Below are 922,746 nucleotides of genomic sequence, written 5' to 3' on the forward strand. Positions count from 1 at the left end.
AACCATCGATTTATATGGCTCGATTGTCCATTCATCTTATTTATTCATCCTATTTATTCATATGAACAACCGAACGAATACTTTTCCCTTCGTGCATTAAATCAAAGGCGTGATTGACTTCATCTAAGCCCATGGTATGCGTAATAAACTCTTGCAAACCAAATTCACCAGCCATGTAGCGCTCAACAATTTCTGGTAACTCAGTGCGCCCTTTCACGCCGCCGAATGCCGTGCCACGCCATACGCGGCCAGTCACTAACTGGAACGGGCGAGTAGAGATTTCTTGACCAGCACCCGCCACACCAATAATCACTGACTCACCCCAGCCTTTGTGACAACACTCTAACGCTTGGCGCATCACGTTAACGTTACCGATGCATTCAAATGAATAATCAACGCCGCCATCCGTCATTTCAATAATTACTTCTTGAATTGGCTTATCAAACTCTTGCGGGTTAATCACATCAGTAGCGCCCAATTGTTTTGCCAGCTCAAATTTACTGTCGTTAATATCGACGCCAATAATGCGGCTTGCGCCCGCCATACGTGCACCAATAATCGCTGACAAACCAATACCACCTAAACCAAATATGGCCACCGTATCACCTTGTTCTACTTTAGCAGTATTCAGCACAGCGCCCATGCCAGTAGTAACACCACAGCCAAGTAAACATACTTCTTCCAGTGGTGCATGTTTATTCACTTTCGCCAATGAAATTTCAGGTAATACCGTGTATTCAGAAAAGGTTGAGCACCCCATGTAGTGATAAATTGGCTCACCATCTATGTAAAAACGTGTGGTGCCATCTGGCATTAAGCCTTTACCTTGAGTTTCACGCACCGCCTGACACAAGTTAGTTTTACCTGATTTACAGAACTTACATTCACGACATTCTGCGGTATACAGTGGAATAACGTGATCGCCAACGGCTACGCTAGTGACCCCTTCACCGACCATTTCCACAATACCGCCACCTTCGTGACCTAAAATTGACGGAAAAATACCTTCCGGGTCTTCACCTGATAACGTAAAGGCATCGGTATGGCAAACACCCGTGGCGACAATGCGCACTAACACTTCGCCCGCTTTTGGCAACTGCACATCCACCTCTTCCATTTTTAGCGGTTCGCCTGCCGCCCAAGCGACTGCAGCTTTAGATTTAATAAATTCTTGTCCAGGTTTGATATCAAGTGCCATAAGGGTTTCCTTTAATATTCTGTTTACGCTATGTGCGAGCTAACATGCTTTGCTAACTAAAGCTCAGTCTATATTGCATAGTATAGCTGTTTCTTATTTACTGATAATCCATCCATTTCACAATTTATTTTTACGTATTTGCAATAATCAGTTAAGCTTTTGCTAAATACACACTGAGTGAAATCATTGATATGGCAAATTGGGAGGGAGTAAGTGAGTTTGTTGCAGTGGCAGAAACAGCTAGCTTTACCTTGGCAGCCAATAAACTTTCAACCTCAGTCGCACAGGTGAGTCGACGAGTATCTGCTTTAGAAGAGCGATTAGCGGTAAAATTGCTACACAGAACCACGCGAAAAGTCACACTAAGTGAAGCTGGGCAAGTTTATTTTCAGCAGTGTAAACACTTAGTGGAAGGGCTAGAAGTGGCAGAACTGGCGGTCACGCAAATGCAAACCACGCCCAAAGGCTTGGTCAAAGTGACCGCTCCTGTCACTTATGGTGAGCAACACTTAGCATCATTGCTTAACCAGTTTTTAGCCCGTTATCCGCAAGTCAATATTGATCTTAACTTAACCAATCAACAATTAGATTTGCTGGAAGCGGGGATAGATATAGCAATACGTTTAGGTCGGCTAACTGATTCCACTATGATTGCCAAACGCCTCGCCTCTCGCCAGCTTTATGTTTGTGCCAGTAAAAAATACCTTGAGCGCCATGGTGAACCCCATAGTTTATCCGAACTGGCACATCACCAGTGTTTAGTTGGCTCCATTGAGCATTGGCGCTTTCAGGAAAAAGGTAGGGAAAAATCGATTCGCGTTGCGGGCCGACTAAAATGTAATAGTGGCAACGCCCTGCTTGATGCGGCTAAGCAAGGACTTGGGTTAGTGCAACTGCCAGACTACTACATAAAAGACGCATTACAATCTGGTGAATTAATTGAAGTGCTGCATCAGTATCGTGACGATAAAGAAGGCATCTGGGCACTGTATCCCAAAAACCGAAATTTATCGCCCAAAGTCAGGTTGCTGATTGACTTTCTTGCCGAGCACATTGGAAAACCGGCAACCCAAAAATAGGATACTAGTCCTAAGCTTGATGCGTTTCATAAATAGTAATTATCCCCTCAAGATAAGGCACGGCTTTACCTGAGATAATAACTCGCTCACCTGTTAGCTTATTCGTTGCTAACTGGCATTTTAATATACCGCCACGTTTCGATGCTTGATAAGCAATAAGTTCCGTTTTACCCAACTGTTCCGCCCAAAAAGGTGCCAATGCCGTATGAATTGAGCCCGTGACAGGATCTTCGTCACCGCCATTGGCAGGCCAAAAATATCGTGAGACAAAATCGTAGTCAGGTAGGTTATCGTCAATTAGGTTATTGGCACTGGGCGCTGTGACTACCACATCATAAGGCGCGAGTTGTTTAATCAACTGGCTGTCTTGCCTAACCGCTTTAACCTCTGCTTCCGTCTTATAAACTGCGATATAAGCTTGTTGATTCTTTAATACTTTTTCTGGCGCAAGCGATAGGCCATTAAGTAGTGCATCAGGTACTTCACTAACAGGCGTTGGTATGCGATTTGGAAAGTCCATATCAATATAACCGTCTGCACCTTGCCTAATCAACATAGCACCAACGGCAGGCGCAGAAATTGAACATTCGGTAAATTCTGGATTTTTGGAGAAGATCACCCAAGCGGATGCTAAGGTGGCATGTCCGCAAAAATCGATTTCCATCAGTGGTGAAAACCAACGAATGGCATAATGATTTTGCTTGCCCGAGTTTTCGCCTTCTGGCACTAAAAAGGCAGTTTCTGAGAGATTATTTTCCGTGGCAATCGACTGCATTAGTTCTTCTGACAACCAGCTATCAGTAATGATCACTGCCGCTGAATTACCGCCAAACTGATGATCGGCAAAGGCATCGACAACATTGATAGTAAGTTTCACGAATAACTTCTCCTAAAACCTTTTTTAGTTTTTATTACACTTGCACTTTGTAGGTAAGATCTTGCACTTCATCACCTGTCATACCGCGAAAGCCCCATTGGTAAGGCGCTTGTTCTTTAATGGTAATTTCAATATCGATTGGCGCAATATTTAGCTTAGTTTCCAACATGTAAAACAGCGTCTTGATTAATCGTTTTTGTGTCTCTGGCTGGCGCCCTGACATCATATTAATCTCAATAACAGTGTAAGCATCGCTGCGGCCAGCAGGATAGTAATAATCTTCTTTTGCTAATGGAATAAAACGTTGTGCGCGTTTATCTTCCGGCATACCCAGCACACTTTGCATACATTGATGCACAATGTCTGAAAGCTCAGCCTTGATCGGATTCAACCGTTCTTTAATGCCATAAATAACAATCATGCCCTGTACCGATTAAAAATAGTCATGCTTTTGAATAATTACGGTGGATAAAATTTGGCGCGATTTCGACGCTAGCTAGGCTAAAAAGCGTTTAATTTTATCAGCAATTTTAGTTAGCTCTTGCTGATCGCCCATTTCTACCGCATGTCCTTTAATGCCTGTCGCATTTAAAATTGAGCCCGGCAAAATATGAAAGTGGAAATGAGGCACTGTTTGCCCTACTTCCGCGCCGTTTAATTGGAACAAGGTAAAGCCAGTTACGCCCATTGCTTGCTCTACTGCCTTACCCACTTTTTGCACTGTTTTCATGCAGGCTAGTGATGCATCATCGGATAATTCATGCACTGTCACTGCCGCTTCTTTGGGAATGACCAAGGTATGGCCTGGCATTTGCGGCATAATATCCATAAATGCCAGTGTTTTATCGTCTTCATACACCTTGATGCACGGCGCTTCATCACGAAGAATTTTGGCGAAAATATTATTGTTGTCGTAGCTCATTGAAAATTTCTCTACTTGTTTGAATTAATGAGGTTATATTTTATCGCTTAAAAGGGCTTGTAAGGATTGCCACGTTAGCGTCGGCTCTTATCTGTGCCGCCTTATCTGCGCCACACTTATCTGCGCAGCTATTGTCCGCGCCAGAGTGCTGGAATCAGATGTTTTGCAAACGCTAGCTGACTAGCCAGATATCCTTGGTATTTAGGTAATGCGTCATCAATATCTGCGACGCGTTTATCATAAAAAATATGCAAAGATGGCGCTGGCACTATGCTTTGATCAGCAATACGCCTCGTTGGTACAAAAATCGTTTTAGGAATGGGAAAAAGCTGCAAGTATTCAATCGATAACTGCTGACACGCATGGCAGTATCCACGCTGCAAAATGGGCGGGAATTTCACTGAGCGATAATCCACTGTCCCTTCTGCCGGTTGCGTCACATCATGCACTCGAAAAAGCACTATATCAGAATAAGCGGCTTTGTTCGCTGCTTGGCAAATTGAACAATGGCAAATTGCCCGCAGCAAAGGTTTACCAGTTACCTGATAGCTAACCTCACCACATTGGCACCCGCATTGGCATCCGTATTGGTAGCCTATTTGATTTTCAGTTTGCATTTAACACTTCCATGATACATCGCTTTACTTACCCTACGTTTGTTACCCTATTTTTGGGGCTTGTCGAAATGGCTATCACTTTTGCTAATAGTTTGAGTACGTTAGCAATATTAAAAGTGGCTGACAATAGTTCTAGTGCAATGACTAGTCTCGGAAAACAAGCCATGCAAATTGCCAAGATAAGCATTTCCAAACGAAAAATGGTAAGGTGCAGATAATTATTAATGTAGCGTCAAACGCTAGCCGATTTAAGTCAGTTTAACTTTCACTTAAGCTTCACTTAAATTACGGAAAAGAATAAAGATACAACAATACCGTGATTAAACAAAACTCAGCTACTCGAATCTCAACTATTCAAAAATCAACTATTCAAAACGGCTCACCGATTTCTACTTCATTAACTTTTCGCACAAATTACAGTGCAGGTATTTTTTCTGCCTTAGCGCTGACTTTAGGGAGTTTATCGTTTACTGCTAGTGCTGCAAATTTACCCAGCCTGCCAGAGCCTATTGCCAATAATGCCGTAACTAAAATAACCGCTAAAGGCCATGACTATTTTCTCTCGTTTAATGGGCTAACCTCTGGTAAAGACTATCAAGCGGTCACCAATAAAGCCTTTATGCTTAAAGTTGGCGATAACAACTGGCAAACCATTAAGCCTGTGCCAATTGAAACGCCGGTGAATGGCTTAGTTGGTCGGTTAGCATCGGTCGCGACCAGTATTAACGGTAAAGCTTACGTGTTCGGTGGTTATACGGTGGCAAAAGATCACAGTGAAGTGTCGGTCCCTGATGTTTATGCATTCAATCCGTTAAGTAAATCCTATCGTCAATTAGCCCCCATGCCAGTACCCGTTGATGATAGCGTTGCACTGCCCTATCAAGATCGTTACATCTATTTAGTTAGTGGTTGGCATAACGACGGCAACGTTAATTTAGTGCAAGTTTATGATGTTAAAAACGACACATGGCAACAAGCGAGCCCGTATCCTGGCCGTCCGGTATTTGGTCAAGCAGGTGCAATTGCCAATGATCAGATGATTGTTTGTGATGGTGTGCGAGTTGACGTCCATCTTGATAAACGCCGTTCATATGCTGCCGAGCCAGCGTGTTATCTAGGCAAAATTAGTGACAAATCCCCTTATAAAATTGACTGGCGTAAAGTGGAGCACCCGACAGGGACTGCTCGCTACCGTATGGCAGCCATTGGTGATGATGCCACGAACTCGGCATATTTTGTCGGTGGCAGTGACAATCCGTACAATTATTCAGGTATCGGCTATAACGGCGTACCAAGTGAGCCAGATGGAAAAGTTTGGCAGTTTAAGTTTAGCGATAAACAATGGCAGCTTAGCAATGCGAAAACCGCGACCATGGACCATCGCATGCTAATCAAACATCAAGGCCAATTGCTATCGGTTGGCGGTATGCTTAAAGGCCAAGAAGTGACCGATAAGGTGATTGTGCAAGCTGACTTAAGCAAATAATGTTTAACTGAGTATTAGAAAAGTAAAACAACAACGGCTTAAACATCACAGGTTAAACAATAGCCTCAACAATCACTTGCCCAAGCTCTAGCCTGCGCAAACATAAATCACAGAAATGCCGATAAATCTGATTATCGGCATTTTTTTTCCTTGTTTGCCCTGCTAGAATAACGCCACTTTTTTTACCCTCGCTTTTCGGAAAAATTTTCAATGCGTACCAGTCAATATTTAGTTTCTACACTAAAAGAAACCCCAGCCAGCGCTGAGGTGGTCAGTCATCAATTAATGTTACGAGCGGGTTTAGTCAGAAACGTTGCTTCTGGCTTATACACTTGGCTGCCGACCGGTTTAAAGGTATTGCGCAAAGTCGAAAATATCGTCCGTGAAGAAATGGAACGTGCTGGCGCAATTGAAACCTTAATGCCTATGGTACAGCCAGCAGATCTATGGGAAGAATCTGGCCGTTGGGACGACTATGGCCCAGAGCTACTGCGTCTGAACGACCGTCATCAACGTCCATTCGTATTGGGCCCAACGCACGAAGAAGTAATCACTAAGCTTATCAGCAACGAGATTGCCTCTTACAAGCAATTACCACTGAACTTATTCCAAATTCAAACTAAGTTCCGTGATGAAATTCGCCCTCGTTTTGGTGTTATGCGTGGCCGCGAATTCTTAATGAAAGACGCTTACTCATTCCACACCACAGATGAATGTTTAAAAGCAACGTACCAAGTAATGTTTGACGCTTACTGCCGTATTTTCGAGCGCTTAGGCTTAGAATTCCGTCCGGTAATTGCCGACAACGGTTCCATTGGTGGTGAAGGCTCACATGAGTTCCACGTGCTAGCTGATAGCGGTGAAGACGATATTGCGTTCAGTGATGCTAGCGACTTTGCAGCCAATATTGAAAAAGCAGAAGCTTTAGCACCAGCTGGTGAACGCCCAGCAGCAAACGCAGAATTAACTAAGGTAGAAACACCTGATGCAAAAACTATTGCAGCAGTAGCGGAATTCTTAAAGGTTCCTGCAACATCAACGGTTAAAACCTTATTGGTACTTGGCACAGCTGAAGATGGCGAACAAGCACCGGTTATCGCACTCGTATTGCGTGGTGATCACGAGCTTAACGAAGTTAAAGCAGAAAACTTACCGCAAATTTCTGCACCTTTCACGTTTGCCACAGACGAGCAGATTTTAGCGGCAGCAGGCTGTAGCGCTGGTTCAATTGGCCCAGTTAACCTTGATATTCCAGTGATTGTTGATCGCAGTGCGGCTCACTTAGCTGACTTTGTTTGTGGTGCCAATGAAGACGGATACCACTTTACCGGCGCTAACTGGGATCGCGACGCAACCAACTACACAGTTGAAGATATTCGCAATGTCGTTGAAGGCGACCCTAGCCCTTGTGGTCAAGGTAACATAGTGATCAAACGCGGTATTGAAGTCGGTCATATCTTCCAGCTTGGTAAGAAGTATGCTGATGCAATGAACTGTGGCGTGCTGACTGAAAATGGCAAGCACGAAACATTAACCATGGGTTGTTACGGTATTGGCGTTTCACGTATTGTCGCCGCTGCTATTGAGCAAAACCACGACAAATACGGTATCAAATGGCCAGCAGCGATTGCACCTTTCCAAGCGGCAATCGTTCCGATGAATATGCACAAATCAGCACGCGTGCAGGAAACTGCTGAGCAGCTTTATAGCCAATTGCAACAAGCAGGTATTGAAGTGCTATTTGACGATCGTAAAGAGCGCCCAGGCGTTATGTTTGCTGATCATGAATTAATGGGCACACCACTATTATTAGTCATTGGTGAGCGCAACTTAGACAATCAAGAAATCGAAGTGAAAAACCGTATTACCGGTGAAAAAACAATGGTTGCGATTGCAGATGTGATGTCCTTATTTGCATAGTTAGTTTGCGTAGTGAGTTTGCATAGCTAGCTTGCATAGTGAGTATTTCTGACTAATTCAAACTAGCAAAGCGAACACGCTAGGCAAACAAGCAAAACAAAGCCAGCATAAGCCTTACTCTTTTTGATAAGGCATAGTGCTGGCTTTTTAATGCCTTCAATTTTTCTTTAAATTAGAAACCTTTAACGCCAGTGATATTGGTATAGGCTTAAGGTTTTTAGTCGGCTATCGATATGTATCAACATTTGCTGATAGTTACTAGAGCTTACTCCTTGGTATTCTTTGCTAAAACCTTGTTCGTCCAGCCCTTCAGCTAAGCCTTGAATGGTTGGTAACAGCTCTTCATCGCCCACCTTAGCTAAAACCGTCTGTAACTGCTGAGCTTGAGCCTCTGAATAAGTGGCCATCATTGCTAAACGTGTACCAGCTCGGTCAGCCATTAAATCAGCAAAACTAAAACCACTGCCGCCTTGATTGGTATCCAAAAACTCTTTGAACTCACCTAGTGCATCACTTGCTTGATCGTTGCTTAATAATTGCAGTGCTACCGAATAAATAAAGTGCTGCTGTAAATCGCCCCGACCCGCTAAGGTAATCACTTGGCGATGGCGCGCCTGCCTAACGCGTTGTCGCCAATCAAGCTGAGCAATATCACCTACTAGCAAGGCCATTCGATCATCACCGAAATACAGCACCAATGCCACTAACAGCGCTTTGTTTTGCTCAATATATGATGCCGGCAACGCTAGCTGATTTTGCGCGTTGGCGTAGTTAAAAATATGATTGATATATTGATGAACTTTGCCATTAATGGGTTGATGATTGGCGAATGTCAGAAGCTCTTGATAGTACATGGTGATCATTGCTTTATCGCCAAATAGCGCTAACTCATCACGCACCTTGGCAAGTAAAGATGCATCTTGACGCAGCGCAAGCACTTCTTTATCGACATTTAAACCAACCACCAACTGATTGGGTGATATGGCAACTTGTGTAACGGTATTTAGAAGCTTATTTGTAGCTCCCTTGCCAACGTAATAATCAACTAGCCAGCGCGTTAAGCGAATGGTGTTAGTGCCACTTAGCGACAACCCACCAACCTGAACACCTGCCAGCTCAAGCCCTGTTTCCGATGGCAACAACGTCGCGCTAATATTAACAAACTGTTGATTTAGCGGCTTAGGTAAACCGACGGAACCAAGCAGCACTGCGCCGTGTTCAGACAATGTAATATTAAGCGCTGAATTTGGCACCGCACGGTGAAAAAGCGCTGTTAGGCCATTGATTTCGGCTTGCGTTAATACCAGCTTGGTTTGTTGCTCGCCATTACGCCAGGTATCAGCTATGCGCTTAGCAAGGCGCTTACTGTTATCAGCATGGCTAGCAGAAATTTGGTGTTGCTGGTAAATCAAAGGTTCGCTATCAACTAACAGCAGCGCCAAGGAAAAGATGCCGACTAGCAATAGTAAAGGTAGCAAGAGAATAAATTTTACGAGTTGCTTCAAGAAGGGAATAACCGATTTACAAAATTTTTTAATGCTAAGTTTATAGCGGTTGTTGGGCTTGGAGTACAGAGGTATCAGTGTATTTAGTTACGAAAAATCATTGGTGTTAGTTAAAAGCGGTTTATAAGAGCTAGCAGTTGGCAAAGCTAACTATCACAACAAGCATAAATCCCAATACACTTGCTTATTGTGGCGCTTAGCGAGCCGCTTGTTGAGTTCTCTAAACGTGGTTAGTGGCTCACTATTAGGCTCAATACACTGCCAAATAAACTGGTGGCAGTTGTTTTCGATTAAATGATAGTCGCGATATTGGTAAATTTGTTCAATTGCTCGCTGCGCCGCAAGCTCGCTAACAAGTGGCATTGCAGTAGAGTCGCACGCAATAAAAATTCGTTTACCAGAGCGCTCCTTTGTAAACCGCGCAGGTGAGACAGGTTTAATTAAACCATTTCCGCCAAGTTCGATAATCGTATCATCGCCTACCCATATACCGGTGTGGTCTAACACCCCACCTATACCGCAACACACTATTGCACCGATCGCAGGCTTAGCAACTTGGTCAGTATTAAATAGCTCAGATGGGTAGATTGCAACAGCAGAAGACTTTTCGCCGCGCTCGTCGTATTCGTCAAGTCGTTTAGCACGAGGAGACTGCCTGCGCTTTAGCTGCTGCTTTTTCCTATCGTCGCTCACTAGCTCTTTTACCGCTAACGCGGACACCGCCGCCGCACCTAACCAGAAAAAAGGAATTGGCATAACACCTCCACTGATACCGCTAACAAAAACATTTAATACCAATCGCCCTTTGTTGTCTAAACTTGTTCTCGTTAAACACTAATTCGTTAAATTAATCACTAACCTTTGGCTCAAGTATAGCCAAGCACACACCTGAGCTATCAAGTCGCTTAGCGCTTATACACAATGTGATTGAAACCCTGTTAAAAAGCGATAAAAAAGTTGCAAGTAACTGTTTCAAAAACCACAAATACTGTTACATTAACTGCCTTACCCATTTTTCTATCAACATTAATTATTCGGTGGCAGTAATCATGAAAACAGTGACTAAATCCTCAAAGCTCAACAATGTCAGTTATGAGATCAGAGGACAAATCGCCGCCGAAGCCAAGCGTTTAGAAGATGAAGGTTATAAAATTCTCAAGCTCAACATTGGTAACCCTGCCCCGTTTGGCTTTGAGGCGCCTGATGATATTTTAAAAGATGTGATCCACAACCTTCCAACCGCACAAGGGTACAGTGACTCAAAAGGTATTTATTCTGCGCGCGTTGCCGTAATGCAGTACTTCCAGCAACAAGGCATTTTAGGCGTTAACGTAGACGATATATTTATCGGCAATGGCGTTAGCGAACTTATTGTGATGGCAATGCAAGCATTGTTAGAAGATGGCGATCAAGTATTGATCCCAGCACCTGACTACCCGCTTTGGACAGCGGCGGTATCGCTATCTGGCGGTAAAGCTGTGCATTACAAATGTGATGAAGAGAACCATTGGTTTCCCAATCTTGAAGATATGGAAAGCAAAATCACCAAAAAAACGCGTGCCATTGTCTTAATCAACCCGAATAATCCAACGGGTGCAGTGTATTCAGAAGAAGTTTTGCAAGGCATTTTAGCGCTGGCGCGCAAACATGGCCTGATTGTTTTTAGCGACGAGATTTACGATAAAATTCTATACGATGGTGCCGTTCACACACCGACTGCCTGTTTAGCGGAAGATGTGCTGATTATGACCATGGGCGGCCTTTCAAAAAACTATCGCATTGCCGGATTTCGCGCTGGTTGGATGGTGATTTCCGGCCCTAAGCTACTCGCAGAAGATTACATTGAAGGTTTGAATATGCTGTCTAGTATGCGTTTGTGTGCAAACGTACCTTGTCAGCATGCGATTCAAACCGCATTAGGTGGTTATCAAAGCATTAACGAGCTAATTAACGGTGATGGTCGTTTACTTAAACAGCGTAATACTGCCTACGAGATGATCAATGCCATTGACGGATTGTCCTGCCAGCCAGCCATGGGCGCTCTGTATCTCTTTGTGAAAGTAGATATGGAAAAGTTCAATATCAAAGACGATGAAAAAATGGTGCTAGATTTACTCAAGCAAGAGAAAATTTTGCTCGTGCATGGTCGTGCATTCAACATTGAAGAAAGTAATTATTTCCGCTTAGTGTTTTTGCCACATGTTGACGAACTTGTGCCGGCAATTGAGCGTATGGGGCATTTTTTCAATACTTATCGCCAGGATTAGTAATATAAGTTTCAATTCCTGAAAAAAGAGAACTGATGATAAAAAGTACTTTTTTAGCTTGGATTTTACGTATGCCGCTGATAAAGCGATGGGCATTAATGCATTCAGTGAAGAAAGAAAATATCGCTGAACATTCTCATCAAGTGGCGGTTATTGCCCATTTACTAGCGGTGATCCGCAATCAATACTTTAACGGTACGCTCAGCCCAGAGCGTGCCGCCACAATTGCGCTCTACCACGAAGTTTCAGAAACAAAGCTGCAAGACATTAATCATGTCACGAAATACCATAACCCAGCCTTAACCAAAGAATTCAAAAAGCTAGAAGAGTTGGCAGAGTTTGAGTGTTTACATAGCTTACCTGAGCCACTGCGCGAAACCTTTAGGCCGCTGCTGGTGCAATCTCAAGTAGACAGCGACTATAAAAAGTTAGTGAAAGCCGCTGATTTGATTTCCGCATATCTTAAAGCCAATGATGAAATTTCTTATGGCAACAAAGAGTTTAGTCATGTTAAAACGCGGTTGCTGGGCATGCTCGAACAATACAAGCAAGAATTGCCAGAAGTTGCGTTTTTCTTAGATACCTTTGAAGAGCACTGCTTTGTGAGTGTTGATAAGTTAGCACAAGACGATCACTAGCCCTCCGTTCCACAATTATTGTTAACGCTAACGACAACATTTTTAATTAACACTTTCATTAAACACATATTTTCCTCACATTCTGACGCTACCCTAGTGTTATCAATTTTATCTGACCTATTTTTGTTGCTGGTGCTTGCACTAATTCTGCTAAAGATTCCGTGGCTCAGATAACTGTATTTAAAGCTTTCGTAAATAGAGGGACTTATGTTGTCGATATTTAACTGTTTAATGCCAAGTAAAGTGTTATTTGCTCCTTTGCTTATCTTGGCATTTGTCTCTACCCTTTTTTCTTTGAACGCTAATGCCAGCTTAATCATTTACTCCGACCAAGAGGTGTTTGAGTCAGCAGTGAGTTCACCACTTGCCTTTGAGGGCTTTAACGATAATGCCTTAGAGCTTGTTGACGTGGAATCTGGCTATATTCGTTATAGAACAAACAGCAGTTTAGTCTCTGAAGGTGATCGCGCCCTAACACTAAGAGAAAGAAATTCGGTGACGTTTCACTTCAATCACGAAGTTTTTGCTTTTGGGTTATTTGTCAACGAGCTCAATTCAACCAACTTAACCTATACCGACAGCCTTGGTAATGAGTTAGCTGACGCCTTAACAGTTACCGATATTTGGAATGCCAGTACCTTCTTTGGCGTCACGAGTGACGTTGCCTTAACTTCATTTACCTTAACCGGCTTTACCACCTCATCAAATGCAAATGCCGTATTTGGAATTGATGCCTTGCAATTTACGGCACCAGCAAACGACATCCCTGAGCCCAAAACTGCTTTGATTTTCCTATTGGCACTACTTGCTCTTCTAACGAAAACCTATAAAAGCCAATTGAATTTCAAAACCATTAACAGCACCGATTACCGATAAAATATCCCGCTACCCTACCCAACAAGCCTACCGAACAAGCTCAGCGACAATTGCCTCCCAAAAGCTGAACTTTTGCCTTTGTTAATGCCTGGTAGTTTAAGCTAAAACAGTTTCTTTACTGTCAGAGACGGTCACTGTCGCTATTAATTGGCGATAGACTTTTTCCAATTAACAGTCAACTAGCTAACTCATTGAATAACTAGCTTTTTATTTAATCTCCTGTGATTGGTGGGCGTTTGAGAACAATTCTTCCAATTGACAAATCACTAATACCAACTAAAATAACCTCATTCGAACGCCATTCGAATACAAGTCTAAAAGGAATCAAGAAGAGTATGATTAACGATTCTCGTGGTGTTCTCGTTTATTTTGAGCCGTTAAAACTGAGCTCAACACATGATTAATTTCGACGGCAAAGCTAATTTGATAGCTTGCTAACATTTAAGGAATTTTATGGCGCCAGCACCTAAATATAGCCCGCAAGAGCAAGAAGAATTAATTCTCAATGCGGCGGCAAATTGTATTGCCGAAACGTCAGTTTTAGATTTTACCATGTCGGCAATTTCCAAAGCTGCCGGACTTTCAATGGGCTCCATCTACAAGCATGTACAATGCAAAGAGGACATTATCTTTGCCCTCGCTACTCGCGTATTTGAGCACTGGAGCAACCTGTTCGAACAGGTATTCGAACTGCCTTTGACAACACCCGAGAAAATTGTCGCGATTGGTTTATTCGACCCAGTAAAAGTGCAAGTTTACCCATTTGATACTGACCTTGATGGCTTCGCTGCAAATGAAGTCGTTATTAGCCGCGCTTCCCCACTTTGGACTGAGCGCATGCTACGTAAGCATGAGCGATGTGAGGCTATTTTTAATAAATGTATGCACAAAGCGGCATTTAGTGGCGAACTAAAGCTTAATGGCAACACAGATCAAATGATTGAAGAAATCAATTTAAGCTGTTGGGCGCTAATGGAGGGCCACAAATACGTGCAACGTGTTACACAAACTCGCCTTATTTCGGAAGGTACCGACACCTTGCGCGAACCCACCCCAACCGACTCACTTATTGTTAAAAGTGTTGCTCGTTTACTGAATAGCTATGAATGGCAAACCCCGCTGACGCCTGAAGGCATTGAGAAAGCCAGCGCCTTATTAGTCGAACTTGGCTTGAGATAGTAAACACAAAGTTTTTAGGAAGAGACAAAATGCATATTAAATCTTGGCTAACCGCCCTGCTGATTATCGTTATTACCATAGGCGGGCTTGGCTTTTTCAAATTCCAACAAATTCAAGCGGCAATGGCGATGGCTGAAGCTTTCCCTGAGCCATCGGCGGCAGTAAAAACCCATATCACCCAGTCGCGCGAGTATGTGCCAAGCTATCAAGTTAATGGTCAAATCGTTGCTAAGCAGATCGTGCAATTGCAAAATGAGCTACCGGGTATTATTTACCAAGTGAACTTTGCTGGTGGCGATAAAGTAAATAAAGGCGATTTATTACTGTCACTAAATACCAGCGAAGAGCAAGCACAGCTTGCCTCTGCTAAAGCGACGTTAAAATTGCGTAAAAGCAATTTTGCGCGTATGGCAACTTTAGTGAAGCAAAATAAGGTGAGCCAGCAAGAGTTCGATTTAGCCGAAGCAGAAATGGATATCGCCAAATCCAACATAGAAAACTTGCAAAGTATTATCGCGAAAAAGCAAATTGTCGCGCCGTTTAGCGGTGTGGTTGGCCTAGACACCTACCAAGTTGGCCAGTTTTTACCGAGCAACTCGGCCATTACCACGATCGTCGGTGACGATGCCAATATTTGGGTAGATTTTCAAGTACCACAAACCAAACGCCGCTTAAATGTAAATGAAACCGTCGTGGTCACCGCCATTGGCCAAAACCGCGAAGCACAGCGTTTTGCAGCCAAAATCGTTGGCCAAAATGCCCAAATGCAAGCGAGTTCGCGTCATATGATTTACCGCGCAGAGATCAACGATGGTGCTACCCATTTTCGCCACAATGAGCTAGTGAAAATCACGATTAATGCAAAGGCTCAGCAACTCGTCGTTGTGCCAAATTCCGCCGTTGTTCGCAATCAACTGGAATCGTTTGTCTATCAATTAGTAAAAGATGACAACAAGGCATACCGTGCACAAAAACTAGTGGTTAGCTTAGGTGAACGTTTGGGTGATGAACAAGTAATTCTTTCAGGTTTGGAGATAGGCACCTTAATCGCTACTGAAGGCTCATTTAAGCTGCGCCCAGGTTTATTAGTATATCCAGAAATGACTGATGATAGCTCACTCAGTGCCGCTCTAATGCCAATGCCAAGAAACACTGTGGAGCTAAACTAATGAGCGCTCTGCATGAGAACAAACCATCACTAATGGATATTTTCGTTAGCCGCCCAGCGCTCGCTATTGTGCTATCGCTGCTGATTGTTTTGGCTGGCCTTCATTCTGCGCATAAAATCTCAGTGCAGCAATTTCCGCGCATTGAAAGCGCTTCGCTGGAAATTAATACCACCTACACAGGCGCTTCTGCCGAAGTAGTTAAAGGCTATGTCACCGAACCGATTGAGCGTGTTGCTTCGACCGTGCCCGGTGTAGATTATGTTGACTCGCAAACCTTAGCTGGCAGCAGTAAAGTCACTGCGTGGCTGCAACTCAATCACGATACCACAGATGCCCTTGCTGAACTGACCACCCGCCTTGGTCAAATCAGCTTTGAATTACCAGCTGGTGCTGAAGATCCTGCCGTTTCCGTGCGCCGTGCTGATAGCCCATACGCAATTTTCTACCTTAACGTGCATGCCGAAGGTAAAGCCCGTAGCCAAGTCACTGACTATTTAAGCCGTAATATCACGCCAGTATTAAGCGATATACCCGGCGTGCAAAAAGTCACCCTTGAAGGTGGCAGGAACCCAGCTATGCGCGTTTGGATAGATGCCGACAAGCTTGCGGTTTTTAACCTAAACGCCAACGACGTGCAACGAGCACTGCAAGGTAACAATACCATTGCCACTTTAGGTTACAGTGAAAATAGTCGCCAACGTATTGATTTACTCGCCAACACTACCTTGCAAACGGTTGAAGATTTCGAGCAGTTAGTAATCAAAGAAATGGATGGTGCCACCATTCGGCTGCGTGATATCGCCGATGTTGAATTAGGCGAAGAAGAAGGCTTTGTCACCGCGCGTTTAGATCACCAAAACACGATTTTCTTAGCAGTTTGGCCACTTCCGGGCGCCAATGAAATTTCTATTGGCGATGCCCTTTATCAAAAGCTAGAGCGCGTAAATGCCACTTTACCTGATGGTATGAGCATCGATATTGGTTACGATGGCACGCTGTATATGCGTGATGCCATTAAAGAGATTTTCACGACATTGATCGAAACCGTATTACTGGTTGGTATTGTTGTTATCGCCATGATGGGGTCATTTAGAACTGCGCTGGTACCGCTGATCACTATTCCTATTTCAATTTTGGGTGCGATTGCGGTTATGTCGCTGATGGGCTTTTCACTCAACTTACTAACCATTTTAGCGATTGTGCTTTCTGTCGGGTTAGTGGTCGATGACGCCATTGTCGTGGTCGAAAATGTCGCTCGCCATATGCGAGAAGGTAAATCACGATTTAACGCTGCATTAATTAGCTCGCGCCAGTTATTAGTACCAGTAATTGCCATGACACTTACGCTTGCCGCGGTTTACGCACCAATTGGTTTCTTATCTGGTTTAATTGGCTATCTGTTTCGCGAATTCGCCTTTACCCTAGCAGTTGCCGTGTTAATTTCTGGCCTAGTAGCGATTACTCTGTCCCCTGTGATGAGTGCCTATGTATCGCCAGAAGGTGGTAAAGAAGGACGTTTAACGAAGAAAGTTAATGGTGGTTTTGAGCGCTTACAAGCTAAGTACCTAAAACTACTGGACAGCATTTTTACCTTCAAAGCGCCGATCATCTTTGTCGCCATTGTTTTTAGTTTATTAGTGGTGCCATTTTACCTGTTTTCTCAAAAAGAATTAGCGCCAGTGGAAGATCAAAACAGCATCAACGTGGTGGTGGAAGCGCCGCCAGAAGCGTCAATGAGTTACACCACTAACAATATGAACCAAGTGGTTGATACCTTAAAGGCAACTGACGGTGGTAAGTTTGTTTGGCAAATCCTTACTAAAAATGCCGGTTTTGGTGGTATTGAGCTAGCAAGCTTTGAGCAACGTGAGCAAAGCGTGCATGAAAGTTTGCCAGCACTGTATGGCCAGCTCGGTCAAATTTCAGAGCTAAATTTATTGCCGGTATTACCAGCGGCGTTGCCAACGGCTGGCCAGTTTGATGTAGAAGTGGTGATCCGCACTAACGACGATTACGGCACAATGCGTAACTACGCCGAGCAAATTATTGCTCAAGCTTATCAATCGGGTAACTTTATGTTTGTTGATACCGATTTAAAAATCGATTTGCCACAATCTGAGTTAGTTATTGATAAAACCTTAGTGGCAGATCTCGGTTTAAACCTCTCGGATGTAAACGATCAGCTTAGCGTGTTAATGAGCAATAACTATGTTAATCGTTTTAACAACGAAGGTAAGGCGTACCGCGTTATCCCGGTAGTTGGCAATCAGCAGAAATTTAACCCAGAAGATGTGTTAGATATGCAGATCGCGACTGCCGATGGCACACTTGTCCCTGTTGCTAGCTTTGCCAGTATTCGCGCTATTACTGCGCCGCGTGTTTTAGGTTCCTTTAACCAACAAAAATCATTCCGTATTTTTGCTGGTATTTTACCGCATGTAACCAAAGAGCAAGGACTAGCGAGCATTGAACAAATTGCTACTAATATCGTACCAAAGAATTACTCGGTAGATTATGCGGGCGAGTCTCGTCAACTGCGCAAAGAAGGCAATACTATGGTTGGTGTACTGCTGATTTCCATGGTGGTAGTGTACTTTGTCTTAACGATTCAATTTAATAGCTTTAGAGACCCATTAGTAGTGTTGCTTGGTTGTGCCCCGCTAGCGCTTTCAGGTGCGTTAATGTTGGCCTTTGTCGGCCTAACTTCAGTGAATATTTACTCGCAGATTGGCCTAATCACCTTAATCGGTTTGATCGCCAAAAACGGCATATTAATTGTTGAGTTTGCCAACCATATGCAGTTGCAAGGAGCAAACAAACTGAATGCTGTAAAATCAGCCGCCAGCACCCGCTTACGCCCTATCTTAATGACGACAGCGGCAACGGTACTTGGTCATTTCCCACTAGTGTTAGTGACTGGCGCAGGTGCAGAAGCGCGTAATAGCATCGGGATTATTCTGGTGGCAGGTATGCTGATTGGTACTTTCTTTACCTTGATTGTGCTGCCCATTTTATATCACTGGTTGGCAAAAGATCATCGCGGTGAAACTGAAATTGATGAAATGACTGAAGCACCCATGCAATTAAAAGTGGTGAATGCTGACTAGTATCCCCCAAGCCAAATACAAAAAAGGCAATATGAGCTGATCATATTGCCTTTTCTTTTAGCTCAGCTTTGAGCGTATCTACGCTATGGCTTTATCGACTATTAGTAACATACCTTGGCTTACTCTGTTTCTGGAAATTGCTGACGAATTGCGGCGAATTCTTCAAAATTAGCAAACAGAATATCTACCAACCTAGGTTCAAATTGAAGGCCACGCTGTGCTGCAATGTGATCTTTAATTTCATCCATTTGCCACTTTCTACTGTAACAACGATCATTGCCTAAGGTATCAAAAACGTTAGCAATTGCGGCAATACGTGCCTCTACTGGAATTTCTTCCCCTTGCAAGCCTTCAGGGTAGCCTGAGCCGTCCCAGTTTTCGTGCTGATAGTGTGCTATACGAGCGCCAAGCTGGGAAATACTTGCTTTCGAACGCGCTAATATTTCACTACCCAACGTGGCATGCGTTTTCATTACCCGCCACTCTTCCTCAGTCAGCTTATCTGGCTTGTTTAAGATATGATCGGGAATGGCAACCTTACCAATATCATGTAGTGGTGCAGCAATTTTAATAGCGCTCACAAAGCGCTCGGATAAGCCAAGCTTCTGTGCAAACAAAGCACTCAGCAAGCTAACCCGTTGGGCATGGCTACCAATATGGTGGTTGCGGGTTTCAATTGCTTCACCAACCAAATACAACATTTCAGTTTGAGTTCGTTCTATTTCGTGACGCTGCGTTAAACCTTCGAGAATCAGGGCCACATTTGTAACGTAGAGCTCAGCAAGATTGGTTTTAAAATGTTCGGCATCTTGTTCAAACTCGATGTAAAGCACACTGGCGGCACTGTTGCCCGACTCGCCTGTTTCGTAATAGCCAATAAAACACTGATCATCACTATAATGCGCTTTCCTCGCGAAGGTTTCACTAATTAAGGCTTTAATAGGCTCATCAATTGCCGAACTTTCCAAACTGTCAGACTCGCTGATGTACTTACCCGTACAAGCGATAATCATATTGGATGCCGATTGATCAAAGTCGATATGATTTCGGGCAATATAAAGTGCTGAACTTTCAACATTCATAAGCGATAGCAAATGTTGCAAGGCAGCGGAGCCAAATGAGCGAATTTGGTTAATTTTGAGTAAGTCGTGAGTGGCAGTAATCAATTGTTTAAAACCATCCAAACTGCGTTGAATGGTCATAATGTCGCGGTAGGCGCGAATACCAGCATAAACGCTAGTGATCATTTTACCTGAGGTAAAATCGGTTTTTTCTTTGTAATCGTTAATATCAAAGTCTTTAATAACTTTGGCCTCTGGTGCACTACCCGCTTGGCCAGTGCGCAAAATAAGGCGTATAGCCTGATTTTTCAGTTCGTCGCGAATCCATTCCACCAATTCAAGCCCTGCATGGTCTGTTTCCATTACAACATCAACAAAGGCTAAGGCAAAACTATCATCGCCTTTGAGCAGTTTTCGTGCTTGTTCACTGGAATAAGCGGAGACAAGTTGTAACTTACGCCCTTCAATTTCTGCATCTGCAAGGACGAGACTAGTGACCTGATGCACCGACTCATCGTCATCAACAATAAGGATGCGCCAATATTTATCAGCCTTTGCCGTTGTTAATCCCTTATTTTCTTCCGGTTCATCCTTAAATATAAACTTATCCATAACTTGAATTTGGTACTTCTATTTATCGTTCTTATGTTCTATACACTGGCATATTTTTGCCAAAAACTTAAGGAAAATTCGCCCTGTTATTTATGTTTTCGACACTTTTATTGCGCTTTTCTCAACAATTTTAACTATTTCATCAATCATTCTAGTGACATAAAAAAAGCGCCTTAGTTGGCGCTTTTGTATCTTTTGTATCTTTTGTATAGTACTAGGACAACACAGACTTAAACATATCAAGCCTGCGTAATTGCTAACAGCATTCGTTAATTGAAGTTGGCGACGACTTCGTCTACAACCGTTTTGATTGTTGCCATTGAATCGTCATTATCAGCGCGTGTCATACGTTTTACTGCCCAGCCATGCCAAGTAGGCTGCTTTGTTTTGACGTCAAATACATCAATCGCTAATTTACCTTCAGTGTAGTTTCGTACATGCGTATCGGTGCCAACCACAACACTGCCATGGTAACCACCATAGTAGCCGCGCCCCCAGCCCCATCCAGCTCGATAAGCAGTTGGGAAGCTGTCAACGCGCACTTTGTCTCGACTACCAACGGTATAAGAAACAGTAAAATCAGCATTTTGAGCTGATTCAACCATAGTGTAACCTTTGGCGATAAATGCTCGTTCAATAGCTTCATCAACGCGCACTTTCATTACGGGGTTGATATCGGCAGGTGCAGCTAAAATTTTTGACTCTTTCAGCCATGCGAAAGTTTTATAGTCTGCCGTGCTCACTTGTTCATTTTTGTCAAAATTGACCTTTGCTTTGTATGTACTGGCGCAGCCCGCTAAACCTGCTACTAGTGCGACTAACATCACTTGTTTAACTATTTTCATAACTTGCATCCTATTTACGACAAGAACCCACATTAAACTAGACCTTAGACAACCAATAGTGCTTTCTAGTTTCGTGTGTCTATATTATCTTTGGCTCATCTACTCACTGGTATGAAGCTAATTTACCACTAAAAATCATTACCTTAAACTCACCTATTAAAATTAACTAGAACGTTAATAGGTGAGGCTTTCATCACCAAGAGTTTAATCACTGTTATTTATAGTGGTTATTACGCAGAAAACCCTTGTCAAGAGCTCAACAATGAGCAGTTTTTAATAATTCGAGATTATTGTAATTAATGGTTGACAAAGCACCGTGAACCCCTTAAAAATGGTGGCAACTTAATCAGCTATGCAACTTTTTGTTAACGTGAAATCAGCATTTATCCTCATCGTGCGTCTCGTGGTCGTCGTGGTTGTCAAGCCACAGCGGGGCTGGTGCTATTCGTAGGAAAGACATAGTTTAAACACCAAAAAACCCCCGCTCTGCACAGACCGGGGGTTTTTTATTAATTCAGAACATATTAAGGGCGAGACAATGACGAAGGAGCTATATACCGGCGCTGAAATGGTGGTCAAGGCACTATCAGCACTTAAGGTCAAATACATTTTTGGCTATCCGGGTGGTTCAGTACTTGATATTTATGACGCAATTTTCAATCAGGATGATGTTGAGCATATTCTGGTACGACACGAACAAGCCGCCACTCACATGGCAGACGGTTACACCCGAGCTACTGGTGAAGTTGGCGTGGTTCTAGCCACTTCAGGCCCTGGCGCAACAAACTGTGTGACAGGTATCGCAACAGCCTACATGGATTCAATTCCAATGGTGGTATTAGCTGGTCAAGTAGCCACCAGCCTAATTGGTGATGATGCCTTCCAAGAAACCGATATTGTTGGTTGTTCCCGCCCAATTGTGAAACACAGCTTTAACTGTCGTAAATTAGAAGATATTCCAAACATTATTGCTAAGGCTTTTTATATTGCCAACTCAGGTCGCCCAGGCCCAGTTGTGGTTGAGCTACCAAAAGACATGCTGATCCCACAAAATAAGGGCGAGTTCCATATCGATACTGATGTAAAATTACGCTCTTACAGCCCAACCGTAAAAGGCCACCCTAAGCAAATTAAGAAAGCGGTGAAAACCATTGCTAATGCAGAGCGCTTAGTGGTTTACACAGGTGGTGGTATTGTTTTAGCCGATGCATCTGAGCAATTAACAACCTTGGTTGAGCGATTAAATGCTCCGATCACCAATACCTTAATGGGACTTGGCGGCATTTCCGGTATTCACCCTAACTTCTTGGGTATGCTTGGCATGCACGGTAGTTTGGAAGCCAACAAAGCAATGGCAAACGCTGATGTTATTTTAGCGCTTGGTGCCCGCTTTGATGATCGCGTGACAAATAACGTCCAAAAGTTCTGCCCTAACGCAACAATTATCCATGTTGATGTTGATCCAACGTCAATCTCAAAAACCATCAATGCCCATATCCCAGTGGTTGGCTTAGTTGACAATGTAATGACTCAACTGATGGAAGAAATGGATGCCATTGGTTATGAGCGCAATGAAGCGGCACTAGCAAGCTGGTGGAAGCAAATCGAAGAGTGGCGCAGTGTTAACAGCTTTAGTTACCAAGCTCCTGCTGATGGCGACAAAATTAAACCACAACAAGTGGTTGAAGCCATGTACGAGATTACCAAAGGTGAAGCTTACGTTTGTTCTGATGTTGGTCAGCACCAAATGTTTGCCGCGCAGTACTATCCGTTTGCCAAACCTAGACAATGGATTAATTCAGGTGGCCTAGGCACTATGGGCTTTGGTTTGCCTGCAGCAATGGGCGCTAAATTGGCCTTCCCAGACAGCCATGTAATCTGTATTACTGGTGATGGCTCAGTGCAAATGAACATTCAAGAATTATCGACGTGTTTACAGTACAACTTACCTGTGGTGATTGTGTCATTAAATAACCGTTCACTGGGTATGGTGCGACAGTGGCAAGATATGATTTACGGTGGTCGCCATTCGTCTTCATACATGGAGTCGCTACCTGATTTTGTGAAATTAGCAGAATCTTATGGTCATGTTGGTATTCAAATTAACCACTTAAGCGAATTAAACGAAAAATTAACAGAAGCGTTTGAAACTCGTAATCGCCTAGTGTTCGTTGATGTACTTGTTGACGAAAAAGAACATGTTTATCCAATGCAGGTGCGTCACGGCGCAGTTGATGAAATGTGGATCAAAAAAGGAGAGAAAGCATAATGCGTCGTATTTTAGCCATTTTACTTGAGAACGAACCTGGCAGCTTGTCGCGCATTGTTGGCCTTTTCTCACAACGTGCATTTAACATTGAAAGCTTGACCGTAGCACCAACAGAAGACGAAAGTTTATCGCGCATTACCATTGCCACTTCTGGCGATGATCGTGTTTTAGAGCAAATCGTTAAGCAGGTAAACAAGCTCATCGACGTGATCAAGATCACTGACTTAACAGAGCGCAGCCATGTTGAGCGTGAATTACTGCTCATTAAGTTATTAGCAATGAATGACAAAACACGTACTGAAATCAAACGTATTGCGGATATTTTCCGAGGTAATATCGTTGATATCGGCAAGCAAGTATACACAGTGCAAGTCACTGGTGATGCTGAAAAGCTTGATGCCTTTATTAGTGCGGTGTCGAACGAAACCGAAGTTATCGAATCAGTTCGCTCAGGTTGCGTTGGCATTGGCCGCGGTGAGAAAGCATTGCGCGTATAAACCTACAGCAAATCAACTGATACCAAAGGCAGACGACTAAAGTCTGCCTTTTTTATATCTCCTGCCATAATTATTTGTACACGCCCTAGCTTGATACAAAATTATGGACATCAGCAGCGAAACACATCGAGTTATCGACGAATGGCACACTCGCGTAGTACGAGTGCAGAATGCACACTATGACTCTGGTAATCTTTATGAGAGGCGATTTTTACAGCTTGGTATTCCAGTTATTGTGCTCTCAGCGTTGATAGGTAGCGCAGAGGTGATCGTGCCTATTGAAGCAATATCTAAAGTGTTATCACAAGAAGTTGCCAAGAGTATCTCTGGAGTTTTAAGTTTATTGGTGGCTATATTGGCAGGGTTGCAAACCTTTCTTAAACTAAGCCAGCGAGCTGAGCGCCATCGTATGGCGGGTGCAAGATATGGCGATGTCAGACGGTCTCTAGAAACCATCAACATAACATGTGAAGAGTCTATGGCAGCGGCCAAAGAGTCATTAAATAAAATTAAAGACAAAATGGACTCTCTCGCATTAGAATCACCCGAAATACCGCAAGCGGTACTTAATAAATATCGAGCCATTCAGGAGGATTAATTGCTGATCTACACCCATGAAAACCCAGTTGTCGTTGTTAATATTCAAAACTTACTGACCATGGCTGGCATCGAAGTTATCTTAAAGAATGAATTTGCCAGTGGCGGTGTTGGTGAATTAGCTGCTGTAGATGCGTGGCCAGAATTATGGCTGGTAAATGATAGCCAGCTCAGCAAAGCACAAACGTTAATTGCTGATGCTAAACGCCAAGGTCAACGCGAAGACTGGTTTTGTCCTAATTGCAAAGAGCAAAATGGCGCTGCATTTGAAATATGCTGGCAATGTGAAACGCCATTTCCAACCTAAACCCTTTGTACAAGCTGTTTAATAGTCAAACACAATGAGATTTAACGGAAACCCACTAAAGTTTGACGATGGCGACGAGCGCTAAGTTCTCTAGCCTATAAGTCACTACAAAGCCAATGCACAGCCCCTTAACACATTCCACAACTGCCATAGAATGCAAGACAACCACATAAGTTTTAGCGCTGACGCGAATAAAAATGATGTTAAACGCTTTTACCGCAACCAAAACTACAGCGCGAAATTTAAAGGATACGACCAAGCATTTGTTGCCAGCGAATACAATTCTATTGCACCACTTGTCCACCAAGACAATAACTTGTCTAAAAATATTATTGGCGGCGTGATCATCAGCCAATTAAGGCAAGGCAACAAACAAGCATTGCTGCATGGACTCGTTGTAAGCCAAAGCTATCGCGGTTTGGGGTTGGGTAAAAAGCTTACCAAGCATGCACTGAAACATTGCAGCTTAGAGGTTGATCATATTGTTTGCTTTGCTGAGCCTCATTTAGCGCAATTTTATGGCAGTTGCGGCTTTTCACTGGTCGACAAGAACTCAATAACAGCCGACTTATCGCCTGAACTCGCTGCGCGATTTACAAGCTATCAAAAGTACCGAGCTAACTTGGCAATCTTTATTAGCGAGCGGCGATAACTAATTTTTTAAATGCGCCTAAGCCATACCTGACAATAAGTTTGGCTAGCAAGATAAATGTATTTATATTTCCAGCAACTGCTCTTTGAGCGATGCTAAGCCTTGACTCGCTGTCTCAGCAATTACCACTAAATTAGTTAATTGCTGCACCGCCTCATTAATCGCGGGTTTAGGATCGATGTAATAAATGGGCGTATCAACGGGCGCGAAGTTTGCTAGACTTGCCGCGGGGTATACCTGCATAGACGTTCCAATAATCACTAATACATCAGCCTGAGCAACAAGTTTGGCGGCGGGTTCAAGCATAGGCACCATTTCACCGAACCAGACAATATTAGGTCTTAACTGGCTGCCACGCTCACAGGTTTGCCCAAGTTCGATATCTTGGTGACAAGGATAGATAAGGTCATCATCTATGCTGCTCTTTGACTCCAATAATTGTCCATGTAGATGAATTACCTTTTGGCTACCTGCCCTTTCGTGCAAATCATCAACGTTTTGGGTAACAATTGAAACTTCAAAATGCTGCTCTAGATCAGCTAATAATTGATGTCCAATATTGGGTTGCGCAGCAAGTAATTGGCGACGGCGTTGATTGTAAAAATCCAATACTAACGCAGGATTTTGCTGCCAGCCTTCAATACTTGCCACTTCCATCACATCGTGACCTTCCCACAAGCCATCAGCATCGCGGAAGGTTTTTAAACCGCTTTCTGCGCTCATCCCTGCGCCAGACAATACCACCAACTTCTTCATAACACTTTCCGCTTACTCTTTTAACCGTTGCATAAGATATGGCGTTACAGCCTTTAATCTCCAAAGATTTAAACAGTAAATCACGCGAACTTGTCAGTGTATAGCGGTTTTAGCTTAAGGTTTGTCGGTTTAATGCGATTAACCCTATTGGTTAACCGCAGCCACTTGCGTTAATGCCTCATCGCGGCGTACTTTTTGTCCTGCCTGCAAGCGCTCGCCACCACGAATAATAACTTCGTCACCCGCCTTTACATTACCGGTGACAGAAATCCATTGACCAATTCCTTGACCAACTAATACGCTGATTTTTTGTGCTGTGTCTTGACCGTCAATTTTCATAATAAAGGTTTCTTGCTCACGTAAAACCAAAGCATCACGAGGTACAAGCGTTGCCTGCTTGCTTGCCGCTTTAGGCAGAGATACGGTTACAGCACTGCCTGCCATCATCTCACTACCGTCTGCTTGCAAGCGCACATCGAATGTTCGAGAAGCTTGATCACCCGCTAAGCTCCACGTTCTGACCGGTAGTTCTAACAGTTCACCTTGCCATTTAACCAAGACCTTATCGTTTGCCTTAATGTGTGGCGCGATGGTGATAGGCGCAGCAATCTTTACATCAAGGTGATGAGTATCAACAAGTTGCAACACTGGGCTACCACTCATCACTAATACCCCTTCATCAACAAAGCGTTGGCTGATACTGCCACTAAACGGTGCTTTAATTTCTGATTTTTCAATCGCCAGCTTCGTTTGCTCCATTGCCAGTTTTGTCGCATCAACTTCGTTAATCGCCACCGCTAAGTCTTTAACTGTGCGTTCTAATTCACTTAGTGCGGTATGGTTGGTTTGGTTTAGCGTAGATAACCGCTGTTGCTGTTTTTTTAAATACACAACATCCGCTTGATATTGTTTGAGTTCAGCTTGTTGCTGTGCCAAACGTAGTGTTAAATGGCGGTTGTCTTGACGCGCTATCACTTGCCCTGCACTTACTTGAGTGCCAACTTCTTCAATCCATAGTAGCTGCCCAGTTTGCTCAGCCGACAACGGCGAGTTACGTCGACTGATAACATTAGCTGGTAGCCACATGGTCGGGTTTACTTGCTCGGTTTTTGCAAAATCGATACTCACTAGTGCCGCTTTTTCCGCTTCCGCTGCCAAACTCGTTATTGATGCCACCGGCAGGCTGGCAAAGCCCACGATGATAGCCGCGCTCGACATTGGCTTTGAGAATGTTTGAGTGATAACCGCTAACAGTGACTTTTTCATGATCTTTTCCTGTACGTATAATTTAGTATTCTGTTTTATTCGTTGTGTAACCCATAGGCGCATTACTTACTGCTCAGCGCTGCACCTATGTTTGAGAGTCTGGCTTTACCACAACTAGTTGGGCTTGTTCTGGTTTTCCAATAATTTTATTAGTGCCCAAGAGAGCGGCGTTAATAGCAATATCTCGGCCAGTGATACGCAATAAACAAGGCAATAAAATAATGGTAAAAATGGTACTTACTGCTAAGCCACCGACAATTACCGAGGCTAAGCCGCGATAAATCACACTGCCCGTACCTGGCATAAGCAGTAATGGCAACATGCCGAAAAAGCTGGTCGCTGTACTCATAAAAATTGGACGCAAGCGCAACATTAGCGCTTGTTCAACTGCGTCATCGCGCGACATACCAACTAGCTCGGCTTGGCGAGTTTGATGGACTAATAAAATGGCATTGTTAACCACTAAGCCAAGCAAGATGACAAAGCCAATCATGGTCAATAAATCTAATGGCTGGAATACCACAAGGTTGAGTGTTTGCAGCGCTAAAATACCGCCTACAGTGGCTAGCGGAATGGTGATAATAACCAGTATGCTGTCTTTAACCGAGCGGAATAAGGCAGCCATCAGTAGAAATAGAATCACCAATGCGAATGCAAAGTTTTCACTCATTACACCAATGGCTTTTTCCAATTGATCGGCGCTTCCGCCATAATGGATGCTGCCATCTTCCGGCATCACTTGTACAAGTTTCGGCTCTACTTGGCTTTTTAGCGCATCGATGGTCTCTTCTAATGACCAGCCCTGAGGCGGATTTATATTTAACGTAATGGTTCGCTTGCCATCAACGCGGGTTAGCCTTGTCGGCCCAACGGTACGGTCGATGCTAACGAGTTCAGACAATTGGGTAATGTTGCCGTTGCCAGTTACCACAGGTACATCGCCTAAATTGTCAGGGTTTTCCCAACCATCAGCGCGTAAAATCATGTTGATACGTTTAGTACCATTGAAGTACTCGCCAACATATAAACCGTCACCTAATGTTCGAACGACACTGCCCAGTGCACGGCGGTCCCAGCCTTGCTCTAAAATGGCGCGATCATTAGGTGTCAGTCTCAGCTCTGGCTCAGCCATCTCAACGCCTGGTCTTGCTTGAACACTCACTTCAGGAATGGCCTGTTTAACAAATTCTAAACCTTGCTTAGCCGCTTCTTGCAACGCGCGGTTATCTTTTGATTGCAAGCGCATTTGTACTTGTCTGCCACCACCGAAACCGCCGAAAAGATTGCCTTGAAAGGCGAAAGCATTGGTGTCTGGTAAATCAACTAACACTTCATTGCGCACGATATCTAACAGTTCATCAACACGCGATTGATCTTTAACACGTACGCCAACATTACCGCCGAATGGCCCAGTGAAAAGGTAGTAATTTTTTAGCGCAGGTTCTTTTTCGCCGTCCATATAAGGCTGTAAACGCTCCACGATTTTCGCCACCACTTCACGCTCTAGCGTGTCAACATTAGAGCCCGGTGGAAATTGTAACCGTGCATCAACCGCATCACGCTTAACTGGTGGTAAATAGTCTAGTTTGGGCATCGCAATGTAAGTGACCGCAATTGGCAGAGCCAACATGACAAAGGCAATGGTCAAGCGGCGGCGCTTAGTGCTCGTTGCCTGCATCACTTTGTTGGTAATGGATTGCCAGACTCGTTGATTTGGATCGACCACTTGCTGTTGGCGAAGAAAATACTTGGCTAACACAGGCAGCAGCACAGTTGCCACCAGCAAAGATACAGATACTGCGATAGCGATGGTTAGCGCTAAATCGCCAAAAAGTTGCCCCTCTATATCTTTAAGGAAAAACACAGGTAGAAAAATAGCAACAGTCGTTGCGGTAGATGCCAGTAACGCACCCCACACTTGTTTTGCGCCAAGCTCTGACGCTTCATGCTGATCTTTACCTTGGTCGCGCAAGCGCAGAATGTTTTCTAGCACCACTATCGCGGCATCTAACACCATCCCGACGGCAAAGGCTAATCCCGCCAGTGAAATCACATTTAGACTACGGCCAGTAATATGCAGCACAATAAAGGTGGTGAATAAACTGATCGGAATAGCCGTTGCGATGATCAAGGTGGCACGCATACGGCGGACAAACAGCCAAAGTACGGATAGTGACAGCACCACACCGGCAAATAAATTGTTACGCACTAGATTGATAGCTCGGTAAATAAACACAGAGGCATCAAATGATTGCACCATCACTAACTGCTTCGGTGCCAGCAACTCTTCATTAATTAAGGTGATTTCGTTTTTAACACGGTTTAATGTTTCCAATACATTGGCACCATTAGCGCGATCAATTCGCATAGAAAACGCTGGGTTGCCGTTTTGGATGGCGGTTTCAGACTTGTCAGGTCGACGCACTTCTACTGTTGCAATATCGCCAAGGCGAATATTGCGACCATTACGCGACTCCAGTATTAGGTTTGCTAGGTCTGAAGCATCGTATTTGCCGCTAAATCGCAATGTGTACTGCCGACGACCGACATCAACAAAGCCACCAGTCACATCATTCGTTGCAGTCACCAGTGAGACTAATTGGGGGATTTGAATGCCATATTCCGCCACTTTGATTGGATCAAAGCGAATTTGTAGCTCTTCACGATTGCGATCAGCAAATAATTGCACGCCCGCGACCCCTTGTACCGCCTCAATTCGTGGTTTCACCACTTCGCTGGCGTAATCAATGTAATTATCAATGGGCTCTGGATTATCGGGCAAGGCTTGCAAGAAAAAGAAGGTCAATGCGGGCGTACCACCACCAAAGCCACCGAGCATAACCCTTGGCGGGCGCGCATCTCGTGGTTGGTTTTGAACACGCGTCATGCGGCTGATTACCTCAATAAGCGTTTGATCCATGTCGGTTTCGACGCCAAACTCCAAATTAATAAAAGCATTGCCGCGATTGGCAAATGCGTTCATTGAATGTAAGCCAGGAATGCCCCTTAGCACGCGCTCTTGCGGCTCTATAATTTCTGACTCAATTTCTTGCGGCGAAGCGGCACGCCAAAATGTTTGAATGGCGATACGAGGTCGTTCAATATCTGGAAACAATTGGATTGGCAGTTTAACTAGGCTCAGTAAACCAACAAGCAAGATAAACGCAACAGCTACTGATACAGCAGCCGGACTTTTCAGCGCGGTGGAGGTAAGTTTCATTTCAGTACTATTCCCTTTAACTCCCCCGCATTTACAGTCTCGCTGTACTGTTTTGCACTACCTTAATTATTGATTATCAATTGGCAGTTGCATCAAGCCGTTGCTGTAAAGGGGTTAGTCAATATCAATAAATCATGACTAAAAGCTAACAACTCAATTGTTTATCGCTAGTAGGGATAGGATGAAATTCAACTTTAATACGATAAATGACGTACGAGAAACGCTTGGTAATCACTCGACATACTTAGACATATTTACCGACATATTTAGCAACATTGCCAAAGTAGGCAGCGACACCACTTAATATTAAATAAGTGTTTGATATTTATCAGAGTTGTTTAAAGTAGAGGTTTACAGCGGTGATGGTTGAGGTGGATATGAGATTACCGTTAATAAACAAATTACCTTTAATAAACAAGAGGACAACTTATAAGCTACCTAACACGCTTATTACGAGTAATAGGCGTGTTAGGTAGAATAAAGTCTATTGGCTAGCCATTAAACTGAGCAACTAAACTCTTTTGATCGTTTAATCTATCAAGCAGGTTTTCACTTAAACTCACGGCTTCCCTGCCGTGTTGTTCACTTTCACTCGACATTTGCGAGATAGTAGACACGTTTTGGTTAATTTGCTCAGCAACTACAGATTGTTCTTCAACAGCCGTTGCTATTTGCGCGCTGATGTTGGCCAATTCAGTAACTTCGGTATTGAGCTGAGCTAGCGCGCTACCGGTGTCATTGGCAAGGTCGACACAGTTTGCTGACAAGTCATTGCCTTTGACCATAGCATTGGTCGCAGCATCTGATTCTTCCCTAAGCTGTGCCAACAACTTAGCAATCTCGTCAGTAGACTGCTGCGAGCGCATTGCCAAAGCGCGAACTTCTTCAGCAACTACCGCAAAACCGCGACCTTGTTCACCGGCGCGAGCAGCTTCGATAGCAGCGTTTAGTGCCAATAAATTCGTTTGATCAGCAATACTACTGATCTCGCTTAACACGGTTTCAATGGTTCGACTGCCAGTGATTAAACGGCTAATGGCGCTATCAACATTACCTAGCTGCGCAGATAGCTCGCTAATTGCTGCCACCATGTTAGTTACAACTTGTTGACCTTGATCGTTGATGACTAAGCCTTGTTGAGCAACATTGGCACCGTTGGCAACGACCTCTGCAATTTCTTGCACGGTACACGACATTTGGTGAATAGCCGTGGCCACTTGTTCTGTCTCTGATTTTTGACTCGACAGTATTTGTGCAATACCACTGCCTCGTTCAGCAGATTCAACTGCGCTTTCTGCTATTTTTCCAGAGTCATCCGCAACTCGACCAACAACCGCCCTTAATTCAGCTTTTTGCATTCTCAGTGCTAAATCAACACAGCTTAAGTCACTATTAATGCCTGAATAAACGAGGTTCATTAACGGGTTATCAAACGTTTGCTTCGCGCGATTAACCACAGTTTTATAGCGCTTTCGCCATAAACCAAATAAAAAGCAGCCGGACGTTGCCAAAATACTCATGATCCAGGCAAGTACGCTAGTAGGCTCTAAAACTAGTGACGTAATAGACAACACACTCATTAATGCTGCAATGATTTGAAAAACGAGTGTCGCATCAAGCTGCGCTGTTAACTGAACTGGTGATTTACCTTCGTTAAGTTGCTGGTAAAGCTTTTCAGCACGGGCAACAGCATCACGATCGGGTGCGGTACGCACTGACTGGTACTCGTAGACTTCACCTTTTTCGTTTTTAATCGGCGTAACATAGGCGTTAACCCAATAATAATCGCCATTTTTACAGCGATTCTTAACGAGCCCCATCCAAGGTTTGCCATCTTTAATATATGACCACAAATTCTTAAATGCAGCTTTTGGCATATCAGGGTGACGCACCATATTGTGCGGCTGACCGATCATTTCATCTAATTCATACCCCGCAATGTTACAAAAACTATCATTAGCATACTTGATATGACTGTTTAGGTCGGTGGTTGAAAGCAAGATATCTTGCTCAGAAAAACGTTGTTCTTTACTCATTACTCATTCACACCTCTTGATTGAATGAAAAACTGAATGAAATACAAAACTGGCCTGCTCGGCCAAAATTCTTAAATTATGTTGCTAGTGATTGTTATTTATAGACTTTTATTGGTTTGTGCTAGCATTATAAAACGGCTTATTAAAGCCTATTTTTTTTTCAAAAAATACGCGCAAATTGTATTAATTCAGTGAACTTTGATCTGGATCAACTAAATTTGGCTTTGGTTTATTCACATACAAAATGTAAGACATTGGCCATATCAATTGTAAGCTCATAAACAGTTGCGATGTAAGACCCAGTGGAGTTGTTAAATATTGCAATAAAAATTTATTTTTGCTGTTTACGTCATTTTGGGAAAAATGCTGACTACGCTGGTTTGGAAGAATAGCGAGGCGGTACTAACGCAGAGTAAGGTCTAAAATCACTAGCATAAGCTAGCTATGAATAATGAATAAGTTGGGTATAAAAAAGCCCCAAAATGCAGGGGCTAAACCATAGCGGTTTGAAGTGTGAGTTTTACTTACGCATATGCGATAGCAACTAGCTATCGCGCTTTCTCACAAGAAACAGTAACGGCAGTAACATTAATGCCGCGCTTGCTGGTACAGGCACTTGAGCGCTGCTAACTGCGAAACTTGCGCCGCGCAAATCAAGTGATGCAGGGGCAAAAACACCCGACGTGCCAAACCCATCAGTCAAGCTTACATTGGCCAGCGAAAAATCCACAGTACCTGCACTGGTTAACTCGAATTGAACTGACGCTAATACAAACGAAGACACTAGGTTTTGCTCAAAAAACAAATCAAAAGGACTTTCAAGCGATACTTCGTCAATGGCTAATGAATCTCCGTTATTAACATCTGACTGACTAGAACCAAAAACGCCTAGATCGAGTAAATTACCAAATGTCACTTGAGCATTTGTAACCTCAGTGCTGTCAAACAAAAAGTCTAAACTAAAAGAGGCAACTTCCACCGGGCTACCAGCCAATTGTTCAATATCGGAAATCACAATGTCAGCCGTAACCAAGTCACCCACTTGGTATGCTTGGTCGGCAACTTCAACAGTTAGTATGGTCGCTAAACTCGCATGCGACGTAATCGCTAACACAGCAGTTAGCAAGGTTTTTGAGATAACCTTTGTAAAATTTTTCATGGTTTTTCCTTATTCTGCTTATTTTTATATAATTTGCTTTGTTCTTATTCGTTTTATCCGCGCGGCGCTTTTATTGGTATTAAATAAGGGCCGCGCGTAAACATAAGTTCTACTGACTTATTCCGCTCGGCAACGAGCACGTGTGCATAACCCGTACATGGCGCGTACATCAGTGAAATTAACAACACCATCTTGGTTAATGTCTTGCGTTGCTAAATCAATATTGTTAGCGCGAATGGCTGCCAAAAGCGCACGAATATCATTGATGTCAACGTCATTGTCGCCATCAAAATCGCCTAACACGCCATCTACTTGTGTACCCAAGCGCACAGTAACAATCACCGGATCGTGATCTGAAGCGCGAAATGCAGTAGGTGCATAGAAAGCGGCTTGCTGCTCTGCCGATTTAAACTCTTCGTTGTAATCAAACGCTCTTGGCTCATCTGCATTGATGTGCCACGCTTGCACTTGCTGCACTTGTGGAGTTAATGAAGCTGATGCTAAGGCGTGATCGAGGTAGCCAATTTCACCGCCAAAGCTATAGGTGTAGGCGCTTGGACCAACCTTGGTTGACAACAAGTTGCTGTAGCCTGCATTGGTTATTGCCGTGATTGGGTCTTCTTTACCGTAAGAGTTTAAATCACCAACAATCAACACGTCTTCATCGGCAATACCCGTTGGATTAGTCGCTAACCAAGCAAGTAAGCCATTAGCAGCTTGGGTGCGGAGTAAATTCCAACAACCTTGACCATCATTTTGATCTTGGTTAGCACCCGATGCACTGCCACAGCCACCTTTAGATTTAAAGTGATTAACAACGAAAGTGAAACTCTCCTGTGCATCACCATTGACATTGGATGCAAATGTTTGCGCAAGCGGTTGACGGTTACCAAAATCAAATGGTGTGGTAGTAATGGTGGCCGCACTGCCAACAGGTGTCACTGCACTCGGCTTGTAAATAATACCGACAGCGATTGCATCAGAGCCAATACCGTCGCCGTCTAGAGCAACGTAGTCATAAGTACTCGCGCCAACTTGGTTGTTAAGTTCTCGAACCAATTGTGCGATTGCTGAATTATCGCCAAAGCCATCATTTTCAATTTCCATTAAGCCAAATATGTCAGCGTCAATTTGCGCAAGCGCTGCCACTATTTTGGTTTGCTGGCGTTCAAATTCTTCGGCACTATCAGCCCCACGAGGGGTTGGGAAGCCTGTGCCGTCACCATTACCATTGAAGTAGTTAAGCACGTTAAAGCTGGCGATTTTAAGCTCATCTGACGCACTAGCAATAACCTCATTACTTCGCGCGTTAGCTGGTGAAAATACCGGTGCTGCTGTCGGTTGTATTTGGTAGTTACCGAAGCTAAAGTCTAATGTGCCTTGCAAGCCAGATACTTTGTCACCCAAGCGAACAGGCGTGTTGTAACTTAACGAAGGGCTTGGATAAGGCACAACAGCAGGATTTTGCTGTGAGTTTTTGTCGTCAACCAACAGTTTGTTGCGACTATTTCTCTCTGCTAAGGCTTGTGCTTCTGGGCTACTTGGCGCGTAGACATTGGTCGGAATAAACAAACGTCCATTTGATACGGCAAATTGGCCAAAGCGCGTCAAATTAAAGGTATCAGTAACCGACAATGACTGCGGTAAACTAACCAGCATATTTTCTAACGCTTCAAACGCTGCGCTATCAGCTACAGGTAAGGTAACGGCTTTTGGCTCAATGGTTTCACCTTGACCACAATCTAAGTGTTCTTCTGTCAGTGATAATTGCGTGCGATTGAAAAACTCGCTGACATTACCCTGAACGCGAACTTTATTGCCTAAGGTTGGCAAGTTTGAGCGGCCATTTAAGAAGACAAATAGTGCTTCAGAGCTGGTTTCGTCACCATCGTTATCAGCTTGCTCTTCTTGTACGATAAAGCCCTGTAAATTGGGTAATACATTCGTAACCACGGCTTCAACAATATTAGTTTGGTTAACTAATGTTGATGCATCTCCGCTACCTTGTATTGTACTAATCAAAGTTGTCTGGTCGCCACATTGGCCAAAATCAGCAGGTGCAGGTGGTTCTGAACCGCCACCGTCACCACCGCTGCCGTCGTCATCACTGTTATGACTACCTAAAAACGTAAACGTGTCACTATCGTATTCTAGCCATTGCTGATCTGGATCAAATGCATCATCAACAATGTTATCCCCCTGCACCACCTCAGGTTTGCGCACGAGCGTTTTATTCGCCCCCCATGATTCGCGCACGCCACGTTGACCAAACGAATCAATCACCTGATCTTGCTTAACCAGCTCAAAATAGTCATCACCGTTGAAATTCACCGCACTTTCTTGCACGTCAACATAGCCAAGTAGTTCACTATCATCGCGAATTTGCGAACTGCCGATAACAAGCACGTCACCAGGTAGTATTTCGCCGCTTAAGTTAGCGACCGAAGTTGGCTGCGCACTACCATTTGAATAAAGCTTGAATTGATAATCGGCTAACGAAATAGTCGCATCGGTTGGGTTGTAAATTTCAACAGCTTTATTAAAGCTGCTGCCTTCTACGTACTCAGAAAAGAATAAATCTTGGCTAACCGGTGTTGGCGTCGGCTCTGGCTCTTCACCACCACCACTTTGCTCACCAGCCACAACACGTACATCGTCAAGACGGGTGTATTCTGAGCCTGAGCTATTAGCCATAACGACTTTGAGCTGTAACGAATTTGCATTCGGTAAAGCAACTGACACGGTAACCGAACCAAAGTCGTCAATTAGCGTATGACTGGCATTGCCCTTGTCTTGCCAGTTTTCCACACGAACAAAATCACCACCATCAAGTGCATAAAAAATATCGACAAAATCTGATGTTTCATGGGTGCCCGATTCGCTCACTAACATTGAGAACGACACATCGGTCATACCTGAGATAGCAATAGTTTCTGACATCCAAGCGGCATCACCACCTATGTCTCGACCTTCAAATTGTTGATTGGTCACTTTGAACCAATCAAATTCATTTTCTAATCCGGCATTTCCAACATCAATTGACCACTTGGTTACATTATCCATGTCAATGGTGTTAAAAATCGCACCTTTATTATCAATTGCTACATCATTAAAGTCTTCTAACCAAACTTCTTGCTGTTCGGCTAGTGAAGTAGCAGCGACAGTGAGAGGAAATACAGCGAGCAAAACCTTTTTAAGCGCACTAAATTCTGCGCGTTTAGAGAACTTCTTATCATTATTATGTTTCATAATTGTCTCGGACATTTTGGGACGTTGATAGCTTGTTTAAGTAAAATTATATGTCTAATCTTTGCCTAACCGGAGTTTTAAGCAGCCAAATTTTGACCCATAAATGTTAAAATAATGTTACACAAAAATGAAATGAAAAATATTTAACCATATGGTTACATTTTTAACGACCAAATAATCATCAATTCACGAACAACAAATAATCGACAAAACACCACTTAGTCAAAACCTAACATTTAGTACGCTGTTTTTATTGAATTAATTTTCCAAAACCTAGAGGTAACTAGAAATTCTTCTCATACCTCAAACACACTAACAATTGAAAAAAACGCAGAGCATAAGTTAGAAAAACTTATCCGTATAAAAGATAAGGTTTAATTGACCTTGCTCAAAAAGCGCCGTTGCGAAAAATGTCAAAGTAGCTGAAACGTGGTTGCACATAGCAATTAGCTGCAGTGTGCCGCCACGCGATTTAATTTGAACCAGAGATTAGGTTCATAGAATTTTGGCGGGTAGAACGACGACCTCTTGTAATTCGCCAACAATAAAAAGTTAAACCTGATATTTATTGAGGCGAAACATGACAATAGACTTTAGCAAAATAGCTTACTTTCAAAATTTAACGGCGGAAGATATTCCAGAAACGCCTTTGGCTTGGCTACAGTCTCTAGATTCACCCAGCATTATTGATTTCGTTAACAACGAAAACCATCCATGGCGAGTCATTACCACGCTTTTGCAAGGCAACTCGCCATCAGGCTTTTATGCCGTGCATCAATTAATCAAAGCAAGCGCGTTCAAAAAACTAAAAATAAACGTTCGTGTTATTGTTGCCTCTGTTGAAGCCGCTCGCCATGAACCAGCGTTTAGTCATGTTGCATTGCCTGAAGGTAAAAACCTTGACCGTTGTTTTGGTTCAACAAGTCTTAGCCAATATTTTTTGCGTGCCCAAATGCTTGCAGCAAGCATTCGCCAAGTAAAGCCTATTGCAGTGCTCGATCTTCAAAATAGTCAGGGGTCTAGTCCAGCTTATGCGATGGGTTTAAGACAGAGCCATGATCACTTAGCACTGGCTTCGCTATTTTGTAGAACACTCGTCGTGTCAGATTTAAGGCTTGGCGCTCTTTTCGAGCAGAATTTTGATTGTCCTGTCGTAAGTGTTCAATGTGGCAACCCTGAATTTACTGAAAATAATCATCTCACAGAAACTGCGCTAATCGACTTTATCGAACAGAAAGACTTGAGCCTAAGAGAGCTACCAAGTGATCTCGCCGTAATTCACGACGCAAAACTGATCAAGCTAAGTGCCAATAAAAGCGTTGCCTATGGGACTGAACCAAGTGACGCCGATATCACCCTCAAAGACATGTTAAAACAGTGCAACTTTACTAAACTTGATGGAAAAACGCATATCGGCTGGACAGCCGAACCTGTATCGGAGTTGCTTGAGAGCGAATCGCGAAATGAACAAGCGTTAGAGGAATTTCTGGCAATTGAAGACGGCTATATATACTGCCAACCAGGAACGTTTTTATTTTCCATCAATCCACTGTTGCCTCAGCATGCCAGCGATAGGCTCTTTTTTGTCGCTAAAGAAGAACTAAAACTCAATAAAAAATAATCGATAGCTTAGGGCGTGTTGTCAGTAAAAGGTTAAAGCTACACAGCTAGAAAATACTCGATTAGGTGTAGCTTTAACCCTTTCCGGGAATTACCAGAAGTTAGTTTAACGTGGCTTGCCACTGGCCTTTTAGTTTATTGACTGCCTCAAGAGACGACCCGGTAAAGTGGTGGTCGTTTAAAATATTAAAGCCTTGTTCAGCAAGCGCTTGATGTTCATCTTGAAACAAATGATCACGCTTCATTGCCAATAACACTTTGAGCATGCTGATCGCTATTTTACTATTTTGCGGCGAAAGTTCTAACGCTTGCATAAGTGATGTAAGGGCTGGTTCTAAACGTTTCTTTTGGTAATGTTCAACCGCCATTTCGTGCAGCTGGCGTGCGGTAAAAAATATCTCCTGCCGCTCTTTCATTTCCTGTTCAACGTATTTGCTAACCACTTGGCTTGTTAAGTTCTCGCCAGCAATTTGATTGCTAATCGCTTGCAAAATGGTGATAGCTTCTTCACGCATACCGAGCTCGTGAAATACTTTAACTTTATCTAAATTGTCTTCGATATCCGTGCTAGTACGCAACGATAAATGAGTTTCAACTAAACGCTCTGCCAGTTCATTCTGCTTACGAACATTAAGAATACGAGCTTGTGCAACCAAAAGCTGTTCTTTGAATTCACCGAACTCTTGGTGTTCCTGCAAGCGTTTAATATAACGCTCTGACTCTTGTAGCACTTTTTCACTGCTGCTATCAGCTAAGGTACAGGCTAAATCAATGCCGGCACGAATCACATTCAGCAATAGTCGCGGCGAGTCATGCACTGAATTTTTAGCATAAGTTGCTATCGATTTTGTCGCTTGGTATTGACCTAAGTGATCATGATTTAAACGGGCAAGATCCCAATATTTTTTGTTGCGCTCAATATTGCGCGGTGCAAGTTCACGCGCCAGTTTTATTTCGTCATATGCCTGCGCGTAATTTTCTTGCTCAATGTAATACTGTGCAAGCATATCATGGGTAGCAAAACGGGTATCAGGCTTGCCAGTTAGCTCAGCCAGCAACTGTTGAATCTCATCAATTCGCCCTTGTTTTAGCAATGCTTTAACATAGCCCAAGTACACCCATGAATATTGGTAGGTATTCAAAAGCTCCTTAAAAAAGCGTTCTGCTTCTGAAAATTCTCGAAGCTGTAAGAAAGAATCGCCCTTCATTCGTAAAATACTAGGGAAATATTTTTCTAAACTAGCGTCCAGTAAATAACGGTCAGCGTAATAAATAGCCTTTGAACTGTTTTTATTATCAACGGCTTGATAGATATTAAATAGCTTGCGCTTAATTTGCAGTGCGTAGGTTAAACGTTTTTTAACATTGCTAGCCGACAAGGGTTTCACCCAGAAATCATCTGGTTGTAACTCAACTATAGAATTAACAAGGGTTTCGCTGGTTTCAGCGCTCAGGAATATTAATACCGTGCTTTTCTTTACAAAACCGCGAAACTTTAGTTCTTCTAACAGATGAAAACCGTCTTTATCGCTTTGCACATTGAATGAACAAATCACAATATGAAAATGCATTTCTTCACACAAACGCAAGCCATAATAGGCGTTTTGCGCGCAGCGAATTTCTTTTATGCCTAGCTCGTATAGAGCGTCAGTGAGTAAGCCATGAACCAGTGTATTATCTTCTATGATAAGTACATTTAGCTGGTCAAAGTGCTCCAATGCGTTTTTTAACTCTTTATCCAAAATTACGGCTCGTTTGAATGACTGTTTTGTTCAGGGGAAATTTTTATAGCGACACTATAGTAACAAACTCGCTAACTACTTGCTGATTAACATCAAATTTATATTGCATTTAACACTTAACCTACATAGAATTCACGCCCTTTTTACAATCGTCTATTATTCACACTAACAACATTAAGTTCAGTTAGTAGCAGTGATTGCCCAGTGAAGGGCATAATAAAAATACTGGAATCACTCTAATCGTGGGGATTCTATGAATAACATAAATAAACTATTTAGCTAACTCGTTGTAGCTTTATTTATCGAAAGCATTGTATTGGGCTTTGTATACCAGTCATTTCTTTCTGCCTTTTTAATTGGCTTACCAGCGATGTTAGTTCCACTGTACTTTTTAAACAGCGCGCCTAATTCAGCATTAACAAGGCATGTTTGTGCTATGGCAGTTATGATTTTTGCCGCGCTACACATCCACCAAACTTATGGCTTGATTGAAGTCCACTTTGAAATCTTTATTTTGATGGCTTTCCTGATCGCGTTCCAAGATTGGCGTATTTTTATTACGGCTATTAGTTGTGTAGCTATTCATCATTTTGCGTTTTACTTTATGCAGTCAAGCAATGCTGGTGTGTATATTTTTGACGAAGACAGGCTTGCCTTTACAACCGTCTTGATTCATGCGGTTTATGCCATAACCGAAGCTTTCATTGCAGGTTATATGGCAAAATCAATGGCCAAAGAAAGTGCCACAGGCCATGAACTTTGCGACGTAACGGAAAAGCTGACAGCAGATGAGCAAGCGATTGATTTATCAATGCACACCAGTGGTAATAACAAAACACTGGCAAGCTTTAATGGCTTATTAAAAGTGATATCTGAACTTATCAGCCACGCACAAATGCAAGTGATGGAGCTAACTCAGAATGCCAGTAATTTAGTGAGCGCAAAGAAAGAATTGGAACAATCGTCACGCCAACGCCAACAAGAAACTGAGATGATCGCCACTGCTGCAGAAGAAATGGCTGTTACCGTGCAATCAATTGCTCAAGAGAGCAACCAGCTAAGCGATCAAATGCAGTCTGCTAACGCTAGTACGCAATCCACTAACGACGATATTTCTGGTATCAACCAACAAACTGAAGCATTAACCACTGCTCTGCAACAAACCAATGATCACGTTGTTGAATTGGCAAACTCAACAGAAGCGATTGCAACGGTGTTGTCAGAAATCACGGGGATTGCTGATCAAACCAACCTGCTAGCACTTAACGCAGCGATTGAAGCGGCACGTGCCGGTGAACAAGGTCGCGGCTTCGCAGTAGTTGCTGATGAAGTGCGTGCCTTAGCTAATCGCACCAAAGAAAGTACCGACAAAATCAGTGAAACACTTAACTTGCTCAAAGGCTATTCACAGTCAACCACTGACGCGATGGCTTCAAGTATAGATATCGTCCAATCAGTCATTGATAAAACTCATACTGCGCGCGACCAAATCGCGGAAGTTGCCAACATGGTTGAGCAAGCCAGTGCGATATCAATGAGTGTTGCTGCAGCCGTGGAAGAGCAATCATCAACAACTGATGGTATTGCGCAAAGTGCTGAAACCCTGCGTGCAACCGCACAACAAGATCAGGAAAAAATTCTGCTACTAGCGAACGAAGCGCTATCTGTTGACCATGTGGCTAAGTCACTGGCTGACTGCATCACGCGCTTTAAGTAAACGCTGGTGTTAACAAAGGCTCAGTGCAGGTCAAGTGATTAGGTTTGCAAACAAGGCTTTTAGCAAAAAGTGACCATTAAAAAACGTCAGATAATCATAGTGATAAGCTGGGTGCTTATCACTATGATCAGCTTCGCGTACTTGATCAACCAGCGAGTGGTAGAGTTTGACCCAAATCGTTCCTTAGTCGCCCTATCCCATCAAGAAGTGTTAGCTAACTGGCAGAAAGCACCTGAGTTTAATGCAAGTGAACGTGCCATCGTTCACTTCAAGCAAGAGGGCTGTCACTGCAATGCGGTTAGCGAACGGCACATTAATGCCATTAACAAACAAGCGCTAAGTGACAACTTTGCCATTGAGCAGCTAACACTTAAAGGGCAACTTCAAGCCCTTGTACCATCAACACCCGCAGTAGCAATTATTGATAAAGGACAGTTGGTGTACTTTGGGCCTTATGGCGAAGGTATCGCATGTTCGCAAACCAATGGCTTTGCCCAAACGGTGTTGAGCAATCTACAAAAAGGCTATGCCGCGAATCTAGTTGTCAGTGATGCTAAAGGCTGTTATTGCCAAACCTAAACGCAAGCTCGGCATCATAGCTAAAGTATTGGCTTTTAATTGTTTGAGAAGTGCATCGCTGAATTAAAGCAAATACAGGTTCCAAATCTTCATAAGGCTCAGGCAGCCAGCACTTTGCTTTAAAGTCATCATATACTTGGCGAAATGGTGTTAGCGATAGCTCGCTTTCATCGACCATAATTTGTGAAAAGTCTTCTGATTTAATCACAATATAGAGCAAGTCTACCTTGTCACTTTGCTCAACAAAAACAGAGTCCCAAAAGTAGCCTTTTTGTGACATTTCATCACGAGGGTGCTTAATATTTTCTCGCATATAAGCCACTAACCTATCTAAATCTGCTTTCGATCCCGCTTTCAGCTTTATTTTTAATAGCTTAGATTCCACCGCTCTTGCTCAATATTTTGCGAACTAACTTAGACACATAAAACGCAACCGTAACGCCGATAAAGAAATACAGGGCAACGAGGTAAGTGTGATAGCTTGCCACATAGATCTCTTGATTAGCTAATAGACACTGCCCTGTTTCATAACTAAAGGCACCGCCTTTATTCAAACAATCATCTACGATTGTAAAATTAACGAGGAGAGCGATCACGATCACGCTGGCGATCACGCCAATAAAATGGGGAATAGTGTTTTTATTCATAAAGTCGAAAATTACTGGTTTACTTAAACGAAGGTACTACAATTTTTACTTGAGCTAAACAGTGATGATTAATCGATGGTAGCGTTTTTATCAGCAATATCGCGACCCTGTAATACAAGATAATAGAAAGCGAAATAACCTAACCAAGAAGCAACAAACGCTGATAAAAACCATATTAATTTATCTGCGCCTCGCGCTCTTTTGGACATCAACGCCAGCACCCAAGGAGCAACTGTTAACAAGAGCAACAGAACAAAAATGATAATTGGCGAAATAATTAATTCACCCAAGATAAATTCCTTTTTACTTAGGGCGTGTTGATCTTTCGAGATTGAATTTTGTTCAATCTAAACGCTTTCTGATCGCGGTGCTCGCTTTGTCGCATAGTCGTTCTCGGCTTTATCTCCTGAGTCGCTCTACCTCCTGCATCCATGCAGTCGTATGTAAAATGCGAGCAACAATGAGCAGGAAGCGTTTAGATGAACACCATCTATTAAAACAAAAGGGCAGCGTCTGTTTGAATTTTCTACTGTGTTGGCACTTATTTATGGAGAATGACTACACTGCACAAGTGCCGCCTTGTATAAAACCCAAACAGACTGCTGCAAAAACAACCCTGAAAGATCAACACGCCCTAATTTTTAATTCATTTTATATTTCACCTAATAGCTGTAAAGCACACAGATGAATAGTGTCCCAGCATATCGCCCACTAGGCTGACTGTAAACCGTATTTGCTTACCAAGGTTTCCTGTTTACTTGGCAAAATATTGATCTCCTCTAATTTTTGCCCTGTGATGGCAACCAAGCGTTTATCCATCACCTTAAACCACAGCCACGGAATAAAAGCGACAATATACATACCAAAATAACCGTTGGGCAGTGAGGGTAAATCTTCAAAATGTCTTAGTGACTGATAGCTGCGCGCGGCATTGGCATGATGGTCTGAATGCCTCTGTAAATGAAACAACGCCCAGTTTGAAAAAATATGATTACTGTTCCAACTGTGTTTCGGTTGCGGCTTTTCATAACGACCCGAAGCCAACTTTTTACGTTTAAGACCATAGTGCTCAATATAATTTGCCGTTGTTAATTGCCACATTGACCAAAATGCAGCGATTAACAAATAAGGGATGACTGAAACACCTAGCCAAACCGCCATCGCCAAATAACAGCTGATGGTCATCAGCATGGTTTGAATAAACTCATTTTTCAGCGTCCAAGGTGATAGCCCTTTTTTAATCAACCGCTCATGCTCAACACGATAAGCACGTAAAAAGCCACCTGGTAATTCTCTAAGTGCAAACCGATAAATACTCTCGCCCATTTTTGCCGAAGCTGGATCTTCAGGCGTCGCCACGTGTTTGTGATGACCGCGATTATGCTCAATAAAAAAATGACCATACGCCGCCGGCGCCAACACGATTTTCGACATCCACCGATCGAACTTGTAACGCTTGTGCCCTAATTCGTGGCCTATGTTTAAGCCATGACCGCCAATATAGCCAGAGAGCAAAGCCGCTGCTAAATAGCCGGAGGGTGATAGCTCATGATGCGCAACAAACCAACCTAAAAAAATAAAGGTGGCGATAACGAGTGGCACGTGCAGCAAGGTGATAATGCGATAATAATTATCAGCTTCAAGCTTGGGTATTACTGACTCTGGAGGGTTACTGGTATCTTCTCCCATGAGAAAATCCATTAATGGAAAAGCAAGATACCAAATAGGCAAGAAAACCCATAAATACCACTCACTTTCATAGCGCAAAAATAGCAAGGGACCAACCACCGCAATAAGCGGTGTTAGCAAGGAAAGTAACCACATATAGCGTTTTTTATCGATATACACTTCGCCGTTATCGGCAACAAAAGTGTGTCTAAGGTTCATACCCTACTCTCTTATCGAGTTATTTTTATCATTGCACTATAAAACACCATTTCTGCTCACAAAATAACCGTTGAAATTCACGCGTAATCGTCATATTTTGTCAATTTGATGACAAATAATACGAAATTATCAAAGCATTCATGCTGTCGAAAAAGCAAATAAGGAGCTTGGGTAATGACAAGCGATATCAATAAACTAGACAGTGAAAATTGGTGGCTACAGCCATCAATACACCCAAGCTATGCCAGAATTTTATGCGCCTACATTAAAAATAATGGCTTTGCTATCGATCGCTTGTTTCTCGGCAGTACCCTCAACTGGCAGACATTGCTAGAACAGCAACGCTTTATCAGTTTTGAGCAGTTTAGGCGTATTGTGTTAAATGCGCTGGCCATCATGAAAAAGCCTTGGCTTGGCCTTGAAGTGGCGCGTTTGCTGCCAATTTCAGTGCATGGGTCATTAGGTTATGGTGCAGTTACTGCGCCAACAGTAAAAAGTGCCTTTAAACTCATTGAACAAGCAATGGCAACACGTATTACTTTGTATAATTTTGAGTATCAACACACAGATTTTGGCGCACGATTCACCATACGTGAATCGTCACCATTGCAAGAACTTACGCAAGTGATGTATCCCATGTTGCTCGGCTCATTCTGCGACATAGTTGAAAAAACGACAGGTAAAAAAGCAGCAAATATTCCAGTGTCCTTGCCATATGTAGAACCCGAGTGGTCAGCGAAATATTATGAGCTCTTTCCCGAATTTAATTACACATTTAGCAGCGAGCATTTTTTTGTCGAAATACCCCAACAATTGCTAAATACCCACTCACTTACCGCAGATGACTACGCCTATCGCAACGCACTACGTGAATGCCATCAGTTAATTGCGATACGTGAGCAAGGGGGTGACTTTTCTGAGCGCATTAAAAACCATTTATTTAGCGTTAGCCCGCTTTACAGCTCACAAGCACAAGCCGCTAAAGCGATGGGGGTATCAGTGAGTACTTTGATCAGAAAGCTAAAAAGTGAACATACCAGCTTTCAAGCGCTGCTCAACGAAGTAAGAGCAGAGCTGGCTTGCTGGCAATTGCAAAATAGTGAAACGTCAATTGAATCCATCGCCGAAGCCGTTGGGTTTATCGATACTTCCAACTTTGCGCGAGTATTTAAAGGTTGGATGGGTTGTACGCCATCACAATTTCGGCGACAGCATGTCAATTAGTGTATTGCTGGTATTAAGCTGCGCCAGCCATTTTATAGAGAAAGAAGAAAAAACCACCAAAGAACATAATCGCCAATATCACTATAATCGTTAATGTTTTTGACTGTGCCATAGATTCAAACAAACCAACCTCTGTCTGCATTCTTATTAAGTCCATTGGATCGTTAGACTCTTTCAACTTTGGTTTATTCTCAGTTTTGTGATTTGTTTTATTCGATTGATTGCTCACTTTACTCTCCATTGCCCATAAAAATTGCTCATAAGAATTGCTCATAAGATAAAAGTCGATAGCTATGATTTCCATATTCATTTCTTATTATGCGTTAAGTGATTAATTTTCAAAGCCTAAGTTTCATTAAAAAATGAGTAAGTCCACAAAGTACAATTATCGCTTGAAGAACTTGAAACTTTACAAAGGTTGTAAAACCTAATTTACAGATGAAAATACAGGCTAAACTTCACCCACTTCCACTTAGTAACAATTGTTACTAGTATCAAAGCACAACTTTATTTTGCGTTATTCTCGTCAATGCAACCGCTAGATTTAACTGACTTCTTTCCTTATCAATTATCAATTTTACAAAGCCACGTCAGTGATCACGTCGGCGCTTACTATCGAAAAGCATTTGGCATGAGTCGCAACGAATGGCGAATACTGGCGGTATTGGCAATGCACAGTAGCGAAGATAACAAGTCAAAAGTTTCGGCAAAAGACATTTGTGCTTTTACCCAATTAGCAAAAATGCCTGTAAGCCGTGCGCTAAAACAATTAGAAGCAGCCAAGCTTGTTACACGTCGGCAAAGTACCAGCGATATGCGTTTTACCCACTTTACCCTGACAGGTAAAGGCCTTGAACGTTATCAAGCTATCGTGCCTGAGGTCCGATATGCCCAGCAGCAAATTTTGCAACTGCTTACTGAACAAGAGCAAAAACAGTTAACAACGCTCACTAAAAAGCTTTTGGCAAAAATGCAAACAGAGCTAACCGCTCTATAGCGACAAAAACAAAACTACAAACAAAATCGAAAACAAAAACAACAAATCGCTGATTCATCAAAAAAGTAATAAATAAGCTAGCAGTTAAACAGACTGCTAGCTGCGGGGAACTAGATGGAAACAACAATGAACAAGTCAAAACAGGAGCATAAGGAGCTGACTTATCTATGCGGCTTTGGCAACGAACATGAAACCGAGGCTTTGCCTGGTGCATTACCCAAAGGACAGTTTAGTCCGCAAAAGGTCAAATACGGTTTGTATGCGGAGCAATTTAACAGCACGGCGTTTACTGCGCCGCGCGATAAAAACCGCCGCACATGGACCTATCGCATTCGCCCTTCTATCGCCATGGGCGATTTTACGCCCATTGACAATGGCTTGATTCGCACCGCGCCAATCACTGAAGTGGCAGCCCCACCCAATGTGATGCGCTGGGATGCGCTACCAATGCCCAGTGAACCAACGGATTTTATTGATGGCTTAACGACGATTGCCGCCAATGGCGATGCTAATACGCAAACAGGTATTGGTATTCATGTGTATTGCGCGAACGCCAATATGGACAAGCGCTTTTTCTACAATGCTGATGGTGAGCTTCTAATTGTTCCCCAGCAAGGGCAATTGCTGGCTTATACCGAGCTAGGCAAGTTGCTAGTCAAACCCGGTGAAATCCTCGTTATTCCGCGCGGTATTAAATTTAAAATCACACTTCCAGAGGGTAATGCCCGCGGCTATATTTGTGAAAATTACGGTGCGCCGCTTGAGCTTCCTGAGCGCGGTCCTGTGGGGGCTAACGGTTACGCCAACGAGCGAGACTTTGAGTACCCCATAGCTTGGTTTGAAGATATTGACGATAACTTTGAGTTAGTGGCGAAGTTTGCAGGTAACTTATTTAGTGCCAACCTCGATCATTCCCCGCTAGACGTTGTCGCTTGGGTGGGTAATTCAGCTCCCTACAAATACGACTTAGCCAAGTTTAATACCATCAATACCGTTAGCTATGATCATCCTGATCCGTCGATATTTACCGTGTTAACTTCACCGTCTGGCACCGCCGGCACGGCTAATGTTGATTTTGTTATCTTTCCGCCGCGCTGGATGGTAGCTGAGGATACCTTCCGACCGCCCTACTATCACCGCAATATTATGAGCGAGTTTATGGGGCTAATTGAAGGTGTTTACGACGCCAAAGAAAAAGGCTTTGAGCCTGGCGGCATGAGTTTACACAATTGCATGACACCCCACGGCCCAGAGGCAGATGTTTTCGAGGCTGCATCTAACGCCAAACTTGAACCCAAACGTTATGAAAACACCTTGGCTTTTATGTTTGAGTCGCGCTATGTCATTACACCGACTAAATTTGCGTTGGCAACGCCTGCCAAACAAAACGATTACTTAGACTGCTGGCAAGGACTGAAAAAGTTCTACACAGGCCAAGCTTAATCTTGATTTATAGATAAACAAATACAAATTAATCATCAGAGCACACTGAGAACAAACAGAGCAGAAAATGAACCAATTAAACGAAACACATGATATTGCGTTAACCAGTTGGGTTGAAGCCGCGAATAGCGACGGTACCGACTTTCCAATTCAAAACTTACCATTTGCCAGTTTTAGAACATCAGGTACAGACCAAGCCTATCGCGGAGGCGTTGCCATTGGTGATCAGATTGTTGACCTTGCGGCATTAGCAGAGCTGGATATCTTCTCTGGGCTTGCTCAACAGTCACTAGTTGCTGCGGCGAAACCGCAACTTAACGAGTTTATGGAGATGGGCAAAACCGCTTGGAGCGCGTTGCGTTTAGCACTTTCAAAAGCCCTACGCTCGGGTGCCAGCGAGCAAAGCCAAGTGGAAGCCTGTTTAGTCGCTCAGCAAGATGCTCAGTACCAGCTGCCTTGTCATATTCACGACTACACCGATTTCTACTCGTCTATTCACCATGCAACCGCGGTTGGCTCGTTATTTAGACCAGATAACCCATTGCTGCCAAACTATAAATGGGTGCCTATTGGTTATCACGGCCGTGCATCAAGCATTGATGTAAGTGGCCAAACCTTCCCTCGCCCGTGTGGACAAACCAAAGCCCCTGATGCCACAGAGCCAAGCTTCGGCCCTTGTAGACGCCTAGATTACGAAGTGGAAATGGGGATTTTTATCGGCCAAGGTAATCAGCTTGGCGAGCGCATAAGCATCAACAACGCCGAAGATCATGTATTTGGCCTTTGTTTGTTTAACGATTGGTCAGCACGCGACATTCAAGCATGGGAATACCAGCCACTAGGACCATTTTTAGCGAAAAGCTTTGCATCAACTATTTCACCATGGATTGTAACCACAGAAGCATTAGCACCGTTTCGTGAAGCATTCACTAGAAACGAAGCAGATCCGCAGCCAATGGAGTATTTAACCTCTGTGCAAAACTCAGCGGCAGGCCAATTTAATGTCACACTTGATTGTCTATTAAAAACGTCAAATTCAGCCGAAGAAAACCATGTGTCGACGTCTAATTTTAAACATTCTTATTGGACAGTAGCGCAGATGGTAGCGCACCACAGCGTCAACGGTTGTAACCTGCAAGCCGGCGACTTGTTAGGTACTGGTACCCAATCTGGCCCTGAAAAAGCAGAAGCTGGCTCATTACTGGAATTAACGCATGGTGGCAAACAACCAATCACCTTAGCCAATGGCGAGTCTCGCACTTTCTTGGAAGATGGCGATACCGTCATTATGCGTGGTTACTGTGTAAAAACTGGCGCGAAGCGCATTGGTTTTGGTGAAGTAAGCAGTACGATACTTCCTGCAAGAACGCCAGCAAAAGTGCCTGCATAAGCGCCAGCAAAACGTTAACTTTTTGTCAGCACATAGCGAAGGATGTTCCCATGGAGCTTTATTCTTATTTTCGTTCATCGGCAGCGTATCGACTGCGAATTGCACTCAATGTTAAAGGCATTAGCTATCAACAAGTGCCAGTTAACTTGCTAAAAGGCGAGCACAAATCAGCAGACTACTTGGCACTGAATCCGCAAGGGCTAGTGCCTAGCCTAAAAACCGATAATGACGAAATGCTCAGCCAGTCGCCAGCGATTCTGGAGTGGTTAGAAGAAACCTTTCCTGGCACACCACTATTGCCCATTAGTGCACTGGAGCGCGCAACTGTGCGCAGTTGGTGTAACCAAATCGCTTGCGATATTCACCCAATTTGCAACTTGCGTGTACTTAACTATGTTGCTGACGAGCTCGGTGGTGGCAGCGAAGGAAAATTGGCTTGGCTGCACCACTGGATAACCACGGGCTTTAGTGCGTTAGAACCCCAGCTTGTAGATAACCAGAACAAGCACAAAGGTAACTTTTGTTTTGGTGAACAGCTCACTCTAGCTGATATCTATTTGATACCACAGGTATTTAATGCGCTTCGATTTGACGTCGATATGACTGCGTTTCCACGTATTATGGCGATTTACCAGCATTGTAATACGTTACCTGCGTTTATTGATGCGCAACCAGCCAATCAGCCTGATGCAGGCTAGGATTATTGAAAGGTATAGCGCTGGCAAAACTGTATAAAGTTTGTCAGCGCGGTTTGACTATCATTCACATCACTCAAATTTTGGTCTTCAAAGCCTTTATTTTTAAAAACACTGTCTTTAAACACACAATGAACACTTGAGCGCATGCTGTTATCAGGCAGGTTAAGTGCGATCAGTTCACCCTTTGCAAGTTCTTTGGCAGCCGACACTTTGCTTAGCGCAGCAATGCCCATATTTAATGCCACACATGCTTTTATCGTTTCGATGCTGACAAACTCACTGACGGCCGAGGTATTATAAGCGCCAGCACTAATCAACAGCCGTTCGAATTGATTGCGGTAACAACAACCTTTTTCTGTCAGTAATAAATGTTGCTTGGCAAGTTCATGTACCTCGACGTTTGCTTTTGCTGCTAAGGGGTGACTGTTAGCACAAACCAACACGATTTCTTCCTGCTGAAACGTATGCACAGCCAAGCCTTGACGCTGAAAAGGCGCTTCTAGAATAAAAGCGACATCTAAATTTTGTGTTAGTAGTTCGTTTTTCAACTTCGCTGGGGGTGTTGGCTGAATAGCGAAACGCGCATTAGGGTTTTCTAGGCTGTATTCTTTTAACAGCTTAGGAAGGTAGTAGGTAATAACCGTTTCATGCCCACCAATTTTAATCGGCTCTGCTAACGGCACATTTTGCACGGCAGCTCTTGCCTCATCGCGAAGTGAAAATAATTTTTGCGTATAATCAAACAGTTGAAGTCCCGATTGACTAAGCGCCACACCTCTGCCGTTACGTACGAATAACTGAACATTAAGCTCACTTTCAAGTGCTTTGATTTGATTAGTCACCGCTGATTGCACATAACCGAGTTGCTCTGCCGCTTCACTAAAATTCAGGGTGCGCGCTGCACATTGGAAGGTTCTTAGCTTCTTAAAATCCATCGTTTTTTAAATCCATAGCTTTTTAAAGGCACAGTTTTTTACAGACCTAGTTCATAAAGATAACAAATTCATAATTTTTGATATCTAAATTCATTAACTATCATTTTACATGAACACATGAACTAGCCAAAATTCACTCGCATCTGAATTAACTGCTTATCATTTTTTAGAAATTACGAGAGAAACTCTGTGCCTATACCCCATAAATACTTACCCAATACTTCATACTTACCTTACTTGGCGATTGCGCTGGTTGGGCTGGTTTGGGGCAGTAATTTTATTTTTATGAAACTTGCTGCCAGTCATATCAACCCAATGCAAATTGTCTTGGTTAGAGTACTGTTTGGTTTTCTCCCTATTGCCCTGTTTGCAGCTAGCCAAAAAGTGCTGAAATTTTCAGATCTTAAACACGTGCCACACTTTATTGTCATGGGTTTGCTGGCAACAGTTATCTACTATTTTGGCTTTGCCAAAGGTACATCGTTATTGAGCTCAGGCATCGCTGGGGCTATTAGTGGTGCTATTCCTTTATTTACCCTTTGCACAGCGTTGTTTGCCCTGAAAGAAGAAAAAGTCACTCTTGGCAAGCTGTGTGGTGCAATGCTCGGCTTTATTGGCGTTGTCGTGCTCGCGCGACCTTTTAACGCTCAACTTGCTTCGGCAACAGGCGCTATTTATATGGTATTAGGTTCAATCAGTGTGGGAGTGTCATTTGTTTATGCCAAACGCTTTATCACTCCTTTAAAGCTATCGGCACTTGCGCTAACCACTTATCAGCTAGGGGCTGGTTTAATTATCTTATGCTTCACTACTGATTTTGAGGGAATCGGCAACATAGCTAACGATACCAACGTTTTACTCACCACCTTTATTGGATTAGGTTTATTTGGCACAGGTATCGCCTACCTTTGCTACTACTTTATTATTGAAAAATTAGGGGCGTTGGTAGCATCCTCTGTCACTTACATTCCTCCTGTTGTGGCACTGGCTATCGGTGCTGTAATTGTTGGAGAAAATATTGAAGTGAGAGACTATGCTGCCACTGGATTAATCTTGTTAGCCGTTACTATTATTAGCATTTCGAATAAACGAGAGGCTGCCCGTTAGCCTCTTAGAATCTGCTGATATCTTTCATTAAAATGATCGGCAATCCAATTCATTAACGCTTGTACTCGGGTAAGTTGGTGCCTAATTGGTGGGCATACCAGTGAAATATCAGTTTGCTCTGACCACTCTGGCAACACTTCCACTAAACGCCCTTGTTCGATATCTGCTTGACAGTAAACATCAGCTAAACGCGTAATACCTAAACCACTAATGGCGGCATTATGCATTACCCGGCCACTAACTATTTTTATCCCTTTATCAATATGAATAACACTTTGCTGATCGCCACGTTTCATTACCCAGTTATCGACAGAGCCATAAATTAAAGGCAATTTCTGTAAATCTTCTGGGTTACTAATTTCAGGGTATTGCGCTAAGAATTCAGGGCTTGCGATGTATCGTGTGGTGAGTGCGCAAATTTTACGTGCTATTAAGGTTGAATCTGGCAGTGAGCCCATACGCAAAACTAAATCATAGTGGTCTTCAATCAGGCCGACTCTAACACTAGAAAAATCTAAATTTACTTGCACTTCAGGGTGCGCCTGCTGAAAGCTCAACACTAACGGGGCGATTAACTCTTCGCCTAACAAACCACCAACTGAGTTCATGCGAATTTTACCTTTGAGCTCATCTGTTGATTGCGACGCCCACTCTGCAGCACCATCAAGCTCACTCATCGCCCGCTTACAACGTTGATAGTAGCCTTCGCCTACTTCCGTTAGCCTTAACTGCCTAGTGGTGCGATGCAATAGTTGCACACTTAAGCTACGCTCTAATTCAGTTACCAACTGGCTCAAATTCGCTTTTGAAAAGCCAGAGACTTCCGCCGCTGTTGTAAAGCTGCCATGTTCCGCAACGAATAAAAATGCACGAATGCCTCGCCAAGAAATATTGTTCATCTAATCCTAACAATGTTTTCAAATTACCTATATTTATCATTATAAAGGGAAAGGCTATATTTCTCACACTGTTGTCGAGTTGTGAAATACAACAAACCTTTTTTGACCGTGTTGAGGAAAAAATTATGACGAAATCACTTATCGTAATTACAGGCGCAAGTTCGGGTATTGGTGCTGCAATGGCAAAGCGCTTTTCAGCTGCAGGACACTCATTGTTATTGGTTGCGCGTCGTATTGAAAAAATTGAAGCTCTTGGACTACCCAATGCGATGTGTCGACAAGTTGATGTTACGGACGCTGAAGCCTTCAAGGCCGCAATCAAAGAGGCCGAAGCAAAATTTGGCGCGGTTGATTGCCTAATTAACAACGCTGGCCTAATGATGCTAGGCCAAATTGATACTCAAGACCCTAGCGAATGGCAACGTATGTACGATGTTAACGTAATGGCGCTGTTAAATGGTATGCAAGCTGTACTAGCCGATATGAAGGCTCGTAATCACGGTACCATTATGAATATCAGTTCAATTGCGGGTAAGAAATCATTCCCAAATCACGCAGCCTACGTGGGTACTAAATTCGCAGTTTCAGCGATTACTGAAAATGTTAGAGAAGAAGTCGCGGATACGGGTGTTCGTGTTATGGCAATTTGCCCTGGCGCAGTTGAAACAGAGCTTCTAGGTCACACCAGTGATCAAGAAATTATCGACGGTTACCAAGCTTGGAAAGACGCAATGGGTGGCGTATTGCACGCTGACGATATCGCTCGTACTGCTGAATTTATGTATGCTCAGCCACAAGGCGTTAATATTCGCGACGTTGTGATCACCGCAACACGTCAGCAGCCTTAATCTGTAACCATAGTCAGAAGCCTTTATCAGAAACCACTGTAGGCTTAAACAATAGGCTTAAAACAATACCTCAAAAAAGCCTGTCGCATGCATTGCTTGCGACAGGCTTATTGCTATTTGATGCTGTACACCAACTCGCTCATCTGGCTTATTTTGGCACTAGCACCAATTGATAGCGATAGTTTGAGTCAGCTAATAAGTACTCAGAATGCACGCTTGGGCTCCACGAATCATCGCCACCAATGCCCATATGCTGATGATCGATGTAAACGTGTACCGCATTACTTTTAACCAGCTCATGCGTATGTTTTGCCGCCGTTAAGTTTTCTTGACTGTATTGGCTGACCGCGAAGTGGAAATTCCCTTCGACAGTAAGCTTATCAAGCGTTAACGACTGACAGTCAGTGCGCAAACCATTATCGGTAGGGAAAATATAGTTCGTATGTAGCTCATCAAGCGTTGCTTGATAGTGGCCAATACGCGCAGCCGTATTGCGGTCGGGGTAGTTTTCAAATGGCCCTTTGCCAAACCATTCTATACGCTTATTCTCAGCTAACTCGTCATTGTATAGAGCAAGTCCTAGTTCAACACCAACACGCGGCAATAGCGGTAATGCTTCGCTTAGTTGTACATCAACATCTACTATCAACTTACCTTTTGGCGTCACTTTACCTTGCCATTTGGTTTGTGCAACAAGTGTATCGCCATGGGTAAATTGGTAAAGCGCGGTCACTAATACACTGTTACCCGAATGTTTTGCATTCAAATGCACACAGTTTTGCTGCCACTGCCCTAACCCCGCTTTTTTCCAGCGCTCTGCCCAAGCATTAGGATCAATATTATCCACTTCACTAACGCCAATATCGTTATCCAGCGGCGCCCGATAAAAATTATCCCGCAGCGGGGTCGCTAACAACGCCTGCTCGCCGACATGCCATTGACTTAGCAGGCCACTAGCTTTTGACCAACTAAAAACAAAGCTATCTGTATTGTCAGCGGTGCCAGTGCCTGTAACTGAAATCGTCTCATCGTCTTCGTTAATGGTTAACGATTGAGTTTCTGATTCTGCTGGCTCGCTCGCTTTAAACGGCACTTTAAAAGGCGCTTTAAATGGTACTAGGGATTGATGATTTTTCAGCGCAAACTGTTCGGTTGCCAATACATGGCCAGCAGGTGCAAAGCTTGAATCAGCGATTTGCACGACATCAAGGTTCAGATGGTATTTAGCGCCCGCCTTGCGGGTAAATTCAGGTTGAATAACTAGCGCTAAAGATTGCTCTGCTGCAGTTAATAGCGGTAGTTGCCCGCTTTCAATCACCTTACCATCTTCTAAAATTTGCCAAACAAGCTGTTCGTTATCAGTTGCTCTGAACAAGAATTCACTGGTAATGGTTAATTCAAACTCTTGGCTAGTGGCCGAATTTGATTCCTCACTTAAGCTAAATTGGAAGAACTGCTGACAATATTTTGCTTCATAAATACTTGGGTGAACACTTCTATCAGGGAAAAGTAGGCCATTAATACAAAATTGGCGATCGTTAAGCTCGTCGCCAAAATCACCACCGTAAGCCCAGTACTTCTCACCACTTTTTGTGGTTTTGGTGAGTCCTTGATCAACCCAATCCCAAATAAAGCCACCTTGTAATTTCGGATAAGCGCGAAACGCTTGCCAATAATCAGCAAAGCTACCCAAGCTGTTGCCCATCGCATGGGCGTATTCACATAAAATCAGTGGACGGGTTTCATTGGGCAATGACAACCATTTTTTAATCGACCATTTGGGTACTGCTTCAAACGGCTGATCGCTATCAACGCGCGCATACATCGGGCAAATAATATCAGTCGCTTTTGTATTAGCCCCCCCACCTTCGTATTGCACAGGACGTGATGGGTCGTAATCTTTTGACCATGCGTACATGGCATCGTGCGTCGCACCGTGGCCTGATTCATTGCCTAACGACCAAATAATAATCGATGCATGGTTTTTATCGCGTTCAACCATTTGCGTGTAGCGATTTAAAAATGCTGCGCTCCACTGAGGGTCAGACGCCAAACGCCCCATCGGAAACATACCATGCGTTTCAATGTTGGCTTCATCGCAAACGTATAAACCGTATTCATCACACAGCTCATACCAACGCGGGTGGTTTGGATAATGCGCAGTGCGCACCGCATTAAAGTTATGTTGTTTCATTAACTTAATGTCGTGGATCATATCCGCTTCCGTGACCACATGACCTAGCTCTGGGTGATGTTCATGACGATTAACGCCGCGAATAAGCAGCGGTTTACCGTTCAAACACAACTGCCCATCAAGCATTTCAACTTTGCGAAAACCCACGTTATAGGCTTCAACATCCACCACTTGCTGCTGTTCATCCAGTAGCGCAATAATACAGCGGTATAGATTTGGCTGCTCTGCACTCCACTGCTTGGGTGCTTTAACCTGAAGTTCGCTAAAACTAACATCTTGCCAAGCGCCCTTTTCATCAATCACTTTTTCATTAAAGCCTGATACCACAGGCTCAGTTACGGCAGTTTTTCCATCAAACAACTGAACTTGCACTTGATAGCTTTCAGGCGCACTGACTCGCGTTTGAATGGCTAAGCTGCCATCGCGGTAACAAGCGTCTAAATCAGGGGTGATAAACACGTCTTTAATTTGCTGCTTAGGTTTTGCCAGCAAAGTAACATCACGGAAAATACCACTAAGCCACCACATATCTTGATCTTCAAGGTAGCTGCCATCACTCCAACGCAATACCATCACCGAAAGGTAGTTTGACCCTGCTTTTAAGAACGGCGTTAAATCAAATTCACTAGGCAAACGACTATCTTGCGAGTAACCAACCCAGTGGCCATTGCACCACAAGTAAAATGCTGAATTTACGCCATCGAAAATGACAGAATGTTGTTTAACGAGTTGTGCCTCGGTCATCTCAAATGTTGTGCGATAACAACCTGTTGGGTTATCAGCAGGCACAAAAGGTGGGGTGACTTCGAATGGGTATTTAACGTTGCAGTAGATTGGCTTATCAACACCATGTAATTGCCAATTCGCAGGTACAGGCAATGTTGACCAATCTTGGCTAGCGATTAATGCTTCGCTAAATACTTTGTCATCCGATTCAACGAAACCGTTTTCAACCTGCTCTGGCGCATCATACAGACGAAACCACCAATCACCATTTAGCGATCGTCTTTGTGCATGCTGATTAGATAGCGCATCTTCGACCGTGCTAAAACCGTTTAACGGACTATGCGCGCGTATTTGATTAACTTGAAAAGACGACTGATTTTCCCAGTCGCGACGTTGAATTACTTGCTGAAAACTTGTCATGGCAATGCCTTAAAAGCTGTTTTATATGTTGTTGTGCGCGATTATTGCTTGTTGGACGTTGCCTTTTAAGTGCACAACAAACCTATTTGTATGACTAATACGATAATTCGAATTGTATCGCCACCAAAACCAGAAAGCTATGGTAAGTTGGCGTGAATCATCACTTATAATAATGACTAGGGCGTGTTGATCTTTCGAGATTGAATTTTGTTCAATCTAAACGCTTTCTGATCGCGGCGCTCGCTTTGTCGCATAGTCGTTCTCGGCTTTGTCTCCTGAGTCGCTCTACCTACTGCATCCATGCAGTCGTATGTAAAAAGCGAGCAACAATGAACAGGAAGCGTTTAGATAACCCCCTCAACACAAAATAAAGGGGCAGCGTCTGTTTGAATTTTCTACTGTGTTGGCACTTATTTATGGAGAATGACTACACTACACAAGTGCCGCCTTGTATAAAACCCAAACAGACTGCTGCAAAAACAACCCTGAAAGATCAACACGCCCTAGAGTTTAGTGCCTTAGTTTCGCATGATAACTGCTAGAAAGAGTTGATGAATGCGTTATTTCGCGGTGGGCTTTAACTCTTGAATAAAGACGGCGCCCGATTCATTGCCATTAGCGGCATGATAAGGAGTAGTAATGACGGCAACTCCATCAGATAAATCTAAATTCCAGCCAAATCTATCGCCTGCCATACTGTGCTTAGCCATAATTTTGTTCGCGTAGCCCCAACCATTTTGGCCTTTTTTGTAGACATAGGCGGCGCCAGTGTCTGTACCATTAGCATCGTGATTCATCGCGCTGATAATTGCCGTATCGCCACTAAGGGCAACACCACGGCCAAATCTATCGTCAGCATAACCATCTGGCGATGTGAGTTTAACCTGTTCTGTCCAAGTCTTACCCTCTCGAACAAAAATATAGGCAGAACCAGCATCTACTCCTAAGCTGTCAATATCGTCTCGCCGTGCCGAAATTAATGCCGTATCGCCAGAAATAGCGACCCTAACGCCAAAAATGTCAGTCTTCCCGCCATCGGATGCCATTAATTTTGCTTCTTGCTGCCACTGATTGTCGTCGAACCGATACACATATACGGCACCTGCGTTTTCTGCTTTTGCGTCGTGTAAATCAGCGCCAACAAGCATAGTATTGCCATCAATTGCCACGCTAATACCAAATAAATCGCCAGCGACACCATCATTTGCCTTAATCTTAGCTTGATAGCGCCAAGTATTGTGCTCTCGAAGGAATATATAAGCTGCGCCTGAATCCTTCCCCAAGGCATCATTACGCGGCGCGCCGATAACTAAGTACTTGTCGGTAAGTGCGATGCTTTGACCAAAGGCATCCCCTGGCTTTGCATCAGGTGCGGTAATAATCTGCGTTTGTCGCCAATTGCTCAATGTACGTTCAAATGAAACAACAGCGCCAGCGTCTTTCCCTTTATCATCGCGTCGCATCACGCCTAGCATGGCAATATCACCATTTAATGCGACTTTGCCACCTAAAGTGTCTTCTGCAAAAGCTGGCTCCGCTACCAGTTTAGCCTGTTGATGCCAGCCATTTTGATACTGACCTTTACCGCCTTCTACAAAAACGTAAGCCGCTCCAGCATCTGTTGTATTGTCGATATCGGCTTTAAATGCACCAACCAGTATTGTGGTGCCATCAATTGCTGCGCTATAGCCAAATGAATCACCAGCTTTGCCATCTTTAGCCAAAATGATCGTTTGGTTAGTTAGGTTACTTGTCTTAGTGGGTAAGGGTTCGCCTAGAACATGGCTGTTTGCAAAGGCAACTCCACAATAAAATATGGCGCAAAGCTTAATTATTCTTGTCATTGTCAGTGAATAAATCTGGTTGGAATTGTGTGCTTTACGACATATAAGCGTATCTACGTCGCCTGTGCAACAAACTATTCCTGCTACCAACATTTGGTTACATAATATTCAAGCGGTAAAAGTACTTAGCGCCAAATAATCCGCTATTTTGTTGCTCAAATAGCATAGTTACCAAAGGCGTTTGACAAAGAGAACTAGCGCATTTAATGCGCTAGCAAAGGACGAGTTAATCTGAAGTATCTACTACCGAACCATCTGATTCTGATGTATCTGTTTCAGCTTGCTCAGCAAGCTTAGCGCGCTCTGCTTTCGAGATATATTTGGGCTTATTGCTTTTGTGCAGCTTAGCATTGGCTTTCTTTTGCTTCGCCAACAAGGTCGATTTAATTTTCTTTTTACGGTTCATAAACGATTGTGCTTATCATTGCACTTATCAAAAGTAAGAAATAATGTGACTATTGTAAGCGATTTACCCAACCAGCTGAAACTTAGCTAGTACAAAATTAGCTGGTAAAAATTAGCTGCTATAAACTGAGCAGATAAAAACTAAGCGGCTAATAGCTAGGCCGCAGAAGCACCCACGCTTGCCATTAAATCACCGGAAAGATAAGGCGAAATATATTCACTAAAACGAGCAAAGTCGATATTGCCGCCAGAAAGCACAACCCCAACACGCTTACCTTTCATCTTTCCTTTCATATTGGCCTGTTCAGCAATCAAGCCCGCGAGCGAGACTGCACCAGCTCCCTCACTTAGGTTGTGCGTCGTTTTAAAGTACAAATACATGGCCTGCGTGATTTGTTGTTCGGTCACCGTTATCACGCGACTGGCACCACCTTTAATAATCTCAAACGCCTCAGGAAGCGGTGTGCGTGTGGCAACACCGTCAGCCAAGGTATTTACTTCCTGGCCAGGAATGATTTTGCCAGCGTTGAATGATTCAGCAAAAGCAGGTGCACCCTCTGCTACCACGCCAACAATTTCTGTTTTTATACCCAATAAATCTCGAGTTTTGATTAAACCACAAATACCTGAACCCATGCCGATTGGCACATAAACAACATCTAAATCTTTTACTGCTTGCAAGAATTCAAGCGCGTAGGTCGCAACCCCGATTACCAACTCAGGAGCAAATGGCGCTACAGGCTGATAGCCAGTGCTTTCCACCAGAGAGGCACTGTGTTGCCTAGCCGCTTCAAAGTCTTTGCCATGCACGACTAAATTGGCACCAAAACCTTTAATCGCTGCATTTTGATCCTCACTGTTGCCCTCTGGAACAACTATAGTGACTGGCATTCCCGTTTTTTGACCTGCAAACGACAAACTTTGTCCGTGATTCCCACGTGTTGCCGACAAAATACCTGCAGGCCTGTCAGCGCTTTGCATCAACTGATCCAGTAAATAAATGCCGCCGCGCACTTTAAAGGCAGTCGTTGGCGTGTGGTTTTCATGTTTTACCCAAACATCACAGCCCAATTGCTTTGATAATTGCGGCCAGTTGTATTGTGGTGTTGGCGGCATAATTTGATAAATAACATCGGCTGCGTGGTTAATATCTGACAGGTTGAACATAACGCCCTCGTTGATCTGGCTCGGCTAAAAACTTGACAAAAAGCATAGAAGCCTTAATTGTATGGTTCAAGAATTATATTGTATGGCGGACAATAAAATCTGGGCACCTAATCTTAACGAAGCACTTGCAGCGAGCAATTCGAAAAAACCACTTTACCTGCAAATTGTTGATGCGATGGCGCAAGATATCGCCAGCGGTAAGCTTGCGATTGGCGAAAAACTACCACCGCAACGTCAACTTGCATGGCACTTAGATATTAACCTGAGTACGGTAACTAAAGCGTTTCGCCAAGCAGCAAAACAACAGTTAATTTCAGGTGAAGTTGGGCGCGGTACTTATGTTCTTGGCCAAAGCGCTGAGGCTGAACTGTTTTTATTAAAACAATCGGCTGAACAAACCGTGATCGATTTAAGTACCCACCAACCAGCAAAATTACTCGACAAGCACGGTCAAGATAATGCGCTTGAGCTAGCAATAGCCAAACTCAGTGAACAAGCTGGTGGGCTTAGCGAATACCTAGATTACCAGTCACCAAGCTTTGTTGCAGAGCTGAAATTAGCAGGGGCAAAGTGGCTATCAGAGTTAGGTTACCCGATCAGCGCTCAGCACTGTTTGATCACCAATACCGCACAAAATGCGCTAATGATCAGCCTAATGGCGTGTTGTCAAAAAGACGAGGTGGTATTAGTAAACGAGCTCACATTTCCCGGAATGAAAGCGCTCGCCAAACAAATGGGCATCAAGCTTTATGGTGTAAAAAGCGATCATTTAGGGCTAGTGCCTGAAGCCTTGGCACTTGCCATTCGCACCACGGGCGCGAAAGTACTGGTTTCAGATCCGCTTTATCAAAACCCCACGGCTGCGTCGATGAACGACAAACGCATCAAGGATATTAAAGCAATTATTAGCCGTGAGAAGATCTTGTTTATCGAAGAGTATGTCATTGGAGCGCTATCTGGCAGACCGCCTATTTCTGCTGATATTCAATCGCAATCGATTGTCATTTCGAGCTTTGCCAAAGCGATATCGCCAGGTATTCGTTTTGCGGTAATTGCCGGTAAACACCCTGTGCTGACTCAAATTAGCCAACAAAGCCATGCCACAAGCTGGCAACTTAGCCCACTCACTGCCGCGATTGCAAAACTATGGATTGACGATGGCACAGCGCATGCTCGAACTAAAGCACAGCAGCAAGAGATAGCAGCGCGATTTAAGTTATTTGCAACGATCTTCCCTAGCAAAGTAACTACAGCGAATGAGTTTACTGACGATAAAGTCAGAGGTAATACTCAAAACACAGAAGCTGACAACAAAAAGCAAGCAAATCCGCTTTGCTCTCATGTTTGGTTACCGGTGAAGCAAGACGCAGATCTGGTCGCTGAGCAGTTGGAAACTCAAGGCGTGCGAGTTGTTCCGGCTCGTGTTTTTGCGGTCAGCCACCACTTCCCAAACGCGATCCGAGTGAGCTTAACTGCAGCAAAAAGTCATAAAGTACTGGTAAAAGCGCTTAACATAATCAAGCAATCGGGTTTTATTGAGAGTATTTAAAGGTTTCGAAAAGTCATGAACTTAATAGCTTTTTTTGCCAATTCGATATTCACCTTTTGCAGCTAGATGCACAGACCAAACAACACCACTAATGGCAAGCCACACCAAACACAAGGCAAAGAAAATAATCAGCCCATGGTTAAAATTGCCGCTTTTGCCGTAGTCCATGAAATGCAGCATGAAGGCAATATCGGCTAAGCGTTTGTGCTGATCGCTATGCCCTATAACTCGTCCCGTCGCGGATTCAATATAAACACTTGTCGCCAGCTCATCAGCAAAATTGACCTGCCAACTTGGGTTTTCCTGACTGGGAAATTCCGGTAGGTTTGACTCATAAAAGCTCACGTTTGCTATATCGCCTTGCCCTGAGTAGCTTGCCTTGGCTATTTGGCGGATATGGCTTTCGGTCAAGCTAAATGGCTCGCCAGTATAGGCGTGGAATAGGCTGTATTGATTGACAAAATGGCGATACAAGCCTTTTTTATGACGAACAATGTAAATCGGCTCACCAAGCAATTGCGTGAGTTGAATATCGGTTGCTGGTGTCGTTTTGCCAAGAATAACACTGGGCGCTATCAACTGACGCATATCAATATCCGATTGTTGATGCGCCGCTAGCACTGCGCTGCTGCTAGCACGATAGGTGTTACCCCGTGCCTTTTGGCTATCCATGACATTAAAATATAAGCCGGAGAGTAGCCAAAGTAATACTTGCAGAGCTAATAGCAAAGATAGCCATTTGTGCGTTGTTCTAATCCATCGCATGAGACTCTCCTTGCTGGGCGCTAGATGAGTACACAGAGTCAGTATTTGGCTGGTGGTCTTGTCGAAGATTTGGCTTTAAATCGAGCAATTCCTTGCGAGATTTGATACGAGGTGTCATACGGGATTTCATGCGAGATTTCATGCAAAAGTACAGTAATACCGTACCGCTAAACACCGCCAGCAAGCTTGCGATTATTGTCCAGAACAACAATTGGTTGTCAGCTTCACCGTCTTGATAATCCATTAAATGAAAACGAAAGAAGTAATCAAAAATACGCCAGTAGTTGTGGCGTTTGGTAACCACTTGCCCCGTTAACACTGATACATAAATACTGGCACCATCTAGCCCTTGATAATCAATGCGCCAAACAGGTAAATGCCTTGCACTTAACTCAAATGGCGCATTTTCTGTAATTAACTCGACGCTCGTTACCTCACCTTCGCCCGTATATTCATAGCTAGCTACGGCGAGTGCTGATGCTTTTGAAAGCGGCGATAACTGCTCACCCGTTTGGGCGTCAACGAGTAGTGTTTGATTACTATTAATTGTGTGCGAGCCATCGCCATGTTTTTCGCTTGATTCCATTGTTAATTGATAAACAGGTTTATCAATTAACATGGCAATAGTGAAAGATTGAATATTCGGATAACGCCTAGCAAGTTCTTTAATGGGTAGCCTAATATCGCTTGGCGTTATTGTCGTTTGATGGTTGTAAACCAGTGAGTCGCCGTGAATATAGTGAATATTAATTGTCACCATATAAAGGCCGGTGATTGCCCAAATCAAAAATGGCACACCTAACACCACCATTAGCCATTTATGCCAAATCCGGCTTTGTTGTTGCCAGCTTGTCTTTCGCTTGCTTTGTTTGTATTTATTTTGCACGGATAATGATGGTTAATGAGTTCATTTTTTTATATTGGGCTTAGTCGCAACTAACTATTTTTGCTAATTTTTTCTTATGCCTTTACTTCGCCAAAGATAATATACAACAGGTAATACCAGCAAGGTTAACACTAGTGCCGAGAGCATACCACCCACCATGGGTGCGGCAATTCGTCGCATCACCTCAGCGCCTGTGCCGCTGCCATATAAAATCGGCAATAAACCAATGATAATGGTGGCGACCGTCATCACCACAGGACGAACTCGCATCCCCGCCCCTTGCAAAATCGCTTCAATAAGCATGGTATTAGTCATTAACTGGCCGCGTTGCTGGCATTCCTCATACACTGCTTGATAAGCTTGATTAAGATAAACCAGCATAATTACACCAATTTCCACGGCTACGCCTGCCAAGGCAATAAAACCAACGCCCACAGCAACAGAAAAATTAAACGACTCTAGGTAAATCAGCCAAATACCGCCAATCATTGCCAGTGGCAGTGTTGCCAAGATAATCGCCACTTCGGTAAGTTGACGGAAATTTAAATACAGCAAAATCACGATAATCGCTATCGTCAAGGGCAATACATAAGTCAATTTTTCCTGTGCTCTGGCCATGTATTCATATTGTCCTGCCCAAGCGAGCGAATAGCCTGCTGGCAACGGTAATTCTTCAGCAAGCTTAGCTTTTGCGCTGGTCACATAGCTGGCAATGTCAACATCAGAGTCGACATCAACAAAGACAATACCATTTAAGCGTGCATTCTCACTTTTAATGGCTGGTGGCCCTAATTTGATACCAATATTGGCAACATCACCTAGCGCTATATGTAAGCCACTACTCGTCACTAGCGGCAAGCGAGCAAGCTGCTCTGGCGAATTACGGAAATCTTGCGGGTAGCGCAAGTTGATCGGATAGCGCGCGAGTCCTTCTACCGTTTGCCCGATGTTCATACCACCGACAGCAGTTGCCACCACTTGCTGAACCTCGACGATACTTAATCCATAATGCGACGCTTTAATGCGATCAATGTCAATATCAATATAGCGCCCACCCGCAACACGTTCGGCATAAACAGAGGCTGTACCTTTATGTTCACTTAGCACTTGCTCGATTTGTTGGCCAATTTGCTCGATAACCGCTAAATCACTACCCGCGATTTTAATGCCAACAGGCGTTTTAATCCCCGTAGCAAGCATATCGATACGGGTTTTAATCGGCATCACCCAAGCGTTGGTTAATCCGGGGAATTTCACCAATTGATCCAGCTCAGCGATTAAATCATCGTTGGTTATTCCCGCTCGCCACTTGCTTTGCGGTTTAAGCTGAATAAAAGTTTCAATCATGGTCAGCGGCGCCGGATCTGTTGCGGTTTCAGCACGGCCGATTTTGCCAAACACGTTTTGCACTTCGGGAATGGTACGAATCAACTTGTCGGTTTGTTGGAGTAGCTCTCGGGCTTTACCAATAGACAGCCCCGGATACGTGGTTGGCATATACATTAAATCCCCTTCATCCAGCGAAGGCATAAACTCACTACCAATTTGATTCACCGGCATAAAGCCAATGTAAGTCACCACCAAGGCCGCTAATACGGTCGATTTTGGAAATCTAAGCACAGCGTTTAACACCGGCAGGTAAATGGCAATCAACAAACGATTAATTGGATTTTTGCGTTCAGACACTACCTTGCCACGAATAAAATAGCCCATCAGCACAGGAATTAGTGTGATTGCTAAACCCGCTGCAGCGGCCATTGCATAAGTTTTGGTGTAAGCGAGTGGCGAGAACATTCGCCCTTCTTGCGCTTCTAGTATAAATACAGGTAAAAAGCTTACGGTAATAATCAATAAGCTAAAGAATAATGCAGGCCCAACTTCGGCAGCAGATTTCGCCACTAACTGCCAGCGCGCTTGATTATCTATTGCGCCATTCGAGGAAGCTTTTTCCAGATGCTTGTGCATATTTTCAATCATCACAATAGCGCCGTCTGTCATCGCGCCAATTGCAATCGCAATACCGCCTAACGACATAATATTGGCGTTTATGCCTTGCCAATGCATTATGATAAAGGCCACTAAAATCCCGATAGGTAGGCTGATAACCGCAACCACCGCAGAGCGCAGGTGAAACAAAAATACCGCGCAAACCAGCGCGACTATCGCCAACTCTTCCAGCAGCTTTGACCATAGGTTTTCAACAGCACGTTCTATTAAATTAGCGCGATCGTAAACAGTGACAATTTCAACACCGTCTGGCAGCCCTTGCTTTAACTCTTCAAGCTTTGCTTTAACGCCAGCGATGGTTTGCTCGGCGTTTTCACCAAAACGCATCACTACCACACCACCAACAGTTTCACCTTCGCCGTTAAGCTCAGCAATACCACGGCGCATTTGCGGGCCAAGCTGAATATCCGCAATATCGCCTAAGAGTAATGGTTTACCTTGATTGTTTTTGTCGGCAGGAAGACCTAAGGGAATAGCCGCTAGGTCTTGCTTTGATTGAATATAGCCACTGGTGGTAACCATATATTCCGCTTCCGCCATTTCAATGACGGATGCACCTATTTCTTGGTTACCCTGCTGTATCGCCATTTGAATATGACTGAGCGGAATATTGAAGGCGCGCAGCTTATTGGGATTCACCACCACTTGGTATTGGTTCACCATACCGCCAACGGCTGCCACTTCCGATACGCCAGCAACCGCTTGCAGTTCGTATTTTAAAAACCAGTCTTGGATACTGCGAAGCTGGCTAATATCGTGCTGACCGGTTTTGTCTTGCAGCGCGTAAACATAAATCCAACCAACACCGGTTGCATCTGGCCCTAATTGTGGTTTTGCAGCAGCAGGCAAACTCGGTGTAACTTGTGACAAATACTCTAACACCCGCGAACGTGCCCAGTACAAGTCGGTATCATCATCGAAAATAATATAAACGTAAGAATCGCCAAAAAACGAATAGCCACGCACCGTTTTTGCACCCGGCACCGATAACATTGCCGTGGTTAACGGGTAAGTCACTTGATCTTCAACCACTTGTGGCGCTTGACCCGGATATGAAGTTTTGACGATCACTTGCACGTCAGACAAATCCGGAATTGCATCCACAGGCGTTTCTTTTAACGCAAACAAACCGCCAGCAACAAGCATCAAGGTTAAAAGTAAAACCAATAACCGATTGTGAATAGACCAGTAAATTATACGCGCGATCATTGGCTAGCCTCGCTAGTACCGATAGCGGTTATCTCTGTAACAACAAAATCACCAGCACGTATCTCAAAAGTAAAGCGCACCTTATCACCGCTCTTTACTGCTGATAAATCCAAGTTTTCGCCAGCAATAAAATCCATCGTAGTGGCTGGTCGTTGCCATTTTTCAATCGCTTCACGGGAAATATTGATAATGCGTTGTGCATTTCCCTCTTCTGCATGAACGTCTGCATCATCGTCTGCATGGGCGATGGCATTAACAATACCGTTAACTGTCGCGGTGGCAGCTGTATCACCGGCCATCGACGACATACGCATAAAATCAGATGAAACACTCGATTCTGAATCAATTAAAAACTGAGCGGAAATAACCACTTCATCGCCAGCTTCTAGGCCAGCTTCTAGACCATCGAGAATGGCAACTTGCTCGCCACTCACTTGCCCTAGCCTAACTGCAACTGACTTAAACTGCCCGTCACCTAACGCCAATACCACACGATCTTGCAGCCCAGTGCGAATAACTGCTGATAACGGTACATTTACGGTCGGCTCACTTGGCGTTGCATCAATCGTAACCTGAGCATACATATTCGGCTTTAACTGCTCATTAGGGTTAGCAAATTTAAGGCGAGCGCGCAGCGTGCGGTTATCAGCACGTAAGGTCGGATAAATATAATCAACTTTACCTTGCCATATTTGACCCGCTAAAAAATCGAGCGACATGCTGACGTTATTGCCTGTCGCAATATAACTCGCATCACTTTCTAGCACTTGTGCTTCAACCCACACAGACGTTAAATCACCAATGCTCATCAAGGTATTACCCGGCTCAACATAAAAGCCTTCACGAATTTTTAGATTGTTGATCACCCCTGACTTGGGCGCGTAAAAAGTAACGTTTTGCTGTACTTGACGCGACTTGGTTAAGCGTTCAATAAAAGATTCACTCAAGTGCAGCGCGCTTAAACGAGCTTTAGCCGCTTTTACTAAACTGTTATTTGGAAAGTTTTTGGAGGCTTGCGCATTAGCCGTGCTAGCAACATTGGCACGGTTAAGCGCGATTAAAAACTCTTCTTGTGCATTAACTAATTCAGGGGAATACAAGGTATAAAGAGGCTGCTCTGCCTTAATTTGATCGCCCGCAGCTTTAACAAAAAGTTGTTCTACCCAACCAGCAACTCGCGGGTGAATGTGGACGATAGAGTCTTGATCGTATTGCACCACACCCAGTGTGTTTATTTGATGCACAAGTGGTGATTTTTTGGCGATAGCGGTACGAACGCCAAGATTGTTAATCACATGTGGGGCAACGCTTACCGCACCTTCACCGTAATCTTTACCACGACCTTGCGAGCTTATTTCGTCTTCATAAACAGGCACAAGATCCATGCCCATGGGCGATTTACCGGGTTGGTCGCGGCGATACTTAGCGTCCATTGGAGCGACCCAATACAATGGTTTTTTCTCTTTTTCGCTTGTGCTTTCGGCTGTCTCACCTTGAGTAGTTTCACCTCGCTTAGCAGCCCCCGACGGGAACAACAAATAGCCGCCAAGCACACCTATAGCTATGCCAAAGATTAACAATGCAACTGGCTTATTCACTATTTTTTTTAATTTTGTATTCATAAAATTTCCTAACAACAACCTTATTTGCTTGCCGTATTTTCGGTCGTTGTGGTGAAGTAATAATTTAAGCGACTGACCGCTTTGAGCAGCTCTACATCTATGGTCAATGCCGTTACTTTGGCATTAAGCTCAGCGATGCGTGCTCTCACCACATCGGTAAAGTTACCATTAGCATTGGTATATGCCGTTAGCGTTGCTTTTGATTGCTGCTGAGTTTGTTCAAGAATTTGCGATTGATATAAGGTTTGGCGTTTCTTTAAGCCCGCAACATTTGCCAGCTCTTTCTCTGTTTCACCAAGCATTTTTTGCAGTAGCAAACGTTGTTCTGTTTTTACCGCTTCACTTTCTGCCGTTGCCGCTAACAACCAATTGTCTTGGCGCTTTTCAGTAAACAGTGGCACTTCAACACTTACCCCAACGGAGAAAAAGTCAGCGCGCTCGCCATCATTGCGTTCATTGATAAAGCGGTTGTCAGCATCGTCACGATAACCATAGCTCGCATTGAACTGCCATTTAGGCTGATACTGAGTTTTGGCAAGTTTAACGCTTTGCTGCGCAACTTTTTCATCCATGCCTTGCGCGCGAATTTTAGGGTGAGATAAAAAACGTTGCACGAGATTCGCCTGACTATGGCTTTTGTTGCGACCGTTAAATTCAACCAAAGGTAGGCAGCTAGGTAGGAGGCTAGGTAACTGGATTGATAAATATTCTGATCCAGCTGCATCGCTCGGCAGGTACTCAAACAGGGCACCTAGTGCAGCTAAATACTTTTGCTGCTCGGCGACTAACTTATCATCGAGCTGTAATAACTCGAGCTGCGCCGCAATAATGTCTTGCTGTTTCACCTTGCCGCTAACACTGCCATAACTGGCCTTTGAGCTATCGACTAGTTTTTCAAACAAAGCGCGATCGGCTTCAATAAATTGCATCACCTGCTGTGCACGAAATGCTTCTAACCACAATAAAGAAACTTGGCGTTTAAGCTGAGCGCTTCTGTCTAACCTCAGCAGAGGTTGCTTGCCTGCCGTTAAATCAAACTGGGACTTTCGTATCGCTCGCTCACCCTTTCTTGGTAATGGCTGACTGATACCTAACCTTAGCTGTGTCATATTTTCTTGGTTAAAACTCCATGTATCGGTAGACAGGTTTTGCACCCCAAGCGAAATTACAGGGTCTGAAAAGCTCATCGCGGCTTCGCCTTTGGCAAGGCTAGCCTGTTCTTGATACTGGCTTTGACCAAGCCAAGGATCTTCACTCACAGCGAGGTTAATAGCCTTTTCCAAGGTTAAAATGGAGGGCACCTTAGTCGCGCTGGAAACAGTGTTAGCATTTCCAGCAGGTAAATAAGCACTAGCAATGGTAATGACCAGCGACAAAGCTGCGTTATAAAGCCTACCGCCGTGGTGAACTTGATGATAAAAATTAACGATACTTGTAACGAAAACCATAGCGACACTCCCGTGCCTAGCCCTAGCTTCTATGTATACACACAACCTTTAAAACCATCAGGGATAAAACCACAACCGGAATAAAGGAAGTAATGCCAACTTGTAGCTAAAAAGCTTTAACAACATGCACTGATCGCTAGTCAAAAACTAACTAAAAGCGCAAAAACAATAATAAAAGGTGAGTTTGGGGCGCAATAAGCCCTTATTTTGGGCGCAATAACGCCAGAGCTATAAATCGTGTATTGGAGGTTTGAATAAAGAAGAGAATATACCGCGCAAAGCGACTTGCGTAAGGCCAAAAACCTTATCTGAATTAAACGCTAATGCGAGTGAAGAATTGTCATTAAAAGCTGTAACACTTGAACAGCTCGCCGTTGGGCATGAGCAGTCAGCACCGCAGCAATCCATATCACTCATGTTGGCGGTATCACTCATGCTAGCGCTATCACTTTCACTAACAGCTCCATTCATACTAGCCATATGCATAGCATGTCCTGAGTGCAAGTTCCCCTTAGATTCGTTTAGAGTTTGAACTTCTTGTTGGTAACTAGTTTGATTGTGGTGGGCATGAGCGTTTTGTTCAGTGACCTCAGTGCTGGAAGCGTGGCTCATATTGCAGTTATGCATAGCAAATGCCGATGTCTGAGCAGACACCACCGTCACCATTAACAACCACAAAATAACTTTAGAGAGAAACGCTTGCATAACAAAAGAATAGATCACAATTGGCGCAAAGGATAAAGCCAGCGTCATTAAAAGTAAATGAGTATCAAAGAGTTCGTGCTAATACTCGAGCCCTAAGCTCACAACCTATGTAGTTAAGGCTCACCATTTCTGTAGATTTACATATCGGCTGTCATACACTTACTATTGACCCGTCTATTACTTTATAGTTTAGAGTAGCTAACAAGATTTAAGTGAGCATCCGCATGTACCGTATCTCTGAGCTAGCAAACCAAGTGGGGCTTTCAAGAACAGCCCTGCTCTACTATGAAAAACTAGGGCTTATCAAAGGCCACCGACAAGCGAATGGCTATCGGCTGTATTCAGCATTAGATGTGGAGCAAGTAAAATTTATTCAACAACTTCAGCTTGGTGGCTTGTCGTTAAAAGAATGTAAAGCTTGTTTGGCACACCAAATTGATAAAGACATGCTTAAACAACGGCTTGCCAAACTAGACGAAGAGATATTACAGAAACAACAAGCCCGAGAAATGCTTGCAGCCATGGCTGGCTTAACTACAGAGCTTAAATCGAGTGATACTGACTCTAGTGGTCATAACACTGAGTTTAGCGAACAAAGCTGGCACCAAAAAGCAATTCACGACACACCAGAAGCGCATTTTAATTGGCTTTTAACACAAGGCTTTAGCGAGAAAGAAGCCTTTCGACTGAAATGGTTATCAAAAAACATGACACAACACGATCAATATATGAATGACTTTATGCATATTTTTAATGGGCTAGAAAGGTGGGGGCCAGGCGATGAAAGCGAAACACTGCACGCCCTTTCGCTACTAACAAGCAAGCCCGAAAAGGTGCTCGAAATTGGCTGTGGTAAGGGCTTAGCAACCAAAGTACTTGCGCAGCACTTACAAGCTGAAATTACTGCAGTGGACAACGAAGAATCTGCACTCGTCAGTGTCAAACAAATGCTTCAAAGCAAGCCTAAAACAAACTTAAAAAGCTCGGTTAACACTCTTTGCTCGAGTATGACCGACTTGCCATTTAAACCTAATAGCTTTGATATTATTTGGGCAGAATCATCTGCCTATATTATGGGCGTAGAAAACGCACTGGCTGCTTGGAAACCGTTACTTACTGATAAAGGTATACTGGTGTTTAGCGATCTCGTTTTGCTGACAGATAAGCCAAGCAAAGATGTAGTAGAACATTGGCAAAAAGACTACCCAGATATACAAACTATTGATACCAGAAGACAACAAATTGCCAAAGCAGGTTACGAGCTAATTACTGATTTTACTTATCAGCAAGCCTCTTGGGATAACTATTATCTGCCCTTAAAACAGCGAATTAACAATTTATCTAATTGCATGAAAGGCTCAAAAGCACTGGCTGATTTATCGCGCGAAGTTGAGTTTTATCTGAATTATCAAAAAGAATATGGATATCAGATGTTTGTTTTAACGCCATCCTAGGCTCAATTGCTACATTTCGACTATTAAAAATTAAAAATTGAAAATTGAAACTAAAGGTTAGTTAAACAATTAAAGTGAGATCATAGATCGAACTCTTCAAATAAATCGTCATCAACACTTGCTTCGGAGTGATTCAGTGGGTAAGACGACGACTCAAGTTCTCCTACATACATACGTGGTGAAGGCTGGCGTTGACTATCCAAAAAACCTACAGGTATTGCAACACATCGATTAAACTTCAGAGCATCTATAATTTCAGATTCATCTTGGCAAAGATAAACATTCCTTTCACAGACTTCACAATGCCTTACAGTATCATCATCTGTAATGCTCATACTGTCCCAATCTTCAGGGCATTTAAATTTAAACTCACAATTTCTAAATTCCATTGAAGTCAAAGTTCCTTTTATATTTCCGTGTTAATGCCTGATTCAACCTAACTCGGATATATTTAGTAATGATTTAAATCAGGTAAAATTTTTTTGATGGCGGTGACGGAGAGATCTTCCGCCACAAAACACAAAGTCACATAACTTTTTGAATGTATTAACTATCCTACCATCCATAAAAATTATGTGACAGAGCTTTGTGACTAAGTTTATTAACTTATGATTTCATACTCTTTACTAACTTACTGATTTGTTCCAATCCGTCATACGAAGAAGGTAACTTAGCTTCTTCTGAGACGATTCCAGAAAATATTATATTTTCAAATTTAGACAATGATTCAGAATCTTGCTTTTTAATATCCGCTGAATAACCAGAGTAGCTTTGAATGAATCTGCATAGAGTTTTTCTTAAATCTATTTGCAACAGCTGAGATTTAACAGACTTATAATTTATCAACAATATTCTAAAATAGTATGTGCAAATAGCGATAAATGATATTGTCGGCACTAATGAAACTAAAAGTCCTTCTTTAATAGCACTGATATTGCCAACATTATCTAAAATCACATATAGCTCTATTAAAATAGGCAAGAGAATTACCACTGAGAGGATTCTCAACCAACATAGCAAAGAATTTTTTTCATTCGTTTTTTCGGTAGCTAAATCGTCAAATCCCTGATACAAACCAACAAAATTAAACCCATTTTCATACTCGTCCAAAGAAGCTTTTAATTGGTTCACTCGTTTTTCTTTTTCAGATATTTCTTTTTCCCATTCACCTTTTAGTTTTTCTGCTTTATGTTGATTTGAATTAAAATCTTTAATACTTGAGATAGCATCACTGTTGATAATATTCTTAATTATATTGACGGGCATATCTCTTAGAGCATATTCAATTTGTCCTTTGGAGTCTTCTTCAAAGTTATCTACATTGGTAACAACAAAACGTCTCGCACGTTCAAATTCAATTGCTAAGTCATTTTTTATAGAAAGATATAATTCGAATAAAAAACGAAAACAGTCAGTGCATACTCCATCTAATCTATCTTTATCTAAAACACGTTCATTATTAGACAAACGATCAATAAATGACTGCCCTATCCAACTTATATTCACTTGACAATTTTTATCCCACTGTTCTGCGTTATTCTCCATAGCACTTAAAACTAAGGTTATTACATTATTCCTGCCATTTTCAAAATCAGTTCCCTCTTCAATGGCTTCCACTCGAACTCTAAATGACTGTAAAGCAGATTTTGATCTTGGTGTATCAAATAACTTTTCCATTTTTGCCCTTATATTAAATTCAAATTTTCAATCTATACTTCAAAGATAACTTTTTACGATTGAAATTAATATCTGAACTTTTTTCTATAAACTTAGGATATTCAGTAAGTTCATTAACTTTTAACCCCCAGTAATATCCTATTTCACTTTTATAGCAATGGGAGTAAACAAAGAACAAAGCATCGTAAAACTGGTAGCCTAAAATCAAATAATCACTAAGCTTATAGCCTTTTATTTCTTCTATATCTTTACTGGGGTTAAGCTTAGTTTGTAGCTTTCGAAATTTAGCTTTTTCTTTATCAAAAATAAATTTAGATATTACAGCAGCCAATGGTAGCGGAGGGCATTGATTGTTTATAGATTCAATCAATTCTCTACCGTAATCTTGAAGTAAAAAACCAAGCTCATTAATTAGCTCAACAGGTAAAAGGCTATTAGTTAGCAAAAGTTTATGTTCAACCGCCCATACAACCCTAGTTGGAGCTTCATATTTATCTGATAACCAATGACACTGTTCATTGATAATTGTTTGTTCTATCTCTCTTACGAGTTGATTTTGTATATGTAATTGTAGTTTTAACATTGGAGCCTCCTTGCTCTTTTCTTTATGGTTTGATTAGGCAAATTGTTTTCGGCTCCGCCGGAAACAATCTCTATGTCAGCGCTATTTTTTGCATTTATTTCAGCCTTATTCTCATTAAAGTAAAACGGGCTATACCGCTTTGTGCGCTGAGTTTCAGGAACATAATTCAGACAATTAATGTTGCTATATTTGAGCACCGCAGCATTAAAGCTTTTTTTTAATAGCTTTAATGCTCCTTTCCTTTGTATCTCACGTTTCACTTCACCATTAATAACTTTATTAACAACTAAATTAATATGCTGGTTCTTTTGGTCGTGTAAATTGATAAAGCTACTTTTTAATAGCTGTTCTTTGTCTACCAGTAGATAATCAGATAGATCGCTAAAAATATGCTTAGAGACTTGATACCACTGCAAATCACTGAGCTTAATATCTGGTGGTAATGTAAATACGAAACTTTGGGCGTAGCTCGTTATATTTCTGCCACCCTTTTTTGATTTTGCTCGTTTAAGATTTCGCTGTGTTACTTCTGAGATACAGTTATTTATATATCGTTCAACACTATTATGAATAGGTATTATGCGAGTTATACCACGGTGGTTTTTATGATTTTTCGCAGTTAAATAATTCAAATAAGAGCAGATACCCGAATGTTCATCCCGAACAGGTTCTGCGATTACAGTCCAATTTTTCATTCCATTCTCGTTTGTTCTTATTTCAATAAAACATAAAAATGAGAATTGTAAATATCTGGTGTTAATTAATTTTGGTAATGAGTCACAAACTACCCCAAAATTATTTAACTTCCAGATAGGCAAACCATACAAAAACAAGTTTTCAGGTTTACTTCTGGTTTTTGCATAGCAAAAATTTGACAAAAGAAAAATTGATGGTAAATCAATTAGTAATGGGTGTACTTTTTAAAGTACGGTAAAAATTATTCCTGTTATAAATCTCATTATTTAGTTGCTAATCATTATTTGTTTTTGCCTTTACTGTTCTTGGGTTGCCAGGAGTGTGGGATAGTAAAGCCAAGGTCTACAAGGGGGTCGCAAGGACCAACCCGCAGCGGGCGGTGACTTCACTAACACTATTTCTAAAGTAAAAGTCTTGGTATACGGGCAAACCAACCAACTCCAAGTAAAAAAAGTAGGGCTAAAAATAGTAAGTTATGAATGTTCTCGGCTAAGTGGAGGGTGCGAATGCAGCTTTGTGTTTTTAGCTGGGTAAGTCCACTTTGTGAAATTGTTTAACACAGAACAAGAGTAGCCACGGCAAAAAGAAGATAATTTATTATGATTGAACTTTGCCAGTTAGCGTCTAATGGTCTTAATCGACTAGGGCAGACGTTTGCTGGCAAAAAGGGCAAAGCCCTTATTGTCAATCATTAATGGTTAAGCGAACTAACCTCTACATAAGTGACCCAATTGGTGTTCAAGGTCATTAATTATCCATTCAACCTTTGAATCATCTAACTTAATATCATAATCAATTTGACGCCTTATGAATGATAATTGAGATAATTCCTGAAAAAGTAAATCCAAGTTTTCTTGTGATACTTTTGAATCAAAATTTTCACTTTTAGTGCTCAATGCTGGTGTACCAAAGGATTGAGAATTAGGATAAAAAAGTGACTCTAAGTTAAAAAGCTCCCCTACTGCAAGTAGCTTATCTTCTGACGTTACAATGTATGAAGTATTAACCTCAGGTAACCTCGATGGTTCTAACAGCATCTCAGGCAACCTCAAAAGTAGCATATCCCAAGCCGTTGCTCTTAGGTTCTTTGCTGCTTTTTTGTATGACATATTCGGCTGTATATTCAAGAACCTACCAGCTAAATTAGAAAAATAGTAAATTGCGAGTGAGAACTCTCTCATAAGCATAATATCTAAATCTTCTACCAAAAATTTTATAAATTGGTGAGTTTTATCTATTATATTTTTTTCAGATACTTCTGGATTTAAAAAGTGAATTAACACCATTTTCAATAAGCAAGCATAAGTAAGTCTTGTGTGCTTTTTATACATATCAAAAGCATTCACATTTATTAAAGATTCAGCCCACCTTAAAGCGCACTCTTCAATACTCGAAGCATCATATTTTTCAAAATAATAATCAATGGCTTCTTGTTTTAGGGATATTTCACCAGATCTTAAAAATACTTCTTCGTCCATAGCGTGTAACGTAAGCAACGAAGTTAGCTTTTCAGAGGTAGTTTTTAAGTACACTTCTTCGGGAGATTTAGCCCAGTTTTCAACCATATAAAAAACGGGGTTGTAATCGCACTTTATCTGAGAAACGTGGTTCAGAAACTGCGTAACCACAAATTTTGAATCTTCATCCTGCTTTCCCTTACCCGAAACGAATCTATGCAATGCGTCAACTATATGGGAATCCATAATAAGGGTATGTACAAATCCTAATTGTAATTCCTTTCTTAGGACTGCAAAATCATAGTTAAGAACAACAGGTCTCTTACCTTGAAATTGATCCACTAAACCTATTGTCTTATTACCTTTTTCAAACCTGAGAGAATCCGCATAGATCAAAGCTTCATATGGTGAATTGGTAAATTCATAAATAACAGCATCCCGCATTTCGGGGTTTTCGAATAGATTTCCCATTTTAACTTCCTTTAATAATCAATCTCTTCAACTAACTCTTTCAATGCGTCCATATGTGTAGAGGTATTTTTACCATAACGCTCAAATGTTACGTTATCAGACTTCATATGGCCGACCACTTGTTTAACCATATACCCGTCACAGCCTTTAAACTTCAAACGAGAAATAAACGTTGTTCTAAAACTGTGAAAGTCGATCATTATTCCTTGTTGTGCTTCTTGATCTTTATCGACTCCCATATTTCTAAGAGCGGTTCTATTAAACCAACGAGAAATAGGTTCAGCCCAGCCATCTCGTTTTTTCTCAGTCTTCCCTACTCTTATCTGAGAGAAAACTATTTCCTCACCTTTATTTCTCTTTTCCTCTACAAACTTGATTAACCCCAGTTCTATTAATTTTGAATGAACAGGAACAACTCTTCGAGACGACTCTGTTTTTAATTTCTTATCAGTTAAATTAATAAAATGAATGCCTTTTACTATTTGAAAGTCGTCAACTGTTAAAGCAGCTATCTCATTAAGTCGCATTCCGGTGTATAACGCCACCTTAGGAAACCAATATATATCATCACGAATTGTTTTAGCTTCCGACTTTTTAAGCGGCTCGTAAGCCATAATTTTATTGATTTCACTTTGCGTATAAGAACGTCTGGAAGCTGTGTTTTTATCCGTTTCTTTAATACTTAGCTTCGTAAACTGATTGCCTTGATTAATTTTTTTATGTTGATAGCACCAATTAAAAAACGCACCATAATTTGATAAATATTTATTGAGTGTGGCTACCGATATAGTTTCTTGTTTTCTACCTTTTTCACCATTGGCGTATTTGGAAAGTAAACTTTTTTTAATCTCTACTGCCTGTTCTCTACCAAAATTAAGAATATTGCAGTCTTCACCAATCAAGGAATAGAGATACTCAAATGCTATTTCATACTGTCTAACCGTGTCAGCTTGTGCGGACTTAGCTTTTTCCACCATAAAAAACTTAGCCATTTCTGATAACCGAACGGCTTCTTCGGCTTCTTTTTTAGCCATTTGTTCTTCCTTAAAATCTTTAATAGTGGATAATGTTTCTTGTAGCGTTGCGAACATTTCGCTAAACGATTGCATATGAGTTGGCGACAAAGACTCACGGTCAAATGCTTCTTCGCTAAAACAATCAAAGCTTTGCTTGTATTCTTTGAGCTGTTTAGCCAAGGATTGCTTAAAGCTGAACTCTAAATTCAAATGACGAGCGACAAACCGAGCAAGCGCTTCACCGTCTGGTTCGTCTGTATAAACTTCAAGAGGAAAGGCTTTTACATAACTTTCTCCATACCCAAATTCAGAAAATAATTTTTCCGCTGCTGTTGCCTGAGTTAAGGATAATTGACTATCAGAAGGCTGTTTTGCACGCCTAAATTCATTTGTTCGAGTAAAGGCTGCGTAATCATCTAAAAACGATAATAAATAGCCTTTTTGAGCCAATAACTCAGTATTGCCATTAAAGCCTTGTGGTGAAATGTTACTTTGTAAATACTCTTGGAATGTTGATATATCTTTGGGGTTAATCTCTGGTAACTCGTCTAACGACTCAGTTACAGACATTTCAGCAGCGATAGCTTGTTTACCCCAAGATAAATACTGCTTAAACCGCTCTTTTAGGTAATTGCGAAAATCCCACTTCTCGCCCTGCATATCTTCCTTCGCTTGCGCTTCTCTTATTTCACGCACCATATCCATAGCTTCTGAATAGTCCCACATACTGCTCTCCCTAAATAACAACGGTTTAATTAACAGTGCTAACCGTTGAGCTACATTTAAATCAGACGTATTGAGACTACCAATAAAAAACTGATTTTCAAGAGAAAAAAGCTTGATTATTTGATTTGGAATGCGAACTCTGAAATAAAAATTTTTCGAGTGAGGATATTTGTATAAATAGTGACTTAGTCTTTTCATAACTTGCCTATTGTGACTAAGTTATGTGACAGACCTTAAAAATCGTAAAAAAACACTTTTATAACTATATGTTTTTAATGATTTATTTAAATTTATGGCGGTGACGGAGAGATTCGAACTCTCGATACGTTGCCGTATACACACTTTCCAGGCGTGCTCCTTCAGCCACTCGGACACGTCACCTTATTTTGAATAGATTGTCTTGCTAAGTAACTTAGGATCAGTACTTCATTAGCTAGACAGTGCTTTAAAAAAGCTGCGCTATGTTAGAAAAAAAGCCTTGTTTTAGCAAGGCTTTCTTTATTATTTGCAGGTAACTGCTCAGTCGTTAATCAGTTCGTCTGATTTCAGCAACAAATATTGCTGGATTGCTTACAGTTTAGCGCTTTAACGAAGCAGAGAATTCCAACATGCGGTTGGTTGAACGCAGTGCACCTTCGCGTAGTTCCATGTCGACGAAGATTTCTTTACCTGATGGGTCAATTAGCGCTTCTTCAATCGCTTTTAGGCCATTCATTGCCATCCACGGGCAATGTGCACAGCTGCGACATGCCGCCCCTTGACCTGCGGTTGGCGCTTCGAAGAATTCTTTTTCTGGGCATAACTGCTGCATTTTGTAGAAAATGCCACGGTCGGTCGCAACAATAAACTTCTTGTTCGGTAACTCTTGTGCAGCTTTAATCAATTGGCTAGTTGAACCCACCGCATCCGCTAGTTCGACAATTTCCGCTGGCGATTCAGGGTGCACTAAAACGGCTGCATCAGGGTGCAGACCTTTCATGTCTTTTAACGCTTTGGTTTTGAACTCGTCGTGAACGATACAAGCACCCTGCCACATCAGCATGTCAGCACCTGTTTGCTTTTCGATATAGTTACCCAAGTGGCGATCTGGACCCCAAAGGATTTTTTCGCCTTGTTCGTCTAAATGTTCAACGATTTCAAGTGCACAAGAAGAGGTAACAATCCAGTCTGCGCGTGCTTTTACCGCAGTAGAAGTATTAGCGTAAACCACTACCGTACGATCTGGGTGCTCGTTACAAAACGCATCGAACTTGTCGATTGGGCAGCCTAAATCTAGTGAACAAGTGGCTTCAAGTGTTGGCATAACCACTGTTTTTTCTGGCGTAAGTACTTTGGCGGTTTCCCCCATAAAACGTACACCAGCAACAATTAAGGTGTCAGCTTCGTGCTGGTTACCAAAACGAGCCATTTCTAACGAGTCAGCAACACAGCCGCCGGTTTCTTCGGCTAATGCTTGGATTTCTGGGTCTGTGTAGTAATGCGCGATAAGTACTGCATTTTTTTCTTTTAACAGCTTTTTGATACTTTCTTTGTACTGCGCTTTTTGCTCAGCAGTAAGAGGCTGAGGTTTGGCAGGAAATTGAAAATCAATATCAACTGCTAAGTTCGATTGTGACATTACCTTTCTCTAAACTAATTTCTTGACGGGAACAAAATCGGGTGACGATTATACGCCAAAGCCATTAGAAAGTGTACCTAAGGTCATGGCGTTGTCATATATCCTAGTTAAAATCCGAATAACGGTGATTACTTTCTTGAAAGGCTATAAACAGGTCAATACTCGCTTGGGCTTATTTGACTGTTCTACCGCTGAAATAGCGAATTTAACTCTAAAGGTTTGAGAATAAAGCGTTGGTTTTAAAGAAATTTGGCTTTTGATTGAGGTACAACAGTTAAAAGCCTTGGCTTTAATATCTATTTTATTTGAGATTTGAGAGTAAAGTGCTCGGTGGTGAAGGGTTTTGATCTGCGACATTTAATTTAGGTAAAAAACGTTAAAAGCCTTGGCTTTGATTTTTTCAGTAAATTAGGATTCCTAAGTAAGGTGGTCGATGGCGAATTATTTGAGCCTGCGACACGTAATTTGGGTAAGAACGTTAAAAGCCTTGGCTTTGATTTTTTCAGTAAATTAGGATTCCTAAGTAAGGTGGTCGATGGCGAATTATTTGAGCCTGCGACACGTAATTTAGGTAAAAACGTTAAAAGCCTTGGCTTTGATTTTTTACGGTAAATTAGGATTCGTAAGTAAGGTGGTCGTTCGTAAAAGATTAGAACCTTCGACACTTAATTTAGGTAAAAACGTTAAAAGCCTTGGCTTTGATTTTTTAGGTAAATTAGGATTTGAAAGTAAGGTGGTCGGTCGTGAAGGATTTGAACCTTTGACACATAATTTGGGTAAAAACGTTAAAAGCCTTGGCTTTGATTTTTTCGGTAAATTAGGGCTTGAAAGTAAGGTGGTCGGTCGTAAAAGATTAGAACCTTCGACACTTAATTTAGGTAAAAACGTTAAAAGCCTTGGCTTTGATTTTTTCGGTAAATTAGGGCTTGAAAGTAAGGTGGTCGGTCGTGAAGGATTTGAACCTTTGACACATAATTTGGGTAATAACGTTAAAAGCCTTGGCTTTGGGTATCACTGTAAACTTTAGATTTGAAAGCAAGGTGGTCGGTCGTGAAGGATTTGAACCTTCGACAAATTGGTTAAAAGCCAACTGCTCTACCAACTGAGCTAACGACCGATATAGATTTGATATTTTGTCACCACTCTAACAAGGTTAGAAAGGTTGTAGGCCGTAAAAGATTTAAACCTTCGACCATTCTTTGGGTTCAAGTGTTAAAAGCCTTGGCTTTTCTCTCTACTTAAACTCATTCACCTGAAAAAGGTGGTCGGTCGTGAAGGATTTGAACCTTCGACAAATTGGTTAAAAGCCAACTGCTCTACCAACTGAGCTAACGACCGATATAGATTTGATTTTTTGTCACCACTCTAACAAGGTTAGAAAGGTGGTCGGTCGTGAAGGATTTGAACCTTCGACAAATTGGTTAAAAGCCAACTGCTCTACCAACTGAGCTAACGACCGATATCAGATTTTTATTTCTGTTACTTACTTAACTGTTACTTACTTAACTGTTACTTACTTAACTGTTAATTACTTAACAAGGTTAAGAAAGTGGTCGGTCGTGAAGGATTTGAACCTTCGACAAATTGGTTAAAAGCCAACTGCTCTACCAACTGAGCTAACGACCGATATCAGAAATTTTACGTCAATTTACATCACTACTTATTTGGTATTCGCATTGCTGCGAAAAGAGTGGTCGGTCGTGAAGGATTTGAACCTTCGACAAATTGGTTAAAAGCCAACTGCTCTACCAACTGAGCTAACGACCGATATAAATTGTTGTCACAAATGAGTTACCTCACACTTCCCCTTGGTAAGAAAAGTGGTCGGTCGTGAAGGATTTGAACCTTCGACAAATTGGTTAAAAGCCAACTGCTCTACCAACTGAGCTAACGACCGACATTTGTTGTTGCGTTGCCCTCTCGTTCAACGCGCCGCATATGATACTTATAATTTTTGTCAGTGCAACAACATTTTTGATGTTTTTTAGTAATTCAGGTTTGTTTGCCCAAATAGCAAACAAATAGAATAAGTTACCGACAAATTTACTGTAAACTTTGCAATCTAGGCTGGGCTAATTGTGCTGCAGTCGAGTCTGGGTACTGCGCAATCAATTGCTGATACATAGCAACCGCTTTAGCGTTTTGACCTTGCTTTTGTGCAACCATGCCTAGTTTTAGCATAGCATCAGGGCGTTTATTTGAAGTGGTGTGACGCTGAACGACAATATCGAACTCAGCGGCAGCTTGCGCTAACTCACCTTTGTTGAATAACAACTGACCTAGCCAGTAATGAGCATTAGGTGCGTAGGAAGAATTAGGAAAGTTTTTATTGAACGCTTGAAACTCAGGAATCGCTTTATCGTACTGCTTTTCTTTAAGCACCATATTAACTGCACGATCATACGCTTGATTTTCAGTTAAATTGCTACTGTAGTTAGTTGCAGGAGCTGAACCTTGCGGTGCGGCAAGTGCAGCAGGCACTTGGGCAGGCGTTTTAAGCGCTTCAGAAACACGGCGTTCAATTTCTTGATACAGCTCGCGTTGACGTTCAAGCACTTGCGTGAGTTGGTGGCTATGTAACTCAGTTACACCGCGCAATTCACTCATCTCTGTTTGTAATTCATCAAGCTGACGTTGAATATTTACTTGTGCTCGATTACGTGCGCTTAATTGACGCTCTAAATTCGCGATACGATCTGACAACGAACCAGAGCCAGCATTTACTTCTAACACCGGTGCCGGTTGCTGAGCTAGCACTACAGGAGTGCTAGCTGCAACAAAAAGCCCGAATAAAACTTTATTGAGTTTCATTACCGTCCTATTTACCTAGTTACTTGTAATTAGTTACGAATTAGTAAACTAATACAGCACGACGGTTTTTAGCAAAAGCCGCTTCAGTGCGATCTTTTACCATTGGCTTTTCTTCACCGTAGCTTACAACGCTAAGTTGTGACGGAGAAACGCCCATGTTTTCTAAGTAAGTAACAACCGCTTTTGCACGACGCTCGCCAAGTGCAATGTTGTATTCTGGCGTACCACGCTCATCTGCGTGGCCTTCAATTAGTACTTTAACACCTGAGTTGTTGTTCAAGTATTTAGCATGTGCATCAAGCATTGCTGAGTATGAGCCTGATAATGATGAAGTATCGAAGTCGAAGTACACAATGTGCTCAGAGCGAAGTTGCTCTAATTCACGACGCTTTTGCTCTTCAATTTCAGCTGCGCGTTGTGCCGCTGTTACTTGTACGTTGTCTGACGTTTGAGTTTGTGAAGCTGTTTGACTTGCGTTGGTGTCAACTTGGCTTTGACCGTCAGTATCTGAGCTTGAGCTACAAGCTCCTAATGCAAGCATAGGTAATGCAATTGCTACACTCTTCATTACTTTATTCAAGCGCATTTTATTTTCCTTATTCATGTAAATAGAATTAACTAATAATTATTATAAAAATGGTGACCAAGCTGGCGATTTTACTTGTCCATTCAATGCCGGTAAGCGAGCTTTGAAGCGGCCATCAACAGACACTAAACTCAACACTTGGCGACTTCTGTGCATAGTGCTATAGATTATCATGCCACCATTTGGTGATACACTCGGCGACTCATCTAAGCGAGTTTTTGTTAATACTTGGAATACACCAGTATCTAACTCTTGTTTCGCTAAATGGTACTGACCGCGCGTTCGGTTAACCATAATTAATTGACGACCATCAGGAGTTAAACTACCACCTAAGTTCATTTCGCCGTCAAATGTTAAGCGTCTTACTTTACCATCGACTAAATTTACGCGATAAAGCTGTGGTTTTCCACCCCGTTCTGAACTAAAAATCAATGAATTACCGTCAGGACTCCAACTTGGTTCAGTGTCGATCGCACGATGGCGAGTCACTCGACGTAACTTATTAGAAGCGATGTCTAACGTATAAATTTCAGGGTTACCATCTTTTGACAGCACTAATGCCAGTTTTTTGCCATCTGGTGAGAAACGCGGTGCACCATTGATACCAGAGAATGAACTAATTAAACGGCGCTTTCCTGTGTAGATATCAATAATATGAACTTGCGCTTGGCGGTTTTCAAACGTTACATATGCTAACTGCTCAGCACTTGGGTGCCATGCTGGCGACATTAAAGGTTCCTTTGACTTTAATAGCACTTGCTCGTTGTGACCGTCATAATCAGCAAAAACCAATTGGTAAGGAAAATCACCATTGTCACGCACAATGACGTAAGCAATTTTCGTTAAGAATGCACCGCGCTCGCCGGTTAGTTTTTCATAAACAGCATTACTAATTTGGTGAGCAAAGCGACGAAATTGACTCGCACCAATTTGTGCGCCGCTGTCTAACATTAAGTGTGCAGAGTCTGCAACCAAACGACCGCCACTTAACATTTGAGATTTACCACCTGTGATTTGGCCGCGAATTACGTCAATTAACTGGTAATTTACTTGATAGCGCCCAATACCCGCTTCACTTACGCTGCCCACTACGATTGCTTCAACGCCTTCTGCTGCCCACGCTGCATAGTCTACATCTTTATCTGTGTAAACTTGCTGTGGATAGCGACTTGCCGCAATTGGGCTAAACTTGCCGCTTCGCAATAAGTCATCACTTACGACTTTGCTGATATTTTCAGGCATAGGGCCTGCGCCTTGCCATTGAAATGGCAAAACAGCGATTGGGCGTGCGCTATCAACACCTTCTGTGATGACAATTTCTAACGTTGCCGAGGCGTGGCTCGACATCATTAATAGTGCAAATGACAATACCAGCTTTAGCGACTGGCGTATGGCGTTAAATTGTTGAAACATATATTTTTGCTTTACTCGTTGTGGCTCTGTTAATAATTTTTATCGTGCATAGTGACCAATTTAGAACTCTGGTACTACGGTTAAGCTAATTCTTCGCATTTGGGCGAACACTTCTGGATCTTTTGATACCGGTAAAGTTGCCGCTTTATAAACCGCATTTTTAGCTGCGTTACAAACAACCGCACTGCCCTGGCCAGTTTGCACATTAGTCACAAATCCAGATGGTGCTAGAGTTATGGTCAATTTACAAGACTTTCCTTCCATCGTAGAGCGGTCGGTGATCAAGTGTCGCTTTATCGTTTGGGTAATAAGTGCGGTGTAGCGGCTGATTTCAGACTGCATTTGCTGACCACGCGCACGTTGTCTTGCCGCCATTTCTTGCGCCATTTGCTCAGCGAGCAATTGTTCTTGCCTTGCTCGCTCTTTCGCTTCTTGTGCTTTACGTTTGCGCTCTGCTTCAGCTTTGCGCTTGCGTTCTTGCTCTTTCTTTTTGCGAATAGCTTCTTCACGTTCACGTTTCTTTTTCGCTTCAGCGGCTGCTTTTTCTTTGCGCTTACGCTCTTGCTCTTTTTTCTTACGCGCTTTTTCTGCAGCTATTGCTTTTTGTTTGGCTTGGCGGGCTTTTTCTTCGGCAATGCGCTTATTTTTTTCCTTTTGCTTGCGCTGCTGTTCAAGCTTTTTAATACGCGCTTGCTCTTTTGCTTTGCGGCGTTTAGCTGCTTCGGCTTTTTCCTTTTGCTCACGAATGCGTTTTTGCTTGGCCGCTTCTGCTCTTGCTTTTTCTTCACGTAGCTTTTTCGCGTGATTTTCAATCGCAGAATTGTCAACAACTATCGCTTGAATAGGGTTTAAGTTAACTTGCATTGGCGCCGGCTTAGGAGGGTGCGAAGTAAAATTACCAAAAAGCAGCACCATGCCCAGCGCAAAGTGTAAACTTAGACTTAAACCAACAGGTGAGGTTAACTTGCTAAGTAGCACTTTCGAAGAAGTCAGTTTACTTGGCACGCCTTATTTCTCCGGCGTGTCAGTCATCAAGCCAACCGAAGGCACACCCGCTTTTTGCAGTAGTACCATCAATTGAATAACCGCGTCATAAGAAACCGCGCCATCACCGTTAACAACTACGGGCTTTTTCGGGTCTTTCTGCAGCTGAGCGGCAATTTCAATTTCCAACTCTTCTGCGCTAACGCGTTTATTCTTGCCTGCGCCTTCTGCAATATAATAATTACCTTGCGCATCAACTGACGCAACAATAGGCGTTTTGCTGTCTTTATCCAGCGGCTCTGAATCAGCTTTTGGTAAATCGACTTTAACCCCTTGGGTGATAAGCGGCGCAGTAACCATAAAGATGATCAGCAACACCAACATGACATCGATGTAGGGAACTACATTGATTTCCGCAACTTTTCTTCGTCTAACACGGTTATACATAATGTACTCCGCCTCTTAGTGCTCAATCGCAGATTGACGATGTAAAATAGAAGAGAACTCTTCCATAAAGTTGCCATAGCTATTTTCAAGTTTTTCAACTTTATGACTAAAGCGGTTAAACGCCATTACCGCAGGAATTGCCGCAAACAAACCCATAGCGGTTGCCACAAGTGCTTCGGCAATACCTGGCGCGACCATAGCTAACGTTGCTTGTTGCACTGCACCTAGAGCAATAAAAGAATTCATGATCCCCCAAACGGTACCGAATAAACCGATATACGGGCTAATTGAACCTACAGTCGCCATAAAAGGTAAGTGGGTTTCTAAACTATCGACTTCGCGTGACAGCGCAACACGCATTGCGCGATGAGTACCGTCGACTATTGCTTGCGGCGATTGAATATTACTTTTGCGTAAACGTGCAAATTCTTTGAATCCTGCAACAAATAGGCTTTCAATACCTTGTACGTGCTGGCGAGATGAGATTTCGTTATAAAGCTTAGTTAAGTCAGCCCCACTCCAAAATCTATCTTCAAATTGTTTTAGTTGATTTGCAGCCTGATCTAGCGCCTTTTTACGCTGAAAAATCATCGCCCAACAGGCAATTGAGAATGCTAACAAGATCAGCATTACCGATTTAACTAATAAACTAGCTTGAAGAAATAAATCAAAAATTGATAATTCAGCTGACACTTTGCAATGCTCCTAGGATAAATGCTGGTATTGGGCAGGGTTTATTTTTCGAAAAATCTACGCAAGCCACGGTAACTTCCACTCGGCAAAGTACCTTGCCGTTTTCATGGGTTATAGACTGTGAAAACATCACACTGGCTTTTTTCAGTCGCGTTATCTCGGAGTGAACCTTAATAAGATCGTCCAATCGGGCGGGTGCAATGTTGTCCATTTCAACTCGTCTGACAACAAAACCCAATGAATGTTCGAGAAAATCTGACTGAGCAATGCCTAGTGCTCTTAACCACTCCGTGCGCGCGCGTTCAAAAAATTTTAAATAATTTGCGTAATAGACAATACCACCCGCATCCGTGTCTTCATAAAACACGCGGATAGGTAATTGAAACGAAGGAGAGGTCATTAATTATTGAGTAATAGAGTTACACTAGTTGTTATGGCGATTATCTTAATAACAAAGCCCTACGCCGACAAGGGCTTGAAGCGCTTAATTCGTCATTAAATTGTAAAAAAGCGGTATCTCGAATAAAAACCTAACATTTTCCTTACTTAATTTAACCTAATCGTAATATTCATATTTCGCGAATAAAAATTCACAAAACAATGAATAACACGCCATAACTATTCATTAGGCAGTGCATACTAATAACACGCACTCATTTCGGATTAGTTTTTCTAATGCTTAAATAAAATTTTATTAGTTTGCCAACACGCTTAGCCCTGCCTAAAATACCCTTGTTTTCTGAGCTAGCGCAGTGAGATCTTCTCACAAGCACAGATACCTTGAAAAGGTGGTGATACACCATCTTCTCTCTGACATGTTTCCTGGAATTTTTTAACTTCCTTCTATCAACTTTATTAAGTTGGCCCGCTTCAAATAAGCGGGCTTTTTTTTGCCTGTAATTTGCTTATTTTTCAAATTGATGATGAGTATTTTTTGCCAAGTGTTTGTAATCATTACTCGTTAGTGATATTTGTAAATGTACTAACCGCTTCGTAATTCAATTGAACTTGGACATGGACTTGGCTTAAACCTGTTAGTTAAACCTGATTAAAACACTGAGTATATAGCCACTTAATTAAGGTTTTTTGCTGGCTAAATAGGTTTTTGCAGTGTACTTTTGATAGAAGTTGTTAGCGTTATAATCGGATCACACGCATCATGAGAGGGAAAATATGGCAAACTCAACAAGAATAACCTCAGCAAGCAGTACTAATAAGCGTTTATCAACATTAATCGCTGGCTATGTAGCTGCCATGTTACTCATACCTACCACATTTACTCAGCCTGCCAATGCGAATCAATTGGAAGCGTGCAACACTGAAGAGTGTGCTTCTTATTTCAAAAAGTTTAAGCGCGCAGCGCGTAAAGGATATGTTTCAGCACAGTACAATACGGCTAAGTTTTATTACTACGGTTACGGCACCGAAGCAGACAAAGCACTTGCTTTAAAGTACTACAGAAAAACAGCTGTCAACGGTTCGAAAGAAGCACAATATATGACAGGCCTAATTTACGTGTCGGAGCCTGACTTGCAAGATCACGAGCAAGGTATTTACTGGCTAGAGCGAGCCGCAGCTAATGGTCACATCCACGCGGCATTTTTACTGGGCAAAGCGCATGCGCAAGGCGACACGATTAATGGTGGTGTACCAAACTATCAAGCATCAGATATATGGCTTACCAAATCTTTTGATAAACGCTACAACAAGTTACCAGCACTCGTTGAAGAGTTAAATGCGAAAAAGGTGTTTAATGAAACTAACTACCCTTCCCTTTACAACAAGTTAGTTGAGCACAATATGTGGCTAGCAAGAAACAGCGATGGCGAAGTTGCCTTGAGTAACTGGGATGGTAAAACTTATGAGCGCATAACCGTCACGGGCTACAGCCAAACAGAAGCGTTCGATAATTTACTGGCTACTTTCCGTGGCAGAAACAACTCCACAGGCAGCCGATTAGGTAGCGACTGTCAGCTAACCGGAGCTTGCGCACGTAAATCGTTAAATGAAATGAAAGACAGTCAGTGGGTATCACAGCAATAGGAACGCTCATCACCTGAAAGCGGATTTTTCCAATCTTCCAACAGTATTACCCGCACATATATGCGGGCTTATTTTTGCTAAAACTTAATAGTTTCAATTACTAACGCTGTTCGCTGATACGATAGATTTGTAATGATTACGCTTTAGTGGTAATTGTATGTTTACTAATCACTTCATAAAATCACTAAACTTGAGCAGTAGCGCTACGCTACTACACTAAAGTTAAGCTAGTTGTATAGGCTAAACTTAGTTAATGTAATAACTACGTAAGTCAATAATTATGCAAGCCAATAATTACGTAAATCGTTATTGTTGTACACGGATCAAACACGTCAAGAGAGGGACTATATGACAAACCAAGTAAATACAAATTCCAAACGCGCTTCTTTTAAGCGAATTTCGACACTAGTTGCGGCTAGTGCACTAGTGTTCGCATCTGTAACCTACACAGGCGCGGCAAATGCTGCACAAATAACCGCATGTGACACAGCAGAGTGTGTCTCTTATTTTAAGAAGTTCAAACGTGCAGCACGTAAAGGTTACATTTCAGCTGAATACAACACCGCTAAATTTTATTACTATGGCTACGGCACTGAAGTCGACAAAACGCTTGCTCTAAAATACTACCGAAAATCGGCAGTTAACGGTTCTAAAGAAGCACAATATATGACGGGACTAATTTTTGTCTCTGAGCCTGGATTGCAAGATCATAAACAAGGTGTTTATTGGCTAGAGCGCGCGGCGGCTAATGGTCATATCCACGCCTTGTTTTTATTAGGCAAAGCGCATGCGCAAGGTGATATTCAAAATAGTGGTGCACCAAATTATCAGGCCTCAGACAAGTGGCTAAGCAGAGCATTTGATAAACGCTACAGCAAATTACCTAAGTTTGTTGAAGAGCTAAACAACCAAAAAGTGTTTAATGAAACTAATTACCCTTCCCTTTACAATAAGCTGGTTGAGCACAACATGTGGTTGGCAAAAACTGATGCTGGTAGCGTTGATTTGACTAACTGGGAAGGTAAAACATACGAACGTATAACAGTTACAGGCTCTACGCTGAAACAAGGCTTTGACATGTTGCTCGCCAACTTTCGCAGTAGAAATGACTCTACAGGCAGTAGACTTGGTGGCGACTGCCAATTAAAAGCGGCTTGTCAGCGCAAGTCACTGAATGAAATGAAAGACAGTATGTGGGTGTCGCAAAAATAACTTGCAGTGAGAGTGTGGTTTTATTTCTCTTAACGCTATTGTTCTCAGCTCACAAGCTAAAAAGGATTAACTAGATCGTTAATCCTTTTTATTATTTTAATTTCTACCGTTCTCGTACCTGTTACTGCGGATACGTTGCTGCTGATACTAAGCGGGTTTAGTTAGCCCAAAATGCTGATAAGTGCGTTCTGTAACAATTCGGCCTCTTGGTGTACGTTGTAAAAAGCCTTGCTGAATTAAAAACGGTTCAAGCACATCTTCAATGGTTTCACGCTCTTCGCCAATGGCCGCTGCTAGATTATCAAGCCCTACTGGCCCGCCCATAAACTTATCGATTATGGCTTGCAATAGCTTTCTGTCCATAATGTCGAAGCCTTCGTTATCAACTTCAAGCATATCAAGCGCACTAGCAGCACTTTCTTTGTTAACGATACCGCCAGTTTTAATATCTGCGTAGTCACGCACTCGGCGCAATAAACGGTTGGCAATGCGCGGTGTACCGCGCGAGCGGCGAGCTACTTCAAATGCACCTTCTTGATCAATCGTCAGATTAAGGAAATGAGCGGACCGTGAAACGATATCCGTTAAATCTTTAGCTGAGTAAAACTCTAAGCGTTGAACAATGCCAAAACGATCTCTAAGCGGAGAGGTTAATGCACCGGCTCTAGTAGTCGCGCCAATCAGGGTAAAAGGCGGTAAATCGAGTTTAATCGAGCGAGCAGCTGGCCCTTCACCAATCATAATATCCAGTTGATAGTCTTCCATCGCTGGATACAAGACTTCTTCTACCATAGGACTTAAGCGATGAATTTCATCAATAAAGAGAACGTCGTTCTCTTCTAAATTGGTCAGCAGTGCCGCTAAGTCCCCTGCTTTTTCCAATACTGGCCCAGACGTAGTGCGAATACTTACGCCCATTTCGTTAGCAACAATATTAGCAAGTGTGGTTTTACCTAATCCCGGTGGGCCAAAAATGAGTAGATGATCAAGCGGTTCATTGCGCTTTTTTGCCGCAGGGATAAAGATTTCCATTTGCGCTTTTACGTGATCTTGCCCTGTGTAATCCGCCAGCATTTTAGGGCGAATCGCGCGATCTACCCCTTCATCTTCTATCGTTGCTGCCGGCTGGATTAGTCGATCTGCTTCTATCATCTATATTCTTCTATTTCTGACTTGTTCTGTGTCTTATTTACGTTTTAAGCGTAATTTTTTGCCAACTACAGCATGGCTTTGAGCGCATCTTTGATCAGCTGCTCGCTAGATTTGTTAGCATCATACACAGCTTTAATTGCTTTATCAGCTTGTGCTTGTGTATAGCCAAGCGAAACCAGTGCGTTAATCGCATCGCCTTTGGCATCGCTGATTGTAAGTGCATTATCAGCGGCTAATTCAAATGGCGCAGCATCGGTTGCAGGCGTCGCTAAGTCTGTTTGCCAATCTTTAATGCGATCGCGCATTTCAATTAATAAGCGCTCAGCGGTTTTCTTACCAATACCGGGAATTTTCACTATGGTTGTAACGTCGTCATGGGCGACACAACTCACAAACTGCTCTGCCGACATGCCAGACAAAATCGCGAGTGCTAGTTTTGGCCCAACACCACTGGCTTTAATTAACAAACGAAACAGTTTGCGATCCACTTGATTGGCAAAACCATACAGTAGCTGTGCATCTTCTCGCACAACGAAGTGGGTATAAAGCGTGGTTTCTTGGTTTAATTCAGGTAATGCATAAAGCGTGGTCATTGGCACTTGCACTTCATAACCAACGCCGTTGCAGTCAATGATAATATCAGGTGGCTGTTTTACTAATAATTTGCCACGTAATTGTCCTATCACGGCACATCCTCTTTTCGGCTGCTAGCTCAACAACTTCTCGCTCAGCCAACTTCAGTGTTCTAACTTATTTAATAAAGTGAGCTTAACACTAGATATTTATACAGTAAACCGATTTAAATGCTTAGATGCCCATACTATTTCAAAATGTGTGTTTCAGTTGGAATTAAAAGCGGTTTAGGCAAGGTATTGATTACAGAGAATGGTTGTTCCCTTGTCAAAAGCAATAACTCAGCATAAATCGCTTTTAAACCAACCCATTTTTAAAGCAGTGAGGGCGCTTCACAGGAAACTTATTATCATCATTTCACAGCTCATAGAAAGCGAGTACCATTCCAGCGAGTTGCACCTTGATATTGCCCCCTGTGAAAGCGCTGAAATCAAGCATCTTGAAGTAGTATGGGTATAATTATTTTCGTAGGCGGCCTCGTACCGTTTTACTCGCCTGCCCCGCCATTTTTACAATCGAATCGTGACTATGTGCATGACAAAGCGCCACCGCAAGCGCATCGGCGGCGTCTGCTTGTGGTGTACCCGGCAGTTTAAGAATGGATTTGACCATATGTTGCACTTGGGTTTTATCAGCAGCACCTGTGCCAACCACAGATTGCTTGATTTGGCGAGCTGAATACTCAGCAATCGACATACCCGCATTGGTTGCAGCGACAATGGCTGCCCCTCGTGCTTGCCCGAGTTTTAGCGCTGAATCAGGGTTAGTTGCCATAAACACTTGTTCGATGGCGAACATATCTGGCTTAAACTGGATGATCAGCTCTGACACACCCGCAAAGATGGTTTGTAAACGTGTACCTAAATCTTCCCCTGCCGCAATCGCTTTGATACAACCACTCCCTAGATAGGTAAATTTTCGCCCGTGCTGCTCTATCACGCCATAACCGGTGAACCTTGAACCTGGGTCGATACCTAAAATAATTGCCAATGAGTTACCCTAATAATTCGTTAAAAAATTCCATAAAAAAACGCGCTGGCTCAATGCATTAATGCTAATTGATATCCTAGCGCGTTTTACCACTTTACAAAATTAGATTAAGGAAACAACTTAACTCGTTGCGTCCTATCACTACTATTCTTGTTCAGCTTTTTCTTCTTGCTTGGCAATCGTGGCAATGCTTAACTCTGCTAATTGCGCAGGGTTAGCTTGACCCGGTGCATTGGTTAATGGACATGCCGCTGTTGTTGTTTTCGGGAATGCCATTACGTCACGAATAGAGCTTGCCCCTGTCATTAGCATCACTAGACGGTCAAGACCAAACGCTAAACCAGCATGAGGTGGCGCACCGTACTGTAGTGCTTCTAATAAGAAGCCAAACTTCTCTTGTGCTTCTTCATCGCTGATACCTAGAATTCTAAATACCGCGGCTTGCATTGCTTGGTCGTGGATACGCACTGAACCACCACCTAACTCACAACCATTTAGTACCATATCGTAAGCGTTTGAAAGCGCGCCAATTGGGTTTGCTTCAAGCTCTTCTGGTGTCATATTGCTTGGTGCAGTAAATGGGTGGTGAAGCGCGTGTAAGTGACCGTCAACTTCTTCAAACATTGGGAAGTCTACAACCCACAATGGTTTCCACTCGTCTGTAGTCAAGCCTAAGTCTTCACCCAGTTTTAAACGCAGCGCGCCTAATGATTCAGTTACCAAGTTGTAGCTGTCTGAACCGAAGAAAATAATGTCGCCTGTATCTGCGCCTGTACGTTCAAGTAGCGCGTTCACTGCTGTTTCATCTAAGAATTTAAGAATTGGCGATTGGATACCTTCCATGCCAGCGGCTTTGTCGTTCACTTTCAGCCACGGCATACCTTTAGCGCCGTAAATGCCAACAAATTTTGTTAGGTCATCAATATTCTTACGAGAGAACTGCGCTGCGCCTTGTGGTACGCGAATAACCGCAACGCGGCCTTTTTCATCATTCGCGGGGCCTGAGAATACTTTGAATTCAACATCTTTTAGGATGTCTGCCACGTCAACAATTTCAAGCGGGTTACGCAAGTCTGGCTTGTCTGAGCCAAAACGTGTCATCGCTTCTGAATATGGCATACGTGGGAAATCACCTAGGTCAACATCAAGTAATTTAAGGAATAAATCACGGATCATTTTTTCCGTCACTTCCATTACTTGATCAGCCGTCATAAATGACGTTTCAATATCAATTTGGGTGAATTCTGGTTGGCGATCAGCACGTAAGTCTTCATCGCGGAAACACTTAACGATTTGGTAGTAACGCTCCATGCCCGACATCATCAGCAATTGCTTAAATAACTGCGGCGATTGTGGCAATGCGAAGAAGCTACCTTTGTGCGTACGACTTGGTACTAAGTAATCACGCGCACCTTCTGGTGTCGCCGCGGTAAGAATTGGCGTTTCGATATCCATAAAGTCTTGCGACTCTAACGATTCACGAACGGCCGCAGTTACTTTCGCACGAAAACGTAAACGCTCTGTCATTTCTGGGCGACGTAAATCTAAGTAGCGATACTTTAAGCGTTGCTCTTCTGAGTTGTCTTGATTGAAGTCTAACGGTAATGGCGCAGCGCGGTTTAAGATGTTTAGCTCTAAACCTAATACTTCAATGGCACCTGTTGCCATATCTTTATTCACTTGGCTTTCAGGGCGTGCGCGCACTTTACCTTTAACCTGTACACAGAACTCGTTGCGCAGTGTGTTAGCCGTTTCAAGTACTTCGGGTAAATCTGGGTCAAATACCACTTGTACAATGCCTTCGCGATCACGCAAATCTAAAAAGATCACAGCGCCTAAGTCGCGACGACGATTAACCCAACCACATAAAGTGACTTCTTGCCCAACGTGAGATTCGTTAACCTCACCACAATAAAGAGTACGCATCTAGAAATATCCTGACATGAAAAACCCGCCATCATTAGCGGGGAATACATAAAATTGCGGATATTATATAGAAAAGCGCGCTAATGTCACCCGATGGAACCAGCTTGATTTCGCTAATTTTTAGATATCGGGTAATTACCCTAAAAGCAGTGCTTACAGATAACTATAATTGTTCTTGCCTGATGATTTAACGCGATACATTAAGTTATCCGCCATTTTAAATAAATCGGCTGCGCTGTCTGAATCATCGGGGAATACTGAAATACCAATACTGGCCCCTAACGTCGCTTTAATTTGATTGCCAATAAATGGTTTAGCAATCAAGTTAATAATTTTTTCAGCGATAAATGCAGCTTCTTCTTTATTGTTTAAACTGGTTAGCAACACCACGAATTCATCACCACCAAAACGACAAACGGTATCAGATTTTCGAACACAGCTGGTTAATCGCTCTGCCACTTGTTGCAGCACAACATCGCCAAAGTCATGGCCGTATTTGTCATTAACGGCTTTAAAACCATCAAGATCAACAAACATTACCGCAAGTTTCAACCCTTGGCGCTGATGCAGTGCAATTGCCGACTCCATTTGCGTTTTAATCAGTGTTCGATTGGCTAGTCCTGTCAATTCATCATGTGTGGCCATGTGTTTCATTTGCATTTCGAGTGCCTTACGGCGCCCCACTTCTTTATGCAGTCTGCGGTTCCAAAGCACAACAAACAGGATAATTGCGAAAATCACAAAACCGACTTGGGTAGCGATCCGAGTTACTAATCGTTTATCCCAACCCGAGTGAATATTGATATCAAACCAACGGTTAAAAATTTCTTGCCGCTTTTTGTCATCAATCGTCGACAAACCTTGGTTTAAAATACTTTGCAGTACATGGTTACCTTTGTGAATACCGATGCGGCTATCTTGCGATGGAAATTCCGGTACTACAGCAACTTCTAAAGGAACTATGCTCTCTTGTTTCGCGAGCTTAGATGCAACAGGCAAACCTTCAACAAAGCCATCAACAAAACCTTGTTGCACCGCTAACACCCCTTCTGTGGTTGAATTGACCAAAACTACATCTATCTCAGGGTAATTCGCTTTCACCCAGTTAGTTAATTGGTAACCTTTGACAATAGCGAGTGTTTTACCGTTTAAATCAGTCAAACTATTTATTCGCCCAAGAATACGGCGGTAAATGATACTCCACGGCATTTGCCAATAGCTGTCGGTAAAGTCGAAGTCAGGGGCGCGGCTATTATCGCTCGACACACCCAGAATTAAATCAATCTCATTATCACGAAATCCAGCAACTAGCGCCGCCCAATTATCATAGGCTAAAAATTCAAGTTCAAAGCCAGCACTTTGCGTTACAGATTCAATAACATCGCGATTAATACCCAGTGGTTGACCGTTTTCACCAATAAACTCTAATGGTTCCCAGTCTTTGGTGATGCCTACTTTCAACACAGGATTTTCTTGCACCCAATGCTGTTGTTGCGCCGTGAGTGGAATTTTCGGTTCAAGTAACGAAAAATGAGAATTGGCATGCTCTTTTAACCAAATAGATTCAAGCATGTGCAGATCTTTGCGCGGAATGCTAGCAAATCCTTGCTCAATATCACGCATTAATTGAGTATCACCTTTGGCAACTACCGCAAAAATATCGATAGGAAAAGCTGGCTGATCAAGTAAGTAGAACAGCCCCTGCAAATTGGCATTAACCAGTTTGACTTGCATGGTTTCTACTTCAGAAATGGCAGCATCAATTTCGCCACGCTCAGCGGCGGCAATCATCTCCGCTAATTCTGAAAACATTCGGTAGTTAATCTCAGGGTACTGCTTAGTTACGCTGTCAACATAAGGCGCTGCTTTAAAAACACCAACAACTTTACCGTTAAGCTGTTCAAGCGAGGTAATATTAGGCAATCGATTTGAGACAAAAACTTGTGAACTAAGTGAATATACCTTAGCTGACTTTTGCAAGCCGCTGTTCTCGTCAAAGACACTGGTATAAGCAATATGTGCATCAAGGCTACCACGCACTAGCTGGGTGAAAGAGCGATTTAACGAATCGCCAACGAAGTTGACCTGATGACCTGTGTGTTTGGCCCAAAGTCGCCACATATCGATAAACAAGCCTTGTGGCTGGCCAGACGCTGAATACCCCATATAGGGCGGCAAATTACCTGCAAATCCAAGGTTTAGCACATCGCCTTCTGGCGCCATATTCAAAAACTTTTTCTCGATATCAACACGCTCCGCTAAGGTTATTTTTGCTAAACCTTGGTTGATATAATTAAGTAATTCAACATTATCGTTTGCGACTGCTGCACTATAGTCTCCGGTAAAATAATTTAAGCGCTTATATTTGGGGAAGATCGCGCCTAACTCTTTAATTCGTGGGTAACTATTGTCTAACTCTCCTTGCTCAACAAACGCGAGTAGCTCTCCGTTAAGTACCGCGTCATAAAGCTCTGGGCGAGACTGAAAAAGCTGAACACTGATATTATTGTTGGCGGTAAGGATTTCAAGGTTAACTAGCCCGTTAACCGCGCCAACTTTGTATGGCGCAATTTGACTGAGCGTAATCGCATCCTGCACTTTGCTATCTATATAAACGAAGCTATCGTGAGGATACAAGCCGTTAGACATCAATAACTGATGTTTACGTGTATCACTGGGTAATAACCCAGCATGAAAGTCCACTTGCTGGTTAGCAACAGCTGCAAGTCCCTCAGCCCATGAGTACCCATGAAATGAAATATCTACACCTTGCTTTTCAGCCCATAGACGCCAAAAATCAATGAAAATACCTGAAGGTTGCCCTGTAGAATTGAGATATTGATAAGGATAATTCTGCTGATAAATCGCTATTTTAAAGCTTTGTTGACTAACGCTTTCAGTAGGTGACTCTGTTTGATTATTTGCTAAAACATGCCCAGAAAATATAGTGATAAGCCAAAGCACTCCTGCGATGAATGTGCTTACCTTTTTGAAATCCATTAATTACCAACCCTAAAACTACATCACATCAACCATGCAATATTATCTTATCAAGATCAATCCATTCGGGTAAAATAGCCGCCATTTTCCAGATAATGACTGCGTTATATGCAAAAAAACGACACCGACTTAATCTATTCAAACCCACATAGCCAAGTCAAAGATTTCACCTTTGATGCGCAAGTGGTTGAAGTTTTTCCTGATATGATCAGTCGATCAGTGCCCGGCTACAATACCATCATTGACACGATTGGGCGTCTTAGTCAGAAATATGTGCAAGACAACTCAACGGTTTACGACCTAGGTTGCTCGCTAGGCGCAGCTACCTTAGCGATGCGCAGAGCCATTACTGCCAGTGACGCGAAAATCATCGGCATTGATAATTCTCAGGCGATGGTTGAGCGCTGCCAAATGCATGTCGCGGCGTTTAAAGGCAACACACCTGTCGAAATATTTAATGACAACATTGAAAACGTAGATATTAAAAACGCTTCAATGGTGGTACTTAATTTCACGTTACAGTTTATCGAAAACGAAAAACGCCAAGCCCTGATCGATAAGATTTACCAAGGCTTAAAACCGGGTGGTTTATTAGTATTGTCTGAAAAGATTGCCCACCAAAATGATCAAACCAATGAGTTATTGATTGATTTGCATCACGACTTTAAACGCGCCAATGGTTACAGCGAATTAGAAATTGCACAAAAGCGCACAGCCCTTGAAAACGTGATGCGTCCAGACTCATTAGAAGATCATTTCGAGCGCTTATCTCAAGCAGGCTTTATAAATGTTAGCCAATGGTTTCAGTGTTTTAATTTCTTATCCGTCGTGGCTTTTAAAGGTGCTTAATAAAAGGTGAAAAAATAAATGAGCCAATACAACTCTTTCTACCAAGCGATCGCCGGTAATCGATTAAGCCATTGGTTAGATACCTTACCTGCTCAACTGACAGACTGGCAAAAAAATCATTTGCACGGTGAATATGCCCAATGGCAAAAAGTTATTGAACAACTGCCCGTTACGGAAACTGACCACCTTGATATTAAAAACAGTGTCACAGTTGGTTTGGCAGAAGAAATTGAACCAGGCCAACTTAAACGCCTAGAACATATGCTGAAAAAGCTAAAACCTTGGCGTAAAGGGCCCTATCATATTCATGGCCTACACATTGATACTGAATGGCGCTCGGATTTCAAATGGGATCGCCTAGCACCCCATATTAGCGACCTGAGTAACCGTTATGTACTCGATATTGGCTGTGGTAGTGGTTATCACTTATGGCGAATGCGCGGCGCTGGCGCGAAATTTGTTGTTGGCGTTGATCCAACCCAGCTATTCGTCACCCAATTCAATGCTATTCAACACTTTATCAAAGATAACGGTGTTCACCTGCTGCCATTAGGCGTTGAGCAACTACCAGAACTAAATGCCTTTGATACAGTTTTTGCCATGGGTGTGCTTTATCATCGCCGCTCACCTATCGATTTTATTTATCAACTTAAATCGCAGCTAGTTAAAGGTGGCGAGCTAGTGCTCGAAACCTTGATTGTTGATGGTGATGAAAATACTGTATTAGTGCCCGGCGAGCGTTACGCCAAAATGCGCAATGTATGGTTCTTACCCAGTGGCGAAGCCATGTGTGCTTGGCTTGAACGTTGTGGCTTTAGCAATGTTCGCATGGTTAATACCGATGTTACCGACCTTGCCGAGCAGCGCAAAACAGATTGGATTGATACTGAGTCATTAAAAGATTTTCTCGACCCGAACGACCCAAGCAAGACGATTGAAGGCTACCCTGCCCCTAAACGCGCGATATTTATCGCCAATAAATAGTTTATTGCTGAAAAGCCATCGACTAAGCCCAAACAGTACAAATACTTTGTCCACTTTATCGGCAATAGTATTTGCACTGTTTGCGTTGCTACCAAGGTTTGGCAGTTTCAACTTCAGTTCAACTGTCTATTCTCTTTTTCACCGTTTCTATATTTTACCGTTGCTATAACTGTTCAATCTGCTTTAAGCCTTTCTGTGTATTGCATTTTACTGTCAAAATAAGTCAAGCTAGCAAAATATTAACTTCGATTTCGACAGGAAAAGGAAGGCTATGAACTCAGATTGGTTAGCACGTCGCTCAACAAGCACTAAAAAACGCCAGCAAGATCACCGTAGTCCATTTCAAAGAGACAGAGCCAGAATTCTGCACTCTGCTGCGTTTCGCCGTCTGCAATCTAAAACACAAGTGATCAGCTCTGGGCAAAGCGATTTTTACCGCACCCGACTAACCCACTCACTTGAAGCCGCGCAAATTGGCTCCGGCATTACTGCACAGCTTAGGTCGAAATATCCCGATTTAGCAGCGCAATTATTTCCCGACGATGACACCTTAATTGAAGCACTTTGTTTGGCACATGATATTGGCCACCCGCCATTTGGTCACGGTGGTGAAGTGGCACTGCATTATATGATGCGCAAGCACGGTGGCTTTGAAGGCAATGGGCAAACATTGCGTATTGTGGCGCGCCTAGAGCCATTTAGCGAGTGTCACGGTATGAATTTATCGCGTCGCACACTACTGGGTTTAATCAAGTATCCGCAACTCATCGACAACTTGGTGCACAAAGTTCCCAATCAAGCACCTGTTAGTTATCGTCAGTTGCAAGCGCGTCATTGGCACCCGCCTAAAGGGTTATATCAAGATGACAGTGACATTATTGACTGGATACTCGCGCCACTTTCATCCAATGATAGAGACTTATTCCAAACCATAGTGACACGTGACAACATGCATAGCAGAACCTGCTATAAATCGTTGGACTGTTCAATTATGGAACTCGCTGACGATATTGCCTATGGAATTCATGATCTAGAAGATGCCATCGTAACTGGGGTTGTTAACCGCAACGATTTTGACGAACACGTAATTAAACCTTTGCTCGATATTGGCGAAGGCTGGCTGACCAACTATTGCGATGGGCTAACCGATAAACTCTTTTCTGAGCATCATTATTTGCAAAAGGACGCTATCGGGGGGCTCGTCAACTACTTAATCACGGCTATCGAGTTACTTCCAGTCAACACAAATGCGCAAGAGTTTGCTGAGCCGCTGTTAAGATACAATGCTAAATTGCCAGCAGAGCAGGCAAATGTGCTCGATATTTTTAAAAACTTCGTTTTAACTTTTGTTGTTAGGCTGCCAGCTATTCAACGTATCGAATATCGAGGTCAGCAAGTGGTGATGGAGTTATTCGAAGCACTTTCGTCTGACCCAGAGCGTTTACTGCCAACAAGCACAGCTAAGCGTTGGCGAGCCGCGAGCGACAATGATGAAAATGCCTATCGCGTTATCGCTGATTATGTTGCCGGCATGACTGACGGTTACGCAACGCGCCTGTATCAAACGTTATTTTTACCGATTAGCACAGGTGATAATTACGACGCGCACAGCTAAGACAGCTTAACAAGAATAGGTTAGCGTGCAGAGTTAGCTACAAATACAAGAACCTTCACCGCGTACGCTAATTTGCACCTTATCACCTATCTGCTGCGGGTCTTGAACCTCTATTGCCTCAAATTGAGCTGCTGATAGGTGAAAAGTGCAATTACCTTGTTGACATTGCTTGGTCGAACAAAGCTGCTGACCGTTACTCATAAAATGATTTAACGCTTTTCGATAGGCTTTCCACTTTCCGGAAGCCCGACCCGTTCCGTTACTTTGAACTGTTCCGCCGCACGCTGCCATAACTATTCTCGCTTAGTCTATTTCCCTCTATAGGTATAGCAGGTAAACATCAAATCTCAACGCATCGAATTTAACTGCGACTCTACGCATCAGGCTTGGTGACAACAGTTACGCACAACTCAATTACTATTGATATTCAACATAAGGTGTTGAGTATTTGGCAATAAAAAATGGCCTAATGTTTTCACATTAGGCCGTTTTGAGTCACATTTTTCGTTACTTAACGTTTTTCGTTGACTAGAACTCTTTTGAGTAGCTCAAGTTGAAGTAACGACCTCGGTTCGAGTGTAAGGCACCAAAGTAACCGTGGGCAAGCTCATCCGCTAGCGGTGGCTCTTGGTCTGAAATGTTACGAACGGTGAAGCGTATTTTACTGCCATCTAATAAGCTGTCACTGCCCTCAATACGGTAGTCAACATACACGTTGGTTGTGGTCATGCTATCAACTGGTAATTCAATCACTTCGCCATCGACAGTCGCTGTCGTTGAGGTATCAATCACAGAGCCTACATAGTTAGAGTTAATACCTGCACCCCATTGCTCATAGCGCCAGTTAATTGAAGCTCGACCACGCCATTCTGGGCGACCATTTTGTTTAAGCAAGTCACCAGCGCCTTGAATAATAATCGGTTGCGGGAACCCACCAGCTTCATTAAAGGCAATTAACTCGCTATCAATATCACTTGGTTCTTGGTCAAACTTCTTCAAGTGTGCAGCGTTAACGGTAAACTCAAAGTCACCAAAGTCCGTTTCAAAGTCGTAAATCACACTGAAATCAATACCTGATATTTCACGCTTACCTAAGTTCAAATATTCATTATTAATACGAATTACGTCACCACTTACCGGATCACGCTCTACCGCTGAGTTGGTTGAGCCTTGCGAGCGTCGCACGAAATCTAACGCTAGGTGAGAAGCTCCAGGTAAAATACCCACTAAGTCTTCTTGCTCTATTTTCCACCAGTCCGCCGTAATGGTTAAGCTTTCAGTTGGCTCAAGCACGATACCGAATGATGTGTTTTCGTCATCTTCCGGCTCTAGGTCTGTTGTACCACTACGTACATCGACAACTGAGTAACTTCTGTCTTGAACTGGGTCATAAATTGTATTGGCTCTTGGTACACCTTCAGCCGTTACTTGCGGTAGACCTGGCGCTCTAAAGCCTTCAGCATATGATGCACGTAAGCTAATCCAATCTGCTGGTACCCAAAATAACGCCACTTTAGGTTTTAGGCCGCTGCCACCAACATCAGAAAAGTCCTCGTATCGTGCAGCTAACTGCATTTCTAGGTATTGAGAGTCACTATCAATTAGCGGTGCAATAAATTCAACAAAAGCTGATGCGACATTGCGGCTACCTTTAGAGTCCGGTGTTGGGCTACTACCTAAAACGCTACTCGCGTCTTGACGTGTTGCACCTGTAACTAGGTTAGTAAACGGGCTGCTACCATCAAGTAGTGGATCGCGGTCGTCTTCAAAGCCTTCATGTCTAAACTCTAACCCAAGTGCCACACCCACATCACCTGTCGGCAGGCTGAAAAGGGCTTCATTACTGGCTTTGAAATCGATTGAAGCAAGTTCAGTTTCAGAGTCACGACGCACTGTGGTAATAAATGAATCGATAACACTTTGTGGATTAAGCGTCGAATCACCTTCATTAGGGTTGTTAACGTCACCACCAGTAAAGATGTTATAGGCAGTAGAAGGGTCAGTACTGTTCACCGCTTCTTGGAACAAAATAGCATTTACGCGATTGGCTTTATCATTAGTTTCCGCCGCTGTATAGAAAGCTGCTGTTTCCCAATACCAATCACCCCACTCACCTTTCAAGCCAAGTAATGCGCGATAGCTTGTATCATCAACTTCGATATTACGAGGACCAGCATCTAGTGGACGATAGCTGCGCACTAGCACTTCTTCGCCAAACGGGTTAAATGCCGCATCTGCTGCTACCGTAAAACGCTGAGAGGTTAAGTTTGGTGTTTGTTCACGAGTTCGCTCGGCATTGGCTTCGTAATAAATAGCCTCAGCAAATAACTCCATATCATTGCCCAAATCATGAGTGATATAGGTGTAGAAATTAAAACGATCAACATCTGACACTAACGAACGAGTTGTACCGCGGTCAAAACGCAAATCACGAGGGAAACTGCCACTATCGGCACAAACACCACCTGCTAAGTCAACCACACAGTCGCCAGGTGCCATATCCGCTGGCTGCAAGTGGAAACGACCAAGTGAATCTGACACAAAATCACCCCATGGAGTTGCAGTGGTTCTATTGTCGAGTTGAGTATCACCAATAAACTCTTCAGGCAACGTTGGGAAGTTTCTGAGATCATGGCTACGTGAATATCTGCGCTCGCTTGCCATCATACCGTCACGGCTGTAGTAAGCGACAGAGGCTGTAACATGAGTTTTATCGCCAACATCAAAGCCTGTTAAGTAGCTAAATGTCAGTTCATCTAACGGTGTGCCTTCAGACTGGCCGTAAGAAAGGCTCAATTTATTGCCTTCATAATCATCTTGTAGTGCGTAGTTCACAACACCAGCAACGGCATCCGAACCATAAATCGCTGCCGCACCATCACGTAATATTTCTAGTGAACGAAGGCCTGAAACAGGCAAGGTATTCGAGTTAACTGTAGAAACAGGAACAAAGTTCTCTGACTGTGTACCTGGGTGAGTAACCAAACGGCGGCCATTTAACAAGGTTAGCGTGTTACCTGTGCCAACACCGCGTAAGTTAATCGATGAAACATCACCACGCGCATCATTTACACCACCATTACCGGTTGAAGCACCAAAGTTCACTTCACCAATTTGTGGGATTGAACGCAATAGTTCATCACCCGTTATAGCTGCGGTATTTTCAATGTCTTGCTCTGTCATCGCTGTGACGGGCAAAGCACCAATGTCAGAAGCTCGCTTAATATTCGAACCAACAATCGAGATACGTTCAATCTCTTCTTCTTGAGGAGCTTCTTGTGCGTAACTTACCGTAGTTGCCATACCGTAACTGGCGATTGCCAACAATAAAGATTCTGAGACTTTCTTTAACTTAAACATGTGATACTTTCCCACTATTTGTTCGCTCTAACAGAGTTCTTAGTTATTAATTTTCAACGCAGTGCAATAAGTAGATTGCTTTATTTTTATTCGCTTATTTAAAATTAGATGACAAGCAACTTCTTTACTAATAAGAATAATTTATCAATCCATACCCTTAGGTTATACGGCTTCTTAATAATTTGAATAAACCATGCTTACAAGTCATTAACAACGGTAACAAAAAGTATATACGGCAAAGCTAATCAATCAACTTGAGCCTTGCTCATAAAGTGCACAAGCAGCACCTGCTGGATCTTTAATGACCACAAATCTGTCATTACCCATGGTTTTAATTTGCGTGCACAAAACGCCACCCAGTGCTTTTACATCAGCCGCAGCTTGTTCGACATTTTTAACTAAAAAGTAAGGCAACCACATTGCGGGTAAGTCGGCGTTCGTACCTCGCGCATGACAAATACCAGCGACAGGCTCACCTATTTTTGTTGGCGCCATGGCGTAATCTTGATAACCATCCATATCAACGGATTGAGCATGCCAGCCAACAACTTGTTGATAGAAGTCTCGTGTTTGCTGAGCGTTTTCAACCGTTAGATCAAGCCAAGCAATAGCGCCTAAGTTCTCATCACTCACTGTTGTACTCCTTGTTGCATTATTGAAGCTGCCAAAATCAGCTAGCGTAATTTGGGATTTTTTGGATAAAACTTATCTGGCAACTGACTAATATGTTCAAAAAACCGCGTATCTTTATAGGGTAGCTTCATAAAGCCAGATATGCCTAAGCCACTAATATTTGGTAACAGTTTTAGAATATTATGAAGGTGTTTAGTGAATTCCGCTTGTTTTTCATGATTCAGTAGCATCAGGTAGCTATGAATTTTAAGGTGAGTTGGTAATACTTCGAAAATAATACAGCCGGTATGATGAATTAGGTTCATTTTGGCAAGCTCTGCCATGATTTCATCAGGTAGGCGCAAGTATTCATCTGGGTCTTTACCGTCTTCAAAATAGGAGTGAAGCCTAGTTTCATCATCAAGTTCTGGTACGACACTGACATCAAAAGGAATGGTCATTTTCTCATTGGCGATAAACGGCTCTTGTTCGTTTTCTCGCTCAATGTGCAAGGTAGTACGGGCATTGAATAAACAGCTTTTAAACATACCGATGCGAAATATGCCTTGCGCTAAATAAATCATGTTATTGACGGCGCTTTGAAAAGACTTTTTCAGTGATGGATCAAACAGCGTTAAATTGGAATCGATATAAACACCTTCTTTTTGCCAGCGCACTGCTAAACCACCAACAACCGGAAAATTACCCAGCCGACTAACTGCAGCAACAAAGGCTTTTTCGTTATCTCCCATACCGCTCAGATAGTTTTTATAATATTTTTCTAACTGGGCATCATCGACATCCGTTAAAGAGTCATCATCACTTTGCTCGCGTAAAAAAGATTTTCGCGAGCCATAAACAACCGTATCGATTAGCGCTTCACTATTTCTCACCCAAACCGGAATTAATGGTTCAATTAATGGTTCTGTGGGCTTTTCTGCGAGTACTAATTTCTTAAAAAAGCCTATTTGCTTTAGAAAGTAATCGCCCGCTTGCTGCCTTGTTTTCATATCTTCACTCAACATACCGTCGAGCACTTGCGCCAGCGGCTTAGGCAAGCCTAAACTGCTGGCGGGGATCACTTGTTTGCCATAACGGCTAGATTGGCCTGACGCAAGCGCATATAAAGTAGCAGCGGCTCCTTGCTCGTCAAAACGAGGGCTGGAAAGCTCCCCATTGATTTGCTCTGGCCCGATAAAATAAATATCACCTAAGCGAGCATTGGTATGCTGCAAATCACCACTCATTAAATCCATGACATTATTCGCAGTAGTCTGCCCCTGCGCGTCTATCTGTGCGTAAACAGCTGAGCCCCAGTCCACTAAGTGCAGTTGCCCTGTATGCTCATCGAACACTAAATTAGACGGCTTAATATCGCCGTGCACAATTGGCTTAGCCTCACCATTTTGTTTAGCGCCACGCAAATACGTTAATAGCTCAATCAGCTGAATCGCGAACTGTACTATTTGTTCGGGAGGGAGTGGCCCGTGCTGATGGGAGTATTGTTCGAGGTTAATTCCCGGTGCCCTTGTCATTTGCACCACAGATTGACGCTTTATTTTTCGATATTCGATAACCTTTGGCACTTGCGGATGACAAATTTGGCGCTGCATATGCGCTTCTTCTTCGAACCTGTCTTGTACATGTTGGGGTAAGGTCAATCGAGAAAACTTAAACACAAAGTCTTGTAACTGATGGCTAGCTTGTTGCTCGTGTTTGTCTTGCTGTTTTTGATGTTCTGGGTTTTGATGATCTGGCAAGGCTTCTCCTTGACCCGAAAACACAAAACCATAGGCTCCTTTACCTATCAATTCGATATTGCTGTAACCCAACAGATTTAACTGCTGCTGGCACAATTCAACCCAAGTCTTTAACTTGGTCGCATCTTTATGACTTAGCAAATAGATGGATTGCTCTTCGGCAATATAAAAGTGTTGTAGTTTTTTTCTTGTCACATTCGCCAATCGTTATCGAAATCTATTAGACAAAGACTATGCTTAGTCTTCAATAAATTAAGCGCGTTTAAGCACACTTCTTGGTTTGCACTATATAATTATTAGGTAATTGTTAGGTAACTATTAGACAACTAGATTGTTCATTAGCATGCTTTTTGTCAACGCTATTAACTCTAAGCTGAGCAGCCGAGCATCGCAAAAGCGCATCTGGTAATAACAGAGTGTCACAACAACTTCATTTCCATCGTCACATAACTGTCATAAAGCCAAGCTAACATATGCCCCGTTGGATAAGTTACTGCTGGCCAATATTCTGACTCAGTATTGCTATCCAACATTGTTATCCAATAATAAAGAGTAAGGTAACCAAACTTATTGTTTAATTGTTGTTCTTTTATTCTTTATTGGATTCTTTCTGGACATTAATCCCAGCGCACTTTTCTATGCGATAGCTTCCTTGTAATCGCTGCGAAAAGCTCGCCTTTAGCTCTGCTAAGCACTACTTAGCAGAGCTTTTTTTGCCTAGTTTTTTTTGCTAGCCTTTTTTTTGCAAATAATGCACGCTAGCGAAGATTTACTAGCATTTGGTTTGGATTTTCGAGAAGCGCTTTCCATGCATTAGTAAACCGTGCAATCGTGCCGCCATCGATTACGCGGTGATCACCAGACCAACTAATTTGCATAATTTCGCGCGCTTCCACTTCCCCATTTTCATTGAAACGCGGTAACTTTTGCACTTTACCCAAAGCGACAATTGCGACTTCTGGTTTATTAATAATTGGAGTTGCGACAGTGCCACCTATCGCACCAATGTTGGAAATAGAGATAGTTCCGCCGGTCAAATCTTTTAGGCTAACGCGCCCTGCCCGCGCCTGCTCAGTTAACCTAGCAATATCTGACGCCAACTCTAAAATAGATTTTGTTTGTGCTTGTTTTACATTTGGCACTAACAAGCCGACTTTCGAATCTACTGCCATGCCGATATTGTGATCTTCAAAATAGGTGATCTCACTGCAATCATCGTTAACTTGAGTATTCATCAGTGGAAACTCAGTAAGTGCCATAGACATCGCCTTCATAAAAAATGGCATCAAAGTCAGTTTGACATCTTGTTTAGCGTATTGTGTTTTTAGTTGCTGACGTAGCGCGATTAACTCTGTCAAATCTAGCTCTTCACAATAGGTAAAGTGAGGAATGCTAGTAACGGAATCAACCATGGCTTTCGCCATCGCCGCTTTAACACCGCGAATTGCCTCAACACGCTTACCACCAACAGTAGTTGACTTACTGCTAATAGATTCTGGCTGACCAGTTTGCACAGGAATAGCATGCGCCTGCTCCGCTTTTGCCTCGCTAAAACGAATAACGTCTTCCTTATATACCCGACCTTTTTTACCAGAACCCGGCACTTGATGAATATTAATGTCTAGTTCTCGAGCAACACGTCTAACCGCAGGGCTAGCCAGAGCTTTTTTACCATTTTTCGCAATATCAGTACTGGCAATTTGTGCGGAGCTTTTTCCTGCGAAAGTGGCACTCTCTTGGTTTTTACTTTGTTGTTTTTGACTTTTTTGATTGGTAATTGCTGGCTGAATACCTGCCTGATGATTTTCGTTAGCGGTTTCAGGTAGCTTATCTTTTTCCTTTTTGTTGTCATCATCATGGCTAACAACATTGCCACTTGGCGCAATAGCAAAAAGTGGCGCATGAACTTTGGCAATATCACCTTTGGCATAATAAAGCTTAACGACAGTGCCAGCACAAATTGCCGGGATCTGCACAAGTGCCTTATCTGTCATCACATCAGCAACAGGTTGATCTTCCTCAATCACATCACCTTCAGCCACTAACCATTCAACAATTTCACACTCAACAATGCCTTCACCAATATCAGGTAAAATAAAGTCTTCTGAGATGCCCGCAGATTGCGGTTCATTGGCAGCAATCATATTCGCTGAATCTAACGGTTCATCTATCTGCTGTTCGTCGCTTGCGACTTCATCAGAAACCAAAGACTCTAATAGGTTTAAGCCAGCATCCAATAATTGCGAGCCTTTAACACCCTCATTTGTTTTTTGCTTGGCGAGCGAGGTTGCTTGATGAGTTTCAGGCATTGCGCCAACGCCATTTGAATCATTGTCAGCACTTGTTGTATTACCATCTAAAGGTGTCATGGCAACCGGCGTCATTGCAAACAAAGGCTCATGTACTTTGGCAATATCGCCTTGCTGATAATATAGTTTGTCGACCACGCCAGCATGCATGGCGGGAATTTGCACTAAAGCTTTATCTGTCATCACATCGGCAATGGGTTGATCTTCTTCAATCTTCTCACCCTCTGCGACCAACCATTCCACTAATTCGCATTCGACAATGCCTTCGCCAATGTCCGGTAAAATAAAATCTATGCTCATTTGCTACCCTACCTCTAGTACTGCACGCTGCGTTTAATGGCTTCAAAAATCTTGAGATGATCTGCCATATGTTCTTTTTCAAGCGATAGTGGATACGGCGTATCAACACCGCAAACTCGTGCTATTGGTGACTCTAAATGCAAAAAACACTCATGTTGAATAGTCGCCGCCACTTCGCCAGCAAAGCCACCCGTAATTGGTGCTTCATGGCTAATTAACAATCGCCCCGTTTTCATCACAGATTGAGCGACGGTTTCCACATCCCAAGGCAGAATAGAACGCAAGTCGATTAGTTCACACGAAATCCTCTCATTAGCAGCCAACTCCGCTGCTTTTTCAATAACTTCCATTTGTGCCCCCCAACCAAGTAGGGTGATATCACTTCCTTGGCTGATCACTTCGGCTTTACCGATAGGCAACTGGTAATCGTCTTCTGGTACCTCTCCTACTGAGGCACGGTACAAACGTTTAGGTTCAAAGAAAATCACTGGGTTGTCATCGCGAATTGACGCCAACAACAGTCCCTTTGCTTGATACGGGTTGCGCGGTACAACAATTTTTAAACCGGGCGTGTGAGCAAAATATGCCTCTGGCGATTGACTGTGATACAAGCCGCCGGCAATACCACCACCATAGGGGGTGCGGATGGTAAGCCGACCGACATTGAATTCATTACCACTGCGGTAACGAAACTTGGCAGATTCATTCACAATTTGATCAAACGCGGGGAAGATATAGTCAGCAAATTGTATTTCCGCGACCGGACGACTGCCTTGCGCAGCTAAACCATTGGCAAAACCAACAATCCCCTGCTCCGCAAGTGGCGTATTAAAACAGCGCGCTTTGCCATATTTCTCTTGCAAGCCAGAAGTTGCTCGAAAAACGCCACCAAAGTGACCAACGTCTTCACCAAAGCACAAAGTGCTATCGTCTTCGGCCATGGCGATATCAAGCGCGTTATTGACCGCTTGCAATAAATTCATTTGCGCCATGGTTAAAATCTCCCTGCGGTAAACGGATAGGCTTCTGGATATTTGTTAATGTGTTCTTTCAGCTCGGCTAATTGTTTTTCGAGGTGTTTCGGCACTTGGTCATACACATCGGTGACTAAGTCTTCAACTGGTGGTTTTGCGATTTTTTCTGCGACTTTTACCGCCGCTAGAATTTCTTCGCGCAAAGATTCATATAACGCTTTGTCACGTGCTTCATCCCACCACTTTTGGTTTATTAACCAAGTTTTAAAACGCGCAATGGGATCGTGCGCTTGCCATTTCGCTTCTTCTTCTTTGCTGCGATAGCCCGATGGATCATCTGATGTTGAATGGGCGCCCAAGCGATAAGACATCGCCTCGATAAGCACAGGTGCTTGGTGCTCTAGCGCGTAACTGCGTGCCAACTGCATGGCTTTCATTACCGCCAAAACGTCATTACCGTCTATGCGGATCGTTTTCATGCCATAACCGACACCACGCGAGGCAATACCATTACCCACATATTGCTCATCAGATGGTGTTGAAATGGCGTAGCCATTGTTTCGACAAAAGAAAATAACGGGGGCTTGATGAACGGCTGCCATATTCAGGCCAGCATGAAAATCACCTTCTGATGCCGCACCTTCACCAAACATACACAAGGTTACGGCGTCTTTTCCTTGCAGTTTTTGGCCATAAGCATAACCGGCCGCTTGTGGAATTTGTGTGCCTAGCGGTGATGATATCGTCATGTAGTTTAATTCATTAGAGCCGTAATGAATCGGCATTTGACGACCTTTACCTAGATCTTTTTCGTTTGAAAACATTTGATTCATAAAGTCTTCTAAGGAAAAACCGCGGTAAATTAAACAGCCTTGCTCGCGATACTGCGCCATAATCATATCTTGCGGTTCTAACGCCGCTGCGCCGCCAACTGTCGTTGCTTCCTCCCCTAAGGCGGTCATGTAAAAACTAATGCGCCCCTGACGCTGGGCGGCAATCATGCGCTCGTCAAGCACACGATGAAAGGCAAATGCACGGTAAACCTTTTCAGCTTTTGCTTGATCAAGCTCAGGTAAATCGGCACTCGGGTAAAGCGAGCCGTCTTCTTTTAGGATCTTTAAAATAGGAATAGCAACTGAATGGCCATCGATAAAGGCCGGACTATGAACCTCAGCACCGCTTGGGTACTTTTCAGGCATATGTGTTCTAGCGTTCATATTGTTCTCTTGTTTAGGCAGGCCATAACCGCCAATTTGGGGTTATGTCCTGCATTTCACTACAGAGCCGCCGCACTCATCACTAGGCTTATACCCAGCGTAGTAATAAGTATAGTTAACTCAATGAAACTTCAGCTAATTGCCAGAAATATCACGAGCTAAGGCCAAGCCTGTCATTATTATTTTGCTAGGCCTTTGATGTTTCTAACTACACCTAAATACGCTGTATAGCGGCCGCACTTTAGTTCTTAATGACTTTAGGGTGCAGACGCTTATTCAGTGAGTTAACGAGTTATATTTTTGAATGTGTTAACTGCCTGATTCCTCGTTCGTTATAGCCTTATTTTTTAATTATGTGGCTGACGAATACGAGTGCATTGGCTGCTCTGTAGTATCGCTTGTTGTAACGGCTAAAAATTTACCTTTACGTAAACTTACATTCAAGAGAGTGGCGAGAGTGAGATGTTTGTGAGCAGAAAATTTGAACAGAAATGTTTACACTTAAGTAAGTTAAGTCAGTTTATATATCGCTGTGAAAGAATGAAAAAAGCCCCGGAAAATGGGGCTTTAAACGCTGTTGAAAGGCTGATAATATGCTACGCAATGGTCGTTGGTTTTACCGTCAGTAATGCGCGTTGGCCAAGTGCCACATTCGCATTTGGGAAGATGATAGCTTCCCCTTGTGTGCGTACTTTATGTTCAATATCGCCATCGGTGGCAAGCACATAGCCAACTGGAAAATCAGTAAAGTTTTCCGCGTCATCTGCAAAGTTTAAGACAAAATCTTTCGTTTGTTTGTTGATGGTTTGATCAATTTCAAAAATATCAAATGTGCTTTCGTCATACTCCGCTAGCTCAAGCGGCTGACCTGAAACAAATTTCGTTAATGTCTCTTTCACTTTGGTGAATTTAGCCATATCGTTTTGACCAAATGGCATAACTTTGCCCAGCTCTACAGTAAATGCATCGGCGCCAAAGTTATTTGAAGAAAAATAGCTAAACGTGGTTGTCGGAGAATGAGACAATAAAATAGTTGAAACATCACATGCTTGTAAGAAGCAAAGTTGCGACTTCTTCCAAGGCTTACCGTGTCTAAACGGATAAACCGCAAACTTATCGTTTTTTGAGCCGCGAATGGCGGTGTGCAAGTCATAGTGGTAACGCTCGCGTTCACCATCTTCGCAAAGGTTGTGCTCTGCTAATTGGGTAAAGAAGTTAGTTACCGCTTGCTCGAGTGCTTTTGCGCGATCGCGCTCTTTATTTCGAACATCACCTTCGCTATGTGCACCCGAAAACAGTCGATTAAGGTTCTCTTCAACAAAACGCTCAGCAATATTCATCGCCGCAGGGTTACCAAATAAAAATAATACACGCTCAGCTAACGCCAATTCACCTTTGATTAACTGCCCAATGATGTCAGCGCATATTTCGATTGGCGCTGTTTCATTGCCATGAACGGCGCTCGATAAAACAATGTCTTTTTTAGTTTTTCTGTCGATAGGCTCAAAAGTAATGATGCCTGTATCAAGCACAGAGACAAGTGACTTAGTGTTTGAAGCTTGATGGGTTACTTCGAAACTAAAAGGTGCAGGAATTGACCATTCATGGTTGCGTGTTAGTGATAAAAAGTCACCGCTTTGTTGTAATTGCTGTTTCATAGACTCAGAGATAGGTTGCGTTACGTTAGATGATGGGCTCACGATTGCTCTTCTGTGTAGTAATTTTGACATCAATGGCTAGTTGATACTACTAACCACGTTGGGAGAATAATTGCAGCCTTATTGTATTCGATAGCATAGCGCTGCGAAAGGATAGTTAGCGTAATGGAAGAGCCGGCGCGCGGAGAGCTTGAACGGAATTGTTTACGTTTTTGCTTTTTTTGCTGTTTTGCTGTTTTGCTGTTTTCTGCACTAAGCCTGGCACTAGTGAGTAAAGAAATAGCTTTCCATCATTGACTGTGCTTGCTCAATGTCCAAGCTGACAATTGCTACGCGCTCTTTGCGATGAATGTCCCCAGCTTTATTGCCATAAGCGACTTCTACTTGCTCTGGTTCGATATCCGGCAGTAAAAACACGATTTTCTTATCAAGTGACGGAGCATCTATGGTAATCGCATCCGCTGCCATGCCTTGTTGGCGAAGTGTCTTATCAATAATGCCCATTAACGTATCCAAGCGCTGATGTTTTGCCATCAGCGCATCGTTTGCTTTGGCAATCACCTCAGCAAAGGCAGAAAGTTTGGGAGACATTAGATCCCTGCCTTGGCAAAAATATTGCTGACCATTACTTGCGCATCAGCAATAATTTGCTGCAAATGATCCTCATCAATAAAGCTTTCAGCGTAGATTTTATAGATTTCTTCTGTCCCTGATGGGCGCGCTGCAAACCAACCATTGGCGGTTTCTACCTTAAGGCCACCAATTGCTGCATTGTTACCCGGTGCATGACTGAGTTTACTTACGATAGGCTCGCCTGCAAGCTCAGTGGCGGTAATTGATTCAGGCTGTAATTGGGTTAACACAGCTTTTTGCTTGGCATTAGCAACCGCCTCAACGCGGCCATAACTTGGTGTTCCGAGTTTTTCGGCAAGCGCAAGGAAATGCTGATAAGGATCTTTGCCCGTTACCGCTAAAATTTCTGCCGCTAATAATGCCATAATGAAGCCGTCTTTATCCGTTGTCCAACAGCTACCGTCGCGGGCTATAAAAGATGCACCAGCACTTTCTTCACCACCAAAGGCATAACTTGCTTGATGCAAACCATCAACAAACCATTTAAAGCCTACTGGCACTTCTGATAATTGCTTACCTAAGTCTTTAGCAACTCGGTCAATTAAAGAGCTTGAAACAAGGGTTTTGCCTATTTTGGCACTTTCTGGCCAGTCTCGGTGTGTCATTAAATAATGAATTGAAACCGCTAAATAGTGATTTGGATTCATTAAACCACCAGACTTAGTGACAATGCCATGACGATCAAAGTCAGGATCATTGCCCACGGCAACGTCAAATTCATCTTTTAGCGAAATTAAGCCCGCCATCGCATAAGGTGAAGAACAGTCCATGCGGATTTTGCCATCTTTATCAAGTGGCATAAACGCAAAGCTTGGATCAACAGCTTTGTTTACGACCTCAATATTGATGCCATAGCGTTTAGCAATTGCTGGCCAGTAATCAATACCTGAGCCACCTAGTGGGTCAACACCAATAGTAACACCGGCTTTTGCAATCGCTTGCATATCGAGCACTTGGTCTAGTTGTTCAATATATTCCGTGACAAAATCACGTTTGATTAAACGTTCAGAAGCCATTGCCTCGCTAAGTGGTAAATCAAGTACATCTTCTAAATCGGCAGCCAGAATTTCGTTGGCGCGAGCTTCTATTTGCTTGGTAATTTCACCCTCAGCTGGCCCGCCATGTGGTGGGTTGTACTTAATACCACCGTCTTGAGGTGGATTATGTGATGGAGTAATAATCAAGCCATCAGCAACTGTGTCTTGTGTTTTGTTGTGGCTAATAATTAAACGAGAAATCACTGGCGTTGGAGTAAAGCCTAAATCTTGCTGAACAACAACATCTACATCATTAGCGATAAGTACACTGAGTGCGGAATTAAAAGCAGGTTCAGATAGCGCATGCGTGTCTTTACCAAGATACAGTGGCCCAGTAAAACCTTGAGCCTTGCGGTACTCCACGACAGCCTGACATATGGCTAAAATATGGTACTCATTAAAACTTGCTTTTAATGAGCTACCGCGATGACCAGAAGTACCAAAACTCACCTTTTGTGCAGCGATACTACTATCAGGTTGCGTGAAAAAGTAATCCGAAACTACTTTTGCGATGTTAATTCGGTCTTCTGGTAAAGATACTTGGCCTGCTCGTTCATGTACCGTCATGTTGTTCCCTTAATTCTTCCCTTCACTTTCCCCTAGCAGGGACTCAAGTGTTCGTGCTTAATTTTTGGTGACTAACTCTTGGTCACTAACTCTTAGTGACCAACTCTTAGCAAATAGCGTTTAGCACTTAATTCTTTATGTTAGAGAAATAAGTTAGTTTTGGTGTTTGAATACTATCGTCTTTCAATACATTAAATAATGATTGGCAACCTGACACGGGTTATTTATGTGTTGCTTATCTCTAGCCACTTTACCCGTTCACTTTGCCTATTTGCCTTAGTCTTACACCTTACTCATACACTTTACGAAAGCAATTCGCGAATTCGTTCAGCATCTTTATCTGAGTAACCTAGAGCAACAGCTACCTCAGTTAGCATCATTTTCTTTCGTGTCGTATTTGAGTTAGTAATAACCCAGTATGGACTTTCTGGTATTTGACGAGGCTTAGTACTGCTGCCACTTTCGGCCAATGCATTCTCGCTGTCAGCAAAATAAAGACGATCACGGCCACGAATATCGCTTACCACATTAAATTCGTCTTGATGAACACGGTATAGGGCTTGGAGAATCAACAAAAAGCGACCAACCGCACCACGTTGTGTTGCTAATTCTTCTTTATTGATATGATCGAAAACTGTTCCTTTTGGCTTCTTAGCCGGTGCCTCAACTGCTTTAGTTTCTGGCTCTGAGTTAACGGAATTTAAGTCAACCGAGTTTGACTGAGATTTTGGCTGCGGTGAGGTCTGCACAGCAGTGTCAATGGCAAGCAGACGACGTAAAATAGAAGAGGCACTTTCGCCAATAAATTGAGTTTGACTGGCAATATATTGATATAGCTCTTCGTCTATTTCGATGTTCTTCATTCATGATCCGTATATTTTTTTCAAGCGCCCCGATTATACTCACGAAGAAAAAATCTCACCAGCGCTAAATCGGCTTTAATGTTGTTTTATCTGATCCTTTCGCTCGATATTTAAGCAAAAAGATCTAACTGACAAACTATGCTTGCAAGCGCACTAGGATTTACGCGAAAATTTGTTCTCTGGTGCGCATAATGAAGCACAGTAAGCTCACATAGTTAATCTCGTGTAGATAAGTGTGAAACTAGCGTCAACCTCTACATAAACAAATAGCAACATAATCAAAAGAAAGCCTATGTCATTGTTAAATTTTCAGATCCGCGGCGAAGGCCAACCGTTAGTATTAATCCATGGACTGTTCGGTAGTCTCGACAACTTGGGAATGGTTGCAAAGCCTATGGCTGAAGATTATCAGGTCATCAGCATTGATGTGTGTAACCACGGTAGCTCATTTCATCGCAACGACATGAACTACCCAACACTTGCCCAAGACGTTATTTCGGTACTCGATCACCTGAATGTTAAACAGGCAGATTTTCTTGGGCACTCTATGGGCGGTAAAATTGCGATGCAAATCGCCTTGTCGTTTAGTCATTATGTTAAAAGCTTGATTGTCGCCGACATTGCGCCAATTGCCTACCCTGCGCACCACCAAGAAATCATCAACGGCTTGCAGCAAGTAGAGCTTCAGATCGTGAATCAACAAATAACATCGCGTAAGCAAGCCGACGAATTACTTAGTCACTATGTTGAAACGCCAAGTGTACGTCAGTTCTTACTGCGCAATCTAACCACTACCGATGGCCAATTGCACTTTAAGTGCCATTTACAAAACATCGCCAACTGTTACCCGCAAATTATGCAAGCGCTTGATCCAAATCAATCTTTTAGTGGAGACACCTTGTTTATTAAAGGTGGTGCCTCTAATTATATAACCGCTGAACATAGTGAGGTGATTAAACCCATGTTCCCCAACAGCCGCGCCAAAATTATTGCGGGTGCTGGCCACTGGCTTCACGCCGAAAAAACGGTTGCGTTTAATAAGATTGTTAAAGATTTTTTAAACAGATAAGTGATTGGCCTATTGGGTTGTGATATAGTGCCGCCAGATTTTTTGGGGTAGTAAGATGTTAGCAGAGCATTTCGAATTAATAGAGACGATTGGTCTCAATTTATTTTTTGCTTTTATATTTATTTTCATAGGCTTATCGATAAACGATGTTATGAAAAAAAATGATGTCCCCAAAATGGGACAATTCGTTGTCTATTTCGTATTGTTTTTAGGTTGTGCTGGTTTTATTGCCAAAGGCATTATTCAATTTGTCTGGGAAAGTCAGGGCGTTGGCTAACCATGGCAAAAGAAGCAGCAGATTTAACCACTATTGATTTATTTAGTGATGAGAAGCGTCCGGGGCGACCAAAAACGAACCCTCATCCGCGCAGCGTACAAATAAAAATCAACAAGCGAAATCAGGTCAAACGAGATAAAAATAAAGGTTTAAAACGGGTTGAATTTAAAATTCATCAAAGTTTATTCGACCAGTTAGATGCGCTAGCGAAAGATCAAGGGATCAGTCGTAGCGAGCTGATTGAAAGCATGCTCGTTGACTCGCTAGCCAAGCAAAGTTAAACGAAAGTTAATTAAAAGGTTATAAGTAAATGGCAATTGTAGGTTTATTTTTCGGCAGCGATACAGGTAACACTGAAGCCGTTAGTAAAATGATCCAGAAAAAACTGGGTAAGAAAATGGTCGAAGTCAAAGACATCGCCAAAAGTACCAAAGAAGAAATCGCTGAGTTTGATTTGCTTATTCTAGGTATTCCTACTTGGTACTACGGTGAAAACCAATGTGACTGGGACGATTTCCTACCTGACTTAGAAGAAGTTGATTTCAACGACAAGCTAGTGGCAATTTTCGGTTTAGGTGACCAAGAAGATTACGCAGAATACTTCTGTGACGCGATGTTACCATTAAAAGAAATTGCTGAATCTAAAGGTGCTATTTTAGTGGGTCAATGGCCAACTGAAGGTTATGAATTTGAAGCATCTAAAGCGCTTGTTGACGACAATAACTTTATCGGTTTATGTATCGATGAAGACCGCCAACCAGAGCTAACTGAAGAGCGTGTTGATAAGTGGGTTAACCAAATCTACGACGAAATGTGCTTAGCAGAACTTGCTGACTAACAGCGTGTTATTAAGTTTTCGAAAACCGGCCTACGCCGGTTTTTTTATGTCTGTTCTAAGGTGCTTCTCCCTTCAACAGAAAAAGTTCAAAGCTACTGAGACACAAATGTGTAAACCTGTGGTTAACAAAATGAAACTATAGGTTAACCCTCTAATTTCTTTACTGTTACCCAGATTCTCTTGACCTAGATCAACAAGGAAAAACAAACCCTTTGCTATAAGATTGCGCTTACCTTTACGCGTGACAAAGGAGTACAATCGTGAATCAGCAAAAAATGGTTACAGCAGAAGATATCGTTCAAAGAGATGTACTAACCTGCCCGCCATCGGCAACGCTTAATCAAGCTGCATCACTTATTCGTCAGCACAAAACCAGCTCTATTTTGGTTAAAAGTGAGCAAAATAACATTGTCGGTATTTGGACAGAAGCTGATTGCACCAAACTCGACTTCACGCGCCCTGCCATGTTTGAACAATCGATATCGCGTTTTATGAGTTCGCCAGTGATATCGGTACAAACTGATACGCCTTTGCAAGAGATCATTCTTGAATTTCATCGCCATAAGATAAGACATATTATGGTGACTGATAGCAGTAACAAAATGGTTGGCATTATCAGCCAATCGGATGTCATTAAACGCCAGCGTATTGAGCACTACCTTGAACTGAGAAAAGTCGAGCAAAGCTACAACCCGCGTATCAAGCTGCTGACTGAGCACGACTCGTTAAACGATGTTGTACAAATTATGGCGAATAAAAAGCATTCGTCAGTGATTATTCAGCACAGCCAAACAGGCGAGTACGGCATCATTACCGAACGCGACTTACTTAAAGTGTTAGCTAAGGGAGACAACAAAAAGCCAGTTTGGGAAATAGCGGCATCACCACTTATCTCAATTGGTATTGATCAATCACTGCTTGAGGGTTACCTGACGCTGCAGCGCTATCGCATTCGCCATTTAGGTGTGCTTGATAAGCATGGCAAAATTTTAGGTGTATTGTCTCAACAAAATATTTTGTCAGACATTGAGCACTCTTATTTTCAGCAGCTTAAAGAAATCATCAATGAGCGAGATCATGCCTTAAGCGCCTCGCAACGTCACCTATTCTTAGCGCAAAAGGTCATTGAATCATCACTTGATGCGATAATGATCAGCGACAAAAATGGCGTTATTTTATCGATTAACCCTGCCTTTACCTCAGTGACTGGCTATAAGCCAAGAGAGGCCATTGGTAAGAACGCGAGTCTGCTAAATTCAGGTCGACACGATCAAGAATTTTATAACGCGATGTGGGAAAAACTGACTGCGGAAGGTAAGTGGCAAGGTGAAATTTGGAATAAGCGCAAAAATGGCGAGATTTACCCTGAATGGCTCACCATCGTAAAAATTGATGATGAAATGACCGGAGAAACTCATTACACCGGCATATTCTCAGATATTACCGAACGCAAAAAACACGAAGCTCGTATCAAGGCACTCGCTTTTTACGATGAGCTGACCGAGCTTCCGAACCGACGACTGTTTGCTGACCGACTTGATGTCGCGATTTCAACCGCGCACCGCAACAAGCAGTTAGCAGCCCTATTGTTTATTGACTTAGATCGCTTTAAACAAATTAACGACAGTTTAGGTCACAAAGTGGGCGACGAATTGCTCGTTTCTGTATCTAAGCGTATTGCGAGCTCGGTAAAAGAAGGAGACACGGTATCGCGCTTTGGTGGTGATGAGTTTGTTATTTTGCTGACAGAAATGAACTGCATGGAAGATATTGAAGGGGTGATAAACCGAATCTACCGCCAATTCAATGAGCCCTTCTATCTTGACGGCAAGGAAACCTACGCGACGTGTTCTATCGGTGCCTCAATTTACCCTTTCAATGGCACAACGGCCGATGAACTGCTTAAACAAGCCGATATCGCGATGTACCAAACCAAACAGCACGGGCGTAATGGCTACACGTTTTACCAACGCCAAATGCACGAAAACTTGGATAACAAGCTCACCCTGCAAAACAAATTGCGAAATGCACTAAAAGACAATGAATTCCACCTGAGTTACCAACCACAAATTAATAGCGATTCCGAAAAAATTGTCGGTATTGAAACGTTATTGCGTTGGCAGCAAAAGGAACTAGGCAATATCCCCCCTTCAGTGTTTATTCCACTTGCCGAAGAGTTAGGCGTTATCGTTGATATTGAGCGCTGGGTGCTAACCGAGTCTTGTAAACAACGTAAAGCATGGTTAGATAGCGGGCACGATGTCGGCCGCATCGCGATTAACATTTCCGCGATTCACTTTAACAATAATTTGCTCAGTTCAATTATCGCGGCGCTAGAAGCATCAGAATTGCCAGCTAAATACTTGGAAATTGAAGTGACTGAGTCTTGCTTCATTGAAAACATCGAAGAAGCGAAGAAAAAGCTACAAGAAATCAAAGCACATGGTATTACCATTGCGCTTGATGATTTTGGTACAGGCTACTCTTCTCTCAGTTATTTAACCAAACTTTCAATAGACACATTGAAAATAGATGCTAGCTTTATTCAAAAGACACCGGAAAACCCTAAAGATTGTCAGCTAGTTAAAACCATCATTAATATGGCTGAAAGCCTTTCCATTAATATCGTGGCTGAAGGTGTGGAAAATAAGGCCCAGCAAGGCTTTTTATCGAATAACCATTGTAATACGCATCAAGGTTTTTATTACTACAAACCCGTTGATGCAGAGAGTTTGTTCTCACAAATGAGTCCAGCCTCAAACTCAAACAAACTAAAAATTGTGGAAAATAAATAGGTATATATGCAACTTACTATCGCCCAAAAGATTTATGCCGCGATCATCTTAACCAGTGTGACTTTGCTGGCCACGACAATCGCCTTTTTCTATCACGATGAAAAAGCCCTGGCAGAAGAGTTAATTGAACAGAACTTGGCAAGTACCGCACAAAACTATTTCGACTCAGTGAACACTATGATGCTGACCGGCACCACCGCCAACAGGCAAATAGTGCAAAACAAGTTGAAAGAGCAAGACGGTATTATTGAAGCGCGGATTATTCGCGCGCCCAAGGTTGTCCAAGTTTATGGTGCAGGCTTTGCCGACCAACAGGTTGAATCTGACATAGATCGCCAAGGTTTAGCTGGCGAGCAAATCACACAGATTTCGCAAAAAGACGGCCGTCATGTGATGGAATACGTCATGCCGATCAGCGCCAGCGAGAATTATCGCGGTACCAATTGTTTAGGCTGTCACCAAGCACAAGAAGGTGAAATTTTAGGTGCGGTTAAAATTAGCTATGACTTAACCAAACTCGATAAGAAAATTAAAAGTTCACTTTATCGCGCTTCATTTATTCAAGTACTTATTTCCGTTGTCGGCTTCGGCGCGCTGGGTTGGGTTGTCTACAAACTAGTGATTTTCCGTTTACGACGCCTGCGCAACAACATCAATAACGTGGCTGACAACTTAGACTTAAGTAACACCATTAAAGTGCATCATGACGATGAATTAGGTGCCGTAAGTAGTGCACTTAACCACCTCGTAATCAACTTTAGAAGCAGTTTTGAAACGGTTTCTAGCGCGACGGAAAAAATGATTTCTTCAGCTAAAGAAGTTGATGATATTTCAGATATCAGTAAATCGGCTGTATTGTCACAGAAACGTGCAACAGAATCGGTTGCCACCGCGATTAATGAGTTAGACGTTTCTGCTTCAGAAATTGAAAATAACGCGACCCAAACCGCGCACAAATCTGTTGAAACCAAAGACATTTCAGAGCAAGGTCACAACCTAGCGCAACAAGCTAACGCCGGTATTAACCAACTCAAAAATGAAATTGCTGATAATGCGCAAATGATTGAGCAGCTAAACGCACAAACCAAAGAGGTTAATGTAGTTTTAGACATGATCACAGGTATTGCTGAGCAAACCAACCTACTGGCACTTAACGCTGCGATTGAAGCGGCGCGAGCCGGTGAGCAAGGCAGAGGTTTTGCCGTAGTTGCCGAGGAAGTCCGTTCGTTGGCAATGCGCACGCAAGACGCGATTGGTCAAATTCAAGAGACCATTACCAGCTTACAATCAAATGCCGCGCAAGCTGTCGATTCAATGACTAAAACTAGTGAGCAAGCACAATTGAAAGCGGAAGATGTTGATAATGTGTCGCAATTACTTGTCCAGATAACCGAGCATATTCATGCTCTTGATGACATGAATTGCCAAATCGACAATGCTGCGAAGCAGCAAAACTTAGCGGCTGAAGAAATTAACCAACACATCGTCAACATTAAAGATATTGCCGAGCAATCAAGTGAAGATGTGATCCGCGGTAAATCAGTCAGTGTGCACTTGCTTGAACTTGCTTACGAATTAGAAGAACAAGTGAAACGCTTTAAGCTAAATTAGCGTCTAATCAAGGTATTCCAGGCGCTAGCCCAAGCGCAAATGAGCTTAAAACTGTTTTATGGTTCAGTTGGTGCGGTTTAAAACATTAAAAAGGGGGACTTATTGTCCCCCTTTTTAATGCGCTAGTAAAAATGTTAATGCGCGATCAAAAGCTTTATTGTGTTAGCAAGCGTTACTTCTCGAAATAGCGCTAGTCATTGCGAAATCGTTTTTTACGACGAATATACAAAGTGCGATTAACCTTAGCGACAACGTCACCTGCTTCATCTTTAATATAAGTGACCACCTCAGGCAAATACTTATCACCATTAGCTGTGTGTTTTTCGATATCTTCAAGCAATTGATCAGTAATGATAAATTCAGCATATACGCGTCCTTTTCCTGACTTGATAAAATCTATATCTGCACATTTATCCCAAATCAAATACTGCTGACGCATTCTTGCCATTAACATCAACATGTAAAATGGGTCTGTCATCGAAAACAGCGCACCACCAAATAAAGTACCGACACCATTGCGATTCCAGGCAGATAATTTCATTGAGACACGCGCCTCGCGAAAGTCATCACTCATATATTCGAGCTTAATTCGGGCAAAAAACAGCGGCGGCCAGATATTAATCAGTAATTTAAATAGCCAAGGTCGAGAATACATTAAATTCATTTACTACTTCCGAAGATTGTGATTAAAAACTCATCGTACCAGTAGATTATCTCAGCTAATTGTTGAAAAAAGCAAAGAAAATTACCTGAGTAGTTAACTAGGGCTTTTATCTCGACTAAGAAACTTCTATAATTTTTGAGAATTATATTTGATAGAAAATATGTATGTCAGAACAAAACGAAGAGCTAAAACGTGCAGGGCTAAAGATTACCTTACCTCGTGTAAAAATCTTAACCATACTGCAAGATCCAAACAATCAGCATATTAGTGCCGAAGACGTGTACAAAATATTGCTGGAACAACAAGAAGAAATTGGCTTAGCTACAGTTTACCGCGTACTTAACCAATTCGATGACGCTGGTATTGTTACTCGCCATCATTTCGAAGGTGGTAAATCAGTATTCGAATTATCACATAAGAAACACCATGACCACTTAGTGTGCTTAAAGTGTGGCAAAGTGATTGAGTTTGAAGACGATACTATCGAACAACGCCAACTAGATATCGCTAAAGAAAACAAAATTAAGCTGACTAACCATAGCTTATATTTATACGGTGAATGTGAAGACGAAACTGCTTGTGAAGCATATCGTAAATCACAACACTAGTTTTCATACATATAGATAATATTAAAAAGGCAACCATAGTGGTTGCCTTTTTGTTACTAAGCCGAATAATTGAGTATTTATTGAAATTGGTATTAAGCCAATTGAGAAAATTACTCAATCATTAGCCAAATTCTCAATGCTGGTTTTACGCTCTGCAAAGGTTGGGTGCGTGCTCGCCCAATGAAAAGTTTCTAGATCTTTTTGCTCATAAAGAATGTCAAGCGCTTCAATCATCGCTTCATTACTGCCATAGAGCTCTTCAAGCTTCTGAGCTGCGTATGCATCCGCTTCTTTCTCAAAATCTCTGGAATAAGATAAATTGAGGCCTAAAGTAGAACCCTCGATTAGCAAATCACTAACAACACCAACGTCACCAAACATGAGTGACATGGTTATGTAAAACAGCGATACACGAATAGTGTTTTCCATCAGATGATTATGCTGCACATGCCCTACTTCATGTAATAAAACAGCCATCAACTGTTGCTCAGTTTCTAATTTAGCAACGAGTGAATCAGTAACAATAATAGAGCCATCCATGAGCGCAAAGGCATTCATTTGATCGTCCCAATAGCGAAAATGGAGTGGATAATCTTCTATCGACAGCGACAAATTTTTCAGTAATTCCTGATAGCTTGTACGCACGCTTTCTTGTTGCTCTGCGGCTAGCTTACTTGGTAAGAACTCTGATTCGTCAAAACTCTCCAACGACGATTCACCAATGGTTTGATAAACCGACTCAGGTATTTTTTCGGCAATGTAAGTGGAGGCGGCAGGCAATAACGCGGTATAGGCACGATAACCGACGACTGACAAACCCAGTAAAACTGCAATAGCAATAAATAGCCATTGTTGCTGCTTTTCACTTAGCTTCATGGTTGTTCGCTGGTTAGTTCACTAAGGGTGTTTCGCATTACCCCGTTATTATATTTTTGCACAATCGATTGGCTTCTAAATAACTGCGGTAATTCAATAACAATCACTAATATAAATAGCACCCAACCGCCGAATTCAAAAAATATAATACCAAGTAACATTGCCAGTAAGTTCAGTGCACCAAACAGGTTTTTACCCAAGTAAAAATGATGCAAACCAGCAAGGAAGAAATAATTTAGTACGGCATAAGTATCGGGGTCTTTAATCCGCTGCTCTTCTGTGCGGAAGTATAATTTCTTTAGTTCTGTTGGCAAGGCTGCAATTTCTTTGCGCAGCTCGTCTTCTTCTAATTTTAATTGTTCCATGCTCATGTTTATCACCTTCTCGGGCACTGGGTCGTGAATTTTATTAATGCAATCAGGATCATTACATCGCCTAATTCTCATTAGTCCCAGTTTGATTCCAGTATATGTGCCATGTTTTGATATTGCTTGATGGGTATATTCGGAGCAACTAGGTTTAAAATTACATTCAAGATTAAAGTGTTGCTTGGCGCCACCTTTAGATTGGTAACGCCGAATAGCAGCCAGAATAGCGCGTTTTATCACGCACTACCGACCAAGTGTTACGATCACAGCCTCACGTGACCAGAATAACCAAAAACGTTTATTTTCGATAACTTGAAAAACCACCTGCCAGCCATCTGCAGCTTCTTTGTTTAAGGTAGATTCAAGTTTTTTAAGAGGCAAGCCACTGGCGCCTAAGAAGAGTGTTCCACAGCCACCCTCAACGACATGGATGACTTTATATTCATTGTATTTGCTCATTTTTCTTCCTTTAAAAATATATTACGCTGGGCAGCTAACTAATTGATAATAATAACGCTTTCCCTAGCCAATGAAAAAGTAACGCATTTTCAGATGAAGATCAATATAGTAAGACTTTTACCTAATTCATAGAGTATTCTGTTGCCAATAAGCCAAAGCATTTCAAATCGTGAAACTGCCCTTTCCAGTAACCACTTTCTCTACGTATACCTTCCAGTTTAAAGCCTAGCTTTTCAAGTAATGCTTCAGACGCGGAATTACCCGGTACTGTATCTGCTTGAATGCGATGAATTGCGCCACACGCGAGCTCGCCTAAAAATGCCGCTTTCATAATCGCTTGCACCGCTTCGAAAGCTAACCCTTGTCGCCAGAACTTAGGGTGTAAGTCGTAACCTATTACCCCGTTTTTCATCGCGGGACTCCATGAATTAAAGCCGCAAGTACCAATAAGTTGGTTTGACTGTTTTAACCTGATCCCCCAGCGAATACCGGTAGCGTCAGTAAAACGTTTGTGGAAAAAATGAATAAGATCGGTCGCTTGTGAAATTTCAGTGAATAAAGGGCGTGTTGAACTTTCGAGATTGAATTTTGTTTAATCTAAACGCTTTCTGATCGCGGCGCTCGCTTTGTCGCATAGTCGTTCTCGGCTTTGTCTCCTGAGTCGCTCTACCTCCTGCATCCATGCAGTCGTATGTAAAAAGCGAGCAACAATGAGCAGGAAGCGTATAGATGAACCCGCAGGGCAGCGTCTGTTTGAATTTTCTACTGTGTTGGCACTTATTTATGGAGAATGGCTACACTGCACAAGTGCCGCCTTGTATAAAACCCAAACAGACTGCTGTAAAAACAACTCTGAAAGATCAACACGCCCTAAATAAATCATAATATTCAATAACCTGCGGGTTAGAGAATAGTTCCAATATGCCAGCAGCGTCATCTTGAGTCAATTGCGTTAACATTAGGCGCTCAGTTGCTAATTGTGGAAAGTTCATGGTTTACCTTTCTAACGTTTGTGAAGTAATAACGGCTTTTCGACCAACGAGGGGCTATTTATTTAGAAGTTTTAATTAAGAGATTGAAAGAATTTTTATCGGTTAAGAATTAGTATTGGCTAAGAAATAGTCCTGCCATAAACAACCTCATGGTAGAAACGCTGATTTTTATAAACTGCTTTGGGAAAGTAGCCTTGTTGCGTAAAACCACATTTTTCTAGCACTTTGGCTGAGCCTTGATTCCCTTCAAAGACGCTAGCCTGCAATCTCACGAGCGGAGTTGCCTGCTGAAGCTCTTTAATTAATAAACACAGCGCATTGGTTGCATAGCCTTTGCCCCAAAATTTCTCGGCTAACCAATAGCCTACTTCACCGCTATATTGATACTCGTGTTGACCTGGCTCAGCGCCAATACAACCTGCAAGCTCGCCATCAACGGTAATCGCTCGAATTAAACCGTTGCGGCTGCCTGTAGTAATCCACCATTTTGCATCTTCAGCAGTGTAAGGATTAGGAATGCGTGATGACAGGTAATGAATAACTTGAGGGTCGTTTAAGTAGTCAACTAAAAGTAATTCATCTTGCGCTTCAAAAAAACGAAGCTTTAGCTTGGTGGCTGGTAAAACATCCATGTGGCAATCAACGGGCTAGATTTTTCTTTAAGCTAACAATACTTAATCGGCATATCAACTATAAAGGTCGTTAATTATCAATTAATTGGCATAAAAAAAGAGGAACCATGTTCCTCTTTTCTTTAAGCTAATTGAGCACATTATCGGTGGGCGTTATTAGTCGCCAATCTTAGCCCAAGTATCTCTTAGGCCAACAGTGCGGTTAAACACCAATTTACCTTCTTTAGCTTCCTTGTTGTCTAGGCAGAAATAGCCTTGACGTTCAAACTGAAACGCTTTTTCTGGCTGCGCCTGTGCGAGTGAAGGTTCAACTTTTGCTGTGTTAATTGTTACCAACGACTCAGTATTTAATACCGTATGAAAATCTTCAGCGGCACCAGGGTTTGGTACAGTAAATAAACGATCGTATAAACGAACTTCAGCATCAAGTGCCTGTGCAGCGCTCACCCAGTGAATAACACCTTTTGGCTTAGTGCCATCTTCAGGATTTTTACCTAGGGTATTTGGATCGTAAGTACAGTAAACCGTGGTAATGTTACCTTCATCATCCTTTTCACAACGAGTTGCGGTTACCACGTAAGCACCGCGTAAACGCACTGCTTTGCCAAGTACTAAACGCTTGTACTTTTTGTTCGCTTCTTCACGGAAGTCTTCCGCTTCAATAAGGATTTCTTTTGAAAACGGTACAATGCGATCGCCTTGGCTTTCATCGCTTGGGTGGTTTTTCACCGTTAGCTCTTCAACCTTGCCTTCTTCGTAGTTCTCAATCACCAATTTAATTGGGTCAAGTACCGCCATCGCACGAGGTGCGTTGTCGTTTAAGTCTTCACGAATACAAGCTTCTAGCACACCCATTTCAACAGTGTTATCCATTTTGGTGACACCGATGCGCTTAGCAAACTCGCGAATTGACGCTGGCGTATAACCACGGCGACGAAAACCTGCAATCGTTGGCATACGTGGGTCGTCCCAACCAGACACCAAGTTTTCTTCGACCAGCGTATTGAGTTTACGCTTACTCATTACCGTGTATTCAAGGTTTAAGCGCGAGAATTCATATTGACGAGGCTGTGTTTCAATCGAAACATTATCAATAACCCAGTCGTATAGACGTCGGTTATCTTGGAATTCAAGTGTACAAAGTGAGTGCGTAATACCTTCGATAGCATCCGACAAACAATGAGTAAAGTCGTACATTGGGTAAATGCACCACTTATCACCCGTTTGGTGGTGATGAGCAAATTTAACACGGTAAATCACAGGATCGCGCATACACATAAAGCTTGAGCTCATGTCGATTTTTGCACGTAGTGAACATTCACCTTCTTTGAATTCACCGTTTTTCATTTTATCGAATAAGGCTAAATTCTCTTCAACTGAAGTGTCACGGTGAGGGCTGTTTTTACCAGGCGCCTTTAGTGTACCGCGATATTCGCGCATTTCTTCACCATTTAAGAAACACACATAAGCTAAGCCTTTTTCAATTAGTTCAACTGCATAGCCATGTAAGCGATCAAAATAGTCTGACGAGTAACGAATATCGCCAGCCCACTCAAAGCCTAACCACTTCACATCTTCTTGGATAGAATTAACGTAGTCGATGTCTTCTTTTTCAGGGTTAGTATCATCGAAACGCAGGTTACAAAGGCCCTGGTAGTCCTGAGCAATACCAAAGTTCAAACAAATAGACTTGGCATGACCAATATGCAAGTAGCCATTTGGCTCAGGCGGAAAACGAGTTTGCACATGATCGTGCTTACCAGCACTTAAATCAGCATCAATAATTTGACGAATAAAGTTAGTTGGACGGTGTTCAGTATCCGACATCCAAAGGGCCTCTAAACTAAAAGAAAATAACAAGATAATAGCTCGGCATTATATACCTAAGCCGAGCTAAGATGCGAGTTTCCAATGACAGAAAATCGGAAGAATTACGGTTAACAATATTTACTTTTCAATGAGCGCAAAAGTGATTATTCAAAAAGCGCCTTCATCCGCTCGTTAAGCGTTTGTTCGTCAACATCCTCAATATGTGTAGCGATCGTCCAAACGTGACCATAGGGGTCTTGCAGGGTGCCCGCTCTATCACCATAAAACTGATCGACAACTGGGCGCAATTCTTTAGCGCCAGCCGTCAAAGCTTGGGCAAACAATGCGTCCACATCTTGGTGATAAATCATTAGACTAACCCCTGCTCCACCCAATGTTTCGGGGCTAATGAACCCCATTTCTGGATGTTCATCTGCTAACATAAAGTGAGAATCGCCTATTTTAAGCTCAGCATGAGCAATACCACCGTCTGGGGTATTAAGCTCCAACACATGCTCAGCACTAAAGGCTTGTTGGTAGAAAGCTAGTGCTGCTTTGGCATTCTTTGCCACTAGATAAGGCGTAATGGCGTGATAACCATCTGGAATTGCAGAAACAGACATATTCGCTCCTGATAACGTTTTTTAACGAGTATTATTGTAGTTGATAAATTATAATTCAGCCTATGCAGCAAAATGGCTTTACCCTAAAATTAAACAACACTCGCTTAACCATATTGGCGAGTGTTTTATGCGTTTTGATTACGCTCATATTTTCACATCGCGCCTACTCAAAAACTTACGCACAAACTAATACACAAACTAATACACAAACTAATACACAAGCCAAGGCACAAACCATCACACTTGCTGTCGGTCACGATCATCAAAGCATGCTTGAAAATCGTTATGATATCTACAAAGCCAATTGGGACGCATTAAAGATGGGCTTGGAAGATATGGGACATAAGCTAAAAGCGAGTGCCGCTCCTTGGGCGCGAGCAAAAGCTTATGTTCAATCAGGCAAATTAGACGGTTTATTTATTGCTGCTCGACTGCCAAAGCGCGATAAGTGGGCGGAATTTACCGATACAATTGGTTATGAAATTTATGGTTTTTTTGAACGCCAAAACTTTGTACCGCCCGCCCAAATCTATGCGGGTATTCGTTTAGGCGGCGAAGACCGGGTGTTGTCTTATATTCCACCTGAAAAACTGCTTTATGTGCCAACGGCTCAGCGCGGCCTAGAATTGCTAAACCAGGGTAAAGTAGATCGCTTTGCGATGTCGTATGGCTATGGCGAGTACTTGCTAAAGACTGAACTTAAAGATTTTAAATCGAATATCAAGTTTAATCCAAGCGAGAGTGAAACTCGAAGCCTGCATATTGCTGTGTCAAAACGCCACCCAAATAAAACGCAAGTATTAAATATACTTAACAAAGCCATTGCCCATAGTATTGCCAAAGGTTACTACCAAGCAGCAATGGAGAAAAATAAAGTGCCTAAACGTATGTGGGTACATTCTGTAGCAAGCATTAATTAACACACCGTTTCATCTACAAATTCACCTACTAAGTTTGCTCCAGCTGACTTTTACGTGCTAACTTTTTCGTACATCGCTTTTACTTGCAGGTCGCCGAAGCCATAGATGCCCATTTGCTCAGAAAATTTTCTAAAAACTGCGCCAAAATCTGCTGTTTGATTATCACTCGACGCCGACAGTTCACTGATAATCTCTCGTAAAACGCGCTCTGGCTTGCCCAAGCCTTTACTGTCAGGTGTTCGTGCTAACTCAGCGTTAACGGCAGCTTGCACAAATGAAAAACGCTCGCCAAGCGCGTTAGCAAATTGAGTCATGTCAGCATAGTTTTTTACCGCATAGGCAAGCCACAGTTGGTCAAAATATTGAACTTCATCAACCGTCAATTTAACAGCCTTATCCAAGGCGCCCGTTAGTTCATTATCAGACATGTTGGCAAAACTGTATTCATTCCCTTGATTAGGCGTCACCAAATAAATGTCTTTAGCCGATGTTGTGGCGAGAAAATTCAGACAAAACCATAAGTTACATTGGCAAAAAAGATCATGTTCAAACCAGCAATAAATTTTATCGCATGAAGTCACACTCGCTAATTTTGTAAACGTTGGTACCACATAGCTAAAATAATCAGGAAAGGTATTTTCTACCGCATATTGCTTCAAATATTCGGCTCGTTGCTGAAAGAGCTTTTCGCCAACCTTGGCTGTTGAAGGGCCATCAATCAAACACTCTCGCATCACTAATTGCTCGCCATTAATAGTGGCAGGAAAGCGCTGTTTTAACGCATCACCATTTAGTAAATGAATAACTAAGCTGTTGGGTTCTGACATATTGATTCCTTTCGGTTGTGTTACTGTGCTTTACGTTATTTGCATCAAGCTAACTTCTTCAAGTAAATGCCATTACTTTCACTGACTGTATAGCGAGTATAGAGCACCTTATTTATGTACCCTACCCTTTATCTAGGCTAGTGCTAAATGAATAAACCATTTTCAAAAAAGGTTAAAAACCTGCACCCTCGCAATACCGCCAAGTCAACAATTTAGGACTATAATTATAATCGGTTTAGGTAACCAAATTATGCCAGCAAGTTACGCCAGTATGGTATCGCATATTACTGTTGCTTATCGATAAGCGTACCTTCACAACAATTACGTGATGTTGCATAAAACATCACGTTAGCTTTCAAGTTAAAACATAGTGATAGAGCTTAACGATATACATTGGTAACAAACGACCATAACTTGCAATAAGGTTACCGCGTTCACTTGTGGAGGTGACTATGACTATTTCTACAAAATTAATGGATTATTTGGCAGATCAGAGAATTGACTACCAAACCATCAAACATAGCCATTCAAATAGTTCGCTTGGCAGCGCTATGAGCGCACAAATACCGCTGCAAAATTTAGCCAAGGCCGTGCTATTAAAAAATCATGAAGATCGCATTGTAATGGCAGTGTTACCAGCCAACCGCAAAATTAGCATTTCGGCGATTAATGATCAGCTAATGGGCAGTTATCGACTATTAAAAGAACAGGAGGTTTATCAATTATTCAGTGATTGCGAACACGGTGCAATTCCGCCAGTTGCTGAAGCATTTAATATGACCAGTGTGTGTGATAACGAGCTTGATCTGCTCGACTTTGTTTACTTAGAGGCAGGCGATCACGAACACCTACTTAAAATATCACACGATGACTTTGAAAAATTGGTCAGTCGCTGTATGCACTTAACCTTTAGCCATGAGGTGTTTCACTAACGCTCTGCTCGCTACGAAATAACGCTCTTAGCACACAAAAAAAACGGCAGCTTTTTAGCTGCCGTTTTCTATTCGCCAATTTATGCGTTAATTAATTCGACAAGCAAAATACGTTTTATTTAGCCCAGTAAGCTTGTTCTAGGCTATCTTCTCGCTCTGGTAATCCACGAGATAAACGAGGCGAGTGCTGAACAAGTACTTCATAACTTGCGCGGTTAGCGTATTTACTCATTTGCGACAATGACGAATAAGTTAACGCTGATTGAATATGCTTGCTTGAGTTTTCAACATTGCGTTTGTGGTAAACATTCGCACTTAAATCATGCAAAATTGCCGCTAAAGCGGCATCGCCAGCGCCATTGGTATTCTTAATCGAGTCTGGGCCACCCATGTAAGGCGCAGTGTGCGTGTAAATGCGAATTGGTTGTTCGCAATCGCTTAAGCGCATTGGTCGAGAATATTCATAGCGATTGAAATCTGGCACATGACCCGGCATTAGCGGGTATTCAGTTTCGCGTTTGAATTTATCATCTACATAGCCTGCCATGTATAAACCTTCAGGGCCAGCAGTACAGATAACTAAATCAACCCAATCTAAACAACAATCAGCTGCTTGCAGTGGATCGCTATATCCCGTAATCGCAAGTGCTTCTTCTTCATTCATGGTAAGTACATTTACGTGCTTTTGCACAAATTCTCGCCAAAACTCTGGTTCTTTCTCGATCAGGTGTTTAGTGCCTAGTGTTAATACAACTGGAACATTAGCTGCATTAGCACATTCGACCGCTTTTATTGCAGCCTCGGTCATGGTATCGCCAGGTTGGGTGCGCATTAAATATGAACTAATCACTAAAGCCGATGCATTAGCGATCAACTCTTCATTAATGGATTCTGGACGCAAATGGTTAATTAAACCGGCATTAATACCAAATGTACGCTCGCCCGAGTCATCAATGAGTGTGAAGCAACGACCGATTGGCCCATCTACGGGTTGCAAATGATTCAAATCTACACGAGAAGATGTATTGCTTAAAAAGCGGTAGGCGTAATCACCTACTTTAATATTGTTTGACATCACGCCCAATAACACAGAGCGATCATCTGCTAGTACAGAGTAATTATGGATAGTGTTGGCAATCGTACCGCCAGCAAATTCATAATTCACTAAGGCTTCATCTTTTAAGCGGCTATATAAGCGCTCGGTTACATCATCAGAAATCACTTGCGACATACCGCGCTGAAGACCAAATTCATCTAAAAACGCTTGATCTACTTTTGCTTCAATATCGACTAGGGTTTGATCAATACCGACAATGTAGTTTCTGACTAATTGCGAGGCATGATTAACTTGGTTGGTTAATGGGTTTTTATTGTCGACAGGAAAATAATGCTTGTGCTGTCGGCGACCGGGAAACTTCATGAAGCGTAAACTAGATGGATAATCAGGGGCGCGATTATAACGTAATTGCTTTTCAATTTCCTAGCCATTTCATGGTGATTTACGCGTGCTAATGACTTTATCGGCATACTTACCTAACGCACGTACTCGGCGTAGAGCACATAAATGATTATTTTATCGTTATTTTTGTTTGTTATATCCACCTGAGGGAAGTAAACAAGCGTATGAAAAAGAAAAGCACCAGCCAAATCAATGACAGGTGCTTTATGTGCTTTCAGCTTTTATATGGCGTTATGTAAAATTCATAACTTTGCCAACCGAATACTAGCGGCGACTTACCAAGATAACGTCACTCGCTTTGTCTTCTAATGACTTCACTTCAATGAGTTGTCGTTTCGGAAAATATGTTACCGTTGCCAATGCATCACGTTTCGTTTCGAATGTTTGATTAGCTAGCTGATTAAAAAATTCAGCGTTATCACTGTTTTGAGCAATTGTTGCAGCAACACAAGCTTGGTCTGCTGCTAACGTGGCATTATCAACACAATTCCAAATTTTGTCGTTACCAGCAATTGCTGACTGACCCACTGCGACTGTGGTAACTACTGCAAGAATATGTTTGATCATAATCGACCTCCGTTAACCATCTATGGAGTCATATTATCAAACAGACTATAAAACCACCTAGCATATTTTTATGACAACTATATTACAATGAAAATTAATTTATTAATTCTTGATATGATTTTTATAACACTATGTTAATTAATGGTTTTTAAATTTTAAAATCAAAAAGCATCGAACTGTGTTGTTAATCTTGTGCTTTAGATTTACGCCTAAATTGACGAAATTAACGTTTTATTTCGCTAGTCGTACTGTCTATAAATTCATGTTTAATATCTATATGTTAGTGTTATTGACCAAAAAGCTGAGTAATCCACCGTTCAAAGTGTTGCACTTTAGTAAATGAAAAATGATGACTAGGAGCGACTAAATACAAAGCGTGCTCCGTTTCAAAACGATAATCTAGCAATTCAACTAATGTGCCATCAGCTAAAAAGTTGCTGACTAAAGCGCGGCTTACAAAAGCCATTCCTTTGCCCGCTAGCGCGTATTGTATTAAAGGCAACGAATCACTTGTTCGTAAGCTTATGTTAAGTTGCTCACGGTTTATTTTGCACTTAGTCAAAAACTGTACGATTGCCTTTTGATATTCATCACTGGTGTCTTCTAGCAGTGGAATCGATAATAACTGCTCGACCTTTGGTGGTTGCTCACCAATTAGCGTGCTGCTTGCAACAAGCACAATATCATCATCAACGAGCTTTCTACTTTCTAGGCCAACGTAGTTACCTTTACCTCGCCTGATCGCAATATCTAAATTCTGACTCGCAAGATCATCCAATTTATTATTGGGTGAAAACTGAATATGAATTTCCGGATGAGCTGTATTAAATTGATCAATATTAGGGATTAAGATAAGCGAAGTCAGTGAATGAAAGGTTGTTAATCTCAGTTCATTCGGATTGCTCGATTGGCTAAGACTAGCTATGCCCTGCTCGAATTGATTGAACCCTTGCACAATATAAGGCAGTAACAACTCACCTTGCGTGGTTAATAGGGTTTTACCTCCGTGACGATCAAATAACTGACAACCAATACTATCCTCCAACAACCTAATTTGCTGACTTACTGCCGCTTGCGTTACGAATAAAGACTCTGCCGCTGCTTTAAAGCTACCTTGTTGTGCAGCCAACATAAAAAAACGAAGTGCTTTAAGCGGAATATGCATGCTTACCCTCTTTTATTTTTCCTAACCTGCTCGTCATCTAGCTTTTGAGCTAGCTTTTCATCCAACTTTTAATCTGGCTTTTCAGCCGACTTGTCGTGCGACGATACGTTCAAAAAGTCTTTCTTTCAGTTACAGCACACAGCAGCCAGGACTTAAGATTTACTTAACTCAAGTTAACTTATTATCGTTTGTTTTGCCACACTCAACAGGCCAAACTTTGACCGTCGCAAATTAGTTAGCGCTAGCAATAAACTCACAAAGTTGACGCTTTTCAGTAAATAAAAAAGTGAACTGCTAACTCATTTAAATTCATTCACTTAAGCAACAACATTTAGGAGCTAAATATGAAATATTTTACACTACTAATACTGTTATCAATCACTACTGGCCTTCTAGCTGCACCTAATGATAGTAAATTAGAGAAGGTTTATAGTCATCAGGGCTATCCCTACAAACAACTGATTAGTCGCGCCAATGAAGTTAAGCTTAGCTTTACTGAAACTGAATCAAATAGCACAGTGACTTGTCGCGTACTGGTTCAGTTGAATAATCAATTGTTCGAATCGGCGCAAGTGTCTGTCACTCAACAAGCCTTTGCTGAAAAGCCATTGGCTAGCTGTTTAGATCGCCAGCAAGCGAAAAAGCTCTTGGCTGCCTCATTTGAGTGATTGGCTTGATTGCTTTGCTTAGTTGGCTTAATTGTTTAGCTGTCTTGATTAATTGGTTTGGCTGGCTCACTTAATTGTAATAACCGAAACGTAAGAAGAATACTTAGAATAGCTAAGACGAAAACATGTTTATGTTACCGTCTTAGTTTTTTTAGCTGCTAAAGCTGGCTGAACTGTCTAGTTCAGGACTGATAAAAATAGAAAGGATAGTTTTCTAGTCGCTTATTGACCTTGTTTAAAGGCTTGTTTTGCTTTTTCCATCGCCTCAACATCTAATCCCAATTCTTCAACCGCTTCTTTAATTAAGCCAGGGTTGGTCATCACTTGCATCATTACTGGTTGTAACTGTTCTTGTGGGATCCCAAGGCCGGCAATGGTATTCATCGCCATTAGAGGATTGGTTGTTAATTCCGCAAAAATTTCTTTGATTTGATCTTCAGCAATGTTATTCGTTTGTAAAACTTGGATAATTGGGTTCATTAATATAACTCTTTGTATCAGAAAAAACTTAACCATTATAACGGTTGTAATTTTATGATTCGAGCAGCAACTATATGTACTTATTTTAGGTATGAAAAAACGTATTCAAGCCGTCAAAAGTTACACTGTATAGTGAGTGGTAACTAAACCCTTGCAATGCAATATTTGGTGCTATAGTTGAATAAGTCGTTGTGTATTGACCAAAAATAAAAGGGAATAGAATAATGCGAATATTAGTCGTTGATGATATGGACTCAATGCGTCATGTAATGATTCGTATGCTTAAAAGTATCGGTTATGAACAAGTCGAAGAAGCGGTTAACGGCATCCAAGCGTTAGATTTACTCAAAGCTCGACAATATGATGTCATCATAACCGATTATCATATGCCCAAATTAGACGGTTTCGGATTACTTCAGCGTATACGAGGTAACGAGTCGTTAGCGCACATACCTGTACTTTTAGTGACTTGTGAAGATAAGCGCAGTGAAGTTGAGCTATTTATTAAAGCTGGTGTTAACGGCGTAATGTTTAAACCTTTCACCGCCAACACATTAATTAAACAGCTTAATTGGATTAAAGAGTCGCTGGTGACCAAGCAAACAGCGTCTGCTGGCTAAATTTATACTAATTAAAACCAGCATCGCGCTAAGCGATGCTTGACTGAAGGGCTGAGCCACTAAAAGACCGTTAGCAGTCAGCTAAAAACAACAACTTATTAAGCGCCAACAAGCTGTACTGCTTTGCCAATCGCTAAGCTTTATCTCAGCGCTGCTCAGCTGTATTTCTCACGGAATATATCAATTAGCGCTTTCACTTTCCGTGGCAAGTATGACGAGGAAGGATAAATCAGCGTTAAATGCTGCTCTGGGTAACTCATCCCCGTTAACACTTCCACCAAAACACCCTGGTCTATCGGTACTCTCGTGTTAACTTTCGGTAAAAACGCTATGCCAGTGCCTGATGTTGCCATATTCAAAAGCACATAAAGGTCATCAGATTTTAGTGCAATATTTAGGTGTGGGGCTAACAAGTCGGCATTGTATCGATTAGTTAAAATTCGGTGCTCTTTTAAATCAAGCGGTGACGATATTTTATTGTGGCGAGCCAAATAATCTGGTGATGCAACAAGGTGACAACGGTATGGCAATACACTAAATTGAACATAACTGTTGTCAGCCACTTTAACCACACTAGGCAGCACTTGAATATCGAACGACTGGCGCTTTAAATCAACACCCTCTTGGTGATTCTCAACTTCAATATTAATGTCTGGATACGTTTCAATGTACTCCGTTAAGATATTGTTGAATAAGTTAGTACTCATTAGCGCCGAAGGTATTGCAATTCGCAATTTCCCTGACAACTCTTCTAAGTCACCTGTCAGCGCATTCACACCATCGATTATTTGCTCAAGTGGCTGCTTTGTTAAGGCAAACAACTCCTTACCTTGAGTTGTTAATTCAATGTTACGAGTTGTACGAATTAGTAACTCTGTGCCCAATGCTTCTTCGAGCATTCGCAATCGACGACTGACCTTCGAGCGCTGCAAACCGTTGGCATGTGCCGCCGCGCTTATGCCTTCGTGCAGTACGGTTTGAGAAAATAAGTAAATATCGTCTAGATTAGCTTTCATTGTCCTATTTTTAGCACTTATGTGTGTTATCTATCATTCTACTGCACAACCGAGAATATATATATAATTCGCGGGATTTTGGTAACTGAGGTAACAGTTTTGTCTGCTGAAAAAACGTTTAAGCGCTGGATGGGGTCATTAATTGTCCTATTTATTTTACTATTTGCATATATTGTTGTTGCAGATCGTCATGCGCCATTAACAAGTGAAGGTCGTGTACAAAGCTATGTAGTTCAGCTATCACCTGAAATCACAGGTAATGTCGTTGACGTGCATGTTCACAACAACCAGCAGGTCAAAAAAGGCGACGTTATTATCTCAATTGATCGCCGTAAATTTGAAATTGCCTTGGATAAAGCCAAGCTATCTTTACAGTCGGCCATTGATCAAGAGAACACCCTTTACTCGCAACGCGAAGCAGCACAAGCGCGAATCGCACGTGCTAAAGCTACCTACAATAACGCTGAGCTTGAACATACCCGTATTGAAAAATTATTTGACCAAGCATTAATTTCAAAAGCGCAATTAGACGACGCGCTTGCCGCGTTGCAAGTCGCTTCAGCAAACCTAAGAGCAGAGCAAGAAAGCCTTAATGTCGTTGAGAGCCAATTAGGTGAAGCACGCGGTCAAAGTACCCCAGTTAAAATTGCACGTAATAGCATAGAACAGGCAGAGCTTGACTTGCAGTACACGCAAATTATCGCACCAAACGATGGTATTGTTACTAACTTGCAGGTACAAAAAGGTACTATCGCAAGAGCCAACCAGCCAATATTAACCTTTGTCCCAACTGAAACTATGTGGGTAACGGCTGACTTTCGTGAAAAGTCGTTGGCCAACACCGCACAGGGCAACAGTGCTTTTGTTACCTTTGACGCTTTTCCCGGCAAAATTTATCGCTTTAGCTTAGCAAGCCGAGATTTTGGTATCTCAGCCGTGCAACAAGCGCCTGATGGCACTCTAGCAAAAGTTGAAGTGAACAACCGCTGGGTACGAGATGCGCAGCGTATTCGCGTGAACTTTGACAGTGAAGATGAACTACCTTCAGGCTTATTCGTTGGCTCACGTGCAACGGTGACCATCTACCCAAGTGATAGCGATTTCTGGTCAATGATGGCAAAGGCACAAATTAAATTAGTGAGCTGGTATCACTACATTTACTAACGCGTATTGACGGAGCTATTGGCATGAAAGCAATGCGTATTTGGTTTGTCAGCTCACTTGGGTTGGCACTGAGCATGATTTTTGACTGGAACTACGGGTTCTTGGCCGTACTCATTCCAGCCTTTGTGCTTAACTTAGAAAAAGGTTTTGGCCTGCCATTCATTGTCATGCTGGTGTTTTCCATCATTTTTGGCTCAGCCGAGGCAACCATTATTCTCGAGTTATTCCAAGCGCACCCGTTATTACTCACCGGCGCAGTTGCCATCTTTATGCTTATCAAATGTATTGCCATGATGCACCAAATTACTTACTTATTTGGTTTTATGGGGATCTTTATTGGCTCTATGGTGTTTAACTACGCCAGCTATGACTACTTTGATATTACCGATTTTAATATCAACATGTGGATTATCGCACTCATTAGTGTCTTCAACTATTTACTTGCGCACTGGCTGTTTCCTGATCCCAAGGGCACTGAACCTGTGCCAGAAGAAGACCCTTTTGCCGCTAAAACGGAAGCGGAAAAAATTGCACAAGTTGCAATGGGCTGGATAGTTGCCATGAGCTTGTTCTTTGTTTTCCAAACTATGGATCTGATTGATTCACTACCAGTACTTGTCTCAGTGGTTATCATGCTGTCGCCGCTGAGTCTGCAAGGTGGTATTGGCGTTGGCAAAGTGCGTGTTATTGGCACGGCATTAGGTTGTATTATGGGGCTTATCCTGCATGTAATGCTAGGCAAATGGATAAATAACCCACTGCTATTCTGGCTTGGTTTCACTATTTTGATGGGCGTGATTAGCCTGCTATTTAACAAAGGCATGATCCCATCAGCGATAGGCTTTTCAGCAACATCGGCATTTTCTGTTCCGTTGACAACTGCATTTATTCCAGGTCAGCAAGATGCGACCTTCTCAATACTCTATCGCTTTAGCTCTATCTTTGTTGGTGTTGTCGTTTTGGTCATGGTGATGACCATTGCCCACCAAAGCATTAACAAGTTTATTATTGGCCCTAAGCAAAAGCGTGCAGCGCGCAAGCTTGGCGATAACAAGCCAGCTTAGCAAATGCTCTGAAAAACGAGTTATAAAACACTTAATATCATTAGGGCGTGTTGCTCTTTCGAGATTGAATTTTGTTCAATCTAAACGCTTTCTGATCGCGGCGCTCGCTTTGTCGCATAGTCGTTCTATGTAAAAATCGAGCAACAATGAGCAGGAAGCGTTTAGATAAACCCGCAGGGCAGTGTCTGTTTGAGTTTTCTACTATGTTGGCACTTATTTATGGAGAATGACTACACTGCACAAGTGCCGCCTTGTATAAAGCCCAAACAGACTGCTGCAAAAACACCCCTGAAAGGTCAACACGCCCTAATTTAAAGGTAAAAAAGCGAACTTAATTGTTCGCCTTTTTTGTACTACCTAAGTTAAAACGGACTAACTTAAACGGCTTGTGCATCAAGCTCTTTGTTGCTACACGCATTGTCATTAAAAACAGGGTAATCGGTATAACCAACATCAGTACCACCGTACATCGTTGTTGGGTCAACAGGGTTTAATGGCCAATTATTAGCGATGCGTGCTGGTAAATCGGGGTTAGCAATAAAACCTCGACCAAAGCCAAAAATATCACCCAGATTTTTCGCTAACATTTGCTCCGCTCGTTTCGCGGTATATTTGCCAGCATACATCACCAAGCCGTCAAAGTTATCTCGAACACCTTGGTAAAACGCGTCTGGTAAACCTGAAGCCTCATCCCAGTCAGCTTCAGCGAGTGATACATAAGCTATACCAATGTTGTTAACTGTTTTCACTGCCTCGATATAAGTCTGCTGAGGATCACTTTCGACTAACCCAAGGTACACCCTATCTTCAGTGGTGCTTTCAAACAATGGCGCAAAGCGAACGCCGACTTTATCAGGCCCCATGACATCAGCAACCGCTTGAGTGATTTCTTTCAAGAAGCACAATCGATTTTCCAAACTACCACCGTATTTATCGGTGCGCTGATTGGTATGCTCAGAAATAAATTGGTTGACGAGGTAACCATTGGCACAATGCAATTCAACACCGTCAAAACCCGCCTCTTTCGCGTTTATCGCTGCTTGTTTGTACAGGCCAACAAGTTCTTCTACTTCGCTGGTCGATAGTGCTCTTGGCTGGCTTGGTTCAGCTAATGCGCCTTGACCTGGGGCAGTTTCAATGAAAACGCTTACTGCATCTGCGCGAATTGCAGACGGTGCGACAGGCGCATCACCATTTGGCTGAAGCGATGTATGCGAAACACGGCCAACGTGCCAAAGCTGCGCGAATATTGTACCGCCAGCTTGGTGCACGGCATCCGTCACTAAGCGCCAACCAGCAACTTGGGCTTCACTATAAATACCAGGTGTCCAAGCATAGCCTTGACCACGAGGTTCAATCTGAGTTCCTTCGGTAACCATAAAGCCGGCGCCAGCACGTTGAGTGTAATATTCCGCCATAAGCTGGTTGGGAATATCACCCGGTTGTGAGCTGCGAGAACGGGTTAATGGAGGCAGTACAATACGGTTGCGTAATGAGTATGGCCCTAAATTAACAGAGCTAAATAATGAGGAATGCTGCATTTTATTTCCTGTAGCGAATTTTGTATGGAATTTTAGATTCGCCAAGATACAATTAAAAACAACTATTAACTGTTAGTGATACAAGTGAATCTTTTATCTAAAATCGATATTCGACAATTGCAAGTGCTCAAAGCACTACTGGAAAAGCGCAACCTGTCAAAAGTAGCAGACCAACTTGGCATCAGTCAGCAAGCGGTAAGCGAACAACTAAAGAAGCTTCGCCACAATTTTGATGATCGCTTATTTATACGCACCAGTAATGGTGTTGTGCCAACGCCTTTCGCGCAATCACTGCAAGTAAAAGTGACTAGAGCACTGGCGAGCATTGAAGATCTTTTGGTCGCAGAAGAGTTCGACCCAAAAACCATTAGTACAACATTTACGATCTGCTCTACTGATCTTGAGCAAACCGTCATACTGCCAAAATTTCTTACCCTATTGCGCAAACATGCGCCCAAGGTGAAGCTGGCAGTAAAAACATTAAGCCTGGATGATATCGACTCTAGTTTGCTTACCGGCAAGGTGGATTTGGTAATAACTAACCCGATGTTTGCACCGAATAACTACCCGAGCACAACGCTTTATCAAGAGCAATATTTATGTGTTGCCTCGAAAGATAACCAAGATATAGCTGTTCAGTCGAGTATTAGTGATGTCGCAAAAATCCCTCAACTGGTAGTGTCACCATCAAGAGGAGAGTTTAGTGGCGCAGCCAATAAATGGTTTGCCGATCAAGGTCACCCGAGAAATGTCGTACTTTCTGTACCAACCTTTACCGCAGCTAAGGCATGTATTGCGCATAGTGATTTATGTGGATTTATACCTGCTCGCTTACTACCCGATCCAACGTTGAAAATTATTAGTTTAGACAAACAAGTCCCGGGATTTGATGTCATTGCCGTATGGCATCAACGTTCAAGCCAAGACAAACTGCATACGTATATTCGCGAACTACTAATGCAAGCTGCGAGTGAATAGACTAATTGGTGCAGTGTGCATCAAAGAAAACAGCATACTCGTCATTACTGTTTGTAGTTTCGTTAACAGGCATTAATTTCCATGCACTGCCAGTTCACACGAATTTCTGCTAGGCCTCGGTTAGCAAAGACTTTTCTAGGAAGGTTTCGGTAAGCTGCTGAGCGGTTAGCGGTCGATGCAAATAGTAGCCTTGAACAAAGTCACAGCCGTGTTTGCTGAGAAAATCTAGCTGTGCTTGGTTCTCTACACATTCAGCGACCAGTTTTAACTTCAAACTATGGGCAAGCAAGATCGTAGAACAGGCGATCCCACGACTTGACTCGTTTTCCTCTAAGTCATTCACAAACATACCATCGAGCTTTAAGGTATCAACGGGCAGGTTTTTCAAATACTGTAGCGAAGAATAGCCAGTACCAAAGTCGTCTATGGCAATGCGAATACCTAGCGCTTGTAATCGCTTTAGCTGAATGATGGTTGTGGTTGAATGGTCTAAAAACACGTCTTCAGTAATTTCTAGCTCTAGCTGATGATAACCAATCCCAGCTCGGCTCACTTGTGCTTGGATAAAGTGATATAAGTCAGGCGCAAGTAGGTGGCTAGAAGAAATGTTTATGCCGACCACTAAGTCGGTAACGTCTTGTTCACGCCATTTTTTAAGCTGTTGGCAAACACTCGCGATGACCCATTTGCCAAGTTCATTAATATAACCAATCTCTTCCGCGACAGGGATAAAGTCAGCAGGGCTCACTCTGCCAAGTTGAGGATTGTGCCAGCGCAACAAGGCTTCTGCTTTTCGATAGCCACCATTACTCAGGGATACCTGAGGCTGATACACGAGATAAAATTCATTGTTCGCTACCGCACTGCGAAGATTATTTTCAAGCTCAAGCCGCTTGTACGACAATACATTCATGTCCTTGTTATACAAACTATAGTTGCCAGGGCCTTTCGCTTTAGCGAAGTACATGCTGGCATCAGCATTTTTCAGCAGTGTTGTGCTATCTTCGCCATGTTCGGGGTAAATACCCACACCAACACTTGTGCTAACGTGCAACTCCCTGTCTTGCAGTTTAACTGGCTGAGCAAACAGTTCATTGATCAAGTGAGCAATATTCGTTGCCTCTGCTTCATGGGGCAACTGCTCAATTAAATAAACAAACTCATCACCACCAAGTCGTGCCACCACATCAGAGCTTCTGCAAGTTTGCTGGCTTAGTCGAGACAAGCGACTGGCTATTTTCTGCAATAGTTGATCGCCGACGTTATGCCCTAAGCTATCGTTGATGATTTTAAAGCGATCAATATCCATAAATAGCACGGCAAGCTGATGGCCGTTACTTTTTGCCCTTGAAATCGCGTCATCTAGTCGTGCCATCAACAAATGGCGATTAGGCAACTGAGTCAGCGAGTCAAAATTGGCCTGCGTATACAATTGCTTGGTGCGCTCATCGACTAATTTTTGTAGATTGTCACTGTGTTGCGTTAGCTTGTCTTCGCGCTCTTGCACGACATCAAGCATATGATTAAAACCATTGGCTAGGGTTGAAAACTCATCTTGGCTCGTTAAGCTAAGTCGCCCTTGATAATCTTTTTTCTCACCTATTTGTTCTACGTGCTCTACCATCGATGCCAACGGTACAGTAATAATCCGCTGTAACAGCCGTGCAAGCACGTAGGTCAAAAGTAAACTCAATAGCAAAACGCTCAGAATAACCTTTTGATAATACGCTCGTTTATCGTTAATTTTGTCAACATTGGCGCGAATATACACATGCCCAAGCAATTCACCTTCAAGTGTTACTGGCTCAACCACATCAAAGTAGTTTGCCATCATCATCGGGCTATTGTTGAGGTTTAGTGTCGCCGGCTTTAGCTGGGTATTTTTATCAGATTCGGCAAACAAAGTATTGTCAGCAAGCAATACTGCGACGTATTCAATACCGTTCTTATTGTTGATTAACCGCAGGGTATCGCGCACGGTTGGCTGATCGTTAAAGGCAAGTGCAGACTCAATCGTAGCGCTTATCAAAGATGCCTGTATTTGCACAGTACTAATTTCTGACGCTTCTATCTGCTTAATTTCGTGACGGTAAATAAACAATGTTGAGCTGGTTAGCACAATCATGCTAATGAGCATCATCATAAGGCTCAACTTATAGCGAATGGATAAACGTCGAATTTTGTTTAGCACTGCTGACAACACAATCTCGTTCCTTTATCGTCCAGTAATTTTCGCTAGTTTTAACAGTTGAGAGCTCATTGCGAGCCCTTGCTGCTTCACTTTGGCTAAATTAATCTCAAATTTTAGCCTGCTTTGTGCCAAATAGAAGTTCACCATTCCACCCGCATCGATAAAGTCTTCATGTTGGCCGACAAGCAATACTCGCTGTTGTGTGGCCAGATATTCAGCACTTGGCAAACCACTAAAAAAAGCAAGGTGGCATCGTTCAAGGCTCTCGCCTTGTGAAATACGATGAATTTGTATACTAGTTGATGCGCCTTTTGCCACTTTCGCGGCAAGTACCTGATCAATAAAGCCACCAAACATATCGTCACCGACTAAGCACAAGTGAATTTCACTAGAGTTATCTGTCCACTGCACATAGCTAGGTAATTGCAATAAGAAGCCAGCCATTACCTGATATTTTGTGCTAATTTCATCATTAGCACTTGAGTGCGTCAGCGGTGCTAGCGCTAAAATTAACGCGAATATTGCTAACCTAACGTTTTGAAAGCGTTGAGTAATTAACTGAAACATGAAATAGCGAGCGTTGTGCCGTATAAAATTAGTGATAATTAGAACTCAGTTTGCCAACGCACTGCCGCATTGCCTTTTTCTTTGGTTTGAACACCGTTTAGCGATTGATAAACTGGCAAGCTATATTCCAAAGAAATTGTATGATCTGCTAACGTAAACTCTACGCCAGCCGCCGTATTCACTTGGCGACCACCATAGTTATTCGGATTCGTAATATTGGCGGGATAAGGGAAAGGACCTGGTACCGTTATTTCATCATCACGGCCATTAATGCTGCCCCAATCGTGATAACTAACTTTGGCAAACGGCTGAACGCTATCGTTGATTGCTAAGCGTGCCCAAGTAGATAACGCAAATCGATTACCTAAACGGTAATCGCGATCGTTCTTACCTGTTCTTAGTTTTACAAATAAGTCAGCACCCAAGCGCCAATCTCCAAGCGTGTGCTGATAGCCTAAGCCACCGACAAAGTCCCAAGTACCCGAGCCAAGCTGCATCGTATAAGGCAGCTGTTGGTCACCAGCAGCCCTTGGGGTATCCCCTTTTTGATCAATCGATCCGGTTGGCAATGAAACACCAACTGAATAGGTAATTTGACGCGCTAAATCACGGAATAACACTGCTTTATAATCAATTGCCAAATCACCTAACCCCTGTGAATCAATGGTAAATTCAGGGTAGCTGGGCACAATGCTGATATGATCTGTACTTTGGCGGATCAGTGGAATGGATAAACCAATCGATTGATTTTCATCGATGCGATAAGCCAGCTGTGAGATCACTGCTTCTTGCGTAATCACGGTTGGTAATATCGGGTAGTTACTGTCAGTGCGAACTTCTACAGGACGAAATAACACCTCTTCATTGCTCAAGTCGGTGCTACCAGTCATGTAACCATCTAAACGCATTTGTTTATATAACACGCTTGCTTGCCAACGTTTATTTAACGTAGCTGCATCTTCAATGGTCAGCGAAAGTAACTGCTGCAAACTCATGTCAGCCATTTCTGACGGGGTATTTGCATGCAGTTGAAAAGAAGTTACTGACGATGCCAATAACAAAGGAACAACAACTTTTAAAGTAGAACTACAAGGATAATCCATTATATATCCATCACACTTTTTAAATGACGACAGTCCAGTACTTAATTGCCATTGAGCACACTAGCACTTGAACACGAGTTGCAAATTATAAATTTTTTGAGTATTTATTCAAATCATACCTGTTAGCGCTTTCAATGCGTCTTCAAAACACTAATTCATATCGTTTTTTCCGCATAGATTTGTTTCACACATACATAAAAGTGGAACAGTAGACAGGCGATATCGCTTAATAATTTCGCCACTAATGCAATTCACAGATAAAAGTGCTCACAAGTCACACAATCTTACAGATTCAATCGTTGAATTGCATATAATAAGAGGCTGTCACGACATCTCGAACCAAAATGCGAATACTGCATTTGCGCAAGGCAAAGCTCGCAGCCTAACGCTGTTGGTTTAGTCACACAAATCAGATACTAAAATTGAACATTAACCTAAAACATACGATCGATGGAATATAACCTAGTAACCTTATTATTAATTAACCTAGTGGTATTCTTTGGCAGCTTACTGCAAGGACTTATAGGCTATGGCGTCGGAATGTTCTGTGCTCCTTTACTGTTTTTAATCAGCCCAACACTGGTGCCCGCACCGCTGATTTTAATTTCTACCGTACTCACCCTTATGATGATGGTAAGAGACAAAAGTCATTTACAGTTTGATCAAGTGTCTTGGGCAATGAAAGGTGGCTTTGTCGGCACAGTTCTGGCGGGGTTAGTATTGAAAATTGCCACGAAAGATCAGTTTGAATTGTTCTTTGGGCTGTTGATCTTAACAGCAGTACTAATTTCACTGCTCGGCTTTAAGCCTAAGGTTAATAAACGCAACAATGTTATTGCTGGCTTTACCTCAGGCTTTATGGGCACATTAACGGCTGTGGGCGGCCCGCCAATCGCCCTGCTTTACCAGCATGGCGCGATTAAAAATATTATCGCCAACTTAACCGCATTTTTCTTGTTTTTAAATTTCGTTGCGATTATTACGCTTGCCAGTATTGGTGAAATAACCTTTGAAACACTAAAAATCGTTGCTATTGCGACACCCGGTGTTGCTCTAGGTTTATATACTTCCACTAAATTCCAAGGCATTGTCAAAGCGCATTTAGCGCAGCGCTGGATACTGGTGTTAAGCGCAATTACTGCCGTGATTGCAATTGTTAGGTCTTTTTATTAGCTTTGAAGGTAAACTTATCGCTTAATAAATTAGGGAAATAGTAGAGTAGCGAATACTTTAGGCAGTTTCTCGGTCTAGTGAATCAAATCTTAATGACTTTATATTACTCGGCGACTCGTTAATGGCTTGCGCATAGCCCAATGAAATTAACTTAGCTAAAGTGAAATTACCTAGAGTGATATAAAGTAAAGTGCTAATTTATCTAGTTCAAAAGCGAATTTTCAAAGTTACCCTATGCTGTTATCACTTTTCCAAACTAAACCCTATCTAGACGACTCAACCACACTATGGATTCTCGATACTTACCATTGGGCACTCACCCATTTTGACGCCCAAGAGTTTAGAAACAATAGCCAGCTGATATTGCCAACCAGCGATTTTTATCCGGGTAAAGTATCCAGCATTGAGGAAATGGCAGCGTCAGTATTTGAGAAAACGCTCGCCTATGCAGGTATGAAAAATTGGCCAATCAAGTTAATTTCACCAATGGCCTATCAGCAAAACCCGCAGTATCAACAAATGCCCAAATTGCACTTTGGTGAGGCCATTCGCGGTGACAAAGTACAGGTATTCACCAAAGACTTCAGCCAAAGCGCAAGTCAAAATGTGAATAACAATATCTATGTCAGCTACAACCCAAATCAAATTAATCAGCCACAAGATTTGGTGGCTTCATATGCCCAAGCTTTTGCCGCCATCTTAATCGCTCAAAAAGGTATTACCCCGCCCGGTGGAGAAAAGTTTCTGCCACAAGCGATAGATTTAGTCGCAAGCTTTTTAGGATTTGGAGTGATGTTTGCCAACACAGCCTATCAATTTAAAGGCGGCTGCGGCAGTTGCTACAACAAGTACGCTAATCGTGAAGTGGCATTGCCCGAAAATGAAATGGTGTATTGTTTGGCCATGTTTGCGGTGTTAAAAGATATTCCGGTAAAACAGGTAACCTTGCATTTAAAATCTCACTTACGTGGCGAATTTAAAAAAGCGGTAAAAGAGTTAACCACGAAAAGTAAAACGCCGGAATTCAAGCAATTGACTTCAGCATAGCAGAGCTTATCTGCAAAGTTAGCAAGAGGCTTGTTGGCCGTGCTGCGGGCTTAACTTGTAAACAATACTAGTCGTCTAAACTTATCTACTGATTAACGTATTCTCGTTGCAGAGTAACTGGAATATCGGCATATTTGACCGATAGCTTTGGCCTTTTTAGGTTCAAGTAAAATAGCTAGAGCGAAACAGCCAAAGCAAACAATAAAAACGATTGGAGTGACAACATGGTTAACAAGCTAGGCAAAATTGCCATTGCCTTATCTTTGGTAGCTTCCCCTGCGGTGATGGCAGCTAACACCTTTACGGCAGAAGATATCTTTTCATTGGAATACGCCAGCAATATACAAGTATCACCTGATGGTGAGCAACTGGTCTATATTCGAAATTCAAACGATATTATGACCGACGGCAAAAACAGAAATTTGTGGTTGGTTGATATTGATAGCAAAACTCAAGTCCCGCTGTTTTCTGATCACAAACAGTACTCTTCACCCCTTTGGTCGCCAGATGGCAAACGCATTGCCTTTATCAGCAATTTAACCGGTTCTAGTCAAATACATGTGCACTATCTTGAAGAGAATCGCACCGCTTTAGTTAGCCAAATTCAGGGCAATATCAGTAATTTAACTTGGTCGCCTGACGGCCAATGGTTCGCTTACCATCACAAGGTGAAAGACAAACGCACTTCGCTTGTCAAAATGCCGAAAAAACCAAAAGGTGCGAAATGGTCAAAACCTGTCACGGTTATCGACCAAGCCTATTACCAAGCTGACGGCCGAGGACTCGTCGAGCCTGGTTACCAGCATATTTTTGTGATCCCCGCTGATGGCGGCACGCCTCGCCAACTAACCAGTGGTAACTATCATCACAGCGGCAAGCTTGAATGGAGCCAAGATGGTAAGCAAATTCTTTTCTCCGCCAACCGAAGTAAAGATTGGGAATATAAACGCCTAGAAAGCGATTTATATGCGGTCAATGTTACTGACGGTGAACTTAGCCAACTAACGAATGTACCCGGTCGTGAATTCAATCCTGAGTTTTCAGATAACGGTAAGAGCCTCGCCTATTTATCCACCTCAAATGCGCTTAACCCATATCGAAATGCCAAATTAAATGTGATGGATTGGGCGAATAAATCGAGCAAACTTATCGCTGAAGATTTCGACCGTTCCATTCAAAACCCTAAATGGTTATCTGCATCGCAATTAGCCTTTAGTTATGATGACTTTGGTAAGCGAAAAGTTGCAACTATTACTACCAAAGGCAAAATAAAAGACCTCACAGATACGGTTACAGGTACCACTTTAGGTCGCCCTTATATCAGCGGCGAATTTGATGCCAACAGCTCAGGTACTATTGCATTTACACACGGTAATGCGCTGCGTCCAGCCGATGTTGCGGTGGTTTCGAAAAAAGGGAAAGTTAGCCAAATCACGCAATTAAATGAAGATTTACTAGCACATAAAACCTTAGGTGAAGTGCATGAAATTAACTATAAATCGTCATTTGATGGTGAGCCGATTCAAGGCTGGTACATTACCCCACCAAATTTTGACCCCAATAAAAAATATCCATTAATCGTAGAAATACACGGTGGCCCTCACCTTGCCTATGGCCCTCATTTCTCTGCAGAACTGCAACGTTTTGCTGAACAAGGCTATGTCGTGTTTTATGATAATCATCGTGGCAGTAGCTCTTACGGTGAGCGCTTTGCCATGTTGCTCAAATACAAATACAGTTCAAAAGAAGACTTTGCCGATCACAACTCAGGTGTTGATGCCATGATTGATTTAGGCTTTGTTGATGACCAAAACTTGTTTATCGCCGGTGGTTCAGCAGGCGGTATTGCCGCAGCTTACGCGATTGGTTTAACCGACCGATTTAATGCTGCCCTAGTCGCTAAACCAGTGATTAACTGGCTTAGTAAAGTGCTAACCGCTGACAGTGGTCTACTGCAAATTCCAACCCAATTCCCTGGTATGCCGTGGGAGCACGTAGAGCACTACTGGCAACGCTCGCCAATGTCGTTGGTTGGTAATGTTACCACCCCAACCATGTTGATCACCGGCGAAGAAGATCTACGCACACCAATGGCAGAAACTGAACAATTCTATCAAGCATTAAAACTGCGTAAGGTAGATACCGTTTTGGTGAAAGTGCCAGGTTCACCGCACGGTATTGCTGGTAAGCCATCGCGCATGATCGCTAAAATTGAGCATACATTGGCGTGGTTTGAGAAATACAAGAAAGACACGCAAGAGGCGCAAGAGGTGATGATTAAAAAACTCAAAGCTGCTAAGTAGTAAACCAGATATAAGGTTAGCGCTAAGCCTGCAATGCGCTGTGCTTTTAGTGCAGCGCTACAGAGCTCAACATAATCATCAAAGAGACATAAAAAGGGAAGCATTGGCTTCCCTTTCTTTTTTCTTCTTTGAACTATGACACTACTCGCCTTAACCGCTAATCATCGATAAATTAACGTGATTGATAATTTATTCCGAGTTTTCTCAATTACCCAGCGCCATAGAGCTTTTTAAAGCTCTTAAGGTTCCACCCTATCATCACCTCATTACCAATTTTGAGCACAGGGACAGAGCGCGCGCCAATTGCATCTAACTCTTTTCTACCCCGCTGCATTTTCGCATTGGTTAATCGGTATTTAATGCCGTTATCGTCTAAGTATTTTTGTGCTTCACGACAATGTGGGCATTTGTCTGAAATATAAAGAACAACGCGCTTCATAGCTGGCCTTTTAAGGATCTTAATTGGCTGCTATTTTACTTGATTGCTCTCACAAAAACAGCAAAGCCTAGTATGTAAAGCAAGGTAGAAAGCCTATCAAGATAAAAACACCTGCAACCCGCGCCGAACTCCCAAACAATCAACAACTAAATTGCCAATATCAGCAAAACAAATAAATATTCTTGAATAGGTTTTTTGAATTTTAAGGTCTAGGATTAAGTAACTACATTTTAAAGGAATTCTTATGCGTAAACTTGTATCAGTAATACCCGTATTATTTGCTTTGTTGTTAACTGCTTGTGCAACTGTACCGTCAACACCAGTGCTAACTCTTGAAGGGGCAGCTATTGGTGGTTACGACGTTGTTGCTTATCACACCGAAGAAAAAGCGGTAAAAGGTAACGAGCAATTTACTTCACTTTACAACGAATCAGTATGGCGTTTTGCGTCTGCTGAAAATAAAGCGAAATTTGACGCTGACCCAGTAAAATACGCGCCACAATACGGCGGATACTGTGCATACGGCTTATCAAATGGTTTTATCATTGATTCAGACCCAGAAGCCTTTAGCCTAGTTGACGGTAAGTTATACCTGAACAACACGCCAAAAGTTCGTGATATCTGGTTAGAAGACACGGCATACTACATTGAAAACGCCGATGTAAGCTGGGAAAAAGCGAAAGCTAAAGCCGCAGAAAAGTAAGCAATCTATCTACCTCTCTGATGAATAATTAAGAATCCGCAGCTTCAACCAACTGCGGATTTTTTATATGCTCCGCAAACCAACGCCCTTAATTCTTATCTAACGTTATTTACTTCTTTTACTGAATTCTGTTTTTTGAATGAAGTGATTAACCGTTATAATAGCCTTAGTTTTTATCAATTAGTCACTTTCATGAGCGAACAGTCAATTTACGAAAATAACCCATTACATGGTTTAAAACTCGAAACATTATTAGAAGAGTTAATATCTCACTACGGGTGGGAAATATTGGCCGAATATACGCGAATTAACTGTTTTAAAAACAACCCAAGTATGGAGTCCAGTGTTAAGTTTTTCAAAAAGACCGAATGGGCACGAGAAAAAATAGAACGTTTCTATTTATACGAATTTAAAAACCTACCCAAAGCCCCAGATGATCAATTTGAAATCCCGCCTAGAGACAGAATAATCCCTGCTCATCAAAAGCCAAAAGCGCCTAAAATGTTGATTGCAGGCCAAGCGCCGGTGCCTAGACTAACGCCAAAGGATAAAGGTAGCTTCAACGATAAGAAAAAGTCGCATAAGCAAAGAACTAAAGTTGATAAAGGGCATACTCCACCCAAAAACCCATGGGAGAATTCTCCTCAGTAATACCTAGCGCTATTTCTTGAGCTAGTGCATATAAGCAGTAAGAATAATTAAACTCTCAGATTCTATTGCGGCGTTAGCCGCTGCAAGAAGGAGGGAAAAACCGATTGTTTCCCTCCTTCAAATTCAGGCAACTGCTCTCTGAGTTGCTCCTTTAGTAATTGGAGATCGCAGCTGAATTAATATCATTGGAAACCAGACACTTCTAATAAGATGCCGCCCCATTTATTGCTCTTTTATTGCTCACTTATTACTAATTTATCGTTCTATCAAGGTAGCATTCGTAACAAGAAACAAAGCTAAATCGGGACGAAAGGCAGTTAAGCATTACTGATTTGAAGTTGACCTAATTTAGTTCGTCTTATCACCAAAAAACGATGAAGCTGTAAACAATCGTCTAACTAAACTGTTGACTTATCGATGTTATCGCTTGAGTATGAAATTCGCGCCAAATAATGATAATAACCACCTGAAGAGGGAACAATGACGCAAACGAACACTCAGCATCTGGGCGCAAAAGCGCCGACCAAAGAAGTGAGCTACGCCACTAAAGGACAAAAATATTACGCATTAGGCCTACTCACTATCGTTTACAGTTTTAACTTTATTGACCGACAATTACTGTCTATTTTGCAAGAAGGCGTAAAAGCCGATCTTGGTCTCTCTGATACGCAACTAGGATTACTAACAGGCTTCTCGTTTGCACTTTTTTACGTACTCGCTGGCATTCCAATTGCCAAGTGGGCCGATAGCGGCAATCGCCGTAATATTATTTCACTGGCCACATTTGTCTGGAGTCTAATGACCGCAGTTAGTGGATTTGTTCAAAACTTTGTTCACCTGCTACTCGCCCGTATCGGTGTGGGCGTTGGTGAAGCGGGCTGTAGTCCTCCCTCACATTCGATTATCTCAGATATTTTTCCACCGAATGCCAGAGCGGGCGCATTAGGTTTTTATGCAACAGGCGCCAATATTGGTGTGTTATTTGGCTTTTTGCTTGGCGGCTGGCTTAACGAATTGTACGGTTGGCGCGTTGCTTTTATTGTGGTTGGCGCGCCGGGTATTTTACTTGCCATCATAGTGCGTATGACCCTAAAAGAACCCATTAGAGGTTTGAGCGAAAACCGCACATCAACCGAACAAGCGCCCACCTTTAAGCAAGTGATCAGCTTGCTGTTTAGCCGTTTGTCATTTCGACATATTGCGCTAGCGTCAGCCCTTACCGCATTTGTCAGTTACGGTTTAGCAAGTTGGTCGGCGTCACTACTGATCAGAAATTACAATATGCAAACCACTGAACTTGGCATTTGGCTGGCGCTAATTATCGGCGTTGGTGGTGCTATTGGGGTCTTTAGTGGTGGCGTACTAGCAGATAAACTCGCCAAGAAAGATCAACGTTGGTATGCCTGGTTACCGGGTTTAGCCTCGTTAACAGCATTGCCATTTTTAATTTCATTTTGTATCGCTACCGATAAAAATGTTGCACTGTTAAGTCTAATTTTACCCGCTTTTGTCGGTAACATTTACTTAGGTGTTGTTGTCGCAACCATTCACAGTCTAGTTGGTTTGCGAATGCGCGCGGTGTCATCGGCAATATTTTTCTTAATTATCAATATTATCGGCCTTGGTCTTGGGCCATCATCAATTGGCTTCTTAAGTGATATTTTATCAGCAACACACGGTGACAAATCACTTGGCTTAGCCATGTTATATCTCTTACCAATTATCAGCTTTTGGTCTATTTGCCACTTCTATTTTGCTTCGAGAAACTTACGCCAAGATCTCGCTAACGCTCCAGAATAAAGGCGACATTCCCCCTTAACTCAATATTGAGTTAAGGGGTATCCCCAACAAACTATAATTTTAACTTTAACAAAATGTATTTTTTTCAGTAAATTGGAGTAAATTCTTAGCCGGTATCAGCTAATAAACGAACCGTTCCAACACCAGCCCGTTTAAGTGCTTTAGTTGTAATTAGATCTTCACGCCCATTTAATTGTTTAAACCGATCGTGGAAGTACTTTCTCGTCAGCAATTACTTTCTAGTAAATTGTCGGGGTGCCGTCGAGTACCCTCGACAATTGAATTCAAAAACTATATTTAGATCGAAAAGTATTTTTCTAGATAAATACTCTATAACTTGATTGTTAATTCTGACTCTATTGTCGCGGTGACGACGACACGTCAGAGGGAAATAACACCGTTTCCCTCTAACAACTCCCTCGGTGCCCAGCGAAGCGGAATCCTTTGATCACCTGCCAGTGCTTATTTGCGATACCTGATAATGGTGCGTCCATGCACCAACATCAGTACTCTGCTTCCTGCCTCGTATCGCAAAACGCTTTACTTGCAGATAATCAAACCGCTTCAATGGGAAATGGCGTTGAATTAGAGACCCATTTTATTTTCAACAATGGCTAGTAAATAAAACGTCATACCGCACTTAAACAACCAGATTCATCACTAAACCTAAACTAAGCATTACTCTGCTTAACAAACGCCTGAAATAAATAAATCGATTCATGTATTGCCTGCATGGATGCAGGCAAAAGCTGTTAGCACATGAATGTGCTTTACAGCTGTTACATCGAATATCGGATTATTTATGAAAGATTAGTGTTTGGCAGCAGCTCCATGGGGTTCCAAGGGGACAGTGGCGTTAACGTCCCCTTGGGTGCCGTCGCCACCGCGACAATTAAATTGGATATACTTACCAAAGCCTTTAAGTATTTCAACAAATCAATGACTCTGATGTTTAGATTCACTCGTGTTAATTCGGATCTGACCCCATTTGTTCAAGAGGAAAAAAGCGCTTGTTTGCCTCTTTGTTATTTCGGCAACTTCTCCCTGCGTTACCCTGCAAGCGACATTAATCACCAAGATAGAACGAACCGTTAGTCTGCTTGGCAAAATGTCTGGATGATAAATAAATTTCAGCTATTGCTGGCAGGACGCCAGTAAAGCTATGTAGAGCATGGATGCTCGTTCATAGCGCTAGCTCAACAAATTTATTAATCAGGAAGAATAAACATTTTGTAGCAGCGCCATGGGGTTCCAAGGGGACTGCGGCGCGAGCGTCTCCTTGGGTGCTGTCGCCACCGCGACAATTAAATTGGAGAGATTTACCAAAACCAGAAAGTATTTTGCTTGGCGACATTAATACTAGGTTCAGCTTACTTAACAAATAATCGAGCGAGTAATTACCTACATCAATTAAAGTTAACAGTCTGATTTGGTAAATTAAAATTTCAACAAAATACTGAGATAAAAACGAATATGAAAGGCCAGTGGCTAGGTGAATACACCAGCATAAATAAATCAATTTACTCAGATGGCGATGTCATTGTAAATATAGATGAGTTGGATAAAAACTATCGTGGAATTATAAATATTGTTCCTAAAAATATAATGAGCTTACCTATTTCTGTGGGCTATTTTGAAACTCCAGACAAAGCTTATGAGCAGTCCATTACAATAAGAGCGAATCCTGTCGACCCATATTCTTTATATGAAACACACTGGACAAAAATAAAAAACATTTACCCTTCGGGTACGTTTTTCTCTGAATCAATACAAGCTAACTTCAAGTGTAAGAACAATACATTAACTATTACTGCGAGCACTAAAGAAGGAATTCAAGTTGAGACTGAGCTATTACAACCAAACTATACAGAGACGTCACGGATTACTGGTTCCGAAATGTCTTGGACAGACTTTAAAAGCTACGTATCTAGTTTAAGCAAGAATAAATTTTTATTCAGAGGGCAAATGAAACCTTGGAAACTACAAACTTCTTTTCATAGAAGGAATAGGTACTGTCTCGATAGTTTTTTAAACAATGATGTTCAAATACTACACAAAAGGTTGAGTTCCCTAACGGAACACTTCTTCGATTTGAATAAAGCAGAACAAAACGGTGCATTTATAAACCTTCTTCAACATCATGGGTATCCAACACCACTGCTCGATTGGTCACATTCACCATATGTTTCTGCGTTTTTTGCATTTAGGGATTGGCCAATTGGCTACAGCGGAACGGAAAAAATTAGAGTTTATATTTTTGATAGTACAAAGTGGCAAGATGTATTGAGACAATTTCAAATACTTAATCCTCCGTTTCCCCATCTATCTGTAATGGACTTTATTTCGATTAACAATCCCAGACTGGTGCCACAGCAAGCGATTACTACGGTAAGTAATATTAGTGATATTGAACATTACCTTTTAACTAAAGGGAAAGATTATGGTATCGACTTTATTAAAGCTATAGATATTCCAGCTAATCAACGAGAGGAGGCAATGTCAGACCTACGATATATGGGAATTACCGCAGGCTCTATGTTTCCTGGGATAGATGGTGCATGTGAAGAACTTAAAGAGAATTATTTCAATCAATAACAAAAAACCCGCCATTCGGCGGGTTTTTCAAATTACTTTCAAAAAGAAAGGTCGATTACCAACCAGTCTTCTCTTTAAGCGCTGTACCAATATCAGCTAATGAACGAACAGTTTTAACACCAGCCGCTTCAAGAGCCTTAAATTTATCGTCAGCTGTACCTTTACCACCGGCGATAATCGCGCCAGCGTGACCCATACGCTTACCAGCAGGTGCAGTAACACCAGCGATGTAAGATACTACAGGCTTAGTAACGTTTGCTTTGATGTACTCAGCAGCTTCTTCTTCAGCTGTACCACCAATTTCACCAATCATTACGATTGCTTCAGTTTGTGGGTCGTTTTCGAACATTTCTAGCACGTCAATGAAGTTAGTACCTGGGATTGGGTCACCACCGATACCAACACATGAAGACTGACCGAAACCAGCATCAGTTGTTTGCTTAACGGCTTCGTAAGTTAATGTACCTGAACGAGATACGATACCTACTTTACCTGGCTTGTGGATGTGACCTGGCATGATACCGATCTTAGATTCGCCCGGCGTGATAACACCTGGACAGTTAGGACCAATCATGCGAACGCCAGTTTCTTCAAGCTTAACTTTAACGTCAAGCATGTCTAACGTTGGGATACCTTCAGTAATCGTAACGATTAGCTCGATACCTGCATCAATAGCTTCTAAGATTGCATCTTTACAGAATGGTGCTGGTACGTAGATAACTGTTGCTGTTGCGCCAGTTGCTTCTACTGCTTCACGTACTGTGTTGAATACTGGAAGACCTAAGTGCTCTTGGCCGCCTTTACCTGGTGATACACCACCAACCATTTGCGTACCGTATGCGATAGCTTGCTCTGAGTGGAAAGTACCTTGACCACCAGTGAAACCTTGACAGATAACTTTAGTATCTTTGTTAATTAATACAGACATTATTTGCCCTCCGCAGCAGCTACTACTTTCTCAGCAGCGTCTTTTAGTGATTCAGCAGCGATTACATCAACGTCTGAGTTAGCTAGTACTTCACGACCAGCTTCAGCGTTAGTACCTTCTAAACGAACAACAACAGGAACGTTTACGCCCACTTCTTTAACAGCACCGATGATACCTTCAGCGATCATGTCACAACGAACGATACCACCGAAGATGTTTACTAGTACTGCAGATACGTTGTCATCTGAAAGGATGATTTTGAATGCTTCTGCTACACGTTCTTTAGTCGCGCCGCCACCAACATCTAGGAAGTTAGCTGGCTTACCACCGTGAAGGTTTACGATGTCCATTGTACCCATTGCAAGGCCAGCACCGTTAACCATACAACCAACGTTACCGTCTAGTGCAACGTAGTTAAGTTCCCACTGTGCCGCGTGTGCTTCACGCTCATCTTCTTGTGAAGGATCGTGCATTTCACGGATTTTTGGCTGACGGTATAAAGCGTTTGAGTCAACGCCGATTTTGCCGTCTAGACAATGAAGGTTACCAGCTTCAGTGATTACAAGCGGGTTGATTTCTAATAAGTCGAAATCGTGATCAGTAAACATGTTACCTAAGCCCATGAAGATCTTAACGAATTGCTTCATTTGAGTTGGGTTTAAGCCAAGTTTGAAACCTAATTCACGTGCTTGGTAAGCTTGAGGACCTACTAATGGGTCGATCGCTGCTTTGTGAATTAAGTGTGGAGTTTCTTCAGCAACTGTTTCGATGTCTACACCGCCTTCAGTTGATGCCATGAATACAACACGGCGAGAACCACGGTCTACAACAGCGCCAAGGTATAATTCGTTAGCGATGTCTGTGCAGCTTTCTACTAAGATTTTAGCAACTGGCTGACCGTTTGCGTCTGTTTGGTAAGTAACTAAGTTTTTACCTAACCAGTGTTGTGCGAATTCTTTAATTTCTTCTTTGGTTTTTACTAGCTTAACACCGCCAGCTTTACCACGGCCACCAGCGTGAACTTGTGCCTTAACAACCCACATATCGCCGCCAATTTTGTCAGCAGCTTCGGCAGCTTCTTGAGGTGTATCGCAAGCGAAACCTTCAGAAACTGGTAAACCATATTCAGCGAATAGTTGTTTCGCTTGATACTCATGCAAATTCATGGTGTTTTTCCAATTACTATTTGAGTGGAGATTAGTACGTTTGCTAAAAAATACGACATTGAGCAAATGCACTAAACGATTATAATTGTGTCGTGATTATATAGATAAAACTAAAGGGATTAAACCCCCCTTTTCATTTGAGTTTACGGTCAAATCTGCCGCCTAATAGCGATACAATTTACTCACCTAAATTGCTGCTAAATTCAGCCGCTAAAATCACTCAAATAAGGTCACTATTGCTGATAAACCGACCGACACATTTCAAGCAGTGCTTATAACTCTAGCCTATTTTTTCTATGCTGCTTGGTTTTTAAAAAAGCACTTTAAAATACTCTGCGCGTTGTCTCTGTATCTTAAAACTACAGCCTAGCAGCAGATCCCAAACACATTGCCTGAATACATAAGCGGTATAACAAAATCAATAACGCCATAAATTACGACGGCTAAAAAACGGGCACAAAAAAGCCGCTAAAAAGCGGCTTTTATATTCCTTACTAGTTTTACGATTGAACAGCTCGGTTCAATCGCATCGTTAGCTATCTAAAGCTTTAATACCTAAAAATTAGATATCTAGTAATAGGCGCGTTGGATCTTCTAGTAATTCTTTAATGGTTACTAGGAAACCTACAGACTCTTTACCATCGATTAAACGGTGGTCGTAAGAAAGTGCTAAGTACATCATAGGTAAGATTTCAACTTTACCGTCAACCGCCATTGGGCGATCTTGGATTTTGTGCATACCTAAGATAGCTGTTTGCGGTAGGTTGATAATTGGCGTTGAAAGTAGTGAACCAAATACACCACCGTTAGTGATAGTGAAGTTACCACCTTGCATATCGTCCATCGTTAACTTACCGTCACGACCTTTGATTGCTAAGTCTTTAATGCCTTTTTCAATACCCGCCATGCTTAATTGATCAGCATCGCGAAGTACTGGCGTTACTAGACCACGTGGCGTAGATACGGCAATCGAGATATCGAAGAAGTTGTGGTAAACAATGTCGTCACCGTCGATTGACGCATTAACCGCAGGGAAGCGTTTTAATGCTTCAGTTACAGCTTTCACGTAGAACGACATAAAGCCTAAGCGCGTATCGTGAGTTTTCTCGAATACGTCTTTGTACTGCTTACGCAAGTCCATAATTGGCTTCATGTTAACTTCGTTAAACGTAGTTAACATTGCTGTTGAGTTCTTCGCTTCAAGAAGGCGATTAGCGATAGTTTTACGTAAACGCGTCATTGGCACACGTTTTTGGCTACGCTCACCTAATGCTGCTGCCGCGCCAGCTGTTGCTGTCGCCGTTGCCGCACTTGCTGCTGGAGCTGCTGCAGGCTTGTTAGCCGCTGCTTCAACATCTTCTTTCGTGATACGACCGCCTTTGCCAGTGCCTTTCACGTCGCTCGCAGATAAGCCTTTTTCCGTCATTAATCGACGTACTGATGGTGACGCAATTTCATCACCTGATGTTTGCTCTTCTTGTGCTGGCGCCGCCGCTGGTGCTGCTGATGCCGTTGCACCTGCATTTAGTTCACCAATTTTTTGCTGACCTAATACTGTGTCGCCTTCAGCGTTGATGATTTTACCAATCACACCGTCTTCTTGAGCAACCACTTCTAAGACAACTTTGTCCGTTTCAATATCAACTAATTGCTGGTCACGTGATACCGCCTCACCCTCAGCCACATGCCAAGTTGCTACAGTTGCATCAGCAACTGACTCAGGTAGTACAGGTACTACGATGTCAATTACTTTGCCTGAAGCAGCAGGAGCTGCTTGTGCTGGCGCTGCGTCTGCTGCTGGAGCTGCCGCTGCTGCACCAGCTGCCAAGATAGCAATTACCTGTTCACCTAAAACCGTTGCGCCCTCAACTTCTTTAATTTCAGTGATCACACCGTCAGAAGTTGCTGGTACTTCAAGTACTACTTTATCTGTTTCAATATCAACCAGTACTTGATCACGAGTGACACTGTCACCTACTTGTACGTGCCAAGTTGCAACTGTTGCGTCGGCAACTGATTCTGGTAAAACGGGAACCTTAATTTCGGTTGTCATTAATTTATTCCTTACACACTCTTTAATATTCTCTTTAAAAAAAGAGGGTCTATTCTACATTTAGCGCATCGGTTACTAGCGCTTGTTGTTCTTTTACATGGACAGACATGTAACCTACCGCAGGCGCTGCAGACGCTTTACGACCGGCATAAGTCAAATATGTACCTTCAGGAATTGTGGCACGGAAATGGTGCTGCGAGCAGTACCAAGCACCTTGGTTTTGCGGCTCTTCCTGACACCAGACAAATTGCTTAACGTGGCTGTATTGTTCCAATTCAGCAGCAAGCTCTTTTTCTGGGAATGGGTATAATTGTTCAACACGAATAATTGCAACATTGGTTTGTTCGTTCTTACGACGTTGCTCAAGCAATTCGTAGTAAACTTTACCGCTACAGAATACAACGCGCTCAACATTTTCTGGCTTGATGTTGTCATCAATCTCACCAATCACATTTTTGTATTCGCCAGTCGCTAATTCTTCTAACGAAGAAACGGCTAACGGGTGGCGAAGTAGTGATTTAGGTGACATGACCACCAATGGACGACGCATTGGACGTACCACTTGGCGACGTAACATGTTAAATACTTGTGCTGGTGTTGATGGCACACATACTTGCATGTTGTGGTCTGCACAAAGCTGCAAGTAACGCTCTAAACGAGCTGATGAATGCTCAGGGCCTTGACCTTCATAGCCATGAGGTAACAACATGGTTAAGCCACATAAACGGCCCCATTTTTGTTCACCAGATGAAATAAATTGGTCAAATACCACTTGTGCACAGTTAGCAAAATCACCAAATTGCGCTTCCCAAATGGTTAAACCATTTGGCTCTGCCGTTGTGTAACCGTATTCAAAGGCAAGTACTGACACTTCGGAAAGTACTGAGTCATGAACATCAAATTCACCTTGGCCTTCACGTACATTTTGTAATGGCAAATAGGTGCTTGCATCGTTTTGATTGTGCAATACCGCATGGCGGTGGAAGAAAGTACCACGACCAGCATCTTGGCCTGTAATACGAACGCGATCACCGCCATCAACGATAGCAGCGTAAGCTAAGCTTTCTGCAAAGCCCCAATCAAGAAGCTTCTCACCGGCCGCCATTTTCTGGCGATCGTCATACACTTTCTTAACGCGAGAGTGTACTGGGTGATCTTCTGGGTAGCTTGAAATTGCTGTTGCTAGCTCTTTTAGCTTTTCAACCGGAATTTCATGGTCATATTCGTCATCCCAGTCGTGGCCTAAGAATGGGCTCCAGTCAACTGAGTGCTCAGTCATTGGGCGCCATTGTTCTACAGTACATTGACCTTCGTCTAATAGCTTACGGTAGTACGCTGTTAGCTCTTCAGACTTAGCTGCAGGAATAGAACCATCAGTGTTTAGCTTGTCTGCGTAAATTTGACGTGGCGTTGGATGTTTCTTAATTTTTTGATACATCAACGGTTGCGTTGCATTTGGCTCGTCAGCTTCGTTATGACCGTGGCGGCGGTAACAAACTAAGTCAATTACCACATCACGCTTGAACTTGTTACGGAAGTCTAATGCGATTTGCGTTGCTAGGATAACCGCTTCTGGATCATCAGAGTTAACGTGAAGAATTGGCGCCTGTACCATTTTTGCGATTTCAGTACAGTATTCACCACTGCGTGTATCTTCTGGCTTAGACGTTGTGAAACCTACTTGGTTATTCACGACAATGCGAATGCTACCACCAACCGTGAAAGCACGCGCTTGCGACATGTTAAAGGTTTCTTGAACAACACCTTGACCCGCAATAGCAGAGTCGCCGTGAATAGTAATTGGAAGTACTGAGTCACCGTCGTTGCCTTCGCGGCGATCTTGACGAGCACGTACAGAGCCCATCACTACAGGGTTAACAATTTCTAAGTGCGAAGGGTTAAACGCTAGTGCCAAGTGAACATTGCCACCAGGCGTAACAAAATCTGATGAGTAACCCATGTGATATTTCACATCACCTGAGCCTACTAAATCATCGTGCTTACCGGCAAACTCGTCAAATAGTTTGTTCGGGTTTTTGCCCATTACGTTTACTAAAACGTTTAAGCGACCACGGTGAGCCATACCCATGACAACTTCTTTGGTGCCATGAGTACCTGCACGAGTGATTAATTCCTTCAACATAGGAATTAACGCGTCACCACCTTCAAGTGAGAAGCGCTTTGCACCTGGGAATTTTGCGCCCAAGTATTTTTCTAAACCGTCAGCAGCAATTAATCCCTTAAGGATTTCTTCTTTTTGCTCAGCTGTGAATTGACCTTGTGACTGCACAGACTCTAGTCTGTCTTGAATCCAACGTTTTTCTTCCGTTGAGGTCATGTGCATGTATTCTGCACCAATGCTGCCACAGTAGGTTTTACGTAATGCCTTGTATAAATCGCCTAGCTTCATGGTCTCTTGACCAATGGCGAATGAGCCGACATTGAATTCTTTATCAAAGTCGTTTTCAGATAAATCGTGGTGTGATAATTGAAGATCTCTTACCTTATCACGTTGCCATAAACCGAGCGGATCGATATTGGCGTTTTGATGGCCTCGGAAGCGATAGGCATTGATAAGTTGCAAAACTTTTACTTGTCTTGCGTCAGAACCACCAGAAACAATGACATTGCGAGCAGGCTGTTTTGCTAGTTCTTTAAATTCGTCACGGACGGCTGAATGTTTGTATTCAACATTCGAACCTTCAATCTTAGGGAGAGAATCAAATACATCGCGCCATTCGGCCGATACAGATTGTGAATTTTCTAAATATAATTCGTACAATTCTTCAATATAAGTAGCGTTAGCACCACTTAAATGGGAAGACTCTAACCAAGCCTTCATTACACCTTCGGGCATTAGCTGTTCCTTTACCAGGGGAAAAAGCAACCAATAAATTGTTTAATCTGGGTGAGGCGCAAGCGCCCCACCCTAGCTGATTAAACGGCTCTTTGTAAAAGCATTGACTTGATATGGCCAATAGCTTTGGTTGGGTTTAATCCTTTCGGACAAACGTCAACACAGTTCATGATGCCGTGACAGCGGAATACGCTGTAAGCATCCTGTAATCCGTCCAAACGCTCTTCTGTCGCAGTATCACGGCTATCAATTAAGAAGCGGTATGCATGTAGAAGACCTGCAGGGCCGATAAACTTGTCTGGGTTCCACCAGAATGATGGACAAGACGTTGAACAACATGCACATAAAATACACTCGTATAAACCATCTAAGTGCTCACGCTCTTCGATAGATTGTAAGTGTTCACGCGCTGGTTGCTCTTTACCATCGTTAATTAGGTACGGCTTAATTTTTTCATATTGACTGTAGAACTGCGTCATATCAATAACTAAGTCGCGTACAACTGGTAAACCTGGCAGTGGGCGTAATACGATTTTGTTTGCTTTAACTGCAGACAATGGCGTAATACACGCCAAACCATTTTTACCATTCATGTTTAAACCGTCTGAGCCACAAACACCTTCACGACATGAACGACGGAAAGATAATGTTGAATCTTGCTCTTTCAACAAGATTAACGCATCTAACACCATCATATCTGAGCCTTCTGGAATTTCCAGCTCGTATTCTTTCATGTATGGTGCGTTGTCAACATCAGGATTGTAACGGTAAATCGAAAAAATTTGTTTCATCGTTATGCTCCTTAGTAGGTACGAACTTTCGGTGGGAATGCTTCGCGGTGAACAGGTTTCATATTCACATCACGCTTAGACATGTCTTCAGTCTCTGGCGTGTAAATAGTGTGACATAACCAGTTTTCATCATCACGGTCTAAGAAATCTTCACGTGAGTGAGCGCCGCGCGATTCGGTACGGTAGTTTGCAGCTTTTGCCGTACAGTATGCTGTTTCCATTAGGTTATCAAGCTCTAAACATTCGATACGATCAGTATTGAACTCACGAGACTTGTCAGCTAGGTGGGCATTTTTCAGACGTTCACGGATTTCCGTTAGTTCTTTCATACCTTCCGCCATTGCTTCACCTTCGCGGAATACAGAGAAGTTCATCTGCATACATTGTTGTAAATCTTTGCGGATTTGAACTGGGTCTTCACCGCTAGTAGAAGATTCCCAACGGTTATACCTTGCTAAAGAAGTTTCAAGATCACTTTCTGTCGCTTCTTTTGCCGTTTGAGTACCAGCTAGGTATTCACCTAGGAAGTTACCCGCTGCACGACCAAATACAACCAAATCAAGCAGTGAGTTACCACCTAAGCGGTTTGCACCGTGAACAGATACGTTAGCAATTTCACCAACAGCGAATAAACCTTCAATGATAGTGTCTTCGCCAGTTTCTGGGTTGAAGTGAATTGCTTGACCATTAACGTTACAAGGTACACCACCCATTTGGTAGTGACACGTTGGAATAACAGGAATAGGCTCATCAGCAGGGTGAACGTGAGCAAACGTTTCTGAAAGTTCACATACACCAGGTAAGCGTTGCATAAGCGTTTCACGACCTAAATGGTCTAGCTTAAGCTTGATGTGTGGACCGTATTGAGGGTGGTCACAACCACGACCTTCACGGATTTCAGTCATCATTGAACGAGCAACAACGTCACGACCCGCTAAATCTTTAGCGTTAGGTGCATAACGTTCCATAAAACGCTCGCCGTCTTTGTTTAGAAGGTAACCACCTTCACCACGACAACCTTCAGTTACTAGCGTACCAGCACCTGCAATACCTGTTGGATGGAATTGCCACATTTCCATGTCTTGCATTTGAACGCCAGCACGAAGTGACATACCAACACCATCACCTGTGTTGATGTGCGCATTAGTCGTTGATGCGAAGATACGGCCTGCACCACCCGTAGCGAGTACAGTTGCGCGAGCTTTGAAGTAACATACTTCGCCAGATTCGATATCGATAGCGGTAGCACCTACAACGGTACCTTCACTGTTCTTAACGATATCTAATGCGTACCACTCTGAAAAAACGTTTGTTTTGTTTTTAACGTTTTGTTGGTACAAGCAGTGAAGAAGTGCGTGACCTGTACGGTCAGCCGCCGCTGCAGTACGAGCAGCTTGTTCACCACCAAAATTCTTAGATTGACCACCGAATGGACGTTGGTAAACCTTACCATTTTCAAAACGAGAGAAAGGTAAACCCATGTTCTCCATTTCAATAATGGCTTCTGGGCCGGTTTTACACATGTATTCGATTGCGTCTTGGTCACCAATGTAATCTGAACCTTTAACGGTGTCATACATGTGGAATTCCCAGTTGTCCTCGTGTGCGTTGCCCAACGCTACAGTAATACCACCTTGTGCAGATACTGTGTGAGAACGAGTAGGAAAAACTTTAGAAATCAAAGCACAGCTTTGACCTGATTCAGAAATGGCTAATGCGGCACGCATACCAGCACCGCCAGCGCCAATTACAATGGCGTCAAATTCACGAACTGAAATGCTCACTTACACACCCCATACAATTAAGAAACCTGCTACGAAGTAAGTTAGCAAGGTTACAGAGAAAACAAATTGCAATACACCACGTAGGAAAGTTGCTTTGATGTAGTCAGACAAAACTTGCCAAATACCAATCCAAGCGTGAATAAGTAGTGCAAATAATGACACTAAGGTAAATACTTTCATCGCTAGGTTAGCGAATAAGCCATGCCAGATTTCAAACGTTATTTCAGGAGTGAATGCAAAAAAGCCAGCAATAAATAGTACAAAAGCTGCTAATACAACAGCGCTAGCTCTTAGAAGAATAAAGTCATGTACGCCGCTACGGCCTACAGTTGCTACATTATTTACCATAACCAAACTCCCACTACTGCGGTTAGTACTACCCATAGCGCAATGATAAATTTAGCACTAGTGTTGCCAGACACTTTCTCTTCAAAGTGGCCCATGTCCATCAATAAGTGGCGGATACCACCTAGTAAGTGATAGATGATTGCAGCGGCAATGCCTAACATAATTAATTTAAAGAACACGCCATCAAGCATAGCTTTAACTTGCGTAAATTCTTCAGCGGAAGATAAGGATAATGATAGTGTCCACAACAAGATACCAATAGCAAAGATCATCGCCACACCAGAAATACGGTGCAGAATTGACGCTTTCGCTGCTGGGTGCATCTTAATTGTAGTCAGGTCAAGGTTTACAGGACGTTCTTTTTTCACGATTGATGCCTAAAGTGCTCTTGGAGCCTTCAACTTTTTTATTGTTACTCATGAAATTCTGTTTATGAGCAACCCCCCAGTGATCTACATCCGTTTACAGATGCATACGAATGCATCTCCAAACAGATGAAGATCAGACTGATTATATAGTTGAACTTTGGGAATTACAATTTCCGTTCGATTTTAACGAGTTGCGTATACTTTTTAAGCGAATGAGCTATTTATCTATCAATTTCGTAAATTCAAACACACATTTGAATTGACTTTATGGGGTGACTTTGCAGTAGAATACCCGCAGTTTTATATTCAGAAAAACTGACTAACTAGTCATAGTTATGCAGTAAGTAAAAAAATATAGGGGATAAAACATATGGCTGATATTAAAGCCTCTCTTAGTATTGATGGTAAAGAAGTTGCTGAACTACCAGTGGTATCTGGCACGGCAGGCAACGACGTAATCGACATCCGCACTCTAGGTGCTTCTGGCTACTTCACCTATGACCCTGGTTTCTTAGCAACTGCTTCTTGTGAATCAGCGATTACTTTTATCGACGGTGGCAAAGGTGTATTACAACACCGCGGTTACCCAATTGACGCATTAGCAAAAGAAGCAGACTACTTAGAAGTTTGCTACATCTTGTTAAATGGTCAAGCACCTACGGCTGAACAGTATGATGAATTCAAAAACATCATTACAAACCACACTATGGTGCACGAGAAACTAGCTCACTTCTTCCAAGGCTTCTTGCCTGACGCTCACCCAATGGCAATGCTATGTGGTGTGGTTGGTGCAATGTCGTCTTTCTACCACAGTGATTTAGACATTACTGATCACGAACAACGCATGCGTTGTTCACATCGCTTAATTGCTAAAATGCCTACAATTGCTGCGATGGCTTACAAGTACAGCATTGGTCAACCGTTCGTTTACCCACGTAACGACTTAACTTTTGCTGAGAACTTCTTACACATGATGTTCTCTGTGCCTGCAGAAGAGTACAAGGTTAGCCCAACGCTTGCTAAAGCAATGGACCGTATCTTTACCCTTCACGCTGACCATGAGCAAAACGCTTCAACATCAACTGTACGTTTAGCAGGTTCTTCTGGTGCTAACCCTTACGCATGTATTGCTGCTGGTGTTGCATCTTTATGGGGCCCTGCACACGGTGGTGCTAACGAAGCATGTTTGAACATGTTAGAAGAAATTGGCGATGTATCTCGTGTGGACGAGTTTGTTGCAAAAGCAAAAGACAAAGAAGACCCGTTCCGCTTAATGGGCTTCGGTCACCGCGTATACAAAAACTTCGACCCACGTGCAACAGTAATGCGTGAAACATGTCACGAAGTGTTAGAAGAGCTTGGTGTTAATGATCCGCTTCTTGACGTTGCAATGGCACTAGAAAAAGTAGCATTAGAAGACCCATACTTCATCGAGAAGAAGCTATACCCGAATGTAGACTTCTACTCAGGTATCATTCTTAAAGCGATTGGTATCCCAACAAGTATGTTCACAGTAATCTTCGCGATGTCTCGTACTGTCGGTTGGTGTGCACATTGGGATGAGATGCTATCTCAACCAGGTCAAAAAATCGGTCGTCCTCGTCAAAAATACACTGGCGAAATCAACCGTGAATTTACACCACTTAAAAACAGATAATCTCTGCTTTATATAGTGTTGATTAAAAAGCAGCCTTTACGGGCTGCTTTTTTAGTTTTAGCCTTACCGAATACAAGCCATCTAAGCCCGCCATCTATACAAATGAACGGTTCTTTTATATTCTTGATATTACGGGTGTTTACTTTATGGTCACGCAAACTTGAAGCACGTACTAATAATTGATGACAGCAGACTTGCCAGAGAAGCCATTGCCAAAATATTAATTGGTTGCAACTTTGATAGGTCAGCAATTGCGTTTGTTGAAAATGGCCAAGATGCACTTGAATTGATGACCATGCAGCCGGTTGATTTGCTGATCATTGGAGACAACTTAGCTGATTTCACGCCAGTTAGGTTACTGGAAGAAATTCAAGTTTTGGAAAATGCTCAAGGTACTATTCATTCAGAGCAATCTAGCCAACCTGTGCGGACAACTAAAGCGCCACGTCTAGTGCTATATCGAGAGCCTGCTACCAAAATAGCGTTAGAGCAACGACCAGATCTTGATGCGACAACTCTCGCCAAACCGTTTGATCGACATAACCTATGCACCACGCTACATCAGCTAACAAATTCAGCATGTTTTGAGCATCATCAGCAACAAGACATCCGCCTAACATCCGAAGAGAAAGCCGAAACAGGTGGCTCAGTGCTGATTGTTGACGACGAATCAAGCAATATTGAAGTTGCTGCGGGTATCCTCAAAAACAGGTATCGCGTTGTTGCCGCGAAAAATGGCAAGCAAGCATTAAATATTCTCGCCAAACAACGCGGGAAAATTGACCTTGTTTTACTTGATATCATGATGCCCGAAATGGATGGCTACCAAGTTTGTAGTGCGATTAAAAATGATTCAGAAACAGCCCATATCCCAGTTATTTTCTTAACAGCGAAATCCCAAGTGGAAGACATTACCAAAGGTTTTGCGGCTGGCGCGGTAGATTACATTACCAAACCTCTACAAGGTGAAATCTTGCTAGCACGTGTCAATACACATATTACGTTGAAACATAATCAGGAAAAGCTCGCTCGACAGGTCAATCAATTAGAAGAAACCGCGCAATTACGCGAAGATATTGAAAAAATCACCCAGCACGACTTGAAGGCACCGCTCGCCAGCATTCTATTCCACGCAGGAAAAATAACCGATAAGCCATTGGCAAGCGCAATAAAATCTACAGTTAATAACGTGATAGGAATGATTAACCTCTCGTTGGAGCTGTATAAAATAGAACAAGGTATCTATCAATTTTCACCTGTTGCGACTTCTATTGAACCTTTGATTCAAGATGCTATTTCAGGCTGCCAATTAGAGGCTGAAAATAAGCAAATCAAACTGGTTTTCAACAACCACAGTAAACGTCAGGCGAGTATTGAGCCACTGCTATGCCTGTCTGTTTTTAGCAACTTGATTAAAAATGCCGTAGAAGCTGCTCCCGTCGGCTCTGAAATTTCGATTGAACTAACCGATGACAACGACACCTTGGTTTTCTCTTGTAAAAACCTTGGCGTAATACCAGAATCATTGCGCAACAACCTATTTGATAAATATGTGTCAGGTAATATCAAACAAGGCTCAGGGCTTGGTGCGTACTCAGCAAAGTTAATGACCGAAGCCCAAGGCGGTCAAATTCAATACGAAATTGAACAAGAGCTATACACTAGGTTTATCGTAACGCTACCTGCCCAAAACCAATAGCCTAAGACTTTTAATCCAGATCTGAGTTAACCCAAATTAAGTTAACCCAAATTAAGTTAAGCCAGATTAGCAACAATAAGTAGCCACGTTGTGCAAAGCAATTGCAATTTAGCCGATAGTTCTTGCTATAATACGCGCCTTTTTACTTTGGGTTAATTTAGTTGTATGTCAGATTATCAGCTTAGGTTTGGCGGAATTGAGCGACTGTATGGGGTTCAAGGCGCAGCAGTGATTAAGAATGCCTCGGTTTGTGTTATTGGTATCGGCGGCGTAGGTTCATGGATTGCTGAAGCACTTGCTCGTTCTGGCTTTGGTCATATCACCTTAATTGACCTAGATGATATCTGCGTAACCAACATTAACCGTCAGATCCATGCATTAACTGACACCGTGGGTGAAAGCAAAGTTGAAACGATGGCTGGGCGCATCAAACAAATCAACCCAGACTGCAACGTCACCGAAGTCGAAGACTTTATCACACTAGAGAATACTAGAGAGCTTATCACCTCAGGTTTTGATTATGTATTCGACGCTATTGATTCTGTGCAAGTAAAAGCCTCACTTATCGCGCATTGTAAGCGTCAAAAAATTCCTATGATTACGGTTGGTGGCGCTGGCGGTCAAACTGACCCGACACATATTGCGATTGCCGATCTAAGTCAAACCTATCAAGATCCGCTGCTTGCTAAGGTGCGAAACTTATTACGCCGCGATTATAACTTTTCGCGAAACACTAAACGTAAATTCAGCATTGACGCTGTTTTTTCAACCCAGCAACTGGTTTACCCTGATGCCGATGGCAATGTTTGCCATGCCAAACAAAGCCAAGACGGAGCCATGCGTTTAGACTGCAGTGGCGGTTTTGGCGCGGCTACTCATGTTACTGCTAGCTTCGGTTTTTTTGCGGTAGGCAAGGCGATCGATAAACTACTTAAACGAAAGCTTAACCTTAAATAAGCCAGCCCACTTATTTGATGACTATCAACTGAGCCTATCAAATGGGTTCAGTTGATTATTCAATCGACCATATTAAATACATTAAACAGAAAAAGCTCAGCCTGCTAATAGCTAAGTCAATTTTCGCTCACTAGCGTTTTAATACGCTCAACGATTGCCCTTAGCCCGTTCCCGCGTGATGGGCTTAAGTGTTGAATCAGGCCAAGTTCGTCAAAGTATGATTCAACATCAATTGTCGCGATTTTCTCACTGTGTTGATGATTGAAAATAGCCAACACAATGACCAGCAAACCGCGAATAACTTTCGCGTCACAGTCAGTTTGGAATTGCCATATTCCGCTATCGTCTTTGTTGGCTTTAAGCCAAACATCGCTCTCGCAACCTTGCACTAGGAAATCGCTATTACGTTCATCTTTAGGTAAACGTTCGAGTTGTTTGCTGAGTAACATGATTTCACGATGTCGACCGTCCCAGCCTTTCGCGTTAGCAAACTGCTTAGCTATTTTATCAAAAGGGTTATTAAGAGTAGCCGACTGATCTTCAATAATTTTCTTCTGAATACTTATTTGCTCTTCACCATCTGATAGGAAGCGTTTTAGCGCTAGTACTAAGCTATCTACTTCACTTTTTAGGTTATAGGGAGCAAGAGATACGCGTAGACACCCTGTTTGACCTAGGTATTCCATCAATGGCATCGCGCAGTGGTGACCTGCTCGTATAGCAATGTTTTGCGTATCTAGGTAGGCAGCTACATCGTGATTATGCTCTCCTTCAATGACAAAAGAGAAAATTGGAATATCTGGTTTCTCATCAAATAAAAACTTTATTTGAGGTATCGTTTTTAACTGGCTATGGGTGTAGTCAATTAGCTGTTGCTCATAGATAGCCATTGATGCTTGATATTGTTTAGTAAACGTTAGCGCTTTTGCTAAGCCAAGCACGCCCGCAATATTTGGCGTGCCTGTTTCGAACTTAAAAGGTAAGTCAGCAAAGCTAGTGCCGTTGAAACTAACTTTTTTGATCATCTCACCACCAAACTGATACGGTGGCATTGCCGTCAGTAGTTGCTCTTTGCCATACAACACACCCGCTCCCGTCGGCCCAAACACTTTATGAGCTGAAAAGGCAAAAAAGTCACAATCAAGCTGCTGTATATCAATGCGTTCATGGGCTATCGCTTGCGCGCCATCGATAAGCACTTTCGCACCTACTGCTTTCGCTTTGGCTATTATCCTTTCTATCGCATTTCGCTTGCCAGTGACGTTTGAAATCATGTTAATAGCAATAAGCTTAGTGTTGCTGTTGATAACACTATCAAGGCTCGATAAATCGATGCGGCCGCAAGACGTTAGCGGCAATACGTTAAGCTTAGCGCCCGTGTGCTCTGCTACTTGCTGCCAAGGCACAATATTGGCGTGATGTTCAGCATAACTCACAACAATTTCGTCATGTTTGGTTAGCAGAGGTCTAGCGTAGCACTGTGCAACAATATTGATCGCTTCTGTAGTGCCCTTAGTCCACACAATTTCTTTTTCGTTTTTTGCCCCTATAAACTGCGTTACGACTGCCCTAGCCTTTTCAAACTTAGCAGTAGCCTTCGCGCTTAATTGATGCGATGAACGATGCACATTGGCATTTGACGTTTGATAGTAATCACCAATTTCGTCAATCACTGCAAGCGGCTTTTGCGTGGTTGCGGCATTGTCAAAGTAAATCATTGACGAATTTAACGGGGTTGATGAAAACAGTGGGAATTGTTTACGAAATTGTTTGGGAGAGAATTCAGCCATCAAGAATTTGACATTTTACCTACATAAAACTTCCACAATTATACCTTAGTATCTGTATTCGACAGAGCAATTATTCGGTTCATTCGTTGTCAATTACACAATTTGTAGTCTATACCTATTAGACAATAAAAGAAGGATAATAAATATGACGCTCTACTCTTGGTTTAGAGATTCGGTAGAACAGAATAAAATAACATGGGGTAAATCAGAAAATATTCAATTAAACCAGTCAATGTGGCCTGTAGCAGAAGTAAGAGACGGTCTGCTTGCTTCAACTAAAAAGCCCACTACCACGAATAAAGATACGACTAGAACGATTAAATATAATCAAGCTATCGAAAACACAGAATCTCTAACATTAAAAAGAAGTTAGCCAGCGCTAATCTTGTTATTAGTAAAATCGCTGGCAGATAAAAGCGACACCATCTGTTCATTCACATTCATATTTGGTGTTAATGTCTAGCCTTGTTTAACCAGCTCAGCGCTTCCTTACCCTTTTTTGCTCGATACATCGCAACGCCAAAATTATAGTGATAACTTGGCATTTTAAACCTACTCAGATTTTGGCCAAGCAAATGAACATATAATGGTGGTAAAGGGTAATCATGATTATTCATCATGGTATTGCGCTGTAAGGGCTTCAACGCAGTAACGCTTTTACTCTCCATACAAGTATCTGCAACAAAGACGCCCACACCTTCAGGAGTTAATGCCTGATTCACAGGAATCTTGGTTAGGTTGGTTTGCTTGGCCTGATTAGCTTGATTAGCACTAATCGTTGGCGCAATTTGTGTGTACCAAGGCAATTTTTCTAATTGCTGCAATGAAACATAACCTTCAGATACAGTATTAGTGCTTACCGTCGCGATATTCCAACTTAATTCGCTATTAGTTGATTGACATACTGGATGTGTTTGCTTGAGTTTGTACTCATCTACAAACCCCAGCAAGTGTGCAACTTCATGCGTAAAGATTTTGCCATCATCTGCTCTATCCAAATACAATATTCCCATGTGAACATTAGCGCCGCCTTTAGGGAGCATCAGTGCAATGTAATCACTTGGTACATGTGCCAGTGATGTTAATTCGCTAGCTAACCTTGCTTCATTACAGCGAATCGGTGTTTTTGTTTCTAGCTCACAGGCATCAGTAAATGGCTTTACGTATCGAACATCAGCAATGCACAAGAATTGGTTTAGGTTTGACTTTTGGTACTCTTTAGCAAGCTGTTGCCAGCGCCTTAAGTCACCTAGCTGATTTGCCAATAAGGTAATAGATAATGGGCATTTACTTGGATCAAGATCAGCGTTGAAACGCGGCAACGGCTCAGCCTGCGATATAACCTTGAACTCTACCAGCTCATAATACAAAGGCAGTAAATGAGTTTGAGCTCTGAACTTAGCAGCGAGTAGCGTCAGCTTGGCTTGCTCGCCTGTTGCCATTAGGCCATTTACTTTGGCGGCTGCTATATCGAGATCCCAATTAGCAATAACACCCACATCAAGCTCATTAATTTTGCTATGCTCTTCATTTTCCTGCCATAGCGCTAAGAGCTTACCGGTCGCTTCATCTATTCCTTGCAGATGGCCTTGCATTAAATATCTTTCTGCTTGCGTGAAGTGCCCTTGAGCCAAATGCCAGCTGCCAATATCGGTGCTGATCATTGGGTCATTCCTAGCTAAACGCACGCCACTATTTAACCAACTAACACTGCCTTCATCACTATTAGCAAAGTTAAAAAAATGTGCCTTTGAGTGGTTTTGTTTCAAGGCAAAAGTCTGCAGCGTAATATCAGGCTCTTGGTTTAGCGTAAGTCGATCAAAATAGTCATAAAATGAAAAAGAGCTTGATGGCACAATTGCCATCAAGCTCATGATTATTAATATTTTAAAATACGACATAATACGACACAAAGAAACAGTCAGTAGTAAGTCATTTAACGGCTAAAACTGCTCGCCTTGTCTCACAAGATCAAGCTCTAGTTTGGCATACCTGTGCTCAACAAATTCATAGACATTAGTGCTTAATGCCAACTTGAAAAAGTTTAAAGCAACTTTGCTTTGACCGTTAAATTGTGCGTGTTTGCCAAGATAAAAGTACGCTTCACATAACCTATCAGTTAGTGCTTTATTTGAAGACACATTCTGCGTTAATTGCCCAATAAACTGACGCTGTGAAAGTTCACCTAGATAAAGCTGAATAATTTGTTTGGCCCAAACTTGATCGCCAACTCGCTGGGCGCGTTCGCGTAAGTTAATTTCGGCTTGTTCTGGTGAATATGCGCGCTCGGCTATGTATAACCAAAGAATGCGGTAAGGATCGTTTGATTGTTTGCTCAAAAATACTTGTAAATCGTCTGCTGCCAGCTCTGCGCGGCCACCGTAATATAGCGCAATACCACGGTTTAAAAATGCGTATTCATGCTCCGGCGCCAAATCAATGGCGGAGTCAAATTGATCATAGGCTTGGTTAAATTCCTGCATTTGGGTGAAATGAATACCAAGGAAGTTGTAGGCATCAACCAGATCTGGTTTCAGTCGCAAAGCGCGATTAAAGTCTAAACGTGCTAGGTTCCTTAAGCCTACACTGTCGTATATTACGCCGCGGTCGTAATAAAGCTGAGCGCGTTCAGCATCACTGATTTCTGCACGTTGAATGACTTCGCTTAAGCGTGCAAGTGCAATCTCGCTTTTGAAGTTAACTGGTAAAGGCTCTGCAATAACAAGGTTATTAACGGCTGATGTTGATTGCGAAGTTGAAGCACAACCCTGAATAAACAGAAAGCTGGTGGTTAACGCAAGAATAGCTAATTTTTTCACTCAGAAAGATACCTACTGTTAACTTATCACTAACCTAGATTGCAAAATCTTGTTTATACATTTCATACCAGAGAAAATAAAACAGCTGCTATTTTAATAGGCAAATGACCCATCAAGTTCGCAAGTACATGACATTTATACGGCAAAGAATCTAGATTTTTTGTAAGAGTAATTAATAACTTTTTGAGTATATAAAAAAGGGAGCTTGATAGCTCCCTTTTTCTTAGCCAAATTAGCTAGCCAACTTATTGGTTTGCTAATGTTTAGCTTTTAGTAATAAAGGTGAAGATTAAGCTTCTTCGTTTGGCGCGTCAGTTGCTTCTTCAGCAGCAGGCTTAGCTGCAGCTTCTTTCATGCTTAAACGCACGCGACCTTGACGGTCAACTTCAAGTACTTTAACTGTCACTTCTTGGCCTTCAGTTAACACGTCAGCTACTGCATTTACGCGCTCTTCTGAAATTTGAGAAATGTGAACTAAGCCGTCTTTACCTGGTAAAACGTTAACGAACGCACCGAAATCTACGATACGAACAACTTTACCTGTGTAGATTTCACCTACTTCGATTTCAGCTGTTAGCGCTTTAATGCGGCTAATTGCATCTTCTGCTTGGCCGGCATCAGTCGCTGCAATCTTAACGGTACCGTCATCTTCGATTTCAATCGTAGTGCCGGTTTCTTCAGTAAGCTGACGAATCGTTGCGCCACCTTTACCGATAACTTCGCGGATCTTGTCAGCACTGATTTTCATCGTGTGAATACGTGGTGCGAAATCAGAGATATCGTCACGTGCTGAATCTATCGCTTGGTCCATTACGCTTAAGATATGAATACGCGCTGCTTTTGCTTGGTTAAGCGCAGTTTGCATAATATCTTGAGTGATACCTTCGATCTTGATGTCCATTTGAAGTGCAGTGATACCTTCAGAAGTACCTGCTACTTTAAAGTCCATATCACCTAAGTGATCTTCATCACCAAGAATGTCAGAAAGTACAACGTGGTTGTCACCTTCTTTCACAAGACCCATTGCGATACCAGCAACAGAAGCCTTAATTGGAACACCAGCGTCCATAAGTGCTAATGAAGTACCACATACAGAAGCCATTGATGATGAACCATTTGACTCAGTAATTTCTGATACCACGCGAACTGCGTACGGGAATTCTTCAACCGTTGGCATAACCGCTAACACACCGCGCTTAGCTAGTCGACCGTGACCAATTTCACGACGCTTAGGAGAGCCGATAAAACCAGTTTCACCTACTGAGTACGGAGGGAAGTTGTAGTGCAACATGAAGTTATCAGTTTTTTCGCCAAGAATGGTTTCAACTTTCTGTGCATCGCGTTGTGTACCAAGTGTTGCTGTCACTAGTGCTTGAGTTTCACCACGTGTGAATACGGCACTACCGTGAGTACGCGGTAATACGCCAGTCATTACATCTAGGGCACGGATCATTTCTGGATCACGACCATCAATACGTGGGTGACCTTGCGTGATACGACCACGTACGACATTTTTCTCTAAGTCGTGGAATAAATCTTTTGCTTCTTGAACGTTTAGTGCTTCATCTTCAGCAAGTAGATTTTCAACTACTTCGTTGCGAATTTCAGCAACACGCTCGTAACGCTTAGCTTTTTCAGTAATTTGGTAAGCTTCGTTTACTTGGGCAGATGCTAGCTCGTCGATTTTTGCGATAAGCTCTGCATTTTTCACTGGTGCTTCCCAGTTCCAAGATGGCGTATTTACTTCGGCAGCAAACTCTTTGATTGCTTCGATAGCTTTTTGTGATTGTTCGTGACCGTATACAACAGCGCCTAACATCACCTCTTCAGAAAGAATTTCAGCTTCTGATTCAACCATTAATACGGCAGAGTCGGTACCTGCTACCACTAAGTCTAATTGGCTTTCTGTCAATTCAGATTGAAGTGGATTTAATAAATATTGGCCATCTTTATAACCAACACGCGCAGCACCTACAGGACCATTAAAAGGTGTACCTGTAATAGCTAATGCGGCAGATGTACCTAGTAATGAAATAATGTCAGGTGAAATTTCTGGGTTAGCAGAAACAACAGTAATAATTACCTGTACTTCGTTCGTGAAGCCTTCCGGGAATAACGGACGAATTGGACGGTCAATCAAACGTGCAATCAATGTTTCTTCTTCAGAAGGACGACCTTCACGTTTAAAGAAACCACCAGGGATTTTACCCGCAGCGTAAGTTTTTTCTTGATAATTTACCGTCAAAGGGAAGAAGTCTTGACCTTCTACTGCCTCTTTTTTAGCAACAACAGATACTAATACTGACGTATCATCCATTGAAGCCATTACTGCTGCTGTTGCTTGACGAGCAATAACACCCGTTTCTAATGTTACGGTATGTTGACCGTACTCAAATGTTTTAGTTACCGGAGTAAACATTTACAGATTCCTTAGTTTAAGACACCAACTTACCTATTTAAGTCAGCTCTGTTTTCTTTCGTTTAATTTGCCCGCTAATTATAGCGATAACAATCGCTATTACTAGCGCTTAAATCAATTAAAACCAGATTGTCACATTTACATCGTCAATAGCGTTTATTAAAGAGAATTTAGGCGCTATTTTACGTTGGCAGAGCAGTCAAAAAGTGGGTGTTTGGGATTGTTGAATGATGGCAGAGGTTCGATGAGCAAATAATAAAGATCAAAAAAGGCGCCGAAGCGCCTTTCTTTTACCAAACTCATTTGAATTTGATGGGCAAATAAGCCGTCGATTAACGACGTAAACCTAATTTACCGATAAGCGCAGTGTAACGCTCAACATCTTTACGCTTTAAGTAGTCTAAAAGCTTACGACGTTGGCTAACCATGCGTAATAAACCACGACGTGAGTGGTGATCATGGATGTGCGCTTTGAAGTGACCTTGTAGGTGGTTGATTTGTGTTGTTAACAAAGCAACTTGTACTTCTGGAGAACCAGTGTCACCTTCTTTAACTGCGTATTCAGCAACGATAGCTGCTTTTTGCTCAGTTGATAAAGACATAATAAATACCTTATATAGTTTAGTGTTAAAAATCGCGTCAAGCCGAACACTAAATCAGCAAGACGTTCAAAAGAGCGCGTATTCTAGCACCCTCGCCTATTTTTGCAACCAGGCGTTTAACTGCCATAGCGAAGCCGACACAGATAAATCGCCTTAGCTAAACCGGAATAGTTAAATCACTTCGCTACAAAAGTTATCAGCTTATTCTTCTGCCGCTGGCACAATTATGCGTTTAGGTGCGACTAAGCCATCATCATTGATGTAACCAACACCCAAGAATTCACCTTGCTCGGTAAATACTTGTACCAAGCCATCTAGCGGCGCACCCGATGCTTGCACAGGGTTACCGTGGCGAAGGTAAACCACAGAGGCGTCGTCAACTTCAACTTTAGGCATACCTTCAAGTGCGGTTTCCATTGGTAACAACAACTCATCTAAATAAGTTGATGGCGCAACACCCTCAGTTTTAGCTTGCTGAAGCTTTTCTTCTAACTGCTCAATGGTCACCATTTTATCCCGTGGGTAGCTGCCTACACTGACGCGGCGCAACATTGAGACATGCGCGCCACAGCCAAGTAATTCGCCTAAGTCATCAACGATGGTACGAATATACGTGCCTTTTGATACATGCAGCTCCATATCAATTTCATCGCCATCTATGCGAAGCACTTCTAAACGAAATACTTCGATATCACGTGCTTCACGTGGCACTTCAATACCTTCACGGGCATATTTATAAAGTGGTTGGCCTTGATATTTCAGTGCCGAGTACATTGACGGAATTTGCTTTGACTTACCGCGAAACTTGTCAACCGCAATCAAAATATCCGCATCAGTCACGTCAACAGGCTTAGTGCTCACCACTTCGCCGTCCGCATCACTGGTGGTGGTGCGCACACCAAGCTTGGCAGTAACAATGTAGGTTTTGTCAGTATCTAATAAAAACTGAGAAAACTTAGTCCCTTCCCCCAAACAAATAGGCAGCATGCCTGTTGCTAATGGGTCAAGCGCACCGGTATGACCTGCTTTTTGTGCGAAGTAAATCCCTCTAACTTGTTGCAACGCCTTGTTTGATGAGATCTCCAATGGCTTGTCTAACAGTACAATGCCGTTAACTGCACGACCTTTTCTGCGTTTCGCCATGGGTTATGCTTCCCCACCTTCATCTGAGCTTTGCTCGTCAGTAGCATCTTCACCAGCGCGGCGTTGATCTTCAGCAACCGCTTGGTTAACCAAGTTAGTCATGCGCACACCTTCAACCAGTGATGCATCATATTCAAAACGAAGCTCTGGCATAATGCGCGCTTTAATTCGCTTGGCAAGCAAGGTGCGAATAAAGCTAGCCGCTTCATTTAAAATTTTGACCGATACTTCTTCGTCTTGCCCTTCAAGGGTGAAGAAGGTGACAAACACTTTGGCGTAGGCTAAATCGCGCGTTACTTCAACGGCATTCACCGTCACCATACCTAAACGTGGATCTTTGACTTCACGCTGGATAATGGTGGCTACTTCTTTTTGAATTTGTTGAGCAACGCGATCGGTACGAGAAAAATCTCTGCTCATAAAAACTCCTAGTTAATTCTCAACTCTCTATTCACAACTGTCTATTCACAAATCTGTTGCCAAAACGGCAGTTATTGAAACCGCTATAAAAACAGAATAGCTGAGATAAAAAACGGGGGCAAAGCCCCCATTTAACAATATGATTTAGCTAAGTGACGCTATTATAGCGTACGCTTAACTTCAACGGTTTCAAATACTTCGATTTGGTCACCGACTTTAACGTCATTGTAGTTCTTAACACCGATACCACACTCAGTACCGTTACGAACTTCTTGTACGTCATCTTTAAAGCGGCGTAGTGACTCAAGTTCACCTTCGTAGATAACCACGTTTTCACGTAGTACACGAATTGGCGCGCTGCGCTTAATGATACCTTCCGTTACCATACAACCAGCGATTGCACCCAACTTCGGTGACTTGAACACGTCACGTACTTCAGCAAGACCAATGATTTCTTGCTTGAATTCTGGCGCAAGTAAACCACTCATCGCTTGTTTCACTTCGTCGATTAAGTCGTAGATAACGCTGTAGTAACGTAAATCCACGCCTTCTGCTTCAATCACTTTACGCGCAGATGCATCGGCACGAACGTTGAAACCAACCACGATAGCATTTGATGCTGCAGCAAGTGATGCGTCAGTTTCTGTGATACCACCCACACCAGAACCGATGATTTTCACTTTAACTTCGTCAGTTGATAACTTCACAAGCGCATCAGAAATCGCTTCAAGTGAACCTTGAACGTCAGATTTAAGTACCACGTTAACTTCAGAAACATCGCCTTCTGCCATGTCTGAGAACATGTTCTCAAGTTTAGCTTTTTGCTGACGAGCAAGTTTCACGTCACGGAATTTACCTTGGCGGTAAAGCGCAACTTCACGTGCTTTCTTCTCATCTTTAACAACCGTTGCTTCGTCGCCTGATTGCGGAACGCCAGAAAGACCTAAAATCTCTACTGGAATTGAAGGACCAGCCGATTTGATTTGACGACCTAATTCATCGCGCATCGCACGAACACGACCATACTCTAAACCACAAAGTACGATATCACCTTGCTTCAAGGTACCTTCTTGAACAAGTACAGTAGCTACTGGGCCACGGCCTTTATCAAGCTTAGATTCAACAACAACACCATTTGCCATTTTATCAACAACAGCCGTTAGCTCTAATACTTCAGCTTGAAGCAATACAGCATCCAATAGCTCGTCGATACCAAGACCAGTTTTCGCTGAAACGTGAACGAACTGCACATCACCACCCCAATCTTCTGGGATAATGTCGTGTTGAGAAAGCTCAGTTTTAACGCGATCTGGATCAGCAGTTTCTTTATCCATTTTGTTAACAGCGATAACAATTGGCGCTTCTGCTGCTTTCGCGTGCTGAATAGCTTCAATCGTTTGTGGCATTACACCGTCATCGGCAGCTACAACAATGATTACGATATCAGTAGCTTTTGCACCACGAGAACGCATTGCCGTAAACGCGGCGTGACCCGGAGTATCTAGGAAAGTGACCATACCTTGATCAGTATCTACGTGGTAAGCACCAATATGTTGCGTAATACCACCGGCTTCGCCTGCTGCAACTTTTGCTTCACGGATGTAGTCAAGTAGTGATGTTTTACCATGGTCAACGTGACCCATGATAGTCACAACTGGTGCACGTTTTTCAGCTTCACCCGCGTCACCGCGATCAGATAATACCGCTTCTTCTAAGGCATTCTCTTTCACTAAAACCACGTTGCGACCCATTTCTTCAGCAACAAGCGCGGCTGTTTCTTGGTCAATCACTTGGTTAATGGTCGCCATAGCGCCCATTTTGAACATGACTTTAACAACTTCAGCGCCTTTTACCGACATTTTGTTGGCAAGGTCAGCAACTGAAATCGTTTCACCGATGCGAACATCTTGTAGCTTCGTTTCAGCTGGTTTTTGGAAGCCATGTTTTAAGCTTTGTGGTGCAGATAAGGTTTTCTTCTTACCTTTGCCCGCTCTTACAGGTCTATCTTGTGGCTTCTTCTTCTTGCGACGACGACCGCCTTCGTCTTCAGCATCAACTTTATCTTCTGCTTCTTGCGCGTAAACTGAAGATGTTACGTGAACCACGTCATTTTCGTGTTTCTTGCGCTCTTCTTCTTCCGCTTTCCAGCGCGCTTCATTTTCTTCAGCAAGCTTACGTGCCGCTTCTGCCGCCGCTTTCGCTTCTTCTTCCGCTTTTGCTTTTGCTTCAGCTTCTTGTTGCTTACGAATACGTTCAGCTTCATCAGCTTCTGCTTGTTGCTCAGGCGTTAACGCTTTTGCCGCTTCAATTTCTTGTGCTTTCGCTTGTGCCGCTTCTTTTGCTTTAGCGTCCGCTTCCGCTTTCGCCTTAGCTTTCTCTTCCGCTTCTACTTTAGCTTTCGCTTCAGCATCTGCCTTAGCCTTTGCTTCTGCCTCAGCAGCTGCTTTAGCTTCCGCTTCTGCTTGTGCCTTTGCTTCTTCAGCAGCTTTAGCTTCCGCTTCAGCTTGTTGCTGCTCTTCTAAGTCACTGCGCTTCACGTAAGTGCGTGTTTTACGCACTTCTACTTGCACTTGTTTAGCTTTTGAGCCGCTACCTACAGAAAGTGTTGTTTTCTTTTTGCGGCTAAGCGTCATTTTGCTTGGCTGAGCGTCGCTGTCGTCACCGTGTTGCTTGCGCAGGTGAGTTAATAACGCTTCTTTTTCTTGCTCGGTTACTGTGTCGTTTGACGTTTTGGTAACACCTGTTTCAGCAAATTGACTGATTAGTGTATCAACCGGCGTACCGACTTCGCTGGCAAGTTCGGATATGGTTACTTCTGCCATTTAAATAATTCCCCCGGCGTTCTATTCTTCGTTAAACCAACAGATGTTGCGAGCAGCCATGATTAGCTCACCTGCTTTGGTTTCATCAAGTTCTTCAATTTCAACTAAATCATCAACACCTTGCTCTGCAAGATCTTCAAGTGTTGCTACACCCTTGCTTGCAAGTACAAATGCTAAGTGACGATCTAAACCTTCAAGTGCTAATAAGTCTTCTGCTGGCTCAGCACCTTCTAATGATTCTTCGCTTGCTAGTGCTTGAGTGGTTAATGCACCTTTGGCACGCTCACGTAATTCGTTAACGATATCTTCGTCCATACCATCAATTTCTAATAGCTCATTGACAGGTACGTAGGCAATTTCTTCTAACGATGTGAAACCTTCATCCACTAATACACCAGCGAACTCATCATCGATATCTAGTTTTTCAGTGAATAGGTTTAATACTTTGTCATTTTCCGCTTGGTGCTTGGCATTCATGTCGTCAACTGTCATCACGTTTAGTTCCCAACCTGTTAGTTGGCTAGCTAAACGAATGTTTTGACCGTTACGACCAATTGCCATTGCAAGGTTGCCCTCTTCAACAGCGATATCCATAGTGCCTTTGTCTTCATCAACGATGATTGATGCAACTTCTGCTGGCGCCATAGCATTGATAACAAACTGTGCTGGGTTGTCGTCGAACAACACGATGTCAACACGCTCACCACCAAGTTCACCAGATACAGCTTGTACACGAGAACCACGCATACCAACACAAGCACCTACTGGGTCGATACGCTTGTCATTGCTTTTTACTGCAATTTTAGCGCGTGAGCCTGGATCGCGTGCTGCACCTTTGATTTCCAACATTTCTTCGCCAATTTCTGGCACTTCAACGCGGAATAGTTCAATCAACATTTCTGGCTTAGTGCGACTTACAAATAATTGTGCACCACGAGCTTCAGGTTTGATTGCGTATAACAAACCACGAACACGGTCACCTGGACGGAAGACTTCACGTGGTAACATGTCATCACGGTATACAATCGCTTCAGCATTGTTACCTAAGTCTAGAATAACGCTATCGCGGTTTGCTTTTTTAACAACACCGGTAATTAGCTCACCCACTTGCTCTTGGTATGCATCAACAATTAACGCGCGCTCTGCTTCACGTACTTTTTGTACAATAACTTGCTTAGCAGTTTGCGTGGTAATACGGTCAAACTTTACTGATTCAATTTGCTCTTCAACGTAGTCGCCAACATTCAATTCTGGGTTTTCAAATTGAGCAGCAGCTAAGCTGATTTCAGCAAATGGGTTTTCCATTTCTTGTTCAGCATCATTGATAATTAACCAACGACGGAAGGTGTCAAAATCACCAGTTTTGCGATCGATGCAAACACGTACTTCAATATCGCCTTCGTATTTTTTCTTAGTAGCAGTTTCTAGCGCAGTTTCCATCGCCTGGAAAATGCTCTCGCGAGGTACCGCTTTTTCGTTCGATACGGCATCTACGACCAGTAAAACTTCCTTACTCATGTTCTTTAGCCTTCTACTTACTCAATAATTAAAACTGTGGGACTAGGTTTGCTTTATCTACACTGCTAAATGGCAGTTCAAAAGCTTCGCCATCAACAACGACAACAAGTGTCTCGGCTTCAACGGCTTCCAGTACCCCTTTAAACTTGCGACGACCATTTAACGGTAAGCCAAGTTTGACATCGACAGTTTCACCAACAACGGCTTCAAAGTGCGCCAAATCAAATAACGGTCGGTCTAAGCCTGGAGACGATACTTCTAGGTTGTACTCTGTGCTAATTGGATCTTCAACATCCAAAATTGCACTCACCTGACGACTAACCTCTGCGCAATCATCAACGTTAATACCGTTTTCATGATCAATAAATAATCGTAAAATTGAGTGCTTACCCGCACTAATAAATTCAACACCTAAAAGCTCTTTACCAAGCTGCTCTACAGCTGGGCGTAGCATGTCTGTTAGCTTATGCTCGAATTTTGCCAATCCTAAATCTCCAGATATAAAAAAAGGGCATAAAGCCCAGCGAAATAAAGCTGTTGTTTGCCGGCGACCGAATAGTAACAACGCAACAAACAAAAAAGGCCCGACAAAAGGGGCCTTAATTTCACTGAGCCCATTGTATTCAATGATGCACCAGCTTTGTAATAAAGCAGCATCAATGAAAAGCTTCATGATCAAAGTAAACGCAGACGTAAACTTCTCAGTGCAATCATGTCGCTCAATTAGATGGGCGGAATTATATAGTTAGCCCACTATATAAGCAAGTTAAAATCGGGAAAAGAGATGTTTTATTTGTTTGCCGTAAACAACGGGGAATTGTCGGGTTTTTTAACACTTATAACTAAATAACATGATTATTTACAACAAGTTAGTTTTATATCGATATTCATGTTATAAAATAAGGGTAAAGAGCGTCAATTCTCAACAGGATCCATAGCAAAGTCATGTACACATTTTCTCAATTATTAGCGAGAAATATATTGTTGGGCGTTGTATTTGTTATCGTAAGTACAGCACTCTCAGTGTTTTTTTTGGCCGAATACACAACGCAAAAGCACGAGCAGCACCAAGCTGCAATTAGTGCTTTCGCCCAGCAATTGGGCAAAAGTAAAGAGCTAGCGAATGTACTCAGAAAAAGTGAAGACTACAGCCAATTAACCATCAACAGCTACGACGGCGAAAAAATCTACAGTTACAGCAACCCAAGTCCTGGCTTCACCTTTCCAATGACCCAACCGCCAGCACATAAGGTTTCGTTAAGCACCGTCGACTTGATGATTAACTACCAATTAAATACGTCAAAAGATTCGTTATTTGTACTTAAAATAATCTTTTCACTCACTGGCCTGATTATTTTATTGGTCGTTGTTGCCGCACAAATGAGTGTTCGCAAGAATGGCAAGTTCATGTCGGCGATTAGTCACCAAATTAAAAAAGATTTATCACTTATTTCCTCTAATGACACTGAAGTTTATGACGACTTAATTGAAATACCGGAACTAAAAACCGGCATAGCCGAAATTAAACAATTAATAGAAAAGCAAGTATCAACCTCATCGGTGTTAGAGCAACACGCCTACACTGACCACTTAACTGGCCTAGATAACCGAAACCGATTTGTACAATATTATGAATCGCTGAGAGAGCCAGAAAGCGCCACTAAGTTTGGGGTATTAGTCATTAGTCGTTGTAGTGAATTGCAAACCGTTAACCAGATTCACGGTTACCATGAAGGTGATAATTATATTAAAAACGTCGCTAGCTTAATTCAAAGCGCTGTTACTGCTTATCGCTCCGGCCGACTGTTTAAGCTGAGCAGCTCAGACTTTGCTACCATTTTGCCAAACATCACGCTAAAAGAGGCGGAAAACTTTGCTAACGATTTAACTCAGCGCTTTAATGAATTCCAACAAAGTGCAGATCTTGATTCTGTTGCTTACACTGGCCTAGTTTATTTTGACCAAACTAAGCCGCTAGGTGAATTGCTTGCCCTAGTCGATACAGGCATCAGTATTGCCCAAACCCAACACATTAATGCTTGGTATATTCAGAAAGACTCTGAAGCACTTAAAAATACTGACTTCAATCAAGGCAATCAAAATTGGCGCCAAGAAATTGATAACGTGATAGACAACCAACGTATCAGTTTATTGGTTCAACCGATTCAGCCTACAACGCGCAACAGTAAAGTGTACGGGGAAGTACTGGCTCGCTTCTTAAATTCAAATGATGAGATGCTACCAACCGCATCTTTTATCGCGATGGCCGAAAAGCTCGATAAGATCACGGCCGTAGATAAATTAATCATTGAAACCGCGATTAATGAGATCATCTCTAAGAATATCGTCGACCAAAGCTTTGGTATTAACGTGAGTGCGCGCTCGATAAGTGATGAGCACTTCTTGATCTGGTTAGAGCGTAAACTGTTGCGAGAAGCGAGTATCGCACCTCGTATTATTTTTGAGATCACAGAATTCGGTCTGCAACAAAACATCAAAACCAGTAAGCGTTTTATTGATTTGGTTCATCGTGCAGGTTCACGTGTCACAGTTGAGCGATTTGGTGTTGGTTTAACTTCGTTTAAGTTCTTCCGTGACTTAAAGCCAGACTTTATCAAAATGGACAGCACCTATACCCGCGATATTGATGATGATAAAAACAACCAGTATTTTCTGCGCGTAATGGTTGATCTTGCCCACCGGCTCAGTATTACAGTGCTTGCCGAAAGTGTTGAAAGCCAAGAAGAGAAACACACGTTGGAGCGCTTATTTATCGATGGTTGCCAAGGCTTTTACATCGGCAAACCCAAACCTATCTAAATTTCGTCATATCCCACTCATGTGGCAAAAAAGGGTTTTTCCTTGAGCTTTTCAGAAGCAAAAAGTGAAAAACCCTACCATCCATAAGTTGTTAATTTGACGATAAACACGGATAATATGGCGAATTTATCCGATAACTTTTTCCTATATGACTGATTACCTGCTGTTGCTGATCGGCACAGTATTAGTGAACAATTTCGTATTAGTTCAGTTTTTGGGCTTGTGTCCTTTTATGGGAGTTTCTTCAAAAACAGAAACTGCCATCGGCATGTCGTTTGCGACTACATTCGTAATGACCTTGGCCTCTATGCTGAGTTACCTCGTACACACTTATATTCTGGCACCACTAGGGTTAGAGTTCCTAGAAACCATGGCCTTTATTTTGGTGATAGCTGTTGTCGTACAATTTACCGAAATGGTGGTGCATAAAACCAGTGCTAACTTGTACCGTTTGTTAGGTATTTTCCTGCCACTGATCACCACTAACTGCGCGGTGTTGGGTGTTGCCCTGTTAAACATTAAAGAACAACACAACTTTTTGTCATCGATTGTCTATGGTTTTGGCGCCGCAGCTGGTTTTTCACTGGTGCTAATTATGTTTTCTGCGATGCGCGAAAAACTCGCTGATGCTGATGTGCCAACGCCATTTAAAGGCTCTGCAATCGCAATGATAACCGCTGGACTAATGTCGTTAGCTTTTATGGGCTTTACTGGTTTGGTGAAATTTTAATGACAGCAATTATTGCAATATTAGTACTTGGCGTTATCGCTGCGGCATTTGGCGCATTGCTTGGCTTCGCCTCAGTAAAGTTTAAGGTAGAAGGCGATCCCTTAGTTGAACAACTAGACGCCTTGCTGCCTCAAACTCAGTGCGGACAGTGCGGTTACCCAGGCTGTAAGCCATACGCAGAAGCCGTTGCCAATGGCGAAGCGATCAATAAATGTGCGCCTGGCGGTGATGATACCATCAAAAAAATCGCTGACTTAATGGGCGTAGAGCCTGAGCCATTAGATGCCAGCCACGAGCAAGACAATACACCTAAAGTAGCTTTCATTATTGAAGAAGACTGTATTGGCTGTACCAAGTGTATTCAAGCATGTCCGGTTGACGCTATTATCGGGGCGGCCAAGCAGATGCATACCATTATCAGCGACGAATGTACGGGCTGCGATCTCTGTGTTGCACCTTGTCCGGTTGACTGTATCGAAATGCGCCCTATCGCCCAAACCACACGCAACTGGCAATGGGATCTAAACGCTATTCCCGTCGTAGAATTAAAGTCATAGAGCTTGATTAGGTATTTCTGTGCAAAACATTATTAATCGAATCCAAAATAATCAGTTCTGGAAGTTTCACGGTGGTGTTCACCCACCCGAGCAAAAGTTCCTGACGGCCGATAAGCCGATCAAACCGTTGCAATTGCCAGAGCTGTTAATTATTCCAGTGCAGCAACACATTGGTGTGCCTGGCGATATTCAAGTAAAAGTAGGCGATCACGTACTTAAAGGTGAGCCACTCACCTCACCAAGTTCGCCAATGGCGGTGCCTATTCATGCGCCTACCAGTGGTACCATCGAAAAAATTGCCTTACATGTCATCGCCCACCCTTCGGGACTAAGCGAGCTTTGTATTTTCTTAAAGCCAGATAACCTTGATAGCTGGCGAGAGCGTCGTGTTTGTGAAGATTTCACCTCATTATCACGCACTGATATTATCCAGAAAATTGCTAATGCGGGTATTAGCGGTATGGGCGGCGCTGGCTTCCCAACGCATATCAAAGTAGACAGCAAACCTAATATTGATTTTTTAATCGTCAATGCAGCCGAGTGCGAGCCCTACATTACGGCTGACGATTTATTAATGCGTGAACAAACGGCAACCATCGTCGATGGTATTAATATCTTAAAGCACTTGTTAATCCCGCGTATGGTGCTAATTGGCATTGAAGATAACAAACCGCAAGCAATTGAAGCACTGCGTAATGCAACAGCAGAGCTTGATAACGTTAAAGTGTGTGTATTGCCAACCATCTACCCTACCGGCGGTGAAAAGCAATTAATCAAAGCGCTCACAGGTCAAGAGGTCGCCAGCGGTAGTTTACCTATTCACCAAGGCATCGTGATGCAAAACGTTGCCAGTTGTTTTGCCATTGCCGAAGCTGTGATTCACGACACACCATTAATCAAACGCGTTGTTACGGTTTCTGGCCAAGGACTTGAGAAGCCACAAAACGTTTGGGCGGCTATTGGCACACCAGTAAAAGACTTAATTACCCAATGCCTGCCGGCAAAAGTGAACGGCTCACAACAAGCCGTAATTATGGGCGGGCCAATGATGGGCTTCACGCTACCTACCGATATGGTACCTGTAGTGAAAACATCTAACTGTGTGTTAGTGCCCGCCAGCCATGAACTTAACTTAAACAACAAAGAAGTTGAATGTATTCGCTGTGGTCAATGTGCGGAAGTTTGCCCAAGTAAACTGCTACCACAAGAGTTGCAATGGTCGGCAAAAGCCAAAGATCACAGCAAGCTTAAAGCGCTCAATCTCTTTGATTGTATTGATTGTGGCGCATGTGCTTATGTTTGCCCAAGCCATATTCCGTTGGTGCATTACTACCGAATTGCAAAAGCAGAAATTCGCCAAAAAGAGCTGCAAGACTTAAAAGCTGAAAAAGCAAAGTCTCGTTTTGAAGCGCGTAAAGCTCGATTAGAACGTGAGAAAAAAGCACGGGAAGAAAAACAGCGCAAAGCGTCGGAAGCAAGAAGAGCGGCGATGAACGCTGACTCTGGTGAAGGTGCGTCGGCAAAATCTGCTGTTGCCGCTGCGCTTGCCCGCGTAAAAGCGAAAAAAGCCCAGTCAGAAGGTACAACCGAGGCTGCCACAGAGGCAATAGCTACGCAAACCGCAAGCCCAGAGAAATCAAGAGCCGCTGCAGCCATTGCCAGAGCAAAAGCAAAAAAAGCAGCACAAGCCCAACAAGCTTCTGAACAAGCTACTGTCTCAGCAGAGACAAACCAGAGCGATGAAACATCCGCGGCAGCAAAAGATGATCGTGTTGCTGCGGCAATCGCTCGCGCTAAAGCAAAGAAACTTGCTAAAGCTGCTGAAATTGGGGACTCACCTGCTAACCAGAAAGGCACTGCTGAAAAGCCACAACAAGCTGAAAGTAAAAATGATACTGACACTAACCCGTCAATATCGGCTGAGGCTTCACATGAGCCGGATAATAAGCAAGCCAAAGACGCTTCAAAGAATGCACGTGTAGCAGCAGCTATTGCCAAAGCAAAAGCAAAAAAGGCAAAAGCCGCACAAGAAAATGCAAGCGAAGACGCTAAAGCAGACGCAGAGCCGCCAGCTACCTCAGGTAGTGCTGATAGCCCTAGCAGCTCTGATAGCGCCGATAACAAAAAAGCTAAAATTGCTGCCGCTATTGCAAAAGCCAAGGCAAAGAAACAAGCGCAAGCAACAGAAGCTGAACCGGATTCGCCAGACCAGTCACATAGTGACTCAAAGCGCGAACCAGCAGTCAAACACGCTGACGCTAGTGAAGAAACCCCTGATACTCAAGCGTCAGGGCCGCAAGGTGCTTCTGATGATGCAGCCGATGCTAAAAAGCGCAGAATCGCTAATGCTGTTGCCAAAGCCAAAGCCAAAGCGAAAAAGCTAGCTCAGCAAAAAACTGAGGCTAAATCAGAGGGCGAGGCAAAGAGTGAAGCTTCATTAGAAAGCGAAAGTACTGATAGCAAAAGCATCGAAGAAAACTCAACCAGCACAGCTGAAGCAGAAGAAAGCGTTATTCAGCCCGAACAACAAGCAGCGCCTGTAGAGTCAACCAGCAGTGCTGCTGACGAGAAAAAAGCACGTATCGCCGCGGCCGTTGCCAAAGCCAAAGCAAAGAAGCAACAAAGAGAAGAGTCAAAATAAGCCATGGCATTTTGGATAGCAAGCTCACCCCACAACCATATACAAAAACAAACCTCGGCGTTAATGCGCCTAGTGATTTTGGCAACCATTCCCGGTATTGCCGCTCAATGGTATTTTTTTGGTTGGGGTAATTTAATTCATATCGCCTTAGCGGTTGTGACCGCGTTAGTGTGCGAATTTTTAGTATTATCATTACGAGACAAACCCATCAAAACGGAACTGCTGGATGGCAGTGCCATTTTAACCGCGGTATTGCTGGGCATTTGTTTACCTGCCGTTGCCCCATGGTGGATTTCGGTATTGGGCGCGGCCTTTGCCATTCTTGTGGTAAAGCAGCTATACGGTGGCTTAGGGCACAACCCGTTCAACCCCGCTATGGCCGCTTATGTAATGCTGCTCATTTCATTCCCAGTGCAAATGACCACATGGCTACCGCCAGCTCCGCTGATGGCGATTGAGTATGGTTTTACTGACACCTTATGGATGATCTTCACTGAAAGTACCAGCCTAGGTTATTCAGCAGAGCAGCTACGCACACATGTAGACGGTTACACCATGGCAACACCCTTGGACACGTTAAAAACGACGATTGCAACCGGCTTCACATTAGCAGAAGCGGCTAAGTCTCCGGTATTTGGTGAACACTTTGCCTTGGGGTGGGAGTGGGTAAACCTTGGTTTCCTTGCTGGCGGCTTATTACTACTCGCCAAAAAAGCAATACCTTTGTCTACTCCGTTAAGCTTTCTAGCAAGCTTATTTGTTTGTAGCCTAATTGCTCATTTAATTAGCCCTGATCTTAACCCATCAACCATGTTTTACTGGTTGTCGGGCGCTACTATGCTCGGTGCGTTTTTTATTATTACTGACCCGGTTTCTGGTGCGACAAGTGTAAAAGGCCGTATAGTGTTTGGCGCTCTGGCGGGTTTATTGGTGTTCTTGATCCGTAAGTTTGGTGGCTACCCTGACGCTGTCGCGTTTGCCGTATTGCTTTGTAATATGGCGGCACCGTTAATTGATGTATACACTCGCCCACGTACCTTTGGTCATCAGGTGGGAGGCAAGCAATGAAAATAGCCATTACTAAGAATGCCAAAATTCTCGCATTATTCGCCGTTGCTTGTACGGCGGTGGTTTCACTGACCTTTGAATTGACTAAAAACCGCATAAAACAACAAGAACAGAAACAATTGCTCAGTACCTTGCATGCCGTTGTGCCTGACGACATCCACGACAATGATATGTCGCAGCGCTGCGTTCGTATTAATGACCCATTACTTGGCAGCTCCGATGATCAACTTGCCTATCTCGCCACGCAAAACGATCAGCCAATTGCCGCTGCCATAACTAGCGTTGCTCCTGATGGCTATAGCGGAAAAATTTTCTTAATAGTTGCAATGCGTGTTGATGGCAAGCTTAGTGCTGTGCGCGTACTTAAACATCAAGAAACACCAGGTTTAGGTGATAAAGTAGAAGAGCGTAAAAGTGATTGGATATTTAGCTTCAACAACCGCAGTAAAGAAGAGCTAGAAAGTAGCCGCTGGGCGGTTGAAAAAGACGGTGGCATGATTGACCAATTTACCGGTGCGACTATTACACCTCGCGCTGTTGTTAAAGCAGTGAAAAAAACCGCGAATTACTTTGAACAACACAAAGACACCCTATTTCAGCAAGCCAATGCCTGTGAGGTTGAGCAGTGAAATTAACTGAAGAATATAAAGAACTTGCATGGCAAGGACTGTGGAAAAACAACCCTGGCCTAGTGCAACTACTTGGCTTATGTCCGCTGCTGGCAGTAACTTCAACAGTTACCAATGCATTGGGATTAGGGCTCGCAACCCTACTGGTGTTGATCGGCTCCAACGCAACAGTATCGGCAATTCGCCACTGGGTACCAAAAGAAATTCGCATCCCTATTTTCGTGCTTATTATTGCCGCATTCGTAACTTGCGTGCAGCTTTTAATGAACGCCTTTACTTATGGAATATACGAATCACTGGGTATTTTCTTACCGCTAATCGTAACCAACTGTGCGATTATCGGTCGTGCTGAAGCATACGCCTCGAAAAACCCAATCAAGCAAGCGAGCTTTGACGGCTTAATGATGGGGCTTGGCTTTGCAGCGGTACTTGTTGTGCTAGGCGCAATGCGTGAACTTCTGGGGCAAGGCACGTTATTTGACGGTGCGCATTTACTATTTGGTGAATGGGCAACCAGCTTGCGTATTGAAGTATTGCATCTCGATAGTCAGTTTCTACTGGCCATTCTTCCGCCTGGCGCTTTTATCGGCATGGGCTTTTTAATCGCTTTAAAAAACTACATCGATAGCCAAGCAGCAGCGCGCCAACCAGCGCCAGAGCAACAAGAAAACATTGAGCGTGTTCGGGTTAATTTTGACTAAAAGTCGACTATAGCCGCGACTAGAGCAGCTCTCCGTATGGAACTCACAGAAGCATAAAGCAACGCCATAAACCATGGCACAAACCAATGCATCAGTACGCTTGGGTGAGTTCTTATCAAACCAAAACTAAGACACAGCCGCAGCTGCTCCCTAATTACTAGAAAGACCAGAAAAGACTAGAGAATTGATATTATGACTGACGCGCTTGAGCCTATTTCAAAGATAGAGGTAATTTCTAAAAAGGAAAAAGTACAGGCAATCATTGAGATTCTTGACGAGCTTTATCCCGAAGTGCCTATTCCGTTGGATCATACAGATCCCTACACCCTCTTAGTTGCTGTGCTGTTATCCGCGCAGTGCACCGATGAACGCGTTAATCAAATCACCCCTAAGCTTTTTGCTAAAGCAGACAATCCATACGATATGGTGAAAATGACCATTGATGAAATCAAGGCCATCATCAAACCGTGTGGCTTGTCACCAATGAAATCAAAAGGCATTTGGCACTTGTCTCAAATGATTATTGAACAACACCACGGTGAAGTGCCACAAGATTTTAAGGCATTAGAAGCAATGCCAGGCGTTGGTCACAAAACTGCATCAGTGGTGATGGCGCAAGCCTTCAATGTACCCGCATTTCCGGTTGATACCCACATTCACCGTTTGATGTATCGCTGGGGCTTATCAAACGGCAAAAGCGTAGAGCAAACAGAGCGCGATGGTAAACGCTTATTCCCTAAAGAAAAATGGAACGACTTACACTTACAAATTATTTACTACGGTCGTGAGTATTGCCCAGCAAGAGGCTTTAACTTAGATAAGTGTATTATCACTCGCCAGTATGGTCGTAAAAGCTTTATCAACGAAGTGCTAAAGGAGCAGTCAAAAAAAGCTCAAGTAAAAAAGAATAAGTAAAACTTCAGCTTACTCAACATTTTGGCACTACCTACAGCAAAAGCAGCGTCATCTTGATACTCAGTAAAATCAGTAACGCTGCAAAAGTTTTCTTCAATACACCAACAGGTAAATAGTGTGCCGCTTTTGCGCCCAGCGGAGCGAAGAAAAAACTGGTGATTGATATAAAAATAACCGCAGGCCAATACACAAATCCTATCGTGTAAGCCATTATTGAATAGGCATGTGTTAAATCAGCATAAGCTAAGTCGGCATTCCAGCCGTTAATTAAATAGCCCAAGGTAGCGGTAACTGAAATAGGTAAACCTATCGCAGCTGACGTGCCAATGGCTTTTTTTACATCAACACTGTGCTTTATCAAATAAGGAACAGTTAACGACCCTCCCCCAATTGACACCAATGCAGACACTGCTCCAATACCGCTAGCAGTATAAAACATATTGGCTTTGTCTAACGTTCGCGGTTTTTCTAAGTGGGCCTTATTTTTCATCATGCGAATCGCTGTCCAAAACATAAAGCATGAAAACAGTATTGCCAGATAAAGCGAATTTACATGCGAGGCGACATATGTTGCCGCGAAAGTGCCTAGCACAATGCCAAATGACATGACTTTAACAATTTCCCAGACAACCGCACCTTTTTGCTGGTGAGCACGTAGGCTAGAGAATGACGTAACGATAATACAAGCCATTGAGGTACCCAGCGCAATATGCATAAGATTGTCGACCCCTACTCCTGACCATATCAAGAAGTAAGATAGTGCTGGCACTAATATCCCGCCACCGCCCACGCCAAGTAAGCCCGCCAAAAAACCAACGATACTTCCCAGCGCTAAAAACATTATGATTGTAACCACGTCTAACATGCTAACCCCGTCTATAGATTGAAGTTGTTCATGCTAATGTGTCAATCAAATGGTAAGGTAACGACATTGAGAACACATATGTCGATTTTATGCCAACTATTCCTCCCTCTATAGAGAGTGAACAAAGCTTAGACAGACCCGTTAAAGTCGTTAATCGAGCGATTGCCAGAAGCACAACCGTCAAACGGCACAGCCATGACTGGGGGCAATTTATCTACGCTAACAAAGGGGTTTTGTCTGTTGTCACAGATACTGACAGATATATCGTGCCGCCCGAGCAAGGTGTTTGGGTACTCCCCCATATTAGCCATGAAGTCACTGCGCTTACTGAAGTGGAACTTACGAGCTTTTATATTAACAATGATGCAGACAATGCCCTTCCGAGCGAGTGTTGTGTATTTGAAATTAATCACTTTCTTAAAACACTCATTCTGGAAGCAAAAAGCTGCTGCAATGACTATCAAAGCGATGATGCAGACGATTTGTTACTGTCGCTCATTCGATTAAAACTAGCTATCGCGCCAAAAGTTAGGCTACAGCTACCCTACCCGCAAGATAAGCGACTTCTTGCCATGCTCTCAATCATCCAAAACAACCCATCGAATAGGTATGATCTAAAACAATGGGGAGAAATTGTTGGCGCTTCAAGCAGAACATTATCTCGACTTTTTAAAGCAGAAACTGGGCTTACCTACAACGCTTGGCGACAGCGCTTGAATGTGCAACTTGCCATTAGCAAGCTAAGTAATGGTGACGCAATCTCAACAATCGCAACCGACCTTGGCTATGAATCCCCGTCTGCATTTACCTATATGTTTCGAGAGAATACAGGGGTTGCGCCAAGTTACTACCGGGATAAAGGTTAGTTACTACCAAATTGGATATTTATTGGCTGGGCAACAGATATACCAAGTAAAATGTTACCATTCGGTATTCGAGGAAACATAAACTAGCAAGGCACACTGGTTACCTTACCCATCAATAGGGTCAATACATTCAATACAAGAAAAGATAAGAAAACCAATAACAGATAAGAACAATGAACAAAGAAAAACGCTTGGAAATTCTAACTCGATTAAGAGATGACAATCCACACCCTACTACCGAACTCAACTTCTCTACACCTTTTGAGTTGCTAATCGCGGTATTGCTATCAGCGCAGGCTACTGATGTAGGTGTTAATAAAGCCACTGAAAAGCTTTATGCAGTGGCAAACACACCACAAGCCATTTTAGATTTGGGTTTAGAAAAACTTAAAGACTATATCAAAACTATAGGCTTGTTTAATACCAAAGCGGAAAACACCATAAAAACCTGCCAAATGCTGGTCGACTTACATGGCGGCGAAGTACCAGAAAACCGTGAAGCGTTGGAAGCCTTGCCGGGTGTTGGTCGTAAAACCGCAAACGTTGTGCTCAACACGGCATTTGGTTGGCCGACTATCGCCGTTGATACGCATATCGACCGAGTATCAAACCGCACCAAATTTGCTATGGGTAAAAACGTAGTTGAAGTTGAAAACAAGCTTTTAAAGGTTGTGCCAAAAGAATTTAAGGTTGATGTTCACCATTGGCTAATATTGCACGGCCGTTATGTATGCACTGCCCGTAAGCCAAAATGTGGTTCATGTATTATTGAAGATTTATGTGAGTTTAAGGAGAAGACAGAATAGTGCTCTTTTTGCAGAAAAACTAACTTACCTATTTTATATGAATATAAAGTGACTGCATGAATTAATCTGTATGCAGTCACTATTTAACGTTTCTATGGTCTAGAATAATTTTAGAACTTGTAAATGAGACCCACTTGCAGCGTAACTGGTTGATAATCTAAGCCTGATATATTGCCAATAGCCCTCTCTTCACCTGATAAATCGATATCTGTGATATCGGAATATCTAGCTTCAAGTTGTATTAACCAATCGTTGTTTAGGTGGTAGTTTATTCCCGCCATCACTTGAAAACCAATGTCGCCATCACTAGAGAAAGAGAGTTCATTGCCTTCAAACTCTAAATCAATATCTATTTCTTGTACCCATATCAACCCGCCACCTAAGTATGGTTGCCAGTTTACAGTTTTAGCAAAATGATAGAGACCATTTAAATAAAATGTATTTGAAGCATAGTTACCATCTGGGTAAGTAAATGAGTTAGCAAGGTTTGTTTCGGAATCATTCGAACGATACTCCCATCCAAACTCAACAGCAATGCTATCATTGTAATAATAGCCACCACTCAAGCCAACATTAAAACCTGTATCTAAATTAATATCGCTATTTCCAGATATATTGTTGATGTTTTCTGCATCACCTGAGACATCAGATATTTGACTAAGGCCGACATAAGGTTTAATAAACCAACTATCAGCATATGATGTCAGCGGTAATAATAGTGAAGCTGCAAGTAGTGTTTTACATAGTGTATTCATGTTAGTTTTCCTTTATTTTACTCATAATGTTTTAGTGCTAACCATTACGACCAACTTAAAATAAAAGGCCTATTTATTAGTATATTATGTATGAACTGGCAGAATATTGAATGAACGGGCAGGCACTTTTTACCAGCGGGCATGTACTCTGAATGAATAAGACGTTTCCTCTTGGCGATATCAACCCACTACACTACTTTTACAGTATTGCAGCGATAACAGGTTTTTTATTTGCTTTAATTTCTCGTACTGAAAATACACCAGTTTTATTACATTTCGTTATTTGGCAACTACAAGCCATTGTTCCGATGTCATTTCTAATTACCTCGCATGCTATCTGTTTAAAAGTAAATGTGTTTAATAAGCTAAAATCATGGCAGCAGTTATTAATATCAGGGCTTGTGGGTAGCCTACTCTTTGTTCCACTCGCTTTACTAATAGATATTTATGTTGTTGGTGAAGGTATACCTGAAAGCATTTGGCTGGAACTTTCCGATGAAGCCTTAGGAGTAATGCCACCCGTTACAATATTTTGGTTTTTAATCAACTTCCCTTGGTTACTTGGCTTTGAGTACCAAAAAAAAGAAATACCTAATAAAAAACATAAAGCAAGTAATGAGAGCAATCAGGAGCTGCTTCCAGCGTTTTTATCGATGACTTCGATAAAACATACCGATGAAATAGTCTCTATGTCATCGCAACTTCACTACCTTGAAATCTTAACGCTTGAAGATAAATTTCTAATTTTGTATTCATTAACAAAAGCCATCAATGAATTACCCAAAAGTAGTGGTATTCAAACGCACAGATCCCACTGGGTTGCAGTTAACCATATCAAAAGCGTAAAAAAAGAAGGCCGACAAGGTGAGGTTACCATGATGAATAATACGAAGATCCCAATTAGTCGTTCAAAATTAAATGATGTGCTTGCTGCACAATCTTCTATCAAAAAGTAACAATACGGCTTAACAATTTTTGGAAGTTTACAGAGAACTTAGCTACTCAAGGTTGTTCCAAAAGAATTTAAAGTTGATGTTCACCATTGGCTGATTTTGCACGGTCGCTACGTTTGCACTGCCCGTAAGCCGAAATGTGGTAGCTGTATCATCGAAGACTTATGTGAATATAAAGAGAAAACTGAATAATCAGCAGTTTTCTCAGTATGTAGACTGTTAGTTTTAAAATCAGAAGCAAAGGATACAGGATGTACAAAGGAATTTTACTCGGTCACCCACTAATGTCGGAGTGCAATAAGTTCTTAACTCGCCACAAGCCACTTAGTCATAGACAGTGGATTGAACGGATAGAGCAAAGCTCTGTACTCGACCAACAGGTTGATTTCTTTGGCACAGGACCGACCGTAGAGTTACTTGAACAAAAAATAGCAAGTATTTTAGGAAAAGAGCGCGCGCTTTTTGTTCACAAAGGTATGGTTGGTCAGCATAGTGCGTTGCTGCACTGGTCATCACTTTCTAATTTCAAAACAATTGCGATACACCCTCAATCTCATATGGAGGTTGACGAGGAGCTTGCCTACAAAGAACTGCTAGGATTAGAGGCCGTCATGTTTGGCAAACCTGATAACGCGATTGACGACACAGATATTAAAAAACTGCCGAAAGACCTTTCTGCCATATGTGTAGAGTTACCGACTAGAAGAGCTGGGTTTAAACTACCAACATGGCAATCGCTCAACAATTTAAAGCAATTCTCAATAGAGAATAGCATTCCATTGCATATTGATGGTGCACGGCTTTTTGAAGCGGCGTGTCACTATAAGAAACCATATGAAGAAGTTGCCGCACTTGGAGATTCCGTATACATCTCTTTATACAAAACACTTGGGGCAGCGGCTGGTGGAATTATTGCTGGAAATTCAGATTTCATAGAGCAATTAAAGCCTTGGAGAAGTCGATTAGGCGGGGATTTATTTACGGCATTTCCTTATGTATTAACCGCTTTATGGGGGATAGAAAACTATTTGCCGAGAATTTCAGAATTCCATGAACGAGCACTTAAATTGAGCAACTTAATTCAACAAGTGTTTGGCCCTCAAGCAATTCCTTATCCTGTTCAGTGCAATGGATTTTTAGTTGAGTTACCTATTGAAGCGGATAAATTAGAACGCAGAGCACTTGCGCTCGCTAAAACTGACAAAATTTGGTTATTCGACAGAATTGTAAACACGGGTGATAAAAGCTGCCGCTTTGAAATTCAAGTAGGAGATGCGCTAGATGATTGGCAAGATCAGGAGCTGATTGAGGTGTTAACCAACATTTTACGTTAATCATCAAAATCTAAGTAAAGTGCTGACATTGGCCAATTGATGAATAACCACACATGTGCCTATTCATCAATGATACTGGTTTCGATACTGAGTGGGTGTTTCGCCCACTTTCTTTTTAAACAAGCGCGCGAAGTATTGTGGGTATTCGAAGCCTAGCGCATAGGCAATAGTGGCTATCGAGTCATCAGAGCCCAGTAACATGTTCTTTGCTCTATCAATCTGATAGGCGTGGATGTTGTCTAGTGCGGTTTTCCTGTTTCAACTTTAAGCCCGTCACTCAAATAACGCGACGTGACATAGTTCAACTAGCTTTCAAATTTCACTGAATAAGCAGCGTGAGTGCTTCACCCACTAGAGAAAGAGACGTTAGTGCATTATCGAAAAAACTTATGTTCATGAAGATAAACTTCTCAGAAAAGATATTTATATTAGATACTTGATGCTAAAAACTTGGTTATGACAGCGGTTGGCGGCAAACTGTCGTAGTACTGTCATGGAGTTTGCGGCTATAAATTCTGTAAGTTTTATCAAGGAAGTACTATGAATATTTCAACAACCAAATTAAAGATGTATCGCGCCGAAAATGGATGGTCACAAGAGCAGTTAGCAGAAGTTAGCGGTATTAGTTTAAGAACCATTCAACGCGCTGAAAAAGATGGCCGATGCTCTAATGAGTCATGTATGGCAATCGCTTCCGCATTTGGTGTTTCCCCAGCCGAGCTTGATGATGAGTTTAAGAGCAGCATTGGTGACGGCTCATTAAATATTGGTGGTATTATTGGTATCACCATTATTATCGCCTTAATCTCAACAATTATTGCGTGGGAATGGAACGATCTAAACGTATTTATTAACGTATGGGCGTTAGCGTTCAATATACTCACCCTGTTGTCACTATCGTTTATGACCTGCGGTTTTACGCCAACGCTACAATCTATCGCAACCATCAGTTGGTTTGTTAAAGAGCCAAAGCAGATAAAACAAGCTAATCAACATTTACCCGTATTAAGGCGCTTAATTATTTATTCCTATACGTCAGGTGTTTTCTGGGCAATTACCGACATAGTTGAAGCATCATACTATTCATTCAATGGTGAAAATGCCCCTGGCTATGTCTATGAAATAGGGCTGACCTCTATTTCAATTCTTTATGCGGTATTGATCGCTGAATTAATATTTAGGCCACTTAAAAATCGCATCGAATTTTTGCTGACACATTCAGAGCAACCCACATAAAAATAGGTACACCCATGATAAGAAAGTCAGAATACGATGTGGTCACTAAAGCTTTTCATTGGTTAAGTGTGTTAGTCATTTTACCCTCACTATCAATAGGCGTTTGGTTCACTTGGACAGATTTAGACACCGACTATGGTTGGGAGCAATTTGAACACTATATTGATTGGCACGTCGGCTTAGGCATTAGTGTGCTGGTAATAATGCTAATGCGCGCAATATGGCGGCTGTTAACGCAAAAATCTAACAAAGCCCAAACCGAAAACACTGAAAACACTGAAAATAAAAGAGCAAATAGTGCGAATATCTCTGATAAAAATGACTCGCCAACACTGCTCCCCAATACATCAATATTGCAATTAAAAATTGCCAGTACATTGCACCTAATGTTATACGTTTGTGCCACTCTAACACCGCTGACAGGCTGGCTTGGTTCAAGCTTGGAGGGGCATACCCTGCACTACTTTTCAGTTATTGAGATTCCACCATTTTTAGGTGTTTACCCAAAGCTTGCCAGCATTATGACTGCTAGCCACTTTTATTTAAGCTGGCTATTAATTGGTTTGCTATCAATACATTTGTTGGCAGTGATTTATCATCACTGCTGGCTAAAACACAATGTGCTAGCCCGCATGATGTAATACCAAGAGCAGGCTATTATATCTGTTCATACAATTGAATTATCTAGTCATGCAACTGAAATGGCTATTCAGACATCCGACCTGCTTAGTTTGTACAAAATAGCAATATTCTTTTCAGTCATGATTGTCTAAAATCCGCGCCAGCGATTAATTTACAAGTGATATTTACTTGTTAGCTATAAGCTTTTGCTAAGTTTTTCGCGCAGTTATCCAAGTGTTGATAGTGATCAATATCTTTATTTGTGGCTTTGAGTATGATGCTTGTCCACAATCGAATTGATTAGTCATAAATAAACAAAAATATAGGTATTATTTTGTTATTTAATAGCCGTACCCCAAAAGTTCAATCGCAAAAAGGTTTTACCCTTATAGAGTTAGTTGTTGTTATCGTGATTCTAGGTATTTTAGCGGCGGTTGCTGTTCCTAGATTTATAAACCTAAGCAGAGATGCTCGTATTTCCGCATTAGAAGGAATGGAAGGTGCGCTTCGAGGCGCTATAGAGCTTGCCAACGCAAAAGCCACTATCGAAAATGCCACTACTGGTTCAGATACTATCGCGCTACCTAGCACTACAGGCAGTTCACAAACAGTCAATGTACCATTATTAAATGGCTACCCACTTGGCCGCTGGAATACCTCGCTCATGCATTTTGTTAATACAACTAATATTCGGAATCTAGACACTCAACCCCTTAACGCCAATGAGACTTGCCCTGATAGTTGGTGTGCAGTGAGTGACGGTGGTTTAGTCGAAATTGTTAGAATTATTCCACAAGGTGTTAGCGGCAGTGAAACCAATTGTTCTGTTAACTACATTGGCCCGACAGCTTCTACAGAGCCTTTAGTTCGCTTACTTACAGACAACTGCTAATAAAGTACAATTTGACGTTAACGATTAGCCCAAATTAGAAAAGAATAAAAATGCCGCGTAACAGCGGCATTTTTATTCAGTTTGCATTAGGGCGTATTGACCAAAGTCCAATTATTCCTAATGTCCCCATGATGGAAATGGATCGGGCAGCGTTTTCCATACCTCTTGCCCTTGAATCAATTCTTCATCGGTAAGTAAACAATCATTCAGGCGCGCAATAATATCTCGCTTGTCTAAGCCTTGACCGATAAAAACTAATTCTTGTCGCATATCACCAAAGGGCTCTACCCATTGCTCTTCAATCGCCCTTAAATATTCAGGATCATCAGGCCACTGATCACGAGGTACTGCAAACCAAAATAATCCTGCGGCGCCGTATCGGGCAATACCTCCAGCTTGGCTCCAACTGCCCGCGAAGTGAGGCCGCGTTGCCAACCAAAAGAATCCCTTAGAGCGAATAAGTTTACCGGCTATTTCTTTACTGTGTAGAAAGTCGTAAAACTTTTGCGGATGAAATGGTCGTCGTTCACAAAACGTAAAACTACTAATTCCGTACTCTTCGGTTTCAGGAACATGCTCGCCACGCATTTCTTTTAACCAACCTGGCGCTTGTTGTGCTTTTTCAAAGCTGAACTTCTTAGTATTTAACACTTGTTGAAGTGGTGCATTGCCGTGTTCAATTGCGATCTGCTCTGCCTCAGTGTTAAGGGTGCTTAATATGCTTTTTAAACGTTTGAGGTCGTTCTCGGCAATAAGATCCGTTTTACTTATCAAGAGCACATCTGCAAACTCAACTTGCTCAACAAGTAAATCAGCAACACTACGCTCATCTTCTTCGCCCAAGCTTTCCCCTACCTCTTGCAAAGATTTGGCTTCATCATAGTCGTTTAAGAAGTTAACGGCATCAACCACAGTTACCATAGTGTCTAAGGTAGCAATATCTGACAGGCTCACGCCATCTTCGTCCGCAAACGTAAATGTTTCAGCAACAGGCAAAGGTTCAGAAATACCCGTTGACTCAATCACTAAGTAATCATACTTGCCAGCTTTAGCTAAACGATTCACTTCTTCGAGCAAGTCTTCACGCAACGTACAACAAATACAGCCATTGCTCATTTCCACTAATTTTTCTTCCGAGCGATTTAGGCTCACCTCATTTTGCACCGTTGCCGCATCGATATTAATTTCACTCATATCATTAACAATCACAGCCACTCGTAGCCCTTCGCGATTGTTTAAAATATGGTTGAGTACAGTTGTTTTCCCTGCCCCTAAAAAGCCGGAAAGTACAGTAACTGGTAGTTGATTTGACGTATTTAACATAGTTAGCCCTAGCCCTTCTAAACTTCAGTTCAATTTATGCACAACAAGTTGCACTATGTTTCGCGCTGCTTGTGATAAATGTGCTCTTTTAGTTCTTGATAAATTTTTACATCGGCGCAATATTCAGCGGTTGGACGCGCTAACAAGCGAGGTATCCCTATTGGTTCGCCTGTTTCCAAGCAGTAGCCATACTCTCCTAACCTTATTCGCTCTAGCGATTGCTGAATCTTTGGTAGCAGCTTTTGCTCCCTATCGACTATGCGCATCAAAATAGCGCATTGTTCTTCCCACGAAGCTCTATCACTGATATCGCTTAAATCTGGCGGGCTTAGCATTTGTTCTTTTGCTTCGCGAATTCGCTCTCGCGTTGAATCATGTAAATCAATCAAATGCTTCTTGAAAAAAGCTAATTGCTCATCATTCATGTAATTGGATTCTGGTGCTTCGAGCAGCTGCTGAGTAGAAGGTAGCTTTGATACAGCTTGATTAACTTGCATATCACCTCCTCAATAAAACCAACTTAAAGTTATGTTATAACATAACAATTATTACATCAATAAAAGAAAAGCGATGAACTATTCACGCTGATAATAGCTTTTTAAGCACAAGACACGTGTGTTGCCGTTAGCTGGGAATTTGAATTGCTTAGTGCAGTTTTTTTTCAAGCTGAGAGAGCTAGTTGAGGTGAAATGAAGCGACAATTGAAGTATAGAAATTTTGGTCAATCAAACTGCCGCAAGTAGAGAAAATATAGGTTGTACAAGGTTCAAGATCTAAAAGCCAACACGCGCTGGCAGAGCTGAACTACTTATACAACTTGGTATTTAGCTAAAAATGTTTCTAGAAATTCTTGCGTTAACAGCTCGCAGCGCGCTTTTTCTTGAGGCCCTTGTAATAATGCCATCCAAAAAAATGTCGAAGAAAACATTGACCAAAACACCTCGGCTGCCAGTGCAATATCGTTAATCAGCAGTTTGCCGTCATCCACAGCAGCTTGTAACCAGTTATGTAAGCCATCTTCACTTTTGTCGGTATTTTGCATTACCTGCTCAGCGATTTCGGGGTGAGTTAATAACACACCAAACGCCATACGCATAAAGCTCAACTGTTTAGCATCCTCAGAAATCGATATTTTTAGCTGTGCAAATTGGCGAAGTTGTGAAATTAATGAAGTATCTGGGTTGTAGTCAATCTGCTTTTGTTCCTCATTAGCCACCACAAAGCGACCAATAACGGCGTTAAATAGCAACTCCTTGCTAGCGAAGTGATTGTAGACAGTGCGCTTAGAAGCACAGGCTTTTTCTGCAATGTAGTCCATGCTAGTGCGCTCAAAGCCCTGCTCAACAAAGCACTCTATTGCAGCGTCTAAAATTGCGTTTCTTTTCTTACTCTTATCGCGTGGCTTAATTTCTGACAAATCATCAACCTCTTTATATTTACACCCAACAGTGTAATTTAGCTTGACCTAGGATTCAACTAACAATAACCTTTTACCGCATGCAAAGAAGCCGACACAATATTTTAAATCAGCCGTTATTTATTTCCGCTAATATGAGATTAATATTAAATTTTCTAGTCATAGTATTTGCTTTATTTGCAATGAGTTGTAGCCATACAAGTTCACAGCAAAATAGCCAAATCCAAAACTCTAATCAGCAAGAGTTGATCGTACTTGCCCATGGTTTAGGGCGCAGCGATACCGCAATGTGGTGGCTTGAACAGCAGCTAGAAAAAGCGGGCTACCAAGTATGCTCGCTAGACTATGACACGATTGGTGAGAGTGTTGATTCGGTATTTGGCTCAACCAGCGAACAAATTGATCAATGCTTAACAGCGCAAGCCAGCACAGTTCATTTTGTTGGGCACTCGTTGGGTGGCTTAGTGATCCGCTCATACTTGCAAGCGCATCAACAATTGTTAGCTAGCGACAGGTTTGGTGCGGTTGTGTTGATGGGAACCCCGAACAAAGGCAGTGAAGTCGCTGATTATTATCAGGGCACTTGGCTGATGTCGTTAGGTGGTGAAATTAGTCAATCGCTGGTCACCAATGCGCAAGGCCTTAGCCAGCAACTTGAAGACATTGATATCAACGCTGGTGTGATTGCGGGCACAAAAGGCAATACTTTTACTAAGTCATTATTTACCAGCGAAAACGACGGTTTAGTGTCAGTGGAATCAACAAAACTCAAACATATGAGCGACTTTATTACCATCGATGTGGGTCATGCCATTATGAGATACAGCAGCATAGTTGCCGAGCAAACTATCCATTATCTGCGTCATGGAAAGTTTATGCACTAGTGCTGATATCTATCCCACAAACGTTTGCATTCAAACTACCAGGCGCCACGAAAGCTAACTGTATTTATTGTACTTTTCGATATTCAGCTGGGCTAACGCCGACTTTTGACTTGAACAGCTTACTGAAGTGCTGTGGATATTCAAAACCCAAGCTATAGGCAATTTGGCTCACTTGCTCAGTAGATGACAATAACTGATTTTTAGCGCGTTCTAGTAAAAAGTCTTGAATATACTGCTGGGCATTTCGGCCTGTTGCATTCTTTAGCATATCGCTTAAATATGAAGATGACATACCCATAGCTTCACTAAAATGTTTCACTGTTGGCAAGCCATAATCCAATGCATGTGCTTGTTCAAAGTAATCATTAAGCAAGTTATCTAACTTTGCCAATAAATCTAAATTGTGGTTGGCGCGCACGTAAAACTGGCGATCATAAAATCGAGTACAGTAATCAAGTATCAATTCAATATTGGAGACAATCAGCTTTTGCGTGTGTTTATCAATATTGTTGTTGTACTCTTTTTCAATTTGATTCACTAACTCGTGTAAAACGCGCTTTTCATCTTCCGATACATGTAAGGCTTCATTCGTTTCATAAGAGAAAAACGAGTAATGCCCGATATGCTTACCCACGTCATAGCGTCTAATAAGATCAGGATGAAACAGCAATACCCAACCAGTCTCGCCATCTAACTCTTCGGTGTTGCTATAAGTTTGTGCCTGCCCAGGCTTAGTAAACACCATACTCCCCTGCTCAAAGTCATAGCTACTGCGACCATAAATAATTTCGCCTTTTATGCCTGCTTTAAACGCGACTTGATAAAAATCATAGATATAAGTGAAATCGCCATAGTCGTAATTCGTTATTGCTTTGCCAATCTGAAGCACTGACACTAATGGGTGCTTGGGCGCGGGCAAGCACAAAGCTTGATGCACTTCAGTAATGGTAGAAAGTCGAACAATAGTGCTCATGGCAGTCGGGTTTTTAATGAGTGAATACATCTTAGTCTAACTTATCGAATTTGAATTGTCGGCGGCCTATTGGCTGGTTTTATCAGCAGGCCGTACTTCAACACCTGCTTTCAGACTACTTAAAACTCTTGTTTTTAATGCCTTAGCTAAATTTTCATATTGCTTAGCAATGCTCGACTCACCCCAAAAATTTACATAAAGCCCCGTATACTTTTCATAAATAGTCACTTTTGTACCTCGCTCAGTTTTTGTTAGCAGATACTTATGATCAAAAGTAATTATCCCCCAAAGGCCACCGGTTTGGTTGAGTAGTTTGTTGGGAACAACTTGCTTAACTCTGGCACTGATCTTTGCTGACTTTTGTTCGGCTGGGTTTTCGGTGACGGTATAGATGATATTTTCACCTTGCTTTAGATCTCCCTTTTCATAGAGAAAAACTGGATTCCAATGCTGATAGCTAGCCACATCTGTGAGTACTTGCCACACCAATACTGGCGGTGCCTCTATTTCTATTTCAGTTTTTACAGACTTATTGCCAAGCCAAGCACTTACTGACATAGCAATAATAATCATGCTGCTTAGTGGTAAAAATGACATTGTATCTCTCCTGTTTCTGTCGCGTTATGACACGAAGTAGCGTTTGCCTATACGAGTGTATCTTCTCTTGATTTTCTCAACGTATACATATCAAGCGACAACTTATACATTTTCATTAAACCTTATATTTCATAGCCTTAAAGTTAATTCTCATAGCAATTATTGAAATGTATACATTCTGCCTGAATATGTTTAAGTCCATTTTTTAACCAGCCATTAAGCTATGCCTCAACAATTGACTACTCGTACTCGATAAAGCCAAACCAAGGCTCAGTAAGTGCGAGTTAACAGCAATAAGACTTACAACGGAGGCTAGCGATGATTACTCACTTTTTAATGAACAAAATCGTCAAAATGATTGCACAGGTACCAAGGTCACCAGTATTGAGGCGGCCTGACGAGTACGGCATGACATATGAAGATGTCTATTTTCCTGCCGCTGATGGCGTTAACCTGGAGGGTTGGTACATACCAGCAAAAGTTGCCTCGAATAAAATTGTAATTTGTAACCACTTCTCTCCAGGCAACCGTTACGGCTATGCAGGCCATATCAAGCCATGGAAAAACGCAGGTGGTTTTGAAGTTAACTTTCTTCCGAAGTACAAGGCATTGCATGAAGCTGGCTACAACATTTTAGCCTATGACCTACGCAATCACGGCTTTAGCGCACCCGCTCAAAATGGTGGCTACAACCCTGGTTTATTCGAATACAAAGATGTTTTAGGTTCACTTAACTATGTGCGTGCTAACCAAGCCACCAAAGATATGGACATCTACCTGCACAGCATGTGCTTAGGTGGCAATGCAACCCTAGTGGCAATGCGCAAGTCACCTACAGCCTTTGAAGGTGTTAAAGCCATGATGCTAATACAGCCAATTTCCGGTGATGCCTTAGTTCGCAAACTATGTAAAAACATGTGGCTAGGAGAAAAAGGCTATCGAGTATTTGAACAGAAGTATCGTGAAATCTGGGGTTACCGAATTGCCGATTCTTCACCCATAGTTGATGCCGCTGCGGTCAAGGTTCCTACCTTAGTTTGCCAAGTTAAAAACGACAGTTTTACATTTGCTGACGACGTGCAACAGATTTATGACGCCATTCCTGCCTCAAAGAAAGCGATTAACTGGATAGAAGGAACTAAGCAACGCTTTAGAGGCTATACCTACCACGCTGAAAATCCTCAAGAAATGATTGACTGGTATCAGCGATTCTAAATAAGCCCTTTTCGAAAAATTTAATAAATAGAAGGAAAATTAAATGAATTCTCAACAAGTTGTGCTCCTTACCGGTGCATCAGCAGGTATTGGTAAAGAAACCGCAAAAACACTGATCAAAGCTGGCTACAAAGTTTATGCGGTAGCACGTAGACTTGACGCAATGGCTGACTTAAAAGCCCTTGGTGGTATTCCACTGAGCATGGATATCACTCAATCAGAAGACATTGAGCGCGTAGTCAATCACATCATCAAAGAAGAAGGCAAAATAGATATCTTGATCAACAATGCCGGCTACGCCACGCAAGGCCCTGTTGAACAAGTACCTGTTGATGAAGCACGCCGCATGTTTGAAGTGAACCTGTTTGGCTTAGGCATGCTAACCCAATTGGTGTTGCCAAATATGCGCACTCGAAAAGCAGGTAAGATTATTAATATCTCATCTGGCGCAGGTAAAGTTTACTTTAGTATGGGCGCTTGGTACGTTGCTTCAAAGCATGCGCTTGAAGGTTGGAGCGATAGCTTACGGGTTGAGCTAAAGCCGTTTAATATTGATGTAGTGATTATTGAGCCAGGCGCTATTTCGACCGAGTTCAATGACGTTTCTCTTAACCCACTCGTTGAAAATTATGGCGATGGTCCTTACCGCGACATGGTAAACTCACTGGCCGAATTTTCTCGCGATGCTGAAAAAGACGATAAAGATAGTTCACCACCTTCAGTTATCACTAACTTAATTGTCAAAGCCATTAACGCTAAACGCCCTAAGCCTCGCTATGCCGGTGGTGCGATGGTAAAACCTGTCATGTTTGTGCGTAAATGGGGCGGCGATCGCCTTTACGACTGGGTCATCACTCGAATGGTGAAATAGGTAAAATAAGAGTACTCACTTGTTTTCGAGCACTTCTGGGTGTCTGTTAATAACTTCAGAAGTGCTGTTTTTCTCAACACTTAGCGCCTAACCTCAAATTCCTCACTAGACTCCCAACTTTAGTTAATACAAACTGACTTTATCTATCTAAAAATAAGTCTTAAAGCTGATGAACAAAATAGAAATTACTTACTGCGCAAAATGTCGCTGGTTATTGCGCGCAAGCTGGATGGCACAGGAAATTCTTTCAACGTTTGAAGAAGAAGTTGACGAAGTGAGCTTAAAGCCCAGCACTGGTGGTATTTACGAAATTGTTGCCAACGGCCAACTCATTTGGTCACGCAAAACAATGGGGCGATTTCCAGAAGTGACTGAGCTAAAGCAAGCCGTTCGTGATGTAATTGCACCAGAGCGAGATTTAGGTTGTATCGATCGCAAAACAGCTAAAAGTAATAGCTGATTTAACTTAGGCTTGCCTGTGATGTCCCATTTGGTAATTCAATGTAATTGAGGGTAACCCAGGCAACGCCTATGTCGCTCAGGTTTCTATTTACCAAAGCTATTAGTAACCAAAGCTATTAGTAACCAAAGCTATTAGTAACCAAAGCTATTAGTCACTAAAACTATTGGTAACCGCCGCCATTACACGTTCTTCACTCGCACGAATACGATAATCATCCGATTGGTCTATCCACACGATTTTGCCGTTTTCATCAACTAGCAAGCTTGTTGGAATAGCCATGGCTTTAAAGCGCATTTTCCATGGCAATGGCATCGCAATCCCAAATACGTTAAGTGTATCATCGGCAGTCGCCCCTAAGCCTTTGTGATGTTCAACACCGTATTGGCGAATAATAGCTAACGTTGGGTCGGCAATTAACTTAAAACTTAAGTTGTCACGCTTGGCATGGGCAGTGGTTTCAACCTCTGAGTCATTGGAAATAGCAACAATATCAATATTATGCGCTGCTAGCTTAGGTGTTAGGGCTTCAAACATGCTCAGCTCTGACGAGCAATATGGGCACCAAGAGCCACGGTAAAACTTTATCAATGTGCGTTTACCCGCAAGTTCAATCGTATCAAACTGCTCATTCGCAAATGGCAGCAATTGATCACCAACTTTTACTTTAATATCACCAAGCGGAGTTTTTCGTGTCGCTAAAAAGTAGCTAAATAACGCCGATGTAGAAAGGTTATTAAACGCCAACAGTGCAATAGCAATGCTCGCAAGATCAGCAGCAAAAGTGTGAGTTGCCAATGCCACCAAAGAAAGCAGTGAACTCACCACCATACCAACAATTAACAATAACGGTGCTCGTGGTGTTTTGCTTTGCTTAACTTTGGCAAAGTAATGCATCATCGCTAAATTCAGTAAAACAAAACCAATAATCGCCAAAGTAATAGAAGAAATTTCCACGCCAACCACCTAGTTATTCACAAGTTACTACATTGATTTATATTCTGATTATACACATATGCATACCGTTAGGTACAAATGTTAGTTTGTAGGTTCCTGTAGAACCTTTCAACTCGCCTTTCTCCTTGGTTTCCTGTTACTTAGCGCTATAATTGCGATGTTTTGATGGCTGGTGTTCAGCCGTTTGCTTGGAATTTATTTGGAACAATAAGAGACCGCTATGAAACTATTACATACCATGGTGCGCGTGCTAGATATCGATGCATCGCTCCATTTTTACTGTGATTTATTGGGCTTAAAAGAATTGCGTCGCCACGAAGTGCCAGAAGGTAAATTTACGCTGGTATTTCTTGCCGCAGAAGAAGGTGGCCATGAAATTGAGCTAACCTATAACTGGGGTGAAACAGAGCCATATAGCGATGGTCGTAACTTTGGTCACCTAGCCCTACGAGTTGAAAATATCTACGACACTTGTCAGCGATTGATGGATGCAGGCGTAACTATTAATCGACCACCACGCGATGGCCACATGGCATTTGTGCGCTCACCAGACGGTATTTCTATTGAACTATTGCAAGAAGGCCACTTAGCGCCACAAGAGCCGTGGGCAAGCATGGAAAATACTGGTACTTGGTAAGCAAAAGTATCCACCAAGGTCACATTAGCTTAACTAACTCTTCTATTGAGTAGTGTGGTGAAGCAAAGTTGTAAAACATAAAAAAGTCAGCAAGTTGCTGACTTTTTTGTTGTTTAGTTGCTAATTAATTAGCAACTAAGTTCGCTGCGTTGTCATTTTTTAGTCACATAACTTTCATAACATCAAGGTCTTACCAGCAAAGGCTTTATTGCTCTAGCGCTAGCATGTTGTATTAGTAGGCCCCTTTATGAAAAGTTCAGCGATAACAAAATCAGGACTTGAATCATTAATTCATTCAAAGAATTTTCGTTGCTTCTTCCAGCCAATCTTTGATGTTCACCAATCCACTGCCATTGGCTACGAAGCACTAGTTCGCAGTCCATTTGAGCCGCCGACGTTTAACCCAGCAGAATTATTTGATAAAGCTTTCGAATTTGGTTTACTCGCAGAACTAGAGCAATGCTGTCGCCGCATCGCCATCAAGCAATTTGTAAAGCTAGGCTTAGAAGGATTCTTGTTTCTCAACGCCAGCCCACTGGCTATCGAGCAAACTAAACATAAAGCGAGCTCTATGCCTGCCATGTTGCGCGACTATGACTTTGATCCTGCAAGAATCGTTATCGAAATTACTGAACGTTATGAGGCAACTGATGAGAACCTGTTAAAAACAGGATTACAACGTTATCGAGATCTAGGTTTTAAAATTGCCATTGACGATTTAGGTACAGGCCACTCAGGGTTAAAACAATGGTCTGAGGTTCGCCCAGACATCGTTAAAATCGACCGGTATTTTATTAGCGGCTGCCAGCACAATATTGTTAAACGAGAACTGATTAGAACCATTTTTGAGCTTGGCAAAACCACAGGTGTTAGCGTAATCGCCGAAGGGATTGAAAATGAAGATGAGTATCTGCTCCTGCGTAAGCTAGGCATGAAATATGTGCAAGGTTATTTGCTTGGCAAGCCACAAAGTGAGCCGGAAACCCAGCTTCCCAAACTTCTAGTAGAAAAGCCTTTGCAAAAAGATACCACTAAGCCAAATGCTCAATTCGAATTAAGTAAACTTATTCAACGAATCGAGCCAATTTTTGCAGATATTTCATGCAAAGCGGTATACAGCCAGTTCAAAGCAGAGCCAAATTTAAAAAGTATTGCCGTTGTTGATGATATGCAATTACCGATGGGCATGGTGTATCGCGATGAATTAACGGATCTGCTTTCATCTGACTATGGGCATGCCCTATATGATAAACAGCCCATAGCTAAAGTAATGCGGCCTGTGAGCTTAATGGTTGATGAGCATTCAAACCTAGATGATGTAAGTAAGTTTATTACTGACCATAGCGAGTTTGATTTGCACCCTGAATTTATAGTCACCACCCAAGGTAAATATGCCGGATTAGCCAGCGTTAGGTCTATCTTGAAGATGATGACCGAAGAGAAAATCATGCACGCTCAGCAGGCTAACCCATTAACCATGCTACCGGGCAATATTGTCATTGAACGCAAAGTTAATCAGTTAATAAGCCACAAACACGATTTTCAACTCGCTTACTTTGATCTTGATAATTTCAAGCCTTTCAACGATGTATATGGCTATGCCGCTGGTGATCAAGTGATCAAATTAGTTGCCGACGTTATCGTTGAATACAGTAATAAACACGGTAATAAGCACAATCAAGAGAACTTTATTGGCCATGTTGGTGGTGATGATTTTGTTGTTGTTTTTCAGTCTGGCGACGCCCTTGCCTGCTGTCAGGAAATTCTCTTGGTGTTTGAAAAACGTATCATTCAATATTTTGAGCTAGAGCATGTAAAACAGTCTGGATACTTTGCCGTTGATCGCGCCGGAAACTACACCTTAATCCCCTTGCTATCGCTATCCTGCGGTATTATTAGCCCTGACATTGAAGTAATTAGCTCAGTGCACGATGTTTCTGTACAAGCGAGTAAAGCGAAGAAAGTTGCCAAAGAAGCAACACGTGGAGAAGTGATTACTCTCAGGCAAGGCACTAACGGCCAAAAGCCAGAGCTTGGTTGCATTAACCAAGCGAATGTCGCTTACTTGCGAAACTAAACTTCAAAAAACTAAGCCTCAATAAACTAAAGCGTTTTAAGCTATGGATACAAAAAAGGCACGCTTATGCGTGCCTTTTATTAATGTTAGTTTTCTTGCCTGCGCTTTATTTACATTTAGCGATAGCTTGTTCTAACGCTGCTAAACATAAGGTGACATTTTCTTGTCGAGCGGCAAAGCCCATCAAGCCAATGCGCCATGCTTCGCCTGCAAATTGCCCAAGGCCAGCACCAATTTCTAAATTAAATTCATTTAATAAAAATGATCTTACTTTAGCATCGTCTAAGCCCGCTGGGATCTTGATAGTGTTAAGCTGAGCTAAGCGCTCATTTTCAGGCACGATAAACTCAATGTCTAACGCTGCTAGGCCTTCAGCCAATTTGTTATGCATGTTTTGATGACGTTGCCAGCTGTTTTCAATACCTTCTTCGTGCAGCATCACAAGCGATTCATGCAAGGCATAAAGTGAATTAACAGGCGCTGTATGGTGGTAAGCACGTTTGCCATCGCCAGACCAATAACCCATCACCAGTGATTGATCTAAGAACCAACTTTGGATTTTGTCCGTACGGCCTTTTAGTTTTTCAACCGCTTTTTCACTAAAGCTAATTGGCGAAATACCCGGTACGCAAGATAAACATTTTTGGCTACCTGAATAGATGGCATCAATTCCCCACTCATCTACTTTTAACTCACTGCCGCCTAATGATGTTACCGCATCAACAATCGTCAAACAGTCATATTTAGCCGCAATTTCACAAAGTGTTTTCGCATCAGAGCGCGCGCCCGTAGAAGTTTCAGCATGCACAAATGCCACAACACTAGCATCTGGATTCGCTTTTAACGCATCTTCTAATTGTTGTGGGTCAACTGCTCTGCCCCATGGTGAATCAACAACCACTAACTTGGCACCAATACGCTCAACATTTTCAATCATACGAGCGCCAAATACACCGTTGCGACAAACAACAACCGTATCTTGAGGCGTAACTAAGTTGACAAAACAGGCTTCCATACCGGCAGAGCCTGGAGCAGAAAGTGCAATTGTGTATGGGTTTTTAGTTTGAAAAGCATATTGTAAAAGCGCTTTAACCTCGTCCATCATAGTGACAAATTTAGGATCGAGATGACCAATAGTTGGTCTCGCTAAAGCAGATAATACACGTGCACTTACATCAGAAGGGCCAGGGCCCATCAAGGTACGTTGCGGTGGAATAAACGAAGAATAATTCATAGCAATAATATCCGATATTGTCTTTTGGGCAATGTAACATGTGAATACGCCATCAATTAAATTAATCCAAACTATGTAACGTATTCACAAATTTTATTTTTTATCTATTGCAAACTAAGCAGTTATTGCGCTTGTCGACAGTTTGAAAAATAGTAAGATTAGATCAGCCTAAAGTAAACAATAATAACCATGATGAAATTCAAACGTTTAGCCAGTTCTTGCTGTGTGTTGACAGCCACATTAGCTTTTATTAGCCAGCCAACACATGCTGAAATCCCCCACAATGCCGAAATATCTGCTTCTCAAGACCACGTCATTTCACTCGCCAACATCAAAAAAGATGTTGAGTTTTTAGCAAGTGATGCACTAAAAGGCCGCAAAGTATTTACGCCAGAACTAGATCGAGCGGCAAATTACATCGCCGCCCGCTTTAAACAAGCCAAACTTGAGCCCTTTAAAGCAAGTTACCGCCAGCAATTCGATATTTACAATATCAAACCAGCTGCTTTAGCGGTGACGCTTAATGGGAAGAAAGTGCCTGAAGCACAGATGGCATTGGCGAGTACCGCGAAAAGCTTTAATTGGACAGCGGATAGTAAGGTTGTAACCCATATTGTTAGCAAAGAACAAAATCTGCGCCAAACACTGAGCAAGATTAACCAGCAAGGGGGCGATCACTTCCTTGTTATTCACCCTAGCCACCAAGACTTATTCAAACGCTATCAAGCCTATTTTGCAAAAGGGTTAACCAAGCTAAGCAACACCCCAACAGGCACTATTTTGATGGTGCTTGACGGTAGTAAGCAGATTGATGAATACTCCGCATCAGGCAGCAATGTAGTGACCACAAAGGCACTAACCAATGTTATTGGTGTGTTGCCGGGCAAAACCAAACCTGAAGAGGTTGTGTTGTTTACTGCTCATTATGATCACATTGGTACTGTGCTTAGCGCCAGCAAAGATAGTGATGAGCATAGCAATACCCGTGGGCAACAAGACCTTATTTATAACGGTGCTGACGATAATGCCTCAGGTGTAGCGGGTGTGCTTAATCTCGCTAGATATTTTGCCGCAGCGAATAATAATGATCGGACACTAATATTCGTCGCCTTTACCGCTGAAGAAATTGGCGGCTATGGCCCAAAACACTTTGCTAAACATTTACCAGCAGATAATGTCGTGGCTATGGTGAACATGGAAATGATTGGTAAAACGTCTAAGTTTGGCGCAGGAAAATTATGGATGACAGGCTTTGAACGTTCTAATTTAGCGACAATTATGAATCAAGCAATCACACATCAAGCTAACCGCATTCAAGCAGACCCTTACCCTGAGCAGCAATTATTTTATCGCTCGGACAATGCCACGTTTGCAAGGATGGGAGTGCCAGCGCACAGCTTTAGTACGGTTCAACTCGATCAGGACAAGCATTATCATGCAGTTAGCGATGAAGTCGCGACATTAAACCTAGCGTCACTTCAGCAAGTGTTAGCCACAATTGCCAAAGGCATCAAGCCGGTTGTATCAGGTGTAGCAACACCGAGCCGGGTTGATTCCGCAAAAGTTGCCAGTGAAGGTAAAATCTATTAACGCTCACTGACTAAGTTTAGTTGTTCTCACTGAACAGATAACAAGTGACGCATAACGAAAAAAGGAAGCACACCATATGCTTCCTTTTGTTTTTATCGCCTATGCGAACAAGCTAGTTGCTGGTATTTAAAATTAGATGGCCATCGGTGCGAATATAAAGAATGCTTTCCTGCGCACTACGAAGCTGGTAGTTATTCGACTGATCAGCGCCCAAATAACTACCTGGCGCTAAACTTCTCACTTTGTTGGCATTATTGCTATCAACCAAACCTAGCTGCCCAGTAATAACAACCGCTCTGAACTCTTGAGCGCTACTAATTAATTGTCCGGCAAATCCTGCTGGTAGTTTAGTCAGCGAGCCATTAATTTCACCTTTGCTGGTATTTCCCCACAAGAAAGCACGCTCGCCCGCACCATACGGCTGCCATACCAAGTTATTTGCATGAAGGTTAATCGGCGCTTCACCATTGTTGAATGCTTGGTTTGATGGCTTGACTAAATATGGGCCACGGTCAATTTCTAGATAAATTAAATTACTCTCACCATTGGCGGCAGTAATGTGATCTTCGCCTGCAGGTTGTGTCCAGTAAGAACCCTTTGGCATCCACATTCTTGCTGCTGTAGGGTCGTCATTATGCAATAAGCCATTAATGACAATACCGCGATAGGTAATATTGTGAATATGTGGTGGCGAAGAAAACCCTTTCTTAAACCTAACTAACATACCTGTGGCTGTATCTTTTGTACGATCCCCCCACAAATTTGCGGCACCAGGGCTTTTGTCACCTCTAAGCGGGTTTAAGTAACCCCAATCAACATCGTCAGCTTCGATAATATCGACACCTTGTAGTTGAACATCAGCCGACAAACGCTTGACCAGCAGAGCTTCAGATGCATTAGATGCATTAGATGCTAATTCAGCCGACATTGGTTTGGCAAAAGCAAACTGGCTTGTTAGCGAAAGCGCTAGTATGAAAGATATGGCAACAGATAAATTGTTCATTAGGGTAACGTTTGCGAGCGATTAATAATTGCGGCAGAGGGTAACTTTATTCTGCGCGCTAAATAATCAACATTAATTTTAAACAGATTTAACTTACCTTTAATAATCGGTTACTGCCAAGTATTAAGGTGATGTGAAACGCATAAAATGTTGAAGGCTATCGGATTGCTCGATGACAAAGCCGTGGCGTAAATAAAGCTGCTTGGCAGGGTTATCAAGCAAGACATTAAGGGTCAGTGAACGCCCTTGTTCGCTGGCCTTGCGCTTACAAACCAGTAACACCTTATCGCCTATTCCTTTGTTTTGATATTCAGGCAAAATTTGAAATTGGCGTATGTGCAAGCTGCCATTTTCAATACCTAGCTTGATCAGGCCAACGGTCGAGTGGCCCAACTTGATTAAGAAGGAATCATTAAAATGCTCGTGAATTCGAGCCACGTGCTGCTCATCACTCATTTCAATGCCCGCCTTTTTCAAGTGGGACTCCATGGTTAACTTACGCAGGTAGGTTAAAAAGCCGATGTCTTGGTAACCCGCTTTAACAAACGATATCGTGACATTCGTTTGCTGGCGATTAGGGTTATGCTTGGCTTCTTTACAGGGCGTCGAAGATTGTTCTTGTGTCACGCGTTGTCTTAACTATCAGGCAAGGGATGATTTTCGCGCCAATATCGCGAATTTAGCCGCAATATTCAACCATTAGTCTTATCAATTGCGCTTTTTATCGTGCATTTCTTGCATTTACTAAATATTCCAAGGCAAACTCAACCAGTTATATAAATGAAGGAAGCAAGATGCAATTTAACAAGTCATTATTAGCTTTAGCCCTTAGCACTGCCGTTCTAGCAGGTTGTGGTTCAGAGCAATCAACAAACACAGCACCCGTTGCAGAAAAAGCCACAGAGCAACAAACCGTTGCCGCAGCACAAACTGAATCAGAAAAAGCGAATGCGCTATTTGATCAAATTTTTGACGAAGGTATTGATCGCAGCCCAATGATGCAGACGTTCTTAGGCATCAAAAAAGACTACGATAAATGGAATGACATTTCAGAAGAAAACGCACTTAAAGAACTGGAAATTACCAAACAAGATTTAAAGCGTATTCAAGCACTTGATGTGAGCAAGCTTGACCAACAAACAGCGGTTAGCTACGCCTTGTTAGAACAAAAATTACAACAAGAAATTGATGATTTTCAATGGCGCCATCACAACTACCCTGTTAACCAAATGTTTGGTTTACATTCGCAAGTACCAGCCATGCTGATTAATCAGCAAACGATTGCCGATGAAAAAGAAGCGAACGATTACATTGCACGTGTCAATGGTACGAATAAACTGATCAACCAATTAATTGACCAGCTAAAAATTCGTGAAGCGAAAGGCATTATCGCCCCTAAATTTGTATTCCCACATGTTATTCGTGATTCGAAAAACATTATTGCGGGCGCTCCTTTTGAAGCCGGTGAAGACGGCACAATTTTGGCTGATTTCCGCAAAAAGGTGAACAAGCTGGAATTAGACGATGCCAAAAAAGCAGCTTTAATCGCTGACGTTGAAAAGGCACTAGTTGAGCAATTAAAACCTGCTTACGACAGCTTAGTTGCGTATTTAATGGAACTGGAAACCAAAGCCGATACACGTGACGGCGCATGGAAGTTCCCTGAAGGTGAAGCGTTCTTCAATAATGCCCTAAACCGCACAACAACCACAGACTTAACATCTGATCAAATTCATGAAATTGGCTTAAGCGAAGTTGCACGTATTCACGATGAAATGCGCGCCATCATGAAAAAAGTAAACTTTGAAGGAGATTTAGCCGCATTTTTCGAGTTTATGCGCAATGACAAACAGTTCTACTACAACAGTGACGAAGAAGGTCGCGCTCGCTACTTAAAAGAAGCAACAGCATACATCGACACGATGAAAGAGCGCCTAGACGAGCTGTTCTTAAGCAAGCCAAAAGCTGGCCTAATTGTTAAAGCAGTAGAACCTTTCCGCGAAAAATCTGCTGGTAAAGCTTTCTACCAGCAGCCAACACCAGATGGCTCTCGCCCAGGTATTTACTACGCGAACCTTTACGACATGGAAGCCATGCCAACATATCAAATGGAAGCCTTGGCTTACCACGAAGGTATTCCGGGTCACCATATGGAAATTGCTATGAAGCAAGAGCTTGAGGGTATTCCAAAATTCCGTAAGTTTGGCCGCTACACCGCTTACACTGAAGGTTGGGGCTTATACTCTGAAATGATCCCGAAAGAAATTGGTTTCTATCAAGACCCATATTCAGACTTTGGTCGTTTAGCCATGGAATTATGGCGCGCCTGTCGTTTAGTGGTTGATACAGGTATTCACGCGAAAAAATGGACGCGCGAGCAAGGTATCGAGTACTACGTAACCAATACGCCGAATGCAAAGTCTGACGCAGTTAAAATGGTTGAACGTCATGTGGTGATGCCATCACAAGCAACAGCATACAAAATTGGTATGTTAAAAATTGTTGAACTGCGTGAAATGGCCAAAGAAAAGCTAGGTGACAAGTTCGATATTCGCCAATTCCACAACGTTGTGTTAAGCCAAGGTCCTGTACCGTTAAACGTACTAACCGATATGGTGAACGAATATATCGCGAAAAATAGCTAGCAAAATAGCTAAGCAGGATTACGCGTAGCGGCTTTTCATCAAGCTACGCATACTTTCGCTAACTATTATCAGCCCGTGATTAACTGTGTCTAACACGTTTAAGCACGGGCTTTTTTAGGTCTAAAATCAGCGCTATTTCTTAGTTAAAAACTCTATTGCCCTTCTAGCGGCTCACTTCCCACCACCTGAACATTTTGTGTAGGCGTAGGCATACTAATCCCCGCTTGTTTCAGCGCCTGATAAACACTTAAGTTCAATTGAAAACGCTGTGCGAAGTATTCAGCGGTAGGTACCCAACAGCGATAAACCAAATGAAACCCAAGTGGCGAAAATCGATCAATACCCACTTGAATTTTAGCGGCATCACTTAGCTTGCTGGCTAGGGTATCTTGAATTAAGCCAATTGCCACTTCAGGGTCGGCGTCATAGCCAATGGCAATTTCGGCCTCCATCAACTTGTTTTCTTGGCTATTGTGGAATATTTCCCCAACTACCTCTTTGTTGGGAATAAAAATGCGCTCACCATCTTCATTTCTAAGCACTGTCATCGCGAGTTTTATATCATCAACAATACCGCACCGCTCTTTTAAAATAATGGTGTCTCCTAGCTTGTAGGGCCTTGTTAAAATTATCGCCAACCCTGCGCCGTAGTTAGATATCGGCCCCTGAATCGCCAAACTAATACCAAATGTTAGCGCGCCTATGGCAGCGATTAGCGGAGCGATGGTAAAACCCAGTTGGCTAACCGCAACCACAACAAACAGTAGAATTACCGTTGTTTTGGCTAGGCTACTAAAAAAGCCGCTTAAGGTTGCATCAAGGTTTCGTTTTTCACAAACCTTGCGAACGAGTTTGCTAACCTTTGACGCCAGCCACCAACCAATAATCAGAATGATAACAGCACCAAGAATTTGGAAGCTGTATGTCACTAAATATTCTGCAATTAACTCGTAGAGTTTTTTAAATTCCTGCAACTGTGCCGGCATTTCATCCATGTGGTTCTCCCAATAGTGTTAAAAACTTGTATCTCATGATAATAATTGGGATATGATAACAAGCACAATAATTAATCAAGGAAAGTTATGTCTACTAAGCCTATCGCCCTATTACTAAGTTCCGCACTGTTGTTTTCAGCGCCATCTCACGCCGAAGGTTGGCTTGAAAGTTTAAAAAGTATGCTCGGTATTGGTACCAGCGAAAGCCAAGAAGCTGAACAACCTCAAGCCAGTATTGAAGGCTTGATGGCCAGCTTAAAGAGCTTGGGAGTTACCGAAGCACAAATTCAAGGCGGTTTAGCCGCGATTATGAATTTTGTCTCTAACAATATTTCGAGTGAAGAATTCAACCAACTTGCTGAAGCTTTACCTGGCAGCAAAGAATTGTTAGATGCAGTACCCGATATTAGCCAGCTCAAATCAGGCTCTGGCCTTTCTGGTTTGCTTGATAAGGCAAGTGAGTACAGCGACACCTTAAAAGCTGCCAATGATGTGAAAAAACAATTTGAAGTGATTGGCTTGTCGCCGGAGATGATTGGTCAGTACACCACTAAAATTCAAGAGTATTTAGATACACCAGAAGGCGCTCAAGCTAAACAAATTATTCAAGATAGCTTGGGGAAGCTACTCGGCTAGTACTTGTATAGTTTCATTCGTTTTTTGCTGTTAATTGGTACTACTCATTTCAGCTGCTATCAATAGAGCCTCCGTTGAGGCTCTATTTAGTTTTAACTTTCCCGCCAAGCCCGATCAATGGTGTCCACTAAAGGCTGTAATAAATATTCTAGCGCCGTGCGTTCTCCAGTTTGAATAAAAACTTCGGCGGGCATGCCAGGAATGAGTTCCAATTCATTGAGCTTTTTTAATTCGTCAGTGGATACACTCACCCTTACTAGGAAAAAGGTTACGCCACTGCGCTCATCTAACATACTGTCTGCCGACACATATTTTACCCGCCCCTGCAGTTCCGGCGTTGTGCGCTGCTGAAAGCCAGAGAGCTTAACTCGTGCTTGCTGGCCTACAATAACATCATCTATATCAGTGGGAGTGACTTGCCCCTCAATGATTAGCTTGTCATCTGCTGGCACAATTTCCAGCAATAACTGACCCGGCACAACGACCCCGCCAATGGTGTGAACGTTAAGACCCACCACAGTGCCAGTCACTGGCGCTTTTACCACCATTTGTTGCAAGGTATGAGCGGCAGCAATTTCACGCTCTTGCAAATCAATAATCTGTTGCTCAACTTCTTGTAACTCAGCTAACACTTCTTCATTAAAGCTGCGCTTGATTCGAATCAATTCTAGTTTTTTCTCATCAATACTTGAACGAGCTCCTGCGATTAAAGAGATAAACTCGCCACGCTCTCCTTCAAGCTGCGCCAGGTTGCGTTCAAGCTCCAAAAGTCGGCCGTTATCGACAAGTCCTTGCGCTCTTAGCTGTCTAAGGTTAACTAACTCGTCACTACTAATGGTCACTTGCCGCTCTGTGGCCTTTTTTTGAGCTCGATAGCCATCAATTTGTGTTAACAAATTGTCGATTTGCTGGGCTAAGATTTCTTGTTGAGATGTCTGAACTTCACGGCGAATAGCGAATAAAGATGTTTGCGCAGCTATCAACCCCTGCTTATCTTGGGCGCTTTTACCTTCAGATGGTTGTGTCGTGCGAACTAACGAAAAATCTGGAGCATTTATGCCATCTCGCTCTGCTTGCAACCTAGCTCGTTGAATACGAGCGGCAAATAAGGCACTGCGAACAACAGCTAACGAGGACTCAGCCTGAACAGGGTCTAGCAACACCATCACATCACCATTAGTAACTTGCTGACCATCTTTCACTAACACTTCACGTACGACACCACCATCTAAGTGCTGTATTTGCTTGCGATTAGTGTCTACTTTAATTTGACCAGAAGCAATAATGGCACTGGCAAGAGGCGCCGTCATTGCCCATAAGCCACTGCCCACAACAAAGACAATAATGATCAATAGCCCCAGTAACATCGGCTGTTTTATCGACGTATTTACGCTGGTAACTTTAGCTGCTTGAAAAGCGTTTGCCATATTTCGCTCGACATTAATTGATTCACTATAAATTAACTAATCCAAATTAAGTGCTAGCTAACTAGATATTAACTAATCCAAATTCAGTTAACTCGACTTTGTTTCCACTACCGGTCTGATCAACTGGCTCATAATTTCCTGTGTTTCACCAAAAGCGGCTATTCGCCCATCGCGCAGCACTAACAACTGATCTGTAACATTCATTAGCGCTGGTCTATGACCAATGACGATCACTGTTGCCCCTTGTTGCTTGAGCGCCACAATTGCTTTCATCACACTACGCTCGGCTTCTGCATCAAGTGATGAAGTTGGTTCATCTAATAGAACCAATTTAGGTTGCCCAAATACGGCTCTTGCCAGGGCAACACGCTGGCGCTGACCACCTGATAGAACTTCACCAAAGTCACCAGCGGCACAGTTATACCCTTGGTCAAGATGTAAAATCATGTCGTGCACACCAGCGAGTTGACCTGCTTCCATAATTTGCTCGGGTGATGCGTCGTTAAATCGCGCAATATTCTCTGCTATCGAGCCTGGGAACAATTCAACTTCTTGCGGCAAGTAACCAATATAAGGGCCGAGTTGCTCCCTGTCCCATTGATCATAAGTCGCATTATCTAGCCTTATCTCACCATGTATTGGTTTAACCAAGCCAAGTAATAATTTTCCTAACGTTGTTTTACCAGCGGCATTGGGGCCTGTAATGCCAAGCACCGTACCTGCTGATATGTGAAAGCTGATATCTTTTAACAACGGCGACTCACTGCCATCAAACTGATAAATAATATTTTTTACCGCCAAATTACCGACTGGCGCAGGCAAAGGTAAAGGCTCTACCGGCTCAGCAAAGTGTTGTTGAAACGCGATCAACCTTGCTTTGGCATCTCGTGCTTGAATAACCAGTCTCCAGCCACTAATGCACGCTTCAATTGGAGCTAACCCGCGCCCCATTATTATGGATGCCGCAATCATAACGCCCGGCGAGGATTCTTGTTGAATAACTAAGAATGCCCCCATGCCTAAAATACCGACCTGCAAGCTAAAGCGAATACCTTTTGATAGTGATGAAATATAGCCACTGCGCTGGGTTGCAACTGCGCTTGTCGCTAAGCTTTGCATGCGCGGCTCGCGCCATTTAGCTTTTAAGTTATCGGCCATACCCATCGCATAAATAGCGCTTTGCTGACGGGCACAAATATCGGTAAAACGATACGCTTCACCACTGGCGCTGGTGCTTTCTGATTGCACCTTGCGGGTTAAGCTTTCGCCGATAAGTGCTAGAGTGAATAAAACAATGGCACCAGCTAAAGCTAAATGTCCTAACCAAGGGTGTAAGACATAAATAAGCCCTAAATAAAGTGGTGTCCAAGGGGCATCCATAATCGCCGCCAATGCAGGGCTAGAGATAAATGAGCGCACCGTTTCAATATCTCGCAGTGGTTGGCTGTGGCCTCCTTGCTCTAATATGTTTTTAAAAGTATAGCTCGCGACATCATTTTCAAAGCGACAACCTACTCTTGAGAGTACAAGACTTCGCACGCTATCTAGAGCAATAAGCACCATCAGTGCAGCAATAGCAAACAAGGTCAAAAACAGTAAGGTCGGCTGACTCGCCGAGATCAGGACACGATCGTAAACTTGCAGCATATACAGCGGTGAAACTAACATTAAAATATTGATCACACAGCTAAATAGAATAACCGGAACAAGCGAGCGCTTAAGTTGGCTAAGCGCTCTATAAAAAGGGAGTTCGTCAGTATTACTGTCTGTCATCACAGAACAAACTTAATGTCAGGCTTGCGCAAAAGTCACTAAGTTAAGTAGGGGTTAGTGATGCAATTGCTTTGTGCTTCCACGATAAAATAAACCACTCAGAAGTACCATCACCATTAACCATAATGTGCTCGGTACAGGGATAGTTTGAACCACATTCCCCGTTAAGCTAAACGCCATATTGGCAGCAGGTACTTGAGGTATAATTTGATTACCAGAAAGCAGCAGGGCAGGAGGCGCTCCAGGTACACCATTCGCTGATTGCCAACCAACAGGGAGTGCGCCAATAGGCCCCGGGCTGCCATCAATAGTATTGTTAGATGCAGCAGCTACTTGAAAATAATAATTGCCAGACGCCAGTGATTGTGGTGTTGCGAGTGACAATGAATGTGAAAATAATTGGGTAATCGGATCCAGTACTTTAGTAATTTCACTATTAAAAACGGAGACCACTGTACTCCATATGGGCGCTCCAACAAGTAGGTTGCCGTTATCCTGATAAATGGCAATATCAAAAACATTAGACCTTGTTTGAAATAACGGATCTATGCTTTCAGACGTCCAAAAATCTATCTGGGTTAATTCAACATCGCTAGACAGAGAAAAGTTATCTATTAATTTAAACCCTGCGGTAGAAATGGGCCCAGATGCAACAGGGGATCGCGCGGTTAGCGGGTCTTGGCTAAACAACAATGCCGCATTGCTACTCGCGGTAAACAATAAACAAAACAACAACAATAGATGACTCAAACGTACGGATAATAACTTAACCATTCCTTGACTCCTTATTTTTGTTTTCTTCTGTATGTTATGGCAGCTATTTAATGCCTGACAAACTTCTATGCAACATTTACGCCTGGATAATATTTTCTTTAATAACAAAAAGATAATTGGTACTGATTACAAAACAGTGTGTCGATGTTAAAAACATCGACACACTGAGTTCGCTATCTTAACCACATTTGAAAATCGTCATAACGATCAATCAATTGGTCTTCCCAAGGGATAGTTTCAGCATTTGCATATTCAACAAGTTCTGGCAATTCCAGTAATGGCGAGCCTTTAGTTGCCGCTAACTTCGCAACCATTTCAACATTGTCAGTGGCTTTGCTTTCTGTGCTCATTAATCTGTTAAAATCGAATGTAACGTCGAATGTGTGATCACTTTCAGCGCTCTCCTTCTCTCCATCAATCAATTGCTGTGGCACATTTGCATCACTTTGGCGAACAACCTCGCCCGCTGCCAACGAGTCATAATCAAACTTAACATCAAAACTATGTAGGTTTGGAGCAAAGGCTTTTCCTGAGTCATCAACTTTCTCAGGTAAATCAGCATCACTTTGGCGAACAACCTCGCCTGCTGCCAACGAATCGTAATCAAACTTAACATCAAAGCTATGTAGGTTTGGAGCAAAGGCTTTTCCTGAGTCATCAACTTTCTCAGGTAAATCAGCATCACTTTCGCGAACAACCTTGCCTGCTGCCAACGAATCGTAATCAAACTTAACATCAAAGCTATGTAGGTTTGCCCCAAATACTTTACCTGAATCGTCGACTTTCTCAGGTAAATGAGCATCACTTTGGCGAACAACCTCGCCTGCTGCCAACGAGTCATAATCAAACTTAACATCAAAGCTATGTAGGTGTGCTGAATTCGATTTTTCTGAATCACTAACGCTCTGCAAACCAACATTACTTTCCTTCAATCCACCTTTATCTGGAATTGCTTCAAAGTCCTTGGATAAGCTAATTGAGGCTGATTGGCTAAGCGCTGCGCTATTGGCAAATTCGCTTGCTTGATCAGATGCAGGTCGATAACCAAATTGCAGATAATCAATATAAAAGTCACTACCAGTATTTGAGTCACCTGCTGCCGCAGCATTTCTATCGTCAGCATAACTGCCATAGACAAAGTTACTACCATCGTATGCGCCGGCATTAAAGACGACATAGCTAAACGCTTGATTAGTGGCAAAGGTAACATCGACATTACCGTCGGCTTCACCTAAGACCATCATTTCTTCAATTAAACTGCCATCGTCTGCCAATAATTGGATTCTCGCCGCTTCGTGCAGACCAGCACCTTCATTGGCAAATAGGTTGGTAAAGGTGAGCGAGCCATTAAACACCGCATCGGTTAGCGAGATTCGCAAACCCTCTGTGCCGTCAAGCTCTTGGAATACAGGGCTAGTGAGTGAAGTATTACCGCTAACCCCCAAATCACCCAGTGCAATATCCTGTCCAGGTAACTGCCATGAATCAAAGCCAACAAATGACGCTGGCGTCCAAGCTTCACCCGCATTGTCAGTTTGCGCTTTATGTTCAATTGCCAAACCTTCCGTAGTCCAGCTATTTTGCCATCCCAATGGATCGAAGAAACTTAAGAACTGTGCCGCTTCGCCCACTTTTAATCCGACATCAATATTGTCGATAACGCCTAAATCAAACGTACCTGAGTCGGTCACCACTTGCACACTAACGTCGAACAAGCCTAAATCGGCATATTGATGTGTCAATGCTGAGGTATCAGGGAAAGATTCCACTGGTGAACCATCACCCCAGTCGACCAGCACCTCATTGATAGGTTCGCTACTGTTGATGGCTAAATCCAGCGTTACCGTATCATTGCGTAAGCTAAATTCTGGCATATTACCGCTCCCTGTTGGTGGCGTGAAGGTATCTTCAACAGTGACATTTTTGGTCGCCACATCAGTAAAGACGCCATCTTCATCTTCAAGGCTAACACTGATAGTAAAATCACCTGCCGCTATATAGGCATGAGTGATATCACCGACACTATTAAACGACTCAATCGTGCCATCGCCCCAATCAACGCTAATACCATTGGCAACCAAAGTATCATCACCGGGATCAACAATGTCGCTAAGCGTTAACGTGTAAAGGGCATTAACATCAACCGTATTGGCACCCGTTGCTGTGGTATCTGGTGCAACGTTATTAACGGTAATATCGAGCGTGCCTGCCGGGAAGGTTCCCTCGGTATTAACAATACTAACGGAAATCGTACGAGCGTTTGGACCATCACTGTAAATATGCGGGTGATCGCCTAAACTCGCTACCGACTCGACTGGTGAACCATCGCCCCAGTCAATCAAGTATTCCGTGACCGTATCATTTGTACCTGGGTCAATTAGGTTTGATAGGTTTAAGGTATAAGTGCTACCTTCATCAACAACTAAATCGCCTGAAATAGTTAGCGCAGGGGCGACATCATTAACACTAATGGCTAAACTGGCAGCGATAAAGGTACCGTCTTCATCGGTTACTTCCAGCTCGATAGTGGGTGTGGTATCACCATCAGCAAAGATATGGTTGTAATCACCAGCGCCAGTGTAAGGCGTGCTGTTGCCATCGCCCCAGTTGATTACCGCATTGGTGACGGTATCATCGCCGGGGTCGACAATATCACCGAGCGTTAGGGTATAAGTACTGCCCTCATTGACACTAGCGTCACCCGAAATAGCGGCCGTTGGCGCAACATTAGCGACATTGACGGTAAAGCTCTCACTATCACTCTCGCCTGCCTCATCTGTGACCGTGACGGTCACGGTTGGTGATGCATCACCATCGTCGAAGCTATTGCTAATATCAAAGCTGTTGTTTGTAGTGGCAAAACTCTGATCGGCATTGCCATCGCCATCCCAATCGATATCAACCGTCCAACCCGCTGCACCATTATCTTCACCGTCGGTAAAGTTAATGGTGCGAGTAAAAGTATCGCCCTCATTAATATTGGCATCGCCCTGTGCAACCACATCAACCGAAGTTGCAGGAGCATTAACAGTAACCGCTTTGGTAGCAACATCACTAAATAGCCCGTCTTCATCTTCTAAGCTAACACTAATAGTAAAGTCACCCGTTGTGACATAAGTGTGAGTAACATCGCCAATACTGTTAAACGACTCGACAGTGCCATCGCCCCAATCAACCGTAATACCATTGGTGATGATAGTGTCATCACCCGGGTCGATTATTGCACCGAGCGTTAAGGTGTATAGCGCATTTTGAATGGCGGTATTGGCACCCGTAGCTGTGGTATCGGGTGCAACGTTATTAACGGTAACGTCTAAGGTGCCAGCAGCTGGGAAAACACCATCATCATTAACGATAGTCACCGAAATGGTGTGATTTTGATCACCATCGGCATAGACATGGTTATAGCCGCCAAGGCTGGCGACTGATTCGACTGGCGAGCCATCGCCCCAGTCAATTAGATATTCACTAACTGGATCATCTCCGGGATCGGCAAGATTAGACAGGCTTAAGGTGTAAGTACTACCTTCATTAACACTGGCATCACCAGAAAGCTGAACACTTGGCGACACATCATTAATGGTGATATTCAAACTGGCGGCGATAAAGGTATCATCTTCATCAGTGACTAGCAGTACCACTGTCGCGCCACTAACGCCATCAGCAAATACATGGTTGTAATCACCCGCACCTGTATATGTCGTGCTAGTGCCATCTCCCCAGTTGATTACCGCGTTAGTCACTGTATCGTCACCGGGATCAACAATATCACCGAGCGTTAAGGTATACGTGCTGCCTTCATCGATACTAGCATCACCGGAAATAGCAGCAGTTGGTGCAACATTTGCCACGTTAACGGTAAAGCTCTCACTATCACTTTCCCCTGCTTCGTCGGTAACCGTGACGGTAACAGTTGGAGTGGCATTACCATCGGCAAAAGTGTTGCTGATATCAAAGCTGTTGTTTGTGGTGGCAAAACTTTGATCGGCATTGCCATCACCATCCCAATCAATATCCACTGTCCAACCGGCAGTACCATTGTCTTCACCGTCAGTAAAGTTAATGGTGCGAGTAAAGGTGTCGCCCTCGTTAGTATTGGCATCTGCTTGCGCAGCCACATCCACCGCAGATGCTGGTGCATTAACAGTAACTGCTTTGGTGGCGACATCACTAAACAAGCCATCTTCATCTTCCAGACTGACACTGATAGTAAAATCGCCAGTGGTGACATAAGTGTGAGTAACATCGCCAATACTATTAAACGACTCGACAGTGCCATCGCCCCAATCAACCGTAATACCATTGGTGATAATAGTGTCGTCACCCGGATCAACGATTGCACCCAATGTTAAGGTATATAGTGTATTTTGGATTGTTGTATCAGCACCTGTGGCCGTGGTATCTGGCGCAACATTGTTAACAGTAATATCAAGTGTGCCCCCTGGGAAGATTCCCTCGATGTTAACAATACTAACTGAGATAGTGCGAGCGTTTGGTCCATCACTGAAGATATGCGGATGATCACCTAAACTCGCTACCGATTCGACAGGTGAGCCATCGCCCCAGTCAATTAGGTATTCGGTCACTGTATCATTAATGCCTGGATCAATTAGGTTTGATAGGTTTAAGGTGTAAATGCTACCTTCATCAACCGTTAAATCGCCTGCGATAGTTAGTGTTGGCGCAACATCATCAACACTGATACTTAAACTGGCCGCGATAAAGGTATCATCTTCATCGGTGACTTCCAGCTCAATTGTTGGTGTCGTATCGCCATCAGCAAAGATATGATCATAATCACCAGCGCCAGTGTATGGCGTGCTAGTGCCATCACCCCAGTTGATGACCGCATTAGTCACGGTATCATCACCCGGATCAACAATATCACCGAGTGTTAAGGTATATGTGCTGCCTTCATCAACGTTAGCATCACCAGAAATAGCGGCTGATGGTGCAACATTATTCACGGTAATATCAAATGTGCCCGCAGGGAAGGTTCCATCATTATTGACAATACTAACTGAGATAGTGCGAGCGTTCGGTCCATCACTGTAGATATGCGGATGATCACCTAAACTGGCCACCGATTCGACAGCTGAACCATCGCCCCAGTCAATTAAGTATTCCGTCACCGTATCATTAATGCCCGGATCAATTAGATTTGATAGGTTTAAGGTGTAAGTGCTACCTTCATCAACCGTTAAATCACCTGCGATAGTTAGTGTTGGCGCAACATCATCAACACTAATACTTAAACTGGCTGCGATAAAAGTATCATCTTCATCAGTGACTTCCAGCTCAATGGTAGGTGTCGTATCGCCATCAGCAAAGATATGATCGTAATCGCCAGCGCCAGTATAAGGTGTGCTAGTGCCGTCGCCCCAGTTGATGACCGCATTAGTCACGGTATCGTCACCCGGATCAACAATATCACCGAGTGTTAAGGTATAGGTACTACCTTCATCAACGTTAGTATCACCAGAAATGGCCGCTGTTGGCGCAACGTTCGCCACATTTACAGTAAAGCTCTCGCTATCACTCTCACCCGCTTCGTCGGTAACGGTGACAGTCACGGTAGGCGATGCATCGCCATCATCGAAGGTATTACTGATATCAAAATTCGTGGTCGTGGTGGCAAAACTTTGATCGGCATTGCCATCACCATCCCAATCAATATCCACTGTCCAACCCGCCGTGCCATTATCTTCACCGTCGGTAAAGTTAATAGTGCGGGTGAAATTATCACCTTCGTTAATATTGGCATCGGCTTGCGGTACAACATCCACGGTGGCTGCAGGTGCATTTACGGTGACCGCTTTGGTGGCAACATCGCTAAATTGCCCGTCTTCATCTTCTAGGCTAATACTGATAGTAAAGTCACCTGCTGCGGCGTAGGTATGGGTGACGTCACCAATACTGGGGAAAGTTTCCACCGTACCATCACCCCAATCAACGGTAATTCCATCTACAACGATCGTATCATCGCCGGGGTCGACTATCGCGCCAAGAGTTAAGGTATAAGGTGTTCCAGCAACCACATCGTCGTTGCCACTAAGCGGCAATGTCGGTATGACGTTTTCAACCGTTAAACTAAAGGTTTGAGTGGCAATTTCTTCACTGCCCGAGTCAAATAGGTTAACGGTAATGTCACTTGCTTCTTGGTCATCCGCGAAGAAACGCGTTAGATTAAAGCTGGTACTGCCCGGAGCAACCTCGCCCGATTCGTCTTCAATACCATCATTGTCCCAATCAACCGAGTAACGCCAACCATCAAAGGCGGCATCGCGACCATCAGTAAAGTCGATATCAAGGCTTAAAGTATCTCCTTCGTTAATGGTTTGATCACCGACTGGCGACATGGCAAGTGGCGCGGTAGCACCTCCATCTTCCAAGATAGTCCCAACAATAGGTGTTGTACTAATATCTGCATTGGCTGCATTAAAGAGCACCAAACTAAAGGTTTCATCAGGCTCTAAAGAAGTGTCATCAACAATAGGTAAGCGAATGGTTTTAACGGTCTCGCCCGGTGCAAACCGCAATTCTTCTGTGCCGGGGAAGACAACGTCCGTCACAAAATTAGGGGTGTTAACTGTAGCAGTGCCAGTCACCGCATTATAGCTAACCGTGACTTCACTCGCGCTTGGTGCCGTTAACTGGACAACAAATTCGATATAACCATCACTTTCATAGGCAAAAGCGTCATCAGCAAACAAAGTAGGCGTCGACGCGGTTGCTTGGTCGCTGGCAGCAATTGTTGCCGTTGCCATTTCATCGGCGAAAATTGCACCATTAACATTGCTAATCTGCAAATGGAATTGCTCTTGTGTTTCAGCCAAGGAATCATTAATCAGTGGTACACGCACAGTTTGCACCACCTCAAATGGGCGGAAACTAGCGGTACCAGATACTGGGGTAAAATCGTTAGTATCAGCCGTATCAGCGACCGTTGCATAATCAAAAGTGACCGTATCCGCACTTGGCCGTGTCAATTCAAGTACAAACACCACCTCATTATTTGCTTCATCAACAATGGGATCAGATAGCAAGATAGCAGGTAAGCCAGTGGCATTATCGTTATCAACAATGGTGATGGTATTTTCACTGCGCTCTAGCGTAGCGTTAACCTCATTAAACAAGTTTAAGAATACGACTTCACGCTGTTGTTCATTACTCGTATCATTTACCACTGGCAGGCGAATGGTTTTAACCGTTTCACCCGGTGCAAAATTCAGTGTTTCTGTGTTCGGTAAAATTGCATCAACTACAAAATTAGGTGAACCACTCGTACCGGTACCATTACTATTGCTGTAACTGACACTAACCGTTTGCGTACTTGGCGCACTCAAGCGCACCACAAGTTCAACATAGCCTTGGTCTTCACTAACCGTTGTATCTGCAACACTAATAATTGGAGTTGAAGTCGTTGCTTGATCATTCTTGTCAATGGACGCTGTACCTACACTGTCTGTTAACACGCCATTAGTGGCATTGGATAGCACTAAATTAAATGTTTCTAAGGTTTCTGCTAACGAGTCGTTGATGAGTGGTACACGGACATTTTGCACCATTTCAAATGGGCTAAAGCTCGCCGTACCTGATACCGCAACATAATCAAGACCACTTTCAGCACTACCATTTTGCGTGGTGAAATCAACGGTAACCGTATCGGTACTAGCCCTATCAAGCTCTAGACTAAATACTACCTCAGCCGTATTTTCATCCACCACCATATCGGCGACTTGAATCACGGGCAGTCCAGTCAGGTTAGTTTCATTATCTATAATCGTGATGGCATTTTCGGTGCGTTCTAAGGTTGCATTAACTTCACCGGATAAGTTTAAGAACACGACTTCGCGCTGCTGTTCATTGCTTGTGTCGTTCACCACTGGCAGACGAATGGTTTTAACCGTCTCACCCGGTGCAAAGTTCAGTGTTTCTGCATTTGGTAATACGGCATCAACTACAAAGTTAGGTGAGCCACTGGTACCTGTGCCATTACTATTAGCATAAGTCACACTGACCGTTTGGCTACTTGGCGCACTTAAGCGCACCACTAGTTCAACGTAACCATTGTCTTCACTCACTGTGGTGTCATCGACGCTGATAACAGGTAAAGCAGCTAATGCTTGGTCATTCTCGTCAATGGTCGCCGTACCAATAGCATCGGTTAGCAGGCCATTAGTGGCATTGGATAGCACTAAATTAAAGGTTTCTAAGGTTTCTGCCAGCGAGTCGTTGATCAGCGGCACACTTACATTTTGCACCATTTCCAATGGACTAAAGCTCGCTGTACCTGATACTGCGACATAATCGAGGCCACTTTCGGCACTACCATTTTGGGTGGTGTAATCAACCGTTACGGTATCTGTACTGGCTCTATCGAGTTCTAAGGTAAAGATTACCTCTGCACTGTTTTCATCCACCACCATATCGGCAATTTGAATGACTGGCTGCCCAGTTAGACTCGTTTCATTGTCTATAATCGTAATGGCATTTTCGGTGCGTTCTAAGGTTGCATTCACTTCGTCAAACAAGTTGAAGAAAACAACCTCACCCTGCTGCTCGTTTGACGTATCATTGGTGATTGGTATACGAATGGTTTTTAACGTTTCACCGGGAGCAAAATTGAGTAGCTCGGCATTTGGTAAAACCGCATCAACAACAAAGTTAGGCGAGCCACTGGTTGCCGTACCATTGCTGTTGGTATAGCGAACACTCACTATATCAGCGCTTGGTGCACTTAATCGAATAGCTAGCTCCACAAAGCCGCCGTCTTCACTAATTATGCTATCTGCAACACTGATCACAGGCAGTGCTGATACAGCTTGGTCGCTTGCATCTATAGTCGCGGTGCCGATGGCATCGGTTAGCACGCCATTGCTAACATTAGATAGTAGTAAGTTAAAGGTTTCCAAAGTTTCTGCGAGCGAGTCATTGATCAATGGCACTGAGATATTCTGCACCATTTCGCCCGGATCAAAGCTGGCCGTGCCTGACACTGCGGTATAATCGCTACCACTTAGTGCACTGGCATTCTGCGTGGTGTAGTCAACTGTGACTGTGCTGCTAGTAGGGCGATCTAACTCGAGCACAAAAATAGCTTCTGCACGGCTCTCATCAACGATCACATCATTAACACGGATAACTGGCGCAGTGCCTGGTATCACTTCATTATCGATTATCGTACCCGTTACTTCAGAGCGGCCAATTATCGCGTTGGTTGCGTTAGCAAGGTTGATAAAGAAAGATTCACGGTTCTGCTCATTTGACGTGTCATTAACAATTGGTATTTGCACCAATTGTTCAGTATCGCCGGGGTTGAAGGTGACTAGGATTGTAGACGAGAAAGTAGCATCTCGGCTAAAGCTAGGTGAGGCAACACTGGCAGTACCCGACACAGCATCAACTTCTACCGTTACCGTTTGTGTGCTTGTGTCACTGAGTCTTAAGATAAAGTCAGCGCTACCACCATCTTCTGAGACGACTAAGTCTGCGACGTTGATAAATGGCAATGGCCCCGGAATAGTAACAGTGACATCTTTACTGGCAACGTTAGTAAAAATGCCATCTTCATCTTGCAAATCAACAGAAATAGTAAACAAGCCGTCAGTGGCATAGGTATGAGTAACATCGCCAACTGATGAGAAGGTCTCAACCGTGCCATCACCCCAGTCGACAGTAATGCCATTAGTAACAATAGTATCATCACCGGGATCGACGATTGTACCTAAGGTTAATGTGTAAAGATCATTGACATTAACATCGTCGGCACCTGTAGCTGTGGTATCTGGTGCCACGTTATTAATGGTGACATCTAAGGTACCTGCAGGGAAAGTATCATCATCATTAACAATACTGACTGAAATCGTATGACTGTCAGGACCGTCAGCAAAGATATGATCAACATCGACATTTGTATCACCGCTAATTGGCACTGATTGCACCGCAGAACCATCACCCCAATCAATCAAGTATTCGCTGACTGGATCATCACCAGGGTCAATCAAATTCGATAGGCTTAAGGTGTAAGTGCTGCCTTCGTCAGCACTCGCAGCACCACTGATGGTGACGGTCGGTGGCACATCATTGATGGTGACAAATTGACTGGCCGCAATATGTGTACCGTCTTCATCAGTAACTTCTAAGCGGACATTCGGTATCGTATTGCCAAGGCTGTTGCCATCAACAAAGGTGTGGTTGTAATCGCCTGGGCCAGTGTAAGGTGTGGTTGTACCATCCCCCCAATTAATCACGGCTGAAGTGACGGTTTCCACACCAGGATCGGTTATATCACCAAAGGTAAAGGTGCCCTCCTCACCTTCATCAAGCTCTGTCGGACCAGAGATTGTTGATGTAGGAGCGACGTTCAAAACGCTAATAAAGCGACTACCGGCATCGAGGAAAGTACCGTCATCATTGGTGACATCAACACTAATGGTATATCCAAATGGCCCATCCGCGTAGGTATGTTCAATTGACGTAAAGGTATCAGAAGTGATGGTTTCAACTGTACCATCGCCCCAGTCAATAACATACTCTGATACTGGGTCATCGCCGGGGTCAACAATGGCGCCTGTTAGGGTCAAAGGTGAACCTTCGTTAACACTTGTTGCACCGAATAATGAGACGGTTGGAATAACGTCATCAACAGTGACATCAAAGGTGTCTGTGCCTATCTGATTAGCTGCGTCGTCGGTGACCGTTACAACTACGTTATATACGCCATCATCCGCGTATTGGTGGAAAATATTAAAGTCGCGATCGTTCGAGCGTAAGCCAGTTTGCACTGTGCCATCACCCCAATCTATTTCATAATTCCAGCCAATTGGGTCTTGATCGGTTGGGTCGGTAAAACTGACGAGGCGACTAATTGCACTGCCTTCGTTAATCGTTTCATCTATGCCTGCATCAACCGTTATAGTTTCCGCCGGAGCACTTACATCAATGTCCTTAGTCGCGACGTCCTCAAAGGTGCCATCTTCATCCACCAAATCAACACTAATGGTAAAGCTGTTAATTTCTGTGTAGGTATGGGTGATGGTTTCCGGTAGAGGTGCGGTAACATTGTCAAAAATATCGACAGTGCCATCCCCCCAGTCAACAGAGTACTGGGTCACAGTGTCATCACCGGGATCGCTGACTCCGCCCAGCGTCAAGCTATAGGTGGCATTTTGCTCAACAGTATTATCGCCTGTCAGGTTAAGAGTTGGCGCAACGTTGTCGATAACAACGTTATAGCTGTCTTGCTCGACGCTGTTCGGTTGACCAGCCTGATCATCAACGGTGACGGTAACCGTGTAATTGCCATCATCTCGGTAAAAGTGCGAAGTATTGACTGTCGTATTGTCGGTTGAGATTTGCTGAATCGGAGTGCTATCACCCCAATCAATACTGATAGAGAAAGTATCGCCATCGGGATCGGCAAAGTTGATCGTATGCGTAAACAGGTTGGTCGCGATACCTTCAATCCCAGTATCATCACTGCCAACATCTAAACCCGGCGCGTCGTTAATCGGTAATAAGGTAATATTAGTGGCTGCTGGGTCGGCAAAATTAACACCATCACTGCCCGACCAAGTGAACTGGTCAATGCCATTGAAATTAGGGTTTCCTAAGAAACTTAAAGTACCATTTTGCAAATCAACGACATCAATAAGTTGACCCGGAGTCACTGGGCTGCCATTAAAGCTTAAGGCTCCATTGATGGGCGGAGTAATAATTTGTACTTGTTGTAGTGGCTCACCTTCAGGATCGTCGAAGGCATTGATAAATAATGACGCATCAATGGTGACAACTTCATCTTCATTGCCTTGCACGCCAAAATCGGTGACCTGTGGTGCCTGATTTTCAAAACGCTGTAGTTGAATATCATAGTTATTAGGGCTGTTAAAACTGCTCCAACTGACGATAAAGCCACCATTAGGCAGTGCCGCCAATGCTGACTGATATTGGGTACTGGAGGTATTCTGATTGACTTGCTGTGCTCGGTCGATTAACTGGCCATTGGTATCAAACTCTTGAATAAAGATACCGTCGCCGCTGCCATCAAATTGCGAGTAGGAAACGACAAAACCTCCGGTATCTAAGCCAACGATATGTGGATCAGTTTGTGAATTAGCCTGAATATCATTAACCCGGAATTGCTGACCAACCGAAACCGGATCGCTGCCAGAGAAAGTAAAGCGTTGTCCATAAATGCCCGTGCCACCTAAATCAGCACTAGGCTCTTGCCAAACAATAACAAAGTCGCCATTAGCTAGGCCACCAACCGAGATATTGGTTTGATTACCACTGGTGATTGAATTAACGGCCAGTTCAGGGCCAACTAAATTGCCATTGTTATCTAGCACCTGGGCAAATACACCGTCGCTGCTGCCATCTGGGCTTTGCCAAGTAACTATATAGCCGCCCTGTGGCAAGGCACCACTGGGAGATAAAGGCGAAACATCCGGTAAATCTTGGGCGCTGGTTGTCGTGGTATTAATGCGGAATTCGCCGCCTAAGGCATTACCATCAACGTCATAACGCTGTGCGATGATAGCTACACTGCTGCTATCCCCTAGTGCACCACCATTGTCTTGCCAAACGACAATAAAATTACCATTTGGCATCGCCGCCAACTGTGAATTGGTTTGCGTACTGCTGGTGGTGGTATTAACAATAAATTCATTACCACCATGGCTCGCACCTGCATCTATGGTACCGTCATTATTGAAAATACGAGCAATAATTGCATCGCCACTGGCATCTTGCGCATCGTTGCCGTCTGAGTTCCAGCTAACCACAAAGGTGCCATTGGCAAGCCCTTGCACTTGGGCATTGTCTTGCGTATTTAGTGTTGTTTGATTGACTTGAATTTCACTGCCAATCGGATTGTTATCCGCATCATAGATGCGCATAAACACTTCACCACCGCTTTGCCAAGTAACGACATAACCAGCGAGTTCTCCAGTAGTCTCATCGAACAGCGCTGTTGCAGCAGATACATCCTGACTCCCTGCTAGCGTGGTGTTAGCAATGCGCTCAGGAACCAGTGTTGGCTCATTGCCATCAAGGTTTTGGCTAATATTGACATCTATAGAGCTAGCAAAACTGCTACCACCGTCGCCATCAGTTACGCGAACGCTATAAGTGCGCGTTGGCTCCGGTGCGTCTGAGATATTGCGATAATTAACCGCCTCCAACAGTGCCTCTATTCCCTGTGCGGTAGCATTGGCATTAAAGTTAACCACCAAGGGGCTATCATTAAGGCCACTGGATGCTAGTGTGCCGATTTGCGCGCCACTATAAAATACGGCGTTACCAGTTAAGCCAATTTGCCCCGGATTACTGCCTTGATCGAAAATGCTCAGGTTATCTTGTGGGAAGAAAGGTTGGCGCCCTAGCTGATCCCCTTGGCCATAAGAGGAAATTCGGCTAATCACCAGCTGACCGCCATCGAAGTCGGTGGAATCAATATCAGCAACACCTGCGCCAATAATTAAGGTTTGCGGCGCAAAATTCACTTCATTTTCGGTAAAGTTAATGGCACTCGCAGCCAATTGAACTTCAGGTGCCTGACTGCGCACAAATTGGCCATCACTGCCAAATAAGCGCATGAAAATACCATACGTATTGGTATTACTGTCTTCCTGATTAAAGCCAGACCAAGTGGTGACAAAGCCGCCACTACTGAGGCCAGCAATGTTAGGCTCCCAATCGGTACTGACATTACCCTGATTGGCAACAATCGGGCCATCAATAAGGTTAGCGTCTTGATCAAATTGCTGGACCAATATACGGTCTGGGTTATTGGCGGTGTAGTAACTGACAGCAAAACCACCATTGGCAGTGGCTGTCACCTCTGGCTGCGACTGGCCATTAGCTGTTGCTTCGTTAACCCTAAATTCACTGCCCACTAAATTGCCACTGTTATTCAGTAGTTGACCGTAAACGCCGGAGCCTGAGCCGTCAGTCGAGTTGGTATAAATCACCACAAAGCCGCCGCCACTTAGAGCGGCAATAGCGGGTTCTGACTCATTCCCCGGATTACCGGGAATACTGAAATCGCCAGCGAATGGTGTTCCATCGCTATTAAACAAGCGCCCTTCAACCGCGCTACTTTCTAGCCAAACAACTGCCAGCTTGCCATCGCTGAGTTGACTGATTCTCGGGACGGTTTGCGTACCTGTGGCCACTTCATTCGCTAAGATTTCGGAAGTGGTAGGATTACCATTGGCATCAAATAGGCGCAGGAATATACCGTTCGCGTCACCAGCGCCATTACCATCCCAAACTGCGGCAAAACCGCCATTAGCAAGTGCGGTCAAGTTGACCATATCTTGAGTACTGGTTAACGTGTCGTTAAGGGTAAAATCGCCACCTTGTGGCACACCATTAAGATCAAAGAGTCGCGCATGAACCCCAGCTGTATCTGACTCGCCTCGGCCTTGCCAAGCAACAACAAAACCACCGTTAACAGCAGCAACGCTCGGCAGATTTTGACCTTGCGGGGTGTACTCATTGACAATAAATTCATTACCTATCGGCGCACCATTACTGTCAAAACGCTGGGCAACTATGCCTTCTTGCCAGCCGTCTTGTAAGTTAGAGCGCCACACCACAACAATGCTGCCATCACTTAATTCGGTCACCGCTGAATTTTGCTGATCGTTGGCTTCAAAGGTGTTCACCTGAATATCATCACCTTGTGGCGTTGCACCATCAGGAATTGGGTTAACCGTTAAGTTAACCATATTGTTCAAGGTTGATGCGCCATTGCCATCGTTTACCCGCACCGAAATTGTCCGGTTATTGGCAGGACCATCTGAACCATTAAGGTAAGTGATATTTTGAATTAGCGCGGTAAGCGCTTCTTGTGTCGCGTTGGCATTAAACTCAATCGCTAAGCGGCTGCCATTTTGACCATCATCAACTATGGTGGCAAAAGCAACACCACCGATTGAAATGGTCGAGCCAGATACGCCAATTTGCCCTGCCCCATTACCTTGATCGCGCACCGAGAAGTTATCTTGTTGATTTGAATCAGGGAATTGGGCTGCTTCACCGTAACCTTCGATGACGTTGATCCACAGCATACCACCATCAAAGTTATTCCCAATGCCACCATCAAGATCAACGGAGGGGATCAACAGTTGTGGGACATCACTTTCATCTAAGCTGATATTAGCTGGTAAGCCTGCCAAATTGAGTGAACCGATATCCGCTGAAAATTGGCCGTCACTGCCAAAGTTGCGAACAAAAATGCCATAACTGTTATTCGTCGGATTAGTTTCTAAATTAAAGCCTGACCAAGTAATCGCAAAGCCGCCGCCCGGCAAACCAACAACATCCGGTTGTTGGTCAGTACTGACATTACCAACATTGACTGTGGTTTGGTTATCAATGCGCTCGCCCGTTGCATCAAATTGTTGGGCAACGATGCGATCTGGGGTTGCAGTGTCATAGAAAGCAACTACAAAACCGCCATTATCGGTTGACGCAACACGTGCTTGGTACTGAAGGCCGCTGACATTATCATTAACCCTGAATTCATCGCCGACCGTATTGGCGCTGTTATCATAAATTTGCGCATAGGTGCCCCAGCTATTGCCATCAGTGTCATTGGTATAAACAACAACAAAGCCACCACCGCTCAGCGCCACGATATCTGGATCAAATTCAGTGCCTGGATTGCCCGGCACAGTAAATTCACTACCTGCTGGCGAACCATCAAGGTTGTATAAACGACCATTGATAGTGCCGCTGCTATCTTGCCATGTTACCGCTAATGTATTATTAGCAAGCTGGGTCACTTCCACTTGCGACTGGGTGCCAGTTGCTAATTCATTAACTAAGATCTCGCCTGTGGTTGGCAGCATATTGCTATCAAATAGGCGCAGGAAGGCACCGCTGTTATCAATATTACCGGTTTGATCACCATTGCCTTGCCAGGTTGCGGCAAAGCCGCCGTTATTCAGTGCGACGAGTCCGGGAGCCGCTTGCGTACTGACCGTCGTCTCGTTAACAATAAACTCATCACCAATGGGGTTACCGCTAAAGTCAAATTGGCGGGCAATAATGCCTAGACCACTAGCATCAACGCCATTATTATCTTGCCACGCGATGACAAAACCATTGGCGGTTTCAACCACGATTGGCAATGTTTGCTCACCAAACGTTGACGTATTAACGACGACTTCATTGCCGTAATGTGTTCCGTCTGGCGAAAAAATTTGCGCAAAGATGCCGTTGCCACTGCCGTCTTGTGCACCATCCGATTGCCAAGTAACCACATAGTAACCATTAAAATCGCCTGTGGTTTGGCTAAAGGCGGTAATATTAGGTAACGTCTGATTACCCGGTAAATAGCTGTTAACTAGCACATCGCCGCCCTGCGCTGTACTGCCATCAGCAACGGGAGTGACTTCCAATGTAAAGGTTTGATTGCTATTCGAGCCGCCATCCCCATCGCTAACGCGAATCGCAACTTCGCGATTTAACACTGGCCCAGCAGAGCTATTGGCATAGGTGATATTTTGCAGCAATGCCGTGACCGCATCAGGAGTGGCATTAGCGTTAAAGTCGATTTGAAGCGGGCTGCCCGCCTGCCCGTCACTGACAAGGGTACCGATATTAGTGCCTTGATAGCTGATCGCCGCGCCACTTACCCCAATTTCTCCGGTACCTGTGCCTTGATTGCGCACTGACCAGTTGTCTTGACTCGCCGCATCTTGCACTTCATCTAAACTGCCATAACCACTGATCACGCTCAGCCATAACGAGCCACCGTCTAAATCAGCCGAGTCAAAATCCAATAAATCAACGCCAGCTAAGAAGGTTTGTGGGCCACTATCTTCGGCCAGTGAAACCATGTCAGGTAAGTTACTAATATCCGGATTTAGCTGACGAACAACATCGCCCGCTGGGCCAACTAACTGTTGGCCAATTTCATAAGTACTGTTGGTCGGTGTGGTTAAGTTAAAGCCAGACCAAATCACGGCCGCACTATTAGCGCCGACCGCCACTACGGTATTTTGATGATCTGTGCTTGGCCCATTGCCAACAAACAGTGGGCCATCAATTTTCGTTGGTGTGGTGCCAGAGACATCAAACTCTTGCGCATAAATATTGTCAGCACCGCCGCCAACATTACTGCCCCATACCACCATGACATTGCCATTGGCCAAGGTGGTCACTTCAGCGGCATCTTGGCTGGTCCAAGCGGTTTGGGCGGTATTAACAATAAATTCGTCACCAATAAAGCTGCCATCCGCGCCGATACGTTGCCCTCTAAAGCCCCAGAAGTTGGTGTCAAATTCATTGATAAAATGTCCCCAAATCACTAAGAAGGAGCCATCGTTGAGCACAGTAACACTAGGTTCAATCCAAATATCACCAGACTCAGTGCTATTAACCTGAAACTCTGCCACTAGCTCGTTACCGTTGGCAGGGTTAAAAATGCGGGCATCAATATCATCACCCGTTGACGTATTCCACGCCACCAACAATGCACTGTTGGTGGCCGCCATGGCGGCATAACTTTGGTTGCCAGAAAATGAGGTATTAGCCAAGGTTTCCTGGCCTGTTGGCACACCAGCATTATCAAAATAACGCAGCGCAACAGCATCACCGCTAATATCCGCTAACGTGCCATCATTGCTGGTAAATGAAACGACAAAGCCGCCACTGGGAATGGCAGTAACAAAAGGCTCATTTTGGGTATTTGCCGCTAAGGTATTCACCTGAATTTCACTGCCTAATAAACTACCATCAGCAGCGACACGCTGAGCAAAGACGTTAGTATTAGTGCTTTCGTCACTCAATGGTCCTGACCAGACGACGACAAAACTGCCGTCGCTTAAACCTGCGACCCGTGGCTGCTGCTGATCGCCAAAAGTGCGCTCATTAATTTGAATTTCATTGCCCAAGGCCTCACCAACATCATTAAAACGTTGTGCGAAAATGCCACCGCTATTGCCGTCTTGTGCTTCTTGCGACTCCCAAACCACCACATAGCCACCACCGACCAAAGTCGCCGCCGCAGGTGTGACTTGATTGCCAGTTTGGAATTGATTGATGATGTCGCGATCAAACAGCAGTTCGCTACCGGTATCGTCTTGATTAAAGGCAAGTGCAATGCTGGATAAATTGGAGATTTGATTGCCACTGTCGGCGACAAATACACTTAAGGTGCGGCTTGGTGGTGCATCGCTGGTTGTGCCATACCCTAACGCTTCCAGTAAAGCTTCAACTGATTGCTCAGTGGTGTTAGCGCCAAGATTAATGGTTAAGTCTTGGCCATTTTGACCATCTAGCACACCGTCAATCGTGGCAAAGTTAGTTCCTTCAAAACTGATATCTGTGCCAGATACGCCAATTTGCCCGGTTCCTGTCCCTTGATTAACGACACCTAAGGTATCTTCAAAGCTAGATACTGAAGTAAATGACAGCTCCACGCGGCCATTAACTAAGCTATTACTGCCGTTATATTCAAAGTTAATCGCCGGATCGATAATCGCTAATTGGTTTTGAACATCAGCTTCGTCAAAAGTCGCGCTCGGTTCGACATCTTCAACCAATAAGTTTGGCGGGTTAATGGCGGTAGTATGGTCAATAAAGATCTGCATCGGCCCAGTAACGCCGCCATCTCCATCGCTAATACGCAGGCCAAGGTATTGATCGCCAATGACATTATTTTGCGAGGCGTAAGTCAGACTCTCAACTAGCGTTTGCACCGCCATCGCCGTTGCGTTGCTATTAAAGTCAACCCGTAAACCAGCCCCGCCGGTGCCATCTTCGGTGCTATCTAGCGTACCTATGCTAGTACCTTGGTATTGCACGTCGTTGCCAGTCAGTTGTATTTGGCCAGTGCCAGTGCCCGTTGAGGCAATCGCCAGCAAATCGTCGGCATCACTTGCAGTTAAGTGGAATAGGTCTAAATAACCGCCATCAAAATTTGCCGAGTCGCTATCAGTGAGTAACACATCCGTGTCAATATGCACAGGCACGGCAGAGTTGGACTGCACAATTTGACGAACGCTGGTTAAATCATCCAGTATAGGATTAGCTTGGCGGTTAAAATCGGCGGAATTGCCAAAAATATTTTGATATATATCCCAACTACTGCCGCCCGCACTGGTAATATTAAAATCCGCCCAAACGCCTAGATAATTACTGGTATTGCCAAGCGCTACCAGATTTAGTGTGTCGGCTGAGGATACCGAGGTACTGCTGACTAATACCTCGCCATTAATAGGGGCGCCATTAGTGTCAAATTCTCTGACAAATGCACCATCACTATCACCAGCACCATTACCGTCCCAACCGACAACAAAATTTCCGTTAGCCAGCGTAATTACACTCGGGTTAGCTTGCTGATTAACTGTCGTTTGATTCGCTTGAATAGCACTGCCATTGGTGGTGCCGTCCGAGTTAAAGCGCTGAACAAAGACACCACTGCTACTGCCGTCGTTATCCGTTTGGAAGGCAACGACAAAACTACCGTCATTAAAGGCCGCCACTTGCGCAACAGATTGATTACCACTGCCTAAGAACACGTCAATTTCAGCACCAACTGGATTACCATTGTTATCAAAACGCTGCGCGACAACATCATTGCTACTACCACCAGTTTGGCCGTTAGAAATCCAAGTGGCAATAAAGCCGCCATTAAAGCTGGCAATGTGGGATGAAAACTGACTGCTAGTGGTGGTTGTATTGGCAATAAATTCATCCGCTACTGGACTGCCATCAGCATTGAATAAACGAATGGCAATATCGCTGTTGTCTGTCCATGAGGCGGCAAATTTACCGTCACTCAATGCGGTTAAGGCAACACTGGACTCCGATGTATCGGTTAATGCTCGCAGGTTAAATTCAGCGCCAAGCGGCGTGCCATCGGCGGCAAAGCGTTGAGCATGAACCCCTTGACCCGGATCGTTAATGCCCGCACCATCCCAAGCAATCACAAAACTGCCATCAGTAAGCACGGCAACGTCTGGATTAGTCTGGCTGCTAGTGGTACTGGTATTGACCTGAAATTCACGCCCCTGCGCTATGCCATTAGCATCAAAACGCTGAGCATAAATGCCGATACTACTGCCGTCTTGGATTTGTGAATACCAAGTCACCACATAACTACCGTCAGAGCCACTGTCGGCACGCGGATCGTATTGGGTGTTATTGATATAGCTATTGATGCGCTCTACCCCAAACACAGACTCACTGCTTTCTGATGACGGTGTAACAGAAATGGTAAAGGGAATATGGCCAGTGCTGCCACCATCGCCATCGGCTAAGTTCAGCGATAAACTGCGACTGGTCAGCGGTGATTGCGAGGTATTGGCATAAGTGAGATTCTCTAACAGTGCCTCCACTGCGGCAAGGCTCGCATTGGCAGTTAAATCAATCACTAACTGGCCACCATTACTACCGTCATTACTGGCTTGAATACTGCCAATTTGTGTCCCTGAATATGAAATATTATTGCCGGACACACCAATTTGACCTAGGCCATTACCTTCATTGAAAACGCCAAGTTGATCATCGGTTCGAGCATTTTGCAAATAGCCAAGGGTTAGCTGGCCACCGTTAAAGTTAGCGGAATCAATATCAACAAGTGAAACACCGGGATCGATAATTTGCGGTGTGTTGTTGACATCATTTTCGAGAAAAGTTGTGCCTGAAAAGCCGGAGATTTCAGGGTTAGATTGTAAGCCACTAGGGCCAAACAAGTTTTGCAATACACCAGTGCCATTGCCATCTTCGCCGCCATTGGAATCAAAAGCAATCACATAGTTGCTATTGCCTAAATGGCTGATCGCAGGATTGTTTTGCGTTGACGAAAAGCCCGGTATATTGACGGTCTGCTGGCCGTCAATGGCATTGCCATTGCTATCGAATTCGCGACGCAGGACATCAGAGCTCGCTGGGTCATACCAAGTTACAACAAAGTTGCCGTTAGCAAGATAGCTCACCTCCGGCACCTGCTGATTGCCAGAGAAGGTTTGATTAACTAAAAATTGACTGCCGACTGGGCTACCGGCACTGTCAAAGAGTTGCCCGACTATCGCATAGCCATTACCATCAGAAGCCCCAGATCTATCCTCCCACACCATGACAAAGCTACCATCACTTTGGGCACTGACATGGGTATTGCGCTGATCGCCTGACTGACCAAGTGAAACATCAATATCACCACTGGCGAAACTGCCGTCGTTATTAATTTGGCGCGCGATAATGTCGTAATCACTGCCGCCCGTTTGACCGAACGACTCCCAGCCGACAACAAAACCGCCATTATATGCACTCACCGTGGGGAAGAATTGACTAGAAGAGGTGAAATTATTAACCACAAATTCATTCGTGACTGGCGTACCGTCTGGCTGATAAATGCGAGCACTTATGCCCCAACTGCTGCCATCACCGCCATTTGAGTGCCATACAGCGGCAAAGTTGCCATCACTCAAGCGCGTTAGTTGAATCGCTTCTTGCGTACTACTGGTAAATTGGTTAATTAAGAAGGTATCACCAACCGGCACACTATTGGCATCAAAGCGTTGTGCAAAAATACCAACACTATCGCCATTGCCAGCACCACGCCAAGCGACGACAAAACTGCCATCGGCAAAGGTCACCACATCCGGGGTGATCTCCGAAGTGTTAATAAAAGGAATTTCATTTTGATTAATCAGTAGCTCGACGCCTATTGGGTTACCTTGGGCGTTATAGCGCTGACCGTGAATGCTAGCAAAGCCAGTGCTGACATCAGCTTGACCATAGCTTTCCCAAACAATGATATAACTGCCGTCGTCAAAGCCATCAACACCGGGGCGCTGCTGGGTGCTGTTAAAGTAACTATTAACCACCGATGGCCCACTGGTACTTGGTGTTGAATCAGGGTCGGCATTGACATTAATGATGGAAAATTGATTTGCTGATGCACCCCCGTCACCGTCGGTTAAACGCACCGACACACCACGGCTTTCAGTTGGGCTTTGCGAGGTATTTTGATAAGTCAGGTTTTCCAGTAGCGCCTCAACCGCTGCCGGCGTTGCATTGGCATTAAGGTTGATACTGAGCGGCGTACCATTGCTGCCATCAAGCACGATAGTACCTATTGCTGTGCCACCAAAGCTGATGGTGTTGCCGCTCACCCCAATTTGCGCCGGGTTATTACCTTCGTTGCGAACACCGAGCTGATCCTCGCTGCCACCACCTATGTTATAGCCAGCGGTAAGGTTACCACCATCAAAATTGGCGGAATCAATATCGGTCACTGAAATACCTGTTTCTAGAATAACAGGCGCCGCATTGACGCCACTTTCAGAAAAGGTATATTCCGTCTCAAAACCAACCACTAAGGGGTTGCTTTGCTGATTAAAGCTACCAAACAGGTCAAGTAAAATGGTCGAACTGCTGCCGTCTTCACCACCATTGGATTGATACGCGATGGCATAATTATTTCCACCAGTATGGGCAATGACTGGCAATTGCTGGGTACTACTAGTAAAAGTATTATTGACTCGGACTTCACTATCTATCGGCGTACCATCGGCGGCAAATTCGCGGCGAAAAACATCAGCGGAATTTGAGCTATACCAAGTAACAACAAAATTGCCATTGGCTAACAGCGCAATCTCTGGTTGGGTTTGATCATTTGCTATTGTCTCATTGATGCGAAAAATGCTGCCCAGAGGGTTATTCGCCGCATCATAGCGCTGGCCAAAGACACCATTGGTATCATCACTGCCTGAGCCGCTCCATACTAGTATAAAGCTGCCGTCGGCATTCGCGGCAACACTGGTATTAAACTGATTACCCGCCTCACCTAAGTTAGCAACAAGTTCCCCACCATTTAGGGTGCCGTTATTATTCACTCGTTGACTAACAATATCGTAGCCATTGCCGCCCGTCAGCCCTTGCGCGCTCCAACTGACAAGATAACCACCATCATATGCGCTAATAGCTGGGTCTATTTGTGCATTGCTCGTTGTCGTATTGATAGCAAATTCACTGGTAACAGCAGTACCATCTGGCTGATAAATACGGCCAGTAATACCCCAGTTCGAGCCATCGCTGCCAAAAGAGCGCCATACCGCAGCGACATTGCCATCTGATAAACGTTGTAACTCGACAAACTGCTGGGTGCTGGAGGTAAATTCATTTAGCTGAAAATCATCGCTGGCTGGGGTGCCATCGGCATTAAAAATTCGGCCAAAAATGCCGCTAGCGTCGTCACCGAAACCACCAGCTCCTTCCCAAGCAATCATAAAGCTACCGTCAGCAAAGGTAGCCACAGAAGGCAAGCGTTGTGATGTATCATTAAAACCGTGGTCGGTTTGGTTAATTTGCAGCTCAATACCTATCGGCGTGCCATCAGCGCTATAACGCTGAGCATGAATACCATAATTGAATGGGTCGTTTTGCGAATAACTGTCCCAGGTAACAATAAAGCTACCATCGTCAAAGACGGCGATATCGGCATTTTCCTGCGTCGAGTTAAAGAAGGTGTTGACGATACTGGTTGGCCCAGCAGATACCGTGGAATCATTCACTTGGGTGACATTGATCACTGTACTCACATTTTCACTTCCGCCGCCATCACCATCGGTTAAACGTAAAGATAAGGTCCGTTGTGACTGTGGTGACTGGGATGTATTCTGGTACTGAATATTTTCCAGCAAGGCTTCTACCGAAGTGGGATTAGCGTTAGCATTTAAATCTATTACTAAACCATTGCCCGTTAAGCCATCGGCGGAAATGGTACCTATCGCCGTACCTTCATAGCTAACGGTATTGCCATTGACACTGATTTGATTCGCGCCATTACCTTGGTTGCGAATCGTCAAATTATCTTCACTACCGCCACCAACAATATATTCAAACGATAAGCTGCCACCATCAAAATTACTCGAATCGCTATCGACCACAGCGACGGCAATATCAAGTATTTGCGGCGCGGCATTAACGGTGTTTTCATCAAACGTAATATTGGAAACAAAATCCAGCACTTGCGGGTTTGCTTGGCCAGTAAAGCTGGCTAGATCGCCAAATAGTCGCTGAACGGCAGTGCTGCCAGCACCATCGAGGGCGCTATCTGTCCAATCAATTAAAAAGTTACTACCGGAAAGCGCGGTCACCGATGGCAGCGATTGTGTGCCTACCGTGGTGCTATTGGCCAACTGCTCTGTACCGACAGGCGTGCCATCTTGTTGGTATTCGCGATAGAACACGCCATTACTATCGCCCGCGCCATTGCCATCCCAAGCAATGACAAAGTTATCATTACCCAGCACCGCAATACTGGGCAGGTCTTGGTTAGAAGAGGTGGTGTTATTAACTAAAAATAGCCCTGTTGTTGGCGTACCAGTGTTATCAAAGACCTGCGCATAAACCCCATGAGCACTGCCATCTAAGCCCTGATCATCCCACCAAGTCACAACAAAGCCACCATCGCTAAAATAAGCAATATCGGGGCGACGTTGGCTACCCGTTTGTAAACTGACGGATATTTCACTGCCAACCAGCGCCGCATTATTATCAAAACGCTGAGCGGCAATATCATTACTGTTTCCGCCAGTTAAGCCGCTAGCCCCCCAAGTCACGGCAAAGCCACCAGCAGTAGCATCAACGCGTGGTTCAAATTGAGCACCAGCAGTTGTACTATTAATTAGGAATTCACTACTGGCGGCACTCATATCCGCATTAAATAATCGGCCGATAATACCACTTGAACTAGCATCCAGTGCTGGCGTATCGTCACGCCATACGACAACAAATTTGCCATCAGACAAGGCGACAATATCGGCGGTACCTTGCTCATCTGAGACTTCTTCGTTGACCAATAACTCATCAGATAAAGAGTTGCCCGAAGAATCAAAGCGGCGCATAAAAACACCGCTGCTATCACCAATGCCTGAGCCATCCCAGACAATCACAAAGCTGCCGTCGTTAAGGCCAGCAATTCGCGGATTGGTCTGATTGCCATCAAAGGTTTGATTAACAGCAAACTCATGGCCTATTGGACCACCTTCGGCACTAAACCGCTGCCCGTAAACTCCCCAACTACCATTCTCGCGAATTGACTCCCAGACCGTCACATAACTGCCATCCGCTAACACGCTAGTATGGGCATTTTGTTGGCTGCTTTCGGTTATGGTATTAACCACTCGCTCATCCGTTAATGGATCTAATAAGCCGGGATAATGCGCCATCGCACTAGCTGGTAATATCGGCGTACTTAACTGCTGCTCCATTACACTTTCTGAATAATCATCAACTTGTTCATCAAGGTGCGCATTTAGTCGCACATTTAACCAATCGGAAAACGAGGTGAACTGCCACTGGCCACCTAACGCGGCATTACCTAACTTGTCAGCAGAGGCGTAGACTGGGCATTGGCAGATCGCTTGCCATTGGCGAATAAAGATTTGCCCTAGCTCACCTTTGGCAAGCTGGCAGGCATAAAAATGCACGGCAGTCACGTTAAAAATTGGCGTCGGTAGAATCACTTGCGCATAGTCAGCAAGCGCTTGTGCATCTAACTTGTTATCGCCAAGCTGCAAGTGCCCAGACTGACCATGACAGAATATATGTAAATGCACCGAGGATTGGGACGAGATAACTTGCTCAAGCTGACTAAACAGCTCGGTAAAATGATTGAAAAAATAAATTTGGTTAGTCGCAGCTAATTCGCCTAATAGATAATCGGAATGAGCGACATCACCAGCGATAAAAACGACGTTGGCCGCAGTTGATGCTTGATTAGAATTTGAAGTTGTTTGAGGGTAAAGTGCAGAGTAAGAATTAAAGGCCGACACGACTATCTCCATTGTAGTTGTCAACCATCAGACTGTTAGCCGATCACAACACTCTCCTTTTGGTTACTACTAACTACAACACTGAAATAAATGCTGTGTTCATTCACCTACCGCTTACCCCTACCCCTGGTGATAATCCGGATACACTAACTACTATTTAACTTACCCGAGCTTTTAGCCTTAATGGCTTGTGAATTCTAGACTGTTAGAAACTAAGATATCCGCTTGGATAAAGCATAAAATGTTCCCACTGCTTGATTTCACTATTTTTCATAGAGTTATTTCGCAAGCGCCTCGTTAAAACAGCCACAATTGTAAATATTTCTGACGTTGTATAGCGTCTACAAAGATGTACTCCACATTTCAATTGCCATAAAAAACCACTTCAATTGAAGTGGTTTTTTGTTAGAACAGTTTTCTTAGCGTAGTTTTGTCGGTAAACAGTCGCTACATTACATATTCGGATAATTTGGACCACCCGTGCCCTCTGGTGCTACCCAGGTAATATTCTGGCTTGGGTCTTTAATGTCACACGTCTTACAGTGAATACAGTTTTGTGCGTTAATCACAAATTGTTTGCCGTCTTCAGTTTCTTGTACTTCGTATACCCCAGCTGGACAGTAACGCTGTGCAGGCTCGGCATATTTTTCCATGTTTACTGTCATTGGGATGGTTGCATCAGTCAGTTTTAAGTGACACGGTTGCTCTTCTTCATGGTTAGTGTTCGATAAGAACACTGAAGATAAACGGTCGAAGCTTAACTTGCCATCTGGCTTAGCGTACTCGATAACCGGAGCTTCACTTGCCAATTTTAATTGTGCGTGATCAAGTGAATCATCACGGAAGTTAAACGGCAATTTACCGCCAAAGAAGTTTTGGTCGATGGTCGTGTAAGCACCGCCCCAGAATGTACCTAGTTTGTGCATTGAAGGTGTGAAGTTACGTGTGCTGTGCAACTCTTCGTATAACCAAGACGCTTTAAACTTCTCATCGTAAGTCGTTAGGTCTTTGCCGCCTTCATCGCCGCTCGCTAACGCTTCAACAATTGTTTCAGCGGCTAATAGGCCAGATTTCATCGCCGCGTGGTTACCTTTGATTTTTGCTGCATTCATGGTGCCAGCATCACAACCGACGATAATACCGCCAGGCATAGTTTGCTTTATCAAAGAGTTAAAACCACCTTTAGCAAGTGCACGAGCACCGTAAGAAACACGCTTACCGCCTTCTAAATACTGGCTAATTTTTGGATGATGCTTGTAACGTTGGAACTCTTCAAACGGGCTTAAATGCGGGTTTGAGTAGCTTAAGTCTACAATTAAGCCAACAAACACTTGGTTGTTTTCTGCGTGGTATAAGTAACCACCACCGCCTGTGTCATTGCTTAACGGCCAGCCAGCAGAGTGGACCACTAAGCCTTCTTGATGCTTCTCTGGGTCAATATCCCAGATTTCTTTAAAACCAATACCGTAGTGTTGTGGTGATTTACCATCGCTTAAATTGAATTTGTTAATTAGCTCTTTACCTAAGTGGCCACGACAACCTTCAGCGAATACAGTGTACTTAGCACGAAGCTCCATACCCGGCATAAATGAATCTTTTTCATTACCTTCGCGATCTAAGCCCATATCGCCAGTAATAATGCCTGCAACGCTGCCGTCTTCGTTATAAATAACTTCTTGCGCAGCAAAGCCGGGGAAAATTTCCACGCCCAGCTCTTCAGCTTGTTCAGCTAACCAACGACAAATATTACCCATACTGACAATGTAGTTACCTTCATTGTGCATAGTCTTTGGCGTCATAAAGCCCGGTAATTTGTGTGCGCTATTTTCACCATTGAAGTAATAAATATCATCACCCGTTACTGGCGTGTTTAACGGCGCACCTTTTTCTTTCCAATCAGGGAAAAGTTCAGTAAGCGAGCTTGGCTCAAATACCGCACCAGAGAGTATATGTGCACCGACTTCAGAGCCCTTCTCAACCACACATACCATTAACTCTTGTTCTTTTTCTTGAGCTTGCTGCATGATACGACAAGCTGTAGCTAGACCTGATGGACCGGCACCCACGATGACGACATCAAACTCCATCGATTCGCGTTCCATAATTCCCCCTTGAATGTTTTGTTCCGCGTCATTCAAACACTCGTTTGAATTTCAAACATGCGTTTGATAATATCAACCCATTATAGATATTTTGCCGACAAATACTATCCTGTAAGTAACAATTTACTGGTTAACCATTGATTTTACGCAATCGAGTCTAAAGATTAGATAATTGTGACATTGACGTAACCGTAAACTGAAAGTAGTCTGTCGAGCGTTTACTCAAATAATGATGTTAATACAAAGGTATTGGCATCTCTAACATGACAAGAAACAAACAGAGGCGATGATGAAAGTATTAGTACCCATCAAACGCGTAATTGACTATAACGTCAAAGTGCGTGTTAAACCTGACAATTCAGATGTTGACTTAGCTAACGTAAAAATGGCGGTTAACCCATTCTGTGAAATCGCAGTAGAAGAAGCTGTACGTTTAAAAGAAGCTGGTACAGCAACAGAAGTTGTTGTTGTGTCTATCGGCGACAAGAAGTGTGAAGAGCAAATTCGTACAGCGCTAGCGCTTGGTGCTGACCGCGCTATCCGCATTGAAACTGAAGAGTCTTTAGATTCAATCAACATCGCTAAATTGCTACAAAAAGTGGTTGAAGAAGAAGCGCCACAGCTAGTAATCCTTGGTAAGCAGTCAATTGACTCAGACAACAACCAGACTGGCCAAATGTTAGGTGCACTAACAGGTATGCCACAAGGTACATTCGCTTCTGAAGTTAAAGTTGAAGGCGACAAGGTTAACGTTACTCGCGAAGTTGACGGTGGTCTACAAACTGTAGCGCTTAACCTACCTGCAATTGTAACAACTGACCTTCGTTTGAACGAACCACGTTACGCAAAATTACCAGATATCATGAAAGCTAAGCGTAAGCCTTTAGATGTTAAAGCTGCTGCTGATTTTGGTATCGACTTAAGCCCACGTGCTAACGTAATCAAAGTAACACCACCTGCAGAGCGCAGCGCTGGTATTATGGTTGAGTCTGTTGACCAATTAATTGAGAAGTTAAAAACTGAAGCGAAGGTGATCTCATGATTTTAGTTTACGCAGAACACGACAACAGCAGCTTAAAAGCTGAAACGTTAAAAACGGTTGCGGCAGCTCAAAAAATTGGCGGCGACATTCACCTTTTAGTTGCAGGCCACAACTGCGGCGCAGTTGCTGAAGAAGCAGCAAAGGTAAGTGGCGTTGCAAAAGTATTAGTAGCTGATAACGCTGCTTACGCAAACCAACTTGCTGAGAACGTTTCGTTACTAGTTACTGAATTAGCAGCAGACTACGACGCAATCATCGCAACAGCACTTACTACGGGTAAGAACTTTATGCCACGCGTTGCAGCGTTATTAGACGTTGCTCAAATTTCTGACATCATTGGTGTTGAGAGTGCTGACACATTCGTTCGCCCAATCTACGCGGGTAACGCAATTGCAACTGTACAAAGCTTAGATGCTAAGAAAGTAATCACAGTTCGTGCAACTGCTTTCGACGCAGTAGCAACTGACGGTAGTGCACAAGTTGTAGCCCTAGGCCAAGCAACTGACGCTGGTATTTCTAGCCACGTTTCTGACGAACTAACGGAATCAGAGCGCCCTGACCTTGGTGCAGCACCAGTAGTTATCTCTGGTGGTCGTGGTATGCAAAATGGCGACAACTTCAAACTACTTGAAGGTATTGCTGACAAGCTTGGCGCAGCAATCGGTGCATCTCGTGCAGCGGTTGATGCTGGCTTCGTACCAAACGACATGCAAGTAGGTCAAACGGGTAAAATTGTTGCTCCTGACCTTTACATTGCTGTGGGTATTTCTGGTGCAATTCAACACTTAGCGGGTATGAAAGACTCGAAAGTGATTGTTGCGATTAACAAAGATCCAGAAGCACCGATCTTCCAAGTAGCTGACTACGGCCTAGAAGCTGACTTATTCGAAGCATTACCTGAATTAGAAGGTAAGCTATAAGTTACCGCTTAAAGCTTATATAGCTACAGCTAAGCTTTTCTAAAGTTTGGCGCAAATCAAAAAACCAGCGAGTTCGATTAGAATCGCTGGTTTTTTTTCGCCTGTTATTTGGATTGTGGTTATAATTGCCTAAATTTCATCAAGAGCAGTTACGCCTATGTCTTGGCAAGATCAATTATCTACCCTCGTTTACTCCACCGATAAAGGTCGCATTAAAGAAGAAACCGAAGAGACCGTTACCCCAAGTGATGGCTTTGCCAAAGTGCGCCGAGAAACAAAAGGCAGAAAAGGGAAAGGCGTTGTGGTGATCTCCGGTCTAGGCTTAGCAGCAAAGGAATTAAAGAACCTAGCCAGCAAGCTAAAAAAAAGCTGTGGCACAGGTGGTAGCGTCGTTGGTGAAACCATCGAAGTGCAAGGAGACAAGCGCGACGTGATCAAAACAGTGCTAGAAAAAGAAGGTTTTAAAGTTAAATTTATTGGCGGCTAACCTTTTTATTGCACAAAAGAAGCAATACCAAATTGAATAATTATTTGATCACTCAGCGTGAATTTAAAGGCTCATAAACAAGGCTTGGTGTGTAGAGAATGGTTACTCCCTTGTCAAACGCCATAACGCAGTATATGAGCCTTTAAAACTCGCCCTTGGGAATGCATAAGCAGCATGATAACGGCACAAAATTCACTGGATGTAGAACAACTATATCTTCATAAATTTTGTTTGTTCTAATACTGTTTATGTCATTCTGAGAGGCTAAATAATTAATCAAATTGGTATAGATATAAAAATAAGCGGAAGCAGTAATGGCAAATATTACCCCAAGCGAACTCTCTATTTTATTAATAGAGCCCTCGGATACTCAACGTAAAATTATTGTTGGCGAATTAGAAAAGGCTGGAATTACACAAATTACCACCGCGAACAATGTTGCCGAAAGTATTGCGATTGTCGATCGTCATCCCCCCGATTTAATCACCAGTGCGATGTATTTTGATGACGGCACTGCACTCGATGTGCTCAAACATATAAAAACCAGTCACAAGCACGCTGATATTGCCTTTATGTTGGTTTCCAGCGAATACAAAAAAGAAAGTTTGGAAGAGTTTAAACAATCAGGCGTTGTTGCCTTGTTGCCCAAGCCTTTTACGCCTGAACACTTAAGTGCTGCTATTAACACTACCATTGATTTGCTATCACCGGATGAAATGGAGTTAGACTACTTTGATGTTAACGACATTCGCGTATTACTGGTTGATGATAGTACCCTTGCCCGTAACCACATCCGACGAGTGCTTAATAACCTTGGTCTACAAAAAGTAACAGAAGCAGAAGACGGTAAACAAGCCATTGGCATCTTAGAAGACAATATGTTTGATATTGTGGTTACTGACTACAACATGCCAGAAGTTGACGGCAGAGAATTGACGAAATACATTCGTGAGCAAAGCCAACAATCACACCTTCCAGTGTTAATGGTAACCAGTGAAAGTAGCGAAACTCACTTAGCGAATATCGAGCAAGACGGTGTTAATGCACTGTGTGACAAGCCGTTTGAACCACAATTTGTTAAACAATTGCTGTTTCAATTGTTGCAGCAATAAGTTCATCTAAATTGACTGTCAGAGATTAATGAAAAACTCTGGCAGTTAACTTTTAATATTAAAAACCTAATCACTTGGGCATTTAATACCATATTGCCGCAACTTTATCGCAATTTTGTTATGGGAAACAGCTAGTCGTTGTGCAAGTTTACGTGTACTAGGAAAATGTGGGTAAAGTGCCTTCAACAAGTTACTTTCAAACCGAGATTGCGCCTCTTGCCAGTTGTCTACATTCAACCAGTCTGATGAATCACCCCGCATAACGTTTAATGAATCAACCGTAGGCTTGTCATCAAAGGTTGAAGTAAATTGATTCAGCACTTGCTTAATCATTGGCGCGGTTATTTGCTTACCACTATTTAATGCCGTTAGCCTAAACATCACATTTTGTAGCTGCCTAATATTTCCTGGCCAGTTGTAAGCATGCAAAACGCTAAGCGCATCTGGCAGCAATTCTGGTTTAGTTAATTTGGTTTGCTCGCAAGCTTGGCAAATAAAATGATCACACAGTTGTTTAATATCTTCGACTCTGGCCTTAAGCGGTGGGAGCACAAGATTTAACACGTTAAGCCGGTAATATAAATCTTGCCTAAAGTTGCCTTGGGCAATGAATTGTTCAAACGGTTGATGACTAGCAGAGATAATTCGCACATTCGCTTGTGTTTCCTTATCTCCACCCAATCTGCGAAAGCTATAATCTTGCAAAAACCGTAATAATTTTGCTTGCAGGTAAACTGACATTTCTGCAATTTCATCAAGAAATACCGTGCCGCCATTTGCTAACTCAAATAACCCTGGTTTACCTTTAGTACTTGCCCCTGTAAAAGCACCAGCAACATAGCCAAATAGCTCACTCTCAAGTAATTGTTCAGGTAGCGCCGCACAGTTAATCGCCAAGAATGGTTTATCTTTTCGATGACTTTGCAGGTGAATTGCACGAGCAACCAGCTCTTTACCTGTACCTGTTTCACCGTTTATCAATATCGGCAAATCTAGCCCCGCAAACTTGAAAAGCTGCTCTTTGACTTGAAGAATTGGTGGTGAATCACCAACGATATCTTCAACACCATTAAAGCTAATGGATTGTTGAAAATTGGATAATTGATTTGCAACTTTATCTAGCGATTTAAGCATAACAACAGCACCGCTAAAAACACCATCTATCCATAAGGGAGTGACTTCAGCTTGGAAAGTTTGTTCCTCAAAGCTAACATCACGGCTAAAGGCGGCCTTCTGCCTAAGTTCTGTAAGCGTAATCCCCAATACTTGCTCGCTTGAGCGCGACAAATAGATATGACGGTGATGATTACATGAGATGACTTGCCCCGCGGCATCAAGATCAAAGATAGGATCAGGAATCCGTTTAAGTAGTGCTTGCAAATGTTGCTGCTTTAGCTCGCTAGGCAGCAGGTCGAGCTGCTGGCAAAGACTGACACCATCTACCTTTGATATTGATTGCTGAATAGTTTCAAAATCTAAATCTCGGCTTTCAATATTCAGATAAATAACACCACTGGCGACTTCCATTGCCTTAATATTTAGGCCTAGATTAGCCAGTTCATTCAATATTTCCTGACTAATACCAAGTCGATCGGTTGAGTACACTTCAATTCGCATGTAATTTTTTTGATACGCGTCACCTTTTTATTACACAGAAGTATTGCTAACTATTGGTCAATTATCAACCAAGACATCAAGTAAACATTATGCCTAGCAATAAAAACTTACATTTCACGATGCTGATTGTTATTTTCTTATGTAATATTTTTATGACACGATTGAAGTCAGTAAGCGCTATCCCTTTGTTAAATATACTTTTATTTTTAGGCTCATAACTTGCTCTACCTTTGGAAACCTCAGAAAAATAACAACAATAAGTAGACTTGGAGTTAACCATGACATTAAGCAAGCATATTGCCACGCAAGCTATTCATGCTGGACGCATTAACGATGAGCAGTTTGGCTCACTAGCGACACCGCTTTATCAAACATCAACATTTGTATTCGATAATGCTATGCAAGGCGCTAATCGCTTTGCAGGTGAGGAAGCCGGCTTTATTTATACCCGTTTAGGTAATCCAACCACTCGTCAACTAGAAATGCGCGTTGCTGCAATGGAGGGAGTGGAAGACGCGGCTGCAACCGCTACAGGCATGGGGGCTGTATCTGGCGCCTTGTTAGCTAATTTGTCTGCTGGTGACCATTTAATTGCCTCTAAAGCCGTTTATGGCTGCTCATACGCGTTAATGGCTCATCAGTTAACTAAATGGGGAATTGAGGTCACATTTGTTGATATGACAAACATCGACGATATAGAAGCGTCAATTCAACCCAACACCAAGGTGATTTTCTTAGAATCGCCCATCAACCCCAATTTAGTGGTACTTGATATTGAATCAATTGGAAAGCTAGCCAAAAAACATCAGCTTATTTCTATTATCGACAACACATTCTTAACCCCAATCTTGCAACAACCCGCTCAATTTGGCTTCGATCTTATTGTTCATAGCGCGACTAAATACCTAAATGGTCACGGTGATGTTGTCGCTGGTATCATTTGCGGCTCAGCTGATATGATCAGCCATATCAAGCTGAGCGTGTTAAAAGATATCGGAGCAACGATTAGCCCACACGATGCATGGCTGATACTCAGAGGGTTAAAGACTTTACCTATTCGTGTAGAGCAGCACTGTAAAAGCGCCCAAATAGTCGCTGAATTTCTAGCCCAACACCCTATGGTAGACAAAGTTCACTACCCGGGTCTAAAAGAACACCAAGGATATAAATTTATAGGTAAGCAAATGAAAGCTGCTGGCGGTGTTATCGCCTTTGAGATTAAAGGGGATATTGCAGAAGGAGCGGCTTTAATTAACCGCATGAAGCTTTTTTCAATAGCGGTAAGCTTAGGAGATGCAGAATCGCTAATTCAGCACCCCGCGTCAATGACGCACTCTCCTTACTCACAAGAAGAACGACTAGATGCTGGGATCAGCGACACGCTAATACGTATTTCAGTCGGCCTAGAGTATGTTGAAGATCTAATTGCTGACCTAAAACAATCGCTTGATCAGGTCAGCAATAACGAACGGCGAGTCGCCTAACCCTTAAAAAGCAGCTCAAAAAACTAGTATTTTAATTGTTGGCTAGTACTGCCTCTATACTCGGCAGTACTTTAGCTTTCAGTTGTTCAATTTCTATTTCAGTGTATGGTCTCATAGGCAATTCCCCCCAAATCGGCTTGGGCCAAGCAGGGTCATTTACAAAGCGTACAATGTGATGCATATGTAATTGCGGACAAACATTACCAAGGGCTGCAACATTTATTTTGTCTCCCTGAAAAAGCTCCATTAATATTTCGCTTAACATACTGGATTCATTCAGTAGTTGTTGCTGTTGCTCCCAGTCTAACTGATAAATGTCTTTAATATTCTCAACCCTAGGAACCAATACAAACCAAGGATATTGTGAATCATTCATCAAAAGTAATTTACTCAGTGGTAAGTCAATTAATTCAATACCGTCGCGCACCAATAACTCATGAAGTTGGAATTCATTTAATTGAACATCTGTCATGTGTTTATCTCTTTTTCTTTTTCGGTTTATTTTTACGGCCACGACCGCGAGCTTCTTTGCGAGCTTCACGTTCAGCTATTTTCTTTTCTTCTAACTCATTAAAGTGGATGATTTCTTTTTCCACTATCTCAGGTGTTTCAAAAGTAAGTTCGCCCAGTGTTTTATCACGGATTTCATTCACCAAGATAGCAGAGGCCTTATGGAAGTCGACATAACCACCGCTTTTCACACAGCCACGATTACGTCCAATTTCCTCAATCAGTTCAACTTCCGTAAGTGGTAATTCATCAAGCTTGTAACGCTCTTTTAATCGCTCAGGATAAGTTTCCAATAAATATTCAGCGGCAAAACAAGCGATTTCTTCATGATCAAAAGCTGTATCTTTGACTGCACTGGTTACTGCTAAACGATAACCACTATTTTCATTTACTATCTTGGGCCATAGCATGCCAGGCGTGTCATAAAGATATAAGCCATCTTCTAGTCGAATACGTTGCTGACCTTTGGTTACCGCAGGTTCGTTACCCACTTTCGCCTTTGCTTTACCCACTAGCGTATTGAGTAATGTCGATTTACCAACATTGGGTATGCCCATGATCACAGCATTAATTTGTTTGCCTGTCTCATCTTTATGCGGCACTAGCTTTCTGATCAACTGAGGAATTTGTTTTGCAATTGACGGAGACTCAGTGGTTAACGCAATAGCCTTCACATTTTGCTGGGCGTCTAAGTAGTCCAACCATACTTTAGTCATTACTGGATCAGCTAAATCAGACTTATTGAGAATTTTGATCAATGGTTTATCACCGCGAATTTCAGTGATCATCGGATTTTCGCTGCTAAACGGCAAGCGAGCATCACATACTTCAATTACAACATCAATTGTCGGTAGGATTTCTTTGATCTCTTTTTGGGCCTTGTGCATATGACCCGGGAACCAGTTTATTGCCATTCTTAAAGGGGAGTTAAACGAAAATACATAAATAGATTTTATCACCCAACAAGTTAAAAATCTTAACTAAAATAGCGTTAAATCTCACCTGACAAGTTCGCTAGCAAGTTAATTTTATTCTAAGGTTTAAGCAAGCCGTCTTATTATGTTTGTTCAATGAAATTATTATTATTGTTGGTAGTGTTAATTGCACAAAGCACAGTAAGCGCTCATAGCCTTTACTATGCAATTGGAGAGTCGACAGCTAAAGACAGATCTGACACCCAAAAGCTTGGTCTTATATTCAAGCCTCCCACAAATATAGGGTTACTAGAACGAAACAACCTCTATCTTACACTTGATGTTTCAGCCGCATCTTGGCAAAACTTGTATGGCCCTGACTTAAAAGCAGGTGCAATTATTCCAATGTTCAATTACCCACTCAGACAGCAAGACCAATGGTGGTTTATAAAATTTGGGATCGGTGCAGCTTACGTAGATCAAACGCGCTGGGGAAACAGAAGACTAGGCAGTAATTGGATGTTTGAAGATAAATTCGAAGTTGGAATTAGAGCAAATCCTAATCATCAAATAGCTTTATCTTTCTCACACTACTCCAACGCTAATACCAATAAGTATAACGACGGGCTGAACATTATCTCTCTGCTTTATCAATACAACTGGTAACAGCGGTACCAAATGCCGAATAGATTAGAAAATTTAATTCAGCCACACTCTGACTAAGTTATTTAATCAGTTAAGCATATAGCGAATGAAACGGTGCAGCGCATCACCTTCTTTTAGTACAGCGATTATCTGAGTTTCTGTAAAACGTGATTTTTACATAATTGTCTCCTGCTTAAAGCGTTGCAATAAACTCTAATTATGCCTGTATCAGTTTAGGGGAGTGGACAATATGTTTAGGTAGTGCTCAAAGGTTAACTTCACTGAGCGATGCTGCAGTAAAATTTTTAAAGGCTATAGGTGCAAAAAACCCGTAGCGTTAGCTACGGGCTTTTCTTAATTAAGTGCCTAGCGATGACCTACTCTCACATGGGACCTCCCACACTACCATCGGCGCAGTTGCATTTCACTTCTGAGTTCGGCATGGGGTCAGGTGGTTCTACAACGCTATTGTCGCTAGGCGAAACTGTTATTTACTCGCTACTGAGCAAGTAAATCAATTCGGAAAACGTTTTATATATCGCTTTAATTCAAGTTGTACTCATGTACGTGATGTGACGTGCATGGATGCACTAATGTCGATGAGATTCATGGATGAATGTTGTTCATCGACTCATGTCAGTCAAAACCATTTGGGTGTTGTATGGTTAAGCCTCACGGGCAATTAGTATCAGTTAGCTCAAGGCCTCGCAACCCTTACACACCTGACCTATCAACGTCGTAGTCTCCAACGACCCTTCAGGGGACTTAAAGTCCCAGTGAGAACTCATCTCAAAGCCTGCTTCCCGCTTAGATGCTTTCAGCGGTTATCAGTTCCGAACGTAGCTACCCGGCAATGCTTCTGGCGAAACAACCGGAACACCAGAGGTTCGTCCACTCCGGTCCTCTCGTACTAGGAGCAGCCCTCTTCAATTCTCAAACGCCCACGGCAGATAGGGACCGAACTGTCTCACGACGTTCTAAACCCAGCTCGCGTACCACTTTAAATGGCGAACAGCCATACCCTTGGGACCGACTTCAGCCCCAGGATGTGATGAGCCGACATCGAGGTGCCAAACACCGCCGTCGATATGAACTCTTGGGCGGTATCAGCCTGTTATCCCCGGAGTACCTTTTATCCGTTGAGCGATGGCCCTTCCATACAGAACCACCGGATCACTATGACCTGCTTTCGCACCTGCTCGACGTGTCTGTCTCGCAGTTAAGCTGGCTTATGCCATTGCACTAACCGTACGATGTCCGACCGTACTTAGCCAACCTTCGTGCTCCTCCGTTACGCTTTGGGAGGAGACCGCCCCAGTCAAACTACCCACCAGACAGTGTCCCCAACCGAGATAATCGGCCTAGGTTAGAACATCACGCATACAAGGGTGGTATTTCAAGGTTGGCTCCACTCACACTGGCGTGCAAGTTTCAAAGCCTCCCACCTATCCTACACATGTAGGAGCAATGTTCACTGTCAAGCTATAGTAAAGGTTCACGGGGTCTTTCCGTCTAGCCGCGGGTATACGGCATCTTAACCGCAATTTCAATTTCACTGAGTCTCGGGTGGAGACAGTGTGGCCATGATTACGCCATTCGTGCAGGTCGGAACTTACCCGACAAGGAATTTCGCTACCTTAGGACCGTTATAGTTACGGCCGCCGTTTACCGGGGCTTCGATCATGAGCTTCGCAGAGCTAACCCAATCAATTAACCTTCCGGCACCGGGCAGGCGTCACACCGTATACGTCATCTTTCGATTTTGCACAGTGCTGTGTTTTTAATAAACAGTTCCAGCCACCTGGTTACTTCGACCGACCTCAGCTTAGGGAGCAAGTCCCATCACCAGAGCCGGCGTACCTTCTCCCGAAGTTACGGTACTATTTTGCCTAGTTCCTTCACCCGAGTTCTCTCAAGCGCCTTAGTATTCTCTACCTAACCACCTGTGTCGGTTTGGGGTACGGTTCCTTTATATCTATGCTTAGAAGCTTTTCCTGGAAGCAGGGCATCAACAACTTCAACTCCGTAGAGTCTCGTCTCGTATCTCAGCCTTAAGAACCCGGATTTGCCTAAGTTCTCAGCCTACATACTTTCACATGGACAACCAACGCCATGCTTGCTTAGCCTTCTCCGTCCCTCCATCGCAATATAAAGAAGTACAGAAATATTAATCTGTTTCCCATCGACTACACCTCTCGGTCTCGCCTTAGGGGCCGACTTACCCTGCCCTGATTAACATGGGACAGGAAACCTTGGTCTTTCGGCGAGGGGGTTTTTCACCCCCTTTATCGTTACTCATGTCAGCATTCGCACTTCTGATACCTCCAGCATGCTTCTCAACACACCTTCAACGGCTTACAGAACGCTCCCCTACCACTCAAAATAAATTTTGAATCCGCAGCTTCGGTGCATAGTTTAGCCCCGTTACATCTTCCGCGCAGACCGACTCGACTAGTGAGCTATTACGCTTTCTTTAAAGGATGGCTGCTTCTAAGCCAACCTCCTAGCTGTCTATGCCTTTCCACATCGTTTCCCACTTAACTATGACTTTGGGACCTTAGCTGGCGGTCTGGGTTGTTTCCCTCTTCACTACGGACGTTAGCACCCATAGTGTGTCTCCCGGATAGTACTCATTGGTATTCGGAGTTTGCAAAGGGTTGGTAAGTCGGGATGACCCCCTAGCCTTAACAGTGCTCTACCCCCAATGGTATTCGTCCGAGGCTCTACCTAAATAGATTTCGGGGAGAACCAGCTATCTCCCGGCTTGATTAGCCTTTCACTCCGACCCACAGGTCATCACCGCATTTTTCAACATACGTGTGTTCGGTCCTCCAGTTGGTGTTACCCAACCTTCAACCTGCCCATGGGTAGATCGCCGGGTTTCGGGTCTATACCCTGCAACTAAACGCGCAGTTAACACTCGCTTTCGCTACGGCTCCCCTAATCGGTTAACCTTGCTACAGAATATAAGTCGCTGACCCATTATACAAAAGGTACGCAGTCACCCGAAGGCTTCCACTGCTTGTACGTATACGGTTTCAGGTTCTATTTCACTCCCCTCACAGGGGTTCTTTTCGCCTTTCCCTCACGGTACTGGTTCACTATCGGTCAGTTAGGAGTATTTAGCCTTGGAGGATGGTCCCCCCATGTTCAGTCAACATTTCACGTGTGCCGACCTACTCGATTTCACTTATGTTTGTCTTCGTGTACGGGGCTATCACCCTGTATCGCCAAGCTTTCCAGCTTGTTCCACTAACGCCCATAAGCTTAAGGGCTAATTCCCGTTCGCTCGCCGCTACTAAGGAAATCTCGGTTGATTTCTTTTCCTCGGGGTACTTAGATGTTTCAGTTCTCCCGGTTCGCCTCATTAAGCTATGTATTCACTTAATGATACTTGCTTATGCAAGTGGGTTTCCCCATTCAGAAATCCTAGGTTATAACGGTTTTTATCACCTTACCTAGGCTTATCGCAGATTAACACGTCTTTCATCGCCTCTAACTGCCAAGGCATCCACCATATACGCTTAGTCACTTAACCATACAACCCCAAATAGTTTTCGTATTTAAGTCATCAAGAGACAAATCTTGATGCTAATGTATGACTGACATTTTCACGTACTCATTATCCATTCTTAAAAAGAACAGTAATGGAGTATGCTTGAATTAGATTGATAAATGATAAGGAAAAATCATTTATCAGGTTTGATGTTTACAGCGCGACACTGTAATCATCATTCGAATATTTTTCTTATGTAAAACAAGAAATATATTCGGGATATATATCAGCTTTCCAAATTGTTAAAGAACTCAATTTAAGGCACATTCGCTTAAATCGTGGTTTAAAAAACCAAACGTAAATTGTTCGCTTCTCTTACGAAACATATGAACACCTTAAGTTTGGTTTCTCATTCTTTGTTAAGAAGTAGTGGTAGGTCTGGGCAGACTTGAACTGCCGACCTCACCCTTATCAGGGGTGCGCTCTAACCAGCTGAGCTACAGACCTTTAATTGTTTCAAGAGTTCACCTTCACCTATGACTAGGTCTGGGCAGACTTGAAAAAAACAGGCCGACCTCACCGCTTTCAATACGTGGCGGGGTGCGCTCTTTGTTCGAGCCAGTACTGATGATAAGTGGTGGAGCTAAGCAGGATCGAACTGCTGACCTCCTGCGTGCAAGGCAGGCGCTCTCCCAGCTGAGCTATAGCCCCTCATCTACTGCATCAGTAAAGGGTTACTTCTTATACGTTCGTTATCAATGCAATGTGTGTGAACACTCAACATGGTGCGTTTTACTTCAAGATAAGGAGGTGATCCAACCCCAGGTTCCCCTAGGGTTACCTTGTTACGACTTCACCCCAGTCATGAATCACAAAGTGGTGACCGTCCTCCCGAAGGTTAAACTAGCCACTTCTTTTGCAACCCACTCCCATGGTGTGACGGGCGGTGTGTACAAGGCCCGGGAACGTATTCACCGCGACATTCTGATTCGCGATTACTAGCGATTCCGACTTCATGGAGTCGAGTTGCAGACTCCAATCCGGACTACGACGTACTTTCTGGGATTCGCTCCACCTCGCGGTCTTGCTGCCCTCTGTATACGCCATTGTAGCACGTGTGTAGCCCATCCCGTAAGGGCCATGATGACTTGACGTCGTCCCCACCTTCCTCCGGTTTATCACCGGCAGTCTCCTTAGAGTTCCCGACATTACTCGCTGGCAAATAAGGATAGGGGTTGCGCTCGTTGCGGGACTTAACCCAACATTTCACAACACGAGCTGACGACAGCCATGCAGCACCTGTCTCAGAGTTCCCGAAGGCACTAATCTATCTCTAGAAAATTCTCTGGATGTCAAGGGATGGTAAGGTTCTTCGCGTTGCATCGAATTAAACCACATGCTCCACCGCTTGTGCGGGCCCCCGTCAATTCATTTGAGTTTTAACCTTGCGGCCGTACTCCCCAGGCGGTCAACTTAGCGCGTTAGCTACGCTACTCACGTTTCAAGAACACAAACAGCTAGTTGACATCGTTTACGGCGTGGACTACCAGGGTATCTAATCCTGTTCGCTCCCCACGCTTTCGTGCCTCAGCGTCAGTATCTGTCCAGGTGGCCGCCTTCGCCACTGATGTTCCTTCCAATCTCTACGCATTTCACCGCTACACTGGAAATTCCACCACCCTCTACAGTACTCTAGTCAAACAGTTCCAAATGCAGTTCCGAGGTTAAGCCCCGGGATTTCACATCTGGCTTATCAAACCGCCTACGCACGCTTTACGCCCAGTAATTCCGATTAACGCTCGCACCCTCCGTATTACCGCGGCTGCTGGCACGGAGTTAGCCGGTGCTTCTTCTGTCGCTAACGTCACAGCTAGCAGATATTACCTACTAACCTTTCCTCACGACTGAAAGTGCTTTACAACCCGAAGGCCTTCTTCACACACGCGGCATGGCTGCATCAGGGTTTCCCCCATTGTGCAATATTCCCCACTGCTGCCTCCCGTAGGAGTCTGGGCCGTGTCTCAGTCCCAGTGTGGCTGATCATCCTCTCAAACCAGCTAGAGATCGTCGCCTTGGTAGGCCTTTACCCCACCAACTAGCTAATCTCACTTGGGCTAATCTTTTGGCACGAGGCCCGAAGGTCCCCCGCTTTGGTCCGTAAACATTATGCGGTATTAGCAGTCGTTTCCAACTGTTGTCCCCCACCAAAAGGCATATTCCCAAGCATTACTCACCCGTCCGCCGCTCGACGCCAAAGGAGCAAGCTCCTCTTCGTTTCCGCTCGACTTGCATGTGTTAAGCCTGCCGCCAGCGTTCAATCTGAGCCATGATCAAACTCTTCAATTAAAATCGTTTGTGAGACATCAGTCTCGGCTCAATGAATTCTGTACAAATAAAACTTATATAAAAGTAGTTTTTGCATGAGTTCACTGAGTTAATTTTTGCTAAGACAAGCTTAGCTATATTTGTAAAATCAACATCATGTGAATGCTCACACAAATTGCATGATAACTAATTGTTAAAGAACTGAACCTTGCGATTCAAACAAAACATCGCACTCGTGTTTTGTGGTTGCTCTCTCGTTGAGAGCGGATGCGCATTTTACGCTTCCTAGTTTTGATGTCAACAACTTTTTGAAAAACTTTTCTTAAAAAATAAGTAAAACATTTTTCTAAGTTATCTGACCCGTTTACTCAGCAAACTTGCTAACTAAACTTATCAAAACACTTCGTTGGGCTGCCCCGTGGAAGTGGATGCGCATTTTAGAGATTTTTAGCTGGGCGTCAACACCTTTTTGAAATTAATTTAAAATTATAGTTCAAGTGCTTACATTTTGCGCAAACGTGATAATTTGGGGCTTAACAAAGGAAGGCTGCCGCTTCTCTAATACAGGTGATTCGGTGTGCGTGCGTATTTCCATCATCCTGATATTGGCTCGATACCAGTATCTTATTGTGAATACCTGCAGCTTCTGCTGCTTGCATATCTGAAACCTTGTCGCCAATAAAAGCACTATGTGCGATATTGATATTATGATCTTTTGCCGCTTGCAGAATCATTCCCGGCGCAGGCTTACGACAATCACAAGTTTTAACAAATTCATTGTGACTCTGCCCTTGGTTTTTGGGATCAGGATGATGTGGACAAAAATAGACATCAGAAATTGGAATATCGCGTTTAGCAAACTCAACTTTCATCCAATTGGTTAACACGTCAAAGTCACCCACAGTGTAATAACCGCGCGCAATGCCCGCTTGATTGGTAATGACAATAATTTCAAAGCCCATATCCAGCGCATAACGGCATACGTCAAAAATACCATCGACAAATTCGAACTCTTCTATTTTGTGCACATAGCCGTGGTCAATATTGATAATGCCGTCACGATCTAAAAATAGTGCTTTTTTCATGGTCTACTCTAGTTGTTCTATTTACTACGTACTTATATCGCTAGTGTTAAATCTAGATAAAGAAAAAGACGAGTATCAAACTCGCCTTTTTACCTAATTATGTATTAATTATAAGCTAACTAACCTTTACTCACCTAAGCACAGCATAACATAAGCTACATAGCTAAGCCGCCATCGATTTCGACGACACGTCCGGAAAAGAATTCATTTTCAAAAATGTATTTTACCGTATGAGCAATTTCATCAGCTTCGCCCAGGCGACCAACAGGTTTCATTTTCTCTAAACGTTCACGCATTTCCGGTTTCATGGCATCCGTCATTGCGGTGCGGATAACCCCCGGCGCGATTGCACCTACTCGGATACCATAACGCCCTAGCTCACGTGCCCAAGTAACCGTCATGGCCACAACGCCAGCTTTTGATGCAGCGTAGTTGGTTTGACCCATATTACCGTTGCGGGCAATTGAAGACATATTAACAATAACGCCTTTGCGTTTGTTTTTAACCATATGAGCAGCAGCTTCTCTACCACATAAGAACACGCCAGTCAGGTTGACATCAATAACTGACTGAAATTGTGCTAACGACATTTTCTTAACAATTTCACCGTCTTTTTCTTTGAGCAGCATACCGTCGCGCAATATACCAGCATTGTTAACGAGCCCATCAAAGCCTTCAAAGTCTTGGTTGATTTGTTCAAATACGGCTTCCACATCAGACTCAATGGTGACATTGGCAATATAGAACTTGGCTGAAGAACCCGCTTTTTCAACCAAGGCCACTGTCTCTTGCAGCAGCTCTGCATCAAGGTCAATGAGTGCTAACTTTGCCCCTTGCGCAGCTAAATTTACTGCAATAGCACGCCCGAGCCCTTGACCACCACCGGTGACGACAATTGTTTTATTCTCTACATTCATAGTTAATCGTTTCTATTTTAATTGTTCTGGTTTTGCTCAAAAATCTTAAAGATACTGGAAAAGTCGATACCGCCATTACCAGCTTGTGCATGCATTGCATATAAACTTCTGGCAAGTGCACCCATCGGCGTTGATGACTTGCTAGCTAGCGCAGTTTCCATTGCTAACCCTAAATCTTTCGCCATCAAATCGACCATAAAGCCGCCTTGATAATCATTAGACGAAGGCACATTGTCCATGACGTCAGGACAAGGGTTATAGACATCAAGTGTCCAGTTACTGCCTGATGATTTACTCATAATGTTGGAAAGCACCTTCGGGTCTAAACCATTAGCGATACCAAGTTGCAGTGCTTCGGACGTGCCCACCATCAATACCGACAACAACATGTTATTGCACACCTTGGCAACTTGCCCTGCGCCATGTTCGCCAGCGTGGAAGATGTTTTTGCCCATTTGCGAAAGAATAGGCTCGGCTCGGGTAAAACTATCAACAGTCCCACCGACCATAAAACTTAAGGTACCCGCTTTAGCGCCGCCAACACCGCCAGAGACTGGTGCATCGATAAAATCAATGCCCTGCTCAACAAGAACACCCGCTACTTTCTTCGCCGTGGTTGCATCTATGGTTGACGAATCAATTACCAAAGCACCTGACTTGATATGGTGGATAAGTCCTTCACCCTCGCTTAGGTATAGTTGTTCAACATGTTTGCCCGCAGGCAACATGGAAATAATCACGTCAGCATCGTCAACGGCTTTGCTGGCAGAGACTGCTGTGGCTGCACCATGCTCTACCACATCAACCACAGCTTGTGCGGATAAGTCGTAAACGCACACCTTGTTACCATTTGCGCGCCCCGCTTTAACCAAATTAATGGCCATAGGGCCACCCATGTTACCTAAGCCAATAAAGGCGATTTTTATTGCCATTATGAACCTCCTTGCACTTTGTTGTACCTTGCTGTGTCGCCATTTGCCTTAAGTGCATTAGGCCGCATCAGCTTTTGTTGTAATAATGTTGCTGGCTTTATTTTTTTGTTGTTCTTGTTAGGTTTTTAATAACCCTGCACTATAAACTTTGTTATGTAGTACCTAAATCAAGCAGTGGATGTTCTGACGCTGACCAAGGTGGCTTAAAAAACCAATCGATAACGTCATTATCGACGGACTCAATTGACTCAAACCGCCAGTTTGGTCGATTGTCTTTATCAACGAGCAAGGCGCGAACTCCCTCTTGGAACTCACCATATTTGCCGCCCTTAACGGTCAGCCCCAGCTCAAATCGATAACAATCTGCAAGTGACAACTCTTTGCCCTCACGTAACTGGCGATAAACTAGGTGTGCGCTAATCGCGCTGCCGTGTTTAAGGGCAGCTTGTGCTCTGTTAAACCACTTGTCTTCAATTGGATAACTAACAATATCGTTAACAATTTCGGTTAAGGTACTTGCTGAGGTGAGTTGGTTAATAAGCGATTTGTGTTCTTGAACTGGAGATGCTGGCATTGAAGGCTTTGCAGAGTGCTCAAATTCACTTATCAGTGAACTTAGCAATTTGTGGTTATCTGCAGCCGTATCGCTCCACTGTATAGTCACTAACTTATCTAAAAGCGCACTTTTTTGCGTTGCTAGCATAAAAAAGTCAGCTAAATGTGTGTATTTAGCATCCGCGGCATTAATTGATGCGCCGGTCAGTCCTAAAAACAGTCCGCAGTTATCAGGCATTTCGTTTAAGAATTTTGTTCCGCCGACATCGGGTAATAAACCAATACTGATTTCCGGCATGGCAATTCGACTGGTTTCAGTGACAATACGATGACTACCGCCGACCATCATTCCTAGACCACCTCCCATAACAATACCATTGCCCCACACCATAAAAGGTTTGCCAAAGTTGTGAATAAGGTGGTCAAGCCGGTATTCGTTGGCAAAATACGCTTCAACTTCTGGCGCATACGCATCTGGGTGGTTACACATTTCACGATACAGTTTGACGATATCACCGCCCGCACAAAACGCTTTTTCACCTTTTCCCTGCAATAAAACAGCCGCAATAGTGTCGTCTTGCTGCCAAGCAAGCAGCTGCGGATACAAAGCCGCGATCATTTCACCGCTTAAGGCATTAAGCGACTTTTCTGCATTGAGGGTCGCAAGGCCTATCGCTTTACCGTTTACACAATTGAGTGTTTCAAATAGCACTACATCTGACATACAAGCTTCCTAAAAAGGGGGGATTTAAGTATTTATAATTAAACGTATCTAATAAAAAATTGCTACATGAATACTTAGAGCAATTGACCTGAGCCTTCGGCCAATAACCGACGGGCAATAATGACACGCATAATTTCATTAGTACCTTCTAAAATTTGATGAACACGCACATCTCTAAAATGGCGTTCCAGCGGGTATTCTTTGATATAACCATAGCCACCGTGAATTTGCAGCGCAGCATCACAAACTTTAAAGCCGATATCGGTGGCAAAACGCTTTGCCATTGCGCAATACGCTGTTTTTTCTGGGTCGTTATTATCTAGTTTAAATGCTGCCAGCCTGACCATTTGACGAGCTGCGACTAGTTCAGTTGCCATATCCGCCAATTTGAACTGTAAGCCCTGAAAGGCTGCGATAGGTTTGCCAAATTGTTCACGCTCTTGCATATAACTCATTGCGGTATTAAGCGCTTGCTGCGCTGTGCCTATTGAACACACGGCGATGTTGATGCGGCCACCATCAAGCCCTTTCATGGCAAATTTAAAGCCTTCACCTTCTTCACCGAGCAGGTTTGCAACCGGAACTCTGACATTATCAAAGGTAATTTGCTTGGTTGGCTGGGCATTCCAGCCGAGCTTCTCTTCCGACTTGCCATAAATAATGCCGTCGGTATTTGCCGAAATAGCGATTGCCGATATACCTGCGGCACCTTCGCCACCAGTTCGAGCCATCACCACTAAAATATCCGTTTCACCGGCACCAGAGATAAACATCTTAGTACCATTAATAACGTATTCATCGCCGTCACGTTTAGCCGAAGTGCGAAGCGATGCAGCATCTGAGCCGGCACCCGGCTCAGTTAAACAATAGGAAGCTAGCTTTTCACCAGTCACTAAGCTTGGGCACCAAGCCTGCTTGAGCGCATCTTTACCCCAGCTGGCAATCATCCACGTTGCCATATTATGAATGGTCATCATTGCCGTGGTTGCGGTGCAGCCCATCGCAAGTTGTTCAAAAATAATCGCGGAATCCAATCGACTTAAGCCTAAGCCGCCAGCCTCCTCTGGCGTGTACAAGCCACAAAAGCCAAGCTCACCAGCGCGAGTAATGACGTTTTTAGGAAAGATATGCTCGGCATCCCACTTGGCGGCATAAGGCGCCAATTCGGCATCGGAAAATTGCTTGGCAGTATCAGCAAAAGCCTGCTGATCTTCGGTCAGGTTAAAATTCACAAAAAGTTCCTCGATAAATCACAGATTAACCTTCACTATTGCCCCAGTCTTGCCGCTCAAAGTTAAAGACTAAAAGCTAGATACTAAAAACTAGATGCCAAAAGTTAAGCATCAACAATCAAGCACACTAATTCGAGTGCTCTACTTGTGTTGCCAACAGTTAGTCCGCTGTTTGTGCTTTTTAACAATTGCTATATTCGACCAATTTATTTTGGTTCTGTTCTTATTCTTGTTTGGGTTTTGACTTATGGCGATACCTTTAACAGTAACGCTGCCAGTACCTAAGCAAGTGTTAAAAAAGCCTGTTGTAATATATTTAGGTTGTTTACGATTATTGCTTATTTATACTAATCATCAGTTACATCTATTGATAATCAGCGTTATTCGCCAAGCCAGCGTTATTGTTATTTTTAATGCGAAGCCTCAATTGGCAGCCGCTGGCTTAACCTTTACGTTATAAAAAGCGCTATTAAAAGTGCTTTAAAAAGCTAGAACATTTCCAATGCAACTGCGGTTGCTTCACCACCACCAATACATAGTGATGCCACGCCTTTTGATAGGCCTTTATTTTTTAACGCGTGAATTAGCGTAACCATAATACGCGCACCACTCGCACCTAGTGGGTGACCAAGTGCACACGCACCGCCATTGATATTCACTTTCTCAACATCTAGGCCTAATTTATCAATACCTAGCATGGCCACCATGGCGAAGGCTTCGTTAATTTCAAACAAATCAACATCAGCAACTGACCAACCAGCGCGATCTAACAATTTACTCATGGCACCAACGGGAGCAGCAGTGAATTCTTCTGGCGCCTGCGCGTGCGTTGCATGAGCGATAATTTTACAAATTGGTGTTAAGCCGCGCTTTTCAGCTTCTGATTGCTTCATCAGTACCAGCGCCGCTGCGCCATCTGAAATTGAGCTAGAATTAGCAGCGGTCACCGTCCCGTCTTTTTTAAATGCTGGACGCAACGAAGGAATTTTTTCTGGGCGGGCATTACCCGGTTGCTCATCAGTATCAACAATCGTATCACCACGACGAGATGAAACCGTCACTGGCGTGATTTCATTAGTAAATGCGCCTGATTCAATTGCAGCATTAGCGCGAGATAAGGAGCGAATCGCGTATTCGTCCATGGCTTCACGAGTGTAATTTTCATCATCTGCCATTGATTGGGCAAAACAGCCCATTGCGACGCTATCGTTCGCATTTTCAAGACCATCCATCATCATATGATCAATGACTTGACCATGTCCCATGCGCATACCACCGCGAGCTTTTGGCAACATGTAAGGTGCGTTTGACATGCTTTCCATGCCACCAGCGACAGCGACATCAATCGAGCCGACCAATAATGAATCGTGGACATCCATGACTGACTTCATACCTGAGCCACACACTTTATTAATGGTATTGGCGAGTGTTGATTGCGCAAGCCCAGCACCTAAGGCTGCTTGACGCGCAGGCGCCTGTTTTAAGCCTGCCGGTAACACACAGCCCATCACGACTTCATCGATTTGATCTGAGCCTAAACCAGCTTGATCAACCGCAGCTTTTATCGCGACACTACCTAATTGTGGCGCGGTAACTGATGATAATGAACCTTGAAAACCGCCCATTGGCGTGCGCGTTGCTGAAACAATTACTACGGGATCTGACACTGACATAACCTAGTCTCCACTTTTACTTTTTTGCATATGGTATTGCATTTAGTGTTAATCGTTGTGCCACTAATGACTTAAGAACATTAGCGGCTCATATTGGTATTAATGGCGGCTAGCCTATCTTAAATTCACCTTTACGCCAACGTTAAGTCAAACCACAAACGGGCTAAATGCTGATACGAATTGGCAAATACTCTAGAGCAATCTCAAGCTTGGATCTGCCTTTGACGCAAAGTTAACTGCGCCAAACACTCGACTAGCTGTAACCTTTTGCTTACAAAAAGTACGATTATCTTAGCTAACCCTCAGCTTTACCTTAACGTAAACTTACCCTATATTGGTGAGCAAGTAAATTTTCATTATTTTCCGTTTTTATATGTCGAGTAACACACAAAGCCACGCCAAATCTGATGCCAGTGCAGCAGTTAAAACTTATGCCATTGGCGAATTGGCAAAAGAGTTTGATATCACCACACGTAGTATCCGCTTTTATGAAGATCAGGGCTTGTTAGCCCCCACCCGTCGCGGCCAAACCAGAATTTACAGCTTGCGCGATCGCGTTCGCTTAAAACTTATTTTGCGCGGTAAGCGCCTTGGCTTCTCGTTGGCAGAAACGGGGCGATTATTTGAACTCTACGATGTAGACAAGACCAGCGCGAAGCAGCTGGAAACCATCTTGGAATTAATTGCTGATAAAAAAGCAGATCTTCACCAGCAACTGGAAGACATCAAAATCGTGCTGGTGGAACTAACAAATTTAGAACAAAGCTGTTTAAACACCTTAGCTAAGGTAACTAATCGCTAGCTATACAACCAAGTGAGACTGTGCTTAACGACTAACTCAAAATAAAAATGATTAAGCACAGTCCACTACTTAAGTGCGCGCTGATTAAGTGCACTAAGCAAAATAAACATTACAACAAGAGCCATTTACAACGCTGATTATCTCGCCTACTCGCCCGCTCGAGTTGAGCAGTTAATCAAACAATTAAGGAACATCCATGATTGCCAGTTTTTCTTCTTTAAATTTTAACCTCGGTGAAACCGTTGACATGATCCGCGATCAGGTTAACGCCTTTGCCCGCGATGAAATTGCGCCACGAGCTGCACAAATCGATATCGACAATGAATTTCCGATGGATTTGTGGCGTAAGTTTGGCGATCTTGGCTTATTGGGGATGACCGTTGAAGAAGAATATGGCGGCACAGGTTTGGGTTACCTAGCACATGTAGTTGCTATGCAAGAAATCAGTCGCGCGTCTGCATCGGTTGGCCTGAGCTACGGTGCCATGTCGAACCTATGCTTAAATCAATTACGTAAAAACGGTAGTCACGAACAGAAACTAAAATACCTACCTAAGCTTTGCAGCGGCGAGCATATTGGCGCCTTGGCAATGTCTGAACCAAATGCCGGTTCTGATGTAGTCAGTATGAAGTTAAAGGCCGAGAAGCGCGGCGATGTTTACGTGTTAAACGGCAATAAAATGTGGATCACCAATGGCCCAGATGCACATGTTTACATTATCTACGCAAAAACCGATGTTACTGCTGGTTCAAAAGGCATTACCGCCTTTATTGTTGAGCGAGACTTCCCTGGCTTTAGTCGCCATCAAAAACTCGACAAGCTAGGCATGCGTGGCTCAAACACCTGTGAGCTAGTGTTTGAGAACTGTGAAGTACCGGCTGAAAATGTGCTTGGCGCAGAAGGCAAAGGTGTTGGCGTATTAATGTCGGGCCTAGATTACGAGCGTGTTGTCCTTTCTGGGGGGCCACTGGGCATTATGGACGCCTGTATGGATCTCGTTGTGCCTTATATTCATGATCGCCAGCAATTTGGTCAATCGATAGGTGAATTCCAGTTAGTACAAGGCAAGGTCGCCGATATGTACACCCAGATGAACGCAGCTAAATCCTATATTTATATGGTGGCACAAGCCTGTGATCGCGGTGAAACCACCCGTAAAGATGCCGCTGGTGTCATCCTTTATTCTGCTGAGCTAGCCACTAAGATGGCACTTGACGCGATTCAGCTATTAGGCGGTAACGGTTACATCAATGAATTCCCAGCCGGTCGACTGCTACGCGATGCCAAACTTTACGAAATTGGTGCTGGTACCTCAGAAATTCGCCGCATGCTGATTGGCCGAGAACTGTTTAACGAAAGTAAGTAAGGCAGTTTGTTAACGTATAAGTAAAGGCACAATCTATGGCACAAATTCAATCAAAGATAAATGCGCGAAGTCAGGAGTTTCTTGACAATGCAGCGCATATGCAGCAGCAAGTTGATGATCTCAATGCAACTATTGCAGATATTCAATTAGGTGGTGGCGAGAAGAGTCGCGAGCGTCATTTAGCTCGCGGTAAATTACTGCCTCGCGAACGCGTTTACCAGTTACTGGATGCCGGTTCACCATTTTTAGAACTTTCGCAACTAGCCGCTCATCAAGTTTATGATGACCATGTACCAGCCGCGGGTATTATTACTGGTATCGGCCGTGTTGATGGTCAGGAATGTGTAATTGTTGCCAATGACGCCACAGTGAAAGGCGGCACTTACTACCCGCTCACGGTAAAAAAACACCTGCGTGCTCAAACCATTGCCCAAGAAAACAACCTGCCTTGTATTTACTTGGTGGACTCTGGTGGTGCCAATCTGCCTAACCAAGATGAAGTGTTTCCTGATCGCGAACACTTTGGCCGCATCTTCTTTAATCAGGCCAATATGTCATCGCAGAATATTCCACAAATTGCCGTGGTTATGGGCTCTTGTACTGCTGGTGGTGCCTACGTGCCCGCCATGGCAGATGAGTCGATTATCGTTAAAGAGCAAGGCACTATTTTCCTCGCCGGCCCACCACTGGTTAAAGCCGCCACTGGTGAAGTGGTGAGTGCTGAAGAGCTAGGCGGCGCAGATGTGCATTGCCGAACTTCCGGTGTTGCCGATCATTATGCGCAAAACGATCATCATGCCCTGTCATTAGCACGCAGTGCCATCACTAACCTGAATCGCGTTAAGCCAATGCAGTTAAGTGTCAAAGAAGTCAGCGCCCCCGCTTATGATCCACAAGAGATTTACGGCATCGTACCTAAAGATGCACGCCAATCTTACGATGTTCGCGAAGTTATCGCGCGCATCGTCGATGGCAGTGAGTTTGATGAATTCAAATCCTTATACGGCACCACCTTAGTCTGTGGATTTGCGCATATCTTTGGCTATCCGGTTGGGATTGTTGCCAACAACGGTATTTTATTTGGCGAATCAGCACAGAAAGGTGCACATTTTGTCGAACTTTGTGCTCAGCGAAAAATACCCCTAGTATTCTTGCAAAACATCACCGGATTTATGGTCGGCCAGCAATATGAAGCGGGCGGCATCGCCAAGCATGGCGCCAAAATGGTGACCGCAGTGGCTTGTGCGCAAGTACCTAAATTTACGGTACTAATTGGCGGTAGCTTTGGTGCAGGTAACTATGGCATGTGCGGCCGTGCTTACGACCCGCGCTTTTTGTTTATGTGGCCTAACGCAAGAATTTCGGTAATGGGGGGCGAGCAAGCCGCTGGCGTATTAGCGCAAGTTAAATCAGATCAACTGGCTAAACGCGGCGAAAGCTGGAGTGCCGAGCAAGCCGCCGAATTTAAGCAACCGATCATCGATAATTACGAACACCAAGGTCACCCTTACTACGCTTCGGCGCGTCTGTGGGACGACGGTGTGATTGATCCTGCTGATACGCGCCAAGTGCTCGGCTTAGCCATTTCGGCTTCGCTAAATAAACCTATAGAAGAAACACGCTTTGGCGTGTTCAGAATGTAGGAGTTAATGATGAACTCAGTAAGCTCTTCAGCGACAGCTGGTGCAGTGAACACAGCGGCAACTAGCGCTAATAATCCAATAACAGACAAGGTACTTTTTGCTGTCGACAGCGATGGTAAAGGCCATGGTGTTGCCACCGTCACCTTAAACAACCCAGACAAGCATAACGCCTTTGACGATGACATTATCAGTCAGCTTACCCAAGTATTTAAAACCATTGCCGCAGAAGAGTCGATTCGGGTCATGGTGTTGGCGTCAACCGGGAAAAGCTTTTCAGCAGGTGCAGATCTAAGTTGGATGAAACGCATGGCATCTTACAATTATGAAGAAAACCTCAAAGACGCCAATGCCCTTGCCGACATGCTCTATACCTTAAACTTTATGCCACAAATGACCATCGCCCAAGTACAAGGCGCAGCCTTTGGTGGCGCTGTAGGTTTGGCGAGCTGCTGCGATATGGTTGTAGCCAATGACAAGGCAAGCTTTTGTTTAAGCGAAGTGAAACTTGGCCTGATCCCCGCCACCATTAGCCCTTATGTGGTAAGTGCTATCGGCTTAAAAGCGAGTCGCCGCTATTTCCAAACCGCAGAGCGCTTTAGCGCAGAAAAAGCCCTACAACTAGGGCTAGTAGATGAAATAACAACGAGCGAACAGCTTAGCGCGCAAGTTCAACAAGTGATCACTACCCTGCTCGCCAATGGCCCTGATGCCGTTAAGCAAGCCAAACAACTGGCGATGGATGTCGCTGGCCGACCTATCAACGACCAGCTGATTCAAGAAACCAGTCAACGCATTGCCGCGATTCGAGTCTCACCTGAGGGACAAGAGGGATTAACCGCCTTTTTCGATAAACGACCTGCCAACTGGCAATCAAGTTAAAAAGGCTGCGAATAAAATGACTAATACAATGACAACAACAGCACCCAAGCCCGCTAACGTAAGCTCAACCAAAATGTTTACCAAAATACTAATCGCCAATCGCGGTGAAATAGCCTGCCGCATCATTAAAACCGCCCGCAAAATGGGGATTGCGACCGTCGCCGTTTATTCAGATGCAGATCAAAACGCCTTACACGTTAATATGGCCGATGAAGCGGTTTATCTTGGTGCTTCACCATCAAAAGACAGTTACTTAAAAGCTGATAAGGTGATTGCTGCCGCATTGCAAACAGGCGCGCAAGCCATTCATCCCGGCTATGGCTTCCTCTCGGAAAATGCCGAGTTTTGTCGTCAGTGTGCCAACAATAATATTACTTTTATTGGCCCACCAAGCGAAGCCATTGAAGCCATGGGCTCAAAATCTGCCGCTAAAAACATTATGGAGCAAGCGCAGGTGCCGCTAGTGCCGGGTTATCACGGTGACAATCAATCAGAAGCAGTGCTCAAACAAGCGGCTGACGAAATGGGTTATCCAGTGCTGCTTAAAGCAACCGCTGGTGGCGGTGGTAAAGGTATGCGCCAAGTATGGTCGAGCGAAGAATTTAGCGATGGCCTCGCTGCCGCTAAACGCGAAGCTGCCGCGAGTTTCGGCGACGATACCATGCTGGTAGAAAAATACTTAACACAACCACGTCACGTTGAGATTCAGGTGTTCTGCGACAACTTGGACAAGGCCGTGTATCTGTTTGAACGCGATTGCTCGGTACAGCGTCGTCACCAAAAGGTGATCGAAGAAGCGCCGGCGCCACATATGAGCGAAGCATTGCGTGAGCAAATGGGACAAGCGGCGATACAGTCGGCACAAGCCATAGGTTATCGTGGTGCTGGCACAGTAGAATTTTTATTAGACACCCACCCAGAAACTGGTGAGCAAGCTTTCTACTTTATGGAGATGAATACTCGTCTTCAAGTTGAGCACCCAGTCACCGAATTTATCAGTGATCAAGACTTAGTCGAGTGGCAACTGCGTGTTGCCGCTGGCGAGCCATTGCCGAAGCAGCAAAATGAATTAGCCATCAATGGCCATGCCTTTGAAGCACGTATATACGCGGAAGACCCAGCCAACGACTTTTTGCCAGCAACTGGTCAGCTGACATTTTTACAAACACCTCAAGAAAGCGAACACGTTCGGGTTGATACGGGTGTGCTGCAAGGGGATGAAGTCAGTGTTTACTACGATCCAATGATTGCCAAACTGGTCGTGTGGGATGAATCTCGTGAAAAAGCACTGCAACGATTAAGCAAAGCGCTGGCGGAATACCGCGTTAACGGCGTGACCACGAACATCGACTTTCTGTATAACTTAGCAACTTGCCAACCTTTTGTGGATGCTGAGCTAGATACTGGCTTTATCGAAAAGCATCAGGCGCTTATTTTTCATAGCGACCAAAAAACGTTAGCGCAAGAGTTACCAATGGCTGCACTTTACCTGTTGCTCAAACAAGCAGATGAAGCACAGCAAATTGCCAATGCCAGCACAGATCCTAATTCCCCGTGGTATCAGGCGATTGGCTGGCGACTCAATCAAACTAACCAAGTATCACTGTCACTAGCGCATTCGACTGCGGACAGTGAGCAAATATACGACATTACCAGCGTGCAACAGCTGAGCAGCAACGGGGATGTTGTTTATCAAATCCAGATTGGCGAAGCGCTGCATCACTGCCAAGGGCAAATTGATGGCAACCAGTTAGATTTTATTATTGATGGCTATCGCGGCAATGCGCAGATTGCGATTAACGATTTAGCAGACTCCAACAACAAGCAAATTAGTCTATTCCGCCCTAACGGCGCATTCAACTTCACCCAAGTGCTACCTGATTTAGGTGACAACGATCACCAAACGCACGCTGGCGGTTTATCTGCGCCGATGAACGGCACTATGGTCGCGGTACTGGTCAACGCTGGTGATACTGTAACTAAAGATCAACCATTGGTGATCATGGAAGCCATGAAAATGGAGCATACCGTCAAAGCCCCTGCCGACGGCACCATCACCGATGTGTTCTTTAGCGCAGGCGATATGGTTGATGGTGGTGCAGAGCTACTGAGCTTTGAAGCCACTGCAATTACAAACGCGGAGAACAGCTAATGGCGATGCCCTCAGCCGTAAAACTGGTCGAAGTTGGACCACGCGATGGCCTACAAAATGAAGCACAGCTCATTAGCGCTGCCGATAAAATTGCACTGATCAATCAGCTTACCGATGCTGGCCTAAGTTATATCGAAGCAGGCAGTTTTGTCTCCCCTAAATGGGTACCGCAAATGGCGACCTCAACTGAGGTCTGCCAAGGAATAGATAAAAAAGCAGGGGTCACATACACTGCCCTAACGCCAAATCTTAAAGGTTTTGAAGCTGCGCTTGATGCAGGCGTAGAAGAAGTCGCGATTTTTGGCGCAGCCTCAGAAGCTTTCAGTCAAAAAAATATTAACTGCTCTATTAGCGAAAGTTTAGCGCGCTTTTCCCCAGTGGTAGCCAGCGCACAGGCACATGGCATCAAGGTTCGAGGCTATGTGTCTTGTGTGCTTGGCTGCCCTTATGAGGGCGAGATTGCACCAGAAAAAGTGGCAGATGTCGCAAAAACCTTAATCGAAATGGGCTGCTACGAAGTCTCCCTTGGCGACACTATTGGTGTTGGCACACCTGCCAGTGTGAAAGCCATGTTAACGGAAGTCACTAAGCAGGTTCCCATCGACAAACTGGCCGTGCATTTTCATGATACTTATGGACAAGCACTCGCCAATATTTACTGCGCATTGCAACTGGGCATTAGTGTAGTAGACAGCTCTGTCGGTGGCCTAGGTGGCTGCCCTTATGCTGAAGGCGCTTCTGGTAATGTTGCCACAGAAGATGTGCTTTACCTGCTCAATGGCCATGGCATTAGCACAGGCGTTGATCTAGAAAAAGTTATTGAAACCAGTTGGTTTATCAGTGACAAACTGGGACGACCGCCGATGTCAAAAGTGGCCAATGCGTTAGCAAGCCAAATGAGCACAAGCTAAGCGCTAAAAATTACAACTATCAATAAAAACAAAAATACATATAAAAATTAAGTACGTACAAAGCTACGTAAATAAAAGACAACAAGCGTTAGAAAATGGGGACACAATAATGATGAGGTTTGACTATGGCTGGATTTGATAAAGTCGTTGCTAGCTACCAAGAAGCGTTAGCTGATCTAACCGATAACATGACCGTAATTGCCGGTGGCTTTGGTCTTTGTGGTATTCCAGAAAATTTAATCGCAGAAATTAAACGCAAAGGCACCAAGGGCTTAACAGTCGTTTCAAACAACTGTGGGGTTGATGATTTTGGCTTAGGTATTTTATTACCCGATCGCCAAATTAGAAAAATTATCGCCTCATATGTAGGCGAGAACGCCGAGTTTGAACGACAAATGATGTCGGGCGAACTTGAAGTAGAGTTGACACCACAGGGGACCTTAGCAGAGAAAATGCGTGCTGGTGGTGCTGGCATTCCCGCCTTTTTTACCGCAACTGGCTATGGCACCCCCGTTGCAGAAGGCAAAGAAGAACGCGAGTTTAATGGTCGCCAGTATATTTTAGAAGAAGCCATTAAAGGGGATTTTGCCATCGTCAAAGCATGGAAGGCCGATCGCTATGGCAACTTGGTTTTCCGTAAAACCGCACGTAACTTTAACCCGATGGCTGCTACTGCCGGCAAAATCACGGTTGTTGAAGTAGAAGAAATTGTTGAGCCAGGTGAGCTCGACCCAGATCAGATCCACACCCCTGGGATTTACGTTGACCGCCTGATCCAAGGCAGTTTTGAAAAACGCATTGAGCAGCGCACTGTTCGCTCAGCTCACTCAACAGACTCATAAGCGCGCATAAGGAGCACATCATGGCATTATCACGTGAACAAATTGCAATGCGCGTTGCGCAAGAGCTAAAAGACGGTTATTACGTTAATCTAGGTATTGGCATCCCAACATTAGTCGCCAACTATGTCCCACAGGGCATGGAAGTCATGTTGCAATCAGAAAATGGCTTACTCGGTATGGGGCAATTCCCCACCGAAGAAGAGTTAGACGCCGATATGATCAACGCCGGCAAACAAACGGTAACGGCAATAACAGGTGCGTCGATTTTTGACTCGGCGGAATCATTTGCCATGATTCGCGGTGGTCATGTTGATTTAACAGTTTTAGGCGCATTTGAAGTAGATATTAACGGTAATATTGCTTCTTATATGATCCCAGGTAAACTGATTAAAGGTATGGGTGGTGCGATGGATTTAGTCGCCGGCGCGGATAACATTATTGTCACCATGACCCATGCCTCAAAGCATGGTGAGTCAAAGTTACTGCCTAAATGCAATCTGCCGTTAACCGGCAAAGGTTGTATTAAAAAGGTACTAACAGATCTCGCCTTTTTAGAAATAAAAGACGGTAAGTTCCACTTGCTTGAACGCGCCCCCGGTGTTTCCGTAGCAGAAATCGTTAAACTCACCGCTGGTGAATTAGTGGTGCCTGAGCAAGTGCCTGAAATGCAGTTTTAGCGCTTTAAAGCAAGTTTTTAGCTAATTAGATCATTTCTTCAAATATAGCCGTTATCTCATCGCAAAATTGATAACGGCTCGCTATTCCTAACCCACGGTTCATAGCTCACAGTTCCTAGCCCAATGCTTCCTGCTCCCCGCATTCATCAATGGCAAAGACTTAGGACTACTGAGCTTTTACCAATCATTGTTGAGCACTAGTTATTGGGCATTAATTATTGAATGTTAAGCATTGATTATTAAACTTTCCAGTTTGAAGTTTTGGGCTCTTAACGCAACTAGACTGCATCGCAAATTTAGCTGCCGCTAGTTATCTAACCAGTGGATCAAAATATCCATATTATTTATCCGATAGCTCATATGTAGCCGACCATCGCTATCTATTTTTAATTCCATCGGGGCAGATTGTTGACCGGTAAAATTAGGATCTGTGCTGTTAACTATAGTAATAAAGTAACCACCATTTCGATAACTCATCGACCCTTGGTATTGATAGCGCGCCATATTGCCCCAACCGTCGACAATAACAAAGTCAGTAATCCATTGAGCACTATTACTTGAGCGCTGACTAAACTCGATAGAGCCATTTACGTTATCGGTTAAATCAATGCCATTTTCAGCGTAATCGCTTAATTGCCATAGCCCACTTGGAAAGTAAATTTGTGGCTGATTTTTTCTTTTAGGTTCAAATACAGGTTCAGCTTCAGGGTCAAATTCCTGTTCGTTGCTATTGTCTTGATCTGGTAAGTACCCACTGTCACCTTCGTCACGGCCATTAAGTTCGTCATGGCCTAAGTCGTTGTCTAAGTCATCTGCTTTTGTATATTCACTGTTATCGCTAAAGTCTGGCTGTGCAGGTTTTGGTAGGCCTACTGCGGGTTTGTCTGCACTGCTACCACCCACTTTTGCGTCGCTAGGCAATAAGCGAGGCACGAGTAATAAGCCGATACCAAGCACTATCAAAATAATTGAAGGGTTACTCACGTTAACCTTAATACCAAACCCTTCGACGTTATTCTGGTTAGCACTCTCTTTCTTACCAATGGCGAACATGATTACGCCTACAACAATCAGTAGACAGCCAACTAACATCACAATATTGTCAAAAAAATCCATGATTATTGAGCGTCCTAGGTTCCCGATAAGTTTCAATAATTATAGACGGTTATCACTAACTCTTTAGACTGCCTTAGAGTTACAACCCAAGTAAAAGCGCGCTTTTTAACCGCCTTTGTTGCAAAGTGTTACCGGATTTGATACTAATTAGGGTGACAAAGAAAAGGCAAAGTATGTGAAAGCATGCTACGCAAAGCCACCGGTCTAAGGACGAAACACAGATTGTTAAGTGTTTGTATGTTGATATTAGGTCAAATTGTCATTAACTGCGTTAAGCTCGCTTAAGTAAGCTTATCAAGGACGTAGAATATCGGCAAAATAGGAGTCTTGCCCTTACCTCAAGTTGTAAGTATGACGTTCAGTTACTGAACAGTCTCCACCTTTATCGTAAGCAAATTCTCATCAATTTATCGTCTATGACAGCGGAGTTACCTCATCAAAAGGGTACGTTCCAGTGGTTTTTTCTTTTTTCTAACACTCAATTAGCTTTAAGGTTATTAAAAATGAAAAAATTATTACTAGTTTCTACCATCACAGCTTTAACTTTGACGTCTGTGGTTACTGCACCAAAAGCCAACGCAAATGACATTGCACAAAGTGTATGTGAATACGTGGCAGCTGATGACAAAAAACGCATGCGTTCATTCTTAAAGACGAATAAATTAAAAGTACGCAGTATTTTTTCTGGTATTCAATGTAATGGTCAGAACTTGTTGGAGTTTGCCGTAGCGAAAAATTCTGTAAAAACAGGTTCGATGATGATTAAAAAATTATCTAAGAAAGTTGTTTCTGCAAATTTAAATTCTCTACAGGCAGGATCGCAACCTTTAGTGGATGCTGCTAACGCTCGCGTTAGTAGTTAATTATTAACTGGTAGACACTAGTAATAATGTTTTGCTAGTTGATAATTCTTATGTCGCTAAAACGAAAAAGCCAGCTTAACCGCTGGCTTTTTTTTCGCTAAGCTAATAGTTAGTGATTCGCCGTACTTGCAAGGAAGCTCAACGTTAATGACGCCAAAGAAAACTTATAAAGGTAGTAAAACAGCTTTACTCTTAACTGGTGGAGGCGCACGCGCAGCCTACCAAGTAGGTGTACTCTCGGCTATCGCGAAATTTATCCCGCGCAATCACGGCATACCTTTTCCGATCCTTTGTGGCACATCAGCTGGAGCAATTAATACCACTGCGCTCGCCTGTTATGCCTCGTGCTTTCACCTCGGCGTAAAAAAGCTGGAGTGGATATGGAAAAACTTATCGTGCGATCGTATTTATCGCACCAATACAGCAGCCGTTTTTAACAATATATTTTCCGGCTTTGCTGCAGGATTTCAGGCAGACTATGCGCTTAAAAGACCGCGTAGCCTACTTGACAACGCGCCACTGCGCCAGCTGCTCAATCAGGTTATCGATTTTAAGCGCATCGACCTTAATATAAAAAACCACTACTTATCATCGCTATCGATTACAGCATCAAGCTATAGCAGTGGTGATTCGATGACATTTTATCAGTCAGCCAGATCTATCGAGCCATGGGTCAGAGCAAAGCGACTCAGTCAACGATGCCAAATTGACAGCGAACATTTAATGGCATCTGCTGCAATTCCGTTAGTTTTTCCTTCAGTAAAAATACGCCATCAACACTATGGCGACGGCTCAATTCATCAGTTATCACCACTCAGTCCCCCTATTCACCTAGGGGCAAAACGTATTTTCATCATAGGTGTCGAACAACCTAAACAACCAATTCACCCAATGGAAAACAACCCTCACCCGCCAACATTAGCCACGGTCGCTGGCCATATGCTTGACTCGGTGTTTTCAGATACACTGCAAAGTGATCTTGAGCGAATGAACCGGATGAATGCCACGCTAGCACTAATCGACCCCAAAGTTCGTGCGAAAAAAAGTGGCTTGCAACAAATTGGCAGTTTTTTAATTAACCCAAGCCACGACTTTAATGCCCTAGCCAGCGAGTATTATGAATACCTGCCGGTTGGTGTTCGTTTGATGCTAAGAAGTGTTGGTGTAAAAAATGACCCTGAATCGAGCTTATTGAGTTATCTGTTATTTGATAAACATTATTGCGGAGAATTGATCAAACTCGGCTTTAATGATGCCATGGCACAAGAGCAAGAAATTAGAAGCTTTTTAGCCTTAACTAATGAAATAGAGTAACTTAATGGAATAGCTTTTAGCTGCTCACCTGCGTTACGCCTTTTTTCAAAATAATGTTACCGTATTTTCGTGTTTCTCCGGTCATTACTACGGCAAATGCTTGCTCTGCCCGCTGATAAAAGGCAAATCGTTCAGCTTTAGCAATACTAGCATGATCCGGTTGATGCTGGCTTAGCTTCGCTTGATAGTCTTGTTCAACTTGCGGGTCAGCACTATCGCCCGCGACCACTTGCATCATCACTGCTGGCGATTCCACATATTGATCGAGCTGCATTAATGGTAATATCGCATCCAGTAAATCAGCCACTTTTAAGCCGTCAGCTCGAATAACCTTCTGGTTAAAGCTATGGCCAGGAAAATGCGCATCAGCGAGGACAATTTCATCGCCATGCCCCATCTGATAAAGCGCGAATAACAGCTCAGGGCTGATCAGTGGGCTAATGTTATTAAGCATTAGTTCACCTCCAAAAAGTCTCGATGTGGCAATTCAGGAAATGCCTTACTTGGCAAGGTTTGGTACCAGAACGACACTGATGAAATATCGTCTTGTAGTGGTAAGTACCTGCGCTGCTCAACATCGCCGCCCCAGTTGCCAAAATCACGCCAGCCAAGCGCTTGAATATCAACGCTTAACTTTTGCTCAAAGCGAATAGGATCAGGAATATGCCAGCGATACATACCAAATCTATGCTGCGATTTATACACGCCATCTGGTCGTTGAACTTCCGGCACGCCGGCATAGGCGGTGGTGTACTCGGTATAAGCATTAGGGTGGCCTTTCACTGCCGTGCCAATGTCATAATTATATGAGCCTAAAAAGTAATCCTCGGTACCTGTGCCACAAATGGTTGGAAACTCGCTATCATCATCAATATAGAATTTGATTTCACCTTCACCCCACCAGCCGTTATTGTTAACCCCCCAGGTCATATAAGTACCTACATATTGACCTTGGCCTTCAACACCATCTAATAGTGTATGTAACCCTTTATATGGCACAGGGTTAGTGCGGCGAAACTGGGCGTGGAAATAAGCACAATCTTCTGGCACGTTTGTTTCGGTGTAATTAATTTGGTAGTAAACCACCAATTTTTGTAGCGGGTCGCGATTCTCAATAGTGATTTTTGCGCTCTTTTGATAAGGCATTTCCCAGAAGCAATTAAACGCTAAACCTGGGTTAACCGTAACAGGCAGTGATGAGACATGGGCATAGTCTTCCAGCCCACAACAGAAAAAGTCCCCTAACGGCACTTCTACTGACGGATGAGCTTGATCGTCCCAATACATGCGCAAGATAAGATCACGCTTTTTCGGGCCAAGTGTCGTCATCCATATTTGCTGAATCGCGCCACCAGTTTTGATATCAGCTAAGGTAAAAGTGTCACCCGGTGCCACTTCAACACACGGCGATATTTTCCAGCCTTGCCCTAAATCTCGTCCCGGCCCGGCTCCCATGCCTTCAGTTGCCATGCCGCCTTTGCCTGGCTCGCCAGTAAAGTTTTCTGCGGAAATTGAACGGGATTTTGCTTTCGATAAACGAGATAAATTGCCTAGGTTCATCCCCAAACCATTAAAACCTGTCATAACTACATTCTCTTTTTGGATTAGCTTTGTATATTCAATTCTTATTTAATGCGTTTTATTATTTTTTGGTCATTTATTTTCATATCAGATCATGCAGAGCTTCAGCTTATACGACGGCCCCAAAGAGAGCATCACGCTTGTTCTGCTCTCATCAGCTGCAAACGCTCAGCATTATCTTTTACTACTTCTGCAGTAAGCTTCATGCGATGTAATACGAATGCGGTTAGTACAAAACCAATGGCAGGAACTATGGTGAATGTCAGTAATATACCGTCGACTGTTTCACCACTTTGATCTACACCGCCACTTTGGTAACCGTGAATAGCCAATAGGTAAGTTGCTAGCGCGCCACCAATGGCAAGCCCAACTTTTAATGCGAAAAGCGTAAATGAAGAAATCAGACCATCTAAGCGGCGGTTTTGTTCGAGCTCACCGTAATCAGTGACTTCTGCCATGGTTGAGAAAATAAGTGGTGCCATCATTTGATTGAAAAAGCCGACGAAAAACTGCACAACCATTATTACCACCAACTGATTGGCTGGGATGAAATAAGTTCCTGTAGAGAGCAAGGCGCTTAACAAACACAAAAACACCCAAGCCTGCTTTTTACACATCAATTGCGTTAACTTGTTTGCCAGAGCACTACCCAACATACCGCCAATCATCCAAAGCGATAAAAACAACGAGACCATAGCTGCTGCGTTTTCTGCATAGTAGGTTAAGTAATATACGCCTGTTGTTGCTTTTACCGTTTGAGCTGTCACCATCACGAACACTGCGAGTCCGAGCAGTCGCCACTGATCATTACTAAATACCCGTTTAATGTCCGTTTTAAAGTTTCTTGAACCGTTGTTTACGGGCTTAACTCGCTCTTTTGTCGAACCCACACAAATCACAAATAGCACGACGGAAAGCACTGCCATCACCATCATTGCCTGCTGATAACCTAGTGCTTTATCGCCTGCGCCAAGATAATCAGCTAACGGTATAACCCCAGCAGTAACAATCAAACCACCACCTGTCGCGGCGACAAAACGATAAGAATTTAGCGATACGCGCTCATTTGGGCATGAGGTCATCACACTACCAAGCGCGAAATAAGGAATATTGGTGGCAGTAAATAGCATCATTAATACTGCGTAGGTGACATAAGCGTAGAGAGTTTTACCATCAAGGCTAAGATCTGGCACAGTAAATACAAGGACAGAAGCTAGCGCGTAAGGTATACAAAGAAATAACAAGAAAGGACGGTATTTACCCCAGCGCGACTGATTGCGGTCAACAATGATTCCCATCACAGGATCGGTTATCGCATCAAAAATCCGAACAAATAAGAAAATTGCAGTTACCGTTGCCGCATCTAAGCCATATACATCGGTATAATAAAAGGCGAGTAATAATACAACGGACTGGTAAACAAAATTACCCGCCATATCCCCTAAGCTAAAACCAACCTTTTCCCCTACAGATAACTTGTGTACACCATGCATCCACAACCACCTTTAATATCATTTTATTATTATATTTTTTATATACTTAACAAGTGAGCAAATATGATTTACTGATCTTTATCACATCATTGTATGGTGATAAATTCAACACCGACCACTTACTTTGCTTCTATTTTTGCTTCAAATAAAAAGCCGGAGCAAAATGCTCCGGTATTAGCTTAGAACTGTTAGAAATTTCCTCTTACGCCAAGCGCAAAACGGGTTCCAACATGAGAAGTTGAATAGTAGCGTTTTTGGCCTGCGGGCAAGATTTGGAATACATCCTGATCTTCATCGGTTAGATTGATGGCATTCACAAAGACAGTGAAGTTCTCATTGATGTCATAACTAGCCGATGCATCTAATTGAGCATAGTCATCATTAAACAGCTGCCCACCGATACCTATTGCACTAGGCTCTACTAAATAATCGCTGCGACTGCTGTAAGATAAGCGTGCTTGAAACTCGTCAGCTTCGTAGTAAGCCGTCAAGTTGTAGCTTACTTCCGACACCCCCGGAAAATCGATATCTTCACCCGTTGCTTCAAACTCTGCAGAGTTTTCAGTCAATGTTAGGTTGGCGATATAACCAAAACCAGATTCAAACGCGTGTTGGTAACCAAACTCTAGACCTGTCACCTGCGCTTCACCTTGGTTGTCTGGCAAACTAATTTGGTCAACAGCAATTGGTGCTCGAGTACCGTCGAGCTCAACACCTACCGCTCGGATCGGCTGTCCAGCTACTTGACTCACATTGTTATTAGTTACATTAGCAATAAAATCTTCAATTTCTTTGTGGAACAAGCCTAGGTAAACAGCACTACTTGGTGCAAAATACCACTCTAAGCCCAAGTCATAGTTATCTGATTCATAAGGTTTTAATGCTGGGTTACCACCTGAAAGTGATACGGCAAAGTTATCACCATTTAGATTAGTTGAAGAGTTTGCATTAATACTAAACGCAGGTGCTAACGCATTGAAGGTTGGGCGTGTTAGCGATTTATTTGCCGCAACACGCAAGAACAAGTCATCACTTAACTCAAAGCGCAAGTTCATGCTCGGCAATACATTGGTATAGGTATCGTCAAACTCAATTGGCGTTGCTGCCCCCGTAGTTAAACTATCAAAAACTGTTGTATCCATACCACCAGCATCTGTGATAACAAATTCCGCATCAGACCCCATAACCGTTTGCTGGGTCATTACAATACGCACGCCAATGTCACCCACAAATGACACATCACCTAGTTCACCGTCTAGATTCAGCTGAGCGTAACCCGCGTATGTTTCTTCTTCCACTTCAAAAGAACCGAATGGATCAGCTGTTAATGCTGGTACCGTCCCCGCTGCAAAAGCAGCGCGTGCGGCAGCGTTATCTGGGAAAACCAGCGAATTGAAAGCAAAATTGGAGCGCCACATACCATCGAGGAAATCACTCGCCCCTTGGTTAAAGCTGCCAACATCCGCTAGGGTGATGTTTTCGCCCGCCACACCGATGCCGTTACCATTAGAGGCGCGGTCAATTTTCTTTTCACGCATGCGCAACCTAGCCCCCATTTCAATGCTTGAGATAAAGTCATGATCAATGTCACGAGTGGCATCAAACTGCAAAGCAATCTCTTCATCTTCATTGGTTGCAAAGCGGTCATCAAATACAGAAATAACATAGTTAGCAGGGTTGCCAAGATCAGCACTAGCACCCTCACCTATATTGGTTTGGGCAATATCAAAGCCGCCTTGATTTATCGTGGTATTGAAGGCAAATGAACCATTGTTGGCATCGATTCGTACGCGGTCAAAGGTATTGTCACCTTCTGCTTTAGAGTAGCTTAAATCCGTGGTTAGCTCCCAAGCACCTAAGCTCTTTTTGTAGTTTAAGCCGATTGAGAACAAATCATCTTCGTAGTCTTGTAAATCGGTTGTTAGCTCTGGGCGAAGTGAGGTTGGATGACTAAAAAACGTACCGTCTTCAACCAAATTCCCCACTTGCACACTGCCATCCAAGTTGACAACAGCACCTGCATTAGCTAAATCACCGTCAAAGATAATGGGTAGAAAAATCAGGTTTTGATGACTCTCTTCCACTTCGCGCTTACTGTAAAGTAGATCTAAAGTTAGGTCAGAGTCATTTGACGCCCACTGCAAAGTCGCCATGGCAGTAATACGCTCACGATCTTCTTCATAAGCTTCTGCGTTATTCGACAACGGGAAAGGCACATCATTCGGACTAGCATCACCAACACCATCATTATTGGTATCTAATTGATTGCTAATACCAAATGAAGGGAACCAACCAAAGGTGCGTGAAAAGTCTTCGCGAATTGAGCGCTCAGAATAGGCAATAGAACCAAGAAAACCAAAGCTTTCATCGTCATTTACCCAGCTATATAGGCCAGATAGCGCAGGGTCTGTCTCTTCATTAAAGTCGCGATAATTCGCAGTGACCGAACCAACAAATTTGTTGCCAGTAGAAAGCGGTTTAGCGGTATGCAAGTTAACTGAACCACCGATCCCACCTTCTACTTGGTTAGCAGAAAATGACTTGTGCACTTCTAAGCGGTTAATTACTTCCGACGGGAGAATATCAAAATTCGCAGCACGACCAGTACTGGTGACAGCATTACCGTTGAAAATGGGGTCAACGGTTTCTGTCGCATTCAATAATGAGCGGCCATTGACTGTGCCGCGCACAAAATCTGGGCCTAAGCCACGAATAGAAACAAAGTCACCTTCACCACGACTACGTTGAATAGACACCCCCGTGACACGTTGTAATGCTTCGGCTACGTTATTATCAGGCAACTTACCAACATCTTCGGCACTAATAGCGTCAACAAAACCTGTTGCGTTTTGTTTTACATTTAAAGCGCGATCTAAACTACCGCGAATACCTCGAATTTCGATCACTTCAACGTCGTCAGTATCAGCTTCAGACTCATTTGACTGTTGTGCATAGGCGTTGCTTGAAGCAAACGCGGTCATGCCCATTAGCACCAACGAAATAGCTTCACTCACTTTATTCTTGCGAATTGCCATGTTACTTCCCCGTTTTCTACTTGTTGTATGTAATTTTGTATATCTAGTTTAATTTTATATTTTTTGTAAATGTAAAAATAATTTTCACATCTAAAAACCTACAACCTAATGCTTACCTCGTCAACCAAGAAAGTGTAAAAAACCACCAGTTATTTATTTAACGTAATGTTTTATATGAAAATATTTGTTATCAAAAAGACAGAAATAGAACCTTAGACAGGTTTTTCATAGCATCATGTGCATCTTGAAAGCGTACAGGCAAGCCACTAGCGGATGTGCCTAACATGTTGAAAGGCCACGTTTAACAACAACTGATATCGCGTTAATGGTCATCCAGCATGATGTGACAGCTAATGCTGTAAACACGAGGTTATTACTAGCCTTGGCGATATACTAATCGCTGCTGGTATAGCCTAACTGCTGAGAAATACTGGCTGCCGCTTGGGCAATGTAGGATTTGGATTCTTCCAATGTGATTGGGTGGGAGCCGTCAATGTAATCAACGAATGGCACAACGAGCGCAGCTAAAATATCACCAGAGCTATCAAAAACAGGGTAACCAATATCCATCACGCCCTGCACTTGGCGGCTGCGGATCGCTTCATGACCTGCTTTTACAATTTGCGATGAGATATTGGCAAAGCCTTCGATATCAGGCTTTGGGTGATGTTCAGGAATACTTTCCATCATAAATTCAAATTTCTCAGCACTGGCGTAAGAGAGTAACACATGACCGGAGCAAGTATTCATCAGTGGTGCCGTTGCCCCCAAACGAACACTGAAGGTTCGAGATGATGGCGAGTCTTGCTGTGCAACAACATGGCCATGGCCATCAAAGAAAGTGACTAAATGGCAAGACTGTTCAATGGCAAAGGCCAAACGTTTAAGCACTGGCCCTGCAACACTAGTTAAGCGTTTAACTGGTGGGTAGCGATTCGCCAGGCCAAATAATTTAAGCGATAAACGGTAACGATCAGAACCCTCACTGGTCTCCACGTAGCCGCGTTGCTCCAGCACCATCAACATACGAAACAACTCACCAACCGATTTATCTAGCTTTTCGGTAATTTGAGTAACTTTTAGCCCTTCTGCTTCTTGAGCAAGAAGTTCGATGATATCTAGCCCTTTTTCTAACGCTGGTGCTGAGTACTGTTTCTTCGCTGCCATAGTGCTTACCGCCTGAGTTCTTGTAGTTTTTATTATCGTCGAAGATATCTGAGCACTAGGGTGATTTCAAATATAAAACTAAAATTTATATTGACACTGATTAAATTTCGCCCTAATTTCATATTTAAAATTAATTTTTATATTTAAATGCGTGACACGTTTCACGCTCAACTTTGGGGTTAAGAGCGCTAATGCAAACAAAATTTGTACGAGTAAATGCAAACGACAATGTGGTGATTTGCTGCCAACGCATTAGTGCAGGTGAGCAAGTCACCATTGGTGAGCAGCAGTTCACTATGACAACGACTATCGAAGTTGGTCACAAAGTCGCAAGCCAAGCGATTGGGCTCGGCGAAAAGATTATTCGCTACGGCGTACCTATCGGCTCCGCAACTACCGACATAGAGTTTGGCGAGCATGTTCATCTGCACAATATGAAAAGCGATTACATTCCCAGCCACACGCGACAATCAAGAGTGGGAGAATAAGATGAGAGGTTTTAAACGCGCAGATGGCCGCAAAGGTATTCGCAATACAGTAGTGGTGGCCTATTTAGTGGAATGTGCTCATCACGTTGCCAAAACTATTGTTGCCAAAGTTGATCATGATGATGTGCAATTGATTGGCTTTCCCGGTTGCTATCCAAACGATTACTCCCTGCAAATGATGGAAAAACTGTGCACGCACCCTAATGTTGGCGGCGTACTATTAGTGTCGCTGGGCTGCGAAGGTTTTAATCGTGAACAACTTATTGGCACCATTGAAGCAAGCAAACGCCCGGTTGAAACCTTAGTCATCCAACAATGTGGTGGCACCAAATCGACGATTGACCTTGGCGTTGCTAAAGCAAGCGCAATGCTTGGTGATATTGCCAGTGTTGAGCGGGCAGATCTTGATGTTTCAGAGTTAGTAATTGGCACTATCTGCGGTGGCTCAGATGGCACCAGTGGTATGAGCGCAAACCCTGCCGTTGGCGTTAGCTTTGATCTGTTATTAGCACAAGGTGCTACCTGTATTTTTGAAGAAACTGGCGAATTGATTGGTTGCGAACAAATCATGGCAGAGCGTGCAGAAACACCTGAGCTGGGTGAAGCACTACTTGCTTGTGTAGAAAAAGCTGAGCATTACTACACCAAAATGGGCTACGGCAGTTTTGCACCCGGTAACGCCGAAGGCGGTTTGACTACGCAAGAAGAAAAATCGATGGGCGCTTACGCCAAATCAGGCTCTTCAAAAATCAACGGTATTATCACTCCTGGCGAAATTCCGCCAAAGAATGGCCTATTCCTAATGGATGTGGTGCCTGATGGCGAACCTATGTTCGGCTTTCCCAATATTTCAGACAACGCGGAAATTGTTGAGCTTATTGCCTCTGGCGCATTGATGATTTTATTTACCACAGGACGAGGGTCTGTGGTCGGTTCGGCGATTTCGCCCGTGATAAAAATATGCGCCAACCCAGAAACTTATCGCAACTTAAGTGAAGACATGGACATTAATGCAGGCAGCGTCATTGACGGTAACCATACGGTTGAGGATATAGGTCAACAAATTTACGACTGTGTACTTAAGGTTGCCAGTGGCCAGCAAACCAAGTCGGAAGCACTCGGCCATAAAGAGTTCATCTTAACCTATAAGCGCTTTAACACTAGCGACACAACGACCATTGAGGCGATCGGGCCTGCTTGTTTAGCTCATTAGCAGTACCGACTAACAAGTAGTATGCAAAGAACAAACTAAATCACGAATAAAAAGAACAGGAAATTCTGTGAGGTTAACCAAATGAACACTGTATTTGATACACACTCGATGATTGCTGGCCAATGGTTTGAAGGCAGTGGTGATAGCTTTGAATCTTGGGACCCAAGCCTAAACAAAGCGATTGCAAACATTAAAAGCTGCACCCTTTTGGATGTTAATGCAGCGCTAAGCGCAGCTGTTGAAGCGAAAACCTTGCTAGATACCAAAACCAGCGCTGAGATAGCAGAGTTCTTAAATGTACTTGCGGATGAAATTGAAGCATTAAAAGGTGCATTTATTCCTGTTGCTATGGCGGAAACTGGCTTACCTGAAGCACGCTTGCAAGGAGAAACCGGTCGAACTTGTGGGCAAATTCGCGCCTTTGCTGCCTTAGTGGCAGAAGGTAGTTGGCGACAAGCGTCAATAGATACAGCTGATCCCAATCGCCAGCCCGTACCTAAACCCGATGTTCGTGCGATGAATATTAGCTTGGGGCCAATTGCCGTATTTGGCGCCTCTAATTTTCCATTTGCTTTTGGCACCCTCGGCGGTGACAGCGCAGCAGCGCTTGCAGCAGGCAACCCTATTATTGTCAAAGGTCACCCTAGCCACCCACTCACCTCACGTTATTTTGCACAGGCGATAGCTAATGCCTTACAAAAAGCTGATTTTCCAATGGGCACTTTTTCATTATTACAAGGCTGCGGCACCGAACTGGGTAGTGAGCTAGTTAAGCACCCAGAGATCAAAGCTGTTGGCTTTACTGGCTCGTTAGGTGGTGGACGCGCACTAATGGACATTGCCGCCAAACGAGCAGAGCCTATTCCTGTTTATGCGGAAATGGGCAGTATTAATCCTGTGTTTATTATGCCGGAAGCGTTAGATAGTCGCTCCGACGCTATTGCCCAAGGACTTGCTGGTTCAATTGCCATGGGCTGCGGCCAATTTTGTACCTCGCCGGGACTTATTGTCTGCCTTAATAGTGAGTTACCCAAACTATTAGCACATTACTTAAGTGAGCAAACACCCGGTGTCATGCTTAACCCCGGTATCGCCGATGCCATGCAAAGTGCATTGGCTAGTCGCCAAAACAATAGTCGAGTAGAGTTCTTAACTGGTGGGCTAAGCGATACCCCATTGACGCCAAAGGCGAGTTTAATGCAAATAAACGCTGCTGATTTTCTTGCAAGTGGTCAATCGATAGCTGAGTACAGTGAAGAAATTTTCGGGCCAGCATCGCTAGTCGTTAACTGTGAATCAACCGAGCAAATGCTAGCTGTAGCGAAGAGTCTATCGGGCAACCTTACGGCTACAATACATGCCGATGATTACCAATCACAAAGTTTAAGCGCCCTACTCAGCCTGTTAAAGCCACGCACAGGCAGAATTTTATTTAATGGTTTTCCAACTGGCGTTGAGGTTTGTCAGTCAATGCAGCATGGCGGCCCATATCCGGCGTCATCATTTGCCCACGCCACCAGTGTTGGTACTGCTGCCATCAGCCGTTTTGTAAGCCGTAATGCGTACCAAAACTGGCCTGACGAATTACTGCCTGTTGAATTGCAAAATGACAACCCAATGGGGATTTTGCGCATGATAGACAACCACTATAGCCGCACGGCAATCGCAATTGAAAAGGCCTAAGCTAATGACAGATTTAACCCATTTCAATACGGTAAAAGAATTCTCCCTGCAAGGATGCATCCCCTCTAATCAAGGCACTTGGCTTGGCCGCGCCTGGCTACCGGCCGATATTAGCCCTCTTGGCATTGCTGGCCCAGTGGTGATAACGGTTCGACAGGACGACGTAATTGCGCTTTGTGATCATTACCTGACGATTAGTGATGTGCTTGCCGACAGCAATGCTGTGCAAACCATAAAGCAAACACAAGGCTCGTTAATTTGCTCATTAACTGAGTTACTAGAAAATAGCCTATTTTATCAACGCGAATCGCAACTTAGTGATCAATCAAAGCCCGTGTTACTTGCACCTAACGATGTTCAATCCATCAAAGCTTGTGGCGTTACCTTTGCTGCCAGTATGCTTGAGCGGATGATTGAAGAGCGTGCTCTCGGTGACCCAGCCAAGGCCGAAGCGATCCGCGCTATGGTGCATCAAACCGTTGGCGACGATATTGGCAGTATTGTGCCCGGTAGCGAGCAAGCCATGGCGTTAAAGCAACAACTGATCGACCAAGGCATGTGGTCGCAATACCTTGAAGTAGGAATAGGCCCCGATGTTGAAGTATTTACCAAAGGCCAACCGATGTCGGCTATTGCCTGCGGGCAAGAGCTTGGGGTGTTGGCCACCAGTCAATGGAATAACCCTGAGCCAGAAATTGCCTTGCTGATTAATGCGCAAGGAAACTGCATCGGAGCAGCGCTAGCAAACGACGTTAACCTGCGCGACTATGAAGGACGCAGTGCACTATTACTGGGTAAAGCAAAAGATCAAAATGGTAGCAGCCCAATTGGCCCACTATTTCGCTTATTTGATGGTGACTTTACCCTTGAAGATGCCATGAATGCGGAAATCACGTTGACCATTACTGGGGAAGACGGTTTTGTGAATCAAGGCGCTAACATCATGTCGCAAATCAGCCGCACGCCTGAAGATATTATCAAGCAAGTATGCAATCGCTCGCACCAATACCCTGATGGCATAACCATGATGTTAGGCACTATGTTTGCGCCTACCGATGATCGCCATGAAACGGGTATGGGCTTCACCCACGAACTAGGCGATCGAGTCGAAATATCAACGCCAAAACTCGGCAAGCTAGTTAACTGGGTTAACCATTGCCATCAAATTCCAAGCTGGCAATATGGTATTACCGAATTAATGAACTTTGTTTGCCAAGTAAAAGTTGCTCAAGCCAATGCTAATTAGCTAAAGGCAATAAAAGTAACAACTAATAAAAGCGTAAATAAAGCAACTGGCAGTAAAACACAGATAAAGAAGCGAAAAACAAGAAAGCGCTCAATAACAAATAATGGGGAAGCACTATGCAGCAAGAGCTAAAAACCGCACAGCGAAAAATCGGTAACACAGACCTAGTCATAGACACATTAGGTTTTGGTTGTGCGCCGCTTGGTAATTTATACCAGCCAATTAGTGACCACGACGCTAGAGCCTTGCTTGATAATGCTTGGCAAGCTGGTTTTCGCTACTTTGATACCGCTCCCCATTATGGTCAAGGCCTGAGCGAGCGACGCACAGGTGATTTACTGCGCGCCGATCAAGACCACGACTATGTGTTATCAACTAAAGTTGGTCGCCTGTTAAAACCTGCTGGTTATGCAAAAGAGCGTCACAGTTACCAGTCACCCATGCCGTTTGATATTCATTATGACTACAGCTACGACGGCATTATGCGTTCGTTCGAGGATAGCCTACAGCGCTTAGGTCTAGACACCATTGATATCCTTTATATGCATGACATCGGTGAGGTTACCCACGGTGAAGCCAATAACCACCACTTCCCAATCGCAATGCAAGGTGGCTATAAAGCAATGGCAGAGCTTCGCCAGCAAGGACTCGTAAAAGCTATAGGTTTAGGCGTTAACGAATACCAAGTGTGTGAACAAGCGCTTGATCACGGCGACTGGGATTGCTTCTTGTTAGCAGGTCGCTACACGCTACTTGAACAAGAATCTATTCATACATTTCTACCTAAATGTAAGCAACGTAACTGCTCCATTATTGTCGGTGGCGCATACAACTCTGGCATTTTAGCGACCGGTACGAAAAAAGGCGGCACGCTTTACTATGATTACGAGCCCGCCCCAGAGCATGTCATTGCTAAAGTAAAGAAACTCGAAGCGCTCTGCGATGAGTTTCAAATTCCACTCGCCGCTGCCGCACTGCAATTTCCGCTGGCTCACCCCAGTGTTGCCAGCGTGATACCGGGTATGGGCAATGCCAAACGTATTAATCAAACACTAGAGTTGTTCAACACTAACATTCCAGCTGAGTTTTGGCAGCAACTGCGCGTGCAGCAGCTGGTTGGCGACAATGTGCCATTACCGCAAGGAAGCTAGTGTCATGATGAATAAAGTCGACAGCCATCAACATTACTGGCTACTTAAACGCAATGATTATGGCTGGTTAACGCCCGCCCTTGATAAGCTCTATCATGATTTTTTACCTACAGATTTAGCGCCACATAGACAAGCACATCATGTTGCTCAAACTGTGCTGGTACAAGCTGCACCAACACTCGAAGAAACCGAGTATTTATTATCGTTAGCAGCTGCAGAAAGCAGCATTGCTGGCGTAGTTGGTTGGGTTGATTTTGACGCCGATGACGTCATTGCAACCCTTGATACGTTGGCGGCTAATCCAAGTTTCAAAGGGGTTCGACCTATGCTGCAAGACATCGAAGACCCTGCATGGATAGCAAACCCAGATTATGCTGCAATTTTTACTAAGCTCGCTGAATTAAAACTGACGTTTGACGCTTTAGTTAAACCTGAACATTTGCCTTATATCTTTGATATTGCCAAGCAAAACCCAGATTTAGCGATTGTGATAGACCATTTCGCCAAGCCCAATGTAGCAGAAAAGCAGTTTGACGATTGGGCCTCAGCAATGCAGCGCTTTCAGCCACTTTCTAATGTGTTTGTAAAATGCTCCGGCATTACCACCGAGGCAAGCCCTGCACAAGCGAGTGCCGATGATTATCTCGACTACTTCACGACTTTAGTCAAGGCCTTTGGCCATGGCCGCATTATGTGGGGCAGCGACTGGCCAGTACTTAATCTCAACAGTAGTTATCCGGCATGGGTTGAGCTTTGCGAAACATTAATTAGTGATTGGTCGATGCAAGAACAGCAGGCTTTTTGGGCAGGCACTGCAAAAAGCTTTTATCAACTGCCGCCTTTGTCATGAAGGTCATTGCATTCAAGTAGTTGTCATCAAATTCAATATTAGCGATTAGTCACGAATAAAAGTACTACAAAGGAAGTTTTTATGAGTCAGTTATCATCAACTGCGATTGTCACCGGTGGTGGCAGCGGTATCGGGCAAGCGATTGCCATCACTCTGGCTAAACAAGGGTATAAAGTGGTTATTGCCGACCTTGATTTAGCCGCAGCTCAGCAAACCCAAGAGCTAATTAATAAGAAAGTCGCTAATGCCAGTAGCGCCATTAGTGTGGCGCTCAATGTTGCAGACGGCGAACAAGTCACCCAAGTTTTTAATGAAATAGCGGCCGAACACGGCATCGATATTTTGATCAATAATGCTGGCATTGGCGCGGTTGGCACCATAGAAGAAACCAGTGAAGCTGAGCTGGATAAGCTTTATAGCGTGAATGTTAAGGGTGTTTACCATTGTGCGCTAGCGGCTATTTCAGCGATGAAAAAACAGCAATCGGGCATCATCATCAATATGGCATCGGTGGCATCTAGTGTTGGTATTGCCGATCGCTTTGCCTATTCAATGACTAAAGGCGCCGTACTCACCATGACCTATTCTATCGCCAAAGACTATCTCAGCGACAACATTCGCTGTAATTGTGTATCGCCAGGGCGTGTACACACACCTTTCGTGGATGCCTTTCTGGATAAAAACTACCCAGATAACAAAGCAGAAATGTTCGACAAATTATCGAAAACGCAACCTATCGGACGCATGGGCACACCAGATGAAGTTGCCAGCGTAGTTGCCTATTTATGCTCACCGCAGGCGGCCTTTATTACTGGCAGTAACTTTCCCGTTGATGGTGGCTTTGTCACGCTGAACAACTAGTTAGCCAACATCAACGCAATTAATAAGAATTATCAGAGGTAATCAAACCATGAAACTATTACGCTTTGGCGCAAAAGGCGCTGAAAAGCCGGGTATTTTAGATGCTAATGGCAATATTCGCGATTTGTCATCTGCGGTTACTGACATTGACGGACAAACCTTAAGCCATGAGAGCCTGTCGCGTCTTAATGCCATAGATATTAACAGTTTACCTATTATCGATGGACAAACCCGCCTAGGTGCCTGTGTCAATAATGTCGGAAAATTTATTTGTATTGGTCTTAATTATGCCGACCACGCTGCTGAATCAAATATGCCGATTCCGGATGAACCTGAAGTGTTTTCTAAGTTCACCAGTGCGATTAGTGGCCCAAACGATGACGTTATTAAGCCCAAAAACAGCACCAAGCTTGATTGGGAAGTGGAGTTAGCGATTGTGGTTGGCAAGGCTGCTTCCTACGTTAGTGAGCAAGAAGCGGAGGAGCACATTGCTGGCTATTGTATTTGTAATGATATTTCTGAGCGTAATTTTCAACTGGAACGCGGCTGTCAGTGGGATAAAGGTAAAGGTTGTGACAGCTTCGGACCGCTTGGCCCTTATTTAGTGACTAAAGATGAAGTTAGCGATATTACTAATATCGGCATGTGGCTCGAAGTGAATGGCAAGCGATATCAAAGCGGCAACACCAATACCATGATATTTAGCCCAGCCTATATTGTGAGTTACTTAAGCCAGTTTACCACCTTACAACCGGGCGATGTTATCTCTACTGGTACACCGCCGGGAGTAGGCTTAGGTCAAAAGCCCCCCGTTTACCTCAATGTTGGTGACCAAATTTCTTTAGGTATTGAAGGCATGGGGCAACAAACCCAAAAGGTAGTCGCTTTTCAATAAGTGCTTTTAACAAATGCCTTCAATTAATGCCTTCATTAAAGGTTTTCTATAACGAAAATGAGCCGAGAAAATTTTACCATGTAGTAGACAGCCAACGCTGCGTTAGTCTCCCCTAGCAAGGCATTGGCTCAAATCGCTAGCCTAGTGCTAGCCAGCCCCAAGCTAAGTATTATTAATGAGCTTGGGGCTTTTTTATCCATAAGCGATATCGTAAACACCAAACTAAATCGCCAATACGGTCAATCACCTTCGTGCAGGTAGCGCTCTGTACGTTCAACTCTTCGAGGTTTGCCGCGTAACACTAACGTATCTTGCGCTTGTAATAAGGTGTTATTGTCGGGCTCGTCAATTTCCACGCCATCACGCTTTAAGGCAATAACACTTACCCGCCTGCTGGCTAAATCTAAACTGCCAATGCTGTGCCCATTGGCGAATGAGTCTTCAGTGAGTAAAATCGCGTGAGCAAATTCTATGCGCTCAACTGCTTCAGGACTCATATCGGTTTGTTCACCTTGGAAGAAGCCATGTAAATGGTTGTAGTGATTTTTCCGCTCGCGTTGCACGCGGCGCACAACGCGAGAAAATGGCACGCCAGACAAGGTTAGCACTTGTGAAACCAGCATTAGTGCACCTTCTAAACTCTCTGGCACCACTTCATTGGCACCCGCTTTTTGCAGCATTTCTAACTGATCATCATTGCGTGTTCTCACCAAGATTGGCACTTCTGGCGACAAACTACGCACGCGTTGAATCACTTCTGCTGATTGTTTGTCTTCACCAAACGCGATAACGACTAGCTTTGCTTCTGACAAATGTGCCGCATGCAGCAGCTCAGTTTGTCGTGATGAGCCGAATAATACGTTTTCACCAGCCTCTCGAGCTTTGCGCGTGCGCAGCGGATCAATATCAATAGCAACAAATTCGATATGCTCTTGTTTTAAAAAGCGGCTCACTGTTTGACCAATGCGGCCAAAGCCACAAATAATCACGTGGTCTTTTAGCGATTGCGTGGTTTCTGGCAAATCCGTTAAATCTGAAGTGTCTACTGGGTCTTCGTTAGCTAGCCAGCGCCCCCACTTTCGGGCATTGTTAATAATGTATGGGGTAATCGCCATACTGATAACCCCTGCCCCCAGTAGCAACGATGCAACATCATTAGCTAACACATTCACTTGCGTGGCAAGTGCCACTAGTACAAAGCCAAATTCCCCCATTTGTGCCAGCATAAAACCGGTTGCCCAAGCGTCTTTTTTCGCTTCGCCGGCACGAACCGCCGCCCATTGAACGATCAAGGTTTTTGCTAACATAAAGGCAAGCATAGTTATTAATAAAGTGCCGGGAGATGCCAGCAATAAACTAATGTCTAGTTTCATGCCAACAGTAACAAAGAATAAGCCGAGCAAAATATCACGGTAAGGGCGAATATCCGCTTCCAGCTGATATTTGTACTCACTTTCGCCAAGCATCATACCGGCCAGGAATGCACCTAATGCCATTGATAGACCAAACCACTGCGTTAACGATGCTGCCATTAAGGTCACTAACAAGGTGGTTAACACAAAGAGCTCATCGGTACGCACTTTAGCCACTAAGTTAAATAAGCGTGGCAGCAACCATTTACCGACAAAGAATAGAATGCCAACAACAAACACACCTTTGATCAGCGCCCATGCTAGTGCGATAAACATCGAGCCTTCGTTTTGTGGGGCTAGCAAAGGAATGACAATTAACAAAGGGACAACCGCAACGTCTTGGAATAAAAGTACGGCCACAGAAATTTGACCGGACTTGCGCTTCATCGCCCCAGTTTCACTCAGCTGTTTAATGACAATCGCGGTAGACGAAAGCGCCAAAATACCACCGACCACAAAGCTGGCGGCAAATGACAAGCCAAATAGCATGGACACAACCATAATAAAGGCCATTGAAATCAATACTTGCAGGCTGCCCACTGCCAACACTAAATGGCGCATAGCCAATAATCGCGGCAATGAGAATTCTAGGCCAAGGGTAAAGAGCAAGAAAACAATGCCAAGTTCAGCAAAATGCTCGTAATCAACATGCTCGTTTGATAACGCTAGCCCATGCTCACCCACCAGCACGCCAGCGACTAAGTAAGCCAAAATGGCAGGCAAATTAAGCTTGCGAAATACAAATACAATTAATACCGCACAGGCGAGTATGGCGAGAATTTCAAGATGAGCTATCACATCTGCTCCTTGCAAGCTGTGGTTTGTCGAGAGTCGTCGGGAATTGGCAGGTCTGCAAGCTTATCTCACAGGTGTTCTACTAACACCAATTTATACCGTTAACCGATACACTTCATTTGTACCCATCACTTATACCTTAGTATTCAGGTAATTAAAATACTTAACTCGTCCGTCCAAGAGTAGGCACGGTGTTTGCTTTAACTATACCAACACAGCGGTATAACAATTTTTTGACATACCACAAACGCAGTATTAGCAGGTAGTTTTATGCAAACGCTCAACTTATTAGAACAACAGTTTTCCGACTTTAATGCGTTCAGGTTATTTGAATCCAACCATTTAGAAAACAATCAACTTGGCTTGGCCTTGCTTGAACAGTTGCAAACCACGCTTGACCTTAACGAACTACTAAACAAGTTCGCGATGATGGCGAGCCGTTATGTTGAATTTAGTGGCCTAAGCTTCAAAGCAGAAAGTGTTGAAGCCAGTATTCGAGGTAGCCGCAGTGGTAAAATCTCTCGGCATTTCAACCTGTCACTAAATGGGCAACACCTTGGTCGATTAGTTTATGGTTTAAATACGCCGCTGTCAGGTAGTAACGAAAAAATACTCAATGAGCTACACCGCTACTTCCTGAATCCGTTAAACAATGCGTTAACTTACCGCACTGCATTAATGCTTGCGATGCAAGACAGCTTAACGGGCCTAGGTAATCGCCGTTATTTTGACGAGCAAATTAAACGAGCGATGCATCAAGCCAATCGCAGTCACAATCAGGTCGGGCTTATTGTTGCCGACCTTAATAAATTTAAAGCGATAAACGACACCTATGGTCATGCTGTGGGCGATAAAGTGTTGGTACATTTCGCTGATGCACTACGTGTGAGTGTGCGCGATTCTGATAGCTTATTCCGTTTTGGTGGTGATGAGTTTGTAGTACTAATTGAATGTGCAGGCAAAGAATCGTTAGAAGTGATTTATCACCGCATTCACGATGCTGTCGCTGCTGATGGTTATTTAGAAAAGTATCAAGTATCGTGCAGCTTAGGCGCTACTTTTATGAATCGCGCTGACACTGAAAAGAGCTTTTTCGAACGAGCTGACCAAGCGCTTTATCGTAAAAAAATGAACATGGCACCACGCCTAAGCTTAGTATAAATTTGGGCACTACCTGCGCCACTTTTTACTGTGTTCAAGCACGCTCGGCGTGCCGCTATTTTGCTTGTTGAGCTTTTAGCTCAGCAAGTGCAGCGTTAACCTCATCTGGTGTTGCCGCCACCAATAAACGGCAAAACCTTACCGCCTTGGCAAACTGTTCTGTGCCAACTATTGCCAATGTTTTAACCAATACCTGTCGATTAAATCCAAAGTTTTGACTGAAATGTGAAATTGCCTCGTTAATTGATGGGTAATAAACACCATCAAAATCAAAACTAAGTGCATTGGTTTCATGTTCGATATCTTCGCCGCCAAGCGACAACAGCCAACCGCGATAATTGACGCGATCGCGAGCAACCTCATACATAAACCATGCACTGCGTTGGAAGGATTCGAAATTGCCTCCTTCAAAACCAGCATTGGCTAGCTCTTCAGGTGTCCAATTAATACCAATCGCTAAGTCTTTGCGATACTTTCGAATCAGCCCTACTTTCACTTGATCGCGTAAATGCCATACGTGTTCGACTTTGGTTTGATAAGCAAGTTGTCGGCATTCGCGGCAACTCGGTAAGGTCAACTTAGGGTGAGGACAAGCCAACACAATATGGCGAGCATGAGGAAAAGTAACGAATTGATCACTTGGCTCACCACAAAACCAGCAGGTATGGCGATATTCAAAGGGAATATCGACTAAGAGTTCAATGCTTTCCTGCATTTAATCTTTGCACCTATTCCTTGCACTTATTCCTTTCACCTATACTCTGCCCGTTCTGCCGCAAGTAGCCAGCGAGTACTATCTGCGCTTTTTCACTTTTTTTACTGCGCTAGCTTTACCTTTTGACTTGTGTTTAACATTTTTAGCGCCAGCACTGCGTTTGTCAGCGCCTTTTTTATTGGCGCCGTTTTTTTCGGCAATAACGCGATTTTTATCGCGTGTGGTTTGATAGCGGTTCTTCTTAGCAGCTTCAGTTACATGGCGCTTGCTAGCATCGTATTCAGACTCTGTCATTTCATAGCCCGGCAGCACTATTTTTTCAAATTTACGGCCAATAAGCTGTTCAATATTTCCTAAAAATTTTTCATCCTTTGGGCTAACTAATGAAATGGCAGTACCAGATTTGCCCGCACGACCAGTACGACCCACGCGGTGCACGTAATCTTCTGCTAAAAATGGTAAATGGAAGTTCACGACATACGGCAGGTTCGGAATATCTAGGCCACGCGCTGCGACATCAGTTGCCACCAATACGCGTACTTCGCCAGCAACAAATTGTTCCAATGCTTTGTTACGCGCACCTTGTGATTTTTCACCATGACAAAGTGCCGCTTTAATACCATCAAGCTTTAATTCTTTGGCCAGTTGATTGGCACTTTCACGTGTGCCGGCAAACACCATGACTTGGTGCCAATTATTCACACCAATAATTTCTGACAACAACTCGCGTTTACGTGCTTCCGACACCCAATAAACCGCCTGTTTCACTTTGCCTGACGTGGTGTTTTGTTTCGCCACTTCAATGGTTTTTGGTGTATGTAGGATTTGATTCGCTAAGGTTTTAACTTTGTTTGAAAAGGTCGCACTAAACATTAACGTTTGGTGTTTGTGCTTAATATGCTCGCTAATGCGTTCAATATCGTTTAAAAATCCCATATCGAGCATACGATCGGCTTCATCAAGCACCATGTATTTAACTTGAGAAAGTGAAAGGTTGCGCAGTTGCAAATGCTCTAGCAAACGGCCAGGTGTCGCGACTAAAATATCAACGCCAGCTTTAAGCACTTTTTCTTGCCCAGCCATGCCCGCACCGCCAAAAATCACACCGTGTTTAATGGGTAAGAATTGGCTGTACTCTTTAATATTTTCGCCGACTTGAATCGCAAGCTCACGTGTTGGCGTTAGAATAAGCGCCTTTAATATTGGTGTTTCAGTAGTTGCTTGATGAGCTAACTTATCCAATATAGGTAAGGTAAAGGCTGCTGTTTTACCAGTACCTGTTTGTGCACTCGCCAGCACATCACTGCCAGTGCGAATAATTGGGATTGCTTGTTGCTGGATAGGGGTTAATTGCTTATAACCACATAGCTTAACTGCTTTTAATAACCCTTCTGATAAGCCAATTGCATCAACACTCATTTTCTTTTTCCACCAACACCTAAAATAATCGCGCGATTATATACCCTATCCCACAGTTGATGCGAGCTTACTTGCCAACTATTCCAATTAAATATTTCAGTTACATATGCCAGTTACATATGCCAGCAACAGTAGAGTTAAATAAATCTTGCCCGAAACTCGGACGGTGCTAGGCCAACAATTTTTACAAACACTTTGCGTAAACTGCTGGCATCTTCATAGCCCAACGACAGCGCTATTTGTTCAAAACTCAATGCGCTAGATTCCAACATATCGCAAGCTTTTTGCACTCGTAAACGTTGAATATACTGAACAGGCTTCAGGCCAGTGGCTTGGCTGAATTGGCGTATTAACGTGCGCTCTGATGTGTGAGCCACACCAGCCAACACCTTATTGTTAAGCTTAGTGTCGTAATTTGCCTGAATATAGTGCTGCACCGCGAGCATTGCTTGATTGCCATGATCGAATGTTGGCGTAAAGCTTTGATAATAGCGCTGCTCGCGCTTTCCGGTATCTACAATCAGGTACTTGCCCAGTTTCCGCATCACGTGAGGCTTGGCATATTGACCGACCAACTCTAAGCCCAGATCTAGCCAAGACATTAACCCGCCCGCGCTGACAATATCTCCATCGTTAATCAAAATACTTTCTGACTTAACGCGAATTTGCGGGTATTCACGCTGCAATTCATCAGCCAAGCCCCAATGTGTCGTGGCAGTTCTATTGGTTAACAAGCCTGTTTGCGCCAATATAAAAGCGCCAGCACAAGCCGAGCATAACGTAGAGCCTGCTTGGTGGTTTTGTTTCAGGAAATTGAGCAGCGGCTGCCCAGCATTTAAATAATATTCGCCATCTAAATTAGGCGGCAGAATAATCACTTCGGGCGGTAAATCAAAAGCGCCTTCTTCATCTGCACTCAACTTCTCTGGTGTGGTTATTTGGACGCTAAAAGTCATTGCTAATTGCTCATCTGCAATAATTTTATTCGCCAAGTTTAATAGTTCTAGCAAGCCATACACGGCACTTTGCATAGCACCTGGGTAATTGATGATCACAACTCTAATAGTTTTAGTGCAATCAACATGACGGCTAACTTGCTTTATCTTGTTACTACCTTTATTTGTCACTTTTACCTTGTTCAATGTCATTAATGCCATGCGTAAGCCTAGCAAAGTTTCTTCAAAATAGCCTTACTGATTCAGCAGCGGCTGAACACTTACTTAAACAACAAAACGTATTTAAACCAAAAAACGAGGCTTAACATGGCAAATACAGCACTACTATTAATTGACTTTCAAAACGATTATTTTCCAACATATGAAGGGGCAAAATGGGCACTTTCAGGTACCGAAGCAGCAGCGGCAAAAGCACAAGTATTACTGGCACAATTTCGCGAAAAACAACTTCCTGTGATTCATGTTCGCCATGAATTTCCAACAGAAGAAGCGCCGTTTTTCTTACCAAATTCTGACGGTGCGAAAATTCATCAAAGCCTAGCGCCAATTGATGGCGAGTCGGTGATACAGAAACAACACGCAAACAGTTTTCGCGAGACATCTCTAAAAGCAGTATTAGATGAGCGTAACATCGACCAGTTAATTATTGTCGGAGCAATGACCCATAATTGTATTGATGCGGTTACTCGCGCTGCCGTTGATTTCGGCTATGACAGCCACTTGGCACACGATGCCTGTGCAACCTTAGACTTAACGTTCGAAGGTGAGACCGTACCAGCCAAACACGTTCATGCAGCTTTTATGGCGGCGTTGCAGTTTGGCTACTGTAATGTCGATAGCACAGAGAACTTGTCTAAGCTTATTTAAGTTGAGTTAACACCAATAGCAAAATAAGCAAGACTAATCAGCGAGAATCCAGTCTTTACCTGACTCGATTGCATCAATCGCAAAACACTTAATTTGGCACTGTAGGCTGGTGCCATAAATTGGCGCAAATAGTTTGAAGGAAGTGGAGTTGGAGACAATGGCAACTTTCGCCATATGATGGTGGTGATTTCGAATAAACGCGAGATGCTGGCTAAAGGCAGCAAACGACTCCCAAACTGGCCAGCCTAGCACACAAACCAGCCCACCTTTAAGGCCACCAGCGTGATCAATATAAGGGTCGATTTTATGGGCAGCATGGATAAAATCCTGCACGGATAGCTGCCCATCGAGTTCAAATATCACTACCCCGTAATTAGGTTGTAGTGTGACATTAAGCATCTTACTTTGAGAGTAATTATTAGCGAATAACCGTATTAACTATTCGCTAAGTATACGCCTATTTTCGCCAAACACCCTGTGTTAACCCTAGCGATTTCTCTGTTTCTTCGCTGGCTTCAAACGTAGGCAACTCACCTTTTGAAAGCTGCTGTTGATAGTCTTTGGTAATTCGAATAACGACTTTTGACAACAAGAACAACGCAGTCACATTAACCACTGTCATTAGACCGGTTGCCATATCAGCAAGTGCAATCACCTGCGGCAAAGAAGCTGATGAACCAAATACCAACATTGCCAAAAAGCCAATGCGTAAGAACCAGCGACCAATTGGATTATCTAACTTCAAGTACTTTAAGTTGTTATCCGCGTAAGCATAATTCGCGACGATTGAAGTAAAGCCAAAGAATAGAATTGCCAGCGTAATAAACTCAGCGCCCCAGCTACCCACTTGCAATGCTAAAGCTTGCTGCGTCAGCTGAATACCCATCACGCCATCAAGAGAATCGCCCGCTAGTAAAATAATAATCGCGGTACAAGTACAAATGACCATGGTATCGAAAAATACCGCTAACGATTGAATATAACCTTGTGATGCTGGGTGATGAGGCATTGGTTCAGCCGCAGCCGCAGCGTTAGGCGAGCTACCCATACCAGCTTCATTCGAGTACAAGCCACGTTGAACCCCATGAATAATGGCTGCGCCAACCACACCGCCACCGGCTTCTTGCCAGCCAAACGCTGAGCCAATGATTTGCATTAAAATAGCCGGAATTTGTTCAATATTGATGGCAATGACAAACAGTGCAACTAGTACATAAGCGACCCCCATAAATGGTACAGCTAGTTCAGCAAAACGTGCGATATTACGCAGGCCACCAATAATAATATAGGCCGCTAGCAAGGTGATAACGATGCCCGACATTAATGGGTCAATGCCAAACGAGCCTTGGAATGCATCGGTAATAGAATTGGCTTGTACTGAGCTAAAGACAAAGCCATAACCAAAGAATAAACACAATGAAAAGGTAATGGCGAGCTTCGGGCTGTTTATCCCTTTGCGCATATAATAGGCGGGGCCACCGCGAAAGTTATTGTTTTCGTCTTTCTCTTTATACAGCTGCCCTAGTGCACTTTCGGCGTAAGCGGTTGCCATACCGAAAAAGGCAATCAGCCACATCCAGAAAATCGCCCCTGGACCACCTAAACTGATAGCGACCGCCACCCCCATTAAGTTGCCCGTACCCACACGCGCGGCTAAGGATGTACAAAGCGCCTGAAACGACGAAATACCATTTTCACTGCTATTTCGGCTGAGTTTTAACAAGCTAAACATATGCTTGAAATGGCGCAACTGAATCAACTTTAAGCGCAAGCTAAACCAAATACCACAACCTGTAAGCAAGTAAATTAACACACTGCCCCACAGGTACCCATTAATGAAGCCAACCCACTGGCTAATTAAATCGCCCATAAAAATTTCTTAAACTAACAATATATTAGCCGCTAGCTTAGCAAACTATGCCAAGCCTTGGCTAAGGTGAATTCGGGATAAGATAGAAACGCCTTGTACCAAGCAACGGAAAAACTTTCTATCCTTTGTCGCGAGCAAAGGCTGGGTAGCTTTTGCCAAACACATATGTGAGGAATGGCCAACGCAGGAAGCGTTTAGCGAGCGCAGCTAACGTTAGAAAACTAGGCCTTTTTCACAAACTGCGCTGTTACCATCATTTCGCCAACGCCATCAACTTTGCAGTCTAGCTCGTGATCTTTCTTATCCAATACGCGGCGAACAGTCGCTTTGGTACCAATTTTAATCACTTGTGAACTGCCTTTGATTTTAAGGTCTTTAATTACTGTCACTTTATCGCCATCAGCAAGCAAGGCACCATTTGCATCTTTTACTTTGATCGCTTCTTCCTCTGCAACTTCGGCAGGATCCCACTCGTAAGCACATTCAGGGCAAATTAATAGGCTTTGATCTTGATAAACATATTCAGATTGGCATTGTGGACATGGAGGTAAAGACATGGTGTTCAACTTAATATCAGATTTTCAAAGAGGCATATTATACTTGCTAAGCTGGTGGCAAGCGAGTGGATTACTTGATGAGTAACAAGCTGTTACTGATTAGCGCACAAAGATATAGAAACATGCCTGCACAGGTTCATAAGCTCTTGGCGCTTTGCAATAGGAAACATTGTTATATTATCTCAATTTAATTAATATGTTTGCGTCATATCGCAAGCAGCTACTAGATCCCCCTAAGTAGCCAACGCATAAAAACAAAATAGGAAAAATCATGATCAAAAATCGATTGCCTAATGTGCTCTATAAAGCACTGTCGATGGCATCACTTTTAGCTGTTGGTTCAGCATCAATGTCAGCGCATGCTGACGAAGGTATGTGGCAACCACATCAACTTCAAGAAATCAGCGGTAAGCTTAAACAAGCTGGGCTTGAGCTTGATCCAACACAAATGGAAAACCTAAACCAATTCCCAATGAATGCCATTATCAGCTTAGGTGGCTGTACGGCATCGTTTTTATCTGAACAAGGGCTAGTAGTCACCAATCATCACTGTGCTTATGGCTCGATTCAATACAACTCAACAGAAGAGAAAAACCTGCTAGAGCAAGGTTTTGTCGCAAAATCTTTATCTGAAGAATTACAGGCTGCACCGGGTTCTCGTGTATACGTAACCGAGTCGCTGACCAATGTTACCAAGAAAATTACTGGTTCTATTCCGTCATCAACCCAAGGCAAAGCTTATTTTGATGCGATAGAGAAAAACCAAAAAGCCTTGGTAGCTGAATGTGAAACTTCACAAGATTACCGCTGTGAAGTATTTAGTTTTCACGGTGGGCTTGAGTACTTCCTCATTAAACAACTGGCGATTCGCGATGTACGTTTAGTTTACGCACCGCCTTCTAGCATTGGTAAATTCGGTGGCGACACAGACAACTGGATGTGGCCACGCCACACAGGTGACTGGTCTTTCTACCGCGCTTACGTAAACAAAGACGGCCAGCCTGCCGATTACTCCAAAGACAACGTACCTTTTAAGCCAAGAGCCTTCTTAAAAGTGAATGCAAACGGTGTTGAAGAAAACGACTATGTGATGGTACTTGGTTACCCAGGTCGCACAAACCGTTACCGCACTGTGGAAGAAGTGAAGAATCAATTCACTTGGGTATACCCTACCGCCAAGCGTTATCGCGAAGAATACATTGACGTTATCAAGAACACTGCGCCTGATAAAAGCGAAGCGCGCATCAAATACGAAAGCACGCTAGCAGGCCTTGCCAACTACGCGAAAAACTACGGCTCAATGGTCGAGAGTTTTAACAAAGGCGATATGCTTGAGCGCAAAGAAAAGGAATTAGCAGAGCTAAAAGCTTGGATTAACGCATCGAAAAAACGCCAGCGCCAATACGGTAAAACGCTAGCCGATCTTGATGAGCTTATTGCACAAGGTCAGTCACACCAAGAACGTGATTTAATCTTGGCCTATATTGCTCGCACCAATATGTACAGTGTCGCCAAACGCTTATATCGTTTAGCTCACGAAAAAAACAAACCTGATGCCGAGCGTAAAAAAGGTTATCAAGAGCGTGACATGAACCGTTTCACCCAAGCGATGAAACGAGTTAATCGACGTTACGATGCGACCGTTGATAAAGCCGTACTGGCGCATTTTATCGCACAATACGCCCAGTTCCCTGCTGAGCAGCGCAACCCCGTATTTGATGAGTTTTTCGGTTTAAGCAACCATTCAAACAATGAATTTGATGCGAAAAAGTTAGCCGCTAAGCTCGATAAAATGCACAGCAACACGAAACTTGATCAAGAAGCCGTGCGTTTAGCGTGGATGAACAAATCAGTTGAAGAGTTTAAAGCGAGCGACGATCCCTACATTCAATTCGCCGTTTCACAATACGAAAATGATCGCAAACTTGAAAAGCAAGACGAAGCACTAGCTGGCCAACTGGCACAAATTCGCCCGCAATATATGGCCGCTATGATCGCCTTTAAACAATCGAAAGGTGAGCCAGTATACGCTGATGCTAACAGCTCATTACGTATTACCTACGGTAATGTGAAAGGCTACTCGCCACAAGATGGCATTACGGCAACGCCGTTTACCACACTTGAAGGTATGTTAGCTAAGTACGTTGCTGGCGATCATGAGTTTGACTTGTTTGAAAATATTCGAACCGCGATTAAGAACAAAAACTATGGCGCATACTACCGTGAAAGCTTAGGCTCAGTGCCAGTTAACTATCTATCAACGTTAGATATCACGGGTGGTAACTCAGGCTCTCCGACACTTAACGGTAAAGGTGAATTTGTTGGCTTAGTATTTGATGGCGTATACGAATCAATTATAGGTGATTGGGATTACGACGCTAAGCTAAACCGCGCAATTCACACCAGCGTGCCATTTATGTTATGGACAATGGAAAACGTGGATAACGCACAGAATATCGTTGATGAGTTAACGATTGTTAAATAGTTAAAATGAAGGTGTGGCTTAATATGGTGGCTCTATTAGCGCTGACTTATCCAGCCACAAAATGTTAATTAACATCAGATAGTGAAAGAGCAACCTTAACTGGTTGCTCTTTTTTTATTTTCAGTCCTAAACCGCCCAATCAACTAAGAGGTTTAGGGCTGAAAAAAGCCCCGCTAATTTGCGAGGCTTTGGCTTTATGTAAATGCGTTAATTGCTAATGCAAATATCGTATTAGGCTAGCGCGTGAACAATTTTATCAACTGACTCTTTCGCATCACCAAATAACATTTGGCTATTGTCTTTAAAGAACAGTGGGTTTTGTACACCAGCGTAACCTGTGCTCATTGAGCGCTTAAACACAACAACGTTTTTCGCGTTCCATACTTCAAGTACTGGCATACCGGCAATTGGGCTACCTGGGTCTTCACTTGCCGCAGGGTTAACCGTATCGTTCGCACCGATTACCAATACCACATCAGTTTCAGAGAAATCTTCGTTGATTTCTTCCATACCTTCTACGATATCATATGGTACTTTCGCTTCCGCCAATAGCACGTTCATATGACCCGGTAAACGACCCGCTACAGGGTGAATACCAAAGCGTACTTCAACACCTTTTGTTTTTAGCTTTTGCGTCATTTCGTACACTGGGTATTGCGCTTGTGCTACCGCCATACCGTAACCCGGTGTGATGATCACTGACTTAGCGTTTGATAACATTTCTGCCACTTGCTCAGCTTGAACTTCAACATGCTCGCCGTAGTCTTTGTCAGTATCAATGCTTACTTCAGTACCGAAACCACCAGCAATTACGCTAATAAATGAGCGGTTCATCGCCTTACACATAATGTAAGAAAGAATCGCACCTGATGAACCTACTAATGCACCAGTAACAATCAATAAGTCGTTACTTAACATAAAGCCTGCTGCTGCCGCTGCCCAACCTGAGTATGAGTTCAGCATTGAAACAACTACTGGCATATCAGCACCACCAATTGATGCCACTAAGTGCCAACCAAACACTAACGCGATAGCCGTCATTAGGTATAAGGCACCGTCGTTACCACCTTCGTTGACGAACATGATCATTAGTACAAAGCTAACAACACCTGCTGCCAAGTTCATTTTATGGCGATGAGGTAACATCAATGCCGCAGAGTTAATAAGGCCACGTAATTTACCAAAGGCAACAATTGAACCAGTGAAGGTCACCGCACCGATAAATACACCTAAGAATACTTCTACTAAGTGAATGTTTTGCTCAACACGCGCTTCATCAGATAAAGCGGTTAATAACGCTGAGCTGTCGTGCGCATCAAAGTAGCTGTTAAAGCCAACTAATACCGCAGCTAAACCAACGAAACTGTGAAGAATCGCAACAAGTTCAGGCATTTCGGTCATTTCAACGCGTTTTGCTAGGCGGAAACCAATTGCGGCACCAATTACCATAGCAACGATGATCACCGTAACGTTATCAACACGCGGATCAGCAATGGTTGCTAGTAAGGCAAGCGTCATACCGGCAATACCAAAGTTATTACCTTCTTGCGCAGTTTCTTGCTTACTTAAACCAGCCAGTGAAAAGATGAATAGTAATGCGGCAACGATATAAGCAGCAGTAATAATTCCAGTTGATATCATGATGTTGCCCTCCTACTTCTGGAACATTTTTAACATACGCTTGGTAACAAAGAAGCCACCAACGATATTGATTGTCGCTATTAGTATTGCAATGCCCGACAACACTTGTACAACGAGATTGTCTGAGCCTACTTGCAACAGCGCACCAACAACAATGATGCCTGAAATAGCATTAGTTACACTCATCAACGGCGTATGCAATGCGTGAGTAACGTTCCAAACAACGTGATAACCAACGACACAAGCGAGTACGAATACCGTGAAATGCGCGAGGAAATCTGACGGTGCAACACTTGCTACCCAACCAAACACTAGGCCAGCAACCGCCATCATGGCGTATTTTTTCGCGGGGCTCTTTTCTTCTTCCACTTCTTCAACTGCCGCAACTGGCTTCGCAGGTTCAGGCTTAGCTGCTGGCGCGGCACTTACTTGAATTGGCGGTGGTGGGAAAGTCACTTCACCGTCGTGAACCACTAACATATTGCGGATCACTTGGTCTTCAAAATCAATCACTAATTCACCGTCTTTTTCAGGGCAAATAAGCTTAGTTAGGTTCACTAAGTTATTGGCGTATAACTGAGATGATTGATTCGGTAAGCGCGACACTAAATCGGTGTAACCAATAATTTTCACACCTTTAACTGTGGTCAGCTTACCCGGTTGAGTAAGCTCACAGTTACCGCCACCAGCGGCAGCCAAGTCAACAATCACGCTGCCCGGTTTCATTGATTCAACCATTTCCTCGGTGATCAATTTAGGCGCCGGTTTGCCTGGAATCATCGCAGTAGTGATAATAATGTCCACTTCTTTGGCTTGCTCAGCGAACAAGGCCATTTCCGCTTCGATAAAGGCTTTACTCATTACCTTAGCGTAGCCATCGCCACTGCCGGTATCTTCTTCCTCAAAATCTAATTCAAGGAATTCTGCACCCATACTTTCGATTTGTTCTTTTACTTCTGGGCGAGTATCAAAGGCACGTACTACCGCACCTAAGCTACCTGCTGCGCCAATGGCGGCAAGGCCAGCAACACCAGCACCTATAATCATAACTTTCGCTGGCGGTAAGTTACCTGCAGCAGTGATTTGACCTGTAAAGAAACGGCCAAACTGATGTGACGCTTCAACAACGGCACGATAACCCGCGATATTTGCCATTGAGCTCAGTGCATCTAATGACTGCGAGCGTGTCATACGTGGCACCATGTCCATGGCAATGGTGGTAATATTCTTTTGCTTGAGCTTTTCAACCAATTCGCTGTTTTGTGCTGGTTGAATAAAACTGACGAGATGAGCACCTTCCTTCATTAGGCCGATTTCATCATCTGTAGGTGGGTTCACCTTGAAAATAATGTCGCTTTGCCAGACATCGTCTTGGCTAACAAGAGTAGCTCCTTGCTCGACATAATCACTGTCATGAAAACTTGCTTTTTTACCCGCGAGTTTTTCAATAGCGACTTCAAAACCTCTTTGCTTTAACGCTTTCACCGAAGTCGGGGTAGCTGCAACGCGATTTTCCCCTTTTAACGACTCTTTTGGGATACCTATCTGCATAACATACCTTTTGTTGTTTTTATGACATAAGTGATTAGTGTTTTAACACTATTCGTTTTTTTTTCATACGACAAATTCAGAATAATGACTATTAACAAGATGATTAAAGTTACGTACACTGCTTGAAATACAATAAAAATAAGCTATGCACAGGTGATATAACAATGCGTTATCAGTTAGGTAAATTAGTTCCACTCGTCGACCAGTCATGTTTCATTGCACCCAATGCCAGTGTTATTGGCAATGTTGAGCTAAAGCCCAATGCCAGTATTTGGTTCAATGTGGTGATGCGCGGAGACATGGATAAGATCACCATAGGTGAAGACAGCAACATTCAAGACGGCAGTATTTTGCATGTTGATAAAGGCTTCCCAATTGAAGTTGGCAAGCAAGTGACCGTTGGCCATAAAGTAATGCTACATGGCTGTACCATCGGCGATTTAAGTTTGATTGGCATGAACGCCGTGGTACTGAACGGCGCTAAAATCGGCAAAGGTTGTATTATTGGTGCGAATAGCTTAGTGACCGAAGGTATGGAAATTCCTGATGGTCATTTAGCCCTTGGTTCACCCGCAAAAGTGATTAAGCCATTAGATGAAAAAACTCGTGAACTACTGATGCAATCAGCTGAACATTATGTGCAAAATGGGCAGCGTTATACTGATGAATTAGTGGCGATTGAAGACTAGGGTTTTGTAGGTTAAGTGCTATTGTCAAAATAGCCCTATAATATCTACCTTCAAACTAATTTAATCAACCAAAGGAGTGGTGGTGCATGAATCTAATATTTGTAGATGCGGAAAATGTTGGCTTGAAAGAGTTAGATAAAATAGAAGCATCTATTGTTGATAAAGTATTTGTTTTCTCTAAGCAGAAGCCTATAGCACAGCTATGCGAAAAGAAGCTTTTCATCTGCCTAGCTGATTACCCATGTGGCGCAAATCAAGCTGATTTTTACATAATCGCCTATTTGGTTCGCGTGATATATTCGTTAGACAAAAAGCAGTTAACATCTACCTCGTTAAAACTCTACAGCAACGACGAAAACCTAATTTCGGCCTTTGAGTTTCAATGCACTTTACTTGGCGGCAAGCCTGAAATATTCAGAACAAAAAGCGATGTAGTGGTCCCAATCCCCTTGCCTCAAACGCCCAAAGATAGAATTTATGCAGCACTTCAAGTACCCAAAACTCTCGACCCAAACTTTCAAAAGCAGTTAGGCATCTCTAAATCCGAGTTCACTAGAGCAATAAATGAACTCGCAAAGACAAATAAAATTCAGCGCACCAAAGAAAGTAAAAAGAAGTGGGTTAGCGTTTAAGTGCTTAATATAAACTACTAGTGAAGCTAGTTTGATGCCACAGTGATTACGTTTCAATGGCATCAAGTAATTGGTCAACTTATTGCCACTAGTCTGCTGTTGAACGACTAATAATAAACAACTGAAACAAGATAAATATCATCGCTAAGCCCGACAGAATAAAAGGGTCAATCGCCAAGTTTTCTTTAAAGCTAAAACTACCAGCCGATATTTTTTTCCAGCCCATAAAATGCTGATTCGCGGCAACCACTGCGCCAAAAAAGCCAATAACTATAGCAAAGAATTGGCCTAGCCAATGTTTAGTCAAAGGACTCATTAACACCACCCCCAGTAAACCAATCACAGTACGTTGAACACGACAATACGGGCAAATATAAACCAGCCCACTAAGCTCTACACTCCAAGCGAGTACCGAGACAATTAGCGCAAATAACCCCAGCCAAAACTTATTTTTAAGATAAAAATCTAAATCCAATAACGGCATATTTATTCCTATTACTACGGCATGTTAATGCTAGTTTTTCCTGTTAAATGAGCAAGATACTATTAAGCATTAAAATTTAATTCTTCAATGCTACCAGCTAGATAGCCCGAACACTGTCCAGACCATTTACTGTTATATCCGGTAAAACATATAAAACTGACCTGCTAGGGCTAAAGTAAGAATCGCATTAGCAACAGTTGTCGCCTGATTGTCAGGTAATTGTCTTGTTGGTAACGTTCTCATGACGTCCTAAAATGGCGCCTAGTTTCTAGAATATCGATAACAATTTATCTCTATTCACAGGAAAGTAGGCTATGGACAATTTTATCAATGAACCGCTTGGGGCAATTCATACATTCGCTGCGGCTGTCGCACTCGTTACTGGTGCGGTAGTACTTGCCTCAACAAAAGGTAATGCTCGGCATAAAACATTAGGTTATACGTATATCGTTAGTATGCTTTTGGTTAATGTCACCGCGATACCAATCACCAATATGTCGGGCAATATTGGTTTGTTTCACCTGTTTATACTGCTCAGCTTGCCAACCACACTACTAGCTATTTATTACCCCTTGTCGGCTCGCTTCTCTAGCAAGTTGTCTAGTAGCAATAAAGATAATTGGCTGATGCAACACTTTGCATTCACGTACTGGAGCTACGTTGGTTTAATCGCCGCTTTTATCGCTGAAGTGATGGTAAGGTTGCCAAGTATTATGCTGGCCGCTGACCGACGAGCTGCTAAGGACATTGCTCTCGCCACAAACAACAGTGTCATTTGGGCATTTGCCATTATGGGCGTTGTGATGTTTGTTGCAGAACTACTGTTTCGCGTATGGCATAAACGGCTCACAGTTGCCTAATGCTTGTCGTCAATATACTTAGCCTAATCCAAAAACTTACAAACATAAAAAAGGAAGGCATTTAGCCTTCCTTTCAATGTTTTTATTTTGTTGCTTGTTTACGCTTTGTTTCAGAAACAGATTAACGTTTCGCTTTTAAATCCACATCGGTATCAGCGAATAGATAAATAGTCGCGGCATATGCGGCAACGTTTTGTGCTAATTCGTCTGGGTTAATTTTATCTAACGTATCATCCGGCGTATGGTGCAAATCAAAGTAGTCTGTGCCTTCTTGGCTCAAGCGAATTGTTGGCACGCCTTTGTTATCCAATGGAATAATGTCTGGGCCGCCGCCTTTAACGTCTGAACCGCCGCGAACAATGCCTAACGGTGCAATAATTTTAGCAATTTCATCAACTAGCTTGGTCGCTTCAGGGTTAACGTTAGAAACAAGTCGCCAAATATTGCGCGCACCAAAGTCAGACTCTGTGGCTAATACGTGATTGTGTAGGTTTGCTTCGTGCTTTTTCGCGTAAGCAAATGCGCCTAATAAGCCCACTTCTTCAGCACCAAACATGACCACACGAATAGTACGTTTCGGGCGCTTAGGTAAGTTGGCAATTAATTTAGCTGCGGCAGTAGTGATCGCCACGCCAGCACCATCGTCAACGGCACCTGTACCTAAATCCCAGCTATCTAAGTGACCGCCAATTAACACAATTTCCTCAGGCTTTTCACTACCAATAATATCTAGAACAACGTTACCGCTGGTGACTTCGCCTTTCCAATCAGAGCCAGAATGAAGTGAAATCGCTAATGGCTTGTTTAGGTTGTGTAAACGGCGTAAGTGATCGGCATCAGGATTAGAAATCGCAATCACTGGGATATTCGCCCATTTATCGCCATTTTTGCTCATCATGCCGGTATGCGGGAAACGATGAGAATCAGAGCCAACAGAGCGAATCACTAATGCGCTAGCACCGCCGCGCTCAGCATGTTGCCAGCCAATTCGACGCTTTTGGTTAGATGGGCCGTAACCAGCACCAGTTTGGCTTTTCACCATAGGTTCGCCATCAACAAAGGCGACTTTACCTTTCAAGCTGCCATCTTTCACAGCAGTTAATGCGTGAATATCTCTAAAGTAAACAATTGGCGCATTAATTTCTTTTTCACTTGGCGCGGCACCACCAAGTGCAGAACCGTATAACTCTTGGTTGTATGGCGAAGTTAACGCGACGTGTAAATGACCACGATCCCAAAACGGCATGGTAAACTCTTCAATCGCAATTTTATCAAAACCTAATTCTTTACCTAAGTTAGCACCCCAGTCACGCGCACGCTTTTCAGCTTCAGAACCACCTAGGCGCGGGCCAATTTCCGTTGTTAATGATTCAACAATACTAAAACCTAACTCGCTTTTAAGCGCTGTTGCCATTAATTGCTGTGCGGTTTCTTTTTGTGCTGGAGTAATAGGCGACTCGCTAGCAACTAGCGGCATACTCGCCACAGCTAACAAAGCACCACTTAACATAGCTTTGAGCGGTGCGTTTTTTAATAATTTCATTTTTGCTCCATGGGGTGAAACTATAATCTTTACATTATTTTTATTAGAAAGAGGCAAAGTCTATAACGTTAGCTGTGCTGACGCCAATTTTTTAGAATGCTCAAACTTATCATTAATTAAAGGCCTAAGTTAAACTAATGCTTTGGGTGTAAAAGTAATCAGCGTGAATAGGCTGCTCAAAGCAAATTAGACGCTTTCGTTACTTCTGTGTAATAACCAGCATCATGCGCTTTTAGGTTTCAACAATGCGCCTCCGCTTTTCAGCAGTAGGGCTTGTTTTTACCCATTTAAATAAAAACATAATGATTACTTTGGTCACTGCACTCGTTATCGCCAATAAAAGCAGCGGCCAACCTTGCTTAAATCCCATACTTAACGCGAAGGCGATGGTCGAAATATCCATCATTAAGATAAATTGACTCATCTTTAAATCAACAGCCCCTGTGCTACCTGAATGGATAATTAGCTTGATTTGATGGAAGTACCCTTGAGCTATCAGGATTGATACAACCACAATAATTGTCGTCGAAATATACTTGCCCTGATCAGTTATTGTTTCACCTATAAATAGGCCTGCGATAGCAACCAAGAGTGTTATGCAAGCCATGCTAACGCTACTTTTAGCATGACTAGATCGTCGGTCTTGCCAAATTTCAAGTAAAATTAACACGACTAGCATTGATGCAATTAGTCGTGGCCAAACAATGTAGTGATTAAACGGCTCTATTGAATACCCGTATATAAAGAATGACAAGTAAGCTAAATAACTTACCGTGAATTGATTTAATGATAACAATGATGTCGGCCGCTCATACTGAGTATTCGACTCTTTTCTTTTCCATATGGTTCTGAGTTGAGAATGCACACCATACAAACTAACGATAATAAAGAGTGTATTAATAACTCCAAAAATATTGTAAAAATTCAAACCGACACCCCTCATTTTTGTCGACAATTAAAATCCATTAAAACATAAAAAAGCATTTCAAATTCATTTACTACATCTATTGTCGACAATTGACATATTAAAGACAGTGAGAGATAAACCGCACGGCTGATAGATAATGAATATGATATTGGTTGTTTGCAGCAAGCAGCCATTACCTTGAAAAGTGTATTCAGGTAATGGGCATAGGCTTTATAGATGTTTATTTGCCCGTTATTATTGGTCGCTATGAAGTTTTAACTTTATGTTTCAAAAGGAAGTTTAATGAGCAAAGTTGTTTTAGTGACAGGAGGTAGCCGAGGAATTGGTGCCGCAACTTCTATCTATCTAGGAAAACAAGGTTACTCGGTTTGTGTGAATTACCATTCAAATGAGTCAGAAGCCAATAAAGTGGTCGCTGAAATACATCAAAATGGAGGTTCCGCGATAGCACTGCAAGCAGATGTATCGCAGGAGAACGAGGTAAATACTCTTTTTCAGAAGATCGACGAAACCTTAGGACGAGTTACGCATTTAGTTAACAACGCAGGAATTTTACTCCCGCAAATGCCAGTTTCGGAAATGACAGCAGATAGAATTAATAAAGTGCTGACAACCAATGTCACTAGCTACTTTTTATGTAGCAGAGAAGCAATAAAAAGAATGGTAAATGGTGGTTCAATCGTTAATGTTTCGTCTGCAGCCGCAAGACTCGGTTCTCCTCAAGAGTATGTGGATTATGCAGCATCAAAAGGAGCTATAGATACACTAACAAAAGGCTTGTCACTTGAGGTAGCTGATAAAAACATTCGGGTGAACTGTGTCCGCCCTGGATTTATTTATACAGAAATGCACGCTGACGGTGGCGAAGCAAATAGAGTCGAGCGAGTTAAACAACAAATTCCATTGCAACGTGGCGGCTGTCCAAAAGAGGTTGCTGTGGCTATAGCGTTTCTTTTATCAAACGAGGCTTCTTTTGTAACAGGTTCATTTGTTGATATCGCTGGTGGTAAATAGTTAGCTTGGGCTAATCAATATCATCCAGCGGCCAAGTAACGATATAGTCTTCGTAAAACGATAAATCGACTTCATTATCTTTGACGATTTTACCGCGTACAGACATCCCTGCTTTATGCATGGCTGCTTTTTTACCTTTGTGTAATAGTGGGTGCCAGCTTGGCATGCCGCGACCTTCACGCAAACGGCGATAGGTGCAACTTGGTGGCATAAAGAACACATCATCTAGGTTTTCTTGAGTTAAACGCACGCAGTCTGGTACTAATTGAGTGCGTTTTGCGTATTGAGTACAGCCACAGGTTTTATCATTGAGTAGATGACAAGCAATATTGGAATACAACATTTGCTCGCCTTCGTTGATATAGTCGGTAGGTTTTAGCTCGTCTTCTTCTTCCGTTTCTTCGTCTTCAATAAATTTGTGCAGACAACATTTAGCACAGCCGTCACACAATGACTCCCACTCTTGTCGGGTCATTTCTTCCAGCGATTTTACTTCCCAAAATGGTTTAATATCGGGCGTATTTTTTGCTGCTAGTTTCTTTGGTTTAGCTGATTTTGCTTGCTTCGCCATAATTGCTGTGTCTGCCTATTGGATGGAGAAAGTTAACGTGTTAAGAAAGTTAACGTATAAAGAAAATTAAGAGCGGCGCATTATACACACTCTTCGGCTATGTTTCTTTCCTTGTTTCATCCTATTTAACCATGCCTAGTTTAACCAAGTTTAAATTAGGCTGTTTAAGCTAAGCTGCTTAAGCGAAGCCGATTGCGATAATCGGCTTGAGCTTGTTTAAGTTAGGCAACTTGTGCTGAAAACTGATGACTAAATAAGGTTAATTCTAGCTGATCGCCACTAACCAGTGGCGCAACGCCTTTTGGCGTGCCTGTCATCACAACATCACCCGGCAATAAGGTAAACTCGCGGCTAATAATCACTAATAAATCGCGAATGCTGCGCATCATTAGCTCGGTATTGCCTTGCTGCCTAAGCTCGTTATTTACGCTTAAATCGAAAGTGATATTGGCTAAATCGTGACCTAGTGCTTTAATTTCTTCAAGCGGTATAAACGGTGACATTGGCGCTGATAAATCAAACGACTTTGAGCGCTCCCATGGGCGACCTAATCGCTTTAGCTCTTTTTGCACATCGCGCAAGGTTAAGTCTAGCCCAATGCCACAGCCCCAAATCGCGGCATCAATTTCTTCAACTGAAGCGTTAGACAGGGTTTCTTTGATCAGAATAGTCACTTCCACTTCGTTATGGCATTCACCCCGCTCTTTAGGAATAACCAAAGGCTCAGCCAATGCACAAAGCGCCGTATTGGGTTTTAAAAACAGCACTGCCTCTTCATTGGCAATACTGTTCATTTCCTGAATATGATCAAGATAGTTCTGCCCAACACAAACGACCTTGCCAATAGGCAAATCAATCGCTGCGCCGTTAACATCCTTATGTTGATAATTGTTTATCATTTACTACTCCTTTTACTCACTCTTTCAGAACGAAAGCTACTACTGTATTAGTGCTAATTACTTAATTGGTGGAAACTTTATATGGTCTGATAAGTGCCCTACCGAGCTAACAAAGTAGTATGACAAGTTCCAGTGCATTAAGCTTTTGTAGTTATCGTAGGCTAAGTAAGCACGCCCTTTCTCGTCGTCAGGGAAAACCAGTGCCGCTTTAATATCAACTTTTGGCAATGCGGTACCATCGGTGCGACGAATGCCGAGCTCTTGCCATTCTTGCAAGGTTTTTTCAGTATTTGCCCAAGCTTTTAGCCAGTTTTTACGACTGCCGGTATTTTTAGGGATCGCTAACGAAATATCGAAGTTTGCAGGTAATTTAACTTGTCGGCCCCATGTTAGGTCATCATTCCAACCTTCAGATTTTAGGTAGTTCGCCATAGAGGCAAATACGTCGGCCTGATTACCCCAGATATCTTTTTTACCATCGCCATCGCCATCAACTGCGTAACTGATAAATGAGGTTGGCATAAATTGGTTTTGCCCCATAGCACCAGCCCAAGAGCCTTTCATATTATCAACTTTGATATGACCTTCATCCAAAATGGTTAAAGCCGCCCAAAGTTGCTTTTTAAAGAAGGCTTCGCGGCGACCTTCGTAGGCAAGCGTTGATAGCGCAGAAACCACATTGTAGTTACCCATAATTTTGCCAAAGTTGGTTTCCAGCCCCCACAAAGCGACGATAAAGCGCGGCTGAACGCCATACTGTTCACCTACTTTGGTCAATAGTTCTTTATGCTCTTTATAAAGCTTACGAGCGCGGTCAATTTTCCACTTCGGTAAGCGTTTCGGTAAGTAGGTATCAAGGGTTTCAACGCGCTCAGGCTGATTGCGATCCGCTTTTACCGCGCGCTTATAAAAGGTGATATTGGCAAAGGTTTGGTCAACAAAGGTTTGGCTAAAGCCTTTGGCTAGGGCTTCTGTTTTTAACTGCTCAACATAAGTTTCATAGCTTGGCTTGGTTTGCTCTTGATTAGCGACATTATCAGCGTTTGCCATCGCTAGTTGAGGTAAGCTTGCCGAGCCCGCTAACATGGCAACTACTGAGGCGGTTTTGAGAAAACGACTGTTGATAATTTGATGATAAAAACGATTCATTACGCGTCCTTTTTATTTTTAATATTCGGGGCTGCTAATATTTGGAATATTTTTACTAGCTGGCTCTTTCTAGCTCTTTTTAGCTCTTTTTATATCGGCAAAGAAACTGTTGCTAACGGAAAAACAGCATGCCAGCTTATTATTCCGAGGCAATTACTCTTCCGAAGCAATAGTTTTGCCTTGTTGCTTTAACATTTCTTTATGCTGGTCAAGCAAATTCTCTTGTGGTGGTGGTAGTTGAAGATAAAAACCTTGTTCACTCAAGCTTTCTTTCACTTTATCAATATCTGCCAGTGCTAGCTTTTCCTGCTTGGTTAAGTTCACCATGGTCACTAATACTGGTGTGCCAAAGGTTTTCATTAAGGCTTCAGGCACATCAGAAAAATCGTCGCGTTTGTTAATAAACAGGTAGGTTTGGTCTTTTTTCGGACTACGGTAAACCGCACATAATCCAGTCGGCGCAATTGGCATTTTTTTCAGCCTATTCATGGAAAAACAATAGAGGCCGCAATATAACATGTCGCGCTGTGTATGTTTATCATTAGTGGCTGATAATTGTTAACAATTGAGGTGGCGCCAAACGGTGATGATTTGGCGCTATTAATTAGATGTAGGATTAGCAGCTAGCGGGTGCTAAGTGAGATTGTTACTTGAAACAATAGCTGCTTGAAGCCCTAAAGACTTAAAATAATCGCTACTTAAAACCACCATCGGCAAACTCGATTAGCGCTTCACCTGCAATTGGCTTACGCCATGAGTTGATCAAATCAACTGCCGCTGGTGATTGGTCAGCGCCGTTCAATTTAAAATAAAACGATAAGAACTGATTAATTTGTTTCTTCGAGGCCAAACATTCAATCGCCAACTCGTGCTTATCGGCCACTTGCTGTAAAAAGTGTTTCACCTGCTTAAAGGTTTGTTTGTAACCAGGGTATTCGTCTAAGCGGCGAAGTTTTGCAGGGTATGCGTCTTCAGGCGTTTGTGCTGCTTGCTTGAGCACGTTGATCATCGCCTTACCTTGATAACGCACATCTAGCGCTTCCACCCCTTCAATATTTGCCATCGCACGGACACTCATCGGCGAGCGCTGCGCCACTAACTGCAAAGTATGATCTTTGGCGATAAAACTGAGTGGCTGATCTTTCGTCACCGCTTTTTGATAACGCCAACTGGCTAAAAACTTCAAGTTGTTAAGCTGCTTAGGTGATAACTTCCACGCCAGTTTCACGTTTTGATAAAGCGTGTCTGGATCAATTGCCTGATACTTTTTCGCGATCATATTGGCGGATTCTTGCTGGCTAGCCGCTAACCAACCTTTCGCTTCAATATCAGCCAATAACTTAGGAAATAGCGTATACAAATGCTCAACATCGGCGGCAGCATATTTCAGCTGATTATCAGTTAATGGTCGTTTCGTCCAGTCGGTGCGCGATTCCGACTTATCCAGCTCAATATCTAAATAATGCTTAACCATGGCCGCATAACCCAGCGATAAGCCATGGCCTAAGAAAGTCATCATGACTTGGCTATCAATGAGGTTTTGTGGCGGCTTAGCACCTGCGGTCAGAAAAACTTCTAAATCTTCAGAGCACGCATGCAATACTTTAGTGATGGCCGGATTTTCCAACAATTGCCAAAAAGGTGATAAATCGTCTAATGCCAATGGATCAATCAGTGCGACTTGCTCGCCGTCGCACACTTGCAATAAACCAAGCTTAGGCACTAAGGTTCGAGTACGAACAAACTCGGTATCCACAGTTAGCAGCTTTGCGGCTGATAATGACTCACATAGGGCAGTAAATTCGGCTTGGGTTTGGATAAAACGTTTTTGCACGCAAGCACACCTTTTTAAATTCTGAATATTTATATCGTTTGATTAACTAAGCGCTTTACTGGTTGCATTCGACTACAGATTTACTGAATGCAAATTTCTCTAAGTACAAATTTTTCCCAAGTAAAGAGAACCATTCAGGCGCTTTTAAGGAAATGAAGAATAACAAGTTACGCCAGAAACTAAAACAGCCCATCTGCAAGCAGAAAGGCTGTTTTGTTAATTTGGCTATTTTTTGCAACAAGCGCTAACCACAAGCGCTTACAAGAACAAGCTACTTGCGGTTGCGGCGTACCGATTGTTTATGACGTTGTTGATGCTTCTTAACGCTGCGACGAATACGGCGATTCTTGGCGTTGTCGATCATCTTCTCGTTCACTTTTACTTTCGATTCGGTTTCTGGCGCAAGTTGTACCGCTTTGCGGTAGTAGTTAACGTCTTTTAAGCCAAGCTCAGTCCAACCGCCAACAGGCAGTTGACGTTGCAACTCGATATCACCGTAGCGCACGCGAATTAAGCGGCTAACCTGCACGTCTTGGCTTTCCCATAAACGGCGAACTTCACGGTTACGACCTTCAGAAAGCACCACATGGAACCAGTGGTTACGGCCTTCACCACCGCGATACATAATTTTTTGGAATTTGGCAGGGCCGTCTTCGAGTTTTACCCCGTGGCGTAAACGCTGTAACATCGCCTCATCGACTTCACCAAATACGCGCACTGCATATTCACGTTCAATTTTATGCGATGGATGCATTAAGCGGTTAGCAAGTTCACCATCTGTGGTGAATAACAACATACCTGAGGTGTTAATATCTAAACGACCGACGGCAATCCAGCGACCACTTTCTAGCGGTGGTAGGCGATCAAATACCGTTGGGCGCCCTTCTGGATCTTTGCGCGTACACATTTCACCTTCCGGCTTGTTGTACATTAACACGCGACAAATTTGCTCTTGCTCGGGTTTGATGTTGACCTGATGACCGTCAACTCGTATTTGCTCGGTTCCTTCGACACGATCGCCAAGGAATGCTGTTTTACCGTTCACACTGACGCGTCCTGCGCTGATCACCGCTTCCATTTCTCGGCGGGATCCTTTACCTGCTCGCGCAAGCACTTTCTGTAATTTTTCAGACATAGGTCTTTATCTCGATACGTCAGTAGTTATGCACTTCTGACTCATTAACAACATATTTGTTTTGTGCTGCTTTTAGTTACTGCTTGTGAGCTTGATTGCTAGTTTTCTTGCTAGCTCTCTTGCTCCAGTAGCGACACTTCAACAGCATGGCTAGCATGATCGGCTTGGCTAATTGGCATTAACTCAGGTAGCTGAGTTAGGGAGTTCAAGCCAAAATACGCTAAAAACTCAGGTGTTGTGACATAAAGTGCTGGTCGACCTGGCACCTCTTTATAACCGTCAGTTTTTACCCAAGCGCGTTCAGTAAGTGTTTTTATTATATAACTACTTACCGCAACTCCGCGAATTTCTTCAATTTCTGCGCGCGTGATGGGTTGCTTGTAGGCAATTACTGCTAGGGTCTCCATCATCGCCGGCGAGATTTTACTGGTTTTCTCTTTTTGGATCGACTGAATTAATGGTTTTACTTCAGTATTTGTTTGAAAACGATAACCGCCAGCCACCATTGCCAGTTGAATACCGCGATTTTGATAGGTGTTAACTAGCTCGGCCAGCTCGTCTTTAATCGCTTTTAACGTAAAGCCTCGCCCCGTTTGCTCTTGAATATGGCTGCGCAACTGCTTTGGCGTTAACGGTTTTTCTGCCGCAAAAATCAGAGCTTCGAGCATGGCGCTGAGCTTGGTTGTATTGTAGTTTGTTGCATTATTGCTGGCTGGAGTGTCGATATCAGTTGTCATTGGTTGTTAAACGTTAAGCTGTATTTAGTTGCACATAAAGCTGTTCAGCTGCTAAATCACAGCTAATTTTTTGTAGTTTTAATAATTCCAGTAGTGCCAGAAATGTCACCACTGCACCTTGTCGCCCTTCTTCAATGATCAGCAATTGCACTAAGGTTTGCGGCTCTGCCGTTGACGCCAATACCGATAAAATGTGTGCCATTTTAACATGAGTAGCAATCGCTTCTCGTTGCACGTGGTGATGCTCAAAATTGGCTTGGCTTTTCAATACCCGCTGAAAAGCGCTAACTAAGTCGGCAAGTGATACCTCATCAAACTTGGTTGGCTGTTCGTGTAGCTCGCCATAGCCTTTAATAAAGAAGTCACGCTCTTCTCGCGGCAAATGCGAAAGCTCATAAGCGGCAGTTTTGATTTGCTGATATTCCTGCAAGCGTTTGACGAGTTCAGCACGCGGATCGTCTTCGTCTTCTTCCACTTCAATGGTCGGCAGCAGCAACTTGGATTTAATATGAGCGAGGGTTGCCGCCATCACTAAGTATTCGGCTGACAAGTCCATTTGTTGCTGTTCCATCTGCTCAATATAACTAAAATATTGAGCGGTGATTGGCGCTATTGGCAAGTCGGCGATATCAAACTTTTGTTTTTTGATCAGGTACAGCAATAAATCAAGCGGCCCTTCAAATTCATCTAAGCGAATTTCTAGCGCAGCATCAGGAATATAGAGATCTGAGGGTTTATCAACGAATGCTTCCCCCCTGATCATCGCAAGGGGTAATTCTTGCTGTTCCATATGGCCTATTGCTTGTCTTATTTAGCAGCTAATTTATGAGCTAAATGGCTCAGCATCACCCTCGCCAACACGTAAGATTTCCACCTCGCCTTCGGAAAAATCAATCACCGTCGTTGGGTGCTCGCCTAAGTAGCCACCGTTGAGAATCAAATCGACGCGTTTTTCAAGAATATCGCGAATATGTTCTGGGTCGTATTCCGCCATCGCCTCACCCGGCATAATCAAGGTGGTCGACATTAGCGGCTCACCCAACTCTTCCAACAAAGCTTGTGCAATTGCATTATCTGGAATGCGAATACCGATGGTTTTCTTTTTTGGATTCATCAAACGGCGCGGTACTTCTTTGGTCGCTTTAAAGATAAAGGTATAAGCGCCCGGCGTATTGTTTTTCATTAAACGAAATGCCGTGTTATCCACTTTCGCGTATTCCGAAAGCTCAGATAAATCGCGACAAACCAAGGCAAAATCGTGATCCATATCGATATGGCGAATCTGGCAAATACGCTCCAATGCTTTCTTATCACCTAAGTGACAACCGAGCGCATAGCCCGAATCAGTCGGGTAAACCACAACAGCGCCCTCTTTGATCATGGCTGCCGCTTGCTTCATTAAACGCCCTTGCGGGTTTTCTGGGTGAACGTAAAAAAACTGACTCATAACAGGTACCTTAGTGTCACTCGCTGCGGTTACCAGTGAGCTTTTATTTAGTTAATGTGTTGTTTGAATATGTTATTTTTGGATTTATATAAACACTAGCACTGAGCATATCCCTAGATTTAATGACCAAATAACTGCCAAATGGGTTTGACTTGCTCTGGCATGATTAAATTGCGCCCCAAGTCGCTCCATTTGCTCGGGTAATGAAAATCTGAGCCAAGCGATGCATATAAATCATATTCTAGACAAAAGGTTAGCATAAGTCGCCTTTGGTCTGGATTCATTTGTGGCAGCACTATTTCCATACCGTCACCGCCTGCCGCTTTAAAATCTAAAATCAGGCGACGTAACCATTTCGAGGTCATATCGTAGCGCATAGGATGCGCTAACACTGCTACACCACCCGCTTGATGAATTACTTCGACGGCTTTGGCAATATCGCACCACAATGGCTTTACAAAAGCCCGTTTTCCTTTGCCGATATATTTATCAAACGCCGATTGCATGGTGCTCACCTGACCTTCGTCATGCAGCACACGGGCAAAGTGCGCACGGGTAATCGTCCCTTCACCTACTAGCGCCTTAGCTTTTTCCAGCATGTCGGGAAAGCCGCATTTGGCAAGCTTCTCGCCCATTTGTGTAGCACGAGATTCACGGGCGTTTTGCTGCTCGCTGATCAAGGCTTGCAGCGCTTGGCTTTCTGGGTCTATGTTCAGGCCAACAATATGAATTTCAAAATTCTGCCACATGGTGGAGATTTCAATACCCGATACCAAGGTTAGCGGCAGTGCTTGCTCACTAATATGCTGCTTCGCGACCTCAAGCCCAGCCACTGTATCGTGATCAGTAATAGCCAATACATCTAGTTGAAAGTTTACCGCTCGCTCGACTAATTCCTGTGGTGATAACTTGCCATCGGAAAAGTTGGTGTGGGAATGTAAATCAAAGCGCATCGGCTTGCTTGGTTTTTCAGCAGACGAGGCAGGTGTAGAACTTTCTGGTGCAATTAGTGGCATAAAATAAAATCAGGTGTTGACATAAAAACAGAATTGATGTCTTCTATTAGGGCTTTTATTCTACGAGAATAAAGTGATTTTTCATAACGAAACGCTTAGATAAGCAAAAATTAGTTAAACATAACTTAGAAAGTTTAAAAGAAACAAAGCAGCAAGCGATGACACAAGCACAACAATCATTACAAGCAATTTGGTGGTGGCATAATCCAACGTAGGTGGGTTGTGAGCTTTTGTGCATGATGTGAAAACTGTGTAACAAGAAAAGATTCCGAAAACCCGCCCACTGGCGGGTTTTCTCGTTTTAAGCTTTTCATTTTAAGCTTCTATTTTTTAAATAAGAAAGAATTTTAACCCTAAAATATTCGAAAGAAACTAAAACGCAAACAGCGTTAAAAGGAAAACAGCAATGTTAACAACCAAAGTAAAAAGTTGGTTTATTTGGTGGCTTCAGCCCATTTATGCCGGATGACAACTTAGAGTAAAATCACACATAGGATCAAATAAACCATGATTATTGTACTTAAGCCGCAAGCAACCGAAGCGGACGCAAACGAAATTCTCGATAAAATAGCCTCACTTGGGCTAAAACCACTATACATGCCAGGCATTGAGCGCACGGTATTAGGCGCCCTTGGCGATGAACGCATTCTTAACCAACTTCATTTAGACGCCTACCCTATGGTGGATGAAGTCAAACCTGTCCTTAGCCCATACAAGCTCGTTAGTCGTGAGCTGCAAGCGCATGACTCAATTGTATCGATTGACGGCGTAAAAATTGGTGGTGGCAATTTTACTGTGATTGCTGGCCCTTGCTCGGTGGAGTCAGAGCAGCAATTATTTAGCGTGGCAGAAATGATCAAAGGCCACGGCGTTCCCCTACTTCGCGGCGGCGCATTTAAACCGCGCACCAGCCCATACAGTTTCCAAGGGCTAGGTGAAGAAGGCTTAAAGCTGTTGAAAGCCGCTAAACAAGCTTATGGCCTGCCAACCGTTTCAGAAATTATCGACCCAATTGATGCCAAGTTGATGGCAGATTACATTGATTGCTTCCAAATCGGCGCCCGCAATATGCAAAACTTCCGCTTACTCGAAGCCGTTGGTGCTGAGCAAAAACCGGTACTATTGAAACGCGGTATGAGCGCGACCATCGAAGAATTGCTATTGGCAGCTGAGTACATTATTAACGCGGGTAATCCAAATGTGATTTTATGCGAGCGCGGTATTCGCACCTTTGAAACGGCCACTCGTAATACCCTTGATTTAAATGCCGTTGCCTTATTGAAAGAAAAAACCCATTTACCAGTTCTAGTAGACCCATCACATGGCACTGGCGTAAAATCCCTGATTAACCCTTTATCACGCGCTGCTGCTGCAGTTGGCGCTGACGGCATTATCGTTGAAGCCCATTTAAATCCGAAAGCAGCGCTTTCTGACGGGCATCAAGCATTAACCGCCGATGATTTTGCCAAGCTTATGGCCGATATTAAGCCTTTTGTGCAAGCCGCAGGCAAAAGCTTGTCAGCTTAAGATACGAATTACAGATTGAGAGACACGATGCAAACTACCCTCAATGCAACGCCCGGTGCGGTCAACACCTTATCAGGTGCCGCCGAATATCAACCGGATCCACTGGCGGTTTACCAGCAATTATGTGGTATTGATGCTGGCAACAAGCCACATACGGTACTGTTAGAATCTGCTGAAATTGATAAAAAGCATGCGCTAAAAAGCCTGTTAGTGACTGACGCAGCGGTTAAAGTTACCTGTCATGGTTTAACCGTTACTCTTGAGCCATTGTCGCTCAATGGTGAATCAGCTATTGAATTTGTCAGTAATGAACTGGCAGCCTATGCCAAAGTAAGCAAACAAGCAGCGCATACCTTAATTGAGTTTTCGCCTGTTGATGGCAACCTTGACGAGTTAACCCGTTTAAAAGCCCATAATGCTTTTGATGCACTGCGTGTGTTTAAGCAAATTAACAACACTACTCACCACGAATTAGCGGTGATGCTGGCAGGTTGTTTCGCGTTTGACTTAATGGCCGTGGCAGAAAAGCTACCAGAGGTTGATAACAGCCCCAATAGCTGCCCAGATTATGTATTCTATCTTGCTGAAACCATTGTCGTGATTGACCATGAAAAGCGCTCAACTGAGCTGATTGGCAATGTGTTTTCAGGGCCAGAGCAGCAAAAGTGCTACTTTGAAATTAGCCGCCGTTTATCAGAAATTAAGGCGCAGCTATCGAGCGTGATTGTTGCTAAGCCGCTGCAAGAAAAACCGAATGCACAAGTTGCTGAAGTAAACGTTGATATTTCAGATCAAGCCTTCTGCCACACGGTTGATGCCCTAAAAGAGCACGTGCGCGCTGGTGATATTTTCCAAGTGGTGCCATCACGCACCTTTACTTTGCCGTGCGAACAACCGATTGTTGCTTATAAGAAACTTAAAGCATCGAATCCAAGCCCATACATGTTCTTCTTGCAGGACAAAGACTTTGCCATGTTTGGCGCTTCACCTGAGTCGGCACTGAAATATCAAACCAGCAATAACCAAGTAGAGCTATACCCTATCGCTGGTACGCGCCCACGTGGTTTTAATGCAGATGGTAGCTTGTCGCTCGATTTAGACAGCCGCATTGAGTTAGAGCTGCGCCAAGATCAAAAAGAAATGGCCGAGCATATTATGCTGGTAGACTTAGCCCGTAACGACATTGCGCGTGTGGCAGCGCCTGGTTCGCGCTACGTCGCTGAGCTGTTAAAAGTTGATCGCTACTCGCATGTCATGCACCTAGTATCACGCGTTTGCGGCCAATTAAAGCCAGAATTAGACGCCCTGCACGCTTATCAAGCCTGTATGAATATGGGCACGCTATCTGGCGCACCAAAAGTAAAAGCAACCGAGCTTATTCGCAAATTTGAAGGCAAGCGCCGTGGCAGTTACGGTGGTGCGGTTGGCTACATCACTGGCGAAGGTGAAATGGATACCTGTATTGTCATCCGCTCTGCCTTTGTTGAAAACGGCTTAGCTCATGTACAAGCTGGCGCTGGTGTGGTGTACGATTCAGACCCACAAGCGGAAGCCAACGAAACACGCCAAAAAGCACAAGCGGTGATCAACGCCATTAAAGCGGCTGAAATTTTGGCTGAAGTAGAAGAAGTAGGAGCTTGATTTTGAGTAGTACAATGATAGGTACAATGACAGACAAAATGACAAATTCAAATAGCCCTGCTCGACATATCGTAATGCTCGATAACCTCGACTCATTCACCTACAACCTAGTGGATGAATTCTACCAATTAGGTTTTGAGCCAAAGGTATTTCGCAACACCCTATCTGCTGATTTTGTTATGTCGCAGCTCGAAGCCCTTTCTGGTGATGTAATGTTAGTTTTATCGCCAGGGCCAGGAGCACCGCATCAAGCTGGCTGCTTAATGGAGCTGATCAGTAAGGCAGCAGGCAAATACCCAATTCTTGGCATTTGTTTAGGGCACCAAGCGTTAATTGAGCACTATGGCGGTACGGTTGGCCGCGCACCAAATATTGTGCACGGTAAATCATCACCGGTTCATCACAATGGTGAAGGAGCGTTTTCGGGGATTAATAACCCATTACCTGTCGCTCGTTACCATTCATTGGTGGCAACTTCGATGCCGGACAACTTAACGGTGACCGCAACGACAGAAGAGCCGAATCAAAGCTTGGTGATGGCGATTGAACACAGCGATGATGCCGTCGTCGGTTTTCAATTTCACCCAGAGTCTGTGCTAACCACCTATGGTAGCAACTTATTGGCACAAGCCATTGAGCGCGTATTTACCCTGTTTTCGTCATCTGAAAACGCTACCTCAATAGCTAATAGCAATAAATAAGCAAGGAATAAGCAAATTATGTCAACTGTTCTTAATACGTTAATCGACCAAGAAGCCCTTAGCCAAGCACAGGCGCAGGATTTTTTCGAGCAAATGATTCAAGGTGAAGTGGCACCAGAGCTGCTTGCTTCCGTGCTAACTGCATTAAAAATCAAAGGTGAAACACCTGCTGAAATTGCCGGAGCGGCACTGGCAGTAAGAAATAACGCTACCGCCTTTCCTGCGTTAGATTTTGAAGTGACTGACTGTGTTGGTACGGGTGGTGATGGCGCGAATACCATTAACATTTCGACCACAGCAGCTATTCTAGCGGCAGCATGCGGTATTAAAATGGCAAAACACGGTAACCGCAGTGTGTCGTCAATGTCTGGCTCGGCAGATTTACTTGAAGCGCTTGGCGTGAACTTAACCATGTCGCCAGAAACCGCAGCGCAGTGCTTACGTGAAGCAAACTTGTGTTTCCTATATGCGCCAGCTTATCATCCGGGCTTTAAACATGCCGCGCCAGTGCGTAAAGCCATGGGGGTACGTACCCTATTCAATATTTTAGGGCCGCTGGTAAACCCTGCTGCGCCAAGCACTATGCTACTCGGCGTTTATACGCCTGATTTGTTACCTGTGATGGCGGATGCGCTAGCCCTTACCGGCGTTAAGCGTGGCTGGGTAGTGCACGGCAGTGGTTTAGACGAAATCGCGTTGCATGGTGCAACCCAAATTATTGAAATCACGCATGATGGTGAAAAGAGTGAGCAAGTCGCGAAAACCATCACCCCTGAAGATTTCGGCCTGCAAGAATATACTTTGGAAGACATTAAAGGCGGCACACCGCAAGAAAATGCTGAGGCAATTCAAGCCATATTGGCAGGTAAAGGCCAGCCAGCGCACAATGCCGCAGTGATCATCAATGCTGCCGCTGTGCTCTATCTGCACGGCAAAGCTGAAACCTTAGCAGGTGCCGCTTCATTAGCGGAAGATATGTTACTTTCTGGCCAAGCAGCGAAGACCTTAGCCGCGCTGGTGGACATTTCTAATAAAGAGCCGAACCAAGCCTCAAGAAACGACGGAGTACAGGACTAATGGGTTCTTCACCTACAAAAAACGTATTAGCAAAAATCGTTGAAGACAAAAAAATAGTGGTAGAAGCGTTGAAAAAATCGCTACCACTGGAAAGCTTTATCAATGATTTAGTGCCAACGGAAAAAAGCCTGTACGATCGCTTAAGCGAGCCACAAGCGGGCTTTATTCTCGAATGTAAAAAAGCCTCACCGTCAAAAGGCTTAATTCGTCCTGATTTTGATGTTGAAGCGATTGCGACCATTTACGATAACTACGCAGCCGGTATTTCGGTATTAACCGACGAAAAATACTTCCAAGGTACCTTTGAGTACCTGCAGCAAGTAACCGCAACAGTCAAAGCACCAGTGCTGAATAAAGACTTCTTTATCGACACTTACCAAGTTTACTTGGCACGTCACTATGGCGCCGATGCGATTTTATTAATGCTGAGCGTGTTAGACGATAATGAGTATCGCGAGCTGGCTGAGGTTGCACAAAAGTACAACTTAGCGATCCTCACTGAAGTCTCAAACCAAGATGAATTAGACCGCGCATTGGCGCTAGATTCCAAGCTAATTGGCATAAATAACCGTAACTTACGGGATCTTTCAACGGATATCGAACGTACATTTGAATTCGCTCCACAAATTCCAGACGGTAAGTTAGTGATCTCTGAATCCGGTATCTACACCAACGAGGAAGTTCGCTATTTAGCACCAGCGGTAGATGGCTTTTTAGTTGGCAGTTCGATTATGGCGCAAGACGATGTCGATAAAGCCTGTCGTCAGTTAATTTTCGGCCAACACAAAGTCTGTGGCTTGACTGACGCAGCAACAGCAAAGGCGGTCAAACAAGCTGGCGGTTTATACGGCGGGTTAATTTTCGCAGAAAAATCGCCGCGCTATGTCACGCAAGCGCAAGCAGAGCAAATTGTAAAAGCCGAATCTGGCTTAGATTATGTTGGTGTATTTGTTGATGCTGAAGCTCAGCAGGTGGCTGAGTTTGCCAACACATTAGGGCTTAGCGCTGTGCAACTGCATGGCAATGAGTCAGCTGACTACATTGAATCATTATCACCACTTTTGCCAGCAGGCTGCCAAGTATGGAAAGCCAAAGCGGTTACTGAGCAAGTGCCACCGCTTGATTTAGACGTTAACGGTTGGGTATTAGATGGCAAATCGCCCGGCTCAGGTCAGCCATTTCCATGGCAATCGTTAGCTGACACCGAACAAGCTTTATCAACTTGTTTATTGGCCGGTGGTATTGGCGTTGACAACATTTGCGACGCCGTCAAGGTAACGAACGAACAGCAATTAAAAGGGTTAGATATCAACTCAGGTGTTGAAACCAGCCCAGGTAAAAAATCACCAGCAAAAATTAATCAGGTTTTTGCTGAAATTAGGAATTACTAACATGACAGACACAGTTTCTACGAACATAGAGTCTACAGATACCGCGGCAAAGCGCCTGTCACCCTACTTTGGTGACTTCGGCGGCATGTATGTCAGCGAACTTTTAGTCCCTGCCCTTGAGCAACTTGAGCAGGCATTTATCGACTCACAAAAAGACGAAGATTTTCTAAACGAGTTTAACTCTCTGCTACAAGAGTACGCAGGTCGTCCAACGCCATTAACCCTATGTCGTAACTTGGTGAAAAACCCATTAGCGAAAGTCTACTTAAAACGTGAAGACCTATTACACGGCGGTGCTCATAAAACGAACCAAGTGCTAGGCCAAGCTCTACTGGCAAAACGCATGGGCAAAACTGAGATTATCGCCGAAACAGGCGCTGGTCAACACGGCGTGGCTTCCGCAATTGCTTGTTCACTGCTAGGCTTAAAATGTCGCGTTTACATGGGCGCGAAAGACTGTGAACGCCAACAGCCTAACGTATTCCGTATGCGTTTAATGGGCGCGGAAGTCATTCCAGTAACCGCAGGCAGCGGCACGCTTAAAGATGCGTGTAACGAAGCGCTGCGCGACTGGTCAGCAAGTTATGAAGACGCTCACTACCTATTAGGCACTGCGGCTGGCCCTCACCCATTCCCAACCATTGTGCGTGAATTCCAGAAAATGATTGGTGAAGAAGCAAAAGCGCAATTGTTGGCACAAGAAGGTCGTCTACCTGATTATGTCATTGCTTGTGTTGGTGGTGGCTCGAACGCCATTGGTATGTTTAACGACTTTATTAAAGAAGAAGGCGTTAAGCTTATTGGTGTTGAAGCTGGCGGCAAAGGTGTTGAAACCCAGCACCATGGTGCTACTTTGACTGCCGGTACTAAAGGTATGCTGCACGGCAACTACACCTACATTATGCAAAATCAAGACGGCCAAATTGAAGAGTCTTACTCGGTTTCTGCCGGTCTTGACTACCCAGGTGTTGGCCCGCAACACGCCTTCTTAAAAGATACTGGCCGCGCTGAGTACGTTGCCATTAACGACGATGAAGCACTAGAAGCCTTCCAAGCGCTAGCCCGTAACGAAGGCATCATTCCAGCGCTTGAATCTTCTCATGCCCTTGGTCAAGCCTTAAAAATGGCCGAGCAAGTGACCGAAGAAACGATTTTCCTAGTGAACCTTTCAGGCCGAGGCGATAAAGACTTAGCGCACGTTCACACGATTTTATCGCCAGAAACCGCTGAAGGAGGAGTAGCGTAATGACTACAGGTATTAAAGCCGCCAGTATCGCAGGAAAAGATCGCTACCAGCAGATGTTTGATCGTTTAGCTGAACAAAATGAAGGGGCATTTGTGCCGTTCGTGACGCTTGGCGACCCAGGTAAAGCCCAATCAATTAAAGTGATCAAAGCGCTCATCGACGCTGGTGCGGATGCGCTAGAGCTAGGTATTCCGTTTTCAGACCCAAGTGCTGACGGTGTGGTCATTCAAATGGCAGGTATTCGCGCCCTTGCAGCGGGTATCACCACTGACGATTGCATTGATATTTTAAAAGAAATTCGCGCCTACGCACCGCAAGTGCCAATTGGCTTATTGCTTTACGGTAACTTAGTGTTCTCGCGCGGCATTTCACGTTTTTACGAAGAAATGAGTGATGCTGGCGTTGATTCTATTTTGATTGCCGATGTGCCAATTCGAGAAAGCGCGCCATTTAGAAAAGCCGCTCGCGACAACGGTATTGCGCCAATCTTTATTGCGCCGCCAAACGCAACGCAAGCAACGTTAAAAGAAGTGGCTGCATTTAGCCAAGGCTACACTTATGTACTAGGCCGCGCAGGCGTAACAGGCGCAGAAACCAAAGCGACGATGCCAGCGGATGACCTGATCAACAGCTTAACCGAGTTTAACGCGCCACCACCAGTACTAGGATTTGGTATTTCAGCACCTGAGCAAGTGGCTGCGGCCATTAAGTCAGGCGCAAAAGGTGCGATTAGTGGCTCTGCAACGGTGAAAATCATCGAGCAAAACCTCAATGATGAAGACAAAATGTTAGCTGAGCTAACTAGCTTTGTCTCTGCAATGAAGGCAGCGACTAAATAACCTCAGCTCTGGATAACTAATGTGCTTCTAGCGGTTATTTTTCCTGCTATCAGCGTTAAATTTACTTGCAATAGGCCAGCTATTGACGCGCAAATTCGCCTTGATATCAGAAAAAATTTCTCGCTAGAAGGTAGTTGTAATTTTAAGTTTATGAATTTATTGCTTATTCACTATTTCTTATCCAAACCTGAGGTTAAATAGGTTTAGATCCACTTGTACTGAACGCAAAAGAGGGCTTAGTTGCCCTCTTTTTTATTCAACTTATTTTGCGACAACTTTTACGATAACTTTTTACGACAATACTGTCATAAAAAGTAACTAGCTTTATCCTATTGGCAGTTACCGCTTTCCAGCAGTTTTTCCGCCAGCGTTAAGAAAATTCTTGCCTGCCTCGCTTTTTCCGGGTTACCGGCATTTAAATCACGTGAACGTTGATTCATTTCTACGCGTAAGTCACGACAGGATTCTGCACTATTCGGCGCTTCCCTAAATGCTAATTGGTCTTGAGCTTGGGCTAAGTCTTGATCGGAGATAGCGTCGCTATTATCAGCTACTTGTTCGGGAAATTGTGCCGTGTCGGCTTTTGATGTGATACCAGGCTGAACAAAAATAAGTTTGGCGTTCGGATTGTTCGGCATATCTGAATAATGCACGTTGCCGTCTTTATCCACCCAGCGATAAACTTCAGCAGATTGAAATGCTGCAACGCTTGCTGAAAGTGTCAAAAACATTAACACTAATAAACGGTTAGCCAAAACTTGCTCCTTGTTGTTCGCCATTTTGGTCAGTATAGCCCGAACATTGCTGTAAGCCAACTGTTCGAGCTTTGAGCAAATAATCACTGAAAAAATACGTAAATCACCAAACCCTAGGTTTGTGGTTTTTGATCGGCAAATGTCATTGTGTAGCCTGTTGCAGAGCTTTCATCATTGGTCAGAATCAGGTACTGCTCAGCGGAGTCTTCATCAAGCGTTAACGATTGAGTCGCTAATATCACATCACTACTATTCACTTGTGCAACCACATAGACCTGATAGGTATTGTTCAATAACAGCATGCTTTCATTAGACGCATAGGCGATTGTGTCTTTGTACTCGGCAGTTTCTATAAGCTCGTCACTTCGCACAAAATAGACATTTACAGAGCCAAAATCCTCATCATCAATCAAATTCACAATATTCACATTGTGCTGGTAAATGCCTTGGTAACTACTGTTACTGACAACGAGCGAATTAATGGTTACGTCGATTTCATCGACAATGCCATCGCCATTTTCGTCAACATCGCCGTCACCGTCTTCGTCGACAAATTCTTCAGAGGCATAGAAGAAAACCGTTCTATCAGCATTTTCAGTTAAAGTCACCAAATGGTTTTTAAGCAATTGCTCGCTTGAATCAGGTAAAGTCAGCGCAAAGCTGTAATCACCATAGGCGGTTGCAATCGCATCACTAAACTGACCAATAGCCAAACTCTCAATTATCGCCTCTTGATCAGCGGTATCCATAAACAAATCAAATTCGCCTTCATAACTCGCCAACTGCTCTGTTAATTGGATCGCGTTGTAGGCGCGAAAACGGGCAGTTGAGCCAAGTTGTTGATACTCAGTAGCACTGCTACTAGAGATCACATCGATAACAAAAGGCGTGCTATCAACACCTAAATTTTCACGTACCGCTAACACATACTGAGAAGTGTATTGAAATGGCACCTCTTCCGACTGGAATAACACTTCATCACCACCATTTTCGGTGATATAGAAAGTGTAATCGTCTTGAACTAGTTTGTGATTGATCGTCAGCTCTGTATAGGCACTGCTATCAAGCAGCTCAGCTTCATTGAAGGTTTCACTACTTTTCGACACGTATACATCCAGATTGTCAAAATTTGCATGTAGGTTTAGCACGCGTAAATTGAATAAGTCGTCAGTGCTATCGTCTTCATCATCAACGATCGGAATGTTGTAGCTTAGAATACTTGGAGCAGTTATATCCCCTGCTAACACCAAGAAATTAATCATATCGCTTTCAATCGCGATTTCTTGCTCATAAATAATGGTCAAATCATCATGGTCATTACTATCTTCACTTTGCCAACCTAAATCGACAAAAAAGCTATCTGTGGGCAATTCGTTTCGACTACTGACATTGGTAAAATCTACCGCTGTGTATGTACGTTCTATTTCATCATCGTTAACTTCTTCAGGATCTTCATCAACCGTCATGTAGATAGCTGGCGCGTTTGCTGATGCATTGTAAAGCTGGATGTAGCCTATGTCTGAGCTATCATCAGAGCTTGAACCACAAGCACTAAGCAAGAATAAACTGGAGAGAATTGATAAGCCTGAACGGGCTTTAACAAGTTGAGGCGCAGGCAAAAAATTGGAAAGCATATGTCATCCTTTTGTCGTTATTAATACGCAGTTAGCACAAGCGAATATTCGCTGTTAAATGCACTTAATAGAGTGAGAGGATTTAGCTTAGTTCCAGAGGTTTGCCCTACTTTACATAGCTTTACGCTTCTTTACGTCACTGGTAAATTACACTTATAAAAACTCTCTATAGGAAACTCGAATGCCGCATTTTGTGATTGAATGCTCGAAAAACATTACTGAACTTGTTGAGGAAACTGAGTTAAATCTGGCTGTTCATCAAGTTGCCGCCGCTAGTGAGCTATTTACCCTAGGTGACATTAAGGTGAGAACCAACAGCTACAGTACATATTTAGTTGGCGGCACCGAAACAGGGAGCTTTATTCATGTTTTCGCCAACATCATGCAAGGTCGAACGGTCGAGCAGAAAGCGGCGCTGTCAAAAGCGGTGGTAGAGCGCCTCACTGAACTGTTGCCCAGTGTTTCTAACATTGCCATGAATGTTAATGATTTTGAGAAGGCGAGCTATTGCAATAAAGCTATGCTTTAATTGTTTTGCGACACGACGAAAAAAATTACTAGAAAAACACAATGAGAAAACAACAAGGATCAAAAGGATGACACATCAAACTAGCACTTCAATAAAAAAATTAATCAGCATTAGCCTGTTAGCGCTATTTGTCTCGGCCTGTGCACCTGAAGTCGGCAGCGAAAAGTGGTGCAAACAAATGAGCGAAAAACCTAAAGGCGATTGGACCGCAACTGAAGCAAAAGACTACGCCAAGCATTGTGTGTTTAATTAACCTTTTCTGATAACAAATGGAAAAACACTAGCTTTAGTTGCTTAGTTGCTTAGTTGCTTAGTTGCTAAAGTTAGTGTTGGCAAAGCCTACTAATCAATCTATTCCAACCGCCACTTTCATTGAGTTTTTAGCCTTTTTATTGCGCTAAAACAAAGAAAAAATCCTCGCCCACTCATTTGCCGTATTTGCGTTAGTAAATTCTGCGACATATTGTCGCACTTGCCACTTTTCCTTTGCTAACAGCAGTTTAGCCAAAGACAATAAGATCAAATTCTAAACCTACTATAGTCAAGTTGAGCTAACCTCGTTATGTCATGCTGCAATAGAAATTCTTATGATCTTTACAACAAACCTGTCAACCCAATTACCAAATCAATCATGCTTGCTGGTTTGATGCTAGCCAGCACTTCAGCCGTAGCTTATGCCGACGATAATATTGAAAAAATTGACGCACTGGAAGTGATCACCATTAGCCATCAACGTCATGGCTTAGAGGAGCATTCAGCGATTGCAAAAGGCAGTACCAGCGTGCCTGATTTAGCGAACTGGCTAGCTTCCGTGCCCGGTGCCAATATCAACCGCAATGGGCCAGTCACGGGGGTTGCCCAGTATCGTGGCTTATTTGGTGATCGTGTCGCTACGACGATTGACGGTCATCCGATCATAGGCGCAGGCCCAAATGCCATGGATACGCCGCTGAGCTATTCAACACCTTTGATTGTTGACGCACTAACCGTTTACCGCGGCGTCGCACCTGTTTCTGCGGCAATTGATACGCTTGGCGGGGCAGTGCAAGTGAAAATGCGTAAAGCGGATATCAGCCAACAACAGCAATTAGAGATGTCGGGCGATTTGCAACTGGGATATCGCAGTAACAATAAAGCAGAAACTGGCGCCGGTGTTATTAATCTTAGCCAAGGCAATTGGGGCGCTATGCTCTTTGCCAATGTGCAACAAGCTGATGATATGGAAACAGGTAGTGGCAAAGACATTAGCCCGACTGAGTTTCAAAAGCGTCAGTTTGGTGGCGATTTTCGTTTTAATAATGGCAATGAAAATATCGGCCTCACCTATCACTACTTAGATACGCAAAATTCAGGCACGCCCGCCCTACCAATGGATATTGAATATATTTTTAGTCACCGTGTTAGCTTAGATGGCGGCTTTAGCTTGGCTAATTGGCAAATAAACTGGCAGTTGGGTTATTTAGATGCCGATCACAAGATGACTAATTTCTTGCTCAGACAAAACAACAACCCTATGCGTCATCGCCGTAATCACGCTGAATCTGAAACGATTGACGTTAAGTTTAGCGCCGAGCAACCCTTTAGTTTTGGCGACCTCACCTTAGGTATTGATGGCTATTTTGCCGAGCATGATTCATTTATTTCTAACCCCAACAATGCCATGTTCTTTGTTAATAACTTTAATCAAGTGGAAGATAATCGCTATGGCATATTCGCCGAGTTAGTGACAAAGCTTGCCAACAGTGAGATTAGCTACGGCTTGCGCTTAAAACGAGCAGAGGCTGATGCGGGTAATGTCTCAACATCGATGGCAGCTATGCCAATGCCAGCCATGCTATTAAATCGCTTCAACAATGCAGATCGCAGTGTCAGCGAAACCGATCTTGATCTCGCCATTAACAGTGAAACGCGACTGACTAATAATCTGTCGCTGTCAGCTGGTATTGGCGTAAAAACGCGTGCCCCGTCATATCAAGAGCGCTATTTGTGGCTGCCGATGGAGGCTACCGCTGGCCTGGCGGACGGTCGCACTTATATTGGCAATATCAATCTCGATTCAGAGCAAGCCTATCAACTGGATTTAGGTCTAAACTACCTTGATCAACAACTCTCTATTAGCCCTCATATCTTTTATCAACGCATTGATGACTATATTCAAGGCACGCCTCTGCCAATGACAGAAATGGCCGCGCTTATGGTGGCACAGATGATGGCAGGCGATTCAAATCCACTGCAGTTTACCAATGTGGATGCCAAGTTGTATGGGGCAGATATCAATTGGCAATACAAGTTTAATGAACATTGGCAAGTATCAGGCATTGCCAGCTATGTGCGAGGCGAGCGCCGTGATATTGATGACGAACTTTATCGCATTGCGCCGCTCAATGGCCAAATCACAGTCAGTTACCAAGGCACTGACTTTAACACGAACCTAACATTGGTCGCGGTTGCCAGCCAAAATAAGGTATCTAACACTAACCTAGAGCAAACCAGCTCAGGCTATGGCTTGGTCAACCTAGACGCTCAGTATTTCGTTAACACGTCACTGACCCTTAAAGCAGGAATTGATAATGTATTGGATAAAGATTATCGCAGTCATTTAAGTGGTTATAACCGAGTGCAAGGGAGTGATATTCCGGTCGGCCAACGGGTACCCGGAGAAGGTGTGAGCGCTTGGCTAGAAGCGAGTTACTCGTTCTAAACTTACTTTAACTACCTTATTAATTAGCTCAGCCTGAACGAACTCAATTGATTCAGCTGAGCTAATTACTTTTAATTTTTCAATATGGCTATCAAGCCAGTGACTTATCCACTCCCAAACCTCTTCCTACAGCACCCTGTAAACAAAAACCCTTGCCAAATCACTCAACTGATTTAAGCTAAGTTTTCTTGTCTAAAAAATAACAACCAAAACAATAGGCTTAGCGCATGGCAAACAATACGACAGACATTTCTCTGGCTGAAAATGAACAAGCCATTGATCCACGTAAACTCAGTGGTTTAGAGCTGCTTACCGCTTTAATTAACCAGCAAGTGCCACCACCTAGCATTGCCAATACGATGGGCGTTTATTTAGTTGAAGTGCGCGAGGGCTATGTAAAATTTGAAGCGACTGCCTCAGCACAGCATTTAAATCCGATGGGCGGCGTGCATGGCGGCTTTGCCTGCACGGCGCTTGATTCAGCAACGGGCTGCGCAATTCATACCATGCTCAAGCCGGGGGAAGGCTACGGCACTATCGACATTAACGTAAAGATGATGCGCCCTATCCCAGTGGGTAAAACTCTTTATGCGGAAAGTCAGGTGATCAATATGTCAAAATCACTGGGCGTGTCAGAAGGCAAGTTAGTGGATGATGAGGGTAAGCTCTATGCATATGCTTCTTGCACTTGCAAAATCATCAGATAGTTCACTTGTTGCTAGCATCTAACTAAATAACTGCATAGCTACGTAATTAAATTGTTACGTAATTAAATTGCTACGTGATTAAATTGCAACATAAGCAAAACTACATTTCCTAACGAGTATCATGAGTATTCAAGTTCACAGCCATATCGCTAATCATATTGCGACCATTGCTTTTACCAGCCCTGAGCACCACTTTATGACTCTTGAGCTGCTAGAGGCTATTCAAACAGCTTTAGCTAAAGTAGCGCGCGACCCGCAAGTACGCGTGATCATCTTGACGAACTCAACGCCCGGCTATTTTATTACTCATTACTCGCTAGATGAAATCAATCAGCACATGCAGCAAGTGAGAAAAATCAAAGCACTAACCGGCCCCTTGTTCCCTCTATCCGTTCGTCTAGTCATGGCAATGTCAAAAGCCATCGTACGCCTTGATCGCTTTTCCTCTTTGCGAAATGTTATTAACCGCGCTGCAAAACATAACTTTATTGAAACGACACTGACTTATGCACGAGTGAATCGCTTTTTACAGCAAGTAAGAAATAGTCAAAAACCAGTGATCGCGTCGATTGGTGGCAATGCGCAAGGCTTTGGTATGGAGCTAGCGATGGCTTGCGATTTTCGCGTGATGGCAAAAGGTGATTACTACCTTGGCCAGATTGAATCACTCATCGGCTTAATGCCGGGCTCGGGTGGTATGCATAGTCTTGCAAGACTAATAGGTGAAGCCAAAGCAATCGAACTATGCATGTTAGGTAGCCGTTTAACCGCTGATGAGGCAGAGCAGTTAGGGCTTATCTATCAAGCCGTTGATGAAACTGAATTAGTCGAGGCCAGTGGGCAACTTGCCGCGAAACTCGCAAATAAATCGCCGTTATCGATTAGCTATATCAAGCGAGGTATTCACAAAGGACATGACCAAAGCTTTAGCCAAGCGCTAGCACAAGATGAAGTCGCTTTTGTTGATACCGCCAGCACTGACCAAGCGGCAAAGGCTTATCAACACCAGCGCGCTAGCTTGGCTCAAGGGAAAACAATAAATACAGCGTTTGACCATCAAGAAATTAGCGATATTAACGAGAAGTAACTAACCTATGGTGTCTTTGCCCGTTCAAACTCCATCTGCCGAGCGGTACGTGCTGCAAGCGTAACACCTTCATTACCACATTCTTTGTTTTGCAGCGCAAGTTCAATTAGTCGAAAACTCATATCAATGCCAGCAGAAATACCTGCTGAGGTAAGGATATTACCTTGCTCGACCCAGCGAACACTTTCTTGCACGGTAAGGCTGGGAAATAAGGCGCTCAACTCGCCAATATCTTGCCAATGGGTCGTTACTTGATGGTTAGTAACCACATGAGCTTGTGCCAGTAAAAAAGCACCTGTGCAGACCGAAGCGGTGAACTTTACTAGCTTGTGTTGGTGTGAAATCCAATCAATCACATTCTGCTTTTGCATCTCGTCGTTATGAACACCGCCGACAACAATAAGAATATCTAGCTTAGGATGATTATCAATACTGTATTGACTCATCACTTGATAACCCGCACGAGCCGTCACCAAGCCGCCCTGTTCACTAATCAAGAACGTATTAAATACTGGCTTATCGCTAATGCGCTCGGCAGTGGTAAAGACTTCAAACGGGCCAGTAAAGTCCAGTACCTCTGCGTTATCATAAATATAAATACCAATGTTCAATTACACCTCCTAGGCAAACCGTGTGCTACTTAGTTACGTAAACCACTACACTAGTTGAGAATAGCGAGTTGCGTGTTACACTAGCGCTTCAAATTTTTCCATCAATTCGACAATCCACTATACAGGTTTCATGAGTAATTTTACTAGTCTGCTGACCCCGTCACTTACCGAAAATTCAAGTAGCAAAATTGATAAAAAAGAATGGGTTAACCTACCAGGCTCCAGTGCCAGTGTGGCGCTTTACTATGCTTCAAAAAATTCACAAAAAGGCAGCCAGCAACCGTTTTTAATCATTACTCATGACACCCCAAGTGCGATTCGACTTGAGCATGAATTATTGAGTTTAGACAGCCAAAACGAACTCAGTATTTGCTTGTTTCCCGACTGGGAAACCTTGCCTTACGACAGCTTTTCGCCGCATCAGGACATTATTTCGCAGCGTTTAGCAACATTGTACGATTTATCGCGTATGGAGCACGGCATTGTCATCGTGCCTGTGACCACGTTAGTGCAACGTCTAGCACCGAAAGCTTACCTTGATGCCAATGTGCTACTGGTGAAAAAAGGCGATCGTAAAGATTTACCTGAACTAAAACGAGATCTTGAAGCGAGCGGTTATCGCCATGTTGACCAAGTGATGGAGCACGGTGAATTTTCTGCTCGTGGCGCGATTTTAGATTTGTTCCCGATGGGCAGTAACCAACCATTTCGCTTGGACTTTTTTGATGATGAAATAGAAGAAATTCGTCTGTTTGATCCAGATACTCAGCGCTCTAGCGACAAGGTTGAAGAGATTAACTTACTGCCAGCTCATGAATTTCCAACCGATCAAGACGGCATTAACTTATTTAGAAGTCAATATCGCGAAAACTTCAAAAGCACGATAGATAAAGAGTCGGTTTACCACCAAGTCAGTAATGGCATTATGCCAGCGGGCATCGAGTATTATTTGCCACTGTTTTTCGAGCAAACCAATACGCTATTTGATTACCTGCCACAAAATACCCTGCCGTTTGTGATGGGTGATATTGAACAAGCACTTGGCCAATACTGGCATGATATTGAATACCGTTACGACGACCGACGTTATGATCCAACGCGCCCACTGCTGCCCCCCGCACAGCTGTTTTTATCGGTAGAAGAATTATTTAGCGCGCTAAAGCCCTTTGACCGCATTACAGTTTCTGAGCCAAGACCCCCGCGTAAAAAGCCATCACAGCATTTATTTAACTGTGAAGCGCTGCCAGAGTTGGCGATTGATCATCAACAAAAAACACCATTTGCCGCCTTAGATACCTTTATTGCAGCGCATAAAAAAGCGCGTATTTTATTTGTGGCTGAATCACAAGGCCGCCGTGAAAGTGTGCTTGAACTGTTAAAGCGCCACAATATCAAACCTGCAAGTGTTGAATCGCTTGACGAGTTTATCGAGAGCGACACTGCAACCGCTATTACCGTTAACACCCTTACCAATGGCTTTTTCTTCACCTTAGATGAGGACGGCAATAAGCAGGCGATTGCGGTAATTACCGAAACGGAATTACTCGGCGATCGCGTTAAACAAACCCGTCGCCGCGCCAAAGCGCAAGACAATCAAGCGGATGCCATCTTTAAGAACTTGGCAGAGCTTAGCCCGGGCCAGCCTGTAGTACATATCGACCACGGTATTGGTCGCTACCTTGGCCTGCAAACGATTGATACCGGCGGTTTAACTACCGAATTTTTAACCTTAAGTTATGCCAACGATGCCAAGCTCTACGTGCCTGTTGCATCATTACACTTAATCAGCCGCTATTCTGGTAACGATCCAGAACAAGCACCGCTGCATAAGCTAGGTAACGATACGTGGAGCAAGGCCAAGCGCAAAGCAGCCGAAAAAGTTAAAGATGTCGCGGCAGAGTTGCTAGACGTTTACGCCAAACGCGCCAGTAAGCAAGGTTACCAATTTAAGCGCAATAAAGAAGATTACTTGGCCTTCGCCGCTAGTTTTGGCTTTGAAGAAACGATCGACCAAGAGCAAGCGATTCACGCTGTGGTCGGTGATATGCTAGATCACAAACCGATGGATCGCTTGGTATGTGGTGATGTTGGCTTTGGTAAAACTGAAGTGGCGATGCGCGCCGCCTTTGTTGCCGTTAACGATGGTAAGCAAGTGGCGATGTTAGTACCAACTACCCTATTAGCCCAACAGCACTATGAAAACTTCCGTGATCGCTTTGCCAACTGGCCAGTCACCATTGAAGTATTGTCGCGCTTTAAAACCGCGAAAGAGCAAAACGCCGTGATTGAAAAGGTAGAAAGTGGCCAAATTGATATTTTAATTGGCACCCATAAGCTACTGCAAAACAGCATTAAATATAAAGACTTAGGCTTGCTGATTGTTGACGAAGAGCACAGATTCGGCGTTAAACAAAAAGAGCAAATTAAGCGCCTGCGCAGTGATATTGATATTCTGACCCTGACCGCAACGCCAATTCCACGCACCTTGAATATGGCAATGGGCGGTATGCGCGACTTATCCATTATCGCTACCCCACCAGCAAAACGTTTGGCGGTGAAAACCTTTGTTCGCCAGCGCGAAGACGCGTTAATTCGCGAGTCAATTTTACGTGAGATTCTGCGTGGTGGTCAGGTGTATTTCCTACACAATAATGTTGAAACTATTGAGAAAACCGCCCGTGATATTGAAGCACTGGTGCCAGAAGCCAAAGTGGTTACCGCTCATGGTCAAATGCGTGAGCGCGATCTAGAGCGCATTATGAGCGATTTCTATCACCAGCGCTTTAACGTGCTGGTATGTACCACGATTATCGAAACGGGTATCGATGTGCCAAGTGCGAACACCATCATGATGGACAGAGCCGATAACCTTGGCCTTGCCCAGCTGCATCAGCTGCGTGGCCGTGTTGGTCGCTCGCACCATCAAGCCTACGCTTACTTGCTAACGCCACATGAAAAGCGCATGACCAAAGACGCGAAAAAGCGCCTTGATGCGATTGCCTCACTGGAAGACTTAGGCGCTGGTTTTACCCTAGCCACCCACGATTTAGAAATTCGCGGCGCAGGTGAACTGCTAGGTGAAGATCAAAGTGGGCAAATGAGCCAAGTGGGTTTTAGCCTTTATATGGAAATGCTTGATGAAGCGGTTGCCGCCCTTAAGGCCGGTAAAGAGCCATCGCTGGAAAATATTACCGCAAAACAAACCGAAGTTGATTTGCGTATTCCTGCGCTGCTACCAGAAGATTATATTTTTGATGTTAGCCTGCGCCTGAGCTTGTACAAGCGTATCGCTAGTTGTAAAGACAAAACTGAATTAGACGAAATTCAAGTAGAGCTTATCGACCGCTTTGGCCTATTGCCGCAAGCCACCAAAAACCTTGTTCATATTGCCAAGTTAAAGCAAAAAGCACAGGGCTTAGGGATTTCTCGCATTGAAGTTGGTGCTAGCTCTGGTTCATTTGAGTTTAGTGATAACACCCAAGTCGACCCAATGAAAATTATCGGGCTAATTCAGCAGCAACCCAAGGTGTTTAAAATGGAAGGGGCAAACAAGCTGAAAATTGTTAAAGCTACCGAAGATGCTGCTCAACGCTTTGGCCTAGTAAACAATGTGTTAGCAGAGCTTACCAAGCACTAGTAAGCTCTGTTATGATAGCTTTATGATGATAACTTTGCCTCTGTTTGCAATAAACCTGTGGTTAGCCAAGTAGTATGCTCAACAAGAAATTAGCGCCGCTCAAAACAATAATTAAGCCAACGTGTGCGCTCTTGCCTGTGGCGGCTATGCTGTTAAGCGCCCCCAGTTTTGCGGCCAGAAAAATCGACAAACGCTGGTTTGAAGTTGAGGTGATCTTGTTTAGTCAGCTTGGCGATAAAGCGCAGCTCAATGAGAACTTTTCTGGTCAAGCGTCACTGCCACGTTATCGCCAAGTTATCGACTTGCTAACGCCCTACCTGCAACCTGATACCTCAACTTTGGAGCTGTTGCTGCCAAGTTGTGAAGGTCGAGCATATGCGCCGGGCTGGCAAGCAAAAGTCAGCCTGCCTGCACTGCATCACGCAAAATCGTTAGATGAAATTGATCAGCTATCAACGGAAGAAGCGGCGTTTGATTCATTAATTGAGTCAAACTTAGGGACTGAGTTAGAGTCCGATTTAACCCCAGAATTAACGCCAGAGCTAGAGAATAGCTCAATAGCTTTAGCTAAGGCTGAGCAAGCCACCATAACCGAAACACTGCCCGAAACACTGGTAGATGATGAGCTTAGCAACCAGCTGCTGCCAGAAGATGAAGGTAATTTAGCAGCTGATACCTTTGCACAAGATAGCACTGTTAGTAATGACGCTAGCAATGCTAGTGAATTTCCAAACTCAATCGAGACTCTTTCAAATGACCTAGGGTTAGTTGAAGAAATTATTCCTCTTACTGAGCAAGAGTTAGCCTTAGTCGCTGACGCAGAACAAGTATTTACAGCGCCTGAGTTTGTATTTGATTACCAGCAAGTTACTACTTCAGAAGAGGCACTGTGCCAGCCGATTATCACCAATGCTGAAAGCACAATTCACGATTACTATGCGTTAAGCCAAATTGCGGATAACAATGCCGATAACGAAAACTCAGTTGTTATTCCAATGGACAATTTTACGGGCCGAGTTGATGGCAATGAATTTGTTTACAGCAACGCCCCGTATTTAATTGATGCCGACTCACTAAAATTAAAAGATATCGCGCTACAGCTTAGACGCAGCAAGAATTTTAAACCTTTGCTACACCTTGGTTGGCGACAGCCTCTCACCAATCGTAAAAAGCCTGCTCTAGAACCAGCCATTCGTTTATTTGCGGGTGATCACTACCAAGAGCAATATCGCCAAGCAAAAGCGGATTATCAATCACAATTGTCGTTAAAAGCATTGGCGGAGCAATTGTCATTGGCAGATGAAAGCGCGGTTGATGACATCAACAACGCTGAACTTGCCATTAATAATCAACAAGCGGCGCTACTGGCAAGCATTTATCAGCAACTAGATGAAGAAGCATTTACGCTGGAATCTGTGCTAGCAGATATCGATAATCCAGACACTAGCACGCTAGGTTTAGATGAAAATTCAGGTGAAAGCGCCTTCTCAGAAAAACAACTAGCAGAACAGGTATTAGTTGAGCCTACATCACCAAATCAAGACTGGCTGCTTGATGGCCTGTTTAGACTACACCTTAATCACTATTTGTTTATCACCGCAGACTTTAACGTCGCTGTACCTTACACAGCAGATGAACTCGCTGAAAGGGGTTCTAGCGAACAAGTGACTGACGCAGATAAATTTACCTATAAACTGATCCCGTTTAGCCAGAATAAACGTGTGATCAGTAAAGAAGTACACTATTTCGATCACCCGTATATGGGTATGGTGGTGCAAATTCGCCGTTATAAACCACCTGTACCAGAAACCAAGACAGAGAATGAGTAAAACAATGGATAAAGAAATTGAGATCCAAGCAGCGGTATTTCGCCGTTTATTAGCGCATTTAGATAGCCGCAAAGACGTGCAAAATATTGAATTAATGAACTTAGCTGGCTTTTGCCGTAACTGCTTTTCTAAGTGGACAGTGGCTGAAGCAGAGAAGTTAGGCGTAGAAGTAGATATTGATACTGCACGTGAAAGTGTTTACGGCATGCCCTACAGCGAATGGAAAGAGAAGCACCAAACACCAGCCACGCCAGAGCAGTTGGCTAAGTTTAACGAGTTAAACCCAAAGAAATAACTTAACGAGTTAAATTTAAAACAGAGCTTAACGAGTAAAGTTCAAAAATTAACTCTATAAATTAAGACTCTAAATTAAGAGAATAAAAACAGGAGCTTGCTCCTGTTTTTTAGTGCATCAAACAATGCAGCATAAAGTGAACTGCGTAAGACACTATAAATTTAGCAATTGACCTAACTGCCGAAGTCTTGGTCTTCGCAGCCTATTAGTCCTAGCCAAAATAAAAACTCGAACAACATACCAGCGCCTACTACTAACAGAATACCCTTGTCGAAGCCAAGCCAATAACAAATAACAGCCATAACTCCGCAGAGCAATATCACCAACGCCCTCATCTAACCACTCCCTTTCGAATGTTTCAGTTCAAGTATTCCTTTTCCATTGCGATACTGTCATAGCGAAGTTGCATAACTAGCCTTAGTTATTCGTCTGCCCTAAGTTTGTTCCGGATCAAGCGGTTGAAAGAAACGCTCTAATCGTGGCAAATAATAGTTGTCATAGTTCAGTGAAAAAGCTACATGCTCACTTTTACCGACAATTTCACGACGAGGCACAAAGCCAATAAAACGTGAGTCAGCGCTGTTATCTCGGTTATCGCCTAATACTAAGTAATGCCCTTTAGGCACTGTCACTTGATTAAAACTATCAAATGCTCGTTTGGTGTTAGAGGTGCGAACAAAGTGCTGTTTGCTGCTTGCATGGCTAGGCTGCTCTATATAGTCATTAACTGTATTTGAAGTATCGACTATTTTATAGTTTGACGGCTGTTCATTAATAAATACGCGATTATCGATCATCGACACGGTATCACCGGGTAAGCCAATCACCCGCTTAACCAGGCGATTATCTGCCGCTTTAGAGTCGAAAATAACAATATCACCGTAAGCTGGCTCACCGGTTTTCACTAGTGAAATATGGGTAAATGGCACCCGTAAGTCATAGGCCATTTTATTGATAAAGATGCGATCACCTTCAACGATAGTCGGCTTCATTGAGCCCGTAGGTACATCGTTCCAGTCTGCTACCGCACTGCGAAACACACACATCAATGCGATAAAAACGAAAAATAAACGATTTTCTTTGAGCCATACCTTAAAAGAAGAGCCAAGTTTCCTAGTCATTACGAGTCCTTTTTAATAACGAATCAGTTTACTCTTTTCTAATCAAATGCACCGTCAAGCGCCTGAATAAATGTCGCATTAGATACGGCGACTTAGAGTACTGTAAATGAAAAAAATCGTATTTTTAATCAATCAGCTAGCAGCACTATCAATTGAAATAAATACTCAAGTTAGGACTCAATCACTCCCATTAAGTTCCGCATCATTATATTTTGTAACATTTGGCTGGCACGTTGCGTGAATCTTCGCAAATTACCGGCATGTTAAAGAAACAAGGCTATTTCCTGCTCGGTTAAGTAACGCCACTCACCTAGCATCAAATCATCATCTAAAGTAATGCCACCAATGCGCTCACGATGCAACGCCTCAACATGATTGCCAACGGCAGCAAACATCCGCTTAACTTGGTGATATTTACCTTCAACTATAGTCAGCAGCACTTCTCGCTCATCAATCATTTCAAGTTTAGCTGGCAGGGTGAGCTGATTTTCACCATGTAGTTGCAATCCTTCGGCAAATTTTTCTGCTACCTCATCGGTGACTGGCTCAGCTAACCAAACGCGATACGTTTTTTCGCACTGTTTCTTTGGCGAGATAATATTGTGTGACCATTTACCGTCATCTGTAATTAACACTAAGCCCGTGGTATCGGCATCTAAACGGCCGGCAATATGCAGTTCAAAGGCACGATCAATTTCGAGAAAATGCAGCAAAGAAGGGTGCATTTCATCAACGTTCGAGCAAATCGTATCTTGCGGCTTATTCATCATAATATAGCGCTGACCAATCAGGCTAAGTTGCTCACCTTCAATGGTCACCTCAGCACCATCCGCAACTTTAAAGGCACCATTTTTTATCACTTCACCATCAACCCGTACTTCGCCACTTTTTAGCAGCTTCTTCGCTTCATTACGGGTTAACTCAGTGCTTTTACAGATATATTTATCTAATCTCACAAACTCTACATGGCCTCTGTCATAAATATTTACAGTTATTCACCAGCTAAATAATAAAAATACAGGTAATAGATAAACACTCGTACTTCTAAGCTAACAATTAAACTATTGTACCATATTATATTTCTTCAATTGTCGTATAAAAATATTTACATAAATGTTAACCAGTCTATACGTCAAACTTATTTACATCTTTGTTGCCCCCTCTTTTTTCTTTTTGTACTTAAGGCGACCAAACCGTTTAAAAACATAATAAATACACACTGTTTACATAGTTTTTACAATTGGATTAATAATTGCTTTTGGTTCTTTGCTGAAATGTGATGAGTGATGACAGGCGTTTGCTTCACTAAAAGCAAATTGTACTCAAGTTTCAGTTACCACAATAATGATAAAAGGAAACATAATGAAATATCGCAATACTGTTTGTGCTAGCTTCGTTATGGCTGCTGGCTTAATAGCAAGTACCACTTATGCCACACCTAACCCTGCTACTGATGAAGAAGTAAAAACTAAGCTCAAAGGGCTTTATATTATCCAACTAAAAGACCCTTCAGCGATTGATAATGCAATGGCAACTGCCGACATCCCGAGCCGCGGAGTACCAGCTAGTCAAGCAAGATACAATGCCCAAAGTGAAACCAATCGCAGCTATGTAGCTCAACTGCACGCAAAACAACGAGCATTTATTTCGTCATCTAGTTTACCTGAACCTGTGTATCAGTACGGTCACACTTTCAATGGTGTTACTGTAAAATTAACTGATAAACAGTTAGAGACGCTTAAAAGTCATCCAGATGTACTCCATATTTGGCCTGACGAAATGTTAACGTTAGACACAGCTAATACACCTCAGTTTTTAAATTTGACCACACCTGGTGGGCTTCATGACACTGGCACCTTAGGCGAAGATGTTGTGGTTGGTATTGTTGACTCAGGTATCAACCCTAACCACCCAAGTTTTGATGGCACTGGCTACTCAGCATTTGGCGCCGATCAAGGTTGGAATGGTTCTTGTGATATCAATACGGACGACACATTTGCCTGTAACAACAAGCTCATTGGGGCGAAATACTTCAATGCTGGTATTAGCGCAGCATTAGTAAACGCAGGCCTTAACTTTGCTGATTATGAGGTTTTTTCACCACGAGATATTGACGGCCACGGCTCACATGTTGCGGGAACAGCAGCAGGTAACGCGCTTAGCAACTCCGTAGTAAACGGTCAAGATGCTGGTGCTGCTCGTGGTATGGCACCGCGTGCTCGTGTCGCGGCTTATAAAGCGTGTTGGGACTTTGTGATTGGTGGTGGCACCCGCGGTAGTTGTTTTAGTAGTGATACTTCAGCAGCTATCGAAGCAGCGGTTGCTGACGGTGTTGACGTGATAAACTACTCTATCAGTGGTAGCACAGAATTTTTAATGACCTCTCCAGCAGTTGCTTTTTTATCAGCAACTAATGGTGGTGTCTTTGTCGCTACGTCGGCGGGCAACGATGGCCCAGGTGCTGGCACAGTAGGTATGCCTGTGCCTTGGGTTACCAATGTTGGCGCCTCATCTTACGACGGTACAGTGCCTGCACAGGGTGTTCAAATTAACTCTGGCTCGCTTTCAGGCACAACGTTAATCGCAGCTGAAGCGAGTTTTACTCCAGCAATGTCAGGTTTACCTGACCTTACTCAAGATATCGCCGCCTCATTACCCGTTGAAGGCTGTAGTGCGTTCACAAACCCAGCTGATATAGCCGGGAAAATTGCATTAGTTAGTCGTGGCTCGTGTGGCTTTACCACGAAAATCGCCAATGCTGAGGCGGCTGGTGCAACTGGTGTCATCGTGTACAACAATCAGCCTGGTGGTGCCCCATTTGCGATGGGCGGTACGATTAGCCCTGCTCCAACAATTCCTGCGTTTATGGTAGGAAATACAGATGGCTTAGCACTAGCTGCAGATTTAACAGGTGGTCAAAATGTTAACGTAACCTTCTCTGCAAGTATTCAAACGCAAAGTAGTGTCACAGGAAACATTATGGCTAACTTTAGCTCGCGTGGGCCAAGTCTTGCTGATGCTGATTTATTAGTGCCAGACATCACTGCTCCAGGGTTACAAATACTAGCAGCAAATGTAACTGGTGATACCTTCCAATATCTTCAAGGTACATCAATGTCTAGCCCTCATATTGCAGGTATCGCAGCCCTTATCAAAGAGCAACATCCTAGTTGGAGCCCTGCAGCAATGCGTTCAGCAATTATGACAACAGCAAGACAAAATGTACTAAAAGAAGACGGCAGCACACCAGGCGATTCACTTGATTTTGGCTCAGGGCATGTAGTTCCTAATGCAGCAGTTTCTCCGGGCTTTATTTATGACGCTAATCAGTTTGACTATGCAGGCTTTGTTTGTGGTAAAGATGACGAAGTTGTTTTCATTGAAAACTTTATGAACAACGCGACAGGCATTGCTGGCATCTGTGGAATTTTACCTGATTTTGGTTATTTGCCAGGTAGTAACTTTAACCACCCGTCAATTGCAGTTTCAGAATTAGGCTTGCCAGAAGCGGCAATCCGATATGCAACAGATGTTACAGGCAGTGAATCAACATACACAGCAAGCGTTGTCGCTCCGACAGGCGTTGACGTAACTGTTCAAGTATTTGTTGATGGCGCGTGGGTAACCACCAATTCAATGACTATCCCTGCAGATGATACTGTCGCATACAGACTGCTATTAGCACAGAATCAACAGGCAGTTTGGGATCAATACGCTTTTGGTAGCATTACTTGGTCAAACGGCACCAATAGCGTCTACAGCCCAATCGTTGTCGAGCCAGTTGAACCACCAGCAATTGATATTGCTGCAGAAATGGTTGATAGTTTTAGTAGCGCTAACCATCGCATTATTATGCCAGTACAATTCTACTATGACGGCGAAATATATGCACAAAGCCACGGTATGCAAGAGCCTCAGCAATTGCCTGGTCAGGCAACGCAAGATCCGGATCAAAGCTTTGATGAAAGCGATACAGGATTAGGCATTCACGACTTCCAGCTTCCTGCATCAACTAAAGCTATTCGCTTTACGCTACAAAATGCCCAGCTGTCTGATGTTAATGCAGATCTCGACTTATTCCTATTTGAGTGTACAGGTGAGGATAGTTGCGAAGAGATTGACTCATCAACTACCGCTACTTCTAACGAAGTTATCACCCTTGTACAACCGAAAAGCATTGATGACGGCGTCAGTTATCGTGTTTATGTACATGCTTGGAACGCAGGTAGCTCAGGTGTGACCGATTACCCACTGAATGTGTATCAAGTTGATACTGACAACGGCAATATGCGCACCTTAATTCGCCGTGCAGCTAGAAATGGTAGAACAGCAAGTATGTACATGCTGTTTAGAAACCTAGCAGCTGGCAAAAACTACTTAGGTGGTGTTTCTCTTGTTGACCAAGATGGCACAGACATAGGCTTTACATTAATCGACTTGTCTAGCCAATAAGTCAGTAATTTCGGTTCAGCAGCGCAGCATATGCTGCGCTCTACCGACAGAATAAGCTCTATTTATAATTAATGAGGAAATAAAATGAATAAAAAAATCTCTCTAATAATTGCTGCCGTTATGTTGATGCTTATCAGCGCAACTAGCCAAGCCAAAATTATGCAAGATATTATTGTTGATAACGTAGTTGCAGAACCTGGCAATTTGTTTGGTATCGCAGATGGTTTTTCTGGTGTTGTCGGCTCAATCACCTATAACCCATCAAACTTAGATCCGAATGGATTTGGTGATATTTCAACGGCAATCGACAGTGACTTTTTCTTCGAAGTCACCTTTGGTGCTTTCACTTTTAGTTCACTAGATGACGTTGACCCTTTTGGCCCGCTAGCATTTCTTGCTGATCCAACTGAGTTACTTGGCGGTATTGATATTTTAGAAGCCTTCCTAGAATCAGGCGGCCTTAGTCTAGAGTTTGGTCCGGGTTTTGTCGCAGGTGAAGATGTTAATGGCATTGCATTTACTGGCGATATTAGTTTTGGCCAAGCGATTCCTGAGCCAGCAATGGCTGCCTTATTCTTATCTGCCTTAGCAATGTTGAGAATACGTCGCCGTGCGCAATAACTAAACGGTGTTGCCACACACAATCAAAGGAGCATTTATGCTCCTTTTTTTATGAAGCCATATCTAGAATAGCTTACACAATGTTAAATATATTTGACACCAAGTTAACCAACAACTAAATTATCTATGTCTAATATTTTTTACATAGGGAATTCGTAATGCCATTTAAGATGAAAGTTTCGCTGCTCACAATTGTCACAAATTTACTGATCCTCGGCTTTTACTTGTTGGGCACTAATAAGCTAGCGAGTAAGCAGCCAGTAGAAGAAGCAGAAATCATTAACCTAGTTATACAAAATTTGATTACCTGTGGTGTTATTTTCGCCGTGTTAATGATTATTGTTGCCGCCATCAACCATAAAGAAGCATTGCAAGGTGATGATGAACGCGACAAGCTTATTGGCTTATATGGCGATCAAACTGGTTATTTTGGATTAACGCTAGTTATGGCATTGTTACTAATTTGGTGGTGGGGTGGCTCACTGTCGACTAAACCACTCGCGATTGCCTCAGTAGCCGACTCGGTTAATTTTATACACTTTCTCTTTATTGGATTTCTGATCAGCGATTGTGCCAAAAGTATTCGACAAATTTGGCTGTATCAGAAAGGCTGTTAACTGATAATGAAAAAAACAATTTCCAACGATATCCGTAGGCTTCGCTTTAATAACAGTGAAATGACACAACAAGCCTTAGCTGACGCTGTCGGGGTATCAAGACAAACGATAGTCGCGATTGAGAAAAACAAATATTCACCATCTCTGGAAGTCGCCTTTAAAATAGCCGATGTTTTTAATGTTGGTATTAATGATGTTTTTCAATACCAATCTGCGACGGCTATTGATTGATATTTTGGCTAATAGCGGCACCGTTCATCAGCAAGATTAAACTTTCAACGTTAAACAATAATGACAATAACTCAGCTATTAATCCAAATTGAGCAATGCACACTATGCCAAGAGCAATTGCCCCTGCCTGCGAAACCTATCTTGCAGGCCAGTCAGCACAGCCGTATTTTGGTGGCAGGGCAAGCACCTGGGCAAGTCACCCATGACAAAGGCCGTCCTTTTGATGATAAAAGTGGTGAACGTCTGCGGGACTGGTTGGGCGTCAATCGTGAGCAGTTTTATAACCCTGACAAATTCGCCATAGTGCCGATGGGATTTTGTTATCCGGGTAAAGGAAAATCTGGGGATTTGCCGCCAATCCCTCGGTGCGCACAAACTTGGCGTGAACCTTTGCTGGCTGAGATGAAAAATATCGAGTTAACGATCCTTTTAGGTAAATACGCGCTCGATTGGCACCTAGCGAGATTAACGCCAAGTATTGGCGATAGTATCGCCTCAGCGAAAAACTTAACTGAAATCGTCAAATGTCACGAACTGCTATTTGACCATCAGGTCATTGCCCTACCTCATCCAAGCCCACGTAATAATCTTTGGTTAAAGAAAAACCCGTGGTTTGAGCAGGAAGTAATACCTCTGCTAAAACAACGGGTTCTATCAGCCATAACTAATTAATAACTAACTAGCATGTGGCAGCTAGCGCTAAATAAACAGTCCAACTAAGGTCACTGTGCCTGCCGCCAACATCACTACTGACTGCTTTTTCAACTGCGGTAATTGCAAACTAATCACCACACCACTAATTAGGCTAAAGGTTAAACTAACACCAAATAAAATACCCAATAGCCAGAAAATATAACCTGCATAGCCTTTGTGAATCATTAACATTTGGCGCCAAACATCATATTCTTTAACTATCAATTGGCTTGTTTGATTTTCTTTATCGAGCTTGAGTGATACTTGTTGCTTTTGTCCATACCAGTTATGACCACCGCCGCGCTTTGAATAGTCTTCAGGTAGTGATAAATGCTCGTATTTCGCAAGTAAAGGAACCACAATTTGAGCGGCACTTTCCTCGTTTTTAGGCCACTCCTTAACGGCGATGGGGTAGCTGTACTCTTGTTTCACCTCGCCGGTAATATCGAACATATAAAGCACACCGGAGACAATGTAAACTAAGGTCAAAGGCAAGAAGAAACAAGAAAAATAGGCATGGAGTTTCATCCATAGCAAACGGATTTTTGCTTTCATAGGTAATTATTACTCTTATTAAGTTAATAAAATGCTCAAGACTGCCAAGCAAAACAGCCTATCTGCGGTAATCGTTGTGTAATTTGGGTGATAAATCGTTACTGAATTAGTGACGGCAGCTCAGTTAGATAGTTTTATCGGGTCATGGACACCAGTTATGGACATAACGTCATGGACTAAGACTAATTGTCATCACCAAGCCATGTGGTAGATTATTACTGGCTTCTAAGCTACCGCCGACCGCTTTTATTTGGCGTCTAGCCAATGCGAGGCCTAGACCATAGCCGCCACTGTCACGATCCCTCGATTTGTCGAGGCGAACGAAGGGCTTAAAGATATCTTCGAGTTGCGCCGCTGGTACACCGGGCCCTTGGTCTTTAATCTCGATAAGTACTTGGCCCTCATGCTGGCGACAACTAATGCGAATGCCCGCATCAATTGGCGTGTACTTCATGGCATTACGCACAATGTTTTCAATCGACTGCCCCAACGCGCGGTGATTGCTGTTACAAACCATACATTCACTTGTTAAGTCGAGTGCTAGCGGGTGATTTGGAAATTCAAACTTGGCATCCTCGGCAATGCTTTCAATTAAGGCCACGAGATCGACGTCTTCTTGATTAAGCTCTGGTTTTTCATTGTCGAGCCAAGCGAGCGTTAAGGTATCTTCGACCAGGTCTGCCATGCAGTTAATTTCTCGTTCGATACGCTCATACATTTGTGCTGGCTGGTATTGGCTGTCTAATGTTAAACGCAAACGAGTGATCGGCGTGCGCAGCTCATGTGAAATGTCCGCGATCAGTTGGCGCTGGCTACTTAGTAGCTCCGCAATGCTGTCTGCCATATGATTAAAGCTGAGCGCAAGTTGGCCAATTTCATCATGTCGATTAGCGGCATTTACCGACGCCCTAGTATCAAAGTTACCCGCCCTAAATTTCGTAGTATCTGTATGCAAAGCCTCTAGCGGTTTAATGATATGGCGATAAATAAAGTAGCTTAGTACCGCCACTAATAGCAGTGGCAACAATATGGTAATACTCAAATGGATCAGCTGCCAATGCGCGCCTGGGCGCATGCGCTGTGGCAGTTGGATCAGTAAATGATAATCTTGTACACCTATTGGCACGTCAATAATAGGGTTTTGCTCGTGCTCTAAATGAATGGGCCAGTGCACACCACGGCCGAAATTAACTTCCTCGCCAATATAGTCAGCATGCTCTTGGCCTTGCAACCAGTTAGGTTCCATACGCACCACAACTAGCCGCGTTTGTTCGTGCTGTTCAACCCAATTAGCCCACTCGCTAAGTTGTGCAGGGTTATCTTCAAAAACTGCTTTCGCTTGCTGGCCATAAGCGATTAGCTGAGCTTGATCTGCTGGCGAAATATAGCTCATTTTGCGCTCTACTTGTTCACTTAAATATGACAAGCCCCAAACCAGCGAAACACTGCTCAGTGCAATGCTCAAGTAAATCTTCCAGAACAGCTTCAATTTCATGCGTCACCTGATTGATTTGACATATCCGCATTGCTGAGGGAAAAGTCCGGCAAGTGTGTGAACATATAGCCTTTGCCGTGCACGGTTTTAATCACTGTCGGATCTAAACCAGCACGCTTGAATTTCTTGCGAATATTGGAAATATGCATATCAAGCGTACGATCGTAACGACCAAATTCCTTATGCAGAATCACCTGATAAAGATAGGGTTTGCTCAGTGCAGTTGCCGCATGTTCAGCAAGCAATTTGGCTATATCAAGCTCAATGGCTGTTAGCTCTGGCACACGTTTATTCAGTGCCCGATAACTTGTAGAGTTGTCTTGCAGCGGTTGTTGGCTGTGCTGATAACGGCGCAGAATAGCTTCGATTCGCAGCGTTAGCTCTTCCATATTAAAAGGTTTGGCTAAATAGTCATCAGCCCCTAAACGTAGCCCTTCGATGCGGTCTTGCTCATTGCCAAGGGCGGTTAGCATCAGCACAGGAGTCGAACTTTGCTTGCGCACCTGCTTTAGTACAGACAGACCATCCATAGTCGGCAACATAATATCGAGTAAAATCAAATCGAAGTTTTGGCCAATGGCGAAATCCACCCCTTGCTTGCCATCTAAACACGAAACCACTCGATATTTACTGGCACGCAAGTTATTGGTGATCAGCTCATTGACAACTTTGTCATCTTCAATGATTAAAATACTGGCTGGCATGGTGTTCTCTATCGGTGGTTGTGCTTGGCTTTACTCAGCTATACACTGCTTTGCGCGAGTGATTGCTCATCATAAAAAAGCGTATGACGGGTGATCATACGCTTTGTGTTATGGTGTTCAATAACCGGTTACAATTTATAACTAACCGTCAAACGAGCATCTCGACCTGGCTCAGCAAGGCCAAGGTACTGCTCTGAGCTAGTGCTGTAACCATAGGTGCCATGATCATAATATTGCTTGTCAAAGGCGTTGTTGATACTCAAGTTAACCGACAAGCTATCATCCGCTGTTGGATACCACTCTAAGTAGATATCGTGAACCCCATAGCCAGGCTTGTTAGGTTTACCTTCAGGCACATCGGTTAAGCTTTTCACTAAACGCGCGTTCCAACCAAGCTCTAAGTCTAATCCGTCAAACACATAGTTAGCGTTAATGGTCAAGGTATCGCCAAATGCCGTACCCAAGCCTAAATCGCTGTCGTTTAATGGTTCGCCATCAAGCTCTGGCTCATTGTTAGAGTAGTTTACTGCAACTTCAACTTGGTCCCATTTTTGTGACGCGCTCAAGGTGTAACCGGTCGTTTTTAACTCGCCGGCATTAGCGAAAAAGCGGCCATCGGCACGTCGAACAGTACCAACCACATCATCGACTCGACTGTCGTAGACTTGTGCGCTTAACATTAAGCCGTCATTTTCATAGGCAAGCATCAAATCAGCGTTAGTTGCTTCTTCTTCTTTCAAGTCAGCCGCATTAGAACGGTAGCCAATTAAGTAGGCTTCTTTGACTTTCTGGCCGCGAATGGCCTCTGAGTAGCTCGCTCTTACCGACCAATGGTCATCAAACTGGTATAGCGCGCTAATGTTTGGGCTAAGGCCTGATGAATCAAAACTTTGGCCGTCAGCATCGTCAAGCTCGTAGTCGTCGTAGCGAGCACCTAAGCTTACGGTTAGGCTGTCGCTTAGCTCAATTGTATCCTGTAAGTAAATACCCACCACTTTGGCTTTTTCATCAACGTCGCTACCATTAATGTAGTAACCAGTGTCTTTGCGCTGGTCAACACCATAGGTTAATTGGTGCGCGCCCAACTCACTAGTATTACGCAGATCAAAACCTGTGCTTTCGACGCCGGCACCGTCACGGCTATCATTACCCTCATTTTGGGTTAAGTAGCTGTCAGTTTTGTAAAGCGTTACCGATAGGTCGACTAAATTGCTATCAGGTGCGTAGAAGTAATTTGCGGTAGAGGTTTCACGGCGACTTTTCTGCTCGTTTGCTGGGTTCCAACCGGCGCTAAGAAAATGCGGGCGAACATTGCGCATGCCGTCGTCGTTACGAATTTCGTGGCTCAGCTCAAGTTCGTGATACTCCGCCAAGCGGCCATTGATTTTCACTAAACCTAAGTCTTGATTAGTTTTAGTATTTTGCAGCTCAACACCGTTACCGTCTTCGATATTGTCGGTGTCGTTTTTACCAACAATCAATAAGCCACTCCAGTTGTCGTTAACACGACCGTAGAAGCTGCCGCTTAATTTAGTGCCGCTGGTGTTGCTGAAATAACCTGCTTTTAACAAGGCGCCAAAGTTCTCGCCTTCGTCTAATAGATCATCGGCATCTTTAGTTTCAAATCGAATGGCACCGCCTAGTGCACCTGGGCCATCTAATGCTGAGCCAGCACCAGCTTTTACTTCAACATGCTTTAACATTTCAGGCTCAATCGACAAGCGACCTTGATGGTGGAACAAGTAACCAGCTTGTGTAGCGCCATCAACGCTGACATTTAAATTAGTATCTTCAATACCGCGCACGTAAATTTTCTGAGCAATACCAAATGAACCACCAACAGTAATGGCTGGTTCGCCCCGGAAAATATCTTCTAAGTCATTCGCTTGTTTTTTACGAATATCACTTAGGTCAACCACGTCGACACCAAGAAGTCGCTGGCCTGTAACTTCAATTTTCTCAATATCACTGGTGTCCGCTATGTCTTCCGCAAACACTGCACTGCTGCTCGCTGCAACAGCTAAACCAACACAAAATGCAACTTTGCTGGCTTGAAACATCTTAGTCATACAATTTACTCCTTCAACAAATTGACGCGAATGATAATGGTTGCCATTTGCACAACTAAATAACTTTACATTCTTTACAAAAGTGCCGTTTCCGATAGTTTTTTGCGTGATTTTTAAGCTGATAGAAAGAAAAAAGCCCGTTATCTTGTTTTCAAGATAACGGGCTGAACATGTAAAGAAGCTGACTGTAAGACTCTCTATTTATTTAGTTAGAGAGCTAAATTTTAGAGAGCTAAATTCATGTGAATCAAGCGTAATGATATAAGTTAAGTCATCTAGACTAGCTCGATTTACTTTGCTGGTTGGTTAATGCACCTTCTTTTATTAACGCTTTTAATTCGGCGATTTCTGCATGCAGCGCTTCAATTTGCGCACGGCTGGCAGGCTCGCCCCCTTCCTTTGATTCACCGTGCGATTCAGCGCGAAAGTTTTCATGCTCTTCGCTCATAACCTCTAAAATTGTACCTACCATCATGTTTAAGAAGATAAAGGCCGTTAAGAAAATAAAGGTTAAATAAAACACCCAGCTGATTGGATAAACTGCCATGGTTTCATACATCACATCCGTCCAATCCTCGAAGGTCGCCACGCGGAACAGGGTTAACATGGCAATCGAAACATCGCCCCATAGCACTTCATTAATGTCTGCAAATACAATGCTGCCAATCGCAGCGTAGATGTAAAAAATCACAAACATTAATAGGCCAATGTAACCCATACGTGGAATGGCTTTGATTAACGCGTTAATGAGTAAGCGTAGCTCTGGCACCATAGACACCAAACGCAATACACGAAATACCCTTAGTAAGCGCGCAATTAGCACACCTGAGCCGCCAGCTGGTATCAGCGAGCCAATCACGATAATCGTATCGAAGATATTCCAGCCGCTTTTGAAGAACTCACTTTTTCTCGGGTAAGCGAGAAATCGAATCACGAGCTCAATCACGAAAAATACTGTTACTGCGACATCAAGTATCGCTAAAACAACGATACCTTCAGGCGGTAAGTTATGGGTTTTTGCGCCGACCAATAGTGCGGAAAGAATAATGACCGCAATTACAATTCCTTGAAACCACTTACTTGAATCAATTTCTTTTAAGCGGCGTTGCAATGAAAAAATAGTACCGGTTTTCATTGGTTAGCGAACTCCATCGCCAACAAATGGATTCGTACGACGCTCTTCGCCAAAGGTACTCATAGGGCCATGACCTGGAATAAAACGCACATCATCACCGAGCGGGAACAGATTATCGCGAATTGAGCTGATCAAGGTTGCATGATCACCTTTCGGGAAGTCGGTGCGACCAATTGAGCCTCTAAATAGTACGTCGCCAACTTGTGCCAGCTTTGACTCACGATGATAAAACACCACATGACCCGGCGTATGCCCTGGGCAGAAATACACTTCCAGCTCAATATTACCGAATGAAACGGTATCCCCTTGGTTTAACCAGCGATCGGTATCAAAGGCCTCGGCATGGGCAAAGCCAAAGCGCTCTTTTTGCATTGGGATCAAATCAATCCAGAATTTATCTTCTTGGTGTGGGCCTTCCACATTTACGCCATAGTGGCTTGCAAGTGCTTTGGTTGCACCAGCGTGGTCGATATGTGCATGAGTTAACAGCACTTTTGCCATTGTAAGCCCTTGGCCGTCGATAAATGCGATGACTTGTTCAACATCGCCACCTGGATCGACAACTGCCGCCAGCTTGGTTTCATCACACCAAAATACCGTACAATTTTGCTGAAACGGGGTCACAGGAATTATTTTATATTGAAGCATATCGCGCCCTAATCTTGGTTTTTATCATAATGTTTCGATCATATGGGCTAATTGTCAGCAAGCCAATAGCTGGGCGATATTAAATATACAATCGATTAATAGGCTAGGGCGTGTTGATCTTTCGAGATTGAATTTTCTACTGTGTTGGCACTTATTTATGGAGAATGACTACACTGCACAAGTGCCGCCTTGTATAAAACCCAAACAGACTGCTGCAAAAACAACCCTGAAAGATAAACACGCCCTAGTATTTTTCACTTCACTAACTAACGCGAAATCGGTAAGCTCGCTACATTAAAAAATAACAATAACCTTGAGTAAACTTTGACCAGAGATTCCTTCCATTCCCGTATCGGTTTTGTTTTAGCAGCGGCTGGCTCAGCCATAGGTTTAGGCAATATTTGGGGTTTCCCCACCAACGCAGCCAATAATGGCGGCGGCGCCTTTTTGTTTGTTTACCTTGTGGTAACCTTATTGCTCGCACTGCCTGCACTGTATGCCGAAATTTATATTGGTAACCAAACACAGAAAAACCCAGTAAGTGCACTTGGTGAAGCGTGTGCCGAGCGGATGCCAAGATTTGGCCGTTTTGCCGGCAAGCTTGGCCTGTGCGGCGCCATTATGATGTTAAGTTTTTATACGATTGTTGCCGGTTGGATGCTCGCCCATGCGTTATCGGCAGTTGCAGCACTTGTGGGGACAACAGACTTATCCGTTTGGTTAGCAACCGATAGCACAGTTCGCAATGTCGTATTTACGCCAATATTTATTGTGCTTGGCGCGCTAATTGTGCACCAAGGGGTACATAGCGGTATCGAACGTTGGTCAGCGCGATTAATGCCTATGTTGTTAATAATGCTTGTTGGTTTAATTATTTATATTTTGCTACAAGAAGGCGCAATGGCGGGCTTAAAGCAGTATTTAATTCCTGATTTTAGCCAAGTAACGAACCCAAGTTTAGTAATTTCTGCTATGGGGCAAGCCTTTTTCTCGCTGTCAATTGGTGTTGGTGGCATGATGGTGTACGGCTCATATATGGCGAAAGACAAAGATATTGGCAAGCTCGTGCTGTCTATTGGCGCGCTTGACACCTTTATTGCGTTTTTAGCTGGCTTATTAATTATTCCAGCGCTATTTGTGGCTCAGCACGCTGGCCAGCAAGTATTTGCCAATGATCAATTGATCGGTGAAGGCCAGTTAATTTTCCAAATTCTGCCAACCCTGTTTAGTTCAATGGGCACGATTGGCTTAGTGGTTGCCGCTGCATTTTTCTCGCTACTTTCAATTGCGGCACTCACATCGACGATTTCATCTACCGAAGTGCCTGTTGCTTATTTAGTGGAAGAAAAGTCATTTACCCGCCGCAAAGCCACTTGGTTAATTTCAGCGATTGTGCTGATGGCAAGCATGGTCTTAGTAGCATTTTTTGATGTGTTATTTGGCTTAATTATCCAAGTGCTAACCACTATTATGCAGCCACTTAGTTGCCTATTTTACTTTATTGTTGTTGGCTGGGTATGGAAACGCGGTAACAAGTTAAAAGACCAAGCAAGAATTGCTGAGCACAAATGGCTTGGTATATGGGGCAATTATTTAGCTTATGTTTGCCCTATTTTACTTACTGTTGTATTTATTAATGTGGCGTTTTAATACGCCACTTTTTATACACGATAAAATAGCCAAAATGATTATAAGCGCATAGCAAACGTCAGGGCTGGATGATCAGCTAGCCTTAAATGCAGCATTTAATAAAAGGCTTAATAGTGAGAAATAAGTAATTAACAGAAGTCGACTATCATAAATAATGAAACACAAATAATTAACCACAACCGAATGACTAAAAACAAATAGTCAAAAACGATTAATCAAAAACAATACATAATAATTATAACAATGTTGTTTCAAAAACTACTTACTACAGGTATTGCCCATCAAAGCTTTTCAGTGACCAATAAGGTCAGGATGATGAATTTGATAGGCATTATCACCACCCTAGTTTCAGGCCTTTACACCTTTGCCTACGCCTTTGTGCTCGACAACATATCAGTCGCGTTAATCAACTGCGTATTCACGCTAGCCTATGTCGTCACGCTAGTGTTCAACTATTTTCAAGCATTTCGCGGCGGTAAAATCTGGTTTTTTGTCACCTTAATGTTGCACTTAGTGGCGTGTACAAATTTGTATGTTACCAACGCAACAGGCTTTCATTTATATTTTTTCCTCGTCCCTACTGGCGTATTTTTACTGTTTGAATTAAGAGAAAAAACAGAGAAAGTTACCCTAAGTTTAATCGCGCTCGTTTTATACTTTTACTGTGAAAACACACTAAACCCAGCCCCACTGATTGAGCTGTCTGACAGCTTCAACCACATTCTTTATCAATCAGTTGTTTTAGTGATCATGCTCGAAGTGATTTTAGTGCTAACAATATTTGCTAATGAAATTGAAGCCAATGAATTAAAGCTAACTAAACAAGCAACGACCGATGCCTTAACTGGCTTATCAAACCGACACGCTTTCTTTGAACACGGCAGCAGTTTATTTGAATCAACGAAGCACCTTAATCGCCCGCTGACCATCATATTAGTGGATATCGACCACTTTAAACGTATCAATGATCAGCATGGCCACTTTGTTGGCGATTTATGTTTAACCGAAGTCACACAGTTAATGGCTGCCCAAAAGCGCGAGCAAGATATGCTTGCCCGCATCGGCGGTGAAGAATTCGCAATAATACTGCCAGACACAACCTTGTCAGAAGCGAATAATATTGCTGAGCAAATGCGTATTACCATCAGCCAACATCACATTCCGTTGGTCGGTGATCAGCATTTGCATTGTACCGTTAGCTTTGGTATTGCCAGCAGAGATACAGACGCCAGCTCGCTTAAAGAAGTATTAGTGCACGCAGACAAAGCGCTTTACTTAGCCAAAGAACTTGGCCGAAATCGCGTACAAATTTTTCAATCGCCTAGCGATAACTAATTTCAGAACCTCGTTAACTTTCAGAAACTCGTTAATTTTCAGAAAGTAGCGGATTAGCTTCCGTCTCTTGGCCAATGTCTACTTGCTCATGGCCAATGTCTACTTGCTCGATTTTTTCAAAACGACGGGTAATTTTATCTGCCGAGGTATGAATTTGTTTAACATCATTTGCCGCTTGGTCGATATGGCGTGCTAAGTTGTTAAAACGCCCTTGGAAGCGGCCAAAGTCTTGCGCCAGCATGCCCAAGTGCTCTTGAATTAAATGCACTTGCTGTTTAGTCGCTTCGTCTTTAATCACCGCTCGTGCCGTAGTTAAAATGGCCATGAGCGTAGTTGGCGATGCTAACCACACACGTTGTTTATTGGCATATTCTACCAAGTCAGCATGGTGGGCATGAATTTCGGCAAATACCGCTTCAGCAGGAATAAACATAACTGCCCCATCAGCGGTTTCATTTTCAATTAAATACTTGCTGGCGATATCGTTAATATGCTTTTTAATATCTTGCTTAAACTGCTTTTCCGCATTTTTACGCACCAATAACTCATGCTCAGGGTTGGTCATGGTTTGGTAGCTTTCCAGCGGGAATTTCGAATCAACTACCACATTGCCGGTCGGTTTTGGTAGAAACAAAATACAGTCGGCAATCTTACCGTTCGATAAGGTATGTTGCAGCGCAAATTGGCTCTCAGGTAATACATTTCGCACGAGCGAGTTTAACTGCACTTCGCCAAAAGCACCGCGTGAGCGTTTATCCGCTAACACTTCTTGCAAGCTCACAACATTGCTGGAAAGCTCAGTAATTTTCTTTTGCGCGTCGTCAATTAAGGCCAAGCGTTTAAGAATATCGTTAAAGGTTTGAGTGGTTTTTTCAAAACCTTCGCTTAGGCGTTTGTCCACCTGACCACTAATTTCTTGCAGCCTTTTATCCGTTGATTGGGTAAGCTTTTCAATACTTTGCGCTTGCTCATCACGGTTAACTTTCGCCATCAAGGTAAGCTGCTCTTGCAACTGCTGCTGTTGCTGACGAAACAGTTGATTTAACGATTGAAACTTCTCAAACAGCTGCTGCTGGCTATTTTGATCACTTTGCTTATGTTGCTGCATTAACTGCAACTTGGTTTCCGCCATCAACTCTTTAATTTGATGCTGATTATTGACATAGCCCTGCTGAAACTGTTGAATCAACTGGCCTAAATTCGCCTCAATACGGACAACTGACGCTTGCTGTTCGCTCTGGTTTTTCTGTCTAAAAACACTAATTAAATTGATAAGAAAATTAAGGATAACTAAGGCAAGTATTGAAAATAACAATAACTCGCTAGTGGATAATTGTTGAAAAAATTCGTTCACTGACTCACCGTGAAAACGCTTATGTTTTGCCGAGCAAAGCGACTAAGCTAAAGCCTTGCAACACAAGCACTGTAAATATTAACAGTTATTAGTAACATAAATTAGCACAATAAGAAATGCTAGCAGTGGTAAAAGCTTGAAACTAGCCAGAATTTAGCGCTTTTTGCGTAATAAATACGAAAATAGCAAAGATGAACTGGGCATTGGTTAAAGAGAAGCTATCAACTTCTATCAGTGATTAATTTATAAAATTTCATATGTATATAAACACAGTTCAAGATAAATCCTTCTTTAAACGGTGAAAGCGCGCAAATTGCTCCCTTTTAACAAGCATATGTTTATTCGTATTTGTTAAGTTATTGGCTAGTAAAGAAAAGTGCTATTCGCTAAAGTAAATAATAATAAACTAAAAGTTAAGGGCTGAGTGTGGAAAGCGCGCAATTTGCCTTCTAATAAACTGTTAGTAGTTTCTGGAGCACTGAGCAGTCTATAAGGGTTTAGGTGTTAAAGTTAATAATTTCATATGTAACACTACTCGTGATTCTCTTCAGTATTGGCTATGACTTTTATACTGGTGAAATCAATATGAAAGGCAGTGCCTTTTATTTAGATTCAGACTTACCGGTATTTATTGGCTTTGGAATTTTTAAACTCAGTATTGCATTAGGCTTCGTAGCCTACTACAAAAAACAGTTACGAGAATAAACTACTAACAAGCAAATTAACTGGGACTTTGTAGTTCCCCCATTTTAGTGGACACCTCCTTATCTCAATGAGGAGGCCATTATGCCCAGATATACCAACCCCAGAAAAACATGGTTTTACCCAGTTGATTTCAAAATCAAAGCCGTCGAACTAAGCTTAAAAGACGATGTCATGTCAAAGGATGTTGCTCATGCGCTCGATATTCATCCCTTTATGTTAAGCCGGTGGCGTAAAGAATATCGAGAGGGGAAATTTAACTTACCCGTGCGCTATAAAAGCAACAAGGAATTAATGAGTGAACTCCCCTCCAAACAAGAGCTGAATAAAATCAAACAACTCCAACGAGAAAATGAACGCTTAAAGCAGGAGAATGACCTGCTAAAAAAGTGGCAACGGTATCTGGCGGAAGTACATCAGCACGATTTGGATTCATCAAAAGGCACGGAAAAGCCTTAGGTGTTAAGTACCTTTGTACTTGGTTAAAGGTGTCACGTAGTGGCTATTACGCATGGCTACACCGCTCCCCTTCGAATAGAGTGCTGGCCGATAAGACATTGCTAAACAACATAAAAAACGTATTTAATGCCAGCCTTCATACCTATGGTAGTCCCAGGGTGTTTGAGGCACTCAAAAGGCTCGGTATTCGAACAAGTAAAAAGCGAGTAGCACGGCTTATGCACGAGTACGGTCTTGTCGCCCGTGCCGTCAAAACCTACCGTAAAACCGCGAAAGTGAAGTTTTTCTATAAGGAAATTGAGAACAAGCGCCAATCGCTTGAGAAGCCTGAGGGTATCAACCAACAATGGTCGGGCGACATTACTTACCTTAAAGTGGGTAAACGGTGGCACTACTTAGCTGTCGTGATTGATTTATTCTCTCGTCGAATCGTGGGCTGGGCATTTGGGGCGAAGAAATCAACAGCATTAACCCTTAGCGCTTTGCGCCAAGCACTACATCAACGAAAGCCTCAAACACGTTTACTCTTTCACACCGACAGGGGCGCTGAATACCGCGCGCACGTCGTGCAGCAATTTCTACAACGCAATAACGTAGAGGCCAGTATGAATCGCCCTGGATGTTGCACAGACAATGCTGAAGTGGAGTCCTTTTTTCATTCGCTTAAAGCAGACCTCATTCGCGGCAATACATTCTCATCGGCAAATAAATTACACGCATTATTAAAGAGTTACCTAAATAACTTCTACAATAGACAGCGATTACATTCGAGTTTAGGATATCAAACACCTGCTGAATTTGAGTCAGCAGTAAATTAAACATGGAGCGTGTCCACTTTATCGGGGCAAGATCACTTAAAATCGCGGGCTATTTTCGCTTCGCTCAAGTTTAGCCCACTATTTTAAGCCCGTTATTTGGGCTACATGGACTCCCCTTTGTCAAGCACAAGCAGTCTCTGACAACAAGAAAGTCTGACAGCAGCTCTACATTCGGCGTTTGTTAGCATACTGCCGTAACAGCTTGTGCTATCGCCCTGATGATTTGCGCTTGAGCATGGCCTCATTCGTTAAACAGCGTCTTCTCTTTCAAGAAATGCGCTTCCCGACTAAACAGGCTTTTATGCTCTCGGTCTGACCGTGTTATCGTCAATCGCTCATGCTAAGACGCGGTGGGGTTAACCGTTAGGGTTACCTCTACAACTTCAATCTTTTCTATTTTACATAATCTATTTGGTATTCGTTTTTACTTCGAAGCAATGCCCATATCAACCGTGCATTCTTGGCTGCAAGCGCGACGGTTGCCCGTTTAAATCCTCGTCGCTCAATCAGCTCTTTTACCCATAAACTGGTTCTGTCTGTTTTATGTTTGCAGTTGGCTATTACGGCTCGAGCACCGTGAATGAGTGAGGTGCGAATGTGTTTTTCGCCACGTTTACTGATTCGGCCAAGTTTCACTTGCCCACCTGTCGTGTATTGCCTAGGTACTAGACCAATCCAAGCGCTAAAGGCGCGGCTGGTATCAAAATCTTTTGCATCACTCACCGTCGCAACAACCGCCGTTGCCGTGATTTCGCCAACCCCAGGAATGGTCATTAAGCGCCTTGCCGCGTTCATTTGGTTCGCGAGTTGATAGAGCTTTCGGTCATGTTTAAGAATTTGCTGGTTTAATGCTTTAATGTCTTGCCATAAGTCACTTAGTAGCTCTCTAGCGAGCATGGGTAAGTTGTTCTCACCATCTTCTAAGATGCCACTAATGGCATGTTGTGCCGGATAACGTCCTTTGGGCATGATAATACCAAATTCTGCGAGTAAGCCCCGAAGCCGATTAATGAGTGCGGTTCTGTCCTTGATAGCCCCTTGGCGAATACGGTGTAGGCAAAGCACGGCTTGTTGCTCTTCACTTTTGATGGTGACAAAGCGCGTTTTGGGACGGGTCACCGCTTCACAAATGGCTTCAGCGTCGTTGGCATCGTTCTTTTCGTTTTGGCGATACGGAATCACGAACTTTGAGGCCATGATGCGTACTTCATGGCCAAGCTTAGTAAACTCTCTTGCCCAGTAGTGTGCGCCTGAGCACGCTTCCATACCAATGATACACGCTGGCAACTTAGCAACTTCAGCTAACAGTTTGTTTCGCTTAACGGTTTTTCGTAATTGACACTTGTCATGACTATCGACACCGTGGATACTGAAAACAGATTTGGCTAAATCGATGCCAATTGCTTTAATTAGTGACATATGGACTCTCCTCAATTGAAGCTACTTATCAACTTCACTATGGCACACTCGCTAGAGAAAGATGCCGAGCGGGGAGTCCATATCATTCGTTAGGCGACTACAAATAGGCCATTGACATGGACAAAGAAGAGTTTTATCGAATTGCTAAAGAAGAAGGTTTCATTGAAACTTTTAAAAAACTTTTGGATCAGAAAGTTGAAGGAGATCCTTGGAAGGAGCGCTATATACCGGTTTTGTCGATTATCGCTGTTATAATTACGGCCCTTGCAATGCCTATTTCAAACATAGTTATAGAAAATTCGCGGAGCACCAATGCAAGTAAAATTGGCGTCAATGAATCAGAGAAATACCTGATTCGAGAGAAATTCGCCGTTTTTTGTGGCTCACTAGTTTCGTCAGATATTGGCGGCGAATCTTATGAATCTGATATTTTTAGAAAGTTTTACAGTATTCAAAGCTTAATACCAAGAGAAGATCTTAAAGATGTTCACCGCTCAATCGACTTGGTTTTAAAGGAGCCAGACTTTACGAAACGTAAGAAAATGGCTCGACAAACTTGTTATAAGCTAGGTCTAGACCTAGATGATCTTATTAAAGGTCGTAGGAAAAATCGATAAAAGTCGCCTAACAAGCGCATTAATAAGGACAATGTAGTTCCCCCATTTTAGTGGACACCTCCTTATCTCAATGAGGAGGCCATTATGCCCAGATACACCAAACACAAAAAAGGCGCTAATAGCGCCTTTTCAATACTTTTTTTAAACCATGTGCTTAAAGCCAAATACTATTTAGCCTTAGCTTACGCACCTAGCTTTTCGTCTAGCTCTTCAATTTTCGCCTGCCAAATAGCAGGACCAGTCACATGAGCAGATTCACCTGTGCTATCTACCGCAACGGTTACTGGCATATCTTCAACGTCAAACTCGTAAATCGCTTCCATACCTAAGTCTTCAAAGGCAACCACTTTTGCGTGTTTAATCGCTTTTGATACCAAGTATGCTGCGCCACCTACAGCCATTAAATACACAGATTTGTTGTTCTTAATAGATTCACACGTTGCTGGGCCACGCTCAGCTTTACCGATTGAACCAATTAGGCCAGTTTGCGATAACATAAGGTCAGTGAACTTATCCATGCGAGTTGCGGTTGTTGGGCCTGCTGGGCCTACTGCTTCGTCGCCAATAGCATCTACTGGGCCTACGTAGTAAATAAACTTATCAGTGAAATCTACTGGTAGCGCTTCACCGTTTGCCATCATCTCTTGAATGCGCTTATGTGCAGCGTCACGACCCGTTAAAATTTTACCGCTTAGCAATAAGGTTTCACCAGTTTTCCATTCGCTTACATCGGCTTTTTTCAAGTCGTTTACGTTAACACGGCGCACATTTTCACCGACTTCCCAAGTGATTTCTGGCCAGTCTTCTAATTTAGGTGGAGTTAAATCCGCAGGGCCTGAGCCATCTAAATGGAAATGTACGTGGCGGGTTGCCGCACAGTTAGGGATCATCACCACTGGCTTAGACGCCGCGTGTGTAGGTGCTGAGTTGATTTTCACATCAACCACAGTGGTTAAACCGCCAAGGCCTTGTGCACCAATGCCTAGCTTGTTAACACGCTCATAAATTTCTAAACGCAATTCTTCTTCCGCGTTTTGTGGGCCACGATCAATCAATTCTTGAATGTCTACTGGGTCCATTAAGCTTTCTTTAGCTAATACACCTGCTTTTTCAGCGGTACCACCAACACCAATACCAATCATACCCGGTGGACACCAGCCTGCGCCCATTTTCGGTAAGGTTTCAACTACCCAGTCAGCGATTGAGTCAGACGGGTTTAGCATCGCCATTTTGGTTTTGTTTTCACTACCGCCACCTTTAGCAGCGATCATCACTTCCACTTCGTTGCCTTCCACTAAGTCGATATGGACAACTGATGGCGTGTTATCTTTAGTATTTTTACGTGTGCCCGCAGGGTCAGCAACAATCGACGCACGTAACGGGTTATCTGGGTTCATGTACGCGCGGCGCGTACCTTCATCCACCATTTGCTGAACTGTCATGTCAGTGCTGTCCCACTGAACAGCCATACCCACTTTCACGAAACAAGTCACGATACCTGTATCTTGACAAATTGGGCGCTTACCCGTTGCCGACATGCGTGAGTTAATCAGAATTTGTGCAATGGCGTCTTTTGCCGCTTGGCTTTCTTCTTTGTGATAAGCCTTTTCAAGCGCTTGAACGAAATCCAATGGATGGTAGTAAGAAATGTATTGCAGAGCATCTGCAATCGATTCAATAAAGTCTTGTTGTTTAATGATAGCCATTTACTTTTATGCCCTCTTAGCGCTCTTGCTGAGCTGATGTTTATGCTTTCAACGTTGCTAAAGCTTGCCCAAGCTTTGCCTAGAGTGTAATGCAGTGGTTTTATTTACCCGCGACTCAAGAGTTGAAAGTTAAATTTTTGCCGATATGATACCCTGCTTATATCAGTGCTGCTAGTCAATTATTGTGATTGCGACTATAGATATTTTCGATAAAAAGCACTGTGTTTTTCATTACAAACGCTAGCCACACAGGTGTCATTTGCCAGCCCTAGATAAGAGTTTTGAGCTTGTTGCTCGCCCGATTAATGTTTCTGAGCCACAAGCGGTTGTCAGCCTATTTTCCCACTACGCGAATCAACCTTGGAGCTTTTGGTTAGACTCCAACGAAAGCGATCACCAAGATAGCCGCTTTGATATTATTGTCACCAACCCTGTGCTGACGATAGAAACGAGGGCGCAACGCAAAGAGCATAGTAACGATAACTTAACACATGCAGTTAGCACTAACGTCGTTGCTCATAGCATTGAATATCAAACACTAGCTGGCGAGTTTTCTGGTGACCCTTTAGCGCGGCTAAAGCAGCTTGAGCGCAGCGTTTTTGAAAAGGTTACCCTGCCTAAAACTCATTTACCCTTTAAAACAGGAGCAATCGGCTACTTTAGTTATGACTTAGGTCGCTGTTTTGAACGCTTACCAGCAATCGCTGATGATGATATTAATTTACCTTTGATGGCGGTTGGTATTTATACTCAGGCACTGGTGTTTGATCGCCAGCAAAGCCAACTGTATTTAATAGCGCCATCTGAAAAGTGGCAACAATATGCCGATGAAGTAATGACGCTTGTCGCTGCTACAATCGACAACAGCGATAAAACTGACAAAAACGAGCAGCAAAGCTTTTCATTAACCTCTGATTGGCAAACGAATATGAGCAAGGCGCAATATCAGCAGAAATTTGCGCAAGTGCAAGCATATTTACACTCGGGCGATTGTTATCAAATTAACCTTGCGCAACGTTTTCAGGCTAATTACCAAGGGGATGAATTTAGCGCTTATCTAAAGCTTCGCGAAGCTAACCAAGCGCCCTTCTCGGCTTTTATGCGCCTGCCAAGCCACAGCATTGTCAGTATTTCACCTGAGCGCTTTGTACAATTATCCGGTAACAAGGTACAAACCAAACCAATCAAAGGCACGTTAACACGCGGGGAAACTGCCGAAGCTGACAAAGCCAATGCCGAGCAGCTCAGTAATTCAACTAAAGATCGCGCGGAAAACCTAATGATTGTTGATTTACTCAGAAATGATCTCAGCCGCGTTTGCCAAGCAGGCAGTGTTAAAGTGCCTAAGTTGTTTGATATTGAAAGCTTCCCCGCAGTGCATCATCTCGTGAGTACCGTTGAAGGCGAGTTAGCGAGCGAACACGATGGCAGCGACTTATTGCGCGCCGCTTTTCCGGGGGGCTCGATTACAGGCGCACCCAAAATTCGCGCCATGGAAATTATTGAAGAGCTAGAGCCACATCGCCGCAATTTATACTGTGGCTCTATTGGCTATTTATCGGCATGCGGCAATATGGACACCAGCATCACCATTCGCACCCTAATTTGCCAAAACCAGCAAATTTATTGCTGGGCTGGCGGCGGCTTGGTAGCCGATTCAAAAGTTGATAGCGAATACCAAGAAACTTTTGATAAGGTAAGGAAGATACTACCCGTGCTTGCCAACTAATAGCAGGGTAAAGGTGCAATATAAGTGCAATAGAACAAAAGCAAGGTGGAAAACAAGTTATGAATAAGCAGGATTTTATTCAAAAATTTCAGCTACAACCACTTGAGCCTTCAAGCCAAACATTTGTTTTCCCAAGCAAGCTTAAAGAAGCGGCGGTATTAATTGCGCTTTGCGAGATGACTAAAGGTGAAGTTAGCAATGCTGAGGTTGCGAGCGACAAAGCGCAAGACGAGCTTTCTTTATCTGTAGTGTTAACCAAACGCGCCAGTCATTTAAAACATCATGCTGGGCAAATTAGCTTTCCTGGCGGTAAAGTCGAAAGTTCAGACACCTCAAAAGCAGAAACCGCACTGCGCGAAGCGGAAGAAGAAATTGGCTTGAATCGCCAACAAGTAACTGTACTAGGTCAGCTGAGCGATTATCACACCATTACTGGCTTTAATGTTACCCCTGTGGTTGGCGTGATCAGCGGCGATTTCGATTTATCGATTGATGAAAATGAAGTAGCCGAAGTATTTACTGTGCCGCTTAAACATTTTATCGATGGTGATAGCCACACTAAACTGCCCATGTATCATCGCGGTCACAAGCACTATGTGCACTTTATGCCCTACCAAGAACACCAAATTTGGGGAGCTACTGCGGCCATCATCGCCGATTTAGTCGCTCACCTAATGCCGCAACCTGCTTAAACTTCAAGCGCCCACACATCGCTAGTCAACTATTCCTGACACTATCATCTATAATTTAGCTAACAAGCCAAGACACAAGTTTTTAATTGAATAGCTTTTCGGTAGAATTGCCGAATTATATTTCTAAATAAAATAACTATACGATTATTTATTCAGGTATTTGCATGATAAGTGTATTTGATATGTTTTCCATCGGTATCGGCCCTTCCAGCTCTCACACCGTTGGACCAATGCGAGCAGCAAAATTATTTGCGGAACATTTAGCAGAGCATGCGCTAGTGGCGAAAACCGATCGCATTCGCTGTGAACTCTTCGGTTCGCTCGGTCAAACCGGAATTGGCCATGGCACGGGTAAAGCGGTAATTCTTGGGCTTACTGGTCAAGCACCAGAAAGCATTCCAGTCGAGTCGATAGAGCAAATTCTTGCAGATACCGTTGCCAGTGAACAAATTAACTTGTTGGGCGAGCACAAAATAGCTTTTCCAAAAGCAAACGCGATTGTCTATCACCGCCGTAAAACCTTGCCTGCTCATGCCAATGCGATGACCCTTTACGCATACCATGCTGACGAGGTGATTTTTGAAGAAACTTATTACAGCATTGGTGGCGGTTTTATTGTCCAAGATTGCGACTTTGAAAAAGAAAAAGACAAAGCGCTATCACTGCATACCAATATTAAACGGCCGCATATTTTTTCAACCGCTGACGAGTTAATTAAAGAAGCGAACGAAAAAGGGCTAAGCATCAGTACCATCATGATGAACAACGAGAAGTGTTTATCAGACGAAGCTTCTATCCGCACTGGTTTAGTTACCATATGGCAAGCAATGAAAGACAGCGTTGAGCGCGGTATGCGCACAGAAGGCATTTTACCCGGCGGTTTAAAAGTTAATCGTCGCGCCCCTGCCCTGCATCGCTCGTTATCAGTCGAGAATAACAACGATCCACTAAGTGCCATGGACTGGGTGAATTTATTCGCACTGGCTGTAAATGAAGAAAATGCGGCGGGTAGTCGCGTAGTTACCGCACCGACCAATGGCGCTGCGGGCATTATTCCAGCTGTGCTTTGCTACTACGACAAGTTTATCAAACCAGTTACCGATGAAGACTGTATCCGCTATTTATTAACCGCCGCTGCAATCGGTATTTTGTACAAAACTAACGCGACCATCTCTGGTGCTGAAGGCGGCTGCCAAGCCGAAGTTGGTGTGGCTTGTTCAATGGCGGCGGGTGCCCTGACCGAAATCATGGGAGGCTCACCGACACAAGTCGAAAATGCCGCCGAAATCGGCATGGAGCACAACCTTGGTTTAACCTGCGATCCCGTTGGTGGTTTAGTGCAAGTACCATGTATTGAGCGTAACGCCATGGGCGCCGTAAAAGCCATTAATGCCTCACGCTTGGCTCTGCGCGGCACAGGCACGCATAAAGTTTCACTGGATAAAGTGATTAAAACCATGTGGGATACCGGTAACGATATGAAAACTAAATACAAAGAAACGTCACGTGGTGGCTTGGCGGTAAATATTATCGAGTGTTAACTAGCCGCCCAATCAAGTATAAAAAGCTAAGTATAAAAACTAGACATAAAAAAAACGAGCATTAATGCTCGTTTTTGGTTTGTGGTATCAACTTAGACTCACTACTTAGTCGGTAACTCAATATCCGACATCATCTCGTCTATTTCGACATTGTTTTTCAACAACATGGCTTTCGTTACTAAGTCGCGATTTAAGTGCGGTGCAAAACGTTCAATAAAGTCGAACATATAGCCACGTAAGAAGGTGCCGCGTCTAAAACCAATTTTGGTGGTACTGGCTTTAAATAAATGGCTGGCATCTAATACCACTAAATCGCTGTCGGTTTCTGGATCCATTGCCATGGTAGCAATTACACCAATGCCCACACCTAAGCGTACATATGTTTTAATCACATCCGCATCAGTTGCAGTAAACGCAACTTTTGGCTCACAACCTGCAGCACTAAACGCTTTGTCTAGCTCTGAACGCCCCGTAAAGCCAAATACATAAGTGACTAGCGAATACTGCGCAATATCAGCAATGGTTAAATTAGTCACTTTAGCTAATGGGTGGTCTTTGCGAACAATGATGCTGCGATTCCAGTGGTAACAAGGCAACATAATCAAATCGTTGTATAGGTGCAAAGACTCAGTAGCAATGGCAAAATCTGCTTCACCTTTCGCCGATGCTTCGCTTATTTGCTGCGGTGTTCCTTGGTACATATGCAGTGATACTTTAGGGTATTTTTTCATAAACCCTTGAATAACATCTGGCAATGCATAACGTGCTTGAGTATGTGTGGTTGCGATGCGAAGCTTGCCCTCGTCTGGCTGAGTATGCTCGCGGGCGACGGCTTTGATCGCTTCAACTTTATTGAGAATTTCTGTCGCAATGTTGATCACTTCATGGCCTGCTGAAGTGACATGGGTTAAATGTTTACCGCTACGACCAAAAATTTGAATACCTAATTCATCTTCCAACATTCGAACTTGCTTACTGATGCCGGGTTGCGAAGTGTAAAGGCTCTCGGCTGTTGCCGAGACATTGAGGTTATTATTTAGTACCTCAACAATGTATCTTAGTTGTTGGAGCTTCATTTTATTCCATTACCACATTGATTTTGAGTATTTTTATTCCAAAAATATATACTTAAATACTGCAATATTCCATATTATTTTTAAAATTTTACAGCTTATAACAAAAGTTTAGCAAGCTTCCGCCATATTGCTTGGAGTTTTTACTGTTTTACCCATCTTCATTTGCAAGTAGCCGTATAAATTAGAATGTTTTTCCTAATTTCAGATATTTAGCGCTATGCTAAACAATACAATTTTTGTAGACTGCTATAAGCTGTATCAGATTATTTAATTGAGAAAAAAACATGATAGCAATAATTGTCGGATTGATTATCGCACTCATTATTATTGTCGTAGTTGTGAGCGCAATCCAGCAACACAAAGAAAAAATGGAAGCTGAAAAGCGTGCACAAGTTGCCAAGCACAAAGCTATCATTGATGAAACAGAAGAGCTGATCATGGCAATGGCGTTACTGCCAGAGAACCCAACTGTTGTTGAAGTGCTAAGCCGCCGTAGCTTAAATGCAGCAAAAGCAATTGAGCAAATTATGCCTGAAATGAAAGGTGTTAAAGGCCGTATTCAAGAATTTGAAAATCGCTTAAAAGCGTCTGCTGATATGGCGGCAAGCAACAGTGGCAAAGAACAACAGTTCACCCTACCTGACAATGAACAACAGCTTGTGCAAATTCTACAATGCATTAAAAAGCTGCGCGCAACCTTAAAATCTGAGCAAAATAAAGGCGCATTGGATGCTCAGGTATTTATGCAGCAAGACTTACGTTTAGACTCAATGCAGATCAAGATAAATATTGAGAGCTTACTTAAACGCGGTAACGCAGCATACTCAAAAGAAATGTTAGGCTCAGCTCGTCAATACTATGAAAAAGCCTTATCTTCGATTGATAATACGGCAAACCAAAATGAGTACACGCAAAGTAAAAAAGCTGAAATTCAAGAAAAGCTGCAAGACATTACCAACGAATTGAAGAACACCAACGCTCGCGACGCAGAAAAGAAAGCCAAGAGCGAAGAGGACGATTTGGACTTGCTATTCCAACCAAAGAAAAAGTGGTAATAGCGAATTACCTTTCGAATACTAACAACCGGCCTAGCGCCGGTTGTTTTGCTTTATGCACAGGCTTTTAAGGGAAACAAAGTTTTCATATACTAGGCGCTTTACCTAATTATCATTAGTTGCTTTACCGCTCGTTGTGACAAAACATTCATCATCTACAATCGTGCTACCGTCGTTTTTACGTAAAACGATGAAAGCCTATGCACTTAAGGCCGCTATTCGTGAGTTTGGCTGTGAGCTCAACCGTATTGGTCGATCGCGCAATTGGCGCCTTATTGCCGACAAATACCAACTCCAAGATATTATCGATTTTATTGAAGCCAATGATGAGCAAAGCTGGTTGTGGCTGGCAAAGCATTTGAAAGCCCAGCAAGAAACACTAACACATGATGATTTAGTCTTTATCGCGAAACAAAATACGGGTATCACAGTTAATCAACTGATTGCAAAAACTGACTGTACTGCAGCACAAGCCAGACGTGTAATCGACGAGTTAGAGTTTCTTTGATTTAGGTGAATTAGATTTAAGCAGACCTACCCTATTCACTCCTTGTCGCTTTCCCCCGCATCCCCCCTCAAGAACAATCTACAAAACATTTAGCCTTTATAATCATTCACTTAAAAAATTTTAGCCTCTTGTACATTTCTTATTAGTAATGCTCGTTGTGCAGTTTTGCTTTACAAAAAATCATACCAACACTATAGTGACATCAAATTGATATCACTTAGAGGTGTTTATGAAAGAAAAAGTAGGATTTTCACTCAATGGTTATTTAGCGGCGCTGATATTACTGGCGCTACAAGTGCTATCGGTGATCAGTTTAATCAGCTATGCAGATCAGCCTAGCGCGCCAATTGGCAGTATTTTATTCATCCTGATTGTCGGTGTTTGTTGGCCAGGCTTATTTATTATTCAACCTAATCAAGCCAAGGTAATGACCTTCTTTGGCAGTTACGTTGGCACAGTTAAACACAGCGGTTTGCGTTGGACGATTCCGTTATTTGTGCGCCGCAATATTTCACTTCGTATTCGTAACTTTGAAAGCGGCCAGCTTAAGGTTAATGACAATCACGGTAACCCGATTGAAATTGCCGCAGTCGTTGTTTGGGCAGTAGATGACACCGCAGAAGCGGTATTTGAAGTGGATGATTACGAGAGTTACGTCAGCATTCAAAGTGAAGCGGCATTGCGTAATATGGCAACGACCTACCCGTATGACCTGCACGAAGGTGATGCTGTCGCGCTACGTAGCCATCCTAAAGAGGTTTCTGAGTCGTTAAAAACAGAAATTCAGCAACGCTTAGATAAAGCTGGCGTACATGTGTTGGAAGCGCGAATCAGTCATTTGGCCTATGCACCAGAAATTGCCAGTGCTATGCTCCAACGCCAGCAAGCGTCAGCAATTGTCGCAGCACGCAGTAAAATAGTTGAAGGTGCTGTTGGTATGGTCGAAGCTGCGCTAGCAAAATTGTCAGAAAAAGAGATAGTTGACCTAGATGAAGAGCGTAAAGCAGCGATGGTGAGTAATTTATTGGTAGTGCTGTGTGGCGAGCATAATACTCAACCTGTGATTAATGCTGGTAGTCTTTATTAGCCGTTGGCATCCGTTGGTACTAATCACTAGGAGATATTATGGCAGCGAAGAAAAGCTTTCCACTGCGCATTAACCCAGACGTGCTAGCCGCAACACAGCGCTGGGCAGACGATGAATTGCGCAGTGTTAACGCCCAAATTGAATATCTGCTTAGGGATGCGCTGATTAAATCTGGGCGAATTAAACTCGTTCAGCAAGTAGTGACCGAAATTGAAGTCTTGGATACAAGCACTACTGACAGTAAGAAAGAAAAGAGCACCAAATAAAAGAGTAAAGAAATAGCTCAATAAAAAATAAAGTAATAAAAAAGGAGTGAGTTGGCCAACTCACTCCTTTTTAGGTTTTGACCCGTCCTAAATAAGGCTGTTTTATAAGCCTACTGCTGGAAACGATATACACTACCTAGCGCTAAAATTTGCGTTAATTCATCAAGTGCCGTGCGCGATTCTGTGACTAACGCAGGGTCACGTAAATCATCGAACGTTAACTGGTCGCGATAATGCTTATCAACCCAAGCATTTAATTCTGCAAACTTAGCATCCGTTAATAAACATTGCTGGTTAACGGCATTCACTTCTTGCTCGTTCATCGCTACTCGCAAACGCAAGCATGCTGGGCCACCACCATTTTTCATACTTTCGTTCACATCAAAGTAGTGAACTTGCTTGATTGGTGTATTAAGCGTCACTAATTCATCTAAGTAAGCTTTTACGCTTGGGTTATCATGACAGTGCATTGGCGCAATGATGGCCATTTCGCCAGATGGCAAGGTAATAATCTGCGTGTTAAATAAGTAAGTGCTAACACAATCAGCAACGGATACTTGCTCAGTTTTAACCTCAACCGCGTGTAACTCGCCACCAAACTTAGTGCGCAGTTCGTTTAGGAACAGCTCGGTATCAAGGAATGCTTCTTGGTGATAGAAAAGCACATTTTGGTTACCAACAGCGATCACATCGTTATGGAAGACACCTTGGTCAATTACGTCTGGGTTTTGCTGTACATAAACAGTTTGGGCGTCAGACAAGCCATGTAAACGCGCCACGGCTTTACTTGCTTCGATAGTTTGGCGAGCGGGGAATTTACTCGGCGTGGGCTTGTTGCGGTTAAAGGCGTAACGACCAAATGTGAAGATCTCCACACCTGCTTCATGATAATCACCACATAGGCGCGTATGGTTTGCCGCACCTTCATCACCAAAGTGATCATTGTCTGGTAAGTGTTGGTGATGTACGAAGTGGTTTTCGTCGTTAAATGTCGCTTTTAAAATATTGCCTGTCGTATCTGGCTCTAATGAACGGTGAAACTTATTGGTTAAGTTGGCAGGAGTAAAATGTACCTTACCATCAGCAGTGTCAGCCGCCGGCGATACTGTTGCAGCATTGGCTGTCCACATGCTTGATGCTGAACAACAAGCTGACAAAAGTGCTGGTGCTTGCTTGTAGGCAGCTTCCAATACTTGCGCATCACTGCCGGTAAAGCCAAGGCGACGTAGTGCATACATATCAGGACGTTCTTGCGGCGCTAAAATACCTTGTGTCATCCCCATATCATGCAAGGCTTTCATCTTTTTCAAACCTTGCTTAGCCGCTTGTTTCGGGCTAGAGGTGTCATTAGCATTGCTTAACGACGCAACATTACCTTCCGACAATCCAGCGTAGTTATGGGTTGGGCCAACCAAGCCATCAAAGTTAACTTCTTTGCTGTTTACTAGCTTTGTATTCATTATTACTCCTAATTTTGACGGCTTTTATTCACTATGAGTTGCGCGTTAATTGCTAGCTTGTCACCGAATGTTTATTCAATTGCTTAGCGGAAAAATAATTTGCAAAAATTGCGCGCATTACACTAAACATCACTAACAATCATGACTAAATAATGTTCAAGATATAGCACAACGCCTAACTTTTGCGTTTCATTTACGCTTTTGACACTCAACCTAATACACAGAGAAGATTTGTCTAGCTGCACTTTTTAAACGGATAAGGTAACAATCCGCACTAAAATTTGAAGGTTATTATGCCTTTTTTTACTGGTTTACCAAAGTTAAATTGGCTAACAGAAAGCCCTAAACCCCTTATTTTAAAAGGGCTCAAGCAAGCTCTATGCATAATTATTCATGTGCCGATGATATTAATTCTTTCCTTATTAGTGCAATTCAACAGCCATCACAAAGTGGCAAATCATAAAAACAGAAAAGCCGCAATAAGCGGCTTTTTATATTCGTTTTGGCTTGCTGTTTTCAGCTTATGCTTGGGCTTTTGTTTCGCCTTGTGCATCAGCTAGGCCCTGCTCGCCAGCGAATTTATCAACCCATAAAGCAATAGCACCATCACCAGTAACATTACACGCCGTACCGAAGCTATCTTGCGCTAAGTAAAGAGCAATCATCAGTGCTAATGCTGCATCGGTGAAACCTAGCATAGTGCCGAGTAAACCAAGTGCTGACATCACCGCACCACCTGGTGCGCCTGGCGCAGCAATCATGGTTACCCCTAGCATTAAAATAAACGGCACCATGCCGCCAATACCCGGTAAGGCAATTTCAGGCGTTAATAACATGACCGCAGTCGCACAAGTTACGATGGTAATGGTTGAGCCACTTAAGTGAATTGATGCACAAAGTGGCACGGTAAAGTTAGCAATACCATCGCGTACTTTGTTTTCTTTGGTCGCACGAAGTGACACTGGAATTGTTGCTGCGCTCGACATTGTACCTAGCGCGGTAAAATAAGCCGGAAGCATGTTTTTTAAGAGGCTAAGCGGTGATTTACCCATGGCTGCGGCACTACCGATATATAGCACTGAAATCCATAACCAATGCATCACAATCGCCAGCACTAACACTACACCAAAAGTTTTCAATGTTGAGAATACCGTGCCATCCACCGTCATTTCCGCAAATACACCGGCAATGTAAAGCGGTAAAGCTGGAATAATTACCTTACTTAAGAGTACTTCTACAATATCACGCGCCTCATTAATGCCCTTACGCAGGCTAGTCGCATTGATTGCACTAATACCGATACCTAAAATAAAGGCTAACGCTAACGCCGTCATCACTTCAAAAAGCGGCGGGATACTAATATCGATAAAGCCTTTGAGCTTTTCGCCTTCCGCGGCAGCTTCCAAGGCATTACCCGACACTAAGCTCGGTAAAATTGAGCTAGCAATTAGAAACGCTAACGTACCGGCTACTATGGTTGAGCCGTAGGCTAAACCGACGGTTTTACCCAGCAGCGAGCCTGAGCCTTGCGGCAAAGATGCGATACCGCTGGCAATATAGAACAGAATAATCAGTGGGATGGTAAATTTGATCAGCTGGCCAATCAGGGTTTGCGCCGTAAACAGTAGTTGAACAATAAAATCTGGCGCGTAAAGGCCAATTAGCATACCGCCAATGATACCGGCGATTAGTTTAATGACTAGGTTCATGGATGATCTTCTCTCTGGAACAATATTTTTGTTGTTATGGAACTTATACCAATTTCAATAAATACTTGATCATTCTGGCTGGTTAAAATGCTCATTAACTGCGTTGTTATTTTTGAAATTAGAACAACTAGTTACCAAAAAACAACGCCTTGTTTATGAACCTTTTTCCTACGCCATAATTGATCAACTAATTAATTCAATTGGTATTATAAAAATCTTATGCAAGGCATTCTAACGTGTTTTTTAACTGCTATGCACGTGCTTGCCACTCAAGTGCAAGGTAAACCGCTTTTTTACCTTCAGCTTTTGGCAAGAAAGGCTGACAAATAAAGTAGCCTGGAATCGTTACTAGCTCAAGCTCCCCTGCTTCTGAATTCGCAAAAACAAACGGCATTCGCTTGCGCTGCCATGGCGTAATGTTAAGCTCTTGTAATACCTTTTTCATCGAACGTGAATGGGCACGATAATCCGGCAGAATTTTAGGGTTATGATGATTAAACTGAATAACAAGCTTATTAACGGAATCCGGTATCGCAATCACTAAGCTAGTTGGCTTCCCATTTTCTTTTGTTGCATTATTTACAGTATCGGGCACTTGTAGTTTGGTAACCACTAACTTACCTAAGCCATCCGGTAGTTCAACCGTTTGTGCATTGCTAGCTAGATCCACCACCCTAATTTCGTCAGTAAATTCACTCACATCTGCAAAGCTTGATGTAAAAAACAACTGGCCTTTATAGCGCCGTGCCCAAACATTACCTAGCTTAACTTCTGGCACTTTATCTTCTGCCACATTAAGTTGCTGATAAAGCTGTTGCAGCTGCGCTTGCGATGGCATTTGAATAGCTTCGCCCCTAGGCATTGTTAATTTAGCTGAAAGAAAGTAGCGAATAAGGTTATTGAAGCGTGCTTCGCTAAGCTTAGCGAGTTTTTCTATGGCTAAACCGGCTTCGTAACCAAAACTTGCTAAGTCTTGCGCGGCAAGTTCATCTACTAATTGCTGGTTTTGCTGGCAAAGCTCAGCACTGCGCGCCGCGGCTTGGCTAAATGCAGGCCAACGTGCAGTTAAGCTAGGAATAACTTCATTGCGCAAGAAGTTGCGATCGTAACGATTATCGGCATTTGACTCATCGGTTACCCAAGCTAGGTTATGATTGCTTGCATAGCTTTCAATATCAATGCGTGAAACCGATAGCAATGGCCGACACAGCTTGTGCTGCGCTAAATCGCTCTCACTTGCCATTGCCCCTAAGCCTTTAACGCCTGAGCCACGTTTAAGTGCCAACAACATAGTTTCTAGCTGATCATCAATATGGTGCCCCGTGAGTATTAGAGCAGGTTTTTCACTGGCAGCTGTTAACGCTTGATATCTCGCCTCGCGCGCCAAGGCTTCAATACTTTCGCCACTATCCAGTGCTAAGCTGACTTTGACCACATTAAGGGCAACACCACGGCGCTGACATTCCTGCTCAGCAAATTGCTGCCAGTTATCGGCATTAACACTTAAGCCGTGGTGAATATGGCAAACTAGCAAATCGCGTACGCTCGCTTGTTGCTCCTCTACTATTTGGCAAACCAAATCCAGCAATACTTGTGAGTCAGCGCCGCCACTGTAGCCAACGATCACAGGGTATTCTGGATATTTGCTAAAGAGTTGTCGAAGTTTATCAAGCGCAGTATTCATAAAGGAAAGATCGGAAAAATAGCAATAAGTGACAGATTAACAATAAAAAAAGCGGCTTAATAGCCGCTTTTCGTGATTAGATTCGCTTTGCCTAAAGTTAACCGGCTTGCTAAGGTCTATCTGGCCTAGCTCGATTTATTTGGCCTAGCTCTATCTATTTGGCCTAGCAGTAGCCAAACGACATTAAGCGCTCGTAACGCTTTTCGATAAGCTCGTCTTTCGACAGACCTTCAAGTGACGTCAAGTCAGCTTTAATCGCTTGCTTTAACATCGCTGACATTTGATCCATATCGCGATGCGCGCCACCTAATGGCTCTTCAACGATATTGTCAATCAGCTCAAGCTCTTTAATACGTTTCGCAGTAATACCCATCGCTTCGGCGGCTGTTGATGCTTTTTCTGCGGTTTTCCACAAGATTGATGCACAGCCTTCCGGTGAAATTACCGAGTAAGTAGAATATTGCAGCATGTTCACACGATCACCCACACCAATCGCAAGTGCACCACCAGAGCCACCTTCACCAATAACCGTGCAAACAATTGGTACAGTTAAGCGTGCCATCACTTTTAAGTTACGTGCAATCGCTTCACTTTGACCGCGCTCTTCCGCACCAACACCTGGATAAGCACCTGGAGTGTCAATAAAAGTGATAATTGGCATATTAAAACGCTCAGCCATTTCCATTAAGCGCAAAGCTTTGCGATAACCTTCAGGGCGTGGCATACCAAAATTACGTTTTACTTTTTCAGCCGTTGAGCGACCTTTTTGGTGGCCAATAACCATCACAGGCTTGCCGTCTAAACGCGCAGTACCACCCACAATGGCTTTATCATCAGCATAGGCACGGTCGCCAGCTAACTCGTCGAATTCATCAAAAATACGGCTCAGGTAGTCTTGTGTGTATGGACGCTGTGGGTGACGAGCAACACGAGCCGTTTGCCAAGGGTCTAAATTAGCGTAGATTTTTTTCGTTAGTTCGTTGTTCTTATCACGCAGTTGGCTGATTTGCTCTTCTAAATCAAGATTCAGCTCTTGGCCGTTGTTAACCAATTGCAGCTCTTCGATTTTTTCTTCTAGTTCGGCAATCGGTTGTTCAAAGTCTAAAAAATTTAATGACATATGCGTTGGTCTACCTAACCTGTCGTTAACTGATATTTGCTTATTTAAGCTTAGCTACCAGTATTTTGTTATTTGAATTGCAAAGCAAGGTTTTCCTCACCTAGCAGTTGTTTCATTTCGTGCAGTAACATGTCCGCAGGGGTTACCCGCCACTGCACGCCCAGTTCAAGCATCCCTTGTGCCTCTTGGCGTTTATAGAAGACTCGCACTGGGCAAGTACCGTCTTTGTAAGGTGACAATACCTGCGTAAATTGTTCGATAAAATCCGCACCGATTTGACTGCTATCAACGTTAAGATCAAGAGATTTAACGTGATTTTCTCTGGCGTCTGCGATCGTGATTATATCTCGGCCGGACATTGTATATCCACCAGAATAATCATCAAAGCTGACCTGTCCGCTACACACCAAAATTGCATCGTTAACTAGAAGGTCTTGAAACCTATCATAATCATCTGGAAAGAGTCGCACATCAAGGCGTGCACTTCGATCATCAAGCGTGACTAACGCCCAGCGACGGCCGCGCTTGTTGACGAGCACCCGTACGCCAATAACCAAGCCCACCAAGGTGGCAGATTTATCGCGCCCTGTCGGTTGAACGCCAACTAACCTGCTGGAAGCATAATGCTTAATCTCAGCAAGGTAGCGATTAATGGGGTGGCCTGTTAGGTATAAGCCAAGCGTTTCTTTTTCCCCTTCCAGCCATTCTTGCTCTGGCCAATGAGGCACTTCTTTAAAGGTTTGGCGAGTATCTTCTGGCTGCTCGTTAATTAAGCCAAATAAATCATCTTGCCCTAATGCTTGTGCTTTCGCGTGTTGCTCTGCCGCTTTAATCGCTTCTGGTAGAGTCTCGAACATGGCTGCGCGATGCGGTCCTAGCTTATCCATTGCGCCGGACTTAATTAAGCGCTCTAAAACCCGTTTATTGGTTTTCTTGATATCAACACGAGCACAAAAATCGAATAAATCGGCGAATGGCCCACCGGCTTCACGGGCTTCAATAATGGCCTCAATAGGCCCTTCACCAACCCCTTTAACTGCGCCAATACCGTAAACGATTTCGTTGTCGTCGTTGACGGTAAATTTGTATTGGCCGGAATTCACATCTGGTGGCAACAAGGTTAAGTCCATATTGTTGCATTCATCCACCAAGGTCACGATTTTATCCGTGTTATCCATATCTGCCGACATTACCGCAGCCATAAATGGCTCAGGGTAATGGGCTTTCATCCACAGCGTTTGGTAGGAAACTAGCGCGTACGCTGCCGAGTGCGATTTGTTAAAACCATAACCGGCGAACTTTTCTACCAAGTCGAAGATTTTCATCGCCAATTCGCCATCGACGCCTTGGCCTTTCGCCCCCTCTTCGAATACGGCACGTTGTTTTGCCATTTCTTCTGGCTTTTTCTTACCCATGGCACGGCGCAGCATATCCGCGCCACCCAGCGTATAACCGGCAAGTACCTGCGCAATTTGCATTACCTGCTCTTGGTAGAGAATAATGCCGTAGGTTGGCTCAAGCACAGGTTTTAGCCACTCGTGCTGCCATGTTGCATCTGGGTAAGAAACTTCTTCACGCCCGTGCTTACGTTCGATAAAGTTATCTACCATGCCCGAATCTAGTGGCCCCGGTCTAAACAGGGCTACCAGTGCGATAATATCCTCAAAACAGTCAGGTTTTAGCTTTTCAATCAGCGCTTTCATACCCGACGATTCCAGCTGGAATACGGCGGTGGTTTGCGCTGCTAGTAGAACTTTAAAGGCGTCTTTATCGTCGAGTGGGATGGCGGCGATATCAATGGGTTCGCCATCAGTTTTGGCGATTTTCTCATTCGCCATATTGATCGCCCACTGCAAGATAGTCAGCGTTCGAAGACCAAGGAAGTCAAACTTAACCAAACCTGCATCTTCAACATCGTTTTTATCGAACTGAGTTACAGGGTTTTTACCTTCATCGTCACAGTAAAGTGGTGCAAAATCAGTGATCGTAGTGGGCGAGATAACAACACCACCAGCGTGTTTACCGGCGTTACGTGTCGTTCCCTCTAGGATTCGACACATATCAATTAAGTCTTTAACTTCCGAGTCTTGCTCGTAAATTTCTGGCAGCTTTGGCTCAACGTCAAAGGCTTTTGCCAGTGTCATCCCAGGGTCGCCAGGAATGAGCTTAGAAATACGGTCAACAAAACCGTAGGGGTGACCCAAGACACGACCAACATCGCGAATTACCGCTTTTGCCGCCATGGTACCAAAGGTGATAATTTGCGATACCGCATCACGGCCATAAAGCTCGGCGGTATGATCAATTACCTCATCGCGGCGATCCATACAGAAATCGACGTCGAAATCCGGCATCGAGATCCGCTCTGGGTTAAGGAATCGCTCGAATAGCAGGTCAAATTCTAGTGGGTCTAGGTCGGTAATTTTTAATGCGTAAGCCACCAGTGAGCCTGCACCAGAGCCACGGCCCGGTCCCACTGGAATATCGTTATCCTTACTCCACTGGATAAACTCCATTACGATCAAGAAGTAACCGGGGAAACCCATATTGTTGATAACGTCTAACTCAATTTTTAGGCGTTCATCGTAAGGTTGTCGCTTTTCCGCAAAGTCCGGCGCATCTTTATCAAATAAGAACTCTAAACGCTCTTGCAAGCCTTCTTCCGATACTTTGACGAGGAAGTCGTCAATCTTCATCCCCTCGGTTGGGAAATCAGGCAGGAAGTATTCGCCAAGACGCACTGTAGCATTACAGCGTTTGGCAATTTCTACCGAGTTAGCAAGTGCTTCAGGAATGTCTGAAAACAGCTCACACATTTCTTCTTCAGAGCGCAGGTATTGCTGCGGCGAATAGCGTTTGGGACGACGCTTATCATCAAGAGTAAAACCGTCGTGAATTGCCACGCGGATTTCGTGGGCATCGAAATCTTCTGGATTAAGAAATACCACTTCGTTAGTAGCGACCACAGGTAAGCCTTGCGCACTTGCCAGCTCAACGGCTAAATGCAGGTAAGTTTCTTCGTCTTGTCGGCCAGTGCGAATCAGCTCAAGATAGTATCTGTCAGCAAAATGGGTTTGATAAAAGCTGACCATTTCAGCAACCAGCGCTTGGTTACCTTTTAAAAGTGCCTTACCAACATCCCCTTCACGACCGCCAGAGAGTAAAATAATGCCTTCGGCATGCTCAACTAACCATTCTTTATCCAGTACCGCTTTACCTTGCACATGACCACGTAAATAGGCTTTTGAAATAAGCTCTGTCAGGTTTTTATAGCCAGTATTGTCAGATGCAATCACCACCAAGCGAAACAGTTCATCTTCCAATTCTTCGCTTTTTACCCAAAAGTCCGTACCTATAATTGGCTTAATACCGGCACCGTGACAGCCGTGATAAAACTTTACCAAACCACACAAGTTAGTCTGATCGCTAATGCCAATCGCGGGCATATTTAGCGATTCGGCCTTGCCAATAATCGGCTTCATTTTCGCTAAGCCGTCACTCATCGAAAAGTCACTGTGGACTCGCAAGTGAATAAATTTTGGATCGCTTTGGGTTACTGGCTCTGACATCTAGTTGGCTTATCTTCTATGGTTCTTACACGAATGCTGAAATTACGAATGCTGAAATCAGCTACATTCTTTTTATTATTAATGTTTTATTTCAATGACTTACTAAAGAAAGCTACTTGCTGCCGTTAACAATTGCAGCAACTGGCTTAAAACTTTTACGATAACAGTCTAACACGCCAAGTTCAGCTATTTTTTCAAAGTGCGCTTTGGTTGGATAACCTTTGTGTTTGGCAAAGCCAAACTCAGGATGAAGCTTATCCAATTCAATCATATCGTTGTCACGCTCAACTTTAGCGAGAATTGACGCGGCACTAATTTCAGCAACACGGGCATCACCTTTCACCACGGCCTGCGATGGAATTCCTAACTCTGGACAGCGATTACCATCAATTAGCACATAATCTGGCGTCACAGTTAAATCAGCAACCGCGCGCTGCATCGCCAGCATAGTGGCATGCAAAATATTGATAGTGTCGATTTCTTCTGGTGTTGCACGGCCAATTGCCCAAGCAACGGCTTTTTCTTTGATCTCTTCAGCAAGCAGTGCACGCTTTTTCTCTGACAGTTTTTTCGAGTCCATTAACCCTTCAATCGGGTTATCCATATCTAAAATTACCGCGGCAGTAACCACATCACCGACTAATGGGCCTCGCCCGACTTCATCAACACCAGCGATACAGTAAGCAACGGGATATTCAAATGGTGGTAATTCGGCTTTTTTACGGGTTGTCATCATTAGGTTTCTATTCAGGTTTATGTATTAACAAATAAGGGCGCTGCTGCGCCCTTGGTAATTTATTCAATGCTCTCAAACCTTAAAGGTCTAAGCCTGCATCAATTCAAACACAGCCTTTGCCGCTTGCTGACTGGCATCTTGCTTGAGCGTTAAGTGAATATCGGTAAAGGCTTGGTTAAGCGACGATTGGTCTTGATACAATCGCTCTTTTAGCAGTGGCACGATATTCTCAGGCGTTACATCATCTTGCAAAAGCTCAGGCACTAGGGCTTTGTCGGCGAGTAAATTAGGCAGTGAGAAGTGTTTTAACTTCACCATGATCTTACCCATTTGATAAGTCAGCCAATTAAAGCGATATGTGATCACCATAGGGCGTTTAATTAGCGCAGCTTCTAGTGTGACAGTCCCTGATGCAGTCAACAAACAATCACTGGCCGCCATTACCGCTTGCGTCTTGCCAATAAACAATTTAATTGGCAGCTCTGGCACTATTTCTTGGTGAAGCGCATTAAATTGTTCAGCACGCTTTTCTGAAATCATCGGCACCACAAAGGTTAATGCGGGATCTTCTGCCAATAATTGTTTCGCCGATAGTAAGAAGGGTTCAACTAAACGCGATAACTCGCCGCCACGGCTGCCTGGCATTAAGGCTAACACTTTGCCTGTTTGTTCAAGCTCAAGTTCTTCACGTGCTGCTGCTTTATCTGATACCAGTGGAATATCATCTGCTAGCGAGTGGCCAACAAACTGACAAGGCACTTGATATTTATCGTAGAAGGCTTTTTCAAACGGTAATAAGGCAAGCACTAAATTCGTTGCCGCTTGCACTTTAAATACACGCTTTTCACGCCATGCCCATACTGACGGGCTCACGTAATGGACGGTTTTAATGCCTGCAGCTTTCAAACGCTGCTCAAGCGTTAGGTTAAAATCTGGCGCATCTATACCAATAAATACATCTGGCTTATTTTGGGTAAAATATTCGGTTAGTGACTTGCGAATATGCAACAGTCGACGAATGCGACCGAGCACTTCTACAATGCCCATCACCGCCAACTCATCCATGGCATAAAGGCTTTCAAAACCCAGCGCATTCATTTTCGGGCCACCAATACCGATAAATTTGGCATTCGGCTGCTTTTCAAGAATGGCCTTCATCAAACCTTCACCCAAGGTGTCACCTGAGTGCTCGCCAACGACGATGGCAATAACAGGAGGATTAGGCAGAGATTGGCTTTGGGGCTTATTTTGAGGCTTTTGTTTAGAATCAGGACCAGCAGAATCACTGGTCACTTTAGAAGATAAGGTCGACATTTGTGAGTGAAGAATTAACGAATAATGCCGCGTTGCGAGCTTTTAATAAACTCGGCAAAATCATTCACGGCTTCATGGTCTTTGGCTAATTCGTTAACACCCACTAGCGCGTCATCCACATTTAAGCCTTTGCGGTACACTTCTTTGTAGGCGCGACGAATTGCTAAAATCGTTTCTTTTGCAAAACCACGGCGCTTTAAGCCTTCCGTGTTTAAGCCAAACGGCGAAGCGCCATGACCAGATGCCATCACATACGGTGGCACATCTTTTAGTACTAAGGAGTTCGCAGCAATAAAGCTGTGCGCACCTATATGGCAGAACTGATGAACGCCGACCATGCCCCCTAAAATAGCCCAATCGCCAACATGTACATGGCCAGCAATAGAGGCGTTGTTCGCCATAATACAGTTGCTGCCGACCATGCAGTCATGAGCCACATGGGTGTAGGCCATAAACAGGTTGTTACTGCCGATTTGTGTCAAGCTATTGTCCTGAATTGTGCCGCGATGGATGGTACAACATTCACGGAAAGTGTTGTTGTCGCCAATAATCAGTTGCGTTGGCTCACCTGCGTATTTTAAATCTTGGCAATCTTCACCGATGGTCGCGAACTGATAAATTGTGTTGCCTTTGCCAATGGTTGTTGGCCCTTTGATGACAACATTCGAGCGAATATCACAGTTATCGCCAATGACGACATCCTTGCCAACATACGTCCAAGGTCCAATGGATACGTTTTCACCTATTTGAGCACCCGGCTCGATAATCGCTTGTTCGTGGATCACAGATTATAACTCTCGTCTTGCACACATAAGGTCAGCACTACAAACGACTTTGCCGTCAACGCGTGCTTCACCGTAGAACTTCCACATGCCGCGGCGTTCTTTTAGAAATTCAACGTGCAGGTGCATGGTATCGCCCGGCACAACTGGCTTTTTAAATTTAGCGTTGTCAATCGATGCAAATAAGTACATCTCGCCGTCATTGCGGCCTTCAGTTGACTTAAAGCCTAGCACACCTGTTGCTTGTGCTAAGCTCTCTAAAATCATCACACCAGGGAAAATCGAATAACCTGGGAAGTGACCAGTAAAAACTGGCTCGTTGACAGTAACGTTTTTAATACCATGCAGCCATTTGCCTGGCTCGAAATCAACAACGCGGTCAATTAATAACATTGGGTAGCGATGTGGGATGAGTTTTTGGATCTCTTCCACATCAATTGTGTTTGGTTCTCTTTCCAACTTAACTTTCCTTTTGCTGCTCGTTAAGCGTTTTTTCTAATGAGGTAATTTTCTTGGCCATCACATCTAGCTTACGCAATCGAGCATTCATTTTGTTCCAGTCTTTATTTGGCTGGGCAGGTATACCTGACGAATAGACACCGGGCTCTTTAACCCCTTTGGTGACCATTGACATACCGGTAAATACAACATTGTCAGCTATTTCGATATGACCATTGATTGCCGCCATACCACCAATAGTACAGTTGTTGCCAATTTTAACACTTCCAGCCACCACTGTGCAGCCAGCAATTGCAGTATTTTTACCAATCACTACGTTATGGGCAATTTGCACTTGGTTATCAATGATACAACCGTCACCAATTATAGTGTCTTCTAGTGCGCCGCGATCGACTGTGGTGCTCGCACCAATTTCTACGCGATCGCCAATAATAACACGGCCCAGTTGCGGTATTTTATGCCATTGGCCTTGGTGTGGTGCGTAGCCAAAACCATCGGCACCAATGACTGTATTGGCTTGAATTAAACAATCGCTACCAATCTCAACTTCATGGTAAACACTAATATTCGACCACAGCTTAGTATTCGCGCCAATTTGGGCATGTTTACCAATGAAACATCCCGCGCCAATCATTGCGCCATCAGCGATTGAGGCGCCTGCTTCAATGACGGTATTAGCACCAATCGCCACACCTTCACCAATAACAGCGTTGTCATCAATAACCGCTGTTGGATGAATATTGGTCGCTGATGCTGGAGTGCGGTCTAGCAGCTTAGCTGTTAATGCATAGCCCATGTAAGGGTTATCCATCACCAAGGCATTGGTTCGACATTGCTCAGCCATATCAGGCGTTACAATTACCGCGCAGGCTTGAGTGTCTTTTAGTTGGTTTTGGTATTTACTGTTTGCCAGGAAGGCAATTTGATCATTTTTTGCAGTCGCTAATGTAGCAAGACTGCTAACGGAAATGTTGCCATCTCCCTTAACAGTCGCGCCAATATGCTTTGCAATATCAGTTAGGGTATAACTCATTGCAATGTTCTTTTTCCGGTGGTGTTAGTTTAGCTTGCTTACTTGCTCAACTACTTGTTCAGTAATGCTAGTTTCAGGCTTTGAGAAAACTACCGCTTTTTGCTCAATAACCATGTCGTACTTTTCTTTCGCTGCAATGTTGTCGATTGCTTGACGAACTAAAGCGATAATTTTTGAAGTTTCTTCGTTTTGACGAACTTGCGTTTTTTGCTGAAAGTCTTTGCCTTTCGTTTGGTATTCTTGGAATTTAGTCGCAATTTCTTTATCAAGATCCGTCTTTTCTTTGTCAGTCATTAACGAAGAATCACGCTTTTTCTTTTCTTGAAAGTACTTGATGTCTTTTTCTAATTGCGCAAGTACGGCTTTTTCGTCTTTAAATTCAGTTTCTAACTTTTGCATTACAGCAGCAGTTTGAGGAATCTTTGTCATTACTTCTTGGAAGTTAACAACGGCAATTTTTTGTGCCATAGCAGAGCCAGCTAACAACATGCTTGATGCTGCTGTGGTTAGTGCCAATGTTTTCATTAACTTTTTCAACGTTTTCTCCTAAATATGAATACTTATTATAATCTCAGCAAACTCAGCTGCTGGTTAGAATGTTTGACCAATGTTAAAGCTGAAGAAACTTGTATCATCCCCATCTTCTTTTTTCAATGCTTTGGCGAAGCTAAAGATCATTGGTCCCATTGGCGATAACCATTGTACAGATAAACCAGCCGAACTACGGTAGCGGCCAATATCTGAATAATCATCAATCTTGATAAATTCGTTCGGGTCGAGGTCGCGGTAGTCATCAACGTCAAACTCGGTATCCCACACGTTACCAACATCAACGAATAAGCTGCTACGTACACTGTTCGAGAAGCCTTCGTCAACAAACGGTAATGGGAATACTAGCTCCACACCACCAATGGCAAGAGCGTTACCACCTACTGAATTTCGTGAAATATCAATAATGTCATGGTCTGGCCCTAAACAACAGGCGCCACCATTACCAACAGGGTCTGGCGTACCGCCAATTGCGGTTGGGCGTCTAAAGATCGCACGTGGGCCAACAACGTTGTTTTCAAAGCCACGTAGCGTGTCTGAACCACCTGCTCTGAAGTTTTCCCAGAATGGTAAAATTTGGTCATTACCATTGATGGTATCGTAACCGTTCGCGTAACCCGCTTCAAAGCGCGTTAAGACCGTCCATTTTTGATCACGAGTTAGCGGGAAGTACCACTTGGTTTTCAAATTTAACTTAAAGAAGTTAACGTCTGAATTCGGCGTTGTAATTTTCGCTGAAAAGCTTTGTTGTGAACCCGCCGTTGGGAAAGTACCACGGTTAAGGGTTGAACGTGAAATACCGGCTGATAAATCAAAGGTTTCAAACGTTAATCTCGCGTCTGGATCATCCGGATCTGAATATAATTCGTAGAAGCGTTGAATTTGCTCATAGGTTTGTAAACGCGTAATACCGTTACTCTTGTAACCTAAGCCAAAGTTAACGCGTACATATTCGTTGATTGGGAAACCAAGGTTTACGCCAACACCATAGGTTTTGTTTTCGTATTCAACTAAGTTTGCACTACCGGCATCGAACTCGTTGTAGTACAAAGAGCCGCCAAGTGAAATGCCATCAACGGTAAAATATGGATCTGTGTATGATACGCTCACCGCACGTGAGTAACTTACCGTATTAATATTGAATGCTAATCGGTTACCCGTTCCTAAGAAGTTATTTTGCTGAACACCGGCATTTAAACTTAAGTTCGTTTGCGAGCCATAACCAATACCTGCGGTAAATGAGCCTGAAGGTTGCTCTTTTACATCAAAGTCAACGTTTACCAGATCTTCTTCACCCGGTAGCTGGGTGGTTTCAAATTCAACAGTTTCCATGTAAGGCAAGCGTGATAAACGCGCTTTTGAGCCTTCGACCAAGCTGTTTGATAACCATGCACCTTCCATTTGACGAAGCTCACGACGCAAAACGCGATCGGCGGTCACATGGTTACCTTTAAAGTTGATGCGGTTTACGTAAATTCGTTTACCTGGGTCAACTGAAATCGACAGCTTAACGGTTTTGTCGTCATCATTGATTTCTGGAATGGTAGTTACCTTCGGGTAAGCGTAACCGAATCGGCCTAAGAAACGGCTAATGGTTTCTTCAGTGTATGTAACTTCTGCGCCGTTATATAACTTGCCAGCTTTTAACGGGTTAATCGCGCGAATCGTTTGCTCAAACCCCGCCATGTCACCGACAAAGTCAACTTCGCTAACCGTGTACTGCTCACCTTCAGTGACGTTAAGGGCAATATAAACTTGCTCTTTATTTGGCGTCATCGACACTTGTGTTGAATCTACTTTAAAGCGCAGGTAACCGCGATCTAAATAGAAACTTTCAATGGTTTCCATATCCCCTTGCAGGGTTTGCTTTTGGTAGCGGTCTTGCGCCAAGAAGTCCCACCATGGCGAGTCATAAGTTAGCTCAATGTTCTTAAGCACTTCCTCGTCAGTAAAGACTTCATTACCCACTAAGTTAATCTGTTCAATCGCAGCGGCGTCGCCTTCTTCAAAAACAAACTTTAAGTTAACTCGATTGCGCGGTAGGTGAGTAACTTCAGCCTTAACATTAGCGTTGTACTTACCAACACTGTGGTAGAAATCTTCCAAGCCCATTTCTATGCCTGAAATAACTGTACGGTCGAGCGTTTCACCGACGCGAATATTACTGTCGTCTAGACTTTGCGTTAGTTGCTCGTCTTTAAGGTCACTATTGCCTTCAAAGGTGATCTCACTAATCGTTTCACGCTCTTGAACGCTATAAATAACGCGATTGCCGTCTTTAAACACCTGAATGTTGTTAAAGTGGCCGGATTTATACAAAGCTTTTATCGATTGTGATACGCGGAATTCGTTTAGGGTGTCGCCAACATTAAATGGAATATGCGTTAATGCTGCGCCTAACGCGACACGCTGTAGCCCTCTGATTTGGATATCTTCAACTTGGAAGTCATCTGAAGCTTGAACAGACGTGCCTAAGGTGCCTAATAGAACCGCTAAGGCAATTTTTTTAATCATCATAAGTGTAACTTTGTTTACTTCTTTTTATTAAAGCCGCGATATATCGTTAAAGATGGCGATGCTCATTAAGGTGAGTAACGCAAGTGCCCCGAATCGAAATCCCAACTCTTGAATTTTTTCTGGTACAGGCTTTCCTGTTAAAAGCTCTATAAGGTAATAAAGTAAATGGCCGCCATCAAGTACTGGTAACGGTAAAAGGTTAATTATTCCTAAATTAATGCTAATTAACGCTAAAAAGCCCAAAAAATAAACGAATCCATAGCCAGCACTATTTCCTGCGCCTTGTGCGATGGAAATTGGCCCACTTAAGTTCTTCACTGACACATCACCAGTGATTAACTTGCCAATCATTTCGAAACTTAAGACCACTAAATTCCACGTACGTTCCATACTTTCAGGAAAACTTCCCAAAACGCCATGAGCAATAGTGATTCTATGTCCCTCAGGCCAAGGATCTAACTTAGGTGAAATTCCAAGATATCCGACTAATTTACCATTGACTTCACGAGCATCTGGCAAAACCGTTAGTGCTACTTGCTGACCGTTACGTAACACAGTCAAGGCAACCTCTTGTTTGGCTAAGGCTTTTATCTCAGTCGCAAAAAATCGCCAGTCATTATTGATGGTCTCGCCATTAATTGACAGCAGTGTATCACCTATTTGTAAACCAGCTTTTGCGGCAGCACTGCCCTCTCCAACCGCAGCTACTTCGGTATGGACTTTAGGAGAAAATGGCACAATGCCTAAGCTTGCTAATGACGAGGTTTTCTCTGGTGCAAATTGCCAGTCAGCGGTGTCTAGCGTGAACTCTTTGGCGTAAACGCTGTCTGGTTGTCTCGCTTTAATGGCAATGGACGATTGGCCAATCTCGCCCACCAACGCCATGTTAATATCTTGCCAATCTTTGACTGACTTGCCTGCGACCTCAGTGATTTCACCGTTAACAGGCAGCTGCGCTTTTGCCGCAATAGAATTAGGCGTTAACTCACCAATGTAAGGTTTTACACTAGGTACGCCAATTAAAAACATGAAATAGAAAGCAACAATGGCAAAAGCGAAGTTGGCTAGCGGGCCGGCAGCAATGATCGCAATACGCTGGTATACAGATTTATTATTAAAGGCGAGATGAGCTTTTTCTGATGGTACATCGTCAACTCGCTCGTCGAGCATTTTAACGTAACCACCGAGCGGAATAAGCGCTACGACAAACTCAGTACCGTGTTTGTCAGTTCGTCGCCAAATTGGTTTGCCAAAACCAACCGAAAAGCGGTCTACTTGCACCCCACACTTACGTGCTACCCAAAAGTGACCGTACTCATGCACTGTTACGAGTATACCTAAGGCAACAACAAAAGAGGCTAGATTCCAAATCACATCAAACATTTGCTCAACCTCACTCGCTTTCCATTAATTTTGCTAGTTGATCTTTAGCGTATACGCGCACATTCGCGTCTAACGAAATAACGTCATCAATCGTAGTCACTTGTTGTGAGACAAATTGCTGCACCGATAATTCATTGATACGGAAAATGTCGGTAAATTTGATTTGGTGATTTAAGAAGGCTTCAACTGCAATTTCATTAGCGGCATTAAGCGCGGTACAAGCCGCTTGGCCTTGAGAGCAGGCATCTATCGCTAGCTTTAAATTTGGGTAGCGCTCAAAATCAACCGCTTCAAACTCAAATGGTTTGGTATTGAAAAAATCAAGCGGTTCAACGCCTGCATCAATACGCTCTGGGTATGCCATGGCATGCGCAATTGGTGTACGCATATCTGGGTTACCCATTTGCGCGATCACTGAGCCATCTTTGTATTGCACCATTGAATGAATGGTACTTTGCGGGTGCAGTACCACCTGAATTTGCGAAGGCTCAACATTGAAAAGCCATTTTGCTTCGATAAACTCTAGGCCTTTGTTCATCATAGTCGCAGAGTCTACCGAGATTTTCTTGCCCATGTCCCAGTTTGGATGAGCAACCGCTTGCTCTGGTGCTACATCCGCTAACTCACTAACGGGCTTAGTGCGAAACGGTCCACCAGAGCCCGTGAGTAAAATTTTGCTAATACCATTGTCGGCCAGTTGGCATTCGCCCGGCCTGTGCTGTTCAAACTCTGGTAAACACTGGAAAATCGCATTGTGCTCGCTATCAATAGGCAATAATTTTGCGCCTGATGCTTTCACCGCGTCGATAAAGATTTGGCCTGAAGTGACTAACGATTCTTTATTTGCCAGCAATACTCGCTTACCCGTTTTAACGGCAGATAGCGTTGGCATTAAGCCAGATGAACCAACAATAGCTGCCATGACCGTATCAACCTGGTCACTGCTCGCAATATCACACAAGGCTTGTTCGCCATAGCTGACTTCAATATTGGCTATACCATTTTCAACTAATAACGTTGACAGTTTTGTCGCCGTTTCTTGGCAGCCCATCACCACATATTGTGGTTTAAACTCAAGACACTGCGCTAACATTTTCTCAACGCGAGAGTTTGCTGACATTGAAATGACAGTAAAACGCTCAGGGTGGCGCCTAACAATATCTAAGGTGCTTTCACCAATAGAACCCGTCGAACCTAAAATACAAAGTTGATGTTGCTGCATACTAATCACAAATAAACACTGGGCTGCTTACCAGCCAATTAGCACATAGCACAGTGCGTAAATTGGCGCTGTCGCGGTTAAACTATCAATGCGATCAAGTACACCGCCATGACCCGGTAAAATCGAACCACTGTCTTTCACTCCTGCTTGGCGCTTAAACATGCTTTCGTTTAAATCACCTAATACAGAAATAGTGGTAATGACAACCGTTACAGGAAGTACAATGGCGAACTGCTCTGCGTTCCAACCAATGATTTTGCCAGCGGTAACCACCAGCAAACAGGCAGAAGCGATACCACCGAAGAAACCCTCTAACGTTTTACCTGGGCTTACATTTGGCATTAGTTTGTGTTTACCAATTGATTTACCCACAAAGTACGCACCAATATCAGCGCTCCACACCATCAAGAACAAGAACATAATGAGCTGTGCACCATGATATGGGTCGGTTTGGTATTCGCTTGAACGGATCACCATAAACGCAAGCCAAGCAGGTACTAAAGTTAGCCAGCCAAAGACACCGCGAATCGAGCGATGGCTTGACCAAAATGAACTAAATCTCGGGTACAAGAATGTTAATAATGCCGACAATGCCCACCAAGCAACGGCAAGCCACAATATGTAGATAGCATTTTGTTGCAGCACGCCTTTGTCAAGCCACAAAGACTCTGGTGGCATAAATGACCAAATCGCCCCTAAAATAACGACACTGGCAAATACGAAAAATAAACGACGGGTTTTACGAGCAAAGCCCATTAATGGGCCCCACTCCCATGCACCAATGGCCATAATAGCAACCATTAATGCGCCGAACAGAGGCAACGGCAAATAGAAGATTGCCGCAATAGCTAACGGCGCTAAGACAACGGCCGTAAGAATTCTTTGCTTTAACAAGCGATATTCCTTTTATTGTTGTTTTACTTGCTCACCAGTTTGACCAAAACGTCGTTCGCGTTGGCAAAAAGTGTCCACCGCTTTATTAAACTCGTTTTCGTTAAAGTCAGGCCATAGGGTATCAGTGAAGTAAAACTCCGCATAAGCCGCCTGCCACAGTAAAAAGTTACTAATACGGTGGTCACCACCTGTGCGAATAAGTAAGTCTAATTCTGGCATATCTGCCAAGCTAGTATGCTGGTGTAACAACTCCTCGTTGATGTCAGCAGTTGAAATTTCATTAGCTTGAACTTGTGCGGCTAACTTTCTGGCGGCATGGGCAATATCCCAACGACCACCATAGTTTGCTGCAACAGATAACACCATGCCTTGGTTGTGCTCGGTGAGTTGCTCTGCGGCTCTGATTTTTTCTTGTAGTTTGTCAGAGAAACGCGACACATCACCAATCACTCGAAATTTTATATCGTTTTTATGCAAGCGCTTTACTTCGCGATTTAGCACTAACATAAACAGTTCCATTAATACCGAAACTTCTTCTTCAGGTCGCAACCAGTTCTCGCTACTAAAAGCGAATAGGGTTAACGCTTTTACGCCCATTTTGCGAGCCGCACTAACCGATGCACGAACAGACTCAACACCAGATTTGTGGCCAAAAACGCGTTTTTTGCCCTGCTGCTGAGCCCAACGCCCATTGCCGTCCATAATGATGGCAACATGCTGCGGTGCGCTGATAGCTGAAGTTTCTAATTCAGAGATGTTTGACACTTAAATCTCACTATATAAAAACGCCGTAGTAAAACTTCACTACGGCGTGTATTCCTTTCGCTGGAAAATTAAATTTCCATTAATTCCGCTTCTTTTTCAACCAGTAGTTGGTCTACTTGCTTCACATATTTGTCGGTGATTTTTTGGATTTCATCTTCCGCTTGGTGCATCTCGTCATCACTGATTTCTTTTTCTTTGTTCAGTGTTTTCACATCAGAGTTTGCATCACGGCGAATGTTGCGAATGGCAATTTTACCGTTCTCACCTTCACCTTTAACCACTTTTACTAGGTCTTTACGACGTTCTTCAGTCAGCGGCGGCAATGGAATGCGAATCAGCGTGCCCTGTGAAGACGGGTTTAAACCTAAATCAGACGATAAAATCGCTTTTTCAACAGCGCCGATCATTGATTTATCAAACACTGTGATCGCTAATGTACGTGCATCTGGAACTGAAACGTTACCCACTTGGTTAAGTGGTGTATCAGCACCGTAGTAATCTACTGAAATGTTGTCCAATAGTGAAGGATGCGCACGACCCGTACGGATTTTATTTAAATTTGTTTTTAATGATTCGATGCTCTTACTCATGCGAGTTTCTGCATCTTTTTTAATATCTTCAATCACTTGGATATTCCTTAATACTGAACAATTAATCTAAGTTTTCGGCGTGATCTATGGTTGTGCCTTCAGCTTGGCCCATTACCACACTTTTTAATGCGCCCGGCTTGTTCATGTTGAATACACGAATTGGCATGCTGTGATCACGCGCTAGGGTAAAGGCCGCTAAGTCCATTACCTTTAATTCTTTTTCTAGCACTTCTTGGTAAGTTAAGTGGCTGTATAAAGTTGCTTCTGGATTTTTTACCGGATCTTCCGAGTAAATGCCATCAACTTTTGTCGCTTTTAATACAGCGTCAGCTTCAATTTCGATACCGCGTAAACACGCAGCTGAATCTGTGGTAAAGAATGGGTTACCTGTACCGGCACTGAAAATAACCACGCGACCTGACTTTAACATGCCAATCGCATCAGCCCAGTTGTATGTGTCACAAACACCAGCTAAGTCGATTGCCGACATTAAACGTGCATTTACAAACGCGCGGTGAAGTGCGTCACGCATCGCAAGACCATTCATTACCGTTGCTAGCATCCCCATTTGGTCGCCAACAACACGGTTCATGCCCGCTTCAGCAAGACCAGCACCACGGAATAAGTTACCACCACCGATCACTAAGCCTACTTGAATACCTAACTCAACGAGTTCTTTTATTTCTTGCGCCATGCGGTCAAGAATTTTCGGATCAATACCGAAACCTTCATCACCCATAAGGGCTTCACCACTGAGTTTTAGAAGAATACGACGATACGTAGGTTTAGGGTTGGTGCTCATAAGCTCAAGATTCCTGTAGATAAAACTGTCGCAGCCGAAATTGACCGCGGCTATTTTAATGGTTTTTACAAAACATCTAAAGCTTTAAATAAAGAAAGGGAATTTAGCGGCGCTTTAATAGAAAAAAGCGGTTATTTAATATGCGAATTAGATATTTTACTCCACTTTTAAGCGCAGCTTTAACCACAATGCCATTGCGCCAAATGCCAATTCTGCTGCCAGATATATGCACATGATGAGATTTGGGTCACCATCAATCACTATACCTGTAAGCCGACCCAATGCCATTGAGAGCAAAAAGAGTGCGACCATTGTTAACGCTAAGTCAATATCATTTCGAACTTTTACAATCAGCAATAGCAGCAAACCAATAGCCAATTGTGCGCCGCCATATGTAGCTCGAAAATCAATGATAGCAGAAGAACTCGTTGGACTTGCATCGGTTATCAACATCGCCATTTCAATTGGGAAAAAAATAAAGCCCAAACCATAGAGCAAAAAGAAAACTGCTGTTGCGTAACATAATAGTTTTGCCATTTATCCCTCCAAGAAATTAATAGGTGATCACGAGCCAATAGATTTAATCTACCTTTAACATCGCAAAGCTAAATAGCCATAAATTCATCTGCGAAAACGAGGTAAAAGTTGATTATTTAACGCCCCTTGATTGAAATCAACAGCTTACAGAGCACTTTTCTAGTATTCTGCTCACTCTAAGACTAAAGCAACATATTCGCTGTTATTCATAAAAGCGCCAGAGGCAATCGATAAGGACATCAGGGAAATGAGAATTAAAGTTTTTGCCACCGTATTAGGTTCGCTGCTAATCGCCCATGCACAAGCAGATTCTGTTGGTTTATATTTCGGCGGCCAATTTTGGCAGAGCAATGCAAGTGGCGCGCTTGGCGGGAAAAACACGCAAGTGGATTTCAATTTGGAAAACGAGCAGCAAACTAGTTTCTTTGTTGCAGTTGAGCATCCTCTGCCTTTTCTGCCTAACCTGCGTATTGCCCAAACATCATTAGACACCACAGGTAAGGCAACGTTAGTACAAGCGCTTAATTTCGGCGGCGACACTTTCCCTATTAGCAACCAAGTGAGTGCTGATGTTGATATGAGTTATACCGACTACACCTTGTATTACGAAATAATCGACAATCGTGCTATTTCGGTTGATTTAGGGCTAACCGCGCGGGACTTTAGCGGCGACATTGCCCTGACAGGTTCAACTGTACTTATCGAAGAATGTGAAATTATAGTGCCGGACACCTGTGTTGCCCCAACCGTAACAGGCTCCCGTATTCCCCAAGGTAAAATTAATATCGACGATATCGAACCTATGTTATACGCAGCGACAATGATTAGTTTGCCGCTAAGAGGTCTGCACTTCTTTGCTCAAGGTGATGTCTCTGTTACAGGTGATCATTCACTTGCAGATTATCAAGTTGGCCTACGTTACGACCTAATACAAAATATGGTCGTAGACTTAAATCTAACGCTAGGCTATCGGGCAGTGAATCTCGAATTCGAAGATTTAGATGGTTTATATAGTGACCTTAAATTTAAAGGTGCTTTTGCAGGAATGGTTGTTCATTTTTAGCCTTTTTAAAGGTTATAAACCAAATTAACCTATTGAAGGCACCAATAATGAGGAGCAATCCTCACTTTTCTTTGCCCATTGCCCCCTTTAGTTTGTAGCTCCACATTGATAAAAAATAATGCTTAATAATTACACCTTTAGCTATTTCATTAGCCATAAAAAAACCGCTCAGTTGAGCGGTTTTTAGTAAGCTTTATTTAAACTAGCTAATAGCTAATTTAAATTATTCGCCTTTAGCTGCAGCGATTTGCGCTTCAACTTCTGCTGCGAAATCTTCTTCTTTCTTCTCGATACCTTCACCTACTTCTAGGCGAACGAATGCAGAAACTGAAGTTGCTTTTTCTTTAAGAACCTGACCAACAGTGCTCTTTGGTTCCATGATGAAAGCTTGACCCGTTAAAGAAATTTCACCAGTGAATTTCTTCATGCGGCCAGTAACCATTTTCTCAGCGATTTCAGCAGGCTTGCCTTCGTTCATCGCGATGTCGATTTGGATAGCTTTTTCTTTTTCTACTACGTCAGCTGGTACATCTTCAGGGTTGATGAACTCAGGCTTAGACGCAGCAACGTGCATTGCCATGTGCTTAAGTGTTTCAGCGTCACCTTCACCAGCAACAACAACACCAATTTTTGCACCGTGCTTGTAAGAAGCTAGGTTAGCACCTTCAACGTATGCTACGCGACGTACGTTGATGTTTTCACCGATTTTAGCAACTAGTGCAACACGCTCTTCTTCGAACTTAGCTTGTAAGTCTTCGATAGATAATTTTTCAGCGGCAGCAGCGTCAGCAACTTTGTTAGCAAAGTTTAAGAAGTTTTCGTCTTTTGCAACGAAGTCAGTTTGACAGTTAACTTCTACTAATGCGCCGTCTTTAATGATGATTTGGCCTTCAGCAGCGATGTTACCCGCTTTTTTAGCAGCTTTTGCTTGACCAGACTTACGCATGTTTTCGATCGCAAGTTCCATATCACCGTCAGTTTCCTGAAGGGCTTTTTTACAATCCATCATGCCTGCGCCAGTACGGTCGCGTAATTCTTTAACTAATGCAGCAGTAATTGCCATGAGTTAATTCCTCAATATATAAAAATCTAGAGTCTGCAATGCCAAGTATGGAGGCCTGACATTGCAGATAAATTAAAGAGTGTTAGTAAAAGCGATTATTCCGCTTCAACGAAACCGTCTTTTTCAGCAGCAACAGCGATGTTTTGCTCACGACCTTCAACAACAGCGTTAGCTACTGCATCTGTGTATAGAGAGATCGCACGGATCGCATCGTCGTTACCAGGCACGATGTAATCAACACCGTCTGGGTTTGAGTTAGTATCAACTACAGCTACTACTGGAATACCTAGGTTGTTTGCTTCTTTAACAGCAATGTGCTCGTGATCAGCGTCGATGATGAATAAAGCATCAGGTAAACCACCCATGTTTTTAATACCACCAAGGCTCTTCTCAAGCTTTTCCATTTCACGAGTACGCATTAACGCTTCTTTCTTAGTTAAAGCGTCGAATGTACCGTCAGTGCTTTGAGCTTCTAGGTCTTTTAAACGTTTGATTGATTGACGAACTGTTTTCCAGTTAGTCAACATACCACCTAACCAACGGTGATCAACGTAGAATTGGTCAGCTTTGATTGCTGCTTCACGAACGGCTTCGCTAGCTGCACGCTTAGTACCAACGAATAAGATTTTACCTTTCTTAGCAGAGATGCCAGATAAGAAAGCTAAAGCGTCGTTGAACATTGGAACAGTTTGTTCTAGGTTGATGATATGAACTTTGTCGCGCGCACCGAAAATGAATGGCTTCATTTTAGGGTTCCAGTAACGAGTTTTGTGACCGAAGTGAACACCTGCTTTAAGCATGTCGCGCATAGAAACGTTTGGCATAATTTTTCCTCTTGGGGTTAAGCGTCCATACATCCGATATACACGACTCATAGCAGCGTTCAATGACGCTTGGAGCACCCCGGGTATACCTCTGCAAGATGTATGTGAGTTTATAAAAATGTGTTGCTCATCAAGAGATAACACGACTTAAGTTAATAATGCTATGACTTACCGCTACTACTGACCGGCAACTGTTATTGAATAAGTTACCCACCAAACGATAAATTTAGCGGCGCGTATTATTCCACAACACTTGATTAAACACCAGCAAAACCCACTAACAAATTGTAGAATTTATCGCCACCCTATCGGCTTGCCGTTTTTGATAAAAAAGAACTGTTGATCACAGGCAAGAGAGCGCCAATACAGATTGAAAATAGTGGTAAAAGCGCGCGTTAGCATCGCCCTCTTTTTTCACCAAATAACTAAGGGGTAAGGTAACTAAAACGCTGTTGCGCTTGATAAACCCTGTTTGAAACTGATTAACGATAGTAATCGCCACCGACAACAGCTAAAATTAGGCCATTAATTACCTCAATAGAAATAGAGATTTACGCCAATGGCCACTGAGCTATTTTTTATTTACGACAGCCACTGCCCGTGGAGCTATGCCACCACCAATTTAGTAAGCGCTGTTGCCGAGAAGTTGCCGAAAATTAAAATTCACTTCTTGCACAGTGGTTTATATGACGGTGAAGATAAGATCACTCGTAAAATCACCAATCAGGTGACTGAGCTAAGTAACATTAAATTTGGCGAACAATACTTAGCCAAGTTGAGCGAAACAAAAGACAGCACCTTAGGCGCAAACCTGATGGCTTGGTCGCAAGCAAAATGTCCGGAAAAGTCACTAGCGATTTTAAAAGCAATGCAACAAGTACATTTCCAAGAAGGTAACCCATTAACCAACGCTGATGATGTTGCTGATATTGTCGAACGACTAAAACTATCGCCATCAAGCAAATGCTTGCAGTCAGACAAGTTTGTAAAAGATGCAGAGTTTATGCTGGCTGATATCGAAGAAATTCAAGATATTATTGGCACTCGTGCAATCCCTGCACTTTTGCTGGCGCATAATGATGAATTAGTATTGCTTAATCACAACCTTTATCTGTTAGAGCCATCAGCCATTGTTGATGCGATTAATCAAGAAATACGTTAGCTTTTAGTTGGGCTAGCACAGCTAGCGCCAGATTATCAATAAGCTATCAAGCGCCAAGTGTTTTACCCCGCACTTGGCGTTTTTTTTGGCTGTTATCCAGCGCTCCTTTCTCAACTTCTCGTCCTTTATCACCTCCTTATTAACAACCGAATCTAAAGAATTTATCCGCGCGTTGAATTGGCATTATTGTCTAGTCGCAAAAACGAATGGTAAAACCCATAGCAACTTATACCAATTGAATAAATTAGTTGATCAATTATGGCGTAGGAAAAAGGTACATAAACAAGGCGTTATTTTTTGTTAACTAGTAGTTCTAATTTCAAAAATAACAACGCAGTTAATGAGCATTTTAACCAGCCAGAATGATCAAGTATTTATTGAAATTGGTATTAATACGTTTAGTGATTTGATAACCAAAACCAATCATTGGGAAAGCCCTTAAAAACATGTAGAATGTGGGCAATTTTATTTGAGAAAATATAGAGATTTAGATGACGATCCCGATTAAAAGTCAGGAAGAAATTGAAAAAATGCGCGTGGCAGGCAAGCTTGCCGCGGACGTATTGGAAATGATTGAGCCACATGTCAAAGCTAGCATCACCACAGACGAGCTCAATACCATTTGCGCGGAATACACAGAGAAAGTGCAAGAAGCTATTTCTGCACCGCTTAACTACCACGGTTTTCCAAAGTCAATTTGTACATCAGTCAACCACGTTGTATGTCACGGTATTCCTGACGGCACAGCATTAAAAGACGGTGATATTATCAATATTGATATCACGGTGATCAAAGACGGTTATCACGGCGATACCAGCAAGATGTTTTTAATTGGTGACGTTTCGCCAGAAGATCGCCGTTTATGTCGCATCACGCAAGAAGCGCTATACACAGGTTTGAAAAAAGTGAAGCCAGGTGTTGCGTTTGGTGAGATTGGTGCAGCAATACAGAAATTTATCAAAAAGTCTGGCCGATTCGGTATTGTCAAAGAGTATTGTGGTCATGGCATTGGCGCGCAGTTCCACGAAGAACCACAAATTGTGCACTACAAGAACAACGATAAAACTAAAATCCAAGAGGGTATGTGTTTTACCGTTGAGCCAATGATCAACATGGGCAAGGCGGGCACTATCTTAGATAAAGAAGATAACTGGACGGTGTACACGGTTGACGGTAAAAAATCAGCTCAGTGGGAACACACAATCCTAGTGACCAAAAACGGTTGTGAAATTTTAACTTTGCGCAGTGACGATACCATTCCGCGCCAGTTAAACAACTAATTCAGCAGACGATTAACTAGACGTTCAACAAGACAAACTAAAAAGCATTACTGTGGAAAATAACAACTTCATACCCAGTCATTTTCAAGAGCCGCTGTGTGTTACCGCACCGACAATGACCAGTGCCGAAGTCTGCGCATTAAGCAAAGACTTCAATCAGTGGCTGCTCTCCATTTTTATCGAAGAAGACATGGAAAACTTGGTACGTGCTCGTGCCCTGTTTGTTGATTTGGTGCTCACGAAATTGTGGGTGCAACATCAGCTTGACGAATATCAACTGAGCCTTATCGCTGTAGGCGGTTATGGCCGTGGTGAGCTGCACCCGCATTCCGACGTTGATATTTTGCTACTCACCCAGCAAAGCATTGAAAAGGATCTCGAAGAAAAAATTGGTGCCTTTATTACCCAACTCTGGGACGTAAAGTTTGATATTGGCCACAGTGTACGTGACGTACAAGAATGTTTAAAACAAGCGGTTAATGACGTTACCATTGCCACCAACTTGATGGAAATGCGGTTGATTTGTGGTAATCAGGCACTGGCTGAGCAATTGCAACCACTGCTACAAGAAGATGTATTCTGGACGTCAGAAAAATTCTTTATCGCCAAGCGTGAAGAGCAATTTAAACGTCACAATCAATACCACGGCGCTTCCTATACACTTGAACCTAACTTAAAGGCCAACCCAGGCGGTTTGCGTGATATCCAAACCATTGCATGGGTCGCTAAACGCCATTTTATGGCGAACTCGCTGGTTGAACTGGTTGAACACAAATACTTAACCTTGAACGAGTATACCGAGCTTGTTGAGTGTCAAGATTACTTGTGGCGTATGCGCTTCGCCCTACATCATGTTGCTGGGCGCAGTGAAAACCGTTTGTTATTTGATTACCAAGCCGATGTCGCGAAAATGATGGGCTTTGGCAGTGCAGGTAAGAAGTCGGTTGAACGTATGATGAAGCGATTTTTCCGCATTATTGGCCGCGTTGCTGAACTCAATAAAATGCTACTTCAGCATTTTGAAGAAGAAATTTTAGTGAACAAAACTGAGCCAGCAGTAGTTGAACTCAACAAAGACTTTATTGTTGTTGGTGGCCTAATTAAAGTCACCAATAATCGCTTGTTTATGCGCCCAGTTAAAATTATGGAAATGTTTTTAACTATCGCGCAGAACCCCGTGATTAAAGGCTTGCATTCAGAAACGTTGCGAACTTTACGCAATGCTCGCCGCCGCCTAGTTTCGCGTTTAAATGATTACGAAGAAAACCGCCGAATTTTCATTGAAATTATCAAGCACCCTCGTGGCTTGGGCTTGGCCTTTAGCCTAATGCACAGACACAGTATTTTGGGCGCTTACCTGCCAGAGTGGCGCTCGATTGTTGGCCAAATGCAGTTTGACTTATTCCATGCTTACTCGGTAGACGAGCATAGCTATCGCTTAATTAAAAACCTGTATCGCTTTAGCCAACCAGAGCATAACCATGAATTTCCGCGTTGTAGCAAAATTGTGCAACGTATTCGCAAGCCGGAAGTTTTATATTTAGCGGGTATTTTCCACGACATCGCTAAAGGCCGTGGTGGCGACCATGCAGAGCTTGGCGCAGTAGATGCGCTTAATTTTGCCAAAGAGCACAAACTTAACGATCACGATGGCCGTATGATCGCGTGGCTAGTTCAGCAGCATTTATTAATGTCGGTAACCGCCCAGCGCCGTGATATTTCAGACCCTGATGTGATTAAGCAATTTGGTGAAATTGTTCGCGATGAAGCGCACTTAGATTACTTGTATTGTTTAACCGTTGCCGATATGCGCGCGACTAACGAAAGTTTATGGAATAGCTGGAAAGCTAACTTATTAGAAGAGCTTTATCTCGCCACTAAACGCGCTTTCAGACGAGGCCTTGAGAAACCTGTTGATTTGGCTGACCAAATTCGAGAAAACGAACAACAAGCACAGGAATTATTGGTTGCAGAAGGTATCGCTGAAGATGCGATTAGCGAACTATGGCAGGAGTTTAACTCTGATTACTTCCTTCGCTATTCACCTACGCAAATAGCTTGGCACACGCAACATATTCTGGGCCATAATCGCAATGAGCCACTAGTGATAGTAAGCCCAAAACCTTATCGCGGTGGTACGGAAGTCTTTGTCTTCACCAAAGAGCGCTCAAATATTTTCGCCAATACCGTCGCCCTGCTCGGTAGCAAAAAACTGTCGATTCATGACGCGAAAATTATTACCAGCAATACAGGTTACACGGTTAATACGTTCGTGGTATTGGATCATCAATCAAAGGCCATTACTGACGAACCTCGTCAGCTTGAAATAGCACGTTTGCTTGCCTCGCGCTTAAGCCAAGAAACACTAGCAACGATCGAAGTTCAGCCGGTATCTAAACGTTTGCAAACGTTTAACTTAAAAACACAAGTAGGCTTCATCCAAACAGAAGATGACAGCACCACCTTGTTGGAAATTATCACCACTGACCGACCTGGCTTACTAGCCAGCTTCGCACAGGTGTTTGCCGACTTAAAGCTAAACATTCATAGCGCCAAAATCACCACATTTGGCGAGCGTGCTGAAGACGTATTTACCGTCTCAAATGCAGACTACCAAGCATTAACGACAACAGAACAACAACTTTTAAACGAACGTCTTTGTGACAATATCGTTTAACAAACGAAGGATTTAACATGCAAAATCAAGAGATTACAGACTTGCAAGCAACGATTGAACAAGCGTTTGAAAATCGTATGTCTATTACGCCTGCAACGGTAACCGATGAGGTAAAAACAGCGGTATTAGACGCACTTGCTGCGCTAAACAATGGCTCAGCCCGAGTGGCTGAAAAAGTCGCTGGCGAATGGGTTGTTCATCAATGGCTAAAAAAAGCTGTACTGCTTAGCTTCCGCATTTGGGACAATGAAATTATTGACGGCGCAGAGAGCAAATTCTTCGATAAAGTGCCATTAAAATACAGTGACTACACACAAGCAATGTTTGAAGCTGATGGCGTACGCGTTGTACCACCAGCAACCGTGCGTACTGGTAGCTACGTGGGTAAAAACGTGGTGATGATGCCAAGCTACGTTAACATTGGTGCCTTTGTTGATGAAGGCACTATGGTTGATACCTGGGCCACTGTAGGCTCATGTGCACAAATTGGTAAGAATGTTCACCTTTCTGGCGGTGTTGGCATTGGTGGCGTATTAGAGCCACTGCAAGCAGGTCCAACGATTATTGAAGATAACTGCTTTATTGGCGCACGCTCTGAAATTGTTGAAGGCGTTGTTGTAGAAGAAGGGGCAGTGATTTCGATGGGTGTTTACATCGGCCAAAGTACGCGCATTTATGATCGCGAAACAGGTGAAACACACTATGGCCGAGTGCCTGCCGGCTCTGTGGTAGTGCCAGGCAACTTGCCATCGAAATGCGGTACTTACAGTCTTTACGCTGCGATTATCGTGAAAAAAGTGGATGCAAAAACACGTGCTAAAGTAGGTATTAACGCCCTGCTTCGTTCAGTCTCTGATGAGTAATAGTGACGAATAAAAGTGATGATTAATAGAAACGAATAAGAGTTTTAATAGTCGACTAGGTTAAGCTCTAGAAATGAGTTTAACCTGACTAAAATACCAAGCGCTAGATTTTTGACAGTAAAAATCTAGCGCTTTTTTTATCACTAAAAACGCTCGTTCTACGAAAATCCCGTACTAAAAAAATAAATTTTAAATGCATTAATTTTAATCACTTAGCCTGAATAACTAAGTGTCAAAAATGCATTGGTATAACGCTTGCTGAGACTGGTATTAGAAACACAACAGTCATTATCAGTAGTTGCCATGAAAGTTATTAGCCAGTTAGTTACCTTAGCCTTTGTTTTAGTATTGAGCGCCTGCTCAAATACCGAGAATGTTGCATACCAAGAATACAAAAAGCCATTAACTAATGATACTGAACTGCTCATTAGTTTATTAAAGCGTCCTACCACGGCGGATCAAATTATGATGGCACAGTTTGAGCAAAAGCGTAACGAGACGCTTGGCCTACAAAATGTCGGTTATGTGATGATTACGGGTGAGCGTGATAACAAAGCGCCAGCAACTGCCCGACCTAAACATCGCCTTGATTGGTTATACGACCACTACAGTCGCCAATACAACACTCAGTTTGTGAGCTTAACCGGTGACGCTAATACTGCCAAAAGCACTAAACTATAACGCTCTTGATACGTATGGCTAACATGGCTGTGCATCTACTAATGTCAGGCAACCAAAGCTTACACCTTGATATCTTGCCAGCCTAGCTTTTCAAATACTGATAACCACTGCTGATCAAACGTCGCTTCTATCACCAGCGGCTTTTTTGTCACAGGGTGTTCAAACGCTAGCTTTTGAGCAAACAACATCAAACGGCGGTAACCAAACTCCTCAGCGAAAAACGGATTTTGTTTGTTGTCACCATAGTTAACATCACCAATGATAGGGAAACGTAGATGCGCTAAATGCCGGCGAATTTGATGACGACGGCCCGTTTCAGGGCTGGCTTTCACCAACGAATAACGCACGGTATCATAGCGCCCTAATGGCTTATTGATAGCACCTTGGGCTATGGTCGTAAATTGCGTTATAGCAGCTTGCGCTGGCTTATCTTCACTCGCGTATTTGTCGCCAATTTTATCCAGCTTTTCTTTCAGAGGATAATCAACGCGTACCTCTTCCGCCAGAAAACCGCGCACTAAGGCATAATAGGTCTTCTCAATATCACGCGTAATAAATTTATCGTTTAGCGCCCTTGCCACTTCTTGGTCAAGCGCAAACAAAAGCACGCCGCTGGTTGGCTTGTCGAGTCGATGAATGGGGTAAACGTATTGGCCTATTTGGTCACGCAGTAACTGCAAAGCAAAATAGCGCTCATGCCTGTCTAAAAAGCTGCGATGGACAAATAAACCTGCCGGTTTGTCTATCGCGACCAAGTATTCATCTTGATAAAGAATCGTTAGTATTGGCTTTTGCTCATCAGACGCCTCTGCCTCTGCAAATTCCGGCTGATTGACGCTATCGATTACTGACTTACTCATTGCGTAAAAACTTTTGTTGTTGACGCTGACCACTTAGCAATTCATCAATATCGCCAATAATATTAATTAAATCCGCCGCCTTATCTGATAAGCCAATAAACGCCTCTTCCGCCATCGGGCATAAGGCTATCTGTGTCGGCAGTGGCTGTTGGTTTTTAATGAGCTGGTACATTTGTGGTAGGAAGATATATTGCAACCACTGCTCAAATCGCAAGGTATCGACACAAAACGGTGCTGTGCTCATTAACTTTTCAGGGTTAGGTTTAACTAAACTCCAAAGGGTTAAGCGACGCAACTCTTGCTCTAGTTGATAAAGTAACTCGTCGATACTGTGTTTTTGCGGATTCATTGGTAGGCAATCTGATTTTGACCATAGTTTTATCGGCGCATTATCGCCAGATACCCAAACCACTTCAAGCTGCAAGTATCAGTGCGTTAGTTATAGTACTCAGTAGAGTTAAGATTTGGCTTATTCCAATGAATAGTGATTAAAGTTGGTTTAAAAACAATTTATGCTACGTTGTTGATTTTGATAAGGGATAGCCATTATTAAAAACCAACGCCTTGCCTAAATCGCTTTTAATTCCAACTGAAACTCGCATATTAAAGCGGCTTGGGTATAATTCGCCTCAAATTCGACTACTTTTTCAATTATGGATCGCATCGATACTATCTCAGAGCTGTTGCAATTTTCTGGCTCACAATTCCGCATTTACGATATCGGCCGTAAAATTACTAAAATCAGTAAAGATGACTTTAACCGCGTCGAACAAAATATGATGCCCTACCCTTATCCAAGCCAAGGGCATGCCTATATCGCGATAGCATTTTGGCAAGCAAAGTCGAAAGCACCTTATTTATGGTTTATCAAATTACCGCTAGATGAACGCGGTCTGTTAAACCAAGGCTCACGTAATCACTTTATTGCCATCATTATCGAAGCACTAGGTCAAGACTTAACCGTTGATCCAACAGAAACACAAGAAGAGTTGCTTAATAGCAATCCATACCATATCACCCCAGCCGAATATAAATTGGCCGCGATAAATACGTTAGTTAGAAAAGAGTTAAAACAGCCTGCAAGCATTCACTTCGAGCACTTTCAAGAATACGTTAGTGGTCAGCTTACTTGGGATGAATGGCAATCTATTGGTATCCAAGGGATCAGCGATTTGGCGGCGGAAATTAATCAGCCAAGTATTAACGAAGCGGTGGCAAAAAACCTTGCTAACTTTGACGCTAACGTATTAATTCCGTTTTGTCATGCGCTGGAAAATCAACAACTGCCACTGAATGTGCTTGAAGCCTTGATTGCATTGATTAAAGTAACAGACGACAGTGAAATCAAAGCACAATTAATCAGAGCACTAGCAAGCACTGCTGAGCATCCACATGTTATCGCTTTAATTGGTGAGTTGTTGGCTGAGCCGCAAGCGGATGATATTTATATCACACTAGCAGGTCGTTGTTGGTTAGGCCTAAACGCAACAACGCTTGAGCAGCTATTATCACAATTAGCAGCCAAGTCAGATCTCGCGTTATTTACTGCGATTTTTAAAGACCTAGTTGCAATTCCTGCGTTGCGACCTCATGTCTTTGCTGTAATGCGCAGCGAAACTCGCAGTGACCCACTGGCAAAAGCCATTGGTCAACTATTTGGCTAACGCGAGCAACAACATCAACACCAAGAAGTAACTGAGAAACATATGGGCGATATTTATTTACTGTTGGGGATTTTCTTAATCGGTTGGTATTTTTGGTATTTACGAAAAGTTGCCGAAATCGCAAAGGTTCACGCCAAACGCCACTGCGAACAGCAGGGTTTACAGCTAATTTCTGTGTTCCGCAAAAGCGCAATGCCACGCTTTAACAAGCGACAAGGCTTTTATATTCGCAGTCTGTTTGATTTTGAGTTTAGTGGTGATGGTGAATCCAGTGCCACTGGCACAATGGAGCTATACGGCTTAAAACTGAATGACGTTAATATGCCCGCATACCGGATATAATCAACCAATTAGCGCTTAGAACTCTCTTCTTTAGCAGCATTAATAAAGCGAAAATCAGCATAGGCCGATTTTCGCTTTTTTGTTTCTACGTTTTACTTTTTGCTTTAGACAATAAACCCTATTTTAAGCTGATGGTGGTATGTACCTCAGAGCCATCTTGATGGTCTGGTTCAAACCAACGTGCGGTGACTGATTTGGTTTGCGTCCAAAAACTAATCACTTGCTTGCCGTTCGGACCTAAATCACCCAACTTTGAACCACGTGAACCAGTAAAGCTAAAATAAGCAACTGGTACTGGAATGGGTACGTTAATTCCCACTTGGCCTACATCTATCTCATTTTCAAACTTGCGAGCATACCAACCGCTTGAGGTAAAAATAGAGGTGCCATTACCGTTCGGGTTAGCATTGATAATAGCGATAGCATCATCAAGGGTTTCCGCTTCCAACACACAAAGTGCTGGGCCGAAAATTTCCTGAGTATAGATATCCATATCCGTGGTCACTTTCGAAAACATGGTCGGGCCCACAAAGTTACCTTGTTCATAGCCTTCAACCACACAATTGCGGCCATCAACAAGCAATTCAGCCCCTTGCTCAACACCTGAGTCGAGCAACCGTAAAATACGTGCTTTCGCTTGTGGCGATACCACTGGGCCTAAATCAGCATCGCGCTGTGAGCCTGGCCCTACTTTTAAGGCTTTGGCTCGCTGTGCTATTTCAGGTAACCAACTTCTGGCCTCTCCTACTAAAATCGTGACAGGGTTTGCCATACAGCGCTGCCCTGCTGCGCCAAAAGCTGAGCCTAATAAATCGTTAATCGCTCGGTCTTTATTGGCATCAGGCATGATCACCATATGATTTTTGGCGCCCATCATCGCCTGAGCGCGTTTACCATGCTGGCTTGCATGGTTATAAACATGAGTACCAACATGGGTTGAACCAATAAAAGATACCGCTTTAACGTCTTGATGTTCACACAATGCATCCACTACCTCTGGGCCTCCATGTACAACATTAATCACGCCAGCAGGAATACCGGCTTCTAGTGCCAATTCAACAAAGCGGATCGTTGATGATGGGTCTTGCTCAGATGGTTTAAGCACAAAGGTATTGCCACACGCAACGGCTGGCGGGAACATAAACGCAGGTAGCATTACTGGGAAGTTAAACGCAGTAATACCAACACCAACACCTAGTGGCTTATTCAGTGTGTACGTATCCACGCCAGTGGCCGAATTGTTGGCCATTTCGCCAAGCTGTAATCGGGTGATAGCACAAGCATTTTCAACTGCTTCCAGCGCCCTGCCGACTTCACCTTCGGCATCTGGTAAGGTTTTACCATGCTCTAAGGTGATCAGCTCGGCAATTTCGCTGGTGTGGTCGCGCACTAGTTCTTGAAAGCGCACCATAATGCGCATGCGATTAGTTAATGACACTTGCGACCATGTCTTAAATGCTTGTTTAGCACTAGCAACCGCTGCGGCAACCTCTTGTGGTGTCGCCATTGGCACTTGTGCTACCACCTCTTGAGTGGCTGGATTTAGCACATCTAACCAAGTATCCGTTGCAGATTGCACTTTTTCGCCGCCAATAATTAGCGGAATTTTTCGGATCGTCATAACTTGTCTCTAGGCTTAACTTAATATGAGGTCATAGCGCTACGGTAACGCTTAGTGCTGCTGCCAACAACAAGTATAAACGCAAGATACCTTGCGTATTTGCAAGCATGCTATTTTCGCTTTTATAATGCCTTAATTATTGTGCCCAAGAGCGCTATCAATGGCAGAGCAGATGAACTGGGAAGATTTACGGATATTTTTAGAAGTTTCACGCGCTGAAAAGCTATCAGTCGCGGCGCGCCGGTTGGGGATCGACGCATCAACCGTTTCTCGGCGTTTGCACCAACTAGAAACCAGCTTGTCAGCACAGCTATTTGAGCGAACAAGCAATGGCCATGTATTAACGCCTGACGGCAAATTATTGGTGGCTAGAGCGAGCAAAATGGAGCAAGATGCAACATTAGCCTTTGAACAAATTGCCCTTCACAATACCAGTGAACACGGCACGGTGCGCATCGGCGCAACAGAAGCATTTGGCAATCATTTTATCGCCCCAAATTTAACTGGCTTACAAACCAATCATCCAAAAATAGAAGTAGAGCTGTTGCAGTTCGCCCGCGATGTCAAAATCAGTCGCAATGAGGCAGACATCGCTATTATGGTTGAACGCCCGAAAAGTACCTCGATGATCATCACTAAACTTACCGATTATCAGCTACAAATTTATGGTAGTCGTAAAAATCAACATCATTACCAACACTTAGCCTTATCACAATTACCTAGCCAGCCATGGGTGAGTTATGTTGATAACTTATTATTTACCGAGCAGCTTAGCTACTTAGATGAAGTCGCTGAAAATATAAAACCAGTATTTCGCAGCACCAGTATTATCAGCCAATACAGCGTAATAAAATCAGGTTTAGGGATAGGTATTCTACCATGCTTTTTAGCGGAGCAAGATGCTGAGCTTGTAAAGCTTGTCGCCGATGAAGTTACCATTACCCGTAGCTTATGGTTAGTTACTCACCCTGAGCTTAAACGCCTAGAACGCGTTGCCATTGTCTGGGAATACTTAAAAACACTTACCAAAGAAAAACAGCATTTGCTGCGTCCTCAGGCTAAATAAACCTTGGAAAGCTTAATAAGTGAAGGCATCAAAGAAGGTACATTAACCTAACTGAAATACGCTTACCGGCTCATCAAAAGCATCAGCAACCAAATCGGCATCTGCTTTATTAAAACCCAATTTGCGTAAAAGTTGCTGTGAGGCGTCATTATCGACACTAGTTACCGCCAGTACAGGGCGAATATCAGAAAAGTGCGCAAGCACTCCTTCGGCCGCTTCAAACGTATAACCTTTTCGGTAATACTGCGGTAGCAAAGCATAACCGATATCTGGGTATGGCATGTTATCTCGTTGCAATAAGCCACAAAGGCCAATGACCTTTGGTTGCGCGTCAGTTTGTGATAAAGAGTTAAGGTCTGGTGACAACTCCATTGCCAACATACTAAAGCCATGAGTTTCTTGGCAAAGCATTGGCCCCTGCTCTAGATAGGCAATAGCATCTGCTTGAGTGCGAATACCTTTATCGGCGACATTGCGGATAAAATCTGGCTGGCTAAAAATATCAATCACAAATTGCCAGTCATCTAATATCAGTGGTCTGAGTGTTAACCTTTGGGTTGTGATCATCTCTAGATAATTCCCTATACCTTAATTGTTTCTTCTTAGTTGCTTCTTCTTAATTAATTATGTCTTTCTATTTATTATCTTTATATTCAGTGCCTTAATTAGGCTGAGGTTTACTATTGTTAATAAACACTTGATAACGTTCTAGCGCATCAGCTCGCCCTAGATTTGGCTGGCAAACACTTTTCTGATATTGGAAGTTAAACAAATCAAACCACAATGACAAATGCTCACTTGCTTGATCATCACCATTTAATGCAAGTAGCTGAGCAGCCACTTGCGCTGTCGAAAACTGATTCTCTACCTCAGCTTCACGAATATAATTAGCCGATAGATTTTCTGCTTGATTACTTTCATTTTTCAGCAAGTCAGCGCCCGCACTAACACTGACAACGGGGAAGTTATCTAAATAGGGGCTTTTACGAAACATTTTTTTCGCTTCACGCCAGCTACCATCCAATAACACAAATAGTGGTGTTTTCTGCTTTCCTACTTTTTGTTCGTTAATGCCTTCGCCAGCGACTTTAGGAACTTGATTCAGATAAACCTGTCTAGGCACAACCGCATATTGCTCAGGAAAAATAACATAAGGTTGATAACGAGGATCTGTGAGTAAAGCTAGCAACTGGGTATTGGGCTCAGTACGTGACCAAATAAACGCCGATGTATTGGGTACCACATCAGCAATTAAACGCGCAGTATTACTCGGTTTAAGCACTTCAGCATCATGCATGATAATTGCGAAATGTGCACTAGCGAGAGAGGGCTGGCGCAAATGGCAAATACAATTATCGCTAGCTAGCTGACAATACTCGCAGCGCACCACTTTTTTGCCACGCGCATTAAATGGTTTAGTGCTAATACCTTTGCGGTAGCGATATAATTGTTGCACTGAGTGGTTCATAGTTGATATTTACTGTATGGCTTGCGAGGGTACATTGGTTTGAGTCTTACTTTGCATTAGTGAGAAAGCGCATTAAAATTGCCAAATGTTACCGCCAAGCTAAGTAATTCAGCACTATTCTACTGCGAACAAGGTAAAACGTGAAGTTTACGCACTACGACTTAGGAATTCTAATAAAAAATCAGGTTGTTGAAGTATCGTTGTCTGGCAACGCCGCCAACGTTTACTTGATGGAATCAAGGCACTTCCAAGAATATAAAAAAGCGCGTAAACGCTTTGGGATTGGCGGTCTGATGATGCACACACCCGTTCGACTTATTGTGCCACACTCAGGCCATTGGCTAGTGACATTGGATTTCGGTGGTTTTATTGGCAAGGTAGACAGTAACGTTAAAGTTTACCCCGCCAATACCAGTATTGAACTTTAATTTTAATTGGCTTTCTATCTAACCTGCCCTTGCACAACAGCTGGGCTTAAATTCTTTGGCAAAGAACAAGATAGATAGAGAGCAAGGTAGACAATGAGTAAGATAGACAAAAGTTCGAGAAGGCAGGCTAACGGCCCAACTAAATTTTGTTGTTATGATGAGCCGATACTTCTAACAAATCAAAATCAGCAAGTTCACTAATCTCATCACGCATCCGCTCTTCTAACTCATCAATAACAACAATTGATTGACACAAAGCATCTGCTTTGGCTTCCAGCAACTCAGCACGGGCTTCCATTTGTTGTTCGATATCGGTGCCAAAATTTTCCATTCGAGTCTCTAAAGCTTCCATATCACCGCCAGCAAACAACATTTCCTGTCCTACGGCGATAAGCAAAGAACCAATCGAGTCTTGAATAGCGCTTTCGATGGTGTCTTCAACACGCTCTTCAAAATCTTCCCCTAAGAAGTCTTCGCCAATAGCACCATTTTCATCAAAGCGAATGCCAGACTCCAATGAAAGGCGAGTATCCAATTCACTGCCCAGCTTGTTTAATTCTTGTGTAAGGTTATTGGCGAGGTTATTGCCCTCGCCTAGCAATCCATTAAACGCTAAATTAACGCCTTCTGTAGCCAATGCAATTCCCTCAATTGCGATACCTTTAACCTCTGGTACCACTGCGCGAATGCTGTCAGCGTAATCTGCGACCAAAGCTTCTTGATGAGCTGCTAAAGAAACTTCTTCACCGTTCACTAAAAGAGTATTTTCTCCAACAATTTTATATAACACTTTGTCATTTTTTGTGAACTCTATGACCTCATGGTTGATATACATGCCGGTTTCTAGGTTGACATCACATGCATCGCTATTAATGTCGTGAGCCGATGATGTTGCAGAAATTAGGGTTGCTGAAATTAGGGTAACACTGGCCGCCGTTAATTTTTTCATTATTCTATCCTTAACCTTAAGTTCGTTGCATTGCTATTGACCTATAAGCAAATGCTGTTCAATAAGTCGTTATCAGCAACTTTCGTTTCAATTCCAATGCCATATATTTTTACCTTTTAAAACAAAATCTTAACTTAAGCCCATCAGAGTCAAAAAATTATATTTCCAATATATTGGCTATATTTCCTAAGTTTTAGTTATTTTAAAAAGTAAAAGTAGAAATGAGGTCAATAATAGTCATTAGCAAGCACGTGCGTATGTGATAACGTGAATCTTTGACTTATAGCAGTAGGTATATGCTATGCACTTGGCTTACTGAGAGGCTAAAGAAAGTGTTAGCGACTAAATGAAAACAATGACGCAACCAATAGATTATTCAAAAAAACCTAATGGCACAGGTATAACACGTATTTTCAAAGCAACTTACTGCTCTTACAAAGGTTTCAAGGCAGCACTATTGCATGAAGCGGCTTTTCGCCAAGAGTTAGTAATATGTCTAATCCTCACCCCAGTCGCATTTTTCTTAGCGGCTTCAAGCTCACAATTATTAATACTATTGATAACCTTAGCATTTGTACTGTTTGCTGAACTTATTAACTCGGCACTAGAAGCTTTAGCCGATAAAATCAGCACAGATCATGACGAGCTTATTGGTAGAGCAAAAGACTTAGGCTCGGCTGGTGTCACGGTTGCCTTTGGTATGTTGATTTTATGCTGGGGTTATATTGCTTATGAGCGATTTTTCGCATAAGAGAATACAGGTTAAGTGACGTGCACTCTTCAAGCTAACAGCTAACACCACAATGCTGATATAAGACTTGAGAGCTGTGAAGGTGAAGCCGCTCTCATCAGTTAATGAGCGTCTACAGAAAGGTTGCGCATCCACTTCTTTGACCATGTGCGCCAACCAAACAAAATAAGCTTTGCAACTTCTTCGCTGTAGGCGACTAAGGCTACCCAAATAAGTGGCAGGTTCCAAACCGTCGCCGCAATATAGGTCAGCGGAATACTTACCGCCCACATGCCAAATATATCAGTTATCATGCAAAACTTATTATCTCCGCCAGCACGAATAACGCCGAGTGCCAACGTCATGTTACATACTTTTAGCCATGCTCCCAGTGCAATTAGCGTAAATACTTGGTGAGCTGTTGCTAGTGTTTGTGCTGACATATTCTCATACGGGCTGAAGATAATTCCTTCGAGCAATAACGCCAAACCACCTAAACCAATTGCGACAACTGGACAAAGTACAAAGAAGGATTTAGCGACCTGCCAGGCTTGCTCAAAGGCATCAGCCCCAAGCTTTTGACCCACCATAATCGAGCAAGCAGAAGCTAAACCAAAAAATATGGATAAAAATATTCCTTCAATTGGTGAAAGCAAACTCATCACCGCAAGGGCTTCTGTACCTAATTGCCCGTAGATAAGTTGATACATGAATGTACCGATAGACCAGATGCCAAAACTCATCATCATTGGCCAAACTAACTGAAATAGATGCCACCAAGCACGCCGATTCGCCAACAGGCTAAGGTCGCCACTTTTTGGCGCTAATAAATGGCGATGTTTGATTAAAAATTGCCAAATAATCGCTAAGTGCAGTGCTCTCGATATTAATGTTGCCCAGGCAGCCCCTTCTACTCCAAGTGCAGGTATTCCAAAGCCGCCATTGATAAGCCAATAATTAAGGATGATATTGATCACTATAGCGACACAACTAAATGCTAAGGGCAGTTTGACCTGACCAATGCTGCGCAGTGCGTTTTCTACAATCAATATTAGGCCAACAAAGATCAAACTCGGCATGGTAATCCAAAGGTAAACCTCACCAAGCGCAATAACCTCTGAGTCAGATGAAGCCCAGCCGATGACGAGATCAGCAGTATAAAAGTTAACAATGGCTATCGGGGTAAATGCTAACAGTGCAAAAACAGACGCTATCTGAATGCTACGGCGAATTCTGTCACTTTTACCAGCCCCGAAGTATTGCGCCGCTAAAACACCCACGCCCCATGAAAGGCCTGTCGCAATAACCAAAACTACAAACTGAATACGATTACCTAAACCCACAGAAGCCACTGCTGCATTGCCAAGGTGACCAACCATCACAACATCAATCATACCGAGTAGTGTGACTAACATATTTTGCAGAGAAATCGGCCAAGCAAGTTTGATCGTTTGCCGTAATTGCGAAGAAGAGGTCATTTATAGAAAGGAAAATATATATAGAAAGCAACAAGCTGATATTCTAGTGATATTTAACGTATATTGCTCGTTGAATACGTATTAATATTCACTTTATTATTTACAAAATTTAGCTAAAACAAGCTAAACATTATTAACTTCAACAAGGACAACACATGCCGATCACCGGAAAGTTATTTCCTACCCTATTAAATACTAAAAAATCTGCACGAATCATCGCGTACTCTGCGCTAATAGCATCGGCGTTTAGTAGTCTAGCGGCTTCAGCTAGCGATCCGAAAGATGGCAAACTAGCGCAAGCACATCCTCCGTTTGTGATGCCAGCACCTTTAGTATCTATTGCTTCACACGATGCTTTTTTTGATCGAATAAAAGCGTTTTGTGGCCAAGCATTTACAGGCAAGGTGTCACTTGATACGGGTGGTGACGATAGCTTCAACGATAAGCAGCTGATAATGCATGTTAGAAAATGCGATGAGCGAGAGCTACAAATCCCTTTTCACATTGGCAAAAATGCATCACGTACTTGGATTATCACCAAAACAGGCTCTGGATTGTCACTTAAACACGATCATCGCCATCGCGATGGCAGCCATGATGTGCAGACCATGTATGGCGGTCACACGCTTGACGCTGGGTGGCCAGAAGTACAGTCATTTCCAGCAGATCAATACTCAAAAGAGCTTTTTGTAAAGCAAGGCATACCGCAATCAGCAGACAATACGTGGCAAATGTTTATTTACCCTAATCGTTTCAGCTATAGGATGGTTAGACAGGGTAGAGAGTTTCGCGTTGATTTCGACTTAACGAAGCCAATCACTCCACCTAAAGCCCCGTGGGGATATCAAGATTAGCACTCTGTTTATCTGGGCCTAACGCTAAGCGAGCAAATAAAATTCAGATACCCGAGCACCTGATTTATTTTCACGCTTCATTTGGTTGCATAGTGCTCGCTGTCACTAAATTTTTGACATAAAAAAATGCGACTCATAGAGTCGCATTTCTTTATCTAGCTTTGTTGCGCATCCTGCGCACAATTAGTGTTTCCCGCTTCATCCTTAAAGAAACTGTCCTTAGTATATCCTAACGATCCCTTCGCTGTCCTACCGCCTAATCCTAAAGCGACTACATTTCCTAATGTAACACACACCTTGTGTTTAAAGCTTACCTGCTTATCTTCCTTAACTTAGCTTTCCTTTGCTAATTCACATCCTTGTTCTATCATCCTATGCAATATCCTATTGCATGACCTAATCCTAAGGCCTCCCTTGACAGGAATTCATTTCCTGTGTCGTCCTGACAGTTGTAATATTACGTTATCAGCGATTATAAACTAGCAAGTATGATAAAAACTTTTTCATGGGCTGAAGTGCAATTTTCACACAAAAACAGTAACAAACTGTATTTAAAGGTTTTTTATTCATGCACTTTCCTTTTTTCGCGAACAACTTACTCAATATCCTACGCCTATGTGCGACATATCTTACATTTACATTTCCATAAATGACATTACACCTTGTTAACACATTCACATAACTTGGTTTACTTTTGTACAAATGCATTACACCTATGCTTGAACTTAAATGAGAAGAACAAAAATGTCTCATGTGCTTTCTATATCGCAATAAAAAACGGCCACCTATTGGTAGCCGTTCAATCAATGACTTAAGCTAATAAGGCTTAAGTTAGCAAATAAAATAAGCGAGCTGTTATTTCATCTGACGAGTATGGCTGTTAATTAGCCACCACATTTACCTTCGCCACACTTACCTTTTGCTTTTTTCTTGCCTTCACCACATTTGCCTTCGCCGCATTTGCCTTTGGCTTTACCTTCACCACACTTGCCTTCACCGCATTTGCCTTTGGCTTTACCTTCGCCACATTTGCCTTCGCCGCACTTACCTTTGGCTTTACCTTCGCCACATTTGCCTTCGCCGCACTTACCTTTGGCTTTACCTTCACCACACTTGCCTTCACCACACTTGTCGCCACCAGCAGCAACAGACACAGAAACTACGTCTTCAACAGCAAACGGGTTAACATCAGCCTTCGCAGGCGCAGAAACTAAAAGGCCTAAAGAAAATAAGCCCATTACAGCAGCCAGAGTTGATTTCTTGATTAAATTCATCATGTTTTCCTTTGTTATAAAAAATATAGCTAACTTATACTGTTATAAGTGTTTTTATCTAGACCTCTAAGATAGCATATTTATTTCAAATTTATTCTCTCGCGTGAGAATTTGTTTGACCTTATCAATAGGCTAAAATACAAGCCTACACTTCTATGAAAGAATAATTTTGAACGTAAAGCAAATTTTTTTAGCACCAATGGAAGGGGTCGTTGATCACTTGATGCGCGATCTACTCACACAGATTAATGACTATGATTTATGCATAACGGAATTTGTTCGGGTAGTTAATCGCAAGGTCCCGAAACACACTTTCTACAAGCTTTGTCCAGAACTTAAACTCGGCGGCAAAACACCATCGGGAACCCCTGTAAGAGTTCAGCTATTAGGCCAAGATCCAAACTGGATGGCAGAAAATGCCCTAATAGCTCACGACTTAGGGACAAGCGGCGTCGATATTAACTTTGGCTGTCCTGCAAAAACGGTCAATAAAAGCCAAGGCGGCGCTAGCTTACTTAAAGACCCAGAATTGATGTACCAAGTCATTTCAAATGTAAAGTCTGCTCTATCTGGCACTGAGCAACCGTTGTCTGCAAAAATACGGTTAGGCTTCGACGACACCAGCTTACTTGATGAAATTGTTGATGCTATCGCGCAAGCTCAGCCAGACATGTTAACGGTTCATGCCAGAACTAAAAGACAAGGTTACAAGCCTCCTGCTTATTGGGAGTATATTGCGGATATTAAAAGCAAGCTAACCATACCTGTTATTGCTAATGGCGAAATATGGCAACGTTCAGATGCACAGCGATGTATTGAGAAATCTCACTGTAATGATTTAATGATTGGCCGTGGAGCACTTGCAACACCTAACCTTGCAAACGTACTGAAATACAACGATACGCCTATGACATGGGAAGAGACATGTCAATTGATTCTAGATTGGACTAAGCTGGATGACGGTGAATTTAAGCCTTTCTACTTTTCAAGTCGCTTAAAGCAGTGGTATCGATATTTAAAGTATTTCTACCCTCAAGCAGCAACGCTTTTTGACGCCATTAAAACGCTACAACACAAAGCGGAGATCGTCAGTGAAATCGAGCGAATCATAAGAGTAGAAAGTACTGAAGTGTTGTAGTTAGCTTAGTTATGTAATTTTCTTGAGGGATAAAAAAACCAGCCATCAGGCTGGTTTTTTGTTTGGTTCTAAAGCCAAATTAAATAGCAACACCTTTACGTTGTGCTGTTTCTTCAATAAATGACTTCCAACCGCGAGCTGCTTTACGCGATTTAGGATCTTTCATTGCACGAGAGATCTCTGCATGCGCTTGCTTGTACTGACCCAAATAGAAGTGTGCTTCAGCTAGGCTCATGTATACACGACCTTTGTTCTTCACACCCGCTTCAAGTGCCTTATTAAGCGCAACGATAGACTTTTTGAACTGCTCGCTTTGCTTTAACAACATGCCTTGCTTGCGCCAGTGTTGTGCTTCGTTAGTTAACTTAGCAACTTCACCGTAGTATTTAGCAGCAGTAGCAATGTTTTGGGCCGCATGGTATGCGTTAGCTAATGTCGATAATGTTTGATCATCGCGCTTAATATCACCAGAGCCAATATGTTTCTCTAGTAATTTAGCTGCTTTGAACGGAACACCATTAGATTGGTACAAACTTGCTAAAGTTTTTAGCTCAGATTCTTTTTCTAAGAAACCTTGCTTGTATGCCATATCTAATGTCGACAATGCTTTTGTGTAATCTTCCACTAATAAGTAGAACATACCCAATTGCGTCCACCATTGCTTATTCTCAGGGAATATTTGCAATACAGTTTCAAGCACCTTAACACCGTCGCGGTACATCTTACGTTCGTAGTAAGACGTTAGCTTTAAGATGTAAGGGTTTTGATTTGGCTTGTCACCAAATAACGCAATCGCCTTATCAGCAGGCTCAATCATTTTGTCTAAGCGACGAAGTTCGTAGTAAGCTTGCGCAATCTTAACGTAAGTTTGCGAATCTTCTTTACCTGTGAACTCCATCCAAGCTTCATAGTTCTTAAGCGCTTCTTCGTACTTCTTGGTTTGCATTTGCAAATCAGCAAGTAACTTGATTGATTCACCGTGATCGCCTTCGTTTAGGATATCAGGCTCAACCGCTTGCTTAAGATAGCTAATCGCTTTCTCTTCTTGGTTGCCTTTGGTTGCATACATTACCGCGATCATACGTGCTACATAAGCTTTGTCGTATGGTTTGCTCGCTTCAATGTCTAACAAAAGAACAAGTGCGCCATCAATGTCGTCGGCAGTGTAAAGTTCAAATGCTTTTTGTACTTTCTTACCTACTGATGGACCAACTAGTTGTGTTGGACGCTTTTTCTTCTCTTGTTTTGCTTCTGCGGCTTGAACGTCAAAAGAGAACGGTAATTGGACAGTCGTTACTGCAGATGCAATTACTAATGCCGTTGCAAGTTTTTTAAACATTACCTACCTCCGTCCATTTTAAAGTCAAGCTGAACAGTTAAACCAGGTTGCTTTTGCGGTTTACCGTCAACAACTTTTGGCTTGTATTTCCACTTACGTAGTGCACGCTTCGCTTCTTTGTCGAAGATACGTTTTGGCTCTGCTTCGATAACCTTAACGTCTTCAACACCACCAATCTCATTAATAGTAAAAGATAGTCGTACCCAACCTTCTTTACCATCACGAGCTGCTTGAATTGGGTATTTAGGCTCAATTCGAACAATTGGTGTTGCTTCACCATCACGACCAAAACCAGCACCCGGAGCAGATAAACCAGTGTTAGCACCAGCTAACTGTACACCTGGCATATTGAACTCGATACCACCTTGGTTATTGTTTGCTTCAGGCTCTGGAGCTTGAGGCTTAGGCGGAGTCTTAGGCGGCGGTGGCGGCGGTGGCGGTACACGACGACGCGTCTCTGCTGCAGACTTTGGTGGTGTAGTATTCACTTCCACCACGATATTTTCTAACTGTTCTTCCTGAGCGCGATCACCGCTCGCGATCAGGAATGCCATGAACGAAAATAGTCCAAAGGTAACTGCAGCGCCTAGTAGTATTGATACTAAAAAGCGAACCATAAATTACCCCTTAGCAGCTGCAATAGAGATACGATCGATTCCTGCTTCTTTGATAGCATCCATCACTTTAACAACGATACCGTGCTTAGCATCTTTGTCAGCTTGGATAATTACCACATCAGTTGGTTGCTCTGCTAAAAGCTTTTCGATGTTAGCAGCAACACGTTCTACATCAACGCGGCGCTTGTCTAACCAAATTTCACCAGTGTCTTTTACTGCAACAAAAATGTTAGCTGACTTCTGTTTAGTTTGGTTAGCTGCTTTAGGTTTATTTACTTCAATACCTGCTTCTTTTACGAAAGAAGTCGTTACGATAAAGAAGATCAGCATGATGAATACGATGTCAAGCATCGGCGTCATATCAATTGCTGCTTCTTCTTCTTCACGAATACGTTTACGTGCCATTCGAATTTCTCTCTAGTGATGAGGTAAACTGTCAACCAGTTTAGCCTTTGCTAGTTTAACTTTAGCGTCTAAACGCGTACTAAAAAATACGCCTGATAATGCTGCAACCATACCCGCCATTGTCGGAATTGTTGCCATCGAAATACCAGAAGCCATTAGACGCGGATTACCTGTACCTTGCTGAGCCATAGTTTCGAATACCGAAATCATACCCGTTACAGTACCTAATAATCCAATCAGTGGACACATTGCCACTAAGGTTTTAATGGTGAGCATATTACGCTCTAGTAGTTCTGTCGCTTCGGAGATCCATGTATCTCTGATTCGATGCGCATACCATGAAGTAGTATCAGCTCTAGCGTCCCAACGCTTGATGATATCATCACGCATTTTTGGGTAATTTGACGCTAGGAACCAATATCTTTCGATCATTAGGATCCACATCAATAAGAGAGCAACGGCGACAAAGTATAGTACGTTACCGCCAGTCGCAATAAAACTCCTGACAGATTCTACAAGCTCTATCAGGAATAACATTACTTAGACTCCTTCTCTGCAATCTCAGCGATTAGACCAGCAGCTTGCTCGTCTAACTTGTGAAGTACAGATTTTGCTTTACCCGCTACAACGCTGTGTACAAGGATAAGCGGAAGTGCTGCGATTAGACCTAGTGCTGTTGTTACTAGCGCTAGTGAAATGTTACCAGCCATGATTTTAGGGTCACCAGTACCGAATAATGTGATCGTTTGGAACGTCATGATCATACCGATAACTGTACCTAATAGACCCATTAGAGGTGCGATAGCTGCGAACATTTTGATTAGGTTAATACCACGGTCAACCGTTGGTGTTTCACGTAAGATTTGCTCGTCTAACTTAAGCTCAAGTGTTTCAGCGTCAGCATCTTTGTTCTCGTGGTAAACCTTTAATAGGCGGCCAAGAGGGTTGTTGCTGTTTGGCTTGTCCATGTTCTTAGTTTGCGCTTTGATTTTTGCACCAACAGCACCTAGAACAATGATACGCTCAAGCGCAATTAATAAACCAATAACTAGTAGTACAGTAATACCGTAACCTACTTCAGCACCTTGGTGGTAGAATTCCATCAATGTACGCTTACGAGTTTCTAACGCTAAGATAGCACCACGTGAAGGGTCAAGGTATAAAGGCGCGTAGCCTGAAGAAGTCGTGAAGTAACTCGTTGCTTCACCAGTGATGTAACCAGCTGGTTGCTTAGCAAGTGGTTGAACTTGTGCTAACTCATCGTTGTAAGTTAAGTAACCGTTTGAAGAGATTAGGTTGAAAGTACCAACACGCGTAACTGTTTCTGAAGACTTAGTACCATCTAGGTTAGTAACGTCAGTTTGGAACTGAGCAATCTTACCAGATTCAGTCATTTCAGTTTGAAGTGCGAACCATAACTCTTCTAAGTCAGGAAGGCTTGGGATTTCTTTTGAGTTAGCGATACGGTTTAATGTTTCGCCACGGCCTGGGTATTGAGCACTAACAATTGATGTAGAGATCATACCGTAAGCGTCAGCAGCAGCTGAACGACTTACACCGAACATTTCACCTAAAGTACCTTTCGCGTTATCAAGCTCTTGCTCTTTTTGTGCAAGTTTGATTTCGTTTGCAGCGTACTCTTTAGTTAAACGCGTATTGCGGTCTTGCTGTGCTTTTAACTCAGCTTTTGCTTTGTTCAATAAAGCTTGCTTGTCAGCACGTGCTGCTAAGAATTCAGATTCACGTTGTTTGTCTAGTTTAGCTTCTGAGATACGATCAGCTTTAACTTGTTGTAACAACTGGTCTAGTTCATTAGCGTTAGCTGTTGTAGCGAAACCCGCTGACAGAGAAGCAGCAAGTAAAACGAAATTAATAACCTTTTTCATTATTGTGCTCCTGCTGCAAATACTGGAAGTTTAGTTAGATCCATTGGCAATTGCTTGCGTGCCATACGGATAGTGTCAGTGATAGTCTTCGCATATTCTTCACCTAACTCGTCCCATGAACGAGTTGAGTTGTTCCAAACCCAAGCTTGCTTGTAGTCTAGAGATTGTGCGATTAGCGCAACACGACCCATGTGAACGAAATCAGCAGTGATCGTGCGATCACCTAAATCTAACTCACCTTGGTAAGCATCAAATACTGTACCGTAGTTAGCTTCGATTTCGTATGCTTCAAGTACTAAGCGGAACTGCTCAGAAGTTGTTACGTTAGAATCTGCCATTACGTCGCGAAGACCCGCGATACGCTCTTTACGATTCTCAAGGTTCATTGGTACGTCAAGATCAACAAACTTTTCTAACGTGTCGATCATTTTGTACATTAGTGGAACAACGCCTTGCTTGATTTTATCGATACCATCGATTTGACGTTGTAGTGACGCGATATTTGCGTTTTGGTCATCAACCATGCGCTGTACGTGGTCGTTATAGCCTTTTAAAACTTCAGCTTCGTCTACTGTTGTACGGTAGTCAGCTAGTAAGTCTTGAGTTTGCTCATAGATGCTATCGATCTTGCTTTGTGATTTAGCTGATGCTTTGAAAATTTGCATTTCAGCTTTTTGTAAATCAGTTAACGCATCAGCAGCAGCGATATTGCTACCAGCCAACGCAAAAACACCTGCTATCGTCGATGCGATAAGGCTTTTTTTACTTATTTTGGACATAGTTCCCAACCAATTGCTATTTAACTTAGATAACAAAAATTTAAAACCCATCAGTAATGATGAATCTAATTCTGCCATTAAAAAGGATTTTTAATTAATCTAGAATACAACCAGCCAATATTCCCAGACGACAGCGAAACTGTCAACCTAGAACATCTTAATCAGAACTACTTTTTTGTAAATTTCCTAAACTGTTTCGCTTGTCGTGCAGCGCCGCTGCTAAGCCTGAAACAATTTATTAAACTCACTAACATTGCCATAACAATTAAGTAAATTTGATTGCGACTAGTGTATTCTCCTTCTCAATTTAACAAATTGCAGACCCATGTTTTACTAATTCATTCGTAGTAAGTCAAATCTAAATAAATAATAGCTTATTAATTGAGCATTTTTATTCTTTTTACAAAGTAGTGTTTAACTCCTAAACCAGCCCGTTAACGAGTAGCGGCTCGCTGGTGAAAAAGGCGCAATTGAAGTAACCGAATGTACTTTATTAACATCGAATAACGTTAACGAGTTATATTTCGGCATATATGATTGAGTTGGTGTACCATCTGGTTCAAACATTTGTAGTAAACCGCCCCAATCTGGATGCCAATTAGGGCTTAAACCTAGCACATACGCATATTTTCGTGTTTCACTAGGTAGATTATCAATGTGGCGTGTTAAGAAGTCGCCAACCCGGTAGCGTGTTGCTTGTCCATCAGCATGGCTTAAGTCATCATCACCAGTAATATGCTTAATAACAGACAAGCAAGCTTCGTCATTAATCAGCTTCAACGCTTCATCAATGATTGCAGGTGACGCATCGCTCGCTTTGTGACGGCCGTAAAGAAACCCCTGCCCCTGCGCGGCTAACTGGTAAATTGCCTGATACATTTCTCTTCGTTGCGCAATCGGCAGCTGCGCAATTTGTTCATCGCTAGCTTCACGGTTTTGGTGATTTAAAAAGAAGGCATTGTTAAATGAAATGTCGTGATGTAAACAGCGTGAAAGCTCTTCTGCTCCCTCGGTGTTTAAGAAATCAAAAATACGAACAATGCCGTAGTCAGCGAATTCTGCTTTTAACACTGCCTGTTTATCCGAATCTAATGTTGGGTTAATGGTAAGCTGAGTCAATTTTTTTCCTATTTTACAATTTAGTTCTTATTTTCTGGGATTATCGCCAGTTCTTAGCCAGCCGGTAATCGACACACGCTTTTGTGTGGCAAATGGGCTAACACAGCCAACGTAATGATCTACGGGGATTTTAAAAATATTCACTTCATTAAAAGTCGGGACAAAACTATTAGTGATTTGACCATGATTATCAAGCAAATGTAAGGCTCCTCCCCAATTAGGGCGCCACTCTTTGGTCAAGTTAATAACAAAGGCTGCAACACGGTTTTTACCAGCAACATTATCATCGTGTGTATTCAAAAAATGACCCGCACCAAAACGAGTAATTTGCGCATCAGCAAAACTGATATTTGGCTCAGATAACAAGGTGCGAAAGTAGTTTAATGTTTGCGCGCTATTGAGAAATTCAATAATTTGGTTGAAAAAATGACCTGGCAATAAGTTGCTGTGATAAATGTCATAGACGGGAATATTTTCATACAAATACTGAAAGCCATTACTCGCCTGCGAATGGACAATGCGACTTAAATCTTCTTTTTGTTTGGTAGTCCAACCGTCTACTGCTCTAGCATTCAAGTCTTGATGCTGGCCATTGTGATTAAAAACTAAATTCCAATCTTTTTGTTGTTGAATATGCTGGTGCAATAATTCAGCGCTTTCAACGGCTAAGGCATTTTTAACTTTCACGAAACCGTGTTCACGAAAGTAAGAAATATCGTTTTTTTGTGGGTGCTCTGCAGCTAATGCTAATGAAGGCTGAGTTTTACAGTTCATTTGTAGTTCAGATAAATTCGTTAACTAACATAACGCCTTATAGTATCATCCTGTTCTCTCAAAGTTGAAGATAAACCTAGCATACATTGCATTTTCATGATCATCGTCAATACCATTAGAAAAGCTGAGCAAGCTCACCAACAAGGCCAACTTGCAGAGGCAGAGTCTTTATACCGGCAAGCATTAAGTAACGAGCAACATATCGATGCGATCTATGGTTTGGCAACGTTAAAGATGCAACTAAAAGAATACGCTGTCGCCACTCAACTGTTTGAACAAGCACTATCAATTGAGCCACAAGCACTAGATATCAACTTTAATTATCTCTTGTGCCTCAAACAAAGTAATCAAGTCGACCAATCAAAAGAACGACTTCGTGAAATTTCGCACCATGTCGGAAATAACAGCCAAATGGTGAGCGCCTTTGCTAACTTGGCATTTGAATTAGGTGATTATCAGCAAGTTATTAATATCACCTCTGTCAGTCAGCAAAACCAAGACAATATCAATTTTATTGCTGCAAGGGCCCACATGGCGCTTAACCAATGGCCTGATGCGATCCAATACCTTGTTAAGCTAAGCGAGCGGCACCCAAATAATACTGAACTTTTAAATTTACTGGCACAGTGTTATGGGCATACCTTGAACTTTAATTTAGCAATGCCAATATTTGAACAGCTCACAGCATTAGCACCTTCTTTGGAAAACACGTTGCGATTTGCTGACTTATGCATTCTCGCTCAGGATAAAGCTAAAGCTGAGCAGCTAGTTGCACAGCTAGAGAACCATGCTAATACCGAATTTTCCGCGCAAGCTAGCTTGCAATTGCTTTCTATCAAAACAAAACTCGCACGACTTAACCACGACAAACCGCAAGCCATTAGCTTAGCTGAGCAGTTACTTGCCCGCGAGCCATCATCCTCACTAGCGTGGCAAGTGCTTTTTGAGCTTGGAAATGACAGTGCGCACAAACAAGTGCTAAAGCAGTTGCCAGTTGTTGTCGAAACTAGTGAACAGCACAGTTTTGACTATCGGCAAAATCTTTATACCCTTGCCAAAGTTTATGAAAAGTCCGATGAGTACCAAAGAGCATTTGAATACTTTACGAGGGCGAATCAGAGTCAATACCTACAGCTCGCCAATCAAAATCGCGCATTTTCTTATCAAACATTAAAAGCCGAAATTAACAGGCTAACCGAGATTGATTATGCACACCTTGCTGAAACTGAACAGTCTAAAATGCCTGCTACAAATTCCCCCACAGATCACCCGACCAATATTTTTGTCGTGGGGATGCCTCGCTCAGGTACAACATTAGTCAATCGTTTACTGTGTCAGGCAACAAACGTGGCCAGCGTTAATGAAAGCAACGGTATCGCGAGTGTTTATGAGCATTTATTAGCGCAGATTGCCGCAGCAGATATCCCAGCATATTTAGCAAAAAACGCTAAAGCGCTGGCAGAAAAATACCATGACGCACTCCCTGCCCTGCCGGCCCAGACTGAAATTATCGTTGATAAAATGCCACATAACTTTCGTTTCGTTGGCGCCATTTTAGCAAGCTTTTCAAATGCTAAAATTGTTCAAATGCGCCGTAATCCCGAAGACTTAGCACTATCAATTTTTAGCCAACAATTTAACGATTACCACAACTATGCTTGCGATCAAAAAGCTATCGCTCAGACAATATTTGAAGCGAATAAGCTAATGGATGTCTGGGCTAAGCGCTATCCTGAGCAAGTTTATGATCTTAGTTATGAAGATTTGGTGAACAATCCAGAAAGTGAAGCGAAAGCAATATTTGATTCCCTATCACTGCGTTGGCAGCCTAGCTATCTTGAGTTCTACCAACAAGCCGTGCCAAGCTTTACGTTCAGTGAAGTACAAGTAAGAAAACCGATTAACCAAAGTAAAATCGGCTTTGCCAAGCACTATCACGATCAGCTAAGTGAATTTAGAGCAGCTTACAACAGCTTGTTAAAGTAAGCTCTATGCTCTGCTTGTACTCGCTGTCGATGCTCAAAGCTTCGCTGTATGGCTTTTTGCTCAGCATCGCTAAGTTCAGGATGCCAGACCGAGAAAATCAACACTACGCGATCAGCATCACTCAAGTTGATTGCTTCATGTATAAATGAGTCGTCAAAGGCAACCAATTTACCTTCTTGCCAAGCACATTGCTGATCTGCAACTTTGATATATCCATCACCGGGGACGGTAATCGGTAAGTGAACCGTTAGGCTGTGATTCGACAGCCCATAATGCGGTGTAATATGTTGCCCAGCTTTTAGCACGGAATAAAAGACTTCGTAAGGTCGTTCACCTAGCCCGTATAGTGGTAACTGTTTAAGTAACGCTACAGTTTGTGGTACGTGGCGGGCTAATTTAGGGTTAAGAATACCATCTTTGAATAAATGCAATGCAGTCCAATTCGCACTGCCGGCAAGTTTATCAAAACCTTGTTGTTTATATTTCTCATCTAAATACGGCTCGCCTAAGCCATCTATTTTGTCAACTAAGGCATTAAATTCTGATTTAATAATGTCAAAACCTTGCTCGATTACTTGCCCATTAAAGGCCTCATTGGCTGGCCAAAAAGGTTGGGCAGTCAATGTTGGCAAATAAAATAAATGAGGCCGTTGTTGCTCTGCTAGGTAAGTAAAGGCATTGTTGTGGGTTTGTGGCCAAATAGCATTTATGACGGCTTCGGCATCAGGTATTGTGCTAATCGCTTTTTGGTGCTCTTCAGTGTAAAAATTACGCAGTGCGATATCTGCCTGATAAGAGCGCTTTTTCGTTTGTTCTGCGACTTGTTCATAGCGATAAAACATGGTTAAACGAGCATCTAAATCTTGCCCTTGACTGAGAATGGCAAGCCCGGCCTCTTTCTCGCCAATATTTAAATAATAAGTACCAGCATACAGATAACATAGGACATTATTCGTCGCCTTGCGCAAGCAACTGATGTAAGCGTGTTTTGTATCGTCAACTGTACCTAATTGCTCGGAAAGCACTGCAAAGCGATAGAGTTGCTCTACATCATCTGGGTTTTGCTGAATATATTGGTTGAGTAATTCATATGCTTGCTCATTTCGGCCTTGACCAAACAATTCGTTGACTTGATTTAGTTCAGCCATTTTTAACTCCGTGAATTAGCCAAGCAAAAGTAAGCTTATCTTCGGTTAAAACACTTGAATTGTGGCACCTCATGCCATAAGACTGTAACTCACTCACAAGTGTTTTAATGTCATTCTCAGATTTCGCAACACTAAGTAATTGTTCTAGCCTCACCTGCTCTGCTGACAGCTTATTAGCAAGTAAACTCATCATACTTTTAGCACTGCTATAATTCCCCTGTTGTATCGCAAGTACCGCTTGATTAATGCTTTCTAGTACCTGACCTGTAATACTTTTTGATAAGCTGCCTTGATGCTGTTGAATAAAACGCTGAGCTTTAGTTTCTATCTGCTCAAGTGAGAGTTTACTGTCGGCTAACGCCTGAGCACTTTCAATAAGTGCATCACTTGCCATCAACAAACTAATTTCGTTATGCCTTAGCTTATTAGCTGTAACGATCTCGCCATTTGCATGATGAATGATTAACTGAAAACAGCCGCCATTGCGCAACACTCTAGCAATTTCTGATACTGCGCTAGTTTGAGCAGCATATTCAAAACCAAATTGACTAGTAACCGCATCAATTGAATGATCAGCAAATGGTAAGTGTGCTAAATCTACCTCGCCAAGAAAAGTTACTTGCTCTTCGAAATGACCAGTAATGCCTTGAGGATTTATTGCGGCATAGTCAACACCGATATACCGATGTTCGTGCGCTTTGTCGCCTTCTAGTAAATTGGCGATAACCGCGCCATTACCAGTCGCTAAGTCTAAAATAGTACTTTGTTTGGGTAGTTTTTCTTGCCAATCAAGCCAAAGCTTTTTTACTAGACGTTGCTCACTGTCGCTAGCAATGCAGCTTTGCTGTTGGCCTTGTTGCCAGTATTGATGCCAAGCTTGTTGTTTTTTCATCATAAAAAATATCGTTTAAATCACCTAGCCATGATGGGTGAGGCTTTTTTTGGGGCATCTATTAAAGCGGTACAACATCAAAAGGTGATGTCAGTCTAAACTCGTGCTCATCACCTTGAAATGGCACAGTGCCATGCCACGCGTAAGATGGGAAAAGTGCTAAGGTTCCCGCCTCGGGTTGTATTATTTTAGCAACATGCTCTCGTTCACCAAGCTGCATCGAGGTTTCACCAAACTTAATCGCACCTGCATGTTGAGGTTGCTCAACCGATGACAATTCAGGCAGGGACACATAAAACGCTGAGCTTAACCAACCTGCAGGGTGAACATGGTTAACGTGAAAACCATTTGGCTTAAGCCTAACCGACCAAGAGCCTGCAAAGGCAAATTTAGGCGATTTACGTGATAGCAATGGATGGGTATTATCATCAGGCAATGAATCTATATGCGCAGAAACAATATCGGTTAGCGCTTGCTTAAGACTAGCAATAACCGGGTGTTTTTTATGTAGCAAGCGTCCCGGCGTTTGGGTGCCATTTTTTAAGGTTTGCTTTAGCGGAGCCTGATCGAGTTGATGCATAGACAAGAGTACTGTTTTCAACTCTTCAAGAAATGCATCTGTCGATTGATAGCCGTTTGGTGCCACAATACGATATGGTTTGACAAATTTATCGTAATCAATCAACCAGTGATAACGCTCATCACCAATTAAGCGCCAACAGGTACTTTTATAGGCAATAAGCAATTGATGATTTGGCTCCCTCAACTCCGCCTGTGCGATGTAGTGGAGCGCTTTTTGATAATCGGCATTGACGATACAGACATTGATGAGATCCAGCGCGAGATCCATGTAAAAGTGTTTATCAATCGCTTGCTCGAGCAACGCTACCGCTTTTGCGTTATCTTCCCTTACAGCATAAATTTTTCCTTCGGTATGAAGTAGCTGGCTCGTGATTTGAACCTGTTTTGCACTGTTGATAATTTGCTCGGCATTATCGTACTGTTTGGCTTCAAACATTGCCTCAGCGTAGGCATGACGTATCTCTATGCTTTTTGGAAAATGTTCAATCGCAAGCTTAAAGCTATGACCAAATTTATCTTTCAGGTTACGTTGCCAATAGAATTCATTAAGCGTTTGGTGCACTTCAATATCATTCGGCTTTTTGTTCAAAGCGCTCCAATAGAACTGCTCTGCTTGTTCATATTTTCCTTGTTCAAACAATGTGTTTGCCAGATTAAAGTCTATTTGGCTTAGTTGCGGCGCCAGCTCTCTGGCCTTATTAAAATAAGCAAAGGCATGATCATGTTGTTCTATTAATTTGTAAGTGAGCCCAAGGTTATGTAAAGCATTTACATAGTTAGGGTTAATGCTCAACACCTGTTGATATTGAGCTATTGCCTGTTCGAAGCTTTCTTGTGCTCTATAGATATCAGCCGTGACCGTCAGTACTGATGTGTTTTGGGGAGCGAGCTTCTTTGCTCGCTCAACGGCTGTTAATGCTTCAGCAAGTTTACGTTGATTAAGTAGCGCTATTGCAAGGTTTTTATGCGCATCAAGGTAATCGCTATCTATTTTGATAGCGTCTTTGTAATATTGCTCAGCTTCATATTCATAGTGATTAGCAGCCAAGAGGTTTGCATAGTTGTTGAGCACTTGCGGCTGCTTTTTGTTGAGTGCCAAACACGCGTCAAAACTTTGCTTGGACTCTTCAAATTTACCCAGCTGTTTTAGCGCAAGAGCCTGTATGTGAAAAACATCTGGTTGGTTTGGAAAATCATGCCCTAACTTCTTCGCTTCTGTAACCACAAACTCAAATTGACGGGCTTGCATGGCTCGCTGCAAGCTTTGCAGTGTTTGCACTAAACGATGGGTATTCATTGGTGATATAGAACTCTAACGGAAACTATGTGCTCACTTTATTGTAATGAAATCACGCTAAGTTAACAGTGTTAGCTATTGATATAAGGCAAGTTTTTAAACGTTATTTGGCTTAAATTCAATTAAATAAGTAATAAAAAATGGCCAACCTAAGTTGACCATTTTTGTTTAAGCGTTTGTCTTACAATTAACTATTGATTAGTTAAATGTGTAAGTACCGCTTAGGAAGAAGCGTGGACCGAATACGTCGTATACTTCTGGGAAAGTGTTTGCTTGTTGCTGTGAGTCACCAAGTAACTGCGGCTCTTCGTCAAGAATGTTCTTAACACCGAAGTTAACTTTTAGCGCATCGCTTACAACATATGCAGCTGAAAGGTCTAGGTAGATCTTAGAGTCTAACTCTGAAACCACTAGCTCATCAGCCGTCGCAGTACCTTCTGAGATTTGGTCATCTTCAGTTTCACCGATGTAGCGAACTAATGCAGATAGCGTTAGGTCACCAGTTGTCCAGTTAATACGAGTATTAGATTGGAACTCTGGGCGTGGTGCGCCACAAGTGTTACCGAAGTAACCGTCACACTTGTTGATTTGATCTGGTAACGCAGCAATTGGAGTTTGTTCGAACTTGTCTAAGAACGTAGAGCGGAACTGAACGTTTAAGCTTGAACCGTTGCCGAATAAACCGAAGTCAAATTCAGTGTTGTATGTGATGTTGAAATCGATACCTGAAGTTTCGATTAAACCAATGTTTTCGTTAAGCGACTTAACAAGTGAAACGTTACCGTCTGTACGACGTGTAATGTTTTGACATGTTACGTCATTGATGTCCTGTGCAACGTTGTAACAAACGTTAAGCGTGTTGTTAACACCAAAAGATGCAATCGCGTCTTCAATTTCGATTGAGAAGTAATCGATAGTGAAATCTAGGCCGTCCATCGGTTGAACAACAACACCCACTGTGAAGGTATCTGAAGACTCTTCTTGTAGTTCAGTGTTACCACCGAATGAACCTTCAATTTGAGAGTTAGCTTGCTCAAAGTTACCTACTAGACCAGCTGGAACACCTGTTGCTTCACAAAGTGCAACGTCAGTAACACCTGCTTGGAAACCGTCTGCAGAACAAGGATCAACCGCACCTGGGAAGCCATTAGATGCACCTAAGAATAATTCAGATACGTTTGGCGCACGAACCGCTTGTTGGTAACCGATACGAGTAGAGATCCACTCTGTTGGTGCCCAGTTAACTGCTGCTGCGAAAGACTCAACGTTACCGATGTTTGAGTAATCAGCAAAACGTGCCGCACCCCATAGGCTTAAGTCTTCAGCAAATGCTTTACCTGAAAGTACGGGAATTGAAATCTCTGTGAAGAATTCGTCAGATGAGTAGCTACCTACTGTTGCTTCACCAGCGTTGAAACCAAGTACGTCACCTGATGCTAAGAATTCATCAGGACGGAATGAAGATTCGTCTTGACGCTTCTCGTAACCAAATACTAAACCGATTGGCTCTTGAGCACCTGGAAGTGTCCAAGGAGTAGTACCAGCGACGTTAGCCATGAATACTTCTTGTGTTACGTTTGTAACGTTTGATGCGCCAACGTTTACGAAATCAACAGCTTCTTGTGAAATGTTACCTGCACCGAAGATATTAATTGGTACACAGCCACCTGAAGGATCTTGACACTCAGTACCTGCATCGTTAGTTAATGCCGCTTGGATAAAGCGAGAAGCTGAAACGTCGTTGTTTAGTAAGTTAGTTTGGTCAAGCATTGAGCGGCTGTAGAATACATCGTATGACCAGTCGTCATTAATGTAACCGTCAACACCTAATAGGATACGGAACGCATCACGTGTATCGATTGATTGACGTGAACCGTTCTCAACCATACGACGACCAATAAATGCTTCGAAGTTACCGTCGTCATTTAGCTCACCGCTGTTCAAGAATGCTTGCTGAACTTCAGGAGAGAAGAATGCACTGTTCGGGTTAATTTCAATCGTAGTAAATGCCGGAGTTGGCGCTAGTTCTTGAGGAACTTCGTTACGAATGAAAGAAACTTCAGTGTAAATACGGTGCTCATCAGTCACATAGAAGTGAGCGAAAGCACTTGCTGAGTAACGTTCTTGAGGAAGTTGTAAGAAGTTATCTGGTGCGTAGTTAAAGCGAGAGCTTGGCTCAACCCATGGTAAACCTTCGCCGTTTGGACCAAATGTACCTAATACTGTACCGTCAGCAAGAGTTGGGCCACCGAAAATACGAGTACCTGGAACACCTGATGAACCACCAGCTACAAGCTCGTCACCACTTTCTGTTAATGCAACGCTTGAGAAGTCACGGTCACCTTGGAACAATGCTTCACGCTTTGAGTAACCTAAGTAAACAACTGCGTTACCGCGGTCATCAGCGAAGTTACCACCCATTGTCATATCTAGGTTGAACTTTTCTGCGTCACCTTCGTCAGTAATATCGTAAAGAGTTGAGAATTCAACGCCTTCGAAATCATCTTTCATGTTGAAGTTAACAACACCACCTAATGCATCTGAACCGTATACCGCAGAAGCACCACCAGTGATGATTTCAACATTTTCAATTAAAGAAGCTGGAATAGTGTTTAAATCCACAACACCATCTTGACGTGCTGGGATCCAACGACGACCGTTAACCATTACTAGCGTACGTGAAGTACCTAAACCACGTAAATCAACTGTTGCCGTACCGTCACCAGGGTTGTTTGAACTAGGACCGAATGAAGGAAGAGTTGATGGTAATTCAGCTAGCTTTTGCTCAACGTTTAAGTTACCTGAAATAGCAAATTCTTGCGCGTCTACTTCGATGATTGGCGTAACAGCTGTTAACTCTTGACGCTTGATACGAGAACCAGTTACCTGAATGCGTTCTACGCCTTCTTCAGCTGCTTCTTCAGCGAATGCTACAGATGCTGGCATTGCCATTGCTGTTGTTGCCGCACCGGCCGCAATAGCAAGTCTTACAGCGCGTGTAAGCTTATTATTTTGATACATTTTTTACTCCCTGGATCACTTTCGTGATTTTAGTTTTTTGAGTGCAAGGCTATGTTGCCTTGTCAGTTTTCTGTCGGTCTAGGACCTGATCTGTCGCTTAGGATATTAAACGGATTCCATTTAAAGCGTCAACACCATTTACTACGAATGGGCAACAAATCTAACAACTAGAAACATGCAAAAACAATTTATTACATTTAGCGACTGATGGTTTTATAACCACCCAAAGTTCTCAACAAACTATTAAATGAGATATAAACAAACCGTAGATATATCGCTAAATGATATATCTTAGACTCAAACCCACACCATAAACCCATGTTTTACATTGATTTTTAATTATAAAAGGAAATGAGCGTTTATTACTTTCTTAAATGTAGAGTAGGAAAAATAAGGCGTTAGACGAAAAAAACAATATGTAAACCAAAGTTAACAATTTGGCTGTTTTCACATGTGACTAAATTTGTAACAACAAAGGGGGCGAGCTAAAAATTTAGCTGCCCCCTTTGTAATTTGTATGATTACTCGCCTTATTTATGAGTAATCTTTAACGATTCTAGATTAAAGAGAAACGTTAATACCTGCAAATGCACGTCGGCCAACTAAGTCGTAGATCGGGTTAGTTGTATAACCAGGCGCTAGTTTATCGGTTAAGTTACGAACACCAAAGTTAACTGATACGTTGTCGCTTACGCTGTATGCAAACGAAATATCATGCGTTACAACGGTACCAATAAATGCTGGGTCAGTATCTTCTGGCGTATCACCTGTTGGAGAAATATCCAATGTAAAACTGCGATCGATTAGGCGTGTTGACCAGCTAACAACTAAGTCATCAAGCTCGTAGTCAGCACCAAAGCGCATCTGCCACTCTGGATCACCTACTTCGCCATCTTCTACATTAATTTCATCTGGACGGTTTTGGAACTCAAACTGTTCTAATTCAAGTAATTTATTTACAAGTAAGTTCATACGAACTTCACCTGGTAAGTCAAAAGCGCTTAAATCAGTACCGTAGCGTAGCTGGGCTTCAACACCTTTAGTTGTTAGCTTAGCAGCGTTTAAGTAGCCCGAGCGTACTAGCGTAATATCGTTAGTAACAGGATCACGGTCAATTTGGCTACAGAAACCTAAATCAGGACCACCAGTTGCATCAACACAGTTATCAGCAACATTTTGAACACTTACGAAAGTAATCGCGTCTGTGATCTCAATATCATAGTAATCAACGGTTAATGAGAAATCTTCTGCAAACGATGGTGTCCAAACAAAACCAGCAGTTAGTGACTCAGACTCTTCAGATACAAGATCAGGGTTACCGCCCGCTAACGTGTCAACAGATACGTTATCATTCGCTTGGAAACCAGCAGGAATACCTAACGCCGCACAGTTTGCAGCTCTGTCTGGATCATCTGGAATATTGTCAGCATCACAAGGATCGCTCACACGGCCGAAGCCAGGAGATACAGGGTCAAATGCTTCAGTAATATTTGGAGCACGAACCGCTTCACCTAATGTACCGCGAATTCTGAGGTCTTCAATTGGCGCATACATAAAGCCAACTTTCCACGCATCGGCTGTACCAGCATGTGAATAGTCTGCCGTACGGAACGCCGCATCAAGCGTTAGCTCATGTGCAAATGCAACCTCTGATAATAGCGGTAAGCTCACCTCTACAAAGAACTCAGTTACGTCGTACTCACCATATGAATCTGGCGTTGCAGCACTTGTTAAAAAGCCGCGTTTAGTAAACTCATCAGTTATTGAGCCTGATGTTTCTTCACGGTATTCAAAACCAGCAGCAACACCAATACCGCCACCTTGTAACGATAAGAATTCAGACGTATCAAATACGATAGAGCCACCGATGAATTCTTGCGTAATTTCATCTTCACGCTTTACGTCAGCTGATACAAAGTCACGTGCTTCTTGCGAAGAAGACTGACCAAATGGGTTAAAGGCAACACATGGTCCACCAATAATACCTTCGTCATCACGACAAACAGCTTCACCGGTTTCTGGGTCAATTACTGAGTCAACTGCTGCAGCAAAGTTATCAGGAATAAGGTCGTTTAGCGTATTACGAGTATTGGTAGTTTCACCATAAACATAGTAAAGCTCCCAATCAAAATCAGTTTCACTTACAACGAATGAACCATCAAAGCCCGCTGTGTAACGGAATAATTCACGACGGTTATCAGCTGAGCGGTTACCTAACTCATCAAAGAATTTCGCCATAGATACTGTAGTTTGACCAGCATCTAACAATGTTTGACGAAGTGTTGGGTCAAGGAAAGCATTTTCTTCTACATTAATGCTAATGTTACCGAAGCGGAAAGATGGTTGGAACTGCTGAACAATGTCAGAACGTACATACTTAACACTACTGTTAAACGAAATATTATCGGTAATATCATAAGTTAATGTCGAACTAACATTTACTTTATCTACATCTGGAGAATAGTTTTCATAGTCTTCAGTAAAGAAACAGTACTGACAACCATCAGGGAAATTACCAAATGCAAAACTGTTGGTAAATTGACGATCTGTCTGCACCAACGGGTTACCTGCATCATCAAATACCCAACGACCAGCAGCGCCACCAAATGGGTTAATTACGCCATTAGCATGGATAAATTCTGAACCTACATTTGGCACTCTTAATCGGTCTGGAATGCCGTCATCTTCACCACCATCTTCTGGGTTAGCAATAGTCCCCCAGTTATTGTATTGGCGAATATCATTAGCCATTACTTCACCAATGCGCTCAAGGCTAGTGAAGAAGGTAACATTACCTTTGCCATCAGCGAAGTCAGTACCAGACAAAATGCTAATTGTGTGGTTGCGCTCATTAACACCTTCAGTTGACTTGGTACCTGTAACATTAAGTTCAAAGCCATCGTAATCTTTCTTAAGAATTACATTAATTACGCCTGAAACCGCGTCTGAACCGTAAACAGCAGAAGCACCACCAGTGATAACTTCAACACGCTCAATTAATGCTGCAGGAATCGTCGACAAGTCTACTGTCGCTTCACCTGGATTACCCGCTACGTGGCGCTTACCATTAACTAGAACAAGTGTACGAGATGAACCTAAGCGGCGTAAATCAGCAGAACTTGTACCGGCGAAAGCATTACTACCATTGTTACCAATAAGTGTATCAGTCGCACCAATTGCAGGTAATTCACCTAAAATACTACCTAAGTCTGGCGTACCAAACTTTTGAATATCTTTGGCATCAAGTGTAATGACAGGCGTTGGTTGAGAAAGCTCAGAGCGAGCAATACGAGAACCAGTTACCTCGATAACTTCTTCATCTTCACTTTGTTGAATATCTTCAGCTAGTGCTGGCATCGCAACGGCTGATGAAGCACCAATGAACATAGCATAACGTACCGCTTTTGCTACGCGTGAATTGTGAAACATAGTTTCTCCCTGGACCACTTCAAGAGTGATTGTTTTTATTGTGTTTTTGAATTTATTTGAACCTTCGAATTGATAATTAAGACTGGAGTCTTTATTCAAAGGTGTACCTGATACTAGCCATAAACCAAGGTTATCGTCAACACATATATTTACAATTAATTAACCTTGTTTACATTTTATACACACCTGTGAATTTATTGACATAATTTGACATGAATTATGCAAATTCGGTCGAAAGCGATAAAAAAAACCGTGATATACTCGCGCTTTCGCTATTTTCGAGGTTAGTTAATGGATCCAGTATTAGACATCAGCATGTGGGTTATTATATGTGCAGTCGGATTTATTGCTGGGTTTATTGATGCTATTGCTGGTGGCGGCGGAATGTTAACCGTTCCTACCCTACTCGCTTCTGGCTTACCACCACACGTTGCACTCGGAACCAACAAATTAGCTTCAAGCTTTGGTACTTTAACCGCTTCGTTTACCTTCTATAGTAAAAAGTTATTTAATCCCAGCTTTTGGCGATACGCGCTAACGTTTACCGCAATTGGAGCAGTTGTGGGAACACTTGTTGTCAGCCATATTTCAACTGAGTGGTTAGAGCGAGGTCTACCCATATTGATTATGGCAACAGCCATCTACACGCTCATTGCGAAGAATGTTTGTAACGATCAAATGGGACTACCTAAATCTTCAAAGCAAGTTCAACGAAAACAAATGTGCCAAGGTACACTGCTCGGTTTTTATGATGGTGTCGCCGGTCCCGGCACGGGCGCGTTTTGGATGGCATCAAGCTCTGCTTTATATAAGATGAACTTATTATTTAGCTCTGGCCTTTCAAGATCGTGTAACTTTGTTAGTAATATTTGCTCATTAGCAACATTTGTCTACCTAGGGCATGTTAATGTCTTGCTTGGTATATCCATGGGCTTATTTCTAATGCTAGGTGCATGGGTTGGCGCACATTCTGCTATTCGATTTGGCAGTCGATTTATTCGACCCGTGTTTATTTTTGTGGTGTGTATTATTTCCCTTAATCTTGCGTGGCAAGCTTGGTTTAACGGCTAACACAACTTAGATATTAAAGTGCTAGTGATGTTGAAACGCCTAATTCAAAGTTAAGCACTAAAGTTAATCACAATTGATGAATTAAATTAGCACCATAAAAAATGCCAGCTTTGTTTGCTGGCATTTTTGTTTCACTTGCTTATCAAGTTAACTAAGCGATTATAGCGAGATATTGATACCCGCGTAGGCTCTGCGACCTACTAAATCATAAAGTGCATTAGTAATATAACCCGGCGCTAACTTATCCGTTAGGTTACGAATACCCGCATTGACTGCAATGGTATCAGACACTTGGTAGCTGAAACCTAAGTCGTGAGTAATAATAGTGCCAACAAACGCCGGTGATGTATCTTCTGGTGTGTCACCCGTTGGTGATATATCCAATGTAAAGCTTCGATCAATCATGCGTGATGACCAACTAACAGTTAAATCATCTAGCTGGTAATCAGCGCCAAAACGCACTTGCCACTCTGGATCACCCACTTCACCGTCTTCCACGTTGATTTCATCTGGACGATCTTGGAATTCAAACTCTTCTAGCTCTAGTAACTTGTTTACCAATAAGTTCATTGTTACTTCACCCGGCAGATTGACGGCGCCAAGTCCCGTCACGTATCGAGCCTGTGCTTCAATACCTTTAGTGTTCAATGCTGCGGCATTCAAATAGCCAGAGCGTACTAATGAAATATCATTGGTCACAGGATCACGGTCTACCTGACTACAGAAGCCTTGATCTAAACCACCAGTGGCATCAACACAGTTATCAACAACATTTTGCGCTGAAACGAAAGTGATCGCATCAGTAATTTCAATGTCGTAGTAATCTAGGGTTAAAGAGAAATCTTCAATATATGATGGTGTCCATACGGCACCAATAGTCAGCGATTCAGACTCTTCAGATTCAAGGTTAGCATTACCGCCCGACAGCAAATCTACAGATACGTTATCATTCGCTTCAAAACCTGATGGAATTCCAAGTGCAGCACAGTTCGCAATACGATCTGCGTCATCAGTAATATTGTCAACGTCACAAGGGTCATTTACGTTAGCAAAACCCGGTGATAACGGATCGAACGCTTCTGTGATATTCGGAGCACGAACCGCTTCACCTAACGTACCACGAATACGCAAATCTTCGAATGGCGCATACATTAACCCAACTTTCCAAGCTTCTGCAGTACCCGCATGCGAGTAATCTGCGCTGCGAAATGCACCGTCAAGTGTTAACTCGTGGGCAAATGCAACACCCGATAATAGTGGTAGGCTAACTTCAATAAAAAACTCGCTAACATCATACTCACCGTAAGAATCAGGCGTTGCGGCGCTCGTTAAGAATCCGCCTTTAGTTAGTTCATCAGTTGTTGAACCTGATGTTTCCTCACGATATTCAAAACCAGTCGCGATGCCAACAGGACCACCTGGAAGCTCGAAAAACTCGCTCGAATCAAATACTAATGTACCGCCGATAAATTCCTGCGTTATTTCATCCTTGCGCGTTACATCAGCTGAAACAAAATCTCTTGCTGCTTGCGAGCTGCTTTGACCAAACGGATTGAACGCAACACATTCTGCAGGATTGATTTTTGCAGGGTCTTCATAACCTTCGCCTTGTGCACTCGCTAACTGACTGCGACATACCGCTTCACCCGTTGCAGGATCAATGACGGAGTCAACAGCCGACGCAAAGTTGCTCGGGATTAGATCGTTAAGTGTGTTACGGGTATTGGTAGTTTTACCGTAAACGTAGTAAAGCTCCCAATCAAAATCGGTTTCGCTTAATGTAAATGCGCCATTGAAACCAGCGGTGTAACGGAACAACTCACGGCGGTTGTCTGCTGAACGGTTACCCAACTCATCAAAGAATTTCGCCATAGAAACTGTATTTTGGCCAGCATCCAGCAGTGTTTGACGAAGTGTTGGGTCTAAAAAGGCATTGTCTTCTACATTAATGCTGATATTACCAAAACGGAATGATGGCTGGAATTGCTGCTTAATGTCTGAGCGCACAAACTTAACATCACCATTGAAAGTAATGTTATCTGTGATGTCGTAAGTTAATGTTGAGCTAAGGTTAACCTTCTCTACTTCTGGCGAGTAATTCTCGTAGTTCTCTGGTGAAAAACAATAGTCACAGCCATCAGGGAAATTACCGAACGCAAAGCTGCTGGTATTTTCACGTTCAACTTGTCTTAATGGGTTACCTGCATCGTCAAACACCCATAGCCCTGCCGCACCGCCAAATGGGTTAATCACGCCATTAGCATGGATTAACTCAGACATGACATTGGTGACACGTAAACGGTCAGCAATACCATCATCTTCGCCCGTGTTAAGTGGGTTGATGACGGTTCCCCAATTGTCGTACTGGCGAATATCAGTTGCCAACACTTCACCAATGCGATCATAACTAGCAAAAAACGTTACGTTACCATCCTCTAAATCAGTACCTGCTAGAATACTAATCGTGTGATTTCGAGAATTAACACCTTCGGTAGACTTGGCACCTGTAACATTAAAATCAAAACCATCGTAGTCTTTTTTCAAGATAACGTTAATAACACCAGAAACGGCATCAGAGCCATAAATAGCAGAAGCACCACCAGTTATTACTTCAACTCGCTCAATCAACCCTGCTGGGATTGTTGATAAATCAACCGTCGCTTCACCCGGGTTACCAGCAACATGACGCTTACCATTGACAAGCACCAAGGTGCGTGACGCACCTAAACTACGTAAATCGGCAGAGCTAGTACCTGCTACATCATTGTCACCGTTATTGCCAATTAATGAATCACCCGCGCCAATAGCTGGCAACTCACTTAAAATACTACCTAAATCTGGTGTACCAAATTTTTGAATATCCCTTGCTTCCAAGGTTACGACTGGTGTCGGCTGAGATAGTTCTGAACGCGCGATACGAGATCCTGTTACTTGGATCACTTCTTCATCTTCATTCGCCTGCACGTCTTGTGCGTTGGCAGCCATTGTGGTTACTGATGACACACCAAAAACCACAGCTAAGCGAACAGCTTTAGCTATTTTAGTGTTGTTAAACATATTTTATCCCATGTACAGCGCATATTTATGCACCGTTAAATTAGTGTTTTATCTTTTTGAAGTTACCAACGACTGACGGCTGATATACGGCTGATATAGCAGCTTGATCTCATTGGGGCGGGCAATTATTCACAAAATCACACGGGCTTCAAGAGGGCTTAATTAAGTGAGTTTTTATTCACATACCTTTAGCATGTATTTTGTTGGAGCAATTCGTTTTTTTATCGGAAAAAGCGCCTAAAACAAAATAAATGAGGGCGATTACGTAAAAATCAGCCTGAAAAAAAGTATGTAACTTTTTGATCGATTTTAGTTAAAAACTGACCAAATGGTTAATTAGCTATTAAATCGTTGAACTGCATTCGTCAATATTGATTGATATTTGCCATAGCTCAAACCTTGCAGGTATATCAATTGCACTTCTTGCTGACGCATCAAGTACGCTGATAAAACATAATTTTGTGCCAGAGCAGAGCCAAATTGGTTAGCATTTTAACGCAACTCAAGTTAGGCTTACGGTTAAACAGAATAATTATACCAATTTCAATAAGTACTTGATAATTCTGGCTGGTTAAAACACTCATTAACAGCGTTGTTATTTTTGAAATTAGAAAAACTAGTTACCAAAAAATAACGCCTTGCTTATGAACCTTTTTCCAGTGCCATAATTGATCAATTTCTTAATTCAATTGGTATTAGAAAAACCAGAGGAATAGCATGAAAATTTCTGACGATATTCATAATTACTATGAAAACCTAGTTGTAGAGCAGTTCAAAGAACTAAAGCTTGATGATAAGTATGACAGTGATTTTATGGCCGACTTAACTTGTATTGTGCTAAATCAATTGCCAACACGTTACATTCGCCACGAAGTTGATATGGCGTTTTATTTGCCTGCATCAGAGCGCTTTGAAATGGAAAGCAAAGTAAAAGTTGCTGTGCAAAAAGGTTTAGAGTTTATGAAGGTGCATCACTAATTCACCTTAACCTAGCGATCGCTTTCGATCAGCAAATGCTCTAATAACTGTTGCACTTGCTGATCAGCGTCAACAAACGCAATCCCAACATTAACCTTACCTTGCTGATAACGGCTGTTACACACCTTAGCGGGAATATGCAAACTCGCTTCTTCAGATAAAGCAATCACTACCACGATATCGGTTTTATTAACACTCAGCTTACTGTTATTAGATTTAAACGAAAAACCACAACCTTTTGCAGATACATCGTTAATGACACCGCTAATTCGCGCTTGTCCTTCTCCTTTTTCTTTGCTGGCACATATCGCCGCGGGTAAATGGGTTACGTAGCGTTGATGATTGCGCAGCTCTCGGTTTTCTATACTTGCTGGAAAATCGATAAAGATCATAATGTAAGGGTGCTTACTTACCGCCCGAATTGTTGACTTAAACGCACAACATTGCCCTTGGCTACCCTCAACAATATAACGCACAATCACCATATTACCTTCTACTAGGACATCTTGATAACTGCTCAGTTTCGAAGGCTCTGGGTGCTTTATAATGATGTATTGCCCAACCGAATAACCAACGAGAGAAGTTTTCAGGCGAAGTCCTACAGGGTGCGTAAATTGTAAGTCTAACTGCTTGCCAGGCAATAGCTCAAAATACTGCTGAGTTGAAAGTGCTAAATTTTCCATATCGTCCATGATTAAAAGAACTCTAATCCGACTATAAAAATTTATCGTCTAAATAACAAGCACTTGGTCGTAAGTAAAACAGTGGATTTAGCGTGCAATATGAATAAAACTAACTTTATCAGTTTGAATAAACGCTGGAAAAGTAAAATAAAGAATGCGAAGAAAAGAAAAAATTGGGTGGTCACCCAATCAGCCACACTCCGGCACATGAGTCGTCTGCTACGGTTGCTCCCTTCCGGGCCTGGCCGGGTTAACAGAGTATCATTGCGAAGGGACCGAAAGGGTCACCATAAAACTGTTTTCAAAGCAATTTAAGGGCAAACGCTTATCTAACAACGGCGCGAATTATCGCTAATGCAAAATTCAGTTGCAAGTATTAGTTAGCAATATCGCACCGTCTGCGGCTTTTTTAACCAAACTAATCACTAAGCGCCCTAATGTTGCTTTATTGCTCAGCTAGTGCTTTACTGCTCGGCTTGGGCGCGAGCTAAGGCGTCGCTAAATTCAAGTAGGAATGATTTAATCACTAGCAAATTGTCTTTACCTACTCGCAATAAAAGCTTATCCGCTTCAGGTAATTGCTCTATGTCTTGCTCAGCATATTTGTACATTACGCTCGGTCTAACTAAAACGACATCATTGTTAGGAAACTCCATATCCAACACTCTTACCAAGGCATCTTGGAGTACTTCGGTAAAATCTTGATCTTCATAGCCTAATTCACCATAAGCTTGATCTATCAATGGCTTTAACTCAAAGTACCACGTTGCCAGTTGCTCAGGTTCAAATGAGCGCAGTAAATCAACATATAACTTGAATCGCGCCGACTGAGCATCATTCCAAAGCCATTGCTGCTTCGCCATGGCATTTACGCTGCTGTTATCTAGATTATCAACAGAATTTGAAGTGGTATCAGTTGGCTGTGTGTCAGCGTTTAATTCTGTCGCGGAAAACTTAGTTTGCGGCTGTGTGAGTGGGCTGTATTCGTATGAAACTAGGCCTTGTGCAAAGTTGTCAGTAAACACCACAAGGCGACGTACCATGTCATCATCAATAACTAGTCTAAGTAGCTCTTTACGCCAAGTTAATTCAGAAAGCTTTTGCTTCACCCAACTGTCACTATTATCCAGCAATGGCAATTCAACTTTAGGTGCTTCTTCAACAACTGGTTCTTCAATAATTTGAGGTAGTTCGACTATTGGCTCGGGGACTACTTCAACGACCTCTTCAATCACCTCTTCGACTTCTGGCTCTACAACTAATTCTGGTTGCGGTGCAACAACCGGTTCAGTCGGCGCAGGCACTGTTTTTTCGCCTGAAAAATAGAGGTAACTAGCGGCACTAAGAGCGACGATAACAGCCAATAAGATGGCCAAATTATTGGATTTATTTTCTGGTTTTTCTGAAGTTTTTGATGATAACGGCTGAGATTCTGTCATAAATAAAATTCATTCTACTTTGGTGAATTAACTTAATACTAAGTTTAGTCAAAGTGCTAGCTAGACATCACTAAGCTAGCTTTACATACTCGTCTTTTTAGACCAGTAAATGCGCAAAAGTTTAACAAATACACGAAAAAAAAGAGTAGCTTAGCGTTCACTTTTAGTAACTAGATGTAACGTTATATTGGCTATTTTCATTCGTCACTCAAAGTTAAACAAAGCTTATATTTTAACGGTTTTCTTATTGATATCGTATTCGCGCAGCTTATTGGCTATCGCGGTGTGGCTCAAACCAAGTTTCTTCGCGAGTTGACGAGAGCTTGGATAAGCTGGGTACAATTTGCGCAAGATATCTGCTTCATACTGTTTTACCGCTTGATCTAAGGTACCTTCAAACTCCTGTTCTAGATAACCGTGTTCACGCGTATAAGAAGGCAGCTGTAAATGTTCCGTTTCTAATACATTGCCTTCCAATAGTGAAACAGCCCGAATCAAAACATTTTCTAATTGCCTAACATTGCCTGGCCATGGGTAATGTTCAATAAAATCGCGACAATCTTCACTCATTTTTAGGTTGTACTTACCCGTCATTTGCGCGGTTTTATTAATAAAGTGCTCGGCCAGCGGCAAAATGTCTGCTCGGCGATCGCGCAGTGATGGTACGTTTAAACCTAGCACGTTGAGTCGATAATAGAGATCTTCGCGAAACTCCCCCTGTGCAACTAAGCTAAGTAAATCTTTATTGGTAGAGCTAATAAAGCGAACATTAACCTTGATTTCTTGCTCATCATCAACTCGTCTAAAACTGCCATCTTCGATGACGCGAAGCAGCTTAATTTGTAGTTTAGGTGACATTTCCCCCACTTCATCGAGGAAAATAGTACCGCCGTCGGCAGTTTCAAATAACCCTTTTTTGTGTGCATTGCCAGCTTGAGCACCACAGCCAAAAAGTTCTGTTTCTGCAACATCGTCGGGCAGCGAAGCACAATTTAATGCCATAAACGGGCTTTCTGCTCTATCACTTGCGATATGACAGGCTTTGGCAATCAACTCTTTACCAACACCGGTTTCCCCCACAATCAACATGGATGAATCCAGCAAAGACATTCGTTTGGCTTCTCGTACCACTTTGCGCATGGCACTACTTGACGCTTGAATGCCGACAAAGTTGCCATCATTTTGCTGCTTGAAAACGCTAATCTGCTGACCTAAGCGGGCTTCTGATTTTAAAATAAATACCGCGCCAGCCATCACTGGTTGACCTTGCTCATCAAACACACTAATCGGCAAGATGTCTGCCACAAAATCATCTTCTTTAAACTTAATGCGTTGAGTTTGGGCAAGTACGTCGCCAGATTCTAACCAGCGTGTGATGTTGAACCCTTTGATCCATTGACTCGCAGGCTCGCCAATGATTGATTTGAGATCTTCACCGATAATCGACAGTGCCACTTCGTTAACACCACGAACATTGCCACGTGTATCAATCGAAATAAAAGGATCGGGGAAAGTACGAATTAAAGTCGCAAGTTCATTGCGTTCGCGCTCTGAAGGCATAAATGGCGTGGTTTTAACATCCTTCACACCTTCAAGTAATCGCAATTGCGGCATAAAGGTTTGCAGCTCAGAAAAGTCTAAATCTGGAATATGAACAAAAATGTGGCCGGTTTCTGTAACGGCATCAATACCCTTAATATTGATTTTGTGCTCAACAAAAACACCCAATACCTGCTGTGCAACACCTACGCGATCTTCACATACGATCTCTAAACGCATAAAAAAGCCTCAATCACAAAGATGAGGCTATTGTAAACTAATTTGTACAATAATAAAGTACAAAGTTAACGTAAACGTTAATTGCTCAGCAGTAAATCGGTTTTAGCAGCGCAAATAAAATCATTTTTATGCAGGCCCTTAATAGAATGACTCCACCAAGTTACGGTAACTTTTCCCCACTCAAGCAGAATGGCTGGGTGATGAAATTCTTGCTCAGCCAGTTCAGATACCTTGTTTGCGAAAGCCCAAGCAAGTTTATAATTCTTAAATTTATATTCACGCTCTAACATCATGATACCGTCACGCACCTGTGGAACCCAGTCAGGGATCTCTTTGATGAGCACTGCGAGTTCTTCTTCACTCACTTTAGGGGCATCAACATGGCAGGCTTCACACTGCTGTTTCGAAAGTGTTGTTGTCATTATTATTCCTTAACTGGCTATTTTTTCTTGTGTTGATGGGTTCTTTTTCGGGAATTTTGGCGCATGTAAACCAAGCGCTTTGGCCTGTTCAACAAGCGACATTAAATCAAGCGCTCGAATAGCGTCTAAATCAGACATTTTCTCAATCATAAAATAAATTGGCTGCATGATATCGATACGATAAGGAGTTCTAAGCACATCAAGTACTTGCGCTTCATTCGTTAAATAACGACGCTCTGCGTTACCTTCACACATTGCATAATCCGTTTCACCTGGCGAAGACAAAACTCCACCACCATAAATGCGTAACCCCTGAGGTGTTTGCATTAAACCGAATTCAACCGTAAACCAGTAAAGGCGGGCAAGGTACACTCTGTCTTCTTTGCTTGCGTTCAAACCAAGTTGGCCATAGGCCTGCGTAAAGTTGGCAAAAGCTGGGTTAGTGAGCATGGCACAATGACCAAATATTTCATGAAAGATATCAGGCTCTTGCAAGTAGTCGAACTCTTCTTTCGAACGAATAAACGTCGCCACAGGAAACTTCTTTTCTGACAGTAAGCGGAAGAACTCACCAAAACCAATTAGCGCTGGCACTTGTGCACATTGCCAGCCAGTTTCAGCCATAAGCACTTGGTTAACTTCACTAAGTTGTGGAATGCGATTGGTCGGTAAATTTAATTTCTCAAGCCCCTGCATATACTCATCACATGCCTTGCCTTGAACGCAAGCAAGTTGACGCTCAATCAATGCTTGCCACGTTTGGTTTTCTTCTTCACTCCAGTGAATAAACCCATTATCGTCGGCTTTTTTGGAAACGTATTTCGTCGCCTTCCCCATACTACTAACCTTTTAAATTTTATATATACCCAAACCTCTTCAAGATTCTTGCTTCAGTTGAAATAAAAAAGATTTCGACACAGTTTAGAAGAGTAAGCGTAGCCTCTCCCCCCGCTTCCATGATGGTATTGCATAGATAGCCAACAATAGTTGCTCCCTTTATTAGGTGGCAACTATTACCCGGCAGCAAAATCAATAACGCATTATGAATCGTTTTTTAAATCACCCCTTCGGGCGCTTCACAGGAACTTACTCTCATCGTTGCAGCTAATTGAAAGGGAATAACCATTCCTGCTAGCTGCGCCTTGATATTAAGCCCCTGTGATAGCGCTGAATCATGTCTCTAGAAGTGGTTTGGGTATAGTGTTAAACCACATTAGCTGAGCTCATATTATGTGAACTCAACTAAATTTGGGAAGTTTGATGGGAAACTGAGGTGATGAAAAACCGTACAATATTGTATACAAGGAGAAAAAACACGTTAGTTGGGCTTACTACCCTTAACGAGTTTCTTCACTTGGCTAATCACTTCGCTTCTAACTTGCGAAAGCCTTGGTGCCTGATCATCAAAAGGCAGCGGACGGCACAAGTATATGGTCTTTAATCCCAAACGCGCTGTTAACATACCTGCACCTAAGCCTTGTGCTAGTCGACCAGACAGGCGACCTAGCAGCTCTGCACCTAGCATATCAGCCGAAATGTCAGCGACCACTTCACTCGCACCAGCGTAAATCATATTACCAACTACTTGTTTGACTAATTTGATACGACTCCAATAGCCAAGCTTTAAGCCGTACAAACCGGCAATTTTTTCAACCATGGTTAAGTTGCGCCACAGCATAATTGCCATATCTAACAACGCAATAGGGCTAAGCGCTACTAAAACCACAGATTCTGACGAATAACGAGCCACTTCTGACAACGCTTTTTGATCAGTTTCACTTAACACTTGTCGGCTGTATAGCGCTAACAATTCTTGATCGTTATAAGACTGCTCCGTACTGGTTTGCCAACGTTTGCTTTGCTCTTCACTTAAATCAAGCGCTAATTGCTGGCTAACCCTATCTAGCACGCTTGGCGCTTGCCCTTGGCTACTACTGTTTTGCATTTGGCGCAATTGTTCGCGCAGTTTGTCACGACTTTTTAATTGGCTTAGGCCAATCAATTCTTTATAGGCAGCACTGCCGCCCAATATTGTAGCAATTCCCAAAAGCACACCGTAAAGCGTAGTAGTTACAGGTGATTCAGTGATACCTGTTGCAAAAAAGTCGACCAACTCAATGCCGATAACGCCTACTAGCGCCACAGCAAATAATCGCCAAAGCCATGAGGGTTTGCTCGTCACCACCTCTTGTTCAATGGCTAGCGATTCATCAAGTTCAGCTTGCTGAGCTTGCCAGTCATCATTATCGACAATAATTTGTTCTGATACTGAAGGTAACGTTTTACCTACCTCATGCTCAGTAGATGCTTTTGCACTAAGCCCACCCTCATTAAATTCTTGCTCTTCAAAAAGGATTTGTTGCTGAAATTTAGTAGGTTCGGTCATGACATTTTATCCCCTAACAAGAACTGTAATACTTGATCGATTCTCAGGTGAGGCAGGGCTTCATGCTCAGCCATTCCCTGCTTAGGCGCAAAACTGACAAAGTTAAAGTGATGATTAGCCCAGTAATCCTCATCTGGCAGCTTAGCAGGCACAGCGCCAGGAAACAGCGTGGTCAACTTTCCAGTCCCTTGTGCAAGCCCCCTAACAACTGGAATCGCATGGCCTTGGTGCGAGCTTTGCCCATAGTCCGTTGACTTGATTGAGGCAATGGCGAGCGATTTGATATCGATGGCGTTGAAACTGATTTGTTGTTTTGTGCCATGAACAAGCTGGTTCATTAAGGACACCAAATGGGTATGTTGCTCAGGAGTGACGTGATCTGCCTTAGTCGCCGCAAACATAAGTTTGTCTATTTTGGGGCTGAACAAGCGACTGAATAAGCTAGACTGGCCATAATGATAGCTTTGCATAATCATATTCATTGCCAATTTTAAATCTTCAAAGCTCGCCTTGCCGTTATTTAACGGTGTTAAGCAATCGGCAAGCACAATCTGTCGATCAAACTTTAAAAAGTGCTTCTTGTAGAATTGTTTAACCACACGTTCGCGATACTCTAGAAAACGCGCCTTTAATGTTCCAATAACACTGCTGTCGCTGGCATTTTGATAAGCATTGCCATCAAGCTTGTCAATGTCGGTAAATGGAAAGAATTCAAGTATTGGCGCACCAGCGAGTTCGCCGGGCAAAATAAAACGGCCCGGCTGGATAACAGAAAGCCCTAATTGATGACGAAAGGTATGTAGCAATTCGGTATAAGTTTTGGCGAGCTCCGCAATTTCTAGCTCATCGGCAGGCTTGAGTGGATCAAGCTCGCTTACCTTTTTCATCCATGTTGCAGCAAATTCAGCTCTTGGTTGCTCGCTTAGCAGTGAAAACATTTGTTCAGACCACTGTTCATAGGTCATGTTCAACATCGGTAAATCGAGCAGCCATTCACCTGGGTAGTCAGTAATATCGAGCGTTAGCGTGGCAAGCTCGGTCGTGTATTTGAGCAAAGAGTCTTTGGGTTTGTATTTTATCGCTAGCCTTAACTCACTAATACCCTTCGTTGCTTGTGGCCATTGAGCGGGCGATTGACTTAGCGCTTTTATCGCATTTTCATAGTCAAAACGCGCAACATGCATATGCTTTTGAGTAACGCGCTTAGCCGCGATAAATCGTTCCTGATGCACAGGGTTAAAAAACGCTAAGTGTTTTTCACCACCTTCATTTAATAATTGATTAACGAGTGAGGTGATAAAAGCGGTTTTGCCACTTCGACTTAAACCGGTAACCGCTAGGTTAACGTGCTGATCTAACGTGCGATTTAACAAGTTACCCGCTTTTTGTTTTAGCTGATCAAACTTATCTTGACTCAATAGTGGCATATACTTCCGTGCCTGCTGTAAATTGTTTTACTTCATTGATGTTATCGGTTTTATGTCATTGATAACAAGTCATTAATGTTGAAATGAGGATAAAAATAAAGCAGCACCATAGTGGATATGGGCTGCTTTTATTGTCGACTTAATTCTATCGAACGTAGTGTTTAGTTTGCGTTAGTTAAAGCTTATTTATCTCACGTGAAACGGTAAACTCGGGCGATGTAACATAACGCTCCATTAATCTTAGTTGGCGCTCCATTGCCATATACTTACGTCGAATGTCGTGAAACGCTTGCTTTGGTGGCTCGCCGGCCTGCCAAATGCGCGCTTTAACCTTTATTGGTTCACTTTGAATATCAGCGACAGGCTCATAGCCTTCTACTTGTGTTGCCGATGCAGGTGCTGGTGTATGTTGATCGGCAATTGGGTTTGTTGCTGTCGCAGGCTTCTTATCAAGAATGAACCATGCTGCAATGTATAAAAACACTAGCCAAGGCATGCCAAACAACACACCAGAAACTATCAGTATTCGAATTAGCCATGTTTCCCAGCCAAAGTAGTCTGCTAATCCTGCACAAACACCCGCTATTTTACCTTGGCTTGGAATGCGATATAGCTCACCACGACGTTTTACACTCATACTTTGTTTCTCCACTCTGGTGACTCGGCATCCAGAATGGCTTCAAGAGTTTTAATGCGATCCGCCATTTTGTCTGCTAGTTCAGAAAGCTCAGATAGCTGAATATATTCTTCTTCGCTTAACCCCTGACTGATTTGACGCTTACTACGGTAATGTAAAATTAACCAAATAGGCGCAACAACCAGCATAAATATAATGATCGGGGCAACTATAATATCTCCCATTCTACTTCTCCTTACTAATGCAGTGGTGGTGGCCTAATTACTTCTTGTCTTTGCTATTAAGCTTAGCTTTTAATTGCGCTAATTCATCATCGATGTTTTCATCGTCTTCAAGTTCCGCAATTTCATCAGCAAGTGACTTACTGCCTAAATCGTGCGCTTCAACTTGGGCTTCTAGATCATCAATTTTACGCTCATAGCGATCAAAACGGCTCAGTGCATCGTCAACCTTTTCGCTATCAATATTGCGCTTCACTTTTAAGCGTGAACTAGCAGTTTTCTCACGCATAATAATTGCTTTCTGGCGCGCTTTTGCATCGGCTAGCTTATCTTGCAACTGCGAAATTTCATTTTGCAACTTGCTGATGTGCTCTTCTACATGTGCTAATTCCTCAGCCAAAGCTTCGGCATTGTCACTGCTCTTTTTCTTCTCAATTAAAGCGGCTCGAGCTAAATCTTCACGACCTTTGCTTAACGCTAATTCCGCTTTTTCTTGCCACTGCTCGGCATCTTTTTCATAACGACTGATTTGGCGTGCTAATTCCTTTTTGTCAGCCAAGGTTTTTGCTGAGCTAGAGCGAACCTCAACCAAAGTGTCTTCCATTTCCTGAATAATCAGGCGCACCATTTTTTCTGGATCTTCAGCCTTGTCTAATAACGCATTAATATTAGAATTAATGATGTCGGTAAATCGTGAAAAAACACCCATAATCATTTCCTCAACTTAGTTTGCTTAATATCAATCTGGTAACTTGCTATTCATTATCTAAGCCAAATTGACAAATCAAAGCTAACTACATGTATTAGTTAGTTTTATTTATTTTTATTAAAAACACTTCAAACAATTTGGTTAATAAAATACACTATTTGTTAGCGAAATAAACTAATAATTAGGATCAATATGGCGCGCTTTAGTCAACAAGACAATTTGATAGGACAATCAAACAGTTTTCTCGAAGTATTGGAGCAAATTTCGCAAATAGCGCCATTAAGTAAACCAGTGCTTATTATTGGTGAACGCGGCACGGGTAAAGAGCTCGTTGCGGCGCGTCTGCATTACCTTTCAAAGCGTTGGGAGCAAAACTATTTAAAGCTTAACTGTGCGGCACTCAACGAAAATTTACTTGAAAGTGAATTGTTTGGGTATGAAAGCGGCGCATTTACGGGGGCTAATAAACGCCATGAAGGTCGCTTTGAGCGCGCCGACAAGGGCACCCTATTTTTAGATGAAATTGCCAATACTTCAGGGCTTATTCAAGAAAAACTACTGCGCGTTGTCGAGTATGGCGAATTTGAACGCGTTGGTGGATCTCGCACCATAAAAACCGATGCGCGCTTAATAGCGGCAACCAATGAAGATTTGCCTAGCTTGGCTGAACGCGGAGAATTTCGCGCCGATTTACTCGACCGTTTAGCGTTCGATGTTATCACCCTGCCGCCACTGCGCGAACGGATGGAAGATATCTTGGTACTAGCAGAGCACTTTGCCATTAACATGGCGCGCGAATTAGAATTCGAACTCTTTAGTGGCTTTACCGAAAAAGCGAAACGCGCGCTGCTCGAGTACCACTGGCCGGGCAATATTCGAGAGCTAAAAAATGTTGTTGAACGCAGTGTCTACCGCTGTAACAATCCGCATTTACCAGTGCACGAGTTGGTGATAGATCCTTTTGAATCACCTTATCGCCCTACAACCCGTGTTAAAACACAAGATCGTGTGGTTGAACGCCCAGAGACAAATGAAAGTAAAGACTTAAATACCGCACGTGAGTCAGATACAATAGCGCCAGCTCAGCAAGTGCAACAAACTCCAGCTGAAATTACGCCTAATTTCCCATTGTCATTAAAAAACTTATCACAAGATTACGAGATAAAATTGATCAAGTCAGCATTGGCAAATTGTCAGTATAATCAAAAGAAAACCGCAGACGCACTTGAGCTTACCTATCACCAGTTGCGTGGTTACTTGAAAAAATACAACTTACTGGATGGAAATAATCTAGATGAAGCTTAACCGCTGGCTTAGCGCAATTTTTATGGCCTGTTTAGTGCTGCTAAGTGGCTGTGAAATTGATAATCAAACGATTGCTCAAAACAGCTTAGTCTATTGCGCAGAAGGTTCACCCGCTTCCTTCAATCCGCAAACTGACACGTCAGGAACTACAATAGACGCCATTGCCAATCAACTTTATGACCGTCTTATTCGCTTTAATGACGACAATAGTATTGCTCCTGCATTGGCAAAGTCATGGCACTTAACTCGTGACGGTAAAATGGTCACCTTCTATTTACGCAAAGATGTGACCTTCCATCAAACCGAATATTTCACTCCCACACGCAATTTTAATGCTGATGATGTCGTTTTTAGCTTTGAGCGCATACTAAATACCGAGCATCCATTTCATCAGGTATCCGGTGGTAAGTACCCATTTTTTCAAAATGTACAATTTAGTAATATTGTTGAGGGCATTGAGAAAATAAACGACCACACGGTGCGCTTTAAGCTGCGTGAAGCCAATAGTTCATTCCTTGCCAATTTAGCCACAGATTATGCGGTTGTTTTATCGCAAGAATACGGTCAGCAACTGCTATCACAAGGTAGGCAGGAAGAAATCGACAGCAAACCTATAGGTACGGGGCCATTTAAGCTACAAAGCTATCAATCTGGTTCGCTACTGCGTTATTACCGTCATGAAAGTTACTGGCATAATGAGGTAAAGCTTAATCAATTGGTTTTTGATATCACTGCCAGTGATACTGGCCGACTTACTAAGCTACTCACCAACGAATGTGATGTTATTGCTTACCCTATTGCACCTCATAAAATTAAGGAAAACCCTAACCTCATTGTTGAGGAAGTCACCGCATTTAATATTGGCTACTTAGGTTTTAATACCCAAAAAGCACCTTTTGACGACCCACAGGTTAGGCGAGCCGTCGCTCACGCAATTAATAAAGACGCCATTATCACGGCGATCTATGGTGAACAAGGCGAAATCGCGCATTCTATTCTGCCTAAAAGCTCATGGGCACATGATAGCTCAGTGATTCCTATCGAGTACAATCCTGAGCAAGCCATAGCATTGCTGCAAGAAGCTGGCTATGAAGATGGCTTAACCTTTGATATATGGGCGATGCCTGTTCAGCGCTCATATAATCCAAATGCATTGACGATGGCGAAGCTCATTCAAGCTGACTTGAATCAAATTGGTGTGAAAGTGGATATTGTATCCTACGAATGGTCGACTTTCTTGCGAAGACTAGGTCAAGGAGAACACCAGTCGGTGTTGTTAGGTTGGAGTGCAGATCACCCAGATCCTGACAACTTCCTAACGCCGCTACTCAGTTGTAACAGTGCAGAAACCGGCAGTAATCGCGCGTTCTGGTGTGATCAAGAATTTGATAGCTTATTAAAGCTCGCACTGAAAACAGATAATATAAACCAACGTAAAAATTTATATTTACAAGCACAAGCAATATTTCAACGGGATTTGCCTTTATTGCCACTTGCCCACTCTAAGCGCTTTCAAGCAAGGCACGAGCAAGTAAAAGGTAAAATTTTAAACTCTTTTGGTGGCATTAACTTTGCCGAGGTTAGCAAGCTGTAATGTTAATTTTCACTCTGCGTAAACTTAATCTGTTTTTGTTTACTATGTTGCTGCTAACCGTTTTGAGTTTCAGCTTATCGTTTTTATTCCCTGGCGATCAGTTAACGAATTTAACCGGCCAGTTAAATATTACGCCAAGTGAACAAACCGCACTAGCAAAAGAGTACAGCCATGAAAGCAATATCGCTTGGCAATATGCAGCTTACTTGGGTCATATTCTTAATGGTGAACTTGGTCTTTCAATGACCAATCAAACCAATATTACTGATGAAATTTTACGGCTTTTACCTGCGACCATTGAATTGAGCTTATTTGCGTTTGTAATTGCCACCGTCATTGGAATTCCACTGGGTTTTATTGCCGCAATTCGACACCATAAACCTGCTGACCACGTAATCCTAGCCTTTGCCATGATCGGTTATTCAATACCTGTGTTTTGGTTAGGTTTGTTAGCGATATTAACGTTTTCTATTCAGCTCGGTTGGCTTCCTTCTGGCGGGCAAATAAGCTTGCTTTATGAAATTGAACGCACCACTGGGTTTATGTTGGTTGATATATTATTGAGCGACAGCCCATATAAGTGGCAGGCCCTGCAAAATAATTTTGCCCACATGATATTGCCGGCACTAGTCATTGCAGCAGCGCCCGCCACAGTATTTATTCGCCTTGCACGCACGGCGATGCTTGAAGTACTGCAAACAAGTTATATCAAAGCCGCTAGAGCAAAAGGCTTAAGCTTTAGCCAAATTATTTTGCGCCACGCTATTCGCAACGCGCTGATTAAAGTGGTTCAGCATATCGGCTTACAGTTCGCGAACTTAGTTACATTGGCGATGATTACAGAAGTTATTTTTAACTGGCCAGGCATCGGCCGTTGGCTTATCGAAAGTATCTATCAACGTGACTACACCGCTATTCAAAGTGGTTTACTGGTGCTATCTAGCTTTATTTTCTTTGTTCACATTATCACCGATTACACATACGCAGCGTTAAACCCGCTGGCACGTGGAGCGAAATATGGCTCGCGATAAAATTTATCAAGAAGAAGAGTTTCCATCGCCGTTAACGCAGCTTTGGCTGGTATTTCGTCAAACGCCGTTAATCTTAATAGGACTCGGCGCTTTCGCTTTTTTGATTATTCTTGCGATTTTCTCCCCGATACTTGCTCCGCATTCCTCGGTCGAAAGCAATGTCGCCATGGCGATGCTACCTCCTGCGTGGGACGATAATGGCAATGTTTCTTACTTGCTCGGCACAGATGACCTTGGGCGTGATATGCTGTCACGGTTGATGCATGGTGCATCTCTGACCTTTGGTTTAAGTTTTATTGTCGTTATTGTTGCTTTGGTTATAGGTGTCTTTATCGGCGCATTATCCGCGCTAACTCAAGGCATTAAGTCCAGCTTCCTTAGTCACTTTCTCGATGTGATTTTATCTATCCCATCACTGTTATTAGCCATCATAATCGTGGCGATTTTAGGGCCTGGCTTGAGTAACACTTTATGGGCTGTCGTCATGGTGCTCATACCACAATTTGTCCACATCACCCGAAACGCGGTAAAAGAAGAGTTCGCGAAAGACTACGTGATGGCGTCAAAACTTGACGGTGCAAGTTCGCTACGTATTTTACATTACTCTGTGCTGCCAAATATTATTGAAAAAATTATCAGCCAAGCGACCTTTGCCCAATCGGCTGCAATCTTAGATATTGCAGCACTAGGTTTTCTTGGTCTCGGCGCACCTATTCCTTTGCCTGAATGGGGGGCTATGCTCGCCAGTGGTTTTGACCTTTTCTATATCGCTCCTTGGACGGTGTATTTGCCAGGGTTAGCCATTTTATTTGCGGTAGTTGCTACAAACCTCGTCGGCGAAGGTTTACGCCATGCCATTAAACAAAGGGTACAAAGCTAGTGAACCTGTTAGATATTCGCAATTTATCAATTGAGCTAGTCAACAAACATGAGCGAACACTCGCCGTTGACCGAGTTAGCCTAGCGATGAAAGAAGGCGAAGTCCGTGGCCTTGTTGGTGAATCAGGTTCGGGTAAGTCTTTGCTGGCACAAGCCATTGTTGGTGTACTCAGCGACAAATGGCATGTCACTGCGGACCGCTTTCACTGGCGAGGTAAAGAGCTTTTACATTTGCCACTAGATGAACGAAAAGCCATTATCAGTAAAGATGTTGCAATGATCTTTCAAGAGCCCATGGCTTGTCTTGATCCGACAACAACTGTTGGTGAGCAACTTGAGGAAGCAATTGCAAGTTCCATGCTAAACGGTAACTTCTGGCAGCGTAGAAAGCAACGTAAAGAGGCAGCAATAAAGTTACTGCATAAAGTGGGGATCAAACAGCATACCTACTGCAGCAAAAGCTACCCTCATCAGCTGACAGAAGCATTTTGTCAACGAGTGATGATTGCTATGGCGTTGGCTAGACGCCCTAAATTACTGATTGCTGACGAGCCTACAGCGGCGATGGAAGCTACCAATCAAAGCCAAATTTTTCGCTTACTAGCCAGCTTAAACCAGCTAAAGAACATGTCGATTTTGCTGATCAGCCACGATTTAGAAAACATTACCCATTGGACGAATACTATTACCGTAATGTACAGCGGCCAATTTGTTGAAGCCGGCACCACCGAGCAAATTTTCAATCAGCCACTGCACCCATACACACAAGCGCTGCTTGATAGCAGCTTAAATGCCAATAGTAATTTGCCGGCAAAATCTCGACTGATGGCACTGCCAGGCAGCATTCCGATTTTGCAGCACTTACCTATCGGTTGCCGACTGGGGCCACGATGCCCCAGAGCGCAAAAAGCCTGTGTAAACGCGCCAAAAGTAAAAAACTATCATGGTCATCAAGTAAGCTGTCACTATTCGCTTAAGGAGCTTTATTAATGACGACGCCGACAGCGCTGCTAGATGTTAGCGAATTAAGCAAAGTGTACAAAGTTCGTGGCCAATGGTTTAAACGCAAAGAAATTACTGCTCTTTCACCACTGTCATTCTCATTGCAAAGCTATAAAACATTAGCCATTGTTGGTGAAATGGGCTCTGGCAAGTCGACATTGGCAAAGTTACTTGTTGGCGCAGAAGTACCCACAACAGGCAAAATAAAACTTAATGGCCAACTGCTAGAGCCGGGGAATTTTAAACAGCGTTGCCAGTATGTGCGCATGATATTTCAAGACTCTTCGACAACGCTAAACCCAGCCCTTACCATTGGTCAATTGCTGGATGAGCCACTTAAGTTGAATACCAATTTAAATGAGCTAGAACGAGCACAACTGATCAGAACCACATTACTGAAAGTCGGGATGCTGGCAGAGCATATGAATTTCTACCCGCATATGTTTTCTGGCGGCCAAAAACAGCGTATTTCGCTCGCTAGGGCTATTATTCTATCGCCGCAAATCGTTATCCTTGATGAAGCCTTAGCTGCCCTTGACCCTTCACTTCGCTCACAGATGATCAATTTATTGCTCGATCTACAACAACAAATGGGGTTAGCATTCGTGCTAATCTCGCACAATTTAGGTATTGTTCGCCACCTAAGTGATGAGGTGATGGTGTTATGTGACGGCAAAGTTGTTGAGTACGGTACTACAGCGCAAGTACTCAAACAGCCAAACCATAAATACACCAAAAAGCTGATTATGAACCAAAGCGCTCAAATGACTGGCAAACGATAGCTCAACGACAGATATCGCGACCTACATCCATGCACTTAATTACAGGCATAGAAATTAAAGACATAAAAAAAGCGCCATTAGGCGCTTCTTTATTACTTACTGATTTAGTTTCAATAGCTTAATTAGAAAGCTGATGTTTCCTGAATGCTTTCGCGTTGGCTAATTTTCGCATCAGCTTTTAACGAGTCTACGTAACCCTTGTATGTTTCCTGAGCCAGCTGATTAGCTTTTTGCTCAGCAAGTTGTGGGTTGACCGCATTATTGCCAGCTTTAACTGCAGTCACTTGTACAATTGCTAAGTCACCATTTGCCAGCGTAGCTGTGCCAGCAGCAATGCTATTTTCTGCTGGTTTTGGCAGAGTAAATGCCTTGCGAACTATTGCGCTATCAACCGCAGCGCCAAATCTCGCCATTGCAACTTGCTCTTCAAACTTACTACCGGCTTCACTTAACTCAGCGTCAATATTCTCACCACTGTTGTACTTAGCTACTAAGTCATCAACTAACGTTTGTGCCGCAGCTGTTGCCTTCTCATTCGTCAACAACGCAGTAATTTGCGCTGTCACTTCACTTAACGGCTTAACATCAGCAGGTTGGTGCTCAGCTAAGCGAACAACCATAACAAGGCCATCGTTTACTTCAATCACGTCAGAGTTTAAGTTCTCGCTTAGCACTAAATCAGAAAATGCAGCGTCGATTACGCTAGGTGCATCAAAAGGTGCTAGATTACCATTGCGCGCAAGCCAGTCTGATGTTTTCACTTCTGCGTTCACGGCGCCAGCAGCATCATCTAAACTGTCTGGGAATTCAAACGCCACACGCGCTAGTTCTTGTTGCAATTCAAAGAACTGATTCTGCGCTTTGTCACTCTTAACACGAGCCGTTAACTCTTGCTCAACCTCTTCAAAAGATTGAACTTGTTCAGCAACTAACTCGGTTAACTTGATAATATGAAAACCAAAGCTTGTTTGAACAACACCGCTTACATCACCTGCAGCAGCTAATGCAAAAGCAGCATCATCGAATGCTTCGTCCATCACACCACGTTCGATCCACTCTAGATCACCACCGTTTTCACCGCTGAATGTATCGGCTGATTCAGTTTTAGCTAATTCAGCGAAGTCTTCACCTGCCTGAATTCTAGCAAGAATAGCTTCAGCCTGCTGCTTTGCCGCAGCTTCATCTTCACCAGCTTCGACTAAAATATGTGAAACGCGGCGCTGCTCTTGCTTGGTAAATTCGTTAATGTTTTCACGATAAAAGGTGTTCACCTCTTCTGATGTCACATCAACATTTTTAGCGATATCTGCTACGTCAAGCGCAACGTATTCAACCTTTACTTTTTCTTGGTTTTCAAACATCACTTGGTTGTTTTGGTAGTAGTCACTGATCTCTTGCTCAGCAACTTCAACTTTCGCTTTAAACTGCTCTGCAGAAATGGTGGCAAACTTAACATCGCGTAGTTGGTTTTGTAGCGCGGTTAACTGCTCGGTTTGGTACGGCAGGCTGAACTCAGTTGCCACTAATGCTTGGCTAAGCTGACGTCTTGTTAGCTCAACACGCAAGTAATCACGAAAATCTGAAGATTGGAAAAAACCCGATTGGTTAATAATTGCTAAGTAGCGGTTATTGTCGAACACACCGTTAACCTGAAATTCCGGCATCTCACGGATAGTTTTCTTTAGGTCTTCATCTGAAATACGAATAGCTAGTTCACGAACACTTTGATCAATAAGCTTTTCGTTGATTAGGTTATCTAATACACCGTTGCGGAAATTCGCCATGTAGCTAGGATCAGCTGACAAGGTATCAAACATATCACCAAATTGCTGCGCCATACGATTACGCTGCGCTTGGTATGCTTGATCAAAAGCTTGTTGGGAAATTTTCTCACCATTAACTTCTGCAACAGAAGTATCAACACTGCTGCTGTACCCGCCAATACCAGCGACCGCAAAAGTTAAAATAATAAAGCCAAGGATAACCTTAGCAATAACTCCTTGAGAGTTTTCTCTTATATTCTCTAACATCTTCTTCTCTTTAACACTCTTGTGTGTTTCGTGTGCGCGATTTTATCAGATGCAACCAGCAGCTTGAAGTAACATCAGGTGATAACTTGAGGCTTTTTGACTAAGTGCGTGCCGCACAAAAGAAAAGACCACCTAATGGTGGTCTTTGGAATGCTTGCATTTGAAACTAAATCAATTGTATAGATTAGTTACACGCGTCTTTTAACGCTTTACCCGCTTTGAAAGATGGGATTTTTGCAGCAGAAATTTCAATCGTTGCACCCGTTTGTGGGTTGCGGCCAGTGCGTGCAGCACGGTCACGTACTGAGAATGTACCGAAGCCAACTAGAGCAACTTGCTCACCGCTTTTTAATTCTTCAGTAACCGCTTCGATAAATGAGTCTAAAGCACGACCAGCAGCAGCTTTTGAAATATCCGCGCCAGCAGCAATTTTCTCGATTAGTTGAGACTTATTCACAGTGTCTTCCCCTTCAATTGTTATTATTCAGCACTATCGTTTGTTTTAGCGTCCTGCAGAAACGTTTATAACAAGCTTCTTTTTGAACATCAAGCACTGAGTTAAAGAAAAAATAGTAGATAAAATTTTTATTATCTTTGACTAGAACCCTTTGTATACGGGCGCTAGCGCTATCAGCGTTTCTAAGTTACCACGTTTTCAGCGTTTGAAAAGCGATATTTGTAATTTTTTCCCACTTTTTTACAAAATCATCGCTTTTCTTGCACTAAAAACACGTAACTGCTTTATTTTTCATCAACCTTGAACGTATCAACAGGGTGTTCAAGGGCGATATCAAGCACTTCGTCAATCCACTTCACAGGGTGAATAGCGAGGTCCTGCTTAACGTTTTCTGGTATTTCTTTTAAATCACGCTCGTTGTCTTTTGGAATGACAACCGTTTTAATACCGCCGCGATGAGCCGCTAGTAGCTTCTCTTTTAAACCGCCGATGGCTAAAACTTCACCGCGCAAAGTAATCTCACCCGTCATCGCAACATCTGCTTTGACAGGGTTACCCGTTAGGCTTGAAACCAAAGCGGTACACATGCCAATACCGGCGCTTGGACCATCTTTTGGCGTCGCCCCTTCTGGCACGTGCACGTGAATATCGCGTTTTTCGTAAAAATCTTCATTAATGCGAAGTTTTTCAGTGCGGCTGCGAACCACTGTCATTGCTGCCTGAATCGACTCTTGCATCACATCGCCCAGTGAACCTGTATAAGTGAGTTTACCTTTACCGACATTCGAAGCCGTTTCGATAGTCAACAAATCGCCACCTACTGATGTCCACGCTAAGCCAGTCACTTGGCCTATGCGGTTTTGGTCGTCTGCTTTACCGTAGTCAAAGCGTTGTACGCCCAAGTATTCACTTAAGTTTTCATCAGTGATTTCAATATGCTTGATTTGTTTGTCCAGTAAGATGGCTTTAACCACTTTACGACACAGCTTCGAAATCTCTCGCTCTAAACTTCGCACACCTGCTTCTCGTGTGTAGTAACGGATGATGCCAACAATCGCGCTATCATCAATGGTGACTTCTTTCGCTTTTAAACCGTTACGTTCGATTTGCTTAGGTACTAAGTGACGCTTCGCAATATTTAGCTTTTCATCTTCGGTATAACCGGATAAACGAATCACTTCCATACGATCTAATAACGGGCCAGGAATATTCATGCTATTTGACGTCGCAACAAACATGACATCGGATAAATCGTAATCCACTTCTAAGTAATGATCGTTGAAGCTAGTATTTTGCTCAGGATCTAGTACTTCTAATAATGCTGATGCAGGGTCACCGCGCATATCCGACGCCATCTTGTCGATTTCATCTAATAGGAATAGCGGGTTTTTCACGCCAACCTTAGCAATTTTTTGAATAAGCTTACCTGGCAGGCTACCAATGTAAGTACGACGATGGCCACGAATCTCGGCTTCATCACGCACGCCACCAAGTGCCATGCGAACATATTTACGGCCTGTAGCTTTCGCAATAGATTGCCCCAATGATGTTTTACCAACACCTGGAGGCCCCACTAAACAAAGAATAGGCCCTTTTAATTTACTAACACGCTGTTGAACCGCTAAGTACTCAAGAATGCGTTCTTTGACCTTATCTAGACCATAGTGATCTTTCTCTAGTACTTCTTCTGCTAACGCTAAGTTCTTTTTCAGCTTACTGCGTTTTTTCCATGGTACGTTGCACATCCAGTCAATGTAGCTGCGCACTACCGTAGCTTCTGCCGACATAGTCGACATCATTTTCAGCTTTTGGTACTCCGCCATGGTTTTATCTTTGGCTTCCGCCGGCATTTGCGCTTCTTCAATGCGTTTAAGCATTTGCTCGGCTTCATCTGGCACATCGTCCATTTCGCCTAGCTCTTTTTGAATCGCCTTCATTTGCTCGTTGAGGTAATACTCGCGTTGGCTTTTTTCCATTTGCTTTTTCACGCGGGTACGAATTTTCTTCTCAACTTGCAGTAAGTCTATCTCGCCTTCCATCAAGGCCATCAAATATTCCAAGCGCTCAGAAACATTGGTGGTTTCTAAGACCTTTTGCTTGTCATTAATTTTCAGTGGCATGTGCGCTGCCATTGTATCGGCCAGCTGCTCAGGGTCTTCAATACCTGACAATGATGTTAATACTTCCGGTGGGATCTTCTTGTTAAGCTTTACATAGCCCTCAAACTGAGAGATAGCAGAGCGTACCAACACATCACTGCTCTCGTCGCCGTCGCTTTGTGACTCAATGTATTCAACATCTGCGGTAAAGTAATCTTCAGTATTGATAAACTGTTTGATTTGAGCGCGCTTAACGCCTTCAACAAGTACTTTTACCGTACCGTCAGGCAGTTTAAGCATTTGAAGAATTGATGCAACGGTACCCGTTTCGTATACATCGTTCGCCGTTGGGTCATCAATTGCAGCATCTTTTTGTGCAACTAGGAACACCTGCTTATCACTTTCCATCGCAATATCTAAACTGCGGATAGATTTTTCGCGACCAACAAACAATGGAATCACCATTTGTGGATAGACAACGACGTCTCTTAACGCCAATACGGGGATTTCTACTACACCGGATAATTCATTGGTCATAGATAACTCTCTTGGAAATAGAATCTGAAATCAGCAGCTTGCTTTTCTTCCCATGAAAAAAACAAGTGCAGTACTCAACGAGTATTCAATACGATAAAAAAGTATATGGGGATGTTAAAATAACTTTCAACAAAGCAATAAAAAAAAGAGCCTTATAGGCTCTTTTTTGTGCGATTACGATAACTTACCATTATCACATTGATGGACTTAGCTGTCTGATGCAGCTTGGTCTTGTGGCGTTTCGTAGATAATGATTGGCTTAGACTCACCAGTAATAACGGTTTCGTCAACCACCACTTTCGATGCATTTTCCATTGATGGTAGCTCGTACATGGTATCAAGCAACACACCCTCAACAATTGAACGCAGGCCACGTGCACCAGTTTTGCGCACCATGGCTTTGTTAGCAATTGCTTTTAACGCATCTTCTCTGAACTCTAGTTCAACATCTTCCATATCAAACAAGGCGGTAAATTGCTTCGTTAACGCGTTTTTCGGCTCTTGTAAGATTTGAATCAACGCGTCTTCATCAAGCTCACTTAACGTTGCAACGACAGGCAGACGACCAATAAACTCAGGAATTAAACCGTACTTCACTAAATCTTCAGGCTCAACTTCTTGGAAACGCTCGGTAAGAGACTTGTTTTCGTCTTTGCTGCGCACTTCTGCGCCAAAGCCGATACCCGTACCTGTTTCACAACGCTGCTCAATCACTTTATCAAGGCCAGCAAATGCACCGCCACAGATAAATAAGATCTTAGACGTGTCTACTTGCAAAAACTCTTGCTGCGGATGCTTACGACCACCTTGCGGCGGTACTGACGCAATTGTACCTTCAATAAGTTTTAGCAGTGCTTGCTGCACACCTTCACCTGATACATCACGGGTAATTGAAGGGTTATCTGACTTGCGTGAAATCTTGTCGATTTCATCAATGTACACGATACCACGTTGCGCTTTTTCAACGTCGTAGTCACATTTTTGTAATAGCTTCTGAATGATGTTTTCTACATCTTCACCAACATAACCCGCTTCAGTTAATGTGGTCGCATCGGCCATGGTAAATGGCACATCCAATAGGCGTGCTAACGTTTCTGCCAATAGTGTTTTACCACTACCTGTAGGACCAATCAGCAAGATATTACTTTTGCTTAACTCAACACCATTGTGCTGATCGCCATTGCGCAAACGCTTATAGTGGTTATATACCGCTACGGCTAATACCTTTTTGGCGTGCTCTTGACCAATAACATAGTCATCAAGGCTTGCACGAATGTCCATTGGTGAAGGCAGTGACTCTTTGTCTTGCTTAGGTGCAATTTCTTTGATTTCTTCGCGGATAATGTCATTACATAATTCAACACACTCGTCGCAAATAAAAACTGACGGACCAGCAATTAATTTACGTACTTCGTGTTGGCTCTTACCACAAAAAGAGCAATATAATAATTTTCCACTATCACCGTCACCTTTCTTAATATCGGTCATACGGTACCTCTAAATTTATAACTTTCTAAATGATTCACGCTGTTTTACTAAGTATTTCACAAAATGCTTAGATGACAATCTTATTTGTCAGCTCTTTGTTCTAATATGGCATCAACTAAGCCATATTCAACTGCATCTTGTGCACTTAAGAAATTATCGCGGTCAGTGTCTTGCGCAACTTGCTCAAGCGGCTTACCAGTATGATCTGCCATTAAGCGATTTAATTTCTCTTTAATGTATAAAATTTCTTTTGCGTGAATTTCAAAATCTGACGCTTGACCTTGGAAGCCACCTAATGGCTGATGGATCATAACGCGTGAATTTGGCAGACAATAACGCTTACCTTTTTCACCGCCAGACAACAAGAATGCGCCCATGCTAGCCGCTTGACCAATACAAACAGTACTGACGTTAGGCTTGATAAACTGCATGGTGTCGTAGATAGCTAAACCAGCCGTTACTGAGCCACCCGGTGAATTAATGTATAAGAAGATGTCTTTTTCTGGACTTTCCGACTCTAAAAACAACATCTGTGCAACGATTAGGTTCGCCATATGGTCTTCAACCTGGCCGCACAAGAAGATTACACGCTCTTTTAACAGGCGCGAGTAAATATCGTAAGAGCGCTCCCCTTTTGCCGTTTGTTCAACCACCATTGGGACTAGGGCATTTTCGATATTGTTATTTTCGTTAAGGGAATGAGTTAGATGAGATGTAAACAACGGAATTTCCTTACTTGTAAAAAAAATGGCTCATATGAATCCATACAAGCCATTTAAGCTATTGCTTAGCGTATTGTCAACGAAAAGCTTATTTTGCTTCAGGGTTCATGATGTCCTTGAAGCTTGCTTCTTTGTCAGAAACATTTGCTTTTTCAACAACGAAATCTACCGCTTGCTCTTCTAATGCAACGTTTTGCATTTGCTGGTGCATTTCTTTGTTGTTTTTGTAGTACTCGATAACCTCGCTTGGATCTTCGTATGCAGATGCAGCCGTTTCGATTAACTCGTCAACTTTCGCTTCGTCAACTTTTAACTCGTTTACTTTGATGATTTCACCAAGTAACAAACCAACTTTTACGCGACGTTTCGCTTGTTCTTCGAACATTTCAGCTGGTAGTTGAGGTAAGTTTTTAGGGTCCATTTGACCACCGAAGCGCTGTAGTGCTTGCTGACGTAATACGTCTACTTCTTGTGCGATTAATGCAGCAGGAAGTTCAACTTCGTGGTTTTCTAATAAACCTTCGATTGCTTGCTCTTTGATCTTAGCTTTTACTGCTTGACCAAGTTCACGCGCCATGTTTTTAGAAACTTCTTCACGAAGCGCTTCTACGCCACCTTCTTCAACACCGAAAAGCTTAGCGAATTCATCGTTAACTTCTGGAAGCTCTGGGCCTTCAGTTTTAAGTACTTTAATGTCGAATTCAGCTTCTTTACCTTTTAGGTTTTCAGCGTGGTAGTCTTCAGGGAAGGTTACTTTAATCGTTTGCTCTTCACCTACTTTCATGCCAGTGATTTCTTTTTCGAAACCTGGGATCATGCGGCCAGAACCAAGCTCAAGTTCGAAACCTTCAGCTTTACCACCTTCAAACTCTTCACCGTCAACACGACCTAAGAAATCGATAGTTAGCTTGTCGCCTTTCTTAGACTTACGCTTGTTCTCTTTCCACGTTTTGTGTTGGTTTTGAAGGGTAACGAACATTTCGTCGATGTCAGCATCAGTAACTTCAGTAACTGGGCGCTCAACAGCGATTTTTTCTAAATCTTTGATTTCAACTTCTGGGTATACTTCGAACGTTGCTTCGAATTCGAATGGTTTGCCATCTTCGTTGCTTTTCGCTTCGAAGTTAGGGCGACCCGCTGGGTTGATCTTTTCTTCGATGATTGCTTCAACGAAGTTGCGTTGCATTAGCTCACCAGTGATCTCTTCACGAACTGCCTTGCCGTAACGCTTTTGAATAACTGATGGTGGAACTTTACCAGGGCGGAAACCATTGATGCGTTGGGTCTTAGCTAATTGGCGAAGACGGTTTTTAACTTCAACATCTACTTTTTCAGCAGGAACAGAAATCGTTAAACGGCGTTCCAAACCTTGTGTAGTCTCAACAGAAACTTGCATTTATATACCTCAATTTAGCGTTTGAACACGCTTCCTATTTTCCATCTATCTATCCAAGCAAATTCTCACCATGAAAATGCTGTCAGCCCTTGTGGTCTAAGCCAGTTGAGCTAGGAAACACCTGAATAAATGATGCTCATATTAAAATTAATGACGCGCAATTATAGCCATGCTTTTTGCAAGAGTCGAGTTTATCGCCTGATTATTTTATATTCTTAAATTTTTCAACAAGATAGTAGCAAAATTAGCGTATTTCTAAGGTGTTTACGCTAATTCACTGATCTAATGAGAATTTACCCGATAAAAAAGAAAAACGGCCAAAAGAATTAAGTAAATTGCTAGGCGGTGTAAAGCGTGATCCAACTGAGTAGTTAAAGAGTTTCCAAACCAATTGCCATCAAAGGACTAATGGTAAAGTAATCGGTAATATCGAGCGTGAAACTATAAGTCTTTGAAAGAACACTCAATCAAGTTTCTATATAAGGTAGGAAGAAATAGAAGCCAATGATGTAGGATTTGAACCTATGACCCTGTGAAAGAGTACCCAAACCCAATGTGATTAAAGCGAGAAAGAGAATGTGCTCGGTAATGCAGGATTTGAACGTACGACTCTATTTGAGAGAGTACCCAAACCAAATGCTATCAAACGAAATAAGAGAAAGTGGTCGGTGATATAGGATTTGAACGTACGACTCTATTTGTGAGAGTACCCAAACCAAATGCTATCAAACGAAATAAGAGAAAGTGGTCGGTGATGTAGGATTTGAACCTACGACCCCTTGGACCCAAACCAAGTGCGCTACCAAGCTGCGCTAATCACCGACAGAGGTAATGGTAATCGAAGTATTCTAATTCGAACCACTTTAAATTTTAGCATCTTAAATTGTGCTGATAATAACACTACAAAAGCTAAAATCTGAAAGAGTGGTCGGTGATGTAGGATTTGAACCTACGACCCCTTGGACCCAAACCAAGTGCGCTACCAAGCTGCGCTAATCACCGACGAAAGATGGGGTGGCTAATGGGACTTGAACCCACGACAACCGGAATCACAATCCGGGGCTCTACCAACTGAGCTATAGCCACCATTGTATGGCACGCCCTGCAGGATTTGAACCTGCGACCCACGGCTTAGAAGGCCGTTGCTCTATCCAGCTGAGCTAAGGGCGCACATCACCTACAAGTGCGTAGCTTTACTATCTATTAATTTAAGATAATAAAGTGGTCGGTGATGTAGGATTTGAACCTACGACCCCTTGGACCCAAACCAAGTGCGCTACCAAGCTGCGCTAATCACCGACTGAATTGTTAAAAGCCTTGTTGCCTTCAACGGGTGCGCATATTACCGACCCACCCTTTACTCGTCAAACACTTTTTTAAAAATTTATTTCAACCGCTCACCTTTTCGCCACAACGTCTAAAAAAGCAAATAAATGCTGATTTTTTAGCTATAAACACTATGTTTATTATGAATATTTAGATCACTTAACTTATTTTGCGATAACAACTGACATAGCTCAGCTTTTTTCGTAATTATGCGTTTTGTTGTTACAACAAGCTCGGCTTTTATGCAAAAATATTAGCGTGAATTAATCCTCTACCTATTAAAGAACTATGACAGCACAACTTATTGACGGAAAAGCTATCGCACAGAGTATTCGTACTTCGGTGAAAGAGAAAGTAGCAGCGCGAATAAATCAAGGAAAACGAGCACCGGGATTGGCGGTTATTTTGGTTGGTAATGACCCTGCATCAGAAGTATACGTTGGCAGCAAACGCAGAGCTTGTGAGGAAGTTGGTTTTGTTTCTCGCTCATACGACTTGCCTTCAAGCACATCTGAAAAAGAATTACTGGCGCTAATTGAAGAATTAAATCACGACGATGCTGTTGATGGTATTTTAGTGCAACTGCCTTTACCTGAGGGGCTAGATCCCAATTTAGTGATCGAACATATCAACCCGCAAAAGGATGTAGACGGTTTCCACCCTTCTAATGTAGGTAAACTAGCGCTGCGTCAACCTGGCCTTCGCCCGTGCACGCCAAAAGGTATTGTCACATTAATCGAATCAACCGGTGTTAAACCTCATGGCTTAGAAGCCGTTGTTGTTGGTGCTTCAAATATAGTAGGTCGACCGATGACACTTGAGCTATTGCTAGCTGGCTGTACGGTAACAACCACTCATCGTTTTACGAAAGATTTAGAAAGTAAAGTTCGCCAAGCTGACCTGCTAGTCGTCGCCGTGGGTAAACCAGAATTTATTCCAGGCGATTGGATCAAAGAAGGTGCCATTGTGATTGATGTTGGTATCAACCGCCTAGAGTCGGGTAAGTTAGTTGGTGATGTTGAATTTGGTATTGCTAAAGATAAAGCTGATTACATTACACCTGTTCCCGGTGGTGTTGGCCCTATGACGGTTGCAAGCTTAATAGAAAATACCTTAATCGCCTGTGAAGAGTTCGGTGCAAACTAGTCAATTAGCTTAAACTCTGCTTGCTATAAAGTTGTAAAAAATAAGAAAAGCGCCTATTGGCGCTTTTCTTATTTCTGTATGGTTGCAAACAACTGGCTAAGTAATTTTAAACTTTGCCAGCAAGGGTTCGTAAACCGAAATAATGTTGCGCAATTCGTTACTGCTAGTTTGCAACATACCCAAGGCTTCATTTGAGCGTTGGCTTAATTGATTGGCCTCATCAACCTGCTCAGTAATGCTTTGCAACGTCACCGACTGTTCTTCTGTTGCACTGGCAATTTGATCGTTCATTGACAAGATATTGCTAAGCATATCGACAATGTTGGTGATCGCTTGTTCCGACGACTGGCTAAGATCAACTGTTTTGTCTAATGAATCCATACTTCCCTGCATTGCATTAACCGATAGCTGAGCACCCGCTTGCAGTTTTTCAATCATATGTTGAATTTCACTAGTTGATTCTTGTGTGCGCTGCGCTAAGGTTCTAACTTCATCTGCAACTACTGCAAATCCGCGCCCTTGCTCACCTGCACGCGCCGCTTCAATCGCAGCATTAAGGGCCAGTAAGTTAGTTTGATCAGCAATACCACGGATTACATCCAATACCGAACCAATTTCATTGGTATCATTTGATAGCTGCTCAATTGCCGCACTGGTATCTGTCATATTCACTTTTAGGCCTTCGACAGCATTTATCGCTTGATTTTGTAATGCTAGCCCTTGTTGTGCCTCTTTATCTGAGTTTTGCGCTTCTTGGCGGGCATTGTCAGCACTTTGCGCAATTTCCTGCGTCGCGCTAGTAATTTCGGCTGTAGAATGACTAACTCCAGCTAGCACTTCAGAACTCGTGCTTAGGCTGCAATTAGAGTCGTCAACTACCTTAGCTAAAGCATCCGACTCACTGCTTAGTACTTTTAGCGAGCCAGCAATATCCCGGATTACTGTTCTCAGTGATGCTACCATGCTGTTAAATGCGGTGTTCATTTGAGCGATTTCATCCTGACCGACTATAGGTAAGGATTGGGTTAAATCATTGTTCTTGTCGATATCCGTGATTTGTTTTGTAGCTTCACGCAATGGCTGCTGGATGCTAGCGACTAGCCCCCAACCGAGACCTACCCCTATCACAAGCACAACTAAAATAGCCGAAACAATAAACTGCCAGCTCGCATCATATGTTTCTTGGTTACTCTGATAAAACGCTTCAGCACCAACTACATTGGTTTGAAACATATCTTCTAGCTGCTTGTGCAGCTGTTCAAACAAAGCACGGTATTCGTTATTGGCCAATCGGTCCGCTTCAACATCATTATTTGTTTGGCTCAGCCTAACAATTTGATCGCGCAGTTTTGCCATTTCTCGAACTTCGTCTTGCACTTGTTGAAATAGCTCTGTTTCTTCACCTGGGTCTAGTGTTTTTGAAAACTCATCTAGTGAAATGGTGAGTTGCTGCGCAGCATTAGTTATTCTGCGCTCAGCTTCGCGCATCGCATTATCGTCAGGTGAAATAATATGGCTTTTAAGCCAGACAAACTCCTCATAGGTGTGTTTACGCGCATCGGTTAAATTAACCACGCTAACAAAGTAATTGTCGTAAATCTCTTGGCCGCCTTCATTTATCGAACCAGCAGAACGCAGTGCCATTAATAGCATTAGCACAGGAATCACGATAAAGATGATGATAGCCAGCGGAATCTTCTGTGAAATCTTTAGGTTTCTTAACAAAGTAATCATAACTACCCTCTAAAATTCAACGCTAGCTCTAAGCGTGACAACGGTTGGTTCACTATCAATCTCACCAAGATCGCCAAAACCACTGTTTTCTATGCGCTGCACAGATCCAGTCAAATAAAAGTTATCAAACATTTGGTATTTGGCATAAGCTTCGAATTGGCTAATATCATCAAGCTCATTGTTGGTGTTAAGCTCACTGCTCACCATCGACTGGCTATAACCAAGGCCAAATGCCCAGCGTTCCACTTGCTGTTGCCAAGAGATACCGTAAAACTGTTCAATTTCACTGACATCTTCATTTGCGAAACCATAACGCAATAAAAATTGGCCTGCGTTGCTTTGAAAAGCCAGTGTAATATGTGCTCCTGCATTATTGTCTTCACTGCCATCAAGTGTTTCTACATCCAAACTAGATGCCCAAATTGAACCATGCACACTCAGTTGTTGGTATTGCCAAGCTAACTCCAAAGATGTGAAATACTCGTCCATTTCATCAAACAAGCTTGAATAACGAGCATCTAAGTCGCCTAAACCTTGCGCCTGAGAAAGTAAAAATGAATAGTTTAATTGGCTATTGATTTCACCAGTATAACCAAGGCCTAGTGCATAATCTGGTGCGCCACTGGTTTGAATATTAACAAACGATGACGAAACAAATTGTGTTGTTTCATCATTCGCCCAATCGCCTGATTCCGTAAATCCGGAAGGGTAAAGTAAGCCTACAACTAATTCACCATTGCCAACTGGTAAATAGTATTCAGCACTTGATATCTGAATTCGGCCATTGCCGTTATCGTCAGCAGCTCCGCCAGCATCGGCCAGTGCCTCACCATAAGTATCAGTTACTCTGCCTTCTTTAGAACTACTGGTACCCTCGATATACATGTGCCAGCGACCTAATGGTAGTCGCCCATCAACATCAGCATCAAGAACACCAATAAATTCACTGCTAACGTCATCTGCTGATGTAGTTAAATAAAAGCCTGTTACAGCGCCACTTATTTCCACAGCAGACGAGCTCGCTGGTGCCATTAACAAACCGAGAAATACTTTCTTTAACACTATTTTTTATTCCTTTTTCCAACGTCAACATCTAATTTGTAGCAAGACAAGGCAGTTTTTTCCTATATAACAACAAGAAATACCTTATTACTTTTCTTGTTATTTTATCTGTCACGTATGCAACTAATTGTTAATAAATGTAAAATCAAAAATTTAGTTTATGTAAATATAAAATGAACTAGCGACACTTCACTGAGTTGTTAAAATGTTGCCATTTCTCGATCAAGCCATTACCTATGAGTAAACAAGTCAATCAGTTACTAGATCAGCACAATAAATTAGTTCATTCAGAATCATTGAAAGTTATATCGCACGTTCAAAGGGAAGATGATGACTGGATTGTAAATACTTTGATGTTGGACAATATTGACGTTCCCTTCAAATATAAGCGCAAAAAACAATACCGAAGCTTGCAAGGACAACGAGTCAATATCACCTATTACCCAAGCACAGAGACCGTTGCGGGCTTTGAAATGGAGGTAATGAATATCGTCAGAATCAAAATTGCTTAGGCGGAATCGATACTAGTTAGCCTATTTACTAGCGTGATCCTTAGATAAAACCATCATGCAGGATTTATTTTATTGATTTAAATCGTTCATCCAGCTTATTTTTTAATCGCCCCTTGACGAATTCCTCGCCATATTACATAAATAAATAGTCGACATTAAAAAAATACATACATCGACTTTGTACATAAACAGCTTGTGCATACCACTAGTGTTGCGAATAACAAAAACAAAACGCAATTAACAAAAATCGGGGACTGCGAGAGGTACAATTATGATCTTAAATCATATCTGGGGGCTTTATGCTCACCCAAAAGAAGAATGGCACACCATTGAGAAACGTCACGAAAGCTTGTTCTACAGTTTGGCACACATACTAACTATCGCCTTAATTCCATCAATTTGTGGCTATTACGCTGCCGCTCATATTGGCTGGTCAATCGGTGCTGCTGACGTGATTAAATTGACCGAACAAAGCGCGCTAGTCATGTCTGTAGGCATGTATGGGGCGTTAATTGCGGGAGTGTTTGCGCTTGCCTATCTAATTCATTGGATGGCCAAAACCTTTGATTCAGATCCTAGCTACACACAATCACTAGAACTTGCCGCCTACACAGCGACACCTTTGCTGATGGTCGGTGTCACGGCTCTATTCCCTGTGCTTTGGTTTGTGGTTACAGCGGGCATGTTGGCAATTTGTTACTCGGTTTACCTGCTTTATTCAGGTGTGCCGATTATGATGAACATTCCTGAAGAAAAAGGCTTTATTTACTCTAGTTCAGTGGTTACTTGTGGTTTAGTACTGCTGGTTACCATTATGGCAGCAACTGCCATTTTATGGAGTATGGGCTTTGGTCCAGAGTATGTTGCTTAATGCACATATTCCTTTAAAAACAATACTCAAAACGAGTTGAAGCTTTAAAATATAAAACGACGTCATTATCTCCCCGCTTTTTAAGCTACAGTGACGTCGTTTTTTTATGCCTAACTAACTAGGCTATACAAGCCAAGCAAGCTAACTAAGCTGAGCAAGCTGAAGTAACTTTAAGCTGAACTGCTTTTAAAGGGGTGGGTTTTATGCCAATGCTCCGCAATATCAATGCGGCGGGCAAACCACACATGGTCAAATGACTGCGCATATCGGAAAAACCGCTCTAACGCTTTAATACGCCCCGGACGACCAATCAAACGACAATGCAAACCTATCGACATCATTTTCGGGCGATTTTCGCCATTCGGGTCACCTTCTTCATACAAGGCATCAAAAGCATCTTTTAGATAATTAAAGAATTGATCGCCGGCATTAAACCCTTGAACTGCAGCAAAGCGCATATCGTTTACATCCAAAGTATAAGGTACGATTAACTGTGGTTTGGTTTCACCCTGTACGCCGATGGCTACTTCCCGCCAAAATGGCAAATCGTCGCTGTAATCATCGGCGTCATAAAGAAACTCACCACTTTCTGCCACTAGCTGACCTGTATTGGGGCTTGTGCGGCCAGTATACCAACCCTTAGGCTTTTCCCCTGTGATCTGCTCAATGATCTCGATGGCCGCATGCATATGCTGGCGTTCTGTATCGATATCAACCTCTTGGTAGTTAATCCACCTGAGCCCATGACTACAAATTTCATGGCCTGCGGCCATGCAAGCCTCTGCAATCTCAGGGTGGCGTTTCAGCGCCATGGCAACAGCAAATACCGTCACCGGTATTTGGTACTTATCAAACAACCTAAGTAAGCGCCAAACACCTGCACGACTGCCGTATTCGTAGATTGACTCCATACTCATATGACGATCTTCTACATGTGGGGCGTTAATAATTTCAGACAAAAAAGTTTCGGCCGCAGGGTCACCATGCAGCACAGAATTTTCTCCCCCTTCTTCGTAATTCATCACTACTTGTACAGCAATTCTCGCGTTATTTGGCCAGTTAGCATGAACTGGTTTACTGCCATAACCAATCAAGTCGCGCGGGTAGTTGTTATAGCTTGAGCTCTTATTATCAGTCACTTGCCTACTCCCCTGCTTCAGTGTTGTTCGATAGTTCGTCCTTGCTACTGGGAAGCCCTGCCAACCAAATTGCTAATTGCTGACGTTCATCGTCCGTCATCTTAGTCATATTGCCCAATGGCATATCGCGGTTAACAATGGCACGGGTATGAATAAAGGCACTTAGCTTCTTTGCCTGTGTGACGGAATCCAAAATAAATCCATTGGGTGCCGTCTGGAACAGTTGAGAGCGCGGCGTTTGGCTATGGCACTCAGTACAGTGCTTATCAATAATCTGCCATGCTTGCTGATCGCTGATGGTTTCGCTCGCTAAATTAGTTTGCGTATTCACCACATGCCAAGGAGCAACCACTAACATCAAAGCGAAAAAGGCTGCAACACCACTGACCAGCACTTGCGGTTTATAAACGCCCTGGTGTTTTAAATTAAAGAAGTGGCGAATCCACATGCCAATCACAAACAAAGCCACCAGAATTAGCCAGCCATAAGGGTGGCTATAGGTGTACGCAAAGTGATTCGAGAGCATAATGAAGATAACGGGCAGCGTTGCATAGTTGTTATGAACCGAGCACAACTTGGCTTTCAAGCCTGGAGTAGAATCTGGAATGCGACCGGCTTCGACTTCCGCCACCATGTAGCGTTGACTTGGCATGATGACATGATAAACATTACCCGCCATACAAGTACCGATGATAGCGCCGATGTGAATATAAACAGCGCGATCTGTAAACAACTGGTCGAGCCCCCAACTGTATAAAGCCAGTAAGCCAATTGCGACGAGCGCAAACAATTTACCATTATCAACCAGCGGTGACTTACAAAGCAGACGGTAAATGAGATAACCTGAGCCAATAATGGCTAATGACACCCCAATTGCACTGGCTTTATCTAAGCTGGATTTATTGGTGTCGAGTAAATAAGCGTCAGCGCCGACATAGTAGAGCAAGGAAAACAGTAAAATACCGCTAATCCAGGTGGTATATGCTTCCCACTTAAACCAATGCAAAGTGCTAGGCATTTGCTCTGGGCCATTTTGATATTTAGCGACCTCGTAGAAGCCTCCACCATGAATGGCCCATAAATCACCACGGATCCCTTTATCTTGCTTCCATTTGGGTGGTGTTTGTAAATTGTTATCGAGCCAAACAAAATAAAACGATGCACCTATCCAAGCGATACCGGCGATAACGTGAAAATAACGTAAAACTAGGTGTGCTAGCTCAAAAAAGTAGTTTTCTAAACCAGCTAACCCCAATGCTTCTAACACCATTAACTCACCTCCTTAAGCACAGAGGGCTCGCTAATATCTGCTAACGTTGGTTTAAATTGTGGCTGACCATCGCGCTTATAGGCCTTCTCACCCAGAATATAGGTTGCTTCAATACAGCGATCGTCACCGAGCATCATAATGGCAAACAAACGTTCGTGTAAGGTTTTCGCCTCTTTCAATCTGAAGCTTAAAAATGGCGTTGCTTGGTAGTCTAAAACGACAAAATCTGCTTCACAGCCGGTATTGAAATTACCAATAGTTCCCTCTAAATCGAGCGCTCTAGCCCCGCCTAGAGTTGCTAAATAAAGCCCTTTAAACGCAGAGAACTTCTCCCCTTGCAACTGTTGAATTTTGTATGCTTCATTGCCTGTTTGCAGCATAGAAAAGCTAGTTCCTGCGCCAACATCGGTGCCCATACCAACGTGGATACCACGCTTTTCACAGGCTTTGAGGTTAAATAAACCAGAGCCAAGAAACAGATTCGATGTTGAGCAGTGAGATACCGATGCCTGTGTTTTGGCCAAGCAATCAAGCTCGCGCTCGGCAAGGTGAATAGAATGCGCAAACACTGAGCGTCTGCGCACTAGCCCTGCATCCTCGTATACACCAAGGTAGTCTTCACTTTCAGGGAAGAGCTCTTTAACCCACGCACATTCATCTTTGTTTTCCGATAAATGGGTATGCAAATAAACATCTGGATACTCTTCAAGCAGCTGTGTACATTTCGCTAATTGCTCTGGGCTAGAAGTTGGCGCAAAGCGCGGCGTTACCGCGTAGCTAAGGCGATCAACGTTATGCCATTTTTCAATCAAGGCTTTTGAATCTTGATAGCTAGATTCTGGGCAGTCTGATAAATCTTCAGGACAGTTTCTGTCCATCATCACTTTACCGGCAATCATACGCAATTTTCGTTGCTGTGCTTCACTAAAGAAAGCATTCACCGATTGTGGGTGAACAGTGCCAAACACTAGTGCGGTCGTTGTACCATTGCGCAATAATTCATCAATAAAGCGCTGAGACACCTGCCTTGCATAGTCTTCATCAGCAAACTTTTTCTCCGTCGGAAACGCATATTCAGTCAACCAAGTTAATAGCTGCTCGCCGTAAGCCCCTATCATTTCAGTTTGTGGCAGGTGAATATGCGTATCGATCATGCCTGGGATAATTAAACGCCCAGTATAACGTTTGGTGTCGATTAGCTGATCAGGATAGGCAAGCGCTAGGCTTGGCAAAATGTCTCGTTCGAAGCCAAGATCAGCTACTTTGCCATCTTGAATCACTAACGCGCCTTGCTCAAAGTAGCGATAAGCTTTATCGCCAGCAACAACAGGGTCATCAACAAAATCAAGAATATCGCCGCAAATCACGCGAATTTTATTAGCTGTAGTCATCATTAACTTCCTCGATACGTTGAATAACCAAAAGGCGACAATAGCAGTGGAATATGGTGATGATTGTCGTCTAACACGCGAAAACAAATTTCCGCATAAGGATAAAAGGCTGGCGCTTCACTAGCCTGTGATTGGTATGCATCAATATCAAATACCAATTTGTATGTGCCGTGTGCAATCGCTAACGCTGCTGGCAGCCAATCAATCAAACGGCCATCTGCATCTGTTTTGGCGGCGCACAGCTCGCACCATTCGTTAGTGGTGTCGTTAAGCTGAAACAAGGTTACTGGTACATTACTGGCAGGTTGGCCGGTACTTGTATCAAGAATATGGGTGGTTATTGGACTTCTGCTCACACTAATTTCTCCAATCTTATTTTTGTTATTTTGGCTTGCTCGGCAGCAGCAATGGCAAGTTCGGTTGCAGGCTCGTTATTAATACGTTCGCGAATAAGTTCCAGCATCTCAAGTGCTGACTTTCCGGTGGCACAGACAATAAAAATAAAGCCAAATTTAGCTAAGTACGCTTGGTTAAGTGCCAACATTTCTTCTAACACTTGTTCGTCAGCTTGACTCATGCCTGATTGCTCATGGCCTGCGAGTTTGGCGGTATTCGCAAATTTTTTACTTAGCGTTGATACATCACCAATTTGTGGATGTCCTTCAAACGCCGCCAAGTAATCACTCTCTCCTAATAATTGCCATGTTTGCTGCGCTTGAAATAACAATTGCTCACGCGAGACAAAAGGCCTGGCTAACAGCATTTGATCGATCCAGCGCGGCGCAACACAGCAACTTTGCAGTGCGGCATGCGCTTGGGCATCATCAAGTAAATTAAATTGTTCTACTGTCATTGGTTAACGACCTCCTGTACATCTTCTGTTAACACATGATTTTGTTTAGCGCTGTTTTTCTCAGCAGCGTTTTGTTCTGCAGCCCTTTGTTCTGAAATGCTTGGCGAAGTTGCAAAACTCGCAGTTAGTTCTTGCCACTGCAGGCCATTGCGTTTTTTCGATTTATTATTGATTGGCGTTTGCTGTTCTTTTGATTCGCTTTTCTGCTGATCTTGCTGCTGGCCTTTTTGCTGACTTTGCTCTTGGCTTTTCTGCTGATAGAGCCCGATCAACTGACCAGCAATAGATACCGCTACTTCCATCGGCAACTTGCCCGATACATTGTCGATGCCAACAGGGCATTGCATACTCGCTATTTGTTGTTCACTGAAGCCTCTGTGCCCTAAACGATATTGAAAGCGCTTGGCTTTGGTGTCAGAGCCTATCACCCCTAACCAACGCACATCATCACGTTTTAAAATGGCTTCAGTTAAGGCAAAATCGAGTTGGTGATTGTGGGTTAAAATCAAATAGGCGGTATTTTCTCGCGCACGCTTGGCTTGCTCAACCGGCTCTTCGTCAACAATTTTTGTTACGTTGGCTGGCAACTGCTGGGGAAACACCTCCGCCCGACTGTCTATCCAGCGTATACGAATTGGCAAGTGTGCTAAAACATTAACCAGCGCTTGGGCAACATGGCCAGCACCATAAATATCTAAATTCATGTGCTGCGACATCATTACTTCAAACATAATGACGGTAGCGCCGCCGCAGCACTGGCCTAAATTTGCCCCTAAATGAAACTGCTCAGCCACTTGCACCGCTTCACCCTGCGTGAGCAATTGGCGAGCTTTTTCAATAACTTTAAACTCCAAATGACCACCACCTAAGGTGTCGTAAATTTGCTCGCCAGTGATCACCATTTTACTGCCTGACGCCCTTGGCGTTGAGCCAGAAGTACCAAGCACAGTCGCGATAACATAATCATTGCCCAAGCGACTTTGCTCAGCTATTGCCTCAGACCAACTTTGGTGATGGAAGCCTTGAAACGACTGGTTTAACGAGTGACTTACTGCTTGCTCTACATGCACATTGTTGCTTGAGTTGGAACTATTCATATGTCACCTCCTCGTCTTTTTTCTGAGCTTTTAACGATTGTCTTTGCTGCGATTGACTGGCATCAGTTTGACTAAATGCTTGCGCCGCTTGCACTGCCGCCAGCACTCGCTCAGGTGTTGCAGGAGTATCTAGCCTTGGCTTTATTTGGTAGTTAGCAACGCTGCTCACCGCATCACGAATAGCACTCCAAACACTAATGGCGAGCATAAATGGCGGCTCACCCACCGCTTTTGAACGAAACACTGACGCTTCAGGGTTCGCTGACTGATAAAGGCTAACGTTAAATTCCGCAGGCGTGTCGCCAATCGCTGGGATTTTGTAGGTCGCAGGGTTAAAACTGGCTAGCTGGCCTTGCTTATTCCAAACCAAATCTTCGGTGGTTAACCAGCCCATTCCTTGCACAAATGCCCCTTCAATCTGGCCAATATCCAGAGCTGGATTTAGTGAGTGGCCAACATCGTGCAAAATATCGGCACGAGTGACAGTGTTTTCTCCGGTTAAGGTGTCTACTTCCACTTCCGTAAGCGCAACACCATGGGCGTAGTAAAAAAACGGGCGACCTTTGGCTTGCTCGCGATCATAGTGAATTTTCGGCGTCGCGTAATAACCGGTTGATGATAGCGAAATACGATTTAAATACGCTAAGCCCGCCAATTCATCAAAGCTCAGATCTCCTTTGTCGTGATATACAGTGTTATCGCTAAAGCGGATACTGGCTTGCTCCACCGAAAAGTGCTTAGCGATAAATTCGGTTAATCTCGCTTTAATGGTATTTGCGGCATTAAGCGCAGCCATACCATTTAAATCTGTACCGCTTGAGGCCGCCGTTGGCGAAGTGTTCGGTACTTTATCGGTACGTGTGGCGGTAATCCCCACCTTGTCTAAATCAACACCAAAGGCATGTGCCACCACCTGCGCTACTTTAGTATTAAGCCCCTGCCCCATTTCGGTGCCGCCGTGATTTAGGTGAATCGAACCATCAGAGTAAACATTCACTAAAGCACCGGCTTGATTTAAGTGCTGTACCGTAAATGAGATACCAAACTTTACGGGGGTTAATGCCAAACCTTTTTTGATGATTGGCGAGGTTTGGTTAAACGCTTTAATGTCGGCTTTACGCTGCCAATAATCGGCCTGCTGTTCAACCTGCTCAATCATGTCAATCAGCACATGCTGCTCAACTTCTTGATGATAAGGGGTGGTTGACCGACCTTGTTGATACAAATTGGCTTTGCGTACAGTGAGTGGATCTTTGCCCAGTGCTGCGGCAATATCATCGACAATTTGCTCTGCAACCATCATTCCCTGTGGGCCGCCAAAGCCGCGAAAGGCGGTATGGCTTACGGTATTCACTTTACAGCGATTACCGCTAATTTTTGCCGCGGGGTAATAATAAGCGTTATCGGCATGGAACATGGCGCGGTCAACAATGGCATCTGATAAATCAGGTGAATAACCGCAGTAACCATTCACTTCAATATCTGCGCCGGCGATAACACCTTGCTCATCAAAGCCAACTTTATAGCGGTTAAAAAATGGATGACGTTTGCCGGTTAGGCGAAAATCATCCGCCCGAGCTAAGCGTAGTTTTACCGCGCAGTTTAAATGATAACTGGCTAATGCTGCCAAGCATGCCCAAGGCGCCGCTTGTGTTTCTTTACCACCAAATGCCCCACCCATTCGGCGCATTTCAACCGTGACAAAATGAAATGGCTGAGCTAACACTTTAGCAATTAAGTGCTGTACCTCAGTTGGGTGTTGGGTTGAACATTGAACGAATATGCCACCATCACCATTGGGCTGTGCCATGGCAACTTGTCCTTCCAAGTAGAAATGCTCTTGACCGCCAATATGCATTTCACCACTTATTTCATGCTCAGCCTGTGCAATTGCCGCTTGAGCATCGCCTCTGGTCAGTGCATGCGGTGGTCTAACCCAGTTTTTATCAGCAATCGCCGTTTCAATATCGATTGTTGCTTCTTGCTCTTGAAAATCGAAGTCGACCAAGCGAGCGGCTCTGCGTGCGGTTTCATAGCTGTTAGCAACCACCAGCAACACTGGCTGGTGATGAAACTCAATTTCATCGCTGGCGAGCAGTAAATCCCCTGCAAAAATAGGCCCGATATCAATTTTTCCGGGCACATCTTTGGCCGAGAATATGCGTTTAACGCCAGCTATCGCTTCTGCTTTGCTGGTATCAATGCCTTTAATCACACCTTTTGTGAAAGGCGCTGTGACTGGGTAGGCATGCAAGCAGCCGGCGGCCTCAGGGTTATCATCAATATAATTGGCTGAGCCACATACTTGTTTAATGGCACTATCATGATGTTTCGATTGGCCAATAGCGCCGCGTTGACTATCTGAATGAGTGGTTTCAAAGTGACGCATGGGCAATCCTCGTCGTTAGTGATTCAGATGCTGATTTAGATTGCGGCGCAGGAGCAAGTGCCGATTCATTGGCTGCGATCTGAGTAACAGCAATCGCCTGACAAAACTCAATACCGATACGGGTTAACAAGTTCTGGCTAACGGTTAAGCGATAATCGCTGCTGGCTCTAACATCTGACATCGGCGAGAAATCTTGCGCAACACCAGCGCCCGCTTGTGTAAAGCTATCGGCAATATAAGGCTGGCCAATTAATGCTTGTTCAATATGACTTGCCCGCGCAGGAACGGCAGCCATCCCCCCCATAGCACAACGTGCTGAGTTAATTTGTGTTTGTTCAGCATTAAGGGTTACTGCCAGCACTAAACAGACGGTTGAAATATCATCCTCTAAACGTTTAGAGACTTTGTGACAGGCGAGTTTCATTGCCGCCACTCGTTTAGGCACAATCACTTTAGTAATGACTTCATCGGGCGCTAACACTGTTGTCCGATAACCGGTAAAGAAGTCTTCTACCGCGATTGTTCGTGTGCCTTGGCTTGACTCCAGCTCCACCTTCGCATTAAGCGCAATCAATAGCGGCGCAGGATCACCAATTGGCGAGGCATTACCTAAACTCCCACCTAATGTGCCAGCACTGCGCACTTGCTCAGAGCCCAAGCGCTCAAACAACTCTTTCGCTTCTGGGTACTCTTGGCAAAAGGCATCAACAAACTGACGATAAGGCAGTGCTGCACCAATTTCTAAGGCGTCTTCAGTGATGTTCAATCGCGATAACTCAGTAGCTTGGCTTACCGAAATCAGAATTTGAGGTTGTACAAGTTGCTGGCTAAGTTCGATCGCGAAATCAGTTGCACCGGCCACCAACTGAGCCTCTGGATACTGGTTTTTTAGCGCGATCAGCTCAGCAGCCGTTTGCGGTAGATAGAAAAATCTTTGCTTATTTTGAGATAGTTCGTGCTCAGTTAATGAGTTGTCAGATATAGGCGCACAAAGAAATGGCGTTGACTCGTTGCTTTCCAAATGCTGTTCAAGTTGCTCCATTTGCCCCTGCCACAGACGCTCAACACTCGGGTATTGGTACATCTTCTCGGCTGCATCCAGAATTGGACGATAGCCCGTACAACGGCATAAATTACCGCCCAAGGCGTGAATAACCGTTTGCTTGCCCGGGTAGTTTTCGTGATTCAGGTATAGCGCCATTAAGCTCATCACCACACCTGGGGTACAAAAGCCGCACTGAGAGCCATGGCATTCAACTAAGGCACGTTGCACTGGGTGCAGTTGCTCTAGCTTAGCTTCAACCAATGGCGATAATTGTTCCGTTAACGCCTCGACGGTAACAATGTGCTTACCATGGGCATTACCCACTAATAGTAAGCAGCTATTAATTGCCTGATATTGCCAAACACACTCACCTGATGCGTTGTTTACGTATTGGCCAACTAATACCGTACACGCACCGCAATCACCTGTTGCGCACCCTTCTTTAGTGCCCGTTTTCCCCACTTTGGTGCGAAGCCAGTCCAAAACGGTGAGACTTGGTGCACATTCTTCCAGTGTTATTGGTGTGTCGTTAACTAAAAACCGAATCACATTACCTTCCTTCATTCTATCAAGCCCTTTATTTTCAGTGGCTTGTGATTATTTTTAATTTTTTTCAGAGCAAAACCTTCAAGAAAAAAATTAATTATTGGTCAAGTTATTGCACAACCCATACCAAACATGACCGATCGGTCAATATTAAGTATTAGGCAATTGACTAATTTTGCAAATCAGTCTGCTACTGGGTGTTAAACATGAAGAACGAGAATCGGCTTTTAATGCAGGGAATTAGCAAACAATACCCTGGCTGCAAAGCTAATGACGATATTGAACTACAAATAAAGCATGGCGAAATTCATGCCTTGCTCGGCGAAAACGGTGCTGGCAAAAGCACGTTAATGAAAATTCTTTACGGTGTGGTCAAACCTGACCAAGGTGAAATTTTATGGAATGGTCGAGTAGCATCGATCAATGAACCTGCTGACGCGCGCGCTTTGGGTATTGGTATGGTGTTTCAACACTTTTCATTGTTCGAAAGTTTAACCATCGCTGAAAATATTGCCTTAGCGCTCGGTGAGCAAGCGGGTCAACCGGCAACGCTTGCCAGCCGCATCAAAGCAACATCAGAGCGATATGGCATGCCACTCGATCCTGAGCGCCGCATTTCCACCTTATCAACAGGCGAGCGCCAGCGTGTTGAAATTGTCCGCTGTTTATTACTCGACATTCAGCTACTCATTTTAGATGAACCCACATCCGTTCTAACGCCACAAGAAGTGCAAGCGCTTTTCAAAACGCTACGTCAACTAAAACAGCAAGGTTGTTCTGTACTCTTTATTAGCCACAAATTACATGAAGTTGCAGAGCTATGTGACAGCGCCACCATTTTACGCGCTGGCAAGGTCAGCGGGCATTGCTCCCCCAAGCAAGAAACACCTGAAGCCATGGCTCGCATGATGGTGGGTGATGACACTCCGATCAGCAATGATAAGCAACGCGCTCAACTAAGTGATGGTATTGATGACTTTGTTAGCGTCAGTGAGTTATCAACAACGCCTGAGGGCTTATTTGATATTGCCCTGCAAAACATCAACCTCAGTGTCAAACGCGGAGAAATTGTGGGTATTGCAGGCGTGGCGGGCAATGGCCAAGAAGAGCTATTGAAGGCGTTATCTGGTGAGCAAACTAATGCTAAATCTTCTGCTATTCGCTTTGGCGGTCAAGTTGTTGATGCCATGTCCCCCCTTAAGCGCCGACGTTTGGGCCTTGCCTTTGTACCTGAAGACCGCTTAGGGCGAGGTGCCGTGCCAGAAATGGATTTATGCCAAAATGCCTTACTGACCAGTTTTGACCATGGTTTAGTGGGTAAAGGGTTATTCGACAAAGGCCTACTGAAACAAAATAAGATCAAAGCACTCGCAAACAAAATCATCGACAAATACAAGGTGAAAGCCGCAGGTAACCATAGCCAAGCAGTGAGCTTATCTGGCGGCAATTTACAAAAATTTATTATTGGCCGCGAAATTGAACAAGCCCCTAAGTTTTTGTTGATGTCGCATCCTACGTGGGGTGTGGATATTGGCGCTCAAGTCGCCATTCATCAAGCAATTATCAAGCTGCGAGATCAAGGCTGTGCGGTATTAGTGATTTCTGAAGACTTGGATGAGCTATACAAAATTTGCGATCGCCTTGGTGCTATTTGTGATGGCAAGCTCTCCCCTTTTCTGCCAACAGACGAAGTTCCGCTACCTTTATTAGGCCGTTGGATGGCTGGCGATTTTGGCTTGCCAATAGCAGCACAATCGGCAGCACACGTATCTGATGGCAAGGTTGTTCCTTTGCCAACCAAGCCACAAACTTCATCAGGAGCTAGTTTATGATCCGCCTGGAAGCCCGTGTTCAGCATTCTACTGTCTGGGGCTATAGTTCACCATTGCTTGCCGTGCTGCTGACCCTGCTCACTGGCTATATTTTATTTGCCGCACTTGGCCAATCACCAAGTGAAGCCTTATATACCTTTTTTATCGCGCCAATTGCTGACTGGTATGGCATCAGCGAGTTACTGGTGAAAACCATTCCTATTTTACTGTGTGCTTATGGCCTAGCATTATGTTTTCGCGCCTCGGTGTGGAATATCGGTGCCGAAGGCCAATTACTGATGGGTGGTGTCGCCGCTTCGGCGGTAGCAACCTTATTCGTGCATTCCGACAGTATTTGGGCCATGCCGTTAACGCTACTCGCTGGCATTGCAGGCGGCATAGGTTGGGCAGCGCTGGCCGCCTTTATGAAGTTGCGTTTAAACACCAATGAAATTCTCGTCACTATCATGATGAATTACATTGCGTTGAATATTTTGTTGTGGGCAGTGCATGGGCCACTTAAAGATCCGGATGGCTTTAACTTCCCTGAAAGCGCCTTGTTTGGTGACAGTACTTTATTACCTGTGTTATTTGCCGACACCCGATTGCACTTAGGTCTTGTGTTTTGTGCTATCGCGATGGCGCTTAGCTGGCTATTTATTAGTAAGAGTTTTCTGGGTTTTCAAACCCAAGTGTTGGGCCAAGACCGGTCGGCAGCAAAAATGGCCGGTTTTAACCAAACTAAACTAGTCACCCTAGTGTTGTTAGTTTGCGGTGCCTTAGCTGGTTTAGCAGGAGCAGGCGAAGTGGCGGGGCCAATTGGTCAGCTAGTCCCGCAAATTTCACCTGGCTATGGTTATGCTGCCATTATTGTCGCGTTTTTAGGGCGCTTACACCCCGTTGGCATCACGCTGGCAGGCCTGTTAATGGGGCTCATCTATATGGGCGGTGAAATGGCACAAATTGAGCTTGGTCTGCCCAACGCTATCACCGGAATTTTTCAGGGACTTATGCTGTTTTTCTTACTGTCTTGCGATGTATTAATCCGCTATCGCGTCCGCTTTAAACGTTTTGACAAAAGCAACAGCGCAGACAACACCTCGTCTTCTCTTGCTCCACAAGCTCAGGAATAACCGTTATGGATATCGAACTAATTACCAATATTTTATATGCCACTATTCGCACCGGTACACCACTACTCTTGGTTGCCTTAGGTGAAATTATCTGTGAAAAGAGCGGCATACTGAACTTGGGCCAAGAGGGCATGATGCTACTCGGCGCCGTTGCTGGCTTTATTGCCATGTATCACAGCGACAGCTTTTTAATTGGCTTTGGCGCTGCGGCGCTGACGGGGGTGCTAATATCGCTTGCCTTTGCCTTTATTGCGCTGCATTTAAACGCTAGCCAAGTAGCCGCAGGCCTTGCCCTAACTATTTTAGCAACCGGCTTGTCCGCATTTATTGGCGCCGATTACGAAGGTAAAACCGTGACCGCCTTACCTGCATTAACCATTGACGGCTTAGCTGCTATTCCAGTTATTGGTAAAGCCCTGTTTGCACAAGACGCCATTGTCTATCTCAGTTGGGTGTTAGTGATTCTCGCCTACCTGTTTTTTAAGCACCACAGAGCTGGGCTTGCTGTCCGTGCTGTGGGTGAAAACCCAAGTGTTGCCAGCAACTTAGGCTTACCAGTAATGAGTATTCGTTATTTAGCTGTAATGTTCGGCGGCGCGCTAGCCGGTATCGCAGGCGCCTACTTATCACTGGCTTATACCCCACTTTGGACGGAAAACATGACCGCAGGTCGCGGCTGGATTGCGCTGGCCTTAGTGGTATTCGCCAGTTGGCGAGTTGAGCGCGTAATGCTTGGCGCTTATTTGTTTGGCTTTGCCAGCCTTATGCACTTGGTCGCACAAGGCTTAGGACTTTCAGTTGACGGTAATTTACTTGCCATGATGCCTTACCTTGCCACGTTAGCTGTGCTGATCATTCTCAGCAGAGATCCACAAAAACTGCGGTTATTCGAGCCGATGTCGCTAGCGAAACCTTGGCATAAAGGTCACTAGTGCTTCGCTCTGCTTAGCCCAAATGCAAAAAACAAAACAGAACAGAACAAAAAATTTAAAAAATAAAAATTTCACTACAATGGAGCAGTAAAAATGAAAAAAGTGATGAAGAAGTTAGCCGTAGCCCTGAGCATTGGTATTGGGTTAAACGCCAGCTTAATGTCGAGCAGCGCTATGGCTGCAGACGACAACGTTAAAGTAGGCTTTGTTTATGTTAGCCCAACCGGAGAAGCAGGTTGGACATATACACACGACGAAGCTCGCCTTTATTTAGAGGAAAAATTTGGCGACAAAATCGAAACTAGCTTTGTCGAAAATGTTGCCGAAGGTGCCGATGCACAGCGGGTGATCACTCAAATGGCGAAAAGTGGTCACGACTTAATCTTTACCACCTCATTTGGCTATATGAACCCAACGATTAAAGTGGCAAAGCGCTTTCCGAAAGTAAAATTTGAACATGCAACAGGTTATAAACGCGCTAAAAATGTTGGCACCTATTTCGATCGTATTTACGAAGCCCGCTATTTAACCGGTGTTATCGCTGGTCATATGAGCAAAACTGATACTATAGGTTATATCGGTGCCTTTCCTATCCCTGAAGTCGTACGTGGTATTAATGCCTTCACCCTTGGTTTACAATCAGTTAAACCAGACGCCAAAGTTAAAGTGGTTTGGGTCAATAGCTGGTTTGACCCAGGTAAAGAGCGCGAAGCTGCCGATAGCTTGATTGATCAAGGTGCTGATGTAATTACTCAACACACCGACTCACCAGCGCCATTACAAGCCGCTGAAGCCGCAGGGATTTACGCTATTGGCTACCATTCAGATATGAGTGAATACGGCAAAACTGCTCACTTAACTGCGGCGGTGCATAATTGGAAAGAGTTCTATGCTAAGCGCGTGCAACAAGTGTTAGACGGCACGTGGCAGTCTGAAGACGTTTGGCGTGGAATGGATGCAGATATGACCCAATTAGCACCACTAAGCTCAGCGATTCCAGATGATGTAAAAGCCAAAGTTCAAGCATTATCAGCACAAATCGCCGAAGGAAAACTCCATCCGTTTACTGGCCCTATTGTTAACCAACAGGGCCAACAGATATTGGCAAATGGGCAAGTTATGGATGATAACGCCCTGCGTAAAATGGACTACTATGTTGCTGGCGTTGAGGGCAAACTGAAATAACTTCGGTAGTAATTTCGCTTAAAAAAGTGAAATAAAAAACACGAAATAGAAAAACGGACAGCCTTTGCTGTCCGTTTTTATTTCATATTTTTCAGCGCTTAGCATTAACTTTTGTATTTGACCGAGCAGCCGTATGGTGCGGTTACCTTTTTATCGACTGGCTCGCCTGTCATCAAACTTCTCATGCTGACCTCTACATAGTTGGTTGCTTTGACAATATCTGCTGGGTTTGCAGATTTAATACTGTCAATTGCACCTGCATAACGCAGCGTCCCCTTAGGGTCAATAATATACATATGGGGTGTCGTTTTCGCGCCGTACAGCTTGCCGACATCACCACTTTCATCAAACAACACGTGACTTGGTGACGCCTTGCGTTCTTGTGTCAGGGCATCGGCTTTGGTAGCACTGACATGACCTTGTTTACCGGGAGCTGATGAAATAATTGATAACCAGACCACACCTTGCTCAGTGTATTTACGCTGTAAGCCCTGCATATTGTCGCTTTCATAATGTTTTTTAACATACGGACACAAGTGATTAGTCCATTCCAATACCACATATTTACCAGCAAAGTCGGCCAACATAACCGTTTCACCTTGCGTGTTGACTAATTGAAAGTCTGGCGCCGCGCTGTCAACCTTAATAGCAACTTTTGCAGCAGCATTAGCTGGCGCTAAAAACAACACCAGTGCTGAACATGTGATGGTCGCTACGAGTCGTTTTTTAATATTTTGCAAGTAGTTAAAGAGATACATAATTAAGTTCCTGTTGTGCTTGTTGTATTGCCGTAATTACAATATTAGGGGTTAAAATTTGTGGTAACACTTGCCCTTTCCCACCGCCCGCATAAACAACATACAAAGGCACACCAGAGCGCTGATACCGCGTTAAATAGGCCAAAATTTCACTGTTTTTGTTAGTCCAGTCACCGACTAGGTAATGCACACTTTCTTGTGCGAGTGTTTGCTGCAAGTCACTATCGGTAAAAGCGACTTGCTCATTCACTTTGCAGGTAATACACCAATCTGCTGTCATATTGACCACCACAACTTGGCTAGTATTGCGCAATGTCGCTAATTTTTGTTCGCTAAATGGCTGCGCTATTTGTTCATATTTATTATTAGTTGCCTCTGCTGACTGAGTGCTAACTAGTTCGCTACCTTGGTAGCTTGTATAACTGGCAATAAAGAGTGCAATGACAACTGACGTATAAGAGGCTTTGCCTGCCATTTTACTTGCCAGCCACAAGCACAATGCAAACAGCAACAAACCTGATAGCAGCCATAATTGCCCTAAGCTATTGGTTTGCCCCAAAAACACCCAAAGCAGCCAAACCACAGTGGCGAGCATAGGAAACGCCAAAAACTGTTTAAATGTTTCCATCCACGCACCGGGTTTGGGCAATAGCGCGACAAATCTAGGTGACAGGGTCAGTAACGTCATAGGCAGTGCAAAACCCAATGCCAATGCAGTGAAAATCAATGCGGTATGCACTGGTGGGCTGACCATCGCCACGCCTAAAGCAGTCGCCATAAAAGGTGCGGTACAAGGGGAAGCCACAATAACCGCCAATACACCGGTAAAAAACTGACTAGCAAAACTATTACCTTGTGTAAGTTTTTGACCAATACCTGAGAAGCCCGAAAAGCCCAAGATACCTGCGATATTTGGCACGACATCTAGCAGCATTAACGCGATAAAAACGAATAAGAAACACAGCGCAGCAATCACCAAAGGTTGTTGCAGATGAAAACCCCAGCCAATGGCCTCACCACTTACTTTCAATACGAGAATTAACGCGGCAAATAACCAAAAACTCACTAAAATACCAAGCAAATAGCCCCAATGATTGCCTGTTGTTGAGTGGCCTTGTTTGTCAGCAGCGAGCGCTAACGCTTTAAGCGATAGCACGGGCAGCACGCATGGCATAATGTTGAGTATCAACCCACCAATAAAGGCAAAGACAAGCATCAACCCAATGGAGGTATCCCGCTCAATTCCTATTAAACTGGTACTCTCGCCTCCAGTCACAGAACCAGCGCCAGCTAAATCATTTAACGTTGCCGTTAAATAAAAGCCTTTGTTGCCGTCGGATAGCAGAAAATTAACCGCTGCTTCAGAGTGGCTAAAATAATCTGATTTTTTTAACAACACATTGGCATCAGCACCATTTTCAGCCAGCAACCACTGCTGCTGACTACTGTGCTGAATGAGATCACTGCGAAACGGCAACAGTTGCCAGTTCGATTCATAAGGCAAGCGAGTTGCCAAGGTTAAATAATCTTCGGTAATTTCATATTGCGCCGATAACCAGCTGTTATCTGGCAGTGTTGCTCGTGTTTTTGAGAATAGCGGCGCGTGGGGTGACAACAATGATGGGTCATTTACAGGTTTATCGCTAACAGGTAGCTCGATAGTCAGTGTTGCCCAACCGGGAATACAGTCTTCCTTGCACACTAACCAAGATAAATCAGCGGTAATTTTAACAGTTTCAGGCAAGTCGGCTGAATGTTTAATGGTAAATGGCACCATCAGCAAAGTATCACCGCCATAGCCGTAATTGACTAGATGAGCGACTGGTATTTGCTCAGGAATTGGCCACTGAATTTCGCCAAACTCAATCTCAGTGCTGCTTTGCCATTGCACGCTTGGCGGTTCGCCAGAATCCCCTGCATTGCGCCAGTAGGTATGCCACTCATCCTCAGGCGAAAGCAAAATTCCTAGCCATTGAGCATTAGCGTCGCTTGTCGCCCAAATACTTTTATATTCATTTAGCAGCGCAACTTGGATGTGAGGTCCTTGAGCCGTGCTCGATTCCGGTAGCTTGGCGATATTGAATCGTTGCTCAGCGACGCTTGCTGGCAAGCTAGCTAGCGCAAAAGCGGTATTACTAGTTACAGTAAAAGCCCCTATAAAAACGAAAGCGAAACTAAAAACCAAGTTAAAGGTTAAGCGATTCATAAATTAACAAGCGCGAAGCAATAAAGACTATTGGTTAAATTTACACCATCATAGCCTACACCTTTACCCTAATTGAAGATCAAAATGAGCTGACTCGTTAGGCGTACCGTATTTAGTTCGATACCCAGCTGAGCATTTCCTAGTCTATTCACTTCTCGCATTGATAATCAGAGGATGGCGGGTTCAGGGCGTAGCCAACAACGAAAACAGCGAAATATCAAATTTTAGGTGAACATTATGCCCACAAAGTCAGTAACTACAGCAGTACTTTTGCTTACCATAGCGCTATCTTTAACTGCCATAAATGTAGTGGGCTTTGAAGTAGACAATCCAAAGCATGTTACGAAAAAAAGTACCTCCGCAAAACAATTTAGCGACTTTTTATGGCAAAAACGCTTAGTACTAATTCATTCTGATACTCAACCACCACTAACGCCGTTTATGTGGGAACTTGACTACGAAAGCTTAACCGAGCGAAAACTGGCAATTTACGCACTTATTAATCAACAGAGTTTTCAATTGCTACCCAATACCGTAATGAGAAGAACACCAACAATGGATCAAGTATTGATGCAAAAACTAACAGAGCATCAAATAATTAATAGTAATAGTGCTATTTTGATTGGCTTAGACGGCGATATAAAAGCGACATATCAGCTAGCAGACTTGAGCTATAAACACATTAAAGCATTGATTGACACTATGCCGATGCGACAAGCGGAATTGCGCTAATCATGCCATTCTCTCGGATATGTGCAGTTGTTTATTTGTCCCTCTGGTCTACACACTGTTAACTCCCTTGAATAAGAGACAAGGTATCTACTTCCCTAGTTATCTAGTTATCTAGTTATCTAGTTATCTAGTTATCTAGTTATCTAGTTATCTAGTTATCTAGAACATCTTTAACGACATAAACCTAACCCGATAACTTTTCGTTTACTCGACAATTAGCCGTTAACCACAAACAAAATAATAGAATTTAATCACACATGGAAAGTGTCTTTCCACTATAAACATAGCTAACCCACTCATTAGCAATAACTTTTCAAAATCTGTAGCTGACCAAATTGATGCAACTGACGAATTTACGCACAGCGCTAGTGCAATTATTCTACAAATCGTGAGTTGATGATTATGCAAAGGTATGAGTCAACACATGGTCAAGCAAGTTAACACGTTGTTTACAAAAGATTTTAAAATTGTTCCTAACCGATCGGTTCATGTTGGCTCAGGTGTTGCTCTGCTCATCAAAAGTAATGAAAACAAACTTTTGATATTAAAAATAAAAAGGAACTACCATGAGCACTGAGTTACCTAGATTTAAACGTTTACCTATTGCCACGGCGATAATGGCGAGTTTAGCAGCAAGCTCGATACCTAGCGCCTATGCAGACAACTTAGATGATGACGCAGGGATCGAAGAAATTATCATCGTTGCGGAAAAGCGAAATGAAAGCCTGCAAGATGTATCACAAGCGGTAACCGCTGTGACAGGTGAAGATTTACTGGATAAAAATATTCTTTCATTTGTTGATCTTAGCGCTATTACTCCCGGTGTCACCGTAGCGAAAAACGAAGGTTTTAAAACGATTATTTCAATTCGCGGTGTTGGTAACGAAGCCAACCAAAATATCGTCGCGAACCCGTCAGTTTCCTATCATATGGACGGTATTTATATCGCTTCACCTTTCGCCCTACAAACTGACTTTATTGATGTTGAGCTGATTGAGGTGCTGCGTGGTCCACAAGGCACTTTATTTGGTCAAAACTCGACAGGTGGTGCCATCAATGTGATCAGTAAGCGCCCTGAGTTAGGCGAAACCAATGGTAAGTTTGACTATACCTTTGGCGAACATAGCCTGAGCCAATTGCGCGGCTCTGTAAATATACCGATTGGTGATAGCGCCGCGCTGCGCACTTCAGTATCTAAATACGATCGCGATGGCTTTTCAAAAAACGTACTTAACGGACAAGACTTGGATGACGCCGATAATCTCACCATTAAAACCGATTTCTTCTGGCAAGCCACGGATAACACAAACCTTCGCTTGATTGGTCAATTCTTCGAGGCTGATAGCAATGGGGCGGCAATTAAAGGTATCGACGATCCGACCCCCGGTGCGCGCAACCTAGCCCAAGATACTGAATCAAAATTTGAGTTAGACTCAAAACTTGTTGGCCTGATCGTCGAAAGTGATTTGGGCTTTGCGACCGCAAAATATTTAGGTAGCTGGCAAGAAGATGAAATTTTAGTGCAACGTGATAACGACCGCCACGCCTACAGCACGAACCCTGAATACACGATTAGCGCCTTCTTACCCGAAATTAATAATGTTGAAACCTTCACCCATGAAATTAACTTAATTTCCCATGAGCCAGCTTTTGGCAAGCTCGACTGGATTGTTGGCGCTTTCTATTTGGATACTGATATCGAAGTGACCATACGTGAAGAGTTAGATGCTAATGGTAACGGTGTGTTAGATGGCTATGTGCCGTCTTTCCCTGACGTATTTGCTGGTGATGTTGGCTTTATTTCGGATGCCACGCCAAGCCGTGAATCGTTTTCAATATACGGTCAAACAACCTATAACTTTAACGACACGACACGCTTAATTACCGGTTTACGCTATACCAAAGACGATGTTGAAAGTGCGGTTTCTAACTTCTTTGCGCCTGAACCCACCTTAATTGAAGCGTCGGTTGAAGAAGTAACAGGCCGAATTGCTGTCGAATACGATATTAGCGATGATATTATGGTTTACGGCTCTTACACACGTGGCTTTAAACCGGGCGGTAGTAACTTAACCTTTGGTTTTGAACCAGGCGAATTCGACTTTATTAGCGGCGCTATTGATAACTCTGAACCTTTGGTATTCCCTACATTTGAAAATGAAACGATTAACGCATACGAGCTTGGGATTAAAGCCGAACTACTGGATAACCGACTGCGCACTAACTTAGCGACCTTCTTCTACGATTATCAAAACCTACAATTCCAAGCAACCGATCCTAATGCCTTCCAAGGCGGTGTGGCCAATATTCCTGAAGCGGAAATTACCGGTTTAGAGTTAGAGTTGATTGCGCTACTTACCGACGATTTGATCTTAGACGTGAAAATGTCGGCATTAGACTCAGAAATTACACAAGATTACTTCGCCCTTGATAATGTAGTAGCCGATGGCCTTGGTTTTGTCCCTGGTGACGATGTATTGCGAGCTGAATTAGCTGAAAATGTTAAAGGCAACGAGCTTGCTAAAGCACCTGGCTTTACCATGGACGCTAGCCTAGAGTACACCACTAATATTGCTAGCCACGAATTCCGCTCGGTACTGCAATACACTTACCGCGGTGAATTTGAGCAACGAATTTTCAACAATCCAGCGATTGATCAAGTAGATGATTACGAGGTGGTTAACTTACGATTTTCACTTGATTTAGATGACGACACATGGGGCTTTGACTTGATGGCGACCAATGTTTTTGACAAAGACGGTGTTAACTCACGAATGTCTGATGTTTTTGGTGTTAACGCCACAGGTGAAGAGCTGATTGCGCCGCGCCAAGTGATGGCGAGAGTAAGATATAGTTTTTACTAAGCTGATAACGATCTAGCAAGATCAAAAATGCCTGCAATTGCAGGCATTTTTTATTGGGTTTTCTATCTTTTTATGCGGTTTCTGGGCGCTTTTAAGAGAAAAGTCTACGCAACTATTCGCTAAAAACGTTTAACGCCATGGTGTTTAAGGATTGATATAACACCGCTAAGGCGTTAATAACGTCACCGTCAATCACCGCTTCATCTGGGTGATGGCTAATACCACCGGGGCTGCGGATAAACAGCATACCCACAGGGCAAATATCGGCAATTGCCATGGCATCATGACCAGCACCAGAAGGCAGCACAGCAGCATAGTCAGTTACTTGCTGGCATGCCTTGGCAAATAACTGAATAATCTGATCATCACATTGCACCGCAGGGGCTGCATGCGTCCACTGCCAGTTTAGTGTTAACTGACGTTTTTCAGTAATACCAGACGCAGCTTTTTCAATATCAGTGACCAGCCTTACCAGTGCAGCATCTTCCTGCGCTCGTATATCGATACTTAATTCTGTTAACCCTGCAATAACGTTAGTCGCCCCCGGCTTAGCAGCAATACTACCTATAGTCGCCACTTGCCCTTGTTGGCTACTTTGCGCTGCTAATTTGGCCAACTGCTCAACAGCAAGCGTAAACTCTGCCGCAGCAGCAAGGCTGTCTTGACGCAGATTCATTGGCGTTGTCCCTGCATGCCCCGCTTGGCCTATAAATTCAATGACCGCACGTTTGGCGCCAGCAATTGCGGAAACAACACCTAGCGGTTGCTGATGCGCTTCCAATACTGGGCCTTGCTCGATATGAGCTTCCCAATAACCTATCACTTCTTCAGATGACAGCGCTGCCCCTTGCTCAGCTGCTTGCTCAGGATCTAAACCGAAATCCAACATGGCTTGGCGCATACTGATGCCTTGGCTGTCTTGGAGCGCTAGCCAATTCGGATCAAACTGGCCAGCGAGTGCTTTTGAGCCAATTAAGGTTGTGGCAAAGCGTGTCCCCTCTTCGTCGCAAAAACCGACAATATCGAGATGAAATGGCAAATTAAGCTCGTTTTGCTGAGCTAAAGCTGCAACCTCAACCCCTAACATCACACCTAAAATTCCATCGTAGGCACCAGCATAGGGCACAGTATCTAAATGTGAGCCAATGATCAGGCGTTTAGCATTGGGGTTAGCACTGGTAAGTCTGCCCCATTGGTTACCAACCGCATCTTGCCATGTTTCCATCCCCGCTTCACTCATCCACTCGGCAACTTGTTGATTGCACGCTTGGTGCTCTGGGGTTAAATACTGGCGCAAAATACCATCGTCAAGCTCACTTATTTGGCTTAGCTGATGGCAACGCTCAATCGCGCGCAGGCCATATTGGCTGACGAGCTGCGTAGACAAATCATCCATTTACAACCTCTCCCTAGCTTTGCTGTTCATGCCTTCGCTGTCCATGCCTTCTCTGTCCATGCCTTCACTGTCCATGGTAGTAGGCTAATGCAGCCAAAGTCGCTTCACCGCTCGGGCCTTTATAGCCATTGGCCTGCAAGCAGGCATCTAAACAAGAGAGTGTTTGCAGTACCGTATCTTTGCGAGCGTTATAGCCCATAGTGCCAATTCGCCAAATTTTGCCATGCAGTGGGCCAAAGGAAGTGCCAATTTCAATACCAAAATCATTAAGCATTTGATTACGCACCTGATCGCCATTTACTTCGCTAGGAATATAAACGCCAACCACATTATTCATTTTGTGATTAATATCGCCGAAAACTTTTAACCCTAAGGCTTGAACACCAGCAAGCATCGCGTCGCCATGGAGCTTATGTCTGGCGACACACTCATCAACTCCTTCTTCTAACACAATACGAGCGCACTCAGAGGCACAATAAAGCATGCTGGTCGCTTCAGTATGATGATTTAGGCGCTCTTCGCCCCAGTAATCCATGATCATACCCAGGTCAAAATAATTGGAGCGAATAAAGGGCTCAATGCCGTCTTGATGATCTGCCGTGCGAATACCAGCTTCGACTTTTTTGCGTTGGCGTATCCAGTCAACACACTTGTCACTGAGCGTGATGGGCGCAGAGCCAGAAGGCCCGCCCAAACACTTTTGTAACCCGACAGTTAGGGCATCCACTTGCCACTCGTCTGCTGGTAAGTCATTACCGACAATCGATGCGGTGGCGTCACAATAGAACAAGACGTCGTGCTGCTGACAAATAGCGCCGATATCTCCCAGTGGTTGGTTCATCGTTGTCGATGTATCACCTTGCACCATGGCGAGCACACGTGGTTGCACCCGCTTAATCGCCGCTTCAATTTGCTCAGGTTGAAATACTTCGCCCCACGCCACCTCAATAGTGTGTACGTCAGCTTGTGCGCGTGTCGCTATTTCTGCCAGCAAATGGCCAAAACGGCCCATAATCGGCACTAACACTTTATCGCCCGGTCTTAGCATCGAAAGTAATGCTGACTCGATACCTGCCCTTGAAGTGCCGTCAATTAAAAACGTCCACTCGTTGTTGGTTTTAAATATTTGGCGATAACGCGCCATGGTTTCGTTCATAAACCCTGTCATCGCTGGGTCGTATTGACCAATTAGCTGTGCTGACATGGCTCTCAGTACCCTTGGGTCTGCGTTAATCGGCCCTGGGCCCATCAGCAAGCGCTGCGGCGGATTGAGTGTTTGTTTATCTGTCATTATCCTTCTCCTAGCTAATCCTAACTAAAGCTAGTTACCTAGCGCTTGCATTAACATACGAATACCGGTCAGCATTAACACCACAGCAAATGCGCGTTTTAACTGCTTTGGCTCAAGCTTACTACCCAGTTTTACACCAATAGGGGCACATAAAATGGTGAGTGGAATAATCAGCAGAAAAGCGGGAATATTGACTAGGCCAAAGGTGCCAAGTGGCGCATCCACTGGCGTTTGTGCGACCGCAAGTAAGGTGAGTACGCCCGGTAGCGCAATGATTAAACCAAATACTGCAGCAGTGCCGACGGCAACATGAGCCCGTACATTAAATGCCGACAGTAAAGGTACGCCAATGGTGCCACCGCCAATACCTATCATCACGGATAATCCACCCACGGTTGAGGCCATAATCCCCTGCCCAAAGCGACCCGGTAGCTCATTTTTTAATGCCGGTGCACCCGCGCGAAACAGCATATTTAAACTCACCATAATCGCGATAGCTGCAAACATTACGGTTAGCGCCTGACCTTGCACATAGTGTGCGAACAAGCTGCCAACAATCGCCATAGCAAGAATAAAACCTGTCCAGTATTTAACAATATCAAGGTCAACATTACCTTTAGCGTAATGTGAACGAATAGAGGAAACTGAGGTTGGTACTATGGTCGCAAGTGAGGTTGCCGTTGCAATCATCATGGCTGATTCGGCACTAACCCCAAAACCTTGTAGTAAAAAATAAAGCACTGGCACAATAACAATGCCACCGCCAACACCAAATAAGCCCGCTAATAAGCCAGCAAAAACACCTGTTGCCACCAAAGCGACCATAATCGGCCATTGATTGGCCAATTCATTTAACAACTCTGTCATTTATTTTCCTAATTTTTACCTAATTTTTTTCGTAAGTTATTTATCGACACAACCGACAAGCGCGGCGCCATCTGAGCGGGGATCTGAAGCTGCTGCCAGCTCAGTGTCACTATCTAAAATTGCACCAGCATGACCCATCATTTCATTGTTATCGTCTACAGATTGCCATTTGTGTTTTAAGCGATCCAATTCAGTACCCAGCTCAGAGGCCAGTGTAAGTTCCACTTTTAAGTTAGTACTAGTATCACCCCAAGTGCGGCCTAACAACCAACGCGGCGCAGCAACGGCTTCATTAATGGTACGATTTCGCCATGTATAATCGGTAAATACTTTTGCTTGGGTTTGCGGCTGACCTTCACCGCCCATAGTGCCATACGCTAGTCGCCTGCCATCGTGATAGCGGGCAAACGCTGGGTTTAGGGTATGCGCTGGCTTCTTATTTGCCGCCAAACAGTTAGTGGTTGTGCTGTCTAAAGAAAAACTAATGCCACGGTTATTCCACGTAAAGCCACCGTCTTTCATCACAACGCCTGAGCCAAATTCCCAGTAAATGCTTTGGATAAAGCTAACCATTTGACCACGCTGATCTCGCGCCGCTAGCCACACGGTATCGCCCGGTGAAGCATTAAACGGCCAAGCTTCCGCTTTTGACATGGAAATATTATTCGCCAGTTCGCTAATTGCCGGGGCTTGCAATACTTGCTGATAAAGCGCAGTTACCGCATTGGGGTCTGCCCACAGTTGCGGACGTAAATGGAAGCTCTGCTTAGTAGCCTCAACAATTAAGTGTAACCAATCAATATCTTCACTCGCTTGACTGCGCAATTGATCAACAATCGACAAAATAATTAAAGAGTGAATACCTTGTGTTGGCGCAGGCAGGTTATAACAATCAACCCCCTGTAAACTGGCTTTTAGCGGTGTGACCACTTGCGCTTGTGTCGCATTAATATCAGCCAACTTGATTTGGCTGCCAGCAGCCGCCAAATCAGCGGCAAAGCTCTGTGCTAATTCTCCTTGATAAAATGCTTGTAAGCCATTTTTTGCAAGATATTCAAACGTATTGGCTAACGCAGGGTTGGTAAAATGTTCCCCTTGTTTTAACGCTAAGCCATTAGGTTCATATAGCGCTTTAAAAGCATCGTTGCGTTTATCAACCGCATATAATTTATCGCTTGCCGTTTGTAAGCTAGTGGTGACCTCAAACCCTGAACGCGCCGCAGCAATTGCCGGTGCCAGAATTTCACTCAGTGGCAACTTGGCATTTTCGTCAGCATTGAGCGCTGCTTGCCAGCCACTAATGGTGCCTGCTTGGGTAATCGCACTTAGCCCGCCGCGCTCTGGAATAGCGTCAAACTCTTGGTAAACTGCTAGGTTTTGGCAAGCAGCGCCGCAGGCATCAATGGCAATTGGTGCATCGCTGCCAGGGTTGTCAATGAGCCAAAAACCATCGCCACCGATAGAGTTCATATGGGGATAAACGACGCTAATGGTCGCCGCTGCAGCAACCATAGCCTCGGTAGCCGTGCCACCTTGACGTAGAATCGACATGCCCGCTTCTGTTGCTGTTTTATGCGGGGCGGTAAACGCTATATTCTCTTTCATTGTTATTTCTCATAGTTTAATGCTTTGCCAGCCAAGCAACTAAGGTCTACGAAGCCTTAAGCTCAAAACCTTAAGCTCAAACCTTAAGCTAGTACCTTGAACTAGCTAGCTTGACTGGCCTTACTTACTAAGATCGCAAGCAAGGTTGAGTAATGTTCGATCGCTATTGGCTGCCATAAGTAGCGAATAGCCATAAGGTGCTAACGATTCACTATCGTTTTGCGCAGGCAAATTACTATCGACTGGTATAGATATATCAGGCAAGTGCACCTGCGCAGCGCCAGACAATCCAGCCATGGCTGTTAACGTGAGTATTTTTGCGCGCAACGCACTGGTGTCAGCGCCAAGCTTGGGAGCCACCGTAGGTGTTGTCGGTAAAAATAGCGCACTGCTTGACGTTAGCTGTTGCATCACCTTTTGCCAGCGTTGTTGCACCTTCTTAGCTTGCGCTTCTTCAGCTGCCGTTAGCGCTAGCGCCATTTCAAAGCGCGCACTTATTGCTGGTGCGAAATGAGCACTAAAATCAGGCGATAAACTCGTTAGCCATTGTTCATGTGTACGAGCGATTTCGCGCCCTTGTAAAATGCGAAAAGCATCGGCAAGCTCGTCCAATATGCCTGTATCGGCAATATCAAATTCCCGAACCTTGGCAAAATAAGGGACAATTTCATCTAACTTATTACTGAGCGCGTTCGCTAGCTCTGGCTCAACCAAATCGAAAAGTGACTGACAAACCAACAACTCTTCCACTTTATAAATAGGCTGCTTGGGCAACAAAACATTGCCAACCATAGACAGTAACTCTGCGCTATTGGTTAGCCAGCCTGTCGTGTCAAATGCTGGCGCCAGAGGTAATAAGCCCTGAACGCTAATAACACCATGACTTGGGCGAATGCCATATAAGCCACAATAGCTGGCTGGCACGCGAATAGAGCCGCCAGTATCAGTACCTAAACCGATATCCGCTAAATCAGCCGCAATGGCTGCCGCAGAGCCCATGCTGGAGCCGCCACAGCTATGACCTGCTAGTTTCGGGTTTTGAGCAGCGCCGTAATGATGGTTATTTCCCTCTAGGCTATACGCTAATTCATCAGTATGCGTAAAACCAACAAACTGACAGGCTTGCATCATCAACTTATTCACACTATCGGAAGTTTCTGTTGCCGCTAGCGCTTGGCGAAACCACTCTGGGTTACCAGCGCTATTTTTATGTCCCTGAACCGTAAATAAGTCTTTAACGGCAAGGCGTAATCCAGCCAGCTCCCCTTTATCACGCGCTTGCCAACCTTTGGGGCCATGATTGCAGAAAATTGCCGAGTCCTGCTTCACTGTAATGTTATTCCTTTTATTTTTCTTTTAATGAACTTTTACCGCAGTGCTTATACCTGCAACTTGCTACCTGCTATCAGCTTAACGCGTTTAAGTTTGGTAGAAGTGGAGTAAAATAAATTATTAACTAGCTGGCCTTATTGGCCAGCCTAGCGTTTATATCGACTAAGTACTGCAAGTCTAGTGCCATAAAACGACATTCTTATCCGATCGGTCAAGATTAGGGGCGTAATGAAAATTTACCCTAAAACCCACTGAGAAAAAACAACCAATTTACGTGTTTTTACTCACCAATTTGGTGCTTTTGCACCTTAATGATCAGATTTTTTGAAACTTGTCGTTTAAGAGTAATGCCTAGCGTATAGGTCACAAGAGGATTTGATTTATGAGGGAAAAGGCTATATGAGCAACTAAAATCATAAAGCGCCCACTAGTGGCGCTTTTGCATTTTTTTTTGAATTTGTTGAATTTTTATACCGAGTCAGGCATTGCTAAACCAATGCCGTTAATAATGATTTTGGCGACAGAAGCGGTTATCTCATCAATATCACTTTCTTCGTATTCAAGCTTGTTTTGCAACAGCAAAACCTCTGCTTGGAAGTCGGCATAATATTGTGTGCTTGCCCAGATGGTAAACAATAAATGTACGGGGTTAACTGCCTGCATTTTACCGGCATCTATCCATGCTTGAAAAAGCTGACACTTAGCACGGAACCAAGGGCGGTTTTTATCTCGCATGTAGTCTTGCAAACAAGGAGCGCCACGAAGGATCTCTGAAGCGAACAAACGAGACTGCATGGGTTGATGAATCGATAAGGCAATTTTACTGCGAATATAGTGATACAGCACTTGCGCCGGGTCATCATCAACGCTGGCGTTATCTAAGCCGATATTCCAGGTTTCAATAATGCCATTGAGCACTTCTTCATAAAGATTGTCTTTATTTTTAAAGTAATAAAGCACATTGGCTTTGGCTACCCCTGCTTCGCTGGCAATCATGCTCATGCTGGCACCGTCGTAACCCGATTGCGAAAACAGTTTTTCTGCAGCAGCGAGAATTAGCTGCTGATTCTTTAATCGAGTAACTTCCTTTTTATTTTGCTTTTCTCGAATTGTCATTATTAGCTTTGTATTCTCTTTTCTTTTTAAAATGTAGCGTTATTGCTCTTGCTTTCTTAACCATTTGGTCAAGCAAAATTCTCGCCATATTTAAATAGTATCATATATGTGGGATAAGTGATTGCCCACACGTAACATAAACACCATATAGGCCGATGCTAAAACGGCCCAAAAATGGGCCGCTTTTTCTAAATTTCACACCATAGAGTGCTACGCACCTTCGTTATGAAGATCAATAATTGAATCGGCGTTTTTATCCGTTTGCTCTTTGCTTTCGTTATTGCGCGCCGCATCTAACTTTTCCAAATAGCCTTGGTCAATATCATTGGTAATATACTTACCATCGAATACTGAGGTCTCAAAACGTTTTACTTCTGGATTAAAAGTACGGGCAGCCGCGACCAAGTCTTCAATATCTTGGAAGATCAGCTCGTCAGCGCCGATAAGCTGACAAATATCGTCCACTTCACGACCATGAGCAATCAACTCATTGGCACTTGGCATATCAATACCGTAAACATTCGGGAAACGAATTTCAGGGGCAGCTGAAGCAAAGTAAACCTTCTTAGCACCAGCAGCACGTGCCATTTCAATAATTTGCTCTGACGTTGTACCACGTACTACAGAGTCATCTACCAATAAGACATTTTTGCCTTTAAATTCAGCACTAATAGCGTTGAGCTTTTGGCGGACAGATTTTTTACGCATTTCTTGGCCAGGCATAATAAAGGTACGACCGATATAGCGGTTTTTCACAAAGCCTTGGCGATATGGGATATCAAGTTGCTGGGCAATTTGCAGGGCGATATCACATGAGGTTTCAGGGATCGGAATAACCACATCAACATCAAGATCGTCCCATTCACGGGCAATTTTTTCACCCAGCTTTTTGCCCATTTCAACGCGGGTTGCATAAACCGACATTTTATCAATGGTTGAATCTGGGCGGGCAAAATAGACAAACTCAAAAATACATGGGCTATAAGTTGGTGCGTCCGCACATTGCTGGCTATACATTTTACCGTCTTCGGTAAAGTAAATCGCTTCACCTGGTGCAACGTCGCGAACAAACTCAAAATCACAAGCATCTAATGCTACTGATTCTGAGGCAACCATGTACTCAACACCCTGCTCAGTTTCACGCTTACCAAAGACCAATGGACGAATACCGTTAGGGTCGCGAAATGCCACCATGCCGTGGCCAATGATCAATGCCACTGTCGCGTATGCACCACGAATTCGTTTGTGAACATTGTTGACCGCTTGGAAAATATCTTCAGGGGTTAATTTTAACGCCTGAGTTTGCGCTAATTCATGGCCTAGAATGTTAAGTAGTAATTCTGAATCTGAAGTGGTGTTAACGTGGCGGCGAGCGGTTTCAAATAGCCAAGTTTTTAGTTCGTCAAAGTTGGTGAGGTTACCGTTGTGGGCAAGAGCAATGCCGAAGGGAGAGTTAGCATAAAAGGGTTGGGCTTCTGAGGAACTTGAAGTGCCTGCGGTGGGGTAGCGAATATGCCCGATGCCGATGTTGCCTTGGAGTCGGTGCATATGCCGTGTGTGAAACACATCCTTGACCAACCCATTTGCTTTTCGTAAACGAAACATATTGTCATTAATGGTGACAATACCAGCAGCATCCTGTCCCCGATGCTGCAACACCGTTAACCCATCATATAAAGACTGATTGACAGCTGAATTACCAACTATACCAACAATACCACACATAAACCTGTTCTCCGACGAGTGTGTTTTACCAAGTGAATTAAGTTAAAAAACTTGAAGATTGCTTGAGGTACTCAAAAAACCACTCTATCACTAAGGTAAACTCTGGGATCAGGGTCGAACTTTGCCACCACGGCGTAGACGACGAAGCCGTAAATGCGTCCATAAAGAACAACAAGGCACTGACAATTAACACCCCTCGCAATCCACCAAATGCCAAGCCAAGCACGCGATCAGTACCAGACAAACCAGTTTTTTGCACCAGCTGACTAACAACATAATTGACTAAGGCACCAAGAATTAAGGTGGAAATAAAGAGAATAGCGATAGCTGCGGCGTTGCGCAGGAGGTGTTCAGAGATATTAGTGAGTAAGGCAGCGAGGTTAGGATAAAAAGAGCTGGCGATAAAGAAGGCGCCAATCCATACCACAAGTGAGATCGCTTCTTTAACAAATCCACGAACCAAACTAATTAAGGTTGATATGCCAATAATAGCTAGAATGGCATAGTCTATCCAAACCATATGCTGAGTAATCTCAAGAAATTAGTGGCGCGCATTCTAACAGATGAACACCAGTGATAATATATTTTTATTTATTTAACCTTATGTTTGGATAAAAAATAGTGTGTCATCAATAAAAGCATACACTTAAATTTATCATTTCCTTCTAGCGAGAAATTTTTGCTGATATCAAGGAAAATTTGCGCGTCAATAGCTAGCCTATTGCAAGTAAATTTAACGCTGACAGCAGTAAAAATAGCAGCTAGAAGCACATTAGTCATCCAATTCTAAGGTTATTTAGTCACTTTAAATTTGGCAATTCTGCCTTGCACGCTGGTTAAGCTTTTCAACTTAGGGATGGCTTTTTCAAGCTCTGCTTTGTGCAAGTTAGGGCCAATAATCACTTTCGTTAATGTACCTTTTTGCGTTTTAATTGGCTGGGTAAAGGCGTTGTAACCAGCACCTTTTAGTTTTGCCATTAAATCGTCGACATTCTTTTTATGTTTAAAGCTACCCAAGTGAATCACCCATGCGTACTGGTCTTTCTTCACAGGTGGCAATTTAGGCGTTGATTTAGGCATTTCTTTAGATACTGCCGAGGCATTCATCGCAATCTTAGCTTCTTTCTTGGCGGGCGTTGCTACCGTTGTGTTGTTCTTACTAACCTGCGACGTATTTGAATCACTCTCAATGCCGTTAATCGCTTGCTCGGTATTGGCTGTATCTAGGGTTGCCTGGGTTACTAGCTGCTCATCTATCGGCTCTTCATCGCTAATATTCGGCTTAGGGATTGCAGCCAGTTTTTCTTCAGGGAAGGCTTTATGTGCTATTGCACCCTCAAATTTTGGCGCTTGCGGGATCGCCTCAAAATCAGCCTGATAGCTTTCTTTCTCACCATCAAGAATATCCGGCAAGAAAATGATCAGTGCTGCTGCAACGATTATCGTGCCAACCAATCTATTTTGAAACGGGGTAGACAAGCGCAACTCCTCTGGCTAATTCAACAACTCTTATCGATTGTCTGCTTTTAATCAATCACCACTGCTTCGATTTAACCAACCAATGATGGCCTTATTTCAGCAACAGTAAAAAAGGAACCAAACACTAATACCAACTCATCAGCATTAGCCTCGTTTTTTGCCATTGTAAAGGCATGTTCAACATTGTCAAAACAATTACCTGTTAGCGCAAGTTCATCAACTAAGCTGTTGATTTCTTGAGTGCTTGCTGCTCGTGGGCCAGACAATGACGCAAAGTACCAAGCATCAACACTTGTGGTCAGCTCTGCTAGTGTTGCACTGATATCTTTATCTTTTAGCATACCAACGACAGCATGTACTTTGCGATAACCAAGGCGGTTAATCGTTTGCGCTAGATGTTTTGCCGCGTGAGGGTTATGCGCGACATCAAGCATAATATCGCCTTTGAAATCATCATCCTCCTTGCCCTTAAACACCTCTGTACGCCCTGCCACTTTGGTTTGTGCGATAACTTGATTGATCCGCCCAACATTAAGCTCGACATTTAGCTCTGTCAGCACCATTAGCCCTGTCGCAACATTATCTAGCGGAATATGTGGTAATTGCAGGTCGTCATAAACGCTGTCAGCGCTAATTTGCTGCCATCGCCAGCAGTTTTCCTGTTTGCTGATATCAAACGCTACACCTCGGGCAAGTAGCTCAGCGCCAATATCCTCGGCATGCTTAGCCACGGATACAGGCATATCAGGCTCACCAACAATCGCAGGTTTATTGCTGCGGAAAATGCCCGCTTTTTCAAAGCCAATGGCTTCGCGTGTGTTCCCCAAAAATGCTTGATGGTCTAAATCTACAGAAGTCACCACAGCAATATCGGCATCTATCATGTTAGTCGCATCAAGACGACCACCTAAACCCACTTCCAAAATAATGTAACTTGGCTGTTGTTGCTGCAAAATAAGCAAGCCCGCTAAAGTGGTAAACTCATAGTAAGTGAGGGAAATTTCCGCGCGTGCTTGCTCCACCGCGGTTAATGCTGCGATCCAAGGTTGATCGTCAACATCGAATTTATTGATGCGCAAACGCTCATTAAAGCGCTCTATATGGGGTGAAGAGTATACGGCGACTTGCTGTTGCAGACTCAGTAAATAGTTCTCGATAAAGGCGCAAGTGGTTCCTTTGCCATTGGTGCCAGCAACGGTGATCACTTTGGCGAAGCTTAAATCGATGTTGAGGCGCTCAGCTACTTGGCTAATACGGTCAAGTCCAAGATCTATCTCTTGGTTGTGAATGGTTTCTAAATAACAAAGCCATTGTGACAACGACCAGTTATCACAATGGCTTTCAGATGTGTTTTCGCTCATTTGTTAAGGCTATTAATATCTGAGGTATTTCAATACCGCTACCTTAGCATGCCCTGCTGGCAAGTTGAATCAAGCTACAGAGCAAATCAGCTATTTAGTATAATTGTGTTAGCAAAAAGCGTTAGCAAAAAGCGTTAGCAAAACAGTTTTTGTAAAACTACGAGTTACTCAGCTTCCGGCTCTTCAATTTTAGGCTGCTCTACAGAGCTACTATCAGCTTGTTCAAGGCTTGGCTGCCCCGTAAATTTCGCCAACATACGGCCCAAAGTTGCACGCATTTCACGGCGATCAACAATCATGTCAATCGCGCCCTTCTCCAATAAGAATTCGCTGCGTTGGAATCCCTCAGGTAGCTTTTCGCGTACCGTTTGTTCGATAACACGCGGGCCTGCAAAACCAATTAGTGCTTTCGGCTCAGCAACATTAATATCGCCTAGCATTGCTAAACTTGCCGATACACCGCCCATGGTTGGGTCAGTCAGTACAGACACATAAGGTAAGCCTTTCTCGCTCATTTTGGCCAATGCGGCACTGGTTTTCGCCATCTGCATTAACGAGAACAATGCCTCTTGCATACGTGCGCCGCCACTGGCAGAAAAACAAATCAGCGGCAGATTGTGCTCTAAACAGTACTCTGCTGCTTGCACAAAACGAGCACCAACAACGGATGCCATTGAGCCGCCAAGGAAAGAGAATTCAAATGCGGCAGCAACGACAGGCATGCCATTAAGCTCACCACGCATGACCACTAATGCATCTTTCTCACCTGTTGATTTTTGCGCCGATGAAATACGATCTTTATAACGCTTAGAGTCTTTAAACTTAAGAATATCTTGTGGCTCTAGCTCTGCACCAATTTCAACGCGCTCGCCTTGGTCGAGGAAGCTTTCAATGCGTTTGCGCGCCGAGATGCGCATATGGTGATCACACTTTGGACAAACAAACTGCTGACGCTCTACTTCAGCTTTATACAGTACGGCGTTACAAGCACTACATTTTGTCCACACGCCTTCTGGAATGTTTCTTTTTTGTGTTCCCTTTGCTTTTGGGAGAATCTTTTCTATCCAGCTCATAAATTAACTGTGCCTATTGCAATGAAATCAGGACGGTTGGTCGCACGGCAGTTTGCCTATGCTGAGTTAACCGATAGTTAACCAATTTTGCACCAAGCGCCTATAAATAACTAGTGAATCGCAGGATTAAACCATAGAATCATGCAGATAGTTATAAAAAACTGGTCTGGTTTGTTAGACAAATAGCGGTTTTTATCCTAGCTAACGCTTGAATATGCTTTACTGTGCCAATAAAGCTCGCTTTAAGTGCTCGCCAGCAAGCAGTCCCGTAAGTAATAGCCCAGCAAGTATTAGTGGATATGGTTAATCTGGCAAAAAGAGTGGCCCAAGTGGGCGCTTTGGAATAGCAAACTGCTCAGGATAATCCACGTCCACAAAGTATAAGCCACCAGCATTTGCCGTCATGCCAGCGACACAACGATTTTTAGCCGCCAGCACTTCTGCTATCCAATCAATGGTTTCTAAGCCGCGACCGACACGCATTAAACTACCGGCAATATTGCGGATCATATGATGCAGAAATGCATTGCCTTTTACGTCTAACACCAGAAAATCACCGACCCGCGTAACATTGCAATGGTACAGAGTACGCACGGGTGAATTGGCTTGACAATGTACAGTGCGGAACGAAGTAAAGTCATTCTCGCCAACCAATACTTGCGCCGCTTGATGCATCGCTTTTTCATCCAACGGATGGTGACAAAAGGTAACACCGGTTGAAAGAATTGCAGGTCTAAATGGCGAATTATTGATGACATAGCGATAGCGTCTCGCGGTTGCGCTAAATCTGGCATGAAAATCTTCATCGACCGCTTTAACCCAACGCACAGCGATATCTTTTGGTAAGTTAGTGTTCACCCCGAGCGTCCAAGCAACATCTTTTCGAGTTTTGCTTGTATCAAAATGAATCACTTGATTGGTGGCATTAACCCCGGTATCGGTGCGACCTGCGCAAACGACTTCTATTGGTTCATCGGCGATACGTGACAACGCTTTTTCTAGTGTTTCTTGCACACTAGGTGAGTGATTCTGTTTTTGCCAACCACAATATTTTGTGCCGTCGTATTCTATACCGAGCGCGTACCGCATACTTGCCTCCAAATAATTTGGCGCGCATTATCCTAGATTTAAAAGCTGATTGCCATAGCGGATAACCCTTTGCCAAAGACATAAAAAAGTCGCTTTTTATTGAGCGACTTCTTTTCGTTGGCTGTCCGCACTAAATAGCATTAATCAGCGGTTAGCCCATTATTTGAGGTTTTCCAACAATTGCTGTGCCTCGTATTGCTGTTGAGCATCACCGTTATCAACGACATCCATTAGGATGACTTCTGCATTTTCATTGTCGCCAATTTCTAAATAGACCTTAGCGAGATCTAATTTAGCGGCAATTCCGTTATCGTCATCATCAACGTCAATATCATTTACGTCGTTGGTAAATTCGGGGAATTCATTTAAGCCAACGTCGATATTAGTTTTTTGATATGGCTCACTCGAGCTTGGCTGCAAGCTGTCAGATAACAGAGAATCAACGGAAACAAAGTCATCGTCCTTATTTTCATTTGATTGTGACGTTTGACTTGTATCATCAAGCAGATCAATTTCTAACTCATTCTCCAGCTCATTTGCTAACGGGTTATCATGTGCTGAGCTCTCTTCAATCACAAGTTCATCGCCAATATCTAACTCATCAGATAAATCAAAGCCACTGTCGTCATCAGATGATGTTGACTCTTCTTCAATATTGGCCAGTAGTTCATCAAAGTCTAAGCTATCAAGCTCTTGAATATCTTCTATTTCATTCGCTTCTGTGACTTCTTCTCGTTCAGCTTCGCCTTCAGCTAACAAATCGGCAAGTACATTGCTGTCAGTAAAGTCCGGCGATAGTTCTACCGTCGCATCAACGTCTTTTTCGTCATTAAGCAATTCTGACAGGGTTGATTCATCAAAATCAGTTGCTAAATCCGCAGTTATATCATCTTGGCTATCTTGCAATACTTCAGTATTTTCTATTTCCAGCAAGTCATCAGTAGCTGCTTCAAGCTCTGCATCTAAATCAGAACGCTCAGTTTCTGCCGCTAAATCACTGGTTTCAATACCTGATAACAAGTCATCACCAATATCTAGCTCATCTTCAGCTTGTTCTTCATCAAGATCCGCCTGAACATCGGCAATGAGGTTGTCGATATCAATGTCATCTGACATTTCATCTGAAACTTCGTCTGCTTCAGCTTGCACTTCAGGCTCTGGCTCTGTCACCTCTGGTTGAGCTTCATCTGCCGTGTTATTAGTAGCAGTAGGCTCCGACATAGCATCAGCTTGACTTTCAGTAGCAATACCAGCATCAGTATCATCACCAAGCATGTCGCTAAAGTCAGCATTTAAAAATGGTGCTACATACTCTTCGGTAAATGCCTCTATTTGCGCGTGATGTTCAGATAGCTCTTCTTCATCTGAATCTAACAATTGGTCGATATCAGCAGCATCGTTTACATCAATATTTTCTGCCAGTTGATCGGCCGCTAATTCAGCGTCGCCAGCATCAGAGTCTGCACCACTATCACCCGTTTCACCGTTAATACTGTTAAGCAATGCGTCAATATCGTCCGGATCGGTGATCTCCATATCACTGTCATCAACTTGTGATACTTGCTGAGTCTCACTGTCGCCATTAATGCTGTCTAAAAGTGCATCAATATCGTCAGGGTCGGTAACATCAGCGCCATCTGGAATCTCATCAGCAGCATTTGCTTCGGTTGCTTCTGGCGCAGCTGGTGCATCGCCATTAATTCTATCTAAAAGTGCATCAATATCGTCAGGGTCGGTAACATCAGCGCCATCTGGAATCTCATCAGCTGCACTTGCTTCGGTTGCTTCTGGCGCAGCTAGTGTATCGCCATTAATACTATCTAAAAGTGAATCAATATCGTCAGGGTCGGTAACATCAGCGCCATCAGGAATTTCATCTGCAGCACTTGCCTCAGTCGCTTCTGGCTTGTCTGGTGTATCACCATCAAGACTATCGCTGTTTATGCTATCAAGTAACGCATCAATATCATCTGGGTCGGTAACATCAGCGCCGTCTGGAATCTCATCAGCAGCACTTGCCTCGGGCGCAGCTGGTGTATCACCATTAATGCTATCTAAAAGTGCATCAATATCATCAGGATCGGTAACATCAGCGCCATCTGGAATCTCATCAGCGGCACTTGCTTCGATTGCTTCTGGGGCAGCTGGAGCATCGTCATTAATACTATCTAAAAGCGCATCAATATCGTCTGGGTCGGTAACATCAGCGCCATCTGGAATCTCATCAGCAGCACTTGCCTCCGGCGTAGCTGGTGCACCGTCACCGATACTATCTAAAAGCGCATCAATATCATCAGGGTCGGTAACATCAGCGCCATCTGGAATCTCATCAGCAGCACTTGCTTCGGTTGCTTCTGGGGCAGCTGGTGCATCGTCATTAATACTATCTAATAGCGCATCAATATCGTCTGGGTCGGTAACATCAGCGCCGTCTGGAATCTCATCAGCGGCACTTGCTTCGGTTGCCTCGGTCGTAGCAGGTGCATCGGCATCAGCAACATCATCAGTAGCACCAGAAAGTAATGCGTCAAGATCATCTTGTCCCAGTTCACCATCAGCTAACGGCTCACTACCTTCTTCTAGAGCAACTAGATCGTCAGCTTCATCTTCAGCTGAGCTTTCATCATCAGCGCCAAGCCCCGAAAGCAGATCGTCAAGGTCACTTTGATCTAATTGACCACCATCAAGTGCCTCACCTTCCTCTTCTGCCTTACTATCTGCGTCGCCGTCCTCGCTAGTGTCATCACCCGAAAGCAGATCATCTAGCATGCTTTGATCGAGCTCACCACTTTCTAGCGGCTCACTTTCTTCTTCAACTTTATCCAAGTCATCATCAAGCGAAATATCTTCTAGGTCATCTAGTTCATCTAGCTCATCGTCTAAATGAATAACTTCATCGCTTAAATCATCATCAAGCAAGTCATCACCAAGATCGTCGATATCATCAGAGAATAAATCATCTGTTTCATCGTCCGACTCAGTTAGATCAATGGAAAGCTCATCATCAAGCGACAGCTCGCCATCAAGCGATAAGTCTTCCTCTATTGCTTCACTTGCCACTTCTTGCGCTGGAGCTTCTGGTGGCGTTGCTGGTTTTTCCAGCGTCATTTCTTCCACTGGCTGTTCTTTTGCTTGCTTTTTGCGGCCAATAAAGAAGGCAATTACGCCAGCGATTAATAGCGCTGGCAAAGTACCCATTAGCACTTTGAACCACAAGCTCGACATCCAATTTTGCTGCTCAAGCTCGGCTTGCTGCTTTTCTAGCAACAATTGGCGTTCGCGCTCTTCAGCTTTTGCTAACAACTCTTTTTGCAGCTGCAGCATACTGTCCATTTGCGCCTTAACTTCTTGCCCTTTTGCCACTTCACCTTGCATTAAGGTTAATTGGTCGTTGAAGTTAGCAAGTCGCTGACGCAGCGCCTCATTTTCTTGTAAAATCGCTTGAAGGCCATCAATCGAGTCTAAAACATCACGTTGAATAGTATCGAGTTTTTGACGCTGCTCGGTGTCATAGGTTTGTAGTTGTTGATTAATTTCGCCTTTAGCTGCGTCTAGGTCTTTCTTTTTAACAACCAATTCTTCCGGTTTGATTGGCACCACTGGCTCAGCTTTTTTGGCAATTTTTCCTTGCCACTTTTTGTCGTCGCTTACCGCACTATTTTTGGCGATATAAGGGTCAATCAGACGAATTTTTTCAATGGGTGGAACTAGTAAATACTGGCCATTAATTAAGTGGTTACGGTTGTTATCGGCAAAGGCATTTGGGTTCATCTCATACAAGGCTTGCATGACTTGATAAACCGTCACTGAAGGGTCTGGTCGGATCGCTAACGCGATTTTCCATAGTGTATCGCTGCTAGTTATAGGACCATAGCGGTCATGAGGAAAAACATCTGTGCTTTTGGGCCCGCGAATTCGAATTCCGGCATCTTGTGCTGAAACCGAAGGCGTACTCGCCAATAAAAGTCCAACGATTAACACCTGCAATAAGCACAGGCTAAGTAAGCGCAGCATTAAGTCTTTCCTAATTATTCTAATAAATTGCCAAAAAACTGGCGGTTACACCCAGCTAGAGCAAAGCAAAGTTTATTCCAAGTCTCGGCTAACGTCCATGCTAGCGATAAATAGATATGCGTAGCAAGCGGTAAAACCCTGTCCTTGATCAAGAAATTAATCACTTTCTGCCAAGAACAGTGTAAATAAACGGCAACAAAAAAAGGGTTAACCGCTAATGTTAACGGCTAACCCCTCTATTTCTTTACGAATTTTTATAATGTGTATTACAAGTATTCTTTAATTAATAACTCAGCAATTTGAATACTGTTTGTTGCCGCCCCTTTGCGCACATTGTCTGCCACAACCCATAAGTTAATACCATTCGGGTGGCTAATATCTTCGCGAATACGGCCAACAAAAGTTTCGTCTTTGCCGCTCGCATCACCAATTTGTGTTGGGAAGTCTTGATCGTCTTCACATAACACCACACCCGGAGCTTGGCTTAACAAAGCTTTTACTTCTTCAGTTGAAGTTTGTGTGCGCGTTTCAATATGAATAGCTTCGGCATGGCCATAGAATACTGGTACACGTACAGCGGTTGGGTTAACCAAAATATTTTCATCACCAAAAATCTTTTTAGTCTCCCACACCATTTTCATTTCTTCTTTGGTGTAACCATTATCTTGGAACACATCAATTTGCGGGATCACGTTAAAGGCAATTTGACGTGAGAAGCTTTTACTTTCAACCGGCTTACCACTTAACAGGTCAGCACATTGCTTAGCTAACTCATCCATTGCTTCCTTACCAGCACCAGAAACTGATTGATAAGTACAAACATTGATACGATCAATACCAACAGCGTCTTGAATTGGTTTTAACGCCACCATCATCTGAATGGTTGAACAGTTCGGGTTAGCAATAATATTGCGATTGCGGTAATCAGCTAGTGCACCAGGGTTTACTTCTGGTACAACTAACGGAATGTCTGGCTCGTAACGAAATTCTGACGTGTTATCAATCACGATACAGCCTGCATCGCCTGCCATTGGGGCATATTTTGCTGACGTAGCACCACCTGCTGAGAAGAAACCAATTTGCGCTTGGCTCCAATCAAAATTGTCAGCATCAAGCACTTCAATGCTTTCACCGTTAAATTCAATAAACTGACCAGCAGAGCGCGCACTCGCAAGTGGATAGAGTTTGTTTACGGGAAAGTCACGTTGTTCAAGAATTTCAATAATGGTTTTACCCACGAGTCCCGTTGCACCAAGTACACATACATCATATTTTTGCGCCATGCTATTTTTCTTCCTCTATCTTACGTTTATCTTATTTTTACTAATCTTTAGGCGTTATCAGCCAGCCTATTAAAGCCCAGTTGAACCAGCGTATTCAATGAGCTGTTTTCGCCTGAAATTGCCAACGAAGAAAATTCCCGACGAACTGGGTAATTCTTTCGGATATGGTCAAAGCCAAAGCGAGAGAGTTGTTGACGAAAGATGCCATCGTCACGCCTGACATCGTATACCATTTTTACCAACTGGTTTAGCAATATTTCATCAAATTCCTGATTTCTTTTGCCATCTGTATTTAATTTAACACTGCCGATATTTGGCTTAGGTAAAAAGTCGGCTAACTGCTTATTACCTTCAATTTGTAGCATTTGACATACTGCCTGATACAACATTTGTGTACCACGAGCTTTTCCTTCTAAGCTATAACCAGCAATATGGGCACTTGCCAAATCAGTAAAAGGGATAAGTTCTGTTAACACATTTGGCTCGCCTTCCCAAACATCCATCACTAAGGTGAGCCCATGGCCTTGCTGTTTGAGTGCTAATAACGCTTGGTTATCAATCACCTCACCACGACAAGCGTTAATAAGAATTTGCTGCTCGTTAAAAGCATGCAATTTTGCTTCATCAAGCAAATGAAAGGTTGGGTGTTCGCCACTGCGAGTCAGCGGCACGTGCAGTGACACAATATCGCAGGCTAACGCCTCGTCTAATGAGACAAACTCGCGATTATCGCCAGCATCCGCCAATAGCGGATCGCACAACTTATAATGAATCCCCAACGCAGTAAGCTTTTCAGTAAGCCTAGAGCCGGTATTACCAGCCCCGACAATGCCAACCGATTTATCAGATAATGACAATTGGTAGCGCTCGGCGAGCACCACCAAGCTACTGATCACAAATTCCGCAACGGAAATAGCGTTGCAGCCAGGTGCCGATGAAAACTTAATGTCACGCTCAGCTAAGTATTTCTGATCAACATGGTCAACGCCAATGGTTGCAGTACCGACAAACTTTAATTGCTGGGCATCAGCAAGCAATGCCTCATTCACTTTGGTGATCGAGCGAACAAGTAACACATCCGCATCAATCAACTGCTGAGCATTTAGCTCGCGGCCTTTAAATGGGACCAGTTGATGTTGCTCGCCACCAAGCTCGGAAAAAAACTCACGTGCGAACGGCATATTTTCATCGAAGAATATTTTCATAATTTGTCACAAGTACATTAAATACGGTAATCGCGGCATTCTACCCCAAATAAAGTGGTTGCAGTTTGATTTAACTTGTTAATTCTTTTAACTAATCTACTAACTATGCACTATTGAGTTCACCTGCAATCAGAAGTAACGACTAAATTATTGTTTTTACTAGTTTAAAAATAACAAACCTAAATTATTCAACATTTTTTTGCGCTTTAGACAGCGCTTTCTAATTTACTTTTTTATTATCTCAATCGTACTCAACCAAGGAGATAGAAATCATGTCAACAATCGACACAATTAAAGATAAAGTAAACCAAGCTGAAGAGTTAGCTCGCAAAATCTGGTTAGCTGGCATTGGTGCATACGGTAAAGGTTTTGACGAAGCGCAAGGCCAATATGAAAAACTAAACACTGAAGCAACTAAAATGTTCAACGAACTTGTTGAAAAAGGTGAGAAGTTAGAAGCGGACGCTAAAGAAAAGTACAAAACCGAGAAAGAAAACGTTAAAACAAACGTTGAAACTCGCGTTAGCGAAGTACGTGCTAAGTTAGGCTTAGACAACGACGACACCAACAAAAAAATCGAAGAGCTTTCAGCTAAAATTGACACCTTAACAGAAGCGTTAGGTAAGCTTGAAAAGTAAATTTGTTTAAGAACTGACCGCCTAGGCTGTCAGTTCTTGTCATTTTAGGAGTCTAGTATGAGCAAAATAAAGGATTTAGAAAAAGCGAGTCGCCAAGCGCTTTACGCTACAGTTGGCGGTTACGCCAAAGGCTGGGAATATATTTCCAACAAAGTGGCAGTAACCTTGGACGACACCAACAAGTTTGTAAATGACTTGATTGAAAGCGGCGAAAAAATCGAATCGGATTTAAAAGAGAAAGTTAAAAGCAACAACCAGCTTGACGAAAAAATTGCGAGCTTAAAAAGCAAGCTAGGTATTGATTCAGATGCTGATGCAAAACTTGCTGAGTTAGAAGCAAAAGTTGATGCCTTGACTGAAGCTATCACTAAACTGGTCGACGCTCGTTTAGCAGAAGTCACCGCTGCACCGAAAACAACAACTAAAGCAGCAACGGCAAAAGCAACGCCTGCGCCAGCAAAAAAAGCTGTTGCGACAAAAGCTGATGCAGAACCTGCAACAAAAGCGACAACGCGTAAAACAACCGCGAGAAAGCCAGCTACTGCGAAAAAAGCAACAACAACCAAAAGAACAACGCGAGCTTCAACCGCAAAAGCTAAACCAGTTACCGAATAGTAAACACTTTGCGATTTGAGAGCTATTTGAAAGCTTAGTAAATGCTAACGAAACTTGTTCTGCAGCTATGTACTACGGTAAGTTGTGTAACTAGATTAAAAATCAAGCGATTATGGCAAATTTATGGTCATTCACAGTGTCACCATTCAGTGCCAATGGGGTGCAGTTTTGGGTAAATCAGCATTAATTTACTGAAATATTGTGCTAATCAGCAAGTGCAATATTGCCCAATATCCCCCTCTTTTTTCTTCCATTTTTCACTGGAAGCGATGTTATTTAGAAAATTATATTACTTAGGTTGTTTCTAACACCTGTTTTGCTTTATGAAGAGTGATTTCCTTTCTGCCAATTTTTTCAGCAAAGCCACCAACACTGACCTTCTGAACACCTAGCTCACTTGACTCAACTGACGCTATAATTTTAGACGTTCGCCCCATAAGTCGCCCCTGTTCAAAGGTAAAACGATTAACATGGGAGCCAGAAAGATACTTAGTTAAATAACATGCTAATGCCCCACTCGCACTACTTGTCGCTGCCTCCTCCGAAATGCCATAAAGCGGTGCAAAGTTTCGACAATTTGCAGTCACTGTGTTTGTCTTGTCACATAATTCAAAGGCATGAATGCCAATGACTTCATGCTTTTTACAAAAGTCACTAGTTATTGGCTCGTTAACTTCAATTTTATCGAGATACCCATATGGCAAAGCTACAATAATGTCAGGTAAGCCTGTTGAAACAATCTCGATTGGTAACAGAGTTGACTCAAGTATTGTCGTATCAATTCCGATCAATTCAGAGATAACCTGATAGCTAAGAGTTCCGCGATATTCTGGTAAGCTTTGTTGCATGACGATATGACCATCTGCCTTTATGTTTACCGCAAGCAAACCTGCTTTAGTTCGTTGCAAATAACGCCCTTCAGTGACTATGCCTTCTTGATACAAAGTTGAGAATGCTGCCAACGTAGCGTGACCACAAAAATCAACTTCTCCAGTGACGGTAAAAAAAGACAGTGCAAAATCGACTTCTTCACCTTGAGATACAAATGCCGTTTCTGAGTACCCGATAGCTTGTGCGATTTTTAATTTTTCGTCGTCAGTAAGGTTATCTGCGCCCAACACTACGCCAGCTGGGTTTCCCCCCGTTCCATTGTCGGTAAATGAGCTTACTAAGAACGCTTCAACTTTCTTCAAAATCAATTTCCCACCACAGTTATTTATGAGTGCACATTACTAGGCACCTTCCTTGATTTACAAGCAGAAATTGAAAACAAGCTAGTTAATTTAGCGGGAAGTTTATTCGAAACTTGAAATTTCGTTACTTGCCAGCAGAACAGCAGCTATAAAAAATAAAGTGACTATTTTGCTAGCAAGTAACAATGTTCACATACAAGGGCGCACATTAAGGCACATGTCTAGGAACATATTAAGACATACGTTAAGGTTGCGGCGGCATGCTTGGCCTTTCACCGCCTTGATGGCTCCAATGCAAGCGCAGCTTTTCCTGCTCTCTTAATTGGTTTAGGTACCCTCTAAATGTTTTGCTGATCCGCGTGCTGCGCTCAATTAATGACAATTGACGCCATGTCGCGCGTTCTGCCATATGAGTAAGTGCGTCTATGCTTTCCACGGTTGGGTTCATAAGCAAGTGCTTTAAGTTGGCAATTTTACGACCTGGCAAAATATTAATATCACCAACGTACTGCTGCTCTACAACCGATCTCACCTTGTGGATTGCCATTTTAGCGGTACGACCTGAAACCATGTTTTCAACAACGTCACAGGCGTAAATACTATTAGTTTTAACCATATTCGCGACATGGCGCTTAGTCACCGCAAAAATCCCCTTACTATGCTGCTTAGTGCGCGGCAGAAATGGCACTGCTAACGGGTTAATTTGGCTTACAATACTGTGATTCACACCGTACAAACGAGCCAAGCGATTAAAGGGCATATCTGCCATTACCGAGCCGTCGGCAAACTTGCGATTAGGAATATAAGGCACAATTTCACCCGCGCGATTTTTTGCTTTTAATTGCACTGGTGAGAATAAAAACGGTACGGCACAAGAAGCACGCACAGCCTGGGTGATAATCGCATTGGGTGACGTACGAGCATTTAATAAGCGTGAATATTGATGCAAGTCAGCAGGTGAAACCGTAACGCTTACATGACGCCCTGTTTTTAAATAAGCTTCTTCAAACGTGGTTAAATCGAACAATTCAATTAACGCGTTTTCTAAGTTCGTACTGTCAAACAGCGAATCTTTTAAAAAGCCCTGCCAGACACCCCACTGATGAAAGCGCTCGTAAATAGACTCTGAGGTTAAAATATCGAGTAGTTCATCATCGGTACGCGTAGCGATTAGCGACGCCATAATGGAACCCGCACTAGCCCCCGATATTACATTGGGCATTAAATTGTGTTCAGTTAGCGTGCGAATAACGCCGACATGAAAGAAGCCTAAGCTGGCGCCACCGCTTAACATTAAGCAGCTTTGGCCGTAGGCATGAGCGGTTTCTTCAAAAAATGCCAGTTTATCGTAGAAGTCGACTTCTTCATCTTTGGCATTAAAAATAAACTCCATCGCAGAGCATACTTCATCCAAAAATTCTTCAATCAAGACTTTAGTGCCAATGCGCGCAAAGCGATTAAGCTCAGGGTTGGCAATGTTGCCTAAATTTCCATGAATACCTTCATGCAAAATAAACATTAATCCCGCTGAGTCTTTTTTTGCTTTCGCATCACGAATACGATTAACACGTTTGCGAATCAAGCTGTAATCGTAAAGCTTACACGTCTCTTCTGCGCGCCACTCATCAGCACCAGATAGTCGATCATGCTCTAGGCTGGCCTCTTTATATTCTTGGTAGGTTTTAGCGTTTGCAATGGCAACTTCAACTTCGTTTAACTTTCTATTAGCCATAATACTCATTCGATATCGCTCATCCGCTTGTTAGTTACCCCGAAGTAAACGCGAATTTTCTAGAAATAACCACCTAATATTGGTTATTTTTACTGCGTAATCAGGGCTTTCGTGTGTGTAACTGAAACAAATAAATCTTATTTATGTCATTAATACGACATAAATAAGCTTAAAAATCAGCCATTAACATTAAATTAACTTAATCTCTTAATCAAACTCGCATGTAACGACTGTTTTATGAAAAGTTATTTTTAATCTATTGTTTTTTATTGATTTAAATCATGGTTGAATAAAATTAACCTACCTTAATTGCAATACTAATAGTGGATATAATATATTTTTCGTTGACACTTCATGGCTGAAGTGGTTATGTATTACTTTGTATTTTAAATATGTTTGCAGTCGCAGAGTCAGGATGTACAGCACTTAAGCATGGAATGGATCATTGAGCACCAGTTACTATTATTAATCCCTATTGTCAGTGCGATTGTTGGTTGGCTTACAAATTATCTCGCCGTCAAAATGATGTTTTACCCCATTCAGTTTGTCGGCATCAAAGCACCTTATCTTGGCTGGCAAGGCCTCATCCCGCAAAAACGCAAAGAAATGGCGGAAATATCGGTAGATTTACTACTTGGTAAGTTACTGAGTGTTGAAGACCTAGTTTCTCGTCTCGAGCCAGATAAAATTAGCCAAGCAATAGAGCGACGCCTTAAGCAAGTGCTGAGAAAAATCATCAATGATGTGATGCAAGAATCAGCGCCTAAGGTCTGGGCATCACTACCCGCACAGGGCAAAAATTTAGTCTACGCTCGTGTTGAAGCAGACATTCCCAATGTGGTTGAAAAGCTAGTCAGAGATTTTCAACACAACGCAACCGAGATCCTCGATATCAAAGAATTAGTCGTTGATTACCTAATCGCCCATCCTGCCCTTATCAACGAAATATTTTTAACCGCTGGCAACAAAGAATTCCCTTTTATTATCCGCTCAGGTTTGTATTTTGGTTTCCTGCTAGGCATTCCGACCATGGTGTGTTGGTACTTCTTCCAAGATTGGTGGATTTTACCGCTTGGTGGGCTGCTGGTCGGCTACCTCACTAACTGGATCGCCCTACAAATCATTTTTGAACCTAAAGATCCTATAAAAGTTGGTCCTTGGAATCTGCAAGGCATGTTTTTAAAGCGCCAAGATGAAGTTGCTAAAGTGTACTCACATCTGATTGAGCGCAAACTGATGAATTCGGAAAACATAATCAGTACAGTGCTATATGGCTCTGGCGCAGAGCAACTTTGGGAGCTTGTTGAACTGCATGTCAATGACGCCATAGAACGCTATGTTGCTATCGGCCAACCTTATATTGGTCTTGGCTTAGGTGCTGATAATTATTTCAAAATGAAGGCGCTCGCGGTAAAACGCATTTTTGATAGCTCAGAAAAATTCTTGCTTTATATGCACGATTACGCCGATTCGGCACTCAATATTGGCGATGATTTACGCGAGAAAATGCAGTCGTTGTCTCCTGCAGAGTTTGAAAATGTGCTGCGTCCGGCATACAAGCAAGACGAGTGGAAATTGATTGTCACGGGCTCTGTACTAGGTGGCTTAGCTGGCATAATACAGCTGATGTATATTTTTATGCCAACATAACAATGTAAGCCTATGCTCAATAAAGGACGTTGACTAGGATAAGTATGAAATAGGGGTTCTGATAATGGATAAAGAACAATGAAAACAGCAGAAAAAATTCTGCTGACCAGCCTAGAGCTATTTAACCAGCAGGGAGAAGCGAATGTCACCTGTGTCGACATCGCGCTTGAGTTGGATATTAGTCCTGGCAATTTGTACTACCACTTCCGTGGTAAGGAAGTGATTGTCAGCGCGCTGTTTGATATTTATCTCGCTAAAACGAGTAAAATATTAGTTTCTCCCAGTAGCGACAAACTCACCATTGAAAGCTTCTTTTATTACCTATACCAATTATTAGAAAGCGGTAACATTTATCGATTCATCTACCGCAATCCAACCGATTTAATTCTGAAATATCCAGCGATTTCTCGTAATTTCAATAAACTACTTAAAAGCAAAGAACAGGCTGTGGCCGCCATTCTCGATCATTTTCAAGAGCAGCAAATTCTCCAAGCCGCACCTGAGCAGCGACGATCGCTAACGCAATTAATCACACTTATTTTCACCCAATCGCAAAATTATTTTCACTTAACCAGCAAAGACGTGGCGATGGAAGACGCCAGTTTGCAAAGTCTTGGTTGGATTTATCAAGCGATTGCGCCTTACTTAACACTAGATGAGCAAGAACGCGCTGATGCCATTGCCGCGGTAAGTCGGCAGGCAGCAAACTCTAGTGATGAACAGCAAGGCGAAAATTTTTTAGAGAAGCTCGCCACTTCTTGACCTGCTATTGTCATTCGTTTGGCGCCAAGTGCACCGATGATGAAGGTGGCAACGATTAATCGGCAAATAAATAGCAATTAGTAAAAAAGTAATTGGCAAACAAAAGCATGTAGCAAAAAGTAAATTGGCAAACAAAAAGCATGTAGTAAACCCATAACTAAGAGGAAGTTATTATGGCAAAAAGATTATCCTTACTAGATCGCTCGTTTTGGCTCACCGAGACAACTGATAACCCTAAACACGTCGCGTGTTTACAAATATTAACTAAGCCAGAAGGCGCGGCTGACGATTATTGTCAGCAGCTTGCCAATAAGTTACGGCAACACGATCAAGGGGTTGCGCCTTATAATCAGCGGGTTATTGCATTTGGCCATATCGCGCTTAGGTTTAAAGCGGTAACCAGCCTTAACATGGAGTACCACGTTAAGTTTCATCAAGTTGAGGATATCAAAGACAAAGTCGCGCTACACAATTTCACCGCCAAGCTACATGAGCCTATGCTTGATCGTGATAAGCCGTTGTGGCAACTGCATATTATTGAAGCACCAGACAGTCAAGAGTTTGCCATTTACTTCAAAATTCATCATATGTATGGCGACGGCGCATCACTGATCACTTGGTTACAAGCTGCATATCCAAAAAGTGCCGACGAAGAGTTTATTCCGTTTTGGGCAAAACCACGAGAATCAAAGCCAAGAGTGGCACAAAACCCATTTGCAGTAGCGGTCAAAGCACTTTGGCTCAGTTTAGTGACCGTTGTTAACTTAGGCATTATTACCTTCTTTTTACTGCTGAAGATCTTGCGAATAAACCCTGTTTATATGCCAATTCCGTTTGCAGGCACTAAAACCATGCTAACAGGTCAAGTTACAGCTGGCAGAGTGGTAGCTACCACCCACTTGGACTTTACTGAGGTCAAGAAGTTGGCTATTCAACTCAGAGCATCCGTGAATGAAGTCTTTCTTTGTTGCTTTGATATCGGCGTCCATAAATTCTTAAAAGATCATGGTCAGCAATTTGGTCGGCCACTGATCACGCAAATGCCGATCAACTTGCGCCGCCCCGGAGAAGCCGCTGGTGGTAATAAAATTGCCATTTTGCCAGTACAGCTCGCTTATGGCCAAAAAGACCCATATCGACGCTTACGTCAAATTATTGAAAATCACAGCATAGTGAAAAAAGTAGCACGCCGTATCAACCCAGCAGCACTGACGGCTTACACTATTGTAATTCAAGGGTTTGCGTTAGTTTTTGAAGCGTTAAAGCTGTCAGATTTGCATCGCCCCATTGGTAACATTTTGATTTCCAATGTACCAGGCCCAAGACAAGACCTTTACTTTGGTGGTAGTCGCGTTAATAACTTTTACCCAATCTCGGTGTTAACGCCAGGTGGTGGCGTTAACATCACGCTACTGACTTACCGCGATAAAGCAGAAATAGGTTTAGTATGCTCTGACAGAAAAATTAAATCTCTCGAGCCGCTTGCTAGCTATTTTCAAGAGGCATTTGAACTCTTATCAGACAGTGTTAACAACCCTGAGTTAACCACTGATGATCTTGGCGAGTTAGCTAGATTTGGCTCACAATGCGTGATTGAAGACGAATTTCAGGACAACAAGGTGAATGTTGCCTAACGGGTATGCTACTCACACATAATGCCCCTTATGTGCGCCTTGTGTGCGTTGTTTTGCATCACTGGCGTTGAATCCAAACAGGCATTCAATTTACCACTTCCTCTATTTGAAAGGGTTAACTTAAGTTAACCCTTTTTTATGCCAATAGAATTAATGAATTGATCAATTGTGGGGAGGGAAAAAGGTTAATAAACACAGGCTTTATGCTCACTGTAAAACCTAAGTAACTGCACCTATATAGGCAAGCGTTATTTTTTGGTAACTAGTTAGTTGCTCTAATTTCAAAAATAACAACCTAGCTAATGAGCGTTTTACCATGCCAGAAAGATTAAGTAATAATGAAATGGGTATTAGTCTAAATGAAACTTAAACACTAAGTGTCCATCTTCAACTGCAATATGTTGACCGTATTCAGCAAATATCTGCTCTTCAAAGTCGCTTTCATCAAGCTCGTAAAACCAGTCTTCTTGCTCTACTTTATCGACCAAGGTGTTTTCTATTTCCGGTTTATGATAGTCGAGCACTCGTTGCTTACTGCCTGACGAGTAAAGACTTAGGTAATTCAACAGGTCGTTGGGCACAACGCCTTTAAGCAGCGAAAATGTTAATTGCACAGTACTTAGCAACAAGTATTTGAACGGCTTTGGCATAAACAAGGTCACTAAGTCTGTCGTTGAGCCAATAAAAGCATAATCATCGTTCACTAAGCGAATCTCAGCCAGTTGCATGTCTCGAATTCGAATCACGCGCTCTTCGATGTCGAAATAAGGCAGCACGCTGCCTGTTGCGACTAAATGTGCGCGATAAATATCACGCTGCGCGACACTAATATTCATGGCACAAAGCAGTTGAATATGCAGTTTGTCTTGCGCTAAGGGCATCGTCAGCTCAGCATTAAGTATTGTCAGCTCTCCCTGACTATTAGCGATAGGCAATGGGATGGTTTGTGGAAAGTTGGCAGCGAGCAACTCATTTAACTCTTCTTGGCTATAACGAGCCGCTTTAAGCCACTTAAAACGCATCGCGAGCTTAATGGCTAGCCGAGTGAAATAGAGTTTGCATTTCTGCCAATGAGTTTGTTGTTCCTGCACAGTCCGTCCATCAAACAAATAAGACTAACCTCATGATACTAAATCAATTTTGATTGGGATATCAGCAATCGAGTGATTTTCGGTATTTCTCTAGAAACAGTGACTATACAAACAAGAGACGGTGCAGTTTGCAATAAATGAACAAGGCAGTGAACTGCGCTTCATTTTGAGGGGGCGTTATTGTTAAAAAGCCCCGTAACCCATAAGAATTGGGCTAACGAGGCTTACGTTACGGTTTAGTATCAAGCTTATAAACTATAAAATTAAGCGACTAAACCGACGCTACCTTTACAGGTGAAAAGCTAATCCACTTATGACTGATATTTTTTCATCACAAGTGTTGAGTTCGTGCCACCAAAACCAAAGCTGTTTGACATCACTAAGTTCAGCTCTGCATCTTGCGCTTCAGTAACGATGTTTAAGCCCTGTGCTTCTTCATCTAGGTTGTTGACATTGATTGATGGTGCAACAAAGTTGTTTTCCATCATCAAGATTGAGTAAATAGCTTCGTGCACGCCAGCAGCGCCAAGTGCGTGGCCAGTCATGGCTTTAGTTGCACTGATCATCGGCGATTTTTCACCAAATACTTGTTGAATCGCGCCTAGCTCTTTCACATCACCAACAGGCGTTGAAGTGCCATGGGTGTTTAAGTAATCAATGTCACCTTCTACATCTTGCATTGCCATTTCCATACAACGCACAGCGCCTTCACCACTTGGTGCCACCATGTCGTAACCATCTGAAGTTGCGCCATAGCCCACTATTTCAGCATAAATATGGGCACCACGTGCAAGCGCGTGTTCAAGTTCTTCTACCACGACCATACCGCCGCCACCTGAAATAACAAAGCCATCGCGATCGGCATCATAAGTGCGAGAAGCTTGCTCGGGTGTTTCGTTGTACTTGGTAGATAAAGCGCCCATGCCATCAAACATCATGGCAAGTGACCAATCTACTTCTTCACCACCGCCCGCAAATACGATGTCTTGCTTACCTAACTGAATAAGCTCCATTGCATGACCAATACAGTGCGCAGATGTTGCACAAGCGGAACTAATTGAATAGTTCACACCAAGAATTTTGAACGGTGTCGCTAAACACGCAGAAATCGTGCTCGACATGGTTTTAGGCACAGCATAAGGGCCAACACGTTTAACGCCCTTTTCACGTAAAGTATCAGCTGACGAAACCACGTTTGCCGATGATGCGCCACCAGAGCCCGCAACAATGCCAGTGCGAATATTTGAAACTTGTTCTGGTGTTAATTTTGCGTCTTCAATGGCTTGATTCATTGCAATGTATGCGTAAGCAGAGGCATCGCCCATAAAACGCATCGCTTTGCGATCAATGTGGTCTTTTAAGGTAATTTCTGGTTTGCCCCAAACTTGGCTGCGCAAGCCAACTTCGGCGAAGCTTTCTGAGCGAGTAATACCAGAGCGCCCTGTTTTTAATGATGTTAAAACTTCCTTGGCGTCATTACCTATACTTGATACAACACCCAATCCTGTGATCACGACACGTTTCATTTATCTAAACCATAATAATTTGTAAAAACGGGCATATCATAGCGAGTTTTTTTACTCAGGCTGGTCTATCCAGTGTACAAATGTACGCTGAATTATTTTCAACCATGAATAACGTACCTGCTCGCCGATTCACCCAGCGTATTCCAGCATAATTCATCACTGGCGCATTGTCGCTGTTTTTGACAATGACTTTGGCTGTTGTTACGCGTTAAAATATTAATAAGATCGATTCATTCCCAATAGTTCCTGTGACCCAAGCTAGCAACCATCACAACGACAACACGCACAACACGTCTAACGACTCGCCCAAAGACTTTCAAAATATAGCCTATCAAGACAATGGTGCCCCATATTCATTACAGTTTGACGATATTTATTTTGATACTGAATCTGGCTGCCAACAAAGTGAGCAAGTTTTCCTGCGCGGCAACCAAATTAGTGAGCGCCTACTAGAGACAAACACCCCATTGATTATTGGCGAAACAGGCTTTGGCACTGGCTTGAACTTTTTCCTAACCGCCGCAAAAATGCAGCAGCTAATCGCTAAATATGGTGGCGATAAAGTTACAGATGTGCACTTTATTAGTGTTGAAAAATACCCGCTATCTAGTGAGAGTATCAAGCAAAGCTTAGCCATGTGGACTGATTTACAACCACTAATAGCAAAAGTGCTAGCACAATACCCTGATCGCCCGCAGCAACGCTGTGAACTTTCGCTATTTAACAACAAACTCAAATTAACGATTTTATTTGACGATGCAACGCAAGGTTTTGCCAAGCTAAAGCTAGCCAAACACGCCAAAATAAACGCTTGGTACCTCGACGGCTTTTCACCTTCACAAAACTCAGCGATGTGGAGTGAAGCATTATTTGAGCAAATCGCTCGCCTGTCGGCAGAAGATGCAACATTAGCCACCTTTACCGTTGCTGGGTTTGTTCGTCGCCGTCTTACCCAAGTTGGTTTTCGCGTTGCCAAGAAAAAGACCGCAGGTAAAAAGAATCAAACCTTAGTGGCGAAGTTTCAACAATCTCCAAATTCTGGCAAAGGGTACTTACTCAGACCCAACCAGCCCAAAGCGCAACACGTGACGATTATCGGTGGTGGCATTGCCGCAGCTTGTTTAACTTATCAGCTTGCCCAGCAAGGGGTAAAAGTTAGTGTAATTTGCAAAGATGAAGCAATTGCACAAGGCGCGTCAAGCAATGCAATTGGCGCCTTGTATCCGCTCATTCATCTACAGCGCGACGAGATTAGTGAATTCTATGTACACGCATTAGCTAGGGCTCGCACTTTTTATGATGAACTAGTTGCCCAAGGTTACGACTTTGCTCACGCTTGGTGCGGCTTACTTGAGCTTTCATACAAAGAGGCTTTACAAAAGCGCCAAGAAAAATTTGCGAGTGCGCCTGTATGGCCGCACGATATTATTCACAGTTTAGACGCGCAGCAAGCCTCACAAATTGCCGGTGTAACCCTCACCAACGGCGGCATGTTTATTCCTCAGGCTGGCTGGATTGCACCCGCTGAGCTCGTCAAGGCACTGTTTGACGCAGCCAGTAAGATTGGCCAAGTGAAAATTCGTACCAATACCAAGGTCGAGCAGTTAACCCAACTTGACGACCAGCGCTGGCAACTGCAAACCAATAAGGGAGAGCTTATCGCATCGACATTGGTCGTTTGTGGTGGCGCTGATAGCGATCAACTCACGCCGATCAACGAACTGCCGCAATACCCTGTGCGTGGCCAAGTTTCTGAAGTCGCTATTGCGAGCCCCGATCATCAATTAAACACAGTGATCTGCCATAAAGGCTATATGACACCGGCTAATAACGAAAAATTCTGCATTGGTGCCACGTTTGACAAAAACGACAGAGATATTGAGGTTCGCAGCGTAGATGATACCTACAATATCGAGATGATAAGCCAAAGCATGCCAGAGCTTGAAACTATTGATCAAAGCAGTATCGTTGGTCAAAAGGCTCGTTTAAGAGCAATGACGCCAGATCATTTACCGATTGCCGGCCCAATGCCGAAAACGGACCAGTACCCTGCTTTGTATGGAAAATTGGCACAAGATAAGAACTGGAAAATCAATTCACCAGCTCCTTATTACGCAAACCTTTATGTAATTTCAGGGCTTGGTGCTCGCGGGTTGTGTTCAGCACCGTTAGTGAGCGATATGTTAGTGGCTGATTTATGCAACCAGCCCTACCCTTTGCCTAGTAAAATGCGTTTTAATTTGGCCGCTAATCGCTTTGTTATTAAAGACATTATCAAAGGTAAGTACGCTACGAGTTGAGCTTTTAAAATTAGAAATTCTTAGAGTGAAAAACTCGTCAGTAGAGACTGCCAATAGTTGCTAACAATCACTTGATCTTGTGGCGAAAGCTCAGCTTTCGCTTTGCTTAGCTGCGCTGTCACACTGGTTGCTAACTGACTGCTAAGCGGTTGTGACTCATCACCCGATTCGCTCGCCACCAAAGCAATAAAGCCTCGAATATAGCTAGAAGCAAAAAGCGTATCGGCATCTGCATCATGCTCTGCCAGTTGGTCAAAATGAAGATATAACTCTGAAAGATTAGCGAACGTCACAATTTGCTCCGAATAAAACTTAAAAATATTGATGTTGAGGATTGAGAATTAGGCACTCTGCCGATCAAAGCGGGCTAGCAACAGGGTATAACACTTGGTCACGATAGCCAGTCACAATCGGTAAATAACCAGCTAAAGCCTGATCGAGCTCATCATCACCAGTGTCAGCAATTAGCGGCCTTGCATTTAAGCTAGCTAGTTTCGTTTTGGTCGCCACAATAATAATATTGTCTTTCCCCACTGCCTTGATTATGCGTGGACTAAGCTGCTGATTACCTCGGCCAAAAATATGCCCTTGACCACCTATCACAGTAATTACCAACTTAATTGGCTCGTCACTCGTTGCTTGATGTTGCTGCACAAACGCCCACAATTCTGGTTCAGTTACATCACTAGCTATCACCGTTTCACTTTGAACTAGATCGACACCCAGTAGCGTATTGTCGATTCCCATTTCATCCATAATGGCTGCTGTTGTTGAGCCTGAACCAATAACAGCGAGGCTGTCATCGAGTTCATCAATCACATGTGCAGCAATATCTTGCAAAACAAGCTCGTCTGATTCTTTCCCCCCCGCTTTAACGGCCTGCACGTATCGCAGCTCCATCGGAATTTGCATTTCACCATAACGTTTGGCTTTGACAACACCGTCGCGAAACAAGCTTTCATCAATATCCATCACGTCGGCATCCGTTAACGTAACCAGTTGATTAGTTACCATCATCTCAACAATACGGCCAGCAGCTTTAGGCGTTACCGCATAAACACCGGAATGAATTTTACAACCTGCTGGAATACCCAACACAGGCATATTGTGATTAGCTTGCAACGCTTCAATTTGATGGCAAATATTGCGCGCTGTGCCATCGCCGCCGGCAAATAAAATCAGGTCAACACCTTCAGCAACTAGTGCTGCAACTGTATTTTCGGTATCGCTAGCTGATGATTGCAGTGGCGCTTGGTAAACATTGGTAATACTAAAACCCAATTCCCGAGCGCAGTACTCGCCCATATCACCACTAGCGGTAAATATTTGAATTTGCTCTTGGTATGGTTTTAGTACCGAAAGTGCAGTCGCCGCCCTTTGATTAGCTTTTGCTGTCGCACCAAGTTGCAGTGCTTGCTGTGCTATACCTTCACCATCACTGCCCTTTAATGCAACGCTGCCGCCAATCCCCGCGATAGGATTAACAATAAAGCCTAGCTTGAATGCTTGTTTCATAACTTCCTGCTTATGGTGATACCCTAACGAAATCATGTTCACTGCTAGGCATATTGGTTTGATAGAACTCACATAAGGCTGCCATCAATTGCTGAGCACGAACAGGAAAGCCATCAACGAGATAAGTCTTAACTTGCTCGAACACTGAGTTTTTAAACCCTTGATAGTCAGGCTCAGCGCCGTTGAGGTTATCTGCTGACACTCGGAAATTTTTACCCGCAGCAACACATAACGCCCACTCTACTGCTTGAGGCTTAACCTCAACTTTTTCAAATTCTTTTTGTTGCATTTCAGTTCGACCATCGGGTTCATACCAATAGCCAAAATCTTCCAACAATCTGCGCTCTGGGCCAGCGATGCACCAATGCGCAATTTCATGCAACGCACTGGCATAAAAGCCATGGGCAAAAATAATGCGATGATGATCTACAGTGTCGTCAGCAGGCAAATAAATTGGCTCATCTTTGCCTTTGACCAACTTAGTATTAAATGAATCAAAAAAAGTGTTGTTGAAAATCGAAATGATGTCGTCAATCTGGTGCATTAAACTTTAGGTCTAAAATACGAATACAGCGCTAGCAATATGCTGGAGAATGAAATTTACGGCTATTTTAACGAAAAAACGGCGATAGTGATATCGCCGTTTTTTATTTGAGGTTTGTGATTTCACTAAGTCAACTAGTTAACGGACTTAGTTAATCGACCAACCCCACGTTTAATGATTAAGTAACCCAGTGTACCTGAGATAACTGAACCAATGATAATGCCTAAACGATCTTGGTAAATCATATTTGCACCAGTTTGTTCAAAGGCAAGTGAGCCAATAAATAAACTCATAGTGAAACCAACACCACAAAGCAGTGACGCTCCGTATAGCAAGGTCCAGTTAGTGTTTTCTGGCAACTTAACTAAGCCAGCTTTAATCGCGATAAAACAGAAACCGAAAACACCTAGCTGTTTACCAACAAACAAGCCTAAAATGATTCCAAGCGGAACTGGCGACAATACATCATTCATTCCAACGCCATCTAAATTCACACCTGCGTTAGCAAAGGCAAAGATAGGCAGGATAATAAAGGCCACCATGGCGTGTAAGTTGTGCTCAAGCGATTTTAGTGGTGAAGGCTCACCCTCACGTCCTTTCATTGGAATAAACAATGCCAAGGTTACACCAGCTAATGTCGCATGTACGCCTGATTTTAATACGGCAACCCACAACACAATACCGAAGAAAATATAAGGTGCGGTGTCTCTTACACCACGTTTGTTCAAAATAAACAGCACAACTAAAACGATAGCAGATACCACCAGCGAGGTAATCGATAACTGATCTGTGTAAAACAATGCAATTACAATAATCGCGCCTAGGTCATCAAATATAGCTAGCGAGGTTAAGAATATTTTTAGTTGTAGTGGTACTTTACTACCCACCATGGCCAAAATACCCAAGGCAAAGGCAATATCAGTTGCGGTAGGGATTGCCCAGCCATTTAGCGCTTGTGGGTCTTGATAGTTTAGTCCCGCATAAATGAGTGCCGGCACCGCCATACCACCAATTGCACCGACGGCAGGTAAGGCTATTTGACCAGGCTTTGATAGTTCGCCTTCAAGAAATTCTCGCTTTAGCTCAAGACCAATCAAGAAAAAGAACATTGCCATTAAGCCGTCATTGATCCAAAGTAGTAAAGGCTTAGCAATTTCAAAGCTGCCAATCGCAACCACTACGGGGATGCTCAAGAACATGTCGTAATATTCATTTAGTGGTGAGTTGGCGAGAATAATGGCAATAACAGCGGCAATCATTAAAATAATACCGCTGGCCGCCTCAAGTTTTAAAAAGTCTTGTATCGCTTTTACTGTCATAGTTTACTTCCCTAATACATTTCAAGACATAATATGTCACCAAAAAGTCCATAAGCCAAATAATATTTCAATTTATTTGTATCAACTTCGAAATTAGTGAGCTATATTCGGAATTATTCCTTTATTTAGATATTTGTTCTTATAAGACAAGATTACAACGTCTGACGTATATAATTGAGCAAAAACTCTCGAAAGACAAGAACACAACACAGAGCTTAGACAATATTTTGAAAAAATTAGATGCTATCGACTTAAAAATATTAACAATTTTGTTTAATGACGCGGATATCACGAACAAAGAGCTCGCCGCGAAAATCAATATTGCCCCTTCAACGTGTTTAGAGCGCGTTAAACGTTTAAGGCAAGCAGGAGTGATAAAAAAGGCTTATGTTGATATCAACTTTAAAACTATTGGTGGCAACATTGAGGCTATTGCCGCCATTAAGCTGCAACCCTATTCAGAAGAAATAGTGAACCAGCTACGCGATGATCTTTTACTACTACCTGAAATCGTCAGCCTTTACCACATGGGGGGTATGTACGATTACTATATTCATATGTCGGTTAAAGACAGTGAGCACTTACGTAAATTTGTGTTTGACGCGATTACGTCGCGAGAAGAAGTGCAAACGGTTGAAACGTCTCTAGTATTTGAACATAGTCGCAGCGGCGTATTGCCAAACTTTACAGAAGAAAATTAAAGTCGAAGATTGGTAGAAAAAATAAAGGAGTTAGGAAAACTAACAATTGGTTATATTAAAAGTAGGCGAGAAAAATAGATAAATATATCGTTTTAAATATATGCTAACTTCTTCGTGCGACGCAAAGCTCTAACCTTAAGCTCCAACCTTAAGTTATCACCTAAATTGCGTCGCACTTAAAACACTTAAAAGTACTTAACACACCAAGAAACCAATCTTATTTACCTGCAAAGTCCTCTGTTTCATAGTAAAGCGGCTTCATGGTACCGCAGTGAAGTAGTTTAAATAGCACTTCATTTTCTTTGGCAACAGCACCAGACGTTGCAAACTTTGTTGGACAGCTTGCTTCAAGATCAACATAAACAATATGGTCGTAGCTAGGCGCTTGCTGAATGTGATGAACGTATAAACGCCCTGTTTTACTTCTGTATTCAACAGCGCTGTATTCTTGAATATTGCTTGATGCTTGTAACTCGGTTAGCTCACGTACAAACAAATGCTGGTCGAAATCTAATGTCATCCCCTCGTAAACTAGCATGCCATCACGCTCGTAATGCCCGATATAAACATCACCTTTAACACTAATTTTTTCACCGCGTATTAAGCGTTGTAAATTGAATGACTCAGGCTTTACCGTAACTAGTTCATTGTGCTTAACCAACTGTACTAAATTTACGTCTTTTACTTGCAACTTATAAAGAATTTGATAATTGCCTGGCTTTTCGTACGTTGGCATATGTGAAGCAAAAATATTGGCATTTTTGTTCATTAGTACAATACCGTGAACACCTTCAAAAGCAGGGTCTGGTGGTGGTAATGGTTGCTCTTCAGCAAGAAGCATTGAACTTTGTAATAAGGCGAATAACGAAAATAGAAGTTTGCGCATGTTACTTTCCGGAAAATAAGCCAGTGTTTTAAGACCACTTAGCAAGCAGTGTTATTAAAATTTCGCCAATTCTAATGTATGGCTGCAAAGCTTGTATAGTGACGAATTGTAACCCGATGATCTAGCTTAAGGTTTTCACTAAATAACGCGCCAAATTTAGCTTAGTTCACTTTAATCACACTATTTTTAACGCTAAGCACGCAAACATTGTAATCACCCAAGCATAGCTAGCTTTGCTGAGTTTGCTCGCTATGCCTTGGCTTTGGAAGTGGTAAGGCTTTGATTAGACCACTCAAGCAATGCGCCTCAATTTGAAATTATTCTTAATACTTCATTAATGTGTAGAAAAATTCACCTTGATCATCGATTTGATCAGCGGTCGAATATGAACTTAAGAATCGACTCCATGGCGTTTGCAACATACTATTCATCACCCTTTGCCAGCTATAGCTCGCTAACTCCTTTCCTTTGGCTTCACAAACACCGTTTTTACAGATCACACTGGCAAGTTCTACTTCGTTAGCAAGCGAATGCAATGTCACAAAATCTTGAATTTTCATTTCTAGTTCAAAATCGCGCTCTACTTGGCTGTTTTCCTCAACGTTGCTGTGAAGAGTTGAATACAAGTCTTTCGCTTCTGGCTCTAACGTGCTGAGCATGCTGACATAAGGAGCCTCTGCTGACTCCAATAATTGTTCAAACGAGATAGCTTGCACACGTAGCTGCTCGCCATCACCCTTATCCGCCCCCAGGCCTTCTGCCTGATGAAAATTAGACGAATGATGTGGTGCTTGGGAATGTATTTTGTCGGTTAAAGCCGCTAACTCTTGTTGTAGTCGAGCTATTTGCTTGTCTTTATCAGCGAGGACATCTCTTAATTGTGCTTCGGTCTCTACATTAGATGATAGTGTTGCGTTGGATGGTTTATTCTCAACAATCACATCATTATCAGATTGTTCAGCATAATCGTTAATTGAGGGTATTGTCTTGGCTTTGCCATTATCAATAAGCTCATCTGTTATTGGCAATGTTGATAGCCCATACCCCGTCGCAATACCAAGTAGGCCAGCAAGAATAAATTTGATGTTCATCAGCAGCGTCCTTTCTATTGATTATGATACTTTTTTGATGCTTATCTCATCCCCTCAAATCATATTGCCTGCTTTTTATTTCAAGATCAAAAATCCCGCCGAAGCGGGATTTTTAGAAAGTATTTGTTGGGGCTAGCAATTACGACTTAAGGTCATCGAAGAACTTGCGCACGCCGTCAAAGAAACCCGTTTCTTTTGGGCTATGTTTCTTGCTGCTCGCTTCCATTTTGCTATCTAACTGGCGAAGTAAGTCAACTTGATCACCGGTTAAGTTCACCGGCGTTTCAACCACAACTTTACACATTAAATCGCCCGGGCCTGAACTACGCACTGATTTAACGCCTTTGCCACGTAAGCGAAACATTTTGCCGGTTTGGGTTTCTTTCGGTACCTTAAGTTTTACTTTACCTTCAAGCGTCGGTACTTCAATCTCACCACCAAGTGCTGCGGTAGCAAAACTAATTGGCACTTCACAGTAAAGGTGGTTTTCATCACGCACAAAAATTGGATGATCTTTAACGTTTACTTGTACATATAAGTCACCTGCTGGTGCGCCGTGCTCACCCGCTTCACCTTCGCCAGATAAGCGAATGCGATCACCGGTATCAACACCTGCTGGGATCTTCGCGTTAAGAGTTTTGGTTTTCTGGACACGACCTTGACCATGACAAGCATTACAAGGATCGCTAATTACGCTACCTTTACCGCCACAGGTTGGACAGGTTTGTTGAACCGCAAATAAACCTTGGCGCATTTGCACTTGGCCATGGCCACCACAAGTACCACAAGTTTTAGCAGAAGTACCTTTTTTCGCACCGCTGCCGCCACAAGGCTCACAACTTGCGTAAGTGGGTACTTTAATTTCGACAGATTTACCTTTAACCGCTTCTTCTAGCGTCATTTCTAGGTTGTAACGTAAATCGCTACCACGACGAGCGCGTGAACCGCCACCGCCGCGACGACCACCGCCACCGAAGATATCGCCAAAGACATCACCGAAGATATCGCCAAAGTCAGCGCCGCCGCCGAAGCCGCCACCGCCGCCCATGCCACCTTGTTCAAAGGCTGCGTGACCGTATTGGTCGTAAGCTGCACGTTTTTGGTCGTCGTTTAATACTTCGTAAGCTTCTTTAATTTGCTTAAAGGTTTCTTCTTTTTCTTTGTCACCTTGCGTACGGTCTGGGTGGTACTTCATCGCAAGGCGTTTGTAAGCCTTTTTAATGTCACGTTCCGACGCGTCTTTTGATACGCCTAATAACTCATAATAATCACGTTTTGACATAGCTTTAATTCTTTACTGTTACTTCAAATTTTCGAAAATTAATTGGTTTACTGGCTTTGTTATTTAAACACCAAGTTTAATCAACATAACTAACCATCAAACAAATTAACTTTAGTTTTTAATAATCATTAGTGGTTTAAACAAAACAAAGCGTCGAATACCGACGCTTTATTATTTCTGTTCGCTTTATTTACCCTTAAAACTCAAATGGAGAATTAAGGGCTAAGAAGCTTTATGCCAGAAAGTTTTAGTTCAAGGCGGTCACGCGGAGCATACGAATGTATGTGAGCATGACCAACGCAGAAATAAGGCTTTCTGGCGACAAGATTCAAGCCCGACTATTTGTCGTCTTTAACCTCTTCAAACTCAGCGTCAACAACGTCGTCTTGAGGAGCTGCTGCTTCAGCTTCTGGCGCCGCGCCTTCAGGAGCTGCACCGCCTTGAGCTTGTGCTTTCGCTTGGGCAATTTCCATTAACTTAGCTGATGCTTCCATTAATGCTTGTTGCTTAGCTTCAATCGCTTCTTTGTCGTCACCTTTGATAGCTTCTTCAAGTTCTTTGATTGCCGCTTCGATTTTCTCTTTGTCTTCTGCTGGTAAGTCGTCACCTGCTTCAGTTACTTGAGTTTTCGTTGCGTGGATCATACCGTCAGCTTGGTTACGTGCAGTTACTAGCTCTTCGAACTTAGCATCAGCATCAGCATTCGCTTCTGCGTCACGTACCATTTGCTCTACTTCATCATCCGATAAACCAGAAGAGGCTTTAATCGTGATCTTCTGCTCTTTACCTGTGTTCTTGTCTTTCGCAGACACGTGTAAGATACCGTCAGCATCAATATCGAAAGTAACTTCGATTTGTGGCATACCACGTGGTGCAGGGTCGATACCTTCTAGGTTGAACTGACCAAGTGATTTGTTCACAGAAGCTTGCTTACGCTCACCTTGAAGTACGTGAACCGTTACCGCAGCTTGGTTGTCTTCCGCTGTTGAGAACGTTTGCGATTGCTTAGTAGGAATCGTGGTGTTTTTCTCGATAACTTTTGTCATCACGCCACCCATTGTCTCAATACCTAGAGAAAGTGGAGTAACGTCTAGTAGAAGAACGTCTGTTACGTCACCAGCAAGAACACCCGCTTGAACCGCTGCACCTGAAGCTACTGCTTCATCAGGGTTAACGTCTTTACGTGGCTCTTTACCGAAGAAGTCAGTCACTACTTGCTGAACAAGTGGCATACGAGTTTGACCACCAACAAGAATAACGTCTGTTACGTCAGACGTTGACAGGTCAGCGTCAGATAAAGCAGTTTTTAATGGCTCTAAAGTCGCTTTAACCATGTCTTCAACAAGTGACTCAAGCTTAGCGCGCGTTACTTTGATGTTCATGTGTTTAGGACCAGTCGCATCAGCAGTAACGTAAGGAAGGTTTACGTCAGTTTGTTGCGCTGAAGAAAGCTCACATTTTGCTTTTTCTGCTGCTTCTTTAACACGTTGCATCGCAAGTGCATCGTTTTTCAGGTCAAGGCCTTGGTCTTTCTTGAACTCGTCTACTAAGTAGTTGATTAAGCGGTTATCGAAATCTTCACCACCTAAGTGCGTGTCACCGTTTGTCGCTAATACTTCAAACGTGTGCTCGCCTTCTACTTCGTCAATTTCAATGATTGAAATATCGAAAGTACCACCACCAAGGTCATAAACTGCAACAACTTTATCGCCTTGTTGCTTGTCCATACCGTAAGCAAGGGCAGCAGCTGTTGGCTCGTTGATAATACGCTTAACGTCAAGACCCGCGATACGGCCAGCATCTTTAGTTGCTTGGCGCTGTGAATCGTTGAAGTATGCAGGAACTGTGATAACAGCTTCAGTGACAGTTTCACCTAAGTAGTCTTCTGCAGTTTTCTTCATTTTCTTAAGTACTTCAGCAGAAACTTGTGGTGGCGCAACTTTTTCACCTTTCGCTTCTACCCACGCATCGCCATTGTCAGCTTTCTTGATACCAAATGGCATGATGTCGATGTCACGTTGTACTTCTTTATCTTCAAAACGACGACCGATTAAACGCTTAATTGCGAATAAGGTGTTTTCTGGGTTTGTAACCGCTTGACGCTTAGCTGGCTGGCCAACTAATGTTTCGCCTTCTGCAGTGTATGCAATGATTGAAGGGGTTGTACGATCGCCTTCTGCGTTTTCAATAACTCGTACGCTGTCACCATCAAGAACAGCTACACATGAGTTAGTTGTCCCTAGGTCAATACCGATAATTTTGCCCATCGTGAGGATCTCCGAAATTCTTTAAAAATTCATTTTTGCTTAGATGATTTACTTAGTGGGGTCGCGAAAAAGCATTTCAAGTAAAAAAATAAAAAAAGATCACTTTTTGTAAGGATTTCTTACTGAGCAGGGATTTCACCGTAACTGGCATAGATATGTACTGATAAACCAAGGGGTAAAGATCAGCAATTGCGTTAAAGAAACAGGTATAAAAAAACCAGCCACTTGGCTGGTTTCTAATACATCTGGCAATTAAAGCTATTAAGCTTGAGTATCAACAGCAGCCGCTTTAGATACCATTACCATTGCCGGGCGAATTAAACGACCGTTTAGCTCGTAACCTTTTTGCATTACCGCGATTACCGTGTTTGGCGCAACACCCGGTACTTCTTGCATTGACATCGCTTGGTGAAGTTCAGGGTTAAATGGTTGGTCTTGTGGGTTAACCGCTTTCACGTCGAATTTTTCTAACGTTGATAAGAAACTTTGTAGCGTTAACTCAACGCCTTCAAGCATGGCTTTTTGGCTTTCGTCTTCTTTGTCGAAAGACTCGATAGCTCGCTCTAGGTTATCAACTACAGGTAGTAAATCACCGGCAAATTTTTCTAACGCGAACTTACGAGCTTTTTCCACGTCTTGTGCGCTGCGGCGACGAACGTTATCAACCTCTGCTTTGGCGCGAATTACTGAGTCTTTTTGATCAGCAACCGTTGCTTGAGCAGCAGCTAATGCTAGCTCCAATTCGTTAATTTTTTCTTGCTCTTCGCTTAGAATTTCATGCGCGTGTTCGTGCTGCTCTTCTACTTGCTCTTCAGCTTGGGCAATAATCTCTTCAGCAGCAATCTCTTCGGCTGTCTTATTTTCATTGATAGGGTTTTCGTTCGACTCAGTGGTCATGAAAATCTCTCCGGTAAAACATAATTGTTGCTAATTATGGGGTTTAGAATTTTGGTTTCAAGCTCCATTTTTCAAGATTTATTAAATCCCTGACTTTACAAGTGAAAATTTAAGAGCGACACTGCCGATAACAAGAAGAATTCAGGCATATTACGTCATGAGCCAGTTGTATAAAACCGTTGGCCTTATTGGTAAACCAAATCACGAAGGCGCCAGCGCGACCATCTCAACACTGCACCAGTATTTAATTGAAAATAACTACCAAGTATTAGTTGAGCGCTCGGTCGCATCCGCTATTGACGCAGACTGCGAACCGAATATTCAATCGCTCACCGATATTGGCGAACAGGCTGATCTTGCAATTGTCGTTGGTGGTGATGGTTACATGCTCGGCGCAGCGCGTGTGTTATCTGGCTACAGCATAGGTGTTATTGGCGTTAACCGTGGCAACTTAGGTTTCTTGACCGACTTATCACCGCAAGACGTTATTCCGCCGTTAGAGGCAATATTGCGCGGTGAGTCACGCTCAGAGCAGCGCTTTATTATTGAAGCCGAAGTGTATCGCCACGGTAAACTGAAAAGTTCTAATAGTGCTGTCAACGAAGCGGTGCTGCACGCGGGTAAAGTTGCTAACATGATTGAGTTTGAAGTCTACATTGACGACAGCTTTATGTTTAGCCAGCGCTCCGATGGTTTAATTGTCTCCACGCCAACAGGTTCAACCGCTTATTCCATGTCGGCAGGCGGGCCAATTTTAACACCTAACCTAAATGCCCTATCGCTGGTGCCTATGTTCCCACACACCTTAACCAGCCGCCCGATTGTGGTAGATGGTGACAGCGAAATTAAGTTAATTCTCGCTAACGATAATCACGAGAATTTACAAGTTAGCTGTGATGGCCACGTTATTTTAGCGGTCATGCCAGGTGATCAGGTAATTATCAAGAAAAGCCCTTATACCCTGCGCCTTATTCACCCACTGGATCACAGTTACTTCAACGTACTTAGAAACAAACTAAGCTGGGGCAATAAACTTTATTAGTTTCAAACATTTAGCATGAAACTTTTACAGCAAGATTCACTTTCTACTTGCACAACTGACAATTACTGTATAAATTGACAGCTAAACACTGTTTATTTATACATGACTATGCTGTTACAACTGACCATTCAAAATTTTGCCATTGTCAAAGCTCTGGATATCGACTGGCAACAAGGCATGACCACCATTACTGGTGAAACCGGAGCAGGTAAATCTATCGCGATAGATGCACTTGGCCTTTGTTTAGGTGAGCGCGCAACCACAAATACGGTAAGGCCAGGGGCAAAAAAAGCAGATTTAGCCGCCACGTTTGATGTCACCAACAACACGCTTGCGCAGCAATGGTTAGCAAGTCAGGAGCTACAGCAAAGTCAACCAGATAGCGATTCAACAAACGGCACTGTTGAAGCACAAGAATGTATTCTTCGCCGTGTAATTTCTGCCGAAGGTCGCTCTCGTGCCTTTATCAATGGCAGCCAAGTACCACTGGCACAATTAAAAGAGCTTGGCCAGTTACTGATCAATATTCATGGTCAACACGACCATCAACTTATCATTAAACCCAATGAGCAGCGCAAAATGCTAGATGCGTTTGCGGGTCATGATGATCTTATCGACAACGTTAAGCACTATTATCAAAGCTATCGCAAACAAGTGGCAGAGTTAGAAGCGCTAGAGCTTAGCCAGCAACAGCGCGAAGCCAAAAAACAGTTATTGCAGTACCAAGTGCAAGAGTTGGATGAGTTTTCGTTGCAAGCTGATGAGTTTCAAACACTTGAAGCCGACTTCAAACGCTTTAGCCATAGCCAGCAGATATTGTCTGACACCATGGAGTCACTGCACATTCTTTCGCAAAATGAACAGTTTAATGCGCTAGATGCACTGCAAAAATGTCACGATACCTTATCAACACTCGCTCATTACGATAGCGAACTCGCTAATATCGCCGCCATCATCAATGATGCGGTAGTGCAACTTGAAGAAGCCAATAACGATTTACGCCACTATCACGATCGCCTAGAGCTAGACCCTCAAGCTTTTAGCATGATTGAGGAGCGTTACTCACAAGCCATTCAATTGGCGAAAAAACACCAAGTCGCACCAGAGCAATTACCAGATTACCACCAACAATTAGCGTTAGAGCTGAACGGCTTAACGGGTGATGAAACTCGCCTAGCAGGGCTTGCTGATGAAATAGAGCAAACCAAGCAGCGTTATTTTGAGGCCGCGCAAGTACTTACCGATTCACGTATGTCGGCGGCGAAAAACCTTAGCAGCAAGGTAACCACCAGTATTCAAACGTTAAATATGCCGCACGGTCAGTTTGATGTCGCGATTACGCCACTTTCGTCAGATAAGCCAAGTGCTCAAGGGCAAGACGAGGTTTTATTCGTTGTCAGTATTAACCCAGGACAAAGCTTAGAAGCCATGCACAAGGTCGCCTCAGGTGGTGAGCTTTCGCGTATTAGCCTTGCCATGCAAGTTATCCTTGCCGACAAAGTGGTTTCACCTACCCTTATTTTCGATGAAGTGGATGTTGGTATTAGTGGCCCCACAGCGGCAATGGTAGGAGCAAAGCTGCAACAACTAGCGCAAAATACGCAAGTGATTTGTGTCACTCACTTACCGCAAGTGGCATGCAAAGGGCACCAACAGTTATTCGTGGCGAAATTAACCGATGGTGAGCATACCGAAACCAGCGTTACGGAACTTAGTGAGGGTGCGCGCGTCAAAGAAATTGCCCGCTTATTAGCAGGCAACACCATTACCGAGAGCAGCTTAGCGAATGCTCAAGAATTATTGGCAGGATAACAACAGCGTAAATTTATTGTGAATTGTTTTGTATCTCTCAGTTCGCTTGGGTATTATCCTCTGTCACATGTAGTAGGATTTTAGTTTTTCATGTTAGCAAGAAGCATAATTTTAGCGCTTGCGCTGACCACCAGCGCATGCTCAAGTTGGGTATATCGTATTGATATCCCTCAAGGTAACTACCTTGAACAAAAAGATATTGACCGCTTACAAGTGGGCATGACCAAAGAACAAGTAAAATTTATTTTAGGTAGCCCAGTGGTGATTGACTCATTCGAGCAAGACACTTGGCACTATGTTTATCAATTCAAGTCTGGCAGAAATTCGGACTTTGATGCGCGTAAAGACTTTATCGTTAAGTTTGTTGACAACAAGCTAGTGTCTGCTGAAGGTGATTTTGAACTTTCAGAGAACTTCAACACACCATACGATAGCTAGAATAAGATAGCTAAACGAGCAACTCTCGCATTGCTAGTCATGAGTAACTAGTAACGTTGCTCAATTAGCGATAAGCGAAAACTAAAAAAGCAGCCTACTGGCTGCTTTTTTGATGTTGTAGCTGATAAGACTACTTTCGAACTTACCGATATAGGAAGTAAAGCAAAGTAAAGCTTCTATGATTTTGCACCAGCAAACATTTGTTGTTCGCTTTCAATACACTGCTTCACCATAGGAATAGTGAAGAAACGCTGCTGGAATGCAGTAAGTTTCGGGTAGCTAGCAGCGTCAAGCTCATAATCAGCATGAAGCAGATTCACTAACGCACCACCAATACAAACATCAGCAATACTCAATTTATCACCGACAAAAAAGTCACCTGTAAGCTGCGACTCTAAATAAGCTAGCTGAGGCGGAATTAACTCATTAATCACCTCCTGACAGCGCTCAGCATCCGTTGTGTGATTGAAAAAAGCTGGACCAACAACACGCTGGAAATAAAGCGCGGCAGTAACTTCGGTTAGTTTAGTGTCGGCGTACTCTTCAAGCCACAAGGCTTTAGCATAGTCATTGGCATCATCAGGATACAATGAGTTAGTGCTATTCGTCTTTTCAAGGTAAGCAATCATCACAGACGAGTCAGCAAAGCTAAAACCATCATCAGTCACGTAGACTGGCACTTTGCCAAGCGGGCTAGCGGCTCTAAACGCCTCATCGTCAGAGCCTGGCATCATCATTTTTACTTCATATGGCATATTTTTGTGTTCATGCGCCAAAATCACTTTACGAACATAAGGTGAAGGTGGCACACCAAGAATTGAAGGCATATTGAATTCCTTATTATTTAAACGCCCAAATGGGTTGTGTTATTACTCCCAAAACCAGACCTCAATTATAGGAATAAATTTTCATAAGATTTTAACTAGCTGCCCAAATTGGCCAACTTAAGAAGAAAACATTGTGTCAAAAGTTGTCGTCGCTCTGTTTAGAATCTTATTAGCAAGGGATGGAATGCAGATAGTTGTACTTAGTAAATTTTGTTAAAGCGACAGAAAATAAGCTAGCGGAGTTCGCTGTAACTCGTCCAAATTTTCACTATTCAAAATATTCACTGATAGAAGCGAATCAACTCTGAGAGTTGCTAGTATCAGCGAAGCTCAAACTGACAACCAGACTCTCAGCCCGCAGATTTCATGTGAATAGAGAGCCAATGGAATATTAATTGCTAAAACTTGAAAACGTCAAAATTCTGCTTGGAGCGACCAATGAACAACGCTTTTTTTAAATGGAATCACCTACCAACAATTTTTATGTTGGTAATCATATTTTCGGTATCCAGTTGTTCAAAGAAAGATGAGTTTTGCACCGTAGTCGATGATTTCAGAAAAGTGGATACCGTCAAGGTAGTGAACACGTTTGATGAGTCAAAAATAGCCTATTTCGTAGACTTTCAAAATAGTTATCAAATATTGGTAAAGAGAAGCCAAGTTGAAGAAGCCTATAAAGTACTTGGCACCATAGGCATCAAAAATAGAAGTAAACTTCAAAGCAGCTGTAAATTTGTTCATTAGCGCTACGAATAGCAACTATTGCCAAATGGTTTCGCATTATCGGAAATTATCGGCCGCTCCATGCATAATGCCGATGGTTAGTCCGAGTAGGTAACTCGAACCTAAATATTAGACAGGGTATGTATCTCAGCAATTGAGCGAAGCTAAACCAGTTAAAACTATGGCTTAGCTCTTAGATTGTTAACTCGGCCACCAGTGACTTTATCAGCGCGGCCTTCTTCTTTCGCTTTTTCCGCGCGGCGTTTACGCACTTCTTTTGGGTCGGCTATCAGCGGGCGATAAATTTCAATACGATCTAAATCTTCCAGCTCGTCGCTTAGCTTAGCGGCGCGGCTCCAAATGCCAACTTTGTTTTTACTCAGGTCGATATCGTCAAACATATCCATAATGCCTGACTCAGTAATCGCCTGCTCTATGGTTGTACCTTTGGCAACAGGTAAAGCAATAAGCTCTTGACGAGTCGCCACGCCATAGACCACTTCAATATGAATCTGCTCTACCATTAGCCGTATACCTTTTTCGCTTGTTGAGTAAATGCCTGAACCATGTTATTGGCAATATTGTTGAAGATTTTACCAAATGCCAACTCTAATACCTTGCTGGAAAATTCATATTCTAGGCTCAGTGTGACCTTACACGCCTCTTCAGACAGCACAGTTAAATCCCAGCTGCCCGTTAACTGTTTAAATGGTCCATCTACCAAGTTCAATACCACTTGCTCGTTTTCCACTAAGGTATTTTCTGTGGTAAACCACTTAGTTACCCCGCCCTTTGAAATTTTAAGCGCAGCCGTCATTGAACCCTCATCTTGCGAGATGATTTTACTGTCGCTGCAATCTGGTAAAAATTGTGGGTAAGCAAGTACGTCATTGATCAGGTTATACATATCACTAACACTGTGCATAACCAAGGCACTACGATGAATTGATGGCATTAATTTCCCCCGTTAAGGGCGCAGATCATAGCAAATCGAAATTAAAAGCTCACTACTCGCACACTAAATTCAATAATTTTTCCTCTGGCGATTCAAAACTGCGGATTAGTCCGTATAATGTGCGCGGTTAACTGTGGAACGATTATGGCCAAGAAAAAATCAAAACAATCAAATAGCAATACCATTGCCCTCAATAAAAAAGCACGTCACAACTATGCACTTACCGATAAGTTCGAAGCAGGTATGAGCCTGCAAGGCTGGGAAATTAAGAGCATTCGCAGTGGCAAGGTCAATATTTCTGATTGTTATGTCATGCTCAAAGACGGCGAAGCCTACCTAGTCGGTAGCGAAATTCTGCCGCTTAACGCGGCCTCTAGCCACGTGGTTTGCGATCCAGTACGAAGCCGTAAGCTATTGTTGAATCGCCGGGAGCTTGACCGCCTAATTGGTGCCGTTGAGCGTGATGGCTTCTCACTTGTTGCCACTGCTATGTACTGGAAACAGTGCTGGGTAAAACTTGAGTTTTACTTAGGTAAAGGTAAGAAAAGCCACGATAAACGCGCTGATATCAAAGATCGCGAATGGCAGATCGACAAAGGCCGCTTGATGAAAAACAAAAACCTTAATGGCTAACTCAAGCACATAGCCTAGTTAAGGTATTGGTTGTGATAAAAACAGCGATAACTGGTTAAAAAATACCACGTTGTTTCACAACTCGAAGCGCTGTACAATGCGCTTATTGTAAGTGACTCACTTACCACAAACTTTGGGGCAGATTCAGGATTCGACAAGATTCGCGAAACCCAAGGTGCATGCCCAGGGGCGGTTGGCCTGGTAAAAAGCCGCAAAACTATAGTTGCAAACGACGAAACGTTCGCACTAGCAGCTTAATGCTAGCCATCCCCGCCAAGTTTTACCTGTAGACTAGCGGAGCGATGGTCATACTATACTAGGTTAGCGAGGGAACCTTGTCTGAGGGTGAACCGCGAAACAGTATCAGACTCACCAGAAAGTAGCCTGTCGTTCGGCGACTGACTGGTTAAATAATAGAACGACTAAGCATGTAGGACCGAGGATGTAGGTTTTTTGGACGGGGGTTCAACTCCCCCCTGCTCCACCACTCACAAGTTCGACAAGAACTGAAAAAGACCAGAAACGCCAATAAAAATAAGGCTTTCTGGTTTTTTTATGTCTAATTACCACTAAGATTTCTTCTGTAATCTAGCGTCGTTTTTATATCAGGCTGGTTTATCAACGTATAACCCACCTTTTCATCTTGCGCATGATGCGGAATAGAAATGTTTTCTCTGATTCATCCGGAAGACAATGTGGATCATATGTCATTCCTGCTTTGCAAACTATTAATGGCAAGGGTAACGATTCCCCTCGCTCGATAGCACGCACTTTTGACTTTTTTGATTGTTGGCTCTTTTCCATAAAACTTTACACTACCTAGTTTTTTTTAGTATCACCGGAAGTATCATATGTAAGCGTAGCACTGCGTATTAACTTAGCATATCGCAAGTCTTTAGCTTTAAACTTAATGGTCTAAAAATGCTTTCCGCAATGATGGCAGCATGAAATATTATGATCAAATTAAAAGACGAGGCTCTTTGGAATACAAAGTTTTCGTATGTGTCTATGTTGCCAAGAATGCCAATTGCACCACTAATAAAGCCAATTAAAGCACCTGCATACAGAAACTTAACTTGACTGCTATACAATTTCGCTAAGTATTGGGCTTGTACTCCCCCGACAAGTTCATCAGTAAATAAATACTTCAAGCCCTGTATTGATTTCAACATGCCTTTGGTGCCAAAGGCGATCACTGTGGCCGCATATAAAAACAAAATTAAGAACAGCCCTGATTGCACATCAATTACCAGAGATGCACTTTCTCCCAGCACAACAAACATTGCAATAGCGCCAGTTATGACCAGCAACGCCATTAAGTTTTTCATGATAATTCTCCTCACCCAATTAACTTCGATTTCATTTGAGGTTGCCATCAATAATTGCGGGGATAAATTGAAAACTGAAGCTATGGCAAGGGTTGATTCAGCCGAGGCTTTACCGTCAGACTCTATTCGTTGAATAGTTCTGACCGAGAGCCCTGACGCTTTAGCCAATACTTCTTGTGACCATCCATGCTCACTTCTTATTTTCTTTAATTTATCTGTTGAAAGTAACATCCGAATTTCCTACTAATCATTAACAACAACATGAAGAATTATGATGATTTCCTCATTCCAAGGTATACATATCGCACGACACTTTAACGACAAACAACGACATTTCAGTAAAATCAAGGTGTTATGGAGTCAACGTTCCAGTCGATTTTTATAAATATGAAGAGAAGTTTAGCTTTCTGACTCTCTATTTTTATCAACCTGAACAAAAAGTTTCTCATTTGAAAGAAGTTTTTAACTCGTTTTGCAGTCGAAACAAGACTCTCGATAACTTACTGTTTTCTATTCAATATCGTATTACTTACATGACGTTTGCTGATTAACCCCGATAAACTGCCAATTATAAAAAAACCCACATAATCGCGGGTTCTTTCTATTTAGCTCTTTGTTTTAGTGCTAATCCAAAACTATTTTGGCAGTTCGCTAAAGCCCATATTAAACAAAGTAAACGCGTAAATGTCGGCGTATTGTTCAATGGTTTTTGAAACTGGTGTGCCTGCACCGTGGCCTGCATTGGTTTCGATGCGGATCATGGTTGGTGCATTGCCTGCCTGCTTAGCTTGTAGCTCAGCGGCAAACTTAAATGAGTGAGCAGGTACAACGCGGTCGTCATGGTCACCTGTGGTTACGAGTGTCGCAGGGTAGCTTACGCCTGCTTTAACATTATGCACTGGCGAGTAGCCTTTTAAGTACTCAAACATTTCTTCGCTTTGCTCGGCTGTACCGTAGTCGTATGCCCAACCAGCGCCAGCAGTAAAGGTGTGATAGCGCAACATATCAAGTACGCCAACCGCTGGTAGTGCAACTTTCATCAAGTCAGGGCGCTGGGTCATCACCGCACCAACTAGTAAGCCACCGTTTGAACCACCGTTAACGGCTAAGTAGTCGCTTGATGTGTAGTTTTGGTCAATTAGGTATTCACCAGCAGCAATAAAATCGTCAAATACATTTTGTTTTTGCAATTGTGTGCCTGCTTTATGCCATGCTTTGCCGTATTCACCGCCACCACGTAAATTCGCAACGGCATAAATGCCACCTTGCTCCATCCAAACTGCACGCGTCACGCTAAAGTAAGGTGTTAAGCTCACGTTAAAACCACCGTAACCATATAGGATAGTTGGGTTCTTACCGTTTAGCTCTAGCCCTTTTTTATGGGTGATCATCATTGGCACTTTCGTGCCATCTTTTGAGGTGTAAAACACTTGCTTAGACACGTAATTGTTGCTGTCAAACTTAGCGCCTGATTCACGGTAAACATCAACCTTGCCACTGTCTGGCGTTAGCTTGTAAATCGTGCCGGGTGTTTTGTAGTTGGTGAAAGAGAAATAAAGTTCTTTGTCATCTTTTTTACCATCAATTTCACTAGCACTACCAGGTCCAGGCAAGGCAATTTCACGTACTTTATTGCCTTGATAGTCGTACTGGTACACTTTTGAAATGGCGTCAACCATATACTCAGCAAAGAAGTAGCCAGCCCCTGTTGAAACCGTTAACACGTCGTCAGTTTCAGCAATTAGATCTTGCCAAAATTCTGGTGATGGCTTACTTGCATCAACCGTTACCACCTTTTTGTTTGGTGCATTTAGGTTAGTGACTAAGTAAAGCTTGCTACCTTGGTTTTCAATCACATAGGTGTCTGAATCAAAGTTATCTAAAATGGTAACTAGCGGGCTATTAGGGCGTGTTAAGTCTTTTAGGTAAAGGTCGTTTCCTGACGTAGACGTTGCGCCGCTAATCAATAAGTAGTTGTCGTCTTCGGTGACATAACCAGCCACATAACGTCGTTTTTCGTCTTCCGTGGCACCGAAAATAACAGGGTCATTAGCTTGTGGCGTACCTAGCTCATGGTAGTAAAGTTTGTGCTGGTCAGTTTTCGCTGAAAGCTCGCTGCCTTCTGGCTTGTCGTAACTTGAGTAGTAAAAACCTTTGTTGCCAAGCCATGAAATTCCTGAGAACTTTACGTCGACAAGAGGCTCTTCTAGCACTTTTTTAGTTTCAGCATCAATGATGATGATTTTTCGCCAGTCGCTGCCACCTTCAGAAATTGAGTAGGCGGCAATTGAACCATCTTTAGAAAAGCTTAATTGCGCTAATGACGTGGTGCCATCTTCGCTAAAGCTGTTAGGGTCTAAAAACACTTCTGGCTCGCTGCCCTCAACCATACGGTAAACCACGTATTGGTTTTGCAGGCCATCATTTTTATAGAAGTAGGTGTATTTTCCTTCTTTGAAAGGCGCACCCACTTTTTCATAGTTCCATAAATCAGCCAAACGCTCTTTTAGCTGTTCACGATACGGAATACGGTCTAAATAATTAAAGGTGACTTGGTTTTGTGTTTTCACCCAAGCACCAGTTTCTTCACTGCGATCGTCTTCTAGCCAGCGATATGGGTCGGCAACGTCTTTGCCAAAGTAGGTATCGACCACCTCGCCTTTGCGGGTAACTGGGTAGCCTTTCCTATCAAAACTAGAGCTGTCAAAACTAGCGTTATCAACACTGCTATCAGCCTGAACTGTTTGCTTCATCACTTTTTCACTATTATCTAAACCCGAACAGCCTGCAATTAAGCCTGCCGTTAACACGCTCACTGAGACTAAGCTCGTGAATTGTTTGTTCATTTTTGCACTCCTCTGCAATTCGTCGCCACTAGTCTACACAAAAACCATTGAAAGCAGAGAAAATTAACAAGTATTTTACATAACCTCTGCCAAGGGATATTTACACCAATACGAGTACATATTGGTTTTTGCCTTTTATTTAGTAATCAAATTGCATAGCCACATTACATCACTACACAGCAAGCGATCACCAATTATTAGATAAAAATAAATACGATCATTAAATTTTATCTATTTTTATCTATCAAAAATTTTAGGCAGGATTAGGTTAATTCTTTAACGGAGGTGACTATGAAGTGTTTTATCCATGCGAACAATATTGAGTTAACCAAAGGTTTTAGAGCCCAAATCGCCAATCGCGTTCAAAATGCTTTTGCCCGCGTTGACGACAAAATTAAATTCGTTGTTGTCAGTTTTCAAGATATCAATGGTTTACGCGGCGGCAAAGACAAGCAGTGCAAGCTGAAAGTTGTTGGAGAAGGCATTAGTAATGTACAAATAATTGATGCACAAACTACCGCACAAGCGGCATTTAGCCTTGCCTTAAGTCGTTCAAAACGCACCTTTACCGATCGCATCAAAAGACCGCTGCGACAATTTCGAAAAGCGCGTTCAACAATGCGAGAAAGCTTTGAAGAACTTAGCGCCGAACCAGCATAGCCTTAGCAATTGGGTTTAACCCCGTGGAACAGCCTTAGAAGCTAAGCCCAAATGAAAGTAAGCTTAGCCAAAGCGAAAAGTCATACGATTGAATAGCAACCAAAAGTTTGGGCGACAAGTGATTAACTTGTTGCCCATTTTTATGTGATTAAGCTATCTGTTAAGCGATACGCGAAAAAGTAACAAGTCTGAGCTAGTACAGTTAAAGCTTAATCGCTTGTTTCATCATTTCGCGCCCTTCTGTTTCTACATAATTTAGAAAAACATTCGCAATTGGCGATAAGTGATGTGTTTTAGTCCATGAAAATGACCATTTAGATTTTATTGGCAAGCCCTCAACATTCAGTACTTTCACCCCGTACATTTCGCCAAATGCCAACGTATGCGCAGAAAGAATAGAAACCCCAAGTCGAGATAGAACGGAATGAATAATGGCTTCATTACTGGCAATCGTCATTTTAACTTTAGGGCTAACACTTTGTTTGCTAAAGAATGATTCTGTTGCATAACGGGTACCAGAGCCAGATTCCCTGATCAAAAAGTCTTGCTGACAAAACTGCTCTAGCGAAACCCTTTTTTGCTTTGAAAGTGGATGGTTCTGCTCGGCGATAGCCACTAAGTCGTTTGACATAAACTCGATGGTTTCAAGCTCTAGCCCTTCAGGAACGTAACTAAATACGTAGAAGTCATCGAGCCCCTGCTCTAGTCGTTCAATCACTTTCTGGCGGTTAGCAACGGTAAACTGAATATCAATACCGGGATAACGCTCGCAAAATGGTCCCAGCAAATGAGGAATAAAGTACTTAGCAGTAGTGGCGCTAGCAAGTCGCAAAGTACCAGACTTTAACCCTCGCAAGTCAGACAACTGCATATCTAATGCTTCGCAGCTCTGCAGTATTTGCTGAGCTGTTTTGATTGTTGCCAAGCCTGCATCAGTAAATTTCAGCTTACGCCCAACCTGATGATAAAGCGGTAACCCAATTGCTTCGCTTAACTTTTTGAGCTGCATAGAAACTGTTGGCTGAGTTAAAAATAATGACTCGGAAGCTGCTTTAACGCTGCCTCCTTGATACAACGCGAGCAAGATTTCCAACTGCCTAAAGGTGCCAATATGGGCATGAAGTCTTGATGCCACAACCACCTCCTATAGATTTTTATCTATTCAATAATTAGTAATTATCTATTTTTATCTAACTTGATTGATTTGTAAACTAACGCTCATTCGAAATTGCTTAGCTTTTGTTCAAAATGCTTAGCAACAACTCGCTAACCCACTCGAACAATTTCGAGCAATAGTGCCAAATGTGTCGGAGAAAATCGTGAGCAAAAGAACAACCTTACTAGTTATGATCACCAGTTTATTGCTGTTTGGGTTTTACTATACCAGCACAGTGATTGGTCATGAGCTCATCGCATTTGCATTACTGGCCTCGGCGCTAATGACAATTGCATTTGTAAATACAGTGAAGTCGTTAGCGTATTTCAACCGTGAGCATACAAATGCTTTGGGGTTAAATAGCAAACTGCCTAACAACATGCTCAGCGATAAATAAGCCATGATGATAGACGCAGTTGTTGCATTTTTTATTTTAGGCATTGTCTGCCAATTACTTGGCGCCAAGCTTTCTTTTCCTGATGGCCTTTACAAAACGCTAAGTATGTTTTTGATGATCGCCATTGGCTTGAAAGGTGGCTTAGCGCTGCAAGCACATGTTGACTCTAGCTTGCTCACCATGTCGTTAGTCGTTATCGCGTTTGGCCTAACCTTACCTTTGCTTGCCTACCCCTTACTGCGATATTTCGGCCAGTTGGATAAAATTAACGCCGGTGCAGTAGCCGCTCACTATGGTTCGGTGAGCGTCGCAACTTATGCGGTAGCAGTCGCTTTACTCGAAGCAGGCAACATTAGTTATGAAGCTTACTTTCCGCTGTTTGTCGTTTTGCTGGAAATGCCCGCTATATTGGTTGGCCTAATGCTCGCTAAAGGCAACTTAAAAATAGTAAATGGCGAATTTATTAAAAAAGAACTTATCGCCAACCAAAGCATACTACTGATGCTGGGCGGCTTGGCTATTGGCTATATGGGCGGCGCTAGCGTGCAAAAGCTTTCGCCAATGTTTATTGACTTGTTTTCAGGAGTATTGGCACTTTTCCTACTGAAAATGGGCATAGTTGCCGCCGAACAGCTTTCAACATTGAAAAAGAACAGCATGTTTTTAATTAGTTTCGCGATATTAATGCCGATGATTGGTGGCTTAGCTGGCACTGGCTTGGGGCTAGTAATGGGACTAAGCGCAGGCGGCGTCGCACTGATGGCAGTGTTGGGGGCTAGTGCATCATACATTGCGGTACCTGCGGCAATGAAAGAAAGCCTGCCAGAAGCAAACGCTGGCATGTCGATTACTGCTTCATTGGGCATTACCTTTCCGTTTAATGTGCTCATTGGCGTGCCGTTTTTTATTGCGCTGGGAAGCTACCTAGTGCAATAACCTTAGCGCTATAGGAAAGTAACGCTAGCGGAGTAACACTAGCGAAGTAACAGTTTGAAAAGCAGTTTAGCTATTACCAACAATAGCTTGCATTATTACTTTTGGAGGAGGATGTATGATGAACTCAGTTGATTTAAGCCCACTCTATCGCAGTAGTATTGGCTTTGACGGGTTATCCGGCTTGTTAGATAACGCACTAGCTGCAACAAATGAGGTAAGCAGCTACCCCGCTTACAATATTGAGGTCGTTGCAAAAAATTGTTATGCGATTACCATCGCTGCAGCGGGTTTTGCTGACGATGAACTCAATATTCAAGTAGAGCATGGTGAGCTAACAGTGAGTGGCGAGAAGCTGAAAAACGCGAATCGCCAGTATTTGCATCATGGCATTATCACGCAAAGTTTTGAGCGAAAATTCACACTTGCAGAATATGTTGAAGTAACACGAGCTAAACTAAGCCACGGCCTTCTTGTTATCGAGCTAGTTAAAACGCTGCCTGAATCAACCGGTGCAACTTGTATTGCGATCAACCACCCGTATAAGCCAGCTAATGAAGAAGCTGCTAAGCATAGTGCTAACGCGTTCGCTGATGAAAATGCCAATACCAATAAAAGTAAGCCAATCCAAAATAAAGCTGTTAACAATCGCTCCATCAACAATCGCCATGTTAACCAAGAGACTGTTCAAACTAGCTCTGAAAGAGCCACAGAACGGAACATAAATACGCGAACTAGTGTGCACAGGAATTCGCAAAAAGGCCAACTAAGGGGTAGCAAGCACATTGGCTCTACTACTAGTGTCACAAATATCACGGAAAAGAGTGATGCAGAGCAGCTTCAAGAAAAACCATTGCCCCGTGAACAGCTTAAGCCGCACTATAAAGCAGCGGCAGAAGTTCACTGGTTTAATGGCTAAAGTTTTAATGGTTAAAGTTTTAATGGCTAAAGTTTCAACGGCTGATGCTAAAATCGCCGAGTACTAAATAACTGAGAGAAATAGCTGAAAGCAAAAGAGCTAAACGCAGAAAGCTAGAGCTGAAGAAAGGGGAAGCTCCTTCCCCTTTCTTCGGGTAAGTTTAAATTTAGCCGGAAACCTAAATTAAAGTCGCGATAGTTGGCTGTGAAATATCCTTAGTCGTTGTCGCTATCGCTTACTATTCCAATATGCACTGGCATACAGCTTTTCAGGAGTGTATTGGCAATGATCTGATAAATACGCCTTAAGTTGCCTTACGATACTCGCTTCTGCGGCAATAAAAATTGCAGTGTCAGTTAGCTCACATCCAACCGATTGCAATCCCGATAAAAACCTTTCAGTTAGTTTATTTGACGTTACTAGCCAGTGAATCTTTATTCCTCTAGGAGCTATTATTTCTTGAATATCTTCACTATCAGGCACCTGTAACCAAGCTTGTCCTTGGGATGACAGAGGCAGTTGCTCCAACGTGGCAGCAATGGCAGGCAGTGCCGTGATATCGCCAAAAAATAAATGCTGATGGGCACCAAAGTCTGTGTGCTTGATGTCGCCCGGGCCTGCGACGCCTAAGAAATCATTTGGTTGTGCGTTGAGTGCCCAGTCTGCCGCTAATCCTTGATGATCATTAACCGCAAAATCGATGGTCAGTTCTCGCCGTGACTGGTTAAATTGTCGAATAGTATAAGAGCGCATCCATTTTCTCTGATCAGGCGAGGTGCTTAACGTAGGAAGTTTGTCTTGTGAGCTTGGATCAGGGAAAATTGCTTTTATATGCGCACTTTCTTTATCTACCGGAAAATCAGCCAGAGACTCACCTGTTAACACAACTCGGCGCATGTGTGGTGATACATCTTGTACCGATGATACCTGCGTCATATATAGATTTGCTGCCATATTTCCTCCGATAGTTACAAACATTAACTCGCTAAAATTTCAGCAAGCCTACTCCTGATCGCCACCGACTCACTCAGTTAACCATCAAGTTGTGATAAATCTAATTTCAGCTCAGAAAAACTAATTACCTAGCATGCTTGGGATTAGCAGCTGGTAACTACCGACTTTTTAAAGATACCTTACTGACGTTTTGCACGAGCAATAACTTCCTGCTCAACTTCAAAATTAACCATAACAGCAGTGACACTTGCATAGAGCAGCCCAACGGGTAAGGCGTATAAAAAGCTCATCATGTACAAATCAAAAAACTCATTTATCGACTGGAAGTTTTGAATACTCGCGGTTGTGGTGAGCGCCATTATCGACTCTAAGAGCAGTGTCATCACAATACCAATGAGCAAATTACGAAGCATCTCTGGCCATTTGCGAAATACACGCCCAATAAACTGATAAAGCGCTAAAAACATCAAACCGCCTATCGGCAAAACCGTAACGGTGGCAAAAAAGAACGCACGGCTCCAAGCTTCAAAAAAGCCGCGAAGTGTTGATAAATTCACCCAGGTCATAATGGTGATAATGATGGCAATAAGCACCAGCACTGCAGGTAACAGCTTAAACACCTGCTTAACATTCGATTGCATACTTACTCTAATAAAATGTTTACTTGAATGGAAAAACGTCAAAGAATTGAATAAAGTTGACAAGGTCTACTATAATAAACATTGGTTGACATTATCAACCAACTTTACAAATTGATGCATTTTGCGCTTAGCAAAAAAATGTGGGATCAACATGGAACTTAACGACACGCTTTTTGAATTAATACATTCAGTGCGCATGAACATACTAACCAAGGTCAAACAGCTAGGCTTTGATTTAACACCAATGCACCTTAAATCGTTGAAAGTTATTAGCAAGATTGATCTGTGTACTGGCCAAAAATTGGCAAACTTTATGAGTCGAGATAAAGCCCAGATTAATCGACTAATTAAAGAGTTAGTCACTCAAGGCTTAGTCATTAAAAAAGACCATGCACAGGATAAGAGAAGCCAATTATTGGTTTTAACATCATCTGGACAAGCAATAATGGCAGCATTTAAGCAAGCGGAACAAGAGGTGTTTGAAAAAATGCTGACCGATATACCTGCCTCACAAATTAGCACGTTTACGGAAATTGCCAGCAAATTAAAAGCAAATTTGGAATAATTGCCTCTTTAGCGCAAGAGGCAATTGATACCAAGTGAAAATTCGTGACGTATTATTGTTTAGGGAACAAGGTAATACGGTTTCGACCACCTTCTTTTGACTGATAAAGCGCGGCATCTGAGCATTCAATCCAAGCTTCGTAGGTGCTGATCCCAGGCGTAACTTGCGCAATACCAATACTAATCGTGTACTTCACATCAATATCATTGTATTTCACCACTGAAGCCTCTACTGTCTTGCGCATACGCTCAGCAAATATGTGGGCATTTTCTAAGGTCGTATCTGACAACAAAATAGAAAATTCTTCACCGCCATATCGCCCAGAAACATCGGTCTCTCGCACTTGTTGGCGCACAACATCTGCCAAATGTCGAATCACTTGGTCGCCTACCATATGACCAAAGCTGTCATTGATATTTTTAAAATGATCAATATCAATCATGACTAAACAGCTTGGGTTGTGGCTACGAGTCCAACGTTTAAATTCAGCTTCTAAACAACGCTCCCAATGGGTACGGTTAAACAACTTAGTTAACCCGTCAGTTTGGCTTAGTATCGCCAATTCTTGGTTAGCCGTTTCAAGATCTTTCTTATGCACCGCACTGTCAGTTACATCATAAACAATCAAGCACAGGTGACTCACTTCCCCATTGGCAGCCATAAGCGGGATAAAAGTGGTGTTCTGGTACATGTAATCGGCAGTACCGGTGATAGGGCGATAGTTTTGAAACTTGAACACATATGGGCGCTGCTCCCAAATGGTAAACGCTTTGTTTTTCAGTAAAAATACCGATTCCGCTTTGCGAACAAACCAGTCTTGAGGAATTTCTTCAAACAAGCTAAATAAGTTTTTATCTTTAACCTCACGTGGCAGCAAACCACTGTGGTTCTCCATAAACCCATTCCAAATCTGGATATTGTACTCACGATCAAGTACCACTAAGCCAACGTCAATGTTGTGCAACATTTCCATCAGCCAATGTAATTCATTTAATTGTGATGCTTCTAACGACATAACTAATCCAGTAAATAGGAAATTTTATTGTTCAAGGTGCGCATTGACTCTTCAGTAAATAGCAACAATAAGTCACATTTTATTGAATAGTTTTCAATGTTGTAGCTAATCTCAATGGCAAGCGTTTGGCGCCATTTTGCTGAGTTAGTGGCAATTAAATCCTTAATATTGCGGTGTTGACCAAGCACAACAGGGTGACCTTGGCTAAACGTCATATCAAGTTGCTCAGACACACCACTTAAACAGGCGCCAATTAAGGTGTTGGCCATGTCCATTAACAATTCAAGTTCAGCACTTTCATCAATATCTTGGTGATAGTTCATCAAAGATGCGATTTCTTTGAAACTCGAATCATTGAGAATTAATAACGCTTCACCGCTGACGCCTGCGCCAATAAACCCCTGACATACGCCTGATGTTGTCTCATTAGTGGCAACAGACGTCAGTGCCATGCGAAGCTCGCTCACTTCAATCAAATTCACATTCGGAATTGGCAAGAGTACAAAGACATCGAGCAAGCGCGCCAGTAAATCACCCGCTCTACCCATGGCAACATTGGCGATTTCTTGATAACAATCACGCAAATCTGGTGCTAAGGTAATTGGTTGGTATACGCGCTCTTTGACTTCCTGCGCTTTAGGCACAGGCTTGTTGATGGCAGGTAACTCTATTTTATCTTGTCGGCTTTTCGTTGTAGCTTCTTGGTTTGCTTTACTCGTAGAAAGCTCTTCGCGAGTAAAAATACCGTAAGATAGTAAGATCTCGGTTAGCTTGTCTTTATTGACAGGCTTTTGAATAAAATCCAATGCGCCCATACCAGTGACACGCTGATGTGCTTCTGGCTGAATATCACCGGAAATCACGACAGTAAGCGTTGGTAAATCTTCTTTAACGATGGTTTCAAGTACTTGATATCCATCCATGACTGGCATATTTAGGTCCAGTAGCAGCACATCGCCTTTGCCAGCTTTAATTGCGGCAATTGCTTGTTCGCCATTTTCGGCAAAACTTACATCGACCTCCCAGTCTTCAGGCAGCGAACGTGCTACCTGCTTGCGCGCCATATTTGAGTCGTCGCATATAAGTAATTTGGTTGGCATTATCAGTAAACAACCTCTGACACTTCAATGGAAATGAAAGAGTGCAAGAAAAGCAAAAAGCCCTAACCACACTCTATTGTTATATCGGTTAAATATCCAAGACCAGCCTTATTCATTAGCAATTTAATCAGGACGAAGGTAAGCTTGTATTACATACGATATCTATACGTACACTATATATGAAATTTTCAACTTTACTATTAACTAGTGCATTAAATTTTGCTGTTATTTCCTCTGCTTGCGCAGATTTCTTCACGCAAGACTCACTGCCGCAAACCGACAATTTAGTCAAAGCTGGCAACAAATTTGTCACCTTATTAGGCAACCAAGTAAAAGAAGGTGAAAAAGCACCAGATTTTAAAGTGGTAAATGATTCATTTGGGCCGGTATCGTTAAGCGACTTCGCAAACAAACCGGTGCTTATTTCAGTGGTACCTAGCTTAGATACAGGCGTATGTTCATTGCAAACTAAACGCTTTAATGAAGAAGTTGCTAATTTACCTAGTAACGTGGTGATGATGACCATTAGCAACGATTTACCCTTTGCACAGAAACGTTTCTGTAAAACTGAGAACATCGACAAAGTAAAAGTGCTTTCAGACGCGGTATGGCGTGATTTTGGCAGTAAATACGGTTTACTCATTAAGGATATGGGGCTGCTAACGCGCGCAATTTTTATTATCGATGAGCAAGGTAATATCGCTTACAAAGAACTCGTTGCAAACATTTCTCAGCACCCAAATTACGACAATGCCTTGGCAACCTTAAAAGCACTAAATTCAGCAGAAGCTTCGACCTCACCAACTTCGGTTGCTGCGGACGGCGCTATCGCGGGTCACTAGATTTTTCGTAGCTTTCGTAATTTCGAATTTTTAAAAAAGAGCCAGCCGGCTCTTTTTTGCTCCTGTTCTAACAAAAAAAATACCCATACATTCAAATAGTTAAAAGTAAAACAACAATTAAATTAAAATTTTTTTAAGTTTTTTACTTGAAACTATTTTCATCAACCACATATAGAAATTGTAGTCGCCTGATAGGGACTACATTACATTAACCGCCCGTTCATTATGAAGGGCACGCTTAATGAATTTAGCTTTATCTTGCAATGCAAGAGACGGCAACAATCGCGACAAACATAGCATTTAAGTGTCACTTTAGTGAGCTTTAACTAACTTGTTTTAGTCAAAGATGCTAGCTAGTCGGACTGCCCGCCACAGCCAAATTTTATTAAGCATTAACATATTGCTAAACAAATATAGGATATGACTATTATGCGTACATCTACAGATTTCAGCCCACTATACCGTTCATTCATTGGTTTTGATCACTTAGCTAGCCTAATGGATAAAGCCGCACGCAACGAGAAACAGCCTTCTTACCCGCCATACAACATTGAATCACTTGCGGAAGACAAGTACCGCATTACCATGGCCGTTGCTGGATTTGCTGAAGAAGAGCTTGATATTGAATCAAAGCAAAATCACTTAATTATTACTGGCACAAAAGCCAACGCAGCTGACAAAGCTGAACGAAAATTCTTACATCAAGGCATTGCCGAGCGTAACTTCGAGCGTAAGTTCCAACTTGGTGACCACGTCAAAGTTGTCGGTGCCTTTATGGAAAACGGTTTACTGCACGTTGACTTAGAAAGAGAAATCCCAGAGGCACTAAAGCCAAGAAAAATCGCTATTAATGGCAAAAGTTTATTAGAGGGTAATACTGAATAAACTTTTCAACGACATGTTTTCCCTGTTTTAGTTTTTGCCCGGTATCATTACCGGGCTTTTTTTGTGTTGCTTTCTTTAGACTTTATTCTGCACTTTGCGATGTATTTTTTGCTTGAGTCAATGCCGATTCAAACTGAGTAAACAAGTCTTGATAATGTGTCGAGCCCTTCACTTGTTCAACCTTGCCATAATAACGCTCGGCCTCAACAAGCTGACCTTGCGCTAAGGCAATTTCTGCTCGTCGGAAATTAATCAAGGTGTGATCGTTATCGCCAAATTTACCTAACTGTTCGGTCTGTAACAGAAAATCTAACGCCATAGGATAGTCTTCTGCCATTTGATAGGCACGAGCGACATTGTAAAGTGTTATCGCTACTTGGCTGTCATTGCCTGTTAACCTTGCCCATTTCAACGCTGAAAGACGATAGTCTACATGCTCATCAAGTTTATTAAGTCGATATGCAAAATGCCCTAGATTTCCAAATAATTCGCTTTGAAAACGTGGCATATGTCGGTTTTCATATTTGGCAACCAGCGGCAGCAACATGTCATAGCCACGCTGGTATTCCTTTTGTTGATTTAAGCTATTGGCTATTTGAACCACGATCATCGGATTGCGATTCACTTCACTGACTTGTTCAAGTAGCTCAATCGCGTTGCGCATATACTGATTAGCGATATCTTTATCGCTAGCTGGCAGAGTTTTAGCGGTATAAATTAGCACGCTGATTTTAAACTTCAGCGGAATATCGTCTCGAGCAATCCAAGGTTTAAGCTCAGTTGCCAACTGTTCTAGGCGCTCTAACTCAAATAAGGCGTCAAGTTGATAATTCTTATATTGAAACCAACGACGGCTTTCATTAGGTTCTAGCCTCAACAACTGTTCGATATGAATTAAACATTGGCGCGGCGAAAGTGCACAAACCGCATGGATATCAGTATCAGGACGAAGAGAGGTAGGCTGAGCAGCCGAGGCTCCTTTTGTCATTATCACACAGGTCAATAAAGTCGCGAGCAACCAGCCAATTGCTCTTGTTGCTTTAGCAAGCCCACTCACTAGCCTTAATTGAGCACCTTGAGTAAGCTTGCAGCATGACATTCGAAAATGGTGTGAACTAATGATTCTCAGCATGTTGTTGAATAAAATCAGCAATGATAGGTAATACTAACCCACCATGGCTAACTGGCGCCATATGTCCGGCTTCAACTTCCACACTTTTTACATTTGGTAGGCTGCCAATAATGGTTTCAGCTAAGCTGTGACTTAATTGCGGGCTGTATTTACCTGTAAAAAATAAAGTCGGCGCTTTAATTTCAGCAACATTAGCAAGAGAATAGCTAGCCGAAATTAACCCTTTAAAGTCGAGCGTCACTTTAGCCATATCATTCGCCATTAGCGCTTGCATCTTATCAGGCAATGATTGAAAGAAGCCCTTCATATTCCAAAAGTCAGTAAATACTTCTGCCGCTTTAAACTTATCTTCAATATCCACGCGATTGGCAAATTCATCAGCGACATTACGCAGCTCACTACCTGCCGGTAATAAATTAAATGCTACTGGCTCAAAAAGTGACAAGCTAAGCACGCGCTGTGGTGCCTCAACCGCCAATTTAAGTGCTATCGCACCACCACAAGAATGACCAACTAAGTGATAACTGCCATTGCCGACCACCTCAGTTAACGCGTGATTAATGCGAGCAATTTCAACGTCGAAGCTATAGTTGTCTGGGTCACTTACGCGATCTGCACCACCATAGCCCAAAATATCAACGTTGATACACGTAAAGTGATTCTCCAGCTGTTTGACCAGCGGTAGCCATTGACGGGAAGAGCTCAGCGAGCTGTGCAAAAATACGATGGCAGGGCCCGTGCCCGAAACATAAATCCCTTTTGCTATTCCCTTGGTTGTAGCACTTTGCTCAACATTAGGTTCAACATAACTTTTCGAATCAGACAACGCATTTGCTGACATAAATACTCCACCAATCTAACAGGGTGTCAAATAAAAGATTGCTTATTATGAGAATCTCTACTCGATTGTCAAAAATATTTAGTACGATGGGTGATTAGTCTTGGATTTCGTTATTAATACTCTAGCCTAAACAATAACTCTGCTAAGTCAGGCTGCCATTGGAACTCTTTTAGTTTGATGCGTGAACCGATCACTACCACTTGTTCATCTTGTAGGTGCTGTTTTTGCCGCTCAAATGAATCTGAGCCGACAGGGAAAGAGATTTTCCCAGCTGAATTTATCACGCGAAACCAAGGCACAGGCTGGCCTTGGTAACCTTCTTTTGGGACAAATCCCAATGACTTTCCAACGAGTCGAGCACGCCCCGGTAACCCTGCTAAATCAGCAATTTGTCCATAACTGGCAACCTTACCTGTAGGGATCATCTGTACCGTGCGCCAAATTTTAAAGTAGCTTTCTTTCATTAAGTAACTAGGTCTATTTCTCTGTAACTGGAGTTAACTCGACACGTTTTAATATTACCAAGGTAATTGCTGACCATTTGAATGTCTAAACTGGCCGCTAGTCGCTATCGTTAATTCATCCACCAAGCCAATAATACGGCTTGCCGACTCGTTTGCAGAAATATCACCACGTCCGCCAACCATATCCGTTTGTACATAGCCTGGATGATAAATACCAACAGCAATTTCTTGCTCTGCTAAGTCATGGCTAAGCGACACCGCAGCAATATTTAACGCCGCTTTTGACATGCGATAGCCAAAGCGACCACCAGAAGTGTTGTCGGCAATTGAGCCCATGCGCGAGGTGATCATTGCCACTTTAGCGCCCGCTTCAAGGTTTGTTTGCAATGCGTGAACGACGCGAAGCGGCGCTAAGGTGTTAACCTCAAACTGTTCGCGCATGGTATCAAGGTTAAAGTTCATTAAGTTTTCATCACGCAAGATACCGGCATTACACACCAGTACATCAATTGCTTGACCTGTTAGCGCCTGTGCCATTGTCGCCAAACCGCTTTCATCGGTTACATCAACGCCTTCTACTACAGTTACGTCTAACGCATCAAGCGCAGGTGAGCTTTGGCGACAAACGGCATAAACGCTGTCACCACGATCACTAAAAATTGATGCCATCGCCAAGCCAATGCCGCGATTAGCGCCGGTAATTACGATTGTTTTTGCCATTTGAATAACTCTCTTTTATAAGTGCTTTTGCGTTGTCTTTATTTTGTACTGCCTATCTGTTGACCAGTACTTAACAGCAGTGTCATTATTGGGGAATAAAGGTATTATTTTTAACAGTATAGAGTGTAACACCAGTGAATAAAATGGACTTATCCTGCTTAACCCCTGCCAACTTATCGTTTCGTACTGAGCGTTTATCCATACGTGTTATGAATCAACACGATTTGCAACATTTCAGTGCGATTCAAACAGATCCTGAGTTGATGACTTATATTGGCGATGTACTTGAACCAGAAGCTTTTGAAGCTAAATTTCAAGCGAGAAATAAGTGTTTTAACGACCATAGCCAATGGTTCACCTTGTTGATATTTGATCGCGCTAGCAGCGCACTTTGCGGTAGCGTCGGCTTCTTACTGGAAGATATTGATGCGATGCGCGTTGAAATTGGCTACCTACTACTAAGTGATCAGCAAGGTAAAGGCATTCTTACAGAAGCCGCGAAGCCGATGATGGACTTTATTTTTACCTCTTTAGGGGCAAGAAAAATATTCGCCAAATGTGCCGTTGAAAACACGCCGAGCTGGAAAGTAATGGAAAGGCTATCATTAAAGCGAGAAGGCTGCTTAGCATCCGATTTTTGTGTTGGCGACACTTGGTTTGATAGTTACTACTACGGTTTAATCAACCCTAGTTTGGCTTGATCACAAGCACAGATAATTAAACCTCTTATATTTTTGACATTAGCATCTAGACAAGCGCTTTACACAAATCGGTAAGAACCCAGTAAAGCTCATAGGGCAAACTACAAATCCAAAACAATTATCAGGGAAGAACCATGACCAAGGTATTAGCACAACTCAATATTGCGACCGCACTGGCTCCGCTTGATAGCCCACAACTTGCCGATTTTGTCGATAATCTCGATCGCATCAATGGCGTTGCCGAGCAATCGCCCGGTTTTATCTGGCGATTAAAAGACGACACAGGCAATGCCACTGATATTCAAGCATTCGATAACCCCCAAACCATCGTCAATATGTCAGTTTGGCAAGATGCCGACGCCCTAAAAAACTTTATGTTTAAAACAGATCACCTGAGCTTTATGAAACGAAAAGCACAGTGGTTTGAAAAATCGTCGCAAGCCACTTATGTACTTTGGTGGATTGATGCAGAGCATAGACCAACAATTACAGAGGCCATAGCAAAATTAGAATACCTTCGTGCACATGGTGAAACTCAAGCAGCCTTTAGCTTTAAGCAGCTTTTTCCGGCAATTTGAGCAAGCTACAATAGTTTGATATTAAACAAATAACAGCTATCAAACCTCAACAACGCAAATAACAATTATTTTCATTTATGTAAAAATTCGCTATAGTCTAGCTTTCTTAACAGCATTACCCAAAAGCAGACCTTAAATGAAAAAATTAGCCCTTGGTTTATCAGTGGCCGCTAGCTTAATTTCAACACTAGCAAACGCGCACGCACATAAAACTGATCACTGGGATAGCTACCAGCATCTTGCCAAAGAAATTGCGGCAAGTGTCGATAGCGCGCCAATCGCCGAATTAGCAAAAAAAAGTGCTGAACTAACCACATTATCAACAAAGCTGTTACCTGCATTTGTTGTCAAACAACCGATTTGTAAAGATTACTTAGGTGCCGCCTTGGCCGCAGCCAATGACATGATGACGCTTTCTTTGGACGAAATAGAGCGCGATTACCACGCTGACGGTAAATTACCTGCAGTAAAATCAGCGGCTTGTTACCACGCTAAAGACTTATTAGTGCACCCAGCAACCATGGCTGTGATTGCCAAAACAGCAGAAGATTCAAAAGACACACGTGAGCAAATTGAGCATGAGCTAGAAGAAGTACTAGAGCATTTTAGCCAAGTAAAACAAGCGGCAGGTCTTTAGGCATCAAATAAACGAATAAAGATAAAAGGCAGTTTTGTACTTGTGACTGACTGCCTAAATCCTAGTTAAACTGACGTCAATCAAACCCTTTCTCATAGTTCTTCGGTGGCGGTGTCCAACCACGCTCAGCGCCATCGTGTTTATCCATACGATCACGCTGCATTGCCTGCTTAATATTTTCTTCCATTTGCATAAACAGTTTGCGGTAGTTAGGGTCAAACTTCTGCCCTTCACTGCCACCTAGCCATTGTTGATAAAGTTGGTTAGAAGCAGCTGCTTCGGTTTGACAAAAGGCGTATTTTTTCTGTTCAACTTCGAATGGATGAAAGCCTAGCTCAGTCATTGCTTCTGCGCCTAGCTCTAGCGCAGAGAAGTAGGTTTCATTAACCGTATAATCTGCCCCAGCTTGCAGCAATTCATAGTTGTGTCCTTTATCAAAAGCGCGAGCAAGAACTTTTACCTTAGGGTAAGTATGTTTAACATAAGTGATTAGCTCAATTGCTTGTTCACGATTATCAATGGCGACAATTAATAGCTTGGCATTTTCGATTCCTGCGGTGTGCAGTAAATCAGGTCGCGTTGCATCACCAAAATAGCTTTGGATTTCGATTTTTCTCAGGTTTTCCACTTGTGACGCTTCGTGATCCAGCACCACAGTTTTAACGCCGTTCGCGACTAGTAAGCGATTAACAATCTGCCCAAAGCGGCCAATACCGGCAATAATCACGCTCGCAGAATGACCAATATCATCGTACGACTGGTTGCTGGTATCTGCTTGATAGCGCGGCATAATTACATGTTCAAACAAGATAAATAACACAGGCGTTAGGAACATAGACAAGGCCACAACCAGTTGTAAAATACTTGCGACATCGGTTGGGATCACATGCTGTTGCACCGAGAAGCTAAGCAAAACAAAACCAAACTCCCCTGCTTGGGCAAGGCTTAAGGAAAATAGCCAGCGATTGCTATTTTTTATGCGAAACATCACAGCTAAGCCCCATAGCACAGACGCCTTTACCACAATAATCGCTAAAGTCAGCAAACCAATAACTGGGGCTTGATTAGCTAATATCTCGAAGTTAATGCCAGCTCCAACCGTGATAAAGAACAGGCCAAGTAACAAGCCCTTAAACGGTTCAATATTACTTTCTAATTCATGGCGAAATTCACTGTTGGCAAGTACCACGCCAGCTAAAAACGTGCCGAGCGCTGGCGATAAACCAACTAAACTCATTAATGCTGCAATACCAACAACAAGCAGCAGTGCCGTGGCGACAAATATCTCGCGCAAACCTGAACTTGCCACGTAATGAAATAAAGGACGAGAGAGGAAATGACCGAGTACAATCACCCCGCCAATACTGGCTAGAATAGCAATGGCATAAGCCCAAGTTGGCAAGTGCGCGACTAAATTTAGCTGCTCATGATGCTCTGCGCTGCTTTGTAGCCCCTCTGCCGCCGCCACTAAATCTGGTAGAGCCAACATAGGAATAAAGGCGAGCATAGGAATGACCGCAATATCTTGCATCAGCAGTACGGAAAACGCATTGCGCCCCCCTTCTGTGTTCGATAGCCCTTTTTCGTTAAAGGTTTGCAGTACGATGGCGGTTGAAGAAAGCGAGAAAATTAAACCAATTGCCAGCGCCACCGACCAAGGCTGTTCAAACAGCAAGGCAATACCAGTAACTAAGCCAGTGGAGATAGCCACTTGCAGGCCACCTAGGCCGAACAAACGATTGCGCATTTGCCATAACATGCTGGGTGCAAGTTCAAGCCCGACGAGAAAGAGCATCATCACCACGCCAAATTCGGCAAAGTGTTGAATGGTCGCTGTTTCTTGCCCCACTATATGGGTCACAGGGCCAATAATCACCCCAGCAATTAAATAACCCAGTACCGAGCCTAAGCCGAGTTTTTTAGCGATAGGTACAGCAACCACCGCAGCAGCTAGATAAATAAATGCCTGTAAGAAATATTCGGTCATAATTTAGCGCTCGTTAAACGGCCATACTGGCCAAATTAGGCAGTGCGGGTAAAGCATCATTGATAGTGGTCAGTTCCGCCACTTTGTCATGGTTGATTAACTCAAACGATAGGGCTTCAAGTAACTTTCGCCAGTTAGCAAGGTGTTGTTGGCGCTGGCACTGTGTAGAGCGGCTAGAAAATATTGCAAACGGTGGTAAGTAACACATCCCAGTTAACCTAGCAGTTTGTTCTAATGGCTGCAGTAACTCACGGACAGTAAAGTGGTTATAGCCATCTGCCCGATAAGCTTGTTCTGCACCGCCCGCACTTAATGCACAAATAAAAGTTTTTCCATGCAGAGCCGCACCATCAGGGCCGTAGGCAAAATTATATTCGAGCACCAGATCTTGCCACTCTTTCAATAATGACGGTGTGGAGTACCAATAAAATGGAAATTGAAAAATCACGATATCGTGGTCAACCAGGCGCTGCTGCTCGCGATTAATATTGATATGGTGGCGCGGATATTCGCTGTAAAGATCTACGCAAGTGACAAAATCAAGCGATTTTGCCAATTCGAACATAGGTAAGTTTACTTCCGAGCGCTTTTGCGAAGGATGAGCAAACAGTAATAATATTTTTTTACGGGCTTGGCTAGCAGACATAATATTTTGATTTTTTTAGTTATAGTAGAAGCTATCTCGCAATATTTTTTAAGTTTAGCCAAGCTTTTCTATGCTGTCGTTTTAACGCCAGAATTAGGCATGGCTACAGAGTACTAATGCGCGCTAACAGAAGACCTGCAAAGTGCTATGCGAAAGGCTCGCTTTTTTACGAACCCAGCTGTTTATCTAGTTTAGTAATTTATCCAGTTCAGCAACTAAAGATAAACACTTAAGCTCATCAAGCGCATCTGGATGAGGGTTGGCAAAACGTTCAATATCGTTATCAAAGTATTGACCGTTGGCATCATTAAATTCATCGCTAAGCGCTGCTCTAATTAAAATATCTGCACCTAAACGTAAGTCACCACCCGCAACACCATAGGCTTCTTTCACCATCTTACTACCCAAAAATGACTTAGGATTGATAGAAACATAAAGCGGCTCGTTATCACCGCGTTTTGACGCTAGGGCATTGGTCCACATAGTGATCGCCAACTTACTTTGGGCGTAGGCAGCGTTATCAGTCAAAGCGCTACCGCTTAACATACCTTGCACATTAACCGGCGCTTGGGCGGCAGAAGATAGGTTGACCACACGACCATCTTTATTCATCAATGGCAACAATAGTTTAGTTAACAAATATGGCGAAAAAGTATTAACGACAAAACGAATATCAAAGCCGTCAGCCGTCATGGTTTCGGATGTATGGAAAACACCAGCATTGTTGATAAGCACATCGATGCTGGTGTGTTCAGCATTGATTTCTGCGGCCATTGCGGCAACATCACTTAACTTTGATAAGTCGGCTTGATAGCTGCTAACACTGCCACTACTTTTTCCATCAACAGTTAGCGATTCAAGCTGTGCTTTTAGAGTTGCCAGTTTATCGGCGCTGCGACCATGAATTAGTACGTGATGGCCTTGCTCAGCCAGCATAGTGGCGGTTACTAGTCCAATACCATCGGTTGCACCTGTAATTAAAATGGTCTTTTTCATCATCTATATCCTATTTTTAACTATTCATAGCACTGCTCAGAGCAGTGTAGCGAGGGTTAAATTAAGCTGGCTGATACTTTATTTACTTTATAAAGCCTTGAGAATAGTTAATAGAATAGAATCTGTTTTAATTTTTTTTTAAGAATTGCCGTTTTACCAAAAAAGTAATGAGAACAGGGAAATATTGAAAAAAGAGAAATATTGAGAAAAGATAAATAAGGCGAGCGTCACATGATTGTGACATTAGTGACTTGCTTAGCTACTGCCGAGCAGGGCTACTTCAGACCAGAGCTACTGCCGACTGCGGTAACAGTCATTGGCCGCTTCAACCACTATAGCATGGCGCTCAGCCAAACGTTGGTGGTCTTTATCATAGCCGCCACCAATTACCGTCGCGACCGGAATGCCAAGCGCTAAGCAAGTATCAATCACATAGTGATCTCGCTGGTAAATACCTTGCCAGCTAATATCAAGCCGACCTAAGGCATCGTTTTGCCAGACATCAACACCGGCATCGTAAAGTACTAAATCTGGCTTTTGCTCTGCAATCAATTGCTCAAAGGTATCGCGCACAACCCCAAGGTAAGCTTGGTCATCTAGGCCAATAGCTAGGCCAACATCTAAATCACTGGCTGATTTTCTAAATGGAAAGTTCTTTTCGCAGTGAATCGAGCAGGTAAAGGCATTGGGTTCACTGGCGAGAATGCTGGCAGTACCATCTCCTTGGTGTACATCTAAATCAAAAATTAAAATACGCTCGACAGCTTTTTCTGCCAGCAAGGTTTTAGCAGTGTAAGCAAGATCATTGACCATGCAAAAACCTGAACCAAAATCGTAATGGGCATGATGCGTGCCGCCCGCTAGGTGGCATGCTAAGCCAGTTTTTAGCGCGACTCTGGCGGTCAATAAAGTACCATTAGGTGCCGTTAAGGTACGAGTAATCAGCCCTTGGCTCCAAGGTAAGCCGATACGTCGCCACGCCTTTTCATCTAGTCCGTTATCACAAAGCCCTTGCAAATATTGCTGTGCATGAACAATGCTGAGATCATCCACACTCGCTTGTTTGGGGCGGATAATATTAGATTTGGCGATACCGGATTTGACTAAGTGCTGATGCAACCGAGCAAACTTTGACATCACAAAGCGGTGCTCGGTTGGAAAGTCACACGAATAGTTATCGTGATAAATAAGGGGTAGCAATACGGTTACTCGGTAGGCTCTTGGCTAGCTCAACCCTTAGTTCGATAAGGTTGACGCATATGCTTGGGCTTTCGCTAAGTCTTCCGGGGTATCCACGCCTTCCACAGGCGTGCGGCTTTGCGCTACCGCCACGTGAATTTTTTCACCTTGCCATAGCACGCGCAGCTGCTCTAACGATTCGATTTTTTCTAAATCGCTTGCTGGCCAACTAACATAATCAGTGATAAAGCCCGCACGATAAGCATAAATACCAATATGACGCAGGTAATAATCACCGATTTCAGCTGGCAATTCGTTCGCGGTTTCTGAGCCTGCACTGGTTGTCAAAAAACGCTCGCGATCATATGGGATAGTGGCGCGGCTAAAATAAAGCGCGTAGCCATCTTTATCGGTTAACACTTTAACTGCGTTTGGATTAAATGCTTCTTCAACATCGTGAATATGTACAGCTAAAGTTGCCATGCGCGCGGCTAATTGTTTCCCCGTAGACTGAGAAGCAAGGTTTTCAGCCACTTGTGCAATATTCTCAGCGGGAATAAACGGTTCATCCCCTTGCACGTTCACAATCACTTGCTCTGGTGGGAATTGATATTGCTCAACCACTTCCGCTAGGCGCTCGGTACCTGATTGATGGTCGGCACGTGTGCGACAAACTTCGCCGCCAAACCCTTCAACGACTTTAGCCACTTCGTCGTTATCGGTAGCAATGATGACTTTCTCTGCGCCACTGGCTTGCGCCTTTTCGGCAACCCATTGGATCATCGGTTTACCGGCGATATCGGCCAATACTTTACCTGGTAAGCGTGATGATTCGTAACGAGCAGGAATAATAACGACAAATGACATATGTAATCTCTAATTTATTAGCTTGAAGGTGATAGTTAACAGCAGTATTACGCTAGCTATCAGTTGACTCTAGGCGGCGTGCTTCATTTTCCAGTAATACCGGAATATCGTTTTCTATAGGGTATGCAACACGGTCAAACTTACAAATAAGCTCGTTGTTTTCTTTATCTAAAGTCAGCTTGCCTTTGCAAATTGGGCAAGCAAGGATTTCCATTAATTTGATATCAAAAGCCATAATATTCTCTTAAATTTTAATACGTTATTTTTCTAATAAGCGCTTAAGTTGCAGCTGTAAAAACTCTGCACTCGTCGGCTCAAAACTGGCATTAACCGCTAAGTACCACCAGTTGTCGTGGGCAAAAGTTTGGCATTTTACCGCATCTTTTTCTGTCATCATCAAAGGCAAAGAAGTTGATAGCTCGTTTAGCTCTTGAGCACTAAATGTATGATGGTCAACAAAGCCCTGCACTTTATTTAACGTAAGTTTACACTGCTTAAGGGTGGTAAAAAAGCGAGCTGGGTCGCCAATGGCCGCTATTGCATTCACTTTCGGGTTAGCTTGGCTAAATTCGTCGACGCCGACAGTTTCACCTGTCGCGAGATTAATAAACTGACTGGGTGCTAAGGCCATCTCTAACACTGGCGTTTTTAGTCGAGAAAACTCACCTGTCGGTTGTTGATGAGCAGCTACCTCGGACTTGCCATTAACAATAATAAAATCAACCGAGTTTAAACGCCATTTACCCTCGCGAAGCGGCCCTGCTGGCAGCAATAAACCATTGCCAAATTGACGTTTGCCGTCAACCACAATCACTTCCGCGTTACGCTGCATTTTATAATGCTGTAAGCCATCATCAGCAAGTACTAACTGACAGCCTTGCTCTGCCAATAACGCGATAGATGCAATTCGATCTGAGCCAACGGCAATAGGCACGCCAGTGCGGTCAAAAATCATCTGCGGCTCATCACCCGCTTCAGCCGCCGTGCTATGCTCGTCAACTAAATAAGGGTAATGTGGCGCTTTACCGCCATAGCCTCTACTGACGATACCTACTTTAATGCCAAGCTGTTGGCATTGCTCAATAAGGTACAGCGTTAGTGGCGTTTTACCATTGCCACCAATACCAATATTGCCAATCACCATTACCGGCAACGCAGGCTTAGTAGATGATTTAATGCCTAGACGATAAAGCACGCGACGAAGCGAGGTTATCAACCAGAACAAAGCAGATAAAGGCAATAATAACGGTACTAAAACCCATTTAGCGGGGTGTCGGTAGAACCAGACTTTTTCAATTAAGCGCATAAAACTCAGCCTGCCCTACTTAGCCATTGTTATCTTTGTTTAGGCATAAGCCCAAGGCAGAGCAAAAGTAAAAGGCAGACATAAAAACATATCAATTGGATGAATCTCGCTATTGTAGCGACAATCAAACGCCTAACCAACTGATAAACCTTTAATCGCTTGCAAGGAATAACAACACCGCCCCTAATTATTAAACCAATAGGGTGAAATATCGGCTCGATAAGTGCTAACTTGCCAGCCTTTTTGTTGATGGCCAGAGTTAGCCAACATAGAGAACTTCACCATGCCATCATGCGCAGTAGAAAAAACTTGCGTATTGGTATTTTGATAACGGGCAACAACTTGTTGATTAGGCATTTTCCATTGATTTAAATACCCTGCGCTAAACACCACTGCCTTGGCATTAAGATGCTTGATAAAGTCTTTTGACGAAGAAGACTTAGACCCGTGATGAGGCGCTATCACAATATCAGAAGCCACGCCTAAACCGGATGTGTCTCGAATAAGTTGACGCTCTACTTTCTTAGTAATATCACCTGTGAGTAATACCGAGGTCTTACCGTCCGAAATGCGAACGACACAAGAGTCATCATTATGCTCTGCGGCTTGCTTTTTCGGCCATAACATCGTGAGTGTGAGCCCTTGCCAATCAAGCGTTTGGCCTTGCTGACAAGGGTGCGCTTTGGTTGCTGCTGTAAAAGCAAACTCGCCGTTAAACATAAGCTTTGCCTCTGGATATGCAGTTACTACTTGTGGTGCGCCCGCAGCATGATCGCTATCGTCATGGCTGATAATGAAATAATCCAAAGTGAGCCCATGATATTTGAGATAAGGTAGAACAGCTTGCTCAGCCAAATTCCAGCCACTGGGATAAGCATTGCCGGTGTCATATAAAATTGCTTTATTGCCTTTTTTGATAACAACTGCCAGCCCCTGTCCAACATCTAATACCGCCACCTGCCACTGGCGATTTGGCGCAGATAAATAACCAGATAACAGCACAATTGCACCCAGTGCCACACTCGTGGGTAGAATAGCGCTGTTTTTCGGGCTACTTTTCCCTTGAACACTATTGCGCCAATAGCCGCTGCTCGCCCGTCGAAACTTAAATACGGTCAGTAACGTCGCGATTAAAACAAGTAAACAAATCACTAACGTCTGCTTACTAGACAAACTGAGCGAAGCAATTGGCATATGAGATAACCAGTGCAAAAACAACCAAAGCCACTCCAATGCTGCGTTGGCAATATTTACTACCAAGCTAAATAGTGGTTCGCCGAATGCTAGCAGCAACATAGCAATAAACAATAAAGGCATAACAACAAGGCCAACAATCGGCAATGCAACGCTATTGGCGAGCACGCTAATTGTCGATATTTGCCCAAATAACAGTGCCGTTACTGGCATCAGCAAGATAACAATTCCTATCTGGATGAGCATAAAACCCGCGATGTTCTTGATGACTTTGGGGTATCTTCGCGGCACTTTGCCAAGCCAAAAACCAAAGCGCCAATAAACCAGCATGATGGCCACAACCGCAAGATAAGAAAGCCAGAAGCTGACGCTGTAAACACTCGAAGGGATCAGAATAATGGTCACCACAACACTTAACAGGATAAGCCGCGTTGGTGAAAGGCGTATCGGTAGCAGCTGGCTGATTACAAACAGCAGAAAAAAAATTAATGCACGTATGGTAGGAAGTGAAAAGCCAGCAAGGTAGCAGTAAAACACGGTAACAAGCGCACTAAAAGCGAGTATAAAAAGCTGTGAATTGCGCTTGGTCACTACCTGCCTACCTCGCGCTGAGAGCCAGTAAAACGGAATTGCTCTTATCAATATTTTTGCGAAACCATAAGCGATTGCGACAACTAAGCCGACGTGTAGGCCGGAAATGGCAACAAGGTGCTGAGTCCCTGTTGCTTGCAGCACTCGCCATGTTTGCTCATCAAAAAGTGATCGTTCGCCAAACAGCAAGGCTAAAACCAACGCCTGCTGGCTTAAACCTTGAGTACGCAGCTTAACGCGCTGATAAAGCTGTTCTCTCACTGACTTACCAATACTATGATCAACACTATAGTGCGTGACACCAGTGAACTGGCTTGACTGCTTAGCTAAAGCTTTAGTCGCTTCAACCTTTTTTAATACAATATAGCCTGTTGCATGAATGCCATTAGCTCTTAGCCAGCGCTGATAATTAAAGCCCCCTTGGTTAGCTAGACCATGAGCGGGTTTAAATTTAATTTTGGTATTAAGTACATCGCCTTGATGCAAAGCAATTGGCAGATTATCGAAACGATATTTAGTGCTTTTATTTCCATCGTCATGATATTGGGCTTGACTGTTTTTGTGGCTTTGGCTTTGGCTTTGAAATGTATAATTTTTAGGAAAGTATCGATTGTTTATCGACAGTCTTACTTTTATTGGCCTAGCCAATGGTTGTTGATCAAGCTCTTTAATTAAGCCAGTAAAGCGTCGCCCTGTTTGGGTTGCTACTGGGATATCTGTAATTTCAACTGTTGCTTGATGTTGTTGCCGAAAAAACTGCTCAGAATTTATCTCGTTATTACGCCAAATACTATTGTAAGCATCGCCATGATTTAACACCCAAAAGGCACCAAAACACAGGCATGCAAACACGCGCCATTGCTTAAACAGCACGCCGATGATGATTACAAATATCAACAAACATTCATAAAAAAGCGCTGGCACTGCTGGGGGCAAAAGTGACAAAATAGCACCCACGATGAAGCCGAGTAGCCACCTATCCATAGTGGTTAATCAAAAAATCCTTTAGTTGTAGTAAGTTATGCCCAAAAAAGTCATTAAACGTATCATGCCTGATCATCATACGATTAAGTCCAACAAACACTTAAAAATTTTTGGTGACCTCTTACACAATGCCAACTTGTGGCACTTAAACAGGCGTAGTGTCGCAAAAGCCTTTGCTGTTGGATTATTTTTTGCGTTTATTCCTGTGCCCTTTCAGATGCTATTAGCAGCAGGTACAGCCATTATAGTACATTCCAATTTACCGCTATCTATTGGCTTAGTGTGGATCACGAATCCGCTGACCATGCCTGCGATATTCTACGGCTGTTATATTGTTGGTACTTGGGTTGTCGGTGCTCAAGAGCAAGCATTTAATTTTGAAGCCTCGTGGCAATGGGTTGTTGATAGTTTGCAAACCATTGGGCCAGCATTTTTAGTCGGCTGTGGTGTGTTAGCCGTTGCCTTTGCCGTTATTGGCTATTTTGGTATTCAATTATTGTGGCGTTATTCCGTGGCTAAAGAGTGGAGAAAACGGGCACAACGTTAGAAAGCTTTCTCTCGAGCTTTACTTAGCAATCAAACGAAACCAATTTAGATTCCACAAAAGAAAAAGCCGTTAATCAAAGAATTGATTAACGGCTTTTTCTTTTGTGAGGTCGTAATTGGTACAAGCTACGCTTGCCCAAGCACTTGTGCTGGGTCTATTTTTGCCGCCTGCCACGCTGGATATAGGGTTGCTAACACACTTAACACCATAGCAACTCCGGCAGTTAAATATACTTCATTTAGATTAAGCGCCGTAGGTAAGTAGTTTACAAAGTAAACATCCCCTGATAGGAATTTAGTGCCAAACACTTGCTCCAAACCAGAAACGATATCTGTTAAATAAAGCGCGAAATAGCTACCAAGTAATGCACCAGACAAAGCGCCAATAACGCCATTGCTCATGCCTTGCATAACAAACACAGTCATGATCTGGCGGTGACTAGCGCCCATGGTTTTTAAAATGGCGATATCGCCCTGCTTTTCTTTCACGACCATGATCAAAGTTGACACAATGTTAAAGCTGGCAACCGCGATCACTAACACCATGACAATAAACATCACAGTTCGCACTAATTGTATATCGTTAAACAAGTGTCCTTGGGTGTACGTCCAATCGTAGATGTAAACATAGTGATTGAATCGATACGCTAGATCACGGGCAATATTATTCGCGGCAAACACATCAGTTACTTTAATGCGTAAACCTTGCACTGTATCGCTATCATAGCCTTGCACCTTGGCGGCGGCTGCAAGCGGCAAATACGCTAGCGTATCGTCAATGGTACCGCCAAAACGAAATATCGCTTTTACTTCAACATTAAGTCTTTTGGGCGCACTAAAACGTTGTCGATTACTTTGCTCACCCGCCTGTTGCGGTAATAACACCTGTAGCTTGTCGCCAACGTTAACGCCCAGCTGTTTCGCAACACCAGCACCTAGTACTATCGGCGTGCCTGAACGTTTGCTATCTGAGCGTTGGCTATCGGACTCGGCCACTGAAGCGTCTGCTCCTTGATGTGCAAACCACTTCCCATCAACAATATAGTCGTCTATATCGCTTACTAAAGTCTCTAGCTGGGCATCAACTCCGCGTACTTCCACGGCTTTCAATGCAGCCTTATACTGCAACATGCCGGTTAATTTAATGACAGGCGCAACTGCAATTACTTCTGGATGCGTTTGCATTTGCTGTGCACCTTGCTGCCAGCGTTTTATTGGTTCATTAACCGAAATTAACTCGGCATGTGGCACAATTGACAATAACTTTTCAGCAAGCACTTTCTCAAAGCCGTTCATAGCAGAAAGCACCATGATCAATACCGCCACGCCAATGGCAATACCGATAGTTGAAGCGGCAGAAATAAATTTGGCAAAGCCTTTACCATGACGGCTGCGAATATAACGCAAGCCAACAAATAAACTCAGTGGCTGAAACAACGAACTATCCTCTACAATCCATGATAAATGCTGCTAGCCAATTTGGCTTGCTTGCTCTACTGGCGCAACCAATGACGCCAGTTTGCCGTGGTCTAAGCGCAATTGCCTGTCCATTTTGGCGGCCAATGACAGATCGTGAGTGACAATCACAAAACTAATCCCTAATGAAGCGTTTAGCGATTTGATCAGTTCAAAAATTTGCTGCGCCGTATCAAAATCCAGATTACCCGTTGGCTCATCAGCAAGCACTAACGCTGGCTCTGTCACTAATGCTCGTGCAATTGCAACACGCTGACGTTCACCACCTGAGAGTTGCGATGGGCGATGACTAAGGCGATGCTCTAAACCCACTTTCACTAGCATCGCCTTGGCTTTATCTTGTGCCGTTTTGGCAGATTCACCAGCAATCATCAATGGCATCGCGACATTTTCAAGGGCGCTAAACTCCATCATCAAATGATGAAACTGGTAGATAAACCCGATGTGCTGATTGCGAAATTTTGCCTTTTGCTTATCGGTTAATGAGAAAATATCAGTGCCCTGAATCATCACCTGGCCGCTGCTTGGTGAATCTAGCGCACCTGCTAAATGCAAAAACGTGCTTTTACCACAACCAGAGCTGCCGACAATCGCCAGTAGCTCGCCGCGTTTTACATCAAGCTCTAATCCAGACAAAACCGCAGTGCTCTCGCCTCCCTCTTGATAGGTCTTCGACAGGTTTAAACATTGCAGAACACTACTCATTTCGTAACACCTCAGCTGGAAGAGTTTGACTGGCGCGATAGGCCGGATAAAGGGTGGCGATAAAACTCATGATAAAAGCGCCAATAACAATAATGCCGACATCTTGCCAAGCAAGTACGATAGGCAATGTTTGACTAACATAACCCGCGCCAAAAATATTAATGCCGAACACAGCCAGCATGGGGTTTAACACCACAGTTAATAGCAAGCCTAGTGCAGTGCCCAGCACTACCCCCCAGGCACCATTAACCATACCTTGGGTAATAAATATTTGAATAATACCCGACTTATCCATTCCCATGGTTTGTAGGATACTGATCTCACCCTGTTTGTCATTAACCACCATAACCAGCGCAGAAACAATATTAAATGCGGCCACTGCGACAATAAGCCCTAACATTAGCCACATCATATTTTTTTCCATCTTAACAGCGGAAAACAAGGTGCCTTGGCTTTGCTGCCAAGTGGCTAACTCAAGGTTTGGCCACTTTGCTAGCAGCTTAGGCGTAACCAAGGAGACATCAAAAGCGTCATGCAAGTAAACTCTAAGTAGCTGCTCGTCGCCACTTCGCTTACGCATAATTTTACGTGCGTCGCTGTGATGTAAATACACCACAGTATCATCGACTTGTGAGCCCAAGTTAAACACACCAGCAATGGTAAAGTTACGCTGCATTGGCACGCGTCCCATCGGCGTGAACATAGTGCGACTCGGCAAGATTAAGCGCATTTTATCGCCAATGGTGACATTGAGCTGTCGCGCCAACGCTTGACCTATCACCAGTTGATATTTACTGGGTGCTAAGTCAGCCAAGCTGCCCGCTATCATGTGTGAGGCGATAATAGAGTCTTGCTCTAAACTTGGGTTGATACCTTGAATCAAAATGCCTGACATTCCCGTTGCCGACTGCACCAAGGCTTCGGTTTCCTCGAGAGGAGTTACTCTAGCAACCTCGGGCAATGCCAGCAAATCTTGGCGAAGACTCTCGTCGTTCAGCTGAGTTTCAACCGTGATGTGTGGCACGAGCCCAAGGACTCGGGTTTTCAACTCATTTTCAAAGCCATTCATCACTGAAACGACGGTGATTAACGAAGCGACACCCAATAGGATGCCCGCGATGGAGAAAAAGGTAATAAAAGATACAAAGCCTGTGCGACTTCTACTTTGGCTGTATCTTAGGCCAATAAACCAATTAACAGGCTGGAACATATAATTTTTTGGTGTCCATTTTATTTGTCTTCTTAGTATGTCGACGTTTGGTAAGTAACAATATGAGTAAACTCAATACCAATTGGTAGTCAGTTATTTGGTGCAGAGCATATCATACTGCTTCAAAGCAGCCTAACTAGCGACATTTAACCCTAATCGTGAGTGACAAATTACTCGAAAAAGTTCAATAAATATTGAATACTAATCCCTATCAGCGATAACTCACACCGCGCACAAGCACCATGCAATGCTAAAAAGCAGGGCTTTGAATGTTGTTAAGTCAGCACCAGTTCGCGCAGTAAGGTAACCAAATGAGCACACAAATCACCCCACCAGATTTACAAACTAAATTGCAGCAATTTGATGAATTTTTTTCTATCGAACATCAATTCAGTATCAATTTGCAGCCGATTGCCGCATACCAAGCCAGCAGTTTTGACGCTTTTATGGCAGGTATGCCGCTGCCATTTAAAATGGCTAGCGATATGGTGTCTATTGACCAAGCCGCCATTCGTTCAATACAAGGCTTGGGTGGTGTTGCAACTCAGTTAACCGACTTCCTTAATCATCAAGCCCATAAGATCGACTTATTAGTTGGCTATATTCTGAGCCAACAAGACGAGCCCACAATGCGTTATCAAGGAATTCGCTTTGGCGGTGGCGGCGTAATTTTTAACAGCGAGCAAACGTTCACTGTTGGGCAACGCCTAGAAATGAAAATTTTCTTGTTAGAGGAAAATTGCGCTGTTTACTGCATTGGTGAGCTAGTTGAAGTGATGCCCGCCGACACTATAGCCGACAGTGCAGACTCAGCTGAGACTGACGAGCTAGCGGAAAACCAAGCTAACGACCAACCAAGTCAACATGCCTATAAAGTGATTTTTGAACATATTCGCGAAGAAGACCAAGAAACTCTGGTACGCCATAGCCTGCACCAACAATCAAAGCAACTTCAAGCACTTGCACAAAAGCGCCGAGAACAAGCAGGCGATTAACCCCACCCAGAACATGTCCAGAACACACGTAGCTCACGCGGTTGAAATTAGCATTGAACCTAAGCGCAAACAAGGTTAGTATTTTGTCGAAATTCTAAGCAACTCAGTGTGTTTTCGTAACTTTTGCATACAGTTTACGAATGTTAAAGTAGAAAAAAGCGCTGAATTGCGAGTTAACACAACGCACTATAATTTGCATGTTAAGGGACTAACACCATGCCGACTCAGCTGTTTGGCGTACTTTTCGCTTTTTTTACACTCTTATTCCTCTCATTATCGGCCCACAGCAAAGTTTACCAATGCACTGACGCCAACGGTTCAGTGGCATTTCAAGGCACGCCGTGCGCTGAAGAAGCAAAAGAAACCGAGCTTTACAAAGCCAAACAAGGCAAGTTTGGTTTTCACCCATCATGGTTTGTCTCACCACGGGTTGGCGGCGCTGTCGCCCGTTGCACTGACACTGGTTGTGTTTGCAAAGGCAGCACCTATGAATATCAACAAAACTTAAATTCCCGACTGCTCAATGCAATGTCATCTCTGCAAGGTGCTTGGCGCTATTACCAAACCAACTTTGATCGCTATATCGAAGTACAAAAGCGCGGTAACGCCGCTAGCTTAAAAAAGACGGTGGGAGACGCCGCGTGCAAGGTGGCGATTCATCAAAAAACTATCGAGCTTTACTATCAAGAAGTTGCTGACACCATTATCAACGAACACGAAATGGCATCCTCGGCGATGAATAAAATTGACGCGCAATGCAAACAACCCAATGAAACCGGGTGGACAAATAGCGACCGAGCTAAGGCATGGGTGAAGTGTAAAGACCGAAATCGCAAAGCCCACAATCAAGCAAATCGACTTAAGCGCCAATATTCAAGCTACTACTATTCACTGATGCAAGAGCAGAAAAAACTTTTTAAACCGCGACAAGTTAATGGTTAACTCGCGCGGTTTTATTAACTTTCACTAAGAAAAAACCGAGGAATAATAATGCTAAAAATAACAATCATCCTCAGCCTATTGGTCATTGCACCATGGCAAGTAAACGCGCAAATCTATAAGTGGGTCGACAAAGACGGGAATACTCACTTCTCACAAACACCACCGCCAGATCTCAATGAAGAAATGGAAGAGCTTAAGATAGGTGTGCAACCCCAGAAAACAGGGCAAAGCAGCGTAGACACTCACCTTGATGGCGCTTGGTGGTCAATGACCTCTAAAGGTGTTCGCACCCTATTTTTACGTGATAACGGCTTGTTCAACATTCATCAATGGTCGGCTCGTCACGGCCAACTTGACACCCTATTTAGTGGCCGCTGGCGTGAAGAAGGCAAAGAAATTATTTTAACCTACACCCGCGACAGCAAAAATCCACAAAATAGCGCTATGGTGGGCGTATCTGAAAAGTTAACAGTTAGTTCGTTAAGTCACACACGTATGAGCGTGATTGACCCAGATAATCGCACACAACAATATCTGCGAGTCAACGGCGACAAATTTGCGAAAAGCTATCACAAAGAGCTGATGATGGGCGATTGGTACGATACTAAAGGCAAGCGACTAGAGCTGTCGTGGGGTGAATTCAAAGTAGCAGAGCACAATCACAGTAAATCATTGGCTGAAGGCAACTGGGACTTAATCAATGGCGAGCTAACCTTAGAGTATGTTTTTGATTTTGTAAAATACCCGCAAGGTAAAATCGGTGCTAAACAATCGTGGCGCGTGGAAACACTCGATGAAAACAAGATGATACTGCGCCACGCTCACAACCCCATACTTTGGCACTTTACTAAAAAGTCTTAATTTCAAGTGCTTTGAGGGCGTTTCCTTGCTTTCGAGGAAGTGCCCTACTCATCTAACCTGCTCAATGAGCAAATTTCTGTTGGAAAGTGTACGGTAAAGATCTAACAACATAATTTTTAACCTTGGAGTTAGCATGTGGAAAGTTTTAGCGTTTGTTTTTTTAATAATACCAGCCGTTGCAAATGCAAAAGTTTCACTAGAAAAATCACTGGAAGGGGACTATTACACTTACTTACCTCGCACAAAACCTAAGGATATTTTAGTCATTGCACACGGTATGCTGTCAAAAGAAGATAATGCACATAAAGCAGCTAAAACATACCTCTCACGTTGGATACCTTACGCTAACAAACATAGTTTGCTGCTGATCGTTCCAGTTTTTGATACTCCTCGTTTCGGCAACCTAGGCGGTGGCTATGGCGGTTATCGCAACCTATTCGGAAAACACGTAGCCGCAGATATATTTGTAAACAAGTTGGTAGATCGCTACTCATTCCGCACAAGCTCAGCTAGCAAGCGTTTTTATTTGTATGGGCATTCCGCGGGAGGACAATTTGTTAACCGCTATGTAGTCACACACCCCAATAGGATTATTCGCGCAGTGATTAGTGCAGCTGGCAGGTATAGCTACCCAACAACTTCTGAGCAGTGGCCCTATGGTGCAGGAGCACTTTCGAAAACTCTATTATGGAAAGATGGTACTAAAAAAAGAGCTAATATCACTAAATCTCTTCGAAATTACGCACTCGCGACCCAAAAAGTATCCATTGTTATTGGCAGTAGAGACACTAAACCTCAACCCCAAAGGCCTGCGCATGTTGGCCGAGATCGCATTCAACTAGCTAAAAGCTGGGCAAAACAAATGAACAAAAATGCGCTGCGACACGGCATTTCAGGACAAATTGAGGTACAGATATTCCCTAATATTGGTCATAGCTCTTCTGCGCTAACTCCCCACTGTGTTAACGCGCTATTTGAAAATTAAGGTACTTGTGCTTGAAAACCGAGATATATGTATCTGAAGACCAAAGTACTTGAGTAAACTAGACTTCCTTGCCGCTCTCTGATTTACCACTTTCTAATCAGCTAATGATTAACGTAACTAGTTCGGTATAACATCAACATAAATCAATACCAAACTAATTCAAACCAAGACAAGCTAATCTCTGCTTTACTTTTGTTATGTTGTAACATTACAATAATTCCAATAATATTCGCACCCTATTTTTAGTTAACCCTGAAAGCGAGCGTTATACACAAACATTGTAAAATTAACGAATAAAACATGTGTAACGCGGTAAGGGAAAGTGAAACACCTTTATGGTGAAAAGAGATAAAGTAACAGGTCTAATTATGAGCAACCTCGCCACATCAATGCCCGTAGAAACGCCATCGCACGCTCTAAAATCTGAGGTCGTGGCGCTATCACCAAAAGCTGAGCCTGAAAATCCGGCACGCAAAGCGTGTTTTGGCGATCAACCTGCAATTTTCACGGATATTTACCAAGACGATATCAATATCGCGGTGTGGCAAAACGCCATTTCATCGAACATTAGTGAAGAAGCTAAGCAACTATTGAAAGACGCTGCAAACTTGAAAGTCGTGATGACGACCGATGCCGACAATGTCGTCGAGAATTTACTTGAGCAATCGGCTGAGTTAAATGCAGCACCAGAGCTTTGTCAGCATATTGCGCTACTGGTTGATATGTTTTGCACCTTATTTGAATTAAAGCGCGTGGGGTTAAGATTAACGCATTTGACCCATGCCATGTGTCCTAAATTCCATGTCGATAAAGTGCCCTGTCGGTTGGTAACAACGTTTACAGGCAACGCAACAGAGTGGTTACCTAATAACGCTGTAGATCGCACTAAGCTTGGTTTTGGCGGCAAAGGCCTACCAGATAATAGCTCAGGCATTATTCGTGACCTTAACCGTATCAACCAGTTAGCTGCTGGTGATGTTGCCTTGTTAAAGGGTGAGTCTTGGTACAACAACGAAGGAGGCGGCATTGTTCATCGTTCGCCGAGCCTGAGTGACAATGAACAGCGTTTGTTACTGACCTTAGATTTTAGTGATTAACTGACTACCTTAGTGAATAACCTAGTGAATACCTTGCAACCAACACAAAACTTAGGGTTTGATTTAGGCTTTGATTTAAGATTTGACTTAGGATTTGGTTTAGTTTCTGCCTAGCTCCATTGATATGAATACCAGTTTATTAGCCACAATTTTTCTCGTTTTTGCCAGCCTCGTTTATGTTGCTCATATTGCGGCAGTGCATGCCAGCGAGCACAACCATAACAAGGCAGGGACTCGTCATCACGATCATCATGCCCATTCATCAAACCTGCAAGCACATGTCCATGGTATGGCAGAATTAACTGTAGTCGTTGAGGGCCAGCAAGTTCAAATCAACCTTATTGCACCGGCAGAAAGTATTGTTGGCTTTGAGCATCGCGCCCAAGATGAGCAAGAAATCGATCAGGTTAACTATGCCAAACAGCAACTGACAAACACAGAGCAGGTTTTGAAATTTGCTAACGTAAAATGCCAATTGGCAGAGCAATTTATCGATTTACAGAGCCTAATGCATAAGCCTGACACTCATGAGAACAGTCATGATGAAAACCATGGTGGCAGTCACCAATCCGAACACGCCGAAGTATCAGCAAGTTACCTATTTAATTGCCAGCAAGCTCATACGCTAAAATCGCTAACTCTCGAACTCTTTAAACACTTTCCCCGCTTAACCAAGGTTCGTGCAATTTGGCTAACCGGAACACAACAAGGTAGCGCAATGCTCACACCTGCCAACACAGTGCTTGAGTTGAAGTAATATGATGAAAAACTGGCAAACTCACATCGAGCAAGCAGAGCAAAGCTGTCGCCACAGCGGTGAACGCTTAACGAAAAAACGCAAACAAGTATTAAGTGTTTTGCTTCAAGCAGATAAAGCCGTATCCGCTTATGAACTTATTGAGTTATACAGCGAGCATTACCAGCAAACACTGGCACCGATGTCGGCTTATCGTATTTTAGATTTCCTTGCCTCAGTGCATTTGGCACATCGATTAAACATTGCCAACAAATACGTTGCCTGTGCCTACATCGGCTGTGAACATTCACACGAATTGCCACAATTTATCGTTTGTCAGCAATGTCAGCGAGTTGATGAACTCAGCGCCTGCTCTGCGAACTTGGCTGCATTAACCGATGAAATTAAGCAAACGGGTTATCAACTAAATTCACCACAAATTGAGCTAACAGGCACATGCCAAGCGTGTGCAATCAAATCGGAAAAACAATCCGATAAGGCTCAATGCAAGGAAGAAGCTACTTGTGCCGAAAAGCAGGTTAACGAGGTAATTTGTAACCAACCACTTATCGACAATTTGTCGCCAGCGGCTAATAGCCGATAACTGGCAGCCACTATCTAGCAGGCAATAACAGATAGCAGACAGAAACTAGCTAAGAACTTACTTAACAGATTTTTATGAAAACTTGCTAGATGCGCCAACAATAAAAAGCACAGCTAGCTACACTAAAATAATAAGGTTTACTCAATGAAATTATTATCACTTTATGCCGACAAACTAGCGATCAGCCTCTCTATGCTTTGTGTCCTGCATTGTTTAGCGCTTCCGTTATTACTGGTCATCGTTCCTAGTTTGGCGGTATTACCTATGGCACAAGAGTCGTTTCATTTTTGGATGGTTATGGCAGTATTACCCACCAGTATTTATGCACTTACCTTAGGCTGTAAAAAGCATCGCAATTATACTGTGGTAAGCTACGGCCTAGCAGGCCTTGCAACACTGTTGGCTGCCGCACTATTCGGGGAGCACTTACTTGGTGAAATGGGTGAAAAATTATTAACTACAGTAGGTGCAACCATTATCGCGGTCGCTCATGTGAAGAACTTTAGTCTGTGTCGCAGCCACGATAAGTGTGCATGTCCGTCAGAGCAAGCAAGTTAACCTGTTGCCATTGTGGTGGCCTGTGTTTGACTTACTTTTAGCTTGGTTTTGACTTAGCTTTGAATTGATACGGCCTCTACTCCACATGGAAATATCAGTAGTTCGCGAAAATATAATTAGCCCAGAAAGTTTAATTGGGCCGTAAAAGCTTAATTAGCCCCTAGAAACTGAGCGCCGCAACAATGGACGCCGCTATACGCAAACCAATATTTTTACTCTGCAGTACAAGAGCAAATTCATGACTCAAAAAAACGATAAAATTCTCGCCGTTCCAACGAATATCATCACGGGTTTTCTTGGTGTAGGAAAAACATCTGCGATCATGCACTTACTCAAGGAGAAACCCAGTCATGAGCGTTGGGCAATCTTAGTCAATGAATTTGGTGAAATCGGCGTTGATGGTAGTTTATTTCAAGGTTCATCAGCAACTAACCAACAAGTATTTATCAAAGAAGTGCCTGGAGGCTGCATGTGCTGTGCATCTGGGCTGCCCATGCAAATTGCACTTAACTTGCTGCTCGCAGAAGCCAAGCCTGATCGCCTATTAATTGAGCCAACGGGCTTAGGTCACCCAGTTGAAGTACTGCAATTGCTGTCGAATAACTACTACAGCGAAATTTTAGATTTGCAGAAAACCGTCACGCTCGTTGACGCCCGTAACTTGGCCGATAGACGCTACACCGAGCATGCGACATTTAACCAACAAATCGCAATTGCCGATATTGTGGTTGGCAACAAAGTGGATTTATATTCAGATGTTCACCAGCAAGCATTAGCCAGCTATATCAGCAACCAACAAATTCAAGGCCGACCAGCGCAGCAATTACTATTTGCAGAGCACGGTAAAATAGAGCTCAGCTGGCTTAGCGGTAAAACGGAACATGTACCTGATGTTCATCACCATCATCATCACGAACAAGCCTCAGCAGCGCCAATTGTAGCCGAACAGCCCATGCCAACATCAGGTTATTTAAAAGCCGCCAATCAAGGCGAAGGCTTTAGCAGTGTCGGTTGGCGATTTGCACCTGATAAGGTCTTTGATCGCGCAAAGCTCGTCGCACTATTAACCAGTATTAGTGCAGAGCGGATTAAAGCCGTATTTATCACAAGTGATGGTATTTTTGGCTATAACAGCACCCGAGATGGCCTTACCGAAGCTATGCTAGATGAGTGCCTTGAAAGCCGAATAGAAATCATCTGCGATGAAGATAAAGTAAAAGAAAGTGCTTGGGAGCAAGCATTAAAGCAGGCAGTTATCAACGAAGCTCGTTTATAATCGCTACAGTGTAATCAATAATACTTAACAACCGAGATCAGGCTATTTTCTGCTAGTGTATTTAACCTTGATAAGGTTTAACCGTCATATTTTTCAATATGCGTAAGGCGCATCGTGTAGGCTGCAGTTGCTAGCTGGTCTTCAAATAGCTCAGTTGCCAACTTCCCCGACACCCAAATAGGTTCATAAAGATTCTCGAGCGCAAAACCGCGTTCAGACTCAACAAAGATTATTTGATTTGGCGGTGGTGGTGGCGCATGAATACAAGCGCCGAAAAAGGGAACTAAGAAGAAGCTAGTGACAACTTGGCTGTCGTTAAATTCTAATGGCACAACAAAGCCAGGAATACGAACGTTTTGTCCATTCATGGCTTCAATAATATTAGTGGATACCAGCGCTTGTTCGTAAGGATCTACCTGCTTTTCGCCATTTTCAGCATTATTTGCCGCCTTATTTGCCGCCATGGCATTTTGAATAGTGCTAGTGATTTGATCTTCGGCAGAGCCATCTTCAATCTGAATCAAATAATCCGGTGGGTTAAGTAAGGCTTGTAAATCATCTTCCGGAATTAGATCGCCCCACTCGATAGATCTGTAAACGCCAGATTTAAGGTGTGAACCATCGCTAAAGGTCATTAGCGCTTGCTCAATTACTTGCTCACTTACTTGCTCAGTAGGGTTTTCTGCTGCTTGCACCTGCGTGCTAATTTCCTGACCTTGATGCGACTCACTGCAGCCACTGCTAAGTAGCGCGCCTGCGATTAATAGCACTGCAGAAAAAACCTTAAGCCCACTTGCTGTATCGCTATTGATATTACTAGTGCGAGGCTTAACGCCCTTGCACTTTGTATTGCTAGCTATAGTAAACATACAAGCGCGGGGGAATTGGGCATTGCGAATGAGTTTCGCTGAGCTTCTCATAACAAATTTAACCTACCGACTTCTCACTCCAGACAACATCGTGATACTATCACAAAATACAACTTTGGTGACAATATAACAATTAATACCAATTGCAGAAAACCAATTGCATAAGAATAGTCCGTTTATATGAGTCTAGCTGTCGAAATCGAAAACCTAACGTTTAGCTACAACCAAGGGAAAAGGAGCGCAGCTCCAACAAGCCTTAGCAGCGCAGAAAATAGCGTTGAAGGTAGCGCAGAAGTAAGTACAGAATCGTCTGTGCTCAGTATCCCTCACTGGTCTGTGCCCCAAGGGCAAAAACGCTTTATCTTTGGTCCATCAGGCAGTGGTAAAACAAGTTTGCTTAATATACTCGCGGGCATCTTAACACCCGCATCAGGTACGTTCGGGTGCTGGGTGAGCCCATCAACCAAATGAGTGCTCGTCAACGTGACAAATTCCGAGCGCAGCATATTGGCTATATTTTTCAGCAATTCAATTTAATCAGCTATTTAACCGCCGTAGACAATATCAAACTAGCCAATCACTTTGCTTCCCAACAAAGCAGTAAACACAAGGTTAGTGAAAAGCAAACCATTATGCCCTTGCTAGAGCGACTTGGCATTCCATCCGCAGATTGGTATCGACCAATTAATCAGCTAAGTGTTGGCCAACAGCAACGTGTGGGTATTGCGCGAGCTTTTATCAATCAACCTAAATTGTTGATCGCAGACGAGCCAACCTCTTCACTGGACACTGCCGCGCGTAATAACTTTATAAAACTGTTAACGCAGCTATGTGTAAATGATAATAGCGACCAGCAAACTACCTTATTATTCGTTAGCCATGACACGCAATTGGCACCGCACTTTGATCATGTCGAAGCGTTACATGATTTCAATATTGCCGCCGATAACTGCCAAGGTGATAACTCCACAGATAATAACTACCAAGGCAATGAACATAAGCGAGAACACCGCTAATGTTATTGCAAATTGCCAGCAAGAGTTTATGGCACCGCAAAGGCTCGGTCATGCTGACCATATTTGCCGTCACTGTCAGTATTATGGTGATGCTGGCCACTGAGCATATTCGCCAACAAGCAAAAACGAATTTCGCTAATAGCGTTTCTGGCGTTGACCTTATTGTTGGCACTCGCACGGGCAGTTTAAATTTACTGCTCTACTCGGTATTTCGAATGGGCGCGCCAACCAACAATATTAGTTGGCAAGCATATCAAAATGTTAGCCAACACAATGCCGTAAAGTGGGCCGTGCCAATCTCGCTTGGCGACTCGCATAAAGGCTATCGCGTGCTGGGCACAACAACAGATTACTTTACTTACTTTAGCTTTGGTCAGCAGCAACAGCTTAGCTTTAAGGCGGGTCGAGCATTTAACGGTGTTTTTGAGCTAGTGCTTGGCAGTGAGGTCGCAAAGCGCTTGGCTTACCAGCTTGGTGATAAACTGATTTTGTCACATGGTATTGGTAGCACTAGCTTTACGCAGCACAAGCAATTGCCCTTTCAAGTCGTTGGCATATTGGCCCCCACGGGGACACCAGTTGATAGAAGTTTACACGTAAGCTTGCAAGGCTTAAGCGCGGTGCATTTAGCACGGCCATTAAACTCTGGGCAGCAGCCTGCTAGCCAAGTGTCGATGGCTGCTCCTGAGCTGCAACCAACGTCAGTTACTGCAGTGATGCTTGGCCTTACTTCAAAAATGCGCGTATTTCAGCTTCAGCGCCAGATTAATACCGACAATAACGAGCCGCTAATGGCAATACTACCAGGCGTAGCATTGCAAGAACTGTGGCAAACCATGTCGGTTGTTGAGAAAGCTCTTAGGTTAATCTCAGCATTAGTGGTGATTTCTGCGCTGCTTGGGCTTAGCGCCATGTTACTTAGCTCCATCAACGAACGCAGGCAAGAGATAACATTGCTGAGAATGATTGGAGCTTCACCGCTATTTATTTATTGGTTTATTGAACTTGAGGCCATGCTAATTGTCATTGTTAGTGCGCTATTAGCGACAGGGCTTCTAAGCACAGGCTTAATATCTGCACAGCATTACCTGCTCAATCATTATGGCCTTGCCATTACGCCCAACGTATTCTCGCAAGCCAATGTCATCACACTTTTGCTTATCGCCGTATTAGCTTTTATCGCAGCAATTCCGCCTGCGCTGTCGGCGTTTCGCAATGCAAAGCAGTGAGCGTTATAGCGCTTAGTAATTGACGCTAATCAAATGACATTAACTAACCGAAATTAAACAATCTTGAAGTTATCAATTAAAGGACAACATATGGTCACTAGACGTAAATTTTGCCTCGGGTTGACGTCACTGGCATTCGCTGGATTATCTGGCAGCAGTCTAGGTAAAAATACGACAGCATCATCCAGTGTCGCTATCCACAGTGCCAAGCCTATCAATGCTCTTGCTAAGGGTTATGGGCCACTGCAAGCTGACACAAACAAACTACTCGATTTACCCGCGGGGTTTAGCTATGAAATTATCTCGCAGCTTGGTCAACCAATGAATGATGGTATGGCAGTGCCAGATAGAGCAGATGGCATGGGCTGTATGCCGCTCGACGCAGACCGTGTGGTGTTGATTAGAAACCATGAGCTATCGCCACAAAATTTGGCAACCCAACCTGAGCCTATCAAGCAACATAAAAGTCCTTTAGCTTATGATCAGCTGGCAAGTGGCGTTTCGCTACCAGGTGGCACTACGTCAATTATTTACAACCTAAAAACTAAGCAAGTAGAGCGCGAATTTATCAGTCTAAGCGGCACTATTCGTAACTGCGCTGGTGGTGTAACACCATGGAGAAGCTGGTTATCGTGTGAAGAGAATGTCTCTTTGCCTGATGAAAGTATCAGCCAAGCCCACGGTTATATTTTTGAAGTACCCGCAAGCACCAAATCACAGATTGATGCTAAACCGCTGAAAGCCATGGGACGATTTAACCATGAAGCGGCGGCGGTCGATCCAAAGACCGGTATTGTGTATCTCACCGAAGATCGCGGCGACAGCCTGTTCTATCGTTTTATCCCTAAAACTTATGGCAAGCTTGCCGATGGTGGGCAACTTCAAGCATTAGTAGTGAAAGCTCAACCACAATTTGATACGCGTAACTGGCAAGACAAAACAATGTCGTTATTCGACTGGCTAGACGTTGAATGGATTAATATTACCAATCCAGAAAGCCCAGAAGATGATTTACGCAAACAAGGCTTTACCAATGGCGCAGCGTTATTCGCTCGTGGCGAGGGCATTCACTGGGCCGATAACGAACTGTACTTCTGCTGCACGAATGGTGGCAACAAACAGCTTGGTCAAATTATGCGTTATCAACCATCAGCATATGAAGGAAAAGTAAATGAGCGTACACAGCCTGCTCGTTTACAACTGTTTTTAGAAAGCGAAGATGAGTCACTGTTTAATTTTGGCGACAACCTAACCGTTACCCCACAAGGCCACTTATTGGTGTGTGAAGACCAATATACCGAGGTGGTTAACAACCACCTGCGCGGTGTAACCCCCGACGGTAAACTGTATGATTTTGCCCGCCTGCATGCACAAACAGAACTCGCCGGCGCCTGTTTCTCACCGGATGGTTCAACCTTGTTTGTTAACCTTTATTCGCCCGCTAAAACACTTGCAATAAAAGGCCCATGGCAAGACGTAAGTGCACTAAGTTTAGTGAGTTCTTAGCAAGAAAAAGTAGCAAGAAAAAGTAGCAAGAAAGCGAAGCCAGCAAAAATAGCTAGTAAAAAGCCACCTGCTCTGAGGTGGCTTTATTATTTATTAATCAGCGACTTATTAACAAGTGCACTCAACTACTATGATAATTGTCGTGCTATACACTACAACTCAAGACGCTGCTACTCTCGCAACAAGTGTAAGAAGTGCATATGCTTTTGGTACTGATCAACAATATCATTGAGTACTTCAGCTTCTGACCAGCCCATAATGTCGTAGTCTTGACCACCTTCCACTAAGTGTACTTCAGCGCGATAGTAGCTATCGGAATTACTATCGGTATCGCTGTTGAAATCTGGCTGTAAATGCTCGCTCTTTTTCACGGCGTAAATAAAGTCATGCTCATCACCATGAAAAACTTTTAGCTGTAAACCAGAGGCTGTTGGCTCGATGCCGACATCAATATCGTTGGCTTCGAACTGCTCCTTCATTTTTTCAAACGCTTTTCGCACACGACTTTTAATAAACACATCAGCGTTTTTCTTGGTGGGTGTTGATAAAATATTATCCAGCTTTTCCTGCCAATCGTCTTTGTGGCGATACATATTGGTAGTAGACAAGTTCAATTGCATTGCATCGCGTTTTGCTGCTTCAACACGTAGCGCTTTCACTAAACCAAAACAAGCGGCGAGCAGCACTATTGAAAATGGCAAGGCACTAGCGATGGTCATGGTTTGCAACGCTTCTAAGCCGCCAGCTAAGGTTAGTATTGCCGCTACAACACCAACACAGCATGCCCAGAATAAACGCTGCCATACTGGTGTATCGTTTTCACCATTTGAACACAGCATATCAATGACCATCGCACCTGAGTCACACGAAGTAACAAAGAAGATAACAATCATCAAAATAGATAATCCCGTTAGCGCTGTTGACCAAGGGATTGCTTCCAGAAATACAAACAAGCTAACTGCAGCATTTTCATTGACCATTTCAGCCAAACGGGTAAATCCACCATCAACAATCAGTGAAATTGCAGAGTTGCCGAAAATGGTCATCCACAATAAGGTAAATGCCGTAGGTACCATCAGTACCCCTAAAACGAATTCACGAATTGTGCGGCCCTTTGAAATACGGGCAATGAACAAGCCAACAAATGGTGCCCATGCTAGCCACCAGCCCCAATAGAAAATTGTCCAGCCGCCGATCCAATCTTTCTTCTCGTAGGCAAATAAATTAAAGGTATTGGCAACAATCTCAGATAAATAGCCACCAATGTTTTGCACGTATACTTGCAACAAGTAAACGGTTGGGCCAAGTACAAAAATTAGTAGCATCAGCATTATCGCTAACCCCATGTTTACTTCAGACAAAATTTTAATACCTTTGTCTAAACCCGTAACCACGGAAATCGACGCCAACGAAATAATCGCTAGCATAATCAGCATTTGATTAATTTGGCTAACATCAACCTCAAACAAATAGTTAAGGCCAGCGTTGACTTGGCTTGCGCCTAAGCCCAGTGAGGTAGCAACACCAAATACCGTACCGACGACGGCAAAAATGTCTACTAGATGACCCGGCCAGCCATAAATGCGATCACCAATAATCGGGTAAAGCGCTGAGCGCAGCGTTAACGGCAACCCTTGGCGATAACAAAAGTACGCCAATATTAGTGCAACAATGGCGTAGATAGCCCAAGCATGAAATCCCCAATGGAAGAAGGTAATTTTCATAGCCTCGCGCATTGCATCAATTGAGCCAGGCTCTGCGGTGGGAGGGGATAGATAATGCATTACTGGCTCAGCAACACCAAAGAACATTAAGCCAATGCCCATGCCAGCAGCAAAGAGCATTGATAGCCATGTGCTCATACTGTAATCAGGGGTGGAATGATCTGGTCCGAGCTTTATCTCACCAAAGCGAGAAATTCCCAAGTACAGTACAAACCCTAAAATAATGCCTACCGCCAATACATAGAACCAGCCACCATTAACGGTTATTGCAGCTTGCATGGCACTAAAGGTTGCTGATGCACTTTTAGGCCAGACAAAGGTAAAAGCGAGCAAAGCGATGATGGCAAGGGTGGAAGGAAAAAAAACGGCGCGATTAAGCTTCGATGAATTCAATTTCATCATTAAGTGACACCTTAGCGCAAAGCGCAGGTTGTATATGAGAGTCAATGCTTAATTGTTTAACCGCTTTCAATAAGCAGTTTTAGGCGTTACTCAACACCAAAGCTAGGTTAATACGCTTTACTTTAGCCACCTAGTAAGTAGGCAAAGACAAAGTAGAAAACCTAAAAAAGTAACGAAAAACGGCGAAAGAATTAAGCTCGAATATAAAGGTTTTAGATGATAGCACAATTAGATAGCAAATTCGGGCTAATTACCGAACAGTTTGAATATTCTGAAAATCATTGGGGTTAACTGCGATGTATCAAAAACACTGTTGTATGTTAAGCACAAGCTGTTAGCAGCTAAAACTTAGCTTGTTAGATGGAACATAGCTTGTTAGCTAAAACATATTCTGGCGAATTTATTACACAAATCAAGGCGAAGCTATTGCAAAAAACACGCATCAATAGCTCCCCTCCTTGATCATTCAAACATAGCTAAAGGCAAATGAATTATTTTATGTAAGAGCAGATATAGTCAGTTACTGAATACACTTTGAGTTGAAATTGTGAGTTTGCTGATACAGTAAATTGCTCACCACCTTGAATGGTTTGCCAACTAGTATCATCACCAATTAGTACCTCAAGATCGCCTGCTTGAATTTCCATAATCTCTTTTTCTTGCGTGCCAAAGGTATACTCACCCGGTAACATGATCCCTAAGGTTTTGTGGCTACCGTCGGTAAATTGCACGGTTCTGCTAGTCACTTTACCGTCAAAATATACGCTGGCTTTTTTTACTACCGAGATATTTTCAAGTACTGGGCTCTTATCTAGGCTCTTGTCTAAGTTAGCTTCTGACATCTAAACTGCTTCCTTCTAGTTAACTTATTGTTGTTGGATTTTTAGTTTTCGAATTTTCGATATTAACTTTTTATTGTATCGCTCAAAAAGCACTCGCTAGAGCATAAACACTAATTTCTTGCGCAACAAGCAGTTCGTTTACTCCTCACTCGTTATCGACTCGCTACAACTCAGACTGTTCAATTCAATTTATCTTAACTTATCTTAGCCTTAGCCGAGCTACTTAGTTTAAAAACCTTGCAAGCCAAGCAAAAAATATCGTTATTAAGCCCTAACTAAGCTCGCCTGAAAGCCGCTACGAATAAGCATTATGAAATCAGCTCATCTTTTCATGAAGTATCTTCATTTTTATTCATCTCGTTAAGCCAGTATAAAAATAGCTAACAGCGGCTACTTACCCAAAGTTTATAACGACTTCGGTAAGCATTTATCTGACTTTTTACCTTAACCAATATTTTAACTGGCGAGCATCAATCATCATGACTACAGATTTTAACTACAGCATCAAACGCATCAGCTTTGACGAAAACTACCAACCAGCAAACAGCACTCGTTTAACCACTAACTTTGCCAATTTAGCTCGCGGAGCCCATCGTCAAGTTAACTTGCGCAATGCCCTAAAGATGATTGATAACAGTTTTAATGCCCTAGCCAACTGGGACAACCCAAACGGCGATCGCTACAGTGTCGAACTTGAGATTATTTCTGTGGATATGACAGTAACCACAAGCGATGAAATATTTCCGTCGATAGAGGTGTTAAAAACCAATATTCTTGACCATCAAACAGGTGAGCGCATTGAAGGCATTGTTGGCAATAACTTTTCTTCTTATGTGCGCGATTACGACTTCAGTGTACTGCTGCTGAACCACAATAAAGACCAAGCACAATTTAGCGTCCCCAATAACTTTGGTGATTTACACGGCAAGCTATTTCAGTACTTTTTAAGTTCAGACGCCTATCGCCAGCACTTTAAAAAGCCACCTGTCATCTGCTTAAGCGTATCAGACAACAAAACCTATCATCGCACCGAAAATCAGCACCCGGTGTTAGGCGTTGAATACCAGCCAAATGAGTCGTCGTTAACCGAGCAGTACTTTCAAAAAATGGGCTTACAGGTACGTTATTTTATGCCGCCAAATAGCGTTGCACCGTTTGCCTTTTACTTCGTTGGTGATTTGCTAAATGACTATACCAACCTTGAATTGATCAGCACGATTAGCACCATGGAAACCTTCCAAAAAATCTATCGTCCAGAAATTTACAACGCCAATGCAGCAGCAGGTAAATGCTATAAGCCAAACCTAAAGAACCACGACCATTCGCTAACGCAAATAGTGTATGACCGTGAAGAGCGCAGCAGACTAGCAATTGAACAAGGAAAATTTGCCGAACAGCATTTTATTAAGCCGTACCAAGACGTACTTGAAAATTGGGCTGCCAACTATTCGGTTTAGCCGCCTCGCGGTCTAGCAACTTAGCGCTTCTATCAATCAAAAGCGCATAGCAAAAAGCCCCCCAAAAAAACAACATAAAACCAAAAAGAAGTGGATACTATTTTTATGAAAGCACTATTACCCACATCAACCGCAGGCAGTTTACCGAAACCTATTTGGCTAGCAGAGCCAGAGCAACTTTGGTCACCTTGGAAACTATCCGGTACAGCATTAACTGACGGCAAACAAGATGCTTTGCGCGTAACGCTTCAAGAGCAACAAACGGCGGGTATTGATATTGTTAGCGACGGCGAACAAACCCGCCAGCACTTTGTCACCACCTTTATTGAACATTTAAGCGGTGTCGACTTTGAAAAACGTAAAACCGTGCGCATTCGCAATCGCTACGATGCCAGCGTCCCAACGGTTGTTGGCCATGTAAGCCGCACTAAACCGGTATTTGTCGATGACGCTAAATTCTTGCGCCAGCAAACTAAACAGCCAATCAAATGGGCACTGCCTGGGCCCATGACCATGGTCGACACCCTGTATGACGCGCATTATCAAAGCCGCGAAAAACTCGCGTGGGAATTTGCCAAAGCCCTAAACGAAGAAGCTAAAGAACTGGAAGCGGCAGGTGTTGATATTATTCAATTTGACGAACCTGCCTTTAACGTATTTTTTGACGAAGTGAACGAATGGGGTATTAAATGCTTAGAACGCGCCATTGAGGGCTTAACGTGCGAAACTGCGGTACATATTTGCTATGGCTATGGCATTAAAGCAAATACTGACTGGAAGAAAACCTTAGGCGATGAATGGCGCCAGTACGAAGCGACTTTCCCAAGCCTTCAACAATCAAGTATTGATATTATTTCGCTGGAATGCCACAACGGTCGCGTGCCATTAGAAGTACTGGAATTAATTCGCGGCAAAAAGGTGATGGTTGGTGCCATTGACGTTGCCACCAACGCCATTGAATCTCCAGAGGAAGTCGCCGAAACGCTGCGCAGCGCCCTTAACTTCGTTGATGCCGACAAGCTCTACCCTTGCACTAACTGCGGTATGGCACCACTTTCACGTGAGGTTGCCAATGCTAAGCTAAAAGCATTGAGTGCGGGCGCTGCAATTGTTAGAGAAGAGCTTGAAAACCAGTCTCAAGCAAAGCCGGCTTCAGTAAAGCCAGTCTAAAACAACCATACAGACCAAATTAGCTGCTAAGGTAAAAGTTAAGACCAAGCTACACAACACCAAGCCAAATAGCAGCACCTGTTTAAAATCAAAATAATCGCGAGGCTTTTAATTCACTTGCCTCGCTTACTTTGCTAGACAATTGATCTTCATATTGAGCTAACAGCAATTCAATCTAGCATCATCGCACTATACTCAGTAATATCTATTTGAATCGACCAGACTATCCTAGACGTTTTCTTGATTCGTAAAATAGGTTTTATCATAGTCAGCCGGAGACTGATTATTTAGGTAGCCATGCTTACGCTTGCTGTTATAAAACATTTCGATGTAATCGAAAATATCTTCCTTAGCTTTTCCTCTAGTTTTATACTTTTTACGCTTAATTCGTTCACGTTTTAACAGTTGAAAAAAGCTTTCGGCGACAGCATTGTCGTAACAATTACCTCGTCGGCTCATACTCAGTGATAAATTATGCTCAGCAGCAAATCGTTGCCAGTCATAACCTGTAAATTGGCTACCTTGATCTGAATGCACAATCACCGTTTGTTTAGGCTTTCTTCGCCATACAGCTGCGAGTAATGCACTCAATACTAAATCAGTATGCATCATTGATTGCATTGACCAGCCAACGACTTGCCGAGAGAATAAATCTATAACAACAGCGAGATACAGGAAGCCTTCATGCGTATCGATATAGGTGATATCGGTTACCCAAGTTTGATTTGGCTGTACGACATCAAACTGCCGTTTTAGCTGGTTATCTGCGACAACCGAGGGCTTAGTGCCGTAGTTGCCTTTACGCTTCTTATAACCAACTTGAGCTTGTATGCTAGCTAAATTCATTAGTCGGCAGGCTCTATTCTTTGAACAAGTTTCCCCTAAATCCAACATATCACTTTGGATTTTGCGATAACCGTAAACGCAGCCGCTTTCAAGCCAAGACTGTTTGATTAAACCCGTTAAGCGCTTGTCATCTTTAGCACGCTTGCTCTCTGGCTTCTGAAGCCACGCATGAAAACCACTGCGATGAACTTGCAACGCTTGGCACATCAGTTTTATGGGATATTGGTTGAGCCGAGACTTTATGAACGTGTACTTTTCTTTGACTCGCCCGCAAAGTACACGGCGGCTTCCTTTAATAGGTCACGTTCTTGCTGAGTGCGCTTCAATTCTTTTTCAAGTGCTTTGATTCGCTTCTCTTGCTCGGATAACGCTTGATAGTGTTCGCTATTGCTTCCATAGCGTTTTAGCCAAATATAAAGGCTGTTTGTCGATATATCTAACCGCTCAGCAACACTTGCAACGGAGTGACCTTTTTCAGTCACTTGCTTAACGGCCTGTATCTTAAACTCTTCGGGAAATCTTTTAGCGCTCATTCATCCTCCTGGGACACAAAGTTTACAACTTCTTTGTGTCTAGGAAAATCTGGTCGATTCAGTTGGATTGTTGAGGCAAAACTTAAAGAAGGTGAGTTAGAAAATTTTAAAGCCGTGATGAACTCACAGGTAAACCAAGCGCTTACCGAAAACGGCACCTTTAACTATCAATACTATATGTCGGACGCTGGCGATATCTTGGTGTATGAACGGTTTGCTGATGCTGCTGCTTCTCATGAGCATATCGAAAATTGGGACGCCCATGCCGAACGCTGGTTAGCGGCAGCCGATGCCACCCGTATGTTGCACCTTGGTAACTTGCCTGACGATGTTCGTGCACGCCACGCTGCACTTTCACCGCTGTGGCTAAAACCACTCGCTGGCTTTGCTCGTGAAGATGCCGAAGGTAGCGAAATCAAGGTTGATGGCAACACCACCTTTGAAAACTATGGCTGGATTGTCGAAGCCAAGCTCAACGAAGGTATGCTAGAAGAATTCAAAGCAGTAATGAACTCACAAATTGCACGTGCCGAAACCGAAGAGGGTACGCTAAATTATCAATACTACCTTTCTGACGACGGTGACATCTTAGTTTATGAGCGCTTTAAAGATGTTGCAGCCTGCCACACCCATATCGACAACTGGGATGCGCACGCCGAGCGTTGGATGGCAGCCGCCACACCAACACGTATGGTGCATTTAGGTAATTTACCGGCAGAAGTAAGAGAGCGTCACGCCGCCATCACACCACTGCTACTTAAACCATTCGGCGGTTTTGCAAAGTAGCTTGCCTACACTCCCTAAATAATGCAGCTCGCAGTTACCTTCCATGAAGATAAACGCTAACTGCTATCAAACTTCAAAGAGAGATCATGATGAAACAATTTCTAAAAGCAACCGCAGTGTCGTTATCACTGCTGAGTATTTCCGCCTGTTCAGTAACAGCCGAGCAATTATCAACAACAACCAGTGAGCCATTGCCGCAATCACAATTACTGGCGAAATTACCGGATAGCTATAACTCGCCAGCCAGTTTTACTTTAGATGCCTACAATAATGTGCTGTTTACGTCCCCCAACTTGCATAACGACGCATTCGCCAAGCAAGGGCTGATCGCCAAGCCTGCTACACCAGTGATAGGTATGATTGATGCTAATGACAAGGTTACTACTTGGTACACCTTTAAACCTCAAGATATGGAGCCAACCAGCGGAACAGTCGTACCGATGGGGTTAGCAAAAGGACCTGACGGCAATATTTATATCGCCGATATGCAGCTTTGGGCGGGTGGTGAATCTCGAATTTTACGAGTTAATGTTAGTGAAGGTAAAGCCGTTGGTGTAGACGTAGTTGCCAAAGGCTTAGCATTTCCTAACGCGATTGCGTGGTATGGTAGCGATCTTTACGTTAGCGATACTGTACTTGCCACGGAGCAAGGCAAATCTACTACAAGTGGCGTCTACAAAGTAAACATTAGTGAGCTAAGCGCAGCGAACCCACTTCAATTTTCTGCCTACAAAAATGCACAAACATATGACCAACACTTGTTTGACACTTTCACATCAAACGGTAGTTTAGGTTTTGGTGCCAACGGTTTAGCGTTCGATACCCAAGGCAATATGTACACAGGTATTATGGAAGATGGCAGCGTATTCAAAACAACTCAAGATGAAAATGGTAACAAGTTAAGTTCGACACTATTTGCACAAGGCATGGTAGCAAACGATGGCATTCACTGGGATAGCCGCACGCAAGCGCTCTATATTACCGACTTGTTCGACAATGCGGTTTACCGAATAGATTTAGACGGTTCGCTAGCATTACTCGCAAAAAACGGTAATACCGATGGTGCAAATGGTGAATTAGATGCCCCCGGTGAAGTGATTGTGCGTGGCAATAAAGCTTATGTGAATAACTTTGACGCTGCCTTTGGTGCCCCGAATATGGTTAATACAACGCCGGATATGCCGGTGACTATTTCGGTTATTAATTTAAACGATTAAGTTAAACGATTAGGTCATTAACACAAAAAGCATTAGCACTAGGTGTTAGCGCTAGCTATTAAATGTCGAAATATTAAGCGTTAAGTAAAGGAAAAGGAGCTTAACGCTTTACGAATTCCCAAACGAGGCTGAAATAAATCACGGCAGATGAGAGCTCTCTTCAAAACAGCTTTTTTAATTTCGTTGCTTTAATTTCGCTGCTTTAACAAGGTAAAGGTATAGCTATAACCATATAGCGCACTAAAGAAGATACTCGGCGCTACTGTTAGCCATAAATTAGGTGTTTGATTAATAACGTTCACCATAATCACCAAACTCGCCTGCATCGAAAGTGGCACCAAGGGAGCTAGTAAACTGCCAGTAACGCACTTACCTTTAAGGTGAGTTGCGGCAGCATCTAATGCTTCATTAAACGTATTCAAAATGGCGAGATTGTGGCGAGTTTTCGAGTGCACAGAGCAAAGTACAGGCACGATAAACACTAAAGAAAAACAACTACCGCCAAATTTAGCCACCGCTTTTTCCAGCACGAAGGTGAACACTAGGGTGACAGATGCGCTGAAACTCGCTTGTACAAAAGCCGCACGTAGCACGGTTTCGCGATCAACCCCTTCGATGTTATTAGCCCAATACGCCCAAGCAAAATAAAAGACAAAGGCAACAAGCGCTGACCAAATTAACCTTAACTTTGACGACAAAGGGTTCTCCTTAATTTCATATTCACCGAATTCACTGTCTACAGTTGATAGCTAAAGACTGGTAATAGTTCACAACAATAATAGCTAAGCGAACTAAGTAAAACTGCAATGGCCTATGCTACTTTGCCAGCCAACAACCTTAAAAATTAAGCTTAATTATATGTTTTTTAAAACCTTAAACACAGTAGTAACGATATTTGAGCGTTCAAACAACAACTCTTTCCTCTAGCACTTTAAGTGTTTATGTCGTGCCCTATTTTGGCTAAGTAGGCTTTAAAGCTCTTGTCTTTTTCATCGACAAAGCGCTGACTCAACTGAGTAAACGAAGATATTCGGTCAATACGAAAATTTCGAAAATCCTCCCTTAACTCACACCAAGCCGTTAGTAACCACACAGGGCTAAATGAGGTCAGCGCTAACGGCCTAACAGTTCGTTGTGTAGGTGTTTCATTAAGATCTAAATAATCAAAGCGAATCAGTTGCTTTCGCCTAATACATTCTCGAAGCTCAGAAAAATCGACTTCCCATGGGATTTTATAGTGACTCGGCGCGGAAAACGTCGCTATTTGCGCTAACTCGTTAAGCATGGGGGCGGATAAAGTGGCTTGTATTTTTTGAAAGGCACTTTGTGCTTTTTGAGCAAATTTTTCATCAGTCCAGTTACTGACCATACCGATTCCTAATGCTATCGCTTCTATTTCTTTCGCATCAAACATGATGGGCGAGAGATGATAGGTTTTATCAATCACATACCCCACGCCTGCTTCACCGAGTATGGGAACCCCCGCGCTTTTTAAATCTTGTATATCTCGATAGAGAGTACGAGCGCTTACCTCAAATTGCTCGGCAAGCGTATCGGCCGTCACGGCATGATGCATTCGCCTGAGGTATTGAACAATTTCATTAAGCCTTTCTGCTTTTCGCATCGCTATATCACCGTCTGATTTGTCACCTAACAAGGGCGTGTTGATCTTTCAGGGTTGTTTTTGCAGCAGTCTGTTTGGGTTTTATACAAAGCGGCACTTGTGCAGTGTAATCATTCTCCATAAATAAGTGCCAACAAAGTAGAAAATTCAAACAGACGCTGCCCTGCGGGTTCATCTAAACGCTTCCTGCTCATTGTTGCTCGATTTTTACATAGAACGACTATGCGACAAAGCGAGCGCCGTGATCAGAAAGCGTTTAGATTGAACAAAGTTCAATCTCGAAAGATCAACACGCCCCAGTGTAATCAAACACTACTGACACTAGATGTCAGTAGTCAATATCTATAATCAATTCGAAGTCATTGAATAAGGAGAAATAAAAATGATCGGTTATGTAACCTTAGGCACAGCAGATTTAAATAAAGCTAGTGCTTACTACGATGAATTACTTGCAACCATTGGCGCAACTCGTTTTATGGAAGAGCCAAACTACTTTGTTGCATGGTCACAAACCCAAGACGGCAGCGGTTTGGCTGTAAGCCTGCCATTTGATAAAAAACCTGCAAGTGTTGGCAATGGTACTATGGTTGCGCTAGAAGTGAAAACGCCAGAAGAAGTTAACGCTGTCTACCAAAAAGCACTTGAGTTAGGTGGAACATGTGAAGGTAAACCCGGCTTTAGGCCAGAAGATGCCAATCAAGGCTTTTACGCGGGTTACTTTCGTGACTTAGACGGCAACAAGTTGAATGCTTATTGTATTGTCGAAGCTTAAACCCTGTCAGTGGCCAATTTATATTGGCCACACTTTTTTAACATTCGATACAACTCTGCTTACCATGTTAGTTACCGTTAGCCCCGCAAATGCATAGGCAAACTCTAGTAAATCAAGGTCAACCATGCCCCACCAATTAAATAACACTTTACCAACACTCTGTTTACATTTGTTTGGTTATAATTGCGCCGCTTTTTTTTGGGGAATAAGGCATAACGGTTTGGAATATCTGTTTTATTGGTGAATAACCGATGTACCTATGTGGTAGTAATCAAACCAGTTTAGGTTAATTATCTGTGTTGTCTCGTCACATACCTGCTCACTTCTCCTCAAATACTATATTTAATTTACTTAGTAACGGTTCTTGTTGGCTTGAACAGCTAGCCTTATTCATATCGCAATAGGTTTGAATATTCGATGCAGCGAAGAGATAAATTGAATTTATTCAATGTCGCTCATGAAAGAAGCATTACTACTTAATACAAGCTTATTTACAACAGACAAAACCTTAGTTCGGGGTAGTTATGCAGAAATTTAAATTACACTTAATCGGCTCATTAGGTGTCATCATCGTTGCGATTATCGCGCTATTGGTAACCCTGAGTTACAATACGTTCAAAAATGAGAGTGTTTCGCTTAATAAAGCGATCTTAAAAGAACAAAATGCCACGACCGAATCGGTATTGATTGAAAGGTTTAGCGCCTACAAAGACACAATTTCAGCAATAACGTTAGCCGAAAGTGATGTTTTATCCAATACGCTATCTGCCAACCTCACCTCGCAATTAGCCACAATTGAGAATATTCAACGCGATATTAGCGATGGTATTTATCTATTTAGAGATAATGGTGATATTTATGACACAAAAGGCGAATTGCAAAGCTTTAACGTAAAGCAACTTAACCGTGAGTATTACCGCGCTATTTTTGAACAAGGCCAAGATTTCTATATTTCAGCGCCTTTTAACTCTGCGGTATCAGGGGAGCAAGTACTTGGTATGGCACACAGAATTAATCGCTCATTTGCGATTCTTTCTAACATTAAACTCGATGCGGTATTGGGCTCACTTGCCAATGCCAAAAACATGTTTATGTACACTCAGCAAGGAACAATTTTAGTTGCTCCCTACCCCGAATTTCTGGGCAAAAACATTTTTACTGAGCGCTCGCTTTATCAGCAATTTAATCAACAAAACCCAATACTTTCTTACACTGCAAATGTCGCCGGCGATAATATTGATTTCACTGCATTTTGGACTGAACTAGAGGTTAACAACTGGTCATTTGTCTCTTTCGTAAAAGACAGCGCTATTTCAGAAAAGGCAGACTCCCAACTCATCATTGATTTAATCATTGGCTTAGTATGCTTAGCTATTGCCGTTATTGTGCTACAAGTATTACTGCAAAAGCTTGTGCTTACTCCTGTGGGCGGCGCACCTGCCGAGATTGAGTCGCTAATGGCAGAGATGGCCTCAGGTGATTTCACCCAAACACTAGAACAAACAGGCAAGGAAACGGGCATTTACTTGTCGCTTGTAAATCTATCGAATCAGCTTTCTGACTTGATTAGAAACTCGCACGCAATTTCTGAAAATGTGGCCTCAGCATCACAAGAATTAAATGCCGTGATGGGACATACGCTTAACAATGCTCAGCAAGAAATGGCACAGGTAGAGCAAATCTCAACAGCGATTCACGAGCTTTCTTGTACCTCTAACGAAGTGAGTGACAAAGCCATTATTGCCGAAGAGCGAGCAAACGACGCACAAGCTAACGTTGCAACCGGTAAAGCAACACTGGAAGAAAACATTATCTTATCAAGCGATATTGACGCATCGGTTGCAGAATCGGCACAGTTGACCCAAGAGCTGCAAGACTTTGCGGTAGAAATTGGCAGCGTTACCGATGTTATTAACAGCATTTCCGAGCAAACGAACTTACTGGCGCTTAACGCTGCCATTGAAGCTGCTCGTGCAGGCGAGCACGGACGAGGCTTCGCAGTAGTTGCTGATGAAGTGCGAAACCTAGCTTCAAAAACACAAGAGTCAACAGTGAGCATTCAAAACCTGATTGAAAAGCTGCAATCTCAGTCACAAAAAGCCAGCCAAAATATGGAACAAAATGTTGAGCTGATCGAAAAATCGGTAGTACTAGCAGACAAAATCAAAGTGGCGTTTGAAGATATCTCAACCGCGGTTGAATCTATTTCAGAGGTCAACACTTTAGTAGCAACTGCCTCACAAGAACAGCAAAGTGTCACCCAAGATATTTCTCGCACAACCACACAAGCGTTTGACTTAGTGCAGCAAAATGTTTCAGCGGTAAACCAAACCCTGCAAGCCTCAACAGAACTTTCACAGCTTTCAGAAGCACAAAAAACCGAGCTTTCACATTTTAAAGTGCAGCATTAAAAAGCTACATGTTTTATTGGTAGGTTTGATGGCATTGTAATCTCATAAACAAAGTTACAATGCCATGGAGAGGGGAAACATATCCTATAAGGGCTTTCGCTTACTCGACAAAGTACTCAGTAACCGTATCTTATATAAACTTATAAAGTTTGATTATTTTCAGCCTTTATAAGCGCTTGCTCGAAACCATTGCGTATTGAATGATGTTCAAGCTTAGATTCAGGAAAAACCCTCATGTACCCCATATCACTGAGAGCTAGCCATAGCTGATAAGCAAGCGGAATAGCTCTTCCATCTTCTTCGTCCATACCTTCTATAAGACTTGAGGGCATATTAATAAACTCTTCAACAATAAAAGAACCTTTGCTAGGAAAGTCTGGAGCTCCCTCTCTATCAGAAAAGTTATAATTAAGTAACTCTCCTTCTTCAAAGACGCGCTGAAGCCATTTTGGTTCAACATACCTACCAATTACGAAAATTTCGTATTTAAATAATAATGCGCAAATAGCAGCAAAATAGACTCTGGATTTCCAATAGTCGAAAACCCAGCCACCTATAAGGTGGTACTTAAATACATTTCGTCCATTCAAAGAACAAATCGGCTCTGCAATCACAATCAGTGCGTTGTTACATCGAAATAAACCTCTATTAGTGGAACTAAGTGCATAGGCATAAATATTTTTATCTTTAGCTTTCTTATGTAAGTACTTTTTTAAATAACTTTCAAATAACTCAGGGGTTTTATAAAAATCATGCATTTCATATACTTCATTAGAGCTACCTTCAATCCAATCTTTGTTTATACCAAACATTTCAGCGGTTTTTTGTACCATTTGAGGTGTAAGCCTTTTCAATAACTCCTTGTCTGATGAACATGAATAATAATCCAACTCATCATTAAAAAGTTCTGGTATTTGATTCCTGCTTACTCCATGAGATTCAAATGCTGTAACGATACGCGACGCAATTGATTTTACCTCAATATCAGTATCATCTTTTTTAGCAAAATGCTTTTTAAAACGATCAAGCAACTGAAAACCAGCTAAAATATCACCAAGCAAAATTAATCCTTAAATTCAGCCTTTAAGCCTCTTAACTACGAAACACTAAGTAAACTAGCATTTATTACAGCATAAAAAAAGCGAGCCTCAGCTCGCTTTTTATTAATGTATATCAAAAAGTTAACTAATCTTTATAACTATCAACACTCGGACATGAGCACACCAAATTGCGGTCGCCATAAACATCGTCGATACGGTTCACTGTAGGCCAGAATTTGTTGGCGGCAGCCGCTGGTACTGGGAATACTGCTTCTGCGACTGTGTAGGCTCTGTCCCAACCTGCATCGGTGATATCTGCTAATGTATGTGGTGCGTTATGCAGTGGGTTGTCTTCTACTGTCCACTCGCCCTGCTCTACTTTGCGAATTTCGTCGCGAATGCACACCATAGCTTCAATAAAGCGGTCGATCTCGACTTTGCTTTCTGATTCTGTTGGTTCAATCATTAGCGTGCCTGCCACTGGGAATGACATCGTTGGTGCGTGGAAGCCATAGTCCATTAAGCGCTTAGCCACGTCCATTTCGGTAATGCCTGACGCTTCTTTTAACGGGCGCATATCCACAATACATTCGTGAGCGACACGGCCATTTGCACCTGTGTACAAAATTGGGAAGTGCTCGCTTAGCTTCTTCGCTAAGTAGTTCGCATTGGTGATGGCGTATTTCGTTGAATCGGTTACACCTTTTTTACCTAACATGGCGATGTACAAGTAAGAAATACATAAAATGCCCGCTGAGCCAAATGGTGCGGCAGATACGGCATCGTTGCCTTGGGTACTTTCTTTAACGTTCACCAATGGATGATCTGGTAAGAAAGGTGCCAAGTGCGATTTTACACCGATTGGTCCCATACCAGGGCCACCGCCACCGTGCGGAATAGCGAAGGTTTTATGTAGGTTTAAGTGTGATACATCTGCGCCGATAAAGCCCGGCGAAGTAATACCTACTTGCGCGTTCATGTTGGCACCATCAAGGTACACTTGACCGCCGTTGGCGTGAACCACTTCACAAATCTCACGTACGGTTTCTTCGTAAACACCGTGTGTTGAAGGGTAAGTGATCATGATACACGATAAGTTTTCGGCCATTTCTTCCGCTTTCGCTTTCAGATCGGCCATATCCACGTTACCGTTTTTATCGCAATCAACCACAACAACTTTCATGCCCACCATTTGCGCAGAAGCTGGGTTAGTACCATGTGCTGATGAAGGAATTAAACAGATGTTACGGTGACCTTCGCCGCGACTTTGGTGATATTTGTGAATCGCGATTAAACCTGCGTATTCACCTTGTGCACCTGAGTTTGGCTGCATTGATACTGCATCGTAGCCAGTCAACTCAACTAACCATTTATCAAGCTCGCCGATCATTTCCGCGTAGCCTTGCGCTTGGTCAACTGGTGCAAATGGGTGCATATTGGCAAACTCTGGCCATGACACAGGGATCATTTGGGCAGTCGCGTTAAGCTTCATGGTACAAGAGCCTAGCGAAATCATGGAATGGTTAAGCGCTAAATCTTTGTTTTCTAATTTTTTAATATAGCGAAGCATTTCGGTTTCGCTATGGTACGAGTTAAATACAGGATGGCTAAGAATTTCAGATTCACGCACTAATTCCGCAGGAATTGATGAGTGACCACAATCGACGATTTTCGCGTCTAGCTCAGCTACGTCTAAACCATGACCTTCACCAAGTAGCACATCAAACAATACCGCAACGTCTTCACGTGTGGTGGTTTCATCTAAAGATACTGAAATTTGACCGTCGACGTCAGTGCGTAAGTTAATGCCTGCCGCTAATGCGCGAGCAACAATCTCATTTTTGTTTTCAGAATTAAAGGTTAAGGTATCAAAATAGTTAGCGTGAATTGCTTGTAAGCCTTTCGTTGCCGTACCTAAACATAAAATGTCGGTGAAGCGATGAATGCGATTCGCAATGGTTTTTAAGCCTTGTGGACCGTGGTAAACCGCGTAAAACGCTGCCATATTGGCTAGTAATACTTGCGCAGTACAAATATTTGAGTTCGCTTTTTCGCGGCGAATATGTTGCTCACGGGTTTGCATTGCCATACGCAGTGCTTGGTTGCCACGGGTATCTTTTGATACACCAATAATACGACCCGGCATTGAACGCTTGTACTTATCTGAAGTCGTAAAGAAGGCAGCGTGTGGGCCACCGTAGCCCATTGGCACACCGAAACGTTGGCTTGAGCCAATCACCACGTCTGCGCCTAACTCGCCCGGCGCTTTTAGTAGCACTAAGCTCATAATATCTGCTGCGACTGCAACAATACCTTTTTTCGCTTGTACTGCTTCAATTAATGGGCGTATATCAACAATTTCACCGGTTGCTGTTGGGTATTGCAGTAATGCACCGAAGACATCGTGCTCACCTACCGTAGCCGCAGGCGCTACGATAATGTCAAAACCAAAGAATTCGGCACGGTTTTTCACTACGGAAATCGTTTGCGGGTAAACTTCTTCTGCAACAAAGAATGCGTTTGATTTTTTGTTTTTGGAAACGCGTTTTGCCAATGCCATTGCTTCAGCCGCTGCGGTACCCTCGTCAAGCAATGAAGCAGATGCTAAGTCTAAACCCGTTAGGTCTAAACACATTTGTTGGTAGTTTAGTAATGACTCTAAACGACCTTGTGCGATTTCTGGTTGGTATGGCGTGTACGCGGTATACCAGCCCGGGTTTTCCAATACGTTACGCAAAATCACGTTCGGTGTAAGCGTTGGGTAGTAGCCTAAACCAATGTACGAAGTGTTCACTTTGTTCTTGCTAGCCACGGCTTTTAAGTCGGCTAGCGCTTTCACTTCTGTTTTGCTTTCTTCAATCGCTGGCAAGTCTGCTAAGCGAATATCGTTGGGGACAATTTCGTCAATTAGCGCGTCTACTGATTCAGCGCCAATATCGGCAAGCATTGCCTTGGTTTGCGCTTCATCAGGGCCAATGTGGCGACGAATAAAATCTTGAGTTTGTTCTAAATCACTTAGCGTTACTTGTGCTTGGGATTGAATAGTCATAAACAGCTTCACTAAAATTTGCGTACGTATTTAAAAAAGAAAGCCCCGAACAGGGTTCAGGGCTTGTATATATGGTTTAACGATTAGTCTTCGTCAATTGAGTTTTCGTAGCCTTCTGCGTCTAGTAGGCTTTCTAACTCGCTTTCATCTTCAATTTTTACTTTAAACATCCAGCCGTCACCGTAAGCGTCTGAGTTTACTAGCTCAGGTGAGTCTTCTAGGTCTTCGTTAACTTCAACCACTTCACCAGTTACTGGCGCGTAGATGTCTGACGCTGCTTTTACTGACTCAGCTACTGCAACATCGTCACCAGTGCTTACGCTGTCGCCCACTTCTGGTAACTCAACGAATACCATATCGCCTAGTAATTCTTGTGCGTGCTCGGTAATACCGATAGTCACAATACCGTTGCCTTCGTTACGCACCCACTCGTGTGATGTTGCGTACTTTAACTCAGAAGGAATGTTGCTCATTTTTCTTGTTCCTAATATTTAACGTAATTTGTGAAGTGAATAATCCCACTAAAAATATAGAGGAATTAGTTCACAGATCAACTAATCTTTTGCTGGCAAATTTGACTTAAAACGCCTTTTTGCCATTGCGGGCGAACGATGGCTTAATCACTTTCACGTCCACCAACTTCTTGCGCATTTCAACTTGCACGGTGTCTTCTAATTTAACGGCACGCGGTACACGCGCCATAGCAATTGAGTGGCCTAACGTTGGCGAGAAAGTACCAGATGTAATTACACCTTCGCCGTACTCAGTGATCACTTTCAAACCTGAGCGCAATACGCCTTTCTCTTCTAGCACTAAACCGACAAGCTTTGGTTGGTCGCCAGCAGCACGCTGCGCAGCAATCACTTCTTTGCCGATAAAGTCACGCGCTTCGTCGTCCCAGCTAATCGTCCACGCCATGTTTGCCGCTAGTGGCGAGATTGATTCGTCCATATCTAAACCGTAAAGGTTCATACCTGCTTCTAAGCGAAGCGTGTCACGCGCACCTAAACCACAAGGTTTTACGCCAGCATCAAGTAATTGCTGCCATAAATCGGCCGCTTGCTCGTTTGGCAACGCGATTTCATAACCTGCTTCACCTGTGTAGCCAGTCGTTGCGATAAATAAATCACCCGCCTGTGCTGAGAAAAATGGCTTCATGCCTTCAACAGCAGCTTTTTGTTCTTCACTTACCATGTTAGCAAGTAAGGTTGCTACTTTTGCTTTCGCTGTTGGACCTTGTACGGCAATCATCGCGAATTCTGGGCGCTCGGTAATGGTTACACTGAAATTTTTTGCTTGCTCAGCAAGCCAAGCTAAATCTTTTTCACGAGTCGCAGAGTTAACCACTAAGCGGTAATCAGTCGTTGAGAAGTAGTAAATGATCAGGTCATCAATTACACCGCCTTCATGGTTACACATACCGGTGTAAAGTGCTTTGCCTGCCACATCGAGTTTAGCAACATCGTTAATGACTAAACGACGCAGAAAAGCCTGAGCATCGCCCCCCTTAATATCAACAATGGTCATGTGTGATACATCGAACATACCGGCGTCTTGGCGCACTGCGTGATGCTCTTCAATTTGCGAGCCGTAGTTAATTGGCATGTCCCAGCCGTGGAAATCGACCATTTTTGCGCCCGCTTCAATATGCTTGGCGTGAAGTACGGTTTTATTCGTCATAGTGCACACTCTTGGTTTGCATCACATTAACTATAGAAGTTTCGGTGAGCTTGTTGATATTAATCTTTAGCCAATATACCAAGGCTATTTCGCAAAGCTTTCATTGCTCGCCCAAGCCTAGTCATTGAACATTCGCTGTATAGTCGCTAACGATTTACAAAAATTAACGAAAAGTATAATCAAGCACGCTTGTTGATTCAACAGCCTAGTGCTCGTTTATGAAACATAAATCAACATAAAACCCGTAAACAAAATTTTATTTCAATAATTATTCATGTTCGAAATTAAAATCAATCATTATCAACATTCTTTTAATGAATAATTGATAATTCGCTTTACAGCAATTGCCTAACACTTTGATAACAATCGTTAACAGCATTAACCGCCAAAAAAACAGACAATTATCACCGACATTGGACACCTGTTAGACCTAGCAAGTAATTAGCAAATCACAACACTTGTCATCTTGTTGTGATAACGCGCTAGTAAGCTTAGTTTTGCTATATATGGCTTAACTGCTGACAAATTTGAAAGGCAGATAATTAATAATTTTGTGCCATAGTTAAGTCTAGCCAGCATGACATCACTGGAGAATGTATGATTAATAACAAGAAAAATGCACTGGGGGTAATGCTGATTGCACTACTTGCCACCAGCTGCTCCGAGCCACCTAGCGTTGATTATTCCGCGACCATAAGAGCGGTACAAATGATGAACATAGAGTTGGTGACCACTAAGGTACAGGCTTTTCCCGCGAAAGTTGAAGCCAGTAAACAAGCGAGTTTATCGTTTAGAGTACCAGGCAAAATTGCCAAATTTCATGTTCGCGCCGGCGCTTTGGTTAAGCAAGGGCAACCGCTGATTGACTTAGTGCCAACCGATTACCGAATTGCAGTAGAAGGACACCAAGCAGATTATCAGCTGGCCAAAGTGCAGCATGAGCGCTCAGAGGCATTAATTGATGAGCAGTTGATTTCACAAGATCAGTTTGACCAAACTGAAACTGCGCTCAAAGTTGCCGAAAATGAACTAGAGCAAGCAAAAACAGACCTTTCATACACCCATATCTCAGCACCATACGATGGCCGTGTTGCCGCCACTTACTTCAAAGCACATGAATACGTACAAGCATTGCAACCGGTGATGTCAATCCAATCGGAAAATGCCGTTGATGTCGTGATGGAAATACCTGAGCGATTAATTGGCGCTTTACGTCGCTCGCATTTGCAAGTGAACCAACCAACTGTAAGTTTTGCGGTGAAACCAGATCAGCAATACACAGTATCAATTAAAGAAATTGAAACGATAGCAGATCCAGAATCAGGCACCTTCACCGTTACCATGACGATGCCAAGCCCCGACGACTTGAACCTTTACCCAAGTATGGCTGCCACAGCCAACGTTGAACTTGTGCTTAGTGAAGACAGCCTAACGCAACGCATTCCTGACAGTGCAGTTATCAACGAAAACGGCCAACACTATGTTTGGCGCGTTAGTGCCGATAATCAGCTGGAACGTGTCAGCATCGAGCTTTCACAAGACGGCAAGCTAATAAGTGGTTTGCTTGATGGTGACCGCATTGTTACTGCTGGAGTTAACGAGCTGACTGCTGGTCAAACGGTAACTGAGTGGATTAAGGAGCGAGGGTTATAATATGAAATTCTACAATCAGATAGCACTAGTATTACTCGCCCTTGTCACGATTGCAGGTTGTACTCCTGCACCCACACCGCAAGTGCAGCCGATTAGAGTAAGTGTTGAAACCATTCCTGAAATCAGCAATGAAAAACTACAAACCTTCCCAGCCGTAGTTCACGCCAGTGAATTAACCCAGTTAAGCTTCCAGCTTAATGGTGAGGTCAACGAGCTGATTGCCACCGAAGGGATGGAAGTTAAAAAAGGTGAATTACTTGCCAAGCTTGACGACACCTTACTAGTACTTGCGGTAAGTGAAGCGAAAGCAAAAGTTGAACTTTCGAAAGTACAAGCAGCACGTGCAAAACAAATGGTCGATCGCGGCAATATGCCAGAAAGCACCTATGACGAGCTTTTAGCGCGTTATGAAATTGCCCTCGCTCGTTATAACTATGCGCAAAGCCAACTAGATTATGTGTATTTACGTGCACCGTTTGATGGCATTATTTCTGATGTTGCTATTGAGCGCTTTCAAGCTACCACTGTAGGTCGTCCGATTATTACCATGCACAAACTGGACATGGTGGAAGTTCGTATCGACATGCCTGATATTTTAGTTGCTAGTGCCGATCAGCAAAAAGTCGACGGTCAACAACATACCGTAGATGTAAAACTGGATGCTTACCCCAATCAAATCTTCAAAGCAGAATACAAAGAGCATACGACTGAGCAAAATGAAGAAAACCGCAGCTTCACCTTAGTATTGGAAATGCCATCAACACAGGCAAAACCGGTAATTCAAGGTATGCCTGGTAGTATTTCTTTAGATTTAGCTCAAATTGAACGCGATTCAGCTTATTACTCAGTGGTGCCGCTGCATGCCGTGGTATTGCCTGATAGCTACTCCTCATCAAGCTTTACCTCAATTATTTGGCGTCTTAACGGTACACAAGTTGAACCAGTAGAAGTTACCCTTGGCCGACTTGTTGATAAGTCACACGTTGAAGTCATTGGCGATATTAAGCCGGGTGATAAAGTGATCACCAAAGGGCTGCATTATTTGCGCCGCGGAACTGAAGTTATTGTTGCCGAGAAGGAGGCTTAGTCGATGAGTATCGCTGAATATTTTATTAAGAACAAAGTGATCAGCTGGATGTTTACGCTGATCTTGCTCGTTGGCGGCACCCATGCCTACTTCGGCCTAGGTCAACTGGAAGACCCTGATTTTACGATCAAAGATGCCTTGATCAACACCTCATACCCCGGTGCTTCTCCGCTGCAAGTGGAAGAAGAAGTATCGTACGTCATTGAAAAGCAGCTAATGACGCTGGCTTACATTGACAAAATCACTTCAATTAACAGCCGTGGTTTATCACAAATTACCGTTAGTATGAAAAATACCTACGGCCCTGATGAATTGCCGCAAATCTGGGACGAGCTACGCCGTAAAGTGAACGACATCAAAGCCCAGTTACCACCAGGTGTGAATGAGCCGCAAGTTATTGACGACTTTGGTGATGTTTACGGCATTATGTGGGCCGTTACTGGTGACGGCTTTAGTTACCAAGACTTGAAAGACTATGTTGATTTTCTCAAGCGTGATATTGAGTTAATCGACGGGGTTTCAAAAGTTTCTGTGGCCGGTGAACAGCAAGAAACGGTATTTATTGAACTTTCAGCCAATAAACTAGCCAACTTAGGTGTGCCACCGGGTTCAATTTACAATGTGCTTCGCGCACAAAATGTTGTGCAAAGCGCTGGTGCTATGCGCAGCGGCCCAGATTACATCTATGTGCACCCAACGGGTGAGTTTAAGTCGGTTAAACAACTTGAAGATTTGATTATCTCTAGCCCGAGTAGCGATCGCCTGATCTACCTAAAAGACGTGGCAACCATTAGCAAAGGCTTCCAAGAAGTACCGCGCAACTTAATCAACTATAACGGTAATCAAGCTATTAACATCGGTGTGTCTTTTGTCACGGGTGTTAACGTAGTTGATGTTGGTACCCGCATCGAGCAACGTATGGCTGAGCTTGAGCAGTATCGCCCTGCAGGTATGGTGGTCGGTGAAATCTACAACCAACCTAAAGAGGTAGATAACTCAGTAGCCGCCTTTATGCTTAATCTAATTGAAGCGGTCGTTATCGTTGTCGTTGTATTACTCGTCTTTATGGGTATTAAGTCTGGCCTATTAATTGGCTGGATCTTACTACTTACCGTACTAGGCACCTTCTTAGTAATGAACCTATACGACATTAACCTGCAACGTATTTCACTGGGTGCGTTAATTATCGCCCTAGGTATGCTGGTGGATAACGCCATTGTGATTGTCGAAGGGATACTGATTGGCCAAGCGCGAGGGCAAACGAAACTGCAAGCCGCCAATGCCATTGTAAAACAAACCATTTGGCCGCTGCTGGGTGCTACGGTGATCGCCATTACTGCCTTTGCGCCAATTGGCCTGAGCCCAGACGCCACGGGTGAGTTCGCAGGTAGCTTATTCTGGGTACTACTAATTTCACTCTTTATTAGCTGGATAACGGCGGTGACTTTAACACCATTTTTTGCCAGCTTGTTATTCAAAGAAACGCCAACTTCACTACTTAACAATAACAAAGACGGCGACAACGGCGGCGAGCAAGATGACCCTTACAAAGGTGCAATCTTTGTTTTCTACAAAGCGTTTTTGAATATTTGTATGCGTTTTAAAGCGTTAACCATTATTACGGTTGTTGCCTTGTTTGCCCTATCCATTGTAGCTTTTGGCTCGGTTAAACAAGCTTTCTTCCCACCATCAACTACGCCTATTTTCTTGGTAGATTTATGGATGCCAGAAGGTACGGATATTCGCCATACTTACGAAATTGCGCAAGAAATTGAACAGCAAGTAATGAGCTATGATGCGGTTGAACACGTGACCTCAACCACAGGCCAAGGTGCGCAGCGCTTTATGTTAACCTACGAAACAGAGCGCAGTTACGCAGCTTATGCTCAGCTAATGGTGCGTGTTGATTCATTCGACAACGTTCTAGCGACAATGGAGAATGCACAGGCTTATATCGACCAAAACTATCCTGAGCTGCTAAATAAATTTAAGCGCTTAGAAATAGGCCCATCACCAGCGGCAAAAGTTGAAGTAGAAATTACCGGCCCAGATCCAGACACCCTGCGCACACTAGCAACGGAAGTGATTGGTATTTTCCGTGAAGCCGGTGGTACGGTAAACGTTCGTCACAACTGGCGCGAGCGCACTAAAGTGTTTGAACCTCAGTTTAACGAAACCCAAGCACGTCGCTTAGGTATCACCAAGGAAGACGTTGATAACACCTTGCAAATGAACCTTTCTGGGTTAACAGTTGGTCTTTATAAAGAAGGTACTTCATTATTGCCAATTGTGACACGTACACCGGAAGATGAACGTCCATCGTCGGCATCCACCATTCAAATTTGGTCACCAATTTACAACCAGTTAGTGCCAATTAATCAAGTGATTACTAGCACGGAACTGCGCTGGGAAGACCCGATCATTATGCGTAAAGACAGAAAGCGTATGATCACGGTCATGATGGATCCAGACTTTAAAACCAATGAAACTGCTGACTCGTTGCGCAATCGAATCTTAGCGCAAGTAGAAGCAGTTGAGTTGCCGCAAGGTTATAGCATTAACTGGGGCGGTGAATACGAAGACTCACAAGATGCTTCTGAAGCGATATTTGCCTCGCTACCTGTTGGCTACTTGTTAATGTTCTTGATCACAGTATTCCTATTTAATGCGGTGAAAAAGCCACTGGTAATTTGGGCTTGTGTACCACTTGCGCTAGTCGGTATCGTCACTGGTCTGTTAGTGCTGGATAAACCGTTTGGCTTTATGGCACTGCTGGGCATGCTGAGTTTGTCAGGGATGCTACTGAAAAACGGTATTGTCTTACTCGATCAAATCAACAGCGAACTTGCCGCTGGCAAAGATCCTTACCTAGCGGTGTTTGATTCAGCCGTAAGTCGTGTGCGCCCTGTGTCTATGGCGGCGATTACAACGATTTTAGGTATGATGCCACTCTTGGTTGACGCTTTCTTCGAATCGATGGCGGCTGTAGTAATGTTCGGTTTAGGTGTGGCAACAATCCTTACGCTAATTGTTGTACCTGTCCTATTCTGTTTATTTCACGGTATTCAATACCGACCATTAGAAGATGTTTACAAGAAATAAGATTGGCACTAGCCACCTTAAATAGATAAAAAGACAAATAAAAAGGCCAGCTTCGCAAGCTGGCCTTTTTAATGTGCATTTAAGAATTGTTTAGACGGTTGATTAAGGGGGTGAGTCAAGTTACTGCGAAATCTCTGGCAGGTCGCCGCTAAGCCCCATCGCTTGTTTGATCATCTGCTGCTTCACCGCCGGAATATGATTAATTAACCCCATGCCAAGGCCACGCAGTAATTTAATCGGCGCGATTTGTGGCGTAAAACTCTGTTTGATGGCTTCCATCGCCGTGACCATTTCAAGCGCTTCCGCGCGTCGCCAACGGTTATATTGACTGAGCATTTTATCGCTGTGCCATGCGCTGTTAGCACTATCACTGCTCGCTTGCGAGCTGTTTTCACTGTGATAATGCTCGCTAATAAGCTGGGCAAGGCTTGCAGCATCTTGCAGCCCTAAGTTCACTCCCTGCCCTGCCAGGGGGTGAATCGTATGAGCAGCATCACCAATGAGCACAGCGCGCCCTTTAGTAAATTTATGTGCTAAACGCATGGTCAGAGGGTAGCTTTGCATGTCACTGGCTAACGTCACTTGGCCTAGCTTACCATCTGAGGCAGCGGTTAGCGCTTTTGATACTTCGCTAACGTCTAACTGTTGCAAGTGCTCGGCTTCTTGTGGTGAAGTCGACCACACAATTGAGCATTGATTGGTATTGTAAAGCGGTAAAAATGCTAGCGGCCCTTGAGGCAGAAACACTTGCCATGCGGTGTCTTGATGACCTAACTCACAATCAACTGTCGCCACTAACGCATGATTGTCATAATCGCGAAACGCCATGGTCATATCAAGTTGTTGACGCAGCCAAGAGTTTGCGCCATCTGCGCCCACTACCAACTTGGCCATCACTGGCATTTGGCTGGCAAAACTGGCGAACACTTCATGGTCGCCCATGGCAATGTTTTGCAGAGGCTCTTGGGTAAGTAAGCTAATGCCGTTATCTGCCTCAGCTTGCTGCCAAAGCGCATTGCGGATCACTTTATTTTCAATGATATAACCTAAGTTCTCGCGATTACGCGCATCACTTAATTGATTGATATCGAAATCTAAAGCGCCGATATTTGCCTTGTCCCAAACATGCATATGACGATAGGGCTGCAAACGCTGCTGGGCAATTGCTGACCAAACCCCTAAATTGTTCAATAACTGCTCACTGGCAGCATTAATCGCACTAACTCTAAGCTCTGGCGCTTGCGCAAGCTCTGTTGGCTGGTTAGGTTCAACAATAGCGATGGTTAAATCGGTTAACTTTCTGACCGCTAAAGCGAGACTTAAGCCAACCATACCACCGCCAATAATAAGCAAATCGTATTTCTGCATTCTTTATTCCTGTATCTCGCGCTTAGCGCCAGTAACCCTCAAACGTCGCAACCCACAAGCTTTAGTAGCCCATAGTTTTATTGACAAATGCTTTTTGCAAAGGCGAGAGATAGTTCATGACTTTCAAGCCAATATTACGTCCCGCCAACAGTGGCGGTAAGTCATTAGAAAATAAGGTTACCATGGAGTCGGTGAGCTTGATAATCGCTTGCTGATCAGATTCGCGCATAACTTGATATTGATTAAGTAATTTCGCATTACCTAGGTCAGCTTCGCCGCTGGCAATTTGCTGCTGCACTAAGTCAGCCAGTACTTTGACATCTCGTAGCCCTAAATTAAAACCTTGGCCTGCAATGGGGTGAATCGTGTGTGACGCGTTCCCCACCAGTGCCATACGGTGATAACTTTGCTGCTCGGCTTGCACTAAACTGAGCGGGAAAATAGAACGTTTACTGGTTGACTGAATACTGCCAAGCCAGCGCCCAAACGCCTGTTCAAGTGCCAAACAAAATGCTTTGTCGTCAAGCTCGCTTATCTGCTGCGCTTGCTCTGGTGGTAAAGTCCAAACTAGTGAGCATTGCTGATTGGTCATCGGCAACATAGCAATCGGCCCATGTTCAGTAAAACGTTCAAAAGCGCGATTATTGTGCGGCAGCTCTGGACAAACGTTGGCGATCACTGCCCATTGCCCATAATCTTGTTGTGAAGTGCCAATTTTCGCAACCTTGCGGCACAGCGACTGGCCACCATCACAAGCGATTACAAGCTTTGCCTCAATATCAATCGGCTCAGCTTGAGCGCCAGCAGCTAGCTTGATATTGCTATGCTCAGCCTTAATAGTTAGCTGTTCAATTTGGCTATCGGTGTACCATTGAATTGGCTTGTTATGCTCATCGGCTGTTTTAAGTGCAGCAAGTAAGCCATTGGCAATACTCGCGAGCGGAATAACATAACCAAGCGCTTCAACTTGGTGATCTGTTGCCTTAATACGCGCCTTGCCATAGTTGCCACGATCTGAAATATGAATCGTTTCAATCGGGTTAGCGTCATCTGCCATTAGCGTCCATACACCAAGCGAACGCAGGTACTCAACACTGCCATGTGAAAGCGCGAGCACGCGATCATCAAAGGGATTAATTTGGCTTGGTTCAAGCTTGGCCGCTTCAATAATGGCAAGTTTACTGTGCTGGGGAATGTTAGGCTGTTTTAACAAGCTAACCGCCATCAATAGACCTGACAAGCCACCACCGACAATGCTGATATCGACTTGCTGTTCAGTTTGCTCTTTCGTCTGTTTTGAAGTGCCTTGGCTCATATTGCTACTTTCAGCGCTCATACCACTAATTTTACCAACCAGTTCTTATTTTGACTCAGCCATTAATGCTTCAATCGCATCAACTGTTTTAGGTGCGCTGACCGTTAAATTTTCATAACCGTGCTCGGTAACCAGCACATTGTCTTCAATGCGCACCCCTATGCCCTGCCACTTGTCTGCAACATCACTTCCTTTGGGAATATAAATGCCAGGTTCTATGGTCATCACCATACCTGCCACAAATGGGCGCAACTGTTGGCGCTCTTCGTTGGCGTGATAATCACCCACGTCATGCACATCTAACCCTAGCCAGTGGCCTAAACCATGAATAAAGTATTGCTTACACGCTTTGTCAGCAATCAGCTCGGTTAAATCGCCCGTTAAAATACCTAGGTCGTATAAGCCTTTGGTTAAAACATCGCACACTAGGTCATTAAGTGCCGCTAGTGTGTTACCGGGCTCGATAGCCTCAATTGCCGCTTGCTGCGCATCAAGCACTAGCTGATAAATCGCTTTTTGTGGCTCGCTAAATTTGCCACTCACTGGAAACGTTCGCGTGATATCAGCCGCATAGCCAGCGAGTTCGCCGCCTGCGTCAATTAGTAGCAAGTCGCCGTCATTTAATGCTTCATTATTGTCTGTATAATGCAAAATATTGGCATTGTCACCACCGGCAACTATTGAATTGTACGCCGCATAACGCGCGCCATTCACCGCAAACTCATGCAGAAGTTCTGCTTCAATTTGGTATTCAAACTTACCCGCTTGCGTGGCTTGCATCGCTCTTTGATGTGCTTGACCGCTGATCACGTTCGCCTGACGCATTAAGGCAATTTCACGCTCGGTTTTATGCAAACGAAATTCGTGAATAAGCGCTGCGCAGTTCACTAAACTCGCTGGCGCACGTTTGCCAATACGACTTTTAGCAGCAACTTGCGAAAGCCAGTCGGTGGTAAGCGCCATCGTTTCAGCTTCATCAAAGCAGCACAGCACTTTGTCGACCTGTGAAAAATGCTCAACCGCAAATTCATCGATATCATCGATGCTAAGCGCTTGCTCAACACCAAATTCTTGCTTGGCAAGTTCAGGCCCAATGCGGCGACCGTGCCATACTTCCATTTGTGGATCTTTATCGCGGCAAAACAGTACACTTTGTTGCTCGGCAGACTTAATCAGCATCAACACTGCTTCTGGCTCATTAAAACCCGTTAAGTAGTAAAAGTTTTTATTCTGACAAAACGGATATTCGGTATCATTGCTGCGCGTTACTTCGTGCGCAGCACTTACGATGGCAATACTGTTGCTTGGCATCGCGTCAAACATGGTTTGACGGCGCGCAACGAATTCTTCAACAGGTAACAATGTATGTTTTAGCATGAACCGCCTAATAACTTTCTCGGTTAGTGAATAGTTAGCTTAATAAATGATTAGTGAATCGTTTTTTTATCGTCTGTGCTTGGCGGGCTAGCAAGCTCAGCAAAGCACAGTAAAACAGAAACTTTTACATACTCCGCAATTTCGTAATAAGCTTGCTCAGTGGCTTCATCATCATCAATTTCATCGGATAAATTAGCGATTTCACTAAAGTCAGACAGTACTTCTTTAACATCTTCAGACGCCACTGCATTGTCTTTTTGCTGCAAGCCATAACCTAAGTTAAAGCCCTGAACCCAGTGACCCAAGCCATTGGCGCGCTCTGCGATGGTATCGTCATCATCAGGCAGCATTAATTTAAAGCCAAACGAATCATCTAGCAGTGACTGCCAAATTTCGCTGTACACTTGCTTGATGGCCGATTTAACCGCCAATGGAAAGCCTTCGCCGTTGTTAAACATATCGTTAAGCATGGCAAGGTAGTCAGTGCTTTCAAATTCATAACCTGAGGCAATTAAGCCGGTTAATACGCCATGAAGTTCACTGGCGTGAGCTTGCAGGCTTTCTGCACTTAATGTAGCTTGCAAATCAGCAAAGTCGAGTAAAGATTGATCAGACATAAAAGTTCACAAATGTCATGGTATTAGATACCGCTAATCGTACCATTGCCAAGCCATTTGACTCCAGTTAAAAACACCTAAGCACAGGCTTTTGTCAGCTTATTTGGCGTTTGATCAACAAAAAATGCCGCAAACTCAGTAAATTCACCAGCTTGCGCAACGAACTACTTGCATCTGCTTTTTCAGATGGCTATAGTTCGAGGTTATTATTGGTTTATAAGGAATTCGCTCCGCCAATGCGCAATAAAGTTGAAATATCCGTCGCAGGTCGAAAGCTTAAAATCGGTTGTCCAAGTGGGCAAGAAAGTGCGTTGTTCGCCGCCGCTGCCGAGCTAGACAAGCGATTGGCCGCATATAGCGACAGCGAAACCATTGCGACAACAGAGCAGGCAATGACCATGGTCGCGCTTAATCTTGCTCATGATTTGCTGGCAGCAAACAAGCAACGAGAAGTTGAACAGCAAGAAACCCAAAATCAAATCAACTTATTGCAGGAAACCATAGAACAAGCCCTGGTTTCGCAAATCGATAAGTCTGCATAACTTGGTATAAACCGGAACAAGTTATCATGAATAGCAAGGTGTGGCTGGCGATTAGCTTACTCCTTGCCATTATCTTGTATTGGCAGTATCAAGCTGCAACACCTCAAACCACCCAAGCTACGAGTAGCCATCGCCACTCTGCTAATCATTCGACTAACCAAGCAAATAGCCAGCTTGGCAGCCCAAATAAGTCAACACATTGGGCAGACAGCTTTAGACTGCAAGCTCAAATTAGCCAAACTCCAGCCCCCCCTCCTGCTAGCACACAAAGCTCGCTCGATGATGATGAAGCGACAGAAGCGTCAGCGATTAAGCGTTGCCCATTTGCTGAGTTCACCGACCAAGAGCATCAGCTACTTGATAGCCAATTGACAGCATTTTTTAATGAAGGTTATGCGGTTGATGATATTGAACTGCGCAAACTAGGTTACATCTTTTCCGCCGATAGCGGCGCCAGCAATCACCATAAACGTTTATTTTTTAGTGACTACTTGCAAGACAACCCAAACGACAGCATCGCCGTACACCAATTGCTCAAGGCCTGTTTGCAATTACCTCATGACAAAGGCTGCGGCGAACAACTCGATACCTTGGTAGCGCAGTCCGACAACGACAATGGCTATTTATGGCTGCAACTGGCCACCAATAAATTAGTTCAACGAAAACCAAGCCAGTTTCTTCGTTATCTTGAGATCGCAGCCAATAAAAGTCGTTTCGATAATTACTATTTTAATTATGTCGACCTTTTCCTCAGTACCAGCATCGGCCGCATCGATATTGCCTACACTAAGCTGAGGAACACTGCCGATGAACTGGCCTCAGCGCAATTGAATAACCTGAGCTATTTAGTCGACTTCTGCACAGGCAACCTCAATAAGTACCAAGATAGCTGCCTGAGGCTGGCAAAGTCACTTGATGGCAATAGCAACAATGTCGATCTGCAAAGCTTTGGTTCGGGGTTGCTTAAAGAAATTTACCGAACATTAGATGACGACGAAGCGCTCGCCGAGCAGACAGCGCTTGACCAGCAACGTTACAGTGAGCTTTACAACCAAGATTGGGTCAATGCTCAATCGCTAATGCAATATGATCAAGAGCTGATGGTCACTTGGCTAGAAAACGGTAAACTGTTTGGCGAACGAGCAGCGGTCACCGCTTTGCTTAGCGAAGCGAAGCTAAAATCTCTCAACCCTGATTATCTGCCCTGCCCGCTTAACCAATAAGAAGCCGAACAAACAAACTCCTACCAAGAATTAATCACTTAGCTCAAAAGGTCGGCAAACGATCCAATTCGCCAATAAATTACTTAATCCGCAATAAGAATTTGCTATACTCAACACCTGTCTTCTGGGATGTGCGTAAGTTAACTATGTCCCTGAGCCGATAATCTTTACCCTAGGGTTTCATTTACTGGCTATTGAGCAAGCTCGGCTTGTACCGAGAAGCCTACGGTGAGTATATTGATTCCCGCCTTGAGCACACGGTGTTCAAGGGCTGACGTTGGCTACGGCATTCTGGAAGCAGCTCTTTTCTTTTTTCTCGCAACTTTTCTGTAAACGTTGTTTAAGCTAGTTGGTTAACTACTTCTAATACAAACCATTTATTACCTCCTTGCACGGCTTGAAGCCTTTTCGGCTTTGGCAAAATTTGGTCGCGTTAATGTATCCAATATTGAGTATAAATACATAACCAGCAACACCAATAGTGCTGCTATTACAAAGACCCAGGCACCGCCCAAGAAGTCGAGCATGGCACCACCGCCTAACGGTGCTAAGGCAAAGCCAATATAGTAAAAAGATGCCGCACCAAAATAGGCGCCGCGCAAATGAGTCGGCGCTAAGCGATCAATATGGACATTCATGGTCGGGAACAAGATGGCTTCGCCAATACTCAGAATAACCACTGCGCCAATCCACCCCCAAAAGGCCGTTACCGGGTTAATCGCCATCCATACTTGCGCAAGTGCCAGCAATACTAAACCCACTTGAATTCGGCTTGTTAGCGATAGCCTTGCCATCATTTTTAATAGCACAAACTGCAAGCAAACAATGACTGCCGCATTGGCAAAAATCATACTAGAGATAAGCTTCATCAACTCTGGTACATCTGCTCGGGTAAGGTATTGGATGAGTGTTGAATCCATCTGAGCATAAACAAACTTGCAGATAATGTTAGCGACAATCAAGCATTGCAGTACCCTATCTTTGGCCAGTATTTTCAGGGTATCTAACATGTTGGATTTAGGCTTGTATGACGCTTTTTGAGTCGCTTTCGACTTCGCATTTTGAGGTTGTTGATTACTTTCTTGCTGAACTTCTCTTTCGTCTTTCGCCACTATCTCGCTTTGCCTAGCTTGCAGATTCGCTTGTTGATTAGCTTTTTGATTTGCTTGGTATCTCGTAAAATGTCGCATGCCGTAAGCAAGTAATAGCATCCACAAGGCAAACGCTCCTGCTGTCACTAAAAATCCCGACTGTTGCCCAGTAATACCGATATATACGCCAGCCATTGGACCAATTGCACAACCCACATTGATCACAAAGTAACGGGCTTGCAAACCTAATTCGCGCACTTGTACATCGGGTAGAATATCAGACACTAATGCTTGAGTGGGTGGATCCCAAATCGCCTTCGATATAGAGCAAAGCGCGATAACAATGACATAGCCAGTAACGGTTTCCACATTGGCTAATAACACGAATGAAATCACATACAGGCTACCAGCGCTGAACATAATAATCTTTCGGCCAAATTTGTCTGACAGCGCACCGCCAAAAAAGCCAATAAACACAGAAATTACCGCAGCGCCCGATAAAATTAACCCAACTTGCGTGGCCGAAATACCAAACGATTTATAAAGCATCACCGCCAAGAACGGCCACACCATATAAAAGCTACCACGCGTAATTAAGTCGCCAAAGAGCACGATCCACATCAACCTTGGAAACTGTTTAAGCTGGTTAAACGACACTTTACTTTCCATTAAATTTCTCTGCTTTATAAGAAGCCAACGACACCTGACCCCTATCAATACACGCAAGTACCTCGCCAAGTTACTTTACAAAACCAGTAAAACTCCCTATAACGGCAACATTTTCTATTAACTTTGCTTTTTGATCACATAAATGGGTGACATGGTAACAACTCAGGCTAGCTGCAACACACAGGCTCCTATTGGTATTTTCGATTCAGGTATTGGTGGACTTTCCATTGCGCGTTGTGTTGCGCAAAACTTGCCAAATGAGCAGCTAATTTATGTCGCAGACAGTGGCTTTGCACCATACGGCGACAAAAGCCATAAAGACATTATAGCCAGAGCTGACTTTGTTGCTAACTTCCTGATAAAGCAGGGGGTGAAAGCCATTGTTGTGGCTTGCAATACAGCAACTGTCGTCGCAATTGAAGAGCTGCGCGCAAAATATACGTTACCGATTATTGGCGTAGAGCCAGCAATAAAGCCCGCGGCCAAACAATCTAAAGCCAAGTCGGTTGGGATAATGGTGACACAAGCTACGGCCAAGAATGATCGCTTTCTCAGGCTTGTTGAAAGTTACAAGCAAGATGCACAAGTACATATTCAACCGTGCCCAGGCCTAGTGCAACAAATTGAACAAGGCGACCATGAGAGTGACACATGCCAAGCGCTACTCGATAGCTTTATCGCCCCGCTTGTCGATAAACAAATAGACTCCTTAGTGCTCGGCTGCACTCACTACCCATTGATAGAGCAACAAATCAAAGCTCATTTACCAGCAGGTATTGAGTTACTAGAAACCGCCCAACCTGTCACCAATGAGCTTATTCGCCGGCTAACACTCAATAATCTGTTAGCGCAAAGCGATATAGACATTCAGGGCTTAACAGCCGCTCAAGGTTACCAAGTCTATTCCAGTGCACTAACGCAAGCGCAACAGCAAGTTATTCAAACCTTTTGGCCAAGCAAGTTGAGTTTTCACCAACTATCACGCTAAGAAACCCTATCAAGCCAAATAAGCCATTTAGACGTCTAGGCGTAAAAAACTTTTCATCAATCTTCAGTTCGAGTAGAATGGCGAAAAATTTGTCGTGGCCTATTTTTAGTATTGCGATTAGTTAGCTTCATTAGCCTTATTGGCAAGCTAGGTTAACTAATAAAATCCTATCGGGTTGAAACTGCGTAGTAGCAAGCAGCTTGCACTATGTGCATAAGCGACAACAATTACCCTATTTCAATGATAATTGAGGTTTTATGTCTAGACACCTATTCACCTCTGAATCTGTTTCAGAAGGTCACCCGGATAAAATTGCCGATCAAATTTCTGATGCGGTATTAGACGCAATTATTGCTCAAGACAAGCATGCTCGTGTTGCTTGTGAAACTATGGTTAAAACTGGCGTTGCCATTATCTCAGGTGAGATTTCAACATCAGCTTGGGTTGATTTAGAAAGCCTAACGCGCAAAGTAATCAGTGATATTGGTTACACCTCATCAGATGTCGGTTTTGACGGTGAAACTTGTGGCATTATGAATCTGATTGGCCAGCAATCTTCTGAAATCGCACAAGGTGTTGACCGTGCAAAACCAGAAGAGCAAGGCGCTGGTGACCAAGGCTTAATGTTTGGTTACGCAACTAACGAAACGCCAACCTTTATGCCTGCACCGCTTTACTACTCTCACTTATTAGTCGAGCGCCAAGCAGAAGTACGTAAGTCTGGTGTACTGCCTTGGTTACGCCCTGATGCAAAATCACAGGTAACGTTTGTTTACGAAAACAACAAGCCTGTTGCGATTGATGCGGTTGTACTTTCAACTCAACACAACCCTGACATCAGCCAAGAAATGTTGCACGATGCGGTAATGGAAAACATTATCAAGCACGTGCTACCAGAAGAACTGCTAACTGCCGATACTAAATACTTTATTAACCCAACGGGTAGCTTTGTGATCGGTGGCCCAGTAGGTGACTGTGGTTTAACAGGGCGTAAGATCATTGTTGATACCTACGGCGGTATGGCACGTCACGGCGGTGGTGCTTTCTCTGGTAAAGATCCATCAAAAGTTGACCGCAGTGCGGCCTACGCAGGTCGTTACGTCGCGAAGAATATCGTAGCCGCTGGCCTTGCTGAGCGCTGTGAAATTCAAGTGTCATACGCGATTGGTGTGGCTGAGCCAACGTCAATTACCGTTGAAACCTTTGGTACGGGTAAAGTTGCAGAAGACAAGCTAGTTGAACTAGTTCGTGAACACTTCGACTTACGCCCATACGGCATTACTAAGATGCTTGACTTGCTACACCCTATGTACCAAGAAACAGCAGCTTACGGTCACTTCGGTCGCGAACCTTATGAAAAAACTGTTGATGGTGAAACCTTCACCGCATTCAGTTGGGAAAAAACAGATAAAGCTGATGCATTACGCGCAGCTGCTGGCTTGTAAGCCAAGCATATACCACTAAGAAAAAGCGCTAACGTGAATCACGTTAGCGCTTTTTTTATGTCTAGCATTGTATCTGCATTTAGGATTTAAACTTCACGTAGCAGTTACTCATACCTAAGCGCATGCACTGGATTGCGACGCGCCACCCAAGCGGCATTGCCACCAACGGTTAACCAAGCAATCAACAGTGATAAAACGCCAACGCCTAGGCAAATCGGTGCAATCCACCACGCATCAATGCGATATGGAAATGCCTGCAACCAAGTTAGCATAAAGTAAGCTGCGAGTGGCCAGGCAATAATATTGGCGAGCATCACAGGTTTAGAAAATTGCCAAATTAGCAGCTTAACAATATCTTTTACACTTGCGCCCATCACTTTACGTATGCCGATCTCTTTGGTGCGACGTTCGACGGTAAAGGCAGATAAGCCGTAAAGCCCCAAACAGGCAACAATAATCGCTAGTACAGAGAAAGCTAAAAATAATCGAGCAGTGGTGCGTTCATCTTGATACTGAGCAGCCATCATTTCAGATAAAAATTGCAAATTAATGGGGTGCTGCGGAACATTGCGCTGCCAGATATCTTCCACTTTATTCACAAGCGCTGGTAGATTTTGCGTATTAAAAGCAATATTAGCGATTCGAAAACGGCTTGGATTGAGCGTAAAGACCGTTGCGCGAATGCCAAACTTCATTGAGCGAAAGTGAATATCAGGTATCACCCCAATCACCGTGAACTGATGATTTTGATTGACTAACGTTTTGCCAATGATGTTCTCAGGATTCGTAAAACCAAGCTTTTTCACGGCCGTTAAATTGAGAATAATACCCGCCTGTGACTTTTCTTGTTGTGCCTTCTGTGCTTCAGTTGCATGAACAATACGATCGCTACCAAAATCTTCACTAAATAGTCGCCCAGCAATAGGTTCAACCTCGTAGGCTTCAAAGAAACCGAAATCCATGTTGTGATAGTTTAAGAACATTGGCTCAACTACATCGCCATAATCATTTGGTTCAAGCAGCCTAAACTGATCGTTGTTTTCGTCGTCTTGTGTCGGTGCTTCCGAGCTAAAGGTCACAGAGTTTACTTCGGGTAAGCTAAGCAACTCTTGGCGCAAGCTTTGTAACCTGTCAGTGGCAGTGCGCACGTTAAGGATTAGTTTGTCTTCACTTTTAAAGCCGACATCAGCCATGGTCGAGTACAAGGTTTGTCCATACACAACCACTGTAGCAACCACTAACGTTATTGAAGCGGCAAACTGTACAACCACCAAAACACCGCGCATCTTTGTCGAATTAGCTGATTCACTGGCCTTACTCGCTTTTAAGATATGACTCGGAAGAAAACGTGATAAGTACAATGCTGGATAAATGCCTGCAAGAATACCTACCACAGTGGCTACTGAAATAAGGACAAGTAACAAACTGGGATCATCAAAAAGCTGCAGTTGCAAACTCGTGCCAAGAATTTGGTTATAAAAAGGTAATACAATCTCTGATGCAGCAACCGCAAACAACAGCGCGACAAACACTAAAATAATCGCTTCGCTAAGAAACTGCACCGCCACCTGTTTACGCGAAGCACCAAGTACTTTGCGCATGGCGACTTCCTTCGCCCTTTTGCTCGCCTTGGCAGTCGCTAAGTTCATAAAGTTAATACAAGCAATGATTAACACAATTAACGCAACCACCGAGAAAGTGCGGATCATATTGGCGTCACCCATCGGTGTTAAGTCGCCCATATTACCGGCATCCTGTTTAGCATTGAGGTGCAAATCGGTGAGCTTCATGACCTTGATATTAAAAAAGTCTGTTACTTTTCTGCCAGCGGCTTTGTCACCTACAAGTTGCTGCCACATCGCGCCAAATGGACTTTCGTTATCTAACCAATAGTTGATTCGCTCTTGAAATTGCGCTGCACTCACCTGCGGATTTAACTTAAAATAAGTGTAAACATTTACGCTAGTCCAAGTGTCCAACACATTATTCCCCGGCGGAAAAAGTGCCGGTTGCAAGTAGAACAGCATATTAATATCAAGATGGGTTTCATTTGGCAGGTCTTTGACAACGCCAGTAATCATTACGTCAGCAGGGCCTTGCGGGCCAACACAACAAACAGAAAGCGTTTCACCAACCACATCAGTACGACCAAAATATTTATGAGCAAGCGCCTCTGTCACCACTAAGTTCATCGGCTGGCTAAACGAAGACTGGCGATCACCGTGAACAAAAGGCAATTGGAAAACGTCTAAAAAGCTACCATCAGCCATCGTAATGGCCTCATCGAAGATGTTTTCACCTTTGCGAATGGTCAAATTCCACTGAATCAAACGAACGCCGGTTTCAACTTCTGCACGCGCGTAATCTCGCACGGCTTCCATAATTCGACCTGGCGATCTAACCGTTAAAAAAGGTTGTCTATCTGGCATGGTATAGGCGGTATGAATGCGAACAACTTGCTCATGCTCTGGCAACCACTTGTCATAGCCAGTCTCAGCTCGGACAAATAGCATGATCAAAATACAGCTCATTAGCCCAACAGCTAAACCAAAAATATTAATAGCAGAAAAGACGCCGTTTTTAACGATATTGCGCCACGCGGTTACTAAATAGTTTCTAAACATTTTGACTTCCTCGCCTAGGCCGCCCGAACATTTTCAGTCACGACATGACCATCAAATAAATTAATGGTACGTTTGGCATAATCCGCGTGCGCTGGGCTATGGGTCACCATCACAATCGTTGTGCCACCATCGTTAAGGGTGCGCAGCATATCCATCACTTCCTGCCCATGAGCGCTATCAAGGTTACCGGTTGGCTCATCGGCTAGAATTAATTGCTGATCGCCAACAATGGCACGTGCCACTGCAACGCGCTGCTGTTGACCACCTGATAGCTGGCTTGGCATATGACCCGCGCGATGACCAATGCCGACCTTATCCATTATTTTGGTGACTCGTGCTTTGCGCTCAGCGGCGGGGATATTGTGATAGAGCAAGGCAAGCTCGATATTTTCCGCCACGGTTAATTCATCAATTAAGTTAAAGTTTTGAAAAATAAACCCAATATGCTTTTTGCGCAGCGATGCCAATTGTCCTTCACCATAGCCTGAGACATCTTCGCCGTTAAACAGGTATTGACCGCCTGTAGGTGAGTCCAACATGCCTATGGTATTTAACAAGGTCGACTTACCGCAGCCTGATGGCCCCATAATGGCGACAAACTCCCCTTGGTTTATTTCAATATTGACGCCATTGAGCGCGAGGGTTTCTACTTCGTCGGTTTGATAAACTCGCGATAAATTATGTAGTTTTAGCATCTTGTTTTTCCTGTCGTTAATTTTGTCATTAAGTCTGTTGTAATCTGTCTAAGTCTGCGACTGGTAGCTTGGCTAATTGCCAGCTATTACCTGTTTATTTATCAGAAAGCGCCAAGCGCTCAATATCGCGATAGCTGGTATAGGGGCTAGTGATCACTTGCTCACCTTGCTCAAGGCCGTCAAGCACTTCAATAAACTGGTTATTGCGGCGACCTAAGCGAACAGTACGTTTTATTGCTTCGCTGCCATCTGGCGCGACGACAAATACCCAGTTACCACCGGTATCTTGGTAAAAAGCGCCGTTAGGCAGCAGTAATGCTTTGCTGGCATCTCCCAGCGTTAATTTGGTTTGTACCGTTTGGCCACGGCGAATGCCGCTTGGCTGCTCACCAGCGAAGGTAAAATCAACTTCAAACTGGCCATTTTGCACTTGTGGGTAAATCTTACTGATTGTCAGCGGGTACTGCTCATAGCTGGCCAGTTGGCCAATATCAACGCGGCCAAGATAGAACTCATCAATAAAGGCAGTGACTTTATAATCATTGGGCGTGTCGATTTGCCCTAAGCGCTCACCGCGGCCAATACTTTGCCCAACTTCAACATTAAAGCCAGACAACTTGCCTGCCACTGGCGCACGAACATTCATGTTTTCTAAATTCTCGCGGGAAATCGCTAAATTACTTTCTAAACGCTCACCCGTTTGTTTTAAAAAGGCCAGTTGCGATTCCTGCATACGTGTATCTGATGCTTGGCTTTCCAAGGTTACTTCCCGCTGGTTGATATACCACTGCAAGGTATCACGGGTATCATCGAACTGAGATTTTGACACAGCGCCACTGGCGACTAATTCTTGCTCGCGCGCCACTTGGCGCGTTAGCAATTTAATTTGGTATTCAATATCAATTAAGTTGCGTTTATGGCGCAGACGATTTTGCTCTAAATTGAGCTCAATCGAGCGCATATTATTAAGCTGCTCTGCCACTCTCGCCTCATTACCCAGCACACTTAATTGCAAGGAAGCGTTGGATAGCTCAACAATTAAATCTCCTGCGGCAAGCGCAGCGCCATCTTCTACTAAGATTCGTTCAACCCGACCACCTTCAATCGCGTCTAAGTACAAGGTTTTAGCTGGGGCTATGCGACCACGGACCGGAATAAAGTCTTCGAAGGTGCTACTGGTAACGGTTGAAATCACCACTCGCTCGCTATTAATCGCGAGCATTTTGCCACCGGTTTGCTGGCTAATATTAACGCCTAGCCAAAGGACAAAGCTGAGTGTGGCTGCACTGAGTACCAATTTAGGCCAAACGTTTTTTTTCTTTGCTAGTTTGCGATCCATACCGGCTCCAGCTTTTGCTTGCCCTGCATGTGATGGCTGCGCCTGCTCTTGGCTTGCCTTTGGTGTAACGGCTTTTAATGAATTACTCATATATTTGTTGTCTTAATGTTTGCTTATTACTTTCTGGCTATTGATTGGCTGTGTTATTACTCCATCCAACACTCAAATAATTCGCTATTCGAGGTGATTGGCGCAAACTTTGCCAGCTAACTTACCGTTATTAATAACAAACAAGACAAGAATCACACCAACAAAGTTAATTATTGATTTTTATATACTTTTTATAAATCACTAAGAAATAGCAATGAAAAAACTGTACGTTTTTGAACACTAGGTGTACGTTTATGAACAGTTAGGAAAGCTAGCTGCTGATAATAATGCGAATCAACGAAGAGGAATTAAGTGAAACAGCAAGGTCATATTCTGATTGTCGATGACGACCAAGATATCTTGGTTGCTGGCAAGCTATTACTGAAACGAAAATTCAGCCAAGTCGATATCTGCAACCGACCAGAGCAATTACCAAGCTTGCTGGCAGACAACGGCTATGATGTGATTTTGCTGGATATGAACTTTGGCCCCGGCGAAAGCTCTGGTCAGCAAGGTTTTCACTGGCTAAGCCAAATTCAGCAACTAGCACCTGAAGTAGTAGTGATCATGATCACTGCCCACGGCGGCGTTGATATTGCCGTAGAGGCGATCAAACAGGGGGCGACCGACTTTATCGCCAAGCCTTGGCATAACGAAAAAGTGATTGCCACCATGACTACTGCGTTAGAGCTTAAGCACACCCGCGCCGAATCACAGCAACTAAAAGTGGCCAATCAAGCCTTGGTTCAAGCGACCACCACCCGTAGCGATGCCATTATTGGTAATTCACCTGCGATGCAAAACGTGCATTCACTGGTCAGCCGCGCTGCGCCAACCGATGCCAATGTGTTGATTTTAGGTGAAAACGGTACAGGTAAAGAATTAATCGCACGTGATATTCATCGCCAAAGCGCGCGTGCAGAGCAGGTATTTTTATCGGTCGATTTAGGGGCGATTTCAGAATCACTGTTTGAAAGTGAGCTGTTTGGTCATAAAAAGGGCGCATTTACGGGTGCTCAGCAAGACCGAATAGGCAAAATACAAGCCGCCGAAGGTGGCACCCTATTTCTTGACGAAATAGGTAATCTGCCACTTCACTTGCAAGCCAAGTTACTGACCGTTTTAGAGCAGCGCAAAGTCACGCCGCTGGGTAGCAACAAGGAAGAAGCGTTTAATGTTCGTATCGTCGCTGCCACTAATGTCAGTAAAGCCAAGTTATGTGATGAGCAGCACTTTCGCCAAGATTTGCTATTTCGTTTAAATACGGTGGAAATCACCCTACCGCCACTACGTGAGCGTCGCCAAGATATTATTGCTATCGCCGAGCATTTTATTACCCTGTACTGTAAAAAATACCAAAAGCCAGAATTACAACTTAGTGACGAAGCGAAAGCCGCCATCCTTGATTACCAGTGGCCCGGCAATATTCGTGCACTGCGCCATGCGATAGAACGTGCCATTATTTTATGCGAAGGTGATACCTTGAGCCCGCAAGACTTCCAATTAACACATGACGCACCTAGCGTCGCTTCATATAGCCAAGCCGATAAAGCACCAAACATTGTCAACTTGCCAGACGAGTTAAATCTCGACGCCATTGAAAAAATGGCGATTGCTCAAGCATTAAAAAAGCACGCTTACAATATTAGTCACACTGCTAAGGAGCTGGGTTTAACACGCGCTGCGCTTTATCGCCGGATGGAGAAACATGGGCTTTAAACAATTTTCCCTGCGCATTATTAGCCGCACCATATTGGCAATGGTTTCATTGCTCTTGCTCAGTCTGCTGCTTAGCCAGCCCGGTTATCATGCTGCCAGTATATTGCTCACTGCGCTGCTTATCGCCCAGCTTTATGAATTAATTCGCTATGTTAATAAAACCAATGGCGAGCTAGTGCGATTTTTCGAGGCGGCGCGCCATGCGGATTATTCTCAGCGTTTTGATTTAAGTGAGCTAGGTACAGGTTTTGATGAACTTGGCCAAGCCTTTGGTGATATTCTTGGCCGCTTGCAACAGGCGAGAAATCAAAAAGAGGAAAACCTGCGCCATCTCAAAGCGGTGGTTGAACATGTCCCTGTGCCACTGATCAGCCTAGTTTCGACTGAAAAGAATACCCACAACAAGCTTACCTTATGGAACAATAGCGCACGACGCTTATTCGGCACCCACTCAGTCACTAAGCTTAGCGACCTCGATAAGTTTCATCCCGACTTTAGCTCACGGCTTATCAGCCTGACACCAGGAGAGCGCTCACTGATCACCATCAAAATTGACGATACTCCTCATCAACTCAGTATTTCAGCGACCGCCATCACGATTGGTCAGCAGCAGGAATTATTGATCAGTTTACAGGATATTCAATCTGAATTGGATGCAGCTCAGCTCAGCGCATGGCAGGACTTAGTGCGCGTGTTAACTCATGAGATTATGAACAGCATCACACCTGTCGCGTCGCTAGCAAAAACCGCTGTTGACTTGGTTGACGATGTTGCCCAGCAGGTAACGAACCAACCAGAATTAGTAGAAGAGCTCAATGATGTCACCGATGCAGTCAATACGGTCGCCAGACGCAGCGACGGTTTAATGCAATTTGTAACCAGCTACCGACGCCTAACCCGCTTACCATCGCCAAATAAGCAGCTCATTAAACTGAGCGAGTTTTTTAACCACATTGAGCGCCTTGCCTGCCAACATTGGTCGAGCAAAGGTGTTCAATATCAGTTTAGTGTTTCCCCTGCTAGCCTGACGCTAACGGCAGATGCCGATATGTTAGAACAGGTACTAATTAACTTATTGCAAAATGCCGAACATGCCGTTGCAGAAACCAAGCAAGCTCAAGTCATCGTAAGTGCCAGCCTTAATGCCCGTGGTCGTGTACTAATTGAAGTTTGTGACAACGGGTGCGGCATTAGCGAAGAAGTTGCTGAAAAGATATTTGTTCCGTTCTTTACCACAAAACGCGAAGGCTCAGGCGTTGGCTTAGCACTGACTCGTCAAATTATGCTCGCCCATGGCGGTTTTATTAGTTTGGCGAATAATTCTGATTTAGGCTGCACTTTTAACTTAACCTTTTAGCAGAAATTTGGTGCTTAGTAGCAGTCAAATTTGTTGCAGTAAAAAGAGCTAAAACAGATTTGCCCAAAAGATACCGTAACCTATTTAAGTAAGCAGATAAGAGAATCTAGTAGTTAAAACTACGCAAACATTACACACCGCTGTTAAGCTCTATCTATCACCTTGCTCGCTAAGATGCTCAACAAGACATAAGGTGCTCACTAAGGTATAAGGTAAACAGCATGCAGCCTACTGACCCTAATCTGCCCTTAATTGCGATTTATGCACTTACTATTGTGCTAATTACCGCCCTACTAATTTCAGCGATTGCAGCAATTGTCGCCATTAAAAATGCACCAGAAGCGGCTTCAAATTCACTTAAAGAGTTCTTTAATGGTGGTAACTCGCTAAAAATCCTGACCGTTTTTGCAATTTTAGTCACCGCGGCTTACTTAGCCTTGGCGGGGCAGTTATCGGAGGCGGCCATCGCTTTACTTAGCTCCATTGCGGGCTATGTGCTTGGGTCACTTAAACGTGAAGCCTGATTTCCAGTGTGAAAATTTTAGCGAGCAGTCTTGTTTTTTAACCTGCCAACCCCAATCTTGTAATCATTCTAACAAGCTGATTTTTAGACAATATCGCAATGCGTAACCCTCGAATTTACCTTAATCAGGCATTAGCCGTGAATACTCAAGTGCAATTATCTGATGATGCCTTCGGTCATGTGGTCAGGGTATTGCGATTAAGCGATGGTGACTCGATTACTTTGTTTAATGGGCAAATTAATGAGGGAGAAACCGCTCCCTACTATGCTCAATACCAAGCACGCTTGGTTAATGTCACGAAAAAGCAGGCATTTGCTGAAATAGAAAGCGAGCAAATTGTTGAAAACGAGTCGCCGCTTAATATTCATTTGGGGCAAGGAATTTCGCGCGGTGATCGTATGGATTTCACCTTGCAGAAATCGGTTGAGCTCGGGGTGCAAACCATTACGCCTCTATTTACCGAGCGTTGTGGCGTGAAACTTACCGGTGATCGCCTCAAGAAAAAACAAGAGCAATGGCAAAAAATTGTCATTAGCGCTTGTGAGCAAAGTGGCCGTTGCTTAGTGCCAGAAGTGAAAGCGCCTGTTAGCTTAAGCGAATGGCAAACACAGCGAACTGATGCGTTAAAATTAAATTTACATCCGCGTGCCGAGCACTCGATTATGAGTTTGCCGGTAGAAACCAAGCAAGTACGCTTACTGATTGGCCCTGAAGGTGGCCTCAGTGACGAAGAGATTAACAGCGCCCGTGATGCTGGCTTTACCGACGTATTGCTTGGGCCACGCGTATTAAGAACTGAAACTGCCGCGCTAACTGCGATTACGGCATTACAATGTCGCTTTGGCGATTTATAGGAAACAGTATGACGATTAAACTTGGGGTCGTAATGGACCCAATTTCTGAAGTAAAAGTACAAAAAGACTCGTCAATGGCGATGATGTTGGAAGCACAGCAACGTGGCTACCAATTGTTTTACATCGAAATGAATGACTTATACCTTGAGCAAGGTGAGTGCCGAGCAACCGTTCGCCAAGTAAAAGTCTACGATGATGCCGAGCATTGGTACGATTTAGACGAAGCACAAGACATTTCGTTAACTGACCTAGACGCGGTATTAATGCGTAAAGATCCGCCGTTTGATACCGAATACATCTACGCTACTTACATGCTAGAGCGCGCAGAACAAGCCGGTACCTTAATCGTTAACAAGCCACAAAGCTTACGTGACTGTAATGAAAAATTATTTACCGCCTGGTTCCCAGAGCTTACGCCAAAAACACTCGTAACCCGCAGCAGTGAGCGAATTCGCGCATTCCACCAACAAGAAAAAGACGTGATTATTAAGCCACTTGATGGCATGGGTGGCTCATCAATTTTCCGCATCAAAGAAGGCGATGCCAATGTTGGCGTCATCATTGAAACTTTAACGGCACATGGCAGTCAATATGCTATGGTACAAGAGTACATGCCAGCAATTAAAGACGGCGATAAACGCATCCTGATAGTTAACGGCGAAGTCATGCCATACTGCTTAGCACGTATTCCGGCGCAAGGTGAAACCCGTGGCAACCTAGCCGCCGGTGGTAGCGGTGAGCCAAGACCACTTTCGGCCAGTGACAAACTAATTGCAGAAACGATTGCACCAGAGCTGAAAAAACGCGGTTTATTCTTTGTTGGTCTTGATGTAATTGGCGATAAAGTGACTGAAATCAACGTCACTAGCCCAACCTGTATTCGTGAAATTGAAGCGGCATTTGCCATTAACATTTCAGGCAAGTTAATGGACGCTATTGAGCAAGAATTGGCTCAGCGCTAACTCAGTTGAGATATCAAAAAAGCTGTATCAGAAAAAAGGAGCACTCGATGGAAAGTTTAGAAAATCAGTTGTTAATTGCTATGCCAACCATGGGTGATCCTTTTTTTAGCCGCACCGTCACCTATATTTGTGAACACAATGATGATGGCGCGATGGGGCTGATCATTAACTTGCCGGTCGAACTCACTCTGAACGAGTTGTTAGAGCAAATTGACGCCGACAAACCTCAGCTTGACTCGCTTGAACAACAAGTACTGACCGGTGGCCCAGTTGCTCAGCAACGAGGCTTTGTGCTGCATAGCCCGCAAGATTGCTGGTCAAGCTCACTCGCATTAAGTGATGAAGTGATGATCACCACCTCAAAAGATATTTTAATGGCACTAGGTACGGAGCAAGCACCACCACAATTTATGGTTACCCTTGGCTATGCTGGGTGGGGCCCAGGCCAATTAGAAAAAGAAATTGCCGAAAATTCGTGGTTAACCACGCCTGCTGATAACAAAATATTGTTTGAAACCCCCATCGAGCAACGCTGGCAAAAAGCGACAGAAAAGTTAGGTATTGACCTTGCCCACCTATCTTCTGACGTTGGTCATGCCTAATAGCTAGACTAGCTATAATCGAATACTGCACTTTGATAATTCTCTTTGGGGATAACAAAGTGTAGACTTACCTTCTATTATCACCACCTTAAAAGCGAGTAGCGTATATCTCTACTGCTCTGGCTTTTATCGCGAACACACAATCATCTTGAGAGTTACATTCAATGGCGAAATCCAAGCGCCCTGTCGGTGAACGCACCGCCCTAGGTTTTGATTTTGGTAAAAAATATATTGGCGTTGCTGTTGGCCAAGAAATTACCGGTACCGCCTCGCCACTTGGCTCAGTTAAAGCGAAAGACGGCATTCCTCATTGGGATGCACTCACTAAATTTATCGAGCAGTGGCAGCCTGATTATCTGATTGTTGGCTTACCGCTGAACATGGATGGCAGTGAGCAACAATTGACCCGAGATGCCAAGAAATTTGGTAATCGTTTATTTGGCCGATACGGACTTACGGTTGAATTTAATGACGAACGCTTAACTACAGCAGCGGCCAAAGAATCGTTATTTGCCCGCGGCGGTTATCGTAATCTCGCCAAAGATAATATTGACGCCGAATCGGCAAAACTGATTGTCGAAAGTTTTTTTGAGCAGCTTTACGGTTAAGTTTCAAACTAGCGCATTAATGGTTTATCAACTCAGGGATCATTTCTTTGATTAATATCTTATCGATTATTAGTCCACTACTCATCTTGGCATTGCTTGGTTACTTAATCGCAAAACGTCAATGGCTTAATGACGGCCAGCTAAGCGGGTTAAGTAAAATCACCTTTACGATTTTTATTCCGGCTTTTTTGTTTTATCGCATGGCAACCGCCGACTTGTCCAGCGTGTTAAACCCACTACCAATAGCCGCTTTTTATTTACCCGTACTGCTTTGTTTTGCACTCGGGTTTACGCTTAACTTTCTGCTCCATCCCGATTACAAAAAGCATCGCGGCGGCTCTGCGGTATTTGCGCTAGCGAGCAGTTATTCCAACAACATAATTGTTGGTTTACCACTGCTGCTCTTGGTCATCGGTGATAGCGCACTGCCCATTATATTTCTAATTGTGACCTTCCACAGCGCGATGCTATTTGCGCTAACCAGCGCGATTGCGGCGAGCCAACATATTGAAGTTAAAAATAACAGTGCAGGGCAAGGTATTAATTGGCTAAATTTTGCCAAACAAACAATCACCAACCCATTAGTTTTTGGCATTCTATCTGGCTTGCTGGTGAATGCGCTCGGCATAACCATTCCAGCATTAATCGCTCGACCACTTGAAATGCTAGGTCAGCCCGCCATCACCTTAGCATTGATTGCGCTTGGTGCCTCGATTGCCAAATACGATATCCGCGGTGAACGCCGCTTTATCGCGCTTGCCAGCTCAATTAAACTGATTATCTTACCGCTGCTAGTTTACCTGATGGCAAAATATGTTTTTGCGCTGGATACCCTTATCGTGCAAGTGCTAGTGATCTTAAGTGCTTGCCCAACGGGCGTTAATGCCTACTTAATTGCTCAGCAACACCAAGTTCACCGTAAAGCCGTTGCCAGTAGTGTGGTAGTTAGCACAATTTCAGCTGTAGTCACCCTGCCACTTTGGCTGATTTGGCTGGGTTTAGCGTAACTAACAGACTTAACTTCGAACTTATCGTCAGTTAGCATGTCAACCTATCTACTTTTGAGGATGATATATATTCAGATAGGTGCGTGGGAATGTTAGGTTCGTAATTGAACTTTATATCCGTAAAGTCTAAACGATTCGCGTTGCAATAAAGCTCAGTAAACGTATCAAGTTTTCCTTTATGAGCAGACTCTATCATTAATTTATTTAAAGTCGTCTGAGAAAAGTTATCAAAATCAATTAGTTCAATTAGCTTCTTGTACTCTATTAAATAAAGCATCCTGTTTGAATCATGTACTTCAAGCGCATTCATTTTATAGGTGTAGTAGCTCAAAATATCGTAAGATCCAGAAACTTCATAATCACCTAACACGCCGACTCTCCAATTCAGCAACGCTGTCGGCATATATTCGAAGCCTTCACGACCATATACCTGATCAACAAATACTAAATACCTTGTAGGTAGCGCTAAAATAACCAAAATTAATATCCCTAATAATTTCCACGTCATCAATAATTGCCTCTAATTTTGTTGTCTTGATACACATGCTGGCGAGCGACATCAGGTATACTTACCTCTGCTGTTTTTGGATTGTTACATTTAACTCCTTGAAACAATTGCTTCCAATCATTAATTCGCCTGATGGAATATCAATTTCAGTCGAAAAACTAACCGGAAAGTGGCGATAAAAATATTTAAAACTTTGTTATGTTGAATAATTTCGGAAACAAACCTTTAAGCACCAGCCGTATCGACAAATTTATCGCGAACTACCTTAGCATCAATCGCAAGCAGGTACGTTTACTTGTCGCACAGCAGCGTGTTGTTATTGATGGTGATATTGCCACTAGCGTTGACCAGCTCATCAATAAATTTTCAGTAATTGCGTTTGATGGCCAAATCATCCAAAACCATAGTGCTCATTACTTGATGCTGCACAAGCCTGTTGGTGTCGTATGTGCAACAAAAGATCAGCAACACAACACCGTTATCGACTTAATTAACGAGCCTTATAAGCACGAGCTGCACATCGTCGGTCGCCTTGATTTAAATACCTCTGGGCTGGTGTTGCTGACCAATGATAGCCGCTGGTCGGAAGCCTTGACCGATCCCAAACACAAAGTTGAAAAGCACTACCGAGTATCACTTGCCAATAAACTCACAGCTGAATATATCGACGCCTTTAATGACGGCATGTACTTCGGTTTTGAAGATATCACCACCCAGCCCGCCAAGTTGACTATTCTCGACGATTATCGTGCTCATGTGGTGTTAACCGAAGGAAAATACCATCAAATAAAGCGTATGTTTGGTCGATTTCGCAACCCTGTTGTCGCCCTACATCGCCAAAAAGTTGGTAATATCGTACTGCCAGAATCGCTTGCTAGTGGCGACTATCGCCCGCTCTCTCAAGATGAAATATTACGCGCGAAAGCATAGCAGCTTGATGGTATTCCCTACTCCCTTCAATAAGTAACACGAAAAAATCTCCCAGCTAACTAAAGCGGTTTATAAAAATACTTTTGAATAAAAGTCTTCGTTGAAGGCACCACGCAAGAAAGCCTTATTTACAACTCGTAAATATAAAAGCTCACGCTTACTAGCGAATCTAAATTGCTTAAAAACTTAAACGCCCTCTTCTCTCAATTTCTCTTAGCTCAGCTTAATTGTCCAATTCATAGTCTCCGCAGCAAGAAAACTTGTGCCAAATCAAATTTTTATTAAGTGCTTATGAAAAGCCCTAGATTTATTTGCTCTATTGCTTAAAAATCAAACCTAAACAAGATCCAGATAACACATGATAATTATTATCATTTGCATTGATTTTATAAATTAGATTCTTTAACCTATTGCGCGATTTAGAACAATTACTTCACCAAACCCAGTCAGAAGGCAACGCATGGCTTTACCCATGTTGTTAGCACTTAGTTATTGGGTCATCACACGAAAGACGAGGATAGAATGAAAGTTAGCTCATTGACGAAAATTGCTGCAGCACTCTTGGTTGCAACCACATTAACTGCTTGTGTTGACGATGGCGACGACGGCGTGCAAGGCCCTGCTGGTGCAGCGGGTGCTGCTGGTCAAAACGGTACTGACGGTGTTAGCGCTCTTGTAACCCGTGACGACGTTATCAAAACCAATGCAAATATCGCTTATGCAGCTTACTCAGACTCTCTAATCAGCGCACAAACGCTAAAAAAAGCACTTGAAGATTTAGTTGCTTCTCCATCTGACGCAACGCTAGATGCAGCAAAAGATGCATGGTTAGCAGCGCGTGAGCCATACGGTCAAACAGAAGTGTACCGTTTCCGCGAAGGTCCAATTGATGCATTAAAAGCAGATGGTACTATCGGCGAAGAAGGTGACGGCCCAGAAGGCAAAATCAATGCTTGGCCGCTAGGTGAAGCAATTATCGATTATGTTGCTCCACAAGTAGACGGTGATGCTGGTCCAGAAAGCGCGGCGAATGCGCTATCAAACAACATCATTGCTAACACAGCCGACTACCCTACCATCAACGCTTCGACATTGCGCACTACCTTCGAATTTGGTGAAGACGAGCGCAACGTAACCACAGGCTACCACGCCATTGAATTCTTACTTTGGGGCCAAGATTTAAATGCCGATCAAAGTGGTACAGGCCCGCGTGATGCAACAGGCGGCCAACGCCCTGCTTCTGACTACTTCACAACGCCAGGTACTTGTACTTCAGGCTCTGACGCTGCAGCGGAGCAAATTTGTGAGCGTCGTGGTGACTACCTAATTGCCGCAGCCGATCTACTAATTGAAGATTTACAAGCAGTTACTGAAGCTTGGGAACCGGGTGAAGGTGTTCACTACAAAGCATTTACCGCAGGTGGCGACGAGTCTCTAGCTCGCATCTTAGAAGGCATGGGTCGTTTAAGCTTCGGTGAATTAGCGGGTGAGCGTATCAATATCGCACTAGTAACTGACTCACAAGAAGATGAGCACTCTTGTTTTAGTGACAACACTCACCGCGATATTTTCTTAAACGCAAAAGGTGTTCAAAACAGCTACAACGCGACTTACACACGCATTAACGGCGAAGTCGTTGACGGTGCTTCTATCCACGATTTACTAGTGGTTGAAGGCGAGCCTGAGCTAGCTAACCAACTACGAGGCTCACTTGAAGCTACCATGGCTGCAGCAACGGTAATTGATACTAAAGCAAAAACAGGTATGCCATTCGATACGCTAATTCAAGAAGGGATTGAGCAGCCAAACGTGATTGCCGTGATTGAAGCTTTAGTTGAACAAACTGACGATATCGAACAAGCAATCGACGCGTTAAACGTAACCACTAACGATATACGTCAAGACACAGATCAAGATATCTAAGCACCTACTCCAAGGGCGACAGCGTGATATTTGTCGCCACATTCAAGGATGAAACTGGATAGGCTCAACCGAGCCTATCCTTGTTTTGTTTTCACACAAGTCGCAGAACACGAGCAAGTAGTAAACAAAACACACTTAACACGCTTGGAAGTTAGCAATAAATAGTAATCCAATCAGCAAGGCATATAGCTGTTTTAAGCAACGCCTGGATTATTTAAGTAAAAAGCTCAAACAGTTTTACAAGATTATTTCACAAATCAGAGGGGCAGATTTTTGAAAGCACATCATTTAGCAACATTAGCATTATTACTTACCACCACTATTGGCTTAACCGCCTGTGGTGGTGGCGGTTCATCAGAGCCTGATTCTGTGACTCCACCAACAGAGCCACCCACCGCACCTCCGACAACTCCTGAGCCGCCAACTACGCCAGCGCCAACAGAAGATCACAGTGGCCTAACACCGCTCAGCGCAGAGACACCGATTAAAGACGAGTACCTAGCAGGTGGTGATACCACCTTATTTGTCACCAACGAAGATGCTTTTAGCACAAGACCTGAGGCGATTGCTGACGATTTTCGCTTAGATGGTTTTTTTACCTCAGGCGATCATTTGTTTAGAACACCTCATGAAGATATTGGGCCAATACTGAATACCAGTAACTGCCAAGGTTGTCACTTAAACGACGGTCGTGGCGTAGTTCCCGCATCAGCAACCGCACCTATGTTGAGTATGCTGGTTAAAGTTGGCCGCAGTGATGGTAGCGCCGACCCGATCTACGGCGATCAAATTCAACCGTTTGCCGAGCAAAGCTTTACTACCTCAGACTTTGATTCAGGCCTACCTGTGCACAATGGCTCAGTTAATGGCACCGAACTATACGGTGAAGCTTTCCCATTTATCGAGTATGAAATGGTTGACGGCAGCTACCCTGACGGCACTAGCTACCAACTAAGAAAGCCAATTTTGAAAATTCGAGACTTAAGCTTTGGCGCCTTTAGCGACGATATTCGCTTTTCACCGCGTGTTGCGCCACAAGCGTTCGGCGTTGGCTTACTGGCGGAAATTCCAGCCGACAATATTTTAAAACTGGCCGACCCTAACGACGCTGATAACGATGGTATTTCCGGTCGTGCCTCTATGGTCACCAACGCTATTAGCGGTGAAACTGAGCTTGGCCGCTTTGCTTACAAAGCACAAAACCCAACGGTTCTGCAACAAGTGGCAGGCGCCTATAACGGCGATATCGGCATTACCACCACTATATTCACCAATGAGCCATGCACCGATGCGCAACTAGCGTGTCAGCAAGTGGCAGCGCAAGAATCTAAAGTTGGCGATGACGTTGATTTTTCCAATCGCGAGCTGGCGCTGGTTGAGTTTTACAACCGCGTGTTAGGGGTGCCAGCGCGTCGCGGTTTTGATCGCGACAGCGAAACATGGGGTGATGAAGTAACGCAAGGACGTAAACACTTTTTTGACTCAGGTTGCACCTCGTGTCACACCCCGCGCCACATTACCCAAGAAGCACCGGGTAGTGTCTTAGGTCAGCTAACTCTAACCAGCTTAGAGCCTAATCCAGCGCCTATTGAGATTTTATCGAACCAAGTTATTTTCCCGTATACCGATTTGCTATTACACGACATGGGCGGCTCTTGTCAGGTCACGCGCGAGTTAATCGACGGGCAAAGCTGTAATTCAAACGCGCAAGAATGCTTGTACGTGCAGCGCTGTGAAGGCTTGGCTGATGGTTTAATTCAAGGTGATGCCAGCGGCAGCGAATGGAAAACACCAGCACTTTGGGGCTTAGGCTTAGTACAAACCGTTAATGCTGATTCTACTTTCTTACACGATGGCCGCGCCCGCACCATCGAAGAAGCAATTTTATGGCATGGTGGTGAAGCTGAAACGGCAAAAAACAACTTTATGCAGTTAAGCCAAGCAGAGCGTGCACAGCTGCTGAGCTTTTTGGAAAGTTTATAAGTGATGAAGTTTAGCCAAATTTCTCCTAACGCAATAGCAACCGCGGTCGTGGCTGCTATTGCCACCTTAAGCTCAGCACCAGCTCTAGCTAAGTCTGACGATGCAAGTATCGCCCTTCCCGCTTCCTTACCGACAAAGCCCGGTGGTGAAATGACCATGAAGCGCATTTCGACCCGCAGCTATATTTTCCCCGGCGAAAGCGTTAAGGGTAAAGCAAAACTAGATTTTTGGACGGGTTTTTCGCTGTTTCGTGATCCTTGGGTAATTGCGCCAAGCTCGACCAAAGACAGAGATGGTCTTGGCCCATTGTTTAATGCGCGCTCTTGTGTCGCCTGCCACCAAGGCGGCAGTCGAGGTAGAATGAGCAAACCCGGTGAATATTTACCCACTTCCTTATTAATTCGCTTGGGACCAATTGCTGAGCGTTATGCATCAGAAAAGTACACTAACGGACACAACTATGGTGGCCAAATCCAACCGCGTGCCATTAAGTTTAACCATGGTCGATTGGAAAAAAGCCCGGTCGGTGAAGCTTGGTTAGATCTTAGCTATAAAACCATTGATGGCGAGTATGCCGATGGAACCCCGTATCAGCTACAAAAACCTAGCTACCAATTAACGCGACTTGCCTATGGCGAGATTAGCGAAGGTATTGCACCTTCACCGCGTTTTTCACCGAATGTCTATGGCGCTGGCTTGCTCGATGCCATTAGCGAACACGACTTGCTCGCGCAAGAAGATGCTGACGATACCAATGGTGATGGCATTAGCCCACGCTACAATCGCGCCGCGGATCATGTCAATGGTGGTATTGGCGTTGGCCGTTTTGGCCTAAAAGCCAAACACCCTAGCCTAAAGCAACAAGTGGTAGCAGCGTTTCGCGATGATATCGGCATTACCAATAATGTCTTTCCACAAGAGTCTTGCGAAGCTGCGCAGTTAGAATGTTTCGCCGCATCAAAGCTCGGTGGCCACAAAAGCGTGGAAATTCCAGATAAATTAGTGAACTTGGTAATGGCCTTTAGCCAACATTTAGGCGTGCCACCAACGCGTAACCCGCAATCACCGCCAGCACTAAAAGGTCGTCAGCTATTTAACCAACTCGGCTGTGCTAGCTGCCATACCCCAAGTTACACCACAGCCAGTAACTACCCAGATAACAACCTCGCCAATCAAACCATTTGGCCTTACACCAATCTCGCTTTGCACGATATGGGTGAAGGTCTTGCTGATGGCGCAATGGAAGGACAAGCAACTGGTCGCGAATGGCGAACACCGCCACTTTGGGGCATTGGCTTGCAACAAGCCGTGCTTGGCGAAGCCAGATATTTACACGACGGTCGTGCTCGCTCAATTGAAGAAGCTGTGCTTTGGCATGGCGGCGAAGCACTACCAGCACAGCAGAAATTTAAACAACTTAGCGCACAAGAAAGAAACGCCCTGCTCACTTTCTTGCATTCAATTTAGGAGCTGCCATGACTAGCTACAACAAAATTTTAAGTTCGATGATTATCGCCTTTGCCTTAACTGGCTGTGGTGGTGGCGGTGGTGGAGGTTCAAGTTCAGAGCCTTCGACTCCTTCTACACCAAGTACTCCATCAACACCAAGCACGCCGTCAACGCCAACCACCAATGTTGATGAAGAATTTGCTAAATGGTTAACCGATGTCAGTAATAACGTAATTATTCCAAGCTATCAGCGACTGGAAACCAGCGCGATAGCACTGGAGTCGTTGGCACAAAGCTTCTGTCAACTAGGCTCACCAAGCAATAGCGACCTAAGCGAAGTGCAAAGTGCATGGCAGTCAATGAATGCCTACTGGCAAGCAGCACAATGGGTGCGTGTAGGCCCAGTGCTAGAGGAAAGCCGCAACTTTAAAATGCAACTGTGGCCAGATACCAATGATGCGGTAAATCGTGGTCTTAGCAATTTATTAGCAACCAGCGAAACCATTACCGCAGACATCGTTGCCACGCAAAATGTTGGTGCACAGGGTATTCCGGCACTAGAGCAATTGCTGTATGCCCAGAGCAATAACTCACTGCTAAGTGCCAGCGATAAAGATAAACGCTGTGAAGCACTGGTCGCAATTTCAGCGAATGTCGCCAATATCTCTGGCGATATTTATGACGGCTGGCGCGCCGACAGCGGTAATTTTGTCGCCGAAGTGACCAGCGGTACAGGTGTTTTTACTAGTCAAAAAGATGCGGTTGAAGAGTTGGTTACTAACTGGCTAGAGCACGTTGAACGAGTGAAAGATGAGAAAATGCTAGAGCCATTAGCGATCAGCGCACCTGGTATTCCAAGCATTGCCGAATTCACGCTAAGCGACGAATCGATTCCAAGTATTAAAGTGAATTTAGATACCTTCCTAAGCATTTACACGGCAGGTAGTGGCCACGGCTTTGATGACATTTTGACGGGTCATTTTGACCAATCGGCGATTGCTAACTCGATGACTGAAAAGCTCAATGCTGCCATCACCAGCGCTGCAACACTAAGTGGCAATTACGCCGACGCGTTAAACAATGAAGCAAGCCGCACCAATATTAGTGAAGTGGTGCAAGCGGTACGTGAAATCCGCGATGTAATTTCCACAGAATTTGTGCAAACCACAGATATTAACATCGGTTTTAACTCGAACGATGGCGATTAGACGCTCAGAGAATGCAGTAAGGATTAAGTAGTAATGAATAATAAATTTTCTAAACTTGCTATCGCTCTGGGCGTAGCATATTCGGCTTTAGCAGCAAGTCATATTAGCTATGCCGCTGAGAGTGCAGCAGAAAACACAGCTGACGCTAATGCGACTCAACAAGCCAGCAATAGTAACGCAGAAAAAAGCATTGAAGTGATCAGTATTTTTGGTCAGCGCAATCAATTGGCCACAGCAACAGGCTCTGCTTTTGTGCTAAACGAAGAAGCACTAAACCAATATGAGTTTGACGATATTCACCGCGTGCTACAAAGTGTGCCTGGCGTTTATATTCGTGAAGAAGACGGTTACGGCCTGCGTCCTAATATTGGTCTGCGCGGCGCAACAACAGAACGCAGTAGTAAAGTCGCGATAATGGAAGATGGCGTGTTGATCGCTCCTGCCCCATATGCAGCACCAGCTGCTTACTATTTCCCTAATGTTTCACGCATGGAACAAGTGGAAGTATTTAAAGGCCCAGCGGCGATTAAATATGGCCCGAATACCATAGGTGGTGCGATCAATATGGTCTCGCGTCAGATCACCGACGATACTGATAAACCGCTAAGGGAAATAGATATTGCAGGTGGTCAAGACGGTTATCTAAAAGGTCACGGCATTTACAGCCAGCGCTTGGAAAATAGTGAATACGGCGATTATGGCTTTTTAATTGAAGGTATTCATTTAGCATCCGACGGCTTTAAAGAGCTACCAAACGGTGAAGACACGGGCTTTGTCAAACGCGAGCTAATGTTTAAAGCCGACTTCTCGCCAGCGAACAGCAAGTACTATCAACTGTGGCAATTTAAAGCGGGCTATTCCGATGAAGAATCAGATGAAACTTATTTAGGCTTAACCGATGCCGACTTTGCGATTAATCCACACCAGCGCTACTTGGCCAGCCAAGACGATAAAATGGACTGGGAGCATTATCAATTCCAAGTGTCGCACTATATTGATATTACCGACAGCCTGAGTGTATTTACTCAAGCTTACCGCCGCGATTTTGACCGCGATTGGGATCGCTTTAACAGCTTTAATACCAATCGAAGTATGCAAACTATTTTAACTTCGCCTGACACCGGCTTAAACGCCTTGTTTATGCAGGTACTGACCGGTGAGCGCGATTCATTAACCACCGAAGAGCAACTGCTATTTACCTTGAACGATCGCAAGTTCTACTCGCAAGGCATTGAAAGTAAGTTATTTTGGGATACTCGTTGGTTAGCTGTTGATGTTGCCATTGATGCAGGTTTACGCATTCATCAAGACCAAGTAGAGCGCAATCACAGACAAAACGCCTTGTTGATGCAAAATGGTCAGCTAGTCAATTCAGGCATCGCGCAATCAACCATTACCGATAATGAAGATACCGCCACAGCAGTTGCTAGCTATGTTAACGCTGACGTTGATTTTGGCCAGTTAAACCTGACCGCAGGTGTACGCATTGAATATATTGATGGCGAAGCCAAGGATTTCTTAGCGGGTACCACAGAGTCGGATACCGATACCGTGGTATTGCCCGGGCTAGGTGCGTTTTATCAAGTTAATGATGAATTGGGTTTCTTATTTGGCGTCAACAAAGGCTTTGTGCCAAATAGCCCTGGTCAAGACACAGATATTGACCCAGAAGAAAGTTGGAACTACGAGCTTGGGATGCGCTTTAGCAACAAGCTATTCAATGCTGAGCTAATTGGCTTTTACAACGACTATGAAAACCTTAAAGGCACTTGTACCTTCTCTTCAGGTTGTCGTGACGATCTAGACGTTGAGTTTAATGGCGGTGAAGTGGAAGTGGTTGGGCTTGAATCAAGTGTTCAAGCGGAATTTGCCATTAGCCAATCGCTGACCATGCCAATTAACATCGCTTACACCTACACAGATGCAGAGTTTCAGAATGATTTTCAATCGACGTTCTCACAATGGGGCAATGTCACGAAAGGCGATAAGCTACCTTACTTACCGGAAAATCAGATCAGCGTTGAAGTAGCGATTGCTCATGAAAACTGGCGTGCGGCGTTGCTATTTAAGCACGCTGACGAAAGCCCTGAAGCCGCCGGTACTGGCACTGAGCTTGAAGGTTTAATGACAGATGAGATTCAGCAGTGGGATTTCTCTGCTTGGTATCAAGTCACCAATGCACTGCGTACTTATGTCAAAGTCGATAACTTGACTGACGAAGAAGTGATCGTCTCACGTCGTCCGTTTGGTGCGCGCCCAGGCAAGCCTCAGCAAGCCAGCATTGGCATTAAATATAGCTTCTAGTTTGTAGCAAGCCCTAACTAATGAAGAGTGCAGAGTAAAGAGTTCGGTACCAGTATGAGTATTTCTAGAAGACGTTTTTTATCTTTTACAGCAAAAGGCACAGCTGCCATCGGTACAGGCGTTGCAGCGGTTGGTGGTGGCCTGATGTATTCGCAATCAGCGAGCACAGCGCAGCACTGGTTGATCAGCGCCAGCACAGATAAATCAGGGAATCACTACGCCGCAGCTTATCGCTTAAATGGCGAGTTAGTTAGCCGCGTTAAGCTGCCGGCACGCGGCCACGATATTATTGCCCACCCGTTTAAATCGGGTCATGCGATTGTTTTTGCCCGTCGCCCCGGCCAGTACTTTATTGAAGTGGACTTTAACCATGGTGAAGTGGTCAAGCAAGTATCACCTCAGGTGGGTTCTCACTTTTATGGTCATGGTATTGGCAATCAGCAGGTATTGATCACCACGGAAAACAATTACCAGCAAGGTCGAGGCGCAATTGTGGTACGTGATATCAACACTTATCAAGTGCTTGAGCAATTTGATTCAGGCGGCATAGGCCCGCATCAATTAGCTTATATGCCAGATAACAAGCTTATTGTTATTGCTAACGGCGGCATACTCACGCACCCAGATCAGCCACGAAAAAAACTAAACTTAGAATCCATGAAGCCGAACTTGGCCTATATGGAGCTAGAATCAGGCAAGGTAGTGGATAGCTTTGAGCTGGATAATCATCAACTCAGCATTCGTCATCTTGATGTCAGTGAGAAAGGTAAAGTGGTTGCTGGTTTGCAGTATCAAGGGGCGAAATCAGACCTTGTTCCTTTGGCCATTGCTCACCACGGAGAAGCAAGTTTACAGTATCTCAGCGCTAGCGAAGATATTTGGCGACGAATGAATCATTACACCGCTAGCGTATGTATTGATAATGCTGCTAACCTTGTTGCCATTAGCTGTCCACGCGCTGATATGCTGACTTACTGGTCGCTTAATGATAACAGCTTTATCGCCAAAGAGCGTTTTTCAGATGGCGCTGGGCTTGCGATGAGCACTGACGGTAAAGGCATTGTCGCCACCAGCGGCAAAGGACAAATATTGCCAATCGGCCAAGCTAACAACCAAGCTAGCATATTTGTTGATGGTATTAAGTTTGATAACCATTTGGGCTATCTGACTGTAAGCTAGCGTTAAGTTAATGCCTCGGCGGGCGAAAAGCTAATATCTCAACTTTGAGACCTCAAGAAAAAAATGGCGAATTAGCAGTTGCTAATTCGCCATTTTGTTTTTAAATAAGCTAGCACTAAAATCCTAACTCATTTTTATCTTTATCTTCTTCCATACCGGCGAGCGTAACCCCTTGCAGGCCACCAGTACCACTTTGATCATTCGAGCGCAGTTTAATCATTAAACGCAGATCATTTGGTGAATCAGCATGGTGCAGTGCATCGGCATAGTTGATTAAACCCTGCTGATAGAGTTCAAACAGGGCTTGGTCGAAAGTTTGCATACCTAGCTCGTTCGATTTTTCCATCACTTCTTTGATGCTGCCCACATCCCCCTTTTTGATCAGCTCAGAAATAAACGGAGAGTTAAGCAGAATCTCAATCGCCGCCACACGGCCATGGCCGTCTTTCGTTGGGATCAACTGCTGTGCAACAATACCGCGTAAATTTAACGCTAGGTCAAACTGAAGCTTTTTGTGCTGCTCTGCGGGTACCAAGTGCATAATACGGTCTATCGCTTGGTTGGCATTGTTAGCATGCAGCGTAGCGATACACAGGTGACCTGTTTCAGCAAACGCCAGCGCATGCTCCATGATTTCTTGCGAGCGGATCTCACCAATTAAGATAACATCTGGTGCCTGACGCAAAGAGCTTTTTAGCGCCGCATCAAAACTTTCAGTATCTAGCCCCACTTCACGCTGAGTGATCATGCTTTTGCCATGCTCGTGAACAAATTCCACTGGATCTTCAATGGTCAGAATATGCCCGCGTGCATTCTTATTGCGATAGCCAATCAAGGCTGCCATCGAGGTCGATTTACCTGTACCGGTACCACCGACAAACAACACCAAACCACGCTTTGACATCACCACATCTTTTAAGATTGGTGGTAAGCCCAGATCGTCAGCATCGGGAATGTCAGTAACGATACGACGAATCACCATGCCTGCCATATCACGCTGCCAAAAGGCAGAAACACGGAAGCGGCCGATGTCGTCAATGGAAATCGCAAAGTTACACTCTTTCTCTGCGTCAAACTGCCCTTTTTGTTTGTCATTCATGGCATCGTGCACTAGCCCTAGTGCTTGATCAGGTGATAGCACTTCTTGGTCGATAGGCTGTAACTCACCATTAATTTTCGCACTGACCGGCAGCTTGGCGGTGACGAACATATCAGAGGCTTCGTTTTCCACCATGGTTCTTAGTAGTTGATGAAAGTCCATCATTTACTCCTTAATCTTTTACTACAAGCTTTTCGCTAGACGCTAGCCTGTCTACCTAAAAACCTTGGAACTGGTTTTTGTCTGCCGCTTTTGATGCTGCATCTTGGCGAGTAATCAAGCCACGGTTAACCAAATTCAACAAACACTGATCCATGGTTTGCATTCCATGTGACATACCCGTTTGAATGGCGGAGTACATTTGTGCCACTTTATCTTCGCGGATAAGGTTACGAATTGCAGGCACACCAATCATAATCTCATGGGCAGCAATACGGCCACCGCCGACTTTCTTAACCAGTGTTTGTGAGATAACCGCGCGTAATGATTCAGACAACATTGAACGCACCATAGATTTTTCTTCGGCTGGGAATACATCAATGATACGGTCAATGGTTTTAGGTGCAGAGGTGGTATGCAGTGTACCGAAGACCAAGTGACCAGTTTCTGCTGCGGTCATGGCAAGGCGAATAGTTTCCAAGTCACGCATCTCACCCACTAGAATCACATCGGGATCTTCACGCAGTGCTGAGCGCAGCGCGTTGTCAAAACTTAAGGTGTCACGGTGCACTTCACGTTGGTTAATCAGACACATTTTGTTGTCGTGGACAAATTCAATCGGGTCTTCAATAGTCAGAATATGGTGGAATTTACTGGCATTGATGTAATCTATCATGGCTGCCAGCGTCGTTGATTTACCCGAACCCGTTGGCCCAGTCACTAGCACTAAACCACGAGGGTTGTCAGCAATGTCACGGAAAATGTCAGGACAACCTAAGTCTTCTAAGGTCAGTACTTTACTTGGGATGGTACGAAATACCGCTGCAGGCCCACGAGCCTGATTAAAAGCATTTACCCTGAAACGCGCTAAATTTGGCACCTCAAAGGAAAAATCCACTTCCAAATGCTCTTCATATTCTTTACGCTGTCGGTCGCTCATAATGTCGTAAACTAAGGCGTTTACATCTTTGGCATCAAAGGCAGGAATATTTAGCTTACGAACATCGCCATCAACGCGAATAGAAGGTGGCGTACCTGTCGATAAATGCAAGTCAGATGCATTATGCTCAACACTAAAGGCTAATAATTCGGTAATATCCATAAGAACCTCTTATATCGGGTAAATTTTCATTAATCACTATGAACATTAAAGACAATTTAACGCAAATCCAACAACAAATAACCAACGCCTGCCAACTTGCTAATCGCGCCTCTGATGAGGTGCAATTATTAGCGGTTAGTAAAACAAAGTCGGCAGAGATGGTGATGCAAGCCTATCAAGCGGGTCAGCGCCACTTCGGTGAAAACTACGTTCAAGAAGCCGTTGATAAAGTGTCTCAATTGTCGCATCTGTCAGATATATGCTGGCATTTTATTGGGCCTATTCAGTCCAACAAGACTCGACTCATTGCCGAAAATTTTGCTTGGGTACACAGTGTCGACCGAATTAAAATTGCCACGCGCCTTAATGATCAAAGGTCTGGTCAAGATACTCCCCTGAACATCTGTTTACAAGTGAATATTAGTGGTGAGCAGGCAAAATCTGGCACGACAATTAACGAGCTAAATGAACTTGCAGCCTATGTGAATAACTGCGAGCACTTGACCCTACGAGGTTTAATGGCTATTCCACAAAAACAAGCGCCAATGTCTGTTTTTAACGATATGCACCAATTGTTTACTGACTTGAAAAGCCAATATCCAACCTTAGATACATTATCAATGGGGATGACCAATGATATGGACTCGGCAATAGCTGCTGGCTCAACCATGGTACGCATTGGTACGGCCATTTTTGGTCGCAGAGATTAGCGCAATTAATGGATTTGTTAGCTAAGCAAATAAGATTAGATAGAACAAAAACAAACAAAAGCGAAAAAGCACAGAGAACTTTATGAATAAAATTGCATTTATCGGCGCAGGCAATATGAACCGCGCGATTATCGCAGGCCTAGTAAATAATGGTTTTGAACCAAGCAATATCACCGTATCGAACCCTTCCGCGCCAAAGCGCGAAGCACTTGCCAATGAATATGGCATCAACCAAACCTCAAGCAATAGCCAAGCAGCTGAGCATGTCGATATCGTCGTACTGGGTGTTAAGCCACATTTAATTGCCACCGTTTGCCAAGAGATCGCCGAAGCCATCGATATTGAGCACAAGTGTTTCATTTCAGTGGCTGCTGGTACCACTATGGCACAAATTCAAGCAGCGCTAGGTGAAAACAAATCCGTGATTCGCGCCATGCCTAATACGCCATCACAATTGGGCTTGGGTGTTACTGGTGCATTTGCATCGGAACAAGTCACCGACGAGCAACGGGTAGCCGCCGATCGTTTGATGAAAGCAACAGGTATTGTTAAATGGTTAGCGCAAGAATCAGATATCGACCACATTATTGCTGTTTCGGGCTCAGGCCCTGCTTACTTCTTCTTATTTATGGAAGCGATGGCAAGTGAAGCTGAACGCTTAGGTTTTACCAGTACTGAAGCGCGAACCTTAGTACAACAAACCGCACTAGGCGCGGCACAAATGGTGGTAGAAAATGATATTTCTATCGGTCAACTACGTGAAAATGTCACCTCAAAAGGCGGCACAACGCAAGCAGCACTTAATGCCTTTACCGAAGGTGGCCTACCAGAGCTAGTGAGCGGTGCAATGCAAGCTGCTATTGCTAGAGCCAAAGAAATGGCAGCAAAATAATTTAACAGTTTTTTATTGGTTTAGGCTCGATCATCAAGGCACTGTCACCTATGATTGAGCTGTTTTCTTAACTAGGAGTTTTTAATGGAAGCAGTCGTTTACTTGTTACGATTTTTCTTCGACGCCGTCGTTACCTTGCTTATTCTTCGCGTATGGCTACAGATGGTACAAGCAGACTTTTACAACCCGCTTAGCCAGTTCGTTGTTAAAGTCACCAACCCATTAGTGATACCATTTCGCCGAATTATCCCCGGCATAGGCGGGCTAGACATCGCCACCATCGTTGTAGCGTTATTTTTCGCCATTCTAGAATGGGTAGTTTTCCAAGGACTTAGCACAGGTCAAATTGATTTCTTGTTTGCCATGTATTTAGGGACATTGGCGCTAATTAAACAAGTTGGCTTCTTACTATTTATTATTATGCTGGTAATGGCAATCATGAGCTGGGTGGTTCAAGGCTACAATCCAACCATGGTGATTTTCCAACAACTCACCGAACCATTCTTGCGCCCTATTCGCCGTGTAGTGCCTGTTATTGGTGGGTTAGATTTGTCGATTTTAGTTGCCTTTTTAGCGTTAAACGTCGTTAATATTTTGCTAACTGGCGCCGTCCCTTACTGGGGTGGGGTTTAATCCCACTTCAGCGATATTAGCTATAATTGATAATAATTACTTTCGAATGGAGATTATCATGAAATCAATTCGAACCTGGCTGACAAGTGTGTTTGCACTTATCGCCTTCACGTTGACTAGTACAACTGTCAGCGCAGAGAACATGAAAACCTTAGGGTCAATGGATGTTCACTATATGGCGATTGGTGCGACCTTTTTAACGCCGCAAGTTGCCAAAGCTTACGGTATCGAGCGCAGCAAATATAACGCGCTAATCAATATTTCTGTCATGGACAACACCAAAGCCAGCAAGCCTGCTAAAGCGGTGGCTATTTCTGGCACAGCGCAAAACTTAACGGGCCAATATAAACGCTTAGATTTTGAAGAAGTGCGTGAAGGTCAGGCGATTTACTACCTCGCCCAACTCAATTTTCGCGACAAAGAAAAAGTTAAGTTTGAGCTCACCATTACTGATGGTAGCGAAACCCATGAGTTAATGTTTAATCAAACTTTTTACGTTGATTAACTCGCCAAGAATTGACTAAGAGACATTTGTACAAAAAGAGCTGCTTTAGCAGCTCTTTTTTATTTAAATGAACAAATTTACTGCTATCGTAGTTATGCTAGTAAGGCAACCTTAGCAACACTATGGATTAACCAGGAAAAAGGAATGCAGTATACCTATTTTCGACTACTGGCAATTGCCAGTGCCGCGCTTACCGCTTGGATAACCTCTATTGCTGATAGCAGTTACCGCAGCTGGAGCTACCAGCACGACATCAATGATTTTGGTTTTGCCAATTACTCACCAAGCATATTCGGCACAATAACGACAATTTTGCTTTTAATTGGAATCTTTTATAAATCCCCCAAAGACCTCGGCACTAATGCAGGTTACATCACATTAGGCTGCATGGCCTATGAGCTATTGCAGCCAATATTGGGGACTGGCATATTTGATTGGCAAGATATTGCTGCCGTTGCGATCACTGGGGGCCTGCTTAGCTACGGATTAAAACGCTTGCAACCTAAGCTATATCTAAATGCTGCCAATTGAGCTTTATTTATATAGATGGCAAGTCTTTACTTATACAAACCAGTTAATAATTGTCACAAGGAAAGAGAATGATTGATTTTAATAATAAAGAAGTATTTAAGCTTAAACAGAATGAAGAATACGGTGAAATGGTTACCGAGCTGTTAATTGATGGCGAAGAAATCATTGATGCGTACAAGTCGATGCGTGACGGTGTGGTATTTACCAGCAAACGCATTATTGCCGTTAACGTACAAGGGATTACAGGTAGTAAGAAAGACTTTACCTCACTACCCTATAAAAATATTGTTGCTTACTCAGTGGAAACTTCAGGCACTTTTGACTTGGACTCTGAGCTGGAAATCTACTTTTCAGCACTTGGTAAAGTGAAGTTTGAATTTAATGGCCAAGCGTCAATTTTAGCTATATCTAAAGTAATTTCTGAGCATACGCTTTAACGCCAATCATTAATTAGCTGGCAACTGATTTTTCAATTCAAGTTGCCAGTAAATCTACCTAATTTAACCCTTCACCCTGCTGCCTATTTTGTGCCTTAGCGTTTGCGCTAGCCACTCGCCTTTCATATTAATTACCAACCCTAGCATAACGACAAAAATCCCTAGCCATTGGCCACTGGTAACTTGTTCATTTAAAAACACCATGGCGCATAGCAAACCAACCACTGGAACAGCTAAGGTTAACGGTGCAACTTGGCCAGCGGGATAATTCGCCAGCAAATAGCTCCATAAGCTGTAGCCCAGCATTGACGCGCAAACCGATAAATACAGCAATACTCCAATACCGACTAGGTTAAACGATTGTAGGCTGGCTAAAATTGCGTCTTGCCCTTCGAAAACAAAACTCGCAATCGTAAAAGGAATAAACGCGAACCAAGACGACCACACCACTAAGCCTATTCCTGCACTGCTATTACCAGCCAAATAACCCTTTTGATTAATTTTGCGATTTATCACATTACCGCTGCCCCAAAGCACGGCTGAAGCAATCGTTAAGGCAAAACCAATCGCTGTCATTTCTGTCGCTTGCTCGCTATTGCCAATAATCACTAAGCCAAGACCTGCCACTACCATCGCCACTAACTGCGCAGGTTTAATCGATTCGTGCAGTATTAGCACCGACAAAATTATGGTAAACAGTGCTTGAGACTGCAGGACTAACGAAGCAAGCCCCGCTGGCATACCAAAAGCAATTGCACAAAACAGCAAAGCAAATTGGCCAAAGCACAAGGTTAGCGCGTAAAGCGCTAGCCAACGCCAAGGAATATTTGGGCGTTTTACCAGTAAACAGCCAATCACACCGACAAATAGAAAACGGCCTGCGCCCATCATTAGCGGCGGCATCTGCTCTACGCCCCAAGCAATCACAATAAAATTAAAGCCCCAAATAGCGACAATAATTAGCGCAAGTAAACTATCTTTGAGTGACATCCATACACCTCAGCAAAGTTGCTTCACCGCCAATTGAGCAGCGAAAGCTTATTTATGTAAAAACTACTTTGAAAAAACAATAAGAAAAAGCCGTTAGCTAATTAATCGGCAATAGACAGCAGCCAAATCAATCAGCAACGAGAAAACAAGTTAAGTAACTAACTTAGCAAGTAAACACAAAGAGCAACATATACAATTGCTTCAACTAAAATCAGTTTTTTGTATAGCATTGACCGTTAGCGACAAGTAATAGCGGTTTATCCTTTTCATTGTTTTCTTGCTTTTGACCACTCACTTATCGTTTGCCTTCTGCCACTTCTACCCAGCACCTGTGATTAACGGTATAATGCGCGCAAATTCAATTCCCGATAACACCTGATCAGAGCCCACATGAGCAAAATCGTTTTAGCCACAGGCAACCAAGGCAAAGTAAAAGAACTTGCCAACTTACTTGCAGAGCACCAAATTGAAGTATTACCACAAAGCCAATTTGACGTGCCGGATGTTGCTGAAACTGGCACTACCTTTGTTGAAAACGCCATTATCAAAGCACGACATGCGGCAAAAATCACAGGTTTACCAGCGATTGCCGATGATTCAGGGTTAGAAGTAGACGCATTAAATGGTGCGCCAGGTGTTTATTCTGCTCGCTACTCTCATGATGTAACCGATTCAGTGAGCGATGCCACAAACAATGACAAACTCCTGAGTGCACTTGCAAATGTGCCAGCCAGTGATCGTACAGCTAGATTCCACTGCGTATTGGTCTATATGCGCCACGCTGATGATCCAACACCGGTGATTTGCCATGGTGTATGGGAAGGTTCAATTTTAACGGAAAAACGTGGTGAGCAAGGCTTTGGTTATGACCCGCTATTTTGGGTGGAAGCGCATCAATGCAGCTCAGCAGAGTTAGCGCGTAGCGATAAAAACAAGCTTAGCCATCGCGGTAAAGCGTTAGCACAGCTCGTTAAACATTTTTAATGTTTTGCCTTTTAAGTCTAAGTAAAAAAGACCAAAGAAAATAAAACCATGAGTTTATTGGTTCAACAACCGCTATCGCTATATATCCATATTCCGTGGTGCGTACAAAAATGTCCTTACTGTGACTTTAATTCGCACGGTATGAAGTCTGAACTGCCTGAGCAAGCCTACACGGCAGCACTGCTAAAAGACTTAGACGATGATATCACCCGTTTTAACCTAAGCGATCGCAAGCTGCATAGCATCTTTATTGGCGGCGGCACACCAAGCTTGTTTTCCGCCAAAGCAATTGGCGATATTCTCGCAGGCGTTTTTACACGCTTTGACCACGACAGTGATATCGAAGTCACGCTTGAAGCAAACCCCGGCACAGTTGAGGCAGATAAGTTTGTCGGCTTTGCCGAGGCCGGCGTTTCGCGGCTATCGATTGGTGTACAAAGTTTTGAATCAGACAAGCTAATCAAATTAGGTCGCATTCACGACAACCAACAAGCAATTCGCGCTGCCGAGCTAGCCAAGAGCTGCGGGGTAAAAAGCTTTAATCTAGATTTAATGCATGGCTTGCCGGGGCAGTCGCTCGATGCTGCGATGGACGATTTAGCCCAAGCCATTGCACTTAAACCCGATCATCTTTCTTGGTATCAACTTACCATTGAGCCAAACACTGCCTTTGGCTCTAAACCGCCGAAACTGCCAGAAGATGAAACTTTGTGGGATATCCAAGAGCATGGCGTGAGTAAGCTAGCCGATGCTGGCTATCAACAATACGAAATTTCAGCCTACAGCCAATTAGGTAAACAAAGTAAGCATAATTTGAATTACTGGCGTTTTGGCGATTACCTTGGCATTGGCTGTGGCGCACACGGAAAAATTACCGATAGTGCGAGCGGCAAAATTTATCGCACCGTCAAAGTAAAACACCCTAAAGGCTACCTTGAGCAAGGCCGTCCAGCGTTGGATCATCTTAATACCGTAACAACCGACGAATTACCGTTTGAGTTTATGATGAATCAACTAAGACTGAGAGAGTCATTTGATATCAATCGATTTACACAAACCACAGGCTTAGCGTTAACAACTATTACTGAGCCACTGGCGCAAGCCTCAGCCAAAGGTTTATTGATCAACAACCAGCAAAATTGGCAAGTATCAACGCTGGGGCATCGTTATTTAAACGACTTACTAGAGCTGTTTTTATAATGAAAGAAATAACCGCCTTAACCAAGAATTCTAATAGCCCAGAAGAAGCTGTGTTTACCGCCCAAGATCATAAATTTATGAAAAGGGCTTTCGAGCTTGCGCAAATAGCCGAGCAGCATAATGAAATTCCGGTCGGCGCCGTTGTTGTCTATCAGGGTGAAATTGTTGGCGAAGGTTATAACCGCTCAATCATGGACAATGATCCGTCAGCTCACGCTGAAATGATTGCGGTGCGAGAAGCGGGCAAAAAGCTAGACAATTACCGCCTTATCGATTGCACCTTATATGTTACCTTAGAACCCTGCCCCATGTGTGCAGGTTTGCTAGTGCATAGTCGAGTAAAGCGTGTGATTTTTGCTGCGCCCGATGAAAAAACTGGGTCAGCGGGTACTGTGTTTAACCTGACCCATGAGCCAAAATTAAATCACTTAATTGACGTAAATTCGGGCTTGATGCAAGCCGAATGTAGCGCTATGCTGTCGCACTTTTTTAAGCGTCGTCGCGCTGAAATTAAAGCGGCCAAGAAAGCCAAAAAGCAGGCAGAGCAAAACGCTCAACAGTAACCAATTTATCAATAAGCCATCAGATAGTTATTGCGATATGACCCAGAGTAAATCAACACCCGCCAAGCCCGTCACTGCCAAACAACTACACGGCAAGCAAAAAGAAGAGCAACAATTACTGCAAGTATTTAAGTCGCTGATCAAGCAAGGCACTTATCGCTCGCAAGAAGAGCTCGCTTTTGCCTTAGCCCAGCAAGGTTATGAGCATGTTTCGCAGTCTAAAGTATCGCGCATGTTGGCCAAACTTGGCGCAGTTAAAACTCGCAATAGCCAGAATGAAATTTGCTACAACCTGCCAGACGCGCTTATTATCCCAAAAACTAAGCACCCAATTGAAACCATTGCGCTGGATTTAAAACACAATAACTACCAAATTGTCTTAAAAACCGGTACTGGCGGTGCCCCCCTAATGGCGCGAGTACTAGATTCACTGGAAGAGTCAATTGGTATTCTGGCGACCATTGCGGGTGATGATACTGTACTAATTATCCCTGAAGATATTTCACAAATCGAAGCGATTTCTCAAGCTATCATCGATATGCTAGATATTCCAACAAGGCGCGACTAATACTTGCGCCTAACAACCAACTCTTTAGTGGTGTATCACTTCTACTAACACACTTTCGTCAGCACACTTCTCTCCAATACAGTTAACGAGCAACTAACAAACCCCATAAGCAGCTTGCTCCCAACAAACCCTATAACACCCGCTGAGCTCCATACGCTCAAACCTCAAACCTCAAACGCCCAGCTTTACACAACATTTACATAGAGTAAGTTGTTTCAAATTTAGCCGTTTTATATATTATTACCCATCAAGGATATTTGTGTTACAAGAGGTTCGCTATGAAGTTATCCCCCGTTATTGTTCCCGTACTTACCAGTTTATGCCTAGTAACCGCATGCGGTGGCTCATCAGGCGGAGGCAGTGACGATAGTACACAAAACACTACAACACCACCTACTGATACCACACCACCAACAACGACTCCACCCGCACAAAACAATGCCCCTGTTGCAAATGCGGGCGAAAACCAATCCATCATACTAGGTGATAGCATTTCATTGAATGGTGCACAGAGTGCAGATAGTGATGGCGATAGCCTCAGTTATTTATGGGCGATTACCAATGCGCCAAACGGCAGTGCAGTTTCACTCACCGATGCAGAGAATGTTAACACCAACTTTACTCCAGACATTGCCGGTGACTATGTAATTAGTCTTACGGTGAGTGACAGCGAACTTGAACACACAGCCAGCGTCACGATTACCGTCACCCAAGCGAGCCAAGAAAACCAAGCTCCTATCGCTGACGCGGGCACCAACCAAAGCGCCAACGTTAGTGAAGCAGTGTTGATTTCGGGAGAAAATAGTCGCGACCCCGATGGGGATAGCCTAGCCTACCAATGGGCATTTACTGCAATGCCCAAAGGTAGCCAAGTTACCCTGAGCCAAGCACAATCAGTAGCAACTTCATTTGATTTTACCCCTGATGCTAGCGGTGACTACCAGTTGCAGCTCACCGTAAATGATGGCGAAATCACCTCCTCACCCGTGAGTATCACCATTACCGCCCAAAGCAATAACCTTGATATCACAGATAAAATTTTCGTCGAACAATCGGGTAGCTGTGCCGAATACTTAGGTACGTATCAATCAAATGTTGACGATATCAAACGCGGCTTAGCATTTAACGGCAGTGTCAACATTAGCGCTGAAAGCAGCGAGTGTTTAATTGAAGTAAACCAAATTCCAAACCACGACTTTAACGACCAAAGCGCCCGCTTTGCCAATGATGTACAAGAGGTGCTGTCGAGCTATCGTATTCCTATCAAACCTGAGCCAAGCGCTACGCCAGCCAATTTGATCATCGGCACAACTGAAGCCATTATGCTTAACGGTGTAACACTCGATATTTTAGCGGCAGCTTGTTACGGCGTGGGCGACGAACCGCTAGGTCGTGAGAAAATCGGCTGTGGCGCCAATCAAGCAGACAACCCATGGCGCTACGATCCGATGTCGCCACTTAATACTTTTGGCACCGATGTTCACAACGCTCATACCCAACCTAATGGCAAATATCATTATCACGCTAACCCGGTTGCTATGTTTAGCCAAAGCTGCGAAGCAAATATCGCCTCGCCAGTGATTGGCTTTGCCGCTGATGGCTACCCGATTTTTGGTAGCTGCTTTATTGACACAACAACTGGCGAAACGCGCAAGGCACTTTCAAGCTATCAGCTCAAAGACAATGGCGGTCCAAGACAAGCCGTTGATGGTTTTCAAACGCCACAAGCCGGCGTTGGCGATATTGCCAGTAATAACTACGATGGCCAATTTCGTGGTGATTGGGAATATGTTGAAGGCACTGGTGATTTAGACCAATGCAATGGCATGGTCGTTGATGGGCAATACGGCTACTTTGTTACCGACACCTTCCCTTGGGTGATCAATTGCTATAACGGTGAGGTAAATTCATCATTTAGCCGCTCGACTGAATTAGAACGTCGCAGCCATAGCCACGATTTTAGCCACGACGAAATGCATGAAAACGATATTGGGCATGACCATTAAAGCTGAGCATGAACACTAGAATTAGTGCTTCATTAGCAAGAAACTAAGAGTATGTCAGGAAAATCGTTTCAGTACTAAGTAACAAAAGCGGCGCAAACAAAAAAGCCTGAGGGCTATTCCATCAGGCTTTGTTTGTAGTAGGCATTGCGGCGGCTACTGATTTTTCGTTGTGTATCGCGAAGCATGCGCTTGCGTTGGATACTAAGTTGTATTCGACGTTTATTTAACGGCATCACAACCTCCTTTTTGTCAAATATTGAGAACAAATCGCGAGAATTTACTACATCCTGTAGCAACATCACGATTACATATAGGCATAATAACTAACCTATATGACTCTTTTATGACAAATCTTGACTGATCAGTCAACAACCCAGCATATTTTTATTGTTACCATAAGTAACTGTCACGCCTAATACTAGGGCGTGTTGAAATATAATCTATTCAGCGCTTTTATCAATTGGCTTGTTTGTGCTCGCGTCAACTAGTCGCTCAGGAGCTCCATTAGCCACTCCTTTAGCAAGGCCATTACGCACCTTTTCATCAAAATACGAGAGCGTATGATAGTAGCGACGAATATTCTCTACATATTTCACAGGCTCATCACCACGGGCATAGCCATACTTGACGGTTTTATAGTATTTCTTTTGCTTAAGTAGTGGCAGTCGCGGTTTAACATCTACCCAACGATCGGCATCGCCTCCTTGGCGCTGCGTGATAATGCGCGCATCGTTAACATGACCAAAGCCAACATTATAAGACGCCAGTGCAAACCACATGCGATCGGGAAACGGAATGCGATCAGGAATACGGTTAATTAAACGCTTAAAGTACTTTGCCCCACCAGCAATACTTTGCTCAGGATCTAGTCGGCTAGTCACGCCCATTTGTTTCGCAGTCGGTAAGGTTAGCATCATCATGCCTCTTACCCCTGTTGGCGAGCGTGCTTTCGGGTTCCAGTGGGATTCTTGATAGCTAATTGCCGCCAATAGCTTCCAATCAATATCTTGCCCGTATTTTTCAAATAGCGGCTGGTAGGTTGGCAGGGTTGTTTCAATCGCTGCTAAAAACGCTTGCGTATCAACATAATTAAATTGTTCGATATGGCCGTAATACTTATCATCAAGCGCCAGCAAAGTGCCGTCGTGATGCACTTGCCCAAAAAACTCGATTAGGCTGGCAATAATCGAATCATCACTGTGTTTACTGACCAGCCAAGCCAATGGCTCTGCTTTTTTAACGGTAAAACCAATGCTGATATCAGGGTAGTAACGACGGTTAATTGCCAAAACATGACTATCCACTATCGTGTAATCAATTTCCCCGTTAAGCACTTTGAGCAATAACTCTTCGCTGTCAAACTCACTACTTTCTTGCCAAGTTAGTGCCTCATGCGTTTGCTGCAATTCAACAAGGTTTTCTGCATGACTAGAGTTGGCAGTCACAATTAGCGAGCCCGTTAAATCTTTTAATGCTCGTGGTCGCTTGTTACCTTGACGAAACACTAACTTTTGGCTGACAGAGTCATAACTGGGGGCAAATTCGTATTGGCTGAGTCGATTTGGCGTGACCGCTAAACCAGCGGCGAGAAAGTCAACTTCCCCAGAATCTAGTCGAGGGAACAGTTCATCTAAGCTGTAACTGGGCATAATGCGTAATTCTACGCCTAAAGATTCAGCATATTTTTTTGCTAATTCATATTCAAAGCCAGCTGGTCCTTCCGCGCCAAGGTAATATGAATTGGGTCCATAAAGGGTGCCAACGGCGACATAACCACGTTCAAGTACACGAGAAATATTCGGTCGGTCAGCTTCTTCTTTACAGCCAGAAATAGCCAGTACAACCAGCGCGAGCGACAGTTTAAGAAAGTTGAACAATTGGTTGGTTTTTTTATAGTAAATGTTCATACCTAATCATTGTGTCGTGAATTGAAAAACAGTTAAAGCATTTTTTCACTTTTTGCCGCTACGCCAAGGTTTTAGAGCCATTGCTCGTTAAAATCTTACAAAGATTTTGCTGTTTAATACGCCTCGTTTCTCCTATAATACGCGCGATTTTTACCCCATGTTTTAACCACGGAATTTGGTGCATGGTTGGTCTGTGTTTTACCGTTAAAGATCCGTGGTGACAAGCAACTAATTTACTAGTGAGTAAACTAATGGCGATGTTGATCCAAACCCTTCGTGGCGCTCCGGCACTTTCTGACTTTAGAATTCAAAAATTATTAACGCAATGTGCTGAAGCTGGCCTTCCTGTTAACGACATATACGCAGAGTTTAGCCACTTTGCCCATTTATCAGTAGCGCTTACCACTGATGAATCAGAGGTACTTGCCAAACTGTTAACCTACGGTCCAACCATTGAAGAACACGAGCCAAACGGCACTTTGTTATTAGTGACGCCGCGCCCAGGCACTATTTCACCATGGTCATCAAAAGCCACCGACATTGCTCACAATTGTGGTTTAGACAAAGTTATCCGCCTAGAGCGCGGTATTGCTTATTACATTAATGGCGAAACGCTAACGGTTGAACAAGAAAAATTACTTAACAACCTGTTGCACGATCGCATGATGGAGTCAATCTTTGCTGAGTTTAACGACGCACAAGCATTATTTGCGCAAGCAGAGCCGGGCGAATTTAGTTCAGTAGACGTACTTAGCGGTGGTCGCGATGCCTTAGTAAAAGCCAATACCAGCTTAGGCTTAGCATTAGCGGATGATGAAATTACTTACCTAGCAGATAACTTCGCCAAACTTGGCCGCAACCCTCACGACATTGAACTTTATATGTTTGCCCAAGCAAACTCGGAGCATTGCCGCCATAAAATTTTTAATGCTGACTGGACGATTGACGGCGTAAAACAAGAAAAATCGCTATTTAAAATGATCAAAAACACGTTCGAGGAAAACCCTGCTTACGTGTTATCTGCCTACAAAGACAATGCTGCGGTGATGGCTGGCTCTGAAGCAGGTCGCTTCTACCCAGACCCAGAAACGAAAGAATATGGCTACAGCCACGAAAACATTCATATTCTGATGAAGGTGGAAACCCATAACCACCCTACGGCTATTTCTCCGTACCCGGGCGCGGCAACGGGCTCAGGCGGTGAAATTCGCGATGAAGGTGCCACGGGTGTCGGCTCAAAACCAAAAGCAGGCTTAGTTGGCTTCTCGGTTTCTAACTTACGTATTCCAGGCTTTGAACAGCCATGGGAAATTGATTACGGCAAGCCAGACAGAATCGTTACTGCACTCGATATTATGCTAGAAGGCCCTTTAGGCGGCGCAGCATTTAACAACGAATTCGGCCGCCCTGCGATTACCGGTTACTTCCGTACCTACGAGCAACAAGTCAACTCATTTAACGGCGAAGAAGTGCGCGGCTATCACAAGCCAATTATGATTGCCGGTGGTTTTGGTAATATTCGTGAGCAACACGTGCAAAAAGGCGAAATTAACGTTGGTGCTAACCTAATTGTACTAGGTGGGCCAGCGATGAATATCGGCCTTGGCGGCGGCGCAGCATCATCAATGGCGTCTGGTCAATCATGTGAAGATTTAGACTTTGCATCGGTGCAACGCGATAACCCAGAAATGGAGCGCCGTTGTCAAGAGGTGATCGACCGCTGTTGGCAGTTAGGCGACGATAACCCCATTCTATTTATTCACGATGTCGGTGCTGGTGGTTTATCAAATGCCTTCCCTGAATTAGTGTCTGACGGTGGCCGTGGCGGTAACTTTGAACTACGTAACGTACCAAACGATGAACCTGGTATGGCACCACATGAAATTTGGTGTAATGAATCACAAGAGCGTTACGTTCTAGCGGTTTCTGACGAGCAACTACCGATTTTTGAAGCGATTTGTCAGCGCGAGCGTGCTCCATTTGCTGTGGTTGGTAAAGCCACCGAAGAAGAGCACTTAACGGTAACAGACGAACACTTTGCCGATGACGAGCACAAAAACAAACCAATTGATCTGCCGCTTGACGTGTTATTAGGTAAAACACCGAAAATCATCAAAGACGTTAAAACGACAACAGCGGCTGGTGATGAAATTAACCTAGCAAACATTGATGTTGCAGAAGCGGCAGATCGCTTACTGCGCCTACCAACCATCGCCGAGAAAACTTTCCTTATCACCATTGGTGACCGCTCAGTTACCGGTATGGTAGCACGCGATCAAATGGTTGGCCCATGGCAGGTGCCGGTTGCAGATTGTGGTGTAACCGCAGCTTCGTTAGATTCATACCACGGTGAAGCGATGGCAATGGGTGAACGCACACCAGTTGCCCTACTAAACTACGGCGCTTCAGCACGTTTAGCAGTAGCAGAATCACTAACAAACATTGCCGGTGCTGATATTGGCGACTTAAACCGTATTAAACTTTCGGCTAACTGGATGTCGCCAGCAGGTCACCCTGGCGAAGATGCTGGTTTATACGAAGCGGTAAAAGCTGTAGGTGAAGAGCTTTGTCCTGAGCTTGGCTTAACCATTCCAGTGGGTAAAGACTCAATGAGTATGAAAACCCAGTGGGAGAAAGATGGCGAACAAAAAGCAGTTACGGCGCCTATGTCGCTTGTGATCACCGCCTTTGGCCGCGTGGAAGATATTCGTAAAACAGTAACGCCTCAGCTACGTACAGACCAAGGCGACACTCGCATCGTTGCGATTGACTTATCTGGCGGTAAAAACCGTTTAGGTGGTTCTTGTTTAGCACAGGTTTACCAACACCTAGGCACAGAAACACCAGATGTTGACGAAGCTTACCTGCTACGCGGTTTCTTTAATGCAATGCAAACCTTAGTTGCCGAAGGCAAATTATTGGCGTATCACGATCGCAGTGACGGTGGCTTGTTTACCACGATTGCTGAAATGGCATTTGCTGGTCACACAGGTGTTACCGTTGACCTAAGTGTGTTTGAAGGCACAGATGCCGAAGTACTGTTCCACGAAGAGCTAGGCGCGGTAATTCAAATTCGCGAAGACGATATGGAAGCAATTCACACCATCTTCTCTGAGTACGGTATTTTAGATTACTGCGCAGACGTTGCTCGCATTAACGACACTGACATGATCACCTTTACCCGTAACGAGCAAGTGGTACTGGAAAACTCGCGCACCTACTTCCGCACGGTGTGGGCAGAAACCACTCTTAAAATGCAAGCAATGCGCGACAACCCAGAATGCGCACAAGAAGAATTCGATGTTAAATTTGATACCGAAGATCCGGGCTTAAACGCTGAGTTAAGCTTTGATATCAACGAAGATATCGTTGCCGACTTAATAGTAAAAGACGCACAAGCGGGCACTAACCCGAAAGTGGCAATCTTACGTGAGCAAGGGGTGAACTCGCACGTAGAAATGGCAGCCGCTTTTGTTCGCGCAGGCTTTAACGCAATTGACGTACATATGTCAGACATTCTGGCAGGACGTGTTGATTTAGCTGACTTCCAAGGCTTAGTAGCATGTGGCGGTTTCTCTTACGGTGACGTGTTGGGCGCTGGTGAAGGTTGGGCGAAATCCATTCTATTTAACGCTAATGCACGAGAGATGTTTAAAGCTTTCTTCCACCGCGAAGAGACTTTCTCACTAGGTGTGTGTAACGGCTGTCAAATGCTATCAAATCTTAAAGAAATTATTCCGGGCTCTGAGCACTGGCCGCGCTTTGTGCAGAACGAATCTGAGCGTTTCGAAGCACGTTTCTCATTGGTTGAAGTGCAAGAAAGCCCGTCTATCTTCTTTAAAGGTATGGCAGGCTCACGTATGCCGATTGCAGTATCACATGGTGAAGGTCGCACTGAATTTGTTTCAGATGAAGCCATTGATGCCGCCAACGACTCTGGCACAGTTTCAATGCGTTATGTAAACAACTACGGCGATGTGACTGAAACTTACCCAGCGAACCCGAACGGATCGCCAGATGGTATTACAGCGTTAACCACCACAGATGGTCGCGTGACCATTATGATGCCACACCCAGAGCGTGTCTTCCGCACAGTAGCTAACTCATGGCACCCAGACTCATGGGGTGAAGACTCACCTTGGGTACGTATGTTCCGAAATGCGCGCAAGTTTATTGGCTAAGAATTACTAGCTAGTAAATCTCACGTATTCCAAGCCCGCTTCTCAGCGGGCTTTTTTATAACTAAAACACCTCAACATTGATTTCATACTTTTCGATCACTGGTATCAAGGTACCGTCAGATTTAACCTATTGGCTATTATGGAAAATTTATTGAAGCTAAAGTAATCTGTTACAAGTAATTCTGGGAATATAAGTAATAAAAAATAAGAAGTTTAACAATAAAAGGATCTTTTAGTTTGAATGGGAACGCAGTCAATCCATGGCGTGTTGATAAATTAGAGTATTTTCTAGAAAAAAAGGAGAACTCTTTCGAACATATTGAAAGGCTTAGGTCTTTGACTCGGACTATTGATATTTTTCATTATCACCTTTATGAGGCAAGAGATTCTATCAACGCCACTGGCGACTTAACTTCCGTCAAGGGATTTGAGTTCGTTTTATCGGATGAATTTAATGATAAGTCATCAATTAAATTAAGATTGGCAATACAAGCTAATATCCAATCCTCTCTATATTCCGCCAGAGCAATTTATGATTTGTTTGCTCAGTTGCTTAATAGCCTCCTTTTAGATAAACCTTTAGCGACAAATAATTGTGACTTTTTTAAGCTTCAAAGAAAACTCCCAGAGTCCAAGCTAAAAAATTATCTAAACTATTTAAGTTCAACTATTGAATTTCAATACGTAAATGCCTTTTTAAACACAATAAAACACAGAAATTTAGTCTCATTTAGTGCTTTATATGATTTCGAATCCGATAAAGGCGGTGTAAGGTTTGGCTCTTTCGATTATAACGGTACCAAATTTCCACGCATGTGGGCACAAGATGTAATGGAGTATTCGCTATTTGTGAAGAATTCAATTGTTACTGCCGGAAATTGTTTAAACCAAGAGCTAGGCATAATAAATGCTCCTAAGAACGCTGAGCCACAGCACATAGAAAACTAATCCATTAAAATAACAACAGGAAACTTAAAAAAATGATAACACTAATCTGGTGCCTAATATTGGCCGCGCTACTTCCTTATATTGCTAAAGCACCGTTGGCCGCGGCGATGAATAAATTAGGGGGGTATGACAACAACCACCCGAGAGAGCAGCAAACGAAACTAACTGGTTTTGGTGCTCGTGCCCTAGCAGCCCATCAAAATGCATTTGAATCGCTGATTGTCTTTACCGCGGCGATTTTACTGGCAATTGCGACGAATACCACAGGCGAAACAATTCAAACACTTGCCATTGCTCATATTGTTTTAAGAGTTGCCTATCACCTACTTTACCTACTCAATATTGGCCTACTACGCTCAATTGTTTGGGGATTCGGTATAGCCTGTTCATTTGCCATTATGTGGCTCTGTATTCCGAGTTAACCAGTGCCTACCTAGTCAAACAAGTAGGCACCTGAACACAAGCATTTTGCTCGTTTAAGTAAGTATCACGTATTATTTGGTCGGGGCTTAGAACTATCAATGCAATTGCAAGAAATGTACGAAGAGTTTAGAGCCACTTTTCCAGAAATTACACGCAAAGCTGACATCGTTCACATCAAACTCTGGGGTGAACTCGATCCAAGTTTCGCATATTCGTGGTTTGAAAGTTTAGCGAATGCCATCAATCATGAGATGTCCAAAAGTAGCGAATCAGCCCAATATAGACCAATTTTCGAATACTTTAGACAAAAGTACCTCTTTGAAAATAATGATATTAAAAACTGTATAGACGTAGCCTTTGTCGAGAATTTATTCTGGCGGGTAAAAGCAGAGCATGCATCACCCTACTGGGCATTAATGCCTGATATTCTTAAACAACTGTATATTCAGTTTCATGGTCGAAGCCGCTGCTAGTGCAGTTGTAAAAAACTAAGGAATATTAGTGAAACATTTAGCTATTGTTGTTTTAACAATCACGTTGTTTGGTTGTGCCAGCGGCCAATTAGATCTTTATAACGCTAACGGTAAGAAAGTTGGCGAATGCACAGCAGGTTATGATTGGCATCCATACGGCGTAAAAGACTCTGTCGACTGGCTACTTAATTGGTGTGCGCAACAAGCGATCGCCCAAGGTATGGAGGTCGTAAGAGTTTCCGAGCCAGCTATTCTGCAAAAAGACTATTCTTACCCTAAGCCCACTGCTGCTGATTATTGGACGAAAAAATCTTCGAAGGCTGCATTTCACGCCAATATTATTACCGAAACGGAATATGGCTATATTCTGGCAGATATTGAAAACCAATTTTATTTAAGAAATGTTGATGCGCAAAAGCAATTTGAACAAGGTGAGATAAGCGAGGAAGATTATCGCCAGTTATTGGAGAAGTCGGCGCTTATTTTCTATGGTGACTAAACCTCACAGATCAGCAAAGTTTGTTAAGCTCACTATTGTTTATCTCACTCTTGTTTATCTCACTACGGAGGCAAAGTTATGAATATTAAGCCGTTAGCCATGTGCTGTTTGTTCAGTTTTTTTCAGTTGTCAGCACACGCCACTGACATAGCTGAAAGTGCTGAGAGCGCTGATAACTCTGCATTTTCCAACCTAACAATAGATTCCGTATTTAACACCCCGCACTTTTATGTTGAGAGCAACCTTGAATTTGCCCTATTGCACGAGCTAGCCCATGCGATTATTGAGTTAAATAATATTCCAGTATTAGGTGGTCGAGAAAAAGCAGCCGATCAAATCGCTACCATGTTTATGATGCTAAACAGTCGCGACGTAGAAGATGATTTGTTAGATCAGATGATTTCCATTTCCGCGGAATGGATGATTGAATGGCAACAAGAAGTAGAACATTCATCTATTGCTTTTTGGGATGTTCACCCATTGTCGATTCAACGTTTTTATGACGTTACTTGCCTGATGTATGGCGCTGCGGTGGATAAGCTAGAGCGAATTCGAAAAGAGGCGTGGCTTCCTTATCAACGCGCTTGGGATTGCGACATTGAGTTCCAACAAAACCGAGAAACATTGAGCTGGCTTGCCGACAACTACAGTTATGTAACCTTCGATGAAAACTGGCACCCTGTTCCCAAAGTAAACGCCAGCGCTGTTCACCCAAAAGTTAATGTGCAATACATAACGCCCTCTCGGCCCGCGCACAAAACCATACTAGAGTGGTTACAATCGTCCGAGCGTGTTGCCTACATTCTTGGCCGAGTGAATGAAGCGATTAAGCTACCCAAGCCAGTGACCATTTATTTTGAAAGCCAATGCTCTGGCCCAGATGCTTGGTGGAATCCCAAAATTGATGGCATTATTGTTTGCTACGAGTTGATTGAGCAGTTTGAGCAAAATAAAAAACGCTTAAAGCCTTTAATTAATAAGCTCAAAGGTGAAGCGAATCAAAGCCATCTGTTCTTGTTTCCTAGCAAATACGAAACGCTGATATCAAAGCAAAAAGGTGTTCTTAGAGAGCGCTTTATCCAAATGATGGATCAGATGTTAGAGCAAAATAAAGATGCCCAATCAAAATAATTGCTGTCATAAACCGCAATAGATAGTAGGCGTTAATCAATGAAACTCGTAAATCACATGTTTAATTAACCAGACCTCTGCCTTGTGGTATCTATACTATGGTCATTTCTGAAAGTTATAAAAAGTAAACCGTGATTATGATTGCTAAGACTCCGAAACCGCCTTACTACGCCGTTATATTTACTTCCTTGAGGAGTGAAAATGACACAGCTAATAACACCGCTAATGACGATGGTTATGCAAAAACTGCCGAACATATGGTTAATTTAGCCAGCCAGCAATCTGGCTTTCTTGGCATTGAATCAGCGCGTGAAGGTCTTGGTATCACCGTCTCTTATTGGCAAGATCTTGAATCTATTCGAGCGTGGAAGGTGAATGCCGAGCACCAACTAGCGCAGCGCAAAGGTTACGAGCTTTGGTATGAAAGCTTTAAAGTACGTATTACGAAAGTTGAGCGCGATTACGGTGTTTAATCACTACTTTTTTTGCGTGGTTTGATAGGAGCATAGGCAGTTACTGGCACGAAAGTTACATACACAAAAGCTAATTGTACGAAAAAAACTGAAAAGCCTTTCCTATAAGGACACTCAAGGTAACATCATTTAGAGCTGAGCAATAAACACAAAGGAGCAGCAATGTCTTTCACCGCCATTAACTTCAAAGAAAAGTTCGATAAGTTTGCCGAACAATGGTCGCCACGCGTTATAGCTGAAATGAATGATTATCAATTTAAACTGGCAAAGGTGGAAGGTGAATTTGTTTGGCACCAACACAGCGACACTGATGAAGTGTTCATTGTAATAAGTGGCACATTAACGATCGAATTTAGAGATGGTAAGGTTACGCTACAAGCAGGTGAAATGTATGTTGTGCCCAAAGGTGTTGAACATAAACCTGTAGCGCAAAGTGAATGCCAAATTATGCTGGTTGAACCTAAAGGCGTGGTCAATACCGGAGAGGAAACCTCTGATTTAACCGCTGAAAACGATGTGTGGATTTAGGACTTAGAACCTAAGGTTTAGGGTTAAGATTTACATCTCGTTACGATTTAAACGTTTGTATTTGGCATATTTTGCGAAGACTATAGAACTTGTTGTTCATTTAACAACTAAGCACTGAGCTATACCAAACGCTAAGCAGTAATGTATCGCTGTTAGCCATCATTTGTCATAGATAAAAGGATTTACCGCATGAACAAACATAGACTCATTTGGCTTATCGCCCTGTTTGCCGCACATATATCTATAACTAGCCACGCTGAAGATATCAATTTTTCCCTAGGCACTGGTTATCCCTACCTTTTTATTCCAGAAGTTTCATATTCCGCTAGTGGTGGCCAGCAACGTTTATATGCGAATTACAAATTAGGTTTAGATGACGGCTTTGCTATCGGCTTTGAACATAGCCTTGATTCAGCTAATCAACACGCGATTGGCTTATTAGTCGGAGCGATTGGTGCGCAAGACGACGAGCGGCCATGTCCCAACAATGATGAAGAAAACAGTGTTGCGGAGGGTTTAGCCAGTGTCATAGCGTGCAGCATAGTTGAAGTATTCGACCATGAAACCACAAACGGTATCGGCTTATCGTACAGCTACAATCATCGCGGTTTGAATAACTCTGGCTTTCGTATTCGCTTTGAGGCTGGTTACGGCGAAGGGGTTGATAGTAAAGAAAAGCGCTTTGATGGCGCTGTTGTACTGAGTTATCAATTTTAAGTTGTCGGTTATAAGTTATCAGTGCTAAGTAAATAGCGTTTGAGATATTTCTTATCAGTTCAGGGAATACTAATGCAACGCGGCTATTCGGGTGTATACATCAAGTAACTAGTTAATAAACAGCACCTTTCTCCAAACAAACACTCGTGTTATGGTTAATTTATATTCCTTTATAAAACAAAAATAACTAGGACAAGAGATGACAGACGCAGCAATTTTCTATCCCGTACTCGCACAAATTTTATTAGTGATCTTATTGTTTTTCACACTGGCGGCGCGAAAAGCTAAGGCGGTAAAAGCAAAAAGCGTTGATTTAACCAAAACAGCGACCGACTCAAGTGCTTGGACAACAGAGGTTGTCAAAGTATCAAATAATATTGCCAATCAATTCGAAACTCCGATCTTATTTTTGATCTTGTGTGTTATTGCTTTTGTATTGGGACTGGCTGATTACATTACTGTTGGCTTAGCTTGGGCATACGTCGTGTTTCGCTATATTCATGCCTATATCCATATCGGTTCAAACTATGTGCCCTATCGAATGCGCACCTTCGCCGTGTCGTTATTGATTATTTTAGCCATGGCTATTCGTATTGGGCTTGAGATAAATACCATTACCTAAATAAAAAAGTGCTTAAGTAATCTTGCAAATATCAGCGAGGTTACTTAACTCGTTCTATTTACCTAGCTCTCTGTACTTAGGGCAAATTACATAGAAAGACTTACAACACACGAACAAGACAACTATGGTTGCAGTTTATGCCATACAAAATTACCAGTGTAGTGGTTGGTTTATATGCATTAATTGGTTTAGCCGTTTGTTATTTTTATAATTTTACAAATTGGTTAAGCCTATTCGTTGCTGTTTTGAGTTACGCGCTACTACCTGCTTTGAGCGCCTACTGGACGTGGCAGAAAGTAAGAGTCGGTATTTTGATTGCGGCCTTGTATTTTGCATTTCAGAGTATTCGCCGCGTGAGCCCTGAGAGCTTTTTACCGCATATCGCGCCAATATCGCTGTCTTTTCCGTTGGGAGATTTTACTTCAGGAAATGGACTATTAATTGATGTCTTTGCGATTGCCATGGTTATTATTTTGCTTTCTTTACAAGCCAAAGCTAAGCATTAATTTAAGAGCCGACTGCTGTATCAAGAGAGTTAACGTTTAGGAGAGGAGCGCCATGAATATTCAATTGGATGATTTATCAAGTAAGCAAGTTCTCGCATTATTACAAGAACACCTTGATGATATGCAGGCAACCTCACCACCAGAGAGTAAGCACGCGCTTGACTTGGATGGGTTAAAACATCCATCGGTAAAGTTTTGGTGCCTTTGGGATAGCACAACACTGGCAGGCTTTGCCGCCTATAAGCAACTAGATAACAAGCACGCAGAATTAAAATCAATGCGAACCTCGGCGAACTACAAAAATCAGGGTATCGCTACCCGCCTGTTAACGCATATTATCAGCGACGCTAAAGCCAATGGGTATACACGAATCAGCCTAGAAACTGGTTCGATGGCATACTTTAAGCCCGCTCGTGCCCTTTACCAAAAACATGGTTTTGAATATTGTTCACCCTTTAGTGACTATGCTGAAGACCCCAATAGCAAGTTTATGACCTTGAGTTTGTGATGAGTAAACGTTTTACTTCAAGTTGGTTACGGCGCTGCATCGCGACTTGCCTCGCCTCAACGATTACAGCTTGTGTTGTCGTGCCGATCACCGATCATAGCTATCAAGCAAAATGTGAAATGTCTTCGGACAGAAAAATATTAAAAATAGTAGATGGTTATAAGGATAATAATACTTATTACTCTATTTCTGGCGTAATATTGCTGCCCATTACAGGTATTTTCTCTGGCGCATACGTCGCAGTAAACAATATTTATCACCTTGGTGAAGAAACTATTGTTTGCGGCAAGAAAACGGCTAATGGCGGCTCAGAAACATCAGCTAAGTAGCGAAGTGTGTTCGCGCGCTAGTCTAGCCAAGCTATGGCCTATTCGTATCGCTCTGCTTTGATCACTTATACCAATTGAATTAATTAGTTGATCAATTATGGCGTAGGAAAAAGGCTCAGAAACAAGGCGTTATTTATTGTTAACTAGTTGTTCTAATTTCAAAAATAACAACGCAGTTAATGAGCCTTTTAACCAGCCAGAATAATCAAGTATTTATTGAAATTGGTATTAATATTAAAATTTAGAAACTAGTCGATGAAAACCGTTTTTTATACCCTACTTGCACTTTGTGCTTTTGCCGGCAACTCTATTTTGTGTCGTTTAGCATTAGGCGAAAATACGATTGATGCCGCCAGCTTCACCAACATTCGTTTAGTCTCTGGCATTGTTACTTTAATGATGATTTACGCCTTTGTTAACTTAACAAACAAGTCAGCAAACAAGGTCACCGAAAGCGTTGCGAAAGGCTCAAACACGCACCCGCAAAAATTAGCGTCACTAAAAAGTGCGACTGGCACTTGGTGGGCTGCCGCTATGTTATTTACCTATGCCGTAACCTTTTCTTATGCTTATGTAACGCTAGATACAGGTACTGGCGCATTGATCTTATTTGCCACTGTGCAACTCACGTTAATCTTCATTGGCTTAATAACGGGGAATCGCCTTAATGCGTTAGAGTGGCTGGGCTTACTATTGGCCTTTTCAGGTTTTGTTTATTTGGTTTTGCCAACGCTAAGCACGCCGTCGTTAATTGGCTTTATCTTAATGTCTATTTCAGGCATTGCCTGGGGGTTTTATACTTTGGCCGGCAGGCAATCAATGAATCCACTTGCCGATACCAGTTTTAATTTTTTAAGAACCCTGCCATTTGTCATTGTGCTGTTGGCATTGACCATTGCAACCGCAGATATTAGCGCGCAAGGCGTGGGCTATGCTGTGATGTCTGGTGCTGTAGCTTCTGGCTTAGGTTACACCATTTGGTATAAAGCCCTACCTAGCCTATCGGCCATACAAGCCGGAGTTGTACAGTTGTTAGTGCCGATATTAGCGGCGGTTGGCGGCGTTATTTTCGCTGGTGAAAGTTTGTCGATGCGTTTAATCATTGCATCGTTAACGATTCTAGGCGGCATACTACTTGTGATGTCTTCAAAGCACTTAATCGCGCTAAGCGCCAGCAAGCCAAGCAAATTGGGTTAGTCGCATCGACCGTTGCTAACAGTAAGTTTAAGCGCGCCCTCCCTAGCTAAGCCTAGTTCACCCCAGCCTATCGAGTGTTGTTTACGCTAGCTCTTGCCAATTTGCATTGACCTGTTTATGTTGTAGATAGGTGTTTTAGCTACACCTTATAGCCAAGCTTACTCTTAAACAAGGAAGTGCAATTGTCTGATACAAATCCCCCAATGCTCACTGGTAGCTGTTGCTGCGGTAAAGTGAGCTTTTCGCTAGCAGATGATTTTAGTCAATTCTATTTTTGTCACTGTCAGCAATGTCAAAAGCTAACTGGCTCTGCCCATGCTGCGAACTTATTAACCGCACCTGAAAATATTCAATGGCTGCAAGGAGAAGAGCTACTTAAACGCTACGATCATCCAAGGCGTTCATTTACGAAAGTATTTTGCACTGCATGTGGCTCAGGTTTACCGTTTTTAACGCAAAGTAAATTGTTTCTCATTGTGCCAGCGGGGTGTTTAGATACGCCACCGACAAAGCAGCCCGATGCGCAAATGTTTTGTGCCGAGCAAACTGATTGGCACCAATTAGGTATTGATGCGCCAAAGCACGATGGTTTTCCGTGTAATGACTAATTCTTCACTAATGTCCCAAACAGGCGCTCAAGCAAGTGCACAATCAAACAGTAGCACCAATACTCAGGCAACTGATAAATTTAAGGCATTGCAGGCGATGGGCGCGGGTGAATTTGCTCATCTTAATGGCTCATTGATCGAACACTTATTATCAACAACACAGCTATTAAGGAAATGGCAAGCTCGCACTGTGCTATGCGATGCTGGCCTTTATCATGCGGCCTATGGCACCGCAGGCTTTGACGAAAAAATGCTTTCTCTTGCACAGCGAAACGACGTGGCAATGTTAATTGGCAAGGAAGCTGAGACAATTGTTTACTTGTATTGCTCTTGTGATCGCGATTTCACCTTCTCACGGCTTGGCACCAGCAATGAAATTCAATTTAAGGATCGTTTCACTGCCAACACCTTTAACTTATCCCAACAACAAGCCGAAAACTTTTGTGAATTAACCGTTGCCAATGAGCTTGAGCTGGTTATCGCTAGCGATCAATTTCGGCAACAACATGGGCAAGGGTTAAAGCAGCTTTTTAATAAGATGAAACGCTGGCTTAGCCCATATGCGATTGATGCCTATGAACGTGAACTATAAGCTAACAAGAAGCTAGCTAACAGCCAAGAGCAGCAAACATGCATCAACAAGTTACGATTAGCTCATCGCCACCCAAGCCAAGTGAATTTATAGCCTTGCGCGCTAAAGTAGGTTGGGGTTGGGGTGAGACTGACCCAAAACTTGCGCAGACTAGCCTAAGTAATTCACTATATTGCTTAACTGCATATCACCGAGATCAATTGGTTGGCATGGTAAGAGTCGTTGGCGATGGCGCCCTATTTTTCTATATTCAAGATTTAGTGGTAGATCCTGAGTTTCAACATAATGGCCTAGGTACGGCCTTGATGGAAAAGCTGGAATGCTACCTATCAGAAGTTGCAAAGCCTGGCGCCACGGTTGGCTTATTTAGTGCTCAGGGAAAAGAAGCATTTTACCAACAATTTGGTTATACCAAGCGCACAGGTGAACCTTTGGGCTTGGGCATGTGTCGCTTTATTTAATCTTTAATTTTCATGCTTAATTTTTCATGCTTAACGTTAGGTATTTTACAGTAGTGAATAGCGATAACGACATCGTACAACAAGGACAGGTGATTTGATAAAAATAAGTCAACAGCAACTTAATGATGCTGCCGCTAAGCAAATTATTAGCCCGCAGCAAGCAAATGAACTGTATGCCTTTTTCGAAGAGCAGCAAGCCAACGTCGCTCAGTTTACCTTTACCCATGTGCTCTACTACCTAGGTGGATTGATCGCCATTGGTGCCATGAGCCTATTTATGACGCTAGGTTGGTCGTCTTTTGGTGGCGCAGGCATTCTAGCAATTTCTCTTGTATATGCCTTACTTGGCTTGTCGTTAACTCATCACTTTGCGAACAAACAATTAGCGATTCCAGCGGGTATTTGCGCAACATTTGTGACTTGTTTAACGCCACTCGCCGTATTTGGTTTGCAACAATGGCTAGGGCTGTGGCCTGATGATAGTGCCTACCGAGATTATCACCGATATATTGCATGGCATTGGCTGTATATGGAATTAGCAACATTGGCGATAGGTACGATTATCGCGTGGCGTTATAGATATCCTTTTTTAGTCATGCCCATTGCCGTCACACTTTGGTATTTGACTATGGATTTAAGCGTCATGCTGGCTAAAAGTACTGACTATGAAACCAGCTGGGAGCTGCGTAAGCTCGTTTCCATGTATACCGGATTATTAATGATCGCATTAGCGTTTTGGGTAGATATTCGCGCCAGAGCAGCGAACGCAATTAATCACAAAGACTATGCTTTTTGGATTTACTTATTCGGCGCCATTGCATTTTGGGGTGGTCTTTCACTGCAACACTCTGATAGTGAATTAGCCAAGCTCGGCTACTTTGCTATTAACCTGACAATGATCGCCTTTGGTGTATTGCTGGTGAGAAGAGTGTTTGTTGTGCTCGGGGCGTTTGGCTGCAGCTTTTATTTAGGTCATTTGGCTTACAACGTATTTGAAGACAGTTGGTTTTTCCCAATTGCATTATCATTAATTGGCCTGCTGATTATTTATTTAGGTGTATTGTGGCAAAGGCACGAACAAGTAATTAGCCAACGACTGCAATCATTCTTGCCGCTACCATTACAACAATTACTTGCCAGTAAACATGGCTAGTTGTTGGCAATAAAAGAGCAAACATCAATGGTGAAAAACATGCAGAGAGTTGTTGTTATCGGCTCAAGTTGCAGTGGTAAATCAACATTCGCGATGAGGCTCGCCAAATTGATAAATTCGCCTTACATTGAACTAGATTCCCTGCATTGGTTACCCGATTGGCAAGAGCGACCAGACAGCGAATTTCGCCAATTAGTGCAACGAGAGGTCGATAAAAACTGCTGGGTGATTGATGGCAATTATGCTGTCGCTCGTGATCTTTTATGGCCAAAAGCAACAACCATCATTTGGCTTAACCATAGCTTTGCACGTGTATTCTATCGCGCGATTCGTCGCTCGATTATACGTGCGGCGACCAAACAAGTACTTTTCGCTGGTAACATTGAAACGTTTAAACAAAGTTTTTGTTCGAAAGATTCAATTATTTGGTGGGTACTGACGACCTATCATGCCAAGCGCCGTAACTATCGAGCTTTATTAAACCAGCAAGCGTCAACAGGTACAAAGGTTATTGAATTTACTTCCCAAAGACAAATAAATACCTTTCTCACCTCGCTTGCCAAAGCTGATGTTTAACACTGATAAAAACTTTCGTTAGAGCTGCTAATCAACATTAACTAGCAGTATTAATCTTAAATTTATTATAAGGTTAACTCAGCGCGTATTGCTGAGAGCACATACAAAATCAGTGCGCCCTATTTATAGCAATTGAATATTCATGGAGAATGTGATGAAAAAACTACTGTGTGTACTGGGACTAGCAACAGCATTAACGGCATGCTCAGACAATGAAGTAGGCGATGTATCACTCGGTTTGTTTACACTCAAAGATATTAAAATTTCATCGCTACAAGATGAAGTTGTAACTGGCGTTACTTGTCATATTGCATCAATTGAAGCGGATTTAAGCCTATCGGATCCCAGTGACAGCTCGATTTCTTGCCGACAAACGGGTGACATTACGCCAGCAATGATTGCGCAAATTGACAAATCGGCATCTGGTGAAGTGGTCTTTAGGCAATCGAAAAGTATCTTTTTCAAGAGCATGAAAGTCAGAAGGATCTACGATCCGAAAAATCAAACCCTGCTGTATTTGTCTTACACCACCAAAGAGACCGAGGGAAGCTTTAAACATAGCTTGTCAACAGTGCCACTTTGGGGAACACAAGCTTATATTGAGCCTCAAACTTTGAGCAGTAACTAGTTGGCACTTAAATGGTTAACGTTGGTATGCCTGATTAAAGTAAAACTATGGATAACCAGCAAACAATGGAGAGTGATTAATGAATATCAACGCCACACTTATTGGTGAAGTGATACTTTGTTCGATTATTATTGGCGGAGCACTTAGCTATTATTTTGCGAGGCGTAAAACCACTAGCCCGAAAATAACTGCGGCCGTCGGCGCTCTGCTATCGATTGTTCCAATTCTAGGGCTTATTTATGTCGCACTATTAGCCCTAAAAGACGATATTGCAAAAACCTAGTGTGTAAAGCTTGAGTTGGGAAGCTTGAATTGGAAAGCTTGAGTTGGGAAGCTTGAATTGGAAAGCTTAAGTTGGAAAACCTAATTTGGAAAACATAGTTTGAACAGCATGGCTCCGAAAATATCATCTTATGCGCTAACACCACAAAACAAGCTAGTTTATCCAAACCCGATTATTGACAGAGAATAACGATTAACGTGAATGCTGAATTGCTAATACTCTTGCTAAATCTCGCTATAGTAGTCGTTGCTTATGGCTCAATTTATCCGAAGCTTGCGGGCAACAATGCGAATAAAATAGCACTATTTGACTTACTTGCTAGCGGCTTCGCCTTGCTGGTTGTCGGTACCAAGTATTGGGGCACAGGCTTTGAATTCTCTGTACTGTTTGTGGAGCTCAATTGGTTTTGGTTTACCTTGGTGACTTATGCTTTAGTCGAGCTTCCAATTGCCTATTGGTACATCAAAAAATACAAAGTCAATTTATCCGAATAGTTTGTTGATAGCCTGAAGGTGAGGGAATGCTATCAGCTAAGGATTACACATGATAAGCCGTAAACGACTTGGATTTAATTCAAAATTGCTAGCTTGTTTAATCTACCTGGGTAGTACGCCAATTCACTTAGTGCATGCTCAAGGCTTTGATAACGTAAATAACAACAATAACATACAAAAGGAAAACAGAATGACAGCAACAGGCAGCTTTACAGTAAAACTCGATCCTCAGCAAGATAAGAAAACGCCCGCCGGAAGAATGTTAATCAACAAAGTTTACAGCGGTGATATACAAGGTACAGGTGTTGGTCAAATGATTAGCAAGCGTACCGAGAACGGTAATGCAGTTTATTATGCGATTGAAGAAGTGCAAGCGTCCCTCGCCGGCAAAAAAGGAAGCTTCACCTTACTTCATTCTGGTGTGATGTCAGCTCAAGGTCAGCAACTTTCCATCACGGTAATGCCAGGCTCTGGCGAGGGTGAATTCGCAGGAATTTCTGGTGAGTGTATTATCGAACAAAAAGACGGTGAACACTTTTATCAATTTAATTATCAACTCTAACGCTTTATGCTAGGACTTTATTCCAAAGCTTTGCGCTAAACTTTGCGCTAAATAAGACACCTCTAGTCGATTAGTTACGACAAAATGAATACCGAGCACACGTTATGAACAACATTCAAGAGCCCACTAGCCCTGTTACTAGCGAACATCGCCTATTTGTTTATGGCACATTAGCGCCTGGAAAACCGAATGAACATATTCTTGAAGACCTAAAAGGTGACTGGCAAGCAGCCACCGTATCGGGAACTCTTTATGCCGAAGGCTGGGGCGCAGCCATGGGCTACCCGGGAATAGTGCTGACTCAAGAGCAGCCAAGTAGTGCAAATCAGGCCGAACAAGTGCAAGGGCAGCTTTTTACCTCTGAAGATCTAACTGCTCATTGGCAACGATTAGATGAATTTGAAGGTGACGGCTATCAACGCGTTGTAGCCCAAGTGCGGCTTGCCAGTGGTGAACAAGTTCCAGCCTACATTTACACACTAACCAAGTCACCAATGTAGCATTGACGGATTATATAACCACTGGCTCAATGCACTCTTTTTAAGTTCGACTTACATTCAATTAAAACAAGTAGCACCAAAATTGAATAGAATAAGGAAAATAAGGAAAAATCATGAATATTTGGGTTGATGCTGACGCCTGCCCTGTCGCCATCAAAGAAATAATTTTTCGCGCTGCAGAGCGCAAACAATTAATGACCACACTAGTCGCAAACCATAGCATGCGCACACCTAATTCGAAGTTTGTACGAATGCTGCAAGTTTCGTCTGGGTTCGACGTAGCCGACGATGAAATCGTGCAACGCCTTCAACAAGGCGACTTAGTGATAACTAGCGATATTCCGCTTGCCGCCGAAGTGATTGAAAAAGGTGGGCAAGCGCTTAGCCCGCGCGGTGAACTGTTTACCAGCGCAAATATTAAAGCTCGCCTAAATGTTCGCGACTTTATGGACACCATGCGCGCCAGTGGTGTAAATACCGGTGGGCCACCAGCGCTTAGCCAACAAGATAAAAAGGCATTTGCCGACCACCTTGATCGCATTCTAAGCAAACACTAACCAAGGAAGCCTCAAAGCTAAGGAAAAAGAAAATGGAAGTGAAATTAGTGTCAGCAGATACAATTTACACTTCGGTTTTCAGCGTTTTCCTGCGTACTGCTTTTTTTATACCAAGGTTTTAATATAGCCAGCCATTTTTTTCCTATTCACCTCGCTTGACTAGCTCACTAGACTAGCTTTTGTTTACTGGCCGTTAAGCATTACCTCTTATCACGAATGGTTTCGTGTGTAGGGAAGTTATAGTTCCCTTAGACTTGGTTTACTTTTATGTTGTGTAGAGTCCATTCATTACTAACAAATTAGTAGACCAGTCTTTGTTTTAAACGCGTAATCAATATATTAAGTGATTGCCAAATATAGCTTTTCAGCGACCTCCTGAAACCGCTTTCATCACTTGCAACGGGTTTAGTTGCGCAAAACTTCGTGCTAGATTAATCAATAACGCCAGCTCAATAACGGGTATTCTCAGTCTGTGTCAATCAAGGCAGCGATAAAAAATAGTTCTCTTTCTGTGCTACAACAATGTGCACTTTGCGTTAGTTTTCTGCTCGCCTTGCCTGCCAACGCATTAAAGCTAGAACCAGTGACCATTAATATCGCTAATCCAATGCAAGCTTACCCTCCTTACCATTGGCTAGAAAATGGCGAAATAAAAGGGCTAGTGCCGGATATTATTGAAGCCGCCGCCAAACTAGTGGGTGAAGATGTTGAGATAAACTATGTACCTGTACCTTGGTTGCGGATGTTTTCACTGGCAGAAAACGGCGATATCGATGCTATTTTCCCCGTTAGTTTTAATCAAGAACGTGCTAAGTATTTAAATTTCGTGCCAGAAAGTATTGTGATGGAGCGCATGAATTTAGTTTCATCTAGCGCATTTGATATCAGTTTCAGTGGCGATTTAACCACACTTGCCAACTACAAAGTCGCAGGAATCATTGGTTACTATTATGGCGAAGCCTATACCAATGCGAATTTAGAAACATTAGCGCTTGCCAATGAGGAGCAACAAGTCGAAATGCTACTTGGCGGACAAGCGCCACTGGCACTAATGGATGCCAACATCTTGCCTTACTATATCAATAAACTTGGCGGTGAGCGTGAGCATCGCATTAAAGTGCTTGAACCCCATTTATATGAAGCTCCTCTGCATTTGGCTTTTGCTAAAAATGGCCGCTACCCTGCGCTTGTTGAACGGTTTAATTCTGCACTGGCGAAATTAAAATCGACGCCCGACTATCAGAATATTTTGCAAACGTATCTTAGCCAAGAATAACGCAAATCAGCCAATAAACTGGCAACTTAATCATTCTTTAAACAAACAAAAACATAATTGAAAGCCAATCAAGCTATGCTAGGTCTTGTAAAATCAAGCCATTCGCTTAATACTTTTTACAAATTTAGTTATTGAAATACACATGAAAGAACACGATTGCTCTCCCCTAACCGACTTTATCGAATATCCCGCAGAAGAAATGTTAAGCCGCTCTGCGGACTTTTATGACAACATTAAACGTCGCCATAGTATTCGTAAATTTAGCGACCGTCCGGTAGCACGAGAAGTTATTGAAAACTGTATCAAAGCCGCAGGCACAGCACCTAGCGGAGCTAACCACCAACCTTGGCAGTTTGTGGCAATTTCTGATCCAGAAATTAAGCGTCAAGTGCGTGAACAAGCGGAAAACCATGAGCGCGGTTTTTACAGTGGCCGTGCGGGTGACGAATGGTTGGAAGCATTAAAACCATTAGGAACCGACGATCAAAAACCTTACCTAGAGATCGCTCCTTGGTTAATCGCTATTTTTAGTGAGAAAAAAGGTGGTATCACCAAAGGTGAAGAGAATACTAACTACTATGTGCATGAGTCTGTTGGTATTGCTACTGGCTTTTTGATTAACGCGCTTCATAACGCAGGTTTAGCGACGTTAACGCATACGCCAAAGCCGATGTCGTTCTTGAATAAGATTTGCCAACGTACCGATAATGACCGTGCGTACATGTTGTTAATTGCTGGCTACCCAGCGGACGATGCAACCATCCCACATCACGCAACAGTGAAAAAGTCGTTAGACGATATCGCGACCTTTTTATAGCGAAAAATTGCAGCGCATAAGGCAAAAAGCTCAAGACAAAGAGCTTAGAGCAAAAACGCTCGAGTTAAGGTCGGTAAACCAAAGCCCTTGGTTTGCCGCCTATTTTAAGCGCTTACCGTCAATGTACTCCTGAACAAATACCTGTAGTTCTGGAAAAAAGCTAAAAAATGCCTGCTCATATTCACCTAAAACGGGCATAACCTCTTCCGCAGCTCCGGCTAGTTTATTATCAAACCGAATACGACGACTTACCCCATTGATAGCGCCCGCTATAGACTGTGGCGATTGGTACTCAACAAGCCAGTTTCCATCAATCATCCGAGCCACCATCGCCGCCATTTTTTCAGGCATATGGGCTTTATAGCTACTCAGCTCTTGATACCTTAGCTCGGCAAACTCACTAAGTGGCACTTTACAGTATTGGTGCCAATACTTTGCGAGCAAATGATCAAAAACAATGTCATTAACAATGCCAGCAAAGCGTTTACGCTGAGGCGATAATAAGGTTTTTAATGCGGCGACTGTCGGGTGGCTATCAGTAAACTTGTCTATTGCCCTGTGCAGATAAACCCCTTGGCGAGTTTGAGCAGGCAAATACTCCAAATGATTACCTTTAACAAAGTCCCCCATCAAATTGCCAACCCGCACGGCAGGTATATCTGGCGAGAGAAATAAATGGGCTAAGTAATTCACAAAACACTCGTCTTTATAGACTCTGTTAAACTATTGACTGTTAAGCTACTCAAACTTGGTGATATTAGCTGGGTAACGTTTAATTGCACTCTTGCGGCTAGCTAATGTCTAGTTCAATATCAGTACAACCTTTGGTACAACACACTTTTGCAGGCTGATTTTGGTTAGCCATATTGAACATTAACGGCTGGCGACAAACTTTGCAGCTCACAGCTCGACCCGCCAACACTTTTTTAATGATCGCTTTTTGATCGTTATACGATCGTTTACTATTTTTTTGCAGCGCTTCAAGCGCGGATAAATCCATAACTACATCACTTTACTCAATGATCAATTGTAAAAGCCGCCACCAATTCAAAGCGCCGTCACTTACTCTGCTACCTGACAATACCAGCCGTCGAATTGCCCACCAAATGCAGGGCAATGTTCTTGCAACAAGGCTTGATAAGCCACAACATTTTCATAACTCAATGGCATAAATGGGTAAGCCGTTATCTCCCATGGTAACTCTGCATTGGCTTGATATGGGCTAAACGATAGTTTTTGTCCATTTTCTAACAGCATATGACCAAATTTTAGCGCCTGTTCTTGGCTTGGGAAAATAACTGAAAATTCAACTTCATGCTCAACAGCTAAATCGGCACCTTGCGCCTTTAACTCCCAAAGAGCATTACCAATATCGTCTTCAGGGAAAAGCGTTAAATCTCTGTTCATTTATTTATTCCTGTACTGCTGTTAAAAACACACCGCTGCTTGTTCATACTGAGTCGGGTTACGGCACGAGCAATAGCGGCGTCGACTTGCTGCTGTTATGCGCTAAGGCTTACATGTTATTATTGGGCATTAATTCTATATTTAAATGCTAGAACATTAATTTTCTGTGTCTCAACTCGAATTTCATCTGCAACATCAAGGCGATGCAGCCACAGCCATCGCTATTCTCAACAAGGCAACTCAGCTTTCGAGCTCGGAATTAAAATCAGCCATCAGCAAAGGCGCGCTGTGGTTAGAAAAAGGTAAAAGCGTTCAGCGATTAAGACGAGTTAAAAAGCTGATAAATCATGGTGAAACACTGCACTTTTACTACAATCGCACAGTACTTTCACAAGAGCCACCTAACGCAACATTGATAGATGACCAAGAAAGTTACAGTGTATGGTACAAGCCTAGCGGTATGCTTTCGCAAGGTTCAAAATGGAGCGATCACTGTACCATTACCCGCTGGGCTCAACTGAATTTATCGGGTGATCGTCAGTGCTATTTAGTGCACCGACTCGATAGAGCTACTAGTGGTTTAATTGTTATCGCTCACAGTAAAAAAGCTGCGCAAGCATTGACTCAATTATTTGAGAAACGCCAACTAACCAAGCAATATCAAGCGATTGTCACACTTACCCAGTTAACAAACGCATATAAATTTACGGTTGAAGAGCCCATCGATGGGAAACATGCTATTAGCCATTTTAGTCAGCTGGCAATAGACATGGAACGTAAAATTGGACTTTACTTGATTGATATAGAAACCGGTAGAAAACACCAAATTCGCAAACATGCCGCCTATGCCGGCTGTCCGATAGTTGGCGATCGCCTGCACGGTAATCAAGAAGTAAACGAACGCTTCGGTGTTGACCTTCAACTTTGTGCGTTGAGGCTTAAGTTTAACTGCCCATTATCTGGGGAACTCAGAGATTACCACTTACCAAAAGATATGCAGCTAAGCCTAAATAACCTCAATTAGCTGATTAATAAGCTAAAGTGACAAGTAAAGCGAAAAAAGCAAGGTAAGCGTTCAGATTGGTAACTGCAAACCTGAACGACGGATTTAGGAAATAAAAACTAATAACAGTAGTTAAAGTCTTGCTCAGCTAACAAGTTTAGTGCATCACCGACTCGCTTGTCAGCGTCTATCGCTTCTAGTAACGCCAGCCCTTGTGCACGTTGCTCAGAGGTTAATGCTTGATAAGGTAAGCGGAAGTTTGGCTGCACTGCGCCAGTCATCATTAATGCGGTATTGATGGCAATTGGGTTGGGTTCACAGAACAACCAACTCATCAATGGCTGTAACTGCTCATTAAGCGCCGAATCTGGCTTATCCATTAGCGTACGCATTAGCTCCGGCACTATGTTTGAGGTTACAGAAATCACCCCGTGTGAATTATGCTGATGGCGACCATCGAAACATTCATCGTCATTGCCTGACCAGCAAGCAATACCGCGCTGCTCGTAATAAGCGATACGATCATTACCAGTGCACTCTTTCACGCCAATAAAGTGTTTGTGCTGGGCCAATGGTTCAATAATTTCAGGCGTTAGGTCTTGCCCTGTTCGCCCTGGAACGTTGTAAATAAAGGCAGGGCCAATATTAAGCACTTTCTCAAAGTGAACACCAACGCCAACAGTTGATGTGCGGCCATAGTAAGGGTTAATTTGTAGCGCAGCGTGCATACCTGTCGCAAAGCCATTTTCCGTTGCTTTAATTGCTTCACGGGTATTATTGCTACCAGTATTACCAACGATCAGCAAACGATCACCAAACTTATGGGCACTGTGCGCAATCAGCATCAGGTGCTCTTCCCAGCTTAGTAAATGACCTTCACCTGTGGTGCCGCCAACAATAATACCGTCAACACCAGCACTAATTTGGCGCTCAACTAGCTTGTCATAAGTGTCTAAATCAATATCTCCACGCTGATCAAAAGGGGTTTTAACTGCGGTGATCAAACTGGCTTGGTTTAGCGATTTCATGACGTTTTATACCTATTATTTTGTATTGGTTGCGTTAACAGTGGCCGATGTTATCAATTACCCGTTTCAGGATAAAGGACTCTTTTGAGATAAGGTGCTGATATGAAAAGCTATCGGCGCTTAGCTGTGTTACTTGATAAGCATGGTAATTGTCGGCGTTGTTTAGGTCTGCCGCATAGAGGTTCTCATCAACCACTTCGTTCTTGGTAATGGTAAAATGAACGTCGCCAACAAGCCCCCAATCCCCCATTTCAATCGTTTGCTCTAGAATATCGCCTTTTAAAGACATCGTCATAAAACAAAATTCAAAGCTACCGTCAGGGAAAAACTCAGCGTGCTCAACAAATGGATTGCCTTGCTCGTCTTGGCAATTTCGCACCCATTGGCCTACTAGCTGGTCGCGGCTATATTGGTTCATCAAAAATTCTCAATAATCTTGTACTTGTCTTTTAATTTTGCCACAAGTTCTGTGTTGTCGCGTAAGAACTGATCAAATTTTTGAATAATCTCAGGATGTTGAATTGTGGAGAAGTGGTAAGCATATTGCTGGTGAAAAATTCCTTCAGCTAAAACAATGTCGCCCTCGCGGTTTAGTTTTTGTAAGGCATTGTTAATTACATTCGCGTCAATATTGGTGGCAGTCGCATTGCCTGCCAACACATGGCGCACAACCGCTAATGGTGTCGACTCTTCAATCACAGCAAGGCGTTGCTTTTTGATCTCTTGTAACCAAAGGCTGGGATGAAATCCGCGAATCGTCGCTAATGACTTTATATCCCGACGTGAAGCCGCAGCACTTTGTTTAGTGACATAAGTACCAGCTGACAAGCTTATGACGGGCGCGGAAAAGGTGATGCCTAAGCTATTCGATTGGTCGTTACGCCAACGAAAGTTATCAGGAAACTTAAAATCAATATTGTGCTCTAGATACCACTTATCAAAGCGCTTAACAGGCAAAGCCACAAACTTGAACGTTATGTGGTGAGAGTCAAAAAAAGTAGTAAGCAAGTCACGGGCAAAACTCGGTTGGTGGGTATTTTGCCCATTAAAGTCGAATAGTGGGTAATAACTAACGTCCTCAACCCCGACCAAATAGACCTTGTCTTTAACTAGCTTTTTTATACTTTGTTGATTGCTAGGTTCCGCTGAGGCTTCCGCGCTAAAACTAAAAAAGCTAAAACTTAACAGCAAAAAATAAATAAGTTTCAACAAAACGAGTCCTTATTTAGTCCATTCGGCTTTCAACTATGCGCCCTTTCTCAATCTTTCTCAATTGAGGTGCGCCATCAATTTAAAATCGATAATGACAGTTTATTGTCTTCAACCGATTACCGTCGATATTGTAGACGAAAGCACAAAAGGTGAACAGCTAAATAAAGATTCGTGATGCTTATTTTGATTGTGTCTATTAGTTACTTAACACCTTAATACTGCCGTTAACACTATCCAAGGTTAACTTCGTTGACCCGCTGCCAACCACCCCCTTCATTTGTTTGCCGGTAAATAAATTTTTATCCACTTTTAATCCAAAGTCGCTTTTTATGCTGCCATGCATAGTTTCAGCGTTTACTTTAATTTGTGCGTCAGTCGGTAAATAAACTTTAATGCTGCCATTAACGGTATCAATTTTTACTTTTTCCACTTGCTCTAGATCTGCAAAACGCGCCGTAACACTGCCGTTCACCGAATGCAGCTTGCTTGTTCCGCTAATGCCAGAGGCATCAATAGAGCCATTAACTAAGTCGGCATCTATGCGACCTAATATATCGCTGACAGTTAAAGAACCGTTAACCAAGTCGATCTCAGTTTCAGTAACATTTGCAGGTAGGTTAACTTCATAATTGACTTTGCCAGAGCTATAGCCTTTGCCCCAATCACGTTTCAGGTACTTAGTTTCAACCATCACTTCGTTATCACGGTGTTCCATCAACACTTTAATGCGCTCAAGATCATCTTCAGAGTCTGCAATCAAAGTTGCTGTTACTTCAATTTGATCACCACTTGCCCGGCCTACTTCAACCCGACCGTTTATGTTTTCAATCGAAAACTCTGCTCCTTGCTCGATTGAAAAAGACTGTTCAATCACCCTCGTTTCTTCAGCAAATACAGACGTTGCTACGCCAGAGCAAAGTACCAACGGTAGTAATAATTTAGGGTTTAAGGTTTCCATATTGATGTCCTTAGATTTATTATCTGAGCTATTGTTAAAAGCTTAGACGTGACCCGCCGATAAAAAGGTTTAAAGGAATATTATAAAATGTTGAATATTCAACTATTGCTAACAGGTAATGAGTTAATGTCTGGCGACATTGTTGACAGTAACTCGGCAATGATCGCCCAATCGCTAGCCAAAATTGGCTTAGCAGTAAAACGCAAAGTTGCCGTTTCTGATGATATCAATGATTTGATTGAAGAAATTAACGCTATCAGCATCAAAGCTGATGTTCTCATCGTTAATGGCGGATTAGGCCCTACCGTTGATGATTTGACCGCTGAAGCGCTAGCACAAGTTGCCGATGTACAAATTACCCAACATCCCGAAGCATTGACCCATATTACTCAGTGGTGTGAACGCCGTAATTTTAAACTGAATGCACCTAACCTTAAGCAAACTATGCTGCCAGATGGCTGCGATATTGTGCCCAATCACTTAGGTAGTGCCGTTGGCTTTCATCTCAGGCTCAATAACTGCGATATCTATTGTACACCTGGTGTTCCAAAAGAGTTGCAGCTAATGCTAGATAAAGAACTGACTCCAAGCATTGAAAGCCTGTTACCAGAGAAAAGTCATCACCATGTTTCTCGCTATCAAGTCTTTGGCATTGGTGAGTCAAGTTTGCAGAAATTAGTTGATGAAAAAATTGACAATTGGCCGGAAAGTGTTGAGCTAGGGTTTCGCGCTTCAATGCCACTACTTGAATTAAAGCTGACCTCAAAGAGCGAAAAAGCGAAAGCGGAAAAAGCGGCATGCTATGAGCAACTTAAAGCATTGCTGGGCGATCATATCGTTGCACAAATAGACGAGGTTCCCCTGACATTTGGCGATCACCTACAAGCCCTACTGCGCGAACAAGGTAAAAAAATTACTTTTGCTGAATCATGCACGGGTGGCATGTTGGCCAGTTCAATGACTAGAGTAGCTGGCTCTTCTGCTGTCTTTGATGGCAGTTTTGTCAGTTACGCAAATGATCAAAAGCAAGCCATGCTTGGTGTTAATGAGCAAACGTTAGCACAATATGGCGCAGTTTCAGAGCAAACGGTTCAAGAGATGGCACAAGGTGCACTTGCTAAAACGGGGGCAGATATCGTGGTAGCGGTATCCGGTATTGCAGGCCCAGGTGGCGGCAGCGATGATAAACCTGTCGGCACGGTTTGGCTTGCTTGGGGCACATCGCAAAGTATTCAAACCGTATGTTTACACATACCAGCAAATCGTTACTACTTTCAGCACTATGTAACTGCCATAGGGTTAGATTTAGCGCGTCGTTTATTGTTGGCAAGTGAAGAAACACCTAGGTACATTACTGAGCGCCAAAAAAGCTAGATAATACAAGATATAAGTGCCATAAAATTTGCGTGTTATAGTAAAAATTAATATATTCAATAGTAGTTGTATTGCCTTCCTTTGTTGCTAACATTTTATTTACATTTTAAGTAAAATTTACGTAACGAAACTGGCGGTCTGAAAATTGAGGAATGCATTTTGATAGAAAAAAATTATATAACCAGTGGACGTAATACAATCATCCACAAAGTCAGAAAAATTGACTTAATTATTCTTAACGGTACCCATAACAACGTTATTGTAAGCCATCGTGGCATTGGTGTTTATAAAGGCGTTGTACCACGCAAAAAATCTGAAGCGAAAAAAGCTTACCAAGAAGTTATTGATGTCGGTTCGATTGATGTGTTTGGTGAAGAGAAAAAACTGTTGTTTATTCAGGCCTTAGATAACAAAGAGTATAAGATTGATTACACCAAAGAAGGTACGCCAAACTTTATTAAAATCCACCAAGAAAACTACATTTAGCATTAGTATCGACTTCTTAATCGACTGTAGTTAAAGGCACAACAATGACTAAAGCAAGTTTAGTAGCTAATAAAAAAAATAATATAGACTTGGTTTTAGCTCCAGTAAAAGATACTGAACTTATCAATGAAGCCTTCATTAAAGAGCTAATAAACACTTCTGACTATAAGCCACTTTTTGTTAACTCGGCGAACATAAAAAATGCAATTGCCGAGCTAAACTCAGTATTAAAACCATTGCAAGATGGTCAAATGGGTCGAGAAATCCGTTATGAAATTCTGATTCGAAAAGACGCAACCATTAATATTCAAATCGACAGTGAGGAAATGTTGGCTGAGGCAGAGATTACCTCAGCCATGGGCGGCGCCCACTTGACTGCCAAAGCAATTTTGGATGCTGCAAAAGCTGCTGGCGTCAAAAAAGGCTTTAGTAAAGAAGAGCTAGTTAAAGTTGCTCACATGGCGGCAAAAGCTGAACCTGGAACGATTGTTAAAGATGCTATTGCTCATGGCAGAGAAGCCGTAAATGGCAGAGACGCACGAATCAAGCCTTTAGTGCAAAGCGCACAAGATCGTATTTTACGTCCAAAAGAACAAGATGGTGGCCGCGTTGACATGCGCGATCTCGGTGACATTATTTGTGTCAGGATTGGTGAGCCGTTAGCGAAGAAGATTCCACTCACGGAGGGAATCAAAGGTTACACGGTAACAGCGACTCCTCTGTTACCGGAGCCTGGGCAAGACACCTCACTAATTTCTGGCGAGGGCACTGTCGTTAGCCCTAAGAATGAAAACGTGCTTATTTCAACCAAAGTTGGCCTACCCAAGATCATTGATAACGGCATGGAAGTTGACGAAGTTTACAAAATAAACAATGTCGATGTCGGTACTGGTCATATTGATTTCCAAGGGAGTGTTATTATCGATGGTGATGTCTGTGAAGGTATGAGAGTGTCAGCAACAGGCGATATCACCATTGGCGGCTTTGTTGAATCTGCACAATTAACCGCGGGCGGTGATATCACTATCGCAAGCGGTATCATCGGCAAAAAACAGGATCTTGATGGTCAAGATGCCGACATTCGAGACTTTAGAATGAGCGCTACAATTCGCGCTGGTGGAAATTTATTTGCCAAGTATTGCCAATATGCAGACATTCAATGCACAGGTAATGTCCGCATTGAAAACCAGCTAATGCATAGTTTGATTGATGTTGGTGGCGTGCTATGGGTAGGTGAAGAAGATAAAGCAAATGGCAAACTTATTGGTGGCTTAATTAGCGCATCATCATCTATTCATGCAGGCATTGTTGGCGCTACTGCTGGTAGCAAAACGTTAGTTAATTTCGACAAACCACTTGCGACTTTCGCAGATAAAATTGCCAAAGTCGAAGCAAACTTAGCTGTTGAAGATGAAAAAACATTAGAGCTACAAGCAGCCAGCAAAAAGCTCAAAAAATTACCACAAGAGCCGAAAATCAAAGCCATGCTGCAAAAAGTTGTTACGACTTATCAGTTTCATGCAAAGCGAATGGGTGACATACTTAATGAAAAGGAAAAGCTGGAAAATCAGCTACAGGAGTTTATGGCATCTGTTTACTTAGAAGCTAACGAAAAACTTTTTCAAAGTGTAGAGTTTACCGTTGGTGACTGCATGGAGCGCACCAAACGAGAATTTCCGCCAAGTAGAATGCGCTACAAGGATCGTAAAATTATCATCGACCCTATCGTGTAAAAGAGTAAGAATAACTTGAACGTAAAACGTCCCCTTATTGCCTCAGCATTATTTATGTCGACGCTATTTGCCCACCAAGCTCAGGCTGAGCACTGTAATGTTAATTTCAATTACGGTGTGATTATCGAACCCAATCACGTAAGAATCCTTGATAACGGCCAAACGTATGTGCAAATCAATAATGACAACCAACTGTTTGTGCGCGGTAGAGAAATTCCTTTAGAAGCGCAACAAACAGCACTAATCAGTGAGTTTAGCAAGGGAATACGCAGCCAAGTACCTGAAATTGTCTTTATCGCCATAGAAGGCGTTGAAGTGGGCTTAAAAGCGGTAAACAAAGTTATTGGTGGCCTAACAGGAGAAAACAGTGCTTCACACCGCAAACTTCAAGAGAAGTTTGATGATATGCAAATGCGTTTGAGAAAGAAGTTCAACCATAGCGATAAAAGCTATTACATTGCCCCGCAGGACTTCGATGACTTTGATGAAATATTTGCTGGTGAATTTGAGCAAGAAATTGAAGAAATCGTTTCTGAATCGATTGGCACCATATTAATGGCCGTAGGCGAAGCAATGGCAAACCGCGATGAAGAAACTATCGAGCAGCGAGTTAGCACTTTTGACGATAGGCTTGAGAATATGGGCGAAGAGTTGAAATTAGAAATCGGCACACGCGCAAATCAACTGGAGCAAAAAGCCGAGCAATTCTGTCAAGCCTTATCAAACCTAGACAAGGTTGAAACGGAAATGCAAGTCACGATTTCGGCACTACAAGACTTTAACCTGATCTCAAGTGAACGATACTCACACAGCGAATAATCTTACCCATAGAGCAGTAGCTTTACTGCTCTAGCTAATTTGACACACCTTGTTACTTAAAATTAATTAGCTCCCTTTTGTTTTTCATCTACAGTCTAATAATGTAAAAAAACAAAGAAAAACAAGGGATAGATCAATGAGTAAAAGAAGACGCGACGTTCAAGAACACGAAGCAGATGTTGATATGACGCCGATGCTGGACATAGTGTTTATCTTGTTAATCTTTTTTATAGTAACGACCTCCTTTGTAAAAGAACTCGGTTTAGAAGTTACTAAGCCTAAATCAAATAAAACGCCTGCTAACGCCAACCCCACAATTGTTGTAAGCATTTCGGATTCTGGCGTCGTTAACTTTAATGGAAAGTTGGTTGATATCGAGCGGCTACCAGCCCGCATTGAGAACTTTCTTGCAGAGAACTCAACAACCACCGCCATTGTCATCCCATCAGCAGAGACAAGACACGCTGATGTCGTTAGTGTTATTGATCAGATTAAAACTTTTGATGAGCTTACTATCGCTTTTGGTAAGACTCGGCTTTAAACAAGCAGTATATTTTAAATTAAGTGCAGCGTAGTCGGCTTTATCTATGCACACAATCCATAGTACACAAACCATAGTGTACAAACTATATTTTGGACGCCTCTGTTGCACGATTTAGAATTTCTTATTTAGCTTAATAGTCTAAACAAAATATGCTTTAAGCCCGAGGGGCTATGTCACTGGTTTTATGACAATGTGTGCTAATTGAATTTGTACTCTTCTAACTTACGCTGCGCTAGTAACTCAGCTTCTTGCTGGCTTTGAACTATATCAAAAGGCAGGTAGGCTTCATGAGCTGACTGCAACATATACTGTACTAGGCTTTTAGGAAGAATAAAGACGACATATATACAGCCATTTTTTTTAGCCCAACGCTGTAAGTTTGTAAGTCCCTCTGTGACCTCAGCACTTCCGCCTTCAAACTTTTCTAAATCCACAACTCTAACCCAAGCAGAATCTGTAACAGCCTTTGCTAGCCTTTTAACTTCATCAGTGTAGTTATCAGTAGCCTCTTTGTTCCATGTACCCTGAAGCAGAGTATAAAGGCAATTCCCCTTTACCCTAACTTCAAATTTTCCATGAGCAGAAAACAGCGGCACACTACCTCCCTAAACCAATATAAAAGACTAATCACCTGCTTACCCAATAGCTAAATATTGAATTGTACTGAGTAGGTAGCATCATTGTTATGTAACATATCTAGCATGTGATAGATATTATTTCACACACGAAAAAGCCCCTGTCATTAGACAGGGGCTTTTCTTAATTAGATGCCTAGCGATGACCTACTCTCACATGGGACCTCCCACACTACCATCGGCGCAGTTGCATTTCACTTCTGAGTTCGGCATGGGGTCAGGTGGTTCTACAACGCTATTGTCGCTAGGCGAAACTTTTATTTACTGCCTTAGCAGTAAATTACAATCTGGAAAGCTTTGACGTGCATGGATGCACTAATGTCGACAAGTGTCATGGATGACAGTTGTTTGTTGACGCTATATATAGCTTTAATTCAAGTTGTACTCATGTACGTGATGTTTTGTCAGTCAAAACCATTTGGGTGTTGTATGGTTAAGCCTCACGGGCAATTAGTATCAGTTAGCTCAAGGCCTCACAACCCTTACACACCTGACCTATCAACGTCGTAGTCTCCAACGACCCTTCAGGGGACTTAAAGTCCCAGTGAGAACTCATCTCAAAGCCTGCTTCCCGCTTAGATGCTTTCAGCGGTTATCAGTTCCGAACGTAGCTACCCGGCAATGCTTCTGGCGAAACAACCGGAACACCAGAGGTTCGTCCACTCCGGTCCTCTCGTACTAGGAGCAGCCCTCTTCAATTCTCAAACGCCCACGGCAGATAGGGACCGAACTGTCTCACGACGTTCTAAACCCAGCTCGCGTACCACTTTAAATGGCGAACAGCCATACCCTTGGGACCGACTTCAGCCCCAGGATGTGATGAGCCGACATCGAGGTGCCAAACACCGCCGTCGATATGAACTCTTGGGCGGTATCAGCCTGTTATCCCCGGAGTACCTTTTATCCGTTGAGCGATGGCCCTTCCATACAGAACCACCGGATCACTATGACCTGCTTTCGCACCTGCTCGACGTGTCTGTCTCGCAGTTAAGCTGGCTTATGCCATTGCACTAACCGTACGATGTCCGACCGTACTTAGCCAACCTTCGTGCTCCTCCGTTACGCTTTGGGAGGAGACCGCCCCAGTCAAACTACCCACCAGACAGTGTCCCCAACCGAGATAATCGGCCTAGGTTAGAACATCACGCATACAAGGGTGGTATTTCAAGGTTGGCTCCACTCACACTGGCGTGCAAGTTTCAAAGCCTCCCACCTATCCTACACATGTAGGAGCAATGTTCACTGTCAAGCTATAGTAAAGGTTCACGGGGTCTTTCCGTCTAGCCGCGGGTATACGGCATCTTAACCGCAATTTCAATTTCACTGAGTCTCGGGTGGAGACAGTGTGGCCATGATTACGCCATTCGTGCAGGTCGGAACTTACCCGACAAGGAATTTCGCTACCTTAGGACCGTTATAGTTACGGCCGCCGTTTACCGGGGCTTCGATCATGAGCTTCGCAGAGCTAACCCAATCAATTAACCTTCCGGCACCGGGCAGGCGTCACACCGTATACGTCATCTTTCGATTTTGCACAGTGCTGTGTTTTTAATAAACAGTTCCAGCCACCTGGTTACTTCGACCGACCTCAGCTTAGGGAGCAAGTCCCATCACCAGAGCCGGCGTACCTTCTCCCGAAGTTACGGTACTATTTTGCCTAGTTCCTTCACCCGAGTTCTCTCAAGCGCCTTAGTATTCTCTACCTAACCACCTGTGTCGGTTTGGGGTACGGTTCCTTTATATCTATGCTTAGAAGCTTTTCCTGGAAGCAGGGCATCAACAACTTCAACTCCGTAGAGTCTCGTCTCGTATCTCAGCCTTAAGAACCCGGATTTGCCTAAGTTCTCAGCCTACATACTTTCACATGGACAACCAACGCCATGCTTGCTTAGCCTTCTCCGTCCCTCCATCGCAATATAAAGAAGTACAGAAATATTAATCTGTTTCCCATCGACTACACCTCTCGGTCTCGCCTTAGGGGCCGACTTACCCTGCCCTGATTAACATGGGACAGGAAACCTTGGTCTTTCGGCGAGGGGGTTTTTCACCCCCTTTATCGTTACTCATGTCAGCATTCGCACTTCTGATACCTCCAGCATGCTTCTCAACACACCTTCAACGGCTTACAGAACGCTCCCCTACCACTCAAAATAAATTTTGAATCCGCAGCTTCGGTGCATAGTTTAGCCCCGTTACATCTTCCGCGCAGACCGACTCGACTAGTGAGCTATTACGCTTTCTTTAAAGGATGGCTGCTTCTAAGCCAACCTCCTAGCTGTCTATGCCTTTCCACATCGTTTCCCACTTAACTATGACTTTGGGACCTTAGCTGGCGGTCTGGGTTGTTTCCCTCTTCACTACGGACGTTAGCACCCATAGTGTGTCTCCCGGATAGTACTCATTGGTATTCGGAGTTTGCAAAGGGTTGGTAAGTCGGGATGACCCCCTAGCCTTAACAGTGCTCTACCCCCAATGGTATTCGTCCGAGGCTCTACCTAAATAGATTTCGGGGAGAACCAGCTATCTCCCGGCTTGATTAGCCTTTCACTCCGACCCACAGGTCATCACCGCATTTTTCAACATACGTGTGTTCGGTCCTCCAGTTGGTGTTACCCAACCTTCAACCTGCCCATGGGTAGATCGCCGGGTTTCGGGTCTATACCCTGCAACTAAACGCGCAGTTAACACTCGCTTTCGCTACGGCTCCCCTAATCGGTTAACCTTGCTACAGAATATAAGTCGCTGACCCATTATACAAAAGGTACGCAGTCACCCGAAGGCTTCCACTGCTTGTACGTATACGGTTTCAGGTTCTATTTCACTCCCCTCACAGGGGTTCTTTTCGCCTTTCCCTCACGGTACTGGTTCACTATCGGTCAGTTAGGAGTATTTAGCCTTGGAGGATGGTCCCCCCATGTTCAGTCAACATTTCACGTGTGCCGACCTACTCGATTTCACTTATGTTTGTCTTCGTGTACGGGGCTATCACCCTGTATCGCCAAGCTTTCCAGCTTGTTCCACTAACGCCCATAAGCTTAAGGGCTAATTCCCGTTCGCTCGCCGCTACTAAGGAAATCTCGGTTGATTTCTTTTCCTCGGGGTACTTAGATGTTTCAGTTCTCCCGGTTCGCCTCATTAAGCTATGTATTCACTTAATGATACTTGCTTATGCAAGTGGGTTTCCCCATTCAGAAATCCTAGGTTATAACGGTTTTTATCACCTTACCTAGGCTTATCGCAGATTAACACGTCTTTCATCGCCTCTAACTGCCAAGGCATCCACCATATACGCTTAGTCACTTAACCATACAACCCCAAATAGTTTTCGTATTTAAGTCATCAAGAGACAAATCTTGATGCTAATGTATGACTGACATTTTCACGTACTCATTATCCATTCTTAAAAAGAACAGTAATGGAGTATGCTTGAATTAGATTGATAAATGATAAGGAAAAATCATTTATCAGGTTTGATGCTTACAGCGCGACACTGTAATCATCATTCGAAATAATTAATTTACTAATTATTTCGGGATATATATCAGCTTTCCAAATTGTTAAAGAACTTCAAATCAGCGCACATTCGGCTCATTTGTGGTTAAAAAAACCAAACGTAAATTGTTCAGTTGAACACCTTAAGTTTGGTTTCTTTGACGAAGCTTTGGTAGGTCTGGGCAGACTTGAACTGCCGACCTCACCCTTATCAGGGGTGCGCTCTAACCAGCTGAGCTACAGACCTAAATCACATAAGAGTGAAGTGGTGGAGCTAAGCAGGATCGAACTGCTGACCTCCTGCGTGCAAGGCAGGCGCTCTCCCAGCTGAGCTATAGCCCCATAAGGCTTCGTTTTCTTTACTTTTCGTTATCAATGCAATGTGTGTGAACACTCAACATGGTGCGTTTTACTTCAAGATAAGGAGGTGATCCAACCCCAGGTTCCCCTAGGGTTACCTTGTTACGACTTCACCCCAGTCATGAATCACAAAGTGGTGACCGTCCTCCCGAAGGTTAAACTAGCCACTTCTTTTGCAACCCACTCCCATGGTGTGACGGGCGGTGTGTACAAGGCCCGGGAACGTATTCACCGCGACATTCTGATTCGCGATTACTAGCGATTCCGACTTCATGGAGTCGAGTTGCAGACTCCAATCCGGACTACGACGTACTTTCTGGGATTCGCTCCACCTCGCGGTCTTGCTGCCCTCTGTATACGCCATTGTAGCACGTGTGTAGCCCATCCCGTAAGGGCCATGATGACTTGACGTCGTCCCCACCTTCCTCCGGTTTATCACCGGCAGTCTCCTTAGAGTTCCCGACATTACTCGCTGGCAAATAAGGATAGGGGTTGCGCTCGTTGCGGGACTTAACCCAACATTTCACAACACGAGCTGACGACAGCCATGCAGCACCTGTCTCAGAGTTCCCGAAGGCACTAATCTATCTCTAGAAAATTCTCTGGATGTCAAGGGATGGTAAGGTTCTTCGCGTTGCATCGAATTAAACCACATGCTCCACCGCTTGTGCGGGCCCCCGTCAATTCATTTGAGTTTTAACCTTGCGGCCGTACTCCCCAGGCGGTCAACTTAGCGCGTTAGCTACGCTACTCACGTTTCAAGAACACAAACAGCTAGTTGACATCGTTTACGGCGTGGACTACCAGGGTATCTAATCCTGTTCGCTCCCCACGCTTTCGTGCCTCAGCGTCAGTATCTGTCCAGGTGGCCGCCTTCGCCACTGATGTTCCTTCCAATCTCTACGCATTTCACCGCTACACTGGAAATTCCACCACCCTCTACAGTACTCTAGTCAAACAGTTCCAAATGCAGTTCCGAGGTTAAGCCCCGGGATTTCACATCTGGCTTATCAAACCGCCTACGCACGCTTTACGCCCAGTAATTCCGATTAACGCTCGCACCCTCCGTATTACCGCGGCTGCTGGCACGGAGTTAGCCGGTGCTTCTTCTGTCGCTAACGTCACAGCTAGCAGATATTACCTACTAACCTTTCCTCACGACTGAAAGTGCTTTACAACCCGAAGGCCTTCTTCACACACGCGGCATGGCTGCATCAGGGTTTCCCCCATTGTGCAATATTCCCCACTGCTGCCTCCCGTAGGAGTCTGGGCCGTGTCTCAGTCCCAGTGTGGCTGATCATCCTCTCAAACCAGCTAGAGATCGTCGCCTTGGTAGGCCTTTACCCCACCAACTAGCTAATCTCACTTGGGCTAATCTTTTGGCACGAGGCCCGAAGGTCCCCCGCTTTGGTCCGTAAACATTATGCGGTATTAGCAGTCGTTTCCAACTGTTGTCCCCCACCAAAAGGCATATTCCCAAGCATTACTCACCCGTCCGCCGCTCGACGCCAAAGGAGCAAGCTCCTCTTCGTTTCCGCTCGACTTGCATGTGTTAAGCCTGCCGCCAGCGTTCAATCTGAGCCATGATCAAACTCTTCAATTAAAATCGTTTGTGAGACATCAGTCTCGGCTCAATGAATTCTGTACAAATAAAACTTATATAAAAGTAGTTTTTGTATGAGTTCACTGAGTTAATTTTGGCAAACCGAAGTTTGCTTATTTGTAAAATCAACATCATGTGAATGCTCACACAAATTGCATGATAACTAATTGTTAAAGAACTGAATCTTGCGATTCAAACAAAACATCGCATTCGTGTTTTGTGGTTGCTCCCTCGTTGAGAGCGGATGCGCATTTTACGCTTCCTAGTTTTGATGTCAACAACTTTTTGAAAAAATCTTTAATTCATTTTTCTAAGTTATCTGACCCGTTTACTAAGCAAACTTGCTAACTAAACTTATCAAAACACTTCGTTGGGCTGCCCCGTGGAAGTGGATGCGCATTTTAGAGATTTTTAGCTGGGCGTCAACACCTTTTTGAAATTAATTTAAAATTATAGTTCAAGTGCTTACATTTTGCGCAAAGCGCGCAATTATTGATTGATTTTGTGGTAAACCAGTAAAATTTGATGTAAAAAAGCCGTATTAACACAGATAAAGGTTAATACGGCTTTTTTATAATAAAGTGTCGATACTAGTAATAAGTAACGTCTTTTATTTCTTGTTTTCTCGTAGATGCTATATATATGTCATAAACATCTTTAAAGTCGATACTTAACTCAGTTGCGTACGTATCACCCACAGGATAACTCTTTATCACTTTAGCCCCCCGAATAACACCATGAACTGACGCTTTGAGTTGATGATTTTCGATAAGTAAGTCACCCATAGTCATATTAGAGGCAACTTGTTGACCATATACCTGTTCAGCTAATTCCGCATAAGCGGCAAGTTTTGATGCTTTAATTGCCATTAGCATACGTTGTGTTTCATGCTCTGACTTTTGTAAACTGATTGGCGCATAGCCAACAGCGGTGACAACAGGAAAGACCTCTGGCTTCACTGGTTGCCACTGGACATGCTTATCATATATAGATGTACAAGCAGAAACGGTAACAACTAAAACTAGCGCTAACGCAATATTGATAAGTTTCATTATCTCACCCCGCCACTATCTATTGCTGTATTCGAACAGCGCGGGCCTCTTCAGCCAAGTTCTCACTGGTGCGAATTATCATGCCATCTTTCAAGCGCACATTTTCATCGCGATAAACTTCATCACCGATCACCCATTTTGGTATAAATGATTGAGCACTGGCGACAACGACACGAGATTGCATGCCGATCATTCGAGCGTTAACTAATATACCCGTTTCTTGCTCCATCATGGTTCCGGTCACTACATAGTCAATAATTTGTCGCTCAGGTAACTCTTTCCAGTCGCGACTAAAAACGTAATCGCCATCTTTTGTTACTCGGATATGCCCTGTTGTTTTGTAATCAATCACTACCATGCCATGACGTTGCAATTCATGAACGAAGTTCTCTGATAGTTGATTACCCAGCCAGTTGGTCGACTCTAAGTCTTCCAAATTAACAAATGAAGTAACTGCGATTGGAGTTTTTGGTGAAACAAAGGAGCTATGCTCCAGCATTTGATACGCCAGCCCTCTCACCACATCATTAATGGCATGCTTGGGTAGATCAAAACTATCTATCTCATCCATTTTTTGATGGCTGACACTGTAAAAATCTTGCTCACTATTCATTGAGCACGAGGCCAGTAAAGGAATACAGGCTGCTAATAGCCAATTTTTCATTGAGACACCTCAATTATTACTACAAGTTTAACGTTGACTTCTTGGCTTAGAATAATGCAGGAAACGCGCCAACAGTAAATAATTATTGCTAGGATAGGTTGAACAGGCATAGTTCATGCTTACTCTTAGTTAATTGTAAGCTATTGGCTAACACAACCGTCTACTTTATGACGCTTACTTAGCTCATGATGCTGCTACTTAGTTAGCTAGTTATTAACTTAGTGTTCGCAAGATCAAACGCAACCTTAATGCCAAGATATTGTGAACACCAATCAATTGGATTGCTTGTTATGCGAATTTTAGCATTATTCACATCAATATTAATTTCATTTGTGAGCTCTGCTCAGTGGTATGAATCACAAGGCAGTGCATACATCTTAAATAGTGATCGCGAGACTGCGCGAACAGAAGCAATGGAAAACGCATTAAAAAAAGCATTACTTGTTGCCGGCGCCTCAGTGAGCAGCGCACAGCGGGTTATCAACGGTTTGCTTACTCAAGACGAACTAAGTATTCGTGCTAGTGGCACAGTGAATTCAATTGAGTTAATCGACGAAAGCTACCAAGGAGACATGCTTAAAGTAACGATTCGCGCAGATATCTTTCCACAAGAGCAGCAATGCTTTGCCGCCGACTTCAAAAAGTCGATGCTAGTAACTAAAGCCCAACTGCTTCATCGTGAACAAGCAAATATTGGCAAAATTTATAATTTAGACAAGAAACTCGTTGCTCGCTTTGCTGACAAGCTTGGTGAGAAAAGTCGCTACATTGATATTAAACTAGCCAACAAAAGCAGCATCCCTTTTAGTCGCTATAACCGTAGTTTTGACCAAGAAAAAATAAAATACTTAGCAGTTGAATTAGGTCAACGCTTTGACACACAGTTTGTGCTCTTTACAGAGGTTACCGACGTATCGTTTGATGCAGAAGTGCTAAACCAATGGCAGTTCTGGCAAGAAGATAACTTCGATCGTCACTTTGATACCACCTTCTATATATATAGTACTGATAATGGAGAACTATTATGGGATAGCCATTACCAAAATAAAGCTCCTTGGACTTTTAGTAAGCGAGAAACGATCGACCTAAACGGCCAATCGTTTTGGCAAAGCGCCTACGGCCGTATGCTAGACCGCACACTTGATGACGCCTTACTTGATATTGATGAAAGCCTAATGTGCCAGCAAACAAGGGCAAGAATTGTCAGAGTTGAAGGTAATGAAGTAATTGTTAATGTGGGCAAACGCCAAGGCGTTAAGTTAGGCGATAAATTTTCTTTACTACATTTAAATAGTTTCACAAGCGATCAAGGGAAAATGTACACGGGGTATAATGTCAGCAGCCACATGGTGACAGTAAGCGAAGTATTTCAAGATAGCGCTGTCGCAAAAACCACTAATCAAAACTTGCTTGGCAATATTCAAATCAATGATCTCGCCGTGAAACAAGATCCCTAAAGCAACTACAGAATACCATCACTGCCCTATTGAGTTGTTTTAGTCATTGTAAACTATTGATAAACAGTTTAAATTCAACTGAGCTGTCTCTGTAGCTCAGTTGGATAGAGCATTCGCCTCCTAAGCGAAGGGTCGCAGGTTCGACTCCTGCCAGAGACGCCACTTCAAGTTTTTCTCTTGTTTATTGAGTTTTCCAAGTAAACCTAATTTTATTAACGCAATTGTACGCACTTCAATGGCGTAAATACTTTGCTGATAAGCCCTTATATCTGGCTTTTAAAATACCAATAAAAGCCAGTTAAAACAGTATGATTAAAAACAAATAGAGTTAAAACTTTAATTTCACTTTGTTACAAGCTGAATACATTTAGAACCACCCATCAATTACATTAGTTTTTCTAATCCGACACAGGTAATTTTATTTGTTTGTTTTATCACCAAACGATCTGGATAATGCGCGTCGCAATTAAGCCACTAGAGCAACTTTTAGCGGCTACTTTTAATTAACATTTACCAACGGAGTAACACACACTAATGAACCCACTATTCTTTGACGCACTTAGCTGGATTGGGCTGGCCTTATGTATCGGTGCTTTTTTTATCAAAGATATATTAATGCTAAGACTGGCAACCTTGGTTGGGTGTGTGTTGATGGGCGTTTATTATACGCATATTGATGTAGCACAAGGCATGGTATCAAATGTGATTATTGTTGCTATTAATGCCTTTTACTTATTAAAACGCAGCGAGCGTGAGCCACAAGTAGATGCCTCGCTTGAATGTTCGAGCACCTAGCATCTACACCTAGCCTCTAATTGAACATTTTCCATTAGACAAATTATTGACATAGATAAATTAAAAAGCCCCAAATAATGGGGCTTTTTAATGCAACAATCGACCACTCATTCTGATTGTTCTATTACGACGTCCATATCATCGGCAACCGATGAGTTACTTAACACTGCCGACACTGCCAATACAAAAACAGCAGCAATAACAGTAGTAAGCTTAAATCCTTTGGAGGTTGGTTTATTCATACGCAAACCTACTTACTAAGTTGTTTATTATTGTTATTACTTAATAACCCTAAAAACTTATCTGAATATAATCGACATTTCAATCATTTATTTGCGCAGCTCAAATTAATAGCCTTTATTTACATCGACTTGATTAATAAGCGCTTTATTTTGAACAAAACGTTGGTAATTTGCAGCTATTTGCTCAACCACCTGTTGTTGATCCGTAATCGCTGAAACATGGGGGGTTACCGTTAACTGCGGTAAATTCCAGAATGGATGATGACTAGGTAATGGCTCTTGTCTAAATACATCAAGCGCTGCACCTGCAATCACATTACCTTCTAGTGCTTTAACAAGGGCTTGTTCATCTACTGCATTACCTCTACCAACATTGATTAAATATCCATCTTTAGGCATTGCATACAAAACGCGCTCATCAATAATATCATTAGTTTGATTAGTCGCCGGTAATACCGACACGACAAAATGAGCCAGTTTCACACTGTCGACAAGTTGATTTTCCCCTACAAAGCTTTGCGCAATATAGTCAGCAGATTTAGGTGTCTGACTCCAAGTGCTGACCTGATAGCCGTTTAGGTGAAGTTTACGTGCAACCACTAAGCCTATTTCACCAGCCCCTAGAATGGTAACTTTGTTACCTTGTTTACGACGCTTGAATATCCACTCATGTGCCTGTTGAGCTTGCCAATAAGCTACCATATTGCGCTGATGATTAAGAATGCTCATTAGCACAAAGTCAGCCATCTGCTCAGATAAGCTTGGATCAACAATTCGGGTAATTTTGAGGGGCTGCGGCCGATTATTATCATAAATAAGTCCGTCTGCACCGGCGCCCAATGACGATACCACTTTTAGCTTAGGTAAATGACTCCAAAGCTGTGCTGGTTGTTGCCAGCAAACGCCAAACTCAACGTCACTATAAGCTTGATACTCATGCCAGTTTTTTACTTCTACCCCTGGTAGGTGCTCCTTCAGCGCGTTTATCAATGTTTTCGCACTGCGATTTGAAATTGCAATTGCTATCGACATGACTTTCCTCGTTCAGCGTCTTATCACTTAAAGCCAAGTAATATACCACCTAATCCATAACACTCGATCAATTGCGCTTAGTCCATAGCGCTTAATACGTATCATTTAGTAATTCTCGTCATCTCAGGTCTCTCGATAATTTACTCGCAAATTTAGGCCGTTAGATTTCAATCAACTGTAATATGCCGCACTAACTATTCACTAAAAGTTCAACGGGTGAATACCACCTTTTACGTCAAAAATCTGAGGTAGTGTTTCAGATCATATTTTATCTCGAAAAATTATGAGAATTGCCGCAAATTCATTTGCAGTAGCCTCGATGCTGAGCGAGAATACTGCTCACTTCAAGCAATTCGAATTTTCATTATATAAGTAGGAGCATATATGCCATCGCGTCAACAACTGGCCAATGCAATTCGTGCGTTAAGTATGGATGCCGTTCAAAAAGCTAAATCAGGACATCCAGGTGCCCCAATGGGCATGGCAGATATCGCAGAGGTTCTCTGGCGTGATTTTCTAAAGCATAACCCGGCTGATCCAAACTGGGCAGATCGTGACCGTTTCGTGTTATCAAACGGCCATGGCTCAATGCTAATTTACTCACTACTACATTTAACTGGCTACGACTTACCAATGTCTGAGCTAGAAAACTTCCGCCAGCTTCATTCAAAAACACCAGGTCACCCTGAATACGGTTACACGCCGGGCGTTGAAACAACGACAGGCCCATTAGGCGCAGGTATCTCAAATGCAGTCGGTATGGCGATTGCAGAAAAAACCTTAGCAGCACAGTTTAACCGTGAAGATCACAATATTGTTGATCATTTCACTTACTGTTTCTTAGGTGATGGCTGTTTAATGGAAGGTATTTCTCACGAAGCTTGTTCATTAGCAGGAACCTTAGGTTTAGGTAAGCTAATTGCGTTTTGGGATGACAACGGTATTTCAATTGATGGTCATGTTGATGGCTGGTTCACTGAAGATATTCCTGCTCGTTTCGAGTCATACGGCTGGCACGTAATTCGCGATGTTGATGGTCACGACTCTGTAGCTGTTGCTAACGCTATTGAAGCGGCGCAAGCTGAAACGGGCAAGCCCACCATGATTTGCTGTAAAACCATTATCGGTTTTGGCTCACCTAATAAATCAGGTAGCCACGACTGTCACGGTGCACCGTTAGGTGATGATGAAATTGCTGCAGCACGTGAATTCTTAAACTGGCCACATGCGCCATTTGAAATTCCAGAAAATATTGCTGATGCTTGGAATCAAACAGAAAAAGGTACTGGCGCACAAGCAAGCTGGAATGACAAATTTGCCGCTTACCAAGCAGCTCATCCTGAATTAGCAGCGGAGTACGAACGCCGCGTGTTAAAAGGTGAACTACCTGCTGAGTTTGAAGAAAAAGCCAATGCATTTATCAAAGAGTGTCAGGAAAAATCTGAGAACATTGCTTCGCGTAAAGCGTCACAAAACGCTATTGAAGCCTTTGGTGCCCTATTACCTGAATTAATTGGTGGCTCTGCTGATTTAGCAGGCTCTAACTTAACCTTATGGTCTGGTTCAAAAGGCATTCAAGACGACCCTGCTGGCAACTACATTTTTTATGGTGTACGTGAATTTGGCATGAGCGGCATTATGAATGGTATTTCATTGCACGGTGGTTTTATTAACTATGGCGCAACCTTCATGATGTTTATGGAATATGCACGTAACGCAGTACGTATGTCAGCGTTAATGGGTATTCAAAATATTTTCGTTTACACCCATGATTCAATTGGCCAAGGTGAAGATGGACCAACGCATCAACCTATCGAGCAATTAACTAACTTACGTACGACACCAAACATGGTTACTTGGCGCCCAGCTGATGCTACCGAAGCTGCGACTGCTTGGAAGCACGCGGTCATTCGTCAAGATGGCCCAACGTCATTAGTATTCTCTCGCCAAGGTTTACCAGCATTAGCACGCTCAGCGTCACAAGTAGCTGATATCGAGCGTGGCGGTTACATCTTAAAAGACAGTGTTGGCGAGCCTGAAGTTATCTTAATTGCCACTGGCTCTGAAGTTGGTCTAGCGATGGCTGCCGCTGAGCAGTTAGGTGACAACGTGCGTGTTGTTTCTATGCCATCGACCAATGTATTCGATGCACAAGATAGCGATTACAAAGAAAGCGTATTGCCAAGTGCCGTCACTAAGCGTGTTGCGATTGAAGCGGCACACACTGATTTCTGGTACAAATATGTAGGCTTCGCTGGTGGCGTTGTTGGTATGACAACTTTCGGTGAGTCTGCACCAGGCGGTGATTTATTCAAACACTTCGGCTTTACTGTCGAGAATGTTGTTAACACCGTAAATAGCTTATAATCTCGCATTATTTGCTGTGGTACTGATTAGCTTGGTTAATACAATTAAATCGAGCTAATCAGCGCCGATATTTTATAAAGCACTGCGCTTTAAAAGTATGCCTCTACATATGCTTACTAACTATGCCAATTAATATTGCGATTAATGGTTTTGGCCGCATTGGCCGAAGCGTCGCACGCGCCTTGTTTGAAACAGGCCGCCAATCACAACTTAATCTCGTTGCCATCAATGAACTAGCCGATGCCAAAGGCATTGCCCACCTGTTTAAATACGACACCACTCATGGCCGCTTCCCGTTTGCCGTCAATTACGAGCAAGACAATTTAATTGTTGCGGGTAGCAAAGTTGCCATTAGCCATGAAGCTGACTTAGACAAGTTGCCATGGCAACAAGAGCAAGTGGATATTGTGTTAGATTGTACAGGCAAATTTGCTAGCCAAGCTGATGGCCAACAGCATATTGCCCAAGGTGCCAAAAAGGTACTTTACTCACATCCAGCTAGCCACGATATCGATCAAACCATTATCTATGGCATTAACCATCAGCAATTAACTGCTGGTGATAATGTGGTTTCCAATGGTTCGTGCACCACAAATTGTATTGTGCCTGTGATTAAAGTGCTGGATGACAAGTTTGGCGTTGAAAGTGGCGCTATCACTACCATCCACTCATCAATGCATGATCAGCAGGTGATTGATGCTTATCACAGCGACTTGCGTCGAACGCGTGCCGCCAGCCAGTCGATAATTCCAGTGGATACTAAATTAGCCTTAGGTATTGAGCGGATTCTACCAGAGCTAAAAGGGCGTTTTGAAGCGATAGCTGTGCGAGTACCAACCATTAATGTTACCGCAATGGATTTGAGCGTTACGGTTAACAGCGATGTCAGTATTAAAGATATCAATCAAGCGATTATGGCAGCGCAGCAAAATGGCTTAGCTGGCATTTTGGGCTACACCGAAGAGCCACTCGTTTCTGTTGATTTTAATCACGATCCACACTCGTGCATTGTCGATGGTACGCAAACACGTGTCAGCCATAAGCGCTTAGTAAAAATGCTCGTTTGGTGTGACAACGAGTGGGGTTTTGCTAACCGCATGCTTGATACCGCCAGTGAAATGGCAAAATTTATAAAATAAAATTAACCGAAAAAATATAACAATTCATACAACAACTTATATAGCAACAAGATAAAAACATAGCTGGAGCTTATTATGTCAGTCATCAAAATGAGTGAATTATCGCTGAAAGATCAACGCATACTTATTCGTGAAGACCTCAATGTACCAGTCAAGGACGGCAAGATTACTTCTGATGCCCGTCTTAAAGCTGCCCTGCCAACATTAAAACTGGCGCTAGATGCTGGTGCAAAAGTGATGGTGATGTCTCACTTAGGTCGCCCAACGGAAGGCGAATACGATGAAGCCTTTTCACTGCAACCGGTTGTTGATTACCTAGCCGCTGCACTTGAGCGCCCTGTGCGTCTAGTGAAAGACTACTTAAATGGCGTAGCAGTGGAAGCTGGTGAGCTGGTCGTGTTTGAAAATATTCGCTTTAATGTAGGCGAAAAGAAAAACGATGATGCACTGGCACAAAAATTAGCAGCGCTATGTGATGTTTATGTGATGGATGCCTTTGGCACCGCACACCGCGCTCAAGCCAGTACACATGGTGTCGCTAAATTTGCACCAATTGCTTGTGCAGGTCCATTATTAGCAGGTGAATTAGAGGCACTAGGTAAAGCATTAGACAACCCTGCCCGCCCACTAGTCGCCATTGTTGGTGGTTCAAAAGTATCAACCAAATTAACGGTATTAGATTCCCTATCTAAAGTTGTTGACCAATTAGTTGTTGGCGGTGGTATTGCTAATACCTTTATAGCAGCAGCGGGTCAACAAGTGGGTAAATCGCTGGTTGAGAATGATTTGATTGATGAAGCTAAACGCTTAACCGCAGACGCTCAAGCGAATAATGGTGATATTCCAGTCCCAACTGACGTGGTTGTTGGCAGCGAGTTCTCAGAAACTGCAAAAGCAACATTAAAATCGGTTACTGATGTCGCTGATACTGATATGATCTTCGATATTGGCCCTGATTCAGCAACAGCTTTAGCAGAACTATTAAAATCAGCAGGTACGATTGTTTGGAACGGCCCAGTTGGCGTATTTGAATTTGATCAATTTGGTGAAGGCACTAAAACTATTGCCAATGCGATTGCCGAAAGTGATGCGTTCTCAATTGCTGGTGGCGGCGACACACTAGCGGCAGTTGATAAGTACAATATTGCAGACAAAGTATCCTATATTTCTACAGGTGGCGGTGCGTTTTTAGAATTCCTTGAAGGGAAGAAGTTACCTGCTGTCGCCATATTAGAAGAGCGCGCGAAGAGTTAATTTGGGCTAAAACCGTCTTTGCCCAAACACTATTGATGCTAGCGACACTGCACTATAGAAACAATGCGCTATAGAGACAATGCACTATAGAAACAATGCCCTTTAGAGCAGAGCCGCTGGCAGTTTAAAGTAGACAATCAGTCAATCGAATTTAACAAACACAAATTTTAAAGATAATAAGAGCGAACACCGCCAGTACACGATAAACAATTAATACGGAGCACAACCCATGTCTGAAATTAAGCGTTCAGCCGAACAAAACGCTATGTTAACTAAAGTAAACTCTCAGCAAGGATTTATCGCCGCGCTTGACCAAAGTGGTGGTAGCACGCCAAAAGCGTTAAAGCTTTATGGCGTTGAAGAAAACGAGTACAGCAATGATGAGCAAATGTTTGATATGGTGCACCAAATGCGCACTCGTATCATCACTAACTCAGCATTCACCGGTGAGCGTGTATTAGGTGCAATTTTATTTGAAAATACCCTAGACCGTAGCATCGAAGGTATGCCTAGTGCTCAATATTTATGGCAAGAAAAAAATGTTGTGCCATTTTTGAAAGTTGATAAAGGTTTGGCTGACGAAGCACAAGACGTGCAAGTGATGAAACCAATGCCAGAGCTAGATGCGCTATTGGACAAAGCTGTTGCACAAAATGTTTTCGGTACGAAAATGCGCTCTGTGATCAAAATGGCTAACGCTGATGGCATCGCTGCTGTTGTTGAGCAGCAATTTGCCGTTGCTAAACAAATTATCGCGAAAGGTTTAGTACCCATTATCGAGCCAGAAGTTGATATTAACAGCCCACAAAAAGCTGAAGCGGAAGCGCTATTGCGTGATGAGCTAATCAAACATTTAAATGCACTAGCGGATGATGAGCTAGTGATGTTAAAACTCACGCTACCTTCAGCAGCTAACTTCTACGCTGACTGTGTTGCCCACAAAAACGTTGTAAAGGTTGTTGCATTAAGTGGTGGTTACTCTCGCGAAGAAGCAAACCAAAAAGTGAGCGAAAATTCAGGCATGATCGCTAGCTTCTCTCGTGCATTAACAGAAGGTTTAAGCGCCAAGCATTCAGACGAAGATTTCACAAAGCAATTAGATCAAGGCATTGAAAGTATCTATCAAGCATCAATTGCGTAATCTAGAGCTTATCCAAAGTTAATCTTATTAGCTTTATTGCAAATGCCACCTTTATCGGTGGCATTTTTGTTTGAATAATTTGAAGGTCAACATTAATTCAAACACCTTCACCACGCATAACAGGCACTTTTTCTACTAGAAATCGCATGTTTTAATCGACAACCTATCTACTAGCTCGCTTTTTATACTACCCTTTTACAAACCAGACTATTATCATGGGTTTGGCAGTAATACTTGGATATAATTCACCAATAATAAAAATGGAGTAAAGTTATGGAAAGTATCACTAACTGGATCACTAATAATCAAGAACTAATGATCAGTTTTGGCATTAAACTCGTTGTTGCCATCATCATTCTAATCGTCGGTAAACTCGTTGCCCGCCTTGTGAGCAAAGGGGTTAGTAAAATCCTTGAACATAAATCGGTCGACCAAGCAGTTATTTCATTTGTTGCTAGCCTTGTTTATGGCGTCGGCATCGCGATTGTCTTTATCATCGCCATTTCACACCTAGGTTTTAATACCTCATCACTTGTTGCCATTGTTGGTGCTGCTGGTTTAGCGGTTGGCCTAGCGTTGCAAGGTTCATTATCAAATTTCGCTTCAGGTGTATTGTTGATTAGCTTTAGACCATTTAAAGCAGGTGATTTTGTTGAAGTGGGCGGGGTTGCAGGCATTGTTGAGGAAATACTGATTTTCTCCACTAAATTAAGAACGGGTGACAACAAAACCGTAATCATCCCTAACGGTGCGATTACCAGCGGTACTATTACTAACTATTCAACAAAACCGACACGTCGAATTGATCTCGTGATTGGTGTAAGCTACGACGCAAATTTAGCTGAGGCACGACAAGTAATGGCAGATGTAGTGGCTGCCGATGAACGCATACTTAAAGACCCAGCTGTGACCATTGGTGTATCAGAGCTTGCCGATAGCGCGGTGAACATTGTAGTACGCCCTTGGGTAAAATCAGCCGATTACTGGCCAACTTATTTTGACTTGATGGAGAATATCAAAGTTGCTTTAGATAAGGCAGAGATTGAGATTCCGTACCCTCAAGTATCCTTACATATGAACAAAGAGAACGACAATGAGAAATAACTTAGTTGCGATTGCATTGTGCAGTGTTGGATTTTCCGCTGCTACGTGCGCACAAGAGCAACCTAAAGCCCCTGAACATGAATACAAAGCGTCTGCTGAATTAGGTTTTTTATTTAAAACCGGTAACAGTAAAAGCGGCGATATTAAAACCGCATTTGACTTCGAGCACAAATACGATAAATGGACGAGCTTACTAAAAGCGAACCTTTTATATCGTAAGACAGAAGTTGATGTAGTTGATGATCAGGGCAACACCGATGAAGACTTTGAAACGAGTGATCAAAAGCTAAACATCAACGCACAAACCAATTACGCCATGGAAGCCGACGGTAAAAACTACATGTACGGCAGTGTGGGTTATATTGACGATCGCTTCAGTAGCTTTGACTACCAAGCAACAGTTTCTGCTGGTTGGGGTAAAAAGTGGTATGAAACAGAGAAGTCTTCATTGTTTGCCGATATTGGTCCAGGTTTTAAGCGCGATCGCTTAAGAATAACAGACACACAAGCAGCTGAGAATGAAGATGCCTTTATTGTACAGGCTCAAGCCTTATACACACGTAGCATTAATGAACATGTAGAGTTTAAGCAAATTTTACGTGCTTCACAGGCCTTTGGCAGCGATGAAAACAGTGTCTACCGCGCTGAAACTTCAATCACTACCAAACTGATTGAAACATTAGCCATGAAGTTTTCGTTTATTGTCGACCACAACACTGAAGTTGACGAAGGTAAAGACAAAACAGATACAGAAACCGCTATTACCTTAGTATACAGTTTCTAATGAAAGCGAAAGCTAGCGGCTTTCTTCAAACCTTAAAAAGCCTAACTCACTCTGAGTTAGGCTTTTTTTATTATATATGTTTGTATATCTAAGCTTTAATAGAAACTAAATCGCGCTTGTCTAAGAGCTAGCAGTTAAGAGCTAAGTGTTAAGAACTAAGAGCTAAACTTTAAACTGTAAACTTAATTGATTTAGCTGTGCTGCTACTTCGCTAATACTCTGGCTAGCCGCGGTGACTTGATTAGCACTTGCCGAGTTTTCATAAGCAACGTCATTAATCACCGTTATATTCTGGTTAATCTCTTCACAAACGCCAGCCTGTTGCTCAACAGCGCTGGCGATTAGTTCCGACATCTGCAAAATATTGTCAATTTCTTGATGAATAGTATTAATCGCTTCGCCCGTTAAGTTCGCATTATTGAGCGTGTTGTCAGCAGTTGTATGGCTTGTCGCCATCACTTTTACCGCCTGCTGTGAAGATGATTGTAGATTACTGATCATCTCTTCAATGCTTTTGGTCGACTCTTGCGTTTTCTCGGCCAGGGTACGTACTTCATCAGCAACAACAGCAAAGCCACGACCTTGCTCTCCCGCCCGCGCAGCCTCTATCGCAGCATTCAAAGCCAACAAGTTTGTTTGCTCTGCTATACCACGAATAACTTCTAGTACCGCACTGATATTATGAGACTCCTGCTCTAAGGCAAGAATAACATTGTGAGCTTCACCAATTTCCTGATCTAACTGGTTAATGTCTGTAATGGTATGTTGTAACTGTTGATTCGAATGACCTGACTGCTGCTGAGCATTGTGCACCGATGTCGCCACTTGTGACGCATTGTTAGCAACTTCACTAATACTCGCTGACATTTCCTGAATAGCAGTTGCTAACTGCTCGATTTTCTTTTGTTGCTCAGCAAGGTTATTCGACGCTTGCAAGCTAGCAACACTGCACTCCTCAGAAGAGCTTGCCAAACTATTACTATCATCAACAATTTCACTGATCATCGCCTGTAAACGCAGAGACATTTTATTCATGGCCAAGTAGACACCGCTTGCAGAATCACCTTGCTCAAATTCAATCGTTAAATCGCCATCTGCTATGGTGTTGGCAATATCGACCATATCATTTGGCTCTCCTCCTAATGGTTTCGTCACCGTTTTTGCCACATAAATTGCGGTAGCAATAACCACTAGCACACAGACCAAAATCACCAATGAGATAGTAAAATAAAGCTCGTCTATTGCTGCAAATGCCTCAGCCACATCTATTTCAGAAAGTAGCGCCCAACGAATACCGTGAATATCAATTGGTGTATATGCAGAAAGCACAGGGTTACCGTTATAATCAATAATCTCTTGTGTGCCACTATTACCAGCAATGGCAAGTTTAGCGGCTTTGGTATCAACGCCGTTATTACGGACATTCCCAGCAAAAGAAGCTATCACCGAATGCCCTTGTGGATCTAAGTAGGAGTCTGAGCGCATCAGAAGATCACTGCCCACTAGATAAGTTTCCCCAGTCTCCCCCATACCAGAGCGTTGTTGCATAATTTGGTTAATACTGTCGATCGACAGTTGCAAGGCAATGACAACCGATTCGCCGTTAATTTGAACTGCTAAGCTAATAAAGCTGGCTGGTTCATTATTACTAGGGGCATAGCGGCTAAAATCTTCCATCGCGAATGCGTGGTGATTTATGCTCGTGTTAAATGCCTTTCCTAGACCTGAATTAGCATAGGGGCCAGTGATCAAGTTAGATTGATAGTCAGCCTCTTTAGTGACGCTATAAAACACATCACCATTTTTATCGACAAGAAAAAAGTCGTAATAGCCATAAGATTGAATGAAACCTGAAAAGTAATCGTGATGCTGATGTGCAGCTTCTGCCAAGGTTAATTGGGAAGATGACAATAACTTACTAACGCTTCTTGCCAGTACTTCAATATCCCCCTTACGTTCATTGAAATAGCTAGTGACTTGAGCGGTTTTAATATCTCTAACGGCAGTGAGCTGAGCAAATGCTTGTTGTTCAATTGACTGGCTCGCGACGTAAGTAGAAGTAATACCTATAATCAGTGACGGTAGTAATGCTATAAGTAAGAAGGTAATGATAAGTTTATTTTTTAACTTCATCGTTAATCCCTGTCGGATGAGTAACCACGTGTATTAGTGTAGTTGGTAACTGTTGATAATTAGCGATAGGTTCTCGCCAATTATCAAATGATAATTAGTCGCACTAACTTTACCAGCATTTCCTGACTAACTGGTCAGATATTCACATTCTTAAAAGGACTAAACATATAGCATTAGGTTATTGCAAGATATGACTTTTCTCCTATGGTTAAGATAGACTTAGCCACGTATATTTCATTCACCACACATACATTAATTTCAAAGAGGATAAAAATAATGAGTAATCTAGTCCCTCAGGTCACTTTTAAAACCCGCGTTCGCGACGAGGCCGTTGGTGGCGAAAACCCATTCCGTTGGCAAGATGTTTCTACTGATGATATTTTTGCCGGTAAAAGCGTTGTTATTTTTTCACTACCGGGTGCATTCACTCCAACATGTTCAAGCACTCACTTACCAGGTTACGAAGCTAACTTTGACAAGCTACAAGCATTAGGCGTTGATGATGTGTACTGCTTAAGCGTTAACGATGCCTTTACAATGTACCAATGGGCACAGCGCTTAGGCGCAGATAAGGTCAAAATGTTACCTGACGGTAACGGAGATTTTACTCGCTTAATGGGTATGTTAGTGAAGAAAGAAAACCTAGGCTTTGGTGATCGCTCGTGGCGTTATTCAATGCATGTGGTTGATGGCGAAATCAAACAAATGTTTGTTGAGCCAGGCAAAATGGATAACTGCCCTACTGACCCATTTGAAGTGAGTGATGTTGATACTATGCTTGCCTATCTAAGCAAGTAATAGACATAAAGCAAGCAATAAACATAGTGTAGTTAAATAACACGTTTATTTAACTACACAAATAAAAAACAAATAAAAAGAAGCCACTTAGCGGTTGGGAGCTAGCGGCTTCTTTGACTACTTAACTGATTGTTAGGCTCAGCGTGTTGAACATGCTGAGCTTATTTCTTCTAAGTTCTAGATTAGAACTGGTTCATGGTGTTGTCTTTACCACCAGCTTTTAATGCAGCTTCACCAGCGAAGTATTCTTTGTGATCATCACCGATATCAGAACCTGCCATGTTTTGGTGTTTAACACACGCGATACCTTGGCGGATTTCTTTACGCTGTACACCTTTCACGTAACCTAGCATACCTTGCTCACCGAAGTACTCTTTCGCTAAGTTATCAGTTGATAACGCCGCAGTATGGTAAGTAGGAAGTGTGATTAGGTGATGGAAAATACCCGCTTCACGTGCTGCATCAGCTTGGAAGGTACGGATTTTCTCATCAGCTGCCGCTGATAATTCGCTATCGTCATACTCAGCGCTCATTAAGTTAGCACGCTCGTAAGCTGATACATCTTTACCTTCTTCAGACCAAGCATCGAATACTTGCTGACGGAAGTTTAATGTCCAGTTGAATGAAGGCGAGTTGTTGTATACAAGCTTCGCGTTTGGCACAACTTCACGGATGCGGTTAACCATGCCACCGATTTGACCAACGTGTGGCTTCTCAGTTTCAATCCAAAGTAAGTCAGCACCGTTTTGTAGTGAAGTAATACAGTCAAGTACACAGCGATCTTCACCAGTACCTTGACGGAATTGGAATAAGTTACTTGGTAAGCGCTTAGGACGAAGTAGCTTGCCGCCACGGTTGATAACAACATCACCGTTCGCCATGTTCGCTACATCAACTTCTTCACAGTCAAGGAAAGAGTTATATTGGTCGCCTAAATCGCCTGGCTCAGTTGTGTAAGCGATTTGCTTAGTTAGGCCAGCACCTAAAGAGTCAGTACGAGCAACAATAACACCGTCGTCAACACCAAGCTCTAAGAATGCGTAACGAACTGCGCGGATTTTTGCTAAGAAGTCTTCGTGTGGCACCGTAACTTTACCGTCTTGGTGACCACATTGCTTCTCGTCAGACACTTGGTTTTCGATTTGGATACAACAAGCACCCGCTTCAATCATGCGCTTAGCAAGTAAGTAAGTTGCTTCAGCGTTACCAAAACCTGCATCGATATCTGCAATAATTGGCACAACATGCGTTACATGGTTGTCGATCTTGTCTTGGATTTCAGCAGCTTTAGCGCTGTCACCTGCTTCACGAGCATCATCTAATTCGCGGAATAAACCACCTAACTCACGCGCATCTGCTTGGCGTAAGAAGGTGTAAAGCTCTTCGATAAGACCAGCTACAGAAGTTTTCTCATGCATTGACTGATCAGGTAATGGGCCGAAGTCTGAGCGAAGTGCTGCAACCATCCAACCAGAGAGGTATAGGTAGCGACGGTCAGTGTTTTCGAAGTGCTTTTTAATCGAAATCATTTTTTGCTGACCGATGAAACCGTGCCAACAACCTAATGATTGAGTGTACTGGCTAGGGTCTTTGTCATATGCTTCCATATCTTTGCGCATGATCGACGCAGTGTATTTCGCAATGTCTAAACCGGTTTTGAATTGGTTTTGTAAACGCATACGCGCTGCATACTCAGGGCTAATAGCATCCCAACCTTGGTTTTGAGTTGCTTTTAAGCTTGCTAATTGCTCGATGTTTTCATTGTAGCTAGACATAGGTATACCCTTCTCTTCTGTCTGTTAAATTCTTTACTGCGTTAATTGTTGTTCTTAACGCTTGCTAACCATCCTATGCCACCAACAACCAATCATCATAATTTATACATTTTATCACTATCATTCACATGATTTATTAAAAGAATGATTAGATCAATCTAAGGCATACCATAAAAGAATAGCACTAGATTTCATTCAGGTGTTTACAAACGAAAACAAGACAAATATATTCAGTAGAAATAACAAACCCCAAAAGGATATATTTGGTGAATATTTCTAAAATAGATCTAAATTTACTTATCTACTTAGATGTTCTGTTGCGCGAGAAAAACGTAACGCGAGCAGCGAGTCAGCTTAATATCACTCAACCTGCCATGAGTAATGGTTTAAAGCGTTTGCGCAACCTGTTTAACGATCCGATCTTAGTGAGAACATCTGATGGTATGGTGCCAACCGAACGTGCCCGCTCATTGTCGCCAGTTATCCGAAAAATTCTATTGGAATTAGAAGAAGCGCTGCAAGGTGAAGAAGATTTTAATCAAGAGCACAGTCAACGTGTGTTTCGTATCATGGCGAGCGATTACGCCGCTTCAACTTTACTTCCTAAGCTTTTGAAAAAAATTAATAAAATCGCCCCCAATGTCACTATGGATATCATGACCCCGAGTGACGTTAACTTCCATGACGTGGAAGCTGGCAAAATTGATATGGCGATCAACCGCTTTGACGAGTTGCCACAATCCTTCCATCAAAAAACGGTGTGGCGCGACAGCTTCTCTTGCTTACTGAGCGCTGACAACGAGGTGGTCACTAAATTCAACCTTAACAGTTACTTAGCCTCAAAACATGTTTGGGTGTCGAAAACAGGCTTTGGTGTCGGTGTCGGTATGGATCCTAAAGACGTGCAAAAGCTAGGCTGGGTAGATGAAGCGTTAGCACGTCTTGGTAAAAAACGTGATATCAAAGTATTCACACGTAACTATCACGTTGCGATGCAATTGGCTTATGAAGACGATTTAATTGCCACCTTACCAACGAAGGCTGCACTGCTACACAAAGACGATGCAAACTTTACTATCGTAAAACCGCCATTTGATATTCCAGACATTGAGCTGAAGATGATTTGGAGTCCACTGCTGCATCATGATGCTAGCCATATTTGGTTCCGTGGGCTGGTAATGGAAGCAGCTGCAGACTGCTGATGTTATTAGTTGACTAAGTTGTAATGAAAGCGCAGTAAGATCATCATGTAAGCTCGCGCTTTCACTAAAAAAGAGTATGACTAGCAGAAATAACACCATATTTAGCAAGCTAAATATAATTAACTAGAATACCAAAGATAATAATCAAAAATAAAAGTTATAAAAGAAACCACAACAAGCTTAAGTCATTGTAATAAATAACTTTTAAGTATTTACTCAGTTAAAATAGCAAGATTATATTTCGTACATTTATATTTAAGCCCTTGCGATTATAACCTTGAGTGAATAGATTTTATAATCATCAATAAATAGAAGTGATGTTACCGCCATGAGTGAACGAATTTCCCAATTTGGTTTACAAGTTTCAAAAGAGCTTAACCAATTCATCGAACAACAAGTATTACCGTTAACCCAATACAACGCAGAGCAATTTTGGCAACAAGCTGCCGACATTATCCACGACCTAGCGCCAAAGAATAAACAGCTGCTAGAAAAACGTGATGCGCTGCAGTCACAAATTGATCAGTGGCACCAAGAAAATAGCTACAGCGCTGACACCTTTGCTGACTACAAAGCGTTTCTAACCGATATTGGCTACATCGAGCCTGTGGTTGAAGACTTTAGTGTCGATACAGAAAATGTAGACGCTGAGCTTGCCACGATGGCGGGTCCGCAACTTGTTGTACCTATTATGAATGCGCGCTTTGCGCTAAACGCAGTAAACGCACGCTGGGGCAGCTTGTACGATGCGCTTTATGGTTCTGATCTTATTCCTGCAGAAAAGGATCAAGTAAAAGGCTACGACCCGGTACGCGGCGCAAAAGTTATCACGTTTGCAAAAGACTTTTTAGATAAGCAATTACCATTAGTTTCCGGTAGCCACGCTGACGCCAAACAATATCAAGTGGAAGGCGAGCAAGTTGTGGTTACGTTAGCCGATGGTAGCCAAACTCAGCTACAAACAGCTAGCGCATTTGTGGGCCAAGCACAGCATTCTGATAGCTTCCACAGCTACTTGTTCAAACACAATCAACTTCTGATTGAACTTTGTTTTGATCAGTCAAGCCCAATTTCACAGCAAGACCCAGCGCAACTATCAGACATTTTGCTAGAATCCGCATTAACCACCATTATGGATTGTGAAGACTCGGTTGCTGCGGTTGATGCCGCCGATAAAGTGCTGGCTTACAGTAACTGGTTAGGTTTAATCAAAGGCGATTTAACCGAAGAAATCTCAAAAGGCGGCAAAACCACCACTCGCCGTATGAATCAAGACAAACAATTTGTTGGTGCCAACGGCGAACCATTGTCGGTGAAAGCCCGCAGCGTTATGTTCGTGCGCAACGTTGGTCACTTGATGACGAACAACGCCATTTTGGATAAAGACGGCCAAGAAGTACCAGAAGGCATTTTGGACGCGATTGTTACCAGCTTGATTGCAAGTCTAGATGTTCAAGGTGAATTTGCGGGTCAAAACAGTCAGCAAGGCTCTATCTATATCGTTAAACCCAAAATGCATGGTAGCGAAGAAGTAGCGTTTGCTAATGAGCTATTTGGCCGTGTGGAAGCGATGCTGTCATTACCAGCCAATACCATCAAAATGGGTATTATGGATGAAGAGCGCCGCACCAGTTTGAATTTGAAAAACTGTATTTACCAAGCGAAATCACGTGTCGTGTTTATCAACACCGGCTTCCTTGACCGAACTGGTGACGAAATTCATACCTCGATGTTAGCAGGACCAATGACGCGCAAGAATGATATCAAGCTAACCCAGTGGATTGGTGCTTACGAGCAAAACAATGTAGATGTTGGCTTAAGCTGTGGCTTAAGTGGTAAAGCGCAAATTGGTAAAGGTATGTGGCCGGTGCCAGATAACATGAAAGATATGTATGAAGCTAAAATTGGTCATGTGCAATCGGGTGCAAATACCGCTTGGGTACCATCGCCAACAGCAGCAACCATTCATGCGCTGCACTACCATGAAATTAGTGTTGCTGACCTACAGCAAACACTAAAATCACGCACACCAGCGAGCATTGACGATATCTTAAAAATTCCACTAGCGGAATCAACTGACTGGAGTGAAGCAGAGATCACCCAAGAATTAGATAACAACGCCCAAGGTATTTTAGGTTATGTAGTTCGCTGGATAGATCAAGGTGTTGGCTGTTCAAAAGTGCCAGATATCAATGATGTCGGTCTAATGGAAGACAGAGCAACACTACGTATTTCTAGCCAACATATTGCTAACTGGTTAAAACACGATATTTGTACTGAAGCCCAAGTCATGGCGAGTATGCAGAAAATGGCGAAAGTGGTTGATCAGCAAAACCAAGCAGATCCACTTTATGTTGCGATGGCGGATAATTTTGATACGAGCATCGCCTTTAAAGCAGCATGTGATTTAGTGTTCAAGGGTGATGTACAACCTTCAGGATATACTGAACCATTGCTACACCACTACCGCCAAGTTCATAAGTCAGCCTAGTTATATCGCTGACTCACTAGGCTACAAGGTAAAACAAATAGTGAGTTAGACAAGGCTATACAAAGCAGCTTGTGCGATTAAACGCCTAAAAAATGCCGAGCAACTGCTCGGCATTTTCATATTGGCTAGCAACAACTTTGTTCTGACTAACAATTTAGTCAGGCTAATTTTCAAGTTCACTTTGCAAATTTACCTTGTAAAGCCTTCCAACAAAATCTTCAAACAAAGCCATACAACAAGCAGAACTAGTACTAATCGCAATAGCCCTCCAAAACTATTTGTCATAGAAATAACTTTTTTGGCAACAGTCAGTTGTTTTAGAGTTTTTTACGCCAGCAAGTTACTAAGTTGAACTAATAACAGGTTAATACGTCAAAGCATTGCCCGAGAGTTTTTCGTGCTAGTAGGCTGTCTAATGAGTAAGCTTTTAGCAGCAGTTAACCCTATAAAGTTAACTAACTGTTAATATAAAATTTAAATTCGCTGCTTATCTCAACAACATTGCCGTTCATCCCATAGGGCTCGCGCAATCAGTCGTAACAATTTATAGTAAAATGGTGCAGTTTAGTTACATACGCAGGTATTTTTTACTGCCTAATGCATTACGTGACAAAGTTATTACGTTACAGAGTTATTAACACAATAGAATCTTTTTAACATTGGGTTAGAGGATGAGACGATGAACAACAAACTTAAAGGAATTACCAGCGCAATTGCGTTAAGTACAATCGGTTTATGTTTTGCTGTTTCACATGCCGCTCCAACCATCAGTGATAAAGAAGAAGACAAATATTTTGTTATCAAAAAAGTGTCGATAACTACCGCTCCTGTTATTTCTGCCAACAAGCATTTCGACGCGCTGCGCGGTGTAGAATCATCAACGCTGTTTCAACGTGAAGTGTTTGCTCAAATGTTCGATAAACCACTTGTTCGCATTCCGCTAGACCAGCAACATATCGCTGATAGCCAAGTCGCAAAATCTAAGCCGCAAAAAACCAACGACTTTTTTGCATTAGCAACTGTGTTGAATGACAAATTACAGCAACTTATTGCTAAATTTACCCAGAGTTCACCTAGTTATTCAGTGAACGAGGAAGGGGTTATGGCGCTAAACAAGCAATCAAATGAAACCTGTAACGTAAAAAAAGCACGTTTTTAAAACTAATTCATTTAAAACCAGCTTCCCCAGCGGTACTAGCTCAGCAGATACATTTATAAAAAAAGTTCATAAAGAAATTCATAAAAAAGGCCACGCATTTGCGTGGCCTTTTGCTTTCGATTAAACCGCCCTAGACGTTTAAAACTGATACGCACTACTCTTTTTCAGTAATTGTGCGGTGCTAATTTTATCGGTAGCACAGCCATTAATATCTCGTTTGCTGAACACGTGAATTTTATCTTGATAATGTCGGCCAACTCTATCGCCACCTGACTTCAACACCACAGTGACATACTGCCCTTTTGGTAATGCTTTAAGGCCATTACCATACAAACATAACGCTTCGGCAATTTCACCGCTCAGCTGGGTAAAATAGCTTTGGCGTGCCTGTTCAGACTTTTTGGCGGATTCCGCTTGCTTTACGCGAAATTCTTGACCGCGCTTGGCGAGCGCCTGCTTGCTCTCTAGTAACGCTTTCTTCTGTTTTTCTAATTGTTTTTGCTTTTCTTTTAGCTCCGCTTTCTGTTCTTTGTCAGCACGGCGTATTTGAAATTCTACGTCGCGGTTTTCACGTTCTACATCCCTTAACTCATAAACAATATCGCGCTCTTCTTCACGCAAGTCGCGATACACCTCGCGCTCATCACGATGAATTTCAATCACCCGTTCATAAGCACGTGAAGCCGTCTCCATTGCTTTTGCCACTTCCCGTTCAACATCTATATTAGGGTACTCGTCAGCCACTTCGGCAACGGTGGCTTCAATATCGGCAATTTGATCTGGCGATAAAAGCGTAATTGGTGGTGCTGGTGGCACAGGTGGTACCGAAACTTGAAAGTTATAACTTCCCCAACTTCCTCTGCTGCTCTTGGACCTAACGGTAAACATCACACCTTGTTTTTGTAGATAGGTACTTTCAATACCGGATAATTTAACCGATTGTTTCGCTTTGCCAGTAGTGATCGACGATTCAATAATATTACTCATAATATCAAGCTGCTTGTGGAGCTGCTCATAGTTGACGTCTGCGGCGGTGGCAAGGTTTGCGGTTAAGGCACTCGACACTAACATTGCTAATTTTTTCATCGTAATTTCCTCGCTTAATTAGCCCAGTTAGCAGGCTGCATTGTGGTTGTTTGATTGATAAAGGTGCTTTGCTGTAACAAGGCATCTTCAAGTTGTTGAAACCGTATACGCTGATCTAGCGCATCATCATTACGCTGGGCGTTAACAAACTGAATAAAGTCGCTAATATCTTCTTTTCGCTCTTGTCTTGAGGTTTCAAGAATATAGCTAGCAAGTTGTAGGTTGCTCTGCTGCTGTTTATCGCTCAATTCATTGGTAAAGTTGGCTAGGGCAAGCTGCTGACTTTGCTGATATTGGTTAAGCTTGTCGTCAACTAACTTATTAACGCGCTCGGTAACTTGGTTTTCAATCACCTCGGGGTCAACCTCGGACTTGCCAAAGGTCAATAACATACCTTGGTCACTGACTGTGAATTGCACATTGAACAACACTAAAGCCATGGCAAAACAAGAAAATGCCATTGATAACACGGGTAAACCACTCCACTGCCACCATTTGTGACTAGTATGTTGATTATCCATGTCCATCACTGCCGTGCGATCCCAGTTAGGAACCTTTTTTGGCGCTTCCTGACTGGCTAAATATTCCACGTATTTAGCCGTTGCAATATGCTGTTTCATTGCGCTCTCGTGTGCGTGATTATTCTCAAACTCGGCAGCTTGCTCGGGCGACAGTTGCTTGTCGAGCCAATTTTCAAATTGCTTATCTTCGAATTGATCAGATTTATCATGCGGCGACATCTTCCACCTCCAAATAATCTTTCAGTTTATCAAGGGCACTGTACAGTCGAGACTTGGCGGTATTGGTTGATATGCCCAGTTGCTGTGCAATTTCCTCAAAGGTGAATTGCTGAAAAAACTTCATCTCCACCATAATTTTTTGATTAAATGCCAAACGCTGCATCGCTTGATGCAATGCTTGGCTCTGCTGTCCCTGAGTAAGCCCAGTATCTAAACAAGCATCTTGGCTTTCATCTACTTGCTCAGGCACATCATCGATCGACTGCAGTGGCCTTTTCTTTCGATAATATTCAATGCAACGGTAGTGGGCAATTTTAAACAACCAGCCCTTAAATGGGCTGTCGCCACGAAACGTACTTAAATTACGGTAAACCGCAATAAATATATCCTGCATTAAATCCATAGCATCATCTGGATGATTGACCATGCGATAGGCGTAGTTATAAATGCCACTTTCGTAGCGCTTTACTAAACTCGCCCACGCAGATTTTTTCCCTTTGAGTGCTTGCTTGATGAGCGACTCATCGCTTCGTTCGAACACTTATCTTCCTGCGATATATTGGCTTTGTTATTTAATAAGGTAGAGGCAAGCATATAAAAAGTTTGAAAATAATTTAAATTTTTAAACTTTTTTATTTTTTGTTTTTCTTATTTTCCTAATATTGGCTAAGAGCACTTTATTGCAGGCACAAAAAAACCGCTTAGCAAGCAAACTCACTAAGCGGTTTTTAAATGGGTTTATTTGTGTTTGGTTTTAGCCTAGTGAGCTAGATAAAATCCAGAAGAACACAATTGATAAACCTGCACCTACTGGTAGGGTAATAACCCAAGATACGACGATATTGCGTACCACACCTAAGTTAATTGCTGCGATACCACGTGCCATACCAACACCTAATACAGCACCAACTAATGTTTGCGTTGTTGAAATTGGTAAGCCAGTACCTGAAGCGATAACAACCGTACATGCCGCCGCTAATTCAGCAGCGAAACCTCGGCTTGGTGTTAAGTGAGTAATACCTTTACCGATAGTGGCGATAACGCGATGACCGAAAATCGCAAGACCGGCAACAATACCTAAACCACCTAAAGGTAGAATCCACCACTCTAGTGCAGCTTTCTTAACAATTTGACCTTCATTGCCAACAATACTAACAACAGCCGCTAGTGGGCCAATAGCGTTAGCAACATCGTTTGAACCATGGGCAAATGCCATACAACAAGCAGTAATAACCATTAATACGGCAAACACTTTTTCAACGTTAACGTAGTGGCTTTGCTTGTCAGCCGTTTCATCAAACTTGATGCGTGCGATAAAGAATTTACCCACTATTGCAACGATTGCCGCAACGGCAACAGCATAGACATAACCTTCAACAGTACCTACGTCTAAACCAATGTGCTTCAAACCTTTTTTGATGGTTACTAGCGATAATACGAAGCCCGCTAAGAACATGTATAACGGTACCCAACGCTTAGCTTGGCGAAGTGGTTGTTCAGTATCAAAAATGAGTTTTTGTGCACTGTTGAAGATAAGGAATGCAATCACACCAGATAGCAATGGCGTAACAATCCAACTACCAACAATGCCACCTACTTTGCCCCATACAACCGTGTCCATGCTAACACCAATCGCGGCAAAGCCAATGATAGCGCCAACAATAGAGTGCGTTGTAGAGACCGGCCAGCCTAGTGCTGATGCAACCAATAACCAAGTTGCCGCAGCTAACAGTGCTGAAATCATACCGTAGACAAGTAAATGAGGAATATCAGTAAAGTAAGACGGGTCGATAATCCCTTTACGAATCGTTGATGTGACTTCACCACCGGCTAAGTAAGCACCAGCGAATTCAAACACCATCGCGATAATAATCGCTTGCTTAATGGTTAGTGCTTTTGAACCAACCGAAGTACCCATGGCATTAGCTACGTCGTTCGCACCAATACCCCAAGCCATAAAAAAGCCGACAATAGCGGCGATCATGACCAACATTGGGCCATGTGTAATTAAAATGTCCATTAAAACGAACCTTAGTTTTTCGCTAATAAAATTTCTAAACGAGCACCAACACGCTCAGCTAAATCGGCTAGATCGCCGACCCATTCGATGATTTGATAAAGAAACATCACATCAACTGGGTTTAAGTCTTTTTCGATCGCTAGCAGTCCTGTACGCAAACCAATTTGCATTGAGTCTGTGTCGTCCTCAATTTCATCAAGCTTGTGGATCATTTTTTCAACTAAATCGACTTCACGGCCTCTAAAGCCCGTTTCTAATAAGTCATCCAATTCATTAATCGCGTCAGCCGCCATATCAATGGCATCTAAACAACGCGCTAAATATTTGAAAAAGTCGTTCTCTAAGTCAGCAGGAATAGACAATTCTCGACCGATAACACGACCAGAAATATCTTTTGCTTTATTGGCAATGCGATCTTGCTGAGTAAGTAGCTCTAATAAGTCAGCACGGTCAACAGGCATAAATAAGCCACCTGGTAACTCTAAACGTAACTGTCTTTTTAGTGCATCGGCATCCTTTTCAAGTTGCGAAATTTCTTTGCGCATCTTCGCCGCTCGGTCCCAATCCTTGGCCTTTACCGCATCAAAAAACGGATGTAACTGGCGAGCACACTTATTCACGATGCGAATGTGTTTCTCCAGCGGTTTAATTGGTGATTTAGCAAATACACCTAGTATTGAATTGTTCGGCATAGTCTTATGTCCCGGATACAAATCTCTGTTTTATTTTTCGACGCGGATTCTAGCTGAATGTCCACCATTTGCAACTAATTCCACCATTTTAGTTGACCAATCAGTCATGAATTTAATTAAAATCAAACACAAAAAAAGGTACATAAACTATGTACCTTTTCTACTTTAACTATAGTTCTTTTAAGATATATTGAAAAACAATGAGTTAGACGTTTTTCATATCTTCAGGGCTGGTGTGACGGAATACTTTACCTTTCACGAAATACATAATGTATTCACAAATATTCTGACAGCGATCACCAATGCGCTCTAGCGCACGTGCTGACCAAATAACACTCATAATTTGTGGAATTGAACGCGGGTCTTCCATCATATACGTCATTAGTTGGCGCATTAATGCTTCGTATTCACGGTCAATTTTACTATCACGCTGGTGCACTTTCATTGCAGCATCAAAGTCCATACGAGTAAACGCATCTAACGTTTTTTGCAGCATTTTCAATACACTATTACCTAGATTCTCTAGGTTTAATAGCAAGTCACGTTGTTCTTTAGAGAAGCTTTCTTGTGCCACGTTGGCAATTTTCTCAGCTTCATCACCAATCCGCTCTAAATCAGTGATGGTTTTGATAATCGCCATAATCAAACGCAAGTCACCCGCCGCTGGTTGACGCTTAGCAATAATACGCGAGCATTCCTCATCAATGTAAACTTCAAATTCATTGATTTTGTAGTCGTTTTTTAGAACTTCTTTCGCAAGGTCTTCATCTGCCTCAATCATTGCCGTGATAGAGTCTTGTAGTTGCTTTTCAACCAAGCCCCCCATCGACATCACGTGATTGATAACCGTTTCTAAGTCTTCGTTAAATTGCCCAGAAATGTGACGGCTAATATTGATAGTATCCATAATAAACTCTTATCCACCCTTTACCTTAATTATAACGATTAACCGTAACGTCCGGTAATGTAATCTTCGGTTTGTTTCTTCGCAGGTGTTGTAAACAGCGTGTTAGTGTCGCTGTATTCAATTAAATCACCCATGTACATAAACGCTGTTTGATCAGAAACACGTGCCGCTTGTTGCATGTTGTGAGTCACGATAACAACGGTGAATTGTTTCTTAAGGTCGTTGATTAGCTCTTCAATCGTTAATGTTGAAATCGGATCAAGTGCTGACGTTGGTTCATCAAGTAGTAATACTTCTGGCTCAATCGCAATCGCACGAGCAATAACCAAACGCTGTTGCTGACCACCCGATAGGCCAAGTGCACTGTCGTGTAAACGGTCTTTAACTTCATCCCAAAGCGCCGCTGCTTTTAGTGAACGCTCAACTGCTTCATCAAGTACACGACGGTTTTTCTCACCAGTAATACGCAAACCGTAAATCACATTTTCGTAGATACTTTTCGGGAATGGGTTAGGACGTTGGAACACCATGCCTACTTTGCGGCGAAGCGCTGCAACATCGACATGCTTGCCGTAAATGTTCTCACCGTGTAAGTGAATGCCGCCTTCAATACGACACGTATCAACTAAGTCGTTCATACGGTTGATACAGCGCAATAGTGTTGATTTACCACAACCACTTGGACCGATAAATGCTGTTACCTGACCTTTTGGTATTTTCATATCAATGCCGTGAAGCGCTTGTTTGTCACCGTAGAACAAGTTCAGATTCTTAATTTCCAGTGCAGTTTGCTCTGGTGACAAGTTCGCTAAATCTAATGGTGCAGGTACATCACCGAGTGTTTTTGGGGTTACTGTAATCATAACTAATTCTTTTAACCTTTTTTACGGCGCCGCCAGTGCAGCGCTGATGAAATCTTTGTCTATTTTCAGCCGCTAGCCATACTCAGCTAGCGGTTTAATCTTTGCTGTTACCAGTACTAGTGCTCTAGTGCGCGATATTTTTCACGTAGCTTGTTACGAATATTAACCGCGGTCATATTCAAGCTAACGATAATAGTCACTAGCAGTAATGCAGTTGCATAAACTAATGGTCGCGCCGCTTCAACATTCGGGCTTTGGAAACCAACATCATAAATGTGGAAGCCAAGGTGCATAAACTTACGTTCTAAATGTAAGAACGGGAAGTTGCCATCAAGCGGTAATGTTGGTGCCATTTTTACCACACCAACCAACATCAGTGGTGCTACTTCACCGGCAGCACGGGCAATTGCCAAAATAATACCGGTCATAATTGCAGGACTCGCAATTGGCAAAATAATACGCCATAAAGTTTCTGCTTTTGTTGCGCCTAGTGCCAAGCTGCCGTGACGCATTGATGACGGAATACGTGCTAAACCTTCTTCCGTTGAAACAATCACAACAGGTAGCGTTAGAATCGCTAGTGTTAGCGCTGACCAAAGTACACCTGGCGTACCAAATGTTGGGCTAGGCAGTGTTTCTGGGTAGAACAAACGGTCTAAGTTGCCACCAACCATGTAAACAAAGAAGCCTAAGCCAAATACACCGTAAACGATTGACGGTACACCGGCTAAGTTAATTACCGCGATGCGGATAAGCTTGGTAAAGGCATTTTTCGCTGCGTACTCATGTAAGTAAATCGCGGCAATCACACCAAATGGTGCCACAATCACTGTCATTAACAGCACCATTAATACCGTACCGAAAATCGCTGGGAATACCCCGCCCTCGGTGTTAGCTTCACGAGGTTCATCAAAAATGAAACCTGCGATTTGGTCAAAGAAGGTCGCAACTTTGCCGAAAAAGCTCAACTGGTTGTTGAATGAGATCTTGATGATTTGATCAAAGTTAATCGTAACTAGCTCACCACCCATCGCGCGCATTACTACTTGGTCGCGTGATACTTGGCTGCGCAGTGCCATCAAGTCTTTTTCAAGCACTTCATATTCTTTGCGTAGCTCTGCCGCTTGTGCATCTAATTCAGCTTTAACTTCGTCAGTTAACTCGCCATCAATAATGTATTTGCGTTCTCTTAAACGCAAACGCTCAAGGTTGTAGTTAATTGCACCAATATCAACTTTTTGTAACTCGCTGATCTCTTCTTGGAACTCATTAACACGCTCTAGCAATTCATCAAGCTTTGATGCATCGGCTTCTTGACCATCAAGAATCACTTTTTCAACAAAACCATAGAAGTTACCGTTGCTACGACGCTCAACTACAGCAACGTCAGCAGGTAGGCTACGCTCAGTAATTTGCGGCGCTAAAATCCAACGGAAATCTAGGCTTACCAACTCACGGTTACCCGTTTTTACCAATAAACGTTCAATGGTGTCTTCGGTAATTTCAACACCTAAGTCAACATGCGATAACTGGCTCGCTGGAATACGCTCACGGTCGTAAACTTCACCGATCACTACTAATTGCTGACCTTTTTCATCCACCATATTGAACTGATGAATCTTCGACGGCCAAAAGTACGATAAACCGTTTGAGGCAATCAACCACAATAGGCCAACTACTGAGATTAAACTTAAGCTAACCCCACCCGCTGATAACCAAACCCAAGGGGAGCCTGTTTTAAACCAATCTTTCATTTAATCAATCCTTCCCTTACAACGAGCTGTATTTTTCTCTGAGACGTTGGCGTACAAATTCCGCCAGCGTATTGAATACGAATGTGAACACGAATAGCACGAATGCGGCTAAGAATAGAATGCGGTAGTGCGAGCTACCCACTTCTGATTCAGGCATTTCAACAGCGATATTCGCTGATAAAGTACGCATACCTTGGAAGATACTCCAATCGAGTACTGGCGTATTACCCGTTGCCATCAATACGATCATGGTTTCACCAACCGCACGACCAAGCCCCATCATAATCGCTGAGAAAATACCTGGACTTGCCGTTAATAAAACAACTTTTACCAGTGTTTGCCATGGCGTAGCACCTAGTGCTAATGAACCACTGGTTAAGTGTTTAGGTACACTGAAAATCGCATCTTCAGCCATTGAGAAAATGGTCGGAACTACGGCAAAGCCCATTGCAATACCAACAACTAACGCATTACGTTGGTCAAATGAAATACCTAAATCATTGGTAATGTATTGACGAATATCGCCACCAAAGAACAAGCTTTCCATCACTGGTGATAACGAAAATGCTAAGAAGCCCGCTAAAATCAAAATAGGAATTAAGATGATAGGAGCCCACTCTTCAGGCAGCTTCGCCTTATATTCACGTGGTAACTTGAACCAAGTGAAAGCAGTTAAAAACGTCGCTACTGGTAGGAAAATTAGCAGTAGGACAATGGCAGGTAAGTAATCTTCAATTAGTGGTGCTAACCAAAGGCCCGCTAAGAAACCAAGAATTACCGTTGGTAATGCTTCCATTAACTCGATGGTAGGTTTTACTTTTTTGCGCAATGCCGGTGGCATAAAGTAAGCGGTGTAGATTGCCGCGCTTAACGCTAACGGTACAGCAAATAACATTGCGTAAGCTGCTGCTTTCATCGTACCGAATGAAATAGGAACTAACGAGAATTTCGATTCGAAATCATCGGCACCACCAGTTGATTGCCAGATGTAATCTGGCTCAGGGTAACCTTCATACCAAACTTCTTGCCATAACGCCTTCCACGTTACTTCAGGGTGTTCATTGTGCAATGCGATTAGCGCTAAGCTACTGCCATCAGCGGCAATTAAGGCATCGGCACGTGGCGCAATCGCCAAGGCTTTTGGCATTTCTTTCGCAATGGCACCATGCCATAAGTCGGCATCACTTGTGGTGTAGAAAATACCCATTTCACCAGATGCGGTCATGGTGTAGAAACTCTTGCGGAACATCTCAGTGTAGATGCCAGCAACCGCTTCAGTTTCGCTTGCACTAAAGCGACGAATTTCTTGGAATTGACGACCTTTTTTACCCGCGACTTCAAACCACTGGCTAACTTGACCTTGGCTGTCACCAAACAGTACTGATGAACCACCAGAAAGCAACGCCATCGCAGTAATATCAACGTTTTCGGCAACAATGTTCGTTAGCTCGGCTTTAACATCTACGCTGAACTCATCGTCCATGTCGTAGACAGTAACTTGGTTACCAGAACGAACAAACGCCATCATTAAGTCAGGTGTGACCATGATGTCATCAACCTTTGTGCCGTCAAACTCAATTTCTTGATAAACAGGCTCAAATTCAGGGTCATAGTTAAAGTCATCATCTGCAACTAAGGTTGTTTTGATCAGGCGCTGATCATCAGTAAAAGCCACAAACGTTGCTTTTTCATCGTTCATCGCAAAACCAAGCTTAGTAATACCTTGTTCTTGCTCATCAATTGGCAAGGCTTCTTCACCTAACGGGTAGATAATTGAAGGCGTAATATCACGGCTATCTCTTGGGTAAATTGCCGTAAACTTTGCTGCGATTAAGCTAACTTCACCTTCGTTATCGATAATTAAGTGGCGACCGTTATCCGCTGCAATAACCTTGGCAATACCGCCAGCAAACAATTGCTCAGATAAGATTTGGCTACCTTGTGCACGAAAATCACTTTCCGACATTTGGTAGAAAGTCATATAACCTTCTGAATCTAGTTGATAAGCAACTTCTTTTAGCTCATCTAGGCCCGTTGCCAAAATGTTTCCATTGGCTTGAACACTGATTTCATTTACTGGCTCGACGTCAGCTGATTCGAAAATCGGCTTAATCACGTAAAGCAAGTACAAGAAGATTAAGATCAAAGTAAATAGCACCATGACACCTCCCAAGGAGATGAACCATTTGGCTAGCTTATTTTTCACCTGACGTATGTCAGCTGATTGAGACGCTATAGACACTCAATTTACCTACATTAAATGATGGGATTAAAAAACTGGCGAGAGTATAAGACAGAAATATGACAGTTATGTGACAAAGAGAAATTCACAAAACTGTCATAAATAGAGATACCCCTTATTTAATCAGGGGTATAGGGATTTTTGACCTTTTGGTTAATAGAGCGTATTGACGTTTCAGGGTTGTTTTTGCAGCAGCCTGTTTGGTTTTTATAGCAGGCGGAGCAGGTGCAGTGTAGTTATTCTCCATAAATCCTGCGACAACGCACTAGAAAATCCAAACAGGCGCTGCCCTGCGGGTTTATCTAAACACTCCCTGTTCATTGTTGCTCGTTTTTTATAGGGAACCCCCCTAAAGCAAATCGAGCGCCGCGATCAGAAAGCGTTTAGATTGAACAAAATTCAACCTCCAAAGGCCAACACGCTCTACTATTTTTTACGCGCTTCTCAGCTCACGGCGTAAGATTTTACCTACAGTAGACTTTGGTAACTCATCAATAAATGCGACTTTCTTCGGTACCTTGTAAGGCGTTAAGTGCTCTTTACAAAAGCCACGTACGTCTTCTTCGGTTAAGCCTGCATCAGGTTTTAGCACCACGAAGGCAGCCACTTTTTCACCCGTACCGTCGTCAGGTTCGCCAATTACCGCCGCTTCCAAAATATCATCGTGACGGCTAAGCACGTCTTCGACTTCATTCGGGTAAACATTGAAACCTGAGACAATAATCATATCTTTTAGGCGATCAACAATGCGAATGCGTCCATCTTCATCAATAACACCAACATCGCCGGTTTTAAAATAGCCATTAATAATAGATTTAGCCGTTGCTTCTTCTTGCTGCCAGTACCCTGACATCACTTGTGGGCCTTTGGCGACAATTTCACCCTCTTGGCCTTGTGCTACAGCTTGGTTGTTTTCATCCCAAATCTGTAGATCTGTATCGACAAGCGGGAAGCCAATCGTACCTAAGCGCTCATTACCCGGTTGGTTAAAGCAAAGTACCGGCGAGGTTTCTGATAAGCCGTAACCTTCAGAAATCGTACAGCCGGTAACTTTTAGCCAAATATCCGCAGCACTGTGGGTTAGCGCCGTACCGCCTGAAATCGTCATACGTAGCGAGCTGAAATCTAATTTCACAAAATCTGGATGCTGGCACAAACCAACAAACAAGGTGTTGATACCAGTAAAGTGGGTAAAGCGATATGCCGATAAGGTTTTGACAAAGGCATCAATATCACGAGGATTTGGAATGAGTACATTGTGGGCGCCATGAGCAGCAGCCAAGATCAAGTTCACTAAGAAGGCATAAATATGGTAAAGCGGCAGTGGGCAAATATAGACATCTTCGCCATCGACACATTTAGGCTTAAAGCGCTGGAATGATTGTTCAGCATTTGCCAGCAAGTTAATTTGAGACAGCATTGCCCCTTTCGATAAACCTGTTGTCCCGCCTGTATATTGCAGTACAGCCAAGTCGCTTAGCTCGCCAGCGACAGGCGTTAAGCTTTCAACCTTGGCGCCCTGCTCAAGACAATCTAAAAGAGAAAGGTATTCACCTTGGTAGCGTTTATCAGGCATTAAAAAGTCGGTTGCCTGTGTGACAATCACCTGCTCAATGTCCGTATTGTCGATAATTTGAGTAAGGTTAGGTAACAAATCCGCCAAAATAACAATCGCTTTGGCACCAGAATCTTTAAACTGATGCTGCATTTCACGTGGCGTGTAGAGCGGGTTAGTGTTAACTAACACAACACCAGCAAGCAAGGCACCGTATGCAACAACAGGAAATTGGATCAGATTAGGAAGCTGCACCGCAATACGGTCGCCAGCTTTAATATTGGTATGCTGTTGTAAGTATTTACTGAAATTTAATGCCTGCTCGTAAGTTTGTGCGAAAGAAAATGTTTGGCCTAAACAACTAAATGCGGGCTTGTCGGCAAACTTTGTACAGCTTTCTGTAATAAGTTCAGCCAGTGACGAAAGACCATGAAGATCAATATTATTTTCATTTTTTGTCATTTTGTTATTCCCTGTATTTACATCAAATCGGTCAGTCAATGATGCAACAATTTCTATGATGCTGAGATCATACCCCGTGAACTGTTTGGTAAGAATGATCAACATGTAACCCATTGTTGAAACATTCAACAATAGAATGTGCATTCCCTCTCGCCTAATGTCAACAATGGTAATTTTATCAATCACTTTTGCGAACAATCAGTTACATAACTGAAAACAAGACTTAGCACCTAGCCTAACTCTTGTCGGCACTGGCTAGCCAAGTCACTTAAACAAATGATTTAAATAGGCGTTTTAGCTAGGCTATCTAATACATGTAAGACAATAGTTCAGCAAAAGAGTGTTTAAACACCTACTTGAAATAGCACGCTGGCAAGTACGTAAACAAACTTAAAACTGTTCTATAACGTGTTAAGTCAGTGCACAGTACTACGACGCGTTAAGCTTCTATTGCTTATTTAATTGGCTATTTGTTTAGCTATTTATTTGACTATTTATTTCATTATTTATTTGAATTGGAAACTCGCATCTTACCTAGCCTTGGGTATAAAATATTGGTCATTCAAACATTCATTTATTAAGAAGGTTTTTCATGGCATTGCCAGATAAATTTATTTACTCGATGCACCGTGTCTCAAAAGTGGTGCCACCTAAGCGCACTATATTAAAAGACATTTCATTATCGTTTTTCCCTGGCGCAAAAATTGGTGTGTTAGGTTTAAACGGTGCTGGTAAGTCAACATTACTTCGCATTATGGCGGGCGTTGACAAGGAATTTGAAGGTGAAGCGCACGCATTAGCTGGCACCAATATTGGCTACTTGCCGCAAGAACCTGAACTTGACGAAAACAAGACTGTTCGCGAAGTGGTCGAAGAAGGTGTTTCTATTGTAAAAGATGCCATGGCACGCCTTGATCAAGTTTACGCAGCCTACGCTGAACCTGACGCAGACTTCGACGCATTAGCTAAAGAGCAAGGTGAATTAGAGGCTATTTTAGCCAGCGCTGATGGTCACAACTTAGACAACCAACTTGAACGTGCCGCAGATGCCCTTCGCCTACCTGATTGGGACCAAAAAGTTGGCGTATTAAGTGGTGGTGAGCGCCGCCGTGTTGCACTTTGTCGTTTATTACTGCAAAAACCAGACATGTTGTTACTCGACGAACCGACTAACCACTTGGATGCAGAATCGGTTGCTTGGTTAGAGCGCTTCTTACACGACTACACAGGTACTGTTGTGGCTATAACGCATGACCGTTACTTCCTTGATAACGTTGCTGGATGGATTCTAGAGCTTGACCGTGGTGAAGGTATTCCATGGGAAGGTAACTACTCTTCATGGCTAGAGCAAAAAGAAAAACGCTTAGAAATTGAAGCTAAATCTGAAAGTGCTCGCCAAAAAACCATCAAGCAAGAGCTTGAATGGGTGCGTCAAAGCCCGAAAGCACGTCAATCAAAGAACAAAGCCCGTATGGCACGTTTTGAAGAGCTGAACAGTCAAGATCATCAAAAACGTAACGAAACCAACGAGCTATACATTCCACCTGGACCGCGTTTAGGTGACAAAGTACTAGAAGTTAATAACCTAACCAAATCATTTGGCGACCGCGTACTGATTGACGATTTAAGCTTCTCAATTCCTAAAGGGGCGATTGTTGGTATTATCGGTGCTAACGGTGCAGGTAAATCTACACTATTCAAAATGTTGTCAAATACTGAGCAACCAGACTCAGGTACCGTCGAATTAGGCGACACGGTAAAACTGGCCAGTGTTGACCAATTCCGTGACGACATGGATGGCAAAAATACGGTTTATCAAGAAATTTCTGAAGGCCACGACATTATTGAAATTGGCACATACGAAATTAACGCCCGCGCCTATTGTTCACGCTTCAATTTCAAAGGTAATGACCAACAGAAATTCATTGGTGACTTATCAGGTGGTGAGCGCAACCGTGTACATTTAGCTAAGCTAGTGAAAACTGGCGGTAACTTATTACTACTGGATGAGCCTACCAATGACCTTGATGTTGAAACCTTGCGTGCACTTGAGGAAGCTTTATTAGAATTCCCAGGTTGTGCCATGGTAATTTCCCATGACCGTTGGTTCCTTGACCGTATTGCTACCCATATCATTGATTATCGTGACGAGGGTCAAGTTAACTTCTTCGAGGGCAACTTTACCGATTACGATGCATGGCTGAAAAAAACGCTTGGACCTGATGCAAATCAACCACATCGCATTAAATACAAAAAAATCAGTTAATTGATAAATTATTAAGGCACCTAAGGGTGCCTTTTTTAGTTACAAAGGCTATGCTAAAGCTAAAATCGGTAACAAAATTTAAGTAATGGAAAATCGACGTCAATTCACCCGTATTCTGTTTTCTATCAAAGCGACCTTGTATGTTGAGGAGCAATTAGAAGAACAAGCATTTCCTGTTTCTATTCACGACATTTCCCTTAACGGCGCGTTAGTCACAAACCCAAAATGTAACACACCATTGCAAGGTAAATTAGGTCGATTAGTGTTTAAGTTAGGCGACAGTGATGCCTTAGTGGAAATGCATATTGGCGTGGTACACCAAGAGGCCGATACCATGGGGCTGCAGTGCAACGCCATTGATATTGACAGTGTCACGCACCTACGTCGATTGGTAGAACTTAACTTAGGTGACCAATCTCAGTTAGAAAAAGAACTTTCCCAACTTTCCAAAAGCCAATAGCAGTGATAAAAATCACACCATATTCAACCAACAATTGGCGCCTTTAAGCAACTCATTCAGCGAGGAAATCATGGACCATTTAGTTATAAGTTTAGTTGGTAAAGACCAACCAGGTATTGTTGATAAGCTATCAGCCATTATTCAGCAGCACCAAGGTAATTGGCAAAACAGTAGCTTGCACCACTTGACTGGTACATTTGCCGGTGTTATTGAAGTGTCAGCAAGCGCTAATGATATTCAAGCACTCGATAGCGCATTAAAACAGTTGCCTGATTTGCAAGTGCAAACTCAAATCACCTCACCAGCAGATAGCGATGAGCAGGCCGCAATCACGTTAGAATTAACGGCCAATGACCGCCAAGGTATCGTACAAGACATTGCTTCTGTGATTCATCATCAAGGTGGCAACTTGATCAAATTAGTCAGCAAACAAGGGGCGGCGCCACATACTGGCCAAACCATGTTTAACGCCAAGGCGAAAATTCAAGTGAATCAAACTCAGTTAGACGAGCTTATCTGTGCACTTGAAAACCTAGCGGATGATTTAATGGTAGATATTAGCCAATAGTATTCTGGCGCGAGATTCTATCGCTAGTTTCAAGCGCTAGTACTTTGACGTAGCATTATGGCAGTAACATTTGGGCAATAAGCAGCACCACCTACTCGGCTTTTCCTACTGGGCTTCGCTGAATTAAAATGGGCAAATTGACCTGCCACCTCAGGCGAGTAACGGAAAATACATGACAATTTAATGACAGGTGTCGCTTGATTGTCACAATTTTCAGATAACTTATCGGTATTAATGGAAATAAGCAGTATAAGTAGTAAATGAACGACTCACGCATCTATTTTGATAAAGAACTCAGTTGGCTTTCGTTTAACGAACGAGTATTACAAGAAGCCGCAGACCCCAATGTCCCTTTAATTGAACGAATCCGTTTTCTTGGCATTTACTCATCTAATCTTGATGAATTTTTTCGCGTACGAGTTGCCAATATCCGACGCAAACTGATTGTTACCCAAGCCACAACGACCGACAGTTCGAGCCAGCTCAATGAAGACCAAGCCTTACTTGATGAAATTATCGTTAAAGTAAAACAGCTTACGGATAAATTCCAGCCAATTGCGGCCGAAGCATTTGAACAATTGCAAAACCACAATATTGAGTTGTTGTTTAACGATGAAAAATCAAAAATATTCAAAAAGCAGCTCTCTAAAAACCAAAAAACTTGGCTAAAAACCTTCTTTGAACACCAAGTTGTTCGTCATATTACCCCTATTATTATTTCGTCGAATACACATTTAGTTAACTGCTTGGATGATGATGGCATTTATCTTTTGGTTGCTCTGAAACAAGGGAGTAACTTGCAATATGCACTGATTGAGATCCCTCGTGAAGAGGTCAGCCGATTTATCATATTGCCCAAAGAAGACGACGAAAGCATGCAACGCGTGGTAATGCTTGATGATATCGTGCATTACTTTTTAGACGATATCTTTAACGGTATTTTCGAATACGAAGACATGGACGCTTATTCCGTTAAGTTAACCCGCGATGCGGAATATGACTTAAATGACGAGCTTGATCAAAGCTTGCTAGACAAAATGTCAAAGGGCTTAAAACAAAGGCTAAACGCAGCACCTGCTCGTTTGGGCTTTGACCGACATATGCCGGAATACATGGTTAAGTTTCTGCGCAAAGCACTGAAAATTAAAGATGAAAACAACCTAGTACCCGGTGTACGTTATCGCCATTTTAAAGACTTTATCGGCTTTCCTAACTTGGGTGATGAAACGCTCGAAAAGCAAGAGATAACGGCATTAGACTCTGAGCGTTTCTCAGCTTTCAATAATGTGTTTGATGCCATCAGCCATCAAGATGTACTGGTGTATTACCCTTACTATAAGTTTAGGCACTTTACGGAATTTGTGCGCCAAGCATCTTACGACCCTTCGGTCAGGCACATTAAAATTAATATCTATCGCGTTGCCAAAAACTCTGAAATTTTAAACTCGCTGATGGAAGCGGTGAAAAACGGCAAACAAGTGACAGTGGTTGTTGAGCTGCGCGCCCGTTTTGATGAAGAAGCCAATATCGAGTGGGCGATGCGAATGAAGGATGCGGGCATTCACGTTGAATTCGGTATCGAGTCACTCAAAGTGCACGCCAAGCTTTGTATCGTGTCCAGAGTAGAAAACGAACGCCTTGTTCGCTACGCTCATATTGGCACAGGCAATTTTCACGAGAAAAACGCGCGTATTTATACCGACTACTCGTTGTTTACCAAACACAAAGAGATCACCCAAGAAGTAGACAATGTTTTCTCTTTTATTGCCCACAGTTATAAGCGTTTTCGCTTTAATCACTTGATAGTGTCACCACTAACATCACGTCGTCGCTTTTATCAGCTTATCGACAATGAGATTGCCCAAGCCGAACAAGGCCATAAAGCGCAAATTACGATCAAGATTAATAACCTTGTCGATAAAGGGTTGATAGACCGCTTATACCGCGCCAGTAGCGCAGGCGTAAAAGTTCGTATGATAGTGCGCGGTATGTGTACGCTAATTCCGCAAAAGGCGGGTGTGAGTGACAATATCGAAGTGATTTCCATTGTCGATCAGTTTTTAGAGCATCCACGGGTATTAATGTTCCACAACAATGGCGAGAACAACCTGTTTATCAGCTCAGGTGATTGGATGGAGCGCAATATCGATCAACGTGTGGAAGTCGGCTGCCCAGTCTATGATGAAACCTTAAAGCAACGCATTATTGATATGCTAGAACTTCAGCTTAGTGATAACCAAAAAGCGCGCATCATTAACCAAGCACAAGACAATCAATACGTGAAACAAGGTAAACGTGAAGCCGTCCGTTCACAAATGGCAATATATGATTACTTGCAAGCACAAGAACGCCTTGATAAAAAGGCGCTGAAAAATTTGGAGTAGCCTGAATGACCATAGCAAATGACAAACAATTAGCGTCTGATATTAATGCCCAAAGTATCAACAGTGCCAACAATGATAATTATCATATCGGCGCATTAGATATTGGCTCCAATAGCTTTCATTTTGTCTTTGCTCGCGTCGTTAATGACAACTTGCAAATTTTGCACTCAGAAAAGTATCGCGTGCGTTTGGCACAAGGGCTTGACCACGATGGCATTCTTGATCAGGCGGCAATAGAGCGCGGCGTCAAAGCACTAAGCGATTTGGCACCGTTAACTGAAAAACTGTCACCAGAAAACTTTCGGGTTGTTGCCACGTTTACCCTGCGACAAGCGCGCAATGCTCAGGCTTTTCTAGATGCTGCCGCACAAGTGTTTCCGTTCGACATTGAGGTCATCTCTGGCCATGAAGAGGCGCGTTTAATTTATCAAGGCGTTGCTCATTACCTACCGCCAGCAACCCAGCGTTTAATCATCGATATCGGTGGTGGCAGCACGGAATGTGTGATTGGCAAAGATTTACAAACGTCACAGCTCACCAGCCTGAACATTGGCTGTGTCAGCTTTTCACGCTTTTACTTTGCCAATGGCGAGATTACTGAACAAGCCTTTGCCAGAGCCATTTTGCACGCCAAACAGGAAATTGAATCTCACGTCAGCCGTTTTAAAAATGCTGGCTGGCAAGAAGTGATTGGCACTTCCGGCACGCTAAAGACTATTTTTCAGCAACTCAACCTTAGTCGCGGCAATATCCAAGCCTTTAATTTAGCAGAGTTACACAGCTTTAAAGATCAGTTAATCGCTTTTGGTCACGCCGACAACATACAACTGCCCAGCCTTAAAGAAAGCCGTCGCCATATTATTGCTCCAGGTGTTGCAATTCTAATTGGCATTGCCGAATTGCTCGCGATAGACAGCATTGATTACTGTGATTATTCATTGCGAGAAGGGGTAATGTCTGAACAACTTGAAGCCATTCAGTTTGACGATATTCGCGATCGCACTATTAATAGCCTTTCTACTCGCTTTAATATTGATCAGCAACAAGTCGAGAAAGTACAACAGCTTGCAACCCGCATATATCAAGCAACCCGTCGATTGTGGCAACTGGACAAGAAAACCTATCAGCAGCTACTGAATTGGGCGATTTGGGTGCATGAAATCGGCTACGACATCAACCCATCCGCTTACCATAAACACAGCCGCTACATCTTGCTAAACGCCGACTTACCGGGCTTCAACCTTGAACAACAGCAAGCACTTGCGTGGTTAGTGGGAAATCAACGTAAAAAAATACAATTTGAAGACAACCAGTTATGGTACCTGCTTGATGAGCTTCGCCTAGCCAAGTTGCTCGCTATTTTGCGTCTATCCATTTTACTCAGCCAACAGCGCCAGCTAACAGAGCACGCTGACATACAAATAAGTGCCGAAAAAGACACCTTAAACTTACATTTTCCCGCAAACTGGCTAAACGAAAAACCACTTGTTGAGGCTGATTTAACCCAAGAGCGCAAACAGCTTAGCCTAGTTGGTATTACCGTCAACTTTCATTAGCTCGTATCCTTGCAATATAACTATTGCTGTATAGCAATAGTTATTTGCTTATTGGTACCATTATCAGCCATATAAAAACACTTTATGATAGTTTCCACTATTAGACTGATGTTATTACTGAGGCAAAAATGAAAAAAGTTCTAATTCCATTAACAAACCACGCGACACTTGGCGAAACCGATCAAGTAAACGGCACCTACGCGCCAGAATTAACTCATGTTGTTGATGTGTTAAACGCCGCAGGTATTGCTTATCAACTTGCCTCTATCAAAGGCGGCGCAGTTCCCGTTTATGGTACTGATATCGAAGACGATAACATTAATACAAAGGTACTTTCACAACCCGCTTTTCAAGCGCAGTTAGCTGATACAACACCTGTTTCAGAGATTAATATCGACGAATTTGATGCAGTTTTCTACCCAGGTGGTTTTGGCTTACTATCTGATCTAGCAGAAAACCGTGAGTTTGGTGCACTAGCAGCCAAGCATTATGAAAAAGGTGGTGTTATTGCCGCAGTATGCCATGGCCCAGCATGTTTACTGCCGATTGAACTTTCATCAGGTAACAAGCTGTTATCAACAGTTGCGGTAACTGGCTTCACCCGCGAGGAAGAAATTGATTACAACACAATTAATGATATTCCGTTTTTGTTAGAAGAGTCGTTAGCACGAAATGCTGCACAATACCGTAAAGTTCAGCCATGGGGTGAATTCATTGTTGAGGACAAGCGAGTTATCACAGGCCAAAACCCGGCAAGTGCTCATGCTGTGGGTAATGCGCTAGTCAATCACTTAAAAGGCTAGCCACTTAAAAAGCTATTCGCTTAAAAGTGATAGTCGATTAGCTGGCTCAAACTCAGTGATTTTCTACAGGCGGCATAGCTATTGTCGCCTGTAATACCACTCAGGTACTAATGACTCTTTGTTTACTAACCTATCTCTTTAGCAATCTTTCCCTATACCAGCCTCAACCCGAACCAATCTCAGCCCTAACCAACCTATTCTTGCCAGTTTTCAAAATATGTAACTAAATGGTCAATAGCGGCGCGTGCCCTGCTAGGTAAATAGCGGCGATCTTGATAAACAATTGAGCTACTAATATCGGTATTCCAGAAAGGCTCTAGTATAGGAACAACAGCTTTTTCCGCGAGTAATTGAGTAAAGTTACTTTTGGGTAAATAGGCAATGCCATGCCCTGCTTGGCAAGCATTCATCACTGCGTTGGCATTATTACAAACAAATCGCCCAGTCACTTTAGTCACAACTTCTTGCCCATCTTGCATAAACCGCCAATGGTCATTGTTACTGATGATGCATTGGTGTGGTTTTAGCTCATCAATCGATTGCGGCTCACCAAACTGCGCTAGATATTCTGGACTCGCTGCTGCCATCATGGAACGGTTAACCAACTTCCTCGCAATTAACCCAGAATCCTTTAACTGCCCATAACGTATCGCGAAATCAAAACCATCTTCGACAAAGTTCACCATGCGGCTGTTAAAGTCGATCTCTAACCTAAGCGCAGGGTGTTTATTGATAAAAGCTAATAATGCTGGCACCACATACATTTCAGCAAAGGTACCCGCAACACTAACGCGTAATGTGCCACTCAGTTCTACTTGCTGGCTACTTACTGCTTCATTGGCTTGTTGCAAGCCGAGCACTAAGTCTTTGCATTGCTGGTAATAGGCTTCACCCGCCCGTGTTAAACTTACCATGCGGGTGTTACGCGCCAATAAGGCACAGCCTAGCCTTGCTTCTAAACGATTGACCTGACGGCTAACATGGCTGGTACTGCACGCTAAATGCTTTGCCGCCGCGGTAAAGCCTTGCTTTTCAGCGACAGTAACAAATTCAATAACACCTTCAAAGCTTTCCATTACGTGCTCTAATCTAGTTCGGATAGTTACCGATTATGTTACCAGCTTTGCGCTAATGACTAAAAAACTGACTTGCAGAAGTGCTATATGTATGAAGTAATGGGCACAAAAAAGGCCAGCAATGCTGGCCTTTCGAAACTTATTCGCTAAGTGATTAGCGAATAAGCTAAGTCAGATTAAAGCGTAATACCTAACTTTTTGAATTCTTTTGCTACAACTTTAGCTGGCAATGGAATGTAACCGTCTTTTTCTACAATCTTTTGACCAGACTTAGACAATACCATTTTTAAGAACTCAGTTGTCATTGGATCTAATGGCTTGTTCGGGTGCTTGTTCACGTATACGTATAAGTAACGAGAAAGCGGGTACTTACCAGAAACAGCGTTGTTCATCGAAGCTTCAACAAAGTTGTCGCCTTTCTTAGCTAGTGGTAATGCGCGAACACCTGAAGTTTTGTAACCAATACCTGAGTAACCGATACCGTTAAGTGATGCCGATACTGATTGCACAACAGATGCAGAACCAGGTTGCTCGTTTACCGTATTTTTGAAGTCGCCTTTACAAAGTGCTTTCTTCTTGAAGTAACCGTATGTACCAGATACAGAGTTACGGCCATATAATTGGATGTCTTTACCAGTCCACTCGCCGCTTAGGCCTAAATCACCCCAACGATCTGCATCTTCTGCAGCGCCACACTTGCGGTTGCTAGAGAAAATGGCATCAACTTGGTCGATACGTAAACCTTCGATTGGGTTATCTTTGTGAACAAATACTGCTAACGCATCAATTGCAACGCGAACCGCTGTTGGCTTGTAGCCGTAACGCTTTTCGAACGATTCAATTTCACGAGATTTCATCTTACGGCTCATTGGGCCTAAGTTTGAAGTAGCTTCTGTTAATGCCGGTGGCGCAGTAGAAGAACCCGCCGCTTGAATTTGTACATTAACATTTGGGTAAGTGCGCTTAAATTCTTCTGCCCAGAACGTCATCATGTTAGCTAGAGTATCTGAACCAACAGATGATAAGTTACCAGAGATACCACTAACCTTGTTGTACTCAGGTAAGTCTTTGTCGATAGCAAGGGCTGAAAAGTTAACTAAGCTTGCTAAACCAATTGCGCTTAATGCACGTTTGAAACTCATAATATTCTCCAATGAGCGTTTGTAATAATTAGCACCAAATTTGCACTTTCACGTAAATGCATAACTTGGTCATATGTAAGATTTGTGAACACTATATAAATCAATTATGACAATTATATTTCCACTTTGTGACACTTATATTACAGCCAACAAACTAAAATAAATTGCTCAAAAGGATGGAGAAAAAGGCGCTTGAAGCACGCCTTTTTGATGGTGTTATCACCGGCGAAAAGGTGATTATGCAACCTCTGTACAGGAGGTTTTACACCGACGTCACAGAGTTTTCTTCAAAGACAATGGAAAATTCACTGCCTTGCTGCCAGCGACTACTAATCACTAACTCGGCATTGTGATGATGCAGCACGTGTTTGACAATTGCTAAACCTAAACCTGAACCGCCAGTATTACGCGAACGTGACTTATCAACCCGATAAAAACGCTCAGTCAGCCGGTTGACATCTTCAGGGCGAATGCCTGGGCCATTGTCTTTCACCGTAAATTTCGCTTTGCTGCCATAGCGCTGCCACGATACCAAGATTTCACCACCTTCCTGCGTATAGGCAATGGCGTTTGACAACAAGTTGGCAAAGGCACTTTTAATTTCTGTATCAATACCGAGAATGCCTAAGCCATCGGCGATTTCAGCGCTGATAGCATGTTTCTTCTCTTGGTTAAGCCAATGCGCGTCTTTAAGCAGTTGTTGTAGTATTTCAGGAACGTTTAAAACCTGCTTAATTTCATCATCAGTATTGACTTCAACTCTTGATAACACCAAAAGCTGTTCAACCAAGCGATCCATACGAGACACTTGCCCCTCAATAACATCAATCGCTTGCTGCCAATGTGGTGCTAAGCTGCTGCCATCAGCTTGGATCATTTCAACATAACCACGCATTACCGTCAGCGGTGTTTTTAGCTCGTGCGAGACATTAGCGACAAAGTCACGGCGCATCTCTTCAACGCGATGCACTTTACTCACATCACGCGCAAGCAACAATAAATCGCCTTTGCCGTAATCCATAAAGCGCAATTCTAATTGAATATCCGTATTGACTGGCGAAGCCAACAAACAAGGGTTTTCAAAGTCGCCTTTGTCTAAGTAGTGGGCAAATTCTGGTGCACGTAGCAAATTGTCAATGCGTTGACCCTGGTCGCCTGGCCAGCGAACACCTAAAAACTTCGCTGCACGCTTGTTGCTCCATTGAATCGTTAAATCGCTGCCCAGCACAACGCCACCATCAGGAATTGCTTCAGCGCCATCTCGAAAGCGGCGAATGCGCTCATTCAAGCGCTTTTGTTTCTTTCGATGTTTGCGCACTAATCGATCTAAGCCATCAAAAATTCTCCCCCAAAGGCCATCTGCCTCTGGTGGTGATATTGACTTAGTGCGCCAAAGCCAGGTCGACAAAGTAAAAATGTATTTATATTGATACGCTATTATCGCTAACGCGACTAACAGCATTACAAAGAAAACGTGCCCTATTAGAAAACCTAATAGAGCACTGATAGAGAAAATAAAGACAAGTTTAACAACAACTTGTCGTGTAGAAATTCTAAAGGGCATACAACTAGTTTAGTATCTTTCCGGAAAACCGATAGCCGGCTCCACGCACAGTTTGAATAAAGTCTTCATGACCATGGCCAGAAATTGCTTTGCGTAGGCGACGAATATGAACATCAACGGTTCTGTCTTCCACGTAAACATTTGTTCCCCAAACATTATCAAGCAATTGCTCACGCGAATATACGCGCTCTGTATGAGTCATAAAGAAGTGTAGCAAGCGAAATTCGGTTGGACCTAGATCAAGATCACTATTATTGATAGTAACGCGATGTGCCACTGGATCTAACTTCATGCCATGAAATTCAATCGCCTCTTCCAACGCCGTTGGTGAAACGCGACGAATAACTGCCTTGATACGAGCGATTAGCTCTTTTGGCGAAAACGGCTTGGTAACGTAATCATCGACGCCAGCGTCAAAGCCTTTTACTTTGTCTTCTTCATCGGCACGCGCCGTTAGCATAATAATTGGAATGTTGCGCGTATATTCGTTTTGCTTCAAGGTTTTAGCTAACTTTACGCCAGTGCCACCAGGTAACATCCAATCAAGTAGAATCAAATCTGGATACGGTTCAACTACCTTAGCCATCGCTTGATCAATATCTTGCGCTTCTATTGCATTAAAGCCATTTTGCTCTAATACAAAAGTTATCATTTCCCTGATAGGGGCTTCATCCTCAACCACTAAGATTTGTCTGTTCATTCAAAATGTACCTGAAATAACTTAATCAATAATTAGCTCGCCACATCACTGAATGGGTTATCAATAATAGAAATTGAACAATGCTAATTATTGATTCAGTCATTAAAACAATAATTAACTCGACTCTACATTCCCACTATTATTACAGAAATACTGTGACTAGCTCTAGTTAATAAGTCCATTGTGATAAACTTTGATTACACTTTTATTACACTACAAGCAATAACTGCAATCGTCGCGTAATATCAAAATTCACAAGGCCGTTAGCTAAAGTGAGCCAACGCAAGCGTCCAAATACATAGCTAATACATATGACTGATTAAGCAATTTACTAAATGATTTAATCAATAAAAATTGCAATAAAAAAGCCGCACAGGGCGGCTTTTCTTATTTCAAACTAACAACGTGGATTAGAATTTGTATTCTACACCAACTGCTAAGTAATCTTCGTCAGCTTGGCTATCCATATCAAATGATGTGAAGTAACCGAATACTTTTGTGCTTTTCGCTAACTTGTAGTCAGCACCAACTGTGAAGCCAGACTTGTCGTCACCGCCATCAGTGTCAGCAGTTTGAACTTGTGCTTTAAGGTCTAAGTTCTTCATAACGCTGTATTTAGCAGAAACCATGAAGCCGTCTGTTTCAAAGTCGCTATCAACTTTCTCTTGAGTTTGAGCAATAGCACCTAAAGTAACACCAGCCACTTTAGTTGAAGCAACAATACGCGCTACGTCGTAACCATTAACTTCTGAGTCAACAGCAACTGCTGCGTAGAATTTTGACTTCTTAAGGCCAGCATCACCGTATGCTAATGAAGCAGAAATACCGTCTTCAGCATCAAGGCTGTCTTCAGCAATGTATGTTAGTGCTAATTTGAAGTTGGCAAATTTTGGCGACTTGTAAGTGATGGTGTCAGCAAGACGGTTTTCACCTTTCCAAATTTGCTTAATATCACCATCAAGGTCGCTGAATAAATCTACTTTACCTTGAGCTTTTTTCAATGCTGTATCGTTTTTACCTAACAATACTTCACCGAAACCACCTTTAAGGCCAACGTATTGATTACGAGAACTAATGTTGTCATCGCTATCACCGTCCATATCAACTTTGAACTCAGCTTTGTAAACAACTTCTAAACCATGACGTAACTCGTGGCTACCTTTTAAGCCAATGCGAGAGTTATGGCTTTTAACTTCAGTGAAAGAACCTTCGCCTTCGTCAGAGTTTTGCACTGTTAAAATAGCTTTACCGTATACATCAACAGTAGCCGCAGAAGCTGCGAATGAAGAAGCAGAAAGAATCGCTAAAGCGATAGCTTGCTTTGTAAATTTCATGCTCATTACCTTTAAATCAATAGGCGGTTTTCAATTGCCGCGCATTGTGACAACCCTATGTGACACTTTTATTACAGTGTGTATTTTTTTTGAAACTTTTATGACTTTTTAAAGTCTTTTGCGTTGCAATATTGTTACAAGCCGCTGATTGTAATGAACAATTACCTTTATTGCACGCAATCACTGAAATTGAGGAAGACATGTATTCAGAAACCGAACAAGCGAAAAAAGGCTGTTAACTTAACGTAAAGTGGCTAGAATCAAATACTAAGAATAAGAACCCGAAAGGCACTCAATGAAGGTTACCAGTATATCACGTAAGCTATTGGCGCGTGTGCTGTCGTTATACTTTGTTCTCACACTTATCGTTACTTGTGTTCAGATTGCGGCGGAGTATTACAACGCCAAAAGCCACATTAACAGCGAATTATTAACGCTTGAAAAAACATTCAGCGGTAGTTTAACGCGTGCGGTATGGGAGTTAAATACACAGCAAGCTATTGATATTGCAGAAGGCTTAGTCGCTATTCCCATGATCAAAGGGATTAAGGTAACCGACGAAAATAACCAAATAATCACCGAGCTAGGTGAAACACAAGCGCTTAACGGGCAAGACTTTGACAACACCCTGATCGATATAAACGCTGAGCGGCATCTTGATATGGGAACGCTCGCGGGTCGCTCATTTGGCCACACGTTTCCGCTAGTTTTCGAGTTTTCTGGCCGCACCACTACGGTTGGCTCTGTCACTTTATTATCTAGTAACGAGGTTATTTTTAATCGCATCGAAGTGGGTATTTACTTTTTAATCGGCAATGCCATGGTAAAAACCGCAGCGTTAGTGATCCTATTTAGCCTTGCCTTTAACAAGCTCCTTACTGTACCACTTAGCGGCTTAACTGAGCAGCTTAACCGGCTAGACCTTGACGACCCTGAAGCGTCAAAATTTCACTCTGCGAACTTTGAAAGAAACGAGTTAAATATACTGGAAGATGCGTACAACAACCTGATTGACGAATTAGTGCAATTTAAAGAAAAGCTTGCTCTAGCACAGACCGACTTATTGAACGCCAACCAACAGTTAGATGAACAGAACCTATTATTGGAACAAGAAGTTGCGAAAAAAACCTCATCTTTGAGTACCAGTATGCTGCGCATGGAGATGCAGCAAAGAGAGTTACTAAAACAACAAGAGCAACTAACCGAAGAAAACCAACGCCGTAAAAAAACAGAGCTAACCTTAACGCAAACCAACCGCGACCTAAAAGACTCTATTATTGAACTAAATAAAGCGCAGGCGCGATTACTAGACGCGGAAAAAATGGCGGTACTTGGTAATTTGTCGGCAGAAGTATCACACGAAATAAATACGCCTATCGGGGTAAGTATCACTTCGACTAGCTATTTGTCAGATCTGCTTAATAAATTAAAGCGTGATGTTAATGAACAAGTGATCACCAAACGCAGCATGGACGATTTTTTATTAAATGCCGAGCAAAGTATCAATTTATTGCTCAATAACCTGAACCGTGCCTCTGATTTAATTGCCAGCTATAAACAAGTCGCCGTTGACCAAACCAGCGATAAAATTCGCCCAATTAATATGGCTCAATATGTTGATGAAGTCATTCAATCGCTGCACCCAAAACTCAAGAAAACGACCCACCGCGTGAAAGTAAACTGTCCAGGAAATATCGATGTTCATGTCCATACTGGTGCAATTTCGCAAATATTCACGAATTTAATCATCAACTCAATTATTCACGGCTTTGATGGCTTAAATCGCGGCGAAATTCAAATAGATATTAGCTACCAGCAGGATCGCATTTATATTGATTACCGTGACAATGGCCACGGCGTAAAACCAGAAGCCCTGCCCTATTTGTTTGAACCGTTTTACACCACCAAATCAAGTGAAGGCGGCACAGGTCTTGGCACTAATATTGTCCATAGCCTAGTCACTGACACATTAAATGGTGTGATTCGTGCCGAAAGTGAGCCCGGCCAAGGGCTAGCTTTTCATATTGAATTTAACAATATGAAGTAATTCACCTAAAACGACCATTCAAATCGGGAGATTCGCGTAGTTAAAACCAACCCGCATAAATAAATGTTCACTCAGCATATTATTATGCGGATTGGTACAAATTACGGTATGATCTCGGCCGTTTTCATATTTACCCTAAAAGGATAGCTTTGATGTGGTTTAAAAACCTTTACTTCTTCGCTTTTACACGCCCATTTAAATGGAGCGAACAAGAACTAGAACAGCATTTAGCGGAGCACCCGTACACACCATGTGCATCGACAGAGCAATCTCACTTTGGTTGGGTAAACGCACTTGGTAAGCATGGCAACACGCTAGTACATGGCGCAAACGGCAATTTTTTAATGTGTGCACGCAAAGAAGAAAAAATTCTACCTGCTCCTGTCATAAAAGAAATGCTTGAAGAACGCTGCGCCAAGCTTGAAGAGGAGCAAGGGCGAAGTGCAACGAAAAAAGAAAAAGAACAATTTAAAGAAGACATCACCTTTGAATTATTACCCCGCGCTTTTAGCCGTTTCAGCGACACTCACGGTTATGTTTCGCCACAGCACAACATTATCGTAGTGAACTCAAGTTCTCGCGGCAAAGCCGAAGACTTTCTTGCCCTGCTTCGAAAAGTACTAGGTACGCTGCCAGTCACTAGCTTTAGCCCTGACCAAGCGCCAGATGAAGTCATGACAGATTGGATCACCGAGCGCAGCTTAGGGGAAAACTTCCAACTTGGTATGGAAGCTGAATTCAATGCATTGGGTGATGACGGAGCGGTTGTTCGCGTTAAAAACCAAGACCTGACCAGCGATGAAATCAAAACGCATATTGATGCGGAAAAATACGCGGTAAAAGTTGCCCTAGAGTGGGATGAAGCGATGTCATGTATTCTTTGTGATGACTTGGCTGTGAAACGCTTAAAGTTCTTTGATGTACTGCATGAACAAAACGACGACATTGATAAAGACGATATCGTTGCGCGCCTTGATGCCGATTTTGCGTTAATGTCTGGTGAAATAAATCGTTTCATCACCGATTTGTTAGCAGAATTCTCGTTGAAAACGACTGACTATCTTGATGACGAAGATAAGTAATATCATTAATTTAAGTTAATAAAACTAGCGTAGCCCCAATGGCTGCACTTAATTGATTATCCCACTAAAAAAGCCGCATATGCGGCTTTTTTGATCATTTTTTAACTGGAATAGACATCAAAGCTATATAAACATTGAGCGGGCACTTTCGTACATTTCGATAAACTCTTCAGTTTTCATAAAGCCTTCATCCGGCATAATGCCTTTCCCTACATAGCTTCTCAGTAAAGCTTCTTGAGTAGACTCATTTTTGAAAATTCCGTGATACACAGCACCAGCACGAATAAAGTCCAAATAATGTACTTCTGTTGGCAATACCGTTAAATCACTCCAACTTTCCACTAGTTCACTAAATTCTTCAGAAAAACCCCAAGCTTGAGTTACAGCTGCCCCAATTTTACTACCCAGCTTAACAATCGCCTGCTGCAAGAACGTTGGGTTAGCAAAAACATCAGGGTGATTTTCAGCTTCGGTTAATATCGGTAAAACGCCAATATTATGTACCAGTGCACCAAGCGCTAAGGTATCTAACCCAAGTGACGTGTGTTTGTTGTCTTTTAGATAAAAAGTCATTAAGGCAATAGCCACAGACGTGACATCTATGGTTTTTTGCCATGAGTTTTTCATATGCATAGCGACAATTTCATTCTCAGATACGAAAACTTGCTCAATTGCCATGGCGGTCGCAATACTTTTAATTTCTCGTAAGCCAATTCGGGTAACCGCTTGGTTAACCGTTTCAACTTTAACTGAACGACCCATTAGTGCGCTGTTAGCGACCTTAAGCATACCAATTGATAATGCAGGGTCTTGCGAGATGATATCGCTCATGCGATTTAAATTAATGTCAGGATCATCAGCCGCTTCACGCACTTTTAGTGCAATCTCAGGTAAGGTAGGTAAAACGAGTGCATCATGCTTAATTTTTTCCACTAAAATGGTGTACAGAGCATTTTCCGTAGACATGAATTATCCTTATGTTTTGATATGCTTATCTAAAAAAGTAGCACAGTTATCACTATTTCGACGAGTTAATTTTTACGGATTTATTCAGTACTAAACAAACAGTAAATAGTCACAACTTAACCCAGCACACAAAACTTGATTTACATCAAACTTTCCTCAAGTAAGTGACTCACATATACATATTTAATTGCCGTTTGTTTTTCAGCCACTAGAATGTGCGAACTTTTACGTTCCCATAATTTATAGAAGTTGTTATATGTTTAAGCCAGAACTGTTATCACCGGCAGGAAGCCTTAAAAACATGCGTTATGCCTTTGCATACGGTGCGGATGCTGTATATGCAGGCCAACCTAGATATTCTTTACGCGTAAGAAACAACGAATTTAATCACCAAAACCTAGCACAAGGTATTCAAGAAGCCCATCAGCTGGGTAAAAAGTTTTATGTGGTCAACAACATAGCACCTCATAACAGTAAATTGAAAACTTTTATTAAAGACCTTAAGCCTGTCATCGAAATGCAACCAGATGCGATGATTATGTCTGATCCTGGTCTTATCATGATGACCAAAGAAGCATTTCCTGATATGCCATTGCACTTATCAGTGCAAGCGAATGCCGTAAACTGGGCAACAGTGAAGTTCTGGCAGCAGCAAGGCATAGATCGCGTCATTTTATCGAGAGAATTATCGCTCGATGAAATTGAAGAGATTCGTATGCGTTGCCCAGAAATGGAAATTGAAGTTTTCGTACACGGTGCACTTTGCATGGCGTACTCAGGCCGCTGTTTATTATCAGGCTATATGAATAAACGCGATCCAAACCAAGGTACCTGCACCAATGCTTGTCGCTGGAACTACAACGTTCATTCGGCAACACAAACTGAAACAGGTGATGTCATTGCCAGTGCACCTGTAGAGTTTGATCCGCAAGCGGGTAAAGGCTTTGATGATGTCGTGCTGATTCAAGAGCAACATAAGCCGGATGAGTACATGCCTGCGTTTGAAGATGAACATGGCACTTACATTATGAACTCGAAAGATCTACGTGCTGTAGAACATGTAGAGCGACTGGTGAAAATGGGCGTGCACTCGTTAAAAATTGAAGGTCGTACAAAGTCATTCTATTACTGTGCGCGTACTGCACGTGTTTACAATCAAGCGATATTAGACGCTATGGCAGGCCAATCATTTGACCAGCAACTTAACGGTGAGCTTGAGCACTTAGCACATCGCGGTTACACCGCAGGCTTCTTACAGCGCCACAAGCACACTGAAACACAAAACTATGACTATGGTTATTCAAAAAGTGACACCCAACAGTTTGTTGGTGAAGTGCTTGGCCGCAACGAAGACAATGGCTTAATTGAAATTGAAGTGAAGAATAAGTTCTTGGTCGGTGACGAACTTGAGTTAATGACGCCAGATGGCTGTCAGACCTTCACTTTAACACACATGGAGTCACGCAAAGGTGAAGTTATTCGTGATGCCAAAGGTTCAGGCCATATCGTCAACATTTCGCTCGATACCGAGATGAAACTTGATTTCGGCATATTAATGCGAAACCTGGACAATGGTGAGACAACTCGTCATCCGTTTTCGCAAAATCAAGCAGCCGGTCAATCTGCATAGCTACTGACAGGAGCACCTCACAATGGCACTGAAGATTTTAGCGAGTTGTATTAACTGCGATATGTGTGACCCTGAGTGCCCAAACCAGGCGATTACATTAGGTGAAGAAGTCTATGAAATCGACCCTGCCCGCTGTACAGAGTGTTTAGGGCATTACGATGAACCAACGTGTGTCAAAGTATGCCCTATCGACTGTGTCGTGCCAGACCCTGAGCATGAAGAAACCGAGGAAACCTTGGTGAAAAAGTTTGAGCTTCTATATCAGCTCGACGTCAAGTCCGCATAACAAGCGTTATTTAAATTTACCGCTACTAGAAGTAGTAGCGGTAACCTATCTGGAATTGGCGCTCAATTAGTTCAATTGGTTGATCGAGATAAGCACGGGCTTGGCGATCAGAATCAATCCAATTATATTCCGCCAGCATAAAGCTCTTTTTGTTCAAACGGTAGCGGTAAGCAATAGAAATAGCGTTACCATTTTCGTTGTTGTTGTCACCTTGAGTATCATCGAGGTCATCAACGTTAAAGTGTTCTAATCGCAGTGCAAGGTGATGATTTGACCAAAAATGACGAAGCATCAAAAAGCCACTGTCGTAATCATTATTAACAACATCTTCAAACGTTGGTGATGTCATATAGGTGCTACCTTGCATATACTGCCCAATCACTTCCCATTGCTTGGCTAAGCGGTACTTAACCCCGATATGACTAAACTCGGTTGTCCAAGTGTATTGCCCTTGCTTGACAATACCCTCTTGCGCATGGTTATCGTAATAACCGACATTTACTCGCAACGCTCTGTCATATCGCCATGACGCAGCGACATGAACGCCCCAGCGATCATCCAGCTCACGAAATGGATCTGAGTCGTGCGCTTGCTCAGCTAATTCGCCAATTAATGCAGGAAAATAGGGAATGCGGAGTTTTTCGTGAAGCAGTGTTTGACGACTGCCAATTGTCCAGCCATGCCAAGCTAACATAGCACCAGCTGGGTCATTATTTTGAAATAAAGAAACAGTTGCGCCAAACGAATGCGCTGAGTTGGTAAATTTACCTAGCTTCTCAAGGGTTAGTTGTCCGCCAGTGCTTCTTAGCTCTTCACCAATCCAATTATTGATTGCACTGGAAGTTAGGGTGTAAGGAGTAGACCAAGCAGTGGCAATGTTTTCCATACTGATCTGTGGATAAAATATGCCTAATTTAGATTGCCAACGCCAACCTTTTTCACTAGGTACACCTTTATATGATATGTAACCTTCGGTAAAGCCAATAGCGCTGTTTCCTCGATCAGCAAAACCATTACCGACCAAGGTCAAAGAAACGTTATTTTCCCAATCGACGTGGTATTGAAGCCCTAGCTGACCAACAGCAACACCTGCACCGTCATCAAAACGGAACTTTCCATAATCTCCTTTTAAGTAGCTATTTCCATCTGCGCTACTGTTAACATTGTAAAATCGTAAATCGACAAGTCCTTTTATGGAGGCATCAGCTGCCACAGCTGTGCCACTTAGCATTAGTCCTGAAAATGCTAAAACCTTAAAAAGCGATTGATGCATTTAATTTTTCGTTCTGCTTATATGGTATGGGGTATTCTCAATCCATTGCTCAAATACGTCAGCGGGTAATGGTTTACTGATGAAATATCCCTGTGCTAATTGGCACCCTTGCGCTTTTAACCACAGCAAGGCTGTTTCGTCTTCAATGCCTTCAGCCACCACAGAAAGCCCCATATTATGTGCAAGTTCTAAAGTTGACCGTACTATTATCTTATCACTTTCATCAGTTGAAAGGTGTTGAACAAATGACCGATCGATCTTTAATTCATGAACAGGCAAATGTTTTAGCTGTGCCAGCGATGAGTAACCCGTACCGTAATCATCTATTGATAGCTTAAAGCCGTGTTCACGCAAGTAACAAAGGATCTCTGTTGCTTTTTGTGCGTCTTCAACCACCGCCTCCTCAGTTACTTCCAAGGTAATTGCGTTGTCACATAGCTGGTGTTGCTCTTTAAGGCTGATAACATAATCAGGATAAGACTTGTCCATGATATTAGCAGCAGAAATATTGATCGCGATATTGATATCAAAACCCATTTTTTGCCAGCTAACATACTGGCTTACTGCGGCATTCGTCACCCATCGTGTTAACGCATCCATTTGCCCAGTTTTCTCAGCAATGCTAATAAAAGCATCCGGTGGAATCAGTCCTTTCTCTGGGTGCTGCCAACGCACTAAAGCTTCAACATGGCTTATTGTCATGTCAGAAAGCCTAAGCTTTGGTTGATAGAATAGCGTTAGTTCATCCTGCTCAATCGCTTGTTTTAAACTATTGGTTAGGAATAAGCGTTCAACAGCATGTTGGTCGAACTGCGGATCGTAGACTTGATAGGCTTGCTTATTCTTTTTGGCATGCTGCAAAGCGACATTAGACTTTTGCAGCAATTCAGTTTCATCGCCGCCATTATGCAATGAAGAAATCGCGACACCAACCGCAAATTGTAAATGCAAGCTTATGTTCTCGTATTGGCAACGAATAGTTAACTGAGCAAGCAATTGTTCAATCAGCGGCTCTACTTCTTGCATATCAGCTAACAATACAAAATTTTCACCGCCAAGATGGAAGCACGAAAGCCCTAACTGTGTTTTAACTATGCGCTCAGCAACTTCATTAATCACCTCGTCCCCAACCTGATAACCCAAGGTATCGGTAATATCTTCTGCGCCCAAGTAGCAAAGCTGGATAACAATAAAATCTTGCTGAGCTTGTTTACGCTTAGCTAATGATTTGAGTAACGAGTTGCGGTTCGGTAAGTGTGAAAGTGAATCGTGGAATGCTTGGAAGCTTATCGTTTGCTCACGAGAAACAATGGCCTCAGTCATATGGTTAAATTCATCAGAGAGCTCTTTAAGCTCTTTACTACCATCAACCGCAACGCTTTTGTCGTAATTCCCTTGTGATATTAATTTCACTTGGCTTACTAGCTGCGTAATCGGTTGGGTTAAGCCACGTGCAATTGCTACTGCGCCAATGACTGAAAGAGCAACTGTCAGTGCAATAAGCAGTGCTAAACGCAACCATTCAACACCGATACTTGCTAACAAGTCTGCTTTTGACTTATAAAGCACAGCATTAATATTGGAATCAACCAACTGCCCTACTAGCACCTCTTCGTGGACATAAGCGCCATCGTCGTTTTTAAGAATATTGCCGATGCTAACTATGCCATCGCTCAATCGCTTGTATTGGTTGGCTGCAATCAGCTCTGAGCTTTCACCATCATTGAGCACAAACGCAATATTAACATCAGTAAGGTTCGCTAAATCTAGGGCGAGGTCTTCATCAATCAAATAACCAAAACCAATCCAACCGATATCGCGGCTACCACTTTTTATCGGTGCCAAGCTTAACTGATATAATCTATCGTTTAGCTTGATTAGCTGGGTATTGGCCTCGGCAAATAATTCTCGCTCTTGGCTAAAATACGCACCTTGCCCTTTACCAACAACAACACGTGTTTTGCCTTCAGGCGTTTTAAGGGTGACAAGTTGCGCAAACACTAACCCATCATTATCAATCGCCATCGCAAGATCACTATTAATGCGTTTTCTATGATTGTTAAGCGCAACTAAAAAGCTTTTGTTATCTTCTTGCAGGACTGATTTAAGGCCGTAGTCTTTAGCGGCTGTTTCAGCGAACGCTGATAAATAATAGCTACGATTGGTAAACTGGGTTTCAAAAACATCTTTTGCGTTGCTAAGACGATTTGTTAATTGGATGTCCTCAAGCTGTTTACTAGCTTGAAAGGTAGAAAAAAAGGATACCAGTTGAACAACCAAGAGCAAAAATAGAAACAGACTTAAAATTTTGCTCTGAATGCTACGGATTTTAAAAAAAGACATACGTGCTTAGTACTCTTCTAAAAAGTCAAACTCTTCTTGGTTCTCTTGCAATGGGATTGGCAAAAGTTTATCGGCTAATCGCACTTGATAAGTATTACTTAAGGTACTTTCATTAATCACGGTGATACTGCTTTGCTGGTGATTGTCATTGTCTAGCTGCGGATGCCAAACAGACACTTGGTATTCCCCCTGATTAGCCAGCACAAAGCTAACAATTCCTTGGTCGTTAGTTTTTCCGAAATAAGGAGTATCGACCACTAGTGCATAGCCACTCATCCAATCGTGGATATTACATCCCATAGCGATTTCTTCTGTCGCCTGCATAGCTTCAGTATTTTTGCTTTTACCCGCTTTTAATTTGAACTCAAAGCGGTTTTCACCCGAAACAGAGTAAATATGGTGGGTAATATCATCGCGATTACTAAACTGGATAGTTTGCCCTTTTTGCATCACGCTTAAATACGGTGCAAACTTTTTTCCTTTCTGGTCGACAATCAACTGCTCGGTATTAGCTGCTAAGCCTTCAATCCCGTTTGTTGGCGTGATAAAAACAACAATATCTTGTTGCGGTTGGCCACTTTTATTCAACACTTGTACATTGAAATCGTTTGCCCACAAAGGTGCTGAACTCAATGCGCAGGCAAAAAATATAAATAATCTATTCAATTCAAATTCCACTATGTTAATTAGCGACTACGGAGAATAGTTAATGCTACCGATTATGCTCAACAGAAAAAGGTGAGCTAATGTCAGCACTATAACAGCTAATCTAGTCGCTAGCAGTTAAACCTTAGATGTAATATGAGCGGATAATCAAGAAAAAACTTCTAAAATTTAATCAATTAACTAAAGTTTTAAATACACCAACACTTATCAGACCAGCTTACAGGGCAATTAAATTGCGAACTGTATTAAAATGTTATTAACATTTTAATACAGTAGTTAATGTACAGAAAATATAAAAGGGAGCGAATGCTCCCTTTTGTTTTTTTACGATTGAGCTATTACTCAACCATATGCTCAGCTAATGCTAGTATTAAAATTCTATTGCCACTCGTGCATACAACTGGCGACCTCGTGGGTCGTGCACTTTTGAGTCAAAGCCAGAGTTAGTAAATACTTGCGGTGGATCTTGATCAGTAATATTTGTACCACCTAGTGTTAACACATAGCTGTTTTCGGTATCAAACATGGCACCAAGGTTTACGTTATATTGAAAATCGACGGTTACGTGGCTATCGATCTCTCTGAAGCCATCTGGACAGCCATCAGCCAGTGCACTGCCGTCAGCACAGTTTTGATCGTCATCGTAACTATCAATGTAACGGACAAATAAGTTAGCTGAATGATTCTCAACCGCCCAGTTCAAGCCAAAGTTCATTCTCAGTTCAGGCGTTGATACACCAATATTGCCGAAGTTCCTAAAACCTACGCCATCAATGCGACCAGCTTGTGGATCGTCTAGGTCATAGTCAAGAATGTAGGTAGCATTAAGACTTGGTGTTAGCTGACCAAAATCAGTGTCAATGCGGTAGCTACTGACTAAATCTAAACCTGCGGTTTCTAGCGACGTAGCATTCACATACGTCGTATTGACTTGCAGTAAAGGACCATTGAGAGGGTCACCAGCCCTAATAACGCGGCTTGTATCTTGTGGGTCTGCATTTAATATTGCTTGGAAGTTTTCTTGGATAATTAAATCCTCGAACTCAAAATTCCAGTAGTCAATTTCTATTGAGAAATCATCAACTGGCTCTAGTGAGAAACCAAGGTTATATGCAGTAGACTCTTCCGGCTTCAAATCCTCATTACCACTTGCTCGAGCCGCAGCGAAAGCCGTTGCACCAGTAAGTGGGTCAACCATTTGGTTTAATGAAGTTGCACCGCCGTCACGTTGGAAAATAGAAGGCGCACGGAAAGACGTTGAATACGAACCACGTAACGAGAAGCTTTCATTAACTCGCCATGAAGCAGCAACCTTCGGGTCAACCGTATCACCAGTGCTTCCGCCGTAGTCTTCATAACGAACAGCAAGTTGCACGTCTAAATCTTCAGTAAGTGGTAATGCCACTTCAGCAAACGCAGCCCAAGTATCTTGATCACCTTTTACATCAGGGTTACCAATAACAAATGAGAATCTATCTTGGTTAGATAAAGCGTCGTAATCTTGCGTTAGATCTTGATAGCGGTACTGAATACCAAACGCGATACCAGCAGCACCGGCATCCATTTCAAATAAGTCAGTTGAAATTAATGCTTCAGCAACTTCAAGGTTAGATTCAGAATCAATTTGTTGTTGTGCAGTAAATGAATCAATTACGTTTTGCGAATTAGGCAACACGGTATAAGAAGTGGCAAACGGGTTGAAGTATTCACAAGGACCTACACCTGCACTACCAGTAAATGGGTCACAACCTTGCCCCCCAAAACCATTTAACGCATTTTGAAACTCCTGCGCTAGCGTGTCGTTAACAGTGAACAAAAAGTCATTACGCGCTGCCGTATAACTCAACTCCCAAAAACCATCTTCTAACTCACCCGTCAAAGTCGTGCTAAAGCGTGCCGTGTCGGATTCTGTGTTAGCGGGGTCGCCAGGTGCACCAAAGCCGATAGCTCGACCAAAGAAAGATACCGGAGCCCCAAAAACGTTACTGGGGTGATCTGCTGGTACCGTCGGGAAAGTTAGTATAGGGAACGATGGAGAGCCACCACGTTCAGCTCTGTTGCGCGCATAGCTGACCTCAGTTGTCCATTTGATGTCATCAGAAAACTCTTTAGTGGCTTTAAAATAAGAAGATACACGCGATTCATCCGCAACGTATGAATAGGTTCTTACGAAGTCAAAACCACAAAAACCAATATCTAGCCCAGGAACCGTACCTGAAGGAGCCAATAATTGCGGGAAGCCGCCAAATTCAGAACAGCCAGTTGGATCAATAAATGGCGTCGCGCCAAGGAAGAACGAACCAGGGTTACCTAGCGCACTGATGTCATCTTCAATCCGGCTTAGCCTGCGATCAGTCAGAAACATCGGTGAGCGGTTAGTATAGCTTACTGCCGCCATCAAGCTGCTGTCATCACCTACCGTACCCCATAAGCCTTGAATAACATATTCTTTGTTGTCACCGTACTTACCGTCTTGATATTCGGCCGTAACTTTAACGCCCTCGTAGTCATTTTTGGTAATGAAGTTCACTACACCAGCAACCGCATCAGAGCCATAAAGTGCGGAAGCACCATCTTTTACGATCTCCATACGACCAATAGCAATCATAGGAACAAGTGAGCTGGTATCAACAAAATTCACACCGCCATTGTTGGGCTGCGCTGTAACTACTTGTCGTTTGTTGTTAAGCAATACGAGTGTTGACGCTACACCAAGCCCCCTAAGGTTAATATTCGATGTACCGGCTGTTGCGTTTTGCGTGAAAGCGTCAGGGTTGTTTTCTGCCCCCGTGTTAATCGTTAAGGTTTGTGTGATATCACTGATGTTTTTCGCCCCTAGCGCATCAATTGCAACACTGTCGACAACAGCCAAAGGAGAAGGTGATTCGAAGTTTTCACTGCGACGGACAAAACTACCGGTAACAAGAATAAGTTCAACTTCTTGTTCATCGGCACTAGTTTCTTGTTGAGCGTAAACTATTTGGGTCGGCAACAGGGTTGCAGCCACTATTGCACTAATAGCGCTTATTTTAGTTTTTAGTTCCATGTAGACACCTGAATGTTGTTGTTATAATTAGCCATGGCGTCTTGTTTTGTCATATTTATAATTGAAAACGCACAGCTAGTTAAAATATAGACACGTGCGCCAGATTGTTCAAACTGTAACTTTCTTAAAAAACAGATAGATACGTGATATTTTTGAAGTATTTATTCTATTTTTATCATGCCAATTCTCAAATCCAAATGTGTCATTTTTTGTACAAAACAAGCATCACAGTGTTTATTTATTCACCAACCCCTTGAGTAATAAAGGATAGGTGAAACTGGGTGCATTGCTGATCACGATTAAAATTCTGGTTAAAGCATGAGCTAACATTAACACTCAAGCAGGTTAACCATAACTAAACACAATAACGAACATTCATAGTTTTTATCTAAAAACACAAAGCTAGAGCTAGCTTGAGCTGTAGAAGAGAATTTAAAAGCTTTTTAAATCGTCACTCTAAATAATTCACGTGAATTTACGAGTATAAATAGCCTTTATAACTTCGACAAATTTAAAGCTTTGGCTGGAGCGACAGCAGTTGCCATTTAGGAGGCAATATTTATGCGCTTTTAATAGACAGTTTTTCAGGGGTTAGACATTGGTTAGTGAAAACAATAAAGCGAGTGAACAAAAAAAGGCGGGGTATTGCCATTCAGTCTTTGAACATTCGCGGTTCTTTAAGATTCGCGGTTACAAGTCCTGCGGCAATCGATAATATAAGAGAATAAAGCAATCAAGAGCAGGCGCTGTTGGTTAATATAAATATTTACCAACAGCGCCAGTTTAGGCTGAATAAGCTAGCACTGATAAAACGCTTCCATGCGTCGCAAAATAAGGCAAAGCAAAGCAGCGCATTAAAACTAGGCTAGTTTTTTTCAGGCAATGTAACGTTGAGTTCCAGTACTGCTAGATCATCGTCTTTTTGTTCCAGCTGAACAGACACTTGATCAGAGTTAATGCTTGGCACATATTTGCTGATCACTTCAATAATATCACGCTTCATTTGCGGCAGATAATCAGGGCCAGAGCGGGCATTTCGCTCATGTGCAACAATAATTTGCAGGCGCTCTTTAGCTAGCGACGCTGAAGTTTTCTTTGACGAACGAAAATAATCTAATAAAGCCATCACTTAACTCCCAAATAAGCGGTTTAATAATCCTTTTTTCTTCGCCGTTAAGAAGCGAAAATCAACTTTCTCACCAAGTAATCTTTCAACTGCATCAATGTAGGCTTGGCCAGCATCACTTTGCTCATCCAAGATGACTGGTTGTCCGGCATTTGAAGCACTAAGCACAGCTTTAGACTCAGGAATAACCCCAATGAGCTCAATCGCTAAAATTTCTTTTACGTCTTCAACACTTAGCATTTCCCCCATATCAACGCGCTCTGGATTGTAACGGGTTAATAATAGATGCTCAGGAATACTGCTACCTTGCTCAGCATGGCGCGACTTACTTTGCAAAATACCTAGAATACGGTCTGAGTCACGCACTGATGATACTTCTGGATTTGTAACCACAATTGCCTCATCGGCAAAATAAAGCGCCATTTGCGCGCCAGCTTCAATACCCGCTGGCGAATCACATAGAATGTAATCAAAATCTTTGCTTAAGTCGTCTAGCACCTTGCCAACGCCTTCTTTAGTCAACGCATCTTTATCACGCGTTTGTGACGCAGGTAAGATATAAAGGTTTTCCACGCGCTTATCTTTGATTAACGCTTGGTTTAAGTTAGCTTCACCATTGATAACGTTAACAAAGTCATAAACTACGCGACGCTCAACGCCCATAATCAAATCAAGATTACGGAGGCCGATATCAAAATCTAGAATAACGGTTTTTTTCCCCTTTAACGCCAAACCAGTGCCAATTGCCGCACTTGACGTAGTTTTACCAACACCACCTTTACCTGATGTCACTACAATAATTTTTGCCATACAGCTCTTCCTTTATTTTAAATCTTCTACGGTTAACTGATCATCAACTAATCTAACGCTTGCCGCTTTTGCCCATGCTTTCTCTTGCAAGGAATCACTTAACCAGTAATTACCATTGATTGACACCAACTCAGCTTGCAAATTGCTACAGTAAATTCTGGCTGTCTTATCGCCTTTAGCGCCTGCAATGGCTCGTCCTCTGAGCGTGCCATAGATGTGAATATTGCCGTCGGCAATAACTTCTGCGCCAGCACTAACCTGACCTTTAATTATCAAGTCGGTATCTTTTGCATAAATTTGCTGACCAGAGCGAATAGTGTGCTCAATTACTTTGGCAGGCTGAAATACCGGCTTTTCAACGAGCTTTTCTACTGTTTTTTCGACAACTTTTTCCACAATTTTCTCAGGTTTAGCCGCCACATTTGGCTTTGCTGTACCCGCTTTATCTTGGCTATGAGCGACAACCGCCAATCCTGCTTCTTTCGCAGCTTCCTTCTGTGCCTTACTGCCACCGCTAATACCAACGAAAATAAAATCGTGACGCTCAACCACGGCTTTAACTGCAGCGAAGTCGATAACGCTTTCTGCCAGTGCGGCTATATTAATGATTAAGGGAGCTCGGTAGAAAAACCCTGGGGCTTGTTCAACTTTGGCTTTTAGCCAAGCTGACAACTTATTTAAATCATATTCAGTCATCTGCAGCGCAGATAATGTAAATAAGCTACCTTTGAGTTCAAACTCAGCTTGCGACATAAACTAGAAAACTCCAACAACCTAACAACCAGATGTCAAAAACTGATCTAAACGAATGCCTTAATAAATCCATCTAGCGGTAAGCTATGTATCAAGGCTTGTGAATAATGAAATGGTATAGTCAGCGATCTGCGATAGCAAGTAAAAATAGCGCCTTGAGCAGTGTAATCGACAAAATTTGGCAAAGAACAGGGAGCCACTTGAAAAATCATCGCGTAAGTCAAACCAAAGTAGGTTTAAGGTTTAGCTAAACCATAACAGTAAATGGTTCGTACTCACCTCTAATACACCTTTCGTGTACCTCTCGTACATTAGAATAATTCGACTGAAGTGGCCTGCTAGGATATAAATAAGCGCAATAACTCAAAGACTACAATACGTTTAATTAAACTCTGCCCTCTATGTCGACTTCCTTACAAGATATTTTAACCACTTGGCACTCTCGCAAAGACCAAACCGAATGGGTACTTTGCACCCTCTATAAAACCGAAGGATCTAGCTATCGTAAGCCGGGTGCTATGATGATGTTTTCCGGAGATGGCGCCCAGCTAGGCTTGCTATCTGGTGGTTGCTTAGAAGGAGATATTCAGCAACATGCTAAACAAGTCATTGCTAATCAGTTAACAAAACAACTGACCTATGATGCCACAGATGAAGACGACCTGACGTTTCAACTCGGGATTGGTTGTGGCGGTATTGTCCATATTTTAATGCAGCCGGTTAGCAAAGCGAATGACTACCTAGCATTAGACAAGTTGCTGGCGTCGCTTCAGCAAGAAGGTAGCGGTATTTACCGTCAGCAAATACCGGGTAGCCCAAGCCAAGCGATAGGACAATTTGAAGCTATTGAACAAACAGGAAAATGGTCTACTAATCGCAAAGCGACATTAGTCCAACTAGATAATACCACTTGGCTAGAAACTCACATTTACCCCGATCCTCACTTGCTAATCGTTGGCGGCGGTTATGACGCTCGGCCATTATCAAGCATGGCAAAAAACATGGGCTGGCAAGTTTCGGTATGGGATTCAAGAGCAGCAAATGCCCGTAAAGCCTATTTTCAAGATGCCGATCATATCCTTAACTGCTCTATTGAAGAGCTCGCAGAATTTACTCACCAGCATAAAATTGCCGGAATTGTTTATATGTGCCACAGCGTTAGCTTAGATGCTAAAACACTGGCAGCACTGCACCAAATGCCTGTTGCCTATATGGGGTTACTAGGTCCTGCGCATCGCAAAGACCAGGTAATAGAAGCGAGCGGTATCGGTATCGATAAAATGACAGCGCCACTTTCGGGCCCAATCGGTCTAAACCTTGGTGGGGAAACACCAGAGAGTATAGCGTTAGCGATTTTGGCAGAAATGCATGCGGTGATTTGTCAAAGAGATGGGAAGTCGTTAAGTAACGTTATTCAGTATCTCTTTGGTTAGCTATTTCGTTAGCGCATCATTGAGAAACAAAAAGGGTAATAACATCGCTGTTATTACCCTTTTTAATTTTCGAATTTTAACGCTAAACGCTAGTGATTTTCAGACACCATATTAACTGTGTACTTTGGAATCTCAACTACCAAATCTTCGTCTTTAATAATCGCTTGGCAGCCTAAGCGAGATTCTGGCTCTAAGCCCCATGCTTTATCAAGCATATCGTCTTCTAGCTCATCTGATTCATCTAATGAGTCAAAACCCTCACGAATGATAACGTGGCAAGTAGTACAGGCACAGACCTTTTCACAGGCGTGTTCAATGCCAATGTCATTTTTAAGCGCAACGTTTAATACGCTTTCACCCTGCTCTGCTTCAACAACAGCGCCATCTGGGCAAAGCTCTTCATGTGGTAAGAAAATAATTTGTGGCATGCTTTTACACCTTATCTACCGATTGGCCAGCCAGCGCAGTGCGTATTGAGGAGTCCATACGCTTTTCGGCAAAGCTTGCCGTTACCTGATTAACCACTTCAATTTGTTGTTCAATATCGTTAGTTGCCGTTGTTTTTGCAACCGCTTCTAACGTCGTTAACGCTACGTCAATCTTTTCGATCTCTTCAGCATCTAATAAATCTTTATCTGCATCGAGCGCGGCGCGCACTGACTCTAAGACTCGCGCAGCTTCTACTTGTTGCTCTTTTAGCATGCGCGCTTGCATATCTTGCTTAGCATTGGTCATTGAGTCTTTGATCATATTGGCGATTTGATTTTCCTCAAGGCCGAATGACGGTTTTACTTCAATGCTGGCTTCAACACCCGTTGATTTTTCCATGGCACTAACTTCTAACAGACCATCTGCGTCCACTTTAAAAGTTACGCGAATATGAGCCGCACCTGCTGCCATTGGCGGAATGCCACGAAGCTCAAAGCGCGCTAGCGAACGGCAAGCATCTACGAGTTCACGTTCACCTTGCAGTACATGAATCGACATCGCCGTTTGGCCGTCTTTAAACGTGGTGAATTCTTGCGCCTTAGCGACAGGAATTGTGGTGTTACGCTGGATAACTTTTTCCACTAAGCCGCCCATCGTCTCTAAACCTAGCGATAGTGGAATAACATCAAGCAACAACATATCGCTGTCAGGTTTATTACCCGCCAAAATATCCGCTTGAATCGCCGCGCCAATTGCGACCACTTTATCAGGGTCGATTGACGTTAGTGGCAGTTGACCGAAAAACTTTTCTACTTCACTGCGCACTAATGGCACACGTGTCGAGCCACCGACCATGACCACTTCAATTACTTCATTGGTAGCAACATCCGCATCTTTTAAAGCGCGGCGACAAGCGCGCAAGGTTTGATTAACCAGCTTGCCAACTAAAGCGTCAAAAGTTGCTTTAGTTAACTCATGCTGCCACGACGCACCATTTTCCAGCGCTAAACTTACTGTATGTTGTTCGGTATTAGACAGAGCTTCTTTGGCTAAGCACGCTTGTTGGATGATTTGGCGCTCCATTGAAGCGGAAAGTGGACGCTGTAAGCCAGCTTGCTCAACTAAGTAATCGGCAACGGCGATATCAAAATCATCACCACCTAAAGCTGAATCGCCACCGGTTGCTAATACTTCAAATACACCTTTATTTAAGCGCAGAATTGAAATATCAAAGGTACCACCGCCCAAGTCATATACGGCGATTACGCCTTCTTTGCCAGAGTCCAAACCGTAGGCTACCGCTGCAGCAGTTGGTTCGTTCAGTAAGCGAAGTACATTTAAGCCAGCTAATTTTGCCGCATCTTTTGTACTTTGGCGCTGAGCATCATCAAAGTAGGCAGGTACTGTGATTACCGCACCGACTAGTTCGCCACCTAAAGCAGATTCCGCACGTTCGCGTAACGTTGCAAGCACTTCACCCGAAACTTGTACTGGGTTGATTTGCCCTTGGCGAGTAATTAATTCAGGATGATTCTCATCACCACCAAATTCATACGGTAAGGTAGGATATTTGCTTTGAATATCAGCCAGTGAACGACCAATTAAGCGCTTGGCAGAAACAATCGTATTTTGTGGGTCAGCGATTGAGAATTCTTTGGCGGCATAACCCACTAACGTTTGGTCTGCTTGATAGCTAACGATAGATGGCAAAATGTCTTGGCCATTTTTATCTTTTAAGGTGGTGCTTTCGCCACTTTGGACACTGGCAACTAAGGAGTTGGTAGTGCCTAAGTCAATACCCACGGCAAGGCGATGTTCATGAGGGACAGTACTTTGCCCAGGTTCTGCGATTTGTAGTAACGCCATGGCGGTCTCTAATGTCGATATTCTTAACTAGTTTGGTGGTATGGCTAGGTATTGGAAAATGGTTAGCCTTATTAACTTGTTCAGTTATTGGCGAAACCCTAGCCGAATAATTGTGCTTTCTTTCGTTTTGTTTTGCTCGGTTTTGTTGTTAGCTTTCGAACATTTGTTGTTAGCTTTCGAACAATAAGTCTTCTAAGCGATCAAGTTCCACATTCAATTTATGATAAAACTTGAGCTTACGTAAAATCTCACTGGCTGCTTGATTAGCCTCAGCAGTTTGCTCTGCCAGTTTTACCTGCATCGCTTTGTACAGCTCAGTAAATTCGCTTTCCAGTACCTGATTAGCTTCAAAGATAGCGGCATCGATATCGTCGGCAAACTTTACTTCTGCCAACATTTCACGCAATTCCATCTGGCGCATCAAAAACATATTGTCTTTAAATGATGCTTGCTCGTTCGGCATTTCAGTACCGCGCAGCGTTAGCATGTATTCAGCACGTTTTAATGGTTTTTTCAGGGTTTGGTAAGCATCGTTAATCAGCGATGACTTTTGCACCGCTAACATTTGCTCTTGGCTTGAGGCATGCGCGAAGCGATCAGGGTGAACGCTTCGCTGTAGTTGTTGATAAACTTGCGTTAAGTGAGAGGTATCAATATTGAATTTCTCGTCAAGCGCAAACAATTCAAAGTAATTCAAAACAACTCCACTTATGTCTTACAAATTACAATCTGACTAATTAAAAGTTAAGCTAAAAGTTAAACTAAAGTTAACGCCTTAAACGTTAAAGCTTTCACCACAACCACATTCGCCTTTGGCATTAGGGTTGGTAAATTTAAAGCCTTCGTTAAGCCCTTCTTTAACAAAGTCTAACTCAACACCTTCAAGATAAACTAAGCTTTTACCATCAATGATAATATTCACATCATCGATATTGTAAAGCTCGTCATCTTCATTGAGTTCATCAACAAACTCTAAAACATAGGCAAGACCTGAGCAGCCAGTGGTTTTTATACCTAAACGCAAGCCAAGGCCTTTGCCTCGGTTGGTTAAGAACGATCTAACGCGATCGGCTGCTGCTGTTGTCATGGTTACTGCCATAAATACCTCTTAGCTGTATGCCTTATTTTACTGAACCGACTATTATCTTGCCTAGTTTGCTTGTTTAGTCTGGTAATCTTCAAGCGCAGCTTTAATTGCGTCTTCCGCTAAGATAGAGCAGTGAATTTTAACTGGTGGTAATGCTAGCTCTTCAGCGATTGCTGTGTTTTTAATTTCAGCCGCTTCTTCAATGCTCTTGCCTTTTACCCACTCTGTTACCAGTGAGCTAGAAGCGATTGCTGAACCACAACCGTAAGTTTTGAATTTTGCATCTTCGATAATACCTGCGTCAGATATTTTCAATTGCAACTTCATTACATCACCACAAGCTGGTGCACCTACCATACCGGTTGCTACTTGTGGATCGTTTTTGTCTAGAGAGCCAACGTTACGTGGGTTCTCGTAATGATCGATTACTTTTTCACTGTATGCCATTATTCTTTACTCCTAGCTGTCAGCGCTTAGTGCGCTACCCACTCAACTGATTCTAAATCGATACCGTCTTGGAACATTTCCCAAAGTGGCGACATTTCACGTAGGTGACCAATTGCGTTTTGAATAAGCTCAATTGCGTAGTCAATTTCTTCTTCTGTAGTGAAGCGACCAAAGCTAAAGCGAATTGAACTGTGTGCTAACTCGTCGTTTAAACCTAACGCACGTAATACATACGAAGGTTCAAGGCTAGCAGATGTACATGCCGAGCCACTTGATACGGCTAAGTCTTTCAGCGCCATTATCAGTGATTCACCTTCAACAAAGTTGAAGCTTACATTTAGGTTACCCGGGTAACGCTTATCAAAATCACCATTTACAAATACTTGCTCCATATCCTTGATACCCGCCCATAAGCGGTCACGCATTTTGATTACGTGCTCAAGGTCTTGTGCCATCTCTTCTTTAGCGATTCGGAATGCTTCACCCATACCAACAATTTGGTGCGTTGGTAAAGTACCGCTGCGCATGCCGCGCTCATGACCACCACCGTGGATTTGCGACTCTAAACGGATACGAGGTTTACGACGCACGTATAAGGCACCAATCCCTTTCGGGCCGTAAATTTTGTGTGCAGAGAACGACATTAAGTCAACTTTCAAGGTCTGCATATCAATTGGTAATTTACCTGCACTTTGCGCAGCATCTACGTGGAATACGATTTTGCGAGCGCGACACATTTCACCAATTTCTTGAATATCTTGAACCACACCAATCTCGTTGTTGATGTGCATAATAGAAACCAACACAGTATCTTCACGCATTGCTGCTTCTAACTTAGTTAGGTCGATTAAACCGTTTGGCTCTGGGTCAAGGTAAGTGACTTCATAACCGTGACGCTCAAGTTCACGAGTGGTATCAAGTACCGCTTTGTGCTCAGTTTTGCTGGTAATAATGTGCTTACCTTTTTTGCTGTAAAACTGTGCAGCACCTTTGATCGCCAAGTTATTTGATTCGGTTGCACCAGAGGTGAATACGATCTCGCGCGAATCAGCATTGATTAGATCAGCAATTTGGTTACGAGCGATATCAACCGCTTCTTCTGCCTGCCAACCGAACTTGTGCGAGCGTGACGCTGGGTTACCATAATGGCCATCCGTTGTAAGGTACGCCATCATTTTTTCGGCGACACGTTTGTCTACTGGGGTAGTAGCTGAATAGTCAAAATAAATCGGTAATTTCATGGAATCGTATTCTCCAATATTTGTAACAACTGGCCCTTACCAGTCGTTTACTATCTTTTGTGTTGCAATCAAGGTTTCGAGTCCGCTATCAGCGATACTTTGCTGATCTTTGTCCTGTCGCTGTGAAACCGATTTCACATCTCTTTGTTCTACGAGCTCAGCCAAAGAAATGTTTTGTAAAAACTCTTCGATGCGTTTACTTAAATCTGACCATAACGTATGAGTTAAACATTGGTGCCCGCCTTGGCAGTTACCTTGTCCCATACATTTAGTGGCATCTACGCTTTCATCTACCGCACTGATGACATCAGCCACGGCAATTTGCGCAGAGCACTTACCTAAGCGGTAGCCACCACCTGGGCCACGAACACTGGTCACTAAACCGTGTTTGCGTAAACGCGAAAATAATTGCTCTAGGTAAGAAAGAGATATCCCTTGTCTTTCGGAAATATCAGCCAGAGGCACAGGACCAGAGGCAGCATGAATCGCTACATCTAACATCGCTGTTACGGCATAACGCCCTTTGGAAGTTAATTTCATAGTGTGCCCTAGTTAATTTGCCGCGCAATTTTACATAACCTAGTAAATTAGTCAAACAAATACCTGAGCAATTTACTCAGGTATTTTAAATTCTTTACTTGAATGCAGTCAAGAAATACTTGAGTAAAATACTCAAGTATTTTTCAGAGGACAAATTTTAAAGGAAATTAACTAACAATTTGAATGCACTAGACAGTTAAATTTTAGGGTCGAATGATTCTACTGTTTTTAAACGTCGGGCCGCAGCCTTTTGCTCATCTTCTACAAATTCACCAACGCGTAATTCAGGTAATTCTTTGTCGCAAACGTTACCACCTAGATTGTTCACTTCTTTACATAAATCACCCACTTTATTGTCCATCAAGTGGATGTGGTCAAGTAAGCGGCCTATCGCTTTAGCCACAGGATCTGGGTTGTCTTCAGATACAGCGTAAGCGTCAAAGCCATACTTTTTGGCGACTTCATCGCGAGTGCCGTTGCTTTTCTTCTTGCCGTTTGAGTTCACAATTTTACCTGGAATACCAACCGCAGTAGAGTTAGCAGGCACATCTTTAACCACTACGGAGTTCGAGCCAACTTTACCACCATCATCAATAAGAATCGGGCCTAACACTTTGGCGCCTGCGCCAATGACTACATTGTTGCCCAAAGTTGGGTGACGCTTGCCTTCTTTCCAGCTCGTGCCGCCAAGAGTAACGCCTTGATAAAGCGTGACATCATCACCAATTTCAGCAGTACCACCTATGACCACACCCATTCCGTGATCGATAAAAAAGCGGCGACCTATGGTTGCACCTGGGTGAATCTCGATGCCTGTTAGCCAGCGAGAAAAGGTTGAAATCGTACGGGCTAGCCATTTCCAATCGCGTTTCCATAGCTTGTGAGCAAGGCGATGAAACCAAATGGCGTGCAAGCCTGGGTAGTTGGTTAATACTTCAAAGCTGTTGCGCGCTGCTGGGTCGCGATCAAAGACACTGTTTATATCTTCTTTGATTCGGCTAAACATATTTCTTCCTAATATCTAAAAATCGAATGAATCGATAACGAATCAATAACGAATCGAAAGTTAAAGCGATTTATTTTCATTATTGTTGGCTAAAAGCACTACGCTTATTAAGCGCTAATCTAGCGGCAAACGCGACCCTAATTACAATTTAAAACAATTATTTGGCCTATTCGCCCAGCTTATCGCCTTTTTTATCGTCTTCTTACTGGCCTTTTGACTTAGCGTCACCTTTGTCAGAGCCTTCGCCATTTACCTTGGCAAGCTGCTTAGCCGTTTTCTCAACCGATGACAAAATACCGCGCCACATTTTGACTTCTTTGGTGTCTGGACGTGCGCGATTGATAAAGCGGCGTAACTTAGTCATTACCAAACCAGGGTGACTCGGCACGATAAAACCAGTGGCTTTCAGTGCTTCTTCAAAGTGTGTGAACATACGCTCTGTTTCTTCAACGACAGGGTATTCTTCTTCATCTTCAGCACTCGCCGGCTTAGTATACTGCGCTTCATTGGCAGCTAAATATGCCATACGCACTTCGTAGCTTAAGGTTTGTACCGCCATTGCTAAGTTTAATGAACTGTACTCAGGGTTTGCTGGGATTTGTACATGGAAGTGACAAAGTTGCAGTTCATCATTGGTCAAGCCACTGCTTTCACGGCCAAATACTAATGCCACTGGATAATTAGGCACTTCTTCAATCAGCTTTTCACCGCAACTACGAGGCTCCAGCATCGGCCATGGCAGGGTGCGAGAGCGAGCACTGGTACCAACGACAAGACCACAATCTTCAATCGCTTCTTCAAGCGTGCTAACGACTTGCGCATTGGCTAATACATCAGTCGCGCCTGCCGCTAGTGCTTGCGCTTGACCATTTGGCATTTCGATAGGATCTACTAAGACTAATTGGCTTAACCCCATAGTTTTCATGGCGCGTGCTGCCGAGCCAATGTTACGGCAATCGGAGGTATTCACGAGCACAATTTTTACATTGGCTAGATTTGGCGTATTGGTTGATGCGTTTGCTGTTGAGTCGTTTGACATTATAACTATCTAGATGGCTAAAAATCCTGACATTTTATCACAAGAATATCAGGGGTGATTAGCGTATTTTGCATTTTATCAATAAAGCCCGCTATTTTGATTCGATCTCTATTAGTGCGTTTTGTTCTATATTCGAACTTTTCATACGGGATTATGATTTTCTATTCGTCAGTTCTAGCCAACTAGGCACAATTCAAACTAACTACTCAACCCTGTCGGCTTTTTCGCTTTCAACTATACTTTTCTATGATTTAAATCATGTTCAGCTACATATTGATACAGGCTTAAACTAGCGACGCACAATGGTGAGTAGTAAAATAGCGCGCGAAAAATTTGGTGGGTGGTCATACCATTTATATTTTGGTTAGTAATGCAGTAAACAGCACGTGAAGTTTCTTCGTTGTTAATCCGAAAATGAATAGGCCCCATTCAACCAAAGCAATTTAAAATTAATGCGAAATTAAAAATTACCACAACAAAGTGAGGACCATAGCAGGCCATGTTCAACCTTGATCAACAACAAATTCAATCGGTAATGTCGAGTTTTCAAATTCCAGTGAAGCCAGAAGTGCTAACGGAAATTGAAAACTTAATGGACGAGGAATACCCAGATCTGGGTAAGATCTCTGACGTAATTGCCCGTGATGTTGGTCTATCAGCCGCTATTTTAAAAGTTATCAACTCACCTTTTTACGGTATGAATCGCCGTATTTCTGAAATTAAACAAGCGGCGATGATGCTTGGGTTAACCACTATCAAAGCACTCGTAACAGCCTTATTGTTGAAAAAGTCATTCTCTGGCAATGCCAGTATTTCACTAGAGCGCTTTTGGGATGACGCTATAGATACTGCCAATGCAATGCAGTTTATTGGCAACCGTGTTAAAAACGAAGTACCTGTAGACATGCTATTTACTATTGGGCTTTTTCACGATTGCGGTATTCCTTTACTAGCGCTTAAGTATGACAACTACAAAGACATCTTAATTGCCGCTAACAATAATCACGAAAACCCAATTGCCTTAGAAGAAAAGCATTACGGCTGTAACCATGCTGTATTGGGCTATTATGTTGCGACTTCTTGGCACTTACCGAAAGATATTTGCCAATTAATTTTGCGCCACCATGACTTCAGCTTTATCAAGTCAGCGACCTGTGGCAAAGAAGAGTTAGTTTTTTGCGTATTAAAGGCAGCAGAAAACTTAACAGAAAACGTGAAACGTTATGGTAATTCACCTGATTGGCAAATTATCAGCAATCAAGCTTTATCTATTTTAGGTTTATCCGAAGAAGATTATCGCGACCTAATGGACGATTACACAGAACTTTATCACGAGCAATAATTTCGCCATTAACAAATATTGACCATTTATTAGGCGCATTCCGGTAGTAATTACTAAACTTAGCTGCTAGAATGCGCGCCGCTTTGACGACGAGTGCGTTCGTCAACCCTGTTCTTTGACATGCTGTTTTACAAATTTAAATAGGTAGCCCTATGCATCCAATGTTAAATATTGCTGTACGTGCCGCACGTTCAGCTGGAAATGTTATTGCTCGCGCATTCGAGCAGTTAGATAAAGTGGAAGTTGAGTCAAAAGGCACTAACGACTTAGTGACCAACATCGATAAACAAGCTGAACAAGTGATTATCGATACGATTCGTAAAGCTTACCCTAACCACAGTATTGTTGGTGAAGAGCACGGTATTTTAGAAGGTGAAGATACGGACTACCAATGGGTTATCGATCCACTCGATGGCACAACAAACTTTGTAAAAGGCATTCCTCACTTTGCTGTATCTATTGCTTTAAAAGTAAAAGGCAAATTAGATCAAGCGGTTATTTTTGACCCGATTCGCGGCGAACTGTTTACTGCTAGCCGTGGTAAAGGTGCGCAACTTAACGGTTTCCGTATTCGCGTATCAAATGCAAAAGAACTTAATGGCACCGTATTAGCAACTGGTTTCCCATTCAAGAAAAAACAACATACCGATGCTTACCTAAACATGTTTAAGGCAATGTTTACTAAAACTGCGGATATGCGTCGTGCTGGCTCTGCAGCGCTTGACCTAGCTTATGTTGCTGCTGGCCGTATTGATGGTTTCTTCGAAATCGGCTTAAAGCCTTGGGATACTGCCGCAGGTGAACTATTAGTTGTTGAAGCTGGTGGTTTAGTCAGTGACTTTGCTGGCGGTAACAACCACGCAAAATCAGGCAACATTGTTGCTGGCAGCACCAAAGTACTACGTGAAATCTTAAAAGATATTCGCCCTTTCCTAGGCGATAGCTTAAATAAATAGGTGAAAGCCCAAATAGGCGATAGCTTAAACAAGTAAGCAAGATTTTATAATCGAATAACTAAAAGCCGCTTACCGAAAGGTAAGCGGCTTTTTTGTCTCTTATTCTTTTTGTCTCTTACACCTGTACACCTTAGCGGACGAAACTAATTGTAACCACCAAACGAACCTGCTGGCCCCGGGAAAACTACAGGCGACTCAAAGCCATCTTTAGCAACACTGCTAACGCCAAAGAAATAGTTATCAATGACGATATTCTCTAACGTAAATTCACTTACATCACCGACATACTGGCTCTTTGTCCATGTCGGTTCAGTGGTTAAGCGCCAATGAATACGATAGCCAGCAAGATTATCAGCCATTTTACCTATCGGCTTCTCCCAGCTAAGCGTGGTTGAGGGCTGAACAGCACCTTTAATTTTTACATTGGCTGGCGGCGCTGGCGCCCATGCCATCGAAGCCAGTATCACCGCATTAAGCGAAGTTAGCTTGGCATTAAAATCAAAGTCAACTCCTGCTAAAACATCACCGTATTCACGGCCATTTTCTGTGCGCAAATCTTGGTGTTGGCGATCATAATGCTCATTGGTTTCCATAATTCTTACCGCTGGAAAACCCACTTCATTAAATGGGCGATGATGGCCGCCGCGACGGAAACGGTCTAAACGATAAACCATCATCACGTCTAGATTGGGAATATAATCATCGGCGATTTTATCAATGTAGCGAGCAACATTACGTGATGGTGAATCTACTTCGCCACCAGTAAAACGACGTAATCTCGCTTCTTCTGGTGTTTCAACAACGCGTACTCCTTCAGAAAATACTCTTGCTGTCGTGTTATTAATCACCCCATTAATACCCGTGATATTGCCTATCATGTCGTTATTAATGACCGCTTCAACGCGCCAGTTTTCTTGTTTGGCGATATCAGCCATAATTTTGCCACCAAACAAGCCCTGCTCTTCACCTGAAAGCGCGGCATACACAATAGTGCCATCGAACTTGTATTGCGAAAGCACTCGCGCTGCTTCTATCGCGCCAGCAACACCTGTAGCATTGTCATTGGCACCGGGTGAATCACTGGTAAAGTCGAGAGGGTCACTCACCCTTGAATCTATATCACCGCTCATCACAATATAACGATTAGGGTCGGTTTGGCCGCGTTGTATCGCCAGCACGTTTACCACTTCAGTTGGGTTAGGAATTCTTGTTTCACCCGAAAAAGTGCGTTTTTGATAGACCACTTCCAAACAGCCACCACATTCAGCTGATATTTTTTCAAACTCCGCCTTTATCCAACGTCGTGCAGCGCCAATACCACGGCTATCAGACTTTGTTTCTGACAAGGTATGGCGTGTACCAAAACTCACTAACTTAGTCACATCTTGCTTTAATCGCTCAGCGCTTATCTGCTTTTGAATGTCACGCAGCACAAGCTGCTCACTAGGTGGTACCTGCACAGCACTAGCTGCAGCACTGACGAATATTGCACAAATAGCACTAGCTATTAGGCTGATATTTTTTGCATAAGTTGCTGAAGGGCGCTTTAAATTAACATGCGCTTGAGGACTCAATTGTAGACTCATAAGAAGGCCTTACCTTTTATAATCGTTATTAGTAATGGCAACCACGTTACCTGCTAAGCTAAATATCGAATAGTTTAATCAGCTTAATCGTCAGTTTATTGAGATAAACGTCTAGTCACCAAGACTTATATTTAAAATTGATATATAAAACCAAGTTTAAATATAGATAGTGTTATAAGAGGTGTTAGAATGGAACATAATTCAGCACGTCAGTAGTAGGTCAGTGTCGTTATGCCAAAAAATTTCAATCCGAACAAACAAGCTTTTACCGCAGGAGAAGCTGCCTTAGTCGGTGCCGGTCCTGGCGATCCTGACTTGCTGACCCTGCAAGCCTATCGTTTTATTACTCAGGCAGAAGTCGCGATATACGATCGATTGGTCAGTGATGAAATAATGGCGCTGTTACCCGAAGGTTGTGAAAAAATTTATGTGGGTAAGAAGCAAGCTGAGCATAAAGTACCGCAAACGCGCATTAATGAAATTATTGTTGAACAAGCTAAGTTAGGTAAACGAGTAGTCCGCTTAAAAGGTGGCGACCCATTCGTCTTTGGTCGTGGTGGCGAAGAAGCGCAATACGCACTCAGCCAAGGAGTGGCCTGCCATATTGTCCCGGGCATGACAGCCGCATCTTCTTGCGCGGCTTATGCAGGTATTCCGCTGACTCACCGTCAAGTGTCACGCGCGTGCACCTTAATTACTGGCCATGTCCAAAATGATGGCAGCTTAGATTTACCCTGGTCATCACTGCAAGATCAGCAGCAAACCATTGTTTTTTACATGGGCGTAAAAACACTCGGTACGATAGTACAGCAGTTAAGGAAAGCAGGACGACCACTATCAACCCCTGTCGCGTTAATTGAACGCGGCACCACACAAGCGCAAAAACTAGTGAAAGGCACTTTGGAAAATATTGAAGCCTTAGTAGCAGAGCACCATATCAAACCGCCATCATTGATTATAATCGGCGATGTGGTAACCACCTTTGAACAAGCACAACTTGCTAACTTAGGTTACCTTTTACCGAGTAACAAATAGTACCAAGCAACAACGAGTACCAAGCAACAAATAGTGCTAAGTCACTATTAACTCAGATAAAGCAAGCTATAGCACAACCAAAAAGAGCGACAATAAGTCGCTCTTTTTCGATTAGTATAGATATCAAATAGTACTCGCAGCTTTAATTACTGCCTGTATTATTCGCATTGTTCCCTAAACGTGGCTTAGGCTTGTTCCCTTGTGGACTATTCGCGTATGGGTTGTTTCCTTTATTGCCGCTGCGGGCACCACTGCGAGCACCACCGCGCTGCTTGCTTGACGAAGCAGAGTTTGGCTTACCACCTTTCTTATTTTGGCGAGTTTCTGAATTCTTGCTAGTGCCACCTTTATGCTTGTCATCAGCACTTTTTGCATTTGGCTTTCTACTCTTACTGGAGTTATTGCCATGCTTAGGCTTGGCATCCGTTTTCTGTTGCGATTTTGGCGCTTTACGCACTTCACTAGTATTGCTTTGTGTCTGCTTACCCGTTTTCACACTAGGCTTGTGATTAGCTTCAGGCGTTTTAGCTTTTTTTGGCTTTTTCGGTTTCTTTTTCTTTAATGGTCTGATCGGGCGTGATTCATCTAGTGGATTCGCTGGCGTAAAACCATCAACTTCTTTTCTCGGAATGTGCTGCTGAATAACGTGTTCGATATCAACTAATTGCTTATATTCATCTGCTGCAACCAATGAAATCGCTTCACCGTCAACACCCGCGCGACCCGTTCGACCGATACGGTGAACATAATCTTCCTGCACATTGGGTAGCTCAAAATTAACCACTACTGGTAACTGGCTAATATCAATACCACGAGCGGCAATATCAGTCGCCACTAACACTTGAATGGTTTTGTCTTTAAACTGAGCAAGTGCTTTGGTGCGTGCCCCTTGGCTTTTATTGCCGTGGATTGCCAATGCTTTATGGCCTTGACCGTCAAGGTAACGAGTTAAACGGTTAGCTCCGTGTTTAGTGCGGGTAAAAACCAAGACTTGTGACCACTGTTGCTCGGTAATCAGCTTATCTAGTAAAGCCGGTTTCTTCTTTTTATCAACCGCTACTAACCAATGTTCAATGGTGGCAGCAGTCGTGTTCTCTTGAGCAACCGATATTTCCACAGGCTGCTTTACTAAGGTCTTGGCTAACTCGCGAATTTCTGGTGAGAAAGTCGCTGAAAACAGCAAGCTTTGGCGCTGCTTCGGCAGTAAGGCTAATATTTTTTTGATATCGCGAATAAAGCCCATGTCTAGCATGCGATCAGCTTCATCAAGCACGACGGCTTCAAGTTCATCAAACTTAACAGCATTTTGCTGATATAAATCTAGCAAACGGCCCGGCGTTGCGGTCAGCACTTCAACCCCAGCGCGCAAGCGCATCATTTGTGGGTTAATTTTAACACCGCCAAAAACCACATCACTGCGAATATTTAAATGTTGACTGTAACGCGACACATTATCTGCAACCTGCGCCGCTAGCTCGCGCGTCGGCGTTAATACTAAAACTTTTACTTGGTTCGCTGACGAACGTGATTTGTTGCTTGCTAGCTGATGCAAAATGGGCAAGGTAAAGCCCGCAGTTTTACCTGTGCCGGTTTGCGCGGCCGCCATGATATCACGGCCAGTAAGAATCGCAGGGATCGCTTTCGCTTGAATGGGAGAAGGTGTTTGATAGCCTTGCTCAGTTACCGCTTGAACTAATTCAGGTAATAAGCCTAATGCTGAAAACGACATAGAATTCCTTAACGCAAGCCACCCCGAATAATTTCTTGGCAGCAGATAATAAAAAAGCGCGGCAGTCTATCATATTCACAGCTACCGCGCTTATTAATTAAACGTTAAAAATTGTTTGTCTATGCCTGTTAGCTATAGCTGACGATTTAACCAAAGAATAATCGCCATAACCAGCCATGATCTAATTCTTCTTCACAGCTTTTTAATTGGCTGGAATAGCGGCGAGCACGATTGTCTACCTTACGCGACACCTTCACCAACCAAGGTTTTTTCTTGTAGGTTTTACGTTTAAAGCCGCCCCAGCCTTCGTGATAGTTCAAGTACTGATTGTAGGCATCCCATTTTGATACTTTATTGATTTTTTGCGTTTTAAATATAAACCAGCCCATAAAATCAATTGCATCATCAAAGTCATCGCGATCGGCACCCGAATTATCAGTTTCGCGAATGTAGTCATCCCATGTCATCGTCTTAGCCTGAGAGTAACCGTAGGCACTGCTTACGCGCCCCCATGGAATAAAACCAAGCAAGTAATCACGTGGTGGTAGCGCATCATGCCTAAAGGAGCTTTCTTGATACATCATCGCCATTGGCACATGAATAGGAACGCCCCAACGCTCACGCGCATCTTTTGCAGCAAAATACCAATCGCGGTGCTCGCGAAAGATTTCACAGATATTTTCAGGATTTTTTGGAGGAGGCGTTGCACAGCCAGCAAGTAATATTGTGCTGAGCAAGCTAATCAGAAACAGCTTAGTTTTACGCATAAAACAACTAAATTGAAAAAGTAAGCGACTTGGTAGGGTTATGATGCCAGAGCATTAAAAAAAAATCTTACCTTTCTTGGAACTTTTTGTTTTTACATCACTCTTACTAAACGAGAGACTTTTGTTATATTCCCCTTTTGGATATTCATCGCGCTATTCTTTTTAAGCATAGCGCGTTTTTTTTGCCCTGAATTTGCTGCCCAAATCACTATTCAAAACTTAGCCACACATCTCACTTTTACTTTTCTTAAAATTTTTTCAATTTAATTGAACTTTACTATCAAGCATGACTCAAACAAAGTGAGAGAATTACTCCCTTAGTGTTTTTATGTTTTTGAGCGCGTTTACCTGATAGCAGTGTAAACGCGTTTTTTTTGCCTGTTATTTATCTCTGCTTTTATCTCAGCTTTCGACAATTCTTATTGTTTAACAAAAAAGCCAAAACTTTGTGAACTTTTAGCGCAATACCCTGTCCTAATAATTGAGAGACTTATTTTCCCTTAGTGTTTCATGAGATTTGATGCGTTTAACTGATTTTTACCAGTAAACGCATTTTTTTTGTCTGAAATTTGAGAGTTCTTGAAAAGTTAGAGAAAAGTTAAATAAGAACAACAAGTTGCCAGTAGATTCAGAAAATAAGTTAGCGATTATAAAAACATAACAGAAATATATCGAACATTTTTTGAACTAACCGGATTAGTACTGGTCGAAGTGTTTGAGAGCAAAACCTCCCTGGACTGCTTTCATATTTTAGTAGCGCGTTGCCCTAACGCGCTTTTTTTTGTCTGGTACTTTCGTCTGATAGTTTTCTGAACAGTGCCTAACAATTCGCGACATGACTTTTGGTAAGTGTGTTTGAATTATCGAAAAAAGAGCTAGAGGTAACCCTAGCTCCCATTATGCTTTGAAATAATCAGCTAAGAAGCTATCAAAGTCTCGCGTATCGTTTTCTTCAATCGCTTTTTGATCAAGGTGAGATTGTTTTGCCGCTTGCGTTAACATCTCCAGATCAAATGTTTGATAACCATTAGCCATTTGCTGTTCGCGGTATTCACTCGCTTTACCTAATGCTAATGCTGTGTATTTCGCTTCTTGGTTAACCACCATATCTACTAGCTTCGCAGAAGGCGTTAAGCTCGCATCTTTAACTTTGGCAAACTCGCTGCTCGTCACCACTTGGTAATCGTCCGCACCGTAGGCCTTATCTAACAGCTTAGCCACTTGCATAAACTCTTCAAATAGCTCACCACCCCACTCTGGGATGGTTTTACATTGATTGTCATCGTTAAGCTTTAGCTCAGGTTCACGGCCGCGCAGCACCACTTTATCCATATTGTGCTCATAGCGTTTTTGTAGCTCAGCTGTCATCTCTGGGCTAGGTGCTAGTGCACAGTAGGTTAAAAATACATCGAGGAAACGCATTTGCTCAAGGCTAATGCCCGTTGCGGAGAATGGGTTAACATCTAACGCACGCACTTCAATATATTCAACACCGCGACGCTGCAATGCTTCTGAAGGCTTTTCTCCTGACTCCGCTACGCGTTTAGGACGAATAGGCGCGTACAGTTCATTTTCAATTTGCAAGACATTGCTGTTTAGTTGGCGATATTCACCATCTACCTTAACGCCAATTTTATCAAAATCATCCGAAGCCAATGAAATTGCTTCTTTAACGCCTTCAACATATGAGGCTAAATTGTTGTAGCAAATATTCAGCGCTGATTGTGCGCTATTGGTATAACCTAAATCACTCATGCGCAGCGACGTGGCATGCTCTAAATACAGATAACCCGTTTTAGAGCGTTTGAATGGCAATTGATGTGGCTTGTCTTGCAAGAACGAACTACACAGTATCGGAGAGCTGCCAAACAAGTAAGGAATTAACCAGCACAATCGTTTGTAATTGCGAATAAGTGCAAAGTAGCGCTCTGAAACAAAGGTTTGTAAATCTCGTGTATCACCATCTATCTGCTGAATAGCACGCCAAAAATCTTCAGAAAAAGAAAAGTTAAAATGAATGCCTGCGATTACCTGCATCATGCTGCCATAGCGGTTTTTCAGCCCTTGGCGATATACGGTTTTCATACGACCAACGTTAGAGCTGCCGTATTGCGCGAGCGGAATTTGGTCATCGTCTTCAACAAAGCACGGCATACTTAATGGCCATAACAACTCACCATCAATATTTTCGTAGGCATACTTTTGAATATCTTCCAGTTGAGCGATGGTTTGCTCTGCTGAGCCACTTACTGGCGTAATAAACTCAAGTAAGGTTTCTGAATAGTCAGTCGTAATGTATGGATGTGTTAGGGCGGATCCTAAACTTTCGCGATGAGGCTGAGTTGATAGCCTTCCCTCACTTACCACCCGCAAAGCTTCACGCTCAACACCACGCTTGATTCCTGAAACGGCAGCTAAATGTTCATCGGCTGATAAGGCTTGTAAATACTGATTAAGAGATGAGGTCAAAATGGCTCCGCCGCCTAGCGTATAATTCGAATTGGTTACAATGTAAGGGTAATTGATGATAATTCAATACGCTAGCTAGTAAACTTTACCAAAAGTTACAAAATAAAAAGGTGCGCCCAGTGTCAATGGGTGCGAAAATAACCCTGATTATTAGTATTTCGTATAAACAGCCCAATTTAAAGAACACTTTATGCAAGACTCCGCTCTCAGTTTACTTCCTCCATTTGTCGCCATTTTAATTGCCGTTTGGCGACGCAATGCCTTAATGGCACTGCTCGTTGGTGTACTACTTAGTCATTTAATGGTTGCGAACTGGCAACCGATGAGTGGTGCATCAGGTGCGATTTCCGGCTTTGCTGACGTGTTTTCATCAACGGGTAATGTATATATTATTTGTTTCAGTTTATTAATTGGCGCTATGGTGAAGCTGCTCAGTGAAGCTGGCGCGGTTAATGGCTTTATTGAACACTTAGCTAAGTTAAAACTCGTTAAAACCAAGCGCCAAGCCAGCATGTTACCGACACTGATTGGTTCCAGTATTTTCACCGATACAAACCTGAGTATGTTCACTGCCGGCATGGCAAGCCAGCAGTTATTCGACCGCCATAAACTAAGTCGAGCTCGCTTGGCTTATTTGCTCGATTCAACCTGCGCCCCGATAAGTATTTTGTTCTTAATTAATGGCTGGGGCGCTTATGTTCTTGGTTTGCTAGATGGATTTAGTTTTGACGATCCAGTTAGCGTATTAATTGGCACAATAGGCTATAACTTTTATGCCATTATTGCCGTTGCTCTGGCCTATTACACCGCATACTCAGGTAAAGCTTTTGGCCCTCTGGCAAACGCAACAAGCATAGTGAACACGGCAACTGAGTCAAGCGACACAAAAATTGGCCCTGCACGCGTGATGTGGGTGCCATTAATTGCACTACTAGCAATTACTTTAACCTTGTTATTTATCACGGGTGACGGCGACATGCGTCGCGGCTCTGGCTCATTCTCAGTGTTTTGGGCCATCGTTAGTAGCTGCGTGTTAGTAATTGGCATGATCAGCTATTACCGCCTACTTAGTGCACAAGCAATGGCTAAAATATTCGTTAATGGCCTTTGGTATATGGCACCTGTGGTAATGATTCTAGTGTTGTCATTTGCCTTTGGTGATGTCATTAAAGCGCTTGGTACTGGCACTTATGTTAGTGAATTAATGCAGGTGGAAGTCCCACTATTTTTAATTGCGCCAATTATCTTTTTAGTTGCTGCGGTAATGGCATTTGCCACCGGCACCTCGTGGGGTACTTTTGCCATCTTGATCCCAATTGCTGTGCCAATTGCCATGCAAACTGGGCTGCCCGTGTCTTTCCTTGTTGCGGCTGTGCTAGGTGGCGGTATTTTTGGTGATCATTCTTCGCCGATTTCAGACACCACAGTGGTTGCTTCTATTGCCAGCGGCTGTGATCATTACGAACACGTAAAAACCCAGCTACCTTATGCCTTGTTTGGCGCCATGTTAACCATAGTGATCTACATCTTGATTGGTCTTAGCTTTTAATGGCTTATGAGTTTGAGTTGGTTGACGAACAACCAGATTTTGTACTAGTAAACAAAGCGCCAAACGTTAACTTTCACGATGAAGGTGAGCTTGGCGCAGGCTTGTTTTCACAAGTAAAAAGCCAGCTTGAACTGACCGAGCTTTACCCGGTTCATCGACTAGACAAGCTAACTTCAGGCTTAGTTATCTTTGCCAAAAACCTTGCTGCAGCGCGTACCTTTGAGCAGCTTTTTCGTGAACATCAAATTGATAAGTATTACATTGCGTTAAGCGATAAAAAGCCGAAAAAAAAGCAAGGATTAATCAAAGGCGATATGGCGAAAAGCCGCCGTGGTATGTGGAAGTTAATGCGTACTATGGAAAACCCAGCGATTACTCAGTTTTTTAGCACCAGCTTAATTGCCGGCCTGCGCGCTTATTTGCTTAAACCACACAGTGGCAAGACTCACCAGATTCGCGTTGCACTAAGCAGTATTGGTGCGCCCATACTAGGAGATACTTTGTACGGTAATCCTGGTTCAGAAAAGTTTGTTGCCGATCGCGGTTACCTACACGCCTACGCGCTGCGTTTTACTTATCAAGATAAACTGTTTGACTACCTTCAAACACCGAATTTTGGAGAGCATTTTCAGTCTGCTGAGGCGTTAGCATGGCTTTCGAGTACTTCGCCACCATGGCAACAAGCTTGGCCCAAGTGCTAGAAACTTTGCTAAATAACCTCAGCTCTGGATAACTAATGTGCTTCTAGCGGCTATTTTTACTGCTACCAGCGTTAAATTTGCTTGCAATAGACCAGCTATTGACGCGCAAATTTGCCTTGATATCAGCAAAAATTTCTCGCAAGAAGATAAAAACCAACATCAGTATTTGAATTGATTTGTTATTCACTATTTCTTATCCAAACCTGAGGTTAAATAAAAATGGCAGTCAATTGACTGCCATTTTTATTTGGAACATTACAGCAAGCTGTGAACAAACACGCCACCAATTGCCACAGGGCAAACAAATTTGGTGTACCACGGCCAGACTTTCCAGAACAAGCTGTCTTCAACCGTTTCATTACCTTGCTTTATTTCGGCCAATAGTGAGCTACGTTGCCAGATCCAGCCAGCAAACACACAGCAAAGCATGGCAATAATTGGCTGACCATATTCTGTTGAAAGGGTCGCCACAAAACCTAACATCACACCTAGATTTGAAATAATACCGAAGCTTATGAGTAAAATAACCAAGCCAATGATGGTTGTTGCCTTCTTGCGATCGATATTATGGCGCTCAACCGCATAGGAAACTGGCCCTTCAAGCATTGAAATAGACGAAGTTAGCGCAGCAATAGACATTAACAAGAAGAAGGCTAAACCAATAAACAAACCTAAACCGCCCATACCATCAAACAGGCTAGGTAACACGGTAAACACTAAAGTCGGCCCTGCAATTAAGCTGCCGTCGTCAGCAAAAATTTGCACGCCTTGTGCTTGTGCGACATACATCGCAGGGATAATTAACAAGCCAGCAAGGAAAGCAATAGAAACGTCAATCAGGGTAACTTGCGCCCCTATGGTGACCATGTTTTCTTTCTTGGCAATATAAGAGCCGTAAATCACCATCACCGAGGTACCAAGTGACAATGAGAAGAATGCCTGACCTAAAGCACTAACCAGTAGGTTCGGCTCTAACACGCGGCTGATATCAGGGTTTAGATAAGCTTCTAACCCTTGCATTGCACCGTCTAGGGTCATGACATAGCCAATCAGCAATATCAGTAAGCCGATCATCATTGGCATTAAGCGCTTTGACCATTTTTCGATGCCTTGCTCGACACCGCGGCGAATAATAAACACGGTGAGAAACATAAATAAGGTGGTAAAAAAGACATTACGGGCAACGGAGTCGCTCACCGCCCAAGACGCAATAGATTGCAATCCGGCGATTTCAGCGGCAGATTCAACGGCAAACGACATCATCCAGCCGGCTAAAATGCCGTAAAAACTCAAAATGAGTGAGGCACAGATAATACCGCCAAAGCCAACAATAAATGCAAAGCGCTTTTGCCAAGCCTTACGCGACATTTTTTGTAAGCTAGTAACGGCATTTGCTTGGCCATAGCGACCAATTAATATTTCTGCCATGAAAGCGGGATATGCTAAACAAAACGCCAGCACTAAATACACTAGTACGAACGCTGCACCACCATTGCTAGCAGTTTGTGTAGGAAAGCCCCAAACGTTACCCAGACCAACCGCAGAGCCTGCGGCCGCCATAATAAACCCGATGCGCGAGCTAAACTCGCCTCTAGAAACAGCCATAAACTATCTACTTTTATTATTATATTTACGTTGTTAGCGACATAATTTACGTAAAACCGACCCGCGAAGACAAGCCAGTGGCGTAAAATTGTTGACTGACAACTTAAATAGACTGTGCACAATAATGTGCACAAAGATCAATCAATTTCTTTACAGGTAGGCAATCAGCTAGCTTGTAATAGCCCAATGCAACATATTTCCTGTAAATAGGCGCAACAAAAAACGAGCTTAACGCTCGTTTCTTGTTTACATTTTTGGCTAGTCGCGGAAGTTGTTAAACTGGAATGGCTGGTCTAACTCTGCTTCACGTACTAACTGCATCACCGCTTGCAAATCGTCACGCTTTTTACCGGTAACGCGCACTTGTTCACCTTGAATAGCTGCTTGAACTTTGATTTTGCTATCTTTAATCAACTTAACAACTTTCTTAGCCACGTCTTTTTCAATGCCTTCTTGAAAAGTAACACGTTGCGTACAGTTCTTGCCAGAAAACTCAGGATCAGAGATTTGCATTGCTCTCGGGTCGATTTGTCGTTTAACTAATTGATTACGTAAAATATCAACCATTTGCTTAACCTGAAAATCACCTTCAGCTTTTACTGCCACTGCTGGCGATTTCCACTCAAAGCTCGCTTCTACTCCGCGAAAATCGAAACGAGTGCTTAACTCACGTGTTGAATTTTCCGTGGCATTGCGCACTTCTTCTAAATTAATTTCTGAAACAATATCAAATGACGGCATAGTGTGCCCTTCGCTAAAATTTTTCGCCAGTTTATCAAAATAGCCAATAATTTCTAACTAACTCAACCGTTTTTTCTTACCTTTGCCATGATATGATGATGCTTTAATTTAATTGCCAACTATCAGGCACAATTTAAGCTCTGCTGAGATAGTTTAAACACAACGTTAAGAAATAATTTAGTTTGAAAAATCTCCATCACATTCTATTTTTTCTCATACTTGCACTTACCAGTATCGCATTCTTTTTCTCACCAGAATTGCGCGACATTGTCGTGAGCAATACGCAAATCGACACGATAGGCCATGCCATCGGTTTTTTCGTGCTGACATGGCTAACCAGTAGTTTATTCAAACTACCTGCTTGGCCACTGACCATAGCGTTAATTGGCTATGCAGCACTCAGTGAAGTCGCACAATACTCTTTAGGTTTTAGAAATGGCGAATTTAAAGATTTTGTTGGCGATACAATTGGCATTTTACTCTTTATGTTACTGAAATGGTTATGGTTAGTTTACGGTCCAGCCAATACCGCGAGTGTTGAGACCCAAAGCAAAAGCCAAATGAAAGTATGAGTAAAACACCTGAGATGAAAGCTTCCGACCCAGCAACTGACAAGTGTAAGCATTTAAACATTGTGGTGGCTGGACAAGGCGCTATTGGCTCACTTTGGTGTTGGTATTTAAATCAATGCTCGGCGGTCAATTTGTCTCTCGTCACCCGAGCATTCTCCTCTCCTACTTGCCTTGCTATTCCTACGTTAAAAAAACAGCTCAGTTTTAGCCATTACAACGGTCAAGGTTACCAATATAACTGCCTCCTAGCCGATGACGAAACACTAAACAATGCTGACCTGCTTGTGGTGTGTTTAAAATCCTACGATGCTGCACAGCTCGTTAATAACATCGCCAGTAAATTAGCACCGACAACCGATATTTTATTAGTGCACAACGGCATGGGCGTATACGAAGCGCTGTCTACTGGAATTAAAACAACACATAACATCTATACATGCCTAACCACCCACGGCGCATTTCGACCAACAAAAAGCCACGTAATTCATACCGGCTTAGGTAGTTTTGATATGGGTCGTCATGCTTTCGTACAAAACGAACCAGCACCTTGGTTTAACGCCCTGAAATGCGCACTCTCTAATGCGCATTGGCAAACAGATATCAAAACCAAGCAATGGCAAAAATTAGCGATTAACTGCGTGATTAACCCATTAACGGCGCTTAACAATGTGTGCAATGGTGAAATTACCCAAGTTCAATATTTGCCGCAGATATCAGCCATCGCGAAAGAGGTATCGGAAGTTGCGAATAGCCAAGGCATTACGCTTGAAGCGAACACTATTGTTGAGCAAGCATTAGCGGTTGCTCAAGCCACGGCCAACAATGTTTCATCAACATTAGCGGATGTTCGCGCTCATCGAACAACCGAAATCAATGCCATTAATGGCTATATTTGTCAGTTAGCGATAGAGGCAGGTATTAGTGTTCCGAGCAACTCGGCATTAGTTGAGCAGGTGAATGCGTTATGAATGAGTGCACCTCGTCAGTAAATTATTAACCAAACAGTAAGATCAAAAAAGCCGCGGTTAGCAAAGGCTAACCACGGCTTTTTTATAAACATTAAGCTTAAGTCTGTTAACTAAGCCACTTTTCTAAGGGCGATAAACATGCACATTGCTAAAACCATTGTCGTGCAGGTATAGCGCTTGTAGCTTACTCATCACACCGCGATCACAGTACAACAGGTATTCTTTTGATTGGTCTAGATCGCCGAACTGAGTGCCGAGCTTAAAGAATGGAATATGCTTAACTTCAATACCGTCTAGCTCCAGTGGGCTATCATCTTCTTCCTCTGGGCTGCGGATATCCAAGATTACGGTATTTTCACCAACTTCTGCTAGCTCTTTAACGGCATGTACTTCTTCTTCGGTTTCTTGACCAATATCGCGAATATCAAATACACGGGCATTTTCAACAACTTGATCGATAATGTTTAAGTCAAACTTAGTTTCTTCTTCTTCAACTTTCGCCAATACCGCTTTTACTGTTGGCTTCTTAGAAATTACGCCACAGTACTCTGGAATGGTTTTCGCAAAATCTTCAGTGCCAATCGCGCGGGCAATATCGATAATATCTTGTTTATCGTAAGCCGCTAAAGGGCGCAGAATAAGGGTTTCTGTAACACGGTCAATAACGTTTAAGTTAGTCAGTGTTTGGCTAGAGACTTGACCTAGCGCTTCACCTGTTACCAGTGCTTGAATACCTAATTTTTCAGCGACTTTAGAACCTGCTCGCATCATCATCCGCTTAAGTACAACGCCCATGTGGCCATTGTCTATTTTTTCTAAAATTTCACTCACTACTGGGTCAAAATCAACCGCAATAAATTTCACGCGGTGAGATGCACCAAATTTATTCCACAAGAAATGGCTCACTTGCTTAACACCCACTTCATGAGCGCTGCCACCTAAGTTGAAGAAACAAAAGTGAGTACGCGAGCCCTTTTTGATCATTTGGTAACTAGAAACACCCGAGTCAAAACCGCCTGACATTAACGACAACACGTCTTCTTGTGTTGCAATTGGGAAGCCGCCTAAACCTTTGTGAAGCTCAGTCACGATAAATAACTTGCTCTTATTGATTTCAAGGCGAATCGTGACGTCAGGCTTTTTCAATTTCACCTTAGCTGACTCAACCGCTTGATTTAAGCCGCCGCCAATATATTGCTCAGCTTTAATTGAGTTAAAGTCGTGTTCACCACTGCGTTTAACTCGCACACAGAAGGTTTTATTTTCAATTGTTCTGGCATGTACCGCTAAGGTTTTTTCGTAGATGTCATGCAAATCGGTGAATTCATCTTGCTGAACTTCTAAAAACGAGGCAATACCTGGAATACACTTTAACGTTTCAACTAACGCAGCACGGTTCTGTGCAGAGTCATTTTTGGTATTAATTTCAATGCTATCCCAGTTAAGTTGCGTGGTGACTTGCTCGTCTATACGTCTTAAAACATTCTTGATATTTGACTCAAGCATCTTAGTAAAACGTTTACGAACAGAGCGACTTTTAACGGCGATTTCAGCCTGCAATTTAACGATGAATTTCATTGATTCCCCCAGCGCTGGATAAAGTGGCGCGCATTATACACTATTTCTAAGAAAATGCGCGTTAGTCAGCTTCACGGGATAAGTAAGTACTCTCAAATAATACCAATTTGATTAATTATTTAGTCTCTCAGAATGACATAAGCAGTATTAGAACAAACGAAATTTATGACGATATAGTCGTTCTACATCAAGTGAATTTTGTGCAGTTATCATGCTGCTTATGCATTCCCAAGGGCGAGTTTTAAAGGCTCACAGACTGCGTTATGCCATTTGACAAGGGAATAACCATTCTCTGCATGACAAGCCTTGTCTATGAGCCTTTAAATTCTCGCTGAGTGATCAAATAATTATTCAACTTGGTATAAGCACTTCATAATTTATGGGTTACCTGATGTCATTTTCTCAAGGGTACGATCGCCCTTACCATAATGATGATAAAGCGCCGCTGGTTTATCGGTAATATAAATCGATTGGTACTGAGCAAGACAATAAAAAAATGGCCGACTATACAGGTATAGTCAGCCATTTTGATTCACCTTAAATTCTGTTAGTGAGTCAGTCGTTAATTGCCACTGCTCTCACTGATAGAAATAGGCTCAGTGACCTTCGCTTTACCTTGATTAATCGAAATCTCGACTCGGCGATTGCGACGGCGATTCAAGGCATTGGTGTTTGGCACTAACGGACGCGTGTCAGCGTGACCCACAACAAGTAATCGCGTGGGATCAAAATTCGGCACTTTCACCATTTCATGGGCAATTGCCACAGCACGTTGGCTAGAAAGATCCCAGTTTGAACGGTAAAGTTCAGAATCAATACCTTGGTTATCGGTATTACCTGAAATCATGATCTCGCCCGGTACATTGTTAAGCAAGACACCAATCTCTTGAATAATCGGCTTAAACTTCGGCTGTAAAAATGCCGAGCCCGAAGGGAACGAGCCATTTTCACGAATGCGTATGGTGATTTGCTGCCCTAGTGATTCCAGTTCAATCGCACCGTCTTGAATTTGTTGTTCAAGCTGCTCGGCAATTTTCTTCACCAACTCGTTTACTTGCTCTTGTTGCGCCTGTTCTAGCTGCTGCTGAGCTTGCTCAATTTGTTGTTGCGACATTTGCGTGTCGGTGCTTTGCGATTGACCACCACGTTCAGTACCACGTTGCTCTTGGCGACCACCCGCAGAGGTTTCATCACCCGCTTGGAATTCCAACATTTGTTGGGTCATTTCCATGGTTTGCTGCTGGATAACTTCTATCGGCGTTGGCTCAGGCTTACCAGGGCGAAATTCTTGTGCAATGATGCTGGTTCCCTTAGGAATATCTTTCACCTCAATTTTGTTTTGCACACCAAAGGCAAACTTCATCGAGCCAGCAATTTGCTTGAACTTCAATACGTCCATTTCCGAGAAGCTCAATAGCAAAACGAAAAAGCACATTAACAGTGACATCAAATCCGCGAAAGTTCCCATCCACGCAGGTAGACCTGCGGGCGGGCACTTACACTCAGGAGGTGGAGATGACATGGCTTACCTCACTACTCTTCAGTGGTGTCTATTTTTCGCTTACTTTCTGCTAAATAGTTTTTCAGCAGACCTTCAATAACACGTGGGTTTTGGCCGTCTTGAATTCCCAAAACCGCATCTAAGATAAGCTCTTGGTTTAACTTTTCTTCTGCCATACGAAGCGATAACTTGTTCGAAATTGGAATGGCAATAACGTTTGCTAAGAAAGCACCATACAATGTGGTTAATAGTGCAACCGCCATCGCAGGACCAATCGCCTTAGGGTCATCCATGTTAGATAACATCGCAACTAGACCAATCAAGGTACCAATCATCCCCATCGCTGGTGCAACTTCAGCAAGTGCGCCTAGCATGCCAACGCCGGTATCATGGCGCTCGGTTGTTAGTGATATGTCTTTTTGCATGGTGGCACGCACCACATCGGCATCGTGACCATCAACCAACATGTCGACGCCCTTTTGCATAAAGGCATTAGAGATCTCGGCCTCTTCCAAGGCTAAAAAACCACCTTTTCGCGCAGCATCCGCCATTTCAACAGACTTTTCAATCAACTCTTCTGGCTTTTCCAGCTTGAACATAAATGCCTTGCCAATGATCTTACCAATGGTAAAAAACTGGCCAAGGTTGTAATTCGATAAGACAACGAAAATTGAACCACAGAATACGATAAGAATTGATTGGGTATCGACAAACATTGAAATGTCGCCACCTAAAATCATCGCCATTACGATGAACCCAATTGCGCCTAACATCCCAATTAGCGTAGCTAAATCCACAAATGCCTCCTAATGTGTGTCTTTAACGAGCAGAACTCTGCTGATAATACATTATCAATAAATGAATCGCGACCTGTATTACAGCCTGTTACACAGATAGTATCGCCCGAAAGGTCAATAACTTAACTTGTTTTTGATTAAGTTCAGCTATCGTTACTATAAGCGAGCGAATATGTGCCATTGATTGACCTAGACGCGCCGCTCATGTACCTTTGCGCCTTATTACTAGGTTGCAATGCTAAACTAACCTTAACCAACCGAAGCGATGTTTGTTAAATAGGCAAAAAGTGCGTTTGGTTATCACTTGTTTATCATCAAAAACGGGCTATCCGTGGTATAGAAATGGCAAAGAAGAAACTGGAAAATCTATCGTTCGAAGAGGCGCTTGGCGAACTTGACACCATTGTTCAACAATTAGAGCAAGGTGAATTAAGTTTAGAAGAGTCAATGGCGGTTTTTGAACGCGGCTTAAAGCTTAGTCAATTAAGTCAGCAAAAACTGCAAGGCGCGGAGCAAAAAGTGCAAATGCTGATTAATCAAAATGGTCAAGGTACTTTAACGAACTTTGAACAAGACGATAACGCTTAGTTTAAGGCGATAAAGATTTTGACGACTTTACCTCAACTTAGTGAATATCAAGCACGCGTTAACCAGTTACTTGCCAATAAGCTTGATAGTTTACCCGTTAATGACACTAAGCTATTAGAAGCGATGCGCTATGGCCTGTTAATCGGCGGCAAACGCATGCGTCCGTATTTGGTCTATACCACAGGTCTAGCTTTAGGCGCCAAACTTGAAGATTTAGACGGCATCGCCTGCGCCTTAGAATGCATTCATGCGTATTCATTACTACATGATGATTTGCCAGCAATGGACGACGATGATCTACGACGCGGACAACCAACTTGTCACAAGGCTTTTGACGAAGCAACAGCTATTTTGGCGGGCGATAGCTTACAGACACTGGCGTTTGATTTTCTTGCCAATCACCCGTTTTCAGACTTTGGTCAACAGAAAATGCCAACTCTGTTACAGCAACTAGTTGCCGCGGCGGGTTACCAAGGCATGTGTGGTGGCCAAGCACTGGATTTAAGTGCAACCGATAAGCGTGTTTCATTAAACGAGCTTGAAACCATTCACAGACTCAAAACCGGCGCGTTATTAAAAGCCTCAGTTGCGATGGCCTCAGAATGTGCACCACAAGTTACTGATGAGCAAAAAACGACGCTCGCAACATATGCCGAGCTCATTGGGCTGGCTTATCAAGTGCAAGACGATATTATCGATATTACATCGACACAAGAGCAGCTTGGTAAACCTAAAGGCTCAGATATTGAAGCCAATAAATCAACTTACCCAGCACTACTTGGCTTAGCAAATGCTCAGCAAAAAGCAGAAACGCTATACCAAGAATCGCTTCAAGCTTTAGCTACTTTGCCCTACAATACCGACACTTTGGCAGACTTTGCGACCTTTATTGTTCGCCGTACTCATTAATTACTAATAAGACTATGACCATTAATCTAGCTGATTATCCTTTATTATCAACGATCAATTCCCCTGACGATTTGCGTTTACTGAGCCAAGATCAGTTAACTAAAGTCAGTGATGAGTTACGAAGCTATTTATTAAACTCTGTCAGTAAAAGCAGCGGCCATTTCGCCTCTGGTTTAGGCACAATCGAACTAACGGTTGCGCTGCACTATGTTTATCGCACACCGTTTGATCACCTGATTTGGGATGTTGGCCATCAAGCCTACCCGCACAAAATTCTCACGGGTCGTCGCGACCAACTTCACACGATTCGTCAAAAAGACGGCTTACACCCGTTCCCGTGGCGCGAAGAAAGTGAATACGATGTGCTGAGTGTGGGTCACTCAAGTACGTCAATTTCTGCGGCACTAGGGTTAGCCGTTGCTGCCGAAAAAGAAGCCAAAGATCGCAAAGTCGTTGCCGTTATTGGTGACGGTGCGATGACCGCAGGTATGGCTTTTGAAGCATTAAACCACGGCGGTGACATCAACAAAGATATGTTAGTCATCTTAAATGACAACGAGATGTCAATTTCGGAAAACGTGGGTGCGTTAAATAATCATTTAGCCAAACTACTTTCGGGTAGCTTATTTACTGGGTTTAGAGAAGGTAGTAAACGCTTACTAAACAATATTCCGCCAATCAAAGAATTAGCCAGTCGTGCCGAAGAACACCTCAAAGGCATGGTGGTACCCAGCACTTTCTTTGAAGAATTGGGCTTTAACTACATAGGGCCAATTGACGGCCACGACGTTAATGGCTTAGTTGATACCATTCGCAATATGCGCAACCTCAAAGGGCCGCAAATTTTGCATATCGCAACCAAGAAAGGTAAAGGCTACCAAGCAGCAGAACAAGATCCAATTAAGTACCACGCGGTACCTAAATTTAACCCAGCTGAAACGTCACTGCCGAAAAGCAAGCCAAGCTTACCCACTTATTCTAAGATTTTTGGTGACTGGTTATGTGGTATGGCCGAGCGCGATAGCAAGTTAATGGCAATTACGCCAGCAATGCGCGAAGGCTCAGGTATGGTTGAATTTAGCCAGCGTTTTCCTGATCAATATTTCGATGTCGCCATTGCCGAACAGCATGCTGTGACCTACGCAGCAGGTCTTGCCATTGGCGGCCAAAATGCCGTTGTCGCTATCTACTCGAGCTTCTTACAACGCGGTTATGATCAGCTGATTCACGATATTGCCATTCAAAACTTACCGGTTTTATTTGCAATTGACCGTGCTGGTATTGTTGGCGCTGACGGCCCTACTCACCAAGGGGCGTTTGACTTAAGCTTTATGCGTTGTATTCCAAATATGGTGATTATGACACCATCAGACGAACGCGAGTGTCAGCTGATGTTAACAACAGGTCACCTGCATAATGGCCCAGCAGCGGTACGCTATCCTCGTGGCAGTGGCACAGGTGCACAATTGCCGACGCTTGATGAAACTATCACGCTAGGCAAAGGCGTGAAAAAACGCCAAGGTGAAAAAATTGCGATTTTGAACTTTGGTACGGTGTTGGGCGAAGCTACACAAGCTGCCGAAGCACTTGGTGCAAGCTTAGCGGATATGCGCTTTGTTAAACCAATTGATGAAGCACTTATCAACGAACTTGCCGACAGTCACGATGTGATTGTGACAGTTGAAGATAATGCCATTGCCGGTGGCGCAGGCTCTGCGGTAAATGAGTACTTGTTAAGCCAAGGACGTGCAATAAAAGTGCTCAATATTGGCTTACCAGATGTTTTTATTAAACACGGTACACAAGAAGAAATTCACCAAGAGTTAGGCTTAGATTGTCAGGGTATTATCGATAAAGTTAACGCGTTTATTGGTTAGTCTCTGCGACTTAAACTTCTATGCCTAAAAACCAAAAAAGCCGCTATTGCGGCTTTTTTGGTTTTTCAGTCCATGACCTTCAATTCCATGAATACTAGCTTATACCAATTGAATTAATTAGTTGATCAATTATGGCGCAGGAAAAAGGTTCATAAACAAGGCATTATTTTTAGTTAACTAGTTGTTCTAATTTCAAAAATAATAACGCAGTTAATGAGTATTTTAACCAGCCAGAATGATCAAGTATTTATTGAAATTGGTATTAGGTACCTGTTCTAACATTAAAAGCGTCAACCGCGCTTTCTAGCGATTGTGCAAGTTTCGCGACCTCTTCACTGTAGCCAAGAGTTACTGTCGATTTTTCACTACTTTGCTGGCTCACTAAGGCTACTTGCGAAATGCTGTCGTTGATTTCACTACTCAAGTTATTCTGCTGTTGCGCTGCACTTGAAATATCAATACTCATTGAATGCATTTGTGAAATCGCTTGGCTTATTGTCGTCAGTGTTTCTAACAGTAACTCAGTGTCTGTCTGACAACGGGTTGCGTTGTTTTTCCCTTGCTCAATCTCCTCTACCACACTGCTCGTTTGTGCCTGTAGCGAATCAATCATGGCATTAATTTCAGAGGTTGATTCTTGTGTACGACTGGCAAGCATACGCACCTCATCGGCAACCACAGAGAAGCCCCGACCTGCTTCACCAGCGCGTGCAGCTTCAATTGCCGCATTAAGTGCCAATAGGTTGGTTTGATCAGCAATACTTTGGATGGTTTCTAAAATGCTACTGATATTGGTTGCTTCTTGATTCAACAAACTGACTTTGCCAGCCGTATTTTGCAGCAACATCGTCAAATCATTAATCTTAACTGCCGTGCTATTCGCACGCTGTTCAAGTTCACTACTGCGATTTAAAGCCTCAGTCATCTGATTTTCAGCATCGGTTGACTTAGCCAATACTTCATCCGCATGTTCACTTAGTGACAGGGTATTATGATTAACTTCATCAACCGTTGATTGCTGAGAATCCAGTGAGGTTGCCACCGCTTGTAACTCGGTTTGTGAGCGATTAGCCGCTTGCGCCAGTGCATTAGCATTTTGCCCAATATCATCAATTAAGGTTTTTAAGTGTGATACCACAGAGTTGACGTTTTTCGATAGCTGACCGTATTCATCCTCACTAACTACATCCAACTGCTTAGTGAGATCCCCCTGAGCAATACGATTCAACACTTCGTTGATATGAAAGAGCGGCTTGATCATCGCACGAATTGTCAAAACTGCGATAGTGACACTCACAAGCATAATAACCGCCAAAATAATTAACGTTAGTGCTTGACCATTATCAACATCGTCAAAAACATTTTGCTGTAAATTCGATAAATTAGAATCTACTTGTTCAAGCAATTTATCTATGGTCGCGAGCGCTTGTTCTATTTGCTGTTCAGAGCGATTAGCAGCCTGTATTAGGTTTGCTCTGTTTTCCAATTGTTCACGCTTGATAACAAACAAACTGCGCTCATTAGTGAGCTTGTCATTCGCCTGTTCAAACTCGCTGACAAACTGCTCAATAAGCCCTTGCGTGTCATAGTCTTCGCCTTGCCTAACCAAATAGCCGACTAAATCTTTAATATTCAATAACGACTGCTCTATTAGCTCTTGGCTTTGATTTAGCTCCTCTAAATCATTGATAGTAAGTACACTGTTAGCGGCATCAGCAAGGTTGATCACATAACCCTCTATTTGCCCAGCAGAGCCGACAATACGATCGACAGTTGCTTGCTCTTTGTCATCTTCCAAATAGGTTAAATCAACGAGCAAAGCGCCCGCTTCATTGAGATTAGCGCCAATCTGTTGCTCAACGCTTGTCAGTGACTGGGCTAGGGAAAGTGACTTGGACTGAAAGCCAAACATATTCGCCACTGTTTGTGCGAATAGTGACTGCTCTTGCTCAAAGGCACTTAATTGCTGGGCTAGCGCAGTGGGTAATGATAATTGATCGAGATTTTGCTTTGCTTCGCTAAGCCTGATGCCCTGATTGGCAAACCCTGATTTGAGAATTGAAAGCTGCTGCTCGCTATCTAGGGTGGTAATTTGGGAGGCTTGTTTAGCTTGTTTTAACAAGCCGATTTGCAACCCAGTACTTTGTTTTTGCACGGGTATTGCAATACTGTCAACTTCCTTAGTCGCCTGCTCGATATCGGCGAGAATGCCAATGGAGCTAACACTGGCAAAGATGAGCAGTAAAAGTATGACAACGAAGCCAAGAATGATCTTATGGGCAACCTTTACATTCATATGAACACCTACTTGTAATATCTGTATTTATTATTTTTTTGCTGAATTACTGCTATTCAAATTACATTATTATGTAGCTGAATTTATTAGCTTATTTTTTATATCAGACACGGTTATTAAAACAGCGATACAGGTAAATGAAAAGATAAAATGAAAGTTTTTTGAGCGAAACTATGTCGTTATCTTGTTAGCGGTTGTGTCAGACGTTTACGGCAAAACGTGTAGGCATAAAAAAAGCTACTGACATCAGTAGCTTTTGAATTGGTTAATACCAATTGAAATAAATACTTAAGCATTCAGCGAGAATTAAAAGTCTCAGAGGCAAGGCATTGATTGCAGAGAGTGGTCGTTCCTTTTTTTGCATGGAAAGCAAAATCAATAACGATGTATATGAGCCTTTTAAACTCGCCCTTAGGGAGCGTGTCAGCGTCGAGATAACTTCGCCCAATTGATGAGATGTAGAATAACTATATCAACAAAAATTTGGCTTGTTCTCCCAACGCTGACAGCGCTCTGAATTCCTCAATTAATTAATCCAATTGGTATAAGTCTTATCTAATTTACTCTGCAAGATACTCAACCACTTCTAGACCAAAGCCCGATAGTGAATGATATTTGGTTTGTGAGCTCAATAAACGCATCTTGCTAACACCTAAGTTCGCTAAAATTTGCGAACCGACACCAACGTTACGCGAACCAATATGGCGCTTCACTTCTTTGATAGTCTCGCCAGCATCAAGCTTGGCGTATTTTTCAACTTGCTCAATTAAGCTTTGCGGTGACTCGTGCTTACCCAGTAACACCAATACACCACCTTCTTCAGCAATGCGCTCTAACGCTTTGCCAATTGGCCACTTATTGATGCTATCGCGCTGGCTAAATAATAGATCGCGGAAAGTGTTTTCCAAATGCACACGTACTAGGGTAGGCTCTTCAGCTTTGATTTCGCCTTTGGTCAGTGCGAAGTGTGTTTGGCCGTCAATGGTGTCTTTAAAGACCGTTAAATCAAAATCACCAAAAGCGGTTGGCAGCTTACACTGCGAAATACGCTCAATCGTAGTTTCATTGGCATTGCGGTATTCAATTAAATCGGCAATAGTGCCCATTTTGATACCGTGCTTTTCAGCAATTTTTTCTAAATCAGGACGACGCGCCATGGTGCCGTCTTCATTCAAAATCTCAACAATCACCGCTGCTGGCTCTAAACCGGCTAAGCGCGCTAAATCAACACCTGCTTCGGTATGACCGGCACGGTTTAGCACACCACCGTCTTTAGCAATCAACGGGAAAATATGACCCGGCTGCACAATTGAGTTTTGATCGGCATCTTTTGCCACTGCCGCTAAAATCGTGGTTGCGCGATCCGCTGCTGAAATCCCCGTTGTTACACCCTCAGCAGCTTCAATTGATACGGTAAAGTTAGTGGTAAACTGCGCATCATTCTTTTCTACCATCAAAGGTAACTTAAGCTTTTGACAACGCTCAGCCGACATAGGTAAACAAATCAAACCACGACCGTGGGTAGCCATAAAGTTAATCGCTTCTGGCGTTACCAACTCGGCAGCCATAATGAAGTCACCCTCATTCTCGCGATCTTCATCATCCATCAAGATCACCATTTTACCGAGCTTGATGTCATCAATAATTTCTTGTGGCGTATTTAATTGCATAGCTGCCTCTTGTTTAGCCTTTCGTTACTTAATAAAGCCACTGCGTGCTAGTAAGTCATGACTAACACCAGAGGAAGTGGTTGGCTGATGGGATTTTGTTAATAAACGCTCGATATAACGAGCAACCACATCAACTTCAATATTGAGCTTAGTGCCGACTTGGTAGTCAGCGATGATAGTTTCTTGCGCTGTGTGTGGCACAATCGTTAAGCGGAATTGGTCACTGGCAAGGCTGTTAACCGTTAAGCTTACGCCATCAATGGTAATAGAGCCCTTTTCCGCGATATAAGGGGCGATATCCGCCGCCATCGTAATCCAATAATCCCAGCTATTACCTGATTGCGTAATCGACGTTACTTCTGCCACCGCATCAACATGGCCTGAGACCATATGACCACCAAAGCGTGTTGTTGGTAGCATGGCTTTTTCCAAGTTAACCTTTTGGCCTACTTGATAATTCGCAAAGCCGGTACGTTTTAAGGTTTCGTTTGAAACATCTGCGGTAAAGCTGCTATCGCTATAGTGCACGACCGTTAGGCATATACCATTGGTGGCGATTGAGTCGCCTAATTTGACATCTGCCATGTCTAATTTACCGACATTTACGGTAATCGCAGCCCCTTGCTGGTTCATTTGAATCGCCGCGATGGTGCCCACAGCTTCAATAATTCCGGTAAACATATCTTTTCTCTTTACGTTATAAGCTCAATAACTTACCGCGCTTAGCTTTGACAAAGCTTAACGACTAGTAAATTGCGCGGTCACTTTAATATCTGTGCCAACCATAGTGACATCACGAATATTAAGCGCCTTTGCTTGCTTAAGTTTTGTAATACTTGGCATTGCGCATAAGCCTTTGCCATCAGCGCCCATCAATTTTGGGGCTTGATACAAGATTAATTCATCTACCAAGTTTTGTTCGATAAACGCACCAGCTAAGCGCTGACCCGACTCAAGTAAAATATCGTTTAAGCCAAGCGTGCCTAGATAAGCCAACGCTGCCGCTAAATCAATTTTTCCATCGTGTTCTTTTATCGCTACTTGGCTGACAAAATGCGGCCAGTCTTGCTCATTTTCAACCTTAGTTCGCAGTAAAATGACGGGATGAGGAGATTCGAACATCGGCAAGTCTGGTGTTAAACGCTGCTGACCGTCAATCACTACTCGCACTGGCTGACGTAAAACCTCTACAGGATAGTCGCTGGCAAGTAAGCCAAGCTCTTGATGTCGCACGGTCATTTTCGCACCATCCATTAACACAGAGTCAGCGCCCGTCAGCACAGCACAGCTTTGCGCGCGTAAACGTTGCACATCTTTACGTGCTTCTGGCGAGGTAATCCACTGACTTTCACCAGATGCCATTGCAGTTTGACCGTCCAAACTGGCTGCAAGTTTACAACGAACATAAGGCATTTGGGTGCGCATTAATTTAAGAAAGCCTTGATTGAGCTGCTCGGCTTCATTAGCAAGCAAGCCATAGGCTGTTTCAATACCAGCAGCTGCGAGCATATCAAGGCCACGACCAGCAACTTGCGGATTAGGATCAACGTTAGCAGCAATCACTTTTGCCAAGCCGTTATCAATCAAGGCCTGTGCACAAGGTGGAGTGCGACCAAAGTGTGAGCAAGGTTCCAATGTGACATACGCTGTAGCACCACGTGCCTGCTCACCTGCTTCACGCAATGCATGAACTTCAGCATGTGGCGTACCCGCTTTTAGATGCGTACCTTGGCCAACAATTTGACCGTTGTTAACAATGACACAACCAACACGAGGGTTAGGCGAAGTGGTGTAATGCCCTTGTTTTGCCAGCTTTATGGCTAGCGCCATATATTGATGATCTTGGTTGCTAAATTGTGTCAACGTTGTTCTCAATCAAACCTAACTTAAACTTTAAAATACGCCTTAAAATAAGCTTAAATACAGAATTCAAGATTCTATTTTATGCTGTTACTTCTCATCGCCCAGACGAGCAATCTCTTCACCGAACTCTTTGATATCTTCAAATGAACGATATACCGAGGCAAACCGAATATAAGCAACTTTGTCGAGTTCTTTGAGCTGTTCCATAATTAAATTACCTAGCATTTCTGAGTCTAGCTCGCGCTCACCGGTTGCACGTAATTGCGATTTAACCTTATTTACCGACAGCTCAATTTTTTCGATGCTAACAGGTCGCTTTTCCAGCGCTCGTTGCAAACCACTGCGCATTTTGTCTTCGTTAAACGGCTCTCTTGAGCCATCGCGTTTAATAATGCGCGGCATCACCAATTCGGCAGTTTCAAAAGTGGTAAAACGCTCATGACACTCGCTACATTCGCGGCGACGCCTGATTTGATGGCCATCAGCCACAAGTCGTGAATCGATCACCTTAGTATCAGTTGCAGAGCAAAAAGGACAATACATGAAATCGCTCGATAGGTTATAAATTGTCGAGCATTTTAATCGAAAACAAACAGTTAAGCGAAAGCTTTATGATGCCTTTTATCGCAATTAGGCGAGTAAATGATATAACACACCGAAAACAGCAAACTAGCAGCACTCGGTGTGTTTAGTTTCCTAGGAAACTAAGGTAGGAATGAAAAACTAGCCGTGGACTATACGGTTGTTAATCAGGTCTTCAACTACACTTGGATCTGCTAAGGTCGAGGTATCGCCCAAGTTTTCAAGCTCATTTTCCGCTATTTTACGCAAGATACGGCGCATGATTTTACCAGATCGTGTTTTTGGTAAACCCGGCGCGAATTGAATGTAGTCAGGCTTAGCGAAGCGACCTAGCTCTTCTGAGACCAAGGCTTGCAAATCTTCGGTAAGGGATTGCTGACAATCAACTCCCGACATCAAGGTGACATAGCAATATATGCCCTGCCCTTTGATTTCATGCGGATAGCCAACCACGGCTGCTTCAGCCACTTTGGGGTGCAAGACCAATGCACTTTCGATTTCCGCTGTTCCTAATCGGTGACCGGAGACATTAAGCACATCGTCAATACGGCCAGTGATCCAGTAAAAGTCATCGACATCACGCTTGGCCCCGTCACCAGTAAAGTAGTAGCCTGAATATTGGCTAAAGTAGGTATCAAAAAAGCGCTGATGATCACCATATACAGTGCGCATTTGTCCAGGCCAGCTGCCAGTCATTACCAAGCGACCACGAGCTTCACCTTCAAGGACGTCGCCCTCTTTGCTGACAATCGCTGGTTTTACACCAAAAAATGGTTTGCCCGCCGCTCCTGGTTTCATATCGACAGCACCTGGTAGTGAGGTAATTAAAATGCCGCCAGTTTCAGTTTGCCACCAAGTATCAACGATTGAACAGCGGCTTTGGCCAACCACTTCATAATACCAGTGCCAAGCCTCAGGGTTAATTGGCTCGCCAACCGTGCCTAACAAACGAATACTTGAGCGATCATGCTTTTCTACCAGCTCATCACCTAGCCCCATTAGTGCACGTATTGCCGTTGGTGCGGTATAGAAAATATTAACCTGATGTTTCTCACACACCTGCCAGCATCGCCCTGCATCTGGATAAGTCGGCACACCTTCAAACACTAAGGTTGTTGCACCATTGGCCAATGGGCCATAAAAAATATACGAATGACCCGTTATCCAGCCAGCATCTGCAGTACACCAATAAATCTCACCCTCTTGGTAATCAAACACATATTTATGCGTCATTGCAGCATACAAGATATAACCGCCACAGGTGTGCAGTACACCTTTGGGTTTACCGGTTGACCCTGACGTATAAAGAATAAATAAAGGGTCTTCAGCGTCCATCACTTCCGGCTCACAAGTTGGCTCGTAGTGATTAATCACTTCCTGATAATTGACATCTCGCTGATCTTGCCAGTTAACTTCAACGCCAGTACGTTCAACCATGATCACCGAGTGGACATCGGGGCAATCAACCAGCGCTGCATCAACATTTGCTTTTAACGGTATTTTTTTACCACCACGAACGCCTTCATCAGCAGTGATCACCACCTGACAGTCAGCATCTAGTACACGTGCTTTTATCGATTCGGTAGAAAAACCGCCAAACACCACTGAGTGCACCGCACCAATACGTGCACAAGCGAGCATGGCATAGCCCACTTCGGGGATCATCGGCATGTAAATACAAACTCTATCGCCTTTGCTAACACCGCGAGCTTTTAACAAATTAGCCAAACGACAGACGTTATCGTGCAACTCTTGATAGCTAACTCGAAAGTCATCAGTTGGCTCATCGCCTTCAAAAATAATGGCCGTTTGGTTTGCTTTACTCGCTAAATGGCGGTCGATACAGTTGTAGCTAACATTGAGTTGCGCCCCTTTAAACCAACTGATGTCTGCGGTTTGATAATCAACCTCAGAGACTTTTTCCCAAGGTTTATACCAATCAATAAATTGCTCCGCTTGTTCAGCCCAAAATACATCTGGTTGTTCAATCGACTGCTGATACATTTGCTGATATTTATCGGCGTTAATATGTGTATTTTGTGTTGCCTGTGGTGATACCGGATACCGGCTCAGTAGTTCCTTCATATCCTGACTCTTATTGTTTTAATATATGGTTGTAATAGCTTGTTGTAATCGTTTGTTTTTATTATTTTTGATAGTGGATAAAAACGTCTGCGCTAACTGTTCATTTATGTTTGTTTTTGTGTTTACTCTCGTGCTGTATTCGAATGCTTTGGGCTCATTCTTAATCGCTTTGTATAAACTATCATCAAATTATCATTAGCACTACACCTTGACTTCTGTCTGTACTAATACAGCAATACACCTATTCACCCTTGCCGAATAGCAACCTATTCCGCTCCTCATTGGAATGCCATTCGACCACTAACCTAGCAAGTGACATCAGCTAATTTTATGAAGTTTTTGTTTAACTATTTATCTAACTAATTATCTAACTAAAAGGTTCGTTGCAGATTTCTAGTTTTAGAATTTTTCCCAACCGCACCATTGCTGCATTTAAAGTGCAAAAAAGCAGGAAAAGTCAACAGGATATATTAGCGAATCGGAACACTACTTTTAGCATCAAAACTTCTCAAAATTGAAATTTATGTTCTACAGTTTAGATAGCTAAAATTAGAGGACAAAGTATGAATTTTCTTTATCGACTTTCTATTGCTCAAAAAATTTATTTGATACCAGTAATAGGCACGATCAGTTTTACCATTTACCTCGCCCTCTCCATTTTTAATGCCACTAACAACGTTGAACAGCTTTCTCGGGTTAAAGACGTTCAGTTTCCTGTCGTCCAGTTATCTGAAGCTGCTGCCGTTGATATCGTTAGGCTATCAGAAATCCTCAATGCTGCGGTAACCACCGGAGATGAAGATGGTATTGCTTCAGCAGACGAGTTATCAGAAAAGATCATCGATTCGATCACCCAAATAGGTTCAACTGACCAGCAGTTTATATCTGATCAGCAAAGCCTGTTAAACGACTTCAATAGCTATTATCAACAGGCTAGAACGCTGAGCAGTGGCATGATCAATGACACCATAGATTTTGAAAAACTGCCTGAAATGGGTAAAGCCATGAACGCCGCCTTTGAGCAGGCAAAAGGTGGACTGGTAAGCTTTAATAAAACGCGAGTACAAGAATTTGAGCAGGCAATTACCGATGCTAATAGCTCCGCAGAAACCTTAGTTAATATTGGGTTTATTGTCGGTATTATTACGATTATTCTGCTATTTGGCACCGCAATACCGATTATTTCAGGCATTAGATCGTCGTTATCGAGCGTAGTTAATTCTTTGCAAGACATCGCAGAGGGTGAAGGAGATCTAACGGTACGACTAAACTCGAAAAGCAGCGATGAAATAGGTGAGCTTGTTAATCGCTTTAATATGTTCATTGAAAAGCTGCAGAACACCATCAAACAAGTCGTCGATATCGCCTTACCGCTTTCGCAAATGGCAAACTCTGTCAGTGCTAACGCGGAGCAAACCAATACCATTACTCAACTCCAACAAGATGGTGCACACAACACCAAAGCCGCTGTTGACGATTTAAATCACAGTGTCAAAAGCGTTGCTGATAGTGCCGCCTTAGCTGCCGATACAGCAACACAAACTCGTACAATTTCTACCGAAGGTGCTGATGTTGTTTCCAAGACAGTTGAAACAATTCACCAACTGGCGAAAACCGTCGAAGATTCCTCCGAAGTCATTGACCACCTAGACAGTGACGCTAACCAAGTAGGCGTTGTACTTGATGTGATCAGGGGCATTGCCGAACAAACTAATTTATTGGCGCTTAACGCAGCAATAGAGGCGGCTCGAGCGGGCGAGCAAGGACGTGGTTTCGCCGTTGTTGCTGATGAAGTGAGAACACTGGCCTCTAGAACACAAGACTCGACGGTTGAGATTCAAACCACCATTGAAAAGCTTCAACAAGCTGCCCGTAAAGCTGTAGGAGCAATGAGCAATGGTCGATCGTTGGCGGAAAGCAGTGTTGAACAAGTGACCATGGCGGGCACTTCGCTTGCAGAGATTACTACATCAGTTTCTCAAATCAGTGAAATGACCACCAATATAGCTCACGCCACAGATTCGCAATCACAAGCTGCAGGCCAAATCGTGTCGCATGTAGACGATATCAGCCAAAGTACTAATCAAACTCACAGTGCTTCTCAAGAATTAGCATCAGTGAGTAGCGAATTAGCGGGCTTAGCACACAACTTAGAAATTATTGCCAAAGGCTTTAAGGTTTAATTGGAATTTAGACTGCGTAGTTTATTCTCGCGTAGAGCCGTATCTCGAAAACCAGTACCTAAAAAGGTTAGTAAATATGAAAGCACGATATTTGACGATGGCAATCATAGCAACCTTGCCCTTTTCTCAGGCACTTGCTCAGATTGACTTTAATGGCTTTGGCTCTGTTAGAGCAAGTTATTCAGACTCTGATTTTGGGGCTGCTCCCTTTAGATACCTTGAAGAAGGCGAAGTCACTTTTAAAGGAGAGTCTTTATTTGCGCTGCAAGCAAGAAGCGAATTAGGTGAAGGTTTGTCGGCGACGGTTCAACTGTTTGCAGAAGGTCGTGATGATTTTGATGTTGAGGCAAGATGGGCATACCTTAGCTATCAGCTCAACGATACTCATCAGTTGCATGTAGGAAAACTCGCCAACCCCATATTTCATCAATCAGAATATGAAAAAGTTGGCTATGCGCATAATTTTTCAAGATTACCGACTGCCGTCTACGTGGATTTCGAATTTGCGACCATGGAAGGCATATCACTCGGCAGTCAATTTAGTTTGGGAGATAGCGATTTAACGCTAGAAACCAAGCTGTCTTATGGCAGCTGGGACGGTGAGGTTTTTATCGCCTCCATTCGCAATAATGTGCCACTCGGCTTTGATAACCTGTTCTCGCTCAACTTAACGCTATCCAGTGATTGGTGGAAGCTTTTTGCCGGCACATTTATCACCGAAATAGATGGTGAACAGGTAGACCAGCAAAGTATTTTACCGGCTGTTCAAGGTAGTATTGAATTAGCCTTGGCACAGGGTGCTACTCAGGCCGATGTCACTACCTACACTGATGCGATCACATGGGATGAAAAAGATGCCATGTATTGGTTTGCTGGATTTGGCATCGACTACAACAACATTTTATTGGACGCGGAATACGTCAACTATGTTATAGACGACTCTTCAGATGCAGAAAATGACGCTTGGTATGTCGCGCTTGGTTATCGATTCAATGAATTTGTGGTGACCATACACACCGAAGAACAAACCCAAGACAGAGACTTTAGCATTCTTAACAATGTGCAATCCCCCGTGCTTTTAGCCAGCGGCCAACGGGTCATCAGCTCATTAGCCTTTACCGAGTTTGATGCCTCTGGCATTACGCTACGTTACGATTTTCATCCGAGTGCAGCATTCAAAATTGATTACCTAAAAGGCGAAAACACTCGTACCGATATCGGCGACTATTCAATCGTTTCTGCGGGCATTGATTTTATTTTTTAAGTGATAAGGGTGAAAGCGCAAAACAAAACACAGTCGATAAAAATTACGGATAAGAATCACGAATGAAGTGACTCGATAATTGAGCAAATCATTATTATTACCGAAAAGGGCAATTTATGATGAAAAAACGATATTTGACGACGGTCATTGCCGCTTTAATGTGTTCTCCTCATGCATTAGCGCAAATAGAATTCAACGGTTTTGGCTCAGTTCGAGCCAGCTATTCGGATTCTGACGAGGGTGCTCCCCCCTTTACTTACCTAGATGAAGGTGAGGTCACCTTTAAAGGCGAGTCCTTGTTTGCCTTGCAAGCGCGAGGAGAGCTAGGCGAAGGCCTGTCAGCAACAATTCAACTTTTCGCAGAGGGCCGAGAAGACTTTGATGTTGAGGCAAGGTGGGCATATCTTAGCTATCAAATTAACGACATACACCAAGTACACATAGGTAAGCTCGCTAACCCAATCTTTCACCAATCCGAATATGAAAAAGTTGGTTACGCACACAACTTTTCGCGACTGCCAACAGCGGTTTATTCGAATTTCGAATTTGCCACAATGGAAGGTATTTCACTAAACAGTCAGTTTTCACTCGCTGATGGAGATTATACCTTAGATACCAAATTATCTTTTGGTAATTGGGATGGCGGCTTGTTTCTATCAGCTATTGGCGGTGAAGTTCCTTTAGCACTAGATCAAATAATCTCGTTGAACCTCACCTTATCCAGCGATTGGTGGAAGGTGTTTGCCGGTGTTTTCGGCGCCGAAATTCAAGCAGAGCAGTTTGACCAAGCAGTGGTGTTGGCAAGCGTTCAACCGGGTATTGATTTAGCCCTTGCTCAAGGGGCAACCACCAGTGATGTTAATAACTTTATTAACGGTTTGGGCTGGCACGAAAAAGATGGCCTTTACTGGTTTTCCGGTTTTGGCATCGACTACAATAATATATTGCTTGATGCGGAATATGTTAGTTACGGTGTAGAAGAATCTTCTGACTCGACAAACGAAGGTTGGTACGTCGCACTTGGTTATCGCTTCAACGAATTTGTTATTACTGTTCACGCAGAAGAACAAACACAGGAAATTGACTACAGTGAGGGACTATCTGGGGTGCAATCGCCAACTTTATTGGCAACGGGGCAAACTTTTATTGAGGTGTTAGGGCAACCAGAATTTGATGCGGTTGGCATTACACTGCGATATGATTTTCATCCCAATGCAGCATTCAAAGTCGATTATATTAGTGGAGATCATACTCGCCCAGATATAGGTGATTACTCTATCATGTCCGCTGGCATTGATGTTGTTTTCTAGGAGCTCATTATGAATAAATTAAAATTATTATTGTTGTCTTCGTGTTTCACGGCCTTTAGCAGCCAAGCAGTCACTGTTATTGTGCATCCTTCCAATGCCGATGCCCTTGATAAAAAGGCGGTCAAAAAAATATTCTTAGGAAAAACTAAGAAGTTTCCTAATGGCGATGAAGCAATTCCTATTGATCTTAAATCAGGTCAACTCAGAGGAGATTTTCTCAAAGCAGTTGTCGGAAAGTCAGAAAGCCAATTCAAAGCTTACTGGTCAAAATTGGTCTTCACAGGTAAAGGTCAAGCACCAAGAAGTGTTGATTCTGAAGCTGAGATAGTTGACCTAATCAGCAAAAATCCAAACTTAATCGGCTATGTCAGTGACGGGGCTGTCAACGACAGTGTTAAATCGGTTGGACAGTTCTAACTAAACATTAGCGAGCTCTAAATAAGCTAAAAAACACTTTTAGCACTACTCTACTGCCGAATACTGGAAAGCTTCAGTATTCGGCTTTCTTTATCTTATTCACTTTTCATAAAACAAGGTGCAAGTGATAACACTTTTCTATAAGACTTTTTACATTCTGATTTGTACTATTAATGCAGAATAACCACTTTATCTTATTGTTATCTGGTGATTTATGAGTGACACACTGATCATAATTCTTCTCACGACCTTAGCGGGCTTATGTATTCCACTCGGCGCCTTTTTCGCCAGTCACGAAAATATTCAAAACCAATGGCTGGAACAAGAGTTTCGCCATTTTGTTATCGCATTTGGTGGCGGTATTTTACTAGGGGCGACAACACTTGTACTAATTCCTGAAGGTAGCAACTATATTGAGCCTGACTCACTAAGCGTAGTTATTATTTTGGCTGGTGGTATATGCTTTTTCTTACTAGAACGTTACCTAGGATTAAAGCGGCGCGAAAACCCTCAACTAATGGGCATGATTCTGGACTATATTCCGGAAGCCATTGCATTAGGCGGCTTGGTTGCTACGCAATCACCAACCGCGTTGCTACTGGCAGTGTTAATTGGCTTACAAAATTTACCGGAAGGCTTTAATAGTTATAAAGAACTGCAAGCCAATAAAGTAAAAAACACAACAATTTTTAGCTACATGTTTATTCTTGTTTTTGTTGGCCCTGCTGCTGGTTTAGCTGGCTTTTATTGGCTCTCAAGCTATCAAAGCTTGCTGGGCATTATGATGCTATTTGCGGCGGGTGGTATCTTGTATTTAATCTTCCAAGATATTGCCCCACAATCACGCCTAGAAAAACATTGGGCACCACCACTGGGTGCAGTACTTGGTTTTTGTTTAACACTTTATGGTCAACAATTACTAGGGCACTAACAGCGGCTCTAGCCTTTTATAGAGAAACAAAACAACTAAATTTCCCCCCAAATAAAACAATTGAATAAAAGATCCGGGCAAACCAAAAAGCCCGTAATTATTAGGTTACGGGCTTTTTTAGTAAACCTCAGGTTTGGATAAGAAATAGTGAATAACAAATCATTTCAAATGTTTATGTTAATCGTTGTCTTCTAGCGAGAGATTTTTGCTGATATCAAGGCAAATTTGCGCGTCAATAGCTAGTCTATTGCAAGTCAATTTAACGCTGGTAGCAGTATAAATAGCCGCTAGAAGCACATTAGTTATCCAGAGCTGAGGTTAGTTACTTGTTGAAATTAGTTCAACATTAAAACTAAAGCTGAACCATATCACCTTTACTCTGCAGCCAATCTTTGCGATCCCCTGAGCGTTTTTTCGAAAGTAGCATATCCATGGTTTCCATGGTTTCGTCGTGTTCATCTACAGTAAGCTGAACTAAACGACGCGTATTTGGATCCATGGTTGTTTCACGCAGTTGCATAGGGTTCATTTCACCTAACCCTTTGAAGCGTTGCACATTGACTTTACCGCGTTTCTTTTCCGCTTCAATACGGTCTAAAACACCTTCTTTCTCACTTTCATCCAGTGCGTAATACACCTCTTTGCCGATATCGATACGGTATAAAGGCGGCATCGCCACATACACATGGCCTGCGCGAACTAGTGGTAAAAAGTGTTGCGTAAAGAGCGCACACAATAATGTCGCGATATGCAGTCCGTCGGAATCTGCATCCGCAAGAATACAAATTTTACCATAACGCAGTGCCGATAAATCTTCACTGTCTGGATCAATACCCAGTGCAACGGAAATATCGTGAACCTCTTGCGAAGCAAGAATTTGGCCTGACTCCACTTCCCAAGTGTTAAGAATTTTACCACGCAGCGGCATCACCGCTTGGAACTCGCGATCGCGAGCCTGTTTTGCACTACCACCAGCTGAGTCACCTTCCACTAAAAACAGCTCGGTTTTTTCGGGATCTTGGCTACCACAATCGGTCAATTTACCCGGCAGAGCTGGCCCTTGGGTGACTTTTTTACGGACAACTTTTTTGCTTGCTTTTAAGCGGCGTTGAGCGTTAGAAATACAAAATTCAGCAAGCGCTTCAGCAATTTCGGTATGTTCATTTAGCCACAAACTAAACGCATCTTTAACCACACCAGTGACAAAAGCGGCGCATTGTCGCGATGACAAACGTTCTTTGGTTTGACCGGCAAATTGCGGATCTTGCATTTTTACCGACAAGATAAAGCTACATTTATCCCAAATATCATCAGGCGTTAGCTTCACTCCTCTTGGGATCAAGTTGCGGAATTCACAAAACTCACGCATTGATTCCAACAGGCCTTGGCGTAAACCATTAACATGCGTACCACCTTGAATGGTTGGGATCAGGTTTACATAACTTTCAGAAACCGTTTCACCACCTTCTGGTAACCAAGTAACTGCCCAGTCTGCCGCTTCATGCTGTGCACTAAAGCTACCAATAAATGGCTCTTCTGGCAGGCTAACACTGTCACCAACGCTTTCTTTAATGTAGTCACTTAGGCCATCTTCATAACACCAAACGTGCTTTTCACCTTCGTTTTTGTCGTGGAATTTGATGGTTAAGCCAGGGCATAAAACCGCCTTCGCTTTAAGTAAACGTTTTAGCTTAGTGGTTGAGAATTTCGCCGAATCAAAATAACTAGCATCTGGCCAGAACTTCACGCGAGAGCCAGTATTTCTGCGACCTACGGTGCCAGTTTCCGTTAATTCCTGTACTTTTTCACCGTGCTCAAACGCCATTTCAAACACTTTGCTGTCGCGTCTTACCGTCACTTCAACGCGTGTAGAAAGCGCATTAACGACCGAAATACCGACCCCGTGCAAACCACCAGAGAACTGATAATTTTTATTAGAGAATTTACCGCCAGCGTGTAGCTTACAAAAGATAAGTTCCACCCCTGAAACGCCTTCTTCAGGGTGAATATCCGTTGGCATACCACGGCCATCATCAATCACTTCTAACGACTGATCTTTATCTAAAATAACCGTGATGTTTTGGGCAAACCCCGCTAAGGCTTCATCCACCGAGTTATCAATAACCTCTTGGCCTAAATGATTAGGTCGGTCTGTGTCGGTATACATGCCAGGACGGCGGCGTACGGGCTCTAGGCCACTTAAAACTTCAATGGATTCGGAATTGTATTGTTCACTCATCGGGTTTTCTAATCGTCGTTATTATTTTAGTTAGGCGTTTACTAAATCTAGGAAATCAGTGATTGCTGGTAACATATCAGCGAAATTAATAAAGCTGTGATCACCACCTTGCTGCACAATTAATTGGCTATTGGAGAATTTGTTCACGGCAAGTTGGTAATCTAACACTTCATCCCCTGTTTGTACCATGACTTGATACAAGTTTTCTGTGATTTTTTGCTGTTCAAGCTGCTTAAGTTCGGCCATATGTGCTGACTTTACTTCATAGCGCTCTTGCGTATACGGGTTGGTTTGCCAACCAATATAATCGCTAAGTAACAAATAAGGTGTAATTGCGGGGTTAACCAGAACCGCTTTACATTGATACTTTTGTGCTAAATAAGTTGAGAAATAACCTCCCAGCGAAGAACCGATAAAGTGCCAGTTGACATCAGTTTTGCTATTGATGATTTCTTCTAACTGCGCAATCGCAGCATTAGGTGAATTCATTATTTGTGGGCAGTGAAACTCCACTTCTGGGCAATGTTTTGCCAAATAGTCACGAGTGAGTTCCGCTTTCATTGATTGTGGCGAAGAATTAAAACCGTGAATGTATAAAACCGCTTTAGACATAATAAAGACTCATCATAATGTGCTTAATAACCTCAAGTTAGATGGACAACCTTAAGCTAAATAAACTTTGAGCTAAACAAGCTTAAGTTAAATAAACAACCTGTGTTTTAATATCACCATTGGCGAAGAAATCAAACAAACGATACCCAGGTTGTAAACTCTCTGCGACAAGTTGTTCTGTATCGCGAGCAAACTTAATTGAGGTTGCTGGGCAGGTATAAACAGGGGCATTTCTTTGTCCCGATTGTGCAGGAATCTCAAAAGCACGGTGCACGTGACCGCAGGCAATACCTTTGAGTGAACGCCAGTTGTTCATACATTGCCAAAATTCACTATGGTTCGTTAACCCATGGCGATCAATAAAGTAACCCAGATCAACGGGGTGATGATGCATAAAACAAAACTGAAACAGTTCTTCATCTGCTTTAACATTTTCTAGGCTACTGTCATCGCTCACGCTATTTTCTGCGTTGCTATTGTTCGTGCTTAAGTTTACCGCAGCAGAAACAAATTCACTCAGTTGCTCAATATCAACATAGCCAGCTGGCGTAGCAGATTTCGAATTAAGCAAATGAAAGCGCCAGTTTCCCTGTGAAAATGATCTTGCTTGGTTAAATGGTTTACCCGTCAGCACATCATTTAACACAGTAATATCATCGTGGTTACCAGCAAGAAAGTAGACGGTTTTATCGCATAACAGGGTTTCAACAAGTGCCTTAAAGCGGTGATAAGACTCTACTGTATGATCTTGTGTTAAATCACCAGTGAACACCACGATATCAATCGCCTTGTTATTGGCAATGTGGTGACAAGTCTTAACAAGGTTTTGATAAACATCTGCGCCATAATGCATCGCTTGCTTATCAGCAAATAAATGGCTGTCGCTAAACTGAGCAATCGTAAAACAAGGCGCAGAGTCAAGGTGTTTGGTCATGGTGTTTAAGCAACGTTAAAGCAAAGTTAAAGCAACATAAGAACTAATAAATAAGACGCTATTGCGCAGTATTGCTCACCGCTGAGCGACCGTGCATTAAACAAACTTGCAACCACTCTTTTAAAAACGCATTAACTTGCAATTTTTCATCTGGCAGTAACATTAAATCATTCGGGTAATGATACTTAGGCTTAATGTTGCGAATAGCTTGGCTACTGATGACCTCTGCCGCTTGTGCATCGTGATACAATCGGATCATCATCTTAGGAGCGAGTAAATTATCTAAGCCAGAAAAATCAAACTGCTGAACTTGCTCAACCGTGATAAGTGAGGTGTATTTGGTAACCTCTTTAACCGTAATAGCATAGTGCAGCTTATCGGCGATAAAAAACTCTCTGACCTCCCCCACTTCTTCCTTATTTGCCAGTAACTTTAGCGCCAGCATATAGTTGACAGCACATAGCTCCATCAAACTAGGCAAGTTAGGGCGATAAGCAGGTTTTGCTGATGCATTAGTTGAGGTCATTGATATTCCAGTGGTTAACAAGCTGTTGCGCGTTTAATGCCAGCCACTGTATACCAATGATGGTCATCGCATTGTTAATTGTACCATCATTTACCAGAGCGAGCGCATCGGCAAGCGTTAAGACGTGTACTTTTATATCTTCCCCTTCGTCGTCTAGCCCATAAACGCCGCCAAGATTTTCACTGTCTATTGGCGCAGCAAATAAATGAATTTGCTCTGAAGTACCACCTGGTGATGAAAAATAACTGGTGAGGTGAATAAGTTGCTCTGGTGATAGATTAAGGTTCGCTTCTTCTTTTGCTTCGCGCACCGCAACTTGCTCTGGCGCCTCATCTTGGCCGAACATGCCTGCAATGAATTCAATCAACCACGGGTTTTCTGCTGAGCGCAGCACACCCGCTCGGAACTGCTCAACAACAACGATTGAATTGTTTTTCGGGTCAAAAGGTATCACCGCAACGGCATCACCTCGTTCAAAAATTTCACGAGACAACACTTTGCTTTCACCACCATTAAACAGCTGATGACTCAATACGTATTCATCAATGCGAAAAAAGCCTTGATATCGGCATCGCTGCTCGTGCAAGTTCACATCGCATCTATCGTATTGATGAATTTTGTTTTTAACTTTCACGCGAAATATCCTATCATTCCACTGTTTAATAATATTTTGTTACATAAGCATAACACTGGTAAACACTTATTTGTTTCAGTTAGTTATTTAAGCCTAGTACCATATCCGGCTTACAAGAATAAGAGTAAATCGCACACTAAGGAATTGCTTGCCCATGAAAAAAACACTAACTTCCCTGGTTGTAGGGATGTCACTTGCGATGAGCGCGACATCAGCATTTGCTGATGACCTGATGCAAGTCTACCAACAGGCGCTAACTAATGATCCTGTGCTACTAAAAGCCGCTGCGCAATTTGAAGCATCAAAAGAAGGCATTGAACAAGCTCGTGCGGTATTGCTACCACAGATCAGTGCAACAGGCTCATATACAGAAACCGATGTAGACAATATTGCTCGTCAAAATAACGGTTTTGGTATTCCAGCGGGCGCAGTATACACCGCTGAGAATGACAACATTTCGTACGGTGCCAGCCTTAGCATGCAACTTTATCATCACGATACTTGGTTGCGTTTAGATAATGCCGAAAAATCAGCACACCAAGCAGACCTTGCTTATCAAATCGCGCAACAAGATTTGATTATCCGCGTAAGTGAAGCCTACTTTAATTTACTAAGCGCAAAAGACACTTTAGAGTTTGCTGAAGCGCAAAAAGTCGCTATTGAGCGTCAACTTGAACAAACCAAGCAGCGCTTTTCGGTAGGCTTAACCGCCATTACTGACGTACATGAAGCACAAGCGCAATTTGATGACTCTGTAACTCAGGTAATTCGAGCTCAAAACGACATTTACAACGCTGAAGAAGCGATTCGCGTGTTAACGAACGTGTACCCGCGTGATATTTTCGTGCTAAATACAGATCGTTTTTCTGCCTCTCGCCCAATGCCAGACAGTGCGAACGAGTGGCAACAAACGGCAGAAGCGAAGAGCTTAGATATTATCTCGCAGAAAGTATCTGTTGATATTGCCAAAGAAAATATCAATATTGCCCGTTCTGGTCACTACCCAACACTTGATTTATCAGGTCGATACTCAAATTCAGAAGACACATTCCGCTTGCCGAATATTCCAGAAATTGAAGATCCTGATTTAGATACCAAGTCGATTGGCATCACGTTAACTGTGCCAATTTACTCAGGTGGTGCAACATCAAGTGCTGTTCGTCAAGCACAGCACAACTATGTTGCCGCGAGCCAAGATTTACAATTTGCATACCGCGATACCGTTCGCAACACACGCAACGCATACAACACAGTAATTGCAGGTGTATCGGCTATTAAGGCACTTGAACAGTCAGTATTAAGTGCGGAAAAAGCATTAGAAGCGACAGAAGCTGGCTTTGAAGTGGGTACGCGTACCATTGTTGATGTGCTAAACAGCACGCGTAATCTATACGATGCTAAGCGTAACTTATCAAGCACGCGCTACCTATACATCAACTCAATTCTTGCGTTAAAACGTGCCGCAGGCACATTAACAGGCAAAGATTTGAAAGATATTAACGCTGGTTTAGCCGCAGAAGCAGCAAAATAAAGCGCTCTACTTGATGATAAATAGTAAAAAGGCAGCTTAGGCTGCCTTTTTCGTATCTGAAATTCTGCGGTTATTAATCTTCTAACCTAATGGTATTGATTATCTCTGTGGTTGAAATGCCTTGCTCAAAGTTAAGTACTTTAACTTCACCGCCATTGGCAATAACTTCTTTGCCGCCGGCAATGTCTTCAACTTTATAATCGCCGCCTTTAACTAAGACATCTGGCAAAATATTAGCAATTAAACGTTGAGGTGTATCTTCCCCAAATTCAACCACCCAGTCTACCGCACCTAACCCAGCGAGAACCGCCATACGGCGATCACTTGGGTTAACCGGTCGGCCAACACCTTTTAATGCTGTTACTGACGCATCGCTATTAACCGCAACAATCAAGCGGGTACCAAGCTCTTTTGCATTGCCGAGGTATGACACATGACCGGCATGCAAAATATCAAAACAGCCATTGGTCATAATGATTTTTTCACCACGCGCCTTCGATGCCTTTACTGCGATCGCCAATTGCTCTTCAGTAACGACACCATAGCCACTCTCTTGGCCACCATGTGTTGCGGCAAGTAACTCAGCTTCGCTCACGGTTGATGTGCCTAACTTACCGACTACAATACCCGCTGCTAAATTCGCTAATGCTGATGCTTGGGTCAAGTGCGCTTGGCTCGCAACTGCAAGTGCTAACGTGGCAATAACCGTGTCACCAGCACCCGTCACATCATATACTTCACGGGCAAGCGCAGGTAAGTGAAACTCTTCACAGTCTTTGCGAAGCAGTGTCATCCCTTGCTCACTGCGAGTAATAAGCAACGCATCTAATTCCAAGTCAGCAAGCAACTGTTGACCTTTATCAACGATGGCGCGTTCACTGTCGCAAACACCAACAATCGCCTCAAATTCAGACATGTTAGGCGTTAACATTGTGGCGCCGCGATATTTATTAAAATCGCTGCCTTTTGGATCGACTAATACGGGAATATTCTTATTCTTGGCGAGCTGAATAAGCTGTTGAACGTCAGACAAGGTGCCTTTGTCATAATCAGATAGCAGTAAGACATCGTGATCTGCTAATTTAGCGTCAATTAATTCATGAAATGCTTGTTTATCAAGCGCTGCCATCGATTCTTCAAAGTCTAATCGGATAAGCTGTTGACTGCGGCTTACCACACGTAGCTTAGTAATCGTTGGCGCTGAGCTTTGCTCGGCAAAAGCACAGTTAACATTCACAGCAGATAAATGAGTATTTAGCGTCTGTGAGGCTTCATCTTGCCCGGTAATCCCGGCTAACGTTACTGAGCCACCTAGCGAAGCGATGTTTAACGCTACGTTAGCAGCACCGCCCGGGCGGTCTTCATGTTGATTAATTTTAACCACAGGAACTGGCGCTTCTGGAGAAATACGCTGGGTTGAACCTTGCCAGTATCTATCCAGCATAATATCGCCTGCAACTAGCACGCGTGCTTTGGCAAAGGAAGGAATATCTACTTTCATCCTGACTTCCAAAATATGTATAATGCCAATAGTTTATCATGCCTAGAATGTATCCCGTGAGCAAAAATAAAATATTACAGCCGAACTTTAAACTGTCTTTTTTCCTACCTAAATATTGGCTCACATGGATTGGCGTATTGGTGATGTACGCTATTTCTTGGCTACCTTATAAATTGCAGCTCGCACTGGGCAAGCAACTTGGCCGCTTACTCTATAAAATTGGCGGCAAACGCAAACATGTTGCCCAGCGCAATTTGGCATTATGTTTTCCTGACATGCCAGAAGAAGAACGTCAACAAGTCCTTAAAAAGAACTTTGAAAATACAGGGATTGCCCTGCTTGAAACAGGTATGGGCTGGTGGTGGCCAGATTGGCGAGCAAAACGCAAAGTCAAGGTTGTCGGCCTTGAACACTTAGAAAAGGCTCAACAAGAAGGTCATGGCGTATTACTGCTAGCGATGCATTATCTCAGCGTTGAAATTTGCTGCCGAGGCGTAGGCTACACTCACCCGATGGTGGTATTTTATCGCGCTCACAACAACGCTTTAATGGAGTATTTTCAATACCGTGGTCGTGGCCGCTCAAACAAATACATGCTAAGTAAGCGTGATATTAAAGGCTTAATTGGCGCGCTTCACGAAGGCGAAACTTGTGTTTACTTGCCAGATCAAGACTACGGCAAAAACCGCAGCTTGTTTGTACCATTTTTCAGTGTGCCTGACGCTGCAACAACGACAGGTACATTAATTTTTGCCCGCCAACCAAATGTTCAAACGCATATGGTTATCCCGACAAGAAACGACGACGGCTCAGGCTATACCATTGAAATTACGCCAGCGCTGAAAGACTTTCCAACCCAAGATGACGTTGCAGATGTCACGCGTGTCAATCAAGAATTAGAGCAAGCCATTAGCCGTAAACCCGAGCAATATATGTGGCTACACCGCCGCTTTAAAACAAGACCAGACGAAAATTCGCCACCGCTCTATTAACAGTAGTCAACCTGCTCTTTTTTAGAGAAAATTGTATAAATTTTGATTTTTCAGTATGGTTATATTGAGTTGCACTTGATATATGAATGAATAATCAATGAATTTTTGGATCCGTAATGGGCTTTTTGCCATTGTGCTTTCTGGCTTAGCCTACTATTTATTGGCTAACCACGAGCTTATTGCCTCGCTTGGTGATAGCTTTGCGGAATCCGAACCTGAGCAGGTAAAACCGGCTGAGGCAGCAGCCCCCGCTGAAGCATCACAGGTGACTGAGCCACCACAACACGCGAAAAAACCATTAACCAACTCAAAAAACAAAGCCGCAGAAGGCTTATCACGCTTCTACGCCAGCATCCAAGGTCCCGACGAGAAAGGCAGCGGACCGAAAATTAGAAATAATGTGGTGTACCTTCCTGAACCACGCGGCGATTTAGAAAAAATTTTAGAAGCCAAAACCGTTATCACTCGACCACTAAAAAAAGATTGGCAGGGCTCAACAGAGTCACGCCCCTTTAGAACTGGCTCAACACTTTTTCAAAAGCTAGTTGAGTATGCAGAGCAAGATGGTCTTGAAGTTATGTGGCGGTTAAACCGAGATTTAGTCATCAAAGATCCATTTCGCATCAACAAAGAAATTTTGGCGACCGCATACCAAGTAGGTAATGCGATTAGCGGCCACTTTCCTGAAGGCGTAGATGTATATTTTTGCTACCAACAGCGTACGATTGTGTTCCAAACAGGCCCACAAGACTACCTTGCTAAAAAATGCCGACTATTGAGTTCAACAGGCAATATCAGCAATTCCCGTAGCTACTATTAAAGATGAGTTAATTCCGCTGCCGATAAAGTGTAAATCAGCAGGTAACTCACCTATTTGACTTTGTTTATTCCATAAAACGTTGCCAAATCTGTGCAACTGAGCCTGCCATCTGATTAAACATTGCTTGTGATAGCTGAGCTTTACCGTCTTGTAATACTGCCCGATGGCTAGCATTGCGAAGTTGGCAATAGCTATCAACTAAGTGCTGAGCCGACTCGTCAGACACTACCCCCACTTTCGCTAGCCCTTCAATAATTCGAATATTGTCTGAAAATTCCGTTAACTGTGGATATTGCCCACTAAATCTCAAGACTAAATATTGCGTTAAAAATTCAATATCTACCAAGCCACCGTGACCGTGCTTGATATCGATACATTGCCCTGACGATGTATCAATGTGGTTACGCATTTTCTCGCGCATCTCGACAACTTGCTTTTTCAATTCACCGTTTTCTCTAGGATTAGTTAATACCCGTTTTCGAGTAGCGGAAAAATTATCTCTAATATCGTCATGACCATAAACCATGCGGGCTCTGACCAAAGCTTGATGCTCCCATGTCCAAGCTTCAGTTAGCTGGTAGTCAGCAAACGAGTCGATGTGAATCACTAATACGCCGGAATTACCAGACGGCCTTAAGCGCATATCAAGTTCATACAAAATGCCACTACTCATCCGAGTATTGAAAATATGCATCACTTTTTGCGCCAACTTCACGTAAAACTGGCTAGCAGCAATTTCCCGTTCACCATTAGTGGTATCGTTAAGTGGGCAATCGTGAACAAAAACTAAATCTAGATCTGAGCCATATCCTAACTCAATGCCGCCCATTTTGCCGTAGCCAAGTACGGCAAATCCTTTGTGGTTAGTACCTAAGGTAGATTTGGGTTGGCCAAAACGCGCTGTTAATTGATGCCAAGCCTGTTGAATTACCTCGCCAATTGTAGCTTCTGCTAAGGCTGTTAAGTGATCGCTTACTTTCATTAACGGTAACACACCGCTAATATCCGCAGCAGCGATACGCAGTTGTTGCGCTTGTTTAAATTGCCGTAAGCCATTCATTTGGCTTTCAACATCATCTTCTGGAATACGCAACATGGCTTGTTGTAATTCATTGGCATAGTCAGCCAACGCTGGCGGGTTATGCAGTAGCTTAGGGTCAATAAGCTCATCTAACAGTATTGGAAATTTCGCGATGTAATCACTGATCCAGTGGCTTTGCTGGCACAAACGAATTAAGTGAATAAGTGCGCCGTCGTTTTCATAAAGCAGTTCAAGGTAAACCGTTCGACTCGCTACTTTTTGGATAATTTGCAATACCCTAGGCAGCACTACCTCATAAGCATTCTCGTATGCATTCTCAAAAGCACTATTACTATGTAGGTGAAACAAGACACGTGGCATGAGTTTGTCTAAGACCACTCGACCTCGTTGACCAATAGGCTGCTTTTCTAACTCTTGCTTAAATTCGTACAGCATTTGCCAAATACCGTCTTTTTGCCAATTTGAAGCAATCGCTTTTTGCCAAGTGAAGTCGTCAGTATCATGCCAGCTATCGTGCCAAAGCGTTTGCCATTGGGCTTCAATATCTTCATGATTGGGAGCTTCTTCTCCAATCAGCTGATTAAATTCATCGTGCACATAGCCTAGATGCGCATTGAGCCTAGTTAAAAACTCCTGCCAAGTATCAATGCCAAGCACGTGTAATAATCGCGCTTGATCAAGCTCACTATCAGGTAGTGTTTGCGTTTGCTGGTCGTCTAACGCTTGAATTACATTCTCGACACGGCGTAAAAACCGATAAGCATTGGTCAGTACACGGGCACTCTCCGGCGGCACTATTTGATGTTCAACTAATAGTGGCAACACAGTCAAAAGGTTGCGCTGCTGAAGTTCTTTGACACGGCCACCGCGGATTAACTGAAAAACCTGAACAATAAACTCAACTTCGCGAATTCCACCCGCTCCCAGTTTAATATTGTTGGTTAATTGCTTGCGCCTAACTTCACGGCTAATCATCAGTTTCATTTTGCGCAAGCTTTCGATGACACTAAAATCGATATAGCGGCGATACACAAACGGGCGTAATAATTGCGACAGCTCTTGGTGATGTTCACCTTGGCCTATTGGCCGAGCTTTGAGCATGGCGTAACGCTCCCAGTCGCGGCCTTGATCTTGGTAGTAGTCTTCCAATGCAGAGAAACTTAGTACCAATGGCCCACTATCACCAAACGGGCGCAGTCGCATATCCACGCGATACACAAAGCCATCGGCTGTTTGCTGATCTAGAGCAGCAATGAGTTTTTGCCCTAGTCGTGTAAAAAACGTTTGGTTGTCTAGCGATTTTCGAGCGCCACGCGTTTCGCCAGTTTGAGGATAAGTAAAAATAAGGTCGATATCGGAAGAAAAGTTGAGTTCACCGCCACCTAACTTCCCCATTCCGTAGACAAGCAAGGTTTGCTGTTGACCATCAACACCATATGGCACGCCCCAGCGCTCTTGGCAAAAAAGAGTAAGCCAGTTAAGTGCCGATAAAATTAACGCATCGGCTAGTTTGGTTAGGCGAGCAAGAGAAACATCAAGATCAGCGTACCCAACCATATCAGACACGGCAATATCGACCATCGCCTGTTGGCGAAACTGGCGCAGCACTCGATGCAAGCTGGCTTCGCTGTCGCAATCTCGCAGTAAGTTGGCGAGTTGCTCCTCATAATCGGGCACATGACTGTCAGTGAAATCTCGCTCGGTAAACAACTGAACAATAGATTCAGGCTGTTGTTCAAATGCACGAAAAACAAAATCGCTCAGCGTGACCGCTTCCATTAAATTTGCCACCGCATTGCTATCAAGCGGTTCAATGTAGTTTTGATAGTCATCAACTAAATGCTGATTTCGCTGTTTAGCAAGTGCAGCTAATTCATCAAAATGTGTATTTATGATCGGCAGGTTTGGCATACATTTCCCTTCAACATCGCCCGAAGTAGTGTGGCTGGTTATCGAGCGCTCAAGTCTTAATCGTTAGAAACTTTTTGAAAGATATTGACATAAAAATAATGTTTCAATAAACAGCGGATAAGATTTAGCATAACAAGTATGGACTGGACTTATTCTAGGTCATAAAACTATTACAATCGGCTATTGAGTCAAAGGATATCGCTATGTCTACAACAAGGCATAAGAGTAATCTTGAGCAGGGTTTCAATAGACATATTATGTCATAGATGTTATTAATGAATGATAACCATAGCATTTTTAAGGATGAGATGGCACAAATGCAAATCACCAAAACCTTAGTCTTAGCATTCGTTTTGCTACTGAGCGCCTGTGGCGATCCAGTACAAGAGCAAATTGATGCACAAATTCCTTTAACTGAGCAGCGTGTTCAACAACTTGGCGACATGCTTGATAGCGGCCAAATACGCAATGCTAAATTTATCACCCAATACGCTGATACCGTGGCAAAAAAATCGCCACAGTTACTTAGCATTGTTGATGAATTTCGCAAAGACGCCACTTCCAGTGGCCCGCTATACCAAGCACTGCTTGAACGCGTTGATTTGGTAAAAACACAGCCGCAAATGTTTGCTAACAAACAAGCGCGATTTGAAGAGCTTTTGAACATCTATCAGGCAGCCGACCCCATCCTGTATTCAGATGCGCTTAGTGACCCTCTTAACGTCTTAGCAGATATGTCTGACGGTGAGTTGCCGCGCGTTAACTCGATGTCAAAAGCGCAAAGTATGGCTGCGAATAATGCACAAGACTTTGGCGTTGGTGAACAGCTTATAGGCAACCCAGCATACGGACAATGGCAAACCGATAGTAATGGCATGTCGTTCTGGGCTTGGTATGGTGTTTATCGCCTGCTTGACGATGTGTTAGATATCGATCGTAAGCGTCGCGGTAAAGTGTATTACAGCCGTTGGGGAAAATCGCGAAATTACAGCTACTACCACGATTACGGTCGCACCCGATATAGCTCACCAACTCAGCTGAGCAAGCAAACGCAATTAGAGACTCGTACTCGCAAGTCATTTGAAAGTCGCGGTCAACGATTCACTAGCGCTTACGGTAAAAATCGCAGCGGTGCATCAGGTGTTTCGAGCCAGAGTAAAACGGCACAAGCTAGTGCTTCACGATTTTCATCAAACAACACTAATAAAAGTAAATTTGCTAAGTCATCAAGCACCACGTCAAAAAGCAAATATAGTAAAAGTAATGCCAGTTTCAGAAACAGCAGCAGTAGTACATCACGCGGATTTCGTCGCGGTAAATAAGAATTAGGAGAATAAAAATGTTAAACACCTTATTAGAGATTACTGCGTTGAATTCGAATTTAATGACATTCCTCGCCGTTGATATTGCCATTGCCATTGTCTTGTTAAGCGCGATGCGCTTCGTTTCTGGCGTAACGGCCAAAGTTAACACCACAGACGAATTGGCTAAGCAAGACAACTTTGCATTTGGTATTAGTGTCGCTGGCTCAATTGCCGCTCTAGGGATTGTGTTAACTGGCGCGATTACTGGCGAGGCAGCCGAAAGCTTAACGATGGAAGTTATTGGGATGACTTCTTATGGCATTTTCGGCTTAGTATTAATCAAAGTTGGCCGGCTTATTCACGACAAATTTGCGCTTAATCAAATTGACAAAACAGAGCAAATAAAGGCTGCAAACATCACTGTTGGTATTGTTGACGCAGCCGGTGCCATTGCAACTGCGATTATCATTAAAGCGGTTTTGATTTGGGTTTATGGCTTAGATGTCAACACCTTTATCGCCATCTTCAGTGGCTTTGTTGTTTCACAGGCAGTGCTGATTATCGCGACGCGTATTAAAGAGCGTCAATACGCCAAAAACAACCAAGGCGACTCAATGCAACAAGCCTTTGCCAACGGTCAGGTAGCGCTCGCAATTCGCTACGCAGGCCAAGTCATTAGTACTGCTCTTGCCGTGACCGCCGCAAGTTACTTCTTTAGCTATAGCCCGGAAACGCTGGTCGTCAATTTAGCTGGCTGGTTAGTGTTTGGTATCTTAATGACGTTATTGGTTACCCTACTTACCTTTATCGCCAAAAAGTTAATTTTATGGGGTATTAACCTTGTTGAAGAAGTTGATCAGCAGCACAACATTGGCGTTGCTGCAATTGAAATGGCGATTAGTATTTCAATTGCGATGATTTTAACTGGCCTAATGGCCTAACACTGTTTCACAAGTAGCCATTAATACTTGTGATGGCGGTATGATTGAAGCTTATCAAAGTTAACGACACCAAAGTTAACAATACCAAATTGGGCAATCATACCGTCAACAACTCACGGTTTATCACATGACTAATACTCGTCGTCTATTACTTGACGACACAATCCTTATATTAACCATGGCCGTACTTGCTGGCTGTGGGCTTATCTACGAATACCTGCTCTCTCATTATGCTGGCCGTGTACTTGGTGTAATGGAAAGTACTATCTACACCATGATTGGTTTGATGATAGTTTCAATGGGGTTAGGTGCCTTCGCGGCGCGTAAAATATCCTGCCCGTTTAATGGCTTTGTCTGGCTTGAAGCCATTATCGCCCTGCTCGGTTGCAGCGCAATTTTATTAATTGGCGGTGCTATTGCCGCCACGCAATTACTGCCTCAATTGATTGCTGACACTTTCTTGTTACCACCTGACGCCATGCCACGTGGTGGATTATTTCAATCACTAAGCTGGCTCGCGCTCAAGCTTCCTTACATTTTTGGTGTGCTTTTAGGCTTTTTTATTGGCATGGAAATTCCGCTGATCGCCAAAATTCGCGAGCATGTGCACCAAAAACATCTACAACATAACTTAGGCACAATATACGGTGCCGACTATATTGGCGCAGGCATAGGCGCAGCAATTTGGGTTATTTTTTTACTTGCGATTGATATCAGTAAGGCTGGCGCGCTGACCGCGGCATTAAACCTGTTGGCTGGAACCGTGTTTATTACGCGCTTTTGGCACCAGTTAAAATGGCGAAAGGTTTTGGTAAGTTTGCATGTTTTACTGGGTATTATCATGATGGTTGTATACCAGTTTGGTAACGGCTGGCTTAATCAGATGAACAATCTACTTTATCTCGATAAGGTCGTTTATACCGATAAAACCCGTTACCAACAGTTAACCTTTACCGAACGTAATATGGGTTTGGAGAATGAGTCGGTCATTAGCTTTTACCTTAACGGTCGCCTGCAGTTTTCGTCTATTGATGAAGACATTTATCACGGCTACTTGGTCTACCCTGTCATGGCAAGTTCAGCGCGCACTGATAAGGTATTAATCATTGGGGGCGGCGATGGGCTAGCCTTGCGCGATGTACTCAAGTGGGGCGCAAAAGAAGTCACTTTAATTGACTTAGATAAGCAGTTACTCGATATTTTTTCTAAGCCGAGCGAACACCTGCCAGCACCGCTTGCCAGCAAGCTCACTCAACTTCATCAGGGTAGCTTAACTGATGACAGAGTGACACTGATGCCTGCAGATGCCTTTATTGCCATCGACCAACTTATTGCAAATCGCCAGCATTTTGATGCCATTTTGGTAGACTTGCCTGATCCAAGCCACCCTGACTTGAATAAGCTTTATTCCGTTAACTTTTATGCGCGACTCAACCAATTGCTCTCTAGCGATGGGGTTATTGGTGTGCAATCAACCAGCCCTTATCATGCTAAAGCTTCTTTTATCGCTATTGGCAATACCTTGAAGGCTGCTAACTTTCTTCACGTTGAGCAATACCATGACAATGTGCCTAGTTTTGGCGAATGGGGTTGGAGTATTGCATCAAAAGCTGGGCTTTCACCTTCACAACGACTGAATCAGCTAACAGATTTACCTATTGAGCATAACTGGCTTACGCTCCCTTTGATTCTTTCATCGTTTAATTTTCCGCAGGGGTTTTATGATGAGCAAGAACAATATGGCATCAACTATCTGGGCAGCCATACGATATATCAATTGCATCAACAAGCGTGGAAAGATCAACAAGGCATTGTCCAGTAATACGTTATTTAAAGGCTATCTAGAGATATTTTAATTTTTTGGAAAGCCTGTATTTAACAGACAAAGGTAACAAAAAGTAAAAACTTCACCGTAGCTGCTTGACATATTATGTCTGAGTGCTACATTAACAACCAATGACATATTATGTCGTTTAGCAATTAGTGTCGATGTCGCCACTTTGCTACTTAGTTTGCATGAGGATAAACATGAATATACATAAGATAGCTGATCACTTAAATGCGCTAGCAGACAACTCTGAAACCGGGATGGTTTTTGATTGCCAGCCTATTTCAGGTGATGTTGATGTGCTGCAAATAACTGTTGAAGGTCGTGAAGAGTTACCTATTTTTGTATCGGTAACCGATGATCAAATTCTTTGCATTACCTACCTTTGGGGTAACGACGAAGTTAAACAAGACAAAATCGCTGATATGCACACCGCTATGTTAGAAATGAGCATTCCAATGCCATTGTCTTCGTTCTCAAAAATTGGCGATAAGTACGTTATTTTTGGTGCCTTATCAATCGGTTCAACGTTTGCAGATATTGAGCACGAGCTAGCCGTTTTGAGTAACAACGCTATCGAAATTATCGACGATATGAGCGACTACCTAGTTTAAATTTGACCATCATTGAGGAGCAATTTTTATGAGTATTTTTAAGAAAATTATGACAGCGATCCGTGGTGGTGCTACGGAAGTGGGTGAAGCAATTGTTGATGCCAATGGCACGCGAATCTTTGAACAAGAAATTCGCGATGCGGAGCACCATTTAACCAAAGCTAAGCGTGACCTAACCAATGTGATGGCGCAACAAATGGCAGCAAGCCGTGAAGTTGAGCGATTAAACCGTGAAGTTACCGAGCATGAAGGCTACGCTGCACAAGCACTTGAGAAAGGTGATGAGTCGTTAGCGTTAGCGGTTGCTGAAAAAATTGCGAGCTTAGAAACTGAACTTAGTTCACAACAACAAGCGTTAGCAAGCTTCGAAACCAATGCTAACCGCTTGAAAGAGCTAGTTCGTAAAAGTGAACGCCAAATTCAAGAGCACAAACGTCAATTGTCTATGGTAAAGACGACTGAAAGTGTACAAAAAGCGACTTCAGCCATTACCGATAACTTTTCGTCAAGCAATTCTAAGTTGTTAAATGCTAAAGACTCACTAGAGCGCATTAAGGCTAAACAACAACAGTTTGACGACAAGATGAAAGCGGCTGAAGCACTTGAAGCGGAAACCGGCGACGGCTCGCTAGAAGCACAGCTTAAAGCAGCGGGTATTGGTGCTGCTGATAACAACGCAAGCTCAGTGTTAGATCGTATAAAAGCGAAACAAAACAAAAGCTAATTGCGCGAGTGTTACCCAACCAACTCAGTCTGTCTTGTCGTTCCCCCTGCGACTTGTTAGGCTGAGTTTTCTTGTTTCTAGATTAGGTTTTCAATTACGCCTAATGTGTGTAACAAGAATACCGGCAAAGAACAAATAACTGGAACTACCATGAGTTTTATCAAAAAGCTATTTGGCAACGAAGAAAAGCAACGTGCCGTTACCCATGTTAAAGACTTACAATTAAATGACATGATTGCCATGTCAGACAGCTTTGGCTTGCCAAGTTTGTTACGCGACCAACAATTTCAAGTAACTGCTATTAACTGCTACGAGTTTGAGCATCGCACGCAAACAGAGTGGGTACTCACTGGCCAAAGCGATGTCGAACTATACCTGTCACTCGAGGCTGATGATAAAACCTACCTAAAATTCTCACTTAAAATTGCCGACAACGACGTTGAAACCTTGTTTGATTTAGACCAGTTTTCAACAGTATTTGATGAACCTGGCCAAGCGCAACTTGAACGACAACAAGACTCAACACTCAACCTAGATTGGAGTGATAGCCAATACCAACAACAAGCGTTCGCGCAAGTGGGCTATTTCCATCGCAAAGACAACCGCGTGAGCAATCTAAGCCAATACGAAGGTAGTGATAGCGGCGAGCAATTTGAACTTTATACCTTGTACAATCCAGATGAAGATAAAGGTATTGATATTGAAGTATGGCAGGATGGTGATACCGATGTTTTTCTGACGCTATTTCGCCCTGTCACGGATATTGTCGATATGTACCCCGGGAGTTAATCATGTCACGTAAAATACCAGATAAATGGCAATCATCCGTCAAAGCCATGAAGGCCGTTCAGGTGGCCTTTGATATGGATGAACAATTTCAGCTCGCCATACGCCGTGAAGCACTTGATGCTGGCCTTAGCCCGTCAGATCAAATTCGCACTATTCTTGGCCTACCAACAAGCAAGCGCCCTAAACGCCCAAGATTAACTGTAAGCTTATCGCCCGCTGACTACGAATTACTCGCTGAAAAATACAACTTAAATGCTGATCAGCAGCTAGAAATCAAACGCAAATTGATGGATGATTTAGTGATGTACGTTAAAAACCAACAAGATTAATCCACTAACATCATGATTGTGTTCAAATCTATTATCGAAAAATCTGGCTTTTACAATATCGACGAATATGGCGTTAAAAATTATAACCTCGGTGTTATCAGCCTATTTGCCATTGCACTATTTATCTCGTTAACGTTGAGCTTTGGCTACATCACCTATCAGGCAGAATTCGGCCAAGATGGCGCAACTATTGCCGATTATGCGGATGCGGTCTGGTTAATGTTAATGGCCTCTTCAACGATTGGTTTTGGCGGTGAATTACCGGTTACTGTGCTCGGCAGAGCCATGGTCTTTTCCATGTTTGTCTTAGGCGTCGGTATTCTGGGTTTGCTTGGTGGGGTTTTTGTTCAAAAAGCCTTTGGGTTTTCAGACACGAACATTAAAAATCGCGAGCTGAGAAAACAAAACCAAGAAATTCTCGCTAAGGTTAATGACCTTGAACAAAAAATTGATCAATTGTTGGCAGCTCAGCGCCAACAATAAGCTTTCACTTAATCGCGTTGTCTCCCAAAGCAACGCGCTTTGCATCCTATTCACCACCTCAAATCATAGCTTTAATGCATAGCTTCGAAGTACAAGCAAAGTCTAAGCTTACCTAACTAAGCTACTCACTTGGCGAGTATTTCAAGCTATGCCATACTCACTAAAGTTGCTAGTAAAAGACCTAGCAACACAATAAGAAAGTGTAATAAGAATAAAAGGGAAGCTTATGAATAAATTCACATTAATTGCTGGCGTAACCGCTGTCTTAGGCTTATCAGGCTGCGCTAACAATAGTCAGCTCGATCAAATGTCTAACCAAATCGACCGATTGTCTAATCAAGTTAGCAAGCTATCGCGTGAAGTCGACAACTTAAAGACGCGCCAGCAACAACAAAACCGTAAAATTACTGAAGCTAACGAACTCGCTAGCCAAGCGAATGAGCGCGTTAACAATATGGTTGCCACGTTCAAGAAGTAACTGTTCGAAAAATAAATTTTCGCCGCTCTAGCAATTAGTCGGCAGCTTGCTGTACTGCCGATTTAGCTTTTTCAACGCGAATGACTAATCCTGATGGCTTCTCGAAATCTGCCCGATAACGTTCAATTTCGCTTTCCCCAATAAACTTTACTAACCTTTGCCAACCATCTGCATTTTGCAGTGCAGTTTGCTCCGAGGTGAGCGCTTGGTGTACTTCAAAAAGTTTCAGTCCAGGCTTTTCGTAAGACATTTTTATCGGCTGATCGATTATCTTGACTTGTGTGTTAAGCGGTACATTTTCAAATAGCCATTTAATATCATCGTCATACATGCGAATACAGCCTGAGCTTGCACGAGTACCTATGCCAAAGCGTTGATTTGTGCCGTGAATTAAAAATTCACTGGTGGCTAGGCGTAGCGCATATTTGCCAAAAGGGTTGTTTGGTCCTGATGGTATTTCATCCGCTAAAATTATGCCTTTTTCGGCAAGGTAACGGGCCTTCATTTCTTGTGTTGGACGCCAAATTGGATCTTTTCGCTTCTCACCGATATAACTCGTTAAATTTGGTGTCGCCAATCCCTTACGGCCAATTCCGACAGGAAACACATGAACACGATTTAATTCCGGTTGGAAATAATACAACCTTAATTCCGGCAAGTTGATAACAATCCCCTTGCGCTCAACAAATGGGAGCAATAACTGTGTCGGAATATGGATACTTGCTTGGCTTTGTGCTTTTTTTTCTGATTGGCTTACGGCCAGTTCTGCTGATTGCTGAGCGCTAACCAATGTATCGGAAGGTTTTTGATAAGTAAGAAATGGATCAACACCTGGATTTGCCGCAATTAAGGCAAGAAAGCCAACATTATATTGCTCTGCTAATCGCTGAAAATAGTCACCGCGTACAACGGTATGTTTAGTTGGCTCGCCGATAAGGCGCTGATGGGGTGGTGGTAAAGGGTAAGCTGTAGCGAAAGCTAACTTAGCTGTTATCAGGAAACAAAGTAAAGCGGTAAGAGGGCTATATTTCCATGGTTTAATCATAGTGCTTTGGATACCCTCTCCTTGTTGATTCAGTTCAATAGCCGCTTTTTCACTAGTTCGCCATTTACCATTGTGTTAGTCGTTATTTTTGTTGTCATCAAGTCACGGTTATTAAAACTATTAGGCCAGTTGAACCGAATATAACAACCAATAGTTTCAATAACTTGTGCTGATTTTACAGCCAATATGGCTCAACTTTAACGGCCGCTTGGTATGACTGATTAATCACCTGCAGCAGGTTATCAACTTTTGTGTTGAGCCAACGATTGAGCTTTTGCGAACTTTGCTCGATACCGTTAAGTTGCTGTTGCAACAGATTCAATGTCGCCAACTCTTCAATGCCATTAAACACATCCAGCCAAGTGCGGCGGTATTCAGTTCGGCTTGCTTGTTCATACAGTGCACCGAACCAACTCCCTGTGTGCAAACTAGAAAATAGGTGTTTTTGAATCACTAAATATTCTTGTGCCGTTAACTGTAATTTATTGCCACACACATCTTTAATGGCCGTTAAATTAGTACTCAGTTTGGTTTTAGCATGCTCTGACAAAGAGCGTGTTTTATCAACGGGCTTAACCACGGGCTCTAAAACGTACTTCAACAAATGTAACTGAAGCAGATTAAATGTCGCCGACATTAGTTCTTGTTGAATCGCCTCTTCACTTGGGAACTGGCTGCGCTCTATTTTTAAGGTAGACACCAACTGATTGCTGTACTCGAGTTTTTTGCGGTAATTGCCTGACTTCAGCGTTAAATCGTTGATATGAATAGCCGTTTCAAGCCAACTTAAACTGTCTATTGCGTGTTTTAACAGCGTATCGAATTGTTCAAATTTAGCGGATTCAATTAAGTTCTGATGTAAATGCAATCCTTGCTGAATAAAACTCAATGCTTCAAATACTTGTTTCACATGAGCCAATTCTGTTGCCGCCAACGATTGCGCAATCGCCTTTTGCAAACAATTTAAGCCGTGCTCTAAGCCAATAACCATGGCTTTTTCAACAGATAGCTCTGGATTTAACGGCACTTGAAAACTTATCGTTTCCTCACTTTTTAGCGCAGCCTTTTCTTGCCACAACATATAACCACGAGCTGCTTTACTTAGACGGCCTGGGGTCAGTTGAAATGACTGACAAAGCAGTTCGGCAAGCACAAAAATCGCATCACGCTCGCCACTAACCAGCTCTAATTCCACTTCATTAATCGGCAGTATCTGCCCTTGCGCGCTAATTTCGCCGCGGTCATATGCCACTTCAATGACTGAACCACTAACTTCAACCTGCCAACTCGTGCGATGAAAATTCGTGGTAAATATTGCCACTAGTTGATTTTGAAGTTCCGTAACATGGGCAGCTGCAGGCCAAATATCACTTGGAAATAAAGCTAAATCAGGAATATTTTGCTCAATGGCAACGTTATATTCGGGGCGCTGATGTAATCCACCAACAACGATTCCGGCAGTTTTTATTGTCTGCTCAGTATAATCATCGGCTTTACGCACGCGCAAGCCAAAGTCAAACTCACGTAATGTTCGTGCATTAGTATCAAAGTAAGTATTACTTAGCTGTCGTGACGCTTGGGTGAAAGTAAGTTGGTGTTGATTAAGTAGTTGAGTAAATTGGCTAACGACATTGTCGTCGCTAACTAAATATTTAAGCTCGATTTCTGTGGACATGTATTTGTTGTTGGGACACCTAGCTATTCGCAAGCTGATATGGATGTCCTTGTGAAAAACCAGAAAATTAGATTACAAAAGCGCCATTTAACAAGCAAGTTATTTCTCAGCTAAGCACGGCTAATTGGTGTCGAAATAAACGAAAAATCCACGGAACTTGTGCAATTGGTGCTTATTCCTCAAATTACAGCGCTCTGGCTTGCGCTCTTGTTCACAAAGCCCTAATATCGTGTGCATCTTTGGGAAAGTCTTTCAATCGGTATCGCATGGGGAAATTCATTAAGCTGGCTAGTGCAGCTTTATTTGCAGTGTCTTTAACTAGTTTTGCTCAACAAGCTACTCCTGAGCTTGAAGACGGCTTTATTTCTGACGAACTTTTCATTTACATGCACTCAGGTGCTGGTAACAACTATCGCATAGTTGGCAGCATCAATGCGGGTTCACAAGTTAAACTAACGGGTGAAAAACTTAATGGTTATACCCAGATTGTTGACGATAAAGACCGCACCGCTTGGGTTGAAGACAGATATGTTTCAAATAAGCCCGGCCTGCGCCATGTTGTAGCAGAGCTTAATGGCCAACTCGCTTCAACCGGTGAGCAAGAAGCCCAATTTCGAACACAAATTGCTGAAAGCAAAAAATTGCTCACTGCTGCCCAATCACAAAACACTGAGCTCACTAACAAGATCACATCGTTAGAAAGCGAGCTAGCAAGCGCCCAAGCTAAACTAGAAACGCAAGATATGGACGTAATGAAGGAATGGTTTTTCAATGGTGGCATTGTGGCTGGCCTTGGCCTACTAGCGGGGTTATTTCTCCCTCAATTATTTGGTCGTCGCAAATCATCAATGGACAGCTGGAAGTAATATCAAGATTAGTTAAGTGTTGACTGCACCAATTAAAGCCTCAAGAAAGAGGCTTGTTGGTTTACGAAAATGCTGACGTTTGCCTAGTTCGAAGAGTCCAATAGATTTGGTGCTAAATTAATTTAAAGCTTAGTTAATTTCAGGCTTAGCTGATTTCAGGCTTGGTTAAGTTCAAGCATAGTTAATTTCAGGCATAGTTAACTAAAGGTTTTGATGATAAGCAGGAAACTTCATTTAAGTTCAATCACTTAACTACCGAAATCTGCTAGCAAAATACATTTATCTGAAACCGAAGCGAACTTACGCGTTAATGGTTGGTCTATTGCAAGTGAATTTAACAATGATAGCAGTAACACTAGCAGCTAGAAGCAATTGAGTTACCCAAACTTTAGGCTGTTAGTTATAGCATTGACCGGAAACTGTAGTAATGCACATAATTTTTGATGTACTTCACCTCTATTACCTCCCTCAGTATTTACCTGTAGCCAAAGAGCTTACTCAACGGGGTTGTTCCATTGAGTTTGTCTTCTACCACAGTACTCACGATACTGTGATCAAAGAAGTCATTGCCACCGAAGCGCTGAACGCACATTGGGTGAATGGGCAGCAAGAAGCAACCAATTTATACCTCGAAAAACAGGCTGACTGGGTCGTATTTGCGAACTCTTACCCGCATCTAGATCAAGTCCATCAGGTCAGCAAAACGGTTCAATTAGGTCATGGCATAGGTCCTAAGTCGAGCTACTACAAAAAATCTGATACACCAACTACGGTAAGATTTGTTGAGGGAGCATATCGCACCCAACGATTCCAAGAGATGTATCCTGACGATACTTTTATTGATGTCGGTTTTGCCAAGCTAGATCCAATAATCAATGGCGAAAACGTAGGGTTTGACTTAGGTTCTCTTGGTTTAGACCCCAATAAACCGACCATAGCGTACGCACCAACATTCTACCCAAGCAGTCTTGAACTCTTTCCTAAACATTGGCCTGCGTCATTTGCTGATTACAACATCTTGATCAAGCCGCATTATTTTTCAGTTAGTAAGCCCAAATATAGCAAACATAAAAAGTTACTCGAGCACTGGGCGACATTCGACAATGTATATCTCGCTAAAGTATCTGATTATTGTTTGACTAGGTTCCTAAGTACAGCCGACATTCTGATCAGCGATGCATCTTCCGCTTTATTTGAATTTGCGGCACTCAATAAGCCGGTAATTTGGTGTGATTTCTTAAAGTTGCGCTGGGGCTACCGCGGCGTATTTAGCTACCGCTTTAAACGACGAATGGATGATGATTACGGTGAATATGCAAGTATTGCTGCCCACGCCGCAAAATATCGAGATGTAAAAAGCTTGGTAGACAGTCATATTGCCAACCCAGAGCAACTCGCCCACGTTAGACTCTCATTGAGTGAAAAACTAGCCGGTAAGCTCGACGGCAAAGCAAGTTTGCGAATAGCCGACTACCTACTAAGCCACTAATTGCTGTGATAAACTGCCACACAATTTTATAACGCCAACCAACAAAGAGGTCTTATGAAGAAGATTGGTTACACTACTGGTGTGTTTGATATGTTCCATATCGGTCATTTAAATGTACTAAAGCGCGCTCGATTGGAATGTGATTATCTTATCGTCGGTGTAACTAGCGATGAGCTCTCTTTGAAAGCTAAAAACAAACAGCCGATTATTCCGTTTAGCGAACGTATGGAAATTGTTGAGGCAATAAAATTCGTTGATGAAGTCGTTCCACAAACGAGCTATGACAAAATGGCAGCATGGAACAATCTAAAGTTTGACATGATGTTTGTTGGCGATGATTGGCAAGGCACGGAAAAGTGGCTAAAAATTGAAAAAGAGTTCAACGAAGTTGGTGTGGAGATCATGTATTTCCCCTATACAACGCATACCTCAAGTACGATCCTGCGCGAAGCATTAGGCGACTTAGTAAAGTAAAATAAAGTAAACATATCTTATGCAATTATTCTCATCTCTAAAACATCAGGCTTTTTTGCTGTTTGCAGCAACCAGTTTTCAAGCGTTCGCCGGCCCTTGGGTAGATACCAATGATGCTTTTTTAAGAGAGAGTATTGAGCACCTAGCAGACGTCAACATTGTCACGACACCAACGACAACGTTTCCGCTGATGTGGCGCGACATTGCCAAAGATCTTGAACAAGCACCTCTTAATTTGATGGATGAACAAACACTTACAGCGTATAGCTACGTTAATCACCAGTTAAGGCTTGCCAAGAAAAATACGAAACGCATAGAGCTAAACCTTGCAACCAAAGACGCTCGTTTCACCAGTTTTGGTGATAAATACCGCGACAAGAATACCATTCAGATCCACAACTCCTTTATGACGGATCGCTTTGCATTCAACTTTTCGCCGAAATACACATCTTCACCGAGCGATGATGACAAAGTAACTTATGACGGTAGTTATGCGGCCGCCTTTATTGGCAATTGGGTCGTTGCCGCAGGCATGCAAGACAGATGGTGGGGGCCAGGCTGGGACACTAGTTTAAGCCTTTCCAACAATGCTCGCCCAATGCCAGCACTATCGCTGTCAAGGTTATCTGCCGAGCCAGTAACCGTGCCATTTACTGAGCATAACATTCCATGGACAGTAACCACGTTTATGGGATTAATGAATGATGACCGTATCGTCGACGACACCTTGTTGTGGGGCTTTAGACTTAATTTTCGCCCTGCTCAGAACTGGGAAGTGGGTATTTCACGCCTCGCGCAATGGGCAGGCGACGGTCGACCTAGTGGTTTAGATACTTTTGTTGACGTTCTCGCAGGGCGCGATAATTGCGGTGGTGTTGGCCCTTCTGTTGAAGAATGTGCTGCCGGTGAAGAGCCCGGCAACCAGCTTGCAGGTTATGATATTCGATACTCAACTAAGCTCTTGGATCACCCTGTAGCACTTTACTTTACCGCCTTTGCAGAAGATGGTGATAGCAAAGGTGGCTTGAGTATCTTAGGTGAAGAGCGCTATCAAGCAGGCATAGACACGCGCGCCACGGTATTTGGCAGAAACTGGCGTTTATTTGCAGAATGGACTGACACTTATGCAAAGTGTCGAGATGGGGTTAACGGTGATGGTACCTCAGCCATTGGCGATTGTTATTATGAACACCATATTTACCAAACAGGTGTTCGCTACAAAGGTCGAGTACTAGGTAACTTATATGAGAATGATGCAACAAGCATCGTTTTTGGCGCAATTTCGCAAGTCAATAACGATCTTGGCTACCAGTTCAAGCTACGCTGGCTTGAACTCAACCAAGATAATAACGATAAAGCACCAAACAATCCGTTAATCGGTAACACCCTGACCCCGATAGCTGAAGATGTCGTGATGCTATCAGGCAAGGTGCAATATAGTTATCAAAACTGGCGCTTTACGCTAGACGCAGACGTCAGCCAATCAAGCTTTGAAAACGACATTGATGATGACACTGACGCTAACCTGTCAGTCAATATCGAGTTTATGCTATAGCTCATGCGTTAGCGACTATCTAGCTATTACCTTGTTTTTGCCTAGCTATTGCCTAGTGATTTAAAACTGCCGGTTGAAAAATATCGACAATGCCTCTCTTTAGCAATGAATACCCGCTAGGCTAAAGCTTCCAATAGTTAAATTGCTTACGTATTTTGAACCGACGCAATAAATTTAACGGCTTTCGCTTAGCTGGCTTATACAAACCAGCCAAGCGCTCATCAACTGCCGCTAATACACGTTCTGCGGACTTCCCATCCTCGTAGGGGTGAGTTTGTTGCTTATATTCGGCTATTTTGGTCATTAAGGGCTCAGGGTGGGTTAACGCCGTTTCTATATGCTGTTCAAGTTCAGTTGGCTTATCAAAATCCAGTAAATAATCTTTTGGACGAGCCGTTTTAAAAGTCACGACAGGCTTACCCAATAACAAAAACATAATCAGCACCGATGAAGTGTCACAGACCATGACATCTGCTTTTTGTAGCAAAGGCAGGACATTATCGGTTTCAACAAATGTTAAGTGCTCGTTTTGAATGCCCTTGTATTGGTCAACGATCGCCTTGTCCATTTTCGGGTGAAATTGTACCAGCCAATTCCAACGTCCTGTTTCACTGAGTCTCTTTACTTGTTCAAATAAATGCGGCGCACAGGTGAAGTTTCGAGAAAACGTCGAGCACAATAAAACCGTTGGTTTAGCATTGGCAACTGGCGTGTAATTATAGAGCGGATCAATCGCTGGCCAGCCTGTTTCAGCCACACTAAAGTGCTGATGCTTCTGTGCTAATTGAAGAAACGGTAAGGTAGTGTTTTCACCTTGCGTACAATACAAGTCAAAAAAACCTCTGATGTTAAAATGGCCTCGTTTATCTGACACTTTACCTGCATTAAAACCATGAAAAACCTGCACTTTCAACCCAGGAATAAAGTCAGGAACAATATTACCAGGCACGAATACAGCATCAGGCTGATACGCAATCACCTCCTCAACTGAACCTAAACGTTGCTCATCTTCTTCAAAATAACTTTGGTTGACTTCATCGCCATGAACAAACCATTTTACGTCATCACCGCGTCCAAGAATTGCCGCTTGCAATGGTCTTAAAATCGCATACGAATAATTTTGAGCAATGTACAACAAATATTTTTTACGACGATTTGGGTTAGCACTCGAAGACTGAGTAGGCATATTTTCTTCAGAAGGTTTTGTTGGCATAAAAAGGCAGTAAGCGCTCCAGTTAACGCAAAACAGCGGATTTATCGCATTGTAATATATTTGTCATTAAAATCACTGTTCAAAAAACTTAAATTTAAAGCAAATTAGCTATTGACCTAGAGCACCATTCTACGTTACTAATAGCTGCACTGAATTTTGATGCAAGCTTTCAAGCCGAAATAGCATCAATATGCAAAAAAAGTAAATATTTAACAATTTGAGTTTACATTAGAAAACACCATGTTTAGCAACAATACAAACACCACCATTATTAAACTCCTCCTCGCCTTCACTGCGCGCGGATAGATTGTTGTTACTTAACAGATAAAGCATAAAGTAAAGAACACATAAAACCCGCGCTACAATCCGCGGGTTTTTTTATGCCCGCCTGTTTAGCTTGATGGGGTTGCACAGCAACCAGAAACACAAACAAGGCAAAGGCCGATTAAGGATATAGAGGAAAGAATGATGGATAACAGAGTAATCATTTTTGACACCACATTACGCGATGGCGAACAAGCATTAACCGCCAGTTTATCCGTGCATGAAAAACTTCAAATTGCTCAAGCGATTGAGCGTTTGGGAGTAGATATTATCGAAGCTGGCTTCCCTGTTTCCTCACCCGGTGATTTCAACTCAGTGCAGCAAATTGCCAAAACGGTAAAAAATTCCATTGTTTGTGGCTTATCTCGTGCGGTCGAAGCCGACATTCAAGCTTGTGCCGATGCGCTAAGCGTTGCCGATCAGTTCCGTATCCACACCTTTATTTCCACATCAGACGTGCATGTTCAACAAAAGTTACGTAAAGACTTTGCTGACGTTGAAGCCATGGCCATCCATGCGGTGAAATTTGCCCGTCGTTTCACCGATGACGTTGAATTTTCTTGTGAAGATGCTGGCCGCACGCCAATCGATAATTTATGTCGTATGGTTGAGCAAGCAATTAAAGCAGGCGCCAGCACCATCAATATTCCTGATACCGTTGGTTACACCCTGCCCCATGAGTTTGGCGGCATCATCGAAACGCTATTTAACCGCGTGCCTAATATCGACCAAGCGCGCATTTCTGTGCATTGTCATAACGATTTAGGTTTAGCTGTGGCTAACTCGATGGCAGCGGTGCAAGCAGGTGCTCGTCAAATCGAATGTACCATTAACGGGATTGGCGAGCGTGCTGGTAACTGTTCGTTAGAAGAAGTGGCGATGATCATGAAAACCCGCGCCGACTTGTTAGGTGTGCACTCAAACATCAACCACCAAGAAATCGCTAAAACCTCTAAGTTAGTTAGTCACTTGTGCAATATGCCAGTGCAGCCGAACAAAGCCATTGTTGGTAGTAATGCCTTTAGCCACTCTTCAGGTATTCACCAAGACGGCATGTTAAAAGCGTCTAACACTTACGAGATCATGACACCTGAAAGTGTCGGTATCGCGAAAACGAAATTAAATTTAACCTCACGCAGTGGTCGCCATGTGATTAAACACCGCATGGAGAGTTTAGGCTATCAAGCCGATGACTTTGATTTAGATACCTTGTACCAAGACTTCTTAAAATTAGCTGACAAAAAAGGCCAAGTCTTTGATGATGATTTAGAAGCCTTGTTATTCAATATTCAACAGCAAGATGAAAAAGAGCACTACCGCATCGAAAGCTTAAATGTGCAAGCGGGCAGCGGTCAATTTGCCACTGCTGGCGTACAGTTAGCGATTGGTGATGAAGTATTTACCGAATCAGCAACCGGTAACGGCCCGGTTGACGCGTTATACCAAGCAATCAAAAAGTGTATCGATGTTGATATTGAAGTCGCCGATTACAAAATCTCTAACAAAGGCGCTGGTGAAGACGGCTTAGGTGTTGCCAACCTAGTGGTTAATTGGCAAGCCCGTAATTTCCACGGCTATGGTATCGATACTGACGTCATTGAAGCGTCAGGCCAAGCACTGATTTCAGCATTAAACGCGATTTATCGCGCTCAACAAATTCAAACGATTCGCGCGCAAAAAGCCAATCAAGAAGCTACGGCAAGCGAAAGTAAATAAATTTATAAAGTTAATAGAATTAATATAGTTAGGAAGAAAGATGTCAAGCATTGCAATTTTAGCCGGCGACGGTATCGGCCCAGAAGTAATGCAGGAAGCCAAAAAAGTGCTTGCTGCTGTTGCGGATAAATTTAATTTCCCATTATCAACACAAGACTATGATGTTGGCGGCTGTGCTATCGACAATCACGGCGAAGCCCTACCAGCAGCAACGGTTAAAGGTTGTGAACAAGCAGACGCTATTTTGTTTGGCTCAGTAGGTGGCCCTAAGTGGGAAAACTTACCACCAACGGAGCAACCAGAGCGCTGCGCATTATTGGGTCTACGCGGTCATTTTGAATTATTTTGTAATATGCGCCCAGCAACATTGCAGCCGGCACTAGCAAGCCTTTCAACATTGCGTAGCGATATTGCTTCTTCAGGTTTTGATGTTTTAGTGATGCGCGAGCTAACTGGTGATATTTATTTTGGTCAACCGAAAGGCCGTAAAGGTGAAGGCGAAGAAGAATCAGGCTTTGATACCATGATTTATTCCCGTAAAGAAATTCGCCGCATTGCTCATCTAGCTTTCCAAGCTGCACAGAAACGCAACAACAAAGTTACCTCTGTTGATAAAGCCAATGTGTTAGCGACCAGTATTTTATGGCGTGAAGTGGTCAACGAAGTGGCACAAGATTATCCTGATGTGGCGCTAGAGCATTTATATGTGGATAACGCTGCTATGCAGCTAGTGCGCGATCCAAACCAATTCGATGTGATGCTGTGCCCTAACTTATTTGGCGATATTTTGTCTGATATTTGTGCGATGATCACAGGTTCAATGGGTATGCTACCTTCAGCAAGCCTAAACTCTTCTGGTTTTGGTATGTATGAGCCAGCAGGCGGCAGTGCGCCTGATATTGCCGGCCAAGGTATCGCCAACCCGATTGCCCAAATTTTATCAGCAGCGCTAATGCTGCGTTACAGCTTAAACCAAGGGGCAGCAGCAGATGCAATTGAAGCTGCGGTAGCAAAAGCCCTAGATGAAGGGGTGCTAACAGCAGATCTGTTACCAGCCGAGCAAAAACACTTAGCGAAACGCACAGCAGAAGTTGGCGACTTTATTTGTCAAGCAATTCAAGCAGCACCAGCACAATAGGACACTCACCATGGCTACGACTTTATACGAGAAATTATGGCAACGTCACGTGGTTGACGATACTCCCGGTGAAACACCTTTGTTGTATGTGGATCGTCATCTAATTCACGAAGTAACCTCACCACAGGCATTTGCTAACTTAAAATTCCATGATCGCCCAGTGCGTCGCCCTGACAAAACGATTGCAACCATGGATCACAATATTTCGACGCGCTCAGTCGCGATTGACGCAGCCGGTGAAGGCGCCGCCAATCAGCTACGTACATTAGAAAAGAACTGTGAAGACTTTGGCATTAAGCTATTCGGCATGGGCCATAAAAACCAAGGTATCGTGCATGTTATGGGGCCAGAATTAGGCATTACCCAACCGGGCCAAGTGATCGTTTGTGGCGACTCACACACGGCCACGCATGGCGCATTTGGTGCCTTAGCTTTTGGTATCGGTACGTCTGAAGTAGAACACGTGTTAGCGACACAAACGCTACGCCAAACCAAAGCGAAGACCATGAAAATTGAAGTACGCGGCCAAGTAGCACCGGGCATTAGCGCGAAAGATATTATCCTTGCCATTATTGGTAAAACTGGCAGCGCTGGTGCAACGGGTTATGTGGTTGAGTACTGTGGTGATGCGATTAGCGCATTATCGATGGAAGAACGCATGACCATTTGTAACATGAGCATCGAGTTTGGCGCTAAAGCTGGCTTGATTGCGCCGGATCAAACCACCTTCGACTACTTACAGCACAAAGAGTATGCACCAAAGTTAGACGACTGGGATGCGGCCGTAGCCAGCTGGAAAACCCTAGAAACTGACCAAGATGCAACCTTTGACGCCGAATTGGTGCTAGAAGGCAGCGAAATTAAAGCGCAAGTGACTTGGGGCACAACGCCGGGCCACGTAACTTCGGTTGATAGCACAGTACCTGCACCACAAGATTTTAGCGATCCAGTAGAGCAAGACTCATGCGCCAAAGCGTTAGCCTATATGGGCTTAGAAGCAGGCACTAAAATTACTGATATCGAAGTCAATAAAGTGTTTATCGGTTCTTGTACTAACTCACGTATTGAAGATTTACGCGCCGCAGCTAGCATTGTTCGCGAGTACAGCGCGAAAGGACAGAAAGTCGCGAAAACGGTTGATGCGATTGTTGTGCCTGGCTCATACCGTGTACGTGAACAAGCAGAGCAAGAAGGCTTGGCAAAAGTCTTTACCGAAGCAGGTTTTGAATGGCGCTTACCGGGCTGCTCTATGTGTTTAGGCATGAATGATGACAAGCTAGCTGAAGGTGACCGCTGTGCCTCTACCTCGAACCGTAACTTTGAAGGCCGCCAAGGCCGTGGTAGCCGCACTCATTTAGTGAGTCCAGAAATGGCAGCAGCGGCGGCAATTGAAGGTCACTTTGTCGACCTAAGTGCAAATTTAGCTACTCAGTCAGCCACTCAGTCAGGAAAGCAACACTAGGAGCATTATCATGGAAAAATTTTCAACCCATACTGGTTTAGTTGTCCCCTTAGATGTTGCTAACGTCGACACCGACCAAATTATCCCTAAGCAATTTTTGCAGAAAACCGAGCGTGTTGGCTTTGGTCAACACGCCTTTCATGACTGGCGCTACCTAGATGCAGAGGGTACTCAGCCTAACCCTGAGTTTATTTTAAACGCGCCGCAATATCAGGGTGCCAGTATTTTACTTGCTCGTGAAAACTTTGGTTGTGGCTCAAGTCGTGAACACGCACCTTGGGCATTGCAGGAATATGGCTTCAAGGTGATTATCGCACCAAGTTTTGCCGACATTTTCTACGCCAACTGTATAAATATTGGTATCGTGCCGGTAAAACTGAGCAGTGAAGAAATTAACGAATTATTTCAACAATGTAACGGCGACACAAAATCGTTGACGGTAGATTTAGTTAATAATAAAGTCTCGCTTAACGAGACCTGCTACACTTTCAGCTTAGACAAGTTCCACCAGTACTGTTTGGAAAATGGTGTTGATAGTGTTGGTTGGACATTGAAGAAAATCGATGCCATTGAAGCCTATGAAGGTAAGCTAGCAAGCTGGCAATAACCTTTACACACTTGGCATCTCCTGCATTAAAGAGTGCCAGATGCCAAGTGATCCGTTAGCTAACGACAACTCAAGTAAATTCACCGAAATCGACATCGACCAGCTTCGTCCTGGTATGTATGTTAAATCTATCTCCTTTCAAGATAAGGGCTTTATTCTAAAGTCTGAAGGCTACGTGCTTAGCGCCAGCAAAGTATTGCAGTTAAAAGCGGCCGGCATCAAGAAACTGATTATCGACCCCGCTAAACAAAAAGCGGCCGAGCACATAGATAAGGTCATGCCCAACATTACCTCTAGCCCACTAACCAAGCTTAATAAAGTTGGTAAACACAAAGTGGTATCGCTGGAAGACGAGCTTAAAAATGCTAAGTCACTCTACGGTAATGCCAAAGACTTACAGAAGAAGATTCTTGGCACGGTTCAAGCCGATCGCTCGCTTGACGCAGAAGAAGTGCGTGAAACCACTGACGCCATGGTCGATTCAATATTTCGCAATCAAGATGCGCTGGCTTGCCTTTCACGCCTGCATTCTAAAAGTGACTATCTTTCTGAGCATGCGCTAAATTGCTCTATTTTGATGGCGATTTTTGCCAAGCACTTAAAGTTTGATCGCGAGATAATTGAGCAACTTACCTTGGGCGCTTTCCTGCATGATGTTGGCAAGGTGTTTATTCCAAATGATATTTTAGATAAGCCTGGTGCGCTTAACGATAAAGAGCAAAAGTTAGTGCAAACTCACGTTGCTTTGGGCGCTAAAATACTCGAAGACACACCGCATATTTCTCATATTGCCATGACCTGCATTCGCGAACACCATGAGCGCCTTGACGGCAGTGGCTACCCTCGACAGCTAAAAGACGAAGACATTAGCAAGTATGGCAAAATGATGGCGATTGTCGACAGCTACGGTGCAATGATTTCAGATCGTTGTTATCAAAAGGCGATACACCCAACAGCAGCGTTTAAAACCTTAACCCAAGAATCATCAACCGCCTATGATGAAGAGTTGGTTGAGAAGTTTATCCAGTGCTTAGGGGTTTACCCAGTTGGTACGCTCGTTCAGCTTAACAGTGGTAAAATTGGCTTAATTTCAGAAATTAACCAAGACAAGCCAACCCACCCTATTGTTAAAGTGTTTTATAACGCGCGCTTAAATCAAACTATCCCAATTGAAGATATTGACTTAAGCAAGTCGAAATATCGCGACCAAATCGACAAATGCATTCGCCCAGAAGAATTTAATCTAAATCTAATGAGCTTCTTCAAAACGGCGTTTGAAGCTTAATCATTTCAAATTACTTACCAAGAGCTTAGGGCTGGCAGTGAAAACTGTTGGCCATCAAGCTCTAGCACAACGTCTTCTTGATTGATTTGCGCCAATACCACTCGGCCAGCGACTACATCACCTTCATATCTTTCTCGACCATTGACCCTGACCCAACCATTGCCATCAGTGGCAAAAATATGAACCTCAAAGGTCATAGCAGGTACGCTATTTTGAATGTGGCTAGGCATGTCTAATAACGAAGGTACCGGCGATTCAGATGCAGCTGGCACTAACGGCTGCTGCTGCTCGGTGTCATCTACCGCCTGCTGAACTTTAGCGAGTAACTCTGGTGACACCCCTTCTAGTTGGCTTAAATCAAAATCCAAATTTTGTTCAGCGGCTGGTATTGGCTCAGATTCGGATTGAGGCTTCAAATTTCGTTCAGTCGCTTGCTCTAGGTTAGTATTATTGTTCGCCAATTCGTTTTGCATATTAGCAGGTACTATTTCAACCGACGCCACTTTAGCAGGCAATACTTCCGGCTGTGTTGATTGGTTCAAACTCACTTGTGCTAGCTCACTTGATTCAACCAATGTAGCTTGCTCGCTACTACTTTCATCGACTGGTTTCTGACTTGAAAACTGAGCGTTGCTGCCACTAAGATTCTCATTAGCCACTTCATTAGAAGTGCTTGCTTCGGTTTGCACATGCGTTTGTGTCTGATAGTAGCCACCAAACCAGTAGGCACCAGCAACTACAATCGCTAGGTTTGCCGCAATACTCGCTGCGATTAATGACTTTTTCTGCCACCATGGTGTTAAGTGAAATTCGCTACCTAACGCTTGCTCTGAGGCAGTAAGCACAGTTTTGCGGTTAACGACTGAGTCATTATTACCGTATGCCGTTGCCAACGCGCGATCACAGAGCAAGTTAATTAGCCGCGGGATACCTTTTGAGATTTTGTGAATTAAGGCAATCGCGCTTGGCTTAAACAATTGACGATGGCAATCTGCAACCGTTAAACGGTGTTTAATATAAAGCGCGACTTCTTTGCGTGTTAATGGCAATAAATGATAACGGGCGGTAATGCGCTGTGCTAATTGGCGTAAATCGCGACGCTGCAACAACTGCTGTAGCTCTGGCTGGCCAATTAACACCACTTGTAGCAACTTTTTGGTATTAGTTTCTAAGTTAGTTAACAACCGTAACTGTTCTAGCACTTCCGGTTGCAAATGCTGCGCTTCATCAATAATCAGTAAAGTATTAATGCCTTCTGCTTGATTACTCAGCAGCTTTTGCTGAATTTTGTCGGTTAAGTACTTAAGCGTGGTACCTGTTTTTTTATAGCGAACTTTAAGCTCATCACAAATGGTGGCCAATAGTTCTAAACAAGACAGTGTTGGATTTAAAATGAAAGCAACTTGGGTGTTTTCTGGTAACTGCTCCAGTAAACGGCGACTAATGGTGGTTTTCCCTGTTCCTACTTCACCGGTTAATAAAACAAAACCGCCAGTATCCCCCAAACCATAGCTCAAATGCGACAAGGCTTCCTTATGGCGATCACCTAAAAATAGGTAATCAGGATTAGGTGCTATCGAAAACGGGATATCATTAAGACCAAAAAAACTTGTGTACATGAAGTCAATACGTTGGTTAATTACACGCTCAAACTACCTGCTCAATCAGCATAAGTCAAAGGCCATACAAGCATCCGCCTGATTCATGATAAGATGGCACCGTAATGTAGGTAAAATCATTGAAATTCAAATAGCTTATGGTAACTAAACTAGCTGACTTAGAAGTCTACTTGGTCGGCGGCGCAGTGCGCGATCAATTACTCGGCCGTAAAGTGGTCGAGCACGATTATATGGTAGTGGGCGCCAGCCAACAGCAAATGCTTAATTTAGGCTTTCAACAAGTCGGTAAAGACTTTCCTGTATTTTTGCATCCAGAAACAAAAGATGAATATGCCCTAGCGCGCACTGAGCGCAAGCAAGGGCAAGGTTATACGGGCTTTGTCTGCTACGCCGAGCCTGATGTTACCTTAGAGCAAGATCTAATCCGCCGTGATTTAACCGTCAATGCCATGGCGCAAGCGCCAAATGGTGACATAATCGATCCGTATCACGGCCAGCAAGACCTCGACAATCGCATTCTTCGCCATGTCTCACCTGCGTTTAGTGAGGATCCTCTGCGCGTATTGCGCGTTGCTCGCTTCGCAGCTCGCTATCACCAGTACGGTTTTACTATTGCCGATGACACTCTAGCGCTAATGACTAACATAGCGGTTAGTGGTGAACTGAAGGCATTATCAGCAGAGCGTGTATGGAAAGAAGTAGACCGCGCATTGGCTGAGCCTAACCCGGAAGTCTTTATCGAAACCCTCAGAGCCTGTGGGGCACTAAAAGCACTTTGGCCCGAATTAGATAAGCTTTGGGGCATTCCTAATCCTGCCGAACACCACCCTGAAATCTGCTCAGGCGAACATACCATGTTAGTGCTGAAACAAGCCGTAAAGCTGTCAGTAGATCCCAAGGTTAGGTTTGCCTCCCTTTGTCATGACCTAGGCAAAGGCTTAACCCCCGAAGCAAAATGGCCAAAACATCATGGGCATGAACTGGCAGGTGTCAAAGTTATAGAGCAAGTCGCGGCGCGTTTAAAAGTGCCTAACGACTACAAACTATTAGCAGCTAAAGTCTCGCAGTTTCATCTTAATGTGCATCGCGCATTTGAGCTTAAGCCAAGCACAGTATTAAAGCTGCTAGAGCAATGTGAGTATCAACGTAAGCCTGAATTGTTAGCGAATATTTTGCTCGTTTGCCGAGCAGATAGCCTTGGCCGACTGGGCGCAGAGCATAATGATTACCCACAAGCAGATTATATCGCCGAGTTAGCTAATGTGAGTAAACAAGTGACAGCTAAACCTTTCGTTGAACAAGGCCTGCAAGGTAAAGCAATTAAAGAGGCGATGACTGCCGCTAAAATCAACGCAGTCGCAGAGAAAAAAGCCGAGCTATTGGCAAAGCTAAGCTAACGTTCCCTATTTAAGCAGAGTTACCTAAAAGCCATTGGTAAACGACTAAACTGATTTATTTTCTTTTATTGATTTTGCGTAAGGCATAAAAAAACCCTGCCAAGGCAGGGTTTAAAAGGGAGTGGTGACAGAATTAGAAGTTGTACGTTAACTTCGCGTAGTAGAAACCACCGTTGTAGTCGAATGGACCACTTTCGTAGTACTGCGCACCTAAGATCTCAGGAACACCGTTTTGCAGCTCTTCTGCTTCTTGGTCAAAGATGTTACTTGCACCAACTGATACAGTGAACATGTCATTAATAAAGTAGCTAGCTTCTAAATCTACCGTTACTGCCGCATCAGCAGTCTCTGAGAACAAGTCTGATGTATCATCAGCATGCACAGCGTAGTATTCACCGAAGTAGTTCAAGCGAACAAAAGCAGCAACCTCATCCCAGCTTTGACTAACCGTGAAGGTTGCACGGTGATCTGGCATACCTTCTTCTAAGCGACGAACTTTACCTTCACTAACCGTTTCAGGGTTGAACTCATCTACTTCCGTTTCGTTGAAGTTATAAGCAAGCGCGAATTGCGTATCGCCGCCCATTAACGACATTGAGTAGTTAGCAACAATATCAACACCGCGAGTGGTAGTATCGAAATCGTTCGCGAAGAACGTTACTGCAGAAATTAACTCAGGGTTTTGTACACCACGTGCACGTAACTCGTCGTAATCTTCTGGCAATACGTCAATTTGGCTAGACTGCGCTAAACGGTCAGTTACTTCAATGCTGTAGGCATCAATCGTTAAGAAGAAATCACCTGATGAGTAAACAAGACCCGCGGCATATGATTCTGACTCTTCTGGGTCTAGTTCACGACCACCGTAGAAAGAAGATAGAGGATCTGTTGGTGGCGCTAAGAAGCTTTGAATTAGCTCACCGTTCACTAGTGATGTCGCCGTGTTAACCACGTTTGCTTGACCAACCGTTGGTGCACGGAAACCTGTACTTGTTGAAGCACGTAATGACACCTCTTCAGTTAACGAGTATTGCGCCGTTAACTTGTAGTTAGTTGTGCTACCGAAGGTGTTGAAGTCTTCCCAACGTAGTGCACCACCAACCATAAAGTCATCAGTTAAGTATGCTTCTAAATCAACATAAGCTGCCCAGTTGCGGCGGTCGTTGCGTCCAGCCGCTGCTGGAGAGAACCCAGCAAAACCGTGTGAACCAATGTTAAAGCCTTGTTCTGCATATGGACCAGCGACCCAAGACGCTTCTTCACCGGCAATAATTTCAAAGCTTTCTTCACGGAATTCAATACCCGTTGCTACGTTTAATGGTTCTTCTAAACCGATATCTACACCTTTAACTAAATCAAAATTAAAGGTTTTTTCTAACTGAATATATTTACCAGTATCGAAATCAACTGGAGTAGCTAAACCAAGTGAAGGGTTTAAGGTGTTTTTCAAGAAGAAATCAGATTCGTTACGACCAACTGAGCCGCTTAAATCAAAATACCAGCCTTCTAAGAAGCCCGATTGAATATCACCTTTAACACCTGCAGTTAGTGAGGTATCCGTAATATTACCGCCAAATTGAGGAGTGTAACCACCTTCGAAAATTTGGTTCATCGAGAAACAGTTTGGATCAGCAACTAAATCTTGATACGCCTGCGTATTCAATACGTTACCAACGTTTGCTGAAACACTTGATGAGCTGCCGTCGCCACCTAAGAAGGCTTCCGCATAAGCGTTAGACAATGTACAAGTTGGCACACCGTCAGTTGCAAAACCAACATCACCCACTAATAGCGTTTGACCACCATCAATTGAATATACGTTACCGCGGTTGTGAGGGTTACGGTAGTAGAAGCCACCTGTAACGTCACGCTCTGCGTAGTTACCAAATAGGTAGAATTCTTTGTCGTCACCTAAATCTAACTTAACGTTACCAAATAAAGTGATATCGTCGTCAATTTCTGGATTACCCCAGATCTGTGCAGGGTTTTGAATTGCCGTGTTACCAGCGTCAAAAATACCTTGAGCGTCGGCACGCTGCACAGAGCGGCTGGTTGCATCAGCTTGCTTGTATTGGAAGCTTAAGTTTACCGAGCCATCATCAGTAAATGGCATACCGATGTTACCATCGATAGTCGTTGTAGCACCGTCGCCTTCGTAGAATTCACCACGCTTAATTGATAGTGAACCGCCATCAGCATCGTCTTTTAAAACGAAGTTCATTACACCAGCAATTGCATCAGAACCGTATTGAGCCGCAGCACCATCACGAAGCACTTCTACTTGCTTTAATGCAACTGAAGGGATAACTGAAATATCAGGACCTTGGGCACCATCGTTAACACCACCACCTTGGAAGGCAATAACTGATGCACGGTGACGACGTTTACCATTGACAAGAACTAGGGTTGAATCTGACGATAAGCCACGTAAATTCACTGGACGAATTAGCGTAGCAGCATCTGAAATAGGTTGAGCACGTACGTTAAACGACGGTACTGAACTTACCAGCTGATCAAGCATATCGCTCGAAGCAGACTTACCTAGCTCATCACCACCAACAATATCAACGGGAACAGCAGAGTCGGCAATTGAACGTGGCGCTGCACGTGAGCCAACAACAACGATTTTTTCAACTTCTTCAACGGCTGCATCATCATCGAACGCGTAGGCTGGAGCTGTACCCAGCGCAGCGCCCACGGCTAAGGCTAATGCGCCAGCACGAAATGTAGTAGACATGTTATTTCCTTCCAAAAATTTATAGTTATTTTTAACTAATTATTTTTATGTGTTTTGTTTTTTGAGTGCGTCTTTGCGCACTTCTTTTTTTTGCTTAGCTAGTGATTAGCGGCTAAACGCAGCAACACAAAACGACTAAGTTCAATTATTTATAAAACAGCTAATATGGCTTTACAAGAGAGGCTTTGGGGAAAATGGATGAATTCTGTTCAGCTAGCAAGAGTATCTACGAAAAATACGGAACATGATTCGTTGCACATAAATCATTCAAAGCTAGCGCTATCAGTGTCTAGAGGCTAAACAGGGTTAGCGTACTATGCGAACAATTTCGTATAAGAGATTACAAAAAATTTTTTCAAATTTTGTTTAAAACCAATGTTTGAACAGGCCAAAAAACAGGCTGAATTAGTGAGCAACGGCCAAATTAACATCTAAATTACAATGTGAATTTTAACTTACATTTCTGCTACTTAGGCGATATTTCCATGATAAAAAGTAAGGTTAATGGCGAATATGCTTGTTCACTAATCACTCACTACCAATCGAATTTAATCGGGAAATTAGCGTGCAAATATGCCTGTTTACTTAATGCATATATTAAGGGCTACTGATCAATCAAATTGACATAAAGCCACTTCAACAAGATAAAAGCTCTAATGATGGAATTGATATTTGGGAGAGGTGTAGTTTTTGCCAGTGATCAGTAAGCGACCTATAGATATTAATCAGTAATTGACGGAAATGAAAAAGCCCTTTGTAGCACGCTATAAAGGGCTTATACGAAACCGTTTAATCAACAATTTGTTCGGACAAATTACCGCTAAATTGGCTATTTTAGGCGGAAGTATGCAGCGCCGTAGGCTGGTAATTCAACTTGCTTTTCATCTGCTTGCACGGCATCGAAACCATGTCCTGATAGTTGCTCAAGCAATTGTACTTGACCCAACTGATAGCACTGAGCAGCATCTGAAAAATTGAATACCGCAAGTATTTTGTGCCCTTCAAATTCACGAGTAAAAGCTAGCACGTTATCGCTCGCTTCAAGGAATTCAATATCACCGTATAGCAATTCGCCCTGTTGCTTGCGCCACGCCATAAAGCCTTGGTAACGGCTTAGCATTGAACCCGCAACACCTTGTTGAGCATCAACGGCACTGGCAAGTTGGCTATCAACAACAGGCAACCAAGGTTGCTCAGCATTGGTGAAGCCACCATGCTGTTCATTGGTGTGCCAAGGCATAGGTGTGCGACAACCGTCACGACCTTTAAACGTTGGCCAGAAGGTAATGCCGTAAGGATCTTGCAACTGGTCAAAGGTTAGCTCAGCTTCAACCAAACCTAATTCTTCACCTTGATAACTACACACACTGCCGCGTAGCGAGGCTAACATCGCATTAAACATATTTACCTGAGCAGGATTTGCTTTGGTTTTGTCATGCTTATTCCAACGCGTTGCGACACGTTGCACATCGTGGTTACCGATTGCCCAGCACGGCCAGCCGTCCACCATATTGGTTTCTAATTCTTCAATGGTGTCGCGGATATACTTCGGCGAACAATCTTCCGTTAACAGCTCAAAGCTATACGCCATGTGCAAACGCTTGTTACCTTCGGTGTACTCAGCCATGGTTTGCAGTGAATCTTCAGAGGAAATTTCACCTAGTGTCACCACACCTGGGTACTTATCCATTAATGCGCGAATTTCTTCCATAAACTCAACATTTTCTGGCTGAGTATTGTTGTAGTAGTGATATTGGAAGGCATAAGGGTTGTCTTCACTAAAGCCTCGGCCTTTGCGGTCTTCAATTGCTTTAGCAGGGTTATCGCGAAGCAACTTATCGTGGAAACAGAAGTTAATCGCATCTAAACGGAAGCCATCAACGCCTTTTTTCAACCAAAATTCGACGTTATCTAACACATGCTTGCGTACTTCAGGGTTGTGGAAGTTAAGATCTGGTTGTTCTGTTAAAAAGTTATGCAAGTAGTACTGTTGACGTCTTGGCTCCCACTGCCAAGCTACGCCACCGAAAATCGACAACCAGTTGTTCGGCGGTGAACCGTCTTGATTGGCGTCAGCCCACACATACCAATCAGCTTTGGCATTGTCTCGACTCTCGCGACTTTCCAAAAACCAAGGGTGCTGATCAGATGTATGGCTAAGTACTTGGTCGATAATCACTTTAATATCTTTTGCTTTCGCATCAGCCATTAACTCATCAAAGTCAGCCATGGTGCCAAACATAGGATCAATATCACGGTAATCACTTATGTCGTAACCAAAGTCCTTCATTGGTGATTTAAAAAACGGTGAAATCCAAATGGCATCGACACCTAAGCTTTTGATGTAAGGAAGTTTGGCAATAATACCTTGCAGGTCACCAATGCCATCGTTATTGGCATCCATAAAACTACGAGGATAAATTTGATAGATAACGGCGCCGCGCCACCAAGGTTGTTGCTGCATGAGAATCCCATGATGTTTACATTACGCGCTCAGAAGTACAGCTTCCCCCTACCTTCTAGGCTCGCTATAAACAATTGTTAGTTATAGATGGTGCTCAGTATCTGGTATCTAGCAAGTGATGTGAACGGCCTGCATACGTATGCAAGCCAGTGTATGCAACAATATAGTTTGCATACGTATGTAGTTTGTTTCCAAACAGGTAATGACGCGATAATTTGACGCTAAAATACAAAATAAATAACAACTAATCGACGCCACTATGATGAAACTTAACAAGCCTCTCGTCCTCTCAAGCTTGGCCTTGAGCGTAACGCTAGCACTGTCTGCCTGTAACGATTCAACTAACTCGAACGAAAGCGATAATAACACTGCGATTGTTGAGCAAGAAAACTCTTCAACGTTAGCGCACTACTTAAACCGCGACATTCAAGATGATGTGTTTTACTTCGTCATGCCGGATCGCTTTTACAACGGTGATACTACTAATGACTTGGGCTCCGAGAGCATTGCAATTTCACGTGGCGGCTTTGATAAAACCAGCAAAAGTTACTATCACGGCGGTGACATAAAAGGTTTAACCGACAAAATTCCCTACCTAAAAGAAATGGGCATTACCGCCATTTGGTTAACCCCTATTCTGCGAAATCAAGCAGTGCAAGGTGATGTGTCAGGTTACCACGGCTATTGGGTGCTCGATTTCACTGAAATAGACCCACACTTAGGCACAAATGCTGATTTAAAGCGTTTTATCGATACAGCACACGATGAAAACATCAAAGTATTCTTCGATATTATTACCAACCACACGGCCGATGTGATCCGCTATAAAGAATGTCATGGTGAAGGCGAAGTTGCCTTTTCTGATGGCGAACAGCAGTGTGAATATAAGTCATTGGCACAAGTTGCCGCAGGCGATAAGTACACACCGTTTGTGCCCGATGGTATGGAAAATCTAAAAGTGCCAAGCTGGCTAAATGACACTAAGTATTATCACAATCAAGGCGATTCTACGTTCCAAGGTGAAAACTCAATTTATGGCGACTTCTTTGGTTTAGACGATATTAATACTGATGATCCAGAGGTAGTAGCTGGGTTAACAGAAGTATTCAAAGACATTATCACCGAATTCAAGCCTGACGGTTTTAGGATAGACACCGTTAAGCACGTAAACATTGAATTTTGGCAAGCATTCTCGCCAGCCCTAGTTGAGCATGCAAAATCGCTAGGTTTGCCCAAGTTCTTTATGTTTGGAGAAGTATTCGATGGTAACCCTGATGTCTTGAGTCGATTCACCACCGAGGGAAAAGTGCCATCGGTACTCGATTTTGGCTTTGCGTTTGCAGTTAGAAACGTTTTAGTTGACCAAAAAGGTACAAGTGAATTGGCGAATTTATTTGCACAAGATGTTAAATATCGCGATCACGATAGCGACGAAAACCAACTACTTAATTTTGTCGGTAATCATGACTTTGGCCGATTCGCTTGGTATTTGCAGCAAAGCGAGCACAACTACCTTGAGGCAGAAAAACTTGCGCGTTTAACCTTAGCCCATCAAATGATGTACTTCCTGCGTGGTATCCCGGTGACCTATTACGGTTCAGAGCAAGGCTTTGTTGGTGACGGCGGCAACCATGATTCACGCCAAGATATGATGCCATCGCAAGTGGCGAGTTATAACGATGATGACTTGTTAGGCACAGATAAAACCACCGCAGATGATAACTTTGACCAAGTGCATCCTTTGTATTTAGCGCTTAAGCAAATGGCAGAAATCTATCAAGCGCATCCGGTATTGCGCTACGGTCAGCAACAAGTTATTTATAGCAATGACAAGGCTGAGATTTTTGCCGTGACACGCACTTTACCATCGGGCGAGCAATATTTGCTAGCGTTTAATACTGCCAACGAACATAGCTCAGCAAACCTTTTACTTGGGAATCAAGTTGGTGAGAAAATTTATCAATCTAAAAACACGGAATTCTCGGTGCAGGGTAATCAAACCACATTAAATATGGCCCCTCTGAGCGTGGCTATTTTCAATATTCACAACTAAAGATAGTCAGTAGACTAAATGTTGCTCGAGAGGCTGCTTATTAGTACCTCTCCAGCCACTATCAATATCATGTGACCTAATTTTGGTTAGTCGCACATCAACCTAAAAAAGTCTTACAAGAGTAGTAGCAGGTTAAACGCAAGCTCAATACTTGAATCAAAACTTTCTTCCATCATATTAAAAGAGCTAAACCATTGATTAATATTAAGAACACGTTTAATGTTTAATATTGTTTAGCCTAGCTCTTTAATTAGGCCAAGTGGAAATAAAATTATATAAAGGGAAAGATAATGAAAAACGTAGTTATTGCACTGAGTATGTTAACGTTGACCGCATGTTCAACAATGCAGCCCCCTCGATATTCGGTATCCGTGGACAATGTACAAACTCTAAAGAGCTTAACAGAAGTTAAAGGTGAGTTTGTCTCACTTAACGAACCAGCGAAATTTAGCTCCAACTGCCGGCTAATGGGACCAATTGAACCAGCAGATGGTTTATCTATTTCACAATTTATTACTAAAGCGTTTAACGATGAACTTAAAATGGCTGACAAGTACTCAAAAGATGAGGTCAAAGTCACAGGGGACATTACAAAAATAGAATTCTCATCCATCTCAGGAGTAACCAGCGGGTACTGGGATATCTCGTTAAACTTAAAATCAACAAACGGTAAAAGCTTGGCAGTGAATAACAAATATTCATTTAAAAGTGGATTCGATGCAATTACAGCATGCAATGCAACGGCAGATGCCTTGTCACCTGCGGTGCAAGACTTGATTAAAGCAACCTTGAGTCACCCTGAGTTTACTGACTTGATGAAACACAGCTAATCGGCATAACGCAATAAAAAACACAGGTTGAATTCTTATAATTAGGCTTTCATCGTGTTTTCGACCTTGAAAAGGACGCTAATGCGTCCTTTTTTGTGATGTTAATTCAGTCAACGCTTAAAACTTCATTTGTAAGCTTACTGATAAAACATCTGTATCATCATATTGTTCAAATGATAACTCAACCTTTGCTTTATCGTTAAGTGCGTAACCTGCTCCAATACCATAGCCAAACTCCCATTCGTCATCAGACACAGAAGTGCTGTCTACAGTTGCCGTACTCTTAACATTGGCGTAGCTTGGAAGTGCAAAAACATAAGCACTTTCATTAAAGCTGTATTGGCCTTTGAAAGATAAAGCATAGAAAGTATCTAGCTCAACAAAAATACGACCAATATTAGTATCAACAGCATCATCTGAGATACCAATACCTGCGCGCAGTTCAGGGACTAGGCTAAATTGTGAATCATCAAATTTATATTCATAAGTTAGTGAGCCATAAACCACATCGAATGACAAATCTTCACCAACAGCATCAGCTGAAAAATTAGCAAAGCCGGTTGAAATTCCCCAATTAGCTGAAGCAGTGAAAGATAAAGAAAGGGCCAAAGCGGCAATAGATGACTTTTTAAACATTATAATTTCCTTTTAAATAATACGTCGCCAACATGGCAACATAAAAATTATTCCTTATTATTCATATCATTACAATATAAATTATTTCTGACGTGATCTTGTGAGTACTCTTGAATAACTTCAAATAGAGTTCTAGATTAATTGGCTAGAGCCCTTAGATACATATCCTAGCCACTAACTATACGCCTTTTAAGCTGATAAATTTTCAGCATGAGCTTGAAAATTTAGCGCACATCCGGCCAAAAAGGCCTGAATATCTTTTTCTTGATACAAGTCACCCTTGCCCGGCTGGTTTGGGTGTAACGGCGGAAATGCGCCATAGCCTGCCAATAAGCAATGCCATGAGATCTCATCAAAGTGGCTACTAATATTTTGTCGTGCAATTTCTTTGGCAATATCGCCTCGGCTATACCAAACGTGAAGAATTTCTTTTAGCGAATCAGAAAGCTTCATATTGTCGCGGTTAGCGCGCCAATACTCAGTGTCGTTTCTAGTATTCAGTTTATAGTGTGCAACTATGTAATCGCGCACCCGTTCAAATCGCTCTGAAACGAGTTCGTTATATTCTGCTTGATATTGAGCACTAAACTGCCCTGCTTCAAGTTTTTGCATAAACAGCTCGATACTCACTTGCACAAGGTGCAGTGCTGTTGCTTCAAGTGGTTCAATAAAGCCTTGTGATAAGCCAAGCGCCAAACAATTATGTGACCAGTGTTGATTCAGTTGCCCGACTTTCATTGTTAAATGCCGAACTTCAACATTGTCATCTAACACACCAAGGTGTTGTCGAAATTCCTGCTCGGCTTGCTCCGAGCTAACAAAATCTTGGCTATAGACATAACCATTGCCAAAGCGCTTTGTTAAGGGAATTTTCCAACACCAACCCGCCGACAATGCCGTTGATTCTGTTTCAACGGGAATATTAGCAGCCTGCGCTGTCGAATAGGGTGTTTGCAGCACGACAGCGGCATCATTGAACAAGTTTTCTTTGTAGGAGTTAAAACCTACCCCTAGTGTTTTTTCCATCAACAACCCAGCAAAGCCGGTGCAATCAACAAAAAAATCAGCGGAGATAGCTTCCCCTTGGTCTGTCACAAGTGAATGGATATTGCCATTTTCTGCGCGAGTAATGTCAGCGATATGCGCTCGCTGGTAATCAACACCGAGCCCCTGTGCATACTCGGCTAAAAACTCTCCCAGTAATGCTGAGTTAAAGTGATAACCGTATTCCATTTTAAAGGGGAAGTGAGCCCCTACCTTTGGCCCTTTCCCTTGACGCGCGAGGACACCATTAAGTAAAAAGTCTTCCGGTTGAATATGCGTATCTAGGCCCATTCGGCGAGTTTGCGCATTCACCATAAAAGCGCGCTTGGTGAAAGTGTCAACTTGTGCAGGAAATGGGTGGCTATAACTGGTAATACCGGATGCTGGAGACCAATCATTAAAACGAATATTGAGTTTATAAGTTGCCTGACAACGCGCCATCCACTGGTGCTCTTCAATGCCCAAGATTTCAAAAAAACGTTTCAAGCTAGGCGTAGAGCCCTCACCTACGCCAATAATGCCAACATCAGGGGATTCCACTAAGGTCACTTTCACCTTATTGCCCCAGCGCTTGGCAAATAGATTAGCCGCCATCCAGCCCGCAGTGCCGCCCCCTAGAATAACAATATTGAATGGCTTATCCATTGAGTGCACAACTCCTCGCTATTTTGTTAACTACCACTGATTTTCTAACTGACGCTATTTTCCAAGCTGACACTATTTTCCCTATTTTCCAAGCTGACAATAGTGAGCTAAAAACTCATCATGCGACGGTAATTTGCTAACAGGATCGGCTTTAATCGCTTTGATTTTCTTCAAAGTCTCTTCAATGTATTCAAGCGACATACTATTCGCCGTGGGGTGATAATCTTTCGGGATAATGCCTTGGCCTACCATGACCTGAAGCCAAGAGTTTTCCAAGAATAAGTCGTTTTGATCGCGAAATAGACGACCATTCTCTTGGAACAAAGCAATTTTGTGGCGCAAGCTATCTGGAATTTCCATTGCCCGCATATCACGCCAAAACTGGCTATCGGTTCGCTCTGTAACGTGATAATGCAGAATTAAAAAGTCGCGAATTTGCTCAAACTCAACTTTCGATTGTTTATTGTATTCATCAACAATGTCCGTCGTAATGCCTTGGTGTGGGAACAAGTGCACTAGACGCACAACGGCCGACTGAATCAAATGAATACTGGTGGACTCCAGCGGCTCTAAAAAGCCACTAGCAAGGCCAACGGCAATCACATTTTTATGCCATTGTTGATAACGGCGACCGGTTTGAAAGCGAATAAGTTTTGGATCGGCAAGCGGTTTAGTGTCTAAGTTGCTCATCAAAACATCAGCGGCTTCTTGCGCAGAATAATGGCTGCTCGAGTAAACTAGGCCATTACCGTTTCGATGCTGCAGTGGAATACGCCATTGCCAGCCAGCACTATGCGCGATTGAACGGGTATAAGGTGCAGTCTTTTCATGTCGCTCTGATGGCACTGCAAGTGCACTATCGCACTGTAACCAATGACTCCAGTCTTCGTAGCCAGTGCGCAAGGTGTCTTGAATCAGCAAACCTTTAAAACCTGAGCAGTCGATAAACAAGTCGCCTGTCACCTTTTGCCCACTTTTTAATACAAGCGCTTGAATATTGCCGCTTTGCTGACATTGAACAACCTGTTCAACCAAGCCTTCCGTGCGAACAACACCCAGCTTTTCACTAAACTTTCGCAAGTACTGAGCATACAATCCCGCGTCAAAATGATAGGCGTATGGCATATCAATAATGGGGTCTTTAGTTTTAATCTTGGCGAACTTGCCTGCTTCTGCACACAGGTAATTTAAGTCATATTGCCACAGCTGAGATTCGTCATTTAAACCGCCAGCGCGTTTAAGCAAATGATGAAAATGGCAAAACGCCATGCTTTTGCCAATCGCCCCAAATGAGTGGTAGTACTGGTGACCTTGTTGTTTCCAATTTTCGAAACGAATAGCCAGCTTAATGGTTGCTTTGGTTTCCCTTAAAAACTCCGCCTCGTTAATGCCAAGTACAGAATTAAGCACTTGAATCGGGGGAATCGTGGCTTCACCAACCCCTACTGTGCCTATAGTTTCAGACTCAACGAGTTCAATGGCAACTGCCTCTCCAAGTAACTTTTTAAGTAAGGCTGCTGAAATCCAGCCTGCGGTGCCACCACCTAAAATGACGACTTTTCGGATGGGTTGAGAATGTAACATTGAAGATTCCGCTTTCGTTGAGTTGTTCATCATATATTGAAATTATTTTGTTAGACTGCTTATCGTAATTATTGTTAATAGTTTATTTTTTATCGTTTTCTCGCTTCTTAGTGTACCCAATTTCACAGTGAAAAAAGTGAGCTTAATCAAAGCAGAAGAGCCAAAGTAAAAGAGCCAAAAACAAAAAACCTGCTAAATAGCAATTTAGCAGGTTTTATTCGCTAGGTTTACCGCATCAAATTAGAAACGGTAGTTTAAGCCTAAGATAAAGTTACGGCCGAATGACTGGTGACGTACCACTAAACGCGGATCGTCTAAGTTCACTTCAACATCGTCTTCATCTGTTAAGTTTTGGCCTTGTAACGTAATACGTAAGCCTTTTAATGACTCAATACCTGACGCATCAAAGTCGTAACCAATTTGCGCATCCCAAAGTTCAGCACCTTGGCGTGCAACTTCGGTTAACGCTAAGCTGGTACCACGAGTTTCAGTGACGAACTCATCACGCTTAGTACCCGAGATACGCACTTCCCAACCGTTATTCTCATAGTAAGCGGTGAATGAGTAAGACTCTTCAGACAAACCAGGAACACGGCCAGCTGGAACACCTGCCTCTTCGTTTTCGTCTAGCTCGCCATCAAGGTATGTTGCGCTCGCCACAATACCAAAACCATCAAGTGCATCAGCCACTAAACGAAGTGGTAAACTTGCTTGGAATTCGTAACCGCGCACAAAACCTTCGAAACCATCAATATTGGCATCAACAAAGCCGTTTAGGGTGGCTGGTGCATTGCCGTTTGAGTCTTGATGTAACGATGGAATATACACTGGCGTGAAGTCAGTTAAGATTGACGTACTACGGTGCCAGTTTGTCAGTTCTTTGTAGAAGAAAGTCGCTGCAAAATAGCCATCATCAGCGTAGTAGTTCTCGTAAGATAAGTCGAACTGGTTTGCTTCATATGGTTTTAACAGTGGGTTACCTGAGTTACCGCTCCATGGGCCATTTGAAGGATCTGCGCTGTTAATTTGGTTGTCGTTGTAGGCAAAAGTAGCACGCGCATTAGGACGCATATCATCGATACGTGGGCGTGTTAATACTTTCGCCATAGCGGTACGAACAAACTGATTTTCAGCAACTTCGAAACTTAAGTTTAACGTTGGTAGTAAGTCACCATATGAGTCGCCACCGCTAACAGGTGTTGCTTCAACAAAACCTTGCGCATTCTCAACTGTTGAGAAACCAAAAGATTCTTGGTCAACATCAACGTACTGCAAGCCGAAGTTACCGGTCATGTATACGCCGCCAAAGTCAGCATCTAGATCTACTTTTACGTAAACCGTGGTTTGCTCTTCGTTAACTGTGTAAGTATCACCTAAGCGGTCTGTTTGTACTAAAGACGCTGGCGTTTCTGTGTAATAACCGCTGCGGTACAAACCAACACTGTCGTAAGCTAAGACACCACCTAAACCAAGGAAGCTTAAGTCAGCAACACCCAAGACATCCGGAATAGGACCGTCACCTGGGTATGTTGGTGCAGTTAAGTAATCACCTTCGTTAATCTTCTCTTTCTTACGGTCTGCATAAGCCACACCTGCAGTTAGACCAGACACAATACCGTACTCAAGTACACCGTTAACTTCTAAACGAACCGCATCAAGCTCTTCTTCGAACGTTGGACGGTTAATAAAGCCATCTTGTGCATCTGCACCAATCACTGGCGCACCCCATGCTTGTGGGCCAGCTAAACGAATTAAGTTTTCATCGGTATAGTCGACATCAGATAATGTCGGGTGCGGACTAAAGAAGATGCCTGATGACGTTTGTTGCCATGAACGCGCTGGCGTTGGGCGACCGTCAGTACCTGCACGGCCAACACCTGAGTAGCTTTCTACGTCAATAATGTCTTTATCAACTTCACCTGTAGAGAAGTCAGCAACTAACGTCCAATCATCGTTAATAGCGTATTCAATGTTTAAGCCGAATGTCGTTAATTCTGCTTCTTGGCTTAAGCCATCGTTACGAACAACAGAATGGAAGCCATCGTAAAAGCCAGAGGTTACAAAACCATCTTCAACGTTAGTTGAGGTGTAATTTACACCGCCCCAAATTAAACCTTCTTCAAGACCACGCTTCACGTCGTTTTCTTCGAAGTCGATATATAAGGCATCAAATTGAATTTTTAAATCATCAGTTGGTGCGTACTCAACAACTGCGGCAATTGAGTCACGCTCAAGCATCGCAGAACGAACAAACGAATCGTGACCACCAATAATAAAGTTGCCATCAGGATCTGTTGCATAGTTGCCGTCACCCCATGCGCGGAATTGCTCTTCCTGACGCGGCGTTTCTTGTGACGCGATAACAAGCGCTAAACCTAAAGTGTCGTCCATAAACTTATCAACATAGTTGAAAGATAAGCGATGGCCGTTGTTGTCAAAGTCAGGGTTTGCGGCTTCGTCACCGTTTTCTTCGTATGACGCATTAAACGCTAGTGTGCGCTCAGTAGTGTTAAGTGGGCTAACCGTTTGCAGGTCAATGGTGCCACCAATACCTTGGTTTAATAGGCCAGCTTCTGGCGACTTGTAAACCACGATATTTGAAACAATTTCGGTTGGGTATAAGTCAAATTCAACACCACGGTTGTCACCCATACCTAAAAGTTCACGACCGTTAAGTGAAGTAGCAACGAAGTTTTCATTGAAACCACGTACCGATAAGCCACTGGTACGACCGTTACGACGCTCACCCGTTACACCCGGTAAACGTGACAAAGATTCTGCAATTGAAGTATCTGGTAATTTACCAATATCTTCTGCTGAAAGAACTTCAACAATCGACTTCTCACTCATTTTGATCGCTTGTGCGCGTTGTAATGAGCCGCGGATACCACGTACTTCAATAATTTCAACTTCTTGCTCTGCCGCTTGTTCGTCAGCGTTTTGGGCAAGTACTGGTAAGCTGGTCGCCATTAAACCACCAGAAACCATGGCAAGCGTTACTTTGCTTGGTTTGAACTTTAACATGTAGGTTTCTCCCCCGTTTCATCCTTGTTGTTTTAATTGTATTCAGCATCCCGCTGATGTGATGACTTCTTATTAATAATTGATAGTTCCAACGCCCCTTTCACATACAGCTAGTGACATAGGTACAGATGGATATGCTAATAGTAATTTGCAGCCTAAGCTAAAAACACATTTTGCATACGTATTCATCCTTTCAGTAATTGCCGACAAGGCCAACAAAACCAAGATGTAAGCGCTTTCAAAAAATTAAAAAACACAAGTTAATTTGTCATATAAAAGATGGGAAACTCTCGAAGAATAAATCGCCTAAACTATGACGTTAAGCACCTTAATTACTTGATTTATATATGCTAGCGATTAACTCAATAGGAAGATAAAAAGGCTGTGTTGCCCTGTTTATTGGCTACTATTGAATGAAAATCGTTATTTTATTAGCGGTGGGCGCGATCACTGCTTTCTTTCAATAGCAGGATATTGAATACGTATGCAAACTCGTTCGTTTGTCATATTACTTGGATGTTATTCGAGAGCAATTAGTAAGCAAGGTGAGTGTAATCGGGCTAGAGCACGCCCAAATGTATAAAACGTCAAACACAACCACGCTTTTAGTGCGCAAATTTGGAACTACATTGGGTTTAGAAGAGTTAACTAAAACGTCCATGTTTTAGTGTCGATTAATATCTTAGTGCTTTTTAATCACAAGCTGTTGCTGCGACTTATTCAACGCTAGTTTTACCTGTAATTTTTGTGTGTCAGCGTCCCAAAATGCGCCAGCACTTGCTAGCGAATATGCGCGTTTAGAATGCAACAATGGCAGCTTCTTGTTCGCCCATAACACTTCCTTAGGGTTATGTGGCAAATGATGCACCACTAATTCAACCGCTTGGCTCGTTGCTAAACCAGTAAAACCATTGCCAGATTGCCCAAAATCTATCGCTAGCTGGTCTGAGTTATTAGTCGCCTCAAATTGCCAAAGCTGGTAGGCCTTATGAGCTAAGCTATTCTGGCTGATGCCATCATCTTGGTATAGCTGCCCTGTGCTGTTGGCAATGCTATCGTGATAATAATAATTCAAGTTAAACTGATTTGGATTGTAGGCTTTGGTGTTTTCAATGTCTGCGGTTGTTGGCACAAAGCTACCCGCACGAACAAAAACAGGTAAGCTTGATAGCGAAACCGGATAAGCTTTCACTTCTCCTCCCATAACCATCTGCCCCGTAAAGTAATCAAACCACACGCCATCAGGGAAGTTAACATCAACTTGCGCTGTTCCAGCTTGTGTTACAGGAGTCACTAAAAAAGCATCTCCCCACAAGTAAGTGTTTTGCTCATCAATAAGCGATAGATCTTGTTCATTCTCGAACATGAGTGGGCGCATTAATGGCATGCCGGTCGTTGTGTTTTCAAACGCTAACGTATAGTTGTATGGCAATAAGCGATATCTAAGCTTGATAAACTCTCGCACAATACGCTTGGTTTCTTCATCGTGAAACACTGGTTCAGGCGCAATATGTTCTTGCGCATGTGGGCGATACACTGGCTGGAATACCCCGTATTGCAACCAACGAGTATACATTTCTGCGTCAAACGTTTCGCCACCAGCAAAGCCACCGAGGTCAGAGTGGGTGTAAGCAAGGCCAAACAAACTCATTTGCAAGCTTAGCTCTACCTGCGGCTTTAAACCACCCCATGAACGGCTCACATCGCCTGTCCAAGGGATCATGCCGTAGCGCTGGCTACCAAGAAACCCAGAGCGCATCATCACCATTGGTCGCTGATTTGGCGCCAGCTCCAAACTTTTTTGATACACCATTTCAGCCCACTTGTGCCCATACACATTGTGAACATTATCGCCCCGCACCTGTGAACCATCAGCTAAGGTATGCAAAATATCATCAGGGTGCACTTCCGGCTCGCCTAAATCGCCCCACCAACCGGTAACGCCTTGCTCAGCTAAACGCTCGTATGCTTGGTTAAACCACTGGGTTCCTTGCTCATTAAATACATCCACTAAGCCAGTATTACCAAAATAGAAATCAAAGCGATACGGCTCTCCTGCACTGTTGAGCGCTAACGCTTGGTTTTCAACGGCTTCTAACCACCGATTTGACGTTGAAAGAATAAATGGCTCGGTAATCACAACCGTATTCACACCATCAGCGCTTAAGTCAGCGATCATCTTTTCAGGCGTTGGAAAGGCTGTGCGATCCCATGCTAGGTTGCCCATATGCCCCTTGATATCTTTGCCAAACCAGTACAAATCAAGCACCAGTGCGTCTAGCGGCATATCTTCTTGCTTAAAACGCTCAACAACATCGTAAACTTCCAGTTGATCGTGATAACCAAAGCGCGAAGCGAAGTTACCAAGTGACCAACGCGGTGGCAGCGGTTGCTTACCGGTTAGTTCCACATAGTTTTTCAATAACGCTGGGTATGAGTTATCAGCCACAACAATATAACTGGCACGGCCACCAACGGCAGACAACTTAACGGTATTCGTCGCATTGCTGTCTAAGTCCAATTCTCCAGTCGCTGAATTGTCAAATAACAGCATGTATTTTTTCGATGAGAGTACGGCTGGCAGGCTGTAATACATTTGGCTTGATTCAGTGGTGTAGCCATAGTGAGCCTTATTGTAAAGCGGCAGTTTATGTCCCCTGCGATCCATCCCAAGCACACGCTGGCCACCACCAATAAGCTTTTCTTGCTCATCAATGGCAAAACTAAACGAAATGCCTGCTGGCTGACTAGTAAAGTCCGTTTGAGTTAATAACGGCTGTCCATCACGCTGATAACGAATGGTAAGCGACGTTTTATCAACAATCGCCGTAATAGCACCATTGGTGACTTGTAAATTGCTAGGGGTTTCTGTTACTTGAAAGGCACTGCCTTTAGCATTGGGGGCAATGGCATACGACGCCAACTCACGGTGATGCTCACTGGCAAACACGGCCTCAATAGCGTTGTGCTGGTATGCGGTCAACGTGAATGAAGCCTCATCACCGAGAATGTGAACGCTATGCTCCTTGACAGCATGCTCAATATAACTGGCTGATGCCATAAATGAACTGCTCGAAAGTACTAGCAAGCCTGTTATCAGGTAACGCATTGCTATTTCCCCCTGTTTTGATGTGGTACGTAATGCTTATTTTGTCGTTATCGATTGCACAATTAGAGCCTAGCGTATTCCTCAAAGAACTATGTAAATGTCTTGTTTAAAGCAAGCTACGCTAGGCATTCGCTATGCTTAAGAGATCAATAACCAACTGCATAAAATATTTATTTTTGTAGGTTCATTGTAATTATTTTGCTGGCTTGAGTGTTGATGCTAGCCCAGTTAAACGACTGAATACGTATGCAAATGATATCTTTGCTACCCAGACCTTTTACCATGGCAACCATAAAAACAACATGCTTTAGCATAAGCACTTAGTCGGGGAATTTTGGATCATCATATGATTAGCAAACGCGCCACATTACCAACAAAGACATTGCCAAGAATCAAACAGTCAAAAACTTTACAAGCTTCATTGCTGTTACCAACACTTGTACTGCCAACAATGCTGCTGACAACTGGCTGCCAGCCAACGAGCAGCGACTCAACAAGTAAAAGCCAAGGCGAGCAACTGCTCACCGATGATATGGCCACGAGCGATTTAATTAATATCGACAAACAAGCATCATCTTTTAGCGCGCATTGGCTAAGTCAAAACGTGATAGTGCTGGCAAATGCAAACGCGAAAAAAAGTTATCGTTTAGCCACTCAGTCAATCACGCCCGCTACTAACCAGCTTTCAGGCGAACAACTAAGTGCAAAGTTAGTGCCAATTGATTTTCCACCAGCATTAGCTATCAAGTTTCCACACTTATCAGAATTCCAAGCTTTTACTGTGAGTATTGCTGCAGCAACAGCAAAAACTTGGTTAAAGCAACCGCTGTATGTATTTGAGCAGACGGCTAACGGTAAAACTGGTCAACATAAAACAGCTCAGCATATTGTTGCCTATGTGCAAACTGGCGCTGTTATTGACGATTTATACACACGCGAAGCCAATGACGCCGATGAGGTCAATGATCTAGGAGCGAGTGTTATAAGCGACGCAGTTAACGTTAAACTTTGGGCACCAACGGCACTTTCGGTCGACTTATTGTTATTCAACCAAGATAAATCGCCAGCAGCTCCAGCACAAATGGCAATGGGGTTCGATGAGCAGACAGGTGTTTGGCAAACCAAGTTGCCAACCAGTGCCGAAACACTGTTTTATCAATACCGAATCAATGTTTACCATCCAGCAACGGGCAAGGTTGAAGAAATTGTTACCACGGACCCCTACTCGCTGAGCTTGTCGACTGATAGTGAATACAGTCAGATTGTCAATTTAAATGCCAATTACACTCAGCCGAAAAATTGGGAAAGCCAAGCGCAACCGGCGCTTGCCGCACCAGAAGATGCAATTTTATATGAAGTGCATATTCGCGACTTTAGCGCCAATGAGGCAAAGCTCTCTAACACTACATATCGCGGAAAATATAAAGCCTTTACTGAGCAAAACTCAGATGGCATGAATCACCTTACTACACTCAAAGACGCTGGCCTTAACCATATTCACTTACTCCCTGCATTTGATATAGGTACGGTGAATGAAGCGCAAGGCGAGGCGTTTGATTTACACTCAACCGTTGGTGATATTTGTCAAAAACAACCAAGCATTAGCCTGTGTAGCCAAAACCTAGACGCCAAGCTATCGCTCGAGCAAGTGCTATCGCAATTTGACCCTATGGGCAGCGAAGCACAGGCACTTGTTACCGAGCTGAAAACTTTTGACAAGTACAACTGGGGCTACGATCCATTTCACTACACCGTGCCAGAAGGCAGCTATGCCGTAAATCCAGACGGTACTAGTCGTATTGTTGAATTTCGTGAAATGGTCCAGCACCTGCACAATTTGGGTTTTAGAGTCGTGATGGATGTGGTTTATAACCATACACATAAGGCTCGCCTAGAGCGCACAGCAGTACTTGATAAGATAGTGCCAAACTATTATCAGCGTTTGCATCCACTAACAGGTGACATTGAGCAATCAACCTGTTGCGACAACACGGCCACCGAGCGCACTATGATGGCCAAGCTGATGACTGACTCGTTAGTTGTATGGGCACGCGATTATAAAATTGACGGTTTTCGTTTTGATCTAATGGGCCACCAGCCCAAAGACTTGATGTTAGCAGCACGAGATGCCGTGCGAGCTGCAGATCCAGACACGTACTTTTACGGCGAAGGTTGGAACTTTGGCGAAGTGGCGAACAATCGTCAATTTATCCAAGCTTCTCAACTTGAACTGGGTGGTACCGAAATAGGTACATTTAGTGATCGTTTACGCGATGCTGTGCGCGGCGCAGGCTTTAATATTCAAGGGGACGATATTCGCCGCCATCAAGGCATTGGTAATGGCCTTAACGTTAAGCCAAACGAGTTAACTTCAGCGCATGCTACAGATAATCATACCAACAAACCTGACTATGGCTTACTGCTTGATCAGTTGCGTGTTGGCCTAGCAGGCAATCTAGCTGATTACCCACTTATTGATCACGATGGCACAACCGGTACTGGTAAAGACATTCCCTATGGTGGTCAACCAACCGGATACGCGCACGATCCTGCCGACACCATCAACTATGTCTCGAAGCACGACAATCAAACCTTGTGGGACAACAACCAATATCGCAACGCTACTGACTTAACCACTGCAGAGCGCGTTCGTTTACATAATCAAAGTTTGTCATACCCATTGTTAGCGCAAGGCATTCCATTCTTGCATATGGGTTCAGAATTTTTGCGTTCAAAGTCTTACCTGCGTGACAGCTATGACTACAGTGATTGGTTTAATCGCGTCGACTTTAGCAAACAGCAAAACTTTTATTCCGTAGGTTTGCCGCCAGCAGAAAAAGATCAAGCTAACTGGCCGCTTATTTCGCGTTTACTCGCCGCAAATGAAGGGCGTGACAAGCCAAGTGCTAACGACATTGGTTTTGCCAGCGATGTATTTGCCGATTTCTTGGCAATTCGCACTAGCACACGTTTGCTGCGCTTAACGAATAAGCAAGACATTATCGATAAGCTAAGCTTTTTAAATACGGGTAAAAACCAACAAAGCGGTCTCATTGTCATGCATATTGATAACAGCAAAGGGCGTGCATTAGCAGATGATTTCCAACAGCTGTTGGTGGTATTTAACTCAGCGCCGTCTGAACAATCATTTGAGCTTAATAGCGCTTCTAAAATGGGAGTAGGCCTTAAAAATATCGGCAAACTAACCTTACACCCTCGCCAGCAAGATGGCGCTGACAAGATAGTGAAAGCCAGTAAAATTGTCGCCGGTGTTGTTACTGTGCCAGCTTTTACCACCGCCGTATTTGTGCAACAAGCCACGCCAGCCGCAAATTAAGAGTAATTTAATTTATGCAAAAAACATTTTTCAGTAAGTTAGCAACCAAAACAGTTGGCAAGTCGTTAACCGCGATAACAGCTGTGCTGCTAACACATTCATCATTAGCAAGTGCCGCAGCAGTTTCCGAAGTGGCTAGCACGGCGCTAGCAGCGAGCAAGACAGGTAATGCAAACGCAAGTTATCAAATCAAACATTTAGAGCCCAGCTCTTGGTGGGTTGATATGAAAAGCCCTGCCCTTCAGTTGCTAGTGCATGGCGACAATATCAGCGAATTAACACCACAAATAAAATCCGATAAGGTAGTTATCAAGCAAATTAACAAGGTTGCTAACCCTAATTACCTGTTTGTTGATGTGATCATTCGCGAAGGCACAAAACCACATCGCTTTAATATCGACTTTTTACAAGACAACGAAGTGGTTATCAGCCACCCTTATCAACTGAAAGCACGTAATAAAACCTCTGCAGCCGATATTAGTTTTAGTGCCAAAGATGTTATTTACTTAGTGACGCCTGACCGATTCGCTAACGGCAACCCTAATAATGACCAAGTGCCCCAGCTGCTGGAAAGAAAAAACCGCACGGCACCTGGTGGCCGCCACGGTGGTGATTTACAAGGTATTATTAATCACCTCAATTACATTGAAGACATGGGCTACACTCAGATTTGGCTCAACCCAGTGGTCGAAAATAATCAGCAAGAATATTCCTATCACGGCTATTCAGCCACTGACTTTTATCAAATTGACGCTCGCTTTGGCGACAATGCGCTTTATAAAAAATTAGCGACCGAAGCCCAGAAACGTGGCATTGGGCTGATTATTGATGTGGTATTAAATCACAGTGGCTCAGGTCACTGGTGGCACAACGATTTACCAACTGAAGATTGGTATAACAACCAAGGCAAAGCATACGTAGGTACTAATCATAAGCGCGAGGCACTGCACGACTCTTACGCCGTTAACGCCGATAAGCAGCTATTTAGCGATGGTTGGTTTGTGCCGACCATGCCAGATCTTAATCAACGTAATTCTTACTTAGCTAACTACTTAATTCAAAATACCTTGTGGTGGATTGAGTACGCCAACCTGTCGGGTATTCGCGTTGATACATACTCTTACCCTGATAAAGCGTTTTTAACGCAATGGACAAAACGCTTGACCGACGAATATCCCAATATCAATATTGTCGGCGAAGAATGGTCAACCAATCCAGCTATTGTCGCCTATTGGCAAAAAGGGGCTAACACACACGATGGTTATCAATCTTATTTACCCAGTGTGATGGACTTCCCAATGCAAGACTTGCTCGTTAAAGCGTTAACAAATAAAGAAAGCTGGAATACGGGGCTCAATCAGCTATATCAAGTGCTTGCCAATGACTTTTTATACGCAGCGCCAGAAGATTTAGTAATTTTCCCAGACAACCACGATATGAGCCGTATCTTCACTCAATTAAATGAAGATTACGAGTTGTTCAAAATCGCGATGACCTACCTAATGACAACCCGTGGCATCCCACAGGTTTTCTATGGTACCGAGATCTTAATGGCTAATCCGGGTACTACAGATCACGGTGTGATACGTACCGACTTCCCAGGCGGCTGGCAAGGTGATGACGTGAGTGGGTTTACTGGCAAAGGATTAACGTCAACCCAGAAAAAAGCGCAAGAATTTATGCGTAAATTGATGAATTGGCGTAAAAACACGCCGACCATTCACCACGGAGAACTTCGCCACTACGCACCAGAAAGCGGCGTTTACGTGTATTTCCGATATGACGAGCTGAACAAGTACATGGTGGTGATAAACAAAAACGCCAGTGAGGTTACGCTTGCAATGGAGAAATATTCAGAACTCTTAGGTAAAGCCAAAAGCCTTATTCCAGTGCTAAGTAATAAGCCTATTGCGATTCAAGAAAATATGTTGATGCCAGCAAAAACAGCGACAATCTTTCAAGTGAGATAGCAGATAAATGTTTAACCTCAGCTCTGGATAACTACTTGAAGAAATTTGTTATTCACTATTTCTTATCCTAACCTGGGGTGATTTAGCCAAAACTTAAAAATTAAAAAAGCCTGCTAAGTGCAGGCTTTTTGTTGGTAATTTTTCTTGGTAAAAAATGGCGTTATTTGCGCAGTAGAAAGTAAATCAACCGTTTATATTCATCGATATTAGTGATTTGGCTGGCCAATGGCTTGTATCGTCCATTAATAATAAGGTTAGGTAAATTAGACTCGCCTTGTGCCTTTAACGCTTTAGCGGTTTGTTGCATTTCTGCAAGCTGCATGTCGATACTGTAGCTGCCAAGGCTACTATCAAACATAAACTCGTTACCACCAACTGAAATAAACAGTTTTCGAACATCGTCCACCGTTTTAAAGTCTAGTTTTTTCTGATGTATATGGTTGAAAATTGCTTCAACAACTTGGTCTCGCATCCGCATTTTATCGGCGATTAACACCGCACTGGTCAATAAATTCTCGACCTCAGCAGAACGATTAGGTTGACCTGCGACATGGTTTTTAACATAGCTAGCACGGCGTGGAATACGCTTAACCAACTGCTGCATAAACTCTTGTTGGCTATAACACTGCTTGCAGTAAAAAGAAAAAAACTCTCTAATTTCTTGTTGTTGGCTCTTAGGTAAATCAAGCACACGATAGTGTCTGCCTTCAACAAACTCATCAGCAGCGACAGAAAAGTTAAGTAAAGGCAAGATTACGCCAATAAGCACCAATAGCTTCCACGGCATGTTTACATCCTTTTCTTTTAATTATTCTTAAAACATTGGAAAACAGCAAGATAAGGGCTGATTTAGATGTTAAGTACATAAACGAAGCTAATGTTTCGCTTGTTCACTTTTTATTGTCTTCTTATCATTAATAATAAGAGAAAATAGCGATAGATCAACAAGATCGTGCATTTTACGTTCAAATATGTGACATTTACGTGACTAATTGCCTAAGTTCAGTAGGTAATCATAACTGAGAGTACGCAAGTTTTGGTTAGCGTTGAACTAAGTCCCTATGGCAATAAACACGGGAGTATTCAACAAAGAGTATGGAGCTAATCAAACTGATAATCTAGTTTAACGCCAACAGTGCGACCTTGCAGTAACGAAGCATCTTCATCAGCACTGGCAAACGCCAATTCATCCGTTAAATTTTTACCATAAAAATGCAGTGTAAGCTTTGATGTGAGAGATTTACTCAATGATGCTTGCCACAAAAATCGATGTGCTCTTGTCACTTCACCACTGCCGACTTCGGACTGATTCTTTAGCCAAGTTAACTGATTGCTAAACTCAATACCTCGCCATTGCCATTGGGTATGCCAACTCAATTTGGCTGGCGTTAAATCAGCTAACGTATCGCCTTGCTTGTCTTCACCTTGTTGATAATGACCAAGCCACTGCATACTCATTCCACTATCACCTTGCCAACGCACGCTTGCTTCAATACCTTGAATATCCGCTCGACCTAAGTTTCTATAGCTGCGAAAACTCTCACCTTGATCATTTTGGCTGGTAAATCGTTCAATGTAATCATCAAGTCCGTAGTAGTAACCCGCAACATCAATAGACCAAGCTGAGTTGATTTGGTATTGCCAGTTCAGCTGAGCGCCTCGGCTTTGCTCAGGTGCCAATTCAGGATTACCTAACGTAGTGCCACGTGGCGTTTCGCCAGCAAAGTAAAGTTCTGACAAGGTAGGAAAGCGAAAACCAGTTGCCATTTCGGCGCTTAAAATATGCTGTGTGTTAAGTTGATAACCAATGCGAAAACTAGCACTAAACTGCTGATCATCTCGTGACTGCTTACTAATAAACTGCGTTTGATTGATGTGGTCAAAACGTCCACCGAGATCGAGTTGCCAATTCTGCCATTGCCAATGCCAGTCACTAAATAAAGCAATATTATCTTGCTTGCCATCCACTAATGGTTGCGCAAAGTTCTGCTGGCCGCCTAATGAAAATTCAGATTCAGCTATCTTTACGCCGCGCCTTGCCAGCCATTCAACACCTAATCGTCCCTGCCCGCCAACGGCGTCAAGAGTTGCCAACCCAAGCGCTCCTAAGGTATGACTTTGGTACTGGGTTAGATTTCGTCGATTGCCAACAAGCAAGGTATCAGTGTCCCAGTTTTGATAATGCTGATATAGCTGTACAAACCAGTCTTGCTCTCTTTGTAATGACAGCTGCGAAAGCCAATGCTCATCAGTTGGGTACTGCACTACGCGATCATTAGGAAATTGACTTGAAGATTTACCAATATCCTTACCTTGCGAAACAATGGTGCTGCCGTTTACAGTCAAGCCTTGCCAAGACTGGCTAAATTTTAGCAATGCTGAGCACTGCTCAAAATCACTGTCGAGTGGCGTATTGTCAGCGGCACTCGCCTGATTTGCATGGCGATAAGCAAAACCACTTTGCCATGTTTCACTGCCCCACAGTAAAGCTGCATTAGTCGCTTGATCGTCACTTTGCGCACTCGCCGTTAGCTTTTTAGTGCCTAGCTCGGCAGAGATCAAATTTATCACGCCACCCATGGCCTCAGAGCCATATAGAGTAGCACTTGGGCCTTGCTGAATATCAATCCGAGCCAATAACTCACTATTGATAAACGACGCTGAATTGCCAGCACGCCTATCGGTAATAATGGGAATACCATCAACTTCAGTGCGAATGCGAGAGCGACTAAAACCGCGAATACTATAACTTTGAAACAAGCCCCCTTGTCCATTCAAGCTAATGCTCGGCGCATTGATTAGCCAATCGGCAACCGTAGGGTTAACAGTAGCGCTATCGGTTATCTCAATGCTCGACATGGAATTATCGACCAACTGGCTAGACAGTAAATGGCTTCGTGAGCCACTTACCTGCATCACCTCAATTGCACTAAACGCCTGTGTCGCTGGTAAGTTTGGAAGCTCCTCTGCACGCAAGTAGCCATGACCCAAAGCTGCGCCGATTAAAGCGCAATAGATAGGAGATAATTTGGCAAAATGAGAAAACGTCATAACAACCTATGTGATTCGCAAACGGCGCACTAAAAGAGCATCGGCTAAGTGAGTTAGCAGAGCTAGGCTATGTAAAAGAAAGCTACGCCAAACAAAACTAAGCAAAACAATTAGGGTGGTGAGTGTAGCTATATTTAGCTGAATGTCGATACCTAACAGCCGACGATCGATGTCAGGTATCTAATTTGCGACAAACCGTTACGAAAACTTGCCAACGGCAGTTTCAGTAATCACCCAAAACCTTAGCTACTGGAGCCTAATTACAACTGCCATGCATAGCTAAACTTGGTGAAAATACTGCGCTGATCTCGCTCTAAATTCTCCAACGAATCATCTTGAAAACCGCCATCGGAATAGCCAATGAAAAACAAGGTTTGCGGATTGATTTTGTAGGAATAAATTAACTGAGTGGCAAAAAATCGCTCAGTCGCTTGAGGTCGGTCATCAATGGTGTCGTATTGGTATAAATCGACATTTCGATCAATATCTGTGTACTGCACGACAAGTTTAATAATGCTGCGCAAGTCAAACTGATAATTAATGCGAAAATCCATTTGGTTAGCGGTAAATAAGCGCCCTTCGTCTACATCAAGCTCAAAGAAATTATAGGCAATATCTAACTTTAAATGCTGATTCACATCCCATAGTATTCTTGGCTCTAACACAATAGCGTCGCCAAGTTGAGTATTGGCAAAATCTACTTGATCGCCAACTCGGATAAAGTTGGCCAGCTCAAGCCCTGCAATTGGGGTAAATTCTGCATAAACCATGTACTGGGTTTCATCAAAATATTGCTCGTCAAACAAGCGCTCACGCGTCACAACACCAAAATTGGTATAGAACTGAGATTGCCCCTGCAAGTTGCCATGGATCTCATACTCACGTTCAAGTAAGTTACCCGCTTGGTCGTAGGTAGCATCCCAGTCGCCAAAAACGCCCCAACGGTGGAACCAGTTATCTTTTTCACCATACCAAGTGTAGCGTCCACCTAGTACGGCTCGTTCAAAATCAACCTTAGAAACAAAGCCTAAGTCAGAGCGAAAATCCTCCCCCACATTTCGGTAAGAAGCACGCAAATTATAATCACGAGTTTCACGCCCGTAACGAATGCTGTAGGCATGATCTTGCTGCTCTTCGTCTAACTCAAAATCGTTTTGTACACTGTCTGGGTTTTGCGTATCAGCAAAGGCAAAATTGACTCGTAAACTGTCTGTTTCAGAAAACCAGTAGTTACCATCAATTGACGCAAGTGTATTGCGATAATCGTCACCACTACGATTAGTCATTAACACGCCGATATTGTGACGCTCACCCAAGTCGACTTTATAGCGAGCTAACGCCACATCGGATTCTTGCGACAGTTCAGCAATATCAGAGCCAAGCGCACCTGGGATTAAAAAATTCGTATGTTTATCGTTGGCAACAAGCACACCGTAGCTGTGATTTTCGGTTTTCCCAGTCAGCTTTACGCCGTAATCTGGCTCAACAATGTTGCGTGTATGGACAAAGTTAAACTCTGCGACATCAAAATAAGACGCCCCATCTAAGAAAAACGGTCGCTTTTCTGGAAAGAACAATGAAAAGGTATTGTTCACGTCTAACTGACTGGAATCTGCTTCTACTTGAGAAAAGTCTGGATTAATCGTGGCATTAAGTACCATATCTTGGGTAATGCCCCAACGCACATCTAAACCAGGTTCAACTTCGATATCACCTTGTTGCCAGTCGCCTGGGACTTCTGGCTTTTCATCAAAGCGAGAAATGGTCAGCGTTGGCGTTAGCTGAAAGTTATTACCGGCTTTGGCAGATTCAAACCCAACAAGTTGGTCAAATTGGCATAAATTACACTTTAAGTTGCGATCGTTTTTATAGCTTGCCAATTCATAGCGTACTTCGCGCGGGTAAATACGACGACCGGCAATATTCCACGTTAAGCTCCCCTCTCGCTCTGGGAACCTAAGTGCATTAAACGGAATAACCATTTCAACCACATAACCAAAGTCGGTAATTTGACCCGCACTATCCCAAATCGCGTCCCATGAATCATCATCGTCCCAACCATTACTGTCATCCATACGCAAATCGGCTTGAATGCCTAATGGGTTAACATAAAACTCGTAGCCACTGCGCTCATCATTGAACGTATCAATGACAATACCAACATGATCATCACGCCATAAGCTGTCGCGATCACGCAATACGGCGCGGATATCGCTTGGATTAGGGTCATATGCCTTAAAGGCAACATGCAATGCTTGCCCGTTTTCAAACACCAGCATTTGTGTTTTTACTGGCGCAGTTTGACCTTCTGCTGGACGATTTTCATAAGCAAGGTCAATCACGAGCGCACTTTGCCAAATCGCTTCGTCAAGTTTTCCATCCGTTTCAATGGATGCTGAAAAGTGAGGTAATTGGTAATTTTTTGCTGGCTCGGCATAAGCAGCAATTGAGCTTTGCGAAAGGACTAACGCAGCTCCTATCGATAAGAGTTTTTTCAGAGACATGTAATAAGATTTATTATTGGAACGAATTCCATTCGTTGCTTTATGCTTGGTATTTTAGTGGTTTAGTAGGGAAATGGGGGGTTTTGGTTGAACGCTAAATGTAACAAATTGTGTTAAAAATAACAGGCTACTTTTGTAGTGATAAAAAACGCTATGACAAGTAACGCTCTAATACGACAACCGCTTCACCGAAGTTTTCCTGCCCTAAACCCAAGCGAATGTATGGTTCACTTAGTCCAAATAATTCGCTCGGTAGAAGCAATATACCCGTTTGTTCGGCCATATGTGTACACCACTGTGCTATCGGCTGAATAGTATTGACCTTAACAAGCGTTAACAAACCTGCACTTGGTGGATGCCATTCAAATAAACTCGGAAACTTATCAACGCACTGGGCAAAGCGATTAATATTTCGTTTAGCGATTGCCTTTGTATTTTGGATGATTAATTCATTGTTTTCTAAAGCGACTATCGCGAGCTGCTCATCAAAACGAGATGTACAAATACTATGGCTGGCTTTGAAAGCAACTAATCGTTCTATTAATTGACGGTTGCGCGTTACTGCCCAGCCAACCCGAACCCCGCCTAGGCCAAAGCTTTTTGACATCACAGATACTGATATCGCTTTATCGTAGTCCAAATATTGATGCGCAAGTGAGGATTCATAAGCCAATGGCTGTGTAACATCATCGCTTAGCAGGTAACAACCGTAGGCTTTGACAATTGCTAATACTTCACTGCGCTGTACTTGAGAAAGCGTCGCCCCCGTTGGGTTGTGTGGCGCATTGATGACCACAAGGCGGGTGCGCTTATTAACACTTGCTCTAAGCTGCTCAATATCAAACTGCCAACCACCATTTTCCTTGTCTAACGTGATAGGTATTTCAATTAGCTTGCCACCAAGAGGCTTTACCATCGCCGTTAATGAAGGGTAGTTTGGGGTAAAAACAACGACTTCATCGCCACTGCGGATCAAGCTTTGATAAATCCCCATCAATGCTTCTTGTGCCCCCGAAAAGGTAACAACACATTCTTTGGACAATGCACTAAGCGAATTTGCAGAAGGTAGCTGCTCACTTTCATTAATGGATTGATGAAAACTTGCAATTTCTTCTCGTAACTCCGCCTGCCCTTGCACGCTGGCATAATCTAACGGCTGATCTGCAAATGATTTTAACCGACCATGTTTATCCATCGCGGTTAATTCAGCAAGTGAATACGCTTGTCCACAGGAGTGGCTGAGGTTATAGCGAATGTCAGCGTTTAGTGCTCGCGTATAAGCAATATGAGGAGGTAAGCTGTCGTAATTCATGTGTACATTTAAATTAAAAAAATAAAAAGGAACTTCTTACGAAGCTCCTTTTACCTGGCCTTTATCTACTCTTTTATCTAGCCTTTTACCTGGCCTTCTACTTAGAAATGGTCAATAGCCATTAATTAACTTAAAGCTTATCGATTAGTTATCAACTGGCTAACGCGAATTGCTAACGGCTGATTAGCAAGTGCTAAGCAAACCACTAAGCATTAAAGCGCCATAAGGTTACGTGCTTTTCACTGAGCTGGCTGGTGCGTTTGGTCACTTTAATCACTTGGTTAAGTTGCGTTTGTGCCAGTAATTCAAAGTTATTCCCCAAGGTTTGTTGAACTCCTTCAAATCCCACTAGGTTTTCGCCATTAACCTTGATACCACCAAGCCACTTTTCTTTCGGGGCAACCTGAGCATCAAACTGATAATCTGAAGCTATCACTAACAAAGCACCGTCGTTCAAACGAGTTGAGACTTGCTTTAGAAACTGCTTCGGATCATAACATTGCTCTAGTACTTGCTGAGCGAGTATTACGTCATAACCGGTGAAAATATCTTTTAGATTCGTTGCATCGCCTTGACTAAACAGCACATTTTGGGCAGCAGATAAGCCAATATCTGCTAATGCAAGCTCATGAAAATCAACAATATCTCCCTCTTGCACCGTTTCAAAACGCACCGCTTCACCAAGTTGAAGTTTGACGCCGTGTTGAATATAGCGCGCAGAAAAGTCGACACCATCAACATGTGCAAACAAGTCCGCTAGAGCAAAACTCGTGCGGCCAACACTGCAGCCTAAGTCCAATAATTTCTCGGTGTTGGCATTGTGCTCGACAAGCCAAGTACGAACCTGCTCGGCTAATTGCTGCTGGTAATTACCACCGCTAAGACCGACATTTTGATAGTGACTTTGCAGTTGTTGGCAAACATCTTGATCTTGTTCAAAATGGTTGGCAGGCACTAATGGCATAGCTTGTTGCTCATTTTCCACATAACGGAATCCCGCATGTTGGAAGAAGTGGCGACGAAACGCGTAACGCGAACTCGCAATTGCTTCGTTACCGGTGGAAATCCATGAGCCGCCCTTAATCAAATTATGTTTACCGTCAAAGGTTGGCGTAGAAAAGTCATCGTATAACGGATGTACTTTAAAGCCTTCAAAAGCATCAATGCTCGACTCAGTCCATTGCCAAACATTACCCACTACGTCAAAAATTCCTTGGTTATCAAACTTATCGACAGGGCAGCTAGAGGCAAAATATTCTAGGTTTGTATTGCCTGGAGCCTCTTGCCAATCGGGTAAGTCGCCAGCGACTTTTTCACGCAGTACATACCATTCAGGCTCAGTAGGCAACCTGACATTGCGCCCCGTAATACTCGACTGCCAATTACAAAAGGCTTTCGCTTCTAAGTAGTTAACTTCAACTGGCCAATTTAAAGGTAATGGCATTTCCGACAATAGATTGCGCTGATAATAACCATCGTCTTTTTTCAACCAAAAACGCGGCATAGTCGCCTGTTTATAACTCAACCATTGCTGACCTTCAGGCGACCAATACGAAGGTGTTTGATAACCCCCAGCCTCGACAAAAGCCATAAACTCTTGGTTAGAAACTAAATACTTACTGGTGCGAAAATCAGGCACCTCTAGCGATACAGCGCCGTATTCGTTGTCCCAACCATAGGTGTTATCGTCGGCTTTTTTTCCTAGCTCAATCGCTTGTGCGGCAACTGGCAGCAATTCATTAATTGGTGCTTGGCCTTGATAAGGACATGACTGCCATGCTTCAGTCGGTGTTAAATCTTGCAATGGCAACATACGCATGATTACTGATGAGGTTTCCAAGTGAATTCGCTCATGCTCGCTGCCCATCAAAATGATCCAAGCAAGTGAATCTTGCGTGATGGGCAAGCTCAGTTCCATTGTATCAATTAACTCGCAGACCAAATCAAACACTTGATTGCGATATGTTCTCACTTCGTCAACACTTGGCCAGTCGTAATGTGCACTGTTGAGATCGTCCCAACTCATTTCATCAACACCCACAGCGCAAATCGCCTCTAGCTTTTCATTTATTCGCTGCTTTATAAACTTACCCAGCATCAGCTTGTTAATGTAAAAAGTTGCCGTATGGCCGTAATAGAAAATCAATGGGTGGCGCAATGGCTCTGGTCGTGAGTAAAACGCTTCGTCGTTATTGATCAAAGCAAACAACGACTCATAAGTTTGCCAGCTGTTGATAAAGTAAGCTTTTAATTCCGCGCGTTTTGCTGCAATTTGCTCGATGTTGCCTGATTGCGAGTCTGCTGCGGTTAAGTATGGGGTTTTTAGTTGTTGTTTCGTAATATTCATCATAAAAACGCATTATCCTGTTGTCAGTAATGCAATATTGTTATTGGGCTGATACCTAGTGAGTACACTACGAGTTAATTGCTCGCCTAGCTCACGGTGCAGTAAATTGCTTTTATTCAAGGCTTGGCCAGAGCGATTAATGCGTTTGGCCAACCAATCACTGCCTGCAAATAACTCGTACGCACTGGGTTCCTGCGTCTGCTTAGTTACGCATTTACTATCTAGACCGTTGTTTTGGTGATGTTCTTTTTCCCGAGAATACATTTGAACGGGTAAGGCTTGTTCAATAAACGGCGTGGCTAACAAAGCTCTTCCTTTATCGTTGTGATATGCCTCAAGTGCATCGACAAGGTTAGCAAGGGCAAATACCACATTGACATAAGGATCATATGCCATGCTAGCTGAGCCTAACCTATGCTCCACTCGTGCAGTTTTTTGCCAGTTTTGTTCGCTTAGCAACGCTTGGCTATGTTGATCATACAATATGACCTCAACGCCCATGGGTTGGTTGTGTTTGCCCCGCTCTTTGTAAAGCGCAATACTGCCTTGGTGGCCACCTGAAATGTCGGTTGGCGAGCAAAGTTCTTGTGCTAGACCATATTTGTTTTTCAGTGCAAGTCGTTCAAAGGCATCTGGCTCTGGCATAAATAACAAACAGTTCGCTAGGCTAGTATTGAGAAAACAACGTTGAAGTATTTCGCCGAAATTATCATGTGCAACTAAGTTTTTGCCGTCGCGATCAAGCACACTGACATTGACTTGAATGGCATTGGGAATATGAACAGCACGCACTTTTTCGGTAAAGATGTTTTTACTTCCGAGTGCTAATTGCCCCTGATCGCCAGACCATACCACTGGCTTAATTAGGGTTTGATCAAAGCCGTGCTGAGCAAAAAGTTTCGGCAACAGTTGCATAGCCTGCGCAAGGTTCTGTGCCTCTTTTAACGGCGATTGACCAGCGAATAATGACACGTATTCCCACTGATTATGCCAATACTCAGCAACTAACTGCCCCTCAATACCTGCATGTTGTAATGCTTTGTTAATGTGAACAAAATGTTCAGAGGATAACTTTCGCTCGCGAGTGTATTCTCGAGTTTTGTGCGAAGCTGATTCTCGATGGGAAAGTTCAGCGGCAGTAGCTGATTTGTTGTCGGCTTTAGTACCTGCTTTAGTACCTGACAATGCACGATTAAACGGTTCTTGATTCGCTTTGATTTGGCTTGAATGACAGCAGCCCTCCAGCTCAAAGTGAACTAGCGGCCTGTAACCGAGCGCTTCAATATGATCTTGGAAAATAGTAATTGCTCGCCTTGCGAGCGCGCTAGTTGTCATACCTTTTTCTCTATTGTTTTGGTACGGCTTTTTGCTTAGCTTTTGATTCAAATGCTTGCCCGTCTATTTAAGCTATGTGTATTACTTATTACCAACTTCAATTAATTAGTTGGCATTAATTGCAAACAGACCCGCTTAAGCATTGATTAACCTTACCCTAACAATATTGCACAACAAATAAAACAGCCAAGATTTCGCTATTATTCTTGAAAAATCACTACTTGGTTTTTACCGTTCATTTTTGCTTGGTAAAGCGCTTTATCAGACTGCACGTAGAGCGTTGCTCTATCTTGCATGCTACTGTCAATAGCACTAATACCGACACTACAAGTAATAGTAATTTGCTGGCCAGATTCATTGGTAAATAAGGCTTGCTGAATATTTGCCGCTAGCCGTTTGGCTATAGTTTCAGCTTGCTCTGCATCAGTTCTGGGTAAAATACACAAAAACTCTTCGCCACCAATGCGCCCTAGAACATCACCAACACGTAAAGTGTCTTGCGCAATTTGGCTAACCCGATAAATCACTTCATCGCCAAATGGATGACCATAGTTATCGTTAACTTGCTTAAAGTTATCAATATCAAACAACAAAATCGCTAAATCACCGTTTCTGCCATGACTGGTTGCGATGAGCTTATCTAAGTATTCAAAAACATATCGACGATTAAAAACCCCTGATAATGGGTCAGTAATTGAAAGCTCATAAATTCGTTTATTCTTGAGGTATAAAACAACTGCAATGGTCAACGCTAGTACTAGCGCTGTAGCTACACCAGCCGTAATGGTTATTTGCTGCCAAGTGCTTTGTTCTTTGCTCGCCTGCTGCAACGATTGCACCCTACTACGTTGCTCTAATAAGGAAAGTTCAACACTTTGTCGTTCCAGTTCCATGGCCGCGCGAACCCGAATAAGCTGCCTAGTGGAGTTACTAATGAGCAATGAAGAGTAAGCTTCATAATAGTCTTTCAATAGCTGATAACTTTGTTGATATTGCCCTCTGGCATAAAGCAAAGCGGCGCGAATTTTTTTGTTTTCCAGCGTCCAAGTAGTGCCAGCAAGTTCTGGCATTTTTGCAAAAATTTGCTCTGCACGAACAATGTTTTCTTCCGCTTCCTCCAGTTTTCCTTGTTTAATAAAACAGCTCGCTTTTTGCTTATAAAGCTCTGCATCATAATCTATCTGGCCGTTGAGCATTAACGCATTGTCTATGGTGGCTATCGCCTTTGCACAGTTGCCTTGTTCAGCATAAGTCATTCCCAATCCATAAGCGCCAAAGTAACTAATGTCTCGATTTGTGGTGTAATTTATGCGCTTTAAATACAAATTGAATTTCGCAATCGCCTTATCGTATTGCTTCATATAACGATAGGTTGACGCCAAGCCATAAATAGCCTCCGCAACAAAAGGACGGTAACCTAGACGCTCATAAGTGTCGAGCGCGCGATTATAGTATTCAATCGACTTGTCATATTCATTCATGTAGCCATAAACAGCGCCATAGGTTTCATTGATCACGGCAATAAGAAAGTGGTCATCCATGGCAAATGCCTCTACATAGGCTTCTTGTAAATCGGATAAAGAAGTTTCATAAAGCTCGGTCAGGCTAAGTGAGTATGCTAAATGTTGTTTTCCCCATGTGTAGGCGTAATTGAGGTTTTCATTTTTTGCTAGCGCCATTGCGGCCCTAAGACTCGCAATAGCTTGACCGTACTGCCCTTGGCGTTCGGCAACAACGCCACTATAAATGCCAATATGGGCTCGTATTTCAGGCGAGGTTTGATCAGTAATTAAGGCTTTTGCAGCAGCAACGGTTTGCTCAAATTCTTTGTGGAAATACAGTAAATCTTCAGCGTGGGCTTTGCGGTAAAGTAACCACAGATAAGCTTCATCACTGAGCGCTTGTTTATTGCTTTCAATGGCGAGCAGCTGTTGGTAAACCGGGTGTGGATTGCGATTAATATCATTGCCAATGGCTTTAAAATGTTCCACTGAGTAGCTGTTAGCTAAAACCAAAGCACTAAATAACCCAGCGCAAAAAAAGCAAGCAAGCATGATTGCACATCTAAATTGCAGCACTTACAACGTCCTTGTAGATGGTTAACCGATTAAATAGGGGTCATGATAACGCAATTCAAAAGCGTTTAACATTTGTACAAGAGGTTAATTTCAAACCTTATTTTAATAATTTTCTAGCTTTAGTTATTCATTAAGCGCTTAAAGTCTTTTATAGAAAAACCATTGAATAGTTGATCACCTACTTTGAGTACTGGTACAGCACGGAAGCCAAGGCGATTTAGCTCTTTTTGCCCTGCGGGTGTTTTAACATTCACCAACCGATATCGGTAATTATTTTCGTCTAAATAGCGCTTTGCCGTATCGCAATGAGGGCAACGGGCCATAGTGTATAAGACTATGCGTTTCATAAAGATAAGCCTGTCATTTTAGGGCCAAACCGAGTTAATAAGAATGAAGTTAACTAAAATAGAGTTAACAACAAAGCAAGAGTAGGCAAACTACCTCTTGCTTAACGTTGTTTATTTTCTCGTGAGTCGATGCTAGTAAAGCAAGGTATAAAGCTTGCGACGGTATTTGCTAGCGAGTGGGTCACCGTCTGGTAAGGCCTTCATCACATCTAGTAGTAGCTTTTTGCTATCGGCATCATCACGGGCAGTTTGTACACGATTAAACAGCAATGTAAGCGCATCTTCATGACGGTTAACCTGACTATACTGCGCCGCCAATTGCTGAATAAGCTGAGGGTCATCAGGTGACTCTGCAAGCTTAGCTTCTAGGGCTTGTAATTCAGGTGAGTTTGACGCCTCATTAGCCAGTTCAAGCTTAGCAACAACAGCTTGATAATAACTGTCTTGATCGACCATCATGACCGTATCAAGCAATGCTTGCGCATCTTCAGTTTTACCACAACTAACACATGCGTCAGCCAACACTAATTTAATATCTGCACGGCTATTATCTAAGTCGAAGGCTTGCTTCGCTGCCGAATACGCTTGGTTAGCATCGCCATTGGCTAGCGCAGCTTGTGCTTGAGCTAAAAATTCATCTTGCGGCTGCGGAAGATGTTTAGCCAAAAACTGCTCAATAGCTTCATCAGGTTGCGGGCCTGACAACGCATCAATTGGCTGCCCAGCTTTTACCAGTACCGCTGTTGGTAAACCTTGAATACCAAACTGCATAGCAATTTGCTGTTGTGCCTGACAGTCAACGTCGGCAAAAATAACGTGTTCACCAGCAGTTGCGGTTTTGCTTGCAAGCTTATCTCTTAGCTCAAGACTTTCTGGTACCTGATCAGCCCAAAAGGCCACCAATACAAGCTTTTCTTTACTGTCTTCTAGTACAACTTGCTGAAAGTTTTCTAACGTTAGCGATACTGCGTTCGGGTTCACGTTTTATCCTCAATGATTTTGTCTAATAACGTTAATTGGGGCAAAAAAAGTAATTTCAATCAAGTCGAATGCTATGATTTCCAACCGCTGATAATTATGGACGATACAGATTGAGACAAGCCTAAAGTGAAGCAAATAAGAAACTTTTACTTTTCAGTTTCGACGAACGCTACTTCATGGGCTGATTGAGCGGCAATATACTGCACAGCAAGCCATACTTGTTTGCGCCACTTATCAAGATGAGACGTTCTGTCTTTTGCGCGTGCTAGTTGATTAAATAAGAAAGGTTCTACGCGATCGTGATTCAATACATCGCGGCTGATTAACTTCATTCGCCAGTTAGGAAATTGACGACAGTCAATATTATCAAATACCAAACAGTTTAAAATTTTATGCCGAGCATCCGCTTTAATTGTTGCAAAGAGTGCATCTACTTCTTTCGCTTCACCTTCAAAGTACTGAATAAACACATCTTTAAAGCACAAAAAACCCGTAATGCCATAGGCTGCGTTTTTTACTTCGGCGCTGGCAACTAGCCTCTCTAACGAAGCACTATCAACAGGAACTAACGGCTGACTAATATAAAAATAGGCTTTCATAACTGATTGCAGAACACTTTCTCAAACTAACGTATCGGTTGTTCAAGACATGCCTAACCTTGGGTAAATCAAGTACTGATAATAGAAGTTACAGCTTAGTTTGCAACATTACGTTGAGTGAGAACTTGAGGTAGCACAAAAACTCTAAAAATATTTTTAATATCATACCATTAACTCACCTAACACCTTGCAAAAGTTTAACTAAACGCAAACGCTAGCAAACCAGCACCAAGCAACAAGCGATAAACCACAAACGGCATCATGCCGAGCTTATTAATTAAAATTAAGAAGAAATGAATACAAGCATAGGCACTAATAAACGATAACAAAGCACCAATACCGATATCACCCCAGACTAAAGATTCAGAATCGCTAATGGCTTTGTACGTTAAGTAGCTACCCGCCATGGCAATTGCAGGAATCGATAATAAGAAAGAAAAGCGCGCAGCATTGTCGCGGCTCAAGCCCAACATCAACCCCATGGTCATGGTAATTCCTGAGCGGGATGTACCCGGAATAATCGCAATGGCTTGTGCAACACCAATTAACATCGCTCCTTTAAAGCCAAGCTTTTCTAACGACACATTTTGTTTGGCCTTAATGTCAGCAAAGCCGAGCAGCACGCCAAACAGTATCGTTGTTGCCGCGATGACTAAAATTGAGCGCGAATATTCTTCAATATAATCTTTGCCGAAAAGGCCAAATAAGCCAGCAGGAATGGTTGCAAATAATATCCACCACGCCAGCTTGCCATCAAAGTTGTTACTAGCCCTGCCACTACTTGAAAATGAACCAATCCATGCCATAAACATGCGACCAACTTCTTCGCGAAAGTAAATCATCACAGCAAGTAGTGAACCAACATGTACGGCGACATCAAACGACAAACCTTGATCTGTCCAGCCAAAAAGCTGAGATGGTAAAATTAAATGTGCTGAGCTAGAAATTGGCAGGAACTCTGTTAGTCCTTGTATGAGCGCCAAAAGAATAATTTCAATAATATCCATAATTAATAATTGGTACTGGCTATTGGTTTATTAAAACAGGTTGTTGCCAAGGTAATGGCAATTGTTGAATGTGCTGGCTGGCTTGATCGTAGGCTTGCCACAGGCTTGCATAACTTTGCTGAGCAATTGGGTGACGTAACCTTGGCGCTATTTCCGCTAGTGGGCAAAGTACAAAAGCATTTTTTAAAATTTCATCACGCGGAATTTGTGCTGGTGAATCGGCGATACAATCGTCGTAAAGCAAGAGATCCAAGTCTAACGTGCGCGGACTAAACTTTACCGCATTCGGGCTGCGGCCATTAGCATACTCAATATCGCGTAGCACTTTAGCAACCTTATCAAGCGACATTGACGTATGAGCTCCAACCACTAAGTTATAAAACTCAGGGCCATCAAAGCCAACGGCTTCGCATGCATACAAAGACGATACTTCAAGCTGGCCAAAAGCTTGAGCTAAATCATCGAGCCCTTTGACCACATACTTTTCACGTTCAACATTGCTGCCAAGCGATATAAAAACTTGTGCCATTAGCTTAAATGACCACGTTCAATTTCAACGCCTACCGTTTGCGCGTTATGCACAGCCCCTGGCTTACCTATCGCTAATTTAAGCCAAGGAATTTGATATTCAGTGATCAGAAAGTTCGCCATGCGTTCGGCAAGTGTTTCGAGTAAATCGACCGGATTTTCATTGGCAAATTGCTCTAGTGCAACAGAGATTTCAGCATAATCTAACGTTTTAGCGAGTTCGTCATTCTCTGCTGCTAATCGCGTGTTCCATCCCATGGTTAAATCAATCACTAAAGTTTGCTTGATTTGCTTTTCCCACTCATAAAAACCAATCGTGGTTTGTATCTTAAGTCCTTGAATAAAAACTTTATCCACGCTTATTCCCAGCCATATCAGGATTTGCTAAATTTAACCGCGAGTTTACCTCTCAAGGTATAGAAAAACCAGTGCTATAAGCGCTAGAATGGCCAACCAATAACCAAGAACAAGCGTATTGATGGATTAAAGACGAGATGATTGTTACCGCAGCTATGATAGTGATTGCCTATTTGCTTGGCTCTATCTCAAGCGCGATATTGATCTGTCGACTTCTTAGCCTACCAGATCCCCGCTCTACAGGCTCAAAAAACCCCGGTGCTACCAACGTACTTCGCATCAGCAACAAAGCAACAGCCGCAACGGTATTACTACTTGATGTATTAAAAGGTACCTTACCCGTCTGGGGTGCTTACTTTATGGGAGTTGAACCAATATGGTTAGGGGTGGTTGGTATGGCTGCTTGTTTAGGCCATATGTTCCCTATCTTTTTTGAACTTAAAGGAGGGAAAGCCGTTGCGACTGCATTTGGCGTACTAGTGCCAATCGGTATTGACCTTGGAGTGTTACTGCTACTTACCTGGATTATTGTTGCCAAGTCGACCCGTTATTCGAGTCTCGCCGCCATCGTTACAGTATTGCTGGCACCGCTGTATGTTTGGCTATTAAAACCGCTTTATGTCTATCCGGTACTTATGCTGTCTGCACTAATAGTGATCCGCCACAAAGACAATATTTCTCGGCTGATTAAAGGTACGGAACCTCAAATCAGCTAGAAGCAGTAGTTTAATTAATAGTTAGCGCCTTACTTATCAGCAAATTCCCCGTTAACAAATTACCCGTTAAATCGCTGGTAAAGTATCAAGTGGCCAGCGCGGTGTTGCTTTAAAAGTTAAATCAGCTGACACACCCGCTTTCAAGCGCTGCATACCCGCATAAGCGATCATTGCGCCGTTATCTGTACAGAACTCAGGTCTAGGGTAATACACGTTACCACCAAGCTTATCTGTCACTGCTTCGAGCTTTTCACGCAATGAAGTATTCGCACTTACACCACCAGCTATAACTAAGCGTTTTAAGCCGCATTGCTCTAGTGCGCGGCGACATTTAATTGCAAGAGTATCAACCACAGCTTCTTGGAATGCATAAGCGATATCAGCATACGTTTGTGCGCTACTGTCTTCTTTGGCAATCGTGTTAGCGGCAAATGTCTTTAAGCCACTAAAACTAAAATCTAAGCCCGGTCGGTCGGTCATCGGCCTTGGAAACTTAAAACGACCTTTTGTGCCGTTTTCTGCCATTTTTGCCAATACTGGGCCACCTGGGTAGTCTAACCCCAACAGCTTAGCGGTTTTATCAAATGCCTCTCCTGCCGCATCATCGACAGATTCGCCGAGTAACTCATAGTGACCTATGCCATCAACACGCACTAACATGGTATGCCCGCCAGAAACTAGTAAGGCAACAAAAGGAAATTCAGGGACATCATCTTCTAACATTGGCGCGAGCAAATGCCCTTCCATATGATGTACGGGTACCGCAGGTAAATTCCAACCATACGCTAAACTGCGGCCAATTGAACAGCCAACTAATAAGGCACCAACAAGACCAGGGCCAGCGGTGTAAGCCACCCCATCAAGATCTTGAGGTGTCAGGTTTGCTTCAGCCAGCACTTCTTTAATCAATGGAATGGTTTTGCGTACGTGATCACGCGATGCCAGTTCAGGTACTACTCCGCCATAATCAGCATGTACCGCAATTTGGCTATAAAGGCGATGCGACATAATGCCTTGCTCTTCATCATAAATTGCAATACCTGTTTCATCACAAGAAGTTTCAATACCTAAAATTCGCATAATATCCGGTAAACCTATTAGCCTTTAAAACTGCCACCAATACGAAAATTGACGGTGCGCAGAAATTGATGGTGCGTAAATCGCGAATTGTACTGTTTATTTACGCATACGACTAGAGCGCAAAACTATCAGCTCCGATATATAGCAAAAACCTTTGGCTTTATTTGCTTTAAACCTCTGACTCAGGATTTTTACGTAATATGCACTCCAATGCTGTCAACTAGCCAAAGTTTGGTGTACCGTGCTATTTCAGTGGTATATCGAAATCACGTAACAGACAGCTAAATAACCTGAGGTTTGGGTAACTAATAGTGAATGGCAGATTAATTCAATCACTTATATTTATCTTACTCTTCTAGCGAAAATAGCCTCTAGAAGTACCTTAGTTATCCAGAGCTAAGTTTAGTGAATCTTATTAGAAAGGCTTTGATGCCCGATGGCAGTGACACAAATCCTTTGATTATGTTGTGGTTTTACTCTTGGTGGGCAACTAGTGTTTTAACTATATGTTTTTTCGTCTTACGTATTTCAGTCTATTTTTCGCAGTGAACTTGTTCTTTGTACTTGCTAGCTCCGCAAACGGTAAAGCTTTGCAAGCGAGTGATATAAAAGTAACTCATCAAACTAATGCACTAATCGCTTCCAATTCTACTACCCATAAACCGATAGTGATTGCCACCAAAGGTGATTGGCCACCTTATTTGTTTGTAGACGGCAATGGAACATTCCAAGGCTCAGATTATTCCCTACTCAAATCGACATTAGACGATCTCAAAATACCACTTAGCGTCGTTCCTTACATACCACCAAAGCGGAAGTATTTGATGTTTCAGCAAGGTGATGTGTCAATGTACATTGCTACAACTAAAAACCGTGAACGCATGAAATATGGTTATTTCTCGATCCCTTATCGACAAGAGCAAGCCATTGCGTTTTGTTATCAATCTAATTGCCAAAACTATCAAACCCTAGCGGATTATCTCGCGGCTTTTCCTTCCGCTTTAGTTGAATATAATGCTACCGGATGGCATGGTGAAACCTTCAAAATGCTTGTTGAAAATAAACCTGCACAATTTCGTCATAGCGATAACCTAGAGCGACGATTAAAAATGTTGATCAGTGGTCATGTTGATATTATCTTCGGCGACGCCAGTGCCATAGAACTTTACGCTCAAAAATACAAGATAAAGTTGAAAAAGATAAAGTTACCCGTCAATCAAACTGAAGTACATTTTTACTTCAGTAAAAACTCAGTTGATAAAGCCTTTATCAAGCGTTTTAATCAAGCGCTTGCTAAGCAATTAGCTAAACCTTAAAAGTTGAAACACCCTCTTTTTTCTTCCGCTATGACTTAATAGAGTCCTCATCGGTACCTTGAATTTGTCAATGTGATAATCCCATCTGCTACTTGCTTCAAATTAAGTAAACAGAGAATCATTAAAATAACCATATACAAGGCTAATTCTCGCTTTACAATTGGCGTAATAAAGCATAGAATGCGCGCCCCAATTAACACAATATGAGCGTATAAACGTTAGGTCTAGTCGCTGTTAACAACTAACAGTAATAACCGAAAGCGTTTATAGATTTATATAGAAATATTAAGGTAAGAGGCATATGCCAGTAATTAAAGTAAGAGAAAACGAACCATTTGACGTTGCACTACGTCGTTTTAAACGTTCTTGTGAGAAAGCAGGTATTCTTTCTGAAGTACGTCGTCGCGAGTCATACGAAAAGCCGACTTGGGAACGTAAGCGTAAGAAAGCTGCTGCTGTTAAGCGTGCTGCTAAGAAATTATCTCGTGAGAACGCACGTCGCGTTCGTATGTACTAATCACTGTTTTACTCTGTTAAAACAATAATTAGTCAACTTGCTTGAGACTGAAAACATGAGTTTGCTTGTTCAATTAAAAGATGAAATGAAAGTCGCAATGCGCGCCAAGGAAAAAATTAAACTTGGTGCAATACGTATGGCGCTTTCGTCAATCAAACAAGCGGAAATCGACAATAAAACCGAGCTCGATGATGCTGGTATTATTGCAGTGTTAACCAAAATGGTTAAACAACGCAAAGAGTCGATTACTATGTACACCGAAGGTGGTCGTGAAGAGTTAGCCGCTAATGAAGCAGCCGAAGTTGCCGCATTAGAAGCCTTTTTGCCAACGCCTCTTACCGACGAAGAAATCGCAAAAATGATTTCTGATGCTATTGCCGATACCGGAGCCAGTTCAATGGCCGATATGGGCAAAGTTATGGCAGTATTAAAGCCTGCAATGCAGGGTAAGGCCGATTTAGGCGCTGTCAGTGGTAAAGTTAGAGCAACTTTAAACGCATAATTTTCTTGTTGCTTTTAAAGCAACAAGCGATATGCAAAGAAAACCGTGATGTTTTGCATCGCGGTTTTTTTATGTCAGAATGCTCTGTTATGCGGGTATTTATCTTTGGATAGTTTTCATAAAATCTCGACTCGCGTTGCCGCTATAATGATAATAACTTAGGTAGTTTTGTTCCCAGCCATGGCCGGATTAATCCCACGACAATTTATAGATGACTTGCTTGCTCGCACTGATATCGTAGAGCTTATCAATGGCCGCGTTACCTTAAAAAAAGCGGGTAAGAATTATCAGGCTTGCTGTCCGTTCCACACTGAAAAAACACCGTCATTTAGTGTTAGCCCCGACAAACAGTTTTATCACTGTTTTGGCTGTGGTGAGCATGGCAACGCCATCTCGTTTTTAATGGAATACGACCGACTTGATTTTGTTGATGCAATTGAAGAACTCGCGTCAATGCAAGGCATGGAAGTGCCGCGCGAAGAGCGCAGTCACACACCTGAACAGCAGCGTAAATATCAACAAGCCCAACAACAAAAACAAAGTGATTACCAATTACTAGAGCAAATTTCACGTTTTTATCAGCAACAATTGCGCGTTGCCAGTGACAAAGATGTCGCGATTAACTACCTGAAAAGCCGAGGGCTGTCTGGAGAAATCGCCAAACGTTTTGGCATTGGCTATATCTCAGATAACTGGGATGGCATGATGAATACCTTTGCTCATAACCATCAATTAGCCAAGCAACTGGTTGATCTCGGGATGGCAATTGAAAGTGAAAATGGTCGCCGCCCATACGACAGATTTCGCGGTCGCATTATGTTTCCCATTCGTGAGAAGCGAGGCAAAGTGATTGGTTTTGGCGGTCGAGTACTTGGCGATGGCACGCCTAAATACTTAAACTCACCGGAAACTCGTATTTATCACAAAGGCCAAGAACTCTATGGCCTTTATGAAGCCAAACAGGCAAATAAAAACCTACAGCGACTGGTGGTCGTAGAAGGCTACATGGATGTCGTCGCACTTGCCCAGCACGGTATTGACTATGCGGTAGCGTCGCTTGGCACCTCGACCACAGCAGAGCAATTGCAAACCCTGTTTCGCACCGTTAATGAAGTGATTTGTTGCTATGATGGTGACAGAGCTGGTCGTGAAGCAGCGTGGCGTGCCATGGATAACGCCCTCCCCCTAGTGCGAGATGGCGTATCGTTAAAATTTGTGTTTTTGCCTGACGGCGAAGATCCTGACAGTTTAGTGCGCCAGCAAGGGCAACAAGCCTTTGAGCAAGTGCTAGAACAAGCACAGCCTTTGTCAAAATTCTTGTTGGAGAACCTTATCGCCAAAGTGGACATGACCAGTTTAGAAGGTCGCGCCTCACTCGCTGAATCTTTCCAACCGTTCTTAAATAAAATGCCCGCCAGTATTTTAAAAGAAAGTCTGATCAATGAAATTGCCAATAACTTTGGTACGGGTAGTGAGCATTTAGCCAAACAGCTTAGCCAAGCCTCACCATCACCGGCGAAAGCTCAAGCCAAGGCTAACACGCCAACAAGAACAACACCGGCAAGGCTTGCTATTGCACTTTTACTTGAATCACCAGCATTGGCACAAACGCTGCCAAATCCACAAGTACTCGGCCAGCTAGATCAGCCCGGTGTAAGTTTATTAACAGAGCTGCTTGAAATTTGCACGCGCAGCCCCAATATCAACAGCGGTCAAATTATTGAGATGTACCGTGACCGTGTTGAAGGTAAACAACTTGCCAAACTATTGTGTTGGGAACATCAAATAAATGCTGATAATGCCGAGGATGTATTCCTTGATAGCATTGAAAAGTTGCTGAATACCTTAGTTGAACAACGCACCGAATTACTGCTGCAAAAAGGTCGACTAAATCAATTAACAGCACAAGAAAAAAGAGAATTACAGGCCTTGTTAAACGAGCAATCGCTGTAACAAGATCTGACAATATGTAACGCAGTAAACAATGAAAGCGCTGGCAATTTTATCGTCAACTTGCTAGAATTTATCGCTTACTGTTCTTATTTTGATAGCCATAAATAGGTGGACATTCGTCAATGGATCAAGCCCCACAATCTAGACTTAAAGAGTTAATAACCAAAGGTAAAGAACAAGGTTATTTAACTTTTGCAGAAGTTAACGATCACCTCCCTCAAGACATTATCGATTCCGATCAAGTTGAAGATATTATTCGCATGATCAACGACATGGGTATTCAGGTATTTGAAAATGCCCCTGACGCCGATGAACTGATGATGAGCGAGGCCAATACTGATGAAGATGCTGCCGAAGCTGCTGCTCAAGCACTTGCCACGGTAGAGAGTGAAATAGGCCGCACAACCGATCCGGTACGTATGTATATGCGTGAAATGGGTACGGTTGAACTACTAACGCGTAAAGGCGAAATCGTTATCGCCAAGCGTATCGAAGAAGGTATCAAAGAAGTACAACGCTCGGTAGCCGAATACCCACCAGCGATCAATTTCCTATTAGATCAATGGGACAACTTTGTTGCTGAAGAAATTCGCTTAAGTGACATTATTGTTGGTTTCTTAGACCCAGACGCTGAAGACGATGACGTAGCCGCAGCGGCAACGCACGTTGGCTCTGAATTATCAGAAGAAGAATTGGAAGATGAAGATTCAGATATCCAAGATTCTGACGATAGCGATGATGATAGCGAAGAAGAAGCCGATACAGGCCCAGATCCTGAGCTAGCTAAAGAAAAATTCACTGCTCTACGCGAAGCTTATGAAGCAGCGAACAAAGTGATTGACGCTAAAGGTCGCGGCCACGCTGATTCAGAAAAAGCAATCGACGCACTAGCTGACGTATTCAAAGAATTCCGCTTAGTACCAAAAGTGTTTGATCGCCTAGTGAAGAACATGCGTGACGTAATGGATCGTCTGCGTGTACAAGAGCGTTTAATCATGAAGCACTGCGTTGTTGGTGCAGGTATGCCAAAAGCTACCTTTATCAAAATCTTCCCAGGTAATGAAACATCATTAGACTGGTTCGAAGCACAAAAAGCCTCTGGCGAAAGCTACGCGAAACGCTTATCAGACATTGAAATGGATGTTGAGCGCAGTATTCTTAAGCTTAAACAGCTAGAAGAAGAAACTTTCTTAAACGTACACGGTATTAAAGATATCAACCGTCGTATGTCAATCGGTGAAGCAAAAGCTCGCCGCGCGAAAAAAGAAATGGTTGAAGCGAACTTACGTCTTGTTATTTCAATCGCGAAAAAATACACCAACCGTGGTTTACAATTCTTAGACCTTATCCAAGAAGGTAATATTGGTCTAATGAAAGCGGTTGATAAGTTCGAATACCGTCGTGGTTACAAGTTCTCAACTTATGCAACATGGTGGATTCGCCAAGCAATCACTCGCTCGATTGCCGACCAAGCACGTACCATCCGTATTCCTGTGCACATGATTGAAACGATTAACAAGCTTAACCGTATCTCACGTCAAATGTTGCAAGAAATGGGTCGCGAACCAACACCAGAAGAGTTAGCAGAGCGCATGGTGATGCCGGAAGACAAAATTCGCAAAGTATTGAAAATTGCTAAAGAGCCTATTTCAATGGAAACGCCAATCGGTGACGATGAAGATTCACACTTAGGTGACTTTATTGAAGATGGCAGCGGTGAACTTCCAGTGGACTCAGCAACAT

The 922,746-nt window shown here is 43.2% G+C and carries 759 protein-coding genes, 17 tRNA genes, 6 rRNA genes, 3 other RNA genes and 4 pseudogenes (1 of these 789 running past the window's edge); 356 read left to right on the plus strand and 433 right to left on the minus strand.

Translation table 11 applies throughout. The annotated features are described in order from the left end of the window. Positions 1-49 precede the first annotated feature (49 nt). Positions 50-1,198, minus strand: a complete 1,149-nt coding sequence (locus DXX92_RS11055) for an S-(hydroxymethyl)glutathione dehydrogenase/class III alcohol dehydrogenase (RefSeq protein ID WP_116000494.1) — start codon at positions 1,196-1,198, stop codon at positions 50-52. 191 nt (positions 1,199-1,389) lie between these two features. Between DXX92_RS11055 and DXX92_RS11060 the strand changes: the two genes are divergently transcribed. Next, positions 1,390-2,277, plus strand: coding sequence for a LysR family transcriptional regulator (locus DXX92_RS11060; protein WP_116000495.1), 888 nt, complete (start codon positions 1,390-1,392; stop codon positions 2,275-2,277). Positions 2,278-2,287: 10 nt separating this feature from the next. Here DXX92_RS11060 and DXX92_RS11065 read toward each other — a convergent pair whose 3' ends face one another. The 4 genes from DXX92_RS11065 to DXX92_RS11080 all read right to left on the minus strand — a co-directional run bounded on the left by DXX92_RS11065 (position 2,288) and on the right by DXX92_RS11080 (position 4,693). After that, positions 2,288-3,154, minus strand: a complete 867-nt coding sequence (locus tag DXX92_RS11065; RefSeq protein ID WP_116000496.1) for a PhzF family phenazine biosynthesis protein — start codon at positions 3,152-3,154, stop codon at positions 2,288-2,290. A 34-nt stretch (positions 3,155-3,188) separates the two neighbouring features. Continuing rightward, positions 3,189-3,575 carry a tautomerase family protein gene (locus DXX92_RS11070; RefSeq protein ID WP_116000497.1) on the minus strand — a complete coding sequence of 129 codons (387 nt, stop codon included), beginning with the start codon at positions 3,573-3,575 and terminating at the stop codon, positions 3,189-3,191. A gap of 75 nt (positions 3,576-3,650) precedes the next feature. Then, positions 3,651-4,076 carry an HIT family protein gene (locus DXX92_RS11075; RefSeq protein ID WP_116000498.1) on the minus strand — a complete coding sequence of 142 codons (426 nt, stop codon included), beginning with the start codon at positions 4,074-4,076 and terminating at the stop codon, positions 3,651-3,653. 128 nt (positions 4,077-4,204) lie between these two features. After that, entirely contained in the window at positions 4,205-4,693 is a 489-nt protein-coding gene (locus tag DXX92_RS11080; RefSeq protein ID WP_116000499.1) for a GFA family protein, read from the minus strand. Positions 4,694-5,009: 316 nt separating this feature from the next. Between DXX92_RS11080 and DXX92_RS11085 the strand changes: the two genes are divergently transcribed. Then, a complete protein-coding gene (locus tag DXX92_RS11085) occupies positions 5,010-6,179 on the plus strand; it encodes a Kelch repeat-containing protein (protein WP_342768051.1) in 1,170 nt (389 codons plus the stop codon). A 210-nt stretch (positions 6,180-6,389) separates the two neighbouring features. After that, complete coding sequence (locus tag DXX92_RS11090) at positions 6,390-8,099, plus strand: proline--tRNA ligase (RefSeq protein ID WP_116000500.1); 1,710 nt, start codon at positions 6,390-6,392, stop codon at positions 8,097-8,099. 182 nt (positions 8,100-8,281) lie between these two features. On the opposite strand, the gene DXX92_RS11095 is transcribed toward DXX92_RS11090, so the two are convergent. Both DXX92_RS11095 and DXX92_RS11100 read right to left on the minus strand, forming a co-directional pair. After that, on the minus strand, positions 8,282-9,604 hold the full coding sequence (locus DXX92_RS11095) for a hypothetical protein (protein ID WP_147301951.1): 1,323 nt from the start codon (positions 9,602-9,604) through the stop codon (positions 8,282-8,284). Between the two features lie 153 nt (positions 9,605-9,757). Next, positions 9,758-10,360 carry a hypothetical protein gene (locus DXX92_RS11100; RefSeq protein WP_116002394.1) on the minus strand — a complete coding sequence of 201 codons (603 nt, stop codon included), beginning with the start codon at positions 10,358-10,360 and terminating at the stop codon, positions 9,758-9,760. 293 nt (positions 10,361-10,653) lie between these two features. Between DXX92_RS11100 and DXX92_RS11105 the strand changes: the two genes are divergently transcribed. From DXX92_RS11105 to DXX92_RS11130, 6 genes are all read left to right on the plus strand, one after another. Then, positions 10,654-11,871 (plus strand): pyridoxal phosphate-dependent aminotransferase, encoded by a 1,218-nt coding sequence (locus tag DXX92_RS11105; RefSeq protein WP_116002395.1) that lies wholly within the window; start codon positions 10,654-10,656, stop codon positions 11,869-11,871. A 35-nt stretch (positions 11,872-11,906) separates the two neighbouring features. Beyond that, the gene (yfbR, locus tag DXX92_RS11110; protein WP_116000502.1) at positions 11,907-12,509 is read left to right on the plus strand and encodes a 5'-deoxynucleotidase; all 603 of its coding nucleotides are present in this window, start codon (positions 11,907-11,909) and stop codon (positions 12,507-12,509) included. A 207-nt stretch (positions 12,510-12,716) separates the two neighbouring features. Beyond that, the gene (locus tag DXX92_RS11115) at positions 12,717-13,385 is read left to right on the plus strand and encodes a hypothetical protein (protein ID WP_147301952.1); all 669 of its coding nucleotides are present in this window, start codon (positions 12,717-12,719) and stop codon (positions 13,383-13,385) included. 453 nt (positions 13,386-13,838) lie between these two features. Then, complete coding sequence (locus DXX92_RS11120; protein WP_116000504.1) at positions 13,839-14,564, plus strand: TetR/AcrR family transcriptional regulator; 726 nt, start codon at positions 13,839-13,841, stop codon at positions 14,562-14,564. Positions 14,565-14,593: 29 nt separating this feature from the next. Next, the gene (locus DXX92_RS11125) at positions 14,594-15,733 is read left to right on the plus strand and encodes an efflux RND transporter periplasmic adaptor subunit (protein ID WP_116000505.1); all 1,140 of its coding nucleotides are present in this window, start codon (positions 14,594-14,596) and stop codon (positions 15,731-15,733) included. Continuing rightward, positions 15,733-18,840 (plus strand): efflux RND transporter permease subunit, encoded by a 3,108-nt coding sequence (locus DXX92_RS11130; protein WP_116000506.1) that lies wholly within the window; start codon positions 15,733-15,735, stop codon positions 18,838-18,840. Before DXX92_RS11125 ends, DXX92_RS11130 begins: the two co-directional genes overlap by 1 nt. Positions 18,841-18,959: 119 nt before the next feature. Here DXX92_RS11130 and DXX92_RS11135 read toward each other — a convergent pair whose 3' ends face one another. Both DXX92_RS11135 and DXX92_RS11140 read right to left on the minus strand, forming a co-directional pair. Then, complete coding sequence (locus DXX92_RS11135) at positions 18,960-20,513, minus strand: HD domain-containing phosphohydrolase (protein ID WP_116000507.1); 1,554 nt, start codon at positions 20,511-20,513, stop codon at positions 18,960-18,962. Between the two features lie 269 nt (positions 20,514-20,782). Continuing rightward, complete coding sequence (locus DXX92_RS11140) at positions 20,783-21,358, minus strand: DUF4136 domain-containing protein (RefSeq protein ID WP_116000508.1); 576 nt, start codon at positions 21,356-21,358, stop codon at positions 20,783-20,785. A gap of 538 nt (positions 21,359-21,896) precedes the next feature. Between DXX92_RS11140 and DXX92_RS11145 the strand changes: the two genes are divergently transcribed. The 5 genes from DXX92_RS11145 to DXX92_RS11165 all read left to right on the plus strand — a co-directional run bounded on the left by DXX92_RS11145 (position 21,897) and on the right by DXX92_RS11165 (position 25,680). Then, positions 21,897-23,627, plus strand: a complete 1,731-nt coding sequence (locus tag DXX92_RS11145; RefSeq protein ID WP_116000509.1) for an acetolactate synthase 3 large subunit — start codon at positions 21,897-21,899, stop codon at positions 23,625-23,627. Continuing rightward, on the plus strand, positions 23,627-24,124 hold the full coding sequence (gene ilvN / locus DXX92_RS11150; RefSeq protein ID WP_116000510.1) for an acetolactate synthase small subunit: 498 nt from the start codon (positions 23,627-23,629) through the stop codon (positions 24,122-24,124). The genes DXX92_RS11145 and ilvN overlap by 1 nt, the downstream gene beginning before the upstream one ends. A gap of 103 nt (positions 24,125-24,227) precedes the next feature. After that, positions 24,228-24,722, plus strand: a complete 495-nt coding sequence (locus DXX92_RS11155; protein WP_116000511.1) for an SLATT domain-containing protein — start codon at positions 24,228-24,230, stop codon at positions 24,720-24,722. Next, the gene (locus DXX92_RS11160) at positions 24,723-25,028 is read left to right on the plus strand and encodes a DUF2007 domain-containing protein (protein ID WP_116000512.1); all 306 of its coding nucleotides are present in this window, start codon (positions 24,723-24,725) and stop codon (positions 25,026-25,028) included. 154 nt (positions 25,029-25,182) lie between these two features. Continuing rightward, positions 25,183-25,680 (plus strand): GNAT family N-acetyltransferase, encoded by a 498-nt coding sequence (locus DXX92_RS11165; RefSeq protein ID WP_116000513.1) that lies wholly within the window; start codon positions 25,183-25,185, stop codon positions 25,678-25,680. A 63-nt stretch (positions 25,681-25,743) separates the two neighbouring features. On the opposite strand, the gene DXX92_RS11170 is transcribed toward DXX92_RS11165, so the two are convergent. The 6 genes from DXX92_RS11170 to DXX92_RS11195 all read right to left on the minus strand — a co-directional run bounded on the left by DXX92_RS11170 (position 25,744) and on the right by DXX92_RS11195 (position 37,366). Beyond that, positions 25,744-26,436 carry an SIR2 family NAD-dependent protein deacylase gene (locus DXX92_RS11170; RefSeq protein ID WP_116000514.1) on the minus strand — a complete coding sequence of 231 codons (693 nt, stop codon included), beginning with the start codon at positions 26,434-26,436 and terminating at the stop codon, positions 25,744-25,746. A gap of 144 nt (positions 26,437-26,580) precedes the next feature. Next, a complete protein-coding gene (locus tag DXX92_RS11175; RefSeq protein WP_116000515.1) occupies positions 26,581-27,702 on the minus strand; it encodes an efflux RND transporter periplasmic adaptor subunit in 1,122 nt (373 codons plus the stop codon). Positions 27,703-27,787: 85 nt separating this feature from the next. Further along, complete coding sequence (locus DXX92_RS11180) at positions 27,788-30,922, minus strand: efflux RND transporter permease subunit (RefSeq protein WP_116000516.1); 3,135 nt, start codon at positions 30,920-30,922, stop codon at positions 27,788-27,790. Positions 30,923-31,413: 491 nt separating this feature from the next. Then, positions 31,414-32,958 (minus strand): methyl-accepting chemotaxis protein, encoded by a 1,545-nt coding sequence (locus DXX92_RS11185; RefSeq protein ID WP_116000517.1) that lies wholly within the window; start codon positions 32,956-32,958, stop codon positions 31,414-31,416. 544 nt (positions 32,959-33,502) lie between these two features. Further along, the gene (locus tag DXX92_RS11190) at positions 33,503-34,117 is read right to left on the minus strand and encodes a hypothetical protein (RefSeq protein ID WP_116000518.1); all 615 of its coding nucleotides are present in this window, start codon (positions 34,115-34,117) and stop codon (positions 33,503-33,505) included. Between the two features lie 117 nt (positions 34,118-34,234). Further along, positions 34,235-37,366, minus strand: a complete 3,132-nt coding sequence (locus DXX92_RS11195; RefSeq protein ID WP_181901744.1) for an ExeM/NucH family extracellular endonuclease — start codon at positions 37,364-37,366, stop codon at positions 34,235-34,237. A 580-nt stretch (positions 37,367-37,946) separates the two neighbouring features. Between DXX92_RS11195 and DXX92_RS11200 the strand changes: the two genes are divergently transcribed. Beyond that, positions 37,947-38,987, plus strand: a complete 1,041-nt coding sequence (locus DXX92_RS11200) for a hypothetical protein (RefSeq protein ID WP_116000520.1) — start codon at positions 37,947-37,949, stop codon at positions 38,985-38,987. 100 nt (positions 38,988-39,087) lie between these two features. Here the strand turns inward: DXX92_RS11200 and DXX92_RS11205 are convergent, their stop codons facing one another. Continuing rightward, positions 39,088-40,728, minus strand: coding sequence for a response regulator (locus DXX92_RS11205; RefSeq protein ID WP_181901745.1), 1,641 nt, complete (start codon positions 40,726-40,728; stop codon positions 39,088-39,090). 436 nt (positions 40,729-41,164) lie between these two features. Between DXX92_RS11205 and DXX92_RS11210 the strand changes: the two genes are divergently transcribed. Together DXX92_RS11210 and DXX92_RS11215 are read left to right on the plus strand one after the other, a co-directional pair. Beyond that, complete coding sequence (locus DXX92_RS11210; RefSeq protein WP_181901746.1) at positions 41,165-42,445, plus strand: methyl-accepting chemotaxis protein; 1,281 nt, start codon at positions 41,165-41,167, stop codon at positions 42,443-42,445. 123 nt (positions 42,446-42,568) lie between these two features. Next, the gene (locus DXX92_RS11215; RefSeq protein ID WP_147301953.1) at positions 42,569-43,024 is read left to right on the plus strand and encodes a DUF6436 domain-containing protein; all 456 of its coding nucleotides are present in this window, start codon (positions 42,569-42,571) and stop codon (positions 43,022-43,024) included. On the opposite strand, the gene DXX92_RS11220 is transcribed toward DXX92_RS11215, so the two are convergent. From DXX92_RS11220 to DXX92_RS11235, 4 genes are all read right to left on the minus strand, one after another. Then, positions 42,999-43,409, minus strand: coding sequence for a DUF6176 family protein (locus tag DXX92_RS11220; protein ID WP_220347648.1), 411 nt, complete (start codon positions 43,407-43,409; stop codon positions 42,999-43,001). The genes DXX92_RS11215 and DXX92_RS11220 overlap by 26 nt on opposite strands. After that, the gene (locus DXX92_RS11225; RefSeq protein ID WP_116000524.1) at positions 43,399-43,671 is read right to left on the minus strand and encodes a hypothetical protein; all 273 of its coding nucleotides are present in this window, start codon (positions 43,669-43,671) and stop codon (positions 43,399-43,401) included. Before DXX92_RS11225 ends, DXX92_RS11220 begins: the two co-directional genes overlap by 11 nt. A gap of 68 nt (positions 43,672-43,739) precedes the next feature. Continuing rightward, on the minus strand, positions 43,740-43,961 hold the full coding sequence (locus DXX92_RS11230; RefSeq protein ID WP_116000525.1) for a hypothetical protein: 222 nt from the start codon (positions 43,959-43,961) through the stop codon (positions 43,740-43,742). Between the two features lie 421 nt (positions 43,962-44,382). Then, entirely contained in the window at positions 44,383-45,558 is a 1,176-nt protein-coding gene (locus DXX92_RS11235; protein WP_116000526.1) for an alkane 1-monooxygenase, read from the minus strand. Positions 45,559-45,732: 174 nt separating this feature from the next. On the opposite strand from DXX92_RS11235, the gene DXX92_RS11240 reads away from it, so the two are divergent. After that, positions 45,733-46,782: an AraC family transcriptional regulator gene (locus DXX92_RS11240; protein WP_116000527.1), complete on the plus strand. Its 1,050-nt coding sequence runs from the start codon at positions 45,733-45,735 to the stop codon at positions 46,780-46,782. Between the two features lie 13 nt (positions 46,783-46,795). Here the strand turns inward: DXX92_RS11240 and DXX92_RS11245 are convergent, their stop codons facing one another. Further along, the gene (locus DXX92_RS11245; RefSeq protein ID WP_116000528.1) at positions 46,796-47,086 is read right to left on the minus strand and encodes a hypothetical protein; all 291 of its coding nucleotides are present in this window, start codon (positions 47,084-47,086) and stop codon (positions 46,796-46,798) included. Positions 47,087-47,311: 225 nt separating this feature from the next. Here DXX92_RS11245 and DXX92_RS11250 point away from each other — a divergent pair, with 225 nt between their 5' ends. The 4 genes from DXX92_RS11250 (at position 47,312) to maiA (ending at position 51,310) form a co-directional block, all read left to right on the plus strand. After that, complete coding sequence (locus DXX92_RS11250; protein WP_116000529.1) at positions 47,312-47,779, plus strand: MarR family winged helix-turn-helix transcriptional regulator; 468 nt, start codon at positions 47,312-47,314, stop codon at positions 47,777-47,779. Between the two features lie 126 nt (positions 47,780-47,905). Continuing rightward, the gene (gene hmgA, locus DXX92_RS11255) at positions 47,906-49,222 is read left to right on the plus strand and encodes a homogentisate 1,2-dioxygenase (protein ID WP_116002396.1); all 1,317 of its coding nucleotides are present in this window, start codon (positions 47,906-47,908) and stop codon (positions 49,220-49,222) included. 67 nt (positions 49,223-49,289) lie between these two features. Then, positions 49,290-50,612, plus strand: coding sequence for a fumarylacetoacetase (fahA, locus tag DXX92_RS11260; RefSeq protein WP_116000530.1), 1,323 nt, complete (start codon positions 49,290-49,292; stop codon positions 50,610-50,612). Between the two features lie 50 nt (positions 50,613-50,662). After that, the gene (gene maiA, locus DXX92_RS11265; protein WP_116000531.1) at positions 50,663-51,310 is read left to right on the plus strand and encodes a maleylacetoacetate isomerase; all 648 of its coding nucleotides are present in this window, start codon (positions 50,663-50,665) and stop codon (positions 51,308-51,310) included. A gap of 2 nt (positions 51,311-51,312) precedes the next feature. On the opposite strand, the gene DXX92_RS11270 is transcribed toward maiA, so the two are convergent. Beyond that, positions 51,313-52,245 (minus strand): LysR family transcriptional regulator, encoded by a 933-nt coding sequence (locus tag DXX92_RS11270; protein ID WP_116000532.1) that lies wholly within the window; start codon positions 52,243-52,245, stop codon positions 51,313-51,315. 189 nt (positions 52,246-52,434) lie between these two features. On the opposite strand from DXX92_RS11270, the gene DXX92_RS11275 reads away from it, so the two are divergent. Then, on the plus strand, positions 52,435-53,352 hold the full coding sequence (locus DXX92_RS11275) for a DMT family transporter (RefSeq protein WP_220347649.1): 918 nt from the start codon (positions 52,435-52,437) through the stop codon (positions 53,350-53,352). Here the strand turns inward: DXX92_RS11275 and DXX92_RS11280 are convergent. Further along, the gene (locus DXX92_RS11280) at positions 53,349-54,251 is read right to left on the minus strand and encodes a LysR family transcriptional regulator (protein ID WP_116000534.1); all 903 of its coding nucleotides are present in this window, start codon (positions 54,249-54,251) and stop codon (positions 53,349-53,351) included. The two genes, DXX92_RS11275 and DXX92_RS11280, sit on opposite strands and share 4 nt — an antisense overlap. A gap of 125 nt (positions 54,252-54,376) precedes the next feature. Here DXX92_RS11280 and DXX92_RS11285 point away from each other — a divergent pair, with 125 nt between their 5' ends. Beyond that, on the plus strand, positions 54,377-55,099 hold the full coding sequence (locus tag DXX92_RS11285) for an SDR family oxidoreductase (protein ID WP_116000535.1): 723 nt from the start codon (positions 54,377-54,379) through the stop codon (positions 55,097-55,099). A gap of 148 nt (positions 55,100-55,247) precedes the next feature. On the opposite strand, the gene DXX92_RS11290 is transcribed toward DXX92_RS11285, so the two are convergent. The 4 genes from DXX92_RS11290 to DXX92_RS11305 form a co-directional block, all read right to left on the minus strand. Then, positions 55,248-58,439: a beta-galactosidase gene (locus DXX92_RS11290; RefSeq protein ID WP_116000536.1), complete on the minus strand. Its 3,192-nt coding sequence runs from the start codon at positions 58,437-58,439 to the stop codon at positions 55,248-55,250. A 560-nt stretch (positions 58,440-58,999) separates the two neighbouring features. After that, complete coding sequence (locus DXX92_RS11295) at positions 59,000-60,376, minus strand: hypothetical protein (RefSeq protein ID WP_342768054.1); 1,377 nt, start codon at positions 60,374-60,376, stop codon at positions 59,000-59,002. Positions 60,377-60,509: 133 nt separating this feature from the next. Further along, a complete protein-coding gene (locus DXX92_RS11300; protein ID WP_116000538.1) occupies positions 60,510-60,689 on the minus strand; it encodes a DUF2986 domain-containing protein in 180 nt (59 codons plus the stop codon). Positions 60,690-60,844: 155 nt separating this feature from the next. Beyond that, positions 60,845-61,855 carry a threonine dehydratase gene (locus tag DXX92_RS11305; protein WP_116000539.1) on the minus strand — a complete coding sequence of 337 codons (1,011 nt, stop codon included), beginning with the start codon at positions 61,853-61,855 and terminating at the stop codon, positions 60,845-60,847. Between the two features lie 82 nt (positions 61,856-61,937). On the opposite strand from DXX92_RS11305, the gene DXX92_RS11310 reads away from it, so the two are divergent. Continuing rightward, on the plus strand, positions 61,938-63,404 hold the full coding sequence (locus DXX92_RS11310) for a PLP-dependent aminotransferase family protein (protein ID WP_181901747.1): 1,467 nt from the start codon (positions 61,938-61,940) through the stop codon (positions 63,402-63,404). A 21-nt stretch (positions 63,405-63,425) separates the two neighbouring features. Here the strand turns inward: DXX92_RS11310 and DXX92_RS11315 are convergent, their stop codons facing one another. From DXX92_RS11315 to DXX92_RS11340, 6 genes are all read right to left on the minus strand, one after another. Next, on the minus strand, positions 63,426-64,169 hold the full coding sequence (locus DXX92_RS11315; protein ID WP_116000541.1) for a PepSY domain-containing protein: 744 nt from the start codon (positions 64,167-64,169) through the stop codon (positions 63,426-63,428). Further along, on the minus strand, positions 64,156-65,055 hold the full coding sequence (locus tag DXX92_RS11320) for a PepSY domain-containing protein (RefSeq protein ID WP_147301954.1): 900 nt from the start codon (positions 65,053-65,055) through the stop codon (positions 64,156-64,158). Before DXX92_RS11320 ends, DXX92_RS11315 begins: the two co-directional genes overlap by 14 nt. Before the next feature lie 63 nt (positions 65,056-65,118). Further along, on the minus strand, positions 65,119-68,271 hold the full coding sequence (locus tag DXX92_RS11325; protein ID WP_116000543.1) for an efflux RND transporter permease subunit: 3,153 nt from the start codon (positions 68,269-68,271) through the stop codon (positions 65,119-65,121). Beyond that, positions 68,268-69,893: an efflux RND transporter periplasmic adaptor subunit gene (locus DXX92_RS11330; RefSeq protein WP_116000544.1), complete on the minus strand. Its 1,626-nt coding sequence runs from the start codon at positions 69,891-69,893 to the stop codon at positions 68,268-68,270. Before DXX92_RS11330 ends, DXX92_RS11325 begins: the two co-directional genes overlap by 4 nt. Positions 69,894-69,913: 20 nt before the next feature. Further along, a complete protein-coding gene (locus DXX92_RS11335; RefSeq protein ID WP_116000545.1) occupies positions 69,914-71,341 on the minus strand; it encodes a TolC family protein in 1,428 nt (475 codons plus the stop codon). A gap of 228 nt (positions 71,342-71,569) precedes the next feature. Further along, a complete protein-coding gene (locus DXX92_RS11340; protein ID WP_147301955.1) occupies positions 71,570-71,995 on the minus strand; it encodes a hypothetical protein in 426 nt (141 codons plus the stop codon). Between the two features lie 275 nt (positions 71,996-72,270). Here DXX92_RS11340 and DXX92_RS11345 point away from each other — a divergent pair, with 275 nt between their 5' ends. Further along, positions 72,271-73,500, plus strand: coding sequence for a MerR family transcriptional regulator (locus tag DXX92_RS11345; RefSeq protein WP_116000547.1), 1,230 nt, complete (start codon positions 72,271-72,273; stop codon positions 73,498-73,500). A gap of 80 nt (positions 73,501-73,580) precedes the next feature. Here DXX92_RS11345 and DXX92_RS11350 read toward each other — a convergent pair whose 3' ends face one another. The 8 genes from DXX92_RS11350 to nadA all read right to left on the minus strand — a co-directional run bounded on the left by DXX92_RS11350 (position 73,581) and on the right by nadA (position 81,744). Further along, positions 73,581-73,889: a hypothetical protein gene (locus DXX92_RS11350; protein WP_116000548.1), complete on the minus strand. Its 309-nt coding sequence runs from the start codon at positions 73,887-73,889 to the stop codon at positions 73,581-73,583. 217 nt (positions 73,890-74,106) lie between these two features. Continuing rightward, complete coding sequence (locus tag DXX92_RS11355; protein WP_116000549.1) at positions 74,107-75,177, minus strand: hypothetical protein; 1,071 nt, start codon at positions 75,175-75,177, stop codon at positions 74,107-74,109. 19 nt (positions 75,178-75,196) lie between these two features. Then, positions 75,197-75,760 carry a hypothetical protein gene (locus tag DXX92_RS11360; RefSeq protein WP_116000550.1) on the minus strand — a complete coding sequence of 188 codons (564 nt, stop codon included), beginning with the start codon at positions 75,758-75,760 and terminating at the stop codon, positions 75,197-75,199. Further along, positions 75,754-76,455 (minus strand): hypothetical protein, encoded by a 702-nt coding sequence (locus tag DXX92_RS11365; protein ID WP_116000551.1) that lies wholly within the window; start codon positions 76,453-76,455, stop codon positions 75,754-75,756. Before DXX92_RS11365 ends, DXX92_RS11360 begins: the two co-directional genes overlap by 7 nt. 708 nt (positions 76,456-77,163) lie before the next feature. Next, positions 77,164-78,384 carry a hypothetical protein gene (locus DXX92_RS11370; protein WP_116000552.1) on the minus strand — a complete coding sequence of 407 codons (1,221 nt, stop codon included), beginning with the start codon at positions 78,382-78,384 and terminating at the stop codon, positions 77,164-77,166. Between the two features lie 11 nt (positions 78,385-78,395). Further along, positions 78,396-80,324 carry a site-specific integrase gene (locus DXX92_RS11375; RefSeq protein WP_116000553.1) on the minus strand — a complete coding sequence of 643 codons (1,929 nt, stop codon included), beginning with the start codon at positions 80,322-80,324 and terminating at the stop codon, positions 78,396-78,398. A gap of 95 nt (positions 80,325-80,419) precedes the next feature. Next, positions 80,420-80,507, minus strand: a tRNA-Ser gene (locus tag DXX92_RS11380). A gap of 196 nt (positions 80,508-80,703) precedes the next feature. Beyond that, positions 80,704-81,744 carry a quinolinate synthase NadA gene (nadA, locus tag DXX92_RS11385; RefSeq protein ID WP_116000554.1) on the minus strand — a complete coding sequence of 347 codons (1,041 nt, stop codon included), beginning with the start codon at positions 81,742-81,744 and terminating at the stop codon, positions 80,704-80,706. Positions 81,745-82,333: 589 nt separating this feature from the next. Between nadA and DXX92_RS11400 the strand changes: the two genes are divergently transcribed. Next, a complete protein-coding gene (locus DXX92_RS11400) occupies positions 82,334-82,771 on the plus strand; it encodes a hypothetical protein (RefSeq protein WP_147301956.1) in 438 nt (145 codons plus the stop codon). 14 nt (positions 82,772-82,785) lie between these two features. Here the strand turns inward: DXX92_RS11400 and DXX92_RS11405 are convergent. The 13 genes from DXX92_RS11405 to ybgC form a co-directional block, all read right to left on the minus strand. Beyond that, positions 82,786-82,861, minus strand: a tRNA-Lys gene (locus DXX92_RS11405). A gap of 145 nt (positions 82,862-83,006) precedes the next feature. Further along, a tRNA-Lys gene (locus DXX92_RS11410) sits at positions 83,007-83,082 on the minus strand. A 45-nt stretch (positions 83,083-83,127) separates the two neighbouring features. Then, a tRNA-Lys gene (locus DXX92_RS11415) sits at positions 83,128-83,203 on the minus strand. A 91-nt stretch (positions 83,204-83,294) separates the two neighbouring features. Next, a tRNA-Lys gene (locus DXX92_RS11420) sits at positions 83,295-83,370 on the minus strand. Positions 83,371-83,435: 65 nt separating this feature from the next. Further along, positions 83,436-83,511: transfer RNA gene (locus DXX92_RS11425), tRNA-Lys, on the minus strand. A 54-nt stretch (positions 83,512-83,565) separates the two neighbouring features. Continuing rightward, positions 83,566-83,641, minus strand: a tRNA-Lys gene (locus DXX92_RS11430). 146 nt (positions 83,642-83,787) lie between these two features. Beyond that, positions 83,788-84,555, minus strand: coding sequence for a tol-pal system protein YbgF (gene ybgF, locus DXX92_RS11435; protein ID WP_116000558.1), 768 nt, complete (start codon positions 84,553-84,555; stop codon positions 83,788-83,790). Positions 84,556-84,595: 40 nt separating this feature from the next. Further along, positions 84,596-85,141: a peptidoglycan-associated lipoprotein Pal gene (gene pal / locus DXX92_RS11440; protein ID WP_116000559.1), complete on the minus strand. Its 546-nt coding sequence runs from the start codon at positions 85,139-85,141 to the stop codon at positions 84,596-84,598. 42 nt (positions 85,142-85,183) lie between these two features. Continuing rightward, the gene (gene tolB / locus DXX92_RS11445; RefSeq protein ID WP_116000560.1) at positions 85,184-86,554 is read right to left on the minus strand and encodes a Tol-Pal system beta propeller repeat protein TolB; all 1,371 of its coding nucleotides are present in this window, start codon (positions 86,552-86,554) and stop codon (positions 85,184-85,186) included. Positions 86,555-86,614: 60 nt separating this feature from the next. Then, positions 86,615-87,559 carry a cell envelope integrity protein TolA gene (tolA, locus tag DXX92_RS11450; protein WP_245961466.1) on the minus strand — a complete coding sequence of 315 codons (945 nt, stop codon included), beginning with the start codon at positions 87,557-87,559 and terminating at the stop codon, positions 86,615-86,617. Positions 87,560-87,562: 3 nt separating this feature from the next. Next, positions 87,563-87,985, minus strand: a complete 423-nt coding sequence (gene tolR, locus DXX92_RS11455) for a protein TolR (RefSeq protein ID WP_116000561.1) — start codon at positions 87,983-87,985, stop codon at positions 87,563-87,565. 15 nt (positions 87,986-88,000) lie between these two features. After that, positions 88,001-88,678: a protein TolQ gene (gene tolQ, locus DXX92_RS11460; RefSeq protein WP_116000562.1), complete on the minus strand. Its 678-nt coding sequence runs from the start codon at positions 88,676-88,678 to the stop codon at positions 88,001-88,003. Continuing rightward, positions 88,668-89,078, minus strand: a complete 411-nt coding sequence (ybgC, locus tag DXX92_RS11465) for a tol-pal system-associated acyl-CoA thioesterase (protein ID WP_116000563.1) — start codon at positions 89,076-89,078, stop codon at positions 88,668-88,670. The genes tolQ and ybgC overlap by 11 nt, the downstream gene beginning before the upstream one ends. 773 nt (positions 89,079-89,851) lie before the next feature. Between ybgC and DXX92_RS11470 the strand changes: the two genes are divergently transcribed. Both DXX92_RS11470 and DXX92_RS11475 read left to right on the plus strand, forming a co-directional pair. Then, positions 89,852-90,721: a tetratricopeptide repeat protein gene (locus DXX92_RS11470; protein ID WP_116000564.1), complete on the plus strand. Its 870-nt coding sequence runs from the start codon at positions 89,852-89,854 to the stop codon at positions 90,719-90,721. Positions 90,722-91,069: 348 nt separating this feature from the next. Next, complete coding sequence (locus tag DXX92_RS11475; RefSeq protein WP_116000565.1) at positions 91,070-91,933, plus strand: tetratricopeptide repeat protein; 864 nt, start codon at positions 91,070-91,072, stop codon at positions 91,931-91,933. Between the two features lie 147 nt (positions 91,934-92,080). Here DXX92_RS11475 and ruvB read toward each other — a convergent pair whose 3' ends face one another. The 5 genes from ruvB to DXX92_RS11500 form a co-directional block, all read right to left on the minus strand. After that, the gene (gene ruvB / locus DXX92_RS11480; RefSeq protein WP_116000566.1) at positions 92,081-93,085 is read right to left on the minus strand and encodes a Holliday junction branch migration DNA helicase RuvB; all 1,005 of its coding nucleotides are present in this window, start codon (positions 93,083-93,085) and stop codon (positions 92,081-92,083) included. Positions 93,086-93,150: 65 nt separating this feature from the next. Continuing rightward, positions 93,151-93,771 (minus strand): Holliday junction branch migration protein RuvA, encoded by a 621-nt coding sequence (gene ruvA / locus DXX92_RS11485; protein ID WP_116000567.1) that lies wholly within the window; start codon positions 93,769-93,771, stop codon positions 93,151-93,153. A gap of 406 nt (positions 93,772-94,177) precedes the next feature. Continuing rightward, positions 94,178-94,708 (minus strand): crossover junction endodeoxyribonuclease RuvC, encoded by a 531-nt coding sequence (gene ruvC, locus DXX92_RS11490; RefSeq protein WP_116000568.1) that lies wholly within the window; start codon positions 94,706-94,708, stop codon positions 94,178-94,180. Positions 94,709-94,852: 144 nt separating this feature from the next. Then, positions 94,853-96,634, minus strand: a complete 1,782-nt coding sequence (gene aspS / locus DXX92_RS11495; RefSeq protein WP_116000569.1) for an aspartate--tRNA ligase — start codon at positions 96,632-96,634, stop codon at positions 94,853-94,855. Between the two features lie 153 nt (positions 96,635-96,787). Continuing rightward, positions 96,788-99,634, minus strand: coding sequence for a transporter substrate-binding domain-containing protein (locus DXX92_RS11500; protein WP_116000570.1), 2,847 nt, complete (start codon positions 99,632-99,634; stop codon positions 96,788-96,790). A gap of 108 nt (positions 99,635-99,742) precedes the next feature. On the opposite strand from DXX92_RS11500, the gene cmoA reads away from it, so the two are divergent. From cmoA to DXX92_RS11515, 3 genes are all read left to right on the plus strand, one after another. Continuing rightward, the gene (gene cmoA / locus DXX92_RS11505; RefSeq protein ID WP_116000571.1) at positions 99,743-100,483 is read left to right on the plus strand and encodes a carboxy-S-adenosyl-L-methionine synthase CmoA; all 741 of its coding nucleotides are present in this window, start codon (positions 99,743-99,745) and stop codon (positions 100,481-100,483) included. Between the two features lie 18 nt (positions 100,484-100,501). After that, the gene (cmoB, locus tag DXX92_RS11510; RefSeq protein WP_116000572.1) at positions 100,502-101,467 is read left to right on the plus strand and encodes a tRNA 5-methoxyuridine(34)/uridine 5-oxyacetic acid(34) synthase CmoB; all 966 of its coding nucleotides are present in this window, start codon (positions 100,502-100,504) and stop codon (positions 101,465-101,467) included. 271 nt (positions 101,468-101,738) lie between these two features. After that, positions 101,739-103,082: an anti-phage deoxyguanosine triphosphatase gene (locus tag DXX92_RS11515; protein ID WP_116000573.1), complete on the plus strand. Its 1,344-nt coding sequence runs from the start codon at positions 101,739-101,741 to the stop codon at positions 103,080-103,082. A gap of 528 nt (positions 103,083-103,610) precedes the next feature. On the opposite strand, the gene DXX92_RS11525 is transcribed toward DXX92_RS11515, so the two are convergent. The 10 genes from DXX92_RS11525 to seqA all read right to left on the minus strand — a co-directional run bounded on the left by DXX92_RS11525 (position 103,611) and on the right by seqA (position 118,372). Beyond that, positions 103,611-106,442, minus strand: coding sequence for a TonB-dependent receptor domain-containing protein (locus DXX92_RS11525; RefSeq protein ID WP_116000575.1), 2,832 nt, complete (start codon positions 106,440-106,442; stop codon positions 103,611-103,613). A gap of 249 nt (positions 106,443-106,691) precedes the next feature. Then, positions 106,692-107,075, minus strand: a complete 384-nt coding sequence (locus DXX92_RS11530) for a VOC family protein (protein ID WP_116000576.1) — start codon at positions 107,073-107,075, stop codon at positions 106,692-106,694. Positions 107,076-107,116: 41 nt separating this feature from the next. Beyond that, positions 107,117-109,009 (minus strand): protein kinase domain-containing protein, encoded by a 1,893-nt coding sequence (locus tag DXX92_RS11535; RefSeq protein ID WP_116002398.1) that lies wholly within the window; start codon positions 109,007-109,009, stop codon positions 107,117-107,119. Between the two features lie 563 nt (positions 109,010-109,572). Next, positions 109,573-111,423, minus strand: a complete 1,851-nt coding sequence (locus DXX92_RS11540; protein WP_245961467.1) for a dihydrolipoyllysine-residue acetyltransferase — start codon at positions 111,421-111,423, stop codon at positions 109,573-109,575. Positions 111,424-111,437: 14 nt separating this feature from the next. Further along, on the minus strand, positions 111,438-112,415 hold the full coding sequence (locus DXX92_RS11550; protein WP_116000577.1) for an alpha-ketoacid dehydrogenase subunit beta: 978 nt from the start codon (positions 112,413-112,415) through the stop codon (positions 111,438-111,440). 2 nt (positions 112,416-112,417) lie between these two features. After that, the gene (locus DXX92_RS11555; protein ID WP_428977338.1) at positions 112,418-113,614 is read right to left on the minus strand and encodes a thiamine pyrophosphate-dependent dehydrogenase E1 component subunit alpha; all 1,197 of its coding nucleotides are present in this window, start codon (positions 113,612-113,614) and stop codon (positions 112,418-112,420) included. Positions 113,615-114,210: 596 nt separating this feature from the next. Next, complete coding sequence (astE, locus tag DXX92_RS11560) at positions 114,211-115,272, minus strand: succinylglutamate desuccinylase (RefSeq protein WP_116000578.1); 1,062 nt, start codon at positions 115,270-115,272, stop codon at positions 114,211-114,213. Between the two features lie 264 nt (positions 115,273-115,536). Continuing rightward, positions 115,537-115,863, minus strand: a complete 327-nt coding sequence (locus tag DXX92_RS11565) for a hypothetical protein (protein WP_116000579.1) — start codon at positions 115,861-115,863, stop codon at positions 115,537-115,539. After that, positions 115,863-117,509, minus strand: a complete 1,647-nt coding sequence (gene pgm / locus DXX92_RS11570; protein ID WP_116000580.1) for a phosphoglucomutase (alpha-D-glucose-1,6-bisphosphate-dependent) — start codon at positions 117,507-117,509, stop codon at positions 115,863-115,865. The genes DXX92_RS11565 and pgm overlap by 1 nt, the downstream gene beginning before the upstream one ends. Positions 117,510-117,811: 302 nt before the next feature. Continuing rightward, positions 117,812-118,372, minus strand: coding sequence for a replication initiation negative regulator SeqA (gene seqA / locus DXX92_RS11575; protein ID WP_116000581.1), 561 nt, complete (start codon positions 118,370-118,372; stop codon positions 117,812-117,814). Between the two features lie 292 nt (positions 118,373-118,664). On the opposite strand from seqA, the gene DXX92_RS11580 reads away from it, so the two are divergent. The 6 genes from DXX92_RS11580 (at position 118,665) to DXX92_RS11605 (ending at position 124,962) form a co-directional block, all read left to right on the plus strand. Next, positions 118,665-119,441 (plus strand): alpha/beta fold hydrolase, encoded by a 777-nt coding sequence (locus DXX92_RS11580; protein WP_116000582.1) that lies wholly within the window; start codon positions 118,665-118,667, stop codon positions 119,439-119,441. Positions 119,442-119,496: 55 nt separating this feature from the next. Further along, positions 119,497-119,718, plus strand: a complete 222-nt coding sequence (locus DXX92_RS11585) for a DUF2788 domain-containing protein (RefSeq protein ID WP_116000583.1) — start codon at positions 119,497-119,499, stop codon at positions 119,716-119,718. A 2-nt stretch (positions 119,719-119,720) separates the two neighbouring features. After that, positions 119,721-119,999, plus strand: coding sequence for a LexA regulated protein (ybfE, locus tag DXX92_RS11590; RefSeq protein WP_116000584.1), 279 nt, complete (start codon positions 119,721-119,723; stop codon positions 119,997-119,999). Between the two features lie 29 nt (positions 120,000-120,028). Next, positions 120,029-120,556, plus strand: coding sequence for a flavodoxin FldA (gene fldA / locus DXX92_RS11595; protein WP_116000585.1), 528 nt, complete (start codon positions 120,029-120,031; stop codon positions 120,554-120,556). Between the two features lie 260 nt (positions 120,557-120,816). Continuing rightward, positions 120,817-123,351, plus strand: coding sequence for an EAL domain-containing protein (locus DXX92_RS11600; RefSeq protein ID WP_116000586.1), 2,535 nt, complete (start codon positions 120,817-120,819; stop codon positions 123,349-123,351). A 6-nt stretch (positions 123,352-123,357) separates the two neighbouring features. Then, positions 123,358-124,962 (plus strand): methyl-accepting chemotaxis protein, encoded by a 1,605-nt coding sequence (locus DXX92_RS11605; protein WP_116000587.1) that lies wholly within the window; start codon positions 123,358-123,360, stop codon positions 124,960-124,962. A gap of 190 nt (positions 124,963-125,152) precedes the next feature. On the opposite strand, the gene DXX92_RS11610 is transcribed toward DXX92_RS11605, so the two are convergent. Further along, the gene (locus DXX92_RS11610; RefSeq protein WP_116000588.1) at positions 125,153-125,626 is read right to left on the minus strand and encodes a DUF4442 domain-containing protein; all 474 of its coding nucleotides are present in this window, start codon (positions 125,624-125,626) and stop codon (positions 125,153-125,155) included. Positions 125,627-125,790: 164 nt separating this feature from the next. On the opposite strand from DXX92_RS11610, the gene fur reads away from it, so the two are divergent. Next, positions 125,791-126,234, plus strand: a complete 444-nt coding sequence (gene fur, locus DXX92_RS11615; RefSeq protein ID WP_116000589.1) for a ferric iron uptake transcriptional regulator — start codon at positions 125,791-125,793, stop codon at positions 126,232-126,234. Between the two features lie 114 nt (positions 126,235-126,348). Here the strand turns inward: fur and DXX92_RS11620 are convergent, their stop codons facing one another. From DXX92_RS11620 to DXX92_RS11655, 9 genes and pseudogenes are all read right to left on the minus strand, one after another. Then, on the minus strand, positions 126,349-127,110 hold the full coding sequence (locus DXX92_RS11620) for a M48 family metallopeptidase (RefSeq protein WP_116000590.1): 762 nt from the start codon (positions 127,108-127,110) through the stop codon (positions 126,349-126,351). Further along, entirely contained in the window at positions 127,107-127,481 is a 375-nt protein-coding gene (locus tag DXX92_RS11625; RefSeq protein ID WP_245961548.1) for a TM2 domain-containing protein, read from the minus strand. Before DXX92_RS11625 ends, DXX92_RS11620 begins: the two co-directional genes overlap by 4 nt. Before the next feature lie 48 nt (positions 127,482-127,529). Beyond that, positions 127,530-127,718, minus strand: a pseudogene (gene yidD / locus DXX92_RS19230) (membrane protein insertion efficiency factor YidD); the annotation flags it as partial. 3 nt (positions 127,719-127,721) lie between these two features. Beyond that, on the minus strand, positions 127,722-127,937 hold the full coding sequence (locus DXX92_RS11635) for a DUF4177 domain-containing protein (protein ID WP_116000591.1): 216 nt from the start codon (positions 127,935-127,937) through the stop codon (positions 127,722-127,724). 121 nt (positions 127,938-128,058) lie between these two features. Next, positions 128,059-128,484 carry a GNAT family N-acetyltransferase gene (locus tag DXX92_RS11640; RefSeq protein ID WP_116000592.1) on the minus strand — a complete coding sequence of 142 codons (426 nt, stop codon included), beginning with the start codon at positions 128,482-128,484 and terminating at the stop codon, positions 128,059-128,061. 313 nt (positions 128,485-128,797) lie between these two features. Next, positions 128,798-128,929, minus strand: coding sequence for a GNAT family N-acetyltransferase (locus tag DXX92_RS19145; RefSeq protein WP_220347650.1), 132 nt, complete (start codon positions 128,927-128,929; stop codon positions 128,798-128,800). A gap of 119 nt (positions 128,930-129,048) precedes the next feature. Then, positions 129,049-129,561: a GNAT family N-acetyltransferase gene (locus DXX92_RS11645; protein WP_116000593.1), complete on the minus strand. Its 513-nt coding sequence runs from the start codon at positions 129,559-129,561 to the stop codon at positions 129,049-129,051. Positions 129,562-129,717: 156 nt separating this feature from the next. Then, complete coding sequence (gene glnS / locus DXX92_RS11650; protein WP_116000594.1) at positions 129,718-131,388, minus strand: glutamine--tRNA ligase; 1,671 nt, start codon at positions 131,386-131,388, stop codon at positions 129,718-129,720. 146 nt (positions 131,389-131,534) lie between these two features. After that, positions 131,535-131,993: a VOC family protein gene (locus tag DXX92_RS11655; protein ID WP_116000595.1), complete on the minus strand. Its 459-nt coding sequence runs from the start codon at positions 131,991-131,993 to the stop codon at positions 131,535-131,537. A 62-nt stretch (positions 131,994-132,055) separates the two neighbouring features. Here DXX92_RS11655 and DXX92_RS11660 point away from each other — a divergent pair, with 62 nt between their 5' ends. After that, a complete protein-coding gene (locus DXX92_RS11660; RefSeq protein WP_116000596.1) occupies positions 132,056-132,913 on the plus strand; it encodes a substrate-binding periplasmic protein in 858 nt (285 codons plus the stop codon). Between the two features lie 50 nt (positions 132,914-132,963). Here DXX92_RS11660 and DXX92_RS11665 read toward each other — a convergent pair whose 3' ends face one another. After that, complete coding sequence (locus DXX92_RS11665) at positions 132,964-133,740, minus strand: hypothetical protein (RefSeq protein WP_116000597.1); 777 nt, start codon at positions 133,738-133,740, stop codon at positions 132,964-132,966. 452 nt (positions 133,741-134,192) lie between these two features. Between DXX92_RS11665 and DXX92_RS11670 the strand changes: the two genes are divergently transcribed. Further along, positions 134,193-134,672 carry an aminoacyl-tRNA deacylase gene (locus tag DXX92_RS11670; RefSeq protein ID WP_116000598.1) on the plus strand — a complete coding sequence of 160 codons (480 nt, stop codon included), beginning with the start codon at positions 134,193-134,195 and terminating at the stop codon, positions 134,670-134,672. A gap of 115 nt (positions 134,673-134,787) precedes the next feature. Here the strand turns inward: DXX92_RS11670 and DXX92_RS11675 are convergent, their stop codons facing one another. The 3 genes from DXX92_RS11675 to DXX92_RS11685 form a co-directional block, all read right to left on the minus strand. Further along, positions 134,788-136,092 carry an inosine/guanosine kinase gene (locus DXX92_RS11675; protein WP_116000599.1) on the minus strand — a complete coding sequence of 435 codons (1,305 nt, stop codon included), beginning with the start codon at positions 136,090-136,092 and terminating at the stop codon, positions 134,788-134,790. 303 nt (positions 136,093-136,395) lie between these two features. Continuing rightward, on the minus strand, positions 136,396-136,698 hold the full coding sequence (locus tag DXX92_RS11680) for a hypothetical protein (protein ID WP_116000600.1): 303 nt from the start codon (positions 136,696-136,698) through the stop codon (positions 136,396-136,398). Between the two features lie 286 nt (positions 136,699-136,984). After that, on the minus strand, positions 136,985-137,863 hold the full coding sequence (locus DXX92_RS11685) for a LysR substrate-binding domain-containing protein (protein ID WP_116000601.1): 879 nt from the start codon (positions 137,861-137,863) through the stop codon (positions 136,985-136,987). A gap of 344 nt (positions 137,864-138,207) precedes the next feature. Here DXX92_RS11685 and DXX92_RS11690 point away from each other — a divergent pair, with 344 nt between their 5' ends. After that, a complete protein-coding gene (locus DXX92_RS11690) occupies positions 138,208-138,531 on the plus strand; it encodes a hypothetical protein (RefSeq protein WP_116000602.1) in 324 nt (107 codons plus the stop codon). Between the two features lie 222 nt (positions 138,532-138,753). On the opposite strand, the gene DXX92_RS11695 is transcribed toward DXX92_RS11690, so the two are convergent. Next, positions 138,754-139,011 (minus strand): DUF2999 family protein, encoded by a 258-nt coding sequence (locus tag DXX92_RS11695; RefSeq protein ID WP_116000603.1) that lies wholly within the window; start codon positions 139,009-139,011, stop codon positions 138,754-138,756. 224 nt (positions 139,012-139,235) lie between these two features. Between DXX92_RS11695 and DXX92_RS11700 the strand changes: the two genes are divergently transcribed. Beyond that, entirely contained in the window at positions 139,236-139,631 is a 396-nt protein-coding gene (locus DXX92_RS11700) for a response regulator (RefSeq protein WP_116000604.1), read from the plus strand. A 155-nt stretch (positions 139,632-139,786) separates the two neighbouring features. On the opposite strand, the gene DXX92_RS11705 is transcribed toward DXX92_RS11700, so the two are convergent. Further along, positions 139,787-140,647, minus strand: a complete 861-nt coding sequence (locus DXX92_RS11705; RefSeq protein ID WP_116000605.1) for a LysR family transcriptional regulator — start codon at positions 140,645-140,647, stop codon at positions 139,787-139,789. Positions 140,648-140,746: 99 nt separating this feature from the next. Between DXX92_RS11705 and DXX92_RS11710 the strand changes: the two genes are divergently transcribed. Both DXX92_RS11710 and DXX92_RS11715 read left to right on the plus strand, forming a co-directional pair. Next, positions 140,747-141,811: an HlyD family secretion protein gene (locus DXX92_RS11710; protein WP_116000606.1), complete on the plus strand. Its 1,065-nt coding sequence runs from the start codon at positions 140,747-140,749 to the stop codon at positions 141,809-141,811. A 23-nt stretch (positions 141,812-141,834) separates the two neighbouring features. Next, positions 141,835-142,875 (plus strand): DUF2955 domain-containing protein, encoded by a 1,041-nt coding sequence (locus DXX92_RS11715; RefSeq protein WP_116000607.1) that lies wholly within the window; start codon positions 141,835-141,837, stop codon positions 142,873-142,875. Between the two features lie 377 nt (positions 142,876-143,252). On the opposite strand, the gene DXX92_RS11720 is transcribed toward DXX92_RS11715, so the two are convergent. Beyond that, positions 143,253-144,416 (minus strand): alkene reductase, encoded by a 1,164-nt coding sequence (locus DXX92_RS11720; protein ID WP_116000608.1) that lies wholly within the window; start codon positions 144,414-144,416, stop codon positions 143,253-143,255. A gap of 84 nt (positions 144,417-144,500) precedes the next feature. On the opposite strand from DXX92_RS11720, the gene DXX92_RS11725 reads away from it, so the two are divergent. Further along, positions 144,501-145,394, plus strand: a complete 894-nt coding sequence (locus DXX92_RS11725; RefSeq protein ID WP_116002402.1) for a LysR family transcriptional regulator — start codon at positions 144,501-144,503, stop codon at positions 145,392-145,394. Positions 145,395-145,503: 109 nt separating this feature from the next. Here the strand turns inward: DXX92_RS11725 and DXX92_RS11730 are convergent, their stop codons facing one another. The 3 genes from DXX92_RS11730 to DXX92_RS11740 are packed head-to-tail and all read right to left on the minus strand — an operon-like array spanning position 145,504 to position 149,255. Continuing rightward, a complete protein-coding gene (locus DXX92_RS11730; RefSeq protein WP_116000609.1) occupies positions 145,504-147,597 on the minus strand; it encodes an EAL domain-containing protein in 2,094 nt (697 codons plus the stop codon). 12 nt (positions 147,598-147,609) lie between these two features. Continuing rightward, entirely contained in the window at positions 147,610-148,152 is a 543-nt protein-coding gene (locus DXX92_RS11735) for a YfiR family protein (protein ID WP_116000610.1), read from the minus strand. Between the two features lie 38 nt (positions 148,153-148,190). Then, on the minus strand, positions 148,191-149,255 hold the full coding sequence (locus tag DXX92_RS11740; protein ID WP_116000611.1) for a transporter: 1,065 nt from the start codon (positions 149,253-149,255) through the stop codon (positions 148,191-148,193). Positions 149,256-149,705: 450 nt separating this feature from the next. Between DXX92_RS11740 and DXX92_RS11745 the strand changes: the two genes are divergently transcribed. The 3 genes from DXX92_RS11745 (at position 149,706) to DXX92_RS11755 (ending at position 153,778) form a co-directional block, all read left to right on the plus strand. Further along, positions 149,706-150,428, plus strand: a complete 723-nt coding sequence (locus DXX92_RS11745) for a sulfite exporter TauE/SafE family protein (protein WP_116000612.1) — start codon at positions 149,706-149,708, stop codon at positions 150,426-150,428. A gap of 237 nt (positions 150,429-150,665) precedes the next feature. Beyond that, the gene (locus DXX92_RS11750; protein ID WP_116002403.1) at positions 150,666-151,475 is read left to right on the plus strand and encodes a hypothetical protein; all 810 of its coding nucleotides are present in this window, start codon (positions 150,666-150,668) and stop codon (positions 151,473-151,475) included. A 224-nt stretch (positions 151,476-151,699) separates the two neighbouring features. After that, entirely contained in the window at positions 151,700-153,778 is a 2,079-nt protein-coding gene (locus DXX92_RS11755; protein WP_116000613.1) for a S9 family peptidase, read from the plus strand. A gap of 208 nt (positions 153,779-153,986) precedes the next feature. Here the strand turns inward: DXX92_RS11755 and DXX92_RS11760 are convergent, their stop codons facing one another. After that, positions 153,987-154,217 (minus strand): glutaredoxin family protein, encoded by a 231-nt coding sequence (locus DXX92_RS11760; RefSeq protein ID WP_116000614.1) that lies wholly within the window; start codon positions 154,215-154,217, stop codon positions 153,987-153,989. A 244-nt stretch (positions 154,218-154,461) separates the two neighbouring features. Between DXX92_RS11760 and DXX92_RS11765 the strand changes: the two genes are divergently transcribed. The 4 genes from DXX92_RS11765 to DXX92_RS11785 all read left to right on the plus strand — a co-directional run bounded on the left by DXX92_RS11765 (position 154,462) and on the right by DXX92_RS11785 (position 159,966). Then, positions 154,462-154,920, plus strand: a complete 459-nt coding sequence (locus tag DXX92_RS11765) for a YHS domain-containing (seleno)protein (RefSeq protein ID WP_116000615.1) — start codon at positions 154,462-154,464, stop codon at positions 154,918-154,920. A gap of 192 nt (positions 154,921-155,112) precedes the next feature. Then, positions 155,113-155,571 (plus strand): VF530 family DNA-binding protein, encoded by a 459-nt coding sequence (locus DXX92_RS11770; RefSeq protein ID WP_116000616.1) that lies wholly within the window; start codon positions 155,113-155,115, stop codon positions 155,569-155,571. Positions 155,572-156,051: 480 nt separating this feature from the next. After that, on the plus strand, positions 156,052-157,371 hold the full coding sequence (locus DXX92_RS11775) for a spinster family MFS transporter (protein ID WP_116000617.1): 1,320 nt from the start codon (positions 156,052-156,054) through the stop codon (positions 157,369-157,371). A 1,473-nt stretch (positions 157,372-158,844) separates the two neighbouring features. Next, entirely contained in the window at positions 158,845-159,966 is a 1,122-nt protein-coding gene (locus DXX92_RS11785; RefSeq protein ID WP_116000619.1) for an FRG domain-containing protein, read from the plus strand. Positions 159,967-160,021: 55 nt separating this feature from the next. On the opposite strand, the gene sucD is transcribed toward DXX92_RS11785, so the two are convergent. The 8 genes from sucD to sdhC all read right to left on the minus strand — a co-directional run bounded on the left by sucD (position 160,022) and on the right by sdhC (position 170,261). Continuing rightward, a complete protein-coding gene (sucD, locus tag DXX92_RS11790) occupies positions 160,022-160,894 on the minus strand; it encodes a succinate--CoA ligase subunit alpha (RefSeq protein WP_116000620.1) in 873 nt (290 codons plus the stop codon). Next, complete coding sequence (sucC, locus tag DXX92_RS11795; protein ID WP_116000621.1) at positions 160,894-162,060, minus strand: ADP-forming succinate--CoA ligase subunit beta; 1,167 nt, start codon at positions 162,058-162,060, stop codon at positions 160,894-160,896. The genes sucD and sucC overlap by 1 nt, the downstream gene beginning before the upstream one ends. A gap of 562 nt (positions 162,061-162,622) precedes the next feature. Further along, complete coding sequence (gene odhB, locus DXX92_RS11800; protein WP_116000622.1) at positions 162,623-164,113, minus strand: 2-oxoglutarate dehydrogenase complex dihydrolipoyllysine-residue succinyltransferase; 1,491 nt, start codon at positions 164,111-164,113, stop codon at positions 162,623-162,625. 49 nt (positions 164,114-164,162) lie between these two features. Then, entirely contained in the window at positions 164,163-166,970 is a 2,808-nt protein-coding gene (locus tag DXX92_RS11805) for a 2-oxoglutarate dehydrogenase E1 component (protein ID WP_116000623.1), read from the minus strand. An 80-nt stretch (positions 166,971-167,050) separates the two neighbouring features. Beyond that, complete coding sequence (locus DXX92_RS11810) at positions 167,051-167,761, minus strand: succinate dehydrogenase iron-sulfur subunit (RefSeq protein ID WP_116000624.1); 711 nt, start codon at positions 167,759-167,761, stop codon at positions 167,051-167,053. 11 nt (positions 167,762-167,772) lie between these two features. Continuing rightward, positions 167,773-169,545 (minus strand): succinate dehydrogenase flavoprotein subunit, encoded by a 1,773-nt coding sequence (gene sdhA / locus DXX92_RS11815; protein ID WP_116000625.1) that lies wholly within the window; start codon positions 169,543-169,545, stop codon positions 167,773-167,775. Further along, positions 169,546-169,893 carry a succinate dehydrogenase, hydrophobic membrane anchor protein gene (gene sdhD / locus DXX92_RS11820; RefSeq protein ID WP_116000626.1) on the minus strand — a complete coding sequence of 116 codons (348 nt, stop codon included), beginning with the start codon at positions 169,891-169,893 and terminating at the stop codon, positions 169,546-169,548. It lies immediately after the preceding gene. Beyond that, the gene (gene sdhC / locus DXX92_RS11825; protein ID WP_116000627.1) at positions 169,887-170,261 is read right to left on the minus strand and encodes a succinate dehydrogenase, cytochrome b556 subunit; all 375 of its coding nucleotides are present in this window, start codon (positions 170,259-170,261) and stop codon (positions 169,887-169,889) included. Before sdhC ends, sdhD begins: the two co-directional genes overlap by 7 nt. 370 nt (positions 170,262-170,631) lie before the next feature. On the opposite strand from sdhC, the gene DXX92_RS11830 reads away from it, so the two are divergent. From DXX92_RS11830 to tcdA, 3 genes are all read left to right on the plus strand, one after another. Next, entirely contained in the window at positions 170,632-171,918 is a 1,287-nt protein-coding gene (locus DXX92_RS11830; protein ID WP_116000628.1) for a citrate synthase, read from the plus strand. A gap of 160 nt (positions 171,919-172,078) precedes the next feature. Then, positions 172,079-173,617 carry an ATP-binding response regulator gene (locus tag DXX92_RS11835; protein ID WP_116000629.1) on the plus strand — a complete coding sequence of 513 codons (1,539 nt, stop codon included), beginning with the start codon at positions 172,079-172,081 and terminating at the stop codon, positions 173,615-173,617. Between the two features lie 165 nt (positions 173,618-173,782). Continuing rightward, positions 173,783-174,574, plus strand: coding sequence for a tRNA cyclic N6-threonylcarbamoyladenosine(37) synthase TcdA (tcdA, locus tag DXX92_RS11840; protein ID WP_116000630.1), 792 nt, complete (start codon positions 173,783-173,785; stop codon positions 174,572-174,574). Positions 174,575-174,690: 116 nt separating this feature from the next. On the opposite strand, the gene DXX92_RS11845 is transcribed toward tcdA, so the two are convergent. Next, positions 174,691-176,364, minus strand: coding sequence for a SufS family cysteine desulfurase (locus DXX92_RS11845; protein ID WP_116000631.1), 1,674 nt, complete (start codon positions 176,362-176,364; stop codon positions 174,691-174,693). 145 nt (positions 176,365-176,509) lie between these two features. Between DXX92_RS11845 and DXX92_RS11850 the strand changes: the two genes are divergently transcribed. Next, positions 176,510-176,737, plus strand: a complete 228-nt coding sequence (locus DXX92_RS11850) for a hypothetical protein (protein WP_116000632.1) — start codon at positions 176,510-176,512, stop codon at positions 176,735-176,737. A gap of 79 nt (positions 176,738-176,816) precedes the next feature. Here DXX92_RS11850 and DXX92_RS11855 read toward each other — a convergent pair whose 3' ends face one another. The 9 genes from DXX92_RS11855 to rimP form a co-directional block, all read right to left on the minus strand. Beyond that, the gene (locus DXX92_RS11855) at positions 176,817-178,265 is read right to left on the minus strand and encodes a hypothetical protein (RefSeq protein ID WP_147301959.1); all 1,449 of its coding nucleotides are present in this window, start codon (positions 178,263-178,265) and stop codon (positions 176,817-176,819) included. Positions 178,266-178,307: 42 nt separating this feature from the next. Then, positions 178,308-179,183: a lipoprotein NlpI gene (nlpI, locus tag DXX92_RS11860; RefSeq protein ID WP_116000634.1), complete on the minus strand. Its 876-nt coding sequence runs from the start codon at positions 179,181-179,183 to the stop codon at positions 178,308-178,310. 289 nt (positions 179,184-179,472) lie between these two features. Then, entirely contained in the window at positions 179,473-181,602 is a 2,130-nt protein-coding gene (gene pnp, locus DXX92_RS11865; protein ID WP_116000635.1) for a polyribonucleotide nucleotidyltransferase, read from the minus strand. Positions 181,603-181,934: 332 nt separating this feature from the next. Then, positions 181,935-182,204: a 30S ribosomal protein S15 gene (rpsO, locus tag DXX92_RS11870; protein WP_116000636.1), complete on the minus strand. Its 270-nt coding sequence runs from the start codon at positions 182,202-182,204 to the stop codon at positions 181,935-181,937. Between the two features lie 201 nt (positions 182,205-182,405). Then, positions 182,406-183,347: a tRNA pseudouridine(55) synthase TruB gene (truB, locus tag DXX92_RS11875; RefSeq protein WP_116000637.1), complete on the minus strand. Its 942-nt coding sequence runs from the start codon at positions 183,345-183,347 to the stop codon at positions 182,406-182,408. Between the two features lie 3 nt (positions 183,348-183,350). Then, positions 183,351-183,767: a 30S ribosome-binding factor RbfA gene (gene rbfA / locus DXX92_RS11880; RefSeq protein WP_116000638.1), complete on the minus strand. Its 417-nt coding sequence runs from the start codon at positions 183,765-183,767 to the stop codon at positions 183,351-183,353. Between the two features lie 161 nt (positions 183,768-183,928). Beyond that, positions 183,929-186,589 (minus strand): translation initiation factor IF-2, encoded by a 2,661-nt coding sequence (gene infB / locus DXX92_RS11885; protein ID WP_116000639.1) that lies wholly within the window; start codon positions 186,587-186,589, stop codon positions 183,929-183,931. Between the two features lie 21 nt (positions 186,590-186,610). Continuing rightward, entirely contained in the window at positions 186,611-188,107 is a 1,497-nt protein-coding gene (gene nusA / locus DXX92_RS11890; RefSeq protein ID WP_116000640.1) for a transcription termination factor NusA, read from the minus strand. Positions 188,108-188,135: 28 nt separating this feature from the next. Continuing rightward, on the minus strand, positions 188,136-188,591 hold the full coding sequence (rimP, locus tag DXX92_RS11895) for a ribosome maturation factor RimP (protein ID WP_116002404.1): 456 nt from the start codon (positions 188,589-188,591) through the stop codon (positions 188,136-188,138). Positions 188,592-189,052: 461 nt separating this feature from the next. On the opposite strand from rimP, the gene DXX92_RS11900 reads away from it, so the two are divergent. From DXX92_RS11900 to nth (DXX92_RS11935), 8 genes are all read left to right on the plus strand, one after another. Then, complete coding sequence (locus DXX92_RS11900) at positions 189,053-190,927, plus strand: EAL domain-containing protein (protein WP_116000641.1); 1,875 nt, start codon at positions 189,053-189,055, stop codon at positions 190,925-190,927. A gap of 148 nt (positions 190,928-191,075) precedes the next feature. Continuing rightward, on the plus strand, positions 191,076-191,657 hold the full coding sequence (gene rsxA / locus DXX92_RS11905) for an electron transport complex subunit RsxA (RefSeq protein WP_116000642.1): 582 nt from the start codon (positions 191,076-191,078) through the stop codon (positions 191,655-191,657). After that, positions 191,657-192,214, plus strand: coding sequence for an electron transport complex subunit RsxB (rsxB, locus tag DXX92_RS11910; RefSeq protein ID WP_116000643.1), 558 nt, complete (start codon positions 191,657-191,659; stop codon positions 192,212-192,214). The genes rsxA and rsxB overlap by 1 nt, the downstream gene beginning before the upstream one ends. Before the next feature lie 19 nt (positions 192,215-192,233). Further along, complete coding sequence (rsxC, locus tag DXX92_RS11915) at positions 192,234-194,855, plus strand: electron transport complex subunit RsxC (RefSeq protein WP_245961468.1); 2,622 nt, start codon at positions 192,234-192,236, stop codon at positions 194,853-194,855. 3 nt (positions 194,856-194,858) lie between these two features. Further along, positions 194,859-195,923: an electron transport complex subunit RsxD gene (rsxD, locus tag DXX92_RS11920; protein ID WP_116000645.1), complete on the plus strand. Its 1,065-nt coding sequence runs from the start codon at positions 194,859-194,861 to the stop codon at positions 195,921-195,923. Then, positions 195,920-196,552 (plus strand): electron transport complex subunit RsxG, encoded by a 633-nt coding sequence (gene rsxG, locus DXX92_RS11925; RefSeq protein ID WP_116000646.1) that lies wholly within the window; start codon positions 195,920-195,922, stop codon positions 196,550-196,552. Before rsxD ends, rsxG begins: the two co-directional genes overlap by 4 nt. Next, positions 196,549-197,253, plus strand: coding sequence for an electron transport complex subunit E (locus tag DXX92_RS11930; RefSeq protein WP_116000647.1), 705 nt, complete (start codon positions 196,549-196,551; stop codon positions 197,251-197,253). The genes rsxG and DXX92_RS11930 overlap by 4 nt, the downstream gene beginning before the upstream one ends. Before the next feature lie 192 nt (positions 197,254-197,445). Then, positions 197,446-198,168, plus strand: coding sequence for an endonuclease III (nth, locus tag DXX92_RS11935; RefSeq protein WP_116000648.1), 723 nt, complete (start codon positions 197,446-197,448; stop codon positions 198,166-198,168). 31 nt (positions 198,169-198,199) lie between these two features. On the opposite strand, the gene DXX92_RS11940 is transcribed toward nth (DXX92_RS11935), so the two are convergent. Further along, the gene (locus DXX92_RS11940) at positions 198,200-199,033 is read right to left on the minus strand and encodes a sulfite exporter TauE/SafE family protein (RefSeq protein WP_116000649.1); all 834 of its coding nucleotides are present in this window, start codon (positions 199,031-199,033) and stop codon (positions 198,200-198,202) included. Positions 199,034-199,122: 89 nt separating this feature from the next. Between DXX92_RS11940 and DXX92_RS11945 the strand changes: the two genes are divergently transcribed. Together DXX92_RS11945 and nth (DXX92_RS11950) are read left to right on the plus strand one after the other, a co-directional pair. Further along, the gene (locus DXX92_RS11945; RefSeq protein ID WP_116000650.1) at positions 199,123-199,899 is read left to right on the plus strand and encodes an AraC family transcriptional regulator; all 777 of its coding nucleotides are present in this window, start codon (positions 199,123-199,125) and stop codon (positions 199,897-199,899) included. Positions 199,900-200,072: 173 nt separating this feature from the next. Next, a complete protein-coding gene (gene nth / locus DXX92_RS11950; protein WP_116000651.1) occupies positions 200,073-200,705 on the plus strand; it encodes an endonuclease III in 633 nt (210 codons plus the stop codon). A 110-nt stretch (positions 200,706-200,815) separates the two neighbouring features. Here the strand turns inward: nth (DXX92_RS11950) and DXX92_RS11955 are convergent, their stop codons facing one another. Then, positions 200,816-201,460, minus strand: a complete 645-nt coding sequence (locus tag DXX92_RS11955) for an outer membrane protein (protein WP_116000652.1) — start codon at positions 201,458-201,460, stop codon at positions 200,816-200,818. Positions 201,461-201,612: 152 nt separating this feature from the next. On the opposite strand from DXX92_RS11955, the gene DXX92_RS11960 reads away from it, so the two are divergent. The 3 genes and pseudogenes from DXX92_RS11960 to DXX92_RS11970 all read left to right on the plus strand — a co-directional run bounded on the left by DXX92_RS11960 (position 201,613) and on the right by DXX92_RS11970 (position 203,747). Continuing rightward, positions 201,613-202,416: a LytTR family DNA-binding domain-containing protein gene (locus tag DXX92_RS11960; protein WP_116000653.1), complete on the plus strand. Its 804-nt coding sequence runs from the start codon at positions 201,613-201,615 to the stop codon at positions 202,414-202,416. Positions 202,417-202,458: 42 nt separating this feature from the next. Further along, positions 202,459-202,605: pseudogene (locus DXX92_RS19385) on the plus strand (endonuclease III); the annotation flags it as partial. Positions 202,606-202,664: 59 nt separating this feature from the next. Continuing rightward, positions 202,665-203,747, plus strand: a complete 1,083-nt coding sequence (locus DXX92_RS11970; RefSeq protein ID WP_116000654.1) for a threonine aldolase family protein — start codon at positions 202,665-202,667, stop codon at positions 203,745-203,747. Positions 203,748-203,813: 66 nt separating this feature from the next. Here the strand turns inward: DXX92_RS11970 and DXX92_RS19240 are convergent, their stop codons facing one another. Then, the gene (locus DXX92_RS19240; RefSeq protein WP_245961470.1) at positions 203,814-203,948 is read right to left on the minus strand and encodes a helix-turn-helix domain-containing protein; all 135 of its coding nucleotides are present in this window, start codon (positions 203,946-203,948) and stop codon (positions 203,814-203,816) included. A gap of 339 nt (positions 203,949-204,287) precedes the next feature. Here DXX92_RS19240 and DXX92_RS11980 point away from each other — a divergent pair, with 339 nt between their 5' ends. The 3 genes from DXX92_RS11980 (at position 204,288) to DXX92_RS19330 (ending at position 206,496) form a co-directional block, all read left to right on the plus strand. Further along, a complete protein-coding gene (locus DXX92_RS11980; protein ID WP_220347651.1) occupies positions 204,288-204,983 on the plus strand; it encodes a helix-turn-helix transcriptional regulator in 696 nt (231 codons plus the stop codon). Positions 204,984-204,997: 14 nt separating this feature from the next. Next, on the plus strand, positions 204,998-205,624 hold the full coding sequence (locus tag DXX92_RS11985) for a cytochrome b (protein ID WP_116000655.1): 627 nt from the start codon (positions 204,998-205,000) through the stop codon (positions 205,622-205,624). Positions 205,625-205,938: 314 nt separating this feature from the next. Further along, a complete protein-coding gene (locus tag DXX92_RS19330) occupies positions 205,939-206,496 on the plus strand; it encodes a type II secretion system protein (protein WP_116000656.1) in 558 nt (185 codons plus the stop codon). Positions 206,497-206,613: 117 nt separating this feature from the next. On the opposite strand, the gene zigA is transcribed toward DXX92_RS19330, so the two are convergent. The 3 genes from zigA to DXX92_RS12005 all read right to left on the minus strand — a co-directional run bounded on the left by zigA (position 206,614) and on the right by DXX92_RS12005 (position 209,236). After that, positions 206,614-207,819: a zinc metallochaperone GTPase ZigA gene (gene zigA, locus DXX92_RS11995; protein WP_116000657.1), complete on the minus strand. Its 1,206-nt coding sequence runs from the start codon at positions 207,817-207,819 to the stop codon at positions 206,614-206,616. Between the two features lie 53 nt (positions 207,820-207,872). Further along, a complete protein-coding gene (locus DXX92_RS12000; protein WP_181901586.1) occupies positions 207,873-208,316 on the minus strand; it encodes a TraR/DksA family transcriptional regulator in 444 nt (147 codons plus the stop codon). Positions 208,317-208,627: 311 nt separating this feature from the next. Next, on the minus strand, positions 208,628-209,236 hold the full coding sequence (locus DXX92_RS12005; RefSeq protein ID WP_116000658.1) for a TetR/AcrR family transcriptional regulator: 609 nt from the start codon (positions 209,234-209,236) through the stop codon (positions 208,628-208,630). Positions 209,237-209,418: 182 nt separating this feature from the next. On the opposite strand from DXX92_RS12005, the gene DXX92_RS12010 reads away from it, so the two are divergent. Beyond that, complete coding sequence (locus DXX92_RS12010; protein ID WP_220347652.1) at positions 209,419-210,120, plus strand: alpha/beta fold hydrolase; 702 nt, start codon at positions 209,419-209,421, stop codon at positions 210,118-210,120. 64 nt (positions 210,121-210,184) lie between these two features. On the opposite strand, the gene DXX92_RS12015 is transcribed toward DXX92_RS12010, so the two are convergent. Continuing rightward, positions 210,185-211,123 (minus strand): helix-turn-helix domain-containing protein, encoded by a 939-nt coding sequence (locus DXX92_RS12015; protein WP_220347653.1) that lies wholly within the window; start codon positions 211,121-211,123, stop codon positions 210,185-210,187. Positions 211,124-211,159: 36 nt separating this feature from the next. Further along, complete coding sequence (locus tag DXX92_RS12020) at positions 211,160-211,690, minus strand: SRPBCC domain-containing protein (protein ID WP_220347654.1); 531 nt, start codon at positions 211,688-211,690, stop codon at positions 211,160-211,162. 318 nt (positions 211,691-212,008) lie between these two features. Here DXX92_RS12020 and DXX92_RS12025 point away from each other — a divergent pair, with 318 nt between their 5' ends. From DXX92_RS12025 to DXX92_RS12035, 3 genes are all read left to right on the plus strand, one after another. Then, positions 212,009-212,905, plus strand: a complete 897-nt coding sequence (locus DXX92_RS12025) for an alpha/beta hydrolase family protein (RefSeq protein WP_220347655.1) — start codon at positions 212,009-212,011, stop codon at positions 212,903-212,905. A gap of 43 nt (positions 212,906-212,948) precedes the next feature. After that, positions 212,949-213,776, plus strand: coding sequence for an oxidoreductase (locus DXX92_RS12030; RefSeq protein WP_116000659.1), 828 nt, complete (start codon positions 212,949-212,951; stop codon positions 213,774-213,776). Positions 213,777-213,945: 169 nt separating this feature from the next. Continuing rightward, the gene (locus DXX92_RS12035) at positions 213,946-214,236 is read left to right on the plus strand and encodes a SelT/SelW/SelH family protein (protein WP_220347656.1); all 291 of its coding nucleotides are present in this window, start codon (positions 213,946-213,948) and stop codon (positions 214,234-214,236) included. Between the two features lie 150 nt (positions 214,237-214,386). Here the strand turns inward: DXX92_RS12035 and DXX92_RS12040 are convergent, their stop codons facing one another. Next, positions 214,387-215,193, minus strand: coding sequence for a peroxiredoxin family protein (locus DXX92_RS12040; RefSeq protein ID WP_116000661.1), 807 nt, complete (start codon positions 215,191-215,193; stop codon positions 214,387-214,389). A 220-nt stretch (positions 215,194-215,413) separates the two neighbouring features. Between DXX92_RS12040 and DXX92_RS12045 the strand changes: the two genes are divergently transcribed. Together DXX92_RS12045 and DXX92_RS12050 are read left to right on the plus strand one after the other, a co-directional pair. Continuing rightward, the gene (locus DXX92_RS12045) at positions 215,414-215,830 is read left to right on the plus strand and encodes a VOC family protein (protein ID WP_116000662.1); all 417 of its coding nucleotides are present in this window, start codon (positions 215,414-215,416) and stop codon (positions 215,828-215,830) included. A gap of 247 nt (positions 215,831-216,077) precedes the next feature. Beyond that, positions 216,078-217,907: a bifunctional diguanylate cyclase/phosphodiesterase gene (locus tag DXX92_RS12050; protein ID WP_116000663.1), complete on the plus strand. Its 1,830-nt coding sequence runs from the start codon at positions 216,078-216,080 to the stop codon at positions 217,905-217,907. A gap of 106 nt (positions 217,908-218,013) precedes the next feature. On the opposite strand, the gene DXX92_RS12055 is transcribed toward DXX92_RS12050, so the two are convergent. After that, positions 218,014-219,141, minus strand: coding sequence for a pyridoxal-phosphate-dependent aminotransferase family protein (locus tag DXX92_RS12055; RefSeq protein WP_116000664.1), 1,128 nt, complete (start codon positions 219,139-219,141; stop codon positions 218,014-218,016). Positions 219,142-219,330: 189 nt separating this feature from the next. On the opposite strand from DXX92_RS12055, the gene DXX92_RS12060 reads away from it, so the two are divergent. Continuing rightward, entirely contained in the window at positions 219,331-220,731 is a 1,401-nt protein-coding gene (locus tag DXX92_RS12060) for a M28 family metallopeptidase (protein WP_116000665.1), read from the plus strand. A 112-nt stretch (positions 220,732-220,843) separates the two neighbouring features. On the opposite strand, the gene DXX92_RS12065 is transcribed toward DXX92_RS12060, so the two are convergent. Then, positions 220,844-221,734, minus strand: coding sequence for a DUF4437 domain-containing protein (locus DXX92_RS12065; RefSeq protein WP_245961471.1), 891 nt, complete (start codon positions 221,732-221,734; stop codon positions 220,844-220,846). A gap of 123 nt (positions 221,735-221,857) precedes the next feature. Continuing rightward, a complete protein-coding gene (locus tag DXX92_RS12070; RefSeq protein WP_245961472.1) occupies positions 221,858-222,361 on the minus strand; it encodes a GNAT family N-acetyltransferase in 504 nt (167 codons plus the stop codon). A gap of 167 nt (positions 222,362-222,528) precedes the next feature. Between DXX92_RS12070 and DXX92_RS12075 the strand changes: the two genes are divergently transcribed. Continuing rightward, entirely contained in the window at positions 222,529-224,379 is a 1,851-nt protein-coding gene (locus tag DXX92_RS12075; RefSeq protein WP_116000666.1) for a DUF885 domain-containing protein, read from the plus strand. A 152-nt stretch (positions 224,380-224,531) separates the two neighbouring features. Here the strand turns inward: DXX92_RS12075 and DXX92_RS12080 are convergent, their stop codons facing one another. Next, positions 224,532-225,374: a mechanosensitive ion channel family protein gene (locus DXX92_RS12080; RefSeq protein WP_116000667.1), complete on the minus strand. Its 843-nt coding sequence runs from the start codon at positions 225,372-225,374 to the stop codon at positions 224,532-224,534. An 87-nt stretch (positions 225,375-225,461) separates the two neighbouring features. Here DXX92_RS12080 and DXX92_RS12085 point away from each other — a divergent pair, with 87 nt between their 5' ends. Beyond that, the gene (locus DXX92_RS12085; RefSeq protein ID WP_116000668.1) at positions 225,462-226,010 is read left to right on the plus strand and encodes a DUF2780 domain-containing protein; all 549 of its coding nucleotides are present in this window, start codon (positions 225,462-225,464) and stop codon (positions 226,008-226,010) included. A 92-nt stretch (positions 226,011-226,102) separates the two neighbouring features. Here the strand turns inward: DXX92_RS12085 and DXX92_RS12090 are convergent, their stop codons facing one another. The 5 genes from DXX92_RS12090 to DXX92_RS12110 form a co-directional block, all read right to left on the minus strand. Further along, positions 226,103-227,437, minus strand: coding sequence for an HlyD family type I secretion periplasmic adaptor subunit (locus DXX92_RS12090; protein WP_116000669.1), 1,335 nt, complete (start codon positions 227,435-227,437; stop codon positions 226,103-226,105). Positions 227,438-227,524: 87 nt separating this feature from the next. Continuing rightward, the gene (locus tag DXX92_RS12095) at positions 227,525-229,210 is read right to left on the minus strand and encodes a type I secretion system permease/ATPase (RefSeq protein WP_116000670.1); all 1,686 of its coding nucleotides are present in this window, start codon (positions 229,208-229,210) and stop codon (positions 227,525-227,527) included. 54 nt (positions 229,211-229,264) lie between these two features. Then, on the minus strand, positions 229,265-229,984 hold the full coding sequence (locus DXX92_RS12100; protein ID WP_116000671.1) for a hypothetical protein: 720 nt from the start codon (positions 229,982-229,984) through the stop codon (positions 229,265-229,267). Positions 229,985-230,157: 173 nt separating this feature from the next. Beyond that, on the minus strand, positions 230,158-255,786 hold the full coding sequence (locus DXX92_RS12105; protein WP_181901748.1) for a Calx-beta domain-containing protein: 25,629 nt from the start codon (positions 255,784-255,786) through the stop codon (positions 230,158-230,160). Positions 255,787-256,238: 452 nt separating this feature from the next. After that, positions 256,239-257,888 (minus strand): electron transfer flavoprotein-ubiquinone oxidoreductase, encoded by a 1,650-nt coding sequence (locus DXX92_RS12110; RefSeq protein WP_116000673.1) that lies wholly within the window; start codon positions 257,886-257,888, stop codon positions 256,239-256,241. 289 nt (positions 257,889-258,177) lie between these two features. Between DXX92_RS12110 and DXX92_RS12115 the strand changes: the two genes are divergently transcribed. The 4 genes from DXX92_RS12115 to DXX92_RS12130 all read left to right on the plus strand — a co-directional run bounded on the left by DXX92_RS12115 (position 258,178) and on the right by DXX92_RS12130 (position 261,449). Next, the gene (locus tag DXX92_RS12115; protein WP_116002413.1) at positions 258,178-258,930 is read left to right on the plus strand and encodes an electron transfer flavoprotein subunit beta/FixA family protein; all 753 of its coding nucleotides are present in this window, start codon (positions 258,178-258,180) and stop codon (positions 258,928-258,930) included. Continuing rightward, positions 258,927-259,850 carry an electron transfer flavoprotein subunit alpha/FixB family protein gene (locus tag DXX92_RS12120; RefSeq protein WP_116000674.1) on the plus strand — a complete coding sequence of 308 codons (924 nt, stop codon included), beginning with the start codon at positions 258,927-258,929 and terminating at the stop codon, positions 259,848-259,850. The genes DXX92_RS12115 and DXX92_RS12120 overlap by 4 nt, the downstream gene beginning before the upstream one ends. Before the next feature lie 157 nt (positions 259,851-260,007). Further along, a complete protein-coding gene (locus DXX92_RS12125; RefSeq protein WP_116000675.1) occupies positions 260,008-260,337 on the plus strand; it encodes a stress response translation initiation inhibitor YciH in 330 nt (109 codons plus the stop codon). A 314-nt stretch (positions 260,338-260,651) separates the two neighbouring features. Then, positions 260,652-261,449, plus strand: a complete 798-nt coding sequence (locus DXX92_RS12130; RefSeq protein ID WP_116000676.1) for a response regulator transcription factor — start codon at positions 260,652-260,654, stop codon at positions 261,447-261,449. 66 nt (positions 261,450-261,515) lie between these two features. Here the strand turns inward: DXX92_RS12130 and DXX92_RS12135 are convergent, their stop codons facing one another. Beyond that, positions 261,516-263,066 carry a sigma 54-interacting transcriptional regulator gene (locus DXX92_RS12135; RefSeq protein ID WP_116000677.1) on the minus strand — a complete coding sequence of 517 codons (1,551 nt, stop codon included), beginning with the start codon at positions 263,064-263,066 and terminating at the stop codon, positions 261,516-261,518. Positions 263,067-263,344: 278 nt separating this feature from the next. On the opposite strand from DXX92_RS12135, the gene megL reads away from it, so the two are divergent. After that, positions 263,345-264,550 carry a methionine gamma-lyase gene (megL, locus tag DXX92_RS12140; RefSeq protein ID WP_116000678.1) on the plus strand — a complete coding sequence of 402 codons (1,206 nt, stop codon included), beginning with the start codon at positions 263,345-263,347 and terminating at the stop codon, positions 264,548-264,550. 31 nt (positions 264,551-264,581) lie between these two features. Here the strand turns inward: megL and DXX92_RS12145 are convergent, their stop codons facing one another. Continuing rightward, positions 264,582-265,022, minus strand: coding sequence for an HIT domain-containing protein (locus DXX92_RS12145; protein WP_116000679.1), 441 nt, complete (start codon positions 265,020-265,022; stop codon positions 264,582-264,584). A 4-nt stretch (positions 265,023-265,026) separates the two neighbouring features. Next, positions 265,027-265,974, minus strand: a complete 948-nt coding sequence (ylqF, locus tag DXX92_RS12150; protein ID WP_116000680.1) for a ribosome biogenesis GTPase YlqF — start codon at positions 265,972-265,974, stop codon at positions 265,027-265,029. 156 nt (positions 265,975-266,130) lie between these two features. On the opposite strand from ylqF, the gene DXX92_RS12155 reads away from it, so the two are divergent. Continuing rightward, the gene (locus tag DXX92_RS12155) at positions 266,131-266,640 is read left to right on the plus strand and encodes an acyloxyacyl hydrolase (protein WP_116000681.1); all 510 of its coding nucleotides are present in this window, start codon (positions 266,131-266,133) and stop codon (positions 266,638-266,640) included. Between the two features lie 343 nt (positions 266,641-266,983). Here the strand turns inward: DXX92_RS12155 and rrf (DXX92_RS12160) are convergent. The 10 genes from rrf (DXX92_RS12160) to DXX92_RS12205 form a co-directional block, all read right to left on the minus strand. Continuing rightward, a 5S ribosomal RNA gene (rrf, locus tag DXX92_RS12160) occupies positions 266,984-267,098 on the minus strand. Positions 267,099-267,280: 182 nt separating this feature from the next. Next, positions 267,281-270,157 (minus strand): 23S ribosomal RNA (locus DXX92_RS12165). Positions 270,158-270,545: 388 nt separating this feature from the next. Beyond that, a tRNA-Ile gene (locus DXX92_RS12170) sits at positions 270,546-270,622 on the minus strand. Positions 270,623-270,750: 128 nt separating this feature from the next. Further along, positions 270,751-270,826 (minus strand) — tRNA-Ala (locus tag DXX92_RS12175). A 92-nt stretch (positions 270,827-270,918) separates the two neighbouring features. After that, positions 270,919-272,461: ribosomal RNA gene (locus tag DXX92_RS12180) — 16S ribosomal RNA — on the minus strand. Together the 16S, 23S and 5S rRNA genes with 2 tRNA genes alongside form the textbook arrangement of a ribosomal RNA operon. Before the next feature lie 512 nt (positions 272,462-272,973). After that, entirely contained in the window at positions 272,974-273,525 is a 552-nt protein-coding gene (gmhB, locus tag DXX92_RS12185; protein WP_116000682.1) for a D-glycero-beta-D-manno-heptose 1,7-bisphosphate 7-phosphatase, read from the minus strand. 155 nt (positions 273,526-273,680) lie between these two features. Further along, positions 273,681-274,442 (minus strand): SDR family oxidoreductase, encoded by a 762-nt coding sequence (locus DXX92_RS12190; protein ID WP_116000683.1) that lies wholly within the window; start codon positions 274,440-274,442, stop codon positions 273,681-273,683. 17 nt (positions 274,443-274,459) lie between these two features. Continuing rightward, on the minus strand, positions 274,460-275,374 hold the full coding sequence (gene mmsB / locus DXX92_RS12195) for a 3-hydroxyisobutyrate dehydrogenase (RefSeq protein ID WP_116000684.1): 915 nt from the start codon (positions 275,372-275,374) through the stop codon (positions 274,460-274,462). Between the two features lie 151 nt (positions 275,375-275,525). Beyond that, positions 275,526-276,653 (minus strand): enoyl-CoA hydratase/isomerase family protein, encoded by a 1,128-nt coding sequence (locus DXX92_RS12200; RefSeq protein WP_116000685.1) that lies wholly within the window; start codon positions 276,651-276,653, stop codon positions 275,526-275,528. A gap of 74 nt (positions 276,654-276,727) precedes the next feature. Next, positions 276,728-277,885, minus strand: coding sequence for an acyl-CoA dehydrogenase family protein (locus tag DXX92_RS12205; protein ID WP_116000686.1), 1,158 nt, complete (start codon positions 277,883-277,885; stop codon positions 276,728-276,730). Between the two features lie 247 nt (positions 277,886-278,132). On the opposite strand from DXX92_RS12205, the gene DXX92_RS12210 reads away from it, so the two are divergent. Then, positions 278,133-278,345 (plus strand): hypothetical protein, encoded by a 213-nt coding sequence (locus tag DXX92_RS12210; protein ID WP_116000687.1) that lies wholly within the window; start codon positions 278,133-278,135, stop codon positions 278,343-278,345. A 28-nt stretch (positions 278,346-278,373) separates the two neighbouring features. On the opposite strand, the gene DXX92_RS12215 is transcribed toward DXX92_RS12210, so the two are convergent. Beyond that, the gene (locus DXX92_RS12215) at positions 278,374-279,558 is read right to left on the minus strand and encodes an acetyl-CoA C-acyltransferase (protein ID WP_116000688.1); all 1,185 of its coding nucleotides are present in this window, start codon (positions 279,556-279,558) and stop codon (positions 278,374-278,376) included. 373 nt (positions 279,559-279,931) lie between these two features. Here DXX92_RS12215 and DXX92_RS12220 point away from each other — a divergent pair, with 373 nt between their 5' ends. The 8 genes from DXX92_RS12220 to DXX92_RS12255 all read left to right on the plus strand — a co-directional run bounded on the left by DXX92_RS12220 (position 279,932) and on the right by DXX92_RS12255 (position 288,830). Beyond that, entirely contained in the window at positions 279,932-280,360 is a 429-nt protein-coding gene (locus DXX92_RS12220; RefSeq protein ID WP_116000689.1) for a MerR family transcriptional regulator, read from the plus strand. Between the two features lie 196 nt (positions 280,361-280,556). Further along, positions 280,557-281,726: an isovaleryl-CoA dehydrogenase gene (locus tag DXX92_RS12225; protein WP_116000690.1), complete on the plus strand. Its 1,170-nt coding sequence runs from the start codon at positions 280,557-280,559 to the stop codon at positions 281,724-281,726. A gap of 35 nt (positions 281,727-281,761) precedes the next feature. After that, positions 281,762-283,369: a carboxyl transferase domain-containing protein gene (locus tag DXX92_RS12230; protein WP_116000691.1), complete on the plus strand. Its 1,608-nt coding sequence runs from the start codon at positions 281,762-281,764 to the stop codon at positions 283,367-283,369. Between the two features lie 6 nt (positions 283,370-283,375). After that, positions 283,376-284,248: an enoyl-CoA hydratase/isomerase family protein gene (locus tag DXX92_RS12235; RefSeq protein ID WP_245961473.1), complete on the plus strand. Its 873-nt coding sequence runs from the start codon at positions 283,376-283,378 to the stop codon at positions 284,246-284,248. A 73-nt stretch (positions 284,249-284,321) separates the two neighbouring features. Then, positions 284,322-286,400: an acetyl/propionyl/methylcrotonyl-CoA carboxylase subunit alpha gene (locus DXX92_RS12240; RefSeq protein WP_116000692.1), complete on the plus strand. Its 2,079-nt coding sequence runs from the start codon at positions 284,322-284,324 to the stop codon at positions 286,398-286,400. Next, positions 286,400-287,311 (plus strand): hydroxymethylglutaryl-CoA lyase, encoded by a 912-nt coding sequence (locus tag DXX92_RS12245; RefSeq protein WP_116000693.1) that lies wholly within the window; start codon positions 286,400-286,402, stop codon positions 287,309-287,311. Before DXX92_RS12240 ends, DXX92_RS12245 begins: the two co-directional genes overlap by 1 nt. A gap of 125 nt (positions 287,312-287,436) precedes the next feature. Then, positions 287,437-288,153 (plus strand): CoA transferase subunit A, encoded by a 717-nt coding sequence (locus DXX92_RS12250; protein WP_116000694.1) that lies wholly within the window; start codon positions 287,437-287,439, stop codon positions 288,151-288,153. A gap of 20 nt (positions 288,154-288,173) precedes the next feature. After that, positions 288,174-288,830 (plus strand): 3-oxoacid CoA-transferase subunit B, encoded by a 657-nt coding sequence (locus DXX92_RS12255; RefSeq protein ID WP_116000695.1) that lies wholly within the window; start codon positions 288,174-288,176, stop codon positions 288,828-288,830. A gap of 306 nt (positions 288,831-289,136) precedes the next feature. Here DXX92_RS12255 and DXX92_RS12260 read toward each other — a convergent pair whose 3' ends face one another. Beyond that, entirely contained in the window at positions 289,137-289,946 is an 810-nt protein-coding gene (locus tag DXX92_RS12260) for a hypothetical protein (RefSeq protein WP_116000696.1), read from the minus strand. A gap of 503 nt (positions 289,947-290,449) precedes the next feature. On the opposite strand from DXX92_RS12260, the gene DXX92_RS12265 reads away from it, so the two are divergent. Both DXX92_RS12265 and DXX92_RS12270 read left to right on the plus strand, forming a co-directional pair. Continuing rightward, positions 290,450-290,809, plus strand: coding sequence for a DUF3718 domain-containing protein (locus DXX92_RS12265; protein WP_116000697.1), 360 nt, complete (start codon positions 290,450-290,452; stop codon positions 290,807-290,809). Between the two features lie 147 nt (positions 290,810-290,956). Then, positions 290,957-292,123 carry a patatin-like phospholipase family protein gene (locus tag DXX92_RS12270; protein ID WP_116000698.1) on the plus strand — a complete coding sequence of 389 codons (1,167 nt, stop codon included), beginning with the start codon at positions 290,957-290,959 and terminating at the stop codon, positions 292,121-292,123. 16 nt (positions 292,124-292,139) lie between these two features. Here DXX92_RS12270 and fucU read toward each other — a convergent pair whose 3' ends face one another. The 5 genes from fucU to DXX92_RS12295 form a co-directional block, all read right to left on the minus strand. Then, a complete protein-coding gene (fucU, locus tag DXX92_RS12275; RefSeq protein ID WP_116000699.1) occupies positions 292,140-292,577 on the minus strand; it encodes an L-fucose mutarotase in 438 nt (145 codons plus the stop codon). After that, a complete protein-coding gene (locus DXX92_RS12280; RefSeq protein WP_116000700.1) occupies positions 292,577-293,707 on the minus strand; it encodes a glycoside hydrolase family 172 protein in 1,131 nt (376 codons plus the stop codon). The genes fucU and DXX92_RS12280 overlap by 1 nt, the downstream gene beginning before the upstream one ends. A 131-nt stretch (positions 293,708-293,838) precedes the next feature. Beyond that, positions 293,839-295,197, minus strand: coding sequence for an MFS transporter (locus DXX92_RS12285; RefSeq protein ID WP_116000701.1), 1,359 nt, complete (start codon positions 295,195-295,197; stop codon positions 293,839-293,841). Between the two features lie 188 nt (positions 295,198-295,385). Beyond that, positions 295,386-298,232 (minus strand): TonB-dependent receptor, encoded by a 2,847-nt coding sequence (locus tag DXX92_RS12290; RefSeq protein ID WP_116000702.1) that lies wholly within the window; start codon positions 298,230-298,232, stop codon positions 295,386-295,388. A 393-nt stretch (positions 298,233-298,625) separates the two neighbouring features. Next, complete coding sequence (locus DXX92_RS12295) at positions 298,626-299,399, minus strand: IclR family transcriptional regulator (RefSeq protein WP_116000703.1); 774 nt, start codon at positions 299,397-299,399, stop codon at positions 298,626-298,628. 191 nt (positions 299,400-299,590) lie between these two features. Here DXX92_RS12295 and DXX92_RS12300 point away from each other — a divergent pair, with 191 nt between their 5' ends. From DXX92_RS12300 to DXX92_RS12335, 8 genes are all read left to right on the plus strand, one after another. Next, entirely contained in the window at positions 299,591-299,887 is a 297-nt protein-coding gene (locus DXX92_RS12300) for a UxaA family hydrolase (protein WP_116000704.1), read from the plus strand. Position 299,888: 1 nt separating this feature from the next. Beyond that, on the plus strand, positions 299,889-301,100 hold the full coding sequence (locus tag DXX92_RS12305; protein ID WP_116000705.1) for a UxaA family hydrolase: 1,212 nt from the start codon (positions 299,889-299,891) through the stop codon (positions 301,098-301,100). An 81-nt stretch (positions 301,101-301,181) separates the two neighbouring features. Continuing rightward, positions 301,182-302,783, plus strand: a complete 1,602-nt coding sequence (locus DXX92_RS12310; RefSeq protein ID WP_116000706.1) for an aldehyde dehydrogenase (NADP(+)) — start codon at positions 301,182-301,184, stop codon at positions 302,781-302,783. Between the two features lie 4 nt (positions 302,784-302,787). Then, positions 302,788-304,029, plus strand: coding sequence for a fumarylacetoacetate hydrolase family protein (locus tag DXX92_RS12315; protein ID WP_116000707.1), 1,242 nt, complete (start codon positions 302,788-302,790; stop codon positions 304,027-304,029). 116 nt (positions 304,030-304,145) lie between these two features. Then, entirely contained in the window at positions 304,146-305,180 is a 1,035-nt protein-coding gene (locus tag DXX92_RS12320; RefSeq protein ID WP_116000708.1) for an aldo/keto reductase, read from the plus strand. 4 nt (positions 305,181-305,184) lie between these two features. After that, a complete protein-coding gene (locus DXX92_RS12325) occupies positions 305,185-306,030 on the plus strand; it encodes an amidohydrolase family protein (RefSeq protein ID WP_181901749.1) in 846 nt (281 codons plus the stop codon). A gap of 81 nt (positions 306,031-306,111) precedes the next feature. After that, on the plus strand, positions 306,112-306,891 hold the full coding sequence (locus DXX92_RS12330) for an SDR family NAD(P)-dependent oxidoreductase (protein WP_116000710.1): 780 nt from the start codon (positions 306,112-306,114) through the stop codon (positions 306,889-306,891). Positions 306,892-306,940: 49 nt separating this feature from the next. Beyond that, positions 306,941-307,786, plus strand: coding sequence for a fumarylacetoacetate hydrolase family protein (locus DXX92_RS12335; protein WP_116000711.1), 846 nt, complete (start codon positions 306,941-306,943; stop codon positions 307,784-307,786). Between the two features lie 239 nt (positions 307,787-308,025). Here the strand turns inward: DXX92_RS12335 and DXX92_RS12340 are convergent, their stop codons facing one another. After that, entirely contained in the window at positions 308,026-309,996 is a 1,971-nt protein-coding gene (locus DXX92_RS12340; protein WP_116000712.1) for a monovalent cation:proton antiporter family protein, read from the minus strand. A 267-nt stretch (positions 309,997-310,263) separates the two neighbouring features. Between DXX92_RS12340 and DXX92_RS12345 the strand changes: the two genes are divergently transcribed. Then, positions 310,264-311,154 (plus strand): GGDEF domain-containing protein, encoded by an 891-nt coding sequence (locus DXX92_RS12345; RefSeq protein ID WP_116000713.1) that lies wholly within the window; start codon positions 310,264-310,266, stop codon positions 311,152-311,154. 55 nt (positions 311,155-311,209) lie between these two features. Here DXX92_RS12345 and DXX92_RS12350 read toward each other — a convergent pair whose 3' ends face one another. The 3 genes from DXX92_RS12350 to DXX92_RS12360 form a co-directional block, all read right to left on the minus strand. Continuing rightward, the gene (locus DXX92_RS12350; protein WP_116000714.1) at positions 311,210-311,869 is read right to left on the minus strand and encodes a hypothetical protein; all 660 of its coding nucleotides are present in this window, start codon (positions 311,867-311,869) and stop codon (positions 311,210-311,212) included. 78 nt (positions 311,870-311,947) lie between these two features. Then, the gene (locus tag DXX92_RS12355; RefSeq protein WP_116000715.1) at positions 311,948-313,288 is read right to left on the minus strand and encodes a DEAD/DEAH box helicase; all 1,341 of its coding nucleotides are present in this window, start codon (positions 313,286-313,288) and stop codon (positions 311,948-311,950) included. 137 nt (positions 313,289-313,425) lie between these two features. After that, on the minus strand, positions 313,426-314,445 hold the full coding sequence (locus DXX92_RS12360; protein WP_116000716.1) for a GlxA family transcriptional regulator: 1,020 nt from the start codon (positions 314,443-314,445) through the stop codon (positions 313,426-313,428). 105 nt (positions 314,446-314,550) lie between these two features. On the opposite strand from DXX92_RS12360, the gene DXX92_RS12365 reads away from it, so the two are divergent. Continuing rightward, complete coding sequence (locus DXX92_RS12365) at positions 314,551-315,111, plus strand: cysteine hydrolase family protein (protein ID WP_116000717.1); 561 nt, start codon at positions 314,551-314,553, stop codon at positions 315,109-315,111. A 33-nt stretch (positions 315,112-315,144) separates the two neighbouring features. Here the strand turns inward: DXX92_RS12365 and DXX92_RS12370 are convergent, their stop codons facing one another. The 3 genes from DXX92_RS12370 to DXX92_RS12380 form a co-directional block, all read right to left on the minus strand. Continuing rightward, positions 315,145-315,510 (minus strand): STAS/SEC14 domain-containing protein, encoded by a 366-nt coding sequence (locus DXX92_RS12370; RefSeq protein ID WP_116000718.1) that lies wholly within the window; start codon positions 315,508-315,510, stop codon positions 315,145-315,147. A 58-nt stretch (positions 315,511-315,568) separates the two neighbouring features. Next, positions 315,569-316,981, minus strand: a complete 1,413-nt coding sequence (locus DXX92_RS12375; protein WP_116000719.1) for an alanine/glycine:cation symporter family protein — start codon at positions 316,979-316,981, stop codon at positions 315,569-315,571. A 221-nt stretch (positions 316,982-317,202) separates the two neighbouring features. After that, positions 317,203-317,538: a zinc ribbon domain-containing protein YjdM gene (locus DXX92_RS12380; RefSeq protein WP_116002415.1), complete on the minus strand. Its 336-nt coding sequence runs from the start codon at positions 317,536-317,538 to the stop codon at positions 317,203-317,205. A 316-nt stretch (positions 317,539-317,854) separates the two neighbouring features. Between DXX92_RS12380 and DXX92_RS12385 the strand changes: the two genes are divergently transcribed. After that, complete coding sequence (locus tag DXX92_RS12385; RefSeq protein WP_116002416.1) at positions 317,855-320,023, plus strand: S46 family peptidase; 2,169 nt, start codon at positions 317,855-317,857, stop codon at positions 320,021-320,023. A gap of 231 nt (positions 320,024-320,254) precedes the next feature. Here DXX92_RS12385 and pntB read toward each other — a convergent pair whose 3' ends face one another. Beyond that, positions 320,255-321,661 carry a Re/Si-specific NAD(P)(+) transhydrogenase subunit beta gene (gene pntB, locus DXX92_RS12390; protein WP_116002417.1) on the minus strand — a complete coding sequence of 469 codons (1,407 nt, stop codon included), beginning with the start codon at positions 321,659-321,661 and terminating at the stop codon, positions 320,255-320,257. Between the two features lie 15 nt (positions 321,662-321,676). After that, complete coding sequence (locus DXX92_RS12395; protein ID WP_116000720.1) at positions 321,677-323,215, minus strand: Re/Si-specific NAD(P)(+) transhydrogenase subunit alpha; 1,539 nt, start codon at positions 323,213-323,215, stop codon at positions 321,677-321,679. A 164-nt stretch (positions 323,216-323,379) separates the two neighbouring features. Between DXX92_RS12395 and DXX92_RS12400 the strand changes: the two genes are divergently transcribed. Both DXX92_RS12400 and DXX92_RS12405 read left to right on the plus strand, forming a co-directional pair. Then, a complete protein-coding gene (locus DXX92_RS12400) occupies positions 323,380-323,904 on the plus strand; it encodes a gamma carbonic anhydrase family protein (protein ID WP_116000721.1) in 525 nt (174 codons plus the stop codon). Positions 323,905-323,990: 86 nt separating this feature from the next. After that, positions 323,991-324,536, plus strand: a complete 546-nt coding sequence (locus DXX92_RS12405; RefSeq protein WP_116000722.1) for a hypothetical protein — start codon at positions 323,991-323,993, stop codon at positions 324,534-324,536. 88 nt (positions 324,537-324,624) lie between these two features. Here DXX92_RS12405 and DXX92_RS12410 read toward each other — a convergent pair whose 3' ends face one another. Then, positions 324,625-325,020: a hypothetical protein gene (locus DXX92_RS12410; protein ID WP_116000723.1), complete on the minus strand. Its 396-nt coding sequence runs from the start codon at positions 325,018-325,020 to the stop codon at positions 324,625-324,627. Between the two features lie 314 nt (positions 325,021-325,334). On the opposite strand from DXX92_RS12410, the gene DXX92_RS12415 reads away from it, so the two are divergent. Then, on the plus strand, positions 325,335-325,880 hold the full coding sequence (locus DXX92_RS12415) for a DUF2306 domain-containing protein (RefSeq protein ID WP_116000724.1): 546 nt from the start codon (positions 325,335-325,337) through the stop codon (positions 325,878-325,880). Positions 325,881-326,001: 121 nt separating this feature from the next. Here the strand turns inward: DXX92_RS12415 and DXX92_RS12420 are convergent, their stop codons facing one another. Beyond that, complete coding sequence (locus DXX92_RS12420) at positions 326,002-327,390, minus strand: M20/M25/M40 family metallo-hydrolase (protein ID WP_116002418.1); 1,389 nt, start codon at positions 327,388-327,390, stop codon at positions 326,002-326,004. Between the two features lie 265 nt (positions 327,391-327,655). Further along, positions 327,656-328,378, minus strand: a complete 723-nt coding sequence (locus DXX92_RS12425) for a hypothetical protein (RefSeq protein WP_245961474.1) — start codon at positions 328,376-328,378, stop codon at positions 327,656-327,658. Between the two features lie 255 nt (positions 328,379-328,633). Here DXX92_RS12425 and DXX92_RS12430 point away from each other — a divergent pair, with 255 nt between their 5' ends. Beyond that, on the plus strand, positions 328,634-329,365 hold the full coding sequence (locus DXX92_RS12430) for an SDR family oxidoreductase (protein WP_116000726.1): 732 nt from the start codon (positions 328,634-328,636) through the stop codon (positions 329,363-329,365). Positions 329,366-329,375: 10 nt separating this feature from the next. On the opposite strand, the gene DXX92_RS12435 is transcribed toward DXX92_RS12430, so the two are convergent. From DXX92_RS12435 to rnm, 10 genes are all read right to left on the minus strand, one after another. Then, the gene (locus tag DXX92_RS12435; protein WP_116000727.1) at positions 329,376-329,936 is read right to left on the minus strand and encodes a YcgN family cysteine cluster protein; all 561 of its coding nucleotides are present in this window, start codon (positions 329,934-329,936) and stop codon (positions 329,376-329,378) included. Positions 329,937-330,157: 221 nt separating this feature from the next. Continuing rightward, a complete protein-coding gene (locus DXX92_RS12440; protein ID WP_116000728.1) occupies positions 330,158-330,835 on the minus strand; it encodes a fumarylacetoacetate hydrolase family protein in 678 nt (225 codons plus the stop codon). A 57-nt stretch (positions 330,836-330,892) separates the two neighbouring features. Then, positions 330,893-331,885, minus strand: coding sequence for a lytic murein transglycosylase (locus tag DXX92_RS12445; RefSeq protein WP_116002419.1), 993 nt, complete (start codon positions 331,883-331,885; stop codon positions 330,893-330,895). Between the two features lie 252 nt (positions 331,886-332,137). Next, positions 332,138-332,455: a YcgL domain-containing protein gene (locus tag DXX92_RS12450; RefSeq protein ID WP_116000729.1), complete on the minus strand. Its 318-nt coding sequence runs from the start codon at positions 332,453-332,455 to the stop codon at positions 332,138-332,140. A 223-nt stretch (positions 332,456-332,678) separates the two neighbouring features. Beyond that, positions 332,679-333,818: a ribonuclease D gene (gene rnd / locus DXX92_RS12455; protein ID WP_116000730.1), complete on the minus strand. Its 1,140-nt coding sequence runs from the start codon at positions 333,816-333,818 to the stop codon at positions 332,679-332,681. 271 nt (positions 333,819-334,089) lie between these two features. Next, positions 334,090-334,953, minus strand: a complete 864-nt coding sequence (rluB, locus tag DXX92_RS12460; protein WP_116000731.1) for a 23S rRNA pseudouridine(2605) synthase RluB — start codon at positions 334,951-334,953, stop codon at positions 334,090-334,092. Between the two features lie 110 nt (positions 334,954-335,063). Next, on the minus strand, positions 335,064-335,690 hold the full coding sequence (scpB, locus tag DXX92_RS12465; RefSeq protein WP_116000732.1) for an SMC-Scp complex subunit ScpB: 627 nt from the start codon (positions 335,688-335,690) through the stop codon (positions 335,064-335,066). Between the two features lie 13 nt (positions 335,691-335,703). Then, positions 335,704-336,480 (minus strand): segregation and condensation protein A, encoded by a 777-nt coding sequence (locus DXX92_RS12470; RefSeq protein ID WP_116000733.1) that lies wholly within the window; start codon positions 336,478-336,480, stop codon positions 335,704-335,706. Between the two features lie 33 nt (positions 336,481-336,513). Then, positions 336,514-337,137, minus strand: a complete 624-nt coding sequence (locus DXX92_RS12475; protein ID WP_116000734.1) for an L-threonylcarbamoyladenylate synthase — start codon at positions 337,135-337,137, stop codon at positions 336,514-336,516. A gap of 119 nt (positions 337,138-337,256) precedes the next feature. After that, positions 337,257-338,090, minus strand: coding sequence for an RNase RNM (gene rnm, locus DXX92_RS12480; RefSeq protein ID WP_116002420.1), 834 nt, complete (start codon positions 338,088-338,090; stop codon positions 337,257-337,259). A gap of 570 nt (positions 338,091-338,660) precedes the next feature. Between rnm and aroF the strand changes: the two genes are divergently transcribed. Genes aroF through trpA form a run of 7 tightly spaced genes read left to right on the plus strand, consistent with a single transcriptional unit; the run spans position 338,661 to position 346,575 of the window. Next, entirely contained in the window at positions 338,661-339,680 is a 1,020-nt protein-coding gene (gene aroF / locus DXX92_RS12485) for a 3-deoxy-7-phosphoheptulonate synthase (protein ID WP_116000735.1), read from the plus strand. A 27-nt stretch (positions 339,681-339,707) separates the two neighbouring features. Continuing rightward, entirely contained in the window at positions 339,708-341,321 is a 1,614-nt protein-coding gene (locus DXX92_RS12490; protein ID WP_116000736.1) for an anthranilate synthase component 1, read from the plus strand. A 26-nt stretch (positions 341,322-341,347) separates the two neighbouring features. After that, a complete protein-coding gene (locus tag DXX92_RS12495) occupies positions 341,348-342,022 on the plus strand; it encodes an aminodeoxychorismate/anthranilate synthase component II (RefSeq protein WP_116000737.1) in 675 nt (224 codons plus the stop codon). An 18-nt stretch (positions 342,023-342,040) separates the two neighbouring features. Then, on the plus strand, positions 342,041-343,099 hold the full coding sequence (gene trpD, locus DXX92_RS12500) for an anthranilate phosphoribosyltransferase (RefSeq protein WP_116000738.1): 1,059 nt from the start codon (positions 342,041-342,043) through the stop codon (positions 343,097-343,099). Next, the gene (gene trpCF, locus DXX92_RS12505; RefSeq protein WP_116000739.1) at positions 343,099-344,490 is read left to right on the plus strand and encodes a bifunctional indole-3-glycerol-phosphate synthase TrpC/phosphoribosylanthranilate isomerase TrpF; all 1,392 of its coding nucleotides are present in this window, start codon (positions 343,099-343,101) and stop codon (positions 344,488-344,490) included. Before trpD ends, trpCF begins: the two co-directional genes overlap by 1 nt. Position 344,491: 1 nt before the next feature. Beyond that, entirely contained in the window at positions 344,492-345,736 is a 1,245-nt protein-coding gene (gene trpB, locus DXX92_RS12510; RefSeq protein ID WP_116000740.1) for a tryptophan synthase subunit beta, read from the plus strand. Further along, positions 345,736-346,575: a tryptophan synthase subunit alpha gene (gene trpA / locus DXX92_RS12515; RefSeq protein WP_116000741.1), complete on the plus strand. Its 840-nt coding sequence runs from the start codon at positions 345,736-345,738 to the stop codon at positions 346,573-346,575. The genes trpB and trpA overlap by 1 nt, the downstream gene beginning before the upstream one ends. A 329-nt stretch (positions 346,576-346,904) precedes the next feature. Here the strand turns inward: trpA and DXX92_RS12520 are convergent, their stop codons facing one another. Next, positions 346,905-347,330, minus strand: a complete 426-nt coding sequence (locus tag DXX92_RS12520) for a DUF4124 domain-containing protein (RefSeq protein WP_181901751.1) — start codon at positions 347,328-347,330, stop codon at positions 346,905-346,907. A 113-nt stretch (positions 347,331-347,443) separates the two neighbouring features. Next, positions 347,444-348,964: a hypothetical protein gene (locus tag DXX92_RS12525; RefSeq protein WP_116000743.1), complete on the minus strand. Its 1,521-nt coding sequence runs from the start codon at positions 348,962-348,964 to the stop codon at positions 347,444-347,446. 181 nt (positions 348,965-349,145) lie between these two features. Between DXX92_RS12525 and DXX92_RS12530 the strand changes: the two genes are divergently transcribed. The 5 genes from DXX92_RS12530 (at position 349,146) to DXX92_RS12550 (ending at position 353,988) form a co-directional block, all read left to right on the plus strand. Beyond that, positions 349,146-349,493 carry a 5-carboxymethyl-2-hydroxymuconate Delta-isomerase gene (locus DXX92_RS12530; RefSeq protein WP_116000744.1) on the plus strand — a complete coding sequence of 116 codons (348 nt, stop codon included), beginning with the start codon at positions 349,146-349,148 and terminating at the stop codon, positions 349,491-349,493. A 67-nt stretch (positions 349,494-349,560) separates the two neighbouring features. Next, entirely contained in the window at positions 349,561-349,746 is a 186-nt protein-coding gene (locus DXX92_RS12535) for a DUF3012 domain-containing protein (protein ID WP_116000745.1), read from the plus strand. A gap of 393 nt (positions 349,747-350,139) precedes the next feature. Then, entirely contained in the window at positions 350,140-352,194 is a 2,055-nt protein-coding gene (locus DXX92_RS12540) for a TonB-dependent receptor (protein ID WP_181901752.1), read from the plus strand. 275 nt (positions 352,195-352,469) lie between these two features. Next, on the plus strand, positions 352,470-352,901 hold the full coding sequence (locus DXX92_RS12545; protein WP_220347697.1) for a PaaI family thioesterase: 432 nt from the start codon (positions 352,470-352,472) through the stop codon (positions 352,899-352,901). A gap of 121 nt (positions 352,902-353,022) precedes the next feature. Beyond that, the gene (locus DXX92_RS12550) at positions 353,023-353,988 is read left to right on the plus strand and encodes an enoyl-CoA hydratase/isomerase family protein (protein WP_116000748.1); all 966 of its coding nucleotides are present in this window, start codon (positions 353,023-353,025) and stop codon (positions 353,986-353,988) included. Between the two features lie 5 nt (positions 353,989-353,993). On the opposite strand, the gene DXX92_RS12555 is transcribed toward DXX92_RS12550, so the two are convergent. Further along, positions 353,994-354,599 (minus strand): DJ-1/PfpI family protein, encoded by a 606-nt coding sequence (locus DXX92_RS12555; RefSeq protein ID WP_116000749.1) that lies wholly within the window; start codon positions 354,597-354,599, stop codon positions 353,994-353,996. Positions 354,600-354,729: 130 nt separating this feature from the next. Between DXX92_RS12555 and mfd the strand changes: the two genes are divergently transcribed. From mfd to DXX92_RS12570, 3 genes are all read left to right on the plus strand, one after another. Next, positions 354,730-358,236 (plus strand): transcription-repair coupling factor, encoded by a 3,507-nt coding sequence (gene mfd / locus DXX92_RS12560; RefSeq protein ID WP_116000750.1) that lies wholly within the window; start codon positions 354,730-354,732, stop codon positions 358,234-358,236. 74 nt (positions 358,237-358,310) lie between these two features. Then, a complete protein-coding gene (locus DXX92_RS12565; protein ID WP_116000751.1) occupies positions 358,311-360,065 on the plus strand; it encodes a CsiV family protein in 1,755 nt (584 codons plus the stop codon). A 4-nt stretch (positions 360,066-360,069) separates the two neighbouring features. After that, positions 360,070-360,360 (plus strand): DUF1244 domain-containing protein, encoded by a 291-nt coding sequence (locus tag DXX92_RS12570; RefSeq protein WP_116009965.1) that lies wholly within the window; start codon positions 360,070-360,072, stop codon positions 360,358-360,360. Between the two features lie 434 nt (positions 360,361-360,794). Here DXX92_RS12570 and lepB read toward each other — a convergent pair whose 3' ends face one another. Both lepB and rsuA read right to left on the minus strand, forming a co-directional pair. After that, the gene (gene lepB / locus DXX92_RS12575) at positions 360,795-361,481 is read right to left on the minus strand and encodes a signal peptidase I (protein WP_116000753.1); all 687 of its coding nucleotides are present in this window, start codon (positions 361,479-361,481) and stop codon (positions 360,795-360,797) included. A gap of 263 nt (positions 361,482-361,744) precedes the next feature. Next, a complete protein-coding gene (gene rsuA / locus DXX92_RS12580; RefSeq protein WP_116000754.1) occupies positions 361,745-362,437 on the minus strand; it encodes a 16S rRNA pseudouridine(516) synthase RsuA in 693 nt (230 codons plus the stop codon). A gap of 406 nt (positions 362,438-362,843) precedes the next feature. Here rsuA and DXX92_RS12585 point away from each other — a divergent pair, with 406 nt between their 5' ends. The 5 genes from DXX92_RS12585 (at position 362,844) to DXX92_RS12605 (ending at position 368,074) form a co-directional block, all read left to right on the plus strand. Further along, complete coding sequence (locus DXX92_RS12585; protein ID WP_181901753.1) at positions 362,844-365,933, plus strand: S8 family serine peptidase; 3,090 nt, start codon at positions 362,844-362,846, stop codon at positions 365,931-365,933. A gap of 84 nt (positions 365,934-366,017) precedes the next feature. Further along, the gene (locus tag DXX92_RS12590) at positions 366,018-366,554 is read left to right on the plus strand and encodes a PEP-CTERM sorting domain-containing protein (protein ID WP_116000756.1); all 537 of its coding nucleotides are present in this window, start codon (positions 366,018-366,020) and stop codon (positions 366,552-366,554) included. A gap of 158 nt (positions 366,555-366,712) precedes the next feature. After that, positions 366,713-367,171 (plus strand): hypothetical protein, encoded by a 459-nt coding sequence (locus tag DXX92_RS12595; RefSeq protein WP_116000757.1) that lies wholly within the window; start codon positions 366,713-366,715, stop codon positions 367,169-367,171. A 6-nt stretch (positions 367,172-367,177) separates the two neighbouring features. Next, positions 367,178-367,402, plus strand: coding sequence for a helix-turn-helix transcriptional regulator (locus tag DXX92_RS12600; RefSeq protein ID WP_181901754.1), 225 nt, complete (start codon positions 367,178-367,180; stop codon positions 367,400-367,402). A gap of 60 nt (positions 367,403-367,462) precedes the next feature. Further along, positions 367,463-368,074, plus strand: coding sequence for a uracil-DNA glycosylase family protein (locus tag DXX92_RS12605; protein ID WP_116000759.1), 612 nt, complete (start codon positions 367,463-367,465; stop codon positions 368,072-368,074). Between the two features lie 27 nt (positions 368,075-368,101). Here DXX92_RS12605 and DXX92_RS12610 read toward each other — a convergent pair whose 3' ends face one another. The 6 genes from DXX92_RS12610 to DXX92_RS12635 all read right to left on the minus strand — a co-directional run bounded on the left by DXX92_RS12610 (position 368,102) and on the right by DXX92_RS12635 (position 374,701). After that, entirely contained in the window at positions 368,102-368,650 is a 549-nt protein-coding gene (locus DXX92_RS12610) for a PepSY domain-containing protein (RefSeq protein WP_116000760.1), read from the minus strand. Positions 368,651-368,819: 169 nt separating this feature from the next. Beyond that, complete coding sequence (locus DXX92_RS12615; protein ID WP_116000761.1) at positions 368,820-370,145, minus strand: ATP-binding protein; 1,326 nt, start codon at positions 370,143-370,145, stop codon at positions 368,820-368,822. After that, positions 370,142-370,849 carry a response regulator transcription factor gene (locus tag DXX92_RS12620; protein WP_116000762.1) on the minus strand — a complete coding sequence of 236 codons (708 nt, stop codon included), beginning with the start codon at positions 370,847-370,849 and terminating at the stop codon, positions 370,142-370,144. Before DXX92_RS12620 ends, DXX92_RS12615 begins: the two co-directional genes overlap by 4 nt. A gap of 128 nt (positions 370,850-370,977) precedes the next feature. Beyond that, entirely contained in the window at positions 370,978-372,918 is a 1,941-nt protein-coding gene (locus tag DXX92_RS12625; RefSeq protein WP_116000763.1) for a TonB-dependent receptor domain-containing protein, read from the minus strand. Positions 372,919-373,198: 280 nt separating this feature from the next. Beyond that, entirely contained in the window at positions 373,199-374,053 is an 855-nt protein-coding gene (locus tag DXX92_RS12630) for an ion transporter (protein WP_116000764.1), read from the minus strand. A gap of 3 nt (positions 374,054-374,056) precedes the next feature. After that, entirely contained in the window at positions 374,057-374,701 is a 645-nt protein-coding gene (locus DXX92_RS12635; protein ID WP_116000765.1) for an MBL fold metallo-hydrolase, read from the minus strand. A 324-nt stretch (positions 374,702-375,025) separates the two neighbouring features. Between DXX92_RS12635 and DXX92_RS12640 the strand changes: the two genes are divergently transcribed. Then, positions 375,026-376,351 carry a sodium-dependent transporter gene (locus tag DXX92_RS12640; RefSeq protein WP_116000766.1) on the plus strand — a complete coding sequence of 442 codons (1,326 nt, stop codon included), beginning with the start codon at positions 375,026-375,028 and terminating at the stop codon, positions 376,349-376,351. A 243-nt stretch (positions 376,352-376,594) separates the two neighbouring features. Continuing rightward, positions 376,595-377,686: a GGDEF domain-containing protein gene (locus tag DXX92_RS12645; protein WP_116000767.1), complete on the plus strand. Its 1,092-nt coding sequence runs from the start codon at positions 376,595-376,597 to the stop codon at positions 377,684-377,686. Between the two features lie 31 nt (positions 377,687-377,717). On the opposite strand, the gene DXX92_RS12650 is transcribed toward DXX92_RS12645, so the two are convergent. Next, positions 377,718-379,040, minus strand: coding sequence for a DNA recombination protein RmuC (locus DXX92_RS12650; RefSeq protein WP_245961475.1), 1,323 nt, complete (start codon positions 379,038-379,040; stop codon positions 377,718-377,720). Positions 379,041-379,826: 786 nt separating this feature from the next. Here DXX92_RS12650 and DXX92_RS12660 point away from each other — a divergent pair. Next, a protein-coding gene (locus tag DXX92_RS12660) for an IS3 family transposase (protein ID WP_116000054.1) occupies positions 379,827-381,019 on the plus strand; the annotation gives its coding sequence in 2 pieces (ribosomal slippage) (positions 379,827-380,132 and positions 380,135-381,019; 1,191 coding nt in all). Positions 381,020-381,412: 393 nt separating this feature from the next. Here the strand turns inward: DXX92_RS12660 and DXX92_RS12665 are convergent. Next, positions 381,413-382,438: an IS110 family transposase gene (locus DXX92_RS12665; RefSeq protein ID WP_116000052.1), complete on the minus strand. Its 1,026-nt coding sequence runs from the start codon at positions 382,436-382,438 to the stop codon at positions 381,413-381,415. Positions 382,439-382,554: 116 nt separating this feature from the next. Between DXX92_RS12665 and DXX92_RS12670 the strand changes: the two genes are divergently transcribed. Next, on the plus strand, positions 382,555-383,055 hold the full coding sequence (locus tag DXX92_RS12670) for a hypothetical protein (protein WP_116000769.1): 501 nt from the start codon (positions 382,555-382,557) through the stop codon (positions 383,053-383,055). A gap of 182 nt (positions 383,056-383,237) precedes the next feature. On the opposite strand, the gene DXX92_RS12675 is transcribed toward DXX92_RS12670, so the two are convergent. Continuing rightward, the gene (locus DXX92_RS12675) at positions 383,238-384,761 is read right to left on the minus strand and encodes a fumarate hydratase (protein WP_116000770.1); all 1,524 of its coding nucleotides are present in this window, start codon (positions 384,759-384,761) and stop codon (positions 383,238-383,240) included. 259 nt (positions 384,762-385,020) lie between these two features. Between DXX92_RS12675 and pabB the strand changes: the two genes are divergently transcribed. The 3 genes from pabB to DXX92_RS12690 all read left to right on the plus strand — a co-directional run bounded on the left by pabB (position 385,021) and on the right by DXX92_RS12690 (position 388,723). Then, entirely contained in the window at positions 385,021-386,490 is a 1,470-nt protein-coding gene (gene pabB, locus DXX92_RS12680) for an aminodeoxychorismate synthase component I (RefSeq protein ID WP_116000771.1), read from the plus strand. Positions 386,491-386,549: 59 nt separating this feature from the next. Then, positions 386,550-387,182, plus strand: a complete 633-nt coding sequence (locus DXX92_RS12685; protein ID WP_116000772.1) for a CoA pyrophosphatase — start codon at positions 386,550-386,552, stop codon at positions 387,180-387,182. A 164-nt stretch (positions 387,183-387,346) separates the two neighbouring features. Continuing rightward, complete coding sequence (locus tag DXX92_RS12690; RefSeq protein ID WP_116000773.1) at positions 387,347-388,723, plus strand: L-serine ammonia-lyase; 1,377 nt, start codon at positions 387,347-387,349, stop codon at positions 388,721-388,723. A 101-nt stretch (positions 388,724-388,824) separates the two neighbouring features. Here DXX92_RS12690 and cysB read toward each other — a convergent pair whose 3' ends face one another. Continuing rightward, positions 388,825-389,799, minus strand: a complete 975-nt coding sequence (cysB, locus tag DXX92_RS12695; protein ID WP_116000774.1) for an HTH-type transcriptional regulator CysB — start codon at positions 389,797-389,799, stop codon at positions 388,825-388,827. Positions 389,800-390,083: 284 nt separating this feature from the next. Here cysB and DXX92_RS12700 point away from each other — a divergent pair, with 284 nt between their 5' ends. From DXX92_RS12700 to DXX92_RS12715, 4 genes are all read left to right on the plus strand, one after another. Then, positions 390,084-390,854 carry a hypothetical protein gene (locus DXX92_RS12700; protein ID WP_116000775.1) on the plus strand — a complete coding sequence of 257 codons (771 nt, stop codon included), beginning with the start codon at positions 390,084-390,086 and terminating at the stop codon, positions 390,852-390,854. Positions 390,855-391,044: 190 nt separating this feature from the next. Next, positions 391,045-391,362, plus strand: coding sequence for a ribosome recycling factor family protein (locus DXX92_RS12705; protein WP_116000776.1), 318 nt, complete (start codon positions 391,045-391,047; stop codon positions 391,360-391,362). Between the two features lie 229 nt (positions 391,363-391,591). Then, a complete protein-coding gene (locus DXX92_RS12710) occupies positions 391,592-392,449 on the plus strand; it encodes an SPFH domain-containing protein (RefSeq protein ID WP_116000777.1) in 858 nt (285 codons plus the stop codon). 38 nt (positions 392,450-392,487) lie between these two features. Continuing rightward, the gene (locus DXX92_RS12715) at positions 392,488-392,715 is read left to right on the plus strand and encodes a hypothetical protein (protein ID WP_116000778.1); all 228 of its coding nucleotides are present in this window, start codon (positions 392,488-392,490) and stop codon (positions 392,713-392,715) included. 110 nt (positions 392,716-392,825) lie between these two features. Here DXX92_RS12715 and astB read toward each other — a convergent pair whose 3' ends face one another. The 19 genes from astB to DXX92_RS12810 form a co-directional block, all read right to left on the minus strand. Next, on the minus strand, positions 392,826-394,175 hold the full coding sequence (gene astB / locus DXX92_RS12720) for an N-succinylarginine dihydrolase (protein ID WP_116000779.1): 1,350 nt from the start codon (positions 394,173-394,175) through the stop codon (positions 392,826-392,828). A gap of 521 nt (positions 394,176-394,696) precedes the next feature. Continuing rightward, the gene (locus DXX92_RS12725) at positions 394,697-395,884 is read right to left on the minus strand and encodes a dicarboxylate/amino acid:cation symporter (RefSeq protein ID WP_116000780.1); all 1,188 of its coding nucleotides are present in this window, start codon (positions 395,882-395,884) and stop codon (positions 394,697-394,699) included. A gap of 250 nt (positions 395,885-396,134) precedes the next feature. Beyond that, complete coding sequence (gene tilS / locus DXX92_RS12730) at positions 396,135-397,568, minus strand: tRNA lysidine(34) synthetase TilS (RefSeq protein WP_116000781.1); 1,434 nt, start codon at positions 397,566-397,568, stop codon at positions 396,135-396,137. A gap of 163 nt (positions 397,569-397,731) precedes the next feature. Further along, a complete protein-coding gene (gene accA / locus DXX92_RS12735; RefSeq protein ID WP_116000782.1) occupies positions 397,732-398,688 on the minus strand; it encodes an acetyl-CoA carboxylase carboxyl transferase subunit alpha in 957 nt (318 codons plus the stop codon). A 68-nt stretch (positions 398,689-398,756) separates the two neighbouring features. Next, complete coding sequence (gene dnaE, locus DXX92_RS12740) at positions 398,757-402,257, minus strand: DNA polymerase III subunit alpha (RefSeq protein ID WP_116000783.1); 3,501 nt, start codon at positions 402,255-402,257, stop codon at positions 398,757-398,759. A 112-nt stretch (positions 402,258-402,369) separates the two neighbouring features. After that, positions 402,370-402,993, minus strand: coding sequence for a ribonuclease HII (gene rnhB / locus DXX92_RS12745; RefSeq protein WP_116000784.1), 624 nt, complete (start codon positions 402,991-402,993; stop codon positions 402,370-402,372). An 87-nt stretch (positions 402,994-403,080) separates the two neighbouring features. Further along, entirely contained in the window at positions 403,081-404,307 is a 1,227-nt protein-coding gene (gene lpxB, locus DXX92_RS12750) for a lipid-A-disaccharide synthase (protein ID WP_116000785.1), read from the minus strand. A gap of 14 nt (positions 404,308-404,321) precedes the next feature. Further along, positions 404,322-405,092 carry an acyl-ACP--UDP-N-acetylglucosamine O-acyltransferase gene (gene lpxA / locus DXX92_RS12755; RefSeq protein WP_116000786.1) on the minus strand — a complete coding sequence of 257 codons (771 nt, stop codon included), beginning with the start codon at positions 405,090-405,092 and terminating at the stop codon, positions 404,322-404,324. A gap of 3 nt (positions 405,093-405,095) precedes the next feature. Next, positions 405,096-405,548, minus strand: coding sequence for a 3-hydroxyacyl-ACP dehydratase FabZ (fabZ, locus tag DXX92_RS12760; protein WP_116000787.1), 453 nt, complete (start codon positions 405,546-405,548; stop codon positions 405,096-405,098). Between the two features lies 1 nt (position 405,549). Then, complete coding sequence (lpxD, locus tag DXX92_RS12765; protein WP_116000788.1) at positions 405,550-406,587, minus strand: UDP-3-O-(3-hydroxymyristoyl)glucosamine N-acyltransferase; 1,038 nt, start codon at positions 406,585-406,587, stop codon at positions 405,550-405,552. Between the two features lie 18 nt (positions 406,588-406,605). Continuing rightward, positions 406,606-407,118: an OmpH family outer membrane protein gene (locus DXX92_RS12770; protein WP_116000789.1), complete on the minus strand. Its 513-nt coding sequence runs from the start codon at positions 407,116-407,118 to the stop codon at positions 406,606-406,608. 54 nt (positions 407,119-407,172) lie between these two features. Beyond that, positions 407,173-409,647 (minus strand): outer membrane protein assembly factor BamA, encoded by a 2,475-nt coding sequence (bamA, locus tag DXX92_RS12775; protein WP_116000790.1) that lies wholly within the window; start codon positions 409,645-409,647, stop codon positions 407,173-407,175. Between the two features lie 27 nt (positions 409,648-409,674). Then, entirely contained in the window at positions 409,675-411,030 is a 1,356-nt protein-coding gene (rseP, locus tag DXX92_RS12780) for a sigma E protease regulator RseP (RefSeq protein ID WP_116000791.1), read from the minus strand. 10 nt (positions 411,031-411,040) lie between these two features. Beyond that, positions 411,041-412,252 (minus strand): 1-deoxy-D-xylulose-5-phosphate reductoisomerase, encoded by a 1,212-nt coding sequence (gene ispC, locus DXX92_RS12785; RefSeq protein ID WP_116000792.1) that lies wholly within the window; start codon positions 412,250-412,252, stop codon positions 411,041-411,043. A 27-nt stretch (positions 412,253-412,279) separates the two neighbouring features. After that, on the minus strand, positions 412,280-413,146 hold the full coding sequence (locus tag DXX92_RS12790) for a phosphatidate cytidylyltransferase (protein WP_116000793.1): 867 nt from the start codon (positions 413,144-413,146) through the stop codon (positions 412,280-412,282). Between the two features lie 12 nt (positions 413,147-413,158). Then, positions 413,159-413,911, minus strand: a complete 753-nt coding sequence (gene uppS / locus DXX92_RS12795; RefSeq protein ID WP_116000794.1) for a polyprenyl diphosphate synthase — start codon at positions 413,909-413,911, stop codon at positions 413,159-413,161. 68 nt (positions 413,912-413,979) lie between these two features. Then, a complete protein-coding gene (gene frr / locus DXX92_RS12800) occupies positions 413,980-414,501 on the minus strand; it encodes a ribosome recycling factor (RefSeq protein ID WP_374188852.1) in 522 nt (173 codons plus the stop codon). A gap of 61 nt (positions 414,502-414,562) precedes the next feature. After that, the gene (gene pyrH / locus DXX92_RS12805) at positions 414,563-415,303 is read right to left on the minus strand and encodes a UMP kinase (RefSeq protein WP_116000796.1); all 741 of its coding nucleotides are present in this window, start codon (positions 415,301-415,303) and stop codon (positions 414,563-414,565) included. Positions 415,304-415,459: 156 nt separating this feature from the next. After that, a complete protein-coding gene (locus DXX92_RS12810) occupies positions 415,460-415,840 on the minus strand; it encodes a DUF4345 domain-containing protein (protein WP_116000798.1) in 381 nt (126 codons plus the stop codon). 247 nt (positions 415,841-416,087) lie between these two features. Between DXX92_RS12810 and DXX92_RS12815 the strand changes: the two genes are divergently transcribed. Further along, positions 416,088-416,903, plus strand: coding sequence for a TIGR04219 family outer membrane beta-barrel protein (locus DXX92_RS12815; RefSeq protein ID WP_116000800.1), 816 nt, complete (start codon positions 416,088-416,090; stop codon positions 416,901-416,903). 223 nt (positions 416,904-417,126) lie between these two features. Here DXX92_RS12815 and tsf read toward each other — a convergent pair whose 3' ends face one another. Continuing rightward, positions 417,127-417,966, minus strand: a complete 840-nt coding sequence (tsf, locus tag DXX92_RS12820; protein ID WP_116000801.1) for a translation elongation factor Ts — start codon at positions 417,964-417,966, stop codon at positions 417,127-417,129. Positions 417,967-418,061: 95 nt separating this feature from the next. Next, a complete protein-coding gene (gene rpsB / locus DXX92_RS12825) occupies positions 418,062-418,790 on the minus strand; it encodes a 30S ribosomal protein S2 (protein ID WP_116000803.1) in 729 nt (242 codons plus the stop codon). A 559-nt stretch (positions 418,791-419,349) separates the two neighbouring features. On the opposite strand from rpsB, the gene DXX92_RS12830 reads away from it, so the two are divergent. The 5 genes from DXX92_RS12830 to DXX92_RS12850 all read left to right on the plus strand — a co-directional run bounded on the left by DXX92_RS12830 (position 419,350) and on the right by DXX92_RS12850 (position 425,453). Then, the gene (locus DXX92_RS12830) at positions 419,350-419,952 is read left to right on the plus strand and encodes a hypothetical protein (RefSeq protein WP_116000804.1); all 603 of its coding nucleotides are present in this window, start codon (positions 419,350-419,352) and stop codon (positions 419,950-419,952) included. A gap of 491 nt (positions 419,953-420,443) precedes the next feature. Further along, positions 420,444-421,232, plus strand: a complete 789-nt coding sequence (map, locus tag DXX92_RS12835) for a type I methionyl aminopeptidase (RefSeq protein ID WP_116000805.1) — start codon at positions 420,444-420,446, stop codon at positions 421,230-421,232. 52 nt (positions 421,233-421,284) lie between these two features. Continuing rightward, complete coding sequence (glnD, locus tag DXX92_RS12840; RefSeq protein WP_245961476.1) at positions 421,285-423,909, plus strand: [protein-PII] uridylyltransferase; 2,625 nt, start codon at positions 421,285-421,287, stop codon at positions 423,907-423,909. 17 nt (positions 423,910-423,926) lie between these two features. Beyond that, entirely contained in the window at positions 423,927-424,772 is an 846-nt protein-coding gene (gene dapD / locus DXX92_RS12845) for a 2,3,4,5-tetrahydropyridine-2,6-dicarboxylate N-succinyltransferase (RefSeq protein ID WP_428977340.1), read from the plus strand. A 303-nt stretch (positions 424,773-425,075) separates the two neighbouring features. Beyond that, complete coding sequence (locus tag DXX92_RS12850; protein ID WP_147301961.1) at positions 425,076-425,453, plus strand: hypothetical protein; 378 nt, start codon at positions 425,076-425,078, stop codon at positions 425,451-425,453. A gap of 59 nt (positions 425,454-425,512) precedes the next feature. Here DXX92_RS12850 and truC read toward each other — a convergent pair whose 3' ends face one another. Together truC and DXX92_RS12860 are read right to left on the minus strand one after the other, a co-directional pair. Continuing rightward, positions 425,513-426,238, minus strand: a complete 726-nt coding sequence (gene truC / locus DXX92_RS12855; RefSeq protein WP_245961554.1) for a tRNA pseudouridine(65) synthase TruC — start codon at positions 426,236-426,238, stop codon at positions 425,513-425,515. A 67-nt stretch (positions 426,239-426,305) separates the two neighbouring features. Next, positions 426,306-426,737 (minus strand): YqcC family protein, encoded by a 432-nt coding sequence (locus tag DXX92_RS12860; RefSeq protein ID WP_245961477.1) that lies wholly within the window; start codon positions 426,735-426,737, stop codon positions 426,306-426,308. 229 nt (positions 426,738-426,966) lie between these two features. Here DXX92_RS12860 and DXX92_RS12865 point away from each other — a divergent pair, with 229 nt between their 5' ends. Then, positions 426,967-427,977, plus strand: a complete 1,011-nt coding sequence (locus DXX92_RS12865; RefSeq protein ID WP_116000809.1) for a DUF3549 family protein — start codon at positions 426,967-426,969, stop codon at positions 427,975-427,977. Positions 427,978-428,019: 42 nt separating this feature from the next. Beyond that, on the plus strand, positions 428,020-428,319 hold the full coding sequence (locus DXX92_RS12870; RefSeq protein WP_116000810.1) for a DUF3301 domain-containing protein: 300 nt from the start codon (positions 428,020-428,022) through the stop codon (positions 428,317-428,319). 118 nt (positions 428,320-428,437) lie between these two features. On the opposite strand, the gene DXX92_RS12875 is transcribed toward DXX92_RS12870, so the two are convergent. After that, positions 428,438-429,940, minus strand: a complete 1,503-nt coding sequence (locus DXX92_RS12875; RefSeq protein ID WP_116000811.1) for a CoA-acylating methylmalonate-semialdehyde dehydrogenase — start codon at positions 429,938-429,940, stop codon at positions 428,438-428,440. Positions 429,941-430,100: 160 nt separating this feature from the next. Here DXX92_RS12875 and DXX92_RS12880 point away from each other — a divergent pair, with 160 nt between their 5' ends. Then, on the plus strand, positions 430,101-431,006 hold the full coding sequence (locus tag DXX92_RS12880) for a LysR family transcriptional regulator (RefSeq protein ID WP_116000812.1): 906 nt from the start codon (positions 430,101-430,103) through the stop codon (positions 431,004-431,006). A 42-nt stretch (positions 431,007-431,048) separates the two neighbouring features. Here DXX92_RS12880 and DXX92_RS12885 read toward each other — a convergent pair whose 3' ends face one another. Together DXX92_RS12885 and DXX92_RS12890 are read right to left on the minus strand one after the other, a co-directional pair. After that, positions 431,049-431,573 (minus strand): GNAT family N-acetyltransferase, encoded by a 525-nt coding sequence (locus tag DXX92_RS12885; protein ID WP_116000813.1) that lies wholly within the window; start codon positions 431,571-431,573, stop codon positions 431,049-431,051. Between the two features lie 94 nt (positions 431,574-431,667). Beyond that, positions 431,668-432,474, minus strand: a complete 807-nt coding sequence (locus DXX92_RS12890) for a tRNA-uridine aminocarboxypropyltransferase (RefSeq protein ID WP_116000814.1) — start codon at positions 432,472-432,474, stop codon at positions 431,668-431,670. Positions 432,475-432,614: 140 nt separating this feature from the next. Here DXX92_RS12890 and DXX92_RS12895 point away from each other — a divergent pair, with 140 nt between their 5' ends. Then, the gene (locus tag DXX92_RS12895; protein ID WP_116000815.1) at positions 432,615-432,902 is read left to right on the plus strand and encodes a DUF1883 domain-containing protein; all 288 of its coding nucleotides are present in this window, start codon (positions 432,615-432,617) and stop codon (positions 432,900-432,902) included. A 139-nt stretch (positions 432,903-433,041) separates the two neighbouring features. On the opposite strand, the gene DXX92_RS12900 is transcribed toward DXX92_RS12895, so the two are convergent. After that, entirely contained in the window at positions 433,042-433,851 is an 810-nt protein-coding gene (locus tag DXX92_RS12900; RefSeq protein WP_116000816.1) for a DUF2884 family protein, read from the minus strand. Between the two features lie 346 nt (positions 433,852-434,197). Here DXX92_RS12900 and DXX92_RS12905 point away from each other — a divergent pair, with 346 nt between their 5' ends. Then, the gene (locus DXX92_RS12905) at positions 434,198-434,602 is read left to right on the plus strand and encodes a diacylglycerol kinase (RefSeq protein WP_245961478.1); all 405 of its coding nucleotides are present in this window, start codon (positions 434,198-434,200) and stop codon (positions 434,600-434,602) included. 101 nt (positions 434,603-434,703) lie between these two features. Here DXX92_RS12905 and DXX92_RS12910 read toward each other — a convergent pair whose 3' ends face one another. Next, positions 434,704-436,059, minus strand: coding sequence for an MATE family efflux transporter (locus DXX92_RS12910; RefSeq protein ID WP_116000817.1), 1,356 nt, complete (start codon positions 436,057-436,059; stop codon positions 434,704-434,706). 317 nt (positions 436,060-436,376) lie between these two features. Between DXX92_RS12910 and DXX92_RS12915 the strand changes: the two genes are divergently transcribed. After that, positions 436,377-436,913, plus strand: a complete 537-nt coding sequence (locus tag DXX92_RS12915) for a hypothetical protein (protein WP_116002425.1) — start codon at positions 436,377-436,379, stop codon at positions 436,911-436,913. A gap of 884 nt (positions 436,914-437,797) precedes the next feature. Here the strand turns inward: DXX92_RS12915 and DXX92_RS12920 are convergent. Beyond that, positions 437,798-438,190: an HvfA family oxazolone/thioamide-modified RiPP metallophore gene (locus DXX92_RS12920; protein WP_220347657.1), complete on the minus strand. Its 393-nt coding sequence runs from the start codon at positions 438,188-438,190 to the stop codon at positions 437,798-437,800. Between the two features lie 196 nt (positions 438,191-438,386). Here DXX92_RS12920 and DXX92_RS12925 point away from each other — a divergent pair, with 196 nt between their 5' ends. Beyond that, positions 438,387-439,325, plus strand: a complete 939-nt coding sequence (locus DXX92_RS12925) for a tRNA-dihydrouridine synthase (RefSeq protein WP_116000819.1) — start codon at positions 438,387-438,389, stop codon at positions 439,323-439,325. A 79-nt stretch (positions 439,326-439,404) separates the two neighbouring features. Here DXX92_RS12925 and DXX92_RS12930 read toward each other — a convergent pair whose 3' ends face one another. From DXX92_RS12930 to DXX92_RS12965, 8 genes are all read right to left on the minus strand, one after another. Further along, the gene (locus DXX92_RS12930) at positions 439,405-440,664 is read right to left on the minus strand and encodes a tetratricopeptide repeat protein (protein WP_116000820.1); all 1,260 of its coding nucleotides are present in this window, start codon (positions 440,662-440,664) and stop codon (positions 439,405-439,407) included. Further along, positions 440,664-441,281 (minus strand): energy transducer TonB, encoded by a 618-nt coding sequence (locus DXX92_RS12935; protein WP_116000821.1) that lies wholly within the window; start codon positions 441,279-441,281, stop codon positions 440,664-440,666. The genes DXX92_RS12930 and DXX92_RS12935 overlap by 1 nt, the downstream gene beginning before the upstream one ends. Positions 441,282-441,284: 3 nt before the next feature. Beyond that, on the minus strand, positions 441,285-441,686 hold the full coding sequence (locus DXX92_RS12940) for an ExbD/TolR family protein (protein ID WP_116000822.1): 402 nt from the start codon (positions 441,684-441,686) through the stop codon (positions 441,285-441,287). A 12-nt stretch (positions 441,687-441,698) separates the two neighbouring features. Further along, positions 441,699-442,223 carry a MotA/TolQ/ExbB proton channel family protein gene (locus DXX92_RS12945; protein WP_116000823.1) on the minus strand — a complete coding sequence of 175 codons (525 nt, stop codon included), beginning with the start codon at positions 442,221-442,223 and terminating at the stop codon, positions 441,699-441,701. Beyond that, positions 442,223-443,572, minus strand: coding sequence for a MotA/TolQ/ExbB proton channel family protein (locus DXX92_RS12950; RefSeq protein ID WP_116000824.1), 1,350 nt, complete (start codon positions 443,570-443,572; stop codon positions 442,223-442,225). The genes DXX92_RS12945 and DXX92_RS12950 overlap by 1 nt, the downstream gene beginning before the upstream one ends. Beyond that, entirely contained in the window at positions 443,572-444,351 is a 780-nt protein-coding gene (locus tag DXX92_RS12955) for a DUF3450 domain-containing protein (protein WP_116002426.1), read from the minus strand. Before DXX92_RS12955 ends, DXX92_RS12950 begins: the two co-directional genes overlap by 1 nt. A gap of 414 nt (positions 444,352-444,765) precedes the next feature. Next, a complete protein-coding gene (locus DXX92_RS12960; protein ID WP_181901756.1) occupies positions 444,766-445,470 on the minus strand; it encodes a 2OG-Fe(II) oxygenase in 705 nt (234 codons plus the stop codon). 27 nt (positions 445,471-445,497) lie between these two features. Next, on the minus strand, positions 445,498-446,244 hold the full coding sequence (locus DXX92_RS12965) for a 2OG-Fe(II) oxygenase (protein ID WP_116000826.1): 747 nt from the start codon (positions 446,242-446,244) through the stop codon (positions 445,498-445,500). Positions 446,245-446,340: 96 nt separating this feature from the next. Here DXX92_RS12965 and DXX92_RS12970 point away from each other — a divergent pair, with 96 nt between their 5' ends. Continuing rightward, the gene (locus DXX92_RS12970) at positions 446,341-448,230 is read left to right on the plus strand and encodes a tetratricopeptide repeat-containing sulfotransferase family protein (RefSeq protein WP_116000827.1); all 1,890 of its coding nucleotides are present in this window, start codon (positions 446,341-446,343) and stop codon (positions 448,228-448,230) included. On the opposite strand, the gene DXX92_RS12975 is transcribed toward DXX92_RS12970, so the two are convergent. The 5 genes from DXX92_RS12975 to DXX92_RS12995 form a co-directional block, all read right to left on the minus strand. Then, positions 448,209-449,378: an aspartyl/asparaginyl beta-hydroxylase domain-containing protein gene (locus DXX92_RS12975; protein ID WP_116000828.1), complete on the minus strand. Its 1,170-nt coding sequence runs from the start codon at positions 449,376-449,378 to the stop codon at positions 448,209-448,211. The two genes, DXX92_RS12970 and DXX92_RS12975, sit on opposite strands and share 22 nt — an antisense overlap. After that, positions 449,371-450,273 (minus strand): class I SAM-dependent methyltransferase, encoded by a 903-nt coding sequence (locus tag DXX92_RS12980; protein ID WP_116000829.1) that lies wholly within the window; start codon positions 450,271-450,273, stop codon positions 449,371-449,373. The genes DXX92_RS12975 and DXX92_RS12980 overlap by 8 nt, the downstream gene beginning before the upstream one ends. Before the next feature lie 58 nt (positions 450,274-450,331). After that, positions 450,332-452,149, minus strand: coding sequence for a tetratricopeptide repeat protein (locus tag DXX92_RS12985; protein WP_116000830.1), 1,818 nt, complete (start codon positions 452,147-452,149; stop codon positions 450,332-450,334). Between the two features lie 198 nt (positions 452,150-452,347). Next, positions 452,348-455,170 (minus strand): TonB-dependent receptor domain-containing protein, encoded by a 2,823-nt coding sequence (locus DXX92_RS12990; RefSeq protein ID WP_116000831.1) that lies wholly within the window; start codon positions 455,168-455,170, stop codon positions 452,348-452,350. A 561-nt stretch (positions 455,171-455,731) separates the two neighbouring features. After that, positions 455,732-458,599 carry a TonB-dependent receptor plug domain-containing protein gene (locus DXX92_RS12995; protein WP_116000832.1) on the minus strand — a complete coding sequence of 956 codons (2,868 nt, stop codon included), beginning with the start codon at positions 458,597-458,599 and terminating at the stop codon, positions 455,732-455,734. Between the two features lie 291 nt (positions 458,600-458,890). Between DXX92_RS12995 and DXX92_RS13000 the strand changes: the two genes are divergently transcribed. Beyond that, positions 458,891-459,670 carry a sulfite exporter TauE/SafE family protein gene (locus DXX92_RS13000; RefSeq protein WP_116000833.1) on the plus strand — a complete coding sequence of 260 codons (780 nt, stop codon included), beginning with the start codon at positions 458,891-458,893 and terminating at the stop codon, positions 459,668-459,670. 159 nt (positions 459,671-459,829) lie between these two features. Here DXX92_RS13000 and DXX92_RS13005 read toward each other — a convergent pair whose 3' ends face one another. Then, positions 459,830-462,727 carry a TonB-dependent receptor domain-containing protein gene (locus DXX92_RS13005; RefSeq protein ID WP_116000834.1) on the minus strand — a complete coding sequence of 966 codons (2,898 nt, stop codon included), beginning with the start codon at positions 462,725-462,727 and terminating at the stop codon, positions 459,830-459,832. 717 nt (positions 462,728-463,444) lie between these two features. Between DXX92_RS13005 and DXX92_RS13010 the strand changes: the two genes are divergently transcribed. After that, positions 463,445-463,705 (plus strand): late competence development ComFB family protein, encoded by a 261-nt coding sequence (locus tag DXX92_RS13010; RefSeq protein WP_116000835.1) that lies wholly within the window; start codon positions 463,445-463,447, stop codon positions 463,703-463,705. An 11-nt stretch (positions 463,706-463,716) separates the two neighbouring features. Here DXX92_RS13010 and DXX92_RS13015 read toward each other — a convergent pair whose 3' ends face one another. The 11 genes from DXX92_RS13015 to pspA all read right to left on the minus strand — a co-directional run bounded on the left by DXX92_RS13015 (position 463,717) and on the right by pspA (position 473,408). After that, a complete protein-coding gene (locus DXX92_RS13015) occupies positions 463,717-464,388 on the minus strand; it encodes a flagellar brake protein (RefSeq protein WP_116002427.1) in 672 nt (223 codons plus the stop codon). Between the two features lie 184 nt (positions 464,389-464,572). Beyond that, an RNA gene (ffs, locus tag DXX92_RS13020) (signal recognition particle sRNA small type) lies at positions 464,573-464,669 on the minus strand. A 183-nt stretch (positions 464,670-464,852) separates the two neighbouring features. Next, the gene (locus tag DXX92_RS13025) at positions 464,853-465,827 is read right to left on the minus strand and encodes a DUF3014 domain-containing protein (protein WP_116000836.1); all 975 of its coding nucleotides are present in this window, start codon (positions 465,825-465,827) and stop codon (positions 464,853-464,855) included. Between the two features lie 225 nt (positions 465,828-466,052). Then, positions 466,053-467,606: a transcriptional regulator TyrR gene (gene tyrR / locus DXX92_RS13030; RefSeq protein ID WP_116000837.1), complete on the minus strand. Its 1,554-nt coding sequence runs from the start codon at positions 467,604-467,606 to the stop codon at positions 466,053-466,055. A 77-nt stretch (positions 467,607-467,683) separates the two neighbouring features. Next, positions 467,684-468,028, minus strand: a complete 345-nt coding sequence (locus tag DXX92_RS13035) for a 4a-hydroxytetrahydrobiopterin dehydratase (RefSeq protein ID WP_116000838.1) — start codon at positions 468,026-468,028, stop codon at positions 467,684-467,686. Positions 468,029-468,037: 9 nt separating this feature from the next. Further along, positions 468,038-468,865, minus strand: coding sequence for a phenylalanine 4-monooxygenase (gene phhA / locus DXX92_RS13040; RefSeq protein ID WP_116000839.1), 828 nt, complete (start codon positions 468,863-468,865; stop codon positions 468,038-468,040). 481 nt (positions 468,866-469,346) lie between these two features. Continuing rightward, positions 469,347-470,414 carry a YcjF family protein gene (locus DXX92_RS13045; RefSeq protein WP_116000840.1) on the minus strand — a complete coding sequence of 356 codons (1,068 nt, stop codon included), beginning with the start codon at positions 470,412-470,414 and terminating at the stop codon, positions 469,347-469,349. Next, a complete protein-coding gene (locus DXX92_RS13050; RefSeq protein ID WP_116000841.1) occupies positions 470,411-471,841 on the minus strand; it encodes a YcjX family protein in 1,431 nt (476 codons plus the stop codon). The genes DXX92_RS13045 and DXX92_RS13050 overlap by 4 nt, the downstream gene beginning before the upstream one ends. A 175-nt stretch (positions 471,842-472,016) precedes the next feature. After that, positions 472,017-472,478 carry an envelope stress response membrane protein PspC gene (gene pspC / locus DXX92_RS13055; RefSeq protein WP_116000842.1) on the minus strand — a complete coding sequence of 154 codons (462 nt, stop codon included), beginning with the start codon at positions 472,476-472,478 and terminating at the stop codon, positions 472,017-472,019. Then, on the minus strand, positions 472,475-472,702 hold the full coding sequence (gene pspB / locus DXX92_RS13060; protein ID WP_116000843.1) for an envelope stress response membrane protein PspB: 228 nt from the start codon (positions 472,700-472,702) through the stop codon (positions 472,475-472,477). Before pspB ends, pspC begins: the two co-directional genes overlap by 4 nt. A gap of 37 nt (positions 472,703-472,739) precedes the next feature. Then, the gene (gene pspA, locus DXX92_RS13065) at positions 472,740-473,408 is read right to left on the minus strand and encodes a phage shock protein PspA (RefSeq protein ID WP_116000844.1); all 669 of its coding nucleotides are present in this window, start codon (positions 473,406-473,408) and stop codon (positions 472,740-472,742) included. 192 nt (positions 473,409-473,600) lie between these two features. On the opposite strand from pspA, the gene pspF reads away from it, so the two are divergent. From pspF to DXX92_RS13095, 6 genes are read left to right on the plus strand one after another with little or no spacing between them, the layout of a single operon-like run. Continuing rightward, positions 473,601-474,713: a phage shock protein operon transcriptional activator gene (pspF, locus tag DXX92_RS13070; protein WP_116000845.1), complete on the plus strand. Its 1,113-nt coding sequence runs from the start codon at positions 473,601-473,603 to the stop codon at positions 474,711-474,713. Continuing rightward, positions 474,703-476,307, plus strand: a complete 1,605-nt coding sequence (locus tag DXX92_RS13075) for an ABC transporter substrate-binding protein (RefSeq protein ID WP_116000846.1) — start codon at positions 474,703-474,705, stop codon at positions 476,305-476,307. Before pspF ends, DXX92_RS13075 begins: the two co-directional genes overlap by 11 nt. Beyond that, positions 476,307-477,338 (plus strand): ABC transporter permease, encoded by a 1,032-nt coding sequence (locus DXX92_RS13080; RefSeq protein ID WP_116000847.1) that lies wholly within the window; start codon positions 476,307-476,309, stop codon positions 477,336-477,338. Before DXX92_RS13075 ends, DXX92_RS13080 begins: the two co-directional genes overlap by 1 nt. After that, the gene (locus tag DXX92_RS13085; RefSeq protein WP_116000848.1) at positions 477,325-478,218 is read left to right on the plus strand and encodes an ABC transporter permease subunit; all 894 of its coding nucleotides are present in this window, start codon (positions 477,325-477,327) and stop codon (positions 478,216-478,218) included. Before DXX92_RS13080 ends, DXX92_RS13085 begins: the two co-directional genes overlap by 14 nt. Further along, on the plus strand, positions 478,218-479,207 hold the full coding sequence (locus DXX92_RS13090) for an oligopeptide/dipeptide ABC transporter ATP-binding protein (RefSeq protein ID WP_116000849.1): 990 nt from the start codon (positions 478,218-478,220) through the stop codon (positions 479,205-479,207). The genes DXX92_RS13085 and DXX92_RS13090 overlap by 1 nt, the downstream gene beginning before the upstream one ends. Continuing rightward, entirely contained in the window at positions 479,207-480,001 is a 795-nt protein-coding gene (locus DXX92_RS13095; protein ID WP_116000850.1) for an ATP-binding cassette domain-containing protein, read from the plus strand. Before DXX92_RS13090 ends, DXX92_RS13095 begins: the two co-directional genes overlap by 1 nt. Positions 480,002-480,123: 122 nt before the next feature. On the opposite strand, the gene DXX92_RS13100 is transcribed toward DXX92_RS13095, so the two are convergent. From DXX92_RS13100 to DXX92_RS13150, 11 genes are all read right to left on the minus strand, one after another. Then, positions 480,124-482,031 (minus strand): SurA N-terminal domain-containing protein, encoded by a 1,908-nt coding sequence (locus DXX92_RS13100; protein WP_116000851.1) that lies wholly within the window; start codon positions 482,029-482,031, stop codon positions 480,124-480,126. Between the two features lie 184 nt (positions 482,032-482,215). Beyond that, positions 482,216-482,488, minus strand: coding sequence for a nucleoid-associated protein HU-beta (gene hupB / locus DXX92_RS13105; protein WP_116000852.1), 273 nt, complete (start codon positions 482,486-482,488; stop codon positions 482,216-482,218). A 284-nt stretch (positions 482,489-482,772) separates the two neighbouring features. Then, positions 482,773-485,124, minus strand: a complete 2,352-nt coding sequence (gene lon, locus DXX92_RS13110; protein ID WP_116000853.1) for an endopeptidase La — start codon at positions 485,122-485,124, stop codon at positions 482,773-482,775. A 207-nt stretch (positions 485,125-485,331) separates the two neighbouring features. Beyond that, complete coding sequence (clpX, locus tag DXX92_RS13115) at positions 485,332-486,612, minus strand: ATP-dependent protease ATP-binding subunit ClpX (protein ID WP_116000854.1); 1,281 nt, start codon at positions 486,610-486,612, stop codon at positions 485,332-485,334. Positions 486,613-486,692: 80 nt separating this feature from the next. Beyond that, positions 486,693-487,334 carry an ATP-dependent Clp endopeptidase proteolytic subunit ClpP gene (gene clpP, locus DXX92_RS13120; protein WP_281269084.1) on the minus strand — a complete coding sequence of 214 codons (642 nt, stop codon included), beginning with the start codon at positions 487,332-487,334 and terminating at the stop codon, positions 486,693-486,695. Between the two features lie 88 nt (positions 487,335-487,422). Then, positions 487,423-488,730 (minus strand): trigger factor, encoded by a 1,308-nt coding sequence (tig, locus tag DXX92_RS13125; protein WP_116000856.1) that lies wholly within the window; start codon positions 488,728-488,730, stop codon positions 487,423-487,425. Between the two features lie 745 nt (positions 488,731-489,475). Then, positions 489,476-489,552 (minus strand) — tRNA-Pro (locus DXX92_RS13130). A gap of 103 nt (positions 489,553-489,655) precedes the next feature. Next, positions 489,656-489,732, minus strand: a tRNA-Pro gene (locus DXX92_RS13135). A gap of 8 nt (positions 489,733-489,740) precedes the next feature. After that, a tRNA-His gene (locus DXX92_RS13140) sits at positions 489,741-489,816 on the minus strand. Between the two features lie 7 nt (positions 489,817-489,823). Next, positions 489,824-489,900 (minus strand) — tRNA-Arg (locus tag DXX92_RS13145). Between the two features lie 52 nt (positions 489,901-489,952). After that, positions 489,953-490,029 (minus strand) — tRNA-Pro (locus DXX92_RS13150). Positions 490,030-490,344: 315 nt separating this feature from the next. On the opposite strand from DXX92_RS13150, the gene folD reads away from it, so the two are divergent. Beyond that, a complete protein-coding gene (folD, locus tag DXX92_RS13155; protein ID WP_116000857.1) occupies positions 490,345-491,202 on the plus strand; it encodes a bifunctional methylenetetrahydrofolate dehydrogenase/methenyltetrahydrofolate cyclohydrolase FolD in 858 nt (285 codons plus the stop codon). 96 nt (positions 491,203-491,298) lie between these two features. On the opposite strand, the gene DXX92_RS13160 is transcribed toward folD, so the two are convergent. After that, a complete protein-coding gene (locus DXX92_RS13160) occupies positions 491,299-492,936 on the minus strand; it encodes a methyl-accepting chemotaxis protein (RefSeq protein ID WP_116000858.1) in 1,638 nt (545 codons plus the stop codon). A gap of 9 nt (positions 492,937-492,945) precedes the next feature. Continuing rightward, positions 492,946-493,998, minus strand: a complete 1,053-nt coding sequence (locus DXX92_RS13165; protein WP_147301962.1) for a hypothetical protein — start codon at positions 493,996-493,998, stop codon at positions 492,946-492,948. A gap of 236 nt (positions 493,999-494,234) precedes the next feature. Between DXX92_RS13165 and DXX92_RS13170 the strand changes: the two genes are divergently transcribed. After that, entirely contained in the window at positions 494,235-494,510 is a 276-nt protein-coding gene (locus DXX92_RS13170; RefSeq protein ID WP_116000860.1) for a hypothetical protein, read from the plus strand. A gap of 271 nt (positions 494,511-494,781) precedes the next feature. Then, positions 494,782-495,381 (plus strand): Yip1 family protein, encoded by a 600-nt coding sequence (locus tag DXX92_RS13175; RefSeq protein ID WP_116000861.1) that lies wholly within the window; start codon positions 494,782-494,784, stop codon positions 495,379-495,381. 170 nt (positions 495,382-495,551) lie between these two features. Here DXX92_RS13175 and puuE read toward each other — a convergent pair whose 3' ends face one another. The 8 genes and pseudogenes from puuE to xdhA form a co-directional block, all read right to left on the minus strand. After that, on the minus strand, positions 495,552-496,520 hold the full coding sequence (gene puuE, locus DXX92_RS13180) for an allantoinase PuuE (protein WP_116000862.1): 969 nt from the start codon (positions 496,518-496,520) through the stop codon (positions 495,552-495,554). Between the two features lie 4 nt (positions 496,521-496,524). Continuing rightward, positions 496,525-497,790, minus strand: coding sequence for a urate hydroxylase PuuD (locus DXX92_RS13185; RefSeq protein ID WP_116000863.1), 1,266 nt, complete (start codon positions 497,788-497,790; stop codon positions 496,525-496,527). Continuing rightward, a complete protein-coding gene (guaD, locus tag DXX92_RS13190; RefSeq protein WP_116000864.1) occupies positions 497,790-499,181 on the minus strand; it encodes a guanine deaminase in 1,392 nt (463 codons plus the stop codon). Before guaD ends, DXX92_RS13185 begins: the two co-directional genes overlap by 1 nt. Before the next feature lie 2 nt (positions 499,182-499,183). Then, positions 499,184-499,537, minus strand: a complete 354-nt coding sequence (uraH, locus tag DXX92_RS13195; RefSeq protein WP_116000865.1) for a hydroxyisourate hydrolase — start codon at positions 499,535-499,537, stop codon at positions 499,184-499,186. Continuing rightward, positions 499,534-500,034, minus strand: coding sequence for a 2-oxo-4-hydroxy-4-carboxy-5-ureidoimidazoline decarboxylase (gene uraD / locus DXX92_RS13200; protein ID WP_116000866.1), 501 nt, complete (start codon positions 500,032-500,034; stop codon positions 499,534-499,536). Before uraD ends, uraH begins: the two co-directional genes overlap by 4 nt. 215 nt (positions 500,035-500,249) lie before the next feature. After that, positions 500,250-501,131 (minus strand): annotated as a pseudogene (gene xdhC, locus DXX92_RS13205) (xanthine dehydrogenase accessory protein XdhC); the annotation flags it as partial. Beyond that, positions 501,124-503,520: a xanthine dehydrogenase molybdopterin binding subunit gene (gene xdhB / locus DXX92_RS13210; RefSeq protein WP_116000868.1), complete on the minus strand. Its 2,397-nt coding sequence runs from the start codon at positions 503,518-503,520 to the stop codon at positions 501,124-501,126. The gene xdhB and the pseudogene xdhC, both read right to left, overlap by 8 nt. Next, the gene (gene xdhA / locus DXX92_RS13215) at positions 503,507-505,114 is read right to left on the minus strand and encodes a xanthine dehydrogenase small subunit (protein WP_116002428.1); all 1,608 of its coding nucleotides are present in this window, start codon (positions 505,112-505,114) and stop codon (positions 503,507-503,509) included. The genes xdhB and xdhA overlap by 14 nt, the downstream gene beginning before the upstream one ends. A gap of 203 nt (positions 505,115-505,317) precedes the next feature. On the opposite strand from xdhA, the gene DXX92_RS13220 reads away from it, so the two are divergent. From DXX92_RS13220 to DXX92_RS13235, 4 genes are all read left to right on the plus strand, one after another. Further along, the gene (locus DXX92_RS13220) at positions 505,318-506,943 is read left to right on the plus strand and encodes an ABC transporter ATP-binding protein (protein WP_116000869.1); all 1,626 of its coding nucleotides are present in this window, start codon (positions 505,318-505,320) and stop codon (positions 506,941-506,943) included. Next, positions 506,940-508,055 (plus strand): ABC transporter permease, encoded by a 1,116-nt coding sequence (locus DXX92_RS13225; RefSeq protein WP_116000870.1) that lies wholly within the window; start codon positions 506,940-506,942, stop codon positions 508,053-508,055. The genes DXX92_RS13220 and DXX92_RS13225 overlap by 4 nt, the downstream gene beginning before the upstream one ends. 5 nt (positions 508,056-508,060) lie before the next feature. Then, positions 508,061-508,987: an ABC transporter permease gene (locus DXX92_RS13230; RefSeq protein WP_116000871.1), complete on the plus strand. Its 927-nt coding sequence runs from the start codon at positions 508,061-508,063 to the stop codon at positions 508,985-508,987. 93 nt (positions 508,988-509,080) lie between these two features. Continuing rightward, a complete protein-coding gene (locus tag DXX92_RS13235; protein ID WP_116000872.1) occupies positions 509,081-510,172 on the plus strand; it encodes a BMP family ABC transporter substrate-binding protein in 1,092 nt (363 codons plus the stop codon). 104 nt (positions 510,173-510,276) lie between these two features. Here the strand turns inward: DXX92_RS13235 and DXX92_RS13240 are convergent, their stop codons facing one another. Together DXX92_RS13240 and DXX92_RS13245 are read right to left on the minus strand one after the other, a co-directional pair. Then, complete coding sequence (locus DXX92_RS13240; protein ID WP_116000873.1) at positions 510,277-510,930, minus strand: thioredoxin family protein; 654 nt, start codon at positions 510,928-510,930, stop codon at positions 510,277-510,279. Continuing rightward, complete coding sequence (locus DXX92_RS13245; RefSeq protein WP_116000874.1) at positions 510,917-513,136, minus strand: protein-disulfide reductase DsbD family protein; 2,220 nt, start codon at positions 513,134-513,136, stop codon at positions 510,917-510,919. Before DXX92_RS13245 ends, DXX92_RS13240 begins: the two co-directional genes overlap by 14 nt. A gap of 237 nt (positions 513,137-513,373) precedes the next feature. Here DXX92_RS13245 and DXX92_RS13250 point away from each other — a divergent pair, with 237 nt between their 5' ends. Next, on the plus strand, positions 513,374-513,868 hold the full coding sequence (locus DXX92_RS13250; protein WP_116000875.1) for a DUF4174 domain-containing protein: 495 nt from the start codon (positions 513,374-513,376) through the stop codon (positions 513,866-513,868). 566 nt (positions 513,869-514,434) lie between these two features. Further along, on the plus strand, positions 514,435-516,732 hold the full coding sequence (locus DXX92_RS13255; protein ID WP_116000876.1) for a TonB-dependent receptor: 2,298 nt from the start codon (positions 514,435-514,437) through the stop codon (positions 516,730-516,732). Between the two features lie 112 nt (positions 516,733-516,844). Here the strand turns inward: DXX92_RS13255 and DXX92_RS13260 are convergent, their stop codons facing one another. The 15 genes from DXX92_RS13260 to DXX92_RS13335 all read right to left on the minus strand — a co-directional run bounded on the left by DXX92_RS13260 (position 516,845) and on the right by DXX92_RS13335 (position 537,568). Continuing rightward, a complete protein-coding gene (locus DXX92_RS13260) occupies positions 516,845-518,128 on the minus strand; it encodes an allantoate amidohydrolase (RefSeq protein WP_116000877.1) in 1,284 nt (427 codons plus the stop codon). Between the two features lie 64 nt (positions 518,129-518,192). Further along, entirely contained in the window at positions 518,193-519,419 is a 1,227-nt protein-coding gene (locus DXX92_RS13265) for a pyridoxal-phosphate-dependent aminotransferase family protein (RefSeq protein ID WP_116000878.1), read from the minus strand. 30 nt (positions 519,420-519,449) lie between these two features. Then, on the minus strand, positions 519,450-520,286 hold the full coding sequence (locus DXX92_RS13270; protein ID WP_116000879.1) for a sulfite exporter TauE/SafE family protein: 837 nt from the start codon (positions 520,284-520,286) through the stop codon (positions 519,450-519,452). A gap of 36 nt (positions 520,287-520,322) precedes the next feature. Continuing rightward, on the minus strand, positions 520,323-521,891 hold the full coding sequence (locus tag DXX92_RS13275; RefSeq protein WP_116000880.1) for a gamma-glutamyltransferase family protein: 1,569 nt from the start codon (positions 521,889-521,891) through the stop codon (positions 520,323-520,325). 120 nt (positions 521,892-522,011) lie between these two features. Next, on the minus strand, positions 522,012-523,220 hold the full coding sequence (locus tag DXX92_RS13280; RefSeq protein ID WP_245961481.1) for an amidase family protein: 1,209 nt from the start codon (positions 523,218-523,220) through the stop codon (positions 522,012-522,014). 471 nt (positions 523,221-523,691) lie between these two features. Then, positions 523,692-524,339 (minus strand): TetR/AcrR family transcriptional regulator, encoded by a 648-nt coding sequence (locus DXX92_RS13285; protein WP_116000882.1) that lies wholly within the window; start codon positions 524,337-524,339, stop codon positions 523,692-523,694. Positions 524,340-524,549: 210 nt separating this feature from the next. After that, complete coding sequence (gene purF, locus DXX92_RS13290) at positions 524,550-526,064, minus strand: amidophosphoribosyltransferase (RefSeq protein ID WP_116000883.1); 1,515 nt, start codon at positions 526,062-526,064, stop codon at positions 524,550-524,552. A 37-nt stretch (positions 526,065-526,101) separates the two neighbouring features. Next, on the minus strand, positions 526,102-526,584 hold the full coding sequence (locus DXX92_RS13295; protein ID WP_116000884.1) for a CvpA family protein: 483 nt from the start codon (positions 526,582-526,584) through the stop codon (positions 526,102-526,104). Positions 526,585-526,856: 272 nt separating this feature from the next. Beyond that, on the minus strand, positions 526,857-527,543 hold the full coding sequence (locus DXX92_RS13305; protein ID WP_116002429.1) for an SPOR domain-containing protein: 687 nt from the start codon (positions 527,541-527,543) through the stop codon (positions 526,857-526,859). A gap of 71 nt (positions 527,544-527,614) precedes the next feature. Continuing rightward, the gene (folC, locus tag DXX92_RS13310; protein WP_116000886.1) at positions 527,615-528,904 is read right to left on the minus strand and encodes a bifunctional tetrahydrofolate synthase/dihydrofolate synthase; all 1,290 of its coding nucleotides are present in this window, start codon (positions 528,902-528,904) and stop codon (positions 527,615-527,617) included. Positions 528,905-529,068: 164 nt separating this feature from the next. Then, complete coding sequence (gene accD / locus DXX92_RS13315) at positions 529,069-529,977, minus strand: acetyl-CoA carboxylase, carboxyltransferase subunit beta (protein ID WP_116000887.1); 909 nt, start codon at positions 529,975-529,977, stop codon at positions 529,069-529,071. A gap of 303 nt (positions 529,978-530,280) precedes the next feature. Continuing rightward, the gene (gene truA, locus DXX92_RS13320) at positions 530,281-531,066 is read right to left on the minus strand and encodes a tRNA pseudouridine(38-40) synthase TruA (RefSeq protein WP_116000888.1); all 786 of its coding nucleotides are present in this window, start codon (positions 531,064-531,066) and stop codon (positions 530,281-530,283) included. Between the two features lie 159 nt (positions 531,067-531,225). Further along, positions 531,226-535,080 carry a FimV/HubP family polar landmark protein gene (locus DXX92_RS13325; RefSeq protein ID WP_116000889.1) on the minus strand — a complete coding sequence of 1,285 codons (3,855 nt, stop codon included), beginning with the start codon at positions 535,078-535,080 and terminating at the stop codon, positions 531,226-531,228. A 266-nt stretch (positions 535,081-535,346) separates the two neighbouring features. Next, positions 535,347-536,363: an aspartate-semialdehyde dehydrogenase gene (locus tag DXX92_RS13330; protein ID WP_116000890.1), complete on the minus strand. Its 1,017-nt coding sequence runs from the start codon at positions 536,361-536,363 to the stop codon at positions 535,347-535,349. Positions 536,364-536,410: 47 nt separating this feature from the next. Further along, positions 536,411-537,568: a 4-phosphoerythronate dehydrogenase gene (locus tag DXX92_RS13335; RefSeq protein WP_116000891.1), complete on the minus strand. Its 1,158-nt coding sequence runs from the start codon at positions 537,566-537,568 to the stop codon at positions 536,411-536,413. Between the two features lie 272 nt (positions 537,569-537,840). Between DXX92_RS13335 and DXX92_RS13340 the strand changes: the two genes are divergently transcribed. Then, positions 537,841-538,206, plus strand: coding sequence for a phasin family protein (locus tag DXX92_RS13340; RefSeq protein WP_116000892.1), 366 nt, complete (start codon positions 537,841-537,843; stop codon positions 538,204-538,206). Positions 538,207-538,263: 57 nt separating this feature from the next. Beyond that, positions 538,264-538,821 (plus strand): hypothetical protein, encoded by a 558-nt coding sequence (locus tag DXX92_RS13345; RefSeq protein ID WP_116000893.1) that lies wholly within the window; start codon positions 538,264-538,266, stop codon positions 538,819-538,821. 293 nt (positions 538,822-539,114) lie between these two features. On the opposite strand, the gene DXX92_RS13350 is transcribed toward DXX92_RS13345, so the two are convergent. Next, positions 539,115-540,014: a PhzF family phenazine biosynthesis protein gene (locus DXX92_RS13350; protein WP_116000894.1), complete on the minus strand. Its 900-nt coding sequence runs from the start codon at positions 540,012-540,014 to the stop codon at positions 539,115-539,117. Between the two features lie 244 nt (positions 540,015-540,258). Beyond that, on the minus strand, positions 540,259-541,746 hold the full coding sequence (locus DXX92_RS13355; RefSeq protein ID WP_116002430.1) for a DUF3336 domain-containing protein: 1,488 nt from the start codon (positions 541,744-541,746) through the stop codon (positions 540,259-540,261). Between the two features lie 432 nt (positions 541,747-542,178). Between DXX92_RS13355 and DXX92_RS13360 the strand changes: the two genes are divergently transcribed. From DXX92_RS13360 to DXX92_RS13370, 3 genes are all read left to right on the plus strand, one after another. After that, positions 542,179-543,396, plus strand: a complete 1,218-nt coding sequence (locus DXX92_RS13360; protein WP_116000895.1) for a DUF445 domain-containing protein — start codon at positions 542,179-542,181, stop codon at positions 543,394-543,396. 78 nt (positions 543,397-543,474) lie between these two features. Next, positions 543,475-544,158 carry a TetR/AcrR family transcriptional regulator gene (locus DXX92_RS13365; protein ID WP_116000896.1) on the plus strand — a complete coding sequence of 228 codons (684 nt, stop codon included), beginning with the start codon at positions 543,475-543,477 and terminating at the stop codon, positions 544,156-544,158. Between the two features lie 173 nt (positions 544,159-544,331). After that, on the plus strand, positions 544,332-545,792 hold the full coding sequence (locus DXX92_RS13370; protein ID WP_116000897.1) for a wax ester/triacylglycerol synthase domain-containing protein: 1,461 nt from the start codon (positions 544,332-544,334) through the stop codon (positions 545,790-545,792). Positions 545,793-546,142: 350 nt separating this feature from the next. Here the strand turns inward: DXX92_RS13370 and DXX92_RS13375 are convergent, their stop codons facing one another. Beyond that, complete coding sequence (locus DXX92_RS13375; protein WP_147301963.1) at positions 546,143-546,883, minus strand: hypothetical protein; 741 nt, start codon at positions 546,881-546,883, stop codon at positions 546,143-546,145. 311 nt (positions 546,884-547,194) lie between these two features. Next, on the minus strand, positions 547,195-548,409 hold the full coding sequence (gene fabB / locus DXX92_RS13380) for a beta-ketoacyl-ACP synthase I (RefSeq protein WP_116000899.1): 1,215 nt from the start codon (positions 548,407-548,409) through the stop codon (positions 547,195-547,197). Between the two features lie 248 nt (positions 548,410-548,657). Here fabB and mnmC point away from each other — a divergent pair, with 248 nt between their 5' ends. Then, on the plus strand, positions 548,658-550,709 hold the full coding sequence (mnmC, locus tag DXX92_RS13385) for a bifunctional tRNA (5-methylaminomethyl-2-thiouridine)(34)-methyltransferase MnmD/FAD-dependent 5-carboxymethylaminomethyl-2-thiouridine(34) oxidoreductase MnmC (protein ID WP_245961482.1): 2,052 nt from the start codon (positions 548,658-548,660) through the stop codon (positions 550,707-550,709). A gap of 20 nt (positions 550,710-550,729) precedes the next feature. Here mnmC and DXX92_RS13390 read toward each other — a convergent pair whose 3' ends face one another. The 4 genes from DXX92_RS13390 to nhaA all read right to left on the minus strand — a co-directional run bounded on the left by DXX92_RS13390 (position 550,730) and on the right by nhaA (position 554,087). Next, positions 550,730-551,002: a YfcL family protein gene (locus tag DXX92_RS13390; RefSeq protein WP_245961483.1), complete on the minus strand. Its 273-nt coding sequence runs from the start codon at positions 551,000-551,002 to the stop codon at positions 550,730-550,732. Positions 551,003-551,066: 64 nt separating this feature from the next. Then, the gene (locus DXX92_RS13395; RefSeq protein WP_116000901.1) at positions 551,067-552,224 is read right to left on the minus strand and encodes an ATP-NAD kinase family protein; all 1,158 of its coding nucleotides are present in this window, start codon (positions 552,222-552,224) and stop codon (positions 551,067-551,069) included. A 10-nt stretch (positions 552,225-552,234) separates the two neighbouring features. Beyond that, positions 552,235-552,768, minus strand: coding sequence for an elongation factor P hydroxylase (locus DXX92_RS13400; RefSeq protein ID WP_116000902.1), 534 nt, complete (start codon positions 552,766-552,768; stop codon positions 552,235-552,237). A gap of 134 nt (positions 552,769-552,902) precedes the next feature. Next, positions 552,903-554,087, minus strand: a complete 1,185-nt coding sequence (gene nhaA, locus DXX92_RS13405) for a Na+/H+ antiporter NhaA (RefSeq protein ID WP_116000903.1) — start codon at positions 554,085-554,087, stop codon at positions 552,903-552,905. Between the two features lie 227 nt (positions 554,088-554,314). Between nhaA and DXX92_RS13410 the strand changes: the two genes are divergently transcribed. Continuing rightward, on the plus strand, positions 554,315-554,788 hold the full coding sequence (locus DXX92_RS13410) for an Lrp/AsnC family transcriptional regulator (protein ID WP_116000904.1): 474 nt from the start codon (positions 554,315-554,317) through the stop codon (positions 554,786-554,788). 217 nt (positions 554,789-555,005) lie between these two features. On the opposite strand, the gene DXX92_RS13415 is transcribed toward DXX92_RS13410, so the two are convergent. The 5 genes from DXX92_RS13415 to grpE form a co-directional block, all read right to left on the minus strand. After that, a complete protein-coding gene (locus tag DXX92_RS13415) occupies positions 555,006-555,674 on the minus strand; it encodes a hypothetical protein (RefSeq protein WP_116000905.1) in 669 nt (222 codons plus the stop codon). 323 nt (positions 555,675-555,997) lie between these two features. Next, positions 555,998-556,765, minus strand: coding sequence for a hypothetical protein (locus DXX92_RS13420; protein ID WP_116000906.1), 768 nt, complete (start codon positions 556,763-556,765; stop codon positions 555,998-556,000). Positions 556,766-556,904: 139 nt separating this feature from the next. Beyond that, complete coding sequence (gene dnaJ, locus DXX92_RS13425) at positions 556,905-558,047, minus strand: molecular chaperone DnaJ (RefSeq protein WP_116000907.1); 1,143 nt, start codon at positions 558,045-558,047, stop codon at positions 556,905-556,907. Positions 558,048-558,385: 338 nt separating this feature from the next. Further along, positions 558,386-560,314, minus strand: coding sequence for a molecular chaperone DnaK (gene dnaK / locus DXX92_RS13430; RefSeq protein WP_116000908.1), 1,929 nt, complete (start codon positions 560,312-560,314; stop codon positions 558,386-558,388). A gap of 261 nt (positions 560,315-560,575) precedes the next feature. Beyond that, entirely contained in the window at positions 560,576-561,211 is a 636-nt protein-coding gene (gene grpE / locus DXX92_RS13435) for a nucleotide exchange factor GrpE (protein ID WP_116000909.1), read from the minus strand. 157 nt (positions 561,212-561,368) lie between these two features. Between grpE and nadK the strand changes: the two genes are divergently transcribed. The 3 genes from nadK to DXX92_RS13450 all read left to right on the plus strand — a co-directional run bounded on the left by nadK (position 561,369) and on the right by DXX92_RS13450 (position 564,503). After that, on the plus strand, positions 561,369-562,253 hold the full coding sequence (gene nadK / locus DXX92_RS13440; RefSeq protein ID WP_116000910.1) for an NAD(+) kinase: 885 nt from the start codon (positions 561,369-561,371) through the stop codon (positions 562,251-562,253). A gap of 108 nt (positions 562,254-562,361) precedes the next feature. Further along, positions 562,362-564,065: a DNA repair protein RecN gene (recN, locus tag DXX92_RS13445; protein WP_116002432.1), complete on the plus strand. Its 1,704-nt coding sequence runs from the start codon at positions 562,362-562,364 to the stop codon at positions 564,063-564,065. Between the two features lie 90 nt (positions 564,066-564,155). Then, complete coding sequence (locus tag DXX92_RS13450; protein ID WP_116000911.1) at positions 564,156-564,503, plus strand: outer membrane protein assembly factor BamE; 348 nt, start codon at positions 564,156-564,158, stop codon at positions 564,501-564,503. A 176-nt stretch (positions 564,504-564,679) separates the two neighbouring features. Here the strand turns inward: DXX92_RS13450 and DXX92_RS13455 are convergent, their stop codons facing one another. The 3 genes from DXX92_RS13455 to DXX92_RS13470 form a co-directional block, all read right to left on the minus strand. Beyond that, positions 564,680-565,330 carry a glutathione S-transferase family protein gene (locus tag DXX92_RS13455; protein WP_116000912.1) on the minus strand — a complete coding sequence of 217 codons (651 nt, stop codon included), beginning with the start codon at positions 565,328-565,330 and terminating at the stop codon, positions 564,680-564,682. 902 nt (positions 565,331-566,232) lie between these two features. After that, positions 566,233-566,577 (minus strand): RnfH family protein, encoded by a 345-nt coding sequence (locus tag DXX92_RS13465; protein WP_116000914.1) that lies wholly within the window; start codon positions 566,575-566,577, stop codon positions 566,233-566,235. Beyond that, entirely contained in the window at positions 566,577-567,008 is a 432-nt protein-coding gene (locus DXX92_RS13470; RefSeq protein ID WP_116000915.1) for a type II toxin-antitoxin system RatA family toxin, read from the minus strand. Before DXX92_RS13470 ends, DXX92_RS13465 begins: the two co-directional genes overlap by 1 nt. A 144-nt stretch (positions 567,009-567,152) precedes the next feature. Between DXX92_RS13470 and smpB the strand changes: the two genes are divergently transcribed. After that, complete coding sequence (gene smpB / locus DXX92_RS13475) at positions 567,153-567,641, plus strand: SsrA-binding protein SmpB (protein WP_116000916.1); 489 nt, start codon at positions 567,153-567,155, stop codon at positions 567,639-567,641. Between the two features lie 135 nt (positions 567,642-567,776). Further along, positions 567,777-568,128, plus strand: a transfer-messenger RNA (tmRNA) gene (gene ssrA, locus DXX92_RS13480). A gap of 385 nt (positions 568,129-568,513) precedes the next feature. Here the strand turns inward: ssrA and DXX92_RS13485 are convergent. Both DXX92_RS13485 and DXX92_RS13490 read right to left on the minus strand, forming a co-directional pair. Further along, positions 568,514-569,200 carry a helix-turn-helix domain-containing protein gene (locus DXX92_RS13485; RefSeq protein WP_116000917.1) on the minus strand — a complete coding sequence of 229 codons (687 nt, stop codon included), beginning with the start codon at positions 569,198-569,200 and terminating at the stop codon, positions 568,514-568,516. Between the two features lie 404 nt (positions 569,201-569,604). Further along, positions 569,605-571,815 (minus strand): prolyl oligopeptidase family serine peptidase, encoded by a 2,211-nt coding sequence (locus tag DXX92_RS13490; RefSeq protein ID WP_116000918.1) that lies wholly within the window; start codon positions 571,813-571,815, stop codon positions 569,605-569,607. 291 nt (positions 571,816-572,106) lie between these two features. On the opposite strand from DXX92_RS13490, the gene DXX92_RS13495 reads away from it, so the two are divergent. Beyond that, positions 572,107-572,475: a hypothetical protein gene (locus DXX92_RS13495; protein WP_116000919.1), complete on the plus strand. Its 369-nt coding sequence runs from the start codon at positions 572,107-572,109 to the stop codon at positions 572,473-572,475. A 202-nt stretch (positions 572,476-572,677) separates the two neighbouring features. Here the strand turns inward: DXX92_RS13495 and DXX92_RS13500 are convergent, their stop codons facing one another. Continuing rightward, positions 572,678-573,610 carry a LysR family transcriptional regulator gene (locus DXX92_RS13500; RefSeq protein WP_116000920.1) on the minus strand — a complete coding sequence of 311 codons (933 nt, stop codon included), beginning with the start codon at positions 573,608-573,610 and terminating at the stop codon, positions 572,678-572,680. A 184-nt stretch (positions 573,611-573,794) separates the two neighbouring features. On the opposite strand from DXX92_RS13500, the gene DXX92_RS13505 reads away from it, so the two are divergent. The 3 genes from DXX92_RS13505 to DXX92_RS19390 all read left to right on the plus strand — a co-directional run bounded on the left by DXX92_RS13505 (position 573,795) and on the right by DXX92_RS19390 (position 575,880). Next, positions 573,795-574,028 carry a hypothetical protein gene (locus tag DXX92_RS13505; RefSeq protein ID WP_147301964.1) on the plus strand — a complete coding sequence of 78 codons (234 nt, stop codon included), beginning with the start codon at positions 573,795-573,797 and terminating at the stop codon, positions 574,026-574,028. A gap of 3 nt (positions 574,029-574,031) precedes the next feature. Beyond that, positions 574,032-574,964: a sodium-dependent bicarbonate transport family permease gene (locus tag DXX92_RS13510; RefSeq protein WP_116000922.1), complete on the plus strand. Its 933-nt coding sequence runs from the start codon at positions 574,032-574,034 to the stop codon at positions 574,962-574,964. A 115-nt stretch (positions 574,965-575,079) separates the two neighbouring features. Beyond that, positions 575,080-575,880, plus strand: a complete 801-nt coding sequence (locus DXX92_RS19390) for an Hsp20 family protein (RefSeq protein ID WP_342768061.1) — start codon at positions 575,080-575,082, stop codon at positions 575,878-575,880. Between the two features lie 228 nt (positions 575,881-576,108). Here the strand turns inward: DXX92_RS19390 and DXX92_RS13520 are convergent, their stop codons facing one another. Both DXX92_RS13520 and DXX92_RS13525 read right to left on the minus strand, forming a co-directional pair. Then, the gene (locus DXX92_RS13520) at positions 576,109-576,834 is read right to left on the minus strand and encodes a siderophore-interacting protein (protein ID WP_181901758.1); all 726 of its coding nucleotides are present in this window, start codon (positions 576,832-576,834) and stop codon (positions 576,109-576,111) included. A 179-nt stretch (positions 576,835-577,013) separates the two neighbouring features. Further along, on the minus strand, positions 577,014-577,475 hold the full coding sequence (locus DXX92_RS13525) for a hypothetical protein (RefSeq protein WP_116000924.1): 462 nt from the start codon (positions 577,473-577,475) through the stop codon (positions 577,014-577,016). 151 nt (positions 577,476-577,626) lie between these two features. On the opposite strand from DXX92_RS13525, the gene DXX92_RS13530 reads away from it, so the two are divergent. Beyond that, positions 577,627-578,040, plus strand: a complete 414-nt coding sequence (locus DXX92_RS13530) for a MarR family winged helix-turn-helix transcriptional regulator (protein ID WP_116000925.1) — start codon at positions 577,627-577,629, stop codon at positions 578,038-578,040. Between the two features lie 52 nt (positions 578,041-578,092). Here DXX92_RS13530 and DXX92_RS13535 read toward each other — a convergent pair whose 3' ends face one another. Together DXX92_RS13535 and DXX92_RS13540 are read right to left on the minus strand one after the other, a co-directional pair. Further along, positions 578,093-579,055, minus strand: a complete 963-nt coding sequence (locus tag DXX92_RS13535; protein WP_116000926.1) for a sensor domain-containing diguanylate cyclase — start codon at positions 579,053-579,055, stop codon at positions 578,093-578,095. A gap of 2 nt (positions 579,056-579,057) precedes the next feature. Further along, on the minus strand, positions 579,058-580,155 hold the full coding sequence (locus DXX92_RS13540) for a response regulator (protein ID WP_116000927.1): 1,098 nt from the start codon (positions 580,153-580,155) through the stop codon (positions 579,058-579,060). Between the two features lie 179 nt (positions 580,156-580,334). On the opposite strand from DXX92_RS13540, the gene tpx reads away from it, so the two are divergent. Continuing rightward, the gene (tpx, locus tag DXX92_RS13545; protein WP_116000928.1) at positions 580,335-580,997 is read left to right on the plus strand and encodes a thiol peroxidase; all 663 of its coding nucleotides are present in this window, start codon (positions 580,335-580,337) and stop codon (positions 580,995-580,997) included. Between the two features lie 429 nt (positions 580,998-581,426). After that, complete coding sequence (locus DXX92_RS13550; RefSeq protein ID WP_116002434.1) at positions 581,427-581,882, plus strand: Hsp20 family protein; 456 nt, start codon at positions 581,427-581,429, stop codon at positions 581,880-581,882. A gap of 82 nt (positions 581,883-581,964) precedes the next feature. On the opposite strand, the gene DXX92_RS13555 is transcribed toward DXX92_RS13550, so the two are convergent. From DXX92_RS13555 to DXX92_RS13570, 4 genes are all read right to left on the minus strand, one after another. Continuing rightward, complete coding sequence (locus DXX92_RS13555; RefSeq protein WP_147301965.1) at positions 581,965-582,939, minus strand: tetratricopeptide repeat protein; 975 nt, start codon at positions 582,937-582,939, stop codon at positions 581,965-581,967. A 58-nt stretch (positions 582,940-582,997) separates the two neighbouring features. Further along, positions 582,998-583,855 carry an alpha/beta fold hydrolase gene (locus tag DXX92_RS13560; protein ID WP_116000930.1) on the minus strand — a complete coding sequence of 286 codons (858 nt, stop codon included), beginning with the start codon at positions 583,853-583,855 and terminating at the stop codon, positions 582,998-583,000. 113 nt (positions 583,856-583,968) lie between these two features. After that, the gene (locus DXX92_RS13565; protein ID WP_116000931.1) at positions 583,969-584,319 is read right to left on the minus strand and encodes an MGMT family protein; all 351 of its coding nucleotides are present in this window, start codon (positions 584,317-584,319) and stop codon (positions 583,969-583,971) included. 54 nt (positions 584,320-584,373) lie between these two features. Beyond that, positions 584,374-585,039 carry an SDR family oxidoreductase gene (locus tag DXX92_RS13570; RefSeq protein ID WP_116000932.1) on the minus strand — a complete coding sequence of 222 codons (666 nt, stop codon included), beginning with the start codon at positions 585,037-585,039 and terminating at the stop codon, positions 584,374-584,376. A 143-nt stretch (positions 585,040-585,182) separates the two neighbouring features. Here DXX92_RS13570 and DXX92_RS13575 point away from each other — a divergent pair, with 143 nt between their 5' ends. The 3 genes from DXX92_RS13575 to DXX92_RS13585 all read left to right on the plus strand — a co-directional run bounded on the left by DXX92_RS13575 (position 585,183) and on the right by DXX92_RS13585 (position 586,955). Then, complete coding sequence (locus DXX92_RS13575; protein WP_116000933.1) at positions 585,183-585,740, plus strand: GNAT family N-acetyltransferase; 558 nt, start codon at positions 585,183-585,185, stop codon at positions 585,738-585,740. Positions 585,741-585,874: 134 nt separating this feature from the next. Then, positions 585,875-586,318, plus strand: coding sequence for a DUF3291 domain-containing protein (locus tag DXX92_RS13580; protein ID WP_116000934.1), 444 nt, complete (start codon positions 585,875-585,877; stop codon positions 586,316-586,318). 136 nt (positions 586,319-586,454) lie between these two features. Beyond that, the gene (locus DXX92_RS13585) at positions 586,455-586,955 is read left to right on the plus strand and encodes a hypothetical protein (protein WP_116000935.1); all 501 of its coding nucleotides are present in this window, start codon (positions 586,455-586,457) and stop codon (positions 586,953-586,955) included. Between the two features lie 76 nt (positions 586,956-587,031). On the opposite strand, the gene DXX92_RS13590 is transcribed toward DXX92_RS13585, so the two are convergent. The 8 genes from DXX92_RS13590 to DXX92_RS13625 form a co-directional block, all read right to left on the minus strand. Next, positions 587,032-588,942, minus strand: coding sequence for a monovalent cation:proton antiporter-2 (CPA2) family protein (locus tag DXX92_RS13590; RefSeq protein WP_116000936.1), 1,911 nt, complete (start codon positions 588,940-588,942; stop codon positions 587,032-587,034). Between the two features lie 13 nt (positions 588,943-588,955). Then, positions 588,956-589,588 carry an NAD(P)H-dependent oxidoreductase gene (locus tag DXX92_RS13595; protein ID WP_116000937.1) on the minus strand — a complete coding sequence of 211 codons (633 nt, stop codon included), beginning with the start codon at positions 589,586-589,588 and terminating at the stop codon, positions 588,956-588,958. Between the two features lie 186 nt (positions 589,589-589,774). Continuing rightward, positions 589,775-590,584, minus strand: a complete 810-nt coding sequence (locus DXX92_RS13600) for an SDR family NAD(P)-dependent oxidoreductase (RefSeq protein WP_116000938.1) — start codon at positions 590,582-590,584, stop codon at positions 589,775-589,777. Positions 590,585-590,875: 291 nt separating this feature from the next. After that, positions 590,876-591,721 (minus strand): histone deacetylase family protein, encoded by an 846-nt coding sequence (locus DXX92_RS13605; RefSeq protein WP_116000939.1) that lies wholly within the window; start codon positions 591,719-591,721, stop codon positions 590,876-590,878. A gap of 99 nt (positions 591,722-591,820) precedes the next feature. Continuing rightward, on the minus strand, positions 591,821-592,630 hold the full coding sequence (kdsB, locus tag DXX92_RS13610; RefSeq protein ID WP_116000940.1) for a 3-deoxy-manno-octulosonate cytidylyltransferase: 810 nt from the start codon (positions 592,628-592,630) through the stop codon (positions 591,821-591,823). Positions 592,631-592,682: 52 nt separating this feature from the next. Beyond that, positions 592,683-592,865, minus strand: coding sequence for a Trm112 family protein (locus DXX92_RS13615; RefSeq protein WP_116000941.1), 183 nt, complete (start codon positions 592,863-592,865; stop codon positions 592,683-592,685). Positions 592,866-592,889: 24 nt separating this feature from the next. Further along, positions 592,890-593,936 carry a tetraacyldisaccharide 4'-kinase gene (gene lpxK, locus DXX92_RS13620; RefSeq protein WP_116000942.1) on the minus strand — a complete coding sequence of 349 codons (1,047 nt, stop codon included), beginning with the start codon at positions 593,934-593,936 and terminating at the stop codon, positions 592,890-592,892. A gap of 183 nt (positions 593,937-594,119) precedes the next feature. Further along, positions 594,120-596,666, minus strand: coding sequence for a DNA internalization-related competence protein ComEC/Rec2 (locus DXX92_RS13625; RefSeq protein WP_181901759.1), 2,547 nt, complete (start codon positions 596,664-596,666; stop codon positions 594,120-594,122). A 76-nt stretch (positions 596,667-596,742) separates the two neighbouring features. Here DXX92_RS13625 and DXX92_RS13630 point away from each other — a divergent pair, with 76 nt between their 5' ends. Beyond that, on the plus strand, positions 596,743-597,252 hold the full coding sequence (locus DXX92_RS13630; protein ID WP_116000944.1) for a DUF2062 domain-containing protein: 510 nt from the start codon (positions 596,743-596,745) through the stop codon (positions 597,250-597,252). 125 nt (positions 597,253-597,377) lie between these two features. Here the strand turns inward: DXX92_RS13630 and lolE are convergent, their stop codons facing one another. Genes lolE through DXX92_RS13645 form a run of 3 tightly spaced genes read right to left on the minus strand, consistent with a single transcriptional unit; the run spans position 597,378 to position 600,642 of the window. Beyond that, a complete protein-coding gene (gene lolE, locus DXX92_RS13635; protein ID WP_116000945.1) occupies positions 597,378-598,688 on the minus strand; it encodes a lipoprotein-releasing ABC transporter permease subunit LolE in 1,311 nt (436 codons plus the stop codon). Positions 598,689-598,721: 33 nt separating this feature from the next. Then, positions 598,722-599,432: a lipoprotein-releasing ABC transporter ATP-binding protein LolD gene (lolD, locus tag DXX92_RS13640; protein WP_116000946.1), complete on the minus strand. Its 711-nt coding sequence runs from the start codon at positions 599,430-599,432 to the stop codon at positions 598,722-598,724. Beyond that, a complete protein-coding gene (locus DXX92_RS13645) occupies positions 599,425-600,642 on the minus strand; it encodes a lipoprotein-releasing ABC transporter permease subunit (RefSeq protein WP_116000947.1) in 1,218 nt (405 codons plus the stop codon). The genes lolD and DXX92_RS13645 overlap by 8 nt, the downstream gene beginning before the upstream one ends. Positions 600,643-600,953: 311 nt before the next feature. Here DXX92_RS13645 and DXX92_RS13650 point away from each other — a divergent pair, with 311 nt between their 5' ends. From DXX92_RS13650 to DXX92_RS13690, 9 genes are all read left to right on the plus strand, one after another. After that, positions 600,954-601,637 carry a PilZ domain-containing protein gene (locus tag DXX92_RS13650; RefSeq protein ID WP_116000948.1) on the plus strand — a complete coding sequence of 228 codons (684 nt, stop codon included), beginning with the start codon at positions 600,954-600,956 and terminating at the stop codon, positions 601,635-601,637. 216 nt (positions 601,638-601,853) lie between these two features. Next, positions 601,854-602,579 carry a DUF4124 domain-containing protein gene (locus tag DXX92_RS13655; RefSeq protein ID WP_116000949.1) on the plus strand — a complete coding sequence of 242 codons (726 nt, stop codon included), beginning with the start codon at positions 601,854-601,856 and terminating at the stop codon, positions 602,577-602,579. A gap of 48 nt (positions 602,580-602,627) precedes the next feature. Continuing rightward, complete coding sequence (locus DXX92_RS13660) at positions 602,628-603,440, plus strand: DUF4124 domain-containing protein (RefSeq protein WP_116000950.1); 813 nt, start codon at positions 602,628-602,630, stop codon at positions 603,438-603,440. A gap of 133 nt (positions 603,441-603,573) precedes the next feature. Next, on the plus strand, positions 603,574-604,425 hold the full coding sequence (locus tag DXX92_RS13665) for an alpha/beta hydrolase (RefSeq protein WP_116000951.1): 852 nt from the start codon (positions 603,574-603,576) through the stop codon (positions 604,423-604,425). A 368-nt stretch (positions 604,426-604,793) separates the two neighbouring features. Next, positions 604,794-605,522: a DUF1826 domain-containing protein gene (locus DXX92_RS13670; protein WP_245961484.1), complete on the plus strand. Its 729-nt coding sequence runs from the start codon at positions 604,794-604,796 to the stop codon at positions 605,520-605,522. A gap of 124 nt (positions 605,523-605,646) precedes the next feature. Next, positions 605,647-606,279 (plus strand): ZrgA family zinc uptake protein, encoded by a 633-nt coding sequence (locus tag DXX92_RS13675; protein WP_116000952.1) that lies wholly within the window; start codon positions 605,647-605,649, stop codon positions 606,277-606,279. A gap of 1 nt (position 606,280) precedes the next feature. Beyond that, positions 606,281-606,862, plus strand: coding sequence for a Fur family transcriptional regulator (locus DXX92_RS13680; RefSeq protein ID WP_220347658.1), 582 nt, complete (start codon positions 606,281-606,283; stop codon positions 606,860-606,862). A gap of 144 nt (positions 606,863-607,006) precedes the next feature. Then, positions 607,007-607,420 carry a MerC domain-containing protein gene (locus DXX92_RS13685; protein WP_116000954.1) on the plus strand — a complete coding sequence of 138 codons (414 nt, stop codon included), beginning with the start codon at positions 607,007-607,009 and terminating at the stop codon, positions 607,418-607,420. Between the two features lie 238 nt (positions 607,421-607,658). Further along, entirely contained in the window at positions 607,659-608,696 is a 1,038-nt protein-coding gene (locus tag DXX92_RS13690) for a CobW family GTP-binding protein (protein ID WP_116000955.1), read from the plus strand. A 77-nt stretch (positions 608,697-608,773) separates the two neighbouring features. On the opposite strand, the gene DXX92_RS13695 is transcribed toward DXX92_RS13690, so the two are convergent. Then, positions 608,774-609,466, minus strand: a complete 693-nt coding sequence (locus DXX92_RS13695; protein WP_245961485.1) for a DUF3299 domain-containing protein — start codon at positions 609,464-609,466, stop codon at positions 608,774-608,776. Between the two features lie 279 nt (positions 609,467-609,745). Between DXX92_RS13695 and DXX92_RS19415 the strand changes: the two genes are divergently transcribed. From DXX92_RS19415 to DXX92_RS13710, 4 genes are all read left to right on the plus strand, one after another. Continuing rightward, a complete protein-coding gene (locus DXX92_RS19415) occupies positions 609,746-610,036 on the plus strand; it encodes an ATP-binding cassette domain-containing protein (RefSeq protein ID WP_281269085.1) in 291 nt (96 codons plus the stop codon). After that, on the plus strand, positions 610,033-610,581 hold the full coding sequence (locus DXX92_RS13700) for an ABC transporter ATP-binding protein (protein WP_281269086.1): 549 nt from the start codon (positions 610,033-610,035) through the stop codon (positions 610,579-610,581). Before DXX92_RS19415 ends, DXX92_RS13700 begins: the two co-directional genes overlap by 4 nt. Beyond that, a complete protein-coding gene (locus DXX92_RS13705; protein ID WP_116000956.1) occupies positions 610,581-611,810 on the plus strand; it encodes an ABC transporter permease in 1,230 nt (409 codons plus the stop codon). The genes DXX92_RS13700 and DXX92_RS13705 overlap by 1 nt, the downstream gene beginning before the upstream one ends. Positions 611,811-611,900: 90 nt before the next feature. Continuing rightward, positions 611,901-613,316 carry an alkaline phosphatase PhoX gene (locus tag DXX92_RS13710; protein WP_116000957.1) on the plus strand — a complete coding sequence of 472 codons (1,416 nt, stop codon included), beginning with the start codon at positions 611,901-611,903 and terminating at the stop codon, positions 613,314-613,316. A 170-nt stretch (positions 613,317-613,486) separates the two neighbouring features. Here DXX92_RS13710 and DXX92_RS13715 read toward each other — a convergent pair whose 3' ends face one another. Beyond that, complete coding sequence (locus tag DXX92_RS13715) at positions 613,487-615,442, minus strand: BCCT family transporter (protein ID WP_116000958.1); 1,956 nt, start codon at positions 615,440-615,442, stop codon at positions 613,487-613,489. A gap of 491 nt (positions 615,443-615,933) precedes the next feature. Beyond that, entirely contained in the window at positions 615,934-616,284 is a 351-nt protein-coding gene (locus DXX92_RS13720) for a pyrimidine/purine nucleoside phosphorylase (protein WP_116000959.1), read from the minus strand. 479 nt (positions 616,285-616,763) lie between these two features. Here DXX92_RS13720 and DXX92_RS13725 point away from each other — a divergent pair, with 479 nt between their 5' ends. Together DXX92_RS13725 and DXX92_RS13730 are read left to right on the plus strand one after the other, a co-directional pair. Continuing rightward, positions 616,764-617,741 (plus strand): DUF1852 domain-containing protein, encoded by a 978-nt coding sequence (locus DXX92_RS13725; protein ID WP_116000960.1) that lies wholly within the window; start codon positions 616,764-616,766, stop codon positions 617,739-617,741. Between the two features lie 105 nt (positions 617,742-617,846). After that, entirely contained in the window at positions 617,847-618,911 is a 1,065-nt protein-coding gene (locus tag DXX92_RS13730; protein WP_116000961.1) for a methionine synthase, read from the plus strand. Between the two features lie 228 nt (positions 618,912-619,139). Here DXX92_RS13730 and DXX92_RS13735 read toward each other — a convergent pair. After that, positions 619,140-620,290 (minus strand): IS3 family transposase gene (locus DXX92_RS13735; RefSeq protein ID WP_116000962.1). Its coding sequence is split into 2 segments (ribosomal slippage): positions 619,140-620,044 and positions 620,044-620,290, totalling 1,152 coding nucleotides; the frame shifts between segments, so codons are not numbered across the junction. Between the two features lie 33 nt (positions 620,291-620,323). Here DXX92_RS13735 and DXX92_RS13740 point away from each other — a divergent pair. Both DXX92_RS13740 and DXX92_RS13745 read left to right on the plus strand, forming a co-directional pair. Then, positions 620,324-621,076 carry a putative quinol monooxygenase gene (locus tag DXX92_RS13740; protein ID WP_116000963.1) on the plus strand — a complete coding sequence of 251 codons (753 nt, stop codon included), beginning with the start codon at positions 620,324-620,326 and terminating at the stop codon, positions 621,074-621,076. Between the two features lie 86 nt (positions 621,077-621,162). Further along, entirely contained in the window at positions 621,163-622,293 is a 1,131-nt protein-coding gene (locus DXX92_RS13745; protein WP_116000964.1) for an SMP-30/gluconolactonase/LRE family protein, read from the plus strand. Between the two features lie 188 nt (positions 622,294-622,481). Here the strand turns inward: DXX92_RS13745 and DXX92_RS13750 are convergent, their stop codons facing one another. After that, a complete protein-coding gene (locus DXX92_RS13750) occupies positions 622,482-622,991 on the minus strand; it encodes a hypothetical protein (RefSeq protein WP_181901760.1) in 510 nt (169 codons plus the stop codon). Positions 622,992-623,224: 233 nt separating this feature from the next. Beyond that, entirely contained in the window at positions 623,225-623,917 is a 693-nt protein-coding gene (locus DXX92_RS13755) for a helix-turn-helix transcriptional regulator (protein ID WP_116002438.1), read from the minus strand. 382 nt (positions 623,918-624,299) lie between these two features. Here DXX92_RS13755 and DXX92_RS13760 point away from each other — a divergent pair, with 382 nt between their 5' ends. Both DXX92_RS13760 and DXX92_RS13765 read left to right on the plus strand, forming a co-directional pair. Beyond that, a complete protein-coding gene (locus tag DXX92_RS13760) occupies positions 624,300-624,689 on the plus strand; it encodes a VOC family protein (protein WP_116000965.1) in 390 nt (129 codons plus the stop codon). A 524-nt stretch (positions 624,690-625,213) separates the two neighbouring features. Next, entirely contained in the window at positions 625,214-627,100 is a 1,887-nt protein-coding gene (locus DXX92_RS13765; RefSeq protein ID WP_116000966.1) for a methyl-accepting chemotaxis protein, read from the plus strand. Between the two features lie 140 nt (positions 627,101-627,240). Here the strand turns inward: DXX92_RS13765 and DXX92_RS13770 are convergent, their stop codons facing one another. The 4 genes from DXX92_RS13770 to gcvT all read right to left on the minus strand — a co-directional run bounded on the left by DXX92_RS13770 (position 627,241) and on the right by gcvT (position 632,869). Continuing rightward, positions 627,241-628,161 (minus strand): hypothetical protein, encoded by a 921-nt coding sequence (locus DXX92_RS13770; RefSeq protein ID WP_116000967.1) that lies wholly within the window; start codon positions 628,159-628,161, stop codon positions 627,241-627,243. A gap of 124 nt (positions 628,162-628,285) precedes the next feature. Next, positions 628,286-631,189 carry an aminomethyl-transferring glycine dehydrogenase gene (gene gcvP, locus DXX92_RS13775; RefSeq protein ID WP_116002439.1) on the minus strand — a complete coding sequence of 968 codons (2,904 nt, stop codon included), beginning with the start codon at positions 631,187-631,189 and terminating at the stop codon, positions 628,286-628,288. 83 nt (positions 631,190-631,272) lie between these two features. Next, the gene (gcvH, locus tag DXX92_RS13780) at positions 631,273-631,662 is read right to left on the minus strand and encodes a glycine cleavage system protein GcvH (protein WP_116000968.1); all 390 of its coding nucleotides are present in this window, start codon (positions 631,660-631,662) and stop codon (positions 631,273-631,275) included. A 106-nt stretch (positions 631,663-631,768) separates the two neighbouring features. Further along, on the minus strand, positions 631,769-632,869 hold the full coding sequence (gene gcvT / locus DXX92_RS13785) for a glycine cleavage system aminomethyltransferase GcvT (protein WP_116000969.1): 1,101 nt from the start codon (positions 632,867-632,869) through the stop codon (positions 631,769-631,771). A 597-nt stretch (positions 632,870-633,466) separates the two neighbouring features. Here gcvT and DXX92_RS13790 point away from each other — a divergent pair. From DXX92_RS13790 to DXX92_RS13800, 3 genes are read left to right on the plus strand one after another with little or no spacing between them, the layout of a single operon-like run. Further along, the gene (locus tag DXX92_RS13790) at positions 633,467-634,522 is read left to right on the plus strand and encodes an efflux RND transporter periplasmic adaptor subunit (protein WP_116000970.1); all 1,056 of its coding nucleotides are present in this window, start codon (positions 633,467-633,469) and stop codon (positions 634,520-634,522) included. Between the two features lies 1 nt (position 634,523). Beyond that, entirely contained in the window at positions 634,524-635,609 is a 1,086-nt protein-coding gene (locus DXX92_RS13795; protein ID WP_116000971.1) for an efflux RND transporter periplasmic adaptor subunit, read from the plus strand. A 3-nt stretch (positions 635,610-635,612) separates the two neighbouring features. After that, entirely contained in the window at positions 635,613-638,711 is a 3,099-nt protein-coding gene (locus DXX92_RS13800; RefSeq protein WP_116000972.1) for an efflux RND transporter permease subunit, read from the plus strand. Between the two features lie 120 nt (positions 638,712-638,831). Here the strand turns inward: DXX92_RS13800 and DXX92_RS13805 are convergent, their stop codons facing one another. The 4 genes from DXX92_RS13805 to DXX92_RS13820 form a co-directional block, all read right to left on the minus strand. Then, positions 638,832-640,079, minus strand: a complete 1,248-nt coding sequence (locus DXX92_RS13805; RefSeq protein WP_116000973.1) for an FAD-dependent monooxygenase — start codon at positions 640,077-640,079, stop codon at positions 638,832-638,834. A 61-nt stretch (positions 640,080-640,140) separates the two neighbouring features. After that, the gene (gene ubiH, locus DXX92_RS13810) at positions 640,141-641,415 is read right to left on the minus strand and encodes a 2-octaprenyl-6-methoxyphenyl hydroxylase (protein ID WP_245961486.1); all 1,275 of its coding nucleotides are present in this window, start codon (positions 641,413-641,415) and stop codon (positions 640,141-640,143) included. 24 nt (positions 641,416-641,439) lie between these two features. Then, complete coding sequence (pepP, locus tag DXX92_RS13815; RefSeq protein WP_428977342.1) at positions 641,440-642,771, minus strand: Xaa-Pro aminopeptidase; 1,332 nt, start codon at positions 642,769-642,771, stop codon at positions 641,440-641,442. A gap of 50 nt (positions 642,772-642,821) precedes the next feature. Further along, complete coding sequence (locus DXX92_RS13820; protein WP_116000974.1) at positions 642,822-643,388, minus strand: UPF0149 family protein; 567 nt, start codon at positions 643,386-643,388, stop codon at positions 642,822-642,824. Positions 643,389-643,624: 236 nt separating this feature from the next. Here DXX92_RS13820 and DXX92_RS13825 point away from each other — a divergent pair, with 236 nt between their 5' ends. From DXX92_RS13825 to ssrS, 3 genes are all read left to right on the plus strand, one after another. Next, entirely contained in the window at positions 643,625-643,930 is a 306-nt protein-coding gene (locus DXX92_RS13825) for a cell division protein ZapA (protein ID WP_116002442.1), read from the plus strand. Between the two features lie 26 nt (positions 643,931-643,956). After that, the gene (locus DXX92_RS13830; protein WP_116000975.1) at positions 643,957-645,153 is read left to right on the plus strand and encodes a hypothetical protein; all 1,197 of its coding nucleotides are present in this window, start codon (positions 643,957-643,959) and stop codon (positions 645,151-645,153) included. A 118-nt stretch (positions 645,154-645,271) separates the two neighbouring features. Beyond that, positions 645,272-645,455, plus strand: a non-coding RNA gene (gene ssrS, locus DXX92_RS13835) — 6S RNA. Positions 645,456-645,533: 78 nt separating this feature from the next. Here the strand turns inward: ssrS and DXX92_RS13840 are convergent. Beyond that, a complete protein-coding gene (locus DXX92_RS13840; RefSeq protein ID WP_116000976.1) occupies positions 645,534-646,913 on the minus strand; it encodes an MDR family MFS transporter in 1,380 nt (459 codons plus the stop codon). 151 nt (positions 646,914-647,064) lie between these two features. On the opposite strand from DXX92_RS13840, the gene murI reads away from it, so the two are divergent. Both murI and metK read left to right on the plus strand, forming a co-directional pair. Continuing rightward, on the plus strand, positions 647,065-647,901 hold the full coding sequence (gene murI / locus DXX92_RS13845) for a glutamate racemase (protein ID WP_220347659.1): 837 nt from the start codon (positions 647,065-647,067) through the stop codon (positions 647,899-647,901). 257 nt (positions 647,902-648,158) lie between these two features. Next, a complete protein-coding gene (gene metK / locus DXX92_RS13850; RefSeq protein ID WP_116000977.1) occupies positions 648,159-649,346 on the plus strand; it encodes a methionine adenosyltransferase in 1,188 nt (395 codons plus the stop codon). A gap of 104 nt (positions 649,347-649,450) precedes the next feature. Here the strand turns inward: metK and DXX92_RS13855 are convergent, their stop codons facing one another. The 3 genes from DXX92_RS13855 to DXX92_RS13865 form a co-directional block, all read right to left on the minus strand. After that, positions 649,451-651,970 carry an ABC transporter permease gene (locus tag DXX92_RS13855; RefSeq protein WP_116000978.1) on the minus strand — a complete coding sequence of 840 codons (2,520 nt, stop codon included), beginning with the start codon at positions 651,968-651,970 and terminating at the stop codon, positions 649,451-649,453. A gap of 14 nt (positions 651,971-651,984) precedes the next feature. Then, positions 651,985-652,665, minus strand: a complete 681-nt coding sequence (locus DXX92_RS13860; protein WP_116000979.1) for an ABC transporter ATP-binding protein — start codon at positions 652,663-652,665, stop codon at positions 651,985-651,987. Between the two features lie 94 nt (positions 652,666-652,759). Next, positions 652,760-654,094, minus strand: coding sequence for an efflux RND transporter periplasmic adaptor subunit (locus tag DXX92_RS13865; RefSeq protein ID WP_116000980.1), 1,335 nt, complete (start codon positions 654,092-654,094; stop codon positions 652,760-652,762). 312 nt (positions 654,095-654,406) lie between these two features. Between DXX92_RS13865 and DXX92_RS13870 the strand changes: the two genes are divergently transcribed. The 8 genes from DXX92_RS13870 to DXX92_RS13905 all read left to right on the plus strand — a co-directional run bounded on the left by DXX92_RS13870 (position 654,407) and on the right by DXX92_RS13905 (position 661,727). Continuing rightward, positions 654,407-655,813 carry a sigma-54-dependent transcriptional regulator gene (locus DXX92_RS13870; protein ID WP_116000981.1) on the plus strand — a complete coding sequence of 469 codons (1,407 nt, stop codon included), beginning with the start codon at positions 654,407-654,409 and terminating at the stop codon, positions 655,811-655,813. Then, positions 655,803-657,170 carry a sensor histidine kinase gene (locus DXX92_RS13875; RefSeq protein ID WP_116000982.1) on the plus strand — a complete coding sequence of 456 codons (1,368 nt, stop codon included), beginning with the start codon at positions 655,803-655,805 and terminating at the stop codon, positions 657,168-657,170. Before DXX92_RS13870 ends, DXX92_RS13875 begins: the two co-directional genes overlap by 11 nt. A 221-nt stretch (positions 657,171-657,391) precedes the next feature. Then, positions 657,392-657,694 carry a hypothetical protein gene (locus DXX92_RS13880; RefSeq protein ID WP_116000983.1) on the plus strand — a complete coding sequence of 101 codons (303 nt, stop codon included), beginning with the start codon at positions 657,392-657,394 and terminating at the stop codon, positions 657,692-657,694. Between the two features lie 98 nt (positions 657,695-657,792). Then, on the plus strand, positions 657,793-658,548 hold the full coding sequence (gene rsmE / locus DXX92_RS13885) for a 16S rRNA (uracil(1498)-N(3))-methyltransferase (protein WP_116000984.1): 756 nt from the start codon (positions 657,793-657,795) through the stop codon (positions 658,546-658,548). Positions 658,549-658,556: 8 nt separating this feature from the next. Continuing rightward, positions 658,557-659,510 carry a glutathione synthase gene (gshB, locus tag DXX92_RS13890; protein WP_116000985.1) on the plus strand — a complete coding sequence of 318 codons (954 nt, stop codon included), beginning with the start codon at positions 658,557-658,559 and terminating at the stop codon, positions 659,508-659,510. A gap of 47 nt (positions 659,511-659,557) precedes the next feature. Continuing rightward, positions 659,558-660,112, plus strand: coding sequence for a YqgE/AlgH family protein (locus tag DXX92_RS13895; RefSeq protein WP_116000986.1), 555 nt, complete (start codon positions 659,558-659,560; stop codon positions 660,110-660,112). A gap of 164 nt (positions 660,113-660,276) precedes the next feature. Further along, the gene (gene ruvX / locus DXX92_RS13900; protein ID WP_116000987.1) at positions 660,277-660,720 is read left to right on the plus strand and encodes a Holliday junction resolvase RuvX; all 444 of its coding nucleotides are present in this window, start codon (positions 660,277-660,279) and stop codon (positions 660,718-660,720) included. 47 nt (positions 660,721-660,767) lie between these two features. Beyond that, on the plus strand, positions 660,768-661,727 hold the full coding sequence (locus tag DXX92_RS13905) for an AEC family transporter (protein WP_116000988.1): 960 nt from the start codon (positions 660,768-660,770) through the stop codon (positions 661,725-661,727). A gap of 31 nt (positions 661,728-661,758) precedes the next feature. Here the strand turns inward: DXX92_RS13905 and DXX92_RS13910 are convergent, their stop codons facing one another. Continuing rightward, complete coding sequence (locus DXX92_RS13910; RefSeq protein ID WP_116000989.1) at positions 661,759-662,235, minus strand: hypothetical protein; 477 nt, start codon at positions 662,233-662,235, stop codon at positions 661,759-661,761. 198 nt (positions 662,236-662,433) lie between these two features. Between DXX92_RS13910 and DXX92_RS13915 the strand changes: the two genes are divergently transcribed. From DXX92_RS13915 to DXX92_RS13945, 7 genes are all read left to right on the plus strand, one after another. Then, positions 662,434-663,165, plus strand: coding sequence for a 16S rRNA pseudouridine(516) synthase (locus tag DXX92_RS13915; protein WP_116000990.1), 732 nt, complete (start codon positions 662,434-662,436; stop codon positions 663,163-663,165). A 522-nt stretch (positions 663,166-663,687) separates the two neighbouring features. Then, positions 663,688-665,088 (plus strand): imelysin family protein, encoded by a 1,401-nt coding sequence (locus DXX92_RS13920; RefSeq protein ID WP_116000991.1) that lies wholly within the window; start codon positions 663,688-663,690, stop codon positions 665,086-665,088. A gap of 273 nt (positions 665,089-665,361) precedes the next feature. Further along, a complete protein-coding gene (locus DXX92_RS13925) occupies positions 665,362-667,071 on the plus strand; it encodes a di-heme oxidoredictase family protein (protein WP_116000992.1) in 1,710 nt (569 codons plus the stop codon). 3 nt (positions 667,072-667,074) lie between these two features. Beyond that, entirely contained in the window at positions 667,075-668,538 is a 1,464-nt protein-coding gene (locus tag DXX92_RS13930; RefSeq protein WP_116000993.1) for a di-heme oxidoredictase family protein, read from the plus strand. Between the two features lie 8 nt (positions 668,539-668,546). After that, the gene (locus tag DXX92_RS13935; protein ID WP_116000994.1) at positions 668,547-669,728 is read left to right on the plus strand and encodes an imelysin family protein; all 1,182 of its coding nucleotides are present in this window, start codon (positions 668,547-668,549) and stop codon (positions 669,726-669,728) included. A gap of 33 nt (positions 669,729-669,761) precedes the next feature. Next, on the plus strand, positions 669,762-672,032 hold the full coding sequence (locus DXX92_RS13940; protein ID WP_116000995.1) for a TonB-dependent receptor family protein: 2,271 nt from the start codon (positions 669,762-669,764) through the stop codon (positions 672,030-672,032). Between the two features lie 54 nt (positions 672,033-672,086). Then, a complete protein-coding gene (locus DXX92_RS13945; RefSeq protein WP_147301966.1) occupies positions 672,087-673,211 on the plus strand; it encodes a DUF1513 domain-containing protein in 1,125 nt (374 codons plus the stop codon). Between the two features lie 115 nt (positions 673,212-673,326). On the opposite strand, the gene DXX92_RS13950 is transcribed toward DXX92_RS13945, so the two are convergent. Together DXX92_RS13950 and DXX92_RS13955 are read right to left on the minus strand one after the other, a co-directional pair. Continuing rightward, on the minus strand, positions 673,327-674,472 hold the full coding sequence (locus DXX92_RS13950; RefSeq protein WP_116000997.1) for a PilT/PilU family type 4a pilus ATPase: 1,146 nt from the start codon (positions 674,470-674,472) through the stop codon (positions 673,327-673,329). Positions 674,473-674,527: 55 nt separating this feature from the next. Next, positions 674,528-675,571, minus strand: coding sequence for a type IV pilus twitching motility protein PilT (locus DXX92_RS13955; protein ID WP_116000998.1), 1,044 nt, complete (start codon positions 675,569-675,571; stop codon positions 674,528-674,530). 38 nt (positions 675,572-675,609) lie between these two features. Here DXX92_RS13955 and DXX92_RS13960 point away from each other — a divergent pair, with 38 nt between their 5' ends. The 6 genes from DXX92_RS13960 (at position 675,610) to DXX92_RS13985 (ending at position 679,279) form a co-directional block, all read left to right on the plus strand. Then, complete coding sequence (locus DXX92_RS13960) at positions 675,610-676,281, plus strand: YggS family pyridoxal phosphate-dependent enzyme (RefSeq protein ID WP_116000999.1); 672 nt, start codon at positions 675,610-675,612, stop codon at positions 676,279-676,281. Between the two features lie 82 nt (positions 676,282-676,363). Further along, complete coding sequence (proC, locus tag DXX92_RS13965) at positions 676,364-677,173, plus strand: pyrroline-5-carboxylate reductase (protein ID WP_116001000.1); 810 nt, start codon at positions 676,364-676,366, stop codon at positions 677,171-677,173. An 84-nt stretch (positions 677,174-677,257) separates the two neighbouring features. Next, positions 677,258-677,806, plus strand: a complete 549-nt coding sequence (locus tag DXX92_RS13970; RefSeq protein WP_116001001.1) for a YggT family protein — start codon at positions 677,258-677,260, stop codon at positions 677,804-677,806. Between the two features lie 58 nt (positions 677,807-677,864). Continuing rightward, complete coding sequence (locus tag DXX92_RS13975) at positions 677,865-678,311, plus strand: DUF4426 domain-containing protein (RefSeq protein ID WP_116002444.1); 447 nt, start codon at positions 677,865-677,867, stop codon at positions 678,309-678,311. 144 nt (positions 678,312-678,455) lie between these two features. Continuing rightward, on the plus strand, positions 678,456-678,842 hold the full coding sequence (locus tag DXX92_RS13980) for a hypothetical protein (RefSeq protein ID WP_116001002.1): 387 nt from the start codon (positions 678,456-678,458) through the stop codon (positions 678,840-678,842). A 68-nt stretch (positions 678,843-678,910) separates the two neighbouring features. After that, complete coding sequence (locus tag DXX92_RS13985) at positions 678,911-679,279, plus strand: PH domain-containing protein (RefSeq protein WP_116001003.1); 369 nt, start codon at positions 678,911-678,913, stop codon at positions 679,277-679,279. Between the two features lie 63 nt (positions 679,280-679,342). Here the strand turns inward: DXX92_RS13985 and DXX92_RS13990 are convergent, their stop codons facing one another. Continuing rightward, the gene (locus DXX92_RS13990; RefSeq protein ID WP_116001004.1) at positions 679,343-680,269 is read right to left on the minus strand and encodes an EamA family transporter; all 927 of its coding nucleotides are present in this window, start codon (positions 680,267-680,269) and stop codon (positions 679,343-679,345) included. Between the two features lie 390 nt (positions 680,270-680,659). Here DXX92_RS13990 and rdgB point away from each other — a divergent pair, with 390 nt between their 5' ends. The 5 genes from rdgB (at position 680,660) to DXX92_RS14015 (ending at position 685,590) form a co-directional block, all read left to right on the plus strand. Next, positions 680,660-681,253, plus strand: a complete 594-nt coding sequence (gene rdgB, locus DXX92_RS13995) for an RdgB/HAM1 family non-canonical purine NTP pyrophosphatase (RefSeq protein WP_116001005.1) — start codon at positions 680,660-680,662, stop codon at positions 681,251-681,253. A gap of 48 nt (positions 681,254-681,301) precedes the next feature. Continuing rightward, positions 681,302-682,453 (plus strand): radical SAM family heme chaperone HemW, encoded by a 1,152-nt coding sequence (gene hemW, locus DXX92_RS14000; RefSeq protein ID WP_116001006.1) that lies wholly within the window; start codon positions 681,302-681,304, stop codon positions 682,451-682,453. Next, complete coding sequence (gene tadA, locus DXX92_RS14005; RefSeq protein WP_116001007.1) at positions 682,453-683,016, plus strand: tRNA adenosine(34) deaminase TadA; 564 nt, start codon at positions 682,453-682,455, stop codon at positions 683,014-683,016. The genes hemW and tadA overlap by 1 nt, the downstream gene beginning before the upstream one ends. A 37-nt stretch (positions 683,017-683,053) precedes the next feature. Beyond that, positions 683,054-683,584, plus strand: coding sequence for an ArgR family transcriptional regulator (locus DXX92_RS14010; protein ID WP_116001008.1), 531 nt, complete (start codon positions 683,054-683,056; stop codon positions 683,582-683,584). Between the two features lie 278 nt (positions 683,585-683,862). Continuing rightward, positions 683,863-685,590, plus strand: coding sequence for a YHYH protein (locus DXX92_RS14015; RefSeq protein ID WP_220347661.1), 1,728 nt, complete (start codon positions 683,863-683,865; stop codon positions 685,588-685,590). Positions 685,591-686,030: 440 nt separating this feature from the next. Here the strand turns inward: DXX92_RS14015 and mltF are convergent, their stop codons facing one another. Next, the gene (gene mltF, locus DXX92_RS14020) at positions 686,031-687,497 is read right to left on the minus strand and encodes a membrane-bound lytic murein transglycosylase MltF (RefSeq protein WP_116001009.1); all 1,467 of its coding nucleotides are present in this window, start codon (positions 687,495-687,497) and stop codon (positions 686,031-686,033) included. A 251-nt stretch (positions 687,498-687,748) separates the two neighbouring features. Between mltF and purL the strand changes: the two genes are divergently transcribed. From purL to DXX92_RS14155, 27 genes are all read left to right on the plus strand, one after another. Continuing rightward, on the plus strand, positions 687,749-691,678 hold the full coding sequence (gene purL, locus DXX92_RS14025) for a phosphoribosylformylglycinamidine synthase (RefSeq protein ID WP_428977364.1): 3,930 nt from the start codon (positions 687,749-687,751) through the stop codon (positions 691,676-691,678). A gap of 237 nt (positions 691,679-691,915) precedes the next feature. Then, a complete protein-coding gene (locus DXX92_RS14030; RefSeq protein ID WP_116001010.1) occupies positions 691,916-692,626 on the plus strand; it encodes a hypothetical protein in 711 nt (236 codons plus the stop codon). A 32-nt stretch (positions 692,627-692,658) separates the two neighbouring features. Beyond that, positions 692,659-693,048 carry an MAPEG family protein gene (locus tag DXX92_RS14035; RefSeq protein ID WP_116001011.1) on the plus strand — a complete coding sequence of 130 codons (390 nt, stop codon included), beginning with the start codon at positions 692,659-692,661 and terminating at the stop codon, positions 693,046-693,048. A 99-nt stretch (positions 693,049-693,147) separates the two neighbouring features. Then, positions 693,148-693,522 carry a DUF7674 family protein gene (locus tag DXX92_RS14040; protein WP_116001012.1) on the plus strand — a complete coding sequence of 125 codons (375 nt, stop codon included), beginning with the start codon at positions 693,148-693,150 and terminating at the stop codon, positions 693,520-693,522. A gap of 28 nt (positions 693,523-693,550) precedes the next feature. After that, positions 693,551-694,021 carry a hypothetical protein gene (locus DXX92_RS14045; protein ID WP_116001013.1) on the plus strand — a complete coding sequence of 157 codons (471 nt, stop codon included), beginning with the start codon at positions 693,551-693,553 and terminating at the stop codon, positions 694,019-694,021. A 78-nt stretch (positions 694,022-694,099) separates the two neighbouring features. Then, positions 694,100-695,152: a DUF4344 domain-containing metallopeptidase gene (locus DXX92_RS14050; RefSeq protein ID WP_116001014.1), complete on the plus strand. Its 1,053-nt coding sequence runs from the start codon at positions 694,100-694,102 to the stop codon at positions 695,150-695,152. 137 nt (positions 695,153-695,289) lie between these two features. After that, complete coding sequence (locus tag DXX92_RS14055; RefSeq protein ID WP_428977344.1) at positions 695,290-695,625, plus strand: antibiotic biosynthesis monooxygenase family protein; 336 nt, start codon at positions 695,290-695,292, stop codon at positions 695,623-695,625. Between the two features lie 162 nt (positions 695,626-695,787). Next, positions 695,788-696,153: a cupin domain-containing protein gene (locus DXX92_RS14060; protein ID WP_116001016.1), complete on the plus strand. Its 366-nt coding sequence runs from the start codon at positions 695,788-695,790 to the stop codon at positions 696,151-696,153. 189 nt (positions 696,154-696,342) lie between these two features. Further along, a complete protein-coding gene (locus DXX92_RS14065) occupies positions 696,343-696,870 on the plus strand; it encodes a hypothetical protein (RefSeq protein WP_116001017.1) in 528 nt (175 codons plus the stop codon). A 199-nt stretch (positions 696,871-697,069) separates the two neighbouring features. Next, a complete protein-coding gene (locus tag DXX92_RS14070) occupies positions 697,070-697,492 on the plus strand; it encodes an MAPEG family protein (protein WP_116001018.1) in 423 nt (140 codons plus the stop codon). Between the two features lie 137 nt (positions 697,493-697,629). Continuing rightward, positions 697,630-697,998: a hypothetical protein gene (locus DXX92_RS14075; protein WP_116001019.1), complete on the plus strand. Its 369-nt coding sequence runs from the start codon at positions 697,630-697,632 to the stop codon at positions 697,996-697,998. Positions 697,999-698,050: 52 nt separating this feature from the next. Then, on the plus strand, positions 698,051-698,506 hold the full coding sequence (locus DXX92_RS14080) for a GNAT family N-acetyltransferase (RefSeq protein WP_116001020.1): 456 nt from the start codon (positions 698,051-698,053) through the stop codon (positions 698,504-698,506). Beyond that, the gene (locus DXX92_RS14085; protein ID WP_116001021.1) at positions 698,506-698,835 is read left to right on the plus strand and encodes a hypothetical protein; all 330 of its coding nucleotides are present in this window, start codon (positions 698,506-698,508) and stop codon (positions 698,833-698,835) included. The genes DXX92_RS14080 and DXX92_RS14085 overlap by 1 nt, the downstream gene beginning before the upstream one ends. A 255-nt stretch (positions 698,836-699,090) precedes the next feature. Next, positions 699,091-700,032, plus strand: coding sequence for a DMT family transporter (locus DXX92_RS14090; protein WP_116001022.1), 942 nt, complete (start codon positions 699,091-699,093; stop codon positions 700,030-700,032). A gap of 182 nt (positions 700,033-700,214) precedes the next feature. Then, entirely contained in the window at positions 700,215-700,640 is a 426-nt protein-coding gene (locus tag DXX92_RS14095; protein ID WP_245961487.1) for a GFA family protein, read from the plus strand. After that, positions 700,633-701,232: a DUF6817 domain-containing protein gene (locus DXX92_RS14100; protein ID WP_220347662.1), complete on the plus strand. Its 600-nt coding sequence runs from the start codon at positions 700,633-700,635 to the stop codon at positions 701,230-701,232. The genes DXX92_RS14095 and DXX92_RS14100 overlap by 8 nt, the downstream gene beginning before the upstream one ends. A 38-nt stretch (positions 701,233-701,270) precedes the next feature. Beyond that, the gene (locus tag DXX92_RS14105) at positions 701,271-701,693 is read left to right on the plus strand and encodes a GNAT family N-acetyltransferase (protein WP_116001024.1); all 423 of its coding nucleotides are present in this window, start codon (positions 701,271-701,273) and stop codon (positions 701,691-701,693) included. Between the two features lie 97 nt (positions 701,694-701,790). Then, positions 701,791-702,846 (plus strand): DUF2157 domain-containing protein, encoded by a 1,056-nt coding sequence (locus DXX92_RS14110; protein WP_116002448.1) that lies wholly within the window; start codon positions 701,791-701,793, stop codon positions 702,844-702,846. A gap of 39 nt (positions 702,847-702,885) precedes the next feature. Then, on the plus strand, positions 702,886-703,422 hold the full coding sequence (locus tag DXX92_RS14115) for an adenylate kinase (RefSeq protein ID WP_116002449.1): 537 nt from the start codon (positions 702,886-702,888) through the stop codon (positions 703,420-703,422). A 154-nt stretch (positions 703,423-703,576) separates the two neighbouring features. Then, entirely contained in the window at positions 703,577-704,050 is a 474-nt protein-coding gene (locus tag DXX92_RS14120) for a CreA family protein (protein WP_116002450.1), read from the plus strand. A 79-nt stretch (positions 704,051-704,129) separates the two neighbouring features. After that, a complete protein-coding gene (locus tag DXX92_RS14125) occupies positions 704,130-704,333 on the plus strand; it encodes a hypothetical protein (RefSeq protein ID WP_116001025.1) in 204 nt (67 codons plus the stop codon). 197 nt (positions 704,334-704,530) lie between these two features. Beyond that, the gene (locus DXX92_RS14130; protein ID WP_116001026.1) at positions 704,531-704,827 is read left to right on the plus strand and encodes a hypothetical protein; all 297 of its coding nucleotides are present in this window, start codon (positions 704,531-704,533) and stop codon (positions 704,825-704,827) included. Positions 704,828-705,017: 190 nt separating this feature from the next. Further along, complete coding sequence (locus tag DXX92_RS14135) at positions 705,018-705,389, plus strand: DUF3224 domain-containing protein (protein ID WP_116002451.1); 372 nt, start codon at positions 705,018-705,020, stop codon at positions 705,387-705,389. A 104-nt stretch (positions 705,390-705,493) separates the two neighbouring features. After that, positions 705,494-705,889, plus strand: a complete 396-nt coding sequence (locus DXX92_RS14140; protein ID WP_116001027.1) for a gamma-glutamylcyclotransferase family protein — start codon at positions 705,494-705,496, stop codon at positions 705,887-705,889. 113 nt (positions 705,890-706,002) lie between these two features. Then, a complete protein-coding gene (locus tag DXX92_RS14145; RefSeq protein ID WP_116001028.1) occupies positions 706,003-706,446 on the plus strand; it encodes a YaiI/YqxD family protein in 444 nt (147 codons plus the stop codon). A gap of 583 nt (positions 706,447-707,029) precedes the next feature. Beyond that, positions 707,030-707,722 (plus strand): substrate-binding periplasmic protein, encoded by a 693-nt coding sequence (locus DXX92_RS14150; RefSeq protein WP_116001029.1) that lies wholly within the window; start codon positions 707,030-707,032, stop codon positions 707,720-707,722. 142 nt (positions 707,723-707,864) lie between these two features. Further along, complete coding sequence (locus DXX92_RS14155) at positions 707,865-708,539, plus strand: nitroreductase family protein (protein ID WP_116001030.1); 675 nt, start codon at positions 707,865-707,867, stop codon at positions 708,537-708,539. 99 nt (positions 708,540-708,638) lie between these two features. Here the strand turns inward: DXX92_RS14155 and DXX92_RS14160 are convergent, their stop codons facing one another. From DXX92_RS14160 to DXX92_RS14170, 3 genes are all read right to left on the minus strand, one after another. Beyond that, entirely contained in the window at positions 708,639-709,232 is a 594-nt protein-coding gene (locus DXX92_RS14160; protein WP_147301968.1) for an ACP phosphodiesterase, read from the minus strand. A gap of 97 nt (positions 709,233-709,329) precedes the next feature. Further along, positions 709,330-709,539, minus strand: coding sequence for a hypothetical protein (locus DXX92_RS14165; RefSeq protein WP_116001032.1), 210 nt, complete (start codon positions 709,537-709,539; stop codon positions 709,330-709,332). A gap of 62 nt (positions 709,540-709,601) precedes the next feature. After that, positions 709,602-709,946, minus strand: a complete 345-nt coding sequence (locus tag DXX92_RS14170) for a ribonuclease E inhibitor RraB (protein ID WP_116001033.1) — start codon at positions 709,944-709,946, stop codon at positions 709,602-709,604. A 166-nt stretch (positions 709,947-710,112) separates the two neighbouring features. Between DXX92_RS14170 and DXX92_RS14175 the strand changes: the two genes are divergently transcribed. Beyond that, positions 710,113-710,970 (plus strand): RluA family pseudouridine synthase, encoded by an 858-nt coding sequence (locus DXX92_RS14175; protein ID WP_116001034.1) that lies wholly within the window; start codon positions 710,113-710,115, stop codon positions 710,968-710,970. Between the two features lie 98 nt (positions 710,971-711,068). On the opposite strand, the gene dapA is transcribed toward DXX92_RS14175, so the two are convergent. The 4 genes from dapA to DXX92_RS14195 form a co-directional block, all read right to left on the minus strand. After that, positions 711,069-711,977: a 4-hydroxy-tetrahydrodipicolinate synthase gene (dapA, locus tag DXX92_RS14180; protein ID WP_116001035.1), complete on the minus strand. Its 909-nt coding sequence runs from the start codon at positions 711,975-711,977 to the stop codon at positions 711,069-711,071. Positions 711,978-712,011: 34 nt separating this feature from the next. Then, the gene (locus tag DXX92_RS14185) at positions 712,012-712,395 is read right to left on the minus strand and encodes a hypothetical protein (RefSeq protein ID WP_116001036.1); all 384 of its coding nucleotides are present in this window, start codon (positions 712,393-712,395) and stop codon (positions 712,012-712,014) included. Further along, complete coding sequence (locus DXX92_RS14190; protein ID WP_116001037.1) at positions 712,395-713,189, minus strand: hypothetical protein; 795 nt, start codon at positions 713,187-713,189, stop codon at positions 712,395-712,397. The genes DXX92_RS14185 and DXX92_RS14190 overlap by 1 nt, the downstream gene beginning before the upstream one ends. A 196-nt stretch (positions 713,190-713,385) precedes the next feature. Next, positions 713,386-714,147, minus strand: coding sequence for a DUF4097 family beta strand repeat-containing protein (locus DXX92_RS14195; RefSeq protein ID WP_116001038.1), 762 nt, complete (start codon positions 714,145-714,147; stop codon positions 713,386-713,388). A gap of 87 nt (positions 714,148-714,234) precedes the next feature. Between DXX92_RS14195 and DXX92_RS14200 the strand changes: the two genes are divergently transcribed. The 5 genes from DXX92_RS14200 (at position 714,235) to DXX92_RS14220 (ending at position 719,100) form a co-directional block, all read left to right on the plus strand. Then, complete coding sequence (locus DXX92_RS14200) at positions 714,235-715,521, plus strand: CinA family nicotinamide mononucleotide deamidase-related protein (protein ID WP_116001039.1); 1,287 nt, start codon at positions 714,235-714,237, stop codon at positions 715,519-715,521. A 159-nt stretch (positions 715,522-715,680) separates the two neighbouring features. Continuing rightward, positions 715,681-716,007 (plus strand): hypothetical protein, encoded by a 327-nt coding sequence (locus DXX92_RS14205; RefSeq protein WP_116001040.1) that lies wholly within the window; start codon positions 715,681-715,683, stop codon positions 716,005-716,007. A 44-nt stretch (positions 716,008-716,051) separates the two neighbouring features. Then, positions 716,052-717,740 carry a DUF342 domain-containing protein gene (locus DXX92_RS14210; protein ID WP_116001041.1) on the plus strand — a complete coding sequence of 563 codons (1,689 nt, stop codon included), beginning with the start codon at positions 716,052-716,054 and terminating at the stop codon, positions 717,738-717,740. Between the two features lie 15 nt (positions 717,741-717,755). Next, on the plus strand, positions 717,756-718,559 hold the full coding sequence (locus tag DXX92_RS14215) for a YggN family protein (RefSeq protein ID WP_245961488.1): 804 nt from the start codon (positions 717,756-717,758) through the stop codon (positions 718,557-718,559). Between the two features lie 136 nt (positions 718,560-718,695). Further along, positions 718,696-719,100, plus strand: a complete 405-nt coding sequence (locus DXX92_RS14220) for an ExbD/TolR family protein (RefSeq protein WP_116001043.1) — start codon at positions 718,696-718,698, stop codon at positions 719,098-719,100. Between the two features lie 200 nt (positions 719,101-719,300). Here the strand turns inward: DXX92_RS14220 and DXX92_RS14225 are convergent, their stop codons facing one another. The 8 genes from DXX92_RS14225 to DXX92_RS14260 all read right to left on the minus strand — a co-directional run bounded on the left by DXX92_RS14225 (position 719,301) and on the right by DXX92_RS14260 (position 726,909). Next, positions 719,301-719,699 carry a hypothetical protein gene (locus tag DXX92_RS14225; RefSeq protein WP_116001044.1) on the minus strand — a complete coding sequence of 133 codons (399 nt, stop codon included), beginning with the start codon at positions 719,697-719,699 and terminating at the stop codon, positions 719,301-719,303. 173 nt (positions 719,700-719,872) lie between these two features. Continuing rightward, positions 719,873-719,987 (minus strand): 5S ribosomal RNA (gene rrf / locus DXX92_RS14230). A gap of 180 nt (positions 719,988-720,167) precedes the next feature. Next, positions 720,168-723,044 (minus strand): 23S ribosomal RNA (locus tag DXX92_RS14235). 356 nt (positions 723,045-723,400) lie between these two features. Further along, positions 723,401-723,477: transfer RNA gene (locus tag DXX92_RS14240), tRNA-Ile, on the minus strand. Positions 723,478-723,496: 19 nt separating this feature from the next. After that, positions 723,497-723,572, minus strand: a tRNA-Ala gene (locus DXX92_RS14245). 78 nt (positions 723,573-723,650) lie between these two features. Then, positions 723,651-725,193: ribosomal RNA gene (locus DXX92_RS14250) — 16S ribosomal RNA — on the minus strand. 590 nt (positions 725,194-725,783) lie between these two features. Beyond that, positions 725,784-726,245 (minus strand): LPP20 family lipoprotein, encoded by a 462-nt coding sequence (locus DXX92_RS14255; RefSeq protein ID WP_116001045.1) that lies wholly within the window; start codon positions 726,243-726,245, stop codon positions 725,784-725,786. A 19-nt stretch (positions 726,246-726,264) separates the two neighbouring features. After that, the gene (locus DXX92_RS14260) at positions 726,265-726,909 is read right to left on the minus strand and encodes a FlgO family outer membrane protein (protein WP_116001046.1); all 645 of its coding nucleotides are present in this window, start codon (positions 726,907-726,909) and stop codon (positions 726,265-726,267) included. 290 nt (positions 726,910-727,199) lie between these two features. Here DXX92_RS14260 and DXX92_RS14265 point away from each other — a divergent pair, with 290 nt between their 5' ends. The 3 genes from DXX92_RS14265 to DXX92_RS14275 all read left to right on the plus strand — a co-directional run bounded on the left by DXX92_RS14265 (position 727,200) and on the right by DXX92_RS14275 (position 729,161). Continuing rightward, positions 727,200-728,366: a flagella assembly protein FlgT gene (locus DXX92_RS14265; RefSeq protein ID WP_116002452.1), complete on the plus strand. Its 1,167-nt coding sequence runs from the start codon at positions 727,200-727,202 to the stop codon at positions 728,364-728,366. Between the two features lie 85 nt (positions 728,367-728,451). Next, positions 728,452-728,528, plus strand: a tRNA-Arg gene (locus tag DXX92_RS14270). A 372-nt stretch (positions 728,529-728,900) separates the two neighbouring features. Beyond that, positions 728,901-729,161, plus strand: a complete 261-nt coding sequence (locus DXX92_RS14275; RefSeq protein ID WP_116001047.1) for a hypothetical protein — start codon at positions 728,901-728,903, stop codon at positions 729,159-729,161. 347 nt (positions 729,162-729,508) lie between these two features. On the opposite strand, the gene DXX92_RS14280 is transcribed toward DXX92_RS14275, so the two are convergent. Then, entirely contained in the window at positions 729,509-730,435 is a 927-nt protein-coding gene (locus DXX92_RS14280; RefSeq protein ID WP_116001048.1) for a 2-hydroxyacid dehydrogenase, read from the minus strand. 384 nt (positions 730,436-730,819) lie between these two features. Between DXX92_RS14280 and tkt the strand changes: the two genes are divergently transcribed. The 6 genes from tkt (at position 730,820) to DXX92_RS14310 (ending at position 738,224) form a co-directional block, all read left to right on the plus strand. Continuing rightward, positions 730,820-732,802, plus strand: coding sequence for a transketolase (tkt, locus tag DXX92_RS14285; protein ID WP_116001049.1), 1,983 nt, complete (start codon positions 730,820-730,822; stop codon positions 732,800-732,802). Between the two features lie 122 nt (positions 732,803-732,924). Then, positions 732,925-733,941 carry an erythrose-4-phosphate dehydrogenase gene (gene epd / locus DXX92_RS14290; RefSeq protein WP_116001050.1) on the plus strand — a complete coding sequence of 339 codons (1,017 nt, stop codon included), beginning with the start codon at positions 732,925-732,927 and terminating at the stop codon, positions 733,939-733,941. A gap of 75 nt (positions 733,942-734,016) precedes the next feature. Continuing rightward, the gene (locus tag DXX92_RS14295; RefSeq protein WP_116001051.1) at positions 734,017-735,195 is read left to right on the plus strand and encodes a phosphoglycerate kinase; all 1,179 of its coding nucleotides are present in this window, start codon (positions 734,017-734,019) and stop codon (positions 735,193-735,195) included. A gap of 229 nt (positions 735,196-735,424) precedes the next feature. Then, positions 735,425-736,336, plus strand: a complete 912-nt coding sequence (locus DXX92_RS14300) for a fructose bisphosphate aldolase (protein WP_116001052.1) — start codon at positions 735,425-735,427, stop codon at positions 736,334-736,336. A gap of 273 nt (positions 736,337-736,609) precedes the next feature. Beyond that, positions 736,610-737,440, plus strand: coding sequence for a mechanosensitive ion channel family protein (locus DXX92_RS14305; protein ID WP_116001053.1), 831 nt, complete (start codon positions 736,610-736,612; stop codon positions 737,438-737,440). Beyond that, the gene (locus DXX92_RS14310; protein WP_116001054.1) at positions 737,430-738,224 is read left to right on the plus strand and encodes a DUF481 domain-containing protein; all 795 of its coding nucleotides are present in this window, start codon (positions 737,430-737,432) and stop codon (positions 738,222-738,224) included. Before DXX92_RS14305 ends, DXX92_RS14310 begins: the two co-directional genes overlap by 11 nt. A 162-nt stretch (positions 738,225-738,386) precedes the next feature. On the opposite strand, the gene DXX92_RS14315 is transcribed toward DXX92_RS14310, so the two are convergent. After that, complete coding sequence (locus DXX92_RS14315) at positions 738,387-740,357, minus strand: methyl-accepting chemotaxis protein (RefSeq protein ID WP_116001055.1); 1,971 nt, start codon at positions 740,355-740,357, stop codon at positions 738,387-738,389. A 276-nt stretch (positions 740,358-740,633) separates the two neighbouring features. Here DXX92_RS14315 and DXX92_RS14320 point away from each other — a divergent pair. After that, positions 740,634-741,149: pseudogene (locus DXX92_RS14320) on the plus strand (peroxiredoxin); the annotation flags it as partial. Between the two features lie 188 nt (positions 741,150-741,337). On the opposite strand, the gene DXX92_RS14325 reads toward DXX92_RS14320, so the two are convergent. Next, on the minus strand, positions 741,338-742,930 hold the full coding sequence (locus DXX92_RS14325; protein WP_116001057.1) for an isocitrate lyase: 1,593 nt from the start codon (positions 742,928-742,930) through the stop codon (positions 741,338-741,340). A 266-nt stretch (positions 742,931-743,196) separates the two neighbouring features. Here DXX92_RS14325 and DXX92_RS14330 point away from each other — a divergent pair, with 266 nt between their 5' ends. From DXX92_RS14330 to DXX92_RS14340, 3 genes are all read left to right on the plus strand, one after another. Then, positions 743,197-744,132: a LysR family transcriptional regulator gene (locus DXX92_RS14330; protein ID WP_116001058.1), complete on the plus strand. Its 936-nt coding sequence runs from the start codon at positions 743,197-743,199 to the stop codon at positions 744,130-744,132. A gap of 328 nt (positions 744,133-744,460) precedes the next feature. Next, positions 744,461-746,623, plus strand: a complete 2,163-nt coding sequence (locus DXX92_RS14335) for a malate synthase G (RefSeq protein ID WP_116001059.1) — start codon at positions 744,461-744,463, stop codon at positions 746,621-746,623. A gap of 679 nt (positions 746,624-747,302) precedes the next feature. Beyond that, positions 747,303-747,782, plus strand: a complete 480-nt coding sequence (locus DXX92_RS14340; RefSeq protein ID WP_116001060.1) for a hypothetical protein — start codon at positions 747,303-747,305, stop codon at positions 747,780-747,782. A 138-nt stretch (positions 747,783-747,920) separates the two neighbouring features. Here the strand turns inward: DXX92_RS14340 and DXX92_RS14345 are convergent, their stop codons facing one another. The 10 genes from DXX92_RS14345 to DXX92_RS14390 all read right to left on the minus strand — a co-directional run bounded on the left by DXX92_RS14345 (position 747,921) and on the right by DXX92_RS14390 (position 760,103). Beyond that, entirely contained in the window at positions 747,921-748,868 is a 948-nt protein-coding gene (locus DXX92_RS14345; RefSeq protein ID WP_116001061.1) for a hypothetical protein, read from the minus strand. Between the two features lie 14 nt (positions 748,869-748,882). After that, a complete protein-coding gene (locus tag DXX92_RS14350; RefSeq protein ID WP_116001062.1) occupies positions 748,883-749,608 on the minus strand; it encodes a hypothetical protein in 726 nt (241 codons plus the stop codon). Continuing rightward, positions 749,595-750,149 carry an RNA polymerase sigma factor gene (locus DXX92_RS14355; RefSeq protein WP_116001063.1) on the minus strand — a complete coding sequence of 185 codons (555 nt, stop codon included), beginning with the start codon at positions 750,147-750,149 and terminating at the stop codon, positions 749,595-749,597. Before DXX92_RS14355 ends, DXX92_RS14350 begins: the two co-directional genes overlap by 14 nt. 213 nt (positions 750,150-750,362) lie before the next feature. Further along, on the minus strand, positions 750,363-751,628 hold the full coding sequence (locus DXX92_RS14360; protein ID WP_116001064.1) for an inorganic phosphate transporter: 1,266 nt from the start codon (positions 751,626-751,628) through the stop codon (positions 750,363-750,365). An 11-nt stretch (positions 751,629-751,639) separates the two neighbouring features. Then, positions 751,640-752,320, minus strand: a complete 681-nt coding sequence (locus DXX92_RS14365) for a TIGR00153 family protein (RefSeq protein WP_116001065.1) — start codon at positions 752,318-752,320, stop codon at positions 751,640-751,642. Between the two features lie 205 nt (positions 752,321-752,525). Further along, entirely contained in the window at positions 752,526-753,227 is a 702-nt protein-coding gene (phoU, locus tag DXX92_RS14370) for a phosphate signaling complex protein PhoU (protein ID WP_116001066.1), read from the minus strand. Between the two features lie 38 nt (positions 753,228-753,265). Further along, positions 753,266-754,090: a phosphate ABC transporter ATP-binding protein PstB gene (gene pstB, locus DXX92_RS14375; protein ID WP_116001067.1), complete on the minus strand. Its 825-nt coding sequence runs from the start codon at positions 754,088-754,090 to the stop codon at positions 753,266-753,268. A gap of 116 nt (positions 754,091-754,206) precedes the next feature. Next, the gene (gene pstA / locus DXX92_RS14380) at positions 754,207-755,844 is read right to left on the minus strand and encodes a phosphate ABC transporter permease PstA (RefSeq protein WP_116001068.1); all 1,638 of its coding nucleotides are present in this window, start codon (positions 755,842-755,844) and stop codon (positions 754,207-754,209) included. Between the two features lie 16 nt (positions 755,845-755,860). Further along, positions 755,861-758,005, minus strand: a complete 2,145-nt coding sequence (locus tag DXX92_RS14385) for an ABC transporter permease subunit (protein WP_116001069.1) — start codon at positions 758,003-758,005, stop codon at positions 755,861-755,863. Positions 758,006-758,519: 514 nt separating this feature from the next. Further along, on the minus strand, positions 758,520-760,103 hold the full coding sequence (locus DXX92_RS14390; protein WP_116002453.1) for an AMP-binding protein: 1,584 nt from the start codon (positions 760,101-760,103) through the stop codon (positions 758,520-758,522). Between the two features lie 592 nt (positions 760,104-760,695). Between DXX92_RS14390 and ettA the strand changes: the two genes are divergently transcribed. The 6 genes from ettA to DXX92_RS14420 all read left to right on the plus strand — a co-directional run bounded on the left by ettA (position 760,696) and on the right by DXX92_RS14420 (position 768,140). Next, positions 760,696-762,369, plus strand: a complete 1,674-nt coding sequence (gene ettA / locus DXX92_RS14395; protein ID WP_116001070.1) for an energy-dependent translational throttle protein EttA — start codon at positions 760,696-760,698, stop codon at positions 762,367-762,369. 85 nt (positions 762,370-762,454) lie between these two features. Further along, complete coding sequence (locus DXX92_RS14400; protein ID WP_116001071.1) at positions 762,455-762,829, plus strand: PilZ domain-containing protein; 375 nt, start codon at positions 762,455-762,457, stop codon at positions 762,827-762,829. Between the two features lie 70 nt (positions 762,830-762,899). Continuing rightward, positions 762,900-763,397 carry a glycine cleavage system protein R gene (locus DXX92_RS14405; RefSeq protein WP_116001072.1) on the plus strand — a complete coding sequence of 166 codons (498 nt, stop codon included), beginning with the start codon at positions 762,900-762,902 and terminating at the stop codon, positions 763,395-763,397. A 260-nt stretch (positions 763,398-763,657) separates the two neighbouring features. After that, on the plus strand, positions 763,658-765,781 hold the full coding sequence (gene ppk1 / locus DXX92_RS14410) for a polyphosphate kinase 1 (protein ID WP_116001073.1): 2,124 nt from the start codon (positions 763,658-763,660) through the stop codon (positions 765,779-765,781). Positions 765,782-765,786: 5 nt separating this feature from the next. Then, positions 765,787-767,337: a Ppx/GppA phosphatase family protein gene (locus tag DXX92_RS14415; RefSeq protein WP_116001074.1), complete on the plus strand. Its 1,551-nt coding sequence runs from the start codon at positions 765,787-765,789 to the stop codon at positions 767,335-767,337. 128 nt (positions 767,338-767,465) lie between these two features. Further along, positions 767,466-768,140, plus strand: coding sequence for a type 1 glutamine amidotransferase domain-containing protein (locus DXX92_RS14420; RefSeq protein ID WP_116001075.1), 675 nt, complete (start codon positions 767,466-767,468; stop codon positions 768,138-768,140). A gap of 194 nt (positions 768,141-768,334) precedes the next feature. Here DXX92_RS14420 and DXX92_RS14425 read toward each other — a convergent pair whose 3' ends face one another. The 5 genes from DXX92_RS14425 to DXX92_RS14445 all read right to left on the minus strand — a co-directional run bounded on the left by DXX92_RS14425 (position 768,335) and on the right by DXX92_RS14445 (position 773,956). Continuing rightward, complete coding sequence (locus DXX92_RS14425) at positions 768,335-769,216, minus strand: LysR family transcriptional regulator (protein ID WP_116001076.1); 882 nt, start codon at positions 769,214-769,216, stop codon at positions 768,335-768,337. A 176-nt stretch (positions 769,217-769,392) separates the two neighbouring features. After that, the gene (locus tag DXX92_RS14430; protein ID WP_116001077.1) at positions 769,393-770,358 is read right to left on the minus strand and encodes a PstS family phosphate ABC transporter substrate-binding protein; all 966 of its coding nucleotides are present in this window, start codon (positions 770,356-770,358) and stop codon (positions 769,393-769,395) included. A gap of 262 nt (positions 770,359-770,620) precedes the next feature. Then, on the minus strand, positions 770,621-771,922 hold the full coding sequence (gene phoR / locus DXX92_RS14435; RefSeq protein WP_116001078.1) for a phosphate regulon sensor histidine kinase PhoR: 1,302 nt from the start codon (positions 771,920-771,922) through the stop codon (positions 770,621-770,623). 4 nt (positions 771,923-771,926) lie between these two features. Beyond that, a complete protein-coding gene (gene phoB / locus DXX92_RS14440; RefSeq protein WP_116001079.1) occupies positions 771,927-772,622 on the minus strand; it encodes a phosphate regulon transcriptional regulator PhoB in 696 nt (231 codons plus the stop codon). A 410-nt stretch (positions 772,623-773,032) separates the two neighbouring features. Continuing rightward, positions 773,033-773,956: a porin gene (locus tag DXX92_RS14445; protein ID WP_116001080.1), complete on the minus strand. Its 924-nt coding sequence runs from the start codon at positions 773,954-773,956 to the stop codon at positions 773,033-773,035. A gap of 295 nt (positions 773,957-774,251) precedes the next feature. Here DXX92_RS14445 and DXX92_RS14450 point away from each other — a divergent pair, with 295 nt between their 5' ends. Together DXX92_RS14450 and rdgC are read left to right on the plus strand one after the other, a co-directional pair. Further along, the gene (locus DXX92_RS14450; protein WP_116001081.1) at positions 774,252-776,003 is read left to right on the plus strand and encodes a sensor histidine kinase; all 1,752 of its coding nucleotides are present in this window, start codon (positions 774,252-774,254) and stop codon (positions 776,001-776,003) included. 152 nt (positions 776,004-776,155) lie between these two features. Then, positions 776,156-777,085: a recombination-associated protein RdgC gene (rdgC, locus tag DXX92_RS14455; protein ID WP_116001082.1), complete on the plus strand. Its 930-nt coding sequence runs from the start codon at positions 776,156-776,158 to the stop codon at positions 777,083-777,085. Between the two features lie 123 nt (positions 777,086-777,208). On the opposite strand, the gene DXX92_RS14460 is transcribed toward rdgC, so the two are convergent. After that, entirely contained in the window at positions 777,209-778,051 is an 843-nt protein-coding gene (locus DXX92_RS14460; RefSeq protein ID WP_116001083.1) for an HDOD domain-containing protein, read from the minus strand. A gap of 256 nt (positions 778,052-778,307) precedes the next feature. On the opposite strand from DXX92_RS14460, the gene yegQ reads away from it, so the two are divergent. Beyond that, positions 778,308-779,681 carry a tRNA 5-hydroxyuridine modification protein YegQ gene (gene yegQ, locus DXX92_RS14465; protein ID WP_116001084.1) on the plus strand — a complete coding sequence of 458 codons (1,374 nt, stop codon included), beginning with the start codon at positions 778,308-778,310 and terminating at the stop codon, positions 779,679-779,681. Between the two features lie 22 nt (positions 779,682-779,703). Continuing rightward, entirely contained in the window at positions 779,704-779,967 is a 264-nt protein-coding gene (locus DXX92_RS14470) for a YfhL family 4Fe-4S dicluster ferredoxin (protein WP_116001085.1), read from the plus strand. Between the two features lie 25 nt (positions 779,968-779,992). Here the strand turns inward: DXX92_RS14470 and DXX92_RS14475 are convergent, their stop codons facing one another. The 7 genes from DXX92_RS14475 to minC form a co-directional block, all read right to left on the minus strand. After that, positions 779,993-781,240 (minus strand): hypothetical protein, encoded by a 1,248-nt coding sequence (locus tag DXX92_RS14475; RefSeq protein WP_116001086.1) that lies wholly within the window; start codon positions 781,238-781,240, stop codon positions 779,993-779,995. Beyond that, positions 781,241-783,583, minus strand: a complete 2,343-nt coding sequence (locus DXX92_RS14480; RefSeq protein ID WP_116001087.1) for a bifunctional diguanylate cyclase/phosphodiesterase — start codon at positions 783,581-783,583, stop codon at positions 781,241-781,243. It abuts the gene before it with no gap. Positions 783,584-783,589: 6 nt separating this feature from the next. Then, on the minus strand, positions 783,590-784,249 hold the full coding sequence (locus tag DXX92_RS14485; RefSeq protein ID WP_147301969.1) for a hypothetical protein: 660 nt from the start codon (positions 784,247-784,249) through the stop codon (positions 783,590-783,592). 370 nt (positions 784,250-784,619) lie between these two features. Next, on the minus strand, positions 784,620-787,295 hold the full coding sequence (locus DXX92_RS14490) for a TonB-dependent receptor plug domain-containing protein (RefSeq protein WP_116001089.1): 2,676 nt from the start codon (positions 787,293-787,295) through the stop codon (positions 784,620-784,622). A gap of 865 nt (positions 787,296-788,160) precedes the next feature. Continuing rightward, positions 788,161-788,421 (minus strand): cell division topological specificity factor MinE, encoded by a 261-nt coding sequence (minE, locus tag DXX92_RS14495; RefSeq protein WP_116001090.1) that lies wholly within the window; start codon positions 788,419-788,421, stop codon positions 788,161-788,163. A 3-nt stretch (positions 788,422-788,424) separates the two neighbouring features. Next, positions 788,425-789,231 (minus strand): septum site-determining protein MinD, encoded by an 807-nt coding sequence (minD, locus tag DXX92_RS14500; RefSeq protein WP_116001091.1) that lies wholly within the window; start codon positions 789,229-789,231, stop codon positions 788,425-788,427. A gap of 12 nt (positions 789,232-789,243) precedes the next feature. After that, positions 789,244-789,984: a septum site-determining protein MinC gene (gene minC / locus DXX92_RS14505; protein WP_116001092.1), complete on the minus strand. Its 741-nt coding sequence runs from the start codon at positions 789,982-789,984 to the stop codon at positions 789,244-789,246. A gap of 401 nt (positions 789,985-790,385) precedes the next feature. Here minC and DXX92_RS14510 point away from each other — a divergent pair, with 401 nt between their 5' ends. After that, positions 790,386-791,417 carry an XdhC family protein gene (locus DXX92_RS14510; protein ID WP_116001093.1) on the plus strand — a complete coding sequence of 344 codons (1,032 nt, stop codon included), beginning with the start codon at positions 790,386-790,388 and terminating at the stop codon, positions 791,415-791,417. A gap of 89 nt (positions 791,418-791,506) precedes the next feature. Here DXX92_RS14510 and fdx read toward each other — a convergent pair whose 3' ends face one another. The 9 genes from fdx to trmJ all read right to left on the minus strand — a co-directional run bounded on the left by fdx (position 791,507) and on the right by trmJ (position 799,072). Continuing rightward, positions 791,507-791,845: an ISC system 2Fe-2S type ferredoxin gene (gene fdx, locus DXX92_RS14515; RefSeq protein ID WP_116001094.1), complete on the minus strand. Its 339-nt coding sequence runs from the start codon at positions 791,843-791,845 to the stop codon at positions 791,507-791,509. Between the two features lie 4 nt (positions 791,846-791,849). After that, entirely contained in the window at positions 791,850-793,712 is a 1,863-nt protein-coding gene (gene hscA / locus DXX92_RS14520; protein WP_116001095.1) for a Fe-S protein assembly chaperone HscA, read from the minus strand. A gap of 169 nt (positions 793,713-793,881) precedes the next feature. Further along, positions 793,882-794,409, minus strand: coding sequence for a co-chaperone HscB (gene hscB, locus DXX92_RS14525; RefSeq protein ID WP_116001096.1), 528 nt, complete (start codon positions 794,407-794,409; stop codon positions 793,882-793,884). A gap of 78 nt (positions 794,410-794,487) precedes the next feature. Further along, on the minus strand, positions 794,488-794,811 hold the full coding sequence (iscA, locus tag DXX92_RS14530; protein ID WP_116001097.1) for an iron-sulfur cluster assembly protein IscA: 324 nt from the start codon (positions 794,809-794,811) through the stop codon (positions 794,488-794,490). 51 nt (positions 794,812-794,862) lie between these two features. Then, positions 794,863-795,246 carry a Fe-S cluster assembly scaffold IscU gene (gene iscU / locus DXX92_RS14535; RefSeq protein ID WP_116001098.1) on the minus strand — a complete coding sequence of 128 codons (384 nt, stop codon included), beginning with the start codon at positions 795,244-795,246 and terminating at the stop codon, positions 794,863-794,865. Positions 795,247-795,272: 26 nt separating this feature from the next. Continuing rightward, on the minus strand, positions 795,273-796,487 hold the full coding sequence (locus tag DXX92_RS14540; protein ID WP_116001099.1) for an IscS subfamily cysteine desulfurase: 1,215 nt from the start codon (positions 796,485-796,487) through the stop codon (positions 795,273-795,275). 36 nt (positions 796,488-796,523) lie between these two features. Next, positions 796,524-797,027: a Fe-S cluster assembly transcriptional regulator IscR gene (gene iscR / locus DXX92_RS14545; protein WP_116001100.1), complete on the minus strand. Its 504-nt coding sequence runs from the start codon at positions 797,025-797,027 to the stop codon at positions 796,524-796,526. A 196-nt stretch (positions 797,028-797,223) separates the two neighbouring features. Continuing rightward, a complete protein-coding gene (gene cysE / locus DXX92_RS14550; RefSeq protein ID WP_116001101.1) occupies positions 797,224-798,033 on the minus strand; it encodes a serine O-acetyltransferase in 810 nt (269 codons plus the stop codon). A 202-nt stretch (positions 798,034-798,235) separates the two neighbouring features. Beyond that, positions 798,236-799,072, minus strand: coding sequence for a tRNA (cytosine(32)/uridine(32)-2'-O)-methyltransferase TrmJ (gene trmJ / locus DXX92_RS14555; RefSeq protein ID WP_116001102.1), 837 nt, complete (start codon positions 799,070-799,072; stop codon positions 798,236-798,238). Positions 799,073-799,571: 499 nt separating this feature from the next. On the opposite strand from trmJ, the gene DXX92_RS14560 reads away from it, so the two are divergent. Continuing rightward, complete coding sequence (locus tag DXX92_RS14560; RefSeq protein WP_116001103.1) at positions 799,572-800,414, plus strand: HDOD domain-containing protein; 843 nt, start codon at positions 799,572-799,574, stop codon at positions 800,412-800,414. Positions 800,415-800,566: 152 nt separating this feature from the next. Continuing rightward, the gene (gene suhB / locus DXX92_RS14565; RefSeq protein ID WP_116001104.1) at positions 800,567-801,370 is read left to right on the plus strand and encodes an inositol-1-monophosphatase; all 804 of its coding nucleotides are present in this window, start codon (positions 800,567-800,569) and stop codon (positions 801,368-801,370) included. 143 nt (positions 801,371-801,513) lie between these two features. Here the strand turns inward: suhB and DXX92_RS14570 are convergent, their stop codons facing one another. Continuing rightward, positions 801,514-802,956, minus strand: a complete 1,443-nt coding sequence (locus tag DXX92_RS14570; protein ID WP_116001105.1) for a M28 family peptidase — start codon at positions 802,954-802,956, stop codon at positions 801,514-801,516. 231 nt (positions 802,957-803,187) lie between these two features. On the opposite strand from DXX92_RS14570, the gene cobA reads away from it, so the two are divergent. Beyond that, entirely contained in the window at positions 803,188-803,991 is an 804-nt protein-coding gene (cobA, locus tag DXX92_RS14575) for a uroporphyrinogen-III C-methyltransferase (protein WP_116001106.1), read from the plus strand. Positions 803,992-804,133: 142 nt separating this feature from the next. Here cobA and DXX92_RS14580 read toward each other — a convergent pair whose 3' ends face one another. The 3 genes from DXX92_RS14580 to gshA form a co-directional block, all read right to left on the minus strand. Beyond that, on the minus strand, positions 804,134-805,720 hold the full coding sequence (locus tag DXX92_RS14580) for a DEAD/DEAH box helicase (protein ID WP_116001107.1): 1,587 nt from the start codon (positions 805,718-805,720) through the stop codon (positions 804,134-804,136). Between the two features lie 146 nt (positions 805,721-805,866). Further along, positions 805,867-806,487: a hypothetical protein gene (locus DXX92_RS14585; RefSeq protein ID WP_116001108.1), complete on the minus strand. Its 621-nt coding sequence runs from the start codon at positions 806,485-806,487 to the stop codon at positions 805,867-805,869. 897 nt (positions 806,488-807,384) lie between these two features. Then, on the minus strand, positions 807,385-808,956 hold the full coding sequence (gshA, locus tag DXX92_RS14590) for a glutamate--cysteine ligase (protein ID WP_116001109.1): 1,572 nt from the start codon (positions 808,954-808,956) through the stop codon (positions 807,385-807,387). 190 nt (positions 808,957-809,146) lie between these two features. On the opposite strand from gshA, the gene DXX92_RS14595 reads away from it, so the two are divergent. Beyond that, positions 809,147-810,505 carry a Na+/H+ antiporter NhaC family protein gene (locus DXX92_RS14595; protein WP_116001110.1) on the plus strand — a complete coding sequence of 453 codons (1,359 nt, stop codon included), beginning with the start codon at positions 809,147-809,149 and terminating at the stop codon, positions 810,503-810,505. Continuing rightward, a complete protein-coding gene (locus DXX92_RS14600) occupies positions 810,505-811,206 on the plus strand; it encodes a TIGR01621 family pseudouridine synthase (protein ID WP_116001111.1) in 702 nt (233 codons plus the stop codon). Before DXX92_RS14595 ends, DXX92_RS14600 begins: the two co-directional genes overlap by 1 nt. A 255-nt stretch (positions 811,207-811,461) precedes the next feature. Here the strand turns inward: DXX92_RS14600 and DXX92_RS14605 are convergent, their stop codons facing one another. Together DXX92_RS14605 and DXX92_RS14610 are read right to left on the minus strand one after the other, a co-directional pair. Then, positions 811,462-812,811, minus strand: a complete 1,350-nt coding sequence (locus DXX92_RS14605; protein ID WP_116001112.1) for a sodium-dependent transporter — start codon at positions 812,809-812,811, stop codon at positions 811,462-811,464. Positions 812,812-813,069: 258 nt separating this feature from the next. Continuing rightward, complete coding sequence (locus tag DXX92_RS14610) at positions 813,070-813,552, minus strand: YajQ family cyclic di-GMP-binding protein (protein WP_116001113.1); 483 nt, start codon at positions 813,550-813,552, stop codon at positions 813,070-813,072. A gap of 182 nt (positions 813,553-813,734) precedes the next feature. Here DXX92_RS14610 and DXX92_RS14615 point away from each other — a divergent pair, with 182 nt between their 5' ends. Then, positions 813,735-814,124 (plus strand): VanZ family protein, encoded by a 390-nt coding sequence (locus DXX92_RS14615; protein ID WP_147301970.1) that lies wholly within the window; start codon positions 813,735-813,737, stop codon positions 814,122-814,124. Continuing rightward, entirely contained in the window at positions 814,121-815,092 is a 972-nt protein-coding gene (locus DXX92_RS14620) for a ketopantoate reductase family protein (RefSeq protein WP_116001115.1), read from the plus strand. Before DXX92_RS14615 ends, DXX92_RS14620 begins: the two co-directional genes overlap by 4 nt. A 123-nt stretch (positions 815,093-815,215) precedes the next feature. Here the strand turns inward: DXX92_RS14620 and thiI are convergent, their stop codons facing one another. The 3 genes from thiI to pomA all read right to left on the minus strand — a co-directional run bounded on the left by thiI (position 815,216) and on the right by pomA (position 818,968). Then, the gene (gene thiI / locus DXX92_RS14625) at positions 815,216-816,670 is read right to left on the minus strand and encodes a tRNA uracil 4-sulfurtransferase ThiI (protein WP_116001116.1); all 1,455 of its coding nucleotides are present in this window, start codon (positions 816,668-816,670) and stop codon (positions 815,216-815,218) included. A 562-nt stretch (positions 816,671-817,232) separates the two neighbouring features. After that, entirely contained in the window at positions 817,233-818,192 is a 960-nt protein-coding gene (locus DXX92_RS14630; RefSeq protein ID WP_116001117.1) for a flagellar motor protein MotB, read from the minus strand. A gap of 11 nt (positions 818,193-818,203) precedes the next feature. Continuing rightward, entirely contained in the window at positions 818,204-818,968 is a 765-nt protein-coding gene (gene pomA / locus DXX92_RS14635) for a flagellar motor protein PomA (protein ID WP_116001118.1), read from the minus strand. Between the two features lie 342 nt (positions 818,969-819,310). Here pomA and DXX92_RS14640 point away from each other — a divergent pair, with 342 nt between their 5' ends. From DXX92_RS14640 to dxs, 3 genes are read left to right on the plus strand one after another with little or no spacing between them, the layout of a single operon-like run. Next, a complete protein-coding gene (locus tag DXX92_RS14640) occupies positions 819,311-819,556 on the plus strand; it encodes an exodeoxyribonuclease VII small subunit (RefSeq protein WP_116001119.1) in 246 nt (81 codons plus the stop codon). An 18-nt stretch (positions 819,557-819,574) separates the two neighbouring features. After that, a complete protein-coding gene (gene ispA / locus DXX92_RS14645) occupies positions 819,575-820,465 on the plus strand; it encodes a (2E,6E)-farnesyl diphosphate synthase (RefSeq protein ID WP_116001120.1) in 891 nt (296 codons plus the stop codon). A 14-nt stretch (positions 820,466-820,479) separates the two neighbouring features. Continuing rightward, complete coding sequence (dxs, locus tag DXX92_RS14650; protein WP_116001121.1) at positions 820,480-822,342, plus strand: 1-deoxy-D-xylulose-5-phosphate synthase; 1,863 nt, start codon at positions 820,480-820,482, stop codon at positions 822,340-822,342. A gap of 262 nt (positions 822,343-822,604) precedes the next feature. On the opposite strand, the gene DXX92_RS14655 is transcribed toward dxs, so the two are convergent. The 6 genes from DXX92_RS14655 to acs all read right to left on the minus strand — a co-directional run bounded on the left by DXX92_RS14655 (position 822,605) and on the right by acs (position 830,838). Then, positions 822,605-824,638 carry a methyl-accepting chemotaxis protein gene (locus DXX92_RS14655; RefSeq protein WP_116001122.1) on the minus strand — a complete coding sequence of 678 codons (2,034 nt, stop codon included), beginning with the start codon at positions 824,636-824,638 and terminating at the stop codon, positions 822,605-822,607. A gap of 560 nt (positions 824,639-825,198) precedes the next feature. Next, positions 825,199-826,308, minus strand: coding sequence for a bifunctional 3,4-dihydroxy-2-butanone-4-phosphate synthase/GTP cyclohydrolase II (gene ribBA / locus DXX92_RS14660; RefSeq protein WP_116001123.1), 1,110 nt, complete (start codon positions 826,306-826,308; stop codon positions 825,199-825,201). 24 nt (positions 826,309-826,332) lie between these two features. Then, positions 826,333-826,989 carry a riboflavin synthase gene (locus DXX92_RS14665; protein ID WP_116001124.1) on the minus strand — a complete coding sequence of 219 codons (657 nt, stop codon included), beginning with the start codon at positions 826,987-826,989 and terminating at the stop codon, positions 826,333-826,335. A gap of 57 nt (positions 826,990-827,046) precedes the next feature. Further along, positions 827,047-828,171: a bifunctional diaminohydroxyphosphoribosylaminopyrimidine deaminase/5-amino-6-(5-phosphoribosylamino)uracil reductase RibD gene (ribD, locus tag DXX92_RS14670; RefSeq protein ID WP_220347663.1), complete on the minus strand. Its 1,125-nt coding sequence runs from the start codon at positions 828,169-828,171 to the stop codon at positions 827,047-827,049. Between the two features lie 87 nt (positions 828,172-828,258). Continuing rightward, complete coding sequence (nrdR, locus tag DXX92_RS14675) at positions 828,259-828,714, minus strand: transcriptional regulator NrdR (protein ID WP_116001126.1); 456 nt, start codon at positions 828,712-828,714, stop codon at positions 828,259-828,261. 180 nt (positions 828,715-828,894) lie between these two features. Beyond that, on the minus strand, positions 828,895-830,838 hold the full coding sequence (gene acs, locus DXX92_RS14680; RefSeq protein ID WP_116001127.1) for an acetate--CoA ligase: 1,944 nt from the start codon (positions 830,836-830,838) through the stop codon (positions 828,895-828,897). Positions 830,839-831,401: 563 nt separating this feature from the next. Between acs and DXX92_RS14685 the strand changes: the two genes are divergently transcribed. The 5 genes from DXX92_RS14685 to DXX92_RS14705 all read left to right on the plus strand — a co-directional run bounded on the left by DXX92_RS14685 (position 831,402) and on the right by DXX92_RS14705 (position 836,943). Further along, a complete protein-coding gene (locus tag DXX92_RS14685; protein ID WP_116001128.1) occupies positions 831,402-833,021 on the plus strand; it encodes a methyl-accepting chemotaxis protein in 1,620 nt (539 codons plus the stop codon). Between the two features lie 76 nt (positions 833,022-833,097). Beyond that, a complete protein-coding gene (locus DXX92_RS14690; protein ID WP_147301971.1) occupies positions 833,098-834,285 on the plus strand; it encodes a hypothetical protein in 1,188 nt (395 codons plus the stop codon). A 116-nt stretch (positions 834,286-834,401) separates the two neighbouring features. Next, positions 834,402-835,595, plus strand: a complete 1,194-nt coding sequence (locus DXX92_RS14695) for a porin (RefSeq protein WP_116001130.1) — start codon at positions 834,402-834,404, stop codon at positions 835,593-835,595. 9 nt (positions 835,596-835,604) lie between these two features. After that, entirely contained in the window at positions 835,605-836,012 is a 408-nt protein-coding gene (locus tag DXX92_RS14700) for a phosphate ABC transporter substrate-binding protein (RefSeq protein WP_116001131.1), read from the plus strand. A gap of 214 nt (positions 836,013-836,226) precedes the next feature. After that, on the plus strand, positions 836,227-836,943 hold the full coding sequence (locus DXX92_RS14705; protein ID WP_116001132.1) for a ZIP family metal transporter: 717 nt from the start codon (positions 836,227-836,229) through the stop codon (positions 836,941-836,943). Positions 836,944-837,295: 352 nt separating this feature from the next. Here the strand turns inward: DXX92_RS14705 and parE are convergent, their stop codons facing one another. The 5 genes from parE to DXX92_RS14730 all read right to left on the minus strand — a co-directional run bounded on the left by parE (position 837,296) and on the right by DXX92_RS14730 (position 841,888). Continuing rightward, positions 837,296-839,182: a DNA topoisomerase IV subunit B gene (gene parE / locus DXX92_RS14710; RefSeq protein ID WP_116001133.1), complete on the minus strand. Its 1,887-nt coding sequence runs from the start codon at positions 839,180-839,182 to the stop codon at positions 837,296-837,298. Positions 839,183-839,212: 30 nt separating this feature from the next. After that, positions 839,213-839,794, minus strand: coding sequence for a YqiA/YcfP family alpha/beta fold hydrolase (locus DXX92_RS14715; RefSeq protein ID WP_116001134.1), 582 nt, complete (start codon positions 839,792-839,794; stop codon positions 839,213-839,215). Between the two features lie 82 nt (positions 839,795-839,876). Continuing rightward, positions 839,877-840,728, minus strand: a complete 852-nt coding sequence (locus DXX92_RS14720; protein ID WP_116001135.1) for a metallophosphoesterase — start codon at positions 840,726-840,728, stop codon at positions 839,877-839,879. A gap of 58 nt (positions 840,729-840,786) precedes the next feature. After that, the gene (locus DXX92_RS14725) at positions 840,787-841,254 is read right to left on the minus strand and encodes a DUF1249 domain-containing protein (RefSeq protein ID WP_116001136.1); all 468 of its coding nucleotides are present in this window, start codon (positions 841,252-841,254) and stop codon (positions 840,787-840,789) included. Continuing rightward, positions 841,241-841,888 carry an NUDIX domain-containing protein gene (locus tag DXX92_RS14730; RefSeq protein WP_220347664.1) on the minus strand — a complete coding sequence of 216 codons (648 nt, stop codon included), beginning with the start codon at positions 841,886-841,888 and terminating at the stop codon, positions 841,241-841,243. Before DXX92_RS14730 ends, DXX92_RS14725 begins: the two co-directional genes overlap by 14 nt. A gap of 154 nt (positions 841,889-842,042) precedes the next feature. On the opposite strand from DXX92_RS14730, the gene tolC reads away from it, so the two are divergent. Next, positions 842,043-843,419: an outer membrane channel protein TolC gene (gene tolC / locus DXX92_RS14735; protein ID WP_116001137.1), complete on the plus strand. Its 1,377-nt coding sequence runs from the start codon at positions 842,043-842,045 to the stop codon at positions 843,417-843,419. 73 nt (positions 843,420-843,492) lie between these two features. On the opposite strand, the gene hldE is transcribed toward tolC, so the two are convergent. Continuing rightward, a complete protein-coding gene (hldE, locus tag DXX92_RS14740; protein ID WP_116001138.1) occupies positions 843,493-844,920 on the minus strand; it encodes a bifunctional D-glycero-beta-D-manno-heptose-7-phosphate kinase/D-glycero-beta-D-manno-heptose 1-phosphate adenylyltransferase HldE in 1,428 nt (475 codons plus the stop codon). 56 nt (positions 844,921-844,976) lie between these two features. Between hldE and lpxL the strand changes: the two genes are divergently transcribed. Then, positions 844,977-845,912 (plus strand): LpxL/LpxP family Kdo(2)-lipid IV(A) lauroyl/palmitoleoyl acyltransferase, encoded by a 936-nt coding sequence (gene lpxL, locus DXX92_RS14745; protein WP_245961489.1) that lies wholly within the window; start codon positions 844,977-844,979, stop codon positions 845,910-845,912. 97 nt (positions 845,913-846,009) lie between these two features. Beyond that, entirely contained in the window at positions 846,010-846,732 is a 723-nt protein-coding gene (locus DXX92_RS14750; protein ID WP_116001140.1) for a TcpQ domain-containing protein, read from the plus strand. A 64-nt stretch (positions 846,733-846,796) separates the two neighbouring features. Here the strand turns inward: DXX92_RS14750 and glnE are convergent, their stop codons facing one another. Next, entirely contained in the window at positions 846,797-849,685 is a 2,889-nt protein-coding gene (glnE, locus tag DXX92_RS14755) for a bifunctional [glutamate--ammonia ligase]-adenylyl-L-tyrosine phosphorylase/[glutamate--ammonia-ligase] adenylyltransferase (RefSeq protein ID WP_116001141.1), read from the minus strand. A 275-nt stretch (positions 849,686-849,960) separates the two neighbouring features. On the opposite strand from glnE, the gene DXX92_RS14760 reads away from it, so the two are divergent. From DXX92_RS14760 to DXX92_RS14800, 9 genes are all read left to right on the plus strand, one after another. Beyond that, positions 849,961-851,007 (plus strand): hypothetical protein, encoded by a 1,047-nt coding sequence (locus tag DXX92_RS14760; protein WP_245961490.1) that lies wholly within the window; start codon positions 849,961-849,963, stop codon positions 851,005-851,007. A 17-nt stretch (positions 851,008-851,024) separates the two neighbouring features. Beyond that, on the plus strand, positions 851,025-851,930 hold the full coding sequence (locus DXX92_RS14765; protein WP_116001142.1) for a DUF350 domain-containing protein: 906 nt from the start codon (positions 851,025-851,027) through the stop codon (positions 851,928-851,930). Positions 851,931-852,057: 127 nt separating this feature from the next. Next, positions 852,058-853,752: a polyamine aminopropyltransferase gene (locus DXX92_RS14770; protein WP_116001143.1), complete on the plus strand. Its 1,695-nt coding sequence runs from the start codon at positions 852,058-852,060 to the stop codon at positions 853,750-853,752. Between the two features lie 206 nt (positions 853,753-853,958). Then, the gene (locus tag DXX92_RS14775; RefSeq protein ID WP_116001144.1) at positions 853,959-854,372 is read left to right on the plus strand and encodes a YjfI family protein; all 414 of its coding nucleotides are present in this window, start codon (positions 853,959-853,961) and stop codon (positions 854,370-854,372) included. A gap of 28 nt (positions 854,373-854,400) precedes the next feature. Continuing rightward, positions 854,401-855,096, plus strand: a complete 696-nt coding sequence (locus DXX92_RS14780; protein WP_116001145.1) for a PspA/IM30 family protein — start codon at positions 854,401-854,403, stop codon at positions 855,094-855,096. Between the two features lie 150 nt (positions 855,097-855,246). Continuing rightward, complete coding sequence (locus DXX92_RS14785; RefSeq protein ID WP_116001146.1) at positions 855,247-855,885, plus strand: hypothetical protein; 639 nt, start codon at positions 855,247-855,249, stop codon at positions 855,883-855,885. Positions 855,886-855,887: 2 nt separating this feature from the next. Beyond that, complete coding sequence (locus DXX92_RS14790) at positions 855,888-856,214, plus strand: hypothetical protein (protein ID WP_116001147.1); 327 nt, start codon at positions 855,888-855,890, stop codon at positions 856,212-856,214. Positions 856,215-856,226: 12 nt separating this feature from the next. Continuing rightward, positions 856,227-856,697: an ion channel gene (locus DXX92_RS14795; protein ID WP_116001148.1), complete on the plus strand. Its 471-nt coding sequence runs from the start codon at positions 856,227-856,229 to the stop codon at positions 856,695-856,697. 226 nt (positions 856,698-856,923) lie between these two features. Then, positions 856,924-857,175, plus strand: coding sequence for an Lpp/OprI family alanine-zipper lipoprotein (locus DXX92_RS14800; protein WP_116001149.1), 252 nt, complete (start codon positions 856,924-856,926; stop codon positions 857,173-857,175). Positions 857,176-857,209: 34 nt separating this feature from the next. Here DXX92_RS14800 and DXX92_RS14805 read toward each other — a convergent pair whose 3' ends face one another. Next, a complete protein-coding gene (locus tag DXX92_RS14805) occupies positions 857,210-858,220 on the minus strand; it encodes a L,D-transpeptidase family protein (RefSeq protein ID WP_116001150.1) in 1,011 nt (336 codons plus the stop codon). A 175-nt stretch (positions 858,221-858,395) separates the two neighbouring features. Then, the gene (locus DXX92_RS14810) at positions 858,396-859,895 is read right to left on the minus strand and encodes an inorganic triphosphatase (protein ID WP_116001151.1); all 1,500 of its coding nucleotides are present in this window, start codon (positions 859,893-859,895) and stop codon (positions 858,396-858,398) included. 266 nt (positions 859,896-860,161) lie between these two features. Here DXX92_RS14810 and DXX92_RS14815 point away from each other — a divergent pair, with 266 nt between their 5' ends. The 4 genes from DXX92_RS14815 (at position 860,162) to DXX92_RS14830 (ending at position 864,279) form a co-directional block, all read left to right on the plus strand. Continuing rightward, complete coding sequence (locus DXX92_RS14815; protein WP_116001152.1) at positions 860,162-860,761, plus strand: TIGR04211 family SH3 domain-containing protein; 600 nt, start codon at positions 860,162-860,164, stop codon at positions 860,759-860,761. A gap of 427 nt (positions 860,762-861,188) precedes the next feature. Next, complete coding sequence (locus tag DXX92_RS14820; RefSeq protein WP_116001153.1) at positions 861,189-862,250, plus strand: CDP-glycerol glycerophosphotransferase family protein; 1,062 nt, start codon at positions 861,189-861,191, stop codon at positions 862,248-862,250. Between the two features lie 54 nt (positions 862,251-862,304). Continuing rightward, positions 862,305-862,724 carry an adenylyltransferase/cytidyltransferase family protein gene (locus DXX92_RS14825; protein ID WP_116001154.1) on the plus strand — a complete coding sequence of 140 codons (420 nt, stop codon included), beginning with the start codon at positions 862,305-862,307 and terminating at the stop codon, positions 862,722-862,724. 19 nt (positions 862,725-862,743) lie between these two features. Continuing rightward, on the plus strand, positions 862,744-864,279 hold the full coding sequence (locus tag DXX92_RS14830) for a capsule assembly Wzi family protein (protein WP_116001155.1): 1,536 nt from the start codon (positions 862,744-862,746) through the stop codon (positions 864,277-864,279). A 121-nt stretch (positions 864,280-864,400) separates the two neighbouring features. On the opposite strand, the gene DXX92_RS14835 is transcribed toward DXX92_RS14830, so the two are convergent. Next, positions 864,401-865,465 (minus strand): CDP-glycerol glycerophosphotransferase family protein, encoded by a 1,065-nt coding sequence (locus DXX92_RS14835; protein WP_116002456.1) that lies wholly within the window; start codon positions 865,463-865,465, stop codon positions 864,401-864,403. A 495-nt stretch (positions 865,466-865,960) separates the two neighbouring features. On the opposite strand from DXX92_RS14835, the gene leuA reads away from it, so the two are divergent. From leuA to DXX92_RS14860, 5 genes are read left to right on the plus strand one after another with little or no spacing between them, the layout of a single operon-like run. Then, positions 865,961-867,532, plus strand: a complete 1,572-nt coding sequence (leuA, locus tag DXX92_RS14840) for a 2-isopropylmalate synthase (protein ID WP_116001156.1) — start codon at positions 865,961-865,963, stop codon at positions 867,530-867,532. A 40-nt stretch (positions 867,533-867,572) separates the two neighbouring features. Continuing rightward, a complete protein-coding gene (gene leuB / locus DXX92_RS14845; RefSeq protein WP_116001157.1) occupies positions 867,573-868,670 on the plus strand; it encodes a 3-isopropylmalate dehydrogenase in 1,098 nt (365 codons plus the stop codon). Positions 868,671-868,680: 10 nt separating this feature from the next. Then, on the plus strand, positions 868,681-870,132 hold the full coding sequence (gene leuC, locus DXX92_RS14850; RefSeq protein WP_116001158.1) for a 3-isopropylmalate dehydratase large subunit: 1,452 nt from the start codon (positions 868,681-868,683) through the stop codon (positions 870,130-870,132). Between the two features lie 10 nt (positions 870,133-870,142). Next, complete coding sequence (gene leuD / locus DXX92_RS14855) at positions 870,143-870,739, plus strand: 3-isopropylmalate dehydratase small subunit (protein WP_116001159.1); 597 nt, start codon at positions 870,143-870,145, stop codon at positions 870,737-870,739. A gap of 40 nt (positions 870,740-870,779) precedes the next feature. Next, the gene (locus DXX92_RS14860; RefSeq protein ID WP_116001160.1) at positions 870,780-872,024 is read left to right on the plus strand and encodes an HD-GYP domain-containing protein; all 1,245 of its coding nucleotides are present in this window, start codon (positions 870,780-870,782) and stop codon (positions 872,022-872,024) included. Between the two features lie 14 nt (positions 872,025-872,038). On the opposite strand, the gene DXX92_RS14865 is transcribed toward DXX92_RS14860, so the two are convergent. Then, positions 872,039-873,643, minus strand: coding sequence for an AAA family ATPase (locus tag DXX92_RS14865; RefSeq protein WP_116001161.1), 1,605 nt, complete (start codon positions 873,641-873,643; stop codon positions 872,039-872,041). Between the two features lie 137 nt (positions 873,644-873,780). Between DXX92_RS14865 and DXX92_RS14870 the strand changes: the two genes are divergently transcribed. Beyond that, the gene (locus DXX92_RS14870) at positions 873,781-875,040 is read left to right on the plus strand and encodes a multifunctional CCA addition/repair protein (protein ID WP_116001162.1); all 1,260 of its coding nucleotides are present in this window, start codon (positions 873,781-873,783) and stop codon (positions 875,038-875,040) included. Between the two features lie 133 nt (positions 875,041-875,173). Here the strand turns inward: DXX92_RS14870 and DXX92_RS14875 are convergent, their stop codons facing one another. Continuing rightward, positions 875,174-877,777 (minus strand): TonB-dependent receptor plug domain-containing protein, encoded by a 2,604-nt coding sequence (locus DXX92_RS14875; RefSeq protein WP_116001163.1) that lies wholly within the window; start codon positions 877,775-877,777, stop codon positions 875,174-875,176. A gap of 829 nt (positions 877,778-878,606) precedes the next feature. After that, the gene (locus DXX92_RS14880; protein ID WP_116001164.1) at positions 878,607-880,241 is read right to left on the minus strand and encodes an alpha-glucosidase family protein; all 1,635 of its coding nucleotides are present in this window, start codon (positions 880,239-880,241) and stop codon (positions 878,607-878,609) included. Between the two features lie 259 nt (positions 880,242-880,500). On the opposite strand from DXX92_RS14880, the gene DXX92_RS14885 reads away from it, so the two are divergent. Beyond that, on the plus strand, positions 880,501-882,294 hold the full coding sequence (locus DXX92_RS14885) for an alpha-amylase family glycosyl hydrolase (RefSeq protein ID WP_116001165.1): 1,794 nt from the start codon (positions 880,501-880,503) through the stop codon (positions 882,292-882,294). 290 nt (positions 882,295-882,584) lie between these two features. Beyond that, the gene (locus DXX92_RS14890) at positions 882,585-883,124 is read left to right on the plus strand and encodes a hypothetical protein (RefSeq protein WP_116001166.1); all 540 of its coding nucleotides are present in this window, start codon (positions 882,585-882,587) and stop codon (positions 883,122-883,124) included. Positions 883,125-883,241: 117 nt separating this feature from the next. On the opposite strand, the gene DXX92_RS14895 is transcribed toward DXX92_RS14890, so the two are convergent. From DXX92_RS14895 to DXX92_RS14915, 5 genes are all read right to left on the minus strand, one after another. Further along, a complete protein-coding gene (locus tag DXX92_RS14895; RefSeq protein ID WP_116001167.1) occupies positions 883,242-883,760 on the minus strand; it encodes an outer membrane beta-barrel protein in 519 nt (172 codons plus the stop codon). 189 nt (positions 883,761-883,949) lie between these two features. After that, positions 883,950-885,449: a tryptophan halogenase family protein gene (locus DXX92_RS14900; protein WP_116001168.1), complete on the minus strand. Its 1,500-nt coding sequence runs from the start codon at positions 885,447-885,449 to the stop codon at positions 883,950-883,952. 81 nt (positions 885,450-885,530) lie between these two features. Further along, positions 885,531-887,033 (minus strand): tryptophan halogenase family protein, encoded by a 1,503-nt coding sequence (locus DXX92_RS14905; protein WP_116002457.1) that lies wholly within the window; start codon positions 887,031-887,033, stop codon positions 885,531-885,533. Positions 887,034-887,273: 240 nt separating this feature from the next. Then, the gene (locus DXX92_RS14910) at positions 887,274-890,057 is read right to left on the minus strand and encodes a TonB-dependent receptor (RefSeq protein WP_116001169.1); all 2,784 of its coding nucleotides are present in this window, start codon (positions 890,055-890,057) and stop codon (positions 887,274-887,276) included. A 682-nt stretch (positions 890,058-890,739) separates the two neighbouring features. Beyond that, positions 890,740-893,166, minus strand: a complete 2,427-nt coding sequence (locus DXX92_RS14915; protein ID WP_116001170.1) for a TIM-barrel domain-containing protein — start codon at positions 893,164-893,166, stop codon at positions 890,740-890,742. A 346-nt stretch (positions 893,167-893,512) separates the two neighbouring features. On the opposite strand from DXX92_RS14915, the gene pulA reads away from it, so the two are divergent. Together pulA and DXX92_RS14925 are read left to right on the plus strand one after the other, a co-directional pair. Further along, positions 893,513-896,503: a pullulanase-type alpha-1,6-glucosidase gene (gene pulA / locus DXX92_RS14920; protein ID WP_116001171.1), complete on the plus strand. Its 2,991-nt coding sequence runs from the start codon at positions 893,513-893,515 to the stop codon at positions 896,501-896,503. Positions 896,504-896,517: 14 nt separating this feature from the next. Continuing rightward, on the plus strand, positions 896,518-898,473 hold the full coding sequence (locus tag DXX92_RS14925; protein ID WP_116001172.1) for a glycoside hydrolase family 13 protein: 1,956 nt from the start codon (positions 896,518-896,520) through the stop codon (positions 898,471-898,473). A 160-nt stretch (positions 898,474-898,633) separates the two neighbouring features. Here the strand turns inward: DXX92_RS14925 and DXX92_RS14930 are convergent, their stop codons facing one another. From DXX92_RS14930 to folB, 13 genes are all read right to left on the minus strand, one after another. Further along, on the minus strand, positions 898,634-899,260 hold the full coding sequence (locus tag DXX92_RS14930) for a DsbA family protein (protein ID WP_116001173.1): 627 nt from the start codon (positions 899,258-899,260) through the stop codon (positions 898,634-898,636). A gap of 314 nt (positions 899,261-899,574) precedes the next feature. Then, on the minus strand, positions 899,575-901,524 hold the full coding sequence (locus tag DXX92_RS14935; RefSeq protein WP_116001174.1) for a TonB-dependent receptor: 1,950 nt from the start codon (positions 901,522-901,524) through the stop codon (positions 899,575-899,577). Positions 901,525-901,784: 260 nt separating this feature from the next. Continuing rightward, positions 901,785-904,028 (minus strand): carbohydrate binding family 9 domain-containing protein, encoded by a 2,244-nt coding sequence (locus tag DXX92_RS14940; protein WP_116001175.1) that lies wholly within the window; start codon positions 904,026-904,028, stop codon positions 901,785-901,787. A gap of 151 nt (positions 904,029-904,179) precedes the next feature. Next, positions 904,180-905,340 carry a pyridoxal phosphate-dependent aminotransferase gene (locus DXX92_RS14945; protein ID WP_116001176.1) on the minus strand — a complete coding sequence of 387 codons (1,161 nt, stop codon included), beginning with the start codon at positions 905,338-905,340 and terminating at the stop codon, positions 904,180-904,182. Between the two features lie 205 nt (positions 905,341-905,545). Continuing rightward, the gene (ovoA, locus tag DXX92_RS14950; RefSeq protein WP_116002458.1) at positions 905,546-907,687 is read right to left on the minus strand and encodes a 5-histidylcysteine sulfoxide synthase; all 2,142 of its coding nucleotides are present in this window, start codon (positions 907,685-907,687) and stop codon (positions 905,546-905,548) included. A 12-nt stretch (positions 907,688-907,699) separates the two neighbouring features. After that, entirely contained in the window at positions 907,700-909,022 is a 1,323-nt protein-coding gene (locus DXX92_RS14955) for a hypothetical protein (protein ID WP_116001177.1), read from the minus strand. 200 nt (positions 909,023-909,222) lie between these two features. Continuing rightward, on the minus strand, positions 909,223-911,013 hold the full coding sequence (locus tag DXX92_RS14960; protein WP_181901761.1) for a tetratricopeptide repeat-containing diguanylate cyclase: 1,791 nt from the start codon (positions 911,011-911,013) through the stop codon (positions 909,223-909,225). Positions 911,014-911,219: 206 nt separating this feature from the next. Next, entirely contained in the window at positions 911,220-911,447 is a 228-nt protein-coding gene (locus DXX92_RS14965; RefSeq protein WP_116001179.1) for a glutaredoxin family protein, read from the minus strand. 132 nt (positions 911,448-911,579) lie between these two features. Then, entirely contained in the window at positions 911,580-912,428 is an 849-nt protein-coding gene (locus DXX92_RS14970; protein ID WP_116001180.1) for a co-chaperone YbbN, read from the minus strand. 146 nt (positions 912,429-912,574) lie between these two features. After that, the gene (locus DXX92_RS14975; RefSeq protein WP_116001181.1) at positions 912,575-913,027 is read right to left on the minus strand and encodes a BLUF domain-containing protein; all 453 of its coding nucleotides are present in this window, start codon (positions 913,025-913,027) and stop codon (positions 912,575-912,577) included. A 197-nt stretch (positions 913,028-913,224) separates the two neighbouring features. After that, positions 913,225-914,034, minus strand: coding sequence for an undecaprenyl-diphosphate phosphatase (locus DXX92_RS14980; RefSeq protein WP_116001182.1), 810 nt, complete (start codon positions 914,032-914,034; stop codon positions 913,225-913,227). A 19-nt stretch (positions 914,035-914,053) separates the two neighbouring features. Beyond that, positions 914,054-914,563: a 2-amino-4-hydroxy-6-hydroxymethyldihydropteridine diphosphokinase gene (folK, locus tag DXX92_RS14985; RefSeq protein ID WP_116001183.1), complete on the minus strand. Its 510-nt coding sequence runs from the start codon at positions 914,561-914,563 to the stop codon at positions 914,054-914,056. Then, positions 914,563-914,919 (minus strand): dihydroneopterin aldolase, encoded by a 357-nt coding sequence (gene folB / locus DXX92_RS14990; protein WP_116001184.1) that lies wholly within the window; start codon positions 914,917-914,919, stop codon positions 914,563-914,565. The genes folK and folB overlap by 1 nt, the downstream gene beginning before the upstream one ends. Before the next feature lie 137 nt (positions 914,920-915,056). Here folB and plsY point away from each other — a divergent pair, with 137 nt between their 5' ends. Beyond that, positions 915,057-915,635, plus strand: a complete 579-nt coding sequence (plsY, locus tag DXX92_RS14995; protein ID WP_428977345.1) for a glycerol-3-phosphate 1-O-acyltransferase PlsY — start codon at positions 915,057-915,059, stop codon at positions 915,633-915,635. A gap of 66 nt (positions 915,636-915,701) precedes the next feature. Here the strand turns inward: plsY and tsaD are convergent, their stop codons facing one another. Next, entirely contained in the window at positions 915,702-916,715 is a 1,014-nt protein-coding gene (gene tsaD, locus DXX92_RS15000; protein WP_116001185.1) for a tRNA (adenosine(37)-N6)-threonylcarbamoyltransferase complex transferase subunit TsaD, read from the minus strand. A gap of 551 nt (positions 916,716-917,266) precedes the next feature. On the opposite strand from tsaD, the gene DXX92_RS15005 reads away from it, so the two are divergent. From DXX92_RS15005 to rpoD, 5 genes are all read left to right on the plus strand, one after another. Next, entirely contained in the window at positions 917,267-918,031 is a 765-nt protein-coding gene (locus DXX92_RS15005; RefSeq protein WP_181901762.1) for a substrate-binding periplasmic protein, read from the plus strand. Positions 918,032-918,332: 301 nt separating this feature from the next. Further along, positions 918,333-918,548, plus strand: a complete 216-nt coding sequence (gene rpsU / locus DXX92_RS15010; protein ID WP_074500846.1) for a 30S ribosomal protein S21 — start codon at positions 918,333-918,335, stop codon at positions 918,546-918,548. Positions 918,549-918,603: 55 nt separating this feature from the next. Beyond that, entirely contained in the window at positions 918,604-919,050 is a 447-nt protein-coding gene (locus DXX92_RS15015; RefSeq protein WP_116001187.1) for a GatB/YqeY domain-containing protein, read from the plus strand. 180 nt (positions 919,051-919,230) lie between these two features. After that, positions 919,231-921,003 (plus strand): DNA primase, encoded by a 1,773-nt coding sequence (dnaG, locus tag DXX92_RS15020; protein WP_116001188.1) that lies wholly within the window; start codon positions 919,231-919,233, stop codon positions 921,001-921,003. A 122-nt stretch (positions 921,004-921,125) separates the two neighbouring features. After that, a protein-coding gene (rpoD, locus tag DXX92_RS15025; protein WP_116001189.1) for an RNA polymerase sigma factor RpoD crosses the window boundary here: on the plus strand, positions 921,126-922,746 show its 5' portion. The gene runs 236 nt beyond the window's last position; the window shows 1,621 of its 1,857 coding nt (coding positions 1-1,621); the start codon lies at positions 921,126-921,128; the stop codon falls past the right edge of the window.

Origin of the sequence: Thalassotalea euphylliae (assembly GCF_003390395.1) — a bacterium.
Taxonomy (GTDB): domain Bacteria; phylum Pseudomonadota; class Gammaproteobacteria; order Enterobacterales; family Alteromonadaceae; genus Thalassotalea_F; species Thalassotalea_F euphylliae_C.

Excerpts from the sequence above, each read along its gene's own strand:
- DXX92_RS11055 (WP_116000494.1), bottom strand. The coding sequence starts at position 1,198 with ATGGCACTTGATATCAAACCTGGACAAGAATTTATTAAATCTAAAGCT.
- DXX92_RS11060 (WP_116000495.1), top strand. The coding sequence starts at position 1,390 with ATGGCAAATTGGGAGGGAGTAAGTGAGTTTGTTGCAGTGGCAGAAACA.
- DXX92_RS11070 (WP_116000497.1), bottom strand. The coding sequence starts at position 3,575 with ATGATTGTTATTTATGGCATTAAAGAACGGTTGAATCCGATCAAGGCT.
- DXX92_RS11075 (WP_116000498.1), bottom strand. The coding sequence starts at position 4,076 with ATGAGCTACGACAACAATAATATTTTCGCCAAAATTCTTCGTGATGAA.
- DXX92_RS11080 (WP_116000499.1), bottom strand. The coding sequence starts at position 4,693 with ATGCAAACTGAAAATCAAATAGGCTACCAATACGGATGCCAATGCGGG.
- DXX92_RS11090 (WP_116000500.1), top strand. The coding sequence starts at position 6,390 with ATGCGTACCAGTCAATATTTAGTTTCTACACTAAAAGAAACCCCAGCC.
- DXX92_RS11100 (WP_116002394.1), bottom strand. The coding sequence starts at position 10,360 with ATGCCAATTCCTTTTTTCTGGTTAGGTGCGGCGGCGGTGTCCGCGTTA.
- DXX92_RS11105 (WP_116002395.1), top strand. The coding sequence starts at position 10,654 with ATGAAAACAGTGACTAAATCCTCAAAGCTCAACAATGTCAGTTATGAG.
- yfbR (WP_116000502.1), top strand. The coding sequence starts at position 11,907 with ATGATAAAAAGTACTTTTTTAGCTTGGATTTTACGTATGCCGCTGATA.
- DXX92_RS11115 (WP_147301952.1), top strand. The coding sequence starts at position 12,717 with ATGTTGTCGATATTTAACTGTTTAATGCCAAGTAAAGTGTTATTTGCT.
- DXX92_RS11120 (WP_116000504.1), top strand. The coding sequence starts at position 13,839 with ATGGCGCCAGCACCTAAATATAGCCCGCAAGAGCAAGAAGAATTAATT.
- DXX92_RS11125 (WP_116000505.1), top strand. The coding sequence starts at position 14,594 with ATGCATATTAAATCTTGGCTAACCGCCCTGCTGATTATCGTTATTACC.
- DXX92_RS11130 (WP_116000506.1), top strand. The coding sequence starts at position 15,733 with ATGAGCGCTCTGCATGAGAACAAACCATCACTAATGGATATTTTCGTT.
- DXX92_RS11135 (WP_116000507.1), bottom strand. The coding sequence starts at position 20,513 with ATGGATAAGTTTATATTTAAGGATGAACCGGAAGAAAATAAGGGATTA.
- DXX92_RS11140 (WP_116000508.1), bottom strand. The coding sequence starts at position 21,358 with ATGAAAATAGTTAAACAAGTGATGTTAGTCGCACTAGTAGCAGGTTTA.
- DXX92_RS11145 (WP_116000509.1), top strand. The coding sequence starts at position 21,897 with ATGACGAAGGAGCTATATACCGGCGCTGAAATGGTGGTCAAGGCACTA.
- ilvN (WP_116000510.1), top strand. The coding sequence starts at position 23,627 with ATGCGTCGTATTTTAGCCATTTTACTTGAGAACGAACCTGGCAGCTTG.
- DXX92_RS11155 (WP_116000511.1), top strand. The coding sequence starts at position 24,228 with ATGGACATCAGCAGCGAAACACATCGAGTTATCGACGAATGGCACACT.
- DXX92_RS11165 (WP_116000513.1), top strand. The coding sequence starts at position 25,183 with ATGCAAGACAACCACATAAGTTTTAGCGCTGACGCGAATAAAAATGAT.
- DXX92_RS11170 (WP_116000514.1), bottom strand. The coding sequence starts at position 26,436 with ATGAAGAAGTTGGTGGTATTGTCTGGCGCAGGGATGAGCGCAGAAAGC.
- DXX92_RS11175 (WP_116000515.1), bottom strand. The coding sequence starts at position 27,702 with ATGAAAAAGTCACTGTTAGCGGTTATCACTCAAACATTCTCAAAGCCA.
- DXX92_RS11180 (WP_116000516.1), bottom strand. The coding sequence starts at position 30,922 with ATGAAACTTACCTCCACCGCGCTGAAAAGTCCGGCTGCTGTATCAGTA.
- DXX92_RS11185 (WP_116000517.1), bottom strand. The coding sequence starts at position 32,958 with ATGAGTAAAGAACAACGTTTTTCTGAGCAAGATATCTTGCTTTCAACC.
- DXX92_RS11190 (WP_116000518.1), bottom strand. The coding sequence starts at position 34,117 with ATGAAAAATTTTACAAAGGTTATCTCAAAAACCTTGCTAACTGCTGTG.
- DXX92_RS11195 (WP_181901744.1), bottom strand. The coding sequence starts at position 37,366 with ATGAAACATAATAATGATAAGAAGTTCTCTAAACGCGCAGAATTTAGT.
- DXX92_RS11200 (WP_116000520.1), top strand. The coding sequence starts at position 37,947 with ATGACAATAGACTTTAGCAAAATAGCTTACTTTCAAAATTTAACGGCG.
- DXX92_RS11210 (WP_181901746.1), top strand. The coding sequence starts at position 41,165 with ATGGCAGTTATGATTTTTGCCGCGCTACACATCCACCAAACTTATGGC.
- DXX92_RS11215 (WP_147301953.1), top strand. The coding sequence starts at position 42,569 with ATGATCAGCTTCGCGTACTTGATCAACCAGCGAGTGGTAGAGTTTGAC.
- DXX92_RS11225 (WP_116000524.1), bottom strand. The coding sequence starts at position 43,671 with ATGAATAAAAACACTATTCCCCATTTTATTGGCGTGATCGCCAGCGTG.
- DXX92_RS11235 (WP_116000526.1), bottom strand. The coding sequence starts at position 45,558 with ATGAACCTTAGACACACTTTTGTTGCCGATAACGGCGAAGTGTATATC.
- DXX92_RS11240 (WP_116000527.1), top strand. The coding sequence starts at position 45,733 with ATGACAAGCGATATCAATAAACTAGACAGTGAAAATTGGTGGCTACAG.
- DXX92_RS11245 (WP_116000528.1), bottom strand. The coding sequence starts at position 47,086 with ATGGAAATCATAGCTATCGACTTTTATCTTATGAGCAATTCTTATGAG.
- DXX92_RS11250 (WP_116000529.1), top strand. The coding sequence starts at position 47,312 with ATGCAACCGCTAGATTTAACTGACTTCTTTCCTTATCAATTATCAATT.
- hmgA (WP_116002396.1), top strand. The coding sequence starts at position 47,906 with ATGAACAAGTCAAAACAGGAGCATAAGGAGCTGACTTATCTATGCGGC.
- fahA (WP_116000530.1), top strand. The coding sequence starts at position 49,290 with ATGAACCAATTAAACGAAACACATGATATTGCGTTAACCAGTTGGGTT.
- maiA (WP_116000531.1), top strand. The coding sequence starts at position 50,663 with ATGGAGCTTTATTCTTATTTTCGTTCATCGGCAGCGTATCGACTGCGA.
- DXX92_RS11270 (WP_116000532.1), bottom strand. The coding sequence starts at position 52,245 with ATGGATTTTAAGAAGCTAAGAACCTTCCAATGTGCAGCGCGCACCCTG.
- DXX92_RS11280 (WP_116000534.1), bottom strand. The coding sequence starts at position 54,251 with ATGAACAATATTTCTTGGCGAGGCATTCGTGCATTTTTATTCGTTGCG.
- DXX92_RS11285 (WP_116000535.1), top strand. The coding sequence starts at position 54,377 with ATGACGAAATCACTTATCGTAATTACAGGCGCAAGTTCGGGTATTGGT.
- DXX92_RS11290 (WP_116000536.1), bottom strand. The coding sequence starts at position 58,439 with ATGACAAGTTTTCAGCAAGTAATTCAACGTCGCGACTGGGAAAATCAG.
- DXX92_RS11295 (WP_342768054.1), bottom strand. The coding sequence starts at position 60,376 with ATGTTGGTAGCAGGAATAGTTTGTTGCACAGGCGACGTAGATACGCTT.
- DXX92_RS11300 (WP_116000538.1), bottom strand. The coding sequence starts at position 60,689 with ATGAACCGTAAAAAGAAAATTAAATCGACCTTGTTGGCGAAGCAAAAG.
- DXX92_RS11305 (WP_116000539.1), bottom strand. The coding sequence starts at position 61,855 with ATGTTCAACCTGTCAGATATTAACCACGCAGCCGATGTTATTTATCAA.
- DXX92_RS11310 (WP_181901747.1), top strand. The coding sequence starts at position 61,938 with ATGGCGGACAATAAAATCTGGGCACCTAATCTTAACGAAGCACTTGCA.
- DXX92_RS11315 (WP_116000541.1), bottom strand. The coding sequence starts at position 64,169 with ATGCGATGGATTAGAACAACGCACAAATGGCTATCTTTGCTATTAGCT.
- DXX92_RS11325 (WP_116000543.1), bottom strand. The coding sequence starts at position 68,271 with ATGATCGCGCGTATAATTTACTGGTCTATTCACAATCGGTTATTGGTT.
- DXX92_RS11330 (WP_116000544.1), bottom strand. The coding sequence starts at position 69,893 with ATGAATACAAAATTAAAAAAAATAGTGAATAAGCCAGTTGCATTGTTA.
- DXX92_RS11335 (WP_116000545.1), bottom strand. The coding sequence starts at position 71,341 with ATGGTTTTCGTTACAAGTATCGTTAATTTTTATCATCAAGTTCACCAC.
- DXX92_RS11345 (WP_116000547.1), top strand. The coding sequence starts at position 72,271 with ATGTACCGTATCTCTGAGCTAGCAAACCAAGTGGGGCTTTCAAGAACA.
- DXX92_RS11350 (WP_116000548.1), bottom strand. The coding sequence starts at position 73,889 with ATGGAATTTAGAAATTGTGAGTTTAAATTTAAATGCCCTGAAGATTGG.
- DXX92_RS11355 (WP_116000549.1), bottom strand. The coding sequence starts at position 75,177 with ATGGAAAAGTTATTTGATACACCAAGATCAAAATCTGCTTTACAGTCA.
- DXX92_RS11360 (WP_116000550.1), bottom strand. The coding sequence starts at position 75,760 with ATGTTAAAACTACAATTACATATACAAAATCAACTCGTAAGAGAGATA.
- DXX92_RS11365 (WP_116000551.1), bottom strand. The coding sequence starts at position 76,455 with ATGAAAAATTGGACTGTAATCGCAGAACCTGTTCGGGATGAACATTCG.
- DXX92_RS11370 (WP_116000552.1), bottom strand. The coding sequence starts at position 78,384 with ATGGGAAATCTATTCGAAAACCCCGAAATGCGGGATGCTGTTATTTAT.
- DXX92_RS11375 (WP_116000553.1), bottom strand. The coding sequence starts at position 80,324 with ATGAAAAGACTAAGTCACTATTTATACAAATATCCTCACTCGAAAAAT.
- nadA (WP_116000554.1), bottom strand. The coding sequence starts at position 81,744 with ATGTCACAATCGAACTTAGCAGTTGATATTGATTTTCAATTTCCTGCC.
- ybgF (WP_116000558.1), bottom strand. The coding sequence starts at position 84,555 with ATGAAACTCAATAAAGTTTTATTCGGGCTTTTTGTTGCAGCTAGCACT.
- pal (WP_116000559.1), bottom strand. The coding sequence starts at position 85,141 with ATGCGCTTGAATAAAGTAATGAAGAGTGTAGCAATTGCATTACCTATG.
- tolB (WP_116000560.1), bottom strand. The coding sequence starts at position 86,554 with ATGTTTCAACAATTTAACGCCATACGCCAGTCGCTAAAGCTGGTATTG.
- tolR (WP_116000561.1), bottom strand. The coding sequence starts at position 87,985 with ATGTATAACCGTGTTAGACGAAGAAAAGTTGCGGAAATCAATGTAGTT.
- ybgC (WP_116000563.1), bottom strand. The coding sequence starts at position 89,078 with ATGACCTCTCCTTCGTTTCAATTACCTATCCGCGTGTTTTATGAAGAC.
- DXX92_RS11470 (WP_116000564.1), top strand. The coding sequence starts at position 89,852 with ATGGCAAACTCAACAAGAATAACCTCAGCAAGCAGTACTAATAAGCGT.
- DXX92_RS11475 (WP_116000565.1), top strand. The coding sequence starts at position 91,070 with ATGACAAACCAAGTAAATACAAATTCCAAACGCGCTTCTTTTAAGCGA.
- ruvB (WP_116000566.1), bottom strand. The coding sequence starts at position 93,085 with ATGATAGAAGCAGATCGACTAATCCAGCCGGCAGCAACGATAGAAGAT.
- aspS (WP_116000569.1), bottom strand. The coding sequence starts at position 96,634 with ATGCGTACTCTTTATTGTGGTGAGGTTAACGAATCTCACGTTGGGCAA.
- DXX92_RS11500 (WP_116000570.1), bottom strand. The coding sequence starts at position 99,634 with ATGGATTTCAAAAAGGTAAGCACATTCATCGCAGGAGTGCTTTGGCTT.
- cmoA (WP_116000571.1), top strand. The coding sequence starts at position 99,743 with ATGCAAAAAAACGACACCGACTTAATCTATTCAAACCCACATAGCCAA.
- cmoB (WP_116000572.1), top strand. The coding sequence starts at position 100,502 with ATGAGCCAATACAACTCTTTCTACCAAGCGATCGCCGGTAATCGATTA.
- DXX92_RS11515 (WP_116000573.1), top strand. The coding sequence starts at position 101,739 with ATGAACTCAGATTGGTTAGCACGTCGCTCAACAAGCACTAAAAAACGC.
- DXX92_RS11525 (WP_116000575.1), bottom strand. The coding sequence starts at position 106,442 with ATGTTTAAGTTAAAGAAAGTCTCAGAATCTTTATTGTTGGCAATCGCC.
- DXX92_RS11540 (WP_245961467.1), bottom strand. The coding sequence starts at position 111,423 with ATGAGCATAGATTTTATTTTACCGGACATTGGCGAAGGCATTGTCGAA.
- DXX92_RS11550 (WP_116000577.1), bottom strand. The coding sequence starts at position 112,415 with ATGGCGCAAATGAATTTATTGCAAGCGGTCAATAACGCGCTTGATATC.
- DXX92_RS11555 (WP_428977338.1), bottom strand. The coding sequence starts at position 113,614 with ATGAACGCTAGAACACATATGCCTGAAAAGTACCCAAGCGGTGCTGAG.
- astE (WP_116000578.1), bottom strand. The coding sequence starts at position 115,272 with ATGAAACAGCAATTACAACAAAGCGGTGACTTTTTATCACTAACACGC.
- DXX92_RS11565 (WP_116000579.1), bottom strand. The coding sequence starts at position 115,863 with ATGTCTCCCAAACTTTCTGCCTTTGCTGAGGTGATTGCCAAAGCAAAC.
- pgm (WP_116000580.1), bottom strand. The coding sequence starts at position 117,509 with ATGACGGTACATGAACGAGCAGGCCAAGTATCTTTACCAGAAGACCGA.
- seqA (WP_116000581.1), bottom strand. The coding sequence starts at position 118,372 with ATGAAGAACATCGAAATAGACGAAGAGCTATATCAATATATTGCCAGT.
- DXX92_RS11580 (WP_116000582.1), top strand. The coding sequence starts at position 118,665 with ATGTCATTGTTAAATTTTCAGATCCGCGGCGAAGGCCAACCGTTAGTA.
- DXX92_RS11585 (WP_116000583.1), top strand. The coding sequence starts at position 119,497 with ATGTTAGCAGAGCATTTCGAATTAATAGAGACGATTGGTCTCAATTTA.
- ybfE (WP_116000584.1), top strand. The coding sequence starts at position 119,721 with ATGGCAAAAGAAGCAGCAGATTTAACCACTATTGATTTATTTAGTGAT.
- fldA (WP_116000585.1), top strand. The coding sequence starts at position 120,029 with ATGGCAATTGTAGGTTTATTTTTCGGCAGCGATACAGGTAACACTGAA.
- DXX92_RS11605 (WP_116000587.1), top strand. The coding sequence starts at position 123,358 with ATGCAACTTACTATCGCCCAAAAGATTTATGCCGCGATCATCTTAACC.
- DXX92_RS11610 (WP_116000588.1), bottom strand. The coding sequence starts at position 125,626 with ATGAATTTAATGTATTCTCGACCTTGGCTATTTAAATTACTGATTAAT.
- fur (WP_116000589.1), top strand. The coding sequence starts at position 125,791 with ATGTCAGAACAAAACGAAGAGCTAAAACGTGCAGGGCTAAAGATTACC.
- DXX92_RS11620 (WP_116000590.1), bottom strand. The coding sequence starts at position 127,110 with ATGAAGCTAAGTGAAAAGCAGCAACAATGGCTATTTATTGCTATTGCA.
- DXX92_RS11625 (WP_245961548.1), bottom strand. The coding sequence starts at position 127,481 with ATGAGCATGGAACAATTAAAATTAGAAGAAGACGAGCTGCGCAAAGAA.
- DXX92_RS11635 (WP_116000591.1), bottom strand. The coding sequence starts at position 127,937 with ATGAGCAAATACAATGAATATAAAGTCATCCATGTCGTTGAGGGTGGC.
- DXX92_RS19145 (WP_220347650.1), bottom strand. The coding sequence starts at position 128,929 with ATGAACTTTCCACAATTAGCAACTGAGCGCCTAATGTTAACGCAATTG.
- DXX92_RS11645 (WP_116000593.1), bottom strand. The coding sequence starts at position 129,561 with ATGGATGTTTTACCAGCCACCAAGCTAAAGCTTCGTTTTTTTGAAGCG.
- glnS (WP_116000594.1), bottom strand. The coding sequence starts at position 131,388 with ATGTCGGATACTGAACACCGTCCAACTAACTTTATTCGTCAAATTATT.
- DXX92_RS11655 (WP_116000595.1), bottom strand. The coding sequence starts at position 131,993 with ATGTCTGTTTCTGCAATTCCAGATGGTTATCACGCCATTACGCCTTAT.
- DXX92_RS11660 (WP_116000596.1), top strand. The coding sequence starts at position 132,056 with ATGCAGCAAAATGGCTTTACCCTAAAATTAAACAACACTCGCTTAACC.
- DXX92_RS11665 (WP_116000597.1), bottom strand. The coding sequence starts at position 133,740 with ATGTCAGAACCCAACAGCTTAGTTATTCATTTACTAAATGGTGATGCG.
- DXX92_RS11670 (WP_116000598.1), top strand. The coding sequence starts at position 134,193 with ATGACTATTTCTACAAAATTAATGGATTATTTGGCAGATCAGAGAATT.
- DXX92_RS11675 (WP_116000599.1), bottom strand. The coding sequence starts at position 136,092 with ATGAAGTTTCCCGGTCGCCGACAGCACAAGCATTATTTTCCTGTCGAC.
- DXX92_RS11680 (WP_116000600.1), bottom strand. The coding sequence starts at position 136,698 with ATGATCAAACATATTCTTGCAGTAGTTACCACAGTCGCAGTGGGTCAG.
- DXX92_RS11685 (WP_116000601.1), bottom strand. The coding sequence starts at position 137,863 with ATGCATATTCCGCTTAAAGCACTTCGTTTTTTTATGTTGGCTGCACAA.
- DXX92_RS11690 (WP_116000602.1), top strand. The coding sequence starts at position 138,208 with ATGAAATATTTTACACTACTAATACTGTTATCAATCACTACTGGCCTT.
- DXX92_RS11695 (WP_116000603.1), bottom strand. The coding sequence starts at position 139,011 with ATGAACCCAATTATCCAAGTTTTACAAACGAATAACATTGCTGAAGAT.
- DXX92_RS11700 (WP_116000604.1), top strand. The coding sequence starts at position 139,236 with ATGCGAATATTAGTCGTTGATGATATGGACTCAATGCGTCATGTAATG.
- DXX92_RS11705 (WP_116000605.1), bottom strand. The coding sequence starts at position 140,647 with ATGAAAGCTAATCTAGACGATATTTACTTATTTTCTCAAACCGTACTG.
- DXX92_RS11715 (WP_116000607.1), top strand. The coding sequence starts at position 141,835 with ATGAAAGCAATGCGTATTTGGTTTGTCAGCTCACTTGGGTTGGCACTG.
- DXX92_RS11720 (WP_116000608.1), bottom strand. The coding sequence starts at position 144,416 with ATGCAGCATTCCTCATTATTTAGCTCTGTTAATTTAGGGCCATACTCA.
- DXX92_RS11735 (WP_116000610.1), bottom strand. The coding sequence starts at position 148,152 with ATGTTTCAGTTAATTACTCAACGCTTTCAAAACGTTAGGTTAGCAATA.
- DXX92_RS11740 (WP_116000611.1), bottom strand. The coding sequence starts at position 149,255 with ATGGATTATCCTTGTAGTTCTACTTTAAAAGTTGTTGTTCCTTTGTTA.
- DXX92_RS11745 (WP_116000612.1), top strand. The coding sequence starts at position 149,706 with ATGGAATATAACCTAGTAACCTTATTATTAATTAACCTAGTGGTATTC.
- DXX92_RS11755 (WP_116000613.1), top strand. The coding sequence starts at position 151,700 with ATGGTTAACAAGCTAGGCAAAATTGCCATTGCCTTATCTTTGGTAGCT.
- DXX92_RS11760 (WP_116000614.1), bottom strand. The coding sequence starts at position 154,217 with ATGAAGCGCGTTGTTCTTTATATTTCAGACAAATGCCCACATTGTCGT.
- DXX92_RS11765 (WP_116000615.1), top strand. The coding sequence starts at position 154,462 with ATGCGTAAACTTGTATCAGTAATACCCGTATTATTTGCTTTGTTGTTA.
- DXX92_RS11770 (WP_116000616.1), top strand. The coding sequence starts at position 155,113 with ATGAGCGAACAGTCAATTTACGAAAATAACCCATTACATGGTTTAAAA.
- DXX92_RS11775 (WP_116000617.1), top strand. The coding sequence starts at position 156,052 with ATGACGCAAACGAACACTCAGCATCTGGGCGCAAAAGCGCCGACCAAA.
- DXX92_RS11785 (WP_116000619.1), top strand. The coding sequence starts at position 158,845 with ATGAAAGGCCAGTGGCTAGGTGAATACACCAGCATAAATAAATCAATT.
- sucD (WP_116000620.1), bottom strand. The coding sequence starts at position 160,894 with ATGTCTGTATTAATTAACAAAGATACTAAAGTTATCTGTCAAGGTTTC.
- sucC (WP_116000621.1), bottom strand. The coding sequence starts at position 162,060 with ATGAATTTGCATGAGTATCAAGCGAAACAACTATTCGCTGAATATGGT.
- odhB (WP_116000622.1), bottom strand. The coding sequence starts at position 164,113 with ATGACAACCGAAATTAAGGTTCCCGTTTTACCAGAATCAGTTGCCGAC.
- DXX92_RS11805 (WP_116000623.1), bottom strand. The coding sequence starts at position 166,970 with ATGCCCGAAGGTGTAATGAAGGCTTGGTTAGAGTCTTCCCATTTAAGT.
- DXX92_RS11810 (WP_116000624.1), bottom strand. The coding sequence starts at position 167,761 with ATGAAACAAATTTTTTCGATTTACCGTTACAATCCTGATGTTGACAAC.
- sdhD (WP_116000626.1), bottom strand. The coding sequence starts at position 169,893 with ATGGTAAATAATGTAGCAACTGTAGGCCGTAGCGGCGTACATGACTTT.
- DXX92_RS11830 (WP_116000628.1), top strand. The coding sequence starts at position 170,632 with ATGGCTGATATTAAAGCCTCTCTTAGTATTGATGGTAAAGAAGTTGCT.
- tcdA (WP_116000630.1), top strand. The coding sequence starts at position 173,783 with ATGTCAGATTATCAGCTTAGGTTTGGCGGAATTGAGCGACTGTATGGG.
- DXX92_RS11845 (WP_116000631.1), bottom strand. The coding sequence starts at position 176,364 with ATGGCTGAATTCTCTCCCAAACAATTTCGTAAACAATTCCCACTGTTT.
- DXX92_RS11850 (WP_116000632.1), top strand. The coding sequence starts at position 176,510 with ATGACGCTCTACTCTTGGTTTAGAGATTCGGTAGAACAGAATAAAATA.
- DXX92_RS11855 (WP_147301959.1), bottom strand. The coding sequence starts at position 178,265 with ATGTCGTATTTTAAAATATTAATAATCATGAGCTTGATGGCAATTGTG.
- pnp (WP_116000635.1), bottom strand. The coding sequence starts at position 181,602 with ATGTTTACTCCGGTAACTAAAACATTTGAGTACGGTCAACATACCGTA.
- rpsO (WP_116000636.1), bottom strand. The coding sequence starts at position 182,204 with ATGTCTTTATCAACTGAGCAAAAAGCAGCTATCGTTGCTGAATACGCA.
- truB (WP_116000637.1), bottom strand. The coding sequence starts at position 183,347 with ATGGCGAAACGCAGAAAAGGTCGTGCAGTTAACGGCATTGTACTGTTA.
- rbfA (WP_116000638.1), bottom strand. The coding sequence starts at position 183,767 with ATGAGCAGAGATTTTTCTCGTACCGATCGCGTTGCTCAACAAATTCAA.
- infB (WP_116000639.1), bottom strand. The coding sequence starts at position 186,589 with ATGGCAGAAGTAACCATATCCGAACTTGCCAGCGAAGTCGGTACGCCG.
- nusA (WP_116000640.1), bottom strand. The coding sequence starts at position 188,107 with ATGAGTAAGGAAGTTTTACTGGTCGTAGATGCCGTATCGAACGAAAAA.
- DXX92_RS11900 (WP_116000641.1), top strand. The coding sequence starts at position 189,053 with ATGTACACATTTTCTCAATTATTAGCGAGAAATATATTGTTGGGCGTT.
- rsxA (WP_116000642.1), top strand. The coding sequence starts at position 191,076 with ATGACTGATTACCTGCTGTTGCTGATCGGCACAGTATTAGTGAACAAT.
- rsxB (WP_116000643.1), top strand. The coding sequence starts at position 191,657 with ATGACAGCAATTATTGCAATATTAGTACTTGGCGTTATCGCTGCGGCA.
- rsxD (WP_116000645.1), top strand. The coding sequence starts at position 194,859 with ATGGCATTTTGGATAGCAAGCTCACCCCACAACCATATACAAAAACAA.
- rsxG (WP_116000646.1), top strand. The coding sequence starts at position 195,920 with ATGAAAATAGCCATTACTAAGAATGCCAAAATTCTCGCATTATTCGCC.
- nth (WP_116000648.1), top strand. The coding sequence starts at position 197,446 with ATGACTGACGCGCTTGAGCCTATTTCAAAGATAGAGGTAATTTCTAAA.
- DXX92_RS11940 (WP_116000649.1), bottom strand. The coding sequence starts at position 199,033 with ATGTTAGACGTGGTTACAATCATAATGTTTTTAGCGCTGGGAAGTATC.
- DXX92_RS11945 (WP_116000650.1), top strand. The coding sequence starts at position 199,123 with ATGCCAACTATTCCTCCCTCTATAGAGAGTGAACAAAGCTTAGACAGA.
- nth (WP_116000651.1), top strand. The coding sequence starts at position 200,073 with ATGAACAAAGAAAAACGCTTGGAAATTCTAACTCGATTAAGAGATGAC.
- DXX92_RS11955 (WP_116000652.1), bottom strand. The coding sequence starts at position 201,460 with ATGAATACACTATGTAAAACACTACTTGCAGCTTCACTATTATTACCG.
- DXX92_RS11960 (WP_116000653.1), top strand. The coding sequence starts at position 201,613 with ATGAATAAGACGTTTCCTCTTGGCGATATCAACCCACTACACTACTTT.
- DXX92_RS11970 (WP_116000654.1), top strand. The coding sequence starts at position 202,665 with ATGTACAAAGGAATTTTACTCGGTCACCCACTAATGTCGGAGTGCAAT.
- DXX92_RS19240 (WP_245961470.1), bottom strand. The coding sequence starts at position 203,948 with ATGTTACTGGGCTCTGATGACTCGATAGCCACTATTGCCTATGCGCTA.
- DXX92_RS11980 (WP_220347651.1), top strand. The coding sequence starts at position 204,288 with ATGAATATTTCAACAACCAAATTAAAGATGTATCGCGCCGAAAATGGA.
- DXX92_RS11985 (WP_116000655.1), top strand. The coding sequence starts at position 204,998 with ATGATAAGAAAGTCAGAATACGATGTGGTCACTAAAGCTTTTCATTGG.
- zigA (WP_116000657.1), bottom strand. The coding sequence starts at position 207,819 with ATGTTAAATACGTCAAATCAACTACCAGTTACTGTACTTTCCGGCTTT.
- DXX92_RS12000 (WP_181901586.1), bottom strand. The coding sequence starts at position 208,316 with ATGCAAGTTAATCAAGCTGTATCAAAGCTACCTTCTACTCAGCAGCTG.
- DXX92_RS12010 (WP_220347652.1), top strand. The coding sequence starts at position 209,419 with ATGAGTTGTAGCCATACAAGTTCACAGCAAAATAGCCAAATCCAAAAC.
- DXX92_RS12015 (WP_220347653.1), bottom strand. The coding sequence starts at position 211,123 with ATGTATTCACTCATTAAAAACCCGACTGCCATGAGCACTATTGTTCGA.
- DXX92_RS12020 (WP_220347654.1), bottom strand. The coding sequence starts at position 211,690 with ATGTCATTTTTACCACTAAGCAGCATGATTATTATTGCTATGTCAGTA.
- DXX92_RS12025 (WP_220347655.1), top strand. The coding sequence starts at position 212,009 with ATGATTACTCACTTTTTAATGAACAAAATCGTCAAAATGATTGCACAG.
- DXX92_RS12030 (WP_116000659.1), top strand. The coding sequence starts at position 212,949 with ATGAATTCTCAACAAGTTGTGCTCCTTACCGGTGCATCAGCAGGTATT.
- DXX92_RS12035 (WP_220347656.1), top strand. The coding sequence starts at position 213,946 with ATGAACAAAATAGAAATTACTTACTGCGCAAAATGTCGCTGGTTATTG.
- DXX92_RS12045 (WP_116000662.1), top strand. The coding sequence starts at position 215,414 with ATGAAACTATTACATACCATGGTGCGCGTGCTAGATATCGATGCATCG.
- DXX92_RS12050 (WP_116000663.1), top strand. The coding sequence starts at position 216,078 with ATGAAAAGTTCAGCGATAACAAAATCAGGACTTGAATCATTAATTCAT.
- DXX92_RS12055 (WP_116000664.1), bottom strand. The coding sequence starts at position 219,141 with ATGAATTATTCTTCGTTTATTCCACCGCAACGTACCTTGATGGGCCCT.
- DXX92_RS12060 (WP_116000665.1), top strand. The coding sequence starts at position 219,331 with ATGATGAAATTCAAACGTTTAGCCAGTTCTTGCTGTGTGTTGACAGCC.
- DXX92_RS12065 (WP_245961471.1), bottom strand. The coding sequence starts at position 221,734 with ATGAACAATTTATCTGTTGCCATATCTTTCATACTAGCGCTTTCGCTA.
- DXX92_RS12075 (WP_116000666.1), top strand. The coding sequence starts at position 222,529 with ATGCAATTTAACAAGTCATTATTAGCTTTAGCCCTTAGCACTGCCGTT.
- DXX92_RS12080 (WP_116000667.1), bottom strand. The coding sequence starts at position 225,374 with ATGGATGAAATGCCGGCACAGTTGCAGGAATTTAAAAAACTCTACGAG.
- DXX92_RS12085 (WP_116000668.1), top strand. The coding sequence starts at position 225,462 with ATGTCTACTAAGCCTATCGCCCTATTACTAAGTTCCGCACTGTTGTTT.
- DXX92_RS12090 (WP_116000669.1), bottom strand. The coding sequence starts at position 227,437 with ATGGCAAACGCTTTTCAAGCAGCTAAAGTTACCAGCGTAAATACGTCG.
- DXX92_RS12095 (WP_116000670.1), bottom strand. The coding sequence starts at position 229,210 with ATGACAGACAGTAATACTGACGAACTCCCTTTTTATAGAGCGCTTAGC.
- DXX92_RS12100 (WP_116000671.1), bottom strand. The coding sequence starts at position 229,984 with ATGGTTAAGTTATTATCCGTACGTTTGAGTCATCTATTGTTGTTGTTT.
- DXX92_RS12110 (WP_116000673.1), bottom strand. The coding sequence starts at position 257,888 with ATGGAACGCGAATCGATGGAGTTTGATGTCGTCATCGTGGGTGCCGGT.
- DXX92_RS12115 (WP_116002413.1), top strand. The coding sequence starts at position 258,178 with ATGAAAGTATTAGTACCCATCAAACGCGTAATTGACTATAACGTCAAA.
- DXX92_RS12120 (WP_116000674.1), top strand. The coding sequence starts at position 258,927 with ATGATTTTAGTTTACGCAGAACACGACAACAGCAGCTTAAAAGCTGAA.
- DXX92_RS12125 (WP_116000675.1), top strand. The coding sequence starts at position 260,008 with ATGTCTTGGCAAGATCAATTATCTACCCTCGTTTACTCCACCGATAAA.
- DXX92_RS12130 (WP_116000676.1), top strand. The coding sequence starts at position 260,652 with ATGGCAAATATTACCCCAAGCGAACTCTCTATTTTATTAATAGAGCCC.
- DXX92_RS12135 (WP_116000677.1), bottom strand. The coding sequence starts at position 263,066 with ATGCGAATTGAAGTGTACTCAACCGATCGACTTGGTATTAGTCAGGAA.
- megL (WP_116000678.1), top strand. The coding sequence starts at position 263,345 with ATGACATTAAGCAAGCATATTGCCACGCAAGCTATTCATGCTGGACGC.
- DXX92_RS12145 (WP_116000679.1), bottom strand. The coding sequence starts at position 265,022 with ATGACAGATGTTCAATTAAATGAATTCCAACTTCATGAGTTATTGGTG.
- ylqF (WP_116000680.1), bottom strand. The coding sequence starts at position 265,974 with ATGGCAATAAACTGGTTCCCGGGTCATATGCACAAGGCCCAAAAAGAG.
- DXX92_RS12155 (WP_116000681.1), top strand. The coding sequence starts at position 266,131 with ATGAAATTATTATTATTGTTGGTAGTGTTAATTGCACAAAGCACAGTA.
- gmhB (WP_116000682.1), bottom strand. The coding sequence starts at position 273,525 with ATGAAAAAAGCACTATTTTTAGATCGTGACGGCATTATCAATATTGAC.
- DXX92_RS12190 (WP_116000683.1), bottom strand. The coding sequence starts at position 274,442 with ATGAATGTAGAGAATAAAACAATTGTCGTCACCGGTGGTGGTCAAGGG.
- mmsB (WP_116000684.1), bottom strand. The coding sequence starts at position 275,374 with ATGGCAATAAAAATCGCCTTTATTGGCTTAGGTAACATGGGTGGCCCT.
- DXX92_RS12200 (WP_116000685.1), bottom strand. The coding sequence starts at position 276,653 with ATGTCAGATGTAGTGCTATTTGAAACACTCAATTGTGTAAACGGTAAA.
- DXX92_RS12210 (WP_116000687.1), top strand. The coding sequence starts at position 278,133 with ATGGCGATACCTTTAACAGTAACGCTGCCAGTACCTAAGCAAGTGTTA.
- DXX92_RS12215 (WP_116000688.1), bottom strand. The coding sequence starts at position 279,558 with ATGTCAGTGTCAGATCCCGTAGTAATTGTTTCAGCAACGCGCACGCCA.
- DXX92_RS12220 (WP_116000689.1), top strand. The coding sequence starts at position 279,932 with ATGTCGAGTAACACACAAAGCCACGCCAAATCTGATGCCAGTGCAGCA.
- DXX92_RS12225 (WP_116000690.1), top strand. The coding sequence starts at position 280,557 with ATGATTGCCAGTTTTTCTTCTTTAAATTTTAACCTCGGTGAAACCGTT.
- DXX92_RS12230 (WP_116000691.1), top strand. The coding sequence starts at position 281,762 with ATGGCACAAATTCAATCAAAGATAAATGCGCGAAGTCAGGAGTTTCTT.
- DXX92_RS12235 (WP_245961473.1), top strand. The coding sequence starts at position 283,376 with ATGATGAACTCAGTAAGCTCTTCAGCGACAGCTGGTGCAGTGAACACA.
- DXX92_RS12240 (WP_116000692.1), top strand. The coding sequence starts at position 284,322 with ATGTTTACCAAAATACTAATCGCCAATCGCGGTGAAATAGCCTGCCGC.
- DXX92_RS12245 (WP_116000693.1), top strand. The coding sequence starts at position 286,400 with ATGGCGATGCCCTCAGCCGTAAAACTGGTCGAAGTTGGACCACGCGAT.
- DXX92_RS12250 (WP_116000694.1), top strand. The coding sequence starts at position 287,437 with ATGGCTGGATTTGATAAAGTCGTTGCTAGCTACCAAGAAGCGTTAGCT.
- DXX92_RS12255 (WP_116000695.1), top strand. The coding sequence starts at position 288,174 with ATGGCATTATCACGTGAACAAATTGCAATGCGCGTTGCGCAAGAGCTA.
- DXX92_RS12260 (WP_116000696.1), bottom strand. The coding sequence starts at position 289,946 with ATGGATTTTTTTGACAATATTGTGATGTTAGTTGGCTGTCTACTGATT.
- DXX92_RS12265 (WP_116000697.1), top strand. The coding sequence starts at position 290,450 with ATGAAAAAATTATTACTAGTTTCTACCATCACAGCTTTAACTTTGACG.
- DXX92_RS12270 (WP_116000698.1), top strand. The coding sequence starts at position 290,957 with ATGACGCCAAAGAAAACTTATAAAGGTAGTAAAACAGCTTTACTCTTA.
- fucU (WP_116000699.1), bottom strand. The coding sequence starts at position 292,577 with ATGCTTAATAACATTAGCCCACTGATCAGCCCTGAGCTGTTATTCGCG.
- DXX92_RS12280 (WP_116000700.1), bottom strand. The coding sequence starts at position 293,707 with ATGACAGGTTTTAATGGTTTGGGGATGAACCTAGGCAATTTATCTCGT.
- DXX92_RS12285 (WP_116000701.1), bottom strand. The coding sequence starts at position 295,197 with ATGCATGGTGTACACAAGTTATCTGTAGGGGAAAAGGTTGGTTTTAGC.
- DXX92_RS12290 (WP_116000702.1), bottom strand. The coding sequence starts at position 298,232 with ATGGCAATTCGCAAGAATAAAGTGAGTGAAGCTATTTCGTTGGTGCTA.
- DXX92_RS12295 (WP_116000703.1), bottom strand. The coding sequence starts at position 299,399 with ATGGCAGCGAAGAAACAGTACTCAGCACCAGCGTTAGAAAAAGGGCTA.
- DXX92_RS12300 (WP_116000704.1), top strand. The coding sequence starts at position 299,591 with ATGCAAACAAAATTTGTACGAGTAAATGCAAACGACAATGTGGTGATT.
- DXX92_RS12305 (WP_116000705.1), top strand. The coding sequence starts at position 299,889 with ATGAGAGGTTTTAAACGCGCAGATGGCCGCAAAGGTATTCGCAATACA.
- DXX92_RS12310 (WP_116000706.1), top strand. The coding sequence starts at position 301,182 with ATGAACACTGTATTTGATACACACTCGATGATTGCTGGCCAATGGTTT.
- DXX92_RS12315 (WP_116000707.1), top strand. The coding sequence starts at position 302,788 with ATGACAGATTTAACCCATTTCAATACGGTAAAAGAATTCTCCCTGCAA.
- DXX92_RS12320 (WP_116000708.1), top strand. The coding sequence starts at position 304,146 with ATGCAGCAAGAGCTAAAAACCGCACAGCGAAAAATCGGTAACACAGAC.
- DXX92_RS12325 (WP_181901749.1), top strand. The coding sequence starts at position 305,185 with ATGATGAATAAAGTCGACAGCCATCAACATTACTGGCTACTTAAACGC.
- DXX92_RS12330 (WP_116000710.1), top strand. The coding sequence starts at position 306,112 with ATGAGTCAGTTATCATCAACTGCGATTGTCACCGGTGGTGGCAGCGGT.
- DXX92_RS12335 (WP_116000711.1), top strand. The coding sequence starts at position 306,941 with ATGAAACTATTACGCTTTGGCGCAAAAGGCGCTGAAAAGCCGGGTATT.
- DXX92_RS12345 (WP_116000713.1), top strand. The coding sequence starts at position 310,264 with ATGCAAACGCTCAACTTATTAGAACAACAGTTTTCCGACTTTAATGCG.
- DXX92_RS12350 (WP_116000714.1), bottom strand. The coding sequence starts at position 311,869 with ATGCAGGAAAGCATTGAACTCTTAGTCGATATTCCCTTTGAATATCGC.
- DXX92_RS12355 (WP_116000715.1), bottom strand. The coding sequence starts at position 313,288 with ATGAGTGTTGATGCAATTGGCTTATCAGAAGGGTTATTAAAAGCAGTT.
- DXX92_RS12360 (WP_116000716.1), bottom strand. The coding sequence starts at position 314,445 with ATGGCATTAATGACATTGAACAAGGTAAAAGTGACAAATAAAGGTAGT.
- DXX92_RS12365 (WP_116000717.1), top strand. The coding sequence starts at position 314,551 with ATGGCAAATACAGCACTACTATTAATTGACTTTCAAAACGATTATTTT.
- DXX92_RS12370 (WP_116000718.1), bottom strand. The coding sequence starts at position 315,510 with ATGCTTAATGTCACACTACAACCTAATTACGGGGTAGTGATATTTGAA.
- DXX92_RS12375 (WP_116000719.1), bottom strand. The coding sequence starts at position 316,981 with ATGGGCGATTTAATTAGCCAGTGGGTTGGCTTCATTAATGGGTACCTG.
- DXX92_RS12380 (WP_116002415.1), bottom strand. The coding sequence starts at position 317,538 with ATGTCTTTACCTCCATGTCCACAATGCCAATCTGAATATGTTTATCAA.
- DXX92_RS12385 (WP_116002416.1), top strand. The coding sequence starts at position 317,855 with ATGGCATCACTTTTAGCTGTTGGTTCAGCATCAATGTCAGCGCATGCT.
- DXX92_RS12395 (WP_116000720.1), bottom strand. The coding sequence starts at position 323,215 with ATGCAGATAGGTATCCCAAAAGAGTCGTTAAAAGGGGAAAATCGCGTT.
- DXX92_RS12400 (WP_116000721.1), top strand. The coding sequence starts at position 323,380 with ATGCGTTATCAGTTAGGTAAATTAGTTCCACTCGTCGACCAGTCATGT.
- DXX92_RS12405 (WP_116000722.1), top strand. The coding sequence starts at position 323,991 with ATGAATCTAATATTTGTAGATGCGGAAAATGTTGGCTTGAAAGAGTTA.
- DXX92_RS12410 (WP_116000723.1), bottom strand. The coding sequence starts at position 325,020 with ATGCCGTTATTGGATTTAGATTTTTATCTTAAAAATAAGTTTTGGCTG.
- DXX92_RS12415 (WP_116000724.1), top strand. The coding sequence starts at position 325,335 with ATGGACAATTTTATCAATGAACCGCTTGGGGCAATTCATACATTCGCT.
- DXX92_RS12420 (WP_116002418.1), bottom strand. The coding sequence starts at position 327,390 with ATGTTAAGTGGTGCTTTGTTAGCTGTGGCGAGTATGCCGCTAGTTGCT.
- DXX92_RS12430 (WP_116000726.1), top strand. The coding sequence starts at position 328,634 with ATGAGCAAAGTTGTTTTAGTGACAGGAGGTAGCCGAGGAATTGGTGCC.
- DXX92_RS12435 (WP_116000727.1), bottom strand. The coding sequence starts at position 329,936 with ATGGCGAAGCAAGCAAAATCAGCTAAACCAAAGAAACTAGCAGCAAAA.
- DXX92_RS12440 (WP_116000728.1), bottom strand. The coding sequence starts at position 330,835 with ATGATAAACAATTATCAACATAAGGATGTTAACGGCGCAGCGATTGAT.
- DXX92_RS12445 (WP_116002419.1), bottom strand. The coding sequence starts at position 331,885 with ATGGCAAACGCTGATAATGTCGCTAATCAAGAGCAAACCAAGCCAAGC.
- DXX92_RS12450 (WP_116000729.1), bottom strand. The coding sequence starts at position 332,455 with ATGCCAATTGCGCCGACTGGATTATGTGCGGTTTACCGTAGTCCGAAA.
- rluB (WP_116000731.1), bottom strand. The coding sequence starts at position 334,953 with ATGTCTGAAAAATTACAGAAAGTGCTTGCGCGAGCAGGTAAAGGATCC.
- scpB (WP_116000732.1), bottom strand. The coding sequence starts at position 335,690 with ATGACAACTGATATCGACACTCCAGCCAGCAATAATGCAACAAACTAC.
- DXX92_RS12470 (WP_116000733.1), bottom strand. The coding sequence starts at position 336,480 with ATGGAACAGCAAGAATTACCCCTTGCGATGATCAGGGGGGAAGCATTC.
- DXX92_RS12475 (WP_116000734.1), bottom strand. The coding sequence starts at position 337,137 with ATGAGTCAGTTTTTTTACGTTCACCCAGAAAACCCGCAAGGGCGTTTA.
- rnm (WP_116002420.1), bottom strand. The coding sequence starts at position 338,090 with ATGCGCTTTGATTTACATTCCCACACCAACTTTTCCGATGGCAAGTTA.
- aroF (WP_116000735.1), top strand. The coding sequence starts at position 338,661 with ATGATTATTGTACTTAAGCCGCAAGCAACCGAAGCGGACGCAAACGAA.
- DXX92_RS12490 (WP_116000736.1), top strand. The coding sequence starts at position 339,708 with ATGCAAACTACCCTCAATGCAACGCCCGGTGCGGTCAACACCTTATCA.
- DXX92_RS12495 (WP_116000737.1), top strand. The coding sequence starts at position 341,348 with ATGACAGACAAAATGACAAATTCAAATAGCCCTGCTCGACATATCGTA.
- trpD (WP_116000738.1), top strand. The coding sequence starts at position 342,041 with ATGTCAACTGTTCTTAATACGTTAATCGACCAAGAAGCCCTTAGCCAA.
- trpCF (WP_116000739.1), top strand. The coding sequence starts at position 343,099 with ATGGGTTCTTCACCTACAAAAAACGTATTAGCAAAAATCGTTGAAGAC.
- trpB (WP_116000740.1), top strand. The coding sequence starts at position 344,492 with ATGACAGACACAGTTTCTACGAACATAGAGTCTACAGATACCGCGGCA.
- trpA (WP_116000741.1), top strand. The coding sequence starts at position 345,736 with ATGACTACAGGTATTAAAGCCGCCAGTATCGCAGGAAAAGATCGCTAC.
- DXX92_RS12525 (WP_116000743.1), bottom strand. The coding sequence starts at position 348,964 with ATGCTTTCCAATTTTTTGCCTGCGCCTCAACTTGTTAAAGCCCGTTCA.
- DXX92_RS12530 (WP_116000744.1), top strand. The coding sequence starts at position 349,146 with ATGCCGCATTTTGTGATTGAATGCTCGAAAAACATTACTGAACTTGTT.
- DXX92_RS12535 (WP_116000745.1), top strand. The coding sequence starts at position 349,561 with ATGACACATCAAACTAGCACTTCAATAAAAAAATTAATCAGCATTAGC.
- DXX92_RS12540 (WP_181901752.1), top strand. The coding sequence starts at position 350,140 with ATGCTAGCCAGCACTTCAGCCGTAGCTTATGCCGACGATAATATTGAA.
- DXX92_RS12550 (WP_116000748.1), top strand. The coding sequence starts at position 353,023 with ATGAGTATTCAAGTTCACAGCCATATCGCTAATCATATTGCGACCATT.
- mfd (WP_116000750.1), top strand. The coding sequence starts at position 354,730 with ATGAGTAATTTTACTAGTCTGCTGACCCCGTCACTTACCGAAAATTCA.
- DXX92_RS12565 (WP_116000751.1), top strand. The coding sequence starts at position 358,311 with ATGCTCAACAAGAAATTAGCGCCGCTCAAAACAATAATTAAGCCAACG.
- DXX92_RS12570 (WP_116009965.1), top strand. The coding sequence starts at position 360,070 with ATGGATAAAGAAATTGAGATCCAAGCAGCGGTATTTCGCCGTTTATTA.
- lepB (WP_116000753.1), bottom strand. The coding sequence starts at position 361,481 with ATGACTAGGAAACTTGGCTCTTCTTTTAAGGTATGGCTCAAAGAAAAT.
- DXX92_RS12585 (WP_181901753.1), top strand. The coding sequence starts at position 362,844 with ATGAAATATCGCAATACTGTTTGTGCTAGCTTCGTTATGGCTGCTGGC.
- DXX92_RS12590 (WP_116000756.1), top strand. The coding sequence starts at position 366,018 with ATGAATAAAAAAATCTCTCTAATAATTGCTGCCGTTATGTTGATGCTT.
- DXX92_RS12595 (WP_116000757.1), top strand. The coding sequence starts at position 366,713 with ATGCCATTTAAGATGAAAGTTTCGCTGCTCACAATTGTCACAAATTTA.
- DXX92_RS12600 (WP_181901754.1), top strand. The coding sequence starts at position 367,178 with ATGAAAAAAACAATTTCCAACGATATCCGTAGGCTTCGCTTTAATAAC.
- DXX92_RS12605 (WP_116000759.1), top strand. The coding sequence starts at position 367,463 with ATGACAATAACTCAGCTATTAATCCAAATTGAGCAATGCACACTATGC.
- DXX92_RS12610 (WP_116000760.1), bottom strand. The coding sequence starts at position 368,650 with ATGAAAGCAAAAATCCGTTTGCTATGGATGAAACTCCATGCCTATTTT.
- DXX92_RS12615 (WP_116000761.1), bottom strand. The coding sequence starts at position 370,145 with ATGAAATTGAAGCTGTTCTGGAAGATTTACTTGAGCATTGCACTGAGC.
- DXX92_RS12620 (WP_116000762.1), bottom strand. The coding sequence starts at position 370,849 with ATGCCAGCCAGTATTTTAATCATTGAAGATGACAAAGTTGTCAATGAG.
- DXX92_RS12625 (WP_116000763.1), bottom strand. The coding sequence starts at position 372,918 with ATGACTAAGATGTTTCAAGCCAGCAAAGTTGCATTTTGTGTTGGTTTA.
- DXX92_RS12630 (WP_116000764.1), bottom strand. The coding sequence starts at position 374,053 with ATGAAAACCGGTACTATTTTTTCATTGCAACGCCGCTTAAAAGAAATT.
- DXX92_RS12635 (WP_116000765.1), bottom strand. The coding sequence starts at position 374,701 with ATGCTTCAATATAAAATAATTCCTGTGACCCCGTTTCAGCAAAATTGT.
- DXX92_RS12645 (WP_116000767.1), top strand. The coding sequence starts at position 376,595 with ATGTTGTTTCAAAAACTACTTACTACAGGTATTGCCCATCAAAGCTTT.
- DXX92_RS12665 (WP_116000052.1), bottom strand. The coding sequence starts at position 382,438 with ATGTCACTAATTAAAGCAATTGGCATCGATTTAGCCAAATCTGTTTTC.
- DXX92_RS12670 (WP_116000769.1), top strand. The coding sequence starts at position 382,555 with ATGGACAAAGAAGAGTTTTATCGAATTGCTAAAGAAGAAGGTTTCATT.
- DXX92_RS12675 (WP_116000770.1), bottom strand. The coding sequence starts at position 384,761 with ATGGCTATCATTAAACAACAAGACTTTATTGAATCGATTGCAGATGCT.
- DXX92_RS12685 (WP_116000772.1), top strand. The coding sequence starts at position 386,550 with ATGAATAAGCAGGATTTTATTCAAAAATTTCAGCTACAACCACTTGAG.
- DXX92_RS12690 (WP_116000773.1), top strand. The coding sequence starts at position 387,347 with ATGATAAGTGTATTTGATATGTTTTCCATCGGTATCGGCCCTTCCAGC.
- cysB (WP_116000774.1), bottom strand. The coding sequence starts at position 389,799 with ATGAAGCTCCAACAACTAAGATACATTGTTGAGGTACTAAATAATAAC.
- DXX92_RS12700 (WP_116000775.1), top strand. The coding sequence starts at position 390,084 with ATGATAGCAATAATTGTCGGATTGATTATCGCACTCATTATTATTGTC.
- DXX92_RS12705 (WP_116000776.1), top strand. The coding sequence starts at position 391,045 with ATGAAAGCCTATGCACTTAAGGCCGCTATTCGTGAGTTTGGCTGTGAG.
- DXX92_RS12710 (WP_116000777.1), top strand. The coding sequence starts at position 391,592 with ATGAAAGAAAAAGTAGGATTTTCACTCAATGGTTATTTAGCGGCGCTG.
- DXX92_RS12715 (WP_116000778.1), top strand. The coding sequence starts at position 392,488 with ATGGCAGCGAAGAAAAGCTTTCCACTGCGCATTAACCCAGACGTGCTA.
- astB (WP_116000779.1), bottom strand. The coding sequence starts at position 394,175 with ATGAATACAAAGCTAGTAAACAGCAAAGAAGTTAACTTTGATGGCTTG.
- DXX92_RS12725 (WP_116000780.1), bottom strand. The coding sequence starts at position 395,884 with ATGAACCTAGTCATTAAACTAATCGCCGGTATCATTGGCGGTATGCTA.
- tilS (WP_116000781.1), bottom strand. The coding sequence starts at position 397,568 with ATGAATACTGCGCTTGATAAACTTCGACAACTCTTTAGCAAATATCCA.
- accA (WP_116000782.1), bottom strand. The coding sequence starts at position 398,688 with ATGTCATTAAATTTTTTAGACTTTGAACAACCGATTGCCGAACTAGAA.
- dnaE (WP_116000783.1), bottom strand. The coding sequence starts at position 402,257 with ATGTCAGAGCCAGTAACCCAAAGCGATCCAAAATTTATTCACTTGCGA.
- rnhB (WP_116000784.1), bottom strand. The coding sequence starts at position 402,993 with ATGATGACAACCCGTAAAAAAGCCGAATTACCACCATTTGAATATCCC.
- lpxB (WP_116000785.1), bottom strand. The coding sequence starts at position 404,307 with ATGTCGACCTTATCTTCTAAAGTGACCAGTGATTCTGCTGGTCCTGAT.
- bamA (WP_116000790.1), bottom strand. The coding sequence starts at position 409,647 with ATGATGATTAAAAAAATTGCCTTAGCGGTTCTATTAGGCACCTTAGGC.
- rseP (WP_116000791.1), bottom strand. The coding sequence starts at position 411,030 with ATGTTTGATGTGATTTGGAATCTAGCCTCTTTTGTTGTTGCCTTAGGT.
- ispC (WP_116000792.1), bottom strand. The coding sequence starts at position 412,252 with ATGCAGCAACATCAACTTTGTATTTTAGGTTCGACGGGTTCTATTGGT.
- frr (WP_374188852.1), bottom strand. The coding sequence starts at position 414,501 with ATGAGTAAGAGCATCGAATCATTAAAAACAAATTTAAATAAAATCCGT.
- pyrH (WP_116000796.1), bottom strand. The coding sequence starts at position 415,303 with ATGAGCACCAACCCTAAACCTACGTATCGTCGTATTCTTCTAAAACTC.
- DXX92_RS12810 (WP_116000798.1), bottom strand. The coding sequence starts at position 415,840 with ATGGCAAAACTATTATGTTACGCAACAGCAGTTTTCTTTTTGCTCTAT.
- DXX92_RS12815 (WP_116000800.1), top strand. The coding sequence starts at position 416,088 with ATGAGAATTAAAGTTTTTGCCACCGTATTAGGTTCGCTGCTAATCGCC.
- tsf (WP_116000801.1), bottom strand. The coding sequence starts at position 417,966 with ATGGCAATTACTGCTGCATTAGTTAAAGAATTACGCGACCGTACTGGC.
- rpsB (WP_116000803.1), bottom strand. The coding sequence starts at position 418,790 with ATGCCAAACGTTTCTATGCGCGACATGCTTAAAGCAGGTGTTCACTTC.
- DXX92_RS12830 (WP_116000804.1), top strand. The coding sequence starts at position 419,350 with ATGGCCACTGAGCTATTTTTTATTTACGACAGCCACTGCCCGTGGAGC.
- map (WP_116000805.1), top strand. The coding sequence starts at position 420,444 with ATGACGATCCCGATTAAAAGTCAGGAAGAAATTGAAAAAATGCGCGTG.
- dapD (WP_428977340.1), top strand. The coding sequence starts at position 423,927 with ATGCAAAATCAAGAGATTACAGACTTGCAAGCAACGATTGAACAAGCG.
- DXX92_RS12850 (WP_147301961.1), top strand. The coding sequence starts at position 425,076 with ATGAAAGTTATTAGCCAGTTAGTTACCTTAGCCTTTGTTTTAGTATTG.
- DXX92_RS12865 (WP_116000809.1), top strand. The coding sequence starts at position 426,967 with ATGGATCGCATCGATACTATCTCAGAGCTGTTGCAATTTTCTGGCTCA.
- DXX92_RS12870 (WP_116000810.1), top strand. The coding sequence starts at position 428,020 with ATGGGCGATATTTATTTACTGTTGGGGATTTTCTTAATCGGTTGGTAT.
- DXX92_RS12875 (WP_116000811.1), bottom strand. The coding sequence starts at position 429,940 with ATGACGATCCGAAAAATTCCGCTAATTATTGGCGGCGAAAAAGTGCAA.
- DXX92_RS12880 (WP_116000812.1), top strand. The coding sequence starts at position 430,101 with ATGGCAGAGCAGATGAACTGGGAAGATTTACGGATATTTTTAGAAGTT.
- DXX92_RS12885 (WP_116000813.1), bottom strand. The coding sequence starts at position 431,573 with ATGATCACAACCCAAAGGTTAACACTCAGACCACTGATATTAGATGAC.
- DXX92_RS12890 (WP_116000814.1), bottom strand. The coding sequence starts at position 432,474 with ATGAACCACTCAGTGCAACAATTATATCGCTACCGCAAAGGTATTAGC.
- DXX92_RS12900 (WP_116000816.1), bottom strand. The coding sequence starts at position 433,851 with ATGAAAAAATTAACGGCGGCCAGTGTTACCCTAATTTCAGCAACCCTA.
- DXX92_RS12905 (WP_245961478.1), top strand. The coding sequence starts at position 434,198 with ATGAAAACAATGACGCAACCAATAGATTATTCAAAAAAACCTAATGGC.
- DXX92_RS12910 (WP_116000817.1), bottom strand. The coding sequence starts at position 436,059 with ATGACCTCTTCTTCGCAATTACGGCAAACGATCAAACTTGCTTGGCCG.
- DXX92_RS12915 (WP_116002425.1), top strand. The coding sequence starts at position 436,377 with ATGCCAGCACCTTTAGTATCTATTGCTTCACACGATGCTTTTTTTGAT.
- DXX92_RS12920 (WP_220347657.1), bottom strand. The coding sequence starts at position 438,190 with ATGATGAATTTAATCAAGAAATCAACTCTGGCTGCTGTAATGGGCTTA.
- DXX92_RS12925 (WP_116000819.1), top strand. The coding sequence starts at position 438,387 with ATGGAAGGGGTCGTTGATCACTTGATGCGCGATCTACTCACACAGATT.
- DXX92_RS12930 (WP_116000820.1), bottom strand. The coding sequence starts at position 440,664 with ATGTTTAAAAAACTTGCAACGGCATTAGTAATTGCATCTGCAGTAACG.
- DXX92_RS12935 (WP_116000821.1), bottom strand. The coding sequence starts at position 441,281 with ATGGTTCGCTTTTTAGTATCAATACTACTAGGCGCTGCAGTTACCTTT.
- DXX92_RS12940 (WP_116000822.1), bottom strand. The coding sequence starts at position 441,686 with ATGGCACGTAAACGTATTCGTGAAGAAGAAGAAGCAGCAATTGATATG.
- DXX92_RS12945 (WP_116000823.1), bottom strand. The coding sequence starts at position 442,223 with ATGTTATTCCTGATAGAGCTTGTAGAATCTGTCAGGAGTTTTATTGCG.
- DXX92_RS12950 (WP_116000824.1), bottom strand. The coding sequence starts at position 443,572 with ATGAAAAAGGTTATTAATTTCGTTTTACTTGCTGCTTCTCTGTCAGCG.
- DXX92_RS12955 (WP_116002426.1), bottom strand. The coding sequence starts at position 444,351 with ATGTCCAAAATAAGTAAAAAAAGCCTTATCGCATCGACGATAGCAGGT.
- DXX92_RS12965 (WP_116000826.1), bottom strand. The coding sequence starts at position 446,244 with ATGAACTGTAAAACTCAGCCTTCATTAGCATTAGCTGCAGAGCACCCA.
- DXX92_RS12970 (WP_116000827.1), top strand. The coding sequence starts at position 446,341 with ATGATCATCGTCAATACCATTAGAAAAGCTGAGCAAGCTCACCAACAA.
- DXX92_RS12975 (WP_116000828.1), bottom strand. The coding sequence starts at position 449,378 with ATGGCTGAACTAAATCAAGTCAACGAATTGTTTGGTCAAGGCCGAAAT.
- DXX92_RS12980 (WP_116000829.1), bottom strand. The coding sequence starts at position 450,273 with ATGATGAAAAAACAACAAGCTTGGCATCAATACTGGCAACAAGGCCAA.
- DXX92_RS12985 (WP_116000830.1), bottom strand. The coding sequence starts at position 452,149 with ATGAATACCCATCGTTTAGTGCAAACACTGCAAAGCTTGCAGCGAGCC.
- DXX92_RS12990 (WP_116000831.1), bottom strand. The coding sequence starts at position 455,170 with ATGTATCAAAATAATAAGCTTACACGCGCTGTAAGACTTGCTATTGCG.
- DXX92_RS12995 (WP_116000832.1), bottom strand. The coding sequence starts at position 458,599 with ATGTTTCACAATTCACGCGTAGCAAAAGCGGTACGTTATGCTATGTTC.
- DXX92_RS13000 (WP_116000833.1), top strand. The coding sequence starts at position 458,891 with ATGGATCCAGTATTAGACATCAGCATGTGGGTTATTATATGTGCAGTC.
- DXX92_RS13005 (WP_116000834.1), bottom strand. The coding sequence starts at position 462,727 with ATGTTTAACAACACTAAAATAGCTAAAGCTGTTCGCTTAGCTGTGGTT.
- DXX92_RS13010 (WP_116000835.1), top strand. The coding sequence starts at position 463,445 with ATGAAAATTTCTGACGATATTCATAATTACTATGAAAACCTAGTTGTA.
- DXX92_RS13015 (WP_116002427.1), bottom strand. The coding sequence starts at position 464,388 with ATGGAAAATTTAGCACTTTCAACTCAGCAGTATTTTGAGCTATTGCCT.
- DXX92_RS13025 (WP_116000836.1), bottom strand. The coding sequence starts at position 465,827 with ATGACAGAATCTCAGCCGTTATCATCAAAAACTTCAGAAAAACCAGAA.
- tyrR (WP_116000837.1), bottom strand. The coding sequence starts at position 467,606 with ATGCGTTTAGAGATCGTATGTGAAGATCGCGTAGGTGTTGCACAGCAG.
- DXX92_RS13035 (WP_116000838.1), bottom strand. The coding sequence starts at position 468,028 with ATGACAACAACACTTTCGAAACAGCAGTGTGAAGCCTGCCATGTTGAT.
- phhA (WP_116000839.1), bottom strand. The coding sequence starts at position 468,865 with ATGGGGAAGGCGACGAAATACGTTTCCAAAAAAGCCGACGATAATGGG.
- DXX92_RS13045 (WP_116000840.1), bottom strand. The coding sequence starts at position 470,414 with ATGACCGAACCTACTAAATTTCAGCAACAAATCCTTTTTGAAGAGCAA.
- DXX92_RS13050 (WP_116000841.1), bottom strand. The coding sequence starts at position 471,841 with ATGCCACTATTGAGTCAAGATAAGTTTGATCAGCTAAAACAAAAAGCG.
- pspC (WP_116000842.1), bottom strand. The coding sequence starts at position 472,478 with ATGAGTGTAAAACGTCGTGGTGAGCTATATCGCATTCCAAGCCAAGGT.
- pspB (WP_116000843.1), bottom strand. The coding sequence starts at position 472,702 with ATGGGAGATATTATAGTTGCCCCGATCATTATATTTATGCTGGTTGTT.
- pspA (WP_116000844.1), bottom strand. The coding sequence starts at position 473,408 with ATGGGTGTTTTTTCACGATTTACCGACATCATTAATTCTAATATTAAT.
- pspF (WP_116000845.1), top strand. The coding sequence starts at position 473,601 with ATGGCGCGCTTTAGTCAACAAGACAATTTGATAGGACAATCAAACAGT.
- DXX92_RS13075 (WP_116000846.1), top strand. The coding sequence starts at position 474,703 with ATGAAGCTTAACCGCTGGCTTAGCGCAATTTTTATGGCCTGTTTAGTG.
- DXX92_RS13080 (WP_116000847.1), top strand. The coding sequence starts at position 476,307 with ATGTTAATTTTCACTCTGCGTAAACTTAATCTGTTTTTGTTTACTATG.
- DXX92_RS13085 (WP_116000848.1), top strand. The coding sequence starts at position 477,325 with ATGGCTCGCGATAAAATTTATCAAGAAGAAGAGTTTCCATCGCCGTTA.
- DXX92_RS13095 (WP_116000850.1), top strand. The coding sequence starts at position 479,207 with ATGACGACGCCGACAGCGCTGCTAGATGTTAGCGAATTAAGCAAAGTG.
- DXX92_RS13100 (WP_116000851.1), bottom strand. The coding sequence starts at position 482,031 with ATGTTAGAGAATATAAGAGAAAACTCTCAAGGAGTTATTGCTAAGGTT.
- lon (WP_116000853.1), bottom strand. The coding sequence starts at position 485,124 with ATGACCAATGAATTATCCGGTGTAGTAGAAATCCCCGTATTGGCGTTA.
- clpX (WP_116000854.1), bottom strand. The coding sequence starts at position 486,612 with ATGACCGATATTAAGAAAGGTGACGGTGATAGTGGAAAATTATTATAT.
- tig (WP_116000856.1), bottom strand. The coding sequence starts at position 488,730 with ATGCAAGTTTCTGTTGAGACTACACAAGGTTTGGAACGCCGTTTAACG.
- folD (WP_116000857.1), top strand. The coding sequence starts at position 490,345 with ATGACAGCACAACTTATTGACGGAAAAGCTATCGCACAGAGTATTCGT.
- DXX92_RS13160 (WP_116000858.1), bottom strand. The coding sequence starts at position 492,936 with ATGATTACTTTGTTAAGAAACCTAAAGATTTCACAGAAGATTCCGCTG.
- DXX92_RS13170 (WP_116000860.1), top strand. The coding sequence starts at position 494,235 with ATGAGTAAACAAGTCAATCAGTTACTAGATCAGCACAATAAATTAGTT.
- DXX92_RS13175 (WP_116000861.1), top strand. The coding sequence starts at position 494,782 with ATGATCTTAAATCATATCTGGGGGCTTTATGCTCACCCAAAAGAAGAA.
- DXX92_RS13185 (WP_116000863.1), bottom strand. The coding sequence starts at position 497,790 with ATGGTGTTAGAAGCATTGGGGTTAGCTGGTTTAGAAAACTACTTTTTT.
- guaD (WP_116000864.1), bottom strand. The coding sequence starts at position 499,181 with ATGACTACAGCTAATAAAATTCGCGTGATTTGCGGCGATATTCTTGAT.
- uraD (WP_116000866.1), bottom strand. The coding sequence starts at position 500,034 with ATGACAGTAGAACAATTTAATTTACTTGATGATGCCCAAGCGCATGCC.
- xdhB (WP_116000868.1), bottom strand. The coding sequence starts at position 503,520 with ATGCGTCACTTTGAAACCACTCATTCAGATAGTCAACGCGGCGCTATT.
- DXX92_RS13220 (WP_116000869.1), top strand. The coding sequence starts at position 505,318 with ATGAAGAACGAGAATCGGCTTTTAATGCAGGGAATTAGCAAACAATAC.
- DXX92_RS13225 (WP_116000870.1), top strand. The coding sequence starts at position 506,940 with ATGATCCGCCTGGAAGCCCGTGTTCAGCATTCTACTGTCTGGGGCTAT.
- DXX92_RS13230 (WP_116000871.1), top strand. The coding sequence starts at position 508,061 with ATGGATATCGAACTAATTACCAATATTTTATATGCCACTATTCGCACC.
- DXX92_RS13235 (WP_116000872.1), top strand. The coding sequence starts at position 509,081 with ATGAAAAAAGTGATGAAGAAGTTAGCCGTAGCCCTGAGCATTGGTATT.
- DXX92_RS13240 (WP_116000873.1), bottom strand. The coding sequence starts at position 510,930 with ATGTATCTCTTTAACTACTTGCAAAATATTAAAAAACGACTCGTAGCG.
- DXX92_RS13245 (WP_116000874.1), bottom strand. The coding sequence starts at position 513,136 with ATGAATCGCTTAACCTTTAACTTGGTTTTTAGTTTCGCTTTCGTTTTT.
- DXX92_RS13250 (WP_116000875.1), top strand. The coding sequence starts at position 513,374 with ATGCCCACAAAGTCAGTAACTACAGCAGTACTTTTGCTTACCATAGCG.
- DXX92_RS13255 (WP_116000876.1), top strand. The coding sequence starts at position 514,435 with ATGAGCACTGAGTTACCTAGATTTAAACGTTTACCTATTGCCACGGCG.
- DXX92_RS13260 (WP_116000877.1), bottom strand. The coding sequence starts at position 518,128 with ATGGATGATTTGTCTACGCAGCTCGTCAGCCAATATGGCCTGCGCGCG.
- DXX92_RS13265 (WP_116000878.1), bottom strand. The coding sequence starts at position 519,419 with ATGACAGATAAACAAACACTCAATCCGCCGCAGCGCTTGCTGATGGGC.
- DXX92_RS13270 (WP_116000879.1), bottom strand. The coding sequence starts at position 520,286 with ATGACAGAGTTGTTAAATGAATTGGCCAATCAATGGCCGATTATGGTC.
- DXX92_RS13275 (WP_116000880.1), bottom strand. The coding sequence starts at position 521,891 with ATGAAAGAGAATATAGCGTTTACCGCCCCGCATAAAACAGCAACAGAA.
- DXX92_RS13285 (WP_116000882.1), bottom strand. The coding sequence starts at position 524,339 with ATGACAATTCGAGAAAAGCAAAATAAAAAGGAAGTTACTCGATTAAAG.
- purF (WP_116000883.1), bottom strand. The coding sequence starts at position 526,064 with ATGTGTGGTATTGTTGGTATAGTTGGTAATTCAGCTGTCAATCAGTCT.
- DXX92_RS13295 (WP_116000884.1), bottom strand. The coding sequence starts at position 526,584 with ATGGTTTGGATAGACTATGCCATTCTAGCTATTATTGGCATATCAACC.
- folC (WP_116000886.1), bottom strand. The coding sequence starts at position 528,904 with ATGAGCGAAAACACATCTGAAAGCCATTGTGATAACTGGTCGTTGTCA.
- accD (WP_116000887.1), bottom strand. The coding sequence starts at position 529,977 with ATGAGCTGGATAGAAAAGATTCTCCCAAAAGCAAAGGGAACACAAAAA.
- truA (WP_116000888.1), bottom strand. The coding sequence starts at position 531,066 with ATGCGGTACGCGCTCGGTATAGAATACGACGGCACAAAATATTGTGGT.
- DXX92_RS13325 (WP_116000889.1), bottom strand. The coding sequence starts at position 535,080 with ATGCTGCGCTTACTTAGCCTGTGCTTATTGCAGGTGTTAATCGTTGGA.
- DXX92_RS13330 (WP_116000890.1), bottom strand. The coding sequence starts at position 536,363 with ATGGCGCAAAAATATGATGTATGTGTACTTGGTGCAACGGGACTCGTG.
- DXX92_RS13335 (WP_116000891.1), bottom strand. The coding sequence starts at position 537,568 with ATGAAAATATTCTTCGATGAAAATATGCCGTTCGCACGTGAGTTTTTT.
- DXX92_RS13340 (WP_116000892.1), top strand. The coding sequence starts at position 537,841 with ATGTCAACAATCGACACAATTAAAGATAAAGTAAACCAAGCTGAAGAG.
- DXX92_RS13345 (WP_116000893.1), top strand. The coding sequence starts at position 538,264 with ATGAGCAAAATAAAGGATTTAGAAAAAGCGAGTCGCCAAGCGCTTTAC.
- DXX92_RS13355 (WP_116002430.1), bottom strand. The coding sequence starts at position 541,746 with ATGGCTAATAGAAAGTTAAACGAAGTTGAAGTTGCCATTGCAAACGCT.
- DXX92_RS13360 (WP_116000895.1), top strand. The coding sequence starts at position 542,179 with ATGGAATGGATCATTGAGCACCAGTTACTATTATTAATCCCTATTGTC.
- DXX92_RS13365 (WP_116000896.1), top strand. The coding sequence starts at position 543,475 with ATGAAAACAGCAGAAAAAATTCTGCTGACCAGCCTAGAGCTATTTAAC.
- DXX92_RS13370 (WP_116000897.1), top strand. The coding sequence starts at position 544,332 with ATGGCAAAAAGATTATCCTTACTAGATCGCTCGTTTTGGCTCACCGAG.
- fabB (WP_116000899.1), bottom strand. The coding sequence starts at position 548,409 with ATGAAACGTGTCGTGATCACAGGATTGGGTGTTGTATCAAGTATAGGT.
- DXX92_RS13395 (WP_116000901.1), bottom strand. The coding sequence starts at position 552,224 with ATGAAACAAGCATTCAAGCTAGGCTTTATTGTTAATCCTATCGCGGGG.
- DXX92_RS13400 (WP_116000902.1), bottom strand. The coding sequence starts at position 552,768 with ATGCACCAGATTGACGACATCATTTCGATTTTCAACAACACTTTTTTT.
- nhaA (WP_116000903.1), bottom strand. The coding sequence starts at position 554,087 with ATGACAGTAAAAGCGATACAAGACTTTTTAAAACTTGAGGCGGCCAGC.
- DXX92_RS13415 (WP_116000905.1), bottom strand. The coding sequence starts at position 555,674 with ATGCGCAAACTTCTATTTTCGTTATTCGCCTTATTACAAAGTTCAATG.
- DXX92_RS13420 (WP_116000906.1), bottom strand. The coding sequence starts at position 556,765 with ATGAACATCAAATTTATTCTTGCTGGCCTACTTGGTATTGCGACGGGG.
- dnaJ (WP_116000907.1), bottom strand. The coding sequence starts at position 558,047 with ATGTCAAAACGTGATTATTATGAGTTATTAGGCGTATCAAAAGACGCG.
- dnaK (WP_116000908.1), bottom strand. The coding sequence starts at position 560,314 with ATGGGCAAAATTATCGGTATTGACCTAGGGACAACTAACTCATGTGTA.
- grpE (WP_116000909.1), bottom strand. The coding sequence starts at position 561,211 with ATGACCACTGAGTCGAACGAAAACCCTATCAATGAAAATAAGACAGCC.
- nadK (WP_116000910.1), top strand. The coding sequence starts at position 561,369 with ATGAGCCAGTTGTATAAAACCGTTGGCCTTATTGGTAAACCAAATCAC.
- recN (WP_116002432.1), top strand. The coding sequence starts at position 562,362 with ATGCTGTTACAACTGACCATTCAAAATTTTGCCATTGTCAAAGCTCTG.
- DXX92_RS13450 (WP_116000911.1), top strand. The coding sequence starts at position 564,156 with ATGTTAGCAAGAAGCATAATTTTAGCGCTTGCGCTGACCACCAGCGCA.
- DXX92_RS13455 (WP_116000912.1), bottom strand. The coding sequence starts at position 565,330 with ATGCCTTCAATTCTTGGTGTGCCACCTTCACCTTATGTTCGTAAAGTG.
- DXX92_RS13465 (WP_116000914.1), bottom strand. The coding sequence starts at position 566,577 with ATGGTAGAGCAGATTCATATTGAAGTGGTCTATGGCGTGGCGACTCGT.
- DXX92_RS13470 (WP_116000915.1), bottom strand. The coding sequence starts at position 567,008 with ATGCCATCAATTCATCGTAGTGCCTTGGTTATGCACAGTGTTAGTGAT.
- smpB (WP_116000916.1), top strand. The coding sequence starts at position 567,153 with ATGGCCAAGAAAAAATCAAAACAATCAAATAGCAATACCATTGCCCTC.
- DXX92_RS13485 (WP_116000917.1), bottom strand. The coding sequence starts at position 569,200 with ATGTTACTTTCAACAGATAAATTAAAGAAAATAAGAAGTGAGCATGGA.
- DXX92_RS13490 (WP_116000918.1), bottom strand. The coding sequence starts at position 571,815 with ATGAACAAACAATTCACGAGCTTAGTCTCAGTGAGCGTGTTAACGGCA.
- DXX92_RS13495 (WP_116000919.1), top strand. The coding sequence starts at position 572,107 with ATGAAGTGTTTTATCCATGCGAACAATATTGAGTTAACCAAAGGTTTT.
- DXX92_RS13510 (WP_116000922.1), top strand. The coding sequence starts at position 574,032 with ATGATGATAGACGCAGTTGTTGCATTTTTTATTTTAGGCATTGTCTGC.
- DXX92_RS19390 (WP_342768061.1), top strand. The coding sequence starts at position 575,080 with ATGATGAACTCAGTTGATTTAAGCCCACTCTATCGCAGTAGTATTGGC.
- DXX92_RS13520 (WP_181901758.1), bottom strand. The coding sequence starts at position 576,834 with ATGGCAGCAAATCTATATATGACGCAGGTATCATCGGTACAAGATGTA.
- DXX92_RS13525 (WP_116000924.1), bottom strand. The coding sequence starts at position 577,475 with ATGCAATCGAATGTTAAGCAGGTGTTTAAGCTGTTACCTGCAGTGCTG.
- DXX92_RS13530 (WP_116000925.1), top strand. The coding sequence starts at position 577,627 with ATGGAACTTAACGACACGCTTTTTGAATTAATACATTCAGTGCGCATG.
- DXX92_RS13535 (WP_116000926.1), bottom strand. The coding sequence starts at position 579,055 with ATGTCGTTAGAAGCATCACAATTAAATGAATTACATTGGCTGATGGAA.
- DXX92_RS13540 (WP_116000927.1), bottom strand. The coding sequence starts at position 580,155 with ATGCCAACCAAATTACTTATATGCGACGACTCAAATATGGCGCGCAAG.
- tpx (WP_116000928.1), top strand. The coding sequence starts at position 580,335 with ATGAAATTTTCAACTTTACTATTAACTAGTGCATTAAATTTTGCTGTT.
- DXX92_RS13550 (WP_116002434.1), top strand. The coding sequence starts at position 581,427 with ATGCGTACATCTACAGATTTCAGCCCACTATACCGTTCATTCATTGGT.
- DXX92_RS13560 (WP_116000930.1), bottom strand. The coding sequence starts at position 583,855 with ATGTCAGCAAATGCGTTGTCTGATTCGAAAAGTTATGTTGAACCTAAT.
- DXX92_RS13565 (WP_116000931.1), bottom strand. The coding sequence starts at position 584,319 with ATGAAAGAAAGCTACTTTAAAATTTGGCGCACGGTACAGATGATCCCT.
- DXX92_RS13570 (WP_116000932.1), bottom strand. The coding sequence starts at position 585,039 with ATGGCAAAAACAATCGTAATTACCGGCGCTAATCGCGGCATTGGCTTG.
- DXX92_RS13575 (WP_116000933.1), top strand. The coding sequence starts at position 585,183 with ATGGACTTATCCTGCTTAACCCCTGCCAACTTATCGTTTCGTACTGAG.
- DXX92_RS13580 (WP_116000934.1), top strand. The coding sequence starts at position 585,875 with ATGACCAAGGTATTAGCACAACTCAATATTGCGACCGCACTGGCTCCG.
- DXX92_RS13585 (WP_116000935.1), top strand. The coding sequence starts at position 586,455 with ATGAAAAAATTAGCCCTTGGTTTATCAGTGGCCGCTAGCTTAATTTCA.
- DXX92_RS13590 (WP_116000936.1), bottom strand. The coding sequence starts at position 588,942 with ATGACCGAATATTTCTTACAGGCATTTATTTATCTAGCTGCTGCGGTG.
- DXX92_RS13595 (WP_116000937.1), bottom strand. The coding sequence starts at position 589,588 with ATGTCTGCTAGCCAAGCCCGTAAAAAAATATTATTACTGTTTGCTCAT.
- DXX92_RS13600 (WP_116000938.1), bottom strand. The coding sequence starts at position 590,584 with ATGAAAAAGACCATTTTAATTACAGGTGCAACCGATGGTATTGGACTA.
- DXX92_RS13605 (WP_116000939.1), bottom strand. The coding sequence starts at position 591,721 with ATGTCAAAGTTTGCTCGGTTGCATCAGCACTTAGTCAAATCCGGTATC.
- kdsB (WP_116000940.1), bottom strand. The coding sequence starts at position 592,630 with ATGTCATTTGTCGTTATTATTCCTGCTCGTTACGAATCATCACGCTTA.
- DXX92_RS13615 (WP_116000941.1), bottom strand. The coding sequence starts at position 592,865 with ATGGCTTTTGATATCAAATTAATGGAAATCCTTGCTTGCCCAATTTGC.
- lpxK (WP_116000942.1), bottom strand. The coding sequence starts at position 593,936 with ATGCGCTTAATTGAAAAAGTCTGGTTCTACCGACACCCCGCTAAATGG.
- DXX92_RS13630 (WP_116000944.1), top strand. The coding sequence starts at position 596,743 with ATGCCCAAAAAAGTCATTAAACGTATCATGCCTGATCATCATACGATT.
- lolD (WP_116000946.1), bottom strand. The coding sequence starts at position 599,432 with ATGAGTAGTGTTCTGCAATGTTTAAACCTGTCGAAGACCTATCAAGAG.
- DXX92_RS13645 (WP_116000947.1), bottom strand. The coding sequence starts at position 600,642 with ATGTTCCAGCCTGTTAATTGGTTTATTGGCCTAAGATACAGCCAAAGT.
- DXX92_RS13650 (WP_116000948.1), top strand. The coding sequence starts at position 600,954 with ATGAGCACACAAATCACCCCACCAGATTTACAAACTAAATTGCAGCAA.
- DXX92_RS13655 (WP_116000949.1), top strand. The coding sequence starts at position 601,854 with ATGCCGACTCAGCTGTTTGGCGTACTTTTCGCTTTTTTTACACTCTTA.
- DXX92_RS13660 (WP_116000950.1), top strand. The coding sequence starts at position 602,628 with ATGCTAAAAATAACAATCATCCTCAGCCTATTGGTCATTGCACCATGG.
- DXX92_RS13665 (WP_116000951.1), top strand. The coding sequence starts at position 603,574 with ATGTGGAAAGTTTTAGCGTTTGTTTTTTTAATAATACCAGCCGTTGCA.
- DXX92_RS13670 (WP_245961484.1), top strand. The coding sequence starts at position 604,794 with ATGAGCAACCTCGCCACATCAATGCCCGTAGAAACGCCATCGCACGCT.
- DXX92_RS13675 (WP_116000952.1), top strand. The coding sequence starts at position 605,647 with ATGAATACCAGTTTATTAGCCACAATTTTTCTCGTTTTTGCCAGCCTC.
- DXX92_RS13680 (WP_220347658.1), top strand. The coding sequence starts at position 606,281 with ATGATGAAAAACTGGCAAACTCACATCGAGCAAGCAGAGCAAAGCTGT.
- DXX92_RS13685 (WP_116000954.1), top strand. The coding sequence starts at position 607,007 with ATGAAATTATTATCACTTTATGCCGACAAACTAGCGATCAGCCTCTCT.
- DXX92_RS13690 (WP_116000955.1), top strand. The coding sequence starts at position 607,659 with ATGACTCAAAAAAACGATAAAATTCTCGCCGTTCCAACGAATATCATC.
- DXX92_RS19415 (WP_281269085.1), top strand. The coding sequence starts at position 609,746 with ATGAGTCTAGCTGTCGAAATCGAAAACCTAACGTTTAGCTACAACCAA.
- DXX92_RS13700 (WP_281269086.1), top strand. The coding sequence starts at position 610,033 with ATGAGTGCTCGTCAACGTGACAAATTCCGAGCGCAGCATATTGGCTAT.
- DXX92_RS13705 (WP_116000956.1), top strand. The coding sequence starts at position 610,581 with ATGTTATTGCAAATTGCCAGCAAGAGTTTATGGCACCGCAAAGGCTCG.
- DXX92_RS13710 (WP_116000957.1), top strand. The coding sequence starts at position 611,901 with ATGGTCACTAGACGTAAATTTTGCCTCGGGTTGACGTCACTGGCATTC.
- DXX92_RS13715 (WP_116000958.1), bottom strand. The coding sequence starts at position 615,442 with ATGATGAAATTGAATTCATCGAAGCTTAATCGCGCCGTTTTTTTTCCT.
- DXX92_RS13720 (WP_116000959.1), bottom strand. The coding sequence starts at position 616,284 with ATGTCAGAAGCTAACTTAGACAAGAGCCTAGATAAGAGCCCAGTACTT.
- DXX92_RS13725 (WP_116000960.1), top strand. The coding sequence starts at position 616,764 with ATGACTACAGATTTTAACTACAGCATCAAACGCATCAGCTTTGACGAA.
- DXX92_RS13730 (WP_116000961.1), top strand. The coding sequence starts at position 617,847 with ATGAAAGCACTATTACCCACATCAACCGCAGGCAGTTTACCGAAACCT.
- DXX92_RS13745 (WP_116000964.1), top strand. The coding sequence starts at position 621,163 with ATGATGAAACAATTTCTAAAAGCAACCGCAGTGTCGTTATCACTGCTG.
- DXX92_RS13755 (WP_116002438.1), bottom strand. The coding sequence starts at position 623,917 with ATGCGAAAAGCAGAAAGGCTTAATGAAATTGTTCAATACCTCAGGCGA.
- DXX92_RS13760 (WP_116000965.1), top strand. The coding sequence starts at position 624,300 with ATGATCGGTTATGTAACCTTAGGCACAGCAGATTTAAATAAAGCTAGT.
- DXX92_RS13765 (WP_116000966.1), top strand. The coding sequence starts at position 625,214 with ATGCAGAAATTTAAATTACACTTAATCGGCTCATTAGGTGTCATCATC.
- gcvP (WP_116002439.1), bottom strand. The coding sequence starts at position 631,189 with ATGACTATTCAATCCCAAGCACAAGTAACGCTAAGTGATTTAGAACAA.
- gcvH (WP_116000968.1), bottom strand. The coding sequence starts at position 631,662 with ATGAGCAACATTCCTTCTGAGTTAAAGTACGCAACATCACACGAGTGG.
- gcvT (WP_116000969.1), bottom strand. The coding sequence starts at position 632,869 with ATGACGAATAAAACCGTACTTCACGCCAAGCATATTGAAGCGGGCGCA.
- DXX92_RS13790 (WP_116000970.1), top strand. The coding sequence starts at position 633,467 with ATGATTAATAACAAGAAAAATGCACTGGGGGTAATGCTGATTGCACTA.
- DXX92_RS13795 (WP_116000971.1), top strand. The coding sequence starts at position 634,524 with ATGAAATTCTACAATCAGATAGCACTAGTATTACTCGCCCTTGTCACG.
- DXX92_RS13800 (WP_116000972.1), top strand. The coding sequence starts at position 635,613 with ATGAGTATCGCTGAATATTTTATTAAGAACAAAGTGATCAGCTGGATG.
- DXX92_RS13805 (WP_116000973.1), bottom strand. The coding sequence starts at position 640,079 with ATGCAGAAATACGATTTGCTTATTATTGGCGGTGGTATGGTTGGCTTA.
- ubiH (WP_245961486.1), bottom strand. The coding sequence starts at position 641,415 with ATGAGCGCTGAAAGTAGCAATATGAGCCAAGGCACTTCAAAACAGACG.
- pepP (WP_428977342.1), bottom strand. The coding sequence starts at position 642,771 with ATGCTAAAACATACATTGTTACCTGTTGAAGAATTCGTTGCGCGCCGT.
- DXX92_RS13820 (WP_116000974.1), bottom strand. The coding sequence starts at position 643,388 with ATGTCTGATCAATCTTTACTCGACTTTGCTGATTTGCAAGCTACATTA.
- DXX92_RS13825 (WP_116002442.1), top strand. The coding sequence starts at position 643,625 with ATGCGCAATAAAGTTGAAATATCCGTCGCAGGTCGAAAGCTTAAAATC.
- DXX92_RS13830 (WP_116000975.1), top strand. The coding sequence starts at position 643,957 with ATGAATAGCAAGGTGTGGCTGGCGATTAGCTTACTCCTTGCCATTATC.
- DXX92_RS13840 (WP_116000976.1), bottom strand. The coding sequence starts at position 646,913 with ATGGAAAGTAAAGTGTCGTTTAACCAGCTTAAACAGTTTCCAAGGTTG.
- murI (WP_220347659.1), top strand. The coding sequence starts at position 647,065 with ATGGTAACAACTCAGGCTAGCTGCAACACACAGGCTCCTATTGGTATT.
- metK (WP_116000977.1), top strand. The coding sequence starts at position 648,159 with ATGTCTAGACACCTATTCACCTCTGAATCTGTTTCAGAAGGTCACCCG.
- DXX92_RS13855 (WP_116000978.1), bottom strand. The coding sequence starts at position 651,970 with ATGTTTAGAAACTATTTAGTAACCGCGTGGCGCAATATCGTTAAAAAC.
- DXX92_RS13860 (WP_116000979.1), bottom strand. The coding sequence starts at position 652,665 with ATGCTAAAACTACATAATTTATCGCGAGTTTATCAAACCGACGAAGTA.
- DXX92_RS13865 (WP_116000980.1), bottom strand. The coding sequence starts at position 654,094 with ATGAGTAATTCATTAAAAGCCGTTACACCAAAGGCAAGCCAAGAGCAG.
- DXX92_RS13875 (WP_116000982.1), top strand. The coding sequence starts at position 655,803 with ATGGGCTTTAAACAATTTTCCCTGCGCATTATTAGCCGCACCATATTG.
- DXX92_RS13880 (WP_116000983.1), top strand. The coding sequence starts at position 657,392 with ATGCAGCCTACTGACCCTAATCTGCCCTTAATTGCGATTTATGCACTT.
- rsmE (WP_116000984.1), top strand. The coding sequence starts at position 657,793 with ATGCGTAACCCTCGAATTTACCTTAATCAGGCATTAGCCGTGAATACT.
- gshB (WP_116000985.1), top strand. The coding sequence starts at position 658,557 with ATGACGATTAAACTTGGGGTCGTAATGGACCCAATTTCTGAAGTAAAA.
- DXX92_RS13895 (WP_116000986.1), top strand. The coding sequence starts at position 659,558 with ATGGAAAGTTTAGAAAATCAGTTGTTAATTGCTATGCCAACCATGGGT.
- ruvX (WP_116000987.1), top strand. The coding sequence starts at position 660,277 with ATGGCGAAATCCAAGCGCCCTGTCGGTGAACGCACCGCCCTAGGTTTT.
- DXX92_RS13910 (WP_116000989.1), bottom strand. The coding sequence starts at position 662,235 with ATGACGTGGAAATTATTAGGGATATTAATTTTGGTTATTTTAGCGCTA.
- DXX92_RS13915 (WP_116000990.1), top strand. The coding sequence starts at position 662,434 with ATGTTGAATAATTTCGGAAACAAACCTTTAAGCACCAGCCGTATCGAC.
- DXX92_RS13920 (WP_116000991.1), top strand. The coding sequence starts at position 663,688 with ATGAAAGTTAGCTCATTGACGAAAATTGCTGCAGCACTCTTGGTTGCA.
- DXX92_RS13930 (WP_116000993.1), top strand. The coding sequence starts at position 667,075 with ATGAAGTTTAGCCAAATTTCTCCTAACGCAATAGCAACCGCGGTCGTG.
- DXX92_RS13935 (WP_116000994.1), top strand. The coding sequence starts at position 668,547 with ATGACTAGCTACAACAAAATTTTAAGTTCGATGATTATCGCCTTTGCC.
- DXX92_RS13940 (WP_116000995.1), top strand. The coding sequence starts at position 669,762 with ATGAATAATAAATTTTCTAAACTTGCTATCGCTCTGGGCGTAGCATAT.
- DXX92_RS13945 (WP_147301966.1), top strand. The coding sequence starts at position 672,087 with ATGAGTATTTCTAGAAGACGTTTTTTATCTTTTACAGCAAAAGGCACA.
- DXX92_RS13950 (WP_116000997.1), bottom strand. The coding sequence starts at position 674,472 with ATGGACTTTCATCAACTACTAAGAACCATGGTGGAAAACGAAGCCTCT.
- DXX92_RS13955 (WP_116000998.1), bottom strand. The coding sequence starts at position 675,571 with ATGGATATTACCGAATTATTAGCCTTTAGTGTTGAGCATAATGCATCT.
- DXX92_RS13960 (WP_116000999.1), top strand. The coding sequence starts at position 675,610 with ATGAACATTAAAGACAATTTAACGCAAATCCAACAACAAATAACCAAC.
- proC (WP_116001000.1), top strand. The coding sequence starts at position 676,364 with ATGAATAAAATTGCATTTATCGGCGCAGGCAATATGAACCGCGCGATT.
- DXX92_RS13970 (WP_116001001.1), top strand. The coding sequence starts at position 677,258 with ATGGAAGCAGTCGTTTACTTGTTACGATTTTTCTTCGACGCCGTCGTT.
- DXX92_RS13975 (WP_116002444.1), top strand. The coding sequence starts at position 677,865 with ATGAAATCAATTCGAACCTGGCTGACAAGTGTGTTTGCACTTATCGCC.
- DXX92_RS13980 (WP_116001002.1), top strand. The coding sequence starts at position 678,456 with ATGCAGTATACCTATTTTCGACTACTGGCAATTGCCAGTGCCGCGCTT.
- DXX92_RS13985 (WP_116001003.1), top strand. The coding sequence starts at position 678,911 with ATGATTGATTTTAATAATAAAGAAGTATTTAAGCTTAAACAGAATGAA.
- DXX92_RS13990 (WP_116001004.1), bottom strand. The coding sequence starts at position 680,269 with ATGTCACTCAAAGATAGTTTACTTGCGCTAATTATTGTCGCTATTTGG.
- rdgB (WP_116001005.1), top strand. The coding sequence starts at position 680,660 with ATGAGCAAAATCGTTTTAGCCACAGGCAACCAAGGCAAAGTAAAAGAA.
- hemW (WP_116001006.1), top strand. The coding sequence starts at position 681,302 with ATGAGTTTATTGGTTCAACAACCGCTATCGCTATATATCCATATTCCG.
- tadA (WP_116001007.1), top strand. The coding sequence starts at position 682,453 with ATGAAAGAAATAACCGCCTTAACCAAGAATTCTAATAGCCCAGAAGAA.
- DXX92_RS14010 (WP_116001008.1), top strand. The coding sequence starts at position 683,054 with ATGACCCAGAGTAAATCAACACCCGCCAAGCCCGTCACTGCCAAACAA.
- DXX92_RS14015 (WP_220347661.1), top strand. The coding sequence starts at position 683,863 with ATGAAGTTATCCCCCGTTATTGTTCCCGTACTTACCAGTTTATGCCTA.
- mltF (WP_116001009.1), bottom strand. The coding sequence starts at position 687,497 with ATGAACATTTACTATAAAAAAACCAACCAATTGTTCAACTTTCTTAAA.
- purL (WP_428977364.1), top strand. The coding sequence starts at position 687,749 with ATGGCGATGTTGATCCAAACCCTTCGTGGCGCTCCGGCACTTTCTGAC.
- DXX92_RS14035 (WP_116001011.1), top strand. The coding sequence starts at position 692,659 with ATGATAACACTAATCTGGTGCCTAATATTGGCCGCGCTACTTCCTTAT.
- DXX92_RS14040 (WP_116001012.1), top strand. The coding sequence starts at position 693,148 with ATGCAATTGCAAGAAATGTACGAAGAGTTTAGAGCCACTTTTCCAGAA.
- DXX92_RS14050 (WP_116001014.1), top strand. The coding sequence starts at position 694,100 with ATGAATATTAAGCCGTTAGCCATGTGCTGTTTGTTCAGTTTTTTTCAG.
- DXX92_RS14055 (WP_428977344.1), top strand. The coding sequence starts at position 695,290 with ATGATTGCTAAGACTCCGAAACCGCCTTACTACGCCGTTATATTTACT.
- DXX92_RS14060 (WP_116001016.1), top strand. The coding sequence starts at position 695,788 with ATGTCTTTCACCGCCATTAACTTCAAAGAAAAGTTCGATAAGTTTGCC.
- DXX92_RS14065 (WP_116001017.1), top strand. The coding sequence starts at position 696,343 with ATGAACAAACATAGACTCATTTGGCTTATCGCCCTGTTTGCCGCACAT.
- DXX92_RS14070 (WP_116001018.1), top strand. The coding sequence starts at position 697,070 with ATGACAGACGCAGCAATTTTCTATCCCGTACTCGCACAAATTTTATTA.
- DXX92_RS14075 (WP_116001019.1), top strand. The coding sequence starts at position 697,630 with ATGCCATACAAAATTACCAGTGTAGTGGTTGGTTTATATGCATTAATT.
- DXX92_RS14080 (WP_116001020.1), top strand. The coding sequence starts at position 698,051 with ATGAATATTCAATTGGATGATTTATCAAGTAAGCAAGTTCTCGCATTA.
- DXX92_RS14085 (WP_116001021.1), top strand. The coding sequence starts at position 698,506 with ATGAGTAAACGTTTTACTTCAAGTTGGTTACGGCGCTGCATCGCGACT.
- DXX92_RS14090 (WP_116001022.1), top strand. The coding sequence starts at position 699,091 with ATGAAAACCGTTTTTTATACCCTACTTGCACTTTGTGCTTTTGCCGGC.
- DXX92_RS14100 (WP_220347662.1), top strand. The coding sequence starts at position 700,633 with ATGACTAATTCTTCACTAATGTCCCAAACAGGCGCTCAAGCAAGTGCA.
- DXX92_RS14105 (WP_116001024.1), top strand. The coding sequence starts at position 701,271 with ATGCATCAACAAGTTACGATTAGCTCATCGCCACCCAAGCCAAGTGAA.
- DXX92_RS14115 (WP_116002449.1), top strand. The coding sequence starts at position 702,886 with ATGCAGAGAGTTGTTGTTATCGGCTCAAGTTGCAGTGGTAAATCAACA.
- DXX92_RS14120 (WP_116002450.1), top strand. The coding sequence starts at position 703,577 with ATGAAAAAACTACTGTGTGTACTGGGACTAGCAACAGCATTAACGGCA.
- DXX92_RS14125 (WP_116001025.1), top strand. The coding sequence starts at position 704,130 with ATGAATATCAACGCCACACTTATTGGTGAAGTGATACTTTGTTCGATT.
- DXX92_RS14135 (WP_116002451.1), top strand. The coding sequence starts at position 705,018 with ATGACAGCAACAGGCAGCTTTACAGTAAAACTCGATCCTCAGCAAGAT.
- DXX92_RS14140 (WP_116001027.1), top strand. The coding sequence starts at position 705,494 with ATGAACAACATTCAAGAGCCCACTAGCCCTGTTACTAGCGAACATCGC.
- DXX92_RS14145 (WP_116001028.1), top strand. The coding sequence starts at position 706,003 with ATGAATATTTGGGTTGATGCTGACGCCTGCCCTGTCGCCATCAAAGAA.
- DXX92_RS14155 (WP_116001030.1), top strand. The coding sequence starts at position 707,865 with ATGAAAGAACACGATTGCTCTCCCCTAACCGACTTTATCGAATATCCC.
- DXX92_RS14165 (WP_116001032.1), bottom strand. The coding sequence starts at position 709,539 with ATGGATTTATCCGCGCTTGAAGCGCTGCAAAAAAATAGTAAACGATCG.
- DXX92_RS14170 (WP_116001033.1), bottom strand. The coding sequence starts at position 709,946 with ATGAACAGAGATTTAACGCTTTTCCCTGAAGACGATATTGGTAATGCT.
- dapA (WP_116001035.1), bottom strand. The coding sequence starts at position 711,977 with ATGAAATCGCTAAACCAAGCCAGTTTGATCACCGCAGTTAAAACCCCT.
- DXX92_RS14185 (WP_116001036.1), bottom strand. The coding sequence starts at position 712,395 with ATGAACCAATATAGCCGCGACCAGCTAGTAGGCCAATGGGTGCGAAAT.
- DXX92_RS14195 (WP_116001038.1), bottom strand. The coding sequence starts at position 714,147 with ATGGAAACCTTAAACCCTAAATTATTACTACCGTTGGTACTTTGCTCT.
- DXX92_RS14200 (WP_116001039.1), top strand. The coding sequence starts at position 714,235 with ATGTTGAATATTCAACTATTGCTAACAGGTAATGAGTTAATGTCTGGC.
- DXX92_RS14210 (WP_116001041.1), top strand. The coding sequence starts at position 716,052 with ATGACTAAAGCAAGTTTAGTAGCTAATAAAAAAAATAATATAGACTTG.
- DXX92_RS14220 (WP_116001043.1), top strand. The coding sequence starts at position 718,696 with ATGAGTAAAAGAAGACGCGACGTTCAAGAACACGAAGCAGATGTTGAT.
- DXX92_RS14255 (WP_116001045.1), bottom strand. The coding sequence starts at position 726,245 with ATGAAACTTATCAATATTGCGTTAGCGCTAGTTTTAGTTGTTACCGTT.
- DXX92_RS14260 (WP_116001046.1), bottom strand. The coding sequence starts at position 726,909 with ATGAAAAATTGGCTATTAGCAGCCTGTATTCCTTTACTGGCCTCGTGC.
- DXX92_RS14265 (WP_116002452.1), top strand. The coding sequence starts at position 727,200 with ATGCGAATTTTAGCATTATTCACATCAATATTAATTTCATTTGTGAGC.
- DXX92_RS14275 (WP_116001047.1), top strand. The coding sequence starts at position 728,901 with ATGAACCCACTATTCTTTGACGCACTTAGCTGGATTGGGCTGGCCTTA.
- DXX92_RS14280 (WP_116001048.1), bottom strand. The coding sequence starts at position 730,435 with ATGTCGATAGCAATTGCAATTTCAAATCGCAGTGCGAAAACATTGATA.
- tkt (WP_116001049.1), top strand. The coding sequence starts at position 730,820 with ATGCCATCGCGTCAACAACTGGCCAATGCAATTCGTGCGTTAAGTATG.
- epd (WP_116001050.1), top strand. The coding sequence starts at position 732,925 with ATGCCAATTAATATTGCGATTAATGGTTTTGGCCGCATTGGCCGAAGC.
- DXX92_RS14295 (WP_116001051.1), top strand. The coding sequence starts at position 734,017 with ATGTCAGTCATCAAAATGAGTGAATTATCGCTGAAAGATCAACGCATA.
- DXX92_RS14300 (WP_116001052.1), top strand. The coding sequence starts at position 735,425 with ATGTCTGAAATTAAGCGTTCAGCCGAACAAAACGCTATGTTAACTAAA.
- DXX92_RS14305 (WP_116001053.1), top strand. The coding sequence starts at position 736,610 with ATGGAAAGTATCACTAACTGGATCACTAATAATCAAGAACTAATGATC.
- DXX92_RS14310 (WP_116001054.1), top strand. The coding sequence starts at position 737,430 with ATGAGAAATAACTTAGTTGCGATTGCATTGTGCAGTGTTGGATTTTCC.
- DXX92_RS14315 (WP_116001055.1), bottom strand. The coding sequence starts at position 740,357 with ATGAAGTTAAAAAATAAACTTATCATTACCTTCTTACTTATAGCATTA.
- DXX92_RS14325 (WP_116001057.1), bottom strand. The coding sequence starts at position 742,930 with ATGTCTAGCTACAATGAAAACATCGAGCAATTAGCAAGCTTAAAAGCA.
- DXX92_RS14335 (WP_116001059.1), top strand. The coding sequence starts at position 744,461 with ATGAGTGAACGAATTTCCCAATTTGGTTTACAAGTTTCAAAAGAGCTT.
- DXX92_RS14340 (WP_116001060.1), top strand. The coding sequence starts at position 747,303 with ATGAACAACAAACTTAAAGGAATTACCAGCGCAATTGCGTTAAGTACA.
- DXX92_RS14345 (WP_116001061.1), bottom strand. The coding sequence starts at position 748,868 with ATGAAAAAATTAGCAATGTTAGTGTCGAGTGCCTTAACCGCAAACCTT.
- DXX92_RS14350 (WP_116001062.1), bottom strand. The coding sequence starts at position 749,608 with ATGTCGCCGCATGATAAATCTGATCAATTCGAAGATAAGCAATTTGAA.
- DXX92_RS14360 (WP_116001064.1), bottom strand. The coding sequence starts at position 751,628 with ATGGACATTTTAATTACACATGGCCCAATGTTGGTCATGATCGCCGCT.
- DXX92_RS14365 (WP_116001065.1), bottom strand. The coding sequence starts at position 752,320 with ATGCCGAACAATTCAATACTAGGTGTATTTGCTAAATCACCAATTAAA.
- phoU (WP_116001066.1), bottom strand. The coding sequence starts at position 753,227 with ATGGATACTATCAATATTAGCCGTCACATTTCTGGGCAATTTAACGAA.
- pstB (WP_116001067.1), bottom strand. The coding sequence starts at position 754,090 with ATGATTACAGTAACCCCAAAAACACTCGGTGATGTACCTGCACCATTA.
- pstA (WP_116001068.1), bottom strand. The coding sequence starts at position 755,844 with ATGAAAGATTGGTTTAAAACAGGCTCCCCTTGGGTTTGGTTATCAGCG.
- DXX92_RS14385 (WP_116001069.1), bottom strand. The coding sequence starts at position 758,005 with ATGGTGCTATTTACTTTGATCTTAATCTTCTTGTACTTGCTTTACGTG.
- DXX92_RS14390 (WP_116002453.1), bottom strand. The coding sequence starts at position 760,103 with ATGACAAAAAATGAAAATAATATTGATCTTCATGGTCTTTCGTCACTG.
- ettA (WP_116001070.1), top strand. The coding sequence starts at position 760,696 with ATGGCATTGCCAGATAAATTTATTTACTCGATGCACCGTGTCTCAAAA.
- DXX92_RS14400 (WP_116001071.1), top strand. The coding sequence starts at position 762,455 with ATGGAAAATCGACGTCAATTCACCCGTATTCTGTTTTCTATCAAAGCG.
- DXX92_RS14405 (WP_116001072.1), top strand. The coding sequence starts at position 762,900 with ATGGACCATTTAGTTATAAGTTTAGTTGGTAAAGACCAACCAGGTATT.
- ppk1 (WP_116001073.1), top strand. The coding sequence starts at position 763,658 with ATGAACGACTCACGCATCTATTTTGATAAAGAACTCAGTTGGCTTTCG.
- DXX92_RS14415 (WP_116001074.1), top strand. The coding sequence starts at position 765,787 with ATGACCATAGCAAATGACAAACAATTAGCGTCTGATATTAATGCCCAA.
- DXX92_RS14420 (WP_116001075.1), top strand. The coding sequence starts at position 767,466 with ATGAAAAAAGTTCTAATTCCATTAACAAACCACGCGACACTTGGCGAA.
- DXX92_RS14425 (WP_116001076.1), bottom strand. The coding sequence starts at position 769,216 with ATGGAAAGCTTTGAAGGTGTTATTGAATTTGTTACTGTCGCTGAAAAG.
- DXX92_RS14430 (WP_116001077.1), bottom strand. The coding sequence starts at position 770,358 with ATGAGTTTCAAACGTGCATTAAGCGCAATTGGTTTAGCAAGCTTAGTT.
- phoR (WP_116001078.1), bottom strand. The coding sequence starts at position 771,922 with ATGCCCTTTAGAATTTCTACACGACAAGTTGTTGTTAAACTTGTCTTT.
- phoB (WP_116001079.1), bottom strand. The coding sequence starts at position 772,622 with ATGAACAGACAAATCTTAGTGGTTGAGGATGAAGCCCCTATCAGGGAA.
- DXX92_RS14445 (WP_116001080.1), bottom strand. The coding sequence starts at position 773,956 with ATGAAATTTACAAAGCAAGCTATCGCTTTAGCGATTCTTTCTGCTTCT.
- DXX92_RS14450 (WP_116001081.1), top strand. The coding sequence starts at position 774,252 with ATGAAGGTTACCAGTATATCACGTAAGCTATTGGCGCGTGTGCTGTCG.
- rdgC (WP_116001082.1), top strand. The coding sequence starts at position 776,156 with ATGTGGTTTAAAAACCTTTACTTCTTCGCTTTTACACGCCCATTTAAA.
- DXX92_RS14460 (WP_116001083.1), bottom strand. The coding sequence starts at position 778,051 with ATGTCTACGGAAAATGCTCTGTACACCATTTTAGTGGAAAAAATTAAG.
- yegQ (WP_116001084.1), top strand. The coding sequence starts at position 778,308 with ATGTTTAAGCCAGAACTGTTATCACCGGCAGGAAGCCTTAAAAACATG.
- DXX92_RS14470 (WP_116001085.1), top strand. The coding sequence starts at position 779,704 with ATGGCACTGAAGATTTTAGCGAGTTGTATTAACTGCGATATGTGTGAC.
- DXX92_RS14475 (WP_116001086.1), bottom strand. The coding sequence starts at position 781,240 with ATGCATCAATCGCTTTTTAAGGTTTTAGCATTTTCAGGACTAATGCTA.
- DXX92_RS14480 (WP_116001087.1), bottom strand. The coding sequence starts at position 783,583 with ATGTCTTTTTTTAAAATCCGTAGCATTCAGAGCAAAATTTTAAGTCTG.
- DXX92_RS14490 (WP_116001089.1), bottom strand. The coding sequence starts at position 787,295 with ATGGAACTAAAAACTAAAATAAGCGCTATTAGTGCAATAGTGGCTGCA.
- minE (WP_116001090.1), bottom strand. The coding sequence starts at position 788,421 with ATGGCTTTATTAGATTATTTTCGTTCGTCAAAGAAAACTTCAGCGTCG.
- minD (WP_116001091.1), bottom strand. The coding sequence starts at position 789,231 with ATGGCAAAAATTATTGTAGTGACATCAGGTAAAGGTGGTGTTGGTAAA.
- minC (WP_116001092.1), bottom strand. The coding sequence starts at position 789,984 with ATGTCGCAAGCTGAGTTTGAACTCAAAGGTAGCTTATTTACATTATCT.
- DXX92_RS14510 (WP_116001093.1), top strand. The coding sequence starts at position 790,386 with ATGTCGACTTCCTTACAAGATATTTTAACCACTTGGCACTCTCGCAAA.
- fdx (WP_116001094.1), bottom strand. The coding sequence starts at position 791,845 with ATGCCACAAATTATTTTCTTACCACATGAAGAGCTTTGCCCAGATGGC.
- hscA (WP_116001095.1), bottom strand. The coding sequence starts at position 793,712 with ATGGCGTTACTACAAATCGCAGAACCTGGGCAAAGTACTGTCCCTCAT.
- iscA (WP_116001097.1), bottom strand. The coding sequence starts at position 794,811 with ATGGCAGTAACCATGACAACAGCAGCAGCCGATCGCGTTAGATCGTTC.
- iscU (WP_116001098.1), bottom strand. The coding sequence starts at position 795,246 with ATGGCATACAGTGAAAAAGTAATCGATCATTACGAGAACCCACGTAAC.
- DXX92_RS14540 (WP_116001099.1), bottom strand. The coding sequence starts at position 796,487 with ATGAAATTACCGATTTATTTTGACTATTCAGCTACTACCCCAGTAGAC.
- iscR (WP_116001100.1), bottom strand. The coding sequence starts at position 797,027 with ATGAAATTAACTTCCAAAGGGCGTTATGCCGTAACAGCGATGTTAGAT.
- cysE (WP_116001101.1), bottom strand. The coding sequence starts at position 798,033 with ATGTTTAGCCGAATCAAAGAAGATATAAACAGTGTCTTTGATCGCGAC.
- trmJ (WP_116001102.1), bottom strand. The coding sequence starts at position 799,072 with ATGTCAAACGACTCAACAGCAAACGCATCAACCAATACGCCAAATCTA.
- DXX92_RS14560 (WP_116001103.1), top strand. The coding sequence starts at position 799,572 with ATGTTCAACCTTGATCAACAACAAATTCAATCGGTAATGTCGAGTTTT.
- suhB (WP_116001104.1), top strand. The coding sequence starts at position 800,567 with ATGCATCCAATGTTAAATATTGCTGTACGTGCCGCACGTTCAGCTGGA.
- DXX92_RS14570 (WP_116001105.1), bottom strand. The coding sequence starts at position 802,956 with ATGAGTCTACAATTGAGTCCTCAAGCGCATGTTAATTTAAAGCGCCCT.
- cobA (WP_116001106.1), top strand. The coding sequence starts at position 803,188 with ATGCCAAAAAATTTCAATCCGAACAAACAAGCTTTTACCGCAGGAGAA.
- DXX92_RS14580 (WP_116001107.1), bottom strand. The coding sequence starts at position 805,720 with ATGTCGTTTTCAGCATTAGGCTTATTACCTGAATTAGTTCAAGCGGTA.
- DXX92_RS14585 (WP_116001108.1), bottom strand. The coding sequence starts at position 806,487 with ATGCGTAAAACTAAGCTGTTTCTGATTAGCTTGCTCAGCACAATATTA.
- DXX92_RS14595 (WP_116001110.1), top strand. The coding sequence starts at position 809,147 with ATGCAAGACTCCGCTCTCAGTTTACTTCCTCCATTTGTCGCCATTTTA.
- DXX92_RS14600 (WP_116001111.1), top strand. The coding sequence starts at position 810,505 with ATGGCTTATGAGTTTGAGTTGGTTGACGAACAACCAGATTTTGTACTA.
- DXX92_RS14605 (WP_116001112.1), bottom strand. The coding sequence starts at position 812,811 with ATGGCTGTTTCTAGAGGCGAGTTTAGCTCGCGCATCGGGTTTATTATG.
- DXX92_RS14610 (WP_116001113.1), bottom strand. The coding sequence starts at position 813,552 with ATGCCGTCATTTGATATTGTTTCAGAAATTAATTTAGAAGAAGTGCGC.
- DXX92_RS14620 (WP_116001115.1), top strand. The coding sequence starts at position 814,121 with ATGAGTAAAACACCTGAGATGAAAGCTTCCGACCCAGCAACTGACAAG.
- thiI (WP_116001116.1), bottom strand. The coding sequence starts at position 816,670 with ATGAAATTCATCGTTAAATTGCAGGCTGAAATCGCCGTTAAAAGTCGC.
- DXX92_RS14630 (WP_116001117.1), bottom strand. The coding sequence starts at position 818,192 with ATGTCATCTCCACCTCCTGAGTGTAAGTGCCCGCCCGCAGGTCTACCT.
- DXX92_RS14640 (WP_116001119.1), top strand. The coding sequence starts at position 819,311 with ATGGCAAAGAAGAAACTGGAAAATCTATCGTTCGAAGAGGCGCTTGGC.
- dxs (WP_116001121.1), top strand. The coding sequence starts at position 820,480 with ATGACCATTAATCTAGCTGATTATCCTTTATTATCAACGATCAATTCC.
- DXX92_RS14655 (WP_116001122.1), bottom strand. The coding sequence starts at position 824,638 with ATGAATGTAAAGGTTGCCCATAAGATCATTCTTGGCTTCGTTGTCATA.
- ribBA (WP_116001123.1), bottom strand. The coding sequence starts at position 826,308 with ATGCAATTAAATACGCCACAAGAAATTATTGATGACATCAAGCTCGGT.
- DXX92_RS14665 (WP_116001124.1), bottom strand. The coding sequence starts at position 826,989 with ATGTTTACCGGAATTATTGAAGCTGTGGGCACCATCGCGGCGATTCAA.
- nrdR (WP_116001126.1), bottom strand. The coding sequence starts at position 828,714 with ATGTATTGTCCTTTTTGCTCTGCAACTGATACTAAGGTGATCGATTCA.
- acs (WP_116001127.1), bottom strand. The coding sequence starts at position 830,838 with ATGAAGGAACTACTGAGCCGGTATCCGGTATCACCACAGGCAACACAA.
- DXX92_RS14685 (WP_116001128.1), top strand. The coding sequence starts at position 831,402 with ATGAATTTTCTTTATCGACTTTCTATTGCTCAAAAAATTTATTTGATA.
- DXX92_RS14690 (WP_147301971.1), top strand. The coding sequence starts at position 833,098 with ATGAAAGCACGATATTTGACGATGGCAATCATAGCAACCTTGCCCTTT.
- DXX92_RS14695 (WP_116001130.1), top strand. The coding sequence starts at position 834,402 with ATGATGAAAAAACGATATTTGACGACGGTCATTGCCGCTTTAATGTGT.
- DXX92_RS14700 (WP_116001131.1), top strand. The coding sequence starts at position 835,605 with ATGAATAAATTAAAATTATTATTGTTGTCTTCGTGTTTCACGGCCTTT.
- DXX92_RS14705 (WP_116001132.1), top strand. The coding sequence starts at position 836,227 with ATGAGTGACACACTGATCATAATTCTTCTCACGACCTTAGCGGGCTTA.
- parE (WP_116001133.1), bottom strand. The coding sequence starts at position 839,182 with ATGAGTGAACAATACAATTCCGAATCCATTGAAGTTTTAAGTGGCCTA.
- DXX92_RS14715 (WP_116001134.1), bottom strand. The coding sequence starts at position 839,794 with ATGTCTAAAGCGGTTTTATACATTCACGGTTTTAATTCTTCGCCACAA.
- DXX92_RS14720 (WP_116001135.1), bottom strand. The coding sequence starts at position 840,728 with ATGACCAAACACCTTGACTCTGCGCCTTGTTTTACGATTGCTCAGTTT.
- DXX92_RS14725 (WP_116001136.1), bottom strand. The coding sequence starts at position 841,254 with ATGACCTCAACTAATGCATCAGCAAAACCTGCTTATCGCCCTAACTTG.
- tolC (WP_116001137.1), top strand. The coding sequence starts at position 842,043 with ATGAAAAAAACACTAACTTCCCTGGTTGTAGGGATGTCACTTGCGATG.
- hldE (WP_116001138.1), bottom strand. The coding sequence starts at position 844,920 with ATGAAAGTAGATATTCCTTCCTTTGCCAAAGCACGCGTGCTAGTTGCA.
- DXX92_RS14750 (WP_116001140.1), top strand. The coding sequence starts at position 846,010 with ATGAATTTTTGGATCCGTAATGGGCTTTTTGCCATTGTGCTTTCTGGC.
- glnE (WP_116001141.1), bottom strand. The coding sequence starts at position 849,685 with ATGCCAAACCTGCCGATCATAAATACACATTTTGATGAATTAGCTGCA.
- DXX92_RS14760 (WP_245961490.1), top strand. The coding sequence starts at position 849,961 with ATGAATGATAACCATAGCATTTTTAAGGATGAGATGGCACAAATGCAA.
- DXX92_RS14765 (WP_116001142.1), top strand. The coding sequence starts at position 851,025 with ATGTTAAACACCTTATTAGAGATTACTGCGTTGAATTCGAATTTAATG.
- DXX92_RS14770 (WP_116001143.1), top strand. The coding sequence starts at position 852,058 with ATGACTAATACTCGTCGTCTATTACTTGACGACACAATCCTTATATTA.
- DXX92_RS14775 (WP_116001144.1), top strand. The coding sequence starts at position 853,959 with ATGAATATACATAAGATAGCTGATCACTTAAATGCGCTAGCAGACAAC.
- DXX92_RS14780 (WP_116001145.1), top strand. The coding sequence starts at position 854,401 with ATGAGTATTTTTAAGAAAATTATGACAGCGATCCGTGGTGGTGCTACG.
- DXX92_RS14785 (WP_116001146.1), top strand. The coding sequence starts at position 855,247 with ATGAGTTTTATCAAAAAGCTATTTGGCAACGAAGAAAAGCAACGTGCC.
- DXX92_RS14790 (WP_116001147.1), top strand. The coding sequence starts at position 855,888 with ATGTCACGTAAAATACCAGATAAATGGCAATCATCCGTCAAAGCCATG.
- DXX92_RS14795 (WP_116001148.1), top strand. The coding sequence starts at position 856,227 with ATGATTGTGTTCAAATCTATTATCGAAAAATCTGGCTTTTACAATATC.
- DXX92_RS14800 (WP_116001149.1), top strand. The coding sequence starts at position 856,924 with ATGAATAAATTCACATTAATTGCTGGCGTAACCGCTGTCTTAGGCTTA.
- DXX92_RS14805 (WP_116001150.1), bottom strand. The coding sequence starts at position 858,220 with ATGATTAAACCATGGAAATATAGCCCTCTTACCGCTTTACTTTGTTTC.
- DXX92_RS14810 (WP_116001151.1), bottom strand. The coding sequence starts at position 859,895 with ATGTCCACAGAAATCGAGCTTAAATATTTAGTTAGCGACGACAATGTC.
- DXX92_RS14815 (WP_116001152.1), top strand. The coding sequence starts at position 860,162 with ATGGGGAAATTCATTAAGCTGGCTAGTGCAGCTTTATTTGCAGTGTCT.
- DXX92_RS14820 (WP_116001153.1), top strand. The coding sequence starts at position 861,189 with ATGCACATAATTTTTGATGTACTTCACCTCTATTACCTCCCTCAGTAT.
- DXX92_RS14825 (WP_116001154.1), top strand. The coding sequence starts at position 862,305 with ATGAAGAAGATTGGTTACACTACTGGTGTGTTTGATATGTTCCATATC.
- DXX92_RS14830 (WP_116001155.1), top strand. The coding sequence starts at position 862,744 with ATGCAATTATTCTCATCTCTAAAACATCAGGCTTTTTTGCTGTTTGCA.
- DXX92_RS14835 (WP_116002456.1), bottom strand. The coding sequence starts at position 865,465 with ATGCCTACTCAGTCTTCGAGTGCTAACCCAAATCGTCGTAAAAAATAT.
- leuA (WP_116001156.1), top strand. The coding sequence starts at position 865,961 with ATGGATAACAGAGTAATCATTTTTGACACCACATTACGCGATGGCGAA.
- leuB (WP_116001157.1), top strand. The coding sequence starts at position 867,573 with ATGTCAAGCATTGCAATTTTAGCCGGCGACGGTATCGGCCCAGAAGTA.
- leuC (WP_116001158.1), top strand. The coding sequence starts at position 868,681 with ATGGCTACGACTTTATACGAGAAATTATGGCAACGTCACGTGGTTGAC.
- leuD (WP_116001159.1), top strand. The coding sequence starts at position 870,143 with ATGGAAAAATTTTCAACCCATACTGGTTTAGTTGTCCCCTTAGATGTT.
- DXX92_RS14860 (WP_116001160.1), top strand. The coding sequence starts at position 870,780 with ATGCCAAGTGATCCGTTAGCTAACGACAACTCAAGTAAATTCACCGAA.
- DXX92_RS14865 (WP_116001161.1), bottom strand. The coding sequence starts at position 873,643 with ATGTACACAAGTTTTTTTGGTCTTAATGATATCCCGTTTTCGATAGCA.
- DXX92_RS14870 (WP_116001162.1), top strand. The coding sequence starts at position 873,781 with ATGGTAACTAAACTAGCTGACTTAGAAGTCTACTTGGTCGGCGGCGCA.
- DXX92_RS14875 (WP_116001163.1), bottom strand. The coding sequence starts at position 877,777 with ATGTCTACTACATTTCGTGCTGGCGCATTAGCCTTAGCCGTGGGCGCT.
- DXX92_RS14880 (WP_116001164.1), bottom strand. The coding sequence starts at position 880,241 with ATGCAGCAACAACCTTGGTGGCGCGGCGCCGTTATCTATCAAATTTAT.
- DXX92_RS14885 (WP_116001165.1), top strand. The coding sequence starts at position 880,501 with ATGATGAAACTTAACAAGCCTCTCGTCCTCTCAAGCTTGGCCTTGAGC.
- DXX92_RS14890 (WP_116001166.1), top strand. The coding sequence starts at position 882,585 with ATGAAAAACGTAGTTATTGCACTGAGTATGTTAACGTTGACCGCATGT.
- DXX92_RS14895 (WP_116001167.1), bottom strand. The coding sequence starts at position 883,760 with ATGTTTAAAAAGTCATCTATTGCCGCTTTGGCCCTTTCTTTATCTTTC.
- DXX92_RS14900 (WP_116001168.1), bottom strand. The coding sequence starts at position 885,449 with ATGGATAAGCCATTCAATATTGTTATTCTAGGGGGCGGCACTGCGGGC.
- DXX92_RS14905 (WP_116002457.1), bottom strand. The coding sequence starts at position 887,033 with ATGTTACATTCTCAACCCATCCGAAAAGTCGTCATTTTAGGTGGTGGC.
- DXX92_RS14910 (WP_116001169.1), bottom strand. The coding sequence starts at position 890,057 with ATGTTAAAGTTCAAACCAAGCAAAGTAACGCTTGCCATGGTTTCTGGT.
- DXX92_RS14915 (WP_116001170.1), bottom strand. The coding sequence starts at position 893,166 with ATGCGTTACCTGATAACAGGCTTGCTAGTACTTTCGAGCAGTTCATTT.
- pulA (WP_116001171.1), top strand. The coding sequence starts at position 893,513 with ATGATTAGCAAACGCGCCACATTACCAACAAAGACATTGCCAAGAATC.
- DXX92_RS14925 (WP_116001172.1), top strand. The coding sequence starts at position 896,518 with ATGCAAAAAACATTTTTCAGTAAGTTAGCAACCAAAACAGTTGGCAAG.
- DXX92_RS14930 (WP_116001173.1), bottom strand. The coding sequence starts at position 899,260 with ATGCCGTGGAAGCTATTGGTGCTTATTGGCGTAATCTTGCCTTTACTT.
- DXX92_RS14935 (WP_116001174.1), bottom strand. The coding sequence starts at position 901,524 with ATGACGTTTTCTCATTTTGCCAAATTATCTCCTATCTATTGCGCTTTA.
- DXX92_RS14940 (WP_116001175.1), bottom strand. The coding sequence starts at position 904,028 with ATGTCTCTGAAAAAACTCTTATCGATAGGAGCTGCGTTAGTCCTTTCG.
- DXX92_RS14945 (WP_116001176.1), bottom strand. The coding sequence starts at position 905,340 with ATGAATTACGACAGCTTACCTCCTCATATTGCTTATACGCGAGCACTA.
- ovoA (WP_116002458.1), bottom strand. The coding sequence starts at position 907,687 with ATGAATATTACGAAACAACAACTAAAAACCCCATACTTAACCGCAGCA.
- DXX92_RS14955 (WP_116001177.1), bottom strand. The coding sequence starts at position 909,022 with ATGACAACTAGCGCGCTCGCAAGGCGAGCAATTACTATTTTCCAAGAT.
- DXX92_RS14965 (WP_116001179.1), bottom strand. The coding sequence starts at position 911,447 with ATGAAACGCATAGTCTTATACACTATGGCCCGTTGCCCTCATTGCGAT.
- DXX92_RS14975 (WP_116001181.1), bottom strand. The coding sequence starts at position 913,027 with ATGAAAGCCTATTTTTATATTAGTCAGCCGTTAGTTCCTGTTGATAGT.
- DXX92_RS14980 (WP_116001182.1), bottom strand. The coding sequence starts at position 914,034 with ATGGATATTATTGAAATTATTCTTTTGGCGCTCATACAAGGACTAACA.
- folK (WP_116001183.1), bottom strand. The coding sequence starts at position 914,563 with ATGGCACAAGTTTTTATATCGCTTGGCAGCAATGTTGAACGTGAAAAG.
- plsY (WP_428977345.1), top strand. The coding sequence starts at position 915,057 with ATGATTGTTACCGCAGCTATGATAGTGATTGCCTATTTGCTTGGCTCT.
- tsaD (WP_116001185.1), bottom strand. The coding sequence starts at position 916,715 with ATGCGAATTTTAGGTATTGAAACTTCTTGTGATGAAACAGGTATTGCA.
- rpsU (WP_074500846.1), top strand. The coding sequence starts at position 918,333 with ATGCCAGTAATTAAAGTAAGAGAAAACGAACCATTTGACGTTGCACTA.
- DXX92_RS15015 (WP_116001187.1), top strand. The coding sequence starts at position 918,604 with ATGAGTTTGCTTGTTCAATTAAAAGATGAAATGAAAGTCGCAATGCGC.
- dnaG (WP_116001188.1), top strand. The coding sequence starts at position 919,231 with ATGGCCGGATTAATCCCACGACAATTTATAGATGACTTGCTTGCTCGC.